Source organism: Microbulbifer variabilis (assembly GCF_056232115.1).
Window position 1 is genome coordinate 2,491,867 of the sequence record NZ_CP174325.1, and the last position, 922,746, is coordinate 3,414,612.

833 protein-coding genes, 14 tRNA genes, 1 other RNA gene, 5 pseudogenes and 1 riboswitch (2 of these 854 cut by a window edge) are annotated in these 922,746 nt (G+C 47.7%); of the genes and pseudogenes, 528 read left to right on the forward strand and 325 right to left on the reverse strand.

Annotation, left to right across the window (positions count from 1 at the left end; all coding sequences use genetic code 11):
- The 15 genes from ACJJI7_RS11035 to ACJJI7_RS11105 all read left to right on the forward strand — a co-directional run.
- A protein-coding gene (locus ACJJI7_RS11035; RefSeq protein ID WP_282951562.1) for a hypothetical protein crosses the window boundary here: on the forward strand, window positions 1-334 show its 3' portion. 239 nt of this gene lie to the left of the window's left edge; the window shows 334 of its 573 coding nt (coding positions 240-573); its start codon lies beyond the left edge, outside the window; its stop codon occupies window positions 332-334.
- A 39-nt stretch (window positions 335-373) separates the two neighbouring features.
- Window positions 374-778 (forward strand): SMI1/KNR4 family protein, encoded by a 405-nt coding sequence (locus tag ACJJI7_RS11040; protein ID WP_282951561.1) that lies wholly within the window; start codon window positions 374-376, stop codon window positions 776-778.
- Between the two features lie 87 nt (window positions 779-865).
- A complete protein-coding gene (locus tag ACJJI7_RS11045) occupies window positions 866-1,381 on the forward strand; it encodes a hypothetical protein (RefSeq protein ID WP_282951560.1) in 516 nt (171 codons plus the stop codon).
- 109 nt (window positions 1,382-1,490) lie between these two features.
- Window positions 1,491-2,102, forward strand: coding sequence for an immunity protein Imm33 domain-containing protein (locus tag ACJJI7_RS11050; protein WP_282951559.1), 612 nt, complete (start codon window positions 1,491-1,493; stop codon window positions 2,100-2,102).
- A 160-nt stretch (window positions 2,103-2,262) separates the two neighbouring features.
- Complete coding sequence (locus ACJJI7_RS11055) at window positions 2,263-2,652, forward strand: hypothetical protein (protein ID WP_444902144.1); 390 nt, start codon at window positions 2,263-2,265, stop codon at window positions 2,650-2,652.
- Between the two features lie 26 nt (window positions 2,653-2,678).
- Window positions 2,679-2,972 carry a hypothetical protein gene (locus ACJJI7_RS11060; protein ID WP_282951558.1) on the forward strand — a complete coding sequence of 98 codons (294 nt, stop codon included), beginning with the start codon at window positions 2,679-2,681 and terminating at the stop codon, window positions 2,970-2,972.
- Between the two features lie 132 nt (window positions 2,973-3,104).
- Window positions 3,105-3,380 carry a DUF7710 domain-containing protein gene (locus tag ACJJI7_RS11065; RefSeq protein WP_020412082.1) on the forward strand — a complete coding sequence of 92 codons (276 nt, stop codon included), beginning with the start codon at window positions 3,105-3,107 and terminating at the stop codon, window positions 3,378-3,380.
- Between the two features lie 89 nt (window positions 3,381-3,469).
- Entirely contained in the window at window positions 3,470-3,700 is a 231-nt protein-coding gene (locus ACJJI7_RS11070) for a hypothetical protein (RefSeq protein ID WP_282951557.1), read from the forward strand.
- Window positions 3,701-4,251: 551 nt separating this feature from the next.
- Window positions 4,252-4,719, forward strand: coding sequence for a DUF4275 family protein (locus ACJJI7_RS11075; protein WP_282951556.1), 468 nt, complete (start codon window positions 4,252-4,254; stop codon window positions 4,717-4,719).
- A 72-nt stretch (window positions 4,720-4,791) separates the two neighbouring features.
- Complete coding sequence (locus ACJJI7_RS11080; RefSeq protein ID WP_282951555.1) at window positions 4,792-5,103, forward strand: transthyretin-like family protein; 312 nt, start codon at window positions 4,792-4,794, stop codon at window positions 5,101-5,103.
- A 97-nt stretch (window positions 5,104-5,200) separates the two neighbouring features.
- Complete coding sequence (locus tag ACJJI7_RS11085) at window positions 5,201-5,611, forward strand: hypothetical protein (RefSeq protein WP_020411059.1); 411 nt, start codon at window positions 5,201-5,203, stop codon at window positions 5,609-5,611.
- A gap of 95 nt (window positions 5,612-5,706) precedes the next feature.
- The gene (locus tag ACJJI7_RS11090) at window positions 5,707-6,201 is read left to right on the forward strand and encodes a hypothetical protein (protein WP_282951554.1); all 495 of its coding nucleotides are present in this window, start codon (window positions 5,707-5,709) and stop codon (window positions 6,199-6,201) included.
- A 148-nt stretch (window positions 6,202-6,349) separates the two neighbouring features.
- Window positions 6,350-6,625, forward strand: a complete 276-nt coding sequence (locus ACJJI7_RS11095; protein WP_353056849.1) for a CPCC family cysteine-rich protein — start codon at window positions 6,350-6,352, stop codon at window positions 6,623-6,625.
- Window positions 6,626-6,943: 318 nt separating this feature from the next.
- The gene (locus ACJJI7_RS11100; RefSeq protein WP_444902143.1) at window positions 6,944-7,417 is read left to right on the forward strand and encodes a hypothetical protein; all 474 of its coding nucleotides are present in this window, start codon (window positions 6,944-6,946) and stop codon (window positions 7,415-7,417) included.
- A gap of 159 nt (window positions 7,418-7,576) precedes the next feature.
- A complete protein-coding gene (locus tag ACJJI7_RS11105; protein WP_444902142.1) occupies window positions 7,577-7,882 on the forward strand; it encodes a hypothetical protein in 306 nt (101 codons plus the stop codon).
- An 888-nt stretch (window positions 7,883-8,770) separates the two neighbouring features.
- Here the strand turns inward: ACJJI7_RS11105 and ACJJI7_RS11110 are convergent.
- Genes ACJJI7_RS11110 through ACJJI7_RS11120 form a run of 3 tightly spaced genes read right to left on the reverse strand, consistent with a single transcriptional unit; the run spans window position 8,771 to window position 9,470 of the window.
- Window positions 8,771-9,073 carry a DUF7673 family protein gene (locus tag ACJJI7_RS11110; protein WP_282951551.1) on the reverse strand — a complete coding sequence of 101 codons (303 nt, stop codon included), beginning with the start codon at window positions 9,071-9,073 and terminating at the stop codon, window positions 8,771-8,773.
- Window positions 9,070-9,261: a hypothetical protein gene (locus ACJJI7_RS11115; protein ID WP_282951550.1), complete on the reverse strand. Its 192-nt coding sequence runs from the start codon at window positions 9,259-9,261 to the stop codon at window positions 9,070-9,072. Before ACJJI7_RS11115 ends, ACJJI7_RS11110 begins: the two co-directional genes overlap by 4 nt.
- Window positions 9,258-9,470, reverse strand: a complete 213-nt coding sequence (locus tag ACJJI7_RS11120) for a hypothetical protein (RefSeq protein ID WP_282951549.1) — start codon at window positions 9,468-9,470, stop codon at window positions 9,258-9,260. Before ACJJI7_RS11120 ends, ACJJI7_RS11115 begins: the two co-directional genes overlap by 4 nt.
- A gap of 228 nt (window positions 9,471-9,698) precedes the next feature.
- Between ACJJI7_RS11120 and ACJJI7_RS11125 the strand changes: the two genes are divergently transcribed.
- A complete protein-coding gene (locus tag ACJJI7_RS11125) occupies window positions 9,699-10,163 on the forward strand; it encodes a hypothetical protein (RefSeq protein ID WP_282951548.1) in 465 nt (154 codons plus the stop codon).
- 23 nt (window positions 10,164-10,186) lie between these two features.
- On the opposite strand, the gene ACJJI7_RS11130 is transcribed toward ACJJI7_RS11125, so the two are convergent.
- Complete coding sequence (locus tag ACJJI7_RS11130; RefSeq protein WP_475717125.1) at window positions 10,187-10,480, reverse strand: LexA family protein; 294 nt, start codon at window positions 10,478-10,480, stop codon at window positions 10,187-10,189.
- 570 nt (window positions 10,481-11,050) lie between these two features.
- On the opposite strand from ACJJI7_RS11130, the gene ACJJI7_RS11135 reads away from it, so the two are divergent.
- The 11 genes from ACJJI7_RS11135 to ACJJI7_RS11185 all read left to right on the forward strand — a co-directional run bounded on the left by ACJJI7_RS11135 (window position 11,051) and on the right by ACJJI7_RS11185 (window position 18,927).
- Window positions 11,051-11,302 (forward strand): hypothetical protein, encoded by a 252-nt coding sequence (locus ACJJI7_RS11135; RefSeq protein WP_475717126.1) that lies wholly within the window; start codon window positions 11,051-11,053, stop codon window positions 11,300-11,302.
- Entirely contained in the window at window positions 11,256-11,654 is a 399-nt protein-coding gene (locus ACJJI7_RS11140) for a hypothetical protein (RefSeq protein ID WP_444902141.1), read from the forward strand. The genes ACJJI7_RS11135 and ACJJI7_RS11140 overlap by 47 nt, the downstream gene beginning before the upstream one ends.
- Before the next feature lie 50 nt (window positions 11,655-11,704).
- Window positions 11,705-11,950, forward strand: coding sequence for a hypothetical protein (locus tag ACJJI7_RS11145; protein ID WP_444902140.1), 246 nt, complete (start codon window positions 11,705-11,707; stop codon window positions 11,948-11,950).
- A 52-nt stretch (window positions 11,951-12,002) separates the two neighbouring features.
- The gene (locus ACJJI7_RS11150) at window positions 12,003-12,218 is read left to right on the forward strand and encodes a hypothetical protein (protein ID WP_282951546.1); all 216 of its coding nucleotides are present in this window, start codon (window positions 12,003-12,005) and stop codon (window positions 12,216-12,218) included.
- Window positions 12,178-12,486, forward strand: a complete 309-nt coding sequence (locus ACJJI7_RS11155; RefSeq protein ID WP_282951545.1) for a hypothetical protein — start codon at window positions 12,178-12,180, stop codon at window positions 12,484-12,486. The genes ACJJI7_RS11150 and ACJJI7_RS11155 overlap by 41 nt, the downstream gene beginning before the upstream one ends.
- 387 nt (window positions 12,487-12,873) lie before the next feature.
- A complete protein-coding gene (locus ACJJI7_RS11160; RefSeq protein WP_444902139.1) occupies window positions 12,874-13,212 on the forward strand; it encodes a hypothetical protein in 339 nt (112 codons plus the stop codon).
- A gap of 528 nt (window positions 13,213-13,740) precedes the next feature.
- A complete protein-coding gene (locus ACJJI7_RS11165; RefSeq protein WP_282951543.1) occupies window positions 13,741-15,324 on the forward strand; it encodes a hypothetical protein in 1,584 nt (527 codons plus the stop codon).
- Between the two features lie 289 nt (window positions 15,325-15,613).
- A complete protein-coding gene (locus ACJJI7_RS11170; RefSeq protein ID WP_475717134.1) occupies window positions 15,614-15,958 on the forward strand; it encodes a D-Ala-D-Ala carboxypeptidase family metallohydrolase in 345 nt (114 codons plus the stop codon).
- Window positions 15,958-16,119 (forward strand): hypothetical protein, encoded by a 162-nt coding sequence (locus ACJJI7_RS11175; protein WP_444902138.1) that lies wholly within the window; start codon window positions 15,958-15,960, stop codon window positions 16,117-16,119. Before ACJJI7_RS11170 ends, ACJJI7_RS11175 begins: the two co-directional genes overlap by 1 nt.
- Before the next feature lie 611 nt (window positions 16,120-16,730).
- Complete coding sequence (locus ACJJI7_RS11180; protein WP_444902137.1) at window positions 16,731-18,593, forward strand: FG-GAP repeat domain-containing protein; 1,863 nt, start codon at window positions 16,731-16,733, stop codon at window positions 18,591-18,593.
- 229 nt (window positions 18,594-18,822) lie between these two features.
- Window positions 18,823-18,927, forward strand: coding sequence for a hypothetical protein (locus tag ACJJI7_RS11185; RefSeq protein WP_475717135.1), 105 nt, complete (start codon window positions 18,823-18,825; stop codon window positions 18,925-18,927).
- A gap of 390 nt (window positions 18,928-19,317) precedes the next feature.
- On the opposite strand, the gene ACJJI7_RS11190 is transcribed toward ACJJI7_RS11185, so the two are convergent.
- Both ACJJI7_RS11190 and ACJJI7_RS11195 read right to left on the reverse strand, forming a co-directional pair.
- A complete protein-coding gene (locus tag ACJJI7_RS11190; RefSeq protein WP_444902136.1) occupies window positions 19,318-19,662 on the reverse strand; it encodes a hypothetical protein in 345 nt (114 codons plus the stop codon).
- 168 nt (window positions 19,663-19,830) lie between these two features.
- Complete coding sequence (locus ACJJI7_RS11195; protein WP_282951538.1) at window positions 19,831-20,151, reverse strand: hypothetical protein; 321 nt, start codon at window positions 20,149-20,151, stop codon at window positions 19,831-19,833.
- Window positions 20,152-20,241: 90 nt separating this feature from the next.
- Between ACJJI7_RS11195 and ACJJI7_RS11200 the strand changes: the two genes are divergently transcribed.
- The 49 genes from ACJJI7_RS11200 (at window position 20,242) to ACJJI7_RS11440 (ending at window position 70,348) form a co-directional block, all read left to right on the forward strand.
- Window positions 20,242-20,631, forward strand: coding sequence for a DUF5675 family protein (locus ACJJI7_RS11200; RefSeq protein WP_444902135.1), 390 nt, complete (start codon window positions 20,242-20,244; stop codon window positions 20,629-20,631).
- Window positions 20,632-20,654: 23 nt separating this feature from the next.
- Window positions 20,655-21,002: a 3TM-type holin gene (locus tag ACJJI7_RS11205; protein ID WP_282951536.1), complete on the forward strand. Its 348-nt coding sequence runs from the start codon at window positions 20,655-20,657 to the stop codon at window positions 21,000-21,002.
- Complete coding sequence (locus ACJJI7_RS11210) at window positions 20,999-21,148, forward strand: hypothetical protein (RefSeq protein ID WP_282951535.1); 150 nt, start codon at window positions 20,999-21,001, stop codon at window positions 21,146-21,148. Before ACJJI7_RS11205 ends, ACJJI7_RS11210 begins: the two co-directional genes overlap by 4 nt.
- Window positions 21,149-21,201: 53 nt before the next feature.
- Window positions 21,202-21,579, forward strand: a complete 378-nt coding sequence (locus ACJJI7_RS11215) for a hypothetical protein (RefSeq protein ID WP_444902134.1) — start codon at window positions 21,202-21,204, stop codon at window positions 21,577-21,579.
- Between the two features lie 301 nt (window positions 21,580-21,880).
- Window positions 21,881-22,138, forward strand: a complete 258-nt coding sequence (locus ACJJI7_RS11220; RefSeq protein ID WP_444902133.1) for a capsid cement protein — start codon at window positions 21,881-21,883, stop codon at window positions 22,136-22,138.
- A 7-nt stretch (window positions 22,139-22,145) separates the two neighbouring features.
- Window positions 22,146-22,439, forward strand: a complete 294-nt coding sequence (locus tag ACJJI7_RS11225; RefSeq protein ID WP_282951532.1) for a head-tail joining protein — start codon at window positions 22,146-22,148, stop codon at window positions 22,437-22,439.
- 164 nt (window positions 22,440-22,603) lie between these two features.
- Window positions 22,604-22,930 carry a DUF5992 family protein gene (locus tag ACJJI7_RS11230; protein ID WP_282951531.1) on the forward strand — a complete coding sequence of 109 codons (327 nt, stop codon included), beginning with the start codon at window positions 22,604-22,606 and terminating at the stop codon, window positions 22,928-22,930.
- A 227-nt stretch (window positions 22,931-23,157) separates the two neighbouring features.
- Complete coding sequence (locus tag ACJJI7_RS11235; protein ID WP_444902132.1) at window positions 23,158-23,742, forward strand: hypothetical protein; 585 nt, start codon at window positions 23,158-23,160, stop codon at window positions 23,740-23,742.
- Window positions 23,743-24,000: 258 nt separating this feature from the next.
- A complete protein-coding gene (locus tag ACJJI7_RS11240) occupies window positions 24,001-24,621 on the forward strand; it encodes a hypothetical protein (RefSeq protein ID WP_444902131.1) in 621 nt (206 codons plus the stop codon).
- A 608-nt stretch (window positions 24,622-25,229) separates the two neighbouring features.
- A complete protein-coding gene (locus ACJJI7_RS11245; protein WP_444902130.1) occupies window positions 25,230-26,387 on the forward strand; it encodes a glycosyl hydrolase family 28-related protein in 1,158 nt (385 codons plus the stop codon).
- 383 nt (window positions 26,388-26,770) lie between these two features.
- A complete protein-coding gene (locus ACJJI7_RS11250) occupies window positions 26,771-27,010 on the forward strand; it encodes a hypothetical protein (RefSeq protein WP_353377212.1) in 240 nt (79 codons plus the stop codon).
- A 26-nt stretch (window positions 27,011-27,036) separates the two neighbouring features.
- Window positions 27,037-27,189, forward strand: a complete 153-nt coding sequence (locus ACJJI7_RS11255; RefSeq protein ID WP_444902129.1) for a phage tail protein — start codon at window positions 27,037-27,039, stop codon at window positions 27,187-27,189.
- Between the two features lie 241 nt (window positions 27,190-27,430).
- Window positions 27,431-27,814: a hypothetical protein gene (locus ACJJI7_RS11260; RefSeq protein ID WP_282951525.1), complete on the forward strand. Its 384-nt coding sequence runs from the start codon at window positions 27,431-27,433 to the stop codon at window positions 27,812-27,814.
- 61 nt (window positions 27,815-27,875) lie between these two features.
- Complete coding sequence (locus tag ACJJI7_RS11265) at window positions 27,876-28,202, forward strand: hypothetical protein (RefSeq protein ID WP_282951524.1); 327 nt, start codon at window positions 27,876-27,878, stop codon at window positions 28,200-28,202.
- 244 nt (window positions 28,203-28,446) lie between these two features.
- Window positions 28,447-29,208 (forward strand): hypothetical protein, encoded by a 762-nt coding sequence (locus ACJJI7_RS11270; protein WP_282951523.1) that lies wholly within the window; start codon window positions 28,447-28,449, stop codon window positions 29,206-29,208.
- A gap of 111 nt (window positions 29,209-29,319) precedes the next feature.
- Window positions 29,320-29,526 carry a hypothetical protein gene (locus tag ACJJI7_RS11275; RefSeq protein ID WP_282951522.1) on the forward strand — a complete coding sequence of 69 codons (207 nt, stop codon included), beginning with the start codon at window positions 29,320-29,322 and terminating at the stop codon, window positions 29,524-29,526.
- 6 nt (window positions 29,527-29,532) lie between these two features.
- Window positions 29,533-29,847: a hypothetical protein gene (locus ACJJI7_RS11280; RefSeq protein ID WP_444902128.1), complete on the forward strand. Its 315-nt coding sequence runs from the start codon at window positions 29,533-29,535 to the stop codon at window positions 29,845-29,847.
- A gap of 39 nt (window positions 29,848-29,886) precedes the next feature.
- Window positions 29,887-30,120, forward strand: coding sequence for a hypothetical protein (locus tag ACJJI7_RS11285; RefSeq protein ID WP_444902127.1), 234 nt, complete (start codon window positions 29,887-29,889; stop codon window positions 30,118-30,120).
- 727 nt (window positions 30,121-30,847) lie between these two features.
- Complete coding sequence (locus ACJJI7_RS11290; protein ID WP_444902126.1) at window positions 30,848-31,096, forward strand: hypothetical protein; 249 nt, start codon at window positions 30,848-30,850, stop codon at window positions 31,094-31,096.
- A gap of 571 nt (window positions 31,097-31,667) precedes the next feature.
- A complete protein-coding gene (locus ACJJI7_RS11295) occupies window positions 31,668-32,174 on the forward strand; it encodes an energy transducer TonB (protein ID WP_444902125.1) in 507 nt (168 codons plus the stop codon).
- Between the two features lie 41 nt (window positions 32,175-32,215).
- Window positions 32,216-32,680 (forward strand): DUF4262 domain-containing protein, encoded by a 465-nt coding sequence (locus tag ACJJI7_RS11300; protein WP_444902124.1) that lies wholly within the window; start codon window positions 32,216-32,218, stop codon window positions 32,678-32,680.
- 125 nt (window positions 32,681-32,805) lie between these two features.
- On the forward strand, window positions 32,806-33,147 hold the full coding sequence (locus ACJJI7_RS11305; RefSeq protein WP_444902123.1) for a hypothetical protein: 342 nt from the start codon (window positions 32,806-32,808) through the stop codon (window positions 33,145-33,147).
- 182 nt (window positions 33,148-33,329) lie between these two features.
- Entirely contained in the window at window positions 33,330-33,638 is a 309-nt protein-coding gene (locus ACJJI7_RS11310) for a transposase (RefSeq protein ID WP_282951339.1), read from the forward strand.
- Window positions 33,639-33,739: 101 nt separating this feature from the next.
- Window positions 33,740-34,492, forward strand: coding sequence for an IS3 family transposase (locus ACJJI7_RS11315; protein WP_444902122.1), 753 nt, complete (start codon window positions 33,740-33,742; stop codon window positions 34,490-34,492).
- A gap of 498 nt (window positions 34,493-34,990) precedes the next feature.
- Window positions 34,991-35,821: a glycerophosphodiester phosphodiesterase family protein gene (locus ACJJI7_RS11320; RefSeq protein WP_282951512.1), complete on the forward strand. Its 831-nt coding sequence runs from the start codon at window positions 34,991-34,993 to the stop codon at window positions 35,819-35,821.
- A 1,143-nt stretch (window positions 35,822-36,964) separates the two neighbouring features.
- Entirely contained in the window at window positions 36,965-37,729 is a 765-nt protein-coding gene (locus ACJJI7_RS11325) for a substrate-binding periplasmic protein (protein WP_444902121.1), read from the forward strand.
- A gap of 2,287 nt (window positions 37,730-40,016) precedes the next feature.
- On the forward strand, window positions 40,017-40,808 hold the full coding sequence (locus ACJJI7_RS11330; RefSeq protein WP_020412098.1) for an ABC transporter permease: 792 nt from the start codon (window positions 40,017-40,019) through the stop codon (window positions 40,806-40,808).
- Window positions 40,805-41,512, forward strand: a complete 708-nt coding sequence (locus tag ACJJI7_RS11335; RefSeq protein ID WP_020412099.1) for an ABC transporter ATP-binding protein — start codon at window positions 40,805-40,807, stop codon at window positions 41,510-41,512. The genes ACJJI7_RS11330 and ACJJI7_RS11335 overlap by 4 nt, the downstream gene beginning before the upstream one ends.
- 129 nt (window positions 41,513-41,641) lie before the next feature.
- A complete protein-coding gene (locus ACJJI7_RS11340) occupies window positions 41,642-42,760 on the forward strand; it encodes a KpsE/RkpR family capsule polysaccharide export protein (RefSeq protein WP_444902120.1) in 1,119 nt (372 codons plus the stop codon).
- Between the two features lie 93 nt (window positions 42,761-42,853).
- On the forward strand, window positions 42,854-44,488 hold the full coding sequence (locus tag ACJJI7_RS11345; RefSeq protein WP_020412101.1) for a polysaccharide biosynthesis/export family protein: 1,635 nt from the start codon (window positions 42,854-42,856) through the stop codon (window positions 44,486-44,488).
- Between the two features lie 300 nt (window positions 44,489-44,788).
- A complete protein-coding gene (rfbA, locus tag ACJJI7_RS11350; protein ID WP_020412102.1) occupies window positions 44,789-45,727 on the forward strand; it encodes a glucose-1-phosphate thymidylyltransferase RfbA in 939 nt (312 codons plus the stop codon).
- A gap of 126 nt (window positions 45,728-45,853) precedes the next feature.
- The gene (rfbC, locus tag ACJJI7_RS11355; RefSeq protein WP_282951508.1) at window positions 45,854-46,402 is read left to right on the forward strand and encodes a dTDP-4-dehydrorhamnose 3,5-epimerase; all 549 of its coding nucleotides are present in this window, start codon (window positions 45,854-45,856) and stop codon (window positions 46,400-46,402) included.
- A 138-nt stretch (window positions 46,403-46,540) separates the two neighbouring features.
- Entirely contained in the window at window positions 46,541-47,428 is an 888-nt protein-coding gene (gene rfbD, locus ACJJI7_RS11360; protein ID WP_444902119.1) for a dTDP-4-dehydrorhamnose reductase, read from the forward strand.
- A gap of 44 nt (window positions 47,429-47,472) precedes the next feature.
- Entirely contained in the window at window positions 47,473-48,582 is a 1,110-nt protein-coding gene (rfbB, locus tag ACJJI7_RS11365; protein ID WP_444902118.1) for a dTDP-glucose 4,6-dehydratase, read from the forward strand.
- A gap of 14 nt (window positions 48,583-48,596) precedes the next feature.
- Window positions 48,597-50,465 carry a glycosyltransferase family 2 protein gene (locus tag ACJJI7_RS11370; protein ID WP_282951505.1) on the forward strand — a complete coding sequence of 623 codons (1,869 nt, stop codon included), beginning with the start codon at window positions 48,597-48,599 and terminating at the stop codon, window positions 50,463-50,465.
- Window positions 50,466-50,475: 10 nt separating this feature from the next.
- The gene (locus ACJJI7_RS11375; RefSeq protein ID WP_282951504.1) at window positions 50,476-51,708 is read left to right on the forward strand and encodes a glycosyltransferase family 4 protein; all 1,233 of its coding nucleotides are present in this window, start codon (window positions 50,476-50,478) and stop codon (window positions 51,706-51,708) included.
- 27 nt (window positions 51,709-51,735) lie between these two features.
- Complete coding sequence (locus ACJJI7_RS11380) at window positions 51,736-52,584, forward strand: sulfotransferase family protein (RefSeq protein WP_282951503.1); 849 nt, start codon at window positions 51,736-51,738, stop codon at window positions 52,582-52,584.
- A 15-nt stretch (window positions 52,585-52,599) separates the two neighbouring features.
- Window positions 52,600-53,484 (forward strand): WcbI family polysaccharide biosynthesis putative acetyltransferase, encoded by an 885-nt coding sequence (locus ACJJI7_RS11385; protein ID WP_444902117.1) that lies wholly within the window; start codon window positions 52,600-52,602, stop codon window positions 53,482-53,484.
- A 7-nt stretch (window positions 53,485-53,491) separates the two neighbouring features.
- Window positions 53,492-54,631: a polysaccharide pyruvyl transferase family protein gene (locus ACJJI7_RS11390; RefSeq protein ID WP_282951502.1), complete on the forward strand. Its 1,140-nt coding sequence runs from the start codon at window positions 53,492-53,494 to the stop codon at window positions 54,629-54,631.
- Window positions 54,632-54,761: 130 nt separating this feature from the next.
- Window positions 54,762-55,697, forward strand: coding sequence for a UTP--glucose-1-phosphate uridylyltransferase GalU (gene galU / locus ACJJI7_RS11395; RefSeq protein ID WP_282951501.1), 936 nt, complete (start codon window positions 54,762-54,764; stop codon window positions 55,695-55,697).
- The gene (galE, locus tag ACJJI7_RS11400) at window positions 55,694-56,752 is read left to right on the forward strand and encodes a UDP-glucose 4-epimerase GalE (RefSeq protein WP_282951500.1); all 1,059 of its coding nucleotides are present in this window, start codon (window positions 55,694-55,696) and stop codon (window positions 56,750-56,752) included. Before galU ends, galE begins: the two co-directional genes overlap by 4 nt.
- A gap of 136 nt (window positions 56,753-56,888) precedes the next feature.
- The gene (locus ACJJI7_RS11405) at window positions 56,889-57,449 is read left to right on the forward strand and encodes a sulfotransferase (RefSeq protein WP_020412113.1); all 561 of its coding nucleotides are present in this window, start codon (window positions 56,889-56,891) and stop codon (window positions 57,447-57,449) included.
- Window positions 57,450-57,590: 141 nt separating this feature from the next.
- Window positions 57,591-58,733: a glycosyltransferase family 92 protein gene (locus ACJJI7_RS11410; RefSeq protein WP_444902116.1), complete on the forward strand. Its 1,143-nt coding sequence runs from the start codon at window positions 57,591-57,593 to the stop codon at window positions 58,731-58,733.
- A gap of 124 nt (window positions 58,734-58,857) precedes the next feature.
- Window positions 58,858-61,122, forward strand: coding sequence for a glycosyltransferase family 2 protein (locus ACJJI7_RS11415; RefSeq protein WP_444902115.1), 2,265 nt, complete (start codon window positions 58,858-58,860; stop codon window positions 61,120-61,122).
- A 268-nt stretch (window positions 61,123-61,390) separates the two neighbouring features.
- Window positions 61,391-63,124 carry an SLC13 family permease gene (locus ACJJI7_RS11420; RefSeq protein WP_282951496.1) on the forward strand — a complete coding sequence of 578 codons (1,734 nt, stop codon included), beginning with the start codon at window positions 61,391-61,393 and terminating at the stop codon, window positions 63,122-63,124.
- A gap of 5 nt (window positions 63,125-63,129) precedes the next feature.
- A complete protein-coding gene (locus ACJJI7_RS11425; RefSeq protein ID WP_444945579.1) occupies window positions 63,130-64,062 on the forward strand; it encodes a glycosyltransferase family protein in 933 nt (310 codons plus the stop codon).
- Window positions 64,063-64,166: 104 nt separating this feature from the next.
- Complete coding sequence (locus tag ACJJI7_RS11430; protein ID WP_475717071.1) at window positions 64,167-66,104, forward strand: capsule polysaccharide biogenesis protein; 1,938 nt, start codon at window positions 64,167-64,169, stop codon at window positions 66,102-66,104.
- A 1,029-nt stretch (window positions 66,105-67,133) separates the two neighbouring features.
- Window positions 67,134-68,378, forward strand: a complete 1,245-nt coding sequence (locus ACJJI7_RS11435) for a capsule polysaccharide biogenesis protein (RefSeq protein ID WP_282951493.1) — start codon at window positions 67,134-67,136, stop codon at window positions 68,376-68,378.
- 191 nt (window positions 68,379-68,569) lie between these two features.
- Entirely contained in the window at window positions 68,570-70,348 is a 1,779-nt protein-coding gene (locus tag ACJJI7_RS11440; protein WP_282951492.1) for a DEAD/DEAH box helicase, read from the forward strand.
- Window positions 70,349-70,434: 86 nt separating this feature from the next.
- On the opposite strand, the gene ACJJI7_RS11445 is transcribed toward ACJJI7_RS11440, so the two are convergent.
- Both ACJJI7_RS11445 and ACJJI7_RS11450 read right to left on the reverse strand, forming a co-directional pair.
- Window positions 70,435-70,974: a cytochrome b gene (locus ACJJI7_RS11445; protein WP_282951491.1), complete on the reverse strand. Its 540-nt coding sequence runs from the start codon at window positions 70,972-70,974 to the stop codon at window positions 70,435-70,437.
- Between the two features lie 73 nt (window positions 70,975-71,047).
- Complete coding sequence (locus ACJJI7_RS11450; RefSeq protein WP_020412122.1) at window positions 71,048-72,016, reverse strand: LysR family transcriptional regulator; 969 nt, start codon at window positions 72,014-72,016, stop codon at window positions 71,048-71,050.
- A gap of 180 nt (window positions 72,017-72,196) precedes the next feature.
- Between ACJJI7_RS11450 and metE the strand changes: the two genes are divergently transcribed.
- Window positions 72,197-74,431, forward strand: coding sequence for a 5-methyltetrahydropteroyltriglutamate--homocysteine S-methyltransferase (gene metE, locus ACJJI7_RS11455; protein ID WP_282951490.1), 2,235 nt, complete (start codon window positions 72,197-72,199; stop codon window positions 74,429-74,431).
- 97 nt (window positions 74,432-74,528) lie between these two features.
- Here the strand turns inward: metE and ACJJI7_RS11460 are convergent, their stop codons facing one another.
- Window positions 74,529-76,580: an amidohydrolase family protein gene (locus ACJJI7_RS11460; protein ID WP_444902114.1), complete on the reverse strand. Its 2,052-nt coding sequence runs from the start codon at window positions 76,578-76,580 to the stop codon at window positions 74,529-74,531.
- A 205-nt stretch (window positions 76,581-76,785) separates the two neighbouring features.
- Window positions 76,786-78,087 carry a Xaa-Pro dipeptidase gene (gene pepQ / locus ACJJI7_RS11465; RefSeq protein WP_282951488.1) on the reverse strand — a complete coding sequence of 434 codons (1,302 nt, stop codon included), beginning with the start codon at window positions 78,085-78,087 and terminating at the stop codon, window positions 76,786-76,788.
- Between the two features lie 83 nt (window positions 78,088-78,170).
- Here pepQ and purU point away from each other — a divergent pair, with 83 nt between their 5' ends.
- The 4 genes from purU to ACJJI7_RS11485 all read left to right on the forward strand — a co-directional run bounded on the left by purU (window position 78,171) and on the right by ACJJI7_RS11485 (window position 84,967).
- Window positions 78,171-79,010 (forward strand): formyltetrahydrofolate deformylase, encoded by an 840-nt coding sequence (gene purU / locus ACJJI7_RS11470; protein WP_282951487.1) that lies wholly within the window; start codon window positions 78,171-78,173, stop codon window positions 79,008-79,010.
- Between the two features lie 591 nt (window positions 79,011-79,601).
- Complete coding sequence (locus ACJJI7_RS11475) at window positions 79,602-80,333, forward strand: AraC family transcriptional regulator (RefSeq protein WP_020412128.1); 732 nt, start codon at window positions 79,602-79,604, stop codon at window positions 80,331-80,333.
- Window positions 80,334-80,726: 393 nt separating this feature from the next.
- Window positions 80,727-83,534 carry a TonB-dependent receptor gene (locus ACJJI7_RS11480; protein ID WP_282951486.1) on the forward strand — a complete coding sequence of 936 codons (2,808 nt, stop codon included), beginning with the start codon at window positions 80,727-80,729 and terminating at the stop codon, window positions 83,532-83,534.
- Between the two features lie 101 nt (window positions 83,535-83,635).
- Complete coding sequence (locus tag ACJJI7_RS11485) at window positions 83,636-84,967, forward strand: glycosyl hydrolase family 18 protein (RefSeq protein ID WP_282951485.1); 1,332 nt, start codon at window positions 83,636-83,638, stop codon at window positions 84,965-84,967.
- A 253-nt stretch (window positions 84,968-85,220) separates the two neighbouring features.
- Here ACJJI7_RS11485 and ACJJI7_RS11490 read toward each other — a convergent pair whose 3' ends face one another.
- The 9 genes from ACJJI7_RS11490 to argS form a co-directional block, all read right to left on the reverse strand.
- Window positions 85,221-85,565: a hypothetical protein gene (locus ACJJI7_RS11490; protein ID WP_157533367.1), complete on the reverse strand. Its 345-nt coding sequence runs from the start codon at window positions 85,563-85,565 to the stop codon at window positions 85,221-85,223.
- Between the two features lie 112 nt (window positions 85,566-85,677).
- Window positions 85,678-88,569, reverse strand: coding sequence for an aminomethyl-transferring glycine dehydrogenase (gene gcvP / locus ACJJI7_RS11495; RefSeq protein ID WP_282951484.1), 2,892 nt, complete (start codon window positions 88,567-88,569; stop codon window positions 85,678-85,680).
- Window positions 88,570-89,312: 743 nt separating this feature from the next.
- Window positions 89,313-90,575, reverse strand: a complete 1,263-nt coding sequence (locus tag ACJJI7_RS11500) for an MFS transporter (protein ID WP_444902113.1) — start codon at window positions 90,573-90,575, stop codon at window positions 89,313-89,315.
- A 238-nt stretch (window positions 90,576-90,813) separates the two neighbouring features.
- Window positions 90,814-95,085 (reverse strand): non-ribosomal peptide synthetase, encoded by a 4,272-nt coding sequence (locus tag ACJJI7_RS11505; protein ID WP_444902112.1) that lies wholly within the window; start codon window positions 95,083-95,085, stop codon window positions 90,814-90,816.
- A 10-nt stretch (window positions 95,086-95,095) separates the two neighbouring features.
- A complete protein-coding gene (locus ACJJI7_RS11510) occupies window positions 95,096-104,833 on the reverse strand; it encodes a non-ribosomal peptide synthetase (RefSeq protein WP_444902111.1) in 9,738 nt (3,245 codons plus the stop codon).
- Window positions 104,834-104,836: 3 nt separating this feature from the next.
- Window positions 104,837-109,918, reverse strand: a complete 5,082-nt coding sequence (locus ACJJI7_RS11515) for a non-ribosomal peptide synthetase (RefSeq protein WP_282951480.1) — start codon at window positions 109,916-109,918, stop codon at window positions 104,837-104,839.
- A gap of 1,484 nt (window positions 109,919-111,402) precedes the next feature.
- On the reverse strand, window positions 111,403-112,881 hold the full coding sequence (locus ACJJI7_RS11520; protein ID WP_282951479.1) for a nucleoside hydrolase: 1,479 nt from the start codon (window positions 112,879-112,881) through the stop codon (window positions 111,403-111,405).
- Window positions 112,882-113,057: 176 nt separating this feature from the next.
- Window positions 113,058-113,945, reverse strand: a complete 888-nt coding sequence (locus ACJJI7_RS11525) for a dTDP-4-dehydrorhamnose reductase family protein (RefSeq protein ID WP_353376899.1) — start codon at window positions 113,943-113,945, stop codon at window positions 113,058-113,060.
- A gap of 161 nt (window positions 113,946-114,106) precedes the next feature.
- On the reverse strand, window positions 114,107-115,843 hold the full coding sequence (gene argS / locus ACJJI7_RS11530) for an arginine--tRNA ligase (RefSeq protein ID WP_282951478.1): 1,737 nt from the start codon (window positions 115,841-115,843) through the stop codon (window positions 114,107-114,109).
- Between the two features lie 117 nt (window positions 115,844-115,960).
- Between argS and sbcB the strand changes: the two genes are divergently transcribed.
- The 4 genes from sbcB (at window position 115,961) to ACJJI7_RS11550 (ending at window position 120,950) form a co-directional block, all read left to right on the forward strand.
- The gene (sbcB, locus tag ACJJI7_RS11535) at window positions 115,961-117,430 is read left to right on the forward strand and encodes an exodeoxyribonuclease I (protein ID WP_282953620.1); all 1,470 of its coding nucleotides are present in this window, start codon (window positions 115,961-115,963) and stop codon (window positions 117,428-117,430) included.
- A 111-nt stretch (window positions 117,431-117,541) separates the two neighbouring features.
- Window positions 117,542-118,558 (forward strand): aspartate carbamoyltransferase, encoded by a 1,017-nt coding sequence (locus ACJJI7_RS11540; RefSeq protein ID WP_444902110.1) that lies wholly within the window; start codon window positions 117,542-117,544, stop codon window positions 118,556-118,558.
- A gap of 119 nt (window positions 118,559-118,677) precedes the next feature.
- Window positions 118,678-120,105: an NfeD family protein gene (locus ACJJI7_RS11545; RefSeq protein WP_020412144.1), complete on the forward strand. Its 1,428-nt coding sequence runs from the start codon at window positions 118,678-118,680 to the stop codon at window positions 120,103-120,105.
- A gap of 77 nt (window positions 120,106-120,182) precedes the next feature.
- Window positions 120,183-120,950, forward strand: coding sequence for a slipin family protein (locus tag ACJJI7_RS11550; RefSeq protein ID WP_020412145.1), 768 nt, complete (start codon window positions 120,183-120,185; stop codon window positions 120,948-120,950).
- A 158-nt stretch (window positions 120,951-121,108) separates the two neighbouring features.
- Here the strand turns inward: ACJJI7_RS11550 and pgi are convergent, their stop codons facing one another.
- On the reverse strand, window positions 121,109-122,731 hold the full coding sequence (gene pgi, locus ACJJI7_RS11555; protein WP_444902109.1) for a glucose-6-phosphate isomerase: 1,623 nt from the start codon (window positions 122,729-122,731) through the stop codon (window positions 121,109-121,111).
- Between the two features lie 316 nt (window positions 122,732-123,047).
- Window positions 123,048-123,242: a hypothetical protein gene (locus ACJJI7_RS11560; RefSeq protein ID WP_157533369.1), complete on the reverse strand. Its 195-nt coding sequence runs from the start codon at window positions 123,240-123,242 to the stop codon at window positions 123,048-123,050.
- 346 nt (window positions 123,243-123,588) lie between these two features.
- Here ACJJI7_RS11560 and ACJJI7_RS11565 point away from each other — a divergent pair, with 346 nt between their 5' ends.
- Window positions 123,589-123,738: a hypothetical protein gene (locus tag ACJJI7_RS11565; protein WP_020412147.1), complete on the forward strand. Its 150-nt coding sequence runs from the start codon at window positions 123,589-123,591 to the stop codon at window positions 123,736-123,738.
- 24 nt (window positions 123,739-123,762) lie between these two features.
- Here ACJJI7_RS11565 and ACJJI7_RS11570 read toward each other — a convergent pair whose 3' ends face one another.
- The gene (locus ACJJI7_RS11570) at window positions 123,763-124,806 is read right to left on the reverse strand and encodes a DUF3549 family protein (RefSeq protein ID WP_444902108.1); all 1,044 of its coding nucleotides are present in this window, start codon (window positions 124,804-124,806) and stop codon (window positions 123,763-123,765) included.
- Window positions 124,807-124,825: 19 nt separating this feature from the next.
- Window positions 124,826-126,292: a Na+/H+ antiporter NhaC gene (nhaC, locus tag ACJJI7_RS11575; protein ID WP_444902107.1), complete on the reverse strand. Its 1,467-nt coding sequence runs from the start codon at window positions 126,290-126,292 to the stop codon at window positions 124,826-124,828.
- Window positions 126,293-126,618: 326 nt separating this feature from the next.
- Between nhaC and ACJJI7_RS11580 the strand changes: the two genes are divergently transcribed.
- From ACJJI7_RS11580 to ACJJI7_RS11605, 6 genes are all read left to right on the forward strand, one after another.
- Window positions 126,619-127,788, forward strand: coding sequence for a 1-acyl-sn-glycerol-3-phosphate acyltransferase (locus ACJJI7_RS11580; RefSeq protein WP_282951473.1), 1,170 nt, complete (start codon window positions 126,619-126,621; stop codon window positions 127,786-127,788).
- Between the two features lie 89 nt (window positions 127,789-127,877).
- Window positions 127,878-130,016: an ATP-dependent DNA helicase DinG gene (gene dinG / locus ACJJI7_RS11585; protein ID WP_020412151.1), complete on the forward strand. Its 2,139-nt coding sequence runs from the start codon at window positions 127,878-127,880 to the stop codon at window positions 130,014-130,016.
- Between the two features lie 93 nt (window positions 130,017-130,109).
- Complete coding sequence (locus ACJJI7_RS11590; protein WP_282951472.1) at window positions 130,110-130,433, forward strand: YqcC family protein; 324 nt, start codon at window positions 130,110-130,112, stop codon at window positions 130,431-130,433.
- Window positions 130,434-130,730: 297 nt separating this feature from the next.
- A complete protein-coding gene (locus ACJJI7_RS11595) occupies window positions 130,731-131,423 on the forward strand; it encodes an ATP-dependent zinc protease family protein (RefSeq protein WP_020412153.1) in 693 nt (230 codons plus the stop codon).
- A 54-nt stretch (window positions 131,424-131,477) separates the two neighbouring features.
- On the forward strand, window positions 131,478-133,010 hold the full coding sequence (locus tag ACJJI7_RS11600; protein ID WP_020412154.1) for an inactive transglutaminase family protein: 1,533 nt from the start codon (window positions 131,478-131,480) through the stop codon (window positions 133,008-133,010).
- Window positions 133,011-133,019: 9 nt separating this feature from the next.
- Complete coding sequence (locus tag ACJJI7_RS11605) at window positions 133,020-134,024, forward strand: alpha-L-glutamate ligase-like protein (protein WP_020412155.1); 1,005 nt, start codon at window positions 133,020-133,022, stop codon at window positions 134,022-134,024.
- A gap of 79 nt (window positions 134,025-134,103) precedes the next feature.
- On the opposite strand, the gene ACJJI7_RS11610 is transcribed toward ACJJI7_RS11605, so the two are convergent.
- Window positions 134,104-135,264, reverse strand: coding sequence for an acyl-CoA desaturase (locus ACJJI7_RS11610; RefSeq protein WP_444902106.1), 1,161 nt, complete (start codon window positions 135,262-135,264; stop codon window positions 134,104-134,106).
- 677 nt (window positions 135,265-135,941) lie between these two features.
- Between ACJJI7_RS11610 and ACJJI7_RS11615 the strand changes: the two genes are divergently transcribed.
- A complete protein-coding gene (locus ACJJI7_RS11615; protein WP_020412157.1) occupies window positions 135,942-137,945 on the forward strand; it encodes a hybrid sensor histidine kinase/response regulator in 2,004 nt (667 codons plus the stop codon).
- Between the two features lie 72 nt (window positions 137,946-138,017).
- Here the strand turns inward: ACJJI7_RS11615 and ACJJI7_RS11620 are convergent, their stop codons facing one another.
- Entirely contained in the window at window positions 138,018-138,821 is an 804-nt protein-coding gene (locus ACJJI7_RS11620; RefSeq protein ID WP_020412158.1) for an inositol monophosphatase family protein, read from the reverse strand.
- A gap of 134 nt (window positions 138,822-138,955) precedes the next feature.
- Between ACJJI7_RS11620 and trmJ the strand changes: the two genes are divergently transcribed.
- The 23 genes from trmJ to ACJJI7_RS11735 all read left to right on the forward strand — a co-directional run bounded on the left by trmJ (window position 138,956) and on the right by ACJJI7_RS11735 (window position 164,215).
- Complete coding sequence (trmJ, locus tag ACJJI7_RS11625; protein ID WP_444902614.1) at window positions 138,956-139,747, forward strand: tRNA (cytosine(32)/uridine(32)-2'-O)-methyltransferase TrmJ; 792 nt, start codon at window positions 138,956-138,958, stop codon at window positions 139,745-139,747.
- Window positions 139,748-139,852: 105 nt separating this feature from the next.
- Window positions 139,853-140,329 carry a Fe-S cluster assembly transcriptional regulator IscR gene (iscR, locus tag ACJJI7_RS11630; RefSeq protein WP_026304944.1) on the forward strand — a complete coding sequence of 159 codons (477 nt, stop codon included), beginning with the start codon at window positions 139,853-139,855 and terminating at the stop codon, window positions 140,327-140,329.
- A 63-nt stretch (window positions 140,330-140,392) separates the two neighbouring features.
- Window positions 140,393-141,607 carry an IscS subfamily cysteine desulfurase gene (locus ACJJI7_RS11635; protein WP_026304945.1) on the forward strand — a complete coding sequence of 405 codons (1,215 nt, stop codon included), beginning with the start codon at window positions 140,393-140,395 and terminating at the stop codon, window positions 141,605-141,607.
- A gap of 27 nt (window positions 141,608-141,634) precedes the next feature.
- Window positions 141,635-142,057 (forward strand): Fe-S cluster assembly scaffold IscU, encoded by a 423-nt coding sequence (gene iscU, locus ACJJI7_RS11640; protein ID WP_020412162.1) that lies wholly within the window; start codon window positions 141,635-141,637, stop codon window positions 142,055-142,057.
- A gap of 14 nt (window positions 142,058-142,071) precedes the next feature.
- The gene (gene iscA / locus ACJJI7_RS11645) at window positions 142,072-142,422 is read left to right on the forward strand and encodes an iron-sulfur cluster assembly protein IscA (protein WP_020412163.1); all 351 of its coding nucleotides are present in this window, start codon (window positions 142,072-142,074) and stop codon (window positions 142,420-142,422) included.
- A gap of 126 nt (window positions 142,423-142,548) precedes the next feature.
- Entirely contained in the window at window positions 142,549-143,079 is a 531-nt protein-coding gene (gene hscB / locus ACJJI7_RS11650) for a Fe-S protein assembly co-chaperone HscB (RefSeq protein WP_444902105.1), read from the forward strand.
- Between the two features lie 78 nt (window positions 143,080-143,157).
- Window positions 143,158-145,029 (forward strand): Fe-S protein assembly chaperone HscA, encoded by a 1,872-nt coding sequence (hscA, locus tag ACJJI7_RS11655; RefSeq protein ID WP_020412165.1) that lies wholly within the window; start codon window positions 143,158-143,160, stop codon window positions 145,027-145,029.
- A 50-nt stretch (window positions 145,030-145,079) separates the two neighbouring features.
- Complete coding sequence (gene fdx, locus ACJJI7_RS11660) at window positions 145,080-145,418, forward strand: ISC system 2Fe-2S type ferredoxin (RefSeq protein ID WP_444902104.1); 339 nt, start codon at window positions 145,080-145,082, stop codon at window positions 145,416-145,418.
- 28 nt (window positions 145,419-145,446) lie between these two features.
- Entirely contained in the window at window positions 145,447-145,641 is a 195-nt protein-coding gene (iscX, locus tag ACJJI7_RS11665) for a Fe-S cluster assembly protein IscX (protein ID WP_020412167.1), read from the forward strand.
- Between the two features lie 203 nt (window positions 145,642-145,844).
- The gene (ndk, locus tag ACJJI7_RS11670; protein WP_282951468.1) at window positions 145,845-146,273 is read left to right on the forward strand and encodes a nucleoside-diphosphate kinase; all 429 of its coding nucleotides are present in this window, start codon (window positions 145,845-145,847) and stop codon (window positions 146,271-146,273) included.
- 63 nt (window positions 146,274-146,336) lie between these two features.
- Window positions 146,337-147,455, forward strand: coding sequence for a dual-specificity RNA methyltransferase RlmN (gene rlmN / locus ACJJI7_RS11675; RefSeq protein ID WP_020412169.1), 1,119 nt, complete (start codon window positions 146,337-146,339; stop codon window positions 147,453-147,455).
- Window positions 147,456-147,727: 272 nt separating this feature from the next.
- On the forward strand, window positions 147,728-149,686 hold the full coding sequence (locus tag ACJJI7_RS11680) for a cytochrome-c peroxidase (RefSeq protein WP_444902103.1): 1,959 nt from the start codon (window positions 147,728-147,730) through the stop codon (window positions 149,684-149,686).
- A gap of 602 nt (window positions 149,687-150,288) precedes the next feature.
- Window positions 150,289-152,235: a cytochrome-c peroxidase gene (locus ACJJI7_RS11685; RefSeq protein WP_444902102.1), complete on the forward strand. Its 1,947-nt coding sequence runs from the start codon at window positions 150,289-150,291 to the stop codon at window positions 152,233-152,235.
- A gap of 368 nt (window positions 152,236-152,603) precedes the next feature.
- Window positions 152,604-153,383, forward strand: a complete 780-nt coding sequence (pilW, locus tag ACJJI7_RS11690; protein WP_040628362.1) for a type IV pilus biogenesis/stability protein PilW — start codon at window positions 152,604-152,606, stop codon at window positions 153,381-153,383.
- Entirely contained in the window at window positions 153,373-154,332 is a 960-nt protein-coding gene (locus ACJJI7_RS11695; RefSeq protein WP_444902101.1) for a RodZ domain-containing protein, read from the forward strand. Before pilW ends, ACJJI7_RS11695 begins: the two co-directional genes overlap by 11 nt.
- 100 nt (window positions 154,333-154,432) lie before the next feature.
- On the forward strand, window positions 154,433-155,545 hold the full coding sequence (gene ispG, locus ACJJI7_RS11700) for a flavodoxin-dependent (E)-4-hydroxy-3-methylbut-2-enyl-diphosphate synthase (RefSeq protein WP_020412174.1): 1,113 nt from the start codon (window positions 154,433-154,435) through the stop codon (window positions 155,543-155,545).
- A 57-nt stretch (window positions 155,546-155,602) separates the two neighbouring features.
- Window positions 155,603-156,865: a histidine--tRNA ligase gene (gene hisS / locus ACJJI7_RS11705; protein WP_444902100.1), complete on the forward strand. Its 1,263-nt coding sequence runs from the start codon at window positions 155,603-155,605 to the stop codon at window positions 156,863-156,865.
- 70 nt (window positions 156,866-156,935) lie between these two features.
- Window positions 156,936-157,649: a YfgM family protein gene (locus ACJJI7_RS11710; RefSeq protein WP_444902099.1), complete on the forward strand. Its 714-nt coding sequence runs from the start codon at window positions 156,936-156,938 to the stop codon at window positions 157,647-157,649.
- The gene (bamB, locus tag ACJJI7_RS11715) at window positions 157,649-158,812 is read left to right on the forward strand and encodes an outer membrane protein assembly factor BamB (RefSeq protein ID WP_282951459.1); all 1,164 of its coding nucleotides are present in this window, start codon (window positions 157,649-157,651) and stop codon (window positions 158,810-158,812) included. Before ACJJI7_RS11710 ends, bamB begins: the two co-directional genes overlap by 1 nt.
- Before the next feature lie 141 nt (window positions 158,813-158,953).
- A complete protein-coding gene (gene der, locus ACJJI7_RS11720; protein WP_353376880.1) occupies window positions 158,954-160,348 on the forward strand; it encodes a ribosome biogenesis GTPase Der in 1,395 nt (464 codons plus the stop codon).
- A gap of 139 nt (window positions 160,349-160,487) precedes the next feature.
- Window positions 160,488-161,951 carry an NAD-dependent succinate-semialdehyde dehydrogenase gene (locus tag ACJJI7_RS11725; protein ID WP_282951457.1) on the forward strand — a complete coding sequence of 488 codons (1,464 nt, stop codon included), beginning with the start codon at window positions 160,488-160,490 and terminating at the stop codon, window positions 161,949-161,951.
- A gap of 55 nt (window positions 161,952-162,006) precedes the next feature.
- On the forward strand, window positions 162,007-162,696 hold the full coding sequence (tsaA, locus tag ACJJI7_RS11730; RefSeq protein ID WP_020412180.1) for a tRNA (N6-threonylcarbamoyladenosine(37)-N6)-methyltransferase TrmO: 690 nt from the start codon (window positions 162,007-162,009) through the stop codon (window positions 162,694-162,696).
- Window positions 162,697-163,393: 697 nt separating this feature from the next.
- The gene (locus ACJJI7_RS11735) at window positions 163,394-164,215 is read left to right on the forward strand and encodes an MBL fold metallo-hydrolase (RefSeq protein WP_282951456.1); all 822 of its coding nucleotides are present in this window, start codon (window positions 163,394-163,396) and stop codon (window positions 164,213-164,215) included.
- 376 nt (window positions 164,216-164,591) lie between these two features.
- On the opposite strand, the gene ACJJI7_RS11740 is transcribed toward ACJJI7_RS11735, so the two are convergent.
- Window positions 164,592-165,380 carry a class I SAM-dependent methyltransferase gene (locus ACJJI7_RS11740; RefSeq protein WP_282951455.1) on the reverse strand — a complete coding sequence of 263 codons (789 nt, stop codon included), beginning with the start codon at window positions 165,378-165,380 and terminating at the stop codon, window positions 164,592-164,594.
- Window positions 165,381-165,565: 185 nt separating this feature from the next.
- Between ACJJI7_RS11740 and ACJJI7_RS11745 the strand changes: the two genes are divergently transcribed.
- A complete protein-coding gene (locus ACJJI7_RS11745) occupies window positions 165,566-166,021 on the forward strand; it encodes a GFA family protein (RefSeq protein ID WP_282953618.1) in 456 nt (151 codons plus the stop codon).
- An 83-nt stretch (window positions 166,022-166,104) separates the two neighbouring features.
- Here the strand turns inward: ACJJI7_RS11745 and ACJJI7_RS11750 are convergent, their stop codons facing one another.
- Window positions 166,105-167,733 (reverse strand): di-heme oxidoredictase family protein, encoded by a 1,629-nt coding sequence (locus tag ACJJI7_RS11750; protein WP_444902098.1) that lies wholly within the window; start codon window positions 167,731-167,733, stop codon window positions 166,105-166,107.
- A 1,236-nt stretch (window positions 167,734-168,969) separates the two neighbouring features.
- On the opposite strand from ACJJI7_RS11750, the gene ACJJI7_RS11755 reads away from it, so the two are divergent.
- From ACJJI7_RS11755 to ACJJI7_RS11785, 7 genes are all read left to right on the forward strand, one after another.
- Window positions 168,970-169,998, forward strand: coding sequence for a glycosyltransferase family 4 protein (locus ACJJI7_RS11755; protein WP_020412185.1), 1,029 nt, complete (start codon window positions 168,970-168,972; stop codon window positions 169,996-169,998).
- Between the two features lie 513 nt (window positions 169,999-170,511).
- On the forward strand, window positions 170,512-172,530 hold the full coding sequence (locus ACJJI7_RS11760) for a protein-disulfide reductase DsbD family protein (RefSeq protein ID WP_444902097.1): 2,019 nt from the start codon (window positions 170,512-170,514) through the stop codon (window positions 172,528-172,530).
- Window positions 172,531-172,552: 22 nt separating this feature from the next.
- Window positions 172,553-173,173, forward strand: a complete 621-nt coding sequence (locus tag ACJJI7_RS11765; RefSeq protein WP_444902096.1) for a thioredoxin family protein — start codon at window positions 172,553-172,555, stop codon at window positions 173,171-173,173.
- A 16-nt stretch (window positions 173,174-173,189) separates the two neighbouring features.
- Window positions 173,190-173,693 (forward strand): protein disulfide oxidoreductase, encoded by a 504-nt coding sequence (locus tag ACJJI7_RS11770; protein WP_282951450.1) that lies wholly within the window; start codon window positions 173,190-173,192, stop codon window positions 173,691-173,693.
- A gap of 177 nt (window positions 173,694-173,870) precedes the next feature.
- A complete protein-coding gene (locus tag ACJJI7_RS11775; RefSeq protein WP_282951449.1) occupies window positions 173,871-174,689 on the forward strand; it encodes an MBL fold metallo-hydrolase in 819 nt (272 codons plus the stop codon).
- Between the two features lie 92 nt (window positions 174,690-174,781).
- Window positions 174,782-175,474 (forward strand): aspartate/glutamate racemase family protein, encoded by a 693-nt coding sequence (locus ACJJI7_RS11780; RefSeq protein WP_444902095.1) that lies wholly within the window; start codon window positions 174,782-174,784, stop codon window positions 175,472-175,474.
- Between the two features lie 549 nt (window positions 175,475-176,023).
- Entirely contained in the window at window positions 176,024-178,504 is a 2,481-nt protein-coding gene (locus ACJJI7_RS11785; protein ID WP_282951447.1) for a TonB-dependent receptor plug domain-containing protein, read from the forward strand.
- Window positions 178,505-178,616: 112 nt separating this feature from the next.
- On the opposite strand, the gene ACJJI7_RS11790 is transcribed toward ACJJI7_RS11785, so the two are convergent.
- From ACJJI7_RS11790 to ACJJI7_RS11915, 26 genes and pseudogenes are all read right to left on the reverse strand, one after another.
- On the reverse strand, window positions 178,617-179,075 hold the full coding sequence (locus ACJJI7_RS11790) for a hypothetical protein (protein ID WP_020412192.1): 459 nt from the start codon (window positions 179,073-179,075) through the stop codon (window positions 178,617-178,619).
- 84 nt (window positions 179,076-179,159) lie between these two features.
- Window positions 179,160-180,701: an NADH-quinone oxidoreductase subunit N gene (locus ACJJI7_RS11795; protein WP_444902094.1), complete on the reverse strand. Its 1,542-nt coding sequence runs from the start codon at window positions 180,699-180,701 to the stop codon at window positions 179,160-179,162.
- The gene (gene nuoM / locus ACJJI7_RS11800) at window positions 180,698-182,275 is read right to left on the reverse strand and encodes an NADH-quinone oxidoreductase subunit M (protein ID WP_282951444.1); all 1,578 of its coding nucleotides are present in this window, start codon (window positions 182,273-182,275) and stop codon (window positions 180,698-180,700) included. The genes ACJJI7_RS11795 and nuoM overlap by 4 nt, the downstream gene beginning before the upstream one ends.
- On the reverse strand, window positions 182,272-184,110 hold the full coding sequence (nuoL, locus tag ACJJI7_RS11805; RefSeq protein WP_282951443.1) for an NADH-quinone oxidoreductase subunit L: 1,839 nt from the start codon (window positions 184,108-184,110) through the stop codon (window positions 182,272-182,274). Before nuoL ends, nuoM begins: the two co-directional genes overlap by 4 nt.
- Before the next feature lies 1 nt (window position 184,111).
- Entirely contained in the window at window positions 184,112-184,429 is a 318-nt protein-coding gene (gene nuoK / locus ACJJI7_RS11810; protein WP_020412196.1) for an NADH-quinone oxidoreductase subunit NuoK, read from the reverse strand.
- Window positions 184,419-184,943 (reverse strand): NADH-quinone oxidoreductase subunit J, encoded by a 525-nt coding sequence (gene nuoJ / locus ACJJI7_RS11815; protein ID WP_020412197.1) that lies wholly within the window; start codon window positions 184,941-184,943, stop codon window positions 184,419-184,421. The genes nuoK and nuoJ overlap by 11 nt, the downstream gene beginning before the upstream one ends.
- A gap of 85 nt (window positions 184,944-185,028) precedes the next feature.
- Entirely contained in the window at window positions 185,029-185,547 is a 519-nt protein-coding gene (gene nuoI / locus ACJJI7_RS11820; RefSeq protein WP_020412198.1) for an NADH-quinone oxidoreductase subunit NuoI, read from the reverse strand.
- A gap of 40 nt (window positions 185,548-185,587) precedes the next feature.
- Complete coding sequence (gene nuoH / locus ACJJI7_RS11825) at window positions 185,588-186,544, reverse strand: NADH-quinone oxidoreductase subunit NuoH (RefSeq protein WP_444902093.1); 957 nt, start codon at window positions 186,542-186,544, stop codon at window positions 185,588-185,590.
- A gap of 7 nt (window positions 186,545-186,551) precedes the next feature.
- Window positions 186,552-189,389, reverse strand: coding sequence for an NADH-quinone oxidoreductase subunit NuoG (gene nuoG / locus ACJJI7_RS11830; protein ID WP_444902092.1), 2,838 nt, complete (start codon window positions 189,387-189,389; stop codon window positions 186,552-186,554).
- Between the two features lie 79 nt (window positions 189,390-189,468).
- Entirely contained in the window at window positions 189,469-190,743 is a 1,275-nt protein-coding gene (nuoF, locus tag ACJJI7_RS11835) for an NADH-quinone oxidoreductase subunit NuoF (RefSeq protein ID WP_020412201.1), read from the reverse strand.
- Window positions 190,721-191,287 carry an NADH-quinone oxidoreductase subunit NuoE gene (gene nuoE, locus ACJJI7_RS11840; RefSeq protein ID WP_444902091.1) on the reverse strand — a complete coding sequence of 189 codons (567 nt, stop codon included), beginning with the start codon at window positions 191,285-191,287 and terminating at the stop codon, window positions 190,721-190,723. The genes nuoF and nuoE overlap by 23 nt, the downstream gene beginning before the upstream one ends.
- Before the next feature lie 140 nt (window positions 191,288-191,427).
- Entirely contained in the window at window positions 191,428-193,233 is a 1,806-nt protein-coding gene (gene nuoC / locus ACJJI7_RS11845) for an NADH-quinone oxidoreductase subunit C/D (protein ID WP_444902090.1), read from the reverse strand.
- Window positions 193,234-193,280: 47 nt separating this feature from the next.
- Window positions 193,281-193,928, reverse strand: coding sequence for a NuoB/complex I 20 kDa subunit family protein (locus tag ACJJI7_RS11850; RefSeq protein WP_282951438.1), 648 nt, complete (start codon window positions 193,926-193,928; stop codon window positions 193,281-193,283).
- A 19-nt stretch (window positions 193,929-193,947) separates the two neighbouring features.
- Entirely contained in the window at window positions 193,948-194,361 is a 414-nt protein-coding gene (ndhC, locus tag ACJJI7_RS11855; RefSeq protein ID WP_020412205.1) for an NADH-quinone oxidoreductase subunit A, read from the reverse strand.
- Between the two features lie 417 nt (window positions 194,362-194,778).
- A pseudogene (locus ACJJI7_RS11860) lies at window positions 194,779-195,002 on the reverse strand (hypothetical protein).
- 579 nt (window positions 195,003-195,581) lie between these two features.
- Window positions 195,582-196,202, reverse strand: coding sequence for a class I SAM-dependent methyltransferase (locus tag ACJJI7_RS11865; RefSeq protein WP_444902089.1), 621 nt, complete (start codon window positions 196,200-196,202; stop codon window positions 195,582-195,584).
- 571 nt (window positions 196,203-196,773) lie between these two features.
- Window positions 196,774-197,499 carry an SMI1/KNR4 family protein gene (locus ACJJI7_RS11870; protein WP_444902088.1) on the reverse strand — a complete coding sequence of 242 codons (726 nt, stop codon included), beginning with the start codon at window positions 197,497-197,499 and terminating at the stop codon, window positions 196,774-196,776.
- Between the two features lie 98 nt (window positions 197,500-197,597).
- Window positions 197,598-198,020, reverse strand: coding sequence for a hypothetical protein (locus ACJJI7_RS11875; RefSeq protein WP_444902087.1), 423 nt, complete (start codon window positions 198,018-198,020; stop codon window positions 197,598-197,600).
- Window positions 198,010-198,837, reverse strand: coding sequence for a CPBP family intramembrane glutamic endopeptidase (locus ACJJI7_RS11880; protein WP_444902086.1), 828 nt, complete (start codon window positions 198,835-198,837; stop codon window positions 198,010-198,012). The genes ACJJI7_RS11875 and ACJJI7_RS11880 overlap by 11 nt, the downstream gene beginning before the upstream one ends.
- Window positions 198,838-199,561: 724 nt before the next feature.
- Entirely contained in the window at window positions 199,562-200,158 is a 597-nt protein-coding gene (locus tag ACJJI7_RS11885) for a hypothetical protein (protein ID WP_444902085.1), read from the reverse strand.
- 817 nt (window positions 200,159-200,975) lie between these two features.
- Window positions 200,976-201,458 (reverse strand): YcxB family protein, encoded by a 483-nt coding sequence (locus ACJJI7_RS11890; RefSeq protein ID WP_444902084.1) that lies wholly within the window; start codon window positions 201,456-201,458, stop codon window positions 200,976-200,978.
- Between the two features lie 2,750 nt (window positions 201,459-204,208).
- Window positions 204,209-204,553, reverse strand: a complete 345-nt coding sequence (locus ACJJI7_RS11895) for a hypothetical protein (protein WP_444902083.1) — start codon at window positions 204,551-204,553, stop codon at window positions 204,209-204,211.
- A 119-nt stretch (window positions 204,554-204,672) separates the two neighbouring features.
- The gene (locus ACJJI7_RS11900) at window positions 204,673-204,939 is read right to left on the reverse strand and encodes a hypothetical protein (RefSeq protein WP_444902082.1); all 267 of its coding nucleotides are present in this window, start codon (window positions 204,937-204,939) and stop codon (window positions 204,673-204,675) included.
- Between the two features lie 759 nt (window positions 204,940-205,698).
- Complete coding sequence (locus ACJJI7_RS11905; protein ID WP_444902081.1) at window positions 205,699-206,511, reverse strand: DUF2971 domain-containing protein; 813 nt, start codon at window positions 206,509-206,511, stop codon at window positions 205,699-205,701.
- Window positions 206,512-207,173: 662 nt separating this feature from the next.
- A complete protein-coding gene (locus ACJJI7_RS11910) occupies window positions 207,174-207,575 on the reverse strand; it encodes an energy transducer TonB (protein ID WP_444902080.1) in 402 nt (133 codons plus the stop codon).
- Window positions 207,576-207,973: 398 nt separating this feature from the next.
- Window positions 207,974-208,318: a hypothetical protein gene (locus tag ACJJI7_RS11915; protein WP_444902079.1), complete on the reverse strand. Its 345-nt coding sequence runs from the start codon at window positions 208,316-208,318 to the stop codon at window positions 207,974-207,976.
- 181 nt (window positions 208,319-208,499) lie between these two features.
- On the opposite strand from ACJJI7_RS11915, the gene ACJJI7_RS11920 reads away from it, so the two are divergent.
- Window positions 208,500-209,486: a transposase gene (locus ACJJI7_RS11920; RefSeq protein WP_444902078.1), complete on the forward strand. Its 987-nt coding sequence runs from the start codon at window positions 208,500-208,502 to the stop codon at window positions 209,484-209,486.
- 233 nt (window positions 209,487-209,719) lie between these two features.
- Here the strand turns inward: ACJJI7_RS11920 and ACJJI7_RS11925 are convergent, their stop codons facing one another.
- On the reverse strand, window positions 209,720-211,543 hold the full coding sequence (locus tag ACJJI7_RS11925) for an ATP-binding protein (RefSeq protein WP_444902077.1): 1,824 nt from the start codon (window positions 211,541-211,543) through the stop codon (window positions 209,720-209,722).
- A 937-nt stretch (window positions 211,544-212,480) separates the two neighbouring features.
- Here ACJJI7_RS11925 and csrA (ACJJI7_RS11930) point away from each other — a divergent pair.
- Window positions 212,481-212,669 carry a carbon storage regulator CsrA gene (gene csrA / locus ACJJI7_RS11930; RefSeq protein WP_444902076.1) on the forward strand — a complete coding sequence of 63 codons (189 nt, stop codon included), beginning with the start codon at window positions 212,481-212,483 and terminating at the stop codon, window positions 212,667-212,669.
- A 66-nt stretch (window positions 212,670-212,735) separates the two neighbouring features.
- On the opposite strand, the gene ACJJI7_RS11935 is transcribed toward csrA (ACJJI7_RS11930), so the two are convergent.
- The 5 genes from ACJJI7_RS11935 to ACJJI7_RS11955 form a co-directional block, all read right to left on the reverse strand.
- A complete protein-coding gene (locus tag ACJJI7_RS11935) occupies window positions 212,736-213,293 on the reverse strand; it encodes a hypothetical protein (RefSeq protein ID WP_444902075.1) in 558 nt (185 codons plus the stop codon).
- A gap of 495 nt (window positions 213,294-213,788) precedes the next feature.
- Window positions 213,789-216,563, reverse strand: coding sequence for a valine--tRNA ligase (locus tag ACJJI7_RS11940; protein ID WP_444902074.1), 2,775 nt, complete (start codon window positions 216,561-216,563; stop codon window positions 213,789-213,791).
- 148 nt (window positions 216,564-216,711) lie between these two features.
- On the reverse strand, window positions 216,712-217,536 hold the full coding sequence (locus ACJJI7_RS11945) for a hypothetical protein (protein ID WP_282951424.1): 825 nt from the start codon (window positions 217,534-217,536) through the stop codon (window positions 216,712-216,714).
- A gap of 24 nt (window positions 217,537-217,560) precedes the next feature.
- A complete protein-coding gene (locus tag ACJJI7_RS11950; protein WP_282951423.1) occupies window positions 217,561-217,983 on the reverse strand; it encodes a DNA polymerase III subunit chi in 423 nt (140 codons plus the stop codon).
- Between the two features lie 110 nt (window positions 217,984-218,093).
- Window positions 218,094-219,560 (reverse strand): leucyl aminopeptidase, encoded by a 1,467-nt coding sequence (locus ACJJI7_RS11955; RefSeq protein ID WP_282951422.1) that lies wholly within the window; start codon window positions 219,558-219,560, stop codon window positions 218,094-218,096.
- Between the two features lie 189 nt (window positions 219,561-219,749).
- Here ACJJI7_RS11955 and lptF point away from each other — a divergent pair, with 189 nt between their 5' ends.
- Together lptF and lptG are read left to right on the forward strand one after the other, a co-directional pair.
- The gene (lptF, locus tag ACJJI7_RS11960; protein WP_020412235.1) at window positions 219,750-220,886 is read left to right on the forward strand and encodes an LPS export ABC transporter permease LptF; all 1,137 of its coding nucleotides are present in this window, start codon (window positions 219,750-219,752) and stop codon (window positions 220,884-220,886) included.
- A complete protein-coding gene (gene lptG, locus ACJJI7_RS11965; protein ID WP_026304958.1) occupies window positions 220,873-221,934 on the forward strand; it encodes an LPS export ABC transporter permease LptG in 1,062 nt (353 codons plus the stop codon). The genes lptF and lptG overlap by 14 nt, the downstream gene beginning before the upstream one ends.
- Window positions 221,935-221,940: 6 nt before the next feature.
- Here lptG and ACJJI7_RS11970 read toward each other — a convergent pair whose 3' ends face one another.
- From ACJJI7_RS11970 to ACJJI7_RS11980, 3 genes are all read right to left on the reverse strand, one after another.
- Window positions 221,941-222,432 carry an RDD family protein gene (locus tag ACJJI7_RS11970; RefSeq protein WP_020412237.1) on the reverse strand — a complete coding sequence of 164 codons (492 nt, stop codon included), beginning with the start codon at window positions 222,430-222,432 and terminating at the stop codon, window positions 221,941-221,943.
- Between the two features lie 76 nt (window positions 222,433-222,508).
- A complete protein-coding gene (locus ACJJI7_RS11975) occupies window positions 222,509-222,997 on the reverse strand; it encodes a hypothetical protein (protein WP_020412238.1) in 489 nt (162 codons plus the stop codon).
- Window positions 222,998-223,416: 419 nt separating this feature from the next.
- Window positions 223,417-224,112, reverse strand: coding sequence for a class I SAM-dependent methyltransferase (locus tag ACJJI7_RS11980; RefSeq protein ID WP_444902073.1), 696 nt, complete (start codon window positions 224,110-224,112; stop codon window positions 223,417-223,419).
- Between the two features lie 83 nt (window positions 224,113-224,195).
- On the opposite strand from ACJJI7_RS11980, the gene ACJJI7_RS11985 reads away from it, so the two are divergent.
- From ACJJI7_RS11985 to ACJJI7_RS12000, 4 genes are all read left to right on the forward strand, one after another.
- Window positions 224,196-225,830, forward strand: a complete 1,635-nt coding sequence (locus tag ACJJI7_RS11985; RefSeq protein ID WP_444902072.1) for a GMC family oxidoreductase — start codon at window positions 224,196-224,198, stop codon at window positions 225,828-225,830.
- A complete protein-coding gene (locus ACJJI7_RS11990) occupies window positions 225,827-226,630 on the forward strand; it encodes a putative RNA methyltransferase (protein ID WP_020412241.1) in 804 nt (267 codons plus the stop codon). The genes ACJJI7_RS11985 and ACJJI7_RS11990 overlap by 4 nt, the downstream gene beginning before the upstream one ends.
- Window positions 226,631-226,704: 74 nt before the next feature.
- On the forward strand, window positions 226,705-227,160 hold the full coding sequence (gene tadA / locus ACJJI7_RS11995) for a tRNA adenosine(34) deaminase TadA (protein WP_020412242.1): 456 nt from the start codon (window positions 226,705-226,707) through the stop codon (window positions 227,158-227,160).
- A complete protein-coding gene (locus ACJJI7_RS12000; RefSeq protein WP_020412243.1) occupies window positions 227,147-227,584 on the forward strand; it encodes an ion channel in 438 nt (145 codons plus the stop codon). The genes tadA and ACJJI7_RS12000 overlap by 14 nt, the downstream gene beginning before the upstream one ends.
- A 5-nt stretch (window positions 227,585-227,589) precedes the next feature.
- Here the strand turns inward: ACJJI7_RS12000 and ACJJI7_RS12005 are convergent, their stop codons facing one another.
- On the reverse strand, window positions 227,590-228,546 hold the full coding sequence (locus ACJJI7_RS12005) for a glycosyltransferase family 25 protein (protein WP_444902071.1): 957 nt from the start codon (window positions 228,544-228,546) through the stop codon (window positions 227,590-227,592).
- 403 nt (window positions 228,547-228,949) lie between these two features.
- On the opposite strand from ACJJI7_RS12005, the gene ACJJI7_RS12010 reads away from it, so the two are divergent.
- Together ACJJI7_RS12010 and ACJJI7_RS12015 are read left to right on the forward strand one after the other, a co-directional pair.
- Window positions 228,950-230,152 (forward strand): multidrug effflux MFS transporter, encoded by a 1,203-nt coding sequence (locus tag ACJJI7_RS12010; protein ID WP_444902070.1) that lies wholly within the window; start codon window positions 228,950-228,952, stop codon window positions 230,150-230,152.
- A gap of 52 nt (window positions 230,153-230,204) precedes the next feature.
- Window positions 230,205-230,855, forward strand: a complete 651-nt coding sequence (locus ACJJI7_RS12015) for an SGNH/GDSL hydrolase family protein (RefSeq protein WP_353376838.1) — start codon at window positions 230,205-230,207, stop codon at window positions 230,853-230,855.
- Window positions 230,856-230,935: 80 nt separating this feature from the next.
- On the opposite strand, the gene ACJJI7_RS12020 is transcribed toward ACJJI7_RS12015, so the two are convergent.
- Entirely contained in the window at window positions 230,936-231,439 is a 504-nt protein-coding gene (locus ACJJI7_RS12020; protein ID WP_020412247.1) for a lactoylglutathione lyase family protein, read from the reverse strand.
- A 95-nt stretch (window positions 231,440-231,534) separates the two neighbouring features.
- On the opposite strand from ACJJI7_RS12020, the gene ACJJI7_RS12025 reads away from it, so the two are divergent.
- Together ACJJI7_RS12025 and ACJJI7_RS12030 are read left to right on the forward strand one after the other, a co-directional pair.
- Window positions 231,535-232,404, forward strand: coding sequence for a LysR family transcriptional regulator (locus ACJJI7_RS12025; RefSeq protein ID WP_444902069.1), 870 nt, complete (start codon window positions 231,535-231,537; stop codon window positions 232,402-232,404).
- Window positions 232,405-232,429: 25 nt separating this feature from the next.
- Complete coding sequence (locus ACJJI7_RS12030) at window positions 232,430-233,263, forward strand: nucleoside deaminase (protein ID WP_444902068.1); 834 nt, start codon at window positions 232,430-232,432, stop codon at window positions 233,261-233,263.
- A 275-nt stretch (window positions 233,264-233,538) separates the two neighbouring features.
- Here the strand turns inward: ACJJI7_RS12030 and ACJJI7_RS12035 are convergent, their stop codons facing one another.
- Window positions 233,539-234,540 (reverse strand): AraC family transcriptional regulator ligand-binding domain-containing protein, encoded by a 1,002-nt coding sequence (locus tag ACJJI7_RS12035; protein WP_444902067.1) that lies wholly within the window; start codon window positions 234,538-234,540, stop codon window positions 233,539-233,541.
- A 1,088-nt stretch (window positions 234,541-235,628) separates the two neighbouring features.
- Here ACJJI7_RS12035 and ACJJI7_RS12040 point away from each other — a divergent pair.
- The 4 genes from ACJJI7_RS12040 (at window position 235,629) to ACJJI7_RS12055 (ending at window position 242,326) form a co-directional block, all read left to right on the forward strand.
- On the forward strand, window positions 235,629-238,934 hold the full coding sequence (locus ACJJI7_RS12040; RefSeq protein ID WP_444902066.1) for a DUF5060 domain-containing protein: 3,306 nt from the start codon (window positions 235,629-235,631) through the stop codon (window positions 238,932-238,934).
- A gap of 76 nt (window positions 238,935-239,010) precedes the next feature.
- Window positions 239,011-240,015: an alpha/beta hydrolase family protein gene (locus ACJJI7_RS12045; protein WP_444902065.1), complete on the forward strand. Its 1,005-nt coding sequence runs from the start codon at window positions 239,011-239,013 to the stop codon at window positions 240,013-240,015.
- Between the two features lie 588 nt (window positions 240,016-240,603).
- Window positions 240,604-241,410 carry a hypothetical protein gene (locus ACJJI7_RS12050; protein WP_282951405.1) on the forward strand — a complete coding sequence of 269 codons (807 nt, stop codon included), beginning with the start codon at window positions 240,604-240,606 and terminating at the stop codon, window positions 241,408-241,410.
- 19 nt (window positions 241,411-241,429) lie between these two features.
- The gene (locus ACJJI7_RS12055) at window positions 241,430-242,326 is read left to right on the forward strand and encodes a fatty acid desaturase family protein (protein ID WP_444902064.1); all 897 of its coding nucleotides are present in this window, start codon (window positions 241,430-241,432) and stop codon (window positions 242,324-242,326) included.
- 121 nt (window positions 242,327-242,447) lie between these two features.
- Here ACJJI7_RS12055 and ACJJI7_RS12060 read toward each other — a convergent pair whose 3' ends face one another.
- Window positions 242,448-243,350: a LysR family transcriptional regulator ArgP gene (locus ACJJI7_RS12060; RefSeq protein ID WP_020412256.1), complete on the reverse strand. Its 903-nt coding sequence runs from the start codon at window positions 243,348-243,350 to the stop codon at window positions 242,448-242,450.
- A gap of 121 nt (window positions 243,351-243,471) precedes the next feature.
- Between ACJJI7_RS12060 and ACJJI7_RS12065 the strand changes: the two genes are divergently transcribed.
- Window positions 243,472-244,092, forward strand: a complete 621-nt coding sequence (locus tag ACJJI7_RS12065) for a LysE/ArgO family amino acid transporter (protein WP_020412257.1) — start codon at window positions 243,472-243,474, stop codon at window positions 244,090-244,092.
- 166 nt (window positions 244,093-244,258) lie between these two features.
- Here the strand turns inward: ACJJI7_RS12065 and ACJJI7_RS12070 are convergent, their stop codons facing one another.
- Together ACJJI7_RS12070 and ACJJI7_RS12075 are read right to left on the reverse strand one after the other, a co-directional pair.
- Entirely contained in the window at window positions 244,259-245,380 is a 1,122-nt protein-coding gene (locus ACJJI7_RS12070; RefSeq protein WP_282951400.1) for an acyltransferase family protein, read from the reverse strand.
- A 395-nt stretch (window positions 245,381-245,775) separates the two neighbouring features.
- Window positions 245,776-246,618, reverse strand: a complete 843-nt coding sequence (locus ACJJI7_RS12075; RefSeq protein WP_282951399.1) for a DUF4396 domain-containing protein — start codon at window positions 246,616-246,618, stop codon at window positions 245,776-245,778.
- A gap of 509 nt (window positions 246,619-247,127) precedes the next feature.
- On the opposite strand from ACJJI7_RS12075, the gene ACJJI7_RS12080 reads away from it, so the two are divergent.
- Window positions 247,128-247,778 (forward strand): class I SAM-dependent methyltransferase, encoded by a 651-nt coding sequence (locus tag ACJJI7_RS12080; RefSeq protein WP_282951398.1) that lies wholly within the window; start codon window positions 247,128-247,130, stop codon window positions 247,776-247,778.
- A 216-nt stretch (window positions 247,779-247,994) separates the two neighbouring features.
- On the opposite strand, the gene ACJJI7_RS12085 is transcribed toward ACJJI7_RS12080, so the two are convergent.
- Window positions 247,995-249,020, reverse strand: a complete 1,026-nt coding sequence (locus ACJJI7_RS12085) for a patatin-like phospholipase family protein (RefSeq protein WP_444902063.1) — start codon at window positions 249,018-249,020, stop codon at window positions 247,995-247,997.
- 580 nt (window positions 249,021-249,600) lie between these two features.
- Here ACJJI7_RS12085 and ACJJI7_RS12090 point away from each other — a divergent pair.
- A complete protein-coding gene (locus ACJJI7_RS12090; protein WP_444902062.1) occupies window positions 249,601-251,550 on the forward strand; it encodes an aconitate hydratase in 1,950 nt (649 codons plus the stop codon).
- Window positions 251,551-251,974: 424 nt separating this feature from the next.
- Here the strand turns inward: ACJJI7_RS12090 and ACJJI7_RS12095 are convergent, their stop codons facing one another.
- Both ACJJI7_RS12095 and ACJJI7_RS12100 read right to left on the reverse strand, forming a co-directional pair.
- Window positions 251,975-252,556: a hypothetical protein gene (locus ACJJI7_RS12095; RefSeq protein ID WP_282951395.1), complete on the reverse strand. Its 582-nt coding sequence runs from the start codon at window positions 252,554-252,556 to the stop codon at window positions 251,975-251,977.
- A 284-nt stretch (window positions 252,557-252,840) separates the two neighbouring features.
- Window positions 252,841-253,824, reverse strand: coding sequence for a hypothetical protein (locus ACJJI7_RS12100; RefSeq protein WP_444902061.1), 984 nt, complete (start codon window positions 253,822-253,824; stop codon window positions 252,841-252,843).
- Between the two features lie 615 nt (window positions 253,825-254,439).
- Between ACJJI7_RS12100 and ACJJI7_RS12105 the strand changes: the two genes are divergently transcribed.
- On the forward strand, window positions 254,440-254,718 hold the full coding sequence (locus ACJJI7_RS12105) for a hypothetical protein (RefSeq protein ID WP_444902060.1): 279 nt from the start codon (window positions 254,440-254,442) through the stop codon (window positions 254,716-254,718).
- Between the two features lie 71 nt (window positions 254,719-254,789).
- Here the strand turns inward: ACJJI7_RS12105 and ACJJI7_RS12110 are convergent, their stop codons facing one another.
- Window positions 254,790-255,734 carry an alpha/beta fold hydrolase gene (locus ACJJI7_RS12110; protein ID WP_282951392.1) on the reverse strand — a complete coding sequence of 315 codons (945 nt, stop codon included), beginning with the start codon at window positions 255,732-255,734 and terminating at the stop codon, window positions 254,790-254,792.
- A gap of 208 nt (window positions 255,735-255,942) precedes the next feature.
- Between ACJJI7_RS12110 and ACJJI7_RS12115 the strand changes: the two genes are divergently transcribed.
- Window positions 255,943-256,632, forward strand: coding sequence for a helix-turn-helix transcriptional regulator (locus tag ACJJI7_RS12115; RefSeq protein WP_475717072.1), 690 nt, complete (start codon window positions 255,943-255,945; stop codon window positions 256,630-256,632).
- Window positions 256,633-257,041: 409 nt separating this feature from the next.
- Here the strand turns inward: ACJJI7_RS12115 and ACJJI7_RS12120 are convergent, their stop codons facing one another.
- The 3 genes from ACJJI7_RS12120 to csrA (ACJJI7_RS12130) all read right to left on the reverse strand — a co-directional run bounded on the left by ACJJI7_RS12120 (window position 257,042) and on the right by csrA (ACJJI7_RS12130) (window position 258,860).
- Window positions 257,042-257,566, reverse strand: a complete 525-nt coding sequence (locus tag ACJJI7_RS12120; protein WP_282951390.1) for a hypothetical protein — start codon at window positions 257,564-257,566, stop codon at window positions 257,042-257,044.
- A gap of 137 nt (window positions 257,567-257,703) precedes the next feature.
- Window positions 257,704-258,177 carry a LabA-like NYN domain-containing protein gene (locus tag ACJJI7_RS12125; protein ID WP_282951389.1) on the reverse strand — a complete coding sequence of 158 codons (474 nt, stop codon included), beginning with the start codon at window positions 258,175-258,177 and terminating at the stop codon, window positions 257,704-257,706.
- A gap of 494 nt (window positions 258,178-258,671) precedes the next feature.
- On the reverse strand, window positions 258,672-258,860 hold the full coding sequence (gene csrA / locus ACJJI7_RS12130) for a carbon storage regulator CsrA (protein WP_353376824.1): 189 nt from the start codon (window positions 258,858-258,860) through the stop codon (window positions 258,672-258,674).
- Window positions 258,861-260,171: 1,311 nt separating this feature from the next.
- Between csrA (ACJJI7_RS12130) and ACJJI7_RS12135 the strand changes: the two genes are divergently transcribed.
- The 4 genes from ACJJI7_RS12135 to ACJJI7_RS12150 all read left to right on the forward strand — a co-directional run bounded on the left by ACJJI7_RS12135 (window position 260,172) and on the right by ACJJI7_RS12150 (window position 262,347).
- On the forward strand, window positions 260,172-260,324 hold the full coding sequence (locus ACJJI7_RS12135; RefSeq protein WP_444902059.1) for a hypothetical protein: 153 nt from the start codon (window positions 260,172-260,174) through the stop codon (window positions 260,322-260,324).
- A 249-nt stretch (window positions 260,325-260,573) separates the two neighbouring features.
- On the forward strand, window positions 260,574-260,816 hold the full coding sequence (locus ACJJI7_RS12140; RefSeq protein ID WP_020412272.1) for a hypothetical protein: 243 nt from the start codon (window positions 260,574-260,576) through the stop codon (window positions 260,814-260,816).
- 67 nt (window positions 260,817-260,883) lie between these two features.
- Complete coding sequence (locus tag ACJJI7_RS12145; protein ID WP_444902058.1) at window positions 260,884-261,132, forward strand: hypothetical protein; 249 nt, start codon at window positions 260,884-260,886, stop codon at window positions 261,130-261,132.
- 540 nt (window positions 261,133-261,672) lie between these two features.
- Window positions 261,673-262,347 (forward strand): DUF7822 domain-containing protein, encoded by a 675-nt coding sequence (locus ACJJI7_RS12150; RefSeq protein ID WP_444902057.1) that lies wholly within the window; start codon window positions 261,673-261,675, stop codon window positions 262,345-262,347.
- A 631-nt stretch (window positions 262,348-262,978) separates the two neighbouring features.
- Here the strand turns inward: ACJJI7_RS12150 and ACJJI7_RS12155 are convergent.
- The 5 genes from ACJJI7_RS12155 to ACJJI7_RS12175 all read right to left on the reverse strand — a co-directional run bounded on the left by ACJJI7_RS12155 (window position 262,979) and on the right by ACJJI7_RS12175 (window position 266,098).
- Window positions 262,979-263,551, reverse strand: coding sequence for a hypothetical protein (locus ACJJI7_RS12155; protein WP_444902056.1), 573 nt, complete (start codon window positions 263,549-263,551; stop codon window positions 262,979-262,981).
- A complete protein-coding gene (locus ACJJI7_RS12160; protein ID WP_444902055.1) occupies window positions 263,548-264,171 on the reverse strand; it encodes an AHH domain-containing protein in 624 nt (207 codons plus the stop codon). The genes ACJJI7_RS12155 and ACJJI7_RS12160 overlap by 4 nt, the downstream gene beginning before the upstream one ends.
- Before the next feature lie 567 nt (window positions 264,172-264,738).
- Complete coding sequence (locus ACJJI7_RS12165) at window positions 264,739-265,080, reverse strand: hypothetical protein (protein WP_444902054.1); 342 nt, start codon at window positions 265,078-265,080, stop codon at window positions 264,739-264,741.
- Window positions 265,081-265,486: 406 nt separating this feature from the next.
- Window positions 265,487-265,813: a hypothetical protein gene (locus tag ACJJI7_RS12170; RefSeq protein ID WP_282951380.1), complete on the reverse strand. Its 327-nt coding sequence runs from the start codon at window positions 265,811-265,813 to the stop codon at window positions 265,487-265,489.
- Between the two features lie 198 nt (window positions 265,814-266,011).
- A tRNA-Leu gene (locus ACJJI7_RS12175) sits at window positions 266,012-266,098 on the reverse strand.
- 178 nt (window positions 266,099-266,276) lie between these two features.
- Between ACJJI7_RS12175 and queA the strand changes: the two genes are divergently transcribed.
- The 4 genes from queA (at window position 266,277) to secF (ending at window position 271,571) form a co-directional block, all read left to right on the forward strand.
- Window positions 266,277-267,350, forward strand: coding sequence for a tRNA preQ1(34) S-adenosylmethionine ribosyltransferase-isomerase QueA (gene queA, locus ACJJI7_RS12180; protein ID WP_020412281.1), 1,074 nt, complete (start codon window positions 266,277-266,279; stop codon window positions 267,348-267,350).
- A gap of 14 nt (window positions 267,351-267,364) precedes the next feature.
- On the forward strand, window positions 267,365-268,483 hold the full coding sequence (gene tgt / locus ACJJI7_RS12185) for a tRNA guanosine(34) transglycosylase Tgt (protein WP_040628384.1): 1,119 nt from the start codon (window positions 267,365-267,367) through the stop codon (window positions 268,481-268,483).
- 206 nt (window positions 268,484-268,689) lie between these two features.
- On the forward strand, window positions 268,690-270,558 hold the full coding sequence (gene secD / locus ACJJI7_RS12190; RefSeq protein ID WP_020412283.1) for a protein translocase subunit SecD: 1,869 nt from the start codon (window positions 268,690-268,692) through the stop codon (window positions 270,556-270,558).
- 11 nt (window positions 270,559-270,569) lie between these two features.
- A complete protein-coding gene (secF, locus tag ACJJI7_RS12195; RefSeq protein ID WP_020412284.1) occupies window positions 270,570-271,571 on the forward strand; it encodes a protein translocase subunit SecF in 1,002 nt (333 codons plus the stop codon).
- Window positions 271,572-271,727: 156 nt separating this feature from the next.
- On the opposite strand, the gene ACJJI7_RS12200 is transcribed toward secF, so the two are convergent.
- From ACJJI7_RS12200 to pyrC, 3 genes are all read right to left on the reverse strand, one after another.
- Window positions 271,728-271,982 carry a PFL_1563 family small protein gene (locus ACJJI7_RS12200; RefSeq protein WP_425411204.1) on the reverse strand — a complete coding sequence of 85 codons (255 nt, stop codon included), beginning with the start codon at window positions 271,980-271,982 and terminating at the stop codon, window positions 271,728-271,730.
- Between the two features lie 84 nt (window positions 271,983-272,066).
- Entirely contained in the window at window positions 272,067-272,741 is a 675-nt protein-coding gene (gene rnt, locus ACJJI7_RS12205) for a ribonuclease T (protein ID WP_020412286.1), read from the reverse strand.
- A 90-nt stretch (window positions 272,742-272,831) separates the two neighbouring features.
- Window positions 272,832-273,863: a dihydroorotase gene (gene pyrC, locus ACJJI7_RS12210; RefSeq protein ID WP_444902053.1), complete on the reverse strand. Its 1,032-nt coding sequence runs from the start codon at window positions 273,861-273,863 to the stop codon at window positions 272,832-272,834.
- Between the two features lie 317 nt (window positions 273,864-274,180).
- On the opposite strand from pyrC, the gene ACJJI7_RS12215 reads away from it, so the two are divergent.
- The 10 genes from ACJJI7_RS12215 (at window position 274,181) to ACJJI7_RS12260 (ending at window position 284,350) form a co-directional block, all read left to right on the forward strand.
- Window positions 274,181-275,401, forward strand: a complete 1,221-nt coding sequence (locus tag ACJJI7_RS12215; RefSeq protein WP_020412288.1) for an argininosuccinate synthase — start codon at window positions 274,181-274,183, stop codon at window positions 275,399-275,401.
- A 155-nt stretch (window positions 275,402-275,556) separates the two neighbouring features.
- Entirely contained in the window at window positions 275,557-277,011 is a 1,455-nt protein-coding gene (ccoN, locus tag ACJJI7_RS12220) for a cytochrome-c oxidase, cbb3-type subunit I (RefSeq protein WP_020412289.1), read from the forward strand.
- A gap of 11 nt (window positions 277,012-277,022) precedes the next feature.
- Complete coding sequence (gene ccoO, locus ACJJI7_RS12225) at window positions 277,023-277,640, forward strand: cytochrome-c oxidase, cbb3-type subunit II (protein ID WP_282951378.1); 618 nt, start codon at window positions 277,023-277,025, stop codon at window positions 277,638-277,640.
- A gap of 18 nt (window positions 277,641-277,658) precedes the next feature.
- Complete coding sequence (locus tag ACJJI7_RS12230) at window positions 277,659-277,892, forward strand: CcoQ/FixQ family Cbb3-type cytochrome c oxidase assembly chaperone (RefSeq protein ID WP_020412291.1); 234 nt, start codon at window positions 277,659-277,661, stop codon at window positions 277,890-277,892.
- Window positions 277,892-278,800, forward strand: a complete 909-nt coding sequence (gene ccoP / locus ACJJI7_RS12235) for a cytochrome-c oxidase, cbb3-type subunit III (protein ID WP_020412292.1) — start codon at window positions 277,892-277,894, stop codon at window positions 278,798-278,800. Before ACJJI7_RS12230 ends, ccoP begins: the two co-directional genes overlap by 1 nt.
- Window positions 278,801-278,938: 138 nt before the next feature.
- The gene (gene ccoG, locus ACJJI7_RS12240; protein WP_444902052.1) at window positions 278,939-280,357 is read left to right on the forward strand and encodes a cytochrome c oxidase accessory protein CcoG; all 1,419 of its coding nucleotides are present in this window, start codon (window positions 278,939-278,941) and stop codon (window positions 280,355-280,357) included.
- An 85-nt stretch (window positions 280,358-280,442) separates the two neighbouring features.
- On the forward strand, window positions 280,443-280,967 hold the full coding sequence (locus ACJJI7_RS12245) for a FixH family protein (protein ID WP_020412294.1): 525 nt from the start codon (window positions 280,443-280,445) through the stop codon (window positions 280,965-280,967).
- Complete coding sequence (locus tag ACJJI7_RS12250) at window positions 280,964-283,408, forward strand: heavy metal translocating P-type ATPase (protein ID WP_444902051.1); 2,445 nt, start codon at window positions 280,964-280,966, stop codon at window positions 283,406-283,408. The genes ACJJI7_RS12245 and ACJJI7_RS12250 overlap by 4 nt, the downstream gene beginning before the upstream one ends.
- A 15-nt stretch (window positions 283,409-283,423) precedes the next feature.
- The gene (gene ccoS / locus ACJJI7_RS12255; RefSeq protein WP_020412296.1) at window positions 283,424-283,603 is read left to right on the forward strand and encodes a cbb3-type cytochrome oxidase assembly protein CcoS; all 180 of its coding nucleotides are present in this window, start codon (window positions 283,424-283,426) and stop codon (window positions 283,601-283,603) included.
- Between the two features lie 3 nt (window positions 283,604-283,606).
- Complete coding sequence (locus tag ACJJI7_RS12260) at window positions 283,607-284,350, forward strand: sulfite exporter TauE/SafE family protein (RefSeq protein ID WP_444902050.1); 744 nt, start codon at window positions 283,607-283,609, stop codon at window positions 284,348-284,350.
- Between the two features lie 54 nt (window positions 284,351-284,404).
- On the opposite strand, the gene nadC is transcribed toward ACJJI7_RS12260, so the two are convergent.
- Complete coding sequence (gene nadC / locus ACJJI7_RS12265) at window positions 284,405-285,259, reverse strand: carboxylating nicotinate-nucleotide diphosphorylase (protein ID WP_157533379.1); 855 nt, start codon at window positions 285,257-285,259, stop codon at window positions 284,405-284,407.
- Window positions 285,260-285,745: 486 nt separating this feature from the next.
- Here nadC and ACJJI7_RS12270 point away from each other — a divergent pair, with 486 nt between their 5' ends.
- From ACJJI7_RS12270 to ACJJI7_RS12305, 8 genes are all read left to right on the forward strand, one after another.
- Complete coding sequence (locus tag ACJJI7_RS12270; protein WP_444902049.1) at window positions 285,746-288,130, forward strand: DUF1631 domain-containing protein; 2,385 nt, start codon at window positions 285,746-285,748, stop codon at window positions 288,128-288,130.
- 167 nt (window positions 288,131-288,297) lie between these two features.
- Entirely contained in the window at window positions 288,298-288,858 is a 561-nt protein-coding gene (gene ampD, locus ACJJI7_RS12275) for a 1,6-anhydro-N-acetylmuramyl-L-alanine amidase AmpD (RefSeq protein ID WP_444902048.1), read from the forward strand.
- Window positions 288,859-288,996: 138 nt separating this feature from the next.
- Window positions 288,997-289,872: a regulatory signaling modulator protein AmpE gene (gene ampE, locus ACJJI7_RS12280; protein ID WP_020412302.1), complete on the forward strand. Its 876-nt coding sequence runs from the start codon at window positions 288,997-288,999 to the stop codon at window positions 289,870-289,872.
- A 178-nt stretch (window positions 289,873-290,050) separates the two neighbouring features.
- Window positions 290,051-291,478 carry an aldehyde dehydrogenase family protein gene (locus ACJJI7_RS12285; protein WP_282951371.1) on the forward strand — a complete coding sequence of 476 codons (1,428 nt, stop codon included), beginning with the start codon at window positions 290,051-290,053 and terminating at the stop codon, window positions 291,476-291,478.
- A 107-nt stretch (window positions 291,479-291,585) separates the two neighbouring features.
- The gene (locus ACJJI7_RS12290; protein WP_444902047.1) at window positions 291,586-292,572 is read left to right on the forward strand and encodes a threonine ammonia-lyase; all 987 of its coding nucleotides are present in this window, start codon (window positions 291,586-291,588) and stop codon (window positions 292,570-292,572) included.
- A gap of 2 nt (window positions 292,573-292,574) precedes the next feature.
- Window positions 292,575-293,165 (forward strand): YbhB/YbcL family Raf kinase inhibitor-like protein, encoded by a 591-nt coding sequence (locus ACJJI7_RS12295; RefSeq protein ID WP_020412305.1) that lies wholly within the window; start codon window positions 292,575-292,577, stop codon window positions 293,163-293,165.
- Window positions 293,166-293,248: 83 nt separating this feature from the next.
- Window positions 293,249-294,616 (forward strand): AmpG family muropeptide MFS transporter, encoded by a 1,368-nt coding sequence (locus ACJJI7_RS12300; RefSeq protein ID WP_444902046.1) that lies wholly within the window; start codon window positions 293,249-293,251, stop codon window positions 294,614-294,616.
- A gap of 297 nt (window positions 294,617-294,913) precedes the next feature.
- Window positions 294,914-296,191 (forward strand): AmpG family muropeptide MFS transporter, encoded by a 1,278-nt coding sequence (locus ACJJI7_RS12305; protein WP_020412307.1) that lies wholly within the window; start codon window positions 294,914-294,916, stop codon window positions 296,189-296,191.
- A 36-nt stretch (window positions 296,192-296,227) separates the two neighbouring features.
- On the opposite strand, the gene ACJJI7_RS12310 is transcribed toward ACJJI7_RS12305, so the two are convergent.
- Window positions 296,228-296,644, reverse strand: a complete 417-nt coding sequence (locus tag ACJJI7_RS12310) for an MGMT family protein (RefSeq protein ID WP_020412308.1) — start codon at window positions 296,642-296,644, stop codon at window positions 296,228-296,230.
- Between the two features lie 228 nt (window positions 296,645-296,872).
- On the opposite strand from ACJJI7_RS12310, the gene ACJJI7_RS12315 reads away from it, so the two are divergent.
- A complete protein-coding gene (locus tag ACJJI7_RS12315; RefSeq protein ID WP_245556663.1) occupies window positions 296,873-297,826 on the forward strand; it encodes a DUF481 domain-containing protein in 954 nt (317 codons plus the stop codon).
- A gap of 84 nt (window positions 297,827-297,910) precedes the next feature.
- A complete protein-coding gene (locus ACJJI7_RS12320; RefSeq protein ID WP_020412310.1) occupies window positions 297,911-298,672 on the forward strand; it encodes an SDR family oxidoreductase in 762 nt (253 codons plus the stop codon).
- A gap of 83 nt (window positions 298,673-298,755) precedes the next feature.
- Here ACJJI7_RS12320 and ACJJI7_RS12325 read toward each other — a convergent pair whose 3' ends face one another.
- Both ACJJI7_RS12325 and cfa read right to left on the reverse strand, forming a co-directional pair.
- The gene (locus ACJJI7_RS12325; protein ID WP_353376788.1) at window positions 298,756-299,532 is read right to left on the reverse strand and encodes a hypothetical protein; all 777 of its coding nucleotides are present in this window, start codon (window positions 299,530-299,532) and stop codon (window positions 298,756-298,758) included.
- A gap of 201 nt (window positions 299,533-299,733) precedes the next feature.
- Window positions 299,734-300,879 (reverse strand): cyclopropane fatty acyl phospholipid synthase, encoded by a 1,146-nt coding sequence (gene cfa / locus ACJJI7_RS12330; RefSeq protein ID WP_282951365.1) that lies wholly within the window; start codon window positions 300,877-300,879, stop codon window positions 299,734-299,736.
- Between the two features lie 143 nt (window positions 300,880-301,022).
- On the opposite strand from cfa, the gene ACJJI7_RS12335 reads away from it, so the two are divergent.
- The 3 genes from ACJJI7_RS12335 (at window position 301,023) to groL (ending at window position 303,690) form a co-directional block, all read left to right on the forward strand.
- Window positions 301,023-301,493 carry an FxsA family protein gene (locus ACJJI7_RS12335; RefSeq protein WP_020412314.1) on the forward strand — a complete coding sequence of 157 codons (471 nt, stop codon included), beginning with the start codon at window positions 301,023-301,025 and terminating at the stop codon, window positions 301,491-301,493.
- Between the two features lie 214 nt (window positions 301,494-301,707).
- Window positions 301,708-302,001 (forward strand): co-chaperone GroES, encoded by a 294-nt coding sequence (locus ACJJI7_RS12340; protein WP_020412315.1) that lies wholly within the window; start codon window positions 301,708-301,710, stop codon window positions 301,999-302,001.
- A 48-nt stretch (window positions 302,002-302,049) separates the two neighbouring features.
- Window positions 302,050-303,690, forward strand: a complete 1,641-nt coding sequence (groL, locus tag ACJJI7_RS12345) for a chaperonin GroEL (RefSeq protein ID WP_020412316.1) — start codon at window positions 302,050-302,052, stop codon at window positions 303,688-303,690.
- A gap of 146 nt (window positions 303,691-303,836) precedes the next feature.
- On the opposite strand, the gene ACJJI7_RS12350 is transcribed toward groL, so the two are convergent.
- Window positions 303,837-304,616, reverse strand: a complete 780-nt coding sequence (locus ACJJI7_RS12350; RefSeq protein ID WP_444902045.1) for a DUF4886 domain-containing protein — start codon at window positions 304,614-304,616, stop codon at window positions 303,837-303,839.
- A 331-nt stretch (window positions 304,617-304,947) separates the two neighbouring features.
- Between ACJJI7_RS12350 and ACJJI7_RS12355 the strand changes: the two genes are divergently transcribed.
- The gene (locus ACJJI7_RS12355; RefSeq protein ID WP_444902044.1) at window positions 304,948-307,674 is read left to right on the forward strand and encodes a LamG domain-containing protein; all 2,727 of its coding nucleotides are present in this window, start codon (window positions 304,948-304,950) and stop codon (window positions 307,672-307,674) included.
- A 122-nt stretch (window positions 307,675-307,796) separates the two neighbouring features.
- On the opposite strand, the gene ACJJI7_RS12360 is transcribed toward ACJJI7_RS12355, so the two are convergent.
- Both ACJJI7_RS12360 and ACJJI7_RS12365 read right to left on the reverse strand, forming a co-directional pair.
- Entirely contained in the window at window positions 307,797-309,587 is a 1,791-nt protein-coding gene (locus ACJJI7_RS12360) for a sensor histidine kinase (RefSeq protein ID WP_444902043.1), read from the reverse strand.
- Window positions 309,565-310,242, reverse strand: a complete 678-nt coding sequence (locus tag ACJJI7_RS12365; protein WP_282951358.1) for a winged helix-turn-helix domain-containing protein — start codon at window positions 310,240-310,242, stop codon at window positions 309,565-309,567. The genes ACJJI7_RS12360 and ACJJI7_RS12365 overlap by 23 nt, the downstream gene beginning before the upstream one ends.
- 879 nt (window positions 310,243-311,121) lie before the next feature.
- Here ACJJI7_RS12365 and ACJJI7_RS12370 point away from each other — a divergent pair.
- Window positions 311,122-311,895 (forward strand): SDR family NAD(P)-dependent oxidoreductase, encoded by a 774-nt coding sequence (locus tag ACJJI7_RS12370; RefSeq protein WP_282951357.1) that lies wholly within the window; start codon window positions 311,122-311,124, stop codon window positions 311,893-311,895.
- 18 nt (window positions 311,896-311,913) lie between these two features.
- Window positions 311,914-312,912, forward strand: coding sequence for an AraC family transcriptional regulator (locus tag ACJJI7_RS12375; RefSeq protein WP_444902042.1), 999 nt, complete (start codon window positions 311,914-311,916; stop codon window positions 312,910-312,912).
- 108 nt (window positions 312,913-313,020) lie between these two features.
- On the opposite strand, the gene ACJJI7_RS12380 is transcribed toward ACJJI7_RS12375, so the two are convergent.
- The 4 genes from ACJJI7_RS12380 to ACJJI7_RS12395 all read right to left on the reverse strand — a co-directional run bounded on the left by ACJJI7_RS12380 (window position 313,021) and on the right by ACJJI7_RS12395 (window position 315,849).
- On the reverse strand, window positions 313,021-313,326 hold the full coding sequence (locus tag ACJJI7_RS12380; RefSeq protein ID WP_444902041.1) for a hypothetical protein: 306 nt from the start codon (window positions 313,324-313,326) through the stop codon (window positions 313,021-313,023).
- 176 nt (window positions 313,327-313,502) lie between these two features.
- Complete coding sequence (locus ACJJI7_RS12385; RefSeq protein ID WP_444902040.1) at window positions 313,503-314,948, reverse strand: coniferyl aldehyde dehydrogenase; 1,446 nt, start codon at window positions 314,946-314,948, stop codon at window positions 313,503-313,505.
- A gap of 222 nt (window positions 314,949-315,170) precedes the next feature.
- A complete protein-coding gene (locus ACJJI7_RS12390) occupies window positions 315,171-315,437 on the reverse strand; it encodes a PepSY domain-containing protein (RefSeq protein ID WP_444902039.1) in 267 nt (88 codons plus the stop codon).
- Between the two features lie 103 nt (window positions 315,438-315,540).
- Window positions 315,541-315,849, reverse strand: coding sequence for a hypothetical protein (locus ACJJI7_RS12395; protein WP_444902038.1), 309 nt, complete (start codon window positions 315,847-315,849; stop codon window positions 315,541-315,543).
- 265 nt (window positions 315,850-316,114) lie between these two features.
- Between ACJJI7_RS12395 and ACJJI7_RS12400 the strand changes: the two genes are divergently transcribed.
- Together ACJJI7_RS12400 and ACJJI7_RS12405 are read left to right on the forward strand one after the other, a co-directional pair.
- The gene (locus ACJJI7_RS12400; protein WP_353376781.1) at window positions 316,115-317,146 is read left to right on the forward strand and encodes a Fe(3+) ABC transporter substrate-binding protein; all 1,032 of its coding nucleotides are present in this window, start codon (window positions 316,115-316,117) and stop codon (window positions 317,144-317,146) included.
- A gap of 121 nt (window positions 317,147-317,267) precedes the next feature.
- On the forward strand, window positions 317,268-318,953 hold the full coding sequence (locus tag ACJJI7_RS12405; protein WP_282951353.1) for an ABC transporter permease: 1,686 nt from the start codon (window positions 317,268-317,270) through the stop codon (window positions 318,951-318,953).
- 6 nt (window positions 318,954-318,959) lie between these two features.
- Here ACJJI7_RS12405 and ACJJI7_RS12410 read toward each other — a convergent pair whose 3' ends face one another.
- Both ACJJI7_RS12410 and ACJJI7_RS12415 read right to left on the reverse strand, forming a co-directional pair.
- Entirely contained in the window at window positions 318,960-320,066 is a 1,107-nt protein-coding gene (locus ACJJI7_RS12410) for an ABC transporter ATP-binding protein (RefSeq protein WP_020412329.1), read from the reverse strand.
- Window positions 320,067-320,649: 583 nt separating this feature from the next.
- Window positions 320,650-321,330 carry a DUF6629 family protein gene (locus tag ACJJI7_RS12415; protein ID WP_020412330.1) on the reverse strand — a complete coding sequence of 227 codons (681 nt, stop codon included), beginning with the start codon at window positions 321,328-321,330 and terminating at the stop codon, window positions 320,650-320,652.
- Window positions 321,331-321,736: 406 nt separating this feature from the next.
- Here ACJJI7_RS12415 and ACJJI7_RS12420 point away from each other — a divergent pair, with 406 nt between their 5' ends.
- Window positions 321,737-321,898 carry a hypothetical protein gene (locus ACJJI7_RS12420; protein WP_157533383.1) on the forward strand — a complete coding sequence of 54 codons (162 nt, stop codon included), beginning with the start codon at window positions 321,737-321,739 and terminating at the stop codon, window positions 321,896-321,898.
- 440 nt (window positions 321,899-322,338) lie between these two features.
- Here ACJJI7_RS12420 and ACJJI7_RS12425 read toward each other — a convergent pair whose 3' ends face one another.
- The 10 genes from ACJJI7_RS12425 to ACJJI7_RS12470 form a co-directional block, all read right to left on the reverse strand.
- Window positions 322,339-322,842, reverse strand: coding sequence for a GNAT family N-acetyltransferase (locus ACJJI7_RS12425; RefSeq protein ID WP_444902037.1), 504 nt, complete (start codon window positions 322,840-322,842; stop codon window positions 322,339-322,341).
- A 95-nt stretch (window positions 322,843-322,937) separates the two neighbouring features.
- Complete coding sequence (locus tag ACJJI7_RS12430) at window positions 322,938-323,537, reverse strand: hypothetical protein (RefSeq protein WP_020412332.1); 600 nt, start codon at window positions 323,535-323,537, stop codon at window positions 322,938-322,940.
- Between the two features lie 2,040 nt (window positions 323,538-325,577).
- Window positions 325,578-326,465 carry an IS3 family transposase gene (locus tag ACJJI7_RS12435; protein WP_444902036.1) on the reverse strand — a complete coding sequence of 296 codons (888 nt, stop codon included), beginning with the start codon at window positions 326,463-326,465 and terminating at the stop codon, window positions 325,578-325,580.
- Window positions 326,417-326,770, reverse strand: coding sequence for a transposase (locus ACJJI7_RS12440; protein WP_444902035.1), 354 nt, complete (start codon window positions 326,768-326,770; stop codon window positions 326,417-326,419). Before ACJJI7_RS12440 ends, ACJJI7_RS12435 begins: the two co-directional genes overlap by 49 nt.
- A 93-nt stretch (window positions 326,771-326,863) precedes the next feature.
- Window positions 326,864-327,208 carry a hypothetical protein gene (locus ACJJI7_RS12445; protein WP_444902034.1) on the reverse strand — a complete coding sequence of 115 codons (345 nt, stop codon included), beginning with the start codon at window positions 327,206-327,208 and terminating at the stop codon, window positions 326,864-326,866.
- A 517-nt stretch (window positions 327,209-327,725) separates the two neighbouring features.
- Window positions 327,726-328,016 (reverse strand): hypothetical protein, encoded by a 291-nt coding sequence (locus ACJJI7_RS12450; RefSeq protein WP_444902033.1) that lies wholly within the window; start codon window positions 328,014-328,016, stop codon window positions 327,726-327,728.
- Between the two features lie 522 nt (window positions 328,017-328,538).
- Entirely contained in the window at window positions 328,539-328,916 is a 378-nt protein-coding gene (locus ACJJI7_RS12455; RefSeq protein ID WP_444902032.1) for a hypothetical protein, read from the reverse strand.
- 608 nt (window positions 328,917-329,524) lie between these two features.
- Entirely contained in the window at window positions 329,525-329,899 is a 375-nt protein-coding gene (locus ACJJI7_RS12460) for a hypothetical protein (protein WP_444902031.1), read from the reverse strand.
- Window positions 329,900-330,003: 104 nt separating this feature from the next.
- Window positions 330,004-330,495 carry a DUF2199 domain-containing protein gene (locus ACJJI7_RS12465; protein ID WP_444902030.1) on the reverse strand — a complete coding sequence of 164 codons (492 nt, stop codon included), beginning with the start codon at window positions 330,493-330,495 and terminating at the stop codon, window positions 330,004-330,006.
- An 85-nt stretch (window positions 330,496-330,580) separates the two neighbouring features.
- Entirely contained in the window at window positions 330,581-330,940 is a 360-nt protein-coding gene (locus tag ACJJI7_RS12470) for a hypothetical protein (RefSeq protein WP_444902029.1), read from the reverse strand.
- A 1,164-nt stretch (window positions 330,941-332,104) separates the two neighbouring features.
- Between ACJJI7_RS12470 and nagK the strand changes: the two genes are divergently transcribed.
- The 4 genes from nagK to ACJJI7_RS12490 are packed head-to-tail and all read left to right on the forward strand — an operon-like array spanning window position 332,105 to window position 336,643.
- Entirely contained in the window at window positions 332,105-333,049 is a 945-nt protein-coding gene (nagK, locus tag ACJJI7_RS12475; RefSeq protein WP_444902028.1) for an N-acetylglucosamine kinase, read from the forward strand.
- Between the two features lie 58 nt (window positions 333,050-333,107).
- A complete protein-coding gene (gene nagB-II / locus ACJJI7_RS12480) occupies window positions 333,108-334,106 on the forward strand; it encodes a glucosamine-6-phosphate deaminase NagB-II (RefSeq protein WP_444902027.1) in 999 nt (332 codons plus the stop codon).
- Between the two features lie 29 nt (window positions 334,107-334,135).
- Window positions 334,136-335,266, forward strand: a complete 1,131-nt coding sequence (nagA, locus tag ACJJI7_RS12485) for an N-acetylglucosamine-6-phosphate deacetylase (protein WP_444902026.1) — start codon at window positions 334,136-334,138, stop codon at window positions 335,264-335,266.
- A gap of 51 nt (window positions 335,267-335,317) precedes the next feature.
- Window positions 335,318-336,643 carry a sugar MFS transporter gene (locus tag ACJJI7_RS12490; RefSeq protein WP_444902025.1) on the forward strand — a complete coding sequence of 442 codons (1,326 nt, stop codon included), beginning with the start codon at window positions 335,318-335,320 and terminating at the stop codon, window positions 336,641-336,643.
- Window positions 336,644-336,759: 116 nt separating this feature from the next.
- Here ACJJI7_RS12490 and ACJJI7_RS12495 read toward each other — a convergent pair whose 3' ends face one another.
- The gene (locus ACJJI7_RS12495; RefSeq protein WP_444902024.1) at window positions 336,760-337,809 is read right to left on the reverse strand and encodes a LacI family DNA-binding transcriptional regulator; all 1,050 of its coding nucleotides are present in this window, start codon (window positions 337,807-337,809) and stop codon (window positions 336,760-336,762) included.
- 420 nt (window positions 337,810-338,229) lie between these two features.
- Here ACJJI7_RS12495 and ACJJI7_RS12500 point away from each other — a divergent pair, with 420 nt between their 5' ends.
- A complete protein-coding gene (locus ACJJI7_RS12500) occupies window positions 338,230-340,851 on the forward strand; it encodes a TonB-dependent receptor (RefSeq protein WP_444902023.1) in 2,622 nt (873 codons plus the stop codon).
- 168 nt (window positions 340,852-341,019) lie between these two features.
- Here the strand turns inward: ACJJI7_RS12500 and nagX are convergent, their stop codons facing one another.
- The gene (gene nagX, locus ACJJI7_RS12505; protein WP_444902022.1) at window positions 341,020-342,141 is read right to left on the reverse strand and encodes a transmembrane glucosamine N-acetyltransferase NagX; all 1,122 of its coding nucleotides are present in this window, start codon (window positions 342,139-342,141) and stop codon (window positions 341,020-341,022) included.
- 220 nt (window positions 342,142-342,361) lie between these two features.
- The gene (locus tag ACJJI7_RS12510) at window positions 342,362-345,718 is read right to left on the reverse strand and encodes a chitinase C-terminal domain-containing protein (RefSeq protein WP_444902021.1); all 3,357 of its coding nucleotides are present in this window, start codon (window positions 345,716-345,718) and stop codon (window positions 342,362-342,364) included.
- 493 nt (window positions 345,719-346,211) lie between these two features.
- Between ACJJI7_RS12510 and ACJJI7_RS12515 the strand changes: the two genes are divergently transcribed.
- Window positions 346,212-348,941, forward strand: a complete 2,730-nt coding sequence (locus tag ACJJI7_RS12515; protein WP_444902020.1) for a family 20 glycosylhydrolase — start codon at window positions 346,212-346,214, stop codon at window positions 348,939-348,941.
- A gap of 440 nt (window positions 348,942-349,381) precedes the next feature.
- Here ACJJI7_RS12515 and ACJJI7_RS12520 read toward each other — a convergent pair whose 3' ends face one another.
- The 48 genes from ACJJI7_RS12520 to ACJJI7_RS12755 all read right to left on the reverse strand — a co-directional run bounded on the left by ACJJI7_RS12520 (window position 349,382) and on the right by ACJJI7_RS12755 (window position 375,363).
- A complete protein-coding gene (locus ACJJI7_RS12520; RefSeq protein WP_020412355.1) occupies window positions 349,382-349,756 on the reverse strand; it encodes a nuclear transport factor 2 family protein in 375 nt (124 codons plus the stop codon).
- Window positions 349,757-349,841: 85 nt separating this feature from the next.
- Window positions 349,842-350,216 (reverse strand): DUF6334 family protein, encoded by a 375-nt coding sequence (locus ACJJI7_RS12525; RefSeq protein ID WP_353374891.1) that lies wholly within the window; start codon window positions 350,214-350,216, stop codon window positions 349,842-349,844.
- A 117-nt stretch (window positions 350,217-350,333) separates the two neighbouring features.
- On the reverse strand, window positions 350,334-350,669 hold the full coding sequence (locus tag ACJJI7_RS12530) for a hypothetical protein (protein ID WP_353374892.1): 336 nt from the start codon (window positions 350,667-350,669) through the stop codon (window positions 350,334-350,336).
- A 169-nt stretch (window positions 350,670-350,838) separates the two neighbouring features.
- Window positions 350,839-351,144, reverse strand: a complete 306-nt coding sequence (locus ACJJI7_RS12535; RefSeq protein ID WP_444902018.1) for a hypothetical protein — start codon at window positions 351,142-351,144, stop codon at window positions 350,839-350,841.
- A 157-nt stretch (window positions 351,145-351,301) separates the two neighbouring features.
- Window positions 351,302-351,472 (reverse strand): hypothetical protein, encoded by a 171-nt coding sequence (locus tag ACJJI7_RS12540; protein WP_444902017.1) that lies wholly within the window; start codon window positions 351,470-351,472, stop codon window positions 351,302-351,304.
- Window positions 351,473-351,817: 345 nt separating this feature from the next.
- Window positions 351,818-352,375, reverse strand: a complete 558-nt coding sequence (locus ACJJI7_RS12545; RefSeq protein ID WP_353374895.1) for a hypothetical protein — start codon at window positions 352,373-352,375, stop codon at window positions 351,818-351,820.
- 125 nt (window positions 352,376-352,500) lie between these two features.
- Window positions 352,501-352,977, reverse strand: coding sequence for a protein-tyrosine phosphatase family protein (locus tag ACJJI7_RS12550; RefSeq protein WP_020412361.1), 477 nt, complete (start codon window positions 352,975-352,977; stop codon window positions 352,501-352,503).
- Between the two features lie 137 nt (window positions 352,978-353,114).
- Window positions 353,115-353,720 carry a DUF1287 domain-containing protein gene (locus ACJJI7_RS12555; RefSeq protein WP_020412362.1) on the reverse strand — a complete coding sequence of 202 codons (606 nt, stop codon included), beginning with the start codon at window positions 353,718-353,720 and terminating at the stop codon, window positions 353,115-353,117.
- 133 nt (window positions 353,721-353,853) lie between these two features.
- Window positions 353,854-354,174 (reverse strand): hypothetical protein, encoded by a 321-nt coding sequence (locus tag ACJJI7_RS12560; RefSeq protein WP_026304972.1) that lies wholly within the window; start codon window positions 354,172-354,174, stop codon window positions 353,854-353,856.
- 80 nt (window positions 354,175-354,254) lie between these two features.
- Window positions 354,255-354,680 (reverse strand): hypothetical protein, encoded by a 426-nt coding sequence (locus ACJJI7_RS12565; protein WP_444902016.1) that lies wholly within the window; start codon window positions 354,678-354,680, stop codon window positions 354,255-354,257.
- Window positions 354,681-355,094: 414 nt separating this feature from the next.
- Window positions 355,095-355,598, reverse strand: coding sequence for a hypothetical protein (locus ACJJI7_RS12570; RefSeq protein ID WP_444902014.1), 504 nt, complete (start codon window positions 355,596-355,598; stop codon window positions 355,095-355,097).
- Window positions 355,599-355,675: 77 nt separating this feature from the next.
- Window positions 355,676-356,113: a hypothetical protein gene (locus ACJJI7_RS12575; protein ID WP_020412367.1), complete on the reverse strand. Its 438-nt coding sequence runs from the start codon at window positions 356,111-356,113 to the stop codon at window positions 355,676-355,678.
- A 188-nt stretch (window positions 356,114-356,301) separates the two neighbouring features.
- On the reverse strand, window positions 356,302-356,475 hold the full coding sequence (locus tag ACJJI7_RS12580) for a DUF6881 domain-containing protein (protein ID WP_444902013.1): 174 nt from the start codon (window positions 356,473-356,475) through the stop codon (window positions 356,302-356,304).
- 76 nt (window positions 356,476-356,551) lie between these two features.
- Window positions 356,552-356,887: a low molecular weight protein tyrosine phosphatase family protein gene (locus ACJJI7_RS12585; protein WP_020412368.1), complete on the reverse strand. Its 336-nt coding sequence runs from the start codon at window positions 356,885-356,887 to the stop codon at window positions 356,552-356,554.
- A gap of 156 nt (window positions 356,888-357,043) precedes the next feature.
- Entirely contained in the window at window positions 357,044-357,454 is a 411-nt protein-coding gene (locus ACJJI7_RS12590) for a hypothetical protein (RefSeq protein ID WP_444902012.1), read from the reverse strand.
- A gap of 117 nt (window positions 357,455-357,571) precedes the next feature.
- Window positions 357,572-357,907 carry a hypothetical protein gene (locus ACJJI7_RS12595; protein WP_157533389.1) on the reverse strand — a complete coding sequence of 112 codons (336 nt, stop codon included), beginning with the start codon at window positions 357,905-357,907 and terminating at the stop codon, window positions 357,572-357,574.
- Window positions 357,908-357,997: 90 nt separating this feature from the next.
- Window positions 357,998-358,294 carry a hypothetical protein gene (locus tag ACJJI7_RS12600; RefSeq protein WP_157533390.1) on the reverse strand — a complete coding sequence of 99 codons (297 nt, stop codon included), beginning with the start codon at window positions 358,292-358,294 and terminating at the stop codon, window positions 357,998-358,000.
- A gap of 106 nt (window positions 358,295-358,400) precedes the next feature.
- Entirely contained in the window at window positions 358,401-358,832 is a 432-nt protein-coding gene (locus ACJJI7_RS12605) for a hypothetical protein (RefSeq protein WP_020412371.1), read from the reverse strand.
- A 101-nt stretch (window positions 358,833-358,933) separates the two neighbouring features.
- Window positions 358,934-359,260, reverse strand: coding sequence for a hypothetical protein (locus ACJJI7_RS12610; RefSeq protein WP_444902011.1), 327 nt, complete (start codon window positions 359,258-359,260; stop codon window positions 358,934-358,936).
- Between the two features lie 620 nt (window positions 359,261-359,880).
- Complete coding sequence (locus tag ACJJI7_RS12615; RefSeq protein ID WP_444902010.1) at window positions 359,881-360,285, reverse strand: hypothetical protein; 405 nt, start codon at window positions 360,283-360,285, stop codon at window positions 359,881-359,883.
- Between the two features lie 145 nt (window positions 360,286-360,430).
- On the reverse strand, window positions 360,431-360,769 hold the full coding sequence (locus ACJJI7_RS12620) for a hypothetical protein (protein WP_444902009.1): 339 nt from the start codon (window positions 360,767-360,769) through the stop codon (window positions 360,431-360,433).
- Window positions 360,770-360,809: 40 nt separating this feature from the next.
- Complete coding sequence (locus tag ACJJI7_RS12625) at window positions 360,810-361,076, reverse strand: hypothetical protein (RefSeq protein ID WP_353374906.1); 267 nt, start codon at window positions 361,074-361,076, stop codon at window positions 360,810-360,812.
- A gap of 122 nt (window positions 361,077-361,198) precedes the next feature.
- The gene (locus ACJJI7_RS12630) at window positions 361,199-361,723 is read right to left on the reverse strand and encodes a hypothetical protein (RefSeq protein WP_444902008.1); all 525 of its coding nucleotides are present in this window, start codon (window positions 361,721-361,723) and stop codon (window positions 361,199-361,201) included.
- 6 nt (window positions 361,724-361,729) lie between these two features.
- Window positions 361,730-362,107 (reverse strand): hypothetical protein, encoded by a 378-nt coding sequence (locus tag ACJJI7_RS12635; RefSeq protein WP_353374908.1) that lies wholly within the window; start codon window positions 362,105-362,107, stop codon window positions 361,730-361,732.
- A gap of 113 nt (window positions 362,108-362,220) precedes the next feature.
- The gene (locus ACJJI7_RS12640) at window positions 362,221-362,409 is read right to left on the reverse strand and encodes a hypothetical protein (protein ID WP_353374909.1); all 189 of its coding nucleotides are present in this window, start codon (window positions 362,407-362,409) and stop codon (window positions 362,221-362,223) included.
- A gap of 132 nt (window positions 362,410-362,541) precedes the next feature.
- Window positions 362,542-362,940, reverse strand: a complete 399-nt coding sequence (locus ACJJI7_RS12645) for a hypothetical protein (RefSeq protein WP_353374910.1) — start codon at window positions 362,938-362,940, stop codon at window positions 362,542-362,544.
- Window positions 362,941-363,043: 103 nt separating this feature from the next.
- On the reverse strand, window positions 363,044-363,274 hold the full coding sequence (locus tag ACJJI7_RS12650) for a hypothetical protein (protein WP_353374911.1): 231 nt from the start codon (window positions 363,272-363,274) through the stop codon (window positions 363,044-363,046).
- A 128-nt stretch (window positions 363,275-363,402) separates the two neighbouring features.
- Window positions 363,403-363,744, reverse strand: a complete 342-nt coding sequence (locus ACJJI7_RS12655; protein ID WP_444945461.1) for a hypothetical protein — start codon at window positions 363,742-363,744, stop codon at window positions 363,403-363,405.
- A gap of 413 nt (window positions 363,745-364,157) precedes the next feature.
- Window positions 364,158-364,667 (reverse strand): hypothetical protein, encoded by a 510-nt coding sequence (locus ACJJI7_RS12660; RefSeq protein WP_444902007.1) that lies wholly within the window; start codon window positions 364,665-364,667, stop codon window positions 364,158-364,160.
- Between the two features lie 192 nt (window positions 364,668-364,859).
- Window positions 364,860-365,414 carry a hypothetical protein gene (locus ACJJI7_RS12665; RefSeq protein WP_444902006.1) on the reverse strand — a complete coding sequence of 185 codons (555 nt, stop codon included), beginning with the start codon at window positions 365,412-365,414 and terminating at the stop codon, window positions 364,860-364,862.
- Window positions 365,415-365,570: 156 nt separating this feature from the next.
- A complete protein-coding gene (locus ACJJI7_RS12670) occupies window positions 365,571-365,954 on the reverse strand; it encodes a hypothetical protein (protein WP_444902005.1) in 384 nt (127 codons plus the stop codon).
- A 68-nt stretch (window positions 365,955-366,022) separates the two neighbouring features.
- A complete protein-coding gene (locus tag ACJJI7_RS12675; protein WP_444902004.1) occupies window positions 366,023-366,208 on the reverse strand; it encodes a hypothetical protein in 186 nt (61 codons plus the stop codon).
- Between the two features lie 229 nt (window positions 366,209-366,437).
- Window positions 366,438-366,953 carry a hypothetical protein gene (locus ACJJI7_RS12680; protein WP_444902003.1) on the reverse strand — a complete coding sequence of 172 codons (516 nt, stop codon included), beginning with the start codon at window positions 366,951-366,953 and terminating at the stop codon, window positions 366,438-366,440.
- 99 nt (window positions 366,954-367,052) lie between these two features.
- The gene (locus ACJJI7_RS12685; RefSeq protein ID WP_444902002.1) at window positions 367,053-367,319 is read right to left on the reverse strand and encodes a hypothetical protein; all 267 of its coding nucleotides are present in this window, start codon (window positions 367,317-367,319) and stop codon (window positions 367,053-367,055) included.
- Window positions 367,320-367,388: 69 nt separating this feature from the next.
- Window positions 367,389-367,892 carry a hypothetical protein gene (locus tag ACJJI7_RS12690; protein ID WP_444902001.1) on the reverse strand — a complete coding sequence of 168 codons (504 nt, stop codon included), beginning with the start codon at window positions 367,890-367,892 and terminating at the stop codon, window positions 367,389-367,391.
- 130 nt (window positions 367,893-368,022) lie between these two features.
- Window positions 368,023-368,376, reverse strand: coding sequence for a hypothetical protein (locus ACJJI7_RS12695; protein ID WP_353374921.1), 354 nt, complete (start codon window positions 368,374-368,376; stop codon window positions 368,023-368,025).
- 78 nt (window positions 368,377-368,454) lie between these two features.
- Entirely contained in the window at window positions 368,455-369,063 is a 609-nt protein-coding gene (locus ACJJI7_RS12700) for a DUF3239 domain-containing protein (protein WP_444902000.1), read from the reverse strand.
- Between the two features lie 105 nt (window positions 369,064-369,168).
- Entirely contained in the window at window positions 369,169-369,498 is a 330-nt protein-coding gene (locus ACJJI7_RS12705; RefSeq protein ID WP_444901999.1) for a hypothetical protein, read from the reverse strand.
- 472 nt (window positions 369,499-369,970) lie between these two features.
- The gene (locus tag ACJJI7_RS12710) at window positions 369,971-370,372 is read right to left on the reverse strand and encodes a hypothetical protein (protein WP_444901998.1); all 402 of its coding nucleotides are present in this window, start codon (window positions 370,370-370,372) and stop codon (window positions 369,971-369,973) included.
- A gap of 60 nt (window positions 370,373-370,432) precedes the next feature.
- Window positions 370,433-370,870, reverse strand: coding sequence for a hypothetical protein (locus ACJJI7_RS12715; protein WP_444901997.1), 438 nt, complete (start codon window positions 370,868-370,870; stop codon window positions 370,433-370,435).
- An 80-nt stretch (window positions 370,871-370,950) separates the two neighbouring features.
- Window positions 370,951-371,226, reverse strand: coding sequence for a hypothetical protein (locus ACJJI7_RS12720; protein ID WP_020411641.1), 276 nt, complete (start codon window positions 371,224-371,226; stop codon window positions 370,951-370,953).
- Window positions 371,227-371,338: 112 nt separating this feature from the next.
- Window positions 371,339-371,500 carry a hypothetical protein gene (locus ACJJI7_RS12725; protein WP_444901996.1) on the reverse strand — a complete coding sequence of 54 codons (162 nt, stop codon included), beginning with the start codon at window positions 371,498-371,500 and terminating at the stop codon, window positions 371,339-371,341.
- 264 nt (window positions 371,501-371,764) lie between these two features.
- Window positions 371,765-372,028, reverse strand: coding sequence for a hypothetical protein (locus tag ACJJI7_RS12730; protein WP_444901995.1), 264 nt, complete (start codon window positions 372,026-372,028; stop codon window positions 371,765-371,767).
- 81 nt (window positions 372,029-372,109) lie between these two features.
- On the reverse strand, window positions 372,110-372,502 hold the full coding sequence (locus ACJJI7_RS12735) for a hypothetical protein (protein WP_353376676.1): 393 nt from the start codon (window positions 372,500-372,502) through the stop codon (window positions 372,110-372,112).
- Between the two features lie 536 nt (window positions 372,503-373,038).
- Entirely contained in the window at window positions 373,039-373,422 is a 384-nt protein-coding gene (locus ACJJI7_RS12740; protein ID WP_444901994.1) for a hypothetical protein, read from the reverse strand.
- 528 nt (window positions 373,423-373,950) lie between these two features.
- Window positions 373,951-374,382 (reverse strand): hypothetical protein, encoded by a 432-nt coding sequence (locus ACJJI7_RS12745; RefSeq protein ID WP_444901993.1) that lies wholly within the window; start codon window positions 374,380-374,382, stop codon window positions 373,951-373,953.
- Window positions 374,383-374,453: 71 nt separating this feature from the next.
- Window positions 374,454-374,879 (reverse strand): DUF4288 domain-containing protein, encoded by a 426-nt coding sequence (locus tag ACJJI7_RS12750; RefSeq protein ID WP_444901992.1) that lies wholly within the window; start codon window positions 374,877-374,879, stop codon window positions 374,454-374,456.
- Between the two features lie 88 nt (window positions 374,880-374,967).
- Window positions 374,968-375,363 (reverse strand): hypothetical protein, encoded by a 396-nt coding sequence (locus tag ACJJI7_RS12755; RefSeq protein ID WP_444901991.1) that lies wholly within the window; start codon window positions 375,361-375,363, stop codon window positions 374,968-374,970.
- A 1,202-nt stretch (window positions 375,364-376,565) separates the two neighbouring features.
- On the opposite strand from ACJJI7_RS12755, the gene csrA (ACJJI7_RS12760) reads away from it, so the two are divergent.
- Window positions 376,566-376,781, forward strand: a complete 216-nt coding sequence (gene csrA, locus ACJJI7_RS12760) for a carbon storage regulator CsrA (RefSeq protein ID WP_282951306.1) — start codon at window positions 376,566-376,568, stop codon at window positions 376,779-376,781.
- A 125-nt stretch (window positions 376,782-376,906) separates the two neighbouring features.
- On the opposite strand, the gene ACJJI7_RS12765 is transcribed toward csrA (ACJJI7_RS12760), so the two are convergent.
- From ACJJI7_RS12765 to ACJJI7_RS12780, 4 genes are all read right to left on the reverse strand, one after another.
- Window positions 376,907-377,317 carry a DUF6746 family protein gene (locus tag ACJJI7_RS12765; RefSeq protein WP_282951305.1) on the reverse strand — a complete coding sequence of 137 codons (411 nt, stop codon included), beginning with the start codon at window positions 377,315-377,317 and terminating at the stop codon, window positions 376,907-376,909.
- A gap of 398 nt (window positions 377,318-377,715) precedes the next feature.
- Entirely contained in the window at window positions 377,716-379,020 is a 1,305-nt protein-coding gene (gene bioA / locus ACJJI7_RS12770) for an adenosylmethionine--8-amino-7-oxononanoate transaminase (protein ID WP_444901990.1), read from the reverse strand.
- 7 nt (window positions 379,021-379,027) lie between these two features.
- The gene (locus ACJJI7_RS12775; protein ID WP_444901989.1) at window positions 379,028-381,478 is read right to left on the reverse strand and encodes an ABC transporter permease; all 2,451 of its coding nucleotides are present in this window, start codon (window positions 381,476-381,478) and stop codon (window positions 379,028-379,030) included.
- Window positions 381,478-382,200, reverse strand: a complete 723-nt coding sequence (locus tag ACJJI7_RS12780; RefSeq protein ID WP_282951302.1) for an ABC transporter ATP-binding protein — start codon at window positions 382,198-382,200, stop codon at window positions 381,478-381,480. The genes ACJJI7_RS12775 and ACJJI7_RS12780 overlap by 1 nt, the downstream gene beginning before the upstream one ends.
- Before the next feature lie 45 nt (window positions 382,201-382,245).
- Between ACJJI7_RS12780 and ACJJI7_RS12785 the strand changes: the two genes are divergently transcribed.
- Both ACJJI7_RS12785 and ttcA read left to right on the forward strand, forming a co-directional pair.
- Window positions 382,246-382,914 carry an arylesterase gene (locus ACJJI7_RS12785; RefSeq protein WP_282951301.1) on the forward strand — a complete coding sequence of 223 codons (669 nt, stop codon included), beginning with the start codon at window positions 382,246-382,248 and terminating at the stop codon, window positions 382,912-382,914.
- A gap of 132 nt (window positions 382,915-383,046) precedes the next feature.
- Window positions 383,047-383,964 (forward strand): tRNA 2-thiocytidine(32) synthetase TtcA, encoded by a 918-nt coding sequence (ttcA, locus tag ACJJI7_RS12790; RefSeq protein WP_020411652.1) that lies wholly within the window; start codon window positions 383,047-383,049, stop codon window positions 383,962-383,964.
- Here ttcA and ACJJI7_RS12795 read toward each other — a convergent pair.
- The gene (locus ACJJI7_RS12795) at window positions 383,849-384,454 is read right to left on the reverse strand and encodes a hypothetical protein (RefSeq protein ID WP_211214878.1); all 606 of its coding nucleotides are present in this window, start codon (window positions 384,452-384,454) and stop codon (window positions 383,849-383,851) included. The two genes, ttcA and ACJJI7_RS12795, sit on opposite strands and share 116 nt — an antisense overlap.
- A gap of 206 nt (window positions 384,455-384,660) precedes the next feature.
- Between ACJJI7_RS12795 and putP the strand changes: the two genes are divergently transcribed.
- From putP to ACJJI7_RS12810, 3 genes are all read left to right on the forward strand, one after another.
- On the forward strand, window positions 384,661-386,127 hold the full coding sequence (gene putP / locus ACJJI7_RS12800) for a sodium/proline symporter PutP (RefSeq protein WP_444901988.1): 1,467 nt from the start codon (window positions 384,661-384,663) through the stop codon (window positions 386,125-386,127).
- A gap of 154 nt (window positions 386,128-386,281) precedes the next feature.
- Window positions 386,282-386,794 carry an O-acetyl-ADP-ribose deacetylase gene (locus ACJJI7_RS12805; protein WP_020411654.1) on the forward strand — a complete coding sequence of 171 codons (513 nt, stop codon included), beginning with the start codon at window positions 386,282-386,284 and terminating at the stop codon, window positions 386,792-386,794.
- A gap of 98 nt (window positions 386,795-386,892) precedes the next feature.
- Complete coding sequence (locus ACJJI7_RS12810; RefSeq protein WP_282951298.1) at window positions 386,893-387,357, forward strand: Mpo1 family 2-hydroxy fatty acid dioxygenase; 465 nt, start codon at window positions 386,893-386,895, stop codon at window positions 387,355-387,357.
- A gap of 54 nt (window positions 387,358-387,411) precedes the next feature.
- Here ACJJI7_RS12810 and ACJJI7_RS12815 read toward each other — a convergent pair whose 3' ends face one another.
- Entirely contained in the window at window positions 387,412-387,897 is a 486-nt protein-coding gene (locus ACJJI7_RS12815; protein ID WP_020411656.1) for an Lrp/AsnC ligand binding domain-containing protein, read from the reverse strand.
- Between the two features lie 198 nt (window positions 387,898-388,095).
- On the opposite strand from ACJJI7_RS12815, the gene ald reads away from it, so the two are divergent.
- The gene (gene ald / locus ACJJI7_RS12820) at window positions 388,096-389,241 is read left to right on the forward strand and encodes an alanine dehydrogenase (protein WP_020411657.1); all 1,146 of its coding nucleotides are present in this window, start codon (window positions 388,096-388,098) and stop codon (window positions 389,239-389,241) included.
- Between the two features lie 323 nt (window positions 389,242-389,564).
- Here ald and ACJJI7_RS12825 read toward each other — a convergent pair whose 3' ends face one another.
- The 3 genes from ACJJI7_RS12825 to ACJJI7_RS12835 all read right to left on the reverse strand — a co-directional run bounded on the left by ACJJI7_RS12825 (window position 389,565) and on the right by ACJJI7_RS12835 (window position 392,784).
- Entirely contained in the window at window positions 389,565-390,917 is a 1,353-nt protein-coding gene (locus ACJJI7_RS12825; RefSeq protein WP_444901987.1) for a substrate-binding domain-containing protein, read from the reverse strand.
- Window positions 390,918-391,167: 250 nt separating this feature from the next.
- Window positions 391,168-391,884: a 16S rRNA (uracil(1498)-N(3))-methyltransferase gene (locus tag ACJJI7_RS12830; protein ID WP_444901986.1), complete on the reverse strand. Its 717-nt coding sequence runs from the start codon at window positions 391,882-391,884 to the stop codon at window positions 391,168-391,170.
- A gap of 57 nt (window positions 391,885-391,941) precedes the next feature.
- A complete protein-coding gene (locus ACJJI7_RS12835; RefSeq protein WP_353374933.1) occupies window positions 391,942-392,784 on the reverse strand; it encodes a 6-carboxytetrahydropterin synthase in 843 nt (280 codons plus the stop codon).
- A 128-nt stretch (window positions 392,785-392,912) separates the two neighbouring features.
- On the opposite strand from ACJJI7_RS12835, the gene ffs reads away from it, so the two are divergent.
- Window positions 392,913-393,010: signal recognition particle sRNA small type (ffs, locus tag ACJJI7_RS12840), an RNA gene on the forward strand.
- Window positions 393,011-393,261: 251 nt separating this feature from the next.
- Window positions 393,262-395,124, forward strand: a complete 1,863-nt coding sequence (locus ACJJI7_RS12845; protein WP_282951294.1) for a M2 family metallopeptidase — start codon at window positions 393,262-393,264, stop codon at window positions 395,122-395,124.
- Between the two features lie 124 nt (window positions 395,125-395,248).
- Here ACJJI7_RS12845 and ACJJI7_RS12850 read toward each other — a convergent pair whose 3' ends face one another.
- The 5 genes from ACJJI7_RS12850 to purM form a co-directional block, all read right to left on the reverse strand.
- Window positions 395,249-396,028 (reverse strand): type IV pili methyl-accepting chemotaxis transducer N-terminal domain-containing protein, encoded by a 780-nt coding sequence (locus ACJJI7_RS12850; RefSeq protein ID WP_444901985.1) that lies wholly within the window; start codon window positions 396,026-396,028, stop codon window positions 395,249-395,251.
- Between the two features lie 505 nt (window positions 396,029-396,533).
- On the reverse strand, window positions 396,534-397,931 hold the full coding sequence (locus ACJJI7_RS12855) for an outer membrane protein transport protein (RefSeq protein WP_020411663.1): 1,398 nt from the start codon (window positions 397,929-397,931) through the stop codon (window positions 396,534-396,536).
- A 247-nt stretch (window positions 397,932-398,178) separates the two neighbouring features.
- On the reverse strand, window positions 398,179-398,883 hold the full coding sequence (locus ACJJI7_RS12860) for a DUF3108 domain-containing protein (RefSeq protein WP_282951291.1): 705 nt from the start codon (window positions 398,881-398,883) through the stop codon (window positions 398,179-398,181).
- Between the two features lie 97 nt (window positions 398,884-398,980).
- Complete coding sequence (gene purN, locus ACJJI7_RS12865) at window positions 398,981-399,634, reverse strand: phosphoribosylglycinamide formyltransferase (RefSeq protein WP_282951290.1); 654 nt, start codon at window positions 399,632-399,634, stop codon at window positions 398,981-398,983.
- Entirely contained in the window at window positions 399,634-400,695 is a 1,062-nt protein-coding gene (gene purM, locus ACJJI7_RS12870) for a phosphoribosylformylglycinamidine cyclo-ligase (protein ID WP_020411666.1), read from the reverse strand. The genes purN and purM overlap by 1 nt, the downstream gene beginning before the upstream one ends.
- A 276-nt stretch (window positions 400,696-400,971) precedes the next feature.
- On the opposite strand from purM, the gene ACJJI7_RS12875 reads away from it, so the two are divergent.
- From ACJJI7_RS12875 to ACJJI7_RS12890, 4 genes are all read left to right on the forward strand, one after another.
- Window positions 400,972-402,069, forward strand: a complete 1,098-nt coding sequence (locus ACJJI7_RS12875) for a DUF2066 domain-containing protein (RefSeq protein ID WP_020411667.1) — start codon at window positions 400,972-400,974, stop codon at window positions 402,067-402,069.
- 1 nt (window position 402,070) lies between these two features.
- The gene (gene hda, locus ACJJI7_RS12880; protein WP_020411668.1) at window positions 402,071-402,784 is read left to right on the forward strand and encodes a DnaA regulatory inactivator Hda; all 714 of its coding nucleotides are present in this window, start codon (window positions 402,071-402,073) and stop codon (window positions 402,782-402,784) included.
- Between the two features lie 216 nt (window positions 402,785-403,000).
- Window positions 403,001-403,936 (forward strand): universal stress protein, encoded by a 936-nt coding sequence (locus ACJJI7_RS12885; RefSeq protein WP_020411669.1) that lies wholly within the window; start codon window positions 403,001-403,003, stop codon window positions 403,934-403,936.
- A 452-nt stretch (window positions 403,937-404,388) separates the two neighbouring features.
- On the forward strand, window positions 404,389-406,206 hold the full coding sequence (locus tag ACJJI7_RS12890) for a DUF885 domain-containing protein (RefSeq protein ID WP_020411670.1): 1,818 nt from the start codon (window positions 404,389-404,391) through the stop codon (window positions 406,204-406,206).
- Window positions 406,207-406,283: 77 nt separating this feature from the next.
- On the opposite strand, the gene ACJJI7_RS12895 is transcribed toward ACJJI7_RS12890, so the two are convergent.
- Window positions 406,284-408,161, reverse strand: a complete 1,878-nt coding sequence (locus ACJJI7_RS12895; protein ID WP_282951286.1) for a DUF885 domain-containing protein — start codon at window positions 408,159-408,161, stop codon at window positions 406,284-406,286.
- Between the two features lie 232 nt (window positions 408,162-408,393).
- Window positions 408,394-408,975: a superoxide dismutase gene (locus tag ACJJI7_RS12900; RefSeq protein ID WP_020411673.1), complete on the reverse strand. Its 582-nt coding sequence runs from the start codon at window positions 408,973-408,975 to the stop codon at window positions 408,394-408,396.
- Window positions 408,976-409,310: 335 nt separating this feature from the next.
- On the opposite strand from ACJJI7_RS12900, the gene ACJJI7_RS12905 reads away from it, so the two are divergent.
- Together ACJJI7_RS12905 and ACJJI7_RS12910 are read left to right on the forward strand one after the other, a co-directional pair.
- Window positions 409,311-410,066 (forward strand): hypothetical protein, encoded by a 756-nt coding sequence (locus tag ACJJI7_RS12905; protein WP_444901984.1) that lies wholly within the window; start codon window positions 409,311-409,313, stop codon window positions 410,064-410,066.
- A 151-nt stretch (window positions 410,067-410,217) separates the two neighbouring features.
- Window positions 410,218-411,726 (forward strand): fumarate hydratase, encoded by a 1,509-nt coding sequence (locus ACJJI7_RS12910; protein ID WP_444901983.1) that lies wholly within the window; start codon window positions 410,218-410,220, stop codon window positions 411,724-411,726.
- Between the two features lie 185 nt (window positions 411,727-411,911).
- On the opposite strand, the gene ACJJI7_RS12915 is transcribed toward ACJJI7_RS12910, so the two are convergent.
- Window positions 411,912-412,829 carry a LysR substrate-binding domain-containing protein gene (locus ACJJI7_RS12915; RefSeq protein ID WP_026304906.1) on the reverse strand — a complete coding sequence of 306 codons (918 nt, stop codon included), beginning with the start codon at window positions 412,827-412,829 and terminating at the stop codon, window positions 411,912-411,914.
- A 212-nt stretch (window positions 412,830-413,041) separates the two neighbouring features.
- On the opposite strand from ACJJI7_RS12915, the gene ACJJI7_RS12920 reads away from it, so the two are divergent.
- On the forward strand, window positions 413,042-413,728 hold the full coding sequence (locus tag ACJJI7_RS12920; RefSeq protein WP_444901982.1) for a sterol desaturase family protein: 687 nt from the start codon (window positions 413,042-413,044) through the stop codon (window positions 413,726-413,728).
- A 20-nt stretch (window positions 413,729-413,748) separates the two neighbouring features.
- Here the strand turns inward: ACJJI7_RS12920 and ACJJI7_RS12925 are convergent, their stop codons facing one another.
- Complete coding sequence (locus ACJJI7_RS12925) at window positions 413,749-415,572, reverse strand: DUF885 domain-containing protein (protein ID WP_444901981.1); 1,824 nt, start codon at window positions 415,570-415,572, stop codon at window positions 413,749-413,751.
- 262 nt (window positions 415,573-415,834) lie between these two features.
- Here ACJJI7_RS12925 and ACJJI7_RS12930 point away from each other — a divergent pair, with 262 nt between their 5' ends.
- The 3 genes from ACJJI7_RS12930 to ACJJI7_RS12940 all read left to right on the forward strand — a co-directional run bounded on the left by ACJJI7_RS12930 (window position 415,835) and on the right by ACJJI7_RS12940 (window position 417,303).
- Window positions 415,835-416,179 carry a 4a-hydroxytetrahydrobiopterin dehydratase gene (locus ACJJI7_RS12930; protein ID WP_020411679.1) on the forward strand — a complete coding sequence of 115 codons (345 nt, stop codon included), beginning with the start codon at window positions 415,835-415,837 and terminating at the stop codon, window positions 416,177-416,179.
- 213 nt (window positions 416,180-416,392) lie between these two features.
- Window positions 416,393-416,860 (forward strand): OsmC family protein, encoded by a 468-nt coding sequence (locus ACJJI7_RS12935; RefSeq protein WP_444901980.1) that lies wholly within the window; start codon window positions 416,393-416,395, stop codon window positions 416,858-416,860.
- A 47-nt stretch (window positions 416,861-416,907) separates the two neighbouring features.
- Complete coding sequence (locus ACJJI7_RS12940) at window positions 416,908-417,303, forward strand: GNAT family N-acetyltransferase (RefSeq protein WP_282951282.1); 396 nt, start codon at window positions 416,908-416,910, stop codon at window positions 417,301-417,303.
- Window positions 417,304-417,406: 103 nt separating this feature from the next.
- Here the strand turns inward: ACJJI7_RS12940 and ACJJI7_RS12945 are convergent, their stop codons facing one another.
- The 3 genes from ACJJI7_RS12945 to ACJJI7_RS12955 form a co-directional block, all read right to left on the reverse strand.
- Window positions 417,407-418,486, reverse strand: coding sequence for a bile salt hydrolase (locus tag ACJJI7_RS12945; RefSeq protein ID WP_282951281.1), 1,080 nt, complete (start codon window positions 418,484-418,486; stop codon window positions 417,407-417,409).
- A 1,975-nt stretch (window positions 418,487-420,461) separates the two neighbouring features.
- On the reverse strand, window positions 420,462-420,965 hold the full coding sequence (locus ACJJI7_RS12950) for a thermonuclease family protein (RefSeq protein WP_282951280.1): 504 nt from the start codon (window positions 420,963-420,965) through the stop codon (window positions 420,462-420,464).
- 261 nt (window positions 420,966-421,226) lie between these two features.
- Window positions 421,227-421,988 carry a TlyA family RNA methyltransferase gene (locus ACJJI7_RS12955; RefSeq protein WP_020411685.1) on the reverse strand — a complete coding sequence of 254 codons (762 nt, stop codon included), beginning with the start codon at window positions 421,986-421,988 and terminating at the stop codon, window positions 421,227-421,229.
- Window positions 421,989-422,114: 126 nt separating this feature from the next.
- On the opposite strand from ACJJI7_RS12955, the gene nhaA reads away from it, so the two are divergent.
- The 5 genes from nhaA to ACJJI7_RS12980 all read left to right on the forward strand — a co-directional run bounded on the left by nhaA (window position 422,115) and on the right by ACJJI7_RS12980 (window position 426,796).
- Complete coding sequence (nhaA, locus tag ACJJI7_RS12960) at window positions 422,115-423,575, forward strand: Na+/H+ antiporter NhaA (RefSeq protein WP_020411686.1); 1,461 nt, start codon at window positions 422,115-422,117, stop codon at window positions 423,573-423,575.
- A 114-nt stretch (window positions 423,576-423,689) separates the two neighbouring features.
- Complete coding sequence (locus tag ACJJI7_RS12965; RefSeq protein ID WP_444901979.1) at window positions 423,690-425,063, forward strand: hypothetical protein; 1,374 nt, start codon at window positions 423,690-423,692, stop codon at window positions 425,061-425,063.
- Window positions 425,064-425,087: 24 nt separating this feature from the next.
- Window positions 425,088-425,453, forward strand: coding sequence for an MmcQ/YjbR family DNA-binding protein (locus ACJJI7_RS12970; RefSeq protein WP_020411688.1), 366 nt, complete (start codon window positions 425,088-425,090; stop codon window positions 425,451-425,453).
- 42 nt (window positions 425,454-425,495) lie between these two features.
- Window positions 425,496-426,350, forward strand: a complete 855-nt coding sequence (gene trxA, locus ACJJI7_RS12975; RefSeq protein WP_020411689.1) for a thioredoxin — start codon at window positions 425,496-425,498, stop codon at window positions 426,348-426,350.
- 83 nt (window positions 426,351-426,433) lie between these two features.
- Window positions 426,434-426,796: a YqfO family protein gene (locus tag ACJJI7_RS12980; protein ID WP_282951277.1), complete on the forward strand. Its 363-nt coding sequence runs from the start codon at window positions 426,434-426,436 to the stop codon at window positions 426,794-426,796.
- 3 nt (window positions 426,797-426,799) lie between these two features.
- Here the strand turns inward: ACJJI7_RS12980 and ACJJI7_RS12985 are convergent, their stop codons facing one another.
- Together ACJJI7_RS12985 and ACJJI7_RS12990 are read right to left on the reverse strand one after the other, a co-directional pair.
- The gene (locus tag ACJJI7_RS12985) at window positions 426,800-427,333 is read right to left on the reverse strand and encodes a DUF4124 domain-containing protein (RefSeq protein ID WP_020411691.1); all 534 of its coding nucleotides are present in this window, start codon (window positions 427,331-427,333) and stop codon (window positions 426,800-426,802) included.
- A gap of 100 nt (window positions 427,334-427,433) precedes the next feature.
- A complete protein-coding gene (locus ACJJI7_RS12990) occupies window positions 427,434-427,979 on the reverse strand; it encodes an NUDIX hydrolase (protein ID WP_020411692.1) in 546 nt (181 codons plus the stop codon).
- Between the two features lie 103 nt (window positions 427,980-428,082).
- Here ACJJI7_RS12990 and ACJJI7_RS12995 point away from each other — a divergent pair, with 103 nt between their 5' ends.
- The 4 genes from ACJJI7_RS12995 to ACJJI7_RS13010 all read left to right on the forward strand — a co-directional run bounded on the left by ACJJI7_RS12995 (window position 428,083) and on the right by ACJJI7_RS13010 (window position 435,403).
- A complete protein-coding gene (locus ACJJI7_RS12995) occupies window positions 428,083-429,360 on the forward strand; it encodes an efflux RND transporter periplasmic adaptor subunit (RefSeq protein WP_444901978.1) in 1,278 nt (425 codons plus the stop codon).
- Between the two features lie 32 nt (window positions 429,361-429,392).
- The gene (locus ACJJI7_RS13000; RefSeq protein ID WP_444901977.1) at window positions 429,393-432,551 is read left to right on the forward strand and encodes an efflux RND transporter permease subunit; all 3,159 of its coding nucleotides are present in this window, start codon (window positions 429,393-429,395) and stop codon (window positions 432,549-432,551) included.
- Between the two features lie 127 nt (window positions 432,552-432,678).
- Window positions 432,679-433,290 carry an NUDIX hydrolase gene (locus ACJJI7_RS13005; RefSeq protein WP_444901976.1) on the forward strand — a complete coding sequence of 204 codons (612 nt, stop codon included), beginning with the start codon at window positions 432,679-432,681 and terminating at the stop codon, window positions 433,288-433,290.
- 1,072 nt (window positions 433,291-434,362) lie between these two features.
- Complete coding sequence (locus tag ACJJI7_RS13010) at window positions 434,363-435,403, forward strand: helix-turn-helix transcriptional regulator (RefSeq protein ID WP_444901975.1); 1,041 nt, start codon at window positions 434,363-434,365, stop codon at window positions 435,401-435,403.
- Window positions 435,404-435,519: 116 nt separating this feature from the next.
- Here ACJJI7_RS13010 and ACJJI7_RS13015 read toward each other — a convergent pair whose 3' ends face one another.
- Window positions 435,520-436,512, reverse strand: a complete 993-nt coding sequence (locus tag ACJJI7_RS13015) for a right-handed parallel beta-helix repeat-containing protein (RefSeq protein WP_282951271.1) — start codon at window positions 436,510-436,512, stop codon at window positions 435,520-435,522.
- Window positions 436,513-436,766: 254 nt separating this feature from the next.
- On the reverse strand, window positions 436,767-437,267 hold the full coding sequence (locus ACJJI7_RS13020) for a nuclear transport factor 2 family protein (protein WP_444901974.1): 501 nt from the start codon (window positions 437,265-437,267) through the stop codon (window positions 436,767-436,769).
- Between the two features lie 425 nt (window positions 437,268-437,692).
- Here ACJJI7_RS13020 and ACJJI7_RS13025 point away from each other — a divergent pair, with 425 nt between their 5' ends.
- Complete coding sequence (locus tag ACJJI7_RS13025; protein ID WP_020411699.1) at window positions 437,693-438,256, forward strand: hypothetical protein; 564 nt, start codon at window positions 437,693-437,695, stop codon at window positions 438,254-438,256.
- Window positions 438,257-438,576: 320 nt separating this feature from the next.
- Here ACJJI7_RS13025 and ACJJI7_RS13030 read toward each other — a convergent pair whose 3' ends face one another.
- Entirely contained in the window at window positions 438,577-439,473 is an 897-nt protein-coding gene (locus ACJJI7_RS13030; protein WP_444901973.1) for a LysR family transcriptional regulator, read from the reverse strand.
- 114 nt (window positions 439,474-439,587) lie between these two features.
- Between ACJJI7_RS13030 and ACJJI7_RS13035 the strand changes: the two genes are divergently transcribed.
- The 10 genes from ACJJI7_RS13035 (at window position 439,588) to ACJJI7_RS13080 (ending at window position 450,946) form a co-directional block, all read left to right on the forward strand.
- Complete coding sequence (locus tag ACJJI7_RS13035) at window positions 439,588-439,965, forward strand: YybH family protein (RefSeq protein WP_444901972.1); 378 nt, start codon at window positions 439,588-439,590, stop codon at window positions 439,963-439,965.
- An 11-nt stretch (window positions 439,966-439,976) separates the two neighbouring features.
- Window positions 439,977-440,894, forward strand: a complete 918-nt coding sequence (locus ACJJI7_RS13040) for an alpha/beta hydrolase (protein ID WP_444901971.1) — start codon at window positions 439,977-439,979, stop codon at window positions 440,892-440,894.
- A 165-nt stretch (window positions 440,895-441,059) separates the two neighbouring features.
- Window positions 441,060-441,671: a hypothetical protein gene (locus tag ACJJI7_RS13045; protein WP_020411703.1), complete on the forward strand. Its 612-nt coding sequence runs from the start codon at window positions 441,060-441,062 to the stop codon at window positions 441,669-441,671.
- Between the two features lie 620 nt (window positions 441,672-442,291).
- Window positions 442,292-444,100 (forward strand): ABCB family ABC transporter ATP-binding protein/permease, encoded by a 1,809-nt coding sequence (locus ACJJI7_RS13050; protein WP_444901970.1) that lies wholly within the window; start codon window positions 442,292-442,294, stop codon window positions 444,098-444,100.
- A 72-nt stretch (window positions 444,101-444,172) separates the two neighbouring features.
- On the forward strand, window positions 444,173-445,891 hold the full coding sequence (locus ACJJI7_RS13055; protein WP_020411706.1) for a DUF8614 domain-containing protein: 1,719 nt from the start codon (window positions 444,173-444,175) through the stop codon (window positions 445,889-445,891).
- A gap of 349 nt (window positions 445,892-446,240) precedes the next feature.
- Complete coding sequence (locus ACJJI7_RS13060; RefSeq protein WP_282951265.1) at window positions 446,241-446,894, forward strand: glutathione S-transferase family protein; 654 nt, start codon at window positions 446,241-446,243, stop codon at window positions 446,892-446,894.
- A gap of 334 nt (window positions 446,895-447,228) precedes the next feature.
- The gene (locus tag ACJJI7_RS13065) at window positions 447,229-447,780 is read left to right on the forward strand and encodes a hypothetical protein (RefSeq protein ID WP_475717073.1); all 552 of its coding nucleotides are present in this window, start codon (window positions 447,229-447,231) and stop codon (window positions 447,778-447,780) included.
- A gap of 49 nt (window positions 447,781-447,829) precedes the next feature.
- Window positions 447,830-448,165 (forward strand): YnfA family protein, encoded by a 336-nt coding sequence (locus ACJJI7_RS13070; protein ID WP_020411710.1) that lies wholly within the window; start codon window positions 447,830-447,832, stop codon window positions 448,163-448,165.
- Window positions 448,166-448,651: 486 nt separating this feature from the next.
- Window positions 448,652-449,464: a right-handed parallel beta-helix repeat-containing protein gene (locus tag ACJJI7_RS13075; protein ID WP_282951264.1), complete on the forward strand. Its 813-nt coding sequence runs from the start codon at window positions 448,652-448,654 to the stop codon at window positions 449,462-449,464.
- A gap of 516 nt (window positions 449,465-449,980) precedes the next feature.
- The gene (locus ACJJI7_RS13080; RefSeq protein WP_282951263.1) at window positions 449,981-450,946 is read left to right on the forward strand and encodes a hypothetical protein; all 966 of its coding nucleotides are present in this window, start codon (window positions 449,981-449,983) and stop codon (window positions 450,944-450,946) included.
- 521 nt (window positions 450,947-451,467) lie between these two features.
- Here the strand turns inward: ACJJI7_RS13080 and ACJJI7_RS13085 are convergent.
- Both ACJJI7_RS13085 and ACJJI7_RS13090 read right to left on the reverse strand, forming a co-directional pair.
- Window positions 451,468-452,796, reverse strand: coding sequence for a serine hydrolase domain-containing protein (locus tag ACJJI7_RS13085; protein ID WP_444901968.1), 1,329 nt, complete (start codon window positions 452,794-452,796; stop codon window positions 451,468-451,470).
- Between the two features lie 396 nt (window positions 452,797-453,192).
- Window positions 453,193-455,781, reverse strand: a complete 2,589-nt coding sequence (locus ACJJI7_RS13090) for a thrombospondin type 3 repeat-containing protein (protein ID WP_444901967.1) — start codon at window positions 455,779-455,781, stop codon at window positions 453,193-453,195.
- Between the two features lie 632 nt (window positions 455,782-456,413).
- Between ACJJI7_RS13090 and ACJJI7_RS13095 the strand changes: the two genes are divergently transcribed.
- From ACJJI7_RS13095 to ACJJI7_RS13130, 8 genes are all read left to right on the forward strand, one after another.
- Complete coding sequence (locus ACJJI7_RS13095) at window positions 456,414-457,880, forward strand: DNA-3-methyladenine glycosylase 2 family protein (RefSeq protein ID WP_444901966.1); 1,467 nt, start codon at window positions 456,414-456,416, stop codon at window positions 457,878-457,880.
- Complete coding sequence (locus tag ACJJI7_RS13100) at window positions 457,877-458,398, forward strand: methylated-DNA--[protein]-cysteine S-methyltransferase (protein WP_020411716.1); 522 nt, start codon at window positions 457,877-457,879, stop codon at window positions 458,396-458,398. Before ACJJI7_RS13095 ends, ACJJI7_RS13100 begins: the two co-directional genes overlap by 4 nt.
- 97 nt (window positions 458,399-458,495) lie before the next feature.
- Window positions 458,496-459,032, forward strand: a complete 537-nt coding sequence (locus ACJJI7_RS13105; RefSeq protein ID WP_282951260.1) for a gamma carbonic anhydrase family protein — start codon at window positions 458,496-458,498, stop codon at window positions 459,030-459,032.
- Window positions 459,025-459,240, forward strand: a complete 216-nt coding sequence (locus ACJJI7_RS13110) for a DUF1289 domain-containing protein (protein WP_020411718.1) — start codon at window positions 459,025-459,027, stop codon at window positions 459,238-459,240. Before ACJJI7_RS13105 ends, ACJJI7_RS13110 begins: the two co-directional genes overlap by 8 nt.
- Window positions 459,241-459,298: 58 nt before the next feature.
- Complete coding sequence (gene dnaE, locus ACJJI7_RS13115) at window positions 459,299-462,817, forward strand: DNA polymerase III subunit alpha (protein ID WP_282951259.1); 3,519 nt, start codon at window positions 459,299-459,301, stop codon at window positions 462,815-462,817.
- 93 nt (window positions 462,818-462,910) lie between these two features.
- Window positions 462,911-463,867: an acetyl-CoA carboxylase carboxyltransferase subunit alpha gene (locus ACJJI7_RS13120; protein ID WP_020411720.1), complete on the forward strand. Its 957-nt coding sequence runs from the start codon at window positions 462,911-462,913 to the stop codon at window positions 463,865-463,867.
- 354 nt (window positions 463,868-464,221) lie between these two features.
- Window positions 464,222-465,553: a sugar MFS transporter gene (locus ACJJI7_RS13125; RefSeq protein WP_444901965.1), complete on the forward strand. Its 1,332-nt coding sequence runs from the start codon at window positions 464,222-464,224 to the stop codon at window positions 465,551-465,553.
- A 390-nt stretch (window positions 465,554-465,943) separates the two neighbouring features.
- On the forward strand, window positions 465,944-468,967 hold the full coding sequence (locus tag ACJJI7_RS13130) for a di-heme oxidoredictase family protein (RefSeq protein ID WP_444901964.1): 3,024 nt from the start codon (window positions 465,944-465,946) through the stop codon (window positions 468,965-468,967).
- A 338-nt stretch (window positions 468,968-469,305) separates the two neighbouring features.
- Here ACJJI7_RS13130 and ACJJI7_RS13135 read toward each other — a convergent pair whose 3' ends face one another.
- Together ACJJI7_RS13135 and ACJJI7_RS13140 are read right to left on the reverse strand one after the other, a co-directional pair.
- Window positions 469,306-470,154 (reverse strand): LytR/AlgR family response regulator transcription factor, encoded by an 849-nt coding sequence (locus ACJJI7_RS13135; RefSeq protein ID WP_444901963.1) that lies wholly within the window; start codon window positions 470,152-470,154, stop codon window positions 469,306-469,308.
- Complete coding sequence (locus ACJJI7_RS13140) at window positions 470,151-471,323, reverse strand: sensor histidine kinase (RefSeq protein WP_020411723.1); 1,173 nt, start codon at window positions 471,321-471,323, stop codon at window positions 470,151-470,153. Before ACJJI7_RS13140 ends, ACJJI7_RS13135 begins: the two co-directional genes overlap by 4 nt.
- Window positions 471,324-471,764: 441 nt before the next feature.
- Here ACJJI7_RS13140 and ACJJI7_RS13145 point away from each other — a divergent pair, with 441 nt between their 5' ends.
- Window positions 471,765-473,096 (forward strand): sugar MFS transporter, encoded by a 1,332-nt coding sequence (locus ACJJI7_RS13145; protein ID WP_444901962.1) that lies wholly within the window; start codon window positions 471,765-471,767, stop codon window positions 473,094-473,096.
- A 320-nt stretch (window positions 473,097-473,416) separates the two neighbouring features.
- Entirely contained in the window at window positions 473,417-475,999 is a 2,583-nt protein-coding gene (locus ACJJI7_RS13150) for a glycoside hydrolase family 3 protein (RefSeq protein ID WP_444901961.1), read from the forward strand.
- A 455-nt stretch (window positions 476,000-476,454) separates the two neighbouring features.
- On the opposite strand, the gene ACJJI7_RS13155 is transcribed toward ACJJI7_RS13150, so the two are convergent.
- The gene (locus tag ACJJI7_RS13155; RefSeq protein ID WP_051089467.1) at window positions 476,455-479,040 is read right to left on the reverse strand and encodes a glycosyl hydrolase family 18 protein; all 2,586 of its coding nucleotides are present in this window, start codon (window positions 479,038-479,040) and stop codon (window positions 476,455-476,457) included.
- Window positions 479,041-479,257: 217 nt separating this feature from the next.
- Here ACJJI7_RS13155 and ACJJI7_RS13160 point away from each other — a divergent pair, with 217 nt between their 5' ends.
- The gene (locus ACJJI7_RS13160; RefSeq protein WP_157533316.1) at window positions 479,258-479,437 is read left to right on the forward strand and encodes a hypothetical protein; all 180 of its coding nucleotides are present in this window, start codon (window positions 479,258-479,260) and stop codon (window positions 479,435-479,437) included.
- 157 nt (window positions 479,438-479,594) lie between these two features.
- Here ACJJI7_RS13160 and ACJJI7_RS13165 read toward each other — a convergent pair whose 3' ends face one another.
- On the reverse strand, window positions 479,595-479,801 hold the full coding sequence (locus ACJJI7_RS13165) for a transposase (RefSeq protein WP_020411727.1): 207 nt from the start codon (window positions 479,799-479,801) through the stop codon (window positions 479,595-479,597).
- 418 nt (window positions 479,802-480,219) lie between these two features.
- On the opposite strand from ACJJI7_RS13165, the gene ACJJI7_RS13170 reads away from it, so the two are divergent.
- From ACJJI7_RS13170 to rpoS, 14 genes are all read left to right on the forward strand, one after another.
- Window positions 480,220-480,402, forward strand: a complete 183-nt coding sequence (locus tag ACJJI7_RS13170; RefSeq protein ID WP_353375457.1) for a carbohydrate-binding protein — start codon at window positions 480,220-480,222, stop codon at window positions 480,400-480,402.
- Complete coding sequence (locus tag ACJJI7_RS13175) at window positions 480,345-480,569, forward strand: carbohydrate-binding protein (RefSeq protein WP_353374965.1); 225 nt, start codon at window positions 480,345-480,347, stop codon at window positions 480,567-480,569. Before ACJJI7_RS13170 ends, ACJJI7_RS13175 begins: the two co-directional genes overlap by 58 nt.
- A 337-nt stretch (window positions 480,570-480,906) precedes the next feature.
- Window positions 480,907-482,217, forward strand: coding sequence for a tRNA lysidine(34) synthetase TilS (gene tilS, locus ACJJI7_RS13180; RefSeq protein WP_444901960.1), 1,311 nt, complete (start codon window positions 480,907-480,909; stop codon window positions 482,215-482,217).
- Between the two features lie 125 nt (window positions 482,218-482,342).
- Window positions 482,343-483,977, forward strand: a complete 1,635-nt coding sequence (pyrG, locus tag ACJJI7_RS13185) for a CTP synthase (RefSeq protein WP_282951248.1) — start codon at window positions 482,343-482,345, stop codon at window positions 483,975-483,977.
- 56 nt (window positions 483,978-484,033) lie between these two features.
- Window positions 484,034-484,879 (forward strand): 3-deoxy-8-phosphooctulonate synthase, encoded by an 846-nt coding sequence (gene kdsA, locus ACJJI7_RS13190; protein ID WP_444901959.1) that lies wholly within the window; start codon window positions 484,034-484,036, stop codon window positions 484,877-484,879.
- A 142-nt stretch (window positions 484,880-485,021) separates the two neighbouring features.
- Window positions 485,022-486,308, forward strand: a complete 1,287-nt coding sequence (eno, locus tag ACJJI7_RS13195) for a phosphopyruvate hydratase (protein ID WP_020411731.1) — start codon at window positions 485,022-485,024, stop codon at window positions 486,306-486,308.
- A gap of 85 nt (window positions 486,309-486,393) precedes the next feature.
- Window positions 486,394-486,681: an FtsB family cell division protein gene (locus ACJJI7_RS13200; protein WP_444901958.1), complete on the forward strand. Its 288-nt coding sequence runs from the start codon at window positions 486,394-486,396 to the stop codon at window positions 486,679-486,681.
- Window positions 486,678-487,397: a 2-C-methyl-D-erythritol 4-phosphate cytidylyltransferase gene (ispD, locus tag ACJJI7_RS13205; RefSeq protein ID WP_020411733.1), complete on the forward strand. Its 720-nt coding sequence runs from the start codon at window positions 486,678-486,680 to the stop codon at window positions 487,395-487,397. The genes ACJJI7_RS13200 and ispD overlap by 4 nt, the downstream gene beginning before the upstream one ends.
- Window positions 487,397-487,882, forward strand: coding sequence for a 2-C-methyl-D-erythritol 2,4-cyclodiphosphate synthase (gene ispF, locus ACJJI7_RS13210; RefSeq protein WP_282951246.1), 486 nt, complete (start codon window positions 487,397-487,399; stop codon window positions 487,880-487,882). The genes ispD and ispF overlap by 1 nt, the downstream gene beginning before the upstream one ends.
- Complete coding sequence (truD, locus tag ACJJI7_RS13215; RefSeq protein ID WP_444901957.1) at window positions 487,875-488,837, forward strand: tRNA pseudouridine(13) synthase TruD; 963 nt, start codon at window positions 487,875-487,877, stop codon at window positions 488,835-488,837. Before ispF ends, truD begins: the two co-directional genes overlap by 8 nt.
- A 53-nt stretch (window positions 488,838-488,890) precedes the next feature.
- Window positions 488,891-489,562 (forward strand): protein-L-isoaspartate(D-aspartate) O-methyltransferase, encoded by a 672-nt coding sequence (locus ACJJI7_RS13220; RefSeq protein ID WP_020411736.1) that lies wholly within the window; start codon window positions 488,891-488,893, stop codon window positions 489,560-489,562.
- A complete protein-coding gene (locus tag ACJJI7_RS13225) occupies window positions 489,559-490,521 on the forward strand; it encodes a DUF368 domain-containing protein (RefSeq protein WP_020411737.1) in 963 nt (320 codons plus the stop codon). Before ACJJI7_RS13220 ends, ACJJI7_RS13225 begins: the two co-directional genes overlap by 4 nt.
- Window positions 490,522-490,706: 185 nt before the next feature.
- The gene (locus tag ACJJI7_RS13230) at window positions 490,707-491,480 is read left to right on the forward strand and encodes a peptidoglycan DD-metalloendopeptidase family protein (RefSeq protein WP_444902613.1); all 774 of its coding nucleotides are present in this window, start codon (window positions 490,707-490,709) and stop codon (window positions 491,478-491,480) included.
- A 202-nt stretch (window positions 491,481-491,682) separates the two neighbouring features.
- The gene (gene rpoS, locus ACJJI7_RS13235; protein WP_040628155.1) at window positions 491,683-492,732 is read left to right on the forward strand and encodes an RNA polymerase sigma factor RpoS; all 1,050 of its coding nucleotides are present in this window, start codon (window positions 491,683-491,685) and stop codon (window positions 492,730-492,732) included.
- 93 nt (window positions 492,733-492,825) lie between these two features.
- Here the strand turns inward: rpoS and ACJJI7_RS13240 are convergent, their stop codons facing one another.
- From ACJJI7_RS13240 to ACJJI7_RS13255, 4 genes are all read right to left on the reverse strand, one after another.
- Window positions 492,826-493,152, reverse strand: coding sequence for a YdbL family probable chaperone protein (locus ACJJI7_RS13240; protein ID WP_020411740.1), 327 nt, complete (start codon window positions 493,150-493,152; stop codon window positions 492,826-492,828).
- A gap of 11 nt (window positions 493,153-493,163) precedes the next feature.
- Entirely contained in the window at window positions 493,164-493,358 is a 195-nt protein-coding gene (locus tag ACJJI7_RS13245; RefSeq protein ID WP_353374970.1) for a YnbE family lipoprotein, read from the reverse strand.
- A 186-nt stretch (window positions 493,359-493,544) separates the two neighbouring features.
- The gene (locus tag ACJJI7_RS13250) at window positions 493,545-496,481 is read right to left on the reverse strand and encodes an intermembrane phospholipid transport protein YdbH family protein (protein WP_444901956.1); all 2,937 of its coding nucleotides are present in this window, start codon (window positions 496,479-496,481) and stop codon (window positions 493,545-493,547) included.
- 256 nt (window positions 496,482-496,737) lie between these two features.
- Complete coding sequence (locus ACJJI7_RS13255) at window positions 496,738-497,184, reverse strand: DUF4440 domain-containing protein (RefSeq protein ID WP_444901955.1); 447 nt, start codon at window positions 497,182-497,184, stop codon at window positions 496,738-496,740.
- Window positions 497,185-497,479: 295 nt separating this feature from the next.
- Between ACJJI7_RS13255 and pepN the strand changes: the two genes are divergently transcribed.
- Window positions 497,480-500,113, forward strand: coding sequence for an aminopeptidase N (gene pepN, locus ACJJI7_RS13260; protein WP_444901954.1), 2,634 nt, complete (start codon window positions 497,480-497,482; stop codon window positions 500,111-500,113).
- 182 nt (window positions 500,114-500,295) lie between these two features.
- Here the strand turns inward: pepN and ACJJI7_RS13265 are convergent, their stop codons facing one another.
- Entirely contained in the window at window positions 500,296-501,333 is a 1,038-nt protein-coding gene (locus ACJJI7_RS13265; protein WP_353374974.1) for an AraC family transcriptional regulator, read from the reverse strand.
- Between the two features lie 248 nt (window positions 501,334-501,581).
- On the opposite strand from ACJJI7_RS13265, the gene ACJJI7_RS13270 reads away from it, so the two are divergent.
- The 3 genes from ACJJI7_RS13270 to ACJJI7_RS13280 all read left to right on the forward strand — a co-directional run bounded on the left by ACJJI7_RS13270 (window position 501,582) and on the right by ACJJI7_RS13280 (window position 505,492).
- The gene (locus tag ACJJI7_RS13270) at window positions 501,582-503,429 is read left to right on the forward strand and encodes a DUF3604 domain-containing protein (RefSeq protein WP_444901953.1); all 1,848 of its coding nucleotides are present in this window, start codon (window positions 501,582-501,584) and stop codon (window positions 503,427-503,429) included.
- A gap of 94 nt (window positions 503,430-503,523) precedes the next feature.
- Entirely contained in the window at window positions 503,524-504,441 is a 918-nt protein-coding gene (locus ACJJI7_RS13275) for a peptidylprolyl isomerase (RefSeq protein WP_444901952.1), read from the forward strand.
- A complete protein-coding gene (locus ACJJI7_RS13280; protein WP_444901951.1) occupies window positions 504,431-505,492 on the forward strand; it encodes a HupE/UreJ family protein in 1,062 nt (353 codons plus the stop codon). The genes ACJJI7_RS13275 and ACJJI7_RS13280 overlap by 11 nt, the downstream gene beginning before the upstream one ends.
- Window positions 505,493-505,529: 37 nt before the next feature.
- Here the strand turns inward: ACJJI7_RS13280 and ACJJI7_RS13285 are convergent, their stop codons facing one another.
- On the reverse strand, window positions 505,530-506,297 hold the full coding sequence (locus ACJJI7_RS13285) for an alpha/beta hydrolase (protein ID WP_353375459.1): 768 nt from the start codon (window positions 506,295-506,297) through the stop codon (window positions 505,530-505,532).
- A gap of 195 nt (window positions 506,298-506,492) precedes the next feature.
- Between ACJJI7_RS13285 and ACJJI7_RS13290 the strand changes: the two genes are divergently transcribed.
- Both ACJJI7_RS13290 and ACJJI7_RS13295 read left to right on the forward strand, forming a co-directional pair.
- A complete protein-coding gene (locus ACJJI7_RS13290; RefSeq protein ID WP_282951234.1) occupies window positions 506,493-506,861 on the forward strand; it encodes a VOC family protein in 369 nt (122 codons plus the stop codon).
- Window positions 506,862-506,935: 74 nt separating this feature from the next.
- Window positions 506,936-507,379: a PaaI family thioesterase gene (locus ACJJI7_RS13295; protein WP_020411752.1), complete on the forward strand. Its 444-nt coding sequence runs from the start codon at window positions 506,936-506,938 to the stop codon at window positions 507,377-507,379.
- Between the two features lie 69 nt (window positions 507,380-507,448).
- On the opposite strand, the gene ACJJI7_RS13300 is transcribed toward ACJJI7_RS13295, so the two are convergent.
- The 3 genes from ACJJI7_RS13300 to ACJJI7_RS13310 all read right to left on the reverse strand — a co-directional run bounded on the left by ACJJI7_RS13300 (window position 507,449) and on the right by ACJJI7_RS13310 (window position 510,448).
- A complete protein-coding gene (locus ACJJI7_RS13300) occupies window positions 507,449-508,504 on the reverse strand; it encodes an NAD(P)H-dependent flavin oxidoreductase (RefSeq protein ID WP_282951232.1) in 1,056 nt (351 codons plus the stop codon).
- A gap of 100 nt (window positions 508,505-508,604) precedes the next feature.
- Window positions 508,605-509,342 carry a TIGR04219 family outer membrane beta-barrel protein gene (locus tag ACJJI7_RS13305; RefSeq protein ID WP_020411754.1) on the reverse strand — a complete coding sequence of 246 codons (738 nt, stop codon included), beginning with the start codon at window positions 509,340-509,342 and terminating at the stop codon, window positions 508,605-508,607.
- 233 nt (window positions 509,343-509,575) lie between these two features.
- Window positions 509,576-510,448, reverse strand: a complete 873-nt coding sequence (locus tag ACJJI7_RS13310; RefSeq protein ID WP_020411755.1) for a LysR family transcriptional regulator — start codon at window positions 510,446-510,448, stop codon at window positions 509,576-509,578.
- Between the two features lie 185 nt (window positions 510,449-510,633).
- On the opposite strand from ACJJI7_RS13310, the gene leuC reads away from it, so the two are divergent.
- The 21 genes from leuC to ACJJI7_RS13415 all read left to right on the forward strand — a co-directional run bounded on the left by leuC (window position 510,634) and on the right by ACJJI7_RS13415 (window position 536,095).
- Window positions 510,634-512,082 carry a 3-isopropylmalate dehydratase large subunit gene (leuC, locus tag ACJJI7_RS13315; protein ID WP_020411756.1) on the forward strand — a complete coding sequence of 483 codons (1,449 nt, stop codon included), beginning with the start codon at window positions 510,634-510,636 and terminating at the stop codon, window positions 512,080-512,082.
- On the forward strand, window positions 512,082-512,729 hold the full coding sequence (gene leuD, locus ACJJI7_RS13320; protein ID WP_020411757.1) for a 3-isopropylmalate dehydratase small subunit: 648 nt from the start codon (window positions 512,082-512,084) through the stop codon (window positions 512,727-512,729). The genes leuC and leuD overlap by 1 nt, the downstream gene beginning before the upstream one ends.
- Before the next feature lie 30 nt (window positions 512,730-512,759).
- Window positions 512,760-513,818: a 3-isopropylmalate dehydrogenase gene (leuB, locus tag ACJJI7_RS13325; RefSeq protein WP_444902612.1), complete on the forward strand. Its 1,059-nt coding sequence runs from the start codon at window positions 512,760-512,762 to the stop codon at window positions 513,816-513,818.
- Between the two features lie 69 nt (window positions 513,819-513,887).
- Window positions 513,888-515,003 (forward strand): aspartate-semialdehyde dehydrogenase, encoded by a 1,116-nt coding sequence (asd, locus tag ACJJI7_RS13330; protein ID WP_444901950.1) that lies wholly within the window; start codon window positions 513,888-513,890, stop codon window positions 515,001-515,003.
- Between the two features lie 191 nt (window positions 515,004-515,194).
- A complete protein-coding gene (locus tag ACJJI7_RS13335) occupies window positions 515,195-516,190 on the forward strand; it encodes an Asd/ArgC dimerization domain-containing protein (RefSeq protein ID WP_020411760.1) in 996 nt (331 codons plus the stop codon).
- 197 nt (window positions 516,191-516,387) lie between these two features.
- Window positions 516,388-519,747, forward strand: a complete 3,360-nt coding sequence (locus tag ACJJI7_RS13340; RefSeq protein WP_444901949.1) for a motility hub landmark protein FimV — start codon at window positions 516,388-516,390, stop codon at window positions 519,745-519,747.
- Between the two features lie 152 nt (window positions 519,748-519,899).
- Window positions 519,900-520,793, forward strand: a complete 894-nt coding sequence (gene truA, locus ACJJI7_RS13345) for a tRNA pseudouridine(38-40) synthase TruA (protein ID WP_020411762.1) — start codon at window positions 519,900-519,902, stop codon at window positions 520,791-520,793.
- A 132-nt stretch (window positions 520,794-520,925) separates the two neighbouring features.
- The gene (locus ACJJI7_RS13350; RefSeq protein WP_040628161.1) at window positions 520,926-521,555 is read left to right on the forward strand and encodes a phosphoribosylanthranilate isomerase; all 630 of its coding nucleotides are present in this window, start codon (window positions 520,926-520,928) and stop codon (window positions 521,553-521,555) included.
- 162 nt (window positions 521,556-521,717) lie between these two features.
- Window positions 521,718-522,941: a tryptophan synthase subunit beta gene (gene trpB, locus ACJJI7_RS13355; RefSeq protein WP_282951223.1), complete on the forward strand. Its 1,224-nt coding sequence runs from the start codon at window positions 521,718-521,720 to the stop codon at window positions 522,939-522,941.
- 92 nt (window positions 522,942-523,033) lie between these two features.
- On the forward strand, window positions 523,034-523,843 hold the full coding sequence (trpA, locus tag ACJJI7_RS13360; RefSeq protein ID WP_020411765.1) for a tryptophan synthase subunit alpha: 810 nt from the start codon (window positions 523,034-523,036) through the stop codon (window positions 523,841-523,843).
- Window positions 523,844-524,002: 159 nt separating this feature from the next.
- On the forward strand, window positions 524,003-524,857 hold the full coding sequence (accD, locus tag ACJJI7_RS13365) for an acetyl-CoA carboxylase, carboxyltransferase subunit beta (protein WP_020411766.1): 855 nt from the start codon (window positions 524,003-524,005) through the stop codon (window positions 524,855-524,857).
- Window positions 524,858-524,932: 75 nt separating this feature from the next.
- Entirely contained in the window at window positions 524,933-526,204 is a 1,272-nt protein-coding gene (gene folC / locus ACJJI7_RS13370; protein ID WP_444901948.1) for a bifunctional tetrahydrofolate synthase/dihydrofolate synthase, read from the forward strand.
- A complete protein-coding gene (locus tag ACJJI7_RS13375; RefSeq protein WP_353374980.1) occupies window positions 526,185-526,841 on the forward strand; it encodes an SPOR domain-containing protein in 657 nt (218 codons plus the stop codon). Before folC ends, ACJJI7_RS13375 begins: the two co-directional genes overlap by 20 nt.
- A gap of 240 nt (window positions 526,842-527,081) precedes the next feature.
- Window positions 527,082-527,576, forward strand: a complete 495-nt coding sequence (locus tag ACJJI7_RS13380; RefSeq protein ID WP_020411769.1) for a CvpA family protein — start codon at window positions 527,082-527,084, stop codon at window positions 527,574-527,576.
- Window positions 527,577-527,618: 42 nt separating this feature from the next.
- Complete coding sequence (gene purF, locus ACJJI7_RS13385; RefSeq protein WP_020411770.1) at window positions 527,619-529,106, forward strand: amidophosphoribosyltransferase; 1,488 nt, start codon at window positions 527,619-527,621, stop codon at window positions 529,104-529,106.
- A gap of 102 nt (window positions 529,107-529,208) precedes the next feature.
- The gene (locus tag ACJJI7_RS13390) at window positions 529,209-530,390 is read left to right on the forward strand and encodes an O-succinylhomoserine sulfhydrylase (protein WP_444901947.1); all 1,182 of its coding nucleotides are present in this window, start codon (window positions 529,209-529,211) and stop codon (window positions 530,388-530,390) included.
- A gap of 150 nt (window positions 530,391-530,540) precedes the next feature.
- Window positions 530,541-531,452, forward strand: a complete 912-nt coding sequence (locus ACJJI7_RS13395; protein ID WP_444901946.1) for an AAA family ATPase — start codon at window positions 530,541-530,543, stop codon at window positions 531,450-531,452.
- Window positions 531,453-531,456: 4 nt separating this feature from the next.
- Window positions 531,457-532,443 (forward strand): DUF58 domain-containing protein, encoded by a 987-nt coding sequence (locus ACJJI7_RS13400; protein ID WP_282951218.1) that lies wholly within the window; start codon window positions 531,457-531,459, stop codon window positions 532,441-532,443.
- Window positions 532,443-534,464 carry a transglutaminase TgpA family protein gene (locus tag ACJJI7_RS13405; RefSeq protein ID WP_020411775.1) on the forward strand — a complete coding sequence of 674 codons (2,022 nt, stop codon included), beginning with the start codon at window positions 532,443-532,445 and terminating at the stop codon, window positions 534,462-534,464. Before ACJJI7_RS13400 ends, ACJJI7_RS13405 begins: the two co-directional genes overlap by 1 nt.
- Before the next feature lie 3 nt (window positions 534,465-534,467).
- Entirely contained in the window at window positions 534,468-535,709 is a 1,242-nt protein-coding gene (locus ACJJI7_RS13410; RefSeq protein WP_245556651.1) for an MFS transporter, read from the forward strand.
- Between the two features lie 92 nt (window positions 535,710-535,801).
- Entirely contained in the window at window positions 535,802-536,095 is a 294-nt protein-coding gene (locus ACJJI7_RS13415; protein WP_444901945.1) for a DUF3175 domain-containing protein, read from the forward strand.
- A 37-nt stretch (window positions 536,096-536,132) separates the two neighbouring features.
- On the opposite strand, the gene sppA is transcribed toward ACJJI7_RS13415, so the two are convergent.
- The 4 genes from sppA to arsC form a co-directional block, all read right to left on the reverse strand.
- On the reverse strand, window positions 536,133-538,001 hold the full coding sequence (gene sppA, locus ACJJI7_RS13420; RefSeq protein WP_020411778.1) for a signal peptide peptidase SppA: 1,869 nt from the start codon (window positions 537,999-538,001) through the stop codon (window positions 536,133-536,135).
- Between the two features lie 84 nt (window positions 538,002-538,085).
- Window positions 538,086-538,433, reverse strand: a complete 348-nt coding sequence (locus ACJJI7_RS13425) for a DUF2069 domain-containing protein (protein WP_020411779.1) — start codon at window positions 538,431-538,433, stop codon at window positions 538,086-538,088.
- Between the two features lie 10 nt (window positions 538,434-538,443).
- Window positions 538,444-539,055, reverse strand: a complete 612-nt coding sequence (wrbA, locus tag ACJJI7_RS13430; RefSeq protein WP_020411780.1) for an NAD(P)H:quinone oxidoreductase — start codon at window positions 539,053-539,055, stop codon at window positions 538,444-538,446.
- Window positions 539,055-539,399, reverse strand: coding sequence for an arsenate reductase (glutaredoxin) (gene arsC / locus ACJJI7_RS13435; protein WP_020411781.1), 345 nt, complete (start codon window positions 539,397-539,399; stop codon window positions 539,055-539,057). The genes wrbA and arsC overlap by 1 nt, the downstream gene beginning before the upstream one ends.
- Window positions 539,400-539,525: 126 nt before the next feature.
- On the opposite strand from arsC, the gene ACJJI7_RS13440 reads away from it, so the two are divergent.
- The 12 genes from ACJJI7_RS13440 (at window position 539,526) to ACJJI7_RS13495 (ending at window position 548,415) form a co-directional block, all read left to right on the forward strand.
- Window positions 539,526-540,923, forward strand: coding sequence for a YihY family inner membrane protein (locus tag ACJJI7_RS13440; protein ID WP_020411782.1), 1,398 nt, complete (start codon window positions 539,526-539,528; stop codon window positions 540,921-540,923).
- Window positions 540,838-541,299, forward strand: a complete 462-nt coding sequence (locus ACJJI7_RS13445; RefSeq protein ID WP_026304913.1) for a TlpA family protein disulfide reductase — start codon at window positions 540,838-540,840, stop codon at window positions 541,297-541,299. The genes ACJJI7_RS13440 and ACJJI7_RS13445 overlap by 86 nt, the downstream gene beginning before the upstream one ends.
- A 122-nt stretch (window positions 541,300-541,421) precedes the next feature.
- Window positions 541,422-542,786, forward strand: coding sequence for an L-cystine transporter (locus ACJJI7_RS13450; RefSeq protein ID WP_020411784.1), 1,365 nt, complete (start codon window positions 541,422-541,424; stop codon window positions 542,784-542,786).
- Between the two features lie 159 nt (window positions 542,787-542,945).
- Window positions 542,946-543,401: a hypothetical protein gene (locus ACJJI7_RS13455; protein WP_353374985.1), complete on the forward strand. Its 456-nt coding sequence runs from the start codon at window positions 542,946-542,948 to the stop codon at window positions 543,399-543,401.
- A 102-nt stretch (window positions 543,402-543,503) separates the two neighbouring features.
- Window positions 543,504-544,031 carry an RNA polymerase sigma factor gene (locus ACJJI7_RS13460; protein ID WP_020411786.1) on the forward strand — a complete coding sequence of 176 codons (528 nt, stop codon included), beginning with the start codon at window positions 543,504-543,506 and terminating at the stop codon, window positions 544,029-544,031.
- Entirely contained in the window at window positions 544,028-544,396 is a 369-nt protein-coding gene (locus ACJJI7_RS13465) for a hypothetical protein (RefSeq protein WP_444901944.1), read from the forward strand. Before ACJJI7_RS13460 ends, ACJJI7_RS13465 begins: the two co-directional genes overlap by 4 nt.
- Complete coding sequence (locus tag ACJJI7_RS13470; protein ID WP_020411788.1) at window positions 544,380-544,634, forward strand: hypothetical protein; 255 nt, start codon at window positions 544,380-544,382, stop codon at window positions 544,632-544,634. The genes ACJJI7_RS13465 and ACJJI7_RS13470 overlap by 17 nt, the downstream gene beginning before the upstream one ends.
- Window positions 544,627-545,286: a DUF3106 domain-containing protein gene (locus ACJJI7_RS13475; RefSeq protein WP_020411789.1), complete on the forward strand. Its 660-nt coding sequence runs from the start codon at window positions 544,627-544,629 to the stop codon at window positions 545,284-545,286. The genes ACJJI7_RS13470 and ACJJI7_RS13475 overlap by 8 nt, the downstream gene beginning before the upstream one ends.
- An 89-nt stretch (window positions 545,287-545,375) precedes the next feature.
- Window positions 545,376-545,945: a glycine zipper 2TM domain-containing protein gene (locus tag ACJJI7_RS13480; protein WP_020411790.1), complete on the forward strand. Its 570-nt coding sequence runs from the start codon at window positions 545,376-545,378 to the stop codon at window positions 545,943-545,945.
- A 32-nt stretch (window positions 545,946-545,977) separates the two neighbouring features.
- On the forward strand, window positions 545,978-546,328 hold the full coding sequence (locus tag ACJJI7_RS13485) for a PepSY domain-containing protein (protein WP_282951206.1): 351 nt from the start codon (window positions 545,978-545,980) through the stop codon (window positions 546,326-546,328).
- A 47-nt stretch (window positions 546,329-546,375) separates the two neighbouring features.
- The gene (locus ACJJI7_RS13490) at window positions 546,376-547,050 is read left to right on the forward strand and encodes a response regulator transcription factor (protein ID WP_020411792.1); all 675 of its coding nucleotides are present in this window, start codon (window positions 546,376-546,378) and stop codon (window positions 547,048-547,050) included.
- Between the two features lie 12 nt (window positions 547,051-547,062).
- Window positions 547,063-548,415, forward strand: coding sequence for an ATP-binding protein (locus ACJJI7_RS13495; protein ID WP_020411793.1), 1,353 nt, complete (start codon window positions 547,063-547,065; stop codon window positions 548,413-548,415).
- A gap of 32 nt (window positions 548,416-548,447) precedes the next feature.
- Here ACJJI7_RS13495 and ACJJI7_RS13500 read toward each other — a convergent pair whose 3' ends face one another.
- From ACJJI7_RS13500 to ACJJI7_RS13525, 6 genes are all read right to left on the reverse strand, one after another.
- Window positions 548,448-550,250: an acyl-CoA dehydrogenase gene (locus ACJJI7_RS13500; RefSeq protein ID WP_282951205.1), complete on the reverse strand. Its 1,803-nt coding sequence runs from the start codon at window positions 550,248-550,250 to the stop codon at window positions 548,448-548,450.
- A gap of 169 nt (window positions 550,251-550,419) precedes the next feature.
- On the reverse strand, window positions 550,420-551,493 hold the full coding sequence (locus tag ACJJI7_RS13505) for an MJ1255/VC2487 family glycosyltransferase (RefSeq protein WP_444901943.1): 1,074 nt from the start codon (window positions 551,491-551,493) through the stop codon (window positions 550,420-550,422).
- A complete protein-coding gene (locus ACJJI7_RS13510) occupies window positions 551,490-551,996 on the reverse strand; it encodes a phosphatase PAP2 family protein (protein WP_020411796.1) in 507 nt (168 codons plus the stop codon). The genes ACJJI7_RS13505 and ACJJI7_RS13510 overlap by 4 nt, the downstream gene beginning before the upstream one ends.
- A 237-nt stretch (window positions 551,997-552,233) precedes the next feature.
- Window positions 552,234-553,301, reverse strand: a complete 1,068-nt coding sequence (locus ACJJI7_RS13515) for a saccharopine dehydrogenase family protein (RefSeq protein WP_282951202.1) — start codon at window positions 553,299-553,301, stop codon at window positions 552,234-552,236.
- Window positions 553,302-553,474: 173 nt separating this feature from the next.
- Window positions 553,475-553,714 carry a DUF1653 domain-containing protein gene (locus ACJJI7_RS13520; protein ID WP_282951201.1) on the reverse strand — a complete coding sequence of 80 codons (240 nt, stop codon included), beginning with the start codon at window positions 553,712-553,714 and terminating at the stop codon, window positions 553,475-553,477.
- Window positions 553,715-553,728: 14 nt separating this feature from the next.
- Window positions 553,729-554,049, reverse strand: coding sequence for a DUF3301 domain-containing protein (locus ACJJI7_RS13525; protein WP_020411799.1), 321 nt, complete (start codon window positions 554,047-554,049; stop codon window positions 553,729-553,731).
- A 54-nt stretch (window positions 554,050-554,103) separates the two neighbouring features.
- Between ACJJI7_RS13525 and ACJJI7_RS13530 the strand changes: the two genes are divergently transcribed.
- From ACJJI7_RS13530 to tmpT, 3 genes are all read left to right on the forward strand, one after another.
- Window positions 554,104-554,799 (forward strand): SDR family oxidoreductase, encoded by a 696-nt coding sequence (locus ACJJI7_RS13530; protein ID WP_282951200.1) that lies wholly within the window; start codon window positions 554,104-554,106, stop codon window positions 554,797-554,799.
- A 300-nt stretch (window positions 554,800-555,099) separates the two neighbouring features.
- Window positions 555,100-555,606, forward strand: coding sequence for a DUF1097 family protein (locus ACJJI7_RS13535; RefSeq protein WP_282953609.1), 507 nt, complete (start codon window positions 555,100-555,102; stop codon window positions 555,604-555,606).
- A 330-nt stretch (window positions 555,607-555,936) separates the two neighbouring features.
- Window positions 555,937-556,575: a thiopurine S-methyltransferase gene (tmpT, locus tag ACJJI7_RS13540; protein WP_282951199.1), complete on the forward strand. Its 639-nt coding sequence runs from the start codon at window positions 555,937-555,939 to the stop codon at window positions 556,573-556,575.
- A gap of 55 nt (window positions 556,576-556,630) precedes the next feature.
- On the opposite strand, the gene ACJJI7_RS13545 is transcribed toward tmpT, so the two are convergent.
- The 4 genes from ACJJI7_RS13545 to ACJJI7_RS22640 all read right to left on the reverse strand — a co-directional run bounded on the left by ACJJI7_RS13545 (window position 556,631) and on the right by ACJJI7_RS22640 (window position 559,377).
- The gene (locus ACJJI7_RS13545) at window positions 556,631-556,933 is read right to left on the reverse strand and encodes a GIY-YIG nuclease family protein (RefSeq protein WP_051089466.1); all 303 of its coding nucleotides are present in this window, start codon (window positions 556,931-556,933) and stop codon (window positions 556,631-556,633) included.
- A gap of 34 nt (window positions 556,934-556,967) precedes the next feature.
- Complete coding sequence (locus ACJJI7_RS13550; protein WP_444901942.1) at window positions 556,968-558,050, reverse strand: PA0069 family radical SAM protein; 1,083 nt, start codon at window positions 558,048-558,050, stop codon at window positions 556,968-556,970.
- 308 nt (window positions 558,051-558,358) lie between these two features.
- Entirely contained in the window at window positions 558,359-558,826 is a 468-nt protein-coding gene (locus tag ACJJI7_RS13555) for a hypothetical protein (protein WP_282951196.1), read from the reverse strand.
- A gap of 53 nt (window positions 558,827-558,879) precedes the next feature.
- Window positions 558,880-559,377 (reverse strand): DUF6841 family protein, encoded by a 498-nt coding sequence (locus ACJJI7_RS22640; RefSeq protein ID WP_507021861.1) that lies wholly within the window; start codon window positions 559,375-559,377, stop codon window positions 558,880-558,882.
- A gap of 609 nt (window positions 559,378-559,986) precedes the next feature.
- Between ACJJI7_RS22640 and ACJJI7_RS13560 the strand changes: the two genes are divergently transcribed.
- The 6 genes from ACJJI7_RS13560 to ACJJI7_RS13585 all read left to right on the forward strand — a co-directional run bounded on the left by ACJJI7_RS13560 (window position 559,987) and on the right by ACJJI7_RS13585 (window position 565,428).
- Window positions 559,987-561,081 carry a condensation domain-containing protein gene (locus tag ACJJI7_RS13560; RefSeq protein WP_444901941.1) on the forward strand — a complete coding sequence of 365 codons (1,095 nt, stop codon included), beginning with the start codon at window positions 559,987-559,989 and terminating at the stop codon, window positions 561,079-561,081.
- A 555-nt stretch (window positions 561,082-561,636) separates the two neighbouring features.
- Window positions 561,637-561,792 carry a hypothetical protein gene (locus ACJJI7_RS13565; protein WP_444901940.1) on the forward strand — a complete coding sequence of 52 codons (156 nt, stop codon included), beginning with the start codon at window positions 561,637-561,639 and terminating at the stop codon, window positions 561,790-561,792.
- Window positions 561,793-561,838: 46 nt separating this feature from the next.
- Window positions 561,839-562,345: a hypothetical protein gene (locus tag ACJJI7_RS13570; RefSeq protein WP_020411810.1), complete on the forward strand. Its 507-nt coding sequence runs from the start codon at window positions 561,839-561,841 to the stop codon at window positions 562,343-562,345.
- A 525-nt stretch (window positions 562,346-562,870) separates the two neighbouring features.
- Window positions 562,871-563,704, forward strand: coding sequence for a hypothetical protein (locus tag ACJJI7_RS13575; protein WP_444901939.1), 834 nt, complete (start codon window positions 562,871-562,873; stop codon window positions 563,702-563,704).
- On the forward strand, window positions 563,701-564,096 hold the full coding sequence (locus tag ACJJI7_RS13580; RefSeq protein WP_444901938.1) for a hypothetical protein: 396 nt from the start codon (window positions 563,701-563,703) through the stop codon (window positions 564,094-564,096). The genes ACJJI7_RS13575 and ACJJI7_RS13580 overlap by 4 nt, the downstream gene beginning before the upstream one ends.
- Before the next feature lie 87 nt (window positions 564,097-564,183).
- Complete coding sequence (locus ACJJI7_RS13585) at window positions 564,184-565,428, forward strand: cation:proton antiporter (protein WP_157533322.1); 1,245 nt, start codon at window positions 564,184-564,186, stop codon at window positions 565,426-565,428.
- Between the two features lie 201 nt (window positions 565,429-565,629).
- Here ACJJI7_RS13585 and tdh read toward each other — a convergent pair whose 3' ends face one another.
- The 5 genes from tdh to ACJJI7_RS13610 form a co-directional block, all read right to left on the reverse strand.
- A complete protein-coding gene (gene tdh, locus ACJJI7_RS13590; RefSeq protein WP_282953608.1) occupies window positions 565,630-566,655 on the reverse strand; it encodes an L-threonine 3-dehydrogenase, zinc-binding type in 1,026 nt (341 codons plus the stop codon).
- 87 nt (window positions 566,656-566,742) lie between these two features.
- Window positions 566,743-567,942: a glycine C-acetyltransferase gene (locus ACJJI7_RS13595; protein WP_282951187.1), complete on the reverse strand. Its 1,200-nt coding sequence runs from the start codon at window positions 567,940-567,942 to the stop codon at window positions 566,743-566,745.
- 80 nt (window positions 567,943-568,022) lie between these two features.
- Window positions 568,023-568,238, reverse strand: coding sequence for a hypothetical protein (locus ACJJI7_RS13600; protein ID WP_282951186.1), 216 nt, complete (start codon window positions 568,236-568,238; stop codon window positions 568,023-568,025).
- A gap of 57 nt (window positions 568,239-568,295) precedes the next feature.
- Window positions 568,296-568,424: riboswitch (SAM-I-IV-variant riboswitch) on the reverse strand.
- A gap of 65 nt (window positions 568,425-568,489) precedes the next feature.
- The gene (locus ACJJI7_RS13605; protein WP_020411817.1) at window positions 568,490-569,923 is read right to left on the reverse strand and encodes an aldehyde dehydrogenase family protein; all 1,434 of its coding nucleotides are present in this window, start codon (window positions 569,921-569,923) and stop codon (window positions 568,490-568,492) included.
- Between the two features lie 13 nt (window positions 569,924-569,936).
- Entirely contained in the window at window positions 569,937-571,553 is a 1,617-nt protein-coding gene (locus tag ACJJI7_RS13610) for a 5-guanidino-2-oxopentanoate decarboxylase (protein WP_353374999.1), read from the reverse strand.
- A 278-nt stretch (window positions 571,554-571,831) separates the two neighbouring features.
- Between ACJJI7_RS13610 and pdxH the strand changes: the two genes are divergently transcribed.
- The 9 genes from pdxH to ACJJI7_RS13655 all read left to right on the forward strand — a co-directional run bounded on the left by pdxH (window position 571,832) and on the right by ACJJI7_RS13655 (window position 585,384).
- Window positions 571,832-572,470, forward strand: a complete 639-nt coding sequence (gene pdxH / locus ACJJI7_RS13615; protein ID WP_444901937.1) for a pyridoxamine 5'-phosphate oxidase — start codon at window positions 571,832-571,834, stop codon at window positions 572,468-572,470.
- Window positions 572,471-572,732: 262 nt separating this feature from the next.
- The gene (locus ACJJI7_RS13620) at window positions 572,733-574,424 is read left to right on the forward strand and encodes an Hsp70 family protein (RefSeq protein WP_444901936.1); all 1,692 of its coding nucleotides are present in this window, start codon (window positions 572,733-572,735) and stop codon (window positions 574,422-574,424) included.
- Complete coding sequence (locus ACJJI7_RS13625) at window positions 574,424-575,830, forward strand: RDD family protein (RefSeq protein WP_444901935.1); 1,407 nt, start codon at window positions 574,424-574,426, stop codon at window positions 575,828-575,830. The genes ACJJI7_RS13620 and ACJJI7_RS13625 overlap by 1 nt, the downstream gene beginning before the upstream one ends.
- A gap of 114 nt (window positions 575,831-575,944) precedes the next feature.
- Complete coding sequence (locus tag ACJJI7_RS13630) at window positions 575,945-576,325, forward strand: hypothetical protein (protein WP_282951182.1); 381 nt, start codon at window positions 575,945-575,947, stop codon at window positions 576,323-576,325.
- A 1,021-nt stretch (window positions 576,326-577,346) separates the two neighbouring features.
- The gene (locus ACJJI7_RS13635; RefSeq protein ID WP_353375002.1) at window positions 577,347-579,740 is read left to right on the forward strand and encodes a hypothetical protein; all 2,394 of its coding nucleotides are present in this window, start codon (window positions 577,347-577,349) and stop codon (window positions 579,738-579,740) included.
- A gap of 19 nt (window positions 579,741-579,759) precedes the next feature.
- The gene (locus ACJJI7_RS13640; protein ID WP_020411824.1) at window positions 579,760-583,725 is read left to right on the forward strand and encodes a DUF637 domain-containing protein; all 3,966 of its coding nucleotides are present in this window, start codon (window positions 579,760-579,762) and stop codon (window positions 583,723-583,725) included.
- A gap of 13 nt (window positions 583,726-583,738) precedes the next feature.
- The gene (locus tag ACJJI7_RS13645) at window positions 583,739-584,338 is read left to right on the forward strand and encodes a hypothetical protein (protein ID WP_026304915.1); all 600 of its coding nucleotides are present in this window, start codon (window positions 583,739-583,741) and stop codon (window positions 584,336-584,338) included.
- Window positions 584,339-584,503: 165 nt separating this feature from the next.
- Window positions 584,504-585,010: a hypothetical protein gene (locus ACJJI7_RS13650; protein ID WP_020411826.1), complete on the forward strand. Its 507-nt coding sequence runs from the start codon at window positions 584,504-584,506 to the stop codon at window positions 585,008-585,010.
- 38 nt (window positions 585,011-585,048) lie between these two features.
- Window positions 585,049-585,384: a hypothetical protein gene (locus tag ACJJI7_RS13655; protein ID WP_020411827.1), complete on the forward strand. Its 336-nt coding sequence runs from the start codon at window positions 585,049-585,051 to the stop codon at window positions 585,382-585,384.
- 270 nt (window positions 585,385-585,654) lie between these two features.
- On the opposite strand, the gene ACJJI7_RS13660 is transcribed toward ACJJI7_RS13655, so the two are convergent.
- Window positions 585,655-586,014, reverse strand: a complete 360-nt coding sequence (locus ACJJI7_RS13660; RefSeq protein WP_444901934.1) for a hypothetical protein — start codon at window positions 586,012-586,014, stop codon at window positions 585,655-585,657.
- A gap of 483 nt (window positions 586,015-586,497) precedes the next feature.
- Here ACJJI7_RS13660 and ACJJI7_RS13665 point away from each other — a divergent pair, with 483 nt between their 5' ends.
- From ACJJI7_RS13665 to ACJJI7_RS13680, 4 genes are all read left to right on the forward strand, one after another.
- The gene (locus ACJJI7_RS13665; protein WP_020411829.1) at window positions 586,498-586,839 is read left to right on the forward strand and encodes a hypothetical protein; all 342 of its coding nucleotides are present in this window, start codon (window positions 586,498-586,500) and stop codon (window positions 586,837-586,839) included.
- A 928-nt stretch (window positions 586,840-587,767) separates the two neighbouring features.
- Window positions 587,768-587,863 carry an alpha/beta fold hydrolase gene (locus ACJJI7_RS13670; protein ID WP_157533324.1) on the forward strand — a complete coding sequence of 32 codons (96 nt, stop codon included), beginning with the start codon at window positions 587,768-587,770 and terminating at the stop codon, window positions 587,861-587,863.
- Between the two features lie 33 nt (window positions 587,864-587,896).
- Entirely contained in the window at window positions 587,897-588,058 is a 162-nt protein-coding gene (locus tag ACJJI7_RS13675; protein WP_020411831.1) for a hypothetical protein, read from the forward strand.
- Between the two features lie 205 nt (window positions 588,059-588,263).
- Window positions 588,264-588,434, forward strand: a complete 171-nt coding sequence (locus ACJJI7_RS13680) for a hypothetical protein (protein ID WP_475717136.1) — start codon at window positions 588,264-588,266, stop codon at window positions 588,432-588,434.
- Window positions 588,435-588,507: 73 nt separating this feature from the next.
- Here ACJJI7_RS13680 and ACJJI7_RS13685 read toward each other — a convergent pair whose 3' ends face one another.
- The 7 genes from ACJJI7_RS13685 to ACJJI7_RS13715 form a co-directional block, all read right to left on the reverse strand.
- On the reverse strand, window positions 588,508-589,407 hold the full coding sequence (locus ACJJI7_RS13685; RefSeq protein ID WP_444901933.1) for an alpha/beta hydrolase: 900 nt from the start codon (window positions 589,405-589,407) through the stop codon (window positions 588,508-588,510).
- Window positions 589,408-589,638: 231 nt separating this feature from the next.
- Window positions 589,639-589,878: a hypothetical protein gene (locus ACJJI7_RS13690; protein WP_444901932.1), complete on the reverse strand. Its 240-nt coding sequence runs from the start codon at window positions 589,876-589,878 to the stop codon at window positions 589,639-589,641.
- Between the two features lie 215 nt (window positions 589,879-590,093).
- Window positions 590,094-590,384, reverse strand: a complete 291-nt coding sequence (locus tag ACJJI7_RS13695; protein WP_444946927.1) for an ROK family protein — start codon at window positions 590,382-590,384, stop codon at window positions 590,094-590,096.
- A 540-nt stretch (window positions 590,385-590,924) separates the two neighbouring features.
- On the reverse strand, window positions 590,925-594,023 hold the full coding sequence (locus ACJJI7_RS13700; protein ID WP_444901931.1) for an efflux RND transporter permease subunit: 3,099 nt from the start codon (window positions 594,021-594,023) through the stop codon (window positions 590,925-590,927).
- Window positions 594,020-595,096 carry an efflux RND transporter periplasmic adaptor subunit gene (locus ACJJI7_RS13705; RefSeq protein WP_020411839.1) on the reverse strand — a complete coding sequence of 359 codons (1,077 nt, stop codon included), beginning with the start codon at window positions 595,094-595,096 and terminating at the stop codon, window positions 594,020-594,022. The genes ACJJI7_RS13700 and ACJJI7_RS13705 overlap by 4 nt, the downstream gene beginning before the upstream one ends.
- A gap of 742 nt (window positions 595,097-595,838) precedes the next feature.
- Window positions 595,839-596,132 (reverse strand): hypothetical protein, encoded by a 294-nt coding sequence (locus ACJJI7_RS13710; RefSeq protein WP_282951172.1) that lies wholly within the window; start codon window positions 596,130-596,132, stop codon window positions 595,839-595,841.
- A gap of 17 nt (window positions 596,133-596,149) precedes the next feature.
- Window positions 596,150-597,712, reverse strand: a complete 1,563-nt coding sequence (locus tag ACJJI7_RS13715) for a VCBS domain-containing protein (RefSeq protein ID WP_444901930.1) — start codon at window positions 597,710-597,712, stop codon at window positions 596,150-596,152.
- A gap of 1,328 nt (window positions 597,713-599,040) precedes the next feature.
- Between ACJJI7_RS13715 and ACJJI7_RS13720 the strand changes: the two genes are divergently transcribed.
- Both ACJJI7_RS13720 and ACJJI7_RS13725 read left to right on the forward strand, forming a co-directional pair.
- Window positions 599,041-608,586 carry an RHS repeat-associated core domain-containing protein gene (locus tag ACJJI7_RS13720; RefSeq protein ID WP_444901929.1) on the forward strand — a complete coding sequence of 3,182 codons (9,546 nt, stop codon included), beginning with the start codon at window positions 599,041-599,043 and terminating at the stop codon, window positions 608,584-608,586.
- A gap of 8 nt (window positions 608,587-608,594) precedes the next feature.
- The gene (locus tag ACJJI7_RS13725) at window positions 608,595-609,110 is read left to right on the forward strand and encodes a hypothetical protein (RefSeq protein WP_444901928.1); all 516 of its coding nucleotides are present in this window, start codon (window positions 608,595-608,597) and stop codon (window positions 609,108-609,110) included.
- Window positions 609,111-609,229: 119 nt separating this feature from the next.
- On the opposite strand, the gene ACJJI7_RS13730 is transcribed toward ACJJI7_RS13725, so the two are convergent.
- Window positions 609,230-609,571 carry a hypothetical protein gene (locus ACJJI7_RS13730; protein ID WP_444901927.1) on the reverse strand — a complete coding sequence of 114 codons (342 nt, stop codon included), beginning with the start codon at window positions 609,569-609,571 and terminating at the stop codon, window positions 609,230-609,232.
- Between the two features lie 18 nt (window positions 609,572-609,589).
- On the opposite strand from ACJJI7_RS13730, the gene ACJJI7_RS13735 reads away from it, so the two are divergent.
- The 9 genes from ACJJI7_RS13735 (at window position 609,590) to ACJJI7_RS13775 (ending at window position 616,561) form a co-directional block, all read left to right on the forward strand.
- Window positions 609,590-611,347, forward strand: a complete 1,758-nt coding sequence (locus ACJJI7_RS13735; protein ID WP_444901926.1) for an RHS repeat-associated core domain-containing protein — start codon at window positions 609,590-609,592, stop codon at window positions 611,345-611,347.
- A 9-nt stretch (window positions 611,348-611,356) separates the two neighbouring features.
- Complete coding sequence (locus tag ACJJI7_RS13740) at window positions 611,357-611,833, forward strand: hypothetical protein (RefSeq protein WP_353375020.1); 477 nt, start codon at window positions 611,357-611,359, stop codon at window positions 611,831-611,833.
- Between the two features lie 233 nt (window positions 611,834-612,066).
- Window positions 612,067-612,246 (forward strand): hypothetical protein, encoded by a 180-nt coding sequence (locus ACJJI7_RS13745; protein WP_353375021.1) that lies wholly within the window; start codon window positions 612,067-612,069, stop codon window positions 612,244-612,246.
- A 37-nt stretch (window positions 612,247-612,283) separates the two neighbouring features.
- A complete protein-coding gene (locus ACJJI7_RS13750) occupies window positions 612,284-612,772 on the forward strand; it encodes a hypothetical protein (protein ID WP_444901925.1) in 489 nt (162 codons plus the stop codon).
- Between the two features lie 142 nt (window positions 612,773-612,914).
- Window positions 612,915-614,168, forward strand: coding sequence for an RHS repeat-associated core domain-containing protein (locus ACJJI7_RS13755; protein WP_444901924.1), 1,254 nt, complete (start codon window positions 612,915-612,917; stop codon window positions 614,166-614,168).
- Between the two features lie 5 nt (window positions 614,169-614,173).
- Window positions 614,174-614,692 carry a hypothetical protein gene (locus tag ACJJI7_RS13760; RefSeq protein WP_020414678.1) on the forward strand — a complete coding sequence of 173 codons (519 nt, stop codon included), beginning with the start codon at window positions 614,174-614,176 and terminating at the stop codon, window positions 614,690-614,692.
- A gap of 81 nt (window positions 614,693-614,773) precedes the next feature.
- Complete coding sequence (locus tag ACJJI7_RS13765) at window positions 614,774-615,181, forward strand: T6SS effector amidase Tae4 family protein (RefSeq protein WP_425411210.1); 408 nt, start codon at window positions 614,774-614,776, stop codon at window positions 615,179-615,181.
- A 41-nt stretch (window positions 615,182-615,222) separates the two neighbouring features.
- Complete coding sequence (locus ACJJI7_RS13770; RefSeq protein WP_444901923.1) at window positions 615,223-615,870, forward strand: hypothetical protein; 648 nt, start codon at window positions 615,223-615,225, stop codon at window positions 615,868-615,870.
- A 10-nt stretch (window positions 615,871-615,880) separates the two neighbouring features.
- Complete coding sequence (locus ACJJI7_RS13775) at window positions 615,881-616,561, forward strand: hypothetical protein (protein WP_444901922.1); 681 nt, start codon at window positions 615,881-615,883, stop codon at window positions 616,559-616,561.
- A 65-nt stretch (window positions 616,562-616,626) separates the two neighbouring features.
- On the opposite strand, the gene ACJJI7_RS13780 is transcribed toward ACJJI7_RS13775, so the two are convergent.
- On the reverse strand, window positions 616,627-616,749 hold the full coding sequence (locus ACJJI7_RS13780; RefSeq protein ID WP_353375032.1) for a SymE family type I addiction module toxin: 123 nt from the start codon (window positions 616,747-616,749) through the stop codon (window positions 616,627-616,629).
- Between the two features lie 41 nt (window positions 616,750-616,790).
- Between ACJJI7_RS13780 and ACJJI7_RS13785 the strand changes: the two genes are divergently transcribed.
- Window positions 616,791-617,102 carry a hypothetical protein gene (locus ACJJI7_RS13785; protein ID WP_444901920.1) on the forward strand — a complete coding sequence of 104 codons (312 nt, stop codon included), beginning with the start codon at window positions 616,791-616,793 and terminating at the stop codon, window positions 617,100-617,102.
- Between the two features lie 56 nt (window positions 617,103-617,158).
- Here ACJJI7_RS13785 and ACJJI7_RS13790 read toward each other — a convergent pair whose 3' ends face one another.
- Window positions 617,159-617,446, reverse strand: a complete 288-nt coding sequence (locus ACJJI7_RS13790; RefSeq protein ID WP_475717076.1) for a helix-turn-helix domain-containing protein — start codon at window positions 617,444-617,446, stop codon at window positions 617,159-617,161.
- Window positions 617,447-617,518: 72 nt separating this feature from the next.
- Entirely contained in the window at window positions 617,519-618,523 is a 1,005-nt protein-coding gene (locus ACJJI7_RS13795; RefSeq protein WP_444901919.1) for a tRNA dihydrouridine synthase, read from the reverse strand.
- Between the two features lie 481 nt (window positions 618,524-619,004).
- Here ACJJI7_RS13795 and ACJJI7_RS13800 point away from each other — a divergent pair, with 481 nt between their 5' ends.
- The 4 genes from ACJJI7_RS13800 (at window position 619,005) to ACJJI7_RS13815 (ending at window position 623,200) form a co-directional block, all read left to right on the forward strand.
- Window positions 619,005-619,238 carry an OadG family protein gene (locus ACJJI7_RS13800; protein WP_020414687.1) on the forward strand — a complete coding sequence of 78 codons (234 nt, stop codon included), beginning with the start codon at window positions 619,005-619,007 and terminating at the stop codon, window positions 619,236-619,238.
- Window positions 619,239-619,294: 56 nt separating this feature from the next.
- Window positions 619,295-621,085 (forward strand): sodium-extruding oxaloacetate decarboxylase subunit alpha, encoded by a 1,791-nt coding sequence (gene oadA, locus ACJJI7_RS13805; RefSeq protein WP_020414688.1) that lies wholly within the window; start codon window positions 619,295-619,297, stop codon window positions 621,083-621,085.
- A 16-nt stretch (window positions 621,086-621,101) separates the two neighbouring features.
- On the forward strand, window positions 621,102-622,418 hold the full coding sequence (locus ACJJI7_RS13810; RefSeq protein ID WP_353375035.1) for a sodium ion-translocating decarboxylase subunit beta: 1,317 nt from the start codon (window positions 621,102-621,104) through the stop codon (window positions 622,416-622,418).
- Between the two features lie 320 nt (window positions 622,419-622,738).
- On the forward strand, window positions 622,739-623,200 hold the full coding sequence (locus ACJJI7_RS13815; RefSeq protein ID WP_020414690.1) for a hypothetical protein: 462 nt from the start codon (window positions 622,739-622,741) through the stop codon (window positions 623,198-623,200).
- Between the two features lie 163 nt (window positions 623,201-623,363).
- On the opposite strand, the gene ACJJI7_RS13820 is transcribed toward ACJJI7_RS13815, so the two are convergent.
- Complete coding sequence (locus ACJJI7_RS13820; protein ID WP_444901918.1) at window positions 623,364-623,996, reverse strand: type 1 glutamine amidotransferase; 633 nt, start codon at window positions 623,994-623,996, stop codon at window positions 623,364-623,366.
- A gap of 1 nt (window position 623,997) precedes the next feature.
- On the reverse strand, window positions 623,998-624,651 hold the full coding sequence (locus ACJJI7_RS13825) for a hypothetical protein (protein ID WP_444901917.1): 654 nt from the start codon (window positions 624,649-624,651) through the stop codon (window positions 623,998-624,000).
- A gap of 97 nt (window positions 624,652-624,748) precedes the next feature.
- Here ACJJI7_RS13825 and ACJJI7_RS13830 point away from each other — a divergent pair, with 97 nt between their 5' ends.
- A complete protein-coding gene (locus tag ACJJI7_RS13830) occupies window positions 624,749-625,630 on the forward strand; it encodes a LysR family transcriptional regulator (protein WP_282951132.1) in 882 nt (293 codons plus the stop codon).
- A 91-nt stretch (window positions 625,631-625,721) separates the two neighbouring features.
- Here the strand turns inward: ACJJI7_RS13830 and ACJJI7_RS13835 are convergent, their stop codons facing one another.
- Window positions 625,722-626,339: a hypothetical protein gene (locus ACJJI7_RS13835; protein WP_444901916.1), complete on the reverse strand. Its 618-nt coding sequence runs from the start codon at window positions 626,337-626,339 to the stop codon at window positions 625,722-625,724.
- Window positions 626,340-626,575: 236 nt separating this feature from the next.
- On the opposite strand from ACJJI7_RS13835, the gene djlA reads away from it, so the two are divergent.
- From djlA to ACJJI7_RS13850, 3 genes are all read left to right on the forward strand, one after another.
- Window positions 626,576-627,358 carry a co-chaperone DjlA gene (gene djlA, locus ACJJI7_RS13840; protein WP_282951130.1) on the forward strand — a complete coding sequence of 261 codons (783 nt, stop codon included), beginning with the start codon at window positions 626,576-626,578 and terminating at the stop codon, window positions 627,356-627,358.
- Window positions 627,359-627,442: 84 nt separating this feature from the next.
- Complete coding sequence (locus ACJJI7_RS13845) at window positions 627,443-627,757, forward strand: BolA family protein (protein ID WP_444901915.1); 315 nt, start codon at window positions 627,443-627,445, stop codon at window positions 627,755-627,757.
- Window positions 627,758-628,212: 455 nt separating this feature from the next.
- Window positions 628,213-629,055, forward strand: coding sequence for an OmpW/AlkL family protein (locus ACJJI7_RS13850; RefSeq protein WP_444901914.1), 843 nt, complete (start codon window positions 628,213-628,215; stop codon window positions 629,053-629,055).
- Between the two features lie 384 nt (window positions 629,056-629,439).
- On the opposite strand, the gene ACJJI7_RS13855 is transcribed toward ACJJI7_RS13850, so the two are convergent.
- Window positions 629,440-630,951 (reverse strand): CoA-acylating methylmalonate-semialdehyde dehydrogenase, encoded by a 1,512-nt coding sequence (locus ACJJI7_RS13855; protein ID WP_444901913.1) that lies wholly within the window; start codon window positions 630,949-630,951, stop codon window positions 629,440-629,442.
- 102 nt (window positions 630,952-631,053) lie between these two features.
- Window positions 631,054-632,856 carry a DNA helicase RecQ gene (recQ, locus tag ACJJI7_RS13860; protein WP_444901912.1) on the reverse strand — a complete coding sequence of 601 codons (1,803 nt, stop codon included), beginning with the start codon at window positions 632,854-632,856 and terminating at the stop codon, window positions 631,054-631,056.
- Window positions 632,857-633,008: 152 nt separating this feature from the next.
- Here recQ and ACJJI7_RS13865 point away from each other — a divergent pair, with 152 nt between their 5' ends.
- Window positions 633,009-633,440: a hypothetical protein gene (locus ACJJI7_RS13865; RefSeq protein ID WP_282951126.1), complete on the forward strand. Its 432-nt coding sequence runs from the start codon at window positions 633,009-633,011 to the stop codon at window positions 633,438-633,440.
- Here ACJJI7_RS13865 and ACJJI7_RS13870 read toward each other — a convergent pair.
- Entirely contained in the window at window positions 633,421-634,248 is an 828-nt protein-coding gene (locus ACJJI7_RS13870; protein WP_020414701.1) for a glutaminyl-peptide cyclotransferase, read from the reverse strand. The two genes, ACJJI7_RS13865 and ACJJI7_RS13870, sit on opposite strands and share 20 nt — an antisense overlap.
- 9 nt (window positions 634,249-634,257) lie before the next feature.
- Here ACJJI7_RS13870 and ACJJI7_RS13875 point away from each other — a divergent pair, with 9 nt between their 5' ends.
- The gene (locus ACJJI7_RS13875; protein ID WP_444901911.1) at window positions 634,258-634,899 is read left to right on the forward strand and encodes a DUF502 domain-containing protein; all 642 of its coding nucleotides are present in this window, start codon (window positions 634,258-634,260) and stop codon (window positions 634,897-634,899) included.
- 8 nt (window positions 634,900-634,907) lie between these two features.
- Here ACJJI7_RS13875 and mnmC read toward each other — a convergent pair whose 3' ends face one another.
- The 4 genes from mnmC to ACJJI7_RS13895 all read right to left on the reverse strand — a co-directional run bounded on the left by mnmC (window position 634,908) and on the right by ACJJI7_RS13895 (window position 638,559).
- Complete coding sequence (mnmC, locus tag ACJJI7_RS13880) at window positions 634,908-636,893, reverse strand: bifunctional tRNA (5-methylaminomethyl-2-thiouridine)(34)-methyltransferase MnmC2/FAD-dependent 5-carboxymethylaminomethyl-2-thiouridine(34) oxidoreductase MnmC1 (protein ID WP_444901910.1); 1,986 nt, start codon at window positions 636,891-636,893, stop codon at window positions 634,908-634,910.
- 13 nt (window positions 636,894-636,906) lie between these two features.
- Window positions 636,907-637,446: a flavodoxin FldB gene (gene fldB, locus ACJJI7_RS13885; protein WP_020414704.1), complete on the reverse strand. Its 540-nt coding sequence runs from the start codon at window positions 637,444-637,446 to the stop codon at window positions 636,907-636,909.
- A 17-nt stretch (window positions 637,447-637,463) separates the two neighbouring features.
- Window positions 637,464-637,934 (reverse strand): tRNA (uridine(34)/cytosine(34)/5-carboxymethylaminomethyluridine(34)-2'-O)-methyltransferase TrmL, encoded by a 471-nt coding sequence (trmL, locus tag ACJJI7_RS13890; RefSeq protein ID WP_444901909.1) that lies wholly within the window; start codon window positions 637,932-637,934, stop codon window positions 637,464-637,466.
- Window positions 637,935-638,028: 94 nt separating this feature from the next.
- Window positions 638,029-638,559 carry a glycine cleavage system transcriptional repressor gene (locus tag ACJJI7_RS13895; protein WP_444901908.1) on the reverse strand — a complete coding sequence of 177 codons (531 nt, stop codon included), beginning with the start codon at window positions 638,557-638,559 and terminating at the stop codon, window positions 638,029-638,031.
- Between the two features lie 130 nt (window positions 638,560-638,689).
- Between ACJJI7_RS13895 and ACJJI7_RS13900 the strand changes: the two genes are divergently transcribed.
- From ACJJI7_RS13900 to ACJJI7_RS13915, 4 genes are all read left to right on the forward strand, one after another.
- Window positions 638,690-638,989: an MTH1187 family thiamine-binding protein gene (locus ACJJI7_RS13900; protein WP_020414707.1), complete on the forward strand. Its 300-nt coding sequence runs from the start codon at window positions 638,690-638,692 to the stop codon at window positions 638,987-638,989.
- Between the two features lie 22 nt (window positions 638,990-639,011).
- Window positions 639,012-639,824, forward strand: a complete 813-nt coding sequence (locus ACJJI7_RS13905; protein WP_020414708.1) for a class I SAM-dependent methyltransferase — start codon at window positions 639,012-639,014, stop codon at window positions 639,822-639,824.
- A gap of 79 nt (window positions 639,825-639,903) precedes the next feature.
- The gene (locus ACJJI7_RS13910) at window positions 639,904-640,128 is read left to right on the forward strand and encodes a YheU family protein (protein ID WP_020414709.1); all 225 of its coding nucleotides are present in this window, start codon (window positions 639,904-639,906) and stop codon (window positions 640,126-640,128) included.
- A complete protein-coding gene (locus tag ACJJI7_RS13915) occupies window positions 640,121-640,759 on the forward strand; it encodes an alpha/beta family hydrolase (RefSeq protein WP_444901907.1) in 639 nt (212 codons plus the stop codon). The genes ACJJI7_RS13910 and ACJJI7_RS13915 overlap by 8 nt, the downstream gene beginning before the upstream one ends.
- On the opposite strand, the gene ACJJI7_RS13920 is transcribed toward ACJJI7_RS13915, so the two are convergent.
- The gene (locus ACJJI7_RS13920; RefSeq protein WP_020414711.1) at window positions 640,734-641,021 is read right to left on the reverse strand and encodes an antibiotic biosynthesis monooxygenase family protein; all 288 of its coding nucleotides are present in this window, start codon (window positions 641,019-641,021) and stop codon (window positions 640,734-640,736) included. The two genes, ACJJI7_RS13915 and ACJJI7_RS13920, sit on opposite strands and share 26 nt — an antisense overlap.
- Before the next feature lie 113 nt (window positions 641,022-641,134).
- On the opposite strand from ACJJI7_RS13920, the gene tusA reads away from it, so the two are divergent.
- A complete protein-coding gene (gene tusA, locus ACJJI7_RS13925; protein ID WP_026305254.1) occupies window positions 641,135-641,365 on the forward strand; it encodes a sulfurtransferase TusA in 231 nt (76 codons plus the stop codon).
- 100 nt (window positions 641,366-641,465) lie between these two features.
- Here tusA and ACJJI7_RS13930 read toward each other — a convergent pair whose 3' ends face one another.
- On the reverse strand, window positions 641,466-642,152 hold the full coding sequence (locus tag ACJJI7_RS13930) for a hypothetical protein (protein WP_020414713.1): 687 nt from the start codon (window positions 642,150-642,152) through the stop codon (window positions 641,466-641,468).
- A 293-nt stretch (window positions 642,153-642,445) separates the two neighbouring features.
- On the opposite strand from ACJJI7_RS13930, the gene ACJJI7_RS13935 reads away from it, so the two are divergent.
- The 5 genes from ACJJI7_RS13935 to ACJJI7_RS13955 are packed head-to-tail and all read left to right on the forward strand — an operon-like array spanning window position 642,446 to window position 647,125.
- The gene (locus tag ACJJI7_RS13935) at window positions 642,446-643,030 is read left to right on the forward strand and encodes an elongation factor P hydroxylase (protein WP_282951117.1); all 585 of its coding nucleotides are present in this window, start codon (window positions 642,446-642,448) and stop codon (window positions 643,028-643,030) included.
- Window positions 643,027-643,920 (forward strand): 5'-3' exonuclease, encoded by an 894-nt coding sequence (locus ACJJI7_RS13940; RefSeq protein ID WP_444901906.1) that lies wholly within the window; start codon window positions 643,027-643,029, stop codon window positions 643,918-643,920. The genes ACJJI7_RS13935 and ACJJI7_RS13940 overlap by 4 nt, the downstream gene beginning before the upstream one ends.
- Window positions 643,917-645,047 carry a 4-phosphoerythronate dehydrogenase gene (locus ACJJI7_RS13945; protein WP_020414717.1) on the forward strand — a complete coding sequence of 377 codons (1,131 nt, stop codon included), beginning with the start codon at window positions 643,917-643,919 and terminating at the stop codon, window positions 645,045-645,047. The genes ACJJI7_RS13940 and ACJJI7_RS13945 overlap by 4 nt, the downstream gene beginning before the upstream one ends.
- A complete protein-coding gene (locus tag ACJJI7_RS13950) occupies window positions 645,038-646,186 on the forward strand; it encodes an ATP-NAD kinase family protein (RefSeq protein ID WP_020414718.1) in 1,149 nt (382 codons plus the stop codon). Before ACJJI7_RS13945 ends, ACJJI7_RS13950 begins: the two co-directional genes overlap by 10 nt.
- Entirely contained in the window at window positions 646,187-647,125 is a 939-nt protein-coding gene (locus ACJJI7_RS13955) for a class I SAM-dependent methyltransferase (protein ID WP_444901905.1), read from the forward strand.
- Window positions 647,126-647,304: 179 nt separating this feature from the next.
- On the opposite strand, the gene ACJJI7_RS13960 is transcribed toward ACJJI7_RS13955, so the two are convergent.
- A complete protein-coding gene (locus ACJJI7_RS13960) occupies window positions 647,305-647,706 on the reverse strand; it encodes a hypothetical protein (protein ID WP_020414720.1) in 402 nt (133 codons plus the stop codon).
- Window positions 647,706-648,920 carry a pyridoxal phosphate-dependent aminotransferase gene (locus tag ACJJI7_RS13965; protein WP_020414721.1) on the reverse strand — a complete coding sequence of 405 codons (1,215 nt, stop codon included), beginning with the start codon at window positions 648,918-648,920 and terminating at the stop codon, window positions 647,706-647,708. Before ACJJI7_RS13965 ends, ACJJI7_RS13960 begins: the two co-directional genes overlap by 1 nt.
- A gap of 128 nt (window positions 648,921-649,048) precedes the next feature.
- On the opposite strand from ACJJI7_RS13965, the gene msrB reads away from it, so the two are divergent.
- The 17 genes from msrB (at window position 649,049) to cyoD (ending at window position 660,434) form a co-directional block, all read left to right on the forward strand.
- Window positions 649,049-649,462 (forward strand): peptide-methionine (R)-S-oxide reductase MsrB, encoded by a 414-nt coding sequence (msrB, locus tag ACJJI7_RS13970; RefSeq protein WP_211214958.1) that lies wholly within the window; start codon window positions 649,049-649,051, stop codon window positions 649,460-649,462.
- Entirely contained in the window at window positions 649,459-650,265 is an 807-nt protein-coding gene (locus tag ACJJI7_RS13975; protein ID WP_020414723.1) for a DUF1499 domain-containing protein, read from the forward strand. The genes msrB and ACJJI7_RS13975 overlap by 4 nt, the downstream gene beginning before the upstream one ends.
- A gap of 135 nt (window positions 650,266-650,400) precedes the next feature.
- A tRNA-Glu gene (locus ACJJI7_RS13980) sits at window positions 650,401-650,476 on the forward strand.
- Between the two features lies 1 nt (window position 650,477).
- Window positions 650,478-650,553: transfer RNA gene (locus tag ACJJI7_RS13985), tRNA-Gly, on the forward strand.
- Between the two features lie 121 nt (window positions 650,554-650,674).
- A tRNA-Glu gene (locus tag ACJJI7_RS13990) sits at window positions 650,675-650,750 on the forward strand.
- 34 nt (window positions 650,751-650,784) lie between these two features.
- Window positions 650,785-650,860 (forward strand) — tRNA-Gly (locus ACJJI7_RS13995).
- Window positions 650,861-650,980: 120 nt separating this feature from the next.
- Window positions 650,981-651,056, forward strand: a tRNA-Glu gene (locus tag ACJJI7_RS14000).
- Window positions 651,057-651,095: 39 nt separating this feature from the next.
- Window positions 651,096-651,171, forward strand: a tRNA-Gly gene (locus ACJJI7_RS14005).
- A gap of 211 nt (window positions 651,172-651,382) precedes the next feature.
- Window positions 651,383-652,318: an ABC transporter ATP-binding protein gene (locus ACJJI7_RS14010; protein WP_020414724.1), complete on the forward strand. Its 936-nt coding sequence runs from the start codon at window positions 651,383-651,385 to the stop codon at window positions 652,316-652,318.
- Window positions 652,315-653,088, forward strand: a complete 774-nt coding sequence (locus tag ACJJI7_RS14015; RefSeq protein ID WP_020414725.1) for an ABC transporter permease — start codon at window positions 652,315-652,317, stop codon at window positions 653,086-653,088. Before ACJJI7_RS14010 ends, ACJJI7_RS14015 begins: the two co-directional genes overlap by 4 nt.
- Before the next feature lie 8 nt (window positions 653,089-653,096).
- On the forward strand, window positions 653,097-653,927 hold the full coding sequence (queF, locus tag ACJJI7_RS14020; protein WP_020414726.1) for an NADPH-dependent 7-cyano-7-deazaguanine reductase QueF: 831 nt from the start codon (window positions 653,097-653,099) through the stop codon (window positions 653,925-653,927).
- A gap of 238 nt (window positions 653,928-654,165) precedes the next feature.
- The gene (locus ACJJI7_RS14025; protein WP_020414728.1) at window positions 654,166-655,587 is read left to right on the forward strand and encodes a DcaP family trimeric outer membrane transporter; all 1,422 of its coding nucleotides are present in this window, start codon (window positions 654,166-654,168) and stop codon (window positions 655,585-655,587) included.
- 140 nt (window positions 655,588-655,727) lie between these two features.
- Entirely contained in the window at window positions 655,728-656,144 is a 417-nt protein-coding gene (locus ACJJI7_RS14030; protein WP_157533671.1) for a hypothetical protein, read from the forward strand.
- 238 nt (window positions 656,145-656,382) lie between these two features.
- On the forward strand, window positions 656,383-657,414 hold the full coding sequence (locus ACJJI7_RS14035; RefSeq protein WP_211214959.1) for a cytochrome ubiquinol oxidase subunit II: 1,032 nt from the start codon (window positions 656,383-656,385) through the stop codon (window positions 657,412-657,414).
- Window positions 657,411-659,480 carry a cbb3-type cytochrome c oxidase subunit I gene (locus ACJJI7_RS14040; protein WP_444901904.1) on the forward strand — a complete coding sequence of 690 codons (2,070 nt, stop codon included), beginning with the start codon at window positions 657,411-657,413 and terminating at the stop codon, window positions 659,478-659,480. Before ACJJI7_RS14035 ends, ACJJI7_RS14040 begins: the two co-directional genes overlap by 4 nt.
- An 8-nt stretch (window positions 659,481-659,488) precedes the next feature.
- Window positions 659,489-660,121 carry a cytochrome c oxidase subunit 3 gene (locus tag ACJJI7_RS14045; RefSeq protein ID WP_444901903.1) on the forward strand — a complete coding sequence of 211 codons (633 nt, stop codon included), beginning with the start codon at window positions 659,489-659,491 and terminating at the stop codon, window positions 660,119-660,121.
- Window positions 660,114-660,434 (forward strand): cytochrome o ubiquinol oxidase subunit IV, encoded by a 321-nt coding sequence (gene cyoD / locus ACJJI7_RS14050; RefSeq protein WP_020414733.1) that lies wholly within the window; start codon window positions 660,114-660,116, stop codon window positions 660,432-660,434. The genes ACJJI7_RS14045 and cyoD overlap by 8 nt, the downstream gene beginning before the upstream one ends.
- Window positions 660,435-660,459: 25 nt before the next feature.
- Here the strand turns inward: cyoD and ACJJI7_RS14055 are convergent, their stop codons facing one another.
- Window positions 660,460-661,854, reverse strand: a complete 1,395-nt coding sequence (locus ACJJI7_RS14055; protein ID WP_020414734.1) for an adenylate/guanylate cyclase domain-containing protein — start codon at window positions 661,852-661,854, stop codon at window positions 660,460-660,462.
- 239 nt (window positions 661,855-662,093) lie between these two features.
- On the opposite strand from ACJJI7_RS14055, the gene ACJJI7_RS14060 reads away from it, so the two are divergent.
- The 5 genes from ACJJI7_RS14060 (at window position 662,094) to ACJJI7_RS14080 (ending at window position 665,927) form a co-directional block, all read left to right on the forward strand.
- A complete protein-coding gene (locus ACJJI7_RS14060) occupies window positions 662,094-662,660 on the forward strand; it encodes a nitroreductase family protein (RefSeq protein ID WP_444901902.1) in 567 nt (188 codons plus the stop codon).
- Window positions 662,661-662,800: 140 nt separating this feature from the next.
- Window positions 662,801-662,888 (forward strand) — tRNA-Ser (locus ACJJI7_RS14065).
- A 1,036-nt stretch (window positions 662,889-663,924) separates the two neighbouring features.
- Complete coding sequence (locus tag ACJJI7_RS14070; RefSeq protein WP_475717077.1) at window positions 663,925-664,203, forward strand: DUF2793 domain-containing protein; 279 nt, start codon at window positions 663,925-663,927, stop codon at window positions 664,201-664,203.
- Window positions 664,204-664,617: 414 nt separating this feature from the next.
- The gene (locus tag ACJJI7_RS14075) at window positions 664,618-664,983 is read left to right on the forward strand and encodes a hypothetical protein (RefSeq protein WP_444901901.1); all 366 of its coding nucleotides are present in this window, start codon (window positions 664,618-664,620) and stop codon (window positions 664,981-664,983) included.
- A gap of 614 nt (window positions 664,984-665,597) precedes the next feature.
- Window positions 665,598-665,927 (forward strand): DUF2185 domain-containing protein, encoded by a 330-nt coding sequence (locus ACJJI7_RS14080; protein ID WP_444901900.1) that lies wholly within the window; start codon window positions 665,598-665,600, stop codon window positions 665,925-665,927.
- A gap of 28 nt (window positions 665,928-665,955) precedes the next feature.
- Here ACJJI7_RS14080 and ACJJI7_RS14085 read toward each other — a convergent pair.
- Window positions 665,956-666,849, reverse strand: a pseudogene (locus ACJJI7_RS14085) (IS110 family RNA-guided transposase); the annotation flags it as partial.
- Window positions 666,850-666,956: 107 nt separating this feature from the next.
- Here ACJJI7_RS14085 and ACJJI7_RS14090 point away from each other — a divergent pair.
- Together ACJJI7_RS14090 and ACJJI7_RS14095 are read left to right on the forward strand one after the other, a co-directional pair.
- Entirely contained in the window at window positions 666,957-667,064 is a 108-nt protein-coding gene (locus ACJJI7_RS14090; protein WP_475717137.1) for an IS3 family transposase, read from the forward strand.
- Window positions 667,065-667,301: 237 nt separating this feature from the next.
- Entirely contained in the window at window positions 667,302-667,382 is an 81-nt protein-coding gene (locus ACJJI7_RS14095) for a DUF4113 domain-containing protein (RefSeq protein WP_444902652.1), read from the forward strand.
- Window positions 667,383-667,544: 162 nt separating this feature from the next.
- Here ACJJI7_RS14095 and ACJJI7_RS14100 read toward each other — a convergent pair whose 3' ends face one another.
- Window positions 667,545-667,868, reverse strand: coding sequence for a hypothetical protein (locus tag ACJJI7_RS14100; protein WP_444901899.1), 324 nt, complete (start codon window positions 667,866-667,868; stop codon window positions 667,545-667,547).
- A gap of 273 nt (window positions 667,869-668,141) precedes the next feature.
- Between ACJJI7_RS14100 and ACJJI7_RS14105 the strand changes: the two genes are divergently transcribed.
- From ACJJI7_RS14105 to ACJJI7_RS14125, 5 genes are all read left to right on the forward strand, one after another.
- Window positions 668,142-668,249 carry a DUF4113 domain-containing protein gene (locus ACJJI7_RS14105; protein ID WP_475717138.1) on the forward strand — a complete coding sequence of 36 codons (108 nt, stop codon included), beginning with the start codon at window positions 668,142-668,144 and terminating at the stop codon, window positions 668,247-668,249.
- Between the two features lie 588 nt (window positions 668,250-668,837).
- Window positions 668,838-669,338: a GmrSD restriction endonuclease domain-containing protein gene (locus ACJJI7_RS14110; RefSeq protein WP_444901898.1), complete on the forward strand. Its 501-nt coding sequence runs from the start codon at window positions 668,838-668,840 to the stop codon at window positions 669,336-669,338.
- Between the two features lie 460 nt (window positions 669,339-669,798).
- On the forward strand, window positions 669,799-670,479 hold the full coding sequence (locus ACJJI7_RS14115; RefSeq protein WP_282951098.1) for a hypothetical protein: 681 nt from the start codon (window positions 669,799-669,801) through the stop codon (window positions 670,477-670,479).
- A 484-nt stretch (window positions 670,480-670,963) separates the two neighbouring features.
- Window positions 670,964-671,404 (forward strand): acid-activated periplasmic chaperone HdeA, encoded by a 441-nt coding sequence (gene hdeA, locus ACJJI7_RS14120; protein ID WP_020414739.1) that lies wholly within the window; start codon window positions 670,964-670,966, stop codon window positions 671,402-671,404.
- 160 nt (window positions 671,405-671,564) lie between these two features.
- The gene (locus tag ACJJI7_RS14125; RefSeq protein WP_020414740.1) at window positions 671,565-671,702 is read left to right on the forward strand and encodes a hypothetical protein; all 138 of its coding nucleotides are present in this window, start codon (window positions 671,565-671,567) and stop codon (window positions 671,700-671,702) included.
- A gap of 30 nt (window positions 671,703-671,732) precedes the next feature.
- Here ACJJI7_RS14125 and ACJJI7_RS14130 read toward each other — a convergent pair.
- Window positions 671,733-671,808: transfer RNA gene (locus ACJJI7_RS14130), tRNA-Arg, on the reverse strand.
- A 444-nt stretch (window positions 671,809-672,252) separates the two neighbouring features.
- Between ACJJI7_RS14130 and ACJJI7_RS14135 the strand changes: the two genes are divergently transcribed.
- Window positions 672,253-672,435, forward strand: coding sequence for a PA3496 family putative envelope integrity protein (locus ACJJI7_RS14135; protein WP_020414742.1), 183 nt, complete (start codon window positions 672,253-672,255; stop codon window positions 672,433-672,435).
- 378 nt (window positions 672,436-672,813) lie between these two features.
- Here ACJJI7_RS14135 and ACJJI7_RS14140 read toward each other — a convergent pair whose 3' ends face one another.
- Complete coding sequence (locus ACJJI7_RS14140; RefSeq protein WP_020414743.1) at window positions 672,814-673,521, reverse strand: 2OG-Fe(II) oxygenase; 708 nt, start codon at window positions 673,519-673,521, stop codon at window positions 672,814-672,816.
- Window positions 673,522-673,832: 311 nt separating this feature from the next.
- Between ACJJI7_RS14140 and ccmA the strand changes: the two genes are divergently transcribed.
- The 8 genes from ccmA (at window position 673,833) to ACJJI7_RS14180 (ending at window position 679,880) form a co-directional block, all read left to right on the forward strand.
- Window positions 673,833-674,507, forward strand: coding sequence for a cytochrome c biogenesis heme-transporting ATPase CcmA (gene ccmA / locus ACJJI7_RS14145; protein ID WP_445365811.1), 675 nt, complete (start codon window positions 673,833-673,835; stop codon window positions 674,505-674,507).
- On the forward strand, window positions 674,494-675,207 hold the full coding sequence (gene ccmB / locus ACJJI7_RS14150) for a heme exporter protein CcmB (RefSeq protein ID WP_444901896.1): 714 nt from the start codon (window positions 674,494-674,496) through the stop codon (window positions 675,205-675,207). The genes ccmA and ccmB overlap by 14 nt, the downstream gene beginning before the upstream one ends.
- Before the next feature lie 13 nt (window positions 675,208-675,220).
- A complete protein-coding gene (locus tag ACJJI7_RS14155) occupies window positions 675,221-675,964 on the forward strand; it encodes a heme ABC transporter permease (RefSeq protein ID WP_444901895.1) in 744 nt (247 codons plus the stop codon).
- A 1-nt stretch (window position 675,965) separates the two neighbouring features.
- On the forward strand, window positions 675,966-676,190 hold the full coding sequence (ccmD, locus tag ACJJI7_RS14160) for a heme exporter protein CcmD (RefSeq protein WP_020414747.1): 225 nt from the start codon (window positions 675,966-675,968) through the stop codon (window positions 676,188-676,190).
- 101 nt (window positions 676,191-676,291) lie between these two features.
- Window positions 676,292-676,741 carry a cytochrome c maturation protein CcmE gene (gene ccmE, locus ACJJI7_RS14165; protein WP_020414748.1) on the forward strand — a complete coding sequence of 150 codons (450 nt, stop codon included), beginning with the start codon at window positions 676,292-676,294 and terminating at the stop codon, window positions 676,739-676,741.
- Window positions 676,738-678,723, forward strand: coding sequence for a heme lyase CcmF/NrfE family subunit (locus tag ACJJI7_RS14170; RefSeq protein WP_444901894.1), 1,986 nt, complete (start codon window positions 676,738-676,740; stop codon window positions 678,721-678,723). Before ccmE ends, ACJJI7_RS14170 begins: the two co-directional genes overlap by 4 nt.
- 16 nt (window positions 678,724-678,739) lie before the next feature.
- Window positions 678,740-679,324, forward strand: a complete 585-nt coding sequence (locus ACJJI7_RS14175; RefSeq protein ID WP_353375060.1) for a DsbE family thiol:disulfide interchange protein — start codon at window positions 678,740-678,742, stop codon at window positions 679,322-679,324.
- The gene (locus ACJJI7_RS14180; protein WP_444901893.1) at window positions 679,287-679,880 is read left to right on the forward strand and encodes an IMPACT family protein; all 594 of its coding nucleotides are present in this window, start codon (window positions 679,287-679,289) and stop codon (window positions 679,878-679,880) included. Before ACJJI7_RS14175 ends, ACJJI7_RS14180 begins: the two co-directional genes overlap by 38 nt.
- Here the strand turns inward: ACJJI7_RS14180 and ACJJI7_RS14185 are convergent, their stop codons facing one another.
- Complete coding sequence (locus ACJJI7_RS14185) at window positions 679,881-681,080, reverse strand: CaiB/BaiF CoA transferase family protein (protein ID WP_444901892.1); 1,200 nt, start codon at window positions 681,078-681,080, stop codon at window positions 679,881-679,883.
- Between the two features lie 266 nt (window positions 681,081-681,346).
- Here ACJJI7_RS14185 and ACJJI7_RS14190 point away from each other — a divergent pair, with 266 nt between their 5' ends.
- The 3 genes from ACJJI7_RS14190 to ACJJI7_RS14200 all read left to right on the forward strand — a co-directional run bounded on the left by ACJJI7_RS14190 (window position 681,347) and on the right by ACJJI7_RS14200 (window position 683,321).
- On the forward strand, window positions 681,347-682,195 hold the full coding sequence (locus ACJJI7_RS14190; protein ID WP_444901891.1) for an HpcH/HpaI aldolase/citrate lyase family protein: 849 nt from the start codon (window positions 681,347-681,349) through the stop codon (window positions 682,193-682,195).
- A 112-nt stretch (window positions 682,196-682,307) separates the two neighbouring features.
- On the forward strand, window positions 682,308-682,769 hold the full coding sequence (locus ACJJI7_RS14195) for a MaoC family dehydratase (protein WP_353375063.1): 462 nt from the start codon (window positions 682,308-682,310) through the stop codon (window positions 682,767-682,769).
- 33 nt (window positions 682,770-682,802) lie between these two features.
- Window positions 682,803-683,321, forward strand: coding sequence for a MaoC family dehydratase (locus ACJJI7_RS14200; RefSeq protein ID WP_444901890.1), 519 nt, complete (start codon window positions 682,803-682,805; stop codon window positions 683,319-683,321).
- A gap of 86 nt (window positions 683,322-683,407) precedes the next feature.
- Here ACJJI7_RS14200 and ACJJI7_RS14205 read toward each other — a convergent pair whose 3' ends face one another.
- Window positions 683,408-684,130, reverse strand: coding sequence for a 4'-phosphopantetheinyl transferase family protein (locus tag ACJJI7_RS14205; RefSeq protein ID WP_444901889.1), 723 nt, complete (start codon window positions 684,128-684,130; stop codon window positions 683,408-683,410).
- A gap of 1,325 nt (window positions 684,131-685,455) precedes the next feature.
- Here ACJJI7_RS14205 and ACJJI7_RS14210 point away from each other — a divergent pair.
- The 5 genes from ACJJI7_RS14210 (at window position 685,456) to ACJJI7_RS14230 (ending at window position 691,000) form a co-directional block, all read left to right on the forward strand.
- Complete coding sequence (locus tag ACJJI7_RS14210) at window positions 685,456-685,881, forward strand: GNAT family N-acetyltransferase (RefSeq protein ID WP_353375064.1); 426 nt, start codon at window positions 685,456-685,458, stop codon at window positions 685,879-685,881.
- A 479-nt stretch (window positions 685,882-686,360) separates the two neighbouring features.
- Entirely contained in the window at window positions 686,361-686,813 is a 453-nt protein-coding gene (locus tag ACJJI7_RS14215) for a hypothetical protein (RefSeq protein ID WP_444901888.1), read from the forward strand.
- Window positions 686,814-686,923: 110 nt separating this feature from the next.
- The gene (locus tag ACJJI7_RS14220) at window positions 686,924-687,229 is read left to right on the forward strand and encodes a DUF2845 domain-containing protein (protein WP_444901887.1); all 306 of its coding nucleotides are present in this window, start codon (window positions 686,924-686,926) and stop codon (window positions 687,227-687,229) included.
- Window positions 687,230-687,525: 296 nt separating this feature from the next.
- Window positions 687,526-688,113, forward strand: coding sequence for a GNAT family N-acetyltransferase (locus ACJJI7_RS14225; protein WP_444901886.1), 588 nt, complete (start codon window positions 687,526-687,528; stop codon window positions 688,111-688,113).
- 1,387 nt (window positions 688,114-689,500) lie between these two features.
- Entirely contained in the window at window positions 689,501-691,000 is a 1,500-nt protein-coding gene (locus ACJJI7_RS14230) for a vanadium-dependent haloperoxidase (protein ID WP_444901885.1), read from the forward strand.
- A 288-nt stretch (window positions 691,001-691,288) separates the two neighbouring features.
- Here ACJJI7_RS14230 and csrA (ACJJI7_RS14235) read toward each other — a convergent pair whose 3' ends face one another.
- The 3 genes from csrA (ACJJI7_RS14235) to ACJJI7_RS14245 all read right to left on the reverse strand — a co-directional run bounded on the left by csrA (ACJJI7_RS14235) (window position 691,289) and on the right by ACJJI7_RS14245 (window position 693,134).
- Window positions 691,289-691,477, reverse strand: a complete 189-nt coding sequence (gene csrA / locus ACJJI7_RS14235; protein ID WP_020414762.1) for a carbon storage regulator CsrA — start codon at window positions 691,475-691,477, stop codon at window positions 691,289-691,291.
- A 670-nt stretch (window positions 691,478-692,147) separates the two neighbouring features.
- Window positions 692,148-692,615, reverse strand: coding sequence for a GNAT family N-acetyltransferase (locus ACJJI7_RS14240; protein WP_444901884.1), 468 nt, complete (start codon window positions 692,613-692,615; stop codon window positions 692,148-692,150).
- 102 nt (window positions 692,616-692,717) lie between these two features.
- Window positions 692,718-693,134: a rhodanese-like domain-containing protein gene (locus ACJJI7_RS14245; protein WP_444901883.1), complete on the reverse strand. Its 417-nt coding sequence runs from the start codon at window positions 693,132-693,134 to the stop codon at window positions 692,718-692,720.
- Window positions 693,135-693,254: 120 nt separating this feature from the next.
- Here ACJJI7_RS14245 and ACJJI7_RS14250 point away from each other — a divergent pair, with 120 nt between their 5' ends.
- The 6 genes from ACJJI7_RS14250 (at window position 693,255) to ACJJI7_RS14275 (ending at window position 701,953) form a co-directional block, all read left to right on the forward strand.
- A complete protein-coding gene (locus ACJJI7_RS14250; protein ID WP_444901882.1) occupies window positions 693,255-694,268 on the forward strand; it encodes a helix-turn-helix domain-containing protein in 1,014 nt (337 codons plus the stop codon).
- Window positions 694,269-694,396: 128 nt separating this feature from the next.
- Window positions 694,397-695,407: a tryptophan--tRNA ligase gene (locus ACJJI7_RS14255; RefSeq protein WP_020414766.1), complete on the forward strand. Its 1,011-nt coding sequence runs from the start codon at window positions 694,397-694,399 to the stop codon at window positions 695,405-695,407.
- A 95-nt stretch (window positions 695,408-695,502) separates the two neighbouring features.
- Window positions 695,503-697,074 carry an AbgT family transporter gene (locus ACJJI7_RS14260; protein ID WP_444901881.1) on the forward strand — a complete coding sequence of 524 codons (1,572 nt, stop codon included), beginning with the start codon at window positions 695,503-695,505 and terminating at the stop codon, window positions 697,072-697,074.
- Window positions 697,075-697,504: 430 nt separating this feature from the next.
- Window positions 697,505-699,724 carry a TonB-dependent siderophore receptor gene (locus tag ACJJI7_RS14265; RefSeq protein WP_020414769.1) on the forward strand — a complete coding sequence of 740 codons (2,220 nt, stop codon included), beginning with the start codon at window positions 697,505-697,507 and terminating at the stop codon, window positions 699,722-699,724.
- 105 nt (window positions 699,725-699,829) lie between these two features.
- Window positions 699,830-700,417 carry a hypothetical protein gene (locus ACJJI7_RS14270; RefSeq protein WP_353375074.1) on the forward strand — a complete coding sequence of 196 codons (588 nt, stop codon included), beginning with the start codon at window positions 699,830-699,832 and terminating at the stop codon, window positions 700,415-700,417.
- A 27-nt stretch (window positions 700,418-700,444) separates the two neighbouring features.
- Window positions 700,445-701,953 carry a PepSY-associated TM helix domain-containing protein gene (locus tag ACJJI7_RS14275; RefSeq protein WP_157533674.1) on the forward strand — a complete coding sequence of 503 codons (1,509 nt, stop codon included), beginning with the start codon at window positions 700,445-700,447 and terminating at the stop codon, window positions 701,951-701,953.
- 23 nt (window positions 701,954-701,976) lie between these two features.
- On the opposite strand, the gene ACJJI7_RS14280 is transcribed toward ACJJI7_RS14275, so the two are convergent.
- From ACJJI7_RS14280 to ACJJI7_RS14290, 3 genes are all read right to left on the reverse strand, one after another.
- Complete coding sequence (locus tag ACJJI7_RS14280; RefSeq protein ID WP_040629208.1) at window positions 701,977-702,435, reverse strand: GNAT family N-acetyltransferase; 459 nt, start codon at window positions 702,433-702,435, stop codon at window positions 701,977-701,979.
- A gap of 112 nt (window positions 702,436-702,547) precedes the next feature.
- Window positions 702,548-703,291 carry an esterase/lipase family protein gene (locus tag ACJJI7_RS14285; RefSeq protein ID WP_444901880.1) on the reverse strand — a complete coding sequence of 248 codons (744 nt, stop codon included), beginning with the start codon at window positions 703,289-703,291 and terminating at the stop codon, window positions 702,548-702,550.
- 108 nt (window positions 703,292-703,399) lie between these two features.
- Window positions 703,400-703,897, reverse strand: coding sequence for a PH domain-containing protein (locus ACJJI7_RS14290; protein ID WP_353375076.1), 498 nt, complete (start codon window positions 703,895-703,897; stop codon window positions 703,400-703,402).
- Window positions 703,898-704,079: 182 nt separating this feature from the next.
- Between ACJJI7_RS14290 and ACJJI7_RS14295 the strand changes: the two genes are divergently transcribed.
- The 3 genes from ACJJI7_RS14295 to ACJJI7_RS14305 all read left to right on the forward strand — a co-directional run bounded on the left by ACJJI7_RS14295 (window position 704,080) and on the right by ACJJI7_RS14305 (window position 706,172).
- Window positions 704,080-704,967 carry a patatin-like phospholipase family protein gene (locus ACJJI7_RS14295; RefSeq protein WP_444901879.1) on the forward strand — a complete coding sequence of 296 codons (888 nt, stop codon included), beginning with the start codon at window positions 704,080-704,082 and terminating at the stop codon, window positions 704,965-704,967.
- A gap of 73 nt (window positions 704,968-705,040) precedes the next feature.
- On the forward strand, window positions 705,041-705,556 hold the full coding sequence (locus tag ACJJI7_RS14300; RefSeq protein WP_444901878.1) for a GNAT family N-acetyltransferase: 516 nt from the start codon (window positions 705,041-705,043) through the stop codon (window positions 705,554-705,556).
- Window positions 705,557-705,713: 157 nt separating this feature from the next.
- On the forward strand, window positions 705,714-706,172 hold the full coding sequence (locus ACJJI7_RS14305) for a GFA family protein (RefSeq protein ID WP_020414777.1): 459 nt from the start codon (window positions 705,714-705,716) through the stop codon (window positions 706,170-706,172).
- Window positions 706,173-706,266: 94 nt separating this feature from the next.
- Here the strand turns inward: ACJJI7_RS14305 and ACJJI7_RS14310 are convergent.
- The 4 genes from ACJJI7_RS14310 to ACJJI7_RS14325 all read right to left on the reverse strand — a co-directional run bounded on the left by ACJJI7_RS14310 (window position 706,267) and on the right by ACJJI7_RS14325 (window position 707,164).
- Window positions 706,267-706,343: transfer RNA gene (locus ACJJI7_RS14310), tRNA-Asp, on the reverse strand.
- 48 nt (window positions 706,344-706,391) lie between these two features.
- Window positions 706,392-706,467 (reverse strand) — tRNA-Val (locus ACJJI7_RS14315).
- 496 nt (window positions 706,468-706,963) lie between these two features.
- Window positions 706,964-707,040 (reverse strand) — tRNA-Asp (locus ACJJI7_RS14320).
- 48 nt (window positions 707,041-707,088) lie between these two features.
- A tRNA-Val gene (locus ACJJI7_RS14325) sits at window positions 707,089-707,164 on the reverse strand.
- Between the two features lie 176 nt (window positions 707,165-707,340).
- On the opposite strand from ACJJI7_RS14325, the gene ACJJI7_RS14330 reads away from it, so the two are divergent.
- The 13 genes from ACJJI7_RS14330 (at window position 707,341) to ACJJI7_RS14390 (ending at window position 724,738) form a co-directional block, all read left to right on the forward strand.
- Window positions 707,341-707,868, forward strand: a complete 528-nt coding sequence (locus tag ACJJI7_RS14330; protein WP_245556722.1) for a cytochrome c-type biogenesis protein — start codon at window positions 707,341-707,343, stop codon at window positions 707,866-707,868.
- On the forward strand, window positions 707,865-709,091 hold the full coding sequence (gene ccmI / locus ACJJI7_RS14335; RefSeq protein WP_020414779.1) for a c-type cytochrome biogenesis protein CcmI: 1,227 nt from the start codon (window positions 707,865-707,867) through the stop codon (window positions 709,089-709,091). Before ACJJI7_RS14330 ends, ccmI begins: the two co-directional genes overlap by 4 nt.
- A 374-nt stretch (window positions 709,092-709,465) precedes the next feature.
- On the forward strand, window positions 709,466-712,969 hold the full coding sequence (smc, locus tag ACJJI7_RS14340; RefSeq protein ID WP_020414780.1) for a chromosome segregation protein SMC: 3,504 nt from the start codon (window positions 709,466-709,468) through the stop codon (window positions 712,967-712,969).
- A 25-nt stretch (window positions 712,970-712,994) separates the two neighbouring features.
- Window positions 712,995-714,035 carry a cell division protein ZipA gene (gene zipA, locus ACJJI7_RS14345; RefSeq protein WP_444901877.1) on the forward strand — a complete coding sequence of 347 codons (1,041 nt, stop codon included), beginning with the start codon at window positions 712,995-712,997 and terminating at the stop codon, window positions 714,033-714,035.
- A gap of 139 nt (window positions 714,036-714,174) precedes the next feature.
- A complete protein-coding gene (gene ligA / locus ACJJI7_RS14350) occupies window positions 714,175-716,226 on the forward strand; it encodes an NAD-dependent DNA ligase LigA (protein ID WP_444902650.1) in 2,052 nt (683 codons plus the stop codon).
- Window positions 716,227-716,405: 179 nt separating this feature from the next.
- Window positions 716,406-716,840: a hypothetical protein gene (locus ACJJI7_RS14355; RefSeq protein WP_020414783.1), complete on the forward strand. Its 435-nt coding sequence runs from the start codon at window positions 716,406-716,408 to the stop codon at window positions 716,838-716,840.
- Between the two features lie 285 nt (window positions 716,841-717,125).
- A complete protein-coding gene (locus ACJJI7_RS14360; RefSeq protein WP_020414784.1) occupies window positions 717,126-717,572 on the forward strand; it encodes a DUF4399 domain-containing protein in 447 nt (148 codons plus the stop codon).
- 56 nt (window positions 717,573-717,628) lie between these two features.
- Window positions 717,629-719,017, forward strand: coding sequence for a class II fumarate hydratase (locus ACJJI7_RS14365; protein WP_353375078.1), 1,389 nt, complete (start codon window positions 717,629-717,631; stop codon window positions 719,015-719,017).
- A gap of 269 nt (window positions 719,018-719,286) precedes the next feature.
- Window positions 719,287-719,487, forward strand: a complete 201-nt coding sequence (locus tag ACJJI7_RS14370) for a hypothetical protein (protein WP_020414787.1) — start codon at window positions 719,287-719,289, stop codon at window positions 719,485-719,487.
- Between the two features lie 4 nt (window positions 719,488-719,491).
- Window positions 719,492-720,559, forward strand: a complete 1,068-nt coding sequence (locus tag ACJJI7_RS14375; protein WP_020414788.1) for an AraC family transcriptional regulator — start codon at window positions 719,492-719,494, stop codon at window positions 720,557-720,559.
- A 178-nt stretch (window positions 720,560-720,737) separates the two neighbouring features.
- A complete protein-coding gene (locus ACJJI7_RS14380; protein WP_020414789.1) occupies window positions 720,738-722,531 on the forward strand; it encodes an acyl-CoA dehydrogenase C-terminal domain-containing protein in 1,794 nt (597 codons plus the stop codon).
- A gap of 84 nt (window positions 722,532-722,615) precedes the next feature.
- The gene (locus tag ACJJI7_RS14385; protein WP_020414790.1) at window positions 722,616-722,963 is read left to right on the forward strand and encodes an SCP2 sterol-binding domain-containing protein; all 348 of its coding nucleotides are present in this window, start codon (window positions 722,616-722,618) and stop codon (window positions 722,961-722,963) included.
- Window positions 722,964-723,103: 140 nt separating this feature from the next.
- Window positions 723,104-724,738: an AMP-binding protein gene (locus ACJJI7_RS14390; RefSeq protein WP_020414791.1), complete on the forward strand. Its 1,635-nt coding sequence runs from the start codon at window positions 723,104-723,106 to the stop codon at window positions 724,736-724,738.
- A gap of 203 nt (window positions 724,739-724,941) precedes the next feature.
- Here ACJJI7_RS14390 and ACJJI7_RS14395 read toward each other — a convergent pair whose 3' ends face one another.
- Window positions 724,942-726,702, reverse strand: coding sequence for a M28 family metallopeptidase (locus tag ACJJI7_RS14395; protein WP_444901876.1), 1,761 nt, complete (start codon window positions 726,700-726,702; stop codon window positions 724,942-724,944).
- A 180-nt stretch (window positions 726,703-726,882) separates the two neighbouring features.
- Window positions 726,883-728,085, reverse strand: coding sequence for a phosphatidylinositol-specific phospholipase C domain-containing protein (locus ACJJI7_RS14400; protein WP_444901875.1), 1,203 nt, complete (start codon window positions 728,083-728,085; stop codon window positions 726,883-726,885).
- A gap of 591 nt (window positions 728,086-728,676) precedes the next feature.
- Here ACJJI7_RS14400 and ACJJI7_RS14405 point away from each other — a divergent pair.
- Window positions 728,677-730,191, forward strand: coding sequence for an MFS transporter (locus tag ACJJI7_RS14405; RefSeq protein WP_444901874.1), 1,515 nt, complete (start codon window positions 728,677-728,679; stop codon window positions 730,189-730,191).
- A gap of 429 nt (window positions 730,192-730,620) precedes the next feature.
- Here the strand turns inward: ACJJI7_RS14405 and ACJJI7_RS14410 are convergent, their stop codons facing one another.
- Entirely contained in the window at window positions 730,621-731,745 is a 1,125-nt protein-coding gene (locus ACJJI7_RS14410; protein ID WP_444901873.1) for a M14 family metallopeptidase, read from the reverse strand.
- A gap of 491 nt (window positions 731,746-732,236) precedes the next feature.
- Here ACJJI7_RS14410 and ACJJI7_RS14415 point away from each other — a divergent pair, with 491 nt between their 5' ends.
- From ACJJI7_RS14415 to ACJJI7_RS14425, 3 genes are all read left to right on the forward strand, one after another.
- Entirely contained in the window at window positions 732,237-732,719 is a 483-nt protein-coding gene (locus tag ACJJI7_RS14415) for a hypothetical protein (RefSeq protein ID WP_020414797.1), read from the forward strand.
- A 335-nt stretch (window positions 732,720-733,054) separates the two neighbouring features.
- Window positions 733,055-733,843: a TatD family hydrolase gene (locus ACJJI7_RS14420; protein WP_020414798.1), complete on the forward strand. Its 789-nt coding sequence runs from the start codon at window positions 733,055-733,057 to the stop codon at window positions 733,841-733,843.
- Entirely contained in the window at window positions 733,840-735,504 is a 1,665-nt protein-coding gene (locus ACJJI7_RS14425; RefSeq protein ID WP_444901872.1) for an aminotransferase class V-fold PLP-dependent enzyme, read from the forward strand. The genes ACJJI7_RS14420 and ACJJI7_RS14425 overlap by 4 nt, the downstream gene beginning before the upstream one ends.
- Window positions 735,505-735,509: 5 nt before the next feature.
- Here ACJJI7_RS14425 and ACJJI7_RS14430 read toward each other — a convergent pair whose 3' ends face one another.
- Window positions 735,510-736,706: an acyltransferase family protein gene (locus ACJJI7_RS14430; RefSeq protein WP_020414800.1), complete on the reverse strand. Its 1,197-nt coding sequence runs from the start codon at window positions 736,704-736,706 to the stop codon at window positions 735,510-735,512.
- 166 nt (window positions 736,707-736,872) lie between these two features.
- Between ACJJI7_RS14430 and ACJJI7_RS14435 the strand changes: the two genes are divergently transcribed.
- Window positions 736,873-737,730 (forward strand): LytR/AlgR family response regulator transcription factor, encoded by an 858-nt coding sequence (locus tag ACJJI7_RS14435; RefSeq protein ID WP_020414801.1) that lies wholly within the window; start codon window positions 736,873-736,875, stop codon window positions 737,728-737,730.
- On the opposite strand, the gene tcdA is transcribed toward ACJJI7_RS14435, so the two are convergent.
- The 4 genes from tcdA to ACJJI7_RS14455 all read right to left on the reverse strand — a co-directional run bounded on the left by tcdA (window position 737,727) and on the right by ACJJI7_RS14455 (window position 739,986).
- Window positions 737,727-738,527 carry a tRNA cyclic N6-threonylcarbamoyladenosine(37) synthase TcdA gene (tcdA, locus tag ACJJI7_RS14440; RefSeq protein WP_020414802.1) on the reverse strand — a complete coding sequence of 267 codons (801 nt, stop codon included), beginning with the start codon at window positions 738,525-738,527 and terminating at the stop codon, window positions 737,727-737,729. The two genes, ACJJI7_RS14435 and tcdA, sit on opposite strands and share 4 nt — an antisense overlap.
- Window positions 738,514-738,969 (reverse strand): thiol-disulfide oxidoreductase DCC family protein, encoded by a 456-nt coding sequence (locus ACJJI7_RS14445; RefSeq protein ID WP_020414803.1) that lies wholly within the window; start codon window positions 738,967-738,969, stop codon window positions 738,514-738,516. Before ACJJI7_RS14445 ends, tcdA begins: the two co-directional genes overlap by 14 nt.
- A gap of 58 nt (window positions 738,970-739,027) precedes the next feature.
- Window positions 739,028-739,492 carry an FKBP-type peptidyl-prolyl cis-trans isomerase gene (locus tag ACJJI7_RS14450; RefSeq protein WP_444901871.1) on the reverse strand — a complete coding sequence of 155 codons (465 nt, stop codon included), beginning with the start codon at window positions 739,490-739,492 and terminating at the stop codon, window positions 739,028-739,030.
- Between the two features lie 134 nt (window positions 739,493-739,626).
- A complete protein-coding gene (locus ACJJI7_RS14455; RefSeq protein WP_020414805.1) occupies window positions 739,627-739,986 on the reverse strand; it encodes a globin family protein in 360 nt (119 codons plus the stop codon).
- Window positions 739,987-740,321: 335 nt separating this feature from the next.
- On the opposite strand from ACJJI7_RS14455, the gene ACJJI7_RS14460 reads away from it, so the two are divergent.
- The 4 genes from ACJJI7_RS14460 to ACJJI7_RS14475 all read left to right on the forward strand — a co-directional run bounded on the left by ACJJI7_RS14460 (window position 740,322) and on the right by ACJJI7_RS14475 (window position 744,402).
- Window positions 740,322-740,744 (forward strand): HIT family protein, encoded by a 423-nt coding sequence (locus tag ACJJI7_RS14460; RefSeq protein ID WP_020414806.1) that lies wholly within the window; start codon window positions 740,322-740,324, stop codon window positions 740,742-740,744.
- A 135-nt stretch (window positions 740,745-740,879) separates the two neighbouring features.
- Window positions 740,880-741,683, forward strand: coding sequence for a GIN domain-containing protein (locus ACJJI7_RS14465; protein WP_444901870.1), 804 nt, complete (start codon window positions 740,880-740,882; stop codon window positions 741,681-741,683).
- Between the two features lie 107 nt (window positions 741,684-741,790).
- A complete protein-coding gene (locus ACJJI7_RS14470; RefSeq protein WP_444901869.1) occupies window positions 741,791-743,260 on the forward strand; it encodes a YcjX family protein in 1,470 nt (489 codons plus the stop codon).
- On the forward strand, window positions 743,260-744,402 hold the full coding sequence (locus ACJJI7_RS14475) for a TIGR01620 family protein (protein ID WP_353375089.1): 1,143 nt from the start codon (window positions 743,260-743,262) through the stop codon (window positions 744,400-744,402). The genes ACJJI7_RS14470 and ACJJI7_RS14475 overlap by 1 nt, the downstream gene beginning before the upstream one ends.
- A gap of 100 nt (window positions 744,403-744,502) precedes the next feature.
- Here the strand turns inward: ACJJI7_RS14475 and ACJJI7_RS14480 are convergent, their stop codons facing one another.
- Window positions 744,503-745,015 carry a hypothetical protein gene (locus ACJJI7_RS14480; protein WP_020414810.1) on the reverse strand — a complete coding sequence of 171 codons (513 nt, stop codon included), beginning with the start codon at window positions 745,013-745,015 and terminating at the stop codon, window positions 744,503-744,505.
- A 229-nt stretch (window positions 745,016-745,244) separates the two neighbouring features.
- On the opposite strand from ACJJI7_RS14480, the gene gorA reads away from it, so the two are divergent.
- A complete protein-coding gene (gene gorA, locus ACJJI7_RS14485; RefSeq protein WP_282951058.1) occupies window positions 745,245-746,603 on the forward strand; it encodes a glutathione-disulfide reductase in 1,359 nt (452 codons plus the stop codon).
- A 156-nt stretch (window positions 746,604-746,759) separates the two neighbouring features.
- Here the strand turns inward: gorA and ACJJI7_RS14490 are convergent, their stop codons facing one another.
- Window positions 746,760-747,116 carry an HPF/RaiA family ribosome-associated protein gene (locus ACJJI7_RS14490; protein WP_020414812.1) on the reverse strand — a complete coding sequence of 119 codons (357 nt, stop codon included), beginning with the start codon at window positions 747,114-747,116 and terminating at the stop codon, window positions 746,760-746,762.
- A 481-nt stretch (window positions 747,117-747,597) separates the two neighbouring features.
- Here ACJJI7_RS14490 and ACJJI7_RS14495 point away from each other — a divergent pair, with 481 nt between their 5' ends.
- On the forward strand, window positions 747,598-748,596 hold the full coding sequence (locus ACJJI7_RS14495; protein ID WP_282951056.1) for a hypothetical protein: 999 nt from the start codon (window positions 747,598-747,600) through the stop codon (window positions 748,594-748,596).
- Window positions 748,597-748,634: 38 nt separating this feature from the next.
- Here the strand turns inward: ACJJI7_RS14495 and thpR are convergent, their stop codons facing one another.
- The gene (gene thpR, locus ACJJI7_RS14500; protein WP_282951055.1) at window positions 748,635-749,231 is read right to left on the reverse strand and encodes an RNA 2',3'-cyclic phosphodiesterase; all 597 of its coding nucleotides are present in this window, start codon (window positions 749,229-749,231) and stop codon (window positions 748,635-748,637) included.
- Window positions 749,232-749,379: 148 nt separating this feature from the next.
- Between thpR and ACJJI7_RS14505 the strand changes: the two genes are divergently transcribed.
- Both ACJJI7_RS14505 and ACJJI7_RS14510 read left to right on the forward strand, forming a co-directional pair.
- Window positions 749,380-749,856: an Hsp20 family protein gene (locus tag ACJJI7_RS14505; RefSeq protein WP_020414815.1), complete on the forward strand. Its 477-nt coding sequence runs from the start codon at window positions 749,380-749,382 to the stop codon at window positions 749,854-749,856.
- 1 nt (window position 749,857) lies between these two features.
- Entirely contained in the window at window positions 749,858-750,511 is a 654-nt protein-coding gene (locus ACJJI7_RS14510) for a class I SAM-dependent methyltransferase (protein WP_475717079.1), read from the forward strand.
- Here ACJJI7_RS14510 and ACJJI7_RS14515 read toward each other — a convergent pair.
- Complete coding sequence (locus ACJJI7_RS14515; protein ID WP_026305271.1) at window positions 750,491-751,477, reverse strand: GlxA family transcriptional regulator; 987 nt, start codon at window positions 751,475-751,477, stop codon at window positions 750,491-750,493. The genes ACJJI7_RS14510 and ACJJI7_RS14515 overlap by 21 nt on opposite strands.
- 138 nt (window positions 751,478-751,615) lie before the next feature.
- Here ACJJI7_RS14515 and ACJJI7_RS14520 point away from each other — a divergent pair, with 138 nt between their 5' ends.
- From ACJJI7_RS14520 to ACJJI7_RS14570, 11 genes are all read left to right on the forward strand, one after another.
- On the forward strand, window positions 751,616-753,472 hold the full coding sequence (locus tag ACJJI7_RS14520) for a beta-ketoacyl synthase (protein ID WP_444901868.1): 1,857 nt from the start codon (window positions 751,616-751,618) through the stop codon (window positions 753,470-753,472).
- Window positions 753,473-753,563: 91 nt separating this feature from the next.
- Window positions 753,564-754,193, forward strand: coding sequence for a helix-turn-helix domain-containing protein (locus ACJJI7_RS14525; protein ID WP_282951052.1), 630 nt, complete (start codon window positions 753,564-753,566; stop codon window positions 754,191-754,193).
- Between the two features lie 280 nt (window positions 754,194-754,473).
- Window positions 754,474-756,630 carry a fatty acid oxidation complex subunit alpha FadB gene (fadB, locus tag ACJJI7_RS14530; protein ID WP_282951051.1) on the forward strand — a complete coding sequence of 719 codons (2,157 nt, stop codon included), beginning with the start codon at window positions 754,474-754,476 and terminating at the stop codon, window positions 756,628-756,630.
- 11 nt (window positions 756,631-756,641) lie between these two features.
- Window positions 756,642-757,817: an acetyl-CoA C-acyltransferase FadA gene (fadA, locus tag ACJJI7_RS14535; protein ID WP_282951050.1), complete on the forward strand. Its 1,176-nt coding sequence runs from the start codon at window positions 756,642-756,644 to the stop codon at window positions 757,815-757,817.
- Window positions 757,818-757,999: 182 nt separating this feature from the next.
- Window positions 758,000-758,084 (forward strand) — tRNA-Leu (locus tag ACJJI7_RS14540).
- 190 nt (window positions 758,085-758,274) lie between these two features.
- A complete protein-coding gene (gene tig, locus ACJJI7_RS14545) occupies window positions 758,275-759,588 on the forward strand; it encodes a trigger factor (RefSeq protein WP_020414822.1) in 1,314 nt (437 codons plus the stop codon).
- 185 nt (window positions 759,589-759,773) lie between these two features.
- Complete coding sequence (gene clpP / locus ACJJI7_RS14550; RefSeq protein WP_020414823.1) at window positions 759,774-760,415, forward strand: ATP-dependent Clp endopeptidase proteolytic subunit ClpP; 642 nt, start codon at window positions 759,774-759,776, stop codon at window positions 760,413-760,415.
- A 163-nt stretch (window positions 760,416-760,578) separates the two neighbouring features.
- On the forward strand, window positions 760,579-761,865 hold the full coding sequence (gene clpX, locus ACJJI7_RS14555) for an ATP-dependent Clp protease ATP-binding subunit ClpX (protein ID WP_020414824.1): 1,287 nt from the start codon (window positions 760,579-760,581) through the stop codon (window positions 761,863-761,865).
- A 275-nt stretch (window positions 761,866-762,140) separates the two neighbouring features.
- Entirely contained in the window at window positions 762,141-764,546 is a 2,406-nt protein-coding gene (gene lon, locus ACJJI7_RS14560; protein ID WP_020414825.1) for an endopeptidase La, read from the forward strand.
- Between the two features lie 253 nt (window positions 764,547-764,799).
- Complete coding sequence (gene hbs / locus ACJJI7_RS14565; RefSeq protein WP_010132873.1) at window positions 764,800-765,072, forward strand: non-specific DNA-binding protein Hbs; 273 nt, start codon at window positions 764,800-764,802, stop codon at window positions 765,070-765,072.
- A 124-nt stretch (window positions 765,073-765,196) separates the two neighbouring features.
- Entirely contained in the window at window positions 765,197-767,080 is a 1,884-nt protein-coding gene (locus ACJJI7_RS14570; RefSeq protein ID WP_020414826.1) for a SurA N-terminal domain-containing protein, read from the forward strand.
- Between the two features lie 103 nt (window positions 767,081-767,183).
- On the opposite strand, the gene ACJJI7_RS14575 is transcribed toward ACJJI7_RS14570, so the two are convergent.
- Together ACJJI7_RS14575 and gloB are read right to left on the reverse strand one after the other, a co-directional pair.
- Window positions 767,184-768,743, reverse strand: a complete 1,560-nt coding sequence (locus ACJJI7_RS14575) for a LysM peptidoglycan-binding domain-containing protein (RefSeq protein WP_444901867.1) — start codon at window positions 768,741-768,743, stop codon at window positions 767,184-767,186.
- Window positions 768,744-768,939: 196 nt separating this feature from the next.
- Complete coding sequence (gloB, locus tag ACJJI7_RS14580) at window positions 768,940-769,794, reverse strand: hydroxyacylglutathione hydrolase (RefSeq protein WP_353056837.1); 855 nt, start codon at window positions 769,792-769,794, stop codon at window positions 768,940-768,942.
- 140 nt (window positions 769,795-769,934) lie between these two features.
- Here gloB and ACJJI7_RS14585 point away from each other — a divergent pair, with 140 nt between their 5' ends.
- From ACJJI7_RS14585 to dnaQ, 3 genes are read left to right on the forward strand one after another with little or no spacing between them, the layout of a single operon-like run.
- On the forward strand, window positions 769,935-770,723 hold the full coding sequence (locus ACJJI7_RS14585; RefSeq protein WP_444901866.1) for a methyltransferase domain-containing protein: 789 nt from the start codon (window positions 769,935-769,937) through the stop codon (window positions 770,721-770,723).
- 51 nt (window positions 770,724-770,774) lie between these two features.
- Window positions 770,775-771,212 carry a ribonuclease HI gene (rnhA, locus tag ACJJI7_RS14590; protein WP_020414830.1) on the forward strand — a complete coding sequence of 146 codons (438 nt, stop codon included), beginning with the start codon at window positions 770,775-770,777 and terminating at the stop codon, window positions 771,210-771,212.
- Between the two features lie 13 nt (window positions 771,213-771,225).
- Window positions 771,226-771,954 carry a DNA polymerase III subunit epsilon gene (gene dnaQ, locus ACJJI7_RS14595; RefSeq protein ID WP_282951047.1) on the forward strand — a complete coding sequence of 243 codons (729 nt, stop codon included), beginning with the start codon at window positions 771,226-771,228 and terminating at the stop codon, window positions 771,952-771,954.
- Between the two features lie 80 nt (window positions 771,955-772,034).
- On the opposite strand, the gene nhaB is transcribed toward dnaQ, so the two are convergent.
- Complete coding sequence (nhaB, locus tag ACJJI7_RS14600; RefSeq protein WP_020414832.1) at window positions 772,035-773,570, reverse strand: sodium/proton antiporter NhaB; 1,536 nt, start codon at window positions 773,568-773,570, stop codon at window positions 772,035-772,037.
- A gap of 379 nt (window positions 773,571-773,949) precedes the next feature.
- On the opposite strand from nhaB, the gene ACJJI7_RS14605 reads away from it, so the two are divergent.
- The 7 genes from ACJJI7_RS14605 (at window position 773,950) to ACJJI7_RS14635 (ending at window position 788,574) form a co-directional block, all read left to right on the forward strand.
- On the forward strand, window positions 773,950-775,656 hold the full coding sequence (locus ACJJI7_RS14605; RefSeq protein WP_020414833.1) for a FimL-related protein: 1,707 nt from the start codon (window positions 773,950-773,952) through the stop codon (window positions 775,654-775,656).
- A gap of 19 nt (window positions 775,657-775,675) precedes the next feature.
- Complete coding sequence (nudC, locus tag ACJJI7_RS14610; RefSeq protein WP_282951045.1) at window positions 775,676-776,485, forward strand: NAD(+) diphosphatase; 810 nt, start codon at window positions 775,676-775,678, stop codon at window positions 776,483-776,485.
- Window positions 776,486-776,534: 49 nt separating this feature from the next.
- Window positions 776,535-777,185: a hypothetical protein gene (locus ACJJI7_RS14615; RefSeq protein ID WP_020414835.1), complete on the forward strand. Its 651-nt coding sequence runs from the start codon at window positions 776,535-776,537 to the stop codon at window positions 777,183-777,185.
- A 47-nt stretch (window positions 777,186-777,232) separates the two neighbouring features.
- Complete coding sequence (gene sohB / locus ACJJI7_RS14620) at window positions 777,233-778,384, forward strand: protease SohB (RefSeq protein WP_444901865.1); 1,152 nt, start codon at window positions 777,233-777,235, stop codon at window positions 778,382-778,384.
- A 50-nt stretch (window positions 778,385-778,434) separates the two neighbouring features.
- Entirely contained in the window at window positions 778,435-779,448 is a 1,014-nt protein-coding gene (locus tag ACJJI7_RS14625) for a YhdH/YhfP family quinone oxidoreductase (RefSeq protein ID WP_353375098.1), read from the forward strand.
- A gap of 159 nt (window positions 779,449-779,607) precedes the next feature.
- Window positions 779,608-780,870 (forward strand): patatin-like phospholipase family protein, encoded by a 1,263-nt coding sequence (locus tag ACJJI7_RS14630; protein ID WP_020414838.1) that lies wholly within the window; start codon window positions 779,608-779,610, stop codon window positions 780,868-780,870.
- Between the two features lie 423 nt (window positions 780,871-781,293).
- Window positions 781,294-788,574 carry an FG-GAP-like repeat-containing protein gene (locus ACJJI7_RS14635; RefSeq protein ID WP_444901864.1) on the forward strand — a complete coding sequence of 2,427 codons (7,281 nt, stop codon included), beginning with the start codon at window positions 781,294-781,296 and terminating at the stop codon, window positions 788,572-788,574.
- A gap of 380 nt (window positions 788,575-788,954) precedes the next feature.
- Here the strand turns inward: ACJJI7_RS14635 and ACJJI7_RS14640 are convergent, their stop codons facing one another.
- Window positions 788,955-789,374 carry a helix-turn-helix domain-containing protein gene (locus ACJJI7_RS14640; RefSeq protein WP_444901863.1) on the reverse strand — a complete coding sequence of 140 codons (420 nt, stop codon included), beginning with the start codon at window positions 789,372-789,374 and terminating at the stop codon, window positions 788,955-788,957.
- Window positions 789,375-789,989: 615 nt separating this feature from the next.
- Between ACJJI7_RS14640 and ACJJI7_RS14645 the strand changes: the two genes are divergently transcribed.
- The 3 genes from ACJJI7_RS14645 (at window position 789,990) to ACJJI7_RS14655 (ending at window position 792,512) form a co-directional block, all read left to right on the forward strand.
- Window positions 789,990-790,421: a hypothetical protein gene (locus ACJJI7_RS14645; RefSeq protein WP_444901862.1), complete on the forward strand. Its 432-nt coding sequence runs from the start codon at window positions 789,990-789,992 to the stop codon at window positions 790,419-790,421.
- A gap of 264 nt (window positions 790,422-790,685) precedes the next feature.
- Window positions 790,686-791,576, forward strand: coding sequence for an RHS repeat domain-containing protein (locus tag ACJJI7_RS14650; RefSeq protein WP_444901861.1), 891 nt, complete (start codon window positions 790,686-790,688; stop codon window positions 791,574-791,576).
- A gap of 345 nt (window positions 791,577-791,921) precedes the next feature.
- Entirely contained in the window at window positions 791,922-792,512 is a 591-nt protein-coding gene (locus tag ACJJI7_RS14655) for a hypothetical protein (protein WP_444901860.1), read from the forward strand.
- Between the two features lie 179 nt (window positions 792,513-792,691).
- Here ACJJI7_RS14655 and ACJJI7_RS14660 read toward each other — a convergent pair whose 3' ends face one another.
- Window positions 792,692-793,030, reverse strand: a complete 339-nt coding sequence (locus tag ACJJI7_RS14660; RefSeq protein WP_444901859.1) for a hypothetical protein — start codon at window positions 793,028-793,030, stop codon at window positions 792,692-792,694.
- A gap of 101 nt (window positions 793,031-793,131) precedes the next feature.
- Window positions 793,132-793,866, reverse strand: a complete 735-nt coding sequence (locus ACJJI7_RS14665; RefSeq protein WP_444901858.1) for a pseudouridine synthase — start codon at window positions 793,864-793,866, stop codon at window positions 793,132-793,134.
- A 397-nt stretch (window positions 793,867-794,263) separates the two neighbouring features.
- On the opposite strand from ACJJI7_RS14665, the gene ACJJI7_RS14670 reads away from it, so the two are divergent.
- Complete coding sequence (locus tag ACJJI7_RS14670) at window positions 794,264-795,472, forward strand: RtcB family protein (protein WP_444901857.1); 1,209 nt, start codon at window positions 794,264-794,266, stop codon at window positions 795,470-795,472.
- Window positions 795,473-795,612: 140 nt separating this feature from the next.
- Window positions 795,613-795,831: a hypothetical protein gene (locus ACJJI7_RS14675; RefSeq protein WP_020414850.1), complete on the forward strand. Its 219-nt coding sequence runs from the start codon at window positions 795,613-795,615 to the stop codon at window positions 795,829-795,831.
- 15 nt (window positions 795,832-795,846) lie between these two features.
- On the opposite strand, the gene ACJJI7_RS14680 is transcribed toward ACJJI7_RS14675, so the two are convergent.
- Window positions 795,847-796,239 carry a YchJ family protein gene (locus ACJJI7_RS14680; protein ID WP_282951032.1) on the reverse strand — a complete coding sequence of 131 codons (393 nt, stop codon included), beginning with the start codon at window positions 796,237-796,239 and terminating at the stop codon, window positions 795,847-795,849.
- Between the two features lie 173 nt (window positions 796,240-796,412).
- Between ACJJI7_RS14680 and ACJJI7_RS14685 the strand changes: the two genes are divergently transcribed.
- The 6 genes from ACJJI7_RS14685 to ACJJI7_RS14710 all read left to right on the forward strand — a co-directional run bounded on the left by ACJJI7_RS14685 (window position 796,413) and on the right by ACJJI7_RS14710 (window position 805,174).
- The gene (locus ACJJI7_RS14685; protein ID WP_020414852.1) at window positions 796,413-796,940 is read left to right on the forward strand and encodes a TetR/AcrR family transcriptional regulator; all 528 of its coding nucleotides are present in this window, start codon (window positions 796,413-796,415) and stop codon (window positions 796,938-796,940) included.
- Window positions 796,941-796,981: 41 nt separating this feature from the next.
- Window positions 796,982-798,046 carry an efflux RND transporter periplasmic adaptor subunit gene (locus tag ACJJI7_RS14690; protein ID WP_444901856.1) on the forward strand — a complete coding sequence of 355 codons (1,065 nt, stop codon included), beginning with the start codon at window positions 796,982-796,984 and terminating at the stop codon, window positions 798,044-798,046.
- Between the two features lie 42 nt (window positions 798,047-798,088).
- The gene (locus ACJJI7_RS14695; RefSeq protein WP_444901855.1) at window positions 798,089-801,196 is read left to right on the forward strand and encodes an efflux RND transporter permease subunit; all 3,108 of its coding nucleotides are present in this window, start codon (window positions 798,089-798,091) and stop codon (window positions 801,194-801,196) included.
- A gap of 243 nt (window positions 801,197-801,439) precedes the next feature.
- Window positions 801,440-801,991, forward strand: coding sequence for an HNH endonuclease family protein (locus ACJJI7_RS14700; protein WP_444901854.1), 552 nt, complete (start codon window positions 801,440-801,442; stop codon window positions 801,989-801,991).
- A 58-nt stretch (window positions 801,992-802,049) separates the two neighbouring features.
- On the forward strand, window positions 802,050-804,785 hold the full coding sequence (locus tag ACJJI7_RS14705) for a DEAD/DEAH box helicase (protein ID WP_444901853.1): 2,736 nt from the start codon (window positions 802,050-802,052) through the stop codon (window positions 804,783-804,785).
- 86 nt (window positions 804,786-804,871) lie between these two features.
- On the forward strand, window positions 804,872-805,174 hold the full coding sequence (locus tag ACJJI7_RS14710; RefSeq protein WP_157533678.1) for a hypothetical protein: 303 nt from the start codon (window positions 804,872-804,874) through the stop codon (window positions 805,172-805,174).
- A gap of 203 nt (window positions 805,175-805,377) precedes the next feature.
- On the opposite strand, the gene ACJJI7_RS14715 is transcribed toward ACJJI7_RS14710, so the two are convergent.
- Window positions 805,378-805,692 (reverse strand): DUF6471 domain-containing protein, encoded by a 315-nt coding sequence (locus ACJJI7_RS14715; protein ID WP_020414858.1) that lies wholly within the window; start codon window positions 805,690-805,692, stop codon window positions 805,378-805,380.
- A gap of 148 nt (window positions 805,693-805,840) precedes the next feature.
- Here ACJJI7_RS14715 and ACJJI7_RS14720 point away from each other — a divergent pair, with 148 nt between their 5' ends.
- The 7 genes from ACJJI7_RS14720 to ACJJI7_RS14750 are packed head-to-tail and all read left to right on the forward strand — an operon-like array spanning window position 805,841 to window position 810,886.
- Window positions 805,841-806,245 (forward strand): DUF2170 family protein, encoded by a 405-nt coding sequence (locus ACJJI7_RS14720; RefSeq protein ID WP_020414859.1) that lies wholly within the window; start codon window positions 805,841-805,843, stop codon window positions 806,243-806,245.
- Window positions 806,242-806,937 (forward strand): PspA/IM30 family protein, encoded by a 696-nt coding sequence (locus tag ACJJI7_RS14725; protein ID WP_444901852.1) that lies wholly within the window; start codon window positions 806,242-806,244, stop codon window positions 806,935-806,937. Before ACJJI7_RS14720 ends, ACJJI7_RS14725 begins: the two co-directional genes overlap by 4 nt.
- Before the next feature lie 4 nt (window positions 806,938-806,941).
- Window positions 806,942-808,015 (forward strand): potassium channel family protein, encoded by a 1,074-nt coding sequence (locus ACJJI7_RS14730; protein ID WP_353375107.1) that lies wholly within the window; start codon window positions 806,942-806,944, stop codon window positions 808,013-808,015.
- Window positions 808,000-808,653: a YjfK family protein gene (locus ACJJI7_RS14735; RefSeq protein WP_020414862.1), complete on the forward strand. Its 654-nt coding sequence runs from the start codon at window positions 808,000-808,002 to the stop codon at window positions 808,651-808,653. The genes ACJJI7_RS14730 and ACJJI7_RS14735 overlap by 16 nt, the downstream gene beginning before the upstream one ends.
- 15 nt (window positions 808,654-808,668) lie before the next feature.
- Window positions 808,669-809,085 carry a DUF350 domain-containing protein gene (locus tag ACJJI7_RS14740; protein ID WP_020414863.1) on the forward strand — a complete coding sequence of 139 codons (417 nt, stop codon included), beginning with the start codon at window positions 808,669-808,671 and terminating at the stop codon, window positions 809,083-809,085.
- Between the two features lie 12 nt (window positions 809,086-809,097).
- The gene (locus tag ACJJI7_RS14745) at window positions 809,098-809,715 is read left to right on the forward strand and encodes a DUF1190 domain-containing protein (RefSeq protein ID WP_020414864.1); all 618 of its coding nucleotides are present in this window, start codon (window positions 809,098-809,100) and stop codon (window positions 809,713-809,715) included.
- A gap of 4 nt (window positions 809,716-809,719) precedes the next feature.
- Window positions 809,720-810,886, forward strand: a complete 1,167-nt coding sequence (locus ACJJI7_RS14750) for a glutathionylspermidine synthase family protein (RefSeq protein ID WP_444901851.1) — start codon at window positions 809,720-809,722, stop codon at window positions 810,884-810,886.
- Window positions 810,887-810,953: 67 nt separating this feature from the next.
- Here ACJJI7_RS14750 and ACJJI7_RS14755 read toward each other — a convergent pair whose 3' ends face one another.
- A complete protein-coding gene (locus tag ACJJI7_RS14755) occupies window positions 810,954-812,591 on the reverse strand; it encodes a hybrid sensor histidine kinase/response regulator (RefSeq protein ID WP_020414866.1) in 1,638 nt (545 codons plus the stop codon).
- Between the two features lie 322 nt (window positions 812,592-812,913).
- On the opposite strand from ACJJI7_RS14755, the gene ACJJI7_RS14760 reads away from it, so the two are divergent.
- The 3 genes from ACJJI7_RS14760 (at window position 812,914) to ACJJI7_RS14770 (ending at window position 816,202) form a co-directional block, all read left to right on the forward strand.
- Entirely contained in the window at window positions 812,914-814,326 is a 1,413-nt protein-coding gene (locus tag ACJJI7_RS14760) for an amidohydrolase (protein ID WP_282951022.1), read from the forward strand.
- Window positions 814,323-815,624 carry an amidohydrolase family protein gene (locus ACJJI7_RS14765; RefSeq protein ID WP_444901850.1) on the forward strand — a complete coding sequence of 434 codons (1,302 nt, stop codon included), beginning with the start codon at window positions 814,323-814,325 and terminating at the stop codon, window positions 815,622-815,624. The genes ACJJI7_RS14760 and ACJJI7_RS14765 overlap by 4 nt, the downstream gene beginning before the upstream one ends.
- A gap of 182 nt (window positions 815,625-815,806) precedes the next feature.
- Entirely contained in the window at window positions 815,807-816,202 is a 396-nt protein-coding gene (locus ACJJI7_RS14770) for an MAPEG family protein (protein WP_020414869.1), read from the forward strand.
- 137 nt (window positions 816,203-816,339) lie between these two features.
- Here ACJJI7_RS14770 and ACJJI7_RS14775 read toward each other — a convergent pair whose 3' ends face one another.
- From ACJJI7_RS14775 to ACJJI7_RS14785, 3 genes are all read right to left on the reverse strand, one after another.
- Window positions 816,340-816,633: a YebG family protein gene (locus tag ACJJI7_RS14775; protein WP_020414870.1), complete on the reverse strand. Its 294-nt coding sequence runs from the start codon at window positions 816,631-816,633 to the stop codon at window positions 816,340-816,342.
- Window positions 816,634-816,991: 358 nt separating this feature from the next.
- Window positions 816,992-817,609, reverse strand: coding sequence for a LysE family translocator (locus tag ACJJI7_RS14780; protein WP_020414871.1), 618 nt, complete (start codon window positions 817,607-817,609; stop codon window positions 816,992-816,994).
- On the reverse strand, window positions 817,609-818,214 hold the full coding sequence (locus ACJJI7_RS14785) for a DUF924 family protein (protein WP_020414872.1): 606 nt from the start codon (window positions 818,212-818,214) through the stop codon (window positions 817,609-817,611). The genes ACJJI7_RS14780 and ACJJI7_RS14785 overlap by 1 nt, the downstream gene beginning before the upstream one ends.
- A 180-nt stretch (window positions 818,215-818,394) precedes the next feature.
- Here ACJJI7_RS14785 and ACJJI7_RS14790 point away from each other — a divergent pair, with 180 nt between their 5' ends.
- The 4 genes from ACJJI7_RS14790 (at window position 818,395) to ACJJI7_RS14805 (ending at window position 820,493) form a co-directional block, all read left to right on the forward strand.
- Complete coding sequence (locus ACJJI7_RS14790) at window positions 818,395-818,691, forward strand: hypothetical protein (protein ID WP_020414873.1); 297 nt, start codon at window positions 818,395-818,397, stop codon at window positions 818,689-818,691.
- 72 nt (window positions 818,692-818,763) lie between these two features.
- Window positions 818,764-819,561 (forward strand): DUF6249 domain-containing protein, encoded by a 798-nt coding sequence (locus tag ACJJI7_RS14795; RefSeq protein WP_444901849.1) that lies wholly within the window; start codon window positions 818,764-818,766, stop codon window positions 819,559-819,561.
- 10 nt (window positions 819,562-819,571) lie between these two features.
- Window positions 819,572-820,126, forward strand: coding sequence for a sigma-70 family RNA polymerase sigma factor (locus ACJJI7_RS14800; protein WP_020414875.1), 555 nt, complete (start codon window positions 819,572-819,574; stop codon window positions 820,124-820,126).
- Window positions 820,119-820,493 carry a hypothetical protein gene (locus ACJJI7_RS14805; RefSeq protein WP_020414876.1) on the forward strand — a complete coding sequence of 125 codons (375 nt, stop codon included), beginning with the start codon at window positions 820,119-820,121 and terminating at the stop codon, window positions 820,491-820,493. The genes ACJJI7_RS14800 and ACJJI7_RS14805 overlap by 8 nt, the downstream gene beginning before the upstream one ends.
- 269 nt (window positions 820,494-820,762) lie before the next feature.
- Here the strand turns inward: ACJJI7_RS14805 and ACJJI7_RS14810 are convergent, their stop codons facing one another.
- The gene (locus ACJJI7_RS14810; protein WP_020414877.1) at window positions 820,763-821,047 is read right to left on the reverse strand and encodes a hypothetical protein; all 285 of its coding nucleotides are present in this window, start codon (window positions 821,045-821,047) and stop codon (window positions 820,763-820,765) included.
- 335 nt (window positions 821,048-821,382) lie between these two features.
- Between ACJJI7_RS14810 and ACJJI7_RS14815 the strand changes: the two genes are divergently transcribed.
- Window positions 821,383-821,880: a hypothetical protein gene (locus tag ACJJI7_RS14815; protein ID WP_353375111.1), complete on the forward strand. Its 498-nt coding sequence runs from the start codon at window positions 821,383-821,385 to the stop codon at window positions 821,878-821,880.
- A gap of 774 nt (window positions 821,881-822,654) precedes the next feature.
- On the opposite strand, the gene ACJJI7_RS14820 is transcribed toward ACJJI7_RS14815, so the two are convergent.
- The 3 genes from ACJJI7_RS14820 to ACJJI7_RS14830 form a co-directional block, all read right to left on the reverse strand.
- Window positions 822,655-823,908: a phosphoinositide-specific phospholipase C-related protein gene (locus ACJJI7_RS14820; RefSeq protein ID WP_353375112.1), complete on the reverse strand. Its 1,254-nt coding sequence runs from the start codon at window positions 823,906-823,908 to the stop codon at window positions 822,655-822,657.
- A gap of 667 nt (window positions 823,909-824,575) precedes the next feature.
- A complete protein-coding gene (locus ACJJI7_RS14825) occupies window positions 824,576-824,905 on the reverse strand; it encodes a transposase (RefSeq protein ID WP_444901848.1) in 330 nt (109 codons plus the stop codon).
- A 50-nt stretch (window positions 824,906-824,955) separates the two neighbouring features.
- Complete coding sequence (locus ACJJI7_RS14830) at window positions 824,956-825,105, reverse strand: winged helix-turn-helix domain-containing protein (protein WP_425411213.1); 150 nt, start codon at window positions 825,103-825,105, stop codon at window positions 824,956-824,958.
- A gap of 361 nt (window positions 825,106-825,466) precedes the next feature.
- Here ACJJI7_RS14830 and ACJJI7_RS22645 point away from each other — a divergent pair, with 361 nt between their 5' ends.
- On the forward strand, window positions 825,467-825,646 hold the full coding sequence (locus ACJJI7_RS22645; RefSeq protein ID WP_507021899.1) for an IQM protein middle domain-containing protein: 180 nt from the start codon (window positions 825,467-825,469) through the stop codon (window positions 825,644-825,646).
- A gap of 529 nt (window positions 825,647-826,175) precedes the next feature.
- Here ACJJI7_RS22645 and ACJJI7_RS14835 read toward each other — a convergent pair.
- The 5 genes from ACJJI7_RS14835 to ACJJI7_RS14855 all read right to left on the reverse strand — a co-directional run bounded on the left by ACJJI7_RS14835 (window position 826,176) and on the right by ACJJI7_RS14855 (window position 831,177).
- On the reverse strand, window positions 826,176-827,189 hold the full coding sequence (locus tag ACJJI7_RS14835) for a hypothetical protein (RefSeq protein WP_353375114.1): 1,014 nt from the start codon (window positions 827,187-827,189) through the stop codon (window positions 826,176-826,178).
- A 65-nt stretch (window positions 827,190-827,254) separates the two neighbouring features.
- Window positions 827,255-827,956: an OmpA/MotB family protein gene (locus ACJJI7_RS14840; protein ID WP_444901847.1), complete on the reverse strand. Its 702-nt coding sequence runs from the start codon at window positions 827,954-827,956 to the stop codon at window positions 827,255-827,257.
- The gene (locus tag ACJJI7_RS14845) at window positions 827,949-829,259 is read right to left on the reverse strand and encodes a MotA/TolQ/ExbB proton channel family protein (RefSeq protein ID WP_020414884.1); all 1,311 of its coding nucleotides are present in this window, start codon (window positions 829,257-829,259) and stop codon (window positions 827,949-827,951) included. The genes ACJJI7_RS14840 and ACJJI7_RS14845 overlap by 8 nt, the downstream gene beginning before the upstream one ends.
- The gene (locus ACJJI7_RS14850) at window positions 829,259-830,491 is read right to left on the reverse strand and encodes a hypothetical protein (protein ID WP_444901846.1); all 1,233 of its coding nucleotides are present in this window, start codon (window positions 830,489-830,491) and stop codon (window positions 829,259-829,261) included. The genes ACJJI7_RS14845 and ACJJI7_RS14850 overlap by 1 nt, the downstream gene beginning before the upstream one ends.
- A 71-nt stretch (window positions 830,492-830,562) precedes the next feature.
- On the reverse strand, window positions 830,563-831,177 hold the full coding sequence (locus tag ACJJI7_RS14855; protein WP_020414886.1) for a bactofilin family protein: 615 nt from the start codon (window positions 831,175-831,177) through the stop codon (window positions 830,563-830,565).
- A gap of 1,113 nt (window positions 831,178-832,290) precedes the next feature.
- On the opposite strand from ACJJI7_RS14855, the gene ACJJI7_RS14860 reads away from it, so the two are divergent.
- Together ACJJI7_RS14860 and ACJJI7_RS14865 are read left to right on the forward strand one after the other, a co-directional pair.
- Complete coding sequence (locus ACJJI7_RS14860; RefSeq protein WP_444901845.1) at window positions 832,291-832,956, forward strand: phytanoyl-CoA dioxygenase family protein; 666 nt, start codon at window positions 832,291-832,293, stop codon at window positions 832,954-832,956.
- A gap of 556 nt (window positions 832,957-833,512) precedes the next feature.
- On the forward strand, window positions 833,513-834,517 hold the full coding sequence (locus tag ACJJI7_RS14865) for a hypothetical protein (RefSeq protein ID WP_444901844.1): 1,005 nt from the start codon (window positions 833,513-833,515) through the stop codon (window positions 834,515-834,517).
- A 200-nt stretch (window positions 834,518-834,717) separates the two neighbouring features.
- On the opposite strand, the gene ACJJI7_RS14870 is transcribed toward ACJJI7_RS14865, so the two are convergent.
- The 5 genes from ACJJI7_RS14870 to ACJJI7_RS14890 form a co-directional block, all read right to left on the reverse strand.
- Window positions 834,718-835,161: a CopD family protein gene (locus ACJJI7_RS14870; protein WP_353375120.1), complete on the reverse strand. Its 444-nt coding sequence runs from the start codon at window positions 835,159-835,161 to the stop codon at window positions 834,718-834,720.
- 515 nt (window positions 835,162-835,676) lie between these two features.
- The gene (locus ACJJI7_RS14875) at window positions 835,677-837,143 is read right to left on the reverse strand and encodes a ricin-type beta-trefoil lectin domain protein (protein ID WP_444901843.1); all 1,467 of its coding nucleotides are present in this window, start codon (window positions 837,141-837,143) and stop codon (window positions 835,677-835,679) included.
- Window positions 837,144-837,318: 175 nt separating this feature from the next.
- Window positions 837,319-837,783, reverse strand: a complete 465-nt coding sequence (locus ACJJI7_RS14880; protein WP_020414893.1) for a 2TM domain-containing protein — start codon at window positions 837,781-837,783, stop codon at window positions 837,319-837,321.
- A gap of 465 nt (window positions 837,784-838,248) precedes the next feature.
- Window positions 838,249-838,878 carry a maleylacetoacetate isomerase gene (maiA, locus tag ACJJI7_RS14885; protein ID WP_282951009.1) on the reverse strand — a complete coding sequence of 210 codons (630 nt, stop codon included), beginning with the start codon at window positions 838,876-838,878 and terminating at the stop codon, window positions 838,249-838,251.
- Window positions 838,879-838,958: 80 nt separating this feature from the next.
- Entirely contained in the window at window positions 838,959-840,089 is a 1,131-nt protein-coding gene (locus tag ACJJI7_RS14890; RefSeq protein WP_282951008.1) for a homogentisate 1,2-dioxygenase, read from the reverse strand.
- 274 nt (window positions 840,090-840,363) lie between these two features.
- Here ACJJI7_RS14890 and ACJJI7_RS14895 point away from each other — a divergent pair, with 274 nt between their 5' ends.
- From ACJJI7_RS14895 to ACJJI7_RS14965, 15 genes are all read left to right on the forward strand, one after another.
- Window positions 840,364-840,864, forward strand: a complete 501-nt coding sequence (locus ACJJI7_RS14895; protein WP_020414896.1) for a MarR family winged helix-turn-helix transcriptional regulator — start codon at window positions 840,364-840,366, stop codon at window positions 840,862-840,864.
- 25 nt (window positions 840,865-840,889) lie between these two features.
- A complete protein-coding gene (locus ACJJI7_RS14900) occupies window positions 840,890-842,080 on the forward strand; it encodes an amino acid aminotransferase (RefSeq protein ID WP_020414897.1) in 1,191 nt (396 codons plus the stop codon).
- A gap of 93 nt (window positions 842,081-842,173) precedes the next feature.
- Window positions 842,174-843,541 (forward strand): class II 3-deoxy-7-phosphoheptulonate synthase, encoded by a 1,368-nt coding sequence (locus ACJJI7_RS14905; protein WP_026305277.1) that lies wholly within the window; start codon window positions 842,174-842,176, stop codon window positions 843,539-843,541.
- Window positions 843,542-844,019: 478 nt separating this feature from the next.
- Entirely contained in the window at window positions 844,020-844,613 is a 594-nt protein-coding gene (locus ACJJI7_RS14910) for a 2-hydroxychromene-2-carboxylate isomerase (protein WP_353375124.1), read from the forward strand.
- Window positions 844,614-844,826: 213 nt separating this feature from the next.
- Window positions 844,827-845,132: a hypothetical protein gene (locus ACJJI7_RS14915; RefSeq protein ID WP_353375125.1), complete on the forward strand. Its 306-nt coding sequence runs from the start codon at window positions 844,827-844,829 to the stop codon at window positions 845,130-845,132.
- Between the two features lie 459 nt (window positions 845,133-845,591).
- Complete coding sequence (locus ACJJI7_RS14920) at window positions 845,592-845,903, forward strand: hypothetical protein (RefSeq protein ID WP_444901842.1); 312 nt, start codon at window positions 845,592-845,594, stop codon at window positions 845,901-845,903.
- Window positions 845,904-846,020: 117 nt separating this feature from the next.
- On the forward strand, window positions 846,021-846,377 hold the full coding sequence (locus ACJJI7_RS14925) for a hypothetical protein (RefSeq protein ID WP_020414903.1): 357 nt from the start codon (window positions 846,021-846,023) through the stop codon (window positions 846,375-846,377).
- Between the two features lie 121 nt (window positions 846,378-846,498).
- Window positions 846,499-846,795, forward strand: a complete 297-nt coding sequence (locus ACJJI7_RS14930; protein WP_444901841.1) for a hypothetical protein — start codon at window positions 846,499-846,501, stop codon at window positions 846,793-846,795.
- Between the two features lie 305 nt (window positions 846,796-847,100).
- Entirely contained in the window at window positions 847,101-847,586 is a 486-nt protein-coding gene (locus ACJJI7_RS14935; RefSeq protein ID WP_444901840.1) for a CYTH domain-containing protein, read from the forward strand.
- A 109-nt stretch (window positions 847,587-847,695) separates the two neighbouring features.
- On the forward strand, window positions 847,696-848,163 hold the full coding sequence (locus tag ACJJI7_RS14940; protein ID WP_026305278.1) for a GNAT family N-acetyltransferase: 468 nt from the start codon (window positions 847,696-847,698) through the stop codon (window positions 848,161-848,163).
- Window positions 848,164-848,259: 96 nt separating this feature from the next.
- Window positions 848,260-848,871 (forward strand): LysE family translocator, encoded by a 612-nt coding sequence (locus ACJJI7_RS14945; protein ID WP_444901839.1) that lies wholly within the window; start codon window positions 848,260-848,262, stop codon window positions 848,869-848,871.
- 258 nt (window positions 848,872-849,129) lie between these two features.
- Window positions 849,130-849,597: a Cys-tRNA(Pro) deacylase gene (ybaK, locus tag ACJJI7_RS14950; RefSeq protein ID WP_444901838.1), complete on the forward strand. Its 468-nt coding sequence runs from the start codon at window positions 849,130-849,132 to the stop codon at window positions 849,595-849,597.
- 629 nt (window positions 849,598-850,226) lie between these two features.
- Entirely contained in the window at window positions 850,227-850,370 is a 144-nt protein-coding gene (locus tag ACJJI7_RS14955) for a GFA family protein (protein WP_475717139.1), read from the forward strand.
- Between the two features lie 449 nt (window positions 850,371-850,819).
- Window positions 850,820-851,005 (forward strand): hypothetical protein, encoded by a 186-nt coding sequence (locus ACJJI7_RS14960; RefSeq protein WP_282951000.1) that lies wholly within the window; start codon window positions 850,820-850,822, stop codon window positions 851,003-851,005.
- 669 nt (window positions 851,006-851,674) lie between these two features.
- Window positions 851,675-852,628, forward strand: a complete 954-nt coding sequence (locus tag ACJJI7_RS14965; protein ID WP_282950999.1) for a hypothetical protein — start codon at window positions 851,675-851,677, stop codon at window positions 852,626-852,628.
- A 227-nt stretch (window positions 852,629-852,855) separates the two neighbouring features.
- Here ACJJI7_RS14965 and ACJJI7_RS14970 read toward each other — a convergent pair whose 3' ends face one another.
- From ACJJI7_RS14970 to ACJJI7_RS14980, 3 genes are read right to left on the reverse strand one after another with little or no spacing between them, the layout of a single operon-like run.
- A complete protein-coding gene (locus ACJJI7_RS14970) occupies window positions 852,856-853,791 on the reverse strand; it encodes a TauD/TfdA family dioxygenase (RefSeq protein WP_282950998.1) in 936 nt (311 codons plus the stop codon).
- The gene (locus ACJJI7_RS14975; RefSeq protein WP_020414912.1) at window positions 853,784-854,554 is read right to left on the reverse strand and encodes a class I SAM-dependent methyltransferase; all 771 of its coding nucleotides are present in this window, start codon (window positions 854,552-854,554) and stop codon (window positions 853,784-853,786) included. Before ACJJI7_RS14975 ends, ACJJI7_RS14970 begins: the two co-directional genes overlap by 8 nt.
- Window positions 854,532-855,332, reverse strand: coding sequence for an iron-containing redox enzyme family protein (locus tag ACJJI7_RS14980; protein WP_020414913.1), 801 nt, complete (start codon window positions 855,330-855,332; stop codon window positions 854,532-854,534). The genes ACJJI7_RS14975 and ACJJI7_RS14980 overlap by 23 nt, the downstream gene beginning before the upstream one ends.
- Before the next feature lie 735 nt (window positions 855,333-856,067).
- On the opposite strand from ACJJI7_RS14980, the gene ACJJI7_RS14985 reads away from it, so the two are divergent.
- The 3 genes from ACJJI7_RS14985 (at window position 856,068) to ACJJI7_RS14995 (ending at window position 857,355) form a co-directional block, all read left to right on the forward strand.
- A complete protein-coding gene (locus tag ACJJI7_RS14985) occupies window positions 856,068-856,190 on the forward strand; it encodes a hypothetical protein (RefSeq protein ID WP_353375132.1) in 123 nt (40 codons plus the stop codon).
- 21 nt (window positions 856,191-856,211) lie between these two features.
- Entirely contained in the window at window positions 856,212-856,370 is a 159-nt protein-coding gene (locus tag ACJJI7_RS14990) for a hypothetical protein (protein ID WP_157533687.1), read from the forward strand.
- Between the two features lie 277 nt (window positions 856,371-856,647).
- A complete protein-coding gene (locus tag ACJJI7_RS14995) occupies window positions 856,648-857,355 on the forward strand; it encodes an alpha/beta fold hydrolase (protein ID WP_444901837.1) in 708 nt (235 codons plus the stop codon).
- A gap of 331 nt (window positions 857,356-857,686) precedes the next feature.
- On the opposite strand, the gene ACJJI7_RS15000 is transcribed toward ACJJI7_RS14995, so the two are convergent.
- Window positions 857,687-858,259 (reverse strand): short chain dehydrogenase, encoded by a 573-nt coding sequence (locus ACJJI7_RS15000; RefSeq protein WP_475717080.1) that lies wholly within the window; start codon window positions 858,257-858,259, stop codon window positions 857,687-857,689.
- 162 nt (window positions 858,260-858,421) lie between these two features.
- Between ACJJI7_RS15000 and ACJJI7_RS15005 the strand changes: the two genes are divergently transcribed.
- The 4 genes from ACJJI7_RS15005 to rho all read left to right on the forward strand — a co-directional run bounded on the left by ACJJI7_RS15005 (window position 858,422) and on the right by rho (window position 861,853).
- Window positions 858,422-859,309 (forward strand): LysR family transcriptional regulator, encoded by an 888-nt coding sequence (locus ACJJI7_RS15005; RefSeq protein ID WP_353375135.1) that lies wholly within the window; start codon window positions 858,422-858,424, stop codon window positions 859,307-859,309.
- 261 nt (window positions 859,310-859,570) lie between these two features.
- Complete coding sequence (locus ACJJI7_RS15010; RefSeq protein ID WP_282950992.1) at window positions 859,571-859,819, forward strand: cupin domain-containing protein; 249 nt, start codon at window positions 859,571-859,573, stop codon at window positions 859,817-859,819.
- 59 nt (window positions 859,820-859,878) lie between these two features.
- A complete protein-coding gene (locus ACJJI7_RS15015) occupies window positions 859,879-860,769 on the forward strand; it encodes an alpha/beta fold hydrolase (protein ID WP_444901835.1) in 891 nt (296 codons plus the stop codon).
- Between the two features lie 145 nt (window positions 860,770-860,914).
- Window positions 860,915-861,853, forward strand: coding sequence for a transcription termination factor Rho (gene rho / locus ACJJI7_RS15020; RefSeq protein WP_444901834.1), 939 nt, complete (start codon window positions 860,915-860,917; stop codon window positions 861,851-861,853).
- 104 nt (window positions 861,854-861,957) lie between these two features.
- Here the strand turns inward: rho and ACJJI7_RS15025 are convergent, their stop codons facing one another.
- The 5 genes from ACJJI7_RS15025 to ACJJI7_RS15045 form a co-directional block, all read right to left on the reverse strand.
- Window positions 861,958-862,419 (reverse strand): PaaI family thioesterase, encoded by a 462-nt coding sequence (locus ACJJI7_RS15025; RefSeq protein WP_444901833.1) that lies wholly within the window; start codon window positions 862,417-862,419, stop codon window positions 861,958-861,960.
- A 21-nt stretch (window positions 862,420-862,440) separates the two neighbouring features.
- Entirely contained in the window at window positions 862,441-863,439 is a 999-nt protein-coding gene (locus ACJJI7_RS15030) for a DMT family transporter (RefSeq protein ID WP_282950990.1), read from the reverse strand.
- A gap of 80 nt (window positions 863,440-863,519) precedes the next feature.
- Window positions 863,520-865,622 carry a 3-hydroxyacyl-CoA dehydrogenase NAD-binding domain-containing protein gene (locus ACJJI7_RS15035; protein ID WP_444901832.1) on the reverse strand — a complete coding sequence of 701 codons (2,103 nt, stop codon included), beginning with the start codon at window positions 865,620-865,622 and terminating at the stop codon, window positions 863,520-863,522.
- A 60-nt stretch (window positions 865,623-865,682) separates the two neighbouring features.
- A complete protein-coding gene (locus ACJJI7_RS15040) occupies window positions 865,683-866,885 on the reverse strand; it encodes a 3-oxoadipyl-CoA thiolase (protein WP_444901831.1) in 1,203 nt (400 codons plus the stop codon).
- A 56-nt stretch (window positions 866,886-866,941) separates the two neighbouring features.
- Window positions 866,942-868,819 (reverse strand): acyl-CoA synthetase, encoded by a 1,878-nt coding sequence (locus ACJJI7_RS15045; protein ID WP_282950987.1) that lies wholly within the window; start codon window positions 868,817-868,819, stop codon window positions 866,942-866,944.
- Window positions 868,820-869,276: 457 nt separating this feature from the next.
- Here ACJJI7_RS15045 and ACJJI7_RS15050 point away from each other — a divergent pair, with 457 nt between their 5' ends.
- Both ACJJI7_RS15050 and ACJJI7_RS15055 read left to right on the forward strand, forming a co-directional pair.
- The gene (locus ACJJI7_RS15050) at window positions 869,277-870,476 is read left to right on the forward strand and encodes an acyl-CoA dehydrogenase family protein (protein ID WP_444901830.1); all 1,200 of its coding nucleotides are present in this window, start codon (window positions 869,277-869,279) and stop codon (window positions 870,474-870,476) included.
- 27 nt (window positions 870,477-870,503) lie between these two features.
- Window positions 870,504-871,631, forward strand: coding sequence for an acyl-CoA dehydrogenase family protein (locus ACJJI7_RS15055; protein WP_444901829.1), 1,128 nt, complete (start codon window positions 870,504-870,506; stop codon window positions 871,629-871,631).
- 76 nt (window positions 871,632-871,707) lie between these two features.
- Here the strand turns inward: ACJJI7_RS15055 and ACJJI7_RS15060 are convergent, their stop codons facing one another.
- Window positions 871,708-872,508: an IclR family transcriptional regulator gene (locus ACJJI7_RS15060; RefSeq protein WP_444901828.1), complete on the reverse strand. Its 801-nt coding sequence runs from the start codon at window positions 872,506-872,508 to the stop codon at window positions 871,708-871,710.
- Between the two features lie 344 nt (window positions 872,509-872,852).
- On the opposite strand from ACJJI7_RS15060, the gene ACJJI7_RS15065 reads away from it, so the two are divergent.
- Window positions 872,853-874,274: a serine hydrolase domain-containing protein gene (locus ACJJI7_RS15065; RefSeq protein WP_444901827.1), complete on the forward strand. Its 1,422-nt coding sequence runs from the start codon at window positions 872,853-872,855 to the stop codon at window positions 874,272-874,274.
- A gap of 1,030 nt (window positions 874,275-875,304) precedes the next feature.
- Complete coding sequence (locus ACJJI7_RS15070) at window positions 875,305-880,206, forward strand: autotransporter domain-containing protein (protein ID WP_444901826.1); 4,902 nt, start codon at window positions 875,305-875,307, stop codon at window positions 880,204-880,206.
- Window positions 880,207-880,373: 167 nt separating this feature from the next.
- Here ACJJI7_RS15070 and ACJJI7_RS15075 read toward each other — a convergent pair whose 3' ends face one another.
- The gene (locus ACJJI7_RS15075; RefSeq protein ID WP_444901825.1) at window positions 880,374-881,867 is read right to left on the reverse strand and encodes a GSCFA domain-containing protein; all 1,494 of its coding nucleotides are present in this window, start codon (window positions 881,865-881,867) and stop codon (window positions 880,374-880,376) included.
- A 303-nt stretch (window positions 881,868-882,170) separates the two neighbouring features.
- Here ACJJI7_RS15075 and ACJJI7_RS15080 point away from each other — a divergent pair, with 303 nt between their 5' ends.
- A complete protein-coding gene (locus ACJJI7_RS15080) occupies window positions 882,171-883,034 on the forward strand; it encodes a hypothetical protein (protein WP_444901824.1) in 864 nt (287 codons plus the stop codon).
- A 142-nt stretch (window positions 883,035-883,176) separates the two neighbouring features.
- Here ACJJI7_RS15080 and ACJJI7_RS15085 read toward each other — a convergent pair whose 3' ends face one another.
- From ACJJI7_RS15085 to ACJJI7_RS15095, 3 genes are read right to left on the reverse strand one after another with little or no spacing between them, the layout of a single operon-like run.
- Window positions 883,177-883,647, reverse strand: a complete 471-nt coding sequence (locus tag ACJJI7_RS15085; protein WP_444901823.1) for an IS5 family transposase — start codon at window positions 883,645-883,647, stop codon at window positions 883,177-883,179.
- Between the two features lie 20 nt (window positions 883,648-883,667).
- Window positions 883,668-883,802 (reverse strand): hypothetical protein, encoded by a 135-nt coding sequence (locus tag ACJJI7_RS15090; protein ID WP_444902657.1) that lies wholly within the window; start codon window positions 883,800-883,802, stop codon window positions 883,668-883,670.
- Window positions 883,745-883,912 (reverse strand): transposase, encoded by a 168-nt coding sequence (locus ACJJI7_RS15095; RefSeq protein ID WP_444901822.1) that lies wholly within the window; start codon window positions 883,910-883,912, stop codon window positions 883,745-883,747. Before ACJJI7_RS15095 ends, ACJJI7_RS15090 begins: the two co-directional genes overlap by 58 nt.
- Before the next feature lie 489 nt (window positions 883,913-884,401).
- Between ACJJI7_RS15095 and ACJJI7_RS15100 the strand changes: the two genes are divergently transcribed.
- Window positions 884,402-884,881 (forward strand): hypothetical protein, encoded by a 480-nt coding sequence (locus ACJJI7_RS15100; protein ID WP_444901821.1) that lies wholly within the window; start codon window positions 884,402-884,404, stop codon window positions 884,879-884,881.
- 569 nt (window positions 884,882-885,450) lie between these two features.
- Here ACJJI7_RS15100 and ACJJI7_RS15105 read toward each other — a convergent pair.
- Window positions 885,451-885,641 (reverse strand): annotated as a pseudogene (locus tag ACJJI7_RS15105) (IS481 family transposase); the annotation flags it as partial.
- A gap of 76 nt (window positions 885,642-885,717) precedes the next feature.
- On the opposite strand from ACJJI7_RS15105, the gene ACJJI7_RS15110 reads away from it, so the two are divergent.
- The 6 genes and pseudogenes from ACJJI7_RS15110 (at window position 885,718) to ACJJI7_RS15135 (ending at window position 888,636) form a co-directional block, all read left to right on the forward strand.
- On the forward strand, window positions 885,718-886,059 hold the full coding sequence (locus ACJJI7_RS15110) for a transposase (RefSeq protein ID WP_444901820.1): 342 nt from the start codon (window positions 885,718-885,720) through the stop codon (window positions 886,057-886,059).
- A gap of 282 nt (window positions 886,060-886,341) precedes the next feature.
- Window positions 886,342-886,632 carry an IS66 family insertion sequence element accessory protein TnpA gene (gene tnpA, locus ACJJI7_RS15115; RefSeq protein WP_444901819.1) on the forward strand — a complete coding sequence of 97 codons (291 nt, stop codon included), beginning with the start codon at window positions 886,342-886,344 and terminating at the stop codon, window positions 886,630-886,632.
- Window positions 886,633-886,637: 5 nt separating this feature from the next.
- Window positions 886,638-886,988, forward strand: a complete 351-nt coding sequence (gene tnpB, locus ACJJI7_RS15120; protein WP_444901818.1) for an IS66 family insertion sequence element accessory protein TnpB — start codon at window positions 886,638-886,640, stop codon at window positions 886,986-886,988.
- Window positions 886,989-887,056: 68 nt separating this feature from the next.
- Window positions 887,057-887,959: an IS66 family transposase gene (locus ACJJI7_RS15125; protein ID WP_444901817.1), complete on the forward strand. Its 903-nt coding sequence runs from the start codon at window positions 887,057-887,059 to the stop codon at window positions 887,957-887,959.
- Window positions 887,890-888,486 (forward strand): annotated as a pseudogene (locus ACJJI7_RS15130) (IS66 family transposase); the annotation flags it as partial. The gene ACJJI7_RS15125 and the pseudogene ACJJI7_RS15130, both read left to right, overlap by 70 nt.
- 42 nt (window positions 888,487-888,528) lie before the next feature.
- Window positions 888,529-888,636, forward strand: a complete 108-nt coding sequence (locus ACJJI7_RS15135) for a hypothetical protein (RefSeq protein WP_475717140.1) — start codon at window positions 888,529-888,531, stop codon at window positions 888,634-888,636.
- A gap of 319 nt (window positions 888,637-888,955) precedes the next feature.
- On the opposite strand, the gene ACJJI7_RS15140 is transcribed toward ACJJI7_RS15135, so the two are convergent.
- The gene (locus tag ACJJI7_RS15140; RefSeq protein ID WP_444901816.1) at window positions 888,956-889,360 is read right to left on the reverse strand and encodes a hypothetical protein; all 405 of its coding nucleotides are present in this window, start codon (window positions 889,358-889,360) and stop codon (window positions 888,956-888,958) included.
- Window positions 889,361-890,029: 669 nt separating this feature from the next.
- Between ACJJI7_RS15140 and ACJJI7_RS15145 the strand changes: the two genes are divergently transcribed.
- The 9 genes and pseudogenes from ACJJI7_RS15145 to ACJJI7_RS15185 all read left to right on the forward strand — a co-directional run.
- Window positions 890,030-890,998: a DJ-1/PfpI family protein gene (locus tag ACJJI7_RS15145; protein ID WP_444901815.1), complete on the forward strand. Its 969-nt coding sequence runs from the start codon at window positions 890,030-890,032 to the stop codon at window positions 890,996-890,998.
- A gap of 636 nt (window positions 890,999-891,634) precedes the next feature.
- Window positions 891,635-892,282 (forward strand): NAD(P)-dependent oxidoreductase, encoded by a 648-nt coding sequence (locus ACJJI7_RS15150; RefSeq protein ID WP_444901814.1) that lies wholly within the window; start codon window positions 891,635-891,637, stop codon window positions 892,280-892,282.
- Between the two features lie 179 nt (window positions 892,283-892,461).
- On the forward strand, window positions 892,462-894,315 hold the full coding sequence (locus ACJJI7_RS15155) for a VCBS domain-containing protein (protein ID WP_444901813.1): 1,854 nt from the start codon (window positions 892,462-892,464) through the stop codon (window positions 894,313-894,315).
- Between the two features lie 286 nt (window positions 894,316-894,601).
- Entirely contained in the window at window positions 894,602-894,838 is a 237-nt protein-coding gene (locus ACJJI7_RS15160) for a LysR substrate-binding domain-containing protein (RefSeq protein WP_444902646.1), read from the forward strand.
- Between the two features lie 85 nt (window positions 894,839-894,923).
- Complete coding sequence (locus tag ACJJI7_RS15165; protein ID WP_444902645.1) at window positions 894,924-895,064, forward strand: hypothetical protein; 141 nt, start codon at window positions 894,924-894,926, stop codon at window positions 895,062-895,064.
- A 90-nt stretch (window positions 895,065-895,154) separates the two neighbouring features.
- The gene (locus ACJJI7_RS15170; RefSeq protein ID WP_475717081.1) at window positions 895,155-895,268 is read left to right on the forward strand and encodes a hypothetical protein; all 114 of its coding nucleotides are present in this window, start codon (window positions 895,155-895,157) and stop codon (window positions 895,266-895,268) included.
- Between the two features lie 385 nt (window positions 895,269-895,653).
- On the forward strand, window positions 895,654-896,124 hold the full coding sequence (locus ACJJI7_RS15175) for a transposase (RefSeq protein WP_444901812.1): 471 nt from the start codon (window positions 895,654-895,656) through the stop codon (window positions 896,122-896,124).
- Window positions 896,125-896,519: 395 nt separating this feature from the next.
- Window positions 896,520-897,413, forward strand: coding sequence for an isocitrate lyase/PEP mutase family protein (locus tag ACJJI7_RS15180; RefSeq protein WP_444901811.1), 894 nt, complete (start codon window positions 896,520-896,522; stop codon window positions 897,411-897,413).
- A 140-nt stretch (window positions 897,414-897,553) separates the two neighbouring features.
- A pseudogene (locus ACJJI7_RS15185) lies at window positions 897,554-897,710 on the forward strand (helix-turn-helix domain-containing protein); the annotation flags it as partial.
- Window positions 897,711-899,071: 1,361 nt separating this feature from the next.
- Here the strand turns inward: ACJJI7_RS15185 and ACJJI7_RS15190 are convergent.
- Window positions 899,072-899,767 carry a TniQ family protein gene (locus ACJJI7_RS15190; protein WP_444901810.1) on the reverse strand — a complete coding sequence of 232 codons (696 nt, stop codon included), beginning with the start codon at window positions 899,765-899,767 and terminating at the stop codon, window positions 899,072-899,074.
- 959 nt (window positions 899,768-900,726) lie between these two features.
- On the opposite strand from ACJJI7_RS15190, the gene ACJJI7_RS15195 reads away from it, so the two are divergent.
- A complete protein-coding gene (locus ACJJI7_RS15195) occupies window positions 900,727-901,026 on the forward strand; it encodes a hypothetical protein (RefSeq protein WP_444901809.1) in 300 nt (99 codons plus the stop codon).
- A gap of 111 nt (window positions 901,027-901,137) precedes the next feature.
- Here ACJJI7_RS15195 and ACJJI7_RS15200 read toward each other — a convergent pair whose 3' ends face one another.
- Entirely contained in the window at window positions 901,138-902,934 is a 1,797-nt protein-coding gene (locus ACJJI7_RS15200; RefSeq protein WP_444901808.1) for a hypothetical protein, read from the reverse strand.
- 455 nt (window positions 902,935-903,389) lie between these two features.
- Between ACJJI7_RS15200 and ACJJI7_RS15205 the strand changes: the two genes are divergently transcribed.
- The 3 genes from ACJJI7_RS15205 to ACJJI7_RS15215 all read left to right on the forward strand — a co-directional run bounded on the left by ACJJI7_RS15205 (window position 903,390) and on the right by ACJJI7_RS15215 (window position 908,016).
- Window positions 903,390-904,184, forward strand: a complete 795-nt coding sequence (locus ACJJI7_RS15205; protein ID WP_444901807.1) for a class I SAM-dependent methyltransferase — start codon at window positions 903,390-903,392, stop codon at window positions 904,182-904,184.
- Window positions 904,185-904,236: 52 nt separating this feature from the next.
- Window positions 904,237-904,917: a glutathione S-transferase family protein gene (locus ACJJI7_RS15210; protein ID WP_020414937.1), complete on the forward strand. Its 681-nt coding sequence runs from the start codon at window positions 904,237-904,239 to the stop codon at window positions 904,915-904,917.
- 900 nt (window positions 904,918-905,817) lie between these two features.
- A complete protein-coding gene (locus ACJJI7_RS15215) occupies window positions 905,818-908,016 on the forward strand; it encodes a M3 family metallopeptidase (RefSeq protein ID WP_020414938.1) in 2,199 nt (732 codons plus the stop codon).
- A gap of 576 nt (window positions 908,017-908,592) precedes the next feature.
- Here ACJJI7_RS15215 and ACJJI7_RS15220 read toward each other — a convergent pair.
- From ACJJI7_RS15220 to ACJJI7_RS15245, 6 genes are all read right to left on the reverse strand, one after another.
- The gene (locus tag ACJJI7_RS15220) at window positions 908,593-909,015 is read right to left on the reverse strand and encodes a hypothetical protein (protein WP_444901806.1); all 423 of its coding nucleotides are present in this window, start codon (window positions 909,013-909,015) and stop codon (window positions 908,593-908,595) included.
- Between the two features lie 238 nt (window positions 909,016-909,253).
- Window positions 909,254-909,853, reverse strand: coding sequence for a GNAT family N-acetyltransferase (locus tag ACJJI7_RS15225; protein WP_444901805.1), 600 nt, complete (start codon window positions 909,851-909,853; stop codon window positions 909,254-909,256).
- The gene (locus ACJJI7_RS15230) at window positions 909,822-910,514 is read right to left on the reverse strand and encodes an RraA family protein (protein ID WP_020414941.1); all 693 of its coding nucleotides are present in this window, start codon (window positions 910,512-910,514) and stop codon (window positions 909,822-909,824) included. The genes ACJJI7_RS15225 and ACJJI7_RS15230 overlap by 32 nt, the downstream gene beginning before the upstream one ends.
- 178 nt (window positions 910,515-910,692) lie before the next feature.
- On the reverse strand, window positions 910,693-911,703 hold the full coding sequence (locus ACJJI7_RS15235) for a DUF4062 domain-containing protein (protein WP_444901804.1): 1,011 nt from the start codon (window positions 911,701-911,703) through the stop codon (window positions 910,693-910,695).
- A 947-nt stretch (window positions 911,704-912,650) separates the two neighbouring features.
- A complete protein-coding gene (locus ACJJI7_RS15240) occupies window positions 912,651-914,303 on the reverse strand; it encodes an amidohydrolase (RefSeq protein ID WP_020414943.1) in 1,653 nt (550 codons plus the stop codon).
- A gap of 112 nt (window positions 914,304-914,415) precedes the next feature.
- The gene (locus ACJJI7_RS15245) at window positions 914,416-915,576 is read right to left on the reverse strand and encodes a PQQ-dependent sugar dehydrogenase (RefSeq protein WP_444901803.1); all 1,161 of its coding nucleotides are present in this window, start codon (window positions 915,574-915,576) and stop codon (window positions 914,416-914,418) included.
- A gap of 187 nt (window positions 915,577-915,763) precedes the next feature.
- On the opposite strand from ACJJI7_RS15245, the gene ACJJI7_RS15250 reads away from it, so the two are divergent.
- The gene (locus tag ACJJI7_RS15250; protein WP_020414945.1) at window positions 915,764-915,970 is read left to right on the forward strand and encodes a DUF2905 domain-containing protein; all 207 of its coding nucleotides are present in this window, start codon (window positions 915,764-915,766) and stop codon (window positions 915,968-915,970) included.
- 98 nt (window positions 915,971-916,068) lie between these two features.
- On the opposite strand, the gene ACJJI7_RS15255 is transcribed toward ACJJI7_RS15250, so the two are convergent.
- Both ACJJI7_RS15255 and ACJJI7_RS15260 read right to left on the reverse strand, forming a co-directional pair.
- Complete coding sequence (locus tag ACJJI7_RS15255) at window positions 916,069-917,175, reverse strand: L-dopachrome tautomerase-related protein (protein WP_444901802.1); 1,107 nt, start codon at window positions 917,173-917,175, stop codon at window positions 916,069-916,071.
- A gap of 33 nt (window positions 917,176-917,208) precedes the next feature.
- A complete protein-coding gene (locus tag ACJJI7_RS15260; RefSeq protein ID WP_020414947.1) occupies window positions 917,209-917,946 on the reverse strand; it encodes a glycine betaine ABC transporter substrate-binding protein in 738 nt (245 codons plus the stop codon).
- A gap of 126 nt (window positions 917,947-918,072) precedes the next feature.
- Between ACJJI7_RS15260 and ACJJI7_RS15265 the strand changes: the two genes are divergently transcribed.
- Entirely contained in the window at window positions 918,073-918,993 is a 921-nt protein-coding gene (locus tag ACJJI7_RS15265; protein WP_444901801.1) for a LysR family transcriptional regulator, read from the forward strand.
- Between the two features lie 337 nt (window positions 918,994-919,330).
- Here ACJJI7_RS15265 and ACJJI7_RS15270 read toward each other — a convergent pair whose 3' ends face one another.
- Window positions 919,331-921,502, reverse strand: coding sequence for a TonB-dependent hemoglobin/transferrin/lactoferrin family receptor (locus ACJJI7_RS15270; protein ID WP_444901800.1), 2,172 nt, complete (start codon window positions 921,500-921,502; stop codon window positions 919,331-919,333).
- Between the two features lie 229 nt (window positions 921,503-921,731).
- On the opposite strand from ACJJI7_RS15270, the gene ACJJI7_RS15275 reads away from it, so the two are divergent.
- The 3 genes in view from ACJJI7_RS15275 to cobN are tightly spaced (at most 20 nt apart) and all read left to right on the forward strand, a layout consistent with a single transcriptional unit that may run on beyond the window.
- On the forward strand, window positions 921,732-922,262 hold the full coding sequence (locus ACJJI7_RS15275; RefSeq protein ID WP_020414950.1) for a MotA/TolQ/ExbB proton channel family protein: 531 nt from the start codon (window positions 921,732-921,734) through the stop codon (window positions 922,260-922,262).
- Entirely contained in the window at window positions 922,262-922,609 is a 348-nt protein-coding gene (locus ACJJI7_RS15280; protein ID WP_020414951.1) for a DUF2149 domain-containing protein, read from the forward strand. Before ACJJI7_RS15275 ends, ACJJI7_RS15280 begins: the two co-directional genes overlap by 1 nt.
- 20 nt (window positions 922,610-922,629) lie before the next feature.
- A protein-coding gene (gene cobN, locus ACJJI7_RS15285; protein WP_475717082.1) for a cobaltochelatase subunit CobN crosses the window boundary here: on the forward strand, window positions 922,630-922,746 show its 5' portion. It continues 3,816 nt past the right edge of the window; the window shows 117 of its 3,933 coding nt (coding positions 1-117); its start codon is at window positions 922,630-922,632; its stop codon lies off the right edge, out of view.

The following is a 922,746-nucleotide window of genomic DNA, read 5'->3' on the forward strand; positions in this document are numbered from 1 at the left end:
GGCAGCTTTTCTCTTTACAGCTTATTTTTATATTGAATTTTTTACGGTAAAGATCACCCTGAAAGCCGGTGGCATTGCAGGAACATCAGGATGGCGAGGGCTCAGAGAATATAAGTGGAGCGAAATAGAAGAGATAACGTATTCACCGGTATCGATGTGGTTTACTATTAAGGCTACAGCCAAAGCACCTCTAAGAATTCACGCCTGGATTAGCGGGATAGATGAGTTTCAAAAACATTATATGGCGAATTTAGAAAAGCAGATCTGGGTTTCAGCTTATGAAAGTGCATTGAAGGATGAAAGGGTCAACAAGCAAAGGCAGTCGGACCGCTAAAGCGCCCACTGCTTTGGACGTTAAGCATCCAGTCGAATTATGAGCATTGAATCGGAAGCAAGTGAATTCAAAGAATTAACAGGAAGAGAACTTCCACGCTCTTTGATTGAACTTTACAACCAAAAAGGCAATGGTCGCTTTGGCCCTGAATATGGGCTGCTTGGAGTTATCTCAGGCCATAAAACAGACCTAGAAGATTCTATGCTAAGTCTTTATAAGAGATTTTGTTCCGACGATCCAGATGATCCCAACTGGGTTTGGCCCACAGAGCTGGTTCCATTCATTCATATTGGATGTGCTATTCACTACTGTATTGATACTGCCAGTAGCACAAATAGGGTTATTGAATTCGACCCAACTGATTATGACCCTGAAATCGGCCCAAAAGACCACTTTAAGAAAATTAGTGTGTCATTTAGTGAATGGGTGTCAAGCAATGTATAAATGCTTAACAAGTCAATTAACTGTGCGCATTCGGCGCCGGACGCAACAAAGCTGCGCCGGTTATTGAGGCGTTAGGTGCTCGTACATATGAGAATCTTCGTATTACTTTTAAGCCTTATTTTTTCACCTGTACTATTCGGTGAAAGTACTGGCTGGAGTACATATATTAGCGAGTATGGCTGGGCTACGGTTTCCGATACACATCAGGGAGAGCGTTCACTCTCAGAAGCAATCGCTCTTGTTCCTGATGACGTTTGGCTAAAGCACTTTCGAACATTCCCATCGGGGGAGGATGTTAAAATGCAAAAGGAGCTGCATAATTTCCTAGTATCAAAATATCCAGAACTTCACAATGAAGCCTTAGCGTCGGCTGGAAATATGCACAATCCTAAGGTGGTCGCCTTACGCGCAGCCTTTCAAGAGGCGTTGATGTCTACAAGCTTGGTCACACGAATTAACGCATCACTCAAGTCGAGGTGCGAGCGCATTACATCGGCCAGCTTCGAGAAGTTTACAATTCGTAAAAACGGCAATCAGCCTACCTATAATGCTATGGTTTGGCTTAGTTCCGAAAAATGCACCCAACAAGGCGATCAAGACTGACGGCTATTCCGTCGCTTGTTTATGTGGCGGTCGCTACGCTGCCACAACACAATCAGCTACATAGCCGCAGCTTACCGCGACGTTATCTGTAATCTAAACCGGAGAGATTGTGCAGGAAAAAAGTTGGCAACTGGAAAATGCCCAAAAGATCGCAGATGAATTCCCATATACATTCTATAAGCCTTCACCCCATGTGATTGCTCAACTAGAACCTGGAAATCAAGTAAAACTAATATTCAGCTTCGACTCTGATGACCCCGACGCGCCACAAGCCGAACGGATGTGGGTTGAAATTACGGGGAAATCTGAAGATGGGTTTTCAGGATACTTAGATAATGATCCGGCTTATATTAAGGATCTTAAGCATCGTGACCCACTTAAATTCGAAGAATGTCACATTATCGATACAGATCTAGATGACCCTGTTCCCTCCATCACAGAGAAATACATCAAACGGTGTTTTGTTACGAACAATATCCTTTATGAAGGAGAATCTGTTGGTTATCTGTATAGAGAGGCTCCAGTTGACGAAAGTGATAGTGGGTGGCGTTTGTCTACCGGCTTAGAATCCGAAGAATATATGGATAATGCCGATAATATTTCATATGTTTCCCTTGGGGCCGTACTCCGTGAAGATGATAGCTTTGTAGATCTTCTTGATAGCGATATCGGTGTAGAGTTTGGCCGTGATGAATCAGGGTTATTAGTTGAAATTAAGTAAAATAGATAACAAGGCCAGCCAGAGGGACCAAAAAACCACCGCTTCGCTCTGGTTTTTCGGCCTCTGCTGGCGGCGTTAAATTCCTATGAGCCATATTCACATTAATCACAGAGCTCTCTTGAAATCGGTGCTAATTTCAGCGATTGTGAGCACCGTTGTAATGGCTTTTTTTTCAGGCTATGGAAAAACGATTACACCTGATGGCGTTGTTACTCATTATTACAATTTCAGCTCTGTATTTTTATGGATGCCAATATTGTTTATGGTAATGACGCCAACCATCGTGATAGTGGCCTACCTGCTGGGTATCGCCCTAATCAAGAGCCGACTATTTTCATTGCCAATTGTGGTTATTGCTGGGGCCGTGGGTGGTGGCCTGGTAATATCTATGCTGTCGGGTAATTGGCTAATGTTTTCAATAGTTGGTTTGTATTACATTGTGTCAGGTATAGTTTCAGCAGTTACCTGCTATTACCTGTACAAAAAATTTAACAAGGCACTCAATTCGCAGGCGTCGCCTGCTGGGACGCCAAAAAACGGCGCCCATTAGCGCGGCGTTAAGTTTCAGGAGTAATAATGGACCCAATAGTAATTGGTTTAGTTTATGCAGTAGCAGGATCGGTGATTCTGTGTCTTGCATTAAAACTATTCAAGGTTGAATTTAAATTGTGGCAACCAATTCTAGCAAGTGTTGTTGCAGGGTTGTGTGCAGCGTTAATACCTAATAATGGTGCAGGAATCATATCGCTAGTAGCTTTACTTGCAACTATGAAGTTTACAACAGATGAAGATTGGGAGGACTTGATGTACCCAGTATTCATCACTAGATTCGCATTAGTCCCAGTCTTAATGATGTTTGGCACATGGTAAACTTAACAAATGACTCAAGTGCGTTCCGGCCACAAAAAAGCGTGACCTCCACCGGACAGCCTTTTATGCATTGCTGTCGCACTGCACAAAAGTTTGCCGCTTAACAAGGCGTTATGCCTATGAGAGAAATTAATGAGTAAAGAGTGTGTTTGGGTATTTCATTCCGCTGGTGCTCGATTCGCAGGCGGAACTTTCTCAAGCGTAGAGTCTGCTGAGCTGTGGATTGGAACTCATAAACTAACGGGTGTTCTTACCTCTTATCCTCTTGATACGGGTGCTTATGAGTGGGCTGTTAAAAACGAATATTTTCAACCCAAAAAAGAGAAGCACAGCACGGCAGAGTTTATAGGTGGGTTTACGTCAGCTAATCAGGAGCATTATCACTATGAAAACGGGCAACAAGCATAACAAGGCGTGGTAGCGAGGGCGATGCGCGCCGGGACAGCTTACACTACGTTCCAGCTGCCCCTGCACTCAGCGTTATAAGTAATAGAAAAATGGAACCTGAAGAACTGAAAAGGAAGTTAGATGTTGTTGCAGCGACTTGCATGCAGCTATCTAGGGAGTTGCAGTCTATCGATGCACAGTTAAGTCTGAATATGGACCGAACGGCGATTCGGGAAATAATTGGTAATCTCCATTGGGCGGCCGAGAATACTACTGTGCTTGGACTCCACCAAGTCGGAGAGGCGCTAGAAGATAATATGGGTACCGGTCTGAATGATTGAAATTATTTATAACAAGCGCCGCCACAAATGCGCGCTTCGCGCTGTGGACTCGCAACAAGTTGCTCGCCTGTGCGGCGGGCGTTAAGTGTCATATGAAACCATTTAATCCATTTTACATATTATACCTATTCATAGTGTCTCTATTACTATACATAATAGGGGTATATACTTTCTACAGCCCTCATTTTGAGGCTTTTACGGGTATGTATATAGTAGTACCTCAAATGCTGGGTGTATTTATTGCAATACCTATAGGTATATTTTTTTTATTGTTCGGTATTTGTAAAAAAAACCTAGGTAGTAAATCTAAAAATAGGTTTATAAAAGCTGGAATAATAATCTTAATTTTACAGCTTTGTTATTTTGTCATAGTTAATAACGGCTATTATCTTACGGTATAGTTTGTCCTATATTTTTTAAATTTTTTGTAGATGATGGTTGTTTGATATAGCTACACTTAACAAATCAATCAACGGTCGCCTTCGGCTGGACAGCCAAACCTTCGGTTTGTCTGCCCGTTATTGAGGCGTTATTTGTCCACGGAGAAGGTGATGGAACAAGTAATTGAATGCCACCCAGGAAAAATCTTAGAAGTCCTCTACGAGAAGGAAATGTGGAGCATTCAAAAGCAGTGGATGGCCACTTTCGCTAAGAATTCCCAGGGAGCAAATACCAAAGCTTATAAATGGCATACCTTTAGCGCTGGTTGCTATCCTTCAAGCGAAGGAGAGAAAGCACGCGAACTATATAACAATCATAGTGCGCACGAATATTACATAATGGCAAACGATGATGAGTTAGTAGTACTAACTGACCTAAAGCCTGAAACAGTTGATTTGTTGGACTACTATGTTTTTCCAAAAAATATGGCTTGGTGTATGGCCTTTACTCATGAGGAAGGTTGGTTAGGGCCCTACTTTGCCAAACATCCAGATTACGAAAAACTAAATATCGACAATCAAAAACAGATTGAAAAAGAGAAACAAAAAGCCTTTGCCAAGAGTAAAGGATGGACATAAAAATTCACATAACAAATAGGTCAAACTGACACCTGACGGCACAGTTTACCTAGGAGTTAAGTGCATGAGAGAATGAAGACGTCAGTAACAATTGTTTTACTTACATTAATTTTGAATGGTTGCGCTACACCACAAACCTATACCGGAACGATAACCGATTGCCAAGATAATCCGATTGCTAGAGCAGAAGTAGAAGCATGGGAAAACGAATGGATTCCTTTTCACTTGCCTGGTAAACTTGGAGAAACCAAAACGGATGAAAATGGAACTTTCACATTAAACATAGAAAAAGAGGCGAGTTTCTTCGTTTATTCTGGTAATAAACTAGTATTTACAAGCCACCCTGGGAAATCGGAGACCAAGTGTACCAAAAATAGCACTTAACAAATCGTGGCAGCAAGGGCGCTTCGCGCCGGGACGGCTTATACTTCGTTCCAGCCACCCCTGCACTCTGAGTTAATGGTCAAGAATCAGTATAAAGATGAAAATAGCCTTGGTATTTGTGGTAGCGGTACTCTACTCGTGGATCTGTGAGAGGCTTTTTGGTTACACCTCCACCTTGTATGTCCCAGTAGATATCCAAACCTCGCCAATACTGTATCAAGCGATGCTGGAAATTTATGGTCTGTGTGCCGTTCTAATTTTTGCTACATTGTTAGCAATTTTGATTGTCAAGCTTCGGCTCAAACAACCTGTCAAGCTATCGGTGCTTTTGGGGCTTCCATTAATTCCTATTTCAATTTACGGAGTTGTTAACTTTCTGGAAGTAGCACCGGCACTATCAGATTTTATTCTCAGCTCTGGATTTCTAGTGAGTACAAGTGTAAAAGTTCTTCTGGCGATTTCTGTGCTTCCGGTACTCGTTCTCTTGCTAAGGAGCAAAGCCCATTAACAAACGCAAGCAGGCTTCTATGGCCCTTTGAGCTTCCGCGGGACGCCCAACTCTTTGCGCCCCTATTGCGGGCGTAAGTGTTAGGAAGTAACTTAGTGAAGAATCTCTTCTTTCTTACATTGTTGATATCCCTCTCAGAAAATGTGTACTCAACAGTTCAGGTTCAAGAAGAGCTATGGATTGATGGGGCTACATTTTATATAGAGGAGCTACCTCTTCAGCAGCATCCAGATTTCAAAGAAATTAATGGTTATTTTGACCGAACGGTATGTTCTGGTAACTGGAGAGGGTATAAGGGTTACTGGGTAATCCGAGACAAGGAGCTATGGTTAAATCAACTAGAGAAAAATAATCCTTGCGGAAAAACTTCTGAATATTTGGATTTGTCTTCGGTTTTTAATGAGAAGAGTGCACTTCGTGGTATACCTGCAAGCTGGGTGACTGGCGATCTCAGTTTTCGTATAAGTAGTATATCGAATACACCCAACTATGAATATTATGAGTATGAGGCTGTTATTTACACTTTAGAAAATGGCCAGCTAACAAATCGTGAGATCAAGACAATCAGGGTTGATCGGAGAAAACACTAACAATCGCAGGCAGTTTGCTCCGGCCCTTCAGGCCTCCGCGGAATGCCCAACACTATGCACGTTTTGTGCGGATCGCTGTGCTCCCAGTTTCGCACAAAATGTGCATAGCATTGGTCGCCCCTGCTACGGGCGTTATATTTACTGATCTATGAATGAAGTGAATACCACAATTGAGTGCCCCTGTTGCGGCTATCTATCCCTAAATGGCGGTGAACATGGAGAGATATGTATTATTTGTTATTGGGAGTTGGATTCGGAGGTTGGTTTTAGGGGGACAGTGCCATCTATCAACAATCATGGCCTCTCGCTTGTCGAAGCACGAAATAACTTTGACAGGTATGGAGCTTGTTGCGAAGAAATGATTCAATATGTTTTACCAGCTGAAGCTCGTAAAGAATATAAACACTCCAGTGAAGTTGAGTAATAAATATAACAAATATAGGTACCCAACGCTTACGGCACAGGTGCTAAACGCGTTAAATGTGTCGAGTAATGGAGTAAGAGTGATGAGTCAAAAGTGGTATAGAAGCGCATGGTTTCCCATCTATAATTCTATGCTTTTTTTGGCTTTTGGATTTGTACTTTTAAATTACTACGGAATGGTTCACTGGGAAATAGTTGGGGATAATTATCTTCAGTTGGAGGGTAAATTAAAGGACTCCCTATTTAGCCTACTGTCAAAGCTCGGTGCGTACAGAATTTGCGGCCTTATCACTCTATTTTTTGCTATCTGGGGATGTTTTTGCAAACCGAGATTGGCAATCATTTTGAATATTCTGTTGGGTGTGGTGTCGTGTTTTATGATAGTCGTAACAATGCAGGTATCTCATTTAACAAGGGCAGGCATGCTCGTAAATACTGCGCATTTACTGGACCTCCGCCGCGTTGCGACTCCGGCCCATGCTGCCTGCGTTATGAATCGAGTAGATTTTTGAGGATTATGAGTAATAAAGTTATTTTTATAATGGCCTTTTTTATGGTTGTTTGTGGGGTAGGTTGTGCAAGCCAAGAGGATCTTCTCCATGCTGATCTTTGGTCTGATGATTCATATATAAACACTCCTAAAAACAGTGAGGCTGCCCAGGATCTAGGCAAAACACCTCGGGCTAGAATGTTGGAACAACGAAATATTGATAAAGAGCGAAAGAATCAATCATTAAAAGATCAGTTGCTTGATGATTTAATTTGGGGTAAAGATGGAAAGATTAATTTTTAGCCTAATGTCAGTAGTACTCAAAGTATGGTGTCTCCGGCAAATCCATACAAAGCCATTAGATTCACTCTGGCCACAAAGTACGTGGCCTCCACTGGACTAACTCTGCGTTGCAACGGCATCCGTTTATGGCGGCGTTAGCTAGAAAAAGAAAATCGAATCATGAAAGAACCAGAACTAATCGTCATCCTTCTAAATCTAGTCATCGTGCTTATTGCATATTTCATGATTTATCTTAAGTTAGCAGGGGCAGATGGGAATAAACTAGCAATTAGTGATATTTTTACATCGGGGATATCGATAATAATAGCTGGCACCTTGTTCTGGAATTCAGGGCAAGAATTTAATGCCTTGTTTTTTAAGCTGAACTGGTTTTGGTTTACGTTATTCACATATGCTGCAATAGAGATACCTTTAATGCTTTGGTATTACAAAAGAAACAATGTTTGGGAATCGTTCAGCAGCTAAGAAGCATATCAAACACCTTCCATCCGAAATTGGTAATAAAATTATTTTCAGAAACCATCTACACTTTTGCCGGGGGACTCTTTTCCTGGGGGGTATCCGGAAGAAATGGGAGATGACATCGCCAGCCTATACGACTGGGTGGGATATTTTCCGAAGGTGGCGACTTGAGTGCGAATAAGCCTGTTTTCCCTGACGTCAAAATGTATCTTGTGTTTGGCGGGCTAGACATTGAGTATTGAAACCAGTGTTTTTTCTAATAAAATCATAGCGCTACATTTTTGTGTGCGGAAGACTGGCAATGTTGAGGTCAGCGGTTCGATCCCGCTTAGCTCCACCAAATTATCGTTGTAAATCAACGACAAAAAAACCGCTCAAGCAGCGGTTTTTTTTATGCCTGAAATTTAAGTTCATATTAAGTCCGCCAATTCCTTTGGGGGTAAACAGGCTAAGCGACTTCTAACTGGTAATTAGCTTCGGCCCAAAACTCTAATTTTGTATGAATTTACAGTGATACACTTTGTTGGACTTGGCCGATAAAGTGATTGTGAATAGTTTTTCCTTTTACATGCTGCCTCCTGGTTATCCACAGTTTGTTTTGGGGGCTGACCTTGGGTAGCTTCAGAGAGCGCGGCTATCTACTCGCGCATGCCGTTTATTTGTAACTGCTGGGTTTCTACTGTGGCCATCAAGGTCTTGGGTGATTTGCAATAGCTGGGAGAATTCATTCATGGCCTGTGCCTGCCACTTTCTTGAACCGGCCTATTGCCGGCTCCCAGTACTTGCAGTGGTGGCAAGCCCAGCCGCGTAATAACAGCTTCCCGTTAAATACTGGCTCTGCGAGTTTTCCACAGAGGGGGCAGCGTATTCTTGGGAGCTGCTGGGCTTGGTTCACACTGCTCCCTTTCTTTGGGTTTCAAGGTGAGACCACTCGACGCAAAGGGTGCGAAACTTTTTCTCGCCATGCGCAATGACGTTTTGGGGGTCTTTACCTTGGTAGCGAAGCGTAATTGCGTTGAGTGCGTGCTGATCGTTATCCCCATCCAGTAGAGCGAGGTCGGCAACGGGGATCGTGAAATCATTGCTATTCCAGGCTGAAAGCAATACCCGTGCAGCAATTGCGCTAGCGCCGGAGTAGCCGTTGGCTAGGGTGAGTAGGGTTTCCACACTCTGTTTGGGGCTGAAATTACTCATGCCGCATCACCTCCAAATGGAGGCCAGTCATTGCCCTGTGTTGGCCGGGCCAAAGTAGGGTTTGGCTCTGCCGTTACGGTTCGGTGGCACTTCTGATTTGCAGCGATCATGGGCCCGGTATAACCACTGGGGCGATTGGTGTCGTTCTGAGTTTGAGTTTTTGGAAAGTCATAGACTGTGGCGGTCATACGATGCCCTCGCGGTTATTGCGGATGCGAATAGTTCGAATAGTGGGGCGGTGTTGGATACGGGTGCGTAATTGCTCCTGTGCATCCGTACCAATACCGCTAAGAACTGAGGCGATCAGAGCGAACTGAGTTAATCCGTGCTTTACCGCCTTGGCCACCGCTTCAGTACGGTTGCGGGCATGCAGTTTGTAAAAGCATTCCGTCAGCAAGTTGGTGACATTGGCTACAGAGCACTAAATTGCTTCCGCAGTCTCCTTGTTCGAGAGGCCGTGGGCTCGGTGAGTTAACGCTTCAGCTTGGCGCTAGTGACCTTAGGTTGCATGCTGTTTGTATTTTGATGCCCTGTCCTTAGTTAACAACCACAGTAGCCGAAAGTTAATTTTTTAAAAGCTCCTCTCCTTGATATGCTCAGTGAGCGCTTATCACGGAGGATAAGAATGAAAAAACTAAGACATGCAGTAGTAGTGGTTCTGCTAGTGGCTGGCCTTGGTGGTTGTATTACAACGAATGAGACGCCAGTGATTATTAGTGAGTACTTTGCTTTAGAGCACCTTTCAACAAAGCAAGAAGTATTGAGTAAGGCGAGGCAAGCTTTGTTACGGGATGGGTTTCAGATTTTGTCCTCTGATTTAGAGGCGGGTTATATCTCTACATCCCTAAAAAACTGGAAGCTCACGCCGGAGCAGGCCAATTGTGGTGCAAACGAGGGCAGAGATTATTTAGAGGATAATTACACCAAGACAGAAGTCGCCTTTAATGTGGTTGTTGATGATAGGGATGTGATTGTTCGCTCAAATATTCAGGGCGAATACTTACCGGGAAAGCCGGCTCAAGATCTTACTTTGAACTGTGTTTCTCGCGGTGTTATTGAAGTTGAGATGGTAAAAAAGATTCTGTTGTGATTCTCAGCATTCAAAAAAGCCCGCTACTGCGGGCTTTTTTGTGTCTTACTCAGGGGTGTAGGAACCAACTCAGGGGTGTAGGAGCCAATAATTACGCCACAAAAGGATATATCTTTGCCTGTAACTTTCATCGGGGAGCGGATTGGATTGATGGGGAGTAGATAAATATGGCCCATATCTTCTGTATAGCCTTTGAAGGTGACCTCACCATTTATTTTGGCGATAACTCGGCAGCCATTGGTCAGAGGTTTGTCGGGGTCGACAAAAATGATTGTCCCTTCTGGATAAGAGCGCTGGCCTGCGTAGGGGCTAGTCATGCTATCGCTATTTACTCGTAATGCGAAAGCGCGGTTTGAGTGAGCAGCGGGGTAGGGCAGTCAAGCTTCGGCTTCCCCTGGCTCTAGTAGGTCTACGGCTTCACAAAATGCTCCCGCCTGCGCCCAGCTAATCAGTGGAATTCTTCCTTGGGTTCGTGGTCCTTGCGTAACATTGCTTTCCTCCTTGATACCTAGCTCACCAGGTCCACTGCCGGCACCGGTAAGAGGGCGACACCTCCGAAACTCTGTAAAAAAATCGAGCTGGCTACCCAGCGGGTTGTTACCCGTGCTCGCCTGCGCCCTGATGTATTTGGTCCTTTGGACGACCAAGTAAGTGTTGAAATCCAGTGAGCAAGCTAACTGGGCATAAGTTTGCTGGTAAAACCTGAAGGTCAATCATTTTCAAATCCCTCTGTTGCGACATGGTGATTCTGCTGCTTGTGGAGTAGGGCGGTAATTCGGTGCGCTATATGGAAATCTATAAGGGAGGTGGGTGGTGAGCTTTGAAGCTGCGGCATGGGCCATTAAACGCAGGACCAGAACACCAACAGCAAGCTGGTTTTAATCGCGTTGTCCGATTGCCATAACAGTGATACCGGGCAGTGTGACACGGGCAATGCGTACCTGGCCGACGTTGCGCAATGCACGAAACGTTTAGTGATCAATGCCATCGAAGAGCTGGAAGAACTGGGCTACCTGAGCGCGGAAAAATCCAACGGGCGCAGAACCAATTATGATCTCTTTTTACACGTAAACCGATGCAATGATTTCACCGGTGAAAATAAAACACGAACCGGTGAAATCTGTGCACCCAACCGGTGAAAATGACAACACGCCCTTCTCTATAGAACCAGTAAGAACCAATAAGAAACCAGTAGAGAGAGGCACAGTTCCAAAACGCGCCAACCCTAAACGCGGCACACGCTTGCCTGGAAACTGGGTTCTCGCGGACAAATTCCGCACCGAAGCCCAACGCCTCCGCCCAGACCTGATCCCCCGAATCCACGACATTGCCGAAAGCTTCCGCGATTACTGGATATCCCAACCCGGTCAGCGCGGCGTAAAACTCGATTGGCTCGCCACTTGGCGCAATTGGCTAAAACGCGAGAAGTACTTCGCACCGCAACCCCGGGCGTCAGGGCAGCGGCTAACACGAAACCTCAACGCAGTCTAAATCGCAACGGATACCAACTGGTAAAACCCAATCACCAAGGAGCGCTCACCATGTGCACAGTCACCATCCCAGAAGCCATCGAAAGGATTTCCACAACCAACCCCAGCAGCCCCCTAGCCGTATTCAGCACCAAGTCCGCTCACCTCGTGGAGGTTGTGTTTGCGAATACGGTGGTTACCCAATTCTGGATAAACCAGGGCCATATAAATTACCTGGGCACGTATCACCGAGATAATTTGCACACGGCTGAAAGAGGGTTTCAGGATTACTACGAGAGCATGCCGAAGGCAGCTTGATGGGGTGTGTGGCTGGTTTTTGGTTGCTTGAAAATTGCTTGGGGGCCATGACATGAAATTCGATAGTGCCAGACAAGCGTGGCACGACGCCTTTGATGGCTTCACAGCTGCATTTGATTATGAGGCCATGGATGGCCGAAGTACGGTTTTATCAGCTGGGAGAGGGCGTAAGGTTGTAATTCGTGGAGAGGTGCAGGGGAGGGACAATCAAGTCATTTGCCGAGTGGATGCTCCAAGAGTCAGCGCGAAAGAAACCCCTGGGGGCTAGGGACAGCGGCAACCGTGTTATGAATGCCTGTGAAAAGGGTTTAATTCAAGACGTAGTCGCCAAGCTGCGAACGAGTGATCCACTGGCCTTCTGCTGGGGCATGGCCGCCTACGCCCCGCCAGCCGCAAGAGTCAAAGAGCGGGCGGCGCTATTGCAATACTTGATGTCTGAGTTTGACCAGTGGGAGGAGCCGCACCCGCGAGAAAATGTTAGCCAGCTGGCGCTATTTTGTATTAATGTGTGTGCACTGCGCGATGTAAATGGCTGATTAATAGATCTGGGCCATGCGCGGACAATTTTAGGGTGGGACAAGAAGCGTTGGGATAGGGAGTGGGTAAAAATTTGGAAGCGCCTACAGCGGCGTTTGGACCCATTACCCGCAAGAGCTTTAGGGCCAATTTCTGAGGTTGTGCAGGAGTACAGAGGAAGGCTTAAAGCCGCTTGTTGACAACTTTGTCCTGAGGGGTATAAATTCCTTAGCATGCAGTTTTTCTGCTCTGCTGGAAACCCGGCCTTCCCAGCCGGGTTTTTTATATCCCGATCATGGGTCATGAATGAATGAGAGCTTTCTGTCTATGACTGTATTTAAGAAATATTAGATCGGTCGATGATTTCGTAAAAAATAGTATCTTAATAATTATTGATTGAGCTTTGGATGAAAAAATTAGCATTCGTCGTATTTGGTTTTTTGTTTTCTCTTGAAGTCGCTGCTGTGAGTAGTGGATTTGTGGATATATCTGATAATAAGATTCAACTTATAAATGGTAGTGGAACGAGTAGACTTCTTGTTTACGGTGTAACCATGAGCGGTACGACATGCACTAATACAGATGTTCCGATATTGTTTTTCAGCGAAAGTGATATAGCTAAAGAAATGTATTCCATGATTCTGTCTGCTAAAGTGACAGGAAGAAAGATAAATATATTTTCTGGTGAATGTGTGAGTCTAGGGGGAGTTACCTATAATTCCATCACCTCTGTCTATATGAATTGAGAGTGGAGTGGTTAAGTAAATATTTTTATCGGTGCTAACTTAAGTGGCCAAAATCAGTATTCAGTTTTAGTTCTTTGTCTCTGTTGAAAAGTAACCCGGCTACTTTAGCCGGGTTTTTTTCGTTTCTGGGGCTTTATTTTCATCTCCCGGTGAACTCTGTACTTGGCTTCATTTTGGACAACCTGTCCGCTTTTATTTTCAAGGGGAAATAAGATGTTGTCCTTGTCGTAAAAATTTACAGATGACTTTACAAACTTTATTCCTAGAGATTTAGCTATTTCATCTCATGGAAATTATCTAACTTTTGCTAAAAGCTTAAGCGGTTAAAAACTCATGCATCTGTAGACATGATATTGACTAATCAGATGTCAGAATCACCATTGATTTCCGCGATACATGTAAATAAACAAAAGTGAATATGCGATTATCGAAAGCTATAGCAAATATGATCTTGGTTGTTAAGTGTGAATTTGGATAAGCACTTGCCTAGGTCGCTCAGAACGTATCAATTAAGTAAAGGAGCTACTTGTGAAGGCATTAATTGCATTTGCTGCAATCATATTGATGACATTAAGTACAAATGTTATTTCAGATGACAATACTGCAATATTGATTCAAGTTGGTGGCGGCAATCTAGCCAATACAGATCAATCAGGCCTAACGACCCAAAATAACTTAATAGTTCAGACTCAAATTGGTACCTCTAATGAATCAGTTGCCGTGCAAAATGCTGGTACCAATAGCAGTGAAGCAACACATCTACAGAATGGGGAGTTAAACTTTTCTAGTTCGTCCCAGATTAATGACACCTCTCTTAGTAGCATCTCAATAGTGCAGCTGGGGCAATCAAATGAAGGCTTTGCAGAGCAAGGTAATGTCTCTCTAAGTGCTGCATTGGTAGGTCAAGTAGGATCATCGAACCAAGCATTTGTTGGCCAGCGTGATGTTGAAACCAGTTTTGCGAGTTCTAACCAAGTTGGCTCAATGAATGTGTCTTTCTTGGCTCAAATTCTTACCTTTGAAAGTATCGCTTTGATCAATCAACTGGGATCTATGAATCAAGCTAGCCTAGCTCAATCGGGTCCGGTCATGGCAAGTATTGCCTTGATCAATCAATTCGGTGATATGAATGGAGCTAGCCTTGGCCAAATAGCGGTTAGAGAAAGCAGTGCTTCAATCAACCAAGTAGGTTCTACGAATTGGGCCAGTATTACTCAAATTGGAGCGATGGCGAGTAGTGCTTTTATTAATCAGTTGGGCTCCACAAATGAAGCTATTCTCAGCCAAGGGAATGGGGTTGCTGGAAGTGTTGCTTCCATGAATCAAGTGGGTCAAATGAATATTGGAGAAGTGAGCCAACTTGATGCTATTGATAGTACTGCGTTTGTTAACCAGTTTGGTTCCATGAATATGGCGGGCACTGATCAGAATGAGGTTACTGGAAGTGGGGCCCTGGTCAATCAGCTAGGAGCTATGAATGAAGCTAACGTCTTTCAAAATATGGTTACTTCAAGCAGTAGCACTATCAACCAGTTAGGTACCATGAATATTGCAGGAAACGGCCAAAATACCGGCGTAGCGAGTAGCACTTCAATTAATCAAATAGGTTCTATGAATGCAGTTGGTATTGGCCAGGGTACGATCACATCAGTTCATAATTTTATAAATCAAATAGGTGTAATGAATGTTGTCGGAATTTCCCAGTGGGGTACAGAAAATACAATCTCGCTTAATCAATTAGGCGTCATGAATAGTATTGGTATATCTCAGTCAGGCACAGAAGGCTCTATTAGTTCGAATCAAGTAGGATCTATGAATGAGGCTAGGCCTTTCCAAATTTCGGTTGCCGATAGTAGCGCCTTGACCAATCAAGTGGGGGTTATGAATGACGCTAACATTAATCAAAGTACAACTTTAGAAACTAGTGGATCCATCACTCAAATAGGTTCTATGAATGATGCAGATATTACCCAGCCATCCGCAGTTCTTAGTATTGCTTCTACCACTCAATTAGGAATTGGTAATAGCCATACAATTAACCAAGCTGGAGTTGGTCAAACCGCTGTAGTAGTTCAGATAGGAGATGGTAATGTAGGAACAATTACCCAGTGATAACAAGTTTTCCATCGCGATTTAGTTAAGATTTGCTTTACAGTATTAGACTTCCATTGCGAGCGAAACTGCTATCATTAGGTGCTTCCTGTAGCTGGAGTATGTTGTTGTAACTAGCTTTTGTGAATGACTTGTTATGATCTTTTGACTTCCTCAATGTTTGACTATTGTAGAAAAATATTATCTCGATAAGTCCTGAAAAAAACTAAATTCTTAAGGCTCGCTTAATGCGAGCTTTTATATTTCTGGTAACTCAATGTTCAATAATGACTACTTCCTAAACAGGGAAATGGCTTGTCATTGCTGTGGAAAAAATCATTTTAAAGATGAAACACTCAGACGCTTGATTCGAGCCAGAGAGCGTTATGGCAAACCAATGATTATTAATTCCGGTTACCGCTGTCCAGCTCATAACGTCAGATTAAATGCCACTATGGCCCATGCCACCGGCCAGGCTGTTGATGTTTCTGTAGCTGTGAGCGGGGCGCATAAGCTTATAAGAATTTCCTTAGGAGAGGGGTTCACCGGTATAGGAGCGAAGCAGAAAGGGCTAATCAAAGAGCGGTCTATTCATTTGGATGACCTTAGTTCAATTTCTGGCGAGCATTCGCGCCCTACGGTATGGAGCTATTAATGATTTTAGCTATATCCGACCTATTCGGAAAAGCCATAGACAAGGCGTTCCCGGATAAGGCGGAAGCTAACCGACTCAAAGAGCGGGTGGCACTACTACAATACTTGATGAGTGATTTCGACCAATGGGAAGAGCTGTACCTTTCAGAGAAATTTAGCTAGTTGGCACTATTTTGCATTAATGCGTGTACGTTGAGTGATGCGAATGGGCGATTGATAGACTAGGGTTATGCGCGGACAATTCTACGATGTGACAAAAAGAGTTGGGATAGGGAGTGGATAAAAATTTGGAAGCGCTTGCAGAGGAGTTTGGACGCTTTACCCGCAAGAACTTTAGGACCTGTTTCTGAAGTTGTGTAAGAGTACAGAGGGCGGCTTAAGGCCGCATGCTGACAGCTTTGTCCTGAGTAGGTATAAACTCCCTATTATGCAGTTTTTCTGTTTACAAAAAAACCAGCTCCCTCACCTGGGTTTTTTGTGTCTAAATATTCTACATGTTGATTTGTGAGTTGATAGACTGTCTATTTCTAATATGCCTATCCTTTATAAATATTGATCAAGTCTGCTTGATGATTTTTGAGTAAAATTTGGTACAACATTGGTTTGTCTGTTTTGATAATTTGTATTTGTGTACCAATTTGTCCCAAGCGAGAGTTATTAAATATACTGAAATCGAATTAACTGTCTTGAGTAGTGGATGTTAAAAATATATTGAATTTTGTGAGCATATTGGTGTTAATTTTTAAGTGAATATGTTTTAAAGGTATAAATAAATGGTCATCAGGTTTAAATTTTCTTTATTTTTAGTACTTGTGTTTTTCTCAGGGGGTGTTTTTCCTCAGTCCTTACTCTACTCAAGTGAGTTTGATTTGAAAAGAAAGGGTGGGGGAGAATTGTATGGAAGTTGGGTTTCTGTAAACCAGGCGAACTATATTGTTTCTACAAGAGAAGAGCTTCAGAATGCTTTGGCTCAGGCTTCCGCTGGTCAAATTGTATATGTCAGTGATAACGCAGAAATAGATTTAACAGGATACTGGGATTTAGATATTCCTAGCGGAGTTACACTTGCTTCTGGCAGGGGACAGGATGGAGCTCTTGGAGGACTTCTTTTTACAGATGAAATGAGTAAGAGGGGGTTGTTCAATTTAGGTGATAGATCCGACATCAGGATTACAGGTCTTAGATTTAAAGGGCCATTTGCGGGGATCGAAACAGATGATTGTGGTAATAGAGATGCTGATGGTATACGAGTAATGTCATCTTCTTCTGTTGAAATTGACAATAACGAGTTCTTTGCTTGGCCCTTTTCGGGAATCAAGATTAATTCTTCAAGAGCAATTGACATACACCATAATCATATACATCACAATCGGCGAAGTGAGAGAACAGAAGGTTGTCGTTTTTATGGGCTTGGTTATGGCGTTGTTACTGACACTAGTCAGGATGTGACTATTAGGCATAATCTTTTTCACCATAATCGTCATGATATTGCTAGTGCGGGTAGTATAGATGAATGGACAGAGTATGAAGCGGCATACAACCTAGTTTTAGGTGGAGCTAATAGCCATAGTTTTGATGTTCATGGAGGTGATGATAAAGATCATCGTGATGATCATAACGCTGGTCATTATTTTTTATATCACCACAATATTTTTTATAACCCCAACTATACTGCGGTTAAAGTTAGAGGAATACCTATTAAGGGGGCATGGGTCTTTGATAACGTTTTTTCTCATGATGATAAAGAGTTTGCTGTTCGACAGCATTATGTAACAGGGAATTTAACTGTTGGAAAAGATGAAGTTGGAGTAGCAAAGCCTAACGTTTATGGTGAAAAGGTGCCAGGTTATTGGAGTATTTCTTACTCTGGTGATCAATATTGGGAATGGCGTCGATTTGAAGATGAAGATTTTAATAACTTTGGCTGGGGAGACTTTGATGGCGATGGAGCGACTGATGCACTTCTTGCTAATGGCTCAGATTGGTTTACGTCTCCAAAAGCAAAGGGTGATTTAACCAAATTGGTTTCTTCGAGTGTTACTAAAGATAAGTTGCGATTTGGTGACTTTAATGGTGATGGGAAAACTGATGTTTTCAGAGCTAGTGGTGAAGGATGGTATGTAGTGTGGTCAGGAAAAGGAACCTGGAATAGAATTGGTGCTTCATCTACAACAGTGGATAGCCTTTCTTTTGCTGATTTTGATGGCGATGGTATAACTGATATTGTTCATAACTCTAAAGGGACGTGGTCTGTATCTTGGTCTGGAACTTCCGGGTGGAAGACGCTAAATACAAATATGCCTGACTTTTCAGATTCAGTGATTGGTGATTTTAATGGTGATGGAATCGCAGACATATTAAAGGCTGATGGTACTTACTGGTGGGTAAGTTTATCAGGTCAGGATCCATGGATAAAATGGGGGATATCGAAAATAACTGTGGATAGAATGAAGCTTGCTGATTTTGATGGAGATGGTACTAGTGATATTTTTATAGTAAGTAATTCTGACTGGTTGGTGTCTTTCTCCGGAAAGTCTGGATGGGAGAAAATTAATGCATCTTCTGTTTCTATTCAAGATTTAGTGATCAAAGATTTTAATGGTGACGGAAAAGCTGACGTGTTAACTAAGTTTTGATAGTGATTTAGCCCCTCCCTCATATGAGAGGGTTTTATACTCTAATCTAAATCTACTGGTTGTTATAAAGTCCGCTTTAAGCGGGCTTTTTTATTTGTGATGATTAGATGTTCGAAAATAACTATTTCTTAAACCGGGAGCTAGCTTTTCGCTATTGTGCAAAAATCATTTTAAAGATTAAATGCTAATGCGATTAATTTGAGTTAGGGAGCGTTATGGCAAATCCGTGATGATTACTTCTGGTTATCGGCGTCCAGCTCAAAACGAAAAATTGAATGCGACCATGCCCCATGCCTCTGGGCAGGCTGTTGATGTTTCTGTGGCTGTAGGTTAGGTGCAAAAGCTAATCAAAATTGCCTTAGAAGAGAGTCTCACCGGTATAGACGTGAAACAAAAGGGCTGATCAAAGAGCGATTTATTTGGATGACCTTGTTTCAATTTCTGACGAGTGTTCGTTCAAACAATTTTAGGGTGTGCCGAAAAGCGTTAGGATAGGGATTAGGTAAAAATTTGGAATCGCTTGCAGCAGAGTTCGGACCCTTTGCTCGCAAAAGCTTGAGGGCCTGTGTCTGAGTTTGTGCAGGAGTACAAAGGGGCGGCTTAAAGCCGCTTGTTGACACCTTTTTCCTGAGGAAGTATAAACTCCTCAGCATGCAGTTTTTCTGCTTTGAATAATTAAACCGGTTATTGAGCCGGTTTTTTACACCCTGATTACATAGAAGTTTTAATTAACAATGTAACCCCAACTCCAGTTTTCGATTTGGGAGTATGTTTTGCATGAGCTAGTCCCAACAGCATGTATTTTTTTGCCTTGAGCTTGAGCTGCCAGAAGCATTGAATATATAGCCGCGCCGCCATTTTCATTCGTGTCGAAAGCAAGCATATCTTTATAGTTGGAGGCAGTACAATCGGCGGGTTCATAGTTTAGGTCAGACTTGAATTTGACATGCCCTTTTCCTGACTCGTCGATACGTACATACTCAATATCAAATGAAGATGCGATGCCAGCTGCACTGGTGATTGATGAGTAAGATAAGGCAATGGCAATCGGTAATATTAATTTTTTCATGGTAAGATTTTTTTACGTTTATTTATAAAATATTCTCATCTAAAAGTAATAAATTTGATCTATAGATGAGCTTGATGTTCTTATGGTTTGATATAATTCTATATAGGGGTAGTAATTAGTTATTCCATGGTAGAGTTTATTTATAGTGAGTATGCGGCCTTTTGAAAATTAATAAATCCTAACATAAAGAATACGAGGGTTTGTTCCGCAACCCGATGTAATCTCAGGATCATAAGTGATCATTACTTCTCTATTACCCATAAGGGCTGCTAAAACTATAGATTGAATATCATCAGAACCTTCGTCATCTTGAATTCTAAATACCAAGAGCTCTCCAGTTGATTTACTTTCTAGCTGTACCGTTCGACAGTTTGGTGAATGGTGTCCTTCAGTAAATATAATTTTACCGCGAACATTAGTTGAGTCCGCCGAAACAAAAGGTGCGGCTGAAGCTAAAAGTAATGCCCCCAGAGTTTTTTTAAGATTCATGTTTCTTATCTGTCTTATTAAAAAGGAGGAGTAGCTTACTTATTTTTTGACTACTTTCAACCAAAAAACTAAATAGGAAATTTCTACCTCATGGATTTTAGCCTGATAAGATTTGCCTATGGGTCGAGTGCTACTTTGGGGCGATTGAGTTTGTATGGCCGAACCTTCTATAAGGTAGAGCGTCCATGGTTGGGTAATCGACCGTTTGAGAGCTGTATCCCTGAGGGCCTATACCTATGTGAGCCCTATAGTTCTGCCAAGTATCCTAACGTGTGGGAACTAAAGAAAGTTCCAGATCGCTCGACAATCCTGATTCACGCCGCCAACTACGCCTCTGATGTTCAAGGAGGTATTGGAATTGGTATGCCTCTTGCTCCGGGTGCCTGGTGGGTAACCCAGTCGCGCAAAGCTATGAAGGAATTACGAGGCGTTTTGCTACCAAGATTTGAATTAAGTGTCACTCACTATATTTCGGAATAACCATGATTACAGCTATATAAGAGTTGATTGGTAAGGTTATAGATAAGGCATTCCCTGACAAGGCTGAGGCTAACCGTCTCAAGGCTAAGGTGGATGCTAAGCTCATTACAATGGACTTGGAGGAGCTCAAGCGGGCTACCCAGGTGATTACTACGGAAGCTATAGGTGACTCATGGATACAGAGAAACTGGCGACCGCTAACAATGCTGACGTTCGTAGGATTGATCGTGGCTCATTGGCTGGGGTGGACAGCTCCAAACCTCGGCAAGGAACAAGCGCTCGCCCTCCTGGGGGTAGTAAAAATCGGCCTCGGTGGTTATGTCGTGGGGCGCAGCGCTGAGAAGGCTATCAAAACCTGGAAGCAGTCATGACTTTCCAGGGCGCAGTAAAAGAAATAACAGAAAAAACCAGTTATCTCACTGCTGTTAGTGTAGGCACTTTTGCCGGGTGGCTTGCAGATAACTGGTTAGGTTTTGCTGGTGTACTGATAGCTGCAGCAAGCCTTGCCGTTAACTAGTACTACAATCACAATAGATAAAAAATATAGGAAAGGCTGTAGGGAAAACTCTGATGAAAGTCAGTGTTAGCCTGGATACCTCAATATTTGATCGTGCTTCTGCTGATCTGCAGCGTCAACTCCCTTATGCCAGCTCTGTAGCCCTAAATAATGTGGCCTTTCGTATCCGGGGAGAAGAGCGCACAGCTATCTTGAATATCCACCCCAAATTCCTGCTGTGTGATATTGCCGATGAGAGTGCCGCAAAGGTTGCCTCGGAGTCAGAGTTTGAAGTAGGTGTTTCTGAGAAATCCAACACTGTACCCGACAGCATGCGCAATATTGCCAGCATGATCTCCGATGGTCGCCTTTGCGGGCACAATAGCTGGTACGTCAATGCTGACCCGGTAGCGCACGACACTATCGAAGTGCTCTACTTGGACGGCCAGTAGGCCCCAGTACTGGAACAGCAAAACGGCTAGAATATCGACGGGGTGGAACTCAAAGTGCGCCTTGACGCCGTCACCAAAGCCTGGGACGCAAAAGGTATAGTGAAACTCCCTGAAACCTAATATCCAACTCAGCTTGAAAGAATCCGAAAAGGGCCACTTATTGCGGCCTTTTTATTGCAGTAGCTCTAACCCAGGCGGGGAAATGAAATGGCTACTAATTTTGTACAAGACGGGTGCATGCTGGATTAAACCAATAACACCAGCGCAGCTATCGCTTACGGCCAAGTAGTGGCCATCGGCGGTGGCCCTTGACAATATTGCGATTGGAGCGAGCGGGATCGTCGCCATTGAAGGCGTATTCATGGTGCCAAAGGTAACCGGGGTAGTGATTGGCCAGGGGCAAACCCTTACCTGGGATGTTTCCGCAGAAGCCTTTGATGATGCTACAGCTACAGCTGCAAGCGGCGATATCACCGGTCACACTGCCTTCGCCGCAGAGGATGGTGTTACCAGTGTTGGAGTGAAGTTTACCGGCGTACCAGGCACGGTAAAAGCCTAGGTGATTTATGGACCTGGACCAAAGAGCCGCGGAGCGCGCGTTTCGCAAATTGGATAAGCCCGCTACCTATACAGACGGTAGCGGTGGTGAGTCTATAGAGTGCCGAGTGATTTGCGAGAAGGACCTTGATGGATTTTCTAAAGAGCGGGTGCGGGTACAACGCATTGAGTTCAGCTTACTAGTGAGTGAGGTAGGAGCTCATAGCGTCGAAGCTATGATTAACCTTAATCGGCAGAAATTCAAAGTGCGTCAGCTGTTGGAGGATGATGGGGTTGTGCGGCGGGTACAGAGGGATGGGTAGTCCAAGCTGGCAGATCAGCAGGGAATATCTGATTACTGTGGCTGAAATTTATAGAATTGTTTAAAATAACGAATGGAAATTTGCCGAGATAGCAGTTACAACTGTGGATAATTGTCACCAAAAGCAAGCTTCCAGTAAAATTTTATATTAGCGAAGAGGGATAAATGAAAAAGTATTTGGTTCTAGTATTGATGTTTATTTCGATGAATTCATTTGCTGGTGCAGGATATATTACCACGGGTGCTACAGTGACAAAAGTATCAGCAACTTCACAGAATGCAGATGCTTTTTGGGTATGGTATTCATCAGGTACAGATAAGTGCTCAGGAAAGGTAAAATTTCAGCTTGCTAATGCAGGGACTGAAGGAGTATTTCAACGAACTTTTACGCTAGCAACGACAGCTTTAGTTTCTGGCAAGCGAGTTGATGTTTATAGTTATACGGATGATACTGATTGTTTGTCAGCGGTTTCAATCGATCTAATTGGTTAGTTTAATTTTTTTAAAATATTCCCTAAAAGATATAAGTCAGCGAAAATGTTGAGTTTTAAAGAAGCTACCATAATTTTACACTCTTAATATTGCATTAGGTGAAGTCATTTAAATAGCTTGCTTGGTTTTTCCGCGATTAGGGGCGGGAGAAGTTTTGGTTTAGAGTAGCTCTCTTTCTAGATTTTATATTGAGCGTCAAGTTGTCAATTTATTAAAGTAGGAATTACATGAAAAAAATTTTGAAACTAACAGTAGTAACTTTGGCAGTCTTTCTATCAGGATGTGGGCTAATCAAAGAAAAAAGACAGTTAGCTATTTCAGAAGTCTACACAAGTTTAGACTCAGTTGCCTCAGAAGTTCCTTCCATGTTAAAGCTTAGTAGAGGGGATTCGCTTCAAATAGAAATTAGCGAAGGTCTATCACCTCGGCTAAAAAGAGGTGAACATACAGATTATTTTGAAGTGGTAGAAGTTGAGGGTGCTAAAGAGACGGAATTCTCTTTAGTGCTTCACGCCATGTGTGATTGCTTAGGTTTGAGGAAATGGGCAGTGCTATCAGAAGTATACTTAGTTAGCCCTTCTGGCAAACAAGTTGAGTTGCATCGGTCAGGTTTGCAGTCTATGACGGTTGCAGGTGAATTTAAGGAAATGGGTCCTCACAAGTTTATTATTATTGCTTCCTCTAAATATGAAGGTCAGAAAATGGGAAGTATTGACGGTTATCTACCACTTGGTAAACCTGCACAAGTTATTGAAATTAGCTTACCTTTAACTGTTCACCCCACAGGTACGCTAAAGGTTGAATATGAGTAAACTTAAATATGGAATCATAATGATTCTGGCTTGCTTGTAACTTCGTGTGCGACTTACAATCAAAAAGAAATTGTTAATACTTATCTTGCAAAAAAAGATACTTCATATAAGAAGTTTCCTATAAAGAATCTCTTTTCTTATGCGAATGACTGAAAAAATCAAGGTGAGAATGAATTTTGCTCTTGTGTTGAATAGGCTAAAGACTCTTCAGGTAAATTACCAAAACCCGAATTTGGATTGGTAGACGAGGAGAAATATATGGATCAGGCACTTCCTGCTCTAATGGATTATTTCGATAAGTTAGAATCTTGTGAAGTGTTTGCGCCGATTTCAATTGATTTTGAAGTGCCGGCCAATACGGCTGTCGCAGAAAGAATTTTGCTGGAAAATCAAGATAAAATACTCACGCCAGAAAATTCTAGTGATATTGAAAATATTCAGAAAGAGATAGGGTGGACTTTCAAAGTTAGTAGTGTTAAAAAGAAGCCCAGCTTTACTAGAGGGAGCTTTGTATATACGGGGAGAGTTGGAGATCAGGAGAGGTTTGATTACTCAGGTAGTGATTCAAAGTATGCCTATATTAATGGTGTAAGGCATTTTCTTGACAAAAAACAGAGCCCAAACATATTTAAAGTTAGTGGGTTGGGTGAGTGTAAGTTTGTATTGGGAGAATGCATATATGGACCTCCTGGTGATAGAAAGAAAGTTTTTACTGTTTTTGAAAATGGTGTTTGGATTCATAATGTTGGAGCTCTTTCAATAAGGCATAGAATGTTAAAAAAAATGATCTACGATAGAAGTGGAATTCCTCTTTATGAATATTGGGAGAAGCCCAATTTTACATATGAAGCAATAAGACATGAAAAAAAATATTTTTAGGGTGAATGTAGCTGGTTTTTGTGATGATAGTTATATCTAAATGGGCTCTAAAATAGGATCTTCCTTTAAATTTGTCTAGTCATCACAGAAAAGGTACTTCGGTTGCAAGGCGCTGCTGTGCTATCGATATCTGAACCCGCACTAGCGGGTTTTTTTATGCCCGAAACTCCTGGAGCGACCCCTAATGACCCAACGCATAACAATACGCGATGCCGTACAAAGCAAGCTACAAAACCTATCCGGCTAAACATTCCCACCCCTTGGGACCACAGAAGATATAGATTCAAAAAAGGCTATCGGCTATTGGGCTGGGCTTTACTACCGAAAAAGCTGGTCACGACATTCATGGCGGTAACAATCGACAGCTGAATCTATTTATATCTAAACTCTTTTTCATGTTTTTTTGTACCCTAGGTTTATCAAATGAGGAGTAAGTTTTGGCTCCTGAAGCTCGAGGATTTGTTAACCACTTAATTATTTTAAGCTAAAAGCGAAACGTTCGTGCCATTAGTTTTATTAAATTCTTTTAGTTTTATAAGTGATTCACATGGCGGCGATATTTTTGGTCTGATAATATCTCGAGCGATATAAATGCATGGAGATAAGAGATGGAATTTAGGTGTTTTTTAGCTATATTTTTGATTTTTTTTGGTGTCAAAGCAGTAGCTTCAAATAATGTTATAGACTATGGTGCCATTCCAAACGATGGTATTGATGATACTGCTGCCTTTCATAGAGCGATTGAGAATTCTGATTCTATTGTTTACGTCCCTGCGGGCGAGTTTAATCTATCTGCCAGATTGAATTTTAAAGGTGATACCCTTTCTATAAAAGGGGATGGAATTGGAGTTTCTAAGCTTGTATGGGCATCTGGTTCCAATGGTATTTATGTTGAGCCACCTTCTGGAAAGCACAAAGTCGCTGTAATTCAAGGGCTTACTTTATTTACTAAGTCATCAAATTCTGGTAGTGCTTATCAGTATAATGGGAAAAATAGCATTGTTAATGATCATATTCAGCCAAGAACTAGGCCCAAAGTTATAGTTCGTGATGTAGAGTTGTCAGGTTACACAGGAGCAACTAATAGTGGCTGGAATACTGGCTTAATAATTGACACTGCTCTAGGAGTCCACATAGGTGGATATTATTTTTCTGGTCAAGTAAAGAATAGTACAAATACCCCATTGAGTAGTAGGGGGATATGGATGAGGGGGAGTGGTCACTCTGTCCAGGTTACAATCGAAGAGGCTGAGATTTACTATACCAATATTGCGATAGATGTGACGAATCATGAGGGGCTTTATATCTCAGAAAGCAATCTTGTATTTGTTAATTATGGTCTAAAATTTGCGAACTCCGCTGTTGAGCCACAGTTAAACTTATCAAACTCTCATCTTAATTGTAAAATTGGTTGTGTTTGGCTTGATAAAGTTGCTCAAGTAAGTATTAAAGATAATTTGATGTATGGGCACCATACATCTAGTCAGTCTGTATTTGGTGTGCAGCTATTTAGTGGCTCAGATCATTATAATATTTCTAATAATACATTTATTAACACTTCAGGATCTTTTGGTTTTAATGGTGTTGTTGTTCATTCGGATAAGGGCATTATATCTGGAAATATTTTTTCGCTAAAAAATAAAGGGGCAGGGGTTTGGTTTAAAAGTTCTGCGAGCTATGGTAAAGCTATCAATAACATTTGTAATAGTTGTGCTACTAAAGGATTGAATCAAGGCGGTGGTACTAATAGTATTAATTGGTTATAGTAGTTAGAAGCTATACTGAAATGAATGAGCGTAAATTGTAAATCTTAAGTAATCTATTCTAGATATGTAATATTTTTGAATTTCAGCTGGTTGCTGAAAATAATATAAGAAAGCTGTTTTCTGCCATATATACTGAAACCCGCAATAGCGGGTTTTTTATGCCCAAAATTCCCGGAGCAATTCCAATGACCCTACGCATCACACATCCGCAATATGGTTTTAAACAGGCAGTAAACTCTATACGGCTACACACTCCCACCCTCTGGCACCACAGAAGAAATTGATTCATTAAAACTGCCATCCATTGTGGTGGGCTTTATAATCGAAAACACTGAATACGAAATGCATGGCGCACCAGTAGGTAGCTGGATCTGACTATTGCCGTGGTAGTAAAGAGCGATGGCGATATGTATGCCGCACTGGATCAAGCGGCTGCAGATATTGTGAGTGTCCTCCAAGATGACGCGACCCTGGGCAAAACCTGTGACTTATTCCTACTCAGTCAAACCCAGAATGTTACAAAACAAAATTTTCCCGCAGCGATGATGGCAGCTCTTATTAGCCAGTGGCTGGCATGTTGGATATCGACCCCGGTGAAGAGTTGCGCGGTTCTGTTGAGATGACGCCGATTGATGGCATCAGCGATTAAATGGATTACGACTCTTCCGGCTTACATGATGCTGGCGAGGTCTCTATTACCTTGATCTGGAAAGAGGACGATAGCGGCCAACAGCCTCTGCGTGATGATTACGACATAGGAAATCGCAGAGTATGCCGCCCGGATGTTGTGTATGAGTGTTAGCGGTAAGGTCTGTGTGCTCAATACTATCCGTACCGAAGACGTGTTAGTGACCGCTTCCTTTCGGACTAAACAGAGGAAGCGTGATTGCTGTTTAAGCGGGCTTGTATGATAATCCGATACGCTTTGGTGCTCCAGGATGAAGTGTTTGAATTTAATAACTGAATTATTTTTAGTCCTGTAATTCTGGCTGTGGTAGCATTGCGCCAAAAAAATAGATGGACAATTAGAGGCTATGATAAACGTGAAATTAAATGTTAATGAAAAAGGGTTCTCAACGGGTATAAAATTTTTATTGCTTACTATATTCCTTATGCCGACTGTAGCGCTGGCAGGGATTTCGCGTCACAACAGTGTAGATTGGGTTCTGGTCAGTAGTAATAAAATGAATAAAGCTAGTTTTGTCCAGTTTAAAAACAAGCTTGAAAATGATGAATGTTTCATGGGTAGTAATTCTGCGAGAATACGCTTTTCAAGTGATGATAGCTCATTGTTATCGTTACTTCTCACTGCTAAAGCTGCATCACTGAAGGTTGGTTTTTATTACAATACGAAAACTGATTTGCCAGATGTCACAGGTCATGGGACGGCAGAATGTGAGATTGTTAATGTGTGGTTAGAGTCTTAATAATATCGGTATATGTAATATATTTTTTAATTGCTAACAGTATATGGTTAGCTGAGGTTATATGAAAACTTTTTCTACATTTTTTCTTTTGGGTAGTATTTCAATTTCTGTAAGTGCAGAGACTACTAAATGGCTTGCACCTGATAATATTCAAGAGTTTTATCCAGATCGTGGCGGCGTAAATGTGGTTTTGGCGAAAGTCTCTTCGGATTATTCTATATGTAATGATGGGCGCAGATTTTATTTACCTTTAACTCATCCAAATTATGAGGTTACATCTTCAACACTTCTCACTTCATTTGCCTCCGGGAAGAGGGTCAAGCTCATTATCAAACAAATCTCTGGCTGTGCTCCTGAAATAGACAGGGTTGTTCTTGTTAATTACTAGACTCGGTAGCCTAGTTAGTCATGCTGCTTATGCTGGCTAGCCCTTTGAAAGCATTATTTGCTTAGATTGATGCGCGGGGTATTGTGGATATGAATTTAAAATTATTTTTTTAAAAGATAATTATTACATTACTGCCCTGTCGTATTTAAAACACCAAACCCGCTCTCGCGGGTTTTTTTATGCCTAATTGAGGCGCTGTTAAGGGCCACAGGCAACGCCAGTGGATGCACTACACAGGAGTTAGGTGAGCACGCGCTCGGTGGCTCGCAATACCCTGGCGAGCGTTTCCGGTATCTCCGATGCGCAGGGTGTGTTGCTTACCTTTAAGTCAGTGCAAACCGACGTGTTCGACCAAGCCATTGTGCTATCGCAAGACCTGGCAGCAGTAATGGGTGGCGATGCTAAGAGTACAGCGCTGCAACTTGGTAAGGCGCTGGAAGACCCAGCAAGCGGCCTGACAGCACTGAAACGATCTGGTGTCTCGTTTGCCGAGACAGAAAAAGGACAGATCAGGACCATGCAGGCGAGCGGCCAAGTGGCCGAAGCGCAGCGCTTCATCCTGGCCAAGCTGGCACAACAGGTAGGCGGGGCTGGCTCTGATGAGGCGGGCGGACTCGCCGGCCAGGTCGAAACTCTAAGCCAGAACTGGCAAGAGTTTCTGGAGGCAATGGGCAGGACCGAGGAGGCCTCCAAGAGTGTTGGTTTTGTCGCCGATGTAGTGAGCTGGTGGCGTACTGTGTTGATGCCAACGGAAGCCGAGAAGAATGCGGATAAATATTTCGAGCTGCCGGAGAAGTATTTGTGGCATCAAAAGGAATTGGAGAAAGCGACGGCTCAATGTGAAGCGGCAAAAATGGAAAAACAAAGATATTGGGTAGAAAAATACCGTATACAACTACAGGAAATTAAAGACGCTGATCTAAAAGCGGCAATGGCGCGGCGAGACGAGCAGAAAAAAGCGGCAGAAGCATCAGCGGCAACCAGCGAGCAAGCAGAGCGGGATTAGGCCGCGGCAGAGTTTAAGCGTCTAAGGGATGCGGGCTCTCTGCAGTTGAATCAGCTGGATCAATTTCTGGTCGACTAGAGCGGCAAGATTAAACTCGACTATGAGCTGCGATTGCAACAAATTGCGGCGTTACAAATTTCTGAACAGGAACTTAGTAAGCGAGGTTTCGAATCTACTGAGGCGTTGCGGGCTGAGTATGTCGAGCGCGAGAAGGCACGCTACCAAATGGCCCTGGCTGAAGAACAGGCGCGCTCGGAGAATGGTGAAGTTGATGGTAGTCAAGCCGGCGCAGATGGACTCACCGAAGCGGAACGCTAGAGTATTGTGGCCCGCCTGGAAACCCTGCAGCTTTCCTGGCTCACTGAGATGGAACAACTGCAGGTGCAGCAGGATGATGAAATAGCCCTGCTACTACAGGCATTCGCCACCAAGCTGATAGCTCATGATGACTATGAGCGAAAACTTACCCTACTGGAAGCTAAGCACGCAAAACAGCGGCAAAAGCTTGAGCAGGCTTTCAACGAAAGCAAACTGAAAATGTTTACTGCCGGTGCCGGGCAGATACTGTCTGCTGCCGCTGTCTACACCATGGACGACGGCCACAGCGCTGGCACTATTGTGCGCGCAACGGTAACCTAGACCATAGAGTCCACTAATAATGAAGCTCAGGCTGTTGCGGTGCTAAAATGCTCCATTGCCGTTATTGATGATCAGAACAATGTACAGACTGATGGCGCCGGAGATCTGATGTCCAGCGTTTATGTAGCCACCAAAACTCTGCAGTCTGATGCAGGCCAGCCGGTAAACGTCGCCGATCATGCTGCTGATTTAGTAGCGAGTTGTATTGTCGAGGTGGCCAACCGCCTGGCTGTGCATAGTTCTATTGCGGCTATGGCGATACCGAGTGGGTGATACTGGCTGTGGTTTTCAGTATTGAAGTGGGCGTATTGCCGGTGCGAAAGCCCGAATTATAGAGCCATGGCTTACATCTATAGAAAGTTCCCCCTAACTTATTGATTTGATTATGGGTAAAATGTGTTCAAGAGCGGGAGGTCGAACTAGGCGACTTGAGCTGATGGCTCACTATATCTGGCTACTATTTGAACAAAAGTCTAAAACCTACTGCAAATAAAGGCTCTTCTGTGGAGCTTGGAAGCTCCCTCCCAGAACTAGTGGCCAAATGGATAGTGAGCCACTGGCTCTTTAATAAACTGTTATGTGTAATCCACGATGAAGCTACTGCTGCTAACGATTTTATGCGTGAGTTCATACATTCTTATGGTTTGGCTTACGACCAGAGAGAAAAAAGATAAGCTTCAATCTCTCAAATGGGTACTGCAAGCGACACTAGGCACCATGTGTGTTCTGTGGCCGGTACTATTTATTAGCAAGTTTTGGGTTCTGTTCGTGGCAGCTTTGCTGCTGGTTATAGTAGCTTACTTAGGTTCGCGAGGCGGGCTTTTCGGTAGGCTAAGTAAAAATGGTATGCTTGGTGGTTTCTGGTTAACAACCCCTTTATATGTCTACTTACTACCAAACACATAACAGGGGCCGGCACATCGCCGCCTCTGGCGGCTGGACTCGCCACTACGTGGCTCGCCTGTGCGGCCAGCGTTAAATTTCATTCAGGATTAAAACGATGTTTTCATGGATAGTATTTATTTTAGGTTTGGTTGCTTCATGGCACTACACAGACCTTCAATCAGAAAATGCATTTCAAAGTACGATCTCGCCAATTTTAGTAGGCGTATTTCTAATTCTACTGCTAATAAAATTTGTTTTTCTTTTAGGTCCGGATAGTGGTCGTGGTGGTCACGGTGGAGATAGCGGTGGTGGTTTTGGAGGTGGTGATGGGGGCTGTGGAGGCGGAGATGGTGGCGGTTGCTAATGCTAACTTTAAAGTGCATGACAAAAACATTTAACAAAAATGTCAAACACCGCTACATGCCTTCGGCATTCCGCTGGACTCGCTTCTGCGTCGCTCGCCGTTTACATTGGCGTTATAAATCTTGGAGAGTTTTGTGCTCGGAAAGCTGAATGCGATAGCTACATATATAGCTTGGTTATTTCTTGGAGGTATGATTGCATCCTTTGTTCTTGGCTACTTCGACGTTACTTATGAGATGCCCGTCTACTATACGATCTTTGGCGGTTTCTTCTCGTTTGCAATCATTCACTTTGTATTGGTGTTTTGGGTACGTTGCCCGAATTGTAACAAGTGTTTAACCTTTCAGGGTAAGCATGGGGTTCATCCTGCCTCTATACACAAAAGCTGGTCGTCCGTTGTACTCCACTGGTTTTCAGGTAGGGTAGGTTGCATACATTGTGGTACTACAGTTTCTACAAATGATTTATAACAAGACGCAGCAATCGCTCCCTTCGGTCTCAGGGATAGCCAAAACGCTGCGCTTATTTGTCTGCCCCTGTGCGGGACGTTACATCTCAAAGTAGTAGAAATCATGGATAAATGGACAGAAAGTCAAATAACACCACCAAATAAGGGATCTGGATTCAAGAAAAAACACGCTTTTCTTGGTGTTGCTGCAATAGTCTTTGCTTTTATTGTGCATTACTTATATACATGCACCTGCATTTTTGGTTCAACTATTTGCCATAAACAAGGAAAGCTTCACGATGCAAAGGGTCCTTATATTACTGAAGTTAAATTTTCGTTTTTGGCCGAACCTGGCAAGCTTGTTTATCCTTGGGCATCTATGATGTTAAAAGAAGAAGGAAGCGTCGGGGTCGAACTTACAATTGATAAAAATGGAATAATTACAAACAGTAAAATTTTCGAGTCTTCGAAATTTGAGCATCTTGATCAAGCGGTTCTGAATTCAATTCCAACATTGCTCGTTGATTCTTCAAAAATTGATAACGAGAATGGTTCCATTAAAAAAATTAAGTTTACTTTTAAAATACCAAATGAGAAAAATGTAACAAGTTTAGGCATGGGACGTAGCTGAAGCTGCGCCCATGTTAAAAGCGTTAGGGCACTTTACAGCGCATGAATAAAGCAGAAGAAAAAATTGTAAAACATATCGAAGAGTACGGATGTCATGTTACCTCTGTCTTTGACCCTAAAGAAGAAGATCCTAGCTTCACCTATAGCATTGGCATTAGCCAATGCACTGACGCTCCGGAGGTTATTGTCTTAGGGCTCAGGAGCGAGCTTAGCTCTTGGATAGTAAATGAATACAACCGCAGGGTTACTGCTGGTGAAAAGTTCGAAGAGGGTAAATTTTACGAAGGATTCCTTGATGGCTTCGAAGTCACCTTTGAGGCTGTCGCTAAAAAGTATAGAGAAGAATTTATGCTGTCTTGTAATTGGCTCTATAAAGGTAGTTCCTACAACGCACTTCAACTAATCTATCCAACTGTAGATGGCATATGGCCATGGGATAACGACGCTAGCGATAGTTTTAAGGCTATTCAAGCAAGCTTTCAAGAGCCTGCCAGGTGGGAGCCCTAACAAAGCCATCAGCCCGACGTCCACTGCGTCGTTTACAGTGTGCTTAAATAGCGTACTTTAATAAACTCCGTTCCCGCCGGTTATGGCGGTGTTATGAATTCATAGGTTTGGAGAAGTTGACGATTATGAATAAATTATTTTTATTACCAATTATTTTTCTTTTTTCTGGTAATGTATATTCTGCCTATATTGAAGGTATCGATATACAGAGGGTTCATACAAAAAATAATGGCTTTACCTACTTGAAGATAGCTAACCCTCCTGAGGATACGTGCGATTGGTATGCAGAAGATTTTAGGTTTAAATCTGATACGGAAGCTGGAAAAGCCATGCTTTCGAATATACTGTCAGCGCATGCACAGTCAAAACCAGTAACTTTATGGTATACCCCTAGTACAGGGTCAGGAACAGTTAATGAAACATGTACTGAAGAGAAATTGGCTGAAATTACAGGAGTTGGTCAATAGTAATTCATAACAAGGCGTTGCAGTACCACATCCAAAGCTGTGTACCTTTTTTGACCGCTGCGCTTATACCACAAAAGTCCCACAATTTTAGCTGCGGCTGAATGCGGCGTTATGCGAAAGACTTACCCACGTTTAGTAGACACCCTGTATAGTTAGGTTTAGTCCTAACACGGAGGTGTATCATGGGTAAGAAAAGAACTCAGGCGTATACGGAGGAGTTCCGTAGAGAAGCAGTTAAGAGAGCGGAAAAGCCTGGAGCAACAACGGCCTCCGTGGCACGAGAGCTAGGCGTCAGCGCACAGCAGATCTACAATTGGCGTCGTCAATTTAATCGACTGTCTGATAAGCAGTTCAATAGTTTAGGCGGCGTCAACTATTCCAAACAGGAAAGCGCTGAAGTTCGCAAGCTCAAGAAGGAACTGCATGAAGCACGTCAGGAGGTTGAATTTCTAAAAAAGGCAGCTGCGTACTTTGCGAACCACCGAGAGTAAAGTACGCACTGATACAAGAGCATGTAGGGTCATTCCCGGCTAGCTTAATGTCTCGGTGTTTAGAGTTCTCAAGATCGGGTTATTATCGATGGTGAGGGCGGTTGCCACCTCCTCGCACGATTAGAAAGATACGAACAATCGAGAAAATCCGTGAGACGTTTGCTGAGTTTAAAGATCGGTTTGGAGCGCCTAGAATCACTCGCGAGCTTCAAGAGATAGGTGAGCCGTGCTCACGGTACTATGTCGTTGTGCTTATGCAACAGGAGCATATTAAAGCGAGAAACGGAAAAGGCTTTCGATATGGTCAGCCCGTAGAGGGAAATATCAATGTCGCCGCCAACCTACTTAGGAGTTGCTTTGATGTGGATCGACCAAATTGCCGCTGGACCAGTGACATTACGTATATCTGGGTTCTGGAGCGGTGGTTGTACCTCGCGGTAGTTATGGATCTGTACTCTCGACGTATTGTAGGTTGGGCATTCGACTCTCAGATGGCCGATGAATTGACACGTCGAGCACTGAAAATGGCTCTAGAGAGAGGACAAATAAAGCCTGGACTAATAGTTCACTCTGACAGGGGTGTGCAATATCGATCGCAGAAATACCAGGATCTCGTGTCTGAAAGCAAGTGCAAGCCGAGTATGAGTCGCCAGGCTAATTGTTGGGATAATGCAGCAATGGAATCATTCTTTTGCAGGCTAAAAGTCGAGCTGGTCTATGCCGGAACATTCGAAAGCGAAGTGCAAGCAAAATCTGAGGTGTTTGAGTACATTGAGATTTTCTACAATAGGGTTCGTAAGCACTCTGCATTGGGCTATGTAAGTCCAGCAGAGTATGAGCGTAACTATACATAGTTAGAGTGTCTACTTTTAGTGGGCAAGACCAATAGTAAAATAACTTAAATTTGATGATAACGAACCCAAATGCAAAGGATAATTAATTGAGCTGAGAACAATCTATTGAAAAATATGTGCGCTAGTACCGATTATTCGGCTGAATCACTGTTGCGTAAACTAAGTATATAGATTTAAGGTGAACTGTCGATTAAACCTTTACAATCTAAATTAAATTTTTATGACAAGAATAAATATTTAGCGTTTAAGGTTAGTTAAGAATATTCTGCTAATTTTTTAGTAAATCTTCTAGAGCGTAACAGAAGTATTTTGTCATCACACTAATTTTTTAGTTCAAGTAATATTTGAACCAGATTGGAAATATGTTTATTAGATTCTTGTTATAGAGCAATATTAAGCACCTAAAGCATAGATTCAATAAACTAGCAGGTTTGATTGGTAGTATATTTGTATTTCATGTAGTGGTTTACCAATTTAATAATAAAGGAAATTCTCTAAATGAAAAAAATGTTAAAAGCCATTGCCTGTCTTGCTTTAGGAGTCGGTTTCTGTAATCAGGCCTTAGCTATAGAGATTCTTGCTCACAGGGGGGCGTCTGGTGAGTACCCTCAAAGTACTTCCCTAGCATTTGATATGGCCATGGAACAGGGTGCAGATATCCTGGAGCTGGATGTTCATTTATCAAAAGATCGTTACATCATTATTAATCATGATGCAGATCTCAAAGACAATGTAGGGGTGTCTGATAAAATTGAAGATTTGACCTTAGGTGAAATTAAATCCCTGGATGCAGGATATGAATTCACTCGTGATAATGGTAACAGTTATCCCTTTCGAAATCAGGGGCTTACTTTGTTAACACTGAATGAACTATTCGAGCGTTATCCTGATGGTTTATTCAATGTAGAGATTAAACCTAATGATAAAGTGCTCTCAGAGATACTTTGGCAGATTATTTCAGATTATCGGATGCAGGGGCAGGTTACCGTTGCGAGCCAACATAGCAAAGCAATGAATCATTTTCGTGATATCAGCGGGGGTGAGGTTAGAACCAGTGCAACCATAGGTGAACTTATTGAGGCAAGTCTTGCTTGGAGCACAGGGTTCGGTTGGGCTTTCAAGCCTAAGTTTGATGTTGCTCAGCTTCCATATAGCATTACAACTAAGCCCTATGTGCGTTTTTTCCAGAAAAAAGGGGTACTTGTTGATCTGTGGACCGTGAATGATGAAGACCATATAGAGCGCAGTATTTCACTGGGTGTAGACGGCATTATTGGTGATTATCCTGATCGTATTTATCAGGCACTTGTAGATGCTGGAGAACGCTAATTTTTGAACCAAATTTCTTTATACTAATTTACAACCATAGCAAGCCATCATTAATAGAAGAGGGGCATCGTTGATAATGAAATGAGTAATCCCAGGCAATTTTTGATCATTTTGATGGTGTATGTAAATTTACGATACCGGCTTAAGAGTCGGTTTTTTATTCAAAAATAAATATTAATATATTGAAGTCATAGATTGTAATCAATTCCCTTGATATTTAGCGTCGCCCTTCTGCTTGCTACCCCATCAATTTGATGTTTAATAGAATCGATTTGTAGGCGCCAGACAACAGTACAGTATAATTTTAAAGTGTGTAAAACGGTTTCTTCAAAATAAAGAAATTTAATTGTCACCAATTAAAACTGATCAGGAAAGCGGATCCACTTTCAATTTATAGAATAGTTTCTATGTTTACTTTTATAATTTAATAATCAATTTTTTATTTTAAAATGTGATGGCACATCTTTAGCTTACTTATTTGTCACTTATAGGAATTTGATATGGCCGAAGAGATTTTCCCAGTATTTGTCAGGTCGGCCAGCTTGGTTTCAGATAATGCGCATTTAATAATATATGCTGAGCAATATCTAACTCTATTTAGGAGTTTGATCTGGGAAAGTATTCTGAATTTTGGTGACTAATATAAATCTTTTGGTGGTGTGGAATGGGCGGCTGCGAATGTCCAGTTATGAAGAATGTTCAAAATGGGCGATGACTTACTTAAGTTTAGGTATATAGTTCCTATTGAATAAAAGTAACAGGAACTTTGATAAGGAAAAGATTGCGTTAAAGATGATTCAATTTAATGCCTCTTACTACGGAAAATTTCAAATATCCGTGAAGGATGGAAGAAGTAGGCAGCCCTCCTAAAGTTCCCAACTACTGCTTATTTATTAGAAGGAGTAAATAATACCAAAGATGCTGAAAAGATTTTCATGCCAAAAGGGATTAATATTTAATTTCGGGTTCCACACAGGTTAATTATCTATAGAGGCCCACCAATCTATACGCATCACTGACATCATATTCGACTCATGGGCGAATTTTGGCGCTAGTCCGTGTCCATTACCATATAAGGTATTATTTCATAGCCTAATCTACTATCTAACTTATTCTAATTTCGGTGTCATTCTGAGTATTGTTATGCAAAACAATGGATTAAAACAGCTAGTTTTGATTTCCTTTCTATTTGGTTATGCACTGTTCACTTACGCGTCAGAGCTTAAAGTAGCGATTGAGGAGGATGCGCCACCATATGTGGGGAATAATGCGGAACGCGGACTCGAGGTAGATGTAATACTAAAGTCACTTCCAGGATATTCAATAACATTTTTACAGATGAGCTGGGGTGATATTCCAAAAGCAATTGGGAGGGGAATTGCAAACGCAGAAGCAAATGCGATCGAACATAGTGGCCCAGAGAAGTACTACTACTCAAAATACTATATCGGTTTTGTGAATTATGCGATTAGTCACAAAAATAAAGGTTATAAGATAGATAGTGTGAATGATCTTGTTGGCCATGATCTCATTGTTTGGCAGGGAGCCCATCTTACTCTCGGACCAGATTTTAAGCGCCTGTTCTCGCCTGGAGCGCCAGGCAGGAAAAACTATGTTGAGGCTGATAACTCAGAGGATCAAGTCTTAGACTTCTGGAGAAATCCAGATTCTATCATAATAGTTGATAAAAGTATTTTTATGAATTTCACTATTGTGGAGGGACACTCAATGGATGAAGTGGATATCCACAAGATTTTTTTGCCTGTTACTAAATTCAAGATGGCATTTAAGAATGAAAAACCTAGAGATGATTTCAATAAGGGGTTAGACCGACTCTGTGCCAAAGGTGAATATGCTAAGTTGTTGAAGGAATATGGTATCCCAGAAAAAGCAAACATATGTGAATGAAATGTAATTTTGAACTAAGACTTTAAATTTTGGATGCGTGAAAAAATAAGTGATATGAATATATTTATAAATTATCTAGATAATAATTGGTTTTTAAGTCATTCTCTCTAAGCAACCTATTCATATATATTGCGATAAATACTCTCGGTTAGTTTTCCCCAAGAATCGCCATGGTAAAAGATTTATAACTGATGACTCTATAGAAAATACAGGCTGGATTGTCGTTGTTGAAGATTAAGATAACTCAAAAATGAAGTCTTTGACGCTTGATTTCACATAATTAGATACTTCAGTAGACTAATCTTAAGAAAAACTGGCTCTCTTCGCCTTACATAGCATCTAGCTAAATATCATTATGATCCGAGCTCTTGTATGGTCGAGAATGCATATAGCCTTATGAGTATCATGTTGAATGATTTATTCATGAGGATATGTATAAAATAAGAGCAATTATTGAGAAGTTAATTTTTATTCTATGGATTCTTGAGTTGACTTTTAATGAGAGTAACCGCCTCAAATTTTAATATTTTCCAAGCCTGTATTTCTTATAAAAATCATAGATGAGCTTGGTTCCCAGTAGATTACGATAAACATGGGAACACTCTAGTCTGCTAAGCAGTTTATTTCATTAAAACGACTGGTCTAGAAAGCTTGACTCAATCTACTAAGACTAACTTCCGTAGAATGGATTGATGCTTATTGGTTAGAGTTTCAAGACTTACCACAACAAATTGTCTGTAGTTTACAAAGTTTACTTTTTTGTGTGGCAAGCTGCCACTAGTTATCGAACGATAATCGATGCTATGTAGAATAATTGATATTATCCCAAACTGAAAAGAAACAACTGTCTAACAAGCGGATAATTTTTGATGTTAGTGTATACCCATTGATTTGAGCTTGCCCCGAAATACGTAGTCTTTTACCACACACTGAGAGAAAGGGACAGATATCGAAAATGCGTAGTTTTTCAACTAGATTATTCATTGAGCCATTAGGCTTGTAACTTTATAGATCTTGCTGGTGGTAGCTGCGGGCAGTTAAATACGACTAATCTACTAACAAACTTAGCCTGCTTAATAGCTGGTTTACGATACTTTAAGCTGGGTGTGTATTATTTTGCTAACGTATAGTGACCTTGCAGTATCTATTAAAAGCTCATCGGCGATGATCTCGGTCGGCTGGTTGATTGATTGGGTGGACGAAGTGTTAGCCTAAATTTAGGTTGTTCAGTGACCGTTAACCACAAGGCAATCTTACTTGGATTGTTTAACTAAAAGCCTGTTTTAGGCGTGAATCTTGTTATCACCAACAGAGCGTTGCTGTGAAGCAAATTGAGCTGGTTTGGCTTTTATGAAAAGTCACTCCAATCGGGCACGGGCTTAATTAAGAGATATCATTTTCACATGCTAGGCAAGCAAACGCCCAAGTGCGGATCACAGTGTGAGGACCTTTGTTTATTGCGTGAGTATGGGAGCCTATACCTTTGCAAGGTATGGTGTTGGTCAAGTCAGCCCTGAAGCAAAATCTTATCACTGTAGTTTTGGCATATGAGTACTAACGTATGCAAAAGATTGAGTAGAGTTATTGTTTTCCTTAAAATGCAATCGATTGCATCGTTGAGCGACACCCTCTGAGAGCACTACCTCAATCGGGAGCGCCTCTATCGTTGCGTAAGATTTGTTCAATTTATAAAGTTTATTCGTACGCTCAATAAATGATCGAATCGTTGGGTCATATACCGTGAATTTAGGTTGGAGCGGAAATTGTAACTGGTAAATTACGAAGAGCTGCACACGTTACGTTGAGGGAATGTTTGAGATTTTGGGTGAAGGTTCTTGCTGGAAATTTGCCCAGAGTGGATGCTTATTCGCCTGCTTGCCATTCAAACCATTTGGTCCAAGATTAGCCATTGGCGACAGGAAGTGCGCGTGCATTGAGTGGATTGATCAAAGAGTGTACCTTTTCAGACTACTCAGTCTGATCTCACCAATTTAGTGTAGGAAAGTTCGTAATGGCGCGTAATTAATTCGTCATGACGCTGATGGCGGGACTGCGATAGCATACCGCGCCTATTAAGGACGCAACTGGCGTTTTCAGGAAGATTCGCTATATAAAGTGTGTGACCCTAGTATTTTTCACGCTAATAACAACGATCACAGCAAAAAGGCGCGTGTAACAGTTGTAACAATGTGAAGAAAATCCCACCAAATGGAATTGAGTTAATTATCCCAGTTTGTTGCCCTGGTTGGCGTGGAACTGGTTCACATATATCAAAGAAAAAGCTGATATGGAATCCTCCGTTCAACGCACAGTGTGGCAGATCCAGCGTGATGTAATTCATGCGATGCTGGTTAGGGAGATGAAAACCCGTTTTGGTAAGTGGCGGCTGGGCTACGTGTGGGTGCTGCTCGAACCGTCTCTGCATATGATGGTGCTTGTAACAATTTTCAGCTTGGTTAGGGAAAACTTCTACCCTGGTATTCCCACTGCATTGTTCATGTTATCTGGAATTGCGCCTTTCCTTTGTTTCAGCCATTGCTTTGGGAAGGGGCTTACTGCTATTGAGCCGAATAGGGGGCTGTTTAACTATCGGCAACTGAGACCATTTGACGCAGTACTGACTCGCACGCTGTTGGAGTTTGCCATTTATTTGGTGGCCCTGACATGCTTACTTGGCTTGCTAGCGTGGTTCGGAGTGTCCACTCGTTTTAATAACTTCTTGTTGTTAGTAGTCGTAAACTTGCTATTTTTCTGCTTCTGCCTTGGGCTTAGTTTGGCTCTCTGTGTTGTTGGCCAAAGGTTTCCTGAAGCTGCGAAGATGTCCCCAATAATTGTACGATCGCTATATTTTTTGTCTGGGGTGTTTTTCTCACTGGAGCAAATTCCAGAAGAGTATCACCCTTACCTGGTATGGAACCCACTCCTACATGTTATTGAGCTTACTCGAGAGGGGTTATTTGTTCAGTATCAAGGAGCTTTTGGAAACCTTAACTACTTGATATTTATTTCCGTTTCTTTCCTCGCCTTTGGTTTGCTGACATATAGGGCTAACTGGCGTGACCTGGTGAGAAGCCAATGATCAAGTTGGAAAATCTAACAAAGTCTTATCGTACGCCAAATGGCCGTAAAGTACTCTTTCGCAATGTGAACTCGACTTTTCCAGAAGGAAAAAATATCGGTATTTTGGGCCGCAATGGTGCGGGTAAATCAACATTGTTACGCATCATGGGAGGTATTGACTATCCCGATTCAGGGCGGGTGGTAACAGATCGGAGAATTTCCTGGCCCATGGGGCTTTCTGGCGGGTTCCAGGGAAGCCTAACTGGACGGGATAATGTAGCTTTTGTTTGTGGAATACATGGCATTTGGGGTGGGGAACAGCGCAAGGTTATGGACCGGGTTCAGGACTTTGCCGAAATCGGCGATTATTTCGATGCCCCAGTAAAAAGTTATTCTTCTGGAATGCGCTCGCGCCTCGCATTTGGGCTCAGTATCGCCGTAGATTTTGATACTTACTTGGTTGATGAGGTGATGTCTGTCGGGGATGCGCACTTTAAGAGAAAGTGTGAAGAGATTATTGCCGAGAAGCGCAAAACTTCAACGTTCATTATTGTTGCCCATGCTATGCCATTGTTACGAAAAAATTGTGACGTTGGTATTTATCTTGATGCTGGACAGCTTACCGTATTCGATACGGTGGATGACGCTATTGAAAAATACCAGGGTGAACAACCTAGACCCAAACCCAAAGCTGGCAACGCCAATAAGGCTCTTAAAGTATAAAAGTTGATTATGGAAGCTAGAGACTCGCTCAAAGCAGAGCAAAAAATGGACCTTGCCAAGTATAAAGCGAAAAGCACTCTACGGAACGCTTTTAAGAGCTTAAAGCAATGGGTGGGGGAAAATGCATCAGTGAAAGATAAAACAATTAAAGATCATCTTTATCGGTGGCGTGGTATCACCCTGTTTGTTGTCTTACCACTTATCATGGTCAGCGCTTACTATCTTTTCTGGGTTTCTGAGCGCTATTTAAGTAGCACCCAGCTAATTGTAAAAGATAGCGGTTCCAGTCAAGTGGCCTCACCAGCTCTGGGTTTCCTTATGCCAGGAGTCGGCACAGATAATCAGGATGCCTTCCTGGTGGTCAACTATATCCAGTCTCTGGATATGGCTCTGTATCTCGATGAAAAACTGAAGTTGGCTGAGTATTACCAGAGCGATCGCCATGACATTTTCTCCAGGCTGGCTCTAGATGCTACGCAAGAAGACTACCTGGAGTATTACCGGAGCCATATCAACGTAGGCCATGATGAGACTACAGGTATCATCACAATAGATATGCAGGCCTATGACCCTACTTTTGCGCAGCTTTTGGTGGAGACAGTTACTCAAAAATCTGAAGACTTTGTCAATGCGGTGAGCAATCAGCTGGCAGACAAGCAAGTTGCCTTTGTGAAAACCGAAGTCGAACTGGCGCAAAGCAAGTTACGAAGTACTAAACAGGAGATTCTTGATTTCCAGAACAGCAATAATGTGGTTAGCCCGGAGGAGTTAACCAAGGGGATAAGCAGCATTATTCAAGGCCTGGAAGCTCGCTTGGCAGAGCAGCGGGCGAATCTCACTGCAGCTAAAACCTACCTGAATACTGACTCCTCGCAAATTGTTTCCATGATGGCCGAAATTGGAGCACTGGAAAAGCAAATTGAAATGGAGAAGGTTCGCTTGGTCGGTATAGGTGAGGAAGAGGGCGACCAGAGGCTTAATAGCTTGGGAGCGCATTTTCAAAATCTGGAGTTAGACCTTCAATTTGCTACTGATGCCTACGCGGCTTCTTTGAAAGCACTGGAAACTGCCCGAATGGAGGCTTCAGGTAAGCTAAAACATTTAATGGTAGTGACTCAGCCTTCTCTTGCCGAGGAAGCCGAATACCCACATAAACTATATAACCTGACAACTCTCGCCATAATACTATTGATGCTATATGGGATAGTAAAAATGTTAGTCGCCAGCATTCGCGATCACAGAGTGTAACCTGGGCAGGGAAGGACCTGGCTCATAGATAGAACCGGCGAATATCGCCCTCTTATTAACTAAGTTAATTTTCATTTACAAAGAATGACGAAAATGATTAAAGGGAAAATAAGAAGCTTTGGTTTAGGAGTAGGGCTACTAGTTTCATTTGTCAGTATACAGTCTGTAGCTCTAGAGACTCAGCTAATAGATGAAGTGGCACCTACAGAAATACCGCGATCAGGTGTGCCAGTTTTTGGTGAATCCCTCTTTAAAGGAGCCTTCAAGGACCAGCCATTTAGCGGTTTTAATCCTGACTACCGGATCACTATAGGTGATCAAATCAATCTGCAGCTCTGGGGTGCTTATAGTTTTAGTGCCACCTTGCCAGTTGATCCCCAGGGCAATATTTTTGTGCCTGAAGTTGGGCCTGTTCATGTTGCAGGCGTTAAAAATGGCGTGCTGAATGATTTTGTCCTGCGGCATGTAAAGCGCGTCTTTAAAAATAATGTACAAGCGTACGCGAATTTAGAGGCTAGTCAGCCGGTAAAAGTGTTTGTTACCGGGTATGTTAACAGTCCCGGCTTATACAACGGCTTTAGTTCTGATTCTATTTTGTACTATCTGGATAGTGCCAGCGGTATTGATGCAGAAAGTGGTAGTTTTGTTGACATTAAAGTCATGCGCCAGGGAGAGGAGATACAAGGAGTAAATCTGTACAACTTCCTGGTGGACGGCATTATGCCAGCTCTCCAGCTTCGTAATGGTGATGTTGTTGTAGTGGGCGGGCGGCATGGATCGGTAACCGTGGAAGGTGCGGTACAGCAACCCGCTCAAATGGAATTCGTAGGGCCTTATACCCAGCTTGGGGAAATGCTACTTGTGACCAAGCCCGACCCACAAGCCAATTTTGCCCGAATTACTCAGGTCATTGGTGGAGTTCAGCAGGCTAATTACATGCCGTTAGCGGATGCTATGACAACGCGATTGTACCCTGGAGCACAAGTAGAGTTAGTACGAGATAACGATATTGAGTCTATTTCGATACGTGTATCGGGTGAGCTGGATGGTCCAGCTACCTATGTTCTTCCCTATGGAGCAACACTCAATGAATTGTTAGATCAGTTGAGTTTCCGAGGCAACGCTGATGTAGATTCTATTCAGCTTTACCGTAAAAGTGTTGCCGAGAGGCAGAGAGCAGCTTTAGATCGTTCGTTGGATGCCCTGCAAATGGAAGTATTAACGCGTCAGCCCAATACTGATCTGGAGAAGTCAGCGCAAAAAGACAATGCCATGATGATTCAAAATTTCATTGAGCAGGCACGCAAGGCTGAACCCAGAGGGCAGGTCGTGATTGCAAACAACCCAAACGCGGCGGAAATGCTTCTTGAGGATGGTGATGAACTGGTAGTGCCTCTAAAATCTTCAACGGTTTCAATAGTGGGAGAGGTTATATTTCCAACTTCTCTTGTGTATAGCAAAAAGCGTACTTTAGAGGACTATATCGAGCTGGCCGGTGGATTCGCTAATAATGCTAATCGCGATGAACTCGTTATTTTGCACCTCGATGGCACTATCAGTCGTATTGATGATAGGGACTTTGATAATCGCCTGGGAGATCGTTTGCGCCCCGGAGATGAAATCATGGTGATGCCAAAAATACAGTCTAGTGAATTACAAGTAACCAAAGATGTCACCGAGATACTTTATCGTATCGCAGTTGGCACAGCCGCAGTTCTCTCCTTCTAAATTGGTACGCGGTGCCCGTTATTTTTATTCATATTGGCCTCATTATTGCTGATTAATTGTCAGGAGCCGCGGAGTTTGGCTCCTGTCTTTTACGGTTATGAATATAGCTTTTGGCGAGTGTAGGCACGTGTAATACCGTTTTCATTAATTGTATGTAACTATGCACGTCAAAATTATTTAAATAAATTTTGACTGATAATCGCATTCTGTCCAATTAAACAAACCGGGCAAAAACCCCTGAATTTATCTCTGAGGGGCGTTCTCGGATCATTAAAGGATGTAAATTCAAGGGTGGGCGAAATGGTTGTGAAAGGATCTTCTGATAGAAAGGGGATAATCTTAGCTGGAGGTTCAGGTACTCGCCTGTATCCCCTGACCAAAGGTGTAAGTAAGCAGCTGATGGCTGTCTATGATAAACCGATGATTTACTATCCACTGACAACCCTGATGTTGGCAGGTATCAGAGACATCTTAATTATCACTACACCAGAGGAACAGTGCCTATACCAGCGCTTGCTTGAAGATGGTGCTCAATGGGGTATCAGTATTTCTTATGCAGTGCAGCCCTCACCGGATGGTCTCGCCCAGGCCTTCTTGATTGGGAGAGAGCATGTGGGTAATCATAAAAGTGCACTTGTTTTGGGTGATAATATTTTCTATGCACAGAATTTCAGCCAGATACTTCAACATGCCAATGCTAAAGAGGCTGGAGCCACAGTATTTGGGTACCGTGTTGCGGACCCTCGTGCCTATGGGGTAGTTGAGTTTGACAGCGAAGGCTGTGCCATAAGCCTGGAGGAAAAGCCCGAACATCCAAGGTCCAACCATGCTGTTACGGGTTTGTATTTTTATGACAACCAGGTTTGTGATATTGCCCGGGAAATTAAACCTAGTGCTCGTGGTGAACTGGAAATTACCGATATTAATAAGGTCTATCTGAATGAAGGGCAACTTGACGTAGAGCGACTCGGACGAGGAAGCGCCTGGCTGGATACTGGCACCCATGACAATCTGTTGGAAGCTGCACATTTTGTTCAGACTATTGAGCGGCGTCAGGGTCAAAAAATAGCTTGCCCGGAAGAAGTTGCCTATCGTAAAGGGTTTATAAGCGCTGAAGACTTGGAAAAGCAAGCCCATCCGCTAATGAAGAGTGGTTACGGCAAATACCTGATGCAAATACTGATTGAGAGTGGAGAGAGTTCAACTCTGAATGCGCGACGATACGCACTAGGGACATAAAAAGAATTGCTTCGGGATAATTCGAGCCATAAATTTTAGTCAGCAGGCTATTGCAATATTGCCGGTTGTTCATGATGGGCCGTCAGCCGGCGCCTTCCCCTCTTACTTTGTGATTACTAATGTTGTATGAAAATCATTGAAACAAAAATCCCCGATGTAAAAATTATCGAACCCAAAGTATTTGGGGATGAGCGTGGCTTCTTTTTCGAGTCTTTTCGAGATGACGTTTTTAATAGAGAGTGCGCTGAGAGAGTCTTTGTGCAGGACAATCATAGTAAATCTTCTCTGGGGATACTGCGTGGCTTACATTATCAGACTGAGCAGACGCAGGGTAAATTAGTTAGGGTGACTCAAGGCGAGGTTTTTGATGTTGCCGTGGATCTACGCAAAGGTTCAACCACTTTTGGTATGTGGGTTGGTGTTTATCTTTCTGCAGAGAATAGAAGACAGCTCTGGGTGCCCGAAGGTTTTGCGCACGGGTTTTATGTTACTAGCGAATCTGCCGAATTTGTCTATAAATGTACGGACTATTATGCACCAAAGTATGAGCAGTCGATTGTTTGGAATGACCCGGATTTGAACATAGAATGGCCGCTCGTTGGTGATGAACAGCCACAGCTATCGCCGAAAGATCGGGATGGGAAATACTTTAAGGATGCTACCTATTTCGCCTGAAATTTAGGACTTATTTCCTTAAAAGAGTGTAATTACCCTTCTGGTTGTAATTCAGTCTCGTTGAATCGGAAACATCTTTTTTTGAGCGGCAAACTGAGCTGCTTTTAGTGTATTGGTAAGCAGGCACAAGAGACACTTATGAAAATTCTAGTAACTGGGAAGAATGGGCAGCTGGCTACTGAGCTTCAGCAGCAGTGCCCCAATGAGTTTGAACTGGTGTCTCTAGCTAAAGAAGAACTGGATATTTCTGATAGAGCAGCTGTATTTTCGGCAGTCGAACATTTTTGCCCTGACGTGATTATTAATGCAGCAGCCTACACTGCAGTAGATAAGGCTGAGCAAGAGAAAGAAAAAGCTTTCTCTATAAATACGCTTGGTGCAGAAAATCTGGCTCACGCCTGTAAAGAGTTTAATTTACGTTTTCTACATGTATCAACGGATTTTGTTTTTGATGGTGAAAAATCTTCTCCCTATTTAGTATCAGATACCGTAAATCCACTTGGCGTCTATGGAAGCAGTAAAGCTGAAGGCGAGTCCGCTGTTCAGAATATAATTCCTGAAGCAATAATTTTAAGAACAGCCTGGGTCTATGCTGCCCATGGTAAAAATTTTGTTAATACGATGTTACGCCTGATGAGTGAGCGCGATGAGCTAGGAGTAGTGGCTGATCAGGTGGGAACACCGACATGGACCGGATCCATTGCACAAGCTCTATTTTGCTTGGCCGAAAGTAAAGAGGCGTATGGTATTTATCATTGTACAGATCTCGGTGTGGCCAGCTGGTATGACTTTGCAGTAGCTATATTTGAAGAGGGAAAGGCAAGTGGCCGGATTTCCCTTGATAAGGAATTGATCATTAAAGCTATTGCAACGAAGGATTACCCGACCCTTGCAAGAAGACCCGCTTACAGCGTGTTGGATAAGAGCCGTTTAGTTGATGAGCTAGGTATGGAGTTGAGGAACTGGCGTGATTCGTTGAGATTAGCCTTATCTCATAAAGCACTTCAGCGAAATGTTGAGCAATAACCCCCTTTTAATATTTAAGAACTAAAATTAATAGTGATCTTAAGATGAAAAACTTACTGGTAACTGGCGGCGCTGGTTTTATAGGTGCCAACTTTGTGCACTACTGGATAGAAAATTATCCGCAAGATACAGTTATCGTGTTAGATGCATTAACTTATGCAGGTAATCTCAAAAGTTTGAATTCGGTAAAGGATTGTCCAAATTTCCAGTTTTACCAGGGTGACATCTGTGAAACTGATCTAGTAGAAACGCTTCTCAGAGAGCATCGTATAGATACATTGGTACACTTTGCGGCGGAAAGCCATGTAGATCGCTCTATCAGTGGTCCCGATGTATTTATTCAGACCAATGTCATAGGTACTCATAGCCTACTTAAAGCGGCAAAAAAAGTTTGGCTGGAAGAGGGGGTCAATCGCGAGATACACCGTTTCCATCATGTTTCAACTGATGAAGTATACGGAACTCTCGAAGCTGAAGAACCGGCATTTAGTGAGGCTACCCCTTACGCTCCTAATAGTCCTTATTCAGCGAGTAAAGCCGCATCAGATCATCTGGTACGCGCCTACCACCACACTTACGGACTAAAAGTAACCACCAGTAATTGCTCAAACAATTATGGTCCCTACCATTTTCCGGAAAAGCTGATCCCGCTGCTGATCACCAATATCTTACAAGACAAGCCATTGCCAATTTATGGTGATGGCCAGCAAATTCGTGATTGGCTCTATGTTGAGGACCATGCTCGAGGTATCGATTTGGTAATCCGCAAAGGGGAGCTGGGCGAGTGTTACAACATTGGGGGAATTAACGAATGGACCAACATCAATATCGTAAAAATGATTTGTGAGTTGATGAATAGAGAGTTTGAAAATCAACCAATACTTGCCAACAGGTATCCGCAGGCAACTTCTGTAATAGCTGGCAAAGCCCAAGATCTTATTATTTTTGTGGAAGACAGGGCTGCTCATGATCGGCGCTACGCTATAGACCCACGGAAATCCAATAGCCAGCTGGGCTATCAACCACAGGAGAGCTTTGAAACTGGCATCCGAAAAACGCTCCTTTGGTATTTAGAAAATGAGGATTGGTGGGCTTCAGTGATGGATGGCAGTTATCGACAGTGGATAGAACAGCAATACAGCACCGCTGAGTGAGGATGGATAAATCAATGGGTATTAAGATACGAAAGCGTTTCAAGGCCGCTGGATCCGTGCAGGAAAAAATGTTCTCAGAGCAGGTGCAGGTATGGGTAGACGTATGTGGAGTTATCGGTGGACGACATCTGTTGATACAAGGTTGGGCGTTCCACCCCGAATATAAATCTCTGGATTTCCGGCTTGAATATATCGGCAGTGAAGAGGACAGCAGCTCTCAGGATGTAGGTGAGCTTAATTATTATACCCTGAGAACTACTCGATTAGATGTAAACAGACATTTCAAATTCGAAGGTGATAGCTGCTGGGGTTATAGCCTCCTAGTGGAATGGCCCTATGATGTCGCTGTGGAAAACACTTTTCTGCGTATGACAGTAAGTGCTGACAGCCAGTCTAAAGAGGTAGAGCTTAAGCCATTTGTAGAGTTAACCGGTGAAACCTTATTTGGTCACTGTATGACTTGGCGTACGGGAGAGAAGGCTGAATTACTCAACTTGATGTTTGAGAGCATGGGTAAAGGGGTCTTTGAAATTCCGGGATTAAAAAAACTAGAAGAAAGCCAACTCAAGTCTCTGGTTGACTGGCACTGGGATAGTATTCTGGCAGTGCCCGGCCACGGAATATTCCTTTCTGGCTGGCTACTTGATGGTCAGCGGGATCTGGCAAGTTTAGTGCTACGTACTACTGATGGCAGCTACAGTCTCAATTTGCTCGAGGAATCTGCACGTTTTGACCGTATTGATGTCTTAGAGGCCTTTCCCGGTAGAGCTGAGCCAAACTATAAGGCAGGCTTCTTTACTTGGGTGCCTATGCCACATCTGATAGAGCGGGCCAGTCTAGAGATGCTGTTTTTTACAAAAGAGGGCGGCTTGGGCGTAGTGCCAGTTCGGCAGTCTAATGTTCGTGAAGATATCACCCAGGCCAGCCAGCAGGTGCTGGTGAATTTCAATGTAGATGGCCGGGAATACCAGAGCAATATGCGTAAATATATTGGCCCGGCACTGTCTGCGCTTTGGTCCAATCGGCGCTATCTCCTGGAAGATCCCCAAGTGGAAATATTGCAGTTCGGGCAAGAGGTGAAAGAACCCAAGCGCAGTGTGATAGTACCGCTATATGGTCGCTATGACTTCTTACTGCACCAGATAGCCCAATTTACTGAGGATACCGATTTTGCCGAGACGGAACTGATTTATGTTCTGGATGACCCCAGGCTCTATGATGCGTTTATACCTTTCTGTTATGACACGAGCATGTTGTTCCCTGTAAGCTTCAAGGTGATATACGGCGGTCGTAATTTGGGTTATGCCGGTGCTAATAATCTCGGAGTGCGCTATGCCAGCGCAGATAACTTAGTATTGCTTAATTCAGATATTATCCCTAGCTGCAGTGGTTGGATATCCAGAATCGAACAAAAAGTATCTTCGCTGAAGGATGTCGGTGTGGTTGCACCAAAGTTGGTTTTTGATGATGGCACAATCCAACATGTGGGAATGACTTTCTCCAATAGTGTCCAGTTTGGCAACTTATGGTTGAACGAACACCCAGGTAAGGGTAATCCGGAATGGTTGGTGGGCATTGATTCTGTGATGGAATCACCGGCAGTTACCGGTGCGTGTATGTTTATTAGCAAAGCGTTATATGATTCTGCGGATGGTCTGGATGAGACTTATGTACTCGGGGATTTTGAAGATTCTGATCTCTGCTTGAAATTACGCGAAGCAGGCTACCGTCACTATGTTCTTGCCGATGAAAAGCTCTACCACCTGGAGCGGATGTCACAAAATTTGTTCGAAAATAGAGACTGGAAATTTAAAATCACCCTTTATAACGCCTGGCAACATACCGAGCGCTGGGGAAGCCTGATTGAACAGCTGGTTCGTTAAGGAATTATCAATGACTGAACACAGAATACTGATTGTTTCCCACGGTCACCCGGATCACAGCAAGGGTGGTGCAGAAGTGGCCGCCTATAACCTGTTTAAGGAATACGAACGACTGGGCTTGGACACTGTTTTTTTGGCACGTACCGACCAGCCTTCCCATGGAGGATCTGCTTTCTCCACTATTAATTCGGACAAAGAGATTCTATTCCATACTCATATGTCCGATTTTTTCCTGTTCCAATCGGGTTGTAAAAAGCATGTTTGGCAGGAATTTCGTGCATTATTAAAGCGCTACAAACCGACTGTAGTACATTTTCATCACTACATTCATATGGGGTTGGAATTGATCCGTGAGGTAAGAAATACCTTACCGGATGCACGTCTTGTTGTAACACTGCACGAATATTTAGCTATCTGTGCTAATAATGGCCAAATGGTGAAGCCAGGCAAACAGATGAAGCTTTGTTATAAGTCATCTCCCACTGACTGTGCACGTTGTTTCCCCGAGCGCTCTGCAGCGGACTTCTTCCTGCGGGAGAAGTATATCAAATCCATTTTTAACTTGGTGGATATGTTCGTCTCACCCAGTCATTTTCTGATTGAGCGCTATAAAGCCTGGGGAATCCCCGAAGAAAAAATGGTAATGATCGAAAATGGCCAGCCGGAGATCGAAACGCCTGCACCTCGTCCCTTAGCAGAAGGGGAAGGGCGCGGCCGTTTCGCTTTCTTTGGTCAGATCAATCCTTTTAAAGGTGTAGATGTATTGCTGGAGGCCTTTAAACTGTTGCCCGAAGATACCCAAGAGAAGGTTCATTTGGATATTCACGGAGCTAATTTACAAGGCCAGACGGAAGAGTTTCAGGAGAAAATTCTTGGGTTGTTAGAGGATCTGGGTGATTTGGTTACCTTGCATGGCTCCTATGAGTCCCATGAAATAGGTCGCTTAATGGAGCAAGCCGACTGGGTGATTATTCCTTCGGTATGGTGGGAAAACTCACCGATGGTTATTCAGGAGGCCTTTAACCATGGCCGTCCTTTGATCGGTAGTGATATCGGCGGTATGGTTGAAAAAATTACCGATGGTGTTAGTGGCTACAATTTCCGCAGTGGAAGTAGTAACTCCCTTAAGCAGGCTATTTTGAAAGCTTATGGAGAGACGAATAGCTGGGACTTGGTTGCAAGCGATATCCCTAAACCTTTGAGCATTAGTGAATGCTCAAATATTCATCTATCAATTTATTAATATTTAGATTTAGTAATAGGCATAATTATGATTACACCAATTATGTTGCGCAGTTTTGGAAGATCAGGATCCACATTGTTAATGCAGGTCCTAGGTTCTTCAAATAATGTAGTTTTTGATAGGCATTACCCATTTGAAAAACGTCATTTAACTTATTTATGCAGATTGTCGGGATTGGTTGGTAAAGATACTGCTAATGATTCGGATTGGAACCCGGATTCTATTTTTAATAGAGAGTTGAATAAAGTTGGTCCCATACCATATTCTGAAGTAAGTATCTTCGATAGGGATGAGCTTTCTAAAGATTTTTTGAAAAGGCTTTGGAATGGATTTTCTACCCAAGTAAAGAAAACTAATTTAGGTATAATTGATAGTGATAATCCTGTGTATTATGCGGAGAAAGTCGTTCATGATATTTGCAGTGATGTAAACAATGTTATTGCCGCTAAAAACTTATTCTTGCTGAGAGATCCTAGAGATGAATTTCTTTCCATAAAAAGCTTTAATAAAAAGCGTGGCTTTAATGGGTTTGGATGGGAAGAAAGCGATACGGATGAAAGTTATGCGATAAGACTCTGTAAAATGAGAAAGAGTTTTATGAGACATGTAGCGAATATGGAGTGTGACGATAGGCGTTACTTTGTAAAGTACGAAGATTTTATGTTGTCTCCATTTGATAAGACAAATGATATCGGTGAATGGCTTGGTTTGACTCTTGATTATAATCAGGTTCTTGCTAATAGAAGCTCTGTGGATCAGCACATTACTGCACCTGAATCAGTTATTAGATGGAAAAGTGAGATGGGTTCATCACTTTGTGAGATTTTTAATGAGTATCTAGGTGAAGAGCTTAATTCATTGGGATATGAAGTTTAAGTTTAGAAATAAGAAATGAAAAAGTTTAGCGTTTATGCAAACTGTCAGAGCGTGGCACTAGCCAAAACTTTGCTTAGTGATCAGGGCTTTAGCAGCGTATATAAGTTGGTGGAGATAAAGCCTGTTCATACTTTAGAAAGTACGGATATAAATGATATCCTGAATAAAGTACGTGATCTAGATCTGTTCATTTATCAGCCTTTTGGAGGTAGGGGGGTAGAGGAGCTTTCATCTGAATCGGTTGTATCGAAACTACCAGAAAATTGTATCTCTCTATCTTTTCCGCCTCTTTACTTTGATGGATACTTTCCCCAGCTGGAGATGTTGCCGGGAATTCAGTCCCCACTAAATCTAGTTCATGATTTTTTCGTTTTGAAATTCTATCTTGATGGTTATTCAGAGGCCGTATGTAAAGAGAGGCTGTTGAGTGAAAGTTTAATCGAAGAAAAGAAAGCTGTTAACTATTACGAAAGATCTATAGAGCGACTGTATAATAGAGAAAAGATTAACAATATAGATCTTCCGGTGTCTAACTTCATAAGAGCTAATTCGCGAACCTATAAACTGTTTAATCAATTCAACCACCCGAGAAAACCAGTCTTTGAGTTTTTGAAGAATAATATTCTGGATAGAGTTGGTGTGCGATCTTATTCTTCAGATTTAGATTGGGGTGGGCCAGGATATCTGGACGGAATTAGGTGTCCATCGCTTTCTTGCATGCGTAATAGTTTGAGCTTTGACTTTGAAGATGATGAAGTATATTTTGCTCAAGGGAAAATTCTGGGACTTGATGAAGTGATTAGAGGTTTTTATCAATCTTATGAAGATGTTGATAGAACCATGCTTGAAAATGCAATTTTAGAAAAAAAATCTGAAGTGGTTTCTCTTTTAGAGAATTAATAGTTTTATGAATGTAGCAATATTTTCTCCTAATTTTGGAAGTATATCAGAGCCCTGGATATTATCTGCCCAAGAGATAATGAAAAAGACTGGAAATAATACAGGCAATTTAGCATATTGGTACTCTGTGCCTAGAATGTTTGATGCTAAATTTCATATTATTCAGGGAATGGCACATGCAATAGCATTGAAAGGTAAGGTTGATCTTTTTGTTTTTCCGGCTTCCAATCAGCTGAATCCAAATTCGGATATGGGGGCGATTGCTGATATCGTGGAAGAGCTAGATGTACCATGTTTAGTAATTGGCTTGGGTGCACAGTCAGAAGATGAAGCGATATTCCCAGAATTAAAAAATGGTACATTAAGATTTTTGCAATCTGTGGCAAAACGTTCTCCTGCAATATTATGCAGAGGTGAATATACTAAGCGCTTACTAAATAACCTTGGAATTTTCAATGTTGTTGTTGGTGGTTGTTCAACGGTTTTTATAAATGGGAATAAAAACTTAGGTGTGAGGCTTGAGGATAAATTTAATAGGCCCATAAGTAGATTGAATATTGCTTCCGGGCAAGTAAATCCTGCAGTGCAACAGGTTGAAAGAGATCTGCTGAATCTCTTGGAAAGCGTCAATTGTGGTAGCTATACGATACAGCACCCACCAATTCTCTTTAAAGCACTTATGAATGAAAATTTAGATGCTAGTGAAGCAACACTGACTGAAAATCTGGCACAAAGATTTCTTGGTGTAAAGGATGGGGCTGCACTTGTTACTTTCCTTCGGAAATTTTCAGTATTTCATGGTGATATAGACTCGTGGCTTACAAATCTTACTTTGCACAGCCACTCAGTTGGTACTCGGATACATGGAAACATTCTTGCCCTACAGGCTGAAACTCCAGCTGTATGTATAACAACTGATACGAGGACTCGTGAGCTTTGTAATGTATTGAAAGTTCCATCCGTTGATAGTCTAACTTTTTCTGATAGGTATAATACTAAGGAGAAGATGTTGAGTATTTTTTCTGAGTCAAATTTTTCAGGTAAAGAGTTTGATGATAATAGATTAAGGCTCGCTAATATTTATTGGGATGTTTTTAAAAGCCTTGATGTTAAAGTTTCAAAAAACTTTAAATGCTTTATAAGTTAAGAAGCCTTCTTTTAAAGGTTTTATTTTAATTTTATGGTAATCATTATAAATTTATGATTCGACTTTTTGTCTGCTGTTTACAGGCTGTTGATTTTTGTACCTTAAAGCTATGACTCTATTGAGAGCTTAAATGAAAGCAATTCTACCCGTTGCTGGTTTGGGAACCCGTATGCTGCCAGCAACAAAAGCTATTCCCAAAGAAATGCTGCCTATCGTCGATAAACCGCTTATTCAGTATGTGGTCAATGAGGCGGTTGCCGCTGGGATAAAACATATTGTGCTGGTTACCCATTCCAGTAAGAACTCTATCGAAAACCATTTCGATACCAGTTTTGAGTTGGAGGCTACCCTAGAGGCCAGGGTCAAACGACAGCTATTGGATGAGGTTCGGTCCATCTGCCCGAAAGACGTTACTATCATGCATGTACGCCAGGGTGAGGCGAAGGGGTTGGGGCATGCCATCTTATGCGCCCGACCATTGGTGGGTGATGAGGATTTTGCGGTGTTACTTCCGGACGTCATTATCGATGATGCAGCTTCTAATCTCTGCCGGGATAATTTGGCGCAAATGTTGTCGCGATTCAATCGGATTGGTGTTAGTCAGGTGATGGTTGAGCCGGTTCCGGTAGAAGAAGTGCATAAATATGGCGTGGCGGATTGTCAGGGAGCAGCGTTGTCTCCAAATGCCTCGCAGCCAATGACAGCCATTGTGGAAAAGCCTCCTGCAGCTGAAGCGCCATCGAATTTAGCAGTGGTTGGACGCTATGTATTGTCACGCAAGCTATGGCCCTTACTTGAACAGACATTACCAGGTGCCAGTAACGAAATTCAGCTTACTGATGCTATTGCAGAGTTGATGACACAGGAAACGGTTGAGGCTTATCGTATGGTCGGCAAGAGTCATGATTGTGGCTCTAAGTTGGGCTATCTAAAGGCAAATGTTGAATACGGATTGCGCCATCCAGATTTAGCAGAAGATTACCGGGCTTATTTGAATACGTTGATGCTATCTGGGGATATGGCTTCCGATAGTCAGATCCAGCTTCCAGAGGATGCTGCTGCATGATTGAGAATAGCGAAACGATGGGTAGACGGGTATTGGTTACCGGTGGCGCGGGTTACATTGGCTCTCACACCCTGGTGGCATTACAAGAGGCTGGGTTTGAGGCTGTAGTTATCGATAGCCTGTGCAATAGCTCCGAAGTAGCTTTACAAAGAGTACAGGCGATTAGCGGCAAACCGGTTCGCTTCTATCGTGGTGATATTAGAAACCGCAAACTGCTAGACCAAATTTTTACTGAGAATGTGATTCATGCCGTAATTCATTTTGCCGGACTGAAGGCAGTAGGTGAATCTTCACAGAAGCCGATCGACTACTACCAGAGTAATGTTAGTGGCAGTCTGGTATTACTGGAGGCTATGCAGGCGTTTGGAGTTAAGCAGCTGGTGTTCAGCTCTTCCGCCACTGTTTATGGTAGTGAGGCCCCTGTGCCTTATGTGGAAACTCTACAAACTGGTCGCACCAGTAACCCATATGGCACCAGTAAATGGATGGTAGAGCAGGTTTTACGGGATGCGGCCGCTGCGAACCCAGAGCTTTCTGTGGCACTCCTTCGATATTTTAATCCTGTTGGTGCGCATCCTTCTGGATTGATTGGAGAAGATCCTCAGGGAATACCTAACAACCTGCTACCTTATATCGCCCAGGTTGCAGTGGGTAAGCGCAACGAGTTATCGATATTTGGCGATGACTACCCCACACCGGATGGCACCTGTCTGCGGGATTACCTTCATGTAGTGGATTTGGCGATAGGGCACGTTCGAGCCTTGGAGTGGCTGGCAGATAAGTCAGGCGCAGAAGCATTTAACCTTGGGACCGGTCGGGGCACTTCTGTACTGGAAATAGTTCGAGCTTTTGAACGGGCTTCAGGTGTAACAGTTCCCTATCGGCTGTCACCACGTCGTGCAGGCGACCTGCCAGCTTTTTGGGCTGATGCTTCCAAGGCAAAATGTGAATTGGGGTGGGTTGCAAATCTGGGGTTGGAGCAGATGATGGCCGATACTTGGCGGTGGCAGAGTAAAAACCCCCATGGCTATGGCGCTGTTGCTACCAATAAGTAGATGAAAATGGCGCTAGCGATATTTTCTTGAAAATAGCAGAAGAAAATAGAGAATCTCGCGAACGTCTCACTATGCACTGTGTTGACAGCGTTAAGTTAGCTCGGCATTGAATAAACAAGTTTTTTAGATTTTTAGCATGAAAGTATTTCAGATTGGCTTTAATAAGTGTGGTACGACAAGCCTGAACCACTTTTTCTTGCGCAATGGCTATAAAGCTATTCACTGGGATCATGGGAACTTGGCTTTACAGATTGAGGATAACTATCTACATGGACGGCCATTGCTGAGTGGATATGAAGATTTCGATTTCTTTAGCGATATGGAGCTGGTTTCAAGTCGGTGCCTATATGCCTTCGAAAAATACTATCAGGAACTGGACCGACAGTACCCAGGTTCTCTTTTTATATTAAATACACGCCCTGTGGATAAATGGATAAAGAGTCGCCTTAATCACGGTGATGGAAGTTACTTGCGGCGTTTTGAACAAATCTACTCGTGTAACCGTGAAGGCGTTATAGATCGTTGGAAGTACGAGTGGTACAAGCATCATTCAAATGTGCTTCAGTATTTTTATGGGCGTGAGAACTTCCTTCTATTTGATATTGAAAACGATGATGGAAGCAAGATAAAAAAATTTACTGGCTGTTCAAAAATGCAGGCTTCTTTTTACAGACATGATCACCGGACCAGCTGTTAGTGTGATTGGTGCTACGACTGAGATAATGTGTGCCTGCACTTTTCTGATTGTCACTCCTGTTAGATTATACGTTATTTTAATAGTGACCACTTTCGAAACTTTTTTAGAATAGTTGACTAAAGATGGTTTTTTGGAGCGCGAATGAAGTTTGGAATCGCTGCGATTTTTAAAAATGAATATGAGTATATTCTGGAATGGATTGTCTATCACCAGTTGATAGGTGTTGATGCCTTTTATATTGCTGATAATGTCAGTGATGATGGATCCTCACAGTTATTGGAAGCACTGGACAGCCTAGGTGTGATAAAAAGGGTTTATTTCCCCAGAGTTGGTACCGGTGGTCCACAGATGCCTGCTTATAATAATATGTTACATCGGTTCGGTAACGAAGTTGACCTCTTGTGTTTTATTGATGCTGATGAATTTCTTGTCAGCACAAATGGCAGTAATTTAAAGGATGTTTTATCTGGTTTTTATGCACTAGAGGATGCTGGTGCTCTGGCACTCAATTGGCGAAACTTTGGGTCGTCCGGTCATAAATTCAAGGATGAGGGCTTGGTAATTGAGCGTTTTACATATGCTTCAAAACAAGATCATGATTTCAATCGACATATCAAGACGATCTTAAAGCCCTCTATGGTAGAGAGGATGCATGTTCATGAATGTATCCTTAAATCTGGACGTTATTATTCAGGGAATCTTCAACCAACGGTCTTTGAGAATGGCAGTCCGTGTGAGCCCAAGACGAGCAAGGTTCTCTATGATGAGATAAGAGTTAATCATTATGTGGTTAAGTCCCGTCATGAGCATGTTATGAAAAAGGAGCATAAAGGCTCTGGAGCTGGCAGTGCAGAGAGAAAAAAGGGTGAGGCTTACTTTAAGGCGCACGATTTAAATGATGAGAGAGATAAGGCACTGCTCTGCTATGTTGATGACGTCAAGGCAGGCGTTGCAGCCCTGAGGGATCGTATTGGTGCAGAAACCCCATTCCTCTGTTACGGGAAAGCGTTTGTTGATGTTAAGCCTGAGCTGATTACCGGTTGGGCTGTTACAGAGTCTGATTGTCCAGTAAAGATTCGCTTGTTGGTCAATGGCGTAGAACACCTTGTCGATTTGAGTCGGGCGCGCCCAGATGTTGTGCGTAAGGGGCTTTCCAAAAGGCTACAATGTGGCTTCAGTTTTAAACCCAAGAAGGTTATCACCAGCGAAGATAAAATTGAGGCGTATATATACGGTACGACTGTTGAAGCGAAGGTTAACTTTAAGTTGGATATTAGCGTTTAGGAAGAAACCTTATATATGGCCGGATATGGCATTGGAACAAGTAGCTAAACTTGAAAGTAAGGTTATTCCGGTACGCATAACAAGCACGGTAAAGTGCACAATTAAATAACGGGATTTAATACTGGTGTTTAAATTTTTGAAGTCCCTGTTTCGTATTGATTTGATCTCCAGGCTTAAGCCTGCACTTGCTATTAGTCGGGCCAGTGATGCTTCGATGAATTTTGACTGGTATTCTGAGGGAAAAGATCCGCAATTTCTGGTAAAGGGACGGATGCCCAGTGCCGGATGGTATATGGTGGAAATTGCTTTGAAGTATAATCAGTCTTCTATAGATTCAAAGATCTACTTTGATTATGGGGCTGGTTTAAGTGAATCTGACAGCATTTTTATTCCTATTAAATCCGGTAAAGTCACCAAGCGCCTGGTATACCTTTCTGCTCGACCACAGGCAGTACGTTTTGACCCCATGGAATCTGTGGGGCTATTTTCAGTAAAGCGTTTTAACTTAGTCAGACTTTTGCCCCAGTTTGCTTATGATCGCTTGGCTCAGCGTCTCAACAATATGCACTTTAAGTTTCGTAACTTGGGAAAAGCGAATGTGTTGCGGAGTATTCGCGAGGAAGCCTTAGAAAGGAATTGTTGTTGGCGTGATTTGGCGTTAGAACACTACGGGAGAACTTTTATTAAGAGACGTCAGTCTCGTGATTATAATGAGTGGATCAGAACCGTTGAGCTCAAACGCCTCGAATCTGCGGATAAGGGGCTTTCCCTAAATACAAATACAGACCCCCTGATTTCAATTGTTGTCCCTACTTACAATACTGATTTAAAGCTATTGTGCGCTTGCGTTGACTCGGTACTAGCACAAAGTTACGGCAATTGGCAGCTTTGTATTGCCGACGATGCGTCTTCGAAACCACAGGTTAAGGCTTGCTTGAAGGAATACCAAGCCAAAGATGCACGTATCCAAGTGGAATTCCGGAAAAGTAATGGACATATTTCAGCGGCTAGTAATAGCGCTTTAAATTTGGTAAAGGGCGAATATATCGCTTTACTGGACCATGATGATACTCTGGCGCCGCACGCCCTACAAAGAGTGGCAGAGGAGATTCGGAAAAAACCGCAAGCTCAATTGCTTTATAGTGATGAAGACAAAATTGATCATTTGGGTGAGCGTTTTGATCCGCACTTCAAGCCGGATTGGAATCCTGATCTTCTATTGTCACAAAATTATATTTGCCATTTGACGGTGCTAAGGGCATCTCTAGTGGCACGGGTAGGAGGCTTCCGCTTGGGGGTTGAGGGCAGTCAGGATCACGATTTGCTCCTGCGTTGTTCGCCCTATCTGAATGTTGATAATGTCGTACATATTCCGGAAATACTATACCACTGGCGAGCGATCAATGGTTCCACCGCCCAGGAGGGCGACGCCAAAAGTTATGCAGCCAAGGCGGGCTTAAAAGCGGTGACTGATTATTTTGAAAGTGAAGGGTTGCAAGCTATGGCAGAGCCGGGTACAGCACCAAACAGCTATCGGGTGCACTGGACTATTCCTCAGCCTGCTCCTTTGGTGAGTTTACTGATTCCAACTCGGGATGGCCTGGAGATTCTTAAGCCCTGTGTAGAGGCGATTCTGTCCAGAACAGATTATCCGAATTATGAGGTGCTGATTTTGGATAATCAGAGCCGTTGCGAGGCAACATTGCGCTTTCTGAAGGAGATTAGTACTTCTAATACAAGGGTTTCAGTGCATCGTTGGGACCACCCATTCAATTACTCTGCGATTAATAATTTTGGCGCTGAGCTGGCCAGGGGTGAGATTATAGGGTTGGTGAATAACGACATCGAGCCTATCAACAGGGGCTGGCTGACAGAGATGGTAAGCCAGGCGCAGCGGCCTGAAATCGGCTGTGTGGGCGCAAAACTTTACTACTCCAATGATACTATCCAGCACGGTGGAGTGATTCTCGGGATTGGAGGTGTCGCAGGCCATTCCCACAAGTATTTCAACCGTAATGAATACGGTTATTTTTCGCGCCTGCACTTAGTGCAAAACCTTTCAGCAGTGACAGCCGCGTGTCTTCTGATACGTAAAGCGGTATTCGTGGAAGTGGGGGGGTTGGACAGTGCTAATTTGGCGGTGGCTTTTAATGATGTGGATTTATGTCTCAAGGTGCGCGAAGCGGGTTATCGTAATCTGTGGACACCTTATGCGGAACTCTACCATCATGAATCAGTTTCTCGAGGCGCCGACAATACCTTGGCTAAACGCCGCCGTGCGCAGCGTGAGGCGCAGTATATGCGCAATCGTTGGGGAGAGTTGTTAGATACTGATCCAGCTTATAATCCTAATCTGACGCTTGTGCATGAGGACTTCTCATTGGCATAAATCTGAAGTAGTAAGGCACCTTAGCTGTATTCACTGATTTATTCTAATGGGGACTTCTTTGCATTTGCCAACTTGCCATATTAAGAGAGTGGCGCGTATGGATGTTCTTCTGTTGCGCTTGGCGGCTAGGCTGGGGGCTTACGGGCATAACTATAGGAAGCTTTGGGCGGGCAGCATAACCGGATCAGTTTTGGCATAATCTGTTGTTGCTCCAGGCCTGCAATAAAACAAATTCTCGTATCGGTAACCAGAGCGGTGCCCTGATCTTATGACACTTTCCCAATTTTTTGTTGCGGGTATCTTTGCCCTGGTGATCGGTTCCCTGATTTTCACACGTTTCCGCCCTTCTCTGGTCTTTGCTTCAGCTGCTGGAGCCTGTTTTTTGACCGGATTGGTACCTGCGGAGTCGGTGTTACAGAAGGGGGCTAACCCGGGTTTGGTGACATTGATAATTTTGTTACTGGTATCGGTGGGGTTGGAGAAGGCCCGTTGGTTGCGGGCTCTTTCAGAAGGGTTGATCAATGGCTCCCTGAGGATCAGCCTTCTACGCTTAACTACTGCAACAGCGCTAAGTTCAGCTTTTCTCAACAATACTGCTGTGGTGGCAGCTTTGGCGTCCAGCGTCAAAGGACAACGCCGTTTACCGGCAGCAAAGCTGCTATTACCACTTTCCTATGCCGCTATTCTCGGTGGAACCCTGACCCTGATAGGCACTTCCACCAACCTGATTGTTAATAGTTTCGTGCTGGACCGTGGCCTGCAAGGTCTGGAGTTCTTCACTTTTTTGCCAGTAGGATTGGCCGCAACCTTAGTGGGACTGGCAGTGTTGTTGTTGTGTAATCGCCTTTTACCTGAAGGGGCGGTAACTGAGGAGCCGGTGACTGAATATCTGCTGGAAGCAGAGGTAGTGGCAGATTCACCCCTGGATGGCAAGAGCGTTGAACAGAACCGCTTGCGCCAGCTGGAGACCCTCTACTTGATCGAAATTGTTCGTGGAAATCAAATCATAAGTCCAGTGGCACCTTCAGAGGTGCTCCGTTGTGGGGATAAGCTGATTTTTAGTGGTGATGTCCGAGATCTGGGACGTTTACAGGATATTGAGGGGTTACGCCTTTTCGCTCTGGAAGATGAGAAGTTGGACCTGAATCTCACCGAGGTGGTGGTAACGCCCAGTTCCAGTATCCTTGGCCAAACCCTAAAGGGGTGCAACTTTCGTACTCGTTTCGACGCTGCTGTAGTTGCTATGCGCCGTGGCGGTGAACGGTTGTCAGGGAAGCTGGGGGAGATAGAGCTGCGCGCGGGAGATGCGCTGCTGCTGGCAGTGGGAGCGGATTTCAAGCATCACTTAAATATCGATAAGAACTTTTATGTGATAAGCGGTACTGAAGTACGGCGTGAACTTTCACGGCGGGATAACTGGCTGCTGGGCCTTGGTTTTGCTGCCGTAGTTTCCGGTGCGGCGCTCGGCTATTTTTCGTTGCTGAAAGGACTGGTGGTATTGCTGGGTGGCATGATAGGGCTGGGTATCGTATCGACTACTGAGATGCAGCGACGCTTCCCTTTCCAGATATGGTTAATTATTGCCTGTGCCTTGGTACTTGCAGAGGCCTTTGCTGTTAGTGGCTTGGCGGACACGCTGGCTGGTGGTTTGAGGAGTATGCTTGCTGGCTGGGGACCGTTGGCTGGTCTGGTGGGTATATTTTTGCTGACCTTAGTCCTAACCGAACTGATGACGAATAATGCAGCCGCCGCGCTTACTTTCCCTCTTGCCTGGAGTTTGGCAGAGAGTTTTGGGGTGAGTTGGGTGCCTTTTGTAATGGCCGTGGCCTATGGGGCCAGCGCAAGTTTTTTGACTCCATTTGGCTACCAGACCAATCTGATAGTGCAAAACTTGGGTGGGTATCACTTAAGGGACTTCCTGCGTGCGGGTTTACCTCTCACCATTGCATACTCTTTGACTGTCCTAACATTATTGCCAATCGTATTTCCCTTTGAGAATTGAAGCTTTTGAGAACTGAATTGGATAATGCGAACCGCTGGTTGATCGTTGAAGAGGGCCCAAACCCCTCAACGGATTATTTTGTTATTCCTTATTTGCGGAAGAAAAAAGCGCAAGTACAGCGGTTGTCTTTTTCGGAAGTTCTTAGTGGTGATGAGCTTGAGGGCCTGGGGTTGATATTTGTACGTTATATCCCCAGATCATGGCAGTCTCTTATCCATAAAAATCTTAGTAAATTGTCAGAAATTTATTTATTTATTGATGACGATTTATTTGATTGGTCTGCCTTTGTTGGCTTACCCCTCCGCTATCAACTAAAGATTTTTCGTTATAGTTGGTCACGACAAGGTTGGCTGAAGTCCATAGGGGCAGGTCTGTTGGTCTCAACGCCATATTTACAGAGCAAGTATCAGGAATGGTCTCCACAGTTATTACAGGCGCAGCAGATAGATTGTAGTGGAGGTCAACCTCTAACAGTTTTCTATCATGGTTCTGCATCGCATATTGAAGAAATTCGCTGGTTGGTCCCAATAATTCAGAAAGTATTGCAAAGAAATTCAAGTTTGAATTTCGAAGTTATCGGTGATGGGCGTGTAAATAACCTGTTTCGAGGGATGTCAAGAGTAAAAGTAATACATCCTATGAAATGGTCAACCTATCTATCCATGTTGCAAAAGCCAGGGCGAACTATTGGTTTGGCACCGTTGCTAGACACTCCATTTAATAAAGCCCGGTCTTACACTAAGTTTTTTGATATTACACGGGCTGGTGCTGTAGGAATATATGCGAATGGGGATATTTATGGCAGGGTGATTCGTCATCAGGAAAATGGTTTGTTGGTGCCTATGGAGACTTCGGCCTGGGTAGATGGCATTTTACATTTAGCGGATGATAAACAATTACGTGAGAAGTTATTAAGTGGGGCTCGACAATGTCTGTAATCGGATATTGTTCGCTGGGCCTTAGCCGATTGCGCAACCTGGAACATTTTCTAGGGGCTCCCTGTCAGTATGTGCTGTCAAAACCAGGTAAGTCTGTTACCCATATGGTTGGTTGGGGTCTCAAGGCAACTGCGGATAAGGCGCAACGTATAGCCGTTCGCTCAAATTTACCTTATTCCTGTATTGAAGATGGATTTTTGCGATCACTGGGTCTGGGGGTTGAGGGCGCTGAACCCCACAGCTTAATTGTTGATCAGACAGGTATTTATTACGATGCCTCCCGCCCAAGTGATCTTGAGTCCTTGATCGGAGAATCTGCTTGTTCGGCAGAAGAGATAGAGCGAGCAGAAGCAGGGCTCCGGCTTTTACGAAGCTATAGACTTTGTAAATACAACTCTGCTGATGATACTCCCCTGGAATTACCGGACAGTCGCGCTTATGTGTTGGTAGTTGACCAAACCTATGGCGACAAATCTGTTAGTGGAGGATTAGCTTCAACGAAACATTTCCAGCAAATGTTGGAAAGCGCCACCCGTGAAAATCCTAGGGCTGAAATATTAGTAAAAATTCACCCAGATGTTATTGCGGGAAAGAAACGCGGATATCTGGAAGAGCTGGCGGAGGAAAAAGGCTGTAAGATACTTACCCAGGATATTTCTCCTTGGGCAATATTTGATCGAGTTGAAAAGGTCTATGTGGTAAGTAGCCAGCTGGGCTTTGATGCACTAATTGCTGGTAAAGAAGTGCATTGTTTTGGTATGCCTTTTTATGCTGGTTGGGGGTTGACCAAGGATCGCCAAAGCTCGGAACGCCGTGGAATCAAGCGTACTTTGGCGGAGATTTTCGACGCTGCTTACCTGCGCTATTGTCGATATATAAATCCCTACACAAGACAGAAGTGTGAATTTGAGGATACTGTTGGACTCATTGCCGAACAAAAAAGACAGTGGAACCGGTTTCGGGGACAGTGGCAGGGCATTGGGTTTTCAGCTTGGAAGCGTCGATTTATTCCTGATTTCCTTGGAAATAAGGATAGGGTGAAATTCTCTAAAAGGTATAGCGAAGCAAGAAATCTGGATATCGGTACCAATATTCTGGTTTGGGCAAGTCGAGCGTCGAGTGAATTAAAGGAGGAATGTAAGCGCTCAAACTTAAATTTATGGCGGGTAGAGGATGGTTTCTTACGCTCTGTTGGTTTGGGGGCAGATTTAATTTCGCCAAAGTCGCTGGTTTTTGATTCTCGTGGTATCTATTTTGATGCGGAGCAACCAAGTGATCTTGAAGCGCTGTTAAATTTTGGGGTTTTTCCAGAGTCATTATTAAATAGGGCCAGAAAGCTACAAAAATCGCTGATCAGAAAACGCTTAACTAAATACAATTTAAGTGTTTGTAAGCCAATATCCAGTTTAGGTATTTCCTCAGATAAGAAAGTGATCCTGATTCCTGGTCAAGTCGAAAGTGATGCATCCATTGCCTATGGCTCACCAAAATTAAAAAGTAATTTTTCATTGCTTGAAAGAGTAAGGCGCGATAATCCAGGGGCATATATTGTGTATAAACCCCACCCGGATGTGGTAGCCGGAGCTCGACTGGGAGCGCTGCCGGCAGGTGCTGAGTCTTTGTTTGATTTAATAGTAGAGCAGGGTGATTTTTCTTTTTTATTAGAAAATGTAGATGAAGTACATACACTCAGTTCACTGAGCGGCTTTGAGGCTCTGATGCGCGGGGTAAGGGTGGTAACCTATGGCCTGCCTTTTTATGCAGGCTGGGGTCTCACAAATGATAAACTTATAGAAAACAAGGAGATGAGTAAAAAAGACTTATTTGAACTGAAGTCTCGTAGGCAGCGCCACTTAAGTCTGGATCAACTAATTGCGGCTACTTTATTGCTTTATCCGGTATATGTGGATAGAAATACTGGGGAGTATATAGACGCAGAGACAACAGTTGAGCTGTTAGAGTCTGAACGAAATTTGAGTGTCCGAAATAATATTTTCTTTAAGTTTTTCTGTTGGTATCGGAGTAAATTTTTGCGTTATTAGTTTAAGCGGTTGTTGGCTAGGCGTAGACTTCTACCTTAGAAGATATGTAATACAGGTCTTTGTGAAATATATTTTCATTTAGGTTATTTGGTTTTGTGTTTTCTTGATGTTGATCTCGCACCTTTAAATAATCGCATTATTTTCTAATTACAGTCTAATTTTGAGTGGGATTTGCGGTATTTGGGTTCTTTTCAGGAATTGCTTCATCTTTTTTAAGTTAATGCCCTTTTCTCTAGTTGCGAGTCCTGTTTTGTTGTTGAATGTAACTTTATTCTTAAGTTTTCCTGGGATTATCTGTCTCGCTTATGGTTGCTATCAATGCTGTCTTAAAGATTGAGGCGAGTCATAGAGTTTTGCTTTGCAAAAAGAGTTGATCAGTGGTTTTGTATTTAATGGTTTTTCGCTTTTCTGAGTTTTGGCAGTGATTTTATTTAAGGGGAAGATGTTTTATTCAATTCAAGCTGCAAACGATTGCAGCTGCGCTGCTTCTATTCTTTGAGCTGCACTAAACTGCTCACCGATGATGTACGGCTGTGCGCAGTGATAAAAATTTGTTGGGTAAAAAACAGGGTGCGGTTATATATGGACTGTTAGTCTACTTTGAAGGGGCACATGCGCTGTATTTGTGTGTGATGGCATATTTTTTTTCTTGATATAAGATGCTTTTTCTCCGGGCACTGGCAATTGGCGGGCGATAGATTTATTTGCGTCTATGAAAATATGTAAAGGCCTAAATTAATCGACTCTCAATTTCCACTAATACAGACGCTGTCTTTGTAAATAGCTATTAAGAAAGGTTCAATGTATAGGCCTTGGCTTGTCACTGATCTGTAGAGAGCGGTATTGCGGAGTTAGAGGAGGCTTTAGGAGCTTGACTTTAGATGAGATAATACCTCACTGTGGGTTGTTGACTAACTTAGGTTTTGTGGTATCGAAATGCGTAGGCAAGTTTCTGTTCTCTCCTCCTACACTTGCCTACCGACAAGTTGTATTGCGCCAGCTTATTGATACTCAGGGGTAGATCAATTTATGTCTGTTGCAGTATTTCTACAGGGGCCTCATGGTCCATTTTTCGCCAGGGTGGCGAAAAGGCTATCCCAACATGGTGTGATCACCCATAAAATCAACTTTAACGGCGGTGATCGCTTTTTTGCGTGGGCGGATTTCCAGGAAGATTTCGCCGGTAGCGAGGATGACTGGCCATTCTTTTTTCGCCAATACCTGTTAGATAAGGGGGCTGAGGCGGTCTTTGTCTATGGCGATTGCCGACGCTACCACGCCACGGCAAGAGAAATCTGTTCATCACTTCAAATCCCTTTTTGTGTATTCGAAGAGGGATACTTGCGCCCAGATTTCGTAACTCTGGAGTGGGGAGGAGTAAATGCTTTCTCCCAGAGGGATTGGTCTGAGGAGACAATTAACCAGTACGAACCTAATGGACGCCAAAAAGGGCTTCCCGTAGGGCAAACGTTCTGGCATAGAGCACTTTTTGCGATCGAATATTACTTGGCAATGCGTTTTGGACAGTCAGAATTCCCTTATTACCGGCATCACCGTAGTCGTGATTGGCTGGAGGAGGGTACTAACTGGCTTCGCAGCTTTGTTCGCAAGGGACTTTACAAGATAAAGGAGCATAAGCTGACTGATCGGTTAACTTCAAATCTGAGTCAGCAGTTTTTCCTGTTTCCCCTGCAGACCCGAGATGATTTTCAGCTTAGGAGGCATTCCGACCTTTTTTCTATAGAAAACGCCATCGATGTAGTGCTGAAGTCCTTTGCCCAGAATGCTCCAGAGGGCACAGTGGTTGTTATCAAACATCACCCTATGGATAGAGGCTTTTGCCATTACCAGAAGCTGATTGATGTGTTGGCCGAGCGGTACAGTATTGTCGGAAGGGTTATCTACTGCCACGATTTACACCTACCCACTCTGCTCGATCATGCCAGGGGGGTTGTGACAATCAATAGTACGGTGGGTATTTCAGCATTGCTGCATAAAGTTCCTACCAAGGTGCTTGGTCGTGCACTTTACGATATCCCCGGATTAACCCATCAAGGTCAGTTAGCCAGCTTCTGGTCATCACCCGAGAAAGTAGACTTTACATATTTTCAGCGTTTCCATACCTATCTTTACGAGCAAACCCAGATTGACGGTAGCTTCTCCAAAGGCATTGATAAGACAATAGACGGAGTGATAAAGCACTTACAATCAGTTGCCGTATTAGCTGCACCGGGACCTGTTTCCGGCGAAACCTGTAGTACAGATGCCGTATAAAGCATGGGTGCTCCCAACTCCCTGCTTCTCCTCAGCCTAATACGGCATCTCCTAAAGGCTTTCAGTTGCACTGGTCACCCTTTGTTTAAAAAATAGGCTGATCTAAATCGACTAACCTGTTAGACTGCGCGGCCTTTTGACCCGCCGCTCCGGTCCCTCGATAGGGACTTTGGCTTCAAGTGAATTCCGAAATGACCGATACCCCTAAACCGGCCGGCTTCGACCAGCTGGGCCTGCCGCCTGAAATCCTCAATGCCATTGAAAAGCTTGGTTATGAGACTCCGTCCCCAATTCAGGCGCAGACTATCCCTTCCTTAATGGAGGGCCGCGATGTACTGGGCCAGGCACAAACTGGTACCGGCAAAACAGCTGCTTTTGCGCTGCCGCTGCTTTCCCAGTTAGATTTGAGTGACCGGCGCCCCCAGGCGCTGGTATTGGCGCCGACCCGTGAACTGGCAATCCAGGTGGCAGAAGCTTGCCAGGCCTATGCAGGCAAACTTAAAGGCTTTCATGTAGCACCGATTTACGGTGGTGCAGACTACCGTGGACAGATACAGCAGCTGAAGCGCGGAGTACAGTTAATAGTGGGAACCCCAGGTCGGGTGATGGACCATATGCGCCGCGGTTCTCTGGACCTCTCCAACTTACGTACACTGGTACTGGATGAAGCCGATGAAATGCTGCGCATGGGCTTTATTGATGACGTGCAATGGGTATTGGAACAAATTCCCGAAGAGCGCCAGATTGCCCTTTTCTCTGCGACCATGCCCAAAGAGATTGCCCGTATCGCCCGAGAGCACCTGCAGGAGCCGGTAGAAGTCAAAATTCGGGTTAAGACCGAGACTGCTGAGACTATTCGCCAACGGTACTGGCCAGTGGGTGGTCTTCACAAGCTGGATGCACTGACCCGCATTCTGGAAGCTGAGCCAGTGGATGCCACAATTATTTTTGTGCGCACCAAGAACAGCACTGTGGAGCTCGCAGATAAGCTGGCAGCGCGTGGCTTCGCCAGTGCAGCACTGAATGGAGATATGGCACAGAACCTGCGTGAGGCGGTGATCGATAAGCTCAAGAATGGCAAGCTCGATATCGTAGTGGCCACTGATGTGGCGGCGCGAGGCTTGGATGTGAAGCGTATCAGCCATGTGATCAATTACGACATCCCCTACGATACCGAAGCCTATATCCACCGTATTGGCCGTACTGGTCGCGCAGGCCGTGAAGGTGATGCCATCCTGTTTGTCGCACCGCGTGAACGCCGCATGCTGCGAATTATTGAGAAGGCCACTAAAAAGCCGATTGAAAAGCTGGAGTTGCCAAGCGCGGCGGCGGTTAACAGTGCTCGTATGCAGCGTTTCCGTGAACGTATTACCACAACATTGGAAGGCCAAACTGATCTGGCTCCCTACCGCCAGCTGGTAGAGGAATTCCTGGCACAAAATGAAGTGGACCCACTGGATGTAGCCGCGGCGCTGGCTGCGATGGCTCAGGGCGATCAGCCTTTATTGATCAAAGAGCAGGAGCCCAAGCAGCGCAGAGAACGACGCGAGCGCGATGATGACTTCGAAGGGGCGCGCGGCCGCAAGCGAGGTGGTTATGAGAAAGACCGCAAATTGCCGGCACCGGACGAAGGCCTGGAGCGCTACCGTATCGAAATCGGACGCGAACATGGTGTAAGGCCTGGCAGTATTGTTGGCGCAATTGCCAATGAAGTGGAGCTGGATAGTTCCTACATTGGTCGTATTGAGATCTACCCGGATTTCACTACGGTGGACCTGCCTGAAGGAATGCCAAAAGAAGTCTTCCAGCACCTGAAAAAAGTGCGTGTGTCTGGAAAGCCGATGAAGATATCACGCTTTGATGAGGCAAGCTCAAAGCCCAAGGGTAAACCGAAAGGTAAACCCAAGGGTAAGTCGAAAGATAAGCTAAAAGGAAAGCCCAAGTTCAAGCGGGAGAATAGCGGGGAGTAATATAGCCCCTATAAAAAACGGCGCCGAAGGCGCCGTTTTTTATTTGATAAACCATTTTAGTTTATCGCTTTTTCTATTCTCCGGTGCTAGCGCTGCGGCAGCATACGGGTCAATGTGGTATCGCGCTTCACAAAGTGATGCCACAGGGCGGCGGCAATATGCAGGCCAACCAATACCAACAGTGCCGGCCATAGAACGTCTTTGTGAAGGAAGGCGAGCTGCTTGCCCAGATCGGGGTTTTTCTCTAACAGGCGTGGCAACGCGAAAAGACCAAAAAATTCAGTATCTCGGCCAAACAGCTGGCGCATGGCAATTCCGGATACTGGCATTGCCAACAAGACCAGGTAAAGGGCGCCGTGTGTCAGTTTGGAAACGGCCTTCTGCCAAGTAGTTCCCTGAATTTCCGGGCGCTTGTGACGTGCACGCCAGTAAAGGCGAACAGCCAGCAGCATCAGTACAGCAACACCCAACGAGAAGTGCAGGCGTACAAACCAGCCGCGCATGGGGTCCTCCCGGTCGAAGAACTCATGTAGCTCTACAGCGCCCCACACGGCCAGCAGTAGAATCACAAATAACCAGTGCAAGCCCTTGCTGACTGAATTCCAGCCTTCGTTCGATGTTGACATAGGTAAATCTCCTGTAAAAACAATGCCCGAGAAGAGGCTTATCAATTGTGGCGAGTGTGTGCACCCGCTCCCGTTATGTCTCTGTGGTTAATTCGGCCTGTCGGTTTTTATCCCCAGTGGCAGCGCGAATGCCCTTCAAGTGGGAAAAACAGGTATCCCGCGCTGTTTGTAGGAAGTCAGCCAAGTAAGCCTGCTCCAGTATTTCCTCTCGCACCGCTGCGTAGAGGGTGCTCCAGAGGCCCTTTTCCCCCAAGCGCAATTGCGCAATAAATCCTTTTTGCAGGTATTCGTGTAGGGCCCAGTCGGGTAGGGCACAGACACCACGGCCACTGGCCACCAGTTGCACCATCATAACCGTCAATTCTGCCGTACGCACATCTGCGGGTTCAACACCTGCCGGGTCGAGGAAATGTTGGAATATATCCAGGCGCTCCCGCTCCACGGGATAGGTGATCTGTATTTCTCCGTCCAGGTCATTGGGGGTGACCCAGCGCCGCTTGCCATTTTGTAATAAGGGGTGGTTACGGCTGAGCGCCAGGCACATCTCGAAGCTGAACAGAGGGTAGTAGTGGATACCTTTCAGCTCTGAATCAGGGTTGGAGGTGACCACGAGATCCAGATCGCCGCGAACTAGTGCCGGTAGCGGTGCGAAGTGAAATCCACTACAGAGGTCCAGCTCTACTTCGGGCCAGTCGTCGCGGTAGGTATTTAGGGTTGGCATCAGCCATTGATAACAGCTGTGGCATTCAATGGCGATATTGAGACGGCCAGACTGGCCTGAAGCGAGCCGGGCCAGGTCGCGCTGTGCGACGGCCACCCGCGGCAGTATGTCGTCAGCGAGCTGTAACAGACGCAGTCCTGCGCTGGTAAAGCGTAGCGGGCGGGATTTGCGCACAAATAACGGCTGATCGTGGCGCTCCTCCATTTCCCGGAATAAATGGGATAGTGCCGACTGGGTTAGGTGTAGCCTCTCGGCGGCTCGGACCAGGCTGCCGGTCTCCCTTAGGGTGCAAAGGGCACGAAGTTGGCGCAGCTCAATCATCTTTAAATTTATTCATGTTAACCGCAAAAAATATGAAATTGATTGAATAACACTGTGCCGACACAATCAAGTCTGAATTATCGCGGAGTGTGTGACGGGATCTGGAACCGGCGATTTACCGCGAACGACCGTATACACGGAGCGATGCTCCCTCACAGGAATGGACTTGGTAACAGAGACATGGCGCAGACACATATTCTTGGCTATCCCCGTATCGGGGCCAATCGTGAGTTAAAGAAGGCCCAGGAGGCATACTGGCGTGGGGAAATTTCCCAGCAGCAACTCTTGCAGGAGGGAGCGGAAATACGTCGTAGCAACTGGCAGGCACAGAGTGATGCCGGTCTGGATTGGGTGACAGTGGGAGATTTTGCCTGGTATGACCAGGTACTGAATCACTCGTTGATGTTTGGTGTGGTGGGCGATCGTTTTTCTGAAGGTGCCGCGGAGAACAAACTGGATCAGTACTTTCGTTTGGCGCGGGGGCGAGCTCCCTCTGGGCAGCCGGTTGCGGCCAGTGCCATGACCAAGTGGTTTGATACTAACTACCACTACCTGGTACCGGAGCTTACTGATCAACAGGCCTTCTCCCTGGATAGTGAATGGTTGTTGGATGAAGTGCGTGAAGCTCAGGTTCAGGGGCATAAAGTAAAGCCGGTAGTAATGGGTCCCTTAACCTACCTATGGTTGGGAAGAGGCGTTGATAGCGCTTTGGCCCTGTTGCCGAGTTTGTTGCCGTGTTACACACAGTTGTTTTCGCAGCTGGCTGATCTCGGTGTGGGGTGGGTTCAGCTCGATGAACCAATCCTGGGTTTGGACTTGCCAGAAGAATGGCGCTCCGCATTTATTGGTGCATACAAGGGGATTGGCGCGGATTCTGGCAGCCTGAATTTACTCCTGGCAACTTACTTTTCCCCACTGCGGGAAAATCTACAGCTGGCTTTCTCTCTGCCAGTGGATGGTGTGCATCTTGACTGTATACGAGCGCCAGAAGAATTAAATACCGCCCGCGATCTCCTTGGTGATAAGCAGGTACTTTCTGCGGGTGTGGTGAACGGACGTAACATCTGGCGTGCAGATCTGGATAAATGGCAGCGTGTCCTGAAGCCAATGGCGGAAAAGCTGGGTGACCGCTTGTGGATCTCAGCCAGTTGTTCGTTGCTACACAGCCCGGTAGACCTGGATACTGAAATCTCCCTGCCCGTGGAGCAAAAGCAAAAACTTGCCTACGCTCGCCAAAAACTGGATGAGCTGGTGCACCTGCAAAGTCTTCTAGATCAAGAGGTAAGTACGACCGTAACCGAGTTGAAGAGCGGTGATAAAAGCGGTTCAGTTGCCCAACAGCTACGGGATACATGGCGTGAACAGGGTTACCTGGAGCGTGTTCCCGTGCAGGCTGAGCGCTGGCAATTACCACTGCTGCCTACAACGACTATCGGTTCATTCCCACAGACTGATCTACTGCGCAAGGTTCGCCGCCAGTATCGCAATAGTGAAATCAGTGAAAAAGATTATCTGGAGCATTTGCGCGCGGAGATTGCTGAAGCGATCCGGCGGCAGGAAATTCTTGGCTTGGATGTTCTGGTTCACGGTGAAGCGGAGCGCAACGACATGGTTGAGTACTTTGGTGAACAGCTTGATGGATTTGTGCATACCGGCAATGGTTGGGTGCAGAGTTATGGTTCCCGCTGTGTAAAACCGCCGATTATTTTTGGGGATATTTCCCGGCCCCAGGCAATAACTGTGGAGTGGAGCAGCTACGCACAGAGCCTTACCAAAAAACCTGTAAAAGGCATGTTGACTGGCCCGGTAACAATTCTCAACTGGTCCTTCCCGCGAGAGGATATTCACCGCAGTGAGAGCTGCCTGCAAATTGCCAGGGCTTTGCGTGAGGAGGTTCTGGACCTGGAGTCGGCGGGTATCGGTATTATTCAAATAGATGAGCCGGCTCTGCGCGAAGGCGTGCCCCTGAGAGAATCAGAACATGCAGATTACTTCTCGTGGGCGGTGGGTTGTTTCCGCTATACCTGCAGTGAAGTGAAAGCGGAAACGCAAATCCATACTCATATGTGCTACAGCAATTTCAATGCAATTATGGATGCTATTGTTTCCCTTGATGCGGATGTGATTACTATTGAATCTGCGAGATCTGACCTGCGCCTGCTCAGCGCTTTTGCCGACAAGGCTGGTGGTTACCCCAATGAAATTGGACCTGGCATTTACGATATTCACTCTCCCAATGTGCCGGATAGGGGTGAGCTGGTGGAGCGGCTTAAGAAAATTGCACAGGTGGTGCCAGTTGAGAGACTTTGGGTAAATCCGGATTGCGGCCTTAAAACCCGTAACTGGGCTGAGGTGGGGTCATCCTTGCTGAATATGGTAGAGGCTGCGCGCACTGTGCGTACAGAACTGGCTTAGTCAATTTATAAGTAGAAAAACCGGCAATCATTTGGATTGCCGGTTTTTTCTTTTCTGTTTTTTTCGCTTCTGTTTTTTCCGCTACTGTTTTTTTCACTTACTGGGACTTGGCGGCTACTGTAGTAGTGTTATTTAATTCAAATGGCACTGAAGGGTGGAAAGGTTTAATACCCAAAGCTGTGTAAAGCTCATCCGGGCGATACATATTCTGCCCCTCGAGCACCAGTGCAGTGCGACGCAGCGCGGTGATATCCTCGAGAGGATTTCCCTCCAGTAAAACCAGGTCTGCATTTTTCCCCACCGCAATACTGCCAGTGTACTCGTCGGCCCCCATAACCTGCGCCGGTACCAGGGTGGCCGTGCGCAGCACATCAATATTGGGAATACCGGCTTTGGCATAGAGCTCCAGTTCACGTAACAGGGTAAATCCGGGGATACCATCGGAGCCCGCTACCATAGTGACCTTGTGCTCGTGTAGCTTGAGCATCATGGCCAGCAGGGCTTCCGCTGAAAGGTCGTAGTCATCCCGGTGTTCCGGCTTCACATCCAGTTCGGCTCCAATAAAAGCGCGCTGGATATTCACTGGAAGGTGGTCGGTAATATCGGCAAATTCAGGATCTACTTTGCCCGGTTGGCGCAGTAACATCGAGCTGAATACGGTGGTGGTTGCGTCTACGACAGTGCCTTTCTTGGCTAGCTTATCCAGGAAAGCAGCCACTTTTTTGCTATCCAGATCCAGCTCGTGGGCGTGCTCCCCGATTTCTGTAAAGCGCAGTCTTTTACGGGTATCTATCTTGCCCATAAAATTCAGGAACAGCATATTGATATGCTGAATTTCATCAAAGCCCGCGTCCACTGCCTCTTCGGCGGTCATAAATGCAGGAATATGACCGGACAAACGCATACCATTTTCGTGGATATGCTTGGCTAAGGGAGCGATCCACTCGGGCTCCATTGAGCTGTAGGTTTTAATTTGCTGATAGCCGCGATCCGCGTACCATTCGACAATATCCTTGGCTTCTTCCAGGCTGTCTGCAGTCTTGCCCATACGCATGGCATTTTCGCTTTCCCGGTCCATAAAGCCCGCGCGGAATAGGTCGCCGCCAATGATTTGCTCTGACTCAAACATCCCTTCAATACGCATGATACTTTCATGGGTATTACCGATGTCGCGAACATTAACAATGCCAGCGGCCATATTCAGAACACCATCGGTAGGGGATAAGTGGGCGTGCATATCCCAGAGGCCGGGGATCAGCGTATGATTACGGGCATCAATGGTGGTTGCCCCGTTGGCTTTGATCGGTTTTTTACTGATTTTTGCGATCTTTCCATCTTTGATCAGAACATGCTGCTGTCTCTGTAGTTTGCCAGATTCAACATCAACCAGGTTGACGTTGCTGATCAGGATGGGTTGGATTGATGTGTGGGTATGTTTCTTGGCAATACCTTGCAGGTACTGGTCTGCGGCTGCGACTTGCCGGGTTTTCAGTTCTTCGAGGTGAGATTTATCCCAGCCTTTGCGCAGGATGGCGAACCACCCCCCCTCATCGGAGGCAAATAAATCCCCATTGTCATCATACCAGGCGAGATCTGGGGTAAAGCCCAGGCCACTTACGCCGTAAAGGTGGACCGTTTTCTTTTTCTCGCCTTGTTGCAGGGTCACTTTATCAAGCTTATGGAGGCGTGCTTTTCCCTGCGGCAGTAAATCAATATTTTGATCTGCATCGGCAATCAGTGCTTTTACCAATTGCGTCTGTACGGCAAGGGTGCTGTTCTTGGGAATATAAAATTGAGCTTCGGAAGTTTTTGCACTGCCATGTTCATCGGAACCTTTCCAGCGAGCGACACCATTTTCCAGGGAAAATTCTTCGCTGACTGGAGCACCAAATGGGCTGATCCCTTCAATGGATAATTGCTCGGGCATTGCCGCCTCACCGATAGTGAAGCTCTCCTTGAGGTTTAGGCGACGGTTATTCCAGCCGAGCTTTAATTCACCAGATACCTTTGTTCCATCCTGGTGAATAACTTCAGAGCCCGCAATGCCCTCTTTATCGTAAAAAATATACTCGATTGATTTTGCATAAGCGCTATTGGCTGCGGCTAGAATTGTGGCTGCGATAAGCGTTGTCAGTGTTTTTTTTCTCATGAACTGTCCCTTTTCTTGTTGTAATACCGGTGATGGACTTTGGCTTCTTTTCGGTGAGGGGGCAAGCAGCTTAGGGGCGCAAGCGGCGAGAGGAAAAGCGGGAGCGGTAGGGCGTTCTTTAATGTTTTAACTTTCGGAGTAAGGTAAAGGTATTGCGAGAGCGCTTACCTGTAAGCACTCTCACAATATTGCTTTAGTCTATGAACTAAGGGTTGCGAGAAAGGTTTTCGTTGCCGGTTGCGTGTACGACAATATTGTCTTCAATACGCACGCCGCCATAGGGGCGGAAGCTGTCGACCTTATCCCAGTTAACCTCGGCAGCGAGGTCTGAGTCTTTCAGCTCTCCCAATAAGCTGTCGATAAAGTAGAGTCCCGGCTCGATGGTAAATACCTGGTTCTCCTCGATAGCTCGGCTGGTACGCAGGAATGGGTACTCGGCCGGTGGGGGTGTCGTGCCTCCATCGGGGCCGGTCTGGTGACCGCCGACATCGTGTACCTGGAGGCCGAGGAAGTGACCCAGGCCGTGTGGCAGGAATGGGCGAGTTAAGCCGGATTCCACAGCACTCTCGGCAGAGGTTTTGATAATGCCAAATTGGGCCAACAGCTCCCCCACGCTTAAGTGACACTGGCGATGCAGTTCCGGGTAGGGCAGGCCAGGTTTGAGGCCGTCCACCAGCTGCAACTGCTTTTCATCCATAGCTGTCACCAGCTCTGCGAACTCGTTATCGGCATAGGCGTAAGTGCGGGTGATATCGGAGCAGTAGCCATTGCAGTCGGCACCCGCATCGATCAGGAAGCTTTTCAATTGCGACTCAGGCAGGCGTTCGGTAGACAGGTGGGTGTAGTGCAGGATTGCGGCGTGTTCATTCAGGGCAACAATATTGCCGTAGGGCATACGGTTCTCGCCCTGGCCAGCAGCGCCCAGGTAGGTCTGGTTGATTTCAAATTCACTGGCACCACTGCGGAAAGCCTGCTCGGCGGCCCGGTGGCCATTGACCGCAATACGGTTCGCCTCACGCAGGCAGGCGACCTCATAAGGCGTTTTATAAGCGCGAGCCCAGTGCAAGCGGTTGATCAGAAGCTCCGGATTTTCCTCACCCAGTGACCAGCCTTGCAGCTTCTCGCTCTCGCCGATAAAAGCGGCATTCTCTGGGCTCAGGAACGCCTGGGCATCGGCCGGCTTGCTCAGTAGCTCGATATCGTAGAAATCGCTCCAGAAGGTCTGGGGTGCCGGCGGTACATAGTGCCAAAAGTCTACTGGACGGTAGAACAAAAGCTTTGGCTTTTGTCCGCGCTGATAGATAACCCAGCTGTGGGGATTGTCGGTAATGGGAACCAGTGCCTTAAAGTGGGGATTCACCTTAAACGGGTAGTAGTTATCGTCCAGGAACTGCACCCTGGGAGCGCCACTGAATACGTTGAGGATTTCAAACCCGCTCTGCTCGAGGATTTCATCGTAGCGGCGGCACAGGGTGGCCATATGATCGGCGTAAAGGTTTTTATCCATGTTCTCCCCAAAATGGATCGCTGAATCTATAAGACGGCATAGTGTATAGTCTGATGTCTGGATATTTGGCCTGAAATTCGACCATGGAAAAGAAGATACTGCTGACCGACTGCCCTGATGATAAGGGGCTGATCGCGAAGATTACCAACATTTGCTACAAGCACCAGCTCAATATCATCAAGAATGACGAGTTTGTAGACCGGGAACAGGGGCGCTTCTTTATGCGTACCGCCCTTGAAGGGATCTTCAATGATGCAACTTTCCTGGAAGATCTGGATATGGCCCTACCTCAAGGTGCTGAGCGGCGCCTGGTTTCGACAGAGCGTAAGAAACGCCTGGTGCTGATGGTTACCCGTGAGCCTCACTGCTTGGGGGATATACTGATGAAATGCTATTCAGGTGCTTTGGATGTGGAAATCACAGCAGTGATCGGTAACCACCCTGATCTGGCGAGCCTGGTACAAAAGTTTGATATTCCCTTCCATTGCGTGCCTGCGGAAGGGATGGATCGTGTGGCACATGAGCAACAGGTTGCTGCGTTGGTAGATGAGTACAACCCGGATTACCTGGTGCTGGCCAAATATATGCGTGTACTCACTTCTGATTTTGTAGCCCGCTATAGCGGTCGCATCATCAATATTCACCACTCCTTCCTACCTGCCTTTATTGGAGCAAAGCCCTACCAGCAGGCCTATGAACGTGGTGTGAAGATCATTGGAGCCACAGCGCACTTTGTTACTGATGACCTGGATGAAGGGCCGATTATTGAGCAGGATGTCATTCATGTAGACCATGCTTACTCCGCAGAATCTATGGCAGATGCCGGTAGAGATGTTGAAAAGCTAGTACTTTCCCGGGCCCTGCAATTGGTTTTGCAGGAGCGGGTATTTATCCATGGGAATAAAACCGTAGTGTTTAAATAAGAGATGAAAAAGGGGGCTGAGAGGCCTTTTAGCTGAAATGGTGTATAAATTCAGAGGACAGAATGGGAATGAATAGTACCCGGATTCACAAATTTCCACCCAGACAGAGAACAATAACAGGTCTACTATTTTTTTTGTTGCTTTCAGCTTGTTCTAACCATGGGCCTATTCCCGGGATGGTGGAGTCTTTTCAAACTGAGATAGCCCCCAATGGCGCCAAGCGTTTTACATTCAGCATAAATCGAGAGCGACGTGATATACCTGCGCCTGTTGTGGCGAATACCAGCCCTCAGCGGCGAACGCAAAATGAGTCAGTGAGAAAAGTGGGTTCGACTCGTCGAGTTGAAAGTTACTTTGATTGGGCCCTTGAACAAAAGATGTTGGAAACAGGTTTTTGTACGCAAGGGTATTTTGAGATTGAACGTACTATTTCAGAGTATGGTGGTGAAGTGCGTGGGGAGTGTAGAGAAGGAGCGTTTTAGTGCTTTTTCTGACTTTCGTTCTCCAGATTAGGTTTATTGTTTAAAGAGGGCTTTTTAGTCAGTAGTAAAGCTTGGGTTTCGGTTAGTACTAAAAATGTAGATAAGAATAATGAAGTACGAATCAATTTTAGAGCAAGTCTCTACTCAGCAGATCATTGCAGTATTTGATCTTATATCAGATATTATTTTTTGGGTAAAAGATGAATCCGGCTATGTGGTGCATTGTAACCGGGAGTTTATTGAGCATGTCGGATGCAGATCCTTGCATCAGGTAGTAGGCCGCTCAGATATGGACTTCTCCCCTTCTTATCTCGCTAAAAACTATATGCGTGATGATAAAAGGGTGATGGCAGGAGAGACTATTACAGATCGGCTGGAATTGAATATTGGTAAAACAGGCGAGTTAGTTTGGTTTACGACATCAAAACGCCCATTAAAGAGTGCCAGTGGAGAAATCATAGGAACCTATGGCGTAGCTCGAGATCTTAAAGAGACAGTTAAGACTCTCTCTAGAATGGATAAACTTAAAAGGCCAGTTGAATACATAAAAAATAACTATAGCCAGCCAATTGCAGTGGAGGATTTGGCAGAGGCCGCGAGTTTATCGGTGAGTGCATTAGAGCGGCGTTTCAAAAAATATCTGGATAAAACACCTATGCAATTTGTTCGGGAAGTCAGATTAGAGAACTCTCGCCGTATGTTAGTGGAAACGCAAAGCCCAATATCTGAAATTGCTTATCGGGTGGGATTTACGTCGCATAGTTACTTCAGTAGACACTTCAAAGGCATGTTTGGACAGCTTCCAGCAAATTATCGTGATGAAGTTCAGTCCAATATATAAAGATCAATTAAGCTGAGTATCCTCTGCGACTCTGGAGAGAGTATTGCGTTATCCTTTCCTGTTGAGTTGATAGCCGCCCATTTCATTCATTTCCGAAAATTCTATACCTAAGTTTGACATAGGTTTTTATTCTTAAAAACAAACAGTTAGCTGACTGTTTTTGGCTTTCTGTGACTGTTTATTTTTTTCTTAAAATCTAAGACGCCGATTTTGTTTCATTAGTGTCCCAGTATTGATTACCTCTTCATCAGGGTTTTTTTTTAGGGTTTTAGTGCTCAACAAATGAACTGTCTTTTTGGGGTTTAGGGTCCCCTGACAGTTTTGCGTCAGCCCTCCACTTGGGGGCTGGCACTTTTTGAATCTCGGATAAAAAGAATAGAAAGTTGGGACGCTATGAAATCAATCAATAAGAATAGTCTAAACAAGGTTAAAATTCGGAGTAAGGGGCTTAAGCGCAAGACTATAGCCTCCGCTATTGTTCTAATCATTAGTAACATGGCTAATGCAGAAGAATCCTCCGGTGAGGATAAGCCGATAGAGCACATCGAGGTAATTGGCATCCTTGAAAGTAACACCAGAAACTTGGAGATCAAACGAGATTCCAATGCCATTGTGGATGCGATAACCGCAGAAGATGTAGGCAAGTTTCCGGACAAAAATGTTGCAGATTCACTTCAACGTGTACCGGGAATAACAATTACCCGCAGTGGTGGTGAGGGTAGTAGGGTTAGTATTCGTGGCACCAGTGCTGAGTGGACCTTGACCCAGTTAAATGGAAATTACATTGCAACCTCCGATGGAGGAGCACCATCTCGTAGCTTTAATTACACTTTGTTGCCTTCCAACATGATCAGCAAGGTAGAAGTCTATAAAAGCCCAGAAGCTAGAATTGATGAAGGGGGAATTGGTGGAACAGTTATTCTGCACAGCCGTAAACCTCTGGAAATGGAGTCTGGAGAGGGCGTTATTACGACTGAAACCACTTATTCAGATACCAATGAGCAGTGGGAGCCGCAGTATAGTGCTTTTTACTCCTGGAAAAATGAGAGTGAAACCTTCGGTATTCTGGCTGGCTATACCAAACAGGACAGAACTGTAACCTCTATTGAAAACTACGCGAGCCATTGGCGATTCCACTCAGACACGGTTGAAGGTGCCGAACGCCCGGCAATTGTTGACCAGGAAACTGGCGAAGTTTACAACAATGTTTGGGCGCCCAGGGCTATGGGTATTGGTAATCATGAGCAGGATAGAGCCAGGGATGGTTATCAAATTACCACTCAATGGCGGCCAACTGAGCGCTTGGAATTTTCTCTGAACTATTTCGGTTCCCAGTTGGGATACGATACCCGTAGTCAGAACCTCACCTTAGCTGAATGGAATGATAACCATAACCCCTACTTTGGCGTTGAGCTCGAAGGGGACACCGTAGTTACCTATGGCAACGGTGATAACGGCCTGCTAAATGCGAATAACTGGGGAGATGCTGATGTCAATGGTGGTGTCGAGGTAGAGCGAGGTTTAATGTCTCCGCAATTGACCGGGCAGGATAGCTACGGTGAATCAGAATCTCATACCTTCGACCTCGAAATTCTTTATGAAGGTGACTCTTACACAGCAGCAGTAAATATTGGACGAAGCTCTGCAAAAGGTGGTGTCTCCGAAAGAATCATGGCAAATATGGATGCACGTTATGGTTCCGTAAATAGTTGGTTGTGGTCTATTGCCGATGGGGAACCTAACTACGAAATCTCTACAGATCTCACCTCGGATCAAGAGGCCTATCCATACTATGACTGGTTTAGTTCTGACGCTACCCAAAATCGGGACAGAGAAGATTATTATCAGTTTGACCTGGGGTTTGACACTAATTGGGGAATAGTCAACAAAGTCTATGTCGGTACTAAATATCGGGATCATGAAGCAAAGTCCCTAAGAGATACTTTCTTGTGGGATGACGGTATCTCGGATAACGGTGGTTATCGTGGGTGGTTATCGGGTACAGAATGGTTCCACAACCCGGATTTTCATCCAGATACTTCGATCTTACTTGGTAGCGACGTAATCGATAATAGCGCAGGCGATACCGGGGCTATTAACTATCTACCTTTTGATATAGATGCGCTTAAAGCCTACGTGAGTGATAATTTCACCCGGACTGTAGTTCCTGTGTTATCCGGTACCTATACCATCGAGGAAAAAATATTTTCTCTTTATGCCCAGGCGGACTTTGAGTGGGAGGCTTTCCGGGGTAACCTTGGTGTCCGCTATGTTAATACAGACCTAACTACCTCGACATACGATGACATTATTGGTCAAGAGACAGATATTACCAGTGCAAATAATAGAAGTGCTGATAGTGAAAACTTCCTGCCAAGTTTAAATATTGCCTGGGATCTAACTGATGAGCTGGTATTACGATTTGCTGCAGCAAAAACTATGTCTCGAGTCAGTTATGCTGACTTGGGGCAGGCTGAGTCATATGGCCCTCCTGTAAATATAAATTCACCGGATTCTTGGACCGGACGTGGGACCGGTACTTCCGCAAATACTGGACTAGAGGCGATGCTTTCCAATCAATTCGACCTGGGAATTGAATGGTATTACCTTGATGGTTCCGCACTTGGAGCAACATTATTTAGTAAGGATATTAGCAATCTTCCTATAACTACAACTGAAGTCGTATTGCGTGAGCACAGTTGCTGTAATGGTCCCATTGAAGTCGATATGACTACAAAAACAGGAGGTGCTGAGGCAACTTCTAGAGGTGTTGAACTATTTGCACAACATGCGTTTGAAAGTGGTTTTGGTGTAATGGCTAATTATACCTACACTGACACTAGTACTTCGGGAGTATTTGTTAATGGTGTAGAAACTGAAGCAGAAATTCCTGGAACGGCAAAGCATCAATACAACCTTTCCGGTTACTATGAAAACGATTTGTATAGTGTACGAGCATCTTACAATTGGAAGGATGACCGGGCTGGAGGGCTTCATCAGGGATATAATTTGTACGACAAAGCCTATGGGCAACTTGATCTTAATGCCAGCTATACCTTTAATGAAAACCTCAATTTCACGGCATCTATTATTAATTTAACAGAGGAAAAGACAGAGGGGTTCTGGAAACAGGAAAACAGGATGACTTATTATAATTACTCTGGTCGCCGATTATATATTGGTGCAAACTATAAATTCTAACACCTCGTTGATCGTAGTATTGGGTGTAGAGCATACGCTCTACACCATTTTTTTAACTTGAGATGTTAGGCTATAAAATTTACAGAACTACATAATAAAAAATGAGAAAAGATATGAAGCAACCAACACGTAGAGCAATGCAAGCTGTTTGCGCCACCTTCCTATTTCAGGCTGGTGCGTACGCAGATATTGAAGTGGTCAATTCGGATGTCTGTCCCTCGGACGCTACAACAGTAAGCTATTCTGAAGCGCTTAATTATCCTGATGAATTTTGTGGTCTTCTCAATAGTGGTGATTTAGTCGGCCTATCAGGTGGGGCTTCAATCGAACATCTGGGGGCCAATTGCCAATTGACGGGTAATGACAGTCGCCAAATAGCGAAGACATTATGTAAGTCTGAACCTTCAGCACCACATGTTGTGAGTGGAAGCAGTTGTTCATCCGATGCAGACCCGGTTACCTATCTTGAGGCACAAATTTATAAAGATGAGCTGTGTTCGGTTCTGGGGGACTGGGAAATTGCAAACCTTGCCGATAATGCCTCCATGGATGGCAGTGGATATGGGTGTGGTTCACGCAAGAATGAAATACGTGAGCTGGGCTCAACACTGTGTAAATCTGATACTCCTCAGGAAAGTGGATCTGCTCCGAAAGTTGCCTACATAGAGGTTAACAGTAATAACCTGGGCAATGCGGGCTGCTTTACAGAGAGCGATGGTAGTCAGTTGTTCGATATAGCTGTTATCTTCGCGGCAAATATTAATTACGATGGCCAGAAAGCTGTTTTGCATTTCAATAATCAAGTGTCAGACCTGCTCAATAACAATTTGAGTACAGTGCAAGATTTACAAAACAAGGGTACGAAGGTGGTACTCAGCGTTCTCGGAAATCACCAAAATGCAGGTTGGTCCTGTTTTGCCGATGAGCAGTCCGCTGATGACTTCGCGCAGCAGCTCAAAGATGCCGTGGATCAATATGGGTTGGATGGTATTGATATTGATGATGAGTACTCGCAGTGCAGCCAAACTTATTCTGACTCCTTGGTAAAAGTGACTAGTGCATTACGAGAGAAGATGCCTAACAAAATTATTTCTAAAGCACTTTGGAGTGATACCGATGCTTTTCAGGCTGAATGGAATGGGAAGAAACTGGGCGACCAATTAACTTATGGTTGGGAGATGAGCTATTGGTTGGGCTCAAGCTGTACTTCACGAATTCAGAATTACTTAAATTTGGGGGTCGATAGATCCAAGTTGGGTGTTGGCGCTTCTACTGTGTTGAATACTGCTTCTGCAGCGAGCGCTTTAGCATCGTGTAATGAGAATAATAATCTTGGTGGCGGCACTATGATTTTTAATGTGACTAAAGATTCTAGCAGCTATCTTTCTACAGTATGGCCAGGTACTTCAGAGATCCCTAATTGCCTTAAGTGATTATATAAACCCTGGCTGAGAGCCCCGTGGGAATTGGCATTAGTCGATGAAGCGGGGTAGGTCTTAAAAAAAATGGAGATTGAAAAGTAGTTCAAGGGAGTGAAAAAGGTGTACTCAATTATTGACTCTGGTATTTATTCTAAAATTACTATGTTGGGTCAATTGTCATTTCTTTGAGTCAAGCGGGGGTAGCCTGATATCTTTTTACGTTGGTAACAGCAGTGCTTCCCCTACTCAGTACTTAGAAACAACTTTACGAAGCCATTACTACCTTGCCTCCCTCACAGATGGCCCCATTGTTTGGCCGATCATACCAAAACTTAATTGGTATTCGAGCAGCATGAGCAGCTAGAACTACACTTTGAATTTGTTTAATGGACTCGTGAGTTACGCCTTGGGAGTTCCCTACTTCAATATAAATACGTTTGCCACTTCCATCTGTACATGCGGAATTAAAAGCTTGTGGAAAATTAATTTCCAGCCTCCCATCGGGTAGAACACCAACAGTTTCTGGAATCTGGTAGCTGGGCATAGCTACGCTTGCTAATGATGGACTTGATATAGCCAGGAAGGATAGACCGATCACAGTTTTCTTCACTTCGACTCCTTTTCGTGTAGCTTTATAGATTAGTAATTTTTGATTGTGCTTAATGATATAGAAAAGCGGGCATATAGCCCGCTTTTAAATCCACCTGTGAGAGTGTTGGATTTTACTCGGCGTAGCTCTCGATCGGAGGGCAGGAGCAGATCAGGTTGCGGTCGCCGTATACGTTGTCGATACGGTTGGCAGCCGGCCACACCTTGTGTTCTTTTAGCCACGCTGCCGGGCGCGCAGCGATATCACGGGAATAGCTGTGGGCCCACTCTTCGCTCATGACGTCCTCAAGGGTGTGAGGGGCATTGTGCAGTGGGTTGTCCTCAGAAGAATATTTACCGCTGGTGACATCTTCCACTTCCTGGCGAATTGTTGCCATAGCCTCGATAAAGCGATCCAGCTCACCCTTGGATTCACTCTCGGTAGGTTCGATCATCAGGGTGCCGGCTACCGGGAAGGACATGGTAGGGGAGTGGAAGCCAAAGTCCATCAGGCGCTTGGCGATATCCTCTTCAGTGATACCGCTAGCTTCCTTGAGCGGGCGCAGGTCAACCAGGCATTCGTGGGCAACAAAGCCATTGGTGCCGGTGTAGAGCAGGGAGTAGTGCTCACCCAGCTTCTTGGCTACGTAGTTGGCGTTCAGGATTGCCATCTCAGTAGCCTGCTTCATGCCCTGCTTACCCATCATGCGGATATACATCCAGCTGATCGGCAGGATGCTGGCGGAGCCCCAGGGAGCAGCGGAGATGGTGCCGTTATCCAGATTGGTTTCCGGTACTTCAGTCACCGGGTGGGCCGCCAGGTAGGGCTTCAGGTGTTCGCCAACAGCGATCGGGCCCATGCCGGGGCCGCCACCACCGTGAGGAATACAGAAAGTTTTGTGCAGGTTCAGGTGGGATACGTCACCACCGAACTGGCCCGGCGCGGCGACGCCGATCAGGGCGTTCATGTTGGCGCCATCAATATAAACTTGGCCGCCAGCCTGGTGAACCAGATCGCAAACTTCGCGGATACCTTCTTCGAACACCCCGTGGGTGGATGGGTAGGTGACCATCAGTGCGGCAACGCGGTCGCCGTGCTCTTCTATTTTGGCTTTCAGGTCTTCGATATCCACATTGCCTTTATCATCACAGGCAACCACAACCACTTTCATACTCACCATCATGGCGGATGCTGGGTTGGTGCCGTGGGCAGAGGCGGGAATCAGGCAGATGTCGCGCTGGGTTTCGCCCTTCGCTTCGAAGTACTTCTTGATAGCAACCAGGCCTGCGTATTCACCCTGGGAACCGGCGTTGGGCTGCAGGCTCACCGCATCGTAACCGGTGCAGGCGGACAGCATCTGCTGCAGCTGGCGGAACATTTCCGCGTAGCCTTCCGCTTGATCTACGGGTGCGAAGGGATGCAGCTTGCCGAACTCGGGCCAGGTGACCGGGATCATCTCGGCTGTGGCATTCAATTTCATGGTGCAGGAGCCCAGGGGAATCATGGAGTGATTCAGGGCGATATCCTTGGCTTCCAGAGACTTGAGGTAGCGCAGCATCTCGGTCTCGGAGTGGTAGGTGTTGAACACCGGGTGGGTCAGGAATTCAGTATCGCGCACCAGGGAGGCGGGTACACCCAGAGAGCCCTTGCTGGCAATTTCGCTGTCCAGAGTATGCAGATCGATGCTGTGTTCGGTGCCGATAAAGGCATTGATCAGGTCGGACACATCCTGCAGGGTGGCGGTCTCACTTAGGCTCACACCCAAGGCGTCTTCACCAATTTTACGCAGGTTGATCTCAGCGGTCAGGGCGCGCTGGTAAATCTCTTCCTGCTTGGCGCCAACGGTGATATTCAGGGTATCGAACCAGCTGTCGTGGGCCAGATTGAAGCCTTCCTGCTGCAGGGCGGAAGCGAGAATATCTGCCAGACGCTGGATGCGGGCAGCGATGGTTTTCAGGCCTTCAGGGCCGTGGTAAATCGCATAGAAAGCGCTCATTACCGCCAACAGCACCTGGGAAGTACAGATGTTGGAGTTGGCTTTCTCGCGGCGAATATGCTGTTCGCGGGTCTGCATGGCCATGCGCAGGGCACGCTTGCCTTTGCTGTCGACGGAAACACCGATAATACGACCCGGTGCGGAGCGTTTGTAAGCTTCGCGGAAGGCGAAGAAACCGGCGTGGGGACCACCGTAGCCCATGGGGATGCCGAAGCGTTGGTTACAGCCAACAACTACGTCTGCACCCATATCACCCGGTGCCCGCAGGGCTACCAGGCTCATCAGGTCAGCGGCCACGGTTACCAGGGCGTTGGCTTCGTGTACTTTGGTAATAATGTTAGTCAGGTCACGTACGCGGCCGGTGCTGCCGGGATATTGCAGCAGGGCACCGAACAGCTCGGCGGGGATATCTTTTTCCACATCGCCTACAACGACCTCGAAGCCGAAGTGCTCGGCGCGGGTTTTAACGACGGCGATGGTCTGCGGGTGGCAGTCCCGGTCCACAAAGTAGACGTTGGATTTGTTGCGTTTGACCTGGCGCTTACACATGGCCATGGCTTCAGCTGCTGCGGTACCTTCATCCAGCATGGAGGCGTTGGCCAGTTCCATACCGGTGAGGTCCATAATCATCTGCTGGAAGTTCAGCAGGCCTTCCAGGCGGCCCTGGGCAATTTCCGGCTGGTAAGGGGTATAGGCGGTGTACCAACCCGGGTTCTCCAGCACATTGCGCAGGATCACATTGGGGGTAATGGTGTCGTGGTAACCCATACCTATAAAGGTGCGGTAGATCTTGTTGCGCGCCGCAATATCTTTCAGCTCTGCGAGGGCCTCCACTTCATTGGTCGCATCGGCCAGATCCAGCTCATCGGTCTTGCGAATGGCTTCGGGCACGGTTTTCTCGATCAGCTCTTCGAGGCTGGCAACTCCGAGGGTTTCCAGCATGGCCTCTACCTGTTTGGCATCGGGGCCAATATGGCGATGGATAAAGGCGTCGTGTTGTTCCAACTGCTGCAGCGATGGTTGGGTCATAAACTTCGTTCCTGTAGTCGCAGGGAGTCGTCGCGGTGCGCTCGCGGTTAAAAATAGCACCTGGCCTCGGTACCGCTTTTCCTGTGGAAAGCCTCGGGCCTCCGCATTGCGGATAGGCGAGGGTAACGCTTGGGAGAATCGGTTTGCTGGCAGCCCCAGTGTTGCAATACGGAACCAGAGGGGAAGCCGGGCCATAGCGGCAGGCGCGCATCTTAGCAATCGGCGCGAGTAGGGGCAATCTGCGGGTTTTGGGCGGGGAAACTGCTAAATTTTGGCGCAAAAAGTGGGTTAAATCCTGTGAAATGGGGGCTGGGGAGATTTTGTTCTACATATGGCTGAGCAGATTTGAAGTCTGCCTATTTCACTTTTAGACCGCTCAATGCTAATGGAATGCTGAATGCCGTGCTTCTTCCCTACATTTTTTCTTTTTTTCTCAATAAGCACACCATCTCAGCTCCTTCTACAGATTAGCCAACACCTTATTGAGAGCGACGTATCAGCCACCAAGAATTGCGATATGGGTGTAGTCAAAGCGACCATAGATGCAGCTTATGGAATGAGGCTTGTATTAGATGTCGTTTAGCCCGGGTGCTGAATCTTTAAATCCACGAATGACCGGTTATCTGGGGTGAGATAAAGGAATGTTCAAAATAGAAAGAAGTTTTGACGATATAACCACCCTAAGGAATTCAATCGCTTTCCTGCAAGTAGGTAATCCCCCCGAAGGGGGATGAGACTGGACGCTAACCTTGCTCTATCATTCGCCTGTCTTTGGCTATTACTTTGGGGTTAAATTCCGGGCTCAAAAATATACAACTGCCACACAGCCCCATGGCTGCTAGCAATAACCAGGTATTGTTCAATCCTATTACGGCTGCGCCAAAACCACAAACCAGTGAACCAATAACACCGCCAAAGCGAGTTGTTAATGAAAAGATGGAATCAACAGTTGACCTGACTTCGTCCTCCACTGCTTCATGTTGTAACTGGGCAGAGGCAGAAAGCCCCAGACCGATACTAAAATTAAACAATAAGAATAAACTTACAAACAGTAACAAATCTCCAGACAGCGCCAGTAACATCACTAAAGATAATTTTATCAGGCTGGCTATCAAAAGTACTTTCCCCAATTGATGGTTCAAAAATTGAGTCATCCAGGTAGTAATTCTCGCTGACAGACTGCCTAATAGCATGATCAATGCCATTAATAATCCGTACAGCCAGCCCACGGACATATCGCCTGATAAGGTCTCTAAGCGTACCGGCCAATATTTTTCGATAGCACTGGCTATTGGAGTCAGTAATATAACAGTCAACAACAAGCGCCATAGTGATGGCGAGTAACAGGCTTTAATACCTAAACTGAGCTGGCTGGGTATTTGACTGATATTTGAAAGTCGAAAACGATCAAATACACGATTCTCTCTGATCTTTGTCTTGGTGAAGGCGAACAAGAGTAAACTACTTAGCAACGCCAAAAATATAAGTCCCCGATATAGATCCAGATCATGATGTCCGAAATATTCCCCACTTCCTACGACCAAGGCGCAGCATAGTGCACCTAGGGCTCCGATGAGTCCGGCACGAGTCGCGATACGCGCAAAACCCTCCTGTAGACTCATTGTACCTTCAGCTTGGTTAAAGCATTCTACAAACCAGGCATTTAAAGATCCTGAAAATAATGCCTGACTAGCTCCCCAAAAAAACATCGCCACCAAGGCTCCATAGAAACTTTGCCAAACCAATAGCACCACGTAACAAGTCATAGCCATTGTCAAAGAGACTAAGTATACCTTTTTCCGACCGATCTGATCCGCCAAGCTACCAGTAGGTAATTCAAAAAGCATCACTGACAACCCCATGACTGCCAGTATCATCCCCAGCTGCGGCATAGACATACCCATAGCTAAAAACAAAGGCGTTAATATAGGCAATATTAAATAGGTGGAGAAAAAACCCCATCCCATTTGAAATCCGTATAAACGGATTAATTCTATTCGCTTCATAAACCCATCCTAAGGAACCCCTGAAAAACTCTGTAATACCCCTGAAAGCCCCGGCGGATATCAGTTGTAGGGCAATCATACTTAATGAAACATATTCAAGTATTAGAGAGATGTTGGAAATAATTTAGAGATTGACTGAATTTAAACATAATTTTAAGGCTCTACCAGAATCATAATTTCCTGTTTAGGGGAATTCGTACTCTGTAAAAGACGAATCCCCCCCCTGGAAAAATCAGGTTTACATTTCTGTAGTTTGAGCTTCTGGTGCTAGATACGTTTGTTGTCCAGTAGATAATTTACGGTTAATTGCCATGGCTATAGTATTCAGCGTCTCATCTTCGATCATGACCCGCTCGTGTTTGGCTTTAATAGAAATATAATCGCAATTTAATAACAGATCTTCGAACCCATTTTTGGGTGTTGAGAAGCCCTTTTTAAATACGCCTTGAATGTCAATATAGTCATTGATCAAAGCAAGGGTTTGTGTCGGGGTTGCTTCATCAGAGACACTGCTACCTTCAAAGAAAATCGCAGGTCCGCCATAGGGGTGGAGTGATTTAACATATTCGGCATAAAATAGAAATGTATCAACCATTTCCGCTTCAAAACGGCCACATTCGAGTAATCTGGAATCTTGTTTTATAGTATCAATCATAGTTTGTTCTATGGTGATTACTACAGGATCAATTAAAAACAACATTTCAACTTGCTCCCCTAAAGCTTCCAGCTTTTGAGCAATACCGAGAGAAACCATGGCTCCTTCGCAGTAGCCCCCCAGAAAATATGGTCCACCCGGCTGCTTTTTACGTATCACGGCTAAATAGTAATCAATCAAATGGTTCAATCTAATTTGTCGACCGCTGTACACCTGTATGTTTTCCAATAATTGGACCGGACGATCGATATCAAGCTTTTCCACCAGTGGGATAAAAGTTTCTGGCCCTGCTGCCGCAGGAATCAAAAATAAACCAGTTTTATTACTATCACCATTGAAAGTCATAAATTTTCTAAACTCATTATAATCTTTCAAAAAGTCAACAATTTCATTTTCTGTGCAGGATGAAAAGTTAGGTATAGATTGTGATTTTATCTTTTCTGCCAAGCCCCTAATGGTTGGTTGTTCATTAAGTAATTTAGGCGAAACCCGGATATTACTGCGACTACAGTGATGATAAACTTTAAGTAGCAATATTGAGTCTCCGCCTAAATCAAAGAAATTGTCAAGTACACCTATGGTCTCTACACCTAATAGCTTCTCCCAAATTAAGCACAACTCGCGCTCTAATTCATTTTCTGGTTCAACATATTCTGCTAAGGTGGTAAAATTGGGAAGTGGCAGTGCGTTTCGATTTAGTTTTCCGCTAATTGTCAACGGCAAAACGTCAAGCAAAGTAAAGGTTGTTGGTATCATATAGGCAGGTAAGTGAACCGAAACAAAAGCTTTTAACTCATCAATAGTTGATTCTTGTTTTTCACTTAGAACCACATAAGCAGCAAGGTACTTATTCTCTTCTTGGCACCTGTCTATTACTACCGCCTGCTGCACCCTGGGATGTTGTGCAAGAACAGCTTCAATTTCGCCTAATTCAATGCGATAACCCCGGATCTTCACTTGAGAATCATTTCGCCCCAAATACTCCAGCTCGCCATTAGGTAACCAACGGACTAAATCACCAGTTTTATAAAGTCGAGTATTAACCTCGTCCTCTGGTGAAATAAATGGATTTTTAATAAATTTTTCAGCTGTGAGCTCCGCCCTATTGAGGTACTCCCTGGCCAATCCTGCTCCCCCTATATGTAATTCACCCGGGGCACCGATAGGTAAAGGTTTTAATCTACTATTGAGAACATATGCCTTCATATGTTTTAAGGGCCGCCCAATGTTGGAACGGCTGGTATCTTCATCGACTGTCAGCTCTTTGTAAGTTGCAGTCACGGTTGTCTCTGTGAGGCCATACATATTTACCAGCCTAATTGACTTACTACCATTGGTATCCCACCACTCTTTAAGTTGTTCAATATTTAATTTCTCCCCACCCAAAATCACCAAGCGAAGTAATTCAAGAGGTTCACCAGTGAACCTCAATGTATCAACCAGGGCATAAAATGCAGCCGGCGTTTGGTTTAACACCGTCACTTGCTCTTGCTGACACAGGCGGACGAATCCGGGAAGGTCCGTCTTGATTTCGGTTGTTGGTACTACCAGCTTTCCGCCTGTGGTCAGGGCTCCCCAAAGTTCCCAAACACTGAAGTCAAAGGTATAGGAGTGATATAAGACCCAGGTATCGTTATCATCGAAGCTCAAATCTGCCCGGGTGCTTTCTAACAGCCGCATCACATTTTCATGAGTTTGTAGCACTCCCTTAGGTTTGCCTGTCGTACCTGAGGTATAAATTACGTAAGCCAAATCTTGAGGCTCAATATCGCTGACAGGTATGAGGCTGACGTCATCAGCTAAGGGTACAGAGGCATCTGCAAATACTAATACGGGTGTTAGCTCAAGTTCGCCAGAGAGTGCCGTAAAGGTACCAGTGTATTTATTGTCGGTGATGACTATGGGTACTTCAGTATCCTGGAGGATATACAAGGTTCTGCTTGATGGGTAATTGGGAGAGATGGGTACGTATGCGCAACCCGTTTTAAGAATTGCAATAATACTAATCACCATTTCCATGCTATGATCGAGGAAAATACCGATCAGCGTGCCGGATTTAAGGTGCTCTCCATATGCTGATTGATAATCAGCCTGGAGCTTTAAAGCGAGTTGGTTAGCTCTATTATTTAATTGGTCATAACTTAACGTTTGCTGCTTAAAAGTTAACGCGGGTTTATCGGCAAATGACCTAGCCTGGATTTCAAACAATTGGTGAAGACATAAATTTTGTGGGGAGCATGGTGTGGTTTTGACCCAGTCAACCAACAAGGTTTTCCTCTCCTGTTCACAAATCAAGTCCATATCGGCAATAGGTTGCTGTACATCAGCAACTATCTCCGCCAGTATCCTTTGATATAAAGTGGAGAATCTAGTAATTGTCTGTAGGTCAAATAAACTAGTAGAAAAATTAATAAAACCGTCAAGTTCAACCTGCCCGTCATTAATATGTAAACTTAAATCAAATTTAGCAGGGGAATACTCTTGATTATACTGCGTGCCCTCTTGTGATTCGTCATCTGAAAGTCCTTGGTTAAGCTCGCTTAAGGACTGCTGAGTAAATGGAAGGTTTTTATCTTCTTCGCGGATCTTCGACGAGGTATTCTCTAGGCTGAATACGACCTGAAACAGAGGATGACGGGAAGGGTCCCGTTCCACATTAAGCAGTTTAACTAAGCGTTCAAAAGGTAGCTCCTGGTGAACTTTGGCCCCTAGAACAAGCTGATGAACTTTATCTATCCATTGTGCAATTGTGAAGCTCTCATCTATTTCTCCCCTTAACGCTAATAGGTTAACAAAAAAACCTATCACGCCCTGAGTTTGTGCATGGTGACGATTTTCTGACGGTGTGCCGATAACTAAGTCTTTCTGGCCGCTTAAAGTCGAAAGTAACAGATAAAAACCGCTAAGCATTAGACTATACAGTGTTGTCTTCTGTTCTCGGGCTAACAGTCTTAATTGGTGTGAAAGCTTTGTATCCAAAGAAAATTTCAAAATCTGCCCACGGTAATCGAGTTGGGGCGGACGTGGTCTATCTGTGAATAAATGAAGTGAGCTGTAACCATTCAGTTGCTCAAGCCAATAATTCTCTAGATTTCGTAATTCTTCTCCTTGTAAAAATGCTCTTTGCCATACGGCATAATCGCTGTACCGAATGTCTATCTGTGCGAGCTGTGGCTCCTGCCCAAGACAGTAAGAAGAATAGGCATGAGATAATTCGGTAAAAAAAATCTGTGCTGACCAGCCGTCAAATGCAATATGGTGCCAGACAAAAAGTACAAAAGCTCCTTGGGGAGAATCAAGTCGAATAACCCTAAACGGTCTTCCTTTGGCCAGGTCAAAGTCCTGCTCTATGGCTTCTTGCAGCCCATTTAACAGAGCAGCATTGTCCTTTTTTGATATACAGCGAATAGTTAAGGGGGTATCAAGGACCTGCTGGTAAGCATCACCATTTTCATGAAGGCGATAAATGGTGTTGAGTATGGGATGGCGCCTAACCATATACTGAATGGCATCTACTAATGCCGGGTAGTTAATATCAGCGGATAGTCGAATCAGGTGCGGGATATGATAGGCATTACTTCCTTGCTGCCACTGATGAATAAATAATAACCTTTCCTGGGCAAAACTAAGTTCAGACTTCTCTTCGGGTGTGGAAAATATTATCCTATTGATAAAGTCGCCTTTACTGTAAATATGATTAAATTTCAATAGGCGAGTTAATGACGACTTTTGCTCTTTGATTAACTCTAATAGATCGCTGTTCGATAAATCTTTTTTACTGTTGAGGCGCAGTTGTTCTCCATCCAGCCAAATTGCGACTTGATTGGTTTTTATTTTGCTGATTAATTGATTCATTTTATTATCCCTATAAGACCATCTCAAATTCTTGAGTTTCGTCCTGGTTTGATGCTGCGTCTTGCTGTAACGAAGTACTTAATTTTTCAATCGTTTGATTTGCAAATAACATTGCTAGTGGGATGTCTATACCAATTATCTGGCGACTTTTGGCCCCAAGACTGATGGCTTTGATTGAATCTCCTCCGATACTAAAGTAGTTATCGCGGATACCAACCTGGTCCAATCCCAAGACTTGTTGCCAAACCTCGCATAACTGGCGTTCAAGTTGCGTACGTGGTGCCAGATAATCAGTCTGGGAAACAAGTTTGGGATTTGGCAAGGATTTTTTATCCAGTTTACCGCTTAAATTGACAGGTACTTTATCAATCCAGTTAAAGCTTGTCGGAATCATATAGTCGGGCAATACCGATGTTAATGTAGCTTTTAATAGATCAAGATCTTTGGATTCCTCGGAATCTGGTACTAAATAGGCTGCCAAGTATTTTTGATTTTGATATTCATGATCCGTTACTACCGCTTGCTTAACTCCTTCCAGGTCATTTAAAGCCGCTTCGACTTCACCTAACTCAATACGGAAACCTCTAATTTTGACTTGTAAGTCATTGCGACCGATATAATCCAGCTCACCGCTGGGTAACCATCTGACCAGATCGCCAGTTTTGTAAAGTCTGGTATAACCTCTGGCTTTATCTTCCTCGCTGGCAAAGGGGTTTTTTATAAAACGCTCTGCTGTCAGTTGAGGTTGGTTCAAATAGCCCCGGGCAAGGCCGGCTCCGCCTATGTGCAACTCACCAACGGCCCCTATTCCTAATAACTGACCTGATTTATCGAGGACATAGCTTTTGTTATTGGCGATGGCCCTGCCTATGGGGATCTGGTTGTCTTCTGATTGAGGTGGACAATGATATTGATGGCTACTGATAGTCGCTTCTGTAGGTCCGTAGACATTAATGAGTTTATCCCCCAAATCACCGGCCAGCTTGGTTGAGGTCACTTCGCCACCCGAGATGACTCGCTTCAAGCCATGCTTTTCCCCAAGCTCCAATGCCAGTAGGAGACTGGATGGTGCATCCAGGTGAGTAATGGACTCTTGCTCAATCAACTGCTCAAGATGGCTAAAAGACTGGATATCGGCTTCACTGGTAATTACTAGCCGCGAACTACTAAGCAATGCGATAAATATTTGCTCTATTGAGGCATCAAAAGTGTAGTTAGCCAGTAATAACAGAGACTCATCAGAAGAAATCTCATACGCTTTTATATTATGCTGCATCAAATTTACGCAACTACGATGCTCAATCATCACACCTTTAGGCATGCCAGTGGTACCGGATGTATAAATCACATAAGCCAGGTCGGATGGTGATGTCAGCGCAGGTAAATTTTCTCCACTTATTGCTTCATTCAGAAGTAACTCTTGGGTTACACAGAATATGAATTCTTGACGTTCAAGACCGATGATTTTTCGGAGTTTATCCTCAATACTCTCTCCTGTCAGGATCATCGGGCATTGACTGTCAGATATGATATAACGCAGGCGCTGCTCGGGATAATCAGGAGAAAGCGGCAAATAAGCTCCACCGGCTTTTAGTACTGCTAAAATAGCAATGACCATATCGATACCGCGTTCGAAATATAGTGAAATAAGGGTATCTGGAATTATCGATTGCCCGTAGGCTGATTGATATTGTTTTGATAGGATACGGGCCAGGCGGTTGGCCCTTTCATTAAGTTGACGATAAGTAATCCGCTGCTGTTCAAAGATCAGTGAAATGTTATTTGGCGTTTGCAGGGCTTGCTGTTCAAATAAACCATGTAAGGTTTGCCCCTCAGGGAAGTCAATTCTAGTATTATTCCACTGACCCAGGATTAGTTGACGTTCAGTTTCACTAACTCGGTCAATCTGATCTATACATAACTTCGGTGTTGCCAACAAACTTGTGAGTAGGTGTTGATACAGGTTGGCAATGCGAATAATGGTATTTTCATCAAAAAGGCTGATTGCATAATTAAAAGTTGCAGTAATTTCCTCACTACCATCATTTAAAAATAGGCTTAAATCGAAAATTGCCGGTGAATAAAGAGAAGTTTCTCCATCAAGTTCAGAGGGTAAAAAAGGAAAATTTTCATTAGCATTTTCTTTCTGAACAAAGCTCTGTACGCCGAACATGACTTGGAAAAGTGGGTGGCGCGAGGTATCACGTTCAACATCAAGTGCCTCGAGCAGGCGTTCAAAAGGCAGTTCCTGATGCACTTTAGCCTGAGTAACGGTCTGATGCACCTGGGCTATCAAATCCTTTACAGTCATTTTAGTATCAAGAATAGTTCTCAATACTAGAGTGTTCACGAAAAATCCAATCAAGTCTTGAGTTTGGGCATGGTGACGATTATCTGAGGGTGTGCCTACAAGAATATCTTCCTGCCCGGATAAGGTTGCGAGGCAAAGATAAAACCCAGTTAGTAATAGGGTATATAAGGTAGTACCTTCAGCTCTTGCAAAAGCGCGTAACTGCGCTGACATATTTCTGTCTAGGATAAAGTGATAGTGCTTACCTCTTTGATCAGCCTTTGGCGGCCGTGGATGATCTAGTGGCAGTGCCAAGGGTTCATAACCGGACAACGTTTTTTGCCAGTAATTCAGCAGATTTTCCAGTGTCTCACCTTTGAGATGGGCTCGTTGCCAAACAGCATAATCATGATATTGAATTTCCAGCGACGGTAATGATGCTTGCTGCCCCTCACAAATAGCATGATAGATTTGTGAAAATTCTTTAATGAAAATGCCAGTAGACCAGCCATCAAAAGCAATATGATGCCAAAGAATCAACAAGTATCGTTGTTTTCCTAACTGGTACATATGTAAGCGGACGGCACCCTCATGGTTTAGATCAAAAGGGTGATTATTTTCCCTTAGCAGGGCAGCCTTCAATTGAGCTTCATCATTAAGCTGGTGCTTGTTTATTTTTATCTCCCTGGGCTGAACTTCTTGTAGGCTGACACCATGTTTGTCAGTGTAATAGATACTGTTGAGTACAGTATGACGTCGTACTACCTCACATATTGCCCGTTCAATATTATTCAGCGATGCCTGCGGCTTGAGCCTGACTAAGTAGGGAATATGATATGTACTTGCTCCGGAGTCGAATTTCTCGATAAAGAATAAACGTTCCTGTGAAAAAGACAGGGGATAAGGGCCGACTTTTACTGAAGGAATTCTTAGTAGAGGCTTCTCCTCAAGCCCTTTGGAGAGGGCAGCAATATTTTTTTTCTCAAACAGAGTTGCTAGGGGAAGTTCAATACCTAATTCCCTGCGAATGGTAGCTATGAGTTGTACCGCATTGATAGAATGTCCACCGATTCGAAAAAAGTCATCCGCAATACCTACACGATCAAGTCCCAATATCTGCTGCCAGATCAGGCAGAGATTTTGTTCAAGATTGGTGCGGGGAGGGAGATAGTTATCATCTATAATCAATTGTGGATTTGGTAACGCACGATAATCCAGTTTTCCATTAGGGGTTAATGGCAACTTTTCTAGAAAAATATAGCTTTCAGGGACCATGTATCCCGGTAAATTAATGGATAGAGTTTGCTTTATGGTTTCCGGTGAAGTTTTCTCTCTTGACCCAGGTACTATATAAGCAACTAATATTGCATTTTCTTCATGGTGAAAAGTAGTCACTAGTGCCTGTTTTACTACGTCAATTTCATGTAGGGCTGACTCGATTTCTCCTAATTCGATCCGGTAGCCCCGTATCTTAACCTGCTTACCAATGCGCCCAAGGTACTCTAAATTTCCATCTGGTAACCAGCGAACCAAATCCCCGGTTTTATATAGCCGGTCATGTCCCCTTTCTCTATCTTCATCACTGGCATAAGGATTATTAATAAAGCTCTTAGCTGTCAGCTCTTTCTGATTAAGGTAGCCGTGAGCAATACCTGCACCGCCAATATATAGTTCCCCGGAAGTCCCGACAGGCGACAGCTGGCCACTTTTATCTAAAACATACAATTTCTTATTATACAGTGGACTGCCAATAGGCAGTTTTCTCATCTTGGTATTCAAGTGACAAGCAGTAGCAAAAACAACCGTTTCAGTAGGGCCATAAACATGTGTGAACGAAATTTTAGGGTGGTCGTTAACTAGCTGGTGAAAAGTTCCAGCATTGGCCTTTTCTCCACCAAACAAAATATTTTTTACCTTCAACCCGTTTAACAGATTCTCTTTGGCCAAGACACTCAGTAATGCTGTTGTGATAAAAAATGAATCAATATGATGGCTATTTAGATAATTTATTAAGTGTATAGGAGATTGGATTACGTCCTGCGTAGCGAGATGCATACTACAGCCATTAAGAACACTGTAAAATAAGTCAAATATGAAACCATCAAAAGCATAGGAGGACAAACTGGCTATATTGGTCACCCTGGAGGCTTCCAAATAACGATTATTACAAGCAAAGGCTGCTACTGCATTATGTGGCACTAAAACGCCTTTAGGCTTACCTGTTGTCCCTGAGGTATAAATCACATAGGCAAGATGATTGCTACTTGATGTTTCTGGTAAATTATCGTAATGATATTCGGCGATTCCCTTATCATCATCAACTACCAGAGTTGATGGAGCCTGGTACTCGCCAGCGTCAGATGCAGGTAGTGCCGATAAGCTCTGCTTATCACTCATTACTAACGAGACTTGGGCATCTTCCAGCATAAATTTGATACGTGCTTGAGGGAGGTCTGGAGCAATTGGCACATAGGCAGCTCCAGCTTTCAGCACAGCCAAAATGGCAACCACCATATCTGCACTACGTTGAAAACATAATCCTACTAGAGTGTTGGGTTGTATTGTCCCTGCGGCGCTGGCCCTATATTTATCTAAAAGCGCACGTGCAAGACGGTTGGACTTTTGATTAAGCTCCCGATAGCTAAATCTGTATTGCTCAAAAACCAGGGCAATACGATCAGGTGTCTGCCTGACCTGTTGTTCAAATAATCCATGTATAGTGTCTCTGTCGGGATAATTAACCTGGGTATCATTCCACTGGTACAACGTTTTCTGCCGATCAGCTGCACTTAGCTTTTCTATTTGTGCTATCGGAAGGTCTGGCCGAGAAAGGAGACCGGAAAGCATTCTTTGGTAAAGGCTGGATATACGCACTATGGATTCTTTATCAAAAAGACTTACCGCATAGTTAAACCCCGCTGTAATTTCATCGCCACAATCATTTAGGGATAAACTTAGATCAAATTTTGCCGGTACATATAAGTTGCTTTCATCAACTAATTTTTCAGGAATGAAAGGTAATTTTTCGGAATCACTGATTTCCTGCCCATTATTCTGTAGACCAAACATTACCTGGAATAAAGGGTGGCGAGAACTATCTCGCTCTATCTTCAGCTCTTCCACTAGACGCTCGAATGGGAACTCCTGGTGTACTTTGGCCGAAGTTACGATCTGGTGCACTGTAGCGAGTAGTTCTTTTATCGACATTTCGGGCTTGATTACAACACGCAGAGCCAGGGGGTTAACAAAAAAACCGATCAAATTTTGAGTCTGGACATGATGACGATTATCTGACGGTGTGCCCACTAAAATATCTTCTTGCCCAGACAGGGTTGTCAGGCATAGGTAGAATCCACTAAGAAGTACCGTGTATAGGGAGGTTCCTTGATCTCTTGCTAATGTTCGTAACTGTGCTGAGATTTGACTACCTAGAGTGAACCGATAGTATTTACCTCGGTGATCAGCCACTGTGGGTCTGGGGTAATCAAGTGGTAAAGCCAAAGGTTCATATCCGGACAAACGTTGTTGCCAATACTGTAGCTGCTTCTTTTGCTGCTCTCCTTGCAGATAGTCGTGTTGCCAGGCAGCATAATCACGATATTGAATATCCAGTTCGGGTAGGTGAGCTTCTCGCTTTTGACATATGGCTTGGTAAATTTCTGAAAGCTCTTTAATGAAAATCCCGCTAGACCAGCCATCAAAGGCGATGTGGTGCCAGAGTATCAGTAGATAATCCACTTCCCCTAATTGATATATATGAAGTCGAATTGCCCCTTCCTTTTCAAGGTCAAAAGAACGCATACACTCTTTTCTAATTAAGAGCGTTAATTGTTTTTTATCCGCAGCCTTATGCATTTGTAAAGTGACAGGAGTAGAGAGCATTTCTTGCCGACTAATCCCCTTGTTATCGGTATAATAGATGCTGTTAAGCACAGTATGCCTACGAATCACAGCGTTTAGTGCTTGTTCAAGCTTGTCCAGCGATGTCTTTGGCTTTAGCCGGGTAAAATAAGGTATATGGTAAGCACTGCTTCCGGATTCAAATTGTTCAATAAATAGCAGTCTTTCCTGAGCGAAAGACAGTGGAAATGTGGTTGCGTTTGAGCGTGGGATTGTCAAGAGTTCCTGTCTTTTTAATCCTGAAATCAGAGTGGCTATATTTTTTTGTTCGAACAAATCTTCCAGTGAAACTTCTATAGCCAGTTCTTGGCGAATAGTAGCAATTAGTTTCACTGCATTGATTGAATGGCCACCTATACGGAAAAAATCATCCTTAACGCCTACTTGTTTCAGCCCCAGTACACGTTGCCAGATCTGACACATCTGACTTTCTAGTTCGGTTCGGGGTGCAAGGTAGTTATCCTTAGAAATTAGTTCTGGGGTGGGTAAAGCACAATAGTCTACCTTACCGTTGGTGGTTAGCGGGATCTGATCCAAGCAAGCATAGCTCTCCGGTAACATATACTCAGGTAAGCTAAGAGCCAATGTCTTCCGCAAGGCTTCTGATGAAATATCTTGTGCTAGAAGAGGTACTATATAGGCTATCAGTAAGGTACTACCCTGATGATGATAAGTTGTCACCAGTGCCTGCTTTACCGCTTCTATGTTGGTGAGCGCAGTTTCGATTTCTCCTAACTCAATTCGGTAACCCCGAATTTTAACCTGCTGTCCTATGCGTTCCAGATATTCCAAGTTTCCGCTGGGTAACCAGCGCACCAAATCGCCGGTTTTATATAGGCGATCATACCCCCTGCTTTTATCTTCATTATTGGCAAAAGGGTTATCGATAAAACTCTGTGCTGTCAGTGCTTCCTGGTTGAGATAGCCTCGGGCGACTCCTGCTCCACCGATATATAATTCCCCTGGAGCCCCGATGGGTACCGGATAACCTTTTTTATTAAGTACGTAAGCCTTAACATTATTGATAGGGCGCCCTATACATCGATTATTATTTTGCTGATAAAAGTTCAGGCTTTGAATGGCTGTTACCGTAGCTTCAGTTGGTCCGTATTCATTAATAAGCTTGTCTTTCCAAATATTTACCAACTCCGGTGAACAAGATTCACCGCCAAATACCACTCTTTTTATTTGCTGTTTGTTTTTGATATCACCTAAAGTCAACAAATGAGCAGGAGATGCTACCAAGTGTGTAACCTGATGTTTGGCTAATAAGCCGATGATTTTTTCCGGTTGTTTTAATATTCCTCTTTCGGGTAATATCAACCTCCCACCATTCAACAGAGCCAAATAAAAGGGCTCAACTGAAGCGTCAAAAACATAAGACAGCAGCCAAAGTACACGTTCTTGATTGTCAAAATTAAATGCTTCGCTTTGTGCTTTAATTAGATTAACAACGGATTTATGCTCTACCATTACTCCTTTAGGAGTACCGCTTGTGCCTGAGGTATAGATTAGATACGCCAGGTTGTTTCCTTGCGGACCATGACTTAGGTTTTCGATAGAATACGGCGCAGTTTCTACTTGGTTATCTACTGCAAGCAATAAAGGTGGGGTAGGGATTTCCTCGAGTAAAGAGCGGAGTTTATCTAGCTTGAAACTTTGACTTAATACCAGAGCAGAATTACTGTCTTCTAATTGAAATTTCAGACGTTTTTGAGGTGCATCACAGGCAAGGGGCAGGTAAGCTGCGCCGGCTTTTAGCACAGCTAATATCCCTATTACCATTTCCAGGCTTTGCTCAAAATATAGGGCAACGATAGTATCAGGTCTTATCGTATCTCCGTGTTTATTTTGATAGTTATGCTGTATTGCTCTTGCTAACTGATTAGCTTTTTCATTCAACTCTTGGTAAGTTAATTGTTTTTCTTCAAAACTAACCGCGATTGAATCATGATTTATTAGGGCTTGAGTTTCAAATAGATGTGATAAGCTTAGCTCATTACCACCAGGTGAGCTTGTCTGATTCCAATCAATTAAAACTTTTTGGCGATCCCTATCTGACAAACTATCAAAAGTATTGATAGATCGTGAGGGCTGCTCCAGCATCTGTACCAAAATTTTTTGATAGACTCTACCGATATGAATAATGCTGTCTTCATCAAATAGACTTACGGCATAACTAAATATACCTTTTATCTGGTTCCCACTGTCATCGAGAGTTAGGCGTAAATCCGCTTTTGCAGGCGAATATAATGGATTTTGAGGATCTGTTTCTACCTGGGTAAACGGCAATTCATATAGGTTTGTCAAACCAAAATTTTGTACCGTAAACATTACCTGAAACAATGGATGGCGGGACAAATCCCTTTCCACTTCCAGTGTATCAATGAGAGACTCAAATGGTAGATCTTGGTGAGTTTTAGCCGCAGAGACTACCTGATGTACTTGCCTGATTAATTCATCAGCTGTTATATCTGCATTTAACTTTAATCGTAGCGCCAGTGAGTTGACAAAAAAGCCAATTACGTCTTGGGTCTGGGCATGATGACGATTATCTGACGGAGTACCTATCAGGATATCTTCTTGCCCTGATAGGCTAGACAGTGTTGCAAAAAAAGCACTGAGGAGGACGGTATATAGAGTAGTTTCCCTTGTTTGGGCATAGTGCCGCAATTTCAGGGATAGTCCAGTCTCTAACGTAAAGTAGGTATTTTTTCCTCGGTAATCCATTTTTTTGGGGCGAGGGCGATCTGTTGGTAAAACTAAAAGTTCATAACCGCATAAGGTATTATGCCAGAAAGACTTTAGCTTGGAGAGATTCTCTCCATTTAGGTAATCCCTCTGCCATTGGGCATAATCGCTATATTGGATAGATAGGTCTGGTAAGCGTACTTCCTGACTGTTAAGTAGAGACTGGTAGATGCTAGATAATTCCCGTAAGAAAATATCCATTGACCAGCCATCAAACGCAATATGATGCCACATAATTAGCAAATACAGCTTTTTATTGACCTCATAATATTTCAGGCGCATTGGTGGATCTTGCGACAGATCGAAGGGACGCACTATCTCATCTTTTACCGCCGGTAGTAACTTTTCTTCTGTGCTTAATTGGTTTGTCGAAATTTTAACAGGGTCAGATAATATCTGGCTGATATTCCGGTTATCAGACTCAATATAGACTGAATTGAGCACGGGATGGCGTATTGCCAAATGTGTAAAAGCACTTTGTAGAATATCTAATCGGGCATCTTGGTTCAATTGCACTAAATATGGAATGTGATATGCACAGGTTTCAGGCTGTAAACGTTCAATAAATAATAGTCGCTCCTGAGCAAAAGACAGGCGGTATTGTATGAGTTCCTCAAGCTTGGAAAACTTTTTCTGTGAGTCAATTTCTCTTTTTTGTAAATACTTAACTAACTGAGACTTTTCTGCTTTCAATCGTGTTAGTAGTTCTTGCGGTATTTCATCACCGCTACTTGCCAATTTAAGAATATCTCCACTGACCCATACAGCCAGTTTATTTTTCTTGAGTTCTTTTAATAACGCCAACATCAACTAAATCTCCATTACAAACTGATTATTAGCCGTAGGCTTATCAGCCAGCTTGGGAATGACCATGCTTTGCTGGTTTTTTAATGCAAGTGCTAATCTGGCAATGGTGCTGTGCTCTAATAGTAGGCGTAAGGGAATATCTATCCCGCTTAACTTTCGGCTGACAGCTGTGAGCTTTACTGCATTGATGGAGTTGCCACCGATACGGAAGAAGTTATCCTCAATCCCGACCTTGTCCAGCTTCAAGACTTCTTGCCAAACTGTACATAAATGTCGTTCAAGCTCATTTCTTGGCGCTTCGTAATTATGCTGCGTGACCAGTTCTGGCTCAGGTAACAGATTGGGATCAAATTTGCCATTGATATTAAGGGGGATGACATCTATTAAATTATATGAATCAGGTACCATATAATTGGGTAGGCTCGATTGTAGAAATGACTTTATTGCGTCGCAATCCAATACTACATCATGTGTTGAAACCAAATAGGCTGCCAAGACTTGATTACCCTTTAACTCCCGTTTAATAACAACTGCCTGCTTTATTTCAGGGTGAGTGCACAAGGTGTTTTCGATTTCACTTGTTTCTATTCGATAACCACGGATTTTTATTTGGCTGTCGTTTCGGCCAAAATACTCTAGAGAACCGTCAGGTAACCAGCGGACTAAATCACCAGTTTTATATAATCTATCGTAACCTTTATCCAGATCTTCCTGTGTTGCAAAATAGTTGGGAATAAATCGTTGTTGCGTTAAGGTTTCTCTATTTAAATATCCGCGAGCCAGGCAAGCTCCACCTATATATAATTCGCCAATAACACCAACAGGTGAATAATGTCCATGTTCATTTAATACATAAAGCCTCACATTATCGATTGGTTTTCCTATGTTTATTTGGTCAGGTTTCTCTATTTTTTGCTGTGTCACACATACCGTGGCTTCTGTCGGGCCATATTCATTAAATGTGAACTCGGCAGGTAATACTGCTAATGGACTTAAATTGTCACCACCTGTGTGAACTAATGTTAATGTGGAATTCCTTAGTTCTTTCGCAATTTCATTGAGTATTGCAGTTGGAATAAATGCCTGGTTAATATTATTCTCATTGATATATGAAATTAGCCTTTCACTCTCAACTCTACATTCATCCGAGGCAATATGGAGTTCCGAGCCAGATAAAAGTGCTGGAAATATTTCAAAAACACTGGCATCAAAAACATAGTTGGAGAACTGCAAGATCCGTTTTTCAGTATTCAACTGATGACTTTTGATCATGTATTGAGCCAGATTTACTACACTTTGGTGCTCTATCATCACCCCCTTGGGTTTTCCTGTAGTGCCGGAGGTGTAAATCACATATGCAAGAGCTTTGGAATCTAGCTTAATAGCGGGAGATGCTGACGATTGAGTGAGTAGCAATTCAGGTATGTCAACAGAAATAAGTAATGGAATATTTTTAAATTCTGATAGTTTTTTATCAATCGCAGTAAAGTGGTGCCGTTGCGTTAGAATAATCGGAGCTTGACTGTCTTTAAAAATAAATTGAGTACGTTGCTCTGGGTATTCTGGAGAGATGGGTAAATAGGCTCCGCCAACTTTTAAAACGGCTAACATACTAATAATCATGTCCAGGCTGCGATCTAAATACAGCGCTACTATTGTATCTGGTATTAACTCATGGCCGGTTTGAGCTCGATACTGAGTGAGAATAACCTGGGCAAGTTGATTAGCCTTCTTATTAAGCTCCTGATAGCTGATAACACTATCCTGATACACCAGAGCTGTATTTTTGGGGGCTTTACTTACCTGGGATTCAAATAATTCAACCAAAGTTCTGCTCGCTGAATATTCGGTATCGGTATTATTCCATCTGGCAATCTGTTGATTCAGTTTAGCATCAGCTATAACCAAATCTGATATTTTACTGGCATCCCCCTGCAGGATTTGGGTCATTACTGACTTAAATGAGGCCATCATATTCTGAATAAACCAAGGGGCATGTCGTTCCTGATTGAACTCCCATAGTACGGTAACAGGATCGCCACTACCTTCCTGCCCGATCCTGGGTATAACCACAATATTTAAATCGAACTTTGCAGATTTGCTGCCGATGGCTTCGACCAATTGCATCTCTGAGATGCCAGGCAATGTCATTTTGGGTAATGGAGAATCATGAAAACTAAAACAGACCTGAAATAACGGATTTAATCCTTTAATACGTTCAGGGTTTACCAAATCAACTACAGTTTCAAATGGAAGTTCCTGATTTTTTTGTATTTCTTGTGTCGTATCAAAACATGTATGAATAAAATCATTGATTTCTTGTTTTGAGTTCTGTTTTATTCTCGCAACATTGGTTGCCACCATCATTCCGATAGTGTTCTCTACTCCTTGATAATTACGGTTCGCAGTGCCAGTGCCGACGCAAATATCGGTATCGCCGGAGTACCGGGATAATACTAAGTTGACGGCCGCCAACATAAAGGAAAAAGGCGTTACTCCCTGTTTCTGACAATAATTTTGTATCTTATGCCAGAAATTCCGAGGGATCTTCATTTTTTTAGTGTCTCCTCCCTTTAAATCTCCCGTGGCGGTCTGAGGTAAATTTATTTTAGTTGGGGCATCTTTGAGCTTTTCATACCAGAATAGCTTCTGTTTTTCAGCTGCTTCGCTCGTTAGCCAGTTGTTTTGAAAAACAGCAAAGTCGGCGTACTGCCCAACATGATTAAGAGTTATATTTTTTCTGCCCTCGAGCCTTTGCTGATAGCAGGAGAATAAATGCTCCAGAAATATATTCGAGGACCAGCCATCATGGACAAGGTGGTATTCAATGTGAATAAGAATATGTTCTTTGTCTGTTAATTTTACTAATCCCCAGCGTACCAAAGGTAGTTGGGTAATGTCGAATACCTGATTCAGACCTTCTGCTATTAAATAGTCAACCTGCTGTTGAGCCTGTTGATAATTCATGGAGCTAAAATCATATCTGGCTAACTCAACCTGGTAGTTTTCATGGATGTATTGGCAGGGTTCTTCCAAAGAATAGGAGCTTCGGTAAATCTCATGTGCATCGACTACATCCTGGATAGAGTGAGCAAGAATGTCTGGATCGATTTCACCTTTTAGAATCAACTTGCTCTTTGCATGATATGCTCTATTTCCTGGGTTGGATTTTGTCAAAAACCATATGGCTCGCTGCTGAGAGGATAAAGGTGAAATAGTCCGATATTTATTATCCCTGGTAGTGATACTGAAACTTTGCTGGCAGCGAGGTAATTCCTGCCAGATATTTTCAGGTGTGCGCTCTGTATAAATTAACTCAACTGGAATATTTACAGATATTTCTCTGGCGAGTTTTGAGCATAATCGAATGGCTGAGATTGAGTCGCCACCAGCGGCAAAGAAGTCTTCTTTCCATGCCAAAGGTAACGCTGTGTATTCATTTATCCAGGCTAGAAACGTCGCCTGTTCAGAATTAAGATTCACATCCACCATCGCAGATGTGTCGTGTGTTGCCATCGATAATAAAATCGATTTATCTATTTTTCCATTCTCTGTCAGCGGAAGCTCAGGTAGAATATGAAAATGCTCAGGTACCATGTGAAGTGGCAAATGTGCCTTTAGGTGTGATGCGAGCTGTTGTATATCCAACGAGACTTCTCGCTTGAGTACTGCATATGCATGCAACGATTGTTTGTTTCCTGTATCGCTTACAAGTACACATGCCAAGGCAATGCCATTTAGAGTTTTTAGGCAATTTTCAATTTCCGAAAGCTCTATTCGGTGGCCTCGTATTTTTACTTGCGAGTCATTCCTGCCTATAAACTCAAATTCGTCTCCTTGGAGGCGTCGAACTAAATCTCCTGTTTGGTATATGCGTTTATAACCGTCGCGACTAATTTCCGATGGTAGTAAACTACCGCTGATAAATTTTTCGGCTGTTAATTCTGGTTTTCTCCAGTAGCCACGAGCAATGCCTGTACCGCCAAGATATAGTTCTCCAATATCTCCGATGGCCACCTGCTGTAAATTACTATCTAACACCCAGGCTTCGGTATTCTTTAACACTTTGCCGATATTATTTGCTGAATCCCCATGTGTAAAAAGGTGTGCGGTCGCGCAAACAGTAGTCTCTGTCGGTCCATAGGCATTGAAAATTTTGCTTTGCCTGTTGAGCTTTTGCATCATATCTAGTGCCGGTGCTTCACCAGCAACAACAATACTTTGCAAGGAGTGAAGTTTTTCTTCAGGTAATAACGCTAATAATGATGGTGGTAAAGTGGCAAACTGTATTTGATTGTCTCGGATTAGGATCGCAAGTTTATTGTGATCTTTACGTTCCTCCTCGCTAGCAATATAAATCGTTTGCCCCAAAAATAGACTGGCAAATATCTCAAATACACTGGCATCAAAAACATAAGATGCAAACTGTAATGTCCTTTGATAATTAGCTAGTGAAAACCTTTCAATTTGAGCCGAAGCGAGATGAAGGATATTCTGATGAGTGATCATGACCCCTTTAGGGTTGCCTGTTGTTCCAGAGGTGTAGAGTACATAGGCAAGATCATTAAGGCAGTTCTTCTTAGCTTCACCTATTGAAGGGTCGGGTTCAGTAGTATCTTTAGTGTCGGAAAAGAGTAAAGTTGGCTGGTTATGAGATGAGTTGAGCCAGCTCGTCAGCTGAGCATCATGATGAGTTTGAGTTACAACCACTCTGGTTTTGGTATCCTGAAAAATATATAAAGCTCTCTCTCGTGGATACTCTGTAGAGATTGGAACATAGGCAGCTCCGGCCTTTATTACTGCCAACATGGCTATTATCATGTCCAAGCTTCGATCTAAATACAGTGCAACCAGATTTTCCTCTGAGTTTTCTTCTTTAGCCAGCGTCTGACTGATTAGAGTCGAAAGTGACTTTGAACGCTTATCAAGTTCTTGATAACTAATACTTATTCCTTGATGTACAAGAGCTGTTTTATTTGGATTTATACTGATTTGCTTTTCGAAACAGCTATAGACCGACTGGGCTTTTGAATTGAAATTCTCGCTGTGAATTTTTGGTGAATTAAATATTTCATTGATTTCCATTATCAGTACTCCATTATTATTTTTTGAATTAAATTTGTATTAATTGTAAATATTGAGAGGTTTAAGCTCGGGTGCTTTATCCGGTTTGTACTCTTTTTTAATGACTTTCAAATATTATAAATATGGCAGTTTTATGACTTTCTATATGGCGTATATGATCGATCAGGTCTGATAAGCCCCATGGATCTATAATTGCTTATTGCCTAATAGGCTAAGATTTCCATCTCTTGATGGACGGGGCGGTAGATACTTTGGGTGGGGCTAAGTAAATTAATATCGAATATGAGAGGCGTGCGCCAACAAAAGATAGTTTTTCAAATAATTTAAAATAAATAATTTGAAGCGAAAGTCGTTGTTTAATTTGAGGCTGCTTATCTCTTGTTTGTTTAAAGTGAGATAAGAGTGAAGTAATAAATAGAGCTAGGCGTTGATGGTAATATACATTTTTCATAGTGCCGACTTCCATGTTTATCTGTCACTACAATCCTGCGCCAGGACGTTATCAGAAATAATTCTGCGTATCAACGGCAAAATACATTGAATGAATTTATGTCGAATTTATTAATGATTATTTGTTTGTTGGTACATTTATGAATAGCGGTACAAATCGTACTTTTTGTATGGTTATGACTTCATGCGTTATAAGTTGTAGAGGGTTGTATCATTATCAGGTGACATGAAATGTTTCATCTGGCGGTTTTAAATATGTATATATCCTTTTTACCCATATAGATGTGGGTTTGATAATACTATTTAATGGGTGATTCATTGCGCATTCACTGTGTAGGCTTGCTTAAATCTTTTCAGTTTAGTGATAGTGGATCATTTTCGATGAACAATCTGTGCTAACTATTGCTAGAAAGGTATTGAATATCGTATTCTGAAAAATTTTCCCCTCAAGTCCTTGTTGATTGTTGGTACCTATTTTTTAGGTTGGTCTTTTTCGACTTTATCGAATTGAGCAATTTGGATAAGTAGAAGGCTTTCTCGAATTCTTCGATAGTGATAATGCAATGTCTCAATAACGGATGATGTGGGCTTTCCTGCATAGTCACACTAAATGAGACTGAATAGCCTAATTTTTAGACAGATCTGGTCGTAGTGAAAAGTCCAAAGGCAAAGATGTTTATTTGTTTACTTAGATGAATTTAAAAATGAAAACAGCTTCTGAATTGTGCCGCTTAAAAGTACATGGAAATTTTAAAGTTGAGCTTGAGAAGAAGTGGGTGCATACTCGGCTCTGTCGGGACATTTTTTGACTAAGAAAAAATTGTCTTTCGTATTTGCATTAAATATTACTAAGGGTATCCCTATTTTCAGGGTTTATTAATTTATAGTTCGGAAAAATACCTGATCTCATGAAATCGTGTGGTGTAAGGGAGTATTGCTGGGTCTATTGTTTTGCCTAGGCAAAGGACCTTTTAATGCTTTTGCAGTTATTCTGCATTAAATTAAAAGGTTCCTTAATATTAAGACAATCTAGATTAGTGTAGTTTAGCCCGGCACCTAGGGCCCTTACGTGCACTATTAAAGCCATCACGCAGGCGCTCAATCATTGCTGTACGGGCGGCATCATGATTGATTCCCATAACCACATTAACTTCCAGCCCTTCACCGCTTTCAGTAATTGTGGTTTTACCCACGGTAGGGTCGAAGGTGATGGGGTCGTAGGGAGTCATACTGTCGGCCAGGCCGGCATTTAGCTGGTCTACTTCGATAAACCCAGGTACCAGGTCCATCTCCAGAGTTTCAGGCTCCAGCAGTACCAGTGCGGCGATAATATCCCACAGGCGGATGACGGCATCCATAGCGAAGTCACCATTACCTTGGAAATCTCCACCTTCAAATTCACGAATAGAGCTGAGAAGTTGAGACGTGTAACAGGCTTCCGGCGTTGCGCGGCGTTTAGCCAGGGCTTCGATGGTGCTGCCCTGTACCTTGGCCATATCGGTAGAGTTGGTGGGTACCAGATAAGTTTCAATATTACTTTCGCTCAGGGCGTCAAAGGCCCACTGTGCACTCAAGGGGTCGAGCAGAATATTGAATTCCTGGTGGGTACTGAAGTCGCTGTCACAGCCGAAGCTTGGGTGGGAGAAAATATTGCCACCCAGGTTGCGAGATTTGTCGCCAAAGCAGGCCGCCTCGTGATCTGCAGTAAATGGCTCGTAATTTTCAAAGCCGCCACCCATCATAATAACGCGATCAATTTTATCCAGCTGCTCTTCGTTGGCTTTGCCAAGTACCCGGGCCAGGGTGGTGAGTTTGCCGGTGTTGAAAACTACTGGGGGCTTCTCCAGGTTATCCAGGGTGTCAAGAATAATATCCTCAGCTAGCTCGAAATTAAAGGAAACACCATTGTTGCCCTGGTAGCGATAGTGCGCCTGCTTTGCGCGTGGGATTAGATGATCGGTGCCATACAGGGTGGAGCCGTTGTCGCGCCAGGGGCCGGGCACATACTGGCCGTAAAGGTTAATCCCCATGGCGTTGCGGCGTTCCAGGTTCCAGGTGCCGGTGGTGAAATCCGAGGAGTTAGGCAGCTGATAATCATCGCGGCCTGCTACAGCTTTGTCGTCATTTACCGGAGTGCTGGAAGCCTTGCCATTAGCTCCGTAGGCGACCTCTTCAGTGGCAAAGTAGGCACCGCGAATTACTTTGGTATCGTTGTTGCCCAGCCACTCAAGTATGTTGTAAACCGTATTGGCTCCATGCGCTACAGTATTGAAGGAGTCTTCGACGACTGCCAGTTCCAGGGTATAGCGGGGGTCTTTGGCAATCAGCATCAGTGCCACGGCATCGTCAAAGTTATTGAAGTCGCCAATCCAAATAATGGATTGGGCATCTTCGTTTTTGCTGGCCTGATACGGCCTATTACCGTGGTGGCCACTGTCTGCGTTGCAAGAAGCGAGTGTGGTAAGACTGCCCAGTAGCAAAGCCCCTGCAGAAAACCAGTGTTTTAATTTCATCAGCTCTTCCCTAATCTTCGAGTGGTTTAATCCTGGAACCCAATAGGTCTTCCATGATCTATTCGGTTGCCACTTTTGTAATACTCTTGGTTTATGTATTGAGATATTGCAAAAGAGGTGCCGATTTTTAATCGGCAGCGATACATCCCTGTTGAACCAATTGAAAACTGCCTACATCAATTTCCAATAAATGGCTTTAAATTTCGAGCCAGCTGCTGCTGTAATGGTTCCTTACCTTGAATGCCTAAGTCTGTAAGGCGTGATTTATCCAGTTGGCAATTGTATGGGCGCGGTACAGAAAAATTGGGTTCACTATCTGCACTGATATGATCGGCCCTTAATTCACAGGCTTCGGCAATAATGTGAGCGAGCTCATAGCGGGTGCAGGCGGTATCGCCGCTCCATTGATAAATGCCTTCAAACTTGGTGTTACAGCAAATTTTTAACAGACATTGCTCCAATACTTCTGCTACTTCCTCCACACTGGTGGGAAAGCGAACTGCCCAGTGGTCCAGTGTGACCGGTTTTTGTTCTCTCAGTGTATCCAGAAGGGCAGTAATACCGGATTCCTCCAGATAGGCGACGGGTCCAAACAGCCAGGGCAGTCTTAATACCCAATGGTTAGCGTTTTTCAGTACCGCTTCCTCTCCGGCTCGCTTGCTGCGGCCATAGAAATTTACAGGATTGGGGATGTCATCGGAACTGTAGGGTGCCGCTGTTCCATCAAAGACATAGTCGGTGCTGATATACACTAACTGTGCATCGATTTCGCTACATTGTTTTGCCAAAAGCTCTGTGCTGCTGACATTCAGTTGCCAGGCAGTATCTGGGTTTTCGGCACAGCGGTCTGGCCAGCGCTCGGCGGCACAGTGGATTACGACATCGGGCTTAATTTCTTGCAAGCAAGTTTTTACTGCGTCGCTATCAGATAAGTCCAGGTGAATGAGGTTTTCATCTACGCGGGAAAAAGCGGTACCAGCTACGGTAAAAGCCGGGTTGCTGTAAAGTTGTTTAAATACACTGCGGCCTAATAGGCCGGAGGCGCCGGTAATCAGGATTTTCACGGGTTACTTTCCTTTAATCAGGCCAGTGGGAGAAATGTGACCCTTATAGAGCAATTGATGATGCAGGATGGGTGGGCAGGAAGCGGAGAAAGCTTACCTGCTCGAGCTGCCCGGCTCGCCAACCTGCATATTTGCTGGAGGTGTGGCCGGGCAGGAGCCAATTACATTTGCTCCATCACTTCAATGCCGAGTAAACCGAGGCCAGTAGCAATAGTGCTGGCGACGAGGTTACACAGTTGAAGGCGGCTGTGCTTCTGCTCTTCGCTGACGCCTTTTTTCAGTACCGGGCAGGCTTCGTAGAAACTCATATAGGCACTGGCCAGCTCGTACAAGTAGGTGCAGAGTACGTGCGGAAAGGTATCTTTGGCTACCTGATCGAGTACTTCCCCAAATTGGCTTAGTTTAATGGCCAGGGCGCGCTCTTGAGGGCTCTCCAGGCTGATGTCGCCCTTGAGTTCGCTCGGCTCAATACCGGCCTTGCGGAAAATACTGCGGACACGGGTATAGGCATACTGCAGGTAGGGGGCTGTGTTGCCTTCAAAGCTGAGCATGGATTCCCAGCTGAAGATGTAATCGTTAGTGCGGGTTTTGCTCAGATCGGCATACTTTACTGCGCCGATGCCCACTTTGCGCGCGATTTCCGCACAGGTTTTTTCATCCAGCTCAGGGTTTTTCTCGGCTACCAGTTTCTCTGCCCGCTCCACCGCTTCGTCCAGCAGGGCTGCCAGTTTTACGGTACCACCGGTGCGGGTTTTAAAAGGTTTGCCGTCATCGCCCATCATGGTGCCAAAGGCGCAGTGCTCAAGAGAAACGGATTCCGGCAGGAAGCCAGCTTTGCGTGAGGCGACGAAAGCCTGCTGCAGGTGCAGGGATTGACGGGCATCTACTACGTAGAGGATGCGGTCGGCTTTGAGCTGGTTGGCGCGATAGCGGATGGCTGCCAGGTCGGTGGTAGCATACAGGTAACCACCGCCTTTCTTCTGAATAATCATCGGGCTGGGATTGCCCTCTTTGTCGGCCATCTCTTCCAGGAACACTACGATAGCACCTTGGTCTTCTACGGCGATGCCGTTATCCAGCAGTTCTTTAACCAGCACCGGCAAATCGTCGTTGTACTGGCTCTCGGCGTAAACGTCCTCCTGTTTGAGGGTGACATTCAGCTTGGAGTAGATTTCTTCACAGTGGCTGATAGATATATCGATAAACTGCTTCCAAAGCTTCAGGCACTGCTCGTGGCCGCCTTGCAGCTTTACGACGTATTCACGGGCGCGGTCGGCAAAGCCTTCTTCGTCGTCGAAGCGCACTTTGGCTTCGCGGTAGAATACTTCCAGGTCGGCTAAGGCCACCTCTGCATCACTATCCGCCAGCTTGTCAGACAGGTGAGCCAACAACATACCGAACTGGGTTCCCCAGTCACCCATATGGTTTTGACGGATAACCTTGTGGCCCTGGAACTCCAGCAGACGCGCCAGGGCATCACCGATAATGGTGGTACGCAGGTGGCCCACGTGCATTTCTTTGGCCAGATTGGGGTGGGAGTAGTCGATAACTACGTTCTTCGGCTCTTCAACAGCGGCGATATTCAAACGCTGATCCCCATTCGCGGCCAACAGCTGCTGGCTCAGCCACTGCTCGCTCAGGTGGATATTCATAAAGCCGGGACCGGCGATCTCGACCTTTTCGATCATATCGCCTTTTTCAAGATGTTCCAGGATTTTGCTGGCCAGCTCGCGGGGGTTGGTACCGAGTCGCTTGGCTGCACCCATAGCGCCGTTGGCCTGATAGTCGCCAAATCCGGCTTTTTTCGCAGGTGCCACGATGGGGCCGCATTCTTCGGGGGTACCGGCGGCGAGCATGGCGGCCTGGAATTTATCGGAGAGGAGTTGGCGAATATTCATAGAGGGATATAGCTGTCTTAAATTCGTGGAAACGCCGAATTTTAATGGGCGGTGGCGGCTTTGCAACCAACCTTCGCTATAGAGAGGTTTAAATCTGGATGCAAGTGTCCAGACGGCATGGCGCTCAGTGGTATGATGCCGCCAAATTATGGAGGTACCGTGAGTTCTACCACACTTTATTGGCACGATTATGAAACCTGGGGTACAGACCCGGGGGCTGACAAGCCGGCGCAGTTTGCCGGTATCAGGACTGACGAAGAGCTGAATATCGTCGGCGAGCCGTTGATGATTTACTGCCGCCCCTCAGTGGACTGCCTGCCGCAGCCGATGGCGAGCCTGGTGACTGGAATCAGCCCGCAAAAGGCCCTGGCCAATGGCGTGCCGGAAATAGAATTTATCCAGCGCATCCTCGCCGAGCTGGGTGCGCCCGGCACCTGTGGGGTGGGCTATAACAGTTTGCGTTTTGACGACGAAGTTACCCGCTACACCCTGTATCGCAACCTGTTAGATCCCTATGAGCGCGAGTGGCGCTCCGGCAACAGTCGCTGGGATATTATCGACATGGTGCGACTCACATACGCCCTGCGTCCTCAGGGCATCCAATGGCCGGCCCGAGAAGACGGTGCGCCGTCCTTTCGCCTGGAAGAGTTGACCGCTGCTAATGGTATTGCCCACGAGGGTGCCCACGATGCCCTGTCGGATGTGCACGCCACGATTGATATGGCGAGACTGATCCGTAAGCAGCAGCCGAAATTATACGATTATGTATTCCGCCTGCGTCGCAAGCAGGAAGCTGCCAAGATGATTGATATGCGCGAGCGTCGCCCGCTGTTGCATATCTCCGGCAAAGTGTCTGCAAATCACGGGCATTTGACCTATGTAATGCCTTTGGCCAGCCATCCAGTTAACCGCAATGCGGTCATTGTTGCCAATCTGGCGATGGACCCCGAACCGTTGCTTAATTTGGATGCGGATACCCTGCGCGAGCGCCTTTACACTGCCCGTGACCAGCTTGGTGAGGGCGAACTGCCTGTGGGTCTGAAGTTGGTGCATTTAAACAAGTGCCCGGTTCTGGCCCCGGCAAATATGCTTGATGACAAGCGCGCCACTGAGTTAGGTATCGACCGCGCAACCTGCGAGGCGAATTGGCAGAAGCTCAAAGATGTTGACCTGACTGAAAAGCTACACAGCGTATTCCTGGATCGGGAGTTTCCCAAGAAAGATGTGGAGGCCGATTTATACGGTGGTTTCCTCAGTGATGCCGACCGCGATATCTGCCGTGAGCTCCACCGTGGGCTGGCTGCCCGAGGCCCCGAAGCGCTGGCTGGTGAAGTGCCTTTCAGTGACAAACGCCTGCCTGAGCTGCTGTTCCGTATGCGTGCGCGCAATTTTCCCGAGACCCTGTCTGAAGAGGAACATCAGCGTTGGCAGATCTGGTGTTTCCAGCGTTTAACTGACCCTACCGCTGGGGCTTCTATCACGCTCGAAGATTATTTTCGCCAGTTGTCCGATTTACGGGTACAGCACCCGGAGCGGATCTCGCTGATTACCGAGCTGGAAAACTGGGGCGATAGCCTGCTCGCCTAATGTGTCGAATCACGCCGGCGGTTATTCTTCCTCTGGGCTCTGCTGCAGTGCCCAAGTAGAATGCCGCTCGCGAACACCTGGCGCCCACAAGGCGCAACCACTGGAGTAACCATGGACTTTATCGGAGCCAATATTCTGTCCGTCAGCCAGTTCGAGCGTGCCGACATAGAGCGCGTGTTCGATGTGGCCGACGCCATGACCCCCTATGCCCGTCGCGAAAAAGTAACGCGCGTGTTGGAGGGGGCGATTCTCGGCAATATGTTTATGGAGCCGAGCACCCGCACTCGACTCAGCTTTGGCGCGGCTTTTAACCTTCTGGGTGGTACCGTGCGTGAAACCGTTGGAATTACCGCCAGTGCCATGGCAAAGGGGGAGTCCCTCTACGATACGGCGAGAGTGCTCTCTGGTTACAGTGATGTGATTTGCATGCGTCACCCACAGGAGGGCTCTGTGGCAGAATTTGCCGCGGCGAGCCGCGTGCCGGTGGTCAATGGTGGTGACGGTGCCAATGAGCACCCCACCCAGGCGCTGCTGGATCTCTATACCATCCGTAAGGAGCTGGCCGCCCATGGTCGCACTTTGGACGATTTCCGTATCGCTATGATTGGTGATCTCAAGCACGGGCGCACCGTACATTCGCTATGCAAGCTGTTGTGTCTGTTTGGCAAGGTGCAGGTGGTACTGGTATCTCCACCGGAGCTGGCTATGCCGGAAGGGGTGGTAGAGAAGCTCCGTACCATAGGGCATGATGTGACGGTCACCGATCAGCTGGAAACCTCTATTACCGATGTGGATATTGTCTATTCCACCCGCATCCAAGAGGAGCGTTTCGCCTCCCAGGAAGAGGCCAACCTTTATCGCGGTCGCTTCCGTCTAAATCGTGAAATTTTCACCCGTAACGCCCAACCAAATACGGTGATTATGCATCCGCTGCCCCGGGATTCCCGCGCGGAAGCCAATGAGCTGGATACGGACCTAAATGAGCACCCGAGCCTGGCAATTTTCCGCCAGACAGATAATGGCCTGCTGGTTCGTATGGCATTGTTTGCTCTGTTATTGGGGGTGGAAAACCAAGTGGACAAGTACGCCCGTGAGGTGAACTGGCACAGTCGCCGCAACCCGGTTTAATGCTGATTGGTTCCGTTTTCAGATAGCGCCGCTTTTTTCTGTTAATCTGATTGAGTTAGCCCGGCCAGTATTGATCTATCTGGTCCGGGTGCCTCTGCAATCGCATCAGGGAAAGGTGCATGTTGAATCAGATTTCGCCTGCGGTTTTCTCTCGCAGCGTCGCTTTTCTGGCGCTGTTTTTTTCCGTATTAATTTGTAAAAGTGCCGCGCAAGAAGGCGCTTTTCCCCATGTGGCACTTTTAACCATCGATGGCGCCATTGGCCCGGCTACTACCGATTATTTTAAGCGTGCCACAGAGGAAGCGGGAGAGCGGGGTGCAGAATTAATTATTTTGCACATCGACACCCCCGGCGGCCTTGATGCCGCTTCGCGCGATATTATCCAGCACATCCTTTCTTCCCCAATTCCAATTGCAACTTATGTCTACCCATCTGGCGCCCGTGCGGCCAGCGCCGGTACTTATATCCTCTATGCCAGCCAAATAGCAGCCATGGCTCCAGCTACCACCCTTGGCGCCGCTACACCGGTACAAATAGGGGGCCCGCCAGGAACACCCACTCCGGGAGGTAAGCCCCAAGAGAATGAAAAAAAAGAGGAAAAAGAAAAGGAAGAAGGTGACGAGAAAAGCGAAGAGGAAAAAGAGGAGAAGCCTCTATCCGGTACTGCGATGGAACGTAAGGTGGTTAATGATTCGGTCGCATTTATCCGGGGACTCGCTCAGCGCCATGGGCGCAATGCGGATTGGGCAGAAAAGGCGGTGCGCGAAGCGGCAACTCTGACGGCTTCGGAAGCACTTGAAATGAATGTGGTGGATATTGTTGCCAAAAATGATCAAGACCTGTTAAAGCAGATTGCAGGGCGCAAGGTCTCCCTTGACTCCGGCGAGATCACTCTATCAACAGAAATTGCGCAACTACCCATAGAAAATTATGAGCCGGATTGGCGCAATGAATTACTGGCGCTGATTACCAATCCGCAGGTCGCCTATATTCTTCTGCTTATTGGCATTTATGGCTTGATATTTGAAGGCTATAGCCCCGGAGCCTTTGTACCCGGAATTGTCGGAGTTATCTGTTTATTATTGGCATTTTACGCATTACAGGTCTTGCCAATTAATTATGCAGGCCTGGCCCTTATTATTGTTGGCGCACTGCTGATTGTTGCGGAAGTATTTATGCCCAGCTTTGGCGCTTTGGGTATTGGCGGGATTATTGCGTTGGTGATTGGCTCGGTAATGTTGATTGATACCGATGTTCCCGGCATGCAGGTCTCGAGAAAGCTGATTGGCGCAATTGCCGGAGTAAGCGGGCTCTTTTTGTTGACATTTTTCCTGGCTATCGGCCGAAGCTTGCGTACGCCGCGGGTGCCAGCTGACCAAGCCCTTGTAGGGCGCTCCGCGGTAGTTAGTGATGTCACAGAAACGGAGGTGCTGGTGCACCTCGATGGAGAGATCTGGAAGGCCCAATGTGAGACACCATTGGAGCCGGGGCAACGTGTACGGGTAATCGCACAGCACGGTTTACTTTTATATGTAGAGCCTGGTTAATTGTTTTGAATTTATCAACCTGTGAGCGTACTTGCATGCTTGCAGATTTCAGGTGGTGAGAACAGGGAGAGAGGAAAATGGTCAGTTATTTTATTGGTCTACTAGTGCTCGCGGTAGTGCTGCTGCTGATGTATGCCATCCGCATCCTGCGAGAATATGAGCGCGCGGTGGTATTTTTTCTCGGGCGTTTCCAAACAGTTAAAGGCCCAGGCCTGATCATTATTATCCCCATCATCCAGACTATGGAGCGTGTGGATTTACGCACCGTGGTAATGGATGTACCCACGCAGGATGTTATCAGCCGGGATAATGTCTCAGTGAAAGTTAATGCAGTGGTTTATTACCGCGTAATCAACCCACAGTCTGCAATTATCAATGTAGAGTTTTACCACGAGGCAGTAAGCCAGTTATCCCAGACTACTCTTCGCTCTGTGCTAGGTAAACACGAATTGGATGAGATGCTTTCTGAACGCGATAAGCTTAATGTGGATATACAAAATATTTTGGATGAGCAAACGGATGCCTGGGGGGTAAAGGTAACCAATGTTGAAATTAAGCATATCGATCTCGATGAGAGTATGGTTCGAGCTATAGCTCAGCAGGCCGAAGCTGAGCGGGCGCGGCGCGCCAAAGTTATTCACGCAGAGGGTGAAGCCCAGGCGGCTTTGAAGCTCACTGAGGCGGCTGATCAACTTTCCAAAAATGCAAATGCAATTACCTTGCGTTATATGCAAACTATGATTGATATTGCCGGAGCCAATAACAGCTCAACATTGGTATTTCCGCTGCCGCTTGATTTGATTGAGCCGCTTCTTAAGCGAGGTTCACAGGCTGGTGGTTCCTAAATCTGGGGCCGTTTGCTTTTAGGAGTGTTATTATTTTTATAAGAACAGGTGTGAGAGGAATAAGGAAATTAACTGTGTAAAAGCTAAGATAAATTAAAAAGGCCGCATTATAACCGCGGCCTTTTTTGTTGAGTAATACCTTTCTGCCTTAGGATTTTCTACAGTAGTTTTTCCATCAGAATACGGGTGGAACTATCCCAATCTTCCGGTACTTCGCTATCGGCCGCCTTATGAATTTTTGAACTCAGCTGTTTGCCAAGTTCCACACCCCATTGATCGAACGGATTGATACTGAGCAAGCAGCCGCCCACATAAACTTTATGTTCGTACAGCGCCAGCAGAGCCCCTAAGTGATGAGGGTCCAGCCTATCAAGGATCAAGGTATTACTTGGGCGGTTACCTGGGATTACTTTATGTGGGGCCAGTGCATGGGCTTCGCGATGGGTATAGCCGGCCTCTTCAAGTTCCTGGCGCGCTTCATGCAGGGATTTACCACGCAACAAAGCCTGGCTCTGGCTGATGCAACATGCCAGTAGCCAACGGTGCTGTTCATGTAATTTAGAAGTTGGCTCTTTCACCGCAATAAAATCCGCGGGGATCAGGTCGGTACCTTGGTGTAGCAGCTGGTGAAAAGAGTGTTGGCCATTAGTGCCTTCGGTACCCCAGATTACACTGCCGCTCGGATAGTCCAGCGCTTGACCATTTTTATTTACGCTTTTACCCAGGCTTTCCATGTCTAACTGCTGCAACCAGGCTGGGAATTTTGCCAAACGTTGAGCGTAGGGCAGAACAACCTGGCTGCTGGTATTCCAGCACTGCCGATACCAGAATTGAATAAGGGCCATTATCACTGGCAGGTTATCCTGCAGAGAGGTATTGGCGAAATGCTGGTCCATAGAGTGAGCGCCTTGCAGCAGCTGCTCGTAAACTTCATAACCGCAGGCTAGAACGATCGGCAGGCCAATGGCGGACCACAGGGAATAGCGGCCACCCACCCAGTTCCACATTGGGAATATATTCTCAGGGGCGATGCCGAAGTCCTGTGCCGCAACAATATTGCTGCTTACGGCAACGAAATGTTGAGCAAGTTTCTCTTCATCACAGCCAGCAGCTACTATCCAGCGGCGCGCAGAGAGAGCGTTCTCGCGGGTTTCCAAGGTGGAAAAAGATTTGGAGGCGACGATAAACAGGGTTTCCTCAGGGTTAAGACCCTGAAGGGTATCACTGAGATCAGCACCATCCACATTTGCTACAAAGTGAATCTGGAAATCTTCCTTATACCATGGGCTAAGTGCCTCCACTACCATGCGTGGACCAAGGTCAGACCCACCAATACCGATATTAACAATATGGCGAATTGGTTTTCCGCTGAATCCTAGCCAACTTTGGTTGTGGATATTTTTGGCAAATTGCCTCATCTGTGTGCGGCAGTCAGCCACTGCGCGTTCGTGATCATTTTGTGGTTCACCCTGGAAGCGCAGGGCAGTATGTAGGGCCGGGCGGTGTTCAGTATTATTGACATTGGCGCCGCTAAGGAGTGCTGAGATCTGATTGCCTAGATTCTGCTCTTCGGCGTAATCGAGTAATAACTGGAAGGTATCCTTGCGTAGGTGATTCTTACTAAAATCCAGGTAAATACCTGCGGCTTCACAGCTAAAGTTTTTTGTACGTTGCGTATCGGTAGCGAACAGCTCACGCAGGGACCATTTATGTTGTTTAAAATGAGACTGCAATTGTTGAATTGCTGCGGCTCGGCTGAATGCCAAAGTTTCACTTGTCATGGTGATTGCTGATTAACTCTCTTGTGAGCGGTTTCTTATTGCGAATATCACACAAGCTTATGGTGCATGATTGAAAAAAGCGGGTAATGCTAACGCATTCCAGTCTGTTGGCTGGCGCTCGAAGCGTTACAGTGTATTACAGTGGATAGTTTCCGGTAAGAATGAACTGCTCAAAAGACAAATGCCGCTCGTAAAAGCGGCATTTGGTGGTGATTCATACTAAATAAAGCTTTTCAGAGTAGGTGTCTGTCAGCTCCGATTTGGTCAAAACCTCATTTAGTATGAATCACCACGCTGGTTCTGCTTGAAAGTGATTTTACTTCACCACTTTCATGCAGCGTACTCTATCCGAAGCCATCCAGCAGTCAGCATCTGCGGGGCAGGCCATTGAAAGAGGAATTTGTTCAGCGCCAGGAGGGCAGTAAGCTGGAGGTGCCGGAGGGCTACAGCAACCTGCTAGAACCAGTGCACTGATAATTCCGATTAAGTACTTGGCTGGAGTGAAATTCATCCCCTAACTCCTTTCCGTTGATGTAGACATTAGCATAGCCAATAAAACGTCACCTGTTGGTCAGCTTTGTAAAATGCTCTCTACAAAGATACCGCCTAGTTGAGTGTAATAGGCGCAGGGATTAAATAGCTGCCAAGATTAAAGTCTGGAAAAAAGTCGTGCCAATTTATTGTGTTTTGTGCTTTAAAAAGCGAGTTTTTTGCCAGTTTAGGGCGTGTTTAAATTAACGGGGTGTATTTATTTTTTTTGCTTCTTCCAAGTTGGAAAACTTACTCAAAAGAGAGATTAATTTTAGATGGTTTTTTAATTTTATTTTGAGGGTTTGGGGAAAAGTGGCGGGAAATAAATGATGAAAGGGTGGTTGTTAAAGGAGGATGAAGCAGTGGGAATTGCTGGAAATTTACAACAAGTCTTCAGAGTGAGTCACTCTGTTAGAGGTTGGGAAGAGCTTTTTATTGGTTCATTTAGTGAATTGGTTGAGATATGGCAGCTTTAAAATTATAAAACCGCCGTATTTGAATCAATGAGTGGGTTTGGGCCCATGAAGAAAATTACCAAAGGTCTGAGCAAGGGTTTCTTCACGTGCAGGGTCACGTAATGCGATTAGCAGGGAGTTTCGTATCTGGGGAATGAACATTAAGTCCGATAGTAACAGGTTAAATGTGCTTTGATCTCCAGTGTGCGCCAAGTGGGTGAGCCAGAGCTTGGCCAGTTCTGGGTTCTCCAGATCAAGTGCGCAGCGACTGCCAATTGCTGCGAGTACTTCTTTGTTCCTAGCCGCGTTAGAGGATTGCAGCAGTTTTTGTAGGAACGACTGGCGCAGCCCTTTAGCTGGCGAGTTTGAGATACCGCGTGCGGCGGCGCAAACCACATTAAAGTCAGGCGTACTATCGGCGAGTAATGTATTGGCTCGAGTGATGATGGCTTCTGCCAGTTGATGGTCGATAGTTTCGTTTTCCAGGCAGTGGCACAAGCTGACAAATACTGGCGCAGCTATCTCTGAAATTTGGCGCATAAGAAGCGCCTTTTCACTTTCCCAGTGAGCGGCAAGGTCAGCAATGCCCTGCAGTGCCAGGTTGTCCCAGCGGCACTCCTGCGGGTTGCGGAAGTAACTGAGTATCGTTTCATAATGAGCGCTGGGCTTGTGTTTCAACAGCAACGCGGTATGGGCATGAAATGCAGCCTGTCGCTCGGTAGAAGGGGTATAGAGAAGGCCGCTCTGTTGTAGCAATTGATCCAGCTGCGCTGCGGATTCAGCGGCAGGCCCCCTTAATTCCTGTGCCAGCGCACGCAGTAGACCATCGCGAGCCTGTAACTGTAATTTACCCTGCTCATCGAGAGGAAAACGCAGGAACCATACCGCTGGCTCGCCGCCTTCGGCGGGTTGCAGTAAAAGCCCGGTCCAAGCCTGGCGCAAGTAGGGGGAAGGCCAGGGCTTTTGACCCGCTTCAAAGGCTTCGGCTGTGGATTTGGATATAGACTGCAGGCGCCGGCCCAGGTCGAACCAGCGCAATTTAAAGTTAGCCTCTTCGATAAGGCTGCTCAGGGTACCGCTTTCACTCATGGGTGACTTATCTACTTCCTTAGGACGCAGTGGCTGCAATAGAGATGGGTTTTTGCTTAAAGTGCAACCAGCCGTATGCAATTGCCAGCAGCGGGCAGATGATATTGAACAGGGCGTAGGGCAAATAATTCCAGGTTCCAATACCGAGAGTTGCGGCCATAAAAGCGCCACAGGTATTCCACGGAATCAATACGGAAGTGATGGTGCCTGAATCCTCTAAGGTGCGTGACAGGTTTAGCCCGTGTAACCCCTTTTCCTTGAAAGCTTCGCGGAACATACGGCCAGGAATAATAATCGCCATATATTGATCGCCAGCAGCTAAGTTCATGCCAAAACAGGTGAGTACGGTGGAGGTCACTAGGCCGCCGACAGTTTTAACGAGTGATAAGACGCCAGTGACAATCACTTGCAGGAAGCCTGCGCGCTCCATGGCTCCACCGAAAGCCATGGCGGAGGTGATCAACCACACGGTATTAAGCATGCTACTCATACCGCCCTTCGATAGCAGTGCGGCCACGTTTTCATTACTGGAAGTGGACTTGTAGCCGTCGAACAAGCTGTACCAGGCGCCTTTAAGGGCTGCCAGGGCACCCTCTCCACCGCCCAGGCGGCGTGCGGCTTCAGGTTCAAAAATCAGGGCAATCGCACAGCCAACCAGGGAGCCGATGATCAGGGTAGGGAAGGCTGGGACTTTGCGCCAGGCCATGGCCAACAGCAATACGAGGGGTAATAAGCTGATAAGCGAGATCTTAAATTCGCTTTTTAGTGCGGCTAACAACGATTCGATATCACTGGCGGAGGCACTGCTGGCTTCAGAGGTGAAGCCGAGGAAAGCAAAAGCGATCAGGGCGATTGCGAAAGCCGGGATAGCGGTGGACATCATGTGGCGGATATGCTGAAACAGGTCATTTGACGTTACCGCTGCGGCCACATTGGTGGTGTCGGAGAGGGGGGACATCTTGTCGCCAAAATAGGCGCCTGAAATCACTGCGCCAGCGGTAACTTCCAGGGACAGACCGAGGGCGCCAGCGATCCCCATCAGAGCTACGCCCAGGGTGCCGGCGGTAGTCCAGCTGGAGCCAATACTGAGGCCTACGACGGCACAGATAATACAACTGGCGGCATAGAACCATTGGGGGGAGAGAATCTGTACGCCGTAAAAGATCATAGAGGGTACAGTGCCGGCCAGTATCCAGCTGCCGATCAAGGCGCCCACTGCCAGTAGAATTAGAATAGCGCCAAAGACCAGGCCGATGCCGTGCAGCATGCCGCCTTCCATATCGCTCCAGCTGTGACCATTCTTCATACCCATCAGGGCGACCACACAGGCGCATAACAGCAACGCAATCTGGTTCGGGCCGTAGGAGGAATCGGCACCGTAGAAATAAACAGACAGGGATAACAGGGCGATCAGGATCCCTAGTGGGATCAGCGCATCCAGCAGGCTGGGCTTGCGCGGTTCATTATTGGGGCTGGCTTGAGACAAGGTGAACTCCTGCTTGACTGCGTGGCTAGTGCCGTTTTCGTTATCGTTGTTTTTGCCGTCGGCGACGGTTGATCCTCCTATTCTCTCGGCTTGGGGCGGTGAAGTCTACTTTGAATAGAGAACTGAACAGGAGGACCTTTTCACTGACTGACCCGTCTAAGCATGCTTTCATCACTCTCATCAGGTATCTGGTTGGGAGAGGTGCTAGCAGTTCGGCGAGGCTTCCGGTATGTTCTGCGCCGATTTCTTATCCCGGCTAGCCTTAGCCGCACAATAAAATGAGCCAGGGCCACTTGAAGTTAGCAGGTCCGGCAGGTAGTGATTTCATGAGAGCAAGTGAGTTAGACCCCGCTCAATTCGAGGATATGCGCCCCTATCGCGATGATGAGGTGCGCACTGTACTGGACCGGTTGATTGCCGATCCAGAAATGTCCCATGCCGTAGCGCATTTCCTGATTCCTAAGTTGGCGCGCCTTGAAGGTCCGCTGGCTTGGTTGGTACGTCAATTTCTACGCTTTGAATTCCGCAATGTACACGATGTGCGCGGCGTGCAAGCGATTGTGGATAAATACATTGACAAGGTGGTGAGCCGTACCACCTCTGGCTTGACTATCTCTGGGTTGGATACTCTGCCCAGGGATCGCGCCTGCCTATTTGTGAGCAATCACCGGGATATTGCCATGGACCCTGCCTTTGCGATTGTGTCCATGTATAAGGAAGGGCATGAGACCTCTCGAATCGCTATTGGCGATAACCTGCTCAGCAAGCAGTTTGCCAGTGACATTATGAAGCTCAATAAGTGCTTTACGGTCAAGCGCAGTTCCGGCAGCCGTCGCGAGAAGCTGGCAGCGGCGAGCCAGCTATCCAATTACATTTATTACTCTATCGTCAACGAAAACGAGCATGTGTGGATTGCACAGCGCTCGGGCCGTGCCAAGGATGGGTTGGATCGCACCAATCCGGCCCTCGCAGCCATGTTTGCAATGACCAAGGATCGGGATACGCCTTTTGCCGAGTTCTGGAAGAAGCTGCACATTGTGCCGTTGTCCATCTCTTACGAATGGGATCCCTGTGATGGCCAGAAGGCCAAAGAACTTTACGTCACTGAGCACAAGGAAGAGTATAAAAAGGCCAAGAATGAAGACCTTGCCTCCATCGGTAAGGGGGTTATTGGCCAGAAGGGGCGCGTTCATACCGCTTTTGGCACCCCGATCGAAGGAGACTTCGACGATGTAAACAGCCTGGCTGAAGAGATTGACCGCCAGATTGTGGGCAACTATGTCCTGCACCCCACCAATTTAATCGCCTATGAGATGCTTTATGGTGATGTATGTGGCTTGCCGGTGGGTTACCCATCAAAGCCATGGGATCCCAGGGATTACGAGGAAACCCGAGAGAAGTTCAAGACGCGTATGGCCAAAGTTGATGAGCGCTGGCGCGACAAAGCTATCCAGGCCTATGCCAATCCGGTGGTATCCCGTCTGGCATTTGAATAATCACTGGTTGGGTGGAGTGGTGGCGAGAGTGTGCATAGTGGATAATAGCGCCCCTTGCGCCACTCACTAGCGAATAGATTCCACTTCCTGTGCTCAACGACAAACACAAAACCGCCATCCAGGCCGCCTATAGCCAATTCCTGTCCAGCCGTGGGCTTAAGGCCCGTTACGGGCAGAAGCTAATGGTGGCGGCCATCGCCCGTACGCTTGGGGCTATAAGCCAGAATGCCAGCGGCGAACGCGATGTGGAAAAGAGCGATGGTGAGCATATTTGTGTGGTTGAGGCTGGTACAGGTACGGGCAAGACAGTGTCCTATCTCCTCTCAGCTATCCCTCTGGCTCAGGCCCAGGAAAAGACCCTGGTGATTTCTACTGCCACTGTGGCTCTGCAAGAGCAGATTATCTACAAGGATCTGCCTGAAGTTGCTCGCCATAGTGGTCTGAAGTTTGAATACAGTCTGGCAAAGGGGCGAGGTCGTTACCTATGCCTGTCTAAGCTGGACCAACTACTTTCCAGTTTCTCCGCAAGTGGCACCGGTATTTCCCTCGGCCTCTATGAAGACGAGTTACCCCAAGTGGAAGCGGAGAGCATTGCCCTCTACCAGAAGATGACCGACAGCCTGGCAGCCGGCAGCTGGGATGGTGATCGTGATAACTGGGCAGATGCGATTGAAGCCGATGACTGGAGCCGGGTGACTACAGACCACCGTCAGTGCAGTGGCCGTCGATGCCCTCATGTAACTAACTGCAGCTTCTTTCGCGCTCGAGAGAATTTGGGCAAGACCCAGGTAATCGTGGCCAATCATGACTTGTTGTTGGCAGACCTGGCTCTGGGGGGGGGCGCTATATTGCCGCCGCCGGAAGAGACAATTTATGTACTCGATGAGGCCCACCACTTACCAGATAAAGCACTAAATCATTTTTCCCACCACAGCCGGGTTGGTGCCTCCACTGGTTGGCTGGACCAGGTCAATAAAGTACTGGGGCAAATGCTGGGGGAAATTGGTGATGGTGCGGAATTGGATCGCTGCGGTGAACAGCTGCCAGCGGTACTGACCTCGGCCAAACAGGGCCTTGAGCAGATGTGGCCCTTGATTGAGGAGTTGTGCGAATTTGAGGATGAACGCGGTAACACCACCCGCCACCGTTTTGAGGGCGGTGTGGTGCCGGAGACCATGGCACAGCTTGCAGAAAAATTGCGCGAGGATTTCGACGAGCTGGAGAGCTTGTTCAATAAAATGCTGCAAACAGCCCAGAGAATGCTGGAAGATGCACATTCACCTGTGCCGATTGTGGACTTGGAGCGCTGGTATCCACAATTGGGCAGCTGGTATGGCCGTGCCGAAGCCAACCTGCAGCTCTGGGCCAATTATGCCCGCCCCGATACTGGCGGTGCCTTGCCGCAGGCGCGGTGGGTAACCCTGGTGGACTGGGGTGGCTCTACTGATTTTGAGGTGTGCAGCTCACCGATACTCGCGGGTAAAGCTCTGGAGTACAGCCTGTGGCGACGTTGTTACGGTGCGGTGCTTACCTCAGCCACGCTGACCGCATTGGGTAAGTTTGACCGTTTGCGCATGCGAGCAGGTACCCCGGACAATGCCAGTTACCAAGTGGTACCTAGTCCCTTTGATTTCTCTCGGGCTACTTTGCAGGTTCCTGCCAGCGCAGTGGATGCAGGCAATGCAGACCGCCATACAGATGCGGTGATTGATGCCTTGCCGGAACTACTCAATGGCAGTGGTGGTTCTCTGGTGCTGTTTTCCTCTCGCAGGCAGATGGAAACTGTTTACGAGTCGCTGCCAGGCACCTGGCGCAATCGCATACTGATGCAGGGGCAGAAGTCCCGCCAACAGTTGCTGGATAGCCACCGAGAAATAATCGATGGAGGAGGCAACAGCGTTCTGTTCGGGCTCGCCAGTTTTGCCGAGGGGGTTGACCTTCCCGGTGACTACTGTCGCCATGTAGTGATTGCCAAGTTGCCTTTTGCCGTGCCGGATGACCCAATTGAGGCTGCACTGGCAGAATGGATTGAGGCCAAGGGTGGTAACCCCTTTATGCAGATTACTGTGCCCGATGCGGCCTTGAAGCTGGTTCAGGCCTGTGGTCGCCTACTGCGGGCTGAGGGGGATAGCGGTACTGTCACTCTGCTGGATCGGCGAGTAGTTACCCGGCGCTACGGTCAGGCAATACTTAACTCACTACCGCCCTTCAGTCGCCGAATCGAGTAATCTCTTATAAGTACTCCGACTTTCTCTGTCAGTGTGTGCGGGGTGCGTGAATCTTATTGCTGCGCAAATTGAGCAGCTCTGGTATTGGATGATATGCAAGCTATTTATTCTGAAGTTGCCGATCAATTATTGATTCTTGAGGCGGAGCTGCGCCGCATGGAGTTGTGGCAAAGTGAGCCGCCGCCGGCGGAGGCACTGGCCAGTTCGGAGCCATTTTGTGTTGATACCCTGACTCTGCCCCAGTGGTTGCAATTTATCTTCTTACCGCGCATGCGGGTGATGATTGAGCAGGAAATGCCGCTTCCCCGGGAGTGCAGTATTGCCCCCATTGCGGAGGAGTTTTTCAAGACCCGCGGTGGTGCCGAAGAGCTGATAGTAATCCTTGAGCAGATAGACCAGCGCTTACGGCTTGGCTGATACAAGTAGGAGCGATACCCATCTCTGCCTGCCGGGTGTCGCCACTTCCATTCCTCCATGTCTTTCTGATGCTGACTGTCTGTTGTCCCTATTTGGATTGCAAAGATCTGGCGCATGTCACATTGTGGCGCTTGCATAGCCCGGCTGGATGGAGATCCCTGTTCACTTGGCTCTGTCATAGGCTAATATCGACTTTTTGCTTGGCGTGGGGAGGAATTTTCCCACGTTTTACCGTGAACGCTGCTGAGACGGTATGGTCGGATTGAAATGCTAATGGGGCTAGAGGTAATCGTTAGGATGCAGAAATTTTCCCTTCTGTGGTTATTGGTGGCGGTCCAGCTTTTGGCGGGCTGCCAATCTGTATTGTATCCCGGTAAGGAGCGCACTCAACCGGCATCAGTGGGAACACAGCAGACAGAGCCGCAGGGTGAATTGGTACAGTGCCCTGAGCCCGTGGAAGTGATTTGTGCCGAACCGGAAGTCAGGGTTGTTGAGAAGGTTATCGAACGAAGCGTTGAAAAAGTAGTCGAAGTGCCCGTTGCCAAGGACAAATTGGTGCTCGGAGCAGTGGAACAAGTCTCCGTTGAGCCCTCTGGCCTGGTAATAGAATCCATTGTCGATACAGGTTCACCGACCTCCACTTTGCGCGCCCAGGCGCTGACCCGCTTCGAGCGAGACGGCGAAGACTGGATCAGAATCCAGCTGACCAGGGCCGATGGTGATGGCAAGGCCAGGCCCGTGTCTGTGGAATTGCCGGTCAAGCGGCATATCCGCGCTACACGGCTCGGTTTTCCCAGCCAGCGGCGTCCGGTGGTGGAAATGAACCTCACCGTGGGGAGTATCACCCATATGGTTGAGGTCAGCCTGACAGACGAGGGCGGCACTGATGTTTTGATGCTGCTGGGACGCAATTTCCTCAAAGACGCCGCAGTTGTCGATGTGAGCCGTCGCAATGTTCAGGGCCCACCCCAAATATCCGGGGGCAAATAGGCCGAGTTGAAAGTTAGGTTCCGATTGGAACCGTAGATTTACGGGGAAGGGCGAATGTCGCCGCGTGTCCAAGTTTATGTCATTGCGGCATTGCTCGCATTGATCGGAGCGGGTCTTACCGCATACAAACACTTCGAATTAGGTTTTCCACTACTGCCGGGCGAATACCGCACCGTTTGGACCATTGAGGCCAAAGTGGGCTTTGATGCGGAGGGTGGGCCTGTCAAGGCAGCCCTTACACTGCCCCGTGAGCAGCGCAATATGGAAATTCTTGGGGAGACATTCAGCTCTTCAGGTTTTGGCTTTTACATTGCCCGTGAAAACGATGAGTACCGGGCAATCTGGACACGCCGCTCGGCAGAAGGGGCCCAGTCCCTATTTTACCAGTTGGATGTTTATCAGACTCCCGGCGCTGCCCTTGAACAGCCCCTGAATCTCAGTACCGAAGTGCAGAAACCCTTCCTCGGTGCGCGAGAGCAAGAGGCCGTGCGCCTGGCTATCAATTCTTTGGTACAGCAGGCCCGTGAGCGCTCCTCCGATGTGGAATCTTTTACCACCCAGCTGCTGTTTGAGCTGAATGATGACGGCAACCAGGATCGCAACCTGGTCTTTCGTCATTATGCTGATAGCTCCCTGGTAGATGTAGCTCTATTGATGCTGGCTACTGCTGATATTCCCGCCCATCGAATTCGCGGTCTCTATCTTGAAGATGACCGGCGCCGGCTGACACCCGAGGACCTTCTAGAAGTCTACGATGGCAGGCGTTGGATCGTGTTTGAGCCCAACAGTGGCATGCCCGGTGTGCCGGAAAACTTTTTTATTTGGCAGCGTGGCGGCAAGAGCCTGCTGGACCTGGAGGGTGGGCGTAATTCTCAAGTGACTTTTTCGGTGATTGCCAATGATGTACCCGCACGAGATGTTTCCATGCGCAGTACCAGCCAGGATAAAGAGGCCCTGGTTGATTTCTCTATCTACAGCCTGCCCATTGAACAACAGAGTATTTTCAAACTGATTCTGCTGGTACCCGTAGGAGCCCTGGTAGTGGTGCTACTGCGAGTATTTGTAGGGTTGCGCACCTCCGGTACCTTTATGCCGGTGCTGCTGGCGATTGCCTTTATCGAGACCCAGCTGATTACCGGACTCTCCATCTTTGTGCTTATCCTGGTGCTGGGATTATGGGTGCGTTTCTATTTAAGCCGGCTCAACTTGTTATTGGTGTCGAGGATCGCCGCCGTAGTGGTAACGGTGGTGCTCATAATGGGAATGATCAGTGTGGTTAGTTTCAAGCTCGGTATCGAGCAGGCGCTGACAGTCACTTTCTTCCCAATGATTATTCTGGCCTGGACCATCGAGCGTATGTCAATCGTGTGGGAGGAAGACGGCCCCTATGAGGTGATTGTCCAGGCCGGTGGCAGCCTGCTGGTGGCAGTGCTGGCCTGGTGGGTGATGACCAATCGATATGTTGAGCACTGGACATTCAACTTCCCTGAACTGTTATTGGTGCTGTTGGGCTTTATTCTGGTTATAGGTAATTACACCGGTTATCGCCTCAGCGAACTGATGCGCTTTCGGCCTCTGGTCAGGTAGGAGGTTGTTATGCTTCACTTTTCGTTCAAGCATATGATCAATAAGGTACGCGGTGGTGTAGTTTCACCGCTGACCTTGAACGATATCGGTGTGCTCGGTATGAATGCGCGTAATATTAATTACATCGCGCGTTACAACGACCGTAAAAAATATCCCATCGTTGATGACAAACTGAATACCAAGCACGCCGCAAAAAAGGCGGGAATCCCTGTGCCTGAACTGATTGAGGCCTTTGAGACTCCTGCCAGTCGCAAGCGGGTTATGGAAGTGATTGACCCCCTTTGGCAGTTTGTGATTAAGCCGGCACGTGGATCCGGGGGCAAAGGCATCCTGGTGATTGCGGGGCGCAATGGTGACAAATACAAGAAAATTTCCGGCTCGGAAATCGAAGCATTGGATATTTTGCGCCACGTTAATAATATCCACAGCGGCCTATACAGTCTCGGCGGCAAGCCCGACCGGGTAATGGTGGAGTCTCTGGTGGATTTCGATCCGGTCTTCCAAAGCTACTCCTTTGAAGGCGTGCCGGATATCCGTGTGATTGTATTCCGTGGGTTTCCGGTGATGGCGATGCTGCGTTGCTCCACTCACGACTCCGATGGTAAGGCCAATTTGCACCAGGGGGCTGTTGGAGTTGGCATCGACCTGGCTACCGGAAATAGCTGTCACGCTGTGCAGCGGGGTCTACGGATTAATCGTCACCCGGATACCGAGGTGCATTTCGATCAGTTAAAAGTACCGGGTTGGTATGATCTGGTGCGTTTGGCGGCAAGTTGCTATGAAATGACTGATCTAGGTTACCTGGGTTGCGATATTGTCCTGGACCGTGCGCGGGGCCCGCTTCTCTTGGAAGCTAATGCTCGTCCCGGCCTCGCCATCCAGGTAGCCAATGGCGTCGGTCTGCGACGGCGCCTTAAGTTTATTGAGGAGCTGGATGAGGATATGCTCAATAAAAATGTGGATGAGCGGGTGGCTTTTTCTATGCGCGAATTTGCGGCTGACAAAGGGTTTTAGGGGGAGTCTTGCCACTTGAAAATTTTGATCCCGGCAATGCTAATGCTTGCCGGGATTTGTTGATGAAGCAGGCTGCCCTCTAGGTCGCTGTGAGAGGGCATAAGTGAAATTGATTCATCACCATCTTTAAGCGTTTACTCTGCATTTTTAGGGAATATTCTAATTCCCGGATTTTTGTCTGGATTTCTTTCAGTTCCCACCGGGGTGGGGACTCTTGCCGCGCTTTATTATTTCGACGGATTTGTAAGTTGCTCCACTTGCTGTTTACGTCGGCAAGATGCTGTTCCTCCTTCGCTAGCCATTTTTGCCAAAACTCTCTGTATCGGGAGTCAGCCAGTCTCTGTCTGGCTTCTTCAAACAAAGTTGCGAGGTGTGCCTTATAGGCCTGAATCGTTGCTGCTTTTTTCAGATTTCGGGTAATACCGACCCAGCTCAGCACCTTGACCATCCACTTGGTTGGGTCGTACTGGTACCAGCGAATACCACTTCGATAGTCAATCTGGAATGTGTGATGGTAGTTGTGATAACCCTCACCAAAAGTAAACAGGTTGAGGAAGGGGTTGTCCCGTGCAGTGATGTCTGTGCGAAATGGGCGCTTTCCCCACATGTGTCCGAGGGAATTAATCATAAATGTGGTGTGATGATTAACGACTACACGCAATACCCCGGCAAGCAAAAACATACCAATAATATCGCCGGTCAAAGCTCCCAGTGCGATAGGTAGGCCGATATTCATTGCCAGGGTAATGGGTACGTAGTGTTTGAGCTGCCACATAACGATCTTATCGCGTTTCAGGTCATTCACATTTTTGTAATCCAGGCGACCACTCGGGTAGTCGTGCATCATCCAATCGATATGGGAGAACCAGAAGCCGCGTTTGGCTGAATAAGGGTCTCGGTCATTATCATCAATGTGGCGATGGTGATGACGGTGGGCGGCACACCAGTTTAGCGTGGTGTTTTGCAGTGCAGCGGCAGTAAATAAGGCAAATAAAAGGCGTAATGACCAGTGTGCCTCATAACTCCGATGCGACCACATACGATGGTTGCCTGCAGCAACCGAAAAACTGCATAGGGCGCCGTACACGGCAAAAACAAGCCACTGATACCAATGGTAGCCATGGATCACACCATAGATAGGCACCGCAGTCAGCGCTAAAAAGCCGGTACTGGAAAAAAGTATTGTGGGAATCCAAAAGCATTTGCGTTTATCTGAGTTAACGGTAGAGGCTGTGCGCATGTTTTGTTCCGGTTCAAACTGCTCCAGGTAGAAATGGTGAAATTGACGCTCAGTTCCATGGAAAAATCTGCCTTGGAACCCCGCTTTATCGCCACCTTGTTAGTCACATTGATTCAAAGATAGTCGTTGAGCGAGTCGGAGGTTGGCGGTTAATTCCCAATCTGCTGGTTGATAGGCTGAGTCATGATTCCCGGTGGCGAGAGATGCCTAGAGGTTGGTATCTCACTTCAGTAAGCGTTATTCGGTAGGATCTGGTGCACTATTCTGGCGCAAAAGAAGAAGCTGAAGTCACTTATTGGTTCACGATTGTCAGGATATTAATTAAGGTGCTGGACTATCGGCCCCCGAGATATTGGAGTTTCAATAGTTGGCATGGCAATTGCTTTGACTAATTGTGCGGGAAGCATGACCCGCACTTCGGGAAGAATGCACGAGGTTATGGCAAACCGTCTCCTCTGAGTAACTTCCCGTTTTCTCTCATCATCGCTGATTACGGCCCCGCTTTGCGGGGCCTTTTTTATCTGTCACAGCATTTCCGTTTGAAACAATTCTTTAAGTTTGTGACCTCTTGTAGAATTCCCGCAGATGTTATTGCCGGGTGAATAGACGCCCTTTTTACTACTCGGTATAAATGACCCATTTCTACCGCAAGCGAATACCAACAAATTGAGCGCAGTGTGTCCGAGTCACAAGTTTCAGGCCAACCTCCCCTCCTATTCCAGCTGGCTACCTCCGATGAGCTGCACACTTTGGATGCTGCTCGGCTTACCCGACAAGCTGCGAACCTACAGGGATTATTGCAGGATGTAGATTGCGGGCTGTGGGAGTGGCATTTGAAAACCGGTGCCCAGAGAGCCCAGGGAGATATTTGGCTCCTGTTTGCAGACAGCGCCCGCGGTGCATTGGAATCCCTTTGGACTGGCAGTGAGCTGCGCCAGGTCCATATAGATGAGCGCGATCGTATTTTTGCTTTGCGTGAGCAAATTAACGGTGTTGGTGGCTACTTTGATACTTGTTTCCGCGCTTATGATGTCTCAGGCCAGTTGCGTTGGCTGAGGGTATGGGGTAGGACGATTCACAGCAGTGATTCCAATGGAACAATCGCTATCGGCAGCTGTGCTGATTACAGTGAAGCCCTATCACAGAGCTATCTTTCAAACCTACCGGCTGAGCGCCCCTTACAGGCTCTCTCTGGTGTTGGCGATGGCTTGTGGGAGTGGGATCTGCGTGCAGATGAGATGGTGTTAGACGATGCCTGCTGGAGCATACTCGGTTATGAGGTGAGCCCCATTCGCAGTATCGGGCGTTCGGCTGCGGCACAGTGGAAGGCCAGGGTGTTGTCTGAAGATGCTTCCCGGGTCGAGCAGGCCATGCAGGACCACGTGCGTGAGCGCCTTCCCCTTGATGTTGAATTTCGCCTGTGGCGTTCTGATGGAAGTATTGTCTGGGTGCGCTGCCGGGGTAAGGCCCAGCTCAACAGTCGCGGCCAGCCGGTACGGGTATTAGGTACCCTGCAGGATATCAGTGGTAGCCGCGAGACTTTATCGCGAGTGGAGCGGGAGCTACAGCAGCAGCGCGAAGAGAATGCGCATCGTGCAGATCTGCTTTTTAGTCTGAGTCACGAACTGCGTACCCCACTGAATGCGATACTGGGCTATAGCCAGATGGTGGAACTGGACCAGACCCTCAATTCGGACCAACGGCAGAGGCTGGGAGAGATTCGTCGCGCCGGCCAGCATTTGTTGCACTTGGTTGGGGATGTGCTCGAACTGGCTCGTATTGATAGCCGGCGCCTCGGTCCGTCAATGGAATCCATTCGCCCTGCGGAGCTTGTAGCCGAGTGCAAGCGTCTACTTGAGCCCCTGGCTGAAACTCGCCGGGTGAGCCTTGTTTTTGAGCCTCTGGGTTGGGAGTCCGCATATATTTGCGCGGATCCGGTGCGCTATAAACAGGTGGTTCTCAATCTCGCCGGCAATGCGGTGAAGTACAACCGGGAAAATGGTCGCGTCATTATCAACTTTGCCCCAGAGGCTGAAGGCTGGTTACGCTTGAGTATCCTCGATACGGGTAAAGGTATCCCACCGGAGCGGCGTACCGAAGTGTTCGAGCCATTTAATAGGCTGGGCGAGGAAAAAGGTCATATTGAGGGCACGGGTGTGGGGCTTGCGATTGCCAAGCGCTTGACCGAGGCCATGGGTGGGCGCATTGATTTTGATAGCCAGGAGGGGCAGGGATCAATTTTTTGGATCGAGTTTCCCATGATTGATGCTCCTGACGCGCTGATGTCTTTTTCTGCCCAGCCGGAGGTGCCGTCACATTTGCCTGAGGGGCGCCTATTGCTTGTGGATAACCGCCCTACAGCTGCGAGCAGGTTGAAAGAAATGTTGAAAGATACCCCGCAGATCCAGTGCCTGGTAGCCACTGATGTTGTGGAGGCGATTTTTATTGCGCGAACTATGCATCCCGAAGTGTTGCTGTTTCACAGTGAACTGCCGGGTATGTCTGCGGCGGATCTGGTGCGTATCCTTGAGGAGGATATTTCCACTCGGTCGACGCGTTTTGTGTTGGTTGGTGAAAATCCTACAGGGGAGAGTCACCCAATGTTGCCGGATCAATTCGATTTTGTGCAGCTTTCGAAAGTGCTGGCGGAGAGCCTTGTGAGTGCAGGCCGATCTACCTGAAATGCACTCAGGTTGTACTGAGGAAAAGTTGTAAATTACCCGGCCATTAGCCGGGTAATTTACATCGCGGGGTTAGCGGATACCACCGAGGTGCTTGCCCACGATTTGTATCAGGGGCTTGAATACTTTGGGGGTGGCGCACACCAGATTGCCGGAATCCAGGTAGTCTTCCCCTCCGCGGAAGTCACTGATCAGGCCGCCTGCCTCTTTTACTAGCAGGGAGCCCGCGGCGATATCCCAGGTGTTCAAGTACATTTCCCAGAAACCGTCAAAGCGACCAGCTGCAACATAGGCCAGGTCCAGGGCTGCGGCGCCTGGGCGGCGGATACCAGCGGTCTGCCCGGCGATTTCTTTCAGGGCGGATAGGTAGGGGTCGATGTTTTCCAGGGCCGGGCCATTAAAGGGCAGGCCAGTACCGATCAGCGCTCCGCGCATGCCCTGGCGCGGGGATACCCTGATGCGGCGTCCGTTCAGAGCAGCACCGCGACCACGACTTGCGGTGAATTCCTCTCGTTTAATCGGATCCAGCACCACGGCATGTTCAATGCGACCGCGATAGCGGCAGGCGATGGAAATCGCAAACTGGGGTACGCCATGGATAAAGTTAGTGGTGCCGTCGAGAGGATCGATAATCCATTCGTAATCGGGTTCCGCACCCTCCAGCAAGCCGCTTTCTTCAGCGCGAATGCTGTGTTTGGGATAAGCCTTGCGAAGGTGATAGATGATCTCCTGCTCGCTGGCTTTGTCCACTTCAGTGACGAAATCGTTGCGCGCTTTCTCCTCGAATTTCATCAGGTCGCCGCGCTCCCAGGCCCGTTCGATCAGTTCTCCGGCCTTGCGCGCCGCGCGCAGGGCAATATTTAGCATGGGTTCCATAACTATTCCGCACTAAGTGGTTGAAGGGGTTAAAAAGCAGACTGCGAGTTGACCGCAGCGGACGCGATTGTAGGGATTCCCATCCATTTTTGCTACACTCGCGCGCCCCCATGACACCGATTTATTACTTCAGTATGGCCAAGTCCCCTTTAGATACGACTCCGCTCAATGCGCTCGACAATGTGCGCGTGGTTTTGGTTAACAGTGCCCACCCCGGTAATATCGGAGGTGCGGCGCGCGCGTTAAAGAATATGGGCTTGAGCCAACTTTACCTGGTGGCTCCGCGTGAATTCCCGGCGGCCAACGCAATTTGGCGCGCGGCGGGGGCGGCGGAGTTGCTGGATAGCGCTGTGGTTGTAGATACCCTGGAGGAAGCGGTAGCGGATTGTGGTCTGGTGGTGGCAACCAGTGCCCGAGAGCGCCGTATACCCTGGCCACTGCTGACCCCGCGCCAATGTGGTGAGCGAGCGGTCGCGGAGGCGCAAAGCCACCCGGTGGCGCTGGTCTTTGGGCGCGAAGACCGTGGGCTTACCAATGAAGAGCTTCAGGCCTGTAACTTCCATGTACATATCCCGGCAAATCCGGAATACAGTTCCCTGAACCTGGCAACTGCTGTGCAGGTACTGGCTTACGAAGTGCGTATGGCCGCCTTGGAGGCCGAAAAGGGGGAGCCGCTGAACTATGCCGACTGGGATCGCCCCCCAGCCAAGGCCAGCGATATGGAACTGTATTTTGATCACCTGCAGGAGTCCCTCGGCGAGCTGGGCTTTATCGACCCTGACAACCCCCGTCAGACTATGACCCGCTTGCGTCGACTATTTAGTCGAGTGCGCCCTGATGATATGGAACTGGGTATCCTCCGCGGCATGCTGACCTCTATCCAGAATTACATCCATCGCACAGGAGGTAAGGGGCGCCCCGACTAGGTAAATACCCGAGTTGGGCGGGGGGTTATATACTTGACTGTAGTGCTGGGTTATTCCATACTCGCGCCCCGATCGGAAAAGGCTGTACATCAGTTTGGAGCTGATATGCGTTTGACTACTAAAGGCCGCTATGCGGTCACCGCCATGCTGGATCTGGCGTTACACGCAGAGCGTGGGCCGATCAGCCTAGCGGATATTTCCAAGCGCCAGGGTATTTCCCTGTCTTATCTGGAACAGTTGTTTTCCCGCCTGCGCCAATCTGGGTTGGTTTCCAGTGTACGTGGTCCCGGTGGCGGCTATCGCCTGGCCCGTGACGGCGAAGAAATTTATGTGGCACAGATTATCGATGCGGTAAATGAATCTGTGGATGCCACCAGTTGCGGTGGCAATGCCGATTGCGCCAATGGCGAACAGTGCCTGACACACTATCTCTGGTCTGATTTAAGCGACCAGATTCACGGTTTTCTGAGTGGTATCAGCCTGGCCAACCTTGTGGCTCGTGCGGAGGTGCAGGAAGTAGCGCGTCGACAGGATATGCGTGAGACACCGGAAGAGCGCATCGCTGTACTTGGCGGACTATAAGTGCCGGCCCGGTTGGGGCCGGGACGGGGTATTAGAGATTTATTGAGCGGAAACGGTATGACTATGAAGCTTCCCATCTATCTGGATTATTCAGCTACCTGTCCGGTGGACCCGCGCGTCGCCGCAAAAATGGCGGAACAGCTGACGATGGAAGGCAATTTCGGAAACCCGGCCTCCCGTTCCCACCTGTTCGGCTGGAAAGCGGAAGAGGCAGTGGAAAATGCCCGTCGACAAGTGGCGGAGCTGATTAATGCGGATCCGCGTGAAATTGTCTGGACAAGCGGTGCCACCGAGTCCGACAACCTGGCTATCAAGGGTGCGGCCCATTTCTATCAGGGCCGTGGAAAGCACATCATCACCTCAAAGATCGAGCACAAGGCGGTGCTGGATACCTGCCGCCAGCTAGAGCGTGAGGGCTTTGAGGTCACCTATCTGAACCCGCGTGAGGATGGCATCGTTTATCCCGAGCAGGTGGAGGAAGCACTGCGTGAGGACACCATTTTGGTGAGCTTAATGCACGTCAATAACGAGATTGGTGTAATCAACGATGTTGCCGCGATTGGCGAACTGTGCCGTGCACGCAAAGTAATTTTCCATGTGGATGCGGCGCAGAGTGCCGGCAAGTTGCCGATTGACCTGCAGGAAATGAAGGTCGATTTGATGTCCTTCTCCGCACATAAGATTTACGGCCCCAAAGGGATCGGCGCCCTGTATGTTCGCCGCAAGCCACGGGTGCGCCTGGAAGCACAAATTCATGGTGGTGGGCACGAGCGCGGTATGCGTTCCGGCACCCTGCCCACTCACCAGATTGTTGGTATGGGTGAAGCTTTCCGCATTGCCAAAGAGGAAATGGCGCAAGAAGGAGAGCGACTGCTGGCCCTGCGCAATCGCTTCTGGAATCAAATCAAGGATATGGAAGAGGTTCATATCAACGGATCTGCGGAACAACGTGTGCCCGGCAACCTGAATGTCAGCTTTGCGTTTGTAGAGGGCGAGAGCCTGATTATGTCCCTGCGCAACCTGGCGATCTCTTCCGGCTCAGCCTGTACATCCGCCAGCCTTGAACCGAGCTATGTGCTGCGTGCCCTGGGTGTGAACGATGAACTGGCACACAGCTCACTGCGTTTCAGCTTCGGCCGCTTTACCAGCGAGCAGGATGTAGATACTGCTGCTACCGAAGTGCGCAAAGCGGTTGAGAAGCTGCGCGAACTGTCGCCTCTTTGGGATATGTACAAAGACGGCGTAGACCTGAACAAGATTGAATGGGCCGCTCACTAAGCGCGCGCAAGAGTTAGGAGAACAGTCATGGCCTATAGCGATAAAGTAATTGACCATTATGAACATCCCCGCAATGTCGGGCGAATGGATGACAAGGCGGACAACGTCGGAACTGGAATGGTTGGGGCACCTGCCTGCGGTGATGTGATGCGCCTGCAAATCCAGGTAAGTGAAGAAGGGGTCATTGAAGACGCCAAGTTCAAGACCTATGGCTGTGGTTCTGCTATTGCCTCCAGCTCCCTGCTCACCGAGTGGGTAAAAGGGAAGACCATTGATGAGGCAGAGCAGATCAAGAATACCGCTATCGCTGAAGAGTTGGCCTTGCCCCCGGTAAAAATTCACTGCTCGGTACTGGCGGAAGATGCGATCAAGGCTGCGGTGCGCGATATTCGTGAAAAACGCGGTGAATCTGCCAATGCTGGTGAAGCAAAAGAGTCCGCCGCAGGTTAATTCTACTGGGCTATGTGCCCTACAGCAGTGAAGGTATTGTTTTGGCTATTACCATGACCGAGGCCGCCAAGACTCACATCAAGAGTCAGCTGGCCAAGCGCGGCACAGGTATCGGTATCCGGGTAGGAGTTAAGACCGCCGGGTGCTCAGGCTTGGCCTATGTACTGGAATTTGTCGACTCGACAGAAGCCGAAGATGTGGTGTTCGAGCAGGACGATGTAAAGCTGATCGTCGACCCCAAAAGTTTGGTTTACCTCGATGGAACCCAACTGGACTTTGTCAAAGAGGGGCTAAACGAAGGCTTTACCTTCTCCAACCCTAACGTGAAAAATGAGTGTGGCTGCGGAGAGAGTTTCCACGTTTAATCGGAACTCGCCGCAGCGAGGCCGGGTGCACTGTGCATGCCGGCCTTTTTATTGGTCCGGTAGCGACTGCCGGGCGGGGGCGCCGCCGCCAAGTTTTTAAGGCCCAGTGCCGGTAGGTGAACTGAGATGGCAACCAACCTGACCCATTTCGAAATATTCGGGCTTGAGCCCACCTTTGAACTCGATCGCAACGCCCTGGCAGCGCGCTATCGGGAATTGCAGAGGGAATTCCACCCGGATAAATACGCTTCCAAATCTGAGCGTGAGCAGCTGCTGGCTATCCAGATGGCGGCACAGATTAATGAAGCCCACACCGTTCTGCGCGACCCGGTGCAGCGCGCCGCATATCTACTTAAGTTGGCCGGCGTGGAAGTACCGCCGGAGCAGACTACCGCCGATACGGAATTCCTGATGCAGCAGATGTTGCTGCGTGAGCGCCTCGAAGAGGTACGGGAGCAACCCGATCCAGCCTCCGCCCTTGAAGAGCTTGCCGTTGAAGTGCAAGGCCTATTCCGCAATGAGCAAAAGCAATTTGCTGAGGTTTTTGATGCTGGCAAGTTGGTTGAGGCCGAGGGCTCCCTGCGCAAACAACAGTTCCTGGTGAAGCTGCAGTCGCAGATTGAAGAACTGGAAGCCGATCTGTTCGGTGATTACTGAGCGACAATTGATAATAACTTGGGATATGGCACTGATTGTGCCGTGGCAACGCCACCCTGACGATAGAAGAGATTAGCAATGGCATTACTGCAAATTTCCGAACCGGGACAGAGCCCCGATCCTCACCAGCGCAAGTACGCTGTGGGGATTGACCTGGGGACCACCAACTCGCTGGTGGCGACTGTGCGTAGTGGTTCAGCAGAGGCCATCGCCGACGAGCAGGGCAGAGTGATACTGCCCTCGGCGGTACACTACGGCAGCGAGACTATCACCGTGGGTGCCAAGGCCCGAGCACGGGCCGCGCAGGACCCATACAATACCATGATCTCCATCAAGCGCTTGATGGGGCGTGGGGTGGCAGATGTCAAAAGTCTCGGTGAGCAGTTGCCTTACCACTTCGCTGACAGCGATGGGGGTATGCCTTCCATCGAAACTGCTGCCGGCCCGGTAAACCCGGTACAGGTATCTGCGGAGATTCTAAAAAAGTTGGCTCAGCGCGGCCGCGAGGCTCTATGCGGCAAGGATGGCGGTGAGCTGGATGGTGCGGTGATTACCGTGCCGGCATACTTTGATGATGCCCAGCGTCAGGCCACCAAAGATGCGGCCAAGCTGGCAGGTTTGAAAGTGTTGCGTCTACTCAATGAACCTACGGCGGCGGCTGTGGCATACGGCCTGGACAGGGGCGAGGAAGGGGTTATAGCAGTCTATGACCTCGGTGGTGGTACCTTCGATATTTCCATTTTACGCCTGTCCCGTGGTGTTTTCGAAGTGATGTCGACTGGTGGTGATACCGCACTCGGTGGTGATGACTTTGATCGTACCATCGCTGCCTGGATAGCCGAACAGGCAGGTCTGGGTACGGACCTGGATGCCGCTACCCAGCGCCAGCTCCTCGATAGTGCCTGTGCGGCGAAAGAAGCCTTGGCCAATGCCGAACAGGCGGAGGTGAGCCAGGGAGATTGGCAGGGTGTATTCGACCGGGCAACTATGGCCTCACTGCTGGATCCCTTGATTGATAAAACCTTACGCGCTTGCAAGCGCGCTCTGCGCGATGCTGCCATCGACGTTGAGGAGGTGCAGGAGGTAGTGCTTGTAGGTGGCTCTACCCGTACCCTGCGGGTGCGTGAGCGGGTCGAGAATTATTTCGGCCGAGCGCCTCATGCAGAAATAGACCCGGACCAAGTTGTTGCTATTGGTGCGGCCTTGCAGGCGGATATGCTTGTGGGCAACAAATCTGATGATGAGCTGTTATTGCTGGATGTGATTCCCCTATCGCTTGGAATCGAGACCATGGGTGGCCTCACTGAAAAATTGATCGCGCGCAATACGACGATTCCGGTGTCTAAGGCTCAAGAGTTCACCACTTTTAAGGATGGTCAGACAGCGATGGCTATCCATGTAGTGCAGGGAGAGCGGGAGCTGGTGAGCGATTGCCGCTCACTTGCGCGCTTTGAGCTGCGCGGTATCCCGCCGATGGTGGCAGGTGCGGCTCATATCCGTGTGACTTACCAGGTGGATGCGGATGGCTTGCTGTCAGTTAGTGCCGTGGAGAAGAGCAGTGGTGTCAGTGCAGATATCACAGTCAAGCCTTCTTACGGGCTTGAGGACAAGGATATCGCCCGTATGTTGCAGGATTCCTATACCCATGCTGCAGAAGATATTGCCCTGCGCGCACTGCGTGAGGCACAGGTAGAGGCAGAGCGTACCTTGGAAAGCCTGCTGGTTGCACTGCGTGAAAATGGTGCCCAGTTGCTGCAGGAAAATGAATTAAACGAGCTGGAACTTGCTATGGAGGCGTTGCGTCTGGCCCATAACGGTGGCGATGCAGAAGAGATTCGTCGTCGTATGGAAGCTCTGAATAAGCTGTCGGAACCCTTCGCTGCCCGGCGAATGGATGCGTCGATTAAGCGAGCGATGCAGGGCCACAGCCTGGATGAATTCGATAAATAAGCGGCTGGGGCACAGCCCCGTCGGATTGAGACCATAGAGAGTCAGTACCCATGCCGAAGATTGTATTTTTACCCCATGCCGAAATTTGCCCTGAGGGTAAGGTCGTGGAAACGGAGAGTGGTGTCAGCGTAATAGATGCAGCGCTGGCCAACGATATTGAAATTGAGCATGCCTGTGAGAAGGCCTGTGCCTGTACCACCTGTCATGTCATCGTACGCGAGGGTTTTTATTCCCTTGAGGAGCCTGATGAGCTGGAAGAGGATCTGCTGGACAAGGCCTGGGGGCTGGAGCCCGAATCTCGTCTCTCCTGTCAGGCCATCGTTGAGGATGAAGACCTGGTAGTCGAGATTCCCAAGTACACAATAAACCAGGTTTCGGAAAAGCACTGATCGGTGCGGGTATTGGGGGAGCCAAATAATGAAGTGGACTGACATTCACGATATCGCCATTGAACTTTGCGACACTCACGAAGAAGTGGACCCACTTACCGTTAACTTCGTTGATCTGCGTAACTGGGTAATGGCGTTACCGGGGTTTGATGATGACCCTGATCGCTGTGGCGAGAAGATCCTGGAGGCGATCCAGGCCGCTTGGATTGAAGAGCGAGAGTAGTTGAGTGGAGTTAACCGAGTATTGGTAATGGAGTACAAAAGTCGATCAATACCCCGTATAATCCGCCGGCCGCGAAATGCGGTGATCAAAATTTGAGTACCCCCGGCCCGGTGGGTACGGAAGGAATATCAGGAAAGAGCAACTGTGCAGGTTGCTCTTTCTGTATGTAAGTTCAGTAACGAAAAATCACATTGGAGATAACCATGGCCCTGGAGCGTACCCTTTCCATCATCAAGCCGGACGCAGTAGCCAAAAACGTAATCGGTGAAATCGAGAGCCGTTTTGAGAAAGCTGGCCTGAGCATTGTTGCCATGAAGATGGTGCACCTGTCCCGCGAAAAAGCTGAAGGTTTCTACGCTGAGCACAAAGAGCGTCCTTTTTTCAAAGACCTGGTTGATTTCATGACTTCCGGCCCGGTTGTTGTACAGGTTCTCGAAGGCGAGAACGCTATCCTGGCAAACCGTGAGCTGATGGGCGCTACCAATCCGAAAGAAGCTGCTGCTGGCACCATCCGCGCTGATTTCGCTGACAGCATTGACGCTAACGCAGTACACGGCTCTGACTCCGCAGAGTCCGCTGCCCGCGAAGTAAGCTACTTCTTCGCTGACGACGAAATCTGTCCGCGCGCTTAATTTGTGTGCTGAAATCGCACTGGTCCGTCTGGGCCGGTGCAGTTCTTCCCCGAGGTGAAATGAATGACCGCTGAGAAAACCAACCTGCTCGGCCTTTCTGTTGAAAAGCTGGCCGCCTTCTTTGAATCATTGGGCGAGAAGCGTTTCCGCGCTATCCAGGTTTTAAAGTGGATTCACCAAAACGGGGTGAGTGACTTTGCTGAAATGACCAATGTCAGCAAGGCACTGCGCCAGAAACTGGCAGAAGTTGCTGAGATTCGCGCTCCGGAAGTATTGGAGCAGTGGGATTCTGCCGATGGTACGCGCAAATGGCTCATTAAAGTTTCTGGTGATAATGCCATCGAAACCGTTTATATCCCCGATGGGGATCGCGGTACTTTATGCGTATCCTCCCAAGTGGGCTGCTCCTTGGATTGCAGTTTTTGTGCAACCGGAAAACAGGGCTTCAATCGGGACTTAACTGCTGCTGAAATCATTGGGCAGGTGTGGATTGCCTGTAAGTCTTTCGGCCAGCTACAGCCGAAAGGTCCACGCAAGGTAACCAATGTAGTGATGATGGGAATGGGTGAACCCCTGCTCAACTTCGACAATGTAGTCGATGCCATGAACCTGATGATGGAAGACAACGCCTATGGCATCTCCAAGCGCCGCGTAACCTTGTCTACCTCAGGTGTAGTACCCGCATTGGATCGCCTTGCGGATGTTACTGATGTAAGCCTGGCGATATCCCTGCATGCGCCCAACGATGAACTGCGCAATGAGCTAGTACCGATCAATAAAAAATATCCGATTGCGATGCTGTTGGATTCTGCTAAGCGCTATATCGACCGCATGCCAGACACCCATCGTAAGATGACCATCGAATATACGCTGATGCGCGAGGTTAATGATCGCCCTGAGCATGCTGAGCAACTGGCGGAACTACTGCGCGATGTGCCAGTAAAAATTAATTTAATCCCTTTTAATCCGTTTGAGCTTTCCGATTATCAGCGGGTGAGTAATAACGCTTTGCGACGCTTTCAACAGATTTTACTCGACAAAGGTTATACCGTAACCGTCAGAACCACTCGCGGTGATGATATTGATGCAGCTTGTGGTCAATTGGCAGGAAGTGTGAATGACCGGACCCGCCGCTCTGAACGCTATCGCAACGCTGAGCGCCCTGTCCGTATTGTAGGCTGAGTACCAATTTAACCTGAGTGTCTTGAGCTGGCGATTAGCTGGGATGCCAGGTGGTCCTAAAACATCTTCTTCCGATCTGGGTGGCTTAGAGCTGCAGTTTTGGTAGAAGATAGTTTTTAAATCTTTTATTCCTCTCTAAGTGGTAATTCCTCGCACGCCTTGCCTTCGATTTGGTGGTGCCTTTTTTTACTCCGAAGTCAACCAACCCGCAGGGTAACGCGTTAACAGTCCAGAACTTTTTAAAAAGTAGATGGAAGGGACTGTTAAATTATATGAACGTTCAGAAACTGGATCTAATGCTATTTTCCAGAGCCTTATCACGGCTTTTTTTTCTAACACTCGTTTTGATAATGCTTGGTTGTGGCTCGGGGTCGTCCGGTGGTGAGGATCGCTCGGTTCCGGATATTGTAGGGGGTGATACTGATCCCGATCCCGATCCCGATCCCGATCCCGATCCCGATCCCGATCCCGATCCCGATCCCGATCCCGATCCCGATCCCGATCCCGATCCTGCAGAGGGAAGCTCACCTGCAGAATTGATTGGTCATGCTTACTCTGGAACCAGTATCGGCCTTGTCTGGGAGCGGGATGGTGAAACCTATTTCATCTATCGTAATGGAAAAAAAATAGCGGAAGCCAGCAATAACTTTTTTATCGACCAGAGCTTATCGGTAGATACTGAGTACGCGTACTCTGTCAATACCGTTGATGCGGCCAGCGAGCTGGAAGCCTCCCAGATCATCGTTAAAACATTAGTCAATGATACGAACGAGGGGCTGAATAACGGCACAGAAGATGATGTTTTAAATGAGCGTATATCCGCTTTTGAGGAATGTAAAAATGCTTCCAGTGCGGTGGACTTGCTCGAAGAAGACCTGGATAACTGTTTGGCAGCTATGCTCAAACTCAACCGTATGGCCCCTCTTGTCGAAGACATACGCGCTTTTGCCGCACGTGTTCGCAGTGAGCAGGAGCCTGCTATGGTGGAGCTGGGAATGCGCCTGTTCCACAACAAATCCTTAAGTGCAAATCAAGATGCCTCCTGTTCGTCCTGCCATCATCCCGCGATTGGCTGCGGTGGGGATGACCTCTCAATGCCGGTGGGTATTAATGCTATAGATACCGCCCTGCTGGGGCCGGGGCGCTCAGATGGTGTTAACGAAGTACCTATAGTGCCAAGGAACTCTCAGGCTATTTGTAATGCCTCACTGTGGTCTCGGGGCCTGTTCTGGGACAATCGGGTTTCTTTAAGCCCTGATGGTGTCCTCAGAACAGACTCGAGAGATGTTACGAATAATACCGTCAATGCTGTAGGACCTGGCTCGTTGGCACTGCTTATAGCACAGGCGCATTTTCCGGTAACTGCTCCGCCTGAGATGGGGGATATCACCGACTTTGGATATGATGATTCTGTTGATGAGAATTTTACTTCCTATCGCGAGGATATATTAGCAGCCAGCCTGGATACTGCAGCTTGGGGGGCCTTGTTTACTTCCGCTTTTGGTGATCCCGAGATTAATTTCAGCCGTATTGCTCAGGCAATTGCGGCTTATGAAGCCGTACAGATATTTATCGATAATCCGTTTTTTGAATATGTCGAGGGGAATCTGGAGGTGCTCAACGCTGAAGAGAAGCGCGGTGCAATCACTTTTATGTCAAGAGATGCCGGTTGTACTTTCTGCCATAAAGGGGCTTTCTTTACCTCTGAGGCACTGATGGCTGCCAATTATCCTCAAATAGGCATAGGCACGGATGCAAGCGGAAGTGGTGCGGATTTGGGGGGAGAGGGGTCTTTGGGGCTTGGAGCCTTCCGTGCGCCTACTCTGCTAAATGTAACTATCACGGGCCCTTGGGGGCATAGCGGGCAATTTGGCACTCTGAGAAGAAATGTCGAACACTACAGCGACCAAGGAGCTTCCATCCTTAGATATTTTGAAAATAACGAGATGTGTGATCTTGACCAATTTAAAAATCTGCAGGATTGTCCGAGCAAGGTGGCTCCCAATGGTTTGGCTCACTCCCAAGATATTCTCGATGGGAACGATGGAGGAGGCATCAACCGTTTGACCGAAGACGAAATTGACTTTGTTGTGACATTCCTGGGTACGCTTACTGATCCGAATGCAGCGGATATCAGTTCCAATGCGATTCAGTTCCTGATACCTCCCAGAGATGGTGGCCCAGACGGTAAGCAGCTGGATGCAAAAGACCAGAGCGGAGAAATCTTATAAGTTTCAGTTAGATTTTTCCCGGACTGCATGAAATATTAAAAATAATATGGCGAGTATAGAGGGTATGGTTCCTACAGCTCTCTATGCTCGGCAATCATAGCAATCCTAGTATTGTAGAAGCAGCATGCTCTTGCGAATGGCAATTGTAAAAAATACCTACATTGACTGGTACTGCCATTGTGTCGGGCTCGGGTTAAAAATAACAGATAATTCTTGCCCCCGAAGATCACCTTAACCGCACTGACAGTTTGCGACTCCCTCAACAGAAATTGTCGGGTAAAGGCGCTAAATTGTTTACTCCTATGGCTGAAGCGACTGGTAGTTAAATAGCCAGGCTCTGTGGCCAGTTGGCCATCAAAGTAGAATCAGTTTTTTGTTAGCAACAATTGCCACCAAGGCAGTAGATATTGTTTTGGGTTTATTCAAACGGCCAAGGCAAGAGATAATTCAGATCTTTATCCTTTGAAATTAAAAAGGACTTTTGTTGAGTTTCAGCAAACCCTGGGGATGTTAGCTTTTGGTGCCGCAAGGGGCACTAGTTCGCTTATTGCCTGTCCAGAGCTTCTCAAATGAGGTTTTAGTGGCGGGGTCGGTCAGATTTTATGAAAGTTCATAGTAAAAATTCGAATGTATCGATCATGGTATTGCTGCGGCTGTTGATCCTGCCACTGTTTGTGTTGGTAGCGGGTTGCAGCTCGGGCTCTTCCGGTGGGGATGACAATCCGTCCTCTGATCCAGTTGCAGATGGCAGTGGCGGAGATATAGGCACTGGTGGAGATGTAGGTGGTGATGGCGGCTCGGACACCAGTACAAGCGGTGATAATGATACTGGGGGTAGCTCCCAACAGGGAGGTGCTCCCGCAAAGTTAATTGCTAATGCTTTTTCCGGTACCAGTATCGGACTCTCGTGGGAGCGTGATGGGACAACCTATTCCATCTATCGTAACGGTGAAAAAATTGCTGAAACGAGTAATCACTACTTTGTCGACCAGGGGCTTTCGATAAATACAGAGTACACCTACACAGTGACTGCTGGAGACGTCGATAATGATAGTGACATCGCCCGGGTCAGTGCAAAAACCTTGCTGAACAATACCAATAGCGGGCTCAGCAGCGGCGCGGATATTGAGGTGGACAATGATCGCATTTCTAATTTTACAGAGTGTAACAATGCACGCAGTGCATTGGATCTGCTTGATGCAGATTTGGATTCCTGCCTTCAGGCCATGCTTGAGCTGAATGGTATGGCCTCTCACTTGGAGGATATACGGGCATTCGCCGCCCGAGTCCGCAGTGAGCAGAGCCCCGCAAAGGTGGAGTTGGGTATGCGCTTATTCCACAACAAAAGCCTCAGCGCCAATAACGACACCTCCTGCTCGTCCTGCCACCAACCGGTTATGGGTTGTGGAGGCGATAACCTTTCTATGCCTATTGGAGTAAGCGCGCTCGATCCGGCTCTAGTGGGGCCGGGGCGGTCAGATGGTTTTAATGAAGTGCCTGTTGTGGCGAGAAATGCCCAACCGATCTGTAATGCCGCACTTTGGACTCGAGGGCTTTTCTGGGATAACCGTGTGGCAATTACTGATCGGGGGCTGAGAACAGACTCCCGCGATGTCAGTAATAATACCGAAGCGGCAGTGGGTATTGGTACCCTGGCTCTAATGATGGCCCAGGCACATTTTCCCGTTACCGATGCTGCAGAAATGGGGGACATTACCCAATTCGGCTACGATAATACTATTGAAGGTGGATTTATCGCCTATCGCGAAGAGATACTTGCGGCAAATCTGGAGAGTGCCAGTTGGAGCTCGTTATTCAGCGCTGCTTTCGGTGATCCTGAGATTAATTTCAGCCGTGTTGCTGAGGCTATAGCTGCTTATGAGGCAGTACAATTATTTATCGATAACCCCTTCTTTGATTATGTGGATGGTAATCCGGATGCTTTGGACAGCGATGAGAAGCGCGGGGCTATTACCTTTATGGCGGGTAATTCGGGCTGCACTAACTGTCATGGCGGCGCCTTCTTTACTACCCAGGGGCTTAGGGCTGTAAGTTATCCACAAATAGGCGTTGGTAAGGATGCTAGCGGTAGTGGTGCCGATCTGGGTGGTAATGGTGCGGGTAGTTTTCGTATTCCAACACTACTCAATGTCGCCATCACTGGCCCTTGGGGACACAATGGCCAGTTCGCCACGTTAAGGAGAAATATCGAGCACTATCGCGATCGATCAGGTTCCATTACCCGATATTTTGCCAACAGCGAAATGTGTGATTTGGAGCAATTTGTGGGGCTGCAGGACTGTGCCAGTAAAGTGGCTCCCAATGGCCTGGCTCATACCCAGGATATTCTCAGTGCGAACGGCGGGGGCGGAGCCAACAATCTCAGTGATACAGAGATCGACCTGGTGGTGAAATTCCTTGGAACACTCACTGATCCGGATGCTGCCAATACCAACTCTAATGCGATTCAGGCTCTGATGCCCCCTCGGGATGGTGGCCCAGATGGTCGGCAGCTAGAGGCGAAAGACCGCGAGGGCAACGCGCTATAAATGGGAGCCAGGAGAATACTATTCCGCAGAATATTGTTAGCTCTGTGATATCCGCACTTTTTCTCTCCTGTAAGCCCGCGACAAGTCGGGCTTGGTAACTGTTAATTGGAATTCATTGGGGTTATGGAGCTGCAACGGGCTGTACTTTACGGCAGTATAGGGCCCGGGAAGCACAGGTTAGGGGTTACGACCGGTTGATGGGACGGCAAATAGTGACTGGGTTTGTGTTGAAAAATTAATCAGCCCTGGGCGTATAGCGAATTTCGGTTGACGGATGTAGCAGGTCTTACGCCGCCTAGCTGGGGTTGACTGCGCCCAAGGTGCTTCCGCTAGATGGACAGATAAAAAATAAATTTACAGGTGATGTTGTGTCTGCAAAATCTTTTGGCCTGCCGTTTTTGGGGCTGTTATTTACTGCTCTGTTGGGGGGCTGTGTAACGACCGGGTTGCCTGAGCGCCAGGAAGTGAACCTGGATAAGGCCCTGGAAACTCACGTGCAGTTGGGGCTGCGCTATCTGCAAAGCGGTGATAACCGTGAGCTGGCCAGGCGTCATTTCAATAAGGCTCTGGAATTAGGCAGGAAAAACCCACTAGCCCACCATGGCCTGGCTTTGTTATATCAGGCAGATGGCGAGCTGAAGGTGGCTGAATCCCACTTCAAGAAAGCCCTGCGTTATGGCGATAACTTTTCGATGGCGCGCACCAATTTCGGGGTTTTTCTCTATAAGCAGGAGCGCTACAAAGAGGCGCTGGAGCAGTTTCGCCACGCTTCAAAAGACCTGACCTATAACCGTCGCTTCTTCGCCCTGGTTAATTATGGCCGCACTGCCAGCCGACTGGGTATGCTGGAGGAGGCTGAACAAGCCTACACTCGTGCTTTGGCCCTGAATGCAAATCTACCTGTGGCCCAGCTTGAGCTGGCTGAGTTGAAGTTTGAGGCTGGCGATTATGCCGTGGCCAAACAGTACCTGGATAAATACAGCGAAAATAACCGCCAGACACCGCGGTCCCTGTGGCTGGGTATCCGCATCGAAAAGGTGTTTGGGAATCGTGACAAGGAGCTCAGTTACGCGCTAGCCTTGAAGAATTTGTACCCGTACTCTGCGGAAACACTGAAATATCAGGAGTTGAGTGGTAATGACGGATAGTAGTTCCGCGCACCGCGATAGCGGTGAAGCCGTACCCCCGACACAAACGTCCCCAGTTTCTCCAGGTAGCATCCTGCGTGCAGCGCGTGAGGATGCTGGCCTGTCCCGTGAAGATTTATCCCGGCGCTTGTGTATTATCGATAACACGGTGGAATGGCTGGAAGATGATATTTTCGAGCGTCAGCCCGAGATAGTTTATGCACGTGGCTATATCCGCAATATCTGTAGGGAGCTGGGTGTTCCTTCAGAGCCAGTACTCACCGCCTATGATTCCGCACGACCTCAGCCGCAAGCACGCAGTGAAGGCCGCCGTATAGAGGTGAAGGCCGATGCCCTGCGTCCTGCCCGTCGAAAGGGACATGGAGTGTTGGCAATATTGCCTCTGCTTGCTGCCGGGGGCGTCTTTTGGTGGCTCTATGGCGGTCCGGTAAATATTCCCTCTGTACCAATGCCAGTGGCACTGACGGATGAAGTTTCCCAGGCTCCTGAGGAGATACCAGGGCAAAGTACGGCAATTCTAAAGCAGGAAAACAGTGCAATAGAGCAAGGTGATTCTACTTTTGTATTACAGGAAAGCCCTGTTGACCTCAATAGCGAGCAGATTGCCGTTGAGGCCCCCACTGTTGCTCTCGCGGCTCAGTCACAGGCGACTTCTGCTGAGCCCTTATCGGAGCTTCCCGCCGAAGTGGCGCAACTGGATCAGCAACTGCAAGGTGCCTTACGGCTCAGTTTTGATGAGGACTCCTGGATTGAGGTGAAAGATGCAGGTGGTGTAGTACTCTTAGCCGGAGTGCAGGAAGCGGGCACTTCCAAAGAGCTGGATGGGCGCGCACCTTTTGAGTTGATGCTGGGAAATGCCCGCGCGACCAAAGTGGTTTATCGCGAGCAAACGATAAATAGCGACCCCATAGGAAACCGCCGCACTCGACGCCTGATCGTTGGTGATTGAAGTGATTCCCTCAGTTTGGGCGCGAATACTGTAGGTTTGCGCCCAATCTCTCTATAATCTCCCCTCGATTTTTTAGCAGCAATACTGCCAGGTCAGCCCTATGCAATTTGAATCTCCCATTGTTCGCCGCAAGTCGCGCCAGATCATGGTAGGAGACGTACCGGTCGGAGGTGATGCCCCGATATCGGTGCAAAGCATGACCAATACTGAAACCTGTGATGTAGCCGCTACAGTGGGGCAGATCCAACGTTTGCAGAAGGCCGGTGCCGATATTGTGCGGGTATCCGTGCCTAGTATGGAGGCCGCTGAGGCCTTTGGGGAAATTAAAAAGCAGGCCGATGTACCGCTGGTTGCGGACATTCATTTTGATTACCGCATCGCCCTGCGCGTGGCCGACTTGGGGGTGGACTGCCTGCGCATTAATCCCGGCAATATCGGCCGAGAGAAGCGTATCCGCGCCGTGGTTGATAAAGCCCGCGATCTGAATATACCGATTCGTATCGGAGTAAATGCGGGCTCCCTGGAAAAAGATCTGCAGAAAAAATACGGTGAGCCAACGCCTGATGCACTGGTGGAGTCCGCCCTACGCCATGTGGATATCCTTGATGGTCTGGACTTCCAGGACTTCAAGGTGAGTGTAAAAGCCTCGGATATCTTTATGGCAACAGCTGCCTATCGCAAACTGGCCGAGCAAATTGAGCAGCCCTTGCACCTGGGGATCACTGAAGCCGGTGGTCTGCGTGCGGGCACGGTGAAATCTGCGATTGGCCTCGGTGCCCTGTTACTCGATGGTATCGGCGATACGCTGCGTGTGTCCCTGGCGGCGGACCCTGTTGAAGAGGTCAAAGTGGGCTGGGACCTGCTCAAAAGCCTGCGCTTGCGCAGCAAGGGTATTAACTTCATTGCTTGTCCCAGTTGTTCGCGCCAGAATTTCGACGTGGTGAAAACCATGAACGAACTGGAGACACGCCTGGAAGATATCACTACACCGCTGGATGTGGCTGTGATCGGTTGTATCGTCAATGGTCCTGGAGAGGCGAAGGAGGCGGATATCGGCCTTACCGGCGGCACTCCCAGCCATGCTATTTATGTAGACGGTCAGCCGGATCGCAAATTTAAGAATGAGAACCTGGTGGATGACCTGGAACGCCTGATTCGTGACAAGGCTGCAGCCAAGGCTGAGCGCGAAGCGGATATCATCGCCAAGGCGTAGCGGGCTCCAGCCTGCAAGCACCATCCGAATAGTTGAGTTAAATATTAAGGAACAGCGTTGAAACAACTTCGCGCAATTCGAGGCATGAACGACCTGCTGCCGGAACAGTCCCCGGTTTGGCAGTATGTGGAAGCCACTCTCAGTGAACTTTTTACCCGCTATGGCTATAACGAGATTCGTACGCCCACGCTGGAGGCGACCCAGTTATTCAGCCGCGCGGTGGGTGAAGCCACCGATATTGTCGAAAAGGAGATGTACACCTTTGAAGACAAGAGCGGTGACAGCGTTACTTTGCGCCCTGAAGGTACCGCCGGTACTGTGCGCGCAGCGATTCAGAATAACCTACTGATCCAACCCCAGCGTTTGTGGTACTTTGGTCCCATGTTCCGCTATGAGCGCCCACAGAAGGGCCGCCTGCGCCAGTTTCATCAATTTGGTGTGGAAGTGTTCGGTATCGAAGGCCCGGATATCGATGCGGAAATGCTTATTATGACTGCGCGCCTGTGGCGCCAGCTGGGTATCAGTGAGCATGTGACCCTGCAACTCAATTCCCTCGGTAATTCAGACAGTCGTGCGGCCTATCGCGATGCATTGGTGGCCTATCTCAGCGAGCATCGCGAGCAACTGGATGAAGATAGCCAGCGCCGCCTCGAGCGCAACCCGCTGCGTATTCTCGATAGTAAAAATACGCAAACTCAGGAACTGCTCGCCGACGCCCCCTGTCTACTGGACTTCCTTGATGAGGAATCTACCGCCCACTTCACCCAGCTGCGCGAGCTACTGGATGCCGCAGGTGTGAAGTATGAAATCAACTCTAAACTGGTACGCGGTCTCGACTATTACGGTAAAACCGTATTTGAATGGGTGACTGATAGCCTCGGTGCCCAGGGCACAGTCTGTGCCGGTGGTCGCTATGATGGTCTAGTAGAGCAGATGGGGGGGAAAGCCACTCCAGCGGTTGGTTTCGGTCTTGGGGCTGAGCGCTTGGTGCTGATGCTGGAAACCCTCGAAGTTCTGCCGGATAGCCTGGCGCAACAGGTGGATGCCTACCTGGTGGCGGTGGGTGATGTACAATCAGCCGCCTTAGCTGCTGCAGAGCAGCTACGGGACGAGCTGCCCTGGTTGCGCCTGCAGGCGCACTGCGGTGGCGGAAGCTTTAAGAGCCAAATGAAGAAAGCCGATAAAAGCGGTGCCGATTATGCACTGATTATTGGCGAGGATGAGGCCGCAAATGGTCAGATAACAGTGAAATACCTCCGTTCTGAGCAGCAACAACAGACCCTCCAGCTGAATGAGCTGGCCGCACTGTTACAGGGCTGATCAAAATACTCCGGGGGGCGGAGGCCCCCGTCGGGAAAGTTAGAAAACCATAGGAAAGGCGATTTACCCAATGTCTGAGCATCTTACCGAACAAGAACAAATAGAAACGCTGAAGCGCTGGTGGGCGGAGAACGGCAGGGGCATTGTTACCGGCGTGGTCCTGGCTCTCGCCGGCTACTTCGGCTATCAATGGTGGCAGGGTGACCAGCGCGGCAAGGCTGAAGCAGCTTCTGACCTGTATCAAAATTTTGTTGAGGCGGTATCCGCCAATAACAATCAGCCGGACAATAAACAGCTGACGACCGCAAAAACACTGGCGGAGCAGCTCAAGAACGAGTTTGGCAGTCGTATTTATGCCAGCCAGGCGTCACTGCGCTTGGCTGCCATCGCTGCAGATAACAATGATCTGGAAGCAGCTCAGCAACAGTTGCAGTGGGTGATCGATAATACCGAAGAGACTGCCCTGAAGCTGTTGGCCAAGCGCCGACTTGCCTCAGTAATCGCTGCGCGTGGTCAACCCGATGAGGCTCTGAAGCTGATAGAAGGCTCTGTGCCGCCAGCGTTTGCTGCTCTCTACTCTGAAACTCGTGGAGATATCCTGAAGCAAAAAGGGGATAATGCCGGTGCGCGTGCAGCGTATGAGAAGGCAATTTCTGAGTTGCTACCGGAGCAGGCTGGTAGCACCCAACTGCTTCGCCTCAAGGCTGATAGCTTAGCAGTAGTGAGTGACGAAGCTGTGCAGGAACAGAATCAAAGTGAGCCAGCACCAGAGGGAGATGAGTAATGGGATTTCTCAATCGCGCTGCGGGGCGTACAGCTGCAGTAGCCCTGGCAATCGCCCTGGCTGCCTGTGCCTCCAACGATGAAAAGGAAGATGTCGAGCCGGTTGAGCTGGTGGATATCAATACCAGTGTTGAGCTGCGTGAGGTCTGGTCAGCGAGTATTGGTGATATCGATAAAAAGCGCTATGCCATGCTGCAGCCGGGTCTGGCTGATGGCAAATTGGTTGCGGCCAGTAGTGATGGTGAAGTTACCGCATTTGAACGCAGTACCGGCCAGCCTCTGTGGGAAACTGACCTGGATATCGAGTTAAGTGGTGGCGTTGGTGTCGGTCTTGGTATTGCGGTTGTAGTGGACTACCGTGGTCGGGCCATAGTGCTCGACCTGAACAATGGTGCAAAGTTGTGGAATTACCAGGTCTCTGGAGAAGTGGTTTCTGCCCCTGCGGTCGGTTCCGGGGTTGTGGTTCTGCAAACTGTCGACGGCAAGCTGGTTGGCCTGGATGCAGGTACCGGTGAAGAGCTCTGGAGTCATAATACCACCCTGCCAGTATTAACTCTGCGCGGCACTGCGGCTCCCGTCATCAGCGGTGGCTTGGTGCTCGCTGGTCTGGACAACGGTAAACTGATCGCCCTGGATGCCCGGGATGGCACTCCCCGCTGGGAACAGCGAGTTGCTATACCCCAGGGCTCCGCCGAGTTGGAGCGAGTTGTGGATATCGATGGCTCTCCGGTTGTGCGGGGTGATCTGGTATTTGCGGCGAGTTATCAGGGCAGGGTTGTTGCCCTGTCCAAAGATGGCGGCCGGGGCTTGTGGGCCCGCGACGCCTCCACACATCATGCGGTAGCGGTTGGTGGTGGCCATGTCTACCTTAGCAGTGTCTCTGGTAGTGTGTACGCCTACAATGTGGGCAATGGCCAGATTGTCTGGACGAACAATGAGTTGTTGCGCCGAGAGCTTAGCGGCCCGGCTTATTTCCAGGGTGTCATTGTTATCGGTGACTTGGAAGGTTACCTACATGTTCTCGATCCAAACACTGGACAGTTTATTGGCCGTGAGCAGGTAGATGGCGATGCGATTCGTATCCCCATGCTGGTGGATGGCGATCTATTGTTTGTCCTTTCGGATGACGGTGAGCTGGTTGCCCTGCGCCTAGCTCAGGGCTAAAAAACCTCAATATTGATGGTGGACAACTGTCTACCACTGGGCCTCAGGCCCGCAAAAGGAGCCTGCTTAGCAGGTGAATTGAAATCGCCCGCCTCGAGCGGGCGTTTGTATTTATTTATTAGGCTAAAAGCCAGAATTTGTATGCTGCCAGTAATCGCCCTGGTCGGGCGCCCCAATGTGGGCAAATCCACCCTGTTTAATCGTCTTACCAGGAGCCGTGACGCCTTGGTGGCCAACTATGCAGGTCTTACCCGTGACCGCAAATATGGTGAGGCGGAGATCGACGGGCGCAAAGTACTCCTGGTTGATACCGGTGGTATTAGCGGCGGGGAGGAAGGTATTGATGCTGCCATGGCGCAGCAATCTATGCAGGCTATAGAAGAGTCGGATATTGTCCTGTTCCTGGTGGACAGTCGTGCCGGGCTCACCCCTGCAGACCAAATGATCGCCGAGCGACTGCGTACTCGCTCCAAGCCCACTTTTCTTGTGGCCAACAAGGTTGATGGGGTCAACCCGGATATTGCCTTGGCTCCGTTCTATGAGCTGGGTATCGGTGAGCTGTTCCCAACTACTGCAACACAGGGGCGTGGCGTTCGCTCATTGATGCAAAGAGTGGTGGAAGATCTACCTGAGGTGATAGAACCCGAAGAGGTTGATGAGGCCACCGGGATCAAGATTGCTATCGTCGGCCGACCCAATGTGGGCAAATCGACCTTGGTCAATCGACTATTAGGCGAGGATCGTGTAGTTGTTTATGACCAGCCGGGAACCACCCGCGATAGTGTCTATATCAATTATGAGCGTGACGAGAAACCTTACACCTTGATCGATACTGCGGGAATCCGCCGGCGCAAGAACATTAAGGAATCGGTAGAGAAGTTCTCTATCGTAAAAACCTTGCAAGCGGTGGAAGATGCCAATGTGGTGGTTCTGGTGATTGATGCCCGTGAGGGCCTGGTGGATCAGGATATGCACCTTATGGGTAGTGTGATCCAGGCTGGGCGTGCCTTGGTTGTGGCTCTGAACAAGTGGGACGGCTTGGAAGCGGATCATCGTGAATACGTGAAAGCAGAGCTGGAGCGCCGCTTGCGCTTTGTTGATTTCGCCGATGTGCATTTTATTTCTGCATTGCATGGCACAGGTGTCGGTCATTTGTACGATTCTATCGAATCGGCCTATCAGAGTGCTACAGACAAACTCTCTACCAACCATTTGACTCGTATTCTCCAATGGGCAGTAAGTGAGCACCAACCACCATTGGTGCATGGCCACCGTATCAAACTGCGTTACGCGCACGCAGGTGGACAGAATCCGCCGGTGATTGTGATCCATGGCAACCAGACAGAGCAGGTACCGGCCCACTATGTGCGCTATTTGGAGAAGACCTTTCGCAAAGCCCTGGACCTGCAAGGGACTCCGGTGAAGATTGAGTTTCGTACCAGCGCCAACCCCTATGCCGATAAGAAAAACAAGCTGACGGACCGGCAGAAGGCTAAGAAGCGCCGTCTGATGAAGTTTGTGAAAAAGAAAAAGTAAGGCTTCTAGCGCCAGTCAATCCAAGTGTCGCAAATCCCCTCATAGTGTTGCAGTTTGAGGGGATAATTACGGGTTAATATCCTAAGCAGTTGATTCCCATTGCAATGGGAATCGGGCAAGACACCATAAGGAGATGGCGATGCTGGAGCTGAACAACCCTGCGCTGCTGCGCACCCAGTCTTACATCAATGGCCAGTGGATCGATGCCGATTCCGGTGCAACTTTTGATGTCATAGATCCGGCTACTGGCAAAGTTGTTGCCAGCATTGCCGACCTTGGGGGAAACGAAACACGTCGTGCCATTGAGGCTGCCGCTGCCGCGTGGCCGGCCTGGATGGGAACACCGGTCAAAGAGCGTGCCAGGATACTGCGTCGCTGGTATGACTTGGTTATTGCCAATACCGAAGATTTAGCCAAAATACTGACTGCCGAACAGGGGAAGCCCCTTTCCGAGTCATGCACTGAAATTGTCTACGGTGCCAACTATATCGAATGGTTTTCCGAAGAGGCTAAGCGTGTTTATGGTGATGTGATAGCACCGCCTGCCAGCGACCGCCGTATAGCAGTAATCAAGCAGCCGGTGGGTGTTACCTGTTCCATCACTCCCTGGAATTTCCCTAGTGCCATGATTGCCCGCAAGATGGCCCCTGCTTTGGCCGCTGGTTGCCCCTTTATTGCCAAGCCTGCTCAAGAGACCCCGCTCTCCGCACTGTCCCTGGCTGTGTTGGCTGAGGAGGCAGGTATTCCCGCCGGTATCTTTAATATTGTCGCTGGACAGAATGCACCGGCTATCGGTGCCGAGATGACTTCGAATCCCCTGGTGCGCAAGTTCACTTTTACCGGTTCAACCGCTGTAGGCAAGCTGTTACAGGCCCAATGTGCCCAGACCATGAAGAAAACCTCCATGGAGTTAGGCGGTAACGCGCCCTTTATTGTTTTTGACGATGCGGATCTGGATGAGGCGGTAAAAGGTGCCATCATCTGTAAATACCGTAATGCGGGCCAGACCTGCGTCTGTGCCAACCGGATTTTTGTGCAGGAGGGGGTTTATGAAGCGTTTTCACACAAGTTTATTGAAGCGGTCAATAAGCTAACCCTGGGCAACGGCGTAGATGACAAAACCGATGTTGGGCCCATGATTACTACCAAGGCCGTTAAAAAAGTAGAGTCTCTGGTGGAGGATGCCCTGCAGAAAGGTGCGCAGACCCTGGTTGCCGGAGGGCCCAGTTCTATAGGAGATCACTTCTATTCCCCTATGGTACTTGGTAATGCCACGGATCAGATGCATCTATTTAAAGAGGAGATTTTTGGGCCTGTCGCGGCCTTGTATAAGTTCTCCACCGAGGAAGAGGTTGTGAGGATGGCCAACGATACTGAATTCGGCTTGGCCTCCTACTTTTACTCCAGGGATATTGGCCGTGTTTGTCGCGTATCTGAAGCCCTTGAATACGGCATGGTGGGCGTTAACGAGGGCATAATTTCCAATGAGATGGCACCGTTTGGTGGAGTGAAGGAATCTGGCCAGGGACGAGAGGGGTCCAAATACGGTATTGAGGACTACCTGGAGGTAAAGTACTTGTGCATTGGCGGCATTGATAAATAAAAAAACAGCAACTGGTTTAAAATGTCCGGCTCATTAATGGTTACTTGGAATTTCCATGGTTGTTGAGCCTATAGGGCGTGTGCATTCCTGCTTTGGTGAGAAATTTGGTGTGCCCCGGCAGCCAATGCTTGCCGACGCCAGTCGTGCAAGTATTGAACTATTATCACCATTGAATGTAGCGGATGCGGTAGCGGGTCTGGAGGAGAATAGCCATATATGGGTGGTATTTCTGTTTCACCAGGCAGCTGGGCAGTGGTCTGCCAAAGTACGTCCCCCGCGATTGGGTGGTAATAAAAAGCTCGGCGTACTCGCTACCCGCTCACCATTTAGGCCAAACAATATTGGCCTTTCTGTAGTCCGTTTGGTAGAAGTGCGAACCTCACCAAAAGTTGAATTGGTTGTTGCTGGGGCTGACCTGGTAGATGGCACCCCGGTATTGGATATCAAGCCCTATGTGCCCTATGCCGATGCATTACCATCCGCAGAGAGTGCTTTTGCCGGTGCCGCTCCTGAATTGACCCCTGTGTTTATCCCCGAGGAGATTCTGCACCAGGCAAGGGAGTTCTGCGATGACTGGGGAACAGATTTACCACGGTTAATTGAGCAAGTACTGGCCCAAGATCCCAGGCCTGCTTATCAGCGGACAGATCCTAAGCGTGTCTATGGGATGAAGCTGTGTGGTTTTAATCTTTGCTGGCGCTATACCGGGAAGGGAATAGAAGTGGTCTCCTTAGTTGCTCTGTAAGATGCCTTAAATTTTCTATCTTAGGGTGTCCCTATATGTCTGGTAAAAACAGGATATCCACTTTCAGCTATTTCAATGTAGCTGCCAGCGTTGGAGTCTAATATAAGTCCAATACACGAGTAATACTTTGCGGAATCAATTTTACTTGGAGATAATTTGAGGGTGATTTTTAGGTTAACTTGAAAATAGGGCCTGAATGTTTGCAATCGTTTTCTAAAATTAGGTGCACAATTTTTAAAGGCGCTTAAAAGAGTTCTTCGCGGTTTGAGTAAATAGCTTTCTAGGCGATTGTGGCAATAGTGAAATTATAACCGTAGTGGAAAATATAAATATTTATAAGGTTCTGCCTGGGAGTTTTTTCTTTTAGGTAAATATTTACCTATATGCTAATGGCTTGATTGTTTGGGTGAGGCCTGCGTGTGATTTACTTAAATCATTTATTTTTTGTCCCTTATAGAAAGGGGGTGTTCTTAAAAATTACTTTACACGAAAAAAATGCTCAAAAAATCATATGTAATAAGTCAACTCATGATGTGACTGTTCGGGCATGCTTTTTTCAAGTGTATCCAAAAGCATGTCGTTGGATTTCTCTGGTTACCTTTGAAGTAGTAATATGTCACGTATTTTCAGGGAAATTGCAATTTCCTCTTTACTATAACCACATAAGAATAGCGCTCATTGATTTAGAGGGTACCCCATGTCTGTACGTGAATCCTTTCGCTACCAGGATCTTGATGCGTTGCGAGTTGGCCGCTTTAATATGGGAGTCAACACCACTTTTGTTGTATATCGGCTGAATGGCACAGTGATTGACACAGGGCCCAGTAATCAGTGGCGCTATGTCAAACCTTTTATCCAAAGTGGTCCCATCAACCAGCTTTTGCTCACCCATCACCATGAAGATCATAGCGGTAATGCTGGACTTATCCACCGCCTGACCGGTGTCCAGGCTTTGGCTCCTGAGCAAACCATTAGTATTCTCAGGAAGGGGTTTCGCATACCGCCCATGCAGAAACTCTTCTGGGGTACTGCGGGCAAAGCAGAAGTGGCGCCGCTGCCCGGGAATATCTTTATTGGTAAAGAAAGAGTTGTACCTCTGTTTAGTCCAGGGCATGCTAAGGATATGACTTGCTATTTAATACCGAATCGCGGTTGGCTATTCAGTGCGGATCTTTATATTGCCAATTACCTCAAATTTTTGCGGATAGATGAGCATATCCCCACTTTACTGAAAAGTATTAAAGGGGTACTTGATCAGGAGTTCGACGTAATTCTCTGTCCGCATCGAGGAGTGGTAGAGAATGGGTGGAAGCAGCTTAATGAGAAATATGAATTCCTGCTAAACTTAACTGGTGATGCACAAAATTTACAAAAAAAGGGTCTGTCCCTGGAAGAAAGTACTTTGCGTCTGCTGGGTAAAGAGGGTTTGGTTAGCAAACTCACCGGTTATAATTTTTGCAAGAGAAACCTCATTGCTTCCTGTTTGAATGTTAATCTTGATGAAATGCCTCGATTTTAATGCCTCTCTAAGAAATTTTTAATGTCCTTAGTATAATAGTTTTTAGGTCGGTTTGGTTTCATTGACTTGATTGCCTTTGAGGGGTTAATTAAGTTGCTTTGGATTTAGGTGCGTAAAGGCCTCTACTGCTATTTTGATTTTTATAGTTGTTGGTTGGAATTATTTTCACTTCGCATACACTGGAGGTGGTCGGTGCTCAATATAGTAGTTTTGGATAGCATTGCACTGGGTATATGATCAATAATCAGTGAGGAGGGATTATATCTGGTGTTGGTCGCAAGCTAGATGGTGGCGAGGTTTCTTGGGGCGCCAGGTGATGAATGAACGATATACCTTGTTTTTGGTCCGGAGTACTGTATGTAAATCTGTTTTTATATTATTTTTCTGCTTCAATAATAAATCTTTTGATTCTTATTCCTGCATTTTTGCGAGTCTTGGGCTCTATCTTTTTAAAATATTTACTCATGACTTGATGAGAAAACTTTTCTCTTTGCGGGGGCTGCAAATGTCTAAACTGGGGTACCCAAGATAAGAAAAACGCTGTGAGCGTGTCTCGGGTCCCAAAGTTTTCCACATGATGAATTTCATCAATCCTGGGTAGGTAAAATCCTGACCCTTCGATATAATTACGCATTTCGTTGAGCGTATAGTGGTTGTAGGGATCGAGAAAACTCTCAAAATATGGTTGCCAGTCATTATCGTGTTGGAATTCGTATACTGTATCCCAGAAATTCTCATGACCAACCTGAAAACCGACCACAATCTTGCCACCTTCCTTTAAGTGCTTATAGAAGCCATCCCAGACCTTCTTCTGGTCTGCCACCCAATGTAGGCAGCTGAAGGAAAAAATAATGTCGAACTGCTCATTGAACTGAATTTCGTCGGCACTCATCTGCTCGAAGGAAAGATTGGGTATGCCAGTGTGGACTTTACGGGCGTGGTGAATCATATCTTCAGTGAGATCCACACCGATAATTTTACCATTCTCAAGGCGTTCGGCTAGATAATGGGTGATTCTGCCATCGCCACAGCCGACATCGAGAATGGCACTGGCCTTTTGATAGTTGCAACGTTGTATGGCTTCCATTGCATGGCGCCACTGCATGGAGGACGCTTTTACATATTCCTGAGCCTGCCATTTATCGTGTCTGATGGGCTTATCCATGGTTTTGGCACCCTGTTGCTTATTCGGTGGGAGTTTCTCAGTCTAGCCCAAATACAATTACAGGAAGGGATAACCGCGAGTTGCTTTTCTGTCGGTAAAAGCATATCTGTAAATTAGACTTGATCAGGGATGAATTTTCAGGGAGTGATATCGTGAAACTTAAAGGTTCTTGTCATTGTCAGTCGGTGCGGTTCACCTTGAACTCCGAGCAACCCTATCCTTTCAATCGCTGTTACTGCTCAATATGTCGCAAGACTGCTGGGGGAGGGGGCTACGCAATAAACTTGGGAGGAGATTTCAATTCCATGAAGGTTGATGGCAAGGAATTTTTATCGGTTTATCAGGCTAGAGTAGAGTGTCCTGAGCGGAGTGAGGTTTTTGAAAGTCCAGCTCAACGCCATTTTTGTTCCAGGTGTGGCAGTGCACTTTGGCTCTGGGATCCACGTTGGCCAGAGCTGGTACATCCCTTTGCCTCAGCTATAGATACCGAGTTGCCTATCCCTCCTGAGCGGACCCACATGATGTTGCAGTATGCCAGGCCTTGGATAGAGCCAGATATTCACGAGAGTGATCAAAGCTTCGACGCTTACCCCGAGGAATCCCTGGCAGAATGGCACAAATGCCGTCATCTTAATGTGTAGGTCATTACCCAATGATGATATTAAATGAAGAGAGGCGGAGCGAGCCATTTGGCCGCCCCGCTTCATTGTGTTGTTCAGGCAAGTTATTCTGGGGCTAGGTAGAGAACCAGGTTATTGAGAAAGCTCAGAAGGTCGGCTTTTTCTGTATCACTCAATGCATCAAACTGTTCTTTACTGGATTGAGCTTCACCACCGTGATAGAGAATGGCTTCGGTCATCGTTGTTGCGCGTCCGTCGTGTAAGTAGGGGGCTGTAGAACCTACGCCCCACAAGTTTTCCGTTAGGAACACTGATGCGCCTACATTGCCCTCGTCGAACTCCTCCGCCATGGCCCTACCCATATCGTGCCGTTTAAGGTCGCCATATAGACGTACAATAGCCCCACCATTTTCAGATTCTTCAAATTGTCCCAGGGTTTGTCCTGAGGCGAGTTCCTGAGGGTTATCGAGAATATCAGTCAGTAGGTTGAACTGTAGTGAAGTTGTCGGCAGGCCGGCAATGTCTCCTGCTGGGTATGTCTCGTCACGGAAGCTGGCATGCTTGGAAGGCTCGTAAAATATTGGTGATGCCACTTCCATTTCAGGGCTGTGGCAGGAAGCACAGTCAATAGAATTAAAAATCACTTCACCGTTTTGAATGCCGGCAATATCAGCTTCGCTAAGTGGTAGACCGTAAATCTCCTGTTCCTCTTCACTCAATGTGCTGATTACACTATTGAGTTCAAGCTTGGTAACGGGACGAGGTTGGGCGGCATTATAAATGGCCAGTGCAGTGATATCCCCAACACTGAGTTCGTTGGTTACTGAGTCAAAATCGCTATCGGCATCCCCCACCAGCTCTGTAGCTTGCATGCCAAGTTCCTGGTGAGCAGCTCCACGTACAAAGGCGCGGACATAACCCGTGAGCCCTTTCCACTCAAAAGGACGAACAACCAGGTCTGTATCAATGCCATCGAGATTATCGTAATTTACATTTCCACAGGAGACACTGATTTCACCAAAGTTAACCCCCTTGGTTATCATTTCCACTATATGACTTTCTCCTGAGTTACAACTTTCGGAGATGGCGTCGTCGCGTAGTGTATGCAGTTCCGTGGTCATTTCTTCAGCAACTAGCTGTACCGCCCCCATGCCAAAGAGGTGTGGCGATTGACGCTCGATAAAGCCTTTTTGTTTACGTTCCGGGTCCATACGGATCACATTGTCATTCACACCGCCACCGCCATCGGCCACGGGTACATTGTGGCAACTAATACAGGAGTCACCATTTGGACCGGTGGTCCTGTGCGGTAGGATATTGGCCCAGGCCATGGGGCCTTTTAGATCCGGCCTTGGAAAACTGGTAAAGCGTTTACCATTGCCGACGTTGACTCCAACTCCGTCTAGGGCGTTGTAATTCATTTCGAACAGTTCATCCCCCTCCTCAAAGGCGTGCACATAGGCCTCTATGGGATCCATGGCTTCCAACTCCGATTGCTCCAGGTGGCCACCAAGGTGCCTCTCTACAGCACCGGCCTCGAGGATTTGCACAGTATTAAAGATTTCACTGAAATCAAAGGGCTGTTGCCGGGATGGTCTGGGTCCTTTTCTGGCATTCTTGGGAACTCGGTTTTTATCGTGTTTGGAACCAAAGTCAGCCAATATGGGTACCGGGGTAAACAATAGGGCTGATAGTGCCATTGAAATAGGTAATAGATGCTTTTTGGAAATCATTAACTGTATCTCCCGATTCTGATGAGACATGGATGGAGCGATTATGTCTATGCAGATACGCTTGATATGAGACTGAATTGACTACTTTCCTGTGGCTAAACAGTCAGCTATAGGAATAATTGCCTATTCATTGAAAATTTAAATTTTTCAGTCTCATTAGGTGCACTTTCATAGAACTAAAGTGCATCCATGCAGGCCTTGAAAAAAAAAACGTTCGAGACCTTAGGCTTAAAAATCGGGAAATATAATTGAGAAGACCCATCTTTTGCCCAGGATTGATTATTACTTCCAGCCCAGGCTCCAACCCCGAATATTTATTTTTGCCCATAACCCGTTGCGTGCTTGCACAACTCTGTTGTAATTGTCTGACATGTCTTAGTTGTCATGTTTTGTCCTGTAGTTCCGTGATTCTGAATAAAATTTTCCAAATGTAAATCTTCAAGTTGGCAGTGAGTGGGGAGAATCTGTGAGGTGTGAATGCGAAATGTGTAAAAAATAAGGATGCAGGAAGCAGTGAGGGGATTGCAGGGAAGATTGTGGCTCACAGGTATCTTAGGCCTCAACATTTTGGCGTTCTTTCCTTCTTTTGGAAAGCTGTGAGCTAATTAAGGTGATTAGTGGTTTAGACTAGAAATCTGTTAAAACTGGAGAATGGCGTAAATTACATCAATGTGGCGTGAATTATTGCTTCTTTGACATATATTTCAATAAGTAAAGAGTGAGATAGTTTTACCTGTTCTGACTGCTATAGTTCCGGGGGCATGGTACATGCTCAAGGTTATCTAAATTATGGGATTTAGTGATTAATAAAGTTTGTTTGATTTATAAGTGTGTGAGATTTTCAGGCTGGTTGTGAAATAGGGTAGCCCAACTGGAAGAGAGTTTTGCTTTAGTTTTATGAAAAAAAATAAAAGAAAGATTAGTTGAAAGAAAACACAGGCTCTTGAGCTGGTATATTAGAGGTATTGTCGCTTAATATCCAGTTTGGGTCTGTCTGAAGTGAGTTCGTTGGGGAAAGTGTTTTTATTATTGGAAGTAAGTTGCTGGAATAGATTCTGATGCACAGAAAATTGAGCATCTAAAGATAAATAGGGAATTTCAGGAAATATGTTCGTAATTTTAATTGAAAAAATATCCTGTTTATATCACCGTTGTCTATTTGAGGTATTGTCAAATAAGGGAGTGCAAGGTTTGAGTAGCAACTTTGTTGTATGTTGTAGTTAAGGAGTATCAGATATGAAGATATTAATCGCCACTGATACTTACCCACAGCAATTAAATGGTGTTTCCAGAGTTCTTGATAAGACTTATAAAGAACTCACCTTACGCGGGCATGAGGTTAAAATATTATCAGCTGATGATTGTATGGCCTTTCCATGGCCAGGATACCAGGAAATAAAAATTGCAGTTTTCCCTGGGCAAAGAGTAACCCGGATTGTGGATGAGTTTTGCCCTGATGCTATTCATATTATGACAGAGGGCCCGGTGGGATGGGCGGTGCGAGGTTATTGTAAACAACGCGGTCTAAGATTTACTACTTCTTGGCTTTCCAGACTTTCAGAATATATATCAATCCGAGTAAAAATTCCTGTCAGCTGGTTACATAATCTTTTATTGCGGTTTCATCAGTCAGCGGCGCACACAATGGTAACAACAGATGGCATGGCATCTGAAGCTAAGGCTATGGGGATTACCAGGGTAAGACACTGGCGGCGTGGAGTAGAGTTGGATAAATTTCGTCCAGTAGAGTCGACAGTCTTCGATGGTTTGCCTAGGCCTGTTATGTTGAATGTGGGGCGTGTTGCCGTTGAAAAATCACTGGAAAAATTTCTCTCGCTTGAGCTTCCGGGAACTAAGGTTATCGTAGGGGATGGTCCCCAATTAAATATATTAAAAAGAAAATTCCCATCAGCAATTTACATGGGGGTTCGTGAGGGGGAGGCGCTGACAGAATGCTATAGCAGTGCAGATGTTTTTGTATTTCCCTCCTTAACTGATACTTTTGGCCTGGTTAATCTTGAGGCATTGGCCTGTGGTTTACCTGTTGCTGCTTACCCAGTTACTGGCCCAAAAGATATTATTGGTGATGCTCCTGTAGGAGTAGTGCATGAAAACCTGAAAGTGGCGATTGAGCGCGCTCTTTTACTTAAAGGAGAAGATTGTATTGCCCATGCCAGAACTTTTTCGTGGGATGTTGCTACAGAAGACTTTCTCTCCGGGTTGGTGCCTGTCAGGGTGGAAGAGCCGGTTGCTGTGGAGTTCTAGTTTTCATTCATACCATAGGATGAATTTTTTCTAATTTAAGAGGCAGGTTTTCGGTAAATTTGATCTGTAGTGTTTAAGTATAAACTAATAGATCGGCCATTATATATGGTTAGACATTTACCATCTCAATCATTTGGTGTTTCAGTTTTATTATATCGATCACATCACCTTGAGCTGCAATCTGTAAAACCTCGGTGTAATTTTCAATTATTTTTTGGATATAAGCCGTTATATTCGCTTGTACAGCATGGATCTCATGGAATCTCAGGATGGCTATTAGGGCTTTATCGGTGTGCGAATTTGCTTGGCGTCAGAGAATTGATCATTCAAAATGATTAGAGAGGCTTAGGAGACGCCATCAATATCACAAGCAAGGAAATGTCCGCCATACACTTATAATGAGAACATACGACACCTGAGTCAGGTTATGTCATAGTTTGTGACTTAATCCCAGACTGTCGGAGTATGTGTTGTAACAATTCCAGGAACAATGCCGCCGAGGAAGCGACAATTGTGATTGATAGAAGAAATTTTTTAATAAATATCCTGGGTTTTTTACTACTGGCGGGAAGTACACATCTCATTGCCCAGGAAAGTATATCTGGAGACCATGTTACTGTTCGTTGGTTGGCGCCTTCAAGTTTTGTAGATCGAGCCAGTGAAAAAATCGGTTTCTACTTTGAAGTTGACCCCGGCTGGCACGTTTACTGGCGTAATCCCGGGGACTCGGGGGCGGCACCGCGATTCACCATAACTCCAAATGGAGCCGAGGTAGGGGCAATTGAGTGGCCATTCCCCTCTCGTCTCAAGATAGAGCACCTGACCAACCTAGGGTATGAAGGGAATGTCGCCTACCTGTTCGATTTAACTCCTGACAGGGGAGGCAAGGTAATTGCCTTAAGCGCCGAGCTTGAATGGCTTGTGTGCAAAATAGAATGTATTCCCGGGTTTGGCACTATGACCTTAACCCGCCCGGTGTCAGATGAGACTCGCTGGTCTTCAGCGAACCTGGATTTGCGGAATCACTTTGCAAAGAGGGTTCCCCAGTCAAGTGTGTATAGCCCCTGGAAACCGATTTCTCTGGCGGCGCAGGGCAAAGATCGAATTCATCTTTTACTCGAGTCGGAAACGGCATCTAAAGCACCTAAAGTATTCCCCATAAATGGTGACCTATTTACCGCGTCAAAGCCGAAACTTCAGCGGGAAGGAAAGACGCTGGATTATACTTTTGGGCGCCAACCTGGTGCTGCCTTGAGTGAATCTGCGGATTTTGTGTTAACGGATGGTACTCGTGCCTGGCGCCTGGATAGAGTTTCGTTTGGTACAGCAATGCCAGAAGCAAAGTCGCGCCCTCTATGGCTTCTGGTCCTCGCTGCCCTAGCAGGTGGGATTATTTTGAATTTGATGCCCTGTGTTTTTCCCGTACTTTCCATCAAGTTATTGGGATTGGTAAACGAGGGCTATAGCGAGAGGGGCAGGTGGCGAGAGGGGCTTTTATATGGCGCTGGGGTGCTTACTACATTTGTCGCCTTGGGAGTATTGCTTCTGGTACTTCGCTCATGGGGTGCGGCTATCGGCTGGGGGTTTCAATTGCAATCCGCTCCGGTGGTAATGGCGCTGATAGCACTTTTCTGGCTTATGGGTTTGTCATTCAGTGGTGTCTTTGAGTTCGGGCACCGCCTGGTAAATCTAGCTGGCGTCAGCCGGGGGGGCTCTTTTGCAACTGGGGTGTTGGCTGTATTCGTAGCGGCTCCCTGTACAGGGCCTTTTATGGGAGTTGCATTGGGTACCGCGGCTGTATTGCCGGCGGTTGAAGCACTGCTTATTTTTCTAGGATTGGGGATGGGTCTTGCCGCACCTTTTGTCTTACTCTGTGCCAGCCCAGTTCTTTTAAAGCGGTTGCCGAGGCCCGGTCCATGGATGGAAAAGCTGCGCCAATTCCTGGCTTTTCCTCTCTACGCGACTGTCATCTGGCTGCTTTGGGTGCTGGGGAGGATTCTGGGGGAGAGCGGTTGGTTAATCGGTGCCTTATTATTGTTGGCAGTTACTTTCACTTTATGGCTCGGATATAACTTTTCACGTATCGGCCGTATTATTGCATGGATATTGATGCTGACTTTTTTGGTGATTGGCTATTCGACCTTAACCCCGAAAGAGAAGACGTTTTCCAAGGTTGCTGCCGGTTGGCAGGAGTATGATCGCAGTTTATTGGATCAGGCCTTGGAAGAGGGGCGTCCAGTATTTATCGACTACACTGCGGCATGGTGTATTACCTGTCAAGTGAATAAAAAACTAGTTTTGGATACGCCTGAAGTACAAAGATTATTCCATAAGAATAAGGTTTTGCTACTCCGCGCGGATTGGACCAGGCAGGACCCAGAAATCACAGAGGCTTTGGCTGCCTTGGGACGTAATTCTGTGCCGGTCTACGCCTGGTATCCAGCTGGATCCAGAGAACCGCAGCTTTTGCCACAAATATTGCAGGAATCCATAATCGCCGATTTATTCAATGAAAAAAGAAAAGGCAAATAGAAAAGGGCAACTGGTCATGGGTATGAAGATTATAAATAGCAGCCTCTTCTCGAAAGGCTGGTTATGGTTTTTTTTATTGCTCTCATCCAGTGTGGCGGCAACTGCCGTACCGGGCGAAAAGGCGCCAGATTTCTCAGTTGTTGATGCTCAGGGGGATAAGCATTCATTGGCAGATTATGCGGGTCAATGGCTTGTAATTGAATGGTTTAACAAAGATTGTCCCTATGTAAAGAAACATTATGGCAGTGGTAATATGCAATTCCTGCAGAAAAAATATACTGAGCAGGATGTTAGATGGTTAACAGTTATTTCTTCCGCCGAAGGCAAGCAGGGATACCTGGAGCCGGCAGAGGCACTTAGTGTGGCCAAAACCCATAATTTAAGTGCCAGTAGACCTTTTTTATTGGATACCAGTGGTGAAATGGGGCGTGCCTTCGGTGCGAAGACAACACCACATATGTTTATTATTAATCCTGAAGGGAAAGTGGTATATGCAGGGGCAATTGATGACAATGACTCAGCAAATCCCTCAGTTATCGCCAATTCCCACAATTATGTCTCTGCTGCCCTGGATGCATCCCTCAAAGGAAAAGTCGTTCCACGGTCATCATCCAGGGCCTATGGTTGCAGTGTAAAGTATTAGAGAAGAGGTGGTAGAGGTGCGGGATCACTGGGTTCGGCTGGCGGGAAAATTTGCAGTCTTCGCCTTGCTTGTGATTCTGGTGACAACAGCAGTTGCTTACTATCAGCAGCGAGATGTACCAAAAGAGCAGGCACCTCCCCTTAAGGGGGAGTCACTTCACGGCAATCTCCTCGACCTTCAGCAGATGACAACCCAGGGACCGGTACTTATCTATTTTTGGGCAACCTGGTGCCCCTACTGTCGTATAGTTTCTCCAAAAATTTCTGAGTTGGCCCGTGAGCACCAGGTTATTGGTATCGCTATGCAGTCTGGGTCAGAGGAGGTGGTGGAAGAGTATATGCAGCGCTACAACTTAAAATTCCCCACGATCAATGACCCCGGAGGAGTTACCAGTGCCCTTTGGGGGGTCAGGGTTACACCGACTATGGTTATAGTAGGGAGTGATGGAAAGATAGCCTGGGTAACCAGCGGCACTACTACCAAGCTGGGACTGAAGCTGCGCTTGGAGTTGACTGAATAGCAGGCTTATTCCGGCTGGATTCGGTTTTTCTTAAGAGCGAGAGCCGGAATGTCGCCTGAAGAAAATTTGCTGATTTACCGATTTACTCAACTCCAAACAGGATAATCAGCAGGATGGCACGATATGCCTTTCCTGAGGTGAGATTTCAATGCCTACTTTCCAGTGCCGGAGGGTTGTGTGTCGGTTATTGATTCTTTTGACTATAAGGACCTGGATGCACAAAGGGTTGGCAGGTTTGACTTTGGAATCAATACGACGTTTATCGTATATCGATTGAAGGACACCATTGTTGATGCTGGTCCCAGTAATCAGTGGAAATACGTGAAGTGGTTTGTTAAGAATAAGCCTTTCAAACAACTGTTGTTAACTCACCACCATGAGGACCACAGTGGTAATGCCGGCTCCATTTATAAACTTACGGGTATTCAGCCTCGGGCTCCCAAAGCAACTGTCGAAATCCTAAAGAGGGGTTTTCGCATACCGCCAATACAGCGTCTGATATGGGGGGCTGCGGGATTGGCTGAAGCTGCAGAATTACCGAAGGATCTGCGAATAGCTGGTGAGAAAGTAATTCCCATACCAGCTCCAGGGCATGCGAAGGATATGATTTGTTATCTGATGCAGGATCGCGGCTGGATTTTTACTGCGGACCTCTATGTTGCCAGCCATCTAAAGCTGTTGCGCAAAGATGAAAGTATCCCGACCCTGATGCAAAGTATCCGCAGGGTGCTTGAGTATGATTTCGAACTGATTCTCTGTCCGCATCGGGGAATGGTTGAGAATGGAAAAAAGCGTCTGCAGGATAAATATGACTATTTGTTGGAACTGTCCAGCGCAGCACAAGAACTCGGTCGACAAGGGCTGCCACTCAAACAGATTACCAAAAAGCTTCTGGGGCGCGAGAATTTAATGGGTTTGTTGTCCGGATATAATTTCAGTAAAAGAAATCTGATCGCTTCATGTATGGCATTTGATCCATCCAAGTATTTCAAATAGATTCCTCTTTAAGTATGAACGATAGAGTGTCTTGTGGGTGAGTCTCTGCCGTGTTAAAAAATCAATCTTATAAAAGTATAAGGAATAGGAATTTGAAAAAGTTGGGATTACTCGGTGGTATGAGTTGGGAGAGTACCCAGACTTATTATCAGTTGATTAATCAAGGGGTTAATCGTCAGCTTGGAGGACTGCACTCGGCTGAGATTATTCTATACAGTGTGGATTTTGCGGCAATTGAAAAATTGCAAGTTGCTGGAGAGTGGGAGGAATCAGGGCAGTTACTGGCCAGATCTGCTCAGAGGATCCAGGCGGCGGGCGCAGACTGTGTATTGATATGTACCAACACCATGCATAAAGTGGCCAGCCAGGTAGAGCTATCGATTAACATTCCGTTGTTACATATTGCCGATGCCACGGCCGAGGTTCTTGTCCGGGAGGGAATGAAAAAAGTTGGATTGCTGGGTACGGCATTCACAATGGAGCAGGACTTTTATCGGGAGAGAATCCAGAGTAAATATGGGGTAGCAGTTATTGTTCCTGAAAGGAGTGATCGAAAAAAGGTACATTCGATTATCTTCGATGAGCTTTGCAAGGGAGACTTGCGTGAAGATTCCAAAAAAGAGTATCTGAGAATTATTCAATCTTTGTCAGATAGGGGGGCTGAGGCTGTGATTCTTGGGTGTACTGAAATAGGCTTGTTGGTCACTCAGGATGATATCGAGGTTACCCTCCTTGATACTACTCAAATTCATGCGGCTAAGGCGGTTGAGTTTGCTCTTTCATAACTAAAAAGCCGATTGCAACGTTGAGAATTACTCAATTTAGTGCTGGGTGATTCTTAACTATTGCCCTCTAATATAATTTCTTTTCAGAACTTCACTCTCTTTAGGATGGTTTGTTTGATTATCGAATCAAGTTATTCTGGTCTCGTTGATTTCACTCTTCCGAATAGAGGTTCATTTTTTTAAGTTCCATAACCGATTTAAATAAAATTTAAATTGATCCAGGCATATGTCGGTTGTTACGAATGACATAAATGTCGACTTAATCAGATAAGGCATGATTTAAATTGTCAATATCTGTTATTTAGGTATTTTAATTTCTCATTTTTACTGGCACTTTCTATTTGTGTCACGCTTTTTGCAGTGATCATTAATGATGATAATCTTCGGTCGGTATACGAACTCCTGCAGTATGTTGTCCGTTGTAGTGTTGGCCAGCTTTAAATGTACTTTTTTCTAATAGTGATTTTTCGCTATCAATATATTTTGAGTGTCAGAAAGGTTGAGTAGTTTGGCTAGGAAGATAAAACAGATAATTAACAGGGTAATTTCATGAAAGTAAACAAGAGGCGTTGGTTGGCATCTTGTAGCGCTCCATCGCTGTTGGCGATGGCGGTAGCTGCAGTGTCCAGCCCCGTTATCGCTGAAGATGCACTTATAGAGGAAGTAATCACAATAGGTACTCGAGTTGAAGGCCGCTCGGCTACAGACTCATCTGCACCGATTGATGTTGTCACTGGCGATGAATTTGTGAATCAGGGAGATGGCGATCTCAATAACCTGTTGCGCAACGTCGTGCCTTCCTACAATGTGAATGCTAAGCCAATCTCTGATGCTGCATCGATTGTGCGCCCTGCCAACCTGCGCGGACTACCACCGGATAGTACCCTGGTTCTGGTAAACGGCAAGCGCCGTCACCGAGCTTCTGTGATTGCTTTCCTCGGCAGTGGTGTATCTGACGGCGCCCAAGGGCCTGATATTTCGGCCATTCCCGCAATTGCCCTGAAGCAGGTGGAGGTCTTACGTGACGGTGCAGCTGCACAGTACGGGTCTGATGCCATTGCCGGTGTGATTAACTTCCAGCTGAAGGATGCTGCTGAGGGTGGCTCGGTGGAAGTCAAGCATGCGACTACTGCTGAGGGTGATGGTGATCAGAGTATGGTTGCCGCCAACTTTGGCCTGCCATTGACTGATTCGGGCTTTGTGAATTTCAGTATGGAGTATCGTGAGCAGGACTCTACTAGCCGAAGCACTCAGCGGGATGATGCTGCTCAGCTGATCGCCGATGGCAATACTTTCGTTGCTGACCCTGCACAAATTTGGGGGCAACCAGAAGTTAATGATGACACCAAGTTCTTTATCAACAGTGCTATTGAACTGAGTGATAAGGCGGAGGTATATGCTTTTGGCAATTATGCCAGTCGCTCCACAGACGGTGGATTTTATTTTCGTAACCCAGAAACTCGGTCAGGTGTTTACGCGGATGATGAGGGAAATCCACTGATCGGTGATCTCGATCCAACGAATGGTACCGATAGTTGTGAGAGCGTTTCGGTATCCGAAGCTCATGATTTAGATGAATGTTTCTCTTTTACGGAAATACTTCCCGGCGGTTTTACGCCTCGTTTTGGTGGTGATTTAGAAGATTATTCTATGGTCTTCGGCCTGCGGGGTGAATTTGCCAGTGGTATTGGTTATGACGTTAGCGCCAGCAGAGGGCATAACAAAGTAGATTTCAATATCTACAATACTGTAAATGCCACCATGGGGCCGGACACCCCAACTAAGTTCAGCCCTGGCGGTTATGCACAAACTGAGACAAACTTTAATATCGATCTCACTAAAGCTACAGAGATTGCTGGCAAGACATTGTATATGGCTGGCGGTTTTGAGTGGCGAGAAGAAGAATTTGAAGTTAATTTGGGAGATGAAGCCTCCTGGTACAAAGGCCCCTTAACCGAACAGGAATTTTCGATTGGATCAAATGGATTCCCAGGTTTTGGACCGGAAGTAGTGGGTACTTTTGATCGCGACAATATCGCGCTTTACACCGATTTTGAACTGGAGGCGACAGATAGCTTACGTCTTGGCGCGGCGCTGCGCTGGGAGGACTTCTCTGATTTTGGTGACACTTCTAACTTCAAGTTGTCTGGGCACTATGAAGTTAATGAGATATTGGCGTTGCGCTCTACAATCAGTACGGGTTTCCGAGCACCTACGCCAGCCCAATCAAATATCAGTAACGTAACTACAGCCTTTACTGAAGGGCAACTTCAAAATAAAGGCACTATCCCCCCCACTAATCCCATTGCTGAATTGAAAGGCGGTAAACAATTACAACCGGAAGAGTCCGAGAGCTTTACTCTTGGCGCTATTGTGTCAGCTGGGGACTGGGAAGTTACCCTGGATTATTTCCAGATAGCCGTAAGCGACCGTATTACGCAGTCAGCTGACCAGAAGTTGAGTGATGATGAGCGTGCTCAGCTAGTGGCAGATGGCATTAGCGGCGCTGATTCTTTGGACTTCTTCCGCTTTTATACCAATGACTTTGATACCAAGACCCGTGGCATTGACCTGGTTGCGACTTACCCTCTGGGTGAGGCCACAGACCTGAGCTTTGCTGCAAACTGGACTGATACTGAAGTAACAGATTATAGGGAAGAGACGATTAGTGATATGCGTCTCAGGCAACTGGAAGATGGACTACCAAATATTCGTGGTAATGCCACGATTAATCATGTAGGTGATGGCTGGCGCGGTCTAGTCCGACTGAACTACTATGGCAGCTACTGGGAAGCGCATCTGGATGACTACAGCTTGCCTATTGATGCTGGTGATGAGTGGACAGTAGATATTGAGGGTGCTTATGAGTTTAGTGAGTCTCTGTCCCTGATTGCGGGTGCTGAGAATCTGTTCAACAATTATCCTGATAAAAATCCCTGGTCTGGTGTTGCTGGCGCTGAATACCCAGAGACTGCACCTATGGGCTTCAATGGTGCACTTTATTATTTACGTGCACAGTATGATTTTTAAAGTCTACAGCGATGTAGTTAAGCCCGTATAAATATTAGACTCAGCCGATTAATCGGTTGAGTCTAATAATCGGATTCTTATTAAATAAAAAGTCCACTGTAAAAATTAGCACTTACATATCCCAAAGGGAGTTAGTGGCCATTGAAAGGGTGATACGCTCTTTATCCTGGATCTGTTTGAGGTCTTCGAATATTTCCTTTACCTCCATTGACTCTATAGCTCCATATACCGCCTCGTACAAGCTGGAGAAGTAACGGTCCACCTCACGGCCCATATTGTTAATTTCTTTGATTGTTGGTGGATTACTTAATGGTAGGTGGCGAATAAAGTCCTTTGCACTCTCCTCGTGAGTGTATTGCAGCCACGTTTTCATCACTTTTTGTTGCGCGACTTCGCCATAGTTGGCAAGGTTTCTGGCCATCCGTTGCTCATGCTCGAGCATGTGTTTCAATAATAGTTGGGTTCGGTAGTCGTCTGATTTCTCAAGCAGATCCTCATAGAGGCTCGCCATATCCAGGTGAAATTTCTCAGCGTCTTCGATAATTTCAAATGCCTGTTTGAAAGTTTTCATAATTTTGCCCTTTGGTACCTGTTGGCTTTTTATTGGGCGGAAAAAACAGGTCGTGCGCTTGTACGGCCATACCCTTAAGTATCGTTATAGTGCATTTATCCAGTTGATCAAGAGTTGGGGAAATATACCAAATACAAGTAAAGCTCCAGTCAGAATAATTAATAGTAAATTCCCGGAGGTGGCGATTTGCACGCTTCCACTGGGTTCTTCGGTAACTATATTATCTCTTTGTACCATGATCAGTAGAAGGCGCAAGTAGTAAAATAGCCCCAGTGCACTACCAATAACTACACTTGCTAGAAGTATCCACAATTGCCCCTCTATACCAGCGGTGAAAATATAAAACTTGCCAATAAAGCCAATAGTTAATGGGATACCGGCAAGGGATAAAAGCATTGCCGCCATGCAGCCGGCGAGCCAGGGGGAGCGCCATAAGAGCCCCCGATAAAAATCGCACTGATATGGATTTTCTGAATTTAGAGTGGGATTTTCAGGGTATTCACCGTTGAGAACTTTCTCTTCAACTGAATCTGCAATTAGACCTACCACAGCGAAGGCACCTAAGGTGGTAATGATGTAAGCTACAAGGTAATAGATAACAGCTTCGGTGCCAAAAGTGCTTTTGCCGATAATAAATGCGACTATCAGGTAGCCAATATGGCCTATGGAAGAGTAGGCTAATAGCCGCTTGATATTAGTTTGCATTAGGGCCAGGAGATTCCCCACCAGCATACTGGCCACAGCCGCAATAGACAGCATATCAATAAGTACCTGGCTTTCATAAAGATCCAAAGTACTAAAAAAGCGCAATAGGAAGCCGATAACGGCACCTTTACCCACAGTGGCGATAAGCGCTGTAGTTGGTGTCGGAGCACCCTGGTAAACGTCTGGAGTCCAAATATGAAAAGGCACCAAGGATAATTTAAAGGCTACTGAAATTAGTAGGAGAGTAACTCCGGTTGCAAACAAGGTGGAGGTTTGTGAAAGCTCCGTCATGTGGGATGCTATTCCACTAAAGCTTAAGGAGCCGCTGGCACTGTAGATCAGGGCGATACCAAATAGCCCCAAAGCTGTGGATAAAGCGGATAGGAGCAAGTACTTAATTGCTGACTCTAGAGATTGCAGCTGCTCTTTTTGTGGGGAGAGGTCACCATTTACGGCAAATCCAAGCATGGGATATAAAGCGAGGCTGATCAGCTCGAGTCCGAGGAAGAAAGTAGCAAAATGGCTTGCGAAAACCAGGGTGGTGGCCCCTAGCATCGCCAGTAACAGGAGGATATAAAACTCCTCTGGATAACTGCCGGAATTTACTTTTGGGTTGCATCTCATGCGTAAGTAACTGTATCCCATGATAGATACAGCAATTGCTGTCAGGAGTAACAAAAGGGCGAAGAAAAGTGAGGTGTGGTCTACCAGTAACAGTCCAGTTACTTGGATAGAGCTGGCTCCAGTGGACAAGGTGCCAGCTACCCAGAAGCATGAAATGCCGGCGAGCACCAAAGTGATAATAGTGGTCGCTAGTGCTCCGACATGCCCTCGCCAGAATGATACCTGCAGCAAGAGAATGACAATTCCTGCACTTACTAACAATAGAGGTAGTATTCCAAATAGTTCCTGTGCATTCATGGAGACTTATCCCCTGTTGAAATTAGGATTTCCTGGCGCTGCGATTTGGAGGACAGGAGGTTTTGATCTGGAGCCACTGCTTTAATCTCGGCTATTGCCTGGGTAACAGTGGGTTCAGAAATATTAAAAATTGGCTGTGGGCGCAGCCCTATCACAACTAAAAGTAGTGCGAGAGACAGCAGGGCACAGGATTCTCGAAGGCTGAGGTCAGCTGTATCTCCACTCTCTGAAGGTGATTCAAACTGATTTCTCAGTTTCCCGAAGAAAACCCTCTGCATCATCAACAATGCGTAAAGTGCAGCCCCAATCAGGCCGATAGCGGCGAGTGCGGTGATCCAATGGTTACTACGGAAACTGCCCACCAGTACAGTAAATTCAGCAACGAAGTTCCCCAGCCCCGGAAGTCCGAGAGAAGCGATTGCGAAGAATAGTGCTACTGCTGACAATTTCGGCAGGATGGCCCAGACTCCGCCCAGCTGTTGCATATCCCGTGTATGCAGTCGATGCTGCAATGCACCAACAAGTGCAAAAAGAGCTGCGGTGCTCAAGCCATGTGCAATCATCTGCATCACGGCACCTTGCACCGCGATGGTATCCAGTGCATAGAGACCGAGCAGTACAAATCCCATATGGCTGACACTCGAGTAAGCAACCAGCCTCTTCATATCTCTTTGTGCGAATGCCAACATGGCACCGTAGATAACACTGATTGCTCCAATAGTCATAGCTACCGGGGCGAATGCCATAGAACTCTCGGGAAACAATGGTAAGTTGAAGCGCAACAAGCCATAAGCCCCGGTTTTTAAGAGAATAGCTGCCAGTAGGATACTACCAGCGGTTGGAGCTTGGGTATGGGCATCTGGCAACCAGGTATGAAATGGCAATGCCGGTAATTTCACAATAAAGGCGATAAAGAAACCGAGCATCAGCCAGTAGGCGGCATTGGCTGTAAGTTCTGCGCCGAGCAACTCGTTGTAGTTGAAAGTAAGCTGACCGGAGTTCCTATAGTGGATATAAGCCAATCCAACTATAGCGATAAGCATCAACAAGCTACTAGCTTGGGTAAAAATAAAAAACTTAATGGCGGCATAGATTCGCTTTTCATAACCCCATACAGCAATTAAAAAAAGCATGGGAATCAGCATGACTTCCCAGAAGAAAAAGAATAAAAAAAGATCAATAGCCGTAAAAACTCCTACAACTCCAGCAAGTGTCCAAAGAAAATTAAAATAAAAAAATCCACGACGAAAATTAATATCGTTCCAGGTCATGACCAGTCCAAAGATACCCATCGCTATCGTCAGGGTAAGCATCAGGAAACTCAGGCCATCAACTGCGAGATGAAAACTAATACCAAACCTGGGAATCCAGGCTGCTTGTAAGCTGTCCCACCATGGTCCACCTGACACTGATTGTGGAGTACCCAGATAAGACCAATAATTAACAAGAAGTAGCGCTGCTAATAAGAGGCTGACCAAGCTAATCCAGCGCCCACCCTTTTGAAGATAGCGCTCAGAGAGCCAGGCAATAATACCTCCCGCAAATAGAATAATTATGATTGCCAGTAATGTCATAGGGCCACCAAGAGAGCGAGGAACAGAATGGAACCAGCTGCGAAAGTTGCCAGATACCAGCGTACCTGGCCATTTTGGGAAGAGCTGAGCAGGCTATTCAGTTGTTGGCTGAACGCCGCGGTGCCTTTATATATGCTATCGATTATGTCCTTGTGATTTAGACGTGCCAGGTTTCTAAATGGTTTGGCCAAAAGGTTTTCGTAAAGCCAGTCAAAACCCCAGCCGCTAAACCAAAATTGCATAATCGGAGAGCGCTTTTCGCCAATCTTTTGCTGCTGCCGAGAGAGTCCCCAAGCTATAACAAGCCCGATGAGTGGCATAGCAATGGCAATCCCCTCTACCCAGGCAGCTGGATGCTCCCATGTTTGTGTTCCAAATACTGACTGAAGTGGTGGCGCCAACATCCCACCAAAAAGTGCGAGCGTGGCGAGTATTGCCAAGGGCACACGCATTACTGTGTTATTGGCATCTTTGCAGTGGGATGAGGATGAACCTTCACTCCCTGCGAATACAAGGAAGAGAACCCGGAAACTATAAATTCCAGTGACCAGGGCACCTAAAATGCCGGCTAACCACAGACTGTTAAAACCGTCATGGAACTCCCATGCACGTAAAAGAATCTGGTCTTTACTATAAAACCCAGAAGTAAATGGCAGTGCCGCCAGGCAAGCGCATCCAATGGCGAAACAAATAAATGTAAATGGAATTCTTCGGTAGAGCCCACCCATGGTAAAAATATTCTGCTCATGATGCAGGCTTAGAATCACAGAGCCTGCAGAGAGAAATAGTAGTGCCTTGAAGAAGGCGTGGGTCATCAGGTGAAAGATGGCTCCAGACCAGGCACCTACGCCGAGTGCAAGGAACATATATCCAATCTGGCTGATTGTGGAATAGGCGAGTACACGCTTGATATCGCTTTGTGCAATAGCACTGAAGCCGGCCAGTAGCAGAGTTAGCGCGCCCACCACGGCAACAGCCGTCATTGCAGTCTCTGAGAGCATGTAGAGCGGATGCATACGGGCAATAAGGTAGACTCCAGCCGTCACCATTGTGGCCGCATGTATTAAGGCACTGACTGGTGTTGGGCCAGCCATGGCATCAGGTAGCCAAGTCTGCAGTGGTAGCTGGGCTGATTTACCAACTGCACCACCCAATAGCAACAGCGTGGCAACTGTGATTATTTGTGAATTTGCCCCGGAGCTATCTGCAGCGGAAATGAGTTGCGGGATATTGAGAGTGGAAAACTCAAAGAAAAGCAGAAACAGTCCAATGGCCATGGCGGTATCGCCAATGCGAGTGACGATAAATGCCTTTTGCGCAGCTGCGCCGTTGGCTGGATTTTTGTACCAGAATCCAATTAACAGATAGCTGCATAGACCGACTCCCTCCCAGCCCAAATAGAGTAAAACCAGATTGTCAGCCATTACCAGAATCAGCATGGCGCATACAAAGAGGTTCAGGTAGGCAAAGTAGCGGCGAAAATCTGGATCTTCACGCATATACCCTGCTGAGTAGAGGTGTATCAAAAATCCGACACCTGTAATAATCATCAGCATAACCAGCGTAAGCCAGTCTACATGAAAATTGAAACCCAGCTCCAAGTTATCTACCAGCATCCACTGCCAAAGGGCGATATTCACGACTTCCCCAGGGTTCTGCCAAAAGACAGTCGTCGCGACAATAGCAGTGAGTAGTGCGGAGATTCCGACACTACCAACCCCGATAGCAGTGACAAATTTTTCTGAGGGTTCTTTTGAATAAAATAATGGGATAGCCACCAACAACAGGAAGCCAATAAGCGGTAGAAGTGGCACCCAGGCCAAAAGTCCCTGCATATTAACCTCTTAGTTCATTTAATTGGTCTATATCAACTGTGTGTTTGCGGTGGTAAAACTGGAGAACCAGCGCAAGAGCAATCGCTACCTCGGCCGCAGCAAGAGTAACCACAAAAACAAACATTACCTGGCCATCGGCATTTCCCCAGTGAGCACCGGCAACAACGAACATCAAAGCTGCGGCATTAGTGCATATTTCGACACACATCAACATAAAAATGATATTACGCCGCATCATTAATCCAGCAAGGCCCAGACAGAAAAGGATCGATGCTAAAAGCACACCGGCCTCTAGCCCCGGTGCAGTTTCAAATGGCATTGTTTGAATCTCCCTGGTCAATTTTTCTGCGTCGTGCTAAATGAAAAGCACCGACCAAACCAGCGAGTAACAACATTGACGCCAGCTCTACCGCTAATACATAGTGGCTGAAAAGGGCAATTCCCACCTGTTTAGGGCCGATATAGTGAAAGGTCTGTGTAGATGATATCTGGCCACTACTGACCAATAGAATCAATTGAACCAGCAGGAGAGCAGATAGTATGGCAGGACCAACCCAGGTGGTGGGTTGGAGCCAGGCTTGTTCCTGCACAACCGTAGAGTCCCCTTGGTTGAGCATCATAATTACAAAAATAATCAGTACCATTATGGCGCCGGCATAAATGATTACTTCCAGCGCAGCTGCAAGAGGCGCACCGAACTGGTAAAAAATTACCGCTACGGCTAAAAGGGAAGTAACCAGGTAGAGCAGGGCATGCACGGCATTTTTATGAAAAATTACCATGATGGTAGAAATGATAGCGATCGCTGCAGTAAGGTAGAAAACAAAATTCATTCAAGCTCTCCCTCTCAAATTATTTTTATGTTTTCATTTATAAGGCCACTTTCTCTGTAAGAAGGCCAGCTATATGACTGTTTCCTTACAGATTTAGACTCTTAATATTGATCGGTGCAGCTTCATTTTCAGCTTCACCTTTATCTTTCCCAGTGATGGCCTTGCCGGCCACCTGATAAAAACTGTAATCGTGATACTTTCCCGGGCCGTTGATCAGAAGGTCTTCCTTCTCATAAACCATATTTTGTCGATCGTATTCGCACATCTCAAAGTCAGGGGTCAGCTGTATGGCATAGGTGGGACAAGCATCTTCACAGAGGCCACACATAATGCAGCGTGAGAAATTGATACGAAAATACTCCGGCCTCCAGCGTCCATCTGGGTCTTCGGTTTTCTGTAAAGATATGCAATCAGGGGGGCAGGCTACGGCACAGAGATTACAAGCCACACAGCGCTCATCGCCATTGGGGTCACGAGTGAGAATGATACGGCCTCGATATCGTGGAGCCAGATACGGTTTTTGATCGGGGTACTGTACGGTGACATTACGCCGAAACAGGTGTTTGAAAACCAGCCACATACTGCGGAGTTGACTCGCGATCATGTATTTTCTCCAGCCAGTATTTCAGCAAAGAAGCTTGGGGCTAGGCAGTCCATAACAATACCCCCGCAGTGACAAGTAAATTAATTAATGCCAATGGCAACATTACTTTCCAGCCAAACTTCATCAGCTGGTCATAACGTGGGCGTGGCAAAGAGGCTCGAAGCAAAATAAAAATTGCCACCAGGATTGCGGTCTTCAGACAAAACCAGATAATGGGTGGTAGCCATGGCCCATGCCAACCACCTAGAAAAAGAGTCGTAATTAAAGCTGAGATAAGAATTACGGCCAGGTATTCGCCTACAAAGAACATACCAAATTTCATACCGGAGTACTCGGTATGAAAGCCGGCAGTGAGCTCGTGTTCCGCTTCGGGTAGATCGAACGGGGTTCTCCGGCTCTCTGCAATACCGGCAATGAAGAACACAATAAAGCCGACAAATTGGGGCACGATAAACCAGCGTTCAGCTTGAGCGTTGACAATATCCCGCAGGTTAAAGCTGCCGGACATCATAACCACACCCATCAGGCTCAAACCCATAAATACTTCATAGGAAACGGTCTGTGCTGCGGCACGTAACCCCCCGAGAAGGGCATATTTATTATTGGAGGCATATCCCCCAAGGATAATGCTGTACACCGCAATAGAGCTCATCGCCAGTACAAATAGTAAGCCAATATTAAGGTCCACCACGCCAATACCCGGGGACATTGGCACCACGGCGAAAGCAATCAGCATGGTGGCCATCACAACTGTTGGCGCCAGTACAAAGACCGGAATATCTGCAAAGCGGGGGATGAAGTCTTCTTTAAAGAAAAGTTTAATCATGTCGGCAAGCACCTGAAGGGTACCGAAAGGGCCTACGCGATTAGGCCCGGGTCTGTCCTGCCAAAAACCGAGTAGACGCCGTTCACCCCAGGTTAAAACTGCCGCGAGTATTACCGTGGCAATTAATACCCCGAAGATATTCAGCAGTGTTATCCAGATCGGTGTGCTCATTGCTCAATCAGTCCTCGGTTATTGCGGGGGCTTCTGCCGGCCGTAGTGACGCGTATCCAGGTAGGAGGGGAGATAAGGTTTCAAAATCTGGCAAACCATACGGTATACCCACAGTGCCAGAGGGAATTGTGGGGCTTATACGGACTTCTGCACGGTATGTCCCGCAGCTGGTCTCCAATTCAATCAATTCCCGTTGATGAATGTCGAAGGCTTTAGCATCTTTATGGTTAACCATTACAAAAGGCGCCTCAATGACCTCGGAAATACCCATTGCCTGGTTACTAAGCTCTTCGGAACCAAATAGCCGATATAGCGGTAACATTTGTACATGGCTGGGATCAGCAGCCACTTCTGGAGGTGTGCTAGGTGCGGGCCATTCCGGCATAACCCGCTGAGACCGTTCAATCCTGATGCCCGAGGGGCCGCCTCTGCGTTCACCACCAACCTCCTCCTGGAACTTGAATATCGATTGGTTGGAGTTCCACCCGGGCGACCAGATATTGGCTTGGAGCGGGGATCTGTTGGGATTGTGGATTCCCTCCATGCTGAAACTCATCGGAGCATCAGGGTCCTGAAGTGGAGGATTCTCTGAAACCTGTTTCTCCGCATGTATTGCTGTGCGTCCACTGTAGCGGGCGCTTTGGCGCGCTACTTTTAGGCCATCAATACGGAAATCTTCATCGGGCCCGAGCGAGTCGAGAGCCTTAAGTACCGGAAATTCCCGTGCAATAGCATCGCTGAGGTCTGTGCTGTGCTGCCATTCGGCAATCGCTGACAGGTTAGCGGGTTTCTCTGTACAGAAATTTACCGCATCCATCAGCCAGCGCCAGCTTTCCTGGATAAACCCCTTACCCTCGTAGACAGCATAGAAGCGCTGGGCCAATCCGTTATTATTGATAAATGTACCCTGGGATTCCGCAGTTGCCGAAGCTGGAAAAATCCAGTCTGCGCGCTTGGAAGTAGGGTTAAGAAGAGTATCCAGCAGGATAATTTCGTCAGCTTGTGAAAGTAATTGCTCGAGGGACTTCTTATCCAGGCGTCGATAGAGGTCATTCTCAAGAATCATCAGGGATGTAGGGATTTGATTGTCAGTATTTTTTTTCAGGCGTTCGAGTAACTCGTCAAGATTCCCTTTTCCATCATTAAAAAATTGGATAAGTCCTAAACTGTTGACCTCATCGCAGGCCAAATAGAGCATGGTAGGTTGTTTTTTGTAATCACTTAACACAGTGGCAACTTGCGCTGCGCTTCTGAGTGTATCAGCGTGTTTGCTCGATGTTCCCGAGATGATTAATGGCTTACTGGCACCGCGAAGTATTTCGGCTGTATGAGTAATCAATTCAAGTAGTGATGGTTCAAGGTCTGGAGACAGGCTTGTTGGATCAGAAATTGCCAAGGCGAGGTTACAGGCGAATGAAGCAACTTTTTCAGGTGATTCAAATAATGTATTAGAGGTTATTTTCTCTAAATTACTCAATTCTGTTCCAGCAAAAATAATCGGACTGTAATCTCCCTCCAGTTGTCTTACAGAGGAATCTTGCCACAGTGGAATTTTCAGTGATTTTGCTTGCTGTTTCTGCCGATTGCGTGCGGCCTGGCGAACAGCTAAGGAAATACGTGGTGCAGTATTGTATATATCCTCACCGAGAATCAGTATCGCATCGGCATTCTCAATTTCCGGTGTAGAGGGGCTTTGAATTCGATCATCTTGCTGGATGGTGCTCACCAGATGCAGAAGTTCCTGATCTCTTTGACTCAGGCCTGAGTAAAAATTATCAGAACCTACCAGTTTTCGCAGTGCGTAGTTATTTTCCAAAGAAGTGCGTGGAGACCCAATTCCAATCAGGTTTCTCTTACCTTGATTGGCCATTGCTATTTGTTCCGCCAAATGGAGGACCGCCTCTTGAGGGTTTATTTCCCGATGCAGACGGTCGCCTTTTTCCGCCGTAGAGCTGATTACGTCCTCTTGGCGAACAGAGAGCACTTTTTGGATACGAGTGGCACTGTTAATATATTCGTAGCCAAAGCGCCCCCGGTCACAAAGGAAATAGCCATTGATATCGTGGTGATAAAGGTTGGTGATCCGTCTCAATATCGGCTCATTACTGTTGCCGGATTCCCTGGCTCCCGGTGCAGTGTTACAGCCCACAGCACAATGCTCACAAACAGATGGAGCTGTCTGCAAATCCCACTTGCGCACAAAGTGCGAGCTGAAGGTTTTGTCGGTAAATACGCCAGTTGGGCAGACCTCGACTAAATTTCCGCTGAAGCCATTTTCAAGCCTTCCCTCTTCCTGGCGGCCGAAATAGACCTGGTGATTTCTTCCAAGTGCTTGTAGGTCTTCTCCACCGGCGTAATCATTGTAAAACCTGACACAGCGATAACAGGTTATACAGCGATTCATTTCATGGTTAATAAAAGGGCCCAGATATTGGTTGCGATGGGTGCGCTTGGTGCCCCGGTAACGTCGCATGGTATGGCCAGACATTTCTGTCATGTCCTGGAGATGGCACTCTCCACCCTCTTCACAGACCGGGCAATCGTGTGGGTGGTTGGTCATCAGGTCTTCGATAATACTGCCACGAAACTCCTCCGCTACCTCATCCTTGACGCTATAAATACCGCCGTCACGGATAGGTGTCATACAACTCATAATCAGACGGCCATGCTGGTCTTCACTATCTTTATATTCCATCATGGCGCATTGCCGGCAAGCGCCCACTGAGCCCATTTCCGGGTGCCAACAAAAGTACGGCACATTGAGCCCCAGTGTCAGGCAGGTGCTGAGCAGGTTCTGCTCTCCGTCGACTTGGTATTTTTCACCGTCAATAGTGATGGTTGGCATCGCTAGTCCATTATTGTTGTATCGATATCAATTCAATTACTGATCTGATAGTGGCCTCTGCTGATGATATAAATTGATTTTATTCATAGGGGCAGCAATGGTTTTCTATGTGGTCGATAAAATCCTGCTCGAATAGTTTCAATGCACTTTGCAGTGGTTCGGCAGCCCCTGGAGCAAGAGCGCAAAATGTCTTACCGGGGCCAATACGCTGGCACTGCTCGCGCAGCAGATCTAAGTCTTCCGGTAAACCTTCGCCGTCCTCTATTCGTTGCAGTATTTTTACAACCCAGGGCAGGCCATCCCGACAGGGGGTACACCAGCCGCAAGATTCACGGGCAAAGAACTGGGAGAGGTTCAGTACCAATCCCACAGGACAAGTCTGATTGTCCAGAACAATGATTGTGCCTGTACCCATACGGCTTCCGGCTTTACCGATGACGTCATAATCCATCGGTAGGTCCAGATGCTCAGGCCCCAGAAAGTCCGTGGAGCCACCGCCGGGCAGGAACCCCCTTAACTCCAGTCCATCCTGCATGCCACCAGCATGTTTCTCGATTATTTCCCGAATAGGAGTGCCCATTGGAAGCTCCCATGTGCCGGGGTTGTTTACTTTTCCGCTGACCCCGAAAACCTTGCTGCCAGCGTCCTCTCCGCGCCCTAGGCCTCGGTACCAGTCAACTCCAAGCTCAATCAGGTGGGGGATATTGCAGAAGGTCTCCACATTATTGACCACTGTGGGTTTACCCCACAGTCCGCTCACCTGGGGGAAAGGCGGCTTAGCTCTAGGAATAGCACGGCGTCCTTCCAACGCATTTAGCAATGCGGTTTCTTCGCCACAGATGTAATTACCCGCACTGCGGTGTACGAAGATTTCCAGGCTAAATTTGCTATCAAAAATATTACTGCCAAGAAAACCTTGCTCCCTGGCTTCTGCGATCGCGTTTTCCAGGCGCTCGGCAGCTAAATGGTATTCACCGCGAATAAAGATGTAACCAATAGAAGCACCTATGGCATAGGCGGCTATTGCCATACCTTCCAAAAGCAGGTGAGGATCGCGCTCCATAAGCAGGCGGTCCTTGAAGGTGCCAGGTTCCATCTCATCTGCATTGCAGACAATAAATTTTTGTTCGGGAGATCCTTCACCCCTGGGAACGAAACTCCATTTCAGGCCCGTATTAAATCCCGCGCCTCCACGGCCGCGAAGCCCACCATCCTTTACTTGCTCAATAATTTTATCCGGGGCCATGGTGTGAGCTTTACGCCAACCCCTATAGCCGCCATTTTCCAGGTAGCGTCCAAGATCCGCGGCGACATTTTGGTCGGTGACATTTTTAGTCAGGGGATTTGTCAGCATGGTATTTTTTCTTTTTATCAATGAGATCGTCGATGTCCGATTCATCGAGATTACGGTGCATTTCTTCACCCAGCATCAGAACCGGTGCTTTGTCGCAATCCCCCAGGCAAGGCGTTTCCAATAAAGTGAAGATACCATCTGCGGAAGTTTGTCCCGGTTCTATAGCCAGGGTTTCAGTAATGTGTTTTTGCAGACGGTCACAGCCCATAACCCAGCAGCTTGCGCTCTTACAAAGATAGATAACTTCCTTTCCCACAGGCTGGCGGAAAATAAGTTGAAAATAGGTAGCTACACTTTCCAGCTCAGCAACGGGGATATCCAAGTAATTGGAGATAGCCTGGATAGTATCGTCAGAAATCCAGCGGCGATGCTTTTGTACAATTCTCAGGGCCTCCAGCCCCACAGAGGATTTGTTCTCGTAGTGAGAAGCCTCCCGATCAATTTCCTCTTTTTCCTCGGCTGTGAGAGGCCCGGAAAATTTGTCTGAATCCCTGTTGCTATGCTCCATTACTTCGATTGGTTCCGGTTCTAGTAAGCTGGACATATATGCATCCTCAGGCGAAATCGCGGAGGCATATGTGATTCACCTGTGTTGCACATGAACACTGTGGCACTGGCGAATAGAAATTTCCTACGCACTGGTCTCCTCCGCTGCGATGCGACCTGAGGCCGCGTATTTATTATTTACCTATCTACATCAGCCATAACAAAATCAATACTGGCAATAATTGCGATCAAGTCGGCAATTAGCAGCCCCCTAGACATCAGTGGAATCATCTGTAGATGCGGAAATGAGGGGGTGCGAATTCTGGTGCGATATGACGTAGTGCTGCCGTCACTGATAATTTGGTAACTATTTAGCCCTTTCGTCGCTTCTATTGGGAAACATACTTCCCCGGCAGGCATTACCGGCCCCCAGCTGTTATTAACAAAATGCTGGATAAGAGTCTCGATATCCTGCATGGTGCGCCCTTTGCGAGGGGGCGTGGTCAAGGGATGATCGGATTTATAGGGCCCTGAGGGCATATTCTCCAGGCACTGGCGAATTATTCTCAGGCTCTGCCACATTTCATCCACTCGCACCCGGCAGCGATCAAAACAATCCCCGCCATCGTAAGTGGGAATATCAAATTCGAATTGATCGTAGCCGCTGTAGGGTCTTTTTTTACGCAGATCCCACCCCAGACCTGTAGCGCGCAAGCCTGGCCCGGTGACACCCCATTCCATGGCTTCCGCGGTATTGTAGACGCCGATGCCTCTGGAGCGACGTTGTAACAATTTATTCTTGATAACCATGCCATCGTAGTCGCGCAGACGTGCGGGCATATAGTCGAGAAATTCCCGCACCATCTTGTCCCAGCCTTCAGGTAAATCCTGTGCAACACCACCAATGCGGAACCAGGCCGGGTGCATGCGCCCGCCAGTGATTGCTTCTACGATGCCAAATAATTTTTCACGATCAATGAACATATAAAAGACGGGAGACATCTGTCCCACGTCCTGGGCGAATGTGCCGAAAAATACCAAATGGCTGGAGATGCGGAAAAATTCGCACATCATTACCCGAATGACCTGGGCACGTTCGGGAACCTGAATTCCAGCCAGTTGCTCAAGGGCCAATACGTAGGGCAGGTTATTCATAACCCCACCTAGGTAATCGATGCGGTCTGTGTATGGCACATAAGTGTGCCAAGCCTGGCGCTCCGCCATTTTCTCAGCACCGCGATGGTGATAACCAATATCCGGCACGGCATCCACGATTTGTTCGCCGTCTAGTTGCAATGCTACGCGGAAAACGCCGTGGACACTGGGATGGTTTGGCCCCAGGTTGAGGAACATAAACTCTGAATCCTCATTGTGGCGAGCCATCCCCCAATCTTCCGGGCGAAACAGCAGGGCTTCCTGCTCACGTCGCTCCTTCTCCTCGGATAATGAGAAGGGGTCCACCTCTGTAGCGCGAGCGTGATGATCTTTCCGTAATGGATGACCTTTCCAGGTTGTCGGCATCATAATACGCTGCAAGTGCGGGTGGCCGTTAAAGTGGATTCCGAAAAGGTCCCATACTTCCCGTTCATACCAATTAGCGTTTTCCCAGATACTGGTAATCGATGGCGCAGACAAATGAGATTCAGGAAGTGCGATCTTAATACGAATAAACAAGTTACGGCTAAAAGAAAGCAGCTGGTAAATAAGGGTGAAATCACTGGCTGGTTGCTTTTCAGGACCCTCCCCACGATTAACCCGCAAGCGCTCATCAATAGCGCTGAGGTCGTACAGCATGGCAAAGGGGCGGGAAATATCCTGTTTGAGAAAGCTTAATAGCGGTATTAGGGATTCGGTATCGACCCACAGCGTGGGCATGTCATTGCTGTCAGGTTGCAGCCAATAATTATGCCGTTGATATTCACGGTTCAGGTCTTGCAAGAAAGCCCGGGCTTCTTTGCTATAGGGAGTCTCGCTGTGGACACTTTTTGCTATGACGCCTGTCATCGGGCATTCCGTTGTTATTGTGTTGTCTGTCAGCGGCAACAGTGTGGCTATACAGTATCTGGTGAGCGCAAAACATCTGCGCGCATGCGCTCCTCACGGTGCAGGTCACGTTGGCTTTGTTTGGGGATTTTCCTCGTACCCTGCTCATCCACCACCCAGCTAAAGCTGCGTCTCTCTGCGGCAACTGATTTTTGTAAAAGAGTAAGTCCCTGTAGCAGCGCTTCTGGTCGGGGTGGACAGCCCGGTACATACACATCTACCGGAAGGAATTTATCCACACCCTGTACAACGCTATAAATATCGTACATTCCACCGGAGTTGGCGCAGGAACCCATGGAGATAACCCACCGAGGTTCAATCATCTGTTCGTACAGGCGCTGCACTACCGGAGCCATTTTCAAGAATACAGTTCCGGAAATCACAATAAGATCAGCTTGACGGGGTGTAGCGCGAATAACTTCTGCACCGAAGCGAGAAATATCATGACGGCTGGTAAATGCGGTAGCCATTTCCACATAGCAACAGGAGAGTCCAAAATTAAATGGCCACAGTGAGTTTGAACGACCCCAAGCGACAAGCTCTTCCAGTTTTGCAAGCAGGATATTTTTCTTTAGATCTTCGGCTATTGCACCATTTTCCGCTTGAGAAGAATCGGCGGCAATTACATCTTGGGCTTTGCTTAACTGCCAACGCATAGCATATTCCTATGAGTGTTTATTGATGATTTTCGCGATCAATCAGGCTCTTTTGATGGCCACCCCATTCCAGCGCACCCAGTCGCCAGAGGTATATCAGGCCCACCAGCAAGATCACAATAAACACGGTGGCTTCGATAAATCCAAGTAGTCCTGTTTCATAAAATGCAATAGACCAGCTAAACAGATAGATAGCTTCCAGGTCGAATACGATGAATAAAATGGCAACCAGATAATAGGCAACAGAAATACGTAATCGGGCACTACCTTGAGAAATAATGCCGGATTCAAAGGGCTCGTCGGTGGCGGGGTCTCTGCGCTTCTGGCCAAGGAAATAGGAAAGTCCCAGCATCAATACGATTAATGCAAGCACGGCCAGGCAGTAAACAATTAGTGGCCATACTTCCGGGTTGAACTCTTCTGGATAGTTCAACGTATTTCTCCCCGATTTTCTTCTGGGCCTGAGCCCGGGTTAACCACTGATACTGCGACGAAATTTACAGCGCAAAAATATTGAATGGGGATGCTTTCAGGCAAAATGAAAGCTGATTGAATAAGACGTTCTTATTCTCTGTTTATGGCTATATCTTGGGCGCTTCTATTATGGGCCCATACATATAACTGATCGTTCACTGTTTATAAATCGTTGCGCCACCAAGCGCCAGTACGGCCAAGGAACTTTTAATTCTTATATACCCCATTCTTATAAACGGTGATTCTGTAAAAATAAGCGTCAGGTGGAATTTTACGAAAATTGGGCAATAAAAAAGAGGGCTGAGCCCGATAGCCAGATGTTTATTGCATTGTAGGGATGAATGTAACTCCCACCTTTAGATCAAAGGTTACTCATTTACATCAGCTGCTGCTGTAGGCGCTCATGGGCACTTTTCATGTGGGTGAGTTTATCTTTTTCCTTGGCGACAACTTCAACCGGTGCTTTTCGACAAACTTCGGGTTATTGAGCTTACTTTCGACGCGAGGGAGATCCTTGGATAATTTTTCGATCTCTTTTTGCAAGTGTGTGCTTTCAGATTTGACATCAATCAGGCTGGTCATAGGCACCAGCAGTTCCATATCGCCCACCACAGAGGAAGCCGCTAGTAAAATCACGAGCTCACGAACAGAAACATCTTATAAGGTTTAGCCAAGAGGTGCGGTGGCCCAGGACACCGAAGCCATGTGGCCTAACGGGTAGAGTCAATGATGCAGTTGTGTAGTGAAAGTTTACGTTCTCACCTGGGGGATCTGCTTAACTTGCCGCTATGAAGCTGTCAGTATGGCCGCTGACTCATAACTAGGCCTAACCTGATAGCCACCATCGCGGGGATAGACATAAGTGGTGAGATACAGCAGCGCCTCGGTCAGTAATGATCAAGGCGATTAACCAGAAGTCAGCCGATGGCATAGTAGCCTAATGCCAGGATCAATATTTTGGATGCGGTGAAGGTCTGAACCCAAAATCCACGTGTTAGAAGGCAGGTCTAGCCTACCGATATGTTTCCAGTCGGATAAAGTTGAAGTAGCGCACTGCCATGACACTTAACTCAATTGAAGAACTGCTCAAGGCTATCGTTGGGCAGAGATGTATTACGGGTAGGAAACTGCCCATGGTGGACACGTATGATGGGTAGTATGAGGGACGGTAACCAGAAACTACCGGCTACCCGATTTAGATTGTTTTCTCGCTACGATGGAGAATATATGCCAATGATGCGGTGTACCATCTGTAGTTTCTCCTGAAAGGTCATGTTCAGTCCACTTTAATAGCTCAAAGTTACTGAAGTGTTTTCTTATCTTCGATTCATTCATAACCAGAGTATCACTCCAAAATGCTTCCTTATCATACTCAGGCCCAGCCATTGTATCTTTTGGCCCTAGGAATGAACCGCAAAAGATCCCGCCTTCTGTCAAAGAGTTAGTTATTTTCAACCAAACTGACTCAAAATCTTTTTCAGGACAAAAGAAAAGACTGGCATCAGCAACTACCAGTGAGGACTCAGGATAATTGAAAGTATTAAAACTATCCCTGGATAGAATAACCTGCTCATCATCTTTGAATCGTTTACGACATCTAGATATAGATTCATTCTCGATATCAAAGGCATGAACTGTGAAATCATTACTGCGTAAATAAGCTATATCTGATCCTGCTCCACAGCCACAATCAACAGCAATCTTTCTTCCTTTTACTTCGCTAAGAGCAAAAATTAAATCTTCTCGAGTATCACTATGTTCTGTCGAGTCATAATAGTTGGAGATCTCTCTCGTTGACATTCCCTATCTCCGATGAGTAGAAAATCTAACGTCGCCAACAGCGGCCGAGCGTAGTGAGATCCAGACCCGAAGGGGCGATGCTGTCTTTACTTGGTATGCCCAGCATGGGCGTAAACTAATGGGGCGAAAGTCCCCTGTAGGAGGATCACCATTTAATGCTAACTACTAGCGAATGGCAACTGCAACACCGCGAGCTCTTGTAGGGAGGAAGCTGCTAGCAAGACTATGAGCTGACAAACAGAAACATCTTCTAAGGCTTAGCCAGGAGGTGCGGTGGCTAAGGACACCGAAGCCGGGTGATCTAACGGGTAGAGTCAATGATGCAGTTATGTAGTGAAAGTTCACGTTCTTATCTGGGGAGATCTGTTTAGCTTGCTGCTGTGAGGCTGTCAGCGTGGTCACTGGCTCGGAAGTAGCGCACTGCCATGATACCCAACTCAAATGAAGACCTGCTCGACACTATCGTTGGATGGAGATTCTTTACGGGTAGGGAACTGTCCATTGCTGGCTCGCACAATGGGTGGTGTGGGGATCGGTAGCTAGAAACTACCGACTACCCGATTTAGGGCTTTCACAAATCATCCTCTGTTAGTTTGGCCATAAAGTCATTAAAGGAATTTGCCACTGGGACAAATTCATTTCTCAACAGTTCGAACTTGCAATCTTCAGGCAAACTTTCAAAATTGTTTATGACTTGAATTGGTTCAAATTGAGCCAATTCATTTGTTTTCTTTACTTGGCCTCGATCAAAGCCATATTTTTCTAGAGTATTTAACAGTTTCTGGTCGTAGTAACAGTAGCCATACTTCTCTAGCATAAATTTACGTCCAACTATCGAATACATATAGTTGTCATAATAGTAATAGACCTGGCCAAAATCTCTTTGGTCAGTGGATATTGCAAAGAGACTACCAAATGATTCTTCCTCATATGCAAAAGACATCATATTGTCAGGAAGAACATCAAAGTTTTCTTTAGAGTTTTCATTAGAGGCAAACAGTTCTGGCCAGTTTAAATTTGAAGGTTCATTGCCGTCAAAGCGGTCATACCAAACGCCAAAAATGCCAGCCACATTTGCCTTTTGTATGAATGGCAAATCAGTTTTAATCTGGATTCCAATTTCCAAGTCTTCATCATTAGGCGAAAACAAACAGCCGTTTGTTTCTTGTAGAAAATCGCCATATTCCCTTGGAAATTTTTTGTATCCAAATCTTTCTTTAAGACGATTACTAACGTCCAAAATATCATCTGGAGTTAACGAAGGAAATTGAGGTATAACATCTATATTTTTAAACATATTTAGATTTCTTTAAAGTGTCCTAACAGGGCTAGCAGGGGTAGACAAAGCACGTAGCGGTTTGGCTGCCGCTCTGGCTGGCTTTGTTATACTAACCACTAGTTAAACTCCCTTGGGCAAGGCTCAGACGCACCTGGCAACATTGTAATAGTGGCGTTTCTATTAAAATCTTTCGAACTACCATTCTTGGTAAGATATGTGAAATACCCCTCTTTATATACACACCAATTCCAGAAATATACCTCTGCACCATGAATCATTAGTGCTTCAACTCTCCATTCCTTGATTTTGGGAAATACTGCCTCTCCTTTATAGTTAGTATCTATACTCATTCTTGTTTTTTCGAACCCGTCAGGATATGCATTTGAGACAAGCGTAACAGTCGCATCCTGTAGCGGCTCACCTGATTCGTTTTGAACTGTAATCATTGATGCTGGCTGTAATGTCTTGTTAATGGGATAACAGCCCGACAACAAAAACATAGCTACCACGATAATTAATTTTTTGATACTAAGAGCCATAACGCCCCTCGAAAGCCCTGCTCCGTCGAACGGTATGGCGAAAAACGAGGTACGCGATAGCGTAGAACACTGCGATACACAAGCCAGTGTCGCTGGACACCATATCCCACAGCTTTGAGCGCGAACCCGGTTCCGTTAAAAGCAGTACAGGAGCTGCGAACTGGAAGAAGAAGTTGTGAGCAGCGTGGGCGATGGCGGCAACCCAGACTGATCCGGAGCGCATTCTGAGCTCGCTGAATACAAAACTCATGGCGATAACACCGAGGCTATAGATCAACGCCATGAGCAACGTATAATCTGTCTGGTAGAAACCTCCGTAAGCAATGAGTGGAAGATGCCAGGACGCCCATACAAGTCCGCTGACGAGATAGGGGTTCTTAACACCACCACCTACCAACTTTGGCAACAGGAATCCTCGCCAACCGAGCTCTTCCCCAAATGCGCCAATCAGGCCGAGCACTAGGACGGATAGAAGAACAGGGCTGAGTTGGATCAGTTGTTCCAATGACATCAGCGAGAATTGCCGGATATCGAGGGCTGCAGATACCAGACTCGTTAGCAATACTAATAGGAATGGAATTGCGACGGCATAGACGTAGTAGCGTCCCTTTCCGATCCGAAAGCTGACATCTTCATATCCAGATTTCAGGATGAGTCTCAGCACTATGGAAAGAGCGCCAGGGATGCACATCAGGGCGACTATCCAGAGAGGGCCGAAGCGCCTGACACCCCCGCTGGCGATGATGAACGCCTCAAAGCTCCAGCTAATTACAAGCACTGAGACGATGAAGACTAATGCTTGGTTTCTGTCCCTCATCATACCTCCGTGTATTCAACGGTTAACGCTTTGCACGCAGGCGAGCGAAACGTAGTGTAGCGAGTTCAGCCTGCGCTTTTTGCGGGCGATTGTGTCGTAACTTGGTAGGCCCAGCATGGGCGTGAATTAATGGGCTGAAAGTCCCTTGTAGGAAGATTACAGTTTAATGGGTCCATTAAATGCTAACTACTAGCGAATGGCAACTGCAATACCGCGAGGTCTTGTGGGGAGAAAGCCGCAAGTAAAACTACGAGCCGACGAACAGGAAAATCCTATAAGGCTTAGCCTTCTGCTGTGAAGTTGTCAGCGTGGCCTCTGACTCATAAACAGGCTCAATCCGCTAGCGACCATCGTGGGGGTAGAAATCAAGTGGTGGAACACAGCAGCGCCTCAATCAGTAGTGATCAAGGTTATTAAGCAGAGGTCAGCCGGCGGCATAGTGGCCAAATGCCAAGATGAATACCTTGGATATGGTGAAGGCCTGAACCTAAAATCCACAAGTTAAAAAGACTGGGCTAGCTTACCGATATGTTTCCAGTCGGATAAAATTGAGGTGGCGCGCTGCCATGAGACTCAACTCAAATGAAGAGCTGTTCGACACTATCGTTGTGTAGAGATTCATTATGGACAGGGAGTCGTCATTGCGGGCCCACAAGAGGGGTGGTGTGGGGGCCGATAGCTAGAAACTGACGGCTACCTGATTTAAGTGATGAAACATGCAAAGCTAAATAGTATTTATGTTAATCTTCTTAACATAAATTAATTCACAAGCTCCTTTTCCAGTATCTTCACGAGTTTGTGAACTTTTCCAATACCAATTATCGGTGGTAGATTTTACGTTTACCAAACTCCCTGATATTTCTATAATATCCCCCTTACGAATTTCATCAATGAGGCCTTCTATAGCATCGTTACCAGGAATGAGGTGCATATTAGCACTATGGGTTTCAATTTCTCTTCTAGGTATTGGAAATGAGTCTACCCGCCACCAATAAAATCGACGTGATTGTGATATCTTAATTTTTTCTAGGATACTCTCATCAGACATATTCCCCCAACCTAATACTAAATCAGTAGGTGAAAGCTCTGCTTCTCGACCAGTATGATAGTTTTTCTTTGATAGTACTTTTGCTTTAATTCTAAATTCTGCAATTTCCGTAATATTGTATTTTCCAAAACTGAAACCAAAAATCGAGTCAATTTTCTCCTGCTGCGGTAGCTCAGGTGCCATTACACCAGGCCCAAACGACACCTCAGGTGAGTGGTTGTAAAATTTCCAAATTCCACCAACTATCAAAACTAAAAAAAGTGCTTTTTTCATATTTATCTAAGATTCACATAACGCTTAAAGCAAGCGCGTATTTATGCGTCGCCTTGCCTTTTTTTGGTGCGCCCAGCATGGGCGTGGACCAATGGGGTGAAAGTTCACACTAGGAAGATCACCGTTTAATGGGCGCCATTAAATGCTAACTACCAGCGAATGGCAACTGCAACACCGTGAGGTATTGTGGGGAGGAAGCCGCTAACAAATACGAGCTGACTAACAGAAACATCATACAAGGTTTAGCCTGGATGCGAGGTGGCCAAGGAAACCGAAGTCGGGTGATCTAACGGGTAGAGTCAATGATGCAGTTTTGTAGTGAAAGTTCACGTTCTTATTGTTTAACTTGCCGCTGTGAGGATGTCAGTGTGGCCGTTGACTCATAAACAGGCCCAGCCCGCTAGCGACCATCGCGGGGATAGATGAAAGTGATGAGATCCAGCTGCGGCTCAGTCAGTAATGACCGAGGTGATTAAACAGAAGTCAGCCGACGGTCGGTATAGTAGCCAAATACCAAGATTAATACTTTGGACATGGTAAAGACCTGAACCTAAATCCATGAGTTAAAAGACCGGGCTAGCCTACCGATATGATACCAGTCGGATATAAAATTGAAGTAGCGCGCTGACATGACACTCAGCTCAAATAAAGAGCTGCTTGACACTATCGTTGGGTGGCAATTCATTACGGATGGGGAATCGTTCATTGCGGACCCGTACTATGGGTGGTGTGGTAGCCGGTAGCTAGAAACTACCGGCTACCCGATTTATATATTGTATTAGCTGCATTGCAGGCACGATTTTAATTTTTATTGAAATCAATGTTTATCCTTAATCTTGGTAACTATCTCATTAATTAATTCAGCAGGTAATAGCGATTTAGATAAGTACTGCTGCCCCCCAGATTTAGCTACCAAAATAAGCCCTAAATCGGTTTCAATAATACGCTCGATATCTGCCCACAACAAAGCTGTTATCGTATAAGGATTCTGTGTCTGGATTCCATCCTTATCTATGGTTAATTTAACTTCACTACCGGCACTTTTCCCAAGCATCTGCCGTGCTAACCACCAAGCTCGTCGAAATCGAATGTGAATCAGTTCCAGCACGCCTAATGCAATTAACGTGCAACCTGCGATCTTAGGTTGCTCAGTAAATAACAGTAATCCCGCACCAGAAGATAATAATAATGTAGGAAGAAGATAATTGGGCTTGACATTTTTCCCATAGGGTAGAGACTGATCATAGCATTCGGCAAGGTAATCTCTAGATAAGGTAAATTGAGTATTAAAAGGCTGCATAAAAACAACTTATTGCGTTTGGTAAATTTGTCGTAGCACTACAGTGAGTGTCAGGATGATTCTTTAAGCTGATGTCAATTACGCCACATCTCTCAATTAGACCTTGACTTAGCCCCAGATAACGCCTTTAGCAACGGCAAATTACGGAATCGAAGGCGTAGTAATTTGTCCGCTTGCCTAAATTTGGCACACCCAGCATGGGCGTGGACTAATGGGGTGAAAGTCCCGTGTAGGAAGATCACCGTTTAATGAGCGCCATTAAATGCTAACTACCAGAGAATGGCAACTGCAATACGGTGAGGTCTTATGGGGGGGAAGCAGCAAGACTACGAGCTGGCGAACAGAAACATCCTATAAGGCTTAGCCTGGATGCGAGGTGGCCAAGGATACCGAAGCTGGGTGATCTAATGGGTAGAGTCAATGATGCAGTCGTGTAGTGAAGGTTCACGTTCTTATCTGGGGAGATCGGTTTAACTTGCTGTTGTGAAGCTGTCAACACGGTCGCTGACTCATAAGTAGGCCCAGCCCGCTAGTCACCATCGCGGAGATAGACAAAAGTGGTGGAGCACAGCAGCGCTTCGGTCAGTAATGGCTGAGGTGATTCAACAGAAGTCAGCCGACGAGATAGTAGCCAAATGCCAAGATTAATACCTTGGACATGGTGAAGGCCTGAGCCTAAATCCACGAGTTAAAAGATAGGGCTAGCCTGCCGATATGTTTTCAGTCGGATAAACTTGAGGTAGCGCACCGCCATGACACTTAACTCAGATGAGGAGCTACTCGACACTATCGTTGGGTAGAGATTTATTACGGATAAGGAGCTGCCCATTGTGGACCTGCACGATGGGTGATGTGGGGGCCGGTAGCTAGAAACTATCGGCTACCCGATTTATGCATTATTTTGACATCAAAACCAAAAGAGTTGCTAAAACTGCAGCCCAAAAAGGTTTTGCCAGTTCTTTACCAGCAGCCAATTATTTGCGATCCACACCTGTCCCTTTAACCCATACGAAATAATACTCGATGAAAAACCAAATCAGAGGGGCGAAAATCCAAACTCCTAAAATAACGTGAATATATTTGTATTTTTTAAAACTTCCAAATAAATAGGACAGTCACCGATCTTATTTGTGAATGACTGTCCATGTTGTTTTGTGAACTTCCCTTAAAGACTTCAAACCATATAATCGTTACTGGGCAGTCCGTATTGAGCTGGTCGATCACAACAAGCCACCCACCGAAAACGGTCAGACCACCAACAGAATGACCAGGAGACGTACTCAAAATTGTGTCCGGCGGTTTCCCAATGGATCAAGACTTGAGGCTCACCAGCATCAGGTACCGAACACCACAGTCCTCCATCGCGTATAAGCTGAGTTTCATCAACGTCGCCACGTTTGATATTCCGGCTCTCAACAGCATTAACATTTCTAACTAGCTTGAATTTAATTATGTATCTTGTGTTCGCGGTAATAGGCGATTCAAACCCACTGGTAGAGAGGTAGAATTGTCCCGCTGGTTCGATACGACCTTCCGCAAAATAACGATCGTTAGTGCCGTGGTAGAACAATTGATCTGAGTGAAATTTTATGCTCATAAGTATTATACCTTTGAACAATAAATAGAAAGTTATGCTATATGGTAGCCAACCATAGATACAAGGTATAAGAACTTTAACCGCTATATTTCCCTACTTCAATGGGGGGCACCAGTTTGAAATTTACTGTAAAATACACACGTTATTTACTTTTGGATCTTTATCTTGACGGGTTTCAAACTCGCCAGATTGATAGTTCAGCGTCGTATATCCCACGCCTGCTTTTTGTATTTAACCATTCAATTCTCCTCTATTTATTTCGAGTACTTAGTGTAATGCATAAGAGTGTTGAAAAATATTATCATTACCACCATGAGGAAATTGGTTTATTTAATGTGTTTTTACATGACTCCTCAATAACCCGCAGCTGTAACATAGCGAAGCGGATTGTAAGCTGTCGGGCGCCGAAGGCACGTAATTCATTGACTGGTACACCCAGTACGGGCGTAGACTAATGGGGTAAATGGGGTAAATGGGGTAAAAGTCCCTTGTAGGAGTATCACCATTAATGGGTTCCATTAAATGCTAACTATTAGCGAATGGCAACAGCAACACCGTGATGTCTTGTGGGGAGGAGGCCGCTAGCAAAACTATGAGCTGACGGACAGAAACATCATACATGTCTTAGCCTGGAGGCGAGGTGGCTAGGGGCACTGAAGCCGGGTGATCTAAGGGGTAGAGTCAATGGTGCAGTTGTGTAGTGAAAGTTCACGTTCTTATCTGGGGAAAGCTGTTTAGCTTGCTGCTGTGAAGCTGTCAGCGTGGCCGTTGACTCATAAATAGGCCCGGCCCGCTAGCCAGCATCGTGGGGATAGACAAAAGTGGTGGGACACAGCAGCGCTTCGGACAGTAATGGCTGAGGTGATTCAACAGAAGTCAGCCGGCGGCATAGTAGCCTAATGCCAAGATTAATACCTTGAACATGGTGAAGGCCTGAACCTAAATCCTTGAGTTGAAAGACAGGACTAGCCTACCGATATATTTCTAGTCGGATAAAGTTGAGGTGGCGCACTGCGATGACACTCAACTCAAATGAAGAGCTGTTTGACACTGTCGTTGGTTAGAGATTCATTACGGATAGGGAGCCGCTCATTGAGGACCTGCATGATGGGTGGTGTGGGGGCCGGTAGCTAGAAACTACCGGCTACCGGATTTATGAGTTTCGGTATTCACCTATTACCTCGATTTTCCCAACAATATTTCTATTGAGATCTTCCAGATCTTCAGCGGGCACCCACCATTCAGTATGTGACTTAGCACCCACGCATTTTATGGGGTATTTTTCCATGAAGGACTTAACCACTTCAAATTTGGTTACGTAGCCTGCACCGAAATCGGTGATATTCCACTGTGTTAAGGCAATGGCATATTCTTCGTTTGTAACCGGATAAAAAATTGGTTGTTCTGGCAAACGAGGGGGCCATTTTTTATAGCCCGATTCCTTAACCAGTTCTAACTCTTTTTCGCCGGTGGGCCTATAGCAAGTAACAGTTTCCATGCTTTAAATCTCAGTACTCATAAGGTTTGCTAAACGGCAGCCGAAACACAGTGTAGGCTGTCCCGCGGAGGCTACGCTTTTTGCGGCCAGAGTGTACTTGTGCAACTTGTTATACGGCGTTACTCGAAGCACCTCTTTAATAAATAACCACATACCCAGGCCAAACCAAAAAAGATACCTATTATGGCAAGTAGGCCAAAACTGGCACCGACTAGCTCGAAGGTAAACTCTTTATCCGTAGATATAAGTTCAGTAACTAGCGCACCGAATATAGCTATACCGAAAATACTGAATGCAATGAGACCAATTAGCATAGAAAAGAACACCAAAGGCTTTTGTAGTCTCTTAAACTGGATACCTAAAAGTATTGCTTCTATTAATCCCATAGATAAATCTTGGTTGCCTTGTAACGCCTCAAATACCGGCGCAGATTTGACTTGGTACGCCCAGCATGGGCGTGGACTAATGGGGTGAAAGTCCCTTGTAGGAAGATCACCATTTAATGGGTGCCATTAAATGCTAACTACCAGAGAATGGCAACTGCAATACGGTGAGGTCTTATGGGGAGGAAGAAGCTAGCAAGACTACGAGCTGGCGAACGGAAACATCTTATAAGGCTTAGCCTGGAGGTGAGGTGGCTACGGACGCCGAAGCCATGTGATCTAACAGGTAGAGTCAATGATGCAGTTGTGTAGTGAAAGTTCACTCTCCTATCTGGGGAGATCTGTTTAGCTTGCTGCTGTAAAGCTGTCAGCGTGGCCGCTGCCCCAAAAGTAGGCCCAACCCGCTAGCCACCATCGTGGGGATAGAAAAATTGGTGGAACACACCAGCGCCTCGGTTAGTAATGGCCAAGGTGATTAAACAGAAGTCAGCAAATGGCATAGTAGCCCAATGTCAAGATTAATACCTTGGATATGGTGAAGGCCTGAACCTAAATCCACGAGTTTAAAGACAGGGCTAGCCTACCGATATGTTTCCAGTTGGATAAAGTTGAGGTAGCGCAATGCCATGACGCTTAACTTAAGTGAAGAGCTGCTCGAGACTATCGTTGGATAGATATTTATTACGGATAGGGAACCGGCCATTGCGGATCCGCACGATGAGTGGTATGGGGTCGGTAGTTAGATACTATCGGCTACCCGATTTAGGTGATAAGCCCTTGGCGCTTCGCTTCGATATGACTAGTATATGTAAATTGCTGAAATTCAATTTTAAATTTCTCATCATTTCTTTTGCCCTTATAAAATAAAACATCTGGATTTTGCCCTTGTATAATGAGGCATAATATTTCTAAGGACACATTGTCTATATCAGGTCCAAAGTATATTCCACGCAATGATTCCGATGGATAAGTAAAAGCGGTACCAGCGACATGATGCAATGCCCTCCACTCTTTCTCATATTCCCAGCTCTTCGATTTTGTACAATAAAGATCTAAAAACTGATCATAGTCGCTATTAATTAATATTGATGTGGGATCAATTTTTGGCATAGATTCTTTATATTTTACCTTACGAAGCTTGTTGAAAGGCTTACTTCCAGTAGAAAACTCTAGACAAAAGCCTTTATATTTTCCTCCATAGTGAGACCACATCAACAAGTCGTCATTTGTCTCTGAAAAACATGAAACCCCATTCTCATTGATAAATTTTTCCGCGTGCATGTTAGATGCAGATCTAGCACTGCGTTCAATAAGCGCCTTAAAACTTGTGCTATTCATTCTTGTTAGTTCAGTTTTTGCCTGCTCAGAAGTTTCTTTATGTTGTAAATAATAATTTTTCAATGTTGTAACTTGCTCTTCCGTAGGTTCCACTATTTCTGCACGGATTGCGCAATCATAAGGGTCATTAAAATTCTTGGGTGAACCAAAATAGATCGTATGAGATTTCAGATTTTTAATAGATTGAATATTAAAATCTTCAAATTTATATATCCGCTCTGGAATTTTTTCACTCATCTCGCTCACTCAACGCTTTGTTCATCTGTTGCCAAAATGGATCTTCTTTGTGCTAGCGTAGCGTACAGCACAAAGCATGCGGAGTGAAGGTGGTTGGATGCAGTAACTTGGTACACCCAGCATGGGTGTGGACTAATGGGGTGAAAGTCCTCTGTAGGAAGATCACCGTTTAATGAGTTCCATTAAATGCTAACTACTAGCGAATGGCAACTGCAATACTGTGAGGTCTTGTGGGGAGGAAGCGGCTAGTAAAGCTGCGAGCTGACGAACAGAAACGTCGTAAAAAGCTTAGCTGGAGATGAGGTAGCCAAGGACACCGAGGCCCAGTGATCTAACGGGTAGAGTCAATGATGCAGTTGTGTAGTAAAAGTTCACGTTCCTATCTGGGGGATCTGTTTAGCTTGCTGCTGTGAAGCTGTCAGTGTAGCCGCTGACTCATAAGTTGGCCCAACCCGCTATCCACCATCACGGGGATAGAAAAAATGGTGGAACACAGCAGTGGCTCGGTCAGTAATGGCCGAGGTGATTAAGCAGAAGTCAGCCGACGGCATAGTAGTCTAATGAAGATCTGCTCGACACTATCATTGGTGAGAGATTCATTATCGATAGGGAATCGTCCATTGCGGACCCGTACGATGGTGGTGGGGGCCGGTAGCTAGAAGCTACCGGCTATCCGGTTTAAGATATTTCTCTGACAATTTAAAGCTAGTAACCAGAGTATAGTCTTTTAGGTAGACTGCCTGCCCATTTACTATGTGTGGGGCGAAAATACTCCCACTTACATTATATTTTGCCGCTTTAATGAAATCTTTGTTGGGACTGTAATCAACAACCCTGATGTTATTGGGTGCACCAGTTTCATCTATATCCACTTTAAGAATAACCCATCCTTCTTGACCTGCTTCAAGCATACTTTTGGGATATTTTCTCGGGGGGGCATTAACTGGGCTTCCTAATGTCACTTCATTTTTGAATGAAGGGAGATTTTTCACAGGTAGCACTTCGATAGTGGTGCATCCTGTAAAAAATAAGATAAGTATCGAAGTGATAATTCTGATCTTCATATGCTTATTAACGCTATGTTCAGCGACACGATGGTGAGTGACTTGAATGACGTTGCAATGTAATGAAAGCATAATTCAAAGCGTGCAGTATCGTGTCCGATCCCAACATTGTGGTACGCCCAGCATGGGCGTGAACTAATGGGGTGAAAGTCCCATGTAGGAGGATCACCATTTAATGGGTTCCATTAAATGCTAACTACTAGCGAATGGCAACTGCAACACCGTGAGATCTTGTGGGGAGGATCAGAAGTCGCTAGCAAACTACGAACTGACGAACAGAAACATCCTACAAGGCTTAACTTGGTGGCGAGGTGGCTAAGGGCACCTAAGCCGAGTGATCTAGCGGCTAGAGTCAATCATGCAGCTGGGCATGATTCATGGGTGTCCTATTTGTGGCACTACAAGCCAGAATAACTTTGGTAAACCTCATGATCTTTGTAGCCTCCTTGCTCGTTTAAGTTGATATATATTTGAATGGTGCAGTCATAGAGTAGCCAAAGAAATATAGATTCAAATTTACAGTCAGCCTCATTTTCTCGTACGATGGCTTGATACCTAAAATAATGCTTGTCATAAGAGTGCGCAATGTTGGTTGAAGCTAAGTATTCTTCAATTACTTGCTGACTGTCGCCTTGCGAAAGATTTGCAGAAATACTCTTCTGTATTTTTTCGACTGTATTGAGGCTATTACCCCAAGCAGGATTACCAATTATTGCTAGTACTAATATGATAGCTACCTTCATTGCTCTTCCTTGAACGCCGAGTGCCATTTTTACCCGGTAGGCAAAGCACAGCTTTGACTGCCGGAAAAGGTGAATCCTGGACACCCACCAAATAGAAAGTATAAACCGCCATCCCTATTGACAAAAGATTGAAATCCCACAAAATGCTGTATGTTTATACAGCTAAGTGCGCGTGCAGCCGATGACTCTACCGCGAAGCACCCAGATATCTCTTGATGCAACACCGTACTATCACTGTGTCTCCCGCTGTGTACGGCGTGCATTTCTCTGTGGCAGAGATACTGAATCCGGAAAAGATTACGAGCATCGACGCGAATGGATTGAAATCCGTATGCATAAGTTAGCCGAGGTGTTTGCGCTAGATATTGCCGCCTATGCAGTAATGAGTAATCACTACCATATAGTGCTCTATATCGACACAAAATCGGCTAACAAGTGGTCTCTTACAGAGGTAATTAGTCGCTGGCAACAGCTCTTCAAAGCCTCTAGCTTGGCCCAGCGCTATCTTCAGAGCGATACTCTCGATCACGCTGAGGAAGACAGGCTAAAAGAGGTCGTTTCCCTATGGCGGGAGCGTCTAATGGACATCAGCTGGTTTATGCGCTGTTTAAATGAATCCATCGCCCGCCAGGCCAATGCTGAAGACAACTGTACAGGCCGCTTTTGGGAGGGCCGGTTTAAGTCTCAGGCTTTACTGGATGAAAGAGCACTCGCCGCCTGTATGGCCTATGTAGACCTTAACCCCATCCGTGCCAATATTGCCCAGACACCTGAAGAGTCTGATTACACTTCGATTCAACAGCGTATTCGTGCGGCAGTCTCTGGTAAGCAGCCCAAAAATCTACTTCCGTTTGTCGGCGGTGAGCGTTTGAATATGCCGAAAGGGCTTCCTTTCCAGCTGGATCACTATTTGGAGTTAGTGGACTGGAGCGGCCGGCATTTAGACCCAAGAAAACGGGGTTGTATTGCCGAAAACATACCTCCTATTTTGGAGCGACTCGGCATTTCACCCAAGCACTGGCTCTATCTCAGCCGGAACTTTGAAAGTCGCTTTAAAGGCTTGGTGGGATCGGTAGAGGTTGTACATAAAGTTTGTGCTCAACTCGATAAACGCTGGGTACACGGTATAAGCGACTGTCGGCGCCTCCTCTCAGCTACGCCCTGCTAATCTACCCCAGCCTCAAGTACTCAACAGCACGATTACCGCCCTTTTATCGAAAAACAGCGATCCCAATAGCCTGAAGGCCAATTCCAAGTATTTAATCTCCTTTACCTCTAAACCAAAGAGAAAGAGCCGCCAGAGAGGGAGCTAGTTCTATTGCCGGCACCACTCTCTAGTCATTGGCTGTCCTAGATTGCTACCCGCTAGTCATTGGCTGTCCTAGATTGCTACCCGCTACACTAGTTTAGAAAACCAGCCATTGTAGTGAACCACTCTTTCACTTCTCCGTTAGGGTCTCTTTCATGAATCATATTCGCAGTCATAAGTGGAAAAGCTCTTTCTGCAAGGCGTATTTTGGCATTACTATCTTTCATAACACCATCATATTCTTGTGCAGCTGAATATGCTTCTGCGAAAACCTTAGGCGTTGCTTTTCCATCCTCATTAGGTTGGTCTGTTACAACAACATCTACATCAAAAGCCTCTTTTATTACATCTGAGTGCAGGTAACTCTCGATTTCATGTTTTTGTGTAATGAAACCAATTGAACCGTCGCCACGCGCGTTAACTTGCTCAATTATACCAACATAACTAGACACATCAGCATCGTAGATGTGCATTTCAGGTCGTCCGAAACCTTTTAGATAATTATCGTTCACCCAATGTTTTAAATTACCACCGCCTAGAACAACGAAAGCGACTCTTTCATCAGTAGTTAAATCAGGAATCGAATTATCTTCTAGATGTAATGCGCGGCTTAGCGATTTTAATGCTTTGACGTCTGTTGGGCCTTCAACACAGCAAATTAACTTAACTCGGCTATCTGGCGTCACTCCAAGAGTTTCTGCTACTTTTCCGAGTACATCTACTCCACTTTCTATGCAAGGTTTGGCATTTTCATCTCGTGTAACGAAACGAATACCTTCTATTGGAAGATCACTAGCAAATCCAGGGTTATGAGTCGTAAGTATTACCTGACAATTATGTTCACTCGCAAGATCTGAAAAAGCCTGTTGGAGTATCTTTTGATTGTTGGGATGTTGAGCGGTTTCAGGCTCCTCTACAGCGTAAATAATTCCTTTTTTGCTACCTTGAGTGAGGAGCCTTTCTGCTTCAGCCTTAAAGAAACTAACTAAGACCAATCGGCGCACACCGCTTCCACGTTTATTTAATGGTATACCATCCGTACTAAGGCTTACGGAAAATAAGCCTGTCCATTTCGCTGGAGTCGGAGGAGTAAAATCGGGAACTAGTTCTGATGCAAGAGTTTTATCTATGGTTTTAAGTGCTTTATGAGTATTACTGGCAATCTCTTCCGTCCTTACTTTTACTCTTTTCTGAATTCGTTCAATATCATCCTTAACTTCGGCTATTGCAGTAGCAACAGCTGCCTTCATAGGATCTTGAACTTCTCCATCTGAATCTTTACTACTCCTATCACTTTGAAACAGGGCAAACAAAGGCAAATACTTATCAAGTTGCTCCCAGATTCTTTTGCTATCTTCTTTAGGTTTTGTTACCGGTATCTCTATCTCTTGAAGTTCCAAGTTTTCAGCATTTTCCCATATAGCTTTTCGCATTAGAGGGTTGCCTTTAAGTGCGCTATCAATGCCCTGATCTTTTATTATTTTCTGCAGATCTTTTTCTTTAAGTTCAAGTAAGCTGTTTATGCCAGCAGCTGTAGGGTGGTGAGCAATAATAAAAACATCACAACTTGGCGTTTTCTTTCCACAATCAAAGACCTTTTTAATTTTTAAGGTTGACTCAGATGTCAATAAATATTCGTTTCCTAGTGTAGTTTCATGCCCACTATCAAGGATTATTTTGTCTGGAAGCTTCGTGAATTCACAGGTGATACAAACCACTTTATCATCGTTAGAGATGTTTGCATCATCTTGGCTAATCTTTACTGTATCATTGTTAAAGAATATCTCTAAAGCTTCTAATACAGTAGACTTTCCTATATCGTTCTTGCCAATAAAAGTAGTAAGGTCATCTATCTGAACCTTAACGCGGTCTTTGTAGCAGCGTATATTTTCGATTTCTACTGATATAAGCTTCATGAAAATTCCTTTTAAGGGTTATAGCAGTGTATTCAAAAGCAGTCGTATTATATCACCAGTCAATATATTTCAAGAGGAGAAAAACCCTCTAGCCAAAAAAAACATACAATCAGTATGTTAGCCTGCACCGGTGGAAAATTACTCTAGTGAATATATTGCGTCTGTATTATATCCCGATATTTTGCTGCTTTTGATCACAGATGTAAACTAGCTAAAATTCAACAAGTTAACGTTCTTTTTTCTGTGGATATGTGTAGCTGCTCTTAATCCTCGAAATAGAGAACACAGAAAAGTAACAGCCTGTATATAAAAACAACAAAGTGAAGCCTCTAGGGATGATCTATTGTTTCTGGATTCCAAGCTGAAAAGCAGTGAAGAATACCAGCCTTAACGACCATTTTTATACGCGACTGAAATTTTTCAATGCATGAGCAATCAAAAATATAGGCACAAAAATAATCTTATTGAAATTTATTCAGTTTGTTTTAGTGTCAAAGCTGCGTAAAATCGGTGGATATTTATCGGTATTTGGGTCGTCATTGAACAGCCTTCTGAAGGCCGATGACCAAAGAGATTCGAAAGAATCAAGAATTTTCTAAAAACCATTCCCTCAAAGGAGAACGGTAGCGTGACGTAAAAGTAAGTAAAAGGCGCTGACCCAAGGTGCGCTAACACCCGGGGCCAGCTAACCAAATTGATACTATGACTATCAAAATGGCTATATGGATCATACGCTAGAAACCCGCTCGTCTTCAATAAAGTGGAGTCCATTCAGTAGTTTGGGGCGTGTCCCCTGGCTCTGGAAGCGTTGCGTCTGCCTTTTCTACCTCTATGCCTACCGTTCTCGTGCTCCACCTGATACTTCCTTAAAAGTTACTTTCAAATCCTTCCATTAAGGGAGGTCTACGCATGGATTGAGTATTCATAGGAAGCAATTATGTTGATCTTAAAGCGCCGTACGGGTGAAAACTTACGAATTGGAGCGAATGTCTCAATTACGGTATTGGAAGTTAAGGGTAATCAGGTAAAGATAGACATACGTGCTCCCAAATCTCTGCCCGTTCACCGTGAGGAAATCTATAGACGTTTACAAAAGGAGAGGGTGTTGGGGGATGGAGTTGGTTGAGATTACGGAGCGCCCTAAGCAAGGGCGCTTGTTTGCTTGTTCGGTCCGCTGGGTGGGTTAACGCCGTCAAATAGATGGTTTTGTTAAGGCATTCCTCTCGAAATACCGTTTATACATATTTGAGTAGTTGTTACCCACCTGAAAGGAGCTTATATCTTCGTAACTCATTTCCGAGTATTCGTCATCCCAGTTGGCAGCCCCACTAAACCCCAGCATTGAGACTGAATCTTCGCCAATGACACGTAGCTCCCCAAGTAGGAAGATTGGATACTCTGGGTCTTCATCCTCGATTATGAAAAATCCATATTCTTTCCCGATAGTAGATAGTACCGTATACCAATTGGTTACATCATACTCTTTCGAGAAATCTATCCTGGAGTACAATCCTTCATCTTTGAAGATTTGGGTCTGAAAAAGATCTGTTTTGCTTGATTCAATACTGCTGACATCAGACAACCGAAGAACCATAAGCCCATCAAGATTAAAGTCATATACGTATTGAATCAGAATGAGTTCTTTAGAATGTGCCAATACAAATCCTTGTAATTTATGCCCATCAATAGCCTCTCTCTTAATAGTTACGAGATTCTTTTCTTCCTTAAGTTTGTTTAAATCTTCGTCCATCGGGGAGCCTTAACATTTATATAGTAATCATTCTGACCACTATTATCATGATTGCGATCCTGGAATCAATCTAATGAAGGAATGCAAAAATAATCACTTCGGCCACTATCCCCAATGAATAGACTTTCTCCAACTCACTGTTATGCCTGGGGCTTTCAATCAATCAGGATCTTTATAAAAAGTAATATTCAAGCCGATTGAAAATCATATTGATTTCTTATCAGGTACTTAGGAGGGTTGAAAAATTGGGCGGTGCTTGAAGCGTTTTAGCGCGCTTTAGGTCGTATGCCACTTCGGTAATGCTGATTTTGGAGCCGACAAACCCATAAGCGGTGCAGGTACATTGAGCACATACTCGGGTTCTGAAGTTGATAGAAAATAGAAAGGCACTAGGACTAGAAGGGGCAGTTTGATTTATATCAAAAAAAGAAAAGGGGGCAGAGCCCCCTTTTTTAAATCAGATCCGCTCTTCACCGGAGCGGATTATCAGAACCATTAAAGGTTGCTGATTTCCTCAAGCTGCTGCTGCAGACGCTCGTGAGCACCTTTCATTTCCGCAAGCTTGTCCTTCTCCTTGGCAACAACGGCTTCGGGGGCTTTGTCTACAAACTTGGGATTGTTGAGTTTGCCTTCGACTCGAGCGAGTTCTTTGGAAAGTTTATCAATCTCTTTTTGCAGACGTGCACTCTCGGCTTTAACGTCGATCAGGCCGGCCATGGGTACGAGCAATTCCATATCGCCTACCAGGGCGGTGGCGGAGGCGGGTGCAGCTTCTCCACTTTCCAGCCAGGTGATTTCTTCGAGGCTGGCCAGTTTGATCAGCAGGCTGCGGGCTTGCTCCAGCAGTTCTTTGTCACGGTTGGAACCGCCGCGCAGGATCAGTGGGATTTTCTTCGCTGGGGAAATATTCATTTCACCGCGAATATTACGCACGCCTTCAATAACCTGCTTCAACCAGGCAACGGCCGCTTCCGCTTCTTCGTCGATCTTGCTGTTATCGGCTTCCGGGTACTGCTGCAGCATAATGGTGTCACCGTTGGAACCGGCGAGGGTTTTTACACGCTGCCAGATTTCTTCAGTGATAAACGGCATCAGTGGGTGGGCCAGACGCAAAATGGTTTCCAGTACGCGGATCAGGGTGCGGCGGGTGCCTTTCTTCACTGCGTCGGAGGCGTTGTCGTCCCACAGTACCGGCTTGGACAGTTCCAGATACCAGCTGCAGTACTCGCTCCAGATAAAGTCGTACAGGGCCTGGGAGGCGAGGTCGAAGCGGTAGGTATCCATCGCTTCGCGCACGGTAATTTCGGTGCGCTGCAGTTGGGAAATAATCCAGCGGTCGGCGATGGTCAGTTCAAAATCCGTGCTGCCGTCCTGCCCACAATCGTGCTCTTCGCAGTTTTGCAGAACGTAGCGGGAGGCATTCCAGATCTTGTTACAGAAATTGCGGAAGCCTTCGATACGGCCCACATCAAACTTGATGTCGCGGCCGGTGGATGCCAGCGAGTAGTAGGTGTAGCGCAGGGCATCGGTACCAAAAGCAGAGAAACCTTCAGGGAAGTCCTTGCGGGTTTGCTTTTCGATCTTCTCGCGCAGGTGCGGTTGCATCAGACCAGAGGTGCGCTTCTCTACCAGGGTCTCCAGGTCGATACCGTCGATCAAATCGATAGGGTCGATTACGTTGCCCTTGGATTTGGACATCTTCTGGCCGTGGTTGTCGCGCACCAGGCCGTGTACGTACACGGTGTTAAACGGTACTTCCTTCTTGAAGTAGAGGGTCAGCATCATCATGCGCGCGACCCAGAAGAAAATAATATCGAAGCCGGTGACCAGTACGGAGCTGGGGTGGAAGGCTTTCAGTTCTTCGGTATCTTCTGGCCAGCCCAGGGTGCCGAAGGTCCACAGGCCGGAGGAGAACCAGGTGTCGAGTACGTCGTCGTCCTGGCGCAGGCTGATGTCGGCGCCCAGGTTGTGCTTCTCGCGCACTTCCTCTTCGCTGCGGCCAACATAGACATTGCCGTCGTTGTCGTACCAAGCAGGGATGCGGTGGCCCCACCACAGCTGGCGGGAAATACACCAGTCCTGGATATCGCGCATCCAGGAGAAGTACATGTTTTCGTAGTTTTTCGGTACGAACTCAACGCGGCCATCTTCAACGGCGGCGATGGCTTCATCGGCCAGGGGCTGGGTTTTTACATACCACTGATCGGTGAGCCAGGGCTCGATCACGGCGCCGGAGCGGTCCCCGTGAGGTACCTTGAGGGTGTGGGGCTCTACTTTTTCCAGCAGGCCGAGGGCGTCCAGGTCATCGACAATCTGGGTGCGCGCGGCAAAGCGCTCCATGCCCCGGTATTTTTCCGGCACTGCGTCGTTCAGGTGGGCGTCGGCATCGAGGATGTTGATCATCTCGAGGTTGTGGCGCTGGCCCATTTCGTAGTCGTTGAAGTCGTGGGCTGGGGTGATTTTTACACAGCCGGTGCCGAATTCACGATCGACGTATTCGTCGGCAATAATCGGGATTTCGCGATCCGCCAGGGGCAACTTGATGGTCTTGCCAATCAGGTGCTGGTAGCGCTCGTCTTCCGGGTGTACGGCTACGGCGGTATCGCCGAGCATGGTTTCCGGGCGGGTAGTGGCGACCACCAAGTGGCCGGAGCCGTCGGAGAGCGGGTAGCGGAAGTGCCACAGGTGACCCTGCTTTTCTTCGTTTAGTACTTCGAGGTCTGAGATCGCCGTGTGGAATTTCGGGTCCCAGTTCACCAGGCGCTTGCCGCGATAAATCAGGCCGTCTTCATACAGTTTGATAAAGACTTCCTGCACCGCTTTGTAGAAGCCGTCGTCCATGGTGAAGCGTTCGCGGGACCAGTCGGGGCTGGCGCCCAGGCGACGCAGCTGGCGGGTAATGGTGCCGCCGGACTCTTCTTTCCACTCCCAGACCTTCTCAATAAACTTGTCGCGGCCCAGGTCGTGGCGGGATACGCCTTCGGCGCCCAGCAGGCGCTCTACCACCATCTGGGTGGCGATACCGGCATGGTCGGTGCCCACTTGCCACAGGGTGTTGTCTCCCTGCATGCGGTGGTAGCGAATCAGGGCGTCCATGATGGACTCCTGGAAACCGTGGCCCATATGCAGGCTGCCGGTGACGTTCGGCGGCGGGATCATAATGCTGTAGGGCTTGGCCTCAGTATCCCCGGAAGGCTTGAAGTAGCCGTTCTCCTCCCAGGTTTTGTACCACTGCTGTTCGATGGCGTTGGGCTGGTATGTTTTGTCCATGCGGGCGGGAAACCTTGTGTTTAACTGACTGCGTGCACAGCGTTTTGGCTCAGGATAGTCTGGTGCTTGCTCGGGCTGCGCGGAAAAAGGGGGGAATTATACCGCTGGGGTCTGGTGGGCAAAAGGCAGGTTTTGCCTGTATTGGTAATCAGTCCCAGACGCCCAGCTCGTCGACGACTTTTTCTATCTGTGCGCGCAACCGCCTCTCCAGTTGTGGCAATTGCTGTGCAACTAACTGTTCGATCAGGGCCTGGCGCTGCCGTTCCTTCTCGGTTGGCTCCAGCTGGTCGGCAGGCTCCCCTTCTTCAGTAATGGCTTGGGCCATTGCCAGGGCCTGAGTGCGTGTACCTGCGCTGGCGGGGTCTACCGGCTCTGGACTTTGGGCATCCTGGTCTACACCGGTGGGAACCTTGCCACCAGTGAGGCGCGCACGAATATGGGCAGGCAAGAAAGGGTTTTCCTGGGCGGGGCTGCTCTCTACCTGAGCTTGCTTCGCAGTTTCAGTTATCCCTCTGCCAGTCGCTTCAGGATCTGTCACCTCGGTTTCAGTCTCAGTTGGGGGCAGTTCCTGTAGTGGACGCAGCAATGCCAGGTCGGACTCAGCTAGCTGCATTTCGCACTCTGAAGGGGCAACTTCTTCCACCGGCGAGAATAGAATAGGCAGATCCGCCGTATCCAGGGCATCCTCCTCTATAGTAGGGGCTGATTGCTGCTGAGACATAGAGTCTGTTGATGAAGGGAGATCCGATGGTGGCTCGGCAGTAAGGGTGGGGACCTCTACCTGGGATCGGGGCTCTGGTGTCTGTTGGGAAGTGCCTTGCCCGTGAGGGCCGGCTACTTGATTGAGCAGGGGAATTTCGTCCAGGTCGTCGCTATTAAGGAGGTCGTGCAACGAACTGAGCTCGCTGAGCAATTCGCTGGGCTGCTTGCGTTGTTGTCCGCGCTGCTTGTGTTTGTTCTTTCGACCGGACATAGCGGTAGTGAGTAATTACATGCCTTAGTTGATCTTATGGGATTGTAACGGATATCCGCGATCACGGAAGTGACCAAATCGTAATCGTGAGCGCTGCAGTGTATCTGGATGTTGTACAACTATCTCCGCAAGGCGCTCAAAGCGGCTGAACCACTTGGGCACTTTGCTACATAAATTAATCAGCAGTCCATGGTGAGTTCCCGGATCTTCCCCGCTATTAATTTCAATGGCTGAGTGCTGCTCTTCGCTTTGAGCAGCATGTGGGAGAAAGCTGTCTTCGCGAAAAGTCCACAATAGCTGGTCGATCTGGCTGGCGTGGTCCCGGTTATCGACGGCAACCAGCACGCGCAACCCACTGCGGTAAGCCTTATCCGCAAGGCGACAGGCGAAAATATCCGCCTGTTGGGGCTGGTCGGATGAAAGGATATAAAAGTCGATTCGAGTCATCGAGGGCGCCGGTGAAATTCTTGTCCATGCAGAAAAGACAGACGGCCCCACCGGAGCCGTCCTATCAGCTACCCACCGTAAAGTGGGCGGCTATTGTGCGCGTTTAGCGCTTATTTGCCCAGGAGGTATTCAACTAGTAGTGGAACCGGGCGGCCTGTAGCGCCTTTGGCGGCGCCAGACTTCCAGGCACTACCTGCGATGTCCATATGTGCCCAGTTGTAATCCTTGGTGAATCGCGCCAGGAAGCATGCGGCAGTAACAGAGCCCGCCTCGCGGCCGCCAATGTTTTGCATATCGGCAAAGTTGGAGTCCAGCGAGGGTTGATATTCATTCCACAGAGGCATTTGCCAGGCGCGGTCTCCGGTAGTCTCGCCGGCCTTGATCAGCTCTTTAGCGAGCTTTTCGTTATTGGCATACAGGCCTGTTGCATGGTGACCAAGGGCAATAACACAGGCACCAGTCAGGGTAGCGATATCAATAACAGCACGGGGTTTGTACTTGCCGGCATAAGTAAGGGCATCGCAGAGTACCAGGCGGCCTTCGGCATCGGTATTCAGGATCTCGATGGTTTTACCTGACATTGAGGTCACAATGTCACCGGGCTTGCTGGCGCCGCCACTGGGCATGTTCTCTGCGGCAGCAACCATGCCCACAACATTGATCGATGGCTTCAGCTCTAATAGTGCATTCATCACGCCGAAGACACTGGCAGCACCACCCATGTCGTACTTCATTTCATCCATAGCCAGGCCGGGCTTGATGCTGATGCCGCCGCTATCAAAAGTGATGCCCTTGCCGACCAGTACAATCGGCTTGTCACTGGCTTTACCACCTTTGTAGTTCATGGCAATCAAGGCCGGCGGCTGGTCGCTCCCCTTGGCAACACTCAGCAGGGCACCCATGCCCAGGGCTTTCATTTTCTTTTCATCAAGGACCGTGGTAGTGAGTTTTGTGTGTTTTTTGGCCAATGCACGAGCTTCACTTGCCAGGTAATTGGGGGTACAGATGTTGCCTGGCATATCGCCCAGTTCACGGGCTACATTACTACCGATTGCTTGGGCTGCCCCGATATCGATTCCAGATTGAATAGATTTGAGTTGCTTTCGCTCCAGGCCGTGTACCGTGAACTTGCTCAAGGGATAGGGCTTTGCGTCAGTCTGGCACTGGGTGAAGCGGTAGGTGGCAAGTCCGGCTGCCATTGCAATTTGCTGTGCTTGCCAGGACTTGTCTGCACCGTCTACATCCAGTTCACACAGATAAGAAGTGGCGTCCTTGAACTTTTTAGCCGCTGTAGCGCTGGTCGTGGCCAGCTTGCGGAATTCAGCCTGGGTGAGAGCACCCTTGCCGGCACGAACGACCAGTACGCGATCACTGGGACCTTCGATCAAGTCAATCAGTTGGGTGCTGCCTGGCTTGGTGCCGAGGTCACCGCGCTTGAGGATTTTGCCAATCACTCCCCCGGTGAGTTTATCTAGGCTTTTTCCACTGTGGGTAAGGCTGTTTTTGGCATCTGCCGAAATAATGGAGCAGGCTGTGCGCTGTTTGGTGATATCCAAAACCTTGGCGGAGAACTGCATTTTTAGCTTTCCTTAAAATCTGACAAAAGATTGCATGGCTCAGAGCCGAGACATAGCAAGAATTTTTAGTGATAATGCGTCGCACAAGTTTAACCTGCCCGTCTTTGGAATGCTGTAGTCGGTGGGAAACTTGTTCATTTTGAGTCCAGATTTCATCACACCGCTGTCACCAAGGAATACGTTCGCCCTGTGATTATTTTCCGCTACCTCTGCCGTGAGCTGCTGTTTGCCACGCTGGCAGTCAGCGCTGTTTTACTTTTAATGGTGATGAGTGGCCGATTTGTTAAATACCTGGCGGAGGCTGCCGCGGGTGATATCTCGGCTAATATTCTTTTCTCCCTGATGGGGTTCCGTCTGCCGGGGTTCCTTGAACTTGTGCTGCCCCTGGGGCTTTTCGTTGGGATACTGCTCGCCTACGGTCGCTTGTACATTGAGAGTGAAATGACAGTGTTGCATGCCTGTGGTTTCAGCGAGTGGCGGCTGCTGATGTATACCCTGGCTCCAGCATTGATGGTGGCTCTGGTCGTGGCTTCCATGAGCTTGTATTTCTCTCCTGCAGGTGTGGCACGCTCTACTAACTTGCTCAATATTGAGAAAGCCCGCAACGAGTTCGACCACCTGATACCAAAGAAATTTATCTCCACCAGTGGCGGTCGTGCAGTCTATTACGCTGAGTCCCTTAGTGAGGATAAGTCCACAATGCAGGATGTTTTCCTGGCTGAGTTGGGTGCGACTGAGGAGGAGACACAGGCAAACCACCAAGTGGTGACCCGTGCGCGCGAGGGTGTGCAGCAAGTCGACCCTGAGACAGGGTTGCGTTATTTGGTGTTGCGCGATGGTTATCGTTATGCAGGGGTGCCTGGGCAGCGTGAGTACAGGCAGATGGAGTTTGACACTTATGAGGTGCTGCTCGAGGTTCCTCAATTGCGTAATCGTTGGCGTGACCAGATGGAATCAGCACCCACCTTGCAGCTATTAAAGAGTGATGACCCCAAAGAGAAGGCATTCCTCTATTGGCGCTTCAGCCTTCCAGTTTTAGTACTAGTGGTCGCCGTGTTGGCTGTCCCTTTATCCCGAACAAACCCCCGGCAGGGGCGCTTTGCCAAGATGATCCCTGCGATCCTCCTTTACCTGATATACCTGGTAACTCTGCAGGGCGTTCGTGGTGCCATTGAGGACGGCAAGTTTGCCAACCCCTCTGTGATTTGGCTGGTGCATCCGCCGTTCCTATTGATCGGTTTGTTGTTGCTGGCTATGAGGAACTGGCGGCGCAAACCCAAGTTGCGCCCAGAAGGAGTAGGGGAGGCGACAAATGCTAAGGCTTGATCTGTATATTGGTCGAACCATAGCCCTGGCAGTGGGTGCGGTACTTCTTGTTATCCTCGGGCTGGATATTGTATTTGCCATTGTCGATCAACTGGGAGAATTCAAGGAAGGCTACGGCTTTGCGGAGGCAGTGCAGTATGTTTTGTGGAAGCTTCCTGCACGGATTTATGAGCAGTTAGGTTTTTCCGCACTGGTTGGCTGTATGGTTGGCCTGGGGACTTTAGCCGGAACCAGCGAGTTGACGGTTATGCGCGCTGCTGGAGTATCGATCGGGCGTATTGCCTGGGCTGTGATGAAGCCGATTATCCTGCTGATCCTGATCGGTTTGGCACTGGCCGAATTTGTTATTCCCAAGACAAATGTCATTGCTGAGAACAACCGTGCCCGCGCGCTCGGAGAACTGGAGGCCACCGGTCTGGAGAGTGGTCTTTGGCTGAAAGACAGCGGGGAATTTGTGCATTTCAACGCGGCCCTGCCGGATGGCGAACTATACGGAATAACCCGCTATCACTTTGACAGTGATCAGGAGCTTAAACGCGTAGAGTTTTCTGAGCGTGGGCAGTTCGAAGGGGATAAATGGCAGTTGGAAAACAGTCGTATTACCAGCTTTTCAGCGGAGAATACCCAGAGTGAACTGGTACCGACCAGTAGCTGGAATGCCGAGATTTCCCCAGAGCTTTTTGCGCTCATTGTACCGCTACCCTCAGACCTATCCCCGAGAGATCTCTGGTCCTATGGTACCTTTCTCGATCGCAAGGACGAGGACTCCAGTCGCTACTGGCTGCAGTTCTGGAAAAAGCTTTTGCAACCACTCACCATTGCCAGCCTGGTGATGGTAGCGATCTCCTTTATCTTTGGGCCTTTGCGCGAGGTAACCACGGGGTTACGGGTTTTTACCGGCATTATTGTCGGTATTGTTTTCCAGACAGTGCAGGATATGCTTGGTCCGTCTTCATTGGTTTTTGGCTTCCCACCACTACTGGCCGTGGTGGTGCCCATAATTCTGTGCTTCATAGTGGGGTGGTTACTACTTAAGCGCGCCCGCTGAAGCGAATCACTTTTTCTTTTTGGGCAGCAGGCGCACCTGGGACTCAGATATCAGGTCGTGCCAGCTGGCCTTATCAGACCTGGCCCAAGCGGAAAAATAGCCGAGGCCAAGGCATGCCAATGATATTGGTGCCACTACAGCACGCAGGATACATTGACGCCATGAAAGCTGGACGCCATCGGGATTGGCTACGATGAGACGCCAGGCGCGCATACCAACAGTTTGCCCAGCCACACGCCAGGACCAAAAAAAGTATCCTGCGATGACCGCAACTGCACCCAACTGGTAAATCGGGCCGCCCACACAAGGACTGTAATCCATGGCTTCCGGCTGGCAGTTGAGACCTCCAATTGCCGATGCGACAGGTAAGGCGACGAAGCCATAGACCATCATTAGCCCCATCAGGATCAGCAAATCGTACATCAGGGCCGCAAGGCGCCGTCCAACACCGGCTATAGGTAGTTCTGGGAAGGTAGTTGGGGTATTTGAGGTACTCACGGCAATCTCCGCCAAATTCAGATGGCGGAGATTCTAACAAACCTGAAGCTATGCAAGGAAAGGCCGCTTGCCAGTACTAGAATTCGTACTCGAAGGAGACTTTGAATTTGTCGTTTGAGAGGCTAAACCCATAATCGACAGAGTTGCCAATCTTACCGCGGTTGGTGGTATAGCGCAGTAGGCTGTTCCGGGCTGTGCGTTTATTACGTTGCTTATAGGTCTCAAAACCCATTTTCAGGATTTTGACCAGGGCCTTGCCTCCGGTAGTTGGTCGGTGTTCAGAAGGGTAGGTATGCATCTTCAGCCATTGGTAGTTAAGACGCCTCTGCGTACTGTTCATGGAGTTGTTGCGGAGGAAATCTGCTGCTTGGAGAAGGTCTGCATTGCCCATAGCGAAGGCGCTATCGGAGAAGTAAAGATTGCCGGATTGTAAATTGAGGGCCTGTTGGGAGTCGGGGATAAATAAGTCATCAGCGGAGCAGAAGCAGCAGGCGGGAAGCAGGAGCAATCCCACAGTTGTTGGTAAGGTCTTTCCCTGTCTGATTCTGAAGTTGCAGAGTACCATTCGATTTACCCCAGGGTGTTACTTCTCATCGGGACGCCGTAAGCGGTCGTTAAATTTATTATGGGACACCCAAATCAAAGCGTTATCCCTTATAAAATAGGCGGCTCTTACAACTTCACTTACTGGACAGTCGGGGATTGACGGTTAATTTTCTGCAGGCCGCATTAACTGGACACTTTTCCATTTTTGTCCAAGCAGTCGCAGATGTGAGCAGCAGGACGCCAATGTTTTTTTATTATTTTTTTGATATTGCCAGATTAATGCTAATGAAAAATTGATCTTGAGTTATGGGTCAATATCCATGGGTCTACCAAGACCCAGATCGGTTAAAACCGCAGCTTGGCGTAATAATTTTCTATACTGAACTTTTAATGCCACTTTTCCACAGAGAGTGAGTGTTGGCTTGTTTGCTCAGGGCACTACAAAGTGGTTGTTAGCCGGCCGCACAATATAAGTGAGGCTGGAAGTCCTATTGTGGGATTGAGGGGCTCCTTCAGGGAGAGCAGTACCAGGTTATTTTGGGTAAACAGATCAACCCAGCTTGATATGGTGCGGAAGTACCAGGGTGCGGCCTCTTCGAAATTCCCTTCGATCCCTTCCCAGGTGCCGGGTCTCCAGCCATCTGTGTAATCCTGCTCTCCGCAAGAAATCAAAGGATGTAATGTCTGGACCAGCAAGTGGCCTCCAGGGTTGAGTAGGCTGCCAGCTTTCTGGAAAAAAACCTCCGTTGCCGATTCACCGATCAGCGAGAAGTTACACACCACCAGGTCAAACTTTTGCCCCAAGGCTTTCGTGTCCAGGTCTTCATAGCTGGTTGTCAGGAATTGTTGATAATTCCCGCTGCGATGCTGTGCCTCTGTAATGAGTTCGGCTACGGCATCAATACCGTAGACATCAATGTTTTTAGCTGCCAAGTTGCGGGCCAACCAGCCTTCGCCGCAGCCGACATCCAGGACATTTGTAGGGTTGTGCGCCAAAATAGCTTCGATAATGGCGCAGTTGGTGATTAACTCCCGACTGGGAATAGCCGCTCGATCAATAACATTCACCCACTCCCCAGCATTTTTGTGCCAGCTTTGCAGGATTTTATTATCACTGAACTCGTAATCCTTCACCTTTGATCCTTTTCGTCTATGTAATTTCTTTCTGGTTGAGTGTACCGTCATGACAAATCCAGCTGCAAAGGTGCTGAGGTCCCATGTCCACTCAAATGGTGTTTGATTATGTGATCGTAGGTGCCGGCTCCGCCGGCTGTGTATTGGCTAACCGTTTGAGTGCTGATGAGCAACATCGGGTCTGCCTGCTGGAGGCGGGCCCTCCAGATCGCAGCCCACTGATCTCCATGCCCCTGGGGATAGGTATGCTGCTTTCCGGGACCGGTTACAACCTTCATCACTTTACAGAACCCCAGGAACACCTGCACGAACGGCGCCTGTTCTGGCCTCGTGGTCGCACCCTGGGTGGCAGTAGTTCTATTAATGCGATGGTTTATATTCGCGGTAATGGTGAAGATTATGATGCCTGGGAAGCTGCCGGCAACCCGGGCTGGGGTTGGCGTAGTATGCTGCCGTATTTCCTTCTGTCTGAAGGTAATGAGCGAGGTAGCGATGCCCATCACAGTGGCTATGGTCCGCTTTCAGTTAACGATCTGAAGTGGAAGACTGAGTCGGGACAGGCATTCCTGCGGGCAGCACAATCTCTCGGACACAGGTTAAATGATGATTTTAACGGCAGCCAGCAGAGTGGAGTCGGCTTTTACCAGGTAACCCAACGTCATGGGCGCCGCTGTTCTGCCGCTGCGGCTTATTTGCATCCAGTCAAGAAACGTCCCAATTTAAGGGTATTGACCCGCAGCCCGGTAGCGCGCCTCATGTTGAAGGGCGATCGGGCAGTGGGGGTGGAGTTGCTCAACGGCAAAAAGATCCTGGCAAATAAGGAGGTTTTACTCTGTGCTGGGGCGATTCAGTCTCCGCACCTACTATTACTCTCAGGTATTGGCCCCCAGGAGGAACTGCGGAAGTTTGATATTCTGCTGCAGAATCACCTGCCTGGGGTAGGGAAGAACCTCCAGGACCATTTGGATATTTCCCAGGTAGTGAAAACCTCGGCCCCAGTCACTTTTGCAAATGACTTGTGGGCGAAACTGAAGCACGCTACGCGCGCGCCTGAGTGGTTCTTCCTGAACCGCGGGCCATTAACCAGTAATGTTGCTGAAGCTGGGGGCTTCGCCAGTTCAACCTTGGCTAATGGCTGCCCGGATATACAGTTTCACTTCACTGCAGTGCCATCTTTTGATCACGGTCTTACTAAACAGTCTGGGTATGGTTACACGATGCATGCATGTGCATTGCGCCCTAAAAGCCGTGGGGAAATCACCCTCAATACTGAGAACCCCAAGGCGCTGCCGAGTATCCAGCCAAATTACCTAAGCGAACCAGATGATATGCAGGTGATGGTGGAATCCTTCGAGATGTCTCGGGACATCATTAACCAGGAAGATTTGCTGCGCTATCAGAAACGGTTGTTGTTGCCCGATCAAAAGCTCACCAACAAGGCTTCTATCAAGCACTATATTCGTCAGCATGCCGAGACAATTTATCACCCGGTGGGAACCTGTAAGATGGGCAATGATGATCTTGCGGTGGTCGATGCTGAGCTAAAAGTGCATGGTGTAGATGGACTGAGAGTTGTGGACGCCTCCATAATGCCCACCCTGATCAGCGGCAACACCAATGCGCCGGTGATCGCTATTGCAGAAAAGGCGGCGGATCTGATCTTGCAGCGTACGCCGCCATCAATGATGAAGAATACTCAAGTTCAGGAAGTTGAATGATTTGGCAATGTCCTCTCTGTGCAAAGCCGTTGACGCTGGGAAAAGAAACCTGGCACTGCAGTAACCGGCACAGTTTTGATCGAGCACGGGAAGGTTACGTTAATTTGTTACCGGTTTATCGCAAGCGTCGTAAGGAACCGGGAGATTCAGCTGAGATGTTGCGCGCGCGGCGCCGATTTCTAAAGGCGGGTTATTACCGCCCATTAGTAGATGCAATTGCAGCGCTGTTGCCACCGAAATCAGGTCGTAAACTCTTGGATATTGGCTGTGGAGAGGGATATTACTTACGCCAACTGGAATCCGCTGGGTGGCATGGTCATGCCCTGGCTGGTGTGGATATTTCAAAGTCCGGTGTGCGTATGGCAGCTAAATCTGATAGTGGCGCCCAGTTTATTGTGGCCAGTAATGTCAACCTGCCGGTATCCTCGAATAGCGTAGATGACTTGCTACGCATTTTTGCGCCGGCCCCGGATGAAGAAATGCTGCGGGTGTTAAAAGTGGGGGGGCAGCTGTTGGATGTTTCACCTGGACCGGACCACCTCTGGACCCTAAAAGGCCAGCTATATAAAGAGCCACGTAAACACCCTGCGCCAAAATTGGTTGAGGAACTTTACCCTGAGGTGGATATGCGCTGTTGCTTTCCTTTTAAGTTGCAGGGGCACGAAGCGATTACCGATTTTCTCGCCATGACCCCCTTTGCCTGGAAAGGCTGCCGAGAGGCCCGTGCAGAATTGGAGCAACAGGACAGCCTGGTTCTGGAAGCCGACTTTATTGTGCGCCGCTTTATCAAGCGTAAGTAGGTTTTACTTAGGGTAGCGAAATGATTTCTCCCATGGCTGCAGCTCGGGTTGATAGAAGTAACTAGAAGAGATTTATGGCAACACCAAAAGACTATGCATTTATGCGCAGGGCCCTGGAATTGGCGGAACTTGCCGCAGAGAGGGGTGAGGTGCCTGTTGGAGCAGTGCTGGTTCAGGATGGCAAGATTATTGGCGAAGGCAGCAATCGTCCCATCGGGAATTGTGACCCCAGTGCCCATGCGGAAATAGTGGCGCTGCGTCGAGCTGCTGAAGGTAAACAGAACTATCGCCTGCCCAATACAACGCTTTATGTAACGATAGAGCCCTGTACCATGTGCTTCGGTGCCCTGGTTCACGCTCGCGTCAACCGGCTAGTGTACGGTGCCACCGAGCCCCGGGCGGGCGTGGTGGAGAGCCAGTTAAAGTTAGGGGAGGCAGGTTTTTTCAATCATAAGATCGCCGTAGAGTCTGGAGTGATGGCGGAGGAAGCTGGAAAACTGGTGCGCGAGTTTTTTCATGGTCGACGCTGAACTGGCTTTTGCATTCCTGGTGAACAGCATCATTGTGGCAATTGTCGTGCTGATTCACCATGAGGTCCTCAACGCTCTGGTCCACTTAGGGCGCTGGTTGCCTGTCCGGCATAATTTCGCCATAGTAATTGGAGTATTTGGAGCCCTCCTGGCTCATGTAGCAGAAATCTGGCTGTTTGCTTACGGTTACTACTTTATGGTGAATTCGCCTTATTTTGGGACTTTAGTTGGCAATTTTAATGGCAGCCTGCTCGACTGTGCTTACTTCTCCTTTACCACATATACCTCGTTAGGCTTTGGGGATATCGAACCCCTGGGGCACTTGCGCTTTACTGCAGGGCTGGAAGCGCTGACAGGGTTGGTTATGATCACATGGACGGCTTCATTTATGTTCCTGAAAATGCAAAGGGTCTGGGATATTTAAACTGATTACAACTTCATTCTCGCAGTGCGACCAGGCCTCTGTTTCGGTTTTTGTGCAGGATAGAAGGCCTGGTAATGCCGCAGTAAATAAATATGTCTCTCGACACTGCGCCACAATTTGCCAAATGGATGTACCCAGTAGAGCCAGCGCGCAACTTTTGCTCGTTCCACATTCGACTTTACGATGCTTGAGGCGTGCGCTGTTTCCCAAAGCAAATGAGGCTCTACACCATACAGTTTCAGATCAAACTGCCAGAAGTGATCAAAGACTTTATCAATCGGCTCGAAAATACGATTGGCATGGCCCAGGATCTTTTCCATACCCTTACGGTTAAGCAAATACCCTTGGGCACCGCACCAGCCGCGTTCAGGGCGAACCAGCTTGTGAATGCCGTCATTCAGTGTCTTGATAATCTTGCGTTTGCGCACTTTAAGCCCCATCAGCCGGATCATTTCAATTTCTTCCGGTAGGCGCTCAAGCTCGGCCAGTATTTTGCCAAAATCCGGCTCCAACTGTACATCATCTTCCAGGATGCAAACCCGGTTGAGACCGGTTTGGTAGGCGAGACGGATAGCGCGCAAGTGGGCTAAGTAGCAGCCAACTTCAGAGTTTTTAAGTGCGCATAGGTGGCGCCAACGGGTTGTACGATTGCAAAGGACTTCATCACCTTCAAACCTGGGAAGGGCAGAGCGTCCATCGACACCGCTGACTAAAGCGGTTCGCAGTCTTTGGGACTTGAGGGTTTCCAGAAGGTTATAGACGGTTCCTCCCTCTGGGTGGAGGCTGATAATCCAGCAGGGAGTTTGGGCTATAAAAAGAGGGATCTTCTGCGGTTTGCGCTGCAGCCTGGGGCGAAGACTAAGCGGAAGGCGCCGTTTTAGGCGGTGTTGGGGGAATAGAGGTTGCCGTAAGCGGACGGGCTTGGTCACAACTACAGCAGGGCTCTCAATTTCGGCGTACACATAGACTCCCAACCCCCAGAGGGAGAAAAGTGACCGTAACTAGAAAGCTTCTGCATAACGTTAACCTCAGTCACTGCAAGCAAACTGGTAGTGTTGGCAAAGCCTTACTTCCATTTAGGCGATCAAGTGGAGAATGGTTTTCTCAATGGATATTAGTGATCGACTAAAAAGTCAGAGCATTACATGCACCGTTACAGCTGGATGGTGCTAGGCCTAAAATAAGTTGCCTTCTAGTCTGAGTGGGTGATTGATTTTCCTCAAAGTGCAAGGGAGGCTTTGGAATGAAAACAGAGCAACAAAAGTGCTAAAGGGAATATGCAAACCCATTTGATATTGGCCAAAAACTATTGGCAATAATTGTTTGATACCACATAAGAATTTTATAGGTACTACGGAAATTTATATGAAGTCAGATTTAATTAAGATGGCGCTGATTCTTGGGCTATTGAGCTGCGTTGGCCCAGTCGCTATCGATATGTATTTGCCGGCATTGCCGGATATTGCAGCAAGTTTTGGTGCCCCTATTGAGGCAGCACAGTACACCCTGATGTCTTATTTCATTGCTTTTGGAATTTGCCAGCTTATTTATGGGCCGGCTTCGGATATGTTTGGGCGCAAGCCCCCCCTGTACTTCGGGCTACTTCTTTTTACCCTTGCATCAGTTGGCTGCGCTGTGGCCCCGACCATTGAATCGCTAATAGCTTTGCGCTTTTTGCAGGGAGTAGGTGCTGCTTCAGTAATGTCTATTCCACGAGCGGTTATACGTGATCATTATACCGGTGCTCGTGCGACCCGCTTGATGACTACAGTAATGCTGGTAATTTCTATCTCCCCGATGCTGGCGCCGCTGATTGGCAGTATCTTAATAGTACCCTTTGGCTGGCGCAGTGTTTTTATCCTGATTGCCCTGTTAACCCTCGCCAGTCTACTTTTGGCTGTAAGCAGTTTACCGGAGACGCTTGAGCGAAAGCATCGTGTTCCATTCCAGTTCAGTGCCATGTTGGGGGCTTTTTCTACACTTTTCCGCGATCCGGTTTACATGGGATTGACTTGCATAGGTGGCTTGGGCATTGCCAGTTTCTTTTCCTTTCTTGCCACGGCTTCTTTTTTGTATACAGGGTTTTACGGTCTTACTCCGACAGAGTTCAGCCTGGCGTTTGCTTTAAATGCCCTTGGTTTTTTTGTTTCAAGTCAATTTGCTGCAAATCTTGGAATGCGTTTTGGTTCAGTAGCAGTGGTGAAGTGGGCCACTGCCGGTTTTGCCATAAGTTCTCTTGTGATGTGCGCTGTGACTTTTGCCGGTTTTGATGAGTTTGTTTTATTAGTGGCAATGCTACTGGCGACCAACGTGTTTCTCGGCCTGGTAATCCCCACTTCAATGGTGCTTTCCCTTGAGGAGCATGGGCCTATTGCAGGCACCGCTGCAGCGTTGGGCGGAGCCCTGCAAATGTTACTGGGTGCATTGTCGATTGTGTTAACCAGTCTGGTATTTGATGGAACTCCCCAGCCTCTGACTGCCGCCATCGCAACTTGTGGTGTGGCCGCATTGGTAATATCTCGGTTGACCCTACGCGGTATTGCGCACCTGGCGGTACCCTCAAGCTGAGGAGCTCATTAATCCGATAGGTTTTTTAGTGGCTCAATGGAGTTATGTAACAATGGAAAATGTATTGGTGTACTCTGACAGTGTTTCCTGGGGCGTCATCCCTGATACCAGGAAGCGTATGGCTTTTCACTTGCGTTGGCCTGGAGTACTTGAGCGAAGCTTGAATGAAAAAGGCTGTGACGTGCGGGTGATAGAAAACTGCCTGAATGGTCGTAAAACAGTGTGGGATGATCCGTTCCGGGAGGGGCGGAAGGGGGTTGATGGCCTGGCGCAAGTGATAGAAATGCACTCACCACTAAAGTGTGTTCTGTTGATGTTGGGAACCAATGATTTCCAGGATACGCATGATAATAAAGCCTGGATGGCCGCTCAGGGGGTGGCAAAGTTGGTGTCAGTAATCAGACAAGCACCCATTGAGCCCGGCATGTCGATTCCTAAAATATTGATTATTGCTCCATTGGCTATCAATAACCCCAAAGGTATTATCGGCCATAAATTTGCGGGGGCTGAGCAGCGCTGTAAGGACTTTCCAGCAGAACTGGAAAAAGTATCCCGGGAGCTAGGCACCCACTACCTGGATGCCAACACTTTAGTCAAGGTTAGTGATATTGATGGTATTCATCTCGATGAAGACCAGCATTCCATTCTTGGCCAGGAAGTTGCTGATTACCTGCGGAAAATAAAAGTCTTAAGTTGGCCCTAGAGGTATACTTCCCAAATAGAAAAGGGCACCGGAAAATCTCTGGTGCCCTTTTCTAACCCAAGCTTTTAAGATGTAAAGTATCAGGTGTAGGCACCGCTACTATAGATCAGCTCGTAGCTATGGCTGTAGAGTTCCAGGATATTTCCGAAGGGGTCTTCCATATAAATCATGCGATAGGGTTTCTCTCCAGGATAGTAATACCTGGGCTTGGGCATGCGCTTTTTACCACCGGCGGCGACTATCCTTTCAGCCAGCTCTTCAAGGTTTGGGTCCTGCACGCAAAAATGGAATATACCAGTCTTCCAGTATTCAAAATTATCTTTTGGGTTTTCCTGGTTAGGAAACTGGAATAGTTCTACTCCGATACGGTCACCGGTTGACAAATGGGCAATGCGAAAGCTACCCCATTTGGCCCCAAAGACATCGGTGCACATCTCGCCAATAGCGCTATGATCTTCATTGATTTCCGTTGGCGGCATAATCAGATACCACCCCATGACCTCTGTGTAAAACTTAACAGCCGCCTCCAGGTCTGGCACCGATATGCCGATGTGAGAAAAATTTCTCGGATAAACATTCTTCATTGGTGGTTCTCCAAAAGTTACGTCCGTTTCTAAGTTACTGTGGATTATCCATTACGTATAATTATGATTTGTGATTATTTTGAGTAATTTTTGTAATGATAAATCCTGTGTGGCTGCGCAGTTTCTGTGCATTGGTAGAATTGGGCAGCTTTACCAGAACGGCGCAGCACCTGCACATGACCCAGTCTGGCGTCAGTCAGCACTTGCGTCGGTTAGAGGACTTTCTAGGGCTATCTCTGATCCAGAGGAATGGAAAGCAATTCACCCTTACCCAGGCGGGTGAAAAGTTATATATCGAAGCTCAAGATATCGTCGATTCTCTCTCTACACTGGGTCAACGTCTCAGTGAAGATCCGGCTTATGAAGGGCAAGTGAGAATCCAGTCTCCCGGTAGTGTCGGGCTAAAGCTATACCCCAAATTACTGAATTTGCAGAAGACATACCCGAAACTCACCATAGACTATCGCTTCGCCCCTAATAGTGGCGTAGAGGAATCCATACTTGGATACAAGGCGGATATCGGGTTTATGACCACCCCCTCGACGCTGACGGAAATAGCAAGCCAGCCCGTGGGGAGGGAGGAGCTACTTTTGGTGACCCCTGCGTCAGTTAAGAGGTTGAGTTGGCACTCATTGGTACAGCTGGGATACATCGGCCATCCAGATGGCGCCCATCAGGCGGGCTTGTTGCTGGGCGCCAATTATCCCGACTTTCAACATGTGGATATGTTTGCCCTTAAGGGATTTTCTAACCAAATTAGCTTGATTCTAGAACCTGTCAGTATGGGCTTGGGTTTTACTGTACTGCCTGCCCATGCAGTAAATGCCTTTAAGAATTTCGGGCAGATTAAACCCCATCGCTTGGAGCACTCTATCAGTGAGACTTTGTTTCTGGTTACCCGCCGCCACAAAGTGATGCCGGCGCGGGTAGAAACTGTGATTGCACTAACCAAGGAATGGCTTTAATCAATTGGAACGCCTCGGGTATTGTATGTTGCGTTTTATCTCATATTTGCTTTTCGGAATGCTTGCCTTGAGTGCGAAAGCTGAGTTAATACCCAATTCACCGATCCAGCAGGAAAAAGACGAGATATTGATGTTGCTCGCATACTCGGTTGCTTACTTGGATTGGGTGGATCCAAAAGAAAAGCAAAAGCGAGGGTACAATATTGCAGCGGTCCTGTATGACAACAAGCAGGACAAAATTTTAGGAGTGCAGCGCAATGCTGTTGGCTTGTGTCGAGATAAAACCCAACATGCTGAAGTGCGAGTAATGCAGCAGTGTATTGGTAGTAAGTGCAGGGGTAAAGAGACTGATTACCTGGCTGATACTACGATTTATAGCACTCTGGAGCCCTGTATGATGTGTGGAGGTATGATGATTTTTCTTGAAGTTTCCAGAATTGTTTATGGTCAGTCAGATCCGAATTTTGGGAAAAATATAGAAAGACTAAAGCAGGATTTTAAATCTAACTGTAAATATAAAATTGAGTCGAAGGAGCATGTGGAAAATATCTGTAAGATAGATATTCCCGCAACCTATAGAGCCAGGAATATTTCTTCTGGACCATCTACTTTGCTACAGAGAGCACAGCTTGAAGGGGCATTTTTCAGTTATCGTTTGTTATTTGGTAGTGTAATGACAGATTTTCTTATGAGTGCAGAAGCGAAGAATATTTATCGCACTGCCCACCGGCGTTTAATGGAGTTCAAACCTAAATATCAAGCAAATAATATTGTGCTGTCTGAGAGCCAAAAACAGTTGAAGCAATTAAAAAATACTCAGGGAGATATTGATCGATGTATAGTGGGGGAGCTGCGCTAACACTAACATGATATAATTTTATCTGAAAAATATTGGAGTGTTTACTCCAGAACAATCAGCTAAACTGTTAAGGGAGCGAGTGATATAAGCCAAGCCAAGCCAAGCCAAGCCAAGCCAAGCCAAGCCAAGCCAAGCCATAGCTATATACTCGCTAATAGTATTTGAACTCACTGTAATATTAACGGCCAGATCTTTAGAGTTTAAATAAGCTCATCTTGGTGGAAAATATATTGATTTACTTATTGCCTGGCTTGTCTGAATATTGACTTATTTGATCAAGTATTTCTCCAGCGTTTATAGGATTCTTCATATGCAACAACCGTTGAGAATCCCAATGCTTTTGCAATTTGCATTTTATCCATGGATTGGATATCCAGTGAATTCAACTTCTCCCTCCGAGCTAAATCCAGTATACGCCTGAAAGAAGTGTTTTGTGCATTTAGGCGAATCTGCAAGGAGCGCTTATTAACTTGTAGTATATCTGCTAAAAAATCCAGACTGGCCGCACCCTCAGGTAAGTAATCTTTGACAATATCTTTGCATCGATTAGGTAGAGACTCATCTGATTTCATCTTCTGGAGCTGTTTTTTGGCAGCCAGTTTATTGAAGTCAAGAGAGGGTTTCCCTGGACTGCATAATTGTTTATCGAGTATAGAATTATCAAAACTGATGCAGTTTTTTTGATGTCCAAATTCAATGGGAACATTAATCAATGATGGTGCACTGTTCATCAATTCAGAATTATGATGAGTGAAGTGAATAACTGGGTGGCAGCTTTCATAATCGACAACAATATCTGAAATTAGTTTGAAGATGATTCCAATATTCAATTCGACTTGTTGTGTAGTGAATGGTGAAAAGCTGGGAATTAAAATATCAAAGCTGGAGCGCTCAGCCCCCTCACTGAATAATCCCTGATAGCCTTGCGTGCCAAGTTGCTGGAATTGCGTGCCAAGGCTAACAAGATGGCGAACGGTAGGGCAAGCCATTAAGACATGCGCAAATGCCTGAATGCTGGAAATTGATACATCTAGACCGGTACGAAACGCTATGGTGTTATCACTGAAGTAGTTGGATACTTCTTGAAGTGCTTGCCCTGTCAATCTTACTGGTACACGATGTTGTAAGTTCTGTAACTTAGCGTAATGATCACCATATATATTCTTTAACTTATCTCTTGGAAACCCCAAGTTTTGCCAGTATTGCACGTGACGATAAGTGGATGTTGCCAACCCTGTTGGCTCAGAAGCATAAAGTTCCTGGATGTTGGTAGTCATACTAAATTTTTGTACCGCTAATAATCTATTAAGCCAGTCATTAAATGATAAATAGATTGTTTGTGAATTTCTTAAGCTAATTTATAAAGTAATGCCATTATACTATGAATTTAACACTCAAAGTGTGAGATTGAACTAACTTTTTCTGACCAACAATTTGAATTTAGTAAGACAAAGTTCCCTCTGCGCTTACGAGTGATAACCTTTTTACTGTGCTGGTGGGAATGTACCCATTTTTTTAGTGAATAGTGGAAAACAATTGATGTCTCAATTTGTCTCATCAGCGAGGATGTAACTAACATAGGGTTTTTATATATTTCTCTAGCATGGAAATGGTTACTCCATTAGAGCGCCATCCCAAAGCTTTTGATGATTTTTGAAAGGCCGAGTTATCAGGATAAGTCATCATCGCAGTCAGAATAAAAAATTTTTCTAGCGAATGTATGTTTTGAGTAAAACATAGAGCCGTCCAGGGCATTGTTACTATTTATTATCTTTATCTGACACCTGGCTTTTTCTGGATGGATCATTTCATTTATAAGTTAATAATATAAATCTATAGATAGGTAGTGCTACTTTTAATTGGTCCATGTACAAATGATATCTCAATATTAAAATAAATTTTCCTTTATTTAACTGGTGATTAAGTGGGTTCTGAGTGCAAGCTTACAGTTTTAGAATATTTATCATGAGTTTTTTAAAAATAGAAATAACCTGATGGGTTGATAATATTTTATAGTTTTTTCGATATTTTAGCTTCTTGGGACTTACGAAGTTATTAGTTCTATTCAGGATTTTTTTGTCGATCCCTTAATCTCTTTAGGGTTTCAATAAGGATAATCTGGATATTATTAAAATAGAGGTAGTTCAAAACTGCCTTACTATAAAACACGAAAAAAATTACTCTTTTTCGTCAATCTATAAGCTGTGGAACTAGTCCTGACTGCATGTGACTGAATTCACGGTCGGTATGTATCTGTGCGATTTAGTATCTGGCCAGTGCTGCATGTTGCAGCCGATTTCTATATGCCCATTAAATTCTGTAATTAGTAAATAATTGTTTGCTTCTAAAGTAGAGAATACTAGAAATGAATAACAGTAGCTTGCCTCTGGCACTTCTGATTAGCGTCGCATTAGCTGGTTGTGGTGGCGGTTCGTCATCTGGTGAATCCGACGATGAGACCACGCCCCCTTCGGCAAATTCTGATATACCGAACCCTGGAAACGGATTAGTAATATCGTCTTTCACCTTGGTCAATTCACAGGGCAACTCGGATATTGTTTCACTAACCGATGGTACAGACATATATCTAAGTCAGGTTGGAAGTCAATTAAATATTAGAGCAAATAGTGATCAGGCAGAGAGTGTGGTATTTGAGTTAACAGGGGCTCAGACACACAATATGATTGAAAACGCCTCACCATATGCTCTATTTGGTGATGATCAGGGTGATTTCAATCATTGGACCCCCGTAGTTGGAACTTACACCCTTACCGCTACACCTTACTCCCAGGATGATGGGGCAGGTTCTGCCGGAACCAGTGCCTCAATTACATTCACTGTAAAGCAGAACGATGGAACCGACCCGACAGATCCGGACCCAGATCCGACGGATCCTCCGGGGCCAGTCGACCCGGATGATATTGGCCATAGTGAACATTGTACTGTTTCCGGTACGCTGGAAAAGTGGCACCGTATAACGATTACTTGTGATGATTTGTACGCATCTGAAAATAATGATGCTACGTTTACCGATTATCGATATAACGTGACATTTACACAAGGTGACTTGTCTTACACAGTGCCTGGTCATTTCGCTGCTGATGGCAATTCAGCAAATACGGGTGCTACTGAAGGAACAAAATGGCGTGCCTACTTTTCACCGCCAACTTCAGGTAAATGGTTCTTCGATGTATCTATGAGACAAGGGAGCCAAGTTGCGGTTAATCTAGATACAAATGCAGGCAATGCTATTTCATTTGATGGTGAAAATGGTTATTTCCCGGTATTGCAATCCACAGCGCCTGAGCTTGATATGAGGAGTAAGGGGTTACTGGTACATAAAAAAGGAACCCGCTACTTACAGCATTTGGGGGATAAGTCAGTATATATAGAAGGTGGAATGGATAGTCCTGAAAACATTTTTGGTTATTCAGGCTTTGATAATACAGAAAAACACTACAACGTAAATTCCTGCAAAGGCATATTACACAGTTTTGAGCCCCACCTTGGTGATTGGAATAATGGAGATCCCACCTGGAAAGATGGTAAAGGAAAAAGCCTTATTGGTTTGGTTAACTATATAGCCGAAAAAAATGTCAATGCAATTTATATCATGGCAAATACCGAAAGTGGTGATGGCTGCGATGCCCACCCCTGGACAGTATACGATGGTAACCATCGGGCTTTTGATGTCAGTAAATTAGACCAGTGGGAGGTCGTAATGGATCACATGACCAGTAAGGGCATGTTGATTCATTTTATGACACAGGAAACAGAGAATAATAAAATCCTGAATAACGGTAACTTAGGGCTTGAACGCAAATTATATTATCGGGAGATGATTTCCCGCTTTGGTCATCACCCGGCGCTTCAATGGAATATGGGTGAGGAGACAACTCTTAGTCAAGAGCAACACAAGGCAATCGCTCAATACTTAAAAGACGTGGATCCCTACGATCATCCCACTCTACTCCATACTTATGGTGGCCAATGGGATCAGCACTATCGACCATTGTTAGGAAATAGTAATTTTGATGGACCGAGCATTCAGATTGGTAATATTCCTAGTGATGCAAACCATCGTAACGCGCCATATCAGATGAGCAGAAAATGGCTGGCTGAATCCCAAACTAATAACCATCTTTGGTATGTTACCTTCACTGAAGCTTCCGGCGGGCAAGCGCCTGTACCTTATTCTGAGGTTACCCAAGTTCAGAGGGTCAATTGGATGTGGGGCAGTGTTATGGGAGGCGGAGCAGGATTTGAATGGTACTTAAAGAACCCTGGGGCTGGCCACGCGTATGACCTAGCAGTAGAGAACCTGAGAGAGTTTGATAACCATTGGGAGCAAACTGGCCACTTTGTTAAATTTTTCAACGATATTCTGCAAAACCAACTTGAAGTTAATTTACACAGTTTAAATGTGGATAATGAAGTAACTTCAACCAATAACGATTGGGTACTTTCAGATAGCGGTAATGCCTATTTAATTTACTTGCGCGAAGGTGGTACGACCAATATTGAGATTTCAAATGAGGATACCTATAAGGTTTACTGGTTCAATCCAAGAAGCGGCCAGTTGACTCTGGGTAATCAACTTGACGGAATGGGTACTCATAGTATTGGCACTGCCCCAACAGAAGCTAATCAGGACTGGGCAGTAGTAATCAAAGCGGAAGGTATAAACAGTAATGTTCACCCGGATATTGTAAAAGTTATACCAATTAACCCTGATGATGTTTTACTCGAACCTCAAACTAGTTGGATGGATAGCTACTCTATTGGTGATCAATGTTTTTGTGAGTCAAATTTTGACCACAATGTTGCCGATATTATGGTCTCGACAGACCATGGAACAATGACGGTTAAAGAAGCTTGTGACCTAATTGGCCCGGGTCCAGGATCGGCTGGCCGTCCCAAGTACAATGATATTCAGTGTGGTAACGGCCCGGCAAATGATGCTGGTGATGAAAACTACTGTCCTGGCCGTGTGGATATAGGTAAAGAAGGATGTGGTCATATCGGTCCGATTTGGAATTTTGACAAGTTAAATCCAGATCAACCTAAAGGTGACTACACAGAACAAAATGGTCTGGTAATTATGGAGGCTGAAAATACTGATTCAAATCTAGATGAGTGGGTAAAGAAAAATAATATTGGCGGTCATACAGGCAATGGATATCTTGAATTTAATGGCAATACACCACTAAATGGCCCACCTAAATCACCCCTAGAATATACTTTCAATATTACAAGGAGTGGCCTGTATTATTTGCATCTGCACGCTGCAAAAGAAAACTTAGTGTATGAGGGTGAATTTCGTACAGATCTGGCAAATGATGCTTATTTTCGACTTGAAGGAAATTATGAGGCGGGACCTAATGCCGGGAATAGTCATGGTAAAGATGCCCCTCTGGAACTATTGAAAAAAGATACAAAGTTCTTTGGTGGAGAACACAATAAATTTGTCTGGGAATCTGGCAATCATTTAGATCCTGGTGGTCATAACAATAAACGTGTTGCCGTTTATAAGCTAAACGCAGGCGAAACGTATAAACTGGTGATGTCAGGCCGCTCGCAGAAATTTAAGGTAGATAGAATAGTTTTTCGGCATATTGATGTACCTGAATCTGATGCAGAGAATATAAATAATCCAGAAACCGTTGAGTAGTAACTGTTGCAGTGAGAGCCATGGATGGCTCTTTCGGCTGGATCATTAGTTTATAAAAGTACACTATTGGTGAATAATGAAACTTCAAATAATAAAAAATTTATTTTGGTTGTCGATTGCTTTTAATTCTTTCCAGTCTCAAGCTTTCGAGCCAAAGTCGGATTTTTCGGTGAATTTAGAGCGGGTTCGGTATTGCCAGAATTTTTGGTGTCTCAAACAAGACACTTTATCTGAGTATAGAGCCTGGGAGGTAGAGGGCGTCAGTAATAGCCGTCAGCTTCATACTCAGATTGCTAGAGTACGAAACCCAGCACGCGATAATGTAAGAAACTTGGTATTTATTGCTTCGGGACAACAGCCACCAGGAAATGGTGTCGAAAGCTCTGTGACAGGCCAGAGAGCTGGATTTAAAAAAGACTGTGGTATATTAAAAAAATCTTGCTCTCGCAGCATAGATGGCCGTTCACTTGCTCGGCAGTTGCTAGATTCAGAGCATTTCCCAACAGATGAGACCTTTTTGGCGATTGCTTTTGATACGCAATTTAATCAGATGATTGGTAGTAATGAGAAGTCTCGTATAGAAAGGGCATACCTCAGTTGGCTAAAGTCAAAGGCTTATGCCTCCAATCTTGAGACTATTTACTTGGCGGGTTCTTCTCGTGGTGGTTGTCTCGTTATGAGACTGGCGAAAGCTATGCGAGCTGATCCAGATTTTCGTAATATTCGAACTGTTGTCCACAGTTTTGATGGTGTTTGTAAATGGACTCAAAATGAGTTGGGATTAACTTCTTCATTTCATCGTAATCCCATGAATTCTAGCTACTTAAGCTATTATACTGACCTCCATACACAATTTCCTTATAAAGATAATTTATACCTTCGGCAGTTGACTGGTGGGGCTGAGGTCATTGAATTATCTGGGGTTCACTCTTTTGCTTATACAGCTCAAGATACTGACTTAGGGTGGTATTCACAGAGATGGGTAAATTTGGATCATACTACCATCGGTCGGGACATGAGTCAGGACGTGAGGAATCAAACAATAGTACCCTTTTTACAGCATTTAGATGATGTGCTTTAGTTTTAGAATATTTTTTACCCACTTATCTTAAGGTGTTGGTAGCTACTAAACCACGGCCATGATAACTACATAGAGTAGTTATCATGGTGGCTACACTCTTTTTCTAATCTCCAGCAGTGGATTTTCTTATTTGAAAGTATATTTTTTGTATGTTTTTCATTCCTATTGTTAAGAAATTTGTACTCACGTATGGAGTGATCTAAGCAGAAAATTAAAGCATTGTTAGCATGAAGATATTGGAGGTAATTGAGTTACGTCTAAATAATGTTTATGTCAATCAGGCCCTTTTTGCTTAAGGCTTGGTAGTTTTCTATTGAGATAGGGCGCTTATAATCCGGGTCTCCAAGCTCTTTAGGGGATGGCGATTGCATCTACTTATGGGTGTACTCTTAGTAGTTCAGTTTCTAAATGAAAATGGATGACACTACTCGATACATACCAAACAATAGGCACAGTAGAGATACTTTAAATTGAGGTTGAATTAAGTGACTTTTTTCTAAGATGCATATTACACAATATTGTATGATTGAGTTTTCTCTGTAATATTACACAAAAAAGTAAATAGGGACTATTGTCGTAATATTCACTATGTATCAGTTCACTTATGAGCCCACTCCAAAAAATGTTCTGTTGGATCTAATGGGTGTTAATAAACGACATGAGCTGGCGACTAGCCAGCTGGGTTATATATCTGATGCATTTGATATTTCTATCAATAATCTGCGGGTAACATTAAATAGATTGGTAGGTGCCGGTCTGATTACTCAGAATGGGCGAGGCATGTACCGTTTAACGGAAAAGGCTCTGGCCAAACGTGCTTTTATTAACCGTTGGCAGCAAAATACCTTTCACTATGATAATTGGGATTATCGCTGGCTCGCCTGTCATTTGCCCAAAGGTGTATCGCGTGCGGTCCGCGCAAAATCAATACTGGTACTTGAATGGTATGGCTTTGCTGCCGGTCTAGATCACCTATGGGTGCGCCCGAACAATTTAATCATCAATCATGCGGAATTGACCCTAACCCTGATAAGGCTTGGTCTCGAAGAGAGTGCTCATTGCTTTGTGTTGCAGGACGTACCGGACATATTAGTTAGTCACTGGGCGCACCACTTATGGGATATCGAACGGCTCGATAGTGAATATGATGCTCTTATACATTCGCTTGAAAGCAGCCTTACATCCCTGGCAGCAAAGTCTGTTAGTGCTTCGTTGCATGAAACATGTCGCTTGGGTGGTGAGGCGATCCACCGTTTAGCGGTCGATCCTTTACTACCAAAAGTTATTAGGCCACAAAAGAAGTATCAGCAACTAAAGAAAATTGTACGTAAATATGATCGTGTAGGCCGCAATATTTGGCTGGAGCAACTGCAGAAATTAGGTGTTGACACATAATCAAAAAAGGTACCCCGCGATGAATATTCCTGTGAGTAAAGAAGAGGTAAAGCCATTTCTGGAGCGCAGTGATGCCAAAGCCTGGTGGATAGTAGTCAGCACTTGGCTCGGAATAATAGGTATTTTCGTCGTGGCAGCACTACTGCCACACTGGTCAACTTACATTATTGCAGTATTCTTACTAGCGGGGCGGCAGCAAGCTTTGGCGGCTATTATGCATGAAGCGGGTCACAAAACACTTTTCGCAACTCGCTCCTATAATAAATTTGTTGCCAAATGGTTGTCTTCACCATTTTTATTGATGGATGGTGAAACTTATATAAAAAGCCACATGCTTCATCACCGGAGAGCAGGGACAGATCAAGATCCAGATCTACAGAACTATAAAGATTACCCCGTGACCAAATTGAGCTTGGTGAGAAAGTTTACCAGGGATTTTTTGGGGATTACTGGTTTAAAGGCTAATTTATACTTATTTCTAAGTGGGCGAGATCTATTAAGCAGAAAAAAGCGGATTAATTTTCAGTTAACACGTGGTTTATTTGTTAACGGTGTTATGTTTTCGATGTTATGGGCTTTTGGCTTTCCACAGCTTTATATATTATGGGTTATAGCCTACCTCACCGTATATATGGCTATTATACGGATGCGCCAAATCGCCGAACACGCAGGTGTTAAAGACCTCTACCACCTGGAACCTAAATATAATACACGTTCGGTTCCAAGGGGTATCTTGGGATTACTGTTTGTTAGCCCCACTGATGGTCTGAGTTACCACTGTGAACATCATGCATTTATGGCGGTCCCCACATATAACCTCAAAGCGCTGCATAAATTGCTGAAGGAGCGCGGTTATTACGATGATGTTGAGTTGGCCGATAATTACCTAGGTGTTTTGAAGCAGGTGGTAAGGTAAGGATTAGCGACAGTTAAATTTTCACTTGTACGTTGTTTCTCACCAATTGTATTCCCCTTAGAGCTGACTAAAGGCCATAGTATTGATGATAGTTACCTCGATAAAGCCCGGCACCGGTCTCTCACTGGTGCAGGGCCTTGTGAGCAAACTTTGCAAGGGTATTGGTAATTTGCTTGATCAGAGAGGATTTTAGATTCCATACATGCCAGTACAGCGGAATTTTCAGATGTTGATCTGGGGTGAGCTTTATCAGGGTGCCCCTTTTCAGTAAATCGGCAACTTGAATATCCGGTGCCATTCCCCATCCAAGTCCTAAAGTCAGGAAGTTGAGAAAGCCCTTTGAGGATGGGATTTCGTGTGAGGGATACTGTCCTGCCTCAATTCCCCAAAACTGCTTAAGATAACGGCTCTGTAACTGGTCTTTGTAATTGAACTCGACGGCAGGAGCATAGCGAAATTCATCCACATCTACCGGATCGGAGAAGTACTGCTCCTTGAAGGCCTGAGTGCATACCGGGTAGTAGGCCATATGTCCCAGTAGCAGGGACTGGCATCCCTGCAGATTACTGGTTACAGAACTAACACAGCCGATAACTTCACCGTTCTTCAGTAATTCATGGGTGGCATCCTGGTCATCTACCTTCAGGTCTACGAGCAGGTGCTGTGAGCGGATCAAGGGTGTGATGGCTTTTAAAAACCAGGTATCCAGACTGTCCGAATTGAGGGCAATACGCACCTTGTTTTGGTTGCTATAGCGGGTCTTGCTACCCTCTGGATCGATATCCTCCAGCAGCTCATGTTGCAGCAGGTTCATCTGTTGGTAGTAGCCCATTACTTTCAGGCCGGCTTCCGTTGGACGTAGGGGGGTAGACCTGATCAGCAGGGCCTGACCAACCTGTCCCTCCAGGGCTTTGATACGCTGGGACACCGCAGATTGGCTTACATGAAGCAGTGATGCGGCCTTGTCAAAGCTCTGCTCCTCCACCACAAAGGCGAAAGCCTGTAGTTGCTTAAGATCTAGCATAAGATTTTCTTATGATGGCTTAAAATAATTAAATTTACTTATTCTAGCGCCCCTCTTAATCTCTCGCCACTTCCCAGGTCCGCAGGCCCGCGGACAAGACTCAATAGCTACAGGAGGCACCGTGGTTTCGGGTTTGTTACTGGCCCCTATGACAAAGGGCTTTATCACCACTATCAGTTTGATCATGGCGATTGGCGCGCAGAATGCGTATCTACTAACGCAGAGTATTCGTCGCCAGTATCACTACAGTATCGCCGCGCTGTGCGTCTTGATGGACATTGTTCTGATCACCTGTGGTGTTTACCTCGTATCACACCTGGCCCAAGCGGAAGGCAACTGGATGGTCTGGTTGACCTGGTTGGGAGTGGCCTTCCTGGTTGGCTACGGCGCTATGGCATTTCGCTCCGCTTTAACCAATAAAGGGCTTGAGGACAAGAAGGAATGGGTTAAATCGAGACGCTCGGCTCTGATCACCGCGGTAGCGCTGACCCTGCTAAACCCCCATGCCTATGTGGATACCGTAGTGCTGATCGGGTCGGTTGGTGCCCAGTATGCCGGGGAAGGTACTCTGTTCTTCGTGATTGGTGCCTGCAGTGCCTCGGTACTCTGGTTCGCGCTGTTATCAGTAGGTGGCAGTATGATGCAACCGCTGTTTAAGAATCCGAAGACCTGGCGTGTGCTGGATGTTCTGGTGGGTATTATGATGTGGTCGATTGCGGCAAGCCTGCTTTGGGCTAGCTAATTTTACAAAAAGTTATCAATCGATGTGAAATTGGGGTCTACCGATTTATCTCGTAGGCCCCTATATAGGCCCTTATAGAAGCTAGACCAGTTTCAACTCCAGTGAAGGGGCACAGTTGTATGGGCCTTCACTAAATATACGGTTTTTCAGAGTATTGGTGAATGGGTTACGTTCTTATGGCAACCTTCTCACTTTCTTGTTGTTGGGCACTCTCCGCATCTTGAGCACTGGTACTTAAAGAGCGCCCCAACTTGACAAATGGCCTTTCAATAAGCCAGTAAATCAAGGTTGCCAGCGCTATACTGGCCAATGTTGTTACAGACAGATAAACGGATAAAGGGAAGCCTGAAAAAACTTGGCCCCAAGGCTGGGATATAGACCATTTCATCACGTATATCATGCATAAGTGAAATAAATAAATGGAATAGCTGATTGTTCCCAGGGTGGCGAAATGTCGTATGGAATTTAAAGGTAATGATATTACTGAGAGGAAAATACCCAGAGCAATCAGGTGCGACAGTCCAAAGCGAACGGGCTCACTACTAATGGAATTACCGAAAAGGTGCAAGCTTAGCACCAGTATAGGGATAGAGAACGTTGAAGCTATAGCCAATACAGCATAGCGATGAAACCTCTTGGTCTCAAAACAGTAACGGAGTAAGGCTCCACAGCACATTACGGCTATACCATAAGGGATATAAGTGATTGTTACTGGTAGTTGTAGCTGTAAAGCTGGTGAGTGTTCGAAAAGCTGTAGACAGATAAATAAAGACAGCGTCGCCCAACAAAGCAATAAAAGGTTCTTTGGATTCCCTAGTAGTTTAAGGGCAAACATCATTGCACATAGTAAGTAGAAAATAAGCTCTGCAGTAAGGGTCCAGTATAACTTCTGCACATTTTCAAAGCCCAGGAGTCCTTGCAGCATAGTGGTATTTGCCAGGACAGCTACTGGCGAGAAAATGTGACCAGCAAATAACCATGTAAAGCTAACTGCGATAATGAGAGAAACCCAGTACGTAGGGTAAAGTCGAAAGAAGCGTCGTATAGCAAAGCACTTTAGAGGGCGATTCGCTTCAAGCAGACTATGAGGAATTACATAGCCAGATAACAAAAAGAAGCAGAGAACACCTATTCTGCCAAAATCCAACTGGCTAATAAAATTAGCGAGGTCTGTCCCATGCAGGGCAATATTAGGTATTTGAATGAATACTTCGCTACTATGCTGCCAAACAACCAAAAGGGCTGCCAGTCCACGTAGGGTATCAAGATTAAGTAAGCGCTTACTCATGGTTGACAGCCTCTATCCCTGGCCAATCGTAAGAAGTTGAACACTTCTTGTTACTACTCTATTACTATTGCCATAAAATGAATTGACTAAAAGCCAATCAAAAGGCTTATTTTGGTAACTACTTTCCTTTGATACTACCATAAATCAACAAGATGTAGCTCTGTCCAATTTTTTCTTATTGAATGATTATGAGGTTCTCCGATGACTCTTTTTTGCGAAAGAGTTAGTGATAAGAATCAAACTCCTAATCTGATGAATATATTGATAAGTATGTCTCTGACGAATCAAAATTTTCCTTTCGAAATTAAAAAAGAGAAAGTGATGTATGGAAAGAGATCATTTCTTATAATAATATCTTTCCAGCCAAATTTTTAAAAAATATGGGTCTTTGTTAATCAAAATCGTAGGGGTACAAACTGATTCGTTATTAGAATTGTAAATAGAAGAAAAATAAGGGTGCACGCTATCCAAGTGATTGCAATTGAAAGAGGCAGGGTGCGCATTGTCATACCATGTTCTTTATGGTTCTTATCGGTGAGATGGCTTTCAAGCGAGCAGTGTCCTAAATGAGGTGCAGGCCCATCCCGCCCTGGTAAAGTCATACACCCATGTTTCAAGTGGTTTTTAACCAAGTAATAGTTAATAGGGTAAGCGATTATTCCACCGACGATAGTTGCAAGGCTCATTCGGAACCAAAATGTGGCATTTGTGGGTTCTTCTGATCCGGGCCATAGCGAAGCCAGTATTACCATAGTTGGAATCATTCCTCCCATCACCATATTCATAGAAACAGTCTCGGCGAAGAATGTTTTACGTACAGCTTTTAGATAGCTTCCCTGATACATACCACGCATCATCAGTGCTTGGAAAATAAAGAGCCCGCAGATAAAACCGGCAATGTATTCAATAGTGGCATCCCAGCCATTAGTGAGTCCGAAAATAGGAACTATTGATGCTGCAATCACGATTCCAGTTGCATCGCCAGCCAGGCAATGCATCTCACTGTTTACGCTTTGCTTCCATGTTGCCCGAGTAAAAGTATCGTGGGCGCCAGGGAAAGGCCGATGACAAGTAAGAAGATAGAGTATTAATCCGACAACACCGGTATATACCACCACCAATATCCATGCCATACGTTGTACCCAGCTGGTCGGCGCATTGGTGATGGAATCCCAAACGACAAAGACCACACTTATAGCCGCGAAAATAAACCAGACAAGCATAGCGCCATTTAGCATACCAGATTCTCTTTAAGGATTAGGCTGATATCTAGTAGTTTAATTGATAGTTACCGGTTTTTGAGAATTTGGATGGGTATTGGCTGTATCCATTCGAAGTTACATATTTATATATCGCACTTACTTTTTCAGGACTATAGTGCAGCAAGATAATCTTGGAAGATATTAGGGTAATACTTGAAGTACTTCAATTGATATAGAGTTATATTTACCTAATTGATCCACCAAATAATTTGGCTTAAGCTTGATCTATTGAAGTTACGTAAGATTAGCTGCTTTTACACTTTGATTTGACCTGGGCTCGTATATTGTTGCTTGGATCATGTTTAGAGAAATTTGATGGTGAGTTATGTGAACAACGCAATAACAGGTCAAAAAAATTTTTTAGACGCTAAGCGGCGATGTAAAAAGCAATCGAAAAACTGCTGTTAATTTCTAGATTAATTGCAGTTATGTAAGTACATAAGTGCTATTTATGTGCTCTACAATTGGTACTAAATGGAGAATAAATGTCTAAAGATCCTAAACTGGTCGCGGAACAGCTAAGGAAACCATCTGGTGCTTTAGCTTCAGATACTGCACTGCAGATGAACAAGGCTAATAAAGCAACGAACCTGGCTGCACTAGAATTGCTTAATGTGGTAGATCATGACCATATTCTTGAGATTGGGCCCGGCAATGGCAAGTTTGCAGTAGATGTGCTTCGTAAAGGCTCCAGTATTCGCTATACGGGAATCGATTGGTCCAGTGAAATGGTTGCGAGCGCGAAAACTCTCAATTCTAAACACATTGAATCGGGACAAATGGACTTTAAAGTTGGAACCTCGGAGAGGTTGCCGTTTGCCGACAGCCAATTCGAGAAGGCGATTACTGTCCACACCGTCTACTTTTGGGAATCTCTCAAAAAACATTTATCTGAAATACGCAGAGTACTGGTACCTGAAGGAAAATTTTGTTTAGCTTTTGGTGATAAGTCTTTTATGCAGAGTTTGTCATTCACACCGTTTGGGTTTCAGCTTTTTGATGAAAGCGACATTCGAACTCAATTAATTGAAGCTGGCTTTAGGGGTATATGTAGTGAAAAGCATATTGAATATGGAGAGAGCAATACTGGTGATCGAGTAGAAAAATTAATAAATATTATTTTATGTGAGGCTTGAGCCGAAAATTATATAGGGTTACCAAAAAACTTGGTGTTGCTGCTGATTGTTTCGGGTATGATTTCAATGAAAATTTGGCAATGAAGCCTCAAGCACAGAGTTGGTATGTTTTGAGCAGTGGTAAAGTCCATGAAAAGGTTGTTAACGCTTGGTCTCTATTTGATAGAGTACTTGAATGATTACTTATTGGCTTAGCTAATTTTGTGTTGATAGGTATCAGTATCCTTGCTCATATTGATGAATATCTTGTGTGTTCAGCAATGTCCGAGTAATGTCATCCAGTAATTTATCATAGTGCTTTGCATTTCTTTCACCAGACCTCTTCAATTCTTTCAAGTTTTTGGGGGATGCATCATCCAATGCGGGATTAGCATCATATAGATCTGGCTGAATTCGGAAGTACTTTGTATTTTCTACAGTAGATGAAATTTGTTTCAGATAATAATGCGTCATTTGGGCTCCGCCACTCAGTGCGATATCTATCGCTGGTCTCGCCCAGTTAAAAATGCCCCAATTTTTGACTTCTTTGTATTTGTAGCTTATTAGCTGTTTACCAGTGCCAAGAGATACAATAATCATATCCTTAATACCACCCACACCGCTAAACTTAATGGCCTCTGAGTAGGCACATAATGCAGGGTCACTGGCTACCATACCGCCGTCTACCAGGATATATTTTTTGTTAAGTGGCGGCAGCGAATAAATACGTGCAGGTTCAAAGTAGGTTGGTGCGGCAGTACTGCCTCTTAGTAAATCTCTTACCAAAAAATCTTCATCTCTTATTATGGCGCAGTGTTGCCTAAAGATAACTTGCTCGCGCTTTTTAATATCATAAGAAATGAAACAGGTGGGTTTTAATAGTTTGCTTAGCTTTGTTTTACCAAAATACTTCTTTAATATCTTTTCCAGTTCATGTGTAGAGTATTTTTCTTCCTTAAGCAGTCTCAGCTTGTTCAGGTAAGGCCAGATTCCAGTATCAAACACCTTACCTCCTTCTTTAAGGTAAATATTTACCGCTTCCCGGGCTGAAAATTTGGGTCTTCCCTCCTTGTTTGGACAAATATAGGCCGCGCCTAATATAGCGCCAGTGCTTGTTCCTGCAACCAGATCAAAAAAATCTCCTATTCTGGCGTCGGGATTGCCTGATTTCACTCTCAGCTTATGTTCAAGAGAAACCAATATCTGACCAGGCAGTATGCCTCTTATCCCCCCTCCATCAATAGATAGGATTCTGATCGCCACTGTTCACTCTCCTCGTCTTTACTAATTGTGTGCGATTCTAGAAAGATAGCACTAGGATCAACAGTTAATGCTTTAAATATCAGAGGTGACTACTGTATATCGAAAGAGTTTGTCGGTACAAAAAATCCCCTTTTTAGCAGTATTTCTGTATGAATAAAAGGAATGTATAAATTTTAAAGAAGGTTGGTGCATGCACATTAACGGGTTGGTGGGCAACTATCAGCTTTTTTAAAAGCAAAAAATTTACGCTGACTTTTATAGTTACAGTAAAAATCTTAATAGTTCCTTATTATCCTCAAGGAAAGTACAGCCACAGATTTATCCACAAAACGTGAGGCTGTTGGATATGATCACTTGTTTCTTAAAAGACAAATACAAAAGACCATTATTCATGGCAGGTTTGGAATAGCGCGTTTTCCTATTTTTTGAGGCTTAAGGTTATCGGTCCGTCGCTTAATTAACCATGCAAGTACAGAAGGGCATTTAGACACACATAGTAACTATCTTGGGTCGGACTACAATGATCAGGGCTAAGAAGCGCCGCAGGTGGAGCTTCCCAGATTAAGGAAGGGTACCCATTATGGCTATGAACCTCGCACAGAAACTGATCAAGAGCCATCTCGTGAGCGGTTCATTGGAACCCGGTAGTCCAATAGAGATAAAGATTGACCAGACGTTGGCTCAAGATGGCACCGGCACTCTGGTAATGTTAGAGCTAGAGGCGCTTGGTTTATCGCAAATCAAGACTGAGCTTTCCGCACAGTATGTAGACCATAACCTCCTACAGACGGACTTCAAAAACGCTGATGATCACCTGTTCCTGCAAAGCGCCTGTCGCAAGTTTGGACTTTGGTTCTCACGTCCCGGTAACGGTGTAAGCCACCCGGTACATATGGCTTGCTTTGATATCCCCGGAAAGACGTTACTTGGCGCCGATAGCCATACCTGTGCAGCCGGCTCTATGGGCATGCTGGCCATTGGTGCTGGTGGCCTACAGGTGGCCATGGCTATAGCTGGCGTTCCCTTCGCGCTGAAAATGCCGAAAGTGCTCGGCGTAAAGCTTGAGGGTGAATTACCGCCATGGGTCAGTGCCAAAGACATAATCCTGGAAGTGTTACGCCGGCAAACAGTGAAGGGCTGTGTGAATAAGATTGTCGAGTATCACGGCCCAGGCCTCGCCAATCTGACCGCGATGGACCGCCATGTGATCGCCAATATGGGGCAGGAGATGGGTACCACTGCCAGTGTCTTTCCTGCCGATGAAGCTGTGAAAGCCTTTCTCAAACAGCAGCACCGAGAAAGCGATTATGTAGAAATGAAAGCCGATGAGGGTGCGAGCTATGACGAAGAGGATACTATCAATTTATCTGATCTTGAGCCGCTAATCGCCTGCCCATCCAGTCCAGATAAAGTGGTAACCGTACGTGAGGTGGCGGGGCGCCCTATTTACCAGAGCTATATTGGCTCTTCCGCTAACCCGGGGCTGCGGGATTTCGCCATACCAGCGCGTATTGTCGCAGGTCGTCGTTTAGCCGACGATGTCTCTTTTGATATCAACCCAACCTCGCGCCAATTGCTCGAAGAGCTTAGCCGGAGTGGCGATCTCACAAAACTACTTGAAGTTGGTGCGCGCTTGCACCAAACAGGCTGTGGCGGCTGTATTGGTATGGGGCAAGCTCCCGCCACTGGCCGTATCAGCCTACGAACTGTGCCACGTAATTTCCCCGGTCGATCCGGCACAGCAGATGACCAAGTCTATTTATGCAGCCCTGAAACTGCCACTGCCAGTGCACTGAAGGGCGTGATCACCGATCCTCGTGACCTGGACATGGACTATCCCAGCTTTAGTGAGCCGGAATATCTGCCAGATATAAGACCATTACTTCAACCACCCCAAGAAATCCCTGTAGCAGTTGAGCTGATTAAAGGTCCGAATATCAAACCGTTACCAAACTTTGAAAAGCTTCCGAACATCTTAACGGGCCCGCTATTACTGAAAGCGAGTGACAACGTCTCTACGGATGAAATACTGCCTGCCGGAGCGGAGATTTTACCTTTGCGCTCAAACATACCCGCCATTAGTCGCTATACATTTTCCCGTATCGATGAAAACTTTTACCAGCGGGCAATGAAATTGAATGGTGACTGTTTTGTTGTTGGTGGTGAAAATTATGGGCAAGGCTCCAGCCGTGAACATGCAGCGGTATCTTCACGGTTTCTTGGCGTAAGGTGCATAATCGCAAAAAGCATGGCTCGTATCCATCGGCGTAATCTCATTAACTTTGGTGTGCTGCCACTGCTTTTTGAGAACTTTGATGATTACGACCGACTTGAGCAAGATTCAATTCTTGAGATTGACAAGCCAATAGCACAATTGAAGTCAAAAAATTCTGTAAAGCTTTTGATTAAGTCATCTGGCGAGACTATTAATCTGCGCAGTGACCTGTCAGCGGATGAAATCGAGGTGCTAGAGGCTGGTGGCATGATTAATCAAGTACGAGAAAAGTATCTGAGTAACGGGAAGTCGTAGATTTTACTTTATTCATAATTCTTTATAATAATTTTTATCTTAAGATGGGATATTGTATCCAGTGTCTTAGCCATGAGCGAAAAGCTTTATTATTTATGAACTAGGTGGGTTGTGTGATATTAAAATTTGAAATATTCTATAATTCTAATTAAAGGAAAAAATCAATATTTCCGTGAGGTTAATGCATGTATTTAAATCTTTTTGTAATTGATAAGGCGACACTGTAGATTATTATTCTAGTTTCTAATTTATTAAGGAGTCTCATTCGGGCAATTCCTCTTAATGAATGAATACTATTTCAATATAGTTAGCGTTGATGCTGGCATAATAGACAGGTAAAACTTCTAAAGCAATAGGAAAAAATGTGAAAATATTGCCTAGCTTTATAGAGTTTAGGGTAGCCTGGAATTTAAAAAACGTGATATTAAAAGCAAATTTTAGGGAAGCAAATCTCTATTCCTTGCCGGCCACAAAAGAATTGTCTGATATCAGTATTCCATATACATGAGCTATTCAATAAAATAAAATCGCCTTGCATAATTTTTGATACTGCCATTATCGAGCTATCTGATTCTGACGCTACTGTTAAACCCGGTAAAAATGGAGTCATGGATTGAGTACCAAATAACGAAAGTATATTGTAGACTTCTGTTGCTGTTGGGTCATAGCTAAGCATGCTATGATCAAATCCAGCCACCCCCTTATTGGTAAAAGTTAAACTGTTAACAAATATTTCTCTCTCTATTTCTGGTAGTGCACCTAAGGGTGATTTCTCTATTGGAGTAATCTCTAAATACTTGTCTAACTCTTTTCTGTTTTTTATTGGAGCAAGTAGGAAGTCACTCCTTCTTTTCTCCATCCAATATTGCTGTTTATCTTTCATTGACCTACTGTGGTTGAATTTTTTTCTTTGATTTTGAGATGAATTCTCCAGGGTAGATGCCTGAAGTGAGAAGAAAATAGATGTAACTGTAAGGATTGATACTGTTTTTCTGATATTTTTCATGTTTTGCCTATCTATAAATGATCATACCTGATTCAGATAATCAGCGATGTAAGAATGAATTCTAAGTACTTACAGATCTCAAAAGGTTTAATTGTGGCCCAAATAACAATCTCTGAATTTTAGATTAAAGTTGTTGGAAAAAGGTCAAATTTTGCTCTGACTCAAAATTATGACTAGTTGTCTACTATGATCTGCACTGATATCAGTTTTAATTTTTATGCCTCTTATATAAGGTTTATTGCTTAGGCCTGTTCAGCATACAATGCAAACTAATCTAATAAAATTTATTTGCCATCTATGCTATTTTCTGGTGCTATTTTCTGCGAGCGGTTCAAATTGATATTGGTCAAAGCATTATTGAGTGCTGTAGGCTCTCCCTTTTGAGGCCAGCCAACAAATGACTCGGTAAGTTTTCCATCAGAAAAAAAATAAAATGCAGGAGTTCCAATATTGCTTCTAAGCTCAGGGTGTCCCGGCCATGGTGGTGCGATATGCATTAATCCTGCAGGTAACTTTGGGTAATTTAGTGACCACTTAAGAAAGCTCTCTATGTACAACTTTCCTCTAGGTTCAGTGAGCCAATATGAGTAATCAGAGAAAATCATTTCCAACTCCCTATCACTAACAATATATTTAGCTGCTGAAATTGAGAAATTACACAAGGGATTTGATACTACTAAAACAAATGGCCCATCGTTTGGTATACTAAATGCGCGTTGTGTAAGAGATGTTTCCCCTATTTGCCAAATAGTAGGGCGGTTAGATGCTATTTCTTTATTTCTATAAACTTTCGGTATCGCTTGCAAATAGTCTAAGTTTTTATTTTTGATCATATCTCTAGCCAATTCAAATTGCCGAGTAGCGATATAGGCTTCTTGTAGATCGGCCAAGTGGCGCTTCTTTATAATATTTTTCACCTTCAAATAATTTAATACCTTATTCATGTCGTCGACATATTTAATCTCTGGGTTATAGGCAATCGTAATTTTTGTAGCTTGAAATAGGTATTCCAATTCAATCCCGCTAAAACTTATAAATTCGTTGGAGTTTATAATGGGAGTGACGTTATCTACATAAAATTGTTTGGCTGAATTTATCTTATTTTTATCTATTCTTGAGTTTTTGTAGATCTGTCGTATCTGATTATAAATGTTCTTTATTGTCTTATCAGTGCTTGCCCAAGCCTCAATGTGTAGATTAAAAAGCAGTAGTAAAGTGACAAATGTGCAAGCTTTTTTAATAGATTTAAATTTGTTCACAAGGTGCATGGTGGCAAAGTTTCCTTATGGAGGAGGGTTTGACGTGCGTAATTTATTTACTTTGTTTGGGTTAAAGTAAAATTGTAAGAAACTAGTAATAACCAAATTGGTAGAGGGCGTCATAAAGGTTGGAGCCAAAATAAATAGCATGCTAAGTTTACCGTTGGTAAGGCGGGTAAGTCAATAAAGACAACATGTTATCTACTATTTTGGCGTTAAAAATATCAACTAATCGTTTTGGGACTAAAGTCTCATAATAAAACGTACCATCCGAGATCGAAGAATAAATTCTAATAAAAGCAAATGTAGGTTTTGGTTATAGGGTTTCTCTGGACAACATGGGTTGACACACAGGTGAATTGATTGTTGTTGTGTTATTCAAAACTATTTTAGATAAACAGAAGGGGACTAGGTTGGAGTCAAAAAATGCTGCATTACTTTCCTGGAAAATTTTAATGGAATTACATTCTTGATACGTATTACGTCCACGAGATAGATTCTAAATTTTTCTGAGTTCCCAGTTGAATGCCAGTATTGAGGAGCGCTGTAGTTGGACCCTGTATTGTACGGATATGTGCAGCCACTACACCAGCTGCTATCAGTGGTTATGGAGTGAAAGTTCTCATGGCTCGTATCCACCGGCGCAATCTCATTAACTTTGGTGTACTGCCACTACTGAGTGGGAACTTTGATGATTACGATCGACTCGAGCAAGATTCAATTCTTGTGATTGAAAAGCCAATAGCACAATTGAAGTCAAACAATTCTGTAAAGCTTTTGATTAAGTCATCTGGCGAGACTATTAATCTGCGCAGTGACCTGTCAGCGGATGAAATCGAGGTGCTAGAGGCTGGTGGCATGATTAATCAAGTACGAGAAAAGTATCTGAGTAATGAAAAATAGTAGATTTTACTACATCCATAAATTACTCAGATAATTTCAGAGATATTTTTTATATCAAATGGCCTTTTGCGCTAAGTGGCATCCTGTTGTTCTAGCCACTTTAAAATTATCTGATTTGTTTCTTCAGGTTTTTCCTGTTGAATCCAATGGCCGCAGTCGAGGCTGATTATATCAACATTGGGAACGAACTCTTTTAGGTTTTGGGCTTTGGGGATCAAGTCTCGATCACCATAAATCATGAGTGCTGGCTTTTGAATGATTGGGTCTACATCAGCCAAGATCTGCCAATTGCGATCAAGATTTCTGTACCAATTTATACTGCTCATGAACCCTGTTTTCTCAAATGCGGAAATAAAAACAGCCAGTTCGCTATCACTCATTAAGGGCTCGCCAAGTGGCGCTTCTGCTCTGGCGAGATCGATCATCATCATTCCAGGCTCTGGTGGTGCTGGAGGCACGTTCTTGCGGAATATATTGCGAAGGAACTGTGAAGTATTTGCGTCTAACACAGTGTCCGCGATGCCTGGCTGTCGGTTAAAGTGAACGATGTAATAGTCGCTTCCTAGAAATTCCTCCATAAACTCGACCCAAGGCTTTTCTGTGCGAGCCTGGTAGGGTAAGGCCATATTTATAACTTTATTTACCCGGGTTGGATGTAATAGCGCAAGCCCCCAAACCACCATTGCCCCCCAATCATGGCCGATAAAGGTAGCATCTTTGTATCCATAGTGGTCAAGCAGTGCGACGAGGTCATCCGACAAGTTTTTAATGTCATAGTCAGTTACGTCGGCAGGACGGGATGAATTGCCATAACCACGCTGGTTTGGAACGATAACGTGGTAGCCGGCTGCGGCAAGTACTGGCACCTGATGGCGCCAAGAATAGGCATGCTCTGGCCAGCCGTGACAAAGCACAATTGGGTTTTCCGTACTCTGCTGGCCTGCTTCAAAGACTTCTAACTCAACGCCGTTGATTGAAATAAGAGTGGGCTTAGGGAAATCGGTTAGATTAAACAATTTATTTCTCCTTTCTTGGATGGCTCAAGTAACGCCGCATATACCGGATGGACCCTTTCTTTCCCTTGGGATTACGGGTGTGCGTTGCAATTTCAGAACTCCTTTGCTGAAATGAACGGCCATAGATTAAAATCCAATGGTGCCAAATAATGTCACCATTTAATCATATTCTTACAAAATGAGTGTTCGCCTTCGACAAGACGCCATCGTGCGCAGCCTTCGCCGAAATGGTACTTCTACGATTGCTGACCTAGCAGAAGAGGTCGGTGTATCCAGGCGTACAGTGTTGCGTGACATTAGCGCACTGCGCGATGAGGGCTTTGTTATTCATTCTGAACCCGGTCCTGGGGGCGGCCTGCAACTAGACCCGCAATCGGTTCAAACCACAGCGCGTCTCTCGGTTGCCGAAGTCTTTGCTCTTCTGATCAGTGTTGCATCAATGCGTGCGGCCGGGAATTTACCTTTTTCAGGTCTCGCAGATGCCGGCCTTGCCAAAATAGAGAAAGCTTTGCCACCGGACAAAGTGCGTGACTTACGCCGGTTTTTGGACTGCTTATATATCGGTAAGCTTTCACCGCAGGTAGACATCTCAAATATCCAAGAGATGGAGCCCACCCTGCTACCCACTTTTGAGGCAGCTTTCCTCCAACGGCTACAACTAAGTTTCCAGTACTGTGACGCAAAGGGGTCTGTAACCAGCAGGGTTGTTGAGCCACAAGCTATGCTCATTTTACCACCACTATGGTATTTGGTAGCTTGGGATCCCGCACGCAAAGACTTCCGTCATTTTCGAATGGACAGAATCAGTAAGCCGGAATATCTTGAAGGCAAAACATTTCGGCGCCGACATGTATTATTCGAAGATAGTGTCTCCCCAATTCGCCATTTATCTCGCTAATCTTATTCGTTATGAAAGACAAAATGGTGTCTTAAGCCAGACTCATTTTGCCAGAGCTAAGTGAGATATCGATATAAAATGGGTGTATTAATACTCACCACTTAAAATATATTTCAATATATTTTGTCGATTGAGGTCGCTAGAAAATAATTAGTAGCTGTGATTATACCAGCTCATGATTAAGTTAATCGAGTATCAGTAACGAATTTGCAAGGGCATTTATATTGAGTTATTTACATACACCAATATCTTTATTGGTTGCTTTTTCCTGCTATCTAATTCCGCTTCGCGGTTGATGATCGGGAAATAATACGAGATTTTTAATAGATGTAACCTGATTAAAGTAGGGGGTTTGTTCAGGGTTCTCTGTATCTATGCTTAATCGGTCAACGACTGCCCAATCACGCGGCTATGGAGCTTGTGCCGGAATCTTATAGATCACATATTGGCGCCCACGGTACTCTATACCTTTTGATAGATAAAGCCATCTAGATACGGCGACTTCCATGGGTTTGTCCCACGCTTTGTTTGAGGAACCTTCGATCTTTATTTTTCTGGGAATGAGTCCTCTACCTTCTGATTTCGGAATCTCTGCTAATTCAAACGAAACCACTATACATGCTGGTAAGTACTTGCCATTACCTTTAGGAAGCACAGGTATGGTCTTTATTGTTGGCTTGGCCTTAGATTCTGGTATATCAAGATCTAAGTTTGGGCAAACATCTACATTCTCAGTTGCTTGAGTAACCATGGAGAAGAGGATTAAACCTGTAATCAGTAAATTCTTCACTTTGTTAGGTCCTTGACTAGAGCGTACTAATCGGTAGTCTGTATGAAGCCAGCTGGAAGTACTTTTTCTTTGTCCTCCAGGATAGAGTTTTATCCTTAAATTACAAAATTGGAAAGGATGTTGCTTTGAGCGCAATTGTTTCAAATGAGTTGCTAATCATATGTATATTTCACATTGACCAGTTATCGCTTGATGTAGCGTATTAGCCCTCATTAAGAAGAAAAGAGCGCAGTAGATGACTACAGGTGCATATGAGAGCCATCTACTGTTTTAGATAGTAATTAGAGTAACAGCTTATTTTCAATTGGGGTGAATTTACTCGCTGCATTAACCAAAGAGGCAGCTGTCAACTCTGGTACGCCATATACTTCAACTTTCTTGCCTCGGTCTAATCTAAGGTTATGAGCAAGAATGTCAAAGTCACCATCTCCCGAGACTAAAACTATAGTATCTACCAGGTTTGAATATTCTATGGCGTCAATAGTTATCCCTACATCCCAATCACCCTTGGCAGAGCCATCAGATCTTTGCGTAAAGGGTTTTAATTTCACTTCAAAACCAATAGATCTCAAGATATTTTGAAATTCATACTGTTTTCTATCGCCACGGTCGATGGCATAAGCCGCCGCCTTAACCACTTCTCTTCCACCCGTCACTTCCGACCAAAACTTATTGTAATCAAAGTTTCGTTTATAGATTTGCCTGCATGTGTAATAAACATTTTGCACATCAACAAGTATGGCAATTTTTTCCATTTGAGAATCCAGTAATATTGAGAGGCCTAATACACAAACAGCGATATGACCTGCGGCCTCTTTTGTACACACTTTATGCTGCTAGCTTTTCATATTCAAGCGACGATTATTAGTCAAAATTGGAGTAGGGCTGCTATTGGTTGGAGAACCAAGCCAATGCTGATTGGGCGCTTGTACTAGTATAGGCGGTGATGAATAGTGATCTTGTGAAGAAGGTAAGGTGTACGGAAGATTTCTCCCTATGTTATGGCCTGGATGTGCAGTTATTGACATCCTAAGCCAAAGCTGATTCGCTGTGTCAAATAGAATACCCCCTTTAGGTGCCCGCGTTGCGGGCTTCTGAGGGGCGTAGTCTCAAGGCCAATGTTTCCCTTCCTGGGTGTATACTGGTAAGGAATATCCATTGGAATCTAATACAGAGCTATAAAACCGTAGAGCTATTCGCTATGGAGTTTAGGCTCATGGAGTAGCCCAATACAGGGAGAATCTGCCTCTCAACCATCTCCATTACTTGCCTCTCGCTCTTTCTGGATGCGCATATAAATTTCCTCACGGTGAACGGGCAGGGATTTGGGAGCCTCTATCCCCACTCTTACGTGATTACCTTTAATATCCAAAACTACGATTGAAACGTTTGCTCCAATCCTGAGGTTTTGGCCAATCCGTCGAGTTAAAATTAACATATCCATTTCCTATTGATACTTAAACCATGGGGAGACCTTCCGCTGTGGGAAAGCTTAGAGAGTGACGTTTTGAGGCAATACGAGGTGGGGCGCGGGAACGGTAGGCGTAAAAGTAGAAAAGGCGGATACAACGCTCCCAGAACCTGAAAAAGCCTTTCAAGTTACTGAATGTGCTCCACTTTATTGAAGACGAGCGGGTTTCTAGCGTATCATCCATTACAGCCACTTTGATAGTTCGTGTATCAATTTGGTTAGCTGGCCCCTGGTGTTGGTAGCACCTTGGGTCAGCGCCTTTTACTTACTTTTATGTCACGCTACCGTTCTCCTTTGCGAGATTGGGCCATTTAGAAAGTTTTGAGCCTTTTGATTCCGAGTTGTTCGCTAATTAAAGCTTGCTCAGCTATGGCCAAAAATACCGATAAATATCTATTTACCTTACGCATTTTTGACACTGAAAACAATCTTAATAAATTCCAATAAGATCATTTTGGTGCCTATCTTCCTATACGCATTTGCTATTGCACGGTTTTTAGATTGTTGGTCTGATCCAGGCTTGATTACTACTGTTAGATTACATTCGGAAGAGGTTGGGTGGACCAAGATAACTGGAATCAGTAATCTAAATTTTAAATGCACTCCATGATTTATTGAGTAGATAAGAATTTATAGAATCTATTGCATAGCTTATTTTCTTCTGGGTCAATTTATGGCTGCTTGCTATGCAACTAGATTGTGGTCTGCATTTAATGAGGTGTTTAGTGGTTAGCTAATTAAAGTATTCTTATTTCAATTCTAAGTTACCGAAGCTAAAAGATCGGAGAAGGCTTATTCAGCTGCTCAGTTTAAAGTGATGATCCAGCCGATGCTTTCACTTATGAACATTTTAAATATGGAAGAGTTGAGTAGTAGAGAGATAGAAAACTGTTTGTTGAAAGTCAAACAACCAATCAGAAAATTGAGTACTTTGGGTAAAGACTGCTCCCTGTTTGGTGCAAAATGTTGGAAATATGATTTCCGCCTTTTTCAGAGCAAGAAATTAATGGTATCGAACAACAGTACAATATTTTTCTACCACAGTAATTTCGAGACTTTTTACTAGAGATTGGCATTGGGGAAGTCGGCTGCGGTATTGAATTTATGTTGGTAATTCATGGCCCCATCGTAGGGAAGTGTGGATAACCCGGAGCTACCGTGAACCACAGTCATTCTCTATCAGCTATCTGGGTTAGTATGAAGCTGGCTGGCTAATAGTCTTCAGATGTTAGAGGCACAGCATCCACTTTTAAAGACTGACCGCCAAAGCACCTCCAGATGACTAAAGTCAATCCTTTGAGTCTGATAGTTAACCAGACCCACATCTTCGAGTATATCTACTCCACCGCACGCCAGGGCGGAATGGACGATCTGATCCATGCACTACTTACTGCTGATTCTTTGGTTAACGCCTATCTGATTATTATTTGAGCAAAAGAGATCGCTGATTAATTTTCGTACTGCACATAGTGGACAACCTGATAAAGGTAACCAGCGCTATTACCGCTACTGCGGCGGAGTATGCGCACCGAGCTACAGACAGCGACAACCCATTAATGACCAAAATGCCTGGTTAGGCTGGGGCTTCACAGGGTAGAGCGGCACGCGGGCTATCTTGACAGGTCCTGAGCCCTGTATCATATACTGTATGGGTATACAGTATTGTGCTTGGAGGTAGTCATGGGAACCAAAAACATCATTTTCGACGGAGAGCCGATCCGGATATGCCGCTATCGGTCGGACTATGACAACCGACCAATGTACGCCATCTGCATCCTTAACTATACAAAGTACGTACGCAGCTTTTCGGTTTCTGTGGGTGTGAATTTGCGTGAAGAACTGGAGCTGACACTAAGGCAGATGCGGGAAGTTGAGCGCAGTATGGCTTGGTTGGAATCAGAATTTAAGGAGTTGAGTGCTTAATCTGGGTTGCTCTAAGCACTATTGAATGGCTAGCGGATGGCCAGGGAAACTTAACCGGAGAAAGGACATGGGAAGAACGATCAATAGGTTTGCAATCTTTGCCGAGCGTATTCATTTAATGAATGGCGGTGCAAAAAGTTTTAGAGGCTCCGCTCCAACTAATGAGGCGGCAATGGAGCTAGCAGCGGAAATTGCTAAATCCGAGAAAGCGGAGTTTTATTCCTGGCTGCAAATCCTTGATATTGTAACCGGGAACTATACCGAGTACTCAATCAAGAGAGGTGGTGTATTGGAGGAAAGGGAGTGCCAAGAATAACAAGAGCCTGCTAACTAGGGGGGGCTGCCCTCGTGACAGTCTTAGACTCGATGAATAAGGAGAAGGGGTGCGAGCGTATCGGAAAAGGTGATTGGTGGATTATAAGAATGGTGAGAGTCTTTTATAGTTTAAGCTGAGGCAGATCCTGGTTTGAAACAATTCTGGATGAACAGCATTGGTTACCAATGGTTAAGTTAACTGGTTTTGCAGCGATGCGGTTAGATAAATTCAGAGTAGTAATTGATTAAAATCAATTCGATATTGGAAAAGTGCTTTACACATAATGAGAAACATAGTGGTGGTAGAATGTAGATCCTATAGCGTTAGGGTATTTGTGGATATCTACAATTAACACACCTGATCGGGTTTTATGAGCAGGTTGCTGGCTATCAATAACCAATCGACTGCGTGTTTACAGAAAAATAATTTCACTTTCGGCTTGCTCTACTCAGGAAGTTGGCATCTAATAGTTTGCATATCCAGAAGGGGCATAACGCGATAAAGCTATGCTGTTGCTGGTATTTATAGGGAGTATCAAAAATGGCAAACCGTTCTTATCTTTACAGTCTTAGCAACCAACCAAAATCCTACTCAGACCGCCCCGACACTATCTCGGGCTTATCTGAATGGCCATACAATATCCCCTTCACTTATCGTGTGCTCATGTCTTGGAACCCAAAATTGTGTGCATCACTGATATCAGATGGCTTTGACGATGATTCGCCCGATAATAAAACTCAGCTTTATGCTATCAGCAGTGACTTTGAGACAGGATTTACGCGGTTAAAAAAATTTATTGAGGTTCTGCGAGTAATCGGGAAAGAGATTGATGGCCTGCAGGAATCAACGCTTAATGAAACATTAGAGTTTCTTGAAGAACATAAGGATAGTTATCTACTACTTGAGACTATCGAACTGAACTGCATGGATGAAAGTGAGGAAGCAGCCCTGCGTGACTACGTTGAAGGCGAAATCAGCGCTTGCCGTGAAGCTGGAGCTGCGATTGATGCGCTGCCAGAAGACCCAGAGGTAGCTGCCGATATTGTAATAAATGCAGCGAAAAACAAGTCAGAAGCTGCCCCAAGTGCATTTTACGGCCTCCAGTTCAATGATAAGTTTGACGATATTGAGAGTGAGCCACCTTTAGGTCTGTACTGGAGTGATATTCTTTATTATGAATTAGAAAATAAAGAGGAATTTGAGGAGGCTCTTTGATAAGTGAGTGGGGGCTTTAACTCCTTGAGTAGAAAACTTTAGAAGGGACCTTCTCCACTTGTGTAGCTATCAGGCCTAGGAGACCTTTAGATTGATGTCCAAATTTCTGTAGAACAATAGCGTCACTTCGGGGCGATCATAGAGGGGGCGGTTATCTTTCAAGGTACTTACTCAACAAAGGAAATATAGAACCTTCTAAATTTCCTTTACTTTTCCTTGATCATGCACCCAATGATACAAAGGGAAGGTGGCTGTATTTTTGAGTGATTCCATTTTATTGGAGGCGTGGAGACCTGATAGCGATGTCGAAATGCGCTAAGTGGAGGAAAGAAGGCACTGGCAATCACACAAACCATATACCCAGCATTTTTTTAGCAGAGAAATACCATACCGCCCCAGCTAAACCTCTAAAGTAGTATTCATAGTTTTGATTTAGATAGGGCCGGTGCTTTGGTGAAATATCCTGCGGTTAAAGGGTAGGAGGAGTATTTCGGGAAACAGTAACTTGCTTCCTAGTATCTAGATATCAACTGCTCCAACCTATTAGCAATAAATAGTGCTCTATATGAAAGGGTAGAATCTCCAGTCCAGTTAGGTGCTCTCCGCCTACAAGCAGTCATAGTTTTACAGTTTAATGCGTACTTCTCATACCTAACTCTTCAGGGAATGGATTACCTACATCAATAGAGAAGTTAATGCCTGTAAGATTGTTACTTTCAATAATGTTTTTCAGTTCGTCATTACAAAAGTAACCATTAAAGTCAATTTCAGCTTTAAAGATTGAAATTTCTTCAATATTATTTTCGTTAAATTCAATTGAAAATCTGTCATTCAAGGGGTCGTGAATACTAAGTTTCTCATCTGTTTTTACTATTGTTAAGCCGTTAAAAATATAGCCTTTTTTACCTTCAAATGTTATGGGTAAAAGCTCCCCAAATTTTGAAAGCTTATCTTTTAATAGGTTATATGCTTTTTCGCTAAGAAAAAGTTTGCCCACATTTAAGGAAATATCAGGAATTTCTTTTTTCTTTCCGCCAAAAGCATCATCAAAACCAACTTCCATTGGTTGCCATTCATTTTGGTATGGAAATGGCCTTTCATCCATGTAGAAGTCGGTATCTTCCCCAAGGGCTTCGCGGGCTTTGTCACCGTCAAAGGTGACCATTAAATAGTCTTTAATGTTTGGGTGAATACGATAAATCAAGGCTGATACTCCTTTGAGGCCGGAAGCATCACGTAAGGAGGGAAGGAATTTGTTTTTAATGAATTTTCAATCATTGAAAGTTGAAACCTTAAATGGCTTTGATCTTTTGTTATTGACATTTTGATATAGCTGGAAAGCCAGAAGTAATAGTTATTTCTGTGTATTCGGCTGTGCGGTACTGCATCTTTTAAACTCCTTGGCATTAACATCTTAGCAGCGGTGTTTTCCGGTAGCCAACAACCATTATCGGGATCATCAATTCTAACTTTAAATTTTGCCAATACAGCTCTTAATGTGACCGCTTTTGGTTGTGCCCCAGAAACAATGGCATGAGCATGGCATTTGGGGTGGGGCTTGGAATCATTAGATAAGGCCATCCTTTCGCCAAGGTTTTGCGAGATGTGAGCTTCCTTCTCTAATTCAGAACGGCTCATACCTAAGCCATCCAATATATAGCCAAGCATTTTCGCTATTCCATCCTCAACTTGCCCGACTACCAAAACGGCATTCAAATCTGCCTCTGTAGGGTTTTCCTTATTGGAAAATTTTTCAATGGCTAATTCTGTGCGACTCTTAAAAGCATGAGGCTTTTCAAGAAGGAGTCCGTGTGGAGGTAGCATAATCAATTATTCCGTTAATGATTAAGGTATTGTCAGATTATATCTTACTATTTTGTAGTGCAGTTGATAATTTGAGGCAGATTTGAAATGTCAATCAATTGGGACGATTGTTATATATTCCGGCTGGAAGAACTTCTATTGTCGAGATAATTTTAACGATAATGAGACCACGATTGAGAGCAGTATCACAAAATCAAGGAGCGGTAAGGTTCGCTTTTGTTGGTGGCTGGAGTGGAATTTAAACGCGCACGATGATGCATATCATTGTATTTAGAAGCCATCAGAGTTACCCAAACACTAAACAACTTCTATATAAATCAATATTTTGCCTGAAACTTGAACTCCTCTGTGATCCACCAAGGTTTTTCCGTTGACAATGCTCGGCCCAATTAGGACTTTCCGCTAGTCGCCACCCTGGTAATGGGCAGAAGCCAACCCAAGAGGCGGCAATTAATGGGTACAAGAGCAGTGCGGATGGGTTGTGTGTTAGCCTTGGGATGGTATTGGGATGAAATAGTATCCTTGAAATGGGCACACGCTGGAATGTGCCTATTTTCTATGGTTTTATTAGTATGTATAGATACCATCGATTTTAGGGTAGGTTTTTCCATTGTATTCAATACAGTCTCTTACCCATACATCTATTTCTTTGTTAGACATTTTGGAAGCTAGTAATGCACTATATAATTCTGAACGAGAAGGATTCTCCTTTTCTAGAATCAAATAATTAGAAGCAGAACAGTTATCTGGATTGTCCCAGGAACCATTTTCCCTAGCAACTAAAAGTAAGCCATTTGAACTGCCATTAAATAAAAAAGATATTTTTGCTTTACCACTATGGCCTGACGAATAAGCATCTAAGCTAATACTGATAAAATAATTAAACGAATGAACATTAAATAATCCCAATTATGTTTATTGCTAATAATGGGGGCGAAGAGTAGCGAGATCAGGTTTTATCGGTAAGCCTAAATATGTTTACTTGACTAGAGTTTGATAGCATTAGATTTGATCAAATTATTATTTGGTGACGGTTGGGTAGTAATTCAAAGATATTGAGTGATTGTTTCCTGTCCAATAAGGAAACGCGAACGTACCCAATATACAAGTCATTGTCATAGAGGTGGCAAAGGAGTTGGCAGAAAAAATTGCTAAATCCAAAAAAGTGCAGTTTTATTCCTGGCTGCAAATTCTTAACACAACTGCTTTGTTAAGTTGGGAGATTTGAAGTCCAATAGGTAAGAGGGCAGCAGTTATTTCAAGCCTTATGGGGATTGCACTACTTAGCCTATACCTCCCAGTATTTCAGAGGCGTCTACTTTGGCATAAGTTGCAGTGATGTTAATACTGCTGTGTTGCCATGAATAGAGCAGCTGTTATCGGTTGCCCATGCGTTTACAGGGGATTGGGTGCTGTAAGACACTAGAATCATGGACTTAACAAAATCCATGCCCGCGGCATTTTCTCCAAACCCCAATCTATTGGTTTGGCTACAACCGCAGTCTGTAGCCTTGTCAAAGGTTACTATGATATTCCCGTCTTGATATCGCAGAACAGAGGTTACTTTTGCATCGGTAACCAAACATCCATCTGCATAAACAAGGTTAGAAAGTAGTGCAATGGTGCCAAGTAAGTACTTCATTTTTGGATCTCCTCTTATTAGGACGGTCAACTTAGAAAAAGAGAGTGTCTCTGCTTAGGGGCTCCTTACGTCACCAGAGTATCAATGTGATTTCACGTTGATACTTTGGCGCTAAAACCAACAAAAATATCTTTTACAAAGTTGTCAGCTCAGAAATAAAAAACCCGCGAAAGCTAGGGCTGACGCGGGTTTGAGATATGGTACCAGAGGCCGGACTCGAACCGGCACGCTTTTAAGGGCGGGGGATTTTGAATCCCCTGTGTCTACCAATTTCACCACTCTGGCACTTTCGCTGCTCGACCTTGGGGTCGGTGCGAAGAGGGCGTGATTATAGCAATGCTTTGGCCGGGGTCAACCAGTGATTTCAATGACTTACGGCATTTTCTGTCGCGCCAGTTAACAGCTCCTAAAATTTCCTATAACCTTCGCGACCTCTCCATAGTTTCTAGATTTCCAGGATTCCATGCAGCGTCAGGACTTTGACTTTCATCTGCCCGATGAGCTGATCGCCCGCGCGCCTACTGAAGAGCGCCGCGGCAGCCGTCTTTTGTGTCTGGATGGGCCCAGCGGGGCCATTACACATCGGCAGTTCCCAGATATTCTCGACCAGGTACAGGCAGGTGACCTGATAGTCTTTAACGATACCCGGGTGATTCCGGCACGTTTGTTCGCGCAGAAGGAAACCGGCGGTAAGCTGGAAATCCTGGTGGAGCGGGTGCTCAATGAGACGGATATCTGGGCCCATGTGCGCTCCAGTAAGTCTCCCAAACCCGGTTCCAGCATCGTTCTTGAAGACGGTACCCGTATAGAGGTTACTGGCAGGAAGGATGCGCTGTTTGAGCTGTCCTTCCCAAAAGAAGAGGGCGTGCTGGCGATTTTGGATCGCCTCGGCCATATGCCGCTGCCTCCTTATATTGATCGCGAAGACGATGCCAGCGATCGGGAGCGCTACCAGACGGTATACGGCCGCAACGCGGGTGCCGTGGCGGCGCCGACGGCGGGGCTGCACTTTGACGATGAAATGATCGGCGCGCTGCGGGATAAAGGTGTCGAGGTTGTGTTCGTTACCCTGCATGTGGGTGCCGGGACTTTCCAGCCGGTGCGCGTGGATAATATTTTTGAGCACCAGATGCACAGCGAAGTGCTGGATGTTTCCCAGGAAGTGGTGGATGCCGTAGCCGCTTGCCGTGCTCGCAATGGCAGCGTGATTGCGGTGGGTACCACCAGTGTGCGGGCACTGGAAAGTGCGGCGCGCGGTGGCGAATTGCAGGCCACGGTGGGGGAGACGGATATCTTTATTTATCCCGGCTATGAATTTCAGGTTGTGGATAAGTTGGTCACCAACTTCCATCTGCCGGAATCCACCCTGTTGATGCTGGTGAGTGCCTTCGCGGGGTACCAGCATACGATGGCCGCATATAAAGCTGCTGTTGAGGAGCGTTACCGTTTCTTTAGTTACGGCGACGCCATGTTTATTACCCGCGATCCCAATGCCAAAAAAGAAGAAGTCGCACCAGCGAAAGGAGATACCCAGTGAGCCGCGAATGTTTTATGCAGTTTGAAGTGGATAACACTGATGGCAAGGCCCGTCGTGGCCGTTTGCGTTTTCCTCGCGGTGTGGTGGAAACCCCGGCGTTTATGCCGGTGGGTACTTACGGCACTGTTAAAGGTATGTTGCCGAGAGATATCGAGGGCATTGGTGCACAAATTATTCTGGGCAATACCTTCCATCTGATGCTGCGCCCGGGTACCGAAGTGGTTAAAGCCCATGGCGACCTGCACGACTTCACGCAATGGTCTGGCCCTATCCTCACCGACTCCGGCGGCTTCCAGGTATTTAGCCTGGGTGAACTGCGCAAGATAACGGAAGAGGGTGTTTCTTTCCGTTCACCCATTGATGGCAGCCCGGTATTCCTGGACCCGGAAGAATCCATGCGTGTTCAGCGGGACCTGGGGTCGGATATCGTGATGATCTTCGATGAGTGCACGCCTTATCCGGCCACTACCGATGAAGCGCGCAAGTCTATGGAGCTGTCCCTGCGTTGGGCGGAGCGCTCCAAAAAGGCCCACGGCGATAGCCCGTCTGCGCTGTTCGGTATTGTGCAGGGTGGTATGTACCCGGAATTGCGCGATGTGTCCCTGCGTGGCCTGACTGAGATTGGTTTCGATGGCTATGCCATTGGCGGCCTGTCGGTGGGTGAGCCGAAAGAGGAGATGATCAAGGTATTGGATCACCTGGCGCACAAGATGCCGGAAGACAAGCCGCGCTATCTGATGGGCGTGGGCAAGCCGGAAGATATTGTTGAAGCGGTGCGTCGCGGTGTGGATATGTTCGACTGTGTCATGCCCACGCGCAATGCGCGCAACGGCCACCTGTTTACCTTTGAAGGTGTGGTGAAGATCCGCAATGCCAAGCATCGCCATGATACGGGCCCCTTGGAAGAAGAGTGCGATTGCTACACGTGCGAGAACTTCTCCCGCGCTTACCTGCATCACCTGGATCGCTGTGGTGAAATTCTCGGTGCGCAGCTGAATACAATTCATAATCTGCGCCACTATCAGCGCCTGATGCAAAAGCTGCGCGATGCGATCGCCGCCAATGAGCTGGAGGCTTATGTCGCGGAGTTCTACCGCGGTCTGGGCCGTGAGGTTCCAGCGCTAGAGGCCTGATAGCGCCGTACTTTTATCCTATCTGGGGCACAGTCGATCGCACGATTGTGCCCCTGTCATTTGTCCGTTCATCCGATCCCCGTATAATCAGCCCCCACTTTTATTGGGGGCGGTGTACCTTGCATTCTGCGTATACTGCCCGCATATCCAGGCAAATTGCCAAGATTTACCGGCCCTCGGGGTCACACTAGAACAATGAGAACAGCATGAATCGCTACCCGATCTGGAAGTACTTTCTGATTCTCGCGGTTGTGGCCTTTGGCCTTATCTACGCCGCGCCCAATCTCTATAAGCCGGACCCTGCGGTGCAGATTTCCGGGCAATCCAGTGCCATGGTGATGGATGAGAATGTCCTCACCAAAGCACAAAAGGCCCTGGATGAATCGGGGATTGCGCACTTTGGCGGAGAGGTGGGCGATAAGGCGATATTGATTCGCCTCGAGTCCCAGGATGAGCAGTTGCCGGCCAAGCGCGCGATTCAGGAGGCCCTGGGCCACAGCGATTACGTGGTTGCCCTGAACCTGGCTTCCACCACGCCTCAGTGGTTGAGCGATATTGGCGCAAGCCCGATGAAACTGGGCCTCGACCTGGCTGGCGGTGTGCACTTCCTGATGGAAGTGGATACCAACACCATCGTAAAAACCAATATGGAAGGCTATGCGCAGGATGTGAAAACCAAACTGCGTGAAGCCAAGGCCCGTTACCGCAGTGTTGACCTGATCGACGATCGCGAAATCGTCGCCCGTTTCCGCAGTGATGAACTGCGCAACCTGGCGCTCTCTACCATGCGTAAGGAATTCCCGCAGCTGCAGCTGCGCGAATCCGGCAGTGGAGAGAACCTGGAGATCCGTGCCACCCTGTCTGAGCAGGAGATCAAGCAGCTTGAGGACTACGCGGTTAGCCAGAACCTGACCACCCTGCGCAACCGGGTAAATGAGCTGGGCGTGGCAGAGCCGATCGTTCAGCGCCAGGGGCGCAACCGTATCGTTGTAGAGCTGCCCGGTGTGCAAGACACCGCCGAGGCCAAGCGTATTATCGGTAAGACCGCCAACCTCGAGTACCGTATGGAAGCCCGCCCCGATGAGCTGGTTACCAACAAAGAGTACTTCGAGTACCGCAGCGAGCAGACGCAGCAGATGTACGGCGGTGCCTGGCTCGAGCGCAAGATTATTATCAAGGGTGACAGCGTTACCAACGCTCGTGTGGGCTATGACGAGAGCGGCTTCCCCCAGGTAAATATCACCCTCGACTCCCGTGGCGGTGAACTCATGCACCGTGCCACCTGGAAAAATGTGGGCCGCCGTATGGGCACCCTGTTTATCGAGACCCGCTTTACCCCGCAAACCAAGATCGATGCGGAGGGCAACGAGATCACCGAGCAGATCAGGACTGAAGACAAGAAGATTATCAGCCTGGCTACCGTGCAGAGTGCCCTCGGCAAGCAGTTCCGTGTTACCGGCCTGGACAGCCCCGCAGAGGCTCAGGAACTGGCCCTGCTGCTGCGCGCCGGTGCCCTGGCAGCTCCCATGTATTTTGTGGAAGAGCGCGTGATTGGCCCATCTTTGGGTGCCGATAACATCAAGGTGGGTATTCAGTCGGTAGAGTACGGCTTGTTGGCGGTACTTATCTGTATGCTGATTTCCTACCGCGTATTTGGTCTGGCTGCGAACCTGGCCCTGGCAGTCAACCTGATCCTGCTGGTGGCGGTGATGTCGATTCTCGGCGCTACCCTGACGCTGCCGGGTATTGCCGGTATCGTTCTGACCGTGGGTATGGCGGTGGATGCCAACGTGCTGATTTTCTCGCGAATACGGGAGGAACTCAGGAATGGGATGCCTCCGCAATCGGCGATTACCGCCGGCTTCGATAATGCTTACAGCACCATTGTGGATGCGAATATCACCACCCTGATTGTGGCGGTTATTCTGTACGCTATTGGTTCCGGTCCGGTTCAGGGCTTCGCGGTAACCCTGTCCATCGGTATTCTCACCTCCATGTTCAGTGCCATTATGGGTACCCGTGCAATCATTAACTTGTTCTACGGCGGTCGCCGTGTACAGAAACTCTGGATTTAAGGAGACTGGCCATGAGTGAGACCAAAGTGGAAAACGGTAAGATCACCGAGTACATGGGCAAGCGCGTTTATGACTTTATGCGCTGGCGCAAGATTGCCGCGGTTGTTTCTGTCATCCTGGTACTGGCATCGATTGGCATACTGGCGGCCAAGGGCCTGAAGTTTGGCCTGGACTTCACCGGCGGTACCCAGGTTGAAGTGGGTTACGAAGTTGCGCCGTTTATTAACGATGTGCGCACCCAGCTGGAAAATGCTGGCTATGACGGCGCTACGGTAGTGAACTACGGCTCCGAAACCGAGCTGATGATCAAGCTGCCGCCGGAGGTAACTGAAGAGGAAACCCAGATCAGTGCTACTGATCAGGAAGCCGTTACACCGATTGGCGACAAGGTGGTAGAAGTGCTGCGTGCAGGCAGCGATGGTACTGTCACCCTGCGCCGTGTGGAAATGGTGGGCCCTCAAGTAGGTGCCGAGCTGCGCGATGATGGCGGCTTGGGCATGCTGGTGGCTCTGGCCCTGGTGATGATCTACGTGGCCCTGCGCTTCCAGTACAAGTTCTCCGTTGGTGCCGTAGCGGCATTGGGGCACGATGTGATTATCGTGCTGGGCTTCTTTGCCCTGCTGGGGCTGGACTTCGACCTCACTGTACTGGCGGCGGTGCTGGCGGTGATCGGTTACTCCCTGAACGATACCATCGTGGTATCTGACCGTATTCGTGAGAACTTCCGCAAGGTGCGCAAGGCTGAGACTGAGGAGATTATTAATATCTCCATTAGCCAGACCCTGGGCCGTACCTTTATGACCTCGTTCACGACCTTGCTGGTGTTGTGGGCGCTGCAGTTCTTCGGCGGGGAGCTGATCCACAACTTCTCCCTGGCGTTGATCGTCGGTGTGGTTGTAGGTACCTACTCTTCTGTGTATGTAGCAGCAAACGTGCTGATGGGACTGAAGATCTCCAAAGAAGATCTGATGCCGCCAGTGAAAGAGGGTGCTGAGCTGGAAGAAATGCCCTGATCCAGGCTAACCCCTAAATTAAAAAGGCCGCTTTAAAGCGGCCTTTTTTGTGCTCCCGGTTTCTCAGTCACCATTAATCAAGTGTAATTAAGTGCTGAAGTCGGGGCCTTTTGTTGGGCTAAATTGGGCTAATTAGTGAAGCCATTTACGAGCGGTTTAGCTGCGAGGCTTTTTACCCAGGGTGATGTGCTTGGGGCCGGAGGTGTTGGTCTGGCCGCTCACACCCTTGGGCACCTGCTCAATCTCGCCACCCTTGGCCAGGAAAGCCTGCACCTGCGCTTCAATGCTCTCGCTGGTCTCTAACGGAGCGCTCTGCTTGCGACTGGAAGACGAGGATGCTTTTTTGGCCACGATAACTATCCGGTTTATGGGTTGGCCGGACATCATACATTGTTTTGAACAAAAAATCACCCAAACGCCTAAGCGCTGCACATAGCGGTCAGTTTGCCGCCGGGTGCAGCGGCACGGTGTGTCACACAGAGGTAATTTCTGGGGCTATTCCACTTCCTGCTCTGCAGGTGCCTCGGTAGCCAGTGGCCAGCCGCCCATTTCCCGCCACTTGTTTACGATTCCACAGAACAGGGTTGCGGTTTTCTCCGCATCGTACTCTGCGGAGTGGGCGCAGCTATTGTCGAACTCGATACCTGCGGCCTGGCAGGCTTTGGCCAGAACCGTTTGGCCATAGGCGAGCCCGGCGAGACTGGCGGTATCGAAACAGGAGAAGGGATGGAATGGGTTGCGCTTGATTCCGGTCCGCTCAACGACGGCGTTAACAAATCCCAGATCGAAATGGGCATTGTGAGCAACCACGATGGCGCGGGTACAACTGTGTTTTTTCACCGCGCTGCGGATTTTGCGGAACAGCTCTGGCAGAGCAATTTCTTCAGGCCAGGCATCGCGATCGGGGGACTCCAGGTCGATACCGATAAAGTCCAGGGCCGACTGCTCTACGTTGGCGCCCTCAAATGGTTCCAGGTGGAAACTGTGGGTCTCATGGGGGACGAGGTTGCCCTCCGCATCCATATCCAGAATAACCGCCGAAATCTCCAGCAGGGCATCGGTACGCGCGTTAAAGCCGCCGGTTTCCAGGTCGATAACAACCGGCAGGAAGCCGCGAAATCGCTGGGCGAGGGGGCTCTTGGGTCCTGTTGGTTCTTCCGCGGGGGTCACTTTGGGTCCTTGTAAATCTCAATTGTGCCGGGCTGCTTGGGCCCGGGCATGAGCGGGCTTGCTATTGGCCCGCAACAGTTCAAACCGGAATTATACGAGTTTCCAGTTCAGGGTTTCACCGGCATTCAGGGGTATCAGATTCTCACCGCCCATATCCAGGCTTTCCGGCAGGGTCCACGGTTGTTTGACCAGGGTGATGGTGTCCTGGTTGCGTGGCAGGCCGTAAAAGTCGGGCCCGAAATTACTCGCGAAACCTTCCAGCTTATCCAGCTTGCCGGCGCGCTCAAAAGCTTCGGCGTACAGCTCTATGGCGGAGTAGGCAGTGTAACAACCGGCGCAGCCGCATTCGTGTTCTTTTTTATGGTGAGCGTGGGGGGCCGAGTCGGTGCCGAGGAAAAATTTCGGGCTGCCGCTGGTGGCCGCTTCGATCAGAGCTGACTGGTGATCGCCGCGCTTGAGGATTGGCAGGCAGTAGTAGTGCGGGCGAATACCACCAACCAGCATATGGTTGCGGTTGTACAGCAGGTGGTGGGCGGTAATGGTCGCGGCCACACCATCGCGGGCATGCTGTACAAACTCAGCGGCATTCGCAGTAGTAATGTGCTCAAAAACCACTTTCAACGTGGGAAAATCTTCCACCAGGCGCGACAGGGTTTTCTCAATAAATACCTGCTCGCGATCGAAAATATCGATATCGTTGGTGGTTACCTCCCCGTGCAGCAGCAGCTTCATGCCGCAGGACTGCATTTCCTCCAGGGCGGGGTAAATATTGGCGATGTCGGTTACCCCGGAATCGGAATTCGTGGTTGCTCCGGCAGGGTATAGTTTTGCTGCGATCACACCGGCAGCGTGCGCCTGGCGGATTACTTCGGCATCGGTCTTATCGGTCAGGTAAATAACCATCAGCGGCTCAAAAGCGCGGCCGGCCGGAATATGCGCGCGGATACGCTCGCGATAGGCCAGGGCCATATCGGCGTTGGTAACTGGTGGTACCAGGTTGGGCATCACTATTGCGCGGTGAAATTGTTGGGCGGCATCGCCTACTGTGCGTTCTAGGGCGGCGCCATCGCGCAGGTGAATATGCCAGTCGTCAGGGGCGCGAAGAGTGATTTGCTCCGTCATGGTACTCCGTGGTCTTGGACGCTGTAGTGAGTCGTTGTGCGGCGCGCATGCTACCCGATGCGGGGTGAAATTGCGATGCACAAAAGGGTTAAAAATTAATCAATTGTGTCTACAAGTGTCTTGGCGCTAGTCGATTGCGAGCTGAGGCGCTACAATCGCGCCCCGATAAACAGTGTGGGTATTATTGTGCCCATAATACCGACCCTGGGTATACCTCCAAGAATAACTCCCCCAGACCGACATTAATTCGCGCAGAGGCGATCCATATCGCCGTGCCTAATGTTGTGACGGCGTGTTCCCGGCAGCAGAGGATAGCAATGAGCAAAATCGAGAAGGTAGTACTGGCATATTCCGGCGGACTGGATACGTCGGTAATTGTGCGCTGGCTGCAGGAAACTTACGGTTGTGAGGTGGTAACTTTTACCGCTGATATCGGCCAGGGCGAGGAAGTGGAACCCGCCCGAGCCAAGGCTGAGGCCCTGGGTGTAAAAGAAATTTATATCGACGACCTGCGCGAAGAGTACGTGCGCGATTTCGTCTTCCCGATGTTCCGTGCCAACGCGATTTACGAAGGTGAGTATTTGCTCGGCACCTCCATCGCGCGCCCGCTGATCGCCAAGCGCCTGATCGAGATTGCCAACGAGACCGGTGCCGATGCTATCTCCCATGGCGCCACTGGCAAGGGCAACGACCAGGTGCGTTTCGAACTGGGTGCCTATGCGTTGAAGCCAGGTATCCAGGTAATTGCTCCCTGGCGCGAGTGGGACCTAAATTCCCGCGAAAAGCTGATGCAGTATTGTGAACAGCATAAAATTCCGGTGGATTTCTCCTCCAGCAAAAAGAAATCCCCTTACTCAATGGATGCCAACCTGCTGCATATCTCTTACGAGGGCGGCAACCTTGAGGACCCATGGGCGGAAGCCGAGGAAGATATGTGGCGTTGGAGTGTCAGCCCCGAAGCTGCACCAGAAGAGCCGACCTATATTACTTTGGGCTTTGAGAAGGGTGATCCCGTTTCTATCGACGGTGAGCGCTTAAGCCCTGCTACTTTGCTTGAGAAGCTGAATAAGTTGGGCGGAGCCAACGGCATTGGTCGCTTGGATATTGTGGAAAACCGCTACGTGGGAATGAAGTCCCGCGGCTGCTACGAAACACCTGGCGGCACCATTTTGATGAAGGCGCACCGCGCCATTGAGTCCATCACGCTGGATCGCGAAGTGGCTCATATGAAAGATTCCCTGATGCCGCGCTACGCTGAACTGATTTATAACGGCTACTGGTGGTCACCGGAGCGCAGCATGCTGCAGGCTGCGATCGATGAATCCCAGCTGGTGGTTAACGGTGAAGTACGCCTGAAACTCTATAAGGGTAGTGTGAGCGCAGTGGGCCGCCGTTCTGCGGACAGCCTCTTCGACGAGCGTATCGCTACCTTCGAAGACGATGCCGGGGCCTACGACCAGAAAGATGCAGAGGGCTTTATTAAGCTCAACGCCCTGCGTCTGCGGATCGCCGCCGGTAAGGGAAGAAAATTGATTTAGTTGATTTAGATCATCCTTGGCTAGTGCGGGGTGCGCTTAAATCCTTATCTGGCCAATAAAGTGACAGCTGTGTTTGCGCATAGCTGCCGCAGACCATGCGGTGGGCCAGTCCCGCTCAGTGGAACCGATTTTAAAAAAGCAACGGAAGTTTAAACATGACGACAACGGTGGCAAAGACCGGCCCTGTGCCGGACTATGACTACAATATCGTGCGCCAGTTCACCATCATGTCCGTGGTCTGGGGCATTTTTGGTATGGGCATGGGCGTATTGATCGCGGCCCAGCTGGCCTGGCCAGAACTCAATGATTTCTGGCAGCCCTTCTCGCACTTTGGGCGCTTGAGGCCATTACACACCAATGCGGTAATTTTCGCCTTTGGTGGTAGTGTTCTGTTTGCCACCTCTTACTATGTAGTGCAGCGCACCTGTCAGGTTCGCCTGTGGGGCGGCTGGCTGATTCCCTTTACTTTCTGGGGATGGCAGGCCGTTATCGTGGCAGCGGCTATCACCCTGCCGATGGGCTTCACTTCCACTAAAGAATACGCCGAACTCGAGTGGCCGATTGATATCCTGATCGCCCTGGTTTGGGTGGCCTACGCGCTGGTGTTCTTCGGTACCATCATGAAGCGCAGAACCTCCCACATCTACGTGGCGAACTGGTTCTTCGGTGCTTATATCGTCACTATTGCTGTACTCCATATTATTAATAATTTGGAGATCCCGGTTGCTCCTTTCAAGTCTTACTCTATCTACTCAGGCACCAAGGACGCAATGATCCAGTGGTGGTATGGCCATAACGCAGTAGGGTTCTTCCTGACTGCAGCCTTCCTGGGGATCATGTACTACTTCGTACCTAAGCAGGCGGGCCGCCCGGTTTATTCCTACCAGCTTTCTATCGTGCATTTCTGGGCCCTGATTTCCCTGTACGTATGGGCTGGTGGCCACCACCTGCACTACTCAGCGCTGCCTGACTGGGCCCAGAGCCTGGCGATGGTAATGTCCCTGATCCTGCTGGCTCCATCCTGGGGTGGTATGATCAACGGCATCATGACCCTGTCCGGTGCTTGGCACAAACTGCGCACCGACCCGACCCTGCGCTTCCTGGTGGTATCCCTGTCCTTCTACGGTATGTCCACCTTCGAAGGCCCGATGATGTCCATCAAGACTGTAAACGCCCTGTCCCACAACACCGACTGGACTGTTGGCCACGTACACTCCGGTGCATTGGGCTGGGTTGCCATGATTTCTATCGGTGCTCTCTATCACCTGGTTCCAGTGCTCTGGAAGCGTCGCGAAATGTACAGCACCAAGCTGATTAACGCGCACTTCTGGCTGGCTACTGTAGGCACGGTACTGTACATCGCTGCTATGTGGGTGAACGGTATTACCCAGGGCCTGATGTGGCGTGCATTTAACGCTGACGGCACCCTGACCTATAGCTTTGTGGAAAGTGTGGTTGCGAGCCACCCAGGTTATGTAGTGCGCTGGTTGGGCGGAGCCATGTTCCTGCTGGGCATGCTGCTGATGGCTTACAACGTTTACCGTACGATCACCGAGAAGGTAAACGATGCCGAAGCCGATAACACCGTTCGAGCTGTACCGGCGGCATAGGAGAGCAGACCGTGAAGAATCATGACATCGTAGAAAAAAATATTGGCTGGATGATCTTTTTCATCATTATCGCCATTAGCTTCGGCGCTCTGGTGGAGATCGTTCCGCAGTTCTTTACCAAGGCGAACTACACGCCCCTGCCGGGCCAGAAGCCGCTGACGGCATTGGAGCTGGAAGGCCGCGATATCTATATCCGCGAAGGCTGTCACGTGTGTCACACCCAGATGGTGCGCCCGTTGCGCGCTGAGGTGGAGCGCTATGGACACTACTCCATGGCCGAGGAATCCGTGTACGAGCACCCCTTCCTGTGGGGCTCCAAGCGTACCGGTCCCGACCTGGCTCGTGTAGGCGGCCGTTACTCCGATGAGTGGCAGCGCGCTCACTTGTACAACCCGCGCAGCGTTGTACCCGAGTCCATCATGCCGGCCTACCCTTGGTTGTTCGACAATGTAGTTACTGGCAATTACACCGCGCGCAAGATGGAAGCACTGCGTCTCGTCGGTGTGCCCTACACCGATGAGGACATCGCCAACGCCTCCAAGCCTTTCGAAGGCGGCAAGGTTAAGGAAATCGATGCTCTGGTCGCTTACTTGCAACAGCTGGGTACCCTGGTTACCCAAAAACGCTAATAGCGAGGAAGGAAACTCGTGACTATCGAAACATTGCGGGAAATCGGACTGGTTTTGGGATCAATCGCCTTTCTGGCTATCTGCTGGTGGGCCTTCTCTCCGAAGCGCAAGAAGCGCTTCGAGGAAGATGCCAATTTGCCATTTGCCGATGAAGAGCAACAGGCCGATAAGGATGAGTCGGCCGCTCAGAAGGATGAATCCAAATCCGGGCAAGAGTCCGGGACTGAACGAAAACAGGGGCAGGACAAGTAATGAGTACATTCTGGAGTGTGTGGGTAATTGTACTCACCCTCGCCAATCTGGCGTTGATTACCTGGGTGTTGTTCGCCAACCGAAAAGTGGCAGTTGACGACCAGGCAGAACCGGAAAACAAAACCACAGGCCACGTGTACGACGGCATTGAGGAGTACGACAACCCTCTGCCCAAGTGGTGGTTCATGCTGTTTATCGCCACGCTGGTGTTTTCAGCGGTATACCTGGTGATCTACCCGGGCATGGGTAACTTCAAAGGCCTTGGTGGTTGGTCATCTGTCGGCGCGCTGGAAGCTTCCCAGGCTAAGGCCCAGGAGAAGTTCGACGAGCAGTTTGGCATTTATCTCGATATGCCCATCGAGGAAATCGCCCAGAGCCCGCAGGCACTGAAAATGGGTTCCCGTATCTTCGCCAACAACTGTGCTGTATGTCACGGTGCGGATGCCGGCGGTAACTTCGGCTTCCCTAACCTGACCGACAACGCCTGGCTTTACGGCGGTACCCCGGAGAAAATCCTGGAAACCCTGTACAACGGCCGTCAGGGCATGATGCCTCCGCAAGGGCCGGTGATTGGTGAGGAGGGTGTTAAGAACGCCACTGAGTATGTTCTCTCCCTGAATGGCCTCGAGCATGACAAGGCTATGGCTGCGGAAGGACAGAAGGTCTTCAATACCGTGTGTATGGCCTGTCACGGTATGGACGCCAAGGGTAACCAGCTCCTCGGTGCGCCAAACCTGACCGATGACCTGTGGCTGTATGGCAGCGATCGTGCGCAAATCCAGCACACGATCCGCAGCGGCCGTAGCAATATGATGCCCGCGCAGAAAGATAAACTGCGCGAAGACAAGATCCGCCTGGTAGCGGCCTATGTCTACAACTTGTCCAAACAGGACGAGGAACAGCAGTAATCGAATAAGGCCCGGCTATGCTGGGCCTTATTTTTTGGAAGGAACTCCGGGTGCTGCAGGGACGGAGATAAAAGCCTCATACATAAGTGGCTGACTGTGCCCGCGTGCAGATAATGCCCGTGCGAGAGTGAGGTTTTTGTGAGTGACTTGATTCCCACCCGCGAAGAGCAGGAAGGTAACGGTGAAGTTCGCTACCGCATGCTCTACGAATCGGATGACAAAATTTATATTCGCCATATCCGTGGTATTTACACCCGGATTCGCAAATATACCGGCCTACCGTTACTGTTGGCTTTCTTCTTTATCCCCTGGATTAATATCGACGGGCGCCAGTCTGTCTTCTTCGATCTTCCCACCCGCCAGTTTCATATCCTCGGTACCACCTTCGGCCCACAGGATGGCTTCCTGCTAGCCTGGTTGCTGATTATTGCTGCCTTTGCCCTGTTTGCCGTTACCACCTGGATGGGGCGGGTCTGGTGCGGTTTTACCTGTCCACAGACTGTCTGGACCATGATGTTTATGTGGGCCGAGCGAGTTTGTGAGGGAGACCGCAACAAGCGGATGAAGCTCGATAAGGCCCCCTGGAACGTGGAAAAAATCCTGCGTAAAGGTGGCACCCACGCTATCTGGCTGCTGATTTCTCTCGCCACAGCTCTGGCTTTCGTTGGTTACTTCTATGGTATCCGCGACCTGGTGGTAGACCTCGCGACCTTTGATGCCCATCCGCAGGGAGTCTTTTGGGTCGCCTTCTTTACTTTTGCCACCTACATGAATGCGGGCTTCCTGCGTGAGCAGGTGTGCAAGTACATGTGCCCCTATGCGCGCTTTCAGTCGGTGATGTACGACCAGGACACTCTTGCGGTCTATTACGATGCACAGCGCGGCGAGACCCGCGGTCCACGCAAAAAGAACGTGGACTACAAGGCCGAGGGTATGGGTGACTGTATCGACTGCTACTGGTGTGTGCAGGTATGTCCTGTGGATATCGATATTCGCGATGGCATGCAGTATGAATGCATTAACTGTGGTCTATGTGTTGACGCCTGTAACAGCGTCATGGACAAAATGGGTTATGACCGCGGTCTGATTCGTTTTACCTCAGAAGACGAATTGGAGACCGGAAAGACCAATTACCTGCGTCCGCGCCTGTTTGGTTATGCCATTGTCCTGTTGGCAATGGTTGGCTTGTTCTCCCATCAGGTGGCTACACGCAACCCGATTGAGACTGAAATTACCCGCGATCGCGGTGCGCGAATGTACCGAGTATCCCAGGGGCTGGTGCAGAATGTGTATACCGTGAAGATCAGTAATATGGATCAAGCGGCGCATGAGTTCACTATCCGTGTGGAGGGCAACCCGAATTACGATTATTCGGTTCGCAAGCCGCGTACGATCTACCTGGAGGCGGGGGAGATTTTCCCGGTACCGATTCGGGTGAGTGTGCCCAAGACACAGTTGAAAGAGAGCAAGCACGATATCGATATCGTAGTGGAGGCTGTCGATAACCCTGAGCTGGTCGACAAGCACCGAACGGTATTTATTGGTCCCAAGCAGTAGACGGGACGCCGTTCCCGTTGCAAAGTACGGGCCCGCCCAGGTGGGCTCGACTTTTCTGCATAAAACGGTAATTTTTGGTAACGCGATGAATGAACCAACCTCGAAACCCTGGTATCGGGAATTCTGGGCCTGGATGGTCCTGGCACCGCTGATTACAGTGCTGGTAGTGTCCTCTATCACGGTTTCTATAGCTGTGCGCCACGCTGACGATGAGGTCAGGGACACTTATCACAAAGACAGCCGTATGTACCATTTTTCTGCTGAGCAGGACCAGCGGGCCAAAGCCCTGGGATTGGCGGCGATGGTCCAGTTCCAGCGGGGCGATCGCGGGGTGGTTGTCGAACTGAACGGTAATACCGAGTATCCCGAGAAGCTGTTGCTTACCCTCAGCCACCCGCTAGAGGAAGATCTGGATCAGCATATTGTGTTATCCCAGCTCTCCGTTGGGCGCTATTCAGGCTCTGTGCCCGTGGATTTGAACAATCGCTGGTATCTGCGCCTGATGCCTGAACTCGATCCTGAGCTCCACAAAAACGCAGAGTGGCGTCTTAAGGGAGAGATTAATTTCGATCTGGGTGAGGCGGCGCCCCTGAACGCTGCCAGTCGATGATATCCCCCTGTTATCACTGCGGACTTCCGGTCCCTGCCGGTAGCAACCATTCGGTTGTTATTGAGGGGGCTGCACGTGATATGTGTTGCCCCGGCTGTGAGGCCGTGGCGACGGCCATTGTTTCCGGTGGCCTGGATGGCTTCTATCGCTACCGGGAAAAGCAAAGTGACCGCCCGGAACAGGCCCAGCCGCGGGACCGCTGGACCGCCTACGATCTCCCCGAAGTACAGCAGCAGTTTGTTCACGACTGGGATGGCGGCAGCAAGATGGCGGCGCTGCTGATCGGTGGTATTACCTGTGCCGCCTGTGTGTGGTTGATTGAAAAGCACCTGGGACATTTGGCGGGGGTTGGAAAGGTCTCAGTCAATGCCAGTACCCAGCGTGCCCAGATTGTGTTTGATCCTGAGCAGATTAAACCGAGCCAGCTTTTTGAGGCGTTGGAGCGCATTGGCTATCGCCCGGCTCCGGCCACCGCTGCCAACCGGGAAAATGTAATCCAGGCCGAACATCGGGCAGCCCTGCGCCGCCTTGGGGTTGCGGGCCTGGGTACCATGCAGGTGATGATGTTCGCTATCGCCCTGTACTTTGGCGCTGGTAGCGATGGTGTCGGTGAGTTTGAGCGCTATTTCCGTTGGGTGTCGCTATTGGTAGCGACACCAGTGGTGTTCTATGCGGCGCGCCCCTTCTTTAGCGCAGCACTGCGCAGCCTGCGCGCCCGTCACCTGAGTATGGATGTACCTGTCTCCATCGCTATTGGCCTGGCCTACGGTGCCAGTTTCTACGCTACGGTGTTTGGCACCGGCGAGGTGTACTTCGAATCCATCTCCATGTTCACCTTCTTCTTGCTGCTTGGGCGCACGGTTGAGATGCGTGCGCGTCATCGTGCTGGGCTCGCCAGTGGCGGCCTGGCCCAGCTGCTGCCGATGACTGCAGCCAGGTATCAAGGCGATGAAGTGGTTCATGTACCGGTGGCCGCATTGGTGGCTGGCGACCGGATTTTGTTGCGGCCCGGCGACACGATTCCCGCTGACGGCGAAGTGCTGGAAGGGGAGAGTGGTGTGGATGAGTCGCTGCTCAGTGGCGAATCCGCCCTGCAGCAAAAGCTCGTTGGCAGTCCTGTGTATGCAGGCAGTGTCAACGGTGACTCCAGCCTGACTGTGCGTGTGACCGCAGCCGGCCAGTCTACAAGGCTGTCTGCCATCGAGCGTCTGGTGGAGCGCGCCCAACTGGATAAGCCGGCCCAGGTCGCCCTGGCAGACCGGGTCGCCGGTGTTTTTGTCGGAGTTGTATTGCTGGCGGCTGTGGGGGCCTTTGCAGTTTGGTGGCAGCTGGATCCGAGCAGGGCTTTCTGGGTAGCTCTGTCTGTATTGGTGGTGACATGCCCCTGTGCTTTGTCCCTGGCGACACCGGCGGCGCTGGCCTCAGCGACTTTGCGATTGCAGGAACTGGGGCTCCTGGTGGCCGGTGGCAGCCTTCTGGAAACACTGCCGCGTATCAGTCGCGTTGTGTTCGATAAAACCGGCACCCTAACTCGCGGCGAGCCGCGCATCCTGGAAATTCAATTGATGCGCGATGGCTGGGCCGAACAGCGGGTTAAGGATGTAGCTGCAGCCCTGGAATCACAGACCCACCACCCCTTGGCCCGTGCATTTCGCGCTTGGCGCGGCAACCTTACAGCGAGCAAGCTGAAGGTGCATACCGGTCGCGGCCTGGAGGGGCAGATCGAAGGGGTTGATTATCGCCTGGGCCGTGCCGATTTCGCTGCACCTGAAATACTGGCGCAGCCGCAGGGTGAGGGGCAGTGGTTGCTGCTTGCTGATGGAGACGGCCCTATCGCCTGGATCGCCTTGGGGGATAAACTGCGTGAGACAGCTCGGGATGCGATACATCAGCTGGAAAAACTGGGCTTGTCGGTAGAGTTACTGAGTGGTGATCAGTCCAACGAGGTTCAGCGCCTGGCCTCGCAGGCTTCCATTGCCCACTTCCGTGCCGGTGCTTCACCGGAAGACAAGCTCTCCCATATGCAGCAGTTACAGGCCGGTGAAGAGAAGGTCCTGATGGTTGGCGATGGGCTCAATGATGTCCCGGTACTGTCGGGAGCGGATGCCTCGGTGGCGATGATGTCCGCTGCGGACTTGGCTCAATCCCGTGCCGATGCCATCTTGCTGAATGGTGACCTGCAGGTGCTTCCCCAGGCAATTTCCCTGGCGCGCAAATGCCGCCAGATAGTTCGGCAAAATCTGGCCTGGGCCCTGGGTTACAACGCCATTGCACTACCGTTGGCGGTTTGCGGCCTGGTACCGCCCTGGGCTGCGGCCATTGGTATGTCGGCCAGTTCGCTGGTGGTGGTTCTTAACGCCTTGCGCCTGTCCCGTGCCAATGCGTCGACGGAAAGTGCGGACAGCTCGGTGCCTGGTATGCAGGCACACCATGCAAATTAAAGAGAGGAGTGAACTGTGGACAGTCTCTATTTCCTGATCCCTATTGCAGTGGCCTTGGTTGCCTTCGCTGTAAAGCTCTTTTTCTGGGCGGTAAATAACGGCCAGTACGATGACCTCGAGACTGAGGGCCGGAGAATACTGTTTGAGGATGACGTGCAGAATCAGCCCGCAGCGGATTCGGACAAGGAGAAGTAACCAGTGGGAGATTGGGGGTTTTTGGCGGCTGCGCTCGCCATCGGGTTTCTGGGCAGCAGCCACTGTATTGGTATGTGTGGGGGTATCTCGGGTGCGCTCGGAATGGCGGTGCCCGGCAAGCAAACAGCTTGGGTACAGCTCGGCTCATACCAATTGGGACGTCTCGGTAGTTATACGTTAATGGGGGCGCTCGCTGGCGCTTTGGGTGCTGCGATTATTCCTGCCCTGACGCCGCTGCGCTTCGCTGCGGGCATTATGCTGATCGTTATGGCGCTCTATGTGGCCGGTATCTGGCGTGGTCTGGTATGGCTGGAGAAGGGTGGCAGCTATTTATGGCGCTATGTGCAGCCTCTCTCTGCGAAATTGTTGCCAGTTCGCTCTGCGGGGCAGGCGGTTGCCCTCGGTTCCCTGTGGGGCTGGTTGCCCTGCGGCCTGGTTTACAGTGCACTGACCTTTGCATTGGCTCAGGGCAGTGCTGAGCGATCGGCCTTGGCGATGTTTGCTTTTGGTCTCGGAACCTTACCGGCCATGCTGGCCACCGGTGCTGCCGCTGTGCAAGTGCGCAATATTGTGCAAAAACCGGGAGTGCGTCTGGGTTTTGCAGCGGCTATTTTATTGTTTGGTATCTGGACTATTTGGGGAGCTCTTGGCCATGGGGGCCACGGTGGCCACGGCAATCATGGGGAAATGGGGGCGATGGAATCTCCGCAGGCAGAAGAGCAGGAGCACCACCACCATAATCACTGAGTTTTGAGCTGGCGCCGTTTTGACGCGGCGCCATTAGCCGACACCCGATAAAAACTAAAAATCAATTCTCAGGGAGAGGTCGATCGCGCGCAGGTGCTTGGTCAGGCTGCCGGAGGAGATGTAGTCGACATCCAGAGCTGCCAGCTTCTGAATCCGATCCCGGTCTACACTGCCGGAAATCTCTATTTTGGCTTTACCTTTGGCCAGGGATAGGGCGGAGCGAGTGTCTTCGTCATTGAACTCATCGAGCATGATTACATCGGCACCGCTATCCAGTGCCTGCTGTAACTCTTCAATGGTCTCTACCTCCACCTCGACCAGTGCGCCGGGTTTGATAGCCCTGGCCTGGGAGACAGCTGCATCAATACCGCCGGCGGCTGCGATATGGTTTTCCTTAATTAAAAATGCGTCGTAGAGGCCGATGCGATGATTGTGGCAGCCGCCACACAGCACGGCATATTTCTGGGCACTGCGCAGGCCTGGAATGGTCTTGCGGGTATCGAGAATCTTAACTTCAGTCCCTGCAGCACGGTTTGCGAATTCCGCTGCAGTAGTTGCCGTGCCGGATAGTGTCTGTAGAAAGTTAAGGGCGGCGCGCTCTCCAGTCAGGATTGCGCGGGCATTACCCTCCAATTCAAACAGCACTGAATCTGCAGCAACCCTGTCTCCATCTTCAAAGTGCCAGGTCAGTTGCAGGTCTTGATCGAGCTGGCGAAAAACCTCTTCTACCCAGGCGCGTCCGCTCAGGGTGCAATCTTCCCGGGTGATTACTCGCGCACGGGCACTGCGCTCCGCTGGGATCAGCTGGGCGGTGATGTCTCCACTACCGACATCTTCATCGAGCGCGGTGTGCACGGCCCTTTTCAGGTCGGTCATGATGTTTGGGATCGCGGAGTCTTGTGGGTGCATTGGAGGACCTCGATAAAAAAGCGCGGGCAGTTTACCAAAACAGACTGGATTTGGGTTGCCTGGGGCATTTACTCGATTTTTACTGGGTTAAATCCTCAGGTAGCAGCTGGCCCTACATTTCGCTGTGACAAGCGTCTCAAATATGTCGCTAAAGTGTGTAAACAGGGAGGGGAACGCGAGTAGAATCGACGGGGTGAGAGAAAAGCTCACTGCGGGAGCCGTCGCCAAATTCGCTAGTCAAATTGACTGCATTAATGCGTTTAAAACCTGAGCAAAATCAAGTGGTTGTTGGATTTTCGGGTGCATTATCTCGAGAGAATTTTACCAGACCTATCCCCGCATGTTTTTAAGCCTTGAGGCCGCCTATTGAGGTGAGCAGCGAGGTGAACAAATGGGACTGGTGATTTAAGACGGCCTATCCGGCCGACAAGATTTCAGCCAGCAAGTGCGCAAAACGCCGGATGGCATGCGAAGGACTTCTTGGAAATGAGTGAATCCAGCAAGGTAGTTTCCCTTTCAGAGAAAAGTGCGGGTCGACATGGTACTTCTATGGGTAAGCCCGCAGTCCTGCCCTCGGCGGTTGTGCTGTTAAAGGAAAAAGCCAGCACCCAGTTGTTTGAGCGTGTCAAAGCGCTGTTTGGGGCGGTGGATGATTCACTGTTTGCGATGGCGGAGCGTGCTCACGGCCAGGAAGAGCAGGATGGTCTGTTCCAGGCATTGCGCCTGCTGAGAGTAGAGCGCCGCAATGTCGCTGAGCGTTTCGTCAAAAACGTGCAGCGCGCTTTCCAGATCCGCCAGGAGGAGCCGTCGGAACCCGCTTTTGCCCAGGACAATCTGTCACTGGTTCACAATGATGACCTGGAGCAGCTGGTGGCCGCGGATACCATGGTGGCCAATGCCAAGCGAGATTTTGCCGAGCCGCTGACCGAATTGTGCCTGCGCCTGGATACCCTCTACGCCGTTAAGGTGTATGACAAGAACAACCCTCTCGGCCCCGATGTGATCTGCGATGCATTTGTAGATGCAATTCAGGAGCTGGATCTCTATATCCGCGCGCGCCTTACGTTGCTCAAGAAATTTGAGCAAACAGTTATGCAGCAGCTGCGGGGTTTTTACGAATTCTGTAATCAGCTACTTGTAGAGCAGGGCGTGTTGCCCTCACTGCGGGAGCAGCAGCGCGCAGCGCGACAGCGCTCGGCTTATCCGGCAGGGCGTGGTCCCGGCAATCCGGGTGCAGCTCAGGCCGCTGGAGTTGGCAGCGCTGGGGATGGTGCTACCCAGGCCGCACAGGGAGTACCTGTCAGTGGTCACTTTGCCCCAGGGCTCGTACCCGCTACGGCGGGTATGACACCCATGCCCGCTGGGGATCTGCTCACACATCTGGGAGCTTTGCAAAGTGGGGCTCATTACCAGGATGCCGGTGCAGCCCAATTGTTGAATGTTGGCGATCTGCTGCAGCAGCGCCTGGTTGACTCCAATCAGGCAGCTTCGCTGGCAAAAGTGGATAGCGATGTAATCAAACTGGTGGAAATGCTGTTTTCCTTTATTTTGGAAGATCGCAGTCTCGCCACACCGATTAAATCCCAGCTCGGCCGTTTGCAGCTGCCACTGCTCAAGGTTGCGATTGCCGATAAGTCGTTTTTTAGTAAAGGTGGCCATCCCGCACGCAAACTGTTAAATGAGCTTGCCGATGCTGCCACTGGTTGGCAGGCTCCAGACAATTTCGAGTCCGACCCTCTATACAGTGAAGTCTCGCTGATCGTAGAGCGGGTTCTCAGCGAGTTCGATCAGGACATCAATATTTTTGCCACGCTTCTGGAGTCTTTGCGCGAGTTTATTATTCGCGAACGCAAGCGCGCGGAAATGCTGGAGCGCAGGGTTATAGATGAGGCGGATGGCCGGGCAAAAACCCAAGCCGCGCGCGCTCGTGTAGCAGCGGTAATGGATGCCCTGGTAGCCGAGAGAGACCTGCCGTCTGTGGTACAGGATTGGCTGCAAAAGGTTTGGAACAATGTTTTATTCCTCACTTGTGTGAAAGAGGGCACTGAAAGCGAGGCCTGGAGTCGCGATGTGCGCACAGCCCGCGACCTGGTGTGGAGTGTGCAGGCACCAATGCCGGATTCCCGTAAGCAGCTCCTGAGCTTGTTGCCGGTTTTGCAGGAGCGTTTGCGCGAGGGTATTGAAGCTCTCTCCTACAACGCCTTTGAGGCGCGCGCCATGTTTGCCGGTTTGAAGGAAGTTTATCGCGAGCGTTTTGCCCTCGCGCAGCGCCTCACCGAGGAACGCGAACTTCAGGTTAAAGAGCAGGTGGCCCGCGAGGTTAAGGCGGCTACTTCGGTGGATCATTTGGCGGAAGTGGCCGAGGTTCAATCCAGTGAAACTCTGCCGGTAGAGGCCATAGCTCCCGAAGCTGGCGAGCCGCAACCGGCCGCTGATGATAAAGACGAACCGGTAACCGAAGAGACCGCTCTGTTGCAGGAAGTGGCCGTGCCGCAAATGGAAGAGCTTGAGCAGGCGGTTGCCCAGGCGGAGTTAGCGGCATCTTCTGCGGAGCAGGAGGGCCTTGCTCCTCTCGATGAGGCGGACCCCCACTGGCAGATGACTTTCCGCCTCGCCCAGGGGAGTTGGTTTGAGTTGAAGCGCTCTGATGAGGAGCAGTTCCGCTGCCGTTTGGCAGCGGTTATCCGCGATATTGACCAGTTTATTTTTGTGAACCGCAACGGTGCCAAGGTAGCGGAGTTCGGCCGATTGGAGCTGGCTTATGCGCTGCGCTCAGCGCAGCTGTTGCCCCTTGATGACGGTATGTTATTTGAGCGTGCGCTGCAGTCGGTTATTGGCAATGTGCGCAAAAAACGCAGCGAACAGCGCTGATCTGCCTGTTTTAGCTCCCCTGTCCCGGCAACTATTGCCGGGGGCCCACTTCTGTCGCGATACGTCTCTAAACCGATTGGCATATCGATCAACGCTTCCATAGAATGGTAACTGCCAAGGCCCTGAGTTCATTTGGGGTGGTAGTTTGCTGGAACGGAGATCGCAGATTGAAATACCAAGTGGAATCTGGCTGGCTATCCGGTGCGCGCCGGGTGCCCAGTCCTCACTGCAACAGCCGGCCCGACGACTGCCCCGTGGACCTTTTGGTCGTTCACAGCATCAGCCTGCCACCCGGGCAGTATGGCGGGCCTTATATCGATGCATTTTTCCTTGGGCAGCTGGATATTGATGCCCATCCCTATTTTGCCGAGATTGCGGCTCTGCAGGTTTCTGCACATATCCTTATTGATCGGGATGGTATCGTCACCCAGTATGTGCCCCTTGACCGGCGCGCCTGGCATGCGGGTAAGTCGGAATTCAAAGGGCGCACCAACTGTAATGACTTTTCTATCGGGATCGAGCTTGAAGGCTTGGATACGGATATTTATACCGATGCCCAATACCATGCCCTGGCAGAGGTGAGTGCGGCCATTATGCTGGCTTATCCAGCCATCGGCGTGGACAGGATAGCCAGTCACTCTGATATAGCGCCTGGACGCAAGCTGGACCCGGGCCCCGGCTTTGACTGGGAGCGCTACTTGAATGAGCTCAATAAGCTCGTTGAGTGAAACTTCCACTTCGCGGTGCTGGTGTATCAATCCACATCGCCTTTAAAATTGAACTGCCATTGTGTGAGGTTCGCCTACTTGTTTAGCAGACCCAGGGTGGCGCATCATGATTCAACTATGGGCTGACGCGGTATCACTATGACTCTGCTAATCGTTTTATTCACTTTGGCTCTGGTGCAAATCTGGGGGTCTGGTGCGCCTTTGCACCGCGATGGCTGGTTTGATAAATGGTGTGAGCGACTCTCTAAAGTGCCGCAACTGCAATCGAATGGCGGCTTGTTGCTGGGGGCCAGTATTCTGCCACCGGTGCTGCTGATTGCGGTGGTGATGGTAATTGCAGAATCCAATTTTGGAGGCTTGGGAGCGCTTTTACTTGGGGTGCCACTGTTACTTTATTGCCTGGGACGAGGCAATTTTAACGAGATTGTAAGCGTTTACCTGCGCAGCTGGTATCGGGGCGACTTCAAGGGGGCTGAGGAAGCTGCGGCCCCTTTTCTACAGGATATCCACGAGACTCCGGCAGATGGCAAGTGCCTGCATGAACAGGTCTTCCGCGGTGCCGCTTACAGTGCCTTCGAGCGCCTCTTTGCCGTTCTTTTCTGGTTTATTTTGCTCGGGATACCGGGTGCGCTGCTATTTCGTTTGAGTGCTCTCTATGCAGAGCGCGCTCGCGGGACACAGTGGCAGGCAACTGCAGCCCGCTGGCTTTGGTTACTGGAGTGGTTGCCGGTAAGGATCATGGGGCTCAGCTTTGCGATTGTGGGTAATTTTGCCGGTTGCTACCGAGCCTGGCGTCAGTGTCTGATGTGTCGTGAGAGAGATACGGCACAGGTGCTCGAAGCCTACCTGGAAGGAGCGTTAGGAGGAATTGACGCCAGTGAATGCAGTGCCAGTGCAGATCTTTCACAAGTCCAGCGTCAAAGTGGCGCGGAAATAGAGGGGCTGCAGTCCTTGCTTTCCAGAACCCTACTGTTGTGGGTTACCGTGTTGGCCCTGACGGTTTTGTTCGCCTGATTTTTTGAAGTTATTCAGAGCTGAAATGAGTAAATTAGTTTTTAACTGAATTACATTTTGGAAAAATTTCCCAGTAATTGCTTGACTTTTAACCATCCTCCCAGATGATTGCGCCCGCTATCGCACTCCGGAGATTACCGGGTAGCGGGATGCTTATACTCAGTGGAGGAAGTAGGGTTTGAATGTTTCATTACTGGAACCGCAAATGCTGTCAGATCTCAGTGCTGCAAATGGTAGGGACTCCGCGGCGTTAGTCGCTGGACTAAGGGCATATTTTCGCAGTGGAAGTACCCTTGAGCTGGCCTGGAGGCGTCGCCAATTAATTCAGCTGCGCAAAATGCTCTCGGAGAATGAGGCGCGCTTTATTGGGGCCTTGAATGAGGACCTGCATAAGGCTCCCCAGGAAGCTTACCTGACTGAGATTTCGTTTCTCTATAGTGATATCGATCATACCCTCAAGCACCTCAAAAAGTGGGTACGCCAGCGCAAGGTTTCCTCGCCACTTCTCACCCAACCTGCGAAAAGCTATATACAGCCAGAACCCCTTGGGGTGATATTGATTATTGGCGCCTGGAATTATCCCCTTCAACTATTGCTGTCGCCTCTTGTGCCTGCCATAGCGGCGGGTAACTGTGCAGTGGTCAAACCGTCGGAATTATCCCCTGCGGTTTCTCATTTGATCGCTGAGTTGTTGCCCAGATACCTGGATAATGATGCCTTCGCCTGTGTTGAGGGAGCTGTGGCAGAGACCACGAGCCTTTTGGAGCAGCGCTGGGATCACATCATGTACACCGGCGGTGGTCGGGTAGCCAGGATTATTATGGGGGCAGCAAGTAAGCACTTAACTCCGGTTACCCTGGAGCTTGGCGGCAAAAGCCCCTGTATTGTGGCCGATGATGCAGATATCGATATTGCCGCGCGGCGTATAGCTTGGGGGAAATTTACCAATGCGGGGCAAACCTGTATTGCACCGGATTATGTACTGTGTACCAAGCACACCGCGGACCGTCTTGTCCCTGCTATCCAGCTGGCGGTAAGGGAGATGTTTGGGGACAGCCCCCGTCAAAGCAGCGATTATGGACGGATAATCAATACCCAGCACACATTGCGTTTGGCGGACCTCCTCGGTGATGGTGAGGTGATTTTTGGTGGGGATGTCGATGTGGATAGTTGCTACATGGCGCCAACCCTGATGCGCTGTGTCAATCTGGAGTCCCCGGTAATGCAGGAAGAGATTTTTGGTCCCTTGCTGCCGGTAGTTGAGTTGGATGACTTCGGAAAAGTGGAAGCGTTTGTTAATGAGAGGGAAAAGCCGTTAGCGCTGTATATTTTTACCCGGAGTGATGCCATCGCTGACCGGGTGCTTTCCCGCTGCAGCTCCGGTAATGCCTGCGTGAACGATTGCATGATGTTTATGCTGGCCCAGGATCTGCCATTTGGAGGAGTGGGAGCCAGCGGTATGGGCTGTTACCACGGTGAGCATGGTTTCAGAACTTTTAGCCACTACAAAGCCGTGATGAAACGCAAAAATATTCTGGATGTTGACCTGCGTTATGCGCCGTACACCAATCGAAAATTTAAGTGGTTGAAAATACTGCAGCGATAGAGTGGCCAAAAATATTTAGCGAGATATGGGCGAAAAGGGAATTTTGCTGGTTTTTTAGTGGCTTGAGTTGGTACATTCAGTCGTAAATTAAAAAGACCAACAGAGCTATGCCCTCGGACCCCAATGACCTGCCTACCAGTGCTGATGTTTTTTGCGCGGCACAAACAGTCTCCGGAACTGTCCATCGAACTCCCTTGATTCGCTCCCAGCTTCTCAATGAGCTGGGTGGCGCCAATCTTTGGTTTAAATGTGAGCACTTGCAAAAAGTGGGTGCGTTTAAAGCACGTGGAGCTGCAAATGCACTTTCCCTCTTGCCTGAAGGAGCTGAGTTGGTGGCGACCCACTCCTCAGGCAATCATGGCGCGGCGTTGGCATGGGCTGCTGCGGAGCGATGTTTGCCCTGTATTGTTGTAATGCCAGAGACGACGCCCGATATGAAGCGCATGGCTGTGGAAAGTTATGGCGCAACAATTGTTACTTGCGGTCCTACCCTGGCAGACCGTGAAGAGGCTCTGCAAAAAGTGGTGCAAGAGACAGGGGCCCATGTCGTGCCGCCCTATGACGACAGCAGGATTATTGCGGGGCAGGGCACGGTAGCTCTAGAGGTTGTTCAGCAATGTCGGGAGCAGGGTTTTACTCCGGATGTGATTGTGGCCCCTGTGGGTGGCGGTGGTCTGCTCGCAGGCACTGGGCTGGCAATAGCGGCGTTGGCTCCAGATGTATTGGTAATAGGCGCAGAGCCCGCTGGCGCGGATGATGCACAGCGATCTTTGCGTGGCGGTGTTCATATCACTACCCAGCAGCCCCATACTATTGCCGATGGCTTGCGAACAACGCTTGGGCACCGGAACTACAGGGTGATTCGTCGCACTGTGAGAGATATTGTGACGGTTTCTGAAAGTGGTATTGTGCGGGCAATGCAACTATTGTGGACTCGCACCAAGCAAATGGTTGAGCCCTCAGCTGCCGTGGGGCTCGCAGCTGTGCTCGAGCACGGAGCGCGTTTTCGCAACAAGAATGTCGCAGTTGTATTGACCGGTGGCAACATGGATCTGGGCAAGGTTTCAAGCCTGTTGGCCAGTGTGGAAGAGTAACAATGAGAGTGTTGGATATGAACCTAGGATTTCGCCGCATAAAGTACAGCAAAATTGCCAGTTTCTTTGCAGCGACAATATTTTCTTTGATGGCTGTTGCCTCCCAGGCCGGGCAGTTGACACTGTCTTCTACGTCTTTGAAACCCGGCAAAAAAATGCCATTAGCTCATGTATATGCCGGCTGTGGCGGGGAAAATGTCTCTCCGCAACTGAGCTGGGAGGGGGCCCCCGAAGGCACTAAAAGTTTTGCGGTGACGGTTTATGATCCCGATGCACCGACAGGCAGTGGCTGGTGGCACTGGGTGATTTTTAATATCCCTGCTGACGTAACCAGTCTGCCAGAGGGTGCTGGAGACCTGAAGAACGGCCTGATTCCCGAAGCTATTCAGGGGCGCAATGACTATGGAAATCCTGGATATGGTGGCGCCTGCCCACCCAAAGGGCACGGCGACCATCGCTATCGCTTCCGTGTATATGCCCTGAAAGTGGATTCCCTGCCGTTAGATGAAAATTCATCTCCCGCCAAGGTGGGCTTCAATGTGAATGCCAACAAGTTGGCCGAGGCAGAGCTCGAGGTTCTGTGGGGCCATTGAGTTAGGTAGCTTTTTGGGTGCAGACATATTGCCTGCGCTCTTTCTTTATGGCCGGCAATAGGGCTCAAAGGGGAAGATTGAATATGTCGCGGCAGCAACTGACATGGGGGCAAGCACTTGGAGCTTATCTGAAGCCCCGTGTAATCACCATGTTTTTCCTCGGCTTTTCTGCCGGCCTTCCGCTTTTACTGGTCTTCTCAACCCTGACTGCCTGGCTGCGCGACTACGGTGTTAGCCGCACCGCTATAGGCTTCTTTGCCTGGGTCGGAATTACCTTTTCAATAAAGGTGCTCTGGGCTCCCATCATTGACTATTTACGGTTGCCTTTACTGACCAAAAGCCTGGGAAAACGGCGGAGCTGGATGCTGGTGTCCCAAGTGGGCGTTGCCATTGGCTTGGTGGGTATGGCCAGTGTGGATCCCCAGCTGTCCTTGTTGCAAGTAGCTCTGCTCGCTCTGTGGGTTGCATTCTGCTCGGCTTCACAAGATGTGGCTATTGATGCCTACAGAATTGAAGCCATGGATGAAGACTACCAGGGAGCTATGGCGGCTAATTATGTGTTTGGTTATCGGGTTGCGATGCTGATTGCTGGGGCTGGGGCACTATTTATTGCAGATTTGTTCAGTTGGTCTGGCGCCTACCTGGCAATGGCCGTTTTGATGGGGGTGGGTGTGATCACCACTTTGTTGATCACAGAGCCCGATCACTCGAAGGTTAGTAAAGAGGCTGACGTACTGCAGAGTGAATGGGAGCAGCGCCTGTTGGGGAAGGGCGAACACAGTCGCTTGAAGCAGTGGTTTGTTCGTGCTGTCGCCTGTCCCTTTATTGAATTCTTCCAACGCAATGGGCGCTTTGCTTTTGTTTTATTGCTGTTTATCGGTATTTTCCGCCTAAGCGATATTGCGATGGGGATTATGGCCAATCCCTTCTACTTGGATTTAGGCTTCTCCAAAACAGAAATTGCAGAAATCAGTAAGCTGTTCGGATTCTTCTGCACTATTCTCGGCTCCTTTCTAGGTGGAGTCCTGGTGGTCCGCTATGGCATTTTGCGCCCGCTGATACTCGGGGCGGTAATGGTTGCCTGCACCAACTTACTGTTTGCCCAGCTTGCACTGATTGGTCCGGATAAGGCATGGCTGGCCCTGGTGATCAGTGCCGACAACATCAGCGGCGGTATTGCTAATGCGGTCCTGGTCGCGTACCTGTCGAGCCTGGCCAATAAGGCTTATACCGCAACCCAGTATGCCTTGTTCAGCTCTCTGATGACGCTACCGGGTAAATTTATCAGTGGTTTTTCCGGTATGGTGGTTGATGCTCAGGGTTACGCCCATTTCTTTATTTATGCTGCCTTAATGGGAGTTCCGGCAATTATACTCTCTATCTATTTCTGGCGGCGTGAACAGCGTGAATGGCATCTGGAAGAACCGCAGCCAGACTCACGCGCGACCTGAAGAGAGCCATTCCAGGCTGTAATTTTATTGCTGGCATACAGATCTGCTTTATGACAGAAGCTTTCCTGTATGCCGGTCACTCATCTCGTTTCTGCGCCCCCGGATAATTCCTCATCAACGGGCATTTTCTCCGACTTGTGTCTATGGTGGTTGTATTACTCCTCCACTCGAAACCTGTAATGGTTATTGGTTTTTTATAGAGATAAGGGGGGGGTGGTGTCACTTATGGCTGTTAGCTGGGATGTCTAAGAGCTGTAGTTTTCAAGAATGATAATCAGCAATTAAAAGCGACAAACTATGGCCCACGAAACGGTTCGGGAGGCGGTATTCAATCGGCGTATGCTGATCTGTATCGGTACCGGATTTTCCTCAGGAATGCCACTTTTTGTCCTGATTCAACTGGTGCCTGCCTGGTTACGTTCTGAGGGAGTAGACCTGGCTACCATCGGGATTTTTGCCTTACTTGGTCTGCCCTACACATGGAAGTTTCTGTGGGCTCCATTAATGGAGCGCTTTGCTTTCCCGATTTTAGGGCGTCGTCGTGGTTGGATGCTCGTAATGCAATTGCTGCTGATAGTCTTTATTGGTGGCTTAGGTATGTTCAATCCGCAGTTCAATATATGGACAATTGCCACTTTATGTTTTGGTGTGGCTTTTTTTAGTGCCAGCCAGGATATTGTCCTGGACGCCTTCCGTCGGGAAATATTGCCGGATCATGAGTTAGGTCTCGGTAATTCCTTTCATGCGAATGCCTATCGAGTAGCGGGCCTGATACCGGGTTCGCTCAGTTTAATCCTGTCGGATCATTTGGCCTGGGACCAGGTTTTTTGGATAACTGCAGCTTTTATGTTGATCGCTGTATTTATGACCTTGATGGTTTCAGAGCCCCAGCACCCGGCTGCGCCACCAAGGACTTTGCGCGAGGCTATCGTGCTGCCATTTGTCGAATTTTTTAACCGCAACGGCGTAAAGCACGCAGTATTGGTGCTTGCTTTCATGTTCCTGTACAAGCTCGGCGATAATATGGCCACTGCATTGGCGACACCCTATTACCTGGATATGGGGTACACCAATACGGATATTGGTATTGTGGCTAAAAATGCCGGCCTCTGGCCCGCCGTGATTGGGGGATTTCTCGGCGGCCTATTGATGGTGCGTATTGGGATTAATAAGTGTCTGTGGATCTTTGGAGTTATCCAGCTCGTATCCATTTTTGGCTTTATGATTTTATCTGAGGCTAATGGGGATCTGGTGGGCACACCGGGTTTTAAGCCGAGCCTGTGGCTACTGGCGATAGTGATTGCTTTTGAGTATCTGGGGGTTGGTCTTGGTACTGCAGTTTTCATCGCTTTTATTGCCCGCACAACCAGCAAATTACACACGGCTACCCAATTCGCCCTGTTTACTGCGTTAACCTCGTTACCCAGGACCTTTGCCAATGCTTCAACAGGGTATTTGGTTGAGTCTGTGGGGTGGACGAACTTCTTTCTTCTGTGCGCCGCGTTGGCAGTTCCGGGGATGTTACTGCTCTTTTATGTCGCGCCGTGGAATGGTGATGCAGCGGAGGAAGCCTGATTACTACCGCCTAAACTTGTACAGCTCCTTTCGGGGTTATGGTCTCCAGCGATACTTGGCCATGTCCACCCGCCCCTTTAACAAGGTAATCCCTTCTTCTTCCAGCCGCTTGCGTTGGCGGGAAGCCCCGGGTTCGGGTAATGAGATTCTTCCCTGGGCGTTGATTACCCGGTGCCAGGGTAATTTGGTGTCTTTGGGTAGTTTCCGTAATGTCTGACCAGCTAGTCTGGCGGCCCTTGGATAGCCGGCCATTTCGGCGAGATCTCCATAAGTGACGACCCGGCCTGTTGGTATTGAGGCCAAAACCCGGCATATTCTGGCGAGAGCGCTGCCTGGTGTTTCTGGGCCGGTGGTATTGGTCTCTACAGGCACAAAAGCCTCATTTCTTAGTGGTTTATTAGATTTAGCCGCCAGTTTGCCGTATTTGTCTGCAAATAAGCTATAAAAAAGCACGGATTAAAGCCGGGGTATCATACTGAGCCGTTACAAAATAGGTAGCATTGGCGTGCCACATTTATGGCAGTTGTGGCATTATTGCCGATTGAATAGGGCTTTCATCACAGTTTTCATCGCAAGCTCATCCAGAAACTTCAAGGTTCTCCTGTGGTTCTATCGACACAAATTCCCCGGATTTTTGCCAAAACTCTCCTTTGCCTTGCACCCTTACAGGTTTTTGCGGGTGTGCTCACCCTTGAGAATGGTGATCGCATTCAGGGGGAGCTGGTGCTTGTAGATACTGAACAAGTGGTATGGAAATCTGAGACCTTCGGTGAAGTTAAGGTCGATAAATCCAAGGTTGTATCCATGGATGTGGATACCGATCTCAAAGTTGCCGGGCGGGATGAGCCATGCACGCTGGCAGGGCACCGCCAGGAGCAGTGGGAACTCTACTGCGCAGAGGGTGGAGGTTGGTTGATCGACTTTCCTGGAGTGGAGCGTGCTGAGCCCTATCCACACTTTGTCAGTAATCCAATGACATTCAAGGGTAATGTGAGTGCGGGCGGCGTTTTTGAATCCGGGAACCGTGAGCGTGAGGACCTGGATGCAAATGTTAACCTGGATGTGCGCCATGGGGATTTCCATCACCTGGTCGGCGCCCTTTACCAGAATCAAGACAGTGAGGATGATGGCGCGCTGGAAAAATACCGGCTGACTTATGACCTGCGCTGGATTTTTGCAGAAAAGTGGTTTGCTGCAGCAAATACCGCCTGGGAGCATGAAGAGGCGCGGAACTTGGACCTCGGCACAACCATGGGTCTGGGTCTTGGTTACCTGTTTTATGACACAGACAAAACAGCATTTTCACTGGAAGGCGGTGTTAGTAGCCTGCAGGAAGATTTTATTGATACGGAGCTGAGTGAGAATCAGGACGACCAATATGTGGCAGGGCGTGTCGCGCTGAATTACCGTTATAAATTTTCCCTGGGCCCGGAAATTTACTTTGACCAGGAAACCCTGCAGTCTTTCGATCACAGTGATGACTACCAGGCAAATGCCAAGGTGGGGGTGAGAACACCACTGGTTGAAGGAGTGCTGATGGAAATTGGCTACCAGTGGCAGTACGACAACACACCATCGCTGGAAAGTGAAAAAGAAGATACCAAAGTAACCGTTGGTGTTGGTTACCAGTGGTAATAGCCTGGCGGCATTCTCCCAACTTTGCCGGAATAACAGGCCTTAGAGAAATAAAATCTAAAAAATACTAATGAGGAGTGCAACATGCAGATTGCCGGCAGTATTGTGGCGATTACCGGTGCAGGCCAAGGGCTGGGAAGAGCAATGGCCGTTTACCTGGCGGAGCGCGGGGCCCGTTTGGCATTGATTGATGTCAACGAAGAGGGGCTAAAGGAAAGTGTTTCTGCCTGTGAACAGCTCGGTGCCGAGGCGCGAAGCTATGTGATCAATGTCGCTAATGAGGAAGAGGTAGATAAAGGCTTCCTCCAGGTCGCAGAGGATTTCGGTGGTCTGCAGGTGTTGATTAATAACGCCGGTATTATGCGCGATGGCATGTTGCTCAAGTGTAAAGAGGGCAAGGTCACTGACCGTATGTCACTGTCCCAGTGGCAGTCTGTTATTGACGTAAACCTGACTGGGGTATTCCTTTGTGGCCGTGCCGCAGCCGGAATTATGGCGGAAAGTGGCAAGGGTGGAGTGATGGTGAATATCTCCAGCCTGTCTCGTGCCGGCAATATGGGACAGACAAACTATTCCGCCAGTAAGGCTGGTGTTGCTGCCATGACGGTAACCTGGGCCCGCGAGCTGGCTCGTTACGGCGTGCGCGTAGCTGCAATTGCTCCCGGTTTTATCGGCACTGATATGGTTGCGCAAATGCGCCCGGAAATCCTGGATAGTCTGGTTAAGCAAGTGCCATTGAGACGCCTGGGTGAGCAAGAGGAAATTGCCTCAACCGTGGCGTTTATTCTGGAGAATGACTATGTAACCGGTCGAGTTCTGGATATCGACGGTGGTGCACGTATTTAACGATTCAGTAGCGTGTTATCAGATGAGGGTGAACTTTGTTCGCCCTTTTTTATTTCCCTTTCAGTAATGACTTTAAGATTTATCTATCCCTTCCTCGCATATCTTGTGTTGAGAGTCTTTCGATAAAACAGGTATACAAACAAGGAAATAATGAGCCAGGCCAGGATGGATGCCACTTCGTGAAATACTGTTTGTTCTAAAGATAAGTGAAAATCCCGCAATGCAAAGCCTTTGATTAGTGCCGACCAGGCATACAGCATCTTGCACATATGCAGTGCCCACCATGGTCGGCCTGTTACTTGTGGTCGGAAAAAAAACGTATAGACATCGAGCCCCATAAAAACCAGCATTAATGCGGATGGAGCCAGGTAAATATTCGCATAACTTGGGTGTTTACCAATATCGTAAAGAAAAACCTGGAAATAGAATACTGCGACCCAGGCAGCTATGGCAGCTAGTATCCAATCGATAATATTGGAAGTGATTCTGCCATCATTGGAGTGCTTGATTCTCGGCCATATTCGATAGGCAGAAAATATGGAGTAACTGAATATGCTGATCAATCCCAGTAATAAAAGGTTTGGGTGAGTATTGTAGACATAGGCAATATCGATCTGGTACTCGGGAATGTCGGCCTTGAGATGAGGAATGATGTAAGGGTTGAATAGCATCAGCAGGGCACTGATGGAAAAGATAATGGCAATCAAGAGTGAGCTGAGGCCACCGATCCGATGGTAACGGCTGCCCTTTTTCATCAGAAGAGTTAATGGAATAGTAATAAACGTTAGAACTATAGCCGCAACCGTATGAACCTCTATAAGTAACTTTAGCTCTTGAGGGGTTGTGAATAGATAATGCATTGAGTAACGACCTGGCGGCAGCAAGTATTATTCGGGCTTGCTGATAAGTAGCGATAGCTAATGGATTTGATTGTCAGGAGAAAGGTCTGGGTGAAGCATTGATAGTAGTAGAGCTAAATCACCGCCACTAATTGCTCCCCCAGACTTTTGAAACTCTCAATGTTGGAAGAATTTGAAGTCTTCAATCAAGAATTTCTTACCCTAGCAAATACGTTCCACACCATCGGTTCTATTTTTCGATAACATCCACTGCCATAACTGCATTCTGCGAACTCTAAAGGATGCCGCGCATAACAGAAGGTAATAACGCCACATACGATAAAAGCGTCGACCATAGCGATCGGCGAAGCGAGGCCAATTACGTTCAAAATTATCATGCCAGGCCATCAGGGTTTTATCGTAATCGGGGCCAAAGTTATGTAGATCCTCACAGGTCAGTAGCTCCTGAGCTGCCAGAGTGATTTGACTGGCGGCAGGTATTTCTCCATTGGGGAAAATATACTTCTCAACCCAGGGGTCGGTAGGTGCGGGTTTGGATTTACCAATAGTGTGAAGTAGTAAAATGCCGTCTTTTTTCAAACAGCGTTTTGACACCTCCATAAATGCGCGGTGGTTTTTTCGTCCTACATGCTCAAACATTCCCACGCTGGCAATTCTGTCAAAGGGTTCATTGAGTTCGCGGTAATCCTGAAGGTGCACGGTGATCGGCAGGTTGGCATAGCGCTCGGCGACGTAGGCTCTCTGCTCACGAGATACTGTAACCCCGACACACTCTACCTGGTATTTCTGTGCCGCATAACCGATGAGGCTTCCCCACCCGCAACCGATGTCTAATAACTTCATTCCTGGTTCAAGCTGCAGTTTGCGGCAGATAAGGTCCAGTTTTGCTTCCTGGGCCTCATCTAGGGTCTGGGCCTCCTTCCAATAACCACAGCTATATGTAAGGCGGCTATCGAGCATGGCGGCGTAAAACTCATTACCTAAGTCGTAGTGGTGCTCACCGACCTCGAACGCCCGGCGACGGCTTTGCAGGTTGAGCAAGCAGCTGCGTATATAGGGGAAGATATGGCGCCAGTTCTTGAAGTGACGGCTCAAGTCGGAATCTAGAATACGGTAGATGAACTGATCTATGGCCTGTACATCCCAGTCCCCGCGCATATAGGTTTCCCCCAACCCCATACTTTGGCGGGCGACGATCTCATCAAGTGCCTCTTCGCGATGGAGCTGGATATCCCAGGGGCGGTCACCGTTAATACGGATATCGGCCTCGGCTAAAATATCATCAACAAAGTGGCGGCTTCGGCCTATGGCTGGTGCCTCTATGGCATCTTGCTGCTCGCTTGCCATTCAAGTCTCCCTCTCTCCTGGTTAGCGTGGGGTCGATTATGGCGCCCTTGAATAATTTGCCTCCCCACTCCATTTAATACAGCATGTCGAAAATATCCCCAGCCCCGGATTAGCCGTGGGCTGTTAGATCAGGAATCCTCTCTATGCGTCCCTTGCTGCTGCTTCTATTTATAGCTCTACCTGTACTCGAATTGTGGGTATTGATTGCCGTAGGGAGTGAAATCGGCGCCTTGCCCACCATCGGCCTGGTGTTTCTTACGGCTATCATCGGCGTGACGCTGTTGCGTCGCCAAGGGCTCTCTACCCTGGCAAGGGCCCAGGAGAAGATGCGCACTGGTGATATTCCCGCCCAGGAGATGGTAGAAGGTATCTTTCTCGCCGTCGGCGGTGTTCTGCTGCTGACCCCCGGCTTCATTACCGATATTCTCGGTTTCGCCTGCCTGATACCGGGACTGCGCCAGTTATTACTGGGGCGGTTACTTCGCCATGTCACTATCGTTCGGCCAGGTGGCCCCTTCCAACCGAATGCCTCCAGACGTGGCCCCGATATTATCGAGGGAGAGTACTCACGGGATGAGCGGAACTCCGTTGAGCACAAGCGCCACAAAGACTGATTTGGTTGAATAGTGCACACTTTTACACTTCAAACGGCACTTTTATAGTTTTTTCACTTTAGGGTGTTGAAATCTATTCTCCCGCCCATAGATAGGGATCAACTGAGAATTAAGCCCCGCCTCTGAGGACCAGAGAGGGGTGAGGTTACCGGCCCGATGGGCCTGTACCGCCAATGTTGGAAAACCTTAAAACGACTCAATGGAGAACTTATCCATGAAAATTCGTCCTTTACACGACCGCGTCGTAGTACGCCGTAAGGAAGAAGAAGCGATGTCAGCTGGCGGTATCGTGCTGCCAGGTGCTGCCAAAGAAAAGCCAAACCAGGGTGAAGTGGTAGCCGTGGGTGAGGGCAAGCAGCTGGACAATGGCGATGTGCGCGCACTGTCTGTGAAGGTAGGTGACACGGTTGTTTTCGGTCGCTATGCCGACAGCAATACCCTCAAGGTGGAAGGCGAAGAGCTGATCATCATGAGCGAAGGTGATATCTACGGCGTGTTGGAAGGCTAAGGCCAGCCTTTAACTTTACTCGCAAAAAGAATTTGAGGAATAAGAATCATGGCAGCTAAAGACGTAATTTTTGGTGACGACGCTCGTCAGAAAATGCTGAAAGGCGTAAACATCCTGGCAGACGCTGTAAAAACTACTCTGGGTCCTAAAGGCCGCAACGTAGTTCTGGACAAGTCCTTCGGCGCTCCTACCGTAACCAAAGACGGTGTTTCCGTAGCGAAAGAAATCGAGCTGAGCGACAAGTTCGAAAATATGGGCGCACAGATGGTTAAAGAAGTTGCTTCCAAAGCTTCTGACACCGCTGGTGACGGCACCACCACCGCTACTGTTCTGGCTCAGGCTATCGTAACCGAAGGTCTGAAATCCGTAGCCGCTGGCTTCAACCCAATGGACCTGAAGCGCGGTATCGACAAAGCGGTAACCGCAGCGGTTGACCACATCGCTGGCCTGTCCACTCCTTGTGCCGACACCAAGTCTATTGCTCAGGTAGGTACCATCTCCGCGAACAGCGACGAGAGCGTTGGTACCATCATCGCTGAAGCCATGGAAAAAGTTGGCAAAGAAGGTGTTATCACCGTTGAAGAAGGTTCCGGCCTGGAAAATGAGCTGGACGTAGTAGAAGGTATGCAGTTCGACCGAGGCTACCTGTCTCCTTACTTCATCACCAACCAAGAGAACATGACTGCCGAGCTGGACAATCCGTTCATCCTGCTGGTAGACAAGAAAATCTCCAATATCCGCGACCTGCTGCCCCTGCTGGAGCAAGTAGCTAAAGCCTCCAAGCCGCTGCTGATCATCGCTGAAGACGTAGAAGGCGAAGCGCTGGCAACTCTGGTTGTAAACAGCATGCGCGGCATCGTTAAAGTTGCTGCTGTTAAAGCACCTGGTTTCGGCGACCGCCGTAAAGCCATGCTGCAGGACATCGCTATCCTGACTGGCGGCACCGTGATTTCTGAAGAAGTTGGCCTGGAGCTGGAAGGTACCACTCTGGAGCACCTGGGTACTGCTAAGCGTGTCACCCTGTCCAAAGAAAACACTGTAATCGTTGACGGCGCTGGCAATGTTAAAGACATCGAAGCTCGCGTTAGCCAGATCCGTGCACAGATCGAAGAGTCCTCTTCCGACTACGATAAAGAGAAACTGCAAGAGCGCGTAGCCAAGCTGGCTGGCGGTGTTGCGGTAATCAAAGTAGGCGCCGCTACTGAAGTGGAAATGAAAGAGAAGAAAGCCCGCGTTGAAGACGCCCTGCACGCTACCCGCGCCGCAGTAGAGGAAGGCGTAGTACCTGGCGGTGGTACCGCTCTGGTTCGCGCTACCCAGGCTATCTCCGTAACTGGCGACAACGAAGACCAGAACCATGGCATCGCTGCAGCTCTGCGCGCTATGGAAATGCCTCTGCGTCAAATCGTTTCCAATGCTGGTGACGAAGCTTCTGTAGTTGTTGACAAGATCAAGCAAGGCGAAGGCAACTTCGGTTACAACGCTGCTACTGGCGAGTATGGCGATATGCTGGACATGGGTATTCTGGACCCAGCAAAAGTAACCCGCTCTGCTCTGCAAGCGGCAGCCTCTATTGCTGGCCTGATGATCACCACCGAAGCCATGGTTGCAGAAATCCCGGAAGAGAAGCCGGCTGCTCCTGACATGGGCGGTATGGGTGGAATGGGCGGCATGGGCGGCATGATGTAAGCCGGCCTTAAAGCCTACCCCAAAAAGCCCCGCAATTGCGGGGCTTTTTTATTTTAGGTACATGGAATGATAGGTTAATACTGGTGCTGCGACGCAGCAAACAATCTGATTAATGGGGATACAACAGACCCAGATCCAGGAATAGCCTATGGATCTAAATTAAGTTTCTTAGTTTGTTGTGCTAGTAATTCGGCTGTTTCCTTAGATATGCCATTGATTGGTGGAGCATTTAATTGAGGTTGTTTCAGTAGATAGGAAACAAAGACCGCGGCAGATAGATATACACCATTCTGATTGGGGTGGCTTCCATCATGAGCGTATAGGTCAATGACTTTATCTGAGGAGCTAATTGTTTCCCAAGCGAGGCCGACTGGTATTACTTTTGAAGATGTTGTCTGGGCTATATTCTGATAACCCTCAAACAAGCGGGATTGCATTTTACTGCGAGTATCATTGGAATAATTTTGAGTGTCTCCATGCTTACGGCCCCAGGTTAGAAAGAGGAGAGGAGTGGCACCGGCCAATCTAATTTCTTTGGTGAGTTTTTTTGCGTAGGGGTAAATCTCTTTATGCCTCTGTTCTTCGGAGAATGAGGGAAGCTGGCTTTGCTCCTGAAGCACCACATAATCCCATGCCCTCTCATGAATAGCTTCTAGTGTATCCGCAGACTCAGAGTGTTTTTGTAAGGTCCACCCTCCCGGAGTTATGGATCTATATATAATTTGTGCTCCATTGCTTGTAGCAATTGCCTGGATTATCGGAGGAAGAGGGCGTGTGTAGCTATTACCGATAAAAAGCACAGATAGAATTTCCTGAGTTTTCTGCTCAGTCTGCTTCTTTGGCCCTACTAGTAAGTAAGCTCCTACCAATAATAGAAAGATAAGAAAAAATATTTGGATTTTTAGATGGCTTTTAAATTCTTTCATTGTGTTGGATTTCCAAGTGGGGCTATTACCACTTAGGATAGGTCTATTTTGTAATTTGTTCTGTGCAGCGTGTTTAAGGATCTACATTCTTATGAGGTTGAATAGGTTATTGAGGGAATAAATTGTTATCTTGAAATTAGTCATCTGATTATTTTTCGTTACTTTATGAGCTGTGAGAATAATTATGAATATGAACGATCTAGATTCGCTAAATATAAGTCCTATTTTAATTTGGGGGGAGAAACATTACATATATTTAATGTTCAGTCCAGCAGAGGGTTAGTATGTCCTTTTAGACTTCCCTTTCAGTAAATGGGAGGAAAGAGCAGATATGTTGCTATCAAAAGGTAATCTTGTACTAGCTGCCTGTCTTGCAGTACTAGGCTGCAAGGATTCGGGGGACTCTGGAGGGAGGCAGGTGTTAGAACCCAGGGGTTCGCAAGTAGACTTAAGCCAAACGTCGGCTGGTTTTTTTGCGCACTATACCCGTGTCAACTCAGTAGATATTCCGGAAAAGATCACAGGACCTTATGCTGACATTATTGTGAACCTTGAAGGGAAAGGTAAGCTTGTTTTTGCTCGTGATCATAGTTATCGGCCTGTTTGGCACTTTGGAAAAAATTCTAATCCTGTAGCGCATTTGGCTGATATTTCGAGTGATGCCAATACTCGCTTTGATAAATCAAATGACTTTTCTTATGTTCGTATCTTAGAGCAGTCAGATGAAAAGGTTGTTATTCATTGGCGTTACTTCCCGAAAGCTAATGCGAAAATGGGGCGAGATCCCGAAGGGGTAGTCCATGAGATATATACGATTACTCGAGATGGCAATGTAACCAGGTTATACCGGCCAGGCACTGATACCATCACAGGCTGGGATGTGCGTCGAGGGGCTATTATTCAGACTATGCGTCTCACGGAAAATGGCATAGCCGATGTACAAAATAAGTCTGGAGAGCTACAGGCAGGTGTGTCTCAGGGTAATGGGAATACGATAGTTAATTATACTCCCCCTGCCTTACCAGTGGCGCATTGGAAGTTTGATGAGGGGGAGGGCACGAGTACTGTTGAGAGCTTGAAATCAGCGACTGGATATATTGACAGCCACGGGGGTGATTGGGTCGCTGGTGTGTCTGGTTCGGCCCTTTTTTTTGACGGTTATAGATCAGCAGTGGTGGTCGCGCAGGATGAGGCACCCATATTTAAGGAGGCTCTTTCTATTGAAGCCTGGATTAATCTAGCCGCTTATCCATGGAATAATGCTCCTATCATTCACCAGTCAGATAATATGGGAAATGAGGGGTATTATTTTGGAGTAAGTTCTGACGGTAAGCTGCTTTTTACGGTAAATGGAAAAACTTTAACTTCTGATAGTGTAATCCCAGTTAATCAGTGGATTCATGTTGGTGTTTCTGCAGAAAAGAGTTTGTCGCTCTATATCAATGGTGTTTTAGATAAAAGCCAATCTTATGATGTCAATCTTTCAATTCCAGATATGCCAATGATTGTTGGAATGAATAATTCACCTTTAACAGCAACAGATGGGGTTCGGGAGAGTGAATTAAATGAATTCAATCATTTCTCCAGTATATTCGGTATTGAGGGGGCAATAGACGAGATTGCCATTTATAAGCACTCTCTGACTTCTAAGGATTTTGATGATAGTTACAACGGTTTTTTATTGGCACAAAAGAAAGCTCCAGATCCTGGTTTTACGAAGCGGCAATTGCCAGACCTTGAAAAATACCCCCAGAAGTTTGGTGGGATTTATACAAAGTTAGACTTTCATGATGCTTGGGATAACCTATGGAGGGTTACGGACAACGAAGATATTGTAGTCCGATTCGATAATAAGCCGATCAGTTATGTATATTGGCGAGGAACATCACACGGCATGAACTTGGTGACAGATAATCGGTGGATGTCTGATCAAAGTGTGGAACTGGTGATTCCCGATCCGGATGATCCTGAAACCCCAGCTTCAGTCAACCCAATTGTTTCTTTGGCTGAACACATGTCTGATAAGGCCGCTCTACGCACCCATGTTCGTATGATTGAAAATACTCCTGCACGGGTTAAAGTTCACTGGCGTTATGCAGCCGCAGATGTATTTGATTTACTCGTTTTGGATACTGCTTATATTGATGAGGTGCATACAATTTATCCCGATGGGGTGGCAATCCGGGATGTTTTTTACCATCCTGCAGCTGATGAAGGTGGAGTAGAATTTTATCAGGACTTCCAATGGTTACTAGGACCGGGTCAAAAAGCTGAGGACTTCCTGAATTATAATGCAGTTTCGATTGCGGGGCTTACGGGTGACTCCTCTGATATCATTTATCCTATATCCTTAGACAGGCCTAGTGATGGAGTGGACCCCAGTCCTTTGCCCGGTAATATTGCGGTGCTCAATAGCCAAACTAACTGGAAGGTCTTTGGAGTAAGTCAGGCAGGTGGTTTTTTCCCCTCTGCTAATGAGGAGAGTTCAAAGCATATAGATTTCCTGGGAGGTATTTTTCCGTTTGCAGGCCCTTGGAATCATTGGCCAATAGCTCAAATTCCTTCCGATGGTCGATTCTCCGTTGCCAATGATAGAGTTTCTCACTTTGCGGTTGGTAATCTAGAGGCCTTTGAATATGGCTCTGGATCTATGATGTATGGCTTTACCCAGGGAACACCGGTTGATTTACAGGGCTTGGCAAGTTCATGGATTTCTCCACCTGTAATAGATGCGGTTCAAGGTGTTAAGGGCAATGTAATTAATTTTATCACTGATGAAAGAGCCTATAGCCTGACATCAGATGGGATATCAGGAGATATTTCTTTACTGGTGAAGGCTAATGATAGTAGTCCTTTGGTAAATCCATCACTAATTATTCGCCAATGGGAAACAAGCAAAACTCCGAAAGTAAAATTCAATGGCAAAGTACTATCCGATGTAAAATTGGGTATTATCAGAGATACAGATGGATCCCAGACTTTGATTGTGTGGTTACCTGTGACGGCAATCACGGATTCATCCATTGAAATTGTTCGTAATTCTGTTGGTGAGAGTTAATCTTCTTATTGGTTGTTGCATTTTAAGAATAAGCAGAATAGCCGTACCATAGTATGGCTATTCTGCTTTGTAAGTGGAAATTATCTGTATAGAATTTTTAACTTCCTTGTACGGATAAATATTCAATATAATTCACTGAATTTACTTTCCTGAGAATTTAATGAATGGGCGGGATGTGGATCTGTGATTGAAGGGATATCTATCTGTATCTTTAATCCATTGCAGTTAGCTAGGTGAATCTTAGCTTTGTGCAAATTACAAACAGCCAAAACAAGACTTAATCCAAGTCCATTACCTTTTGTATGCCTATGCGATTCCAACCGGTAAAATCGCTCAAAGACCTTTTTATGATCATCTTCTGGAATTCCCGGACCGCTATCGTGTAGCTGCAATTGAAGATACTCCCTACCTTGTTGAGGTTGAGCTGAAAGCCTAATATCCAGTTTGCCACTTCCTGGTGCGTACTTAATTATATTGTCAAATAGGTTTGCAATAGACTGAGACCATTGGTTTTTATCTCCAAAGATCATATGTTGGTCATCAATCAAAGTAACGGATGGAAGTATTCCCTGATCATGAAAAATCGGTTCATAGACTTCTACCAGGGTTTTAAGAAGGTTATGAAGCGAAAAGTGCCGAAATGCTGACCTTTGTGCTCCTTGCTCAATTTGCGAGATTCTGAGTAACGCATTAAAGCACTCGATGATCCTGTCGTTTTCATTAATAATGGCTTCGATAGTATCTTTATCTGGTTTTTCTATATGCAATAATAGTTCTAGCTGGCCTCGTAGCCGAGAAAGTGGGGACTTCAAGTCATGGGCAATATTATCGGAAACTTGTTTTATTCCCATCATCAATTGTTGGATTTTGTCCAGCATTGTATTGATATGTATAGATAACTGATCATAGTCTCCGCCATTACTATTATATGGGATCCGTTTGTCCAGATCTCCAGACATAATTTGGCGGCATACTTTGTTAATCTCGCTTATTCTTCTGACTGCTTGCCTAGATACAAGATATCCACAAATTAGGCTAATAATTGCAGTGATCAGAAGTCCGTAAAAAATAACAGAGTTAAGGCTTTTCAATAGGTGGTATTGTTGGGTGAAATCCTTCCCCAGTATTAGCTCTCCCCCGTCACTTAGTAGAGAAGTTCTTGCTAGGCATATGTGCTGTTCATCTTCTTGACCAAATGTAGAGTCTGGATTGTAAGTTGCCGTGTAGGTAGACTTATAGTTCGTGCTTTGTGGGGAAATTCCCTCAATGTTACTAAGTATAATATTTCCCTTTGCGTCTTGAAGTTTTACACAGAGATCCTCTGTATCTAGAAAATACTCTGTCTCAATGTAATATTTTGCGAGTAGTGTTGCATCTATGTGGCGTTTCTTATGATATTGGGGCCAATGGCTAAATCGCTCATCAGTAATGTTGTCTACATAATCGTGAAAATCTTCAGGGAATTCACTATTAAGTAGGTGCCAGATTAGGTTGGCGGGAATTTTTTCTAGTGGGGGATTGATATTTTCTCCCAGTGCGAATAATCGCCCTTGAATAGCAAGTTCCTCCTGATTGCTAAAGCTGCTTTTATTTAAAAGATTTTTGAAGTAGTGTGTGTAGTCGCTAGTAAATTTTGATGGTGAAGTGTGGTTGTTAATAAAATTTCTAGGTTTTACATTTTTGAAGTTTGGAAATATATCAGGGTGAAAAAACTCTAGATCATTGATTTCCGCAATAGATTCTTTTGTTATATTTTCAATTTTATGAAATGTTGGATTTGCCAACGATTGTTTTGTGATTAAATAGATGCTTGCCAATGAAATACTGGAGCTAAGGCAGACGCAGCTGAATGTGATAATTGCCAGTCTGAAACTGGAGCTTTTATGTAGTTTAATTTTTTTCGCGAAGGACATAGCCGGCCCCCCTTACTGTGTGAATAAGAGGACTGTCCTGAGATTGGTCAACTTTCTTTCTCAATCTGCTTACGTGCACTTCTACTACATTAGTTTTCGGGTCAAAATGAAGATCCCAGACTTGCTCCAAAAGCATTGTTTTTGTAACAATTTTACCTTCATGTCTCATAAGATATTCCAGGAGTTTGAATTCCTGGGTTAATAGTTCAATACTACGGCCTCTGCGTTGTGCCTTCCTTGTTAAGAGATTGAGCTCAAGGTCTGAAACAATAAGGAATTCGCAGGTGTTGGACTGAGGTTGGCGCCTACCAATGACTTCGACTCTGGCTAAAAGTTCTGCAAAAGAAAAAGGTTTGGAAAGGTAGTCATCACATCCACTACGTAAACCCTCTACGCGATGGTCGACGTCTCCGAGGTTACTTAGCATTAAAACTGGTGTACTGATTTCCATTCCCCGCAGGGATTTTAATAGTTTTAACCCATCCATACCAGGAAGCATTCGGTCAAGGATTATTACATCAAAATTTTCGATGCTGGCTTGAATTAACCCTGTTTTTCCATTATGGCATAGCTCTACACCATGCCCTTCCTGACTAAGGCCCTTGTGAAGGTAATGACTTAATTTGATGTCGTCTTCTATTATAAAGATTCGCATATATCTTTAGCTGGTAAATAGTTTTGGTTGCCGGTTATTTGTTGATCGAGTTGTTTTTTTTAAGGTTTTCTGATTTGCCTCAGACTAAGCCATGTACATATGGTGAATATAAAAACGTAACTAAATATTGCTAGGCACTTTCAGCCTTTTAGATATGAAAAGACTTAATTAAAAGTGACAAATGCTATTTTTACACCATTCTGAAGAACTGGAAGTAGTGAAGTCTTTCTAGTTTTTTGTTTGTGGAGAACACTAACAAAAAAAGAGTTGTTAGGCTAAAACTGCGTCTTAAGTTGTGTGTTAAGTGTGCTTCATACCCCTTGTAATATCAATGCTATGTGGATCAGTTATTGATAGAATACCCTTTTGGTTAAGCTCACCTTGGTGTAAACAGTGCATTAAAAATGACCTGTAATCTATCGGGAAATTTGGAGGCTGTTAAAAAGCTTTGGTTCACGGAGTTACAGCAAATGACTCAATTGAGGTAGTAGTTCTTGCTCTCCAGAGTAGACAGACGTGAGACCAGGAAGTCAAAGCATCGGAAAAACATGAGTAACGATAGCTTGACTGCACTGAGTTTTAATATGGATGAAGTGCACGAGGGTAATGATCACAGCTATTGATAGGTACTTGAGAAAATTATCCCGTTTATACCGAAAGGAGCGCCTTCCGAATTCCTGGGGTTGCAGTTTCAAGGTCCGCAGAACGGGAAACGAGATCTTGAGCTGGTTTCGACGTTTCTGCGAAACTCTTAGAGTAGGGTGAAGGTATGCCTTTGGATGATGGCACGTTTGGATAGTCAACCGGCACAATCGGATTCTTAGCTGGCGTCTTTAGCTTATATACTGATTCCAAGATTAACGCTTGGGAGACAGTTAAATGGAAACGGCACTTATTACAGGAGCCTCAGGTGGTATTGGCCTTGAGTTGGCCAGGATACATGCGGCTAAGGGCGGCAACCTGGTTCTGGTCGCTCGGTCTGAGGGGAAGCTTTTAGCACTCAAACAGCAGCTGGAGAAGGATTTTGGTATCCAGGCAATGGTTATTGCTGAAGATCTTTCCGACCCTTTGTCCGCACAGAGAATTTTTGAGCGAACCCAAAGCGAGGGTGTGGAGGTTGGTACCCTTATCAATAATGCGGGATTTGGTGGTCACGGTCTCTTCTATCAGCGAGATCTGGAAGCTGAGCAGGGTATGATGCAGGTGAATATGGTTTCCCTAACCAATCTCACCCACCTGTATGTCAAAGGCATGGTTGCCCGCAATAGTGGGCATATCCTTAATGTTTCATCCACGGCATCTTTTATGCCCGGTCCTTTACAGGCGGTTTACTACGCAACTAAAGCCTATGTGACTTCCTTTAGCCAAGCCTTGGCGGAAGAATTGAAGGGCACAGGTGTAACAGTAACCGCTTTATGTCCGGGCGCTGTTGCGACTGGGTTTGTAGCGGCTGGTGATCTTCAGGGAGTAGATATCTGGAAGAACGCCCGTTCAGCAGAATCCGTTGCAAAATGTGGTTACGGGGCTATGGAACGTGGGGATTTGGTTGCTTTTAATGAGAAGCGGCTTAAAGTATTTCTGAATTGGATAATGCCATTACTGCCCCGTAAAATGGTGTTGAAATTTTCCCGCCAGACGATGGAAAAATCTTGATTGCGAGTAGACCCGGTAATGACCAAGCGCGCAGCTAAATTTCTGGTATCCCCCAGCTGGAAGCTGATGTTACACGATATGAATATCGACTCAGCCATGGCTCTGGCTTATGCCGGGTTACCTGCAGATCTATTGCAGCGAGAGTCTGTGACACTTACTCCAATAGAGTACTTCCGCTTTTGGTGTGGTATAGATCAGGCCTCAAAGGATAGGCCGCTACCGCTCTTGTTGGCGGAGCATCTTACAGTTGAATCGTTTGATCCCCCTGTGTTTGCGAGTTTGTGTAGTGCAAACCTAAATCAAGCCCTATTGCGGATACAGCAGTATAAACCCTTGATTGGTCCCATGGATTTGCACCTGGATATTACCGAAGAATACACAAAGCTTAATTTAGAATGCTATGGAAGTGACGGTAATATTCCTACTGCTTTGGGGCTAAGCGAATTAATTTTCTATATCCGCCTGGCCCGGTTGGGAACCCGGGAGAAAATTCGGCCATTGGAATTGGCGTTACCACAGTTACCAGAAGATCAAACGCCTTATAGAGAGTTTTTCGGTTGCTCAATTAAGCAATCAGATCGGGTACGAATTTGTTTCTCGGCGCAAGATGCGCAAAAGCCATTCCTGACCGCCAATATGCCTATGTGGGATTTTTTTGAGGGCAAATTAAGTCAGCAGTTAAAAGACTTGGATCGCGAAGCAACAATGGGAGACCGGGTAGGCTCTGTATTGATAGAACTCTTACCAGCGGGTGAGAGTTCTATCGAATCTGTCTCTGAGCGTTTATCTATCAGTAAAAGAACTTTACAGCGAAAACTTGGGGAGGAGAACCAAACCTTTCAGACAGTGTTACAGGAAGTCAGGTCAAATTTGGCCGATCACTATCTTGCCAGGTCCAGCCTACATTTGGGAGAGATCTCCTTTATGCTTGGGTTTAAGGAGCCCAATTCATTTATTCGAGCCTACCGAGGTTGGAAAGGAATAACACCTTTACAATATCGGGATTCGGTTGATTAGGCGACTAAAGTTATTTCTGGTAATAAAATTTAGTCGATTTCCTTTGGGTTGTATGTCTTACCGATGCACAATTCGAGAATATCAAAAATAAAAGATCTACTGGATTTGTTACCTGGCTGGACGATCAGCAAAAATTATTCCGTTGTCTGGATTTACTTCCAGGGCTCTTAGTTCTCCTTGATACACGGCTTGTATTTTCCAGCGACCACCAACAAACCGCATACTGGTTATAGGTTTGAATCCCAGACTGTAGAGTTTTGCCCTAATAGTTGATGGATCAAGTGCGATTACCGAAGGGGTCGCCCCGTAAAGGTCGGGGCTATCATAGATAGGTGCTGGTTTATTAGGGTCTATCCCCGGAGGGATTGGATTGGTCAAGTTGCTCACGAGCACAACGGTTGCAATAAAACTCACATGAGGCTCCACACTACATAAAAGCCATATACTTAGTGTGGACAGGGGATGATCGTAGCGCCAGTGCTTAGGGGAGTATTTTTGGGTTTCCTTGCCAAAAAAATACCCCGGCAATGAGTTTTGCCGGGGCAATAAAATCAATTAGCGGTTAAAAATTTTACAAATGTATCTTGCGGTTAACGGGTCATCTTCAACATTACGTTCAAGATTTTGTTTGTGACGTTCCCGTAGGGAGGGCGCATAAGTTTTAGTAGGTCAACAGGGCCCTGCTGAAATATTGGGCGTAACTTTGAAAAAGTGAGAAACCCTTCATAGCCGTGATAGTGCCCCATCCCACTCTCACCTACACCACCAAATGGAATATCGTGTTGGCCAACATGTAATACACAGTTATTAATCGATACACCGCCGGACATAATCCGCTCAATATAGCGGTTTTGCAGATTTTTATCGTAGGTATATGGGTATATTGCCAATGGTCTTGGGCGGGCATTGATATAGTCGATGACTTCCTCGGGCCTTGAGTAGGTCATAATTGGCAGGAGCGGGCCAAAAATTTCCCTTTGCATCGCCAGCATATCACCGTTCATATTAACCAGAATATGTGGTGGGAACTTGCGTAAGCTGTCATCCCGCTTGAGTTGCCCGCCACTGAGGTCATATACCTTAGCTCCTTTGTCGACTGCATCGTCCAGGGTTTTCCACAGGCGCTGGTAGGCGTTGCTATCAATAATGGAGGTGTAGTCAGAGCTGTGCCAATCTGGAAAGCGCTTCTTAATTAGTTGTGTCGCATGCGCAATAAAATTGTCCAGCTGGTTTTCTGGAAGGAAGAGGTAATCTACATTTACGCAGATCTGTCCGGCATTTACTAATTTCCAGTGGATCAGGCGCTCTGCCGCTTTTTCAATCGGGAAATCAGGGGCGATGATAGCCGGCGATTTTCCTCCCAACTCTAATGTGACTGGAGTTAGGTTTTCTGCAGCGGAGCGCATTACAGCGCGGCCTGTAGTACTTGAGCCAGTAAAAATTAAGTGATCAAATTTCAGGCTGGAGAATAGTGGGCCTATTTCGCCATAGTCGGCGATAAAAGAAAGCTTCTCCTGGGGAAAATACTTGGGGCTGATCTCTATTAACAGCTCGGCCAGCCGGCATGAGTTTGTGGACATCTTGACCATTGCCTGATTGCCTGCGGCAAAGACATTGGTCAATGGGGAAATACTCAGGTTAACGGGAAAGTTCCAGGGCACTATCACTCCAACTACACCAATAGGCTGGGGCACCACAGTATTTTTTGAGAGCGGGTAGGCCTTGAGGTCAATATGGCGCCGTCGAGGTTTCATCCACCTTTTGAGATTTTTTATCGCATCCTTGATACCTGCAAGTGCCGGGTAAATCTCCAGGAGCAGGGTTTCTTCCCTCGAGCGGCTCCCATAGTCTGAACATATGGCTTCTATGATTGCCTCCTGTTGTTCCCTCAACATTCGCGCCAGGGTTTTCAGGTCCTGTACTCGCTGCTGATAACTGGGGACTGGGTTGGCGTGATAGGCTCGACGCTGGCTATCCAGCTGACTCTGGAGTAGCGCCTTGTCTGCATCCTGCCGGGTAAGGGTCTGGATGGTCATTTTATTATCCTATGGCGTTTATCTTCGACCAGATTAACCGAATAATCGTTTGGGAGATTGACCAATCGCGTCAGCAGATTGACTAAATAGTAATTAAAGCGCACGTTCCAACTTTGAGGGCGGAAGTGCTAGGGGGCTGGCCCCGTCACAATAAATGTGTGCGGGGCGTTAAGTATGATCCTCGTAATTCGAGGGTCAGCACTTCTTTGTAAAGGCGACCGCTTAATTGTTGTCAGGTTTGTCAGACAAAACTTCTGCAGAATTAGGATCTACTTCCAAGTCGTGTTTCTGGTCTCCTTTATAGGCCTCAATTTTCCAGCGCCCATTGTCCAAGTCTACTTCGACAATGGGAGTAAAGCCTTGTTGTTCGAGTTTTGTCAGAACAGTGGATAGAGCCATAGCACCAGGAGGGGGTTTCTCATCGGCAAGAGCGGGATGGAGAGCGACCGCAGCGATACTCGCTAGTAATAGCTGGTAGGTGGTCTTCATGGTTGTACTACCTCGCTTGTAGTTGATTGACCGCTATTAGCGGAATAAATTGACCCCGCTCCTCTCCCCAGAGGAACGGCGGTAGAAGCGGTTTTCTGGCTCTTTATGGGCCCTGGCTACCTCCTTGAGTAAGGCGCTTTTGGATCTGCTCACACCACTCGGGACTTCCCGGTTCTATTCCGGGAAAGCTGCCACCTGTCAATATGGTTACTGCAGTAAACCATTCTTTACTGCCAACTGGAGGCAGGCCGGATGGGTATAGTTTTGCTATATGGGCACTTTGTCTGGAGATGATTTGTTGCTGCGCCCAAGCGAACCACTCTGGGGTGCAATCCCTTGCGTTCATACTGTGTTCTGTTGGTGGTGCTGGAGTGTTCCCTATAGGCGTGGGCGGTGCGACTGGCTCTTTCATGGCTTCTCTGGCAGTCCCGTCAGGGGCAGGGGTGTCGGGCTCGGGAGATCTGTGGCTATCGGACTGACGCTCACAGCCGTGAATGAAAAGCATCAAGACGAGTAGGGGAGCAAAGCGGACCATGAAAACTCAAAAGGGTGACTGATTTGCTCCTAAGCATAGGAGGGATTTTGCGACTTTGCCGGTTACAGAGGTTCCAGGTTGACATTAACATTCATCCAAATGAGAATGCTTCTCAAGTTATCCCGAGGGTGATAGGACTCCCATGTTTACCAGATCTCTATTTCAAAAAGCGATTGCAACTATTGGTTTGATTGGTGCCATTGGTGCCAATGCCGCTGAGCAAGTCAATATTTACTCTTACCGCCAGCCCTTTCTGATTGAGCCGATACTGGAAGAATTCACCGAGAAAACCGGTATTGAGACCAAAGTGGTCTACGCGAGCAAAGGCTTGAACGAGCGACTGCAAAGGGAAGGGCGCAACAGCCCCGCCGATCTGGTGCTCACCTCCAATACCAGTAGCCTGATGGACCTGCTTAACAAGCAGTTGACCCAACCAGTAAACAGTGAAGTCCTGAAAGACAATATCCCGGCACAATTCCGCGATGAGGCCGGCAACTGGTTCGGCCTGACCACCCGGGCGCGTTTGATTTACGCTTCCAAAGACCGTGTTAAGCCCGGTGAAATTACTCGCTATGAAGAGCTGGTAGACCCTAAATGGAAGGGGCGAATCTGTACTCGCAGCGGCAAGCACCCCTATACCCTGTCCCTGATCGCCTCCATGATCGCCCATCACGGTGAAGCAGAAACCAAGCAGTGGCTGCAAGGCGTGAAAGCGAACCTGGCACGTAAGCCCCAAGGCAATGACCGGGCTCAGGTAAAAGCGATCAGCGAGGGTGTCTGCGACCTTTCCCTGGGTAATAGCTACTACTTCGGCAAAATGATTACCAATAAGGAGCAGCCGGAGCAGGTGGATTGGGCCAAGTCAGTCAACCTGGTCTTCCCTAACCAGAAGGATCGCGGCACCCATATGTTTATTTCCGGTGCGGCGCTGACCAAGCATGCCCCCAACCGTGAAAATGCCGTTAAGCTGCTGGAATTCCTCAGTGGCGCCGATGCTCAATACACTTACGCTGAGAAAAACTTTGAGTTCCCGGTGCGCCCCGGCACTGCCCGGTCTGGGTTGATTAAGGAATATATGGGTGAATTCAAGGAAGACGATCTGAGCCTAACGGAAATCGGTTCCTACGTTCCGGCGGCTTCCCGTATGGTTGATGAAGTGCGCTTTGACTTTTAGAATGGTCAACTAATGGGAATTGCTGCCTGGCATATTGGCAGCACTATCTCAGCCTTATTCGAACGGCCCTGTCGAGAGACCAGGGCCGTTCTTTTATAATGAGCTTTTGATTCCTTAATCCATGCTAAACCGAGCGAATTTATCAGCTTCCCGCTGGCTGCTACTGATAGCTACTATTTCCCTACTAGTGGCCCTGCCAGTGTTATCCATCTTTTGGTTGGCATTTTTCCCTGAAGAGAATATCTGGCCGCACCTGTTAGACACGGTGCTGCTCCACTATGTGTCCTCCACATTGATTCTGGCTGGTGGTGTCGGTTTGGTAACGCTGATGGCAGGCGTGGGCAGTGCCTGGCTGGTGAGCATGTGCCAGTTCCCCGGACGCCGTTTGTTCGAATGGGGACTGTTACTGCCGTTTGCTGTTCCCGCCTATGTCATTGCCTATGTCTATACGGATTTGCTGGAGTATGCGGGCCCCGTGCAAAAGTCCTTGCGCGCCTGGTTTGGCTGGCAGACGGCCAGGGATTACTGGTTCCCCGAAATCCGCAGCATGGGTGGGGCGATTGCCATGCTGTCACTGGTGCTCTTCCCCTATGTGTATATGCTCGCGCGCGCGGCATTTATCGAGCAGTGCGGCAGTATTCGGGCCGCGAGCCGGTCATTGGGCTGTACGCCCTGGCAGAGCTTTCTGAGAGTATCCCTGCCAATGGCACGCCCGGCAATTGCAGTGGGTTTATCACTGGTGTTGATGGAAACCCTGAATGACTTCGGCACTGTCGACTTCTTTGCCGTGCGCACCTTGAGTGTCGGGATTTACGATACCTGGCTGAGCCACGGAAATTTAGGGGGCGCAGCACAAATTGCCTGTAGCACTCTGATTTTTGTTGTTCTGTTAATTACGCTGGAGCGAATGGGGCGGGCGAGACAGAAGCACTTTGTACAGTCACCAAATTCCCAACGTGAACGCTATGTATTGCGCGGTTGGCGAGCCGGCGTAGCCCTGTTGTTCTGCGGGTTACTGCTGGTGGCGGGTTTTATTATTCCCCTGCTGGTTTTGGGAGGATACGCACTTAGTAACTTCTCCAGCTATTGGAGCGAAGATTTTATACAGATCGCCAGCAATAGCTTGTTACTGTCTATCGCAGCCGCATTGGTCTCTGTATTGCTGGGCTTGCTGTTGGCTTACGGTAAGCGGTTGCAACCCAAAGGGCCCGTGAAGCTTTTAGTCGGCTTTTCCAAGCTGGGTTATGCAATGCCAGGGGCGGTATTGGCGATTGGTGTCCTGATTCCACTGGCTGCATTTGATAATGCCGTCGACGCTTTTTTACGTGAGCACTTCGATATCTCCATAGGGCTACTGTTAAGCGGTAGTATTTTTGCCATTATTTTTGCCTACACGGTGCGCTTCCTGGCCGTATCCACGGGGGCCATAGAATCCAGTCTGGAGAAGGTAACCCCATCAATGGATAGGGCTGCCCGCTCTTTGGGGCGTAATAGCTGGCAAACCCTGTGGGCCGTGCATTTACCTTTGGTGCGTACAGGCCTTCTCACAGGCGGCTTGGTGGTCTTTGTGGATTGTATGAAAGAACTGCCGGCGACTTTGCTACTGCGCCCCTTCGGCTTTGACACCCTGGCGACCTATGTTTATCAATTTGCTTCCGATGAGATGTTGGAACGCTCGGCCATGGGGGCTTTATTGATTGTCCTGGTGGGATTAATTCCGGTGATTATGCTGAGTCGTTCCATTGGTTGGCGTAGAGGTGAGGAGCGCACAGCCCTGGCGAGCTCTGAAACGCCCGCCTTGTCCTGATAGCTTCTATTGGGCTTGGTCAAACACCAGTGCAGAGGAGAGGTGCAGGGGAAGTTTATCGCCCGGTGCCGCTTGAATATCTGCCTTCAAAGCGGCCTCGATAGTATCCCCTGCGGCCAGCTGGAAGCGATAGCTTACCTGGTTACCGAGAAAATTCTTTTCCAAAACCTGAGCCATCACAGCACCGGGATGTTCGCCTGCGGCAATATCCTCACTGCGCACAAACAGCTCGAGCTGATCTCCACTTTCGTACGCAGCTGTCGGCACCTTTACTTCCCCCAGAGGGGTGCTGATCAGGTCATTGCCCACAACAGTACCGGAAATGATATTTCCTTCACTGACGATTCTCGCAACCGCCAAATTCCTCGGCTTCTGATAAGTATCCTGTGGGCTGTCCCACTGCTGTAATTGGCCTTGGCTGAGTACTCCCAGCTTGTCTCCAGCAATAAAGGCCTCGTGGCGGTCGTGGGTAACAATAATCGCGGGGATTTTTTCCTCACGTAGTATATGGCGGACTTCGGCGGCGAGACTTCGGCGCAACTCGGTATCCAGATTGGAGAAGGGTTCATCCAGAAGCAACAACTTGGGGCGTGGTGCCAGCGCTCGAGCCAGAGCGACACGCTGCTGCTGTCCGCCGGATAGTTGGTGCGGGTACTGTTGCCCGAAGCCTTCGAGGCGCACTAACCGTAGTAACGACTGAGTGCGGGATTGCCGCTTGTTTTTTGGCATCGACTGGATACCGAAGGCAATATTCTGCTCAACGGTAAGATGTGGGAAGAGGGCGTAGTCCTGAAATACCACCCCTATTTTCCGCTGCTCTGCTGGAACCTGTATCTCAGGGGAGGAAATCACCTCCTTTGAGAGCTGGATACTCCCTTCAGTAACCGGCTGAAAACCTGCAATGGCGTGCAGCAGCGTCGTTTTGCCACAGCCGCTGGGGCCCAATAAACAGGCAATTTCCCCTGCCTGCAAAGCAAACGAGACTGATTCGATAACCACCTGCTCGCCGTAGCAGCACTGCAGGTTTTCTATAGAGAGTATGGGGTGCACAGGTTTTCCGGTAGTTTGGCTTTTAAACACTTCGGGCAGCTTTCGAGTGTAGTTGCTGATCATACTTACCACTAAACCAACCAGTCTAGTGTGAAGCATACCTTTAGCTGTACAGCGGAGGCTTCTTTTGATCGGAGTAGAGTTGGGTGTTTTTTAAGCAGGCAGGTTGTTAAAACACTCAACATAAACCCCATACGCTAATATATCCATTCTCAAGGATATTGAGATTTCGCCTACTCCATAATCATAGTGATCAGCTGAATAGTATCGACATCTAATTGTAAAATAAGCTGGTCCAATTCAGATTATACCATCAGCCTAGGTATTTAGTCGTGTATTGGGTTACAAGTGATTTCGAACGGAGATAATAATACATCACTTACATTGAATTTTTCAGGGAGGGATATCTTCACTGGACGCTCATCAATACTGAGGTCGATGTGATGATTGGAATTCGCTTTTGAAGTGAGGAAAACTGGAGTAAAACTTTTTGAAGAGGCTAATCAAAGCTCCGTATACGCCTGAGTTTTCCTCCTGTCTATGCCACACTTCCGTTTTAGGCCGAAACCTAACTATACAAGGTATCTACTAAACGTGGGTAAGTTCTACCTTTAGCGCTGTGGCCAAATTAACTTTGCCACTATAGTCATGAAGCTTGTTTTTTAATCTTTGCTTTATGATCATTTATTAATAGAAAGTAAATCCATAAGGTCGATATTGCAGCAAAGAAACACCAGGTTGATACCCATGTTTCACGCTGAGTAAAGTAGACGATAACACCGAGTAGCATGACAAGTGCCCAAAACTTTCTAAAAATTAGATTGCTCGATAATAGAAATAAGAAACCAAGTGAAGAATAAATAATATGTCCTGCTGTAATGGAGAATAAGCTGTCATCGGACATGATATAACATAGGCTATGCCCACATACACTCGTTTTTATTAAGTGTCTTGGCCCTGTTTCTAATAGGACAGGTATCCAAAGGTATAAGCCAAAAATAAAACCTATCATAATTAATATAATAAAAAAAATCCTTTTCCATCTTTTTGTTTCAAGGCTAAAGGCTACGATTGGTATCCAGGCAAGCCAAAAAAGTAGAGCAAAAAATAAAAAGAAAATAGAAGATGCTGTTGTCAGTGAGGTTAAGTTTCCGTTGTGTCCAATCCATACCACGCCTTCACTCACTTGTTGTAGCGCAAAAAGAATAGGGGTAATCGCGAGCAACAAATAGGTTTTATCATTTTTTATAGCGTGTCTTATACACAAAGTCCCGCCGACAAGAAGCAGCGCTGCTGATCCGAATGATGCTGTGGCTGAAAAACACATAAGGATATTCTCTATATGTAGAATAATGTATTTTAAGCCAGGGTCTTATGACTTAATGTACAACATAACAATAGCCTTAACCTGGAAAATCAGTATAACTTCGCTAATTTGTACTAAACTTTGGAGTTGATCTGTGAAGACTATATCAAGTTCAGTGCTTTCAATTCTTCCAGTGAGTGAATCTGAAAACATCAACAAAGATGCATCAAAATTGCCCACGGAAATCGATACTTATACAGACAAAGTCTATGTCGCATGAGGGCAACAAGCCAATGCGATGCCGCTCGGTCAGTAGTCGTTCTTTATTCATTTATAAACGCTGGCCACCGTTTTGACCCTTGAATTGAGGATCGCCCGCTGCATATTAAGGTAATAATGCTCCCACTAAATTAAATGTATTTGGGGTATGTCGGTACTATCTGGTCAAACACGTTACGCGCGTTTAGCTTGGATCGCCACTGATCCCGCGACAACGGAGCTATTGAGTATGACTAATGTGGTTAGCGATGGCTCAGTCCGTCGCGTCTTGCTCAAACTGGCAGAAAAGCTCGCTAAAGATTTGTTGTAGCAACATTTACTTGAGAGTTATCGTCTCCTATCAACGACAACTTGGATTTTAGACGTGGATACCACGGTTAAACCTACCCGCGGTAAACAAGAACCGGCAGTCAAAGTTGATAACCCCATAAACCTGGGCGTCCTTGTCACACTTTTATGATCGTGAATTTACGGCTCATTTTGGATGTTGTGGTAAAGGCGGACACTCACTGCCATTCGAGTCACAGTTTTCCCGGATTACTGGTCATACTCGAACGACTAGAGCGTTCAAAATGGCCTCGTTTTGTACTTTGGTAATCCCAAGTAACTTAGTTGCATGCCACGGAAATAGCCGACAACAATAAAATTATAAAAGTCATCTTGATATTTAGGTTATTTATAGATGACTTCCAACACTCTAATAAGGTGAAAAAAGAGGCGTAGCGTATAGAGATCGGATTAATTGGTTTTTTAGGCTGGTTTAGGTAATGCGTAGATATCTCTACTCAAACCGTCATTAAACTGTACCCGCCTAGTTTTTTTTCCACCTAGCCTTTCTACTAGGGCACGTGCAGCAATATTCTCATCATCCATATAGGTTTCTACTATATTCCATTTGAACTCATTATAAGCGTGCAACAAAGCTGCATTAGATGCTTCTGTAGCTATACCTTTTCCTCGCCCTTCAGGTGTTACCCACCAAGTAAGTTCTCTAGGCCAGTCTTTACCCTGCCAAAAACCACACGTTCCAATATAGCTATTATCTGATTTTAATTGGATGGCCCAAACACCAAAGCCAAGTAAATGCCATGATCCTAGATCGGCTTTCAATCTAGACCAAACTTGTTCTTTTTTAATAGGCCCGCCATACATTTTTGATGCTTCTTTATCTGTATAAAATTCCTCATATGCTTCAAAGCACTCTTTGCTTGGCGGAACTAATCTGAGCCTTTCGGTCTCTATTATTGGTATCATACTTTTCCCTTCAGTTTAACGCCTTTAGCAGCGGGCCGAAAAGGCGCCAGGATTTTTGATCCGTTGCCTAAACTTGTTAGAGTAAATATCGCACATTAGTTTTCGCGGACAAAGTTAATCAGACAGAGCGCTAAAAGCAAGGTTGCAATAACGCCAGATCCTCCAGCAATAGCAGAGGGCAAAAAGGCATCTCGTCCAAACGCAATCAAAATTGCATTAGCGAATATGGCAACAGCGCCAACTAATGCAGTCACACCTCCCAATGCCTTGCTATTCCCATGCATTTTGGCTATTCCAAAAATGAGTGCAGCAAAGCCTAACAAGAGCTTTGCTGCGTAATAGATCATGAAGGACAAGGCTACAACTGCTCCTGCCGTAGTTCCAAGCACGTCAAGTTGACTAGCGGCTTCGCGAAATGGTCCGAACATGGTAAGACCAATGCTAACCTGGACTACATTCAGTACTGCGCTGAACGCAATGGCGGACCATCCAACTTGATAGTTACTAGCTTGCACCATTGCGGCTCCGGCAAATGCTGAGAGAATAGTGAAGAGTAAGGCTTCGAGCCCCCAGAGAATTTGCCGCGGGGCGTTAATCTCAGCAATGTAGAGAGCAGTATAAACTGTCTGCGTAAGCGCCAGTACCAACAGCAGATATGATGTGATTTGGACAGTTTGTTTATTAGTAAAATTCATAATTACATGCCTCGTATTTTCTATGCCCGACTTTTGCTTTTAGGTGTAACTATCGTTCCAATACAATCCGTCTAAAGTTATTAGCTGGTGGCCGATTAGTCCAATTCATCAGGTTCCGTCTCACGCCGCCATCACCCACCGGAAGTAACTGGCGCTTTTTGTGCTCAGCAAAAAAGGTGACAGTTACCGGAGGTCCGTTGTCTGCCCTTGTTTGGTTGTTCTTGCCCGATTCTGATGTTGAAAATCCTTTTCTCTAATGGGTAAATTGAGATCCACCTTCGGCAGCTACCGAAGGCTTTGTTTACCACAGTTCGTTGCAGAGCCGGTTCATAAAGACCGATAGCAAGTAGGAACGTGACAGGCACTCACTAGGCATAATTCGAACAGTCATGTGGGCTTTGAGCCCGAATAGCATTGACGATGATGCTCCTCACCATCTAGATTTCTACTAGAGACGGTACTCTGAAACCCAGTTTATCTATATGAGAATAGAGAGGCATGTAAATAAACATAAAAGTGCCATACAAAAGAGTAAAATTCCTTGTGAATTTTCCTCTTCTAATCCTTCTAGTTCTTTCCAAGCCCTTTTACTGCTTTTCTCGCCATTTAAAAACTTATAGCTACCATGCTCTTATCAATAACGCCCACAGCAGGAGCGGCAGAAACGTAGTGTAGGCCGCCCCGCGCAGGCCCGAAGGCGAAGGCCCGGAGCAAACTGCCCGGCTTTGTTATGTTTTTGGGCACACATATGACTGAAAATACTGCTCCATTTGATATTTTGAGTGCAACGCAACCTCAGTACCTGACGGACTGTAAATTGTATTTGCTCCACGTCTATACGCGTTTGATTTTGCTCTCTCAGAAAGCGAATTTTCCGAATTAGCTCTTACCGAATACCAGTGGACTTTTCTGCACCCCTCCGGGGCTTAACTTACGATCACGACATTGTGATGCACGCGCTGCATGGCACACGCTGAAACACTGATTGTCACTAATACAAAAAATATTCGGGTCATCATAGAAACATAACGCCTTGCTAAGCGGCGCGCTTTAGCGCGTCCAGTTGAGACTGCTTTTTGGCCGTAACGAGGCTTGAGCAACTTGTTATGTTTTTACACCCGCCAGCACCACAGAACTGTAATTGCTTTGCACCAAACACAAGACCTTTACCATATTCTTGATTTGGCTGCCGGAACTCAGATATCACTACTTTACCGACTGAGGCTGGTAACTCTCCATTAGGTGCCTCGATAGCTTCAGGTCCTACCTTTCTTGAATAGATTACTACCTGAATCGTGCCATCCCACATTTCCTGGGTATAGTAAGTGACGTACCCACTACAATATTTTTCTACTTGCTGCCGATTTGCATAATCATCATTACTCCATGGGTTGAATGCATAACCGATAACAATTACTATTCCAATAACGGCGAGAGCAAAAATTACACCTGCAACTTTTAAAAATTTAGCGATGATTTTCAGTCACTCCTAAAACATAACGTCTGGTGCAACTGCGAAGCACGAAGTGCTGAGTCCGGCAGCCAAAGGCTGCGTATTGACGCCACTTGTTATGTGCTTCATGCCTCGTTCTTCTCTGATAATTTTTTAATCGTGTTAGCATAGTAAATTAAGAACACGCCTAAACATAGCAGTGAAATAATAAAAATATCGTCAAATACTGATTTAATGAATAATAAAGCATGGGTATCAATATGCCTTCCTAGAAGCATTCCCAAACTGGCCCATATAAAATACAACAACTTGTGCGGCCACGTTTCAACCCTATCTTTTGGGACCATTTTGTATCCAAGAAGCGGGATGCTGATTATAAATGGAATCAATAGTACAGTATCGTAATAGCCTATATGCATGACCACAAATACTGAAATCAATAAAAAAGCCCCTATCAATCTAAGATTTAGATATTCCTTTAACATATCAATATAATTCACACAACGCATCAATAACCCGCAGCTGAAATATAGCGAAGCGGCGTGTGAAGCTTCCCCCCTTAAAGTAGACGCCACCTTATATTCATCTTATGCGGCCATTCTTTCATATTCATCTGGGCTTTTGAACCCAAGTGAACCATGTCTTCTTTTAAATTTATAGTACCTATCAAGATACCAAGCTAAGTTAACTCGCAGCTCCTTAACGGACTCAAAATTAAATCCTTTAAAACTCTCAGTTTTCAGTGTTTGAAAAAATGATTCTACATACACATTGTCATTCATACATCCTGGACGGTTCATGCTCGGCTCAATACCCAGTTCTTTGAGTCGGTTTTGGTATGCATAAGCACCGTACTCAGACCCTCGGTCGCTGTGAAATATTAGATCTGATCCTATATTTCTGAGACGGACAGCTTTATTTAGCGCTGACAGTGTTAGTTCAACAGTTCGAGTATCCGACAATTCCCAACTCAACACTTTCCAGGAGTAAAGATCAATAATCGCAGCTAAATATTGCCATTGCCTATTGATCTTCAGATAGGTTACATCACCAGCCCATTGAGAGTCTGGTTTGCTCGGCATACCATGCTCTCTTTGTAAATTTTCAACCTTAATGCAAGGATTTCCAAGCAAAGGGCGTCGACGATAGATCCTTCCAGCTTTCCCCACGATTCCAGCCTCTCTCATAAGGCGTTCAACGCGTTTGTGATTTATTCGTTCATCATTAGCTTTCAGCTCTGCGCTAATTCTTGGACTTCCATAATTACCATCATGCTGCGCATAGATAGCTTCGATACACCCTAGAATTCGCCTATTTTCTATGTCTTGAGTGCTCTCATCACGGTTGAGCCACTTATAAAACCCTTGGGGTAAAACATTCAAGTATCTACATAAGTACCTGACACCAAAGTCTGATCGATTAAGTGCTATGAACGAGAATCTTTCGGCTTTGGATCTTTCAGGTACATTTCCCACTTTTTTAGGAAATCATTCTTCTTTTGCAATTTCTTAACCTGCTTTTTTAGACGTCTTATCTCTTTATCACCAGTTTGAGACTGAGTTTTCGTTGTCTTGGTCATACTTATTCTACGACTGGGCTTCTCGACCAGCTTGCCTTCTCTACTTTCCTGTCGCCATCTATACACCATTACTGGATGCAAACCAATAATGTTGGCAATTGTAGTCGTATCTACTTTCAGTTGATTAGTGAGAGCTACCACTCTAACTTTGCACTCTGTTGAATATTCAACAACCCGCTCTTCACTCAGTATTTTCGGCATTTTTCCTACCCTATTCAAAAGGTAGGCGTCTACTCAGTGGGGGAAGGTTTCTGTAAGCTGTCGGGCGCCGAAGGCGCGTAGTTAATTGACTTGTTATGGGTTCCGGTACTCACCTATCACTTCGATTTTCCCAACAATATTTTTATTAAGATCTTCCAGATCTTCAGCCGGCACCCACCATTCAGTATGTGACTTGGCACCCACGCATCTTATGGGGTATTTTTCCATGAAGGACTTAACCACCTCAAATTTGGTTACGTAACCTGCACCGAAATCGGTGATATTCCACTGTGTTAAGGCAATGGCATACTCTTCATTTGTAACTGGATAAAAAATTGGTTGTTCTGGCAAACGAGGTGGCCATTTCTTATAGCCTGACTCCTTAACCAGCTCTAACTCTTTTTCGCCGGTTGGCCTATAGCAAGTGACTGTTTCCATATTTTAAATCTCAGTACTCATAACGTCCACATAAACGGCAGGTGAAGCTGTCCAGAGGAGGCAGTGTTTTTTGCGGCCGGAACGTGTTTGATGTGCTTGTTATGTTTTTTAGCTGGAATATGCGTAGAATCCAAAACTAAGAGCCAAACTTAGAATAACCGGAACCAATATTAGGCCCATATTCTTAGCTGGGATTTCAGCTACTGGATACCTAAATCTTTGTCGACGGCCAAATATTGTTGTATGAGTTCGTAAGCCAAATGGCGCGAACACCATGAAATAAGCCATAGAGCCAACTGCAATTGAAAAAGCTAGCCAACCAAAGATATTTGAAACAGTTACCTCTTCAATTGAGTACATCGTGGCAATAAATATTACCGAGATACATAGTAATGCAAGGCTAATGTTCTTCATCTGTGCTTACACATAACGCTTTGCTAAGGGGCAGCCGAAACGCAGTGTAGGCTGTCCCGCAGAGGCCGCGCCTTTTGCGGCTGGAGTGTACTTGAGCAACTAGTTATGTGTTTTTAACTGCGATTCCAATTTCGTCAATGCGGCAACACCATTTTACGGCCTTACTCCAACTACCGTTTTCACTTACATCGTTTAATTCTGCTACACCGTCGGCTAACAGATACTCTTTAGTACCGTCATCATAGTGATTGTACTCGTATACGGAAATTTCTACTCCTTCGCTCAGAACAAAGGAATTACCTTCCGAGTCAGTTACTTCATCGGATTTTGAAAGTAACACAAGATCCTCTTGCACCATCTCATTAAAGTCTACTTGAATTCTTGGCTTATCCATATCTCTTCGGGCAAATAACGCCCCGCACAGGGGCAGACAAATAAGCGTAGCGTTATGGCTGTCCCTGCGACCAAAGGGAGCGATTGCTGCGGCTTGTTATAAATCACTTGTAGAAATTGTAGCACCAGAATGTATGCAACCTACCCTACCTGAAAACCAGTGGAACACAACAGACGACCAGCTTTTGTGTATAGAGGCAGGATGAACCCCATGCGTACCCTGAATGGTTAAACACTTGTTGCAAATCGGGCAACGAACCCAAAACGTCAATACGAAATGAATAATTGCAAAAAAGAAAAAACAGCCAAAGATCAAATAGTAGATGGGTATCTCATAAGTAACATCTAAGTAACCAAGAACAAAGGATGCAATCATACCCCCAAGAAACAACCAAGCAATATATGTGGCTATTGCATTCAGCTTTCCGAGTACAAAACTCTCCAAGATTTATAACGCCCGGCTCAACGGCGAGCGTAGCGAGTCCGGTGGAGGCCGCAGGCCGGAACGAAATGCAGCCGCTTGTTAGGTGTATTTTGCCAAGTTTCTTTCATACTCTCTTATGAGCTTTTCTCTTTCTTTATTAAAAGGCCTACGCTTTAGCTTTTCAATATTCTTCTTTGCCTCGTGAACAGCTTCGACCATGAGAGCTCTTCTTTCTCGAAAGTAGTCTTGACGAAAAGCTAGGATTTCTTCTCTTAATTGTTGCCACTCTTTGATCTTTCGTTTTGCCGGGACTCTAATAGTTGGGCCTATAAACTTCATGACTGAACCACAGTGCTGGCACTTAACGTCACCTTCCATACCAATTGTATCAGGACAATAGTATGTAATACCTTTCCATGTATGCCTTCTCGTAGAAACTCTACAATCAAAGCAAACCCAATTTCCTTTACAAGCCATAGTTGATTTCCTGACTAGCACCGAACGCCTAGCCGCACGGGCCGGAGGTGCGAAGCACCGGAGGTCTAAAAAATGCGCAGCATTTTTGATCGTGCCGGCTCTTGTTACAACTTTATCTGCTCCTAGTTTGTGTACCACGATCTTTCTTCGGCTGTAATATCCAATATTTCCCAGCTCAACTGCTCAGATACTACTAATACCTTTGCATCGCCTTCCGAAACATCAACATGCCACAGCTCATCAACCTCTATATTCTGTAGAACATCTGAATGTATAAGTCCCTCGAATGAATTCTTCTTTTTCAGGCTTATACTTGTCTCGAAAACAACATACATGGGCAAATCATCAGGATCTTATTTGACAGAGAATTTTATGGGGCGTTTACACCTTACTAGTACTTTCTTTCCAACACCTACAACATAGAAGGCTAAAAGTATTGTACTGCCATCATTACCGAACTCGACCTTGATATCTAGATCAGCATTATCTAACCACTTTCTACAAATTTCGTTCAGGTCTTTCATAATTTCTAGTTGTAACGCCGGTAGCAAAGGCGAGCGTTAGCGAGTCCAGCCCGCGCCTTTTGCGGGCGATTTTGCCTACCATTGTTATATTTTTTTTGATTTAAATACATAGTACCTGAACACTATTGCTTGAGCAGTTGCAGCTAGACCGAAAATAATACCAGCCTCTATGCTACTAACTACTGAAACAACCAAAGAAACACTTACACCAGCTAATAAATAATATATGAACTTTGGCTGAGACCAATTGCATACCGCCCAATGAAATGGGAGACCGATTACGAGCCAACCGACAACAGATATAACCAAATATACAGTAGCGAAAAGCCCAAATATGGCAATGAAATCTTGAGGTGGATAAGTAAGGATAGGAATGCCAATTTCATAGAATGAATAAGCAACCACAAAGAGTAAAACCCAACCCACACTGCGAATTATTGCGCCATCCCAATTACCCAAACTATGTGGCTCCTATGCCCGCTGAAATATAACGCCCAAAGCAGCGGCGCGCGTTAGCGCGTCCAGCCCGAAGGGCGATGCTGCCTTTACTTGTTAGCAGTTGATCAGTGCGCCATAACTTGATGAACGATTTCATGAACACGCTCCATTGTGATGCCTGACTGCTGCTCTAGTGATAGTGGGTGCTCTGTGGGCTCAAGCGATATTAGCGGAACTTGGCCAACGGCTTGAGACTGAACGCTAGTTTTTAGGTGCAGAGTATCTGGATAGCATGGTAGAGATGTTGATAGCCAGCCAAAATATGGCTCACAGTTTTCCCTACCCTCGGATTCCCAGTTCTCACTCATGTGTGCAAAGCTTGCCTCACTTAAGGACGCCCAAACCGACCAGATAAATACCTCTTCACTATCAGTAACTGGAAGCTCAATATGGCCACGCACAAAATAGTGCTCTCCGTCGACGATACATTGGTCTGCGTTCTCAGCCACACGCTCATCAAACTCTTCGGGAGGCACAATAAGTGCGGCCGGTGAACCGCTGCCAAAACACATTGGCACTTCGGCTAGATCACAGTTACATACTTTACATTTACTCATGGCTTAAGACTGCTAACGCCGCAAGCAAAGGCGCGCGTTAGCGCGTCCAGCCCGCAGGGCGATTTTGCCTTGCCTTGTTAAATGCTTACGCACTAGAGCTACCTGAATAGAGATGGTTAACACAGTAAGCACTACCTTTTACTTGCTTGATATCACAGCCCGACCACATGCATGATTCATTGGTAAGACCGCCGCGGTTTTGAACCATTTGCTCTTTTATGAGTGACTCACTATCAAATGCTTCCCAGTTTTCGGATGAGGGAATTTTTACTGCATAGCAGGTTTGATATTTATCCCACTCATCGACTTTGTAGAGTTGCTTGCAATCCGGACATTGCATTAACAAAACCCAATTACCAACATTCAGTTGATTTAGCTTTGATTTGAAATCAGAGTGATTGTTGCTGATATCAATTAAAGCGGGTTGTTCTTTGCAATTGCACATAGGTTCCCTTGGCATTTAACAGTGTATTCAAAAGCAGCTGCATTATATCACCAGTTAATATACCCCAAGAGTAGAAGGCTTCTCTAGCCAGAAAAAAGCATATAAATCAGTATGTTAGCCAGCACTGGTGGAAAATTAATCTAGTGGATATATCGCGACTGAATTATATCCTGATATTTTGCTGCATTTGATCACAGGCGTAAATCATTCAAAATCAATAAGTTAGCGATTTTTTTACTGTGGATATGTGCGGCTGCTCTTGATCTTTGATATGGGTAGCATGAAAAGTCAACAAGGTATATACAAAAATAACAAATTCAAGTTACTACGGTTGATATTTGCCCAAAGCTATCTGTTAAACCAGAGTGTCTGGTCGATATTCTGGTGCAGCCTATTTCAAATAGTGTTTATCGTACCAGAAGGCTTCTAACTTAGATCATGGGTGAAAATAACACTATTGCTACGAATAGAATGCCGACCAAGATCCCACAGCAATATTTTAAAAGTCTGTAAGATATTTAGGTTGTTGAGAGATCTTTTCTATTGATGCGTGGGAAATATTTCAAGTAGCAATACTACTATTGTTTTTTGTATTCTAACGTGAGAAACGCTGAAGAGTTCTAATTTAAGTGGCCATTTTTATGTGTGACTGAAATTTTTCAAAGCGTGAATAGCCAAAAATATAGGTGCAGAAATAATTTTATTAGATTTGTTTAAGTGTTAAAACTGCGTAATATCTATAGATATTTATTAGTATAACGTGTAGCAATATGGTTTTGTCGCACCTGCTGGGCCCAATAAGCAGGCTATTTCCCCTGGGAGTAAGAGGGAAACAGATTCGATCACGTGTTCTGCCTCTGCGTTGGAGAGATTGCCAAAGCGGGACAGTAGCTTGACCTCCTTTTGGGAGCCGAATGTGACGGGCGTCCATCTTAGGAGGGAATAACACTTTCCTGCAGGTAAGGTGTTCCAATTGACCTTTGGGGGGCGGCGGTATGCAGACAGGAAATTTTTAAAAATTGCTGACAACGCTGTCATCAATCTTGTAGTATGGCTACAAATAGTTAGCGCAGGAGCGTTTATTGCTCTTCTGGCGTTACTTCCGGGGGACTGGGAATCCCGGATGTAGTACATAACAATACAAATTCTTAGAGGCCGTTTCTGATGGCTGCGTTGGGAGACAGGGAAATTCTTTATATCGGTATCGATGGAGGCGGCAGTAAGTGCCGTGCTTCAATCCTCAACAGTGATAATCGGGTGTTGGGCACAGGGATATCAGGCCCCGCGAATCCACTCCACGGTTATGCGCAAACAATAGATTCGATTGTGCGCTCCGCCACGCTTGCGCTTTCTGATGCAGGCCTTCCGCCCCAAGCGCTCGGTGAACTCGTCGCCGGAGTTGGTCTTGCGGGCGTTAATATGCCAAGCCTCTACAATGAAATAGATGCCTGGGCGCACCCCTTCAAACAGATGTTCCTCACCACTGATCAGCACTCGGCCTGCCTTGGTGCGCATCGTGGTGGTGATGGGGCGGTCATTATTGCCGGTACCGGTTCTTGCGGTTACGCCTGGGTCAATGGTGAGGCTCGCCTTTTGGGCGGCCATGGGTTTCCCCATGGCGATAAGGGCAGCGGTGCCTGGATGGGGATGGAAGCGGTCAAGTACTTGTTTCTGGCCCTCGATGGTCTCGCTGAAGATTCCCGACTGAAAGATGAATTGCTGTCAGCGCTGGAAAGTGCCGATGCCCAGCAAGTGTTTGAGCGCATTGGTGGAAAATCCTCCAGTCATTATGCGCGCCTTGCGGTGCCGGTGGTGGAATATGCGGAAGCTGGTGATCCGGTTGCGCTGGCGATCGTGCGTGATGGTGCAAGTTACATCAGTGACCTTGCGGATAAATTATTTGAAATGAATGCTCCACGGCTTTCCCTGATCGGCGGCGTTGCACCGCGTCTGAAGCAGTGGATGGCTCCGCATGTTGTGGAGCGTGTGGCGGAAGCCCTGGACCCGCCGGAGTTTGGCTGTGTTTATTTTGCTCGCCAATGTGTTGCCGAGGCGGCGAGTGGCAGTGCAGGTCCTATCGATGCCGATGAAAAAGCATTGTTCGGATAATTGAAAAGATTGGTACGGAATTGAATTTTCCCGCTGGAGCCGTTAAGGGAGACAGGTCATGGCGATGACAATTATGGAAACCGAGGCCCGTGAAGCCCCGGATTGTATTGCAGAACAGCTGCAGAGTAATGCTGCGGTAATGGCCCAGCTGGGTGAACGCCTGCGCAACAAACCGCCGCGGTTTGTCATGATCGTGGGGCGTGGGTCCTCTGATCATGCGGGCGTGTTTACCAAATATCTGATTGAAATCGAGACGGGTACGCCGACTTTCGCTGCGGCGCCCTCTGTATCCAGTGTCTATGGGCGCACGCTCAAGCTGGAAGATTCCTTAGTCATCGTCATTTCCCAGTCGGGCCGTAGTCCTGACATCCTGGCTCAGGCGAAGATGGCTAAAGAGGCCGGTGCCTATACCGTCGCTTTTGTGAATGATGAATCGGCCCCGATCAAAGATATCGTCGATTTGATGGTGCCTTTGAAAGCCGGGCCGGAAAAAGCGGTCGCAGCGACCAAAAGCTATCTGGCGACGTTATCCGCGGTGCTGCAGTTGGTAGCCAACTGGAAGCAAGACGAAGAGATGCTGAAGGCTGTTGCTGAACTGCCGCAGGCGCTACGTGATGTGGTTTCCGCGGAGACCCAACTGCGTCCGGAAGATCTCGCTGCGGTGAAAAACCTGGTTGTGTTGGGTCGTGGACCGGGTTATGGCATTACCCGCGAGCTGGCGCTGAAGCTGAAGGAAGTCTGCAATATCCATGCAGAGCCTTTTTCCAGTGCGGAGTTCTTACATGGGCCGGTAACCCTGGTTGAGCAGCAGCTGACCGTGATCAATGTGCCGATTGAAGATGAATCTTATCAGGCGCATAGCGAACAAATCGCAGATATTATCCGTCGCGGTGGCACCCTGATTAATCTGCATGTGCCTGCAAAAGGCATACATCCACGCGTTGCTCCGCTACCTCTGTTGCAGCGTTTCTATATTGATGTAGCGCATATCGCTGTCAGCCGTGGGATTAACCCGGACGAGCCGGCAGGTCTGAAAAAAGTCACCCAGACGGTCTGAGTTTGACCGCTAGAGCAGGGGGGTTGCGCGTGGTTCAGGTGTTGCTGGCAGAGCGTTTGTTTGATGGTGAGCGGGTTCTCAATGATATCCCGGTCTCAATCAATGCCGATGGCAGAGTTGCTGCGATAGGTGGTGATGTGCCGGCTTCTGGCGCGGAGCGCTTGCCCGGTACCCTGGCGCCGGGCCTGATTGATGTTCAGGTCAATGGTGGTGGGGGTGCATTATTTAACAATGAACCGACGTTGGCATCGTTGCAGAAGATGGCCGGTGCGCATGCCGGTTTTGGCACCACGGGTATGTTGCCGACACTCATCACTGATGAGGTTGAAGTCATGCAGCGCGCGGCGGACGCGATTAGTACCGCCTTGCGTAAAAAAATACCCGGCATTATCGGTGTGCACTTTGAGGGGCCGCATCTCAGTACTCCGAAAAAGGGTACCCATGAAGCACGTTTTATTCGAGGTCTCAGTCAGGCAGAGCTGGATATTTATGCGCGTGACGACCTGGGTGTAAAAGTCGTGACGCTGGCACCTGAAAATGTTGCGCTGGAGGATATCCGCAAGCTGGCGTCGCTGGGCGTGCATGTGTGTCTTGGGCACTCAAATGCCGATGGGGCGACAACCGCTGCGGCATTGGAAGCGGGAGCGAGCGGATTTACCCATCTGTATAACGCGATGTCGCCGTTCCAGTCTCGGGAACCGGGTGTGGTCGGAACAGCGTTGATCAGCGACGATGCGTGGTGTGGTCTGATTGTTGACGGCCATCATGTTTGTGCGGGTGCAATTCGCCTGGCTCTGAAGGCCAAGCCCCGGGGGAAATTGATGCTGGTGACAGATGCCATGTCGCTAGTCGGTAGTGAAGAGACCAGCTTTCCTTTATTTGAGCGCGTGGTGACCCGCGAGGGTGACAAGTTGACTTCGACTACCGGAGAGCTGGCAGGTTCTCACCTCGATATGATCGGTGCCGTACGAAATATTCGAGACTGGTGTGATGTGCCACTGGAGGAAGCGCTGCGAATGGCCTCCCTTTATCCGGCGACGTTCCTCAGCGTGGAAGGTGGCCGACTGGCAGTGGGTGCGCCGGCAGACATGATTTTACTGGATAGCGAGTTGCAGGTACGCAGGACCTGGATTTCGGGCAGGGAGGTTCACAGCATTTGAAGTTTTTTTCGTAATACGTTCAAACAACAATAAATATAAAAGGTGCTTCTTATGGAATCCGCCGTTAGTGTTCAAAGAGAGACGCGCAGCAGCCTGTTGCCTATGGCAATTATCGGCATGCTGTTTTTCATTTTTGGTTTTGTGACCTGGCTGAATGGCTCGCTGATGCCGTTCCTGAAAGTGCTCTGTGATCTCACAGAATTCCAGGCGCTGTTCGTTACTTTTGCGTTTTATATTGCCTACACCGTCATGGCGTTGCCTATGTCGTTTATCCTGCGTAAAACGGGATACCGCGATGGCATGGCCATTGGCCTTGCGATCATGGCAGTCGCTGCGCTGATTTTTATTCCGGCTGTGCAAACCGGTAGCTACCTGGTTTTCCTGGTGGCTCTGTTTGGCCTGGGGGCTGGCCTGACCATTCTGCAAACGGCTTCAAACCCCTACGTGGTGAAGGTGGGGCCTGCTGAAAGCGCGGCCATGCGTATCGCCATCATGGGCATTATCAGTAAAAGCGCGGGTGTGCTCGCACCTTTGGCCTTTACAGCGCTTGTGCTGTCTGGCCTGACCGATTTCAATAGTGAATCACTGGCCGAACTGTCTGCGGCTGAACGGGAAGTCCAGTTGGCGGAAGTTTCCAGCCGCCTGATCATGCCTTACTTCTACATGGCGATTGCGCTGTTCGCGTTGGTTGGACTGGTGAAGTTTTCCGGCCTGCCGGAAATCGACGAAGATGACACTGGCCAATCTGAGGGAAGCTTCCTCGATATTCTGCGTTACCCCCAGGTTGTACTCGGCTCTCTGGCGCTGTTCGCCTACGTTGGTGTCGAGGTTATTGCGGGTGACACCATCGGCCTCTATGGCGAAGGTCTTGGTTTGTCCAATTACGCCGCCCTCACGTCCTACACCATGGTGTTTATGGTGATCGGTTACACCATTGGTGTTGTAGGGATTCCACGCTTTATCAGCCAGCAGCAAGCCCTGTTCGGGTCGGCGGTGGCTGGCAGCCTGTGTGTGGTCGGTGTGCTGTTTGGTTCACAGGAAAGTACTTTACTGGCCGATATCCTGTGGGGGTGGAGTGGTATCGCTCCAGTAGTCCCTGACACCATCACTTTCGTTGCCCTGATGGGGTTGTCGCACGCACTGGTGTGGCCTGCCGTCTGGCCTCTCGCCCTGGACGGTCTTGGACGTCTGACCGCGCAGGGGTCTGCGCTGTTGATTATGGGCATTGCCGGTGGGGCCATTATCCCAACCTTTGGTTTCGGTCCTCTGTCCGAAATCGCCGGTGAAGTGCGCACGGGCTACTGGGTAGCGCTGCCGTGCTACCTGTTCATCCTTTTCTATGCCCTGAAAGGGCACAAGATACGCAGCTGGAAATAATTCCGCTGCATGTTGCATCAGTCAGTTTGATTCTCGTCGTTGTATCCCTTTGGCTCGCGTGAACCTGCCCTCCTTAAAGGAGGGCTTTTTTTGGGGGGAGGTAAAAGTTGGAAGGATCAGTTGCCCGGAGCGCTTCCGCTCGAATCACGTACGATGAGCTCGGGAGTGAATTCACGTTGAATACCCGCTTCCTTGCTGGCGCTGGCGTTCTCACCGGATGTTTTACCGCGCGCTTTGCTCAGCACGAGTGCGGCAGCACACTTGGCAATTTCGTTGTTGGGCTGGTGCGCGGTTGTCAGTTTCGGCCAGGTCTGCCTGGAGAAAGGGCTATCTTCGAATCCTACGATGGAGAGCTGGGACGGGATGTCGACGTTCATTAATCGAGCGGCAAAGAGTGCACCGGCCGCCATTTCATCGTTGCTGGCGAAGATGGCACTGGGCGGGTTGTCAGTACCAAGCAATGCTTTGGCACCCTGAACGCCGGAATCAAACGAGTACTCTCCTTTGAGAATCAGGGATTCGTCCACAGGGAGGCCGGCTTCCTTCATGGCATGCCGATACCCGTCAAGACGACTGTGGGTAGAAATGTGTTCTTCTCCACCGCAGAGGAAGCCGATGCGCTTGTGGCCGAGCCCGATGAGGTGGCGGGTGATATCAAACGCGGCGGCAGAGTCGTCTACCTGAATGCAGTTGTCCTGGTCCTTTACATCCGCGGTTTTGGAAACGATGCGTACGTAGTCTGCGTTGAGATCCTGGAGTGTCTCGATCACGGCCGGTGTTTCTGAAAAAGGCGGAGTCAAAACGAGTCCGGCCACCTTTGAGTGTTCGACCAGATTTTTCAGTTCATCGTGGACCGATGCCGATTTGGAGTTACTGGGATGGATCAGCAACTCATAGCCCCTGGCCTTACAGGCATTGAGGATGCCGTTTTGCATGTCGATCACATAGTAGGCGTTCGGGTTGTCGTAAATAAACGCGATGGTATATGTCCGGGAGCTGGCCAAATTGCGGGCGGCCAGGTTGGGCTGGTAATTCAGGGCCTTGACCGCATCCTCGACCTTCTTTTTGGTTGCGGGGCGCACCGAGGGCTCATTGTTGATGACCCTGGATACGGTTTTTATGGATACTCCCGCATGCGCGGCGACGTCGTTAATGGTGGCTTTCATGGGGCCGTCTGGTCCTTGAACTGTTTCGTCGGCGCTTGTCGCTGCACCGTTGGTCTGTCCGCCATCCTAGCAGAAATGACCGGAAATTCGCCGTGAGTAGCGTAAGTAAGTGCTGGATTTGATGTGGATGAAGCTTGCGGAACGGCCCCCCGGATTTTCCGCCCTTGAGCTAACGGCTTTAAATTAAAGGGTTTTGGTATCTACGAGGTGCGGAATGTCGTTACATCAATCGCTCGGACCGAAGGTTTTTTTACTCCAAAGACGGTAGCAATTCCGGGTAATCCTGTGTATCTTCGATTATTTAGAATGACAGCGCTATCATAACCCTAAATGACAGCGCTATCATTTTGCGGTACGAGGTGAAATAAAAAAAATTACTCACAACCTTCATATAAATAATAAGCAAGGAAGGGGAAATCGATGCTAAAGCGCAATCAACTCGCTCTGTCTATCAGTGCAGCTGTACTTAGTGGTGGCCTGATGGCTCCGCTGGCGACTGCCCAGTCGGATGAAGCTATTGAGGAAGTCTCTGTAACCGGTATTCGTGGCTCTCTCCAGGATGCCTTGAGCACCAAGCGAAATGCTGGTGCAATTGTCGACGCAATTTCTGCGGAAGACGTCGGTAAGTTCCCGGACAAAAACATCGCTGAATCTCTATCCCGTATCACGGGTGTGGCGGTAAGCCGCGAGTTCGGTGAAGGGGAACGTGTTTCTATTCGTGGCGCGGGTCCAGATTACAACCGTACAACCCTGAACGGTCAATCTGTCGGTACTGCTGACTGGTTCATTCTGGATAATCCGTCTCGCAGCTTCAACTTTACCCTGCTGCCTTCCACCCTGATTTCCTCCCTTGAGGTGACCAAGAGCCCGCAGGCTTCTCAGGACGAGGGTTCCCTGGGCGGTACCGTTAACGTACGTACTCACCGTCCGCTTGACCTCGACGCGGGTCAGGCTGCGATTGCAGTAGAGAGCATCTACTCCGAAACTTCGGAAGAGTATGACCCGAGCATCTCTGGCCAGTACTCCTGGAAGAACGATAGCGAAACCTTTGGTGTGCTGGTATCTGCGGCCAAGCAGGACCGCACTGTTCAGCGTTCCGGTTTTGAAGTGCTGTCCTGGACCGACGAAGCCACTCCTGGCGTAATGGTTCCCGGCACCATGGGTACCCCGACTTTCTTTCAGGAGCGCGAGCGCGAAACTGTATTCCTGTCTGCTCAGCTGCGTCCGACCGACGAGCTGCAGCTGACTCTGGACGTGCTGGACACCAGCATGGACGCGGATAACATGAATGCCAACTGGCTGGTATTCGCAGGAGACAATGCGGTCGATCATGCAACTAATGGTCAGCTGAGTGGCAACAGTGTTGTGGCTTCCCAGATTTCTGGTGACGGCCGTGGTGTTGTGAACTGGATCAACCGCGTATCTTCCTCTGAATCTCAGTCCTATACCCTGACTGCCGAATATGTAACTGATGCATTCAGCGTTGATATTGTTGCCGGTAATACTTCTGCCAAGGGCGGTACCTATCGCGAGACTTCTTGGGAGTATGGTTGGTCCGGTGGCGACTATGAGTTTGACCTGAACGCGCCATCTCTCGACTCCAATCCTGCGCCTAGTGATGCAGATGCCTATGCCGCTGGCTGGATCTGGGGCGGTGAGCGCCCGACCACTGATGAAGAAACCTACTTCCAGGTAGATCTCGAGCTGCCGATAGAGGCGGGTGCATTTACCTCTATCGAGACAGGTGTCAAGGTTCGCAACGCCGAGCGTACCCAGCAGCGTATCGTATACAGCTGGCATGGTCCTGAGACTATGACTGGCAATGAGGATCTCGCTGGCTCATACCTTGATTATATCTTCGCAAATTGCCCGACTTTATCTTCTTGTGGTTTGAACTCTGGCGGCGTTGTGAGTTTTGATACGCCCGCCGGTGGTAACTCCACCACCGCACTGGCACAAATGCGTGACGTGATGGAGCAAATCGCGTTTGCTGGCTTGAACGGTGTCAGCGCCGATTACGCACGCTCTCTCGAGCTGGCCAATAACTGGGCAGTGGAGGAAGATATTTTTGCGGTATATGTTCAGGCGAATTTCGAGGGTGACAACTACCGCGGTAACTTCGGTCTGCGCTATGTGTCTACTGAGCAAGCCTCTTCCGGCTACGAGTTCAGCAGCGATTCCTGGGGCTTCCAAACGGTTGATCGCGATTGGTTGAATCCGTCTTACCTGGCCTGGGTCACGGAAGATAACGACTACAGCGAAATCCTGCCGAGCTTTAACATTGCTTATGATCTGAATGACGATATGGTGATTCGTACTGCGGTTGCCCGTGTTATGGCTCGTCAGAATTGGAACCAGATTTCTCCGTTCGAGACCTTTGGTGCTCTGAATGCACCGGACCCCCAGGGGCAGGCCGGTAACCCTCAGCTGGAGCCGTTCCTGGCGGACCAGTTAGACGTTTCCTACGAGTGGTACTACGGTGATGTGTCTGCGTTCTCCGCAACGACCTTTATTAAAAAGAACCACAGTTACCTGGCTCAGGAGACCTTTACCGAAGCGCGTTACGATGAACAGACTGCTACCTGGGTTGACGTTGACTTTAGTCGCCAGGTGAATGGTGATGGTGGCCTGGTCGCTGGTGTTGAGCTGGCTGTGCTGCACGACTTCGACAACGGCTTTGGTGTTCAGGCGAACTACACCTACACCGATACTGGTTCCGATAGTGTTGTTGGTATCTCCGATACCATGGCTAACCTGATGGGTTACTACGAAAACGATAACTTCGGTGCGCGGATGATGTACAACTATCGCTCGGAGTGGAGCAAGGGCTTCCATTGGAACGGTAACCCGCTGTCCAATGACGCGTTTGGTCAGCTGGATGCGAGCTTCTCGTACAACGTCACTGACAACGCACAGATCACTCTGGAGGCAGTGAACCTCACCAATGAGCAGGTCGTAGAGTACAGCGAATATGAAGATCGTCTCATGTCCCTGTATGAAAATGGCCGTCGCTTCGTTGTGGGAGCACGATACAATTTCTAATCGAAGTTGAATGGAAAAAGCCGGGCATTGCCCGGCTTTTTTTATCGCTGAATTATTGTAATTATGGGTGTTGATAAATATGAGTAGCAGTATTTTTATCCCGTATGACCGGTACTTTGATTGTGGAAGTCGCAAGCAGGGAGTGGAGCAAAGCCTGATGGAGGCTCCCTAGGGGCTGACAAACAGTTTTCGACGGTAAAGCCAGTGGAGAATAATCCACTGTACCGCCAGCACACCGATAACAATCACCAGGTTCCCGGCATCCGCAGAAGAAAATACAGAGGCAATGCCGCCAAACAGGCTCTTGCTTGTGTAGGTCCAGTTCACCAGGCTGCTGGCCATATACACCAGAATGGCATTGCAACCGATCACGGCAAACAGAGTGGTAAACCAGCGCCACTTCCATATATCCGAAATCAGGTAGAAGCAACCGAGGAACAGCAGGCTGCAACCAATGGTGACGAGGGAGAAGGATCCCGTCCATAAATCTTTATTCACCGGGTAAACCAGGTTCCAGGTCCAGCCGAGTGCGCTTAGGGTGATACCGGCGAGGAACAATCCCCTGAGCAGTTTGCCTGGCTGGTCTCGGTGCAGATGCAGCCAGCGGCCGGCAAAAACGCCGGCGAGGGCATTGGCGACGGCGGGCAGGGTAGACAGCAGCCCTTCAGGGTCGTACGGCTTGCCTTGATAAGTGATGCCCGGCAGGCAGCATTGGTCTAGCGCAGCGTTAATTGATCCCGAGATACTGAAATCCCCCAGTCCGAGTTGCAGGAGCCAGTAGCCAAGCAGGATACCCGCAAAAATCAGGTACTGGGCGATGGGGCGACAGTGCCAGACAATCAGTGCGGCAAAGAACCAGGCAAAGCCAATGCGGGCGAGAACACTGGCATAGCGTATTTCGGACAGGTCGGGGGGAACACTTGCGCCCCAGCCGTGGTTGTAAAGCACTCCGAGCCCCACAAGAATCAGCAGTCTTTTGATCGCTTTTTTGTAGGCGCTCTGGCGTTGTTGTGGTGGCTGGCCCCGCAAGGTTTTATTGGCCAGACCGAGGGTAACTCCGGAAAGAAAGATAAACAGTGGGAAGATCAGGTCATACAGGGTAAATCCATGCCATGTACTGTGCTGCATCTGTGCCTGTCCCCACGCAAAAGCACCGAGCCCGGTCAGGGACAGCAGCGGGGCGAACAGGGATTCGCCCCCAATAATCCAGAACATATCAAAGCCACGCAAGGCATCGACGGATGCCAGGCGCCTGTGGCTAGTGGGAGAGTAGTTGGTCTGTTGTTGCATGCTACCGCTTGATTCCGTACCAGGATTCATGAGTGCGAGGCGGTCATTGTTGTGCGTGCAGTTCGGGAAGTTGCGCTTACGAGCATGAGAAAAATTCCTTGGTCAAAAAAAAGGCCCCGGAGACCGGGGCAAGTACAGGAGTAATAACCTGTAACGTCTTCAGAGAGAAATTGGCAACATCCTGTTGTAACAACGGAGGGCTTCCTGCCCCCGCTAAAACTCAGTTCACGTTGCAGACAAATTCCCAGCTGCCATCGGGGCTTCCTGGAACCGAATTTGTCCACCACTTTGCTCGGTATACGCTGCCATCATGAATGATTTGTTGACCGCCGCTGGCGTGATCGCCAGAGGGCCACTGTGGATAGGTCACCAGTCCGCTGGTATCGATACCGGCGTCGGCGCAGCTGGTCCCTCCGCTGCCTCCGCCAGTGCCGCCGTCGCCACTACCCGCAGGCGTCGCCAGAGGCAGTTCCGGATGCTCGAATGCCAGTGCGTACGTTGTACCGTTCACGGTGGCTGTGTAGGCCTGAGGGCCTGAAACGGGCAGGTAGTAATTCATGGTCATATCCCAGGTCTCGCCATCGGCAAGATCCTGCCAGCCCGGCAGGGCGAAGCGCACGCGGTGGAATTCGTTCTCGAGTCCGCCGACATTGCCGCCACCGGAATTGGCCCCGTCCTCAATGACTTCGAGACCGGCACCACTCTGATCGGTAATGATGTTGGATGTCGACGTCGGCATATCGAACTCAAATACAGTACCGCCGGGCAACACACCACCGGTGTTATTGGTAATGTACAGCTTGGGGTTTAGCGGGTAGTTCTGGTCGCCGAGTTTGAATCCGGAAATTTCGATACCCACATCGATCGCTTCAGAAGGGATTACGCGATCACTGCGCTGCTCGCGATAGGGCACTGCACTGGCAAATTTGTCGTAGGCGAGGGTCGTCAGGGTGGAGCCCATATAGTACTCGCCTTTGGCGGCATCCCAGTCGTAGTCACCGGCGAGTTCCCAGAACATGATGCCACCGACACCCTGGTCGATGACGTACTGTACCTTCGCGTCCATTGACTCTTCGTCTTCTGTGGAAATATACACATTCTTGGTGCTGTTCCAGAGCCACGGCGCTTCAGACACGGCATCGTAGTTACGTACGTAAGTGCCGACAAACGCATCGTCCGGGTCGCCTGCTGGATCGAGCCCGTAGTCCGTGACATAGGAACCGAGAATGCCATTTTCCAGATTCTTGGCATGCCACATAGGGTTGGAGCCCGCGCCCATTTCCACGCTGTTTTCGTCCAGGTCGTGCCACATGTTGTCGATGCCAATGGCACCGTAACCGCACTTGGCAGAGCCGCCGGTACCGGTCGGACAATCGGACTGGTTTGGCAGTGCGGCAGAGCCGCCCAGGCCGTTGTTGCCACCGCTCACGCCCTGCCAGCCTCGGGTGTAGTAGGGAATACCGATATTAATTCGGCCCGGGGACATGGATCCGCGGAAGTACTTCACAGCCCAGTCGATATTCAGGTAGCCAATACCACCATACTGGGAAGTGGAGTAAACACTCGCGGCGGCCAGTTCCGGATCTTCGCCGTTGTCGAACAGTGCGGAGTTGTGGCCCACATATTCATTCCACGCGCCGTGCAGGTCGTAGGTCATGATGTTGACGTAGTCCAGATACTGGGTGATCTGCATGGTTTCCATGCCGCGCAGCAGGTATCCGGAGGACGGCGAGGCGATGGTCAGCATGTAGTGGGTGCCATCTTGCTCACCCGCGATGTCCAGCTTTTCACGCAATACACGCATCAGCTCCACATAAGATTTCATGAGAGAACCGCGCAGCGGATTGGCGATGCCAAAGTCCAGCGGGTTGCCGGCATCGTTCATTGAGGTGGGATATTCGTAATCGATATCGACGCCGTCAAAGCCATACTGGCGGATAAAGTCCACAGCGGAGTTGGCGAACGTTTCAATGCCGGCATGGTTGATGCTGCCATCGGCATTAGTAGTCATGGTATAGAAACCACCATTGGCAACACGATCACCAGATTCGTTGAAGTAACCACCGGTTTCTGCCCAGCCACCGACGGAAATGAGGGTGCGCACTTCAGGATGCTGCTTCTTGAATTTGCTCAGCAGGTTGAAGTGGCCCTGATAGCTGAAGTCCGCATCCATCTCTGCGCCACTGACGCCGGGCCAAGTCATGCCGGTGGCAGGGTTGGCGGGATCGGCGGTGTTGCCAACGGATACTTCGTTGCTGTCATTGATATGGGCGAAAGCGTAATTAATGTGGGTGATCTTGTCCCAGGGGATATCGTTCACCAGGTAGGTGGGCTGTCCATTGGCACCGTTTCTCCAACTGGTGAAGTAACCAATGATCCGGCGCGGATGATCGGCCCCCATGATCTCCCGGCCTTCTGCGGTATAAATATCGCAGTAGTCCGGTGCCGCCCCGGGGCTGGTAAACAAGCCATCGGGACGACAGGGGAAGTCACCCGCTACGGGTTCACCGTTTACGGTGATTGAAACCGGCGCGGAGTCAGTGGACTGGTTAGCGGTATCGAATGCTCTCGCGAAAATGGAGGCATTGCCGGGAGTGGCGACCCAATCGATACTAAACGGCGCACTGGAATCTTCGCCCACTTTCTGCCCGGCGACAAAGAACTCCACTTTGGAAATCGCACCTTCTGTATCGCTGGCTGTGGCCGCGATGCTGACACTGGTGCCTTCATCAAACACGCTACCGTCGACAGGATTATTCAGGGTTACGGTTGGCGGGATATCGGGTGTGGTGACGTTGATATTGGCTGAGTCTGATTGAGTGCTTTGGCCATCGTTGTCGGTGGCCGTTGCGTACAGGACATGGCTGCCTTCGGTCGCTGTCCACTCGATCGCGTAGGGTGCGCTGGTGTCACTCCCCAGGCTGTTACTGTCGACGAAAAACTCTACCGAAGTGATGCTGCCATCTGCGTCACTGGCGCTGGCTGTGAGGGATACAGTCGCACCGGTATCCAATTGCGTACCGTCTATCGGGTTGTCGAGCGAGATGACTGGGGCCTGTGGGCCGCTCACGGTGATGGTGACATTCGTGGTGAACGCGTCCTGTCCCGTGTCGTCCACTATGCGTGCGCGCAACACGGGGTTGCCGGCAACGGCGGTCCAGCTGGCCTGCCAGGGTGCGCTGGTATCTGTACTGATAGCGCTACCATCGACGAAAAATTCCACACTGACGACCTGGCTATCATCGCTCGCGTCCACGGTAATGATAACGCTGTCATTTTCGCTAAATGTCATACCGTTGGTGGGGGCGGTGATGGAGCCGGCTGGAGGCTGGTCAACAGCACCCTCACAGGCGCCTTGCAGCGTCCATTCCTGATACTGGCCGGAGAACTGCTCCGGATTCTGGTTCTGTGTCCACCAGTTGGCCCGATAAGCGTTGCTGTTGTACTGGACTTCTGCACCGCCGTTGTAGGCGGTTGCGGCATCCCAGTCCGGGAGGCCTGTGCAGTCCACGGCATGCGCCTGGCCTGCGGCAAAGATCGCCACGGCAAGACTGCCGAGCGCGAGAAAGTGTTTCATTGGGTTCACCTTGAGTAAGTTATTTTTGTTGTTGGTCATCGGCAGTTAGGTGACGCGATTGCCAAAATGACATCGCTGTCAAAATATCATCGCTTATAGGGAATCGCAATGCAGAAAGGGAAGAATTACTACGGGGTAAAGACAATTAAAATGAAAGTTCCGCCACTGGAGTTGATATGAGACCCGTATCACGATCAAAGCGGAACATTAAGAGAATATGACTGAGGCAAGACATTGCGTCTTGTCCCCGGGGAGATACGGTGTGATCAACCTGAATCAAGGGGTGAAAACGAGTGGTACTGGTAGGTTGCTTTTCTGCATCGAGGAGGGGCTTTACCGGTGGTGATCATTACGGTTCACCGACCAGCTCGCCAGCCGGTAAGGGAGGCGCAGGAATAACAAAGTTAAATGGAAGTGTTGTTGACAGCGTTGTCTTTTTCGTTATTGTGGACCCTGCAATCACTGGTGCCATAACAAATAGAAAAGGACTCCCATGCTTTGCGCCATCCCCTCCCTGAATAAGACCAAGCTAAGAATTTCAGTCTTTTCCCTGGCCTTGGGATTGACGATCGCCCTGACGGGTTGCGGTGGGCACGACAATCCGGAACGGGGTTCGGCCCGGCAGATTGCCGAAGATTTCTCGGTGCAGTTGGAAGTGCTCACCAACTACCAGGCGACCGGCGACGAACTTGCAGAGCGTTGCAAGCGCGAAGGCGGTAGCGGGGCAATTTGCTCGACCTACCGGATATCGCTGACCAACGCCGGCGAGGCCGCTTTGGCACCGGGTGCTTTGGAATGGAGTCTCTACTTCCACAGTGTGCGCCGTACCCTGGCGCTGATGAACCGTGACGATTTGCGCCTGGAGCATGTCAAGGGAGATCTGCACCGTTTGGTACCTCTGGCCCATTTCCCGGGGCTGGCACAAGGGGAGACGCTGCAGCTGGATTTTCTCGCCGAGTACTGGTTCCAGTTCGAATCCGACTTTATGCCGCGCCTGTTTACCGTCGATGCGAACGGACAGGCACAGGTTATCCAATCCACCGACTCCAATAGCATTGCCGAACTGGTTCTGCCGATTGAGAAAAACCACTCCGATAATTGGAAGCGGGCATCCACGGATGCCAATGTCCTGGCGACCGCAACCAGTCGGTTTGAGGAATTCTCCCGGCGTGGTGTTCAGGAAGGTGATCAGTGGCAGTCCCGTATTATCCCCAAGCCCCTGAAGCTCGAAAGTCGTGGTATTGCTGTTGATATCAGTGCGGGTCTTTCTGTAGATGGGGGGGCGTTATCGACGGCGACCCTCAACGTTATAAAGCAGCGTCTGGATGCCTTTGGCCTCGTTGGTGAAGGCGCCGGAGCCTATCCCGTATCAGTGGTGATCGATACAAAGCTGTCTGCGAATACTGCAGAATCTTACCGGCTTGAGGTGGGTGAGACAGGCGCTTTGGTAACCGCCGCGAACCAGTCGGGCGCCTTCTATGGACTTCAGTCATTACTTGGCCTGATCAATGTACGCGCCGGCACGCTGATGACAGCCCGGGTTGAGGATGCGCCGCGTTTCCCCCATCGCGGGCTCTTTCTCGATGTAGGCCGTAACTTCCATACCAAACCGCTGGTGCTCAAGCTGCTCGACCAGATGGCGGCTTATAAACTCAACCGTTTCCACGTCCACCTGTCTGAAGACGAAGGCTGGCGCCTGGAAGTGCCCGGTCTGCCAGAACTCACTGAGATTGGTTCTCACCGCTGTTTCGACCTGGAGGAGAACCAGTGTCTGTTACCTCAGTTGGGCTCTGGCCCTAATACGGATAACAATGGCAGCGGCCATTTCAGTGTCGAGGACTATATCGAGATTGTTCGCTATGCCGGTGAGCGTCATATCGAGGTGATCCCCGAGTTCGATATGCCCGCCCATGCCCGGGCTGCGGTTGTGTCGATGGAGGCGCGTTATCGCCGACTGGTGGAATCAGATCCGGAAGCGGCTGCGCGCTACCGACTGATTGATGCAGAAGACAACAGCCGTTTCCTGTCGGTCCAGTTCTACGACGACAGCTACGTTAACCCCTGCATCGACTCCACTTACCAGTTTGTGGGCAAAGTGATATCTGAGGTGCAGGCGATGCACGAGCGCGCAGGCTATCCGCTGCAAAGCTGGCATTTCGGTGGCGATGAGGCCGTCAATATTTTCGCCGGTGACAGCTTTGAAGATGCGCCAGGGCAGGACCCCGCCAAAGGAGATGTTGACGCTGGTGCTCGCAAGCAGCCGTGGTCGGGCTCCCCTCAGTGCCAGAAGCTGGTTGCCAGTGGCGCGGTTGCGGACATCTCGGAGCTGGGTAGCTACTACGCGCGCCGTGTTGCCTCTCTGGTCCATGATACCGGGATTCCCACGCTCGGCGCATGGAATGACGGTGTTAAAGCTGTAAAAGATGCCAGCGAGGAACTCGCGACAGAAAACAACTATGTCAACTCCTGGGCCCCGCTGTTCTGGGGTGGTGGTGATGAAAGCTCGCATTTCGCCGCCGTCGGATTTGACGTGGTGCAGTCTCACTCCGACTTTCTGTACTTCGATATGCCTTACGAGGTCGATCCGAAGGAGCTTGGTTACTATTGGGCGTCACGCCATACCGACACACGTAAGACCTTCAGTTACGCCCCCCTGGTCACGGCCCAACTGGCAGAAGTATCTACTGATCGCGATGGCAATGCCTGGTCGGCGAAAGCGGCAGATGAAAGCTTTGCCAACAGCGTACGCGGTATACAAGGTAATCTGTGGAGCGAAGTGGTGCGCACCGATGCGCAGGTGGAATATATGATATTCCCGCGGCTGCTGGCCCTGGCCGAGCGGGCGTGGCACCAGGCGTCCTGGGAGTTGGATGCGGTCCCGGGGCAGGAGTTTTCTGCTGAGAGTGGTCTCGTTGATGTTGCCGCTTTGGAGGCGGACTGGAGAGGATTTGCTGCCGCGGTGGGGCACAAAGAGCTACTCAAGCTGGATCTTACCGGGGTAGGGTATCGCATCCCGGTGCCTGGGGCGTTGAATGATGAAGGATATCTAAAAGTTGCCCAGGCCCTCCCAGGGCTGGTCACCGAATACTATGATGGTGAATCCTGGCGCCCCATCACATCCGAGACACCAGCAGAGAAAGTAGATGCCATTCGAGCGCTTAGCGCCGATGGCCGCCGCGCCAGTCGCGCTGTATCTTTCAGTGTTGTGGAAGAGACACTGTAATCTTCCAACTCTTGGGCCTCAGCACGGGGCCCTTCCTTCTTACGCTGTTTGAGTTGCTTTTCCAATTTCCGAATTTTTGCAAGTGCATTCCTTGGCTCAAGACTGTTCTGATGCAGATTATTTTTGTAGGTCCGACCGGTTTACTCTTTTTCACTTTCGACTTTTCATCCTACTTACCGTCATTAAACTCCTTGCGCCAGCGATAGATCAGGACCGGATGTATATCTAATGCCTCGGAAATATAGGTGACTTGGATATAATTATGATTTGCCAACCTAACGAGTACCTATTTGAACTCAGATGTGTATTGGAAATAGTTTCTTCTTTAAGTTTGCCTCATAAGGACCCCCTTTAGTGGATACTAAATTTACTGTCCACTAAAGCGTTGTAAGTTCAAAGCATGGCAGGATTGCAGGCCGGGTCGTGTTGCAAGCCTTTTGTTAGGTAACGGTACATGAGTGAGCCGCTTTAACCTGAAGGCTATTATCCTGATTGGCCCATATACGCGTAAACCTGAAATCTCCGTTAGTTGGATTGCCATCATATGTTCCACATATTTGTACTCGAGCGGTAACTACAGCAGTATTGCCCAGTATTTTTATACTATTTTCTGAAATATTGATTGACTCTATATCAAGTCTTCCTGATTCATGTGCCGATAAATCGTCTCTTTTGGTAAGCAATTGGCCGAGGTGGTTTGTAAAAACTAAATCATCAGCGAGAAGCGCTGATAATGCATTTAAATCAGAATCCAACATCGCATTCCGTAGCTTTGTTTCTGCTTCTTGTACTGCTTTACCAAGCTCTGTATTCATGTGTAAAACTCCAGTTTTTTCCTATCGCCGTGCTCTGCGGTTATTTGGGAGCGCCAGCGAGTAAATCTTCTGTAGCAGCACCTTGTTATAACTCACTTACTAAGTACTGCTTAATCGATGACGCCATGACAACTAACTCAACAGAGACCCCGCTAGAAAACTCAAACTTTAGAGCATCAGAATAGCCTTGATTATTCCTCATTTCCCAAGCCCAAGTTAGCTTATTCCCTATGCATTTGTGAAACACTGTAGGGGAAGTCCTTTCAGCCAATAAAGAGCCTTCCTCGAAACTCTTTAGACAGATTTCATCCGTGTCATCGATTACACAGAATACACAACTCGAGTGCTCAAACCTCAGCAATATCTGCGTTATTTCGCCAGGCAGTTCTTGGGGCCCATATGATGAAACCTCTTCAAGTATTCCGGCCGACTCGACTAACTCTGAAAGTTTCACATCCACCCTCGAGAGTTATAACGCCACCAGCATGGGTCGAAATGGAACAGAGAAGCTGCGGAGTGTAGGTCCAGCCAGCTTTGTTGGCGAGCGCGCTTGACTTTGTTAAGTTTTTGGTTAGCTCTATATAACATCAGGGTTGTTACCTATTTGCATACACACTGTAGGGAATTTTTTAGCTTTGAACTCAAATACTGCGAGACCATCCTCTGCCAACCAAGGCTCAACTACCTGATTTTCTGGAACCTTACTAACTGTATACTCCAGGCCGTACTTACCAAGGGCTTTGAGTGCCGGTTGCCACAACCCCTCACAATTTTCTGAATCAATGGGGAATTCGCTATTGTACTCTGAGTTAAAAAGTCGCTCGCGCCATGTAGGATCTTGACTAAGATCAATAATCGCTAACTCCAACCAACGCCTATGGATTTTCTTCAGTACTCTAGGCTTTCTCTTCATGTGAAACTTAATGCCTTTTGCATGTGGCCGAATATGAAGTCCGGGTTTTGTGCGAGTATGTAGTCGCATAAAGTTCAAGCGGAGTTTTTGGGTCCATGCTACTAAACTTGTTAAATCCTGTTCATAATATACGATGATTTATGGATATCAATACGCTTCACTACAGCAGTCAATCCGACAGCACTAAGACAATCCGAGTCACTTGTAGAAACACTAACTTTTTTCCAGCCATATAAGCTGCAAGAGCAATTGAAAGCAATGATTTTCCGCCTTCAGTTTTTGAATCAAAAGCTAAAACTCCAGTGCCCGTTGAACATGAATTGATTGCAGAATCCCCCCGACCAGTAGAGGACCATAATATTGTTGTCCCAGTATCTGTAGTGGCGATACGATCTAAGCTAGCATTTTGATAATTACTCGCTAAAGATTGTTGTGGAATTGTTAACAACAATGTAAAGAGCGAAATATGTTTCATAAGTATTTCATAATTATTACGACTAAAGATTTAACGTCTCAATAACCCGCAGCTGGAGCGCAGTGAAGCGGAATGTAAGTTGTCGGGTGCCGAAGGCGCGTAGTTAATTGATTTTTTAAATATAACCACACTGCACTAATGATAAGTGGAGCCATTATTACCGCTTGGATTTACCTTGCTCAGCTTTAGCTTCAGGTGTATCAGTCACTCCTTTATTCATTGTTTCTCCCTTCGCATAACGCCGTAATCGACTGCGCAAAAAGTGCGTAAAGTTGGCTGCCTGCTGCATTTCCTTGATATACTGGTTTTCTTGCGTCAAGTTAATCACTGACAATACCAATTGAAAAGACGAAAAATAATATTGCTAGAGAGCCAACAAGAATCCATTGCCCATACACAGTAAACAGAATCATACCAAGAAACAAGAAAATAGTTATTAAAGTTGATCCGAGATCATTAAGAACCTTCTTTCGCTTCAGTCTTTTGATCTTGGATTTTAATTCCTTTTCCTGCAACAGCTCTACGTTATTTTTCAAATATTATTCTCTCTAAATGTATAACGCCGCGCTCAGCCGCCGCAAACTTTGGCCGCTTTATACACAAAAATAGGGGCGAGGCGACCGCGTATAGAGTGCATAAAGTTAGACGTCGGTCTGTAGCGATTTGTTACGCTTTATTTTACCAAGCTAGCCTTCCCCGCTTCTACACTCCATAGGCCGGTAGAGGTACTTACATAAATTGGCTTTCCATGATGAAGGCTCAAAAACACATGAAATTCAGTTGGCACGTTCGAAATAAAGTGTGTAGAGAAGGGGATGCTATCCCCCTCAGCATGAACCAATAAGCATGTTTTTGTGGATGGGGACACATCCACAATATCATTTGTACCTAGTTTGAATCTGAATTTCAAGTGACGACCAAATTGAACACCGGAATCATTCTCTGGGCTTAACACAAAATATATATTTTCAGTTTCAAACTTATCATCTATTACAGATACAGCCTTGTACTTTCCGTCACACACAAGATCTATAGACATATCTAAAAGATCTTGCTCTCTACTCGTGTAGGGCAAGCTTCCATCTTCCGAACGGATAGCATCATATAGCTTTTTGCCTAAGTATTCTGAGTGCGCAATCTGAAACGCTGCATCTATGTCATTTTTTACAGACGTAGTTTTGCATCCAGAAATAGCCAGAATAGCAAAAATTATCGATATTATTTTTTTCATTGTTATTTTCCCTGATTGAAGTATAACGCTATGGGTATTGGGCGGACCGCGCGAAGCGTGGATCGTCCGGTGGAAGCCATGTTGTGGCTGGAACGAACATCATCCACTTGTTGCTTAGCGACACTTTAAACCAATCCTAACCACTCTGTTTGTCCCTCTGTATCGGGTACTTGAACACCTCTGGCCTGAGATATGAGTGATAGCGCTTCTTGTGAAGTGAGGCCCGATCTTACCAGTACCGCACCGGCAATAATGCCAGTGCGACCGATGCCTGCTCGACAATGAATTACGACATGTTTACCTAATGAAATCTCATGTAGAAGTTGATCAGCTAGTTCTATCGCATCTTTTGTAACTGGAAGACCTCGATCGGGTATAGGAAAAGAAACATACTCTATCGAATTCTTTTGGCAAAGTTCTTCTTCTGATTCCAATCCAACTTCACGCTGCTCGAATAATTCTAGAAGGCTCACAATTTTATCAATGCCTAGACGAGCAAGTCCTTGGAATTCGTCTTCGATCCATTCGCCAGAAACAGGCTTTGCCATGACTGACAAAGCACCATTTCCAATATCTTTTACTTTATATGTGGTGGGTAGCATAATTTCCTTGAGGTACGTAACGCCCGCGGCAGCGGCGGATTACCTTATACGTTTATTGCGCGAAAATGGGAGTGGAGGGACCAGCATAAAGCGTGCATAAGGTAAGCCGTCCCGCGGAGGCCCGAAGGGCTGTAGATTTATGGCCTGTACCTATTATATTTCTCAGGGACATACTGGTAGTGTCCGGTTATTTTGAACTCAAATAGCATATCCTCAAGCTCAGGACCGCGCCCAATATTGTGGACAATCATAGGATTTCCAGATTCAGAATGAATAGTATCGGTGACTATACCTATATGAGGTAAGTTACCTGGCAACATCCAAGTTACTATATTTCCTGGTTTGTAGTCATTTGCCGAGTTTGAAACTGCAAGCTCTTTGCCATTTCTTTTAAAGAATGCCTGTAAATTAGGAACCCTGCGATGATCGATATTCTTATCTGGCTTGTTTAGGCCCCAAATTCTATTCGACGGATAAGAGCTAAAATGAGAGCGCATATCTTCATGGACCAAAACCTGAAGGTCCACTCCTAATCTTCTGTAGGATCGAATAACTACATCAGTGCATACGCCTATATTCTCTGGAACGTCCCCTCCAGGGTATGGGATTGAAATATAACGACCATCATATGTGACCGCTTTCTTTATTCTTTCATGGGCGGCTTCAACAAAATCCGTTTCAAATGTGGCGCCGCTTGCGGAGCAAGAGACGAAAAACAAAGCTATCAGAATTTTTCTTTGCATCTTAGCTTCCTAAAGATATAACGTTGCCAATAGGGGCAGCCAGAGCGTTTGCGTGCGAAGCGCGCCGCGTAGACTGCCCAGCCCAGCCCTGAAGGGGATGGGCAAGCCAGTTTGGTTTTGTTAAATAGCTGGCCTACAAACATGTCCCCACCTGTTCTATTGTAGATTTAGCAACTACCCCTTTAGAGTCCGCCTTGAATGTGATGATATAGTGCCATTTACTACAGACAATACCTTCAGTCTCACCAAAGTCTACAATCGTTAATGTATTTTCAGAAGAGTTAAAAATAGGCTCAAACACTTTGTATTTTACCATTAGATAACCAATTTCCAGCCTACGTGACTCGATAGATTCTATTTCTGCCTTCCAGTATTCAACTCTTCTTGGCCCTTCATTACCTAACTCACAAGAGTAAAGAAAAACAACCATTATCAGGGTGCATAAATATTTCATAGGCTATTTAGTGTCTGCCGAAAAAGCGAGCAACTTGTTGCGAGTCCAAAGCGCGAAGCGCGTATTTGCACCGGCGCTTGTTAGTTGCTTTTTTTTAGCCGAAATATATCATCCAGAACAGACTCCCCATGGACAGTAGGTGCTAATTTATACTGCCAATTGCGATCTCTTGAATATGAGTTTGACCAATTCCAAGGATCATTAATGAACTCTACCAAGTCAGACCCATCCAAAGTCCTTGTATTTTCTGGTGAATACGGAACCTTCGAGTCCGGCTTTAGCTGATACAGAGCCAGCAAGCCTTTCGAATTTAGAGAAATTAAAAGTTCAATAGCCAGCTCAAATTTAGCTACTAGGCTCATTTCAAGATTATCAGAATGAATCTCAGAGATAAACTCAGGAAGCGACTTTCCAAAATCGGTTAACTCTACTAACAAGCATTTTTCTTGATCTGACAAATTGATAGCTTTTTCTCCTTGGGCAACTAACGCTTTTAGCACCTGCACCGTAGGCGCTTAAACTTGTTAAGTTATTGTGCATGCTAAGTCCTTTGCCACTGCTAACCTAACTTGATTACTTTTACTTAGCCCGTGCATGTAGGATTTTAATTCGCTTCTCTCCACTATTGGCGGTTTGGAGTTGTCGTACTTGGCGATCTCTACATCAACTAGGTAAGAGCCACTTATTAACACTGTGTATAAATCTTCGAGCTGCTCTGGTATCCAGTGAAGAACATACGCTGTTTTAGTGTTATGGCCTTTGGCAGTCAATACCTTCCGAAGTTTTGAGTCAGGCTCTTGGATTGCGTCGTTGGATCGTATCAACTCTTTGCGAAAGTCACTTTTCATTTTACTTCCAATTAGCGTCATCTACTCGATGCCTCGTGAAACATAACGCCCGCAGCATACTGCCAGCGTTTGTTAAAGGGACTTGGCACACCATTGTGTTACAGCCACTTTAGCGTCAACCTCAGGTTCATTAACCTTTTCTCCAGAGCTAGCAGCGCACTCATTGCTACCACACGTATAGCCAACAGCACGATCTACTTCCCCATATTCTTGAATTAGGCCAACAACTGAGTTGTTACGAAGATAAAAACGATTCTTATACGTTCCAGTTGGTACCGCGATAGGAACTGGCACTACCCCTATAAATGCTCCAGCACCCGCCCATGAGGTTCCATCTTTATAAATGAGTACTTTGCATTGCTCAAATTGATCTACAGAATCAGGACTACCCCAATGCTCAACAATTTCAACCTCTGAATAAGGCGAAGCTCTCTTTTCGAAAGAGAATTGATTTCTCTCTTTCCCTAAGCTGAATTCTGTTCTCGCCCATTCGTTTTTCCCATAAGTACCAACAGCCAAACCAACACAGCCAGATACTATGCTTAGAGAAACTAATACGAAAATAGATCTGATCATTGATTTACCTTTAATGCCTTTGGCTGCAGTGCAAGAAGTGTATCTGGGCCGCAATGCGGCCGCACTGCCTAAATTTGTTAAGCTTTGGACCATATTGGATTTTTGATTCGTCCATAACTAAAGAGAGCAAAATATCCTGGAAGTGACATAATATAACCAATAGCTATAGAGATGTGAAATTCACTTTCAGACATACCCATTCTTAAATCAACCTCGGATATAAACATGTAAATAATCCCATAAATAAAATATAGAACTAAAAACATCATCCAGAACTTTGGAAAGAGTATTTGTTTAAGAAAGCAGTAACCGAACAATCCGACAGTTGCAATAACTAAGCTAAAAAGACTTAGGTATTCAGGAATACCTGAATTCTCCGCTACAATATAAGAATAAGAACCAAGAAACGACAAAACCGTAATTAAGAAGAAGTATATCTTCCACCAAATCGACCTTTGCAATTCGCTGCTCTCATCTAAATCTACGCTCGGCGGAGTGTACGGGTTTTCTAACATTAGTTTTTCCTTTAGATAAATTAGCTTAACGCTTTTTAGTAGGCGCGCCGATTTTTGGCGTCACCTGCTTGAACTTATTAAGAGCTACTTGGCACATACTCATGCCAAAGCAACTCGAATTGTTTTTTTATATTGTTTTTCCCCGAAATCCATCTTGGGAGTTTATTTCTTCAAAAGGCAGTACGACTTCAGTGCCATAACCTCGTATGGAGGCTTTCTGTTGATCCGAAAGCAAAGCCAACCGAACCATCATGAAAGAACTCCAATTTCCTTGCTTCGTAGTCATCTATGCCAATTTCAGACACAAACCTTGTAGGTTCATCATTGAAATAATGCTTCCATTCTAAGTCTATATATCTCATAAGATCTTAACGCCTGCAGCACAGGCGGAGCGTCAGCGACATCCAGCCACCTTGCTGGCGATTGTGCCTGCGTTTGTTATGCATTTTTCTGAAGACGAACATGGACAGAGACTTTATCTTCCAAAATACGGACAAGCACTGGGTCCATCCGGTCATAGTTATCAGGTATTGCCAGGCAAACTAGCTTCTTACCCTTTAGTAAATCCTTAAACTTTTTCATTACCTTATTGCGGTGAGACTTCTCCATAACGAAGATTATGTCAGCCCACTCAATAAGATCGCCGCTAATAGTTGTTTCTGCATCTTTATTTGTGCCGCAACCAATAGCATTGATGCCATCATACTGAGAAAAGACTTCTTCTCCAGTTGGGCTTCTCAATCTATTCTCGCTGCAAACGAATAGCAAATTCATTGAACCTTACCCATTGGTGAATAACGCCGCCGGTAGGGGCAGCTTACCTTGTGCACATTTAGCGCAGGTCGCTGTGCTCCCATTTTTGCGCAAAATGTGCACAAGGTAAGCTGTCTCGCGGAGGGCCGCAGGCCCAGAGCAAATTGCCCGGCTTTGTTAAGGGCGCTCACTGGCTAATAGCTCCAGTAGCTTCGCATTGTATGCCTGAGCAAAGTATTTATTGTATTCATGGCTGCCTATGCCTAGCGCAAAATTTTTATAGTGGAGCCCGGTGCCACAAATAAGGAAAGTATTGGGCGCAAAATCCTGTAGGCTACCCTTGAGAGCCGACTCCGAAATCCCTGGGACTTTGTACCCTTCGCCGGGAATGTAAACTTCAACAAATTGCTTGTGATCCTGACGATAGTCACTAAGGGCCTCTTCAAAACCACGGTTAGCAGACGCTATAGGATCATTCGCTATTGCGATCAATTCATTACTTTTCGATATTTCGACCCAAACCCACGAAACTAGTCCAGCTAATAGAGTCACACCTAAGAAAAATACGTTTTTTATGGTGTTGTTCATTCTGCCCCTTAACGCTTTGCTCAGCCGCCGCCGGAATGGAGTCGCTTTTTGCTAGCGTAGCGTACAACACAAAGCGAGCGGAGTGTAGATGGTCGGATGTAGTAACTTGTTAAAAGCTTATCGGGACCAGTAACCCAAAATATGGTATTTTCCTGACTCTTCAGGTTTTAAGCGAATGCCGAGAGTTCTAAAGCCAGGGCAGATAATCAGAGCACGATTGCTAGCGCTACCATCGCCTATTGGTTGTTTGGCATCACCTTCTAGAATGTTGAGGGCGCATGATGAGGCAATACTTCGCCGCTTATTGAATTCTGCCTGTGTGCTGTTGCCGACGTGAACGAAGCTATCTGTACTCCCAAACTCTAATAGAGATCTGACGGTTGTTGAAAGTGCCTGATCTGATGAGGCACTAGAAGATAGAGTAAACAAAATAAATGCTGCGATAGTTTTCATAACTTTTGACGCCTCAATAACCCGCAGCTGGAATGCAGCGAAGTGGAATGTAAGCTGTCGGGCGCCGAAGGCGCGTAGTTAATTGGTTTGTTAAATGTAAGGCCACACTGCACCTATGATAAGTAGAACTATTGTTGCCACTTGGATTTTATTGGCTTTACTGTGCTCAGCATTGGCTTCAGGTGTATCAGTCACTCCTTCTTGATGATCGAACCCTCCTTCATCAAGATCTTCGTTGAAGATGATGAGGCCATTAATCAAAACAGCGATCATTACCAGTAACATTGCTGTTAGCCAGTAAAATCCCGTGAAGTACTGGATGCCCAAACCAATTAGAAGACAAAAAGTAATCATTACTGCTGCGGACTTTAGGTCAATACCATTCATCTTCGAGTACATCTAACGCCCGCGTAATCGGCTGGACACGCGAAGCGTGACCAGTCCGGTGGAAGCCCGCAGAGCTGGAATGAAGTTCACGCGCTTATTATGCGCTTTACGTGTCATACTCACCACTATCCCATGGCTCAAAAAATGCCATGTAGTTACCAGGCAGTAACTCTACTGACCAAATATCATCTTCGTCCTCAGGCTCTATAGCAATTAACCCGAATTTAGTTCCATTCAACTCTACAGAAAAAGGCTTAACTTCAATTCTCTCTAAACTTATATTTCCGAGGCTTTCTAATTTAGATGAATACTTTGCCTTTGCTTCATCTACTGAGAACGAACTTCTGGGGCCTAAAGGCTCAATATCTGAATCTACTAAATTACCCAAAGCATCAAATTTGAATAACGCAATATATTCAGCGATACCAGGCTCAAAAGGAGTTGTGAGGAAGAACTGTAACCCGTCTTTGGTAGTTCCGATATGCTGAGCATGATAATTATCATGATCTATTGCGATTAGCTCTGGTTTTCCATTCATGTCTTTGTAACTCTTCTGACACATAACACCGTAAGCAAAGTCGCGCGGTAGCGCGTCCAGTGGAGCGCAGCGGAACGATTTCACCTTGCCTTTTTATACGTTTACAGATCTTCTTCACTTATTTTCAATAACCTACGGCTATCTCCTAACCAGACCTCTGTGCCAGGATGCATTCTGATCTCACCGTTATTTTCATTGTTGAACGAGAAATTTAATTCCCCGCTAAATGTAACACCACTAATTTGGATATTGTTAAGTTCATCTCGCAGATAGACATCTGCGGTGCACACACGGCAATCGACGATCGGTGCATCTTTAACAATCCAAACTTTACCGTCAGGAACGACATAGCCTTGCTCTTTACTCAAGGTTAATTCTGCACCGAATGCAGAACTAGAAAGTAGGATTAGAGGGATAATAGTTCTCATATCTCAATTACGTATAACGCCCGCATTTGGGGCAGCCGAAACGCAGTGTAGGCTGTCCTAGCCGCGATAACGGCGAACAACACACGCTTGTTATGTGCATGTACGTACCACCTGATTATTAAAGGTAAGTTCATTGGCATTTAAAGTACAGTTAGTAACCCATCTTGGTCTTGGGTGATATGGAACACATGCAGGCACATCCGCGACAACCCCTTTATTGTCGCCAGAGGTGGCCTCGACAACCACACGTAGAAACGGGCCATATGACCCATTGCTGTTACGAAAGATACCTTGCACTTTAAATTGTGTGCCAGCAACAAAGGATACTCCCGTTTTTTCCATTGGCCCTATTTGAACTCTATCCGATGAAGTAATCAATCTAGAGCTTGCGTATATGCTTTCTCTGCCTTCCCAAAGTTTATGAGGTTCAACCAACTCTAAACATTGCCCAATCAGAGAACTCTCCTGTGGTACAGCTACACATGAAGAAAGTAGAAAAAATATGGGAATAATTAATAGGTACTTCATAGTATCTTTAGCACATAACGTTGTCAGCAAGGGCAGCCGAAGCGGAGCGTAGACTGTCCAGCCCAGCAACCGGCTGGGCGTTGATTGTATTGTTAGGCATTTAAGAAAACCATTCTTTTGACTCTTTTGCATTTAACAGTAGAAACACGAAAAGAAAACACACTGCCCCCCCTATACCCGTGTATATAGAATATACCCTCTAAAGGGGTATAAATACTCATACCTGCAACCAATAATGCCAGAATTAGAAATGTATTCTTCGGATTGTCACTTCTAGTTCGGATTGAGCTTGAAACCCAATATAGAATTCCGGCCCAAACCGGGATAAATAGATAGTTATATATATCGTAGGGCCCTTCCTCCGAGGCATAGGTCAGCTCTTCAATTAGAAAGATTATAAAGCTAAGCACAATAAACCCAAATGCAAAATATATTGTTTTTGGCATCACTTTCGTATCTGTACTTAAATCTGATTCTGGAATTTTGTATGGATCCATGATTTATGCCTAACGCCCACAGCAGGGACGGCTTACCTTATGCACGTTTTGCGCGAAAATGGGAGCGAAGTCACCGCGCAAAACGTGCATAAGGTAAGACGTCCCGCGGAGGCCCGAAGGGCCGGAGCCTCGCTGCCTGTGATTGTTAGCTTTGATCTACACTCTTTAGCTTAACTCGCGCACCTAGCTTCCTAGCAATACCAGTGAGCACAGAGTCAAAGGGATTTTCATACTGAATAAAACGAACCCCATGCTCAGTAAAATGAAAGCGAACTTTCCCGTCGTAAGGAAATCGCTCTAAGTTCATAGAGCTTGGAACCCAGTAACCAGATCCCGGAATCTCAATTTCTAGAAACTCTTTTGTAAATGGGTTTTGCTGAATCAGTTTATCGGTAACTAGAAAGTTCGGCTCTCCACTCGCAACTTCACGCCATTCATCAACCGATATCCTCTCCCCATCCCTTTCTATGATGCAATGCTTCATTGCCTACTCTTAAAGCTAACGCCCAGTTATACGGCTGCTATCAATTCAATTTATCACCACAAAATGGACAGTAATAAACTACCACCATACTAAAATATGTGAACTCTCTAATGTACTCAGATTCGCCAATCTCAACCTCTTTAGCATCGGCAAAATTGAACTTCTGAAATTGCCAAGTATCCTGCGCTTCGTCCTCGCACGCTACACAATGAACAAACCTGTATTCGTTAGGGAAGGGGTTTTCATCACATGTATGTTCGCGATCGTACTCGCTATCGGTTTCCTTACCTAACTCTTTTAGATCCATTTATGTCCACTATTCGCGTATAACGCCCCGCACAGGGGCAGACAAATAAGCGCAGCGCTTTGGCTGTCCCAGCGACCAGCGACCAGCGACCAGCGGCCAGCGGGAGCGATTGCTGCGGCTTGTTACACACGCCTTAGCTCTCTTAGTGAAAATCCCAAACCAAATATTGCTAGTGTATAAATAGCTAAAAGTGAAAGCCCTAACTTTAGATTGGTTTCTTCCACAGATTCTGTCCATTCACCTTCATATGACCTGCGAATTGTAACAATTTTACTGGCGCTAGAAACACTTATAAATTGTTTCTGATCATAGGTATTACTGTAATCACATTCTCCATTGATACAGGAGTAGCTGCCAGAACCAAATCCGATCTGAAGCAGTTTAGAGTTTGGAAGGTAATTTCTTGCTCTCTCTAAGTGCTCTAAACTTGGATTCAAGTACCCACTCACAACAGAGTATATCGGCAAAAAAACAAGCACTAGGCATGGTATTAATACAAAAAATACTACAACTAACTTTCGATTAAGCACTAATTCTCCTTGCCGTGTAACGCCTGCCGTAGAAGCTGACAAAATGGGTGCTTGTTTTGCAGCTTTTTGCAAAACAAGTGACCGTTTTGGCAGTCGGTTGCCGGCACTTGTTAGCACTTTGCATTAAAATTCCTTACTAAAGTCAGGAATACCCAACTCAGCCTTTATTTTTAGAAACTGCACCTCGGAAAATGGCCCCTGTGTAATCTCATCGAGGTTTAGATAGGTGCTATCTTTACTTTTCTCTATGTAAAAGTAGGATATATCTTCAGAACCAATAACTCCTTGCTTTGCTACGACAAATTTGTCATTGCTACCAACCGCTATCACTTCTGAGTCTGCTCTTCCGATTGTATCAGGACCACCATTGATCCTACGGGCCAATGTGACATTGTTTTCCGTATCGATCCAATGAATCTCATATGGGTGGTCACTCCAGAGAACACCAGAATCACATGAACACAAAGTGACCAAGAAAAATACAATTAGTGCTCGATTCATATTGAGTGCTAACGCCCCGCACAGGGGCCGACAAATAAGCGCAGCGTTTTGGCGGTCCCAGCGACCGATGGGAGTAGTTGCTGCGGCTTGTTATGTGAACGCGCAATATGCATTTACCGCTCACTCTCAATCTCTTTCATTTGCTTTTTGTAGCTGCGCCTTTCCCGCTCAGAGTTTTTATATGAGTACTTTTTCCCAAGCTCTTGAGTGTCGGGATCATTCTCGTTCAGCATACGATGCATCTCACGAGCCGACTTTCCGCCATAAACTCCTTTTACGGTTTGATGGATACTTCTACTCATATTCGATGGTTCCTAGTACACATAACGCCCGCAATAGGGGCGACCTATGCTATACACATTTTGTGCGAAACAGGGAGCGCAGCGAATGCAAAAAATGTGCATAGCGTTGGGCGTCCCGCGGAGGCCCGCAGCTTACTGCTTGCGCTTGTTAGCCATTTCTTGGAGCTGCGCCAGCCCTTGTTTACCGATATCACCGAGCGAGCGAGTGTTTGAACAAGAACTAATTTCTGGAATCGAACCAGTTTTCCCAAAAACTACATACTTGTACCCTACCACCATGTGAGACGCACACATATCTTCTGAAAACAATGTATTTTTGACATTTTTTGTATCTGCTACGCCCTTAATTTTCTCTAGTATAACTAATTCGTTTGTGACTACGCCATTGTCACCAAGCGTTGATGACTGAACCTGACCGAGATAAACATAGTCAGACTCCAAATATCTCTTTCCAAGAGGAGTATCTACGCAGTAGCAGCCGAACGCTAACTGAGATATAAACAGCGTTAAAAGTAATATAAAGATCTTCATTCTAAGACGACCTTATGGTTAACGCCCGCCGCACAGGCGAGTAACTTGTTGCAAGTCCACAGCGCGAAGCGCGCATTTGTGCCGGCGCCTGTTATAAGTAATTTCAATCATTCAGACCGGTACCCATATTATCTTCTAGCGCCTCTCCGACTTGGTGGAGTCCAACCACAGTAGTATTCTCGGCCGCCCAATGGAGATTGCCAATTATTTCCCGAATCGCTTTTCTGTCCATATTCAGGCTTAACTGCGCTTCGAGAGACTGCAAATCTCTGGAAAGCTGCATGCAAGAAGTCACGACTACGTCGAGCTTCCTTTTTAGTTCTTCAGGTTCCATTTTTATATTACTTATAATGCCGCTATATGTTGTGCTCAAAGCGTAGCTTTATTTTAGCGTATAATGCGCGAAGTGCATGCCAAAATGAAGCGAAATTTTTAGCATCACGCTTGATAGCTTTGTTATGTTTATTGCCAATTAAAACTACGGAATATTTTTAACACGCCAATAATTATTAAACTAAAAACCACTGGAAATAATAGAAAATACGCTGTTCTATCTACTCCAACATTCCAAAACCATAGTAAGATACACCCTGCGCAATATAAGCATGCAACCAAATCCCATACGCTTATTTCTGATGGATCACGAAATCCATTTGTAAAAACACCAAAAGACAAGCGGACACCTGCAACTAGGTAAGCTGTAGCTAGCGTATAGAATATTGCGGCTTCATAACCTTTCTCGTACCACGTAATGAGATACAGAAGAGGGAGAGAAATTACATGGAACAGGTTAATATTTTTCATATACTCGTTTAAACATAACGTTGCCAGCAAAGGAGGCCGAAGCGGAGCGCAGGCTGTCCAGCCCAGCCCTGAAGGGGGTGGGCGAGCTTGACTGGCCTAGTTATAGCTGGCGCGCTTGGAGCCGACTATTAGCACTTTGTCAGCCACGGCTTGGCTGGCCGCTGCCCAATATTTACGAGGAATGAGTACCGCACTTTCCTCAACCAATTCATATCTTACTGGCACTCCACGAAATTGCAGCGGAATGCCCGTTTCTGCCGCACCTAAGCAAACTCTCCAGGAGAGAAACTGCTTAAATATAATTCAGTAAAAATAGCTCAATACTGGGTGCTACTTAGTGGAACTAAAGCTTCAGTTGCCAAAAAAAATCAATAAAATCGACCGTCACAATAACGCCCAAAGCAGCGGGCGCTTTAGCGGTCCGACTGCCTTTGCTTGTTAACCCTTTCATCCTTCAATGCACTTTCATAAGCTGAAATCCAGATCTGCTTTTCTAAATTCGCCATATAATGTTTTTGAAACTCATCTATCCCGCTAATCCAGGCGTGAATTCTTAGAGGTGCTTTGGCTGTAGTCTTAATAGTAAACCACATCGATACCGGCGAATACGTTATCTCTTCTATTTCGCTCCACTCATATTCTCTGAGCCCTCTCCATCCTGACGTTCCTGCAATGCCACCGGATTTCAGGGTGATCTTTACTGTAAAAAATTCAATATAAAAATAAGCTGTAAAGAGAAAAGCTGCCGAGAATAGCCAAATAACTGCTCGCGCATCTGACTCTGTCTTTATTGGAACGAAGATAAGAGCAAGAAATAAACCACCTATATATAGATATAATGGAAAGGACGAGACCGGCACCTCTAATTGAATTCGCATACGTAAGAAGAACATCCCCATTCTCCATAGAAACGGGCTTGGCATTCTTTGAGGCTCCAAGCATCAGCGCAAGTACAAAACCCGCAATTGCTGAAATCAACACATAATTCACTCAATACACCTCTGGGTTAACGCCAATGTAAACGGCGAGCGACGCAGGAGCGAGTCCCGCGGAATGCCGTAGGCATGTAGCGATGTTTGACACTTTTGTTAGGCATTTCTAGCACAGCCCCTATTTTACACTGGATATTTTACTAATTGCCGAAGCAGTTTTGGCTGTAGAAACTTGTGATAACATGCACTTGGTGAGCCTTTGGGTTGTATTGAAGGGTAAATCATAGCGTAATCAACAAAGTAAGCTGCATCCTTCAACAAATCCAGAGTATTAGAAGAACCAAGTTTCTCTATTAGCTCCATATGACTCGACTCGGTTTCCTCAACCCATAAACTGACTTTTTCTGTATCAGTTTCGTAGTCAAAGGTAAAAGCGGCCCCCTCAACATACCAGTTATACCTGGATAATTCTTCCCACTCAGTTTCTCCCCTTATATATTGCTCGGCTAGCTCAACGCCCCTTTTACTCTCATTCTGAGGAAGAAGAGGCCAAATTTCGCGACAACAAGCTATATAAAATTTGTATAGAGGCATTTCAATATCCAAATAATCTTTCCAATCATTAGTAGCAGGATATTCTTTAAACCTTTCTGAAACTGTACGAAACGGCTCTTGTCTCCAAACAAATTCAATCATATCTGGGGCGTCGCAACAGTTATTCCATTCGTCTTTAGTCATTTCTGATGATTTATGTCTAACGCCGCCAGCAGGGGCAGCTTACCTTGTGCGAATTTTGCGTAAAAATGGGAGCGTAGCGACCTGCGTAAAAGGTAAGCTGTCCCGCGGAGGGCCGCAGGCCCGGAGCTTCATTGCCTGGCTTTGTTAGGAGCCTGCTCAATCTTGGCAAAATGCCTCGCTAACAACACCGTTTTCGACGGTGCTGATACAACCAAAGGAATCATGCTCACTCGACTGACACAACCCCAGAATTGCAGTTCCGATTTCATGGGTGTTGGGTGTGAAACATAGCCCTTGGCATTGAGAATTATCCGTGCAGCTTTTACCACCATCGATGTAATAAGCGACACAAGAAGGTATACCAAAAATTCCTATACCTTCAACTTTTCCACCAGAGGATACGCAAGCTTCGCTATCTATTTTCGCCCTGGCCTCGCTACTCATTTTTTCTATAGAGCGCTCCATGCGCCAATCATTCCAAGCATTACATGCACTCAATTGAAAAATGATAATTAAATAAAGTGCTATTCGGATGATCAAGCTCCTAATGCCGCGCTCTGCGGAAATTTGGGAGCGCCAGCGAGCAAATTTTCCGTAGCAGCGCCTTGTTAGGCTTTGGTAATTTCATGGACCTTGATTCCTGGAAATAGGCCAAATTCACCTGCACTTGAAAGAGCACCTTTAAGTACATACACATCGTCTTCGTTTGCTTCAAATTCCGAGTCAAAGACTGTAACAAGGGCTCTAGGCCCTTCGATGACAAATTGGTACTCTCCTCCCGATAGTTTTGCCACGCCATCAAATTGCTGAGCAAGAAAGCTACCTTTCAGAGATACAATCTCCCCTCGAACTGTATATCGCTATGAATGCTATCCATAAAGGTATTAGCTTTCTCTAAATCATTCATCTTGCTTCTCAATTTTTCTTGGAGCCTAACGTTGCCAGCAAGGGCAACCGAAGCGGAGCGTAGGTAGTCCGGTGGAGGCCACGTCTTTTGTGGCCGGAATGTATTTGATGGCCTTGTTACACATTATCATATGTCTCTACAGAACAACCATCACAACTCAGAACACGATTGCCCGTTAGATTGCCTCCGCAATTCAAACATTGTCTATTTCCCTCTAAAGGAAGGACATCTTTGAAAATTTTACTAAGATTTCTTTCTTTATGCTTGATGATTGTAAAAACAAAATATGCTACCGCTAAAGCCACTGCTGCACGTATAGACCAAAGCGTTAAGAACTCTAGTTTTTCAGTACCATTTGTGAAAAATAAAAAGAATACTAGCGATAGAAACAAAATTATCAGAACTTTGACACTGATAGATGTTTCTCTATTTGCCTGCTTGTCTCTACCGCATTTATTACAAACCCAGACACTATTATTGCCAAGAGGAATTAATGGGATAAAAAACAAGTGAAACCATGAAAACCACTTCCATTCGACTTTAATCTCTTCACTTTTACAACTCTTACAGTACGATTTTTTTATAGCATTCTTTCTTTTGCTAAATTTATGTGTGCCAAAAATATAAAACATGGCTATTCCTTATTGTGATGTGTAACGCCTTAAGCAGCGGCGCACGTTAGCGCGTCCAGCCACGGAGTGGCGAAGCTGCCTTGACTTGTTAAATGTTGTTTACCTACCATAATTTTGAACCGCACCTGTAAGTAGTGCCTCAATGACTGCCTTGGAACTACTTTTAATACCTGCAAATGCTTCAGTGCTTCCCGACTTAGCTAAACACCACATACCATTGATATTTTGATTAGGGTACTTCTCTTCAAAGTCGTAGCCATCTTGCGTTCCTGATTTTAAAACAGCGCGAACAAATTTATCCGCGTGCCTTTGATATTCGCTTTGCTCGTCAGGAGATAGCCTATTGAATGTTCCTACGTCTACCACGATTCCCTCTCAGACATTTAACGTTGCAAGCAGCGGTGCGCTGTAAGCGCATCCGCCTGCCTTGTCTTGTTAGGCATTTTGGTACGCTGCCCAATGCGATTTAAAAATTGAACCATCATGGTCGTTTATGTTCGTCTTATGCTCAATTTCGAAGTTCTGTGATTTCTTTGTGATGGCCGATATCAATTCAAAAAAACCTTCTATTGCATCCTGATTCCATTCCGGCCCCATGCGATAATCTAGCGCGAGGCTGTTAGAGAACACGAACAAGCCAAGTTCCGGTAGCTCTTTGCCGCTCGGACTTTTTACATTTCTGAAACAAAGATGAAAAGGTTCAGCTTCACCGGACACAACCAGTTCCGAAGGGTTATCTTCTAATGAGATCGGAACCTCACATTGCTTCGATACAGACCAATAATAAGTATTTTCCGAAGATATGTATCCCGCGTGATTTCTTAGAATCTCATATCCTAGAATTACTTCCTCAGCCGTAAGATTGGCTATTTCAATATCGGGTAGAGAACCATCATTCTCTCCAAAAATCTCTATCAATTCACTCCAATCTTCAATCATCGCTGATGCCTAACGCCCGGCTCATCAGCGCCCAAGCCGGAGAGCTTTTTGTGATAAATTGAGCGCAGAGAAACCTACAAAAAGCGCGTAGGTTTGGGCGTCTGCGTGCAGCCGATTGTTATGTGAATTTCTATGCACACCACTCTCCTAACGCATCACTTGAGGAACAACCGTGCATTTTAATTAATGTTGTATCTTCGCCAAAGCCAAGGGCAAACTCATCTGAGCCTGCGATGGTTAATAGCCATCCACCGGGACCTCTAGAAATTGCCCACACCTCAGAGCCACGATACCTTTCGAAATCACTACTCTGGATGATCGTAGAGGTCACTTTTACACGTACAGGATCAATGACCTCAGTGAGTAATTTCCTTGATAGCCGATCAACATGCTCTTCATAGGTTGTACCCGCTGGAGTGATTATCTGCGGCTCACAAGTTGCTAAAGAGTACTCTATCTTTTTTATGGCTTCAGTACGATTCATTTCACATAACGTCGCCAGCAAAGACGAGCAACTTGTTGCGAGTCCAGTGCGCGTAGCGCACGATTTTGGCTGGCTTTGTTATGCATTTGACCAACCACTTTCACCTGCCATGATTCTGTATAAACCTTCCTTTTTACACTTACCCAGTTCTGAAAGACCTCTTTCTAAGTATCTCCACTGTTCTATGGAATAGAGTGACAAAGCGCTTTCTATTTCTTCTTTTTCCTTAGTACCGTATTCTACAGGAATAGGATGAAAATCATCCCAGTAATCATTTTCCTCATTTTCTTCGGTATAAATGGATGCAGTAGCTATTCTAGCCCCAACCGGGTGCTTGCTTAGGTTTTTAAAGCTTTCTATTTTAATAGCTGGGTAAAACTCGCCATATTTAGTCATGTTCGAATAGACCGCCATCAATGGTGGCTCTGTGGAAATAACCAAGCCTGGTGTTGACTCTGCTTTAAGATGCTCTTTAGCTCTCAGCCAATAAAATGTATTAATTAGCAAAAACAGAAGTACTCCCAGAAGAAACAAGTAAGAGTATTTATACGAAATATATACACATATAAAAACAGAAGCAGTCAAAGGAATCACTACATCCGATTTATATTTCATCCAAACCAATGGGTTGATCTTAATGTGTGATTTATTGGTCGGAGTGGTGTCATTATCGAGAGTAAATTTCAATGCTTCGTCCCTATTGGTGCATAACGCCCGCCGCACAGGCGAGCAACTTGTTGCGAGTCCAAAGCGCAAAGCACGTATTTGTGCCGGCGTTTGTTATAAGCAATATCAATCATGGAGGCCGGTACCCATGTTATCCTCAAGCGCCTCACCAATTTGGTGAAGTCCAATCACAGTAGAGTTTTCGGCCGCCCAATGAAGATTGGTAATTATTTCTCGAATCGCTTTTCTGTCCATATTCAGGCTTAACTGTGTGTCCAGAGACTGCAAATCTCTGGAAAGCTGCATGCAAGAAGTCGCGACTATGTCAAGCTTCCTTTTCAGTTCTTTAGGTTCCATTTTTCTATTACTTATAACGTCTGGCGCAGCGGCGAAGCACACAGTGCTGAGTCCGGCAGCCAAAGGCTGCGCATTGCCGCCACTTGTTATGTGCTTCATGCCTCGTTCTTCTCTGATAATTTTTTAATCGTGTTAGCATAGTAAATTAAGAACACGCCTAAACATAGCAGTGAAACAATAAAAATATCGTCAAATACTGATTTAATGAATAATAAAGCATGGGTATCAATATTCCTTCCTAGAAACATTCCCAAACTGGCCCATATAAAATACAATAACTTGTGCGGCCACGTTTCAACCCTATCTTTTGGGACCATTTTGTATCCAAGAAGCGGGATGCTGATTATAAATGGAATCAATAGTACAGTATCGTAATAGCCTATATGCATGATCACAAATACTGAAATCAATAAAAAAGCCCCTATCAATCTAAGATTTAGATATTCCTTTAGCATATCAATATAATTCACATAACGCCTAGCCGCACGGGCCGGAGGTGCGAAGCACCGGAGGTCCAAAAAATACGCAGCATTTTTGATCGTGCCGGCTCTTGTTACAACTTTATCTGCTCTTAGTTTGTGTACCACGATCTTTCTTCGACCGTAATATCAAATATTTCCCAGCTCAACTGCTCAGATACTACTAATACCTTCGCATCGCCTTCCGAAACATCAACATGCCACAGCTCATCAACCTCTATATTCTGTAGAACATCTGAATGTATAAGTCCCTCGAATGAATTCTTCTTTTTCAGGCTTATACTTGTCTCGAAAACAACATACATGGGCAAATCATCAGGATCTTGTTCGACAGAGAATTTTATGGGGCGTTTACACGTTACTAGTACTTTCTTTCCAACACCTACAACATAGAAGACTAAAAGTATTGTACTGCCATCATTACCGAACTCTACCTTGATATCTAGATCAGCATTATCTAACCACTTCCTACAAATTTCGTTCAGGTCTTTCATAATTTCTAGTTGTAACGCCCGCAACAGCCGTGAGCGTAGCGAGTCGGCTGCTTGCGTTTGTTAGCGCAACCGATCTAGCTCATTCTTTATTTTATTAATTTGTTTTGCAGAGAACACAGACTGACTAAATTCTATGCTGCTTTCACTGCCTATTATGCAAATAGTCATTGGCCACCACCCCTTAACTACATAATCCTTATACTCAGAGATAGGCATGTAGTCAGATCCTAACAAGCTACGAAAAACTATTGCATCTTCAGTAATTAAAAATGAGTACTCCTCGACCTTAGACTTACCACTATTAAATACTGCGAGCCAAACTGTTACCCCAATTGGAATGATGAAAAGCCCTGTCACGTAGAATTTTATATAATTTTGAGGAATGTCCTTTCCAAAAAATACCATTGAAATCGATACCAAGCAAATACCAATTAGAGAGAGGACTAAGTTATCTAATCTATAGATAAGCCCTTGGACACGAGTTTGTACAACTTTCATACTCATCGCTCTTATGACGCTAACGCCCGCGTCAACTGTCGGAGGTCGGATTGCACTTGCTTGTTGTGTGCGTACCTGAACTAATCTTCAAGCTTACCAAAAGTCCACTCAGCATTTATGCTTTTTCTTTCAGCATAAGTACCTGGTTCCAAAACTGTAAGGTCATTTATGCTTTCATCTCTCTTTATTAGATGGCCTACACCTATGAATCTTGGCTCACTGTTTTCCATACATTCCTGAACGCCACATAAAAACTGCCAACTACCATCCGTATCTCTACAAGAATCTAAAACAGGTCTAGAGCCATCAAATACATGTGGGCAAACATACACCCCGTAGTCATCTCTAAATTTCACACGATCTCCTTGAGCACATAACGCCCGGCTTTGGAGCTGGCTTGGAGCTGCGAAGCAGCGGAAAGGCAGTCCCAGCCCCGAAGGGGCGACAACAGCCGCTTGTTATGTGACTTTAGTATGACCACTTGCCTTCCTCGACCAATATGGCTTGGCCGGATTCCTCGTTTATTTCCAATATGTCATCGGAATAGATGATGAAATGCCCTTTATCCACAGTGAACTGATAGCCCTGAAATTGGCAGGGTGTAACTCCATCTTTGCATAAGGAGTGCATTGTTTCTCCGGTGAAATTTGAAACCGAGTCTGACACCAAATTTTTTACCTTAAACTTTACAGAGCTACAACTTACACGGCCTTCTGGGCATGATCCTATTTCGATTTCGTAGGTTGGTGTAATCAGTGTTTCCGCGAAAGCGGATGAGGATGAAATCAATAGAAATATTACTAAAAGTCGCTTCATACTTATTTCACATAACGCCGTGCACACGGGCGCCGCTTGCGGCGTCCGAGCGGCGAAGCCGCGTTGTGCTGCACCTGGTTATGTGTTTGATTTGACGAGTTTTGATTTTGCATATTTGTAAACCACAAAAATGGAAAAACACCATGCGACTGCCTTAATACTGACAACAAAAGAGAACCAGGTTGGGCGTGTGCTGAACGAAACCACAGCTGCAACCCGTAGGTCTTGAATCTCTAAATTTACTGCTGCCCAATACAATTGGCTGCCAAGCCATATAGCTAGGAATATGGCTATTAAAAACCACAACAAACTATCTGTAATACTTGAACCTTTAGGTTTCATACCCTTCTCATGACACATAACGCTCAAAGCAGCGGCGCGCGTCAGCGCGTCCAGCCCGCAGGGCGATGCTGCCTTTGCTTGTTATGAGCTTGGTGCAATTGGGAAACCCTCTGGCTGTGCTTCAAATTCAGATTGTGGCCTTTTATCTTTTTCTCTAGTAGCAAAGACTTGGCCACTTTTATTGATTTGCAAATATACAGTGCCGTTGAAGTATTCACCATCTTCGCCGCCATACGTAATCAAATTTCGGCCGTATTTCCATTCTCCGATTTCGGAACTGACAACCAAACTGCTTGAGGTAAATACAATAACTTTTACTTCGCCAGGGGAAATATGAGTGATACTTCCCCCGCTATTTAAAGATATTGATACACCAGTATTGTTATAGATATCTATCTCTGCGATTCGAGGGCAACCACTCAACACTATTGCGAGTAGTGTCATTAGCGCTGAAAGTTTTATTCGTCTTGCCATGCTAGTGCTCATAACGCCTGCCGCACAGGCGAGCAACTTGTTGCGAGTCCAGCGCACGAAGTGCGCGATTGTGCCGGCACTTGTTATAGTTTTTACTCATTTTAAAACGCCAACTTGTGATCATGTGGCAAACATTCATCGCACAGTAGCTTACCATTAAAAGTGGCTGCAATATTAAGTTGCTTTATAGGATCAGCCGTTTCTCTGTCACTTACCCAGCATCCACACGATTCACATTTTCCACAATTCATTGTCGATGAATCAAGAACCAACGATTGTGTTGACTCCCAATATAACTGAAAAGATGTTTCAACAGCCTCCACTGCCTCAGATAAAGCATTCTCCAATTTATCAAAGTCATTGAATCCGTCATCGTTTATGACGTCTTCCGGAACCTCAACTAGGACATTTACGCTTAATAGTACAGTTTTACTCTTTCTCATATATTTAGCTGATGTTTCGGATCCAAGTGGCTATAACGCCCGCAGTAACCGGCAGGCCGCGCGAAGCGTGGGCTGTCCGAGTTGACTGCCTTGTTATGCGCGTACACCGAACTGCTCCCGAATTTTGCAGACATATAACGCTAAAGCGATGGCAACAAACATTAATAATACATCGACATACAAAAGCAGTATCGGAGTGGTCACACCAACTAGTAGATAAACGATGAGACCTCCTAGCATATTACTTAAAACACCGATGATCAGAGCATGTAGGACTGGTCTTTCTAATTTAACTTTGAATAGGAAATAATAAATACAAAAACTTGCCAGAAAACCAGACACATAGCCGAATAGGTGATAGACAGGTGATTCAATAATCTTCTCGTCATGGCTGATCCATAATCCGAACGGAATACCGACCAAAGTTCCTATGATGAACGAAAGAATTGTGTATATAGCGATTATCTTAAAATTCACAAGTCTATCCTAAAGCGCATAACGTTGCCAGCAAGGGCAGCCGAAGCAAAGCGTAGGCTGTCCAGCCCAGCCACCGGCTGGGCGATCTTGCCTGGCCTGGTTATAGCTGGCGCGCTCTGAACGACCTACTTGCTCTCTGCCAGCCAACTTTGGCTGGCCACTGCCAGATAAATTTACAGGGAAAAATACCATACTTTCCCCACCAGTTAACTAGCTGATTGGCACTCCACAATGGTGCAGCTGGCTTGCAGAACTTGTTGGCTTTAAACGAAGGCACTTGAACGAAACTGCAGTACCAGTTTGAAGGAGAACTCTCTGGCGAAGCGTGTTCAGGTAGAGATTGTTACTTGCAGCAACTACAAACCATCTAAAAAATGACCGCCACAATAACGCCGCCGGCAGGGGCAGCTTACCTTGTACGCATTTTGCGCGAAAATGGGAGCGCTGCGACCCGCGCAAAATGCGTACAAGGTAAGCTGTCCCGCGGAGGGCCAAAAGCCCGGAGCAAATTGCCCGGCCTTGTTAAGGCTATCCCTCATAGGTTGTTTCTATCTCTATCGGCGGACGAGCCCCGCAAGCTACGGGCAGTAACCTTTTAATTCGTTGCAGCTCGCGAATTTCGAGATTTTGATCCCACGGCTCTCCAGCCATACCCCAGCCCGGGCCCCCGTCATCAGTAATACGGCCTACAACCTCTACATAGATAGGTTCGCGAAGTTTCACCTTGCGAGCGAGATATTCTTTGTAGATACCAGTTCCCCCCGTGTCTGTGAAACTAACTCCTACTTTTCCACCACACTCGAAAAAACCTGACAGCTCTTCATCATCTACGATATAGCCTTTGAAAACTCTATAGTCTGATATGAAGTCTCTTTCCAGATGTAGAAAGTAGGCACTAATTAGCAAGACTATAGCCAAGCTCGAAAATGTAATGTAGTTCCACAGTTGCTGAGTTTTCATTGCCTTAACGCTCAGGTCATGTGCAGACGACGCAAAGCGGCGGCTGTCACATGCACCTGCTTGTTAGCATCTTACCGAAACCCCACTATGTCAGAATTAAGAAAATTGATCCTGATTTTTTCGTCATCTTCATAACTCTGTCCAAAACAGTTATCAGCAAGGTATTTGTCATTCAATTTTCTTGGAACTAAATATGTACTAGAGAATACTTCAATATTAGCCGGCACTGAATCATAAGGCTCAAAAGCGACAGAATCACCAGTGAAATACCACGCCACATTTTGGCCAAAGGGATTAACAAAAACCTCACGAGCATATTCCTCGGCCTCTCGTTCTGCTCTTTCAATTGCCTCATCAAATGATCGAGCCTTAAAAGTAACGACTCGTTCTTCAACCATATCGTATTGATCAGAGTATCCCTCACTAGTTGAAAGAGGTACTCCAGTTGTTTTAGTCCGATATAGTGTTTTTACAGCGAATGTTTTCCACATACTCATATTATGCTAACGCTCGGCTCATCGGCGAGCGTAGCGAGTCCGGTGGAGGCCGAAGGCCGGAACGAAATGCAGCCGCTTGTTAGGCGCTCTACCACCACTTAGCGTAATCATTAAGCGCCCGATATAAATAAGTGAACAAATTATACTCTACATACATTGAGATATTAATTCGATCATATTCTTCAGACATGCGCTCTTTTATTGGATTGATCTCTAGCTTGGTGAAGTCATCGACATGCTGAAGACGAAGAATAGTAAAGCCACTCATATCGGTAAGTTCAGCGATCTGACTTTTATCTAGTTGAGCTTCGAATTGATTCAGTTCAGTTTCTTCAATCCAAATATTATTTAGAGAAAACTCTGAAGCTTGATTTTGAGTATTAAACTTGACTTTAAGATCAAATTTAATAGAACCAACCCGGTCTTCAGTTTCCTTTGGATCAAGTGAAATCGAAATTCCGGACGTTTCCGCTACGATCAACATTCTCTCTCCTACCGCCTAACAGTGTATTCAGAAGCAGCTGCATTATATCACCAGCCGATATATCCCAAGAGGAGGAAACTCCTCTAGCCAGAAAAAATCAAATAAATCAGTATGTTAGCCAGCACTGGTGGAAAATTACTCTAGTGGATATAGTGCGGCTGCATTATATCCTGATATTTTGCTGCTTTTGATCACAGGCGTAAATCATTCAAAATCAATGAGTTAGCGCTTTTTCTACTGTGGATATGTGCGGTTGCTCTTGATCTTTGATGTTGGCAGTACGGAAAAGCAACAAAATGTATATAAAATCAGCAGGCTCAAGCAGTTAAGGATGATATTTCCCCAAAACCATCTGTCAAACCAGAGCGTTTGGTGGATGTTCTGGTGCGGCCTTTTTAAATAGGGGTTACCGTACCATAAGGCTTGGATCCTAAATAATGAGTGAAAATAGCACTATCACTACGAATAGAGTGCCGACCTAAATACCACAGCAATATAATAAAAGTCTGTAAGATATTTTGGCTCTCGAGAGATCTTTTCTATTGATGCGTGGAAGGTATTTCAAGTAGCAGTATTACTATTGTTTTTTGCATTCTAACGCGAGAAACGGTGAGGAGTGTTAATTTAAATGGCCATTTTTATGCACAACTGAAATTTTCCAAAGCATGAATAATAATTAAAAATATAGGCACAAAAATGATCTTATTGGATTTTATTAAGTTTGTTTTAGTGTCAAAGCTGCGTAAAATCGATAGATCTTTATTGTTATTCTGGCCGTAACTAAGAAGCCATCTGAAGCCAATAATCAAAGCAGCTCGATTCAAGAGAGCCGAGAAAATCAAGAAACCAAGATTTCTCTTAAAAATCACCCCCTTAAAGGAGAACGGTCGCGTGAAGTAAGAAATAGTAAAAGGCGCTGACCCAAGGTGCTGGAACACCTGGGGCCAGCTAACCAAATTGATAAATCACCTATCAAGATGGCTATATGAATAGTACGCTAGAAACCCGCTCGTCTTCAATAAAGTGGAGCACAATCAGCGGTTTGGAGAGATTCCCCAAGCCCTGGCGGCGTTGCGTCTGCCTTTTCTTTTTCTACGCCTACCGTTCTCGCGCACCACCCCGTATTTCCTCAAAACGTTACTATTCAAGCTTTCCCGTCGTGGAAGGTCTACTTATGGCTTGAGTATCAGTAGGACATAAATATGTTGGTCTTAAAGCGCCGCACAGGCGAAAACTTACGGATTGGAGCAAATGTCTCAGTCACGGTATTGGAAGTTAAGGGTAATCAGGTGAAGATAGGAATACTTGCTCCAAAATCCTTACCCGTACACCGCGAGGAGATTTATAGGCGGATCAAAAAGGAAGGAAGTATGGGCAATGGGTATCGTAAAGAATCTGATCGAGGTTGTGGCACCTAGCCATGAACGAGTGGTGTTATTATTGAAGGGCTAACTATTGATAGCTAGCCCTTCAGTTTTCTATCGTACTAGACGAGCCTTTCGCTACGAATAGAGACGCTGTTTAAGCTCGGGATTGAGCTTTATTAGTGATGCTTAAACCCAGCGGCAAATTTGTCTGCTAATTTAAAGTATTCCTTCAGATCCTTGCGGGTCTTTTCTGTACGGTTGTTTTCGGAGTTAAGATGGATGTTCTCCACCACAACGGCAATTTCTTTTGCCAGCTCTTGCTTCTCACCCTTTAAGTTCTCTGCGAAAAACTCAACGCTTTTTTCAAGCGTGTAGGTGATGACATGAATCTGGTGAAGCTCAGCAGCATCAAGCTTTTGCTTGCTCTTAATTTCTGCTGTTTTCTCAATGAAAATCTTCTTGGCATCCTTCATCGAAGTAACATCCGCTACCTTGAGGTGCTGAATGGGTTTTTCTCCTGATGCATCGCTAGCTTGCGCCGTGGTAGCAAAAGTAACCGCAAAAAGTAATGCAATTAAAATTCTCATTTTTCCTCTCTAACGCCCAAGCAGTAAAGATTGAAAAGGCATTGATCGGGCGAGGTGAATGCCTAACATTTAACAGTGATCACTTTGATTGCTATCACAAATGAGGATAACTATCATTAACATTTATGATACAGGAATTTTTAGGGGCTCAAAACATTTCTGGCAGAAATTGCGATCAAGCTGATCGAAGTTTGTAAAGACGAAGAAAATTGAATCTGAGAACGACGAATACGGGAGAGGCCAACGGAGGTTTTAAGCCTGGAAGCGGCGCCCCCCGTATTAAGGAAAGTAATCAGATAGCCATCTGCTCGCAGCAGTAACTGTGAAGGTTATTGACAGAAAGAGCCGGTTAACCCGGTATTATTGAGACCGGCCTCACAAATTAATTGGTACGGGGGCTAGGAAACCTCTCCCAGTACATTAACCATTGCTGAAGTTAATTGGCTAAGGTCTTCTTTCGAAATCACATAGGGCGGCATAGCGTAGACCAGCTTGCCGAAGGGGCGCAGCCAAACTCCGCGCTCGATTAGAGCTTCCTGCACTTTGGCCGTATTGACCGGCTCTCGCATTTCCACCACGCCAATCGCTCCAAGGGCTCGAACATCGGCGACACCCGGTGCGGATTTTAATGGGGCTAGCTGTTCGGTCAGCTGCTGTTCGATTGCGGTTACTCGCTCCTGCCAGGGTCCGCTGAGTAGCAGTTGAATACTGGCATCGGCGACGGCACAAGCCAGGGGGTTACCCATAAAAGTGGGGCCGTGCATAAATACACCGGCTTCCCCTCTGCAAATACCTTCAGCCACTTTATCGGTACAGAGAGTGGCGGCGAGGGTCATGGTGCCGCCGGTGAGGGCTTTGCCCAGTGTGAGGATGTCCGGGATGATATCGGCGTGTTCACAGGCAAATAACTTGCCGCTGCGGCCAAAGCCGGTAGCGATTTCATCGGCGATTAATAGCAGGTCGTTCTCGTCACAGAGCTCGCGTACACGGCGCAAATAGTCGGCAGAATAAAAACGCATGCCGCCAGCGCCCTGGACGATGGGCTCTAAAATAATCGCGGCTAGTTGATCGCGGTTCTCTTCCACTTGCTGGCGCAGTTCGGCGATATCACTGTCACTACAGGTGTTGCCAAAGGGGACCTGCGGAGCGGGGGCGAACAGGTGCTGGTTCAGTTGCCCGGCGAACAAGTGATGCATTCCGGTGACCGGGTCACAGGTGGCCATGGCTCCGAATGTATCGCCGTGGTAACCATTGCGCAGGGCGAGCAGTTTGCTCTTCTGTGGTTTTCCCTGGGAGTGCCAGTATTGAATGGCCATCTTGATGGCCACTTCCACAGACACTGAACCGGAATCGGCGAGAAATACCCGGTTGAGGCCAGGTGGAGTGATTTCCACTAATTTCTTGCACAGCTCGATTGCGGGCTCGTGAGTTAACCCCCCGAACATCACATGGGACATTTTGTCCATCTGATCGCGCATGGCTTGGTTTAGCTCGGGCACATTGTAGCCGTGCAGGGCACTCCACCAGGAGGACATACCGTCGATCAGGCCGCGCCCGTCTTCCAGGTAAAGCCTTACCCCCTCGGCCCGTGCTACCGGATACACCGGGGGCGGGTCGATCAGGGAGGAGTAGGGATGCCAAATATGTTTGCGATCGAAATCCAGGTCCATAAAAACTACATCTTTATTCTCAAGAGCCGACATTCATCAGTTAGGCCAGTTCGCGCAGTACTCTGAGCGGGGGCTGGCTGATCGAGCTGTAACAGGCCAGGGTACCGGCAGTGCCAACCAGTACTGCACCGGTGAGTGGTCCGGTTAGCCAAAGGACTGGGTGCAATATCACCGGCAGTTCAAAGACCCAATAAGACAGCACAGCCAAGGTGGCTTCAGCACCGATAGCCGCGAGCAAACCGGCGGCAAAACCCAGTAGGCCAAATTCCAGTATCAGGCTTCTCAGTAACAAGCGCCTGCGGCCTCCCAGTGTGCGGATAATTGCCGCTTCCTGCAATCGCTCGGCGATACTGGCGCGGACCCCGGCAATTAATACCAGGACCCCGGCAACCAGCATCAGGGCCATCACCGATTCGATAGCAAAGGACACTTGGTTAATGGTGTCGCGGATACGCTGGATGATCTTATCCAGCTCTATCACGCTGACGCTGGGGAAGGCGCGAACCAGGTCGTTGACTAGTAACTTGTCCTCCGGTGGGAGGTAAAAACTGGTGATATAGGTAGCCGGGAAATCATCGATAGTGCCCGGTGCAAATATCATATAGAAGTTGGGGCGCATGCTGTTCCAGTCCAGCGAGCGGAAGCTGGCTATCGGAGCTTCTACTTCCAGTCCGCCGATGGAAAAGCGCAACTGATCCCCCAGTGACAGTTCCAGCTGGGCTGCCAACTCCACTTCTACGGAAACCCCTTCGCTGGCCTTGTCCCACCATTCGCCTTCCAAGATACGGTTGTCCGGCGCCAGGGTATCGGTGTAGCTCAGGTTCAACTCCCGGCGAACGCCGCCGGGACGATCTTTTTTCTCTTTAATCGAGACGCCGTTAATCGCTACCAAACGGCCGCGCACCATGGGGTAAAACTCGGTGCTGCTTACCTCACCCTCTGCCAGCATGTTTTCCATGGTTGGAACATCGTGGGGGGCGATATTCAGGAGGAAGTGGTTGGGGGCTTTTTCCGGTAATTGCATCCTCCATTCGTCCACCAGGGCGGTACGGGCAAAGACCATGGCCAGCATGGCCAATAATCCGGTGCCAAAAGCGGCAATCAATAGGGTGTTAAACGCGGCGCGGCGTTGCAGGCTACCCAGGGCAATACGCCAAGCGCCGCCCAGGGAAGCCAATTTGCCGCGCACCAGGAGTCGGTTAACCAAGGCGCTGCCCGCTACCAACAGGAGCATGCCGACAAACAGCGCGAGCGTCATGAGCAGACTGCCGGACAGCCACCAGATCAGAAGTAGCATGGCGCTGGGGCCGAGAATCAGCCCGAGCCATTCGCGTCTGTCCGGGTTACTCCAGTCGTGTCGCAAGGTTTGCATCGGGTCTGTGCGCGCCAAACGGAACAGCGGCGGGAGCGCGAAGCCTAGGGCGCAGGCGAGGCCGGTGGCGAGTCCAATTAGCAGTGGGCTCCAGCTGGTAGCCGGGGGTTGTACTGGGAAGAACCCTTCCATCAGGTTGACCGCCTGGCTCTGGATAAAGGTGCCCAGTGCCAGACCTATAGCAGTGGCAATCAGGGTGAGAGCGGCTAGCTGTCCCAGGTAAATACCGAGAATTTTATTGCGCCCGGCGCCGAGGCTTTTCATTACGGCTACGTAGGCGCCGTGGCGGAGTCCGTAGCGTCTGGCTGCCAGGCCAACGGCGACACTGGCGAGAAGTACGGCCAGGCTGGCGGCGAGAAACAGGAATGACTCGGCTCTATCCAGAGCAGAGGCAACCCGGGGCTGGCCTTCGCGCAGGTCCAAGATCCGCTGGTGTTCAGTGAGCTGAGGTTTGAGCCAGTCAAAGTAGTCCTTCAGGACTTGGTCATCACCGGCAAACAGATAGCGGTAGCGCACTCGGCTGCCGGGCTGGATGACACCTGCTGCGGGCAGGTCGGCGGTATTGGCTAGCAGTCGCGCGCCCATATCAAACAGGCTGGTGCCCCGGTCGGGTTCCCGCTCCAGTATGGCTGTCACTTTCAGTTGGGTGTCGCCGAGGGCGATAGGATCGCCGAGCTGGATTCCCATCAATGGTAGAAGGCGGGACTCCACCCAGGCTTCTCCCGGGGGAGGTCCTTGCGGTGCCACTTCCCCTGGGCCTTTCGGGGACTTGCTGATTTCCAGTTGTCCCACCAATGGATAGCCTTTGTCGACAGCTTTGACTGAGACAAACTGGAACTCGTCGTTGGCGGAGATCATGGATGAAAACTGGACTATCTGGGCCTGTTCCAATCCCTTTTTGTCGGCTTCCTCCAGCCATGCGCTATCCACGGGTTTGCTGCTGCGCAGCACCCGCTCTGCGGCCAGGAAAGTGAGGGATTGCTGCTCCATGGCGCGGGTAAGGCGGTCAGTGAAATGGGCAATGGCGGTTACACAGGTCACGGCCAGTACCAGGGCACTGGCGATCAGGGCCAGCTCGCCACCGCGCCAGTCCCTGAAAAGCAGTCGCAGCGGCAGCATCAGGCGGATACCTCCGACAAGTTGTCGTCACCTGAGAAGGGCACGTAAGACTCTACGGTTCCAGCAGACATACGCAAGTGAGTGGCGCAGCGTTCAGCGAGGCGTTGCTCATGGGTTACCAATACCAGAGTGGTACTGGACTCGGCGTTGAGCTTGAAGAGCAAATCGATGATTTTGGCGCCATTGCCGGCATCCAGGCTGCCGGTGGGTTCGTCGGCAAAGAGGATGGCGTCCTCTCCGCTAAAGCTAGCGAAGGCCCTGGCAATGGCAACCCGCTGCTGCTCCCCACCGGAGAGCTGGCGCGGATAGTGGCCCAAGCGATGTTCCAGGCCAACCTTGGCCAGAAATTCCTCTGCGCGCTTGGCGGCGCCGCGCTCTCCACGCAGCTCACTGGGCAACATGACATTCTCACGAGCCGTGAGACCTGGCAGTAGCTGGAAAGTTTGGAATACAAAACCCACGCAGCGGGCGCGTATCGCTGCACGTTGTTCCTCATCCAGGGCGGTAATTTCTTCACCGGCCAGCCAGATTTTTCCTTCGCTGGGCTTGTCCAATCCCGCTAATAGACCGAGCAGGGTGGACTTGCCGGAACCTGAGGCACCGGTCACAGCCAGGCTTTCCCCGCGCGCCAGTTGCAGAGAGATATTGTTTAATAGGGTCAATGGCCCTTCGCTGGTGGAGACTCTGTGATACAGGTTTTCTGCCGTAAGAATGGCGGACATACTGTGTTCCCTATACGGATACGCGAATTTTTTGGAGAGTATGACATGACGACAGCCTTTTTTCGGCAGTTGGCGGCTCAATTCAGCTTGGTACTGTTGCTGTTTATCCCTGTCGGGGCTGCTCAGGCGAATACTGCGGATACCTTATTGGTGCTGGGTGACAGTATCAGCGCTGCTTACGGTATTAGTGAAGAGCAGGGCTGGGTGCAATTATTGCGAGAGCGCCTGCAGGAGAAAGGTAAAAAAATTCGAGTGGTCAATGCCAGTATCAGTGGCGAAACGACTTCCGGTGGGTTGACGCGTTTGCCTCGCCTGATGGAGGAGTACAATCCGCGTTGGCTGATTGTGGAGCTGGGTGGTAACGATGGCCTGCGGGGTTACCCGCCGCAGTCCTTGCAGCGCAATCTGATGGAAATGGTGAAACTGGCCAAGAACTCTGGTGCTGAGGTATTGCTATTGGGCATGCGTATTCCTCCTAACTACGGTCGTGCCTACACCAATGCCTTTGCCGCTGTATATCCCAAGGTGGCGAAATCTGAGCAGGTCGGGTTGGTGCCCTTCTTCCTGGAGACAGTGGCGCTGGCAGATGGGGCAATGCAATCGGATGGTATCCACCCAACCGCCAAGGCCCAGCCCGCATTGCTGGACCATGTATGGCCCTGTGTTGAGTCACTGCTGGCAGAAGAGGTGGATAGCCAGTCGTGTACTCCGTGATCGAAATGCGTACAATCGCGCCCCCAGGATTGGGAAAGCCAGCAACTGGCCATCAGCCACAAGAAGTAGTACTGCGGCTGTGCCCCCAGGTTTGTAACCGGCCAGCGGTACTGAACTAGTTAGAGAGACACCATGCCCGAAGTGGAAAATCGCCGCGAGCGACTCGAATTTAACAAGCTGCAGAAGCGCCTGCGTCGTCATGTGGGTCGCGCGATTGCGGACTTCAACATGATTGAAGAAGGCGACAAAATTATGGTCTGCCTGTCCGGTGGCAAGGATTCCTATGCCATGCTGGATATCCTGCTGAACCTGCAAAAAACTGCACCGGTCAATTTCGAGCTGGTGGCGGTGAATATGGACCAGAAACAGCCGGGTTTCCCGGAGCATATCCTGCCGGAGTATTTGCGCTCCCTCGGCGTGCCGCACCACATCGTGGAAAAAGACACCTATTCAGTTGTGCAGGAAGTGGTGCCTGAAGGCAAGACCACCTGTAGCCTCTGTTCGCGCCTGCGCCGCGGTACCCTTTACGGCTTTGCCGAGGAAATCGGTGCTACCAAAGTAGCCCTTGGTCACCATAAAGACGACATTGTCGAGACCTTGTTCCTGAATATGTTTTACGGCGGTCGCCTGAAGGCAATGCCGCCCAAGCTGCGTGCCGATGATGGGCGCAATATTGTGATTCGTCCGCTGGCCTATTGCCGTGAAGAGGATATTGCCCGCTATGCGGAGTTTAAGGAATTCCCGATCATTCCCTGCAACCTGTGCGGTAGCCAGGAAAATCTGCAGAGGCAGGCGATTAAGCAGATGTTACGGGAGTGGGATAAAAAATTCCCAGGACGTAGTGAAAATATCTTTGCCGCATTAACGCGTGTATCCCCATCGCAACTGGCAGACAGGGATCTCTACAACTTTGAAAGCCTGGAATTGGATCGCTCTAAGCCGTCGGCTGCCGAGCGCCCTGACCATTTAATTCAGCGTCAGGTGAATTCCTGGGAGCCTGAGGATGCTCAGGAGGCTGCGCCCCAGTATATCTCGGCGCTGAATTTGTAGGGTCTGCACCACTTACCAGTTGGGCATAGCTGCATTCAAAATCCCTCGTAGTGGCGCTGGGCCCGTGGTGAAAATGCTGGTGCCACAGCCGCGCCATTTTCGCCACATCATTGGTCTCCGGCTCGGGAATCTTGTGAACATTCGCTGAGCGGTAAACCAGCCAGGCGATAGCGGTGGCATAGCGCAAGTTGGTGGTCAGCTCGCTGTGGGGGTGATCGAGAAAGTCTCGCTGGCTGGCCAGGCCGCGTACCTTTGAGGCCAGGGCTGGATGATCGATCAGATAGTGATCCCAGATCTCCCGGTGCGTGTGTGGTTGGATTTGATAGATGCCCAATCCATGGCGCCGTCCCTGCTTGAGATGAAACCCGAGCTGTGATTCTTGTGCGGCTGTGCCGAGCAGGAGGTTTTCCATGCCCTGACTCCAGGCTCTCAGGTGTTTGAGGGTCGGACGGATAACCTGGAGGCGCAATTCGTCCAGACAAATGCCCATAGTGTTGTCTTTTTTTCTGTGGCTGTTCTGAATATTTAGTTTGCGGATTGAGTCGACGCCACCTGTTGGGTAGATTTAGGCGCAATAAACATAACAATTTTTGAAGTGGTACCGATCCCGTAGCTCATTTTGCCCAAAAAGCGAGCAGCGAGTCGCAGAAAGTGCCCTCTCTAGGTGCCACTCAGTTTGAGTAGAAGGAATCCCCCATGCCTGCACAGTGGCTCGTAGCCCTAACCTTTATCGCCTACCTGGCCCTAATCCTGGTGATTGGCATTTACGCTTATATGCGTACCAAAAATGCCAGTGATTATTTCCTTGGTGGCCGTTCATTGCCCCCTGCCGTTGCGGCGCTCTCTGCTGGGGCCTCTGACATGAGCGGCTGGTTACTGCTGGGATTACCCGGTGCTGCCTATGCTGCGGGGATGTCTGCGGGCTGGATTGCTATAGGCCTCTTTTCCGGTATCGTGCTGAGCTGGGCCAGTATGGGGCGCCGCCTGCGCATATATACCTATGAACTGGATGATTCCCTGACGGTGCCAGCCTACCTGGATCGCCGTTTCAAGATGGGCCACCCTTATCTGCGCACGGTATGCGCTATTTTCATCTTGCTGTTTTTCCTCTTTTACGTGGCTTCGGGGCTGATTGCCGGCGGTAAGTTATTTGAGACTGTTTTTGGTTGGGACTACCACTTTGCAGTGGTTATCGGTGCAGTTGCAGTGATTTCTTACACGCTATTTGGCGGTTTCCTGGCGGTATCCTGGACAGATGTATTCCAGGGTCTGCTAATGAGTGTTGCTCTGATTGCCGTTCCTTTAGTGGTGATTTCCGATCAGGGTGGCTTTTCCGCCAGCTGGGCTCAGTTGCAAGCACAACAGCCCCAGTTAACGCATTGGTTGACTGATGGCAGTGGACAGGCGTTGGGCATGGTTGCCATTTTGAGCTCTCTCGCCTGGGGGCTGGGCTACTTTGGCCAGCCCCATATCCTGGCGCGTTTTATGGCGGTACGCAGCCCGGATGATGTACCTGCGGCTGCAACCGTTGCCGCAGTTTGGTCCCTGGTTGGCTTTTTGGGTGCTATGGCAGTTGGCCTGTTTGCCCACCTACAGATGCAGCAGGGGCTGCCGGATGGCGAGACGGTCTTTATGGAACTGGTTCAGGTTCTGTTCCATCCGGTTGTCGCGGGTGTACTGCTAGCGGCGATCCTCTCCGCCATTATGAGCACCGCAGATTCCCAGCTGTTGGTGTCCTCTGCAGCATTGGCAGAGGATATTTATCATGTCTGGTTTGGACGTAAGACCAGTCCTGAAGCCATGGTGAAAGTGGGGCGCTGGGCCGTTGTTGGGCTCTCTCTAATCGCTGTTTGGATTGCTATGGATCCTGATTCCAAGGTCTTGGATGTGGTGAGTTACGCCTGGGCCGGACTCGGCGCCGCCTTTGGACCGGCACTGCTGATCAGCCTCTACTGGTCAAGAATGACTGGCAGCGGTGCCATTGCAGGGGTGATTGTCGGTGGTGGCACAGTGGTGATCTGGGAGCAGCTCTCCGGTGGTCTCTTCGATACCTATGAATTGCTGCCGGGCTTTATTTTCTCAGCAGCTGCTATCGTCATAGTTAGCGTACTGACGAAATGCCCGGAAGCCGTGGCCTCCCAGCATAAAAAATTGCTGGGCTAACCCCGGAGGGCTTGTACTTGCGGCCCCCAGTGATGGGGCTGAGTGCAGTGTGACAGCTACGCAAAGGGCGCGCCTGTGATATGGGTGCGACTGTTGTGAAGCGAAAAGGATTTCCATCCGCAGCGATTATTCAAATAGCGGTTGGAGATACTGAGTGATCAAAGTTCATCTCGGTGATATCACGCGATTAAACGTCGATGTCATCGTCAATGCCGCCAACGCTCGTCTACTCGGCGGTGGTGGAGTGGATGGCGCCATTCACCGTGCGGCGGGTCCAGATTTGTTGGATGCCTGCCGCAGTATCGGGGGTTGCCCGGTTGGTGAGGTCCGTGCCACTAGCGCTTTTTCAATTCCTGTCAAACGTATTTACCACACGGTTGGGCCAGTCTGGCGCGGTGGCCGTTTGGGTGAGCCAGAGCTTTTATCGAGCTGTTACCGCCAATGCCTGACTTTGGCGCGGCGAGAGAACATGCGTTCCATCGCATTCCCCGCAATTAGTTGCGGTGTTTATGATTATCCTCCCAGGCTTGCGGTAGAAATCGCCGTTGAACAGGTGCAGCAGCACTTGGAGAGAGAGGGGGAGCCACAGAGTATTGTTTTCTGCTGTTTCGATAGGGAGATGGCTGAACTCTATCACGCTCAGCTGGATGCATACGTGCGGCGTTGACAAAATATTTTACCTGGCACTTTCGGCCATTGATTACCGTTTGTGCCCGGAGGATCATAGCTCTCCTGACAATGACACAATAAGAAAAGGAGATTGTCATGCGCACCGCCCAGCAGTGGTTTGCCGAATACGGCGAGAGCCACCAGAACCCGATCAATAAATCCATTCACTGGGTTGCAGTACCGGTAATTTATGCAACTGTTGTTGGCCTGCTATGGGATATTCCGCAGCCGCAGTTTATGGCGGCGATCCCTTGGTTGAACTGGGCTGTAGTGATCACAGTGCCAGTGATGCTTTTCTATTTTGCCCTTTCCTTTGCAATTGCTATTGGCATGACGGCCTTAACGGTAGTTTGCCTCTGGGCCTGGTCGATAGCGGAGCGCCTGGGGGTGCCCGTTTGGCAGACGGCACTGGGACTATTTGTAGTGATGTGGATTTTTCAGTTTATAGGCCACCATATCGAAGGGAAAAAGCCCTCTTTCTTTAAAGATATTCAGTTTCTACTGATTGGCCCGGCTTGGGTTATAGGTTTTGTTTATCGCAAGCTGGGAATCCACTACTGATCACTCTTGCCAACTTGCAGTAGGGGGGCTGACTAGTCGCCCCTACTAATGGGCTTATCGATTGTAGTGAACTGGTACTTCCAGGGTTTCTTTTACTTCCTCCATCACCACGTAACTGGTGCACTCCTGTACTTCTGGCAGAGTCAGAAGAGTCTCACCGTAAAACTTGCGGTAGGCGCTCATATCCGCAACCCGTGCTTTGATCAGGTAGTCAAAATTGCCAGAGACCAGGTAACACTCCTGTACTTCCGGTAGTGCGGCCACAGCGTTGCGGAACTCTTCAAATGCGTCCTGGGCGGATCGGTTCAGGCGAATCTGTACAAAAACCACCAGGGCGGCATCCAGGAATTCTGGATTGATCAGGGCAGTGTATCCTTGGATAACGCCATCATTCTCCAGTCGTTTTACCCGTTCAACACAGGGGGTAGCAGTTAAACCCACTTGTCGGGCGAGTTCAGCATAGCTGGTACGGCCATTTTTTTGCAGGACTCGCAGGATATTGCGGTCCACGGTATTGAGTTCTTCCGCGCGCTTGCGCATACCTCTGTCTCCTGGATAGATGATCAGCTCAAAAATCGGACTATCGACTAGGTTTAATAGTGGATTCCACTAGTTTGATAAAAAATCTTATAGAAATCCACTTTAGGGGTGGCCTTATACTGGGGAAAACACAGAAATTAGGTGTGGCTTTGTCTATGCGCAAAGATTGCGCCAGATACAGAGATTGAGGAGCAGAAAATGTTGATTGGCGTCCCTAAAGAGATCAAAAACCACGAGTATCGTATTGGCCTGACGCCGTCGAGTGTTCGCGAACTGGTTGGCCACGGTCATCAGGTAATCGTACAGAAAGATGGCGGTGCAGCTATTGGCTTTACCGATGAAATGTACGAGCAGGCCGGTGCCAAGATTATTGATACTCCGGAAGAGATTTTTGCCACTGCCGATATGATCGTCAAGGTCAAAGAGCCGCAGCCGAATGAGTGCGAAATGCTGCGTCCTGGGCAGGTTCTTTACACTTACCTCCACCTGGCTCCAGACCCCAAGCAAACCGAGCTGTTGGTGAAATCCGGTGCAACCTGCATCGCTTATGAAACTGTTACCGACCGCTTTGGTGGTCTGCCGCTGTTGGCGCCGATGTCTGAAGTGGCTGGTCGTATGTCTGTACAATGTGGCGCCCACCACCTGGAAAAAGCTCAAGGCGGCCTTGGAGTATTGCTCGGTGGTGTACCCGGTGTAGCCCCCGCGAAAGTCCTGATTATCGGTGGTGGTGTTGTTGGTACCAATGCAGCCAAGATGGCCCTGGGTATGGGTGCTGATGTAACCATCCTGGATCGCTCACTGCCACGTCTGCGTCAGCTGGATGACATCTTCGGTGGCGCTGTGCGCACCGAATACTCCACAAACGACGCTATTGAAAAGCACGCGCTGGAAGCGGACCTGGTTGTGGGTGCAGTATTGATTCCGGGCGCTGCGGCTCCCAAGCTGCTGACTCGCGACATCATCAGCCGCATGAAGAAGGGTGCTGTGGTTGTAGACGTGGCTATCGACCAAGGTGGTTGTTTTGAAACATCCAAAGCCACTACCCACCAAGAGCCTACTTATGTGGTAGATGGGGTAGTACATTACTGTGTAGCCAATATGCCCGGCGGTGTAGCCCGCACCTCCACCATGGCTCTGAACAACGCTACCCTGCCTTACGCCGTGGCCCTGGCAAACAAAGGTGCTAAGCAGGCGTTGCTGGATGATGCGAATCTTCTGGAAGGGCTGAATGTTCACGCTGGTATGGTGACCTACAAAGCTGTTGCCGATGTATTGGGCTATGAATTTGTGGATCCCAAGCTGGCTCTGCAAAAAGTAGCTGAGTCTGAAGAAGCTGTAGCCTGATTGTTGGCGGCTGCTCAGCAGCCGCCTATTTAAAACGAGCTGCAACGCGCTTGTTATTTGGGAGTTTTTCCCGGAGCGCTCCTGGCGTTCCTCTCTGTGAGACCTGACAGTGAAAGCTGTCATTGATAGCCGCGTATCAACGCGGCTTTTTTATTGCGAGTTTTATTTTCTGGGTTGGCTTACTGCTGCACTGATTACCCTTAAAGTCAGTTGTTGGCGATAGCTCAGTATCAGAAGACAGGAAGGACTTTACAGAACACTCCATCGGATTTAATCCCGCCTCAATCATTTTTTCTTCCCTGTGAAACGGCAGGATCTTCAATTTACAGAAGCCAAACTTCAACCCGGCGATTTTTGACTTTGCCACTGGAGTTGTTCGATGCAATAGGTAGGTAAGCGCCGAAGCCTTGTACGGGAGCAGTGTTTATCTGGTGGTCGCGAAGTGCGGATCGCACAGTTACTGCACGCAGCTTGGATAGAATTACTGAACGTTCCGGGCTGGCTTTTTCATCGCCAAATCCAATCAGTAGCAATCGGCGATCACGATTTTGGGGTTTTTGCATATAGTTTGCGAGTCTTTGAATATCCTGCTGGGCTTTGTTGTCCAGAGACGCACTACCTTCAGAGAAGCGGAAATTAATACTTAGTCGTTCTGCTTTTTCAGTCAGGGTCAAATACTCCACTGGGCCTTCCCTTAAGCTGCCAGGCTTTACACCAATTGGGGTCTGTGCAACAAACCCTGTGGCTTTTACCTGCTCTTGTCCCAGCTCACTTTGCACAAAACGTAGAAAATCATCGGCAGCTGGTTTGGCTGAATACACCGGTGTATATAAAAACAGGCGGCGTGATAGGGGATAATCTTCGGTCGCAACAGTTAAGTGTTCAGGTGCTTGAGGCAAAGTATCTTCATCGGAAACAGAGATTGCCTTGGATTGCCTTATTGATGCCAGCCCAACAAAGCCAATGCCGTTGGGGTCTGCGGCAACCAGGTCCGAGAGTTGATCATTGGATTCAAAGCGTTTTGCGCTGCCGGCGAGTGTGTGGCTTTTGCCAAGTACCAGATTCTTGAATGTATCCCAGGTGCCAGATTGATTATCACGGGCATAGACTTTGATTCGACCTTTGTTACCGCCGAGTTGGGACCAGTTGGTAATTCTGCCGGAGAAAATAGAGGCGATTTGTTGCAAGGTCAGTTTTTCGATGCGATTACCGGGATGCACAATAATTGCCAGGCCATCGATAGCAATTACATGCTCTGCCCGGCTACTGCGCATGTCTCCAAGGCGGCTCAGAGATGATAATTCCGTATCCTTGATCGGTCTGGAAGCCATGGCAATATCTGCTTGAGACTGCTCAAGCCCTTTAAACCCAGTACTTGAACCATGCGCCGCTATATCAATGAAAACGGTGTTACTGCCAGTGTCTGCCTGTACGCGAAGTTCATTGGGAGTGTTCAAGGGGATTACGCGAATATTTCTGGCGCTTTTTGCGGAGAGGTAATCGCGAATCAAGTTGGGTGCCAGCTGTGCACCGATGGTGTTGGATCCGTGTAAGGTAAACAACAGGCCCGAAGTGCTCGAGTCGAAAGGAGGCCGCTCAGCTGCAGCCGCCGGGGTGAGTATAGGCCCCAGTAAAAGTGATAAGGTGAAACATAGCCGGTGAAGGAACAGGTACATAAAAACTCGCCCATAGGGAAGAAAAACGAGGCCGCAAAATATGTCTTATTTATTACAAAATGATGAAATCTTGATGAATAAAACGTGCAAATGTCTCACTATCCGCTGTAGGAGTGATTCGTATTAAATTATCGAGTGGAAATTTGAAGCTGTGAGGTAGGAGAGATTAAGGCTTTGTAATAGAGGTGGCTCGGGTGTAAGAGGCTGCTTAATTTTTTTTACAACCCCTTTTCCGTTCGGTTGTGTATGCTCAGCGGGCGGGGAAAAGGCGACTTACCAATACTGGCAGCGCGGTTTCCACGCGCAGAATACGCGCTCCCAAATGTACCGAGTGGAAACCGGCCTCCTTTAGCTTTTCAATTTCGTAGGGGATAAAGCCTCCCTCAGGGCCAATCGCAAGCGTTGTTGTCTTATCGATATCAACGGGACAGGTATCGCCACCTACCGGGTGAGCTACCAATTTTAATGTATTGGCGGATAGCTCGGGTAGCTCATCCTCCACAAACGGTTTGAAGCGCTTGCGCAAGATGATTTCCGGCATCTGAGTATCTACAGCCTGCTCAAGGCCTAACAGGCACTGTTCGAATAGTTTATCCGGTTCCAGCCAGGGTGTTTGCCAATAGGACTTTTCTACACGATAGCTATTCAGGAGAACCAGCTTTTTTACGCCTAGGGCAGTGATATGCTGAATAATCCGCTTCAACATTTTAGGGCGCGGCAATGCCAGAACCAGCGTAAGAGGTAGTGGTGGTGGAGGGCTGTTTTGTAACTCCACCCTTAACTCTACTTGTTGATCAGTAAGAAAAGTGATTTCACCAAAACCAATCTTGCCATTGAGTAACCCAACACGCAGTTGCTGCCCCGGTGCAGCTCGATGGACTTGGATAATATGCTCCAACCTGCGGCCTGAGAGGCGTACATGTGTTGAGTCGAAGAAATCAGTTTCCCGTAAAACAATCAGGTTCAAAATCCGCTAACCTTTGCTGGGCCCAGGGAATAATTTTGCTTTGTTTTGCGCAAAAGCTTATTGCTTGGCGGAGGCGATAGCCCCTTTACCCAAGCCTTCATAAGCGCGAACGGTGATTTCTTTTCCAGGCAAATCTTTGGCCAGGGTATTGGCAATATATTGAGCCAGTTGCTCCACGGTAGTATCGCAGTTGATCACCTCGCAACAGCGTACAGGAATCTCCAGAGTGAAATTGCCCTGCTGAGCCCGATAAGCGAAGCTCAGGGTTTTCTCGCCCTCCTCAATTAAATCTTCGCGGGTTCCTATATAGATGTCTTCCCAGCGTTTTGCCCATTGTTGCTCCAGCTGCTTGTCGCGCTCTCCAGCAGAATAAATCTGGATGCGGGATCGATGGCCATGGGCAATTCGCTGGCAATTGCCATCGTGTTTTTTTAGCCCATGGCTGTAGTGGTAGAAGGCATCTTCTATTTTTTCATCTTCAAAAGAGAGCTTGAGTTGCTCGACACTGGTCGGAAAGGAGCTGGCCAGCTGCTTTACACTCCAGTTTGCAACGGTGTCTCTATTAATAGTGTCAGCTTCGACTAGAGCGAAAGCCTGCTCGGGCCCGGATACGGCAATTTGCTCGCCATTTGCCAGCTGCCAACTGAGTGAAATTAGCTCGCCTTCATTAGTAAGTGTCAGGCCTGGGGCCTTGGTGGGCACTAAAAGGCGGTGGTCAAGTTGATCATCCAGCCAATGGCGTAGAGTCTTTTTAACGATACCAAAGTCACAAACCATACCCTGGTGATCCAGGGTGCCCTCAAGGGCAGCATTGGCCAGCCATGTCTCTCCTACCAACCCGCGTTCATGGTCCAGGTAGCTGAAGTCAACATTGGTCAAATTATCGACAAAAAGGTGCATGAGTAACTCTATTGAAGGGGTAAAATACTAGACGTCTATTATAACCTGTTAATAGGGCTGGAACTTGCGCCTTTATGCCTCTATAATCGCGCCCTCTTCGGATGCACCGAAGATCGTTGTGGCGGCCCTTCCGGTCCCCTCGCAATGAGCAGCTGTGAACCCCGCCAGGCCCGGAAGGGAGCAACGGTAGCAGTGGTATCATGTGCCGAGGGTGTTGCTGGTTGGGCTGCCTCCATCTTCTCAGTCTTTCCCTTCTATTTTCTTTTAGATCTTCTTTCCCCGTTGCGAAGTAAGCTTCTTGAGACCTCGCGAACTGACTGGTTTTGAGCCGTATTTTCCCCCGGAAAATCTGCAATAAAAGGTATTTTGTGTCGAACTGGGCTTTCAAATTGCGCCTGACGTCGATGACAATATGAAGCTTATGCTATAAACGGCGTCAGTTATAACCAGGCCCAATAATGATTATCTGAGGGGAAGATGAAGAAAATTGCTTTCGCCATCGCCACTACGGTGGCGCTGTCTGCTTGCGACGATGGCCAACAGGCTCCGAAAAATATTGATGTGGCTCAGGCTACTGCAGCAAGTCCGGCGGCAGAACAAGGTCAGCTGACAGCCAAAGATGCCCAGGCGTTCCTGGATGGCGCCCAGGCGCGCCTGGAAAAAATGGCCCAGGAGATGAGCCATGCAGCCTGGTTGGCTTCGACTTACATCAATATGGACTCCCAGTACGTTGAAGCGCTCGCCAGTGAGCGTTACACGACCCTGGCCGTGGAACTCGCCTCCGAAGCAGCTAAGTTCAATAACCTGGAACTGGATGCAGATACCCGCCGCAAGCTGACTATGTTGAAGCAGGGCTTGGTATTCCCCGCTCCGAAGGATCCGGCATTAACTTCCGAATTGGCTCAAATCGGCTCGAAGATGCAGGGTATGTATGGCGCTGGCAAATACTGCCGTGAGGAGTCGGGGGATGAGAAGTGCTATACCCTGACCGAAATGGGTCAGATGATGGCCACCAATCGCGACCCTGAACTACTCAAGGATCTTTGGGTCGGTTGGCGCAAAGTCTCTCCTCCAATGAAGCCACTTTATGAGCGCCAGGTTGAGATCGGCAACGCCGGTACCAAAGAGCTGGGCTATGACAACTTGAGTGTTTTCTGGCGCTCCAAGTACGATATGAAACCGGATGCTTTCGCAGCTGATATGGATACGCAGTGGAATAAGGTGAAGCCTTTGTATGAGGCCCTGCATTGCCATGTGCGTGCCAAGCTGAATGAGCATTATGGCGATGAGGTTGCACCTGCCCAGGGCAAAATTCCGGCACATTTGCTCGGTAACATGTGGGCTCAGGAATGGGGCAATATCTATGAATTGGTTAAAGATGAGGACATGCAAGCGCCTTATGACCTGACTCAGCTCGTTGTTGACTCTGGCATGAGCGAGAAGGATATGGTGAAGGTGGGTGAGAAGTTCTTCACCTCTCTTGGCTTTGAGCCGCTACCTGATACTTTCTGGGAGCGCTCACAGTTCACCCAGCCCCAGGATCGGGATGTGGTATGTCATGCCAGTGCCTGGAATATGGATGGTCAGGACGACATTCGTATCAAGATGTGTATCAACAAGACTGGTGAAGACCTGGTTACAATCCATCATGAATTGGGCCATAACTTCTACCAGCGCATCTATAAGGACCAGCCTTTCCTCTACAAAGAGGGTGCCAATGATGGTTTCCATGAAGCTGTTGGCGACACTATCGCGCTATCTATTACCCCGAAGTACCTTAAAGAAATCGGCTTGATGAATGAGGTGCCGGACGAGAGTAAGGATATTGGCTACCTGATGCAGCAGGCGCTGGATAAGATTGCCTTCCTGCCTTTTGGTTTGTTGGTAGATAAATGGCGTTGGCAGGTATTTAATGGCGAAGTGCAGCCTTCCGATTACAACAAGGCATGGTGGAAATTGCGTGAGGAATACCAGGGTATTGAAGCTCCAGTAGAGCGCACCGAAGCGAATTTTGACCCGGGTGCCAAGTACCACATTCCAGGTAATACGCCTTATGCCCGCTACTTCCTTGCGCGTATTCAGCAGTTCCAGTTCCATCGTGCACTCTGTGAGGCCGCTGGTGAAACCGGGCCGCTGCATCGTTGCTCTATTTACAAAAATGATGAAGCGGGCGAGAAGTTGCGCACCATGTTGGCTATGGGTGCAAGCAAGCCCTGGCCCGATGCAATGGAAGCTCTGACTGGCCAGCGCGATCTGGATGCCTCGGCAATTATCGATTACTTCCAGCCTTTGATGGCCTATCTGGAAGAGCAAAACCAGGGGCGTCAGTGCGGCTGGTAATCTGCTGGTTATCCAATAGCGTATTAGCGCACTAATTAAGAAAGGGGGGCTCCCCCCTTTCTTATTGTTCCGATGGTTTCTTCAAAGCTTTTCTGGAGTATTCTTTCAATTGCACTCTCTGTTCTTATAAAGTTGTGCTTGAATCCAATAATTTGGCATACAGCTGAGTAATAACATTCATATTGCGCAGCATTAGATCGGTAGTGCCTGTAATTACTTGAATCTGGCGCTTCTCAGATATTTTCATCTCTCCTTCGAACCCGCGACTGGCGTAATTTAGGTGATCCTGAGCTTTACGCAGATTGTGGGTGATTTCGGGTGTGTTGAGTGGGCTTTCCAGAAGCTGGTTAAGGCGGTTGGAGTACTCGGAAAGATCCTGTTGCAGACCGCTACTGGCATTATCTTGGGAAATTTCCCAGAGTTTAGCAGCATAGTTTTTGGCTATGCGCTGGGAGAGCATGCGTTGCCGACCTGCGATGTTAATTAACTCAGCGCTATTATGCGGTGCAAGTTGCTGGAGCTTCACAACATAAGCATGGGTTTCAGACAGGAGTTCATCACTCCGTTCAAACAGCTTAGTAGCGCTTTCCTTGCTGGTGGGTTGGAGGGCGATTTTTTCAAATTTTTCCCACTCCTTTTGCACTTTTATTAATTGGGTTTCGATTTTTTCCGCGCCCTGAAAGTTACTTAGTTTTTCGTGGTTTCGCTTGAACTCCTGGAGGGACCTTGAAAAGACTTTTTTGTGGCGCTCCGCACTGGGCTGTATTCCGCGGAGGATATACGCCTGGGTGATACGCTGAGACAGCATCCGCTGTCGGCCAGCTATATTGATGGCATCTCCCATGGTGAAGGCCGAGATATCGAAGCTTAAGAATAACAAGAAAAGTACTGCTATTAACTTCATGATTTTACTCTTGTTGCTTGGTTGTTTTCGGTTTTGATTTTTGTTTGATCGGGCTGGTGCCGGGGTATAGATCCGGTACTGCTGCCAGTGGTGCTCGGTTCGCCTAAACTTCTAGTGCCCTCAGTAGGTTGTTCATTGCAATCGGGTTCAAGGTGGAATTTCAGTTGTTACTATTTTGCTTGCTCCTTGTTCCAGGTCATGGTCACAACAAAGAAAGAGGGGTGGTTCTAGTGGCCGCTTTTTGTTGAGAGTCATTGGTAGAATTTAATCGACAAGCAAAATTGTTGGCGTTGGATTTTTGGGTTAGACAGAGATTTGAATTTAATTAACTTGAGGGGTGTTTATAGCAAATTTGCCTGGATGGTTATCTACCCCCTTTTTTTAAGGTCGGGGCTGTGGTGGTATAGGCAAGGCTTTGGGGGCTTGAAGCGGGTGTCTTTTGTTGGTCTGTAAACAAAAAAGGCCCTACCGGAGGTAGAGCCTTTTTTTCGTGGGGACTTGCTAATCAGAAGCGGTAGTTAATGGCTGCACTGAACAGCCAGGCCTCTGTTTTGGTCGTGCCGCCATCGTAGTAGGTCGGAACGGGGATTGGTGTATATTCCTGAATTCTCTCGTCGTCACCCCAGATGTAAGCTATGCCGGCATCTACGCTCAGCTTTTCATTATATTGATAGGTTCCACCAAGCGTGAGCCACTGACGATCGGTGTCTGGAATGGATAATGTGCGCCAGGTGATGGGGAGGTCCAGGCCAGTAGTGGCAAGAATTTCTTCTTGCTCGTGACGATTGAAACCATCGCGCGCTGCACCTTGGTCATAGGCATAGCCGAAGCGCACGGTAATATCATCATTGTAGAAATACTCGCCAGCGAGGCTGAAGCGTGAACCGCTTTTAAAGTTTTCTTCTTTGATGAGTAGAGGATTGAACCCCTCACCAGCGCTTGGGATAAAGGCTTCGAGACGCTCAAACTCTTCCCAGTTGGTCCACATATAGCCAACTGCAACTGCCCATTGGTTGTCGAAGCGGTGGTAGAAACCCAGCTCCAAAGTATCCGGCAGGTCTAACGTGAGGTTGCCGCTGGTATCATCAAATGGCGCGGCAGGGGGGGGAGGTATTAAGTCGGAACTCACATCCCCTTTGAGTTTGGGATCGTACTTGGCATGGTAAGAAATGCCGGCGCGGGTATTATCACTGATGCGCCACAATGCACCTAAGGTCCAGCTAACATCCCAGCCATCGCCCTCAATCTTAAGAACGGAAGCGCCAGAGAGGCCTCTGCCTAAGACCGCAGGATTACTGAAGATTGGGTCAAGAACAAAGTCTGTCGGTATATTGGTCTTCAGGGTTGCATCGGCGTACAGGAAATTGATAGAAGCGCCAATGCTAAAGGTGTTATTAATATCGTAAGCAATAGAGGGCTGGATATTGACTGTCAGCAGCTCAGTTTGGTTTGCAATGGCAGCCGCTGGAAAGCTATCGGGGAAGTCAGTCTCAAGGCCAAAATCTGTATACATGGCCAGGCCCCAAGACCACTCATCGTTGATCGGTGCGGCTAAATAACCGTTGGGAATCCATGCGCTGGTAGCGTAATCGTCGGCATCAGCCCGAACAGTGGTCCGGGTGCCTGGGATTGGCCCGAAATAAGTAACATCGCCAGATACGTCGATATTGGGGTCTACGTAAGTAAGGCCACCTGAAATAGTGTAGGTGTCAAACAGCGCAGAGCCCGCGGGGTTGCGTGCGAGGATAGAGGCATTGTCACCGATGGTGTTTTCGGCGGCGAAGGCGCGGCCTAGGCCAGATGCGCTGGTTTCCTGCAGGTAGAAACCTGCTGCCATTGCGCCTTGGGAAACGGAGCCGATTGCTGCGGCCAGAACTGCGTGTCGCAGGTATTTCTTATTCATGAGAGCCCATCTCTAAGTCTGCTGATTACTGAAAACCATATGCAGCATTTGAATAAATGCCGTTACATGGAAGGAAGGCCGTTAGACTTATATAGATACCTTCCGATTTCATAGCAAATCCCTTACTGGAAAAGTTAGGCAATAGAAAACTGCCTGAGCAAGGGAAAGGAGTCACTTTATAATGAGAAAGGAGGCAAAAATCCATCAAATGAATAGATTTTTTTTTGCCTCGCGGGGAACTGGTTTTTTATTGGCCTGAGCTGACGTTTTTTCCATTAATGGATAGATTTGTCATGGTGATTTGGTATTTTTTACCATTTTCCTCTCTTTGAACAAGCTTCACTAACGCATAGTTCCACTGGGGGGCAATCCAGACTGTTGTCTCTCTTGCAGAGTCGGCATCCCGAACCCTGCGCACTTTAATTGTCTCGATTTCCCCCATCGGGGTATCCAGGGTTTCAGTGCCTTCTCGGGCAAAAGTGTATTTGCGAATCTTCTTGCCATCGGCAATTTCGTACTGGAGGTCTTCTTTGCCTGCGGCGACATCCATTGTCAGTTGCAACTGGTAGCTGACCTTATCGAGAATATGTGGAGGTACATCTTTCAAATCCCTTTCGGGATTGGAAACATTGAGTACCATGCCCTTGTCTGGTTCAAAATTGAGCACAGTGCCGCGATTACGGCCCAGTCCTTTGCGGCGATATTCGTAATGGTAGGGAGTTATGTGGCCGTTCTCACTGGTAAAGCGGGAGTACTCTTTGATGCTGGCAAATAGGGTGTTGGTGCTGAAATCCAGTCGCCAATTGCCCTGCTGGCCTGTGAGCTCGCGGGTGGCGGTGACGCTGATACCATTGAAGCGCGCAGTATAGGTCGCTTTAAAGGGTTCTAATTGGTTGGCCAGGGTTTGGCTGGTGAGTAGAAAAAGAAATAGAGAGGAAACTAAAAAACGCACGGCTGAGCCCCACTAATACTGAGTCTCCTTGAATATTAGCCGGCGGGACTGGCAAAGTACATTGAAGGACTTTTACCCCGCCAGCTAATAACAGGTCTCAGCTGTTTAGTTTGGCTCCGCTACGGGGTAGGAGTTCGCCATCCAACTGGGAGCGATCACCGTGCATATGCAACCTTTTCTCTGCGAACCAGGTAACTGCCATTGGGTATATTGCATGTTCCTGCACTTGAACCCGCTTGGCCAATGACTCTGTTGTATCCCCATCTTTTATAGGGACTACAGCCTGGATGATGGCTGGGCCCCCATCCAGTTCTTCGGTAACAAAGTGCACGGTAGCGCCGTGCTCGCAATCACCGGCATCCAGGGCGCGCTGGTGGGTGTGTAAGCCCTGGTACTTTGGCAGCAGGGAAGGATGAATATTGAGTAGGCGCCCGCTGTAGTGCTGTACAAACTCCGGTGTCAGGATGCGCATGAAACCGGCCAGGACTACCAGATCTGTTTGTTGGCTGTCGATCTCGGAAATCAGAGCACGGTCAAAATCCTCTCGGCTGGAGAACTCCCGATGATCAATCACTGAGCATGAGACGCCAGCTTCGGCGGCTCGAGTCAGGCCGTAGGCCCCAGATTTATTACTGATAACTGAGCAGATAGAAAAGGGCGCGTCGGTTTTTGCCGAGGCATCCAATAGCGCTTGCAGGTTACTGCCACTGCCGGAGATCAAAACGGTAACTTTGCATACACCCTGAGTCATTATAAGCCTGCCAGTTCAACAGCTTCCGAGCCCTCAACGGCATTTTCAATGCTGCCCACTACAAAGGCTTCCTCACCCAGTTGTTTGAGGGTTTCCAGAGCTTTATCAGCTTGATTAGCAGGTACACAAATTACCATGCCGACACCGCAGTTGAATGTGCGGTACATTTCGCGTGGGTCGATATTGCCTGCGCCCTGCAGCCAGCGAAATACCGCCGGCATTTCCCAGCTGCTAACGTCAACGCGCGCAAGGCACCCTTCAGGAAGAACACGGGGCAGGTTTTCCAGCAGGCCGCCGCCGGTGATATGGCTGAGGGCATTAACCTGGACACTCTTCATCAGCTGTAGCAGGTTCTTGACATAGATACGAGTGGGCGCCATTAAGGCTTTGGCCAGGGTTTCTCCGCCAACAGCCTCTTCCAAGTCGGCACTGCTGACTTCCAGTACTTTTCGGATCAGTGAGTAGCCATTGGAGTGAGGCCCACTGGAAGAGAGACCGATCAAAATATCGCCGCTTTTGACTTTGCTGCCGTCGATGATTTCTGATTTTTCCACCACTCCCGTACAGAATCCGGCCAAGTCGTAGTCGTCGCCCTCATACATGCCTGGCATCTCGGCGGTCTCGCCACCTACCAGTGCACAGCCGGCCAGCTCACAACCTTTACCAATTCCAGAGACTACCTCAGTGGCGATATCTACATTGAGTTTGCCGGTAGCGTAGTAATCGAGGAAGAACAGGGGCTCAGCGCCTGCGACGACAAGGTCGTTGACGCACATGGCAACCAGGTCAATGCCGATGCTGTCGTGGATACCCAAGTCCATTGCCAAGCGTAGTTTGGTTCCCACACCATCGGTGCCAGAAACTAATACGGGCTCTTTATAGCCAGAGGGCAATTGGCAAAGGGCGCCAAAACCGCCCAGGCCGCCCATTACTTCTGGCCGGGAGGTGCGTTTGGCTACATGTTTGATGCGCTCTACCAGGGCGTTACCCGCGTCGATATCGACTCCGGCATCTTTATAGGAGAGGGATGATTGAGTGGATTGCGGCTTGGAATCGCTCATGATTCTTCCTGCGGTGGGTATTCGAAGGGCGCGTATTCTAGCCGGGTCTTGCCTCAGTAGCCACGCCCTGGCGGCATCTCATTAGGTGATTATGGAATTTATCTCCATGTTGGCCTGTTGAAATACACGAATAGTGAGAACTCGGGGCTGAGAGAAGTCGCCGACGCTGATACAATAGCCCCAATTTTTATCCTAACCGTGGATTTTGGCGTCTTGCGCATCAATAACAATTTCGTGCAAGCTCACGGGGTGGAATGAGGTTTGGAGAGAAATCCTATGCACAAGCTGCTCCGGCAGGGATTGGTGTTGCAGTTACTGGCACTGCTTTTCGGTGCGCTAAGCCTGCCAGTCCAGGCTCGAGTTATCTCGGATCTATACGAAGTGGTTGAAGCCGTGCCCAGTCGTGGCGCTACAGACCGTGCGGCTGCGGGTAGCCGGGGACTCGAGCGGGTATTTGTGCGGGTTACAGGGGATGCCGCTATTGGCAGTAACCCCAATCTGCAATCGCTCCTGCCAAAGGCTCAACAGTTAGTACAGGGCTATCGCTACACTAGCGAGAACAATCAGCTTTATCTTCATCTCTCTTTTGACCCCCAGGCTGTCTCCAGGCAAGTTCACCAGCTGGGTTTACCTATGTGGCCAAATAACCGCCCAGGCACTTTGGTCTGGCTGGCCGTAGATACACTGCAAGATGGCCGCAGTGTCCTGCGTGAAGAAGATGCTCCAGAATTATTCTCTGTGCTTGACGCTATGGCCATAGAGCGGGGCGTTCCACTGGATTTCCCAGTGATGGATCTCAACGATCAGCGCAATATGCCTTTAGGGTCCCTCTGGGCTCAAGACGAGGCAGCTGCCGAACGTGCGGGTTTTCGCTACCGACCCGATGCTACTCTGATGGGGCGCCTATTGCAGGCTTCCGGCCGCCGCTGGCAGGCAGATTGGCTGCTGTTACACGGTGGGCGCAGCTATGCGTTCGACAGTAATGGTGGTTCTTTGGAAGAGGTGGCCTTACGAGGGGTTAACCAGATGGCTAACTTGTTAGCCCAGCGCTATGCGGTGCGCCCAGAAGGACAGGATGCTGAATCTGGAGCTGTGATTGTTGAACTGTCTGGTGTTGGTAGTTTTGCCGACTATACCGAAGCTTTGGCTTACCTGCAGGGGTTGGCTCAGGTGAGCAGTGCTCAGCTGCTCTCAGTGGAGAGCGATCGAGCGCGCTTGGCCTTGGTCACCTCTGTGGGGATGCGCAATTTACGTGATGCCCTAGCACTAAACCATAAATTGAGGGCACAGGGCCACGGGGACCCCATCGACCTGAGTGGAAACCGTGCCCCACTGGGCAGTGCTGACAATCCGTTGCGTTATCGCTGGGACTGAGATGAGTATTCCGCAGCAGTTGCCACTGGGCGTTTCCCTCCGGGACGATGCCACTTTCGATAACTTCTATCTGTCTGAGATGGACCCCAACCGTCAGGTTGTAGCCATGCTTCAGTCGTTTGCAAGTGGGCAGAACCCCGAGTCGGCAGTGTATATCTGGGGGGAGGCCGGTAGTGGTGTCAGCCATTTGTTACAGTCGGCCTGCCAAAGTGCCGAGGCCAATGGTCGTACGTTCCAATACCTGCCTATGGCTGAGCTGATGGCGATGGACCCTCTGGTGCTTTTGGATGGCCTTGAGCAGCTGGATCTGGTTTGTATTGATGACCTGCACCTTTTGGAGGGGCAGCCACAGTGGCAGACGGCGATGTTCCACCTATACAATCGGGTTAGGGATAGTGGCAGGCAGCTGTTGCTTGGGGCGCGTAAGTCCCCCCGGGGGATGGACATTGCCCTCGCGGACTTGCAGTCACGTCTTCAGTGGGCTCTGGTATTCCAGCTACAACCCATGAACGATAAGGATAAGGTAGCTGCACTGCGCAGGCGCAGCCGCTTGCGTGGTTTTGATTTGCCTGAGGATGTGGCCCAATACATATTACACCGCGCCCCTAGGGATACCCGGGCCTTATTTCTGTGCTTGGAGCAGTTGGATAGAGCTTCCCTGATGGCACAGCGCAAAATCACCATCCCCTTTGTGAAGCAAGTGCTGGATATCTAATTGGTTAGATGATTGACCGGCGCTACACTGCGCCGGTAGTTTATCTACAAAAATATTCTACTCCCGGATCTTTTCTCAGATCCATCAGATGCCCTTATTGGTCCTTTTTCTTTGATTTTCCCTCGCCCCACAATATCAAGTGGTGACGGCCTTGGGGCTCGTGCGTAAATTGCTGTCCCTGCTTACTTCCGAGGCTCACAGCCAGAGGAGATTGATATGCCAAATGTTCATAGAATCCTCTATGTGAGTCACGCTGCGGAAGATGAAAGTAGCGGCTTATTGCAGGCATTTGCAGTTGCTCGCAATAACCATGCGGATATTAAGGTTTTGTTAGTGTGCCCTGCAGTACCTGAAGGTTTTGAGGATTTTGGTGAGTTGTGTGAAAAGGCCATGCTGGAGCGGGTAAGGGGGGAGATTGCTTCAGCCCAGGAGAGGATGAACCTGCCCAAGGATCAGATAAAACTGGAAATAGAATCTGACTGCGGTCCACGCCCCGCCGAACGGGTGATTCGTCGGGTTCTTACCGGGGGCTATGACTTGGTCATTAAGAATGTAGAAGGGCGCACCCAGCGTAAGGGTTTTAAAGCTATTGATATGGAATTATTACGTAAATGCCCTTGTCCGGTTTGGTTATGTCGGCCAATAGAGCGTACTCACACTGATATTCGGGTTGCAGTGGCAATAGACCCAGAGACCGATGCGGCTAGTACTTATGATCTGGCAATTCGCCTGTTGCGCTGGGCTAGGGTATTGGCGGATAGCTGCAGTGGCACCCTACATGTAATTTCCTGCTGGGACTATGACGTGGATGAGTATCTGCGCCGCCATTTTCCGCTCAGTGCTTCTGAAGAGGAATTGGATCAGGCTACCGAGGCTGCGCGATCCCAACATCGCTCGAAGCTGGATGTGCTGATCCGTGCATCGGGCATTGGTGGAGACATACAGGTCCATCACGTGATTGCCCATCCTGATAACTATATCCCGCTGTTAATCGATGAGGAAAAGCTTGATTTGTTGGTGATGGGAACGGTGGGGCGCGCGGGAATACCTGGATTTATTATGGGTAATACCGCAGAGAATATCTTACAAAAAGTTAGCTGCTCTCTCCTAGCGTTAAAGCCCAGTGATTTTGAATCCCCTATTAAAATTTAATTTTTGGATTCTTGGCTAAGGTGCAATTGATATATTAATTTCTTTTGTTTCAAGTTATTAGATTTTTTTCAGGGTCTTTTTTCCATCTTTCTTATATGTTGGGTGGCTTGGGGTTTTAGTTTCTTTTGATTGTTTTTTCTGAGTGAAAAATTCAAGAAGGTTATTGTCTAGAGACAGTATGGCCTGGTATTTCTGAATATTGCTTTTATTTAGCTGTTTAACTCTTATTGATGTTATCAATATTTACATATTGATTGCCAAATTACTTGTTCCTTGGTGCCAGTTGGGTTTTATTTAAGTCGGGGCGTTTCAAGTGGCTACTTACCTAAATTGATTTTCAGTTGGTGTTTTGTCGCTCAATTCTACTTATTCGTCGCACTAAAAAGCCAGAGCGGTTGTGCCAGACCTCATTATAGAGTGAGAATGGAGTCACAAGTTAGGAGGAGAAGATAATGATAAAAAGGATATCCAAATGGTTAGGCGGGATACTATTACTCGGGGTTGTAGCAGTATCGGTCTTTGCTGTTAATGCGATCTATTTTAAACCCTGGTCTATCAATGTGTATTTCGAGCGTGCTTTTATTAAACTCGGTAGCACCAGTCCAGAGATTCTCTCCCAACTGCGGGTGTTGGAGCAATTTGGTATCGATGGGCACAATGCTCACTTGGATGATGTTTCTGAAGAAGAACAGCAACGCCAGATGCAAATGATTAAAGATGAGCTGGCAGTGCTGCAGGGGTATAACCGCGAGGAGCTAAACGGGCAGAAGGCAATTTCATACGATGTGTTTGCTCACTTTCTTGGCAATATGGTGGAGGGAGAGCGGTGGAAACATCATAATTATCCGCTTAACCAGATGTTTGGGGTACAAAATAGCTTGCCCGAATTTCTTGCCGAAGTACACCAGATCAATAATGTCAAAGAGGCAGAGTATTATCTCTCCCGGCTAAGCGAGGTTGATAGAAAGTTCTCCCAGGTGCTTGACGGGTTAAGAATCCGTGAACAGAAAAAAATTCTACCACCTCGCTTTGTTATCGATAGTGTATTGGAGGAGATGCAGGGTTTTATTGCTGTTCCTGCTCATGAAAATATCCTCTTTACCTCTTTGCAAGAGCGCTTAGGGAAAATTGAAGGATTACCGGAGCAGGAGCGCACACGTATTCTGGGTAGGGGTGAGGCTTTGATTGATGCGGAAGTTTATCCTGCATATAAAAGCCTGATCGCTTATTACCGTGAGTTGCAACCACAGGTCTATGAAAATAATGGGGTTTGGGCATTACCGGATGGTGATGAATTTTACGCTTACCAAGTGCGCAGTCATACATCCACTGATTTGAAACCGGAGGATTTGCATCGTATTGGTCTTGAGGAGGTTGCTCGTATTGAAGGGGAGATGAGCCGAATTTTCGCCTCGGTAGGCCAGGATAGCGGCAGTATCAGTGAGCGTTTCGCGGGGATTAATAATGACCCCCAGTTCCTTTATGAGGATTCTGATCAGGGGCGTGAGCAGATCATAGCCGATTATCAAGCGATGATTGATGAGGTAAATACGGGCTTGGGAGATTACTTTGATATAAAGCCGGCGATGGGTGTTGAAGTTCGTCGTGTGCCTGAATTTAAGGAGCAGGGGGCTCCCGGCGCCTATTATAATCCCCCGGCTATGGATGGTTCTCGCCCCGGTGTATTTTATGCAAACTTGCGAGATGTTCATGAAACCAAGAAGTTTGGCATGCGCACCTTGGCCTATCATGAAGCTGTTCCCGGCCATCATTTTCAATTGGCGATAGCCCAGGAATTACAGGGGGTTCCCACTTTCCGAAAAATGGGTTTATTTACTGCCTATGCCGAAGGCTGGGCCCTCTATGCTGAGCAGGTAGCGAAGGAGGCTGGTTTCCAGGAAAACCCCTATGATGACCTGGGTCGACTGCAGGCGGAAATGTTTCGTGCTGTACGATTGGTTGTGGATACCGGCATGCATCACAAACGCTGGAGTCGTGAGGAAGCTATCGAGTATATGGTGGAAAAAACTGGTATGACAGAAACTGAGGTTACCACTGAAATTGAACGTTATCTTGTGATGCCGGGCCAAGCCCTGGCTTATAAAGCAGGGATGTTGAAAATCCTGGAGCTGCGTGAAAGGGCCCGTGAAAAATTGGGTGGCGACTTTGATATTCGACAGTTCCACAACGTGGTCTTAACTAATGGAGCCTTGCCATTGGCAGTGCTTGAGCAGCAGGTGGACAGCTGGATCACAATGAAAAAAGGGTAATGCTTTTTCGTACCCATAAAATAAAAAGGCCGCTCAATGAGCGGCCTTTTTATTGGGGTTACTTTTGTTATATGAAGCTAGCTATTCGCTTTCACTTGTGCGACCCATTCATTCACGAGCTCTTCCAGTACATCAAGTGGCACTGCACCATTGGCTAGAATAGTGTCGTGGAAGCCGCGAACATCAAACTTGTCACCAAGCTCTGCCTTGGATTTCTCGCGTAGCTCGACAATCTTGAGCATGCCAATTTTATAAGCGGTCGCCTGGCCGGGCATGACGATATAGCGTTCGATAGCCTTAACTACATCGCCTTTTGGGTTGGGGGTATTTTCCACCAAGTAGTCGATGGCTTGTTCGCGAGTCCATTTCTTGGCGTGGAGGCCAGTATCCACAACCAGGCGGCCTGCGCGCCACAACTCCATAGCTAGGCGACCAAAGTCAGAGTAGGGGTCTTCATAGAAACCCAGTTCCTTGGGAACCAGCTCTGAGTAGAGCCCCCAGCCCTCGGTATAGGCCGTGTAGCCACCGTATTTGCGGAATTTTGGAATATCCTGAAGCTCCTGGGCGATAGAGAGCTGCATATGATGGCCGGGGATACCCTCATGGTAAGCCAGTGCTTCCATTTGATAGGTGGGCATATCTGACATGTTGTAGAGGTTGGCGTAGTAAATGCCGGGACGGGACCCATCTGGAGCAGGGCGCTGATAGAAGGCTTTGCCGGCAGATTTTTCACGGAATGGCTCAACAGCTCTTACATCAAGTTCAGCTTTGGGCTTGGTAATAAACAGCTCATCCAAACGCCCTTTCATGGTGTCGATAATAGCGGTGGCTTTCTCCAGGTATTCCGCCTTACCTTCCTCTGTAGTGGGGTAGTAGAACTGCTTGTCGGTTCGCATGAATTCGAAGAATTCCTGCAAGTTACCCTCGAACTTTACTTTGCGCATGATCTCACGCATTTCGTCGTGGATACGTGCAACTTCTTTGAGACCTGTCTGATGGATTTCATCAGCAGTCATGTCGGTAGTGGTGTATACACCCAGTCGGAATTTGTAGAAATCCTCACCATCAGCCAGTTTCCAGGCGCCGTCGTCGGTGGTGGCTTTTTTCTCAAGCTCCTGCAAATAGCCGATCAGTTTTTCATAGGCGGGGCCCGTGCTCTCTTTCAGCGCGGTACTGGCTTTGTTGATGAGTGCTTGTTTCTGCTCTTTGCCAATATCCAGTTTTTCTACTTTGCCTTTAAAGTCAGCAAACAGAGGGCTGTCTTTATCACCGTTAAAAGGTGCACCATTGATCAGGTTTTGCGAATCACTGATCACGTAGGGGAATACGAATTTTGGTACAATAGTGCCGGCTTCAGCATTGGCTTTCAGTTTCTCTTCCAACTGGGAGAAGTACTTGGGCATTGCATTCAGGCGCGCGATATAAGCCTCAGCATCACTTACATCGTCAATGCGGTGCTGGCTAATAAGTAGGGAGGCCGCACTGGTGTGTGTGGCGTACATCTGGTTGACGGGATAGCTGTGGTTGCGCCACTTATAGCCCTCGATATCCTGTTCCAGGTTACGCTTGGCCAAGCGCAAGCTCAGTCGGGTGGCTTCGTCCAGGTTACTGGGGTCAATTTTGTTTAGTTCAGCCAGCTGACGCTTGTCAATTTCCAGGGTTTCTTTGGCGAATTCCGGGGAGAGGTCGTCCCACTTATCGTAGTCCTCTTTTTTGCCCAGGAATGTTTTGAATTCTGGGCTGCGGGAAAGATGCTCCTGGAAGAAGTCCTCGAACATCTGGTTAACCTGTTTGATGGCTTCCTGGCTTACCTCGGTAGTGGTGTCTTGTGAGGCTTTGCTTTCTGCTGCAGGAGCGGTCATATTCTGCTCCGCTGTGTTCGGTTTGCCGCGGTCACAGCCGCTGATAACAAGAGCACTTATGGCAGCTGCGATCAGGGTCGGTTTCAACTTCATGAGCATATTCCCAGTGTTCGGAGGTTCGTTGCTACTTTGTGCCACTCAAGTGGCATTCTCTAGGTTTTCGTTGCTATGGAATTTGCAGTTCCAAAGCGCACAGTAGAAGGTATTGTGCGCACTTGTGGTGCTTTTGGCCAGAGGCAGTTTCCCTCCACTTCGGTGTCACAGTTGCGCCCTGACCAAAAATAAAAAAGCGGGCACAGGGCCCGCTTTTTAGGTGAACTCGCGATTAAGCGAAATTCTGGTTTACAAATTCCCAGTTCACCAGATTCCAGAAGGCTTCCATGTACTTCGGACGCAGGTTGCGGTAGTCGATGTAGTAAGCGTGTTCCCACACATCGCAGGTCATCAGGGGAGTTACACCCTCTTCGGTCAGTGGAGTAGCTGCATTGGAGGTGTTCACGATTGCAACTGAGCCATCAGCCTTTTTCACCAGCCAAGTCCAGCCGGAGCCAAAATTGTTAACGGCACTGGTGGTAAACTCTTCTTTGAATTTTTCAAAGCTGCCGAAAGCGGCAGTGATAGCTTCAGCGATTGCGCCAGTGGCTTCGCCGCCGCCGTTGGGGCTCAGGCAGTTCCAGTAGAAAGTGTGGTTCCACACCTGGGCCGCGTTATTGAATACACCACCAGAGGAGGACTTGATGACTTCTTCCAGGGATTTGTCAGCATCAGCGGTGCCTTCCAGCAGGCCGTTCAGTTTATCTACGTAAGTTTTGTGGTGTTTGCCGTAGTGGTACTCCAAAGTTTCTTCGGAGATATGTGGGGCCAGGGCATTCATCGCGTAGGGGAGTTCGGGCAATTCGAAAGCCATGGTGTCTTCCTTCCTTTGTTTTCGGGTTATTGGTGAGAGCATTCTACACGCGCCGTATGCCAGAATTAAGCCGGCGCGATTGAATAGGGGAATTTGGGACGATTTCCTCGAACTCAAGGGGGGGGGGGTATATTGATGACAGTGTGCGACTGTCGTCTATTCTTACCAGTGGCCGCTTACTTTTTCGTCAATTTTTGGTATAACTGCCGCAGAATTCGACGAATCTGTCTCGGCTTTGATTGCCACATAGTATTCGATTTACCGGTACCTGGCTGGGCTGTTTTGAACCAGCCGGTACCGAATTCAGCAGATTTAGCTACCGGGTGTATTAATACATGCAACGCAGAGAGCCCACACTGGACGGCAGCGCCGCTATTGAACCAGCACTGGACCCACGGTCACAAAGAGAGAGTGAGACGGCGACTGAACCGCAGGTTATTGTTGAAGAGCGCCGCGGAGGTTTTTCCTTCCTCGGTATGTGTGCACTTGTCCTCGCTATGGGCGGGCTTGCCGTTTCAGGTTTTCTCTACCAGCAGTGGCAAGAGAGCCGTACTCAATTGGTTAATGCCGAAAACCGTATTGCCGATGCGGAGAGCCGGATTGCCGAGCTGGAGAAGCGTTTTAATCTCTCTGACGAGGAATCCACGGCATCTGTTGAGGTGCTAAATGCTAAAGCCAAAGAGAACTCCTCTGAGATTCGTAAACTCTGGGGTGTTGCTTACGATACTAACCGCAAGAGTATCACTGCGAATAAAGCAGCTGTTGCAGCCAATAAGAAGCAGGTTGCTGCACTCAATACCAAGCTGGGCAGCCTCGATGCCAGTGTGAAGAAGATTGCCGCTGTTGAAACTGCATTGTCGGAGCTGCGCAAGAGTAACACCGACAGCAAGCGCGAGATGACGGATAAAATTTCGCGTTTGGAACGACAACTAGCTTCTGTGCGCAGTGACCTGACTATGCGTGTCGGCGCTAACGAGGAAGCTGTGGAGTCTATCGACGCTTATCGACGCTCTGTTAATAAAGATCTGGTGCAATTGCGCGATGCAATTCGCTCCCTGCAGGCCAGCGAGCCAACTGCCTCATCTATGTAGGCATTGCGAGAAATAAAAAAGGGCGAACCCTATGTTCGCCCTTTTTTATTGCCCTGATAAATCAACAAGTCCCTTGCCAAATCAATAACCGGTCTATAACCCTACATTTCGTGTAGAATCGCCGGCCTTGAGACGTTAATCGGAGTTGGGTATGACCACTATCCGCCAGGATGATCTGATCGATAGCGTGGCTGACGCGCTGCAATTTATTTCTTACTACCACCCACAGGACTTCATTCGGGCCCTGAACAAGGCTTATGAGAAAGAGGTCAACCCGGCGGCCAAGGACGCCATGGCACAGATACTGATCAACTCACGTATGTGCGCCGAAGGCCATCGTCCCATTTGCCAGGACACGGGTATTGTGACCGTGAAGCTGAAAGTGGGCATGAATGTGCGCTGGGACGCTGAAATGGGTGTCACCGATATGGTGAACGAAGGTGTGCGTCGTGCCTATAAGAATGCCAGCAATGTGCTGCGAGCTTCTATTCTTGATGACCCTGATGGCGCGCGTAAAAACACTGGTGACAATACTCCAGCGGTTATCCACTACGAGATTGTACCCGGTGATACTGTCGAAGTTTACGTAGCGGCCAAGGGGGGTGGCAGTGAAGCCAAGACCAAGTTTGCCATGCTGAATCCGTCTGACTCCGTAGTGGACTGGGTTTTGAAGATGGTGCCGCAGATGGGCGCTGGTTGGTGCCCGCCGGGCATGCTGGGTATCGGCATCGGTGGTACTGCTGAGAAAGCCATGTTACTGGCTAAGGAGTCACTCCTAGATCCTATCGATATTCAGGAGCTGCAAGAGCGCGGCGCCTCCAGCCGTGCTGAAGAGCTTCGTTTGGAGTTATATGATTCCGTAAACAAACTGGGTATTGGTGCTCAGGGGCTTGGCGGACTGACCACTGTCCTGGATGTAAAGATTAAGGATTATCCTACTCACGCAGCTAACAAGGCAGTGGCGATTATTCCCAATTGTGCCGCTACTCGTCATACGCACTTCACTCTGGATGGCTCTGGCCCCGCGTGCCAGACTCCGCCGAAGCTGGAAGACTGGCCGGAAATTACTCGTGAAGCTGGCAGCAACACTCGCCGTGTCAACCTGGATACCGTCACTGCAGAGGATGTGCAGAGCTGGCAGCCCGGTGAAACCTTGCTACTGAATGGCAAGATGCTTACTGGTCGCGACGCCGCTCACAAAAAAATGGTGGATATCCTAGCGAAAGGGGAGAAGCTGCCAGTGGACCTGACTGGCCGCTTTATCTATTACGTAGGGCCGGTAGATCCTGTGCGGGATGAAGTGGTTGGCCCCGCAGGCCCAACTACCGCGACCCGTATGGATAAGTTTACGCGCACTATGCTCGAAGAGACTGGCCTGCAAGGGATGATCGGTAAGGCAGAGCGTGGCCCAGTGGCAATTGAAGCGATTCGTGACAATAAAGCGGTATACCTGATGGCTGTGGGCGGCGCAGCGTACCTGGTAGCTCAAGCGATTAAAGCCTCCAAGGTAATTGCTTTTCCGGAGCTGGGTATGGAAGCCATCTACGAGTTTGAGGTGGAGGACATGCCAGTAACCGTAGCTGTCGATAGCCAAGGTGAGTCTGTGCATACCACTGGACCGTTGATCTGGAAGGCAAAAATTGAGGAGGGCGTCGTCTAAGGGCTGCCTCAATTTATACAAGCCGGGTCCGCGAGGTTCCCGGCTTTTTTTGTCTTCAAGCTTTTAGGGATTAAGTTTGGCGGGACTAGGTTGTCATCTCAGCTAGTCACTGTAAACAGGCATAGTAAAAGCCTAACCTAATGCCTCAATTAGATTCATCCTGGTGCAGCACACTCCAAAAGCCTCTACATACCCAGCTCTGGGTAAAGCTGCAAAATGGTTTCTCTTAACCAGCGATGGGCGGGGTTATTGGTTTGTGACTTATGCCAAATCAGCTGCAGGCTGACCTTGGGGAAGTCCATAGGCAGCTCAATTGTACGAACAGGTAGTGCTCGGTAATGAGAGAACTTCATCATCCTTGCGGGTACAACGGCAATTAAATCGGTGGTGGCGACTATATGAGGAAAGGAGGATAGGTGTGGGACACGCAGACAAATATTGCGCTGCAATTTATTCGGTCTGGCCAGCCTCTCCATCGGTGAGCCTACGGGGCTTCCCCTCAGCAATGATATTTGTGGTATTGATTGAAAATCCGCTTCAGAGATGGATTTTCCTACCTTCTCATTATGCTCTCCTGCGATCACCACCAATTCCTCTTCGGCAATAATCAGGCTGCTGTAATTGGGAGATTCTAATGGTAAATAATCGATAATTAAGTCGACTTCACCATTGCTTACCATTCTGGAAGTCATCTCTGATTCGTCAGGCAATATTGTGAGCCTTATCCCAGGTGCATACTCTCGTAGCCAGGCACTGAGTCCTGGAATCATAAGGGTTTCCACCACATCGGGTAGAACAATCGAGAAATCCCTTTCTGCCTCATGATGTTCAAAGTCGAGTTGCTGAAAGCTGGATCTCACTGCTCCAAGAGCGGTGTGAATGGAAGGGTGTAGTGACAGGGCACGCTCGGTAGGGCGTAGCCCTTTTGCGGTGCGGATAAAAAGGGCATCGTTATAGGTGGATCTCAAGCGCTTTAAAGCGGCACTTACTGCAGGTTGGCTCATGTGTAGCTTTACTGCAGCCCTAGTCAGGTTACGTTCGACCATCAGGGCATCAAATACAGGCAGTAAATTCAAGTCCATTGATCTGAGATGACTCGACATTATCAATCTCACAAATAATGCTGTTAATTATTATTTATTAGAATTCAATCATCCGCCTGATTATATTTCTGGTCAATCAAATTCTTAAATTTGCTAATGCAATTGATGAGAGGCACCCTTTACATCACTTCTAGAGAGATGTGATCAAACAGCCTGATTCTGATTGTTTATATAGTTTTACGGAATACCAACTCTAATAAAAAGGAGCAGATATGTCGATCAATCACGATGCGGCTACTTTCAGAGCCGGGTACCGGGCACGAGTGAAGAGCCGTTACAGCGGGTGGTTTCATCTATCGGGTATTCTGGCTATTGGCGTCGGAGTTTGTATTTACTGCATATTTCAGTTGGATATGTTAAAACCTTGGGAGTTATTAGTGATCCCCGTAGGGGTTGTTCTATATAACTTTTCTGAATACGCAAGTCATCGTTGGGCTGGTCATAAAAAAATTAGAATTGCAGGAGTTTTTTATCGCAGACATACTGGGGATCATCACAGTTTTTTCTCTCCGCCCCTGTTTTCAATTGATACTACCAGAGACTGGAGGATAGTACTTTTCCCTACTTACTTAACGGCAACTCTTGCTTTAGTGATAGCCCCGAGTTTAGGGTATTTTTTTTCTATTTTCTTGTCGATGAATGCTGCTTACCTCTTGATTGTGACTATTGTAGTAAATCATTTGGGTTATGAATTGTTGCACTTGGGATACCACCAGCCTCTGGATCATTGGTTTCATCGAGTTCCCGTTCTGCGTGAGTTGGCTCAACTACATCGTATACATCATCAACGTAACTTGATGAATCAATGTAACTTTAATTTGACTATCCCCCTGTTTGATTTTTTGCTGGGTACTTTTCATTGGGAATCTATTGGGTATTGCCAGAAGAACGAGAGTTAGAGCTCTAAAACGTATTTGGTTCAAATAGATCCCGTCTCCTCCAGCTGGGTCAACATTAGCTCTCGAATTATCGGTACAGGTGCATTACCAAAGCTGAGAAATTCTTCGTGAAATTCTTTTAAATTAAATTTTTTCCCGAGTTTCTGCTTTATTTCATCACGCAGAGAAAGTATGTCAGTGTAACCCGCGAAGTAACTGGTTAACTGTACTTGGCTCAAGGTGGCTCGCCGCCATTTGCCCTCAGCTTCAGCCTGCTGTTGGAATGCGCCTTGAATCATCAGCTTAAGTGCATCGGCTTCATTAAGGCCTTTTACTTGAACTTCATAATCCAGGATTGTATTGGTGATAGTGCGCAGGTTCCACTTGTAATACATCAGCCACAATTCTGGAGAAAAGTTACCATATCCAGCTTCTAACATCATACGCTCAGCATAGACAGCCCACCCCTCGATCATGGCTCCATTACCTAGAATACTTTTTATAAGACTGGGGGATTGGTTGGCATAAACCAACTGAGTATAGTGTCCCGGGATGGCCTCGTGGATATTGAGGATCTGCAGGGTGTAGTTATTGTATTCTCGTAGCAGGCTGTCAGCTTGATTGTCGCTGAGCTGTGCCATAGGCATTACATTGTAATAGGTAATGGCATTCTTATTGTAAGGTCCAGGAGCATTGATGGAGGCAACAGCAAAACCTTGAAGGTAAGGTGGAGTGGTGCGTACAATCAGAGGTTTGTTTTTATCCAGTGTTAGCAAGTTATTCTTAGTTACAAAAGTGGCTAATTCTGGAATTTGTTGTTCAACCTTCTCCTTAAAAGTATATTTTGTGGCATGGTGTTCGGATAGTTTATCTAGTACCTTTTGGATCTTGAGTTGCTTATCTGAAGGTGGGGCTTCTTTAGGATAATATCTGGGCCAGAGTTTTTCTGATAGCTCTAGCATTTTATCTCGAACTAATATCTTTTCTTCCATTGCAAGCTCGTAAAGTTCGGCTGCACTTATACCAATCTGGATATCAAAATTGAATTTTTCCTCGTAGAGTTTTTCGCCAATACGAAAATCGCGGAATTTTCCAGTTTTTTCCAGTTTTTTTTGTAGTTTCTTCAGGAATGTAATATAGCCTTGGATAGCCTGGCGAGTTACTTCCAGGCGCTGTTGGAAAACTGCTTTTTCATCGTCGAACAATTGGCTGTTTACTGCTTTCTTTTCTGTCTCTTCACCGAATACTTCCATGGCCCCTTCATTTTGCTGGATAGCCAGTGCCAGTTGAGGGGCGGCGGGCCTGCGGATGTTATGCATAGCAGCTTGATAATATTCCGGTACCTTGCGCATACGAGTACTAAAAGTTCGTAAGCGTTGCTCTAAAGGTGCATACTCCGTATTCAATATAAGGGCAAAAGGATGAGAAACATTGTAATTGGAGGGGTCCCATTCAAAAGATTTGAAGGTGGTATATTCCCACTGTAAACGCAGAAGGAAGTTTAAGATCAATGCCAAGTCAGTACGTGCGTTGATGCTTAGCTGATCTATGTTCAGTGCATTAAACTTTTCTTCATAAGTCTCCGCAAAATCCAGCAAGTATTTCCGGTAGGCCTTATTGGGTACCTGTATCTGGGTGGCGACATCATAGTAGCCCTCACGAACAGCCCAGGACGGAAAAAGACGCCAGAGCCCATTAACGAACTGTTCACTCAATTGCTGGAAAGTCAGCTCTGTCTCAGCCCGCATTTCTGCGATAGTTTCGGACTCCGGGGGGGTAATACGGTTCTTATCCAGACTCTGTGGACCGCAGGCACTAGTTGAGAGGAATGACAGTAATATCAACATACACAAAAGGGCTTTCATAAGAGTCCTTGCTTCGCTGGGCTTCTAATACCTGGGGGCTGTTCAAAAATTAACACACTTGATGGCGTTGCTGCGGCTGGTCGGCACCAAATGTCTCCAACAGTGGCTTACCCCGCTGCTTTTAGCAGGCTGTATCATATTGGCGTGTTAAAACCGTATAAAATGCCTTTTTTGAGTGTGTGCTTGTTTCGTTGGGGAGCCCCGGTTAGAGTGGAGCCCACGCTAAATAGCCGATAATAAACAAGGTGTTGAGGACTCATTTATGACCGAACTCGCCCAACAACAATGTGAAGCCTGCCGAGCAGATGCGCCCCTGGTCAGTGATAACGAACTTCCTGGATTGCTGCGTCAGATCCCAGATTGGACCCCAATGACCCGAGAGGGCATCATGCAACTGGAGCGCGTGTTTAAGTTCCGTAACTTCAAGCAGGCTCTGGCGTTTACTAACCGTGTTGGTGCTATTGCGGAAGAGGTGGGGCACCACCCCGCGTTGCTTACCGAATGGGGTAAGGTTACTGTGACTTGGTGGAGTCATGAGGCTAAGGGCCTGCACAAGAATGACTTTATTATGGCTGCACGTACTGACCAGCAATTGGATGCTGAGTGATAGCACCTCTGGGGCCGCTCTGCGGCCTCTGTCCCTAAGTGCCCGGCCCTGACCCCAGGTTGGAAATGATCATCGAAGATACCTGCCAACTGGCTGCCCTCTCTGGAAGTCCCCGAGTAAGCCCGTAGATTTCAGACAATCAGTCAAAATAGCAGAGAAAGACTCTATCTGTAAGAACAGAAATTGTGTGCCCTGGATAAAAGGAGAGAGATTTTGTCTGAGTACACTTCCACAGTAGTCTGGCAGCGCGACAACCAGATTTTTACCGATAATCAATACAGTCGCGCTCATATCTGGCAATTTGATGGTGGCCTGTCCGTCCCGGCTTCCTCCTCCCCTCATGTGGTTCCCATTCCATATTCGGTTGCAGAGAATGTTGACCCGGAAGAAGCTTTTGTCGCTGCACTTTCCAGTTGCCATATGCTGTTCTTCCTGGCCATTGCTGCCAAGCGAGGTTTTGTGGTGGATGAGTATCGTGATGAAGCAGTTGGTCTAATGGATACGAATAAGGAGGGCAAATTGGCAATGACCAAGGTTACTCTGCGCCCCCTGGTGCGTTTTTTTGGAAATAAGAAGCCCAGTAGGGAGCAGCTGGAAAAAATCCATCATCTTTCACATAAACAGTGTTTTATTGCCAATTCTGTTAACTCGGAAATAGTTACAGAAATTCGCGAGGATTAGCTGACACTATTAAGTGTTGTGATTTATTAAGGGGTATTTAATATATTATGTATACAGTGGTAGAGAACGTGGTTCCCGTTGAAGGCTTTCTTCGTTTGAGGGAAGTTGCTGGACTTACCCCGAGAACCAGAGCGGCTGCGGAAAAAGGCTTGCCCAACAGCCTGTATGGCATCCACATCAAAATAGGCTCACAGACTATTGCTATGGGGCGGGTAGTAGGGGATGGAGCCCTGAATTTTGAAATTGTTGATGTTGCTGTCGATCCAAAGTACCAGGGGCAAGGTTTAGGGCGCTTGGTGATGAGGCATATGATGTCTTATTTGGATCGGGAGGCCATGCCTTCAGCTTATATTACTCTTATGGCGGATGTACCGGAGCTATACGAGAAGTTTGGATTTAAGTTAAGCAGCCCTGAAAGTGAGGGGATGTACATGTTGAAGTAGATTTACATCAAAGTATGTAAAATCTTGGCTGTAATTAAGGCCATATGGAATATCGGACCGAGTGTTTGATATTAAATGGTGTTTTCGGGTTAACTTGTACATCTTATATTTCTTTCTGTTTATTTTTTACTGGCTTAAATACTTTCGTGATATCTCCAACCAATTGGGGGTTCTTTGGGTCGGCAGCCCGCTTTCCTGTGCCTTTTGAAAAATCAATTCCATGTAAATCTACCCAAACAATATTTGGATTTTTAACCCAGTTGAAATAGTAAATTCGGCGTTTTAAATCAATCACCGAAAGCCACCAAGTGGGGTAAGTAGCTGGTTCTTCAGGCCCCTCTTTCTGATTGGGGCGACTGTAAGGTGCGCCAAAAGGAACGGCCACAGTGCGAATAGCACTTAGGAGATAAGCGACTGCCTGAATATCATTGGCAGGTTTTGGTAGATTGTGTTGATAGTAAGATAATCTAACAAAACGGTCAGCGCCATCAATCCCTCCTGGAACAGATTTAAGTCCTCCAAAGCCTTGGTAAAAAGGCAGGTTTTGAAGCTGCCATCCATAAGGTGGGTCATTTGTCATAACCGAAAATTTCTTACCGTGATGTACAACTAATTTACCATCGATTATTTCGAAGATAGCTGAATCACCGCTTGGGTCCTCTATTGCCATATGTGCACCAAGTACTTCGCCACCAACTTTCACTGGCGATATGCGTATATTTTTCATCCCGATGACAGCATCTGCGACTGTAGCATGGTTATCGAGAATAAAACGCAGCCAGCGCATATAGGATACCCCTGGCGTATTATTTGGTTTGGCGTAGCCGGTTGCTCCAAGATATAGAATATGTGCCGTTAGACCTTTTTCGTTAATTCCGTCGGTAGCACCGTCATTATTTGAGAAGCCATATTGGCGGGCATAGGGAATAATACTTTGTACAACACTTCCATATTTTGAAGTCCATTTGGCGGGGTTATGGCCATCCTCACCAATCATCTTCATGCCTCGAGGATTTATATAAAGAATATCCTCAAAAGAATGTCCCCAATCCATTGATCTGGCGGCAAAAACACCTTGCTCGGTATTCCAGGCAACCCGGGAGCATGCATAGAGTTTGAATGGCCAAAAAAGTAGAAGCAGTGAGATAATCAGTAGCACTCTTCTTATAGTTACCTTGATCATTGCACGACTCGCCTTTTTGGCGTGGATGAAAGATAAGTAGTTTAGCTTCTTTCTTATGAGCTCTAATATGCACTGACTAACCTTGGCGGATATCTACTCCTAGTCTTTGTTTAGTTAGGCGAAGTACCGGGAGCGAGTGAGATTTTTATTTAATGAGGTTGGCTGGAAAAGTCTTGGCTGAATTGTCATTTAGTATAAATTAGTCGAAGTCAATGTTTTAAATGATAAGGGTATAGGTATTAGCATTAAAGAAATTTATCTTGCTAGTTTAAGATAGTAGTCTTTATGTTTTTTGTAGCTTTATTTATATTGGCGGGGGATATGGAACCTTATTTGATGTAGCCCCGAATAAACAAATACTCGATAATTTGGCTGGAATCTATGACAACATTAAAATGTCTAATGGGCAGTTTTTGGTGTAGGGGAAAAGGTTGCAGGCTTTCCTGACTCTACTGAGAGAGTGAAGACCTGGGCAAAACAGGACACATTATTGCCTTTTATGGTTGAGTCGCAGATCAGGGAAAATAGGGCCCTAATAGTTAACAAAAGTAATATTATCGATAAGTACGATGTAGTAATGGATAAGCGAATCGATTCCACCATGTTTATACTTTCGGCAGCAATGGTTGCCATGGAATTGGTTGTCCTTTCTGGGCTAGGTGAATCCTACTATCCTGATTAGAGTAGTCAGATGCTTCATGGCAATTAAGGCGTTTTTTTAGAGTGAGGGATAAATGGGTGAGGGTCAATTATTTAATTGACCTACTTGCATTTTTTAGTGTAGGCGTTGATTCTAACGAAATTACGCTAAATAAGCACAAAGTAATTACCTTGGAAGTTTTGAATGAGGAGCGGGAGTGCTGGGTACCTCCACTCACTTCCTATCGGAAAGGTGAATTGAAAAAATATCCAGTTCTTTAGTTTCTTGATGTAGATTTAAATAGCTTCTTTCCTATTTTACTGGCACGGTTAAACAAATGGCCTCTGATACTACTCCAATTATTCCTGGAATGATTCTTGTTGGAATTATAAGCCAGGAATGAGTAAGAGATAGCTCACCAAACAGGCTGCAGATTAACTATGGTGGATATCGAAATGGAGTATTAGGTATTACTGAGATTAATGAAGGTTGTCCGACTTCAGGATGGCAAGTCCTAGCAGGTTGTTTATTTGCAAGGTTTTAAGCTATCTATCATTTTTATTCATTCCCCAAGACTTTTAATGTTTACTCTGCGATTGTTCCCGGTATATGGTAGGGCGATCAGGTTTTACTGAAGAAATGTACCGATTTTGTATGAAGTGAGCCACTTGATAAATACAAGTTATGTATAGCTACATCTCAATGAATCAGCATGTATTTCTCAAGGGAAATCATGTCTCAGAATTTATTGGTCTGTATGTTGATTCTGTGATATATGGTTTATAAGAAAAGTATTACATGATGTCCGTTATTGGTTTCTATAGCGAATTAAGACCTGTTTAAAGGTTATATGATTGATAGTCAGGCCAGGTTTTTTTGGTGATCAATATTGAGAGATATTTGAGAATGTTTGAAAGCGCTTTGTGAAAATTTTTTCCTAATGGGGGATGTTATCAATTTTTATTGTTATAGTCGGTTATGGAATAGGTGGTTCTGGGTTGATGTTGATCGGGTAATATAGTTCCTTAAGTTGAATGCTGAATACTCAGAAACTTACAAAGTGTTGAGTAGCTTGGCTGAAGCCTATATAGTCAAAGGAGATATGAAGTAGGCTTTAGGGTACTATGGAAAGCCCCGTCATTTAATTTTGAGAATTAGCCCGCAAGAATTGGAATAGCTGAAGCAAAGGTTGAGCAATTCTTGTTCCAAAAATTTCAAATGTAGAGTTATAAAAAATTTATAGTTTTAGCGGCCTGGTAGAGAATCTATTAAACTCTTCAGGCCGCTTTATTAAGTGTTGTGAAATTTAGTTAGCGTTGATGATTTTGTAGTGAGTCAATCATCTAGAATTAAATTATTTTCCGGATTGTAATAGCAAAAAGCGTGATCCAGGCTCTTGCGAAAGCAGTAGGGGTCTTTTGCTTCTGCTTCTCCCCACAATCCTAGATTGGAGTAGTATGCAAACTCTTGCTCAATCTCGAATTTATCCCCGCAATAGTAGGCATAATTCCAAGCGGCTCCTCTTGCGACCATTTCTTGATTGATGTTGTACCCATTTACAAACAGATAGCCAGTTTCTCTGCCGTACTGATCTCTCCCTGTAGATTGGAAATCCACAGAGCCAAATGACAATAAATAATTCAGGGTTTGAGTAGCCTCTGGGCCATACGTTTGCGTACTGGGATAGGTTTCTGGTGCATCAATACATTGAAGGCGTATCTCAACATATTCACCAGAAATATATCCGTGAACTGTGTCACCATCTATTATCCTGTAGTTAGTCAGTGGAGCTGCTTGCAATGAACTGGAGAATGCACACAACAAGATTAATCGTTTCATTGGAGTTATCCGGGCCGTTGTTTTATGTGCGCAGGATAGGGAGCATTTATTACGTGTTCATTTATAAATTGTGATAGTAATAAATAGTTTTTATTAAAGGAGGGAGTGTTTTTAGAGGAATATAGAGATATTCCTTAACTCTAAATGGTAAGTATCTAAGATCTATTTGGAAATTTTAATTTTTAAACGAAATTGTCAAGGCCCTCAAAATATGATGGCCCTGGCGTAAAGTAATATTAAACTTTTTTCAGTTCTCTTCGCTCATATTTCCCTATGTACTGCCCAAAGTAAGAATTCCCGGTTGCCATCGCCACCTTTAATTGGACTGTCAATGTATTCTTTGATCTCAAGTCCCAGTTCATCACATAAATGTGTGATTCTCTGGCGCACCTGTGGGTAGAGATTTGTATTGCGCACCAAGCCCCCTTTACCAATACCTTCGGGACCAACTTCAAATTGTGGTTTTACCAGGGTCAACAATTGGCCTTTTGGTTTTAAAAGAGGGGGTAGCTGCGGCAGTATTAATGTTTGGGAAATAAAGGATACGTCCATAACGATGGTATCAAACCCGTCGTCCCCATAGGGAGCTATCTGAGAGGCTTCCAGGTGGCGAGCATTAATACCCTCAAACAGGTGCATACGTGGGTCCACCAGGAGTTTCTCTGCCAACTGGCCCTGACCAACATCTATTCCTACGACAGATTTTGCGCCTTTCTGCAACAGACAGTCACTGAATCCGCCGGTGGAACAGCCGATATCCAAGGCGTGCCACCCCTTTGGGTTTAAGCCTGTGTGATCGAGAATGGCTGCCAGCTTTAATCCGGCACGGGAGACATACTGATCTTCCGGTAACGGTGTGACATTAAGGGAACAATCGTCACTGACTAATTGCCCGGCTTTGCGTGCTAGTTCTAGGGGGCCGCCTTCAGATAGCATGACCCTGCCGGTATCAACCAGCTTTTTGGCGTGAGTGCGGGAATTGGCGAGTTTTCTCTTTACGAGCAATTGGTCCAATCGGGTCATCTTCTGCAATGCAATCCTGTCAATATGGTTAAGAATACAGTGGCCATGCTAACCTCTGGCTCCCGTAGGTAGAAGTGCGGCCCTCGTTTTTGTAGGGCTAGTCTTTAGGTAGGAGGACGTCAGTCGATGGCAAAAAGCGTTTTGGATAAGTTCAAGATTCGTAAAGGAAAGGTATTTGAAGCGCCTTTAGAAGGGGCCTTTGGGCGCCTGGTGACACCTTTCGAAGAATTTATCCATCGACAAAGCAGCAGCGGCATTTTACTGATGCTTTCTGCGCTGGCTGCACTGATTATTGCCAACTCCCCCCTGGAAGACGCGTACAAACACCTGCTGCATATGCCTATCAGCCTTAGTGCAGGGGAGTGGGAGTTTTCTCTTTCCCTTCATCACTGGATTAATGATGGCCTGATGGCAATCTTCTTTTTTCTGGTAGGCCTGGAATTGAAGCGCGAATTTATGGTGGGCGAGCTTTCCGACTTGCGCCAAGCGGTATTGCCGGTAATGGCAGCCATTGGTGGCATGGTGGTTCCGGCCCTGATCTACGGCGCCTTTAATTCTGGCGGTGAGGCAGAGCGTGGCTGGGGTATCCCTATGGCTACAGATATTGCCTTTGCAGTGGGGTGTATTGCGTTACTGGGTAACAGGGTGCCCCGGGCGGTAGTAACCTTCCTGGTGGCCCTGGCCATTGTGGATGACCTGGGTGCCATCCTGGTAATAGCAATCTGGTATACCGAACAGGTAAACCTGACTGCGCTGATTGCTTCGGGTTGCTTGGTGGTGATTATGTGGCTGTTAAAGGCTGCCGGTGTGCGCCGCTCCCCAGCTTATGTTTTTGTTGGGGTCTTGTTGTGGTATGAACTCTACCTGGCCGGTGTTCACGCAACCATTGCCGGCGTTATTACCGCTATGGCATTGCCTGCCAAACCTAAATATGACCCGGTGGCGTTCAGTACTTTTGTAAAAGATATTATTCGCAGCTTTGATCGCTGCTTCCGCCCGGGAGACAAGATTATTGCCAATGATGCTTTGCGTGCTCGAGTCATGGCTCTGGGTAATGGTGTGAACCTGGCACAGTCTCCCCTGCAGCGTATGGAAACCCGGTTGCATACCCCGGTGGGCTTCCTGGTAATCCCCATCTTTGCCCTGGCCAATGCGGGTATTCCGTTCGACAGCTTTACCAGCACTACTGCGGTGATTAACCCTGTTACTTTGGGGGTTATTGCCGGCTTGGTGATCGGTAAGTTGGTGGGTATCGTGGGTGCTACGTGGATTGGCTGGAAGTTGGGGTGGGGCAAGCTGCCTAAATCGGCGAACTTCCAACATATTGTTGGGGTGGCATTACTAGGCGGTATCGGCTTTACCATGTCGATATTTATTGCCGAGCTGGCGTTTAGCACCCAGGCGGATCTGTTGATTCAGGCCAAGGCGGGCATTCTGTTAGCCTCTGTGATCGCCGGTATCGCTGGTTTTCTGGTGTTGCGTAGTGCACCTGTGTCAGAAGAATTTGAAGGTGTGCACCTGGAGGTAGAAGACGAGGAGGGCCTCGGGGAGAGTGCAGCGGACGAGCACCCTGGAAAACATAGCTAAGTTCCTGTCGTCATTTTGATTGTGGGCCCCTGCCTTGTGGGGCTGCGGTTCCCACCAGAGACAATTCATCACACAATCAATATCGGTATTAAATGAGTCGAGCGAGAAATAATAATGATGCAAGCGATTAAAGCGGTGGGTCTGTTGCCGATGCTAGCTGTACCACTGTTTTTGGGTGCATGTGAAGGAAAAAAAGCCAGTGAGATCCATACGGCGATACCACCGAAGGTTATTGAGGCAAAACAGGCTATGGAAGAAGCGAAGGGCGATTTATCTATTGACGATGTGGCAAGGGCGTATGTTTCCCTGGTACTGGAGCTGGGTAATCATGACAAGAGCTATGTGGATGCTTTTTACGGCCCAGCCGAGTGGCGTGAGCAGGCACAGCAAAGTAGCGCGACCACGGCAGAAATTGCCCAGCGTGGGGAGGCGCTACTTGAACGGTTACCGGTCGGTAGAGAAGCAGATGGTTCTATGGGTGGCCTTCGTCTTCACTACCTGAAAACCCAATTGGGGGCTTTGGTGGCCCACGCTAAGCGCCTTTCCGGGGAAAGCGAACGCAACTTCGCCCAGGAGGCCCGCGAGCTGTATGACACCCAGCCACCTAAGCAGGACTTTGCCAGGTTTGAGCCCCTGCTTACGGAGTTGGAAGAGTTGCTACCGGGTGACCAGCCACTGAGTGAACGGGTACAGGCATTTCGCAGTAATTTTGAGATTCCCGCAGACAAGCTTGAGGCGGTATTCGATGCGTCAATTAGAGAGTGTCGTCTGCGTACCAAGCAGTACATTCCGTTGCCGGACAATGAGAACTTTGTACTGGAGTATGTCAGCGACAAGCCCTGGAGCGGTTACAACTGGTACCAGGGGGGCTCCCACAGTTTAATCCAGGTGAATGGTGGTCTGCCGATCACTATTGATCGCGCTATAGATCTGGGGTGCCATGAGGGTTATCCCGGTCATCACACCTACAATGCGCTGCTGGAGCAGTCCCTGGTGAAAGAGCGCGGCTGGGTGGAATACAGTGTTTACCCTCTGTTCAGCCCTCAGTCTCTTATTGCCGAGGGCAGTGCTAACTATGGTATTGAGCTGGCCTTTCCTGGTGAGGAAAAGACCCGCTTTGAGATGGAAGTACTCTACCCCCTGGCCGGGCTGAATCCGCAGAATGCTATAAAGTACGATCGCGTTATGGCGCTAGTGGATAAGTTGAGCTTTGCCGGTAATGAGATCGCGCGCCAATATATTGATGGGGAAATCGAAGGTGATGATGTGCCGGCGCTATTTGAGAAGTACACCCTGATGAGCCCGGCCAAAGCCAAGCAAAGAAAGGACTTTGTGGATGCCTATGGCGCTTATGTCATTAATTATAACTGGGGGAAAAAGCTGGTGGCGGATTATGTAGAGCGCGGTACTGATAATACCGATGAGCGCTGGCACCGTTTTGCCAAACTGCTGTCCTCACCGCGCCTGCCGTCTTCACTGGATTGGTAGGGTTTTAATATGTTGAGAGTGGCGATGAGGAATTATCTGCTATCTCGCCCTGAGGCTATTGAGGATTTTCCCTTTGGTCCAGATGTGGCGGTATACAAGATCAAGGGGCGAATGTTTGCTACCCTCAGCCGTTACCGTGGAGTGGATGCCTCCAATCTGAAGTGTGACCCGGATGAGGCTCAGGCCTTGAGGGATATTTTCCCCGGCGTGCTGCCGGGGTACCACATGAATAAGAAGCACTGGAATACGGTGTTGCTGGATGGCACAGTGCCAGATTATGAGATTGAGCGGATGGCAGATCGATCCTATGGATTGGTAGTAAAAGGCCTGCGCAAGATAGAGCGGCAGTCCCTTGAATTGGCCTATGGCGCCGATATCCTATACCGCTAACAGTACAACAAACCAATACGCAGACGTGACTCAGGAGAGTTTGTGAACGAATTTATTGTCGATGTAACGGCAGAAAACGCCCAGCAAGTATTGATTGAAGAATCCATGAAGCGCCCGGTACTGGTGGATTTCTGGGCGGACTGGTGTGAACCCTGTAAGCAGTTAATGCCAGTATTGGAAAAACTGGCTAACGAGTACGCTGGTCAGTTCCTGCTGGCCAAAGTGAACGCGGATACCGAGCAGATGATTGCCGGCCAGCTGGGAGTACGCAGCCTGCCGACGGTGATGTTATTGAAAGATGGTCAACCGGTGGATGGCTTTGCGGGCGTGCAGCCGGAAGCCCAGATCCGCGAAATACTGGACAAATATCTGCCCAAGCCCTGGGATATAAAGTTGCAGCAGGCCCAAGCACTTATTGGTGAGGGTAAGGTGGATGAGGCTTTACCTCTGTTGCGCCAAGCTTACACTGAGTCCTCAGAGCGGGCAGATATTGCCAAGCAGCTGGCAGCAGTATTACTAGACCAGAATCGCGCCCAAGAAGCGGAAACTGTGCTGGGCAAAATCCTGCTTGCAGATCAAGATGCAGAGTACCAGCAATTGATGGCCCAGCTGGAATTGAAGCTGCAGGCCGCGGATACTCCGGAAATCCAGGCATTGCAGAAGGCGCTGGAACAGAATCCCCAGGACTATGACTCCGCCTACCAGTTGGCGGTACAGTACAGCCAGGCGAACCGTCACCAGGAAGCCCTGGAGCTATTACTGGATATACTTCGCAAGGATATGAACTTTGCCGATGGCGCAGCCAAGCAGGCATTCCTGGATATTGTAAAAAGCCTCGGTACTGGAGACCCTGTTGCCATCCAATACCAGCGCAAACTGATGACAATGATGTTTTAAATCATTATGAATTGATGCTGGGCTTTGCCGTACGAAAGAGGCCTTAAGGGCCTCTTTTTTATGCCCCACTATGAGCTGCTGCTATGTATAAGTTTTGTATTTATATTCCCGAATCCCATCTCGAAGAGGTGAAGCAGGCCCTTTTTGCTGCTGGTGCGGGGCGCATTGGTGATTACGATCATTGTTGCTGGCAAGTGCTGGGTACTGGCCAGTTCCGTCCATTACCAGGTAGCCAGCCATTTATTGGTGAATCCGGGGAGGTGGAGCAGGTATCAGAGTATCGCGTGGAAATGGTATGTGCGGATGAACATGTCGATGCCACACTGCAGGCACTTTATGGTGCCCACCCCTATGAAGAGCCTGCTTTTGACCTGTGGCGCCTGGATGATCGTTGCAATATAGCTATTAAGCAAAGGCAGGAGACAAGAGAGTTTCCCACCGCTTAGATTCTAGAGGTTGTCTAAGGCTTGTTGGCGCTGCAGGCTTTTCTCTTGCAACGCTTGCACTTCTTTAAGAAGTTGGGAAATCCGGCTATCGGCTCCAGCGCTCTCCTGCGGGGGAGTCGCTTGGGCATGCGGAGGCTCCTCATTGGCAGAGACCTGAGTGCCTGGTACTGTGTTGATGGGCTTTACCCGGTGGATACGTACTGAGGTATCCAGCCCCTCAGGCACTGAGTCAGAGAAGTGCCAGTTTCCCTCTCTATCCTGCCAAGTGAAGACTTCAGTGGCGGGTGTTTCACTTTGAACTGGGGATATCAATCCACTGGACTTCACAAAGCTTTCCAGTTGCTTTGCAGATTGCTGTGAAGTGGAAGTGACTGTGTGCAGTGCACGTTGCCCTTGGTAGCGCACATTGTCTATTGTCTTCTGGTCCGGCAACCAGTCACTGGGAGACATTATTGGTTTGCCCTCTGGGTCAGGCAGAATCATTGATAAACCTACGCCTACCAGGAGCAGGACCGCAAGCATATAGGCATATTTCATCGGAACATCCTTTTACAATCTGGTGAGGCTGTGTTTCTCCGAGGTCTTGGGGTAACAGCTAGCCTTCATTCGCCATATAAGTTTGATGTGGGTTTGCCGATTACAGTTTGAGTTTTCGTGAAATTACGCCGCGGTGCAGTTGGTATTGCCCCAGTTTGCTGTCCTCAAAGTAGTGCTCGAGAGTTTTGTGCATAATGGGAAAGGCAATTTCACGCCAGGGGATGTCCACTTCGCGAAATAATTCCACTTCCAGGGATTCCGGTCCAGGCCCAAAATTGGTATCTGTCAGCTCACCGCGGTACATCAGGTAGACCTGATTGATATGGGGGATGTCATAGACCGAGTAGAGGCCATCCACACGGATGTTGGCGCGAGCTTCTTCCCATGACTCCCGTAGGGCACCTTCTTCGCTACTCTCCCCGTTTTCCATAAAGCCTGCAGGTAAGGTCCAGAGACCCAGGCGCGGCTCAATAGCGCGTTTGCACAGCATCACCCGGTCTTCCAGGTATGGCAGCACACCGACGATAACGCGCGGGTTTATGTAGTGAATGGCGCCGCAGTTGCCGCAGAGGTGGCGGGGGCGATCATCACCCTTTGGAATGGAAAACGTGACGGCACTACTGCCGCATTGGCTGCAAAATTTCATGTCGTCAGTATACCTATGCAAGATTCCAGCGTCAGCTCCCAGAATTTTGACGCCTATAGTTGTTAATAGACGTTGATGTATTTAAGGCGGTGTCTTCTCTGCCATGGCGCGTTTTTTATTTTTTTGGCTGATCCTATTTGTCTTATACGCCTGTGGTGGCAAGGGCGATGAAGAAAAAACGCCGCCACCGCCTCCAGTCGAGGTGCTCGTGGTGCGAGAGCAGCCTGTTATTCCGCGCTTTGAATTTGTCGGTAGGGTAGAAGCCACTGACGAGTACAAAGTGCGCCCCCGGGTAGAGGGGTATATTCAAAGCCGCAACTTTAAAGAAGGCGATACCGTTCAGAAAGGCCAATTGCTTTTTGAAATCGACCCACGTCCTTTTATTGCAGAGTTGGATAATCAGAGCGCTAATTTGGAGCGCACTGAGGCCTCGTTACGGGTTGCCGAGCGTAATTTCCGCCGAGGTCGCACCCTCGTAGCAACCGGTGCTATCAGCCAAGTGCAGATGGATGAACTGATGGGCACGTACGAGGAGACAAAATCCCAGGTGGATGCGGATCGCGCCAAAGTCGAAAGCGCCAGACTGGATCTATCCTACACCAAAATTTATGCGCCACTCACAGGTCGTATCGGTCGCACGGATTTTACCGAAGGCTCCCTGGTGGGCCCTAATTCTGACCCCCTAACGACCATCGTCAAGATGGATCCAATTTATGTACTTTTCGAGGTGCCTGAAGATCAACTTTATGCTGTTCAGGTGGATGCGGAGCGACGCCGGCGAGAAGGACTGCCCCCCACCAGTTTGGATGTGCGTATAGAACTGCCGGATGGCAATTTTTACCCCTACAAAGGCAACATAGTTTTTATTGACAACCAAATAGACCCAAATACCGGATCTGTGGCAGTACGCGCCCTGTTTCCCAATCCAGGGCAGTTGCTGGTGCAGGGTCAATTTGCCCGAGTTTCCATTTTGGTATTTACCGGCAGTGAGGCATTGAAGCCATTAGTGCCACAGTCATCTGTGCTGGAGGATATGCAGGGTCGCTATGTGTTTGTACTGGGTAGAAACAATATCGCGGAAAAACGCTATTTAACCCTGGGTCAACGCGAGGGGGAACTTTGGGCCGTGAATGATGGGCTGGTTGCCGGTGAGTCGATAATCGTCAATGGCCTGCAGCGGGTTCAGGCCGGAAAACCGGTAACACCGCAAAATACACCACGCAATCCCTATGATGCCGCAGCGAAGCCGGCGGAACCCACAGGAGAAGGTGGCTCACCAGCGCAGATGCAGTCAAAGGGTGCGAAGAAAGGAGAGCCTGGTAAAGGAGAGGATGAAAGTACGCTCCCGGGTTATGAGGGAGAGGCAGATGACTATAAGTAGTCCCGAAAGGGCGGGGGGCATCTAGCGGCTTTATGATCAGTGCCTTTTGTATCCGGCGGCCCCGTTTCGCTTTTGTAATATCCATACTGATCTCCCTTGCAGGGATTTTATCCCTGCCCTTATTACCAGTAGCCCAGTTCCCTGAAATTACTCCTGCGACTATTAATGTCACTACCAACTATGCAGGCGCCAGCGCGGAGGTGATGCGCGATAGTGTCGCTGTGCCAATTGAGTCACAGGTCAATGGGGTGGAAGGCATGGATTATATGTCTTCTACCAGTGGCAATGATGGCTCCTATAGCCTGACGGTCACTTTTAAATCCGGTTACGACGACGATATTGCTCAGGTAAATGTTCAGAATCGGGTAGAGCAGGCAATGCCTCAACTACCAGAGGATGTAAAACGGGATGGTGTAGTGGTTTCCAAGAAGAGTACTACGCTACTGCTTGTCGTTAATTTATTTTCGCCAGACCAGAAATTCGACGAGCTGTTCCTGGCCAACTATGCGGAAATTTACCTAAAAGATGAGCTGGCCCGTGTTTCGGGAGTGAGCAGTGTTGTTATTTTTGGTTCGCGTAATTATGCCATGCGGTTGTGGTTGGACCCCAATCGTATGGCAGCACTGGATGTTACTGCCCAGGATGTAATCAGTGCGGTGCAGGCCCAGAACGTTCAGGTAGCGGCAGGGCAGATTGGCTCGCCACCTATCCGCAAGGATCAGCAATTTCAGTACAATATTCTGGTGCAGGGACGTCTGGTTAGCCCTCAGGAATTTGAAGATATTACTATCCGCGCCAAGCCCGATGGCGCCATGGTTAAGGTTAAGGATATAGCCAGGGTCGAACTTGGGAGTCAATCCTACTCGTCCTATGGTCAGTTGGATAACGAGCCTTCGGCAGTGATGGGGGTCTATCAATTACCTGATGCAAATGCCTTGGATGTGGCTGAGGGCATTAAAGAGAAGGTGGCGCAGCTCTCTCAACGTTTCCCTGAAGGGCTCACTGCAGAAGTTCTTTATGACACCACTCTCTTTGTGGAGGCCTCGATTAAGGAAGTGGTGCAGACACTGTTTATTGCCTTGATTTTGGTAATACTGGTGGTGTTCCTGTTTTTACAGGACTGGCGCTCCACTCTGATTCCCGCTATCGCCATCCCGGTATCTCTGGTCGGTACCTTCGCTCTGATGCTGGCATTTGGTATGACCATCAATACCATCACCCTGTTTGCGCTGATCCTGGCCATTGGTATTGTGGTGGACGATGCAATTATTGTGGTGGAAAACACCCAACGCCTGATGGGGGAGGGGTTGCCTCCCAAAGAAGCGGCACTGGAATCTATGCGAGAAGTTACCGGGCCGGTGATCGCTACCACCTTGGTGTTGTTTGCCGTATTTGTGCCGGTGATGTTGATGCCGGGTATTACCGGAAAAATGTATCAACAATTTGCCATTACTATTTCTATGGCGGTGGCTATTTCCTCACTAAATGCGCTTACGCTGAGCCCGGCACTGTGTGCCAGTATTCTTAAACCCGGTAAAGATGGAGAAGTTGCCGGAATTAAAGAGACCGGAGCATTTGGTTTCTTTAATAAACTGCTCCATCGCTCCACCAATTTTTATGTGGGCATGGTTAAGGCCTGTGTGAAAATTCCACTGATTGGTATCCTTTCTGTTATCGGGCTTTTTCTTTTTACCGCCTGGTTATTTGCCAGTATTCCCACCGGATTTATTCCCGATGAGGACCAGGGCACTTTTATGTTGCATGTGCAGCTGCCGGATGGTTCATCCCTGGAGAGGACTGGACCGGTGGTTGATCAGGTCACGGATATTCTGTTGGAAGAGCCGGCCATGGCCCATGTGGTAGGGGTGCCGGGCTACAACCTGCTCACCAGCAGTGCCTCCTCCAATACGGCCATGATGTTTGCGGTGCTGAAACCCTGGGACGAACGAACAAACGAAGAAGATCATCAGTTTGCCCTGATGGATCGCCTACAGAAAAAACTGGCAGCGATACCCAATGCGCAGATTATGCCTTTCGCAATTCCGCCGTTACCGGGTATAGGTACCGTGGGTGGATTCGAATTTGTACTTGAGGATTTACAGGGGCGCAGTATTCTGGAACTCACCCAGGTTTTATTTGACCTGCTGGGTAACGCTAACCAGCGTCCGGAAATTGCTCAGGCCTTTACCAGCTTCCAGGCCAGCACTCCCCAACTGGAATTAAAACTGGACAAAGAAAAAGCCCATGTGCTCGGAGTGCCCCTGCCGGAAGTCTATTCCACTTTGCAGACATTTCTTGGTGGCTATTACATCAATGATTTCAATCTGTACGGCAAAGTATTCCGGGTGATTGCCCAAGCTGATGCGCAATTTCGCGATGAGGAAGAAAACCTGGCGGGCTTCTACGTGCGTGCCAATAGCGGTGGCCTGGTGCCAGTGACTTCAGTTGCCACTATCACCCCGATCGTCGCTCCGCAAACAATCACCCGCTATAACTTGTACAACAGTATCACTATCAACGGTGCCCCTTCGACCGGTTACTCCAGTGGACAGGCTATGGATGCAATGGAGGAGTTGGCCGAAAACCTGCCGGAGGGGTATGGCTATGAGTGGACAGGGATCAGTTTGCAGGAAATAACTTCGGGTAATCTGGCTCCAATCCTGTTCAGTCTGGCCATTGTGTTTGTATACCTGTTCTTGGTCGCCCAGTATGAAAGCTGGAGTATTCCGATCGCAGTGCTCTTGTGCGTGCCAATCGCTATATGCGGCGCCATGCTGGTGGTTTGGTTGGCTGGCTCTATCAACAACCTCTATACCCAGATTGGTTTGGTCTTACTTATTGGCATGGCGGCCAAAAGTGCCATCCTGATTGTGGAGTTTGCCTGTGTAGAACGGGATAAAGGGAAGTCGATTGCTGATGCGGCTCTCTCTGCCACGCGCCTGCGTTTCCGAGCGGTTCTGATGACGGCTATGTCATTTATCCTCGGAGTGATACCGTTACTGGTGGCCACTGGGGCCGGCGCTGTCAGCCGGGTTTCCCTGGGGTTGGTGGTGTTTGGTGGCATGTTGGCCGCCAGCTTGTTCGCCACCTTGCTGGTTCCGGTCTATTACGCCTTGGTGCAGACAGTGCGGGAGAAGCTAAAAGGCGGTTATACCCCGCAGACTGAACGAAGTGTTGCGGCGGAAAAGTAGGGATGTAGAGGTGTTCGAGCTATATGCGACAAATGGATTATGTGGCAGATAGCTCGGTGTTAACGCCAGAAATGAGTATGATGAAAGTTAGGGAGTACCCAGGTCTTCTGGGGCAGGACAGTGATTTATGCTATCAACGATTGAAAAAAATATATTTCATCAGATTGAGGAGCTTGAGGCTGGAGTTCCAATAGGGCCGGATCTGTCCGGTCACGCGGCGGTTCTGGTTGCCCTGACCGATGAGCCTGACCCACAGGTAATTCTTACCAAGCGCTCCGCCAATTTGTCCACCCATTCCGGAGAGGTCTCGCTGCCTGGGGGACGTTGGGATGCCACCGACCCGTCGTTGCAATATACCGCTTTGCGCGAGGCAGAGGAGGAAGTTGCCCTGCCGATGAATGCGGTGCGTATGCTCGGTCCCCTGTGGCCGCGTAGAACCAGGTGGCAGGTAAATGTAACCCCATGGGTGGGAGTAATCTCCCCTGATATCGAACTTTCCCCTAATCCGGGTGAGCTGGATGCCGTGTTCCGTGTTCCCCTTTCTTTTTTTATGGCTGATCCCCGTATCCGTACCGATAGAGTGACCATTGATGATCAAGCTATTTATTTGCCGGCTTATCAATACGAGAGTTATGAAATCTGGGGTTTTACTGCTGGGGTGCTTACGGAATTTCTGGTAAGAATACTGGGGGTATCAATTGGGCGTCGCGATGATGTGCCATTGCGTGCATTAAATTAGTCCTGGTTGGTGGGAATAATTTTATAATTTATTTTGGCCTGTTTTATTACTGTGTTGGGAGTTTAGCCCGGTATCAGCTCATCCTGGTTGTTCCATGCATCCAACAACAAATTTATCTGATCGCAGGGTATCCGGATCAGTAATGATAATTGGAAAAATAGGATCTTCCGGCAGGACAACTTCCCTCCCTCGCCGACATTGAAAAAGCCAGTGACCTGCTACCTTGACTAATTGATTCCGGTATTCGGCGGCTACGGCAACAGGATAACCGGATCGAGTCGCTACGATAAACATGGTAGTTGCTTTGCCCGAGGCAGATTGCCCATCTTCTGAACTTTGATGTCAGGGGGAGTATGTAATATGCCGCCCCCCACCTTGTTGCGTATCACTGTGTAGCATTTCAGTTTTTTTCTTCCCGGGGGCATAGGATTGCCGTGTTTGAAGCGACCTTCAGGCGTAAACACTGATGCTTAGCCATGTGTATCATAGCTACCTATTGTTAATGTGTGGCGAGCAAGTCGATCACTCATTGCGAACTTATCTTTGAATAATTGAAGATCATTTATTTTTATAATCGGACGCCTAAAAAATGGACACCAATGAAAATAACCTGTGTGTCTAATTTTACTGGGATTAACTTTTATAAAGGACATAGTACAAATCAAGGAATAGCGTCGGCCTCCAAGCCAAATTGATAGAGTTCGTTTCCGAAGGAATTTTTCCGTTCACCTTTTCTTCATTTTTTTTGCACCTGATGCTCTAACCAGCTAAATGACTATCAATAACAAAGCTGTTATCTACCCGCCTGAAAGCCTGAGAATTACAGGGTTTTCTGATCAGGACGCCAACAGAATTACTGGCCGGGTACTGTTAGCCATAGTCAACAGTAGAATGCTGTGCCAATGAGGGGCAAGGATTGGCCGAGTAATACCCGGGACTCGAAAAACGCGTCTTTATGAGCTCTGAGCTGGAATATGCTGTCTCAATATTCTCTATATTGGTGAGCAGTTGTTCCAAATTGGTTTATTCTTGCCTATTGCCAGCAATGAGACAGCTTAAGGATAAGCGAATCATGCGTAAGGATTTTCTAAAAGAAAAGAAAAAAAACCCATTTATACAAAAAAGTATCAATACTGGAATTTGGCCGATAGAGGAGCGTTGGTCGCGCTGGAAGCAACATCTGGAGGAAATATTACCTTACAACTGTGAGCTAATTCTCAAGCCCCATCACTGTCAGGAGTATGAGGGGGAATTCTCTGGCACCATAAACACCCTTACTGGAGACTCTTTTGCCCGCGCAATCTTCTCTGGAAACTCTTTTCATCGCAACAATCATCATCTTAGTGATGGCTACGCAGATTACACCGTGGTGTATATACTGTCTGGTCGTGGTGCCATACAGCGTGGTAATCACTTTATTCCAATGAATTCTGGTGGGATTTATCTGGTGGACTTGGGGCAGACTATTATCCATGACTTGATACAGCAAAGTCATGTACTGCTATGTCGTATCCCTAGAAAAAAAATCGAAAAATTTCGAAAGGGCCCTGGTGATAATCAGCCTCTAGAGATTGATAGCAATAGTGGCCCAGGCCTATTACTCAGAAACTATCTTTTGCTCTTGCCAAGAGCCAGACAGCAAAGTTCTTTTGTCTCTCCTGAGACACTATTTAACCCGGTAGCGGAGTTGGCTATTGCCTGTATAGAGGAGAGCCGCGGAAAGGCGGCGGCTGAAGTGGAAACACCGCAACGCTTGAATGTGGTATTTCGCCAGACTTGTCAGCTTATCCAGAAGTACTGTTGTGATGTAGATCTTTCAGCCCAGCAGCTGGCCATATCCTTGAATATTTCCCCTTCCTATCTACACCGTGCCTTGCGTTATCACAATACATCCTACAATAGCTTATTGCGTCGTGCCAGGGTGGAGTCTGCCTCAGCACAACTGGTGGGCTCTGGGCGCAATGCAAGTATGTTGCAGGTTGCCTTAAACAGCGGTTTTAATGGCACCAGCCAGTTTTCACGGGCTTTTAAAGAGGAGATGGGGATCACGGCGTCTGAGTTCGTAAAACAAACTTTCGCTGAGAAGAATGATTTACTGGTATTGGAAGAGTAGCTTTAGAATTTGGAGATTACATCCCAGCGCTATCATAATCTTATCTTAGGTCCCTTGGAGTGCTTTAAGACGGAAGCAAGGGGGGCATCAGCCACCTTTAAGTATATGAAATATTCCTATGGAAGAAAACGCAGGCATGCCGGCTCAGAGGACTCAGCTGTATTGTTACCCCACTCATTGGCAAGATTAAGGCATGTTGGGTCGGCACCTGGTGAACTTAGGTCATAGTTCATATTACCCAGTGCGGTGTTTCCTCTAATGATGTTGCTCTCACTACTGGTTTCTTCTATAAGTATGCCAACAGTTTGGTTGCTATTGGCGGTATTTCCCCTAACAATATTATTGGAGCTGTCATCGGCTATTTCTATGCCTTCAGCACCATTATAATTGGCAGTGTTTTGGCTTACTGAGGCATTGTTAGTATCGATTAATATTCCATCCCCGGAATTGTGCTCAGAAGTGTTAAATGAAACTACGCCTCTGGTTCCATCCAGGTCAATACCATCATCACCACTGTATGATATGTAGTTATGTAGTACTGTTGAGTCCTCTCCATCAATTAGTATCCCTTCATCTCCGGCATATTTTATCGTATTGTGTGTAATTAAATTGTAATTTCCATTTGAGTCTATGCCATCATCACCACTATATAACGGGTTTCCAGTGATCGTATTACCTTTGATGATATTGTTGTCACTATTGATCTTTATACCGTCATCCAGGTAGTAATTTTTTATCTCCATATTCAAAATGGAGTGCGAGCCGGAGCCAGAAACAAGGATACCCCCGGGGCAGTTTTCTATAATTCCTCCGCGTACCTGCCGGCCAGTTCCCTCAATTAGTAAGCCAAACTGGTCTTCCATATCTGAATTGCCGGTGCAAGTTATTCCTCCATCCCCCTGTATTTGTAAGTTGCCGGAAGGTCCGCTGACAATTATCGCGTAAGGATTTTCTGATGTTAATTCACAGTGGAGGTTTTCAGTGAGGAAGGCTGTAGTTGTGACGGTTTCATAGCACTCTACAGCGAATGCAGGGGAGATTGAAAGCGCATTGGCTACAACTATGGTAATAGATGAAGGTATGGTATTTAAGTCTATAAGTTTCATCATAATCCCCCTTTAAGTTGAAGTTAAAGTCAATCTATAAGCTGTTGTTCTGGAGTGCTTGTTAAAGCTGAGCTTTAAAACCAATTTGGTTTTTGTTGCTTAATGTGTCTTAAATGGTTTTATAAGGCTATGGTCTGGCAATTTTTGTTAATAAACAAATGATATTTTTGAGTATAAGAGGTATTTTAATTATTTTTAATTATATGGGTTGTTTTGAATCTTTGGTGGTATTTTGTGCTCGTTGCTCTTGATGATTTTTATACTATAGGTTCTCCCAATTTATCCCATGCGTTGAGTAAAATATTAATTAATTTGTTTGTATGGTGATCTGCGGTTAGCACTGAAAAATCAGGATCTTCCGGCAAGCCAAAAGCTTCAGCACGCCTGCATTGAAATAACCAGTTGTTATTGATTTTTATTAACTTGTCATCGTATTGTCCGGCCATGATGGTGCGATAGCCATGACGTGTGGCGGCGATTACGAGGGTGGTTGCTTTCCCTGTAGCGCTTTGCCCATCAGAAGAAATGGTATACAGAGGCGAGGAGGTTATATGTCGAGTTCCAAGCTGGCTGTGTATAATCAGATATTGACGCAGTTTTTCTCGCCCTCTTATCATCAGATTTCCATTCTCAAAGCGCCCATTTTCTGTAAAGAGCGATGCCCACCCCTCAGCATCATGGTTGTCGGCTGTGAGGGTGTACTGGGCCAGCAAATCTAAGATTGCTAGTTTCTCAATATTTTTCTGTAGATTATCCATCGCAGATGCCAGTTCAAAATTTATCTGTTGGGGTCAGAAGTATATCTTGGGATTAGTTGGTTATTTTTTCGTGAGTTTAATTGATTTTTTACTTGAGTAATTGCTGCTGCGTAATTTCTCGTTAAAGTGCAATTCCTATTTTTTTTGATTATCGGTTCTCGGGTTTTTGTTAAGCCTTCAAGTGGAGTATATCAGGTAGTTTCTGTTGAGCTACCAGGTATACGTTTTTAGTTTATTAAAATAAAATTGTGTTTGTTATAAAGTGGATGTCTGTAATTCTGGATGTGCAACAATTCCGATGTCTTGAAGTCTAAAAGTATATGATTCTCGCTGTAACGCTATTTTTGGCGTTAAAAAAGGCTTTTCTGCCTGGTTAGGTGAAATTAATTTAATTAACTTTAATTATTAATAGAGGGGATTTTGCTATGAGTCGTGCTACAGATATTGCTGATGATGCAGAAGTAGATGCAAATAATCACCAACAATATACTTGGGGTCCCACCGATAGAAATATTACTACCTGGGGAGGAGGTACGGGACCTCATGCTCTGTTAGGAAGTCCTGCCCAGCCTATCAACTGTTGGAGTTATCCAATACTGCTTGCAATAAGGCGCGGCTACCTCAATAGGCAAGGAGCTTTAAATCTAGTTCAGGATCTTAATCTAAAGTCACCATCACTTAAGCCCTATGCTTTTAATACTAGTGACCTGACAACCATGTGGACTGACTGGAAAGATTTTCCAGGTTCTTTGTGGCGCCCAAGAAGGGGGGACCTTGTATTTTTCCGGTCCTTTATGGGCGGATTACTAAATCATGTAGCTATATCAACTGGGAGAATACACCCAATGCTGGGTCATAGTGAGATTATTAGTTTTGGTGAAGGTAGAAGTACAGGGGGGCTCGCGACAGTAAATCGAACATCAATTGAGCTGGTTATGCAAACCCATCATACAGAGGTAAAATTTATTGCTCCTAGCTGGGATCATTAGCCTGGCTAATGTTGTTGTCTAGTATTTATACGATTGATGATTTCGTTTGAATAAATGGCGATTGAGGAAAAAAATTATAAATGTTTCTTGGCTTTGAATCTGGTTAGACAATTAAATAGAGTATAAGCAGAGGTTGTTTGTTTTGAGCAAGCAACCTTTGCTTTTGCTATTCATTTTTATGTTTGAGATCTTTCTGTTGGGCGTATTCCCTTAGGTTGTTCTCAAATTTTTTTGAATGTCAGCCTGCAGGTAATGGCGGCGTTTACGAATGATTTATTATGGCAGGTTAAAATAAACCAGTAAGTTGATCATGAGGCAGCCTAAAGCTGATGATTATCTTTATCTGAATATTTCAGTTGGTCTTTCACCGATTTTATAAATCTCTGGACTTTAACAGGAGGCTTCTTTGGGTAAAGGTGCATATAATGTATAGGGGTTGAGCCGACTTCAATCACCCGCTTCAATAGACCTTTTTCGATACTTTGTGATGCAGTAATATCTGGAATTCTGGCAATCCCTAACCCCATCTCCGTCATTTTTAAAATATCATGTAAAGAGTTGCAGCGAATTTTTGGTATGACTCGTATTTTTTTTTTGCTGCCTAACTCATATTTAATCGGGATACCCTGCCAATCATTAGCGATATGTCGCCAATGGATCAATGTGGAGAGGTCCTCTGGTAAACCACCCTGCTCATCCATATAAGTTTTGCTTGCATAGAGACTTTCCCGAAGTATACCTAGCTTGGATACTTTGGCTGATTGCATATCGAGGCTGCCCACTCGGATTGCAAGGTCTACTTGAGACTCAATCAGGTCTATGGGGGCATCGTTCGCCAGTAATCGTATTCCAAGCTGTGGATGCTGTTCCGCGAATTGTGCAATTGCCGGAACAATAACTGGCTCACAGAGTGCGTGAGGTGCAGTAATCGTCAGCGTGCCTGATAACTTTTCATTGGTGCTTTTTAAGTCTGCCAAGGCGGAGTTATAGATATCCCGGATTTCGCGGCAGTGAGTGTAGAACTGGGTGCCAGCTTCCGTTAAAGAGAGTGCCCGTGTACTTCGGTAGAGCAGCCTTGTACCAAGATCTCCCTCCAGCCGGGTAACCGCTTGGCTAATTGCCGACTTGGTACGGGTAAGGTTATCTGCCGCAGCCGTAAAACTACGGGCTTCTACTACGGCCAGGAATACTTGCATATCCTCAAGATTAGGCTTCATTGTTTAATTTTACTAAACAGTTATTTGATTGAATACCTGTTTATCATAAGGTGGTAGCTGGGGCAATATGCTTGCAGAAATTCAATACTTAGTTTTTGTGAAGAGGAGTCTGATATGAGTAAGGTGCTAATCGAAAAAACTGTAGTAGCCAGCGAGCAGTGGAAGTTGTTTTTCAATCAGGGTAATGCTGAAGGATGTGCGTCTATGTATGAAAAGGATGCCCAAATGGTGGCCAAACCGTTCGGCCTGTTTCAGGGAAGGGAGCAGATACAGGCCTTTTGGAAAAATCTGGTAGCCCAGGGGTTCTCAGAAGTGTCCTATCTGGATACTAAAATTGAGGTCGTAGATGATGTTTCAACTGTACTTTCTAGCAATTGGAAAATGAACAAGGCGCAAGGGGTGATCACGCGGGAACTCTGGGTTCTACAGGAGGATGGCACTATGCGCCTGCGCGAGGATCATTTTGAAGCTTTAGACCCGAGTGTGAAGTAAAGGAATATAAGATGAACGAATACTGGAATAGTTTTACACGGGAAAAAACAGACGAACAATACAACCCAACGCTGTGGACCCATCGGTTGCCTACAGAGGAGTTACTACCAGCCCATGTGGCATTCACCGAGAGTCATAGCTCCATTTACCGTCAAAAGGTAAAAGATGGGTTGCAAACTGTTCACTTTGGAGAGGGAGAGTTATTGGGTTCTATGGATGTCTTCAGGCCTGGGAATGTTCCTGAAGATGCACCCATCGTAATTTATATTCATGGTGGTTGGTGGCAGTGGTTCTCAAAGGAACAGTTTTCCTTTCTAGCTGAATCTTTTAATAAAAAGGGGTTTGCTGTCTACATGCCTGGATACCGTATGGCCCAGGATTGGAATAATGGCCAGCCAATGGAATCCATTGTAAAACAGATGCAGTGTGCGATGGCTACGGTACTTATAGAAGCTGAACAGAGAGGCTCGTCGGCAGTTTACCTGGTAGGGCACTCGGCGGGTGGTCAGCTTGTAGCGATGCTTCACCAGACCGATTGGGAACAGTTTGGTGTTTCAAAATCCGCACAGAGCAAATTCAAGGCTGCATTTTCCTTAGCCGGGCTTTTTGATATCCGCCCCCTGGTAAAGAGCTTCGTCAATGACACAATTAAGATGTCGATGGACTCAGCGGAGAGGGTAAGTCCACAGTTAATCCCGCTTAGAGAGGGGAGAAAACTCTGCCCGCTACATCTAATAGTGCCTGAGTTTGATACTCCTGAGTTTTTTCGCCAGACAAAGGAGTATCAGGAAAAACTGCTTAAGTCAGGAATCAACTGCTCTTTTTCTCTGGCTAATGACCGAGATCATCTTAATATTCTTGAACGATTGAATAATGTTGATGACAAAGTTTTAAAATATATGTTAGAAAATATGGATTGCCATGGTTGATTACTTTCAGTTGGTTTGGGGTTGATCCAACAGGATAGTTTTAAAGCTTCGAGATCTCTGAGTTATTTTTAAGGGCTTAAATGCCTTTATTAGGTCAATTTATTTTTGGAGAGTATTGATTTCTAAGATGTGATTTGAGTACAACAACCATTCAAGGAGAGAGAAATGCCTTTTACAATGCATCAAAGCAGAAGGTTTGTCCGTGAATTTGAAGCATGTAATGCTTATAGACAGCAAACAGGTGGGGTGAATGAGTACTTGATTTACAGATTTGACAGTGATGACAGCACCCTCAGTAACATATTCTCGATTGACTACAAAACCCCTGTTCGAAGTTCACCTTTACCTGGAGGAATTTACCCTGCTCAAAGGGGTAGGCTTAATAGCAGTAAGACAAAAGTGACCAAGCCACAAAATTATCAAGGTGGTGGGCATGCTGAAGAAATTTTCTTACGGTCACTGGATAAGTTTACTAGTTATGGGCCGGTAGGGAGAATAGAAATGTATATTTCAAAGATTCCATGTAATTATTCATCTGCAATGATGGTGAATGTAAATGGGTCAAATCATCACGTCCCATCTGGTTGTGGGAATAAGCTTCAAATGATGATCGAAGCCTTTACCAATATAAATTGGTATATTTGTTTTGATAGAGAGTATTCAGGTGCGACTCAAGGGCGTGAAACCAAGCAGAAAATGCTGGTGTTAGATGCAAAGATGAATTGTGAAGTTTACCGCTACAATAATGGCGCGCTGAATCGAGTTTCGGCGAATTAGGGGGGGAAGCTGTATCACGTTAACTTAAGAGAGTTATCTGTCAATCCAGATGACTTTCTTGGGTGTGCCGAGTGAGTTTATGACTTTTCCTGACCTGTAATATTATATTTTTTATGAGATTCTTACTCTAAAAATATGTATTGGTTATTGGCTTGGCGAAAGTCAAATCTGATAATTAAAATATTATCTGTTTATTGGTAATAGGCAGAGCCTCTCTTTCTCACTAGATAAACACTATTAGCTGCAGGGTAATGTCGTTATAGTCGTTGGTAGCTATATAGAGGTATCGCTAAGCGCCGCTTGCCGCTTTGTGGAGGCGGGCTAAGAGTAGCTATTCTGATGAATTGTGAGCTGGAGGACGAAAATTCGAATAAGCCTTCTTATACTTCCACCGATGCTGACCAGGTTGGGTGTTTGCCGCTGTTTCCAGTGCTTGCTGTCTCCCTGGCATCTGATAACCCCCTCTTTATGCTGCGGATATGATTAATCTGAATATTGGTTGGGTAACCAAGGTATGTGATGCCGCAGTAGGGCGTTCACCCCGCATATTTGGCTGAGCGTCTATATAAGTCTTTCAGTCTATTTATAATAGGCGCCTAATTTTCCTTCCGGAACCAATTATGCCGAGACCTAAGTCCACAGTTCCATTGGATGAGGTGCATTGGGGCGCACTTAAGACCCTGTTTCCCTACCTGCTGGAGTTTCGTCGAGCTGTTGTCCTGGCAATCCTGTGCCTGATTGGAGCCAAGGTCGCAGGGGTTACTCTTCCATTTATTCTTAAGCACATAGTCGATAATTTGGATAAAGCTGGTGGTGTAGCCGAGGCTATTGCGTTGCCGTTGGGGCTTTTGCTGGCCTATGGTGCAGTGCGTTTTTCCAGCACCTTGTTCGGTGAGTTGAGGGATACCATTTTTGGCCGTGTGACCGAGCGTGCCCAGCGCCGGGTAGGGCTGGAGGTATTTCAGCATCTGCACAAGCTGGATTTGGATTTTCACCTGGATAGGCGCACCGGCGGTTTGTCCCGGGATATTGAGCGTGGTAATAGCGGCATCGGCTTTCTGATGCGTTTTATGGTGTTCAATATCGTGCCTACCCTGGTAGAGATTGCTATGGTGGCGGGGCTTCTTTGGTGGAATTACAGCGGTGTGTTCGCCCTGGTAGTTTTGGCGGCGGTCATTATTTATATCGGCTTCTCCGTAGTGGCCACAGAATGGCGCACCCGCTTTGTACGAGCGCTTAATGAGGCGGAGTCACAGGCCAGTAGTCGTGCCGTGGACAGTCTGCTGAATTACGAGACGGTTAAGTACTTTGCCAACGAGCGGCACGAATCCAGCCATTATGATAAGGAGCTTGCAACTTGGGAGCAGGCCCGGCGTAAGAACCGCTTATCCTTGTTTAGTCTGAATACCGGTCAGGCTCTGATTATTGCCAGCGCCATGTGTGCCGCGATGGTGCTGGCAGCGGTTGGGGTAACGAACGGACAGATGACCATCGGTGATTTTGTCCTGGTTAATGCCTTTATGATGCAGATCTTTATCCCGCTTAATTTCCTCGGGTTTGTCTACCGCGAAATGAAGGGAGCCCTGGCAAATATTGAGAAAATGTTCTCCTTGCTGACGGTAAAGCCGGCGGTAGCAGATAAGCTGGAGGCGTCCAAACTACAGGTATTCGACGGGCGTATCGACTTCGAGCAAGTACGGTTCGGCTACAAGGACAATCGCGAAATTTTGCGTGGAGTAAGCTTCTCAGTGCTGCCACGTCAGAAAGTAGCTATTGTCGGTGCTAGTGGTGCCGGTAAATCAACATTGTTTAAGTTGCTGTTCCGTTTCTATGATGCCGAGGGTGGCAGAGTCTGTATTGATGGTCAGGATATCCGCACTGTAACCCAGGAATCCCTGCGCCGAGCTATTGGCGTGGTGCCACAGGATGCGGTGCTGTTCAACCAGTCAATCAAAGAGAATGTGCGCTACGGCAAGGTAGGTGCCACTGATGAGGAGGTAATGGAGGCGATCCAACACGCGCACCTATCAGACTTTGTCGAGCAATTGCCTAATGGAATAGATACCTTGGTGGGAGAACGCGGCCTGAAACTTTCCGGAGGGGAGAAGCAGCGGGTTGCGATTGCCCGGGCGCTGCTCAAAAAACCACCAATTATGATTTTTGATGAAGCGACCTCCTCCCTGGATAGCCGATCAGAGCGTAGCATTGTCGCCTCACTACAGGAGATTGCCCGGGAGCAGACCACTCTCGTCATTGCTCACCGCCTCTCTACGGTTGTAGATGCGGACACCATCCTGGTAATGGATCAGGGCAAGGTTGTTGAGCAGGGTTCCCACAGCCAGCTGCTGGAACAAGGGGGTCATTATGCGATGCTCTGGCAGATGCAGCAGCAGGAGCGTACCGATGAGGTAGAGATTGTCACGCCCTAGGCTCCTATCTTGATAATTGTGCCCAGCCCGACTAATGTGGCGCCGACACAAAAAAACGATAGGCAGAGCGATATGACCATTCCTTTTCAGTCCTCCAAGATCGCTGCCGCACTGTTGGCGATAGCGCTGGTGGGCGGCTGTAGCAAAAACAAAGAGGCCGAAGAAGTCAAAAAAGATGAGGCCGAAGCCCAGATTGTTGAATCTGAGACTGTGAGCCCGCCTCCTGGCCAGACTGTGGAGAATGCAGATAAGCGTTTTGATATCTATGTGCCTGTAGAGCTTACTGCTAACCTCAGCAGCTTGAGCAATAACCAGCGCAAGATGATTGGTTTGCTGATCGACGCCAGCCAGATTATGGATCGCCTGTTTTGGCTGCAGTCCTACGGTCCCGCAGAAGTACTGCTGCCGGAAATCGAAGATAGCCGCGCGCGCAAGTTCGCCGATATTAACTATGGCCCCTGGGATCGTCTAAACGACAACAAACCGTTTATTGTTGGCTATGGCTCTAAACCCCTCGGTGCGAACTTCTATCCAGCGGATATGACGCGTGAGGAGTTTGAGGACTGGGATCAGCCTGGCAAAGATGGCCTCTATTCCCTGGTCCGTCGCAATGATGCCGGCAAGCTGGAGCTGATTCCTTACAACAAAGCGTATAACGCGGAATTGAAAAAAGCCGCTGATATCCTGCGCCAGGCTGCCGCACTGGCTGAGAGCAAGGAGTTTGCACACTACCTGACCATGCGCGCCGATGCGCTGTTGACGGATAATTTCCGTCCCAGTGATATGGCCTGGATGGACATGAAGGAAAATGAGATCGACGTAGTCATCGGCCCCATTGAGAACTACGAAGACCAGATGTTTGCTTACCGCACCGCTTATGAGTCTTATGTATTGTTGAAGGATAAGGAGTGGAGTGAAAAGCTGGCTAAGTTTGCCGCACTGCTGCCTGAGCTTCAGAAAGGCCTGCCAGTTGAAGAGAAGTACAAATCGGAAGAGCCGGGCACTGATTCTGACCTGAATGCTTACGATGTACTTTTCTATGCAGGGCATAGCAATGCTGGTTCCAAGACCATTGCCATCAACTTACCCAATGATGAAGAAGTGCAGCTGGCCAAGGGCACCCGTCGTTTACAGTTGAAAAATGCCATGCGCGCTAAGTTCGACAAGATTCTGGTGCCTATCAGCGATGTACTGATTGCTCCTGAGCAGCGCAAGCATATTACTTTCCCAGCTTTCTTCGCCAATACCATGTTCCATGAAGTGGCCCATGGCCTCGGGATCAAGAAAACCGTTGATGGTGGTGCGAATGTACGCACTGCATTGAAGGAAACCTCCTCCTCCCTGGAGGAAGGCAAGGCGGATATTCTGGGTCTGTATATGGTCACCCGCCTGCATGAGAAAGGTGAAATCGAAGATGGCGAGCTGATGGATAATTACGTTACCTTCCTCGCCGGGATCTTCCGCAGCGTACGCTTTGGTGCGGCAAGTGCGCATGGTAAGGCGAATATGATGCGCTTCAACTTCTTCAAGGAGCAGGGCGCTTTTACCCGTGATCCTGAGACTGGGCAATACAGTGTAGACTTCGAGAAGATGCAGCAGGCAATGACTAATTTGTCTCGCCTGATCCTTACCATCCAGGGTGACGGTAACTATGAAGAAGCTAAAGCGCTATTGGCCAAGCAGGGCGTGATTGGTCCCGAATTGCAAGGTGACCTGGATCGGTTGTCTGAAGCGAACATTCCTGTAGATGTTACTTTTATCCAGGGGAAAGAGGTACTAGGCCTTAAATAACAGAGTTTTAGGACTGGAATTAAAAGCCCGGCATCGCCGGGCTTTTTTATTCTTTCTTAAAGCAGATCATTGATTTTGAAGTAAAAGCTATTAAATAATTTTTTCTACTTTGATAACAAATGTTATCTAGAGCTTTCAGTGATTCTCTTCTCCCCCAGGCTTTACTTGTAGTTCTCATTAAGCTTGCTCAATCAAGTCAAACCTGTTGCACTTTGGCTTAAATTTGTTGGTACGTTTGTGCCCTTAAACTGATAGAAAATAAATAGCTTTTTGCATTCTTTCGTTGCTAAATAAGCGCCGGTTATTATGAGGTGGAAATTACTAGTCTTCAGTTAGGTGGAGAGAAAGGATGCGCCGTATTTTATACACCGGTACAAAAAATGCCTCCTCTTGGGCATTCCGCGCTTGGCTCGCTATGCGGGAGCTTGGTATTCAATTTGAAGAGCGAGTGGTGGATATAAGAAAGCCCCAGAGGTTCGAAAATCTGCGGCGAATTGGAGAAATATCACCATCTGCATCCGTACCAGTGTTGGTTGATGGCGATAACATCATCTTTGATTCTTTGGCAATTATGGAATATGCCAATGAAATAGGTGGGGATGCCCTGCTCCCCGCTGAGCCTTTAGCCAGGGCAAGGGTCCGCTCATTTCTGAGCTGGCAACATGCCGGGTTATCGGGGCTCTGTCCCCGCCTGTCATTTGAAAGTGCTTTTTATCCCAATAAGCGTGAGATGACCTCGGATGAGCATAAGGATACGGAGAGATTATTTTCTGTGTGGGAGTCGGAACTGAAATCCAGTGGTGGCCCTTATCTATGTGGGGAGCTTTCTCTGGCCGATCTGGTACTGGTGCCTACAGTTATTCGGATTTACTCACATTCTCCCCAACTGAATACCTGGCCCCTAACTCACCAATGGATAGTGAAACTGCTGGCAAGAGAGAGTGTGGAAGAGTGGGTGTCCCAAGCCAGGTCTTTACCGCCCGTGATTTTGGACAATTATTGACTGCCAGCACATTGATTAACGAGTTTGGAGCTGGGCTGGCGTTGTTTATTTCGTCAATAACTGGTCACTATTGGAACTGATGCTGGCCTTCCTTTACTGCCCCTTCATATTTTTAGGTACTGATGAACTGGCAGTTACTACCTTTTATCTGTTTATGGCGTTTATAGCTTGTAAAAAGAGGGACGCCGCGTACATTTTGCAGGAAATTCCTCAAATGTGAACCTATAGAAACTCGGTTGTAAAAAGGCGACTAAAATATCCTTGGGGTAAAGGAAGGTTTGCCCGCTGGAATTGGGCGGCCAATATAAAAATGTTAAGGATAAACATTGGAACAATGAAAATACCAGTCTTGATTCTCGCCTTTGTATTCTGCCAAAGTGTGCAGGCCTCTTGCCAACTGGAGGAGTATGAACGTTTCCTGAATACGCAAAGCCTGGTGATGTTGGAAGCTTCCGTTAAATTGTTCGAAGAAGATAAAGATAAGTTCAAAACAATAAAACCATTCGTGAAGCTGGAAGTCAGGAATAACAAGCTGAAGGTATATATTGCCAGAAAACTGAGTGAGCTGAATCCAGAGGTACTCAATCTAACCGGGCCAATTGCCAATCTGGTTCCCAGTGTGTCGGTGCAAATTATGCCTGACGGGTCCATAAGGGATAAGGTGGATTTGGCGATGTCTGCAGATTCCCACTACCGACAAGAAAAGGCAGCAATGAAGCCTGTAGAACAGTTATATCTGTATCATGAAGGAATGACAGAGTTAGAAAAAAAGCGTTTTCTTGTCGCCAGAAGCTCATTGAGTAAACTTATGGAGACCAATGAGCAATTTGAATTTATGAAGCGTGCATTTACTACTTCGCTTGAAAGTCTTTGTCCCGTTGATTAGTAATCGCTAGTGAACTTTTGGTGATAAGGAAAGCGGTAAATCTCCGGTAATGTTTGAATTAAAAACAATAGCTTTGTTTTTTGTAACTGCACTTGCTGAAATTGCCGGCTGTTATCTTCCTTATCTCTGGATCAAGCAGGGAATGAGTGCTTGGCTTTTGCTACCTGGCGGCATTAGTCTCGCGCTATTTGTCTGGCTGTTAACACTTCACCCGACCGCAGCAGGGCGGGTTTACGCAGCTTATGGCGGTATTTATATCTTTACGTCCATTATGTGGCTATGGTTGGTGAATGGAGTCAAGCCAACTGTCTGGGATATAACCGGTGCCAGTGTGGCAGTGGTGGGGATGAGCATTATTATGTTCTCCCCGCGACAAATGCATTAATATAATGGATTTGCTGTAATAGTATCCGATTTTTTCTTCATAAGAATAAGTTTTATATATAAATCAAGTTTCGTTTGTATTCTGGTTAACATATAAATCTTTAATGAATTGACGCTTTAGCTGTTTTATGGTTTTCAGTGCTTCTGTTTTTTGCTGTAAAATGGTGCGCTTATCTTTTTATGGCTGTCGTGTTGTTTTACGTTTTATGCCCGGAATAAAAGTTTTTCTCATAGGCTTATAATTTTTTTAATCTTCCTAATTTACCTGGGGTCGGGCATTCTACTTACCTGGGCCAATTGAAAAATAGTAAATGGTTATAACAGTATCTGTTGGGGATATTGATTGTTTTGGCTGTTGATAATCCAGGTTGTTTTGCTATCTATTTAGGAAAAATTTCCTATGGCCCTTTCTCAAACCTAGGTCAAACTCTCCTTGGCTTTGGGTGTACTCTCCTTTGAAACAATCAATAAATGAAGGGAATCTAATATGAAAAATGTAAGTGTTAATCCTTTAAAAGCAGTACTGCTCACCGTTGCCGGAGCCGCCAGTATTTCGGTGTCGGGTATAGCTTCAGCTGTCAGCTGTGGTGATGTTCTTACATCCGCAACTGTTCTGTCTGGGGATATTCTTTCATGCGCGATAAATCCTGCAGTAACGTTAAAAGAAGGTGCAAGCCTGGATTTAAATGGTTATACCATTAGTTGTGATACTCCCGTTGGAATCGGAGTGAGGTTAGTTGGAGCAGGCAGGGTTCTTGAGGATACTGCAGGCGGTGGAAGCATTGAGGGTTGTGCCACTGGAGTATCTGCAGAGGGTGATGGTGGCCATTTTATTATGGGAGTAAGTACCACTCTCAATAGTTTGTCCGGAGTTACCCTTTGGAGCACTGGCAACACCTTGGAGGCTTCTTACGCGAATGGCAATACAGGCATGGGTATTCGTTTGATGGGTGACGGAAGCCAGGTGAGAACTACTGAGGCGACAGGAAATACTCTTATGGGAGTAAAAATTGTCGGTAACAATTCATTGTTGAGAGATAATGATACCAGCTCTAATGGGGCGAGTGGCATCGTAGTTGCCGAAGGAAATGGCGGTATTATTGCAGAGAACTTATCAACAGATAATGGTGTAAATGGAATCATGATGCAGCCATTTGCTCAGACAGGATGGCTTATTATCGGAAATGATGCGGCAGGTAATACAGGAAATGATCTTATGGATCAGAATGTTCCTGCCTGTACTGGCAGTGTTTGGGTACTTAACACTTTTGATAATGCAAACGACGCCTGTATTCAGTAGATGTAAAATCTAATCTTTGGATGGGCCTATGTATTGAGATCGTATTTGATATGTAGGTCCATTATATCTAAATTTGACTTTTCATTCGTTAGTGGTTTGACTTAAGATGGCCAAGCCGCGACATTTGACTGTATTTATACTTGGTAAATAGTCAGTCTATATTGCACCTCCCTTTGTTACGCTCTAAATCTCCACACCTTTATTTTGTAATCTGGCTGGGCGATTACACCATTGTGTAATATTTTTTCCTGATTTTGAAAGCTTTCTTCAAGGTCTTAATCTACCTGGGTATTTTTTCCTATATTTTCGGTACTTATCTCCTATTGCGCAAGCACGGCCTGGCTACAAAACTCATCACAGCATCAAGCTGTGGCCATATATAAGAAGTAACTCGTTGTGTGTTTCTACTGTGAGGAAATTTACAAGGATAGTTGCCAGAGTATCGGTACAACTTTTGTTGAGTATTACGCAGGAAACCCCTTTAAGCATTGGCGTTTGCTTTTGTGCTAGGGCGTGATGTTGATTAGATTCATCTTTAAAGCAGTAACAAGAAGTTTAAGTTTGCTAATTTCATTTCCTAAGGAGATAAACGTGAAAAGATGTACCCCCATAGCAGCCGCTGTTTTGTTCGCTATTGCCAGTCAAGGTGTTTTTGCTGACAATAACACTGCTATTGTTAACCAAAGTGGCAATGCGCACACTAGTGTTGTGGATCAGGTGGACCCAACAGTTACCCATAGCTTGATTTCCCAAACCCAGATTGGCACCAGTAACAGTGCCTTTGGCCAGCAGATAAATAGCACCTCATTTGCTTCTATATTTCAGCTTCAGGATGGGCAGTCAAATACAGCTAATTCTGTTCAGGATTTTGCCACTCTTGGAACGACTGCCGGTATTGCGCAAGTTGGTAACAACAATACCGCAACAACATCTCAGATTACTGCAGAAGCCACTGTAGCGACGATCAACCAGTTTCAGCAAAGTAATACAGCGACAATTATTCAAGCAAATACTTTCGGTGGTACTACTGCGGTAGCTACTCAAGTAGGCACTTCCAATGTAGCCACGATTGGGCAGTTTGTTGTTGTAAGTAGCTCTGCGGATTCAAGTCAAGTTGGTAATACCAATACAGTAAATATCAATCAGTCCAACCTTACAGGTGGATTTATTGATGCGGATCAGTTAGGAAATAATAACTTGTTGAATGCCTCACAGGTTGGCATTGGCCATATTGCCTTTGTTAGACAGGAGCAGGAGTCGAACACTCTGAATCTCTTGCAAACTGGTACTTCTAACTTTGCAAACTCCTTCCAGCTTGGAACCAGTAATACGGGACTCTTAGCCCAGTTTGGAATGATGAATGTTGCAGTTGCTTCGCAGAATGGGCAAAGTAATAATTTTAGTGTGACTCAAACCGGCACTATGGATACTGCAACAGTCGGACAAATTGGTAATAACCATAACAGTACAATAGTACAATAGTTAATCCTTGCCTCAAGAAGTCCCTGGCAATTTTTAGTTTAATTGTTAGGGATTTCTTATTGTTGTGATCTATATTTGATAGCCCATTTCTTGTTGGGCTATTTTTTTACCTGAAAGTAAAGGTTAAGGTTGATTTGGGAAGTTGAGCTCTTTGCTATTTCCTTAAATCCTGGTTGATATGGTTTCTTTAATGTTAGGGTTGAGGGTTTATTTGCTAATGCTTATTGATAGTTGGAAGAAGAGGTTTTAAGAAACAGCTTTGTAGTATATTTTTCTAATCGGGAGGGAGTTCTCTTATAAGGCCTAAAAAGGTAATTTTTTCTGATCATAAACCAGAGAATCTGTTTTTTTAATTTCAGTTAATTGTTGAAGCTATTGTTGCTTCATATACTGAAGAGGGGGTGAGGCCAGAATGGTGATCTATATTTATAGTTTCCGACACTCACCGTAGTGCTTGCTGTATACTCCTAAGAACAACCTACATTATAAATTGAAGACCGCTACTTAAAGAGATAGTTATACTATTGTGTGCTTGTTTGTAGCCCTGAGGCGGCTTCGAAGAGTTTAGTTATGAGTTTGTTGACTTTGATTTTGTTGGCGTTCTCAAGGTTGCTATTAGCCAGTAAAACTACTCCAATTTTATCAGCTGGGTTATAGAGTAAGTAAGAAAAAGAGCCTGGATCCCTACCATTGTGGCCATTAAGTTTGTGATTTTTTCCATTGTAATTCCATAGAAAATCAAGACCCCAGAAAATGCCGAAACCATCTTCAATTGGTGTCAACATATTAGAAACAGTTTTAGCCTCTAGAATTCTACTGCCCTGTTTTCTTGATACTAATTCACCACCATTCATAATAGTGGCGAGGAATAGTGCCATATCATAGGCGCTACTCCTTAATCCTCCATCTGGCCAGGTTGCAAGGTCGTAGTGTGGTATAGGTGTTAAATTATTTTCGATTGCATAGTGTGGGCTGGCGATATTTCCTGAGATAAAGTCGGGGAGCTTCCAGCTTGTGTTAATCATACCTAAAGGGGTAAATATTTCTCTATCCGCATAGTCAGCGAGAGAAAATCCGCTGGCGAGTTCCACAGTATATCCAGCTAAGGCTGCTCCTATATTAGAATATTCATATGCTTCTCCAGGTGTCTGCGAGAGAAAGTTGTGCTCTGAATCATAAAACTCTCCCTCGCTGTCGAGGTACGCTCCTAAAAAACCGGCCAAGGTGATTGGGCTGTCTTCTGGACAGATTCCAGGCTCTTTGAGGTTCATCAGTTTTGAGTGGGTACCATCTCCATGATTGATATAGTAACTACATTGATATGTGGGGCCATCATTAATGCCAGATCTATGGGTGACAAGATGTTGGAGTGTAATAGGTTGTGAGCCTGGGTTATCAATGTTGAAATAGCCCCCAGCAAGAAGGTTTTGTACTTCCTGATCCAGGCTCAGGATTCCGTCTTCTTGCGCTTTTGCAATCGCTGTTCCCATAACAACTTTACTCACTGATGCTAGCCAAAAGGCCGTATTCCGGGTAACCAGACCACCCTCTTCCAGGCTTTTTACTCCATATCCTTTAGACCATATGATTGGCATTTCAGGCCTGGCAACCAAGGCAATAGCCATGCCGGGAATTTCGATATCCCGCATGGTGTTTTTAACGGCTTCATCAACCTTGGTGTGGTCAAAAATGCGAGGTTTATTTGTATAAGTTACTGTGGAATCAGCTTTAGTGTATTCAGTGTAGTTGCTGGTATCACTAGCATCCATTGCATTTGTAAGCACGGTTATAGATAGACTTGCACAAATAAAAAGATTAGACAGAATTGAAGTTGTCTGTTTTCCTTTCATGGTAAAACCTCCTTGATTTACTTTTCGTTTGGTTACTCCAGTTTTTTACGCCCGCTATCTATTTTCCTATATTTTTGCTGAAAAAAATTGGAATCAAAACAGCGGTTTAATGCTTCGGAAGATTGTTTCTTTCCTGCTATAGAAGAGGTAGCTCTTCCAGGAAGGGTGTTGCCAGTATGTGAATCGCTGACTTAACCTGTGCTGAATAAGATAGGTTTGAAATTATTCTGGCGGATTTATCTATTAATTAGGCGTGACTGCAGGCTTAATAGTAATCGGCGATTAAATTAAGCTAATACCTTGAAGGGGCTGTGTAGAAAAAATGAAAGGTACTTTTTATGGTGATAGTGAAAGCAGCAGCCCTTTTTAGGGCTGCTGCTTCGATGATTAATAAGCTTATGGTTGCTGGTCAATCGGTACCGCGCAGGCTAGATAAACATCCAGCTTGTTATTAATAGAGTTCAGGCCTTTCAGGCTTAGGCGAACCTGATCAAAGTCAGCCTGGGTATTTGCAAGGAGTAGACGGTGATAGTGCGCTCCGTTCACTTTGAAGGGGGCGAGCATATAACCACTTGTAGTCTCGCCAGTGGCTATGCCATCCAGGTAAGTACCGATAACAATGCTGTTCAGTTCGATCTCATCGAGCGGTGAATTGCCATTTTCCACCAGGAAGCCAATCATGTAGCGGCCGCTCTTAATATTGTCGTGATTTATCTGGATATAGGCGCTGCCTCCAGCACCGCTAACTACCTCTATTCTGGCTGCATCGGAGAGTATTCCGTTGGTTACCTTGTCGATAGATGTTACTGAACATCCATCGCAAGGTGAGGTTATGCCGTTGACCAACTCAGCACTCACACCATCCATAACTTCAAGACCTTCGAAAGAGGTACAGGAAAGTACACTATCGAAATCACAGGCATCTCCTACGCCATCATTATCTGAGTCTTCCTGGTGAGGGTTGATGGTTTGTGGACAGTTATCGATATCATTTTCTACACCGTCATAATCCACATCCGGGTCGCAGGCATCTCCCAGACCGTCACCGTCAGTGTCAGTCTGGTTTGGGTTGGGAATAGTGGGGCAGTTATCTGCGCCGTCATCTGAGCCGTCGTTATCCTGGTCATGATCACAGGCATCACCGACACCATCGTTGTCGCTATCTTCCTGCCCACCATTTGGTACTGCTGGACAGTTGTCGACATTATCTTCAATGCCATCTCCATCAACGTCATCATCGCAGGCATCACCAGTACCGTCGTTGTCACTGTCGGTTTGGTCATTTGGAGTCAGAGGGCAGTTATCGAGATCGTTGATTACTCCGTCGCCGTCGCGATCGTTATCACAAACGTCGCCGATATTGTCTCCATCTTGGTCTGCTTGATCGGGATTTGCATCTGCCGGGCAATTGTCCTCACCATCGTCATGGCCATCGTTGTCGCTATCACTGTCCAAGTCACAAGCATCACCAATACCATCGCCGTCCTGGTCCTCCTGCAGTGTATTGCTGACAAGGGGACAGTTATCGACCTCATTTAATATGCCGTCGCCATCTAGGTCGGAATCACAGGCGTCACCAATGCTATCGCCATCGGTATCTGTTTGATCGGAGTTGGGAACAAGCTGGCAGTTATCGGTGAGGTCATCTACGCCGTCATTGTCATCGTCGGAATCGCAAATGTCTCCCTGGCCATCACTATCATTATCCGCTTGATCCTGGTTGGGAATATAGACGCAGTTATCGCTATTGTTGTCGACGGTATCTCCATCGAGATCGCTATCACAGGCGTCGCCTACGGTGTCACCATCCAGGTCTAGCTGGTCGGGGTTGGGTACATTAACGCAGTTGTCGATACTATCTGGAATTAGGTCCCCGTCGCTATCGGTATTGTCGTCACAGGCATCACCGTAGCCATCTCCGTCTGTGTCGGTCTGGTCTTCATTGGGTTCCAGCGGACAGTTATCATTGCTGTTTTCTACACCGTCATTATCGCGGTCGCTGTCACAGATATCTCCGGTGCCGTCATTGTCGGTGTCGGTCTGGTCCTCATTGGCATCTGCGGGGCAGTTGTCGGAGTCATCTTCAATACCGTCAGCATCATCGTCGCTGTCACAGGCATCCCCTTCGCCGTCAGAGTCGATATCACTTTGGTCGGGGTTGCTAATAGAAGGGCAGTTGTCGGTATCATTTTCAGTACCATCATTGTCGAGGTCGGAGTCGCAAGTGTCACCAATACCATCGTTATCCTGGTCATCCTGCGAAGCGTTGGGGACATTTGGACAGTTGTCAGAGTCGTTATCAAAGCCGTCGCCGTCTCTATCGCTATCGCAGGCATCGCCTATGCCGTCTCCATCGGCGTCTTTCTGGTCGGGGTTTGGTGTATGTGGACAATTGTCGGCGCCATCGTCCAGGCCGTCATTGTCACTATCACTATCGGCGTCACAGAGGTCGCCAATGCCATCATTATCCTGATCCGCTTGGTCGGGATTGGCTGTATCCGGACAGTTGTCCAGGCTATTGGTGTAATCGTCGCCATCACGGTCATTATCGCAGGCATCACCGACGCTATCGTTGTCTATATCGCCCTGCTCATGATTTGCGTCAGCGGGGCAGTTATCGCTGTCATTATTAATTTCATCGCCGTCAAGATCTTCATCACAGGCATTGCCAATGCCATCGCCATCACTATCTGCTTGGTCAGAATTGGCTGTTAGCGGGCAGTTGTCGTCGGAGTCTGAATGGGTATCACCGTCGTCATCGCTATCGCATGCGTCACCATTGCTGTCTTTATCGGTGTCATCCTGGCTGGAATTGCTGATGCTTGGGCAGTTATCCCTGCTGTCTTCAATCCCGTCTCCGTCAGTGTCCACAATACTGGCGCCTGGCAATAGATCTTCGGCAGCATCTCCCCGGCCACCGTCGGATCCACAGGCACTTAAAAATAATATTGAGAGAAAAAATATAATTAGCGGTATTTGGGGCATGGTTAAAGTCTCCGAAAACAAATTTTATTTTTGTTATCTGTCGGAGAAGAAGAGATGGATCTCGTCGGTTAACGTCGGAAAAGTATAAAAATTATTTTCACTAGTTTCCCGGTCTCTACTTCCCTGTAGATAGTTCCGGGGTCGTGCAGATAAATCGCTAATACTTTTGTATGTAACTACGGCACCGGACTTTGTGCCGTTTAATATGCGTTGTTTTGGTGTTGGATGTGTGAAGGTCGATGAAAAAATGGCGGGCTATTTTCTGGTTTATATCTCTTGTAATTTTAAAAAATAAAACTCCGCCATTTGGTTGGGAATGTTCGCGCAGATGTTGTGTTAAACATGTTTAGGCAAAAGTGTCAGGCAGATATAAGAAAAGGACTATGAGTCGAAGATACTTTTAAATTCATACTTGTATTGTTATTTATGCTTTAGCCTGATTTTTTCCAGTAAGCGAAAAAATTTATGCATTCTCTGCGCAAGTGTTACTGCCGTTATTGCTACTGATATATAAGCCTGCTTCCAATTGAGTGAGACCAGTTAGTCAGTTTTTTAAAAATGGCCAGTTCCGTTTTTGACTAGTTCCATGGGCGTGGAATCCATACACTGGTAGTCAGAAACGGGAGGGGTTTATGAAAATTGATGCTGCAGTTTGCTCCAGTGCGCGACTGGCTCGCGATCGTCGTTTCGATGGACGTTTTTTTACAGCGGTGAAAACCACCGGGATTTTTTGCCGTCCCATCTGCCCCGCACGCCCCCCCCTCGAGCAGAACGTTACTTACTTTGCCACTGCGGCAGAGGCCGCGAGTGCTGGCTTCAGGCCCTGTTTACGCTGCCGGCCAGACTCTGCCCCAGGCAGTCCGGCCTGGGAACTGGTCTCTACCACCGTACAGCGGGCACTGAAGTTGATGCGCAGCGAACGGGAGCCTCATTCAGTGGAACGGCTGGCGGAGCGCCTTGGGGTCAGCAGTCGTTACCTTCGACGTTTGTTTGCTGAGCACTTGGGTGTGAGCCCTTTGTCGGTATGGCAGACTGAGCGGGCGCTTTTTGCCTTTCGTTTATTGCGTGATACCAATTTGCCGGTAGCAGAAATTGCTTATGAATCGGGATTTAACAGCTTGCGTCGATTTAATGGTGTGTTTAAACAGATTTACCAACGCACACCATCCGAGGTGCGCAGGGAGGGCCATAATAGGCGGCTGAAATATGGTGTTTCTACAAAAGTACGGCTCTATCTCGATTACCGCCCACCATTGGATTGGCAGCAATTGCTGGCATTCCTCCGTACCAGAGCCCTGACGGGGGTAGAGCAGGTAAGGGACTGCGAGTATTTACGCAGTTTTGCGTTGGAGGGGGGGCGTGGAGTGATGCGGGTGACCCACGATCCAGAGAGAAACCGCTTGGTAGTGGAGGTATCCGGGCAGGAGGGTGGTACCGGCTTGTACCTGCTTAATCAGCGTCTTCGTCGATTGTTTGACCTGGATGCTGATACAGCGGAGATCCAGGCAGTGTTAAATGAAGACCCCTTGCTGAAGAGACAGCTGGCACAGCGACCGGGCCTGCGCTTACCCGGAGCCTGGGACCCATTTGAATACGCTTTGCGGGCAATACTTGGGCAGCAAATCAGTGTGGCAGCGGCTACCACGATTGCGGGGCGCCTGGTGGCTCGCTATGGGGAGTCCTTTGTGGATGACTCTGGAGTTGAGAGGTTCCTGTTTCCCACTGCAAAACAACTTGCTGAGGCGGATTTTACCGGCTTGGGGCTGACACGTACCCGGGCCAATACTTTGCGAGAGTTTGTTGACGCAACACTTGATGGCCGGGTTAATTTTGGCGAGCAGTCCTTGGAGGATTGGTGTACGCAGGTCACTGCATTGCCGGGTATCGGCGATTGGACAGCACAATACATTGCCATGCGCGGGCTATCCATGCCGGATGCCTTCCCATCTTCAGACCTGGGAATTTTGCAAGCACTGGGCAGTAAAGGTCTAAAGGCAAAACCAAAAGAAGCCCTGGCGAGGGCTGAAAAGTGGAGGCCCTGGCGGGCTTACGGGGCAATCCTGCTGTGGCAGTCCCTGAAATCTGGAGAGCAGAAATGATTTTTTATGAGAGTTACACCACAGAACTGGGTGAAGTTGCCATAGCGGCCTCTGGTCAGGTAAATGAGGGTGAAGCCAGGGGTATTGTTTCGTTGCAGTTTTACGATAGTGAGCGCCCGCTTCGCGCTGGGCCGGGTTGGAAAAGAGAAACCTCTGATCTTATCGAAAAAGCTGCTCAGCAGTTGCGAGAATATATTGCCGGGAAGCGGAAAAATTTCGATCTGCCCCTGGCCCCGCGGGGGACCGAATTCCAACGGCGAGTATGGGACGCCCTGTTGCAGATTCCCTTTGGTGAGACCCGCAGTTATAGCCAGCAGGCACAGCTCTTAGGGCAGCCTCGTGCTATTCGCGCGGTAGCGCGGGCCAATGGTGCCAACCCGGTAGCGGTGATAATTCCCTGTCACCGGGTAATTGGTGCGAATGGCAGCCTTACCGGTTATGCCGGAGGCCTGCCACTGAAGGCTCGGCTTTTGAAGCTGGAAGGAGCCAACTTTGTAAGTCAGGGTGAGTTGCTTTAGTGCTCGGAAAGTGAAAAGCACAAGTGCCACCTGCTAGCCATAGGCCCTTTGGCGCGGGATAATAAACGGTTCATAATCATATTGAGCCGGAGGCCAAATGCTGTACAGATTGGGGGATAAACAGCCGCAACTGGAAGGTGAGGGCCACTATATCGCGCCCGGTGCCCATGTGATTGGCGATGTGCGTATGCTAGCGAACAGCTCTGTGTGGTTTAATGCGGTGGTGCGTGGTGACTGTGCGCAGATCACCATCGGTGAAAATAGTAATGTGCAGGATGGCTCTGTGCTGCACGCCGATCCGGGTACGCCGCTGACAATCGGTACCGGTGTCACTGTAGGCCATAAAGTGATGCTGCACGGCTGTGATATTGGTGATTACAGCTTGATAGGTATCAACGCCGTGATCTTAAACCGGGCCAAAATCGGTAAGTGCTGTATTATCGGCGCCAATGCGCTGGTGACTGAGGGCACGGTGATTCCCGACTATTCGATGGTTGTGGGTACTCCCGGTAAGGTGATAAAAACTCTCGATCCCGCTGCCTATGCGCTGCTGAAAGCCAGCAGCGATCACTATGCGGCCAACGGTAAATATTTTGCCAGCGAGTTGGCTCTGCTCGAGGCTGAGGATGTCTGAACAATCTGTAAAAACTGCGGTGCCTGAAGAGCACCCGGTTAAGTCCCCCTGTATTTCCGTATGTGCACTCAACGACCAAGATGTTTGCGAGGGTTGCTTTCGCAGTGGTATGGAGATCAGTCGTTGGGGCTCCATGAGCAACGATGAGCGCCGTGCAGTTCTGAAGCTCTGCACCGAGCGAGCGCGGCAAATGGGCCGACTCTGGTAAATCATTGAATGCGCTTTGCGGGGGCCTAGCTCCGCAGGGCCTGGAATCAAACGCGAATATGACCCAACCTTTTGTCCATTTAAGAATCCACTCTGAATTCTCTCTGATTGATGGCCTGGTACGTATTAAGCCGGCAGTTGCACGAGCGCAGGAGCTCGAAATGCCTGCCCTGGCTCTTACCGATCAGTGCAATCTGTATGGCCAGATAAAATTCTACCGGGCCTGCCTCGGGACCGGCATTAAACCTATAACTGCTGCAGATTTCTGGCTCAGTGAGGGCGGCGAGGGTAAGCCTACGCTGATCACCCTCTATGCCATGAACGGCGATGGCTATCGCAATATCACTGAACTGATTTCCCGCGCCTGGATGGAAGGGCAGTACCACGGCAATGCCTATATCAAACGTGAATGGGTGAAAGAGTACAGCGAAGGGGTGCTCATGTTGTCCGGGGCCAAGTACGGCGATGTGGGCCGCGCCCTGGTTGCCGGACGCCGTGCTCAGGCTGAGGAACTGGCCAGTGAATGGGCGGAACTATTCCCTGGTCGCTATTACCTGGAGCTGCAGCGCACTGGTCGCGCCGGGGATGAAGATTACCTGCACGCTGCAGTGGAATTGGCCCGGGCCCTGAATTTACCTGTGGTTGCCACTAACGACGTGCGCTTTATGGAAGAGAGCGAGTTTGAGGCCCATGAAGTGCGTGTATGCATCCATGAAGGCCGTGCTCTTGATGATCCACGCCGTGAGCGCCGTTATTCCGCCGAGCAGTATTTCCGCACATCGGAAGAAATGTGGGAGCTGTTCAGCGATATTCCCGAAGCTTTGCAAAATACTGTAGAGATCGCTAAACGCTGTTCCGCACCGATTCAGCTGGGTAAGTACTTCCTGCCTGAGTACCCGATTCCCGAGGGCATGACTGAAGACCAGTTCTTTGAGAAGGTGTCCTATGAGGGAATGGAGCGGCGACTGGAGAAGATCCTGGATAAGACCGCTGCCGATTACGCCCAGCGGCGCCAAGTGTATGAGGATCGCCTGCGTTTTGAACTGGATATCATCATCCAGATGGGATTCCCCGGCTATTTCCTGATCGTGATGGACTTTATCCAGTGGGCCAAGGACCACGATATCCCGGTGGGGCCGGGGCGTGGTTCCGGTGCAGGCTCCCTGGTGGCCTACTCTCTGGATATTACCGATCTTGACCCGCTGCAATACGATCTGCTGTTTGAGCGATTCCTCAACCCGGAACGGGTTTCGATGCCCGACTTCGATATCGACTTCTGTATGGAGAAGCGCGACCGGGTTATTGGTTATGTAGCGGATAACTACGGCCGCCAGGCGGTGAGCCAGATTATTACTTTCGGCACCATGGCTGCAAAGGCAGTGGTGCGTGATGTGGCGAGGGTGCAGGGCAAGTCCTACGGCCTAGCCGACAAGCTGTCTAAGATGATCCCCCCCGATGTGGGTATGACATTGCAGAAGGCTTACGATCAGGAGGATGTACTCAGGGAGTTCCTGGAAAGTGACGATGAGGGCCAGGAAATCTGGGAGATGGCCCTGCAGCTGGAAGGGGTTTCGCGCAATGTGGGCAAGCACGCCGGTGGTGTGGTTATCGCCCCCACCAAGCTCACTGATTTTGCTCCGCTTTATTGTGATGAGACCGGCGCTGGCCTGGTAACCCAGTTCGATAAAAACGATGTGGAAGATGCCGGCCTGGTGAAGTTCGACTTCCTCGGCCTGCGGACACTGACCATTATCGACTGGGCCAAGCGCATGGTGGATGAGACGCGCGCGCGCGAGGGGTTGGAACCTCTGGATATCGCCGCGCTGCCGCTGGACGATGATGAAACCTTCAAGATGCTCAAGCGGGCAGAAACTACAGCGGTGTTCCAGTTGGAATCCCGGGGTATGAAGGATCTGATCAAGCGCCTACAGCCGGACAACCTGGAAGATATGATCGCCCTGGTGGCCCTGTTCCGCCCGGGTCCGCTGCAATCGGGGATGGTTGATGACTTTATTAACCGGAAGCACGGTCGCGCCCAGGTGGCCTACCCGGATGCCAAATACCAGCATGAAAAGTTAAAGCCGATCCTGGAGCCCACATACGGGGTAATCGTTTACCAGGAACAGGTCATGCAGATCGCCCAGGAGTTGGCGGGGTATACCCTTGGTGGCGCTGACCTGCTGCGCCGGGCAATGGGTAAAAAGAAACCGGAGGAAATGGCCAAACAGAGGGCCACTTTTGAAAATGGGGCAAAAGAGCAAGGAATTGACCCCGAACTTGCGATTAAGATCTTCGACCTGGTAGAGAAGTTCGCGGGTTACGGTTTTAACAAGTCTCACTCGGCAGCTTACGCCTTGGTGTCTTATCAGACTGCCTGGCTGAAAGCGCACTACCCAGCCCAGTTTATGGCTGCGACCATGTCTTCGGATATGGATAAGACCGATAAGGTGGTGACCTTTATCGAAGAGTGCCGGGCCATGGAGCTGGTGTTGGTGCCGCCCGATGTGAACCTGGGTAGCTTCCAGTTCTCGGTGGATATCGACAACCGAATTATCTACGGTCTTGGTGCCATTAAAGGGCTTGGAGAGGGGCCTATCGAGAATATTATCGCGGCGCGGGAGGAGGGCGGGCCCTTTAGTGATCTGTTCGACTTCTGCTCGCGGGTTGATCCTCGCAAGGTAAACAAGCGTGCTCTGGAGGCGTTGGTTCGCTCTGGTGCTCTAGACAGTATTGGGCCGGATACCGGCGGCAATGATGGTCTGGATTATTCTCGTGCGGTGCTGTTTAACGCCCTGGACGAGGCAGTGAAGGCTGCTGAACAGCAAAAGGCCAATGCCAATGCAGGCATGATGGACCTTTTTGGTGAAGTGGTACCCCAGGCATCCGATGGTGATGTTTACGAAGATTTTCGTCGCACCCGTTGCTGGAGTATTCGTGAGCGCCTGGAGGGTGAAAAAAATACTCTGGGACTTTACCTGACGGGCCACCCTATTGATGAGTACGCTGATGAGCTGCAGCACTTGGTTAAGGCGCGCATTGCCGACCTGAAGCCGGGGCGCGAATCGCAAAAAGTGGCGGGGTTGGTTGTCGCTTTGCGAGTGATGAAGACCAAGCGTGGCGACTCCATGGCAATTGTCACCCTGGACGACCGCAGTGGCCGTATTGAGGCGGCTATGTTCAGCGAGGCTTTTGGTGAGCATCGGGAAAAGTTAGCCAAGGATGCGCTGCTGGTGCTGGACGGGCCTGTGGCGAATGATGATTACAGTGGCGGTCTGAAAATGACGGTCAATGGAGTGTCAACTCTGGATGAATTGCGCCAGAGCAGCGTGAGTGGTTTGCGTTTACAGGTTGTCAGTGGCACTGCGACGCCGGGTTTGGCAAAACGATTGGCCTCCTGCTTGCAGCCTTATACCGGTGGTAAATGCAGGGTCAGCCTGGAAGTCGTGCGTCACGATGCGCGAGGTCTCTACCGCCTTCCACCCGAGTGGAATGTTGAGCCGAATGACCAGATGGTTCAGTCCCTGCGAGAGTTGTTGGGAAGAGAGCAGGTGGCGCTTCAATACGCTGAAAGGCGTTAAAGTCCACCGGACTCGACTGGTCGGTTCTGTACAGTTAAGCTATGCCGCTGTGAATGCCCGGTGGCGTTGGAAAGAGTTAAAGGCGCAGATTTCATGAATTTCAACTTTCTCGAGTTTGAGCAGCCAATTGCAGAGCTGGAAAGCAAAATTAAAGAGTTGCAGCTGGTCGGTGACGACAACGAACTGAATATTGCCGAAGAGGTTACCCGGCTGAGGGAAAAAAGCAGAAACCTGACTGAGTCTATCTACTCTGAGCTCACCCCCTGGCAGGTTGTGCAGGTAGCGCGTCACCCACAGCGTCCCTATTCCAAGGACTATATAGAGCGCTTATTTACCGACTGGGATGAGCTGCATGGCGATCGCCACTTTGGCGACGATAAGGCAATTATTGCCGGTATCGCCCGCCTAAACGGCAAACCGGTGGCGGTGATTGGGGAAGAGAAAGGCCGCTCCGTCAATGAAAAAGTTGCGCGCAATTTTGGTATGCCGAAACCAGAGGGTTACCGCAAGGCTCTGCGTATCATGGAAATGGCCGAGCGCTTCAAAATGCCGGTGCTCACCCTGATTGATACCCCGGGAGCTTACCCCGGTATTGATAGTGAAGAGCGCGGTATTAGTGAAGCCATCGCCCAGAATTTAGCTGTGATGTCCCGTTTGCGCACGCCGATTATTTGTACCGTGATTGGTGAAGGCTCTTCAGGTGGTGCATTGGCTATTGGCGTGGGAGACCAGCTCAATATGCTGCAATACTCCACTTACTTTGTGATCTCCCCGGAGGGCTGCGCCAATATTATCTGGAAAACGGTGGAAAAAGCCCCGTTAGCTGCTGAGGCTATGGGGGTGACCTCCAGTGTGCTGGAAGAGCTGGGTATCGTAGATGAAACAATTCCCGAGCCCCTCGGTGGTGCACACCGCGACCCCGATGCCATGGCTTTGAGTCTGAGAGAGCGTCTCGGTGAACAGCTGGATCAGCTGAGCAGTATTCCAATTGATGAATTGTTGGAGAAACGTTATCAGCGCCTGATGAGCTACGGTAATATCGTTTCCTAACCCCTTAAGAAAAGAGTTTTGTGGCCGGCGTCTTACTGGAGAATCGAGGGCCGGCTACAGACCTTCCCCTTCTTTTTTTTTCCTCTGTTAATGACCCTTAGCTAGCTTCTCAGCTTGCAACTGGGCGTTGTCTTTTGACTGTTTCCCAAGACATTAAGCCGCTGGTTTTGACTTCCTCCAAACGATCTGCTCCTTAACTTGCTGGTTTCAATTGCTTTTGAGCGCTTTTCTTAAGCAGCTGGGTATGGCTAGCGGAATAGTTACCTGCGTGTCCACATTGCCCCTGTTTTAACCCCTCTTATCGAAAAGACCTGCGGAGTTGATGTAGCTCCATGTTAGAAAGCTGGAAGAATAATGAGTGGTTTGATTGGCAATGATCTCCAGCTATGGGTGGGCGATATTGCTGAGGTCTGTGGAACAATAATTATGGCAATTTTGCAGAGTAATACAGCAACGGATACCAAGCAGTTGCAAGCTGGTGAAAAACCTGGAAATAGTTTTGCGTTGGTGGCTTTAACCTCCCTGTTTTTTTTGTGGGGGTTTATTACCTGTTTGAATGATATTCTGATTCCCTACCTCAAAGAAATATTTAGTCTGAGTTATACCCAGGCAATGTTGGTGCAGTTCTGTTTCTTTGGGGCCTATTTCCTGGTTTCCTTACCTGCTGGTTTTTTACTTTCTCGTATCGGTTACCAAAAAGGGATAGTAACTGGGTTAGCTGTTTCGGTAATTGGATGTCTAATATTTATTCCCGCTGGGCGTATGGAAACCTATGCGCTATTTCTGGGGGCGCTTTTTATTTTGGCCTCTGGTATTACCATTTTGCAGGTGTCGGCAAACCCTTATGTCGCTGTGCTAGGTAAAGAGAGTACTGCTGCCAGTCGTTTAACAATGACCCAGGCATTTAATTCTTTGGGAACAACTGTGGCTCCACAATTTGGGGCGCTGTTAATTCTTCCCGCTGCAGGTGTTGCTGCTGGTGCCGTCGGCGCCACTTCCGTAGAAATCCCCTATTTGATATTGGCCGTGGCCCTGGCATTGTTGGCAATTGTATTTGGATACCTGAAACTACCTAATATCGTCAGTGCCAACAGGCTGCCCGAACCTGAAGAGATTACCGGGTCGGCTTGGAGCCATCGCCACTTGGTACTTGGTGCTGTAGCCATATTTCTTTACGTGGGTGCAGAGGTATCCATTGGTAGCTTTCTGGTGAATTTTATAGCGGAGGACTCTATTGCCGGGTTGGAAGAGTCCGAAGCCGCATTTTATATTTCCCTTTATTGGGGCGGTGCAATGGTGGGACGTTTTACTGGTGCGCTGGTAATGCACTATATATCTGCCGGAAAAGTGCTGGCTATCTGTTCTATTGGTTCTTGTTTACTTCTAATGATCACGATTACCGGCAGTGGGCATCTCGCAATGTATGCTGTGTTGGCGGTTGGTTTGTGTAACTCCATTATGTTCCCGACAATATTTAGCCTGGCCCTGGCGAAACTGGGCACGGCTACCAGTCAAGGGTCTGGTATTTTATGTCAGGCGATAGTTGGCGGGGCTGTTGTGCCATTGTTGCAAGGAGTACTTGCCGATCAAGTGGGTGTGCAGCTTGCGTTTGTCCTACCGGTTTTTTGTTATCTGTATATCCTTTACTACGGTGTGATCGGACACCAGCCAAATAAGTGCGCTTAAGTTGTTTTTATACTCTCATCTGAGCTCGTTTTGCCGACATTTTATGTCGGCTTTTTTCTGTTCCTAAGAAAAATATTAGGCTTAAGGTTGATTTAGATAAGCGAGCTTAAGCTCCTTGATAAGGTAGGTTTAATGATGTCCATTCGGGTGCATTGATTGGCGGGATTTATCTTTATGTGACATTGATTTTTTATTGAACTCTTGTGCCTCCCTTGACACTAAGCTGGATTAAATTTTTGAGTGAAGCTTCTGGATAAATTTTTTGGTTCCGTGTGGCCGCTTTCTTTCGTGAGAGCTTTGTGAAAAATTTCTTTTTTTTTGATATTTCGTAGGTTGAAGTTCCAATATAAGAGTAAGTCAAGAGTAATTAACCGGGAAGGAAAGATAATTATGAATATCTATGATGCTCGGAAGGCTAGAGTGCAATACCTTTCAACCAAACTGTTTTTCAAGTACTTAAACCAATTGCGCAAGCCGGTTAAGGTGGGTGTCATTTTTTGTGCTGTGTTTTTTCTCGCTGCTAACCATGCCGTGGGTTTGCAGGCGATACAAAATGGAATTGGCGGTATTCAATTTACAGATGAGGGCTCAGCTGAATTTTTTGTTAATGTCGGTAGCTGGGCCGATGTGCATTACCAAGTAAACGGTGGTGTGCAACAAAATGTACGGATGCAACAATCCGGTAACCGCCAAACACTCTTTCTGGATGATTTACATCTGGGTGCCACGGTGAGGTACAGCTTCACCTACTTTGATCAAGAGTGTAACTGTGCTATCGATAGTGATTTACGAGATTATGTTCATGGCGATGGCGATGAAACTGATGGGCAAAATAGTGATACAGGTATACAAGCCCAAGATGTCAACAGTGCGCGGTTTTTTGTAAATGGCCAGGGCTGGGCCGATGTGCACTATACACTCAATGGCGCTGGTCAATTAAATCACCGTATGACTCAGGCGGGAGGCATAAATAAATTTGATATTACCGGCCTCTCAAATGGTGATGTTGTCCGCTATCGTTTCACCTACTGGGATGTAGATTGTAATTGTGCCAAAGTTACTGAGTGGGCAACTTATACTCACAACGGTGACGGTGACGGTGACGGTGACGGTGACGGTGACGGTGACGGTGACGGTGACGGTGACGGTGACGGTGATGGCGTAGTTGATAGTGTCGATCTCTGCCCTAATACGCCACAGGAAACATCTGTAGATATCCACGGCTGTCCGCTGGCGGTTGATGTAGCTGAAGCCAGCATAATGAATGGCTTCTTGGTTGGGGGTAGAGGCAGTGAATTTCCCGGCTATGCGCTCTATTTTTTTGATGGCGATTTAGGGTCACCAAATAGTAATTGTAGTATTGAGTGCTCTGATAGCTGGCCTCCATTGTTAGTAAATGATGCGGCAGCTTCAGGTATTTCTGGCCTAGACGTTATTGTACGTGATGATGGTCGTCAACAGGCTGCTTACAATGGCCGTCCTTTATATTTCTTTTCTGGTGATTCCCAACAGGGTGATCAAAATGGTCATGGTGTAGGTGGAACTTGGTGGCTTGCAGAGTTGTTTGATCGCAGTGACATTGTTCCCCTGTTTAACGGTGATACCCCCCTTGAACCTGATACGGTTATCGAAACGGGAGATGCGATCATTACTCGTTTTGCTGATAGAGCCCGGGATAGACATGCCAGGGAAGATCAATTCCAGGCCTATGACCATTACCTTACTTTTTATTGGGAGCACCGCACAGCGCAAGTTGAGATTATCGACCGGGTTGCAAAGGGTGGTAATGATATTACCATCAACGTGATCACAGAGTGGGAGTTGGGCCAACCCGAGTTCCGCGCTTTTTATCGGGGAATCAATACCGTTGCTGAGTACTACCACAATGTCTTTTTAGACCGCGATCCTGAGGATGTAACCCGATATAGCACAACGATCCATTTTAACAGTAAAGAAGGTCGCCCCCTTCAAGCTGGCGATCGTATGGAAATGGAGGTGAGTCAGTTTTTACTTAATCCACCCAATGGCCGGGCCAATTATTATGGATCTACCGTGCTTTATATTGTGGGACAAGGAGGGTTGGTGCCTTGGGAAGCAAAGGGCACCTTTGGTGACCCCGCCACAGAACATGAGGATTCCTACCCTATCCCTACTAAGGGGTGGTTGGGAGGGGGCACTACTCTCCCCTATCAATATTCAGGTGAAGCAGATAACCATTTTATGCAAATGGCTTCGAATCTTGCTCCGCAAAACGGCCAAATCTTTGTGCGGGGTCGTCGAATTCATCATAGCGATTTTGGTGATGGATCCCACAATGAGAGTAGTGAAAATCCTGGGCTCATTGAGGTTGCCAATAAATTAGGCCCTCAATATATAAACCGATCCTGCGTTAGCTGTCATGAAAAAAATGGCCGGGCCCCATCTGCAACTACCGGCTCTGATCTATCCCAGTATGTAGTCAAAGTGGGTTCTGTTAGCGGAGAAGCGGATCCACTTTTAGGTCATGTATTACAGCCTAAAAATATCAATGGTAGCCCGGAGGCCACAGTTACTCTCAGCGCGTGGGTGGAAAATAACGGCTTACGCCGCCCCGTCTACAAGTTTAGTGGAAATAGCCCTGCGTATTATTCCGTCCGTATTGCTCCACAATTAGTAGGCATGGGTCTATTGGAAGCAATTCCTGAAAGCGCTATCGTGGCCCAAGCGGATCCAGACGATAGTAATGGCGATGGTATTAGTGGTCGTTTGCAGGTTGTCAGTGACCCGCAGAGTGGGGAGCAGCGAATTGGTCGTTTTGGCTGGAAAGCGGCTCAAGCCAGTGTTGCTTCGCAAGTTGCCGCAGCTCTCAATACCGATATGGGAGTAATGACTTCGATATTTCCGCTACCTGATTGCGGTAGCGCCCAATCAGGCTGTGGCGCTGCTGGTAGTGAATTAAATGAACAGAATCTTAGTGACTTAGTCGACTATGTATCACTATTGGGCGTTAGTGCACGCCGAAACCTGAACAACAATACTGTGCTGAAGGGTGAAGAGTTGTTTACTAATGCTGGCTGTAGCAGTTGCCATACGCCTACCGTGGTTACCAGCGCTTATCATCCAAAGGCGGAACTTCGTAACCAAATAATTCACCCTTATACGGATTTATTGCTCCATGATATGGGTCCAGAGTTAGCAGATAATCTTCCGGAGGGGGTAGCTTCAGGTTCTGAGTGGCGAACCCCTCCACTTTGGGGGATTGGGCTGGGAGTCGATGTTAGTGGAGATGAGAGTTATCTCCATGATGGTCGTGCCCGCACCCTTGACGAGGCAATTTTGTGGCACGGGGGAGAGGGGAATAATTCGAGACAAGCTTATGAGCGAATGTCGGCGGATGAGAAGAATGCGTTAATTATGTTCTTGCAATCACTCTAATAAAAATAGCCCCTCTCAAGTAAGAGAGGGGCTATTTTTAGAATATTGCCGGCCCCTATGCTGCTTACCAAGTACTAGAGAGTGCTAGCATACTGTAGTAAGGGAAACCCATATTAATTTGATGATCCTTATATGGCAGTTAACATTGATACCTGGAATGTAAGTTTTTCGAATGATTCGTTTTATAGGTGCGTGTAATCGGAAGTGCTGGAAACTTGACTATATGTGAAAAAGAAATTATTTGTCGTAAAGATATTTCGATTTTATTAACAGATAGAAATACCAGCTAATCCCTGTCGATATTTCTCGGACTCGAATTATCTTTTGTCAAAAGAATACTAGGAAGCTTGGGGGGCGGCTAAATTTTTGTGCCGATTGGACTCCAGGAACTCTTTGATTGGCAAGCGATAGTTTCTGCTAACCTTTACTTTCGCGCCACTGGTCAAGGTGAGAAAATATTCTCCTTTGGTAAGAACCTTAATGTGCTCAATAAAGTTAAGGTTTACCAGCGTGGAGCGGTGAATACGTTTGAAGTTCTTAGGACACAATTTTTTCTGTAAGTCTTTAATAGTGCTACGCATAACATGTGTCTCTCCTTTTACATGTACGCACATATAATCCCCGGCGGCATCAATCCACTCAATATCCTGCTGGCTCACCATAGTGATACTACCGCGGTCTTTGATGGCCAACCGGTTGGAAGCGTTTTGAGGCAGAGTAGCCCCTCTGTGGGCGTTACCCTGGTTTACAGTATCGTCAATGGAGCGCATCAGCCGGTTTTTCTCTGTCTGATGGCTATGTTTAGTAGAGGTATTCACCAGTTGTAGACGTTGCCGAGCCCGTTCCAGGGCTGTGCGGAGACGCTTACCATCTAGCGGCTTGAGTATATAATCTACTGCGTGGACTTCGAAGGCTTTGAGAGCGTATTGATCAAAAGCAGTGGCGAATATAATCTGGGGCATAATGTCTCCCTGCAGGTTATAAACTACATCGAAGCCATTCATTCCCGGCATTTGCACATCCAGCACCAGCAAGTCGGGAGTGTGATCGTATACTGCTTGCAGCGCTTCTCTGCCATTTCGGCAGCAGGCAACAATTTTTATATCGGAAAACTCCTCAAGCATGCTTTTTAACAGCCGGAGGGCCAGGGGTTCATCATCCACTAGCACGACGGTGTAATTATTCATAGGGCTTCTCCCTGTGTCTGGTTTATGGGGGAGGTGGAAATTTCCAGCGGGATATCAATATGCACCATCATCCCGCAACCGGTCTTTTGGAACTGCTTTATTTGGAAGTCTTGTGGATAGAGGCTGGAGAGTCTCTCGCGCACGTTCTTTAATCCAACGCCGGTAGAGGTTGTGTGGCCGTTCTGCTGCTCTGGAGAATCATTCGAGCAGCCTGAATCATTGACTTTCAGTACTAGGCGGTTACCCGACCGGTGGGCGCGAATTGCTATAGTTCCACCTTTTTCATTGGGGGCAATAGCGTATTTAACTGAGTTTTCGACCAAAGGCTGCAGTAGCATACTGGGAACCCGGGCTTTGCGGACTTCTTCATCAATAGCGATATCTACACTGAGCCGATCGACAAACCGGGTCTTCTCAATTTCCAGGTAGAGTAGAACGGCTTCAATTTCCCTTTCTAATTCTACTTTTTGCATTGGCCCCTCTTTTAGGGATAGGCGCAGGAAGTCGCTTAGCCGGATTACCATCTCCCGGGCTTCGTCGGCTTGCTGAAAGCGAATTAAGGCATTAATGGAGTTCAGGGTGTTAAAAAGGAAGTGAGGGTTCAATTGATAACGTAGCATCGTCAGTTGGGCTTCGTTGGCAATAGCTTCCGCCCGGAGTCTACGCAGCTGCTCGCGTTCGTTGACTGCAGCTACATCAAGCATTTTCCTGTGCTCATCCTGCAGGAGCATATAGTATTTCACTCCACAGTACAGGGCGCTCCAGAATAAAAACACAAAGAGTGAGGCGTAATACCAACCCCCGAATTCGGACCAGATAGAATGCTCACCGCTCAGGCGGATATAAGCCTCCATTCGTACCAGTGTCCATATGCCTGAAATTACCGCTACAGCGAGCAGGTAGATGACGGTTCGTACCGCGAGCTCCGAGTCCCAAGCTATATCAAAAATGGGCCTGAGGAATAGCGACAATACAAAAGCAACTGCGCATTGGAACACGGTGTTTGCTGGTTCAAATTTCGGCCATTCAGAAGGGGAGTGCCATAGTGTGAGTGAGAGAAATGTAACCAGCAGGATGCCGGCCCAGCTGACCAACTGTAACTTCCAAAACCAGCGAGTCGACTGAACATCAGCGTTAAGTTCTATAGTTTGACGGGGGGAGTACTGCATGATGTCCCGTTTATTTAGTATTGTGAAAATGACGGGATAGGCGCTGATAATTGCGCTTATTATTATCCAATAGATACTACCTTGGCTTGGCGGGCCCCGCCATAGCTGGTGAGCGCCAGCTTTCCGGCTTACCTTTTAATTGGTCCTACTTGTCGCTTTTTGGGGTGATTAGTCAAGTAACTTTCGGCAATCTGGGTCCATAAGGCAAATATACGTGTTGAATGATATTTTTACTGGTTAATACCCTAAGCCCGTTAACCATTTTTAATGGTGATGCGACATTTTAGATTGGAATCAAGGACAAAAGAAGAAAGTCGATGACTGGAATAGGCCATTCTGCTGCATTAATTTTCCTTGTTTATCCTTAAGCGACTAAAAAGGGTTTAGGATAAACAGTTTCATTGCCGGTATATAAAGAAGAGATTTGGGGATTGGTTTCTAATGAGCCAGATGTTGCCCGGGTCGAGGCTTCCCTCGAACGATATGGCTGTAAATGGTATTGGTGCTTCGGAACAATCTGCCGTGGCTCCAGGCCCTTTCAATTTGGCCGCCTTGACTTCACTGTTTTTACTTTGGGGCTTTATCACTGGCCTGAATGATGTACTGGTGCCCCACTTCAAAAATGTTTTTGAGCTGAGTTATACCCGCGCAGTACTGGTTCAATTTTATTTTTTTGCTGCCTATTTCCTGGTATCCGTTCCAGCAGGCCTGCTATTACGGCGGGTAGGTTACCAGTTAGGATTAGTACTGGGCTTGTTAGTAGCTTGCGCGGGTTGCCTGATATTTATTCCTGCTGCGCGCCTCCAGATCTATGAAGTTTTCCTGCTGGGATTATTTGTGCTGGCTTCAGGCATTACAGTACTTCAGGTGTCGGCAAATCCCTATGTTATTGCCCTCGGACACAGTAGCACGGCACCCAGTCGATTAAACCTTACCCAGGCATTCAACTCTTTGGGTACCACGTTGGCACCTATAGTTGGCGGAGCTGTTTTTTTTACCGCTTTTTCCATCACTTCTGATCCGGATACAGCGGTTACTCTGACTGACTTCCGTGCGCGGGAGGCAGCCCTGGTAGAGAAGCCATATTTTTGGCTGGCAGTTATCTTGTTGCTGCTTGTGGCTTTCTTTTCCTGGATACGCCTGCCCGTTATTCCAGGGCATCAATTAGCTCCCGGGGCTGAGGCTAATAAAAGTGATGTTTTCTCTATATGGCGCTTTCCGAGATTGACGTTGGGTGCGGTGGCGATTTTTGCCTATGTTGGAGCTGAGGTGGCTATAGGCAGTTTTCTGGTCAGTTTTTTTGGCGAGCCCTCAGTTGCGGAAATGCGCCCCTTAGAGGCTGCACACTTTGTCTCCTATTACTGGGGAGGTGCCATGTTAGGTCGTTTTGCCGGCGCTTTGTTATTGCGATATATACCCGCGAACAAAATGCTTGCAGTCTGTGGGTTAGGGTCGGTTGTTCTGATTGTAGCGGCAATGCTTTTCTCCGGGCTGGTGGCAGTTTGGGCGATTGTTGCTGTAGGTCTGTGTAACTCCATTATGTTTCCAACCATTTTCAGCCTCGCTCTTCGTGGTTTAGGTAGGCATACCAGCCAGGGCAGTGGTGTGTTGTGTATGGCCATTGTCGGAGGAGCGATGATTCCGCTTATGCAGGGTGTCCTGGCTGATAATGCTGGTATTCAACTTTCATTTTTAGTGCCGATGTTGTGCTATTGCTACATCGTTTACTACGGTGCTTTTTCTCCAACTTTACGCGGCGCGGCAGTGGAATAGGGTATGTCTATATTTCCACTTTGTCCGTATTTTGAACCAGTCCATCGGATTTCTATTGGCGCTTCAGGTCAAGTATTGCACTTTGGTTGAATTCATCCTTTTCAGGCGGTTTCTGGTTAGAGTGGGTTGTTAAAAGTTGTCAGATATTTACCTGTTTGTATTTTGGACATTCTGTAATTATCCAGAGCCGATAAATTTATAAAAGTAATAAAGTTAGCCTGTTTCCAATTTTCTAAAATTGAGCTTGAAGCCCGCAATACCAGTGGGTAGCTGGAAAATAGTAGCTGGTTAACAAGATAGGAAAAACTTGGGAGTTATCTGTGAAATTTAGTAAAAATTTTTCACTGGGTATTGTGCTCTGTGCGTCAGTATTTGCTGGTTGCCAACAGCAGAATAATGAGAGCCAGGCAAGAAAAGGTGAATCCCTGGTAAGTGATGGCGGTGGCAATCTCGAGAACTGGCCTGTACTTGCACCAGCGTTCATACGTGATGAAAAACTGGAAGCGCGTATTAATGAAATAATGTCTCGCATGTCTCTGGAGGAAAAGGTAGGCCAGTTAATTCAGGCGGAAATTCGTCATGTAACCCCAGAAGATGTGAAGAAGTATCACTTGGGCTCGGTACTCAATGGTGGCGGTGCCTTCCCGAACAATGACAAGTTTGCTACTCCCCAGGATTGGCTGGCACTCTCGGATGCTTTCTTTGAGGCGTCTATGGACACCTCCGATGGCGGAGTCGCTATTCCTCTGATTTGGGGTTCCGATGCGGTTCACGGTCACAATAATGTAATTGGCGCTACCCTGTTTCCTCACAATATTGGCTTAGGTGCTGCCCGGGATCCAGATTTGATCGAGCGTATCGGTCGTGCGACAGCTCGCGAAGTCGCTGTTACTGGAATTGACTGGACCTTTGCACCAACAGTTGCAGTTGTTCGCGATGATCGCTGGGGACGAACTTACGAAAGCTACTCTGAAGATCCTGTGCTAGTTGCCGATTATGCGAAAGCTATGATTAATGGGCTACAAGGAATAAAAAGCAGCGTGGGTTTTTTGCGCGGTGAGAACCTGGTAGCCACTGCCAAGCACTTTGTCGGTGATGGTGGTACTACCCGAGGAATAGACCGGGGTGATAATGCGGTACCCGAGCGTGAACTGGCTGAGGTGCACGCCGCTGGTTACCTGACGGCGCTCCCCGCGGGTGTGCAGACTGTGATGGCTTCTTTTAATAGTTGGAATGGTGAGAAGTTGCATGGCCACAAGTATCTGCTGACAGATGTCCTGAAAGGGCGTTTGGGCTTTGATGGCTTTGTTGTAGGCGACTGGAATGGCCACAGCTTTGTGCCAGGTTGTACCTTGGAGAGCTGTGCCGCAGCAATTAATGCCGGTCTGGATATGTTTATGGTTCCGGCAGACTGGAAAGCGCTCTACAAGAATACGCTTACTCAAGCCAAGAGCGGTGAAATTCAGCCTGAGCGTCTAGAAGATGCGGTGCGTCGTATCTTGCGAGTGAAGCTTCGCGCAGGCCTATTTGAGCGTAACATGCCGTTGGCTGGTAAAGGTGGCATTTTAGGAAATAATGAGCATCGCGCGATTGCCCGGGAGGCGGTGCGCAAATCTCTGGTGTTGTTAAAAAACAATGAACAGCTACTGCCGTTGGCTGCCAACCAGAATGTGCTCGTGGTGGGAGACGGGGCGGACAACCTTTCCAAGCAAAGTGGTGGTTGGACTATCTCCTGGCAGGGAACTGGAAATACCCGAGCTGATTTTCCCGGTGCAACCTCGATTTATGAAGGGATTGCTTTGGCAGTAAAAACGGCTGGTGGTGAAGCTATCCTGAGTGTGGATGGATCTTTCGGGGCTGATACCTTTGCAAATGGCAAGCCACCTGGAGTAGCGATCGTCGTTTATGGTGAGGATCCCTATGCAGAGTGGCACGGAGATATCACCAATATTGAATACCAGCGCGGCGGTAAAAAAGATTTGGCACTACTGAAAAAACTTCGTGAGCAAGAAGTGTCGATAGTCAGTGTTTTCTTGTCTGGACGTCCACTATGGGTGAATAAGGAGCTAAATGCGTCAGATGCCTTTGTAGCGGCGTGGTTGCCGGGCTCAGAGGGCGCGGGTGTAGCAGATGTATTGTTCAGGGGAGAAAATGGTGAGGTGCGCTATGACTTTACTGGCAAACTACCTTTTAGCTGGCCTGTGTATATTAACCAAGCCGTTCTCAATCCTTACCAGGAACACTATGAGCCACTTTTCTCGTTGGGTTATGGTTTAACAGCTAAAGAGGAGTCTCTGGTGAGTAATGAATTGCCTGAAGTCAGTGAAAATTTTGCTGGGGGAGTCCTTGAAGATGCCTGGTTAATGGTTTCCCGTCCCAGGGCTCCCTGGGTATTGAATATCGTTGAAAGGGATTCCAAGACAGTTCCAGTCACGGGTAATTACGCAGCTAGTGACGATGATGAAAATGTCGTTGTTACCTCAATTGACATGTCCTCTCAGGAGGATGCCCGTCTGATCAAGTGGAAAGGTTTACGTCCTGGAGCCGTAGAGTTGTCTGCAGAATATATGCAGAACCTGAATATTTACCTGGAGGAAAAATCTGCTCTTAGCCTAAATATCCGGGTTGACCGGGAGGTGAAAAAGCCGGTATTTGCCGGGATGACTTGTGGTGAGGGCTGTATTGCCAAGGTACCTTTACATTCTGCCTTGAAAACCATGCCTCTGAAAGACTGGACTCGTATCTCTGTGGACCTGCAGTGTTTTGCTAATGCGGGCGCTGACTTTGGAAAAATTTTCAGTGTTTTCCGCTTGGAAAGTGAAGGCGCTATGGAAATTGCGGTGGCCAATGTGAAATTGATTCCAGAAGCGGCAAAAACTGCAACTGTTCAGTGTAAAAGTTAATAGCGAGATATTTGAGGGGGTCAAGTAGGTTCAATAAAATGGACTGGTTCAGGCCAAATCTGAACTACTACAAATAAAAGCTTGATTCCCTTTAGAGATTTTGAAAGCCCGCATTCAACTCTGAGGTGCATCACCCTCTAGGCCGCTGTAGCACTCGCATTGTCTTCCATAATCTGTCGAGGAGTTTTATAACCTCAGTGGTTCAACCATGGAAGATGCACTTTACGAAATTGAATCAACAATTAAATTTGTCAAAGTAACCTTGCGGAGCCGATCCCCAGAGTAAACAACCATCCTTGACAATTTTTCCTGCTAGCCCATTAACCTCCTAAATGCCGTCAAGGCTTTCAGGAAAGCTTTTTCATGTTCTCCAGCTACAAGGAGTATCAGTAAGTCCCTGAGTCAGGGGCGCGTCAGCGCCCCAGGAACATCGGGTTACCACCCTGTGAGAGTGATCAATTGCAGGTTGCAGGACCAATTTCCTCCCAAACTGTGGAAGCACCAGGTTCGTCACCCTGGGTCCACCACTTGGCACGGTAACGGGCATCGCCGTGATTTACTTCGTCCCCACCGTTGTAACTGGTCGTTGCATTCCATGGCATTTCGACTTCACTGACCAGTATCCAGTCAGCTGCAGTTATCCCCGGCTCCATCTGGGTCCAGTACTTGGCCTGCCAAACGAGATTCTGATGGCTTACCTGGTCACCGCCCAGGTAAGTGCCCCCCATTTGCCAGGCAGGGTAATTATCTGCGTTGGGGTCGGACTGGTTGCAGCTATCCCCTGTATCGGTCACATTCACCTGCACTGCGGCAGAGACACTGGTGAAGCCATCGCTGACGGTCACTGTCGCGGTGAAAGCAGTATTCGCTTGAACCTGGGGTGCAGTGAAGGTAGCACTGGCACTATCGCCATTGGCTACAGTAAGACCCGGTGCATTCCAGTTGTAAGTAAGCGTATCGCCATTGGGGTCACTAGCATTGGCAGTAACACTGACACTCCCTCCTTCAGCAACAGAGACACTGCCTGGGACGGAAACGACGGGGGGCGCATTATCTCCCTCTGGTAGCAGAGTCACTAAGACATTATCGGTATTCGATAACTCACCATCGCTCACAGTGAGTTCAAATTCCAACTGCGTCTCCATAGTAACCTGCGGAGCGGTAAACTCTGGAGACGCACTATCCGTACCCTGTAGGGGTACTGTGGGGGTACCGATCTGAGTCCAGGAGTAGGTCAAAACATCACCATCTGGATCACTGGAAGCACTACCATTCAAAGTCACTGAAGTACCGCTCACCACAGACTGATCAACTCCCGCATTGGCTGACGGTGCTCGATTGGCCATGCCATCATCGTGGCCTAAGCTCTCATGCATGGCATTGAGTATGTCACCGTTGTCTGCATCAATTTCCCAAGCAAACAAACCTGCGAGACCATTGCTTCGTGCGTAAGTACCTTTTTGCATGACGGAGGTGACATTGTCATAGGTAATCAGGTCACCGGTATCAGCCTTGAAGATATAGGCGCCCTGAGCAGTACTGTCGTAGTGCTCCTGCCACTCACCGCTGGCAATCTTCCCGGCAATATCACGGTAGTCCACAATGCCGGCTTCCCAGGTGCCTGGAGTCGCTCCGGTCGCTGTTCCTGTCAGGTGATCAGCACCCGTCCAACCGGTAACCCCGGTCCAACCGCGACCATACATTGCAGTACCCAACACCAGCTTTGACGGTGGTACACCTGCGCCAATCAATGTCTGGATACCGGAATGAGCATTGTAGTCATCTGTCGGATTCCAGCTCGGAGCATAAATCGCCGTCTGATGCCCAAGAGTCTCGTTACTCCAGGCTCCGTAGAAGTCATAGGCCATCAAAAACAGATAATCCATGTACTGTTCGACATTCGAGTAATCGACATCTTCGATCTTGTCAGCCCCAGCACCAATAGCAGAAGTGAGCTCGTACTCACGGCCGGTTTCCTGCTCGAGCTGGTCCAGCATTGCGCGCAGTTCTTTCATCAGTAAGCGGTAAGTCTCACCATCGGTATTGGGATCGCCAAGATTAGGGTTCGCGCCCTGGCCACCAGGGTACTCCCAATCAATGTCCACACCGTCAAAGAATTTCCAGGTACGCAGAAACTCCTCTACTGAATCCACAAAGCGGGTACGAAGTTCAGGATCATCAAAGAAGTAGAATGGATCGGATAGGGTCCATCCACCGATCGACGGTAGTACCTTGATATCTGGATAGGCCTGCTTCAACGCCATCAACTGGCCGAAGTTACCCTTGTAGGGATCGGACCAGCTGTGCCCTGCTTGTGATTTCTGCAGTGCCGCAAATGGGTCGTGAATAGCAACTTTGAAATCTTCCCGCCCAGAGCAAGAGCGCTGTAGTGCCTGGAAGCTGCCTTCAATGTCCTTGAGGCTGTCGTTGATGCCGTCGCCGCCGCAAATAGGAATAAAGCCGTACAAGATATGGGTGAGGTTATAGGCTGGGATTTTGTCAACCGGGAACTTTCGACCGTACACACCCCACTCTACAAAGTAAGCACCCACAACAGATCCGCTGGTATTAGTGTAAGGTTGGTTATTCTCTCCATCATTGAGCACGATTGGGTCCAAGTGGCTCCCGTCAGTATCAGCTACGACGATGTCAGTTACTTCTGAACTGCTGCAACCGGAGAAGTTACATAGGGCGACCTGCAGTTCGTATCGGCCTCCTTCAGTGATCTGTAATGTGGCAGTTCCGCTCTGGTTGCCGGCGCCATTTACTGGCTGCTCGAATACAACTTGTCCATCGAGCAGATACTGTGCAGTGTCGGCATCGTCGCCTGAAAATTTGGACCAGGACACAGGTATTTCAGCCTGGTCTTTGATGGTCACCAGCTGCTCGTAGGCGGTAGCTGTGTCGTCAACTTCAATAATGGCAAAGCGGGTTTCCATATTGTTAATGGCGGGTACACCGGGGACTGCGAGTGCGGTCGAACTGACTAAAGCAAATATCAATGGAGTTTGCGACCAGGTCAGGAATTTAGGCGTTTGCATAGGGTTTACCTTGAGCAAGTTATTTTTATTGTTGGCCATCGGCAGTTAGGTGATGCGATTGCCAAAATGACACCGCTGTCAAAATATCATCGCTTATGGGGAGTCGCAATGCAGAAAGGGATGAATTGCCACGGGGTAAAGAGAATTCGAATGAAAGTGCCGCCATTGGAGGTGATATGAGACCCGTATCACGAAAAAAACGGAACTTTACGAGAATATGACTGAGGCAAGACATTGCGCCTTTTCCCAGGGGGGGAGGTTTGATCAACCCGGATCAAGGGGAGAAAACGAGGAGTACTGGTGGGCGACTTTTCTGCATCGAGCAGGAGCTTTACCGGTGGTGATCGTTACGGTTCACCGACCAGCTTGCCAGCCGGTAAGGGAGGTGCAGGAATAACAAAGTTAAGGAACCTCTGATTAACGAAGCATTTTTCTAGAATTAAGCTGAATCAATTATAAAACTCACTTTTTTACGCGCAAACGCTTAATTTTCGCGTACTAGCTCCCTGATTTTTCACCAGAAGTCCTCAATAGGCGAATCACGGGCGCCCCCCCTAGGCAGCCAAGTATTTTTTCCCTATTAGTAAGTAAGTGAAGCCTGCGAACAAGCACAGCCGCTCAGTATTTTTTACCAGTCCTCGATAGCGGACCTTGTCATAACCCAATACCCGCTTGATGTAGCGAAAGGGGTGCTCGACCTTCGCTCTTATCTGCGCCTTGATCTTTTCCGCAAGGCGCGACTGTGGAACTAAAGTGTCCATTTCTTCAAGGAATTTTTCCCTACGGGTCTTGCGGCGCTTATTCAGAGGTTCCTTAAATCAATATCTAATATGGCATAACAACGTCAGTTCGAACTGTTTACGAATATCTTAAGCTCTGTGGAGGGGGTACGCTAAAGAAATCTGCCTAACAGGCCTGTGAGCAAAACACAATTCCTGCATGAATTAATTTAATATGTAGTGTAAATCCTCATAAAAAATAAAAGCATGATTATGTTGGAGGTTGGTAATCTTCTGTTTGTATATGTTAATCGTTCCTACTCAAATCATTACTTTCCAAGCAGAAGATTATACCTGATTTTGTGATCGGACACCGGGTAACAGCGGGGGTGCCTATAAAAACGATCACGTAGATATAGAAATTACTAAAGATCGTGGCGACGGCTTCAATGTTGGCTGGATTGATCAGGGAGAGTGGCTTGCCTACAAAAATTTACAAATACCCAGCACAGGAAACTACAAAGTTCATATGCGTGTTTCCAGTCCCTCAGGTGCCACAGTATCTGTTGATTTAAACGGTGTGCAATGTATTGGATCGAGCCGTCACCCCCAATACCGGCCGTTGGCTGGCAGAAATGGCTGACTATCGAATTCACCGCCAAAATAGAGGCGGGTAATTATAATTTACGCGTTTATGCAGAGTTTGGAGGTTGGAGTTTCAATTGGATCGAAATAATTGCCGTAGACTTTAAGAGTCTTGTGTCGGCCGACGAGCTCAATAGTACCGATAGCAGCAGCTGGAGTTTCTAAACCAATTATGGTGGTTGCGAGATACAGTATTACACTAACGGGCAGAATGTGACGATTCAATATGATCGCGCTGTGGGTTGTAAGGTGCTGGCAATCGAAGCCGGATAAGAGGAGCACAACAATTAGAATTGCTGATAGGGGCCGTGACCTTCAACTCCTTTTCCAGTGGAATGGTGGGGGTGGCGACGACGGAATATCGTCGGCTTAATGAAGGTGAAGTCAGTAAAGGAATTTGCTTCTGTTGAGGTGGGTTAGTGGTTTAACGGTTATGGTGGGTCCTCACTTTCTGCCCGGGTAGGTATACTGTTGCGGATTTTACTTCCAGGCTTTCCTGTCAGTGACAATTTCAACTTACCAAAAACGGCTACCAGAGCTTATCCAAGCTTCGCTGCAGTGCTATCCCGCACAGGGGCGTCTTTGGGTGGGGTTCTCTGGTGGCCTCGACTCCACTGTGCTTCTTCACGTATTGCATAAATGTGAGATTCCGGTGCTGGCTGTGCATGTACACCATGGTCTTAGTGAAAGCGCGGACAGCTGGCAGGCCCATTGTCAGGCATTTTCCAATGGGCTAAATATCCCTTTTACAGCGCTTCGCGTGGCAGTAGATAAGAAGGGTGGTGGGCTTGAGCAGGGCGCACGCCTGGCCCGTTATCGTGCCTTTGGCGATGTCATGTCCCCAGGTGATCAAATTTTGCTCGGTCATCATGGGGATGATCAGGCGGAGACCTTCTTGCTTCGCTTACTGCGAGGTGCCGGTGTGCTCGGGCTTGCTGGTATGGCCAAATGGCGCCCATTGGGGAGTGGCGCATCCCTGCTTAGACCTCTGCTTAAGGTTGGTCGGGCTGAACTGGAGGATTGGGCCCGGGAGCATAACCTCAGTTGGATTGATGATGAAAGCAACAGTGATGAAGGCCTGGATCGCAATTTCTTACGTCATCGCATCATGGCTCCGCTTGGTGAGCGCTGGTCGGTTAGGCAGAGGGTTGCTCAGGCTGTGGATAACCTCAGGGAATCCGTCGAGCTGTTACAGGAGTTGGCACTTGCTGACCTGAATACATGTGACCTAAAGCGAGAGCGTTTAGGCGAAAGCCTGTCCCTGAAAGTATTTTCCGCCTTGAGTATGGCGAGACGTAAGAACCTGTTGCGATACTGGGTTCAACGCCAGGGGGGGATGCCACCAGAATCTGTCTCGCTGCAAGAGGCTCTGGCGCAAGTGAGTGGTGCAGCACAGGACGCCCAGTTGGTTGTGCATTTGGGGGGGCAGGTAGTGAGGCGATATCAAGACCGGCTTTACCTGACCCCGAAGCTGGCTCCTCTATCTTCCTGTAAGAATACTCTTTTGGCTTGGGATGGTATTTCCAGCCTTGCGCTGCCAGGAGGGGCGGTATTGGAGCCGGTGACAGGGTGGCCGCAGGCAGATTACCTGGTGCGCTATCGCAGCGGTGGAGAACGCGCACTGCCAATAGATCGTACCCATTCCCAAACTCTCAAAAAGATTCTGCAAGAGCGGGGCTTGGAACCCTGGCTGCGCGACAGGGTGCCACTGGTATACAGGGGAGAGGAGTTGGTGGCTGTTGCCGGGCTCTTTTCCTGTAGAGTAAATAGCGATATCCCCGATCGGCCTCCAAGCTGGCGGTTTTTCGATTGAGTGGGAAGGGGTTTTCTGCTACTCTGGCGCCCCGTCTCAAAGGCACCGGGAGAAGCTGGATTATCCGCCCGGGCCAGCCCTGTAAGCTCGACATTCATCGAGCGCTCAACTGACCAAGGTTTTGCATGACGCGCTATATTTTTGTAACTGGTGGCGTGGTTTCCTCGTTGGGGAAAGGTATCGCCTCCGCCTCTCTGGCCGCCATTCTCGAGGCCCGCGGCCTCAAGGTTACCATCCTAAAACTGGACCCTTACATCAACGTAGACCCGGGTACCATGAGCCCCTTCCAGCACGGTGAGGTGTATGTCACCGAGGATGGTGCCGAGACTGACCTGGACCTGGGTCACTATGAACGCTTTATCCGTACCCGGATGTCCAAGCGTAACAACTTCACCACCGGCCGTGTGTACGAGACCGTACTGCGTAAAGAGCGCCGTGGTGACTACCTGGGTGGTACCGTACAGGTGATCCCCCACATTACCGACGAGATCAAACGCCGCGTCGTGGAAGGTGGCCGCGATGTCGACGTCGCTATTGTTGAAATCGGTGGCACCGTAGGTGATATCGAATCCCAACCGTTCCTGGAGTCCGTGCGTCAGCTGCGTGTGGAAATGGGCACCAACCGCGCCCTGTTGATCCACCTGAGCTATGTGCCTTTTCTTGCCACTGCTGGTGAAACCAAGACCAAGCCGACCCAGCACTCTGTTAAAGAGTTGCGTTCTATCGGCTTGCAGCCGGATATTCTGCTGTGCCGTTCCGAGCGCGAGATCGATGAGGACTCCCGCCGCAAGATTGCACTGTTCACCAATGTTGAAGAGCGCGCTGTTGTACCGCTGCCCGATGCCAAGACCATCTATGGCGTACCGCGTCTTCTGCACAGTTACGGCCTCGACGATATCGTTGTGGAAAAGCTGCAGCTGGAATGCCAGGCTCCAGACCTGTCCGAGTGGGACCAAGTGGTCGATGGCAAGCTGAACCCACAGCACGAAGTGAAAATTGCCATGGTTGGCAAATACATGGAGTTGCTGGATGCCTATAAGTCCCTGATCGAGTCCCTGACCCATGCGGGTATCAAGCATCGCTGCAAAGTGGATATCGACTTTATCAACGCTGAAGACGTTGAGGGCGAGAACGGTATTGACCTGATCAAGGATGCCGATGCAATCCTGGTTCCCGGTGGATTTGGTGAGCGCGGTTTAGAGGGCAAGCTTGAATCTGTTCGCTACGCCCGTGAAAACAATATTCCTTACCTGGGCATCTGCCTCGGTTTACAATCTGTGGTTATCGAGTTCGCGCGCAATGTGCTCGGCCTCGAAGGTGCCAACAGTACTGAATTCAATACTAAAACCCCGCACCCTGTTATCGGCCTGATCACAGAGTGGATCGATAGCGAAGGCAATATCGAGAAGCGCGATGAGCAGTCCGATCTGGGCGGCACCATGCGCCTGGGCGGCCAGGAATGTCGCCTGGCTAAAGACACCAAGGCCCGCGATATCTACGGTGCAGACGTCATCGTAGAGCGCCACCGCCACCGCTACGAAGTGAACAACAACTACGTTGATCGCCTGCAGCAAGCCGGTTTGAAAATTGGCGGCTGGTCTGCAGACGATACCCTGGTAGAAATGGTTGAATTGCCGAACCATCCCTGGTTCGTTGCTTGCCAGTTCCACCCGGAATTTACTTCAACCCCGCGCGACGGCCATCCGCTGTTCGAAAGCTTTGTTGCCGCGGCAATGAAGCAGCGTGAAAACCAGGGTTAATCAGTAATTCCATCCCCGGCGCCTGTGGCTGGGGGTGAGATGACAGGGAGCTGACAGTGAAAACCATTGAAGTCGGAAATATTCAGGTCGCCAACGATAAGCCTTTTGTGCTGTTTGGCGGTATGAATGTACTGGAATCCCGCGACCTGGCGATGCAGGTGGCTGAGCACTATGTAAAAGTCACTGAAAAACTGGGTGTTCCCTATGTTTTTAAAGCGTCTTTTGACAAGGCCAATCGCTCTTCCATCAACTCTTATCGCGGACCGGGAATGGAAGAAGGCCTGAAGATTTTTCAGGAAATCAAAGATACCTTTAAGGTCCCCTTGATTACCGATGTCCACGAAGTACATCAGGCTGCTCCGGTTGCCGAAGTCGTGGATATTATCCAGCTGCCGGCCTTCCTGGCCCGTCAGACTGATCTGGTCGCCGCTATGGCAGCGACTGGTGCAGTGATCAACGTCAAAAAGCCCCAGTTTATGAGCCCTCCGCAAGTTAAAAATGTGGTGGAGAAATTTGCTGAGTGCGGCAACGAAAATATTCTTTTGTGTGAGCGCGGTGCCTGCTTTGGCTACGACAACCTGGTTGTCGATATGCTGGGCTTTAGCACCATGATCAATGCCTCCGGCGGTGCGCCGCTGATTTTTGATGTTACCCACTCACTGCAAATGCGCGATCCTTCCGGCGCAGCCTCCGGTGGTCGCCGTGCACAGGTCACTGAGCTGGGCCGCGCAGGTTTGGCTATCGGGATTGCCGGCCTGTTCCTGGAAGCACATCCGAATCCAGACAAAGCATTGTGTGATGGCCCCAGTGCATTGCCATTAGAGAAGCTGGAGCCATTCCTGGCGCAGATGAAAGCGGTAGATGACCTGATCAAAGGTTTTGAGCCGCTGGATACGAAATAAAAAAGAGAGTTTTTTGCGCGCCCTGATCGGGCGCGCGGCACTTTCCCCTCTGCTATTTAGCTTTAGTGCTGTAGCAAAAGTGCATAACGTCTGATTTACGAAAACCTATTTTCAGTAAGTACCAATACGGAGCCCATTGTAAATGAGCAAGATTGTCGCTGTTAAAGCCTTTGAAGTAATGGATTCTCGCGGTAACCCTACCGTTGAAGCCGATGTAATCCTGGAAGACGGTTCCATTGGCTCCGCCTGTGCTCCTTCTGGTGCCTCTACTGGTTCTCGTGAAGCTCTGGAATTACGCGATGGTGATAAGAGCCGTTACCTGGGCAAAGGTGTATTAAAGGCGGTTGAAAATATCAACACCACTATCGCCGATCTGCTCAAAGGTATGGACGCAACTGATCAGCGCACCCTGGATAAAGCGATGATCGATGCCGATGGTACTGAAAACAAAGCCAAGCTGGGTGCCAATGCTATCCTGGCTGTTTCCCTGGCGGCAGCCAAGGCCGCTGCAGCCTCCAAGAAAATTCCACTGTATCAGCATATTGCTGAGGTGAACGGCACCCCCGGTCAATACTCTATGCCGGTGCCGATGATGAATATTCTCAACGGTGGTGAGCACGCTGATAACAATGTGGATATCCAGGAATTTATGGTTCAGCCCGTTAAAGCTGAGTCTTTTGCCGAAGCCCTGCGTCAAGGTGCTGAGATCTTCCACTCCCTGAAAAAAGTACTGTCTAGCAACAGCCTGAATACGGCAGTTGGCGATGAAGGTGGCTTTGCTCCGAATCTGCCTTCCAACGAAGCAGCTTTGAAAGTCATTGCTGAAGCGGTAGAAAAAGCCGGTTACACCCTGGGCGATGACATCACCCTGGCTTTGGACTGCGCTTCTTCCGAGTTCTACAAAGATGGCAAGTACGACCTGTCCGGTGAAGGTAAGCAATTCGATAGCGAAGGTTTTGCCAGCTACCTGGCCGAGCTTTCCGCAAACTACCCAATCCTGTCTATTGAAGACGGTATGGACGAAAGCGATTGGGACGGCTGGAAAGTGCTCACCGACAAAATTGGTGACAAAGTACAGCTGGTAGGCGACGACCTGTTCGTAACCAACACCAAGATCCTGAAAGAAGGTATCGAGAAAGGCGTGGGTAACTCTATCCTGATCAAGTTCAACCAGATCGGCTCCCTATCTGAGACTCTGGACGCGATCAAAATGGCAAAAGATGCCGGCTACACCGCAGTGATATCCCACCGTTCCGGTGAAACCGAAGATACCACCATCGCTGACCTGGCTGTTGCTACTGCTGCTGGCCAAATCAAGACGGGCTCCCTGTGTCGCTCCGACCGCGTAGCCAAGTACAACCGTCTGCTGCGTATTGAAGCTGAGCTGAACGGTGCCGCTCCTTACCGTGGCCGTGCTGAATTTAAATAATCAATATTTGAATCGCACATTGATATTGCAGAGGACTTCCTCTGCAATATCTATAATACGAACAAGCGAAATATCGTAATCTCGTATGAAATGGCTGCTGGCAATTCTCACTATCATTCTGCTTACCACCCAATATCGACTTTGGGTTGGTGAAGGCAGTCTCGCCGAAGTTACCCGTCTTAAACGACAACTCGACCAGCAACAGGAAAAAAATGCTGCTCTCGCTCGGGAAAATCGTCAGCTATTGAGGGAAGTAAGGAGCCTCAAAGTGGGCACCGATGGTGTTGAGGCTAAAGCACGCTATGACCTGGGACTCATAAAAGAGGGGGAAACCCTTTTTATCTTCCTGGATTCGGAAGAGGGTAAAAAGTGATTACAGATTATTGGGTGATTGTACCCGCTGCGGGAATTGGCAAACGCATGGGCGCGGATCGGCCAAAGCAATATCTGCCTTTGCTTGGGCAACCCCTGTTATCCCTAACCTTACGTAATATTTTAAGTTGGCCCGGGCTCGCTGGAATTGTCGTAGCCCTTTCTGGTGATGATCAACTCTTCCAGCACTTGAGGGAGGCGGAGCATCCATTCGTGCACACTGTTACCGGTGGTGCTGAGCGTTCTGATTCTGTTCTTGCTGCATTAGAGTTTCTTTCTGAACGGGAATTGGCTGATACCCCTGTGCTGGTTCACGATGCTGCACGCCCCTGCGTGACCCTGGATGACATTAGCGCACTTCTGGATGAGAGTGTTTCCCCTATGGCTCTCCTGGCAAGACCTGCCAGTGATACGGTAAAGCGCGGTCATGAATCGAGTGGTGTGCCCTGTGTGGAGCAAACTCTTGACCGCACACAGATATGGTTGGCACAGACACCCCAGCGCGCCCCATTGGGAGTGTTGTATTCCTGTCTCAATCGCGCGCTGGAGCAAGGTGAAGCGGTGACGGATGAGGCGAGTGCACTTGAGACTTTTGGCCACTCGCCGCAACTTGTTGAGGGGCAGGGCGATAACATTAAAGTGACCCATCCTTCAGACATCATGGTAGCTGAGGCCATACTCCGCCTGCGTTATGCACCCACTGAGGATAAACGATAGTGAGTTTTCGAATTGGTCAGGGCTTTGATGTACATGCATTCTGCCCTGGCGATCATGTTGTGCTTGGTGGGGTAAAAATTCCCCATACGTTTGGCTTAAAGGCCCATTCAGATGGGGATGTGCTTTTACACGCCCTAGCAGATGCTCTACTTGGAGCTCTGGCCCTTGGAGATATTGGTTACCACTTTCCTGATACGGATAAACGCTATGCGGGTGCTGATAGTCGCACATTGCTGCGGCATGTCCTGTCCTTGGTTAATAGTAAGGGTTATCGTTTGGTGAATGTGGATACCACCCTGATTGCCCAGGCCCCCAAGATGGCACCATATATCCAGTCCATGCGAGAAAATATTGCCGGGGATTGTGATGTGGATGTTGAGAGCATCAGTGTAAAAGCCACAACCACTGAAAAGCTTGGTTTCACTGGGCGTGGAGAGGGAATTGCTGCTCAGGCTGTGGTATTGCTAGAGAATAGCCATGCCTGAGGCCTGGAACCTAAATTGGCCCCGGGCTTTGGGAGGGGCAGAAATCTCCGCAGATTTCCGTACTGAGCCGGAAGACTTTGTTGTCGATGAGTTGGCCTTTCCAGAACCCTGTGATGATGGCGAGCACGTATACCTGCACATCCGGAAGCGAGGTGCCAACACTGCCTGGGTTGCGAAACAATTGGCCAAACTCGCCGGCGTACGTCAACTGGATGTCAGCTATTTTGGTTTGAAAGATCGGCATGCAGTTACCACCCAGTGGTTTAGCGTGTGGCTTGGACAAAAACCTGAGGCCGATTGGTTGCAGATTAATGGTGATGAGGTTTCTTTACTGCAGACATTTCGCGGTGCCCGCAAGCTACGTCGCGGCGAACATGCCGGTAACCGATTCAAAATTCGCCTGTGCAATATTCGGGGAGATCGCCAAGCTGCAGACAAGGTTCTGGAGCAAGTTAGGGAGGGTATACCGAATTATTTTGGTGAACAGCGCTTCGGTGTTTCTGGCGGTAACCTGGATCTGGCGCGCCAATTGGCGGAAGAAGAAGGTCGATGCCGCAAAACTGAGAAAGCCTTTGCCATGTCGGCAGCGCGCAGTTGGTTGTTCAACCAGGTTCTGGCGGAGAGGATTAATTCAAAAAGCTGGTTCGAGTGCCTTGATGGGGAGCCAGAGGCCACTCCCAGTGGTCCCTTGTGGGGGCGCGGACGCAACCCAACTGTAGGTATTGCAGGTGAGCTTGAGGAAAGGGTTCTTGGAGAATGGCAACCCTGGTGCAACTGGCTGGAACATTGTGGCCTAAAGCAGGAGCGTAGACCGCTGGTATTACGTCCGGAGGCTTTTCGCTACCAGTGGTGTGGCGATAACCTGGAACTTGAATTTGCTCTTCCACCAGGCGCGTTCGCAACCGCCTTGCTGAGGGAAGTCGCCAATCTGGTCAATGTGAACTCGGGCACATAAAATTCAGTAATGGAAGCGACGGCTGCGATACAGGGGATGGAATCAAACAGCTTATGGACCGCTTGAGACACGAAGGTTTGGGAATGACTTCCCAGCGTACCCGCAATCGCCTGATACAGCGATTGCGTGAAGAGGGCATCAGTAATGAAGAAGTCCTCAATGTAATGGCATCAACACCGCGACACCTGTTCCTGGATGAGGCTCTGGCCATTCGCGCCTATGAGGATACGGCCCTGCCTATTGGTTACGGGCAGACTATTTCTCAGCCTTACATTGTTGCGCGAATGACAGAGCTACTCTTGAGCCGAGCCAAGTCTTTGCACAGCGTTTTGGAAGTGGGGACGGGTTCCGGGTACCAAACAGCGATTCTCTCTCGTTTGGTGGAACAACTTTATTCTGTAGAGCGTGTCGAACCATTGCTGGAGAAGGCACGTAAGTGTTTGACAGAGCTGGGTCACCATAATGTTGAATACAAACTTAGCAATGGCGGCTTTGGTTGGCCAGAAAAAGGTCCATATGATGCAATCCTGGCTGCGGCAGCACCGGCAGTAGTTCCCGATGAGCTGAAGCAACAGTTGGCACCTGATGGTGTGTTGGTGATTCCTGTTGGTTCAGAGCATCAGTATTTGACGATGGTAACCCGTCGCCAGGATAGTGATCAATTTGATGTGGAAAAATTGGAGGCGGTTCGCTTTGTACCGCTGCTCAGTGGTGTTGTTCGATGAAGTTATATGAAACCCTCAGAGGTCGCTATCCTGGGGTGGTGTTACGAGGTATGGCGATGGGGGCTGCAGATGTGGTCCCCGGGGTTTCTGGGGGAACTATCGCCTTTATTACGGGGATTTACCAGGAGTTACTGGACTCTCTCAGCCGAATAGGCCCACACTGTATCACTCTCCTAAGGAAGGAGGGCGTTGCAGCAACCTGGAAATATATAAACGGTGGTTTCCTGTTGTCCCTGTTTTTGGGAGTGCTGATTAGTATTTTTAGTCTTGCCCGATTAATAAGTGGACTGCTGGAGAATTACCCGATTGTTGTCTGGTCTTTCTTTTTTGGTTTGGTTCTGGCATCCACTGTTCCGGTTATACGAAATATTCCGCGGTGGTCCCCTTCAGTTATAGTTTTTTTGTTCCTGGGCATAGCTTTGGCGGTTACAGTCAGTGAGCTACGTCCGGGAGAAATCCCGGCAACGCCTCTGACATTATTTTTATCTGGAGCTTTGGCTATTTGTGCAATGGCACTTCCGGGTATTTCCGGCGCCTTTATTTTGTTGATGATTGGGATTTACCCCAAGGTGCTTTCCGCCGTTCATGAGTTACAGATAACAAATTTAATTTGTTTTGCCGCAGGTGCAGCCATTGGGTTGATGTTATTTAGTCGATTACTTTCGTGGTTGATGCATAGGTTTGTCGCTCGTACACTGGCTTTTCTTGCTGGAATCTTGCTGGGAAGTTTGAAAATAATTTGGCCTTGGAAACTGCCTATGCCCGGAGAGGCAGAAACGTCCAGTAAGCTGGCACCGCTGTTAACAAATACCACTCCGGCAGATTTTGTGACTCAAACAGGGGATTCGGCACAACTTGGTGGGGCTATTACAGCTGCCCTGGCGGCCATGGTGTTGGTTCTCACAATAGACTTTTTGGGAGGGGCTCATCGGGGAACATCTAGCGCCACACCGCAATAAGATCTGGAAAATCTCGGTATGGCAGCGTTTTATGAAGCGTTCACCGGAATTTTTGGAGCTTTTCTTTAGACACTTTTTCCATAAATGCCGTGGTCTGATGTAAAAAGAGAATAATGGAATGTCATCTTTTGCTACGCTCTAAAGGCCTGTTTTGGCGGAACAATTCCCCCATTTCTGGTCATTTTTTGTTTGGGGTGTTAAAAATATTAGGCATCAGTATCCTGTTATTGCTTCTGGTTTCCTGTGGTAGCCATATGGCTCCCACCAGTTCCCTGAAGCAACCCCCCAGTATCAGGCTCAACTATCACACAGTGAGTAAGGGCGACACCCTCTATTCAATTGCCTGGCGATACGGCAAGGATTTTCGGCAGCTGGCGGCGCTTAATGGCATTAGATCTCCCTATAATATCTATCCTGGTCAGCGGCTTAAACTGACGGGAAAAGTACCTCCAAGTGCCTCCTCAAAGGCTCCCATCGCCGCAAAGAAAACTGTGAGTAAACCGGTTTCCTCAAAGAGGCCAGTCGCGACAGCAAGTAAAAAATCCTTAACGAAAGCTCCTCGACGCCAAATGGCTCAAACCAAGCGCGCAGGCTCTATTCGCTGGCGCTGGCCTGTACAAGGCCAACTGATCAGCCGCTTCCGCTCAGGGGATCCTTTGCGTAAGGGTGTTGATATCGCAGGAGAAAAGGGTGAGTCTGTATTGGCAGCAGCCGATGGCACCGTTATCTACGCGGGAAGTGCATTGAGAGGTTATGGAAAGCTGCTGATCGTTAAGCACAGTGAAGTTTACCTGAGTGCTTATGCCCACAATCACCGTTTGTTGGTGAAAGAGGGCAGCAAAGTCAAAGCTGGGCAACGGATAGCGGAACTGGGTTCGAGTGGTACCGACCGCAACAAGCTCCACTTTGAGATTCGCAAAAACGGTCAGCCAGTAGACCCTCTTGCTTACTTGCCGTAAGCCGGATGGGTGCAGTAAAGCTCTGTAAATAAAAATGGACTTTTAACTAATACCACTTGAGGTAGTCACTGTAATCGTGACGACTGAAGGGTCTGGCCGATTCAGTGGCTGTCGCCATACACTCATGGTGCCTGATTGTATTTTGATCAGCTTCTTGAGTGTTTGGGCGGCTGATATTGGCAAAGTACAAGGAGCAGGGGAAATGGAAGCACAACGGCAAGACCAGTCTTTGGCTGGCCAGGCAGAAGACTTTCCTCCTGAGTTGGCGGTAGAGAATGAAGAGCAGAAACTAAGTAGCAGCGAAGAGAGAGGTAAAGGCCGTACCCGGAGAAATGCGGCAAAAAATAACTCCGTCTCCTCCCCCGGAGAGAAGAGTAGGGTCACCAGATTGGATGGCGACAGCCATTTGCAGAAGAATTTGGATGCTACTCAACTCTATCTGAATGAAATTGGTTTTTCCCCCTTATTGACCGCTGAAGAAGAGGTGTATTACGCACGTAAGGCTCTGCGTGGTGACGCTGCGGCGAGAAAGCGCATGATTGAGAGTAATTTGCGCTTGGTAGTAAAGATTGCTCGTCGTTATGTCAGCCGTGGCCTGGCGCTGCTAGACCTGATCGAAGAGGGTAATTTGGGGCTTATCCGCGCTGTTGAGAAGTTCGACCCTGAGCGGGGTTTCCGCTTTTCTACCTACGCTACCTGGTGGATACGTCAGACAATAGAACGAGCCATTATGAATCAGACTCGGACTATTCGCCTGCCAATTCACGTTGTAAAGGAATTAAATGTGTACCTCCGGGCATCCCGTGAGCTGGCGCAGAAGCTGGATCACGAGCCGTCCGCAGAAGAGATCGCTAATTTATTGGAGAAGCCGGTTGAAGACGTTGAGCGGATGTTAGGGCTCAATGAGCGGGTAACTTCAGTAGATACTCCGATAGGTCCCTCTTCGGAAAAGACACTGGTGGATACGATTCCCGACCAGCAGGAGTCTGATCCGGCTGAGTTACTTCAGGACAGTGATCTCTTTGATAGCATTAATCGCTGGCTCGGGGAGCTTCCCGACAAACAGTGTGAGGTTGTTTCCCGGCGATTTGGGTTGCGTGGCTTTGAAGCGAGCACCCTGGAAGAAGTTGGTAGGGAAATCGGCCTAACGCGTGAGAGGGTGCGCCAGATCCAGGTTGATGCACTTAAGCGCCTGCGTGAAGTCATGGAAAAACAAGGACTTGATGGACTGTCTTTGTTTGGAAACCTATAAACTTGGTCCTTAACCGAGGAAACCCCACGAAGACAATGTATCCGTGGGGTTTCCGTTAGCGATTCAATTTGAGGTTAATAGATTGGGTCTGATCTATTTCCTGACCCAGCGCCCAAGATTGTCCTGGTAATACTCCCCAGGAGAAAGGCGAGCTTCCAGTTTTTCCGCGGCACGGGCCGCTACTTGAGCAATATCGACATTATTGCGTTTGGCAATTTGCGCATAAGAAGTTTTGCGCTTTGCATTGATCTCTTTGACTAACTTCTCAAGCTCCGGGGAGCTGGCGTCTACGATAGCGATATAGCCGCTATTTGCCTCTCCAACCAACCCTTGACTCTTGGCTTCATTGAGTGAGATCGCCATTGCTGGAAGTGCGATGACGAAGCCTACGAGTAACAGGGCCTTCTTTAACATATGCATACGTTGCCTCCTCAAAAAATGCCTTCTTTGTCTTCAAACAAGGTATCTAGGTCCCGATCTACTTTTACCCGGATTTCGTGTTCAATCTTTACGTTTAAGTTTACAGTGATTGGCTCACTGGGAGCCTTTACCGCCACAGTAGGGGTGCACCCTGTGGCAACCATAGCGTACAACAGCCCTATGGAAATCAGCCGGCTGGCTCTCATCTGCTACTCCTTTCCGTACCTTCAGGTACCTTCTATTTGTTGCTGTTACAGCAGTTATCTCAATATCTGGGCCAGGTTTGCCAACCATATTGGGAGTTACCATATTCCCCATATAGTATTCGCTTAACCTTAACCGGCTCTGAATTAGCCAGTCCCCAATTTCGAAGAGCCTACTTTAATCCAGACCTATTGGTCCAGCTGCTTTTCCAAGGCTTCTGTCAGATCGCGGCTGGCCTGAAGAGAGCGAAGCATGGCTGGAATATTATTCTCAAGATTGAGGTTAATAATCAGATCCCGCTCTGAATCCACGGAATCACTGCGCCCTACAAGCTTTAAGCTTAGCTGCAGGTCACCACTGGGAGGGTACTCCATACTGCCTTCAAGGGTACGGAAATCGTAATCTTCGAGCGCATTCGCAATCAGCTTAAGTTGCGGGTTCCCCGACAGTATCTGAGGGGAAAAAGCTCCGTAATATCTCAGTCGTCCTCCCGGCTCCACTGCTTCCAAATGGCCGTGCTTTACTGTGATGCCGTCGGGGCCAGTTATAATAGGAATCACCAAATCTAGATGTCCGCCAGCTTCAAAGTTTTCTGACTCAGTTTCCTGAGCCAATTGTTCCAAGGACACATTCTTGGCAGACAGGATACTGCTCCGAGTTTTATCGGCCAGATTCCAGGTGAGCGCTTCTGAACGCAGCTCCCCGTCAAGAAATTCAGCTGAGAAATCCCTCAGCGACAGATCCTGCTCCCTGTCCAGAGACAAAGAAAAAAGGACTTTATCCAAAGTGAGTCCTGCATTGATAGATCGTATTGATAGCGGCTGAGGCTTCGGCGTAAACCAATGTTCCTCATCGTTTTCCAGTAGAATTGTCCCTTCTACTCCAGTAGCAAAACTTTCCCCGTAGACTGCAGCAATATTGGTAAGTATTAACTTGAAGGAATTTTTTGGTTGTAAAGGCCAGGATACATTGCCATTGGCAGAAAATGCCCCTGAAACTATATCTAAGGGCAAACCTTGAACTGCCTTGCTGAGGGGGTTATTTGTGGTGAATTCAACCTCTGGTAAGGAAAAATGAATATTACCGGTGGCCTGCTCGATATTATGATACCAATTCGAATCAAGCCTCAAAGCCCCAGCATTGAGCTGGCTTTTTCCCTCAATCTTATCTCCGTTCAGGGAGAAAACCCCAGTGAGGGTTGGTGTCATTGAATAATTTTCAGGAGTAATAACTTTGAGGTTTTTGCTGGAGAAGTTGGCACTTAGCTCAGTGTTTCTTTTGGTAGTTTTTAGGTTAAAATCACTTAAGACCAAATCTCCAGATAACGAAATAGATTCACTGTTAAATGCATCAAGTTGATTTTTCCATTTCGGACTAATACAGCTTGTAGAGAGTGTTTTTATCTCACAGTTCATTAGGGGTTGTTGAATAACACCCTTCTTTAGCTTGAATTCTCCCCCTGTAATTTCTTCAAATGTGGTATTTATCTGCTCAAGTTTAACTTTTCGAATGTCACCGTCCGTTTGGATTTTGACTTTTGCAGAAGAATGAAGCTCCTTTACGACGGTATTTATCGTTTTGTTAATAATGGTTGGTGCCATTAAGTCCAGGTTGAAATCGCATTCAGAAATCCTATTATAACTGCAATTAAGCTGTCTAATTTGTAAAACAGCTGAGGTGGTTGAACCAGATGCTTGTAATTTTGAATTAACCCCACCATTGCTGATAGAGGCCGCAAAAGTGTTGGTGGCAGATGGCTCCAATATAAGTTGTACCGTATCTACAATCTCTACATCTGCTTGGCTTTGGTCCAATCCGGTGGACTTTAAAAGGGAATTTTTTTCCTGGTTTGATATTGAAGTGTTGAGGTGTATCTCACTGCCAGGGAGAAAGTTGATGCCAATCCTTTCTAGCCAGCTTTGCCACGCCGAGGTTGAGTTGACAGGCTTAAAGAAAATCTCACTCTGAAACTTCAGCTTGCCCCCCAAGTTGGTTACTGTAAATGAGGGAGCAAATATCTTCCGGTGAAGCGATTGTAGTATAGGCTCTGCTGCATCGAGATAAGCAGAACCCTCCGCGTGTAGTTTGGGGCTTTGTGCTTCGTCAGTAGCGGACTCAAATTTCAAGTTGAGCAGGGGTTTATCAGCTTCGTTATCATGTTTAGATGAAACTTCAAATGCACCGGAACCCGTGATGTACTCGAGTAGTAGGGGAGAAAATGACTTAAACTCGATCTCAATAGGCGTTGTGGTTGATAGCCTGGCCGTCGTATTTATGATTGATTTGTCGTCGAAACCTGAAATTTCCAGTGATTTGCTCTTCACCTGTAGATTGATATTCTGGTAATCCGAAAGGGAAAAGATATTATCAGGGATAAGTGCATTTGCATTTACAGTAAGTCGTCCGCTGGAGTCAATTTCACTTTCTGGAAATAGGTTTAGTAGCCGAGTAGCCCTGATAATTGGAGTAATTACTTCCAGGTTCGAAGTTGCTTCACCATCCAACTGCCAATAGTTACTGCCCTCTTTCGAGATACTCAGTGTCGTATAGGATATTAATTCAGAAGAATCTGGAGTGATGCTAGCATTCACAGAAATCTTGTCTGGGGTTAGGTCTAGCTCTAAAGAGATGTGATAGTTATCAAATCCAATAGTCTTATAGGGTAATTCTGCGAGGATGTTGCTGTCTTCTCGGACAATGCTGAGTGGGCCAGCAATAAAGCTGTTATTAATTTCGATTTCCTTCACTAGCACTTTTCCGGGTATATTTTGAGTGATATCCCGGGCGATCTTTTCTAGGGAAAAAATATTTTCTTCTGCGAGCAAATGAGACGTCGGATTCTGTGTGTCCGGTTTGCTTTCCTGATGAGTTAACTTGTCAACTGATAATTCTATTCTCTGGATGTTATCCCGGCTGATAAGTACATGGAATGGGTAGAGTACTTGAACATTATCTAGAGTCAGGTTTTTGCCACTGGTGGATGTCAGTTGAATCCGCTCAATGGAAACTTCCCTGAAACTGATGCTCAGCCCGGATAGTTGCTTGATGACGACTTCACCGGAAAATAAATTGATAAGTTGAGGGGCGACGATATCCTTCTTCCACCAGCTGCCGAATAGCAGCATAGCCAGGATAGTTAAAAACGTAAAAATAAGAATACGGGGCTTTCGCACGCTAAACCTCAAGCTCCAGGAAAGGAGGTAACTTTGTTATCTCGCTTATGGACTGCAGTAGGTGGCATACAATGCAGGACAACTGCTCCCATAAAGTTGGTAAAAGGCTATTTTATCAAACTGGCCGGATAATCATTGGTGCAAACGTTGGATTATTCGTGAATAGGATGGTTCACTCATTCATGGCTGAAAAAATGTGAACAAGCAGTCATGGTGCTTCTACTATGGTCTCCTGCAGTAGCTTCAGGCGCCATAGGCCCTGTTCCTTGACCCAGAGGCTGGATGTAAACAGCCAGGCGGAAACTGGCTTATCTTCGAAGCTGCCCTCAAAAGATGTATACATGGTCATAAGTGCAGTCTTTGCGCTCAGAGGTGTTATTGAGACCTTATAAGAGGAGTGTTTCTTAATATTCAAGGTTCTGAACTTTTCAACAACCTGTCCGGGACCGAGGGCTTCCGTGTAATAGGGAGTAACTATCAATCCGTCTCTAGTCATTATTTCTTTGATGGCATTACCATCATGTTGCATAAAGGCCATTTTGAGAGCTTCCATGCGGGAGTTCAGCTCATCGTCCAGCTTTGCTGCCGAAGCTGGCGTAGCAATGAAAAGCAAAATGCCAACGATAAACAGTAAAGCGATAAGCTTGTTACCCATAATGACCACCTGAGTGAGAAGCAGCCCACCGACCGTTTGTTGCTTTAAAGATAACTGTGAAAGTAAATGGCCGCAAAATTGCTGAATGCTAGTGTCAGGGTGAGAGGCTTCCAAACCAGCCGGCATGGAGAAGGTCTTGTTATTCTGATCTACTGAGTGATAAGTGGGAATACAAGCCCATAAGAAATGCTAATAGTTAAGCTTATTATTTCAACTTGTAATACTGCCTTTTACCCCAATTTATTTATCCCCTTACCGTTCCGATAGGAACATACTTATTGAGGATGTTTCAACAATGCAAGATGCCCAGCCGAAGACTACTTACCTGAAGGGCTATCGTGTGCCGGATTACCTGGTGGATAGTACCGACTTGTGCTTCGAACTGGAGCCAAAGGCCACCCTAGTGAAATCCCGTCTCAAAATTCGTAGAAATCCGGAGGCCGAAGAGGGAATACCGCCTTTACTTCTGGATGGAATCGACCTGGAACTGCTGTCTATTGCTATTGACGGCACCATGCTGTCTCCCGCTGATTATCAGGAGTTACCGCAGGGATTGTCGATTATTGTTGAGAAACCAGATTTTTTCCTGGAAATTCACAATCGGATAAACCCTGAGGATAATACATCCTTAGAGGGCCTGTATCTCTCCAATGGTATGTATTGTACGCAATGTGAGGCCGAGGGTTTCAGGAAGATTACCTTCTATCCAGACAGGCCTGATGTAATGTCAAAATTCACAACTACCATTGTGGCCCCAATAGATCATCCTGTGTTGCTTTCCAACGGTAATGAAGTGAATCGGGGCTATATTGAGGACGGACGTCAGTTTGTTACTTGGGAAGACCCTTTTGCCAAACCGGCTTATCTCTTTGCTCTGGTTGCGGGAGATTTACAGCATGTTGATGATACTTTTACCACTTCCAGTGGACGTGAAGTAAAGCTACAGATTTTTACTGAAGCAAAAAATATCGGCAAATGTGATCATGCGATGCGATCCTTGAAAAGTGCCATGCACTGGGATGAGGAGGTGTATGGTCGGGAATATGATCTCGATATTTTCATGGTTGTTGCAGTTGATCACTTCAATATGGGGGCAATGGAAAATAAAGGGTTGAATATCTTCAATTCTGCCTGTGTTTTAGCCAGCCCGGAAACCGCTACCGACTCGGCATTCCAAAGAATTGAATCAATCGTTGGTCATGAGTATTTTCATAATTGGTCGGGTAATAGGGTTACGTGCCGCGATTGGTTCCAGCTTAGTCTTAAAGAGGGATTTACGGTTTTTCGCGATGCAGAATTTTCCGCTGACTTGAATTCGAGGGCCGTTAAACGTATTGAAGATGTGACCTTGCTGCGTACTAATCAATTTGCGGAAGATGCCGGTCCAATGGCGCACCCTATTCGCCCGGACTCCTATATGGAAATCTCTAACTTCTACACACTTACTGTGTATGAAAAGGGCGCAGAAGTTGTGCGTATGATCCATACGCTTTTAGGAGCGGATGGCTTTCGCAAGGGGAGTGACCTGTACTTTGAGCGGCATGATGGGTGTGCCGTTACCTGTGAAGATTTTATAGTTGCAATGGAAGATGCTAATCAGGTGGATCTCACCCAGTTCCGTCGCTGGTATAGCCAGGCTGGCACGCCAGTCTTGGATGTGACAGATCAATTTGATGAAAGTACGGGTGTATATAGGCTTGTCATTCGCCAGTCTTGCCCTCCTACACCTGAGCAAAAAGACAAACTCCCGTTCCACATTCCCCTTACGGTGGGGTTACTGGACTCAACAGGGAGCGATATCGCGTTGGATAAAGCGGGCTCCACCCAGCTTGTTCTGGAGATCACTGAAAGTGAACAGATGTTTGAGTTTAATGGGCTGAATGAGAAGCCTCTACCTTCCCTTTTACGAAGCTTCTCTGCACCAGTGAAAGTACGCTATGACTATAGTCTTGAGCAGCTTCTATTCCTGATGAGCCATGATTCGGATACTTTTAATCGATGGGATGCTTCTCAAAGATTAGCGTTTAAGGCTATGAATCTGCTTCAGGGTGCATACCAAGAAGGTTTAACTTTAAAACTGTCTCCAGAGCTCATTTTGGCTTATCGGAATATATTGTTGGATAAAGAGCTAGACCCGGCACTGGTTGCGGAAATTATGCTTTTGCCCAGTGAGCACTCCATTGCGGAGGAATCAGTATCTATTGATGCTGAAGCTATTGTCGCTGCAAGAGCTTTTGCTCGTAAATCGCTCTCCTGCGCGCTTATTGATGAGTTAAAAGAACGGTATGCTGAGCTTGATATTGAAAGGCCCTATAGCCCTAATGCCAAGGATATCGCTGAGCGCAGGTTAAAGAATATCTGCTTGGAATACCTCTGTATCACAGAATCTGCGGATGCTCTAGATCTCGCTCAGCGACAATTTGATTCGGCTGGAAATATGACAGACAGAGCAGCGGCGTTAAGTGCATTGATTAACTATGGTAATGATCAATACGCTGAACAAGCCATTCATCAATTTTATGACCGCTGGAAGGAAGATACACAAGTTACTGAGCTTTGGCTTGCACAGCAAGCCTGTAGCGCGAAAAGAGGCACCCTGAATAATATCAAAGCGCTTATGCAGCATCCCGCCTTTGAGTTGAAAAACCCAAATAAAGTGAGGGCAGTAATTGGTGGGTTTGCCAATCGAAATTTCCAACAATTCCACAAAAATGATGGTAGTGGTTTTGAGTTTGTTGCAGACCAGGTTATTGCTTTAGATAAGTTAAACCCCCAGATAGCCTCCAGAGTGGTAATTCCTATCACGCGCTGGAAGAAATATCAGGGGGATTTGGCAGATAAAATGAAAGCTGCACTATTACGAGTGTCAAATTCCGGGGAGCTCTCCAAAGATGTTTATGAAGTGGTGAGTAAGAGTTTAATGAATTAGCAATTAGTCAGAAAAGAGCGGTGGTCGTAATACGGCCCCGCACAAACAGTCACACATAATGTACCTTATGGTTGGTGGTGTGTTTCTTCTTTAGAGATATTTTTGGGTTGCGTTCCGATATGTAGCTATGAACGGCCTTTAAAGAGTAAGCTATATGCGATTACACATTGATGAGATAGGTTTTATTCACTGGTGCTATGCTCTTCTTGTTGGCCATGTTTCCTGAATTCACGTGGGGATTTTCCCGTCCATTTTTTAAAGCTCCTCGAAAAGCTACTGGTGTCATTGAATCCAAGCTTATAGGTAATTGATGTCACGGGTAACTCTTGTTGCTTCAGGTACTGAATAGCCTGGTGTTTACGCGTTTTGTCCAGTATTGCCTGATAGCTGGAACCTTTTTCCTTCAGTTTTCTGTGTAGACTGCGGCAACTGATTCCGATGGTTTTGGCGACAATTTCTTGGGATAGGTCACCGGTAGGCATCAGATCTATTAAAACTTTATTTGTTATATTGATAATATCATTTTTTCTTAGGCGTGATAGATAATTCGTTAGTGCCTGTTCGTTGATATTAGCCAACTCACTATTTCCTGAGCAGATGTGCCGATCTACAAAATCGCGTTCTAATCGAATTTCACAGGTGCTTGCAGAAAATCCCACTGGGCATCTATACATCATTCGATGGTGTTCAGGGTTGACTGGCTTCGTGCGCGTAAGGTTAATTGCAATCAGATTTTTGTGGATATCCGGGGATATTTTCCTGCATGATTTTATTAACAAGGCGATAAAGGCATCCACTGCATGGATGCTGGGCTCATAATGCAAGTCTTCTACCTTGTGCCAGGAGACTATTACTTCGTGTCGCTCATTGCGAATGCTGATTTTCATGGCAGTGCTGACTACCTCTGAGAATCGCGATGACCGCTCCAGGCTTTCTCTGATGGAACTACTGGCCAAGTGAGCATAACTTAGAGCGTGGAGGTTTGTGTGGTTAACATGCTTCACAACCTCTAAACCTATGCAATCATTGCCGGATAAGGACTCTGCCAGATTCCATAATTTTTTCATGTTTTCCAAAGGGATACGTCTATTTGTATCCTCTATGCTACAGGCTGAGATACCGGCCTTTCGCAGGACTTCCCGGGGGGGACAATAAGGTTTTAAAGCCTCAATAATGGGTAAAACCCAGGTTGCAATGGTTGTGTGTCCATTCTCAGCCATTTGCCAGCTTGTCCTAATTGGTCAAGAGTTTGGCCAGTTAAGTAAAGAAGTGCATAGGCCAAACTATTAGCATCAAAATCAGTATTTCTACATTCTTCCAAGATTAGCCTAACAGTCTTGGTATGTTAAGGAAACCTGCTGCTTTTAAAGTAAGTCCCGATACTCATGCGATGGGAACTATGCACAATTTAATTAAAAGAATAGTGGTACTTACTGGTTTATCAGCCTCCGCATTATATGGAAGTGTGATGGCTGATGAGCCCACCCAGCTTTTCTGGGGAGATATGCATTTACATACCTCTTACTCATTCGATGCCTTTTTAAGTCAAAATTACTCGGCAACACCTGATACTGCTTATCGGTGGGCCAAGGGACAACCGGTTATTCACCCTTATACTCATGCTAAGGTACGAATAGATACACCGCTGGACTTTCTTGTGGTCTCCGATCATGCAGAGGGATTGGGGGTGATGAGGGCGATAGTTAACGAAACAGACCAGCTAAATACAGAATTACCCATTTCCCAATCAATAAAGCGCTGGTTCGCCAAGCAGCATATTCGCTATAAAGTATCTGTGAATGAGGGGATGGATATATTTAATGAGTTGCTGCCGATACAGGCGCTCAACTCGGAGGATGATGCTGATCCAGTACAGGACCCTGCCAATATTGCCCCAGAGCCGGTGCTCGGGGACTTAAATCAAACCCGGGAAACTGCTTGGCATGAAATCATTGATGCAGCCGAGCGTCATTATCAACCTGGTACTTTCACGAGCTTTATAGGTTGGGAGTGGAGTTCAACCCCTACAGGGGCCAACCTGCATCGGGTGGTAGTTTCCCCCAATGGTTCCAAACAGGCTAAGCAATATCTGCCTTTTGGGTCAGACCAGAGTCAATATCCAGAGGAATTATGGCGTTGGTTGGATGAAACGTCAGAGCGAACTGGTAGCGAGTTCATTGCTATCCCCCATAACTCCAATGTGTCCAAAGGGTACATGTTTGCAGAAACCACTCTGCGTGGTGAGCCGATCGACACACAGTATGCACGAACGCGCATGCGCTGGGAGCCCCTGGTTGAGATGACGCAAATAAAAGGGGATTCCGAGACGCACTCACAGCTTTCACCTATGGATCCCTTTGCTGACTTCGAAAATTATCCTTTCTACTTACAAGCTGATCCAGAAGCTTATCGTGTAGCTAAAGGCGACTATGTGCGCTCTGGCTTAAGGGCTGGTTTGGAGATTGGAGAGAAAATAGGGATGAATCCCTATAAGTTTGGATTGATTGGGTCCACCGATTCTCATACCGGTATATCGAGTGCTGAAGAGGGAAACTTCTGGGGTAAATTTGCCCATGATTCAATTCCGGAGGGCAAGCGGAAAAATACTGTCATAGGCGGAACCAAAGCAACTGGTTGGAATATGTCAGCTTCTGGTCTTGCTGCAGTTTGGGCCGAGGAAAATACACGAGAAAGCCTGTTTGCCGCTTTTAAGCGTCGTGAGGTTTATGCAACTACAGGGCCGAGAATTCAAGTGCGTGTTTTTGCAGGTTGGAGTTTCCCAAAGCATGCAATAGATGCAGAAAATATTGCTGAATTGGGTTATTCCCATGGAGTGCCTATGGGGGGGGATTTAACCAGGCCCCAAGCTACAGATAAGTCGATACAATTACTGATACGTGCTGTTAAAGATCCCAAAGGAGCAAATCTTGATAGAGTCCAAGTTGTAAAGTCATGGCTCGACGAGGGAGGGCACAGTCATGAGCAGATCTTTAACGTAGCCTGGTCTGGCCAGCGGTCCCTGGATAACAGAGGTCAATTACCTCCGGTGGGTGATACTGTTGACCGCGAGACAGGCCTTTATACCAATACCCTGGGTTCTATCGAGTTGTCCACGTTATGGCAGGATCCAGGCTTTGATATGAACCAGAGGGCTTTTTATTATGTTCGTGTTTTACAGATTCCAACGCCGCGTCACTCCCTTTACGATGCGGTGGCAGCAAAAGAAATCAACCATGGAAGAGTTCAGATACCCTCTGAAGGCCCGGCAATTATTCAGGAGCGTGCCTATACCTCACCTATTTGGTATACGCCGTAGCTAATCAATGAATAAAGTCTGATGGTACAGTGAGGCGATCATTGCTTAACCTTATTAGTTTAGTAGTTGTAGAGGTTTTTAGTGGGAGGCTTAAATGCTGAAGAATTTGGGAGGACTGGGTAGAGATCCATTGGTACATTTTTTGGCTATCGCTTTGTTTCTATTTGTTGGTATTGAGCTGGTGGATCCAAAGGCAGGAGCATCGGATCAAACGAATATTCTACATTTGAATGAAGATTTGTTAATTGAATATATTCAATATCAAAAAAAAACATTCAACCCGAGGTTTGCCAGGACTTACTGGCAGAGCTTGGCCCCCTCTGATCGATCAGACTTGATTCATGACTATATTAGGGAGGAAGTGCTTTACCGCGAGGCTATGAATCTTGGCCTTCAGGATAATGATCAGATCATACGTCGTCGCCTTATTCAAAAGCTTGAGTATGTTACAGATGGCTTTGTTGGTGATATTAATGTTTCCCGGCAGGATTTAGAGCAGTACTTTTGGCTTCATCAGGAAGAGTACCGGATTGAAGCTTCTGTGACTTTCACTCATGTTTTTTTTGATTCCAGGAATCAATTTAATAACAGTCTAGAGGAGGTAGCTTTACAGACCTTGGATCACCTTTTGGAAAAGTCAGTGGCTTTTGAAAAATCCGCAGGGTATGGAGATAGATTTATATTTCACCGAAATTATGTGGCGCGAACGCGTCAACTGGTAGCTAGTCATATGGGGGAGGATATGACCCGGAAAATATTTCAGTTGCCAATAAACACTTGGTCCGGGCCTTATCAATCCCCTTATGGATTGCATTTAGTATTGGTGGTTGAGAATAATCCCAGTCGCCTGCCAAATTTTCAAGAGGTTGCTCCTCTGGTATTAGAAGACTATCGCCGTCAAAGAATGGATGATATGAGGCGACGTAAGATACAGGAATTGATTGCTCAATATCGAGTTGAATGGGATCTTTCAATACAGGATTTGTCTGCGGATTTTACCTATGTTAAATAGATATTCCTGCAGGTTAAGATTAATTATTTTAATTTTTCTGGTGGGTGGAATCTATGGTCGTCCTGGCTTTGCCCATGAAGGGAGGCCAATTTATATTCAATTGCAGGAGGTCTCAGAAAAAGTCTATAGTTTACGATGGAAGATCCCTCCCGTGATGGAGCCGGGTACTGAGCCCGATATTTACTTAAAGGGTGCAGGCTGTCAAAAAATCTCTGGAGTTGAGGTTCCTCGTCATTCTGCTGTAAAAATGTATCAGTGCCAATCTCTAAGCTTCAATACTATTAAAAGCCCTACTACTGATTTGCAAATATATCTTGTATACCCTGTTGCAAATCCAGTGCTATCTACCTTGATTCACTTTGAAAGGATAAATGGGGATGCTGTCCACCTTTTTAATGGCCCAGGTGTATTGGAAGTAAATCTGCCTGCTGATTTGTCTGCCTGGGAATGTGTGAGGCAGTATATTAAAGCAGGATTTTTACACATTTTAGAAGGTTACGATCACCTGCTTTTTGTTTTGTGTCTGGTTTTTATTGCAAGGGGGCTTCGGGGTGTTTTGATAGCGGTAACTGGCTTTACGCTAGGTCACTCGATCACACTGGGGCTCGCAAGCTTGAATTTCTTTACCATAAGGGTGGATGTTGTAGAAGTATTAATCCCATTAAGTATTATGGTCCTAGCGGCTGAGATTATTAATGCAGGGCATTCTCGTGATAGGAATACTTTGTCTTGGCGATTCCCGGCTATTGTTGCTAGCGGTTTTGGGTTGTTACATGGATTTGGGTTTGCCAGTGCATTGACAGGGCTGGGCCTTCCTCACGACCAAAAATTAGTAGCCTTGATTAGCTTTAATGCTGGTGTCGAGCTTGGTCAATTGGTATTTGTTTTATTTGTGCTTCTTTTGACATATATGGTTAAGTTGATATTTTTAAGATGGGGTTTTTCAGTATACTCACTTCGTGGTCCGATGCCGTCTACATCAGCTGTTTACCCAGTAGGTGTGGTGAGTGGGTATTGGCTGATTGAAAGATCTTTAGAATTGGTTTCTTAGAATTTAAGAATTTTAATTTACATTAAATGTAAGATTTCTATTCGGTTATCCACTTATAGCAAAATTCAGCAATATTTATCCATTTGGATTCTAGCATTAAGTAGTGGCCATAGCCTTCCGCAACATGCAAGGTGGTTTGTGAATTGCATTTCTTGGCGATGAGCCGTGCTGTAGAGGGTGGTATTGCGAGATCTTCAGAGCCTGAGATCATTAGAATAGGGCACTTTATTTTTTCATATTCAATTTTGGTGGTTTTATTTTCATCAAAGATCCAGAAGAATAGTTCAAAAAGCACTCTGCCTGATTCCGGTCCTAAACGATTAAATACAAGGTGCTGGTCAGATAAGTTTAGTTTGTTGAGCCCGAATTTTGCCATTGTTTCAAAGTCGGGTAATAGTATATCCTCCCAGAACTTCCCCGATGCCATAAACATTTTGCCAAGACTGCATTCCTGGCTGGTTGTGGGTGGAATTCCCCAGTTAGTGCTTCCATTCAATAAGATTATTTTTTGCGCTAGGCCCATGGAGGCTATTTTTTGTGCAATAACTCCACCTAAGGAATGTCCAATTAGAATTGGTTTTCTATTCAAATGTATAACAAATTTTGCTATATCCTCTACATAGTCTGTAATGCTTGTTCCGACAAGGAGTCGATGAGCCGCTTCTGATTTTGGGGTTTCATGGTACCGATAGGCGGGACTATGGCAGTTAAATCCTTTTTGAATAAAGTAGTTATGAAAATTCTCTAAAGTCCAAGGGCCAGCATTAGTACCGTGAATTAGAACAATGGGAGTGTCTATGGCTATTCTCCTGTTTTCTGTTACCGGGAATGTTGAAAGCTTAGCAAGGGAGTATGCTTTTTATTGGATTTTGGATGAGGTAATGTGGCTGTTGGTCAATTGATGTACGTATCGATTGACGTCTATAACCACAAGGAGAGTTTTTAGCTGTTTCGTCATTGAGAACCTAAAAGTACGTAATTTTATTTGTGGGATATTTAGATGATTTCGCATATATCATTGGGCACTAATGACCTTCAGAGAGCTGAGCACTTTTATGATGCAATTTTAATTGTCATACAGGCTACAAAAACCTATTCATCTGAACGGGTTATATTTTGGGGGTTTCCGAACTCAACAGTAAAGTTATCAATTACGGTTCCTTTTGATGGTGAGCCAGCGTTTCATGGCAATGGCACTATGGTGGCTCTTAAGGTGGAAGATGCAGGACTGGTGGATGCCATATTTACTAGGGCAATAGAATTGGGTGCTATTAGTGAGGGCGAACCTGGAGAGAGAAATCAGGGGGCTTACTATGGTGCATATTTCAGAGATTTGGATGGAAACAAAGTTGCTATCTTTTCGCGTTAGTAATTTTTTGAGACACAAAGACGGCCTCTACTCCGACAAAAGTTATATATGGATTTTTTTAAGGATTATTGTTAATGAGCAAAGGGATGTTTCATAAAATGTTGGATGGCAATTTACCTATGCCTAATGCGGCACAAACTCTTGGTGCAAAAATACTGGAGATAGATTGCAAAAACGGAAAGGTAAAGGTTGAGTTTGAGGCGAAAGAGGCTTTTACCAATCCTGTGGGGAATATCCAGGGAGGATTTCTATCCGCCATGCTCGACGATACTATGGGGCCGGCGCTTGCTGTAACCCTTGAGGATAATGAGTTTGCGCCAACTTTAGAGCTGAAAATAAACTTTATTGCACCTGCTGTAATCGGTAAGCTATATGGATGGGGGAGGGTTGTTTCCAAGGGGGCTAGTGTTTGTTTCCTTGAGGGAGAACTTTTCCAGGAGGGAACCTTGATTGCCAGGTCTACTGCTACCGCTCTTATTCGGAATTTCTCTTCCTCCGCCAAAAAACAGGATCACTAGTGTGTGTATCAGGTGAGCTTGTGCTCAGAAAAAGGGGTAGGTATAGATCCGCTAATATATTTTTCTAAACTAGCTGCAGGCTTCGATCTCTGCGATTAAAGTTGTCATTAATTCACTTGCAGGTAAGGCTCTGGCTAATGGGGCGCCCTGGCCTGCCCATTGGACTGAAAAGTCCTCGCTGCCAGCATTGGCTGCTGCGGCGGCAAGTGCTTTACCTGCACTGTAGCATATAGGGTAGTCCGGGCGGGCAGGGGCATTTATATCCAGCTCTCGATAAAAGCGATTGCTGATTCCCCGGGCAGGGCGCCCGGAAATGTTAATGGTAATTGCGGTGTTGTGTGCCCGCTCACTCTGAAGGGATTTGCGAAAGGTATCATTAGCGGCGGATTCAGGGCATAGAACAAAAGCTGTCCCCATCTGCACCGCACTGGCACCCAGGGAAAAAGCTGCCTGGATACCGGCTCCATCCATTATGCCTCCTGCGGCAATAACCGGTAGGCGGTGTTGGCAGCTCAGTAGCCTTACTAGTGCCAAAGTGCCTAGCTCCTCATCAAGCTCTGGTTCGAATACACCTCTGTGACCACCGGCTTCTATACCTTGTGCAATTACGGCGTCAATGCCGGCTTCTTCAATAAGTTGTGCCTCTATAAGATTTGTGGCGGTAGCTAGAAGAGTAATACCTGCATCTTTCAGGGTGTCGATAGTGGATTGCTCTGGTAAGCCAAAATGAAAGCTGACTACGGCTGGCCTCTCTTCCAGAATTACTGACAGCATTTCACTATTACCGATAAAGCTATAGTAGGGCTCATGGAGTTCTTTAGGTGGTGTCGCCTTCAGGGCGGCAAAGTAAGGAGCGAGGTGGGCAAGCCAATCTGCTTCGCGTTTAGCGTCTGCAATAGCTGGCTGATGGCAGAAGAGGTTTACGTTAAATGGGGCGCAGGTTAGTGCCCGGGTTTGGCGGATTTGCTCTGCTGCTTTTTGTGGTGAACTTGCTCCGAGGCCAAGAGCGCCCAGGCCGCCTGCATTAGAAACAGCAGCGGCCAGTTCTGGGCTAGAAACACCTGCCATGGGTGCCTGGAGTATTGGGTGCGGAACTCCCAGTCTTTCCAATAGTGCTTGCGCCATCCCACCGGCCTCTCTGATATTTGACTTACTACATTAAGGTAGTTTGCGCGCGGTAACTATACCGCGCTGCGGTTATTTCGAGTAGGTGGGGCAGGGCTATTTACAGGTGCAGGTTGAGTCCAATATAGGGACCTTTAATTTCGATATCGCTCTGCAGGTCGTCCAACTCTTCCAGGTCAAGGCTCATTACCCGATAGCCTGCCTCGATAGCCAAATCAATTGCCGGTACGAAATCCCAGCGTACTTTTGCGGTGAGGTCTGTGTGGGTATCACCTCGGTAGGCCGTACCATTACCTTGAGCAATAACCGACCAGCCGGTAAATGGCAGGTCGAAACGCGCCATAGCGTAGGCCATTGGCAAGTAACCGGTGAGGTCGACAGTTTCTGCCTGGGTTTCGCTTACCGCAGTAAATTCTCCGTCATACATGCGCGCAGTCAGGCCTATGTCTAAATTCACCCAGTTATCCAGCACTTCATAGTAGAAGGTGGCATCGGTGTGTGTAAGGGTGAGGTCAGTGGTGATCTCTGAGCCTACCAGGAAGGTTTCATCGTCGAAGGTTACAGAGCCCTCCAATAGTGCGGCACCATCGGTGTCAATCTTGCTGTGGGCTAACAGGATATTGGGGACCAGTGGTATCGGGTGCTCCAGGGCCGCCTGAATAAAGGTAATGTTGTCTTCACTGAGGGAGAGATTGTCCAAATCATAGTCATCATTGCCAATGCCACCGGTGTAACCTGGGAGCCAGACGCCTGCTGTGGCATCAAAACCAAGTATGGTATCTGCGCTGGCAGTAGTGCAGGCGAGGAGGGCACTGAAAGCAATTGCGGTTTTTTTCATGGACTTCTCTCCGTGATGAATTTGTCGCGGAGTGTACAGATATATTTTTTATGTGCCGCTGTAAGTTGCACATTTTTGCAAATCTTTTTGAACGGATAAGCAAAACTGGCGTGTAAAAGCGTCGTGCTGTTGGGGTTCAGCTCTCCGCCTCATTTAATGTATTGCGATTGGCTCCGTATTCGTCAGCCAAGTCTCACTAAATGAGCTTGTGATATTTTTCCTTTTGCGCTGGTTTAATTGGCTGCTTCAAATAACATTTCTTGTAGGGCACTGGCGGCATTGCTCAAGGTGCGACCGCGATGACTGATGACACCCAGGTTGCGCAGCACCTGCAGTTTCTTCACTGGTAATACAGCGAGGCTTTCATCGACCAGCGTGTGGGGCAGTACACTCCAGCCAAGGCCCACACAGGCCATCATCTTGATAGTCTCCAGGAAGTTGGTCGCTAATTTGGCGCTGAGCTTTAGCCCTTGCGCATCAAACTCGCGTTTAATCAGGCGCCCGGTATAGGTATTGAGGTCCGGCAGTATGGCGGGGTAGTCGGCCAGGTCGGCCAGTTCCAGCGCGGGAATTTTTGTCAGGGGGTGTTCTGGAGCGGCTACCACCACACAGGGGTCGGGCCAGATAACCTGTGCATTGAGGTGCGGGTATTCTTTCAGGGCCAGAGTTACAACTGCCAGCTCATACTTGGCTGCCATCAGTGCCTCATAAGCCTGTTCGGAATCCAGGAAATCGATATCGAGGGCCACTTCTGGATAGCGGTTACTGAACTCTCTAAGCACCGGTGGCAAGTGGTGCAGTCCCACATGGTGACTGGTAGCAATGCGCAAGCTGCCGCTCACCGAGTTGCTGAGGGCGCGTAACTCCCGCTCTGCATCACTGATTTCGTTGAGAATATGTCGGGCGCGGGGCAGTAGCACGCGGCCGGCATCGGTCAGCTGTAGGCGCCGGCCGATGCGGTTAAACAATGTCGCGCCAAGTTGCTGTTCGAGGGCGGCGAGGCGCTTGCTTACCGCGGGCTGCGTCAGGTGAAGCTGAGTCGCCCCCTCGGAGACAGAGCCTCTCTCAGCAATTGCTAGGAATGCTTTAAGCCATTGAATTTCCAAATTTTTTAGCCTCGTTTTATGGGTCGCGGGAATACTGTTGGCGGTGTATGAAGCGGCCCAACTTACATGCTACTTCAGGATGAGCTTTGAATTCCATTATGGAATACTTGTAATAATAAATATAAATTGGTGTTATTTGTTGCTGCTGGGTAGACTCGGTCTCTAAACAATTGAGAGGACTGGCTGTGGCAGGGCAAACACTCTACGACAAACTGTGGCAAGACCATCTGGTCAAGACCAGTGATGATGGCTCGGCGCTTATTTACATCGACCGTCACTTGATTCACGAAGTGACTTCCCCACAGGCATTTGAGGGCCTTCGACTGGCAGGGCGCAGACCCTGGCGCAAGGATTCCCTAGTGGCGACACCGGATCACAATGTGCCTTCCGAGAGCACGGAGCGCGCCGCAGGCGTGAGCGGTATCCGTGACGATATTTCCCGCATTCAGGTACAAACTTTGGATGAGAACTGCCGGGATTTCGATGTGGTGCAGTTTGGCATTAACGAACCGGGTCAGGGCATTGTGCATGTTATTGGTCCTGAGACCGGGGCGACTCTGCCCGGTATGACCGTGGTATGTGGTGACTCACACACCTCTACCCATGGTGCTCTGGGCGCGCTGGCCCACGGCATAGGCACTTCTGAAGTGGAGCATGTCATGGCCACCCAGTGCCTGACCCAGAAGAAGATGAAAAATATGCTGGTGCGCGTAGACGGCGAACTCCGTCCAGGCGTTACCGCCAAAGATGTGGTGCTGGCGATTATCGGTAAGATCGGCACCGCCGGGGGCACTGGCTATGCGATTGAGTTCGGCGGTGAGGTTATCCGCAACATGTCCATGGAAGGTCGTATGACCGTTTGTAACATGGCGATTGAGGGCGGTGCCCGTGCCGGCATGGTCTCGGTTGACCAGATCACTCTCGATTATGTGAAAGGCAAACCCTACGCGCCAAAAGGTGGGCAGTGGGACAGAGCGGTTGAGGCCTGGAGTCACCTGCATTCCGATGATGACGCCGAGTTTGATGCGGTGGTGGAATTGCGCGGTGAAGATATCGAACCCCAGGTGAGTTGGGGTACTTCACCGGAAATGGTGGCCTCGATCAGTGCCAAAGTGCCAGATCCCTCTGCCGAAAGTGATGCTACCAAGCGTACTGGAATGGAGCGCGCTCTCGACTATATGGGCCTTGAGGCCGGGCAAAAGATTAGTGATATTCGCCTGGATCGGGTATTTATCGGCTCCTGTACAAATTCCCGGATCGAAGATCTGCGCGCTGCTGCTGAAGTGGTCCAAGGCCGGTACAAAGCAGATAGCGTCAAGCAGGTATTGGTTGTACCCGGTTCTCAGGCGGTGAAAGCTCAGGCGGAACAGGAAGGGTTACATGCAATCTTTGAGCAGGCAGGCTTTGAGTGGCGAGAGCCCTCCTGCTCTATGTGTCTTGCTATGAATGCAGACAAGTTGGGGGCTGGTGAACACTGTGCCTCAACCTCTAATCGCAACTTTGAAGGACGTCAGGGCTATGGTGGGCGCACCCACTTGGTGAGCCCCAGTATGGCGGCAGCCGCAGCAATTGCGGGACACTTTGTCGATGTGCGTGAAATGGCGACGGTGCGAGCCGAAGAGGAGATGGCCTGATGAAAGCGTTTACCCAACATGAAGGTCTTGTGGTGCCGATGGACCGGGCCAACGTGGACACCGACCTGATAATTCCCAAGCAATTTCTTAAGTCCATCAAGCGCACCGGGTTTGGCCCCAATTTGTTTGATGAGCTGCGCTACCTGGACGAGGGATTCCCTGGGCAGGACTGCTCAAACCGCCCTGTTAATCCAGATTTCCCACTAAATTTCCCGCGTTACCAGGGTGGTTCGGTATTACTTGCGCGCGAGAATTTCGGTTGTGGTTCCAGTCGTGAGCATGCGCCTTGGGCGCTGGATGATCACGGTTTTCGTGCAGTTATTGCCCCCAGTTTCGCCGATATCTTCTTCAATAACTGTTTTAAAAACGGCCTGTTGCCGATTGTATTACCGGAGGAGGTAGTACATCAGTTGTTTGAAGAAACTCATGGGCAGGAAGGATATTCACTGACCATTGATCTGGAGCAGCAGCATGTGCGCAAACCCTGCGGTGAAGTGATTCCCTTTGAGGTAGATGCGTTCCACAAGCACTGCTTGCTTAATGGCCTTGATCACATCGGCCTGACATTGGAGCACTCAGAAGATATTCGTGCTTATGAAGAGGTGCGACGTGAAAAAGCCCCATGGCTTTTTGATGCGGTTCAGTAATTAAAGGAAATTCCTGTGACAAAGAAAGTAATGATTTTGCCGGGCGACGGCATTGGCCCGGAAATTGTTGAGCAGGCGATGGCGGTACTGGAAGTCGCGTCTGGAAAATTTAATTTGGGGCTTAGTTTTGAACAGGGGCTGATTGGGGGTTCCTCAATTGATGCCCATGGTGAGCCCCTCACCGATGAGGCGCTCAAGGCTGCTGGCGAGTGTGATGCAGTATTACTCGGTGCTGTTGGTGGTCCCCAGTGGGATACCCTGGAGAGAGAAATTCGTCCGGAGAAAGGCCTGTTGAAAATCCGCAGTGGCCTCGGCTTATACGCCAATTTGCGCCCGGCAATTCTTTACCCCCAATTAGCAGATGCTTCCTCCCTGAAACCGGAGGTGGTTTCAGGGCTGGATATTTTGATTGTACGTGAGCTGACTGGCGGCATTTACTTTGGTGAGCCTCGGGGTATCCAGACTCTGGAAAATGGCGAACGCCAGGGCTTTAACACCTATGTCTACAGTGAGTCGGAAATTGAGCGTATTGCGCGCAGTGCCTTCGAGGCGGCGCAAAAACGCAGCGGTAAACTCTGCTCTGTGGATAAGGCTAATGTGCTCGAAGTCACTGTACTTTGGAGAGAGGTATTGGATCGTCTGGCACCGGAGTACCCCGATGTTGAACTGTCCCATATGTACGTGGACAACGCTGCGATGCAATTGGTGCGTGCGCCCAAGCAGTTCGACGTAATGGTCACCGGTAATATGTTCGGCGATATTCTCTCAGATGCCGCCGCCATGCTTACGGGCTCCATTGGCATGTTGCCTTCTGCCTCCTTGAATGAAAGTGGTTTTGGCCTTTATGAGCCCTGCCACGGTTCCGCGCCGGATATCGCAGGGCAGGGTATTGCCAATCCATTGGCAACGATTCTGTCCGCTGCGATGATGCTGCGTTACTCCCTCAATATGAGTGAGGCAGCAGAAGCCATTGAGGCCGCGGTGAGCAAGGTGTTGGAGCAGGGGTTGCGCACCGCGGATATTTATACTGAGGGCAGCCAGAAAGTCACCACCGCAGAAATGGGGGCTGCCGTCGTCGCTGCACTTTAATCCCCGATTTCACTATCGCGCCGCTTTCCCGGCGGCGCACTTTGATCACATCACACACAGGATATCGCAATGCAAAAAATTGGTTTTATCGGCTGGCGCGGCATGGTCGGTTCGGTATTACTGGAGCGCATGCGCTCAGAGGATGACTTTGCCCATATCGTTGAACCGGTTTTTTTTTCCACTTCCAATGCGGGTGGAAAGGCACCGGATATTGACCGTGAACTGCCGCCTTTGGGCGATGCCTACGATATCAATGCATTGGCAGAGTTAGATGCGATTGTCAGCTGTCAGGGTGGTGACTATACAAAGGAGGTTTTCTCCCGCCTTCGTGACGCAGGCTGGAATGGCTACTGGATAGATGCCGCTTCGAGTTTACGTATGCAGGACGATGCCGTAATCGTTCTGGATCCGGTTAACCGCGATGTTATCGATCGCGCCATAGAAGCCGGGCAAAAGAATTTTATTGGTGGCAACTGCACCGTTAGCCTGATGTTGATGGCTCTCGGTGGTTTGTTTAAAGCCGGTATGGTGGAGTGGGTTACAGCCATGACCTACCAGGCCGCCAGTGGTGCCGGTGCCCGCAATATGCGGGAGCTCATTGGGCAGATGGGCGCTATTCGCGACGGTGTTAGCGGTGAGCTCGCCGACCCCGCCAGCGCGATTCTGGAAATTGATCGCAAGGTGGCTGCGGATATGCGGTCGGTTGAATTTCCCACTGCCGAGTTCGGTGCCCCCCTGGCTGGCAGCCTTCTGCCATGGATTGATACCCAGCTTGAAAATGGCCAAAGCCGTGAAGAGTGGAAAGCTCAGGTTGAAGCGAACAAAATCCTGCAGACAACTGCTCCAATTCCGGTGGATGGTACCTGTGTGCGTATTGGTGCGATGCGCTGCCACAGTCAGGCTTTCACTGTGAAGCTGAAGAAAGACCTGCCTATGGCAGATATTGATCAGTTGATAGGTGCGGCAAATGAATGGGTCAGCGTCGTGCCCAATGATCGCGAGGCTACTTTACAGTCGCTGACTCCCACTGCCGTGACTGGCAAACTGGATATCCCGGTGGGGCGTCTGCGCAAGTTGAGTATGGGGCCTGAGTACTTGAACGCTTTCACTGTGGGGGACCAACTGCTGTGGGGTGCTGCAGAGCCCCTCCGCCGCATACTTCTGATTTTGCTCGGCAAGCTTTAATTGGTACGGCCCTGGATAAGTCCTCAAATGGCAATCTTTTTTGTGCCTATTAATGGAGGACTTTTCGCCAAGCTGTGAACCCCATCGCGTAAAAAGCCGCTACTGGTTGTCATAGCGGCTTTTTCGATTTTCCCTCACAGGTATAATCGCCCCTCATTTTTTCCTTTCCAATTTCAACGAAGTGAATAGCCATGTCCGAAGCCGCCCGCGAACTGGTCATCGTCGGTGTCGATAACGCCGCCTTTGCCCCTCTGCTGGAAATACTGGAGGAGCGGGAAATTATTACCGCTGAACAGCTGAGTTTGCTGGAGACCGAAGACCGGGAAGTGGACCCGCAGGTGTTTGCTAACCGCAATATTCCTGTGCAGTCCCTGGAAAAATTCGCTTTTAATGACCAGCAGGTGGTTCTCCTATTGAGCGCCGGTGATGCTGTTCAAGCCGCCATGGCTGCGGCCGAGCAAAATGATGCCTGGATAGTGGATGCGGCTGCCAATACCCGAGGCGATGAAAGTGCTGTTTTGATCCATCCGATGTTTAACAGTGGGGATCTGGCGAATGCAGATCGTCGCCTAGTTACCCTACCCTGTGCTGGTGCCGCCATGGTCGCGGAGGCCTTGGCCCCCCTGAAGGATAAGTTGCAGGCTATCGAAGTTCAGTTGAGCCAGCCGGTATCTGCGCTGGGGAAGGCTGCGATTGATTCAATGGCCGCACAGACGGCGCGTATGTTTAGTGGACAGGAGGCAGAAATTGATCCGGCGATCGGCCACCGCTTGGCTTTTAATTTGCTAAGCGCTAGCGAGGGGCTGCTCGCCAGTGGTCACACTGTGAGTGAGCTGACCCTGATCCATGATTTGCGCCGCCTGCTTGGCGAGAATGTTGCGGTGGACGCCAACATCAGCACGGTTTCCGTATTTCACGGTCAGCTGGCTAACTTGGGTGTTTCCCTGTTGGAAGATGTTGATTTGGAAAATGCGCGCGCATTGTTGGGCAATGGCGCTCGCCTGCAGTTGGCGGAACAGCCATCAGCAGAAAACGCAGTCGGCAGCGATGTGACAATCATCGGACGCTTGCGCCAAAGTCTACTTAATAAGCGTCAGCTAAATCTTTGTGCAGTATCAGACAACCTGCGAAAAGATGTAGCAATGAACTGTGCACAAATTGCTCACTTGTTGCTAAAAAACTACTGATATTTAATACTTAGCCGCCATAGTGAAGGTGTAATCTTAACTTTGGTCCGGCTGAGAGTGGCGAAATATTCACCACAGTTGGTGGCCGCTTGAAAGGCGGTCAATTAGTCGAACGATTACCGTTCAGTAATGGGGATTTTCTGAAGGCGCGCTTTTCGGAAGCCCTGGGAAGATTCTAACAATAAAGGGAATCGGATATGCGTGTGCGTAAGCTGGCACTTGCAGTTGGTCTAGTCGGTGCACTGGGAAGCAACGCGGCTCTAGCGCTCGGATTGGGTGAGATCAAACTCAACTCCACCCTTAATCAGCCACTTAATGCGGAGATCGGACTGCTGCAAACGCGCGGTCTGAACGACACAGAGATTAAAGTACGCCTCGCGGGGCCGGATGAATTCAATCGTGCCGGGGTGGAGCGCGCCTATTTACTCACTTCACTGCGCTTTGATGTGGATTATTCGGGTGCCAAGCCGGTTATTCGCATAACAAGCCGCGAGCCTATCCGTGAGCCTTTCTTGAATTTCCTGGTGGAGACTCGCTGGCCCAGCGGCCGCCTGCTGCGCGAGTATACCCTGTTGATGGATCTGCCGGCATTTTCGCCGAACACAGCCCAGCAACCGGTGCGTGCTGCTGAACGTGAACGCCAACAAGTCCGTCGGGATACTCCGGTACAGCGTCCCGCTCAACGTCCCCTCCAGCCAGCTCAACAGCCGACGGTTGAGCCGGACAGTGAGCTGGTTGGTGAACCTGCGACGGCGCAGCAGTCTGAGCCGGTTCGGCGCCAGCCGCAACGCGCTTCTTCTGTGGAAGACGCGGGCAGCAACAGCCAGGTTTATGGCCCGGTTTCCTCCGCCGATACTCTGTGGGAGATCGCCTTGGAAAATCGCGTTGGCCGCGAGTTTTCAGTGCAGCAGACCATGCTGGCGATCCAGCGCCTGAACCCTGAAGCCTTTATTAATGACAATATCAACCTGCTGAAAAAGGGCGCTGTTCTGCGCTTGCCCAATGCTGATGACCTGCGCAGCCTAAGCCTTACCGAGGCGATCTCCGAGGTTGCCCAGCAAAATGATTCCTGGCGCCAGCGTACAGGTGCGGAAGACATTGCTGCAGCTGCGCCCCTGGATGCCCGCCCTGTGGTCGAAGAGACCGTAGCCAATGATGTTGTTGAAGGGCGGGTAAGCTTGGCCGCTCCAGGTGATAACGAATCCGTTACTTCCGGCTCTGGCAGTGGAGCAGAAGACAGCGAAGCGCTGGATGGCGACCTGACAGTGGCAGAGGAAGAACTGGATAAATCGCAGCTGGAAAACACCGAGCTGCGCGAGCGCATCGCAGAGCTCGATGAACAGATTGACACCATGGAGGCTCTGGTCGATGTCTCCAATGAAGAGATGCGCGCGGTACAGGCAGCTGCAGAGCAGTCTGATCCTCTGCTTGATCCCAGTGAAATTGACTCTGCAGAAATCGATACCGTGCAGGAAGAGATGCTTGCCGCGAGTGAAGGTGAATCTCTCGATACAGCCGAGCAGCCTGAGGTGGAAACGGCTGCTGTAGAGCCGGAAGCGCGCAATCGCGTAGTTTCGGTCCAGACCAAGTCAGAGCCCACTCTCATGGAGAGGCTCGGTGATAATATGCAGTTCATCGGTATTGGGGCTGCCGGCTTGCTGGTCGGTATTTTTGGCTTCTTTACTTGGCGCCGCCGTAAAGCTGAGCAAGAGGCCGAGCAGCAGCTGGAGCAGGAAATGGCTGCCGAGCGGGCGCCAATAGAGATTCCGATGGAAAACGCGGAACCGGATGAAACCCTGGCCGCTGTTGAAAGCATGGAGGCGGATGATACTTTTGACCTTGGCGATCTTGGGGATGTGGGAACCGATGACCCTATTTCCGAGGCGGAAATTCATTTGTCGCTGGGACAGTATGAAGAGGCTGAGGCCAAGCTGTTACAGGGCCTGGAAAAAGACCCACAAGTGGTGGATGCGCGCCTGATGCTGATGGAGGTGTATGCCCATCATCAGGATGTAGAGAAATTTGACGAGCACTATCTGCAGTTGCTCAGTATTAGCGATGGCCCTGTGGCTGACCGCGCAGCGCGTTTGCGCGAAACCATTGCCGGGGCGCCGGATTTTGAAACACCGTCAATGGATTTTTCCAGTGAATCCCTGGAAGCGGCGCAGTTGGATGATATCGGTGCAGCCCTGGACCAGGATTTTTCCAGTGCTGAACCGTCAACCCTCCCCGCTGATGATTTCAGCAGTGACACGTCGCTTCTCGATGATCTGACCATGGATCTGTCCCTGGGCGATGAAAAGCCTGTCGGCGCCGATTCCGAACAGGAGTTGTCCCTGGATCTCGACCTGGACACCTCTTTTGATGAGTCGGTTTCTGGTACTGACCAAGCTTCGGACCTGGAAAGCGAATTCAACCTGGATGACCTTGATCTCAATGGCGCACTGGAAAATGATGCGCAGTTGGCTGATAGCGAAACCCCATTGCAGGCAGATAATGATCTAAGCCTCGATGATCTGGATCTGGGTGAGCTGGACCTCGGCGATCTCAATTCAAAAGCTGGTGACCTTGGTGAGCCAACAGTGAAGGAGGCCTCTGGGGATGAGTTAGCGATAGATGCCTTCGATAGCGCTGAGTTGGACCTTGACTCCCTGGAGCTTGAAAATGACAGTGCGGAGCCAGCCATTGAAAGTGCGGCTGCCGAGGCCTCTGAAGCCAAGGCCGGCGGGTCTATCGGTGGCTTGGACTTCGAGCTGGACCTCTCCATGATGGATGGTGAGGATGAGGTAAAATCGATTATTGAGGAGCCTCAGGCTGAAGAGCCAGCTGCTGAATTGGATCAGGACCTGGATCTTGATGCTATCGATATGGATCTCGCAGACTTGCAGAGCCCCGCAGGTGAAGCCGATTTGTCCCTGGAGGAGTTCTCTGAGGGTGAGCTTGAAATGATTGGTGGAGAGCTCGATTCCGAGTTGGATCTCGACAATATCGATCTCGATGATATTGCCGCGGATCTTTCCTCTCCTGATGAATTGGCAGTGGAGGCTGAAGCGGTTTCCAGTGAATCGGCTGAACTAGATAATAGTGGTGATTTGTCTCTGGAGACGGATCTTGAGCTGGATATGGCCTCGTTGGAAGCAACCGGTGAGGAGTTGTCTCTGGGCGAGGAGTCTATTGAGGAGGAGTTCTCTCTAGAGGATGAGCTTGCCCTGATTGATGAGTCTACTGATGGCGACCTTACTCTTGAGACTGGCGCGGATCTTGGCGAGGGGGCTATAGCCGATGAGCCTGGGCAGCTTGAGGCTATGGCTGAAAAAGAGCAATCTGGAGGAGAGTCTGAGTTTGCCGACTTGGATTTCAACCTGGAAAGTGACCTCAACTCGGAATTGAGCCTGCTCGAAGGCGGCGACGAGATGGGTACCAAGCTGGAATTGGCCCAGGCTTACCTGGATATGGGGGATAAAGAGGGCGCCAAGGATATCCTCAAGGAAGTGGCCCAGGATGGAGGCGGTGAGCATAGGAATCGCGCTGAGGAAATGCTGGAGCGTATGGTGTAAATTTTCTTGGTATTTCGCCTTAGGAAACCTCGCACAGGCTGCGAGGTTTTTTTATTGGGCTGGAGCATTATTTTCCTGTCCGTTAGGGGCATTAATCTGATTGATGTTGCTGTCGCTCTGATATCGGGAGGGGCAAAGAGTGGTTTTTCAATATGATGCAGGCCAGAGAACGCGAGTACATTTATAAAACCAATGGCGAGGTTCCAGCGGGTGAGCGGTTGCCGGATGGGCTGCGTAGATTCGCTCTGGGGGTTGAGTATTGCGGTGCGCGATTGCACGGTTTTCAGAAGCAAAAATCAGCTGCGGAGACAGTGCAGGCTCACCTTGAGCGGGCTTTGTCCATTATCGCTGCAGAGCCCATAACGCTGGTCTGTGCTGGGCGTACTGACGCGGGCGTTCACGCCACCAATCAGGTTATTCACTTTGATACTCACGCCCAGCGCCCAGAACGGGCCTGGATACAGGGAGTGAATACCAAGCTGCCAGACTCTGTGCGTGTGCGCTGGTGTCGCAAAATGCTCCCGCAATTCCATGCACGTTTCTCCGCCCATGCGCGCAGTTACCGCTATTTGATCCACAGCGCGCCGACTCGTTCTGCCCACAGCGCAGCGGAAGTTACCTGGACCCAGCACTCCCTGGATCTCGGTGCTATGCGCGAGGGGGCAAACTACCTGATTGGCCGCCATGATTTTACCAGCTTTCGGGCCTCCCAGTGCCAAGCCAAGAGCCCGGTTAGAGAAATTACCCGCCTGGACGTTGCTCGTGTAGGGCAGCTGATCGTTCTGGAAGTAAGTGCCAATGCCTTCCTGCATCATATGGTGCGCAATATAACTGGGGTACTAATGGCTGTGGGGCGCGGAGAGCGGGCACCGATATGGGTAAAAGAGGTGCTGGACCAGCGCGACCGCTCGGCAGGAGGGGTTACAGCACCGCCATTTGGCCTTTATTTGGTGGATGTGCAATACCCGCGGGAGTTCCAACTACCCCAGTGTGAGCCTGGGCCACTTCTGGTGCCTTTGTCTCTGGGAGAGTTACCGGTTGTATGACTGGAATAGTTGAGTAGTAGTCAGAATGGGCTTATAGGTTAGGGTGGCACGCGTTTCACACCTTGCACCAATCTGCTAGTATCGGGAATTCCCTCGTTTTTGCTGGTCGGTCGGCTGGCTTCAGGTTTAGCAATGCAAGTGAAGATTTGTGGCATCACCCGTGCTGAAGATGCCCTTATGGCTGTTGATGCTGGCGCTGATGCGCTGGGACTGGTGTTCTACAAGGCGAGCCCCCGCTATATCGATCCCAAGGCTGCTGCCGCTATCGCCGCTGTAGTTCCTCCCTTTGTTACCTTAACAGGGCTCTTTGTGAATGCTGCACAGGGTGAGGTGGATCAGGCACTGGAGCTCGTGCCTCTTAACCTCCTGCAGTTCCATGGTGAGGAGGGAGCCCGTTACTGTGAACAGTTCCGCCGGCCCTATATAAAGGCCCTCCGAATGAAAGAGGGGTTGGATACCATTGCTGCAATGGAGGAACACCCTAAGTCGCGTGGTTTCCTACTGGACGCCTATCGCCCAGGGGTTCCCGGTGGTACTGGAGAGACCTTTGACTGGGATCGGGTGCCTCAAAGTAGCTCCAGACCCATTGTTCTGGCCGGGGGGTTGAACCCGGATAATGTCGCCAGTGCCATCAAAGCTGCGCACCCGCAAGGCGTGGATGTCAGCGGAGGTGTGGAACAGTCACCGGGTAAAAAAAACCCGCAAAAAGTAGCTGCCTTTATTCGTGCGGCGAAGGGTAGTCAGCTCGGTACCGCAGAGTAAAAATAGGTGGCACATTGAGGTGTCGCCCACCGGTGTTGGCCGGTAAATAAAAGTAGAGCGGAGTATCTACAACAGTAATGACCGGTAATGTTTAAAGTGGTTAGGAGTAGCGCTTTAATCAGTAGGTAAATAGACAGAAGAAATTTTTGTGATCGACGGAGTATGAGTGTGACTAAGCCAGGTGCTATTGATTTTTCCACCTTTCCGGATGCCAGCGGGCATTTTGGTCCGTACGGCGGTCGCTTTGTATCGGAGACACTGATCAGCGCATTGGATGAACTGCAGGCGATGTACAGCCGCTTGAAAGATGATCCGGAGTTTGTCGCTGCTTTTGACTACGATCTTGCGCACTATGTCGGACGGCCATCGCCTCTGTATCTAGCTGAGCGCCTGACAGAGCAGGCCGGTGGAGCGCGTATCTGGCTTAAGCGCGAGGATCTCAACCACACCGGGGCTCACAAGGTAAACAATACCGTAGGCCAGGCACTATTGGCCAAGCACAGCGGAAAAACCCGGGTTATTGCAGAAACCGGTGCGGGTCAGCACGGTGTAGCTTCTGCAACAGTGGCCGCACGTCTGGGATTACAGTGCACGGTTTATATGGGGGCGGAAGATGTTAAACGTCAGTCTCCCAATGTTTACCGTATGAAACTCCTGGGTGCTGAAGTAGTACCGGTGGAATCCGGCTCTAAAACCCTCAAAGACGCCATGAATGAAGCGATGCGTGATTGGGTTACTAATGTCGATAACACTTTCTACATTATTGGAACTGTTGCCGGCCCCCATCCGTATCCGCAATTGGTTCGGGACTTCAATTCCATTATTGGGCGTGAAGCGCGTCGCCAGAGCCTCGAGCATTTTGGCCAGCTGCCCGACGCACTGGTGGCCTGTGTGGGTGGGGGCTCCAATGCCATAGGCCTGTTCCACCCCTTCCTGAATGATGCCGATGTGAAGATGTTTGGTGTGGAGGCCGGTGGTGAGGGCCTGGCTTCCGGTAAGCATGCGGCGCCGCTCAACGATGGTATCCCCGGTGTCCTACACGGCAACCGCACGTACTTGATGGAAGATGAGGATGGCCAGATTATCGAGACTCACTCTGTTTCTGCAGGCCTCGATTACCCGGGTGTTGGACCCGAACACGCCTGGCTTAAAGATATTGGCCGCGTAGAGTACGTCACTGCTGATGACAAAGAGGCGCTCGATGCCTTCCGTCGCCTTACCCGAACCGAAGGTATTCTGCCGGCCCTGGAGTCCAGCCACGCTGTTGCATACGCGATGAAATTGGCTGCCAGCATGCAGCCGGAACAGAATATTGTTGTGAACCTTTCTGGTCGTGGGGACAAGGATATTTTTACCGTTGCCGCTATTGATGGCATTGAGGTTTAACTGATTGGCGCCGGCTTGTTGAGGCGGGCAGGTGGCAGAGAATACAGACCAAGTGAGCTGGTGATAGCCAGGAGTAGCTCAGGGAATACACAGTGACAGAACAAAACAGAATTGACCGCCGCTTTTCCAGATTGCGCGGCGAGGGTCGTAAAGCCCTGGTAACTTATATTGTCGCCGGTGATGGTGGCCTGGAGAATACGGTACCGCTAATGCACCAGTTGGTAGCCAGCGGTGCCGACATGATTGAATTGGGGGTGCCTTTTTCAGATCCTATGGCTGAGGGTCCGGTAATCCAGAAGGGACATGAGCGCGCGTTGGCCAGTGGTGCCTCCCTGCGCAAGTGCCTGGCCACGGTGCGTGAATTCCGTCAGGTCGATGAGGAAACGCCAGTAATCCTGATGGGCTATGCCAACCCGATCCAGCGTATGGGGGAGCGGGAGTTTGCCGATGCAGCGCTTGATGCCGGTGTTGATGGGGCGCTTACAGTGGATCTGCCTGCGGAAGAGGCAGGTCCACTCAATAGCTTGTTGGCAGAGCGCAACTTGCGCAATATCTTCCTGCTGACCCCCACCACTACTGAGGAGCGTATTCGCGAGATTACCGGCCTGGCGAGTGGCTTTGTTTACTATGTATCCCTGAAGGGGGTAACAGGTGCAGGCCATCTGGATCTGGATTCAGTGCGCGACAACCTCGAGCATATCCGTCGCTTCACCGACCTGCCACTATGTGTAGGCTTCGGTATTAAAGACGGGGCCTCGGCACGCTCAGTAAGTGCCCACGGAGATGGCGCTGTAGTGGGGAGTGTCCTGGTGACGGCGGTGAATGAGGCGGCAGATCTGGTGGCAGCAAAGGAGAGGGTTGGCGCAATTGTCAGTGAGATGCGCGAGGCTCTCGACCGCTAATCTAGCTTGGTGTCCCGTTACAGGGCTGGCCAGAAAGCCAAAAATAGCGGCTGATCTGGCCGGGTTTGTAATTCTGCTTAGTGTTTTAATTCGTAGCCTGAAACTCACTGGTCGGTAAAATGAGCCGGCCTATTGAAAGTATCCGGATTTGGAAACGAGATGAGCTGGTTAGAAAAAATAGTTCCCGCGGTGATTCGCACCGAGCGCCGCGCAGGTAGCAGCAAGGTTCCGGAAGGCGTCTGGAAGAAGTGCGTCAAGTGCGACGCCATGCTTTACCGCCCGGAGCTGGAGCGCAACCTGGATGTGTGCCCTAAGTGCGACCACCATATTAGGATTGGTGCACGTCGACGGCTGGATATTTTTCTGGATGAAGAGGGGCGTGAAGAGCTGGCCACCGATGTATTACCGGTCGATCGCCTCAAGTTCAAGGATGTAAAAAAATATAAAGACCGCTTGCTGCAGGCGCAAAAATCCACCGGTGAAAAAGATGCCCTTATTGCCATGCAAGGCACTTTGAGGGGTGAGCCCCTGGTGGCGGTGGCATTTGAGTTTGCTTTCCACGGCGGTTCCATGGGTTATGTTGTGGGTGAGCGCTTCACCCGTGCAGCCCAGCGCGCCCTGGAACAGCGCATCCCCCTGGTGTGTTTCTCCGCTACTGGAGGAGCTCGTATGCAGGAAGCTTTGATCTCCTTGATGCAGATGGCCAAGACCTCGGCAGTGCTGGAAAAAATGAAGATGGCCGGGGTGCCCTATATCTCGATCATGACTGACCCCGTTTACGGTGGCGTATCGGCTTCCCTGGCCTTGCTTGGCGATATCAATGCGGCTGAACCCGGTGCCCGTGCTGGTTTTGCCGGCCCCAATATTATCGAGCAGACCATTCGCCAAAAACTACCCAAAGGTTTCCAACGCAGTGAATTCCTGCTGGAGCACGGGGCGATTGATATGATCATCCCGCGCAGGGATATGCGCTCCACAGTATCGCGCCTGCTGGGCAAACTGAGCGGTAACTGATATTCCATCCCCCGTATCGGCAGCCGGTTACAATACAATCTGGCTGCCCAATTCCTACCAGTGATTTATCCAACTATGTCTTCATTGCAAGATTGGCTCTCCCGCCTTGAGCAGTTGCACCCAACTGAAATTGAGCTTGGCCTGGAACGGGTTTCCAGTGTGGCCGCTACCCTCGGTGCGCAAAAGCCGGCACCTACGGTAATTACGGTGGCAGGCACCAATGGAAAGGGCTCCTGCGTGGCGACAATGGAAGCCCTTCTGTGTGCTGCCGGCCATTCCGTTGGTGCCTATAGTTCCCCACATTTGCTGCGTTTTAATGAGCGGGTGCGGATCAATGGTGTCGAGGTATCTGATCTGGAATTGGTCCGCGCTTTTGAGGCGGTGGAGACTGCTCGCGGTGAAATAAGCCTGACTTATTTTGAGTTCTCGACCCTTGCGGCGCTCTGGCTGTACCAGCGCGCTGGGGTTGAGTTTGCACTATTGGAGGTCGGCCTTGGGGGGCGCCTGGATGCGGTTAACCTGGTGGATGCGGATTTGGCAATTATCACCAGCGTGGCCATTGATCATGAGGATTGGTTGGGAAGCGATAGGGAAGTGATCGGCCGGGAGAAAGCGGGTGTCCTGAGACCGGGAGCCCCGTTTGTCTGTGCAGATAAGAATCCTCCGCAATCCGTGTTGTCTGCGGCAGAAAAACAGGCAAATTCGAGCTATTTTATTGGACGGGATTTCTCTGTTACTCAAAGTGAAGGTGAAGAGAAATACCAGTTTGGCGAACTGCAGCTGACAATACCGCCGATCAGTCTGCCGCGCCCGAGTATTGCTGCAGCAATAACTGCACTGGTGCTACTGGGTGTTCTGCCGGAGGAGGGTGTAGAGAGCGCCCTGGCAAAAATAACCTTGCCGGGCCGATGCCAGCAGCTGTTATGGCACAATCGCAATCTGTTACTGGATGTCGGGCATAACCCCGCTGCGGCTGAGCATTTGGCCCGCTGGTTGGATGCGAACCCAGTATCGGGAGAGACCCACGCCCTGGTAGCGGTTATGGCGGATAAGGATCTCATTGGGCTGTTTGCCCCCCTGAGCAACCAGGTGAACCACTGGCACCCAGCGCTTTTGCCCGGAAATGATCGTGCTGCGGGAGCGGATGCACTGCTCAGTGGCCTTGCTGGTGCGGGTGTTGAAGTAACTAAAGTGGATGCCCGCTGTCCAATTGTCGCCGATGGTTTACAGCAGCTGTTAGCGACCACCGGTCCACAGGACAGGTTGCTTGTATTTGGATCCTTCTTTACTGTGGCGGAAGTTCTGCAGCAGATGCGAGATGAGGATAATGGAGAATTGCGAGGATAAGTCTCCCCTTAGGGGACGGCTGAACGATGGCTTCAAGCAGCGTATCGTCGGTGCGCTGGTGTTGGCTGCGCTCGCTGTCATTTTCCTGCCCAGTCTGCTGGACCGGGAGTCGTCAGGCTACATCAGTGAGGTGAGCCAGATTCCAGCGGAACCGGATATACGGCCTATTGAGATTGCCAAGCCTGAGCCTGTTGCCAATGTGGCACCAGCCCCGGCGCCCGGAGAGGCTTTCCAGCCGGAAGTACCTGAGCAGTTTTCCAATCCCAAGGCGGCAACTGCGACCGAAGAGACTACGGCAGCGGTCGGTGGGGTACCCGACGATAATACTGTGCCTGATATCCCCGTCCGCTCAGCCCCACAAAAAGGGTCTTCCGCCTTAGTGGATACTCAGGGTCTGCCTGTGGCTTGGGTAGTGCAAGTGGCCTCTTATCGTGATGCCTCCCGTGCGGATCAGCTGCGTATGCGTCTTATGGACGAGGGGTATCGCGCTTATACTCGGGCGGTTGAAACTGATAAGGGGCGTTATGTGAGGGTCTTTGTGGGACCTAACGTGGAGAAAGCGGAAGCCCAGGCTCTGAAATCGAAGCTGGACGCCCTGCTGGAAGCCCAAACCTTGGTACTGCGCTTCAAAGCGTAACAGCAATTGCTATTTGTAATCCCTTTTTAATGGCCCGGTGGACGTTGTTGCCACCGGTGACCCTTGACTTCCAATGCACTTTTATTCGGCAGAAATTCACAGCTGGACCGTCAATCTTCCACGGATACTTGTTCTCTGGGTATTAAATTCCAATCGGTTGGCCTACGGCTTCACGCGCCTAGCCCCTTAAGTTAGAATGCGCGCTCTTCGCGGCAGCAGCCGCCACGCAGGTAGGGTTGAATGAATTGGGCTGACTGGACCATCCTGGCTATTGTGGGTATTTCCACTCTCTTCGGCCTTAGCCGGGGTTTTGTGCGTGAGACCCTGTCACTGCTCACCTGGATCGCTGCCTTTATTGTCGCAATGATGTTTCGCGACCAGCTTGCGCCTCTGCTTTCAAATCTCGTCGATACTCCTTCCCTTCAGGTGATTGCCGCTTTTGCCATCCTGTTCTTTGGCACTCTCCTGGCTGGGGCTGTCCTGAATATGATGCTTTCCGCTTTTGTTGAGGCCACCGGTTTATCCGGCACTGACCGTGTGCTGGGTATGGTGTTTGGCTTGGTGCGGGGAGCAATTGTGGTGATGGCACTTTTGATTCTGGCTCCGGCGCTGGTGCCGGTGGAGCAGGACAGCTGGTGGAGTGAGTCGGTATTGATTCCCCATTTCCTCGAGTTTGAGGGCAGTGCGCGGGAGCTGGCCAAGTCCGTGAAGGACTTTTTTGTAGAGTTATTTTAATCGGGCGCTAGCACCGCCTTTTCGATCAATAGGGTCAAATATATGTGTGGTATCGTCGGTATCGTCGGTAAGAGTGATGTCAATCTACAGCTCTATGATGGACTCACTCTATTGCAACACAGGGGGCAGGATGCCGCAGGCATCGTAACCTGTGACGATGATCGCCTGAACCAGCAAAGGGCCAATGGCCTGGTGCGCGATGTATTCCGTGCGCGCCATATGGAACGCCTGAAAGGTAATTTTGGTATTGGCCATGTGCGCTACCCTACTGCGGGAGGCTCCGGCCCCGCCCTGGCGCAACCGTTCTATGTGAACTCCCCTTACGGCATTGCCATGGCTCACAATGGCAACCTCACCAATGTACGCAAGGTAATGGACGAAATCTTCCAGCAGGACCTGCGTCATATCAACACTGATTCCGACTCGGAAGTATTGTTGAATGTGTTTGCCCATGAGCTGCACAAGCAGCACAAGTTGCAGCCCAAGGCAGAAGACATCTTTACCGCTATGCGTGCAGTACACAAACGTGTGCGTGGCGCTTATGCCTGTGTGGCCTTGATTGTTGGCTACGGTATCGTCGCTTTCCGCGATCCAAATGGAATTCGCCCACTGGTTTACGGCAAACGCGAGACCGAGAAGGGCACCGAATATATGGTGGCTTCTGAGTCTGTGGCCCTGGATGTACTGGGTTATACCCTGGTGCGGGATGTGGCTCCTGGTGAGGCACTGTATATTGAGCTGGATGGTACCGTGCATTCCGAGCAGTGTGCGGAAAACCCGTCCCTGACCCCCTGTATTTTCGAGCATGTGTATTTCGCCCGCCCGGATTCCATTATGGACGGCGTATCTGTGCACAAAGCGCGTCTGCGTCAGGGTGAGCACCTGGCAGATAAAATTCTGCGCCTGCGTCCGGATCACGATATCGACGTGGTGATTCCAATTCCCGATTCCGCCCGTACTGCCGGCCAGACTGTGGCGCACCGATTGGGGGTTAAATTCCGCGAGGGTATGGTAAAAAACCGCTATATCGGCCGTACCTTTATTATGCCGGGACAGAAGCAGCGCAAGAAGTCTGTGCGCCAGAAGCTGAACGCGATTGAGCTGGAATTCCGCGGCAAAAATGTACTGCTGGTGGATGACTCCATTGTACGCGGTACCACCTGTAAACAGATTATCCAGATGGCCCGTGATGCCGGTGCTGCGAAAGTGTATTTCGCCAGTGCAGCGCCTGCGGTGAAATATCCGAATGTGTACGGTATTGATATGCCATCAGCCAATGAATTGGTGGCCCACGATCGCACCACTGAGGAGATCTGCCAGGAGATCGGTGCAGATTGGTTGGTTTACCAGGATCTGGAAGACCTGGTAGTGAGTTCCAGTGGCGGCAAGCAGAAAATTGAGCAGTTCGATTGCTCTGTATTCGATGGAAATTATGTAACTGGCGATGTGGATGAGGAGTACCTCAATAACCAGCATGTGGCACGTAATGACGATGCCAAGCGCAAGAAGGCCAATACCAGCGCCTTGTAATTGACCTGGACCAGCGTCCTCTTCACGGCAGAAGAGGGCGCCATGCACGGCCGTTTCGGTTAAGATGACCGCTTCCAAAAAATACTGACCAGGAAGCGGTATATGTTTGAAGACGACGGTTACGCTCTGGAAACCCTGGCCGTGCGTGCCGGGCAGGTCCGTTCGCCGGAAGGCGAGCACTCTGAGGCCCTCTATCTTACCTCCAGTTACGTTTTCCCCTCCGCTGCGGAAGCCGCCGCACGTTTTGCCGGCGAGAGTTCCGGTAACGTTTATTCCCGCTATACCAACCCCACTGTGCGTATGTTTGAAGAGCGTATTGCCGCGCTAGAGGGCGGTGAGGCAGCTGTGGCGACTTCCAGTGGTATGGCCGCGATCCTCAGTATTTGCATGGCTTTGCTGAAAAGTGGTGATCGGGTAATTTGTTCCCGCAGCGTATTTGGTACTACTACCGCACTGTTTGGGCGCTATATGGAAAAGTTCGGTGTGCGCGTAAGCTACGTGGATCTCACTGATATGGATGCCTGGAAGCAGGCGGTGGACGGCTCTACCAAGCTGTTATTCATGGAGACTCCTTCCAACCCCCTGTGCGAGGTGGCAGATATTCGCGCCCTGGCGGAAGTGGCACATAGTGCCGGTGCTCTGCTGGTGGTGGATAACTGTTTCTGTACCCCGGCACTACAGCGTCCGTTGTCGCTGGGCGCTGATATCGTTGTGCACTCCGCGACAAAATTCCTTGATGGCCAGGGGCGTGCCCTTGGCGGCGTCGCAGTTGGGCGCAAGGAAATTATGGATGAGTTGGTGGTATTTTTGCGCACAGCTGGCCCCAGCATGAGCCCTTTCAATGCCTGGGTATTCCTTAAGGGCTTGGAGACGCTGAAGCTGAGGATGCAGGCCCACAGTACTAATGCACTCGATTTGGCCTGGTGGTTGGATGAGCAGGAGATGGTGGAGAGAGTCAACTACACCGGTTTGCCAAAGCACCCCCAGCACCGGTTGGCTCGGGAGCAACAGGATGCCTTCGGCGCCGTGCTGAGTTTCACTGTGCGCGGTGGCAGGGAACAGGCTTGGAAGGTGATCGACAGTTGCAAAATCCTGTCTTGTACAGCCAATCTCGGTGATGCCAAGAGCACGATCGTGCATCCGGCCACCACCACCCACGGACGCCTGAGCGATGAAGACAAGGCCCGTGCGGGTATCACCGAAAACCTGATTCGCATTTCTGTGGGGCTTGAAAATGTGGAAGATCTCAAGCGCGACCTAATGCGGGGCTTGTCCCAGCTGTAGGTTGCACTTTTTGGCAGTGCCCCTTTCTACCTATGATTAATACGGGGTAGCCAGCTTATTTGCAGCAAAAAGCTGCCGGTGAGTGCTACCCATATTGAGGTTGAGGCCGTGTCCGAGGCCTGAAAAAAACAGAGCAGTAATGGATTTGCCGTGCAAAAAATAGTTTCCGCCATAGTTTCCGATATCGGCAGTGTTCTGCTGGGTAAAGAGCGTCAGGTAAAGTTGGCTTTGGCCTGCATTTTGTCAAAAGGGCACCTGTTGATTGAGGATTTACCCGGCATGGGTAAGACCACCCTGGCCCACGCCTTGGCTCAGGTGTTGGGGCTTTCCTACAAGCGGGTGCAATTCACCAGTGATATGTTGCCGGCGGATATACTTGGCGTTTCCATTTTTGACAGGGAATCGGGTCAGTTCCATTTTCACGAGGGCCCGGTTTTTAGCCAGGTTCTTTTGGCAGATGAGATCAACCGTTCTTCGCCAAAAACCCAGAGTGCGCTGCTTGAGGCGATGGAAGAGTGCCAAGTCAGTGTGGATGGCGAGACCAGGTTATTGCCACAACCATTTTTTGTAATTGCTACCCAGAATCCACTGCAACAGTCTGGCACTTTCGCTTTACCGGAATCCCAGCTGGACCGCTTCCTGATGCGCATCAGTCTTGGTTATCCGACCAGAGAGGCCGAGCGAGCCCTGTATTTGGGCACCGATCCGCGCCAACAGCTTGCTAAATTAAAGCCGCGTATCGATCTCGCAACCCTGAGAAAGATGCAGAGCCTAGTGGGCCAGGTAAAAACTTCCGACAGTTTATTGGATTACCTTGAACGGCTTGTACTGCATACACGACAGAGCCCGGATTGCGCGGTCGGTTTGTCGCCCCGTGGTGCACTGGCGTTGTTGCGAGCGGCTAAGGCCTGGGCGCTTCTTCACAATCGCGGCCATGTGTTACCTGAGGATATCCAAGCCGTATTGCCCTCTGTGGCGGGGCACCGATTGCAGGGCGAGGGTGGCAATGGCGATCAGTTGGTGGAGCGACTGGTACGCCAAGTGGATATTATCGCGGCTTGAATGAATGAGTGTTTTACGCAGCCCGGCTCGTTTTCTTACAGACCCCTTGCGTGGCGCCATGCAGCGCTGGCTCAGTCGCCGTGCGCCGCGCTCCCGCAGTATCACCCTCAATCACAGTCGTCTTTTTATCTTGCCCACCCGTGCGGGGCTAGGGTTTCTTCTGGTGATTATGCTGCTGTGGTTACTGGGTACTAATTACGAAAATAACCTGGTATTTGCCCTGACTTTCCTGCTTGTCAGTGTATTTGTAGTTTTGCCAGTGCATACCTTCGCCAACTTGACTGGCTTGCGCCTGCAGTTGCTTGGCACAAGCCCGGCTTTTGCTGGCGACTTTGCTGAAGCGCAAATCAATATAAGCCGTGAGGATAAGCGCGAAAGGGAGTGGATACGACTGTGCTGGCCTCCCGAAGAAGGTGCTTACTTGGATCTTTGTGCGCAGGCTAGCGAGGATATTCGCATTTCCATGCCTGTGGTGGAGCGCGGCCGTGTACAGGCCCCGCGTCTGCGAATTGAAAGCCGCTTCCCCCTCGGTTTATTTCGCTGTTGGAGTCGTATCGACCTAGATGTGGAGTTCCTGGTATACCCCCGACCGATATCTGCTGGTCCTCTTCCTTTTGGGGGCGTACAAACAGAGGGAGATTTCGGCGAGGTGCGCCATGGGGGTGATGATTTCAGTGCCCTTAAAGCTTATCAGCCCGGCGATTCCCTGCGGCACGTGGCCTGGAAACAATATGCCGCGGGGCGTGATCTTTACAGCAAGGATTATGAGTGCCGCACTGATGTGCGCCTCTGGCTCGATTGGGCACTGCTCGATGGGCGCGATGTGGAAACCCGTTTGAGCAACTTGTGTTACTGGTGCCTGCAAGCAGAGAAACAAGGCATTGCTTATGGGCTGCGCTTGCCCGGTGTCGCTATCGAGCCTTCCCTGGGGCCGAGCCACCAGCGGGAAGTGCTGCAGGCTCTGGCCCTGTTTCCGAAGTGGGGTAGTTAATGGCCACCACCCAGGATTTGCTGCCCCGCGAGAGCTTACTGTGGATCTTCGCTGCACAGTTTGTTGCTCTTTTACCCCAGTTTACCCAGCTGCCGCTTTGGGTGCCCTTTGCTTGGGCCTTCGCTGTCTATTGGCGCCTAGAAGTTTTTCGAGGTCGTCGAGACCTGCCTGGCCGTACTCTGAAGCTTCTGGTGATTTTTCTGATAATAGCCGGGTTGGCTATGTCCTACCGGCGCTGGTTTGCGCTGGAGCCGATGGTTGCACTGCTGACCGTGTCATTCACCCTGAAAAACCTGGAGCTGGTGAGCCGCCGTGATGCCTTTGTCAGCCTGTTATTGGCTTATTTCGTCGCCGCCACTCTTTTTGTGCGAGAGCAGACTATTCCCTACGCTCTTTACGGTTTGCTCAGTGTTGTTGTGATCACTGCAGCCCTAGCTGCTCAAATGGGTAGCTTTAGTGCTCGCCCGCGTCGGGCCCTGGGGCTTTCCCTGCGACTGCTGGCCCAGGCTACGCCGCTAATGCTGCTGCTGTTTGTGGTGATGCCGCGTCTGGGGCCCTTGTGGTCAGTACCCCAGGACACATCTGCCGGGCGCACTGGGGTCAGCGATTCCATGGCTCCGGGCGACTTTACCCGCCTATCGAAATCCGATAAGCCGGCACTGCGGATCTCATTCGATGGACCCATACCGCCGCCAGAGCAGCGCTATTGGCGCGGTTTGGTGTATTCCGAGTTTGATGGGCGCACCTGGCGTCAGGGCTTTGGTGTCGATCCGCGCAATGGTGGGCGCGTTTACTGGAGGAGTGGTGAGCGGCCGCTGCCTCAGGTGGGGCCACGTTACCGTTATCAAGTGATTCAGGAGGCAAGCCGGACCCCGTGGTTGTTTGCCCTGGCGCGCCCGGTTTCCGATAGCACCGAAGTGGGGGAGACCGAGGATGACCGGCTGGTTAAACGGACTCCTGTTTACAGTCGCTTTGCCTATGAAGTGCGCTCCTGGCCGAGGGATACCGATAGTGTGCAGGCCCCTCTTAGCACCGCCGAACGCCGTCGCAATTTGCAGTTGCCTGTAGAGGGTAACGAGCGCACCCGTAAGTGGGTGGAGAACTTGCGTCGCAGGGGGTTGGGTGCAGAGGAAATTTCCACGCAGCTGTTAGCTCGTTACAACCGCGAATTTACTTATACATTGAGGCCCCCGGCTCTGGGTGTTGATAGTGTTGATGAATTCCTGTTTGGCAGTAAACAGGGCTTTTGTGAGCATTTTGCTGGCAGTTATGTGTTCGCAATGCGCGCTGCAGGTGTACCTGCACGGGTTGTCGCCGGTTATCAGGGTGGTGAGTGGGTAAGGGGTGAGCAATATCTGTTGGTTCGAGAGTACGATGCCCACGCGTGGGCGGAGATCTGGCTGGATGGGCGTGGCTGGCAGCGGGTGGACCCCACTGCGGCAGTAGCGCCTGAGCGGGTGCGCGATGGACTGGAGAGTGCAGCTGGAGAGGAGTTTATGCAGGACTCGCTGCTGCCCCTGCACCGTATTGATGTACTGGTAAAACTTCGACTGCAATGGGACATGATCAACTACCGTTGGTACCAGACGGTAGTGAGCTTCGATAGTGAAAGGCAGCGCGATACTTTGCAGCGTTTGCTGGGTGATGTGTCGCCACTGCGAATGGCGCTGTTGTTTGCTTTACCAACTGTACTGGCATTGCTGGGCGTATTGGCGTGGATCTGGTACAGCGGTCGCAGACGCAAGTTGCCACCGGCGGAGCGGCTATACCGCAAGTTTTGTCGTCGCATGGCGCGCGCAGGGGTAAAACGCGATGCCGGAGAGACGCCGCAGGATTATGCGGAGCGTATCGCCGCGCAAAAGCCGCGTTTGGCAACCCTGGCACAACGGGTTACCGATGCTTTTGAGCGAGCGGCTTATGCCGGTGAGAGTGCGGCTTTGAGTGAGCTGCGTCAGCTGCTGCGTTGGCGATTAGCGTCAGCTGTCAGTCCTGCCCACAAGCGGGAACTGGTGGGGAGCTGAAACTTGACTAACCTCTCACGCAAAATGCCGGCCCGGTTGCAGAAGTTTCTACTGGGTTACAGCGGAACATCGCTGGCAACTGGGTTGCAGGTCATTTTACTGCCTTGGATAGCACTGACTATTGTGGATTTGCCAGCACTGCAGTTGGGCTGGGTGCAAGCGTCGGTATTGCTTCCCAACCTGATATTCCTGTTGTTTGGTGGCGCCCTGGCTGACCGACGCGATCCGGCACTGGTGGCCACACTGGCCTGCCTGGGGCTTGCCCTGTGCCACGGTGGGCTGTTGCTCTACTACTCGTTAAACGTGGTCACACTGCCAGTATTGATGATCTATGGCGTTTGCCTGGGTATTTGCAGCGCGTTCCTGCAGCCTTCACGGGATAACTTGGTACAGCGTAGCGCGCGCAATGAGCAGGGCAGGGCATCAGAAAGCCGCGTTCAGAAAACCGTTACCTGGATGATGTTGGCCCAATATGGTGGACAGGCGGCAGGTATGTTGCTGGCGAGCCGATTTGATCAGTGGGGTTTACAGCCCTTATTAGTTGTTCAGGTAGGGGTGCTATTACTGGCAGCACTCTCCTTGCTGTCCCTGCGCGACGGTGAAACCCGCGTGACGGAGATAGAGAAGCGCCCTCACACTCTGATTCTTGATGGCCTCTCCCAGGCTTGGCGGCATCCGGTCTTACGCGAGTTGACTGCGCTGATGGCGTTCAATGGCTTCGTGCATATCGGTGTATTTCTGGTGGTATTGCCACTGCTGGCGGAGGGGTATGGCCGCGGTGCCGGATACTACGCGACCCTGCAACTGGCTTTTGTAGCGGGAACGGTGATCGCCACTGTAACCATGTTGCGCCGGGGACAGGGGCCTGAACCGGGGCGGGGGATTCTTATGTGCCTGCTCTATAGTGCGGCTCTGTTGATCGCCATTAGCCTTGGCCCCACCCAGCTGGGGCTGATCTTGCTTTGCCTGTGCTGGGGAGCAGTTGCGGCCGCCTCTGCCGGTTTGGGGCGCAGTATTGTGCAACTGTTGGCTCCGGCGGAGTACCGCAGCCGGATTATCTCAATTTACCAGTTTGCTCTATTTGGCTCGGCTGCCCTGGGTGCTCTGGCGGCGGGAGTTCTGAGCGAATATGCGGCCCCGTTCTCGACGCTCATGTGGGCCGGTATCTTAAGCCTTGTCGCCTTTGGAATGGTGGCATTGAGTGGTGCTTTACGCCAGTTAAGGGTCAGTGACCCGGAAGTTTAATGCATCGCCTGGCGCTGCCTTTGGGGCGCGATTTGGTCACCATATAGTTGGCATAATCAGCAAGTGTAGATTTTGAGGGTGGGAGGTGAAATTTGGGTCCTGCCAAAACAGTCAACTGGTCTGAGCAGGTGACGCGAAGCAGTCGTGCCCTGGATCTGCCTGAAGGACTATTTAGCCTTGATAACCCTAAGGCTATTGCCTGTTCACTAAGGGCCGCTGCCGAGTCCAGTAAGCGGCGCAAGGCTGATCCCTATCGCTCCGCAATGTCGATGCTGACGTTCTTTATCAATCGTGCAGGGCATCGCCTGCCGGCCAAAAGGCGGCGTATTCTGGAGGCGGCTAAAGATGAATTGCGCGATCTGTATGGGCGTCCGCGCCGGCATTGAACCGGCGGCGGAGAATGGCATCAGGCTATGAAAGCTTTTAGGGCGCCTGGCAGGGCAGGCAACGCACGTAGAGGGCGCGTGGGTCGCGGTAGCTCTGCAGTTCGGCGATTGGCGCCAGCACCGGCTGTACGCTATTTAACCAGGCGCCTAAGGGCAGGTTGGCCTCAAGGCTTGCGGCGATTTGCGCGTCCACATTATCGCTCAGCGCGCGCAAGAACTTCTCACCGGGGCTCAGTTCACGCTGAATCTCTATTACGTCGTATTCTTCGATTTCAGCAAGCTGCGCGGCGTCGGCGATGGCATCGCTGAGATTGCCGAGATCGTCCACCAGTCCCAGTTTCTTGGCCGCGCGGCCAGTCCATACTTGCCCCTGCGCAATCTTGTGTACCTCTTTGGGGGTGCTGCCACGAGCCTCGGCAACAATACGCAGGAAGCGGGCATAGGTATTATCGACGCCCTGTTGCAGGATGCTGGCGGCTGCCGGTGGCAGGGCGCGATCCAGGCGCATGCTGCCAGCCAGGTCTGAGGTGCCAACTCCATCGGTGTAGACGCCGATGTGCTCGAGAGAATCCTCAAATGTTGGGAAGGCGCCAAATACTCCAATAGAGCCGGTGAGAGTGGCCGGGGAGGCCCAGATACGATCACCACCAGTGGCAATCCAGTAGCCCCCTGACGCGGCCAGGCTCCCCATGGATATAACGACAGGTATATCGGCTTCGCGGGTGGCCAGCAGTTCCTGGCGAATGGCTTCGGAAGCAAAGGCGGAGCCGCCGCCGCTGTCGATGCGCAGAACCAGGGCTTCCACTTTCTTTTCACGAGCCTGGGCGATCAACTTACCGAGGCTCTCGCTGCCAATACGCCCCGCAGGAGCCTGGCCGTCAATAATGGCGCCGCTCGCAGTGATGAGGCCAATCTTGTTGGATTCCTTGATTGGCTTTGCAGTCTCGGAAATTTTACGGCTTCGCAGGTAGGTGAGGGCGTCGATGTATTTGTAATCGCGGTCTTTGTTTTCGTCTTCGCCTATTTCTTGCTTCAGCGCTTTCAGGGCCTCAATACGGCTCGCTAGCTGGTCCACCAGTTTGTTGGCAAGTGCGGCATCAGCCCAGCTACCCTCGTTCTGTTGCAACTTTTCCGGCAGCTCACTGATGAAGATATCGAGACTTTCCGCAGGCAGGTTACGCAGACCTGTTACCTGCTCACTATATTCACTCCAGAGTTCATTCAGCCAGCGCTGGTTATTTTCACGGGAGGCTGGGGACATATCATCCCGGGTATAGGGCTCGATAAAGTCTTTGTAATCCCCCACACGAAATACATGGAAGTTTACCTTGAGTTTTTCCAGTGCACTCTTGTAGTAATTGCGGTAGACACCAAAGCCAGTGAGCATCACTGAACCCATTGGGTTCAGGTAGACCGTGTCGGCATGGCTGGCGAGGAAATACTGGGATTGGGTGTAGTTATCCCCCACTGCGTAGATGGGTTTATCGGCGGCTTTAAATCTCTGTAGTGCGGCACCGATTTCATCTAACTTGCTAAGGCTGCCCCCTACCATATGGTCCAGTTCAAGCACCAGCGAGGAGATTCGCTTATCCTTGGCGGCATTATCGATGGCGTCTACTAGATCTTTGACACGCACTTCTGCCGGGCCCCGGTTGCCGCTGAGGAAAATTGGCAGCGTAGCGGGTTGGGTGAGTTCATCCACAAGGAAGCCACTGGGTGCGACACGCAGAGCCGCACCCTGAGGTACCACCAGCTGATCGTCTTTCCCAAAAATAGCAATACCGAGAAACAGCAATATCAGGAGAAATACCAAGTTGGTAAATACTCGTCGCAACCAGGTAATGGCGCCACCGATAGCACCAAAAAAACTACGGACAAATCCTTTTTGCTGGTGTAAATCAGTCAAACCTCAAAACTCCTTAGCGCGTCGGGGACCAGGGTAACCCACGCATTTGTGTCTGGAACCAATGGCGGTACGACCGCCGCGGGGTTACTGCATGCGATGCCAGCGACTGCTCATCATTGCAGAGAAGAATAGGATAAGGCTCAGGGCCGCCATTACGCCATCCTGCCAGCCGCGTGTAGGCATCATTACATCGACAATGCTGGTTGTGATGTAAAGGAGCAGGATAAAGCAGAGCCATAGGTAGCTGCGGTAACGCTGTTTGATTAAGCCCGGCAGCACTAACAGCAGTGGCACGGTCTGTATGGTCCACAACAGGATGGAGCCCCCCTCTAAAAACAGGTTTCGCACGGCAATAAGCGCTAGCAGGCCGATATAGCAAAACCAGTTAATTCGCAGCGCAATATGAAGTTTGCGCTTTACCGTATCATTCACGCGCTACCCCCTATTTGGCTGCGGCTTCTAATGTTTGGGACAGTTGGCCGACTCGGGCACCCAATGCCTTGCACAAGGTGATCTCATCATCACTGAGCACGCTACTACGCCCTTTGGCCCAGTGAGATGCACCATAGGGGGTTCCACCGGTTTGGGTACGCATCAGTGCGGCCTCGGAATATGGGATGCCGGTGATCAGCATGCCGTGGTGCAGAAGTGGCAGCATCATGGAAGTTAGGGTGGTCTCCTGGCCGCCATGGAGGCTACCTGTTGCGGTGAATACCCCCGCAGGTTTTCCGGTCAGGCTGCCCTCCAGCCAGATGTCACCAGTCTGGTCGAGGAAATAGCGCAGAGGTGAAGCCATATTGCCGAAGCGGGTAGGGCTGCCCATCAGCAGCCCGGAGCAGTTGCGTAGGTCTTCCAGGGAGCAGTAAGGGGCTCCCTCACTAGGCACTGGTGGTTGGCTGGCTTCTGTATCGGGGGAAACACTGGGCACTGTGCGGAGGCGCGCAGCCACCCCGCTGGATTCAACTCCGCGAGCCAGTTCTTTGGCCATGCGTTCGGTGGCACCGGTGCGGCTGTAGTAGAGAATCAGCACATAGGGTTCTGAATCCGAGGCCATTAAAGCAGCTCCAGCACATTTTCTGGTGGGCGGCCGATAGCGGCTTTGTCACCTTTTACAACAATTGGCCGCTGAATCAGAATTGGGTTCTGTGCCATGGCGTCGATCAGTTGGGCTTCACTCAGGTCGCGATCTTTCAGGTTGAGTTGCTTGTAGGGCTCTTCACCTGTACGTAGCAGGTCCCGTGCACTAATGCCGAGTTTGATAAGGATCTCTTTTAGGTTTTCTGCGCTGGGCGGCGTTTCCAAATAGAGAACCACTTCTGGCTCCACGCCATTTTCCTGCAACAGTTGCAGCGTTTGACGGGATTTTGAGCAGCGGGGGTTGTGGTAAATCGTCCACATTGGGTCGGCATCCTGTTAGTGTTTGGCGTATTCTAACCGAATAACGTTGCGGAGTTCTAAGTGCGGGCTGGCATTGCCTGCTTCTGCTGATAACCGCACATTGCAAGATGGAAAACGGAAACCACCATGAAGGATACGGTGATTCAATGGCGGCGCTTTGCCACTTCGCTGTGGTCGCTGTTTAGTGAAAAAGACTGCCAGAAGAGTGCTGCGGCACTCACCTATATGACCCTGTTTGGCATAGTGCCTTTGGTAACGGTCAGCTACGCGATGCTATCCCTGTTTCCAGATTTTGCCGGTTTGGAGAGCAAGTTTCAGGAACAGGTTTTTTCCCACTTTGTGCCACAAAGTGGTCGAGAGGTGCAGGAATATATCAACAGCTTCTCCGCTCAGGCCCAGCGCCTGACAGGGGTGGGCATCGCCATGTTGATTATTACCGCTGGACTGACCCTGAGAAGTATCGAAGGTACTTTCAACTCCATTTGGGATGTTTCCCGCGGGCGCAGCGGGGTCTCCAGTTTTCTGCTGTATTGGGCCATTCTTAGCCTGGGCCCTATTTTATTGGGTGCCGGCCTCGCCGCCAGTACCTATCTTCTCTCTCAAAAACTGTTTATGGGGGGGGAGGATGGTTTTGGCATGATGGCGGTGGTATTGAGGGTACTGCCTTTTATTTTCACCAGCATTATTTTTACTCTTCTGTTTATTGCCGTCCCCAACTGTTATGTGCCTCTGCGCCATGGTATTGAAGGTGGTGTAATTACCTCGATCGCCTTCGAAATAATGAAGTACTTGTTTGGGTTAATTGTTGCGCGAAGCTCGGTTCAGGCTATCTATGGGGCCTTTGCATTTGTGCCGTTATTCCTGTTATGGATTTACTTGACCTGGATGCTGGTACTGGCTGGTTGCGTACTGGTGCGCACCTTGTCGGTTTACCAGGCGGCAACCCAGGGGCGGCAGCATTCGGATTTGGTGGCAACCCTGATTGTGCTATGGCAACTTTATAAGGGCGGTCGCCATGGTAAACCTTTGCGTGAGCAAGATATTTCTTTAATGGGGATCAAGTTTGGGCAGTGGCGTCGCCTGCGCAATGTACTTCAGGGGCACCGGGTGATAACCCAGACCGAAAGGAATGATTATGTCCTGTTGCGGGACTTGAATTCCGTTTCGCTAATGGAGCTGGCTGGCTGGCTGAGTCCGCACTGGATACCCAGTAGTATCCCCCGTGATCTGGAGGGTTTCCGCTGGTACGCAGATATAGAGCACCGTTTTGCCAATGCGCGGGATTCCGCCAGGGAGCAGCTCAGTATTACGATCGGCGCCCTGTTTTGGGCGGCCCGGCAGAAAGATGAGGAGTCTTGGGCCAGGCACGGTAGCGCCCCTGCAGATACCATCGAGAATAATAATGAACGTGATAGCAATGGCCGCGAGGGAGAGAAGGATGTTTCAGGTAGTAAATCTAAAAAACGTGAAGGGAGTCCTGGGGCTGGCCTTTCTGTGCTTGGCAAGCGGAATAAGCGGCTGTGATAGTGGGGTTAATTTAAAGAGCAGCAGTGGTGCGCTTATTGAGACTGAGGGCAAAATAGTTCTGGTCAACTACTGGGCGGAATGGTGTGCACCCTGTCGAGAGGAGGTGCCTGTGCTCAACCAGCTGGCGCAGGCCAATAGCAATATAGTTGTGGTGGGAGTTAATTTTGATAATCTGCCAGATTCCGTTGTCAGCGAGCAGGCGCAAAAACTGGGAATAGAATTTCCCTTATTATCTACTGAACCAGAGGGCCGCTGGGGTCAGCCTAGGCCTGACGTTCTGCCTACAACCCTGGTTATCGGTACCGATGGCAGTTGGAAGGAAACCCTGGTGGGTCCGCAGTCTGCTGAGGACTTTAAAGCGGCACTGCAATAATATAAATCGCGGAACCTACAAATAACTGTATAAAAATATAACTAAAGCAACTATAGGGCGTTGGCGTAACGCTGATAGCATGCCGCCACTTTCCAGTTTGCCCGCTGTGGGATTTTCAGATCATGCATATCAGCTCCTTTGCTCTGCTGTTTTTCTTTGTTGCCTTGCTCTTTGCTTTACATCGCTGGCATAGAGGCCGGAAGTCTCTGGCCCCCGCAGTTTTTGCCGGCCTGCTACTCGGTGTAGTTTTTGGTGCTCTGTTGCAATTATCTCGTGGCTGGGGTGCCGCCCCCGTAGAAGTATTGCCCTGGATCCAGATGCTGGGTAAAAGTTACGTAAACCTGCTGTACATGCTGGTTATGCCGCTTGTACTTACTTCTATCCTTGTTGCGGTAGTGAAAGTTAGTCATACACAGGCGCTTGGCAGAATCAGCGTTTCCGTTTTGGGGGTATTGCTAGGCACAACAGCGATAGCAGCCTTAATCGGCGTAGCCATGGCAGAGCTCTTTGGCCTCTCCGCCGCTGGGCTGGTTGAGGGTTCCCGAGAGGCAGCACGGGTTGAAGTACTCAATGAGAGAATCGGCCGGGTGAGTGATCTCTCCATACCGGAAATTATCAGCACCTTTATTCCGCGTAATATATTTCAGGATTTGACCGGTGCCCGCTCCACCTCTGTGATTTCAGTGGTTATTTTTGCTGTGCTATTGGGTCTTGCGGCCCTGGCTGTGCGTCGAGAGTTCCCGGAAGAGGGCGCGGCAATTGAGCGCTTTGTTCACATTGCCCAAGTGTGGGTGATGAAGCTTGTGCGCCTGGTGATGGCTTTCACTCCATACGGTGTAATGGCACTGGTTGCAGGATTGATTGCAAAGTCCAGTTGGGCTGATATCGCCAATCTGTTTGGGTTTGTGGTGGCCTCTTTTTGTGCGATTGGTCTGATGTTCCTAGTTCATGGGGCACTGTTATTTATAAATGGAGTGAACCCACTGCACTATTTCGCCAAAGTATGGCCGGTGTTGATATTTGCTTTCAGCTCCCGCTCCAGTGCTGCAACAATACCGCTCAACGTGGAAACACAGGTGGAACAGTTGCGTAACTCTCCCGCGATTGCCAATTTTTCCGCATCGTTTGGGGCTACTATTGGGCAGAATGGTTGCGCCGGTATTTATCCTGCGATGCTTGCCACTATGGTGGCGGTACCCATGGGAATTGATGTGTGGGACCCGCTTTGGTTGGGTACCCTGATTGCGGTAGTGGTTATCAGTTCATTTGGGATTGCTGGCGTGGGTGGCGGTGCTACTTTTGCCGCGCTGGTGGTACTTCCAGCCATGGGGCTGCCCGTAACAATTGCCGCATTGTTGATTTCCGTGGAACCACTGATCGATATGGCGCGTACCGCACTGAACGTTAACGGTGCTATGACGGCTGGAACCCTGACACAGCGCTGGCTGGGTGATGAAGTACCCGGAGCTGAAGTGGTAGAAGGGTGAGTAAAATGCCAGTGACTACTGGCATTTGTCTTAAACAGTCTTTATTGAGGGTGAATTACCAGAAAAATCAGGGTTGACTGTCAACCATTTAGTGCAGAGGCCGTTCTAGTCAGTGTTTGGAAAATTTGTTTATTTTTGATCACGGAGCTGGAGCAACTTATGAAACAACTGATGGGACTTCCCCTTCTGGTCGCCAGCCTGGCCCTGCCAACCTCTCTATTTGCCCAAGAGGATAGTATCCGATCCCATGATCACGGCGATCATGTGGAGGAGCGCCTGGATCATAAAGGTGATCGTATTGAAAGCAAGCTGGACAACAAGGGGGATCGTATAGAGGAGCGTCTTGATAACAAGGGCGACCGAATTAATGACCGCCTCGATCAGCGTGCAGAGCGAGCAGCTTCCAATGGCAATGAAAAGTTGGCTGAGAGGCTAGACCGCAAAGGGGATCGTATTGACAACCGCCTGGATCATAAAGGTGAAAGGATCAATGAGGGCCTCGATACGAAAGGCGAGAAAATCAATAGCCGCTTAGATAATAAGGGTGAGCGAATTGATCGCCGTATGGATCAACGAGCAAAACATAAGAAACATAAAAAGAACAAAAACGACTGATGAAGCCCGGTAAAAAATCGTCTTAAAAAAATCGTGACGGGACTGGTTTCGTAAAGAGACCGTGGAAAGTATTTCTGTGCACAAGGACCTCAGCCGGCATTTATGAATCAGTTCCTCGCTCAGGTGGAAAAGCGGGCTTTTACTATGGCAAATTTTGCTGTAGGTAACCGTGATGATGCGTTAGATATTGTTCAAGACTCCATGTTGGCACTGGTCAAGAATTACAGTGGCCGTGAAAGGGCCGAGTGGCGCCCGCTTTTTTTTACCATTCTTAACAACCGCATTACTGACTGGCACCGACACAATAGGAAGTTGTCCCGCTGGCAATTAATCCGGGAAAAGCTTCCTATCAGTGGTGATGACGATGATGATGCATTTGCCACGGAATGGGTTGATATCTGGGGACCGACACCAGATAGCGCATTGATTGGCGAACGCTTATTGCTGGCTATTGATGGTGCAGTAAGCCAGCTGCCATTGCGACAACAGCAGGCATTCCTGTTGCGCTGTGTTGAAGGATTTAATGTGGCAGAAACCGCTCGCGCAATGTCTTGTAGCCAGGGCAGTGTCAAAACCCACTTATCCCGCGCTATGCATAGCCTGCGCAGCCACTTGGAGGAGTTCCAATGATACAGCCGGATAAATCTGTTCTGGAACAGGAGCGGCGGTTAGTGAAAGCTGCTCGAGTGGCGGTCACTTGCCGGGAAGAGGAAATTGATGGGGAAACCCTTTCAAGGTTGAGGCGTGCCAGGGCGGACGCCCTGAAGCAGTCAAAGACCAGGAGTATATCGGGGTATCACTGGCTATGGCTCAGTGGTGCCTGCTCAGTGCTGGTGGTAGCACTGCTTTGGTCAGGCACTGATAATTCCCCGGGTAAAATAGAGCCGTTTATTGCAGGAGACTGGCTGCTGTATGAAGAAGTGGATGTAGAAATGATCGAGGATATGGAATTTTATCAGTGGCTGGCGGAGGAGCTGGATGGGCACTCCTCTTAAGGAGGGTAAGTTTCTTTTTGTTGTCCTCTTGTTGTGTGGGGTGGCGGTAAAAGGTGCGGAGATGGAGCCCCTCGAGGAGGATTTTCTGTTGTTTCTCGGCGAGTGGGTGGATGAGCGGGGAGATGTACTCGTGCCTGAGGAGTCAGAATTATGGCCTGAAAGTCCGCAAAATGAGGTGCGTAGGCAGCGCCATTACGACGAGGGTGGGTCTACCCGTGAGGATCAGTGGGATGAATAACTGGGGCATCTTCTACCTCGTTCAGCTGTGTGGTCTGCTGTTATGTCTCTGGGGAAATATCTCGCTGGCTCAGGAGTGGCAGACCCTCAATGAGGGTGATCGTCAGTTATTGAGGGGATATCAAGATCGCTGGCCCCAAATGAGTGAAACCCAGAGAGCTCAATTGCTGCGAGGCGCCAAGCGCTGGCATACAATGAGCTCCCAGCAGCGTAGCCAGGCGCGTGAAAAGTTCGAGAGCTGGCAGGCGTTACCCGAGGATCGTCGCAACCGTCTTCGAGATTCCTACCGCCGCTTTATGGATATGCCAGAGGAGAAGCGCCAGCAAATCCGTGAGGCGCGCAAGAAATTCCGGCAGATGCCCCCGGAGCAGCGCCGCCAGTTGAGGGAGCGCTGGAATAAAGACAAAAGTGGTCAGCGCCAAGCCAGAGGCCGGGAGCTTAATGACTCAGGAGGGCAAAGTGGTCGCAGTGAACGACGTGAGCGAAATGGTCAGCAAGAGCACAGCAACCGGAGTGAGCGGCGCGAACGCAAACAGCAGCGTGAGAGAGATAATCGCCGTGAGCGTTCAGAGAGACCAGAGAGACAGATGCGGCGCGAACAGAGAGAAGGAGGGGAACGTCGCCAGAGGCGAGAGAGGTCGGGGGATTTCTGACGCTTTGTGCCTGCTATTGTGTAATTCAGCGTCTATTCAGATCGATTCGATTAATCTGCTACCCGTTGATAAATAACGGGAGACTGATTGTGCAACCTTTGAAGCAGTTTATCGCAGGCGCAGCCGTGGCCGCTTTGGTTGGCTTAAGTGCTACCGCCAAGGCGGGACCGGCTGGTTATGCAGATCCCTATGGCGCCGATAGTTACGATTTCGCTCGGGTTACGGAAGTTACACCCGTTTATACCGATGTAGAGGTTCACACTCCTCGCACCCAGTGCCGCGATGAACAAGTGATGTACCGCGAACCTGCATCTCCGGCGGGTACCCTCGTAGGCGGTTTGATTGGTGCTGCAGTGGGCAACAGCCTCGGTGGGCACGGCCATCGCGGCCGCTATCACCACGGTGGTCACCGTGGCGGTGCCACTGTAGCTGGCGCTGTAGTTGGTGCCCTGGTGGGAAGCCAGATCAGTCGTGCCAATGCCCAGACATACTACACCACTGAATCCCGTTGTCGTGTTGTGGACGAATTCAGCTTACGTAGGGAATTAGTCGGATACGATGTGCGCTATCGGTATAATGGTCAGGTTTATCTGACTCGTACAGATTATCATCCTGGAGATAGAATCCGGGTTCGCGTCGCAGTTTCACCGGCACCTTGAGCCGGCGATAGCGCGGCCGAAGAGAGTTTAAGGTGGAAAATTTGGATATCCACAGGAGCCACACCGTGAAACTATGCCGCGCTTTAATACGGCCTTTTCTCCTTGTCTTCGCACTGTTACCCGGGCTTTGTGCCGCCTCACTGCACGGTTTACCGTCATACGAAAAAGAGGCTTTCAGGTACGAATACCGACGAGCGCAGGCTGGGGAGATTTCTCGTAAACAGGCCGCCTCCATCGTGAAGCAGCGTTATGGCGGCAAAATATTGTCAATCTCTGAGACCCGCAGGCAGGGACAGGCGGTATACCGCGTGAAGGGATTGTCGGATAAGAGTCAGGTTTATGTGGTCTATGTGGACAAGAAAAGCGGTCGCATCTCCCGTTAGCTGGCCGCACCCCCACAAAATAGATCCGCAGTGTAAAGGGATAGAAAATGCGTGCTTTATTGGTCGAAGATGAAGCTTTACTGAGACAGCAGCTGGCGGAGTCCCTGCGTGGTGCCGGGTATACGGTGGATGAAGCCCCGGATGGAGAGGAAGCCCTCTATCTGGGTCGTGAATTCCCCTACGATATCGCGGTGATGGACCTGGGATTGCCCAAAATGGATGGTATTCAGGTGATCCGTACCCTGCGCGGTGAGGAGAAACACTTTCCCATCCTGATTCTAACGGCTCGCGGCCATTGGCAGGAGCGTGTGGCCGGGCTTGAAGCCGGTGGTGATGACTACCTGGTAAAACCTTTTCATACCGAGGAACTATTGGCGCGTCTCAATGCGTTGGTGCGACGTTCCGCAGGTTTCTCCTCCCCCAGCATCAAAGCTGGCCCCATAATGCTGGATACCAGTTCACAAAGGGTCACTGTGAATGAAACGGAGCTGGAGTTGACTTCTTTCGAATACAAGGTGCTTGAGTACTTGATGTTGCACCCGGATGAAGTGGTTTCCAAAACTACCCTCACTGAACATATTTATGAACAGGATTGTGATCGAGACAGCAATGTCATTGAGGTCTTTATAGGACGCCTGCGCAAGAAGTTTGATACAGCAGCGCAACTCAAGCCCATCGAAACCCTGCGTGGGCGTGGCTACCGCTTTGTTGCGCCCCAGTAACTGCCATTCTGAATGCGTTTTTTCTCATTTTGGTTGAATTCCCTCAAAGGCCGGCTTGCCCTGGTTACCAGCCTGGTGCTTGTCGGGTTTGTCTTGCTTATTTCTGGTGTGCTCGAACACGCTTATCGCACCTCTCTTGACGAGGCCAAGCAGCGGGAATTACAGCTGTATATCTACACTCTATTAGCACTGGCTGAACCTGAAGGGGAAGGTTTGGTGTTGCCGCCGGAATTACCTGAGCAGCGTTTTAATCAGCCGGACTCCGGCCTGGTTGGCGCAGTCCTGGATGGCGAGGGAGAGATTATCTGGCGCTCTGAGTCGGCATTGGCTATGCCGGATCTGCAATTCAATTCACTGCCACAAGGGCAGCAGTCCTATATGCAGATTTCCCTGCCCGGGGATGATACAAACTACAGCAGTTTTCGCCAGGGTGTGGCCTGGGGACTTGAGAATGAAAATCCCTTTACTTTCGTTGTTTTGGAAGATGCAGGGCCTCTCAGAGCGCAGGTGGGGCAGTTTCGTTCCACTATGTGGCACTGGCTTGGTGTGGGTGCGCTTTTGTTGATCTTGGCACAGTGGTTGGTTTTGCGCTGGGGTTTTGCACCACTAAATGCACTGGCAGATGCACTGCGGGATATGCAGCAAGGTGGCAGTGACCGACTCGAAGGTAATTTCCCACGGGAACTGCGTCCTCTCACCGATAACCTCAATTTGTTGATTGAAAATGAGCGGCGCCAGCGAGAAAAGACTCGCCATACACTGGCCGATCTGGCCCACAGTCTAAAAACGCCCTTGGCCGTACTCAAGGGGTTAAGCCTGGAAAGTGACAGTAAGGCTGCAGGAAAGACTCTGGTGGATCAGGTTCAGCGCATGGACAGCATTATTAGTTACCAGCTACAGCGGGCAGTAGCCAGCTCCCCCAAATCTATCCTGCGTGGTATCCCAGTTGCGCCCCTGCTGGAAAAAATCCTGGATGCCCTGGAAAAAGTTTATCGAAGTAAACCCAGCCAGGTGCACAGTCAGTGCAGTGAGCGAGCCTTATTTTACGGGGACGAAGGGGACCTGATGGAGTTGCTAGGTAATCTATTGGATAACGCCTATAAATATGGTGAGGGTGAAGTAAAAGTTAATATTAAGAATGCCGATGATGGACGCAAGTTGACAATTCGTGTGGCAGATAACGGCCCTGGCCTTGATAGTAAAAAATGGCAGGAAGTCACCCAGCGTGGGGTGAGAGCCGATCAGCAGCAGCCGGGGCAGGGTATTGGGCTTGCTGTGGTTATGGATATTGTCGAGAGTTACCAAGGGCGCATTAATGCAACGCCCTTATCCGGTGGAGGTACGGAAATTACAGTGGTGCTGTAAATTCCGTATTGAGCCCAGGGACTGTTTATTGTTTAGAACCAGCTATCCTGCATATCAAATGGAATACTGTTACCGCTTTTAAGTAGAGCCATAGATTGCTTAATATTTGGTAGTTCCCACTCAAAGTAAAATTGAGCAGTGTGTATCTTGCCGCGATAGAAGTTTTCATCCTCCAGACTGGGATTATTTTCCAGTGCTTTCTCTGCAATAATGGCTTGGCGCAACCAAATCCAGGCGACCAGTACACAGCCAAACACATCAAGATATAAAGTTGCGTTACTGAGGCCGCGGTCTACGTTTTCCTGCAGTTGCCCGAATAGAGCCATTCCGGTTTCATCGAGTTTTTCCAGTGACTCCTCCAGGGCGTTTGCCATGGACCCCAGGTTATCTTTATCTCGCGCTTGCATTACTGTGTTGCGGATTTCTGCCTGCATTAGCTGATAGGCGGCAAGGTTTTTGGCGGGCACTTTTCGTGCAAGCAGGTCCAGTGCGTGGATTCCCTCAGTACCCTCGTGAATAGCATTCAGGCGGTTGTCCCGATATAGCTGCTCCAGGGGGAATTCGCGGATGTAACCGGCACCACCGAGAACCTGGATCGCCAGTTCGTTGGCTTTCAAGCAATATTTTGAGGGCCAGGATTTTACCACTGGGGTAATCAAGTCCAGCAGGGTGGCCGCTGCCTGGCGTTTTTCCTCTGTAGGTGCTGTATGCTGATCCTCATACAGGGAAGTTGCATAAATACTCAGTCCCAGACCACCTTCGGAATAGGCTTTCTGCAATAAGAGCATACGACGCACATCGGCGTGCTGGATAATGGGAATCTGCTTGGAACTGGGGTTGCGATCGGAGGGAAGCCGGCCCTGTGGGCGCTCTCTGGCGTATTGGAGAGAATAGGCATAGCCTTGATAGCCCAAAACCGAAGCTCCGGCACCAACACTGATGCGGGCTTCGTTCATCATTTGGAACATATATTTTAGGCCTTGGTGCGGTTGACCAATCAGGTAGCCCACTGCCCCCTCATTTTCTCCAAAGCTCAGCACAGTAGAGGTGGTATTGCGGTAGCCCATCTTGTGCAGCAGCCCAGCCAGTTTTACATCGTTGCGTTCGCCGGCCTGACCATTTTGATTGAGGAGGAATTTGGGCACTAGGAAGAGGGAGATTCCCTTCACTCCCGCCGGAGCACCTTTGATCTTCGCCAATACCAAGTGCACGATATTTTCGGTTAGGGACTGGTCGCCCCCTGAAATAAACATTTTCTGTCCGTGAATACGGTAACTACCATCTTCCGATAGTTCTGCACTGGTGCGGATATCAGCCAGGGCGGAGCCCTGATCCGGTTCTGTCAGCGCCATGGTGCCGGCAAAGCGGCCATCCATCATCTGCGGAAGAAATTGAGCTTTGAGTTCATTGCTGGCAAAAGAACGTATCAGGTTGGCAGCACCGATTGTCAGGAATGGGTAACTGGCACTGGCAATATTGGCTGCGCTGATAAAGGCGAGGGAGGTGCGCATTATGATTTCGGGAAGCTGCAAACCGCCCTCTTCGAAGTCGCAATGTGCGGCGAGAAACCCAGCCTCTGCAAAAGCATCCCAGGACTGCTTGGTTTCCTCGATCAGGTGTACCTGTTCTCCATCAAAGCTCGGCTCATTGGCATCCCCCTTAGCGTTGTGATTGGCGAAATATTTTTCTGCAATAGTACGAGCGGTTTTGAGGGTAGCGTCGAAAATCTCGCGGGAGTGTTCCCTATAGCGCGGTCTTTGCAGCAGCGCTTCAGTGTTGAGGAATTCATAGAGGAAAAAATCTGTATCACGCTCTTTGAGCAGTGGATGAGCCATACCTGCCTCGTCAATTATTTTTATAAATCATCGTTGCTTAGGTACGGCGATAGATTAGTCAAGCTACCCTACCGCCATATCAGCATATAAGTAAACGCGCAGTATTGGCACTGGACAATGACTTATTGTGTGATTGCACTTGGCGATATAGTGAGAGGATATGGTCGTGCTATTTAGAGGTGTTTTGGTAAGTGTAGTCTCGGCTTTCAGTGGGTCTCGGTACCACTTTACGCCACAGGGCATCGGCCATTTCAGCCGGTGGTTGTTTGCAACCAGCAGCAATCCATCTGGCAATTGCCTCCGCCACATTAGGCCACTGGATACGTAGTGGTGGCGGTAGGTTGTTAAGCCAGTTAATGATACTTTGAGCGTTAATACACTGAACAATTTTTGCCAGCCCTAACTGATTAAGTGCCTTGGCATTGGCCAGCTGTTCGAATTGGGAGGCCAGTGGGCGGCTGAGAATTGGCTTGCCCAGAGCCAGTGTCTCGGCCAGCAGCTCGAAGCCGCTATTGCAGATAACTGCCCTGGAATTTGCCAGGTCCCGCTGGAATCCAGTGGTGGAAGGCGCTTTGAGACAGATATTCTCAGCAGCAGGCAGGTTCTCAGGTATACCGTATACGATAAACTGGTCATCTACTTTTGAAAGTTCCTCCAGCATCGGGACGGGATGCTCAAAAGGTAGATATACCAGGATATGGCTTCCCGCATCCTGATCGGGTCCTTTTTGTGGTGGAACAATTGGTGGAAGTATGGGGTGTCCAAAATGATGCCAATGTAAACCCAGGCTTTTTTGTGTCGGTGCGAAGATCCGCAATATGTTATGGGCGAGCCAATTAAATCTGGGGGCAGGGATCGGGTAGAGAAATGCATACTGGTGGCCGATCCCCACGCTAGCTTTCTTTCGAATTTTAGCTGCCCAGGCAGTTACAGGCTCATAATCACTAATAATTAAATCGAACTCATCGATTGGTAATTCTGAAACTTCTTTTTTAAATTGGAAGAAACCGAGCTTTTGGATTGTCTCAAAGGTTTTTAATTTCCCTTCTCGATGTATAAATGTTAAACCTCTCCGCCACCAATAATCTCCAAAAATTTCCATGCCAAATAAATTTTCTTTTGGTCTACCGGAAAATAGCCATTGGATTTCCAGCTCGGGGTATTTTTGCAGCGCCATTGCCAATGTGCGTGAGCGGGCAATATGGCCATTACCTGTAGCTTGCACACCATAAAGTATCTTCATGAGAAAGTTACGCTCGTGGTTATTGCAACACAGGTACCGAGCAGGGCTCCAGCACAAATATCTGAGGGAAAATGCACGCCCAGGCCGACCCGTGCTACGCCGACGCCCATGGCCCAGATATAACCAAAGCCCCACAGAGGGCTGAACTCAAGCGTTAAAAAAGTAATAAGCATGAAAGCAGCGGAAGTATGACCTGAGGGCAGGCTGAATTTATCGTGTGCGATGATGATGGGACGCATGCCGGGTATGGCTTGTGGGGGGCGCCTGCGTCGGGCTGTATTCTTGATGGCCCAATACAGAGATCTTTCGACTGCAACGCCGGTTAGGGCTGCAATAAAAAGCTGTGTGGCTGTATTATAAATAATGTGGCTGATGAGTACGGTTACGGATAGCCAGCCATCACCGGATTTTGACATCCACAGGTAACGCCTGCGCGAACTGGGTTGTGATGCCCTTTCCATCATATACAGGACCAGGGACACATCGACACTCTTCAGATTCATGGATAAGTCTCGCATGCAGCCAACATAGGAATTGATTATTGCACGGAGTTGACCGAATTATGTCGCAATAGTGAAATCTCAAAAATTGGAGAATCTGATGACTTGGCGGCGGGCTCTTTAAATCTGGTGGGACTTTCCCTTGTGCTAAAAAACTAGAATAAATGAACGCTTAAAAGCGTAAAAAGACAGGTTTTCCCTGCGGGTAAAAGAATTACCCGCCTGAAGAGAGGTTTTTGGTTAAGAAATTTTGATTTCTATATTACTGGAACCAGGTAGGTTTTCCACTAGCTCTGGCCCACATAGCATTGATGGCGTGAAATAGCCGCCTCTTCCCGAGTAAGTGAGGAGAAACTCCATAACTGCCAGTGAACCGGATACTGTAACATCGTATCCATTGGCGGTGATGACACGCCCCACTTTTCGCTCTCCACGGCGGTCGTTGCGCACCTCACCCCAGACCCAGGTCTTCTGTTCCTTGCGGCGTTCCTCATTGGGTCCGCGCACTGATTTATCGACCTTGGATTTCAGCCAATTCTGCACCCATTGGGTGCCCAACAGCCAGCGGATACTATTCAGGCGCTTCAATTTCTTCGCCCTTTTGGGGCTCATGGGAATATATGCCTCTATATTTGGAATACCGGTGGAGTAAAAGGCGGTTGCGACATCTCCCCATGGAATGGAAACTGCAAACTTACTGCCGCGGCCAAAGTCTATCTCTCGTGTCAGCTGGCCATGGCCGACTGTCTCAATCTTCCCCTTGCGGCGTATGGCACCACCAACGCCTAGACTCTCGATTGAGGTTTTCGCAGTGCCGGGGCTCAAACCTGAATCAGAGTCGAACCCCAATGCCAGGTGCGTGGCAGAGGGCATCTTTTTGTGTAGTGCCGCCGCCAGGCAGTCGGTGGGGACTACATCAAATCCTGTGCCCGGGCAAAGCACTACTCCGGCGGCCTCAGCCTCAGCTCCTAGGCTATGGGCTGCCTCATATACCGCGATTTCGCCGGTAATATCCTGGTAGTGGGTTTTTGAGCGAATACATGCCCGCATCATCGGCTCTGCGGTTGATGAAAATGGACCGGCACAGTGAATTACCAGATATACATCCTGCAGGCTGCGCTCCAGGGTTTCAGTGGCTTCAAGGCTAACTGCTATTGCAGGCAGGTTGAGCTGGTCTGCGACGGACTGGAGCTTCTGGGGGTTGCGTCCGGCCAGGATAGGGTGATAACCCTGTGCTACGGCTGCTCTGGCGATTAGTTCGCCTGTATAACCATTAGCGCCATAGATCATGATGTTTTTATTGTCCACCGAGTGTCCTTATTATGTGGCGTAGCTGGTTATTACCCAATTAACTGGCACCCCAGCGAAATAGTTTGTTATTTTGGGTTTTGGGCTTAGGCCCGGGTGACTTGAGGGTATATTGAGCGAGCTCCCTGGTGCAATTCGCGAAATTGTTCCGCCCTTCAAATAGCGGTTGCAGATTATGCGCCCGCCCGTTGACTCTCAACCAATTCGAAAGGCTTCTCCAGTGCGAATCGAGGTATGATTTTACCGTCTTTTTCCAGGGTTTCTGTGAAGATTGACAGTGGTTTTGCCCACACACCGTAGTCTCCATATAGAGCGCGGTAAGTAACCAGTTTCTCCTCAGTTTTACTGTGAGTGGCGACATATAGGGCCCCGTAAAGGTTTCCTTTGTGGTGGCGATAGAGGCCGCGCTTCATTTTGGAATTACCTGTTAACTCATATGGTGGGGAGACAGTTGCAGTTGCTCAATTCGGCTGCCATGCAGAATGGCGATGCCAGAGTAACGGTGCTCCCCAGTGGAAGTGAATTCAAATTCATAGCTGCGCTGCAGGCTGATATGGCCATGTTTGTTGCGCTTGAGGCGGGTTTTTACCAGCATAACGGTATCGTCGAGTAACTGGACACCCAGCTGCTTGCAGTGGTTGGATGCTGCGCGTTTGACTTGCTCCTTGGCTGCCATATTCGCCCAGATATACCAGACAATGGTTGCCAGAAGCAGGAACCAGAAGATATCAGTTAGTGAGTAATACATTGCTCTACAGTTGCTATGATCGCTTTGCGCAAGAATAACATCGAAGGAGTCGAAATGTCTGGAACCATACTGATTACTGGAACTAACCGCGGTATTGGCCTGGAGATTTGTGCCCAGTTTGCCAGTGATGGCTGGAAGGTTTACGCCTGTTGTAGGGATCTCGATCGGGCCAGCGAACTCAAGACCCTGCAAGGGCAGTATTCAAACCTCTATCCCATTCAGCTAGATGTGACAGATTATTCACAGATGATATCCCTGGCAAAAGCGATCGAGGGAGAGCCTATAGATATCCTGTTCAATAATGCCGGTTATTACGGTCCCAAAGGGGTGGCTTTTGGGCAGGTAGATCTCACTGAGTGGCGCCGGGTGCTGGAGTCCAACACTATCGCCCCCTATATGATGGCGGAGACTTTCTGCGACAATGTGGCGGCCAGTGAACACAAGCTGATAGCGATGATGAGCAGTAAGGTGGGCAGTATCGCCGACAATCGATCTGGCGGAGGGTATATCTATCGAACCTCCAAAACGGCCCTTAACCAGATCGTGAAAAGCTTGTCGATTGACTTGAAGGAGCGAGGTATCACGGTAGTAGCTCTGCACCCAGGATGGGTAAAAACTGCGATGGGTGGTCCAGGAGCCCTTATATCTGCTGAGGATAGTGTCAGCGGCCTGAAAAAGATCCTTTTACAGGCAAACCAGGCCGATAGTGGTCACTTCTACAATTACGATGGTAGCCAGATTCCCTGGTGATAGTTGGGTATGGGTTACTGGCCTTTCTCTCGACCCCTCCCCCGTAGATGTCCTGATGTCTACTCGCACTGAGATTTATCCCGAGCACGCTTAGAGGTGATTTAGTGGCGCTTGATTTCCCTGTTTGCAAAATTAGGCAAGGATAGGGAAGGAGTTAGCTACCACCTTGTTCATTAAAACGGTAAAAATATCCACGAATATGGAGGGTGGGCGTTTCCCTCGATTTATGCGAATAGGAACGACGGCGGCATTTTAGGCAAGGACTGCGCGGTCAAATATGAGAGTGGCGGAGTGGAACTGATGAATGGGGCTGTAGATAGCACCGGCGGTGGATATACCCTTTCCCAAAAACGGCAGTTAAAAGGTATACGCCTGCTACTGGGATTATCGTTAGCTGCTGGAGCGGCGCTTTTAGGGGGGATGCCTATTTGGGTGGCTATGTTAGGTGTCATTGCGTATCACTCACGCGGTAAGAATCTACAGGCCGGGGCTTACAACTTGGCTTGTGCGGTTACCGGACTGGGCCTGGGATTTGCTGCCCAGGTGGTAGTGGCTAAATGGCAGTTACAACCTCACTTTGCAGCCCTTCCCATAGCTTTGCTATTTGCGGCAATCGGTGCTTGGGCAATGGGTCGGGTAACGGGCGTGAGTAATATTTCCAGCTACGCGATCGGCATTTTGATTGGATTTACAGCTCAGGTGAAAATATCACTGGATAGTTACTTTATTTTGATTGCAGCGATATCGATCGGTGCCGTTATGTCGGGGGTGGTCGATAGGCTTTGGCCCGGACGCCACAGCTTGTAATGGGAAGTGGATGTGAGTACCACAGAACAAAGGTTTTATTAGCAGCTTTTTTATTTGGATCGAATGGGAGTTGGGCGAACAGGTAAGAAGCAATCATTGGTGTAATCCCGTTTTTTTAATAGTGAAGTGGGAGTATATTGCTTAGAGGTAGTTGCAATGTTCAAACGAGTTATGTTTACAGTGGCGATGGTTTTCGTTACAGCTCTGGCCTTTACTGACCCTGCAGCCTCCGGCTCTGAAGCTGACTTAAAATATCTACAATATTGATAGAATTCAGTCATTGGCATTAATCTATATGTTGCCTTAATTTGATGCACAGGGGGGGCTTAAATGGAAGAAAAATTCTGGTTGGATAAATGGCAGAAAAATGAAATAGGTTTCCACGAAAAGTCTGGTAACCCCATGCTGGCTCAATATTTTACTGCGCTATCACTGAAAAAAGGCAGTCGTATATTCCTGCCTTTATGTGGAAAAACTGGGGATATAGCTTGGCTGAGAACTCAGGGATGTGCCATCGCCGGTGCAGAACTTAGTGAAGTGGCTGTGCAGCAACTTTTCGAAGAGCTTGAACTGACTCCAAAGATAGAAAAAGAAAATAACCTCAAGTGCTACAGTGCCGAAAAAATTAAGATTTTTGTAGGTGATATATTTTCCCTGACAGGAGATGCCCTTGGCTCTGTGGAAGCGATATATGATCGAGCCGCTTTGGTAGCATTGCCCGAAGAGATGCGTAAGCGCTATACCCAGCACCTGATGACAATAACAGGGGTTGCCTCACAGCTATTAATATCCTTCGAGTATGAGCAGTCGCAGTTAGCTGGCCCTCCTTTTGCGATCGGCTCCCGGCAGATCTTTGGCTATTATGATGCAAATTATCACCTGGAGATGCTTGGCCATCGGCAGGTTCCCGGTGGCCTGAAAGGTTTGGTGCCCGCTGAAGAGGTTGCCTGGCTACTGACTCGACGCTAATGCCTGTTACAGGTGTAACTTATTGCTACTTAAGCTTTCTGCCGGAGTAAGTCGCTTAATTTCCTATCTCCTGCTCGCCCTCCTTGAATAACACCATCGGTGGAAGGGTGCCGGCGATCAGGGCTTCCTTCTTTTGCTTGGGCCATTTCTTGATGGTCATTTCCAATTTGAGTGCCGCTGACTTACCTGGCACCCCTATCTGGTACTCAAGTTTGAGAGGGCCCTTACCCCGCAAAGCTTTAGCCGCTCTGGGACCGTTGGAACTGTGCTCTGTAAATCGCCGTTGAACATCCATTGTGATCCCCGTATAAAGAGAACCTTTGGAAGTACGGATCAAATAGACATACCAACTGTTCATTTAGTGGATTACCAGAAAAAGGTATTAAAATAGTTCAAAATAGTATCTGCTGATCTCCAGGCTGAGGTGGGCGGCAGAACTGGCTGCAGTCTAGCGATAGTCGACGATGATTCAATCCCAATTTCTTGATGGCAATAATAAAGCGTTGACGGAGTAGTTGGGCAAAAATACCAGTACCAGTGCGGCGCTGGGAAAATTCACTTTGGTAGTCACGCCCACCTCGGCTTTGCTGTACCAAGCTCATGACATGCCCAGCCTTTAGTGGGTAGTGAGCAGAAAGCCACTCTCGAAAAAGGGGCGCCACTTCATGGGGCAGTCGTAAAAGGATATAGGCTGCTCGCGTTGCTCCCACATCATGACCGGCCTTCAGGATTTTTTCCAGTTCATTATCATTGAGAGCTGGGATCATAGGTGCTGCCATTACCGCGGTAGGTATTCCTGTAGTACTTAGTTGCTCAATAATACGCAAGCGGGCTGCCGGCCCAGCGGTACGAGGCTCCAGCTTTCTCTTTAGCTCGTTATTTAAAGTGGTCACGCTTATTGCGATTTGGGCCAAGTTGTCCTGCGCCATTTCTGCAAGAATGGGAAGATCCCGAAGTATGAGCTGTCCCTTGGTGACAATAGTTACCGGTTGGTTAAACTTTTGCATAACCTCCAAAAGAGAGCGGGTGATTTTTTTATCTTTCTCCAGGGGTTGATAGGGATCTGTATTTGCTCCCAGAGCAATTGGGCTACATTGATACCCCGGCTTACGTAGAGCCTGCTCGAGTAGGTCTGCAGCATTAGGTTTGAAAAATATTTTGCTCTCAAAATCCAGTCCCGGCGACAGGTCCATATAGGCATGAGCGGGACGAGCGTAGCAATATATACAACCATGCTCACAGCCTCGGTAGGGGTTAATTGATTGAGTGAAGGGGATATCCGGTGACTGATTAGTGGCGATAATAGATTTTGCCTTCTCCTCAATAGCCGTTGTTATCAAGCGCTCTATAGGTTCCAGGTCCACTTGCCATCCGTCACTTTCATAAGTACTTGAATGGCTGGCAAATCGCCCGGTGATATTACTGGCAGCTCCGCGACCTTTGTGTAAGCGCAGAGGGTTGTTGGAATCTGTCATTTTACAATGGGAGAGGATGCTGGATGTATGTACAGTATAGATTGATTTGTTGGAATTGGGAATAGCCAGAAAGAAACTTGGTTTAAACAGCTTTTGTCGTTTGGCGACAATGATATAGATGATAAAAATTTTGGCCGAAATGAGCGAGTTAAGGTAAATTTCTAATCAAGAGTAAGTTGAATTAAGCATGTTTATTGGTGAAATCCAAAAGTTTCTTGATCCAACAATGTGGATCACCAATAAATATTAGCAGAGAATAAGCTGGCGCCCGCCCTGAAGAGTTTTACAAAGCGGGGTAGCAGATGTATCTATCCATTGGTTTCAGTAATGGTTTTGGGCATATATTTGGCAGGTACTGTAAGCCCCGGTCGCTCATCATCCCAAATCATATTCGTAATTTTCCATGATTTTCCATCATGGTAAAGCTGAATACTGTTGATCCCCCTCTTTAGAAACTGGGTTCTTTCCTCATCTTTCCAGGCTTCATACGTACTAAAGGCGTGGGCAATATTACCGAAAACTTCAATAATATTTTGAATTTCATCCTCGTAAAAGGCCCGCTCGCCTATCAGCTCCTGAAAGTTATCAGGGTAGTCTTGGATATCCATTACCAGTGATTGTGGTTCGCCATTACTGTCTGCTGAGGTGCGGATTACCTTTGCATAGGAAGTGAACAGGTTCTGTTGCCTCTTCCAATCCCGCTTATAACCCGCAGGGCCAGAAATTACCTTGTAGAGTTCCCTTAAAAGTTCTTGGATTTGAATTTTTGCGTCCATTGCTTCGTTCTCTTCATGTTATTTTTAGATATGTAAGAAAGCTATAATCCCATTTAACTTATACGAAAGTAAACCTCAATTACTGCTTTTATTTTTATAAAACACTGGGTAGTTGATTTAGGGGGGGGTAACCAGGATAGGATTTTCCACCCCTTCTCTGTATTCGCCAGAGTGTAGGTACTACAGATATGATCAAGTAGGGAGTAATGTGATGTGTAGCGCTTAAGTAAGGCTGACGTAATAGTTAGGTTCTCGCCACGAAACTGAGTTTGAAAATTGACTATTTCAGACCTTGCATAATCTCTCTTCTCAAGTGCGAAACGGATATCCGCTAGGATAGCCTCCACTTCAGCTGCACTGCTTGGTGAAAATATCTTTGGGTCGAAAATAAAGTGAGGAGTTTGTGCTAAGTAGTGGCTTGCTGAGCTCTCAATTTTCCGTGATGAAAAGTTGTCAATAAAACCCGTAAGGTAGTCTTCATCTGAGGTATTTGCATAAGTATGTAAACTCGTACAAAGCAGAAATATTACTAATTTCTTGAATATGTTCAACTTTCTACCTTTAGATTTTGTTGATTGAAATCTTTGCTATCTAAAAATGTATTTTTTTCTGCCGGTAAGTATCGCGACATTGGTGGCTCATCGATAGAGTTGCTTGCGAATAATAATTTAGAGTTGGCTGTGGGGTAAATGTGTATTTGATAATGGTAATTTTTGATTGTTCTTTGATGATATCTGGTGAGTCTGATCCTGTATGTATTGTTCGTGCTACGTCATTTTTAACATGGGCAATAGTTGGCTTTAATTTAATGGCATGGCAATCAGATATGTTTTTTATAAGGTTTGGATGACTATTTCCAGAATTTTACATATCTTGCTTTGAAGGGGCTGCTTCTGTGATCTAAAAGTAGCTATCAAAAAGCGGATTTTCCGTAAAGCAGGTCGGTTTGGTTATAGGTGCCAAGTTGGAGTCAGAGCTTGTTCCTAGCATAACTAGTTGTTTATTCTTATTTATTATTAGCCGTTTCTGGGTGCGTTCTGAGAATCGAACTATTGATAGCGCTTGGAAAGGCTGGAACATTGTGGATATATGGAAGGGTGCCGCGCTTTCTCTTTCCTATACTCCTTGGGCAAAGACCTCCCCGCCGGGAAGAGTTCACAATGCAAAAAGCAAAGCCTTTTCGAAAGCTTGGGGCTCAAGAAGCTCTTGATGTACATTTGACCAGCGAGTCAAACGGTGCGGTTCAACTGGTAACTTTCTTTCGGGTATGTAACACACTGAATATAGATAAGTTAATAAAGGGGGTAGAGTATCTACATAATTTCCATCCTATGCTCCATTCACGGATCAAGAGGATTCCATATGCCCATTGGTTCTGCGATGTGAGATTTGAAGATATTTCTATTGAAATCAAGAAGCATACACCACCTTTAAATTATGAAAAGGAGTTCAAGCGATTAGGAGGTAGCATTCTTGACTTGAATAAATTTACTTATTGCCTGACTGTTTATCTCGACAGGCAAGGAAGTGTGAAGTGGGTTGCTTTTGTTTTTAGCCATGCTGCCGTAGATGGGCGTTCAGCATTGATCTTAATTCGTGATTTAGATAGGTACTTGAGAGGGTATCAAACAGAGAAGTCCTTTCCCTCGATAATGCACAAGCCAGTGGAGGAATATGTTAGCTTAAGAAAACGTCTTAAAGGTTCAAATTTGCGAGTTAACGACAGTGTTTATACGCCAGTAAAGTGGCCAGTGGAGGAGGCAGCTCACGCCTCGCGGCGAAGTGGATGCTCTATTTATCGAGTCCTCCCAAAAGAATCTCTCGAACGTTTACAATCATTTCTAAAAAAAGAGAAGATATTAATTACATCTTTTTATAGTGCGATAGCCATTCTCGCTGCCCGGTCACTACCGGGTTTTTCTTCCGCAGCAGAGTTGATGCTGCCTATAGATGCACAATGCTTATGTAAATCTCTGATAAGCAAAGATGTTGTGGGGGAGTGCACAACATCTTTAACTTTATCACTCTCGCCAGAGGATACGAGTCTTGATTTGTTAAGTCTAGCAAGCTTAATTCAAAAAAAAGTTTATGTGCACTTGAGAAGTGGTGCATTTTCTGATCTTGCCCTGGAGCCGGATTGTAATCCTGCAGAGATCGTAAAGATAGCTAAAGAGCTTGCCTCTGAAAAGGACTGTTTTTTTCCGGTATTTGTGTTTCCAATATGGGAGATGTACAGGAATTTGTGGGCCCTTTGATATTCTTTGATTTTGGCTTGATTATGACTGTTCAGACCCATGGGGCTCATCCGATAATGGTTCTGACTTATACAATAAATGGGCAAGGGGTATTTGTTTTCGGGTATTGTGAGCCACTGGTTAGTAGAAAAAGTGCTGTAAATTATGTGAAAAAATATATGAAGTTACTTGGGGAGGTGTTTGATGGTTAAGGTTTTAATACAGATTAGCCTTTAATTAATTTTTTAAAGATTTACTGTTTGCAGAAGCAAGCCCAGCAGTATTTTCCGCTCAGTAATAATTTTTTGTTGACTTAGTAGCGAGTGTTATAATTTTCTAACTGGGAGCGTATTTGTGGCAGCTAAACAATTCTCCAGAGTGCTGGGTGCAGAATAGGCTATTTTTACGGAGCTGGCACGAAGAACTTGTGGTGGGACTTTAGTTGTATCTTTCATAAAGGTTTTAACTGCGCTGAGCGTTGAGCAGTTATGCTCTGGATTCGCCAAAATTGATAAAGTTTATCCGCTTTTGCAGGCAAGGGTTGAGCCATGAGAGCAGTTAATCTGGCGTTGTGATGTGCCCTTTGAGTCAATTCTTATTGAATTGGTTAAACTGGATAATCCCCTTGACTTTGAGCGAGAGTTTAATCGTAGGGGAGAAATGGGGCTGGATGTTGACAAATGTACCTATACGCTCTCCTTCTACATTGATTCTAAAGAAAAGGTAGAGTGAATTATCCTTGATAAGCAGCCATGCGGCCTTAGATAGTTGTTCTGTAATGACATTATTTTGTGTCTTGGATTTCTACTTTAGGGATGAAGTGACTTTTAATTTAGATGGTCGGCCCCTGTATGGTGCGGTCGAGAATTACTTTGAACCATCAAAGTATTTTACAAGCCAGGAGCCTTCGGTAGTAAAGGATGAACTATTTAAATGGCTTGTAGAAGAATCAGCTTTTTCTCCCGAACGTCAGGGCCGGGCTGTTTATCAGAATTTTACAACGAGGGATCTTGCGACTCTAGTCGACATGGGGAAGAAACATAAAGTGAGACCTAAAGCGTTATTTTGTGCGGTTGCTATTCAGTCTTCCCGCATTCTGCCGAATCACAGGGATTGGATAAAAGTTTTATTGCCTTTAGATGTGAGAGAACTATATGGTGCTCATATAGGATTGAGTGCTGTCGGTGCTTTCTCTGCTGTGACTACACTCGAAGTAATGCCGGATATTGATGTGGAAGATACCTGGCAGTTGGCAAGATACTTACAAGTGGAACTTGACCGTTAAGCTGAGACAGGAGAATCCCGTAAATTTGGTATCCCCAAACACTATGAGCTGAGGGATGTCATCGGTTGTATACGGGAATATGAAGACAAAAACCCTATTTTTGCTGAGGGGCTATGTGTTTCCAATGTAGGAAGTATGAAGGCTCTAGGCACAGAAATGAATTACTTTGAGATTGTTACTGCTATTCCACTTCAAACTCATGGTGCTCATCCGATCCCACTACTAACTTATTCCACCGTAAGAAATTCGGTTTTCATATACTCTTACTGTGAGCCACTCATAAAGAAACCAGGTGTTTTGCTATTTGTAGATAGATATATAAATACATTAAGGAAGTTATTGAAAATGGAAAAACTAACGTAGTGCCTGCGTGAATATGAAGAAAGTTAATATTCCATATGTTTATGCGGTGGGTATGCCCTTTGCAGTACTTATTGCCTCCACTTCGCCTAATTCCTCCCCTTTTCCTATACTGGTTGAGTAACTTCGCTGGACTACAAGATTCAATCAATGTAGGGCTCAGATATGCAGACAGAGCCACCTTCCCGAGAGCTGGATGCCCATAAAGCGTTGTTTTTGGCGTTGACTATATGGTCAATAGTTGGCGCCCAGGTTATTGTCTTTATCCGGGTATGGGAGGCAGTGGGTATTAAACTCTTGCACCGAGGTATCGCTTATCTACACCTGTTTCCCCCGATGTTGGGAGCCCGGGTTGAGAAGGGGGTAAAGCCCTCGTGGTGTTGCAATGTTGAATTTGGGGGGATTCTTTTTGAGGTGTATCTTGAAAGGTATGCCTGCCTGGTAACCCTTTATGTAAATAAAGAAGCGGAAGTTGAATGGATCGTGGTAGCGCCCTGCCATGGAGCTATTGACGGCCGCTCCATTATGGCTCTGTTTTGTTATCTGGATGTTTTTTTGGTTGATGGCTTTTGTCCAGAGCCGGCCTCTCTGTCTTTGCCAAAGCCTGTTGAAGAATTACTTAGGGCTGTGGGTCACGTTAGTAGTGATACTTTATTTTACCGGAGTAGGAAAGAGGTAATGTGGCCACCAGTAGAACAGCTGGCTGCAGTTGAAAAGCGTACTAGCCATGCCATATCCCGGGCCCCACCCACAGAAGTGAATGAGTGTCTTGCTGCATTTGGAGAAAGGCACCATATAAATCATACGGCTATCTATTGTGCAATTGCGGTAATATCTGATCACACCTTACCCAGCCACCGCCCATGGGTAGAAATTCTCTTACCAATGCGTGTTCGAAGAATGTACCAACCGATAATTGATATTCATGTTGTTGGGGGGAGGGTGCCGCCACAACCGCTTCGGAAGTTCCTTCTGAGTCTGTTTCAGGGGATATTATGAAGCTCGCAGGCTATTTTCAATCAGGTTCTAATCAAAAGTGTCGACGGCAGGGACCGAGGGCATTTACATTTGAAACGAATTATCAACAGCAAGATATCCTTCAAATAGCCAAAGTGTGTGCTTCAGAAAAACCAGTATTTCTCTCAGCAATTTGTGTTGTGAATGGAGGCAATATGCGTGGTACCGAGGAAGGATTATGTTATTTTGAGTTTGAAGCAGAAATATTAGCACAGAATCACCGTACCCAACCCGTTACGGTAATTTCCTATACCGCCGAATGCCTGTCGGTATTCGTTGTTGGATATTGCAAATTTTTAATCAGTAAACAGAGCGCTTGTAGGTTTGTAGATCGATATATGGAATTAGTCGAGGATTTAGTGGAAAGGACTTAATACCATAGAAACCTATCGTGAATACAGTCGGAGGTTTTTAATTCTGAATTGCTGGTTGATCCTGACCATCGCTGGGAGAGTAAATTTGTGAACGATGTGGTTGTCATTGTCGGGCAGGGGCTTTATTTGGCTGCAGCAGCAGTTCTTGGCTTAGGTATTGCCCGTATCTTAAGGATCGATAACACACTCGGGTGCCTGGTCGCTGGGGTACTGGCGGGATTATTGCTACCAGTGATTGATTATGATACTGGCTTGCGCGCTACCAGTCTCCGTGAGTTGGTTTTCTTTGTGATTCTGCCTGTTTTAATTTTCGAATCGGCTTGGCAGCTTGAGCCGAAAATACTGAAGCGTTGGATTGGTCCGATTCTTCTATTTTCTACTTTGGGTCTTGTAGTCTGTGCCTTTCTTATTGCTGTAATTACTTACTATGGAATTGGGCATCCAGAAGGCTTCCCCTGGATTGCCGCCCTGCTTACCGGAGCGATACTTGCAGCTACTGATCCGGTATCAGTGGTCAATAAACTTCGCCAGGAAAAAACTGGTGAGGATTTATTAACCCTCGTAGAGGGTGAAAGCCTTTTTAATGACGCTGCCGCTGTAGTCCTGTACTCACTGGTTTTAGGGCTGGCCACTTATTCTATTGTTGGCGCAACTGGTATGGGAGCAGAAGCCCCCTCTCTGGGTGTGGGTCCCGTGACGCTGTATTTTTGTATGATATTTTTTGGTGGAGTGGCAGTTGGGCTTGTTTTTGGGTTGTTTACTACTCTGGTTATTTTATTTCTCAGGTCTCCCAGTGCCTCTCTAATGACTTTGGTCGTTGCTGCTTTTGCTAGTTTTTACCTGGCTGAGAGCATATTGCATGTATCGGGTATTATCTCGGTGATGACTTGTGCAATTGTTGCCAGAGCCTGTCTGCGCAAACAGAGTAAGACGTTTCTTGCCGACGCGGAGCCCACCTGGGAGTGGTTGGGATTACTATTTACCGCGATCATTTTTGTGATTATGGGACTGGTGATTACCTTTGAGATGTTTACCCATCAATGGCTGGCTATGATGATTGCCACAGCAGCAGCTTTAGGAGCACGGGCTTTGTCAGTGGTTTTGGTGACCCCTTTGACGAGGTTCGTTGGCCCACCCATCCCAAAATCCTGGCGCCTATTAATGAGCTGGGGGGGGCTGCGTGGTGTAATCGCTGTTGCATTAGTGTTATCACTACCTGTCGAACTTCCCTACTGGTGGACGATCCAGTCTATGGTATTCGGCGTTGTCCTATTTTCACTACTGGTTCAGGGTACAACCAGCGGGCGTCTGATACATAAATTAAAGTTATAGATATGAAAGTTATAGATATGAAAGTTATGGATATGGCTTTTGTGTCTTTTGTTTACGGGATGGATCAGGCAGAAAGCCAGTAAGAATTACTGAGAAAGAAATACTGAAGATATCGAGGAAACACGACAGAATCAGGAGGGAGTGCTGTTTTGATGAAGGGCTTAGGGTTGGGCTGCGGGTTGCCCCGCAGCCTGGGCAGGGCTATTTCCAGTTAAGGATAACCTTGCCGGACTCTCCGGAGCCCATAGTATCGAAGCCTTTCTGGAAGTCATCGATATGGAACTGATGGGTAATAACCGGAGTTAAGTCCAGGCCGGACTGGATCAGGCTGGCCATTTTATACCAGGTTTCGAACATCTCGCGGCCGTAGATACCCTTAATGATCAGGCCTTTGAATATTACCTGGCTCCAGTCAATGGCCATCTCGCCAGCGGGAATTCCCAGCATGGCAATTTTGCCACCGTGGTTCATGGCAGCGAGCATATCGCGGAAGGCCGCGGGTACACCGGACATTTCCAGGCCCACATCGAAGCCTTCACTCATGCCCAGTTCAGCCATCACATCGCTGAGGCTTTCCTCCGCAACGTTCACTGCACGGGTTGCGCCCATTTTACGGGCCAGATCCAGGCGATACTCATTGATATCAGTGATTACCACATGGCGTGCGCCAACATGTTTAGCTACAGCAGCAGCCATAATGCCGATGGGGCCGGCTCCGGTAATCAACACATCCTCACCGACAAGATCGAATGACAGAGCGGTGTGTACGGCGTTACCCAATGGGTCGAAGATAGAGGCCAAATCGTCGGAAATATTATCCGGGATTTTGAAGGCATTTAATGCAGGAATAACCAGGTACTCGGCAAAGGCGCCCTGGCGGTCCACGCCTACTCCATAGGTGTTGCGGCATAGATGGCGGCGACCGGCGCGGCAGTTGCGGCAGTGCCCGCAGGTAATATGGCCTTCGCCGGAAACACGATCACCCACCTGGAAGCCCGCGACTTCCTGGCCCATACCAACTACTTCTCCTACGTACTCATGCCCCACTACCATGGGGACCGGGATGGTTTTTTGCGACCACTCATCCCAGTTATAGATATGCATGTCGGTACCACAAATGGCGGTTTTGTGGATTTTGATCAGAAGGTCGTTGTGGCCGGGCTCAGGAATTTCCACGTCTGTGAGCCAGATTCCCACTTCAGACTTCAGTTTCGATAGTGCTTTCATTGTCATTAAAACTACAAATAGAAAGGCGCGGCGGAACCATGCAAAGGGTGAGTCCTGCTATGGCGCTCTGCCGCGATCAATTGGGCGTTAAATAATTTTCAGTTCACGGCCTACTTCGATAAAGGCATCGATACACTGGTCGAGTTGTTCACGAGTGTGTGCCGCCGACATCTGAGTGCGGATGCGCGCCTGGCCTTTGGGTACTACCGGGTAGAAGAAACCCACCACATAGATGCCGCGCTCCAGCATCTTGTCGGCCATCTTCTGAGCCAGTGCGGCATCGCCAATCATTACCGGGATAATTGGATGGTCGGCGCCGGCCAGGGTAAAGCCAGCTTCAGACATGCGCTTGCGGAAATAGGCGGAGTTATCGCGCAGTTTCTCACGCAACTCACCACCTTCCATCAACATATCCAGCACCTTTAGTGAGGCGGTAACAATTGCTGGGGCCACGGAATTGGAAAAAAGATAGGGGCGCGAACGCTGGCGCAGCATATCGATGATTTCCTTGCGGCCAGAGGTGAAGCCGCCGGAAGCGCCGCCCAGGGCCTTGCCCAAGGTGCCGGTAATAATATCGATACGACTGATAACATCGCAGTACTCATGAGTGCCGCGACCGTGCTCACCGAGGAAACCTACCGCGTGGGAGTCGTCCACCATCACCAGGGCGTTGTAGCGATCGGCCAGATCGCAGATGGCTTTTAAGTCGGCGATTACGCCGTCCATGGAAAAGACACCATCAGTGGCGATCAGCTTGGTCTTGGCGCCCTCGGCGTCAGCTGCCTGTAGCTGTTTTTCCAGTTCCGCCATATTGTTGTTGGCGTAGCGGTAGCGCTTGGCCTTACACAGACGTACACCATCGATAATCGAGGCGTGGTTCAGGGCATCAGAGATAATTGCATCTTCCGGGCCTAGTAATGTTTCGAACAGGCCGCCATTGGCATCAAAGCAAGAGGTGTAAAGGATAGTATCTTCAGTGTGCAGAAACTCGGATAGGCGAGACTCCAGGGCCTTGTGGATGTCCTGGGTACCGCAAATAAAACGCACAGATGCCATGCCGAAGCCGTACTGGTCGAGGCCTTCTTTCGCAGCTTCGATAAGATCTGGATGATTGGCCAGGCCCAGATAGTTATTGGCGCAGAAATTCAGTACCTGGGTGTCGTTGTTCACCTGGATCTCAGCGGCCTGTTGGGAGGTAATAATACGCTCGCGCTTGTAGAGGCCGTCGGCATCAATTTGTTTCAGTTCATCGCGCAGGTGCTCAAAGAATTGTTCTGGCTTTGACATGGTATTGTTTTTAGCTCCTGTCCGGTGCTCGTGGCACTTAGTGATTGGCGCTAAGCAGGTTGGCGCCTGTGTATTCTAGTTTATCCCGCCAGTTCACACGCCTTGTGGGCAGTGATCGGCTGCTCGCTGGCGCGGCAACTGGTGGCGAATTTTAATGCCTCTTCCGCAGTGTCGAACAGCAGTTGCCACAACAATTGCCGATCGGCCCGTCTCACTGCCCTAACCGCCGTACGGTTTCGCTGGTTGGCGATCTGAATTTCTATAACGTCTTTACTGGATAGCGATGTTTCGGACATGGTCCCTCCAACAATAAAATTTGGAGGGCTGACGTGGAAGCGGCGAATGGGTATTCGCTAATCCGGTTGGATTGCTCTTGTAGAGCCCCATCCTCCCCGCTGGCATTGGTGTGCCGGCAGAGAGAGAACCACCTTGCCCCGGTCGGCAGGTTGGCGTTGGCGTCAGCCACTCTCGTGATGTGCGGGCAAAGATAGCTGGGAGGGGATTGGCAGTCAACTATGCCGCCCCCGTTTGGGGGCGGTGCAGAAGTTTATGCGGGCAGTTGCACGGATTTCAGTTCGATAAACTCGCCGAGCCCGGCATCGCCAAATTCGCGTCCATTGCCCGAGCGCTTGTAACCGCCGAAGGGAGCATCGTAGTTAAACTCGCCCCCATTGACGAAGCAGAGTCCCGCCTCGATACGGCGTACCAGAGGCATGGCACTATCCGCATCCTTGGCCCAAACGCCGCTGGATAGGCCGTATTCGGTATCGTTGGCAATGGAGATGGCCTCGTCCATATCCTTGTATGGGATCAGGCAGGTTACGGGACCGAAGATCTCCTCGCGCGCGATGCTCATATCGTTGTGTACATCGGCAAATACAGTGGGCTTAACATAGAAGCCTTTTTCCAGGTTCTCCGGTGTCTCGGCACCACCAGTGACCATGCGCGCACCTTCATCAATACCCCGCTGGATATAACCACGAACGATTTCACGTTGGCGTGCAGAAGAGAGCGGCCCCATAAAGGCGTCTTCTCCGGTGCCCATGGTGATTCCTTCGGCCACTTGCTGGGCAATTTCCACCGCTTCTTCGTAGCGCTCAGCAGGTACCAGCATACGGGTCAGGGCTGTGCAGGTCTGGCCGCTGTTGATAAATACATCTTCGCAGCCCCAGCGTACAGCAGCTTCCAGGTCTGCATCGGGGGTGATAATCAGCGGTGATTTACCGCCCAGCTCCTGGGTTACACGTTTTACCGTGGGCGCCGCAGCCTTGGCTACTTCAACGCCGGCGCGGGTAGAGCCGGTGAAAGACACCATATCGATGCCAGGGTGGGATGAAAGTGCCGCACCCACTACCGAGCCAGCACCGGGCACCAGGTTGAAGACGCCGGCGGGTACTCCGGCCTCATCAATAATTTCTGCCATGATAAAGTCCTGCAGAGGGGTAATCTCGGCAGGTTTGGTGATCATGGTGCAGCCGGCGGCCAGCGCTGGTGCCACTTTGCCGACGAACTGGTGCAGCGGATAGTTCCAGGGGGTAATAAAACCACACACGCCCACAGGCTCGCGGAATAAAATTGAATGGGCCGCTTTCTCGGTTTTTTCCATCTCGGAAGTGCGCTCAGCGTAAAAGCGCATGGCGTAGATAGGGCCGTCGACGTGTAGCCAGCGAGCGATATGTTCGGGGCATCCGAGAGTTTGGGAAATTGCGAAAGTCAGTTCTTCTTTGCGTTTTTCCATTCCGTCAGCGATGGCGTTGAGCAGTTCGCGGCGTTTCTGTGCGGTACTGTTACGCCAGCTGTGAAAAGCCGTTCTGGCGGCGGTTACGGCCAGATCCACATCTTCGGCAGAGCCCTCTGAAACTTCGCAGATTAACGCTTCGGTGGCAGGGTTGATCACAGGGTGTGATCCTGCACCCAGGGGCTCACGCCACTGGCCATCAATAAACAGCTTTCCGGTTTGCAGTTTGCTGAGATCTGTCATGTCACGCTTCCATTTATTCTGCGCCTGAAGGCGCGCTGATTTCTATCAGGGTTGGAGTTTTTCGGCTAAAGGCTGCACTTACCGCTTCTGTCAGCTGGCCGGGTTGATTGATTCGGCACCCCTCTGCACCAAAGGCTTTGGCGAGGGCGACAAAGTCTGGGGTGCGCAGGTTTACACCTTCCTGGGGCACTTCAGCGGCGTCCATAAAATCACGGATTTCTCCGTAACCGGAATTGTTCCACACCAGTATCGGCAGCGGCAGTTGTTGTTCCACAGCCACTGCCAGTTCCCCCAGGGTAAACATCAGCCCTCCATCGCCAATCAGCGCTACCACGTCGCGCTCACTGGATAACTTGGCGCCAATAGCCGCGGGCAATGCAAAGCCCAGGGTGCCGTAGCCTGTGGTACAGGTAACGTGGCTGCGCGGATGATAGAGGGGCAGTGCGTGGTTAGTGTTATAGGCCAATTGGGTGGAATCTGTCACCAGGATGCCGTTATCCGGCAGGGACTCACGCAGGGCTTTTACCCAGGGGAGGCGTTCCTCAGAGCCATCCCACCACTCTTTGCGACAGTCCTGTAGTAATTGGGCAACCTCTTGTTCGGATTGCTCTTTAGCATTTCCGCTGCGTTGGACCAGAGCGGTATTTAATTGCTGTAGGCTTTCTGCTGCATCGGCGCAGATGGCCAGATCGGGGGTGGCGTTACAAACAAGTTGTGCAGCATCTATATCGATTCGGATTAACTTACCGGAAAAGGTGTAGTCTTCCCGGACCAGATTGCGGTCTGTCTCGGAAAGTTCGGTGCCCACTGCCAGTACGATATCCGCATTTTCCACCCGCTTGCGCACGCAATCGAAGCTCAGGTTGGCACCGCCGCACAATGGGTGGCGTTCGTCCACTACGCCTTTGGCAGCCAGTGACAGGAAAACTGGAGCGGCAACTTTTTCGGCAATTTGTGTAGCTGCCTCACCTGCAGACTGAGCCCCTCCGCCCAAAAGAATAACGGGGCTCTGCGCATTTTGCAGCCAATGAGTGGCAGTGGTGATAGCGGTGCTGTTGGCGCCTGGGGCCATAGCTGCTGGAGCGGCGTGATAATCCTCTATTTGGCCGGGCATGGGTGCCGGGAACAGGTCGATGGGAATTTCAATATGTACTGGCCCTGGGCGGCTGGATCGCAGTAGCTGGAAAGCCTTCGCCATTACTTCCGGCAGTTGTCCGGCCTGAGTCAGGGAATGTTGCCAGATACAAAAGCCGCGGCTGGCATCACTTTGCCGAGGCAGTTCGTGAAGGCGCCCACGGCCCATGCCCAGATCTTCGCGGCGATTAACTGCGGAGATAACCAGCATGGGGATGGAGTCGGAGTAGGCCTGTGCCATTGCGGTGGCGGCGTTGGTGAGGCCGGGGCCGGTGATCAAAAAACATACGCCGAGTTTGCCGCTTGCGCGTGCGTAACCGTCCGCCATAAAAGCAGCACCCTGTTCATGGCGCGGAGTGATATGTATCAGGTCGCTGCCTGGCAGGCCGCGATACAGTTCGATTGTGTGTACACCGGGAATGCCGAAGACTTTTTCCACCTGGTATTCGCGCAACAGGCGCATCAGCACCTGGGCACATGTGGGTGCAGAGGACATAACCACCGTTTTCCTTATTCGTGTAAAAATGCAGTGAGCCTAGCCGCCCGCCAAATGCCACGCAAGCACCCGCAGAGTCTGCATCTGCGAGATGAAAATCGCAGGAAAATTGAGATTCCCCCTGCGTCGCGACAGGAAACTTTGTACGGCTGTCGCGCTTTCATTTACCGTTGGCGGGATGGAAGGGGAGCAGATTTGACGAGTTACTCGCGGAAAAATACCTTTGCCACAACTCGCCAGATACACTATTGAGCAATAGCAACTTAGGAAGTAACACCATGGAAATCGATCAGTGGCGCCGAGAATACCTACTCGGCGGTTTACGTCGTTCTGAGCTGAAGCCTACGCCTCTGGAGCAGTTTCGACAATGGTTGGAGGAGGTCGTTAAAGCGGGCCTTAAAGATCCTACTGCGATGTGCCTGGCCACTGCGGATGCTGCGGGCCAGCCATCTCAGCGGATCGTTCTGCTGAAAGGTTTTGATGAACGCGGTTTTGTGTTTTACACCAACCTGCAGAGCAAAAAAGCCAGGGACATGGCCGATAATCCGCAAGTATCACTTTTGTTCCCATGGCATTTATTGGAGCGTCAGATCATTGTCAATGGCCAGGTTCAGCCGGTATCCAGGGAGGATGCTATAGCTTACTTCCAGTCCCGACCACTGGACAGCCAGCTGGCCGCATGGGCTTCTCACCAAAGCCAGCCCCTGTCTTCCCGCGAAGAGCTGCAAAAGCAGTTTGAAGAAGAAAAAGCCCGCTTTGATGGCGGTGAGGTTCCTTTGCCTGAATTCTGGGGTGGTTACCGGGTTGTGCCGCATTCCGTGGAATTCTGGCAAGGGGGAGCAAATCGCCTGCACGATCGTTTTGTTTACTGTGCTGATGATAGCGGCAGCTGGTCGGTTCAGCGTCTTTCCCCCTGAATAACTCCTATCAATTTCTCGGCTGTAGTTCGTTAGCGGACTGCACCTTTCCCTTCCCTGAGTAGCAAAATAAATGAAAGCGGCTTATTACCGCTTTCATTTTCTGTGTTAAAAACTCGCTTTCGTTCGCTTGCACCAGCTGGCTATTAATATGCCTGGCCGCTTAGAATATTGCGCAATAAACAAAGTAGAAAACCGGTTGCAAAAACTGTGGGTTCGATTTTTTTGCTTACTTAGCCTTTAAAAATAGGTAGAGAGTATTATGGCCATTATTGGGATTGATCTGGGAACCACTAATAGCGCTTGTGGGGTATTGACAGACGATGGAGTGAAACTGGTTCCCAATCGCCTTGGAGAGACCTTGACCCCATCAGTTGTCAGTTTAGATGAGGCTGGCAAACTGGTCGTAGGAAAAACTGCAAAAGAACGCTTGATCAATCACAGCGATACCACTGTTGCTGCCTTTAAGCGTTTAATGGGCACCGATCATAAAATTAAGCTAGGCCGTCAGCAGTTTAGTGCAACTGAACTCTCTTCATTGGTTTTACGTTCCCTGAAAGAAGATGCTGAGGCTTTCCTGAATAAAGAAATTACCGAGGCTGTGATTAGTGTGCCAGCCTATTTCAATGATAACCAACGCCAAGCAACAAAACAGGCTGGGGAATTAGCCGGCCTGAAGGTAGAACGCCTGATCAATGAGCCCACTGCGGCAGCTATAGCCTACGGTTTGCATGATAAACGTGAAGGTAATTTTCTTATTTTGGATCTGGGCGGCGGTACCTTCGATGTCTCCATCCTGGAATTCTTCGATGGCATTATGGAGGTACATGCCAGTGCCGGGGATAACTACCTTGGCGGTGAGGATTTTGTCGAAGCGATGATCGACAGTGTTCTGGAAGAATTAAAACTGAAAAAATCCTCACTGAAACCACGCGAACTGCAGAACCTGTATATGCAGATGGAAACGGCCAAGCGCCGTATCAGCCAGCAGGCGGGGCAGTTACTTAAATTAAACCTTAGTGGTCGTGAAGTTGAGTGGAAAGTGACTTCCGAATGGTTTGAGAGACTCAGCACTCCGCTGCTGCTGAGAGCCAAGCGCCCGATTGAGCGCGCCATGCGCGATGCCGATTTGCCGTCTGCTAAAATTGACGAAGTGGTACTGGTGGGTGGCTCCACCCGCCTGGCCCTGTTCCGCTCTATGGTGGGGCGTATGTTTGGCCGCTTACCCTCCTGCCACCTGAACCCGGATACCGTTGTCGCCATGGGAGCGGCTATTCAAGCCGGGCTCAAGGAAAAAAATTCCGCGTTGGATGATATTGTTCTCACCGATGTATGCCCCTACACCCTGGGTACCGGCATAGTGAACGAAGACAGCCCGCAGCTGGGCAATTACTTCCTGCCGATTATTGAGCGCAACACCGTGGTGCCGGTGAGTATCGTACGAAGCGTCTGCACTGCCCGCGATGATCAGAACGAAGTTTGTATCGATATTTACCAGGGGGAAAATCGCCTGGTAAAGAAAAATGTTTATCTGGGCGAACTCACGGTACCGGTACCCAAGAAACCCAGGGGCGAGGAAGTTGTGGAAGTCCGCTACAGCTACGATATGAACGGTTTGCTGGAAGTGGATATCACCGTCGTTTCCACCGGTAAAACATTTAATAAGTTAGTGGAATTTACGCCGGGCGCCCTGAATGAACAGGATAGAGTCCAAGCCCTGGAAAAACTGGCCAAGCTCAAATTTCACCCCCGTGAAGATGAAGAAAACCGGGCGCTGCTCGCCCGTGGTGAACGCTTGTACGAAGCGAGCCTCGGCGAGCAGCGCGACCATATTTCTAAATTACTCGCAAGCTTCGACCGGGTTTTGGATAAACAAAACCTAGTGGAGATTAGCAAGACGCGTGCCGAACTCACTGAAATATTTGATAAGCTCGACGGTGAGGACTGGATTTAATGAGCCCCTGGGAGATACTCGAGCTAGCGCCCTGTGATGATGCGCGGGCGATCAAGCGTGCCTATGCAAAAAAACTGAAGCATACCCGCCCGGATGAAAAGCCAGAAGAGTTTCAGCAGTTACACAGCGCCTATAAATGGGCGCTGAAAGCTGCCGAGCGTCAAAAAGAAGAGAATGAGGAAAGTAAGGAGTCGCAAAGTACTGAAGCTATTGCGGAAATTACCAATGCTGAGCAGGCTACACTTTCCCCTGAGGCCGCGCAATTACAGGGGCAGGCAGAGCCGCAGGAACAACAAGGTAGTGAACTGAATCATCAAGATCACTCCCCAGTCTCCCCAGAAGCTATTGAACAAGCTCCATCAGAAGTCTCTCATGACCTTAACCAAGTCCAGGATCAGGAAACTGGGGGTGAGATACAGCAGGGGGCCTCTACAGAGAAACATACTGAAGAGCAGTATTCTGAAGGTAGGGATGCACAAGAAAATCCTATTGAAGAGGGTGTTACTGAGCAAGATCCACAGCGAGCACAGCGAATTACCGAGTACCATCAAGTACTGGAGCAAGTGGATAGGCTGCTGCAAGAACCCAGTGAATTCAATGAAAAAGTAAATTGGCGTTTTCTCACCGATACACCTTATATGCTCGATGAGGAATATAACTGGAATCTGGGTCTCACAATTTTCGAGCGTTTTGCCCGAATAAATTTGCAGGCAGGTGAGTGTGCCTCTAAAGATAAAAAACAAATACAGATTTCCAACAATATTATTCAGTATTGCAATAACCTGTTCGACTGGAATGGTAATGCCCCCTATTTATACGGCGCTTTGGATGAATCTCTTTGTGACTGCATTTTCAATTCACTACAAAGCGAAGAAGTTACTGTGGACCCTGCCCAAGGGCTTCGAGGTGGGCGCAAGCTGATCCGGCAGAAAGCTATCCAGCCGGAAGAAACCTACGATCAATACTATTTTGGCCACCTGCTGGCTCGAGGCGTAGCGGTCTTACTGGATTTATTGTTGTTGTACGTCGCTGTCGGTTTTATCGCCTCCATTGTAATTATGAAGGTTTACGATATGCCAGAAGGTGCCGCCACAACCATAGCGTTGGGAATCTGTTGCCTGGCCTATCTGCTGATGGCCTGGATTGCAGAGAGCTCCCACTTTCAGGCAACGCCGGGTAAATATTTGATGGGCTACAAAGTCACCAACAAAAAATTTGAGCGAATAGGCTATGGCCACGGCCTTTGGCGCCTACTGAGTTTCACCCTCACCCTACCGTTGGGCAAGATCGGTTGGTTGATTAACTGCTTCCTAGGTGGAAACCTGATGCACGACCGCCTCAGCTCAAGCCATGTCATCAATATGCGTAAATCCCGTGAGGAGCATTTGCGAAAATTAAGAGGGTAGGATTTTGAAAGATAGGAAGTCTATAGATGAACAGATGGTGTCTTTGATATATTTGCGCCTTCAGAGCTATGGTTCAAACAGCTCACAAATTTGGAGTTCTCACGAGTTTTTATAATGAGTAAATTTTTACATTCTGCAAAGTGGTTATTAGGTAGCTTGGTTTTACTGAGTGGGCAAACTCTCTCTTACGATGTGGGAAGTAGTCCTGTTGAGTATCTTCGTACCTATAAAGGGTATGCTGTTGCTACTCTTACAAATGAGGGGCCTAACCCCAATGGATGCACTGCAACTTATAAGAATTGGGGGGCTGGCAGGTATGTCGCCATTGAGTTTGACACAGAAGAAGGGCAGGAGATGTATAGTGCCTTATTGGCTGCCTACTTAAGCGGTAACAACGTAGCATTTGGGGCTTATGATGGTAAAGACCGTTGTAAGATTTGGAATGGAACGAATACTATTCCGGTTGCATATCGAATAGATATTCTTCGCAAATAGTTATAAATCCAAAAAATTATCGTCTACGCATAGATGATTATATTATAGCCCTAATAAAAGAGAGGCGGTGTAAAGACAGAACCGCCTCTCTTTTTAGTGCCACTTTTACAATGTAAAATATGGTAGCCCCTTATTGTTTAAAGAGTGCTATGTTTATATGGGTTTTATTCTATCCAGTTTTTAATTGGGATTAATTAAGCATGATTTTCCATGCAGACTTAAGATATATATTGTAATGAATTTATTTGCCATTTGCGTAGCTAAAGTAACGGATAATATTTAATCCACCACTTGCTTGTTGGCTATAAAAGTCAATTGGGGCGAATTTAAGAAGCAGCCATTTGTTATTGCAAAGAGCGAATTTTAATTATAGGTAACTGCTTTCAGAACTCCTCTAGTATGAATTCAGATAAACAGAACTTATCTTTGGGTATTGATTAGGCTGCCCGCCGCATCCACTTACCCAGAAATTTACTTTTTTGCCATCTAGTTTAAGTGGGGGTTTATAAGTCCCCTAACATACTAAATAGTTATAGGATTTTTTTGCTTTTAGTAATCAATATATCTTTTTAATTGTTATTTAATGTTGAAGAGTGGTTTCAGTTGAAGAATTGGATTTCATCCAGTGATTTATTTGAAATTTTTTAAGGGCATCTTTGGTGTCCTTATTTTCCTATCGCCTATTCCAATAGCTTTAAGGCAAGTTAGGTGGGATTGAATGAAAGTGCACTATGTCACTTATGACAGTTAGGTTCTTTTTTTCGTTTCTCTTGCTCTATCGCTACTCTATTTTTGTACTGAATCATAAAGTCCCGCAATATTAAATCCAATTGATTCCTTATTGCCCTTATGTTTTTTAGGGTGGAGAAATTGATGCTTGACTTTCAACAGAGTGAATATAGGATTCGCCATCCGGCAGTCTATTGGTAAGCTATGTTTCATCCCTTGGAAGATAGATTCTTTTAGTTGTAGGTGTTAGTGATTAGGTAATACAAGCATAAATCTTTGGGGTTAAGAATTTTTGCTTACTAAAAAAGGTAGTGGAGTTATGGGGTTGTGGTTAAGGCTTAGCCTTTGGTTATTTTTATGTGTCAGTGAAGTGGTAATAGCCTCGCAGATTTTACCTGCGTCTCAGCATGCTTCAGATATTAAGCTGATAACAAGCACTGAAGATGGCAGTGTTGAAAATCTTATTATCAGGCCTCCTAACGATTCGGGGATTTCTGTTAACCGGTTTTCTACTTTCTCAGTATCGAATAAATCACTAAAGATTCTTAATTTACCTGAATTCTCCGGTTCAACGAGCTTGCCAGCCACATTAATTGTTATTCAGTCTAACAATCTGTCCCTGGCTAACAATATAGAGCTGGTTGGAGAGCCAGCAGATGTACTTTTCATTACAGATAGCAGTAGCTCCACAGTATCTTGCTCTGGGTGTAGTTTTGCCAACTTTCAACGTATCTCCCTAGCCGCTGGCACCCTCAGTAAAAGTTTATCCGATAGCACCAGTAATATCGGTGATATTAAACTGTTAGGAACGATTAATATCAACCAGCTTTCGGCTCCAGGTGCGCTGTCAGTCGATGTCATGGGGCGTTATATGAGCCTCAATGGTGAAATTAATACACATCAGAACGTCTCCTTAACATCTGGTGGGGATTACATTAGTGATACGTCGGGTCGCTTAACCACAGGTGGTGGGGCGGTTAACCTGTACTTGGGTAACTATTCACTGAGGTATGAATCCCGAGAGATTACCAATATCCCCTCGCAAGCAAAGCCCTCTTCCTACACAACCTTGAATGGCACTATTCGTTCTACATCTGTTACGGCCACAATGGCTAATACTTGGTACAGAATTGCAACGAATATTGATACCAGTAGTAATCTCATCTACTCAACGAGCTATCAAGATACTCATGTGATCAATGAAGAATCGATACTGATACAGAGTTTTAGTTCGCCATTGATTATCAACAGTAAATTGGCATCTGATAACAGTGTTACACTGCAATCTTATGACAGCTTAATCATAAACGAGAATGCAGAAATCAATGCACATACACTATCGGTGCTTGCAAAAAATCAGATTATTAATGATGCGAATATATTAACTACCAAAACAGAAATTGCCGCCAATGATGTATTCAATAAAGGGGAAATCGAGGGGCTGTCTGGAGTAGATATCTCAGTTGTTGATAATCTGCTTAATTCCTTTGGTGGAATCATCCGGGGTAATCTGGTTAATTTAAAATCCGATAAAGGTTTGATTCGCAATGGTTCCAGAACGCCATTCTTGAGTGAATATAATCAATATAATAACTTGCTGAGCTGGGATATAAACAATATTAGCCCCGCTGAGTTGGGTACTTTTTTTGCGCTAGGGTTAGATGCTAATGAAGCGCAGGGTAAACAAAAAGCTGATACTCTTGCAGCCAATATCTTATCTAATAAACTAACTATTAAAGGCAAAGCCTTCGAAAATATTAACCCCTACTATGTGTATAAAGCACCAGGGGATGACTGGTCTACAGGTGTGCCATTAAATGCGGCACTAGCTAATCAGGTTTTGGTTTCTGCGGAAACTCAGTTCTTTATTAAGGCTGATAACTATGTAGTTAATTCCTCTGCTGTTATGCGCTTGAATCAACCAGGCGCTGTCTATATTGATACGAATCTATTAACTAATGAACGTTATCGCTCCCAGGTACTTATTGAACGAGAGTCTGATAAGTGGGAAGAAAATTTTTATTACTATTCTCCACCAGGTCTAATTCATACTGTTGGCGACTTTAATCTCAAAGCAAATACAGGTTTTATCAATAACACCGCCTTCTTCGAGGTTTTTGGCAATGCCACGCTGGATACTCCTAAACTAAAAGAATTGGGTATAGCAATTTCACAGGTTTCTTATACTACCTATACTACCGTTTATCACACATGTTTACAGAAGGGGCGAAATGGGGTTTGTACTGAGCCGGGTGAACCCAAAACTGTTGAGACAACCATTGTCCGTGTCAATCAGGATGAGAAAGAATCACTCTTTCATGTGGAAGGTAATTTCATTGGTCCTAAGACGACGGTGAATTTTTCTAAGCATGATCCCATTGCTTATTATCAAAATCTTGCAATTGCTGATTATAAATCACGGGAATTCTACATACCCTACGGTGACAAACAGCAATACAATAAAAATGGAGTCCCATTTTACAGTATATATACAAGCACTGCTCAAGATGAGATCAGAATTACTCAAACTAGGTGCATTGTAAATCAGCAGGATCCTGTTGATGATTCTTGTGTTTCAGGGGTAATTAAAACTGAGTCGATTACAGATGTCGTGATTGCTTACATGGAAAAGATTAAGAATGCCGTTCTAAGCTTTTTCGATCAAGAGTTTGACTGGTGGGACTAGGTTTTAGGGAAGTATGATAATGAATACAGAAAAAAAGACAGAAAGGTCTAGTTACACCAAGTGGCAGCGTCTCATAGCTTCCGTGGTGACTTTCTTTTTCTCTATGCAGCTATGTATGCCTGCTATGGCTGGTGTTGCTGGGATTATAGAATCTGCACTTATTGAAGCTGAGCTGAATGCCAATCATCTATTTCAGCGAGAAAATAACAACGAATATCAATTTAAGTCCGCTGACTATTTGGATACAAACGCCCATCAAACAGATGTAAATATAGAGAGCTTTTTTAAACGTTTAAAAGAAAGCAGCAAGGAAAATCTACCTGCGCCCTTGATGATACCCATTGGGGTAGGCGATATTACGGTTATTCTGCCTCACTACCCATTAATTAAGCGGGTGGGTACAAACTTTGTCCAGAGTCGTTATATTCGTTCACAAGTCTATGCCCAGCTCGGCAGGAATCTGATTAATACGCAGGTCTACGGCACAGAACGCGAGCAAATTAGCAAGTTATATGATAACGCATATAACTATGCACTCGTTTCCGGGAAAATATTTGGCGAACCTCTTGGGCTATCTGCCAGTCAGATTACAACCGATATGATTTGGCCAGAAGTGCGCTATATCAATGGTGAGAATGTTCTGGTTCCTATCCTCTATTTGAAGTCTTCCACCATAGATGCACAAAAAGTTACCGGTGATGAAAATGAATTTGGCGGTAGTCTTGTTGAGCTTGGCGGACTACAAATAGACAACACCGATGTTACCCTCCGCAGAGCTTCATTCCTAAAGATTGCTGAGAACTTGGTTAATAACCAGGGTAACTTAATCGCCGAAGATGATCTAAAAATAGTTGCAGGAGGTTCCCTGCAGAATATTTCCGGATTGATTTCAAGTGAAGGAGACTTGCTTATTGGTGCGCACTCTATTGAAAACCGCACTATTGTTCACCGTTACAACCTAGGACAATTTCAATCTGAACGGTTTGGTCCTGTAGCAGAAATTAATGCTGAAGGCGATATCTACTTTAAAACCAGCTCCGATATTATATTACAAGGATCTGTAGTCTCTGCAGGAGAATCCATACGATTCGAAGCGGGTGGTGATATCTATATCGGCAGTCAGCAAATCACCAACCGTCGAGAAGGGTCTTCTGGAGGGATATCTTATCGCAGTTCCTCAATTGCTCACTTGGCCTCCAAGCTTTCAGCCAGCGATACCATTGCACTGATAGCACAGGGAAATATTCTAATTGATGCTTCTGAGATTATTAGCGATAGCGGTCATATTGAGATATTGTCTGGTCTCGGTATTACCATAGAAGACAATCTGAACGTCAGGGAATCTTATAGAAAAGGGAAATATGGTAAGCGAAAGATTGAAGAATCTATTTATCAGACGGTAGCAATACGCTCACTTCTGGATGCTGGCGAAGGTATTCGACTGCATAGTGAGTATGGAGATATCACCCTCCGCGCAGCTGATATATCCAGTGAAGATGGCACGAAAATTCAGGCCAAAAACGGCGGTGTCAACCTGTTGATGACAACAGAGACAGACCAGTATAGCTACACCTCAATTAAAAAGGGTTTATTTACTGTATCGGTTAAGTCTGAAGGTCACGTTATTGAAAAAGCTGTCACCAATTCAATTGTTGGTGGTCTTGCAGTTAAAGCCTTTTCCACCGTAAACGTGGAATATGAAGGTGACCGCTCCTTATCGATGGATGAACAAATTGCTCAGCTTTCCAAAATGGAAGGACTGGAGTGGATGGGATATGTACGCTCTGAATTTCCAAATGCTGATTGGACAGCTATTGAACTTCAGTACGAAGAGTGGAATGAATCCAGCACTAGTATTTCACCAGCTTTTGCTGCTGTGATTTCAATAGCTATGGCTATTGCCTCTGGAGGATCAAGCCTTACTGCATCATCCTGGATGCAGGCCGCAGTTGCCGCAGGTACCGCTACTCTTGAGACTCAATTAGTTATTGCACTAGCAAATGGAATTGTCGATGGCGATATTGCTGGATCAATGGAGAATTTAGCATCCTCAGAGACCTTTAAAGGGCTGGCTGTTGCTATGGTGACTGCAGGTGTTTTACATCAGGTTGATACCACTTTCTTTGGAGCGGATACGAATGCCATAAATAAAGGTAAAGAAGCCTTTGATGCCGCGATAGCGATCAATCCTAGTGATATCGCTGCTGCGGATAAAGCTTTCCAGGCTGCCTTCGATGCGGCAGCAGCACAAAGTGTTTTGTCACCTTTGCAGCAGGTTGCTCAGGCTGTGACTCATGCTGCAGTTAGAGCAGGAATACAAACAGGAGTTTATGATTCTGACTTTGAGGATACTTTTACTCAGTCACTGATGCAGAATGGGATCAACCGTCTTGGTGCCCATATGGCAAAAAAAATTGGGCAAGCTTGGGATCCTAAGGATACTAATACGGAGATAAGTAACTGGGATACGGCGATGAAGTATATCGCACATGCGGGTTCCGGTTGTGTTATTGGTGTACTTACTGCAGAGAATTCTGGCCAGCAAAATGCCTCTGATGGTTGTGTAAGTGGTGGAGCTGGTGCAGTTATTGGAGAATTTACCGCCACTGTCTATAGGGAAAGAACTAAGCCTCAGGTTGATAAAGCGAATACTGCAATCAATAACCTATTTAAAAAATATGGTGACGATGTAGCAGATTATGAGAGTAGGGGTTATTCTCGTGAGCAGATTGCAGATATTTTCCGTTATGAATACGGGTTAGGTGCAATTGAGCAGCAAATTACAGAGTTAAAAGAGCAAGGAGTAGATTTAGCTCGATTCTCTGCTGGACTTTCTGTATTTCTAGCGGGTGCGGAAGCGGCGGGTGTTAATACGGCAGCGGATGTTGGCGCTATCACTGCTGAGAATAATGCACTCTTCATATTCTTAATCCCAGTTATTTTAAAAGCAATTGACCTTGCACTACTTGGTGTCGATTTATACCCGATATACGAGGCCTATCGTGATGGAGGAGTCGATGCAGGTAATCAAGCTTTAGCTGATTATATTATTGTTAATGGTACTACCAATTTAGTTCTTACTCTGTTCCCTGGAGGAAAAATTGGTAATAAGCTCATTTCTAAGATGGATGAGAATGAGCTTTTCCAAGCAATTAAAGTCTGGGGGGAGCAGCTTGGAAATGTTGCCAAAGAAACAGGAGATGCATTTTTAACCCTCCTTGGTGAGAAAAGTGAGTTAGCTCTTGAGGGGCTTAAGGGATATATTCTCAGAAGAGAGTTGCGAGATGATAAAGAGGGACTTGAATTAAATGGCGGTAAAGTAGATACAGAGAAATATTTAGATGGGCTGACAGACTTCTACGAACGGAAGGGTGATCTTTATATTAGTAAAAAGGGCGAGGGAGTTGCATATAGAGATACTGGAGTTTTAGAAGATGGCAAACCGGTTTTACAAAGTGAGAAGGGATCTTATTACTTCTATGTAGATGAAAATGGTGTTCAAGTTCCCACTAGTTCGCCATTTGCAGCCAATGTCGATAAGTACCGCATATTTCATAATAAGCAGGTTGATGCTATTTTTATTGAATATGGAAAAATACCGAATATTAAAGTTCAAAAAGAAGTGACTGTTCAGTATGACAACGAGGGGCACGAATATCATGGTATGATCGCGCGGGCAGATCTTTCAGTGACCGGTGGCGGAAGAGATGGAGCTATTGATGTACCCGATGATTTTGAGTTATATGATCTAAATGGCAATCATATACCTGGAGGAAAGATCCAGCTTGACTCAGAGGGACGTGCACTTCTCGAAGTTAAGACAGGGAATGCAACATTAACGTCAAACCAAAAAGTAGTTTATGATGCATGTACCTCCGGCCAGGCAAGTGCATGTGGTGCTAATGCTGATGAAGGCGGGTTCAGAGGACAGATGGATGAGATATTTGTTTATATTCTAAGGTCAACAAAATCTCCACATGATTAAAGGCAGGTCTACCATGACTTTTAAAAAAGAAATCTTGGAGGCCGCCAAGGGAAAGGCGACCAAACTCCCAGATTGGCAGTTTGTTTCTAATAGGTTTAGATCTCGTCCAGTGAAATTTTGTGATCTATTAATAGCACCCTTTTGGAATTTTAGTGGTTCTCCTGCTTGGGTAACAACCCAGCCGGCTGCAGGTGTTTATATTAAAGAGGTGGAAGATATTTCATCTCATCTTTCAGGTCTTCCTCTGAGACGAACTGCTACCTTTTCAAGGAGAATTAGAATAGATGACCTAAAGAACCCTTTTAATCTAACAGTTTATGCTAAAGATTTCGGAAGCCAGGGAGAAGCTGTGGCGCAAGTTATGCGTGACCTGGATAATATAATCGAGTTTGGGCAGGCGTACTTAAGAAAGCAATATTGTCTAGACAGCAAAGAGTCGTTTTACCTAAGTGTACCTGAAGAAACACGTGGTATCTGGGCTACACACTATTGTATTGTGCGTGGATTGCTTGGAGATACGGATTATATAAAACGGGTGCTTCGCAAAGAAATTGATCCCGAGGGTCATCAAGAGCTAGAGCTTATTGGCAAGGTTTTGGATTATTTTTCTTGAGTTTAAAATGGGGGCAAGGTTCGTCTTGCCCTTAAACTCACTACATAAAAAGCTTTACGCATCTTTAGCCAAATTCACATATTAAAATTTGGTTTTATTTAATTGGCATTTGAGCTAATTTTATATTTAATCGAGTATCAGTCATAATTTTAAGAAGGCATTCCAATGAATATCAAACTGTTGGGCTATCATTCAGGTTTTGCTCTCTGTAATGCTTTATATATAGGTAGCGTCACTAAAGAAGAGGAATTGCTTGTTCCTTTTTGTTGTTTTTTTGATGCTGAACAAAGTGTGATTACTCCTTTCGAAGCAGAGTCACAAGCTTTAGCAGATCAGAAAGCCCGTGCGGCTATAGCGAAAGAAGAAAAAGATTGGACAGGATGGTGCTATGCACGTGAAGGAAAGGTGAACCTTCAAGGTGGAGGTAAATCTGATGCTTATGTGATCGAAGCAAAATTAAAGGAAATGAAGCAGCCTTTAAGCCTGATCCAGCTCTTTGAATACCCATTTAAGCCTGTGAGCCGACTTATTGTTAGTGCTCCTAACGATTTTCGTGAAGTATTTGCAAATAATCTTCCTGCATTTAGAGAAGCATTTATTCAAGGGGCTAGATCTCACAAGCTGGGTGGTGAGAATTGGAAAGAGTGGGAGTCCACAGTTTTTACTGGTTAAGACTGTTTAGAAGAAGATGGTTGTTGTTTAGAGAAAAAATGAAAGATTTCGGAAAAGTATTGTTCTTAATTATTTTCTTTGTACCTTTGCTAGGTCGAGCCGAATGGACTCCCTATTCAAAAATTTCCTATATGAAAGTCCACGATGCTGGAGTTGAAATTAGATTGCAAAATTTCACCAATACCAGCTCAGAAATAAACTGTAAAAGTGATGTGGATTTTCATCTTACTGTTGAGGATACAAAACTATTTGATACAAAGCTCTCATTCTTACTGTCTGCGTATATGGCAAAGGAAACCGTTAGCTTTAGCTATTATGAGTGCAATAATACGGGCTCCAAAATACTGCTGTCTTCAGTTATGTTTCCTGAGTAGAAAAAATAGTAATGGTACCGTGTCCAATAAATTTGCCTTGCCCAGGACATAATCGATCTGAATGATTCTGAGTTTGTTAACGGTCGAGGCTTTGAGTTAGTAGAATGGGACGATCTATTTTTATTTGGTTTCGTTCCCTTGCGCATATAAGCCGGCATTCAAAAAGTGAGAGGCCTAGTTGAATGCCAGTTTGTTTAGTGGGTAGATTGTATTGTTTTAAGCTCGACCTAATTTAAAAAGTTAAACGGCAAATCGATGGCTATATATTTTCTATGGCATAACAGAGAGATTCCTCAAATCTGCAACATTGTGGTAAGTTGTACAGTCATCGCTACTCTTCAAAGTAACAGTCTGCTGGGCGGCGAGGGCGCTTAAAAGCAGGCTGAGATATATTTTGCCCTCTTCATTGGTACTATCATTAGCATCTTTGTTTATACCGTCAAATGCAAAACTATAGTTTGTATTGGTTGAACAGGAAACCTCTCCTGAAGGTGCTCCCTGAACTTTAACAAAAATTCTACCCTGATACTGTGGCCCAGTGTGAATTTGACTTAACTTTCCTGTAAAAGTGAACTCAGCGAGGCATATAGTAGGTAAAAAAATAAGTAGTAAGGCTAAAAATGTTTTCATTTTAAATACTATTGAATAATTGGGTGAGGGTATTTTTCTTTACGGTAAAACACTAAGTGATTATATTCGATTTTCCTATGTTAGTAAATTCTTCGATTGTTAGTAATAATGTATGCTTTTTGGGGGTAAGGCATATTATGCTTTCACTTCACTCTTTAGACGTTTGTTTGATTAGACCTTTTGATCTTATATGCAATAATTAAATTGTACAATTATGATCCCTGAAAAGCTTAAGTGAGACTGATTTTTTCAAATTAAAAAATTGAGGGTAAATGAAAGGCTACAATATCAGGTTTTTTTCAGTAGAGCACTATCGCAGTTTTTGGAATCTATCGATTACGCCTCAGGTATAATTTATAATTAGTTTTGACATTCAAGGTTAACAGATTTTAAGGCTATACCTATACGTCATTAGGTTAAAATCTTATAATTTCTAGCAGTTGATCGATTGTTGTAAATTGAGAGTTAAATTTTGAGGTGTTGATGAGATTTTTAAGTGCTTTGAGCTTTACTATGGTCCTTTTAGCTGTAGATGTGCTGGCTCTAGGGGATGCTAACGAATCGACAGTGCGCTATATCGAGGTGTTTTCGAGTGCCTCCTCTAGAGATGGCGAAGTGGTTGTGAAGTTGGACGCTGAAACTGAGAGTTGTCATCAGTATTGGATAAAGTCGGAAGAGAGTGTAGGCCAAAAAAACTCAGTGGCTTCTATCTTGGCGTCACTCCATGCCAAATCTACAGTGCGGATTGTTGGTGATACTGACAGCCTTTGGAGTGGAAGCAGCGCCTTTAAGACCTGTGAGATTATTTCATTGCGTGTTCTGTAAAGGTTTTTGTAGTTTGAAAACTGGTAATGTCTTCTAGCTAGAGCAGCCCCACTTTTGCTTTGTACAATATTGGTAACTAGCTCCTCTTAGGGGGCGCACTCTGCGGTGTGAGAAGCTTGTATTAGGTGGCCGTATTTATTATGCGGCCTTTTAAAATGATCGTATGATAGGTAGAGTGACCTTTAGTTACTTGGCTCACAACAATATTTCAGCTCTCTTGCCCTGATATTGGATTGTCTCTACTCCATAAATAGTTTTTTTGATGCTCTCTTCTGCTAATTCTTCATCTATCTTCTGTTGAGTTGCAATATACTGATTTATCGGCATTTCTTATGGGTGTCGTAATAAAGTGAGAAGGTTAAGCTCGGTAAAGAAAAATGGGGCCCTTCTTATATGTGGGGCGAAGAATTCCTACCCTATTGTTATTTTGCTCTGTCTTAGCCCCCCATTTCGTCTCGAAGTTCGTATTTTGTTGGTATTTTTGTAATATAAGCTTCTTCAAGTTTTAACTCTGTTAGCTTTCCATTAATTTTATTTAGTCTATGCCTTGGATATTAATATATCTGGTTGAGTTTTTAGTTCCAAGTCGGTGAATATATATTTAATCCATTATGGTTATGGTTCCTCCTTGCCATTTTTATTTTTTGTCTGTTAGATATTTGGTAATCAAATCAAGTACAAAGGGCAGGTGCTAAGTGGTGATGCAAAATTACACTTTTAGGTTTCTGGTAGCGACTTATCCATACCATTAATTCTGTTTCTACATGGCGGCTCGGGAGATGTGGAGTTGGGGTTGGTTCTATTTCAGATGACTGCTGAACGGGCGCTCAAAGATAAGTATTTAGTGGCTTATCTTCAAGAAATAGAGGCCGGCAAGTCTCTTGAGGTGAGTGACGATACATTAACGATAAAGAGTAATATTTAAGGTATGCGTAATGTTATCTCTTTTCTAAAGGAGCACTATAAGACGGATAAGGTTACTTTAATTGGCCACTCTTGGGGCGGGGGGCTTGCAGCTCTCTAGGCTAGTGAGCATCCTGAGACATTGGAGAGGTTGGTGTTTATCTCTTCCTCCCAGGATGCGCATAAGCAGGTAGAAATCAGCTTAGAAGCAACCCTGCAATGGGGGGAGAAGGACGGCAACCAGTTAGCAATACAGGAGTACAACAATATCATGAGTCTCCCTCTGAGTATTATCCGCTTCTTTCTAATTGGGTGAGTCGCGCGAATGGTGGTAACGCAAATGGGACTGATATTCGAGATTTTCTAGCAGCTGAAAAGATTAGTGAGAGATTTCCTGGGTGGCAGGAACGGCGTGGAAGTCTGGCTGACAAGATGCACGATGAGCTTCAGGCCATGAGCGTAAAGGGGGTATCGATCATTTACAGGTTCCTGCTCTATTTGTTGTCGGTGAGAATGATTCCATTACCACGCCTTCACAGGTAAAGGCAGATTATAAAAGGTATAAAGGGAGTAAATCTTTCTCGGTACTAAAAGATAGTCATCACTTGCCCCTTAAGGACGCAGCGGAAAGTCTGAAGAAGACTATGTTAGTATTTTTAGAGGCCGGGGAGTATATTAGTGAAGAGCATTAGTGACGGATAGCAAGCTAGGCGAGTAGTCAGGGCCCAGTAGCGTTTTCCTGCTATAGGGCCGGCAGGTTCGCGGTTAAAAAGAATACTTCCGTGGTAGCACCTTGGTTTTAAAAACCTGCTCTATCCCCTTATCGTAGCCTGGATTCACAACAGTATCGTGGTTTTCACCCTTAATGACTCGCTTGCGTAGAGACAAATTTTCATAGTCGCGGGACTTGAGTCGCTGGGCCAGGTCCCTAAAGTCTTGAACACCACAAACCTCTCCTTCTTCTAAGCAGACCTCCTCTCCACCGATAAACATATACACGCTTTTCGATAAGTCAGTCTGGCGTTCAGCGTAGGCAAGCTCACTCTCTAGGATTTGCTTATTGGCCCACCAGATACTCGGGCTGCCGATCACATAGCGGTCGAAGTTATCGGTGTGATTGAAGAGGGCGTGGAGGGCTAACAGTCCGCCGAGGGAGTGGCCAGCCAGTGTTTCGTCGCTTTCATCTCCCTTGAACGAATTATTGATGAAGGGCTTAAGCTCGTTCTCCAAAAATTCCAGAAACTGATTTGCACCACCACCCAGGGTATTACCCCTGATTTCTCCAGGTACCGGAGTAAAATCCGTTAAGCGCAAAGTGAAGTTAGAGCTGTCCAAGGGGTGTGAGATACCTACAAGGATCACCGGCGGAAGCTTGGTATTACCCTGCTCATCGGGAACTTGTTCATGGATCAGGTTCGGTGCCACCATGGGGAAGTTCATATAACCATCGGTCATATAAATCACTGGATATCTGGTATTGTCTTCGGGGTTAAAGGAGAGCGGCAGTAGCACATCAACAACAAATCCACGCCCCAATAAATCGGAATGGAAGTTGTAAGAGAGAATGCCCTGGCGGGTAAATGTTGTAGGTTCAGCAGTGCCGGCTTGCACAAGCTGGGTGGCCATAACCATTAAGCCAACTGTCAATATTTTAATTATTTTCATCTTCATCCCTTATTGAGCAACGCTTAAGTGTGCTCAGCCCCGTCATAAGGCGGTCAAGACTGACAAGCCTATCAGATCGGATACAAGACTAGCTACCTTGCGCTGTGCCAACAGTCGCAAAGATTAGTATATAAGTTGGAAGGGGAGTTATGGGGAGCAGTTTACAAGGTGGAGTGGCGCCAGGAATATTCTCCTGGCGCCTCCGTATCCTATGAGGGAGGATCTGCTTGTCTAACAGCCGGAGCAAAGTACCTGGGCCATACGCAGAGAGCCCACCTCGCCAGAGCGGCCGGCGAATTTTGGTGGGACTATAAAAGAGCGGATGTTGCCTTGGGATACCTGGGGTAAATAACCACTTGCCAGGTTGAGAAACTTGTGGTGAATGTGTGTAAATAGGCACGCTTGTTCCATAAATCCACCACCGAGGATGATTCGCTCCGGTGAGTAGCAGCTGGTCAGGTTCACGCACATAGTGGCCAGATATCCGGCCTGAGGTCCCGGGCGGCACGGTCCCTGTCTATACTCTGGCCGCGCAGGCCCCAGCGGGATTCAATGCGGGGCCGCAGACGAGGCCTTCCAGACAATTGCCATGGAATGGGCAGTGGCCTGGATAGGGCTCTTTATCGGTCCTGTGGCGTCAACATATGGTCGATTTCCGAGAGCATGGCGCCGGTTACCATCCACTATTACCCGGCGCAGATACCGGTGCCGATGGTAATAAATAAACTCTTTACATCTATAGCGGCCCTGCACAGGTGTTCTCCTAACGCTGCACCACTGACATCAGTGTCAAAAGCCACGGGGATAGAGAGGGCTTTCTTCAGTTGGCCAGCCATGTTGGTGTTGGTCCACCCGCTTTTAGGGATGGTAGTGATATATCTGTAGTGTTTGGATGTGGATCCAGATCTTCTGGTCCAAAACTTGCGATATCCAGTGCAGGCATTGAGCCATGACGTTGAGCGCCGGCCTGGAAAAATTTGGTTACCTTGCCCTTTCCTTTACTCTATTCGGCCCGGCGGCGATTGCACAATTTAACTTTGTACCGCCGGCTTCTATACCTCCAAGCAAGGTATTCACTGCTTTGCCTTGCACTTCCATCCGTATCTGCTCCGCAGTCTGGATAATGTATTCAATGGAATTATTAACCGGTTTGTCTTAACAGGTGACACCGTTAGGGGAGTGATTGCACTGCGGTTAGTTTTTGCTAAAGAAAAATACCGGATGCCAACAGAGAAGTTGAGCTTTCGCTGTTTGCACGAGGCTCTAAATGGACTGTAAGCGAATTCCGGGAATAGGGAAGACAACGATCAAAAAGCGAAATGAAGCTGACACTCGTGGAGCGGCTTCTAATAGTCGTATTAACAATGTGGATACAAAATGCTCGAATATGAATCCTTGCTTTTTTCTGGCGAGAAAGACTAACAAGTAGCTCTCTTTTGTGTCGCCAAGGGTTAAGGCCAGTGTTTTCAAACTGGCCAAAGGTCATTTTTAATTTTGAATAGAATAATCTTTAATGGTTATATTCCGCCCTCGGGTGTAAGTTCCCTAACTACCGAAGTTGGATTTATCCGATGTGCCGCAAACACTTTTAAAGATAGCATGGCAGACATAAAGCCCAATACAAAAAGAGCGCTGAACAACATGCCTCCGGTAATCACTGTTGCAAGACCCCGATAAATCGCGGCGCTGTCTCCTGGACTGAGTACTAACGGAAGGTTGCCAAAAATACAGGTTGTGGTCGTTAACATTATCGGACGAATGCGCAAGCTCACAGCACTTTTAATGGCATCAAATTGATGCATGCCTTTATTAATGGAACTTTGGAATTGATTCACTAAAAGTATCGCATTATTCACTACCAATCCCATCAGAATTACGAATCCGATCATCGTAATCACATCTAGATTTTGCATTACAAACAGGTTGAGTAGACGAAGACTGAGCATACCCCCGGCAAAGGAGAGTGGAATTGCAAATAAAACAGCCAAAGCTAATTTAAGGGACTTGAGAGCAAAGTACATAAGCAATGCAAGAATCAACAAAGCTACACAAAAGATCTGAAAGAACTCCTGCAGAAATAATTTCAGCTCGTTGGCACTGCCCCGAAATTGGGTATGCAGGTCTCCATACTGGCTCTTATTAAGAAAGGCCAAAACGCTTCGATCTACCTGCTCAGTAAAATCCTTCATGGCAACACCCGTTGGTGGGGTCAGATTGAGGGAGGTACTTACTTCCTGGCCGACACGAAGAATGCTGTCTGGAGCTTGCGTAATCTGTGCTGACGTTAACTGCCTCAAAGGAATCAGGCCCTGCCCAGCAATCATAATTTCTGTATTTAAGAGCTGCTCAAGGTTGGCTGGTTCTTTGGCTTTAAAGTAGAAGGGAAGGGTATTGGTGCCTGTGTAAAAATTACCGATATAAATGCCATCAGTAAGTGCCATCAAATGACGATTAAACTCCGGTAATGTCATTCCCATACGAATCAGTTGATCCTGGTTGGGCTCAAATTCAATACGCAATCCGCGATTGCTTAATGCGCTCCCTTCAAGAATTTGTGCGCCAGGAAATTCTGAACGAAGATGTTCTAATAAGTCGCGCCCAGCTGCTTGAAGAACCGGTAGTTCAGCTCCTTTGATATCCAGTTGGCTTACACGGCTATTGGGCATTGCAAACCGGAGAAGGCCCCCTTGCTGCGTATGAATTCTGGTACCTATCAGTCCGGAGACAATATCCTTGTCAATCCATTTCTTAAATGCTTCGAAATCCCAGTCCCCTTGGGTATAAATGTAAAGGTGACACATGGTTGGATAACAGAGTGTGCCATAAGTAACTATTTGCTCTTCGAATCTCCCTTTTCCTTGTTCAATGCGATCCATAATTACCTGACCGACTTCGCGCTCAACAACTTCAACCGCCATAGGGCCTTCAAAGTTTATAAAGGTTGAAATCATCGCCTGTTTGGGGTCTGGAAGCACATCGACTGAGGGCGAACTGAGATAAGTCACTAATAAGGCAACAGGTAACCCAAGCACTAAAACGCAGTTACGAAAAGTGACTCGACCAATTGGTATCACTGATATAGCAGTCCAGCGTTGTAATATTCTATTAAGGGATTGAGTTCTTCCTTTTGGATTTACCTGCGGTGAGCCTTTTAGAAGATGTCGTGCCAATGCTGGCAAGAGCAGGAGGGCAAATAACAATGATGCAATAAGTGCGCTGGAAATGGTATAAGCTAGATCTGTAAAAAGTTGCCCCGTGGCTGACTGCATCGCCAGGATAGGTAAGAAGACGATGACACTCGATATCGTAGATGCTGTCAAGGCGCCGGTAACCTCCTTAGTCCCTTGCCTGATACTGGTTAGCAAGCTAGCTCCCTGGCCGCGTAAACGCTGGATATTCTCGATAACAATAATGGCGGCATCTACCATCAAGCCAATCGAGAGCGCAATACCTGCTAGTGAGATAACATTTATGCTTCTTCCGCCCAGGTACAGACCCAAAATTACCAGTGCAATACAAGCTGGTATGCTAGTGAAAATCAATACGAGTGTTCTAAAGTCTCGCAAGAACCAATACAAAATAATGCAGGCGAGAAAAGCTCCCAGGATCAAGCTGCTATAGACTAATTGCAATGAGTTGCGAATGCTTTTGGAATCATCGCGGCTGATCGCCACTTCCATTCCCAATCTACCGAGTTCTCCCTCATTTAGGTCTGATATTAATGTTTTGATCATATCGATGGTATTCAAAACATTAATATCCTCAGTAGGCATTAAATAGAAATAGAAAGAGCGGTTGCCTTCTAAAGCAAAATAATTCCAGTCGGAGGCCATTCTATTTTTTACTTTTGCAACGTCACCTAGGCGAATAATATGTGGCCCCCTGGTAGCAATTGGTAGTTTCTCAATATCAGCAATAGGGATCTGGCCTTTAAAGTGAAGGGCGTATTCTCTTGATCCGATAGTTAAATTACCGCCAGAGCGGTCAACCAAGTCACTCAAGCGAGACTGCACTTCATTAATGGTGAGTGATGCCTGAGTCAGGCCCCTGGGATCGAATTCGATATCTATCCTTTGCTCAATAGGTGTGCCGGCTACAGTAACGGAGGCTACGCCTGGAATCTTACTAAATGCAGGTTGAACATGATCTCGGAATGCCTGGGAAAGCTCCTGTTCAGTGGCCTGGTTAGTGGAATAAAGAAAGAAACTGGCCAAGGTTGCTCCGGCACCATTACTAAAATTATATAGGCGGGGAGCAGATACTTGGCTAGGCCAGTTGGGTACCTGGTTAAGCCGGGATAGAACGTCAATATACATCTGTTCCATATCGGCATTTGAATGAAAGGTAATCAATGTCCAGGCAAACCCGTTGCTAATGGTGGTCTGGATTTCCTCCAGAAAGCCAAGGCTGGAGAGCTCCTGCTCCAATGGGGCGACAAGTGCCTGTTCTATTTCCATAGCTGTCTTGCCCGGCCAAGAGGTAGCAAGAGCTATTTGCGGTCTGTCTATATTTGGTAGTAGCGTATTTGGAATTTTGACCCCATAAAATACACCTAGGCAAATAAGAAGAAGGCCGCAACTGATAATAACCGGACTATATTTTTCAATAATATTCATGAGTCACGGTCCACCGGTACTACTTCTTGACCTGCTTGCAGGTTCCCATTACCGAGAACTACAAGCTGATCGCCGGGCTGAATCTCTGAGATAACAATAAAATGATCAGCAAGTGTATCCAGGATTTCAACTTCGACTTTACGAACTTTGTTTTCCAGTCCTAATGCCCATGTATGGTACTTTCCCCCCTCTAATAGCACTGCATCGGAAGGTAACTTGGTAATATTGCCTGCTTTTTCTCGAGGCCCTGTAGGAGTGAGCATGGCGATCTGGAAACGTTGGCCCACCAACAGAGACTCAAAGTGCTTCCCGTGGCCATCGAAGTATAGGGACAGATTCTGAGTGTCCCCGTCCATGGTTCGACCGATGTTTTTTAGGGAAAGCGGCTCTCCATCGTAACGAAATTCGTTCTTTTGAATAGCTAAATTCATTCCTACTTGATCCCTGGGTACCAAGCACTCCAGTTGTTTCTCATTCAAGGGAAGAAGCTGAAGAATCCGTTGTCCCTGAGTGAGTCTCTCACCAGGATGTGCCTCGACTTGTAAAACCTGGCTGTCTCTGGAGGCAAAGTGCTTCAGTCGCTCGAACCTATACTGATCTATTTCAAGTTGTTGCTTAAGTCTTTGCTTGCTCAGCCTGAAAGTACTGGCATTAAGTTTAAGGTCATTGAGTTGAGAGGGGGAAACCATTTGAGCCTCGCGAAGAGGCATAAGTCTGGCTAGTTCCTCCTCAGCATGAGAAAGCTGACGTTCTGCAATTTCCAGGTCTGTTTTCAGGATATCCATACCTCTGGACAGGTAAAATCCATCCTGTTCTGCGACCAGCTCCCCTGCCTTGACAATAGATCCTACAGGCTTTACTGATTTCAGTTCGGCTTCAGCATGGCTGGAAATTTGTGTTAGGGGTGGAGAGTTGACTGTGCAATAAATTATTGACCGCGTAGCTTGAAGCCATTCTTGTGCAGGTTGTATCCTGACTTTCTGCAGATCTGAAGCGTAACACTGTGATTGATATAGTACAGTTGAAAAGGATAGCGAGACCATAACGGCTGCTACTTTGATAGTCTTTTTCATCCTTGATCGCTTTCTTATTTTTTATGGCAAATAATTGACGAAAATCGATTTGCTAAGCAACTTGATGTTGTGTGAGGGGACTAAGACTGTATTTTACTAGTAGAGTCAGCAAGGCGAATGAGATCAGTTGAGAGATAGAAGAGACAAGATAATTAGTTTACTTGGTGTATTCCCTATAAATGAGGAATATCTGCAGAGAAGAGCGCCAAGGCTTTATTTATCTTCTATCTTAATAGATCTTTTCCCGGTAGCATTCGTAGTGGCTGAAGCTTACAGATGTTTTTGCCATATATGCGGACAAGAAAAGTGAGACTATCGTATCATATGCCTCGGGTTCATCTTTCACTAATATGAAAGTTTTAGTATCAGGGCATCATATTTCAGTGTCGACGTTTTCGAACCATTTCAGCTGGATATCTAATCCCCAGCTATGAATCATTAAATAGTCAATTCGTGTTTCCGGGGTCCAAAAGACTGGCTGGATACTAGCAGCCAAGGCACGAAGGAGAATAGCTGATACTATAGTTTTTATTTGCGCATCCTTGTAAAAAAAGCCAGCGACAACTTGTGGCTGGCTGGTTCCTTAGTGTTTTTATAATAATAAATAGCAAATTAATTGGAGGGGGTCGAAGCCTCTATTGCTGTCGTAGGTGGCAAGGAAAAGAACTGTATGTGTGCCTAAGCATGTATAATACGCCTAGTGCACACTTGCATAGTCTTGTCTGCTCCATAAATAGAGTTTCTATTTCTCCAATACTATTCTTTGCGACTCCCTAATCCTAATTCTGCGATTTTTCTGCCGCTCCCCTCTAATTCTTACGCGCTCTCCAGACTTCATTCCCTTTTCTTTTAATTCTTTTGCATCGACAAAATAATATCGACCGGTGCTCTCATCCTTGATAGAGAATCTATGGTCAATTTCTCCAGTTTCAAAGTTTTCGGAAATTTCTTCTTCCAATACACCAGTTACGGTTTCCTCAGCTTGGGAATAAGTGGTTAAGGAAATTAACATAATTATAGTTACGAAATATTTCATGGTCTTGCCCTCATTTGCTAGTTGCTGTAGTTAACAGCAATAGTGGCGCTGTTATTACTGCTGTCCTTGGATTTAAGCTCAATGGTGACCCCAGCAGATGAGTCACTAAATTGATCGCCAGTAGTGGTAAGGGTTGCCACTTGATTAGCGGTTCCGTCATTTAAATAATGAATTGTTACCGCATTTGCATGGTGAGGATAGGGGTTCAAAACATTATGGGGAATATGGTATTCCACGTAATAGTGATTTTCTCCATTTGTACTGCCGTTACTTTCAACTTTTAAAAGTTGCGGTAGAGAGCTATTGAGTTCACCTGCAGTGAGCTCTACGGCCTGCACTACATAATCGGCATTGTTGCCAGCAGACTGCCTGATGGTTGTAGTATATCCAGGGAAGCTCTCATACCAGCCCATAAATTCTCTATGGGCACTACCGAATAACCGTGACTTCCAGCTGTTACCCATAAAGGCACCATTAGCTCCGTATTCGCTTTCGCCTTGGTCATTGGTATCGCCATCGTTATTGTCATCGTTACCGGCGTGGCTAAGTCCAATATTGTGGCCCAACTCATGCCCCATCACTAGTTGATCGGTATCTGCGGTAATGATGCTCCATCCCCCCCGTACCGAAGCAACTCCTGTACCAACCAAGCCAGCATTATTTGCGGCTCGGGGAAAAATAAATACACGGTGTCTCCAGTCATTGAGATTCACAGGGCGGCTATTGGAATCTACAAAGTTATTTTGAATCCAGGTGGTAGCGTTATCTCTCCAGGTATAGCCACCATCTGAATATTGACCATCCTGTGAGGAGCCAGAGCGAGCCTGGGCATTCCCAACACTTAGTACGCCCCCACTTTGACTATCGGGGATGCTATAAACAAAGCAATCAATTGAGCTACTCTCATTATTGTCTTCTCCATAACAGTATTGTGCGAGTGACTGGTCGCTAATGAGATGGCGCTTAAATTTCAGTTGGCCGAAGGAGTTTTCTTTGTAAGTATTGTCCAGAGAATCCGTATCATTGAATGTCATATTGGCGAGTTGTGAAATACTAACGTCGTCAGTGACAGCGGCATCTGAAAAATTCATCAGAATAAAAACTATGCTATTTTCGGTAGCTTCAATAGTTTGTATTGCAAAGGTAATGGAGTGTTGATCTCCGTTTGTTAATTGAATAGAGATGGTGTCTTCTACAGATTGACCATTGTTGAGACTGGATGTATTGCTATTTAGCTGGTACTCCCAGTTCCCGCTATCATATAGTTTAAAGCTACCGTATTGACCTTCGATAGTGGACGCTTGGAAACCAGGGCTTTTGCTATCAGTGCCCTCCAGCTCCAAAGTGCCCTCTGCATACTCACTGGTACCTACAACCAAGGTGGCCAAGGGGTTAGCTGGATTGAATGTGTATTCACCGGTATCCGAATTCCCCCCATTTGTTCCGGTATCCGACCCTGTATTTGAGCCGCTGTCAGCTTGAGGGGTATCTGTACTTTCCCCTCCACTGGAGCCGCCGCCACAAGCGGCCAAAAGGGCGGATAAGGTGATTGCGGTAAATATCTTAAGTGAACCGTGCATTGCTCTCTCTACTTATCTGTATATGCGTGGTAGCTGATGAAAATAGATATCTGGTGGACCGTCGTTATTTGGTACGGTTCCTGTGATTTGGCTGATTGATAACTTAGTAAGGTCAATTAGTCACCTTACGCAATAAACCAGTCTTCTTGTTGAGTGTTTAGGAGCTTTGTGGGGCATTAGTAACAGGTTTCGGGTGTTACTTTTCTACATCGCATCCAATCTTGTTTTTTTATCTATTGGTGACATTACTGGAGTGCTATTAAGTGGAATGACGCTGGGTGGAGGAAGGGGTAGCAGTGTTTCTTTTTTGGTTTGTTTGTGCTCCGTGTGACTTACTTTTTTAGCATGGTGAAAGGGTTGCCCCGTTGGCCTGATTACCCGTTATTAGTTTGTTGACAGGCAGCAGGTCATAAGTGAGAGAACTCAAGATCCGCATAGCAGCCTTATTATTGGTGTATTTGGATTTGGTGAGATGCAATTTAGCAAATGCTGATAGGGAGTAGCACTATATTATTGTGCTGCGGGTATCTCACTGGTGTTCTTAGAATCTAGAGTGCTAATGAAGTTTATCGTGTTCTTCGCCTCTACATTGGTAACTTGAGGTTGTTCTGCCGTAGCTTGAGAGAGTATTTGTTTACTTCTAATTACAAGTGGAGGCTAGGTACTTGGTGTTTTAAAGATTGGAAATCACCTGTTAAATTTAGGGATGACGTTGTTAGGCTGGCTTCCGTTGATAATTTTTGGTCGAAATAGGTTTACTTTTTGTTGTGATCCTCAATGTTAATTGATGGTGGATGCCTACTCATAAAAGGAGGGTCCTAGACTGTAAGAATATATTTTAATGATAGGGAATCACTTTTTTCTGGAGTTGATTTTTTGCTGCCATAGGTGCTGTTTTTTCATGGTTTCTAGTATTGGGGGTTATGCAATCAACCAGTAAGTTTAGTAATTTAATGAAAGTACGTGGATGACCTGGAAAAGCGATGCTGTGGCAGTCGATGCAGTATAATAGCTGCCCCAAGCACGAATTTTTGGTGTTTTGATGTATTTATTTTCTTATTTGTTAGTTTCTAATAAGGTCTTTTGAGGTGAAGATTTATATGGGATGGGGTTGCTTAAACAATAAACAATATAGAGGATTTAGAGTAGAAAAATAGAGCCTGTCAATTCATTATAAACTGTCTTATTGGTTGATTTTTTCCGCGAAAAGGCGCTTGTTATTAGCTGTAATTGGAGGAGTATTGACGCTCGGCTATACTGCCGATCCCACCTAATTCTTGAAATAGGTGGGAGAGAACTATAGTTTGCATAATAAGAGTATTTTTGCTGTGTCCAAGAGTTTTAGTGCACTTTCCAGTGCCTGGTTGTCTGGATTATTTTTTCTTTGGCTACCTGCTCTGGCCCTGGCTGGCGTATCGGGTCCCTCATCCAGTTCTACAGGAAAATTTACGTTAACATTAACTGGAACCCCTGAGTATCTTACCGAGTATAAAAACGGTTCTCGGGTGAGAGATATTGCAGTCAGTGGAAGTTCTGCATCAATCACTGTTTCATCAACAGGGACTTATAGGTATGACGCCTGGAGTAGGCTTTGTTTGATTTGGGGGTTTGGGGGTCGCTGTGAGGAATGGGATATTGAGAAAATTTCCCTCGGCAGCCATACGGTTAAAGTTACTCTCGAACCTAACGCTACTCCCCCGGGATCTATTTCTCTCCCATCTACTAGTACATCAGGCAATATTAGAGTGCAGTGGGGCGCTGCTTCCGTAAAACCAAAAAGTTATGAACTTTGGCGAAAAATTGAAGGTAGTACCACTTGGAAGATGGTTTACTCGGGCTCTGCCCTTTATAAGGACTTTTCTGACCTGATAACTGGAAAGTATGAGTTTCGGGCTCGTGCTTGCATCTCTGGTTGTAGCAGCTATACATCTTCAAAGAGTATTACGGTGGTTAGAACCCCACATTCAATTGGGGTGCCAGTAACAAATCTTTACGGCAGTATTGCTGTGTCGTGGTCTTCCGTTTACGCTGCGGAAAAATATATTCTTCAGGAACAAAAAGACGGCGGAGCCTGGACTCAGGTTTACAATGGTATAGGGACGTCCAATACTTTAACTGGTCGCAGTACCGGTAGTTATCTATATCGTGTTGCCGCGATCAAGGGCGGTATTACTGGTGCATTTAAATACTCTACTACTGTTACTGTAGTCAGGTCTCCACTCTCTATTAGTGTGCCTGTTGCGAGTGCCAATGGCATTTTGGCAATATCTTGGGCGGCAGTTTCTGGAGCGGACAAATATTTACTTCAGGAACAAAAAAATGGCGGCTCTTGGACTCAAGTCTACAGTGGTAGCGGAACGCAAAAAACGTTAACTGGTCGTGGTAGTGGCAGCTACAGTTACCGTGTTGCCGCAGTCAAGGGTAGTACCACTGGCCTCTATAAGCAGTCCTCCACGGTTACGGTAATTAGTATCCCTCAATCGATTACAGTACCAGCATCGAGCACTACTGGCAGTGTGACTGTATCTTGGTCGCAAGTTGCCGGTGCGGACAAATATGTTTTACAGGAGCAAAAAAACAACGGCTCCTGGACTCAGGTCTACAGTGGTAGCGGAACGCAAACAACCTTAAGCGGGCGGGGCAGTGACAGCTACATCTATCGGGTTGCCGCGGTCAAAGGCAGTGTCACCACGGCTTTTAAAAGTTCCTCGACGGTCATAGTATCTCGCCCCCCCGCTGTGCCAGGGAACCTCACGCTACCGGGTAGTTCAACTGGTGCCTATAGCGTCAGTTGGAGCCCGGTTACCGGAGCGGCAAGATATATATTGGCTCAGTCCGGTAATGCTTCTGGCAGCTGGAGTTTGGCCGGAACCAGTAAACCTTTTAGCCAGAGCAGTAACGGAAATTATTCCTATCGGGTTAGAGCTTGTAAGACGTATGGTGGTGTTGAGGCCTGCAGTGGCTGGTCGAGTAGCAAGACTGTTGCTGTCAGCCTGCCAGTTTTGGCGATTCAGTCAATTAACGGCGGGTCTGTCAAATTATCTTGGAATATCGACGCGCAGGCACAAAGGATAACCCTGAAGCGAGGTTCCACTACTATTTATGACTCTGGCTGGAAAGAATCAGTAAGTAAGCAGGGTACGTTTACCGACTCCATAAGCACCAGTGGTAGTTACTCTTACTTCCTCACGACCTGGTACTGTTCCGTTGGGATTCCCGGCGGAGGCTGCCAAGAAGGCGAGCCATTAAATAATTTTGGCCCGGAGACAGCCAATATTATTTTGAAGCCAGGCCCATCAAGTTTACTTGCAAGCGTATCCAGTAGTTATGACGGTTCTGTGGGATTAACCTCCAATAGCTCTGGCCCTATCGAGTCGGTGCGTTGGCAAAAAAGAAAAGCGGAAAGCGACTGGCCGGCAGATAGTTCCTACGGCTCTGCTGGGAGCAGTACCTTTTCCGTAACCGGGCTTACCGATGGTAATTGGGAGTTCCGCAGTAAAAATTGTAATTCCTCTGGCTGTAGTAATAGTTGGAGTACATCGGTTGGACTGCTGGTACGGAATCAACCCATACCTACGGCCCCGACGCTGGATACCATTACTAACAGTTCTACCGGTACACTTAAATTGAACTGGAGTGACCGCTCTGCCCAGCAAGTTTACAGGTACAAGCTCTACGAAGGCGGCAAGCTACTTGAAGAATTAACCACGAGCTCTGCGAATCCAGCGCCTCTCTCTGGCACCACGCTTCAGCGAGATGATGGCAGTTACAGTTACTACCTGATAGCTTGTAATCTGCGTGCTTGCTCCACAGCCAGCAATGTTCAATCTGTTATCGTCGCTAAAACTCCAGGTGCACCCAAATCCCCTAATCTATCGACAACTTTCTCGCGCACCGGTGAGGTTGATCTCACTTGGGGTAGTGCTAGTGGCACGATAGTGCACTATGAGATTATTGCCGGTACCGCATCGTCGGCAGAGGGGCCAGTAAGTTGGGATGAAAACGCACCGAGTAAACATACAGACTTAACGCGTTTGAGCAAAAAGCTGTCGTTGGAGAATGGCTTCTTCGCCTATCAGGTGCGCGCCTGCAACCAGGTATCGAGTTTTAGTAGCTGCTCAAATACGGTTGCCACGGATATTGTTCAGGTTGACCAGACCCCACCACCTGTAATCGTGGCGGTGCCCCCTTACAAAGCCTCGGCACTATCTACTACCGACCCAAGTGTGTTGGCCTCCGATCGCGTCGGCATCTTGCCCGGGGAATTCCGTGTGAGTGAATCCGGCGCGGCGACTTATACCATTCCGCTGCAAGTGGGCCCTTCATCCGGTGGCAGTACCCCGGCGCTCAGTGTGACTTACAGCAGCTCCGGCAGTAACGGCCCGCTCGGGGCCGGTTGGGGAATTAGTGGATTGTCCGCTATTAGCGCTTGCCGTAGAACTTTTGAAGAGGACGGTGCCAATGGCAGCGTCTTCGATCGGTTCTGTTTGGATGGCCAGCGTTTGAAACTAGTGTCGGGTCAGTACGGTAGCCTCGGCAGCGAGTACCGTACAAGCCTGGACAGCTTTGTGCAGGTACGGCTGGTTTCCAGTCCGGTAGGTAGCGGCCAGGGTTTTGAAGTGTACCGCAAGGATGGCTCTATCTCTTATTACGGTATGCATGAGGATGCACAGCAGGAGAAGACCTGGTATCTGAATACCCAGGAGGATAGTGTTGGCAACCGTATCGAATACACCTACCTGAAAGACACCGCGCTCGGGGAGCACTTGATAGAGGCGGTCGATTACTCTGCGAATGGTCACGATGCAACGCTGAATCGGATTCAGTTCCACTACGATACCAGCCGCAGCGATAAACGCTACGGATACAGTTTCGGACAAAAAACGGCATCAACCCGCAGACTCACCGCAATTACATCCACTGCGGACTCGATGGAGTTGCGCAGCTACAACTTCAGCTACCAGGAAAGCGCTACTGGCCGTTTACTGCTCGAAGAGGTTGAGGAGTGTGTGCAGGGTAACTGTCGCAAGCCCACGATATTTACTTATGCCCAGTTTGCCGGAGCGGGCATGGTGAGTGCGGCTGCTAATCCTAATATCTTCCACTCCGGTTACGAGGGTGGCAAGTATGGAGATGTCAACGGTGACGGACTCACAGATCTGGTGTTTATTCGTTACGACGGCAGTCATGGCAAACGCTATCTCCGTGTTGCCCTGGGCACTGCCGAGGGGGAGTTGGCCCTGCAATCCGAACAGATGCGTATCCGCGCCAATGAGCGCAAGGAATGGCATCTGTTGGACTATAACAACGATGGTAAGGATGATCTGCTCCACGCGCCGATAGATGACACCGGCACCCACTGGGCCGTGAATTTGTCTAATGGTAGCGGGTTTAGCAGCACTGATAACCCCACGGCAATCAGCTATCAGAAAGATCAGCTGGGTCAGATGCACGACTTTAATGCCGACGGCTTGCCGGACTTCCTGTCATTTACTCACGCTGTGGGCCTTCCTTCAGTGAGTGATACGCCCACCATGAAAATCCGTGAGCTGCAGCGCAGCAGTAGCGGAACACTCTCCTTCAAAAGCTCTGAGACGACTCGCAGCTTATCCCTGCCCACGGTCAGCGCTCCCGGAGGAGTGTCCTCAGCAAATTTCCTACGCACCACTCGAGTGAAACTGCGTAATACGGATATGGTGGCCGATTTCAATGGTGACGGTATTGCCGATCTGACTGCGATAATGCAGACAGATTGGACTTGTATCGAGGCACCGAGCGACTGCAACAATCAAAGTCATGTGACCGACAATCACTTCGTTGTACTGATGTCAGAGGGCGATAATAGCCACAGGGCGGTATTCCATCGTGCACTCAACGGAGAGATAGCACAGGTGGATGATGCCGAGCACCGGATCGCGGATCTCAATGGCGATAGTCTGCCAGACATGTTATTCCGCCCCAGCGCAGACTGGGATTGGGGCGTATATTACTTTACTGGTGAAGGGTTTATCTCCACGGGAACACTTCCAGGGGCTGTGGACGATAAAATCCAGCTATATGACTGGGATATGGATGGCCTGGTGGACATTCTCTATCCCAATGCCAACGATAAAGAAAACAACGAATACCAGTACCTCTATGTGCTGCCCAACCATTCCAATGGTTTTGGCAGCGCCATTGATACTAGCTTGCTGTTCGGCGCCGATACCAATGATCACAGCCATTTGGTGATGGATTTGACTGGTGATGGGCGACCTGAAATAGTCGAGAACTGTGCGAACCGCGATGAGCAGGAAAATCATTGCGATGATATGCGCAATCACTCAGGCTTTTTTAGTGGTCTAGGCGCTACAGATAAATATGTGCGTGTCTTTAAGCCCAAACATGCCGACAAGCCGGTGGATGTTCTTGAGTCTGTAGTGAATGGCTTTGGGGTGAAAACGGAAATCCGCTACGCGCGCCTGAATGATACCAGCACTAGTGTCTACTCACGTAAACTGGGTTCTTTCAAACTGAACTACGGGCGCAGTTCACCGGTATTCGATCTCTACTCACCGATGTACGTGGTACAGAAAGTAATCTCCGATGCACCGGCGGCCAATGACAATAACAATACGGTTGAGGCCCATTACCACTATGCCGGTGGGCGCATGCAGAGCGGTGGGCGCGGCTTTCTCGGTTTTGAATCGGTTACGACCTATGACCCGCAAAACCAAGTGAAGACCACCACTCACTACCGCCAGGATTATCCCTTTATTGGTATGCCTTCACAGACGGCCAAGGTGATTGAGTCCAATGCCAGTAATATCAAAACCCCGGCTACCTGTGAGGGTAGTGGACTCACCCTGATCAGCTGCTCTATCAATACCTTGGAATCCATAGCACCGGTATCGGGCAAAACGGTAATGCCCTATATCAGCCAAGCGGAGGACAAATCTTACAGCCTGAGCGGGAGTTACCTTGGCAAGGTGGTGACAACCACCAACTACACCGCAGCCAATGATATTCAATATGGCAATGTCAGCTCGGTAACTGTGAAGCACTATGATGCTTCTAATAACTTGGTGCAGAGCAAATCTACAAGTAACACATACGACAATGTGGTGAGCAGTGACCGCTGGCATTTGGCGCGCTTGCGTGAGAGCAGCGTCACCACCCAGCGATATGGTGCTCTGGTAGCACCGCAAATCACGCGAACCGCTCATTTTGATTACGATAACCAGACTGGCCTGTTAACCGATGAGTGGGTAGCTAAAGGTAGCGCACAAGAGTTACACACCCACTATGAGCATGACCGCTTCGGCAATCGTGTTGCATCCACGGTAACCAATGCGCAGGGCGAAAGCCGTACCAGTCGCACGGGTTTTGACGGCTATGGCCGCTACGCATTAAATCGGGTTAATGAACTCAAACAGACTGCCGAGCAAGCTCTGGAGATGGACCCCTTCGGCCAACCGCAGCGCGTGCTGGATATCAGCGGTGTGGAAACGCACTATGCCTATTCCCCGTTCGGCAATCGCTATTTTGAACACCACGAGACCGGCAGCCATGCTACTACCTTGAGCACACTCTGTGCTGACAGTGGTGGCTGCCCCACAATAGCCGGTGTGCCAGCTCACTTTAAAGTGACCACAGCCGGTATCGATCAGAGCCAGAGCGTGATGTACCACGATCGACTGGGTCGAGAGATCCGTAAACAAACTCAGGATTTCCATGGTAATCCAGTGTTTGTCGATACCCAGTACGATGAACAGTCCCGCGTTAAAAAGGTTTCCGACCCTTATGGCAGCGGCGGCTCTCCACGCTGGACCATTTACTCCTACGATATTCTCGGTCGCACCACTAATGTGGATACCCCCAGTGGCCAGTGTGACAGCACGATCACTTATAATGGCCTCACGGAAACTGCTACGAACTGTGCCCAGCAAAGTAAAGTAACGGAGAAAAACGCCCTCGGTGAGTTGGCTCAGGTTACCGACAATATCGGCGGCAAACTGCAGTACAGCTACTATGCCGATGGCAACCTCAAACAGGTGCGTACCCTTAACAGCGGCGGTGGTGAAACTTCAGCGACCAACATTGAGTACGATAATCTCGGCCGCAAGACCCGCATGGTAGACCCGGATAAGGGCACCTGGACCTACGGTTACACCGGCTTTGGTGAACTGGCCTGGCAGAAAGATGCCAAGGGGCAGGGCACCGCCATGAGCTATGACGCCCTCGGCCGTATGGTGACTCGCGCCGATTACACCAGCTTCGATAGCAATAGCCAAACGGGCACTCTGCAGAACTTCAGCCGCTGGTACTACGACCAGGATCCCGGCTGTGATTCCAAATTCCGCTTCGAAGGCAAACTGGTGGCCGTAGCCCAGGCCCCTGTCGCTATTGCCGCCGGTTGCAATGCCAATCTGGAGGATGTCAATTACCTCAAGCTGCTGCAATACGATACCTACGGTCGTCTGGGTGAAACGAATACCGGGCTCGGTGTACTCGATGGTGATGGGGACTTTTATGAAAAAGTCACCTACGACCAATACAGCCGCGTTAGCCGCAGTTTCGACGCCAGCAATCAGCAGGTGGGCGATAATGGGGATTATTTACGCGGTGTAGAAACTGTCTACAACAACTATGGCTTTAAAGTGGGTGTGCGCGATGTAACCGCCCCCGCAGACAGTGGTTACTATTACCGGGTTAAGCGCATGAATCTGCGTGGCCAGGTGGAAGAAGTGTTGCTAGGTAACGGCCTCACCACTACCTATGCCTACGATCCACAACATCACCGCCTCACCAGTATCTTAACGGATATCAATCCCGGTGTGGGTCAGGTGCAGAACCTGCATTACGATTGGAATACTATCGGCAATCTGCTCTCTAAAACCGACCTCAGTGGCGATGGCAGCTACCGCAAGGACCTGCAGGAACGTTTTGAGTACGACGGCCTCAACCGCCTGCGCTATGCGCGCCTCTATCAGGCCGGCAGCCAAACTGCCACCCAGGAGGTGCGCTACGATGATGCCGGCAATATCACCTATAAAACGGGCGTCGGTAGCTATGAGTACAGTGGCCCACGCCCTCATGCCGTAACCAAAGCCGGCAATACCAGCTATCACTACGACGACAACGGCAATATGAGTAGCGACTCAGGCAGTCGTACGCTGGATTACTCCGTCTTTGATAAACCCAGCCTGATTAGTAAAGGTGGCCACGATACGCGCTTCTCTTACGGCCCGGACCGCAGCCGCTTCAAGCGGGTGGATGACAACGGCAAAGGCACAGTGACCACCTTGCAGATCGGCAGCGTCGAGAAAGTGATTGAACGCAGTACCACCGGTGCTTTTATCAAGAGCTTTTATCGCCGCAATATCGCAGGGGTTGCTATCGAGCGTATCGAGCTGAATGCATCGGATGAAACTGCCGGTACCAGCACCCAGTATTTACACAAAGACCTCCAGGGTTCCCTGGATGTAATTACCGATAGCACCGGTCAGGTTGCCAAAGATGCTGCTGGTAACAAACTGGTTTACAGCTTTGATGCCTGGGGTAAACGCCGCAATGCACTGAGCTGGGAACAAATTGCCGGCGCGCCTGCAAATACGGTTAGCGCCCTCAGTGTGGGAGCCTTCAATCACCTGAGTAGTAACCGCGGTTATACCGGCCATGAAATGCTGGATGAGGTGGGCCTGATCCATATGAACGGACGGGTCTACGACCCGACCCTGGCCCGCTTTGTCTCCGCAGATCCGCTGATTGATGGAATCACCTCGGTCCAGGGCTACAACCGCTATGCCTATGTGCACAACAACCCGCTGACTTATACGGATCCTTCGGGGTATAGTTCTTGGAATAAGTACCGGGACTCTGTGGTGAAGCCGGTGGTCGCCGTGGCCATTGCCATTTGGACCGGGGGACAGTCTCTCGTGGCCCTGCAAGGTACAAATTATGCAGCGGCGGTGGGCTGGGCCGCTGCCGGCGGCGCCGCGGCGGGAGCGGTGCAAAGTGGCACGGTGAAGGGGGCCTTTTTTGGTGCCTTCAGTGCTGTGGCATTTATGGGCATTGGCAATGCCTTTCAGGGGGCGACATGGGCAACGAAAGGGGTTGTCGAAAAAGGGGTAATGGGCACTGGTCTGAATAGCTATGGCTATGCAGCGAAAGTCTTTGCTCACTCGGTTACCGGTGGTTTACTGTCTGCGGCTCAGGGAGGGAAGTTTAAACACGGCTTTGCCGCAGCGGGTGTGACCCAGGCCTTTGCAGGAGGTATAGATTCAATAGATGCTGGCAACTCTGGCTTTAGTGCGGCGAGAGTAGTTGCGGCGGCGGTTGTAGGCGGTACAGCCTCTGCAGTATCGGGTGGTAAGTTTGCCAATGGGGCGATAACCGCGGCGTTTTCCAGGGCTTTTAATGATGAGAATCATCCTACTGCACAAAAGGGGCAGGAAGGTATATGGGGGCGCTTCAAAAGGAAGCTTACTGATTACTTCATACGGCCAGGCGAAACAACCGCGATAGGAGTAGGTGGTGATTTCGTATTCGGTAAGTGGGGCATTGCTTTTGGTGCTGGTTACTTTAAAAGTGATTTAGACGGTAATCCCTTAACAGTTGAGGAGCAGGGTTTTTATTTCTACGCCTCTGAAGAGGTATTGGGGCTTGATACAGGAATTCAACTTGAATATATGGTTTCACCAAATCCTAACTTATTCTTTGGTAAAAGTGCTGAGATAGGAGGCAGTATATTTGGTTTGGATGGGGCTATTGCTAATGGTATTCCATCTAGTTTTCTGACGTCACCTGCTGATCATATATATGGAATTGGTGCTGGCCCAGGGGTTGGGGCTCATTGGGCGGAGCTGGATACACAGCGGGTCTTAACGTGGTAGGAGTGAGTATGAAAATAATAAGCCTATCTTCTCGAAAGCTTGAGCAATGGTGGAAATTCATTTACTTATATCTCGGAATTTTTATATTTATTGTTTTTGTTGTCGGTCTGTTTTTTGTTCATTGGAATATAAATAACCCACAGATTAATCAGGGTTTTGTTCAGGTTTTCAGAGGAAAAATTCCTGAAATATATTTTTTTCTTGGGGCCTGGCTGATTATTTTGTTTTTTTTAAGGTTGTTGTTTTCTAGGCTTGTCCAGATTCAAGTTGATGAGCAAAGAAAAATTATTTATGTTGATGGGGTTGAGCAAAATATAGATCATGTAAAGTATATATCTGAGGTGACTATATTTAGTATGCTGGTTGTTTTTATTAAAAGGGAGGGGCATCTACAGGTCTGGATTCCTAAAGATGCATCCCAGGGGGGCAAAACATGGCCATTACCATTTTTTTTGAGGAAAATCCCTAGAAACAAGTATGTTAAATTATTTGTTTCTTTGCTTGGCTCTCCCAGTAAAGGCTAGAAGGTTAGTCTTAAAGTCCCACTTAAGATTTGGAAGGAGAGCTAGAGCGCTAATCGTTAGCGGCCTGCTTCTGGGTACCCTCTAAAAGCCCCGCTGGTGATCCCGGCGGGGCTTTTTGTTTAACCGATTTGCCGCTTGGTATCCCAGCGCCGGGATTGATACTTGATGATCATCCCGTCCAACAACTCCTTGACGATCTCTTTCTCTTCCGTTGGCAGTTGGCTGATAGCCTCAAATTGCAGCCTTAGCTGCTCATCCGGTCCGCGCTCGTCTTCATCGAATACCAGTGAGTCAATGGTGATGCTCATGGCGATAGCAATCTGGCCGGCAGCCAAACTGCCACCCAGGAGGTACGCTACGATGATGCCGGCAATATCACCTATAAAACGGGCGTTGGTAGCTATGAGTACAGTGGCCCACGCCCTCATGCCGTAACCAAAGCCGGCAATACCAGCTATCACTACGACGACAACGGCAATATGAGTAGCGACTCAGGCAGTCGTACGCTGGATTACACCGTCTTTGATAAACCCAGCCTGATTAGTAAAGGTGGCCACGATACGCGCTTCTCTTACGGCCCGGACCGCAGCCGTTTCAAGCGGGTGGATGACAACGGCAAAGGCACAGTGACCACCTTGCAGATCGGCAGCGTCGAGAAAGTGATTGAACGCAGTACCACCGGTGCTTTTATCAAGAGCTTCTATCGCCGCAATATCGCAGGGGTTGCTATCGAGCGTATCGAGCTGAATGCATCGGATGAAACTGCCGGTACCAGCACCCAGTATTTACACAAAGACTTGCAGGGTTCCCTGGATGTTATTACCGATAGCACCGGTCAGGTTGCCAAAGATGCCACTGGTAACAAACTGGTTTACAGCTTTGATGCCTGGGGCAAACGCCGCAATGCCCTGAGCTGGGAACAAATTGCCGGCGCGCCTGCAAATACGGTTAGCGCCCTCAGTGTGGGAGCCTTCAATCACCTGAGTAGCAATCGCGGTTATACCGGCCATGAAATGCTGGATGAGGTGGGCCTGATCCATATGAACGGACGGGTCTACGACCCGACCCTGGCCCGCTTTGTCTCCGCAGATCCGCTGATTGATGGAATCACCTCGGTCCAGGGCTACAACCGCTATGCCTATGTGCACAACAACCCGCTGACTTATACGGATCCTTCGGGGTATAGTTCTTGGAATAAGTACCGGGACTCGGTGGTGAAGCCGGTGGTCGCCGTGGCCATTGTCATTTGGACCGGGGGACAGTCTCTCGTGGCCCTGCAAGCTACAAATTATGCAGCGGCGGTGGGCTGGGCCGCTGCCGGCGGCGCCGCGGCGGGAGCGGTGCAAAGTGGCACGGTGAAGGGGGCCTTTTTTGGTGCCTTCAATGCTGTGGCATTTATGGGCATTGGCAATGCCTTTCAGGGGGCGACATGGGCAACGAAAGGGGTTGTCGAAAAAGGGGTAATGGGCACTGGTCTGAATAGCTATGGCTATGCAGCGAAAGTCTTTGCTCACTCGGTTACCGGTGGTTTACTGTCTGCGGCTCAGGGAGGGAAGTTTAAACACGGCTTTGCCGCAGCGGGTGTGACCCAGGCCTTTGCAGGAGGTATAGATTCAATAGATGCTGGCAATGTTGGCTTTAGTGCGGCGAGAGTCATTGCAGCCGCGATCGTTGGCGGTACAGCCTCTGCAGTATCGGGTGGTAAGTTTGCCAATGGAGCGATAACCGCGGCGTTTTCCAGGGCTTTTAATGAAGAGAATCATCCTACTGCACAAAAGGTGACAGCTGAAGAGGCTGTTGGCCGAATGGAGGCCTTTTTTGAAGATAACCCAGATGGGACGTATCACGTGCCTTCAGCTGATCTAGACGCAATAATGAGAGATGATTTTAGTTTTTACGATAGGAAAAGAATACAGGCTTTATCGTTAGATGCTTTTAAAGCAGAAGCTGAATTTGCAGATGGTACCTTTTTCGACGACCCTTTCGTTTCAAAAAATTTCACTGTTGAAGGCGTTTCAGGTAATTTTTCCGGATCTGATATCAACTACTATGTAATTGGTGGGTATTTTGCTGCTAGAGGCTGGACAGCCGGTGGGCTTGAGACGGCTGTGATGTATCATAATATCCGCGATATATACCAAGGCAAACCTGTTCTTCACAATTTGGGGCAGGCTTTTGGTCGTGACGCGCATTTGTGGTCAAAGAAAGGTCATAGCTTTTACAATAAAAACTACTAGGATGTGATTATGCTTTTTAGAGTACTTTTGTTTTTTTGCGTAGTAATTTTAACTGCATCTTGCAGTAATTCAAAAATAGAATATTGCAATCAACTTAAGCGCATGGCTTCTGATAAGACCATCTCTAAATATCTAAAAGTTTGGGTTCAAGAGAATGTAGAAGATAAAGTTATTTCTCATAGTGATGTAGTTAGAGGTGGATTAAAGGTTCCGGGTAGATATTTTTACCCTGTAAATTTTAATTGGGACATGCTTAATTTCAATAGTGAGTTATCACAGGTGCGTCTTATAGGCCCAAAAACAAGCTCATTTGAAGGTGGGCATATAACCGATTTGAAATCGGTTATGTTTGTAGAGAAATCTGGTTACGGTATTTTGGTAAAGCTGAATAATGTAGATGACTACGGCCTTTCAGATGTTAGTCTTGGTTTCTTTAGCGAAATATCAGATGGTATTGGAGTGCTTTGTTTAGATCTAGATAAGTAAGGGAGTATTCTCATGCACAAAAGGGGCAGGAAGGTATATGGGGGCGCTTCAAAAGGAAGCTTACTGATTACTTCATACGGCCAGGCGAAACAACCGCGATAGGGGTAGGAGGTGATTTCGTATTCGGTAAGTGGGGCATTGCTTTTGGTGGTGGTTACTTTAAAAGTGATTTAGACGGTAATCCCTTAACAGTTGAGGAGCAGGGTTTTTATTTCTACGCCTCTGAAGAGGTATTGGGGCTTGATGCAGGAATTCAACTTGAATATATGGTTTCACCAAATCCTAACTTATTCTTTGGTAAAAGTGCTGAGATAGGAGGCAGTATATTTGGTTTGGATGGGGCTATTGCTAATGGTATTCCATCTAGTTTTCTGACGTCACCTGCTGATCATATATATGGAAAAAGCAAGTGACTTATCGCGACTAGCTAATGCATATAAGCAATAAACAATGATTAATAAAATTTTTTTTAGTGTAATTTTGGTCTTAAGTTCTGTTTTTGCTCAGAGTGACGAAGTGGTAAATCAATTTAATAAAAAAGAGTTTATTTCTCACTTAAATGAGGATATGGATAGGTTGTATAGTTTGTCTCAATCAAAGACGTACGACAAAAATTCTTCGTGTAAAGAAGCTGAGATACTGCGTAAATATCTTTTGAAAGACCCTGTTGTAGAAGCGAATAATACAATAGATAAAGGTGAGCTAAAATACTTGGTTGTCAGTGGACCGCAGTTAGAGATAGTTGCGGATGGGATGCCAGAGACGATAAGTCGGCAGTTAATAAATAGTGGGAAATTTGAAGTTTTTGAGGGAGTTGCCGATAGTGTCTCTTGTGGTGAACAGCTTTATCTAACGAGATATGCTCATTGGTATATCTATGTATATAACTCGGTTTTGTATATTAATTCTGTGAGTGCTATTCAAAATACACGCAGATAGGGAGATATGAAACACATTCTGGATATCCGGTGCACAGAGATATACCGGAAAAAAGGGAAGACTTGGGCTTTCTTCAAATCGTAATCTTACTGAACCGAATAAAAGCCCCGGCAGAATAACCTGCCGGGGCTTTTATTCGGGTATGCGTCCAGCGCCGAGCCTCATACTTCACAATCATGCTTTCCAGCAGTTCGCGGATAATCAACTGTTCCTCGTCCGCTTTGTCTCCGCAGATCCGCTGATCGATGGGGTGACTTCGGTCCAGGGCTACAACCGCTATGCCTATGTGCACAACAACCCGCTGACTTATACGGATCCTTCGGGGTATAGTTCTTGGAATAAGTACCGGGACTCGGTGGTGAAGCCGGTGGTCGCCGTGGCCATTGTCATTTGGACCGGGGGACAGTCTCTAGTGGCCCTGCAAGGTACAAATTATGCAGCGGCGGTGGGCTGGGCCGCTGCCGGCGGCGCCGCGGCGGGAGCGGTGCAAAGCGGTACGGTGAAGGGAGCCTTTTTTGGTGCCTTCAGTGCTGTGGCATTTATGGGCATTGGCAATGCCTTTCAGGGGGCGACATGGGCAACGAAAGGGGTTGTCGAAAAAGGGGTAATGGGCACTGGTCTGAATAGCTATGGCTATGCAGCGAAAGTCTTTGCTCACTCGGTTACCGGTGGTTTACTGTCTGCGGCTCAGGGAGGGAAGTTTAAACACGGCTTTGCCGCAGCGGGTGTGACCCAGGCCTTTGCAGGAGGTATAGATTCAATAGATGCTGGCAATGTTGGCTTTAGTGCGGCGAGGGTCGTTGCAGCGGCGCTTGTGGGCGGCACAGCCTCGGTGGTCTCTGGAGGCAAATTTGCCAATGGGGCGATAACCGCGGCGTTTTCCAGGGCTTTTAATGAAGAGAATCATCCTACTGCAGAAAAGAAAATAAGCAAGCGCAACCTTTCTGCTGGAGAACGAGAAGTTGCTATTCGTGTACATCCAGACTTATTGGAATCTGAGTTAGACAGCATAACTATAGATTTTAGCTTGGATATGGAATGCGGGGGAAACAGTGGGAAGGGGTGTGGAGGGTTTACTCCCTACAGACAAATTAACTTACCTAAATCATTGGCTCACTGTGCAGACCTAACCGTATGTGATGGTGGAGCCTATATTGACCTATTTAACCATGAACTCACACACGCATGGACAAATATAAACTCGCGCAACTTTTTAGGTTTGTCAGGATCAATAAGGGGTTTTATTAGCAATGGCGCAGCGGCGAAGCCTGTTGGTGGGTATTTACCTTATAAAGATTACTTGAATACACCGGCACCCGTAGGGCTAAATTCAGAGCAAATGGCTGACTGGTTTATGTGGTTTGACAAAGATCGTCGCCAAGCTTGGGGGAATTAACAATTATGGAACGAAAAATGTTTAATAAAAACGCTCTACATGGTTTTGTGTGTGCTTTAATCCTGTTCGCATCGGCAACTACGAGCTGTGCATTTGAAGTGAAAAATGCGTGCGAAAATATAGCTCTATTTAATGAGGCAGATAGCGAATCCCCTGTACTTATACAAGTAAGAAGTCAACGCATTGAAAAATATGTTAAGACGATACATGGTGCAAGACCACCTGTTGATAACCAAGTTTTCTTTGTTAGTGTTTCTTACCCTGAAAGTTACATGAATCAAACATTTGAAGATGTACGGGATACATGGCTTATGCCAAACTATGGAAAATCTGAAGCAGGCTCAGATTGTGAAAATGTGCAGGGGGAGTCAGAAAAAATAGTATGTGGTTATGCTTTAAGTAATGAAGTAAGTGTAGGTGTTGCTTTTAAAAATTTAGGTAAAATAAAACAGCTCTCAAAATACGAAGAGAAAACACTTGCCCTCGCAAAAGAAATTAGGGAAAACGCTTTATGCAAGCAGTAATGCTCTGTTGCACAAAAGAGACCGTATTCAGAGGATTTTTGGAACGAGTATCTGAATTATTCTGATTATGACACGGCAGAGGTGTGGGACACCGTCGGCGGTAGTTTAGGTGATGGATATGGACCACATTCCAATTCTTGTGCGACAAGAGTTAGTCATGGCATTAACCATAGTGGAACTACTATTCCGCGTGGTGCTCCTGGAGCAAATCTAAATTTCGGAGGCGACAATAATGGCCTTCGGTATATATTGTCAGCACGACAATTAGAGGTTTACTTGGGTGATGCTTGGGGCGCAGCAGACTACACGAATATTACTCACGATCAGTTTAGTGCTTTAAGTAGTTCGTTATCTGCTGGTCAGGTAGCAGTAGTTGTATCGCAGGATCATGCAACAGTTATCAGGTCTGGGTATAGTGGTGACAACTACTCTATTCTAGGTGTGGGCGGATCAGCTTGGATTTTACCTACAAGATCTGCTAGCAATTGATATTTGACGGGTCGAAATAATATGAAAATTTTTATAAAAAAATGTGTTTTTCCATAGTATTTCTTTTATGGGGATGCGAAGCATTTTCTGAGTCACCTGTTCAGGTAAAAGAATCGGGTGATTATTATTTCACTCTAAATGTTCAACTTGAAAATGGCACATCTATAAACAATGTTATTTTCAAGCGGGAAAAAGTTAATAATCGTTGGTTGCTTCAAGTTAGGAGTGATTATCAGTTGTCGATTGAGGGAAGAAAGAGCCTTCGTATGACCGAGTACGAAGAGCTTCTGCGCCTTTTGTTTGAGTTTATTGAAACGCAGTCCTTGGGTAATTCAGTTGATCGTATTCAGTTAGATCTTGGGTTGGTAGAAGATACTCAGGCTCAGCTTGGCGACTCACTGAGGTCGTTAGTTACCACTAAAAAGGGAGTGGTTACTCATAAGGATAAAGAAGTATTTAAGGTGGTTTTGAATAATCTTGTCGGTTCAGAACAGGTTAGCAATACTTGCAAGCTGGTTACTAACTATAAGATGAGGTGTGATGAGTCGGTAGTTATAGGCATGAACCCAATTGCTTTTAAATCAGAATATATAGGTAAGCCGTGGAGCGTGCTGGGTAGCCAAGAAGGGCTTGGGCTTAGTGATGGTTTATGGTTTGCTATTCGGTTGAAACCGTTGGACAAGGAGTAGTTGGTTTTAATTGGGACGGGCACTCGTTGATGGCACTAGGGAAAATGGTTGGCTGGGTACGATGGTGTGTCGGGCGCATGCTGTTGCACAAAAAGATGAACAAAAAGATCGGTTTATCTTTGATGAGGAAGATTCTAAGGAAATTATTGAGTTTTTCTTCAAAAGTAAAACAGAAGGAATTGATCATTTAGGTCCTAAAGGACGAGTGCTGGCGGCTGACATGTACCAAGATGCTTGGGATATAAATTTTGATATATTGGGCGTTAAGGATGCAATGGGTAATCCACTATCAAAGGCTCCATTGGATAGAACAGCGAAAAGTACTTTCTCATTTAGTGAGACTGTATTCCGGATTAAACTAGCTATAAATCCTGCATCTTCACCTACCCTATGTGGTGGGATACTAACTATGCGTAACGCTTATTTATTACTGGTGGTAGTGCTTTTTGTGGGATGTTCGTATTTTGTTTCTTGGGATGATAAAAGCAAAGTACTTATCGGAGAGCCGATCACATTGTACAGTGATTTAAATGGTCCACCCGACGAGATAAAAACATTATCAGATGGCCAAAAAGAATATAAATACCACCTTAAAAAATTAGACCCTTCCTGTATTCATTACTGGACAGTGAATCAGGAGGGGATTATTACAGGCTACCGTTATACGGGCTATTGTCGGCCAGTTGGTTAAAGGGGGCGTAACGAATAAAATTTAATTGAAAGTCCCAGCAGTATAATCTCCCGGGGCTTTGTTTTTTATTCGGCGGTTAATACCAATTTGCCATCATTCACTTCAATTTTGATCGGTGTGTCGATGTTAAATCCGGCCTTAGCTAGCCATTTACCTTTAAGTTGAATCCAAGGCACAGGCGGCGTCACTTAGTAACTGATTTAATTAAATAGTTTGCGAAGGGGGATAAATGCTGATGACGATAGCTACATTATGTTTAATTGGATTTATTGGATTGGTATTTACAACTGCATTTGGGCTATTTGAAAGTCGTAAAGTATCTAAATTAATTTTAGAATCAAAAGATTTTGGTGTGGACTTCAGTAGTGAAATTAATAAATCATTTGTATTTTTTAAATGGCTTGTTAGCTCTGATTTAGAATCAATTGAAAGTCATTCTACTAGGAAAAGGGTTGCCAGGTTAAAAAAATTGCTTTGGGCTCAGTGCCTAATTTTTATATCAGTTGTTTTATGTCAAATCATCCTAATTTCAAATAAATAGCCTGTTTCTGGATGTCCACTAAAAGCCCCGCTGGTGACCCCAGCGGGGTTTTTTGTTTAACCGACTTGCCGCTTGGCATCCCAACGCCGGGATTGATACTTAATAATCATCCCGTCCAGCAACTCCTTGACGATCTCTTTCTCTTCCGTTGGCAGTTGGCTGATAGCTTCAAATTGCAGACTTAGCTGCTCATCCAGTCCGCGCTCGTCTTCTTCGAATACCTGTGAGTCAATGGTGATACTCATGGCGACAGCAATCTTTTTTAACGCCTCCAGGGAAGGCTGTGTTGCCCCGGCTTCATAGCGCCGAAGCCGATTGACATGAACCCCGGTGGCGTCGGCCATCTGTTGCTGGGTCAGCTCGCGCTCACCACGCAGGGTAAAGTCTCTGTATCGCTTGGCGGACGATAGCTTTACTCAAGCAGCCTCAAACTTCTCTTGCTCACCACGGCGCTCTTGAAAAAATAGATTCTCGATCGCTTCCGCTTCTCGCAAGCGCTTAATTTTGTCAAAAAATAATTGAGCTTCAGGAAAGGCGAGTTTGAGATATGCCAGCCACTGCTTGATTCGGTTTCCCAGGTATTTAGCCGGATAAACTTCCCTGGTTGTTTGGTAGTATCCCCAGAGCAGTTCCAATACTTGCTGCCAGGCCATAGGGATATAGTTCTCCCCCGAACAATAGGCTTTAATTTGTAAGCCGAGGTCCGGCCTGGCCAAAAGGCTACGCCCAAACATAAATGCGCTACAGCCTGTTACCTCACGGCACCGCTGAAACTCCTTGAGAGTCCAAATATCGCCATTGGCGATAACGGGTATTTCCAGCTGTTGGCGAATCTCCCCGATATATTCCCAATAAGCGGGTGGCTTGTAACCGTCTACCTTTGAGCGCGCGTGTACTGCCAGTTCATTGGCGCCTCCCGCGGCTGCCGCCATAGCGTTATCCATGTAAGAGGATCTGTCATTAAAACCCAGGCGGATTTTAGCGGTCACCGGGATGCTTTCCGGGATGGCTCGGCGCACAGTGCCAACAATCGCTTCCACGCGATGGGGGCTTTGCAATAAGCAGGCACCGCCATCACTGTTATTGACGGACTTTGCCGGGCAGCCAAAGTTCAGGTCGATAGCTTTTGCCCCAACAGAGACGGCCTTTATGGCATTGGTGGCCATAGCTTCTGGGTTTCCGCCCAACAGTTGCAGGCGCACCGGGGTGCCGGTGGTTGTTTCGGCATCTTGCAGCAGTTCGGGGCAGAGTCTTGTAAATACACGGCGGGGCAACCGGGTGTTCGTCACTCTCACAAACTCTGTGACACAGACATCGACGCCTCCGACAGTTGAGAGCAGTTCGCGCACATGGTGGTCGATAACTCCCTCCATAGGAGCCTGGTAAATCTTTGGCTGCTGGGAATCTGTCTTGTCGGTCATAAAGCTGAAAATGGAGAAATAAAGGCTAAAAGTTGGCGCATATTCTATCAGCTAGTTGGTTAGGTTTTGTAAAAACACTCATTCATACGTAGTTTTATTTAGGAGGATCAGCCTCTATGCGAAGGGGGCGTGCACTAAAATTGAGCATGTTGAACAGTGCGTCACAGTTGCCTCTGAAACCATTAAGTGTTTGATTTTAAAAGCAACTTGTATTGATAATAGATAATTGTTCAAGCTTCCATGCTGCTGAATGGGGCTCAGATAGTAGATAGTTTTGTAAATTGTGCCCAGGGAAGTTTTGGGATGGTTGTATTTGCAAGTCTCGGGAATTAGATTGCGGGACGGATAGGCACATGCGATAGAGGGTTTGAAAAGACTCCTGCAAGGGCGAGGCTGACCTCAAGCTGGCGCAAAAATTATAGGGGCAGGCACGAGTGGGGATGGTTTTGATCGCGCCTGAAAACTTAGGGGGAATAAGATAGTGCAAGATTTACTTTTTCAACAGGGACTGGATATTACGCTGTTCGGGATGGGGATTGTTTTTACTTTCCTGTTATTGCTGGTGATTGGTACCAGTATTATGTCCCGAGTTATCACACGTTATTTTCCCGAGGCCGAGCCGGCCGTATCTTCAACAAACTCCCCATCAGGCGATAACGCGCGTCTGCATGCTGTTATCAAAGCGGCAATCGAACAACATAGAAAAAAACGCTAGCCGTATTAATTCGCATCTGAACAACATTTAATCATTTCTGCCGAGAGAGATAACCCATGACTGAGGTTAAAAAGCCATTGGGGATTACCGATGTAGTCCTGCGCGACGCCCACCAGTCACTGTTCGCAACACGTCTGCGACTGGACGATATGCTGCCCATCGCGGAAAAACTGGATAAAGTAGGATTCTGGTCACTGGAATCCTGGGGTGGTGCCACTTTTGATTCCTGTATTCGCTATCTCGGCGAAGATCCTTGGGAGCGTATTCGTGAGCTGAAAAAAGCTATGCCCAATACGCCCCAGCAAATGTTATTCCGCGGCCAGAATATTCTTGGTTACCGTCATTATGCGGATGACGTGGTGGAAAAATTTGTTGAGCGCGCTGCTGAAAATGGTGTGGACGTGTTTCGCGTGTTCGATGCCATGAATGATATGCGTAACCTGAAAACTGCGCTGGCCGCAGTTAAGAAGCAGGATAAGCACGCTCAAGGCACTATCTCTTACACAGTGAGCCCAGTGCATACCATGGATCTATGGGTAGACTTGGGTCGTCAAATTGAGGATATGGGCGCGGACTCCATTGCAATTAAGGATATGGCGGGCCTCTTGCGTCCATATGAAGGTTATGAGCTGGTGACTCGCTTGAAGGCGGCAGTGGATATTCCTATCCATATGCAGTGCCACGCAACGACAGGCCTCTCTACCGCGACAGCTCTTAAGTGTATCGAGGCCGGAATCGACAATGTCGATACGGCTATCAGCTCAATGTCTATGACCTATGGTCACAGCCCTACTGAAGCCTTGGTAGCTATTTTGGAGGGCACTGAGCGCGATACCGGGCTGAATATCAACCTGCTGGAAGAGATTGCGGCTTATTTCCGCGAGGTGCGCAAGAAGTACGTGAAATTTGAGGGGTCTCTGAAAGGCGTGGACTCCCGTATCCTGGTGGCCCAGGTTCCGGGCGGTATGCTGACCAATATGGAGAACCAATTGCGTGAGCAGGGCGCGGGGGACCGCCTCGATGAAGTTCTCGAAGAAATTCCCCGAGTGCGTCAGGATTTGGGGTATATCCCACTGGTAACTCCCACCTCGCAGATTGTCGGCACCCAGGCGGTGCTGAATGTGCTGACCGGCGAGCGTTATCAATCTATCTCAAAAGAAACGGCTGCTGTTCTAAAAGGTGAGTACGGCTCAACTCCTGCCGAGGTCAATAAAGAGCTGCAAACCCGTGTGCTCGACGGAGCAGCTCCAGTCACTTGCCGACCGGCCGACCTGATCACCCCTGAATTGGATAAGCTCACTTTAGAACTGCAGGAGAAGGCCGGCGAGCAGGATATTGCACTCACCAATGGGGAGAGTGAAATCGACGATGTACTCACCTATGCACTCTTCCCGCAGATTGGTTTGAAGTTCCTGAAAAACCGCAATAACCCCGATGCTTTTGAGCCGGTTCCAACCGGAAAGGAGAATAGTGCGGTCAAGAATGATAAAGGTGAGGAGGTCTATACAGTTACTGTAGAAGGGCAGAGTTACACCGTTACAGTTGCGGATGGTGGTGACCTGACTGGTGTTGCTCCGGTAAATGGTATTGCCCCTGTTCCTGCTGCTAATACCAGCCCAATATCTGCAACTGGCGGAGAGCCAGTAAATGCGCCGCTCGCAGGTAATATCTTCAAGGTAATGGTGAAACCAGGTGATCAGGTCAATGAGGGGCAGGCCATCCTGGTTCTGGAAGCTATGAAGATGGAAACTGTGGTGAGTGCTCCCCGAAGCGGTAATGTTGCCAATGTGGCAGTCAAAGAGGGCGATTCCGTGGCGGTGGGTGATGCCCTGCTGTCTATCGCATAGCAGGTAGGAGTCGCAAGTGGATAATTTAATCAGTCTTTGGCAATCGTCCGGCGTTTCTCAAATGGCGCCTGGCCAGTTTGTCATGATTATTGTGGGGCTGGGATTGCTATTCCTTGCCGTTCGCAAAAAATTTGAGCCGCTGCTGCTGGTTCCTATCGGCTTTGGTGGAATCCTGGCAAATATTCCTGGGGCCGATCTGGCACTTTCTGCTGCAGAAACAGCACTGACTCAGGGAGATGCCAGTGTGCTGGCTCAGATGGGGCAGATTCTCGGCTTGGAGAGCGGGGCGAGCTTGGGGGCATTGAAGGAGGCCTTAGGTAGTGCGCCAGCTGCAGTGCAGGTTCAGGCTGCAGAGTTTGCAAGGGATGCCGGTTTCAATAATGGAATGTTGTACAACTTTTATTCGGTAGCTATTGCTTCCGGTGTGGCACCCCTGGTGATCTTTATGGGGGTTGGTGCCATGACGGATTTTGGCCCGCTACTTGCCAACCCTCGCACCTTGTTCCTGGGGGCAGCCGCTCAGTTTGGTATTTTTGCCACGGTGCTTGGGGCGGTAGGTCTTTCTGTGGCTGGGATTATGGATTTCTCAATTGCTGATGCAGCGGCTATCGGGATTATCGGCGGCGCGGACGGTCCTACAGCCATCTATGTCTCGAGCCTGCTAGCTCCAGATCTCCTTGGTGCAATTGCCGTGGCAGCCTATTCCTATATGGCATTGGTCCCTATGATCCAGCCGCCGATTATGCGTGCCCTGACTACAGAGCAGGAGCGTCGCATTGAGATGGTACAGTTGAGGCATGTGAGCAAGAGAGAGAAGATTACTTTCCCGCTGTTATTGTTGATCCTGGTTGCCCTGTTCCTGCCGGCGGCAGCTCCACTGTTAGGTATGTTCTGTTTTGGCAACCTGATGAGAGAGTGTGGTGTAGTGGCTCGCTTATCCGACACTGCCCAGAATGCCCTGATCAACATCACTACAATTTTCCTCGGTCTGTCTGTCGGCTCCAAGCTTGCCGCCGATAAATTCCTGGATCCAAAAACCCTCGGTATTCTCGCCTTGGGTATTGTGGCATTTGCTATTGGTACTGCTGCGGGCGTATTGATGGCCAAGTTGCTCAATGTGTTTAGTAAGCACAAAGTGAACCCTTTAATTGGCTCTGCTGGAGTATCTGCTGTACCAATGGCCGCGCGGGTATCAAATAAAGTTGGGCTTGAGTCCAACCCCCATAACTTCCTGTTGATGCATGCAATGGGGCCGAATGTGGCAGGTGTCATTGGCTCTGCGGTTGCAGCCGGAGTGATGATCAGTATGGTGCGTAGCCTTGCGGGTGGTTGATTTATCTGATTAGTAACTTCAAAAAAGGGGCGAGCTTCGGTTTGCCCCTTTTTCGTTGTCCTGCAGTAAGAGACTCGTAACCTAGTCAGAAATTGCAGCCATTTTGGCTGTTGATTTTGTTTACTTTTCGTGGCTTTTTGATAATCGAAGAATAACGAGTCCTCAAAGTACAAATTAGATTTGTGTCAATTTTAATGATGCTTTTTCGCAAGCTTTAGAGGTTCTCTCCCAGAACAAAATTCATTTTGAGTTAAGGTTAATTACGTTATATTTATTCCAGTTAATCTCGTGCTATAAGAAACTGTATTGGAAGTACAAGTATGCGTAGTTTGCCTCTCCTTATTTCCCTGGCCTTATTCTCTGCTCCAGTCATGGCTCATGACAATCATGTAACCTCACAAGACCTTAGAGAGATTAAGAGGGAGGTTGTAAAGCTTCGCAATGAGGTTCATTCCCTTAGGGGTGAAGATCAGAGTTCAAGTGAAGTTCGCAAGTTGAAGAAAGAGGTTGTGAGGCTTCGTAAGGACATTCGTTCTATGCAAGATATGATTTTGCAGTTACAAACGATGGTTGAGGAACAATCGAATGGAGCGCAAACAGGGGTGGTGCTCCAACCCGTAGAGGAGCGTCCTAAGTGGGCATGCTATATGAAGGATATGCGAGCGGGAGGTATGCATTCTAAAGGGTTCACTCGTGTAGAGGCGAAAGGGAAGTTGCTTGAGACCTGCTCTCAACGCGGCGGAGTCTGTTTCGAAAATAAAATTACCTGTTCTAACGAATAAGTTTTTGGGTGATAGGGCCTGCTATCCTGATGATGCTTACAATAAGCGTTTGTAGGCCCTCGTCCGATTTTCCCCCTCGGGTTTCCATTGCTAGTCATTTAACTGCTAGAACGCCGCTTTGGCTTACTCCCTTTTTTTACTGAAAACCAAGTTATGGCTTAATCTAGAGTGCGAAGTGGGTATTAAGTAGTCTAAATAGTGCTTTTTTACTTGCTGTGTGGTTGCTTTGAGGGGAACCGTAGGATTTATAAAATCTCGGGAATAGTGCGGCAATAACTTTTTGTGACCACTCTAGGTGAAATTGTATACCCAGTACTTTTTCCTTGAATAAAAATGCCTGGTTTGGACATTGCTCAGATTCGGCTAGGCGCTCGGCTCCAATCGGGATATCAAAATAATAGCTATGGGCTTGAAATACTTTTTCGATATTCAGGTTTAGTTTGTGGGAGCCTTTTATTGGTAGCCAGCCCATCTCTTCCTGATCTAATGGTCGGATGTTTGCCCCCAATATATAGGCAAGAATCTGTGCGCCCAGGCAAATGCCTAATATCGGCACAGCTTGCTCAATATAACCTTTCAACCATTCAATCTCATCGGCAAGCCATGGCAATTTATGGCGATCATCAACGTTCATCATCCCACCCAAGAGAATGATGCCATCAAACTGGCCTTTTGGCAGATGAGAATTTTGTGGGTTTACCGTGGTAAGTAAAACATGATGATCTCGGGCCCAGTCTGAAATATATCCTGGCCCTTCGGTTTCCTCATGTTGGATAATTAAAATATGGTTACCCATTTTATTGAAAGTCCTGGCTTTCAAAATACAGTTGCTTCTTTAAGTCAATGCCTGCCTTTGTCAACTTTTCAGGCCAGCTCTTGCTCGTTAGTGGTTTTTCACTATCAATACTAATTTCTATCGGGGAATTTGGAGTGACGTTGACTAGCAGAATTTGGTCGAAACTAGGGTTGGAAGCTATTTCATGGATCAGTAGTGCAAAATTATTATGTTGTACTAGTTGATAGGAACCATTTCCCCCTTGTCTTAAGGGTTGATCTAGTAATTTTCCTGTTACTTCAAAACGAACAGGATCCTGGTCAGCTTTACCCCCCCTCTCAAAGTGTCCTTTAAATACTCTGGCGGAAAAGGACTTTAACTCTCCACTGCGTAGTTTGTTTAATGAGAATTGTTCGGGCTCAAGCGTGATAAGTTCAGAGCCCTGAACTAAATCGTTCACTTTGACGTGGTCATTGGTTTTAAGTGTAAGAATAATCTGGTGACTGTGGCGCCCGCCATGAAGAGGCATATGAGAAGCTATCAACTGGCCATCTATAGAAAACAGTGCCATTCCATGAACGCCGATTGAGTGGTCATTATGGGAGGGAGCTGATGCTAGTGCCGGGGATAAGCTTGATTGAATGAAAATCATCCAGGCCAGAACAAATTTCTTCATCGGTTACTACTGTGCTTTTCTACGTTTTTGAGACTTAGGGATTCTAGATGTACATTAGTGATGAATCGATTCATTTTACTCAATATTTGATTCCAAAATGGAAATAGAAGCATTAGAGAAATTTCTCGATATTGCCGTTACTGAGAACCTGCAACGTTCTGCTGACCGACTGGACATGACGCCTGGGGGGCTGAGTAAAATTTTGCGCCGTCTTGAGGGGGAGCTGGGTGTACGCCTCTTTGAGCGTGTGGGAAAGCAACTCAAGATCAATGATGAGGGTCGCAGACTACAAAGTCGTGCTAGTGAGATTGTTACTCTTGCCAGGAAAGCCCGGGTAGAAGTTGGCGGTCTTGGTACTCACTTGGAATGCCGGATAGCTGCGCCTGCCATGTTGCAGTTAACTTGGGCTGCACACATCCAGAAGCAAGTAACGATATATCAGCCAAACATACGCCTGTCATTTATATCTGCTTTTGAGTCTTTGGCCCTTAAGATGCTGATTCGGGGTGAGGTGGATATGGCACTAATTTCGGGAGTGGTGCTAGGGCAGGTTCCTTCTTCTATGGAGGTCCACAGTATTGGCTCAACCCGCATGTGTATAGCGGCTGGCCCTGAGCATCCATTGGCCAGTGGTGGTCATTCCGAAGTGGTGGTGACGCTGGACAATATTTTGCAATACCCTTTTGCTGCTCCACGAATATCTCCTTTCTGTGGGGAGGAGCGGGGTATAGGCAGTGATGGGTGGCCAGAAGATCTCTTCTCAAGAAAAATACACGCGGTTGTTAATGATTATGGCGTGCTTTGCCGGCTTGTAATGCAGGCTGAATTACTTGCCTTCCTTCCAGAAGCGCTAGTGGATGAGATGGGGGGGGTAAAACTTAAGGTTGAAGGGGGGCGTGTTCAGTCCCAGGAGGATCTTTTCATTGTTTGGAGGGGTGGGGACGGTAGTTGGCTGGATAAATTGATTGGCTTTTTTTAGTTGACAGTAAAGTGTTTAGTTTTAGCTGCGGATAAGCAATAAAAGCGAGCTTAAATCATGGCTCGCTTTTATTGAATAAACCTTGATTGAGTTAGTTTGAGGTGCGTTCTGGGGGACAGGGCGTGCCTGCAGCAATCCATCCTTTCATAGCTTCAACCAGCTTTTCATGTGGAATGGTCACGGGTTGCCTTTTTCCCCCTGGGTTCCAGCCCCAGAGTGCCAGGGGGTTATCACTCATAAACTTCAGTAGGCTCTCGGGAGAGCGGCCGCCATTATCTTGTGGGGTTGTAAGGAGCTTGCAGATTTGAGCTGAAGACATATGTGACCAGTTAAGTTCGATTGGTGCCATGGCCCATCCTGGGGCACCTGGTGCTCCTGTCACAGGATTGTTTTGATTGGAGTGACAATTGCGGCACTGCATGGTCCCTGATCCCATATTATTTGGGCCTCGCTCTACACGAGGGATATGTGGGGAACCTTCGTTGATCAGGGGCATCTCTAGCTGATGGCAATTTAGGCACCGGGGGTGCAGGAGAACCTCTACGATAGTTTCCCAGTCCTGATGTCCGGTGTTGTCAGCTCTGGCATCCTGCGTTTCAGCAGTCTGGCTGTGCTTGCCCGCTCGGTTCTCGCAGGCCGTGAAAACCAGAAACAGTGATGCGCAAAAGGCCATGTGTGGTAATAAACGTACTGCTTGTCGCAGTTTCATTTAATCCGTCCTCAGTTCTGGGAAGAATACTCAACCTTAATTGTGGCAGATTGCCAGGGACAGCTAGCGGACTTGATAAGGATATCCGGCCTGCATTTTGTACATCTAAGCCAAGCGATTTTTGACCGATAAGTCATAAATGTATCTTGGCGCAAACTTCTGCGTGGTATTATGTGCGCTCTTTCAAGTAGAAATATCTGATATTGGAGTGCTGATTGGCACTCGGAGGAGAGAGTATGTCCTGGTTAGGGGCGGGAATCGGCGCCGGGTTTGGCTTTATGTTCGGAGGGCCCATTGGAGCAGCTTTGGGTGCTTGGGTAGGTAGCTCCTTCGGCTCAGGGCTGCGGCGCTTGGGTGGTGCCAAGGCTGTGCTTAATCGAGATGGAGCACAGACAATTTTTATCGTGACGCTGTTTTCCATGTTGGCGAAGATGGCCAAGGCCGATGGGCTTGTTTCCAAGGCGGAAGTGCAGCTAATTGAGGAGTTCATTCAAAATAATCTTCGCCTAGGAGGTGAAGAGCGCAAAGATGCGATTCGTATTTTTGAGAATGCAAAAACTGATAAGTACAGCATTTATGATTATGCCAAGCAGTACCGGATGCTGGTGCACGATCAAGCAATGCGTGAAATGGTTTATCGCCTTTTGTTTGCTGTTGCCTATGCGGACGGTGAATTACATGCTGCGGAAGAAGAAATTTTACGCCGAATCACTGCTGACCTGGGGCTGCATGAATCTCTTTTTACTGCCATGCAGAATGAATTTGGGCGACGGGGTGGAAACAGCGCATCCGATCTGAAACAGCACTATGCGGTACTTGGCTGCTCTCCGGAGACCAGTGATAAAGATCTGAAACTGGCTTATAGGCGCAAAGCTGCAGAGTATCACCCAGATAAAATAGCCGCCAAAGGCCTCCCTGAAGAGTTTATGCGCCATGCTGAAGATCAAATGAAAAGCATCACTGTCGCCTATGAAGCAGTTGTTGAGGAAAGAAAGCGTAAGGCAAAAGTTGTAAGTTGATTGTGGGGTGTTAATACCCCCATTCTTTTTATTCGTCAGAGCTAAACATGCATACTTCACCCTATTGAATTTTTGAGAGATCTTATGAGTCTTGCCCAAAAAATAGAAGAAAAATTAAGCGCCGTATTTAACCCGCAATATATTGATGTCCAGTGTGAAAGCCATATGCACAATGTGCCAGTGGGCTCAGAAATGCATTTCCGGGTGGTTTTGGTTAGCGATGTTTTTAGCTCCATTAGAAAAGTTCAGCGCCACCAAAAGGTATATGCTGCTCTTTCTGATGAAATGGCTGGCCCGATACATGCGCTTGCATTACATACTTATGCGCCAGATGAATGGCAAGGCGAGGCTCCGAGTAGCCCTGAATGCCAAGGCGGGAGTAAAAGCAACGGCAAATAAGTGCCTTAGTTATTATGAGAAATTAGGTTTCATCGTTATATAGATAACTCCTCCCCTAGGTTTGGCTACATAAAGCTCAAATGAAGAGCCTTATGTAGCTCTTATACTATCTGTCGAGTCTGTTCTTTTTTTGTCATTTTTTTCTTTTTCTATCTACCCGCCTAGTTCATCTTGTATTCATTATCCGCCCAATAGAGCTGGGTAGAGAGAGGCATCTTGGGAGGGGTATTGATAAGCAGGTAAAATAGATTAAGCCATAAAAACCGTAACTAACCACTATTCTGACTAATCAATAACGCGCCAAAAGATTTTATATCTGCCATAAAAATAAAAAACTAAGTTTAGGCGCCAACAATTGAGCGTTTTTTCTACACCCGTATTTTCGTGCGACTAGACTGACCATTGATTGGGCTGATTGCTGTTTGATCTGCTGAATTTCAATGGAGTTACCACAAATGAAGATGACGCGTATTCTGATACCCGTAATGACGCCCCTCGCCTTAGCAATCTCTAGTGTCGCTTCGGCAGGACCCGCTGGCTATGCCCCTCCGCCACCGCCTACACAGGAATTTAAGGTCCGTATTGGTGGTGCTTACATTTCTCCGAATTCGGATAATGTGACTTTTGCTGATAGTTTGCTTATCTGGCCGGATCCTATTAACCCTGATTTCAATCGTCAATGGGGCGCTTTTAGAACTAATATCGACCCAAGTGACGAATGGGGTTGGTTTATTAATGCGGAATGGAAGCCCTGGGATCACTGGAGTGTTTCTTTAAGCTATACCGATGGTGATCGCCATACCGGTGGACGTCGAGATGGCTGGCATAATCGCTTTGGTTTGCGTGAGTTCGGCCGTAGAGGTGATTTTGCCCGCTGGGAACCCCAGATGACGGCTGCATACCTGAACTGGTATCCTCTGCCTCCTAGCTGCCTGATACAGCCTTACATGGGTGTTGGTATTAACTATACCGACTTCAGCAGTGAGCGCCTAAGAGATTGGGGTTGGATCAACCCATTCACTGGAAGGAGTGAATTCTGGGGTGGTCGGCTAAACCTGGGGGATAATTGGGGTTATACCTGGCAAATTGGTGTTGACTTTACTTTTGGTCATGATAGTAGCTGGCTAATAAATATTGCTGGTATATATTATGATGTTGATACTGATATTGAAGTTGATACTTTCTTCACAGATGTACCAAGGCAGGTGAACTATCGTCATAGATTTGGCGGTGATTATCTGTTTGATCCCTGGGTTTTTAATATCGGTGTAGGTTATAAGTTTGACTTCCACTGGTAATTAATCTTACCTTGCAAGGGGTGCTGTGCACCCCTTTCATTTTTTTAAGATACTGTCTATCGTATCCTTTTTTAAGTCTAAAAATTTCTCCTCTGCATTTCATCGATAATTCATTTTCTGAATTTTATGGTGAAAATTTTTCTTATATATTTTAATTTCTGATCTCGCTTAACTTTTTATGTGATCTTGAGATTTTCTCTTGATTTATGGAGATTGAAATGTAGGGTGTTGGTGGTTGTTAATAATGCAGTAGTGGTTGATTTATTGTGTAAGATATCTTAAATAGTAAATGATCTGCTTTTAATTTTATTTCCATAGCGCCGGAAGTGGTTTTTATTTTTAGTTGATAAGGGGCTAGCTACGAGCCCCGAAGTACCTTTACAACTATCCATTACTTGGAAAGCTAAACTGGGCTCCCTCTCTAACCCCGCTTGCCGGCCAGCGTTGAGTAATGGTCTTACGTTTGGTGTAAAAGCGTACCGAATCCGGTCCGTATGCATGTAAGTCGCCAAAGAGTGAACGCTTCCAGCCGCCGAAGCTGTGATGTGCGACGGGTACAGGTAGTGGAACATTGATACCTACCATGCCGACTTTGATATTGTCACTAAAATATCGAGCCGCTTCTCCATCACGAGTGAATAGACAAGTTCCGTTTCCGTACTCATGGCGATCAATAATATCCATGGCTTCCTGCATGGTTTCTACTCGCATAATACAAAGAACAGGGCCAAATATTTCACTGCTATGGATTACCATTTCAGGTTTAACATGATCGAACAGGCAGGCTCCAAGGTAATTACCTTGCTCTAAGCCTGGAGTCCTTAAGTTGCGACCGTCGATAACCAGCTTCGCACCTTCCTCGACCCCAGTGGCTATAAGGCCTTGAACTTTTTCCAGGTGGGCAGAAGTAACTAATGGACCCATGTCATTCTGGTTGTCCATGCCATCGCCAACTTTGAGTGTGGCGATCTGTTCTTTGAGTTTCTCGACTAAAGTATCGGCTGTATCATTCCCAACTGCGACAGCTACAGAAATGGCCATACAGCGTTCGCCACAGGAGCCGTAAGCGGCTCCCATTAGGGCTGCGACAGCGTTATCCAGGTCAGCATCGGGCATCACTATGGCATGGTTTTTGGCTCCGCCAAATGCTTGAACTCGTTTTCCATGTGCGGTGCCGGTGGTATAAACATATTCCGCAATCGGAGTAGAGCCGACAAAGCTAACTGCCTGAATACGCTTATCGGTGAGTATTGTATCTACAGCTTCTTTATCACCGTTGACGACATTTAAGACTCCTGCAGGGATACCTGCCTCAATACCTAATTCTGCAATAAATAGGGCTGAGGAAGGAGTGCGCTCTGAAGGTTTCAGTATGAAAGTGTTGCCGCAGGCAATGGCCATTGGCCACATCCATAAAGGGACCATCGCCGGGAAATTAAAAGGAGTGATCCCTGCGCAGACACCTAGGGGCTGAAATTCGCTCCAGGAGTCAATTGCGGGGCCGACATTTTTGCTGTGTTCTCCTTTGAGCATTTCAGGAGCTGAGCAGACATACTCTATATTCTCAATCCCGCGCTGCAGTTCTCCCATCGCATCGTTAAGCACCTTGCCGTGCTCCAGGGTAATCAGTTCACAAATCTTGTCTGCGTTTTGTTCCAGCAGATCTCTCAGGCGGTACATGATCCGCACACGCTTGGCGGTCGGGGTGTTACGCCAGGCAGGGTAGGCGGTTTCGGCAGCTGCAATGGCCTCTTCCACGGTAGCTTTACTGGCTAGTGAAACTTTGCCGAGAACTTCATTGGTAGAGGGGTTGGTGACATCCTGTAGGCGGAAACCGGCACCACTGTCATCATTATGGGTCAGGGCGCCATTAATCAGGTGGCCTATCACTTTCATAGGATTTTCTCGCTGGGGATTAACGCATTATTTTTTTACTTCTTTCCGCCTTTTTAACACAGGTAAACCCAAGGTGGAAAAAATCCCAGGAGATAAAAGGTTCTACAGCTTGGGGAAATCCCGCAAGACGGCGAGAAAAGCATCCCCGAAGCGCTCGAGCTTACTGTCACCTACACCGGAAACTTTAAGTAACTCTGCTCGAGTGTACGGGTGAGCCTTGACCATGCCCCTTAGGGTGGCATCGTGAAATACGACATATGGAGGCACACCACGCTCCTCCGCCAGTTGCTTACGGCAGTTACGCAGGGCTTCCCACAGCGGCTGCTCCTCTGGGGCTAGCTCTTCGAGATTCGCGGTATTCCGAGTTTGTGTTTGAGTCGCCTTATTTGGCAGCTTGCGCAAGAATAGAGTTTCTTCACCTCGTAATAAGGGACGACAGATTTCTGTCAGTCTTAAACATTGATATTCACCCTCAACCTCCAGGTAGCCGCGCACGATTAGCTGGCGGACCACCGCGCGCCACTCGATAGTGGAAAGACTTTTACCAATCCCATGGGTGGAGAGTTGATCGTGACCAAATTTGCGCACTTTCTCATTTTCTGAGCCCCGCAGTACGTCGATTACGTGGCTGGCACCAAAGCGCTGGCTGGTTCGATAGACGCAGGAGAGCAATTTGACAGCAGCTTCGCTGCCGTCCCAGGTCGCGGGAGGTTCAAGACAGGTGTCGCAGTTACCGCAGGGCTCTTCCAGGTCCTCTGCAAAATAATGCAGAAGAGACTGGCGGCGACAGCTGGTAATTTCGCACAAGCCAAGCATGGCATTGAGGCGAGCACGTTCCTGGCGCTTGTGCTCTTCACTGCCCTCGGATGCTTCCACCATTTGTCCAAGTTTTACTACGTCCTCAAGGCCATAAAGTAGCAATGCGATGGAGGGTTCCCCATCCCGTCCGGCTCGCCCGGTTTCCTGGTAGTAGGCTTCGATACTTTTGGGCAGGTCCAGGTGGATAACAAAACGGACATCCGGTTTGTCGATTCCCATACCGAAGGCAATGGTAGCGACGACAATAACACCTTCCTCTCGCAGGAAACGCCGCTGGTGTTCAGCCCGGGTCTCTACTGGCAAGCCAGCGTGATAGGGCAGGGCCGTAAACCCCTGTTGGCACAGCCACTCAGCAGTATTCTCCACCTTGGCGCGGGACAGGCAATAGATAACCCCGGCATTACTTCCATGGTCATTTTTGAGGAACTGCAGCATTTGGCGGCGTTGGTTATCTTTTGGCTCGATGCGATACTGGATATTGGGGCGGTCAAAACTACTGACAAAATGACGTGCGCCCTCAAGATCCAGGCGCTGGGCAATTTCTGCACGAGTGCGCTTATCGGCGGTCGCTGTCAGGGCGATTCGTGGCACTCTGGGGAACTGCTCGTGCAGGCAGTTCAATTGCAGGTAATCTGCACGAAAGTCGTGCCCCCACTGGGATACACAATGGGCCTCATCAATGGCAAATAATGACAGCTGGATTCTCTGCAGGAGAGCAAGAGTACGAGGCTGTAAAAGCCGTTCCGGCGCCAAGTAGAGAAGATCCAGTTCGCCGTGCAAAAGCTGGTGTTCTATCGACTGTACTTCATCGTAGGAAAGTGAAGAATTCAGGAAAGCCGCGCGTATACCCGCTTCCTGTAGCGCCTCCACTTGATCTTGCATCAAGGCGATAAGAGGGGATATCACTATTCCACAGCCAGGTCTGGCCAGGGCTGGGATCTGATAGCACAGGGATTTCCCCCCACCGGTAGGCATTAAAACCAAGGCGTCCTCTCCGGCCATCAAAGTATTGATCACCGCTTCTTGTGGGTCGCGGAAATGGGTATAGCCGAAGACGTGTTCGAGAATATGCTGTGGAGAATTCATGGCGGCGGAGTATACCCCGCAGGGCAGGTTTGTGCGGTGAGTTTATTTATCGTTTTTTTCTTGAAATACCATGCAATGGCAGTTTTTGTTTTGTGAGATGAATCACGGGGTATAATCGCAAGCTATCACAGCGACCGGCTATGGATAGGGCTATGCGCACTTTGATCCTGTATTTTGTGTTGTGGTTTTGTACTTTGGCTGGGCCTCTGGGTTGCTCATCTATTGCTCCACGTGAGTTAGCGCAGTCTGTTGTTGCAGATACTCATTTGGGGTGGCGTTCCGCCCCGGAAAACCAGCTGGTATTTTCTCTTGCTACCGTATCAGGTGTTGCGCAAGTGGAGCTGCAGCCACTCCCCGAAGAGTTCACTTTGGTAACCCTTGAATTACCGGGAATGCGTAAAGTGGAAGGAATCCAGTGGCAGGATGAGAGCGGCCAATCCACAGTGCTTTACGATGGTGAAGATGGGTTAGATGGTGTCAGCCTCCAAAGCCGTGGCTATGGTTTCGAATTGCAATTACAGCTTTCGTCTATGGACTATCTACGCAATGGCGGTGTACTGACGGTTATCGACCAGAAGCGCTAACTTTTGATGCTTCAGGTTTTATGGTATCGGGGTTGTTGAAGCCGAGCCCTTGCGGGCGAATCAAATATAATTGTTTCCAGTATTTCCCCGTTACCCAGAGGCCGTTGCGCTCCTTGTCCCAGGCTATGCCATTGGCCACAGTATCCGGATGATTGCGTACATCTGGGGTCAGTTGCTGCAGATCTATACCGCCTATTACCTGTCCGCTTTTCGGATCTATGGCAATAATACGGTTGTCCTGCCAGATATTTGCCCAGATCATACCTTGAGCAAACTCAAGTTCGTTTAAGTGCGACCACTTTTCCCCTGCACCCTTTACTTTGAGTTTGCGTAGTATTTTGAAATTATCCGGGTCGCGAATAGCAAGTTCGTCACTGCCGTTGCTCATAATCAGGTGTGTGCCATCGCTGGTAAGTCCCCAACCTTCACCGCTGTAGTTAAGGATCTCCAGGTGATGAAGGTCACTGGCTCGGTAGATATGGGCCTCGCCGGCTTTGTAGGTAAGCAGGTAAAGTTTGCCCCCAAGAACCGTGAGGCCCTCGGCAAATAGTTTACGCGGTAACCATTTGCGCCTTACGGGTTTTGCTGCTGGGTCGGTATACTCGGCAAGCCAGGAGCGGCGATATAATCCGCTGCTTTCCCACCAGCGCTGTCCATCATAGAAAAGCCCTTGAGTGAAGTGGTTTCCACCGCGCTGGCGCTCTTCCAGGATGGAGAATGGGGTCAACTGGAGCTGTGCCTCTGCTGCCAGTGGCAGCAAGGTAGTAAGTAGTAGCAGTATCCAGTTGCGAATTCTAAGTCGGTACATCAATAGTCTATGACCAGAGTAAAAACCTTTGTCACTTTGACCCTGTTGGGTGGCCTGGCAGTCGTGCTGCCTATAGCCATTTTTGTGCTGCTGTTTCAGTGGCTATTTGGTCAAATTAGTGAAATCGTAGCGCCAGCCGTTGTTTGGCTGGAGGCCCACACGGAGTTTAAGGATACCCTTGCACGGCTCGTGGTGATAGCGTTGATTTTGGGTAGCTGTTTCCTGATTGGTTTATTGGTAAAAACCAGTATCGGCCATTGGCTGCATCACCATGTGGATCACTGGTTGGGGCGCTTGGCGCCGGGATATAGCACCATCAAAGACGTGGTTCTCCAGTTTATAGGAGGCGGCGGTGAGGGAGTGTTGTCAGGACCAGTCGCGAGAGTGCGAATTCATGGGGCCGATAACCCGCTGGCGGTTACTGCTATTGTGACTTCACAGCACGCCAATGGGGATATGACCGTTTATGTCCCTACTGCCCCGGTTCCGACTTCCGGCTTTGTGTTCCACGTACCTGCAGAGTGTGTGGAAATATTACCGGGAGTGACGGTAGAGGCCGCGATGAAAACTATAGTGGCCTGCGGCGCCGGTAGTGCCAATCTGCTGGCACTACCGGCGAATCCTTCTGAAAAAGGAAAAGGGCGCGATTAAGTGGGGTTTTAGCTGCGGTTTTTGCCCAGGTTGCGAATGGCGAATCTTGCCGGGTGCAGGGCTTTAACCAGGTCTGCTTTGGCCGGCAGGGGCTCGCCCAAGATCCAGGCAGTAAGTATTTCTGCGGTTAATGGGGCATAAGTAAATCCGCGGGAGCCCAATCCGCCCATGACATATAAACCGGGCTGGTAACTGGCCTGCTTATCGATAAGTAGTTTACGGTTTTTACGCAGGTCACTGTAAGTATTCTCAAGTGAATCCCATTTGGGTAGCGGGCCCGCCAGGGGCAGGTAGTCTGGCGTAGCGGCACGAAGGGCGGCGCGGCCAGTAAGGGTCTGGTCTGAAAATTCTTGAGCGATTTCGGGCAACAGCCCGGCCAAGGTCTCCAGGTTTTCCCGGTGTTCGCTATCTCGCAGATCTATAGCGGTCTCCTTGAGCTTGAATGTTGCCCCAAAGCTGTGGCGGCCTTCATATGCGGGGGTGATGTAACCCTCGCCGCAAAGGGCCATTTTGAGCTTTGCAGAGCCAGCTGTAGCCAGTGCTCGGGATACCTGGCCTCGTATGGGTCTCAGTGGCAAGGCGGTAGCTGGGGCGAAACTGCGAATATCATTGGCCCCACAGAGCACCACAATGTCGGTTTCAATTTTTTCACTGCCAGCTTGCAGTAGCCAACTGCCACCTGAGTGCTCCAGCAGATCAATATTGCTGGTGTGACGCCTTTCAATATTTTTGTGCTCCAGTAGGGCGCTGCAGACTTTCTGCGGTTCCAGCCAGCCTGCGTCAGGGAAATAGAGCCCCGAGAAAGGCAGGCGAACGCCAGCCAGCTCACTGGCCTCGGTTGAGGTTACAGCTCGTGCCACCATTTGCCCCGGATATAATGCCAAGGATGCGGCAATTTGAGACTGGAGCAGTTGCTCTTTTTCGGTCTGGGCTAATTGCAGCAGGCCGCTGAAATGCGCTACCTGAGGGCAGTGCTGGCGATAGTAGCGCTGGGCGAACATCAGGGCGTGCAGGTTGAAGTCGCCATTTGGTCCTGGCTTGGGGGAGAGCTTTCCGTAGAGAATGCCTTGGTTGTTGCCTGAGCCACCGCTGCCGGGGGAGTCTCCTCGTTCAAAGACCCGTACTTGAACTCCACGTTCCGCCAAGGCCCTGGCAATAGTAGCGCCGGAGATTCCACCGCCAATAATGGCAGCAGTTTGAGGGCGTTTGGGGACCGCTGTCGGCAGGTGCCAGGGGGTCGCGCTGACTCCGCTGGAGTAGAGCTCCTCGAGCGAGCCGCTCAACATCTCCCGCTTGCGGCCAAATCCGGGCACTTTGTGCAGCTTAAAGCCAGCATCACGGAGCCCGCGCTTAACCAACCCTGCACAGGTGAAAGTGGCAAAGGTAGCGTCGGGTTTACTGAGGGAGGCCATAGCCGTAAACAATTGCGGCGTCCACATATCCGGATTTTTGGCTGGAGCAAAGCCATCCAGGAACCATGCATCCACCACCCGGTCACGGGACTCCTGTTGCAGGCGTAAGTTACTTAAGGCTTCACTGGCTTCCCCGATAATCAGGGTCAGGTTGACCTGGCCGAACTGCAGTCGATGCACGCCCTCAGCCAGCAGGGGCGGGTAGTTGCTGATCAGTTGTTGGCAAAACGGTTGAAGTTGGGGCCAGAGCTCCAGGGCGCGGCTCAAGTCCTGCGGTCGCAGTGGAAACTTTTCCACGGATATAAAGTGCAGATGTGCGCTTTGGGGCGCAATTTTCTGCCACAACTCCCAAGCGGCCAGGAAGTTAAGGCCGGTGCCAAAACCGGTTTCGCCGATAGTAAAGGTGCCGTTTTCTGGCAGGTCTGCCCAGCGCTCCGTCAGGGAGTTTTGCTGTAGGAATACGTAACGTGTCTCTTCCAGTCCAGAGGCGGTAGAGAAATAAATATCGTCGTAGGCTCGGGACAAGGGTTGACCATCTTCGCGCCAATCGATATCCGCGTGCTTATTGCTGGGTTCGCTCACAATTGTGCTTCCGTCAGGCCTCGTCTCGCAGGCCAAACTCGCGCATTACCTGATCGCACCAGCGCTGGATACGCTCTTCACTGAGGTCGAATTCATTTTCCTCATCGAGAGCGAGGCCAACAAACTGGCTGCCATCGGAAGTAAGGCCTTTGGACTCCTCAAACTCATAGCCCTCTGCGGGCCAGTAGCCCACTATACGGGCTCCACAAGCCTGCAATTGAGCGTGCAGGTAACCTAGAGCGTCTTGAAACCACTGGGGGTAGCCTTCCTGGTCGCCAAGGCCGAACAGGGCTGCAGTTTTGCCGTGTAAGTCCAGTTGCGCCAGGTCATCCCAGATATTTTCCCAATCTTCCTGTAACTCGCCATAGTCCCAGGTAGGTATGCCGAGCAGCAGGAAGTCATAATCCTCAGCCTGGGCGATATCCACTTCAGCCACATTGTGTATGTCTATCCACTGGGTCCCGATACATTGGCGGATTTTCTCTGCGGCCATTTCCGTGTAGCAGGTGCTGGAGCCGTAAAAGAGCCCTATTGGGGCTTGAGAATTTTGCATAACAAGTGAAATTCTTACTACTGGGTGAGGGCGCCACTAAAGTCCAACTGCCGCCAGGCTTCGTAGATGACGATGGCGGCGGCATTGGATAGGTTAATACTGCGGCTCTCCGCACGCATCGGGATACGCAGGGTGTTTTGGTGGCCTACTTCCTGCAGAAATTCCGCCGGCAGCCCCCGGGTCTCGGGGCCGAAGACGATAGCGTCGCCGTCATGATACGCCACAGAAGTATGGCTATGACTGCCTTTGGTGGACAGGGCCAATACCCGGGCCGGTTTATCGCTGTCGAGAAAAGTCTGCCAGTCCTGGTGGCGAACTACACGGCTGTATTCACTGTAATCGAGCCCGGCGCGGCGCAGGCGTTTATCGTCCATATCGAAGCCGAGGGGCTCAATCAGGTGCAGCTCGGCGCCGGTATTGGCGCAGAGGCGAATAATATTACCGGTGTTGGGGGCAATTTCAGGTTGGTACAGAACAATCTTGAACATTCGCTGGGAGTCGCCTGTGGTGGCGCTATATGGCTTGGCTGAATTGAGCTGGGCGGAAGTGCCCAGCTTCGCATGGCTGCGGATTATTCCACAATTAGATGGGGGTGGCGATCTCCTCGCAGTCGATTTCCACACCCAGTTCGTTGGCAATCTGGTCGAGTTCATCGCGCAGGCCATCGAGATCTATATTCTCGTCCACACTGATGGTGCATTCGGCGGTGAATAGGGGTTCGCCACTCCAGGGTGTGCTGCTGTAGATGGTCTCCAACTGTTCCATATTGATATGGTGGGCGGTGAGCGCACGGGAGATTTCTCGAACTATGCCCGGACGGTCATTGCCTACCAGCTTTAGGGTAAGGGTCTGCTGTGGGGAGGTTGAAACGGCCACGGCATCTTCGATTACCAGGTTGTATCCGTCGTCGGCCAGTTTGGCGAGGGCATCTTTCATGGGTTGGCTTTTGTCACCGGGTACGGCGACACGCAGAATACCGGCAAACTTTCCTGCGAAGTGCGCCATATGGCTATCTTCCCAGTTGCCGCCGTTATCAGCAATGGCTGTCGAAAGCTTCTCTACAACACCGGGCTTGTCGTCACAGATCAGAGAGATAACGAGATGCTGTTGCATGTAATATTCCTTTACTTCACTAGAGACCAATAGAAAGCATTGTAATAGGATCTCGTCGGATAACTCTATCGGTCAATCTCAAAGCCATTATCTTTCACGCCCGTACCGGGTAACTTGCGAGGGACTGTCGATGAAGGTACTTGCCGATTTATGTGTGATTCCCATGGGTGTAGGGGTGTCTGTAAGTAAGTATGTTGCAGAGTGCGAGAAAGCGTTGGCGGAAGCCGGGCTTACTCACCATTTACATGCTTACGGCACCAACATAGAGGGGGAGTGGGATGAGGTGATGGCGGCAGTGAAAGCCTGTCATGAGCGGGTGCATGCAATGGGTGCTGAGCGCATCACCACCAGCCTGAAATTGGGAACTCGTGTAGACCGTGACCAGTCATTACAGGATAAGATCGACAGTGTGCGATCGAAGCTGGATTAACGATAACAAAACAGGAACGATTATGACGATCAATATCAAGAAATCTCTGGTAGCGCTAGCTGGTGCTCTGGCCCTGGCCACTGGCGCGCAGGCTGCCGACTTGAGTTCGGTAATCAAGGGAGACCAGCGCAGCAAGGAGTACGCCGCTCGTGACCAGTACCGCAATCCCGCAGAAACCCTCAAGTTTATGGGAATTGAGCCGGATATGACCGTTGTGGAGATTACTCCCGGAGGCGGTTGGTATACGGAAATTCTCGGCCCCTACCTGAGTGAGAAGGGTAAGCTCTACGCGGCACACTTTCCTGAAGACAGTGAGTCTGCTTATTATCAGCGCTCCCTGAAGAACTTTAAGGAAAAGCTCGCAGGTAATGAAAAAGCCTACAAAAACGTAGTTATTACTGAGTTCTCACCCCAGACTGGCCGTGAAGTTGCACCTGCCGGCAGTGCTGATGCCGTAGTGACCTTCCGCAATGTACACAACTGGATGTACCGCGATTATCAGGATAAAGCGTTTGCCAGCTTTTTTGCTGCCCTAAAGCCTGGCGGCATCCTGGGTGTGGTTGAGCATCGCGCCAAACCTGGTACCAGCATGGAAGATATGATTAAGAGTGGTTATGTCACCCAGGAGTACGTAATTGAAGTCGCTAAGAAAGCGGGTTTCGAGCTGGAGGAAGCCAGTGAGGTGAATGCCAACCCGAAAGATACTGCCAAGCACCCGAAAGGGGTTTGGACCCTGCCGCCCTCGCTGCGCCTGGGGGATGAGGATAAGGATAAGTACCTGGCCATTGGTGAGAGCGACCGCATGACCCTGCGCTTCCGCAAGCCAAAGTCTTAAGCCACAATCCCACCTCGCTGATATCGTCAATATTGGGAGCGGCATTTGCCGCTCCCATCTCACCCTATCTGATAGTTGTATGATCATTCCCTATGAACAGCTGGATGCCAGCACCCTGCAGAACTTGTTGGAAGAATACGCCACCCGAGAAGGCACCGAATATGGTGAGAGCGAAGTGGAATTACCGGAGAAGGTTGCGAGCTTACGCCGACAGCTTCAGTCCGGTGAGGTAGTCATCTGGTTTGAACCGGGTGAGGAGAGCGTCAACCTGGTGCTCGCCCAGGATCTGCCCACCGATGTCTAATTACCTGATAGATAGCCCCCAGTCACCCAAAGCCCGCTTTCTGTTTGCCCACGGTGCTGGCGCGCCCATGGATAGCGAATTTATGCAGGCTCTTTCCCTGGGGCTGTGTGGACAGGGTGTAGAGGTGATTCGCTTCGAGTTTCCCTATATGGCCCAACGTCGCACCGGTGGCAGTAAGCGCCCGCCTAACACCATGCCCCAGCTCGAGGAGTGTTTTCGCGAGCAGATTGCGCATTTTTCGGGAAGTTTTCCCTTATTTATTGGTGGCAAGTCCATGGGGGGGCGGGTGGCGAGCCTGCTTGCTGATGAAAGCTTTGCCGAGAGTTTGATTGCAGGAGTTGTCTGCCTGGGCTATCCGTTCCATCCTCAGGGCAAACCGGACAAGCTGCGCACTGAGCATTTACAGGCGATCTCCTGCCCGACGCTCATCGTTCAGGGGGATAGAGACCCCCTAGGCAACCGTGTAGAAGTCGACACTTACGGATTAGCAGATACTATCGAAGTTGAGTGGCTGGAGGATGGTGATCACGACTTTAAGCCCCGCCGTGCCAGTGGTTTTACTCATGCAGGGCATTGGCAGTCTGCGGTGGAAATAGCGGCGCAATTTATGCTGCGGTCTCAAGGACGATAATACGCTCCTCCTGAACCAATAAGGGGCTCAACATGGCCATTTGGGCGCGGCGCTCCTCACTAGTGTACCAGTGTTGCCAGTGCAGCTCGGATTGCCACTTCGATAGGGTGAAGCGGCGCAGGGGATTGCCCTTTTCGATATAGGTCTGCCCTTCGATAAAGCCGATGGTGCGGTAGGCACAGGTCAGTACCTTGCGTGCTGCCTCCTCATAGCTACTCTGCATTTCGGCAGCGATCTCCCGCTCAATCAATACATAAATCATTGTGTACCCAAATCGCGATAGGGCCTTAGAGGAGTTTAGTGCGTCAATCCTGGATTTAGGTGACTGCCAGTTTTCGGGTGACGAAGCCCGTTAAATTGCGCACAATTGGCTATATGAAGTTTGATCACACTCTCGACGCCCGCGGCCTCTTGTGCCCGGAGCCTGTAATGATGCTGCACTCAGCGGTGCGAAATGTCGCCGATGGGGAGGTACTGAAAATGCTTGCCACTGACCCGTCCACCCAGCGGGATGTACCTAAGTTTTGCCAATTTCTTGGCTATGAGCTGGTTCAACACGTTGAGGAGAATGACGAATTCGTTTTCTGGATTAGAAAAGGGGAATAGCCGGTCGAGATCTTTTGCTGCCGCCCCAGCCCATAATGGCAGGGACGGCAACACACTCCTGGATACAATTCTCTGCCGACTAGATGGTCGGTCGAATAGATTATGGCGCCGTTACCAGTGCGGCGATGGCGGCCAATGCCTCCGGATCCTCTGATTTGATCTTGTTGGCGATATGGTGCTGGAAAAAGTAGCGAAAGCCCACGCTCTCCTGTGCGGGGTACAGGCAATGGTCACCCGGCAGTACCGGGGTGGTCTCAACGATATCGTGGTCGATCAGCATGCCGTGGATCAAACCGTCGGCGTGCAGGCGCCAGCTGATCACCTCAATTAACGTCAGGTTCTCCCGATCCTCATCCATAAACACCGCGTGGGTGCCGATGGTATCGGGGATCTCCTGCAGCACTTCTTCAGCTTTGCTGCTCTCAAACTCAAAGTATTCCGCCGCAGTCTCCAGCTCGACGACTTTGTGAATGGGTGGGTGGTGGAAGATTTCCTCAATGCCGGGATCGTAGTAGCCCTCAAAGCGTCCATCTAAAGGGTCCTTGATGTCTGGACAGGCCACTATTGAGTTTAACCAGGGAACGAGGCCTACGACCTCGCCATTTGCTTTAAGCCCCCAGCACAGCACTTTCAGACTGTAGAAGTCTGTTCCGCTGGAGTTGTTGGAGTAGAGCATTTCCAAGCCGTCGAGTTCTGGCGACAGGCGGATAAAGCGCCGGTCCGCAGAAGTCTCGATCGGCTCGCCGGTGAAGAGGTCAACCACATTGTTAATGCTGTGGTCTGTCATGGAACACCTCCTGGCAGGGCCGGTTGTAAACCGTCTCCACTCAGACAAAGGTGCGACTACCTATGCCCTATCTCTGAAGGAAGACTGAATCAGGAGGGTATTTGACTACTTTATCCCTCCTCCGGGAATTCGCTGAAAGGGCAGGTGCCCAACGCGGCATCCCTGCCAGTAAAGGTATATGTTGATTTGCGGAAATACAACCAGCGCTGTCAATTGGCTCCACTGCGGCACAGCTTTGATCGAGGCGCCTGCGTTGATATAGTCCCCGCCTTTGCGGTACCCCGGAGAACACCTTGCCCGTTCCTAACCCAGAAATGGCTTCAGTTTCTACAATTTTGCCTATGGCGGATCGCATAATTGGCGTCTTTAATCGTTGTTTTGCGGATCCAAATGGGCTCAATACCCGACTTTGTGGCGGTTTTCCTGAACCCTACTACCGCCCCGCCGCCATGAACAAGGGGGTTCACCAGGTGGAATTTACCTTGGATTATGCCGCCAGCGCCCTGCACGAAGTGGCCCATTGGTGTGTGGCCGGGGAGGCGCGCCGCCTGCTTCCTGACTATGGCTATTGGTATGAAGCGGATGGGCGCAGCCCTGAGCAGCAGGCTGAGTTTGAGCTTGTGGAGGTCAAGCCCCAGGCGCTGGAGTGGGTCTTCGCGCGCGCCTGTGGTTTCCGGTTTCGGGTCAGTGCAGACAACCTACAAAGCGGCCTGGGCCCTAGCGACACCTTTAAGAAGGCAATCTGGGAACAGGTGCAGGAGTACTGTGCCCAGGGGCCAAACGCTCGGGCGAGAACTTTTGCCCAGGCACTGGCTGAGGAGTTTGAGTGCCCGGACCCGCTCGATAAGGATGCCTACCAATTGGTGGAGTTATCGTGAGCAGCTATCTGATTGACGCCTCCGTCTATATTTTCCGCTATTACTTTGCGCTGCCGCCCAACTGGGAGAGCCGCAGCGGTTACTCCACTGAAGCTGTTTATGGCTTCACTAATTTCCTGCTGGATATGTTAGCGCGAGATCCGCGCCATATAGCCTGTGCTTTTGATGAGTCTCTGGGCAGTTGCTTCCGCAATGAGCTGTACCCGGACTATAAATGCAGTCGCGCTATGCCCGATGAGGCATTGGCCTTCCAGCTGGCGGCGTGCCGGGAGATGGCGGAGGCCCTGGGAATTGCCAGCTTCTCCAGTGAGCGTTATGAGGCAGACGACATTCTTGCCACCCTCACCCGAAAGCTGCGAAGGCACAAGCCGATTGTTGTGAGCCGCGACAAGGATCTGGGGCAATTGCTGGATAGGGGGGCCTCCTCCCTTTGGGACTTCGCTGCGGATCGCCATATGGATAGCGAAGCCTTGGAGCAAAAGTTTGGGGTGAAACCGGCACAGATTGCCGATTATCTGGCACTGGTAGGGGATAGCAGCGACGATATTCCCGGAATTCCAGGTGTTGGTCCCAAGACAGCGGCGCGACTACTGGAGGCTTTTGAGGGCATAGAGATGCTCCTGGTGCAGCTGGAGCAGGTGGCGTCACTACCTATTCGTGGTGCCAAGGGAATTGCCCAGCGCTTGCAGGAATTTGAAGAGCAGTTACGTCTGGCCAAGCGCCTCACCAGCCTGGAAGAGAATATCCCCCTGGGTATTGCTGTGGCAGATCTGCGTCCGCAAGTAGTGGACCTGGATCTGGCCCAGGCCCTCGCGGAAGAATTTGGTATCGGGGGCCTGAAAGGGAAGATGGTGCGGACCGTGAGCCGTATGGATGGAGAGCTTGCATGAGTGAAAGTTTAACTAATGGTGCCAGCCTGAAGATTGTCGCGGATGAAAATATTCCGGCCCTAGAGCAATACTTCGGGGATCTGGGCACACTGGTGCGTTACCCTGGCCGAACCCTTACCCGTGAGCAACTTGCCGACGCCGATATTCTGCTGGTGCGCTCGGTCACGCGAGTAAACCAAAGCCTGTTGGAAGGTACGCCAGTCCGCTTTGTTGGTAGCTGCACAATTGGCACTGACCACCTGGATACCGACTGGCTGGAGCGCAATGGCATTTATTGGAGCGCCGCGCCGGGCTGTAATGCCAACTCCGTTGTGGAATATGTATTCTGTGCTCTGGCGGCCCTGGGGGCCGACTGGCGTGGGCGCAGCTTTGGAATTGTCGGTTGCGGCAATGTTGGCGGCCTGCTGCAGAAGCGGCTGCACAACCTGGGCGCTACCTGCGCTATTTACGATCCCTGGTTACCAGAGAACCCAGACTATGCGCCGTTGGAGCAGGTGCTTAGCCAGGATATTGTGTGCCTGCATGCTCCTCTGGTTAAAAGTGGCCTTTACCCGAGCTTACATATGATTGGTGCGGAGCAGCTTGTACATATCCGGGATGGAGCGGTGCTGATTAGTGCCGGGCGGGGTGCGGTGGTAGATAACCGCGCACTGCTTCAACTCCTGCAAAAAGAGCGGCGTTTTAGCACAGTGCTGGATGTCTGGGAAAATGAGCCGGGTATTGATACTGAACTATTGAAATTGGTTGACCTGGGCACGCCGCATATTGCCGGCTATAGCCTGGACGGCAAGCTTGCGGGTACTCACATGATTCGAGAGGCACTGTCGAATGCGCTGGACCTGGCACTACCTGCAGTGGATAAAAGTACGGGATGTGAGGCCGCGCAAAATAGAATTGTCTCAGGAGGCATCCAGGCAGAACTGCTGTTGCAAATGTATGATCCCCGCAATGATGATTGCCGTCTGCGTGAAGCGGCGGAAGGCCCTGAGCCGATGTCTAAAGCCTTCGACCGTTTGCGCCGAGAATACCCCGAGCGCCTGGAATTTTCTCATTACAGTACGTCGGCGCAAAACCTGAGTGAAAGTGATAAAGAGCAGTTAGCGGTGTTGGGGCTTAAGTGCAATTAGACAAGCAAGTAAAAAAACTGGGGCTGATTATCAACCCCTGGGCGGGTGTCGGTGGCCCGGCGGGGCTTAAGGGCAGTGATGGGGCTGAGGCGGTGGCACAGGCGCTGGCTGCAGGGATCGAGCCTCAATCCCACAAGCGCGCCGCAATCGCCCTGGAGGCATTAGCCCCTTTTCGCGAGCAATTGGAGCTTCTGTGTTTTGCCGGTGATATGGGTACAGATACCGCTCGCGCGCTCGGTTTCTCTGTCAATGAGGTGGGGGCTGCCGATAGCAGCCCATCCACTCCCGCAGACACGGAAAAAGCAGCTAAAGCGATTCGCGATGCCGGTGCTGACCTAATTGTTTTTATCGGTGGAGATGGCACTGCACGCAATATGGTTAATGCCCTTGGGGAGCATTTCCCTGTGCTGGGTATTCCTGCCGGAGTCAAGATGCATTCCGCATGTTTTGCTATTTCCCCCAAAGCTGGCGGCGAGGTTTTACGGCGCCTCATGTCCGGTCAGTTGGTGGATTTGTGTGAGCGCGAAGTGCGGGATATCGACGAACAATCTTTTCGCCAGGGTAGAGTGAGCACCCGTTATTACGGCGAACTGTTGGTGCCCCAGGAGGGGCATTTTTTACAGGCAGTAAAAAATGCCGGGCGTGAGGTGGAAGAACTGGCTGTGGCAGACATTGCCGCTGAGATTGTTGAAGAGTTGGACCCCGGTACCCTGTACATTGTTGGCCCCGGCTCAACAACCCTGGCGATAATGAATGAGCTGGGCTGTAAAGGTACTTTGTTGGGGGTGGATCTGCTGATCGACGGTGCCTTACAACAGGCGGATGTGGGTGCACCACAGATCGAGGCGGCGATCGCTGCGCACCAGGGCCCAATAAAAATCTTGCTCACTGCTATTGGTGGCCAGGGGCACTTGATTGGCCGTGGCAACCAGCAGTTTTCCGCAAGAGTTCTACGGGAAGTCGGGCGTGATAACTTAATGGTTGTCGCTACTAAAACCAAAATAACTGAACTTGGAGGCCGCCCCCTGTTGGTGGACAGCGGTGAGCCGGAATTAGATCGGGATTGGAGTGGCTTTATCCGGGTAGTTACCGGCTACCGGGATGCGATTTTATACCCATTGAGTAACGGAGAAGTTTGAGTGTCTACCAATTGGCAGCAGCTACTGGAGCTGGTTGAGTCCAAAATAGCGCAGGGTGGCAGAGACAGTCGTCGTCTGTTCCACGGCCGTGGCCGTTGCTATGAGGGGTTGGAGCAGGTTTGTGTCGACAGTTTTTTTCCAGCGCTGCTGGTGACTTTTTTCGAAGAGTATGAAGGAGAAGCGGAGTTGTGCGAAACGCTCTGGCAACTGGCAGAGCCGCACGATTACCGTGGTATTGCTACTCAGCGCCGCTACCAGACTGGCGCTCCGATAGAGTGGCAGTGTGGTGAGCCTGTGGCAGCTCCGATGGCAAAGCGTGGTGAACTGAAGTTTCCCCTGACCTTTGAGCGACAGAACGTTGGTTTTTTCCTGGATATAGAACCAGGGCGCACTTGGTTGGAAGAACAGGTTCGTGCCCGGGCGGAACAGGGGGCTGTGAAAATGCTGAACCTGTTTGCCTTTACCTGTGCCTTTTCTGCTGTGGCTCGTGCAGCAGGGGATATTAAAATCGTCAATGTGGATGTGAATCGCGGTGTGTTAAATCGCGGGCGCGAAAACCACGAAGTGAACGGTTTGTCCCTGAACGGCATTCAATTCCTGCAATTTGACGCGCTGCGTCAATTCAAGCGTTTTGACCGCCGAGGCCCTTTCCAGTTGGGCATCGTAGATCCGCCCACACGCCAGAAAGGCCGTTTTGATGTGAGTCACAATTACGAAAAGCTCGTACGACAATTGCCGGCCTGCCTTGCAGATGAGGCGGATTTGCTGATGGTCATCAATTCCCCCCGTCATAGTGAGGCGCATTTCCGCGAGCTGATCCTCGGCGCTGACAGAGGGTACGAAATTGTGACCCGCTTAGCGCAGAGTCCGGATTTTCCCGATCGGGACCCGGATGCGGCATTAAAAATGTTGCATGTAAAATACCGCCGCCAGGAATAGCGGCGCTATCTTTTTAGGGTATTTGAGCGGGCTGTTGAAATTTTTTGGCCGCTTGCCGAGCGGAACAGAAATTCTCCAGTCGTAAGTTGTGTATGTGAGTGCATGACCGGCCGAAAAGGGTTTATGGAAAGGTGTCATAAACTCTAGTTGAAGAGCAATAGATCCTTTTGGGCAGGTTGTTAAATAGCAGCAAATTCCCGCATCAGGCGTTCCATTAGGGTCTGTAATTTTGTAGATGATGCATCGCGTACTGCGCTATTGAGAAGCTGCGCGTTGCTCTGTCCTGACTCTGCATCTGCATTAATCAGCAATAGAAACCCGCGGTGGGTCAGTACAGTTTCTTCTGCAGCTTCCTGGCGAACCAGCTGGGAGAAAGTAATATAGCCACTTTGCTTTAGCCAGCTGATTGCTCCCAGGCAGGCCAAATGACGTGGCGAATGTAACCCGAATTCATCAGGGCTATCGGGCCCGGCGATGTCCTCAACATAAATTGTTGTGGGTAGGGGAAACTGGCCGAACAGTGCCAGCAAAATCCTGCCGGCATCCCGGTAGAAATCGTGAATATGTAAATCGTCCAACATCAGCGGGAATATCGCTCCAGAAAGTAGCCCAGGCGGGTCATCGCGTGGGATAGGTCATCTGCCCTTGGCAGGAATACGATGCGTAAATGATCCGGTGCATCCCAGTGGAAAGCGCTGCCCTGTATCAGCAGGATTTTCTCCTGGCGTAAGAACTCCAGCACCAGCTGCTCATCATTTTCGATCTTGTGGTGATCGAGGTTCAACTTGGGAAATAAATAGATGGCGCCGCTGGGTTTAACGCAACTTACTCCCGGAATGTCATTTAGCATCTGATGGCCCAAGTCCCTCTGCTGGCGCAAGCGTCCACCGGGTAGCACGAGATCGTTGATACTCTGGTAGCCACCAAGGGCTGTTTGTACAGCAAACATTGCCGGTACATTGCCACATAATCGCATGGAGGCAAGTATATCCATGCCTTCAATAAACCCTTTAGCGCGATGTTTCGCGCCGCTCACTATCATCCAGCCTGATCGAAAACCGGCTAAGCGATAAGACTTGGAAAGACCGTTGAAACTCAGGCAGAGCACATCTGGAGCCAATTTGGCCATTGGGGTGAACTCGGCATCGTCGTAAAGAATTTTGCTGTAAATTTCATCGGCGAAAACGACCAGGTTGTGGCTGCGTGCCACTTCAACGATATCCTCCAGTAGCTCCTTTGGGTAAATGGCGCCAGTAGGGTTGTTGGGATTAATTACGACAATGCCGCGGGTACGAGAGGTAATCTTTGATTTAATATCCTCGATATCCGGCAACCAACCTGATTCCTCATCGCAGCGGTAGAGTACTGGTGTGGCACCGGTGAGGTTGGTGGCCGCCATCCAAAGAGGATAATTGGGCATGGGCAGTAACAGCTCATCACCGTTATTGAGCAGTGCCTGGGTAGCCATGGAAATTAGCTCTGAAACACCGTTGCCCAGGTAAATGTCGTCAATATCAACGCCCTGGATACCCAGGGTCTGGCACTCCTGCATAATGGCTTTACGCGCAGCGAAAAGGCCCTTTGATTCGACATAGCCCTGGGCTTGGGAGAGATTATGGATAACATCCTGGATAATCTCATCAGGAGCGTCGAAACCGAAAGGGGCGGGGTTGCCGATATTCAACTTCAGGATTCGGTGGCCTTCTTCTTCCATCCGGTAGGCCTGCTCCATGACAGGGCCGCGGATCTCATAGCAGACGCCGTGCAGTTTTTCAGATTTATGGATGTCCTTCATGGTGGTTCGGCAGCCCTGTAGCTTGGCAGGAGCGGTCCTGGGCCGCGTGCGAGCTGCGCGAAAGCCGGGAAGTTCACTGGCGGCGAGTGCCGCTCCTGCGGGAACTGGTAAAAATGGAACAAGAGAGTATGTCAAAACCAAAAGACGATAACTACTGGCGCGATAAGCTGACAGATGAGGAGTTTGAGGTATGTCGCAAGGGGGGGACAGAGCCACCATATACCGGCGAATATTGGGATGTTTTTGACGAAGGCGTTTATCGTTGCAAGTGTTGTGGCGAAGTTCTGTTTGATTCCGGAGCGAAATTTGAGAGTCACTGCGGCTGGCCCAGCTTTGATGCAGAGTTTGCCGAGGGGATAGTGCGAGAGCTCCCTGATAACAGTTTCGGTATGCAGCGAGTGGAGGTGCTTTGCAGCAAGTGTGACAGTCATCTCGGGCATATATTTGATGATGGCCCTACAGAAACCGGGTTGCGTTACTGTATTAATTCCTTATCGGTAAAACTGGATAAAAGCAGCGGCGAGGAAGGGGAAGAAGAGTGATTGAAAAACACTGGAGTCGCTGGCTGTTGTGGGCCCAATGGGTGCTGCTCAGTGCGATTGTTCTGGCCGGACTCGCGCTGAGATTTGGGCTGCTGCATTTCAGTATGGCTTTCAAGGTGTTCACCTACGCCGGTGCTGCGGCCCTGGCGATCGCCTTGGTCAGCCTGTTGATCTTTGTCTGGGGGGTACGTAGTAACAGCGCCGTGACCCGTAGTAATGCGTTGTGGGCAGTATTGCTCGGCCTACTGCCGGTGGCAATTCCGCTGATCACGGTGGGCAAGGACAACTTTACTGTGCCGAGAATTCACGATATCACCACTGATACCCGTAACCCACCCCAGTATCGTGTGGTGCCGGGCCTGCGTAAGCCGGGGGAGAACAGTGCGGAATACGGAGGGGAAGAGGTGGCAAGGTTGCAGCGGGAGGCCGATGTTTATGGCGATATCTACCCATTGCATGTGCACCTGCCGGTCGAGCGCACTACTGAACTGGCCGCTGAGGTGGCTAAGGAGCTCGGCTGGGAAATTGTTTCCTACGAGCCCAGTAATGGCCACCTCGAAGCCGTGGATCGAACTCTGTTGCTGGGATTCACGGATGATATTGTTGTGCGAGTCAGGGCAGAAAGTGACGGTAGCTCACGAGTGGATGTCCGGTCCAGCTCACGGGTTGGGGTGAGTGACCTTGGTGCCAATGGAAAGCGTATCCGAGAATTTCTGGAGGAGTTGCGCCTGCATGCAGTCAGTGCGGCGAACAGTGCCGTCTCCCAGGGCCGGAAATCTGTTCCCTCGAATCCACCGGGTTAGGTAAGTGCCTGACAATAAAAGAAAAAAATTTTAACTCGGGTGTTGACAGCACCCTGAACGGTACATAGAATGCGCCCCACTTCTGACGCAGAGCTACACTTTAAAACGCAGCGATGACGACAGAGGTGATTCTGGGTCCCCATCGTCTAGAGGCCTAGGACACCGCCCTTTCACGGCGGTAACAGGGGTTCGACTCCCCTTGGGGATGCCACGCGGGAATAGCTCAGTTGGTAGAGCGCAACCTTGCCAAGGTTGAGGTCGCCGGTTCGAACCCGGTTTCCCGCTCCAAGTTTCACGCTTCACGAGTAGATCTCTAGTCCGCTCGGGAAGTATCGCCACAGAGAAATCCGTGGCCACTGCCATGGACAGCATGGCAGCACAGGGCCGAAAGGCTGCAGTGCAAGTTTCTGTCCCCATCGTCTAGAGGCCTAGGACACCGCCCTTTCACGGCGGTAACAGGGGTTCGACTCCCCTTGGGGATGCCAATACGACCTGGCAGCAATGCTGCCGGGTCAAATTGCGGGAATAGCTCAGTTGGTAGAGCGCAACCTTGCCAAGGTTGAGGTCGCCGGTTCGAACCCGGTTTCCCGCTCCAAGTTTTGCTTTACAGGGTGATGTTCAGGTCATATCTGGAGAGTGAAGCCACTGGAATACCAGTGGCAATGCCATGGACAGCATGGCAGCACGGGACCGACAGGTTGTAGTGCAAGTTTCTGTCCCCATCGTCTAGAGGCCTAGGACACCGCCCTTTCACGGCGGTAACAGGGGTTCGACTCCCCTTGGGGATGCCAATAAGGCCCGGCAGCACTGCTGCCGGGCCAACCCAAAGCGCGGGAATAGCTCAGTTGGTAGAGCGCAACCTTGCCAAGGTTGAGGTCGCCGGTTCGAACCCGGTTTCCCGCTCCAAATAAAAAGCCGCTCAATCGAGCGGCTTTTTAATTTTCCGATATATTGCTTCTTAATTTATCGCTTGTGCCAGAGCTTTTGGGACTGTAAGCGCGCGCCTGGACTTTCGGCAATTGCCAGGCTGGGCCACACTGTCAAATCCCAGTATTCCACCGGTTGAATTCCTTTGGGCAAGCGCGTTGAATGGCGCCTCCAGTAACGGGAGTGAGAGATGACCGCCGCGCTATCTATCCAGAATCTGCAAAAGACCTATGAAGGTGGCTTCCAGGCCCTGAAGGGCATCAGCTTTGAGGTGCAGCCAGGGGATTTCTTTGCCTTGCTGGGCCCCAACGGTGCGGGGAAGTCCACCACCATAGGCATTATTTGTTCCCTGGTGCGCAAGAGCGCCGGGAGCATCTCTATTTTTGGGGTTGATATCGATAGTGATTTTCCAGCCGCCAAGCGTCTATTGGGCGTGGTACCGCAGGAATTTAATTTCAGCCAGTTCGAGAAAGTATTCGATATCGTGGCCACCCAGGGCGGCTTTTATGGGATGCCGCGCAAGTTGGCGGAAGAGCGCACTGAAAAGTACCTCAAGCAACTCGGACTTTGGGATAAGCGGGCTACCCAGGCTCGTATGCTGTCCGGCGGTATGAAGCGCCGCCTGATGATCGCGCGGGCCCTGATCCACGAACCCAAATTATTGATTCTCGATGAGCCCACCGCAGGGGTGGATATCGAGCTGCGCCGTTCCATGTGGGCTTTCCTGGAGCAGATTAATGCGCAGGGCACCACTATTATCCTCACTACCCACTATCTGGAGGAGGCAGAAAGCCTGTGTCGCAACATTGCAATCATCGACAAAGGTACGATTGTTGAGAACACCTCAATCAAGTCCTTATTGAAGACCCTCAATCGTGAGACATTTATTCTCGACTGCAGTGAATATCTGGAAAAGGCGCCGGGGCTTTCAGGGTTTGAATGTCATCTGTTGGATAGCCACTCCCTGGAAATCACTGTCGAGAAGGGGCAGTCGCTGACAGAGGTTTTCATTGAGCTTAAAGCCCAAGGCGTTACTGTGACCAGTATGCGTAATCGTGCCAACCGCCTCGAGGAGCTGTTTATTTCCATGTTGTCCGAGGAAAAAATGGAGGGTGTGGACGAGTGAGCAGCAGATTAACCTGGATCTCCTTCAGCACAATTTTCCGGCGGGAAGTGCGTCGCTTTATGCGTATATGGCCGCAGACACTGGTGCCGCCAGTAATCACCATGTCATTGTATTTTGTGATTTTTGGTTCTCTCATTGGGAGCCGAATCGGAGATATGGGGGGTTATCCCTATATGGAATTTGTGGTGCCGGGTCTGATAATGATGTCGGTAATTACCAATTCTTATGCCAATGTTGTGTCCTCTTTTTATAGTGCCAAATTTCAGCGCAGTATTGAGGAGCTTTTGGTATCACCCACTCCCAATTGGGCGGTAATGGCTGGATATGTACTTGGCGGCGTGGCGAGGGGCTTGATTGTCGGCTTGATTGTCACCCTGGTGGCGATGTTTTTTACATCGCTCAGTGTTGAGCATGTTGGCGTTACCATAGCTATCGTTTTCCTGACCGCAGTACTTTTCTCTTTGGCCGGGTTTATTAATGCTATCTACGCCAATAGCTTTGATGCTATTTCTATTATCCCCACCTTTGTATTGACCCCGCTCACATACTTGGGGGGTGTTTTCTACTCTATCGAATTGCTTTCGCCCTTTTGGCAAGGGCTGTCAAAGCTCAACCCGATTCTCTATATGGTGAATTCTTTCCGCTATGGGATACTGGGAGTTTCAGATATCAACGTGGCTTGGGCTTTTATTGGGGTTTTGGTATTTATTGCACTTCTCGCCAGTTGGGGGCTCTACCTGATGAGTCACGGCAAGCGATTGAGGCATTGAGGTTGATTATGAGCAGAGAAGATTGGCAGAACCTCCCGCTGGGTCGGGAAACCACTTACGAATCCACTTATAACCCGCAGTTGCTGCACCCAATTCAGCGTTCCATCTCCCGCGCGCAGCTGGGCCTGTCCGCGGGGGCCCTGCCATTTTTTGGTGAGGATGAATGGTGGGGCTTTGAGCTCTCCTGGCTGAACCCGAAGGGTAAGCCGCAGGTTGCAGTAGCGCGATTTAGCTTCCCTGCGGAAAGCCCCTGTATGGTTGAGTCCAAGTCGTTCAAGCTGTACCTCAACTCCTTTAATCAGAGTAAATTTGAGTCTTGGCGATTGGTTCAAGATACCCTGGCAAAGGACCTGGGCGAAGCTGTTGGAGCTGCGGTTGAGGTGAATCTCCTGGATGTGGAAGATGCTGCCCTGGCGGTAGAAAGACCGCAGGGTTTTTGCCTGGATGACCTGGATATTGCCGTGGAGCAATACCAGCCGGCCCAATCGCTACTCGCTTTGGAAGGAAGTGGGGAAGATGTCAGTGAAACCCTCTACAGCCACCTGTTGCGTAGTAACTGCCCGGTTACTGGCCAGCCGGACTGGGCCACGGTTATGGTGGAGTACAAGGGGCCGGCGCTGAAAAGAGAGGCGCTGCTGGCCTACATTGTTTCTTTCCGTGAGCACCAGGATTTCCATGAGCACTGCGTAGAGCGGATATTCTGCGATCTGCAGCAGTTGGCGGAATTTTCTGAGCTGACGGTATGTGCCCGCTATACACGTCGTGGTGGCCTGGATATTAACCCATTGCGTTCCACACGTATTGAGAAACCGCTGCCACCGCGTTTCGCCCGCCAATAGTAATTTCTCTAGCTCTTATAGGCCTGGCACTAGCTGGGCCAGCTAAAGGCGCTTTTCTCCTTTTTATTTCCATCAATTGGCCAGCTTTGTAAAGGCTGGTACAGGATCAATACCAGTATTTCAGAGTCTTGAACTACGCTTTCTTGAATAAAACTGTGGGAAATATGCATCAGCTGCTGAAATAGCACTTTTAATTTGAGCAGGCCGGGCCCGAGGGAGATGGAGTCAAGCCTTAGATATGGAAATCAATACACAATCCCCTGCGCTTCCTGCTGTGATTGTGTTTGCCATACAGGCTCTTTTTGCCCAGTCTTCGATTGCGCAGGTATATGTTGAGGCGGATCAGTTACTGCGTGTTATCGAGGATCAGCAGCGCCAGCTGGAAGAGCAGGAGGCACAAATCCAGCGGCAAAAAGCGGCTCTTGATGCCCTGCGCCAGCAGGTGGAGGAGCTGCGGCGCGCAATCCCCCAAGACCCTTCACCCCCTCCTCGCATAAAAAACCATCCTCCCGAAATTTCACCCTCTGAATTGGAAGCGGCGATCGCCGAAGCACCAACAGACTGGCCAGGCTCAATTCAGGTAACTGGGACTGAGCTACGGATCAAGATAGGCGGCTTCGCGGAGCTGGATGCCAACTACGACACTGGTGCAATTGTGAGTCCGGCTGAATTTACTACCAGCGCTATTGTCACCAGTGACAGAACCGCAGCCGAAGGGGAAGATGGGCAGACCAATGTCAGTGTGCAGGTTTCGAGGTTAGAACTCGAGACCAAGATGCCCTGGGGGGGGAGGCAGATCAAGACTGAAACGACAATGGATTTCCTCAGGGATACCACTATTGCCGAGCCAATTTTACAGTTGCGTAAGGCTTATGGTCAGGTCAGCGATATCCTACTTGGTGGTGATTTACTGATCGGCCAGGACTGGTCCACATTCACTAATCTTAATGCCTGGCCAAACACCCTGGATTATGAGGGGCCAAATTCAATGCTGTCCCTGCGGCATCCTATTGTGCGTTGGCATCGCAAATATCACCCAACACTTACTCTGGAAGTTGCTTTGGAGGCGCCCGATGAGCGAGTGTTTGAGGGCGCTGTAGAAGTTTCTCGTTGGCCTGATGCGGTAGTCGCTGTTATCTCCCAGACGGACCGTTTTAATTTTCAAGGCAGTTTTATAGTGCGGGATTTACGTGGCAGTGGGGAACCACAATCCGCTGTTTCAGATACCGGGTGGGGAGTGAATTTGAGCGGTGTTATAGATATGCCTGGGCGCTTAGCTCCGGATTTCATTACATACTCCTTAAGCTTTGGGGCGGGATATGGGGGGCTCCTGAACGATTTTCCTGCAGATGCCTCTTATGATTTTTATGAAAACCGGCTGGAGGCGATTCCAACACTTGCCTGGTACATCGGCTACCAACATTGGTGGAGCCCATGCCTGTATACCGTCGCTACCTACGGATTGGTACAGCAGGATAATTTCGACTTTCAGCCTGGCTTTGCATTCCGGGAAACTCAATACAGCAGTATTAACCTGACATGGACTCCGACACCGCAATGGTTATTTGGTGTGGAGGCTCTCTACGGTACTCGGGAGGATAAGGATGGCGCCTACGGTTCGGTTTGGCGTACCCAATTCACTAGCCGAATTTCTTTTTAAGGGGATGGCCAGTGGTTATTAGAGGAGTTTTACTTCTGGCCTTCCTGTGTGTGTACAGCTGCCATTCTGCGAGAACCATAGTTATTCATAGCTGGCATTCTCCATATATAAGTGCACGCCCTCTGGGGAAAACTTTGGTATTGACCTACACAACGGTACCTCGTCCAATCGTTGGAATTCATGTTGAAGATGTTTGGATTGATGAATTGAGCCGCTACGAGATACAGGCCTACTCCTGGAGTGATTTTGCAACGGGGCACGAGGTCCCATCCATGGAAGAGGTCGCCGAAGTGCTGGCAGCTTATCAATTCGATACGCTGTTAGTAACACAGCTAAGTGAGTTCAAACATTTGAACCGGAATATCTCTAACTCCCAGGTTGCCATAGTGGAAACCCGGCTCTATGAGGGCCCGAGTGAGGAGCTGTATTGGTCATTGAAAACTGAAACCTTTCTGGTGAATTACATTGACGGAGAAATTCGTCGGCCACGGGAGGGGGATGCTCTGGAGTATGTGGAGACGGTTCTTCAGGAAATGATGAAGGATGGTGTTTTCTAGGGTGATAACTCTTCAATCGCCGATTAAATGTAATCGTCCGCCAGAAACTTAGCCCAGCAGGAGAGTACACGAGGTTAAAGAATATTTTAATCAGCTATTCTGGTGAGACAAGTCGCATAATAGTGCCCGGTGAGTACAGGGAGTACTTGGCTTTAAATCGTAGGGTGTCGCGACTGTTTTAGTGTAACCGGTAGCCTGAAATGGGTGCCAGCGAGTCCTTTCGTCGGTAGGCTTTACAATGGATTGGAAAGTTGACACGCCAATGGGGTTTTCTCAGAACTTTATACAGTTTTTTAGGTGGTTTTCTCACTTTTTTCCCCGGCCAGTATTGGCTCTGCCCGTAATTATTTTGTTTTTACTGAATGCCAATCCCACCTTTGCATCCGAAAGCTTCCTGATGCCATTGGGTCCAGTGGCACATGAGCAGAAAACCCATTTCTTCTGGGCTACAGCCCTCACTATGGTGGCTGTGTTGCCCGTTTTTATTTTGGTGCCAATTATTTTATTTAAATACCGACGCAAAAAAGGTACCGGTATTTATACGCCCAAATGGGAGGTCTATGGCCCGCTGGAAGTCGTGATGTGGGGCGTGCCTTTCCTGGTTATTCTGGTGCTCTCGGTCATGCTTTGGCGTGCCACGATTAGCCTGGATCCTTACGAGGAAATTCAAGGAGTGGTACCGCCTGTTAAGGTGGAAGTGGTGGGGCTCGATTGGAAGTGGCTGTTTATTTATCCCCAGCTGGAAATTGCCACGGTGGGGGAGTTAGTTGTCCCGGTACACACACCGGTATCTATGACTCTCACCAGTGATACGGTGATGCAGTCTTTTCTCATTGCAGCGTTGGCGGGACAAATTTATGTCATGCCAGGAATGACGACCAAGTTGAATTTTATTGCCACCAAGCTTGGGAAAACCCAGGGGGAAAACACCCAATTTACCGGGAAAGGTTTTACTGACCAAAAATTTGATGTGTTAATTAAGAATGATGAGGATTTTCAGGCTTGGGTAGCACAAGTTCGCGCCTCAGGTATCCCGTTGAATGAGGATACTTACAATCGCCTGGCGACACGTACCACCCGTGAGGAGGCGCACAAAGAACTGGCCACGGCGCAAATGCCTGCCCAAGCCATTTATTTCACTCTCCCAGATGCCAGTCTCTTCCAGGATATAGTGATGCGCTACCACTCCGGTAAACCCCTCAGTATTGAGGAGCAGCCCGGCACCGAGAAATTTGGACGGGATAAGGAAGTGGAGGGCGCGCAACCATGAATGAATACGGTTGGTTGGGCAAACTAAACTGGGACTCCCTTGTTTTCAGTAAATTAATCACCGATCCCTCGGTGAGCGAATTTGTCGCCAGTACCGCCGGCAGTATCGTGATTATTGCCACTGTCGCAATTCTCGGCTTGCTGACCTGGTTCCGGGTATGGGGCACCCTCTGGTCCGAATGGCTTACCAGTACTGATCACAAAAGAATTGGCATCATGTACATAGTGTTTGCACTGGTAATGATGACCAGGGGGCTGCTGGAAGGAATGGTAATGCGGGCGCAGCAGGCTGCCGCGCCAGATGGTTTTCTCTACGCCGATCACTTTGCCCAGCTATTCAGTACCCACGGCACCATCATGATATTTTTTGTTGCCGTACCTTTTGTGGTTGGGTTGGTTAACTATGCGATGCCATTACAGATTGGTGCACGGGATGTTGCTTTCCCTGTTCTCAATCAAATCAGCCTGGCAGTTACGGTTGCATCTGGAATTTTATTAATGGTTTCCCTGGTGGTAGGGGAATTTTCCACTGGCGGTTGGTCTGCTTATCCACCTTATACCGGAGGGGATTTTAATCCAGGTGTCGGGCCCGATTATTGGATATGGGCCATTGTGTTCTCGGGTGCCGGTACCACCCTCACGGGTATTAATTTCACCGTTACAATCATCAAATGTCGCGCTGCTGGAATGAAATTCTTCCGTATGCCGATGTTTTGCTGGACGGTACTTTGCTCCTCTATTTTGATGATATTTGCCATGCCACCCTTAAGTGTGGCCGCGTTGATGCTGGGTTTCGATAGATACCTGGATTTCCACTTTTTCACCAATGATCTCGGTGGAAATATGATGAACTATGCCAATCTGTTTTGGCTGTTCGGGCACCCGGAAGTTTATTTGTTAGTGCTACCGGCCTACGGCATATTTTCCGAAGTTTTCTCTACCTTTTCTGCAAAGCGCTTGTATGGCTACAAGTCTCTGGTGATCGCCACTATGAGTATTGGTGTGTTGAGCTTTACTGTATGGCTGCATCACTTCTTTACCATGGGTCAGAGCCCCACAATTAATATTGTGTTTGGTATTGCCACCATGTTGATTGCAGTTCCTACCGGAGTGAAGGTCTACGATTGGATGGCGACCATGTACCGGGGACGAATCCGTTTTACCACGCCGATGATTTACTCCATCGGGTTTTTGATTTTATTTGTAATTGGTGGTCTATCCGGTGTGATCCTGGCTAATCCCACCGTGGATTTCCAGGTACACAATACCTTGTTCCTGGTGGCGCACTTCCACAATGTTTTAATTCCGGGCGTGCTGTTTGGGTTGCTCGCCGGATACAACTATTGGTTCCCCAAGGCTTTTGGTTTTCGTCTCAATGACAAGCTTGGGCGCTGGTCGGCATTCCTTTGGGTTCTCGGTTTTATGCTGACGTTTTTCCCACTATATGGTGCTGGCCTGTTGGGAATGCCAAGGCGTTCCTTCAGTTATATGGACCTAACTTTCAAACCCTACATGCTGGTTGCATTTGTTGGAGCCATGGTGGTTTTGTGCGCATTAATCAGCTTGGTGGTGCAATTGGTGGTCAGCCTGAGAGACAGGGATAAAAACCGTGTTCCAGTGGGGGACCCGTGGGATGGCCGGTCTCTGGAGTGGTCAATTCCTGCTCCAGCGCCTTCTTACAACTTTGCCGAACTGCCGAGGGTCACTGATCGGGACGAGTTTACCGAGGCCAAGGAACAGGGGCGCGCTTATCTGGCGCCAAAAGTCTACCGTGATATCGAAGTGCCAAAAAATAATCCGCTGGGTTTTATCCTCTGTGTGTTGAGCGGCATCCTCATGTTTGCGCTGGTTTGGTATATCTGGTGGCTGGCACTGATATCCGCTGTGGCCATTATTGTTGCAGTAATAGCCTCCACTTTCCGTTGGGACAGTGAGCGGGTAATCCCAGCAAGCCAGGTGCGGGAAGACACGGAAAAGTGGCTGGAGCAGGTGAAGAAGAGCAGGGCGGTTGGCAGGGATTTGGAAAATACCCCTGCCAATGTTGGGTACGCCAAGTTGGAGCACTAGGCTGACAAATGAACGGAACCCCTTCGACCAGTAACCCCAGTGTAAACCCAGGCCAGGTGCCTGGGGCGATTCACAAAGACCCGGATATGGTGATCTTTGGGTTCTGGGTTTTTATGATGAGCGACCTCATTTTCTTTGGGGTGGTCTTCGCCATCTATATCACCATGATTGGGGCTACCGCAGGTGGTCCTGGACCAAGGGAATTATTCGATTTTGGCAGTTTATTCGCGCAAACCATGTTGCTGCTTACCAGTAGCCTTACCGTGGGCATTGCAACTGTCACCATGAAGCACCAACGCAGCCAGGCGAGCTTTCTGTTCTGGGTGGTGGTAACCCTAATTTTGGGGTTGGGCTTCCTGACATTGGAGCTCTACGATTTCTCGCAAATGGCGGCACGGGGTGGTGTGCCCCAGCGCAGTGGCTATTTATCAGCTTTCTTTGGCCTGGTGCCCTTACACGGCTTACATGTCAGCTTCGGCTGTTTATGGATGCTGGTGTTGATTGTGCAGATATGCAAAGTGGGTATGCTGGATATTATCAAGTTGCGCTTCCTGCGCCTGGCCCTTTTCTGGCACTTTCTGGACTTGATCTGGATCGGGATTTTCTCGGTTGTCTATTTTGGCGGATGGGTATATGGCTAATAAATCCGGTTACGCGGCCCATTTACGTACCTACCTAACCGGTTATGTTCTGTCGGTAGTGCTTACCATTGCGGCATTCTGGGCAGTTTTGGCAGTGGGGCGGGAAAATAAAAGCGTACTTATTTTGGTTGGTTTGCTTGGGGTAGCTCAACTGGCAGTGCAACTTAAGTGCTTCTTGAATGTTACAACACAAAAAGAAGGACGGGACAACCTGGCCTTGGTCCTTTTTTCAACCCTGATTCTGCTGATCATTGTGGTAGGTACTGCATGGATTATGGGGAACCTGGCTGTGCGTATGCATACCACTATGTAAAGCTAATTGGCAGAAACCGGGCGAGCTAGATAATGACCTTGCTTTTGAGGCTTGAGGTGGCTTTCTCCAGGGATTGCAGCACCTTGCCCTTGTCATAATTACGTATCTTATCCAGATCCAGGTGCATAGAGAAACCCGGGGCGTGTTCTTCCAGGTAGCTTTGTTGACCACCGAGGTTTTTACGCAGGTCTGTCACCTGGTAAACCTTAACCGGGGTGCTGATGCCTTTAACAGTGATATGGCCTTTATCACGGCACATAACCGTGTGCTTGATCATTGCCCAGGTCTCATGGCTGATCAGGATTTCCCCTGGCTGGGCCGCACCCTCAAGGCGTGAAGCCAAGTTCACATGGGTGCCCATTACGGTATAGGACTGGTAGTTGGCTGTGCCAAAGATTCCAACAGTACAGTAACCTGTATTAATTCCCATTCGCACTTGCAAGGGGCGGGAGATCCCCTTGTTGTACCACTCCTGCTTCATCTCACGAACCCGCTTGCGCATGGCCAAGGCCATAGCGACACAGCGCAGAGCATCAGATTTGGGGCCCTTGCTTTCATCATCCCCAAATACCACCATAACCGCATCACCGATAAATTTATCGATGGTGCCGCCGTATTGGCCGGCGATACGTGCCATTTCTGAAAGGTAGTTATTGAGCAATAGAGTAAAGGTTTCAGCCTCCAGCTCCTCGGTAAGCTGGCTGAAATCCTTGATGTCTGAAAAGAAAACTGTCAACAGCTTACGCTGTGTAGTCAGGGCCTCTTCATCACCAGTAGTAATAGAACGCCATAGGCGCTGCGGCAGATATTTGGAGAGTTTATAGGAGCGTACCTTACTTACACGTTGCTCGGTGGTGAGGGCATGATTGGCCTCCTTGAGCTGGCTGATTTGTCGGTGGGTAAAAAATGCATAGGCACATAAATAGGCGAGGATGCCTATTAAACTCACGGTGCTAATAGTGAGGTCGGCATTAATCAACAGTGCCGGTCTGTGTATCAGGTAGCCAACTACAACACCGACGAGAAGGCCTGTGTTGTGTTCAAACCACTTTCTGCCACCGCCCTGAGTCAGGGCATTGAGCTGCACCACAGTGACAAACAGCAATGATGGCAACATGCTGAAATTGGCTAATGCGATAGTGATACCAACAAATATGGTATCGATAAAGGATAGACAGCGCCGGGTTTTATAGGCTTTTTTATCGCGGGACTTATAAAGCAGGAATTGGGCAAAGCCGCAGTAAGCGAGTAGTAATACTGCTATGCCAATTGTAATCAGCTTGTCCAGTTGCCATGGAGAAGACCAATCGACAGTATTTGCCAGGGTGCCCGTAGCCGCAAAACAAATTAAGGTGCGGAAATAGGTAGAGTAATGGGGGCTAATGCCCCGCTCTGTGTTCCCCTCAAGCTTGTCCTGCATCTGTGGTTATCTTTTTGTCCGTTTAGCGGAATTATACATATAGCGAGCGGCCCGTAACCGGTTTCAATATCCCTGGCTTTTACTCGCAGTGCATCGATTTACTGGGCGAAGTGTACTCCTCCAAAAGCCAGATTGCTAAAAAACCGATATTTATACTGGGTTTTAATACGGGGCGCACGTATGCGCTACGTAGGCTGGTTAGGGTACACTCCGCGCTCAGACTTCAACTGGAGAAAACGATGGATGCCCTGACCGCCTTGCATAACAGAGTCTCAACGGGAAAGCTTATTGAGCCAGCTCCCAATGAACAGCAGCGCCAGAACATCTTTCGCGCCGCCCTTCGCGCGGCGGATCACGCCTGTTTGCGCCCCTGGCGCTTCCTGCTAATAGAGGGCCAGGAGCGTAATCGATTGGGGGAGCTATTCCTGCAGGCGGCTGAACAAGCTGAAGGCGCTCCACTAGTGGAAGCCCAGCGCCAGCGTACATTGGCTATGCCGCTGCGAGCGCCTTTGATCATTGTGGCTATCACCCGTCTACAGGAGCATCCCAAGGTACCTCACATGGAGCAGCATATGTCTACTGCCGGCGCCGTACAGGCTATGCTCACCGCTGCCTTCGCAGAGGGTGTTGGCGCCTACTGGCGTACTGGCCCCCTGGCCAGTAACCCGGTGGTTGCTGAGGGGCTCGGCCTTGCGGAAAATGAGCGTATAGATGGTTTTATTTACTGTGGGACCCCGGATAAAGCTCCCCGCCAGGCACCGGATTTACAGGTGGATACATATTTTTCCCAATGGAATGCACAATAGTACTTGCACATCAGGAAACATTTGGGTAAAGTGCGCGCTCTCTCGACGACACAGCAGCTATCTTCCTGATTTTCTTGAAGATTTCGCTAAAGAGAGATCCCCGCTGAAAGGCGGATTGCCCTCCCAGAGGGTGACAATTTGGTGAGGTGTCCGAGTGGTCGAAGGAGCACGCCTGGAAAGTGTGTATGTCGAAAGGCATCGAGGGTTCGAATCCCTCCCTCACCGCCATCTACTAAAAGCCCGGTTTATGCCGGGCTTTTTTATTTCTGTTTACTGCTTAACTCTCCGTTATCTTTTCGGCAATTATTATGCTGACTGTATAGATATTCGTTTGTCAGATGGGCCTCAACTATTTAAAGCGGCACTATCTAGTTAATTCTCTATTCAAGCTTTTATTTTCTGGCTGCCCCAACCGATAGCGCCAGGACCTATTGAGTGCTGCTATGGAGAGATATCTTTTCATTGGCTACCCGGTAATGCTGCTGTGCTTATAGCCGGTGAATCGTTCGATCTAAGGTGAGCGTAAATACAACTTGGTATGTTCATGCGGTTTAAACGCTTCTATGGGTTTCCCCCTTATTGTGGCTCTTCTTGTCTGTTGGCATTTCCTCTACTGACAAAGTTGCGCGGGTTTGGTTAGCTCAATTGAATGGATTGCAGTTGCGAATTTAACTTGCTGCCTTTGCTTTGAGTCACAGCGGCGCCTTTTATCTTTTCAGTGTTTATCTCGCTCGTATCTGCATCATGTATTTTTACTGACTTGGTTTGCTTTTTAGAAAATTATTACCTGGTGAGTAAAGGCGTCATGTTCATAAATATTTCCTACTTCTTGTTTTTATCTTCTTTAGTATGGAATTACCCCTTATCTGTTAGCTGTTCTAGTGCAACTACCCGGACAAGATTGGCTTAACTAAAGCGGCTTCGTCAGAGTCGATTTAGTTAAGTTGCACGGCCAACGCGACCTGTCGATAATTCAATCCAATACCGTCCGCCACATACTTTTTCTTGACGGTAGGCAGAGTAATATCGAGTCCAGCACCACCGCTTGTGGGCTGTCTTGGGCTGTCTTAGGCGAGCTGATAACCACGCTGGGCAAGCATAAGCCGGAAATCTCCGATAACCGCAACGGTATAAAAGTGCCGCTATATGACAGCGGCGGCCCTCTGGAAAACCGCACCCTGGCCGAGTTGTTAAACGCCAGAATAGGGCGCTTATCGGTAATGAAATTGTCAGCTTTGACGAAGCCGGCGAGATCAGCCTCGGCGTGTGGGAATTGGGCTATTTCCTGCGCGGGCGCCTCGGATCCACTGAGGGCGTGCTGGACCCAGCCGCCAGCCTAAACCAAGCCCTGGATACTATCGACGCATTGCTACAGATGAAAGTGCTGGCAATACCGAATGATCCGTCGGGTTCTGCCAGTGATGGCGACCGCTATATAGTCGCTACAGGGATCGGCGCTTGGGTCGGTAAAGATGGCCAGCCCGCGCTATGTTGCAGACCCAGGCAACTGGCAATTTTTCCTCGCAAAAGTAGTCCTGAATAAAGTGGACGGCCTATTGTATGTGAAAGGCAGTAGCGGCTGCCGGTGATTAGTGGGGATATATCAACAGATTTGGCTGGGGTGGTTACGCAGATGTTGGGGGCTTTGGATGGGGTTTATTGGGATAATCAAGTCACTTAGCTTGCATTGACTATCAGGGATCAAAAGCCCCTCCATCTATCCACAGGAAAAAAAGGTACTAAACTTTTTTCTTTTAAGGGGTTTCCAAAAAGGTGCAAAGTAGAGAAAATACTAGGATATAATGCATCTGCAGTATATCCACTTATGCACGCTGGTGCCAATTATCAGTAATCTAACGTTCCTACAGTTTTTTTTAAATCGTCGCCGAAAGAAGTCTGTGGTTATAGTGGTGGGTGATATATTGCAACTGCTTTTGAATGCACTGTTAGGCATCCAATGAGAGTAATCGCACTTTTTATAGTTTTATTTTCATCATTAGCAATGGCCACTGAATTTGGACGCCCTAAATGGTATCCACATAAAGACTATACACCGTCAGATAAAGTAATCCTGGCCTTCCATGTCGCTCAGGAATATTATGTAAAGAACGTAGCCAGCACAAACCAACCTATTGATTATGAGTTTCATGCTTATGCAACAGATGGTGGCTATATCGTTTCAGTTATGGTGCTTTATCGTGAGAAAGATGGCAGGCATAGTGTGGCGATGGATGGCGAGCACTGTATCTTTTTGAATCAGCAATACATAATAAAAGGGTCAAGGCAGTGTATTGCAGCAGGTCCAAATCCTTTAAAGCAGTGATACCTAACAATCCGCAGCAATCGCTCCCGTTGGTCGCTGGGACAGTCAAAATGCTACGCTTATTTGCCTGCCCCTGTGCGGGGCGTTATGCGTCTGAGTAATTGAAGAGTTGAGAGCCTAAAAGTTGAAGTTGTGGAGATGGGAGAAAGGTAGGCAAAATACCGGTTATGAAAAGCTTTTCTTGCTCGGTTCGAAATGGCCAATGCCTTTTGATTTTTATCTGTTGCGATTCAAAGAAGGTACCGAAATTCCGCCACATACGGATAAAGTTAGTTCGGGTAGCCACTACCGATTGAATGTAGTTATAAAAAGGGCAAAATCCGGTGGTGAGTTTCTATGCAGTTCGCCAATTTTTGAAAATTCGAGAGTAAAGTACTTCCGTCCTGATCTCTCAGAGCACTCAGTATCAAGGGTCGTTTCAGGTACCCGCTATGTACTGAGTGTCGGTTGGGTGCGGCACGCATGACAAGGCCGGGCAATTAACTCCGGGCCTGCGGCCCTCCGTGGGACAGCTTACTTTGTGCACGTTTTGCCCGGGTCGCTGCGCTCCCATTTTTGCGCAAAAAGCGCACAAGATAAGCTGCCCCTGCCGGCGGCGTTATGTGTAAATAGAAATGGAAGAGTTTAAGATCAACAAGAAAGATCTCAAGCCGATAGCTGTTGGCTATGGAGCTTGTTACGCTACAGGTCTTGTGATGAAAAAGGGAATGAAAGTAGGTTATATGTATCGTGAAGAACCATCTGATCCAATGAATGGATGGGTTTTTATGTCCGGCACAGAAAGCCAAGAATATATGGATGATGCGGATAATATAGCGATATACGATACTAATACTGTTGCTAACTATGACCCTAAGATTATCCCATTTATAGAGTGTCCAGTTGGCACTGAGTGTGAGCGTACAGCTGATGGTAAACTTCAAATTATTCAGTCAAACACGTAACAAGTGACTATGGTTGCTCGTCAAGCTTTTAAGCCATATTTTCATCCCAGTAGGTGTTGTTTTTCACCATGGTATTCAGGATGGTAAGTTGCTTTCTCATACAGGCAATGAGGACTACTTTTTTAAGTTTACCTGCGTCGACTAATCGCTTAAACATCGGCTTTAATTTGGGATGATGTTGAATAGCCGACATGATGGAAACAAACAGAACGGTGCGTACGCGATGCCTCCCACCTCGAATATATCGCTTGCCCTGGATGCTGCCGCTATCACGATTCATTGGGGCGATTCCTACGAGTGCGGCGATTTCTTTACGGTTCAATTTTCCTAGTTCAGGAAGTTCGCTTATCAGTGTATAGGCCAATACATTCCCGACTCCTTTGGCGCTCAACAATAGGTCGCGTCTTTGCCGCCACTCAGAAACACTGTTAACGAGCTTATCCAGCTGTTTGTCGATTCTTTCTAGTTCTTTCTTAATGATATTTAGAATAGTCTGAATAGGTTAGTGTACTGATTTAGGTATCCGCTGAAGCCGGTTCTTTTGCATCATGCTCATCTCTAAACACTGACTTCTTACAGTTAGCAAGTCACTGATTTCCCTTAGTTTTTCTGGCTTCAGTACCGGCAGCCTTGGCTTCATGGCCTCACCAACGTGTGCGATATCCATCGCGTCTAGTTTGTCCGTTTTGGCGAGGTGCCCTGTGGGTTTGGCGAAGCTTCTTATCTGAGAAGGGTTGCAAATAACAATAGGCAATCCCACTTTGTCTGCTGCACAAACAAACTCTAATTCAAGTCTTCCTGTAGGCTTTATTAGTACTCTTTCAGGTTTAAGAGGTTGTAGTTGTTTAATGGCATCCTTAATACCATTTTTATCATTGATAACACTAAATAATTGGCCAGTAGGTCTCACAGAAATATAGAGTCAGATTTAAGATTTCACAGTGACTGGGGGCTGAGTACGGTACTTATACATACCAAAAACGACTCAGGTAACTAGGCATTGAACTGAGCATGAGCCGTCCAGGATCTATGGATGATAATGTGCATGTAGAATCATTTTTTCAGACATTAAAAACTGAGAGTTTTAAAGGGTTTATTTTTGATTCGGTTGAGGACCTGAGAAGTAATTTATCTTAGTATCATGATAGATACTATAAGCTTATGAGAAGACATGGTTCATTTAGGTTAAAAAGCCCTGATGAATATGAAAGAATGGTCGCATAAGATGGCGTCTACTTTAAGGAGGGAGGCTTCTACCGGTCAGGATGCCGCTATATGAAGGCAGGAGTGAGGCTCGTTGAGATTATCCCGAGCGCGCTAGGGTAGGGTGATCTGTTGTTCACGCCAGGTCAATCGGCAAGGGCCAGGGAGACTATGCAAGCCAGTGATAGCATCAACTGCAAGTTTGGTCGGGGCACTCCTTTCCTGGGGGCTGAAGGCATCCAGAAGAAATGAAAGGTGCGGCAGGCTTATACATCGCCTGCCTATACCACTTGGTGGTGGGACTTGCTTAAGGTGATGGCTTGAGTTGTTACCGGAAGCAGCGCTTTAGGAGTTTTATGCCAAGAGCAGTGGTAGTTATTTGGGGAGGGCTGCCATTGCGCTAAGATTTTTTAATTAGATGTTTACGTAGACTGCGTTGATTTTTATCCAGGAGTTTTGACAACCTGCAACAGCCAGCCTTACTTTTTTCTCCGCTACAGCGGCGGATAGCAATGTAGACTTCAAGATTGGGTCATCGTCTCTACTTATGCCTGCGTAGCCATTATTTGTCGGGCATTCAGCTTCTGCTTCGTCGCTAAACCCCTCTTTCAATTTAATTGCAACGTCTCCATTAGTGGTTGAATAGTAGGAGCTGATGGTTCCAATTGTATGTGCGGAATGTGCTGGGATTGATGCCAGCATTATAAGCAGTGAGGTTAGCAGCGTAGGCTTTTTCATAGGTTTCCTAATTAATTGAGTGTACAAATCTTATACTTGCGTGATAGCAATCACTATCCACTTCAAGGCAATCTGGCAGCGCGCTTTGCCGTATGAACTGCATTATTTCAATTAGAGTTTGAATGAGCAGAACTCCATTCTCAATTGATGACCTGGAGGTAACTGTGAAGCTGTTGAGAAAGGCTAGGTCGGGAGAATCTAGTCACGCCAGATCAATCTGCAAAGCCAAGTGAGACTATTGATAGTATCAACCACAAGTTTGGCCGGGGGACTCTGTTTCTCGGGGCTGAAGGTATCCAGAAGAAATGGAAGATGCGGCAGGCTTATACGTCGCCTGCCTACAACACTAAATGGGGTGATTTGCCTAAAGTGACAACTTAATCTGATTGTACTAATTAGATCCCGATAGATTTCATACTTTGCAAAGCCCTCAGTAGGTTAAAATGAGTGCATTTGTATAAATATACAGCAGGGATGGGCGCCCCAAAAAATGTCTAAGATTTGCTCCTAAATTATTGATCTATATAGAGCAAAAATGAGTAATAAAGGGTAGTTTTCTTAGACAGAGATTCCCCGGAAAGCTAGCAATCACGAGAGTTAGAGGGCTGTTTTAGTCAATACTGCTGCAGTATATGAGTGCCTTTATGAAACCCTCCTACTACCAGACTGAGGTTACTTAAGTTGCCTAGTCGACCATAAGTAATTATCGTTTTCAAAGGGGACGCCGCTCCGACTGGCGGCTTCTATAAAATTCTCAAGTACTATCCAGTATTTGTTCCTTATTGCGAAATGCCTTCTTCTCTCCTGTCGCGGGAAATAGATCGAAACCCATAAGCAGTAAGCTCCCCTCGCTTTGTGCGGTGTAATACTATTGGCATTTCCATCTTGGATAATTGAATGCTTTATTGACTCAACTCCAGGGGGCAACCAAAATACCTGCCTAGTAGTAATTTGCCGCAGTTTAGTTTTATGCGACTTAAGTCTTTGTTATTGATTTCCTTGCTCTCAGTAAGCGGATGTTATGAGGTTGCGCCTCAGTCTTACAATCGTAGTGAGTGGTTGCCTGGTTGGGCTGATGCGGATGGAGATTGCCAGAATACTCGCCAAGAGCTTTTGATAAGGCTTTCATTGGCTCCGGTAGTTTTTAACAATGAAAAAGGTTGTACAGTGGTGTCCGGTTTATGGATAGACCCATATACAGGGCAGTTTTTTGAAAAGGCATCGGACTTGGATGTTGAGCATATAGTACCGCTTTCCTGGGCCCATAAACATGGTGGCTCCACTTGGAGTCGGGAGCAGCGTAGGGCATTTGCCGAAGATCCAGCTAATCTTTGGCTGGTGGATGATGGCCACAATCAACGTAAGGGTGGTAAGGGGCCGACTGAGTGGTTACCTCCATATCAGCCAGCCCGAAGCGTATATAGGCGGCAGTTCATGGCTATCGCCAGGAAGTATGGGCTCGATCAGTGAAGTAAATAGTGAGATGTCCCTTCACTTGGCAATTTATATTGACTTTTGAAGGGGCAATTTTTGATTGAGTTCTGCTTATTCTAAATTATTGCTTACCCTTTTATCGGTAATCTCTCTTTTTGAATTTTTTTTGTTTTATATTCTTTCGTCTGATTAATATGTCTAGGTATTCTGTGCCTCGGAGCCAGGTTGATTAATTAAAAGCGTGCTGGTTATAGTTGTTTAAGATCTTGGGACCGTGATTCTAAATATCTTGGCATAACTATCTACTTGTACCGCAATACTACTGCGCTTCGTTGCCTTGGGTGATAAGTTCTGCGACTACTTGACCTTGTGGTAAGTTGGGGTGTTGTCGAGAACGTGTCTATAGGTTGCATAATTAAAGTGCTTCTTATGGGGTGAGAGCCTTTTAGGTAGGGAAGTAATTTCCTGGTTTAGTGGAAGAATAAAGGATAACAGTATGGACAGGGTTGCCGGAGTTTCATCAATATGTATGGGGCTAATCTATATTGCCGCTTTTTTATTTTTTGGATTTTTTTGGGCCTTTCCATCGGGTGGAAGTCCTACTGAAAAGATGGCATTTCTGGCAGAAAATCAACTGCTATTTAGTAGTGTTTATATATTAATGTACCTGGTGTTTGCTGTCTTTTTGGGGTGTTTGGTGGTTTGCCTTTATGAAAAGCTCAGGAATAGAGGCAGGAGGATCACAGCTCTAGCTTCCTTATTTGGGGCAATCTGGGTTGGTCTTTTGATTGCTAGCGGTATGATTGCGAATATTGGGCTTGCTTATGCCTTGGGGCTCTCCGAAGTCAATGTAGAAAAAGCTTTTGAAGCTTGGGGTGTTATATACCTGTTGGTTGAGAGCCTTGGTGGAGGGAATGAGTTGGTTGGTGGGCTTTGGGTCTTGCTGATTAGCGTGGTTGCGTTGCAAGCAAGGGTTTTCTCCCGCCCATTAAATTACCTTGGAGTGATAGTAGGAGTCGCTGGAATTGCGACCGTTTACCCTGCTGATATTCTCACGGAAATTTTTGGTGTCACTCAAATCGGCTGGTTTATCTGGATGGGTATTTCTTTATTAGGGAAGAGCAGTAATAGGCAGACTTGGGAAGCTGCTAACGCTGTTAATGGTGCTACGGAATAGTTTCGTGCTGACTAATTATTCTTCAGTGTAGAGAAGGCAAGTATTTTGTTGTGGTTATTATCGCCTCCACTTCCTAATGTTTGCCTTCATTGGCCCCCTCTTGGCATTATCAGTGGGGTGACTTTGTCTGTTCCACTGGTCTTGCTTACTTTACTTTCTGCTGGAGGGTTAAAACTGGAGCTTCTGGCTTCACAAGAAGTGATATCAACGGCTGCTTAGCATTTTTTTGGATCTCGCGCCAAAAAATGAAAAATGCGTCTATTCTTTCAATGGGCCAGACAGTCTTTAAAGAGGTGTCCTGGCTAGAGTTTCCGCTGTAAAAGGTGTGGTGTAGAGACGGGCTTTACCAGTTGCCCATTGCTTTCAGTGTTTTTAGGCATGAATAGCTAGTCTCAACCTGCCAGCTCCTGGGAAGCGAGCGGATAGCACATTACCTGCAATTGATTTACAGGGTGATAGCCCTGGAAACTTTGGAGATCTTATTGTGAAAAGCAAGCAGTACATCCTTCCTTTGGTAATTGCCAGTCTTGCTGCTTCTGCTGCCCTTGCGGATTCTCATCCCAAGAAGCCGGCGAAGGACTGGACTTGTGCAGATTTCCTGGCCATTGATGATGAGTTTAAGCCTAAAGCAGTCTATTGGGCTGCGGCTTATTCAAAGCGCGGTAAGGAAGAGGGCGATATGTTGGATATCGAGGGCACCGAAAAGGTGACACCAATGATTATCACCGCCTGTGCCAACGCGCCAAAAGAGTCCTTCTGGGCCAAGTTTAAGGATGAGTGGCACAAGATGGGGCGCCACCACGGTAAGGACAAGGCGAAGCAAATGATGAACATGCAGGGTGGCGGCAATAACATGGGTACCGATGGCAATAACAGTGGTACCAACGGCAGCAACAATATGCAGAAGCAAAAACAGAAGCAGTAGCCCACTGCGTTGGATGATACCCGGCTTCAGCCGGGTTTCGTCTATTCTGGTCTTGAAGCTTACCTTTGGCGGGGTATAGGCTATTGGTAAGTTTTCAAACCGGCTAGAGTTGGAGCTGCGATCATCGCCGGGTAATCAAGTAGTCAAATGGAGTTGTGCTATGGGGAAGTCTGTTAGGGATGGTGTGAAGCGTGGACGGAACATTAATCGTTCTGCCAGGCTGTTTTGGGGTGCGGTGCTACTGGCGGGCCTCTTCATGGCGCTGTTTATGCACTCAGCCAAGGCGTTCCCTCTGTAGCGTTTTTCTATAGCATAAGGGGGATAGAGATGGCGCCCCCGGGTGGACTCGAACCACCAGTCCGGACTTAGGAGGTCCGTGGTTTATCCTGTTAACCGACGGGGGCAGGCACTTTAACCGAACTTTGTATCTGGCTATGGGTGCGAAGGGCGGCCATTCTATCCGGTATGCCGGCAAATGTCATGTCATCCTGCACCCTTAACGTCTATCTGCTTAGTTTCATTATTCGCCGATACTCGCGAGTAGACCTGTCACTCTAGGTAACAGGCAGAAGCTCTAGTTACCGCATTACCCGCTGTTTCCTATCTGTGCGGTTTTCGAAATTTTTTCATAATTATTTGCTGTGCCATCGTTGGTTTTGTGTTTGAAAAACGCAATTTGGCGGACATTTTTGCGTGCTGAAAAGCGGAATCTGATTGAAGTCAATTTGTCATTGTTTAGGTGTAAATTTTTGCTTGACCATGATTGTTTAGCATCGCTAATCTGCAGTGGCACCCAAGGTGCAATAAGGATATTTCTGCTTTCGCGAATCAAGATTATGGAGTTTCGTATGAGCGGTAACGTTAACGAAAAGTACATGGATTTTGACAGTGTGGATATTCCACAAATTGCTAATGAAGTACTAAAGCAGGCTACTTCCCAGCCGCCGCGTGACGCGCGCAGGATGGTGGAGGATAAACTGGAGGAGATACGCTTGAGGCGGGAGTTAATGGATTATGATTTTGAAAACTAAATACTCAAAAGGGATTTAAGTTACCAATTATTTTAGGGTTGTACGGGGTTGCCACTAGAGCCCCGTACAATTTGAGAACTAATTACATCCATTTATTTGCTGCTTTATTCATTGCTAATAAATTTCCCACGGATTAATTTCCATTGAAATTAGCTGATAACTAGTTGATGGGAAAATCTATCAATAACGCCCCAATTATCGCTGATGCAATTAAATGCTGACGTCCAGCGCTCAGAATTTCTCTATTACTACGTAGAGTTTTGCCGCTAATGACTTTGTAACTAAGTAGTGGTTCTCTATGCGCTTTTAAGCAGGAATGAGCGCTCTATAAGGAATTGCAAGCAAAGGCGGCCCAGGAGCCGCACCTTTGGCATTTAACTACATTTGTGTAGCTGTTCCTTCATCCCCTTTACTTTGCTTGCCGCCAAACCAGCCCAACAGTTGCTTTAGCTTATGGGATAACTTGCCGCGCTTGGCTTTACGTTCTTTGTCAGCAGCACTTACCAGCCAGGCTACCTGGATGACCATTCGCTGCCCCTCAAAAGGCAAATGGCCGTGGAACGAATTATCCGCGCGCTTAAAGGCAGCAAGGGTGCCGTAGACAGGAGAGACTTCAGGCGCAACAGTATCTTCGAAGTCATCTATGCGCTTAAGGAAACGTAGGCAGCCGTTGCCATCCACGGTCCACTCAGGGTTGAGGTAGAGCAGGGCGGTAGCGATTTTGGATTTACCGTCGGTATGAATCCTGCCGTGTCGCTTTTTCAAGGTGCGGCTGATGGAGACATAAGTTGGGTATTGGGAGAGCTGTTCAATGCCCAGGTTGTCACCGATGGCATTGGCAAATTCCGGATCGGTAAACTGGGTGATCAAGGTATTAATGGAAGTCCCGCATTCCTCCTTTTCATGGGGGAGGTAGCCAGCGCCTTTAAGGCGCGGAAAGTCTTCAATAAATGAAGACATCATGTTTTCGTTCAAAACTTTCTGGGCTACAAAGAATGGGAAGGGCTGGCGGTTAATCAGGATATCTTCGCCGGTCAAGTCACTGGCATTGAGCCAGCGGCTGGCTTCAGCAGCAGGGCTAGTCATTATTGTGCATCCTTACAAACTGGTCCGGTGTAGCCACCGGGTCACATCGAAGTTTTTGTTGATGTCGACCACAGAGTTTCAGCCCTGGTTCACCTGGGCATACGGCACTTGGCGCCGCCTCACGACAGTGCGAAAAGTATCAGAGCCAGGCTCTCGGGCCAATACCAGCGTACAAATACTGCCCCGATTTCTGGCTTTGCCTTGCTTGAAATCAAGGGCATGTGAGATAGGTTGCGTTGAATACCATGCATTTGGCGCAAGTGCCGGTATAATGCCGTTCAGATTTTCGTCAGAGCGGTTTTATCCAAGCAATGTCTGTGACTTCCAAGTCCCCAGTTGTATTGCAAGTACGCGACCTCGCCTGTGAAAGGGATGGTCGTCGCTTGTTTGAGGGCCTTGATTTCTCACTCCCAAGCGGGGCTGCGATCCAGGTTAAAGGTGCCAATGGGGCGGGTAAAACCACACTGTTGCGCACCTTAATTGGCAGTTCCAGTGATTTTAGCGGAGAGATCCTCTGGCGCGGCAATCCTTTCCCTGAGGCTTTGCGGGGAATGCGTGAGTCCCTACTATATATCGGCCATCGGGGTGGGGTACGGGCTGGATTAACTCCCTTGGAAAACCTCACCTGGTATGGGGCAGATAATGAGTCTGCTCTGCAGGCTCTTGATAGGGTGGATTTGTTCGGTTTTGAGCACAGTTTGTGCCATAGCCTGTCTGCCGGGCAAAACCGCCGAGTAGCCCTGGCCCGGATGTTCTTGCCGCGGGCGCCACGTTTGTGGGTCCTTGATGAGCCCTTGACTGCCCTGGATGTTGTCGGGGTGGCTGCGCTGGAAAAGCAGATGTCTGCGCATATGGATAAGGGTGGTTCCATACTCCTGACCTCTCATCAACCACTGGCCTTACCTGGGCTCGATTTTATCGATCTGTCTGACTTTGTAGTCGATGAGTCTTTTACAGATATCGGGGGAGAGCATGTCTTCAGTTGATGTCCAATCCCCGGTGAGTGAAGCCCGTACAAGCCCCGGTTTTGTTGCACTCTTCCGGATTGAAATGCTACTGGCCCTGCGTAAGCGGGCAGATATTGCTAACCCCTTGCTGTTTTTTGTCACAGTGCTCGCGCTTCTACCCCTTGGAGTAGGACCGGGGCCCGATCTATTGGAAAAAATGGCCCCCGGAATGATCTGGGTGATGGCTCTACTCGCCACCATGCTCTCCCAGGAGAGCCTGTTCCGCGGAGACTTTGAGGACGGAACCCTGGAGCAGTTAACCCTGTTGCCGCAACCTCTATATTTTGCCGTATTGGCAAAGTCATTGGTGCATTGGGTTGCTACCGGGTTGCCACTAGCGCTTTTATCGCCGTTGTTGGCATTGATGCTGAATCTCCCCGTCGAGGGATATCTCTGCTTATTTATTTCGCTGTTCCTAGGGACGGCAAGCCTCAGTTTGATAGGCGCAATAGGCGCGGCGCTCACAGTAGCTCTGCGTCGCCCCGGTCTGCTGCTGGCGCTAATTGTTATGCCCTTGTATGTGCCCGTGCTAATCTTCGGCACCGGCGCGGTGCAGGCGGCTATTGATGGCTATGCCTACAGCGCACAGCTGGCGATTTTGGCCGCTCTGCTGGCCGCCGCTGCAGCCCTTGCTCCGCTCGCTGCTGCCGGGGCGATACGTATCAGCCTGGATAATTGATTCGGAGGTCTTCTTGGCTTGGCAATGGTTTCACCGTTTAGGTTCGCCGCGTTGGTTTTATCAGAAGACCAATGTGTGGCTTCCCTGGCTGGCACTGGCAAGTGTTGTATTGTTGTCAGTGGGTACTGTTTGGGGACTTGGTTTTGCGCCGGAAGATGCCAAGCAGGGCAATAGCTATCGCATTATTTTTATTCATGTGCCAGCTGCTTTCCTGGCCCTGGCCGGCTACTACATTATGGCGATCAGTGGGGCTATCGGCCTTATCTGGAAGATGAAGCTTTCCTTTGCGGTGATGCGGGCCGCAGCGCCTATCGGTGCGGTGCTAACTTTTATTTCCCTTTTCACCGGTGCTGTTTGGGGCAAGCCTACCTGGGGCACTTACTGGGTATGGGATGCTCGTATAACCTCCATGTTGATTCTGTTATTCCTGTATATCGGTGTGATGGCCTTGTCGCAAGCTGTCAGCCGTGAGCAAGTGGCCGATAAAGCCAGCGCACTCCTTGCCCTGGTAGGTACGGTGAATATTCCGATTATCTACAAATCGGTAGACTGGTGGTTTACTCTGCACCAGCCTGCCACCATCCGCCTTACAGAATCCAGCAGCATCGATCCGAGTATGTTCTACCCATTGCTGACCATGATCATCGGCTTTTACTGTATGTACGCCTGGACCCTGCTGACCCATACTCGCGCTCTGTTATTGCGCCGGGAGATTCGCACCCAGTGGGCACAACAGGAATTAGCGGGAGGAAAATAACGTGGAGTTCCAGTTTTCCAGTTTTGCAGATTTCCTGGCGATGGACGGCCACGGTATCTTCGTGTGGATCTCTTACGCCGTTACTTTTGCAGCACTGGCTGCCATGGCTCTTTATCCCCGACTTGCCCGCCGCCGTCTGCAGCGGGAACTGCAACATCAGCAACGGATTAGCCAGCGGCGCCAAAAGGTGAAAGCAGCGAGGCAAGCTGTAAAGGAGCCCGCATAGGCTGTGCCGGCTCACAGGTTTAGATTTAGATGTTTGCCCGGTTGTGACCGCTGCCCAGCTAACAAGATCAAAACTTAAATATATGGAGTTTAACTAAGACAATGCATCCTGTACGCAAGCAACGTCTGATCCTGGTACTTGTCCTGGTCACCTTGTCTAGTGTCGCCGTGGGTTTTGTGACCTATGCGATGCGTGAAAATATGGATTATTTCTACGCGCCCAGTGCTTTTGCGGCTGGAGAGGTCCCTTTTGAAAAGCGCATTCGCGCAGGCGGTTGCGTAGTGCCAGGCAGTGTGCAGCGCGCTGAAGATAGCCTGGATGTGCGGTTTGTTATCACTGACGGTGAAGCCGAACTGGCCGTGGTATTCGACAAGATATTGCCGGATTTGTTTGCTGAGGGTGAAGCTGCAGTAATTTCCGGGCGCCTGATGCAGGACGGCACCATGCGTGCAGACCAGGTCCTGGCCAAGCACGATGAAACCTATACGCCACCAGAGGTGGCTGAGTCTATGGTTTCTCACGAAAGCTGTGCTGATGGAGCAAAAATATGATCCCTGAGTTGGGCCATTTTGCACTGGTAGCGGGATTGCTGCTTGCTATTGCCTTATCTGTCCTGCCTATTGCTGGCAGCTATACCGCTCGGCCCTTATGGATGGAGGCCGGTAAACCCCTCGCCATGGGCGTATTCGTCTTTGTATTGATCTCTTTTACTTGCTTGACGATTGCCTTTGTACAGAGTGATTTCACAGTTAATTACGTCGCAAAGAACTCCAATAGCATTCTGCCTGTTTACTACAAAGTGACGGCAGTTTGGGGAGGGCATGAGGGCTCCATACTTCTGTGGCTTTTGATTCAGGCTGGTTGGGCAGCTGCGGTTGCCATGTTCGGCCGGCAGTTGCCACCGGAGCTGTCGGCACGGGTGCTGTCTGTAATGGGCATGGTGCTGATCGGTTTCTTCCTCTTTATCCTTTTAACTTCGAATCCATTCGATAGAACCCTGCCTTTCCCGCCGATTGAAGGTTCAGATCTGAATCCACTGTTGCAAGACCCGGGAATGATTTTCCATCCGCCCCTACTGTATATGGGTTATGTGGGGTTCTCTGTGGCTTTTGCATTCGCTATTGCAGCCCTGCTCGGTGGCCAACTGGATGCAGTGTGGGCGCGCTGGGCCAGGCCCTGGACGGTCGTGGCCTGGGCTTTCCTCACCCTGGGTATCGCCCTGGGTAGTTGGTGGGCTTATTATGAACTCGGCTGGGGTGGCTGGTGGTTCTGGGACCCGGTGGAAAATGCTTCCTTGATGCCATGGCTTGTTGGCACTGCACTGATGCACTCACTGGCGGTAACAGAGAAACGTGGTCTGTTTAAGAGCTGGACTATTTTGTTGGCGATATTCGCCTTCAGCCTGAGCTTACTAGGTACCTTCCTGGTACGTTCCGGAGTGATTACCTCAGTACATGCTTTTGCTACCGATCCCCTGCGGGGCAGTTTTATCCTTGGCTTCCTGGCGCTGGTTGTCGGGTTCTCCCTGTTACTGTTTGCTTTGCGCGCGCCTTCAGTCAGTGCTCGCAGTGTATTCTCCTTCCGCTCCCTGGAGACTTTCCTGCTCGGCAATAATATTTTGCTGATCCTCATTATGGCGGTGGTGCTGACTGGTACTTTGTATCCATTGGTTGCAGATGCCTTGAACCTCGGCAAGATCAGTGTGGGACCGCCGTTCTTCAATCTGTTCTTTGTGCCGATAATGGTTGTGTTGTGCCTGCTGCTGGGTATGGGAGTGCACGCCAACTGGAAAGACAGCCGTTGGGACAAGTTATTGAATATTTGGCGTTTGCCGTTTTTGGCAGCATTGGTTATCGCTCTGGTTTGGCCGTTGGCTTTCGACCATTACCATTGGGGGGCAGTGCTGGGTATCTTTATCGGTGCCTGGGTATTCTGTGCGAGCCTTGCCGATATCGTAACCAAGACCCGCAACGCCAAGTCTTTCTTTGCTGGATTAAAGCGCCAGCGTGCCAGCTATTATGGTATGCATCTCGCGCATATTGGCCTGGCTGTTGCAGTACTCGGGGTTGTATTAACTACGGTATACAGCGTGGAAGATGACCTGCGCATGGGGGCTGGGGACAGCCATCAAGTGGCTGGCTACGATTTCAAATTTGATGGGGTGCGCCTCGCTCAGGGTCCAAACTACCGTGCCTTTGAAGGGGTGTTGCACGTTAGTAAAAATGGTGAGCCTGTAGCAGAGCTGCTTCCGCAGAAGCGGAATTATTTCTCTGGCGGAAATACCATGACCGAAGCGGCGATCGACACTGGCCTGTTCCGCGATATATACGTAGCCCTGGGCGAACCCTTGGACCGCAGCAATCCCAGCGGCGATTGGGCGGTAAGGCTGCAATATAAGGCATTTGTAGTATGGATCTGGCTCGGTGCTTTATTAATGGCGATTGGCGGTGGTATTGCGGTTGCGGATAAACGTTATCGTAAAGCCAAAGTGGCACGTCAGGTGCCGATTGCTGGCAATGTAGCTACTGCGTAGATTTGGGGAAGATAGTATGTCCAGATTAAAACTTTTCTTGCCTCTGATTATTTTTATAGGATTGGCCGCACTTTTTTGGCGCGGCCTGTCCCTGAATCCGCAAGAAATGCCCTCCGCATTGCTTAACAAGCCGGTGCCGGAATTTTCCCTGGAGAATGTTGCCGATAGTAATCAACTGTTGCAGAAGAGTGACTTGCCAAAAGGGCCGCACTTGCTCAATGTGTGGGCGACCTGGTGTGTTGCTTGCCGGGTGGAACACCCCTACCTGAATGCCTTGGCGGAGCAGGGTGTCCCTATTGTTGGGGTCAACATGAAGGATGAGGACGAAGCTGCAATCAAGTGGCTGGAGAAATTCCACAACCCTTACATTTACAGCCTTGCAGACAGGGAAGGGCGCCTGGCCCTCGACTTGGGGGTTTTTGGAGCCCCGGAAACTTTCCTGGTGGATGCCGAGGGTACCATTCGCTGTAAGCATGTAGGCGTAGTGGATAACAAGGTGTGGCAAACCAAGCTACAGCCCCTTTACGAAAAGCTGAAAACCCAGCATTGGGACGAGTTTGCCGGTGACCTATCAGATTCCCTCGTCTCCCGTTGTCAGTGAGACCGAAGAAAAGAAAAGCCGCTTTATCTGTTGGTTGGGGCCGGTCGAAGATAAGGTGGAATTTCAGCAGCAACTTGACCTGGTTCGTGCAACATATCCGGATGCCAGTCACCACTGTACAGCATTGGTGATTGGCAATCCTTCCAATCCTGAAGTGATGCAAGCGGGTGATGATGGTGAGCCTGGCGGCAGCGCCGGTCGTCCTATGCTGGAATTGCTGCTCAAACAGGGTATCGGTAATGTCGGAGCTATAGTTACCCGTTATTTTGGTGGTACCAAGCTGGGGGTTGGGGGTCTGATGCGGGCCTATAGAGGCTCAGTTGGCAGCGCCCTGCAAGAGGTCAGGCTCGACACTTTTGTACCTCTGGAAAGTATTGTCGTTGGCTGTAATTTTGCCCAGGAATCCCGCTTGCGTTTCCTGGTAGGGCGTCATCAGGGAAGCTGTGGGCCGGCAGAATATGCGAGCAAGGTTGTTATTCCCATCTCCCTGCCAAGTAGTGAATGGCCGTCTTTACGATTACAGCTTCTGGCTGAAAATTTTGAAGTACAGGATTAACTAAATAATCCCATTGTTCTTCAGCTGCTTAATTTCTGTTTCTGAATATCCCAATTGGGAGAGAATGTCGAAGTTATCCTGCCCCATTGTTGGGGCTTGCTTGAACTCTGGCATTTCTTTGTCACAGCGAATTGGCGGTGCGAGAATTTTAATTTGCTTTCCATTGTCATCATACATTGATTGTATTTTGCCATTCTCTGTGACAAATGGGTTGGTCAGTGCTTGCTCCACGTCATAAATAGGAGCTGCAGGAACGCGACTCGACAATAGTTTAAGCCACTGGTTAGTCGTCTTCTTACTGAGAATCATATCCAGTATTTCTGTGAGTTGATCTCGATTTTTTAGGCGTGTTTTGAAATCCAAAAATCTGGAGTCAGTGGTTAACTCAGGGTGCTCTATAGCCTTACATAGTTCTGTCCAGAATTTTTCCTTATTACACATTAGGTAAATCCAGTCGTCTTTGGTCCTATACAGTTGGCAAGGGGTAAGGGAAAAATGAGCCGAGCGGGGCTGTCGATGCTGGTTGTGCCCGGCATTCAACTGCCACATAGCTACATAGTTTAAATTATATAGTGCGTTATCAAATAAGCTGATATCGATATCTCTTCCCTTTTCCGTTTCCCTGGCACTGAAAATACCTGATACCAATCCAAGTGCCATAGCTACCCCGGTAGATAGGTCCACTAGTGAGAGGCCGCAACGTGTGGGTGGTCCGTCGGGTTCTCCTGTCAACTTGAAGTAACCGGCCTCCGCTTGCATGGGATAATCGTAGCCTGGCCAAGATGCTCTTTCTCCACTCCTGCCAAAAGCGGTTAGGTGGGCGCAGACAATTTTAGGGTTGACCTTTTTAAGGGCATCAAAAGTGATTCCCAATTTTTCAGGTACGTCACCACGTAGATTACCGGTTACCCCATCAGCAGTTGCAACGAGCCTATGGAGTATTTCCTGCCCTTCTCTCGATGTGAGGTTAAGGGACAAGCTCCGTTTATTGTGGTTGAGTCCCTGGAAAAACAAGCTGCTGTTATCTGATTTTTCACCTTTTATAAAATAGGGTCCAACGGTGCGGGCCACATCCCCACCATGGGAAATATCCTCAATTTTTATGATTTCAGCGCCTAAATTGGCGAGAAATAATGTGCCAAAGGGGCCTGCGCCATATTGTTCTACGGCGATTACCCGCAAGCCGGAAAGAGGGAGCATTGAGAAGTTCACCAATCTTTGTTTATCGTCAATTACGATTTTAGGACAGATAAATCTGGGAGTGCTTCCCAGCAGTGTTGATTAAGGAATGGGAGGCTGGCGCAAAAAAGAGTTTCAGTCCGATAAGCCATTTTAATTGTCAGCGCTTAATGAGTTCATGATTTTTAGGGCTGCTAATATGCTGGGATAGATCTAAGTATGAAGATGTCATTAAGAGTTAAATTTTAAAGATTTGGGCGAAGAAACCTGGTAAGGCGAAAGTGCAAATGATGGACCGTGAGACAGTTTGTTTTTTTCGCAGTATTTTGTTTGTTCCCGCTACACGTCCCGACAGATATATAAAAGCGTTAATGAGCGAAGCCGATGTGGCATGTGTTGATCTGGAAGACGCTGTGGCACCAGGTGAGAAAGAAACTGCCAGAGAGAAAGTCGTCGATTTCTTTAAAGCCGAAACCTCAATTTCTATTCAACGGGCATTGCGAATTAATCACCTGGCAAGTGAGCAGGGATTGAGAGACATGTTGTTGATATTGAAGATGGAGCCGTTGCCAGACATCGTTATGATACCGAAGGTGGAATCCTCCGAGGAGATCGCTTGGTTTAACGAAGTCATGACCTCTCTTGATCACCCTGTCAGATTAATACCCTTGGTTGAAACGACAAAAGGATTGGAAAATGCCATCAAAATTGCAATGGCGCCAAATGTAGTGGCTATCGGTTTTGGTTCAGCAGATTACTCATCCGAAGTAAGGGGAGATATGAGCTGGGATTCCCTGCTGTATGCTAGAGGGCGTATTGCGCAGGCAGCTGGACATGCCAATATAGCGGCAATTGATGGGCCCTGGTTGGATCTAGGCGATGACCGCGGCCTGCTTGAGGACACACAAAAAATAACGGCATTGGGTTTTACTGGAAAAATTGCACTACATCCGGGTCAACTGCGGGGAATACATCGGGGAGTCTCTCCCTCGGAAGAAAGTCTACGTCAAGCGCAAAAAATTGTAGATGCTTACAGGGCAAACAGGGGAGGGGTCTTGGTGGTCGATGGCCGGATGGTGGATATACCTGTGGTTGAGCGGGCGCAGCGGCTGATCAACCTGGCAAATAGGAAATAGCCTTTCAGTTATGGCCAGGTAATTTACTTTTCAGGAATATATTTATATGGAACATCTTTGTTATCCCGGATATATATGGGTAGGCGATAACCGATATAGGGAGAGATACGGTTTGGATTTTGAAGATTTTCAGGTGGGCCAGGTTTTTAAACACCGCCCCGGAGTCACTATAAGCCAGCAGGATAATGTCGAGGAGTGTATTACTACATTCAACCAGGCAATGATACATTTTGATTCAAATTATGCAGCACAGACAGAGTTCAAGCAGCCACTAATTGTGACCACCTTGATTGTATCGCGCCTGATGGGAATGACCTGGAAAACGTTCAATCGGCGAAAAAGCATACTGGAGTGGAAAAGTATTGACATGCTCGCACCAGTATTTGGTGGGGATACTCTCTATGCCGAAAGTGAAATTTTATTTGTTGGTGCAACTTCCAAAGACTCAGACGCAGGCCTGATAGAAGTCGCTGTTCACGGCATTAACCAGGATAAAGTAAAGACGAATGAAATGCGTTGTAGTATGTTGATTTTCAAGCGGGATCATCTGCCGTTTTCCGCAAATAATTACTAATGTTAAATCAATAGACTACGTTGGAGAGCCATTGTGAAGGATTCATTCAGTTTTCTCCGTGAGGTTGAACCCAATGTATTTATTGAAACTTATGGGGTAGATTTTGAGGATTTTGAAGTAGGCCAGGTTTTTGAGCACCGGCCGGGCCACACTTTCTCAGAAGCCAGCTCACTGAGCTATGCACGCAATGTATTTGATCTCAGCCCCGGCTATGCTGATCAACGCTATGCCCGAAGGGTCTATGGTGACCGGATAAAGGTATCTGAGACTTTTGTTTTAAGTGCGATGGCTCTTACAACCAAAACATTTGGTAAAGTCGTGGCAAACTTGAGTGTGACGGATTGTAAGGTTGAACCAGTATATGTTGGTGATACTTTATATTTTGAATCAGCAATTCTCGGAAAACGCAAATCCAAATCACGCCCCGATCAGGGACTGCTACATGTTAGTTCACGTGCGCATAATCAAGATGGCGCTTACGTATTAAGTTTCGAACGGAAACTGCTAGTTTACAGACGCAATGTTGGTCCTTATACAGCTGCCGGCTACTAACTAATAGGATTAAAGTGTTCTGGGAGCCGATTATATAATGTGGTTCTTTTACCAAAAGCTCATTAATTCTAATATTATCAAGGGTATCAATATTCAATAAGTGTGAGAATACCACCTTGATGGAAACAGTATTTTCCATCATATATTTGACCCGATCTCACCTCAGGGGTTAGATTCCTTAGTAGTTTCAAAGATATTGTTTGCTGTACATGGTCAATGCTGAAAACTTCAGCGTCGAGGAAATCAAAATATTGTTTTACTTTTGGGTAGAGGGCTTTGAACAGGCTTTCCTTGATAGAAAATATCAAAGTTAACCAGTTGGCGTAAGGTAAGCCGGAATTGGAGAGTAATAGCTTTTCCTTTTCACTCACTATCAGATTACCAATTTCTTTGGCGGTCTTATCTGTCACGGGTAATTCATAATCAATACCAAGCCCAACAGATTGTCTGCTGATTGCACAAACAGCTCTATTACCCGCATGTGTAATAGATCCAATCACACCTTTTGGCCATTGCGGGGACCGGTCCTGCCCAATCGGAATATCAATATTTTGATAACCATAATGATTTAAAGCTTGTTGAGCACAATACCTCCCTGCAAGAAACTCAGATTTACGTTTGTCTCGAGCTAAACGAACATCTTCAGATAAAGTAACATCCAGAGCCTTAAATAAAAGGTCGCTATACTCCTTGGGATTGAATTCACACTCGAATAGCTGACCTTGTAAAGGAAGCTTGGTAACTGGCCTTACTTCCGAAATAAATTCTTTAGTTCTCTGATTTTGAGGTGGAGTACTTGTATGTATCATGGTGACATGAAGGTTGGTGTCTATATTCTTTGCTTCAATCTCGCTTCCCCCCTTGTTATCCGAGGATAGAAGTAAGGATGTAAAATAGGATTTGCGAAGGTAGTAATTTCAGTATCATTGTCACAGATAGCTGGAGAACTGCAAGAGAAAAATAGGGATCTTTGAAAAAATACTATCTCTATTTACCCCTTCGCTATAATTCCCTAAATACCAAAGTTATCGCTGGTTAATTTCTGTGCAGCTCAGCGATTGATTGTAGTTGTTAGTATGGTTCTATGAGGTATCTCAGAGTAAATCAAGCCCCTTAAAAGCTACTTCTACTACAGGTTAGGGCACTAACGTGGAAAGTTAATTTGCACACTTATCCCTGGGAATTGAGAATATCCATAGCAGTTGTGTTTCGAGAATCGGTAGAGAAGCAGTACAAATCTATTTTTTTAGGATAGTTTCTCAGTTACTTTGAGTAGCTCAGCAATTTTTTTGCTAATTGATGACAAGATATTTGACGTCAAGAAATCCGACGTGATGATCAAATCTCACCAGGTCGGTATTCCTTTTAATCTCTCCCTAAAATAATCACTCAACTTAACGATGCTCTGCTCTAAACAAACTGATTTGCTCGATAATTAACCAGCGGGCTCCGGAAGTGAATGTGCATAAATTTGTGCCGTGACGAAAAGTGACGAGGCCTGGACTGTAAGTTCAATTACCGTGACTGCTATTTCTGAATAGTAACTTGATTAGCTTAAAATAAAATCATAGGGTTGTGTACTGATGGATAGTTCGGGATAGTTGTCATGATCACTTTATAAATGTTAAGTTATCTATGAATTGGATAAGCGGCGTTTCAGTGGCGAAGTTATCCAAATGATCAATTAAAATGGGTAAATTTGAAGTAATTGAATATAGTGGCAATATTTCAGTAAAAGCTTCTGATATTGTTTCAAATTGATTCGAAATCTTTCAGAGCTTGATAGAAAGTTACCGTAGCTTAGCATACGTTGTGGTGGGAGCCTTATTCGTACTACCGTTTTAACTATTCCAGTAGCATTGGTTTAAGACTATCGAGGAAACTGGAACCAAGACCTGTGAGCTACTAGGAGAACCGGCCTGATGGTATGGCAATGTATATGATCCGCAAAATAATTCATTTAATTAGTGGATGTAGCTGGCTTTACGATGCAAAGCCCTGTGGCCGAATAATTTTCATTGCACGAACTATTTATGACTTTACCTTTGTGTTATGGCTACCAAGATGACTAATCTATCACTTTTCAGTGAATTATAACCCCCTCAGAATTTACCAAATACTTAAGGAGGTATGAATGAACATCGAAGTAACATCAACTCCACAAAAAGAAGATTTAAAATTTATTAGTGAGGGGATAAAAAAATATAATCAGAAGTATATTCCGGATGATGTTGTATTTGAAGAAGATACTAAATTTGCAGTGTTTGCTAAAAGTGAAAATGGAGAAATTCAAGGTGGCATCCGGGCAACAGGGTTCTGGAACTATTGCATTATCGAGTTACTTTGGTTGTCGGAGGATACCCGCGGTCTAGGTGTTGGTAGCGAATTGGTGGCTGCTGCTGAAAAATATGCTCTTGAAAAGGGGTTTCAATATATTCGCACGGAAACATTAAGCTTCCAGGCTCGTCCTTTTTATGAAAAACTTGGCTTTAAAGTTTATGGTGAGTTGCCAGATTACCCCAAAGGACATACAACATACTGCCTAGTAAAAAAGTTATAACAATGTGTTCTAGGGGCGCCCTATCAAGTAGCCCCAAAAGTCAATGCTAGGTGGTTGTTCAGCTAAGGTTCATAGTTTAATAGAGAGAATATTGAACTTTGAATCGGAGGTTCAGCATGTACGAAGATTTAGCATTAAGAGCAACCATGACGGAGTTTCCTCAATCATTACGTACGAGATCGATATTAATTCCGGTTTGAAGGAAAGAGCTTAGCTTGATGGAGAGTCTTTTTAAGATTCCCTCATAGCACTCAACTATGTTGCTAAGTATTAGTTGTGAAGCTTAGTAGGTTATGAATCAGGGTTTTGGCACTTATGTAATGGCAGTAATTATCTAATTTTAAGTAATAGTGATGCTGTGGGGTGTATAGCATGGATTCCGTAAGAGCTTCTATCCTAGAAAGCCACTTGACAAATGGTTAAAGCTGGTTAAGGGCGCAAAACTCAGCCTGCTATTTTAGGTGTATTAGACAAAAAATATGAAACAGTTTTCAGAATTGACGATTAAGATTTTGGCGGCATATCTGGTTCTAAGTAATTTAGGAAATGCCCTACCGTTTATCATTGCACCTGCATCTTGGGGTATCAGTGGGCCAATACCCATTGCTCCCGTTCTTGGGTCGATAGTAGTGCCAGCTGTTATTGGCATAATTCTTTGGGTATTGGCTCCAAAAATAGCACCTAAAATCATCAGATCTACCGATGGGGATGCCTCTATTTCTGAGAAGGGACTGGTGGCGGCTGGCACTTTTCTTATAGGAGTCTACTGGGCTTTAAAGTCTGTGGGAGTTATTGTTGGCCAGCTTTTTACTCAGGGAACTATCAATTACGGTTATGTCACTGTTTTGCTAATTTCACTCGCAATGATTTTTGGTGGTAGGTTTGTTACTACCATGTACCATCGATTACGCACAGCAGGTACGGGTGTATAACCAGGTATAGTACTTGGTTATCCACCTTTTTACTGGTTGCTTTATGCACATTTCTGGACTAGATATATAGCATTGTCCTCTGATGAGAACGGCAATAAAAGAGAGTTGATATGAAGAAGATTGTTTTTTTTATTTCTTTGTTAATATTTGCTAACAACGCCTTTGCATTGAGATGCGGCAACGAGTTGATATCGGTAGGAGACATTAAGTATAAGGTGTTGAGCGCTTGCGGCCAGCCCGTAAGTGAAGAGGTTATTGGGTATATTGATCGGGAAGATGCTGCGGGGAACAGGGTTCGGGTAATGAAGATTGAGGAGTGGATCATTCAAGTTACTAATTATGGAAAAACTAATTACTACAGTTTGGTTTTTGAAGGGAATAAGCTTTTTAAGATAAATGCTGTTGACCAAAATTGATTGTGTCGTGTTTTCAACTTCCTGTGCTTCACAAGCTGTTGGTCAAGGGCTGGCACTACATGTTAGCCTCATCGCTATCTTATATGATTTTCAGGTAAGCAAGTACTTGTTTGGTGTGACTGGTATATACATACCTTTAGTCTATAGATATGGAATTAGCATTTTATAATAGACTGTTTGGTGAAATCAAAAACTCTGAGTTAACAGTTTTGTTATCTACCTGGAAACATGATTGTTGTCCAAAACTTAGTGTATATCTGAAATATACCGTCAAATATATTGGTTTAGGATAAGATATGAATGTGAACTACAGGCTTGGAAAAAAGGATGATTGTCGCCGTATTGCAGAGCTAGACTATATTGCATCTGACGGAGCTGTAGAGTATCTATTTCATGATTTGATACCTAATGTGCCAGCTATTGAAGTGCTTTCCAATGGTTTGGAGCAAGATATTTATCCACATACTTTCCGTAGTTGTATTGTTGCTGAGTCTAATCAGGAAATCGTCGGGGTAGCTTTGTCTTATCCTGCAAAGTTCCACTGTATAACAAAAGAGTTAGTGAATTTTCTTCCCCCGGATCGTTTAAATAGGTTTCGAGAATTTTATTCCAGCAGGGTTGAAGGGAGTTATTTTCTAGATGCTATGTGTGTTGATGAGGCATATCAACAGAGAGGGATTGGAAAATCATTGCTGGAACAGACGAAAGAAAAAGCAAGAAATGAAGGCTACAGTGAGCTAAGTCTTATCGTATTTTCTGACAATACTATAGCCATTAAGCTTTACGAAGAGCAAGGATTCAAAAGCATTAAGAATGTTAAATTGGAATCACATCCACTTATTCCACATGTTGGTGGGTGTAAACTGATGAAATGCTTGTTGTAAGGAGTTTATGTTGTAAACAGATTAAACAATGGTTTATTTTAGTATATTGCCTAATGAGGCAGCAGGTTAAGTTTTCAGTAACCCTGATGTTTAGTGATATGCGCTTGCGATAGCGGAAAAATCATAAGATGCATATAAATGATTTCATTCCAATATGGCGCCTTCTAACTTACTGATATTCACAAAATGTAAGCCCGTCAAGAGCTGGCGCAATCTGGGGCAGCCTTGAGTGCTAACCGGGCTAAACAGGATCTCTCTAGTACTAGTCCGCACAGATTACCTAAGACTTTCTTGGGTTATTCTTGTTGGTGACATTGCTTGCCGTGGGTGTTTGGCTGAGCGCTTATTTCTCTATTTAAAAGTGTATCAAAATTCAGTAGGAAAGACTGATAACTTCTTATTAAGTCTAGATTTACAGCTATGACAAATTACAAAAAAAATTTGCTAGTTCGAGCTGTCAATTGGAAGTCATTTGATTAGTGGCTAGCTTTATCTGCATGAAACATAACTTCTTGATGTCATCACAGAAAATCTTAATTTTTCTTTTTTTAATTTTCACGCGAGATTAATCCTGGCTGTAAGTTGATGTATTTTTGCGTGCTTGGCTAAAATGTGTTGATCGGTTAGGCTTTCTCGAAATTGTTAGGCTCACTTCGGTGGTTTCTTAGGCGAGATACCTGGGCTAACTCTTAGTGGCAACCAGTTAGTAAAAATGTAACAAATGATTGCATCACAATATGGCCGCTACATAGTTTTCACTTGATTCTCATCAGGTTACGTTACTAGTGGGGAGTGTCAGGCGGTAGGATGTAAGATTAATAATATATTTTTAAGGGCTTCGTGATTCTAGTTGATAAGTTAACACTATTCTTTCTTATATTTCGGTTTGCAACTTGGTTACAGAAATAGGCTGTATTTCAGTAGAATTTATTTGGCTGGAGTTCCTGAGGTAAATTTTCCAGTCACAACAGTTTTATAGTTGTAAGGTTTGACCATTATATACCAAGTGTCAGAGCCAATATGGATATTCTCTATACAGGAGGGGGTTCACTGACCCCGCAACGTAGAGTAGGTTAATCAAAAAACTATTGAAATCAAATGGATAATTTTTAATTTTTTGGAGCATAGGTGGCGTAGACTAATTTTTTTTGGTGCAAGTTGGTATGTTGATTGTAAAGCTTCAGCAAATGAACATTTCAACAGCATTAATCTTCAATTTGGGTTTTCCGAGTGTGAACGTTGTGGTTACTTCTGGTTTAAAAAAGGGGGCAAGAGTATAGGGAGTTTAATGAATCTTTAAAGTGTGTATGTCTGATTTTAATAATACGTGTTTGGTTGCCTAAAGGGGACTTTCAAACACGCTAATCAAGTAAAAATGGATAGATCGATGCTTAAAAATAAGATTTATAAAAAGGCTTTAAAAGGGATTGCCGGGGTATTATTTATTTCTGTGAGCTGGCAGGCACAGGCGTTAACCTGCCCGCAACTGGAAGACATTCAATTGCCACCCAAGTGTAACTCTACAGATCTGGAAAGCTGCAACGTCGCAGTGCAGAATATTATTCCTGCAGCGGCGTGTGCAATTTTTGAAGTGTCTCCCGCTGCTAATGACGCTACTTTAGTGCTCCGTTTTACGACGCTAATTACCAACTCTTGGTTTGATGCCACAGCCCCTTATCATCCGACTGCCAAAGGAGTTTACTCAGATATTGCTCGGATGGCTGAGCCGACAGATAACAGTGAGTTAAATATTGCACTTTCCTATGCGTCTCATAAGGTATTGAGTGGGTTGTTCCCACACTTGGTATCTGAATGGGATAATCTGTTACTTGAGTTAGGGTTGGATCCTGATAACTTTTCAGAAGATACTACTACTCCGATTGGTATAGGGAACTATGCCGGTAGAAAAGTATTGGAAGGGCGTGTTAATGACGGTATGAATCAGCTGGGTAATGAGGGTAATCAGTTGTATCACCGCTTACCTTATGCCGATTATACCAATTTCAAACCAGCTAACACTGCCTATAAATTACGTTTTCCTTCGAAGTGGCAGCCAGCAGTTTTAATGGAGCGCCCTGGCGTATATCGGGTTCAACAATTTGTCACGCCCCAGATAGCGCTGACGACGCCATACAGTTATGAGTCTCCGGATGAATTCACTTCGCCGGTACCTCTAAAATCGAAAATATGGAACTATCCAAGTTACGTGGCGCAAGTAAATGATGTTTTGACTACGTCAGCTAACTTAACTGATGAGCAGAAAATGAAGGCAGAGCTGTTTGATATGAAGATCTTCAGCTTAGGCTTTGCTGCTGTGTTTGCATCGGAGGCTCAGGGTTTATCGCTGATGGATTTCATTCATTACGATTTCCTGACTAATATGGCTGCCTTTGATACTGCTATTGCGATTTGGAAGGAGAAGCGTCGACACAATTCCGTACGCCCCTTCTCTGCAGTTCGGTATATTTATAAAGACGAGCCTGTTACTGCCTGGGGAGGAGTGGGAAAAGGAACGGTAAATGATTTGCCTGCTAGTCAGTGGACCAGCTATTTGCCTGTTGCTGATCACCCAGAGTATCCGTCTGCTTCTGCCAGCTTTTGTGCCGCGCATGCTGAAACAAGCCGCCTCTTTTTACCCCAAGGTGATACATTGGGCTATACCGTGTCAGCGTTTGCAGGAAGCTCGCAGATTGAGCCAGGCATAACACCACAAACCGATTTGTCTTTGCACTTCCCAACCTGGACTTCATTTGAAGAAGACTGTGGTAATAGTCGTGTTTGGGGAGGTGTGCACTTTGAGCCCTCAGTTCCGGCGGGCCAGGCGATAGGTCACCAGGTTGCAAACCGTGCTTATCAATTTTATCTTTCTAAAGTGGCGGGTGAATAACAGGTAGAAGTTGGGATGGAGGATATATTTATCAATCAATATGATAAATGTTTATACCCTCCATTCCATTTTAGTTGTAAGGGTAGCGTAAAAAAATTCTGGTTTGTTATTCTATTAGGTACATGAAACATTACATTTGGAAAATGAACAATTGCTCTGTTGGGGTAAGCAGCATGGATACTTCAGCTGATTTCTATAGCTATCTTTTCAAATGAGATTCTCGTTACGAATAGAGCTGCTTCAAGACTGGCAATTTGCTGCAGAATACAACCGGTGAGGGCCATATTCTCAACGGTTTCTATTGCTTGCTTCCTGTTTCTTTTGGATACGGATATAAACTTCTTCTCGGTGAACAGATAAGGATTTAGGGGCATGTATTCCTATCTTTACCTGATTACCGTTAACCTCCAATACGGTGAGAGAGACATTCGCCCCAATTCTTAGGTTTTCGCCAGTCCGGCGTTTCAAAATCAACATTTTTATTTCCTGTTAATACTTAAGTCATGGGTGGGCGCTTTTGGGTGAAAAGCTTAGAAGTCGACATCTGGAGGGCTTGAGGGGTGGGGCGCGGGAGCGGTGGGCACAAAATAGGAAAAGGCGAACGCTAGGCTCCCGGAGCTTGGGAAGTCGCTCCAAGCTGCTGAATATTCTCGACTTTATTGAATGCGAGCGGGTTTCTAGCGTACTATGCATATAGCCAACTTGATACTTTCTCTATCAATTTGGTTAGCTGGCCCCTGGTGTTGGTAGCACCTTGGGTCAGCGCCTTTTCTCTATTCTTAGGTCACGCTACCGCTCTCCTATTGAAGGGTGGATCATTGTGAAAGTTTTAGGCTCCTTTAAGGTATGAGCCTTACACAGCTTGCTTGATAACCAGCCGCAATACTGATAAATATCTATTGATTTTACGCGGCTTTGACACAGATAAAAACCAAATAAAATCCGATAAGATTATTCGTGCGCCTAATTTTTTACAGGCACTATTATTTTTTCGGATTTTTAGGTGGTTAAAGGAATCTCATGTTTTTACAAGTTAAGCATATTTGTAGTATCTGACTTAACCGGTTCCGCAGCTCATCCAGCTGATTTCGAGGCTCTTTTTTGTGTGGGATTTTGGGTGGCGGTTGATAGGGCTTCTTTGTAAGTGTTAGTTGATTTTGGCTTCCTTTGTACTAAGGGACCAGGTTTGCCATTGCTGTTCTACAGATGCGCCCAGCTGCTTATAGAAATCTTGCGCATTGATATTCGAGCAAAGTACTTCCCACTTTATTTTTGTACTACCTTGCTTGCGGGCTTCATGGATCAGTTGTTGCATTAAAGATTTGCCTATTCCTTTTCGGCGGTATTTCATACTGTCATTTACATATAGTTCCTTAATCCAGAACCAGGGAGTTAAGTCATAAGTAAATGGCAGGGGGTAAAAGGCCAAGTAGCCAACAATTACTCCATTATCTTCAGCGACTAGACACTTGAAATCTGCTTGATCGAATAGCCGGCTTTTCAGTTCACGCTCGTTGACTTTGAACTCAGTTAGGTAACCTTCAAATTTGGCGAGGGCACGCATCATTTTTAATAATTGGGCACCATCGCAAGGCATTGCGTAACGTATTTGCATTGGTCTCTTTTTTCTTTATTGGAATTCAGGTTGGGGAGACGATTTTGGGCGCAGTCCTGCGCCCCCTTGGTTTCTGAATTGGTGAGACAAGATCCAACTTGCTTACTCGGCGTTGGTAGTTTCGCTATCTTTAATAAGATGAAATCCTTCATCTATCCAACCAGTAACACCACCAATCATCTTTTTTACCGGGCGACCCAACTTGGCAAGCTTGATAGCGGCTTTCTCTGTGGCATTGCAGTGGGGGCCTGCACAGTAGACAACAAACAGTGTATTGGCTGGATAGTTGGATATAGATTTTTCATTGATACGTTGGTGGGGTAGGGAGTGAGCGTCCTGGATGTGGCCTTGCCGGAATGATTCTTCGCCACGGACATCCAGCAGAACAAAATCCCGTCGCCCATTGGTAATGGCATGGTGGACATCCCAGCAGTCGGTCTCGTAGGCCAGCAATTCCTGAAAATGAAGCAGGGCTTGTTGGCTGCTGGCTGGGGCGAAGCGTCTTACAGCTGAGCTCATAAGTATCTCCTTGGTTCTTACTCTCATAAAAGCTTGTGCATAGTTTGTTCCTTGGCTGACAATTAGGCGATTGGCTTGAACGCCAAATAGCGTTAAGTTTGAGCCAAGCGTTGAATGGTGATGACTGATAAAGGGGCCGTGCCAATGGGGCGTAGTGATCCAAAGCGAGTAGCGATTCTGGTGCACCGGCAAGTTGCCTTGTTTGAACTTGGCTGTGCGACTGAGCTGTTCTGTTTGTCTCGCCCGGGTATGGATGAGCTCTATCAGGGTGAGGTGGTCTCCTTTGCCCCAGAAGCCCCGGTAGGCGTGGGCGGAGTGTCTCTGCAATGTAAGCAGATCAGCAGTTTGTTGGATTACGATCTGCTAGTGGTTCCCTGCTGGTCTACTACACCACTGGCCAAAGATCGTTATTTGGACTCTTTGTACGGTGCTCTGGAGGGGTTCGTTGCGGAGGGTCGGCAAATCCTGACTTTCTGCTCGGGTTCATTTCTGCCTGCTGAAGTTGGCTTGCTCGATGGGAAGCAAGCTACTACCCACTGGCGCTATGGGGATGTCTTCAAACAGCGTTTTGCCAATGTGGAGTACGTGGGGGATGTGCTTTATGTCTGGCAGGGTGCGCTGGCCTGTTCGGCTGGCAGCTCGGCGGCAATAGATCTGGGGATAGAGTATTTGCGTCGCAACCATGGCCATGAGTTTGCCAACTCTGTGGCTAAGCGCTTGGTGATGGCTCCCCACCGACAGGGAGGGCAAGCCCAGTTTGTGGAGACTCCAGTTCCCAAGCGGCCAGACCATTTCGCGGGGGCGCTGGATTGGGCTCTTGCCAACCTGCATAAACCCATCATGGTGGGGGATCTGGCAGAGCAGGCCCATCTTTCACGCCGCAGTTTTGATAGGAAATTCCGCCAGTCTATGGGAGTCGCTCCGAAGGCGTGGTTGATTCAGCAGCGTTTAATGGTGGCGCAGCAAGCGCTGGAGTCCGGCAAGGAGAGTGTCGATCTTGTAGCGCAAATTGCAGGCTTTGAGTGTAGCGCAACCCTTCGCCACCATTTTCGCAAAGCCTTCGGTATATCCCCCGGGCAATACCAAAGGCAATTTGCCTGTCCGGAAAGGCTTGGGGTTATAGAAGAGGAGTGAGTCTTTGGCGATGAGAGCAGGGGGCTTACTGGCTGGAAGCCGATCCCTTCCGTTGATACAACCCTAGCCGCGAACAGGTTATGATTCGCCCTTTATTGCCTGAATTCAGTACAGGAAACAAAGGATTTATGACCAAGCAGCGCGTATTGACCGGTATTACAACTACCGGCACTCCTCACCTGGGTAACTATGTTGGCGCCATTCGCCCGGCTATCGCGGCCAGCCAGGACGAGAATAACCAATCTTTTTACTTCCTGGCCGATTATCACGCGCTGATCAAGTGTCAGGACCCGGAACAGGTACATCAATCCACCCTGGAGATTGCCGCCACTTGGCTGGCTTTGGGCCTCAATACAGACAATGTCGTGTTCTATCGGCAGTCCGATATTCATGAAATCCCGGAGTTGACCTGGCTGCTGACCTGCATGACCGGCAAGGGCCTGATGAACCGCGCCCACGCTTACAAGGCTGCGGTGGATGCTAACCGTGTGGATGGTGAAGATTCTGACTTCGGTGTGACCATGGGTTTGTATAGCTATCCGATCCTGATGGCTGCAGACATCCTGATGTTCAATGCCAATAAAGTACCGGTGGGCAAGGACCAGGTCCAGCATATTGAAATGGCTCGCGATATTGCCCAACGCTTTAATCACCATTATGGCGAACACTTCGCGCTGCCAGAGGCGGTAGTGGACGACCATGTTGCCGTATTGCAAGGGCTTGATGGTCGAAAAATGAGCAAGAGTTACGGCAATACTATTCCGTTATTCCTGCCTGAGAAGAAACTGAAGAAGCACATCAATAAGATCAAGACCAATCTTCTGGAGCCAGGAGAACCTAAAGATCCTGATACTTCAACGGTCTTCCAGATCTGGCAGGCATTCGCTACTGAAGAGCAAACCGCAGAAATGCGTAAGGCGTTTGAAGAGGGTATTGCATGGGGGGAGGCCAAGAAGCAGCTATTCGAGCTGGTTAATGGTCAGATCGGTGAAGCCCGTGAACGGTATAACACGCTGCTTGAAAACCCATCTCAGATTGAAGCAGAGCTTGAAAAAGGGGCGGCTAAGGCGAGCGCTTACTCTGCTCCGTTTATTGAGAAATTGCGCCATGCGGTAGGTATCCGCAAGATCGGTAAGTAATGTTTTGAATTAAAGTTGGGAGGCTATGGCTTCCGTAGCCGTCCTATAGATAAAAGAGCATTAATAAAAATATAACGATACAACAGGGATTCATTATGGAAAATGTTCAAGCTAACCCTGCAGAGGATGGCGACGCGAACAAGAACGGCTGGATCAACCGGGCGCTCAACTTTATTGAAGTGGTAGGGAACAAGCTTCCCGACCCGGCAGTACTCTTCCTCGTATTAATGGTTGCTATCTGGGTGCTGTCCTGGATGTTGTCTGGAGTAAGTTTCGATACCTTGCATCCAGCCACCGGTGAGGCAATCCAGGTGACCAACCTGCTCTCCAGTGGGGAGCTGGCTCGCTTCCTCTCCAGTATGGTGACCACCTTTACGAGCTTTGCTCCACTTGGGGTGGTGCTGGTGGCCATGCTGGGCGTTGGCGTTGCGGAGCAGAGTGGCTTTATTAATGCCGTTCTGAAAAAGCTACTGGCGGTGACCCCGCAGATGCTGCTCACCCCGATGCTGATTCTGGTGGCGATTGTCAGCCATACCGCTGTAGATGCCGGTTATGTATTGGTGATCCCCTTGGGCGGTGTAATCTTCTATGCGGCTGGCCGTCATCCTTTGGCAGGTATCGCTGCGGCGTTTGCCGGAGTATCCGGTGGCTTCTCAGCAAACTTTGTTCCTTCGGCCATTGATCCCTTGCTGCAGGGCTTTACCCAAACCGCGGCACAGATTGTTGATCCCGAGATTCAAGTAAACCCTCTCAATAACTGGTTCTTCACTTCGGCTTCCTGTCTCGTAGTAACCATGTTGGGCTGGTGGCTCACCGATAAGGTGATTGAGCCCCGCCTGAAGAATGTCGCCATTGATGGGGACAAAGAAGATATGCCAGTAATGCAGGAGCTGGGTGCTCGCGAGAAAAAGGCGATGTACCTGGCAGTGACTGTCATGGTGGCTGGAGTTGTGGGCCTTATCGCCTGGATGTTGCCAGAGACTTCTGCATTGCGCGACTCCCAGGGGCAATTGGCCTCCTTTAGCGCGCCGGTTATGAAGTCTATTGTGCCGCTGATCTTCTTACTGTTTGTTATCCCTGGAGTTGTATTTGGATATGCCGCTGGGACCTTCCGTAAAAGTAAGGATGTGATCGATGCGATGTCCAAGACCATGGGCTCCATGGCTTACTACATCGTGATGGCATTTTTCTGTGCCCTGTTTATTTCTGAATTTGCCCGCTCCGGTTTAGGCACCCTGTTGTCAGTAGAGGGAGGCAGCCTGCTGGCTGCCATGAATCTGCCGGGCCCAATTACCCTGATGGGTATTATTATGCTGGTGGCATTTATTAACCTGTTTGTGGGCTCGGCCTCTGCTAAATGGGCGCTGCTCTCGCCCATTTTTGTACCCATGTTGATGCAGATTGGTTTCTCTCCGGACCTGACCCAGGCGGCATACCGTGTAGGTGATTCTTCCACCAACATTATTACGCCGTTAATGCCTTACTTCCCACTAGTAGTTGTCTATTGCCAGCGCTACGTGAAGGGAACAGGCATTGGTACACTGGTATCTATCATGTTGCCCTACTCGGTGGTGTTCCTGATCTGCTGGTCCATATTCCTGGTGATTTACTGGAATCTGGGTATGCCTTTGGGGCTGCAAGCCAGCTATACCTATCCAACGCCATAATGAGTAGCACCGGTGTGGTTTTACCCGCCCCGGGATGCATCATTTCAGTTTCCACTCAGAGGTGTCCGGGTTCCTGGGCGCCTCTTTCCCAAGCTCTCCCCAACTAAAAATCAACCTGATCTTTGCCAGGTAGTCCCTTCTATTCATCTTTTTAAATATAAAAATATTGATTAATTCATGGCTTGTGCTGGGTATGAGCGAGGCTGAATTTCGATGGTCCCATGTGCCTACACCTCGCTCCTCCAGAGTATCTATTTCAGGCGAGGTTTGCTCCCTTGCCTGCAATAAGGACACGGGCCAGACCGCATTAGTAAAAAAATGTTCTAATAATGTTGTAAGTGATAACGATTCCTATTAAGATCCGCGTCAACTTATTTCGGTAGCAGCTGCTGCGGCAGATAATATTTCCACTGAATTTTGAGGGATATCCATGGGCACCGCTCGAATCCAAGGTTTACGCCAAAACTCTTCTCCCATTCTTTCTGGGCTGAGCCACTCCCTGTTGGCATTGGCTATTGCAGCAGGCGGCTCTACTGCAGCTTTTGCAGCAGAGGATAAGAATGAGGGTATTGAAGAAGTTCATGTAACCGGCGAGCTGAACCTGTCCCGCCAGACTTCTATTGGCAAGCAAGATATTCCGGTTGATGAGACGCCGTTCTCTATTTCTCTGCGCGATAAAGATTTCTTCGATGTAACTGGCTCTAAAACTGTGCAGGATATCCTGCAGTACTCTGCCGGTGTGAATGGTGGCTTGTTTGGCGTTGATGCTCGCGGTGACTGGTCTACCGTTCGTGCTGTTGAGCCAATCATGTTTGTCGACGGACTAAAAACTACTTTCGGCAGTTATACCGGTTCACGTGCAAACCTGTATGCCTTTGAGCGTGTAGAAATCCTCAAGGGGCCTTCTTCTGTACTTTATGGACAGGGTTCTACAGGCGGTATAGTTAACTTGGTATCCAAACGCCCCAAAGAGGAGTTTGGCGGTGAGCTGATGGTACAGGGCGGTGACTATGATCGAAAAGTTATAGCTGGTGACGTAACAGGTGCTTTCGATAGCGATGGTGAGTGGCTCTATAGGGTAGTGGGTTACGCTCGCGATGCCGATGCTCAAGTTGATCATGTTGATGATGACAGCACCCTGTTAATGCCTTCCGTTTCCTGGCGCCCCAGTGCGGATACTGAGATTACTTTCCTGGTGAATCACCAGGAAGAAAAGACCGGTACCACTGCAGCTTTCCTACCTTGGGGCGGTACCATTGTCGATAACGTAAACGGTGAAATCCCGACTGACACATTTATTAGTGAGCCGGGTTGGGATAAATACAATACTGAGCAAACCGCTTATAGTTTGTGGGTTGATCATCGCTTGAATGATAGCTGGGGTATCAATGCGGGCCTCCGTTATTCAAAAGGGGATGTCGACTACAACTCGATGTATGCTGACTACACACTTGCATTGCGCCTGCAAAAAGACCTCCGTGAAGTATCGCGGACTGTCTATATGAAAGATGCGAAAAGCGACCTTTTGATTTTTGACCTGCGCTTGTCAGGCGAGCTGACTACAGGCTCTCTTGAACATCAGATTTCAGCTGGTGTTGATAGCCAGAATGCAGAAATCGATAACAGTATTTTAAGAGCCCGTGGCTACGGTGGTGATATCGATATTTTTGACCCGGTTTATGGTTATGTGCCAGAGGGACTGGAAGGGCTGGATAGAGAAATTACCGATGTCAATGCTGAGCAAGTAGGTATTTACTTCCAGGACCAAGTTAGCCTTGGGAACTTTATTTTTAATTTGGGCTTGCGTGAAGATAGGTTGTCTTCTAGGACCCATAGCAATGTTTCTACGAAGGCTAGCGACAAGCAGAGAGAGACGGAACTCACAAAAAGATTTGGCGTGATGTATGCCTTCGACAGCGGTGTATCTCCCTATGTTAGTTATTCAGAATCTTTTGAGGCTGTTTTAGCAGATCCGAATAGCCAGGGCGGTACCTACGAGCCTGTGAAAGGGGAGCAGATTGAAGCCGGTATTAAATACCAGCCAGAAGGTACTAATATCCTGATGACTGCCTCTGCCTTTGAGATTAAGCAGAAAAATCGCTTAACTTTCGGTCCTGACAGGTCCTATCGACAAATCGGTGAGGCGCAGATCGATGGATTTGAGCTTGAGGCCAGTGGGCAGTGGGGTAATCTGACACTGGTGGCTAATTACAGCCAGATGGATACTGAAATAGTAGAGAGTAGCGATCCATTTGAGGTTGGCACTGAAATTGAGACTGTGCCTGAGGAGCAATTCTCTCTTTGGGGAAACTATGACTTTAGTGAGTGGGTACCTGGTCTAAGCGTTGGAGTAGGGGCTCGTCATGTTGGTGACAGTTACACCGGTATTGATAAAGTTCATGCGCAGTTGGTAACTGCTTATGCCGAGCAGGCTGCTTATTACGATTATGTTTTTGCAGATTTCCCTACCGAAAATCCTTCTTACACCCTGTATGACGCTACTATCGGCTATACCCTGGAAAGCTGGAAGTTTCAACTGAATGTGAAGAACCTGACTGATGAAATTCACACGACTTCTTGCCTGAGCCGCGGTGATTGCTTTTACGGTGAGCGCCGTTATGTAACTGCTGAGGCTCGTTACACTTTCTAAGTTAGAGTAGGCTGGGAGTTTGTCCACAGGGGGAGTCTGTGGGCAGACTCCCTTTTTTACGTTTTAACAATCTGCCGGGAAGCGAAATTTCCCAGTGTGGTGGTTATGCAAGATTCCTTTTACTTCGTTGCTGGGCTAGCCAGTGTTTTTGCCTTTGCAGGTATTTTTTCCTTGTACTCGGCTTGGTCCAGTAAGGGGGCTCAGCCATTACGTAGTTGGCTTGGTTGGGCAATGCTGGTTTTGTCGGCCGTTGGCTGGAGCCTGGCAGTCGGTACAGAATTTGGGATCAGTATTGCCGCCTTAATAGTTATGCTCGGTGTATTTGCATTACTTGCCGTTAGGGGTGAATGGCCCAGCGGCCCCCGGCCTATTGAAAAGCAACGATCGGGTGGTGTTTCAGAGCCCGGAGCCCTGCGCCAATTGTGGTTGCGGGGCATTTTGCGTTTTTTAAGTGCCACATTTTTACCCTTGGTGAGCGGGATCGTTGCCGGGTTGCTTTTCTTTGGTTTTACCGGCCTCTCTGATAGTTGGCGACTAGTTGGTGGTGCTTTTGTTTCGGTGACCATTTGGACCCTGGCGATGGTGTGGGTTTGTGCCGACAAAAAATTGTTGCGTCCTTCGGCAGGCCTGCTGGCATTTTCAGTGCTCAGTGGCCTGATGTTGAAACTTGCCATTCCCGCTGTGGCAGCTTAGTAAAACGGACCTGAGTAGGGATCTAACGTGAAATTATCCTTTAAGCCGACGCCTGCTTTTGTAAGAAATATGACCGATGGGCATTCGGTTCTCGGACTGGCGGTATCGACACTTTTATACATTGTCTGTGTCAGTGGAACACTCGCAGTTTTTTACAATGAATTTGAACGCTGGGAGCAGGCCTCCGAACTGGAAAATCTCAGTGTGGCTGCGTCTGTGTATCAGACTGCTGCTGAGCAGGCGATTGCGCTGGCAAAAGAGCAAAATGAAGAGTTTGACTCAGTAAAATTCACTATTCCAAATACAGATATGCCCCGGCTGGTTGTCGAGGTTGGTGATATTGAGCGCTATGTTGCCGAGGACGGCGCTCTTCTGGGGGAGGTAAAACATGAGTGGACACACTTTCTAGCCTATTTGCATTTCGCCCTGAACCTGCCTTTGGGTTTGGGGGTGCCGCTAGTGGGGCTGATAGGTGTTTTAATGGCGGCCCTGATAGTCTCTGGATTGCTCGCGCACCCCAAAATTATCAAAGATGCATTCTCTTTCCGGCTATCCGGGTCTAAGCGCTTGCAGCAGGTGGATCTGCATAACCGCCTTGGTGTCTGGGCTTCTCCTTTCCATCTGGCCATCGCGATTACCGGTGCCTTTATCGGTCTTTCCCAGGTTGCAGCCTTTGCAATTGCGGGCCTTTTCTACGATGGGGATACAGAGAAAGTTGAGCACATCCTGTATCGTGAGCATCCGGTTATGCAAGAAAATGCTCCCGAAACCTCACTGCCAGACTTTGCCGCTGTACTCGCAGAAATGGAGCGTATTGCCCCCGAAGAGGAGCGAACCAGGTTGGAGGTGGCTTTCCCTGGTCGCGAGGGGCAGGTGGTAGAAATATGGACTCGTGTTCCCGAGCGACTGGTTTGGGGAGAGCGCTATCACTTTAATCCAGACGGAAGCCTGATTGAGAAGGAGGGGTGGTCTGAAGGGGACAGCGCTAAGCAGGTCTATCTTTCCACCTTCCGTTTGCACTTTGGCCATTTCTCCGGATTCCCTGTGAAAATTGCCTACTTCCTGTTGGGTATTGGCATGTGTGTGCTTGTGGTTTCGGGTATCAATATTTGGTTGGTGCGCAAGCGCCAGAGAGGTGCTCCGGCTGTGCGGCTTGAGCGTGTATGGATGGCCCAGGTTTGGGGGATACCCTTTGCTATAGCTTTGAGCGCGGTGACTTATTTGGCCTTTACTGCGTCGGCAGTAAAAGTGTTCTGGTTAACCACGTTAAGTTTAAGCGTGGTCGCCGCTTTTGCGGGCACTGCAGCAGGCTGGTCTATATTATTGAGAGTGGCGACCATCATCGCATGTCTAATGGCGGTCATTGTGCATGCTTCTATTTTCGGTGCAGACTCTTTTGTGCGTGCCTCATTGGTGGCCAATGCAGTATGGTTGCTAACTGCTGCCGGTATCGCTGCTTCTTGTCTGTATACCTGGGTGCGTCGCCGCGATAGCAATTTTGCTACTGCGGTGAACGGCGCTGTGGGCAGTAACTAACGAGGAGAATTGCCCGGTATTCGTCACGATGCCGGGCGCAGCATTTCTATATGGGGTATGCCGTCTTCGTCGTAGGGGTCGGATACCCTCTCGAAACCATATTCCCCATAGAACCGGGCCAGGTGTTCCTGTGCAGAAATACGAATTCCTCTATTGGGGTATTCATTCTGCGTCTGTTTTACAGCGCGATAAATAAGTTCTTTGCCTAGTCCTGTTCCGCGGCTGGACTCCGCGGTAAGTACTCGTCCAATGGAGGGTTCACTATATTTTTCACCGGGAAATACAACGCGTAGGTAAGCCTTTATTTGTGGGTTTTCATTGTTCCCGTCCCAGCAGATCAGGTGCCAGGCATGCTGGTCTTTGCCATCGGCATCTTGATAGGGGCAGTCCTGCTCTACGGTGAAAACCTCCTGGCGCACTCGCAGAATTTCATAGAGCTGGTTGATGGAAAGTTCATTAAAGCTGCACCATTGCCATTGCATCTTGGTTATTCCCTCATAAATAGAGCTTTTATTTTTCGCGCTCATAGTCTGGGTTGTTAACGATAACCTTTGGCAAAAAAATATTGCCAATTTTTAAGTTTTGCCGAGCCGGTTAGTTCCCGGTTGTATTGCCTGGACTGGCAGGGGTTGGGTTTTGTTTGCTTTTGGCAAAAGCACCATGCTCCAGATAGTGGAGGACCTGGGAGATTACCTTTTTATCTTTCATCATAAATACATGGGTAACAGGCATTTCCAAGTGATCATTCATGCCCTCTAGCTTGGTGCTGGAGACAGAAACTTTGCCATCGTCGGTTTCGGGTATCATATGCGATAGTAGGAGGTTAATGCTGCGTGTCCCGGCGATAATACCAACATCAAAATCTGCCTTTCCCAGTTTGTTGGGAACACTCATTGCGCCGGTGCCCAGCTGTAATCCGGCATCGCCAAAAGCAAACTGAAAGCCCGGAAAATTACCGAGCTTATCTACCACTTCGCTGCCTTTGTTGGGAGGCCCCAGCATAACCACGCGGTTCAAATTTTCAATGTTCACTTTGCTCAAATACTGGCGAACCAGAATGCCGCCCATAGAGTGGGTGACGAAGTTAATTTCATTTTCACCGGTGCAAGCATCCAATGCTGGTGCGATTGCTTTGCCGGCCAGCTTCTCTATGGGAAACTTTGTGGAAGGATAGTCCACATTGACCGTTTTATATCCTGCATTGCTGATTGCACGCTCCATCTTGGCCATAGAGCTATCAGATTTGGCGAGGCCGTGAAGTAAAATAACGCAGGCGGAGTGGGCATTTACCGACAGGGCGCCGAAGGCGAGTGCCAGCGCAACAACAACTTTTCTCATTTACTTCCTTACCAGTATTACGTTTTGCAGGAGTATGCTGCTCGTCCTGAAAAAAGCCAAGTATGCCGCAGGAGTTGAGCTTTCCCGCTGGCCGGATGTGTGGCAGGGCTAGGAAGTATGCCGGTTAAGTATTTCAGCCATACGTTCGGGCCTGTCTGGGGTGATAACCAGTGTTTTGGTAGGGAAGTTTAGTACTACGGCCTGGTCGTGATCGGTCGCAAAAGCGCGGTAGCGCCCCAGCTTCTTGTTCTGGAAGAGGCCTGTGTAGCCAAATAGTCCAGAGTTTCCAAATATACGGATCGATCCTTGCATAGCTGAAGGGTCGGCTGAGGCTTTTCTGAGGTCCTGCAAGGGGATTCGTGTCCTCCAGCCCAGGCGGAGAACAAACAGGTTGTTATTCTGAATGACATAGCCTCTGACCATGAACAGGGCGCCTAACAGCAGTATGGCTGGCGGTAGTGCAAGAGCGATACTAAAGAGTAGGGACGGCGTGGGTGGGGCCTTAGTCATCAGGAATAGTGGAATGGCCAGTAAGAGAGCGGCACTTATAGTACTGATTATTTTTAACTGACGGCTCCACGGGGCTTGAAAAACGGCAGATGGCATAAATTACTCAATTAAGGACAAATAGCCTGAATTCTCCAATCATAGTGCTGGTGGAATCAAGTTGGCAAAGACCTTGTCCTAAGTCAGCGGTGATATTGAGGCGGGCCTGGAGAATTTTATGACTCATAAGCCATATTTTTGGGTGTGGTATTGAGATTTTGTGTTTTTATGGCGGTTTACCTATGGCAAGTGAACTAACAAAGAAAGAATCTTTATCTGCCCTTGTAGTGGAGGGTGGCGCTATGCGCGGCATATTCGCCGCGGGTGTGTTGGATGCTTTTATCGAAGCGAATTACTGTCCCTTCGACTTCGCAATTGGAGTCTCTGCAGGCTCGACAAACCTGATTGGATATCTGGCGGGGGATTACGGGCGAAGTCGCCGGATATTGCTTGATCATGCGCGCCGTACGGACTTTATAGATTGGCGGCGTTATCTAAAAGGGGGGCATTTTTGCGATATTAGTTGGCTTTGGCATGCCTCTTACAAGGACGTGCCATTAAATATTCAAAGCTATATCGATAATGCAGTGCCTCTCTACGCGGTAACTACCAGCATCAATAGCGGTGAAGCTCATTATGTTCGAGTGACGGAAGAGAACATGCATGAAGTGTTCCCTGCGTCCTGCGCTATTCCGATGGCGTATCGTGAATTTCCCATTGTTGACGGCGAGCCAATGACAGACGGAGGGCTTGCCGACTCCATTCCGGTTATTCGTGCTTATGAGCAGGGCGCAAGGGATATTACTGTTGTGCTGTCACGCCCGTTAGGGTACCGCAAACCGGTTGGGGCGGCGCCAAAGTTTATTAAGCAGTTCTTCCACGATCACGCGCGGCTATTTGAAGCTGTCCTGGAGAGGGGAGAGCGCTACAACCGCGCTTTGGACTTTATTCAATCTCCCCCAAAAGATTGCCGCGTTTCGGTCATTGCGCCGCCGGAAGACTTCCCGGTAAAGCGCTTTACACAGGAGGCTGAGTTGCTTGAGCAAGGCTATCAAGATGGGAGGTCGCTAGGGTGGCATTTTTTGCGGGGTGAAGCGAGCGCCGCCTTTTCTGCGTCGGTAGCAGACTGAGGTCGATTTGTTTTCGCAGTTTTTTAAGGTTCAGTGATGAAGCCTTGTCGTTGCTTTTTTAATTGGGGAAGAAATGGAAATTAGGCCGGTGAGGATAGAGGATGCTGAGGGACTCTCCGATTTTTATTCTAGTAACGCGGATCATTTGCGCCAGTGGGAGCCAGCCAGGGGGAGTGGTTACCATAGTCTTGGAGCGTGGCAGCAGAGATTACAGGGTTGGCATATAGAGCAACAGGAGGGGAGAGGAGCATATTTCCTGATCACTTTTCCGGAATCCTCCGGGGTTGTGGCTACTTGTTCTCTTACCAACATTGTTCGCGGGCCTTTTCAGGCATGTAATATGGGGTACGCGGTGGACAAAAGTTTTGAAGGGAAGGGGGTAATGTACTTATTGTGCGAATATGTAATTGCTTTCGCCTTCAAGGAATTGGGGCTAAATCGGGTGATGGCAAATTACATGCCTGAAAATTATCGATCGGCAGCTCTTTTACGTCGGCTTGGTTTTGTGGTTGAAGGCAATGCTAAGCGTTATTTGTTGATTAATGGGCGCTGGGAGGACCATGTACTGACGGCGCTAGTTAAAGAATAAGAAGCCCTTTTAGTTTCCATAAGGTCGGATGGAGTACCAATTGGCATTTACTTCCTCGTGCCGTTATAGGAGTCTAAGGTAGGGATGGGATATTGTTGCTACCCTATTTCGATTTCAGATAAGACTCTGAATTTCAGCTTATGGTAAGGAGGAAGGAATGAATGGAAAGTGCCTCTGTGGCGCAGTCGAGTTTCAGCTGGATGAGCCACTACCAAGCCTTTATCAGTGTCATTGTTCGCTCTGCCGCAAACTGAGTGGCTCCGCATCAGATACTGCAATGTTTGTGGCGCGTGATCAGTTTCGCTGGGTGCGAGGGTTGGACAAGGTTTCTTCTTACCGCACTCCAACAGGATATCGCTCAGACTTTTGTAGCGGCTGCGGTAGTACAGTCCCCCACCTGATGAGCAACACCACGCACTTCTGGGTTCCCGCAGGATTGATAGAGGGGAGCTTGGAGAGTCAGGTAGTTGCCCATTTGCACGTGGATTCCAAGGCAACCTGGGATCTTATCGCCGGAAATGGCGAGCACTTTGCGGAGATGCCAGATCTGGAAGAGTTAACCCGCCTGTTACATGCCGATTTCGAAAAGGCAGAAACTGAATTGGCCGAAAGTTAATATTTGAAATACTGGAGAAGCTAATTATTGTTCGGTGTTTTCACAAAACACAAACAAAAAAGCCCCGCTCTTTCGAGCAGGGCTTTTTTGTATATGGCGGACCGGACGGGACTCGAACCCGCGACCTCCGGCGTGACAGGCCGGCATTCTAACCAACTGAACTACCGGTCCGCATTCCTGTTTCTCTTTATTGCTCCTGCCTGGCAAGAGTCAGAGAAGTGGTGGGTGGTACAGGGGTCGAACCTGTGACCTACGGCTTGTAAGGCCGTCGCTCTCCCAACTGAGCTAACCACCCCGTGTCAGGAGCTGCGTATCTTAATGATATTTTTTTCACGGTCAACAGGTTTTTACGAAAAAGGTTTAAAAATAATTAATGGAATAAAAAAGCACCAATTTCTGCTTAAAGAATATTTGCTGTGAAATTATTTGGTTATTTTTTGGCAGAAAGTAAATGTTTGCTGTCTTTTTGTTGGGGGGGTGCCCTGGTACTAATGGGTGGAATTAAATTGGTGTTGGCGGGGAGAATAATTTTTTTGTAGCGGCCGGTTTATCTGTGCGCGGCAAGTTTTTTAAGTGCGGAAAATGATCGTAAAAATTTGCCGGTCCTTTTTTTGGTTGGGTTGTGCTTTGTTGAGGGGAAGCTTCCATTAACTTGGAGTTAGGTTTGCTCGATCTGCCGGGGTCTGTTTTTAGTGGGTGTGGTTCTAATAATGGAAGATGAAAATTAAAGGAAGGAAAAAATAATCACAAACAAAAAAGCCCCGCTCTTTCGAGCAGGGCTTTTTTGTATATGGCGGACCGGACGGGACTCGAACCCGCGACCTCCGGCGTGACAGGCCGGCATTCTAACCAACTGAACTACCGGTCCGCATTCCTGTTTCTCTTTATTGCTCTTGCCTGGCAAGAGTCAGAGAAGTGGTGGGTGGTACAGGGGTCGAACCTGTGACCTACGGCTTGTAAGGCCGTCGCTCTCCCAACTGAGCTAACCACCCCGTGTCAGGAGCTGCGTATCTTAATGATATTCTCCGCGGCGTCAACGCCTTTCTTGAATTTTTTTTTGACTTTCAATGAGTTAAGGCAGTTAAGTGTGAAGTCGCGGGCGTGTCCGATGGCAGGTGTCGCTGTTATAATCAGCCAAATTTCCCATGGATAAAGCGTGAGAGAAGCTGTGAGACAAAAGAATTGGCTGGGCCAAATCCTTTTAGCGATGGCCGCTCTGAGTCTGTCCGTTATGGTGCAGGCGGTGGTAGAGACCGAAAAGTTATCCTCCCCGGAACTGGAAGCACGCTATCGGGTGCTGATTGAAGAGATGCGCTGTCCAAAGTGCCAGAATCAAAACCTGGCAGATTCTGATGCATCGATATCAACAGACTTGCGCCGTGAGATTCGCCGGCTGTTGGAAGAGGGTTTCACAGATAGGGAAATTATTGACTACATGGTGGCGCGGTATGGGGATTTCGTTCTATACCGGCCACCGGTACAGAAAAACACTCTGGCCCTGTGGTTGGCTCCGGGTGTATTCGCCTTGATAGGCCTGTTAGCGCTGATCATTATTGTGACACGCTCCCGAAGTGGAACCGGTGCGAGCCAGGATGATAACAGCGGGGCCTTGAGCGAAGACGAGCGGCGCAAATTGAAGAAACTGCTGGGTGAAGATCCCAGTGATTTGACTGATGGTGGGAAGAAGAGCAAATGACTGATATCTGGTTTGGTTTGGCGATCCTTTTGCTGGCGTTGGCCTTTGTCTTCTTATTGCCAGGGTTGCGCGCTGCAGGGACAAAACGCTCGGGCAGCAATAAGCAAGAGGCTTTAGCGGAGCTTTACCGCGAGCGCTCCCGTGAGTTACGTGCAGCTGTGCAGAGCGGGGCTATGGATGAAAAGCAGTTTGCTCAACTTGAAGCGGAAATGGCCCGTGAGCTTCTCAGTGCTCAGGAAGAGGTTCAGGCCTCCGCACCTACTAGGCGTGGTGCGGGCGCTTTGCTCGGCCTGGCGGTGGTAGTGCCGGTGGTGACAGTTGGAGCTTATATGATATCCGATCGGCCCGGTGAGGTGGCGCTCTATCGGGAGATTCTGGCTAGCCAGCAGGGGCAGACAGACGCAGAAGCTGAGAAGAGAATCACCAGTCAGCTCAAGGCGCGTATTGAAAGCCACCCTGAAGACTTGAGCACTCGTTATGTGTTGGCGCAAAGGTTGCTGGTAAGCGGAGATATTGTCGGTGCCGTTGAGGCCTATCGATATGTGGTGGAGCGGGAGCCTGAGGCGGCTTCTGTAAAAGCGGAGTTAGCCCAGGCGCTATTTTTCGCTGGCGGTTCAAAAATAACCGAGGAAATCCGCCTGTTGGTTGGGCAGGTCCTTGAATCCCAGCCCGGCAATGGCACGGCGTTGGGGTTGGCCGGGATAGCCGCGTACGAGGATAAGGAATACCGTAAAGCACAGGAGTACTGGCAGGCAGCCCTGCAACAGTTGGCACCAGGGTCGGCCGCTGCTGAAGCCCTTGCTGCGGGTGTTGCCCGGGCGGAAAAGGCGTTGGTGGATGCTGGTGAGCCGGTGGTTGTTGCCCGGGACCCTGGTGAAAAGGCAGGCCCCGAGATTCGCGTCCAGGTTAGTTTGGACAGCAGTGTCGAGGCCGAGGCTTCAACGCCTGTGTTTATCTATGCCCGCAGTGCTGAAAGCCCAATGCCGCTGGCGATAGTGCGGCTGACCGCGGGCCAGCTGCCTGCGGAGGTGGTTCTGGATGAATCTCGTGCGATGATGCCGGGCCGCTCTATTTCTACGGTCGAGTCGGTTCAGTTGGTTGCACGCCTGGCACTGCACGGCGACGCGCGTCCGGCAGCTGGGGATTGGCAGGGCACTATTAAAACCCTGCCAAAGGCCAGCTGGGATAAAGCGCAGTCCATTACCATCGACCAAAAATTGTAAGAGGTGGCGATAGGGGGCCTAATGGCCCCATCTTCTCCGTCGCTTAGAGCCGGCGCGGGGACTGTAATTTCTCGCCTTGTATTAAAGTGTATTGCGGCCAGAGAACTTGTTCGCGTCTAAATGGTCACAGGCGCACGAGGCAACGTCGTGAGTGGTTTGAGGCTGTTAATGCAAACTTACCGGGCTATAGAGTTGGCCTTGGGTACCAGTTGCAGCTTTAGAGCGATCTTGACTTGACCACAGGCCATTCCGGCCGATAATCCGCTTGAAAAGTAACTGTGAAGAATTGCGCTGAAAGCCCAGGCAGCGCCATGTACAATTGAGTGTTTGGTGATCGGGCCGGCAAAGATAAAAAATACCGAGTTTAAGAATACATGCGTCTGAAGTGCATCAAACTTGCGGGCTTCAAGTCCTTTGTTGACCCCACCACTGTCTACTTTCCTACAAACCTTAACTCGGTGGTAGGTCCCAATGGGTGTGGCAAATCAAATACCATTGATGCCGTGCGCTGGGTAATGGGGGAGTCGTCAGCGAAGAACCTGCGCGGTGATTCCATGACGGACGTCATCTTCAACGGTTCCAGTGGGCGTAAACCCGTGGGCCAGGCTTCTATCGAACTGGTTTTTGATAACTCTGCCGGCAAGCTCTCCGGTGCCTATGCCTCTTTTACAGAGATTTCCGTAAAACGAAAAGTGACGCGTGAAGGGCAGAATAACTATTACCTCAACGGTGAGAAATGTCGCCGCCGGGATGTGACAGACCTGTTCCTGGGAACCGGTCTTGGCCCACGCAGTTATGCGATTATCGAACAGGGCATGATCTCCAAGCTGATCGAGGCCAAGCCGGAAGAGCTGCGCGTTTATATTGAAGAAGCCGCCGGCATTTCCAAGTACAAGGAGCGGCGCCGAGATACTGAAAATCGTATGCGCCGCACCAATGAGAATCTGGAGCGTCTTACCGATATTCGAGACGAACTGGATCGACAACTGTCCCGGCTGGAACGGCAGTCCGCAGCAGCGGAAAAATATAGTCGCTTTAAAGAGGAAGAGCGCAGCTACAAAGCGAATTTACAAGCCCTTAAATACCGCGAACTCAACGATCAAAATACCGCTAAGCAGCAACAAATCGGTGAGCTGGAGCTGACGGTTGAGGAGTTGGTTACCCGACAGGTGAGCTGTGACACCGGCATTGAACAAAAGCGTGTTGGCTACCATGAGTTGTCCGACAGCTTCAATGAGGTGCAGGGCCGCTTTTATGCGGTTGGAGGTGATATCGCGCGCCTCGAGCAGAGTATTGCCCATGCCCGTGAACGTTCCACTCGCCTGCACTCCGACTTGGCGCAGACTGAACAGGAGTTCCGCGAAGCGGAGACCAACCTGGAAGTGGATCGAGAAAAGGCTGCCCAGTTCGAGGAGGAGCTCGAAGTAATTGTGCCGGATCTTGAAATGGTTCTCGCCGCCGAAGAGGAGTCCGCTAGTGGCTTACTTGAGGCCGAGGAGCAAATGCGCAACTGGCAAAATGAGTGGGACCAATTTAATCAGGGGGCTTCAGGTTCCCGCCAAAAGGCCGAGGTGCAACAGTCGCGCATCCAACACCTGGAGACTTCCGGGCAGCGATTGCTTGAGCGCATTAACAAGCTGATCGCAGAGCAATCCGGTCTTCAGGTCTCTGAGGATGACGAAGAGACCCTGCAGCTGAATGAAGAGCTCGCCGAGATGGAAATGCAGGCTCAGGAGCGCCGTGAAGAGACGGCTGAGCGACGCGAATCCCTGGACGGATTGCGTTCCCGCGAACAGGAGATGGCAGCTGACCTTGACCAATTGCGCTTACAACTACAGACCAGCCGCGGTCGCCAAGCCTCCTTGGAAGCGCTGCAGCAGGCGGCACTGGGGCAGGGTAAAGCTGTTGAGAGCTGGTTGCAGCAACAATCCCTTTGTGAAAGGCCGCGTCTTGCCGACCAGATCCAGGCTCAAGCCGGTTGGGAAACCGCAGTAGAAACGATAATGGGTTCACAGCTGCAGGCGGTCTGCGTGGATCAGCTAGAGAGCCTTGTTGAGGGGCTGGGTCAACTGCAGAGCGGCCAGGCAATCTTTATTGATGGGGCCAGTGTAGCGGCCCCCCCCGATTCTTCATTACCCACGCTGGCCAATGTAGTACAGGGGCCGGCCTCTCTCACCGGGCTGCTTTCAGGCATTTACACTGCTGAAAACCTTACTGACGCACTGGCGAAGCGTTCTGAGCTGCGGGCTCATGAATCGATCGTAACCCGGGATGGTCTCTGGTTGGGGCCAAACTGGTTGCGTGTAAGCCGGGCCAGCGATGCGGAGGCCGGGGTGTTAGCCCGCAAGCAGGAACTGGAGGCATTGGCACAGGAGATTGCCCTGTGTGAAGAGCAGATAGAAAGTCTCAGTGAGCAGCGCGAATCCATGCGAGGTGATGCCGTAGACTTGGAGCGCGCAATTGAGCAGTCCCGACTGGATTCCGAACAACTCGGTCGCCGTGAGGCGGAGCTTCGCAGCCAGTTGTCTGCCCGTCGTGCTCGTGCAGAGCAGATGAGCGAGCGCCGCACTCGCATTGAGCAGGAAATTGCTGAAGTGCGTGAGCAGCAGGAGCTTGAAGGTGAATCCCTGTCTGAAGCGCGGTTGTTGCTGCAGGAGGCCGTGGAGGCGATGAGCGATGATACCGATCGTCGTGAAACGCTAATGGCGCGTCGCGAGGAATTGCGCGAAGCTTTGGATGCTGCGCGCCAGCGCGCCCGAGAGGACAAGGATCGCGCTCACGAACTGGCTATGCGCGAACAATCTGTGCGTACACAGATGGTCTCTTTGGAGCGCACCCTGCAGGTGATGAATGAACAGCTCGAGCGCCTGCGATTACGTCGCAACCAGTTGCAGGAGCAAATGGCTGAAACCGAAGACCCTTCCCAGGATTTCCAGGCTGAGCTGGAGGAGAAGCTGGGCGAGCGTATTGAGGTGGAAACCGAGCTGGCAGAAGCGCGTAAAAAGCTTGAGGAAGTGGAAAGCGGCCTGCGTGAGCAGGAGCAGGAGCGCCACAAGATTGAAGCGGCCTTACAAGGGGTACGTGCACAGCTTGAGCAAGAGCGTCTCGCCGCGCAAACCCTGGAGGTGCAGCGCAATGGTCTGGTTGAGCAGCTGCAAGAGAGTGATCACGATGTAGAGCAGCTTTTAGAACAGTTGCCCGGTGATCTCACCATCGCCCAGGTGCAGGAAGATTTGGAACTCGTGGCCGCGCGTATTTCGCGCCTGGGGCCGATTAACCTCGCGGCCATTGATGAATATAAGCAGGAGTCTGAGCGCAAGCATTACCTGGATCGCCAGTATGGCGACCTGATGGATGCGCTGGAGACTCTGGAAAATGCAATTAAGAAAATCGACAAGGAGACGAGAACCCGCTTCAAGGAGACCTTTGACCAGGTCAATGCGGGGCTGCAGGAACTCTTTCCGAAAGTATTCGGGGGCGGTAATGCCTATCTGGAGCTTACAGGTGAGGATCTGCTCGATACTGGAATCGCAATTATGGCGCGCCCACCGGGCAAGCGTAACAGTACCATTCACCTGCTATCCGGCGGGGAGAAGGCACTTACTGCGATCGCTCTGGTTTTCTCTATTTTCCGTCTGAATCCAGCACCTTTCTGTATGTTGGACGAGGTGGATGCTCCTCTCGATGACGCTAACGTAGGTCGCTACGCTCGAATGGTTAAAGAAATGTCAGAACATGTTCAGTTCATCTATATTACCCACAACAAGATCGCAATGGAGATGGCAGATCAGCTGCTGGGGGTAACCATGCATGAGCCGGGTGTATCTCGCCTGGTATCGGTGAATGTGGAAGAAGCCGCTGAGCTGGCTTCCGCATAAGAGCGTAAAAGGAGAGACGCTTAAAATGGATAACTGGCTGGTTACAATCCTGGTAGTAGTGCTGCTTATCGCGGTATTGGATGGTGTGCGCCGCGCAATCATGCGGCAGCGGGCGGCTGTAAAAGTCTCCCGAAATTTATCCAAGGCGATGCAATCTGAGGTGGACAGTGAAGCTGACCCCGTCTCAAAATCGGCCCCCAAAACTACCGCTGATGATACACCGAGCAAACCCCGTGATGAACGTGCTGAGGAGAGGCAGGCGAACAGTGAACTGCCTGGCCAGGTGCGCGTAGTTCAGCGCCGCGCAATGGAAGATGCCCTGCACGTCAACCGCCAGGTGCAAGAGAGTTTTATTTCCTCGCGTAAGCCCCTCGCAGGGAGTACACCCCAGCGCAAACTGGAAGAGCAGGGTGTGCTTGATCTGGAAGAGCAGGTACCTACCTTAATGGAGTCCATTAGTGAAGAGCAGCGTTTTGAGCCGGAACTGAATGAATCCGAGAGCCTGCATGCGATCAGTGAGGACAGGGCAGGAACCACAACTTCCCCCGAAAATGAGCCACCTGCACACCGGGATCCAGGCCCGCAAATACCTTTGGCTGATGAGTACCCCCAGGAAAAAGTACCGGTGCGCGACGAAGTTCTTGTCATTAATGTGATGGCTCCGGAAGGGGATTACTTTGAGGGCAATGATCTCCTGCGGGTGATGGTGGCTTCGGGTATGCGTTTTGGCGAAATGAATATTTTCCATTACCACGAGGGTGGTGGAGCCGATGGAGCGGTTATTTTCAGCCTGGCAAATATCGTTGTGCCGGGCGTTTTTGATCTCGCCCAGATGGAGGAGTTTGCCACTCCCGGGGTTAGCCTGTTCCTGGCGTTGCCGGTAGAGGGGGAAGCGATCAAGGCATTTGATCAGCTGTTGTCCACCGCTTACACCATCGCCAAGTTGCTCGGTGGGGAGCTGAAAGATGAAAATCGCAGTGTTTTCACTGCCCAGACCGCTGAGCACTATCGCCAGCGTGTCATGGAATACCAGCGCCGCCGCGCATTGGCTATGGCACAGAACTGATAGCGAAAACTTTTATTTGTCAGTAACAGCGGCCCCAGGCCGCGGTGGAATCCCCTGGGGTTTTGACCGCGGCCTGGGGCCGCTGCTGTATACCAAATTCAAATTTCTTTTTTTAACCTGTTTTTCAATTGAATTGTTGATGACCATACAAACTATTCCCAAGCAGACCCGCGATCGGGTGCAGGAGTTGCACGAACTGCTCCAGCGAGCGAATTACCAGTATTACGTATTGGATGATCCGGAGCTGCCGGATGCGGAATATGATCGACGTTTGCGGGAATTGCAGGATATTGAACAGCAGTTTCCTGAACTGCAGACTGCAGATTCGCCTACCCAGCGGGTTGGTGCTGAGCCCCTGTCCTCCTTTGCCGAGGTACGCCATGAAGTGCCGATGCTTTCGCTCGACAATGCATTTAATGATGAAGAGTTGGTGGAATTTGATCGTCGGGTATGCGAGCGATTGAATAGCCGGGGGCCAATTGAATATGCCTGTGAGCCAAAGCTCGATGGTATTGCTATCAGCCTTTTGTACCGAGATGGTGTTCTCCAGCGCGCGGCTACCCGTGGTGATGGCACCACCGGCGAGGATATTACACAAAATGTGCGAACAGTGGGTTCGGTGCCATTGCGCTTGCGTCAGGCAAAAGGGGTTGCCAAGTTTCCCGCTGTTTTGGAAGTGCGCGGTGAGATTTATATGCCCAAGGCGGGATTTGCCGAGCTGAATCGCAAGGCTGCCGCAGCGGGTGAAAAGTTGTTCGTCAATCCGCGCAATGCCGCAGCCGGTAGTTTGCGTCAACTTGACTCCCGTATCACCGCCCTGCGCCCATTAGAACTTTGCGCCTATGGTACCGGGCTGGTAGAGGGGGCGAGCCTGCCGGAGGAGCATATAGCAACTCTGGAATTGTTGGGGCAATGGGGGTTTCGCATTAATAGCGAGATGCGTGTGGCAGAAGATATCCAGGCTTGTATCGATTATCACAAAGAGCTGGGGGAGAAGCGCGAGAGCCTGCCTTACGATATCGACGGTATTGTATTTAAGGTTAATAGCATACCCCTTCAACGGCGATTGGGCTTCGTGGCTCGGGCACCTCGCTGGGCTATGGCTTATAAATTTCCCGCCCAGGAAGAAATGACCGAGCTTCTCGATGTGGAATTCCAGGTGGGGCGCACAGGTGCGGTAACACCGGTAGCTCGGTTAAAACCGGTATTTGTCGGTGGGGTTACCGTCTCCAACGCAACTCTGCATAACCGCGATGAAATTCAGCGCCTCGGAGTTATGATTGGCGATACTGTCGTTATTCGCCGTGCTGGTGATGTAATTCCGCAAGTAGTTTCGGTGGTGGAGACGAAGCGGCCGAAGGATGCCAAGGCAATTGAATTTCCCACGCACTGTCCGGTATGTGAATCGCCTGTTGAGTCGACACCCGGTGAAGCCGTAGCCCGCTGTAGCGGTGGTTTGATTTGCAGCGCCCAGCGCAAGCAGGCCATCAGACATTTCGCCTCGCGCAAGGCCATGGATATTGACGGTCTCGGAGACAAATTGGTGGAGCAACTGGTGGATGAGGGGCTGCTGCATTCTGTTTCCGGGCTCTATCACCTTGAACTCGAACAGTTGGCGGGTCTTGAGCGCATGGGGCAAAAGTCCGCGCAAAATCTGTTGGATGCGCTGGAGCGCAGTAAAGATACCACTCTGCCGAAGTTCCTCTATGCATTGGGGATACGCGAAGTCGGTGAGGCGACTGCGCGAAATCTGGCGCGGTATTTTGGCACCCTGGAAGCATTGATGGCTGCTGATGAAGAGGCTTTACAGGAAGTAGATGATGTCGGCCCGACAGTAGCTCACTTCGTTGCTGAGTTTTTCCAGCAGACCCATGCTCAAGAGGAAATCGAAGCTCTACGCCAGGCTGGAGTACATTGGCCAGCGGAGGAAACGGGTGGTGAGGAGCAACCTCTATCAGGGCAGACCTGGGTGCTCACCGGAAAACTCGAAACCCTTTCCCGAAGTGAAGCCAAAGACTACTTGCAGCGTCTTGGAGCCAAGGTGGCTGGTAGTGTGTCAGCAAAAACTCATCATGTTGTGGCGGGCCCGGGAGCGGGCTCAAAGCTGAACAAAGCGCGGGAGCTTAATATTCCGGTAATGGATGAGGAGGGTTTAATGGAAATGCTGCGCCAGAGGGGCTTTGAAATATAACTTCCGCCTCGTGGGTGCTGTGAAACAGTACCCGCGTTTTCCGTTAATTCCCGCTCAACATAAATGATCGCCCGCGGAGTTATGGCTTTCTTGCCGCTTCGCCGTTAAAGTGCATCTCCAAGATCTTTTTTGCCCTGGGTACCTGATGTCCGGTGGCGCTGTGGTAAGGAATGGAATTAATGCTTCAGGGCGATCAGGAATCCATAGTTTACGGTTGTATCAAAGACAGCAATAGTCTTAGCGGCGGCAGTGAACGTCGCCGGGTTAACCGCAATGCGGTCCTGGCCTTACCTAGTGCCGATGAGTGGCCTTTTCTCTGTCGCGATATGTTTTCCATCCCTACCATCAAGGTAAAGCAGTCCCAGTACCAAACTGACGTAATTCATTTCGGTGCCTCATACCGGGCCGTGGAGTATGAGTGGGATATGTGGATTCAGAAGTTTGAAGAGCTGCTGAAGAGCATGTACTGGGTGTCGGCAACTGTACATTTGGAAACTGAGTTGTCGGGAGTCCACTCTTTTAGCTGGGAGGCAGCCGGCCTCTATCATGAGCCGGGTAGTGGCGATATGCAGGTGCGCTGCGAGTGGACACAGGAAGGGCGTGTCAGTGTCTAAGAATTTACAGCCGAGGCTCTCAGGCTAATCCTTTTAATAATCCCGTCAGCTAATATTTTCTCTATCGCCAGCTATCCAGCTGGCACAGTCGCTGTTGCACTACTAGAGTCACAGATTTTGATGTACTGGTTCGATTCGGCAACTATATTCCCAGTGAATGCCTTTCAGTGAAACGATGGTCTGGTAAAGTGCCTCTGTCATTTGGCAAAAACAAAGCCAATGATTGGCAATAAAGCCGGATTATAAGAAATGGCGCCTGGGGCGCCTTATCAGGAAGGAATGATCATGATCAAAGCAAGCTCTCTACTCTTTGCCAGCGCCCTGATGCTGTCGCCGTTGTTACACGCGGCGGAGCATGAATCCAAAACCGATATGGCCAGCAAGGCGCCGGAGAATGCCAAACTCTATATTATTTCCCCCAAGGATGGCGAGAAGGTTCCTCGGACATTTACTGTGAAGTTTGGTTTGTCTGGTATGGGGGTGGCTCCGGCTGGAGTGGATAGTGAAAATACCGGGCACCACCACCTGCTGATCGACGTCGATGAAATGCCGGATATGAGTAAGCCGCTACCTGCGAGTGAGAACATTATCCACTTCGGCGGTGGCCAGACAGAGACCCAGGTCACTTTGCCGCCAGGTAAACATACTTTGCAGCTGGTACTGGGTAATTACATGCATGTACCCCATGAAAAGCCGGTGATGTCCAAGAAGATCACTATCGAAGTAGAGTGATCCACGGCATAAAACGATAGTCACCGGTGTGCCTTGGTACACCTTGAGGAAGAGCAATGAGCGACAAATTCCGCACTGAAAAGGACAGCCTCGGTGAAATCCAGGTGCCGCAGGCAGCGCTCTACGGGGCCCAAACACAGCGTGCGGTGGAAAATTTCCCAGTCAGTGGCAAGGGTCTACCGACAGAGTTTATTCAGGCTGTAGTGCTGATTAAGAAGTCGGCGGCCGAGGCAAATCGAGACTTGGGGCTGCTGGATAAAGCGCGAGCAGCGGCGATCATCGCTGCCTGCGACAGTCTTGGCGATCCGGAGTTTGCCGCTCACTTCCCAGTGGATATTTACCAGACTGGCTCGGGCACCAGTTCGAATATGAACGTTAACGAGGTGTTGGCACACCTGGCCGGTAAGGGTAATGGGCTCGCTATCAGTCCTAATGATCACGTCAATATGAGCCAGAGCAGTAATGACGTAATCCCCACGGCAATTCATGTCTCTGCGCTGCTTGCGGTGCGCGATAAATTGTTGCCCGCCTTGCGCCACTTACATACCCGCTTGTGTGATAAGGCGGAGGAAGTGCAAAGTGTGGTCAAAACCGGCCGTACTCACCTGATGGATGCGGTGCCTATGACCATGGCACAGGAAGTGGGAGCCTGGGCAGCGCAGGTAGAGGACTGCCGCGAGCGGATCCGTGGGACCATGCCGCGCCTGGCGCAGCTGGCCCAGGGGGGGACTGCAATCGGCACAGGGCTAAATGCCCACCCGGATTTTTCCGAGCTGTTTGCACAAAAGCTCAGCGCTCACACCTCACAACAGTTTCGCCCCGCAGACAACCTGTTTGCCGCTATCTCAAGTCAGGATACGTCAGTAGAGCTGTCTGGACAGCTCAAGGTACTGGCGGTGGCGATGATGAAGATCGCCAACGATCTACGCTGGATGAATAGTGGTCCCCTGGCCGGAGTAACTGAGATAGCACTTAAGGCCCTGCAACCGGGTAGCAGTATTATGCCGGGTAAGGTTAATCCGGTAATTGCCGAGTCGGCGGCCATGGTAGCTGCGCGGGTGATGGGTAATGACACCACGATTACCGTGGCCGGGCAGAGCGGTAACTTCCAGTTAAATGTTATGTTGCCACTAGTGGCCAGTACCTTGCTCGAAAGCATTCATCTGCTTGCCAATGCATCACTTCTGCTGGCGGACCGTGCTATCGCTGGCTTTACGATAAACCGGGCGCACATAGAGGAGACGTTGGGACGCAACCCTATATTGGTGACGGCGCTAAATCCTGTAATTGGTTATCTTAAGGCAGCGGAGATTGCCAAGGCCGCCTACAGCAGCGGCAGGCCAGTATTGGATGTAGCTTTGGAAATGACTGATCTTGACCGCAAGACCCTTGAAGATCTTTTGGATCCTGCGCACCTGGCGAAGGGCGGTTTGGTCGGTGAGTAACTGGGTTTCAGGCAAATATGGCGATGCCCAGCATGATTAGGGTGATAATCGCTGTCATGCACATCATCCAGCGAAATAGGCGCAACAGGGTGGCCTGATCCTCGGGTTCCAGCATTCTTCTGGGCATCCTCGCCTCCTGCGGCGTTGACAGATACCTGCCAATCCCTCACGATTCGACGCCGCGTCGGTACCTGAGACCGACAATACAATGGTAGCGCCACAGAAAGTGGTAATCTCACCGGTTTTACAATCAATTTATTCAGATCACCATGGCCAATAAAAGTCGCCGCTCCTTTATTACCAGCGTACTTGCCTGTGTCGCATTTGTCGTGGCAGCGATTTATAGCTGGGACCTGCCTGTCAGAGACGTTGTGTACTACTTCCTACTTCTTCTGGTAGTGCTGTTTGTCATTATTGTAGTTGCGATGGGGTTTGGGGCTTTGTTGAACTGGCTGCGCAGGCGAAAGTAGATAGATGGCGTCAGAAGAGGATATCCGCATACCGATTGCCTACCTGGAGCGTTTGCTGGAGGAGGCGATTCGCCATGGTTGCGATCGCAAAGAGTTACTCAACTCAGTCGGCATTGATGAAGCCGAGCTTGAGGGCGTTGCCGCTTTCTCCGCGATCAGGTACGGCCGGCTGTACCAGAGGGTAATGTGGCTGGCCCAAAATGAGTGGTTTGGCATGCTCAGTGGCGGGCGTGTGCGCTCAGGCTCTTTCCGCTTACTGTGTCTGGCAGTGGTAAATTGCGCGACTTTGCGTCAAGCGATCACACTGTGTGCCGAGTTTATGGAGATCTGTAGGGGCTTTAAGGTGAAGCCCGTGCTTGAGGGAGACCCCTCCGGGCGTGTGAGGGTAGAGATTCATGGCATTTCTTCTTTGGAGGAAGGCGAGTTTGATCAGCTGTTAGCCTCCACCAGTCCCAGTGTGGTGCGCACAACTTTGGCGGTTTGGCACCGCTTCTATTGCTGGCTTGCCGGGCGCGAGGTGCCCTTAGCGCGTCTGCACTTTTCATTCCCGTGCCCGGAAGAATTCCGCAGCCTGGCCCAGAGCGAGGCTGATGAGTTACTGTTCGAGCAGCCATTTAATGCCCTCGAATACGATACGCGCTATCTCGAGTATCCTGTTGTGCAGAGCCCGCAGATGGTCGAGGATTTTATCCGTACCGCGCCCTACCACCTGGTGATCAGCGACGGCAGCGCGAACAGTATCAAAACAAAAGTGAAAACCATCCTGAATCGGGATGTGAGTGAATCCATGCCTGCAGCGGAGGCGGTGGCAGATCGCCTCAATATGTCTGTGACAACCCTGCGCCGTCGATTGCAGCAGGAGGGGACTTCCTATCAGAAACTGAAGGATGAGTGTCGCATGGAGGCTGCTTTTCACTATTTAAGCTGCCCAGACCTGTCTAATGGACAGATTGCCGAGATGCTTGGCTTCGACGAATCCAGTGCATTTTTTCGCGCGTTTAAGAAGTGGACAGGTATCACGCCAGGTGAGTATCGGCGGGGCGGTCGCGCCGCTGCCGGCCTGGATATTTGACCGGGTTGGTCACATTTTTTCGAATTCCCGCCTCGATTTGTCACCGCTTTGGACGGATTTAGCCATAGAGAGGGCTGCCGGCTTACTACTATGATGAACAAATCCTAGTAATTAGTCACAACTATGACCGGCCAGTTTTGCGCTTGGTCCTAAACATAAACAAATTGAGGGTATCAGGATGACCGATATCAAAGTGCCACTGCGTGATATGCGTTTCGTCATGCGCGAGATGCTGGACTCAGACAAGCATTACGAGTCACTTGGATTTGAGGAGGCGACTCCTGATGTCGTGGATGCCATCCTGGAAGAGGGTGCGAAGTTCTGTGAAAACGTACTGGCACCGCTGAATCAGGTTGGCGACCAGCAGGGTTGTACCTGGAAAGACGGTGAGGTCACCACCCCGGAAGGTTTTAAAGAAGCCTATCAACAGTTCGTAGAAGCTGGCTGGCCGGCATTGCCCCACGATCCCGAGTATGGCGGTCAGGGCCTGCCGCCCTCTCTGGGCACCATCATGAGCGAAATGGTGGGTATCGCTAACTGGTCTTGGGGCATGTACCCGGGCCTGTCCCACGGCGCCATGAATACCCTGGAAGAGCATGGTACCGATCAGCAGAAGGCCGTTTACCTGACCAAGCTGGTTGAGGGTAGCTGGACTGGCACCATGTGCCTGACCGAGCCTCACTGCGGTACTGATCTGGGTATCTTGCGTACCAAAGCTGAGCCCACCGGAGACGGCTCCTACGCAATTACCGGTACCAAAATCTTTATTTCTGCCGGTGAGCACGACATGACTGAAAACATCGTGCATATCGTACTGGCGCGCCTTCCGGATGCGCCGGCTGGCACCAAGGGTATCTCCCTGTTTATCGTGCCCAAGTTTGTACCTAATGCTGATGGTTCTGTCGGTGAGCGCAACGGCGTTGTGTGTGGTTCCCTGGAACACAAAATGGGTATTCACGGTAATGCCACTGCAGTTTTGAACTTTGACGGTGCAAAAGGCTTTTTGATTGGCGAGCCCAACAAAGGCCTGAACTATATGTTCACCTTTATGAATACCGCGCGCCTGGGTACGGCTCTGCAGGGTCTTGCTCACTCAGAAATCGGCTTCCAGAAGTCCCTGGCTTACGCCAAGGACCGTCTGCAAATGCGCTCCCTGTCCGGCGCCAAGAACCCTGAAGGCCCGGCTGATCCGATCATCGTACACCCCGATGTTCGCCGTATGCTGTTGACCCAAAAGGCTATCGCTGAAGGCAGCCGCATGCTGGTTGCCAACTGTGCGCTGCTGGTAGACATTACCCACAAGGGTGACGAGGCTGCTAAGAAAGAAGCTGAAGACCAGCTGGCTTTCCTGACGCCGATTGCCAAAGCATTTATCACTGAAGCCGGCCTTGAGTCTGCCAACCTGGGCCTGCAGTGCTTTGGTGGCCACGGTTACATTGCCGAGTGGGGTATGGAGCAAAATGTACGTGATGCACGTATCTCTACTATCTATGAGGGCACTACCGGTGTTCAGGCTCTCGACCTGCTGGGCCGCAAGGTGCTGATGACTCAGGGTGAACTGCTGCGCGGTTTCACCAAGAAGGTACACAAGTTCTGCCAGGCGGAAATTGATAATGAAGCGCTTGCACCTTTCGTGACCAAGCTGCAGGAGCTGAACAAGCAGTGGGGCGATTTGACCCTGCATGTTGGTGGTAAAGCAATGGAAAACCCGGATGAAGTTGGTGCGGCTTCTGTCGACTACCTGATGTTCTCCGGTTATACCGTACTCGGTTACTTGTGGGCCCGTGCCGCCAAACTGGCCAATGAGAAACTTGCAGAAGGTACCGCTGAAGCAGATTTCTACCAGGCCAAGCTGAAGACTGCACGTTTCTACTTCGAGCGTATTCTGCCACGTACCGCCAGCCACGCAGCGACCATGCTTAGTGGTGCGGCCAACCTAATGGATCTGGACGCTGAGCATTTTGCGTTCTAATTCCACTCCCAGTAAAAAAACCGCCGGTTCTTACCGGCGGTTTTTTTTACCGGCGCCGTAGTGGTTAATAACGGAGAGATTCCGATGCAATTGCCGGATTCAGTGCAGCAGCGCCTTCGGCGTCTAGCTTGTTTGCACCCACTTGCTCGGGTACAGTTTCGGCTGCCGGACGCCTGTGATTTTTTTGTTTATATCACTGGTAGTGCCAATGACCTTGAGGTGGTATCCGAATTCGGACAAGCAGAACAGCCGGCACTAATATTAGAAATGGCTAACCAAACGCTCAAAGCAATATTGGATGGTCATTTAAACGCGCGCCATGCCTTTCTCTTGGGGGACGTTCAGTACACGGGGGATAGAGAGCTGGCGGCGGCCTTGGCAGGTTTATTTCCTGCGCGGAGTAAAAAGGGAGATATGTTTGGAGAGGCATGAAAGCACCTCTTTTTCACTATCTCGCAAGATACTACAAACAATAAATAAATTCTCGCTGGCGCCTTTAGATGGCAGGTTTCGTCTATAAGGACGGAAGATGAGAGCAAGCGACAACAACAATCAGGAATGGGAGAAGAGAGTTGGACATTGAACGCAGCATACTCGATGTTTTTAAGGGCGCTTGCGCCAAATTTGGTGACCGACCGGCTTTTACCTGCCTGGGACGAACTCTGACGATTGGCGATATTGACACTCTGAGCGCGAAGTTTGCGTCCTATCTGCAAAATCATACAAATTTAAAGCCGGGTGATCGCATCGCCGTCCAGCTGCCCAATGTACTGCAGTATCCTGTAGTGGTTTTTGGTGCCCTGCGTGCGGGCCTCGTGGTGGTTAATACTAACCCGTTGTATACCCAGCGTGAGTTAAAGCACCAGCTAAATGATTCCGGAGCCAAGGCGTTAATCGTCCTGGCCAATATTGCCGATACTGCTTCTGCAGTAGTTGCGGAAACCGGCGTGGAAGAAGTAATTGTTACTGAGATTGCGGACCTGCACAGTCCGCTCAAGCGCACGTTGATAAATAGCGTTGCCAAGTACATTAAGAAAATGGTGCCGGAGTTTTCCTTCGCCAACCAGGTGTCCTTCCGCGAGGTTATGACTCTCGGTGCCCAGCAACCGCAGCAGGATGCTGAGCGCACACCGGATGATATTGCCGTGTTGCAATACACAGGCGGTACTACTGGCGTGGCTAAGGGCGCTATGCTCACCAACCGCAACCTGGTTGCGAATATGGAGCAGGTGCGCGAAGCGTTTGGCAGTGGCATGAAAGAGGGTGAGGAATACTATATCGCGCCTTTGCCCCTTTACCATATTTACGCTTTTACCATTCACTGCATGTGTCTCTTCTCGACTGGCAATCACTCGCTGCTGATTCCGAACCCGCGCGATATTCCCGGTTTTGTAAAAATGCTAAAAGGTCAGCGTTTCACTGGTTTTGTCGGCCTCAATACCCTGTTTAATGGTTTGATGCGTAACAAGGAGTTTGCTGAGCTGGACTTCAGTAAACTGCATTCCACAGCTTCCGGCGGTATGGCTCTGACCCGAGATACGGCCAAGCGTTGGGAAGAGATGACCGGCTGTGTGGTAATGGAAGGCTATGGTATGACCGAGACTTCCCCTGTTGTTTCCTTCAACCCTACCGATGGTGTTCAGTTAGGTACTGTTGGTATCCCGGTGCCGGGTACCGAAGTCAAAGTGGTTGATGAAAATGGTAATGACCTGCCGAATAATTCTCCCGGTGAGCTTTGCGTGCGCGGTCCTCAGGTAATGAAAGGTTACTGGCAGCGTCCGGAGGCAACTGCGGATACTATCGATAGTGAGGGCTGGTTGAATACCGGGGATATGGCGGTTATACAGGATGATGGTTACATCAAAATTGTAGATCGCAAAAAGGACATGATTATTGTGTCCGGCTTTAATGTGTACCCCAACGAAATTGAAGATGTAGTGAGTGCCCACCCGAAAGTCACTGAAGCTGCAGCGATTGGTGTGCCCGATGAAAAGAGCGGTGAGCAGGTAAAACTGTTTGTGGTGAAAGCCGACTCGTCTCTGACTGAAGATGAAGTTATTGCTTTCTGTCGTGAAAATATGACTGCCTACAAGGTGCCCAAGCAAGTGGAATTCCGCGAAGACTTGCCCAAAACGAATGTGGGTAAAATCCTGCGCCGTGAACTGCGCGATGAGGAATTGAAAAAGCTGGAAGCCGTTAGCGCATAGTGCTTAGCCGGGTGAAGTCCCGGTTAGCTATTTTCTTTAAGCCTCACTGGAAACGGTGGGGCTTTTTTATTTTTAACTGTGCCGGGTTAGTAGATGGTTTTGCAGGAGGAGACCAAGACTGAGAGAGAGGGTTGTGTAAGTAAAAGGGGAGAGAAGGTCGCGGTAGCCCTGGGGTGCCACCGCGAATAAAGGGAGGTTACCAGTTATTTGCGTGACTCTGCACTTGCATCGCGAATCGCACGGAACTCGTTACCCTCATACCAGTTGGGCCAGTCTCGGCTGTTGGCCAGTTCTAAGCCGAGTTTCAGACCCAGCTGCAGATCCATAGCAGAACCTTTTAGGTTCCAGGAGGGGTCGTACTCGTCGCCAGGCTTGTGATAGTGCTGGCTAACGTACTCATTGCCTTTCGCCTGGGCCCATTCGCGGCCATGCTCAAAGTTGTCTGTTCCGGAATCGAAATACAGCATGGGCACGCCTTTCTTCGCCAGGCTGAAGTGATCTGAGCGATAGAAGTAGCCGCGCTCTGGGTGCTCTTCCGGAGCCAGGTAGCGACCTTGGCCTTTGGCAGAAACTTCCAGCAGCTGTTCAAGCTCGCTGCTACCGTAACCAATCACGGTGATGTCACGGGCTGGGCCCAGAACATTCATTGCATCAAAATTGATACCGGCAACCGTTTTCTCCAGGGGGGCTACAGGCTTTTCAGCGTAGTATTTGGAGCCGAGCAGGCCGGACTCTTCAGCAGTTACAGCTACGAACAGTAGTGAGCGTTCCGGGCGATCCAGTTTTACAGCTTCGGCTGCCATAGCGAGCAGGCCGGCAGTACCTGTTGCATTATCCACGGCACCGTTAAAGATCCGGTCCTCACCTTCCGCGTTCTTGTTGACACCCAGGTGATCCCAGTGTGCGGTGTAAACAACCACCTCGTCCGGGTGCTTTGTGCCGGGTAGTTTGGCCACTACGTTGCGGGAGTTGGATTTCTGCAGGCGGTTTTTCAACTGAACACTGGCAGTTACCCCAAGGGCCTTAGGTTTGAAGCCCTGGGCTTTGGCTGCATCCATTTCCTTTTGTAAATCCAGACCAGCGGCGCTGAATAGCTCGTTAGCGGCTTGGTTAGTCATCCAGGCCTCTACAGCGACACGGTCAGCATTCTTGTTTTCAGCTTCGAGACTGACTTGCGCACCGGACCAGGAGCCGCTAACCACTTCCCATGGGTAACCCGCAGCCCCGGTCTCGTGGATGATGATTGCACCGTCAGCACCCTGGCGGGCCGCTTCCTCGAATTTGTAGCTCCAGCGACCGTAGTAGGTCATAGCATTGCCATTGAACAGAGCTTTGTCCTTGGTCGCGTAACCAGGATCGTTGACCAGAATGACTGCTGTCTTGCCCTTCATATCCAGGCCGGCGTAATCGTTCCAGTTGTTTTCAGGAGCGACAATGCCGTAGCCGACAAATACCAGCTCGCTGTTATCCAGGGCGGAGGCTGCAGTTTGCCTTTGGGTGAAGGTCACCATGTCTTCAATAGGTTGCAGCTGCTGCTCGAAACCATTTCCTGAGAATTTAAGGGGAGAGGCTTCTATCTCCATCTCCACGATGGGCACCTGCTGGAACCAGCTTGGCTTGCCGGCGGCATCTACGGCGCCGGGTACCAGGCCCAGGGCCTTGAACTGTTCTGCCAGGTAAGTAACGGTCAGCTCCTCACCCTTGGTGGCAGGAGCGCGCCCTTCGAACTTGTCGGAAGCTAGGATTGCAATATGCTTGTGCAGATCAGCAGCTATGGCATCAACTTGCGCCTGCTCAGCTTTGCTGAGGGACAGCTTGGATTCAGAGGCCTGATGCTCAGCATGGGCTGCACTGTGATCTGCTTCCGGTTTGGTGGCTTCGGGGTTGCCTTTACCACAGGCGGTAAGTGCACTGCCAACGGCTATGGTTAAGCCAAGGCGGCGCCAGAGGGTAGGGATTCGCATAATTATGTCCTGAGAGTCTTGCTCAGGCATAGATTATGCCCCATTTCAACTAAACTAACGACAGCTCTGAGTGGGCGGTATAAATGGGGTCCGCATAAAAAGAGCCCGCTGCATAGGCAAGCGGGCCCAGAATAGGGATATGAACTCAGTTTTTTTACCAAATATTTATTTACCTAAGGCTCACTCGCTGCGGAGCCATTGTCCCTCATTGGCTTGGTCCTGGTAGTTGACCCAGACCTTGTCGTAACCAGTAGCTTCTTTAGCTGCTTTTAAAGCCTGGTTGTCCTGGCTGTTAGTGGGAACCTCAAATACATACTCGCTACCAAGTGACTGGCAAATATTGGCTCCGTGGGACCAGGGGCCGATGGAGGCGCTGACCAGCCAGCTGCCATTGTTCATATTCTTACAGGCAAAGCTGTACTGGTTGCTGCAATTGGCATCATTCCAGCGGCCATTACCCCACTGCATCGCGCAATCTTCATTGTTAAGATTGTTGGGTTCGCTTTGGTCCCATGACCAGATGGCAGCTGCGATGCGTCCATCGGTAGTATTCATATTGTCTAGATTGATGATGTTGCGGCCAAGGGCAAAGCCTTCGCGAACATCATTGGCAGTAATTCTCTTGATACCGCCGTTAAAAATTTCCCCAATGGTGCCAATGGTGGTGCTGTCTTCCCATACTCGACCAATTTCACCGAGACCAGTGAATGCCATATTTTGCATATCACTGTTTCCAGAGCAGCCGCCATCTTTCCACAAAATTACCTGTTTGCCCTCTGCCAGTACTTGATTTTTAGTTAGGGTGTTTGGAATGCTTTTGCAGCCGCCACTGTAATAAATTCTATCGCCGAAACGGCTGTTAATCTGATTGTAAAGATCCTGATGGCGACCGTCGGAGTGATCTTCGATGTACAGAATAATGACTTCATCCTGATTTGCGCTGTCTTCGAGCCAGGCTCTTACCTCATTGAAGCCTTCGGTCGCATACTTGTCATTGAGGCTGCATAGTCCATGACAGAGCAGCAGGCGTTTGGGGTAGGAGAAAAGGCTCTCCATCTTCGCTGTCCAATGAACATCGAGTTCTATAAAGCGGGCACCCATCCGCAGTTGATCCTTGATGGAATATTCCTGCTGGGGGTCAAGGTAGCGGCAACCAACAGAGAAGTTACAAGCCCGGTACACTTCCGAATTGTAGGTATTGTGCGTACCGAGAATATTGTTCTCGCTCATAGGCGTGTGGTTGTCAATTTTCCGTTGTAGATCCAGAGCTTTACCAGTCCAGCTATTTTGAAAATCAGTAACGGTATCTGCCCAAAGGGGGGAGCAAACAAACAGCGAGATAATAGCTGTTGCCTGGATTAGCTGCATGATAGTGCGTTTCATTATTATTCTCCGGGGGAGTTGGGGGTTGAGTAGCAGTTTCATTTACTTCGTATTTTGAATAAATGAACAGCCTTGTTGATTTTTATTGGTTTATTTTTTTGAAAGTGTGAAGTAGAGATTTATTTATTATTTTTGGGGTTTTTACTATGGATAAATTTCCCTGTCTAGAAAAAGTGAAATGCACTATTGGCTTTTGGGATGTTGGTTTGGTTGCCGGGCGGTTGCGTGAATAGAAAGTTCCAATATTGAGTTGATAATGTTTTGTGGTGACTGGTTATTCTATTTTTGGTTTTTTTGGGTTAACTCAAATTTCTCTTGTTGATTGGTCAGTATTTGTATTGACTAAGCGTTCACTTTTTAGTGTATGAGAAGGGATTGTCTGGGGACTTTTATTGCTATTTGTGAAGGCTCCCGTGTCGTGATATGCCCTTTATGCTTATTGGTAGAAAGTCCACTGTGTGGAGAAAGTGGGATGAGTCTTATCTCAATAAATACCCCCTACAATTATTATTGGCTTAGAAGATGCTTGATTCTTTGGTGGTTGTTATCGCCAGTCAGGTATTTGGGAATAACGAAGTGGAGCATTGAGCGGTGCAGCGACTCAACAAATGGACTATTTTACTGGGTTCCTTTCCCGCTACTTTTATCTTGGGCCTGGACTACACCATAGTCAGTATTGCCCTCCCTACTATTCAGCAAAGCCTCGGCGCTACATTTGTCCAGACCCAATGGATAATCAATATCTTTATGTTAATGCTCTGTATCCTGATGGCGAGCATGGGGCGTCTCGGGGATATTGTTGGTTCGTTAAAAATGCTAAATGTTGGATGGATACTGCTAGCAGTTGCTTCTCTATTGGCTGGGTTGGCAAATGATCCATTGTGGTTGATTGTCTGGCGTGGTTTACAAGGTGTTGCTATCGCCATCATTGTGCCAAATAACATAGCGTTACTGTCCCATAGCTTTGTGGAGAAAGAAGCGGGTTTTGCTATGGGCTGGTGGATGTCAATTTTGGCGGTAGGTTTTGCACTTGGGCCTGTATTGGGCGGAATAATGTGCCATCTTTTTTCTTGGCGCTCTATTTTCTTTATTAATATTCCCTTTGTCTTGGTCAGTGTTGTTGTAGGGCTCTTTATGATGAAGAGTCCACAGTGCCTGGATGCAGAAAAAAGCTATATAGATTGGCGCGGTATGATTTTGCTCGCGCTAAGTGTTGGATCGTTGGTATTGCTGGTGGTGGAGGGGCCTCAAATCGGGTGGATGAGTTGGCCTGCTCTGGTTCTATTGGGGGTTTCTATTATTGGTTTTTGGCTTCTGTATAGGGTTGAGAACAAATTAGAGCAACCGCTAATTCATTTTTCCTACTTTAAAAACGCTCTATTTTCTGCCTGTGTGCTGACTAATTTTAGTTTGTTGGTGTTTTTGATTTCTGCATTTTTCCTGTTGCCGTTTTACTTGCACGTTGTTCGCCAGGACACAACAGTGATGTCCGGATTGATACTGCTACCAATTACTTTGGTGATGGCATTAGTCTCCCCGCTTGCAGGGCGAATGGCTACAAACTCACGTCCCGCTGCGCCGATACTAATCGGTGTAATATGTATTTTGATTGCGGCCATAGTAATGACGCAATTTTCTACCCAAACAAACTTTACTACTTTATTGTTGGCTTTTGTTCCTTTTGGTATTGCCTGGGGCTTTGTCTTTAGTGCTACCGCGCCTATCGCAATAGGTGCCCTGCCTGCGAATAGTGCCGGTATTGCCACAGGTATGCTGTGGGGTATTCAGAATATTGGTGCTGCACTTGGTCTGGCTGTTACTGGTACTGTTTTCCGGTTGTTGGAAAAGCACAACTTGTTACAGTTGATAAAGGAAGATGGGATTGCCATGTCACATAGCTTTGAAAAGTATATTCAAACTCTATTAATGAATCCTGAGCGAGTTGACCACAGTGCCGCAGGAGTTTCCAGTCAGCTTCATAGCCAAGTTGTTACAATGTTTGACCAGTCTTTCGCGAGTGCTTTTCAATCTGTAATGTGGGGGTTGGTGGCATTTACCTTTTTACTTTTGTTGATGGTTATATTTCTACTGAAAAAATCGCAGTAAGTTTTCAATATTTTTTCTGTTTTCGATTTGGGGTGATTTAAAAATTTTATGTTGCAGTCAGTCAACGAAAAGGGTTGATAAATCTTCTCATTGGAGATTACTGTACAAAAGTTTGTGCATCGTAGTGAATGCTATTGAAGTTAATTGTAAATGTGTTTTGATATTTGTTCTAAGTGAATAATCGTAGAGGTTGCCTTCACTATTAAGCCAACATGAGTAAGCTGGATCCAGTACGTAAAGCCTACCTGGAGCGGGTAGATTTGTTTGTATTCATTGAATAATTAATATAATAAGAAATGTCTTTTATTAAGCCGAAAACTATAGCGCCCACTCTTCTCCATGTCTCTAAACTAATATCCAGGCAGTGAGTTTTGCTTCCTTGAAAGTGGGTTCCCGGCCGTATCGGCCGGGGCCATTTGTGACCTGGTTTTACTTCAGGGTTTTTAGTACTTCACGTATCGGGTACAGGATATCGCGGGCCAGCTGTTGGCTGCGGGCTGGTGACCAGCCTTCTATGGGATCGGGGAGGTTGTCGTTGTCTTTAAAGGGCATTTCCAGAGTTAGTGCCAGGGTGCGGAATTGGTGGCCGGCCCAGGCGGTGCCAATAGTGAGGTTGGCTTCGCCAGGCTTGTCCAGCTCATAACCATGCTCAGTTTGGAAGTCAGGGCTTAGGGCCTCATAGGCCTGTTTGAAGGTCTCCTCCAGTTTCGCATGGCGTTCATCGTAGCCGGGAATACCCTCACAAGCTGCAACAAAATTGTAGGGAAGCGCTTCATCGCCATGAATATCTAAGAAAATATCCCCACCAATTTCCAGCATTTTTTCTCGCACCAGGAATACTTCAGGACTCCGTTCCATCGTTGGGTTAAGCCACTCGCGATTCAGGTTGGCACCAGCGGCATTGGTGCGCAAATGTCCTCGGACACTGCCATCGGGGTTCATATTGGGGACCACATAGAAAACGGTGTCAGTGAGCAGCTTGTGGGCCTGTGGGTTGGCATCATCCAGCAATGCTTCAAGGAAGCCCTCTACAAACCACTCGGCCATAGTTTCTCCGGGGTGCTGACGAGCAATCATCCATACCCGGTGCTTGGCAGTATCAGCATCTCCGATAGTGAGCATGGTCATGTCGCGCTCGTCGAGGGTCTTACCGAGGGTTTGCACTTTCACCCGATCGTTGCTCTGCGCCCACGCCAGCAAGTCCAGATGCCGCTCCCAGGAGTAGGGGGCGAAATAGGCGATATAAATGCTTGGTTCATCCAGGGTAACTGTAAAATCGAGGGTGTTACCGTCATAGTTGGCGCCGACTCGGAACCAGTTTTGTCTATCGTATGAGGCACATACTCGATAGTTCTCCCAGCCTTCCGGATATGCTGATTTGCCCGCATTGACGATGCGCAAGGGGTAGCTGGCCCCAACTTCGCCTTCGAGGCGAAAGTGGAACCACTGGTAAAAATCAGAATTATTGTCCTGGCGGATGGCCAGTTCTATTGGGCTGCTATCAGTATTGATGACTTCGATATTGCCGCTGTCAAAAGCACTGGTTATATACATTTAGAGAGCTCCACGCTTGTTGTTGGGCGCAGGATACAGCGGTATGGGGAATATTTCAGGAATAGGAAAGGGAATATCGCCACTTTATGGTGCGATTTCGCGCTGCCAATAATAAAAAAGCACGGTATCGAATTCGATACCGTGCTTTAGCCAATCCCTGGCGGCACCTGCTACGACTACTGCTCCCTGAAATTTCCGGTGTCGGACCCCTGGCGACTGCTCACTGCCCGGCCTGATCACAAGTGCGTCACTCCACACTGTCAGAAATCGTTTACTTCTCCATGACATACCGCAGCTAGTGCTGGTTAAAGTTTAGGCAGTCTCGGTGATCAAATGTTGTACCTTGGTGCAGATCGGCGTAAATTTGGTTATCTTCTGTCCATGCTGAATGGGGCGATAGCCCCGTTAAGAGCGTGTTGGGTTGGCAAGCTTCAATTTGAGGGCCCATGACCTTACAGAAATATTATTCAATTAGATAAATGAGGTAAGCCATGAATAGAAATATCAAACGTGGCATTGTGTTCAGCGGCTTGTTGACAATGTTAATGAACCTCAGCGCATGTGGTTACTTTCTGTATCCGGAGCGCAAGGGGCAGGCCGGTGGGCGTGTTGATCCGGCTGTAGTAATACTGGATGGTGCAGCGCTGCTTTTTGGTATTATTCCAGGGGTTGTGGCCTTTGCAGTGGATTTTACCAACGGTACCATTTACCTGCCGCCAGGTAGGAGTTCAGTCGTTGATCGGCACGTCAGTAGTGTTGAGCAAGGTGAGGTGCGTCAGGTTGTCGATGAAAAGGGACAGGCTTGGCTGGAGGTACCGGTTGAAACCTCCGCTTTAGAGCATGAGAACCTGCAGCGATTGAGTGAAACCTTGTCGGATGTCACTGGAAGCCAAGTTGATAGTGGTGAAATTCTCTGGCTGGAGGATTCGGCAGCCTTACGGGCAGCGACGTCAACCCAGACTGCGTCACGCTAACTCCCACTGCTGTCATATCATATTTTTGATATTGATGAGCTGCCAGCTGTGTAATGGTAGCTCTCAATGTCGCCTCTGCTCTTTCTCCAGATACTTAGCCGAGCCCGGACTGAGAGTAAAGGGGTTCCAGCAAGCCGCAGACGACAGTCCTCAAGCAACCAAACTTTAATAAACAGTTTTTGGTTCGTGCTAGATGCCAGGGTGGCATTCACAGGGCTTTTTCCGGTTTTTTCTCTTTCCTAACTCGCAGTTATCGAAGGCTTTCCTCTGGAAAGGGCATTCGAGGCGAGTGGAGGGCTCCATGCTAAGATGCAGACAAAGCCGGGAATACACTCGTGAAATTTATCGATAGCCACTGCCACTTTGATTTTGATGCCTTTCAGCCAGATCGCGCTCAAGTCTGGCAGCGATGTATTAATTCAGGAGTAACTCGCCTGATTATTCCGGGAGTTTGCCGAGCACAGTGGCATCCACTTACAGCTTTGACCGGTAGCCAGTCGGGATGGTACGGGGCTGCGGGTATTCATCCATGGTGGGTAGCAAAAGAATCAAACCCCGATGGGAGCCTGATTCAACCTGAAGCGCTTGGTTGGGCACTTTCTGATTACCTTAATTCGAATCATTGTGTTGCCGTTGGAGAGTGTGGCCTTGATGCAGCTATTGAGACGCCTATTGAAATTCAGGAAGCAGTATTTAGAGTACAGCTGGAAGTCGCCAGTGAATTCGAATTACCGCTGATATTGCACGTGCATCGGACACACAATGAGGTGCTGAAGCTCTTGAAACAGTTCCGCCTGCCCCGAGGAGGTGTGATCCATGCATTTAGTGGCAGTGAGCAGATGGCTATGGATTACTGGAAAATGGGTTTTTATTTGGGCATCGGTGGCACTATTACTTATGCGCGCGCGGCGAAAACCCGCCGAACTGTGTCGCAGCTGCCCATTGAGAGCCTGGTACTTGAATCCGATGCGCCAGACATGCCTATTTCGGGCAGGCAGGGGTTGCGCAACAGTCCGGAAAACCTGCCGTTAATAGCCGCAGAGCTGGCTAAGTTACGCGGTGTCTCCCTGCAGGACATTGCGGATAAGACACAAAACAATACTGAGATTTTATTTTCCTTATGAGTTTTTCTGCAGAACACTTTAAGCAGCAGTTCCCGCTTTTTGCCCAGGAAGAAAATGCTGGGCTGGTTTATCTGGATAATGCGGCCACAACCCAAAAGCCGATGCCCGTAATTAATGCCGTGCGTGATTACTATATCCATAGCAGTGCTAATACTCATAGGTCTAGCCACCGTCTAGCTCGGAAGTCCACTGAAATGGTGGAGCAGGTTCGTAAGAAGGCTGCGCAGTTTGTGAATGCCGCCAGCGAGAGAGAAATTGTATTTTGTCGCGGCGCCACTGAAGCCTTGAACCTTCTTGCCCACTGTCTTTGTAGTGACATGGAGCCTGGAGATGAAATTGTTATTTCCACTGCTGAGCACCATGCCAACATTGTTCCCTGGCAAATGGCAGCGGAACGGTATCATCTGACTTTGCGCTTTGTCCCCCATACTGCTGGTATCCCACAATTTGACCGTTTGGGTGAAGTGCTGAGCGAACGCACCCGGGTGGTTTCCCTGACCGGTGGCTCGAACTCTATTGGCCTGCGACCCGACTTGGAAGTGATCCGCCAATTGTTGCGGCGTAGACACATTATGTGGATCGTTGACGGTGCACAGTTGGCGGCCCACGAACAAATAGATGTGCAGAAAATTGGCTGTGATTTTTTTGTTTGTTCAGCCCATAAATTTTATGGGCCGAGCGGAGTAGGTTTCCTTTATGGAAGGGAGGCTGTCTTGGAGTCTATGCCCCCATGGCTGGGGGGGGGTGAAATGATCTCAGAAGTGGAACTGCATACCAGTCGCTATGCTGGCTTGCCGCATAAGTTTGAAGCGGGGACATCGCCACTGGCTGCGCTTGCCGGTCTTGGTGCTGCGATCGACTTTCTCGCCCAACAGGATCGCCGGGCGATGGAGGAGCATGAGCAGAAGCTTGTACGCTGGCTTCATCGCGAGTTGAGGGCTTCGCCAAACTTCCGTCTGATTAGCCGGGTGCACCACAACCTGGGAATTGTTGCTTTTGTGCCAGTGTATGGCAGTGCAGCTGATTTAATGCATTGGCTGGATGAGCGGGATATTGCCGTGCGTGTGGGGCATCATTGTGCGCAATTGCTCGGGCGAGCTAGTGGTAACCTGGTGACAGTGCGTGCTTCCGTTGCGGCGTATAACACAGATAGTGATATTAGGGATTTTTTACAAGCACTTGAGGATTACTGTGAAGTGCAGCAAGTGTCCGCCTCGGGGCTGGAAGATGAGAGTAACAGTTGGGACCTGGATGACTTTTCCACGTTATTGTTGGAGCGCTTGACATCCCAGCGTAATTGGCAGGGGCGCTACCGCGAACTTTTACTATGGAGCAAAGTCGTGAGTGCGAAACCTGAGATCCGCAACCCGGAAAATCTGGTACGCGGCTGTGAGTCAGAGGCTTGGCTGGTACACAAGGAGAGGGAGGGGCGCCATTATTTTGGTCTTGATAGTGATAGCCGTGTGGTGAAAGGACTTGGGGCCCTACTTCTTTCCCAAATTGATGGTCGTACCCTGGAGGAAATTAGGGCGCTTGATCTGCCCCAGCTCTTTAAGGAGTTGGGGCTTAGTAAACACCTCAGTCAATCGCGCACTAATGGCTTCTACGCCTTGTTGCGCCGTGCTTTGCACCAGATAGAAGACGGTACTGCTGAGGTTTAATGGGTTTAGCTACCCTGAGGAACAGGATTTTTGCCCGCTGCCCCTTTCGATACCAGGGGCTTAAGGCCAAACAATAAGCGCAGCAGAGGTATCCGCCTAATGAGCAACTCGTGGATAGCCAGGCATCCGACAATTGTGATTGCCAATACAAGTAGGGGCTCAACTATTGGCCCTAAAGACAAACTCCTCAATTTAAAGATCGCCGTTACGGTTATTGTCTGGTGCAATATGTACCAGGGGTAGACTGCTTCTGTTGCATAGGGTAACCAGGAGAAAGGTCGATTGAGGTAGTGATTCCCCCAAGCCAGTACTAGCAGCAGCCAAAGCCAGCGGTTGGTATAGATAATTATCAGGTTGATAAGTGACTGACCTGGAAATGAATTTTCCTCTATTGTCCGAGTAAAAAGCAGGAACAGGCCGAAGCAAGCCGGCGCAGCAAACAGAAGGAAAATACGCAGACGTGTCAACAGTTGCCAGGGTGCCTGGCTACTCACAAGCAGGTAGCCAATAAAGAAGAATGTAAAGAACTGGGCATGGGTGTACCAGTCGCCTACTACTGCGTAGTTAATACCGCCGAAGTGTGGGAAGAGAAAGAGGCCATACAGGGTCAGTGGAAGGAGCGGCAACAATACTAGGTGCCAGGATTTGATACCAGATATCCAATGTTTCAACAGTGACTGCTTGTTTCGCAGGTAATGGGCAACAGGGATAATGACTAAGGTGTAGCAGAGCAGGTAGGGCAGGTACCAAAGGTGATTCCAGGTGAAACCAACATGGCTGCCAGCAAAGCTATCGGCAGGCCAAGGTTGAAAGGAGAAGTAGCGCCAAAGGAAACTCAGGTAGCCGGGCTCTATCACGCCATTGCTGAGCGCTTCATAATAGGCTTGTGGTGGCACTATAACGAGAATGCCAAACAGTAGGGGAATCAATAGCTGCTTCAATCTGCGCAGCAGGAAGCCGGTACTCCCCAACTTGTTAAACAGAAAGTGAGTCGCCGCACCGGAGATCAGGAATAGTAGCGGCATGCGCCACTGATTCACCGCCAGCATGATGAGCTGTAGAGTCTCACTTTGATTGGCACTTTTTACATGCCAGCTCCACTCGGCGACATAAGCCATTCCCAGGTGATATAAGATCAGCAGGCCAAATGCTATTACGCGTAGGGCATCGATATCGTAGCGACGACGAGAATTGTTTTCCATTTTTTCCTTCTTATGGGCATGGTTCGAGTAGTCACTATGCTTCCCTCTTCAACACGTCGCACGCCACTACAAAGGGTCGATTGGTCCCTGTTTGGGTACCAGTGGTGGCTTTTAGGGATAAATAGCGGATAGACTGCCGCTGAAAATTCATACAGGGCTGAATTAAATGACGGTGCAGAGGTACCTGGCGCGCAGACGGTTACATGAAGTGGGATTCTGGGCACTGTTTTTTCTCGTGCTGTGGCTGGTGCAGTTTGCGGTGGAATATCTCGAACATCATGGTGGAGAGTCAGGCTTCGAGCCCTGGGAGTTCCTGGTTTGGGAGGGCACCAGTATCCTGGTGATAGCCATGTTGCTTCCCTTGTTATTGGCATGGGATCGCCGATTCCCCCTGCAGAAGGGAAAGATCCGGCGCAACCTGTTGATCCATTTGCTGTTTACCCTGCCGTGGTCATTGCTACATGTTGTCGGTATGGTGGTATTGCGCACCGGGATCTATCGCCTGGAGGGTGGCTCTTATGACTTTGGCAATTGGCCTGTAGAGTTTTTCTATGAATACCTCAAAGATTTCCGTACATATGGTTTTCTACTAGGTTCAGTTTATTTGTATCGCTTCCTGCTACTTCGTTTGCAGGGAGAGGTATGCATGTTAGAGCAGCCGGATGATGGGGAGTCAGTAGATCTGATTGAGCGCCCCGAGCGGCTTCTTGTGAAAAAGTTGGGCAAGGAATTTTTAGTCAATGTGCGGGATATCGAGTGGGTAGAAGCCGCTGGAAACTACGTTAATCTGCATCTGGAAAACAGGATTTACCCTTTACGGGGCACCATGGCAAAGTTGCAAGAGCGCCTGGATCCAGATTCATTTGTGCGCGTACATCGCTCTTATATTGTGCGTCTGGACTCTATCGCTGAAATTGAGACCCTGGACAGTGGCGATGCGCGCATTCGATTGTCAAATGGACAACAGGTGCCTGTGAGTCGACGTTATCGCGATCGCCTTAGAGCCCAATTGGTGACGGCTTAACTTTTCGATTGAAGGAGTCGCTCAATCGCTTTACTGGCAGCGATAAAACCAAAGGTACCCGTGACCATAGTGGCGGCGCCAAAGCCGCCACTGCAATCCAGCTTAACCCCATCCTGCATAGCGCTCTTCTGCTGGCAAACCTGGCCATCAGGCTTTGGGTAGACCATTGCTTCACTTGAATAGATAGCATCAATGCCAAACAGGCGCTTGCGGCTTTTCTGGAAGTTATGGAATCGATACAGGTGCTGGCGTACCTTGGCCAACATAGGGTCATTGATAGTTCGCCCGAGATCAGTGCATTCAATAGCCTGGGGTGAGCATTTGCCTCCGGCGGAGCCTACGGTGATCAGGCGCAGTTTTCGCGCTTTGCAGTAAGCTATCAGAGCGGCTTTTACCCGGGCGTTATCGATAGCATCGACAACAATGTCGATGGGCATTTTACCTGGATCGATTAACTCGGCCAGGTTATCTGTGGCGATAAAGTCCTCAATGGAATTGACCTGAATTTCGGGGTTGATCTGCCGCAGGCGTTCCGCCATTACTTCAATTTTCATGTTGCCAATGGTGGTAGCCAGCGCGTGGCTTTGGCGGTTAGTGTTAGTAATACAGATATCGTCCAGGTCGATAAGGGTTAGGGATCCGACTCCACTGCGGGCCAGAGCTTCTGCAGTCCAACTGCCTACGCCGCCAATGCCGATGACCAACATATGAGCGCTGCTCAATGCTTCCAAAGCGCGATTGCCGTATAAGCGGCCGATACCGCCAAAGCGTTGAAGGTATTGTTCAGACTGGCTCATTGGGGTTCTCTTCCGATACTTCTTCCAGAAAGCGATGCTCGTCTGCAGCTCTTGGCAGCAGGCAACTGTTACGTCGGCCAAACCAGCGATACCGGTTACGGGCGATCAGGTCATACAGGAGATCGCGTGCGGGACGTGGAATGTATCGCAAAAGGGCAATTAAACGCCAGTAGCCGGTAAGGGAGGCTGCGATACGCAGGGCAGCATCACTCTTATGATATTGGCGGAATGAGCCATTTTCGCGCTCCAGCAAAACCATTGTTTCAAAGTCCTGCAGAGGCATTCCCAGTTTCTGGAGAAGATACTGTCCTGCGGCTGACTGCGCTCGACAGAGGGTGAAATAGTGTTCCTTGTCATACTTCAGCAGCAGGCGGCTCCAGCCGTTACAGAGGTTGCAGATGCTGTCGAAGATAACGATCTTTTTGGGAGTGGGGGGGAGCATAACTAAGGAAGGGCGGCCCAAAGGATAAAGCTGGCTCCAGTACCGCCCGGCAGATAGATTAATGCACGTGGCCGTGGTCAATTTCCTCTGCAGAGGCTTCGCGCACGGAAACCACTTCGATGTCGAAGTGCAGTTCAACGCCAGCCAGTGGGTGGTTGCCGTTAATTGTCACCTCGTCTCCGTCGATATCAATGATTTCCACTTCGATGGGGTGGCCGTCAGTGCTCTCAGCGCGGAATGCCATACCCACTTCCAGGTCTTCAACTCCACCGAATGCACTGCGTGGCATTGTTTGGATCAGTTCAGGGTTTTGCTGGCCGTATCCATCCTCAGGGGCAACAACGGCTGTGAACTTGTCTCCAGGTGCTTTTTCCAGCATTTCCCGCTCGAGACCTGGAATAATATTGCCGACTCCCTGCAGGTACTTTAGCGGCTCGCCATTGGCAGAAGAGTCGATGACTGTACCGTCTGCATCTTTCAGGGTGTAGTGAATTTCCACAACTGTGTGGTTGGCAATCTTCATGGATAATCTCTGATTTAGAAGCGTAAGTGAAGTAGCGCTTACCGCTGCGCTGGAAAACGGAAGGTAAAGGCTGTGAGGCATCAATTGTATTGAGAGGTTGGGCGCGCCGCAACATACGCGGAGCGCTCAAAAAATCAACAGGCGATGGAAAGGTCTTGTTCGCAGCCACCGTAGAGGCTGCTCGCGGTCCGAACGAGATTTTCACTTAATTGCCAAGGGAACCCCAGTTCAACCAGGCGTTCCGCAAGGTACTCAAGTAGAGCATCGAACAAAGCTGGATTCAGGCCCCGAGCAAGGAAGCTGGCCCGACTACTGCGGTCCGGTTCGGGCTGCTCTGAAAGTGCGTGGTTGAGGAATTGAGCCTGGCGGCTCTGTTGCTTACGGTGATCGCAGGTTTCGTAATTTGATAGGTGGCGGCCTATGGCCTCGTAGAATTCACTGACTGTGCGATTTACAAATTTAGCACCACCGACCTGATCTAACAGGCTGTCCATATCTCTCCCCCCGGTGAGCAGTAGGTATTTAAATAAAAAATTCCGCAGAGCCGAAAAATATTGTGATGGCGATAGTGCACAAAGTGCGTTGGCTCAATGACGGTACAACATTAATTGGTGAGCAGCCTAAGACATATCCGCCTGTACTGCCAACTTGCTTTAAGAAAATTGTCATTCTGTTCGACAGGTTGTTGTACGCTTGCTTTTATGAACGCCAAATAAAAAATCGCGATTTGTGTTAGTGTTTTTTTACGCGCGACGCTGTGTTTTTATCTCTCGGTGTTAGACTGCACGATTGACCCAAGTACAAAAAAAGCAACTGAAAAGGATGATTTATGGCAAGTATTTTTACTCAAATTATAAATGGGGATTTACCTGGGCATTTTATCTGGCGCGATGATAAAGCGATTGCGATTATGACAATTGCCCCAATTAACCCGGGACACTGTTTGGTAATTCCGGTAGAGGAAATTAATCACTGGGATGATATTCCTGCTGATCTTGCGGCGCATTTAATGCTTGTTGCACAAAAAGTCGCCAAAGGCCTAAAGGCGACTTATTCACCAAAGCGTGTAGGTGTGATGATTGCTGGGCTGGAAGTTCCCCACACCCATTTACATTTAATTCCTGTGAATGAATTAACGGACTTTGATTTTTCCTTGCAAAAATCTGCTACGCCTGAACAGTTGGCAATTGAAGCTGAAAAAATCCGTACGGCTCTGAAAGAAATGGGTTGCAATGAGGCTGATTGCGCTTGATGGGAAGTTGATAAACAACTACTGACTGAATGGTCTGCTTTCTTCCTGGTGAAAGTTATTTGAAGGCGGTGCATCCAAACCAGCTTCTCAGGTAGTCTAGTAGAACGTAACGGTGATAATTACGAGAAACCTGCAATGGCAACTTTGAAAAAAGCTTTTTTGGCCCCAATACTCGCTCTGCTGGCTGTGTGCTCTGTCTACAGTACCTCCGTTCAGGCTGAGAAAATGGAAAGCAAGACCTTCGACGTCAGTGACTTTACCCGGGTGTCCCTAAAGGGGAGCTCCCATGTTGAGGTGATTCAGGCAGACCAATTTGCAGTGAGTGCAACGGGGCCGGCTGAAGCGATGCCCTACACCAAGGTGGTGGTAAAAGGCGATACGCTTGAGCTGTCGGTGGAAGACAACACCCAGCGTTGGTTTGGTGTGGTTACTATCACTCGCGATCAGGAAGTGCACTTTACCGTGAAGATGCCGAAGATCGAGGGACTTTTGGTCACAGGGTCTGGAGATGCTAATGCCGACAGCATTGAAAGTGAAAACCTGGATCTCGGAGTCAGTGGATCTGGTGCGATTTATGTTAAAAAGGCTGCCGCAGAGACCCTAAATGCATACGTAACGGGTTCTGGTGATCTGCTGGTAGACAAGGCGCTGGCAGTGAATGGAGAGGTGGCTATCACCGGTTCCGGTGACCTACATTTTCGCAGTATTACCGGGGAAAGCCTTTCCGCGGCTATCAAGGGCTCTGGGGACATGAAGGTTGGTGGTCGAGTCGCCAGCGTCAATATCAACATTATGGGTTCTGGGGACTTTGCTGGACGCGGTCTGCGCGCTGATAATGCCTCTGGTTCGGTGATGGGGTCCGGAGATATTGTCTTAAAACGTCCACAACGGGATTCTTTCTCGGTGATGGGCTCTGGAGATGTCGCCCTGGTCGACTGATCCCGGTTGCTTATAGCCATATGCGTATTGCCTATTCAGCATTGCGCCTCCCATACGAGACCGGCTTTGTGCCGGTTTCGCTCGTTATTTAGGAAGTCACTTCCCATATGGAACCCCAGGTAGTAGAGCCTCGGCAGCAAGGCCCGGACAGCGACATAGATCAAAACAGCAGTCGTGCTAAACGCTTTAAGGAAAAGTTGCGCAACTGGGGGCGAGGAGCCCAGGAGAAGTCCCACTGGGCAGCAGAGCGGCTGTTGGATCGCCGTGTATGTATTGGGGTGACAGGGCTCAGTGGCGCGGGTAAGTCGACACTCCTTACCAGTTTGATCTATCAACTGAGTCATCCGCAAAAAGCCCAGTTACCCGGATTTGCCCCGGCGTTAAATGGTGATCTGCTCGGTGCCGAATTGAGGCCAGCCCTCGATTCGGGCCTTCCGGTATTTGACTATCAAAGTTGCCTCGATGCACTGATGTCAGAGCCACCTCGCTGGCCGCAGAGCACGCACGATGTTTCGGCTATGGAGCTCCATATTCACTTGCGTAGCCACCGGCGCTTTCGGGGCAGGGGTTATAAAACCCTGGTTCTGGAATTGCGCGACTACCCGGGGGAGTGGTTAATGGACCTGCCCCTGCTGCGGATGGATTATCGTGAATGGTGTCGTCATCAGGCGCATATCATCGGCTCTGACACCAGGGCTGGTCTGGCTCCCGAACTCGTAACACGCTTAGCTGCTCTGTCACCTCGATCTCAGGCCAAAGAAAGTGAGCTTGCGTCACTCTGGGAGGATTACAGGCGATTCCTTCAGGATTGTAGGAAAGAACGGAAGCTCAGTTACCTGCAACCTGGGCGAGCCCTTCTCGATAATGAGGATTATGGGGTACTGCCGTTACTCGATTTACGTGAGTTAAGTGCCGATGAGTTGGCGGCGATGCCGGATGACAGTAACTACCAGGTATTGCGACGCCGCTATGAGGCCTATGTTCAGGGACAGGTAACCCCCTTCGTTGAGAGCCATTTTCGCCATCTGGATAGGCAGTTGGTGTTAGTGGATATGATTGGCACATTGTTTGCCGGAGAGCAGGCCCTCGATGATATGCGCCTGGCTTTCACTCATATCGCAGATACTTTCCGCTACGGTGAGTCCGGCTTACTGAGTAAACTTTGGCGCCCAAAAGTTAACCGGCTTCTATTTGCTGCGACCAAAGTGGACCAGGTTCTGGCGGCAGATCATGATGCGCTCCGCCAGTTACTCGGGCAGCAATTGCAGCAGACATTTACCGGTGCTAGACATCGTGGTCTTCCCATTTTTAGTGAGGCAATTGCAGCGGTGCGCTGTTCTCGGGAAGATCAGCGCAATGGTCGGCGCATGCTCGTGGGCCACGATCTCAAGGGGCGTTATTTGGGGTTTGAGAATGCAGAGATTTTCTCACGTCTTCCAAGCGAGGAGGACGGCTGGAGCCACTACACCGGTGCAGCACCTCCACAGCTGCGCCCTCCCCAGGGAATGGATTCCGGTACTATTCCCCATATCCGTGTCGATGCGCTACTGAATTTGCTGCTTGGAGATAAAGTTTGATGCAAGGTGACAATAATGAGACACAGCGGCGAACCACACGTATAGAGTCATTACAGGAACCTGAAAGAGAGGTGCCACACAGGGATACGACGCGGGTTGAAGCCTTACAAGAGGAGCGGGGGGATATTCCCAGATCCATCACAACTGGAGAGTCTCTACCGGATCGTATTGCATTTTCAGAGTTGCGCCTGCCAGTTTTCCGGCTCAAGTGGTTGAAACCCGCACTTCTTTCGGCACTGGCGCTTACGGTGGGGGTGCTGGCGTGGGAGTTGCGGCAATTATATACCTGGGCGGCGGATAAACACTGGAGCCTGGGAGCCCTTGCAGGCGTGGTTATTGCGATATTTGCAGCCGTCATTGTCAACTCTGTGTGGGAGTTCTTTCGCGCTGGTCGTCCTCTGCGAAAGCTTGAAAAAACCCAGTCGATGGCTGCGGAGATGCGTGATTGTCGCAGTCACAAAGAGGCGGAGCCATTTCGTAAGCAGTTGCAGGAGCACTTTGCCAACAAGCCCCAAGGGGTCCTGCTCAATCGTGTGCTTGATGAGGCGCCGGACTACTTTGATAGCAGTGAGCTGCTCCAGCATCTCGAAGTGACCTTTCTAGACGCCCTTGACCAGGAAGCGTTGCGACGTGTAGTGCGCCACTCAACAACAACCGGTGCACTGGTGGGGTTGAGTCCGTTTGCTAGTATTGACATCCTGGTCGCGCTGCGCCAGTCACTTCGTATGATTGATGATGTGGCACAAATTTATGGGGTGCGTCCATCGCTCGTCGTGCGTTGGCGTCTCTTCAAGAAGGTACTCGCCCTTGTGGCCTACAGTGGTGCCAGTGAATATGCCATAACAGAAATTTGGCCAGAGCTGGTTGGGGATAGCGTGCTCAGCACGTTTTCGGCGCGCCTGGGACAGGGGGTTGGAGCCAGTCTGTTTGTTGCACGTATTGGTCTGGCAACCATGCAGAGCTGTCGGCCTATCCCATTTGCGGACAAGCGTCGTCCACGCCTGGGCTCCGTAATGGCACGCATTGGGCTGGGACTGAAGGAGAGGATGCCCCAGCTCTTCTCTGCTGTAGGATTTGGCCGTAAGGAAGCGGGGCCTACGCGCAAAGAGCATACAGGGTTTTCCCGTTCTAGCGGTGATTAGCTCCTCCATTTTCTCTAAAAATCGCCCAGCCCAAATATGGGGAAGGGCCTGAGCTGGGTAATCAGGCCCCTCTGTAAGAGACAGAGCTTTCTTGGATTTTTTACTGGAACTGCTTCTTCATCAGCATGCGGGTATGGTGTCGGTCTACCAGTTGGGCCAGGGCTTCAAAACGACGCTTAACATAAGGGGCAGGGTTGTTATTTCCCGCATCGTCCCGATATTCAACTCCAGAGCGAACGTGTTGCAATTCACGGGTTAATTCAGTGATCGCGCTAAAGATGCTTTGTGTGTCATCTTCGCTGTGAAAAACATAGGTTTGTGCAGTGTCTTTGAGGTAATTATTGCACTCATTCAACCACTCGAGGCGCTGTTCCAGAAAGCGTATGGTATTGCGGATGCCCCCTTTGTATTCGGGGTTGAAGTGCTCATTGATATACTTGTCGAGACTGCGCATGCCTGAATCGACGAACTGTTCCACCAAGCTGCTGCAGTACTTTTCGGTGAGGTAGGATGGATGGGTATTTGCGATGCTCTGAGTGCTGGTAAATAGCAGGCATAGGAGCCCGGTGGCCCGTAGAAATACTGAGATAGGAGAGTTCATATTCTTGCCCATGCGTTGCTCTTTTTTTGTGACGGTTATTCTATCCGCCTAACACGCATTATTGGTTTATGACTTTGTCCGGCGGAGTATTTTTTGTGACAGTCTTCACATGAATATCTAAAGCGCCAAAAAGTGTCAACGATTATTAAGTGAGGAGTGACAGCTTTGTTCCAAATGGTTTGTCAGATGGTAAATTTCCTTCGGCTCTTTGTTGAAAAATTAAGTGAAGTAGAGGTTTGTTTTGGCTGAATATGAGTTTGATCTTTTTGTTATCGGGGCGGGCTCTGGCGGTGTGCGTGCTGCACGCATGGCTGCAAGTCAGGGCATGAAAGTTGCTGTGGCTGAAGACCGCTACATGGGTGGCACCTGTGTCAATGTAGGGTGTGTTCCCAAAAAGTTGTTTGTCTATGCCAGTGGCTACAGTGAAAACTTTGATGATGCGCGGGCCTATGGCTGGAAAAATTCAGGAGCGAACTTTGATTGGCCTACGCTTCGAGACAATAACGCAAAAGAAATTAGTCGGCTTAACGGAATCTATCGCAACCTGCTAAACAATTCCGGTATTACTGTAATTGATGGTCGAGCCAGCATCGCCGACCCGCATCGCGTTGTCGTTGATGGGCGTGATTATACGGCGGAGCGTATCTTGGTGGCCACTGGCGGCTGGCCATTTATCCCAGAAATTCCCGGTAGGGAATTTGTGCTGACTTCCAACGAAGTGTTTTCTATGGAGGCGTTTCCGAAACGCGTGCTCGTAGTTGGCGGTGGCTACATCGCTGTAGAGTTTGCTGGAATTTTCGCCGGCCTGGGGGCCGATACCCATCTTTCTTATCGCCGGGACCTGTTTCTTCGTGGGTTTGATCGGGATATTCGCAATTTTGTACGTGACGAAGTAGTTAAAAAAGGCATTGATTTGAAATTCAATCATCAGGTCAAGGCAATTGAAAAGCTGCAGGATGGCAGCCTGCTTGTGCATGATGAAGATGGCTCCAGCCTGAATGTAGATACGGTTTTATATGCTACTGGGCGAAAAGCGAATACGGTAGGGCTTGGCCTGGAGCAGCAAGGAGTAGTGCTTCATAAGGATGGCACCATTTCAGTGGATGATAATTTCCGCACAAATGTGCACTCTATTTATGCGCTGGGAGATGTTACCGGTGAGCCTCAGCTAACGCCTGTCGCATTGGCGGAGGCTATGGCACTAGTTAAACACTGGCGTACAGGAAACACGGCAGAAATTGATTACAACAATATCCCCACGGCGGTTTTTTGCCAGCCAAATATTGGTACTGTAGGTTTATCTGAGGAAGAGGCGCGGGATTCAGGCATCTCAGTAACTGTTTTCAAATCCGAATTTCGGCCAATGCGCCATACGGTAAGTGGTAATACCGAGCGTACATTGATGAAATTAGTTGTTGACTCTAGTACCGACAAGGTAATTGGTGTGCATATGGTAGGAGATGATGCCGGGGAAATTATTCAGGGTATGGCGATAGCCTTGAAAGCAGGCGCGACCAAGAAAACCTTTGATGAAACTATTGGTATCCATCCAACGGCTGCTGAAGAGTTTGTCACAATGAGAGCGCCGGTTGGAAGCTAGGGTTTACTTGCTGGATGATGATTTCCATTAGTGACTAGGGAGCTTGTGGAGGGCAGCAGGATTTATCAGTGTTTCCCGGAAGCTTGCATCAGTTCCAACAACAAAAAGGCGGCGCGATTGCGCCGCCCTGTCTTTTTATCTCCTCGAATACTTTCCTTACTCTTCTAGTTCGGCTTCTTCGTAAAGTGCCTGGTGGCGCATGGCCTTTCTGCGTTCACTGCGCTCTTTCAGGCAGCGCTCTGCAGAGGCAAACGTATCATTAACCGCCCGGTGAATAGATTCGTTTTCACTGCTGATGGTGACTGGGTTACCGCTAATGGCAAGCTCCAGAGAGGCTCGAAATTGTCGGCCTTTACTCTTGTGTTGATGGGGGGCTTCCAGGACTACACGACTGCGAATGATGTCGCCACAATAACGTTCCAGTTTATGTAACTTTTTGGATACCGTAGTAGCCAGGGCAGCTGATTTGTCGATATCGCGGAACACAATGTTATCGTTAGGCGCAGATTTCATGGGCAAATACCTCCGGTTAAAGGAAACCATGCAGGCCGCTTATGCGGTTTGCTAAAAGAAGGTAGGGCGCCCTAGTGGGAGGGGTCGTGTCTGCAGTTGGAGCACCGAGCCGCCGGGATCGCAACGAGAGTTTGCTGATAGCACAGCTAAGGGTGTTTTACGTCCGGGTCGGGTTTCCGCTGAGTCCAGCGATCATCTCCCTGCTATCCATAATGCTTCCGCTAAAAAAAAAATCAAGCGCTATTGCAGGAAAATGTCACATAAAATTCGACGAATTATCTTTAGAGTGACTTTGTCCATGTATTTTGCGGGATTATTGAGCAGTTAAGTACGAGATGTGGACGAGAGGTCATTGCCCACGGGCTTGAGCCTGCGTAAAATTAGCTCTGGCGCACAGTAAATTTTGGAATGGTTGAGCAAAAATTAGGCTCTGCGCTTTTATCTCACGTGTGACAAAAAATCGAGAAATGGGTTCTGTACAATGGCGGTAAAGCAGTACTGCTCGCTCTTTCTAGCGGGCTTGGTAGTTTTTGGCGGGGCTGTGGCACAGGCGCAATCATCCCTGACGGTGGAAAAAAACCGGCTGGCGCGTCTTGAGCAGTCCCTCGAGAACAAGCAGGTCGAGCTAGAAGACATTGAGAATGAGCTGCTCTCCTATGAGTACAAGCTTGAGCGTGCGCAAGAGTCCCTGAGTGAGCTGCGCAAGGAGTTTGAGGAAAGTCGCCTCGAGCTGGAAGAGGCGCGTCGCATCCACGACTCCAATGGGAATTCGGATACTGAGCGCCGTTTGACCAAGGCAAAACATGGTTTCGCTATGGCGGAGCGCGGTGTGGATAGCCGCAGCCGCCGTCTCGAGTTTATTCAAGAAAATCAAAATGAGTTGCAGACCAGGCTGGCTCAGGAGCAGCAGTCGATAACTCAGACTAAGGCCAAGATTTCCGCCCAGCAGGACAAGATCAGCCAAATGGTGGACACTATGCTCGCCAAGGCTGAAGAGTCGGAGAGAAGAGCTGCTCTGGCTAGGAGTGCCAGACTTGAGCAGCCCAAGCCACCCAAGCTTAAGACTGCATCCATAGAGAAACCCAAGAAGCGTGAAGTTGCGCCCGAGCCGGAGCCGGTACCGGAATTGAAGCAGGATATAGACCCTGAGTTGCTTGCCTATGTTAAGCGTGAACAGGAGCGTCTGTCGTCTTTGTTGGGCGAGCAGGATGGAGATAATAAGCAAACTTTCCGCAATCTGGAATTGCGCCCCTCAGGAAGCGAGAGAGTGCCTTTTGAGTTCCTGGGTAAGAATCAGTACCGGTTGGTGACTACAGTAGAATCGGGTAGGCAAACCTATAAAATCAATACCTGGAAATTCCGTCGCACGATTCCCGCTGAAGATGATGGCACACGCTATGTATTTGTATTTGATGCGCGACGCCTTTCAAGGCCTCGCTTAGTGATGTATCCCGAATACGTTTTGGACTCTCTGAAATAATATCCCCAGGAAGGCCCGCATTTGCGGGCTTTTTTGATTTACCTTATATCTTCTGTGCCTGACAAGCTTGTTTCGAAAAGTGGTTGATAGTGACTGCTTTCCGGGGCAGGGTTGCTTTGATAGAGAATGATATTGTCGAGCCAAAGGGGATGATCCAGGGCAGCAGTCAATAAATTGGAAAAACCACTCCGACAGCGAGCTAAGGTTATATGGGGGCGGTAGTCGAGCTCTTCAGGTTTCATGCCCAGGCTCTCGATCAGCCTTTTGCAATCCTCATACGCTTTCAGTAATTCCGGGCTGTGCGTCAGCTCAGTAGCGAGTAATTTTGAATTGCTTTGTGGGAAGGGGGTTATTGAGCTGATACACCCCTTGAATTTCATGGTGTTTTTCGCAATTTCCTCTAACCCTTTTTGGATTGGCAGTACTTTTTCACTTGGGGTCTGGCCGAGAAACGCCAGTGTTAGGTGCCTGTTCTGTCTGCTTGTCCAGCGTATTCTGTTGAGTGTCTCCGGGTGCATTTTCGTCTTGTAGCGCGCACATAGATTATCGAGAAAAACTTGGGTGTCGTTTGGTGGGCGGATACCGATAAATAGGCGTGAAGAAGTTTTTGAGGCCAATGTTGAATCTTTTGACATGTTTTTTCTCTTTAAGCCCTTGAATAACTATTTGTTACCCTTATCTCTGTAGTGCGGAAGGCAGCTTTTTTTAAAGTGTTTTTTGCAAAAAATGCTCGGGCTTTGTGGCGAGCGAATTCTAATATTGCTCTGAATTGAGGATATAACAATGCGTAATTTTGATTTTTCTCCCCTGTACCGCTCTGCGATTGGTTTTGACCGTATGGCCAGCCTACTAGATGCCATGACTACCAGTGAACAGAAGCAACCTTCCTATCCTCCCTACGATATAGAGTTGACTGGTGAGGACAGTTATAGAATTTCGATGGCAGTTGCAGGTTTTGAACAGTCTGAACTGGATATCCAGGTTGAGCAAAACCGCCTGACAGTATCGGGCAAAAAGCCGGATGAGTCTCCCCGAGGAAATTTCCTGCATCGGGGTATTGCAGCCAGGAGTTTTGAGCGACGTTTCCAGCTCGCGGATCACGTTAAAGTTACGGATGCGAAACTTGCCAATGGATTGCTGCATATAGAGTTGGTGCGAGAAATTCCTGAGGCAATGAAACCTCGCAAAATTGAAATCAGCGAAGGCAATTTATTACAGCATACTGATGGTGAGAAAAAGTCAGATTCAGTTGCAGCCTGATTTGTCATATGTATGCCCACTGTGCCGCCACAAGGCGGTACAGTTTTATTACCGCGATAAGTTTCGTAGTTATCACCAGTGTGATCGCTGCGCCTTAGTGTTTGTGCCCACCGAATATCATCTTACCCCAGATGAAGAGCATGCCTACTACGACCTGCATGAGAATTCCATGGAGGATGAGGGTTACCACCGTTTTCTCAGTCGTTGTGCTGCACCATTGCTGGATGAGTTATTACCGGCAAGCGATGGTCTGGATTTTGGCTGTGGTCCTGCACCGCTACTAGCCAGAATTTTGGCTGATAATGGCCACAGGGTTGATTTATACGATCGCTATTATGCTCCCACCACCGGCGCGCTGAAAAAGTCTTATGACTTTATCGTTGCGACGGAAGTGGTGGAGCACCTTGTGTCGCCTGGAGATGAATTGACCTGCCTTTGGCAGAGGTTGCGGGATGGTGGAGTGATGGCACTGATGACGAAGTTGGTGATTTCACCAGAGCGCTTTGCCAGTTGGCACTATATCCGTGACCCTACACATATCAGCTTTTTCAGTGTGCAAACCTTTCAATGGCTGGCTAAAAAATTAAAAGCCGAGCTTCAGTTTGCCGATAGCGATGTCATTTTCCTGCGCAAATCAGGTATTTACCCTGAATAGTTTTGCCCGCACAGTGGTGCGATATTCACTGGGCGTTGTGGCCAGGAATTTTTTGAATAGTGCGGTAAAGTGCCCCATATCCTGGTAGCCAACTTTTTCTGCGATTTCGTTAACCGATAAGTTGCTGGACTGTAAAAGTTCCCTAGCCATATCTACCCGCACATTCTGCAGATATTGCAGCGGTGTTTGCCCGGTAGCCAGCTTAAATCGTCGGTTAAATGAACGTACACTCATGTCAAACATTTGCGCTACTTCACTCAAGCGCACTTCTGTATTGCAATGTTCCTTAAGCCAGGCCTGGGCCTGGACGATATCTTCATCCGGGTGCAAGTGCACCGCGCCCTCTGAATAAGCGATTTCTTCAAAAGGCCTGCGGATTTCGTGGGAGAAGTTCCTTTCCACATGGCTTGCGACTGCAGGTCCGTAAAGTTGACGGATCATATGCACGGTGACATCAGCGAGGGCGTTGACGCTTGCGGCACAAAAAAGCTTATCTGCCTGGGTAATAAAATACTGTTGTTTCAGCTTAACTTTGGGGTAATCGGAGCTGAAGCGATCAAAGTAATGCCAGTGTGTGGTGGCGGGCTTGCCGTCTAGTAGGCCGGCTTCCGCTAAGAAGCACACACCAGTACCCACTGCATTGATGGCGGCTCCGGCTGCTGCCTGGCTCTTGAGCCAGTCCAGGATCGGTCCGCTACGCTTAAGTGCAGGGCGTGGATTGCGCCATAGAGCGGGAATATAGATGAGATCGCTATCTGGGGCTTCGCTCAAGGCGACATCGGGCTGGAAAGTAAAGCCACAACGGGTGTTGACTGGACGTCCATCCATGCTGGCAGTTATCAGGCGTAGGGATTCTTTTTTTCCCTCCACCCGGGCACGGCTCTCGGCTCCACGCAGCATTTCAAGTGGAAGCACCGTGCCGGTCGCCAGCATTTGATCAATTAGGAGAAAGGTTACCGTTCGCATTGCATACTCAAGCGCACTTGCGCCATTGGCCAAAACACTCAATTTTGCTGGCCAGTATGCCCATAACTGGGCGGAATCGCCACCCCCTACACTCCCCAACTCGAAAATTAAGTGTTTAGTGCTTGGCTGGAGGTCAGGATGCAGCGCCTTCCCGTAATCACCGCATTTGGTGGTTTTAACCCCGCAGGACGTAGTTCCTTTCATCGGGGCTATTCCCGTTTGGTGTTGGATAAGCTGGATCAGCGAGAGCGGGCTGATATCCTGTCTGACCTTGCTGCGCTAATGGGGCTTCGCAGGGGAGCTGAAGCCGGAACTCCCCTGGATCCAGGGCTTGAGCAGCAAGTACTGCAAGGGACTCTGGTGCGAGAGCTGGAAGCGCGTTTTTATGACTACCACCGGTGTCATTTCCACCAGGCAGCAAACTTGAATAGCGCCAATGGCATCACCTTTGAGATGTCGGCGCGTCAGTTACCTCATCCCCAACCAGATGGGTGGCAGGTTGAGCCCATCGGGGGTGGCAAGGTGCGTGTGATGGCACCGAGCTTGTCGGTGATGTTGGACAGTTACCGAGAAATTCCTGTTGGCGCTGGGGGACAGTTGCCTACTGGGTTTGAGCCTGGCGATCACTACAATTCCCGCTTCCACCCCCGCGGCCTGCAACTTGCTGTGTTGGGGGCCTCTGACGCAGTGCGCTCCATGGGTATTGACTGGGAGACAGTTGTAAGGGCTGTGGGACCAGGAAATATTTCTGTGTATGCCTCCTCGGCCATGAGCCAATTGGATCACTTTGGCAATGGGGGCTTGATGCAGTCCCGTTTGCGTGGTTCTAGAGTCAGTTCCAAGCAACTGGCGCTCGGTCTGAACAGTATGCCTGCCGACTTTGTAAATGCTTATGTGCTGGATAATGTGGGATCGACAGGAGCAGTGACAGGGGCCTGTGCCAGTTATTTGTATAATCTGCGAGCGGGAGTGGAGGATATCCGCACTGGCCGTGCCAGGGTCGCCATTGTGGGGGCTGCAGAGGCCCCGCTAGTGCCGGAAGTGGTAGATGGTTATTCCACCATGGGAGCCCTGGCTACCATCGAAAATTTGCGCAAACTCTACCCGGGTGAAGTGGACTTCAGGCTAACAAGCCGCCCCTTTGGGGATAACTGTGGGTTTACCTTGGGAGAGGGCACTCAGTGGGCAATCCTGATGGATGATGCCCTGGCGTTGGAGCTGGGGGCGAATATTCATGGCTCTGTTGCGGGTGTGTACATCAATGCCGATGGCAATAAGAAGTCAATCTCCGCACCGGGTCCGGGTAATTACCTCACTATGGCCAGGGCTATGGCAGAGGCTCGATCGATTATTGGTGACGAGGCCTTGCGCCAACGCAGCTTTGTACAGGCTCATGGCTCCAGTACTCCGCAAAACCGGGTAACCGAATCGGCGATACTCGACCGCCTGGCTGGAACGTTTGGAATAGAAAAATGGCCAGTGTGTGCTGTTAAAGCTTTTGTAGGGCATACCGTAGCTGCGGCCAGTGGCGACCAGCTGATTACAGCGCTAGGCATTTTTGATAAAGGAATACTTCCGGGTATCCTGACCACTGACAGGATTGCTGACGATGTTCATCAAGAGAACCTGGATTTCTCCCTTGAGCACGTCGAAAGAGACCCTCGCTCTCTGGATCTTGCGTTGCTGAACTCGAAAGGGTTTGGTGGCAATAATGCCACTGCTGCAGTGCTTTCTCCGCATCTTACTCGCAACATGATTGAGAAACGGCACGGGAAGAAGTCCGTATCTCATTACCGCAAGAGTAACGAAGCCGTTATTGAGCGGGCGCAGGCTTACGATGCCGAGGCTAGTCGGGGAGAGCTAAATACCATCTACCGCTTTGGGGAGGGTTTGTTTGATGAAGGTGAGATTGCATTGTCTACTGAAGAAGTTGTTCTTCCGGGGCTTTCGCCGGTCTCCCTTCCTCAAGAAAATCCCTATGACGATATGGTGTAGAGTAAAGGGACGATTAATCACTAGCGCCAATTGCTGTTATTGAAGGTGTGGTGACCGGAGGGTTAAACACTCAAATTTGATAGGAAATGCAATGGCAGACATGGATGTGTCCAGTGAATCCGGCGATAGCAGTGATGTCGGTATTCGATTGAAAATGGTGCGCAATATCTACGGTATCTCCCAGCGTGAGCTGGCACGACGGGCAGGCGTCACTAATGCCACCATCTCTTTTATCGAGCAGGGGCGGGTGAGTCCGTCGGTGGGGTCATTGAATAAGATCCTGGGTAGTGTCCCAATGTCCCTAGCGGAGTTTTTCTCCCTGGAGCTTGGTAAGCCAGGCCAGATTTTCTTTCGCGCTAATGAAATGCCTGATATTGGCCAGGGAGGTGTACGCTCCCAGCTATTGGGTGGTTTTCGGGAGCATCGCAGTATGTCTATTCTGCGAAAAGTTTTTCCTGTTGGGCGGGACTCGGGACCTGATTTTGCTGCCGCCGGCGGTGAGGTAGGGGGAATAGTGGTTGCCGGTGAGTTGGAGGTTGCGGTTGGGTCAGATCTCGCCCTGCTAAGAACTGGGGATGGTTTTTACTTTAGCAGCAGGCGCCCCCATCGCTTTCGAAACCCCGGTAGCTGTGACTGTATAGTTGTCTATGCTGCGACCCCAGCTCAAGCCCTTCCTGAACCACAATCCGCTGATCTACATACTGTGTTGAATAAAGAGTAATTTGCGCCAGACGGCTGAAAAGTCAAATCAATCCGGGATAGACTAGCTCCGCTTAAAAGCTTGGCCACCGTTTCTTAGGTTGGCCATTTTCTGTACTTCGGTGCTGGTAGCGCCATTCTATTTGTAAGAAATAGTATTCAAACAATCGTTTGAATCTGGCTATACTACGGCTGACCATATTGGGCCAAAGTGTCACCGCACCCTGCGGGACGGCCTGTGGTTGCACAAAAATTCCGACCCCGGGCCCAGGATCGCGGCCCAGAATAAAAGAGGTCAATCAATGTTATTTAGTGGCAAAGCGCTCACGGTACAGATGCTGGACAACGGCATTGCCGAGCTCAAATTCGACCTTCAAGGCGAATCCGTCAATAAATTTAACCGCCAGACGGTTTCTGAATTCTCTCAAGCGCTGGATGCTATCGAAGCAGCGGATGGTATAAAAGGCGTACTGCTGACAAGCGGCAAAGGCGTCTTCATTGTTGGTGCTGATATCACTGAGTTTGGCGATGCCTTCTCTGCGGGTGCAGAGGGTGTTGCTGATCTGATGAATCAGAACAACGAAAATATCAACCGCCTGGAAGACCTGCCGGTTCCGACTGCAGTGGCAATCAATGGCTACGCGCTCGGCGGTGGCTTTGAGGTGTGCCTGGGCTGTGACTTCCGCCTGATGGGCGAGGAAGCCAAAGTTGGTCTTCCCGAAGTTAAGCTGGGCCTGATCCCGGGTTGGGGTGGCACTGTTCGTCTGCCGCGCGTGGTGGGTGTTGATGTTGCTGCTGAGTGGATTGCAGCGGGTAAAGAACAGAAGCCGGCTGCAGCGCTTGAGGCTCACGCGGTTGATGCAGTGGTGCCTACTGACAAGCTCAAAGATGCTGCGATCAAACTGCTCGAGCGAGCCATTAATGGCTCGCTGGACTACAAGGCTAGCCGCGAGATCAAGAAATCTCCGATCCCCCTAAACGATACTGAAGCTTTGATGGCCTTCTTTACTACCAAGGCATTCGTCGGTCAGCAAGCGGGTAAAAACTATCCGTCCCCAGTAGCTGCAGTCGAGTCTATTGAGCAGGGTTACAAGTTAACCCGTGAAGAAGCGCTGAAAGTTGAGCAGGAGAAGTTTATCTTCTGTGCCCAGACTGGCACTGCCAAATCCCTGGTGGGTTTGTTCCTGGCAGACCAGGCGATCAGCAAGGTCGCCAAGGGTTGGGAAAAGAAAGCCGACAAGCCGATTGAGCGTGCGGCAGTATTGGGTGCTGGCATTATGGGTGGTGGTATTGCTTACCAGTCCGCCTACAAAGGCACTCCAATCAAAATGAAGGATATCGACCAGAAAGGTATTGACCTCGGTCTGAATGAGGCCAATAAGCTGCTGTCCAAGCTGGTTGATCGCAAGCGCCTGACCCCTGTGAAAATGGGTGAAGTGCTCAATCGCATTGAGCCAACCCTAAGCTACGATGGCTTCAACGATATCGATGTTGTTGTCGAAGCCGTGGTTGAAAATCCCAAGGTGAAGCATGCTGTATTGAAAGAGGTGGAAACCAAGGTAAGTGAAGACACTGTAATCGCTTCTAATACTTCTACCATCTCCATTAACCATCTGGCCGAGCCGCTTTCCCGCCCGGAAAACTTCCTCGGTATGCACTTCTTCAACCCGGTGCACAAAATGCCGCTGGTTGAGGTGATCCGCGGCGAGAAAACTTCCGACACCGCCGTAGCTCGCGTTGTTGCCTACGCTAACAAGATGGGTAAGAAAGCTATTGTTGTGCGCGACTGCCCTGGGTTCCTGGTTAACCGTGTTCTCTTCCCCTATTTTGCTGGTTTCTCCATGCTGGTACGTGATGGCGCTGACTTCCAGGCCGTTGATAAGGTGATGGAGCGCTGGGGTTGGCCGATGGGCCCTGCTTACCTGATGGATGTTGTTGGTATTGATACCGGTGTCCACGCAGAAAGCGTAATGGCTGAAGGCTTCCCTGATCGTATGGGTAAAAACTTCACCGCCGCTTCTGATGTGATGTATGAAGCGGGTCGCTATGGTCAGAAGAACAACAAAGGTTTCTACAATTACGAGCAGGACAAGAAAGGTCGCCCGAAGAAAGTGGCTACCGAAGAGTCCTACGAGCTGCTGAAGCCGCATGTTGCTGATCGACGCGAGTTCGAGAAAGACGAAATTATCGAGCGCATGATGGTGCCCATGGCAACAGAGCTGGCTCGCTGCCTGGAAGAGGGTATCGTCGATTCCCCGGCTGAAGCCGATATGGCACTGATCTACGGCATCGGATTCCCTCCATTCCGCGGTGGAATCTTCGCATGGCTGGACAGTATTGGCCTGGATGAATTCGTGAAGATTGCCGATAAGTACGCCGAACTGGGCGAGCTGTACCAGCCGACCGATCGTATGCGTGAAATGGCCGCAAGTGGCAAAACCTACTACGGCAACAAGTAAGGAGAATAGCGATGAGTTTAAATCCTAGAGATGCCGTAATCGTCGACTACGCGCGTACGGCCATGGGTCGCTCGAAGAATGGTGTATATCGCCATGTTCGCGCCGATGATATGTCCGCTGAGCTGCTGAAAAAATTCCTGCAGCGCAACGACAAGCTCGATCCCGCTGAGATCGATGACCTGATCTGGGGCTGCGTTATGCAGCGCGATGAGCAGGGCTTTAACGTAGCTCGCTTTATTCTGTTGCGTGCCGGTCTGCCACACACCATTCCGGCGCAAACCGTCAACCGTCTGTGTGGCTCCTCAATGTCTTCCCTGCACACTGCCGCTGCCAACATTCAGGCTGGCGTTGGCGATGTGTACGTTGTGGGCGGTGTTGAGCACATGGGCCACTTGAATATGATGGAGCATGTCAGTCCCAACCCAATGCTGGGCCGATATATGGCAAAAGCTGCAGGCTCTATGGGTATGACTGCTGAGTACCTGGCGATGATGCATGGTATCCAGCGTCAGCAGATGGATGAGTTCGGTGCTCGTTCCCACCACCGCGCTGCTGAAGCTACTAGGGCCGGGAAATTCAATCGCGAGATTATTGCCATTGAAGGCCACGACGACGACGGCGTACCTTTCCTGGTTGAAACGGATCAAACCATCCGCCCCGATACTACCGTGGAAGGCCTGTCTCAGCTGAAGCCGGCATTCGACCCGAAGCATGGCCAAGTAACCGCCGGAACCTCCTCCCAGATCACCGATGGAGCTTCTGTGATGCTGGTAATGTCTGCTGAGCGTGCTCAGGCTCTGGGTATGACCCCTATAGCTCGCGTGAAGGAAATGGCTCTGGCTGGTGTCGATCCATCCATCATGGGTTATGGCCCCGTGCCTTCCACCAAGAAGGCGCTCAAGAAGGCTGGCTTGACAATCGGCGATATCGACAAGGTCGAGCTGAATGAAGCGTTTGCGGCCCAGGCACTGCCGGTGCTGAAAGACCTGGATCTGCTTGAGCAGATGGATGAGAAGGTCAACCTGTATGGTGGCGCTATCGCTTTGGGGCATCCCTTCGGCTGCTCAGGTGTGCGGATCACCGGTACCCTGTTGAGCGTTATGCAAAACGAAGGCGGTAACCTGGGCGTGTCCACCATGTGTATCGGCCTGGGGCAGGGTATTACCACTGTCGTGGAGCGAGTCTGATCTAATTGGATCTCGAAAAAAGGCGCCTTTGAGGCGCCTTTTTTTATTTTGTGAGGAAAGTGTTCAGTAAAGTGTTGAAGCCCTCAAAATGCTGTGGCACAATCTGCACCCCTTGTCGCGATGGGCTCTTGTTTTGAGCTGAAACTCTTTACTTTTCAAAGAGTTAGCGGCGGAAAAGTTCTGGGGACGTGGTGAAATTGGTAGACACGCCAGATTTAGGTTCTGGTGCCGAAAGGTGTGGGAGTTCGAGTCTCCCCGTCCCCACCAAATTAAGAACTCTGGAGTCCGCATGACTTGCCCTGGAGGGGTGAGTGCGGGCTCCTTGTATTTGGTGTTGGCCGGAAATTGCTGTGCAATTTTGACGGCTATGCCCTAAGAGGCGGTTGGCTAAGTCCCGGCGGCCCGGTATTCGTTGGCGCTGCGGCGCGATAAAAGAGATAGTCTCACGAGGATAAACATGCAGGTTTCCATCGAAACTACTTCCGGTCTGGAGCGTCGTTTAACGGTTAATTTGCCGGCGGAAATCGTCGATAAAGAAGTGGACAAGCGTCTCCAGCAGGCCGCCAAGACTGTTCGCGTAAATGGTTTCCGTAAAGGCAAGGTACCTTTGAAGGTGGTGCGTCAGCGTTTTGGTGCTGGTGTTCGACAGGAAGTGCTTGGCGAGGTGATGAGTCGTTCCTTCTATGATGCTGTTCAAAAAGAAGAGCTGAAGCCGGCCGGCCAGCCCAGTATTGAAGCCAAGCAGACTGCAGCTGGTGAAAATCTGGAATATGTTGCCACTTTTGAAGTATATCCTGAAGTTGAGCTCTCTAACCTGGCGGAAATCAGCGTTGAACGCCCAATTGCCGACGTAACTGATGCCGATGTAAACAACATGATTGATGTGCTGCGTAAGCAGCAGTCTTCTTGGAAGGACACTAAGCGCAAAGCACAAAAAGGTGATCGTGTTGTTATCAACTTCCTCGGTCGTAAAGACGGAGAAGAGTTTGAAGGTGGTAAAGCGGAAGGTCATCAGCTGGTTCTCGGTTCAGGCCAGATGATCCCTGGCTTTGAAGAGGGTATTCTCGGCATGAAGCCAGGTGAGGAAACAGACCTGGACCTGACTTTCCCTGAGGACTATCAGGCTGAAGACCTGCGCGGTGCTGCAGTAACCTTCAATATCAAAGTAACTTCCTCCGAAAAGCCTGAATTGCCCGAGTTGAATGAAGAATTCTTCAAAGCCTATGGTGTTCAAGAGGGCGGTGAAGAAAAATTCCGTGAGGAAGTGCGCAACAATATGCAGCGCGAACTCAAAAATGCGGCGTTAAATAAAGTTAAAACCCAAGTGATGGATCAGTTGTGTGAAAAGCACCAGGTTGAGCTGCCATCAACATTGGTTGCGAATGAGGTTCGCACTCTGCGCGGTCAAATGGTTCAGCAATTCGGAGGTCAGATCAAAGCCGAAGACGCTGAGCGCATGCTGCCGGACACAATGTTTGAAGAGCAGGCAAAGCGTCGTGTAGTACTGGGTTTGGTTGTTGGCGAGATTGTTAAGCAGAACAGCCTGTCTGTAGATGCAGATCGTGTAAAAGCGAAGGTTGAAGAGTTGGCGTCCACTTACCAGCAGCCAGAAGAGGTAGTTGAATACTACTATAACAATCGCGAGTTGCTGTCTGGTGTTGAGTCAGTAGTTCTAGAAGATCAAGTTGTAGACTTTGTACTGGATGCTGCGAAGGTTGAAGAAGTACAAAGCTCCTACGACGACGTAATCAAGCCGCAGAAGCAGGGTTAATAATCTGCTTTCTCAAGGATGCAATGGCTCTCGGCTTTGCCGGGCGTCATTGCATCTCCTTCCTTTTTACCGGCTGGCTTTATCCGCCCTGACCGGTTAAGCTCTGAAGACGAATTTCTCAGCACAGGCAAATCTGCCTATCTGCTGGCCTGCCGAAAACGCCACAAAAGGAAGCAATGGTACCTATGGCACGAATTGATTTTCCCCAAGCCTCGATCGAACCTTCAGCAAGCGGACTGGTGCCGATGGTGGTGGAGCAAACTGCCCGGGGTGAGCGTTCATTTGATATTTATTCCCGCCTGCTTAAGGAGCGGGTTATTTTCCTGGTTGGACCGGTTGAAGACCATATGGCCAATCTGGTGGTTGCTCAGTTGCTATTTCTTGAAGCTGAGAACCCCGATAAAGATATCCACCTATATATCAACTCTCCTGGAGGGTCTGTTACTGCAGGGATGTCTATCTACGACACCATGCAGTTCATCAAGCCTGATGTAAGCACCATGTGTATTGGCCAGGCTTGCAGTATGGGCGCTTTCCTGCTTACTGCGGGTGCTCCGGGTAAGCGTTTTGCTACGCCCAATTCCCGGGTGATGATTCATCAGCCCAGTGGCGGGGCTCAGGGGCAGGCTAGTGATATACATATCCACGCCCAGGAAATCCTGAAGATTCGCCATCGCCTCAATGAATTGATGGCGCATCATTCCGGCCGCCCGGTCAGTGATATTGAGCGCGATACTGAGCGAGATCACTTCTTGAGCGCTGATGAGGCCAAGGAATATGGCTTAGTGGATGATGTCCTATCCCGTCGCCAAGCACTGGAAAAATAGTATTTCAACAAAAAAAATTTGCTAGTGGCGTTTTCCTATATTTGTTAATAATTTTGAGCAGACTTCCTAGTTGAGGGGCTTGAAAAATACGCCAAAAAACAGCATCTTGCTGTAATAGCTAAATTTGAAGGCCCTGGCCGGCCAGTGACCACGGAGTATTTTGATGACCGACAAAAGCAGCGGAGAAGACAGCGGCAAATTGCTGTACTGCTCTTTCTGTGGCAAAAGCCAGCAGGAAGTGCGGAAGTTAATCGCTGGGCCGTCAGTCTTTATCTGCGATGAATGTGTCGAACTGTGTACAGACATTATTCGCGAAGAGGTCCAAGAGAGTGCGGAGGGCCCGGAGGGACGCTTGCCCACGCCGCGCGAGATCACTGAGATCCTTGATCAGTACGTTATTGGCCAGGAGCGGGCCAAGCGTGTACTGGCAGTGGCTGTATATAACCACTACAAACGCCTACGCAGCAAAGCTGGTGTAAAGAGCAAGGATGAAGTTGAGCTAAGTAAGTCCAACATCTTGTTGGTTGGGCCGACTGGTAGCGGTAAGACATTGCTTGCGGAAACCCTTGCTCGCCTGCTCAACGTACCTTTCACGATTGCAGATGCTACTACTCTCACTGAAGCTGGTTATGTTGGTGAGGATGTAGAAAACATTATTCAGAAGCTGTTACAGAAATGTGACTACGATGTGGAGAAGGCTCAGCAGGGCATTGTTTACATCGATGAGATCGACAAGATTTCTCGCAAGTCAGATAATCCCTCTATCACCCGTGATGTTTCTGGTGAGGGTGTTCAGCAAGCACTTCTGAAACTGATTGAAGGAACTGTGGCCTCAGTGCCCCCTCAGGGAGGCCGTAAGCACCCTCAGCAAGAATTCTTGCAAGTGGACACCTCTAATATCCTGTTTATTTGCGGTGGAGCATTTGCCGGCCTTGATAAAGTAATTCGCGATCGCTCCGAAAAGGGTGGAATTGGCTTCAGTGCTGAAGTGAAGTCCAAGGACGGAACCAGTAATTTCGGTGAGATTCTCAGAGATCTCGAACCCGAGGATCTGGTGCGTTACGGTCTCATTCCCGAATTTGTTGGGCGGCTTCCGGTAACCGCGACTCTTGAGGAATTGGATCGTGAGGCCCTGGTCCAGATCCTGACAGAGCCTCGCAATGCACTGACCAAGCAGTACGGCAAACTGTTTGAGATGGAGGATGTGGAACTGGATTTCCGCCCAGATGCCCTGGATGCTGTAGCTACCAAGGCAATGGAGCGTAAAACCGGTGCTCGTGGACTGCGTTCTATTATGGAATCTGTCCTTTTGGAGACCATGTACGATATCCCCTCCACTGACAACGTAGCTAAAGTAGTTATCGATGAGGCTGTAATCAAGGGTGAGTCGGCCCCGCTACTCGTCTATGAAAGTGAGACCCAGCCCCAGAAAGCAGCTCCTGAAGAGTGACGCCTCGTACTTAAAAAAGCCCCAATTCGGGGCTTTTTTTATAACCTCAACTTCTTAAAAAGAAGCTCCTTTTACCATTTGAGGCCCCAATACCGAGGCGGCTTATTGGTATTCAGTTGAGTTCGGCACAAATTGGTCGCCAGATTAGACTTGTATTCCGGGCTCTCCCCCCCCATCTCTAGCAACTGAAGGGCGGTGGCCCAAATTGAGCTGTCATTTACTACAGCAGCATGATGCCGCGCCAAATACCCAGTGATAGGGCCGAGAGGAGTTCTATGGATCAGTCATCCGACACCAAACTTGAATATCCGTTGTTGCCATTGCGCGATGTTGTTGTTTACCCCCATATGGTTATCCCGCTATTTGTTGGCAGGGAAAAGTCCATAGAGGCTCTGGAAGAGGCCATGCGCAGGGATAAGCAAGTGTTACTCGTAGCCCAGAAAAAAGCATCGGAAGATGACCCTGGCGCTGAGGACATCTATCGCGTGGGCACCATAGCTAGTGTTTTACAGCTGCTCAAACTTCCCGACGGTACGGTCAAAGTGCTAGTGGAAGGGGGGGAGAGAGTAAATATTCTCGATGTAATGGAGAGGGATAACCACTTCGAGGCGACAGTAGAGCCTATGGAGACGTTTGAGTTGCCTGAGGCCGAGGCTGATGCTCTGGTGCGCTCGGTGATGACTCAATTTGAACAGTATGTCTCTGTGAGCAAGAAGGTACCCAACGAGGTCATCACCTCTCTGTCTGGGATTGATGAGCCAGGGCGCCTTGCAGATACCATTTCTGCCCATATGTCCCTTGAGCTAGCACAAAAGCAAGAGCTTCTTGAAACCTCCAGCGTTAAAGAGCGCTTGGAGCATCTGCTTGGCCTGATGGATTCAGAGATCGACCTGATCCAGGTAGAGAAGCGCATTCGTGGCCGCGTGAAAAAGCAGATGGAGAAAAGCCAGCGTGAGTACTATCTGAATGAGCAGATGAAGGCGATTCAAAAGGAGCTGGGCGAAATTACTGAAGAGCCCAATGAAATTGAAGAGCTGGAAAACAAAATTGCCGATTCCGGTATGAGTGCAGAGGCTGAGAAGAAAACCCGCGCTGAACTTGCCAAGTTGAAGATGATGTCTCCGATGTCGGCAGAAGCGTCGGTCCTGCGCAGCTATATCGATTGGATGTTAAGTCTGCCCTGGAAAAAAGCGAGCAGGGTAAGGCATGACCTCAAGAAGGCTGAAGAGATACTCGAAAAAGAGCATTACGGTCTGGAGGAGGTCAAGGAGCGTATACTTGAATACCTGGCGGTACAGAAGCGCGTAAAAAAAGTGAAGGGTCCGATCCTCTGCTTGGTTGGACCTCCAGGGGTTGGTAAGACCTCACTTGGGCAATCTATAGCTCGCGCTACCAATCGACAGTATGTGCGAATGGCCCTTGGCGGCGTGCGCGATGAAGCGGAAATTCGTGGGCATCGCCGAACCTACATTGGCTCACTGCCAGGGAAGTTGATTCAAAAAATTTCCAAAGTCGGTGTAAAGAACCCGCTGTTTCTGCTCGATGAGGTCGACAAAATGGGCATGGATCAGCGCGGAGATCCGGCCTCAGCACTGCTCGAGGTTCTGGATCCGGAGCAGAACAAGACCTTTAACGACCATTACCTCGAGGTAGATTATGACCTGTCAGATGTAATGTTCGTATGTACTTCCAACTCCATGAATATTCCCGGTCCATTACTGGATCGCATGGAGGTTATCCGTATTCCCGGTTATACCGAGGATGAAAAACTCAATATTGCCCAGCGCTACCTTGTACCAAAGCAGCGTAAGGCTAACGGCTTGAAAGACGATGAGTTGGATCTGTCCGATGAGGCAATACGGGATATCGTTCGCTATTACACTCGTGAAGCTGGTGTACGTGGGTTGGATCGCGAAATTGCCAAAATCTGCCGGAAGGTCGTGACCGAGCATGTACGCAACCCATCGGAGAAAACGGCTGTGGTCAAATCTGACCAGCTGGAAGAGTTGCTGGGTGTGCGTAAATTTGACTTCGGCCGTGCCGAAGAGGAGAACAAAATCGGTATCGTTACCGGCCTTGCCTGGACGGAGGTCGGCGGTGAATTGTTAAATATCGAAGCTTCTGCGGTTCCAGGTAAGGGTCGTATGATCAAGACCGGATCTCTCGGTGATGTAATGCAGGAGTCTATCCAGGCTGCCCTGACAGTGGTGCGCTCGCGATCGCAAGCCCTCGGAATAGGGCCCGATTTCCACGAGACACGGGATATTCACATTCATGTGCCAGAGGGTGCTACACCGAAAGATGGCCCCTCTGCGGGTATTGCGATGTGCACGGCTTTGGTTTCAGTACTCACCAATATTCCTGTGCGCTCGGATGTGGCGATGACTGGTGAAATCACTTTGCGTGGAGAAGTTTTACGAATTGGTGGTCTCAAGGAAAAGTTATTGGCAGCACATCGAGGCGGTATAAAAACTGTACTGATACCTGCGGATAATGAGCGTGACCTGAAAGATATTCCCGACAATATCCTTCAGGACCTGGTGGTGAAACCGGTCAAGTGGATCGACCAGGTGTTGGAGTTGGCACTTGAGCACAAACCCGAGTCCCTTTCGGATGAGGAATATTCTGCCTTGCAAAAGCAGGCGGAAGAGCGCTCGCAAAGATCGATCCAAACTCATTAACCTGTTACGGGGTGACTGTTGTCACCCCGTAACAATTGCAAGACCAAAACATAACCACTCTGTTGATTTTTGATGCTCGGGTTTCGTTCAACTGTCCGGAAACCCGCATGGTTCCTTGACCCGTTACCGGGCAGTTGGTATAAAACGAGGCTTATTGCCCGGCGCCAAAATTGCCGGTGGTTAAAAAGTTACTAATAGTGATACCTGGCCTGAGGGTGTCCTGAACATATTTAAAAGAACAGAGGGATTAAGCGTGAATAAGTCCGAACTGATTGAAGCAATTGCCGCGTCTGCAGATATTCCAAAAGCAGCAGCTGGCCGTGCTTTGGACGCAATGGTTGATAGCATTACTGATGCGCTTAAAAAAGGCGATCAGGTTGCCTTGGTAGGCTTTGGTACTTTTGCAGTGAAAGAGCGCGCAGCCCGTACTGGCCGCAATCCTCGCACTGGCGACCCCATCGAAATCGCCGCAGCGAAAATCCCTAACTTCAAGGCCGGTAAAGCCCTGAAAGACGCCGTAAACTAAGTTTTTCGGTGAACTTCGAGACCTTGTAAAAGATTCGAAGCTATAAAGAGGCGTGTCAGGTTGGATACGCCTTTTTTGTATCTGGTAACAGTTAAATAATTAGAGTCAAAATTCGGAGCTGAGCATGCTTCAGTCCATGCGCGATAACCTGAAAGGGACGGCAGCGATTATTGTCGCAGCTTTCTTTGGGTTCATTATGGTCATTGGGGGAATCGACTTTTTCTCAGGGGCCAGTGGTGGTGCCGCCGATGCGGTTGCCGAGGTAAATGGTGAAAAAATCACCAATCTGGATTTGCAGCGAGCGATTCAAAATCGTCGCAGTATGATCATGAGTCAATATGGGGAAAATGTCCCAGCAGACCTGATCAGCGACGAGCAGTTACGTGAACCTGTATTGCGCCAATTAATTTCAAGCTCAGTCATGCGCCAAGCTGCTTTGGAGAGCGGTATGGTTATGAGTACTGCGGCTGTTAATAAAGCCATTACCGATATTCCAGCTTTTCAGGTAAACGGCACCTTTGATCCTCAATTATATCGCGATGCTTTGCGTCGTATGGGCTATAGCACAGCCAATTTCCCTCAAATTGTCGAAAGTGATCTGGCGCTGCAGCAATATGCAGACAGCGTTACCGAAAGCGCTTTTACTACGCAAGCTGATGCCGAGCAGGTAGTGGCGGCATCAATGGAAGAGCGTGATTTCAACTATGTAGTAATGCCGGTACAGGAGCTTCTGGCCACCACTGAAGTTGGTGATGCAGAAGTCGAGCAGTTCTACCAGGAAAATCAGAGCCAATACCAGCGACCTGAGCAAGTGGCAGTTGAGTATATAGAGCTTACTCCCGCGTTGTTTGCAGCCAATATCGATATTTCAGAAGAGGATGTTCGCTCGCAGTACGATCAAGAGATTGCCAGTTTTGGCGCTGACCTTCGTCGTCGTGCAGCTCATATCCTTTTGGAGGACGCAGACCAAGCGAAGCTGGAGGAGATCCAGACCAAGCTGGATGCAGGTGAAGACTTCGCCGAACTCGCCAAAGCTTATTCAGAAGATATTGGTTCACGGGAAGAGGGTGGAGACCTCGGCTTTACCGCCGGTGATGTTTTCCCTCAGGCTTTTGAGGAGGCACTGGCAAGCTTGGAGGTTGGTCAGGTGTCTGCTCCGGTTACCACTGATAGCGGAACACACTTTATTAAGTTACTGGAAGTTGAGGAGAGTGAGCCTCCAACTTTTGAGGAGCGTAAGGGTGCTATCGAGACCCAGTTACGCGCAGCCGCAGCAGAGAGTGAATTCGTTGATGCCCTGAGCCGTTTGGCAGACCTTGCTTATAATGCCGATAACCTGGCAGGCCCCGCCGAAGAGCTGGGAGTGCCTCTAAAAACCAGTGGCCTCTTCTCCCGAGAAAGTGGCGCTGGGGTCTTGGCTAATGGGCAGGTAGTGGAAGCTGCTTTCTCCCCTGAAGTGATGGAAGATGGTAACACTTCAGATGTGCTCAATCTTAATAACGAGCACTCCGTGGTGTTACGCGTAACGGAGTCCAAGCAGGCTGGAACCTATCCGCTAGAGGAAGTCCGCGAGCAAATTGTTGAGCGTCTCAAGCGTGACAAAGCGAGCGAGCAGCTTGCTGTTCGTGCCGAAGCCCTGAAAGAAAAGCTCGCTGCTGGTGAAGATTTTGCCAAATTGGCAGAGGAGCAAGGCTTAACCTTAGAGGTCAGCGACAAAACACGTCGCGGTGGCTTTGGGGAGCGCGGAGAAATCAATACCAAGGCATTCTCCTTGGCCGCCCCGGCCACCGGCTCTGAGGAATTGTCAGTGTTTGCTACGAGCAGCGGTGATCAAGTTGTTCTGGCATTACGCGGTGTGCGGGAAGGCAATTTATCCCAGCAAAGTAAAGAGCAGCGCCAGGCGCTAATGCAGCAATTAGCCTCAGTAAATGGAGGTGCGGAACTGGCAGCTATTCAGCGTTACTTATCTGATCAGGCAAAAGTCGAGCTGGCGCCAGAGAGCCAGTAACTTTGCTCAATTAGAAAAATAAAAAACCCGGCAGATGCCGGGTTTTTTATTTACAGCTTCTTTTATTTAGTTGCGATAGCAGGCGGGCGAAAGGTCAGAAAACTCAACTGTTGCTTGCGCTGTCCACAAACAGAGTGAGGCGCTGGCCTGGCTGTAAGTACTTGGATTTGGTGATTTTATTCCAGCGTAAAATATCGTCGATCTCAATACTGAACTTGTTAGCGATTCGGTAAAGAGAGTCACCGCTACGGACTTTATAGGAAACCTTGCGTGTCGTACGGCTGTTGCTAGCAGGTGTACTCCCATCATAGGCAACCAATGTCCGGCCAGGGCGTAGGGTGTCACCGGGCGCCATGCTATTCCAGCTGGCCAATTGTTTGACGCTTACGTTCATTTTCCGGGCTATAGCCCAAAGACTGTCGCCAGGTCTTACTGTATAGCTGCTCTTCTGCCCTTGGCCGGAGGATTGACGGCGTTTTACACGCTGGTCCAGAGCATACGCATACTGTCCGGCAGGGCCAGAGGCACTGGGAATCAGCAGGGTTTTACCAGCCCGGATATTGTTATTGCGCAGTTTGTTAGTCTCGCGAATGGCACTGACCGTTGTCTGGTAGCGCCTCGCAATCGTCGAAAGTGTATCCCCGCGATTAATGGTATAGCGTTGCCAGGTTACTCGCTGGTCTTCAGGCAGCTCTTTGAGTGCGGCTTCGAACATTTCCTGGTTTTCAATGGGTATCAATAATTGATGGTTTCCGTTGGGGTCTGTAGCCCAGCGGTTATAGCCTGGGTTAAGTAGGTAGAGCTCATCAACTTCAATTTCAGCCAGCTCAGCGGCCTGCGCCATATCTATCTGGCTGCCGACATCAACCCGGGCGTAGTAAGGCTCATTAGCGATATCATGGAGAGGCACTTTGTAATAGTCTGGACGTGAAACCACCTCTGCCAGTGCTAGCAGTTGTGGTACATATCGCTTCGTTTCCCTAGGCAATTTCAGGTCCCAGAAGCTGGTACCAAGCCCTTTGCGACGATTGCGCTCTACTGCTCTACGAACGGTGCCCTCGCCAGCATTGTAGGCTGCCAGGGCCAGTTCCCAGTCGCCGTCAAACCGCTCCATCAGGTAATTGAAGTACTTAACCGCTGCGCGGGTTGATTCATGGACGTCACGACGGCCGTCGTACCACCAGTTTTGTTGCAAACCAAAGGAGCGGCCAGTGGAAGGGATAAACTGCCACATGCCGGAGGCGCGTGCATGAGAGTAAGCGAAGGGATCGTATGCGCTCTCAACAATTGGCAACAGGGCCAGTTCGAGAGGCAAGTTGGCCTCTTCGAGTTCTTCGACTACATGGAAGATATAACGGCGCGAGCGCTCGCTAACGCGCGCCATATAGCCTTCATTGCGGGAAAAATAGGCGATGTAATCCTGGACTTTTGTATTATCAACGCGATGATTGAGGCGGAAGCCTCTACGCAAACGTTCCCAGATGTCTGTAGGGGGCAGGGCTTCCTCTTCAGGTTCAGGGGTGGAGATAGTGGCGCTGCTCGCAATTTTTCTTTCAGGAGCTTCTGCAGCTTCACGCTCAGGTGATGAGCCCTTATTTGGCATCTGCGAGCATGCCCCAACCGTGGCCGCTAACAGCGCCACGGCAAAATTCTTATGAACCATGATTGGTATCCGCGAATATTTCTTTTAATTCCTCGCTCAGCTTACGCCTAGGCGTTTATTTTTTGCTAACACTGAGCATTAGATCATAGTCATATGATTCTAAATAGCAGGAATAGTTTCGGTCAACGCGACTGAATAAAATATAGACAGTTTATTCAAGTTTGATTGCTACAGGATTTTAGCTGAGGGCACTTTGTCAAAAGTGGTCTTTTAAGTCTCTCAGGCTCGAAAATACCTCAACTTCACTCAGGCTTTCAGGGTTATTGCGGCCCAAGTGTCGCGCGCCACTTTGCTTAACCTCTGGAATATCACAGCGTAGAAATGGATTGGTTTCCCTCTCCCGAATGATATTGGATGGCAGCGTAGGTTTGCCTGAAGTTCTGAGTAGCTGGCATTCTTGCAAGCGCTGGGTTACTGCTGGGTTGTCTGGTTCAACAGATTTGGCAAAGTTCAGGTTACCCAAAGTGTACTCGTGAGCGCAGTAGATTTGTGTTGCCGGCGGTAGGGTGCAAAGCCGCTGTAGGGATTGATACATCTGTTCAGGGCTGCCCTCAAACAATCGCCCGCAGCCCGCGGCAAAAAGGGTGTCGCCGCAGAAGAGATGAGTTTGCAGAGCTCCGTTTTTGCCTTGCCCTTCAAGGATCAGAGCGAGATGGTCGAGGGTGTGGCCCGGAATGCTCCAAACCCGCAGGGAAGTGCCAAGTATCTGAAGGCTGTCTCCCTCAGTAATCGTATTTGTCACACCTTTTACTGCTTTGGGTCCGTAAACAGGGCAGTGATAGTGCTTTCTCAGTTCAGCTATTCCTCCAGTGTGATCGAAATGGTGATGGGTGATCAAAATGCCATCCAGAGAGTCGCCTTTAAGTGCCTGGATAACTGGAGCAGCTTCCCCTGGATCGACAACCCAGTGCTCGTCGCCTTTGTTGAGGTGCCAGATATAGTTGTCTCTAAGTGCGGGAATAGGTGTTATTGAGAGCATATTGATCCTGCCTGCCATCTGGGGCTGGAAACGATACCATGTAATCAGAGTGGTAGTGTGCTGAAAGCACATTTAGTGGCCTGATTTACCTTTTAAATCCATAGCAAATAACGCTACCTTATCTTGTTAAACTGCTGTTGGGTTTCGGGGTGAACCTCTGTATCGGGTGGTTTTGAGGCCAGGATATTGCTGGCTTTTAATTAGGAGATTGAATGACTGATAAGTTCAGGTCGCGGAACGACTCGGAGCTGCCGTCACTGGTAAAAGCCTGCCCGGCTCTGTCACACTGGTTTTCCAGTAGTTTGGGTCAGGAAATACTGTCCCAGCAGCTGGCGCTATCGCAACCCTTGATTGAGGGCTTCTTTGGTTACCATCTGATGCAGGTCGGAGTAACAGACGCTGTGGATTTTGCGGACTCCAGTCGTATTAATCATCGATTCCGCCTCGCTGCCTGTCCGGAGCAGAAGGGAGCTGCGCTGGTAGAGTTGGAGCATCTGCCTCTACCATCTGAATCTATAGATGTCGTTCTATTGCACCATCTGCTGGACTTCTCAGCGCACCCCCACCAGATACTCAGAGAAGCTGCGCGAGTGTTGATACCAGGTGGTCATATGTTGTTGATAGGGTTTAATCCTTTCTCTCTTCTCGGTTTGTCACGGATGCTTTTTTCTCGCGGTGCATACCAAAAGGGCAACCAAATGCGCGCTGCCCGTGTGGCAGACTGGATGAATCTCCTGGATTTACAGGCAGATAAAGTGCACCGGGGGTTCTTTCGGTTGCCATTACAGCAGCGGGAGTTGCTAGCTAAAACGGCTTGGATGGAGCGCCTGGGATCCCGCTGGCGCTTGCCTTGGGGGGGCTTTTACATCATAGTCGCGCGCAAAGAGGTGGCGCGAGTACGCACCATAAAAATTAACTGGCGTACCCAGCGAAAACCCGCCTTGGTGGCCACACCTACGAGCCCCCGTGTTGCGGCGCGGGGTAAGCATCAGAAGCGCTGATCCTGCGGAGCGGTTTCGCACATCGGCTACTTTCCTAATTTGGCGTCAATTTTGAAACAAATAACTATTTATACCGATGGTGCCTGCCGTGGTAATCCAGGCCCTGGTGGCTGGGGAGCCTTGCTGGTTTATGGCGATTTGGAAAAAGAGCTATGTGGTGGCGAGTCTCACACCACCAACAATCGTATGGAGCTAATGGCGGCAATTCAGGCCCTGGAAGCGCTTAAACAGCCATGCCTGGTTGACTTGCATACGGACTCTCAGTACTTGCGCCAGGGTATTACCGGCTGGATCAATAATTGGAAGAAAAACGGATGGAAAACCGCCAACAAAAAGCCAGTTAAAAATGCTGATCTTTGGCGTCAGCTGGATGAGAGTGTTGCTCGTCACCAAGTGCAGTGGCATTGGGTAAAAGGGCATGCTGGCCACCCGGGCAATGAACGGGCGGATCAGTTAGCTAACCGTGGTATTGATGAGCTGGAGTCCTGAGGGAGAGTAGAAAATGCGTCAAGTTGTCCTCGATACGGAAACTACCGGCCTGGATCCCAAAAGTGGTCACCGGATCATTGAAATTGGCTGCGTGGAACTGATTAACCGCAAGCTGACCGGGCGCCATTACCATCAGTACATTAATCCGCAGCGGCAAGTGGAAGATGGCGCTATAGAAGTTCATGGTATTACCAATGAATTCCTTGCCGATAAACCGGTCTTTGCGCAAATCGCGGATGAGTTTATGCACTTTTGTGAGGGGGCTGAGTTGGTTATTCACAACGCTCCCTTTGATGTTGGCTTTATTAATGCTGAGTTGAGGCTGCTCGGCAATCCCCGCTGGAAAAATGTGGCAGCCCACAGCACTGTCCTGGATACTCTGGCTTTGGCGCGGGAAAAGCACCCTGGCCAGAAGAACAACCTGGACGCTCTGTGCAAGCGCTATTTTGTCGATAACTCCCAGCGAGACCTGCATGGCGCTTTGCTGGATGCGGAGATTCTCGCTGACGTCTACTTGATGATGACCGGCGGCCAGACTGACTTAATACTGGCTCAGGGTGGCGATGGGCACAATCAAGAGGATGGGGATAAAGGGCAGAATGAAGACACTTCATCGGTAATCCGTAGGCTCTCAGCTGATCGTGAGCCCCTGCTTGTAGTTCAGGCAGATAGAGGGGAATTAGAAGCTCACCAATCCATGTTGGCATTACTGGAGAAATCCTCAGGCAAGCATTTTTGGTAATAAAAAAGCCCGCATAGCGGGCTTTTTTATTGTGCGATAGAAGTGAAGTAGCTGTTAGGATTTAGTGTTTTTGAATCTCATTAAATTGCGTAAACAACGCAAACCAGCGCAACAGCAGTGAGCACGATAGTGTATGGCAAAGCCATGATTACCATACGCCCGTAGGATAAACGGATTAACGGAGCCAGGGCTGAGGTGAGCAGGAATAAGAAGGCTGCCTGTCCATTCGGTGTGGCAACACTCGGAAGGTTGGTTCCTGTATTAATTGCAATGGCCAACTTGTCAAAGTGTTCACGGGTGATGTCGCCCGCAGTTAGGGCAGTCTTAACTTCATTAATATACACCGTGGCTACGAAAACATTATCACTGATCATGGACAGTATGCCGTTGGCCAAAAACAGTAAACCCGGTTGTTGTTCAGGCTTTTGTGATAGTACGAAGTGGGTAACCGGTTCAAACAGATGCTGTTGGTGAATCACCGCAACAATGGCAAAAAATACCACCAATAGAGCCGTAAAAGGCAGGGCTTCTTCAAAGGCGTGTCCAATTCGGGCCTCCTGAACAATACCATTGAAGGACGTCAAAAGCACAATGATCATCAAGCCGATAATACCCACTTCGGCAACATGGAAGGCCAATGCGAATACAAGCAGCAGAGCAACAATGCCCTGTACCCAGAGTTCAGCCACCTGTGCAGAGGTACGCTTCTTTTCTTCTTCTCTCGAATAGTTCAACAATACTTCACGCACTGCTATAGGAAGCTGGGCACCGTAGCCTAAGATTTTAGTTTTTTCCAAGAATACACAGGTGATAAGCCCAGCAAATAGGGTGGGGATAGTGACCGGCGCCATTTGCAGGAAGAATTGAAGAAACTCCCAGCCGGCTTTTTCGGCAATCAGTAGGTTTTGTGGCTCACCCACTAAAGTACAGACGCCTCCCAATGCAGTACCTACGGCACCATGCATGATAAGGCTGCGCAGGTAGGCCCGGAATTGGTCCAGGTCCTCCCGGTGGTACTCCACTACGTGTTCGTCATTTGAGTGATCATGGTCATGGTGGTGGTGGGGTTGCTGGGAGGCGACCCGGTGATAAACAGAGTAAAAGCCTACAGCTACCGCGATTAGTACAGCAGTAACTGTAAGTGCGTCTAGGAATGCTGAAAGTACTGCAGCTACTGCACAAAACAGTAGCGAGAGCATACTCTTTGAGTTCACGTGAATTAGGATCTTGGTAAACACAAAGAGTAAGAGACTCTTCATAAAGTAGATCCCGGCGACCATAAACATCAGCAGCAGGATAACTTCAATATTCTCGACTACTTCATGATAGACCGCATCTGTGCTGGTCATTCCCATAAGGACGGCCTCAATAGCGAGCAATCCTCCGGGTTGAAGTGGGTAGCACTTTAGTGCCATTGCCAGGGTAAAAATGAATTCAGCAATCAGTACCCACCCGGTAATAAAAGGGCCGCTGACATAAAGTATTACTGGGTTTAATAGAAGAAAGGCAGCTATTGTCAGTTTGTACCAATCCGGGGCTTCGCCGAGAAAATTATCCGCAAAAGCCCGGCCAAAACCGCTACCGGAAGCCGTCAGTGCATTGTTGTAAGTGTTCATCATTTACTTCCCTGGGTAACCCAGTGTTTGGGTCAAATTGAAGTGTCGGGTTGTCCCTGCCCTTTGCGGCATTTTGGGAAAGCCCTTAGCCGCGATCTCTCTTTCCCTTGTGTTCAGCTGGTGAAGCTGATTGTTTTTTGGGCGTAAGCGCAAAAAAAGTGCACATCTGCACACTTGAAAGTAGCAAACGCTACTGGGTTTTCCGGAAAATTCAAGTAATTTAGGGGTTCAGAGGAGGTAGCAGAGGATTTGTCGAATATTCGGTGGAATTTATTGGCGGAAAGGTGGACTCTTTTCTCTATTGGTATAAATTGCCCTTTACTAGGCCAGAACCTTTTGTTTTGGTTATTTTTTGTTCGGTTACAGGAAGAGTGCAGCGGTGCAGTCAAAGAGTGAATTGCGCAAGATCAACATCACTTCTGTCAATGTGGTCAAGGATGAGCTGGTAGTAGCAGTAGATAACGCTACCTCTCACTTGGACAAATTTGCAGCAGATACCACCCAGAAGCAGTCACTGGAGCAATGCTTGGCAGCTCTTAGGCAAGTGAGTGGCGTATTGCAGATGGTGCAGCTCCATGCTGGAGAATTGCTTGCCCAGGAGAAAATAACTGCGCTCACCGAAGTGTTGGAAGGGCGACAGCAAGCCACAGAGGAGCTAATGGAAGCTCTGGGTAGTGGGCTTTATGTATTGGGCCGGTACCTCGATTTTGTGCAGAGTCGGGCCATAGCCAGGCCAGAATTACTGATCCCCTTTATTAATAACCTTAGGGCTGCGCGGTCCCAGCCGCCGGTACCTGAAAGCCATTTTTTTCGTTGTAACCTGGATGCCTCAATACCTGGCATGGGCGCCTCGGCAGTAATGTCCGAAGACTTGCGTAGTTTTGTCCGTAGGTTCCGGCATATGTATCAAGTAGGTCTCTTGGCATTATTGCGTGGCAAACCCCGCGGCCCGGCTTTCACCATGATGGCCCGAGCATTGGAGCGGATTGCGAGTATCACTTCTGGGCGTCCAAATGGGCGCCTGTGGGTCGTGGCTGGTGCCGCCCTGACAGGTATGGCTGCCTGTGAAATGCGTATTAGCCGTTCCAGGGTAATGGTATTCAGTATGTTTGATCGTTGGTTGCGTGCCCTGCAAAAGGAGTGTGACGCTGCTCTAGACCAGCCTGCACCCCCGATATTGCTGAAAGAATGCATCTATTGGCTTGCTCTGTCGAAGCCTGCTGAGGCTGGGAGTAAGCTTCTCGATATCTTTTCGGCAGAATCCCTTGAATATACTGAGGAAGAACTGGAAAGGGAGCGCGCGAGCCTGGGTGGGCCTGGTGCCACTGCAATTTCTGCTGTAGCTGGTGCACTGGATGAAGAGTTATCCAGTGTGCGCCGGATGCTGGATGATATTGAGCTGATCGGTATCTCCGATATCGATGAGAATGATGGACTAGCCAGCACCCTGAGACGCGTTGCTGGTACCTTGCAAATGTTGAACTTCAAGCGAGTGGGCGAGAGTCTGCGCAATGCCGTAGCTGAATACCAAAGTGCTGCAGGTGCAGGAGGTTCTGTCGCAGATTCAGCTTTACAGAAGCTCACCGGTCAAGTGTTGATGGTGGATAGTACTGTGCGGGCATTAAAGCAGAGTACCAATATTGATCTCGATGAGTACGGCCATGCGGATATTGCTTTTGAGCATAGCCAGCTGGCAGAGGCAGAGGTAGCAGTGCTTAAGGAGGCGGAAGCTGGCCTTGCGTTGATAAAGCGCGCTCTAGCTGCATATGCAGATTCCGGCTATGACCATGGCCATATCCGCAACGTCTCGACCACTCTTAACTCTGTGCGTGGGGGGTTGATCGTCTTAAACCTACAGCGCGCTGCTTCGGTGGTTGAAGGCTTATTTAAATTTGTTGAAACAGTGGTAGATCGCCACGATGCAGGTCCTGATGTTGAGCAGTCACTGGATATTTTCGCCGATGCTATTATCAGCCTTGAGTACTACCTTGGCGAGGTAAAGCTGCACCGTCAGGCCGATGTGCAATCCCTTAACCTCGCTGTGGAGAGCTTGGCTGCACTTGGTTATCCCGTAGAGACGGTTTAACCTGAATTAGGAGGCTCTTTTGGTCGAACGCTTTGAGCCCGCTGCAAATGTGTGGGCTACCCCAGATTTTTCCCAACAAATTATTGTGGCTGAGGGGTTGGTGCTCTGTCGAGGAGACCAGTTTATCCATGAGATGGATATATTTTTGGCCGAGGCTGTAATTTCAAACCACTACCTTGGGGAGTTGGGAGGACAAAGTTGCGGTGTTCGTGTGTTATCCAGCCTGCTGGATATTCGCGGGCATGACTGGCGTAACCTGCGCAGTTTATTAACCTCCACAGACGAGCATTTATTTGCATTGGCCGGCCGCGCTCTACAGATCGCGCATTGGGACCGCGACCATCGCTTTTGTGGGCGCTGTGGGACCGCAACTCACTACCATTCCATCGACAGGGCCAGAACCTGCCCGAACTGCCAATTGACGGTTTATCCTCGAATTTCTCCCTGTGTCATTATGCTGGTCACTCGAGGAGAAGAGTGCCTGCTTGCCCGTCATGCGAATCGTAGAAATATCACCTATACCGCGCTTGCGGGTTTTATAGAGCCGGGTGAAAGCGCTGAGATAGCGCTCAAGCGTGAAGTTCGTGAGGAAGTAGGCTTAGAGGTGGGTAGCTTGCAGTATATCGGTAGCCAGCCCTGGCCATTTCCCGGCCAATTGATGTTGGGATATCTTGCGGCGTGGCAGGGCGGTGAGTTGTGTCCCGATCCGAATGAAATTGAAGAAGCACAATGGTTTCACTATAGATCGCTGCCGGAAATTCCACCTGTGCAGACTCTCTCGGGACAGCTGATTCACACTTTCGTGGAGCAGGTCGCGGCGGGAAAGTAGCCGTGGTTGTTCTAACGGCTCAGCTAAGAAGTATGGAGAACAATAATTTATGTACATCTTGATCACCTTTCTGATTGCCATATTGGCATTGCTGCTTGTTTTTTGGGGGGCGCGAGTACTGTTAAGTGGAAGCTGGGTGATGGGCTTTCTGCGAGGCTCGGCGGGCTTGATCTTTTTCGGTTTGGCCCTATGGATAGTCCTGGTGGCGGCTGATGTCTTCAGTTATCGCAATCTGGCTCAAGAGCACAGCGTCGGTATTGTCTCTTTCCGAAAGGTGGCCGAGCAGCAGTTCGAAGTTAAATTCGCTGATGCCGATGGAATTTCTCAGAAATTTGAGCTGTATGGCGATCAGTGGCAGTTGGATGCGCGAATGCTGAAATGGCAGGGCCATTTGGCCCGTTGGGGCATTGAACCGGCATACAGACTGGACCGGCTGAGCGGGCGTTACCTAACCTTGAGGGATGAACGAGCCCGGGAGCGTTCGGTCCACCAGATCGACGGCACCAATTACGGAGTGGATGTTTGGCGGTTTGTTAAAGGTTTTGATAAAAGCCTGCCTTTCGTTGATGCCGTTTATGGTAGCGCAACCTTTCTTCCTATGGAGGATGGAGCTGTTTACGATGTTCGAATCAGTCACAGTGGGTTATTGGCAAGGCCGCTGAACAAGCAGGCAACTTCCGCCCTGGATGGCTGGAAGTGATATGAGTAATAAATTTTAATGTTGAAAGGTAGCAATCTGGAGTTTAAGTGGAATTTTTAATTGAGTACGGCCTATTCCTGGCAAAAATTGTCACAGTGATTGTGGCCCTAATGATATTGATAGGCTTTATTTTTGCCAATCGCGAACAGCTAAAGGAGCGTGTTCAGGGGCATATTAGTGTTACACGTTTGAATGACCGCTATGAGCAGTTCAAAGACACCCTGCTGGAAGCGGTCATGGAAAAGCACGAGTTTGCCCATCGCAAGAAGCAACTTGCGAAGGAAAAAAAAGCTGAAGAAAAGGCATTAGTGAAGAGACATAAGGCTGAAGCAAAGAAGAAAGCAGCAAAAGAAAGTGATAGCCAGAAGCAAGAAATAGGCACTTCAGAAGCTCAGGCAGAAAAATCTGAAAAAAGCATTGCAGTGTCCTCTGAGGATCGCAGACGTATTTTCGTAATGCATTTTAATGGCGATATTAAAGCAAGTGCGCTCTCCCACCTACGAGAAGAAATTACTGCGATCCTGCAGGTGGCAAAAACGGGAGATGAGGTGCTTCTTTGCCTGGAAAGTCCAGGCGGTATGGTTGCGAACTATGGCCTTGCGGCTAGTCAGCTGGCGCGTATACGCAGCGCGGGTATACACCTCACTATTGCAGTAGATAAAGTCGCGGCTAGTGGCGGCTATATGATGGCCTGTGTGGCTGATCGAATTCTGGCTGCCCCATTTGCGATGTTGGGGTCTATTGGTGTGCTCGCACAGCTCCCCAATTTTAATCGCTTACTTAAGCGTCATGATGTGGACTATGAGTTGTTTACTGCAGGAGAGTACAAGCGCACAGTAACAATGTTTGGTGAAAATACTGAAGAAGGCCGTGAGAAATTCCAGAGTGATCTGGAAGAGATCCACGTGTTGTTCCAGCATTTTGTCAGTGAATACCGACCCAGCCTGGATATTGCCAAAGTCGCTACCGGTGAAGTCTGGTTTGGGCAAAAGGCTTTGTCCCTTGGGCTTGTTGATGAACTCAAGACTTCCGATGAGTATCTGACTCATAGTGCAGAAGGTGCTGACCTTTATCAGGTGGAGTACAAAGAAAAGAAGAATATTGCCAAGAAAATGGGGCTGGCTGCTGAGGCAGGAGTAGAGTCCGCGATGACTCGTCTATTCTCAAGGTTAGCTGCTTGGCGGCATCACGCGCAATAAATAAGCACCTCAAGCAGGGTTGAAATCTTTGATAGACAGGAAATTTTCACATGAACAATTTCAGGGATGAAAGTTTCCGGGCAATAAGGGTAGAAGAGGTTGCCGTAGGTAAGTTCGACCAGCTTTTGGTTGAAAGGCAGGTCTGTGACCTGCCAGACAATCCCTTGTTGCTTGCAGTTTCTCATTCCTCTCTGAATTTCAAAGACGCGATGTCCGCATTTGGTAACCGTAGTATTACCCGGGAGTATCCCCATACGCCGGGTATCGATGCGGTAGGCAAGGTGTTGGAGGATCATAGTGGCACTTATAAACCCGGTACGGAATTGTTGGTCACTGGCTATGATTTGGGCATGAATACGCCGGGGGGCTTGGCAGAAATGATTGCCATTCCCCCCAAGTGGGCGTTGCCTCTTCCGCAGGGGCTTACTGCCAGGGAGTCAATGACTCTGGGTACGGCTGGCCTGACAGCGGCATTGTGTGTGGAGAAGCTCCTTGAGTCTGGTGCGGTCCCTGAGGATGGGGAGGTTCTGGTGACCGGTGCTACGGGTGGGGTCGGATCGATTGCAGTGGCACTGTTAGCTAAGCTGGGTTTCCGTGTGGCGGCGGTGACAGGTAAATTGGAAGCTGCGGATTTCCTGACTAATTTAGGTGCCTGGAAAGTTCTCGATAGGGATACCTTGGCTCCATTTGCCAGTAAATCTATGGCAAAGCCTCTTTGGGCCTGGGCAATAGATACTGTAGGCGGTGAAACACTTTTCAATGTGATTAAGTCATTGGCCTATGGTGGCGGTGTTGCTGCTTGTGGAATGGCCTCCGGGGCACAATTCCATGCCAACGTATTCCCCTTTATTTTGCGCGGCATCAGCCTTTTAGGTGTCGATAGTGTTGAGCTACCAATTGAAAAAAAGAGCGCGGTTTGGCAGCGGCTTTCGAGGGATTGGTATATCGGTAATCAGCTCCGCGGGATCGCTGAAGATATTTCTTTGGAGCAGGCGCCGGAGTTTCTTGCTCGTATTCATAGGGGGCATGGAATTGGCCGTTACGTGGTAAATATGTCCCTGTAAGCAGCTTAACTTTTCGGAATAATAATTACAAAATCCAGATTTTTAACTGAGTTGATTTATAGGCTGCATATAAGCATTGGTATTTGTTTGTCCGCTTTGTTTTCAATAGCATTTTGGTAAATGCTGTTATTGGCGGTCTATTTCTGTTGGAAGAGCACATTGTCTAAAGGTAACAACGAGTCTTCATTTCTCGATGAAAACAGCGCGCTGGTTCTCTCCGGTGGTGGTGCCCGTGCGGCATATCAAGCAGGTGTGCTAAAGGCCTTGGCGGAGGTGGTACCAGAGGATAATCCTCGGCCTTTTAAAATTATCTGCGGCACCTCTGCTGGTGCGATGAATGCAATGATGCTGGCTTCCCATCCCGGCACCTTCAAAGAAGCCGTTGATAGCATGTGCTCTGTGTGGATGAGCCTCAGTGTTGAGCGCGTTTATCGTACTAGTTGGTGGAGCCTTATAGGCAATCTATTTTCAATTAGCCGATCATTACTTAACCAGGGGGTGGGGCGACAAAAACCTCTGGCACTACTCGATAATTCACCTCTGAGAAAATTGCTCAAGGAAGTTATCGACTTTCGCAATATTCAGAAAAATATCGATGCTGGGCATTTACATGCCACTTGCATTAACGCACTTTCCTACAGTGAAGGTGAGTCAGTCAGCTTTTATCAAGCTGCCGATGGCGTGAAGAGTTGGCAGCGCTTTAGGCGATTTGGTGTGCCTACCGAGCTAACCGTGGATCATTTACTCGCATCAGCAGCTATTCCAGCAATCTTTCCCGCTGTCAGAATTGAAGATATTTATTTCTGTGATGGTGCCATACGTCAAATGGCCCCGATCAGTCCCGCTTTGCACCTTGGTGCAAAGCGGGTGTTTATTGTAGGTGTATCGGATAACCGCTCCCCCATACACTGGGGTAGCCGGCGCACTGACAGGCAAATGCATTCTCCTTCAATGGCCCAGATAGCTGCCCAGTGGTTCAACGCTGCCTTCATTGACAGCCTTGAGGGGGATTTGGAGCATATGGATAGGGTAAACAGCCTGTTGGAATCTGTAGAAAAAGAGAAATATTCCGATTTGGCGCCTTTGCGCCCGGTAGAGTCTGTGGTGATTGAACCCTCGCAAAGCCTTGCCTGGCTGGGAGGGAAAAAGCTGCAGTTTCTTCCCCCTGCGCTGCGCTGGCTATTTCGCTCCACAGGTGCTACCAGTGCCGGAGGCGGTGTATCAGCTGCCAGCTATCTGCTCTTTGAAAGACCTTATATAGAGGAATTGATTGAGCTCGGATATCAGGATGCAATGTGGGAAAAGGATAAGCTAAGTCATTTTTTGCGGCCTGTAACAGAAGTTATCGAAGGTCGTAAGGGCTTGTTTGGAGTTCGAGGGAAAGATTCGGAAGGTACCCCAAATGATAACGCTCGGGAATAGCTCCAATAGCCAGTAGTTAATATCGCAAGGGAACGTTGAGAAGTATTCGGTCGATAAAAGTGGTTTGTTTCGCTATGCGTGAATTTACTGGTTGTAACAAATTCCTATCTGACTGTTTTGTTGGTTAACGGTTGCGCTTATTGGCTTATCTCTCTTGCACCTCTTGAAGTGTTCACTTGTTATGTTGGAAGTCTACATGCTTTTGTTAGTGCGCCTTCTGTGGTTGGCTTCTCAGGGTGGTGTTTTTAACTTTTGATGACGCGGTTGTGGGGGGTTATTCTTGCCCGGATATTGTAAGGCTTGGGCTTTTGATGAACATCCCATTAAGTAAGTTAATGAGGAATTGACTGCGCCTATTCAGGTATGCAGAATTGCTGCCTTTGTACATTTGTACCATAAAATTGGGGTCATTGGGGAAGCCAGATGTTTCATTTGAGCAATAGTAATGCAGTTCAGTACGTATTTAGATGGCTTATTTTATTAGCCTGTATACTGCCTTTATCGCTCAAGGCTTCAAGTTTTGATTCCCAAGGCCAAGCTATTTATTTAAAGGATATCGATGGTGACGGTGACCTGGATTATTATGTCATCAGCAATAGTCGATATTTAATTTTACATGGAGATATTGCCACCCCTATTGCCTTGCCCCCCAGGCCTTCATACGTGATTTTTGCTGACGGAACTATTGCTCCGTATAGCGTGCCAGAAGATGAGCTGACGGGATTTACAAGGCTTGAGGAAAATATTGACTTCTACTACGGTGATTTTGATGGTGATTCTGTAGTAGATATCCTGTTCAGGAGCCAAAATACTAACGAGCCACCTTTTGTAGTGGTAGGTGTTTCTGGTGATGAGGTTCCGACTTCTGTTGTTTCATATTCGCGCTCTAGTGACCTCTCTGAATTATTAGCTGATTCTAATAATACGTTCTATGTTGATGACATTGATGGGAACGGACAGGACGATCTGGTTCTTAAAGGCAGAAAAGAATATCTCGTAGATACTGCTTTCCTTTCTAACGGAAGTCTTCCATCGATTGAGCAGGATATTGTTTCTTCGGGCGTAAAGACCCCTACAATGGCCGGTAGCTCTGCTGGTCAGTTCAGGGTTAATGAGTCAGGTAGTGCGACTTATTCACTTGCTATAGCAGCAGGGGTGGGTACTGCCGGTGTTGTCCCTCAATTATCTTTAAATTACCAAGGTAATACAGGTAATGGGTTACTGGGCAAGGGGTGGTCTATTGGGGGGCTTTCCGGAATTACCCGTTGCCGACAAACATTGGCCACGGACGGAAAAGCTTTACCTATCAGCTGGAGTCCTTCGGACAGGTTTTGTCTGGATGGCCAAAGGCTAATTAATGTTTCCAGTAAATCTTATGGTGCGGACGGCGCACAATACCGTACTGAGATCGAATCTTTTGTAAAAGTCACATCTCACGGCAGTATAGGAACGGGTCCTGCCTACTTTACCGTTGAAAGAAAAGATGGCTCAACCAGTTGGTACGGTAATACAGCTAACTCAAAGTCTTATGCCAATGTGTCAGAAGGTAAGGTTCTCTCATGGATGCAGAACGAATTTCAGGATAGCGTTGGAAATAGAATTGAATTCGAATATGAAGGTGATTCTGATAGTGGGAAGCGAATCCACGAAGTAAGATATGCATATGGAGCAGGAGCTAATGCGGCTTCAGTCCAGTTTACTTATTCGGATAGGCCTGATTACTTACAAGCTTACACTGCCGGGTACCTTTTTAATACAACGAAACGGCTTTCCAAAATTACGTCTGCCGCTGATGGCAATACCCTGCGTGAATATAATATTAATTACCAGCTGGTAGCTGATAATATATCCAAGAATCAGACCTCTCTTGTAGATAGTATTCAAGAGTGTGTAGGCAGCAATTGCTTGCCGGCACTCTCATTTGAGTGGTCTCAGTACTCCTTAAATTACGGAACTTCCAGTGGATCTGTTGATTTTACGGCAAACAAGAGCCGCTCTTTAAGAGATTTCCAATTTGGCGACTTCAATGGTGATGGATACCAAGATGTTGTTTGGTTGGAGATGGATACTGATAGTGCGAGTGATCAGGATCATCAAATTAAGTATGCATTATCAAATGGCGCATACTTAGCTCCTGCCACTTATTCAAATGGCCAAAAATATTTATTCTCCGGGGCAAATGCAAACGAGGATATCAGTATTGCGGTTTTAGATTACAATGCTGATGGCCGCTCAGATATTGCTGTATACGATGACCGCTACACCAGTAAAACTTGGCATGTCTACCTTTCTACTTATGTGGATTCCCAGTGGAAGCTTTCATCCGATCCTATTGATACCGGAGTAGGAGAGAGGGATGGTGTCTTTGTCGATGTCAACTCTGATGGTCTGTCCGATCTGGTTGTGGTGGGTGGATCAACTTTACTAGTCTATCCCTTACGGGCTAGCTCGGATCCAATTAGTTCCAAGACTTATTATCGGTTCGGCTCAGCTAAAAGCTATTCCTTAGAGTTGCCTTCCGGTAAATCCATAAGCCGTTTGACCAACTCTCCATTGAAAGCAGCTACTGCGGATTTCAATGGGGATGGTAATGTTGACATTCTGATTGCTTTGGAGAGACCTTATGTTAGCGGTTGTAAGGACCCTGACAATAAAGTGGTGGACTTGGATTTTTGCCTTGATGAAAATGGGGATTTGAAAAGCGGTTTTAAATATATTTATTCGGCAGGACCCTCTGGGCATGCGGCTTTTGTATTTAACGCTGAAACAGATAGCTACGACCTTTTTGCAAGCCTGGGAGGTAATACTGCAAAGTCTCATGTCGCAGCGGACTTTAATGGTGATGGTTTAACTGACCTGCTATTGCAGGAATCTTCTTCGTCAAATCTTTATCTCAGTACTGGGAAACAACTGGTAAAAGTAACCCCTAGCAGGTTTGCTTCAGAGCAAGCCGGAGCCCTGGACTATAACCAGGATGGGATGCTGGATGTTTACTGGCCTGATCATGATGCGGGATTGTTGCGGGTAGAACTTTGGGATCCCCAGACTTCCAGCTTTGGAAAGTCTATCTTTATTCAGACTGTACCCAATAATGACGATTACCTACACATCTTTGCTGATATCAATGGGGATAATCAGCCGGATTATCACAAGATAAGCGATGAAGGCTTTTTAACATCCTATGTATCCAACTATGGGAACTCTGCAAATAGGGATATTCCCAACAAGGTATTAACCAAAATTGACAATGGGCTGGGTAATACCACTGATATCTCCTATACCAGCACCATTAGGAGTTGGTTCTATAGTCGCCTTGAAATGTCGAAAACCCTTGAAGGTAAGGAGTGTACTACTACTCCGTCTGAGAGAGATGAGAACGGCGTAGAGATCCCCGGAAGTACATATTGTTATCTAAAGCAGGCCGCTAACACGGCGGACTTTTATACTGCACTGAATGGTCCATGGGTCCTTCCGGAGGATAGTGTCACCCTAGGAAAAGATGCACCGGTTCTCGATGTGTTGATACCGATGTACTTAGTTTCTAAAGTGGAGAGTACTTCTCCAGCTGCCGGCTCCTCTCCCGGTGCTGTTGATTACACGGCGAAAAGTGCTGTTTCGTATGAATACGCACAGATGAAACTGCAGGCTGCTGGGCGAGGGATGCTGGGCTTCCAGAAGATCTCCACAACTGATGAGCAAACGGGTGTAGAGACATCCACTTACTACCGCCAGGACTACCCGTTCACTGGTATGCCCTTGCAGACTGAGGTTCGGTCTGCCTCAAAGGCATTGATACGAAAGGCTGCCAATACCTGGAGCTTGAAGGGTTGGAATGGTTCTGACACCTCTGTCTATCCTTATCAGCCATATCTAGAAAAGGTAGTAGAGGAAACCTATTCTCTTGAAAATAACGGAAGTTCACATGGTGAGCACCTGCAGACCGTTATTACAGAGAATAGTTATGATAATGTTGGAAACGTTACCTCAATAAAACTGAGAACTATTGATGAGGCCACTGGTGAGCAGTTTATTAAAAATACACTCAACTGCTTCGGCGGTTCTATGGCTGCCCATCCGAGCTCACTTTGTTCCGGTGGTACTGATTGGGAGTCAGAAAAGGGGCGCTTGAGCTTTACCAGGGTAATCAACAGCCGCCCGGGCCAGGCAGATCATGTTCGTGAATCTGCCTTTACTTATCATACCGTTGGAAGTTTAAAGGGCCTGCTCCTTACTGAGGTTGTTGAGCCAAATAATGCTGAGTTTACGCAAACTACTACTTATGAATATGATGGCTTCGGTAACATTCAGAAGAAGACTTTGAGTGCAGAGGGTGAACAGAGTCGCTATACACGGACTGTTTATGATATTTCTGGGCGTTTTGCGAATAAGAATTACAATAGTCTTGAGCATTTAACAGAAGAAGTAATCAGTCGAAATGCATATGGAGCGCCCCTGGAAGTTCATGGGCTGAATGGCTTTAAGAGTTACTTTAGCTATGACGTGTTGGGCCGTGAGACTTATCGCTACGATAACTCTGGAGCGGATGCACGAACTCAATATTCACTCTGTGGTTCAGGTTGTATTACCGGTGCAAAATATAAGGTTGTAAAAAGTAACAGCACTGGATCTACCTCTGTCGAGTATATGGATGCGCTTGGAAGAGCAATTCGTACAGAAACTCAGGGTTTTGATAAAACTATTTATATTGACCAGGAATATGACAGTCTTGGCAGGGTGAAATATGTCAGCGAGCCTTACTTTTCTGGTAATGGCCGGGTTTGGAGTAAGACTGAATATGACCTGTTAGGGCGAGCAGTAAAAGTTACTGCACCTGATAGTTCGCAGTCCTCAGTCATTTATGATGGTCTCACGACTGTTACAGTAAATGATAAGGTTCAAAAGAAAACAGAGAAGAAAAATGTTCTCGGGGAGTTGGTAGAGGTTATTGATGCGCTTGATGGTCGTATCAGCTATGAATACGATAATCAGGGCAATCTTCATAAAGCCCACTCTTGGGGACTAACAAATTCGGCAGGAACACATGTTGATGAGAATGATGGCCTCACTTATCCAATTTCTGTTGTAATTTACTACGATGATTTGGGCCGCAAAACCAGGATGGATGATCCAGATAAGGGTGAGTGGTCCTATACCTATACCAAGTATGGCGAACTCGAAACCCAGACCGATGCCAATGGTCATAAGGTCGAGTTCACTTATGATACTTTGGGGCGCAAAAAAACTCGTATCGATCGCCGCAATGGCAGCACTATTACCGGTAATGTAACTTGGCATTACGATACCGCCAGCAATGGGGTGGGGCAGCTCGAGTTGGTGGAGGACTCCATTAGCGGCTACCAAGTGCTCTATCAGTACGATGGTATTGGCCGTAACAATACACAACTGGTGGATTTCGATGGTACTGGCCCGCAAGTGGCTTATGTGACTACCACAGAGTTTGATAGTTATGGGCGTGTATCCAAAACGTATGATGCTCTGGATGACTTGTTATCCAGTGGTCAGTCTGGTACTGAAAACCATTACAACAACTATGGGCACCTTGAGAAGATCACCGATCTGGGTTCGGGGGATTTGATCCAGCAGGTGCTGGAACATACTGCCCGTGGTCAGTTAAAACGCCAGCTATTGGGTAATGGTGCAACGAATGCCTACGGATATGATAGCGAGACTGGGCGTTTGCTGACTCAGACCTCAGATGTATTGGGGGTATTCGGTGTTCAGAATATTCGTTACAGCTGGGATACACTTGGGAATTTGAAAAGTCGCCATAACCAGAGCGGCAGTAAAGATCTGAGGGAAAGCTTCTGCTACGACGCCTTAAATCGGCTGGTGAAGAGCCATATCGGCTCGGGTGACTATAACTGCTCAGGATTGGCCTCTTCTCAGCAGGATCTGCGTTACAACGCTATCGGTAATATTGTCTATAAAGCTGGCGTTGGCGATTACACATACGGAAATAATGCGGGCCCACACGCTGTTACCTCTGCTGGAGGTGTCGCCTATCGCTATGATAACAATGGCAATATGATTTCCGATGATTTTGATGGTGGTCGTAAAATTGAGTACACCACCTTTGATAAATCAGAGCGAATCGAGAAGGGAAATCATATAACCGAGTTTCTCTATGGCGTGGAGCGATCTCGCTATTACCGTAAGGATACCAATAGCACAACTGGCGAAGTCACTGAAACCTGGTATATCGGCAACATAGAGCGTATTGAAAAGTCCTCCAACCCTGGTGAAATCCAGTGGAAGCGTTACCTTGCGGGGACAGCGATCTATACCCTGACTACAAACTCTAACTATGCAGTACAGTCGACAGAAAAAGTATTCCAGTACCTGGATCACCTGGGCTCAGTAGACCTGCTCACCGATGAGGGCGCAAATGTAATTCAGCAAATGTCCTTCGATGTGTGGGGGCAGCGCCGCAATTCTTCGGATTGGAGTGCGCTGAGCCAGTCTAGCCTGGCTGGCTTTGATACAGTTAATACTGCACGGGGATACACTGGCCATGAGATGCTGGATGCAGTAGGGCTCATTCATATGAACGGGCGTATCTACGATCCAAGGCTGGGGCGCTTTATGCAAGCGGATCCGTTTGTCGATGGCAATACAAATACGCAAGGTTACAACCGCTATAGCTATGGAAAAAATAGCCCTCTCAGTGGTGTAGACCCAAGCGGCTATGGCTTTTTCTCAGAGGTGTTTGATGACATATTAGGCATTACTGAGAGTCCAATTCTAAATTCCGTAGCGCAGATTGCTGCTTGCTACTATGGTGGTCCTGCGGGCTGTGCGGCCTACGCTACGGCTTCAGCCAAGGGGCACGGTGCATCTTGGAGCGCAGCTATTAAAGCGGGAGCTATAGCTTATGTTTCCGCAAACGCATTTAAAGCGATAGGTAGCGCAGATTTTGGTACTTATGATGCCTTTATACGACCACTAGCTCATGGGTTAGTCGGTGGTATAACGTCTGAACTTCAAGGAGGCAAATTTGGACATGGGTTTGTAAGTGCAGGCTTGACGAAGGCGGCCAATGTCAACAGTATGGTTGGTATTGATGCAGAGTTGGTTGCGGTAAGAGTTGTCGCAGCGGCTGTCATTGGTGGAACTATTTCAGAAGTAACGGGTGGAAAGTTTGCAAATGGAGCTGTTACAGCCGGATTTGGTCAGCTATTTAATGGAGAACAACAGGCAGCTAATGAAAGGGATGCACAAAAGGCTCAGGGGCCTAGCTTTGCCGGCTTCTTAAGGGAAGAGGGTGTGAATATTCTTCTGCGAACTGGGCAGGCTGTTGGTGGAGCTGGGCAGGTTCTTTTAGGCTTTGCAGTTTGTAGTGGCGGTGTTACTTGTGCGGCTGGAGCTGTTATTGCAGCTAAAGGTGCCGATAATTTTCAGGCAGGAATTAGGGGGACGGATAGTGTTTCGCAGCAAGTACTAGTAGACCTTACTGGAAGCGAAAAAGCTGGAACACTAATCAATGCAGGTCTTGATTTGGGTACTTCTGTAGGCGGCCTAGTGCGAAGCGTTCCTAAAATAAGCGCATACGGAACACCGTACAATGCAACATGGTATAAAGGTGTTCCGGGCTACTATGAACCGGCCTTTAATCAGGCTACGAATACTGCCTTAACGATTGAACTATTTTCGAGTGGATCCACTATTTACAGTACTGTGGATTAAAGGTGGTAAGAGTGGATATTTTAATACTGTTGGTATACATATTGCTGCTTAGACTGGCTTTATTTTTCTTTTTTAGGAAGTTTACTTCCGAAATCAGCACATACGTTTTGGTAATTTTTTTGTTGATAATGGCTTTTGCCGTGCCGCTGCCGATTATGCTTGTCAAGAAAGAAGTTATTGTTAATAGCGTTCCTAATATACTTTTATCTGGGGTGTCTATTTTTTATTTTGCATTTGTAATTTCAAGAAAACTTAATCAGTGGAAGAGGAAATCGTAAAATAGGAAGTAAACACAGGCGCTGCTTTCAGATCTTACGGTTTAGAGAAAATCTATATTGCCCCGGCATAGTAATCTGCCGGGGCTTTGTCGTTATAGCCTATCAAGCCTGCTTCTTCAGCTTGGCATTCTCGATAAACGTATCGATCACCTGAATCACCTGCCGCTTGGTGGCGGCGTCCAGCTTCTCAATCTGTTGCATCCGTCGCAGCAATCTGGAATCCGGCTGCTTGATCTTCTTCACCGGTTTTACACCGAGTAGCTCGTCCGTGCTGACCTTAAGGGCTTGCGCCAGGTCTACCAGCAGGTTGGCCGGTGGGTGTTCGCTCTCGGTCTCGTAATAGGCGATGACCCGTCGTGTCGCACCGATCTCTTCCGCCAGTTCCTCCTGAGTATAGCCGGCAGCCTTGCGCAACTGCGCCAGGCATTTACCAAAGTCGGCCAGGTTCTCGTTCATGTATTTGGGCATGGGCAGGCTCGTCTCATTGACTTGCCCGCTAGTGTAAGCCCGGTTTTCGTACATGTCGGCTGTCCTGTATTCGTCAATGTCCTAAGATCGTACATTGTCGGGGCAAAAAAATGGTGAAGAGCCTGTGGCGCCGGGAAAAATGGTTACTAAGTCCTTGATTGCGCTAGGAAAAAAGTTAAGGTGCGTCTGGCCTCGGGGTGATGTCTTTACACAAAAGGCGGCTAGGTCTGGACAATCTAGAGCGGGTTCTTTTCAAGAAGCCGTGGATAAAGGTATTGAATCGGGAATGAGGATTAGGTCTAGCGGTGAAGGAGAGCTAGTCAAAGGAAGGAATGTTGGTAGTGCTGTAATTCTAAATGAACCTTGGTTTGAGGGTGATTACTACAGTGATCCAAGCGGCCTAGAATATCATGGTGCAGGCGCTGGGTACCACATAGGCATTGGTGAGGGGAATATAACAGGAACTTTCGGGTCAGCCAGTTATTCGGGAGCTGAGGCCTTTCTATTCAATGTTGCTGAGGGTAATAGTTTTAATGCAAGTGGCTGGGCATGGGGGAATGACAGTACTTGGACCGGGGCTCCTAGATATTATACAGGACCCATTTATGTAACTTATCAGTCTACTGGCGAAACTCATTTATATCGTGTAAATCAATATGGGATAGCATCATGCAGCGTGTATTCTGGTTCTTCGCAATCCTGCTAATTTGGGGTTGCGAAAACAAACTGGAAGCTAATGGCAGCAAACTTATTTCAATTCAGTCTTATTTATCTGATTCTGAATTTAATTTAGGTCAAGTCTCGCTGTTTGGATATCTAGTTAAAAAGAATGAGATTTTTTTTATTTACGAAAATGAAGAGTTTTCCAATTTTTCAGGAAGTGATGTAAGCAAATTAAGAATGCAAGTATTTTTGCCTCCTTCACAAATAGCTGAAAAATGTTTAGGGCGATATGTAAGTCTATACGGGAGAGCGCATTCCTATATTGGGGCAATATCAATAGATGATGTTTCTAGGATTTCATTAATGGAAGATGGTTCAATATGTTATTCCAGTGTTCCGCCTGTAAATTATTTTTCAGTGTTGAGATCAAACAACTAGTGACTTAGTTTGCACAAAAGGATCCAATTCTCGAAAAAGCAGTAATTTAGAGACTGATGGGCAATTTCAATATGCACGAAACACTGCAAGTTCTACTGCAAGCAGTTTGAGTGAAGCGCACGAATTAGGGCGCCTGTCACAGCTGCTGACAATGAGCCTCGTCCCTATTGGTAAAAACCATCAAAGCCCCGGCAGATTACTCTGCCGGGGCTTTACCTTGCGGGGACAGCGATCTATACCCTGACTACAAACTCTAACTATGCAGTGCAGTCGACAGAAAAAGTATTCCAGTACCTGGATCACCTGGGCTCAGTAGACCTGCTCACCGAAGAGGGCGCAAATGTAATTCAGCAAATGTCCTTCGATGTGTGGGGGCAGCGTCGCAATTCTTCGGATTGGAGTGCGCTGAGCCAGTCTAGCCTCGCTGGCTTTGATACAGTTAATACGACATGGGGATACACTGGCCATGAGATGCTGGATGCAGTAGGGCTCATTCATATGAACGGGCGTATCTACGATCCAAGACTGGGGCGCTTTATGCAAGCGGATCCGTTTGTCCAGGCGGCAGCGGATACCCAGATGTATAACCGCTATTCCTATGTACGTAACAATCCTGTAAATGCTACTGACCCTAGTGGGTATTTTTTAGAATTTCTGGTGATGTCTTATGTAAGTGCGCGTTTAAGCAAGCCTGTTTTTAGCTTATTTGCGGATAGTCCAGAGTTCACAGCTGCGATTCAAATTGTTGGAACCGCTATTAGCGCATATTTTTGCGGGCCTTGTTCAATAGCATTTGCCGCCCATGCTGCTGTTGGAGGGATTACAGCTGAGCTTCAGGGAGGGAAGTTTGGTCATGGGTTCTTTGCAGCAGGATTTAGTGCTGCAGCTTCGGCTTCGGGGGTTTTAGGGGAGCCTGGCACAATAACCCCGGAAGGTGTATTTAGTTCGGCAATTATTGGCGGCACGGCATCTGTAATAACCGGAAGTAAATTTGCGAACGGCGCTATGACGGGTACATTTAGCTATACACTTAATCACGAATTACACAAAGGTGGGGGTAATCCCTATCATGAAGAGGGAGGAAAGTTGCTGCCTCGGCTTGGAGTTCCTCCTAAGCATGAAGAACAGGTTGTTTTTTGGAGGCGCTTGCTCTAGAAGCTGCAACGGAAGTTGATGCTGAGTGTGGTCTTGTGTGTGGACTGACTCCTTTTCAAAGAGGAGGCAAGATTCATAAACGTTTTGAAGAAAAAATTAGGATGATTCAGAATGGACTATATGATGCATAAGTCAGCTATTTAAAAGGAGAGAGAATTGGATATGGACGATTAGGCTCCAGTAGAGCTGATGTTATATACGGGTATCATCACGCACCTGAATTTGCAGTTGAAGTAAAAACCGGTTGGTTTTCATTCATTTCAGATGAGCAGATTGATAAATATATGGATAACCTTCCTGAGGATACTCATTTATATATGATTTGGGTTAGATAGGGAGATGAAAGTGAATGCCGAGTTGAAAGTCGCCCTTAAAAAGGCTTTTCCTGATGCTATATTGACTGGTCCATATATTTATTTTGGGCCTAAAGATCATTTGGTGAGCGGGTTTTGCCTGGAGATGACTCGTAATGGGATATACATATCTGAGTTTGTATATCCGTTATTTAAGCGATCTGACCAATTAAGTCTACTTTTTAGTGAGCGCCTCCCTTACCCAGAAGGGTTTGTTGATTATGAGAGGTGGGAGGGCAATAAGAGGGTAGATGAGGTTGTTAACTGGCTAGACGCTAATTCTCAAAGAGTAAAAGAGAAACTTAGTTTAGGAAGATTTGTTTCTGAAATACAAAGCCATCCTGTTGCCTTGAAGAATAAGTGGGTACAGATGGTTAATGCTCTAGCTCTGATATTGCTAGGGGAGTACTGTAAAGCAAGGGTTATCATCCAGTACCTTTCAGATCAAGAACTACCTAAAGGGATGATGCAAATTTCTGAAGAATGCCGTGTATTAAATGGGGTTCTTGAGTGCAATCCAGATAAGGCAAGGATTCTAGTTGAGGGGTGGGAGCAGGAGATGAAAGCAAAGCTCAAGCTTTGATGTTCGTAAATTGTACAAGTTCAGACTCAGTTTGACAGAGCGTTCAAAAAATAGTTTAAGTCTGAGTTAGACTATCCTTTGAGACTTTCTTGACGGAGGCTTCAGGGTTATATTCTTCTTGTGAAACCCTTAGCCTCTGATCTTCTTGCTTACTTTCTATTTGTGTAAGCTAAATACAATTACCGCATACGTAGTCTGACAAATTCAGCTGCACTACCTATGCAGGAATCACTTGTCTGAAAGTCGATGGTACGGTTTGCCGCCTGGGCTGCTAGGGCGATAGATAGCGCGTGGGAACAGTAAGAATTTTCCGTTGAACAGGCTATGATGGCATTGTACTTGGCGCAGGACGGTTGCTTATTCATTGATTCCATCAAGTGGATATAAACCATATTGCCACTAAGAGCCTCTACCAGGCGAACAGCCTTATCTTCGTCATCCAGTGCAACGGCGCCGGTGGAGATGGCTGATAATACACACAGGCCGGCTAATTTTTTGATTGTGGTTTTGAATTTCATTTTTTACTCGTTAGTAGTTGGTTTTTCTGTAATTGGTTATTGGAATTTTGCTGGAAAATTGGCATTACGAGCTAATAGAGGGTTCTCGGTTGCCCAAGTCTTTAATTGGTGAGATTCCAGTTTAACTTACCCAGTAGTTCTGAAAATGTCCCTTTAGGTGTCATGCTAATCTCAAATACCGTTTCACTTATCGGGTGCATTATTTTAAGTTTGGATGCATGCAGTAACAATCGTGCGCAATCATATTGTCTGGCAAAAAACCGGTTGTGTGAAGACTTCCCATATTTGGGACAACCGATAAGTGGGTGGTGGATATGCTTGAAGTGCCTGCGGATCTGGTGGCGGCGGCCGGTTTTTAGTTGGATTTCAACCAGGGAGTAACGGCTGGTGGGGTATCGATCTACTTCATAGGGTAGCTCAACGGTATCCAGTCGGCGGTATAGGGTGATTGCTGACTTGCGTGGTAGATCAGTTTTGGGGCGCTTGCGTTGATGTTTGAAATCTGCGACAGGTGGTAGAGGGTAGTCGATAACTCCCTGTTCAGGGCAATAGCCCCGGCATACTGCGAGGTATTTTTTGATGGAGTTTTCGCTTTCCAGCTGTTGCTGTAAAAGGGTGGCCATCTCACTACTCTTGCCAAAGATAATAATCCCAGAGGTAGGCTTGTCCAGGCGATGTACAGGGTACAGGTGGTGACCGCTCAAGTCCCGCAGGTATTGAAGTAAAATACGATTTTCGTTGCGGTCTATTTCTGAGCGGTGCACGAGCCAGCCCTCTGGTTTAAATGCTGCCAGAAGGTGGTCATCCTCAAAAATGATTTCAGGTTCGTTGTTCATCCGCTAATAATATTTACCATATCGCAGGGGCATTGTATGGCGGTATGGCAATCATTGCATCTGGGGGTGTTGAGCTGCCTTCTTCTAAGGTTGTGGGGAATAATTTTCTAATAAATAATAAACTTTAAGGTTGACATGCCTAAATTAGTGAATAAACTGCAGGGGTAGTTTAGTAACCACCTAGTTAAACGTGGACAGCAACCACGAAGGAGCCATGAAATGCGAAATGTAGATATCAGCAACCTGTTTTTTTGATCGCTTTTCATGTGCACTTGCTTGAAAAGTGATTGAGCTTTTCAAGCCGGAATTCTCTAGAGCCCTGGCATTTGCCGGGGCTTTTTTGTTTAGGGCTTTGGAGAGCTTTTAATGATTTATTGGATCAATCCAAGGACTCTATATGCCTGTAAAAATTGTACTTAATAAAAACGCATCTTCAGGTAGTGTGCCGGTAAAAATATTTACCGATAAGGTTGAGCCGGCTGCTTTAGAACAGCTAAAGAATATTGCTCAATTGCCCATTATTCATTCCCATGTGGCGGCAATGCCGGATGTTCACTTGGGGCGAGGGGCGACAGTTGGTTCGGTGATTCCTACGTTTAGTGCAGTCATACCATCCGCAGTAGGTGTGGATATTGGCTGCGGCATGAATGCGGTGCGAACTTCGTTGCATGCCCATCAGTTGCCAGACAGCCTAAAAGCATTGCGGGAGGCCATTGAGGTGAAAGTACCCGTTGGACGGGGTCGTCATAAGATGATTACTGCCAGGGAATCTGCCTGCAAAATTTTAGCTCCCGGTGTAGATAGGTTGTTTGAAAAGCATCCTGGGCTTATGAAGAAGTTGCGTCAGCCCCAGAAAACCTGGGTTACCCAAATGGGGACATTGGGTGGAGGCAATCACTTTATTGAAATTTGTCTGGATGAGAGTAATGCGGTGTGGGTGATGCTACATTCCGGCAGCCGAGGTATTGGTAGTGCAATTGGAGAGCATTTTATTCAATTGGCACGCCGGGATATGGCTGGAAATATGCAAAATATGCCAGATAGGGACCTGGCATATTTTTCTGAGGGAAGTAGCCACTTCAATGATTACATTGAAGCTGTAAATTGGGCACAGGAGTACGCCAGGTTAAACCGGCAGGAAATGATGAAGCTTGTGTTGAATAGCCTGGGGGGTTACGTGCCGAAGTTTACCTTAACGTCAGAGGCTATTAACTGCCACCATAATTATGTAGTGCGCGAGCGCCACTTCGAACGGGATGTCTATGTGACACGTAAGGGGGCGATCAGTGCCCAAAAGGATCAGATGGGGATTATTCCCGGTTCGATGGGGGCGAAATCATTTATTGTTCGTGGGCGTGGAAATCCCGAATCCTTTTGCTCCTGTGCCCATGGTGCTGGCCGTAAAATGAGTCGCACCTCGGCTCGTCAGCGATTTACTCGAGGCGATCTTGAGTCTCAGACGCATGGCGTAGAATGCAGAAAGGATAAAGGTGTGATTGATGAGATACCCGCTGCCTATAAGGATATTGATGAGGTGATGAATAATCAGCTGGATTTGGTTGATGTGGTACATACGCTGCGTCAAGTGATTTGCATAAAAGGGTAGGCTTGACTGGTTCACCCTTTATGAGAACTTTGAAAAATAATGGATTTTAATTTCATGAGTGCTATTGAATTCAATTTGACAATGAATTTACCTGTCGAGTTTTCTCGGCTTTTATCGTTGATTAGGCAAGGCCAAATACTATGAAAAAATACACCCCTAAGAAAGTCGCCAAGCCTCGTAATTACGTGGCTTGTAATCCACTGCTAAAAAAAGGTGGTGCCCACACTAAGGCTAAGTCGGGCGCTCGCTTTAAAAGTAAGCAAAAAATGTTAAAGGAGGCGCGGGAGCGGAGTAGCTCCCGCGACTATTTGAGGCTATTTCACTTCCTTGACGCCTCCCTGCAATTTGTTCCCCTCTAACCCTGGTTTCTCTTTTTACTGATCGGCTTGTGGCCAACTAGGTAGCGGTTCTAGGTAGACCCAGCGTTTTTTATAGAGCTTAAATAGTGATATCTCATGGATCACATGCTCTTGATCATTCTCCGTATACCAGGCTTTAAATTCCACTACAGACTTCTTCAGCCCTGCTTTGCTTTTAATAACTTCGAGGCGTGTCCATTGAGTCTCCAGATCGTCCGCATTGAGACCCGGGTAAGTTTCTGGGTGCCATGTTTTTCGTAGGTATGCCAGGTTTCCCATCGCGTAGGCACTGTAGCGACTGCGCATCAGGGATTCTGCCATTTTCGGGTAGGCCTGCCCAGACAGGTAGAGGTTACAGCAGGCTTTGAACTTTTTTCCCGAGCCGCAAGGGCAGGGCTGTTCCGTCATAAATTACTCCAGTTTCAAACCGCATAAGATGTCCAGCTGGTCATCATAGGCTTTGTAAACACTTTTTAACCTTGCTTGACGCTGGCAGAGGGTAGCATGGCTTGACGTTTTCCTGGGGGGCGCTAAGATACCGACCAGCCGGTTGGTTTGGTTGAAGATGCCTGGGAGGTCATGTGTCGAGAGTCGACAAAGCTGCCATAGTCCGTGCGGCGGAAGAGGTAGTTCGAGAAAAAGGGGCGCGAAAGCTCACCCTGGACGCAGTTGCTGCCCAGTGTGGTTTGAGTAAGGGTGGGCTTATCCATCACTTTCGTACCAAACAGTCACTGCTGAAGGCGATGCTGGAGGCCGCGATTGCCAGGGAGGATGCCAGTGCAGAGACTTTTGCCGCCGCTGGTGACGATGTGTTGGCGTCACGGCTTAAAGCGATTTTCGAGCTGATGGAAGATGATGAGGGGCTGCCGCGAGCGTTGATTGCGGCAGTCGCAGAAGATCCCGCCCTACTTGAGCCGGTCAAGTGTAACGTTATCGAAATGCGCGGTGAAATTGACAGCTCATACGGTGACCCTGAACTTGCCCAGTTATTGATTCTTGCTGCCCAGGGTATGTTCCTGGGGCGGGTGCTGGGAGTTATGGAGTCCGAGGACCCAATGTTTTCCCGCCTGCGCGAACGGCTGCTGATGTTGTCGGCAGAGCTTACCTGAATACCTGATCTTCAGTTAAATAATTTATTGGATAGTGAAATATGAAATTGTCGGTAAATTCTCGTATCTCCCTTGCCTTGGTGGTAGCGGCAGCGGCGATTCTTGCGGGGTGCTCTGGTTCTGAAGCGGATGAACAGCAGGTTGAGCGCTTGTGGCCGGTAAAAGTGGCTACGGTCACCAATGTGGCGGAAGTGGCGGATCGCCAGTTTGCCGGTCGTGTAAAGGCGGTCCAGAGTGTGGATCTCTCTTTCCAGGTTGGTGGCAAGTTAGACAAGTTGAGTATCAGGGAAGGGGAAATTATTCCTAAGGGAACCCTGATTGCCGAGTTGGATGATCGGGATTATCGCCGTCGAGTGAAGGAAGCCAAAGTAAACGTGGAGTTGCTGGAAAAAACCTTGAAGCGGCAGCGCTCCCTGGCGGGATCGAAGGTCATTTCTCAGCAGCAGCTGGATGAAACAGAAAGTAACTTTGATCTGGCAAAAGTAACATTGGAAAAGGCAGAACAGGATTTGGCCTATACCCAGTTGCGAGTGCCTTTTGATGCATTGGCAACTCGACAGTTGGTAGAGAATTACACCAATGTGCAGCCGGGCCAGGCAATTGTTCGGTTGCAAAACATCTCTGAGGTGCGTATTCAGATTTCTGTGCCGGAAAAATTGTTGGCTACAGGAAATGAAGATCAAATCAGCTCTATCACAGCGGAGTTCGAGTTCCTACCCGGTCAAAAGTTTGAACTCAAATACCGTGAGCACCAGGCTGAAGCCGATAGTGTAACCCAGACTTATGTGGTTGAGCTGGGTATGCCCCGCCCCGAAAATGTACAAATTCTTCCAGGCATGACAGCTCGTGTGAACGTAAAGCCGAAAGAAGCTACCGGGGATTTCTGGATTCCATTGGCAGCAGTACAGACTGGTGCTGAAGGTAATCCATATGTGTGGCAGATTAACGAAGATCAATCAGTATCCAGGGTACAGGTGGCGCTTGGCCAGACCAATGGAGAAGCGGTTCAGATTACGGATGGTCTCACCCCTGCGATGAAGCTGGTGGCTGCGGGAGGTCAACATCTTTATGACGGTGCAAAAGTACGCAACTATGCACAACGTTAATTTTCAAATGACCTCAGGCCCTGGCAAGAGTGGGGAAGTATCGTGAAGATTTCTGATGTATTTATTCAGCGTCCAGTGTACAGCTGGTTATTGATGCTGATCTGTCTTGTAGGTGGGATCTGGGCATTGTCGGATATTGGCCGACTAGAAGACCCAGCATTTACCATTAAAGAAGCGCGGGTATTTACTCTCTATCCGGGCGCAAGCGCGCAGCGGGTAGAAGAGGAGGTAACGGAAAAATTAGAGGTTGCGATCCAACAGATGGGACAGCTGGACAAAGTGACCTCAACTTCCAGTCCGGGCATGTCGGAAATTCGCGTCCAGATAAAGGATCAATACGCTTCGGAAGAGCTGGCGCAAGTCTGGGATGAACTGCGTCGCAAGGTTAACGATGCCCAGCGTGAGTTGCCCAGTGGCGCCATGCAGTCCGTGGTTAATGATGACTTCGGCGAGGTTTATGGTATTTACTATGCGGTAACCGGTGATGGTTTTTCGCTGACAGAAATGCGCGAAATTACTAAAGCAATTCGTCGCGAGCTACTGAGTGTTGAGGGGGTAGCGAAGGTTTCCCGCTCCGGCATTATCGATGAAGTGGCCTATTTGGATATAGACGAATCGCGCCTTGCTCAGTTCGGCTTCTCGCTTGATGACCTGGCTCAGGTACTGCAGGTGGAAAGTTCCACCCAGCGTGTAGGTGAAATAGAAGGTCAGGACCTCCGAACTCGTATCGTGGTCGACAATCCAGCCAGTGATCTTGAATCCGTTCAGAATATTCTCGTGGGTGTACCGGGCTCTACTGCGATGTTGGCAGTACGGGATATTGCGGATGTATCCCTCGGTTATGACGAGAACCCGAACTTTATTGCACGATTTAATGGTAAGCCGGCCATTTTGATTGGTGTGGCCGGAGCTGAAAATACAAATATCGTAAACGTGGGAACGGCAGTGGAAGCCAAGCTCAATGAGCTTAAGCTGGGTTTGCCTCTCGGGGTAGAAATCCAGCCGGTCTATGAGCAGCACAAAGTGGTTGAGGAGAGTGTCGACGGTTTTCTTTTTAACCTGATCTCCTCGGTAGTGATTGTTACTCTGGTCCTATGCCTATTTATGGGTTGGCGCTCAGGTGTAGTAGTTGGTGTGGTACTGGGGCTGACCGTGCTCGGTACTGTATTGATTATGAACCTGTTTGGTTTGAACCTTCAGCGTATTTCCCTGGGTGCCCTGATTATCGCCATGGGTATGTTGGTAGATAATGCTATTGTAGTTGCTGAAGGCATGCTGATGGGGGTGCAGAAAAAAGAAGCACCACAGAATGCTGCTCGCCGTGTAGTTCGCCAAACTTTCTGGCCACTTTTAGGCGCCACCATTATTGGGATCATGGCTTTCTCCGGTATTGGCCTTTCCGATGATGCCACCGGTGAATTCCTCTTCTCGCTGTTCGCTGTGATTGGTATCTCACTATTGTTGAGTTGGATTTTGGCAATCACTATTACTCCTTACCTTGGCTACCACTTGTTCAAGCCGGGTAAGAATGCTGATAGTGAAGACCCTTACAGTGGCCGTTTTTACCGTATGTATGCGGGAGTCCTATCCGGTGCCCTGAATCGCCGGGGGGGCACTATCGCTTTGCTGGTTGTCGTGACCATGGTCAGTTATTTTGGCTTTGGTTTTGTCAAGCAGGGTTTCTTCCCTAACTCCAATGCTCCGCTTTTCTACGTGAATTATCTCCTGCCCCAGGGCAGTGATATTAATCGCACAGAAAATGCGCTGCAAAAAGCTACAGACTATTTATTGGAGCAGGAAGAAGTAGTTTCGGTGACTGCGGTTGCCGGTAGCGGTGCGGACCGCTTTATGCTGACCTATGCCCCAGAGCCACCTAATTCTGCCTATGGCCAGCTGATTGTGCGCACAGAGGATCGCGAGCAAATTGCTGGCCTGATAGACCGAGCTAAAGCAGAGTTGCGGGATTCCCAGCCGGAAGCGCTTATCACCTTTAAACGCCTGGTATTTGGTCCGGGTGGTGGTGCCGATGTGGAAGTGCGTATTTCCGGCCACGATTTCAACACCCTGCGTGCGCTCGCCGAAAATACTGAGCAGCTTTTCCGGGAAAATGGTCTGAAGGATATCCGCCATAACTGGCGTGGCCGAGAGCCCACGATTCGTGCCCATCTCGATAATGAACGGGCTCGTGTCGCTGGTGTCACGAATACCGATATCAGCCGAACTATCCAGTTTGCGACTGCCGGTTATCGTGTAGGGGATTTTGAAAGTGGCGACCGTATTATCCCGATTGTCGCGCGCATGCCAGAAGGTGATCGCAATCAGGTTGGCTCCCTGCAGGATCGCTTGGTGTGGAGTCCGAATGAGCAGGGCTATATTCCAGCGGGGCAATTGGTCAAAGACTTTGCGACTACCGCTGAGGAAGGTCTGATCCAGCGTCGCGACCGGGTCCCGACAATAACGATCAGTGCCGAGGCCCCGGAGGGAGTCACCGCTATGGCCGCCTTTAATCGTATTCGCGCAGGGGTTGAGGGTATGCCTTTGCCCCCGGGTTACCATACAGAGTTCGGCGGTGAATATGAGAGCTCTACGGATGCACAGAAGTCATTGGGTAAAGGGTTGCCGCTGGGATTCCTGATTATGATCCTGGTATCGATCCTGCTGTTTGGCACCGTACGCGAGCCGCTGATTATCTGGTTGGTGGTGCCCATGTCTCTGGTGGGTGTGGTGGTAGGCCTGCTGCTGACAGGCTTGCCGTTTGGCTTTATGTCACTTCTCGGCGTATTGAGCCTATCTGGTATGTTGATTAAAAATGCGGTGGTATTGGTGGATGAAATTGAGGTGCAGACTGAAGCTGGCCTGCCACGGTTGACGGCAATTCAACGCGCCAGTGTTAGTCGTTTGCGCCCGGTATTTCTGGCTGCAGTGACAACTATTTTGGGTATGTCCCCGTTATTATTTGATGCATTCTTTGCCGATATGGCAGTGACCATTATGGGCGGACTGGGCTTTGCAACGGTACTAACCCTGATTGCTGTGCCGGTGTTTTATGCGGTCTTCCATAAGGTGAAGCCCACTGAGGTGCTGGGTTCAGAAGAAGGCTCGAAAAAGAAACTGGAGTCGCAGCCCAGTTCGGAGCCAGTATCTGCCTAATCAGGTAAAAGCTGGGTAAAGCTGGCTCAATTGAATAGACAAAATTGGGGCGCAGAAAGCATAACTTTTTGCGCCTTTTTTGTTTTCGAAAAACTCCTTTCTGATTTCACTGGCAACTTCCCTGTGCTTTTGTCGTGAAATCTTATTTGAAGGGGGATCTGCGAACCAAAATTTGACAGAGGTAATATTCAAAAGCAGGGTTTTCAAGTAGGCTAGTAGCTGGATTTGATTGGTAGTAGTTGTATGAGTGTTCGATCAATTTCAAAACAGTTTACAGTGATCTGTTTCTTGTTTTTCAGTGTTACCGCACTTGCTGCACCCTACGAGCGGGCCGAATGGCTGCCACGTTGGTCAGACTTCGATAGTGACTGCCAGGATACCCGCCATGAGCTGTTAATCCGCTTTTCCCTATCCCCGGTTACCTATACCCGCAGTAACGGTTGTAAGGTGGATACCGGTTTATGGTTGGATCCCTATACCGGCAATTTTTACAGCAAGGCATCAGACCTGGATGTGGAGCATATAGTACCGTTGAAGTGGGCACATGATCACGGCGGGGCAGCTTGGAGCCGCGAGAAGAAAAGAAGATTTGCCGAAGATACTGAGAATCTGTGGTTAGTGGATGATGGGCGCAACCAGAGTAAGGGGCACAAAGGGCCCGATGAGTGGATGCCCCCTTACGAGCCTGTTGGCAAAATTTATGTTCAGCGCTTTATTTCCATTGTAGAAAAGTATGGATTGCGCTTGAGTATTGCTGAATCCAAACAGCTCCGTGCACTGGCAGGTGATAGCTAGGGCAAAAGAGATATTTTGCCTGTCATAGCGGCGGGATTTCGTATAGCATTTTCGCTTTATGGGTAATACGGCGAATATGCAGGGAAGACAACGATTACTAATTGAGTATTTTCGCCGCTGTTATCAGGCCGATAGCCACGATCTGTCGCTTTCAAATATTGCTCGACTGGCCGAAAACCGCTGTTCGTTCATTGCTGAACAGGATTACCTGAGTAGCGGTGAGTTACACAGGATTCCGTTACTGGATGCCTCTGCCACAAAACTGATAGAGCTGACAGATGCTTACAGAAAAGAACGCCAGCTAATCTACACTAGTTTTTTTATTTGTGGCCAGCTTTTCAGTCAAAGCGGTGTAACAAACCAACGTAAGCTTTTTGCACCTCTTTTATATTTTCCCGCCCGGATTTATCGTGAAGATAATAGTTTCGTTGAGATCAATACCAACGATCTGCGAATTAATTTTCCTGTGCTTCGGCTAACTCTTAAGCCTGATATTGACCCTGAGGTAATGGGTTCTTTTCCACAGCTTCAGTTTCCTTTGGATTCCTCTCAATTGGCTGATGTAGGGCGCTGGTTGCATGAACACAGCTTGCTCGGTGGTCTGGAGGAATTGGGTCGCTGGCCGAGTCTCCAGTCAGGAGCCCTGATTAGGGAAAAGACTAATGCCTCACAGCCAGAGCTAATCAGTGCCGCTGCAATAATCCTGGCTGATCGATCCAGAGGTTCACGTGGCGTTTTGCACGAGTTAGGGCAGCTGGCTTGTGAGCAAAATCTCCAGGTGCCGCTGCATTTAGTTTTGGGTGGGGAATCTGACAGCTTTATTGCAAGCTGCAGCGAACCCGAGATGTTACCTGGGCTATTGAGCCAGGCTCAGGAGCGAGCATTACGCAATGCGGCTCATTTCCCTCTTAGCCTTGTCTCTGGCCCACCGGGTACGGGAAAGAGCTTTACCATTGCAGCTATGGCTATAGACCAGATGTTGCATGGCGACGCTGTTTTGGTTGTGTCCAAAACACCAGAAGCCATTGGTGTGGTAAGAAACAAATTACGTGAGAGCTATGGGCTCACTGAAGGCTACGTACATGCGGGGGAGCAGGGATTTACCCGCAGTTTGAAAGCGCACCTGGATACTCTGCTCAAGGAGGGTGTTGAGCCACCAAAAGAGAGTGCGGCCAAGTTGAGGCGCAGTTTGAAGGAGATTCGAAGATCACTTTGGAAAGCTGAGCGCCGTTTTTCGCGATCGCTACGGATAGCAAAATTTTTGGGGCCTGCAGGTATGGGGGCTTGGCTGGCTCGCCTGGGTGAGTCGCTACTCCGGCGGCGGCTCAATATGGACGGACTGTGGGGATTACAAGAAGCTATCGGTCAACTGCGCCAGCGTTTTGAGCAGCAGGCTGCCAGCTATATTAATGCCTGTCGCAGGGAGAAACTTGTCCGGCTGTTAAACAAAGAGAGAAGTAGCCTGGTTAAATTCCATCAGGCTCTGAGGGCAAGGACCTCTAAAACCCAGGCGGAACGGTTTGCCAAGACTAACATGAATTTGGTCTTGCAAGCCTATCCTATTTGGCTGGCAAGCCTGGATGAACTCAACGAGATTTTGCCATTAATGCGCGGCATGTTCGATCTGGTAATTTTCGATGAGTCCACCCAGTGTGATATTTCAAGTGCGTTACCTGCACTGTACCGAGCCAAACGTGCGGTCGTGGTTGGTGATGGCAAACAGCTGCGACATATTTCCTTCCTCCCGGTAAAGCAACAGCAGCGTCTATGGGGGGAAGTCGTTCAGTGCGGAGAACTACCTGCGTCTTACAGTTATCGGGATCAATCTCTTCTTGATCTGGTATCGGACAATCTGGCTAGCCAGGATGCGGTAACCCTGCTTGATGAGCATTATCGTAGCCAGCCAGAGCTGATAGCTTTCAGTAATCACGCTTTTTACGATGATCGACTCAAAATAATGCAGGCCCGCCCTGGGAGTACCCAGGAGCTGGCCCTCTCCTTCCACCCATTAGAGGGAAGACGAGCCAAGACTGGTAGAAATAGGGTGGAAAAAGACTGGGTTATTGCTCAATTGCGTAATTATTTTGATCGCTATGATGACAATGCTTTGAAGCCTTCTATTGGTGTGTTGTCCCCTTACAGGGAGCAGGTCGATTATTTGGACAAGGAAATTTCCAAGGCTTTTTCCGCAGCAAAACTGCGAAGTTTTTCGGTACGGGTTGCTACGCCCTATGGTTTTCAGGGGGAGGAGCGCGATGTAATGCTTCTTTCCCTTAGCCTTGATGACCAATCCCTGCGGGCGGCTGCTTATCTCAATCGTGCCGATATGTTTAATGTGGCCGTTACAAGGGCCAAGGAGGAACAGCGGGTAGCATACTCCATTAACCCTGAGCTGTTGCCTCCCGGGCATCTACTGCGTCGCTATTTATCCTTTGTACCAGCTAATCTGACGGTGATGCCAAGTGGGGAGTTTTCCTGCGATTTTGCCAGGGAGGTAAGCGCGGAGCTTGATGCGGAGGGTATCGCTCACTGGATTAACTTTCCTATTGCGGGTCAGCGAGTCGATGTGATGTGTGAGTACCAGGGAGTGATCCTGGGGGTGGATCTTATTGGCTATCCGGGAGAGCACCAGCAGCATTTCACCACCCGGGTTTACAAGATACTGCACCGGGCGGGAATTCGGGTTTTGCCTCTGCCTTACTTTAATTGGGTTGAGAACAAGCGGGCTTGTATCGAGCGTCTAATTGTAGAGCTTCGCGGAGCGTTGGTGGAGAGAGGCCAGCAGCTGACTTAGGCAATTAACCTGATTATGAAATGAAAGTTGCGCCGGGGCTGCTAGGCTTTAAGAAAGTCCAGTTTAAAGCCTCAATGAGTGCGCCTATGAAATTGTGGTTGTTGATTCCCTGCCTCTGGGTTTCTAGTGTGGCGGCTGTCGATATTATTGTTGTGGATGCGCAACAGCAGCAGGGTGTGCGAAGCCCAACCCTAAGTTTTTGCCAAGCGCGATTCTATGAAGAGGACAAGGGCAGGCTTTACTGTAACTGGGCAGTCAACTTTCGCTATGCCTGCTTTGTCTGGTGGCCGACCAATAAGATAATTCCGGCTGGAGCGAAGCTGGCTGAGCCAGTGGTTGTTGGCAAATGCGGTAATGGTGAGCCGGTATACAAGCTTCACCACTACTAGCAGAGTATTATTAACAGAGTGGTAATGGGCTCTAAAAGGGCGGTGCTGCACCCGAGCAAGTCTATTGAAATCAACCAGTTTTACCCAAGAATCTCTTGAGTTTTCATTCGGTGATCTGTCCCCTCGTTTCCCTGCTTAACCGGTCTGCCACTCAGGCTGAGGCAAGTGTGACCCAGTGTGCTGGCACCGGAATGAGGGAAGTGTTAGCTTTTGTCCTGCTCGGTATAGAGTCCTCGATCTTGCATTTCCCGCGCCTGTTTGAGGATTTCAGGCATGGCGCTGTCTTCAACAGATAAAGAATCAATGATGGCCGCCAGCAGATCAGCTGAAAACATGCATTTGCTCACTTTGCTACGCAAATTCTCAGTGGTCATTGAAATCCCTCTATCGGCCAGGGCCTGGGCCAGATCCCCGTAACGCATACCCTTCAAAGCCATAGAGGCGCGCACATAGCGGGCAATGGCCTGTTTGTAAGGAGCCAATGCTTGCTGATTGCCGAGGCTTTGCTTGTGGTCCATGGGCTCTACTCCGTTACAGTTGATATCACTATTGTGGTAAATACTATCCTTATGTGTATTATTTGCAACATAAGTTTGAAATAAGTTATTGACCGTCGTTTTTTTGATGCTATATTTGTGACCAATATTCCACAGCGAGGGAGTTGAAATGACCTGGAATCATGAAAACCTGCGCCAGTTGGCGGAAAACCACACTGGGTGGGTAGTCGAGTCTGAGGGTGACTGCCTCAGCATTTCTAACGATGAAGGTGTCGATGCGTTTGTCTACGTCGGGGAAAAGCAGATTGTTGTAGAGAGCATCCTGTTTCCAGTGAGCCAGGTTGATGATGTGGCTGCACTGAATGAGATGATTCTCCAGACACATCAGTTGGTTCCTTTGACGGCGATAGCCATCAAAAATATTGGCGGCCAGAGCTATTACGTTGCATTTGGTGCGCTGTCTGTGTCCAGCAAGGACGAAGTAGTTATCGAGGAAGTTGAAACCCTGTTTTCCAATGTGGGGGATTTCCTGGATTTGTATGCAGATCATTTTGAAATGGAGGGTGTAGCATGAGCCTGAGAAAAATCTGGACTGCCTTGAAAGGTGCGGTAAACGAGGGTACTGAAGCAGTTGCGGACAGCCAGTCTATCCGCATTCTCGACCAGGAATTGCGCGAGGCTAAGGCTGAATTGAAAGCTTGTGATGAGAACCTGACTAAGATCATGGCCAAGCGCAAGCTGGCCGAGAGCAAAGTGGAATCCTTACAGGCCGATATTGAGACTTACAGTACTCATGCTATCAGTGCCAGTGAGAAGGGCGATGACAGCCTGGCCCTGGAGTGTGCTGAGCGCGTTACTGAGCTTGAGGCCCAGTTGGAAACTGAGCAGAGCCTGCTGGAAGGCTTCCTGAACTCCGAGCGCTCACTGAAAGGCAATATTTCCAAAGCCAAGACCAATGTGCGCCGTATGGAACAGCAGATAGATCAGATCAAAGCGACTGAGTCCGTACAAAAAGCCCAGGTTGCTGTTTCCTCCCGTCACATGGGCGCTAACAGCAAGATCAAGACAGCCCTGGACAGCCTGGACCGGATTAAGGGCAAGCAGCAGGAGCGTGCAGCTGAATTGGAAGCGGCGGAAGAGCTGGCCACGGAGGAGAGCGGATCTAGCCTTGATGCCAAGCTGAAGGCGGCAGGCATCAAGCCCGGGGGCCAGGTCAGTGGTAGTGATAAACTGGCACAATTGCTGGCGAGCCGCGAAAAGGCCTGATCCAGTGCTGCTATTTAAAGTGCGACGCCTTCTGGCGTCGCTTTTTGTTAAGGCAAATATAACAACCATTCTCGTTGCCGTTCTGGGCTATGTGGTCGGCAGCTATCTGCTGCTGAGTGCTGCGGGAGAAAGCGAGATTATCGCTCCCGAAAACTTTATTTACTGGCTGGTGGTTACCGCATCGACGGTCGGCTATGGCGATTTCTCACCAGTTTCACCTGCAGGAAAAATCGTGGTGGCGGGCTGGGTGATACCGCTTGGACTGAGCCTGTTTGCGATGGTAGTTACCCGGGTAGGTTTTGCGGTTTCTGAGTTTGTGCATAGAGGAAAGAGAGGCTTGCGTATGACAAGTAATGTCAATCACACGGTCATTATCGGCTGGAACGGAACCCGAACTCTGCGCCTGATTGAACTTCTGCTCTCCAAGACCAATGGCACAACGTCTGAAATAGTGCTCTGTGTAGAGGCTGATATTGAAAACCCGATGCCTGGCAAAATTGATTTTGTGCGGGTTGAATCTTTCTCCCATATCGAGAGTATGCAGCGCGCCGGACTGGCAGAAGCCGCGAGAATTATTATCGACAACCCGTTAGATGATGTAACACTCACTACGGCTTTGTTCTGTGATAAGCACAGCCCTAATAGCCATAAAACTGCCTATTTCCAAGACGAAAATGTGGGTGAGTTGCTGCGTGCGCACTGCCCGAATATCGAATGTATTCCCTCTGTAGCGGTAGAGCTTTTAGCCAAGTCTTCGCTGGACCCCGGTTCGGCACGTTTGCACCGCCAGCTTCTGGATAGTACTTATGGAATGACACAGTACAGTGTAGAGTATCGAGGGGAGCGGCCACTGCCGTTTGGTCCCCTGTTTGATCATTTCAAACAGGACTTGTCCGCAACACTGATCGCTGTCCGCCGTAAGGATGTAATAAAAATCGATGTGAATCCCGCGCTGACAGACCAGGTTAGTAACGGGGATATGCTGTACTACATCTCGGCCAAGCGGTTAGATGAAAAGCGCTGCTTCGATATAAAAATGAATGAAGGGGAAGGTGTTGGTACATGTTTACCAAACTGATTAAAAAATTTAAGGGGAAGGAAGCTCCGGTAGTAAAAACGCCGGAGATTATGGGTTTGCGCCTGGGAGCCAGTTTTGAGTTGGACCCACTGGCAATTCGTCTGATCTTGGATGAACTCACCATTGAGTCCTGTTCCCCCACACAAATTATCAAAGCAGCTGGTGTGGTGGAGTTGGACGGTACATGGGTTTATCGCTTCTATACCGACGATGATGCTTGGTTGCAGGTAGTAGCTGAAGGTGGCCAGAGTGATGAGCATGTCGTGGATGTAAAGCTGTTTCACTTTTACGATACCCAGGATGTTTCTAGCCAGCAGGTTTGGGATACTCTGTTAAAAGAAAAGATAGGCGCTGCCAACTACCAGCTGGATGATCGTTCCTATAGCAGGGTATGGACCTCCACTGGTGATTACCACAATCCGGTGCACATGGCTGAAAAGACCTATGAAGAGGGCGGAGACTTCTCGCAAACGGATCAATTTACCATGCTGTTCGAACGCGAACTGTCTGATCAGCGCACTGAATCTCTGTTTCTCTCCGCTGAAGAAAAAGAAGAGAATGCTGGCTATTTAAGTCGTAGCCTAGTTATCAGTACCGGTATTACACTGACCCCCTCACAGCTGACTATTCACGGATAATAAGGAGAAGTATCAATGGACCAGCCTTATGATTTACTGACTGGTATCGTTCATTTTGCGGCTTATTTTGGCCTGTCACTGGTATTTTTAATTGCGTTTAAATTCCTCTACGCACTGGTGACCCCCCACGATGAGTGGAAGTTGATTCGAGAGGATAAGAATGCAGCGGCTGCTATTGGTTTTGGTGGTGCGGTGCTCGGCTTCGCCATTGCTGTGGGTGGTGCTGCCAGCAATTCGGTGTCCATTACCGACTTCGCTACTTGGGCGGTGGTTGCGTTAATTGCTCAGTTGATTGCGTTTGCCATTATCCGTTTCGGGTTTATGCCTCGTATTGTTGAGCGTATTGAAGACGGGGAGTTGTCTGCGGGGATTATGCTGGCAGCCACAACAATTTCTGTCGGTGTCCTTAATGCTGCCTGTATGAGCTACTAAGCGGGAGTGAGGATGAAACGTACCAAAACTATCAATCTCGCGCGGATGCGCAAAGGTCGGGGAGCAAGCTTTGTTCTGCGCCCTTTGGCAATCGGTGTGGCAGCAGCCCTTGTCGGCTGCTCCTCTGATGAAGAGGTTAAAGTAGTTTCCTCAGTTGAGGACTGCGTAAATAATACCCAATTGGATGAGGCCCAGTGTGAGGCTGCCTACCAGCGCGCGCTGGAAGAGGCTGAGCGCACTGGCCCCAAGTATGCCAATCTTTCCCAGTGCGAAACGGAGTTTGGAAGTTGCCGCGAGACTAGCAGTGGTTTCTGGATGCCCCTGATGACCGGGTTTATGGTTGCTTCACTATTGGATAATGATAGGCGCCATTACTCCTCCGGTTACTATAACCCCGTCTATCGTTATTCTGCCTCTGGTTCCCGTTATTACGATCGTTTGATGACAGCGGATGGGCAGGTGATCGGTCGATACGGCAAGTCGTCCTATACGGTTGACAAGAGTGCGATGGACCCGAAACCCAAGGTAACAAAGACGGTCTCTCGCGGCGGCTTTGGGTCTGTGGCTTCAGCTAAGTCCAGCTGGGGTGGTGGTCGCTCCAGTAGTGGTTCACGGGGCTGGGGAGGCTGATTTTGTGCTGAGGTTGCCGATTGGCGAACGCCCGCGCTGGCAGGAGCGGGCTCAGGAGTTTGGGTTTCACTTCCACACAATGTATGGCGAACCCTACTGGGATGAGAGCGCCTACTATCAGTTCTCCCTGGAGCAGGTAGAAAAACATATAGAAGAGCCTACCGAAGAAATCCATCAGATGTGCCTGGATGTGGTGGCGAAGGTGCTGGAGGATGAGGAGCTGCTACGACGCTTTTGTATCCCTGAGCAACATTGGGATTTTGTACGCAACTCCTGGAAGAACGGCGACCCCAGTCTTTATTCCCGTCTTGATTTTGCCTATTGCGGGCAGGGGCCCGCAAAGCTCTACGAAAATAATGCGGATACGCCTACCAGTCTTTACGAGACTGGTTTTTGGCAATGGTTATGGTTGCAGGATAATGTGGACCGGCGGGCCCTGCCGCTGCAGTCGGATCAGTTCAATAGCTTACAGGAAAAGCTGGTTAATCGTTTCCTGGATTTACAGTTTCTCACTCCTGGTCGCGAACTACACTTTGCCTGTTGCAAAGATACTGAAGAGGATCGCGGTACTGTCCAATACCTGCAGGACTGTGCCAGTGAGGCCGGCATTACCAACCATTTTGTCTTTATGGAAGATATCGGTTGTGATACGGATGGTTTTTTTACAGATATGCAAGACCAGGTGATTACCTGGATGTTCAAACTGTACCCTTGGGAGTTTATGTTCCGAGAGGAGTTTGGCTCTTTGCTGGGGGCTAATAATGTGCGCTGGCTGGAACCGCCATGGAAAGCGATTTTATCCAATAAAGCACTGCTGCCGATGTTGTGGAAGTTATTTCCGGGGCACCCAAACCTGCTACCATCTTTTTTTGAGGATGAGCTGCACAAGGCTGCTGAATTTACTGAGCTGGTAAAGAAACCGATTTTTTCCCGGGAAGGAGCTAATATTTCCATTGTGCGTGGAGGTGATGTGCAATCCCTTTCCGGTGGCCCTTACGGTGAAGAGGGATTTGTATTTCAGGCTATGCATCCACTGCCAAAGTTTGGAAAAAACTATACGCTGATAGGTAGTTGGTTGGTGGATGATATGGCGGCTGGAATGTCTATTCGTGAAGATGGAAATATTGTGACTCAGGATATGAGTCGTTACTTGCCGCATATTATTCTCTAGGCCGGTAGTACTGCAGCACCCACTACATGTCATTTGCCGGCGATACAGTTTAGGGTATCACTTATCTTCACTGTTTCTTGGTGTTGCTCAGCAAGCCACTGGCAATCATCCCTTCAATTTTCTTACTGAGGCGCTCATAAGTGAATGGCTTTTGGATACAATCTAGTACTCCATCAGCGATTACCTCCTGAACTTTGCTATCGACACTGTAACCTGTGGAAAGTAGGGCTTTTACTTCGGGGTTAATACGGCGGAGGAAAGCAAATAATTCCTGGCCATCCATGCCAGGCATAATCATATCGAGAATCACCAGGTCCACCTGATCGCAATGTTGGCGGTAGTAGGTAATTGCCTGTTCAGCCGTAGCAAAAGCCACAACACTGTGGCCATTCATTTCAAAAAGAGTTTTTGAATAACTCCGAACAATAGCTTCATCGTCTACAACCATGATGTTCAGTTTGCACCCAGCCGAAGGCAGGTTTGCTGGAGCGCCGGGTTTTTCCGGACGAGCTTTGGAAATTGGTAGGTATAGCTTGAAGGTGCTGCCTTCTCCTTCACGGCTATGGCACTTAATTGCGCCCTTATGGAGGTGGATGGTGCCGTGTACCGCTGCGAGCCCAAGGCCAGCGCCGCGGCCACTTTCCTTCGTTGTGAAAAAAGGCTCAAAGATCCGGCGTCGTACCTCAGGTGACATTCCGGTACCGCTGTCACTAATCGTGATTAACAAGTAATGGCCGGGCTGAACTTCAAAATCAGCGATAGTTATCTCTTTTTCGATAGTGATGTTGCTGCTGGTGAAGCGTAGGGTGCCTCCATTCGGCATTGCATCTTTTGCATTGATGCCAATATTTAAAAGGGCGCTTTTTAGTTGGGCGGGGTCGCCAATTACATGGGGGCGATTAGCCTCGAGTAGTTGCTCGATACGGATACGCCGGTCGATGGTTCGGCCGAGCATAGCGCAAACGTCACGTGTAATTTCGTGAGTATTACAATCCTTCAGCTGATAATTTCCTTTGCGGGCAAAGGTGAGTAGCTGCTTGGTCAGCTCTGCTGCGTGGCGCGCTGTAGTCAGGATATGATTAGTGTATTCACTGATACGGGGGTCTTCGGAGATCTGCTGTATTATCTCTGCGTAGCCACTGATCCCGTGAATCATATTGTTGAAATCATGTGCTATGCCACCGGCCAGCTCACCGATAGCCTGCATTTTCTGGGCTTGGCGCAGCTCCTCCTCTAATAGCCGCTGCTTGGTAATATCTGTACCAATACTGAGTATGCCGCTGGGGCGGCCGCTCTCGTCGGATATAATTTTATTGGTCCAGGCAATCCAAACCCTTTTACCGCATTTGGTAATATTTTCGTTGATGTTGTAGCGGTGTTCCTGTGGGTGGTCGCAGATATCGTCAATCAGTTTACGCAAGTCACGCCCACTGGTTTCACTGGCGGGTACGATTGTGCCGACCAAGTGCCTACCAATTATCTCAGCCTCGGTGTAGCCAAAGAGTTGTTGTGCGTATTCATTGAAAGAAGTAATTCTCCCATTTCTGTCACAGCGCATAATAATAGAGTTGGCATGCTCAACCAGTTCCCGGTAGCGCTCCTCACTTTTACGCAGGGCCTCGTAAACCTGATTCGAATCCAGCTCCCGGGTTGAGGCAAGGGCTGGGGAGGGTGAGAAAATAGGTAAATTGCTCTCCTTGATCATTTGTTCTCCTCCTGAGTCACCCTTGAGTATTTTTTCACCAGAAATTGCACCACGTAGAAAAAGAAAAGTATATAGGTAGCTAATTCGTTTTTTGATCTAGCACGCAGTCTTTGCTGACACGCCGTTATTTGTAAGCGAGTTTGTAATCACGTGTTTGCGTCAATGTGATTCGGTTCAACAGTGTTTTGCGGAGCTATAGGGGCCAAATGAAATATGGTGTACCCGCTGGGAGGGCTAAAACTTTTGCACGGTCAAGTAGTGGCTACAGCGTAACAACCTGATAGCATTTACCGCTATATTCAAAACCATTGGATGATTTACTATGCAGCTGCATTCTCGAGTTTTCGGGCGCGGTGTCGTGGCTCTGTTTTGTGCCACGTTGCTGCTGTCCGCTTGCGGAGAGAAGAAGGTTGAGAGCGAGCAGAGATCCCTGGACTTCGCCCGCCTGGATGCCTTTCCCTCCACTTATTCAGTCAGTCAGTCCCGTCCGGTCCTGATTCAGGGGGCCACTTTACTCACCGGTACTGGCGAGCAACTGGAAAATACAGATCTGTTATTGGAAGGTGGCAAGATTGCCCAGGTTGGTAAAGACCTGAAGGCTCCGGAAGGAGCCCTGGTGGTGGATGGCAAGGATAAATGGGTTACCCCCGGTATTATTGATGTCCATTCCCATCTGGGTGATTATCCGGCACCCTCTATCGAATCCTCTCAAGACGGCAATGAGATGACTTCGCCCAATACTGCGCAAGTGTGGGCAGAGCACTCCGTATGGACCCAGGACCCCCAGTTCCCGTTGGCACTGGCAGGTGGCGTTACCACTTTGCAAATTCTACCAGGTTCCGCCAACCTGTTCGGCGGCCGCAGTGTAACCCTGAAGAATGTGCCCGGCCGCAGTGTGCAGGATATGAAATTCCCCGGTGCGCCCTATGGTTTGAAGATGGCCTGTGGTGAGAACCCCAAGCGTGTTTACGGTGGCAAGGGTACTTCTCCCTCAACGCGTATGGGGAATGTGGCTGGCTATCGTAAAGCTTGGATTGAAGCCAGCAGCTACAAGAAAAAATGGGAAGACTATGTAAAGAATGGCGGCGATGAGCCCGAGCGCGACCTGGGGATGGAAACCCTGGCGGGTGTGCTGAACGGCGATATCCTGGTGCACAATCACTGCTATCGCGGTGAGGAAATGGCCGTAATGATGGATGTTGCTAAAGAGTTCGACTTTAAGGTTTCTACTTTCCACCACGCAGTTGAGGCCTACAAAGTAGCCGACCTGCTGGCAGAAAACGATGTTTGCGCAGCGATGTGGGCCGATTGGTGGGGCTTTAAGCATGAAGCCTTTGATATGACCGAGGCGAATATTGCGATTGTCGACCAGGCCAAAGCCTGCGCTATGATCCACTCCGATTCCGGTGTGGGCGTGCAGCACCTGAATGAAGAGGTAGCCAAAGCGATGACTGCGGGCCGACGCGCGGGTTTTGATATCCAACCCAAGGATGCCGTTGCCTGGATGACATCAAACCCTGCTAAGGCGTTGGGTATCGAAGAACAAACTGGCAGCCTGGAGAAGGGCAAAATGGCTGATGTTGTGGTTTGGTCTGGTAATCCCTTCAGTGTTTACACCCACGTCGATCAAGTATTTATCGATGGTGAACTGATGTATGACCGCGCTGATGAAAAGCGCCAACCGCGCAGCGATTTTGAGCTGGGTATTCTCAATGCAGAGGGAGAGCGGCAGTGAAAAGAGTAGTTGTTTTTTGTGCGTTTGCCCTCGGAGTTCTGGCAGCTAGTGCCCAGGCAGAGAGCATCCTTATCAAGGGTGGCAAGGTGCATACCTTGGGGGACAAAGGCAGTTTGGAGTCTGCCGATGTACTTGTTGTCGGTGGCAAAGTGGAGCAGGTAGGCCCCTCCCTGAGCGTTTCTGCTGACCGGGTAATTGATGCACAAGGCAAAGTAGTCACTCCGGGAGTGATAGCGCCGGTTTCCGAGCTTGGTCTGGTGGAAATCAGTGCTGCCAGCTCAACAAATGATCAGTCGGTAACTGGTGAGAGTATTGGCAGTGCATTTAATCCGCTGCCCGCCTACAACCCTAAATCTACTTTGATTCCTTTCAATCGCGCAGGGGGCGTGACCAGTGCTGTAGTTTTTCCCGGTATCAGCACCTGGGATGACGGTGCTGTTGAAGCCCAGCGCGTATTCGCCGGGCGCAGCTTTGCTATTAAGCTGAATGGTGAGTTCGATAGTGTAGAAGCCAAAGATGTAGCCCAGAAGGCCTATTTAGGAGAGGCCGGTGCACAGTTAGCTGGCGGCAGTCGTGCCAATGCCTATGCCAAGGTTGAGAAGGCCTTGAGTGAAGCGAAGGAGTACCGGGAAAATCGCGCTGCGATTCGTCGTGGTGAGTGGCGTGAACTGGATTACAGTTTGGCAGATCTGGAGGCCTTACAGCCGGTGGTGAGTGGTAAGGAGCCTTTGGTCATTACCGCCAATCGCGCCAGCGATATTCTCGGTGCAATTGAGCTTGCCAAAGCCTTCAGTGTGAAACTGGTGGTGCTGGGAGCAGCTGAGGGCTGGATGGTAGCGAATCAGCTGGCTGAGGCCCAGGTGCCAGTGGTTATTGATGCTATCAATAACTTGCCTATTTCCTTTTCCAGCCTGGGTGCGCGCCTCGATAATGCGGCGTTACTTACCAAGGCAGGTGTAAAAGTGGCTATTAGTGGGCCCGACTACGCTTCTACCCACAATGTGTATCTATCTCGCCAGTCGGCCGGTAATGCTGTTGCTCATGGCCTACCTTATGAGGAAGCCCTGAAGTCTATCAGCAGCAATGTGGCTGATATTTTCAATCTGCAGGGCGGGACACTGGAGCAGGGTGCAGTGGCTGATATCGTCGTTTGGAGCGGAGATCCCCTGGAAGTTACCAGCTACCCGGAACAGGTATTGATTGAGGGTGAACCTCAATCTCTCGTTACTCGTTCTACCCGTTTGCGAGATCGCCATTTGAAGCCCACCAAGGGTCACAATTTTGGCTACCAATATTAATTTGGCCTGGCCATAGCTGTGAAGTAAAGAGCGGGTATTGCCCGCTCTTTTGTTATCTGCCTACAGGAAATTAAGACAATGAGCAAAAAAGCCTTGCTTGTTGTATAGGATCTGTGTGGCAGCAATATAGTCTTTACAGCTATATTCCAACAGTCTGATGAATAAGAAAAAGGATCGACCTAATGGCCTATGTTACGGCACTTTATACCAGTCTCTGTGCAATCCTGATTATCTACCTGGCACTAAGGGTGGTGCAGTTTCGCCGCACTAAGCGTGTGGGAATTGGCACCGGTGATGATCGCTCTAATGAGATCCGAGTGAGAGTGCATGCGAATGCAATTGAATATACACCTATAGCACTGTTACTACTTTTACTTGCTGAACTGGGTGGTTTATCACAAATTTGGCTGCATATATTTGGGATTTCATTTTTACTTTCCCGTATTTTCCACGCATATGGTCTAACTGCCGGTAAAGGTGGGACACACATGGGGCGTTTTTGGGGTACGCTGATCAGCTGGGTGGTGATATTGGCTTTGGCCGTAGTTAATATTGTTCAGGCTGTGAAAGCTCTGTAAACAGCGGGCAAGAAGGGTATCGCTGGTTAGAGAGAGGTGAGCATGGCCAGCGACACTGGTTAATCATCAAATAGTTGGGGGGCTAATAAAAAAGCCCGGCTTAACCGGGCAGAGTACAGGGATGAAACTACAAGCACTTACTGATTGGCGGCAAAGGGAGTAACAGTTTCATCAGAGGTTTCCTCTGCACTGTCCCCTTCCAGCAGAGCCTCCGGTTTGCCTTTGCAGGCTTTGGCTAGTGAATCGCGGCGCTTGGCTAACAACAGCCCTATTTCTTCGCCAGTCTGTTCATCAATACCTTCAATATGGCGCTCTATTAGTGAGGTGATGTTGGCAGCCAGTTCCAGCATCTTATCGTGTTCTTCAGCATCTTTTTTGTTGTCGAACATTGCTCCGTCTCGATCACATTTCCAAACAGCTACTACGGCCATGATGTGCCTCCCAATTGCCTTTCAGACATTCCAATTTTTTTGTATGACCATACAGTAACTGTATAAATATTCAGTGTCAACGCAGGGGTCGACAAATAGGCGGGAAATTAATTGCGGTCAGGAGAGAGAGGGTTGCGATAGCCTGAACACAGGGAATTTTTAAGGCTGTCATAATGCCGCTTCGCAGCTCGGTGTAACCCCCCAGGTGCCGAGTTGCAAACTCCGCTATCACAGGCCCGTAAACCGGGCCTGTTTTTTTTAAATGTAAGCGTTAATTGCCGCTTGGTTATCGAGCAGGCTTCTCGGCACTGTCTTTTGCCCTTTCTGACTCTGGGCTGTGGCCGTCAATCGAAGGAAATCAGATCGTCAATACGAGCTTTGCAGCTAGTCCGATCAGCAATAGGCCAAACAATTGCTGGATGCGGTGGCCCAGGTGCTTGCTGACTAACTGACGCTTGCGGCTGGCATGTACTGCCAAGGCGATGATGCAATACCAGAGGGTATCTATCCCGGAAGCTACTGCGGCCATTCCCAACTTAGTGGTAAGAGTCTGTTGCTCCGATACAAACTGACTGAATAAGGCAGTAAAGAACACTGCAATTTTGGGGTTAAAAAAGGCTACACCAAAACCCTGCGCGATTGCGCGCTGAGTACTTTGTTTTGGTGCCTCCAATTTGGTGGTGCTGGAGCCCGGTGCTGGTGCGCGCAGGGCCTTCCAGCCTAAATACACCAACATGGCGGCACCGGCCCATTGCAAAATACTGAACAGCAGTGGTGAGCTGGTAATTAGTACGGCTAGACCAAAAGCGGTGAGGGCGGCATAGATGGCGACACCAGCCCCATGGGCGATTGCACTGGCGAGCCCCTGCTGGAGCCCTGATGCGGAAGAGCGCATTACGATCAATAGACTGGGCCCAGGAGACATGGCCCCGAGTGCACAGATACCTGCGAGTGATAACCAACCGAGTAAATCCATTATTTAAAGCCGCCCCCTTGTGCCAGCCATTGTTTCTCTTCATCTGTAGATTCGCGGCCGAGTGCCGCATTGCGGTGCGGATAGCGCCCAAACTGCTCAATCACTGCCTGATGAGCCAGGGCGTATCGATAGTGGGTCGCAAGGTATGGGGCAACACTTGGGTCACCCTGGTACTGTCGCTGCAACTGGCTGAAGTATGCCACGGAGCGTCGTTGCATCGGGAGTTTTTCACTGTGCTCCAGCGGCATACCCACGAATATTTGCTGAAATAGTCCGAGTCTGCCGGTGTCTCCGCGCCGTAGGATATCTTCGGTAACTTCCAGCGCGAGGAGGTCTCCCGCAAAGGCTTTCTCGTTACCGCGATAGATATTGCGAGCGAACTGATCGCATAGGAGCACCAGGGCAAGCTCGCCTCGCAGGGTTTGGCGCCAATGGGGCAGTCTTCCCTCCAGAGCCCGCTCGGTAACCCTGCCAAAGTCGCACCGTATCTCGCGATCTAACGCTGGCGTCGCTGCAAACCAGCGTTGCTGCTGCGATTTGGATGGCAAGTGGCCCAGCGTTGGGCCGCCGAACCAGAATGTCAGCACATCCACTATTGAAGACATCAACTTGAACTCGTTTTTTAGTGGTCTGGATTATTGCGACTTTTATACCTGTTGGTCCAGCCGCAGAGGGAGATGGTGCTACCGGAAGGGTGGCGCGAAAAAATTTTTATGCATCTGCATCCAAACCTGAGGCTAGTCCCGTCATAGAGGTGTACAAGGAGAAACGATCTGGAGGTCACAATGTTTACTGCGGGATCATTTAAGAAGGTACAATTTTGCGCCGTACTGTTACTGGCGCTCAGCGGCATGCAAGCGGCAGAAGCCAGGGCGGTAGAGCTGGGCTTTTCTGTGGAAGACATCCACCGGCAGCTCACTGAGAAGACTGACCGGCATTTTATGGCGAAGCTCAATGAGTGTAAGGCAAAAGCTGATTCACAGAGCATCGGATTCCCCTATCCGGTGCATGTAGCTGAGGATAAGCCTAAACAGGGCGCCACACCGAGCCCTTATTCAAAAGGTCGCCTCACAGTCATGTAAGGCCAAAAAGTGGTTTTGGGTATCCCCGACGGTGCAACAGCACATATAACGAGAATGATCAGAGAGTAAAAAATGAGAGCGAGAAATTCACAATCCATGCTGGCTGGCGCTCGCTGGCTGGTAACTCTGGTGGCTGCATTTGCCGCCCTGGGTAGCTGGGCACAGGATGACAGCACGGAGATGCCGAAGCCTCCTGCTCCACCATCGATTGATGCCGAAGCGTCCGAGCCGAACTCACGGGTGCGGATTATGCGTGATGACAACGGCGTGCTCACTATTAAAACCCAGGGTGAAGATGGCGAGCGCAGTGAAGTCAAAGTAGATCTGGGTACCGATTTTGGTGGGCCACTGAGTCAGCGGATTATTGAGAAGCTTGAGAGCAAGGGCATTCTCGACGATCGGGGCCAAGTGGTTGAGGAGGCCCTGGATCAGGTTCCGGAGAATGTCGAAATCGGTTTGACCAGGCATTACGACCACAAGGCCAGGTTTTGGGATAGGGCGCATAACACTGAGCCCTTGGAGTCCTGGCTGGTACCAATAATCGCTCTGATCTGCATTTTTGGGATGCCGGTGCTGATTGTCTGGCTGGTGACTCATAACAGCTACCGCAAGAAACAGTTGGTTGTGGAAAATATCAACCGCATGGTTGCTGAAGGTCGCGATGTACCGCCTGAGATGCTGGATATGCTCGAAGGCAACAGCCCCAGGAGTCCTGCAGATAGAGGCATCACCCTGATTGCTGTGGGTGCAGCGGTGTTTATCTGGCTGACGGCCCTGGCAGGCTTTGGTGTAGGTAGTCTGGGGTTGATCCCACTGTTTATCGGCCTGGCCCGCTTTATCAACTGGAAGCTCGATAACAAGCAGGTGTAAGGACCCGAATATGGACCTCAATGATGAGGATTTGATCAGGCGCACCGTCGAAGACGGGGACCAGCGGGCATATGCTCAGCTGGTTCGCCGCTATCAGTCACAGCTGCGATTCTCGCTCCGTCAGCTGTGTGATGGCGACCAGGGCCTGGCGGACGATATGGCGCAGGAGGCCTTTATCAAGGCCTACAAGGCGTTGCCGGCATTTCGGGGGGATGCCCGGTTCAGCACCTGGTTGTACCGTATCGCCTACAATCTCGTCATGAGCCACAAACGCAAGAATGCGCCAGATGTGGATCAGGAGGCGGTCGACAGAGCTCAAGCAGAAGAGACTGTGGAAGAGTCCCAGCAACTGGGTATGGCAAGGGATCTAAACTCTGCTATGAGTAGCCTGAGCGATGCCCAGCGCCAGGCGATACATCTGTGTATGCAGAGGGGCTTTTCCCATGAGGAGGCGGCAAGCATTATGAAGTTGCCGCTGGGTACGGTAAAATCCCATGTGAATCGCGCGAGGGCCAAGCTGCGCAGCTTGCTCCAGCCATGGCGCGAGGAGGTGGTAAATGGTTAATTTTGAACAGCGGAACACTAAGGGTGGCACCTTGAACGATGTTGCTATAGAGGGCAAAGATCCACAGTTCGATGCCTGGCTAAGCGAACAGCTGCAGTTCGATGAGCCCTACCTGGACGACGATGGCTTCTGTGAAAGCGTGATGGCAAAACTGCCTGCGCCTTCAAAGGATAGTGAGCGCCGTGCCAGCCGATCCCAATACATCGCTGTGTTGGCAGCCTCAGGAATCGTGGCCTGGCAATTTCCATTTGGTGAAGTATTGAGTGAAGCAGCGCGCCAGTCCATCAGCCTTTACAGTCTGGTTGGCGTTGGAATGCTCTCCTCGCTAGTGGTGATGGCTGGCGGTATTTTTGCTGCACGTCGCTGATTAATTCCTAATAGTAATAAATAGGGATTATCGGCCTGCCCCCACTACCAATTGGGGGCAGATAAAATTTTGCTCCTCCGCTAATTGGAACACTTTTAAATAGTGACTTCGTACTGTAGAGGGTATGCTTTTAATTTCTTCTCTCTTTTTTGTATAGCCATGGACAGCGCTATGCTCGACACGGTGCTCTGATACTGGGTTAACGTCTAACCTGCCACCACGGTGCCGGTGGATATTTTCCTCAAATGTAAATGTGGGCCTGTAGATATTTAGTCCCCCTCATCATAAATTACTTTGGAAAGCAGATTTATTCCGAGTAACACACTCTTTAAGGCAAGCGCAGTAAAGTGTATATCCTCACAATCGAATTCCCTTTTTTCTTCTGAAAGAGTTAGCAATTGTTCGAAGTGCTTAAGAGTTGTCTCTGGAGCTCTGGAGAGTGTCGGGCTGACTTTTTCGTCCCTCCCAACAAGCCCGGCAATGTTATTAGCAGCAAGGCTACCGCAATGATATGGGGTACTTGCCCTAGCTAAACAAACATTGCGGTGGATCATGAATATTTCTTTCAGTATCTCCTCTTCCGGTTCACTTTTATACAGTACAAAGTCTGGGGGCTACACAAAATACATATTCAATATTTCAAGGAATAACTCCTCACGTGCTCCAAGGGAATTGTAGAAGTTTGAGCGGGTAATGCCGAGTGTCTCTTAGAGCGCCTTAACAGGGTAAGCTTCATCACCCTCCCTCTAGATCACATTCATGATTGTCTGTAGTGCTTCCCGATCGAACCTCTTTACTCTACTACTTTTTTAAATGTATCGACAAAAAACAGAGCTTCCCATATTAGCTCGCCTACGGAAAGGGTTTCGAAAGAGGTAAGAGTTAATCAATGGCAGCTGGGCAGTTTGGGTGTGTCCGCAGGCCACTTGATAGAGCCGCGGAAGAGGCATGGGAGAGAAACGTTAAAGGATCTATGAGGTTTTCGAGTGGGCTTGATGATGAATGTCCGGAAGCTGCAACGCTGTTGAGAATGCCTGATAGATTTATTAATAAAAAACTTGATTGTTATGGAACTAAGGCTGCTTTTGATTTGAAGTTACTGGCCAGTGGAGATTCCAGGCAGGTATTAACCAGGGTTAACAGATCCGCTAACTTTGGTGACCAGCTCAATCAGCCTGTGTTGATTGCATCAATGGAGTTTTCACGCTCCATAAAAAATCAAATGGTTGTGCTGGAGTGTATAGTGACGTTTAACCATCTAAATGAACCATCTGACCGTGCCACTGGTGTAAAGGCTGGATACCAGTTCAATCGCGGTTTAAGTTTCTATTCAAGTGAGACTTTTACTGAGAATGAAAAGTTAGAATGTAAGTGGCTAAATCAGTAGCTTTTATTGGTAGAGGTTGGTTATTTATATTCTCTGAGCGAAAAGTACATTAAATAGCCTCCTATATTGTTCTTTATCTGATTTTTCCTTGAGATACTTCACAGAAGCTGGCGGCGTACTACTGGGTCAGAGAGTAAGAGTACACTGCACTTGAGAAGCGCTGTGAATACACTCTTTTAAGCTTGAAATCGGTATCCATGCCTCATACGATCCTGAACGCAGTGTATTCCCTCTTTCCCTCTCACCAGCCACCTATAAGCCAATTCCCCAGTGAAGCTCATCGTTGATGTCGGCCACCCTATGCTTAATCCATGCCCACCCAATTGAATTAGCATCAGACTAGTCAAAACTTTTATCTATTTTAATTCGAAGCCAAGAGTACCAATATTTACTGAGGTTATTGCCATTTTCTTTTGATGGCTGTCCAGAATTGATTTGTACCTTTAGAACACCTAGTAGGGTATATGTAAAAGTGATTGATCATCAACTAAATATTATCGACAGGATATAAAAAATAAAATTTGTCTCTGCATGGGTACATGTTTGAGGAATTAAATAATTCTATCTTGAATGAAGGGTACTTATAGCTTTTTTATTTCTATATATTGTAGAGTTTTCAAGTTGTTTTAGTGGCTTTAATAATGGATCTATTTAGCCATTCTTTTGGTTGTAATTCGAGTAATAATCTCAGTGGTTTTTTGGTGGCCGGATGGTCAAAACTATCCAGCCGGGCTGTCAGATCAGCTATCAATATCTAATGATAGGCTCTTTAGGTTATGGATGACTTGCCTCCCATTTTCCTTCCACAACAATATCAGAGTAATGCAACCAGACTTGATCTACTGATACAGATTCTTTTGCTTGTATTAACTTTGTATTTTTATAAGGACTGGTGGGTACAGAGAATTGATATACGCCATTGGTCTCTGCGTGACAGATGGTCATACCTTCACTCCAGATTCCCTGTGAGCTAGTGATATACCAGTCACCTTGGGCATTTTCACAAGCAAAGGATTTTATCTGAGTGCAATTCAAATCGTTGAAGCGGCCGTTGGCTCTGGATAGTGCGCAGTCTTCATTGCTTGTACTGCCAGCATTGTTCGGCTCATTGACATCCCAGCTCCATACAGCTGCTGCGATTCTGTCCGAATTTGTATAGCCCAACATATCCAGTCCGGTAGAATTTAGGCCACATTCCATAAGTATCAATAATTCGCTGGCATTAGTGGTCTTATCATCGCTGCCCCCGGATAAATTTGTCCGATCCTCTGAAACTGACATTATGCCACTCTCTGGGTTTTCCGGGCAGACACCATTGAGAACCTCATTGCGATCGTAAGAAAGTCCACCTTCGTGATTCTTGAACACCAGGCTTTGATAATTATCATCATTACAGGCGGAATTCCCAGTAAAATAAACTTGCTTGCCTGCATTTAAAATATCTCTATCGGTAAGGTCTGCTGGCACCTTACTACAGCCCCCGTTTGGGCGATAGACCAGCTCTCCCATAGACTCTTCCACTCGTGCTATAAATTCATTGTGCTCTCCATCCATTTCATCTTGAATTTTTATCTCTATGACTTGATCTGGATTTTTGTCAAGCCAACTTTTCACTTCATTGAGCCCTTGAATTAACCTGCGATCAAATGAACTGCATCCCCAATGATTGGATGTGCCATGGCAAAGCAGGAGTTCAGTTTTCCAGGTGCTGAAGCTAAAAAATTCATGCACATCGAAGTTGATTCTGCGAACGCCTGCTTCTAGTTGATCGTTCAAGGACAGCTTTTGATTTGGATCTACATAGCGGAATGCATTGGCATACTCCTCAGCGTTAAAGGAGTTGTGTGTTCCCAGTCTGAAACCTTCTCTTAGCGGTACATCGAGATCTATATCGTTTTGAATCTTAAGCGCACGGATACGCCAATCGTTAGAATCAAGTGTGAACTCTCCCGCGGAAACAGATAGGGAAACAATAAAGTTAGTCAATAATAAGGTAGAGAGGGTGGTTGTTTTGACTATGTTATTCATCAATTAATCCAAGTTTATTCCGAAAATTGGTGGGTGTGTGAGTTGAAAAGTGTGGCAAGAAATTGAGAAGTTCAGCGGGATTTCTATATTTTAAACTGAAAATAGCCTGGCTGATTTATCCATTTCCTTGGAAAATATCTACAACTTTTAATGTAAGCTTTCGATGTCTAATTAAATTAAACATCTTTGGTATTATAAAATGTTTATTGATTTTATGTTGTTGGCTTTAAGGTTTGTTGTATCCTTTGTTGAAAGAATTAGTCATTTTTGTGGGCTTGTTGGCGTTATGGCAATATAGTAGGCGACAATTAACTTTAAGAATCTAACATGTCTTTAGTTAACGTAATTGAGCGGGCCCTTAAAGCCTTTGCTGACTTCGTTTGAGGGCCTCGATTACTTTTCTTATTGTTAATCCGGCGGATAAATCGTTTAATTATGCCGCGTACTTAATTGATTTATGTCGGAAATAGGCTGCTACACACGCGGGCTTTTTTGTAACATTCTCATATGAGAAAGTACTTTGCTTTTCAGTTTCTCCATGAGTCGGGCTGGCATACTACTGTGAATGCCCCCCTTTAAGGTTACAATTCAAATACTCATCTGGATTCAGTTCAGGTGAATATGATAGTAAATAATAGATTTCTTTCTCATCCCCGTGCTCTGCCAGTCAAGCATTAATGACTCGTGCATGGTGGACCCTAAGATTGTCCAGGATGAGATAAACTTTAAGTTCCGATTTTTTGGTTAATCGCTTGAGAAAGTCAATCAGCCTATCGGCATTCATACTTCCTTTGTAAATTTGAAAACGCACTGTTCCTTGGTTTGAAATCGCGGATATCATATTGAGTGAAGTAAGCGTGGCATTCAGCTTCACAATGGAATTTTTTCCTTTTGGTGCATCGCCATGCTCATGCTGGCAATCGCTGCGAATGCCTGTTTCATCACCCCAGTAAATCTCTGCGTCTTGCTGTTTAATGCCTGGGTAATCTTCCTCCATCCATTTTTAACGGCTTTCGGGTTTTGTTCATAGGCCCGTTTGGCAGGCTTCTATGGCGTAAAGCCTCGGCGTTTCAGATAATCACCGACGGTGCGAATTGGCATCTTCAAATCGCATTCAGGTTCGATTAACTCCATGACTGCCTTGCGTGCCCACAGGATATAGTCAAGCTTGAGCTGATCTGGCTGCTCATCTGAGATTTGTTTTGAAGCTTTCTTTCTCTACCGTTAGCCTGCGGTTCGTACCTTCCGGGTAGCCGCGCTTTCTAGAGGCCAATGCTTTAAAGTCCTCTGCTTTATAAGCATTGATCCAATTTTGTACTACTCGACTGGAAACATCCAGTGCCAGTGTAATTTTATCGCATTAATAATATCCATTTGGATATTGTACCGAACTATAGAAATACCAGATTAGCAACCAAAAACTTTAATAGCGGTGTCTTTGTGCCTTATATATAGGAAGAGGAACGCGTAAATTATCGAGCCGATATTTAAAATGGATTGCTATATTGACGTGGCAACACTGCTGAATACTAATCCTGGCGGCTCCTGGGTGTTTGTTATGGATAAAAATGGACGTATCTTTTGCGGTAATAAAGTCGGTGACATTCAGAATCATTCGGCATTTTTGTCTGGGCAACCAGTTGCTGCGGCAGGACATATATCTGTGGCAAATGGGAGAGTAGAACTAATTAACAATTTTAGTGGTCATTACCCACCTACCAGTAACTACATGGAGTAATTTAAGGAAGAGCTGGAAAAAACAATGTTGACCTAAGGGTGACAAAAATCCAATTTGGTATCTCTTCAAAAATTTACGCACTACGCGCAAAAAACAATCAAGATCCATTTTATACAGGGAAATGGTATCAAAGTTTTCGTGGTACAGTAATCAGGGATACCGTTGATGGTAGCTCACATACATATAATGGCCGCACTCACATTCAAGGGCAAAAACTAAGGCTTTATCCTGATGGGCCCAAGTGCAATGGCTTTAATGTGGGAAAGTTGAACAGGGGAATAGCGGTGGGAAGTCCGCCTCTGAATTAGTAGACTATAGTGTGCGGACTAATTCTTGTTAATTGATTTTTTTAATGGCTACTTTTAACGTCAAATTTATATGTTTTGATTAGCGTCCGAAAGTGGATGTCACTTTCGGACAGAAATTCTATTGATTGGGCCGATAAGGGATGTATTCCAATTGCCCTCTAGTCAATTATTTTTAGGTAATACTAGTGTAACTCCGAACAATTTCTTAATATCAACAACGCTTAGCCAAGCCCCAATTCACGTTCAATTTGAGCTTTCCGCCATACCGAATATTTTTGGGGGAGCTTGGCTTCCTTGGTGTTATCAGCGATGATCGCACGTCCCATGCTGGGCCAGCATAAAACGGCCAGTACTCGTGGGGCAATTACTTGAAAGACTTTGGGTGGCCCCATCAGGGTTTTTAGTTTCTGTACAAGAGGCAGCCAGGAAGCAGGGACTACCTGCTCGGCAATCGCCCATGAAGCCTGGGGTTCACTGCCTAGCTGTTTCGTAAGGGATTCGTAGCGTAGTGTCGCTGCTCGGAGAGCCGCTTGTGGAGATGCTATTATTACTGCACGTGCGCGTCGCTCTGCACATAGCAGACAGATCTCTTTGGGTAGACCACTGCGTTCAGCCAACTCTGGATTTAGTGCCCAGCCGCTGGCTTTTATATGGCACTGACATATTGAACAAGCATACTTTGGGTTGTCAGCATTAAAGAGTGAATTTACTTTCTGTGGACGTTCGCCGTTTCGCCAGTAGAGGGGATATTGATCGAAAATGGAGCTGGCAAAGTATCTTGCAAAGATTAACCAGTCGATATCGGTAACAGTTCCAAAACGGTCCTTACGCACAAGTTCAGGAATATCCAGGCTATAGAGGTGGCGCAGGCAGTGGGTGCAGGGCTTTAGTTCATCTTGTGGAAAAACTTTTTGTGCAGCAGTGTAGTCGCTACTCGCCCAAAGTGAACCTTGGTAATTGCTTAGCGATGGGCATTTAGGGGTTATATGGATTTGCCCAAAAGAATGCCCCTGGGTAGAAGGGCTTTCTTCAAGGCCAAATACAAATACCGGAATGTTACGGTAGCGCCAGCCACAGGTGAGGCTATCCAGGTCTGAGTAGTCCAGCTGAATACCAGAGCTGATAGCTTCTGCCAAACTGTTCCGACTTGGAGTATTCGTCGGTACTTTCAATAGGGGACTGTCGGCGGGAATTCCGTGATCGCTACTCTCCGGTTGACATGATGTAGCTTTCATAGGCGTGAAGCCGTGCCGCGGCTCTTGTGTTTGGTGTTTATGAATAGGCTGGAGGTTGGTTGGCTTCACAAAGCTTCCTCAAGAATTTGCAGGATATGGCTTTCAGAGTCACGTACTACCCGGAATGCCACTCTGCGAGAGCGATCCGGATCTTCTATACCACTAGCATTGAGTACAGGCCGAGCAGAGGAATAGCCTACGGCCGCAACTTTTGCGCGGACTAGTACCGCTTGAGTCGGTGGTAGCAGCGAGTGGGCATACTGCATCACCGCTCTTGATCGCTGCTGTGACAGACGCAAATTATGAAAGTAACCTTCTTCTGGTTCAGATTGTTCACCCCACTCAGAGCTTGTGTGTCCCTCTATTTGGATTGCGGCAATAGAGTCCATATATGGAGTCAGGGCAGCAATATACCTGGGTACAAATGAGGACATAATCTCTCGGGCATTGTCACTCAGAGTGAAATCCCCCGCTTTAAACAGGGCATCACTATTATTAAATGAAATGGCGAGGGTTTGCTTATCCAGGGAGGCTCCCCAGTGATCCAGGTCGTTAGCAAACTCCTGTTGCAGGGTTTGGTAGATTGCAAGTTGAGTATCGCGATAAGACTCTGCAAGCTCTCGAATCTTAGCGCGTTCATCTATTAAGGAGCGCATTACGAAGACAGCAATACAGAGAAATACCATCATCAGGCCTGCCATCATATCGGATAGGCTGATCCACTGGCTCTCGCTGGATTCGCTGTTGGAGTGGGCACTCTCAAACATGCTCCTCTCCGACGACCTGCTTCACTTGACTGTCGATACGTTTCATTTGCTGGATTAACTGGCGGAAATCCCTTGAGAACTCACCACTCAGGGTGCCTAGCGCATCACCCATCGCAGCCATTACACTCTCGACTTCGCTATGTAAGCGTTGATCCAGTAGCTCATACTGACGTTTGATGCTTACGTCTGCATTGGTCAAATCACGAGTGATCACCTGGGATAACTCAGTAATCATCTGTTGGTGAGTCTTGGCGATAAGTTGTGCGAGTTCAACCATTGATTCACGATGGCTGTTTGCAGTCTCTTGTATAATGTTGGAAAAATGTTTTGGGTCGATACTAGTAAGGACATCGGCGAGAGCAACGACCTTATTCGTCCTCTGCTCAAAAACCTTAGCCTGGGTTTCACTCAGGGAGATTAGGTGTTGAACTTGAGTGCCTAACTGCTGATTCGCTTTTTCTATTCCTTGGGTAATAGACTCAAACTTAGGTGCGATATCTGGAATAGATTGCTGCAGTACTTCAATGGATGCCTGCTGTTCATTAAGCATGACAGAGATTTGCTCGGAGTGAGTGCGCTGCTGTTCAACCAGCGAAGGAATAACGTTAAAGATCTCCGGTAATTCAGTAATACGTTGGTGCAGCTGCAAAAGGTTCTCTTGTGCACCGTTAATCTCAATCAGTAGGGATGTGGTTTGCTCACGGTAGATCGCAGCAAGCTCGGCGTGTTGCTCATGCTGATCGATTAATGCTTGCAGGGCAGGGGATACAGCCTCCAGCTGTTGAGTAAACTGCTGCAGATTATCACCCATTTGTGCGTTCAGTCCCTGATTAAACTTCTCCACAACTGAAGTTAGTGACTGTAAAACCTCTTCGCTAATACTGTGTTGAAACTTTGTCAAATCCTGTCGCTGGTCATTGATCGCTTGTAAAATATCATCTGCAGTGGCTCTGGCTGGCTGATCTTTGCTAAATATTTGGAAAATAGTGCGCAAGACCAGCGACAGGAAAAGGCCTAAGATACTTGTCATAAAGGCGGTTTCCAGACCTTGCATAAGTTCTGAAATCGAGGTGTCGATATCAGCAAGGTCAAAACCATAGATACCAAGAATAATACCGATAAAGGTGCCCAGAATACCAAGAGCGGTCAGTAGAGATGGAGTTTCTTTTACGAAGCGTGGAAACTTGCCAAATGGGTAAAGGATCAAGGCTATAGTGCCAAGGGCAAGCATAACTATAAGAAAGGTGTCTGTTACCTGCTCAGGAGATAACTTAGTCAACCAGTGGTAGAAAAACTGGGTCATTATTGATCCTTTACAACTTTCTGCATTGTTATTTCGTGATAAAAGGGCCCGTTGGGTATTCTCCCTGTGCCCTGACTTAGAACTTTCATTTGTGGTAGAGCTTTCACTACATCGGTAATAGTGCGGAACTTTGTCTGCTTATTTCCAGCTGGTTGGATATAGGTTCCAACAAGGCCTGATGGCTGAATCTCGAAAACACCACAATTAACTGGAAGTTGCTCTTGCTTGAACAACAGAAAATGCATCACACCGTTATTGCTGAGATACTGATATAGCGTATGTGTGATTAACTGAATTTGTTCAGTGGAAAAGAAATTCAGGAGATCCCAGAGCAAAATACAATCCAGGTTTTCAGGTAGGGTGGCCTGTCGTAATGCCGCCTGTACCGCGCTATTAAAGGATACCTTGCGGCTACATTGCCAGAGAATTGCGGAATAGAGATCTGAAATAAACAGTTCACCCACCTCACGCTGGAGGTGCTGCATATTCCTTCCGGCTTTCTTCCCTACGTCCAGAGCTTTACTGACGGGAGAGCGCTTGGTGTGCATTAATGCTTGATCAAGAGCTGTCAAAGGGAGTTCGGTAAGGCTTGTTTGTCTAAAGGCGGAGATTGCTGCTGAGGTTCCCCCCGCACGTACAGCGTTTTGTGACTTTACATTACCGTATTCAAACATCAGCTCGATAAGATCTTTACGCATGCCTTTTCTATGCAGGAGAGAGGAGCGCAGAGAAAAGTTACCCATGGTTTTCATCAGGTTGAGCGACGAGTATCGATATGAGGGTAATGGCTCCGGCAGTGCTAGGGGCTCTGAGTTAAAAGTGAAGCCGGACAAACGCTTAAAGTCAGCGGGTGCTTTAGGCATTGTGCCGGTGTACAGCATAGTATGGAAGATGGTGCCAGCTTTTAAGTGAGGTCGGATTTCCTCAATTAATTGTGCAATAAGCTCGGGTTCCATAAAGTTGAAAAGGTCCCAGCAGAGCACGACATCAAGTTTTATCCGTTGCGGCTTTCTAGTCAGGTGTTTAGTTAACCTTGTGGTTCGTGTCTGCTGGTCAAATGAGTGGATCTCAAGCAGCAGGCTACGTAAATCCTCAATAAATGTCTGGCAGGATAGTTCCAAAAAGGTTTGTGTAGTGCCAAATGAGAGACACCCTAAATCCAATACTTTACCACCTGGTTGAATCACCTCGTCCACCAAGGCGGCAATACCAAACGAATGATGCTGCAACATACTTTCACACCAAAAGCTAGAGCCCCGGCAATAGCCGGGGCTCGTATGGAGGATCAACTGAGGAAGTTAACTCAGCTCTCCTCTGTTTCCTCTTCAGTTTCCTTGGTACCGAACAGATAGTCGCTGGTATCGGATAGACGGGATGAATCACTCGCGGTTGAGCTGCTAGAAGTGTAGGAGGAATTGTTCTGGGAACGATTTGCAGGCTTATCTTCAGTTGCCGGCAGGTCTGGGTGCACCAATCGGTCTGAGAATTCCTTGTGACGTTCTTTCATTTCGGAGTCGGTATCTACCATATCCATAGAGCCGCGGAACTTACCACCGTCGTCGAGTTTGATCCGAGGGGCAATCAGGTTGCCATTTACCTGAGCAGTATTTCGGATTTCAATTAATTCATCGGCAAGTGCGTCGCCATCCAGTGTGCCTTCAACAACAATATTTTTCGCGTGGATATTTGCAGTCACTGCGCCGCCGGTACCAACAGAAAGGTTGTGGCCAACCATAATTACAGTACCGTCTACAGTGCCTTCTACATGTAGATCTTCGGTGCCGATCAACTCACCGCGAAAATTGATACCCTCACCAAGCACTGATTTGGCGCCTGAATTCGAGAGAGATGATTGCTGCTCACCAGCGCTCATGCCTGCTAGAAAAGGTGTGGAGTCATTGCTTTTGTCAGTGCTCATCTAAATAAATCTCTTCGTTGTGGAAAAAGTCAGCTATTAAATCTCTTGTAGCCAGGCCCTCGGCTGAAGTCTTATCCGTAGGCCAGCTAATACATTGAGTCGAAAAATCACGAAAGCTCAATGTGAGAACAGTGATCTCGCGATGGCAGGAGATACATGTTCATTTTTTCGCAGAAACCTGGATATCATTACGCAAATATTTTCTACTACTAGAGCTCTCTTTTTCTCCTCTCCATGCTCTTGGTATTGGAGCACTTGGCTGAATGCTAACTTCATTCAGCAAGAGGATTTACGTAGTTATGGTTTCATCCGTATATTCATCTCTGGTAGATTTTTTATACCATCCCTTAACAGCTTCAACTTTTTCACAGGTGGCTTGTGCCAAGCCAGAAATTAATTTAGGTCGGTGTGGGCATTTGCCAACAGAGAGCACACCGAGAAATTTACAAAACTTAACCCGCAACCTTTAACTGTATAAAAATAGTCCTACTACCTAATTCTAGTGACGATAAATTTCTGGGATTTCTCACCATAACGTCACATTCTTACTTTTACATTAAGGTGTAATTTGTAAGTAAATATTTACTTCTTGTTGTGGAGGGCACACTGCTTATTGTCTGCTGATGGGTATTGAGTCTTATCTGGCACATATCAATAAAGATTGGATTGTTACTACCATACAGCGCGAAAGCCACCGTAAAACGGATCGGCAATCAATCAAGCTGACCTCGACTTGAATGGGCTGAATTTAGCACGGATTCCACGTTAAAAGTGTGACATAGAGCACCTTTTTGTTCGCCTTGACCTAGAGGAAGTTACATTGGTGCTTCGAATGCAGCAGTGTCAGTACCACATACTACTAAGGGGTGGGTTGCTTGGTAGGTAATATGAAATGTGGAACAATTCCTCATGCATAAGGGGTTGAAAAAAGAAGAACTTAAAAGTCTAAACCACAAAATATGGGTAGTGTCTATGCGAAAATGGGGGAAACCTATATGAAAGTTTCTGGAAATAGAAATTCCAGCAAGGAAGCACTTTCTGATCGATAACTTTTTACTCGCCCGTTGGGTGAAAAGTACATAAAATCCAGTCTCGTTTTTGGGTTGTTAAATAATGATCGGTTTGGAAAAAGGGTATTCTTTAATTAATGACATTCTTCCGAAAAGCCAGCTTGAGGTTCTTCAAAATGAGTTTGAAGATTTAAAGCTTGCTAGGGGAACTGGAGGCATACGCAATGTAGAGAAAAAGTATAGCTCTATAGCGGCCTTGGCTACATCGGACTTGATTGTAAATTTAGCGCAGAAATACTTAATTCAGCGTCCTCGATTGGTAAGGAGTATCCTGTTTGATAAGCATGAGAAGTGTAACTGGCTTGTCACTTGGCATCAGGATAAGACTGTAGCGGTCTCTTCAAAATTTACTAAGTCTGGATGGGGCCCTTGGAGTGTTAAGGATGGAGCTCACCATGTGCAGCCTCCTCTACATGTTCTTGAACAAATGATTACGATCCGTATTCATCTGGATGATACTGATGCCAGTAATGGCTGCTTGAAGCTTATTCCTGGCAGTCATCAATATGGGATTTTTCAGCAAGATGAAATATATAAATATGTTAAACTGCATAATCCGATTGCTTGTGAGGTAAAATCCGGTTCTGCATTAATTATGTATCCTCATATTCTTCACGCCTCAGATAGAGCTTTATGTCCTAAGCGCCGCAGAGTGATACACTTGGAATATAGTTGCTATGAGCTGCCAGCTGGGATTACTTGGGCATAGTGCAACTAGATTCAATTTTCAATAATGATGTACGAGTTGACACCCATTACACTACCTTGCTATCAATTAAGATGTTCGTGTTGCATGTTACCATTGTAATTAAGGTCAGAAAGCCGCGCGACGATACCTATCGGAGCGCAGTCCGCTGCTTTTACTCTCTTCTTGAAGATTGGGAAAAAAATAAGTCAACACTTAAAAATATAATTATTTACATGATGGTCGATTTTCTTGAGGGTTGGCTGGTGACCATGTTTTCCTATAAAAATCGATAATTTTTATAAATATTTTGACTAATTTAAGAGCGCTTTAAGTAGTGGCAATTGCTGATGGCTGCTTATCAATTTGTTACTTACTTGTTTCTTGTTGTGTTTTTTTCGTTTTGGAGTTGGTCTTTGTTTATTTGAAAATTTAAGATTTATTTTTTTATTGATTTCTCTGTTTGGTGGCATTTTGGCTGTTAAAATCATGCGCGGTCAGATAAGGGGTTGATTTATTTGATTGGATAGGAGGTTTTACCTTCTAAATATAAGAATGATCATGTTGAAAATGGTGAAAAATGAATAATCAAATAATAAGGTTTTTAGCTCATTGGGTGATTCTTTTTGGAGCTTTTCAAGCAAAGGCGTTTGAGCCTAAATCAGATTTATCGGTGAACTTGGAGCGTGTCCGCTATTGTCATAATTTTTGGTGCACCCGGCAGGATACTCAAACTGAGTATCTTGCTTGGGAGCAAGAAGGTGTCAGTAATACTCATCAGCTATACACTCAGATTGCAAGGTTGAGGCAGCCAGCGCGAGAAGATGTGCGGAACTTGGTATTTATTGCAGCAGGACAACAGCCTCCGGGATACGGTTCTGAAAGTGCAGTAACAGGGCAGGGGGATAACTACAAAAGAAACTGTGGTATCTCAGAAAAATCCTGTTCCCGAAACATAGATGGCCGCTCCCTTGCCCGGCAGGTTCTAGATTCAGAGCATTTTCCAGAAGATGATACCTTCTTTGCCGTAGCTTTTGATGCACAATTTAACTATTTGGTGAGTAGTGGTGAGAAATCTCGTATAGAAAGTGCCTACCTTAATTGGTTAAAGTCCAAAGCTTATGCTTCCAATCTTGAAAGCATCTACTTGGCGGGGTCATCCAGAGGTGGTTGTTTAGCAATGCGCTTGGCAAAGGCTCTGCGTAATGATCCGGACTTTCGTAACATTCGAACCATTGTTCATAGTTTTGATGGAGTCTGTAAATGGGATCAGAATGAAATGGGAGTAACTTCTTCTTTTTTCCGTAACCCGGAAAACTCAACTTATTTGAGCTACTATACTGATCTCAATGCTCAGTTCCCCTATAAAGACAATTTATATATCCGTCAACTGGCAGGCGGTGATGAAGTTATTGAATTTACAGGGGTGCACTCTTTTGTCTATACAGCAGAAGATATCAATCTAGGTTGGTATGCTCAAAGTTGGGTCAATTTGGACCATATTACTATCGATCGAGATATGTACCCAGAAGTTAGAGATCAGACCGTGGTACCATTTTTAAAGCATTTGGAAGAAGTTTTTTAATCCGTTTCGTTGATTTCAATTGATCTAAAATCCATTATTTGTATGTTTAATTGATTGGGTTTGAGGGTTGCTGTTAAGCAGCCCTCTTTACCTAACTGGAGTTTTATTTTGTAGAAGCCTAATAAGTAGGTGATTAGCTGTATTTATGCAGAGTAGCTGGTCAGTTGGTTGAGCCAATAAATGATAGTGTAGAATTCATTTTAATATAGCCAGCCTGTTCTGAAGGAAATTCCTACATATACAAATAGAACGGAGAGAAGTGTTACTGGAATTATATGATAAGCGAGAGCCTTCAGGTTTCTGGTGGACAGGTTCGGAATAATCCTGAGCCTTGCGTCAATAGCAAGGAGGAATGTAAGGCCCAATATGATTAGCTTATATGAAATAAGCCTCGAAACCGGATTTGAGAAGTTAAACCACTGGGATATATCGGGTAAGAGGCTAAAGGCTAGATAGATACCGGAAAGAATCTGTATAAGAAGCGCAGGAATACCAATTTTCTCATAGCTGCTTTCGAACCTTGAGATAAATTCTATATCCTGACTTCTTACGGCTGAAGGGAGGATTGTGCATGCGAGCACCAGATGCCCTCCAGTCCAAACAGTTGCACCTAGCAAATGCAAAAACAATACTACCTCGTACATTTCTATCCCATTGTTTGATCCTTTTAAGCACTATATCTATATATGATATTGGTGCCCACCAATTTCTCGGGTCGGTATGATGAATATTATTGATGTATTGTTAGCGGAATTATTTCATGCAAAAACGAGATGAAAGTTGATGTAAGTCAAGATGATAAGTTGGGTTATGTAGTAAGAGTCTACTAACTAATAATGCCGAGATGTCATGTACTTTATGCATTAGTCTTTCAATAATTTCCCATTCGTTACTCCATTATATAACTACCGTTACCTATGAAACCTGGATAGCCGCAGATGACGGCACCTTCGGTGACTGGAGGCAGTGCGAGGCCGGCGAACTGAACTGACTACTGATTTAACTGGGTATGTTAAAAGATTTCTGCATACCCAGGTTAACAGGCAGTTATACTGTAAGGCTGTCGGTCTTTGGTCAATCTTAAGACCGATGCCTTTGCTAACTGCAACAATACTCTACTTTATTCTTGACTCCTGAGAGTCCGAATAAAAAGCAACACTTAAAAGCTTGTTTGTTTCCATTCATTTACAGCATTCAGGGAAAATTTCTGTCCAGTGTCACTGCTGTTGCACTTATAAATTTGAAGTTGTTCTCCATTGTCGGCACTTGCCCCTGGTGTATCAATGCAGTATTGCCAGTCTTTGTCGCGATTTTGAATAATCCCGTTTTCCTGTACCTGCCATTTTTCTGAGTTTCCACCATCGCAATCCCAGAGGTGCATTTTGTCACCATTGTCGGCAGAGCCTGAGTTGTAATCGGCACAGTATTTATTGTTGCCTTTAGGTCTTAATTGCCCCTCAGCGGTGTAGACAAACTGTTGTTCGTTGCTAGAGTTGCAGTTGGCCAAAGTCAGGTTGGAGCCATTGCCATAGCCTTGAGAAACATTCATACAGAGATTTGGGTTTTGAATGGACTGGATGCGAAAATATCCAGGTAGGCTTCTTCGCACACCGACAAAGGGTATGGCTTGGCTGGTATAGCTCGGCGTGTCATTGACGGTATTTGGATCCATGCCAATAGCGGTAGCGCCGTGTGCAACCGCGATATAGGAATAGCCAAAATCTGTATTGCTGAAATCGCCAGAGCTGCTCCACAAATGCATCAATTGTTTACTGTTCGCCGCTTCATTGGCTGTTATTTGGTAATGATCGCCGGCTTTTACATTACCGCAAAATATCTTCTGGGAGCTGCTGGAATCCATGGAGTCTATATTGCCAGAAAACTCTTCAGGATCGGCAGTATCTACATCAGGGCAGAGGAAGGCATGTAGAGGGTAGTTATCCAGCGCCGATTCCATACGACCATTGACATTACCCGATTGCCCCCCAGTGAAAATTACCAGAACTTTTTTACCATTAGTGAAAAGCTCGCTGATAGTAGGCCAGCCGATACTCTTTAATGTGCTGCGATAATTCGTTGAAGTTGAGCTTTGTTTAAGGTGATTGACCATATCCTGGTAGCTGAACTGAAGACCCCCCAACTCTTGTTTGATATATTGATCCAGCAGATAAATTTCATCCGCATACCATGCTGCAAACCAATTGCTATTCGGCTTCATGTCAATATACAGCATCAGTGGGGCATCAAGCTCATTGTTGGCAAGCCATGCCTTAATGTCGTCCAGGCAGTTTTCCAGACGATCATCTCCGCCGTTACTTTTACACATATGATTGCCGATATCACTCTGACCATGGGCGACATAGGGGCCGTGGCTGCTGCCTTGCCATGGGCCGTGATCAACTACATCCAGCTCCAGGGAGCGGAAGCCCTTATCCAGCCAGTCAGTTAGTGTTTCCCCACTGGCTAAGCGCTCATAACTATTGTGGGGTTGCAGGTAGTAAATCTGATCAATGCGATGGCTGGATTGTACTGGGTCTGCTACGGCCAGTATTGTGCTAGCAAAAGCTGTAGAGCTTAACAGTGTCGTAGCTGACAAAATAAGTTTGCTGAAGAAGGGCTTCGACATTGGGGTGTCCGCTTATGTTGAATGTTTTTTATTGCTATGGAAAGAGGTAGTTAAAGTTGGATTATATGAACAACTTGTGAAGAACATATGACGCCGGGAAGCTGTAAAGAATATATCTGAACTTTTACTGAGTTCCTCACAATTTCCGGCTTTTTAAGCGTATTTTTAATGAAAGCTAGAGTTTCTTCCCCAGCCTCTTTTCCACTTGCTTTTTTTCCCACTCGGGCCCAAATAAGCTGAATACCTCAAATACACTCATGCCGTGAGATATTAAACCTATGCCCCAGCCAAGTGCGGCCCATAGCACCCAAAAGTAACCTGGCGATGTAATCAGGTTCAGTATGAACAAACCAATTATCACCAGTACATAGGTGATTACGTGGGAATAGAATGCCTTAATGTCGCGAACGTGTTCTATAACCCGCTTTTCTCTGTCGGATATATCCTGCTCTGTATTCACTTCGCTCTCCTGTAGTTCTGATAAGTCGATTTCAAAAACAGCAGCTAAAGCTTTCCGTGATTCAAGGCTAGGGTTTTGCCCTCGCTCTATTCTCTGGATAGTCCTGATGTTGAGCCCGCTTATTCTGGCCAGTTGCTCTTGGGACCACCCGCGTTGAAGCCTTAGTTTTCTGATGATCATACAGCTCCTTTAAATTGGCTTTTGGAGATATTTATAGTGAATTTCGCAGCTGTCGGGAACTGACATCTAGGTGACTTCCTTACGACATTATCTTTATTATCAATGAGTTAGGGTCTGGCTATGCTGTCAGTTGATAGCGGTAACCCCAACTAAAACACTCTTTTTCCCCAGGCGGTGTGAGCGTTCCATTGTAGCTCGATACCTTATCAAATATCTGCGTGACAAGTTATTTAACTACCAAACCAGCTGGAAATATGAATGAGTTATCCTAACTGGAAAAAAATTTATGGTGACCTCTTGCGGTAACTAGGCCTGCCAATAGATATGGGTAATGAGAATTGGGTTTATCAGAGAATGACTATCTCGACAGCCGCTGGAAGTGGTATGCGCTTGTTCTTAGCGATCGGTAAAGTGGCATAAGGGCGCTTGGTTTTAACAAGTGCCCTTATGAACAACATAACGGGTCTAGAGAGTGCTATCCGGCTGATTTTCCGGACGTGCGTCGATAAACGCCGGTAGTTCATTACAGGCTTCGGCGATTTTCTGGATTTTCGGATAGTTATTCATTTCCATACCGAAGCGCTCGGCGCTATAGATTTGTGGTAATAGGCAGCATTCAAAGAGTCCAGGTTTATCGCCAGCTGCGAAGGGCTTGGGGTCTAGCTCTTGTTCCAGTGCTGAGAAACCCAAGTGAATCCAGTGCTGAATCCACTGTATTTTTTGCTCGTCACTAATCTTAAATTCAGCCTGCAGATACTTGAGGATTCGCAGATTCTGTACAGGCTGAATATCACTGGAAATAGTGTGAGCCAGTGCGCGAATGTGGGCGCGGTTTTCGCGCCCCTTTGGTAAGAGGGGCGGTTGCGGATAAGCTTCATCCAGCCACTCCAGTATGGCCATAGACTGGGTAAGGCTAAAGTCGTTCTCGTTAAGTGTGGGCACTAACCCCTGCGGGTTGAGGCTTTGGTAGCTATCACTCAGCTGCTCACCTTTTAACAGGTTCACTGGGTGGTAGTTATACTCGAGTTCTTTCAGGTTCAGGCCTATACGAACCCGGTAACTCGCTGAGGAGCGGAAATATCCGTAAAGATCCATTCTCTTTCCTTTCTTTCGTTGTTATTGCTTTGGCAACATAAATTGCCGGTTTTAAGAACACTTTTCAGTCGTGTCTCGAGTCACTCGTTTTTCCATGAATTAACATAGTCTGCCAGCTCTATCGCATGGGCGTCAGGCAGTATGTCCCACGGTGTGCGGCTATCGATCATTACCGCGACTTCGTCGGTTTCTTTCCTTGCACGCTTGGCGCCAACGGCGAAAGCTTTAGGGTGGGGTCCATGGGTAAATCCCATGGGATGCAAGGTAAGCATCCCCGGATGAATATTATCGCGGCTGAAAAAGTTGCCGCGATGGTAAAAAATCAATTCGTCATAATCATCGTTATTGTGGAAAAACGGTACCTTGAGTGCACCCGGATCGCTTTCCAGCGGGCGGGGTACAAAGGTAGCCACCACAAAACCGGGCCCAACAAAGGTAGTGTGTGCAGAGGGTGGTAGATGATAGCGGTGGCTCATAAGTGGGCGTAAATCCCGCCAATTAATTCGTACCACAAGGTTATCGCCGGTCCAGCCCCTGGCGTCCAATGGGTTAAAGGGGTAAATAATCGTAGAGAGCTGCTGGCGGGCTTTTACGATCACGCGCCATTCAGTGTCTCCCTGCTGGGCTTTAAAACCATCATCAATTTTGGGGACATCGAGAATCGCCTGATCAAAGATCGCGTTCGGGCCAAGAACGCCCCTATCTGGCAACTGGAAGTGGCCGCCAGTTGCCTCGATCATTAACAATTCCAGAGGTTCATCCAGGGTGGGAGCCAGACGCCACATGGTGCCTCGCGGCAGCACAATGTAGTCTCCATCACGAATGCTCAGGTGGCCAAAATCGCAGTAAAGGTCTCCGCTGCCATTATGTATGAAGAGCAGCAGGTCTCCATCGGCATTACGCACCAAGTGGTCCATTGGGTCACTACAGGTCCACAGGCCTACGAGGCTGTTGTTGTTGCGTAGAATTGGCTTTTGATCCCAGGGGCTACTGCCTTTGTGGACCAATTGAGTGGCATCAAAAGCATGAGGACGCAGTGGTCCCTCAAATTTGCTCCAGCCGGTCGGGGGATGGCTGTGGTAGAAATGGGTGCAGGGGCCAAAGAAACCTTCCTTGCCCATCTCCCTTTCAAAAGTATTGGCTGGAAAGTCTGCATGGGCTTGGCGGCTGGTTTCACCTTCAATGCGGGGAAAGCGTATCCACTTGTTCATGGGCGGCCTCGCTTATGCTGGGCAGGGCGCTTATCGGCAGGTGGAAAGTTGATCGTTTCTGCAACAGTGTCGCGCATATTTCTTGCGTTTAACCGGCATTGGGTTAACAAAGATGGCGCAAAAAACCCTATACTGTGCGACCAATTTTGTCCGGTGCTCCAAGTAATCCCAGCGCAATATTTGCGTGTACAGTGGTTACAATTGAAACCAATGTTAGTTAAATTGAGCATCTGGTACAACCCGGATTCCCAGACAGGCAGGTGTGAGAGCAGCCATGATTGATAACCAAAATACGCCGGAAACGGCGGTAAAGCAGGATGAGTTGCGCCTGGAAAAATTCTTGCCATACCGCCTGTCAGTACTCTCAAACCGTGTGAGTAACGCCATTTCACAAGCCTATGGTGCACGCTTCCATCTCACCATCCCCGCGTGGCGGGTGATGGCCATCCTCGGGCGTTTTCCTGACCTCTCTGCTGCAGAGTTGGTAGAGCAAACGGCCATGGACAAAGTGGCAATCAGCCGGGCTGTTTCCTCGCTGCTAAAGAACGATTACATCACCCGCAGCGAAGATCCTGCAGACCGCCGGCGTCAGGTGTTGAACTTGTCTGAGTTGGGGCGGGAAGTCTACGCGCGCATAGTGCCGCTTGCGCAGCAATACGAAAATGATTTGATCGCCTCCCTTTCCAGTGAGGAGAGGGAGCAACTGGATGGCATTATCGAAAAACTGTTGGTTCGCGCTAAAGAGTGGTCCGAGCGCGGCTTGATCGATGAATAAATAGGATAAATAAAGGAGTTTTCAGATGTTTGAGCATTTAAGCAGCCTCCCGCCAGATCCCATCCTGGGTCTATTGGCCAGTTATCGTGCGGATGAAAACCCCAGCAAAATCGACCTTGGGGTAGGGGTCTACAAGGATGAGGCCGGCCACACCGCGGTTTTGCAGGCGGTAAAGGAAGCGGAGACTCGCTTGTTACAAAGTGAGGAAACCAAAGCCTATATCGGCCCAGCCGGTACACCAGGCTTCAATTCGGTGATGCAGGAGTTGGTACTAGGCGCCGGACATCCCGCCCTGGTAGGTGGCCGCGTACGCTCTGCCCAAACGCCCGGTGGTTGCGGCGCCCTGCGTGCTTTGGCGGAGTTGATCAACCGCGCCAAGGAAGGAGCTACCGTATGGGTGAGCGACCCCACTTGGGCGAACCACGTGCCGCTGTTGGGGAATGCTGGCCTGAATATCAAGAGCTACCCCTACTACGATCGCGCCACCAGCAGCTTGCAGTTCGACAAAATGGTGGAGACACTGAAGAACGTGGGCGAAGGCGATGTGGTCCTGTTCCATGCCTGTTGCCACAATCCCTGTGGCGCGGACCTGTCCCGTGAGCAGTGGAAAGTATTGGCGGAAATGGCCCAGAAACAGGGTTTCACTCCGTTTATTGATATGGCATACCAGGGTTTCGGTGAAAGCCTGGAAGACGACGCCTACGGCTTGCGCCTGATGGCGGAATCTGTACCTGAAATGCTGGTAGCTGCTTCCTGCTCCAAAAACTTCGGCCTTTACCGTGAGCGCGTTGGCCTGGCCATGGTGATCTATGCCAATGGTGAGAGTGCCGATAAAGGCCACAGCCAGATGCTGAGTGCAATTCGCGGGAACTATTCCATGCCACCTTCCCACGGTGCTGCGGTTGTGGAATCTATCCTTACAGATGCAGGCCTGAAAGCGAACTGGGAAGCGGAGCTTACCGAGATGCGTGAGCGCATCAACGGGCTGCGCGCAGGTTTGGTAGAAGGTCTGGCGGCTGCCGGAGCCGCAGGCGATTTCGGTTTTATCCGCCAGCAGAAAGGCATGTTCTCCTTCCTGGGCATTAGTCCAGAGCAGGTGCAACAGCTGCAAAAGGACTATTCCATCTATATGGTGGACTCCAGCCGCATCAGTATTGCCGGCTTGAGCTCCAACAATATGGAATACTTCTGCAAGGCGGTTGCCAGCGTGCTGTAAATTCGGCACATTTGGGGGTGAGCGTACTGCTCATCCCTTAAGATTTATCTAAAGAAGTAAGAGTGAAAGATGGAAGTTGAGCTAGGAGCCCCAGTGTCTGAATCCCCCACCCAAATCTGGACCCCTCAGAGCTGGCGAAACTTCACCGCACACCAACAGCCCAAATATACCTCCACCGATGATGTTACCCAGGTAGCCAAACAGCTTGCTGGCCATCCGCCTCTGGTATTTGCAGCCGAAGCGCGCGAGCTACGCCGTCAGTTGGCCCAGGTAGCGGAAGGAAAGGCGTTTTTGTTACAGGGCGGCGACTGTGCTGAATCTTTTGCTGACTTCAACGCAAACCGCATACGCGATACTTTTAAAGTATTACTGCAAATGGCGGTGGTACTCACTTTCGCCGGTAATCTACCGGTAGTAAAAGTGGCACGGATGGCAGGTCAATATGCCAAGCCGCGCTCCGCAGATACTGAAACTGTGAATGGTATTGAGCTGCCCAGTTATCGTGGCGATATCATCAATGGTATCGACTTTACTGCGGAAGCTCGCCAGCCTGATCCCCAGCGCATGGTTACCGCCTATAACCAATCCGCGGCTACCCTCAACCTGCTGCGCGCTTTCGCCCAGGGCGGCCTGGCTGATCTGCACCAGGTACACGGCTGGAATTTGAGCTTCCTCAAGAACAATCCCCAGCGCGATAAATACGCGCAGTTGGCGGAGCGTTTACAGGAAGCCCTGGAATTTATGGCGGTATGTGGTGTTACTTCTGACAATACCCCCGCAATTCGTGAGACCGTGCTTTATACCTCGCATGAAGCACTGCTACTGGAGTACGAGCAGGCTTTGACCCGTACCGACAGCCTCACCGGCAAATGGTATGACTGTTCTGCGCATATGCTGTGGATTGGTGAGCGTACTCGCCAGCTGGATGGAGCCCATGTAGAGTTCCTGTCAGGAGTGTGCAACCCCATTGGTGTAAAAGTCGGTCCAGGCATGCAGCCGGATGAGCTGCTGCGTTTGATCGACAAGCTCAATCCTGAGAATGAAGCTGGCCGCCTCACGTTAATTACCCGTATGGGCGCAGACACCCTGGGAGATAAGCTTCCAGAACTTGTACGTGCAGTACAAAGGGAGGGCCGTTCTGTGGTCTGGAGTACAGACCCTATGCACGGTAACACCGTAAAAGCCGGCAATGGTTACAAAACCCGAGACTTCGATAAAATCCTGCGTGAAATTCGGGACTTTTTCTCAGTACATTGGGCTGAGGGCAGTCACCCCGGCGGTATTCATTTGGAAATGACCGGTGAACATGTAACTGAATGCACCGGCGGCGCATGGAAAATTTCCGAAGCAGACCTTGCCAGCTGTTATCGCACACAGTGTGATCCCCGCTTAAATGCTGATCAGGTATTGGAGCTGGCTTTCTGTGTGGCCGAATGGCTGCGCGCAGGGCGAATCGCTTAACAGCTTGGCTAAAAAGCAAATATAAAACCCCTTATTCAGGCTTTGGGCTTGGCTAAGGGGTTTTCTCTTCTTGTTCAAAAAGTCTTTTAATTCAATAGATGGGGAGTTGTAAGAGGCTTTGTAATAATAATCTTGATGACTGTTTACCCAGTTGAACCATTAGTATTAACGGGCTCTTCAAAAGCTTATTCAGTTGTTAATCGTGTGGGCTATTCCGGTAATTGGGGCTCTAATAGTCCTATACTTTTCTAGTACAATAGAGAGCGCTCAAAACTATAAAACCAGTGATGTAGCTCCAGCCAAGACTTATACCCCATTAATGGTGCCGTAGAAACAGGGGGCGGCGACTAAAATCGTGCAACATATCTTTGGCAAAGAGCAGTATGCTTATCGGCAAGAAGCGCAGGCGGAATTGTCCAGATCCTGCTTCGGTCGCCCGTGTACTGGGCATTGTGTTTAATTGGTAAGCCGGGTAACTATGAAGATTGATTTCTGGTTCGAATTTGGAAGCACATATTCTTACCCCGTAGCTATGAAGATTGAAAAAATGGTGACCGAGCAAGGTGGGCACTTGGAGTGGAAGCCTTTTTTACTCGGGCCTATATTCAGCAATCAAGGCTGGCATGATTCTCCTTTCAATATTTATCCTGAGAAAGGCAAATATATGTGGAGAGATCTAGAGAGAATATGTGAAACTGATGGCCTGAACTATAAAAAGCCAACCAGTTTTCCTCGCAACGGGTTAAAAGCTGCAAAAATAGCTTGCTTATTTTCTGGTGAAAAGTGGGTGCCTGAATTTATCCGTTCTGTATACGCTGCTAATTTTGAGCTTGATCTTGACATCTCACTTGAAGAAACCTTGAAAAAATGCTTGCCTTTTTCAGATGAAGAGTCATTTACAAAAATTAAACGTGCAAATACTCCATTGGCAAAGCAAATGCTAAAAGAAAACACAGATCAAGCGAAGAAAAAAGGTATTTTTGGAGCTCCAACGTTTATGGTTGGAGATGAAATGTTTTGGGGTGGCGACAGGTTGCATGCTGCTATACAGTGGGCAAAAAACAACCAGTAAATGCTTAGTATCCTTGTTCCGTTATGTAAAGTATGGCCAGCTGTACTTTCTATATCAAACTCTATTATATATTCGGAAATAACTCTGGCTCTCCTACAGTTATCCAAATTTCGGACTTTGCTTCATTTGTGCCAGTGCCAATGGCAGAGGAATATGGCATACAGCCGGAGTAAAATGTCTGAATAAATGCTATAATTAAGTAACCGAGTAGAAATGGAAGTAAAGTTAAAGATTTATATAAATAAAATAGAGCTATCTATTGGCTCTAAAGTTATCTCTGAATCTCCAACGGAGCCGTTCACAACACAAAGACTTTTGGTTGGAAACTTTGATACAGCGTGGAGATGCATCATTAGTGCCGAGAAAAAGTTATCTATAAAAGGGCTCTTTAAGCGAAAACCGAAGGTAATTGTAGAGCCTAAAGAGATGGTTGAAGGCGGCATTTCACAAGTGGAAGAGCGTATATTTCAAGAGTTAGCATTGGCTCTGAACCCAAAAAGCGTGGAAGTACAAGTCTAGTGCTCCGGTTGTAACAAAGGAAAGCAGGGTACACAGCTCTCTCGGAACTCGGCAAGATAGTCTACACAGCACATATTGTATGTTGAACGCTTGCATTGAGCATTAATGCACTAAGAATTAAGTATGCAATCAGCAACTAAAGGTATATTCTTTATACTGGCTTTGTCCTTTTTTTGTTTGGCATAATAGATCTCGTAGAGCAATTAAAAGCAGGCGAGGAAATTAGATGGCGAGCGCCAATAATTTTCTTAGGTTTTGGGCTGGAATATCATTTTTTTTCTCATTCTCTGACAGGTTCACTACTGATATTACTACTTGTGTAAAAGGATATCCTGCGAATGTTCATTGGAGGACTCTGTCGATGATGAAAGCAGTGGCTAAATAATGTACCAAATAGTGAACAGGCGAATAAGGCCAGGTAAATAGTGCTACGAACCAGCTACAACAAATGCGTATTTTATGAGTACCCAAATTACTGAATCAGGTATGAGAAGAGTTATTTTAATATTGTCAATTTTAACTATTTCTGGATGTGCAACGTCCATGAATGTATTTGAAAAAAACGTTAGAGCTAATGAACTTCAAGTTCAGGCAGAAGAAGCAAGAGTAATCAATGATTATTCTGGAGCTGCAGAATTGGAAAATAGGGCGGAAGAATTACGAAAAAACGATTCCGTTAATAAAGAAGATATTATTTCAGGTGTTTTGTCCAAGGTTTTTAGCCGAATTTTTGATAAAAAACCAAAAAGTGAATATCAAGGATGGCAATAGCGACCGACTATTGGCAACAAAGCTTAGTTTTACGCTCAGCAAGCTGGGCCGAATAGGCTATAAATTTTGCAGTGTGAGGTTTGCTGTAAATGACGTCGTTACACTTTTTAGGTGAATATGAAACACTTTTTAGTTGTGGTATTTATAATTTTCGCTAATTTTACTATGGCTGAGGGTATGCTTGGCATTCCAGAGTCGTTCTTAGGTAAGTGGGGTGGTAGCAAAGATTCTTGTTCTGCACAGTTTCCACTCGATGTGCTTAGTATTGAAGAAAAGCGGATCATATTTTGGGAGTCTTCTGGAAAGCCCAAATTAATTATGTTTGAGAATGATGAACTAGAATTAACATTGCACATGGTGGGTGAGGGGGAAGAATGGTTGTCAGAAGAAGTATATTACCTGGATGCCAGCTCTCAGGTCCTCACCCGCAGAACAAAAAATGGAATGTTCCAATACCACAAATGTACTAGTTAGGCATAATAAGTGCATCGAGGAAGACCACTATAGCAACGCTCTGTCGGTGTATCCAGAAGAAAATATGGATTAAGCACCATTTAGTGCTACTTACACGAGCGCCAGCTGTCAGAGTGCCAAAATGAGATTTATATTGTGTTTCTTACTTGGTGTGTTTTTAACTGGATGTATGCTTGTGATTCATACTGCAATGTGTATAGATGCCGAGATTCCGAGAAATAGTGAAAAATTCAAAGGGTACTATGAGGTGATTCTTGAATATCCAGGGCAGGAAATAATCACTAGAAAGATTGAATGTGAACGCTATTACGATAGCCAATGCAGCACCAGCGGCAACTCATGGGCATATAGAGAAGTAGGCCAAGAAAATAAGTTTTTTCGCAAAAAGTTACAATTAATACATTTGAGTATGGATTAATAGAGTTTAGCTTGCCTAGTTGCGATCGGTTTGTTACGGAAAAAAAATAAGCAACTACAAGAGCCTTAGTAAGGTGTCTGGAGAAACGTACTTCTTAAGATCATCAGATAAAGATAGGCACACGTATGTTACATTCAGTCTAGGCGAGGTACCGAAGAAAACTATTACTATAAATTATTCAGTCAAAGTGCGGTATGTAGGTCAAAAACAGCTAACAAGTCAATCAACTACATACCTGTCGGAGCCGGACGTATCAGCTATACGTGGCAGTCATAGAGATTTTATGTGCTAGCAAGAAGATAGAAATGGCCATAGAGATAGAAAGAAAATTTCTAGTTGATCATCGAATTGTTTCCGATTTGACCGGTGGAGTACGTATCTCTCAGGGGTATGTTAATACCGCTGATAAAACTGTAGTACGAGCCAGAGTCAAAGATGATGTAGCGTACCTGACCTTAAAAGGTGAGCTCAGAGGGATGACTTGTTCGGAGTTTGAGTATGAAATTCCGATGGAAGATACTAGGTGTATCATCGATGAGTTATGTCGAGGTAATACCATCTTTAAAACAAGATATGAGATTCAGCACGGCAAGCACTTGTGGGAGGTGGATGTATTTCATGGCAAGAATGAGGGCCTGATTATTGCAGAAGTGGAATTGTCCAGTGAGGCTGAAGTTGTGGATATTCCGGCCTGGGTAACTGAAGAGGTTACTGGGCAGGTTCAATACTTCAACTCTTCTTTGTTGAACGAGCCTTATTCGGAATGGACAGAAGATAAGAAGTTCCTGTAGTACCGTCTGCTTCACTGGCCGGGAAAATTGACGCGGCTGTGCCGTTAAAGACAATTCATCGCTATGGGTTGCATTATGTGTTCTCCACCCAATGAATAGGAATTAGAGTTTGAATATTAGAAAAGCCGAAATGAGTGATTTTCCTCGATTATTGGAACTTGAACAGTGTGTCATTGATGCGGAGAGACCATTTAACTCTTTATTGAAGAGGAAATCAGCATTCTACTACGATATTAAAAAACTAATTACATGTCCTGAATCCTATCTTTTGGTTGCTGAGGTTGATAGTGAAATTATTGGTACAGGTTATGCCCAAATCAGAGATTCAAAGCAATCATTAGAGCATAAACGGCATTCTTATCTTGGTTTTATGTATGTATCTCCTTACCACAGGAGAAAAGGCGTTAATGCGAAACTAATTAACAAACTAATTGATTGGAGCAAGGGGCGAGGTATTATCGATTTTTATCTAGATGTGTATTCTGAAAATGACCCAGCTATCAGGGCGTACGAAAAAGTTGGTTTCAAACCATCATTGCTGGAAATGAGGCTTAGTCTTGATGAAGAATGTACATAGCAAGCGCATGCTGCCAGACTGGTTTTTCATTGCTCTTTTAGCCAGTTATCAATGAAAACATAATTTTTAGAACCTTTCCAGCTTTAGGGAGTATGTATGGAAAGTTATATCTTATTCTTTATAATCGCTGTGGCAACAATTTTAAGCCCAGGTCCGGGTGTTATCCTGACACTCACGAATGCCATTCGTTACGGTACTTCAGGTGCGATAGGAGGCATTCTTGGAATCGCATTCGGTACCTTTATAGTTGCAGGCGTTTCGGCAACTGGCCTTGGTGTTATCTTAGCTACATCCGCAGTGGCCTTCAGTATTATGAAATATATTGGCGCTGCTTATTTAATCTATTTAGGCATAAAGTTATGGCGCTCGCCGACCAAACAAGTCGAAGCCAGCCTTGGAGGTACAAAAAACAGAAAGCTTCAGTTTGCTGAGGGCCTGACGCTACAGCTTACCAATCCAAAAGCTGTATTCTTTTTCATGTCGATATTCCCCCAGTTTGTTAATTACAATTCAAATTTTGTAGGTCAATTTTTCCTGCTAGTTGTAACCTATAGTGGCTTAGTTATTATAATTCATGCCTTATACGCACACCTTGCTAAGTCGGCACGTGGTTGGCTTTCTTCTGAAAAAGGGGGGCGTATGGTTAATCGGGTAGGTGGGGGTACATTTATGTGTTTTGGTGTTGGTCTTGCGTCAGCTAGCAAGTAAAAGCACAGTAAGGCAATTATCGTGAGACATTCAGATAAATGTAAATGTCAAATAAACCCTAATAGGTTTAAAGCAGGAGTATAGTTTCCAATAAAACCATGGGATGGTGTTTAATATGGCATGATACGGAATATTAATAAATAGTTAATCGAGACGTAATAAATAGTAAAAGTTTTATATGATCGCTATAGTAAAATTGGAAAATTTGCACCTGTCGATCCTTCTCTAAACAAAAAGTGTTGGAAGCCTGAGAGTAGAATGACCCCGGCAATTAATGCAGCTAAAAAAGCGAAAATTATCTTCAAAGTGTACGAATACACACATAACTCATCGAGTGAATCATACGGGTTAGAGGCTGCAGAAAAGCTGGGAGTGGTCGAAGCTAAGATTTTTAAAACATTAGTAGTTATTCTTGATAATAAAGAGCTAGCAGTAGGAATAGTACCTGTTTCATCAATGCTAAATATGAAACGCATAGCTAAAGCAGCTGGAGCAAAGAAAGCCACAATGGCTGCTAAATCTGACGTGGAGCGATCCACTGGCTATGTGCTAGGTGGCGTTAGCCCGCTAGGGCAAAAAAAGAGACTCAAAACTATTATTGACTCATCGGCTAAACATTACGCGACGGTTTATGTGAGTGCTGGCCGCAGAGGGCTTGAAATTGAGCTGGCACCTAATGATCTAGCAAGTCTTGTCAACGGGGTCTTCTCTAAAATATGTCAATAGATCCATTTATGACAATTACAGAAATAGGGCACGAAAAGGCGTTGCATTCACACTGCAAGTATTATATGTCTTCATAGCGTTAAGAGCATACATGAAACGGACCATATAGCTTGTTCTTTTTTCCTGTTTTTTGGTGCTAGAGCAGAGTCTGCGTGGGAGCATGACAAAATAATTTATGAATTAAAGCAGGTGAATAAGCTGATTGATATTGGCTTGATGCGAGAAATCAACCAGCGTCTAACTCCAGGTCATTTTGGATAGATTCAAACAAGAATTAATGTCCCTGAACACTGGAAAAATTCTGAGTTGGAGATGAAAGAAGGCACAATACAGTTTTCTGTTGGGAATAAGAGTTTCTATCCCGATGCTAGAAACGAAGGGCTTCTCAGTTTTGCCATTTGTAAAGGTGGTACAAAAACCGACCTTCACTACAGGGAATTTGGAACAAATATTCAATCAGCATATAACAAATGGTTAAATAGGAATGTCTACTATATCATAAGTCGCTAAACCAAGTGTTATATGAACCAAAGGAAGTAACCATGAGCGTAAATATCTAGGAAGTTGATGGAGTAAAAATCCAACTTAAGCATAGAGCCTCATGTCACTGCGGTTCTGTAGAAATAGAGCTGGACTTACCGGAGGGATTTGTAGAACTTCGCCGCTGTGATTGTTCTATGTGCCGTAGGAGAGGAGCGGTTGCTGCTTCCGTATCTTTAAATGGTATAAAAATCTTAAAAGGGGGAGCAGCATTTAAGACTTTATCAGTCTAATACAAGAATGGCGATGCATTACTTTTGTGAGAAATGTGGTATTTATACGCATCACCAGAGGCGTTCTAATCCGAGAGAGTTTGGATTCAACGTGGGGTGCTTGGAGGGTATAAATCCCTTAAAAGTAGAGGGTATTCCAACCTATGATGGTATCAATCACCCGGCGGATCTAGAGTAACCGATACAAAAAATACTGGTAATATATGGATTTAAAAAATTTTTTCTTTAGTCAAAATGAAGGTTGTTACTGAGGACTGAAAACTGAATTTATGTATCCAGGATCATAGTCGTTGAACAGATCATATTAAATAAGCCAATGATTTTCTCATGGAAGTCCTATATAGGGCTGCTTACTAATATTTGTTATAAATGTAATTGTATCGGTTGCTAGGTTATATTACCGGATTGCTCTTAAGGCGGTAGTTAGTCTGAACAGATAAGGATTATATATGGAAAAGCTGTCTCAAGAAGAGCTCAAGCAAATGTTTTGTCTTATCAGGCGATTTGCTAATACGGACTTAGATCAATTCGAACACTGGAAGTTTGATTCAGATAAGGGCAAAGTCTTCATTGAATTAGCTCTTGTCCCTAGAGGTTCAGAAGACGCCTATATAGAGGTAGACCATCTACTATGAAGCCCAATTGTGTTGGTGCTCTTAACAAGCTATTGAACAATGGCCTTTGGGTTAAATCAGGCTGTATTTAATGGATAATAAATATCAGTAGCGAATGTACCACCAATTCAGTTGAAAAAGTTAATGGCCCTATGATCAATGTCGAAGAGGTCATGCTAAGTTTACGTGTCAATTCCTTTTGGTATATACATGCTACTCGCTCCTCTACATCGGTAGTTTTGCTTCAATATGATCTCAAATAAGAGTTGAAGTATTTTTTATAAATAGGGTGACATGTGATTCTGATTAAGTATAAAGATGTTGTTTTCAGGGCAGTCAATACTGTTCAAATAAATTCTAAAATGCTGATATTGATCTTTGTGCAAGGACTAAAAAATATGGTGCAAAAAAATGGAACATGTGGTCGTATTTCTTGTCTAGAAGTGATCTATCTAATAGAGGGAGGAAAATGAAGTAACAATGATAGAAGCGCACGCTATCTGTACTGTTGTCTCAATTATATGGTATTTAGAATGGCTCCAGGATTGCCAATTGATAATAGCTGCTTAGGTATGGTAAAGGCTATTTAGATGGTTGAAAATCGGTTTGTACATAATAGCTGCGTCTCTGGATATTAGGCTACCAACTTTTTAATTTTTAGATATCTAGGTCACATCGATAAGGGTCAAAATGAAAAGAATAGTGTTGGTGTTTTTACTTTCTGTATGTGCAAATACATGTTTTTCTGATGAAGTACTAGAAATACCTGCAAATCCAGAAAAAGGTTTTAGGTATCCATATCTAATCAAAATACCTGAAACAGTTCCAGAGGATAAGAAGTTATACCTGATTGTTGAATCAAATAATACTGGAAAAGTTTCAGATGATTTCTCCATTCATTATGAGTCAGCAAAAAAGACAATTGTAGGTAATGCTGTTGGCCCCTGGCTTTCTAAAAAGTTATCCTATCCAATTTTGATGCCAGTTTTCCCTAGGCCCGAATCCCAATGGCAGGTTTATACCCATGCCCTTGATAGAGATTCTATGCAAGTAGAGTCACTGCCATATGAAAGATTGGATCTTCAACTTATAGCCATGATCGAAGATGCTAAGAGGGTCTTGGCAGAACGCTCTTTGGATCTTCAGCAGAAGATTATTCTAGCGGGGTTCTCTGCCTCCGGTACGTTTGCAAATCGGTTCTCGCTATTACATCCTGAAACTACTGAAATTGTTGTAGCAGGTGGTCTGAACGGCACATTAATGTTACCTATTGGATCTATGGGTGAGCACAACCTCAAATATCCATTGGGAATTAGCGATTTTAAGCAGGTAACAGGCAAAGAGTTTAATTTAAGTCAATGGCTTAAAATTAAGCAATTTTTGTTTATGGGTGAAAATGATACGAATGATGCCGTTGCATATGATGATGCATATTCAGAAGAAGAGAGAGTGATCATATACAAAACTACTGGAAAGGAAATCCAGCCCGAACGCTGGAATAATAGCCAGAGAATTTATTTAGAAAGTAAAGCTCGTGTAATCTTTCGCACCTTTGAAGGGGTGGGCCACGGTACTAATGGTGATGTGCATCGAGAGTTCCTGACTTTTGTGAAAAAGAATGCGCTACAAGCCTCTGGGCAGTAGTGCATGTTGGACTTATGACAATTTGGTAGCGCATAGATAAATTGTGTTGTAGTGCTTTTAATATAGTATTTAGTGCTATGTAAATAGGGCTTCATAATGCGGTTGTCGGCGCTATATAGTCTGTATTTCGATGGGGCTAAGTTGCTCTGAGAAGCCCCTAATCTAAACTGCTAAACTTAAAGCTACCCCCTGTATTTCGATTAGCTACTCCTTGCTTTTAAAAGCAATTATTCAATCCACACACGAGTATAAAGACGTTTTTGACCAGGTTTATCTGTAAATTCCTCTCTATCATGAAGAACTCTGGTATTGTCGAGAAACAACATATCTCCCGATTTCATAGAAAAACAAATACTATTCTTATTGCTATTTAACTCATTGTCTAATAAATCAAAGGCTAAAAGGTCATCTTCAGTTAGCAATCTCCCGACCTTCTCGTGCCCTCTTTCAATCCAGTAACGCATGTAGCGGATAGATAGCTTTTCTTCAATATAGCTAAAAATAGGGAATTTGTTGCTAAGTAAACTCTTGGTACTTCCATCACTGCCTGGAGTAACAAGGTCTCGAATGTAACTTTTATATAGGATTTTCAGTTTGTCTGGAGCTACTTTTCTTATGTTTTCATGTACCTTTGCAGCAGATACTATTTTCGTCCTACCTCCAAGAGCAGCTGGAGTAATACAGCAAAGTCCAATTATTCTTGGCTGAATCAATTTTTGCGAACTGTCTGTATGTGGGCCAGTAGCTGCTTTGGTTTGTGAAACTGGAATCGACTCATCCCTGTAACTCCTGCCAGTATTCTGAACTCTATAAAGCCTACCGTAGGTATTAATGGTGACACCTAGTGCTAAACTAAAATTTAGGAAAAGAAGATTAAGTGATTTATGATCAAGGCCGTTAATGCCTCTAATCCATGCTACTCCACTTCCTTGAAGAAGTTCTTGTTTAACATGATAGGAGAGCTTATCGAAACGTGGTGTCAGTACGGATTCGGCGCCTAGGTCTTCAATTGGATCTTTCCTTTTCGAAGCCCAATCAACCAGTGATCTGAACTCAGTGTTCCAGCCTTCTGGCCATGTGAATTTCCAGCCAGTTTTTCTTTCCAGATCTACAGCGCTCCAAGCTTGAGCGTCAGCCAGATCAGGGGGAGCTATCTCAGCCATTTGCTTGAACCTTAAATAAAAGATGTAGAGGATAGCCCTTTAGCGGACCAAAAAATTCCGGATCTAGAGTTAGATGCTCTTCAGTTACCGCCAGCTCCCTTATGGAAGGCATCTTTTTAAATCCAGCAGATTGAAGTGCTTCAAAATAATGGGTGAATGTCTTGTGCACACAGCGTACTGGTACAGTAATTCCATCTCTACGCCAAATTCTACCTTCAAAAGTAACATCTACGCCCTCAAAGTAATTTTTATCACCAAACTTGAAGTAAAATGGAGGTGATTGATTGCGCATAAAAGGTAAGCAAGGATGCGGCACTGTGAATATAAATATTCCATTAGGGCTAAGTAGTGACTTTACATTGGTCATCACCTGTGTCATTTCCTTAACTGTCAAATAGTTGAATAGAAAAATGGCAATTACTTGATCGAATTGAGTCCTGGGGTACCTATTAAAGGTAACAGCATCTGACACTTCGTAAATTGCTTTATGTAAACCAAGCTCAGCTGCAACAGATTTCGCTTGAGAAATCATTTCAGAAGAAGAGTCGACTCCAAATACCGAAGCTGCACCGGCGTCCAAAATTATTCTAGAAACATAGCCCTCGCCACATCCTACATCTAAAAGATGTTGGCCTGTAACACTACCCAATTCCTGTAGAACAATAGGTCTTGCTGTGTAGTCACTCAGTAATATTTTCTCAGACCGTAACCAGTTTTCTGCCTGATCATTGTAAATTGACTCAGTTGATATAATATGATTCATTGTTCATCCCTTTTTGTACATTGTCCATGGAAATATACTCAGAACTTTTCATGGCTCTATCTAGTAAGCCATCCCAAAACGCCGCTCTAAGATTTAGTGCTTTTATCGCCCCATGGCGAAGATGCCTTCGCCCCTCCTCTGTGTCAGCAAAATCCAAAGCAACTTGATTAAGATTCTCTGTATGGCTGTCATCAACAAGCGTGTGTACCGGGAAAAAGCAGTATTCTTCTAATTTTAAACTCTGCAAATTCTTCAACCCTTTCTCTATATATGGATAAATTGAACTAACAATATGCTCAGTTCCCATGCCTATAGCCCCAATCGCCTCTTCTGTGGAACCATGAAGCAGTACATCAGATAACATTTCATACCAAACTATGCCTTCCGACTGGCAGCTTTCTGGGATATCTTGTGTCACGTGCGACTTAAATCTTTCGAATAATTCTGTATGTGATATATTGTCCACCCAGTTTTTCTTAATTCCATATTGTTCCAGTTCTCTGAGTTCGGACTCCTCATAATGTCCAGATTCCTCTTTGAGGTTTTCGAGAAGGACACTCCGATGTCTTTTTAGCGTTAGGCGCGAAATTACAGCGGCCAACATATTGATGAATCGCGAGGAATAAAATCCATACTGCTGAGCAAAATCCCCAACGGCGTGTTTAAAGTTTGGTAAGTCTCCATTGGCAAACCGTAAAAGATACGGATGGTGCACAGCCCTATGTGAAAGGGCCTCTTCGGAGAGTTGTTTTAACCAAGCTGTTTTTTGAAAGCTCATGTGAATTCCCTGATTAATTACTGATGCAGTGATTGATGTTTCTGTAAAAATAAAAAATATAAATTTATAACTTAATAATGTTGTTGAGATAGGGCATCCCGTAATCCTCCTATTTTCTTTACAAGCTCAAATTACTATCTGTCACATTCATGCTGTCGCTAAAAGTTGGTTTGTGCATGCTATTCATCAGGGGAAATCAGTAACTTCGAACATAAGATGCCCCTCAATCTCAATAGGTGTCATTTAAATATCAGTCGCAAATGCCCTAAAAAATATTACAGGGCACACTATAAAAATTTGCTATCAAAATAGCATTTAAATTACGAAATAAAATATGCTTATTGATTAATAGCTTGTAGTAAAATATGACGCTGCCGATCAGCCGCAATAGCCGTATTGCATGGGAGGAAAAGGCCGATAGGCGGAGTATTCATTCTGGCGCAGTTCTCTGTTTTGACTATGTGCATTTATTAGTAGTTCTTATATAAGGTGTTATCTGATTAGAAATTACCTGTCTCTTTAGTGTGATGATCTTGGTGCCACGACAAATTACTAATGAACTAATTTCTAACCTGTTCCGTTAATAATGGCGAAGACATTGCCTGTATTTTTTGAGCAAAACAGCCAGTTCAGGTACAACCAAACAGGTATGTCATTGTTGGAGAAATTATCGATAAATAGGTTAAGGGTGGTTTACCTAAGTTTATAATTGATAACCAATTGAAGGTTGTCGGGATGGAGTTAACCACTAATGCTGGCTTTGAACATATGGTACGCCCAACAGCCAATCATGCCAGGCAGTATGCGAATGATTCCGGTAAGGGTGAGCACGTAAATTTTTATGGTGAATTTGCTTAGATCATGCGAACTGTGGCGGGTATGAGTACAACTGCAACTGAGATGGCAATTTATCTTATCGCTTTACAGTCGGGTAAGTTAGTTAAAGACCTCAGTTTGCTATGGACACCAGTCATTCTTGAAGATGGGAAAACCAGAGGGTTTAACGATATCGAGAATAGGTATGCGATGGGGTGGTAAGTTATTGATAGAGGGCGACATAGGGCTCTTAGTGCAAGTGGTGCCAATGCGGGAACTGTGATTCACTACCCTGAGGACGAACTATCTATTGTCGTTCTCACAAACTTACTTGGAGGGCTACCTGTTCAATTTGTAGACCGAATCGCCGCGAAATATGTACCTGGATTCCAGCTATAAATTCAGCAACCAACTCCTCCGTTATTTGATATCTTGACCTATGATCAAGCTAATTTACCTTTCTTTGAAGCGAAAGAATTAGGTGAGTAAGGAGTGATTTGTGACAACTTTTGTTTTGGTGCATGGAGCTTGGCAGGGAGGGTGGTGCTGGAAGCGGGTTTCAGCACTTCTGCGCAAGGCAGGTCATGACGTTTTCACACCCACCCTCACAGGGCTTGGGGAGCGCTCGCACCTCTTGAACGATAGGATTGACCTGGACACCCATATTCAGGATGTTTTGGGAGTTCTTCGGTGTGAGGAGTTGTCTGATATTGTTTTATGCGGGCATAGTTATGGGGGTATGGTTATAACAGGTGTTGCTGATAAAGTACCCCAAGCTATATCTTCCCTGGTTTATCTCGATGCTTTAGTGCCAGAAGATGGGCAGAGTGTCCTGGACCTCCTTCCCAGCGACGATGCCTCCAGTTTCAAGGAAAGCGCTAGAACTAAAGGTCAGGGTTTTCGAGTGGCACCTAGCCCAGCAGAAGTTTTTGGGGTTAATGCTGAAGATCAAGCCTGGGTAGATCGGCGTAATGTTGATCATCCATTAAAGACCTTTGAGCAACCTATACGCCTGGACGGCTTATGGAAACAAGTGCCTGGGTGCCTTTATATTTATGCTACAGGTTGGAGCCCAGGTATCGGCAAGCCTTTTTTCGACAGGGCTGAGCTGGACATTGATTGGCAGGCTATGACCCTTTCATGTGGTCATTATGTGATGATAGATATGCCCAAGGAGTTGACTCAGGTGTTGATTCGTTCGACTTGATTGTCGCTATCATATCGTGATAGAGGTATGGAAAAATCAAGCGATAATTAATTAAAAGTTCAGAATAAAATTAATTGCTGTTTATTGGTCTTTCTTCGGAGCATCCTTTGGTCTATTAACCTTTCTGTATGGCTGGGCTCTATTTGCACTCGGTAGGCGGTCAAACAAGACGCAAGTCTTTGATCTGTTCAGTAAGTCTTTCTATAAAGTATTCGGTTAGTGCGAGTTTGATCTATTGTTCTTATTACAAACTAAGTAATAGCTTTAGTTCATACTTTAGTTTCCCACGCGCCCCCTCCCCCCGCAGGGGAGGGGGGCTGAACACTCCAGGCTAGGCATCGACAAAGATTACTTCACCAGTTATAAATCCATCGACTGAACGTTCAAAAGCTTTTCCGACCTGGTGCCCCGGCACGGGCTCGAAACCAGGCATCATATCACCGTAGACATCCCAGGCTTCTTCCAATACCGTTGGATTAACCACATTGATTCGAATATCCCTGGGGAGTTCATAAGCAACACATTTGACAAAGGTATCAATTGCTCCACTGGTTGTTGCATCGGCAATTGCCATAGGGATCGGTTTGATATTTAGAATACCGGATATTAGCGTAAAGGATCCTTTATCGGCGATGTACTCTTGACCGATTCTTACAAGATTGATTTGTCCCATCATCTTGCTCATTACTGTTGTCATCCACTGTCGCTCAGTCATATCGACAAAGTTTGCGTATTCACAGAAACCAACGGTGTTTACGACAGCATCGAAGTCACCCACCGTCTTAAACAGTCGCCTGATAGAGTCTTCATCAGTAATATCAACCTGATGGTCACATCCCTTTCCCGAGCGACTCGCTGTGATAACCTTGTGGCTGCTTAACCCTGTTAAAGCGGCCTGTCCCATTTTACCTTGTGCGCCAATAAGGATAACGTTTTTCACTCTAAGTACCTGTTTTATATGAAGAATTTACTATTTGCCGCAATGCGATGCTGCTCAATTACTAGGAGAATGCTAGTTTTATTGTGATACAATGTTAAACAGTATTTATTTGTAAGAGATACAAGTGTGAACCAAATAAATCGATTGGAGGTCAAGCAACTCCGAATATTCCAGGCATTAATATCTGAAAGAAGTGTATCTCGTGTCGCAAGCCAGATCGGCCTTACTCAGCAAGCTGTTAGTGAACATTTAAAAAAGTTGAGAGATATTTTTAGTGATGAACTTTTTCTCCGGAAAAGCAATGGACTAATTCCAACGCCGACAGCAATAAACTTAGGGAAAAAGGTTGATGCGATCCTCAAAGGGTTAGATAAATTGTTGGAGCCAGCAGTTTTTGACCCATCTAAAATAGCACAAACCTATACCATCGCTGCGACAGATTACTCCCAACAAGTGGTGCTTCCCAGCTTATTGCCTAAACTCAGAGCGCTAGCTCCCAACTTGAAAGTGGTAATACGGGATATTGCTACAGACAGACTGGAAGAGTTAATGAGTGAAGCCAAGGTGGATTTAATAGTTGCAGATTCGGATATAAATTCTGACCTGTACTCTTCTATCACATTATTTACTGATTACTATGTCTGCGTTGCGGCAAAGAGTTCGCCTCTGGTAAAGAAGAAGCTGGGTTTGGAGGAAATAGCTTCTGAGCCGCATCTTATGGCATCTCCGCTTAAGTCCGGTGCGGCAGGAATTATTGATGGTTGGTTTGCAAGGCACCGTTTGCGTAGAAATGTTGTTATGTCTACGCCATGTTTTACCACGGTTCCACAATATCTCAAGAAAACAGATATGCTTGCTTTTTTACCTAACCGGGTAGCGAGTGATTCAAACCTTGCCATTCTTAATCTGAAAAACAAGCCGGTAGAGTTTGATGTTATAGCCGCATGGCACCCTCGTTCAGATCATGATGCTTTACATAATTGGGTTGTAAACTTGTTGAGAGAGTGTGTCTAGTATTCTTTAGTTGATATTAAAGTACATAAAGGTGCGAGAGTGGCATAGGGGATTCAGGAGTTACTGAGTAAATGAGATCTTTAGAAACGCAATTTTATCGGGAAAATAAATGATTCTTGATTTTCATTCGTGCAATAAAAAGTTGAACAGGAGGGGCGCGGCGGAGAGGGTGGCATAGTAATATATCAAGCCCTTAAATGCAGAGATTTTAATGGAGCATGAGATTTTGCTATTCCTGTTGTGATGCCGCGGTTTAGCTCTGTGGGTGAGCTTGCCCATTGTGATATTGAGGAGATGTATATCATTTTAAAAGCTAAAGGCACTTTGACTATCGAGGACGAGAAGACACGAGCTTCCGCTGAAGGTATAATTTTAAATAAAATAGCTGGAACCCATGGATTAGTTAATGACTTATCGAAAGAGATGGAATTGTTAATTATTCAAGCCAGTTTGAAGTGGTACCAGCTTAATAAGTCAGTTAATTTGACGGTAGAAAGTTACCAGGCTTGAATGCCTTGATTTTCATTGGAGTGACGATTTAACAACATGATTGGGAGTGGGTAAGAGTTATGAAAATGCGAAACTTCTTAAGAATGGTAATTATCGGGATTGGTTTATCTGTGGTCAATGTAGCTGCAGAAGAAGTCGAGATAGATAAAGACCTCACTATTTATTATGAACAATCGGGGAGTGGTGATACTGCCATTATTTTTATTCCTGGCTGGATGATGTCGGCAGACGTTTTTGAGCATCAACTTGCCCACTTTAAAGATTCTAAAAAGTACCGCGCGCTGGCATATGATCCCCGTGGGCAGGGCAAATCATCAAAGCCCGTCGAAGGGCACACCTATCAACAACATGCTAGAGACCTGGCTAAGTTAATAGGGACATTGGATATAGACAACGTGATCTTGGCAGGTTGGTCATATGGCGTAACGGAGCAATTGGCATATTTGAATCAGTTTGGTTCCGATAAACTGAAAGCGATGATCATGATTGATACTGGACCAGATATAGCGGGAGCAAGCCGTGATGAGTGGGTTTGGTATCTAAATGATGATTCGGACGGCTATTCACGCTCATTTACTGAGGGCATTATAGAGGATCGAGATAATGTAATTAGTGAATTTGTGAAATGGATGCTTGAAAACCCTTCAAAGGAAAATATTGCCTGGGTTACCCAAATTGCTAATCAGACCTCTAGTAGTGTCGCTTCAATTACCAACGCGACCGGATTTTACCTGGACTATAGTGATGATCTTGTAGCATTGGAAGGTAAATTGCCCCTACTGTATGTTGTGAGAGAGGAAGTTAAAAGTGTTGCGGATAAATGGATCAAGGCCAATACACCGTCTGCCACTGCTGTTTATATGGGAAAACACATGATGTTTTGGGAGAGACCCAGAGAGTTTAATCAGGTACTCGATCAGTTTCTTTCTGCCATGGAGAATGATAAATAATATATAAGCCCCTGCTTTACTTAACTTATGTATAGAGTGGTTTCGTGGTGATAAACACAGAGGATCAAGAAAATCTGGTTCTCTGTAGTTTTGTTTTAAAAGTTAAAGTGCTCCCCAATGGGGAATGATTTGTAAAGCGCATATTATGTCTAGAAAAATATTATCCTTAAAGGTAAAAAGAAATACGGAGCCTAAGAGGGCTGATAAAAAGCAAGAGGATACTTCTGATCCAAAGAAGCGGTTCTTAAATGGCGTAGCTATTAATCCATCTGAGCCTATTCGCCTTGAGTCAGGTTCTCAGCAACTTACGGTACGGGCGATGGATTTGATTACGCCAATTGGCAAGGGGCAACGAGGCTTGATTGTGGCCCCTCCGGGCTGTGGCAAAACCACTATCCTCAAGCATATTTGCCAAGCAGTGGGGAAGGCTTACCCCGAAATAAAGCTGTACGCTTTGCTTATTGATGAAAGGCCAGAGGAGGTTACTGACTTTAAGCGAAGTGTACCGGCAGAAGTGTATGCTTCCTCCTCTGATCATAGCTATAAAGAGCATGTGCGGGTAGCTAAAGAACTCCTTGATAGGGCTTGTAAGGAAGCCGGTGAAGGCCAGGATGTAATGATCGTGGTTGACTCGTTGACAAGGCTATCACGGGTGCATAATGCGCAGCAGAGTGGTAGGGGGCGTACAATGTCAGGTGGGATAGATGCCAGGGCTATGGAGATACCCAGAAAGCTGTTTGGCGCTGCGAGAAAGATTGAAGGTGGTGGATCACTTACGATTCTGGCAACGATACTCGTGGATACCGGAAGCCGAATGGACCAGGTGATATTTGAGGAGTTTAAGGGTACGGGAAATATGGAGGTAGTATTGTCAAAGGAAGTTGCGAGACAGCGAATTTACCCTGCCTTGGATATTGCTAAAAGCAGTACTCGCCGTGAGGAAGTCCTGTTCAACTCGAAAGATATTGCAACGATAAGAGCTTTACGAAGAACGCTTGCCGGCCTTAAGCCTGTAGATGGCACTAAAAAACTTATTGAACTCCTTAAAAAGTACCCGACTAATGCGGAGTTACTTGACCATTAATTTTTAGTTAAGTTTAGGGGGAGTATTTAGCCGCTTAGCATTTTAGGAGTTAGTTACTGAACGCCCGAGACCTTATTATGACAACTGTTAGTCAGTCGGGGGCTTCACACGTCAATTCTATGGTGTGTTTTTGCAGGATACTCTTCAATGGCTTCCCCCTCTAGTATTTCACTACCAGTTTGGTAACGCATTGTCATCTGGCCAGTTGCAAGCAGAGTTCCTACACTGTCATAAACTTCGGTATAGGAATAAAAGATTTTATGCCCCGAGCTGGTCAACTTACCTATGGCGGTTAACTGGTTGGTTTTGGCTCGACCGGTGAAATTGGTTGTTAATGATAGCGTGAGGGATTTACGTCGACGATTTGGGTACGGGCAGTAGAGACCACAGTAGGATCCGGCAATATCAATTAACGTTGTAATAAACCCCCCATGGGGTACTCCGTGGCTATTCAAATGCTCAGGGAGTACGGTTACGCTGATCACTACACGGCCTTCCTGCCACTCATCAATTTTCACACCCAAATGATCATTGAACGGTGGTTTTTTTTTATTTTGCCAGCTCATTTGGACTTACCTTTTGGGAAATTAGTTCAGAACAGGGTGCGTTCGGGCAGCGTGCAGGGTGGAGAAATACACTGTGAGCAGACCCGCTGTGACCACTATAAGAATTCCTATCAGCGCAATTGTGTTAGGCAGATGCTGCCATATCAGCCAGCCAAAAATGCCGGCAATAACTACTCCAAAATAACTGATTGGTGAAACTACACTGGGTTTTGCATAACTATAAGCTTTGGTATAGAGCCATATCGCTAATAAAACAGAAACCCCATTAAAAGCCAGATAGGGAATAGTCCAGGTAGGTATTGACTGCCAGTAGTAGATACCCAGGGGCAGGCTACACATAAATGAGATAAGGACGTAGTAAAACAAAATAAGGCTCGACCTATCAGTACGAGACAGAATACGTGTGCCCACCATAGAGACAGCTAGAGTAATACCTGACAGTAAGCCGAAGGCGTGGCCACTGCTGATACCATGGATATCAGGTTGAAGAATCAGTGCGATACCAAGTAGTCCAAGCACAATGGGTAGCCAGCTTGTGGCGGGAATCTGTGCACGCGCCCAAAGCCAGGCTACAAGTGGAACAAAAATAGGGGCGGCATTGCGTAGTAAGCCTGCCTCCATCAATGAAATACGGCTGAGTGCATAAAAGTAGGAAAAGAAGCAGAGCCAGCCTGCAAAGCCTCGCAGTAAATGGGTTTTCCAGTGTTGTGTTATGAGCTGTTGGGGTGACTGGCGCACCAGCCAGGGAATAAGTAATAGTAAGCAGATGCTGTATTGGCTGAGAACTATTAAAGGTACTGGTACGGCGGGTGATATCCATTTACTGGCTGCGGCGGCTGTACTGGCAACCATGGCGGTGGCCAGTGCGTAACCTATGCCTTTCCAATTGTTTCTCTTAACCCTGGCTTGGATCGCTTTGTGGTGATCTAACGGTTCTGGTGACTGTTCGAGCTGCAGCTCATTAAACCGCATCTGGCTCGGTCGTAGTTTCGATTCTATTAAGGTATCAGGCCTTGTCATTGTGTTGCCAATTAAAAATCTCTCAACTTTGGCAAAAAGGGTAACCGGTACTTTTACCGGTTACCCTTGAGAAGCGAATACTATCGCTGATCGTCTGCCCATTTCGCAAATGTTTTACCTTCTTTTACCAGTTGGACGAGCAATGGTGCGGGAGTCCAATTGGCTTCGCCATGTTGGTCACGGAATGTGCAAATAGTATCGTAGATCTTTTTCAGGCCGATGCTATCTGCGTAAAACATGGGGCCGCCGCGATGGGGAGGGAAACCATAGCCATAAACATACACAACATCAATATCACTGGGGCGTTGGGCTATCCCTTCTTCCAGAATTCTGGCTCCCTCATTAATTAAGGCGAAAGTAAGGCGATTAAGAATTTCTTTATCGGAGATGTCTCGCCGCTCTATCCCATGAGCTTTGGCTTGAGCCTCTATAATTGCTTGGACTTCGGGGTCACTGGTACGAGCGCGAGTTTCTGGGTCATAGCGGTAATAACCGGCTCCACTCTTTTGGCCCAGGCGTCCCATCTCTACTAAAGCATCTGCAATGCAGTAGGTTTTGGGGTCGCCTTTTTCTGCTTCGCTCAGGCCCTCGCGGGCTTTGTGGCCAATATCGAGACCGGCCAAATCTCCAACCGCTATGGGCCCCATGGCCATGCCCCAGGATTGCATTACGGTATCTATTTGCTCCGCGGTGGCTCCTTCTATTAAACAGAGTTGCGCTTCACGGGCATAGGGCCGCAGCATCCGGTTGCCAATAAACCCATAACAGTTTCCGGCCAGCACGGGAACTTTCTTGATAGTTTTTGCCAACCGCATTGCGGTAGCGATAACATCGTCGGCGCTCTTTGAGCCACGAACGACTTCCAGAAGTTTCATAACATTGGCGGGGCTGAAAAAGTGTAACCCGATAACATCTTCTGGCCGATTGGTAGCAGCGGCGATCTGGTCGATATCCTGGTAGGAAGTGTTTGTTGCGAGAATGGTGCCGGGTTTACAGTATTGGTCCAGCTTGGAAAAAATTTCCTTTTTAAGCGTTACATTCTCAAACACAGCTTCGATAACGAGGTCTACCTCTACCAGGTCGGAATAGTCAGTGGTGCTCTGGATTAGTGAGAGACAGTGTGCTTTTTGGGGCTCTGTAATCTTCCCCTTTTTCATACTGATATTGTAATTTTTGTCGATTACTGCCAGACCACGCTCTACGGCAGCTTGATCGATATCCAGCAGCTTGACTGGGATACCGGCATTGGCAAAATTCATGGCGATACCTCCCCCCATAGTGCCGCCGCCAATAATGCCAATACTGTGTATTTCTCTGATAGGGGTATCTTTGGAGAGATTCTTAACTTTTGTCGCACGTCGCTCGGCAAAGAACATATGCCTCAGGGCGGCGGACTGACTTGAGAGCAGACATTCGATAAATAGATCCAGTTCTTTAGCCAGCCCTTTATCGAATGGCAGTTTAACTGCTGCCTCCACACAGGAGACAATGTTCTGTGGGGCCAGTTGACCAGGTGCTCTTTTTTCCAGTCGCTGGCGGAAATCGTCGAACAGGCCCTCTGGAATACTGGCAGGATCTATTGTGATGTCCCGGACTCTGCGTGGTGGGGCTTTCTGGTCAATTAGCTCACGAGCAAAGGCGAGGGCCCCTTCGAATAGATCATCATCAACCACGTGATCGATCAGCTTCATGCTTTTGGCTTTCGCGGCTGGGATTGGGGCACCTTTGGTGATCATTTCTAGTGCAGCCGCAACGCCGGCCAGACGTGGCGTGCGCTGAGTACCACCGGCCCCAGGCAATAACCCCAATTTAACTTCAGGCAGGCCGACTTTGGCAGAAGCCTGGGCACAACGATAGTGACAAGCCAGTGCCACCTCAAAGCCCCCGCCCAATGCGGTACCATGAATAGCGGCAATCACCGGTTTACGAGAGTTTTCGATTTCTGTAATCACCTCAGATAAGGCAGGTGCCTGTGGTGGCTTACTAAATTCTGTGATGTCTGCACCAGCAATAAAAGTGCGGCCTTCACATATTAAAACCAGTACCTGAGAGGCATCTTCCTGGGCACTTTTGATCGCTCCCCAAATGCCTTCGCGCAGCCCGTGGGAAAGCGCGTTGACAGGGGGGTTGTTAAGTCGAATAACACCAATATCGCCAATAAGTTCATAATTTACGGTAGACATTGTTATCTCCAGATCTTAAATGACTATTAGATTGTTTCTCCTAGAGGGTCTCGCCGGTTTTTATATACGCTCAATAATCACTGCGATTCCCTGGCCAATACCAATACACATGGTGGCTAACCCGTAGCGCCCACCGCTACGCTCCAGCTGGCGCAGTGCTGTGAGTAGAATGCGGGCTCCGCTGGCGCCGAGCGGATGCCCAACTGCAATTGCACCACCATTGGGGTTTACCCTGGAGTCCTCGTAACCAATCTCGAGCATTTTCAGGCAGCCCATGGCCTGTACAGCAAAAGCCTCGTTAAACTCCATGACATCCATATCTGCCAGGCTCAAGCCTGCACGAGCCAATGCCTTACGGGTAGCCGGGACCGGGCCTAACCCCATTACTCTTGGCTCCACTCCTGCAATAGCACTGGCGAGAATACGTGCGCGGGGCTTGAGATCTACGGCCTGCCCAGCCTCCTGGCTGCCAATAATGAGTGCTGCGGCACCATCGTTGATTCCAGAAGCATTTCCAGCAGTTACTACGCCGCCTTCAAATAGCGGGCGTAGCGTTTGCAGGCGCTCCAGGCTGGTATCGGGGCGGGGATGCTCATCAGTATCGATAAGGCGGGGTGGTTGCTTTCGGTCCTGTGGCACTTCAATAGGAATAATTTCATCGATAAAAAAGCCATCAAAACGTGCGCTTTCATATTTTGCTTGTGAAGCTAACGCAAAGATATCGCACTCTTCCCGCTGAATATTCAGGTCTGCGGCGATATTGTCTGCAGTTTGCGGCATGGTATGGCTGCCAAATTCTGCAACAATATCGGGATTGGTGAAGCGCGGACCCAAAGTGGTATCCGCCAGTTGCTGGGTGCGATCGAACGGGCTGCTTGCTTTGGAGAGGACCAAAGGGGCGCGGCTCATGGATTCAACACCACCGGCAATGAACAAATCACCTTCCGAGACCCTGATGCAGCGGGCTGCATCGGCAATGGCAGATAAGCCTGAACCACATAAGCGGTTTACCGTAATACCACCGGTGGAGATCGGCAGTCCTGCAATTAGCCCGGCAAAGCGGGCGATATTACGACTGTCCTCACCGGCCTGATTGGTATTTCCGGCAATCACATCCTCAAATTGCTTGTGATCGAAATTATTACGTTCAACCAGGGTTTTAATGACATGCGCGAGCATATTGTCTGGCCTGATACTGGAAAGGCTACCTCCATGGCGACCAAAAGCACTTCGGCCGCCATCATAGATATAAGCTTGTGGCATTGTCAGTTTTCCCAATGACTGATTATTGTTTTGTGAGCAGTAGTAAATGTCCGGGCTTAATCAAACTCCAGTGCTACCGGAATATTTTCCAATGCCTCCTCTGCTACCGTTTTAGCCGAAGGTTTTTCCAGACGAACTTTTGCAACCTGGCCCAGAGCACTATCAAAACGGGCAGAAAATTCTGCAGATATATTTTTTTCCTGAAGTGCCTGACCAATAACATATTCGGTAGCGCGATTACGCAAAGCGGGTTTGAATACCTTGGCTACTGCAGTTAGGGGGATTTCATCAATGATCTCTATCCGCTTGGGTATCGCTGCACGTTCAGAAATCTGGGTGCGGCAGTAGTCGATAAGCTGCGCTTCCGTGGGAGGATTTTCGGACGGATATAGAGTGACATAGGCCACCGGAACCTCACCGGCATAGGCATCGGGCTGTCCCACGGCAACGGCCATAGCCACGGCGGGGTGACGGCTTAGTGGCTCTTCAATCAAGGCCGGATCTATATTGTGGCCGCCACGAATGATTAAATCCTTGGCTCGCCCGGTCAGATAAAGATTGCCATCGCCATCGACATATCCCATATCGCCAGTATTAAACCAACTGTGGTCAACCCAAGCCTTGGCGTTATCCTCTTCGGAGAGATAGCCTGAAAAAATATGTGGCCCCCGTGCTAGCACAATACCTACTTCACCGGTGTTACAGGTTCTCACTAGCCGGTTTCCATCCACTTCGGCAATTTTCATTTCCATGTAGGGGAGGCGGCGGCCGACGCTGCCTTCGGGTGCTTGCATATCTGTTGGGGGGCGGGCCAGCAGGCAGCTGGACTCTGTCATGCCATAGCCGTTGCTTACCGTCACATTGAATTTTTCCTCAAACGCACTCTTAAGCGCTGCGGGTAAAGGCGAGGCCCCGCAGCCAACATCTGTCAGGCAGCTAATGTCATTGTCGCCCACAGGGATTTGCATCAAGATGCCGAGAATAGTGGGCACGGCACCAAAGCCCTGCACCCGGAAGCGGGCGACGTGATGCCACCAGTTGGGGAGCACATTGGGGGAGCGAAAACCTGAGGGGGTCATTATAACAATCGTGCGGCCGGCGAGCAGAGTGCCAATGCCGGCGACCACAGTGCCGAAAATGTGAAACAGAGGAAGGCCACTGAGGGTAGCAAATCGCCCCTTACTGGATGTTGTGTCCACACTCAGTTGTGCGACAAACGCAATATTGCTGTGGGTCAGGCGTGCAATTTTAGGTCGCCCGGTTGTCCCTCCGGTGTGGAAGTAACTGGCAATTTCATCGCCTTGAATAGTTCGCCCACTAATTAAGTGGTCATTTGGCTGTTGGGCAATTGCCAATACAAAATTCTCTACCTTAATGCCGGAAGGCATGGATAGGGTACTAACCGGTTTTTTACTGATTAGTAGCAGTGCCTTCAAGGTTGGAACCTGCTCAATGACCTGCGCAACCTTTTCCCAAATCTCCTCACTGAGATCCTGCCCAAGGCTGACTAATACCTTGGCTTTGGTGGCATTCATGATCTCGGCGATATGCTCCGGTTCCAGCAATGGATTAATAGGACTGGCGATTCCTGCGGCCTGTCCTCCCCAGAGTGCGAAATGCGTTTCTGGAAGATTGGGTAATAGTAATGAAACCGTATCTGTCGAATTTATGCCGAGAGAATGGAGTAGATTGGCAGTTTGGTGAACTCTCTCGGATAGCTGTGAGTAGCTCACTGTCACACTTTCTTCATCTGGTACAGCGGTGGGAAGAAATTCGATGGCTGCATCTTGTTGGTAAAGACGAGCGGCCTGCCGAATTAAATCGTAGGTGTTTTCCCAGGGGTAACGTTGTAACAAAGGAACTTTTTCATATTCCTGGATTTCTGCAAGAGATTGCAGCATGGGACTGCCAGTGGAAGTGGACGTGATAGACATGGGGGCTTCTCTCACTATGGTTATTATGCTGATGACAATATCAAAAGTGAAATGAGCATTCCACTCTGCGGAATTCAATGGTAATGTTTTGTGCGTCGAGTGGTGATTTAAAAGCTAATTGATGGAAAATGGCGGGTAAATATATACACCGGCTATGTAAATACGCCATTAAGTAGAAAGTTGCGCCAATAGAGTTGGCTCGTTAACCGAGGACTTACTTCCGTGAGTCGGAAAAAGTCAGAATAGCGATGCTCAGATATCAATATCAGCCTGAAATTGTTTGTAGATAGGTTTACTTAAGACAAAGAGTAGGGCCCGCCGAGCCAGATCGAAAGTGAATTTATTCCGCTTGTATAAGGGAACTTCCGAATTTAGTACATGTTGATTGTGCAAGTTGGTGAAGGAAGTTAGCTGAAAAATCTCTGCCAATTGCACCCATAAAAACAGGAGCAAGCGAATGAATATAGATTTTTCCCCAGAAGAATTAGCTTTTCAACAGGAAGTTAAGCAATTCCTGCAAGAGAAGCTTCCGGCGGATATCAGTGAGAGGACACTGGATGAAATTCCCCTGGGAAAAGAGGACTATGAACGCTGGCAAAAGATCCTGTACGAACAGGGTTGGGCTGCGACTAACTGGCCAGTTGAATATGGGGGTACCGGTTGGACGCCAACACAAAAATACATTTGGGCCAATGAGTGTGCCAACTTCGGCGCGCCAGATGTAATTCCTTTCGGTTTTAAAATGGTTGCACCGGTTATCTTCACTTATGGTAGTGAAGAGCAAAAGCAGCGGTTTTTGCCGGATATCTTGGCAAGTAATGTTTGGTGGTGCCAAGGATATTCGGAGCCAAATGCGGGCTCTGATTTGGCGTCGTTAAAAACCACAGCAGTGCGAGATGGCGATGAGTATATCGTTAATGGTACCAAAACCTGGACGACTCTGGGACACTGGGCCGATTGGATTTTCTGCCTGGTTCGTACCGGAGGCCCCGAAGTCAAAAACCAGGCCGCAATCACTTTCCTGTTAATTGAAATGAACCACCCGGGCATTACTGTATCGCCCATTATGACTTTGGGTGGCCATCATGAAGTGAATGAAGTGCATTTTGATAATGTACGGGTACCAGTGGCCAATCGTATAGGAGAGGAAGGTCACGGCTGGACCTATGCCAAGGTATTGTTGACCCATGAACGCACAGGCATTGCACGGGTTGCCACTTCCAAAAAACGTTTACAGACTTTAAAAAAGCTGGCAGGTGATACTTGTGATGGTGACACCAGCCTCCTGGAAAATCCAGCCTTTGCGCAAAAGCTGGCTGAGGTTGAAATAGATCTTTTAGCTCTGGAGTTTACCGAGCTAAGAGCACTTGCGGCAGTGAGTACCGGTAATGCACCGGGGCCGGAATCCTCCATTTTGAAAATTAAAGGAACTGAAATCGCCCAGCTTATTGATGAACTTTACATGGAAACTGCGGGTTATTACGGAATGCCATTTGTCCGGGAGCAATTTAAAAGCGGATTTGATGGCGAGCACGTAGGCCCTGGAATTATTACCAGCAGCGTGCCCCGTTACTTAAATAATCGTAAATCCTCGATTTATGGTGGCAGTAACGAAATTCAGAAAAATATTATCAGCAAGTGGGTACTTGGCCTGTAAACGCGACGTTTAATGAGGATTGGAACGATGGATTTTTCCTATAGCGAAGAGCAGCAGATGTTGCAAAGCAGTGTGTGCAAATTTATTCAACAGGATTATGACTTTGATCGTCGCAGTAAGTTAATAGACAGTGATACTGGGTTTAGTGAGGATAACTGGAAGTTATTTGCCGAGTTGGGCTGGCTAATGGTTCCATTTAGTGCAGAAGACGGTGGTCTGGGTGGTTCTGCTGTTGATCTGATAGTGGTGATGGAAGAGTTTGGTCGTGGTCTGGTGGTGGAACCCTTCCTGGCAAGTGCAGTTTTAAGTGGTGGGCTAATAGCAAACGGTGCCAACGAGGCGCAGAAGCGAGAGCTAATAAGCTTGTTGATGGAAGGCAAGTTGCAGCTGGCATTTGCATTTGCTGAGCCCCAGAGCCGTTTCAATCTTTCTGATATTACCACCAAAGCTGTAAGGAACGGAGACAGCTACGTAGTGAATGGCCACAAAGCCGTTGTTCTGAACGGTTCAGCCGCAGATAAACTATTGGTGGCAGTACGTACTAGCGGCGGCCAACATGATTGTGAAGGTATCACTTTATTATTGATAGATGCCAACACTGAGGGTGTTCACCGCCAGGGGTATGCCACTGTGGATGGGCACCGTGCGGCTGAGGTAAAGTTTAATAATGTCATGGTTCCTGTGGCAAACCGGGTCGGAGAGGAAGGAGCCGCTTTGCCAGTAATGGAACAGACAATTGATCGGGCCACACTGGCGCTGTGTGCCGAGGCAGTAGGGGCCATGGAGAAAATTTATAAAAAGACCGTGGAATACACAAAGACCCGAGAGCAGTTTGGCGTTGCCATTGGCAAGTTCCAGGCCTTGCAACACCGTATGGTGGATATGTTTACCGAATATGAGCAGGCCCGCTCTATTCTATTAATGGCAGCGTTACAGTTGGATGTGAATAATGGCGTTGCCCCTAAGGCAATTTCTGCAGCAAAAAGCCGCATTGGAAAAGCCGCCCGGTTAGTAGGCCAGGAAGCAATTCAGTTACATGGCGGTATAGGGGTTACAGAGGAGTTGGATGTAAGCCACTACTTTAAACGTTTAACCACAATCCAGTATTTGTTCGGTAGTACAGATTATCATACCCGCCGATTTGCCGGGCACTAGCGAGGCAGGCAGCTGTGAGGTGATGAGTTGTTCCCCAGGTTGGTTGCATTGCGCTACTAACCTGGGGTCAAGTTATCTAGTAGCGGATCAGCATGGCCTCTATATTACCGACCATATTCTTCAATAAGGGGGCGACTTCTTCTTTCAGGAATTCTGGACTCAGGCGGTAAGCAGGTCCGCCAGCGTTAAATGTATAAATGCGCCCCTGGCTTAATTGTAGGGGGACAGCAATACCATTAACATCGCGGTTCCAGTCGCCAAAGGAGCAACAAAAGCCGCGCTGCTTATAGCTTGCTACCGCTTCTTCAATTCCAACCTTGATTTTCGGCCAGCGCTCGCTATTCCTTTTCTCCAGGTGTCCATAAAAGTACTCGCGCTCCTCTTGTGGTAGTGCTGCCAGGAAAGCCCGTCCTGAACCACTAGTAGCTAGAGGTACACGGTTACCTATTTCGTAGCGAAAAGTCGTAACATTAGCAGCTGCACAAAACTCGACAAATATCATATCGAGTCGATCACGGTCAGACAGTCCTACAGCCGTTCCTGTGGAGTTTGCAAGGTCCTGCATTAGGGGTTTGGCAACTTGGCGAATAGCCAGATTGGAGACAAATGCATAGCCAAGTGCTAGTACGCCGCTCCCTAATTGGTATTTTTCCAGTCGATCCGAGTAGGTCAAATAACCTAATTTGGTGAGAGTGTAGGTTAGCCGTGAAATACTAGAGCGAGGCAAGCCAGTGCGTTGAGCGATTTCAAGGTTACCCAGAAAGCCATCACCGGGCTGAAATGCCCGCAGTACATCCAGTCCTCGGGCGAGGGCTTCAATAAACTTGCGATCCGGTTCTGCACTTTTCTTTCTTGGGAGGTCACTCAGCGGAGCCATGGTCATAAATCCTGCTTTTATAGAGGCAAGTATACAAATTTTACTCCTGAACTTGAAGATAGATACTTAGCCTTGAAGGGAAATTTAGGTCTGTGAAGGGAGGCAGTTAATAATGATAGGTAACGTAAATCGTGGTTGTACTTGGGCGTTCAGTAGTAAGTCCTGAGTAAGTGTATAATTTGGAATCGATGCAGTTTAAAGTGTTTTTTCGGAATGCCTATATATACGGTCAATTTATCGTATATTGTATTGCTTCTGCTTGTCCCAAAGATAAAATCAGTGTTTGAATCCGTGCTAGTCAATTTTTTCAATTTTGATCTTATATAATAATAAGGGTATTAGAAATGGCATTAAGATTTCTCACTATTATCATAATGTCTTTGATGATCGGCAGTAATTGTTATGCTATAGCTAATAATACGGAAAAAGAAATAAAGTCAGCGCTGGCGGAGATGTCTAGTAGCAACCGCTTAATTGGTTCACATTTCGTTGCAGTAGTTGATAAGAACGGGCTCGATTTCTTTTATGCCTATTCAAAAGACGGTCCTAAAGTAACAGAGAGTACGCCTATCTTAATCGCAAGTCACACAAAGTCTTTTACCAGTACTTTGATGGCTATCCTGCATAGCTCGGGAAAGTTGGATTTGGATAAGCCCATATCATCTTACAAGCTCCAGTTGGGGCTTGAGGGGAAAGTTGATACCAATAAAATCAGTATTAGGGATTTACTGACCCATACGGCTGGATTTACAAGTGTCCAACATACCTTTAAGTCAGCGTTTTTAGGTCATTCTGGTAGGGAGGAACTGATTGATTCATTAAGTGAGAATCTACTTGTTGCGCCAGATTACAATTTTAGATATTCAAATACAGGCCCGATAGTCGCCTCGATGATTGCAGAGAACATCACTGGAATAACTTGGGGAGAGCTAATAGAGGAGTATATTGCCGACCCGCTGGATATGAATGCGACTACGAGCAACGTATCCAAGGTGAGGACAATTCTCCCATCTATCATCACGTCTAGTGATAGTAATATCTTTAATTCAGGGCATTTCAAGTCTGACCTAACGATGCATCCATCAGGAGGGCTGGTTTCGACAGTCAATGATTTGGCGATATGGCTTCAAGCAAACATAAACAAGGATAGGTCAAATTTATCAAAAATCGATATCTTTGATGAACTTCATGAAAAGCAGGTAGACCAATCTAAAACCTATTTCACCTATGAGCGATCTGGATACACTTTGGGGTGGGATCTGGCAGAGTATAATCAAGAGACGCTTTTGACAAGGTTTGGAAACTATGGTGGATATAGTATTCATGTATCCTTTATGCCAGAAAGAGAGGTTGGTGTAATTGCATTTACTAATCAAGATGCGGCTTATATCTTACCCCATGTGATAGCTAATTATGCTTATAACTCGATATTAAATAAGAAAAATAGAGATATATTGTTTGAGCAGGAGATGAATCGACTGAAGAAGTCTGTGCTAGTTGAACTGTCGGAAGCTCCAGATTCTGCCTTGATTGTTAGCTCCGATGATTTTCCAGATAACTTGCTTGGCACTTTTATCAATAGTAGCGGTTGGCCAAAACAAAAATTCTATATTGACAATGGTAAAGTAATGGTAGATTGGGGAGTTCTTAACGGACCTTTATTGAAAGATGGTAAAAAGTATATGGCACATTTTGGGGTATTTCAGAGGGAGATTGCTTTTCTTACTCTAGAAGGTGGGGACATAAAATGTAGGAATGGCTCTTAGGAACGGCTCTATTGAGTTTTTAAAAAGATAAATCTCTAAGTGGTAACTATTATTATGCTTGGTTTCAAGTCTGAACTAATCCAGCTTATTGAACCCCTCTGCATTCACCCACTAGACACGATTCCAAAAGCGCCTTCCTGTAAAATTTCACTGTACATACTTGTATTTCCGAAATATCTGGATCATAGATTTCTTCTTCGGAAATTCAGTCGCATTGGAAGCTCTGAACTTTGGAGAAATCATTAACAACATATGGATGTGGTTCCTCGCTGCATAATTATCGACTAATTCAAGGCCATTCTGACAATATAAGTATTGAAATATAGTTCAATATCTCCCGCCTCAATGTCCCAAATGACGCTTTCTTTCGATACTTAGGCACATTGATAGATTAAATTTATATTTAATATATTGGTCACATAGATATCTGCAAAGATCTAAATCAACGACTGCCAACCTGCTTTAGTGTGCAATGTAACTAACTCTATGGCGAACTCTTTCATTGCTTACCCGAAGTCAAGAGTTGACAATAATATATGAAAAATAAATTATATTTTCGCTTTATAAAGTTTGCTGGTTTATGGTGCCTATATTTTTACTCTGCATGCTGAAACACTAGAGTACTGTCAAGCTTTACCGTCATAGGCAGTGGTTGGCCTATCCATTAATTAATGCTTAAGTTGGATTTACATTATATATGAAGTGTATTTACGGAATATAATTTGAGATAGAGGTTGAATTACATGGCATTTATTAACTGGCTGTCTGGTTGAGTAAGTTTATATTGTGGTAGCTTTCCCGCTTTAGTTTTCAAGTTTTTGTTAATAATTTTTTGTTGGCTTATTTAAACTTACATGGCTCTGGATATGGAGCTTCGACTAATTCGGAGTTGATAATGTCAGTACATAATTTTCGAGATAAGGAAGTTGTAAGCACCAAAAAAAAACAATATCGGGGCCGCCGCTCCAAGGGTTCAACAATCAATAAGAATCCGTGCACTATGAGGTTGGAGTTTAAGAGCCAAATTCGTATGAAACCGGAATTCTGTGCCATTTCATTGAATCCCTACTATATACAGATGGTTGAGACCAAACTGGTAGAGATTGTTTCTCGCACCCCATTATTTCAAGAGCAACCTTATAGTCATAGGGACGGCTGGAGTTTACCCGGTAAGGTTGGTCGTGCCTGCCACCCATTGCAAAGCGGTATGTTAAGCTCTGCAGTACTTTTTGGGGCCTTGTTATTTGCGCCCTCCCTCGAAGTGTCTGCTGCTAATTTAGATGTCACTACATCTGATGTCACCGTATCTTCAGACGTTGAATCTGTTGATGATATTTTTATTGATAATGGTTACACATTACTGGTTGAGAATGGAGGAGTGGTTGGTGCTTCGGGTAGCGCCAAAATTGGCATAAACGGCGAGGGAATACTCAGGGTTACTGGTTCGGGCAGCGTCTTGAGGTCTCCGGCAATTTCTTATCATATCCTTGGTGAGCAAGCTGGAAGCTCGGGCACACTACTGATTGAGGAGGGTGGGTACGCTCAACTTTACGATATAAAAGGGGGCAATGGTTCTTATAATATCAGAGTCTCTGGTTCGGGTTCCACGCTTTACGCCAATTATCTAGAAGTGGGTGATCTTGTTAGAGACTCTTCAGCAATGATGGTAGTCGATAATGGCGGCACTGTTTCAAGTCAGGCTTTAAGAATTAATGCAATAAGAGGGGGATCTTTATTAGTAACCGGTGAGGGTTCAAGCGTTGAAGGAAGGTTTGGCTTATTCCTCGGTAGCGGTGGTATTGAAGGTGAACCTGTTACTAGTTCAATGATGATCGCGGATGGCGGGAGTGTAACCACACAAGAATTGTTTATTGGAAAAACTACAAACGCAGGTGGTGAGGTCAGAGCCAGTAGTGGTGTCGCCACTGTCACTGTAAGTGACACCAACTCACGCCTTAATGTCAAAGACTCTATGCATGTTGGGGGTAACGGTTCGGCGATTTTACAAATTGAAGATGGTGGGAATGCTTCGATAGGAAGCTCCGCATATTTTGGCGGGATAGGTGATGTAAACGGCTTTGTTACCGGAGAAAACTCTACGCTTGATGTAAGCGAAAATCTATCTCTAGGGCATGAAAATGGTAGTTCAGGGCAGCTGCAGGTTGCAAACGGTGGGAAGGTAAGCGCTTCCACAGCCTTTATCGGAAATGAAGGTAGTTGGACAACCGTGGTTACCGGTACAAACTCCACACTTGATTTGGATCACCAGTTGTACCTCGGATTTGGCTACGACAGTGTAGGCACATTGGCCATAGAGGATGGCGGGGCTGTTAATGTTTTGGCTGATACCGTCATTGGGCAGCAAGGTCACGGAAAAGTCACTGTTACAGGGGATAACTCTAGACTCGATGTAGGTACTGATCTACATCTTAGTTACATTTCAAGTGGGTATGGGGCACTAAGGGTTGAGGATGGCGGAGCCGTATCTGTTGGTGTTGATGCTTTTATTGGGAACGGAGGTTCGGTCGACGTTACAGGTGTCGGCTCGACCTTTGCGGTGGGTACCGATTTATATCTTGGCGATGCTACTGGAGCAGGGGCTTTACTCAATATTTTGTCCGGTGGTGAAGTTTCTACCGGAGGTGATGTATTTTTAGGGCTTGAGGGGGGAGACTTAGCCTTGGTTGAAGGTGCAGGTTCTTTGCTTGAGGTGGGTGGCAGCCTGTTTGCCGGAGTTGAATACGGTAGCCGGGGGCGCTTGGTAATATTACAAGCCGGAACAGTTGTCGTAGAGTATGACGCAAATCTCGGCCTTAGCGGAGAAGCGCTTGCCTTTGTAAATGGAGAGGGTTCCGTGCTTGATGTGAAGCATGCCTTGAATATCGGTAATCCTCTCTTTAATACTCAACCCACACTAAGCATTGGGTTTGGTGGAACCGTTTCTTCTGGGATGGAGACAGTTATTGGTACTACTGGCAACGGTACTGTTACCGTGTCTGGAGTTAACTCCAAACTTGATACGGCCCTGGAGCTGACACTTGGCTATGCCAAAGGTAGCTCGGGCACACTCCTAATTGAGAACGGCGGGGCTGTTACTACAGGACGCTTCCCCTTTATTGGTTATGGTGGCGAGGGATCAGTCGCAATATCTGGTGAAGGCTCAAGCCTGGAAGCAAATGGCACCGTATTTCTAGGCCACCGAGATGACAGCATGGGTACGCTGCTCATCGCTGATGGTGGAAAGCTCTTCTCAAAAGATGGTGTAATCATTGGCCACAAGGGTACCGGATCAGCCACTCTTTCCGGTATCGGCTCTAGTCTTGAAGTAGCTAATAGCCTAATGCTTGGTCATGAAGTTAATGGCTCGGGTATATTGAGAATCGAAGATGGTGCCGATGTATCAATTGGTGATTCATCTATTGATGATCCGACAGCTGATGTGGCCATTATTGGGCGAACAGGTACCGGAAGAGTACTCGTTACAGGTATAGACTCCGCACTTGATGTGTCAAAAACCTTGTCCCTTGGCCACTTAGGTGGTGAAGGCACACTGAGTGTCGAAGACGGCGGCAGTGTAACCACGCGAGATAGTGCATATATCGGCAATGTTGGTAACGGAGCAGTTGAAGTGACTGGTGCGGAGTCCATGCTTCATATGGACGCGTCCCTTTACCTGGGTCGTGAAGCCAACGCTATAGGCACACTAGATATCAAAGAAGGTGGGACAGTCACTCCACAAGTGAATGCTCTTATCGGCTATGACGGCACCGGTGAGGCCAATATCTCTGGTGTAAACTCCAAGCTCGATGTGGGTGGTGTAATGATTTTGGGCAGGCATGACGGCAGTTCAGGTAAGCTGATGATTGGTGATGGTGGCACTGCGTCAGCTAACGGTGAAGTAATTATTGGGGATGCCGGTATTGGGGATCTCATTGTTACGGGTACAGGCAGTAATTTTGAATCACACAGTGTTGTAAGAATCGGTGATGACGCTACCTCTGTGGCAACAGTACTTGTTGAGCAAGATGCGCTCCTCAAAGCGAGTCGTCTAGTGGCTGGCAGTGGGTCCGTTAGCCTGACTGTAGATGGCGCAACGATACAGGCGGGGACTAACAACGCCTCGTTTCTTAGTGGATTCTCTGGAAGTGAATTTACTGTTGGCTCACACGGCATGGAGCTGGATACGAATGGGTATAACATTGGTATAAAAGGGGATATCGACTGGAGTAGTGGAGGAGCGCTGACCTCCACTGGTATGGGGACATTGACCCTACACAGTGGACAGGTTATTTCAGGGGGAACAACCGTTAAGGGCAGTAAATTGATTGTTGGCGGAGGTGCATCTGAAACCGGGGTTACACTGCAGAGTGATGTGCATATCGCAAGCGATGGAGTGCTTGGTGGAAGCGGCAAGGTTCTTGGCAATGTGATCAATGAAAGGGGAACAATTGCTCCAGGCAATTCAATAGGAACGACCACTATCCTAGGCAGTTATTCCGGCACGGGCACTCTTGAAATCGAAGTTGAAGGGCATACTACCCCTTCTCTTGCTAAGGCTGACCAGCTTGTGGTGGCAAATGAGATTGATGTGAGTGGAACTACTCTCGCGCTAGTCATGACACCAACAAATCCAGCAGAGTGGGCAATGGTACCAACAGGCCCGTTCATTATTGTTAATAACCTGGGGAGCAGCGCTGTAACCGGGACGTTTAATGATGTTCAGGATGTAAATCATCTGCTTTTTCTTGATGAGACACTGGATTACAACGCAGGAGACGGTAACGATATCTCTCTTACACTTACCCGCAACGACCTAACCTTTACATTTGAGGGCAGCTCGGTTAACCAGCGAGCTGTAGGTGAGAGCCTGGATTCAATGGATTGGTCGAACCCAGTTTACAACGCTGTTGTAATGAGCACCGGTTCCATGCAAGAAGCCTTGGCAAGCTATAACAGCCTATCGGGTGAAATCAACGCATCTGTCCGCAGTCAATTAATTGACGATAGCCACTTCATACGTTCAGCAGTTTCCAATCGCTTGCATAACGTCGCCTCAGGATATGGCCACTATTTTGGCCTCAATACCAGTACCGAACAACAAACTGGTCTTTCCCTGTGGAGCCAGGCATTTGGCAGCTGGGGGCAAATTGATGGAGATGGTAATACAGCGAAGCTAGACCGCTCATTGGGTGGTCTCTTCTTTGGTATAGATGCCTTGGCAGTTGGAGATACCCGTGTAGGTTTGGTGGGCGGCTATAGTGCTTCTGACATGGATGTTGATGTTCATCACTCTTCTATTGTCAGCGACAACTATCACCTAGGTATATACATTGGATCTGGATCTGAAGGGGTGAGGGTACGGGGAGGAATAGCGGCATCTTGGCATCAAATGGATGGAGAGCGGTATGTCTCCCTAGGGTCTGGTGGTTTCACAGATAATGTGAACTCCACGCAGGATACCATGACCCTGCAGGCCTTTGGTGAAGTGGGCTATAACTTGAATGCTTCAGGTATCCCTTTTGAACCTTTTTTAGGTCTGGCCTGGGTGAATCTAGAAAGCAATAGCTTCACAGAAAAAGGTGGGCATGCGGCTCTGACGGCAAGAGATCAAAGTGAAGAAATGCTATTTAGTACACTTGGCCTGCAATCTGCATCTACTTTTCTAATAGGGGAAACAGATGTGACATTGCAAGGCAAGATCGGCTGGCAGCACGCCTCAGACGATACTACAACCTTCACGCAGGCGTTTGCAGCAGGTGGTGACCGTTTCACAATAGAAGGTGTTCCGGTTGCGCAGGACCTTGTTTTTCTGGAGGCAGGATTTGCAGCTTTGCTAAGCGAAAGGACATCACTGATGCTAAATTATTCTGGTCAAATAAGTTCTGAATCGGAAAATCATGGTTTGAATGCCAGGGTCAAGTTCCGTTTTTGAAGGTTTAACTACGCTAACAAAGCCCCGGACTGTAGTTGAAATCTGGGGCTTTTCTTTACAGAAAGCTATACTTTTATTGTAATCAGATAAATTATATATTTGTGATTAGGTTGCAGTAGAAGCTAAAAAGCATTTGATTTATATCAACTTCCTACTGACTCTTCCCCCTAAATTTTCTTTAAGAGGTTAAGTGTTACTTCATCTCCAGGCCTAACCTCTAAGGCCTTCTTCAAATATTGCTTTGCAATATTCTTATCTAGAGGTTCGATTAATTTTGCACCAAGTTTATATGCGGTAAAGCTTATACCAAAGGAAACTTTCGCCCATTGTTCTATCACGGAAATTGCTCCTTCAATATTTCTCTGATCAACTTGGATTGAAATCCATTCTTTCCAAATAGAATGGTTGCGAAGTTTTGGCCCAATAAATGGTTCCAGCAGTTCATGGGCTTCCTCAATCCGTCCCGAACCTCGTAGTGCATGTGCTTTAGTGGCTACTGTATTTGCGTCTGACTTAACTACTTTCAATGCTTCAACTGCTTCATCATAGTTCCCAGTTTTGTTTAGAAAACGTGCAAACTGTAAAGCAAATTCTGGGTACTGTTTATACATCGAGCGGTACTTAGTAAATAGAGCTTTTTTTGCAGAAATTGGTGTAGATGGTGTCCTGAGTTTCTCTAAAATACTTTCTCTTGATAAATCTCCCACGGCCTTACAGTATTTATCAACAAGTCTGGATACTTGAATACGTACAAGTTCATCTTGCACATGAACCTGATCATCCATCCAGGCAATATTCCGGTCGGTCAACAAAATAGATTCATAGCTAGGATAATAAAAGACGTTAGAATAAGAGCATACAAGCGCTTCTGTAGCAGTTCTCAGCACAGACTTTGAATAAGAGTTTGAAATTGCGATGTCTTGATTTCTATATGTTAGTGCCATTGGAACAGGAGAAACAGTGACGAGAATATTCTGTTGACTTTCAGCGCATGCATTTAAAAGTCGAATCGTTTTATCGAGATAGTCATAAACTTCATTGTAACTCAACACATGGAGTTCGAATCTACGTGGCCATAATTTCATAACCTTAGGTAATGGGATTGTATTAAGGTATAAATTAGTTGTTTTATCGAACCAAACCTCGGAAAGTCCCAGAGTGATAATCACTGTCTCAGCCTTTCGGACCGAGCTGTAAAACTTGGTAATAGCCTCCCTCCTGGTTTTTACAGTTTCTAGCGGCGAGGGTCGTATCGATGAAAGAACATTAAGATCACAATATTTTCCCTCTCCTAGTTCAACAATACAATCTGCTGGCATTTCACAGTTTTCTTCTAATGCCCATTTAAATTCATTATAGATGGATGCAACTCCAAAATTGGTTATAGAATCCAGTTTCGGATCCTCAAATTCAGGAAGTTCAAATATTTCACTTGATGGGACCCTAAATCCAAGTTCGATCAATTTGGTTTCGACATTTCTGGCAAAGCAGGAACCGACAGAGAAAACAGTTGACCCCGGTCTAAATTGAAAACCGGCCGTGAATTCTGGCCTTGCTATGGGCTCATACCTGTTATCTACGGAACGGTTGGGCCAGTGGCCTGCACGATTAATCCTCTTTGTGCTTATAGCTTCTTCATCAGATAAAATCTGTATGGGCATAATTCACTCCGATAAATTATTCTCAACTTAATGAGTTTATATGGAGAGCTCGAAAGAAAGGAGTGCTACTCGTGCATTACCTGAACATTAAATACGATCCAGTCATGATTGAGGAGACCTACCAGATGATCAATAAAAATCACTATCATAGCAACAGGGCCACTCCTGACATTTAGGAAGCTCTATCTTTAATTGTCAAAATATGAATTTATTTATTTTGTGAAAAATTACCTCTTTTATCCTTCAGATAACTTGCTATATTTCCACGCTCAAAACTGATATTCAAGAAGTGGAATTGTTGTAGTGAAAAAGTTAATAATAAAATTTTTTATCTTAATAGCATTTGCCAATTTGGCAATTGCTGATTCAGCAAATGATATGGAGGAAGTGCTAGAGCTTGGAGGTAGCGTTGAAGTAGGTAATGAGTTCAGTACATATGAAATTGAAAGGTTTATTGATATAGGCGGCAATAGAGTTAAAGTGAAGTGTGAGGGATTTAGTCGATACGATTGTGAAGATTTTGCCGAAGAAGGCGCAAGAGTAGAGGTTGGAAACTATTATTCTGAATATGATGTAGAAAGAATTATAAACTCTGCAGTCAGGCCTAGTTATGTGTCAGTTATTGCGGAAGGTTTCAGTAATTATTATTGTGATCGATTTCAAAACATGGGGGCAGCTATCGAGGGATGGGACTCCGAAGATCGAGATGCTTATGAAGTAGAAAAATATTTGGAAAAAGGTGGGGAAGTAAGTGTTGACAATAACTTTTCTTCCTATTATATCGAACAATTTATTGAAGTGGGCGGCACCAGAGTTATAGTAAATTGTGATGGCTTTAGCGTATATCACTGCCGGGAATTTGCGGAATTGGGTGGAAAAATTGACATGCGAAATTACTATTCAAGTTATAATGTTGAACAAGTAATTCGAGACGCAAAAGAATCAATCAATGTCGAAGTTCAGTGTATTGGCTTTAGCAGTTACAATTGTGAAGATTTTGCCGAGGAAGGAGGGAAGATTTATGTTGGTTCCTACTACTCTGCCTGGGACGTGAAAGACATTATCGAGGTTGCCACCAATAGCAGGAATGTCGTAATTAAATCTTCAGGTTTTAGTAGTTCAGAGCTAGAGGATTTTGCTAACCTGGGCGCAACGCTTGAAAATTAGCAACAAAACACCTCATATGTGTAAATATTTATTATGATACCTGAACTGCTTTGCAAAAAAGTTAAAGTAAATTTTTTCAGGACACTTGAGTGCGACGACCATGTCGCGCTCAATCTCTAGGGGCCTTTTACTAGAAGCTGTTTCATAACTTCTTTAACGTAATTAACATGCATGCAATATAGAAAAAAGCACGATAAGTGGACAAATATCGCTCCCATCTAATAACTAAACGGCGGTAATTTCCCAACCACGCAAAAGTCCTCTCAACTTTCCAACGGCGAGCGTACCTTTTGAGCTTTCTGCCATCCGGTCTTGAGGGTTTTTTCCTATTTCTCCTGTGTGGACAGATAAGGTCGATTCCACGACTCAACAGGCTATCTCTAAGAGGATCCGAGTCCGCCGCTTGATCATAAACTAAGCGATGAATCTTTGTATTTTTATACGTAACATCAAGTAATGGGTATAATAACTTCACTTCTGCTGGTGAGGCCGAAGTAATGGTGCCTCCCAGTGGAATACCTTCGCCATCGACCACCACCATCCACTTTGAATCCTTGCCCCGCTTGGTTTTCCCGATTTCGAAGCTCTTTTTTTGCGGGTGCAAAGCTGCCATCAGAAAAAACCTCCTCCCAGTTAAGCAAAGACTGCTGATCCAACAGCTCCAGAAATCTTCTCCATGCCTGTAACCAAGCTCCTTGCTCTTCCCAAAATTAAAGCCTTCTCCAGCATGTACTCGGTGATGGATAGTGTGAAGGAAGTTCTTTCCATCGCGCTCCAGAACGCAAAATCCACAGGATGCCTTCAAAACAGGCTCGATTATCAATCGGTTTTGGGCTTCCCTTTCCTCGTTTTAACTCAGGAAGACAAGGTTCGATCAATTTTCATTGATCATTGGTTAACTCTGACTTGAATCGGCTCACTATTGCTGGACTTTTTTCTATGTAATTGCGTGAGAATAGCCGATTTCAAGTTATGAAACAGCCTCTATGACCTTGGTAGCTTAAGCAGCCTTTATGACGGCCAATTGTTGCCAGCGCAATGCCAAGTCATTGACCAAAGACTGCTTTATACCGTATGCATAATGTCCCCCAGGTAAAAAATTTTGGCGTTATTATTCTCGCAACTATTGCCCATCTAATATTTAAGAGTTGATATCAGCTTTCATTGCCCCAATAATATGCCTGTGCACCAAGGAGGGCACAGTTAGCAGGGATCTTTGGGTAAAGCTCAGAACATAAATATTGTAATTTTTTGATTTGCAATTGTTTTTGCTTCCCCTCTTTTCATGCTTTCGTTTTTAAAAATAGGCGGTACACACTTGCAGTCATTAATTTTTTGATGATATTTTTTTAAGAAAAGGATTAATTATGTCAAATATTGGTCATGTTGAAGGTTGGAATAAAGATAAGCCATTTATTTCTGATAGTCTTGAGGCAACCAGTTTTCACTGGGCTGCATGGACTGGTATAGAGGACTCTACAGAAGGAAGTTATATTCAGGGGCTTATAGAACTCAAAAATACTGGAAAATTTCCCATCCTTGACGCCAAAGTATTCCTGGATCTTGATGACAATGGTATGACCTGGGATGCATACTTGTGTAATTCATCAGGTACACCAATAGAAAATGGTTCATCAGGTGCTCCAATAGGAGATGGTTTCGTAAGCTACGGCCACCCCATCGCCCCAGGCGAAACCGTTAAACTAAAATACTGGTGGGGCCTGAAGCATGTTGCTGGCCCTACTAAGTGTGATTTTACTGTTACCGTAAACATGTTCCCAGAATATAGAATACAGGTCCCCAGGTCGAGCGCACATCAAAGCGAAACCTCAATTCAAGCTTCTTGAGTTTTACATAGCTAGATAATGCCATTTTAGCTGAATAGGAGGGGCTATTTTCCTCTCCTATTAATAAACATATTTACAAAGCTATTCCGATACCAATGGATAAAATCGTTGAGTGGCTTAACTCACCTATTTAGGTTTATTCCTTATTAGCTCTCACTCCTTCTCAAAAACCCACTTTCTGGTATATTTTGTCCAATATTTTCTTTGATGGAGAGCCAGTAGAGATCAACCGTTATCGGTCGAGCTATGGCAATAGACCGATGTATGCTATTAGCATCTTGAACTATACAAAATACGTTGGAAGTTTCTCTGCTGCTGTGGATGTGAATCTGTGAAAGGAGTTAGAGCTAACGCTTACGCAGATGCGCGGGATTGAGCACGGTATGGATTGGCTGGCTACCCATACTGAGAGGACTATATAAGTAAAAAAGTTTACTGAGTTACTACCGAGAGCTTGAAGCCTATTTCACTATGTCGATCAAATGACAGTTCTTTGGGACTAATATGTAGTAGTTCAGACTTGATCTGACAGTTACCGGTTTTTCAGAAGGTGTTCTGTCAGGTCAAATTCAGTTTACGAGTATTTCCTTCCGGGTGCCTTTTCCATCTACAAATGTTGCCATCGGAGTGCGGCCGCAATACTTCTTACCCTGATGGGCCCGATCATTATTGTAATATACGAGCCATTCGCCTAGATCTCCTCTACAGATCCGTAGATCTTGCGACGTAATGATGGTCGGTAGAACTCCTGTAAAATTGTTTAATGGAATCGGAAACCTTCCCCCATTGAGTAGTCGCTTACCTTTTGGATAGGGTAGGAAAAAATACCGAAAATAATGGGTGAAGAGCGTGTTGTTGAATACTCAACAGAATTCAAAGTTAGAGTGGTAGCTCTCACTAATCAACTGAAAGTATTTATGACTACTATCGCCAACATTATTGGTCTGCATCCAGTAATGATGTATAGATGGCGACAGGAAAGTAGAGGAGTCAAACTTGTCGAGAAGCTCAGTCGTAGAAAAAGTATGTCAAAGACAGTGAGACCTCAGTCTCAAACTGATGATAAAGAGGTAAAACGTCTAAGAAAGCAGGTTGAGAAATTGAAAAAGGAGAATGATTTCCTAAAAAAGTGGGAAGTGTACCTGAAAGATCTAAATCCGAAAGATTCGCGTTCATAGCTCGTAATCGGTGGGACTTTAATGTCAGGTACTTATGTAGATACTTGAATATTTCATCCTAAGGGTTTTATAAGTGGCTTAAACGTGATGAGAGTACTCTAGATATAGAAAATAGGCGAATTCTAGGGTGTATAGAAACTATCTATACGCAGCATGATGGTAATTATGGAAGTCCAAGAATTAGCGCAGAGCTGAAAGGTAAGCGGTACATAAACCACATTATTCAACTTGCTCTGGCAGGCTGCCATGATACCCCCTCCATCAACTTCGGAGGAAAGCCCCATGAATCAGAAACAGTGGCAATGTCATGTCAGGGCCTACGAGAAAAGCTCTCAGTCCAAACGCGCCTATACTCGTAAACACAATCTAAACTACAGCCAGTTCCTCTACTGGTACCGCAAGTTAACTGAACAAACTTCGGTGTCTGATACCCCTGACTTTGTTCCCGTGGATATCAAGTCCCCTGTGGCCACTACGGGAAACCTGGGTATATTGGAGTTTCCTAATGGCATAAAGCTGGTGATCAATAGCCCAGTATTGCTGGCGCAAATCCCCGGCCTTATGGACCTGTAAATACGATGTGGCTACCGTTTAACAGCAAAGTCTGGTTTTACCGTCAGCCCATCGATTTCAGGAAACAGATTGATGGTATTGTGCTGCTGGTGGCTGATACATTACACAAAGATCCGACATCCGGTCAGCTCTTTGTCTTTCGCAATAAAAAGGCCGATAAAATTCGTATGCTCTACTGGGAAGATAATGGATTCTGGCTCCTTTATAAGCGAAATGAACAGTCGAGGTTTATCTTTCCTGGCATTTCAAATGACGCAATAGAGTTGTCGATTTCACAGCTACAGTGGCTGCTTTCCGGGTTGGACTTTACCCAGCAAGAAGAACCAGAAAAACTCTATTTTTCACGCTTTTACTGATACGTATAGAGCCTGGAAAATAGTTTCCCATGGTATAATCCACACATAAATTAACATCGGAAAACCCAATGGCTACCGGTGGTACGCTACAGTGCCAAGTTGAACAGCTTACATGTGAACTCAAACTCTCGCTCCAACGATGCGAGCAGTTTGAAAAAGCTTACGATCAGCTATTGTTTCAATTCAAACAACTACAGCGCTCTCTCTTTGGCCGGCGCTCTGAGCGATACGAAGACCCTGATGATCCCCAGAGATTACTATTCGAAAGTACAGAAGCTCGGGATGATGGCTCTGTAGAGAAAAACGAGGCTGATAACGACAAAGACCAGGATGCTGTGGTTAGCATTGCGGCACACAAGCGTCATAAAAAAACAAAGAAGATCTTTGCCGAGCACCTGCCAAGAAAAGAGGTGGCAATCCCTGTCTCAGAGCAGGATAAAACCTGTGCATGTGGCTGCCAAAAGAATATCGTTGATTACGAGCGTCATGAGCGCTTGAACTACATACCCCCGGTATATGAGGTAATTGTCGAATTGCGGGAGAAGGTTGCCTGCCCTAAAGGCTGTGTAGGTCAAATAGTTATTGCTCCCAAGCCAAAGCATATCCTGCCCAAGGGTAAGTTTACCGAATCCATTCTAGCCCATCTCATTGTCAGTAAGCTTGATTACCGACAGCCCTTCTATCACTTGGAAAAACAGTTTGAGACCCGCGCCGGCTTTAGCTTTCCCCGTCAAACCATGGCTCGCACTGTTATCGATTGTGTAACTCCCCTACAACCACTGAGCAATTTGCTAAAAGACGAGGTCATTGGCTACGATATTGGGGCTTTGGATGCCCATCACTCCAAGTTCTTAACGAACCTAGCCGGCCAGCAAGCCGAAAATCTTATGCCTACTGTTTCCGAGGTGGCCCTCCTGGAAAGGAAGCGATCCTCTATGAATATAATGCCGCTGATCACAAAAATTTTGTAAATGACTGGTTTACCGGCTTTAAAGGCACGCTGCATTGCGATGCTGATCCATTTTTTGAGTTGTTATTTGAGCAGGCAGCTGTAAACCCAAATCATTGCAATGCTCATGCCCGACGAAAATTTGAACCCATAGCGAGAGCGGCGCAAGGGGATGGGCTGGCAAAACGGGCAATGCACTTTTATAAGAAGCTCTATCGGGTTGAGAGGAAGGCCAAAGAGAATCAGCTGACCACAAAGCAGCGACACGATTTACGACAAGAGGAGTCCAGGCCGATTATGACTGCCTTTAAGTGCTGGCTGGGTGAGCACCATCCGCTAGTGTTACCTAAATCCCCGCTGGGAAAGGCAATGAATTACTGCCTGAAATATTGGGATGGGCTATGTGCATTCCTCAACGATGGCCGCCTGGAAATCGACAACAATTTGACTGAACAGGAAATCAAACCCTTTGCCATGGCTCGTAAGAACTTCCTATTTGTATCTTCGGTCAATGGCGCTAAAGCACTGTGCCTACACTTCAGTTTGATTCGCACTGCCAAACTCCACGGCCTTGACCCCTACAGGTATTATGTGGAGGTGCTTAAGCAGATTCCACACTGCCAGTCCGTTGAGGATTATGAGGCATTATTACCCTGGAACATCCAGCTTGAGAGAGTTGGGATGACCGCAGCAGCATAATTAGAAGCACGGCGGGGAAGCTCTGCACACCTTCATGTTTGTCGATTGACGACACTTCTTTTCGAACTTCAGTGTCTAGCCATTTAACGCCCAGCTTGAATGCCTCAAATAGAATCCTCACCCATGGTCTGGTAAGATCGCTTACGTGGTGGGCGCATTGAGTTTTAGATGTTTTGCACAAGTAATAGGTTAACTGGTGCGGAACGCTCAGTGTTGGAGGTGCAGTTGCCTGTTGTGGCTCTTAAAAAGTTGAGGTCAATCGCCATGAGTTACGCGCGGTTTCTCAGTCTTCATGACCCACAGAGATATTTTGAGATTGCTAAATAAATTGGGATACTAGGGAGTCATAATTCATTGCAAAGTAAAGCAGGGTGGCCAGGTTTGCAAAAAGAATAATCGGTACTAACCAAAGTGCTACTACCCAGATAGAGCCCTCATTAAGGAAAATAACAAATATGGATATGATCAAACCCAGATAGAGATCTATACCTATCTGCCTGGCCCAGTGAAATGGGTAAATGGTTTTTATTGTCTTAAATATGTTTTCTTTTGTACTGCAATAAATTGAATAACCAAGAAAAAAAACAAATAGAAGCCAGGCTATTGGTTTGCCAGCTGGATAATCACTTTCGCTCAAAAAAAGTGACTCGCCATCATGTAGATACATTGCCGTGAATGCAAAGAGGAAAAATAAAATCCATAAGCCATTTTTTTTTAAAGTCATAGTTTATCCTTAGGGGTGATCAATTATTGATCTTTGGGTTGTATTGTTTCAATAGGGAGTTGTTATGTCGAGCATATAGGTTAATGCAAAATACGATGGAGGGGGAGAGGTAGTGGAAATTAAGTGGGCCTGACTCAGATGATCTCCTTTGAAAGAAAGAAGAGTTTCACTGACCGCCTCAATCACGCAAGAACGATAGTATATAGTGGCTATCTAGTAGTCGAGCTATTTGGAATGAACGGATAAGCGCTGACTAAATCACTCTAACAAACGTATTGTGGGGTATTTTCGTCCCAGTTACTTCGAGTGTGGCTGACTACCTGCAGGGTGAGGTTGGCGAGCCAAAAATGCGGTCAAGAGTTGGTGGCGTTAAGACTTTTTACCTGTAAGGTTATAGCAATATAACCATTAAGAATAGATGTCGTGGAGATTCAGGGCACATATGACAGTTAATACACAAGAGTCTTTTTAACTGGAAAGCAGTAGGTCACCCTTATATCAACGGTACAACTTTTGGTTGATAGCGTAATAATTTTGCAGATAAACTAGGTACTTTCGTACCGATACATGTTCAGCATGAAGGTGTTAGTAAAATTGAATGTTGGCCATGACTGATGGCTGCGCTCGACAATAAAAATAGAGAATGCCAATAATTATAAGGGTGTTGTTTTGAAAAGATTGCTGTCTTTTTGTTTGTTCATGTTTTTCAGTCTTAACGCGTTAGCGAGTAATGGCAAGGTGCTGGTTGTCGTTTCTGCTGCTGACCAATTAGTTTTGAAAAGTGGCGGGGTTGTTGAAAGCGGATATTTTGTTAGTGAATTAGCAGAGACCTTGAGGCAGCTGGAGGCGAATGGTTACGAATTTGATATTGCAACACCTGGTGGAAAAATTCCCACAGTTGATGGATACGGCCTTCAAATGTACTTCTATAAGGCTGCCGTAGTATCAAACTGGCCAAGATATGCGCTATCACCTAAAGCAAAAGCTGAAGAGGAAAGATCAAAAGATATAGCAACTGCTTTGAAGTATTTCGGAAAGCTAAGATTTTCAAATCGCTACGCAAATGAAGAAGTGTCCGCCTTTCTTGATGAGATTGAACAAAAAATAGAGCATCAGCAGCTTGTAGAAAAACCTATGGTCTCTCTTGAATCCCTGGTGAGTGAAAAAAAACTGGAGCAATATGATGGTATTTATATCCCAGGAGGTCATGCGCCAAAAACAGATCTATTATTTAATGAAGATCTTGGGGATATTCTGACTCACTTCCATGAAAACGAAAAAATTACGGCAATTATTTGTCATGCCCCCATAGTATTGTTAACAGCAATGGAGGGTGTCTATGATCCATTTGTGCCTTTAACTTATGAGCAAAAAGTAAATTTTATTTATAAGGGATACAATATCACATTGGGTAACAAGTCCGAGGAAGTGATCCTTGAAAACTTCCTTTACCTGAAAGGTAGTCGTTTACAGTATTATGTGGCAGAAAAGGCAAAAGAAGCAGGCCTTCATGTAAGCAATATTCGTGTTCCTTCAATGTCTCAAGTGGTTGAAGATAGAGAGTTAATCACAGGGGCAAACCCCTCCTCAGTCTACTCTTTGGCAAGTAAATTTATTGAAAAGTTAAAAAACAAATAGTAGCAGACTCTAAATTGCACATTCATGAGCCCTCAAAAAAGTGGGTTCACTGGATTGTTGCTACCCAAGAGTCGTGTCATCAAGAAATGAAACATCATTTCTTGATGCTGCTAGGAGGGTCTGTTTGCGCAAAAACTTGTTGGTCTAACGACGGAGCCTTTGCTTATTCTATAATATCTTTGCTGATCTCAAAGTTTGTTGTATGTAGCTGAGATCTCCAGGGGTCGCTCTAAGGGTTTATTTGAGCGATTCACGCTTTGCGTTACACCTTCTTGAGGGGCTAAACATTCTTGAATACCGCACCAAGATCGCGAGTCTCTCTTTAAGTCAGGGTTATCACAGATTTATTAGGAAGCTCCTTAACTAGTTAAGCGTGATTTTCAATTGAGCTCCGTCAAGGTGCCTAGAATAACGTATTAATATTTTAGTCATTTTCAGGAGGCGTTCTGCCAGACATTTATATTCTTCACCGGATATTTCGGTAATTTTTTGGATCCTAATTTCTTTAGGAGATGGATCATTTTTTTTGGCCTTTTAGCAAACAAAAGTTGTCGAGGAATTGTTTGTAGGCTTCCTGGCTATAGAGTTTGCAGTATAAGGAGAATTCTATGAAATTAATATTCTTGGAGAAATAGAATGAAAATCACTCTTTTTGGGGCGACTGGTGGGTTAGGGGGGGAGTGTTTAAAACAGTTGTTGACTTTGGCTGATGATGCTCATGAAGTAACAGTGCTTGTTAGAAATTCAAAAAAAATGCCCCTAAAAGTGCAAAATAAAATCACAGTGATTGAGGGTGATGTATTAAGTTTGGATGATATTCAAAGGTCAATCAACGAGAGCACCGATGCAGTTCTATTTGCTATTGGTGTCGATAGTAGTTCACCTCAGAATCTCTGTACTATAGCTACCAAAAATATATTTTCAGCTTTTCCAGAAAATAACCCTCCCAGGTTTATATGGTGTGGAGGCGGTAGTACCTTTGTCGATGAAGATATACTTGGAATGAGCGCGAAGTTTGTGCGTTTCTACGCAAAAACCTTCCTATCACTTCGACATCATGATAAGGAAAATCAGTATCAATTTTTGAGTCAGCATAGGGAGATACCATGGCTGGGTGTACGTCCCTGTCAAATGACTGAAGGGGAGTTACGGAAAGAATATCGCTTGGGATTTGAAAAGTTTGGCGCAAGTTCTTCAATAAGTTTTGCGGACTGTGCACACGCCATGTTGCAAATGCTTAGTGATGATACATGGATGCATAAAGCCCCAATCATACAGTATTAAAATTTTAGTTAATGGTATTTCATGGTTTTTGTGGTGGCTCAATGGTGTGATGCTGCTACGAGCATTCTCTACTCTCACTTCAGTTTTTAAAGTCGTTAAGAGTTGTCCCGCCTCACATAAATAAAATGGACATACTTTTATAATGTTGAAAGTCGCAAATAAATCTAAGTGAAATAGACATGAATTCAATAATTAAACAACTATCGGCGATAAGCTTTTCTATGTTTCTTGTTGCATGTGGGAGCGGTGGGGGTGGCTCTGGCGACGAGAACAATAAAAACACAACGCCTAATTTAACGGGTGGGGGGAATGATACTGTCCCTGTTCCCGATTCCAATGGTAATCCGGGAGAAAATTCTGGTTCAGACCCAGACCCAGACCCCGGCTTTCCCCCATCTGGAGTTGTAAGTGGTGGAGAGGGTAGTGTTATTGAAGATGATGTGACCTCTACTTCAGGGCGTCTAACTGACAGTACCAATGAGCAGCAAATTTTTGAGGAGCTTAACCAGTGGGGGAAATATGGTCTCTTAGAGGTTTCCTCTGATGGCTTGTGGAAATATATCCTAAATAGTGATCTGGCGAATCCTTTGAGCGTTGGGGAGCAGGTGGTTGATGAATTTACTATTGGTGTAGGGAGCGATGAAGACTATACCATGGTAGCTATAAAAATTACGGGAACGGATGATGAATATACCTTTAATCCAGGTGTTCCACTTGCTTCTTTAATAGTGGGAACAGTTGAGGAAGTAAGAGGCACTTTGGTGATTGATGATGTTGACGGTAACACACCTGAATTTGTTGCCAGCAATATTGTCAGCGAATACGGAAGCTTCAGGATCTCGAGTAATGGTGATTGGGAATTTTCTTTAATTGACAAAGCCAAACAACTTAAAGAAGGTGATCTTGTGGAGGATGTCATCACTTTAAGATTCACAGATGGAGTTGAGCACTCAGTAACTTTTTCCATATCTACAGTCGACCCTGGCGCAAATGGTTCGTTCGAGCTTTCCGTAGAACAAAAAAGGATAATGTTAGACACTCATAATGAGTTCAGGCAAAGATGTGCTATGGGAGAAGCCGGTGAAGGGGCTGGGCCAGAAACTGCTGCTAATATGCAAACGCTTTCTTGGGATAATGCATTAGCAAAAATGGCTAAGAAGAGGGCATCGGCATGCTATTTTGGTCACCTTAATGATGCTGAAGGCATTAGGCAGGCCTTTAATGAGGTTAAAGATGAGGTATCTTTTGTACTTCCTGCTGGTGCGGTCGAGATAGGTGAAAATGTGGCAATCAATATTTTTAATCCGCCGGCCTCTCAATATGATGCTGAGACCTGGGCGGCCTCAGTAGAATCCTGGTACGATGAAAGTTACTCTTTTGACTGGGATGCTAAATTTTGCCATGCCGATACTTGCGGACACTGGGCTCAAGTCTGTCATGGAGAAACCCGTTATGTCGGCTGTGCGGTAGCAGAATGCGATAATATCATTGGGTCCAGTAACCCGGCTTACAACGATGGCGCACATGTCGTTGTCTGCACTTATTTTCCATCACTAGATAAAGGAAGAGAAAGCCCTTTTGTGGATGGTTTTGGATATGACAATTGTAGGGTATGTAAGGGGTATGATATGCCTTTCTGCGTCGATAATATGTGTACAGGCGGGAAGGCTAAAGATTGGAATGCATCTCTAAAAAGAAATAAAAATGTAGATCAATGTACCGATGGTTTGGGTCGGGATATTACACCATGTACTCTTGGTAACCATCCGCCCCCTCCGCAAGTGGTTAGATTTGATTATGTTTTTTCTGATCAGAAAATTAATCTATCTTGGGGTGAGGCCTTAAAGAATGGTGGTGTGCATCACTATAAATTGTTTCGTGATGAAGAGTTGCTATCTAAAACGCGCCGATTGGCCTATAGCGACTCTGATGTAAGGCTAGGGAATAGCTATAGGTATAAAATAATAGCAGTGGACCATTCCGGTCAACATAGTCTTCCTGTATATCTAGATACTGTTGCGGCTGATAATTAACCCTTAGGCCAAGCATCGCGTTTGGCAGTACAAACTGAGATATTATAGTTAGCATGGATTAGTTTAGACTTGACCTGACAGTTACCAGTTTTTTGGGAGATGCTCTGTCAGGTCAAATTCGTTTAACAAGCTTTTTGTAGTGCTCTAATCCCTCCGGACACGTTGAGCGGTCACCGAGTTGAGCGGTCACCGAGTAGTGGCCCTTCGCTCGATAACAACTGGGAAGTCTACTCCGCTGTCTTTTTGTGTTGGGGATAAGATTGTAACTCCGCAGGTTCCAACTCCCATGACGGTAACGGGTACCGAGAGTTATCTTGATAGCGTCAGACTAGGCATCGGTCTTGCCCAGTTTCCCTGGTTTCATGTCGAAAAGGACTTAGCTGCAGGTAACTTGGTGGAAATACTATCTGGTACTCGGCCCCCAAGTGAGCCCGTGTCTGTAGTTTTCACTCAGAATCGTTTCCTTTCGCCCAGAGTCCGGGCTTTTATTGAGTGGCTGACCAAAGTTTTTGTAGACCAATAGGGGGGGGCATGAGACATCCAGGTGCTGGAGAAATTTATCCACCAGCACCTGTGATCAAGTAACAGCTGTTACTGTTCCGCTTTCGCTGAAAGCTAATGGTGAGCGAAAAAATCACAAACGCGTTGAACGTCTTATGAGAGAGGCTGGAATCGTAGGGAAAGCTGGAAGGATATACAGTCGACGCCCCTTGCCCGGAAATCCTTGTATTAAAGTTGAAAATTTATGAAGAGTGCTTGGTGTGCCGGCTAAATCAGACTCCTAATGGGCGGGTGGTACGACCTATCTGAAGATCAATGGGCAATGGCAATATTTAGCTTTGATTATTGACCTTTACACCCGAAAAGTGGTGGGTTGGGAGTTGTCGGATACTCGAACTGTTGAATTGACACTGTCGGCGTTAAATAAAGCTGTCCGTCGCAGAAAAATATAGAGTCAGGTTTAATTTCACAGTGACCGCGGGGCTGAGTACGGTGTTTATGCATTCCAAAACCGACTCAAAGAACTAGAGGCTGTTTCATAACTTGAAATCGGCTATTCTCACGCAATTACATAGAAAAAAGTCCAGCAATAGTGAGCCGATTCAAGTCAGAGTTAACCAATGATCAATTGATAATCGAGCCTGTTTTGAAGGCATCCTGTAGATTTTGCGTTCTGGAGCGCGATGGAAAGATCTTCCTTCACACTATCCATCACCGAGTACATGCTGGAGAAGACTTTAATTTTGGGAAGAGCAAGGAGCTTGGTTACAGGCATGGAGAAGATTCTGGAGCCGTTGGATCAGCAGTCTTTGCTTAACTGGGAGGAGGTTTTTTCTGATGGCAGCTTTGCACCCGCAAAAAAAGGGCTTCGAAATCGGGAAAACCAAGCGGGGCAAGGGTTCAAAGTGGATGGTGGTGGTCGATGGCGAAGGTATTCTACTGGGAGGCACCATTACTTCGGCCTCACCAGCAGAAGTGAAGTTATTACACCCATTACTTGATGTTACGTATAAAAATACAAAGATTCATCGCTTAGTTTATGATAAAGCGGCGGACTCGGATCCTCTTAGAGATAGCCTGTTGAGTCATGGAATCGACCTTATCTGTCCACATAGGAGAAATAGGAAAAAACCCTCAAGACCGGATGGCAGAAAGCTCAGAAGGTACGCTCGCGGATGGAAAGTTGAGCGGACTTTTGTGTGGTTGGGAAATTACCGCCGTTTAGTTGTTAGATGGGAGCGATATTTGTCCACTTATCGTGCTTTTTTCTATATTGCATGCATGTTAATTACGTTAAAGGAGTTATGAAGCAGCTTCTAGGTATTGAACCGAGTATGAACTATCCAGGATTTATGAATGATAATGTGTATGTAGAATCATTTTTTTAGACATTAAAAACTGAGAAATTTAAATGGTTATTTTTGATTCGGTTGAGGACCTGAGAAGTAACTTATTTTGGTATCTTGATAGATACTATAACCTTATAATAAGACATAGTTCACTTGGGTTCAAAAGCCCTGATGAATATGAAAGAATGGCCGCATAAGATGGCGTCTACTTTAAGGGGAGAGGCTTCTTGGTAAAATTTGATATCCAACCCTTCATAAAATTCCTTTGCTATATTCTTTGGAGTGAATTCCTAATGTGCTGCTTAAAATTTTATACGCCAAATATGAAGTAAATTTCATTTGGGTAGGATATTTATGAAGAAGATGACAACTACGTTGAGGGCAATGATTAATCAGCCAGGCCTAATTGTTGCGCCAGGGGCCTATGATTGCCTTACTGCGAAAATCATTCAGGAAGAGGGTTTCAAGGCACTTTACATGACAGGAGGTGGAACCGCTGTTACTCATGTTGGTCGCCCTGATCTTGGGTTTATTACATTGACTGAAATGGCTGCGAATGCGCGTGCTATAGCTTCAACTGTAAATATACCAGTGATTGCGGATGCAGATACCGGTTTTGGCAGCGCATTAAATGCCTATAGGACAGTCCAGGAATATGAGCGGTCGGGAGTTGCAGGATTACATATAGAAGACCAGATATTACCGAAGCAATGTGGTCACTTAGCCGGAAAGCGAGTAGTGCCAATCTCAGAGATGGTTCATAAAATATACGGAGCACTGGAAGGCCGCACTGACGATGATTTCGTTATTATTGCCAGGACAGATGCCTTGGCGGTGACAGGTATCGATGACACCCTAAAACGATGTGTTGCTTATGCTGAAGCCGGTGTTGATGCATTATTTGTAGAGGCAATTACAAGCAGGGAAGAAGTCCTTCGTGTACAGAATGAGGTGGATATACCTCTAATGTATAATTTTGGCGAACACGGTAAGTCCCCATTATTTACACATAAAGAACTTGAGGAGTTGTCTTATAAATTGGTTATTTACCCAGGAAGCCTGATGTTTTCTATGTGTAAGCTTGCCCAACGAGTATTGAGGGAACTTAAAGCGAAGGGAACAACAGAGGCTCTTATGAATGATATGTACTCTCCAAAGGAATTTTTTGAAACCATGGACTCCCAGCATTTTCAGGACCTTGATAACAAATGGAAAGCAGCGGCAGATAAAAATTTTGGAGATGAGTAAAAAGGGGCAATAAAATAGCTGTTCTTTAATTAATACAATTTAATTTTTAGGTGAGCTTGGTTTCAGATAACAGGTGCAATTGGTAAGGGAGGGCTAAGCTGGTAGAGTCTGTAACTCTCCCGACCAAGAGAAAGGCACTGATGAGCTACTACCAACTGAGCGAGAACGAACGACACCAGATTTACAGCTTAAGAAAATCCGGACACTCTCAGAAAGCAATAGAAAAATTGTTAGAGAGGCATCCTCGACAATCAGCCGAGAGCTGCGACGCAGCGAGGATATCGCCCAGGGCAGGCACAGTGCCCGCCATTGACCGAAGATGCAACCAGGAAGTTCTTGCAAGCCATGACAAAGGGTTTGATTTCCTATTCAGTTAAATTGTTATCGATTTCTAAGTGGACATAGTTGAGGTGTAGAGGTTCAGACTTGATCTAACAGTTACCGGTTTTTCAGAAGGTGTCCTGTCAGGTCAAATTCGGTTTACGAGCTTTTGCCTCCGGATGCCTTTTCCATCTTCAAGTGTTCCCAGGCGATACCCACATAGACGGGAATGAGAATATTGCGCCAGAGGATATTGCGGATGTAGAGGCTGTAGTTCCGTCAGCCCTTCTATAGCCCGTGAAGATCCAAAAATGAAATAAATACTAAAGGGATAAAATCAAAACAAAAACATCAACTTAGGTAATCCTTTTCAATCAATTTACCCGAAAACAGTCAACCCCCCTAATTTCACTTCATCCACCCGGAATTGAGTTCGCGTAGTAAAAGAAGGATACTAGTGAGCCCCTAGGTGACGTTCAACGAGTCAAAGTTGCCTCCCCTGGCCGACTCGCCGGAGGGTGACATATAGTCCTTCTAGCTATTCGTGCAACTATCTGATTAAGCCTAAATCAGTCTACTTAAATGCATTAAACTGCTTCAAGCTATAAGGGTATTCCTTATCAACACAGGCCCCGTACTCCACTTCATTGGTTTGCATTGCATAAATTAGCTGCACGATTGAAAGACCCTGGCGCTGTATTCCTGCCATTGATACAACTTTATCGGGTGATAAACCTTTACGTCTTTTCTTTAGTAGGTTGATTACCAATGTATATCATTGTTGCTTGTCGATAATCCAGTCTCGATTGAATTTATCTGGTTTTTGAATAGCAAATATTATATTTACATCCAATAACTGTTTAAGTTGGTATCGCGTAATCTGTAACTCCTTGCAAGCATCAGCCATCGACCAATTCGATGCTATGGATTTTGCTAATTTTTCCACCTTTTCGCGAGGGTAATGCATCTTCCCTTTAAAAATAACTGGAGATAATTTCTTCTGTCAAACCAACTTATCTAACCGCTCCGGACGGCAACTAATTAATCTTGCCGCCTCCTTCTTTGATATAATGTTTCTAGCAGGTGACACTAACGCAATTCTCCTTATACGACTCGAATCAATGAGGCCAGGCCAGTATGCCTCTAAATAACGGTCAAATTTGGTCTTAATTCGTGCAATTCCTTGATTTTCCTGCTGACGATTTAGGCGTTCGTATAAATCTCTATAGTGTTTGTTTATTCCAGAAAATCCTCTGTTACTCATAGGCCGATCAATATATTGATTTAACATTAAATAAAAGCTATCCGGCCAGTCTTTCAGCATCAACCACACGTTTCTATAATGCTGCTCTAGTGAATTGTTTTTTTAGGGGTATTGGCTTGAAAGAAGTTCCTTGCAATCTAACCTGATAATGCGCAAGGAAGTTAATCATAGTCAATGCTTCTCGAAATACCAGTCCGTGAAGAACCAATGGGATAGGTTTCTTGACCACTTTTTTTGCTAATACTGATTCAATGTATGCACTGAATTGGAGAGTATCAGGGGTAACAGGAACGTCATTGTTTGTGATTGCCACTGATGTTGCAGCAAATCTATCGAGGTTTTCTCTATACCAACTAAGCCTTTCACCAGTTTCCTTTCGAATATCAACCAATAGTTTTTGGTGCTCAGTACATGCCAGTATAGGCAGAAGTGCCCAATATGATTTACAGTACCCGTACTCTCTGAGACATTCCGGACATACCTTTGGATACTTGACAAGTATATAAGGCGTATCAATAACGCGTTTAAAATTTTGGCAGACTTCGCCGATTTCAGATTTCTGGTCAGGGAGCCCTAGTGCCGCTAGATAATTTGATAAGTCGAATTCATTGGTTAAGATACCATGAACTGGTGCGCGAGCGTTTTTCCAAGGAAGTCCTGCATGGTGAAGTAAGTGACTGATATGCCTAAACCCGTTTCTCTCTGACACACGGATTAAGTAACCTACCAGACATTCATCTGTGTATATGCGAGGTCTGGACAGAAGCATAGTCGTAGCTCCTGCCATAAGAATAGCCCATACATAATTATATATCTCTGCCTCCTCCAATTACCTCAATCTAAATTACTCCACCTCGGGCAGAACTTGTGTTCGGAGTAACTGGAAGTACCATCAGAAAACCAATGATAGTCCGAGAGTTAGTAAAACTGATTGCTTACCATCTACATGCCTAGCGTGAAAAACATCATTCAGTTACTCCCCTATTAATTACTCATGATAAAAATCACTGTTTAATCGCTTATAAATGCGACATTATCTGATAAGTAAGGCAATAGCTCATCCCTCAAAAATGTCGAGGTGAACATACGGGAAAGCCTAGTTCTCCCCAACATACATACCTCCTTAAATATGAATTCATTTTGTAAGAAGACTCATCCAACTTGGAACAATAATAGCGATAGGTTGTACAGAACCCCTCATCGAAGCAAGGCACTTTACTAGAACACCAAACCTTAGGAGTTGTGGAAATACAAGCAACACATACAAGATTCCGCCCATCTGAAGCGTCACCTTCCCATGGGAAGGAATTACTTATATTGTCAAGACCAAGACCAAGACCAAGACCAAGACCAAGACCAAGACCAAGACCAAGACCAAGACCAAGACCAAGACCAAGACCAAGACCAAGAACAATGAGTAATGCATGCATTTCATCCGAATGCCTCCAACGAAATGGAACATAGTCAAATTTTCGAGTAGCTATTTTATATAAAAACCGCTTGAATGAACTAACTGATAAAAATCCATTTTTTAATTCCAACCTGGAGATATACTCACTAATAAATTCTTCCGAGTTAGGCAGGCCTCTATATAAAAGGACAGGCGTACACTGATTCATACATCTCTACATCATATTTGTTATTGATTTGCATAACAAAGATCAACCACAGATTTTGTACACTTAACCAGGTTTCTTTAAGCTAAATCCTGAAGCTAATTATGATCAAATGATGCTGAATATACTGAAAGATATGGTTCCTAATGTGGAGCAACAGCTGACTTTTGCATTGAGAGATTTAGAGTCAAAATTCTATTCTACAGAACCAGATGTAAAAAATGCCCTTACTTCCTTTTCGTCAGACGAGACAGGCTTGCCTTCCAGGCGTGGTTATTATCTTGGTTATTTACTGGCTAAAAATTTGGGAGAAAAATATTCAGAAATTGAGCTTACAAAAATGAATGCCAAGCAAGTAGAGGGTATTTTATTTGAAGAGCTTAATAGGATGATCGATAATAACAGTAGCTGAATCCAGATGGGAAATTTTGGCATAAGTGTTAAAAAGTAAGCATAAAAAAGCTTCTCACCTATTTCAGGTGAGAAGCCTCTAGAGAATAGAAGTAATAGAGAAGATATTTTCTTATTGATTCAACTCGGTGTCATTGACCCACTTGGGTTTTCCGGGAGCTATAGGGGCAAATCTATATAACTCCCAGCCACCTCTTGGATCCAAATTAAATGGGTTTGCAGTGCCGAGCCACATAAACCTGGGGTGATTGATCATTGTGCGGAAACCAAAGTTCCCGGAATTGCCAACGCCATTAAAGGTGGCTGGAATAGCTCTATGATTTGGTGAAAAGAAGCGGTAGAGCTTGCCGCCAGAGGTCTTGGGATTTGATAGCGCATCTTCCAAGAACATGAGTAGCTCCGCGGGAAGCTCGTTGGCAGGATCGGTTCCACTTTCAATCAGGCCAGCAAACTGCCTACTCACATCCAGGGTTCCCAGATACATATCGCTGCCCGTTACCCCAAGGCGCCAAGTATAGACATTAAATGGCCACCCCAAGCCGGCTCTGCCTAATTGGGGGAGGCCTGCCAGAGTATTCTTGTCAACAAACATATTGCTGTCTGGATCCCAAACCTGAACATCCTTGTAGCCATAGAGCACTTCAATTTTTGGTTTCCGTTTCTTTTTACCAAATCGATCTCCGCGGAAAACCGTTGTTGCCCTATGGGTTGCGATGATGGTTTCCAGCTCTCCAATTGGATTATTCCAGGTTTCCCCGTAAGCGAGGACATGCGCCCTAAAGCCTCCCAGCGGAAAGTTAATCGTGCCCCAATAGAGCTTGCCGCGCCAGGAGGTAATATCACCGCCAGCATACGCACTTGCGGAAACAAGGTCTGGTTCGTACTCGGTAATGTTCCAGACTTCCTTCCACTCTTTGGCATTTTCCGGCAGGAATCCACCCTCCGGAATTTTGGGGCTCATTACAATGCCGGAGTAGGCACGGATTTGTCCCGTCTGAGCGTCGCCAGTTGGCCAGGTAGAGAAAAACAGGCGACCATCATGTACGGTGAAATTAGCCGGAGTACTTTGCATTGTACCCACGACCTCAAACCTGAATGGATGATGGATATTGCCCATCCAGCGTAAAACCTCCCCTGTGCCACCGAGAGATTCTTGCACAGCCACACCGGTATATAGAACGCCCTCATGGTTAAGGAACTTGCGGATATTGGAGTATTGGGGAAACTGCTTGGAGCCAAGGTAGCGACCCGTGCTCGCCTGCCAGGCCATCATGATGATGCTGTTGCCGCCGCCTTCACCGGCGATTCCCTCCTGAACCCCACCGGGACCGGCGAGAAATACTACGTCATCGGCATAACCGCCGGAGCGGAAGCCCAGCGTATCTTGTAGCAGGGGATCGTAAGTAGGGGTTATTTCCGTTACCTCAAGCGTACAGGTATCCATGCGATAGGCCATTGGAGCACGCCAATCACCAAGATTTTTAAGATTTGGATTCTCTTGGGCGAGTATTCCCTCTGCAAACTCACAAACCCAGCCCTGGTTGGGAGCAAAGATAGGCGTCAATACGGCATTTGGAGAGGCCTGTGCAGTACAAGGGACATTTGCTCCTGTGCCCCAGTAGAGGAAACGGGGTGACTCAGCCATACCCCAGATCTGGGCGCCGTTGCGTTTTGGTTCACCCGCGGAGCAGACGCCATCAACCAGCTCGGGGTAGGGTTCACCAACGCCATTAAAGCACTCATCCACTGGGGCTTTGAACAGCTTATCGAACCGGGGTTTAACCCTTTTACAATGCTTGCCAGGGTGCCCCAAGGATTCTTCGCCGTTTCCGCTCCATTGTGCGTTGGCACCGGGTGCAACCAATGTCGCCAGAAATATTGAGAGAGCAAAACAAGATGTGACTTTCATAAGCATCCCTTCCTCTACTACAGACCGCTATGGCGGGTGATACAACGGGTCAAAAGGCAGGTTTGAGTAGAATATGCCAATCCACATGGGAGAGTAATATTCCCTAAAAAGTAGAGATTAGGATGTCACTAGAGGCAAGAATATTGGCTAGATTATTTCCTCCTCAATAGTACCAGTCAGATTGATATTTGAGATAGCAGGATACTATAGCGATGATGCGCTTGTTAAAATTTTGTTACTTAATGAGGTGGTCGCCAATTTTAGTGTGGGCTTGCCGATCTTTCTTAAGGCGGCTAGTACAACAGGTTGGTGAGTTATCAAATAGGGAAGGTTGTATTAGATGCTTTATAAATTTAATTTGGTGTAACGGGAAGAGTAAGGGGTATGGTATTGGCTGTCCCTAAAATTCTCAGTATATTTTTAATCCGTCTAAAAACTGGTTTTCACTAGATAAAATGAAAGAAGAAACTGGATTCTTTGTAGGCAAATCGCTGGCTTCTTGGGATGAGGCCGGCTCCATTCATTGGGAAGTCAATAAGCAGCTGCTCGAACAAGTCTCAGACTCTAAATTTAATGCTTTGGAGAAGGATTTCGATACATTAGTAAGTGGTTATGATATTTGCGGAAAATCAGTGGTACAAATTTGCTGCAACAATGCAAAAGATCTGATATCCATAAAAAAGAAAGGAGCTGGCCGCTGCGTCGGTATTGATGGATCTCAAGCCTTTGTCGATCAAGCCAAGCTTCTGGCAAAAGCCGCGGGATATCCAGGTATGGAGATTGTATGTTCTAACATCTACGAGTTACCAGAAAAGCATATTGGTCAATTTGACTTTGCAGTTATTACCATTGGCGTACTCAACTGGATGCCGGACCTAAAGCGATTTGTGCGTATTTGTGCTTCGCTGCTGAAGCCAGGCGGCTATCTTTTGATGGAGGAGATTCATCCTGTTTTGAATATGTATGAAGAAGGTAACCCTTCACACATTGCGATGTCATATTTTAATCGAGAGCCACAGCGGGATGATCAAGGGTTGGATTATTTTAATGGTAGGAAGTATCAGGCAAAAGAAAATTATAATTTTCACCATACATTGGCCGATGTGCTGATGGCAGCAATTGCTTGTAATCTATCATTGAAAAACTTTATAGAGCTGGGTAAGAATATTGGGAATTGGTGTGGAGATCTAGAGGAATCTGAGTTTGTGCCGCCTATGGCAATGCTGGCCAGCTGGCAGAAGCAATTCTAAATGACAAAACCGTGGCTATTGGAGCCTTACTGTTAATTACTAAGGAAAGCGAATGTATCAGTTGTTTATAGCAAATAAAAACTATTCATCATGGTCACTGCGGCCCTGGTTGTTAATGCACCACCTGGAAATTCCCTTTAATGAGCAGTTGGCGACTTTTGAAGAGGGGGGAAGCTGGGAGAAATTCCATAGTTTTTCCCCTACTGGATTGGTGCCCTGTTTGATTGATGGCGATATTACCGTTTGGGATTCCTTTGCCATAGTGGAGTATGTTGCAGAAGATTTTCCGCAGGTTTGGCCCATCGATAGACTGGCAAGAAGCTGGGCACGGAGTGCTTGCGCTGAGATGCACTCTGGTTTTTCGGTTTTAAGGAACATCTGCGCTATGAATTGTGGTTTGATTGTGGAGCTGGTTGAGATTCCACCGCAACTACAGAAAGATATTAGTCGCATTGATGAGCTTTGGCAGGAAGGCTTGCAGCGATTTGGTGGGCCTTTCCTTACCGGGGGAGAATTTACAGCGGTGGACGCCTTCTTTGCGCCAGTTGCTATCCGCGCACAGAACTATGGGTTGCCATTTAGTAATGCAGCTAAACAGTATATTGATCAGTTGCTAAGTTTACCTTCTATGAAAAAATGGATCTCAGATGCGCTGCAGGAGCCCTGGAGAGAAATGCTGCATGAGGAAGAGGCTCGAAATATGGGTGTTGTGATTGAGGACTTGCGTAGCTAATAATTATTTTTAATATTGATGTAGCATGTCACAAGCGTGATTACAGCTAAAGTCGCGTTTGTGACTGTTAAGAAAGTTTTTTTACTCAAATAGAAAGTCTTTTTCATGGTTGTTTTTAGCATTTGGGGCTTCGGGTGAGAAACACATTATTCGCCCAGTTGTTTGAAGAATCACATACCTCTGATTCGAATGGGTCATAGAGATCAAAGATGGTATGAGCTAGCACTACATTTTTATTATCAGTGGCTCCTTATTCCGATGAAAAATTGTGGGATATTTAGTTTTTCTTTTTAGAGTTATTTAAATGTTAATTTGAGATTTAATACTCGATTTTTAATTTATTCACTTATATCGATCATTGAATCTTTGAACTGGGATTGTTTTGCCTGGTAAGGCTTCTTCACTTTTAATAAATATTAAGACCCTGCACTTTAATGACGGAAGTAACTTCTTTAACAGTGTGTTATGTACAGTGTGTATAAATCTTCTTGAATTAACCTCTCTAAGGCCCGGGGGTGCGATTCGCTGTGTACTGAGGAGATATCAGGCCTGCTTCTTCCTTCTTTGAGCGGGAGCTGAGGCTTTGTACTGACATTTGATGGGTACAAAGAGGGCCTGAGGCTTCTTTGGTAGATAACGGATTAGCTATCTGACCATAAAGTCATACTTTTGATGCATTATAAACTATTCACTTAAAAAGTCGTTATCAAGAAAGCAGACGAAGTACTTGCCTGGGCGGCATTTCATAGGTTGATCAAGTGTTGGAGGTTGTCGTGGAAATCTCTCTGTTTACCGCAGCTTCAGGCATCTGAGGCGGTAAAGTTGGCCTGGGTGGGGCATCTGGGGTTAAACTCTCGACCTTAAAACTATTACAAAACTCTATCTTAGAGGAGATAGCAAATGCGTCAGACAATGATCGCACTAGCCGTAGCCGCATCCCTGGCGGTTGTGGGCGGTTGTGGTGAAAAGGCAAAGCAGGCTGAGGTAGCTAAAGACACTGTGAAAGCTGAAGAGTCCATGGCTGTTACTCCAGAGCACGCCAGTAACATGCTTCTTGCTGAGTGGACTGGTCCCTACGGTGGTGTACCTGCGTTTGACAAGATGAACCTGAAAGATCTCAAGCCCGCGATTGAGAAGGGCATTGAGATCAATTTGGCTGAACTTGAGGCCATTGCTGCCAACCCAGCCAAGCCCACCTTTGCCAATACTATCGTGCCGATGGAGCGCGGCGGCGCCGAATTGGGCCGTGCTACTGCTTACTACGGAATCTGGGCCGCTAATATGTCCTCTCCAGAGTTTCGTAAGGTCCAACAGGAGTTGGCACCTCTGTGGGCTGATTACGAGTCCAAAATTTACCAGAATGAAGCTCTGTTTAATCGTATCAAGGCCATCTACGACCAGCGTAACTCGATGGATCTGGATGCTGAACAAAAACGTGTTGTTGAGCTGATCTATACCCAGTTCTCTACTAACGGTGCCACGGTGCAAGGTGAAGCCAAGGAGCGCTATGCTGAGATCAATAAGCGCCTGGCCGAGCTTTACACCAAGTTTTCCAACAACGTGCTGGCGGATGAGGAAGGCTACGATATCTTCCTGACCAAAGATCAGTTGGCCGGCCTGCCGGAGTCCTTTGTTGCAGCTGCCGCAGCGCTGGCAGAAGAGAAAGGCGAGAAGGGTAAGTACGCGATTACCAATTCCCGCTCCTCTATGGACCCATTCCTGACTTACTCCGATGATCGCGAGCTGCGTAAGCAGGTGTGGACCAACTACTACAGCCGTGGCGACAATGGCGATCAGCACGATAACAACGCCATCATCGCTGAAATCCTGAAGCTGCGTGATGAGCGAGTAGGCCTGCAGGGCTTCGATAACTACGCTCAATGGCGTCTGCAGGACCGTATGGCGAAGACTCCTGAGCGCGCTATGGAGCTGATGGAGGCAGTATGGCCAGCAGCAGTTGCCCGAGTGAAAGAAGAAGTGGCTGATATGCAGGCCGTAGCCGATGCCGAAAAAGCCAATATCACCATTGAGCCCTGGGACTACCGCTACTACGCGGAGAAGGTTCGTAAAGCCAAGTACGACCTGAACTCTGATGAAGTGAAGCAGTACCTGCAACTGGACAACTTGCGCGAAGCTATGTTCTACGTGGCTGGTGAGTTGTTTAACTTCAAATTCACCCCGGTAAAAGAAGGCTCAGTGCCGGTATTCCATGAAGACGTTAAAGTCTGGGAAGTGAACGATAAGACCAGTGGCGAGCATATCGGCCTCTGGTATCTGGACCCATTCGCTCGTGCAGGTAAGCGCTCCGGTGCCTGGGCTACTATGTATCGTGACCACTCCACCTTTGATGGCAAGAAGAATGTACTGTCGTCCAACAACTCCAACTTTATCAAAGGCGCACCCGGCGAGCCTGTACTGGTAAGTTGGGATGATGCAGAGACGTTCTTCCATGAGTTTGGCCACGCGCTGCACTTCCTCGCATCCAATGTGACCTACCCAACCTTGAACAGCGGTGTACGTGACTACACCGAGTTCCAGTCCCAGCTGTTGGAGCGCTGGCTGTCCACCGATGCGGTAATCGACAACTACCTGGTGCACTACAAAACTGGCGAGCCGATCCCTGCTGATCTGGTAGCCAAGATCAAGAAAGCAGCCAAATTCAACCAGGGCTTCGCCACTACTGAGTACCTGGCTTCTGCCTTGATTGATATGAAGTTCCATACCGCTAATCCTGAAGGTATCGACCCCGACAAGTTTGAGCGTGAAACACTGGACAAACTGGGTATGCCGAAGGAGCTAGTAATGCGCCACCGCACGCCGCACTTTGGTCATATCTTCTCTGGTGAGGGTTACTCCGCCGGTTACTATGGCTACATGTGGGCTGATGTACTGACCTCTGATGCGTCTGAGGCGTTTGCTGAATCTAAAGGTGGTTTTTACGACAAGGGCGTTGCTGCCAAGCTGGTTGAACACCTGTTTGCACCGCGTAACGCTGTGGACCCCGCAGATGCTTATCGCGCTTTCCGTGGCCGTGACGCCAATATCGAAGCGTTGATGCGTGATCGTGGTTTCCCGGTACCAAAGAAAAAGGAAGGCTGAGAACTTAGTTTCAATAGCTCGTTCACGAAAAAGCCGCATCTTTTGATGCGGCTTTTTTATATGTGGCATATGGAAATATTTGACTCGCAAATAAATAATTCGTAAGCCAATAAGGGGGGCGTGAGTTTATATGCAAGCCTGAACGGGATATTAAAATTCAGGAGTTAAGCAGCAGTTTTTTCGGGCCCTCCAGCAGGCTCTGTGAATCTAGCACTTGTGCTCCTATAGTAGTTGAGCCATGAGTTGAGCCATGGTGAAATAATTTTGTTTTAACAATATAAGTTGACCAAACGTATGGCCAGGGTATAACAAGTAGGTCGGCAATAATCCCGATTGTATTGGATCATATGCGTCCTGCTGCTATAGGGCCAATCTTTCCAGCTGACCAGAGTTTCAGGCCAGCTGCCAGCATCCAGGTTGTTTTATAAGTTGATTATATAAATAGCAGGGGAGGTATTATATCTATTGTAATTTAGATACTTCTATTGTCATGAATTTAACTAATATTGTTGAAGCGAAAGCTAATGCTGCTGGAAATGGCAGATGAAAATATGGCTAGGATAAAATATATCCGGCTTAACTCGGAGTTTCCTTTGATCCCTTCTTTCGAGCTGCAAGTACAACCGGTGATATCAAGGCTGTAATAATAACAAAAATAAATAGATTGCCGCTCATAATATTGAAAACTTGATTGATTTCATCGATGGTCATGTTTTGTATGTAGTAACCAAAACCATACTCAAACAAAAATGTGAGAAAAGCCCAAAGTGAACCAAGTATCAAGCAGGTAATTATAGAGTCTAACTGAAAATATTTTACAGCCCTGTAGGCTATTGCAAATACAAGTGCTGATAGAGTCAATCCACTTATTGGTAAAGATAGTTTCTCTCCCAAATATGGAATTAAAATACTCTCTCTAAAAAATCCATTTGCAATTGCAGCCATAACCATGACAATCCAAGCAGTAGTGGCTTTAATGAGGAACATGGCTTGACGCATTGTGTGCTATTTTATCACAGGATTCTTAAAGAGAAACTATATTATTGAATGCTTGTTTGAGCAATAGTTTTATCTGGTTCAATTTGAAAACGTTTCTTCTGAAGTAAAATAGATAAACTATCCTTAATTCCGCACTTTTTAGTAAAAATATATATTCTTGATGTCAACGATATTGGCTTGAGTTCTTCCAGTGAAAAAGATCTTGAATCTAAGGTTTTCTGATGGTATGGGTTTCAACTTAGCTGTTTAATTCTATATAGAGCCTAAGCATGTCCTTGTGCTGCAAGTCATTTTCAAAAATTGGCTGATCATAATTATTTAGGAAATAATCCCTGATGACAGCTTCCACTCTAAAGCCATGGCGCTGATAGAAAGTTAACTGATAGCCAAAAGTGCCTGTGCCGAGTTCAACTCTATGGATTCCTTTTGAGGTTAGTTCCGAAAGTGAGAATTCCAGGAGCTTAGTGCCAATTCCTTGTTTTTGTTTCTCTGGGGAAGTAGAAATATTGAAAATCTCCGCAATGAATGTATCAACTCTATTTGCAACGCAAATGCCTTTAATATGGTTAGTGTCAATGGCTGCAAAGCACCAGGAACCTGGCAGATAGGAGCGTATATGTTTTTTGGATGGGTCGGCCACAAGTAAAAGTGAGAGGGGGACATCCTTTTCTGGTATTTGAGTATATTCAATCGTATTTTGATACTTCATATTGTCATATCGTGCACTAGGGTATGTTATCGTTGTCAATGCTTGAAGAGGCTCCCCTTTCCCAGTAATTTTTTTTGCTGGATCTTTTATGGCAAAGTTACTTATCAAGTTCGACAACTTTGCCAGCATTAACGATTTCCTTATAAAAGGGGGGTAGGGTTAGGCCAGTTTCTACAGCTTGCTGCAAAGCTGCTTCGTCATTTTTTACTTTTTGGAGTTTACTGCTTATGGCGTTCAATTGCTGTAAGGGTACGACAATAACTCCAGCTCGGTCTGCAATAATAATGTCACCTGAGCAGATATGGGTTGAATCAAGGTTTACAGGGAGGCCAGCTGATGCCGGGCCGTTTCTAGCTGGTGAATTCGGTGTAACCCCTTTGCAAAACACAGGAAGTGAAAGACGTTCTATTCCTTCTAAATCTCGAACCAACCCATCTGTGACAAATCCTATCACCCCTTTGTTTTTCATCATGCCCAGTACTAAATCGCCGATTACCGCTGTTTGAGTAAATGAATCTGTTGAGGCAACCACTATGTCACCAGGTTGCGCTACGTCGAGCGCTCCCAGAACACCAAGATTGTCCGCAGGGCCACATTCGCAGGTGACCGCTATACCGACTATTGAGGAGTCCATTGGTAATATCGGTTTAATAGCATGGTGTAGAGATCCGCGACCATCCATACAGTCGACAATAAATTCTGTTGGCGTATTGCGTAACACATTTATGTCGGCCTGAGATGGGCGGGTAAAGTTACGGTGTAGCTTGAGGGTTGGGCTGTCTTCTATCATGGAAAACGCAGCTATTTAGGATTGATAAGCAAAGATATAAGTACATCAATACCAAAGTGTCAAATTACTTAGTTTGTTCCTGCCACCCCTGGGAAAGCTAGTAGTAGCATCGTAAAGGGTTGGCAGTGTGAAGCATTGGATCTGTGATTAATAATTGGGAGTAAAGCTAATATGCTTATCAAGTACTTAGCTCTTCTGGATGCACTCTTCGAGAAACTCTGGATTCGATCATCTTATTATTTCCGGCTTCAGTCAAAAGCCAGTTTCCATCTCTATCAATAGATATCAAGCTTAACGCTATAAATTGAACTCGTATAGAGAATAATACTTGTTGATCTACTTTGAAATCTGAGGCATTCAGTTTACTTGATGTGGATCTATTAAATTCAGTTGCAATGAAATTGCTTACTAAATTTTCATGTGGTGAGCGCGTCAAGTATGGTGAGATGATTGAGAATAATTTACTCCATGTAGTCTCTGTTTTCCAGGTTTTATCAAGTATTTCATAATTGATACTACTTGCGTTAACAGAGTAAGTTCCTGTTATATTAATAGAGTCATGCCAATCTGCTAAGTCGGATAATGGAATAATAAACGAGCTTCTATTTAGGTTTTCGAGTTGCAATTTGAGTGAATCATTTAGCTTTCTTAAATTGTTGAGTTCTATAAGTAAATCTGGTGAGGCTGTTGAATTAGCTCTAACCCATCCTGTAGAGGGGAATATTTTTATTGTTTTATTTAAGCTAAGGGCGACTTCGCCTGGTAACTGCCTTGGGTCTGACCAAAATCGAACCAGTCTCCCACTACTAACTTTTTCTCTAAATTTATTTAGCTTTCTCTCAAGCTCTTCACTTTTTTCAGTCTTTGCTCTGGGTAGTAATTCAGGGGAGTCATGTAATAGAGCAATAACTTTGATTCCTTTGCTAACAGCATAGTCAAATTCTTTCTCAGTATAGCTAAGACCGTTATCGGCTATTGATCCATAGCGACCACCAATTATAAGCAGGTAATAGTCACAATCATCTATAACTCTCTGAATGAACTCCCATTGTTCTTCGTCTGCTGCAGGAAATAGCTCCATTCCAGCAGGGATACAATCCATTTCCATCAGGGTCTGAAGAACTTTCTGTCTCTCTTCTTTTAAATCAACATAGGTTGAGCTGACAAAAACTTGATATCTTTTATCCATACTTTAGTGTACTCAGGCTTTTGAAAGATATTTAAATAGATTTCTGATTAACGACTGTAAAAAAGGATGTAAACATTTTGCAAATGTATGAATATTTTATAAGAACCGAAATTTGTTGCTTAGAATTGCACTGTTTTTAGAGTGTAGGATCGGTTGGTGGTAGTAAAGATATTTAATATCGTGGCTGATCACTGGCTTTATATTCAAAGAACACACTGCAGTTTTATTGCAATTCTTGAGGGAGTAAAAAGCGGTTGTGACATCTAGCACGATTTTTTCTTCCTTGTGTACTTACATTGAACATATTAAGGGGTTCAATGTATCCCCCAGATTTTATCATCAAATGGAAATCATTTGGAGATCAGCAAACTCTATCACTGTCAGCCACTTGTTAAAAGGTCCCATCTGAATATCCTGTAATCTGGTGGGCTATTTTCATCTGTTGATAATCTTTTGAAGGTGGTAAGTCAGCTTTTTCTTACAGACAAACTGTTATTGAGCTTTTTGATGTATGGCAAGATGGTTGCTATCTGCAATATGTCCAAAGTAATATCTAGATCTGATATTTGATAAAGTTAGTTGTTGATCACTTACCTTTAAATTCTGTTTTTAATAATTAGATTTATTTTTTTGGGGGGGATTAAAGTGGATTTTGATACTTTTGGTTTTATACAATCCAGGTAGGCTTTTATGAGATGGCCTGGCCGCTGAGTCAAAGACTAGGTAAGCCTGGAACCTGAAGTAGAAATGACCTGGGTATTCGAATTTAGAGCACCTAAGATTATACATGAAAACAAGTTTGCTCATTACGCTATAGCATTTGGCTTTTTTAGGTCGTTTGCGGGCTCTTCCTAAAATTCTTGAGTGCTTACTGTAACTTATTGCAAAGGTAGTTCTTCAAAAAAGTACTTTAAGCCACTGCTGTTAAGAAAAGCCCATTATTCTTATCAGAAAGTGGTTTTATAAACCCTTTCCCCCTCAACCCAGGTTTCCATTACTTTTGCTTTCCAGATTTCTTGAGGGTCTATCTCAAAGATATTCTTGTCCAGTAAAATAAAGTCTGCGAATTTTCCGGCTTCAAGGCTGCCAATCATTTTCTCCTGGTGGCTGGCATAGGCTGCGTGAAGGGTGAATGCACGTAGCGCCTGCTCCAGGGTCATTGCTTCCTCGGTGCGCCAACCATCAGTGGGATTTCCCTGGCGGTCACGGCGGGTTACTGCTGCATGGAGTCCGAAAAGGGGATTGGCGGGCTCTACAGGGAAATCGGAGCCGGCAGCGATTGGTGTACCTTGATCTAATAGGGTTTGCCAGGCGTAAGCACCGATCAGGCGTTTCTCTCCCAAACGGTCACCAGCCATGTTTTTATCACTGGTGGCATGGGTGGGCTGCATCGAGGCAATCAGATTAAGCTGGGTAAAGCGAGGAATATCCTTCACTTCTATGACCTGTGCGTGCTCCACACGGTGGCGAAGCTGCTTCTGGCTTTCAGCCTTATCCAGTGTCTCCAGGTGATTGAGTACGATATGGTTGGCTCTATCGCCGATGGCATGGACATTCACTTGAAAATCGTTATCGGTAGCTAATTTAAGTAGAGAGAGCATTTTGGTTTCTGGGTAGAGTAGAAGCCCTTTTTCCGATGGACGATCGTGATAGGGTTCCAGTAGCGCTGCACCACGACTGCCCAAGGCACCATCGGCCGATAACTTAATACTGCGCATATACAGTCGATCTTCGGGACCGCCGATATGGCCGGCTTTTAGCAATTTGGCATAGTTGTGGCTGTCTACTGACAACATAGGGTACATCCGCATGGGGATAGCACCTTCTTTAGATAGTTCTCTATAGGCGTTAAGAGTTTTCTCGTTAATACCTGCATCATGCACGCTGGTAAGGCCCAGAGAGAGCGCCTTGGCGAAGGCATTCTGTAGGGATTTCTTTTCTTGGGTGAGAGTGGGGGCTGGAATGGCCTTTTGTAAAAGACCCATTGCATTGTCAATCAAGATGCCTGAAGGTTCGCCTTTGCTATTCCGCAGAATCTCACCGCCTTCCGGCGATTGGGTATTTTTATCTACGCCGGCGAGACGCAGCGCTTTGGCGTTGGCCCAACCGGCATGGCCATCTACCCGCCGTAGCCAGATCGGATGATCAATTTCCAGGGCATCCAATTGGTCGCTCGTGGGAAATTGTTTGCCTGGCCAGGTGACCTGATTCCAGCCTCTTCCTAGGAGCCACTCATTGGGCGCCAAGTGTTCGGCGTGGCGCTTGATGGACTTCAGGGCTTCCTCCAGTGATTGGTCGCGCAGGTCCAGCATAGTATTGAGCTGGCCCAGGCCCAACATATGGCCGTGGGCATCAATTAAACCGGGTAGTAGAGTTTTGCCATTGGCATCAATCTTGTCTGCATCAGGATACTTCTTATTCAGCTCGGTAATGCTGCCAGTTTCCAATACCTTCCCTTGATCGAAGGCCATGGCGCTGAACTGGATCAGGGCTTTATCGGTGGTTTGATAGCCTGAAAAATTGTGTATCACTGTTACAGCTTGGGCGCTGACAGACGAAGCGGCGAGGAGTGCTACAGCCAGAACGCGGGAAAGTCGCATAGTTGATAGCCTTTTTGTTTTAATTGTCAGCTATTCTATGGCGGCTTTAGCTCTTATGGAAAGGCAAACACGGGAAGCGGAATTTACTTCCCGTTGGTGATTGCCAGCTCTCTTATTGATCGGGGTCGATACGCAGTAACCTGCCTTGAGGGCCATCGGTGATCACATAGAGGGTACCATCTGCCCCGATTTCAGAGTCGCGGACTCTCTCGCCAATCACGATGCGTTGTTCACCGGTAAGCGCATCGCCCTCGGGGTCAATGACTCTTAAGTCTTGAGTGACTAATCCTGCTGAAAGCAGGTGTCCACGCCATTGAGGGAAGGCTTTGCCTGTATATACGGTGAGGCCGCCAGGGGCATGGGTATCTATCCAGGCAAGAATAGGGGATACAAATTCCGGATCGGCAATTTTGAAGGAGATATTTGAGCCATCGCGGTAGTCCCTGCCAAAAGTGACCCGTGGCCAGCCGAAGTTGGCTCCTTTTTCAAGTCGATTCAGTTCATCGCCCGCGGCGGGGCCATGTTCATTCGACCATACCACTTTAGTCTCTGGATCAATGGCGAGCCCTTGGGGGTTACGATGGCCAAAGCTCCAGATTTCCGGTTGGGCGCCTTTCATATCAATAAAGGGGTTGTCGTCAGGTACTGAGCCGTCAGGCTTGATACGAATTACAGAGCCAAAATGCGTATGTAGGTTTTGCCCCTGTTCGCGTGCAAATATATCCAGGTATGCCTGCGGGGGATTTCCTCCATCGCCGATGGTCGCCAACAGAGTACCATCGGGTAGGAATGCAAATCGTGAACCGAAATGCCGGTCATTTGTTTTCCCCTGGGCGGCTTTAAATATTTCCTCAAAGTCTTGTAGAGTGTCGTTCTGCCACTTGCCTCGGCCGATGGCAAGACGGTTGTCTTGCGTATTGCCGATTGAGTAACTGAAAAAGAGCAAATTATCCTTTGCAAAGTTGGGACTGGCTGCCACATCCAGGAGGCCGCCTTGGCCCTCAAAGTAAACCTGAACGGGAAAGTCTATGGGATCTGAGAGGTTGCCATCTTTTATGGTGCGTATTTTTCCATTACGCTGAGTGATCAATAAAGCGCCATCCGGCAGCAGTGCAATACCCCAGGGATATTCGATAGGGCCAGCTACCTGGCTCAGCTTTACATTATCAATGACAGGAATCGCACCGCGGGATATGCGTGTATCAGCAAAACAGTTACTTGCGATAATTGCGTAAATAAGTACAACTGTTGTCGCGATTGAGATCCTTCTCACTTTGCCTCCTGAAAAATGTTTCTGGAAGTGGGGTAGTCGGTGGGCGGAAACTCTTGAAGTATATCAGCGGTGAGGCTTCCAATAGATGCGGCAGGGTTGTATGAGTAGCGCCCTCAGTATTACGCTTAAATGTATATACGTCGGTTTAGACTTCCACTGATTGAAATAGCTTGAGGAGGCGGGATAAATGGCCCGCTGGATGATTGTTGCAGGGTTTATCTTGGTGGTCCTTGGTGTGCTGTTGCATTTTGCGCCCGGGCTGTTTAACTGGTTTGGGCGTCTGCCAGGAGATATCCGCGTTGAGTCCGGACGTACACGATTTTACTTTCCCATCGTGTCCATGATTATTATCAGTTTGGTGTTAAGTTTGCTGGTGAATCTCTTTAGACGTTAGTTTTTAAATTTAGCTTGGTAATTGATAAGACAGAACGTAGATAGTGAAATGTAAGAGGAAAGTCCCCACCAAATGAGTAATTGGTGGGGAGGGTGGCTTTAGTGCATATAGCGGAAGCGCATCAGCTTGTAGGGCGGTTTTGCGTTACCAAGACCTGAACTGAAGGCCGGGTGCTGGTGCAGTTGATCCTGAGTGATATAAACCCAGCCGTTGCTTACTGCCAAGCTGTCGGGCCATGAAAGCTGCTTGTCTTGCACCAGAATTTTATAATCGCCTTTTGTGGTTAAACCTATCGCATTATTTTGCAGGTCAGTAACGAGAATCCCATTCCCCGGTGCCATCACAATGCCATCGCTTGGATTCTTTGGTCCAAATTCTTCAATGTTAGAGGCAAGCTTCTTATTGGAAATTCTATGGTCAGCCAGTAGTGCTGCAGGTAAGCGGTATAGGGTATTACCACTTAAGGTGCCGAAATATAACCACTCACCCTGATCATCCAATGCTATGGGGTTCAGGCCAAAGCGTAAGCTTTTACTGGAATTTTCTTTGGTTTTTGCTGATAACAGTACGCCATCAATCACGACATCCTGGTTGGGGGGCATAAAAGCATCGGCGCTCTCCAGTACCCGTCGTGACTGCCCTGTCTTAAGGTCAACTACAATGATCGCCGGTTTAGTAGCGCCGTTGAAGTTACCAAAAGACATATCAGCGATATAAATTTTCTGACGCTTCTCATCCAGGGCAAAATCTTGTGGGAAAGAGTTGGTGAGTAGTGAAGATCTAGAAATTTCCAGTTGCCTGTGCAATTTATTATTTACGCTATCCCAGGCAACTAATTGAGTGGGGGAATTCTCACTACCCATATCCAAAATCCAGACAATCCCTTTACTGTCGGAGTGTATGCCAATAACTGAAGTAAAACCGACCTTACCGGTTTCTGGCCCATCGGCCCAATCGCGGTTGGGGAATGGCTGTTTGGTTCCGTTGGCCATTACTTCCATCACTTTCAATTTTGGTGCATCCAAAGGGTGCATGCTTACCAGAATTCGACCACTGGGAGTGACTGTAACGCCCGCCGCACGGGAGTCCGTAAACTCTGTAACCGTCTGCAGGGCCCCTGACTCAACTGCATAGCTCGAGTAGGATGCAACGCTGCCAATTCCGAGTAGGGCAAATGCAGCAATTAAACTGTTCAGAGATTTCATATTTAACTTTCCAAGTTTGAATTTCGAGAGGTTTTATTGGGTTTTTGATCGTGTGCGGAGCTCGTCCTCTAAAGCGCTCAATTTGCTATTGCCAATGTAAAGCTGTGAGAGGTCTGCCATGGCAGCATCACCAATTCTCTGTTTGGCATCTTTGCGGACGATAAGGGTCGCTTCATCTTGAGTGCCCAATAGCCCTTTGGGTTCTTTGAGGGCACGGATGGTGTAGCGGTTATGTAGAAACTGTGGATGCCATAGAGGAATGACAGTCCACCGGTTCTCTGCAACTGCCTGCTCAAACCGGTCGAAGCAGTCTTCCTCAGATCCAGGGCGAAATTCGTAACCGGCTTTGTCGAGCCCATATGCCTGGATCATCTTTGCGGAAAAACGGCTGATGCCGGCTCCAGGATTGATACCTTGTATCAATCGCTCCATACGGTTCAGTGCCGGTTCATGCAAAAGATCTTCGATAGTGGAAACCGCTTCTTCAGGCACATACTCAGGAACTCCCCAAATACAGTAGGGCTCATAAAGCACAGACACTTTTTCTACCTGATCAAGGAAGGGGTTTAAGTAGATCTCGTGGCTGGACGGCAGCCATGCCGAAGCCAGTAGATCGATTTCCCCTTTATTTAACATGTCGAAAGCGGCCTCGTGAGAGGCAGACTTGAAGCTCACCTCGTGGCCATAAGATTGAAGAATTTTGGCGACTTCCAGAGCGCTGGCCTCATGGAATGACAATGCGATGTGACCAATACGAATGCTTTTATCCATATCTCATCTCCCTGCAATATGCGTTGCTGACCGGATAGTAGTAACTGCTGATAGGAGTATTGTGGTCTCCTATATTTGCCGGATAAACTGTCATTTATCGAAATGAATATCCGGTTTAGACGTACAATGCTTCTTGCTAACCTTTCGCTGTTTCTTCAGATTGTCGAGAAAGGCAGTCTTGTATCCGCTGCACGTGACTCGGGCCTCTCCTCCAGTACAGTATCTGAGCGTCTTGCGGCCCTAGAAGCTCATTTTGGTGTCGTCTTGTTAAACCGAACCACGCGGGCGATCAGTCTCACCGACGAGGGGAGAACTCTGGTTGAGGGAGCCAAGTTGGTTCTTGGCGAAGTTGAGGACCTGGAGTCCCGTATCCGCTTGGGGGCGCAAACCCTTTCGGGAACGATACGGATTAGCGCACCCTGTGACCTTGGGAGGGCAATTGTTGCGCCCGAAATAGACCGTTTCTTACAGGACCATCCGGCGGTTTCGATAGAATTGCTGCTGTCCGACGGCTATGTAGATACCGTTGGTCAGGGTATAGATGTCGCGTTGAGGTTTGGATCCATCATTGACAGTTCACTGCGGGTCAGAACCTTAGGCAGTAAGCAGCGTATTGTTTGTGCCTCTCCGGCCTACCTGGAAAAGTATGGCTCTCCGAAAAAGCCTGAAGATTTAACAAGCCATAACTGCTTAGTAATGCGCTTTGGGGAGAATCTGGACAATAGCTGGTGCTTCAGAGAAGAGGTTAAAGGACAGAAAAGTGAAGTTTCAAGAGCGGTCACGGTGCGGGGAGACCGGATTACCAATGACGGTGAGCTAGCTCGACAGTGGTGCTTGAATGGACTTGGTATCATTTTGAAATCTGAGCTGGATGTCGGCTCGGATATCCGAGCTGGGAGGTTGGTTAGGTTGTTAAGCGAGTACACACCCTCCGCAATACCGCTGCAAATGCTCTTTCCACCGAGTCGCGCTCAGCCCAGACGTGTGGGTGAATTTGCAGATAGGTTGGCGCAGCGCTTTAAATCAATTGAAGTCGCTAATACTTAGTTCCTGAACGGATCTTATGGGAGTGCCGGAGTATTGAATATTTAGAAAATTTCAAAAACTTATATTTTTAGAAAACAGTTAACAGCTAAAAATATTTTTTTAATCTAAATTAAAAAAGGCCGCATGGGGGCGGCCGCAAGGGACTTATAGGAGAGTAGGAGAAAGACTTCTCCAGTAATCAAAAAAAGGTCATCCGTGACCCAGTTGATTACAGCCCCCGAAATTGCGCAAAGCGCAGAGTGACTTGTATTTCAGGGGCTTTGCTGGCCGTGACCAGCGACGGCGCTTCCTTGCGCCGCATCAATCCGGCTATCCACTAATTAGCCGGATTAATAACTTAGAAATCGTACTTAACGGATGCAGAAAAAGTGCGGCCCGGAGCAGAGTTTACGTAGATATCACTGCCTTCCTCCCAGCCAGCTACATTCAGGTAGGGCACATACTCTTTGTCGAGTAGATTGTTGACGGCCAGGTTGAGAGACATCTGCTCCATCAACTGATAACCCAACGTCCAGTCTACAGAACCATAGCCTGGAGCTTCTGTTTCTCCTTCATTTACCCGATCCATACGGTCCGCCCAGCGTACCAGTACCTGGCTGGAAAGTTGTGCGCCTGTGTAGCTGGCACCAATGACACCGGAAAGCGGGCTGATACTGGTGAGGTATTCGCCGGTGGTGTCGTTTTCACCGCGTTGATAGCTGGCATTCGCAAATAGCTCGAACGCTGGAGAAAGGTACCAATTCGCACTTAGCTCAACCCCTTTAATCGTCACTGAGTCGATGTTTTGGTACTGGTATTGCTCAAATACGTGAGAGAAGCTGCCATCATCGTTGAAGAAAGTTTCGCTGTTTATAAGTGCAGTTTCGAGGAAGTCATCGTACTCGGTGTAGAAAGCGGCAGTGCTAAAGGCAATCGGACCCAGATGTCCACGCAGACCAAGCTCGAAAGAGTCGCTGGTTTCTGGAGACAGGTCGTCAGCTGGCAGCACCTCGTAAGCATAGGTAGAGGTTGGTTGCAGGTAGTGCTCGATATAGGCCAAATCGTAGGCCGGCACTTTGAAACCCTGGCCGTACTGGGCGAAGACAGACAAGCGAGCGTTGAGTTTGTACAGGGCTCCCAGGTTGAAGGAGGTATTGCTTTCTTCAATTGTGGCAAAAGGAGTCCCGTCAGTTTTCTCAGCGCCGTTGGGGTCCATCTCGTACCAGTCGTAGCGTATCCCGGGGGTTACAACCAGCTGGCCATTGGCAAAAGTCATTTCGTCGTTCAGGAATAAGCCCGCGCGGGAAACTTCGTTTTCCGGGAATTTGTCAGTAGTCACGTCCATGGTGGAGCTGTCTTCCACTTCGCGGTACTGGTGTACGGTGCGGCGGCTTTCGGTTTTTTCCAGGTCGAGGCCATATCCCAGGGTGTGGGTTTCGCTCAGGGTCTTGCTGGCATTGGAAAGGAAGCCAATGGTGTCTTGACGGTAAAGGCTGGTCTCCCACATATCACGGATTTCGAAAACACCGAACATAGGAGCATTGATGTCCAGCTGACCATATTGTTCGTCTTCCTGTTCGGATTTGTTTTGGTACAGGCTGATATTCAGTTGGTCATAGACTGCGCTTGGGGTTTCGCTGTGGTAACGCAGTTGGTAAGCGCGGACCTTTTTATCAGAAACCGATTCTTCCTTGATGATGTTGTAGCCGTAATCAGCTAGTCCGCGGAAATAGTGGAGCAGGCCATCGGCGCTGTCGCCGGTACTTTCCTGGTTCCAGTGATCGATGCTGAAGCTGATAAAGTCCTCACCACCAAGGCTGTACTTGGCCTTGTATAGCAAGCTCTTCGACTCAATTTCGAAGGGGTCCTGGCTCTCATTGAAATTTTGCTGCTCTTCTCCTTCGCGGAAGGTGGTATGCAGCAGTTGCTCAAAATTGCCGGTGCGCAAGGCAAGAGCAGGTGATATGTGTGATTGATTGGTAATACCTGTGTACCCGGTTTTGATCGCGCCGCCGAATTGCTCACCATCCTCCAGATAGTCGCTGGCATCTTTGGTAGTGAAGACCACGATGCCGGCGAGCGCATCAGAGCCATACAGGGAAGAGGCAGCACCCTTGGCGACTTCTACCTGCTTGAGAGTATCTATTTCGATAAAGCCGCGGCCGATGATGTCATTCTGGCCATCGGCCCCATAGCCTTCGTTAACCCGCATACCGTCTTTGATAATCAGTACCCGGTCGCCACCCATGCCGCGTACCAGAATGTTTTGTGCACTGCCAGCAGCGCCGGTTACTTCAACTCCGGGCTCGTATTGGAACAGCTGATTCATATCGTTCAGCTGAAGCTGTTCAATTTCATCGGTAGTGACAACAGAAACACTTCCTGCGACATCTTTTAGCGGCTTTTCCGCGCGGCCGCTGACCACGATCAGCTCCAGTTCGCTGCTGGCTGCCGAACCTGAAGTTTCGGCATGCAGGTTAGCGGCGGATGCCAGGCCAAGTAGGGCCGCTGCAATTGGGCGAAGTTTCATGGTGTTGTCCTTGAGGTAATTTCTGTACTTCTGCTCTGGTTGGTCGGCTGTGAAGGTGTGGGTACTCACCAATGGAGCCAATTGGGGGAGGATTATAGGGATGATTTTTATAATGTAAAGCCAAATGCGAATCACTATCAATTAGATTAAATTTGACGTTGACAGGTAGTTCCGCTAGTTTCCGCGGCCATTGATACAGAGCGAAAGTGCTGGGCTGAGGAGGCTTGCAATGAACATTTCGATAATTGAGAACCTGATGGCCGATGTGGCTGATTTATTTATGGCCCCGGTATTGCTGGCGATTCTGGTCCTTTTTATCTACTCGCTTTACGCAACGGGACGCTTCATCTCTCTATGGATGCTGCGCCGGCGCAATGCTGTCGCTTACAGTTTGGCTCTGAAGCAAGGTCGGAAAGAGGGCCTTCCAGGCTACCAGGTGCACAATTATTACGTGCGACATCCTTTGGCATGTGATGACGAGCTGGAAGTTTTTGCACTTAAAAAATTGGAAATGCTACGCATGGTCACTCGTATCGCGCCCATGCTGGGCTTGATTGCCACCATGATCCCTATGGGGCCGGCGCTGCGTGCCTTGGCCGATGGCAATATCCAGGGTATCAGTGAAAACCTGATTATCGCTTTTGCTGCTGTGATCTGGGGTCTCGCGATTTCCACTCTGACCTTCTGGCCGGCCTCGGTAAAGAAGCGTTGGTTTGCCGCTGAGCTGATTAACATTCGCAAATTGAAGGAGGCCGCCTGATGCGCTTCCTGGATGAAGATGAAGAACTTAACCCGATTCTGAGTGCGGTTAACTTGATTGATGTCTTTCTGGTGATTATTGCCGCACTGCTCATCGCTATTGCACAAAACCCGTTAAACGTTTTTTCCAACGAAAAGGTCACGGTGATCAAGAATGCCGGTGAGCCCAATATGGAAGTCATTGTAAAAGATGGGGAAGAAATCAAGCAGTACAAATCCACCGGCGAAATTGGATCGGGAGAGGGCACTCGCGCGGGTGTTGCTTACCAGATGGCAGACGGCAGCCTGGTTTATGTGCCGGAAGGAAAAGAAGAGTCCGCAAAAGACAAGGCTGTAGGGGGTAAATAGTCATGTTGAAGAAGGTGTGCATGCAATTGGTATGCTTCATCGTAATAGCCTTCACTGCGATGATGGTGCAGGCCAGCGATAAGCCCAAAGTTTTGTTGATGATGTCCAGTCATACAGCGAAAGCCAAAGGGGAGCTG

What these genes read in the sequence shown, in the direction of transcription:
- ACJJI7_RS11040 (WP_282951561.1), top strand. Translation starts at nt 374, where the DNA reads ATGAGCATTGAATCGGAAGCAAGTGAATTCAAAGAATTAACAGGAAGA.
- ACJJI7_RS11045 (WP_282951560.1), top strand. Translation starts at nt 866, where the DNA reads ATGAGAATCTTCGTATTACTTTTAAGCCTTATTTTTTCACCTGTACTA.
- ACJJI7_RS11055 (WP_444902144.1), top strand. Translation starts at nt 2,263, where the DNA reads ATGGCTTTTTTTTCAGGCTATGGAAAAACGATTACACCTGATGGCGTT.
- ACJJI7_RS11060 (WP_282951558.1), top strand. Translation starts at nt 2,679, where the DNA reads ATGGACCCAATAGTAATTGGTTTAGTTTATGCAGTAGCAGGATCGGTG.
- ACJJI7_RS11065 (WP_020412082.1), top strand. Translation starts at nt 3,105, where the DNA reads ATGAGTAAAGAGTGTGTTTGGGTATTTCATTCCGCTGGTGCTCGATTC.
- ACJJI7_RS11070 (WP_282951557.1), top strand. Translation starts at nt 3,470, where the DNA reads ATGGAACCTGAAGAACTGAAAAGGAAGTTAGATGTTGTTGCAGCGACT.
- ACJJI7_RS11075 (WP_282951556.1), top strand. Translation starts at nt 4,252, where the DNA reads ATGGAACAAGTAATTGAATGCCACCCAGGAAAAATCTTAGAAGTCCTC.
- ACJJI7_RS11080 (WP_282951555.1), top strand. Translation starts at nt 4,792, where the DNA reads ATGAAGACGTCAGTAACAATTGTTTTACTTACATTAATTTTGAATGGT.
- ACJJI7_RS11085 (WP_020411059.1), top strand. Translation starts at nt 5,201, where the DNA reads ATGAAAATAGCCTTGGTATTTGTGGTAGCGGTACTCTACTCGTGGATC.
- ACJJI7_RS11095 (WP_353056849.1), top strand. Translation starts at nt 6,350, where the DNA reads ATGAATGAAGTGAATACCACAATTGAGTGCCCCTGTTGCGGCTATCTA.
- ACJJI7_RS11105 (WP_444902142.1), top strand. Translation starts at nt 7,577, where the DNA reads ATGAAAGAACCAGAACTAATCGTCATCCTTCTAAATCTAGTCATCGTG.
- ACJJI7_RS11110 (WP_282951551.1), bottom strand. Translation starts at nt 9,073, where the DNA reads ATGAGTAATTTCAGCCCCAAACAGAGTGTGGAAACCCTACTCACCCTA.
- ACJJI7_RS11115 (WP_282951550.1), bottom strand. Translation starts at nt 9,261, where the DNA reads ATGACCGCCACAGTCTATGACTTTCCAAAAACTCAAACTCAGAACGAC.
- ACJJI7_RS11125 (WP_282951548.1), top strand. Translation starts at nt 9,699, where the DNA reads ATGAAAAAACTAAGACATGCAGTAGTAGTGGTTCTGCTAGTGGCTGGC.
- ACJJI7_RS11130 (WP_475717125.1), bottom strand. Translation starts at nt 10,480, where the DNA reads ATGACTAGCCCCTACGCAGGCCAGCGCTCTTATCCAGAAGGGACAATC.
- ACJJI7_RS11145 (WP_444902140.1), top strand. Translation starts at nt 11,705, where the DNA reads ATGTGCACAGTCACCATCCCAGAAGCCATCGAAAGGATTTCCACAACC.
- ACJJI7_RS11150 (WP_282951546.1), top strand. Translation starts at nt 12,003, where the DNA reads ATGAAATTCGATAGTGCCAGACAAGCGTGGCACGACGCCTTTGATGGC.
- ACJJI7_RS11155 (WP_282951545.1), top strand. Translation starts at nt 12,178, where the DNA reads ATGCTCCAAGAGTCAGCGCGAAAGAAACCCCTGGGGGCTAGGGACAGC.
- ACJJI7_RS11160 (WP_444902139.1), top strand. Translation starts at nt 12,874, where the DNA reads ATGAAAAAATTAGCATTCGTCGTATTTGGTTTTTTGTTTTCTCTTGAA.
- ACJJI7_RS11170 (WP_475717134.1), top strand. Translation starts at nt 15,614, where the DNA reads ATGGCTTGTCATTGCTGTGGAAAAAATCATTTTAAAGATGAAACACTC.
- ACJJI7_RS11175 (WP_444902138.1), top strand. Translation starts at nt 15,958, where the DNA reads ATGATTTTAGCTATATCCGACCTATTCGGAAAAGCCATAGACAAGGCG.
- ACJJI7_RS11180 (WP_444902137.1), top strand. Translation starts at nt 16,731, where the DNA reads ATGGTCATCAGGTTTAAATTTTCTTTATTTTTAGTACTTGTGTTTTTC.
- ACJJI7_RS11185 (WP_475717135.1), top strand. Translation starts at nt 18,823, where the DNA reads ATGATTACTTCTGGTTATCGGCGTCCAGCTCAAAACGAAAAATTGAAT.
- ACJJI7_RS11190 (WP_444902136.1), bottom strand. Translation starts at nt 19,662, where the DNA reads ATGAAAAAATTAATATTACCGATTGCCATTGCCTTATCTTACTCATCA.
- ACJJI7_RS11195 (WP_282951538.1), bottom strand. Translation starts at nt 20,151, where the DNA reads ATGAATCTTAAAAAAACTCTGGGGGCATTACTTTTAGCTTCAGCCGCA.
- ACJJI7_RS11200 (WP_444902135.1), top strand. Translation starts at nt 20,242, where the DNA reads ATGGATTTTAGCCTGATAAGATTTGCCTATGGGTCGAGTGCTACTTTG.
- ACJJI7_RS11210 (WP_282951535.1), top strand. Translation starts at nt 20,999, where the DNA reads ATGACTTTCCAGGGCGCAGTAAAAGAAATAACAGAAAAAACCAGTTAT.
- ACJJI7_RS11215 (WP_444902134.1), top strand. Translation starts at nt 21,202, where the DNA reads ATGAAAGTCAGTGTTAGCCTGGATACCTCAATATTTGATCGTGCTTCT.
- ACJJI7_RS11225 (WP_282951532.1), top strand. Translation starts at nt 22,146, where the DNA reads ATGGACCTGGACCAAAGAGCCGCGGAGCGCGCGTTTCGCAAATTGGAT.
- ACJJI7_RS11230 (WP_282951531.1), top strand. Translation starts at nt 22,604, where the DNA reads ATGAAAAAGTATTTGGTTCTAGTATTGATGTTTATTTCGATGAATTCA.
- ACJJI7_RS11235 (WP_444902132.1), top strand. Translation starts at nt 23,158, where the DNA reads ATGAAAAAAATTTTGAAACTAACAGTAGTAACTTTGGCAGTCTTTCTA.
- ACJJI7_RS11240 (WP_444902131.1), top strand. Translation starts at nt 24,001, where the DNA reads ATGGATCAGGCACTTCCTGCTCTAATGGATTATTTCGATAAGTTAGAA.
- ACJJI7_RS11245 (WP_444902130.1), top strand. Translation starts at nt 25,230, where the DNA reads ATGGAATTTAGGTGTTTTTTAGCTATATTTTTGATTTTTTTTGGTGTC.
- ACJJI7_RS11255 (WP_444902129.1), top strand. Translation starts at nt 27,037, where the DNA reads ATGGATTACGACTCTTCCGGCTTACATGATGCTGGCGAGGTCTCTATT.
- ACJJI7_RS11265 (WP_282951524.1), top strand. Translation starts at nt 27,876, where the DNA reads ATGAAAACTTTTTCTACATTTTTTCTTTTGGGTAGTATTTCAATTTCT.
- ACJJI7_RS11290 (WP_444902126.1), top strand. Translation starts at nt 30,848, where the DNA reads ATGTTTTCATGGATAGTATTTATTTTAGGTTTGGTTGCTTCATGGCAC.
- ACJJI7_RS11295 (WP_444902125.1), top strand. Translation starts at nt 31,668, where the DNA reads ATGGATAAATGGACAGAAAGTCAAATAACACCACCAAATAAGGGATCT.
- ACJJI7_RS11300 (WP_444902124.1), top strand. Translation starts at nt 32,216, where the DNA reads ATGAATAAAGCAGAAGAAAAAATTGTAAAACATATCGAAGAGTACGGA.
- ACJJI7_RS11305 (WP_444902123.1), top strand. Translation starts at nt 32,806, where the DNA reads ATGAATAAATTATTTTTATTACCAATTATTTTTCTTTTTTCTGGTAAT.
- ACJJI7_RS11310 (WP_282951339.1), top strand. Translation starts at nt 33,330, where the DNA reads ATGGGTAAGAAAAGAACTCAGGCGTATACGGAGGAGTTCCGTAGAGAA.
- ACJJI7_RS11320 (WP_282951512.1), top strand. Translation starts at nt 34,991, where the DNA reads ATGAAAAAAATGTTAAAAGCCATTGCCTGTCTTGCTTTAGGAGTCGGT.
- ACJJI7_RS11325 (WP_444902121.1), top strand. Translation starts at nt 36,965, where the DNA reads ATGCAAAACAATGGATTAAAACAGCTAGTTTTGATTTCCTTTCTATTT.
- ACJJI7_RS11330 (WP_020412098.1), top strand. Translation starts at nt 40,017, where the DNA reads ATGGAATCCTCCGTTCAACGCACAGTGTGGCAGATCCAGCGTGATGTA.
- ACJJI7_RS11335 (WP_020412099.1), top strand. Translation starts at nt 40,805, where the DNA reads ATGATCAAGTTGGAAAATCTAACAAAGTCTTATCGTACGCCAAATGGC.
- ACJJI7_RS11345 (WP_020412101.1), top strand. Translation starts at nt 42,854, where the DNA reads ATGATTAAAGGGAAAATAAGAAGCTTTGGTTTAGGAGTAGGGCTACTA.
- rfbA (WP_020412102.1), top strand. Translation starts at nt 44,789, where the DNA reads ATGGTTGTGAAAGGATCTTCTGATAGAAAGGGGATAATCTTAGCTGGA.
- rfbC (WP_282951508.1), top strand. Translation starts at nt 45,854, where the DNA reads ATGAAAATCATTGAAACAAAAATCCCCGATGTAAAAATTATCGAACCC.
- rfbD (WP_444902119.1), top strand. Translation starts at nt 46,541, where the DNA reads ATGAAAATTCTAGTAACTGGGAAGAATGGGCAGCTGGCTACTGAGCTT.
- rfbB (WP_444902118.1), top strand. Translation starts at nt 47,473, where the DNA reads ATGAAAAACTTACTGGTAACTGGCGGCGCTGGTTTTATAGGTGCCAAC.
- ACJJI7_RS11370 (WP_282951505.1), top strand. Translation starts at nt 48,597, where the DNA reads ATGGGTATTAAGATACGAAAGCGTTTCAAGGCCGCTGGATCCGTGCAG.
- ACJJI7_RS11375 (WP_282951504.1), top strand. Translation starts at nt 50,476, where the DNA reads ATGACTGAACACAGAATACTGATTGTTTCCCACGGTCACCCGGATCAC.
- ACJJI7_RS11380 (WP_282951503.1), top strand. Translation starts at nt 51,736, where the DNA reads ATGATTACACCAATTATGTTGCGCAGTTTTGGAAGATCAGGATCCACA.
- ACJJI7_RS11385 (WP_444902117.1), top strand. Translation starts at nt 52,600, where the DNA reads ATGAAAAAGTTTAGCGTTTATGCAAACTGTCAGAGCGTGGCACTAGCC.
- ACJJI7_RS11390 (WP_282951502.1), top strand. Translation starts at nt 53,492, where the DNA reads ATGAATGTAGCAATATTTTCTCCTAATTTTGGAAGTATATCAGAGCCC.
- galU (WP_282951501.1), top strand. Translation starts at nt 54,762, where the DNA reads ATGAAAGCAATTCTACCCGTTGCTGGTTTGGGAACCCGTATGCTGCCA.
- galE (WP_282951500.1), top strand. Translation starts at nt 55,694, where the DNA reads ATGATTGAGAATAGCGAAACGATGGGTAGACGGGTATTGGTTACCGGT.
- ACJJI7_RS11405 (WP_020412113.1), top strand. Translation starts at nt 56,889, where the DNA reads ATGAAAGTATTTCAGATTGGCTTTAATAAGTGTGGTACGACAAGCCTG.
- ACJJI7_RS11410 (WP_444902116.1), top strand. Translation starts at nt 57,591, where the DNA reads ATGAAGTTTGGAATCGCTGCGATTTTTAAAAATGAATATGAGTATATT.
- ACJJI7_RS11420 (WP_282951496.1), top strand. Translation starts at nt 61,391, where the DNA reads ATGACACTTTCCCAATTTTTTGTTGCGGGTATCTTTGCCCTGGTGATC.
- ACJJI7_RS11430 (WP_475717071.1), top strand. Translation starts at nt 64,167, where the DNA reads ATGGTTGGTTGGGGTCTCAAGGCAACTGCGGATAAGGCGCAACGTATA.
- ACJJI7_RS11435 (WP_282951493.1), top strand. Translation starts at nt 67,134, where the DNA reads ATGTCTGTTGCAGTATTTCTACAGGGGCCTCATGGTCCATTTTTCGCC.
- ACJJI7_RS11440 (WP_282951492.1), top strand. Translation starts at nt 68,570, where the DNA reads ATGACCGATACCCCTAAACCGGCCGGCTTCGACCAGCTGGGCCTGCCG.
- ACJJI7_RS11445 (WP_282951491.1), bottom strand. Translation starts at nt 70,974, where the DNA reads ATGTCAACATCGAACGAAGGCTGGAATTCAGTCAGCAAGGGCTTGCAC.
- ACJJI7_RS11450 (WP_020412122.1), bottom strand. Translation starts at nt 72,016, where the DNA reads ATGATTGAGCTGCGCCAACTTCGTGCCCTTTGCACCCTAAGGGAGACC.
- metE (WP_282951490.1), top strand. Translation starts at nt 72,197, where the DNA reads ATGGCGCAGACACATATTCTTGGCTATCCCCGTATCGGGGCCAATCGT.
- ACJJI7_RS11460 (WP_444902114.1), bottom strand. Translation starts at nt 76,580, where the DNA reads ATGAGAAAAAAAACACTGACAACGCTTATCGCAGCCACAATTCTAGCC.
- pepQ (WP_282951488.1), bottom strand. Translation starts at nt 78,087, where the DNA reads ATGGATAAAAACCTTTACGCCGATCATATGGCCACCCTGTGCCGCCGC.
- purU (WP_282951487.1), top strand. Translation starts at nt 78,171, where the DNA reads ATGGAAAAGAAGATACTGCTGACCGACTGCCCTGATGATAAGGGGCTG.
- ACJJI7_RS11475 (WP_020412128.1), top strand. Translation starts at nt 79,602, where the DNA reads ATGAAGTACGAATCAATTTTAGAGCAAGTCTCTACTCAGCAGATCATT.
- ACJJI7_RS11480 (WP_282951486.1), top strand. Translation starts at nt 80,727, where the DNA reads ATGAAATCAATCAATAAGAATAGTCTAAACAAGGTTAAAATTCGGAGT.
- ACJJI7_RS11485 (WP_282951485.1), top strand. Translation starts at nt 83,636, where the DNA reads ATGAGAAAAGATATGAAGCAACCAACACGTAGAGCAATGCAAGCTGTT.
- gcvP (WP_282951484.1), bottom strand. Translation starts at nt 88,569, where the DNA reads ATGACCCAACCATCGCTGCAGCAGTTGGAACAACACGACGCCTTTATC.
- ACJJI7_RS11500 (WP_444902113.1), bottom strand. Translation starts at nt 90,575, where the DNA reads ATGAAGCGAATAGAATTAATCCGTTTATACGGATTTCAAATGGGATGG.
- ACJJI7_RS11505 (WP_444902112.1), bottom strand. Translation starts at nt 95,085, where the DNA reads ATGAATCAATTAATCAGCAAAATAAAAACCAATCAAGTCGCAATTTGG.
- ACJJI7_RS11510 (WP_444902111.1), bottom strand. Translation starts at nt 104,833, where the DNA reads ATGTTGGCGTTATTAAAAGAACTCAAGAAAAATAAACTGGCTGTATGG.
- ACJJI7_RS11515 (WP_282951480.1), bottom strand. Translation starts at nt 109,918, where the DNA reads ATGGAAATCAATGAAATATTTAATTCACCAAAAATTCACAGCGAGAAT.
- ACJJI7_RS11520 (WP_282951479.1), bottom strand. Translation starts at nt 112,881, where the DNA reads ATGAAATTAAAACACTGGTTTTCTGCAGGGGCTTTGCTACTGGGCAGT.
- argS (WP_282951478.1), bottom strand. Translation starts at nt 115,843, where the DNA reads ATGAATATTCGCCAACTCCTCTCCGATAAATTCCAGGCCGCCATGCTC.
- sbcB (WP_282953620.1), top strand. Translation starts at nt 115,961, where the DNA reads ATGGCGCTCAGTGGTATGATGCCGCCAAATTATGGAGGTACCGTGAGT.
- ACJJI7_RS11540 (WP_444902110.1), top strand. Translation starts at nt 117,542, where the DNA reads ATGGACTTTATCGGAGCCAATATTCTGTCCGTCAGCCAGTTCGAGCGT.
- ACJJI7_RS11545 (WP_020412144.1), top strand. Translation starts at nt 118,678, where the DNA reads ATGTTGAATCAGATTTCGCCTGCGGTTTTCTCTCGCAGCGTCGCTTTT.
- ACJJI7_RS11550 (WP_020412145.1), top strand. Translation starts at nt 120,183, where the DNA reads ATGGTCAGTTATTTTATTGGTCTACTAGTGCTCGCGGTAGTGCTGCTG.
- pgi (WP_444902109.1), bottom strand. Translation starts at nt 122,731, where the DNA reads ATGACAAGTGAAACTTTGGCATTCAGCCGAGCCGCAGCAATTCAACAA.
- ACJJI7_RS11560 (WP_157533369.1), bottom strand. Translation starts at nt 123,242, where the DNA reads ATGAATTTCACTCCAGCCAAGTACTTAATCGGAATTATCAGTGCACTG.
- ACJJI7_RS11565 (WP_020412147.1), top strand. Translation starts at nt 123,589, where the DNA reads ATGATGAAAGGGTGGTTGTTAAAGGAGGATGAAGCAGTGGGAATTGCT.
- ACJJI7_RS11570 (WP_444902108.1), bottom strand. Translation starts at nt 124,806, where the DNA reads ATGAGTGAAAGCGGTACCCTGAGCAGCCTTATCGAAGAGGCTAACTTT.
- ACJJI7_RS11580 (WP_282951473.1), top strand. Translation starts at nt 126,619, where the DNA reads ATGAGAGCAAGTGAGTTAGACCCCGCTCAATTCGAGGATATGCGCCCC.
- ACJJI7_RS11590 (WP_282951472.1), top strand. Translation starts at nt 130,110, where the DNA reads ATGCAAGCTATTTATTCTGAAGTTGCCGATCAATTATTGATTCTTGAG.
- ACJJI7_RS11595 (WP_020412153.1), top strand. Translation starts at nt 130,731, where the DNA reads ATGCAGAAATTTTCCCTTCTGTGGTTATTGGTGGCGGTCCAGCTTTTG.
- ACJJI7_RS11600 (WP_020412154.1), top strand. Translation starts at nt 131,478, where the DNA reads ATGTCGCCGCGTGTCCAAGTTTATGTCATTGCGGCATTGCTCGCATTG.
- ACJJI7_RS11605 (WP_020412155.1), top strand. Translation starts at nt 133,020, where the DNA reads ATGCTTCACTTTTCGTTCAAGCATATGATCAATAAGGTACGCGGTGGT.
- ACJJI7_RS11610 (WP_444902106.1), bottom strand. Translation starts at nt 135,264, where the DNA reads ATGCGCACAGCCTCTACCGTTAACTCAGATAAACGCAAATGCTTTTGG.
- ACJJI7_RS11620 (WP_020412158.1), bottom strand. Translation starts at nt 138,821, where the DNA reads ATGGAACCCATGCTAAATATTGCCCTGCGCGCGGCGCGCAAGGCCGGA.
- trmJ (WP_444902614.1), top strand. Translation starts at nt 138,956, where the DNA reads ATGGCCAAGTCCCCTTTAGATACGACTCCGCTCAATGCGCTCGACAAT.
- iscR (WP_026304944.1), top strand. Translation starts at nt 139,853, where the DNA reads ATGCGTTTGACTACTAAAGGCCGCTATGCGGTCACCGCCATGCTGGAT.
- ACJJI7_RS11635 (WP_026304945.1), top strand. Translation starts at nt 140,393, where the DNA reads ATGAAGCTTCCCATCTATCTGGATTATTCAGCTACCTGTCCGGTGGAC.
- iscU (WP_020412162.1), top strand. Translation starts at nt 141,635, where the DNA reads ATGGCCTATAGCGATAAAGTAATTGACCATTATGAACATCCCCGCAAT.
- hscB (WP_444902105.1), top strand. Translation starts at nt 142,549, where the DNA reads ATGGCAACCAACCTGACCCATTTCGAAATATTCGGGCTTGAGCCCACC.
- hscA (WP_020412165.1), top strand. Translation starts at nt 143,158, where the DNA reads ATGGCATTACTGCAAATTTCCGAACCGGGACAGAGCCCCGATCCTCAC.
- fdx (WP_444902104.1), top strand. Translation starts at nt 145,080, where the DNA reads ATGCCGAAGATTGTATTTTTACCCCATGCCGAAATTTGCCCTGAGGGT.
- iscX (WP_020412167.1), top strand. Translation starts at nt 145,447, where the DNA reads ATGAAGTGGACTGACATTCACGATATCGCCATTGAACTTTGCGACACT.
- ndk (WP_282951468.1), top strand. Translation starts at nt 145,845, where the DNA reads ATGGCCCTGGAGCGTACCCTTTCCATCATCAAGCCGGACGCAGTAGCC.
- rlmN (WP_020412169.1), top strand. Translation starts at nt 146,337, where the DNA reads ATGACCGCTGAGAAAACCAACCTGCTCGGCCTTTCTGTTGAAAAGCTG.
- ACJJI7_RS11680 (WP_444902103.1), top strand. Translation starts at nt 147,728, where the DNA reads ATGAACGTTCAGAAACTGGATCTAATGCTATTTTCCAGAGCCTTATCA.
- ACJJI7_RS11685 (WP_444902102.1), top strand. Translation starts at nt 150,289, where the DNA reads ATGAAAGTTCATAGTAAAAATTCGAATGTATCGATCATGGTATTGCTG.
- ACJJI7_RS11695 (WP_444902101.1), top strand. Translation starts at nt 153,373, where the DNA reads ATGACGGATAGTAGTTCCGCGCACCGCGATAGCGGTGAAGCCGTACCC.
- ispG (WP_020412174.1), top strand. Translation starts at nt 154,433, where the DNA reads ATGCAATTTGAATCTCCCATTGTTCGCCGCAAGTCGCGCCAGATCATG.
- ACJJI7_RS11710 (WP_444902099.1), top strand. Translation starts at nt 156,936, where the DNA reads ATGTCTGAGCATCTTACCGAACAAGAACAAATAGAAACGCTGAAGCGC.
- bamB (WP_282951459.1), top strand. Translation starts at nt 157,649, where the DNA reads ATGGGATTTCTCAATCGCGCTGCGGGGCGTACAGCTGCAGTAGCCCTG.
- der (WP_353376880.1), top strand. Translation starts at nt 158,954, where the DNA reads ATGCTGCCAGTAATCGCCCTGGTCGGGCGCCCCAATGTGGGCAAATCC.
- ACJJI7_RS11725 (WP_282951457.1), top strand. Translation starts at nt 160,488, where the DNA reads ATGCTGGAGCTGAACAACCCTGCGCTGCTGCGCACCCAGTCTTACATC.
- tsaA (WP_020412180.1), top strand. Translation starts at nt 162,007, where the DNA reads ATGGTTGTTGAGCCTATAGGGCGTGTGCATTCCTGCTTTGGTGAGAAA.
- ACJJI7_RS11735 (WP_282951456.1), top strand. Translation starts at nt 163,394, where the DNA reads ATGTCTGTACGTGAATCCTTTCGCTACCAGGATCTTGATGCGTTGCGA.
- ACJJI7_RS11740 (WP_282951455.1), bottom strand. Translation starts at nt 165,380, where the DNA reads ATGGATAAGCCCATCAGACACGATAAATGGCAGGCTCAGGAATATGTA.
- ACJJI7_RS11750 (WP_444902098.1), bottom strand. Translation starts at nt 167,733, where the DNA reads ATGATTTCCAAAAAGCATCTATTACCTATTTCAATGGCACTATCAGCC.
- ACJJI7_RS11755 (WP_020412185.1), top strand. Translation starts at nt 168,970, where the DNA reads ATGAAGATATTAATCGCCACTGATACTTACCCACAGCAATTAAATGGT.
- ACJJI7_RS11765 (WP_444902096.1), top strand. Translation starts at nt 172,553, where the DNA reads ATGAAGATTATAAATAGCAGCCTCTTCTCGAAAGGCTGGTTATGGTTT.
- ACJJI7_RS11785 (WP_282951447.1), top strand. Translation starts at nt 176,024, where the DNA reads ATGAAAGTAAACAAGAGGCGTTGGTTGGCATCTTGTAGCGCTCCATCG.
- ACJJI7_RS11790 (WP_020412192.1), bottom strand. Translation starts at nt 179,075, where the DNA reads ATGAAAACTTTCAAACAGGCATTTGAAATTATCGAAGACGCTGAGAAA.
- ACJJI7_RS11795 (WP_444902094.1), bottom strand. Translation starts at nt 180,701, where the DNA reads ATGAATGCACAGGAACTATTTGGAATACTACCTCTATTGTTAGTAAGT.
- nuoM (WP_282951444.1), bottom strand. Translation starts at nt 182,275, where the DNA reads ATGACATTACTGGCAATCATAATTATTCTATTTGCGGGAGGTATTATT.
- nuoL (WP_282951443.1), bottom strand. Translation starts at nt 184,110, where the DNA reads ATGCAGGGACTTTTGGCCTGGGTGCCACTTCTACCGCTTATTGGCTTC.
- nuoK (WP_020412196.1), bottom strand. Translation starts at nt 184,429, where the DNA reads ATGCCATTTGAAACTGCACCGGGGCTAGAGGCCGGTGTGCTTTTAGCA.
- nuoJ (WP_020412197.1), bottom strand. Translation starts at nt 184,943, where the DNA reads ATGAATTTTGTTTTCTACCTTACTGCAGCGATCGCTATCATTTCTACC.
- nuoI (WP_020412198.1), bottom strand. Translation starts at nt 185,547, where the DNA reads ATGATCGCGAGTCAACTCCGCAGTATGTGGCTGGTTTTCAAACACCTG.
- nuoH (WP_444902093.1), bottom strand. Translation starts at nt 186,544, where the DNA reads ATGAGCACACCGATCTGGATAACACTGCTGAATATCTTCGGGGTATTA.
- nuoG (WP_444902092.1), bottom strand. Translation starts at nt 189,389, where the DNA reads ATGCCAACCATCACTATTGACGGTGAAAAATACCAAGTCGACGGAGAG.
- nuoF (WP_020412201.1), bottom strand. Translation starts at nt 190,743, where the DNA reads ATGCTGACAAATCCCCTGACTAAAAATGTCACCGACCAAAATGTCGCC.
- nuoE (WP_444902091.1), bottom strand. Translation starts at nt 191,287, where the DNA reads ATGTCCAGCTTACTAGAACCGGAACCAATCGAAGTAATGGAGCATAGC.
- nuoC (WP_444902090.1), bottom strand. Translation starts at nt 193,233, where the DNA reads ATGACAGGCGTCATAGCAAAAAGTGTCCACAGCGAGACTCCCTATAGC.
- ACJJI7_RS11850 (WP_282951438.1), bottom strand. Translation starts at nt 193,928, where the DNA reads ATGCGTTGGCAGTTAAGCAAAGCCCAAGATGTAATTGCCGCCGATTCT.
- ACJJI7_RS11865 (WP_444902089.1), bottom strand. Translation starts at nt 196,202, where the DNA reads ATGTCAACGAGAGAGATCTCCAACTATTATGACTCGACAGAACATAGT.
- ACJJI7_RS11870 (WP_444902088.1), bottom strand. Translation starts at nt 197,499, where the DNA reads ATGTTTAAAAATATAGATGTTATACCTCAATTTCCTTCGTTAACTCCA.
- ACJJI7_RS11875 (WP_444902087.1), bottom strand. Translation starts at nt 198,020, where the DNA reads ATGGCTCTTAGTATCAAAAAATTAATTATCGTGGTAGCTATGTTTTTG.
- ACJJI7_RS11880 (WP_444902086.1), bottom strand. Translation starts at nt 198,837, where the DNA reads ATGAGGGACAGAAACCAAGCATTAGTCTTCATCGTCTCAGTGCTTGTA.
- ACJJI7_RS11885 (WP_444902085.1), bottom strand. Translation starts at nt 200,158, where the DNA reads ATGAAAAAAGCACTTTTTTTAGTTTTGATAGTTGGTGGAATTTGGAAA.
- ACJJI7_RS11890 (WP_444902084.1), bottom strand. Translation starts at nt 201,458, where the DNA reads ATGCAGCCTTTTAATACTCAATTTACCTTATCTAGAGATTACCTTGCC.
- ACJJI7_RS11895 (WP_444902083.1), bottom strand. Translation starts at nt 204,553, where the DNA reads ATGGAAACTGTTACTTGCTATAGGCCCACCGGCGAAAAAGAGTTAGAA.
- ACJJI7_RS11900 (WP_444902082.1), bottom strand. Translation starts at nt 204,939, where the DNA reads ATGGGATTAATAGAAGCAATACTTTTAGGTATCCAGTTTAAGAGACTA.
- ACJJI7_RS11905 (WP_444902081.1), bottom strand. Translation starts at nt 206,511, where the DNA reads ATGAGTGAAAAAATTCCAGAGCGGATATATAAATTTGAAGATTTTAAT.
- ACJJI7_RS11910 (WP_444902080.1), bottom strand. Translation starts at nt 207,575, where the DNA reads ATGAAGATCAGAATTATCACTTCGATACTTATCTTATTTTTTACAGGA.
- ACJJI7_RS11915 (WP_444902079.1), bottom strand. Translation starts at nt 208,318, where the DNA reads ATGAAGGTAGCTATCATATTAGTACTAGCAATAATTGGTAATCCTGCT.
- ACJJI7_RS11920 (WP_444902078.1), top strand. Translation starts at nt 208,500, where the DNA reads ATGACTCTACCGCGAAGCACCCAGATATCTCTTGATGCAACACCGTAC.
- ACJJI7_RS11925 (WP_444902077.1), bottom strand. Translation starts at nt 211,543, where the DNA reads ATGAAGCTTATATCAGTAGAAATCGAAAATATACGCTGCTACAAAGAC.
- csrA (WP_444902076.1), top strand. Translation starts at nt 212,481, where the DNA reads ATGTTGATCTTAAAGCGCCGTACGGGTGAAAACTTACGAATTGGAGCG.
- ACJJI7_RS11935 (WP_444902075.1), bottom strand. Translation starts at nt 213,293, where the DNA reads ATGGACGAAGATTTAAACAAACTTAAGGAAGAAAAGAATCTCGTAACT.
- ACJJI7_RS11940 (WP_444902074.1), bottom strand. Translation starts at nt 216,563, where the DNA reads ATGGACAAAACATACCAGCCCAACGCCATCGAACAGCAGTGGTACAAA.
- ACJJI7_RS11945 (WP_282951424.1), bottom strand. Translation starts at nt 217,536, where the DNA reads ATGTCCGGTCGAAAGAACAAACACAAGCAGCGCGGACAACAACGCAAG.
- ACJJI7_RS11950 (WP_282951423.1), bottom strand. Translation starts at nt 217,983, where the DNA reads ATGACTCGAATCGACTTTTATATCCTTTCATCCGACCAGCCCCAACAG.
- ACJJI7_RS11955 (WP_282951422.1), bottom strand. Translation starts at nt 219,560, where the DNA reads ATGCAGTTCTCCGCCAAGGTTTTGGATATCACCAAACAGCGCACAGCC.
- lptG (WP_026304958.1), top strand. Translation starts at nt 220,873, where the DNA reads ATGCTAAGGCTTGATCTGTATATTGGTCGAACCATAGCCCTGGCAGTG.
- ACJJI7_RS11975 (WP_020412238.1), bottom strand. Translation starts at nt 222,997, where the DNA reads ATGGTACTCTGCAACTTCAGAATCAGACAGGGAAAGACCTTACCAACA.
- ACJJI7_RS11985 (WP_444902072.1), top strand. Translation starts at nt 224,196, where the DNA reads ATGTCCACTCAAATGGTGTTTGATTATGTGATCGTAGGTGCCGGCTCC.
- ACJJI7_RS11990 (WP_020412241.1), top strand. Translation starts at nt 225,827, where the DNA reads ATGATTTGGCAATGTCCTCTCTGTGCAAAGCCGTTGACGCTGGGAAAA.
- tadA (WP_020412242.1), top strand. Translation starts at nt 226,705, where the DNA reads ATGGCAACACCAAAAGACTATGCATTTATGCGCAGGGCCCTGGAATTG.
- ACJJI7_RS12000 (WP_020412243.1), top strand. Translation starts at nt 227,147, where the DNA reads ATGGTCGACGCTGAACTGGCTTTTGCATTCCTGGTGAACAGCATCATT.
- ACJJI7_RS12010 (WP_444902070.1), top strand. Translation starts at nt 228,950, where the DNA reads ATGAAGTCAGATTTAATTAAGATGGCGCTGATTCTTGGGCTATTGAGC.
- ACJJI7_RS12015 (WP_353376838.1), top strand. Translation starts at nt 230,205, where the DNA reads ATGGAAAATGTATTGGTGTACTCTGACAGTGTTTCCTGGGGCGTCATC.
- ACJJI7_RS12020 (WP_020412247.1), bottom strand. Translation starts at nt 231,439, where the DNA reads ATGAAGAATGTTTATCCGAGAAATTTTTCTCACATCGGCATATCGGTG.
- ACJJI7_RS12025 (WP_444902069.1), top strand. Translation starts at nt 231,535, where the DNA reads ATGATAAATCCTGTGTGGCTGCGCAGTTTCTGTGCATTGGTAGAATTG.
- ACJJI7_RS12030 (WP_444902068.1), top strand. Translation starts at nt 232,430, where the DNA reads ATGTTGCGTTTTATCTCATATTTGCTTTTCGGAATGCTTGCCTTGAGT.
- ACJJI7_RS12035 (WP_444902067.1), bottom strand. Translation starts at nt 234,540, where the DNA reads ATGACTACCAACATCCAGGAACTTTATGCTTCTGAGCCAACAGGGTTG.
- ACJJI7_RS12040 (WP_444902066.1), top strand. Translation starts at nt 235,629, where the DNA reads ATGAATAACAGTAGCTTGCCTCTGGCACTTCTGATTAGCGTCGCATTA.
- ACJJI7_RS12045 (WP_444902065.1), top strand. Translation starts at nt 239,011, where the DNA reads ATGAAACTTCAAATAATAAAAAATTTATTTTGGTTGTCGATTGCTTTT.
- ACJJI7_RS12050 (WP_282951405.1), top strand. Translation starts at nt 240,604, where the DNA reads ATGTATCAGTTCACTTATGAGCCCACTCCAAAAAATGTTCTGTTGGAT.
- ACJJI7_RS12055 (WP_444902064.1), top strand. Translation starts at nt 241,430, where the DNA reads ATGAATATTCCTGTGAGTAAAGAAGAGGTAAAGCCATTTCTGGAGCGC.
- ACJJI7_RS12060 (WP_020412256.1), bottom strand. Translation starts at nt 243,350, where the DNA reads ATGCTAGATCTTAAGCAACTACAGGCTTTCGCCTTTGTGGTGGAGGAG.
- ACJJI7_RS12070 (WP_282951400.1), bottom strand. Translation starts at nt 245,380, where the DNA reads ATGAGTAAGCGCTTACTTAATCTTGATACCCTACGTGGACTGGCAGCC.
- ACJJI7_RS12075 (WP_282951399.1), bottom strand. Translation starts at nt 246,618, where the DNA reads ATGCTAAATGGCGCTATGCTTGTCTGGTTTATTTTCGCGGCTATAAGT.
- ACJJI7_RS12080 (WP_282951398.1), top strand. Translation starts at nt 247,128, where the DNA reads ATGTCTAAAGATCCTAAACTGGTCGCGGAACAGCTAAGGAAACCATCT.
- ACJJI7_RS12090 (WP_444902062.1), top strand. Translation starts at nt 249,601, where the DNA reads ATGGCTATGAACCTCGCACAGAAACTGATCAAGAGCCATCTCGTGAGC.
- ACJJI7_RS12095 (WP_282951395.1), bottom strand. Translation starts at nt 252,556, where the DNA reads ATGAAAAATATCAGAAAAACAGTATCAATCCTTACAGTTACATCTATT.
- ACJJI7_RS12100 (WP_444902061.1), bottom strand. Translation starts at nt 253,824, where the DNA reads ATGCACCTTGTGAACAAATTTAAATCTATTAAAAAAGCTTGCACATTT.
- ACJJI7_RS12105 (WP_444902060.1), top strand. Translation starts at nt 254,440, where the DNA reads ATGGCTCGTATCCACCGGCGCAATCTCATTAACTTTGGTGTACTGCCA.
- ACJJI7_RS12125 (WP_282951389.1), bottom strand. Translation starts at nt 258,177, where the DNA reads ATGGAAAAAATTGCCATACTTGTTGATGTGCAAAATGTTTATTACACA.
- csrA (WP_353376824.1), bottom strand. Translation starts at nt 258,860, where the DNA reads ATGTTAATTTTAACTCGACGGATTGGCCAAAACCTCAGGATTGGAGCA.
- ACJJI7_RS12135 (WP_444902059.1), top strand. Translation starts at nt 260,172, where the DNA reads ATGACTAAAGTCAATCCTTTGAGTCTGATAGTTAACCAGACCCACATC.
- ACJJI7_RS12140 (WP_020412272.1), top strand. Translation starts at nt 260,574, where the DNA reads ATGGGAACCAAAAACATCATTTTCGACGGAGAGCCGATCCGGATATGC.
- ACJJI7_RS12145 (WP_444902058.1), top strand. Translation starts at nt 260,884, where the DNA reads ATGGGAAGAACGATCAATAGGTTTGCAATCTTTGCCGAGCGTATTCAT.
- ACJJI7_RS12150 (WP_444902057.1), top strand. Translation starts at nt 261,673, where the DNA reads ATGGCAAACCGTTCTTATCTTTACAGTCTTAGCAACCAACCAAAATCC.
- ACJJI7_RS12160 (WP_444902055.1), bottom strand. Translation starts at nt 264,171, where the DNA reads ATGCTACCTCCACACGGACTCCTTCTTGAAAAGCCTCATGCTTTTAAG.
- ACJJI7_RS12170 (WP_282951380.1), bottom strand. Translation starts at nt 265,813, where the DNA reads ATGAAGTACTTACTTGGCACCATTGCACTACTTTCTAACCTTGTTTAT.
- queA (WP_020412281.1), top strand. Translation starts at nt 266,277, where the DNA reads ATGCAGCGTCAGGACTTTGACTTTCATCTGCCCGATGAGCTGATCGCC.
- tgt (WP_040628384.1), top strand. Translation starts at nt 267,365, where the DNA reads ATGCAGTTTGAAGTGGATAACACTGATGGCAAGGCCCGTCGTGGCCGT.
- secD (WP_020412283.1), top strand. Translation starts at nt 268,690, where the DNA reads ATGAATCGCTACCCGATCTGGAAGTACTTTCTGATTCTCGCGGTTGTG.
- secF (WP_020412284.1), top strand. Translation starts at nt 270,570, where the DNA reads ATGAGTGAGACCAAAGTGGAAAACGGTAAGATCACCGAGTACATGGGC.
- pyrC (WP_444902053.1), bottom strand. Translation starts at nt 273,863, where the DNA reads ATGACGGAGCAAATCACTCTTCGCGCCCCTGACGACTGGCATATTCAC.
- ACJJI7_RS12215 (WP_020412288.1), top strand. Translation starts at nt 274,181, where the DNA reads ATGAGCAAAATCGAGAAGGTAGTACTGGCATATTCCGGCGGACTGGAT.
- ccoN (WP_020412289.1), top strand. Translation starts at nt 275,557, where the DNA reads ATGACGACAACGGTGGCAAAGACCGGCCCTGTGCCGGACTATGACTAC.
- ccoP (WP_020412292.1), top strand. Translation starts at nt 277,892, where the DNA reads ATGAGTACATTCTGGAGTGTGTGGGTAATTGTACTCACCCTCGCCAAT.
- ACJJI7_RS12245 (WP_020412294.1), top strand. Translation starts at nt 280,443, where the DNA reads ATGAATGAACCAACCTCGAAACCCTGGTATCGGGAATTCTGGGCCTGG.
- ACJJI7_RS12250 (WP_444902051.1), top strand. Translation starts at nt 280,964, where the DNA reads ATGATATCCCCCTGTTATCACTGCGGACTTCCGGTCCCTGCCGGTAGC.
- nadC (WP_157533379.1), bottom strand. Translation starts at nt 285,259, where the DNA reads ATGCACCCACAAGACTCCGCGATCCCAAACATCATGACCGACCTGAAA.
- ACJJI7_RS12270 (WP_444902049.1), top strand. Translation starts at nt 285,746, where the DNA reads ATGAGTGAATCCAGCAAGGTAGTTTCCCTTTCAGAGAAAAGTGCGGGT.
- ampE (WP_020412302.1), top strand. Translation starts at nt 288,997, where the DNA reads ATGACTCTGCTAATCGTTTTATTCACTTTGGCTCTGGTGCAAATCTGG.
- ACJJI7_RS12290 (WP_444902047.1), top strand. Translation starts at nt 291,586, where the DNA reads ATGCCCTCGGACCCCAATGACCTGCCTACCAGTGCTGATGTTTTTTGC.
- ACJJI7_RS12295 (WP_020412305.1), top strand. Translation starts at nt 292,575, where the DNA reads ATGAGAGTGTTGGATATGAACCTAGGATTTCGCCGCATAAAGTACAGC.
- ACJJI7_RS12300 (WP_444902046.1), top strand. Translation starts at nt 293,249, where the DNA reads ATGTCGCGGCAGCAACTGACATGGGGGCAAGCACTTGGAGCTTATCTG.
- ACJJI7_RS12305 (WP_020412307.1), top strand. Translation starts at nt 294,914, where the DNA reads ATGGCCCACGAAACGGTTCGGGAGGCGGTATTCAATCGGCGTATGCTG.
- ACJJI7_RS12320 (WP_020412310.1), top strand. Translation starts at nt 297,911, where the DNA reads ATGCAGATTGCCGGCAGTATTGTGGCGATTACCGGTGCAGGCCAAGGG.
- ACJJI7_RS12325 (WP_353376788.1), bottom strand. Translation starts at nt 299,532, where the DNA reads ATGCATTATCTATTCACAACCCCTCAAGAGCTAAAGTTACTTATAGAG.
- cfa (WP_282951365.1), bottom strand. Translation starts at nt 300,879, where the DNA reads ATGGCAAGCGAGCAGCAAGATGCCATAGAGGCACCAGCCATAGGCCGA.
- ACJJI7_RS12335 (WP_020412314.1), top strand. Translation starts at nt 301,023, where the DNA reads ATGCGTCCCTTGCTGCTGCTTCTATTTATAGCTCTACCTGTACTCGAA.
- ACJJI7_RS12340 (WP_020412315.1), top strand. Translation starts at nt 301,708, where the DNA reads ATGAAAATTCGTCCTTTACACGACCGCGTCGTAGTACGCCGTAAGGAA.
- groL (WP_020412316.1), top strand. Translation starts at nt 302,050, where the DNA reads ATGGCAGCTAAAGACGTAATTTTTGGTGACGACGCTCGTCAGAAAATG.
- ACJJI7_RS12350 (WP_444902045.1), bottom strand. Translation starts at nt 304,616, where the DNA reads ATGAAAGAATTTAAAAGCCATCTAAAAATCCAAATATTTTTTCTTATC.
- ACJJI7_RS12355 (WP_444902044.1), top strand. Translation starts at nt 304,948, where the DNA reads ATGTTGCTATCAAAAGGTAATCTTGTACTAGCTGCCTGTCTTGCAGTA.
- ACJJI7_RS12360 (WP_444902043.1), bottom strand. Translation starts at nt 309,587, where the DNA reads ATGTCCTTCGCGAAAAAAATTAAACTACATAAAAGCTCCAGTTTCAGA.
- ACJJI7_RS12365 (WP_282951358.1), bottom strand. Translation starts at nt 310,242, where the DNA reads ATGCGAATCTTTATAATAGAAGACGACATCAAATTAAGTCATTACCTT.
- ACJJI7_RS12370 (WP_282951357.1), top strand. Translation starts at nt 311,122, where the DNA reads ATGGAAACGGCACTTATTACAGGAGCCTCAGGTGGTATTGGCCTTGAG.
- ACJJI7_RS12375 (WP_444902042.1), top strand. Translation starts at nt 311,914, where the DNA reads ATGACCAAGCGCGCAGCTAAATTTCTGGTATCCCCCAGCTGGAAGCTG.
- ACJJI7_RS12385 (WP_444902040.1), bottom strand. Translation starts at nt 314,948, where the DNA reads ATGACCATCCAGACCCTTACCCGGCAGGATGCAGACAAGGCGCTACTC.
- ACJJI7_RS12390 (WP_444902039.1), bottom strand. Translation starts at nt 315,437, where the DNA reads ATGAAGACCACCTACCAGCTATTACTAGCGAGTATCGCTGCGGTCGCT.
- ACJJI7_RS12395 (WP_444902038.1), bottom strand. Translation starts at nt 315,849, where the DNA reads ATGAAAGAGCCAGTCGCACCGCCCACGCCTATAGGGAACACTCCAGCA.
- ACJJI7_RS12400 (WP_353376781.1), top strand. Translation starts at nt 316,115, where the DNA reads ATGTTTACCAGATCTCTATTTCAAAAAGCGATTGCAACTATTGGTTTG.
- ACJJI7_RS12405 (WP_282951353.1), top strand. Translation starts at nt 317,268, where the DNA reads ATGCTAAACCGAGCGAATTTATCAGCTTCCCGCTGGCTGCTACTGATA.
- ACJJI7_RS12410 (WP_020412329.1), bottom strand. Translation starts at nt 320,066, where the DNA reads ATGATCAGCAACTACACTCGAAAGCTGCCCGAAGTGTTTAAAAGCCAA.
- ACJJI7_RS12415 (WP_020412330.1), bottom strand. Translation starts at nt 321,330, where the DNA reads ATGTGTTTTTCAGCCACAGCATCATTCGGATCAGCAGCGCTGCTTCTT.
- ACJJI7_RS12420 (WP_157533383.1), top strand. Translation starts at nt 321,737, where the DNA reads ATGTCGGTACTATCTGGTCAAACACGTTACGCGCGTTTAGCTTGGATC.
- ACJJI7_RS12425 (WP_444902037.1), bottom strand. Translation starts at nt 322,842, where the DNA reads ATGATACCAATAATAGAGACCGAAAGGCTCAGATTAGTTCCGCCAAGC.
- ACJJI7_RS12430 (WP_020412332.1), bottom strand. Translation starts at nt 323,537, where the DNA reads ATGAATTTTACTAATAAACAAACTGTCCAAATCACATCATATCTGCTG.
- ACJJI7_RS12440 (WP_444902035.1), bottom strand. Translation starts at nt 326,770, where the DNA reads ATGCCGAAAATACTGAGTGAAGAGCGGGTTGTTGAATATTCAACAGAG.
- ACJJI7_RS12445 (WP_444902034.1), bottom strand. Translation starts at nt 327,208, where the DNA reads ATGGAAACAGTCACTTGCTATAGGCCAACCGGCGAAAAAGAGTTAGAG.
- ACJJI7_RS12450 (WP_444902033.1), bottom strand. Translation starts at nt 328,016, where the DNA reads ATGGATAAGCCAAGAATTCAAGTAGACTTTAATGAGATGGTGCAAGAG.
- ACJJI7_RS12455 (WP_444902032.1), bottom strand. Translation starts at nt 328,916, where the DNA reads ATGGCTTGTAAAGGAAATTGGGTTTGCTTTGATTGTAGAGTTTCTACG.
- ACJJI7_RS12465 (WP_444902030.1), bottom strand. Translation starts at nt 330,495, where the DNA reads ATGAGTAAATGTAAAGTATGTAACTGTGATCTAGCCGAAGTGCCAATG.
- ACJJI7_RS12470 (WP_444902029.1), bottom strand. Translation starts at nt 330,940, where the DNA reads ATGTGCAATTGCAAAGAACAACCCGCTTTAATTGATATCAGCAACAAT.
- nagK (WP_444902028.1), top strand. Translation starts at nt 332,105, where the DNA reads ATGGCTGCGTTGGGAGACAGGGAAATTCTTTATATCGGTATCGATGGA.
- nagB-II (WP_444902027.1), top strand. Translation starts at nt 333,108, where the DNA reads ATGGCGATGACAATTATGGAAACCGAGGCCCGTGAAGCCCCGGATTGT.
- ACJJI7_RS12490 (WP_444902025.1), top strand. Translation starts at nt 335,318, where the DNA reads ATGGAATCCGCCGTTAGTGTTCAAAGAGAGACGCGCAGCAGCCTGTTG.
- ACJJI7_RS12495 (WP_444902024.1), bottom strand. Translation starts at nt 337,809, where the DNA reads ATGAAAGCCACCATTAACGACGTCGCCGCGCATGCGGGAGTATCCATA.
- ACJJI7_RS12500 (WP_444902023.1), top strand. Translation starts at nt 338,230, where the DNA reads ATGCTAAAGCGCAATCAACTCGCTCTGTCTATCAGTGCAGCTGTACTT.
- nagX (WP_444902022.1), bottom strand. Translation starts at nt 342,141, where the DNA reads ATGCAACAACAGACCAACTACTCTCCCACTAGCCACAGGCGCCTGGCA.
- ACJJI7_RS12510 (WP_444902021.1), bottom strand. Translation starts at nt 345,718, where the DNA reads ATGAAACACTTTCTCGCGCTCGGCAGTCTTGCCGTGGCGATCTTTGCC.
- ACJJI7_RS12515 (WP_444902020.1), top strand. Translation starts at nt 346,212, where the DNA reads ATGCTTTGCGCCATCCCCTCCCTGAATAAGACCAAGCTAAGAATTTCA.
- ACJJI7_RS12520 (WP_020412355.1), bottom strand. Translation starts at nt 349,756, where the DNA reads ATGAATACAGAGCTTGGTAAAGCAGTACAAGAAGCAGAAACAAAGCTA.
- ACJJI7_RS12530 (WP_353374892.1), bottom strand. Translation starts at nt 350,669, where the DNA reads ATGAAGAGAAAGCCTAGAGTACTGAAGAAAATCCATAGGCGTTGGTTG.
- ACJJI7_RS12535 (WP_444902018.1), bottom strand. Translation starts at nt 351,144, where the DNA reads ATGAAACATATTTCGCTCTTTACATTGTTGTTAACAATTCCACAACAA.
- ACJJI7_RS12545 (WP_353374895.1), bottom strand. Translation starts at nt 352,375, where the DNA reads ATGAAAAAAATAATATCGATAATTTTTGCTATTCTGGCTATTTCTGGA.
- ACJJI7_RS12550 (WP_020412361.1), bottom strand. Translation starts at nt 352,977, where the DNA reads ATGCTACCCACCACATATAAAGTAAAAGATATTGGAAATGGTGCTTTG.
- ACJJI7_RS12555 (WP_020412362.1), bottom strand. Translation starts at nt 353,720, where the DNA reads ATGCAAAGAAAAATTCTGATAGCTTTGTTTTTCGTCTCTTGCTCCGCA.
- ACJJI7_RS12560 (WP_026304972.1), bottom strand. Translation starts at nt 354,174, where the DNA reads ATGAAATATTTATGCACCCTGATAATGGTTGTTTTTCTTTACTCTTGT.
- ACJJI7_RS12570 (WP_444902014.1), bottom strand. Translation starts at nt 355,598, where the DNA reads ATGATCAGATCTATTTTCGTATTAGTTTCTCTAAGCATAGTATCTGGC.
- ACJJI7_RS12575 (WP_020412367.1), bottom strand. Translation starts at nt 356,113, where the DNA reads ATGTTAGAAAACCCGTACACTCCGCCGAGCGTAGATTTAGATGAGAGC.
- ACJJI7_RS12580 (WP_444902013.1), bottom strand. Translation starts at nt 356,475, where the DNA reads ATGAGATATATAGACTTAGAATGGAAGCATTATTTCAATGATGAACCT.
- ACJJI7_RS12585 (WP_020412368.1), bottom strand. Translation starts at nt 356,887, where the DNA reads ATGAATTTGCTATTCGTTTGCAGCGAGAATAGATTGAGAAGCCCAACT.
- ACJJI7_RS12590 (WP_444902012.1), bottom strand. Translation starts at nt 357,454, where the DNA reads ATGAACAACACCATAAAAAACGTATTTTTCTTAGGTGTGACTCTATTA.
- ACJJI7_RS12595 (WP_157533389.1), bottom strand. Translation starts at nt 357,907, where the DNA reads ATGAAAACTATCGCAGCATTTATTTTGTTTACTCTATCTTCTAGTGCC.
- ACJJI7_RS12600 (WP_157533390.1), bottom strand. Translation starts at nt 358,294, where the DNA reads ATGAATGGTATTGACCTAAAGTCCGCAGCAGTAATGATTACTTTTTGT.
- ACJJI7_RS12605 (WP_020412371.1), bottom strand. Translation starts at nt 358,832, where the DNA reads ATGAATGGAAAACCAGAGCTAATCGCAATAGATCATGATAATTATCAT.
- ACJJI7_RS12610 (WP_444902011.1), bottom strand. Translation starts at nt 359,260, where the DNA reads ATGAGAACTATTATCCCTCTAATCCTACTTTCTAGTTCTGCATTCGGT.
- ACJJI7_RS12615 (WP_444902010.1), bottom strand. Translation starts at nt 360,285, where the DNA reads ATGGATCCATACAAAATTCCAGAATCAGATTTAAGTACAGATACGAAA.
- ACJJI7_RS12620 (WP_444902009.1), bottom strand. Translation starts at nt 360,769, where the DNA reads ATGAAGCATTGCATCATAGAAAGGGATGGGGAGAGGATATCGGTTGAT.
- ACJJI7_RS12625 (WP_353374906.1), bottom strand. Translation starts at nt 361,076, where the DNA reads ATGGATCTAAAAGAGTTAGGTAAGGAAACCGATAGCGAGTACGATCGC.
- ACJJI7_RS12635 (WP_353374908.1), bottom strand. Translation starts at nt 362,107, where the DNA reads ATGAATCGAGCACTAATTGTATTTTTCTTGGTCACTTTGTGTTCATGT.
- ACJJI7_RS12640 (WP_353374909.1), bottom strand. Translation starts at nt 362,409, where the DNA reads ATGAGTAGAAGTATCCATCAAACCGTAAAAGGAGTTTATGGCGGAAAG.
- ACJJI7_RS12645 (WP_353374910.1), bottom strand. Translation starts at nt 362,940, where the DNA reads ATGAAGATCTTTATATTACTTTTAACGCTGTTTATATCTCAGTTAGCG.
- ACJJI7_RS12650 (WP_353374911.1), bottom strand. Translation starts at nt 363,274, where the DNA reads ATGGAACCTGAAGAACTAAAAAGGAAGCTCGACGTAGTCGTGACTTCT.
- ACJJI7_RS12655 (WP_444945461.1), bottom strand. Translation starts at nt 363,744, where the DNA reads ATGAAAAATATTAACCTGTTCCATGTAATTTCTCTCCCTCTTCTGTAT.
- ACJJI7_RS12660 (WP_444902007.1), bottom strand. Translation starts at nt 364,667, where the DNA reads ATGCCAAGCCCGTTTCTATGGAGAATGGGGATGTTCTTCTTACGTATG.
- ACJJI7_RS12665 (WP_444902006.1), bottom strand. Translation starts at nt 365,414, where the DNA reads ATGACTAAAGACGAATGGAATAACTGTTGCGACGCCCCAGATATGATT.
- ACJJI7_RS12680 (WP_444902003.1), bottom strand. Translation starts at nt 366,953, where the DNA reads ATGTTTTATATTTTTGGCACACATAAATTTAGCAAAAGAAAGAATGCT.
- ACJJI7_RS12690 (WP_444902001.1), bottom strand. Translation starts at nt 367,892, where the DNA reads ATGATTGAAGATTGGAGTGAATTGATAGAGATTTTTGGAGAGAATGAT.
- ACJJI7_RS12695 (WP_353374921.1), bottom strand. Translation starts at nt 368,376, where the DNA reads ATGAATCGTACTGAAGCCATAAAAAAGATAGAGTACTCTTTAGCAACT.
- ACJJI7_RS12705 (WP_444901999.1), bottom strand. Translation starts at nt 369,498, where the DNA reads ATGAAGCACATAACAAGTGGCGGCAATGCGCAGCCTTTGGCTGCCGGA.
- ACJJI7_RS12710 (WP_444901998.1), bottom strand. Translation starts at nt 370,372, where the DNA reads ATGAAAGACCTGAACGAAATTTGTAGGAAGTGGTTAGATAATGCTGAT.
- ACJJI7_RS12715 (WP_444901997.1), bottom strand. Translation starts at nt 370,870, where the DNA reads ATGAAAGTTGTACAAACTCGTGTCCAAGGGCTTATCTATAGATTAGAT.
- ACJJI7_RS12725 (WP_444901996.1), bottom strand. Translation starts at nt 371,500, where the DNA reads ATGCACTCCTTATGCAAAGATGGAGTTACACCCTGCCAATTTCAGGGC.
- ACJJI7_RS12730 (WP_444901995.1), bottom strand. Translation starts at nt 372,028, where the DNA reads ATGAAACCTAAAGGTTCAAGTATTACAGATAGTTTGTTGTGGTTTTTA.
- ACJJI7_RS12735 (WP_353376676.1), bottom strand. Translation starts at nt 372,502, where the DNA reads ATGGCAAGACGAATAAAACTTTCAGCGCTAATGACACTACTCGCAATA.
- ACJJI7_RS12745 (WP_444901993.1), bottom strand. Translation starts at nt 374,382, where the DNA reads ATGAAAACTCAGCAACTGTGGAACTACATTACATTTTCGAGCTTGGCT.
- ACJJI7_RS12750 (WP_444901992.1), bottom strand. Translation starts at nt 374,879, where the DNA reads ATGAGTATGTGGAAAACATTCGCTGTAAAAACACTATATCGGACTAAA.
- ACJJI7_RS12755 (WP_444901991.1), bottom strand. Translation starts at nt 375,363, where the DNA reads ATGTTGATCGTAGCGGAAACGTCCGGAATTTCGATTTCACTTGATCCA.
- csrA (WP_282951306.1), top strand. Translation starts at nt 376,566, where the DNA reads ATGTTGGTCTTAAAGCGCCGCACAGGCGAAAACTTACGGATTGGAGCA.
- ACJJI7_RS12765 (WP_282951305.1), bottom strand. Translation starts at nt 377,317, where the DNA reads ATGAGAATTTTAATTGCATTACTTTTTGCGGTTACTTTTGCTACCACG.
- bioA (WP_444901990.1), bottom strand. Translation starts at nt 379,020, where the DNA reads ATGTCGGCTCTTGAGAATAAAGATGTAGTTTTTATGGACCTGGATTTC.
- ACJJI7_RS12775 (WP_444901989.1), bottom strand. Translation starts at nt 381,478, where the DNA reads ATGCTGCCGCTGCGACTGCTTTTCAGGGACTGGCGCGGTGGCGAGCTG.
- ACJJI7_RS12780 (WP_282951302.1), bottom strand. Translation starts at nt 382,200, where the DNA reads ATGTCCGCCATTCTTACGGCAGAAAACCTGTATCACAGAGTCTCCACC.
- ACJJI7_RS12785 (WP_282951301.1), top strand. Translation starts at nt 382,246, where the DNA reads ATGACGACAGCCTTTTTTCGGCAGTTGGCGGCTCAATTCAGCTTGGTA.
- ttcA (WP_020411652.1), top strand. Translation starts at nt 383,047, where the DNA reads ATGCCCGAAGTGGAAAATCGCCGCGAGCGACTCGAATTTAACAAGCTG.
- ACJJI7_RS12795 (WP_211214878.1), bottom strand. Translation starts at nt 384,454, where the DNA reads ATGGGCATTTGTCTGGACGAATTGCGCCTCCAGGTTATCCGTCCGACC.
- putP (WP_444901988.1), top strand. Translation starts at nt 384,661, where the DNA reads ATGCCTGCACAGTGGCTCGTAGCCCTAACCTTTATCGCCTACCTGGCC.
- ACJJI7_RS12810 (WP_282951298.1), top strand. Translation starts at nt 386,893, where the DNA reads ATGCGCACCGCCCAGCAGTGGTTTGCCGAATACGGCGAGAGCCACCAG.
- ACJJI7_RS12815 (WP_020411656.1), bottom strand. Translation starts at nt 387,897, where the DNA reads ATGCGCAAGCGCGCGGAAGAACTCAATACCGTGGACCGCAATATCCTG.
- ald (WP_020411657.1), top strand. Translation starts at nt 388,096, where the DNA reads ATGTTGATTGGCGTCCCTAAAGAGATCAAAAACCACGAGTATCGTATT.
- ACJJI7_RS12825 (WP_444901987.1), bottom strand. Translation starts at nt 390,917, where the DNA reads ATGTACCTGTTCCTTCACCGGCTATGTTTCACCTTATCACTTTTACTG.
- ACJJI7_RS12835 (WP_353374933.1), bottom strand. Translation starts at nt 392,784, where the DNA reads ATGCACCTTTTTGTCGATAATTTGACCAATGTTGACTTCAGCTACCTG.
- ACJJI7_RS12845 (WP_282951294.1), top strand. Translation starts at nt 393,262, where the DNA reads ATGAAGAAAATTGCTTTCGCCATCGCCACTACGGTGGCGCTGTCTGCT.
- ACJJI7_RS12850 (WP_444901985.1), bottom strand. Translation starts at nt 396,028, where the DNA reads ATGAAGTTAATAGCAGTACTTTTCTTGTTATTCTTAAGCTTCGATATC.
- ACJJI7_RS12855 (WP_020411663.1), bottom strand. Translation starts at nt 397,931, where the DNA reads ATGAATAAGAAATACCTGCGACACGCAGTTCTGGCCGCAGCAATCGGC.
- purN (WP_282951290.1), bottom strand. Translation starts at nt 399,634, where the DNA reads ATGACTCAGGGTGTATGCAAAGTTACCGTTTTGATCTCCGGCAGTGGC.
- purM (WP_020411666.1), bottom strand. Translation starts at nt 400,695, where the DNA reads ATGAGCGATTCCAAGCCGCAATCCACTCAATCATCCCTCTCCTATAAA.
- ACJJI7_RS12875 (WP_020411667.1), top strand. Translation starts at nt 400,972, where the DNA reads ATGCACAAGCTGCTCCGGCAGGGATTGGTGTTGCAGTTACTGGCACTG.
- hda (WP_020411668.1), top strand. Translation starts at nt 402,071, where the DNA reads ATGAGTATTCCGCAGCAGTTGCCACTGGGCGTTTCCCTCCGGGACGAT.
- ACJJI7_RS12885 (WP_020411669.1), top strand. Translation starts at nt 403,001, where the DNA reads ATGCCAAATGTTCATAGAATCCTCTATGTGAGTCACGCTGCGGAAGAT.
- ACJJI7_RS12890 (WP_020411670.1), top strand. Translation starts at nt 404,389, where the DNA reads ATGATAAAAAGGATATCCAAATGGTTAGGCGGGATACTATTACTCGGG.
- ACJJI7_RS12895 (WP_282951286.1), bottom strand. Translation starts at nt 408,161, where the DNA reads ATGAAGTTGAAACCGACCCTGATCGCAGCTGCCATAAGTGCTCTTGTT.
- ACJJI7_RS12900 (WP_020411673.1), bottom strand. Translation starts at nt 408,975, where the DNA reads ATGGCTTTCGAATTGCCCGAACTCCCCTACGCGATGAATGCCCTGGCC.
- ACJJI7_RS12905 (WP_444901984.1), top strand. Translation starts at nt 409,311, where the DNA reads ATGCAACGCAGAGAGCCCACACTGGACGGCAGCGCCGCTATTGAACCA.
- ACJJI7_RS12910 (WP_444901983.1), top strand. Translation starts at nt 410,218, where the DNA reads ATGACCACTATCCGCCAGGATGATCTGATCGATAGCGTGGCTGACGCG.
- ACJJI7_RS12915 (WP_026304906.1), bottom strand. Translation starts at nt 412,829, where the DNA reads ATGTCGAGTCATCTCAGATCAATGGACTTGAATTTACTGCCTGTATTT.
- ACJJI7_RS12920 (WP_444901982.1), top strand. Translation starts at nt 413,042, where the DNA reads ATGTCGATCAATCACGATGCGGCTACTTTCAGAGCCGGGTACCGGGCA.
- ACJJI7_RS12925 (WP_444901981.1), bottom strand. Translation starts at nt 415,572, where the DNA reads ATGAAAGCCCTTTTGTGTATGTTGATATTACTGTCATTCCTCTCAACT.
- ACJJI7_RS12930 (WP_020411679.1), top strand. Translation starts at nt 415,835, where the DNA reads ATGACCGAACTCGCCCAACAACAATGTGAAGCCTGCCGAGCAGATGCG.
- ACJJI7_RS12940 (WP_282951282.1), top strand. Translation starts at nt 416,908, where the DNA reads ATGTATACAGTGGTAGAGAACGTGGTTCCCGTTGAAGGCTTTCTTCGT.
- ACJJI7_RS12945 (WP_282951281.1), bottom strand. Translation starts at nt 418,486, where the DNA reads ATGATCAAGGTAACTATAAGAAGAGTGCTACTGATTATCTCACTGCTT.
- ACJJI7_RS12950 (WP_282951280.1), bottom strand. Translation starts at nt 420,965, where the DNA reads ATGAAACGATTAATCTTGTTGTGTGCATTCTCCAGTTCATTGCAAGCA.
- ACJJI7_RS12955 (WP_020411685.1), bottom strand. Translation starts at nt 421,988, where the DNA reads ATGACCCGATTGGACCAATTGCTCGTAAAGAGAAAACTCGCCAATTCC.
- nhaA (WP_020411686.1), top strand. Translation starts at nt 422,115, where the DNA reads ATGGCAAAAAGCGTTTTGGATAAGTTCAAGATTCGTAAAGGAAAGGTA.
- ACJJI7_RS12965 (WP_444901979.1), top strand. Translation starts at nt 423,690, where the DNA reads ATGATGCAAGCGATTAAAGCGGTGGGTCTGTTGCCGATGCTAGCTGTA.
- ACJJI7_RS12970 (WP_020411688.1), top strand. Translation starts at nt 425,088, where the DNA reads ATGAGGAATTATCTGCTATCTCGCCCTGAGGCTATTGAGGATTTTCCC.
- ACJJI7_RS12980 (WP_282951277.1), top strand. Translation starts at nt 426,434, where the DNA reads ATGTATAAGTTTTGTATTTATATTCCCGAATCCCATCTCGAAGAGGTG.
- ACJJI7_RS12985 (WP_020411691.1), bottom strand. Translation starts at nt 427,333, where the DNA reads ATGAAATATGCCTATATGCTTGCGGTCCTGCTCCTGGTAGGCGTAGGT.
- ACJJI7_RS12990 (WP_020411692.1), bottom strand. Translation starts at nt 427,979, where the DNA reads ATGAAATTTTGCAGCCAATGCGGCAGTAGTGCCGTCACGTTTTCCATT.
- ACJJI7_RS12995 (WP_444901978.1), top strand. Translation starts at nt 428,083, where the DNA reads ATGGCGCGTTTTTTATTTTTTTGGCTGATCCTATTTGTCTTATACGCC.
- ACJJI7_RS13000 (WP_444901977.1), top strand. Translation starts at nt 429,393, where the DNA reads ATGATCAGTGCCTTTTGTATCCGGCGGCCCCGTTTCGCTTTTGTAATA.
- ACJJI7_RS13005 (WP_444901976.1), top strand. Translation starts at nt 432,679, where the DNA reads ATGCTATCAACGATTGAAAAAAATATATTTCATCAGATTGAGGAGCTT.
- ACJJI7_RS13010 (WP_444901975.1), top strand. Translation starts at nt 434,363, where the DNA reads ATGCGTAAGGATTTTCTAAAAGAAAAGAAAAAAAACCCATTTATACAA.
- ACJJI7_RS13015 (WP_282951271.1), bottom strand. Translation starts at nt 436,512, where the DNA reads ATGATGAAACTTATAGACTTAAATACCATACCTTCATCTATTACCATA.
- ACJJI7_RS13020 (WP_444901974.1), bottom strand. Translation starts at nt 437,267, where the DNA reads ATGGATAATCTACAGAAAAATATTGAGAAACTAGCAATCTTAGATTTG.
- ACJJI7_RS13025 (WP_020411699.1), top strand. Translation starts at nt 437,693, where the DNA reads ATGAGTCGTGCTACAGATATTGCTGATGATGCAGAAGTAGATGCAAAT.
- ACJJI7_RS13030 (WP_444901973.1), bottom strand. Translation starts at nt 439,473, where the DNA reads ATGAAGCCTAATCTTGAGGATATGCAAGTATTCCTGGCCGTAGTAGAA.
- ACJJI7_RS13035 (WP_444901972.1), top strand. Translation starts at nt 439,588, where the DNA reads ATGAGTAAGGTGCTAATCGAAAAAACTGTAGTAGCCAGCGAGCAGTGG.
- ACJJI7_RS13040 (WP_444901971.1), top strand. Translation starts at nt 439,977, where the DNA reads ATGAACGAATACTGGAATAGTTTTACACGGGAAAAAACAGACGAACAA.
- ACJJI7_RS13045 (WP_020411703.1), top strand. Translation starts at nt 441,060, where the DNA reads ATGCCTTTTACAATGCATCAAAGCAGAAGGTTTGTCCGTGAATTTGAA.
- ACJJI7_RS13050 (WP_444901970.1), top strand. Translation starts at nt 442,292, where the DNA reads ATGCCGAGACCTAAGTCCACAGTTCCATTGGATGAGGTGCATTGGGGC.
- ACJJI7_RS13055 (WP_020411706.1), top strand. Translation starts at nt 444,173, where the DNA reads ATGACCATTCCTTTTCAGTCCTCCAAGATCGCTGCCGCACTGTTGGCG.
- ACJJI7_RS13060 (WP_282951265.1), top strand. Translation starts at nt 446,241, where the DNA reads ATGCGCCGTATTTTATACACCGGTACAAAAAATGCCTCCTCTTGGGCA.
- ACJJI7_RS13065 (WP_475717073.1), top strand. Translation starts at nt 447,229, where the DNA reads ATGAAAATACCAGTCTTGATTCTCGCCTTTGTATTCTGCCAAAGTGTG.
- ACJJI7_RS13070 (WP_020411710.1), top strand. Translation starts at nt 447,830, where the DNA reads ATGTTTGAATTAAAAACAATAGCTTTGTTTTTTGTAACTGCACTTGCT.
- ACJJI7_RS13075 (WP_282951264.1), top strand. Translation starts at nt 448,652, where the DNA reads ATGAAAAATGTAAGTGTTAATCCTTTAAAAGCAGTACTGCTCACCGTT.
- ACJJI7_RS13080 (WP_282951263.1), top strand. Translation starts at nt 449,981, where the DNA reads ATGTTGATTAGATTCATCTTTAAAGCAGTAACAAGAAGTTTAAGTTTG.
- ACJJI7_RS13085 (WP_444901968.1), bottom strand. Translation starts at nt 452,796, where the DNA reads ATGAAAGGAAAACAGACAACTTCAATTCTGTCTAATCTTTTTATTTGT.
- ACJJI7_RS13090 (WP_444901967.1), bottom strand. Translation starts at nt 455,781, where the DNA reads ATGCCCCAAATACCGCTAATTATATTTTTTCTCTCAATATTATTTTTA.
- ACJJI7_RS13095 (WP_444901966.1), top strand. Translation starts at nt 456,414, where the DNA reads ATGAAAATTGATGCTGCAGTTTGCTCCAGTGCGCGACTGGCTCGCGAT.
- ACJJI7_RS13100 (WP_020411716.1), top strand. Translation starts at nt 457,877, where the DNA reads ATGATTTTTTATGAGAGTTACACCACAGAACTGGGTGAAGTTGCCATA.
- ACJJI7_RS13105 (WP_282951260.1), top strand. Translation starts at nt 458,496, where the DNA reads ATGCTGTACAGATTGGGGGATAAACAGCCGCAACTGGAAGGTGAGGGC.
- ACJJI7_RS13110 (WP_020411718.1), top strand. Translation starts at nt 459,025, where the DNA reads ATGTCTGAACAATCTGTAAAAACTGCGGTGCCTGAAGAGCACCCGGTT.
- dnaE (WP_282951259.1), top strand. Translation starts at nt 459,299, where the DNA reads ATGACCCAACCTTTTGTCCATTTAAGAATCCACTCTGAATTCTCTCTG.
- ACJJI7_RS13120 (WP_020411720.1), top strand. Translation starts at nt 462,911, where the DNA reads ATGAATTTCAACTTTCTCGAGTTTGAGCAGCCAATTGCAGAGCTGGAA.
- ACJJI7_RS13125 (WP_444901965.1), top strand. Translation starts at nt 464,222, where the DNA reads ATGAGTGGTTTGATTGGCAATGATCTCCAGCTATGGGTGGGCGATATT.
- ACJJI7_RS13130 (WP_444901964.1), top strand. Translation starts at nt 465,944, where the DNA reads ATGAATATCTATGATGCTCGGAAGGCTAGAGTGCAATACCTTTCAACC.
- ACJJI7_RS13135 (WP_444901963.1), bottom strand. Translation starts at nt 470,154, where the DNA reads ATGAATAATTACACCGTCGTGCTAGTGGATGATGAACCCCTGGCCCTC.
- ACJJI7_RS13140 (WP_020411723.1), bottom strand. Translation starts at nt 471,323, where the DNA reads ATGCAGTACTCCCCCCGTCAAACTATAGAACTTAACGCTGATGTTCAG.
- ACJJI7_RS13145 (WP_444901962.1), top strand. Translation starts at nt 471,765, where the DNA reads ATGAGCCAGATGTTGCCCGGGTCGAGGCTTCCCTCGAACGATATGGCT.
- ACJJI7_RS13155 (WP_051089467.1), bottom strand. Translation starts at nt 479,040, where the DNA reads ATGCAAACGCCTAAATTCCTGACCTGGTCGCAAACTCCATTGATATTT.
- ACJJI7_RS13160 (WP_157533316.1), top strand. Translation starts at nt 479,258, where the DNA reads ATGACTGAGGCAAGACATTGCGCCTTTTCCCAGGGGGGGAGGTTTGAT.
- ACJJI7_RS13165 (WP_020411727.1), bottom strand. Translation starts at nt 479,801, where the DNA reads ATGGACACTTTAGTTCCACAGTCGCGCCTTGCGGAAAAGATCAAGGCG.
- ACJJI7_RS13175 (WP_353374965.1), top strand. Translation starts at nt 480,345, where the DNA reads ATGTATTGGATCGAGCCGTCACCCCCAATACCGGCCGTTGGCTGGCAG.
- pyrG (WP_282951248.1), top strand. Translation starts at nt 482,343, where the DNA reads ATGACGCGCTATATTTTTGTAACTGGTGGCGTGGTTTCCTCGTTGGGG.
- eno (WP_020411731.1), top strand. Translation starts at nt 485,022, where the DNA reads ATGAGCAAGATTGTCGCTGTTAAAGCCTTTGAAGTAATGGATTCTCGC.
- ACJJI7_RS13200 (WP_444901958.1), top strand. Translation starts at nt 486,394, where the DNA reads ATGAAATGGCTGCTGGCAATTCTCACTATCATTCTGCTTACCACCCAA.
- truD (WP_444901957.1), top strand. Translation starts at nt 487,875, where the DNA reads ATGCCTGAGGCCTGGAACCTAAATTGGCCCCGGGCTTTGGGAGGGGCA.
- ACJJI7_RS13220 (WP_020411736.1), top strand. Translation starts at nt 488,891, where the DNA reads ATGGACCGCTTGAGACACGAAGGTTTGGGAATGACTTCCCAGCGTACC.
- ACJJI7_RS13225 (WP_020411737.1), top strand. Translation starts at nt 489,559, where the DNA reads ATGAAGTTATATGAAACCCTCAGAGGTCGCTATCCTGGGGTGGTGTTA.
- rpoS (WP_040628155.1), top strand. Translation starts at nt 491,683, where the DNA reads ATGGAAGCACAACGGCAAGACCAGTCTTTGGCTGGCCAGGCAGAAGAC.
- ACJJI7_RS13240 (WP_020411740.1), bottom strand. Translation starts at nt 493,152, where the DNA reads ATGCATATGTTAAAGAAGGCCCTGTTACTCGTAGGCTTCGTCATCGCA.
- ACJJI7_RS13245 (WP_353374970.1), bottom strand. Translation starts at nt 493,358, where the DNA reads ATGAGAGCCAGCCGGCTGATTTCCATAGGGCTGTTGTACGCTATGGTT.
- ACJJI7_RS13250 (WP_444901956.1), bottom strand. Translation starts at nt 496,481, where the DNA reads ATGCTGCTATTCGGCAGCTGGTGGAAGAAGGATATCGTCGCCCCTCAA.
- ACJJI7_RS13255 (WP_444901955.1), bottom strand. Translation starts at nt 497,184, where the DNA reads ATGGGTAACAAGCTTATCGCTTTACTGTTTATCGTTGGCATTTTGCTT.
- pepN (WP_444901954.1), top strand. Translation starts at nt 497,480, where the DNA reads ATGCAAGATGCCCAGCCGAAGACTACTTACCTGAAGGGCTATCGTGTG.
- ACJJI7_RS13265 (WP_353374974.1), bottom strand. Translation starts at nt 501,333, where the DNA reads ATGGCTGAGAATGGACACACAACCATTGCAACCTGGGTTTTACCCATT.
- ACJJI7_RS13270 (WP_444901953.1), top strand. Translation starts at nt 501,582, where the DNA reads ATGGCTGATGAGCCCACCCAGCTTTTCTGGGGAGATATGCATTTACAT.
- ACJJI7_RS13275 (WP_444901952.1), top strand. Translation starts at nt 503,524, where the DNA reads ATGCTGAAGAATTTGGGAGGACTGGGTAGAGATCCATTGGTACATTTT.
- ACJJI7_RS13280 (WP_444901951.1), top strand. Translation starts at nt 504,431, where the DNA reads ATGTTAAATAGATATTCCTGCAGGTTAAGATTAATTATTTTAATTTTT.
- ACJJI7_RS13290 (WP_282951234.1), top strand. Translation starts at nt 506,493, where the DNA reads ATGATTTCGCATATATCATTGGGCACTAATGACCTTCAGAGAGCTGAG.
- ACJJI7_RS13295 (WP_020411752.1), top strand. Translation starts at nt 506,936, where the DNA reads ATGAGCAAAGGGATGTTTCATAAAATGTTGGATGGCAATTTACCTATG.
- ACJJI7_RS13300 (WP_282951232.1), bottom strand. Translation starts at nt 508,504, where the DNA reads ATGGCGCAAGCACTATTGGAAAGACTGGGAGTTCCGCACCCAATACTC.
- ACJJI7_RS13305 (WP_020411754.1), bottom strand. Translation starts at nt 509,342, where the DNA reads ATGAAAAAAACCGCAATTGCTTTCAGTGCCCTCCTCGCCTGCACTACT.
- leuD (WP_020411757.1), top strand. Translation starts at nt 512,082, where the DNA reads ATGAAAGCGTTTACCCAACATGAAGGTCTTGTGGTGCCGATGGACCGG.
- leuB (WP_444902612.1), top strand. Translation starts at nt 512,760, where the DNA reads ATGATTTTGCCGGGCGACGGCATTGGCCCGGAAATTGTTGAGCAGGCG.
- asd (WP_444901950.1), top strand. Translation starts at nt 513,888, where the DNA reads ATGCAAAAAATTGGTTTTATCGGCTGGCGCGGCATGGTCGGTTCGGTA.
- ACJJI7_RS13335 (WP_020411760.1), top strand. Translation starts at nt 515,195, where the DNA reads ATGTCCGAAGCCGCCCGCGAACTGGTCATCGTCGGTGTCGATAACGCC.
- ACJJI7_RS13340 (WP_444901949.1), top strand. Translation starts at nt 516,388, where the DNA reads ATGCGTGTGCGTAAGCTGGCACTTGCAGTTGGTCTAGTCGGTGCACTG.
- truA (WP_020411762.1), top strand. Translation starts at nt 519,900, where the DNA reads ATGATGCAGGCCAGAGAACGCGAGTACATTTATAAAACCAATGGCGAG.
- ACJJI7_RS13350 (WP_040628161.1), top strand. Translation starts at nt 520,926, where the DNA reads ATGCAAGTGAAGATTTGTGGCATCACCCGTGCTGAAGATGCCCTTATG.
- trpB (WP_282951223.1), top strand. Translation starts at nt 521,718, where the DNA reads ATGAGTGTGACTAAGCCAGGTGCTATTGATTTTTCCACCTTTCCGGAT.
- accD (WP_020411766.1), top strand. Translation starts at nt 524,003, where the DNA reads ATGAGCTGGTTAGAAAAAATAGTTCCCGCGGTGATTCGCACCGAGCGC.
- folC (WP_444901948.1), top strand. Translation starts at nt 524,933, where the DNA reads ATGTCTTCATTGCAAGATTGGCTCTCCCGCCTTGAGCAGTTGCACCCA.
- ACJJI7_RS13375 (WP_353374980.1), top strand. Translation starts at nt 526,185, where the DNA reads ATGGAGAATTGCGAGGATAAGTCTCCCCTTAGGGGACGGCTGAACGAT.
- ACJJI7_RS13380 (WP_020411769.1), top strand. Translation starts at nt 527,082, where the DNA reads ATGAATTGGGCTGACTGGACCATCCTGGCTATTGTGGGTATTTCCACT.
- purF (WP_020411770.1), top strand. Translation starts at nt 527,619, where the DNA reads ATGTGTGGTATCGTCGGTATCGTCGGTAAGAGTGATGTCAATCTACAG.
- ACJJI7_RS13390 (WP_444901947.1), top strand. Translation starts at nt 529,209, where the DNA reads ATGTTTGAAGACGACGGTTACGCTCTGGAAACCCTGGCCGTGCGTGCC.
- ACJJI7_RS13400 (WP_282951218.1), top strand. Translation starts at nt 531,457, where the DNA reads ATGAGTGTTTTACGCAGCCCGGCTCGTTTTCTTACAGACCCCTTGCGT.
- ACJJI7_RS13405 (WP_020411775.1), top strand. Translation starts at nt 532,443, where the DNA reads ATGGCCACCACCCAGGATTTGCTGCCCCGCGAGAGCTTACTGTGGATC.
- wrbA (WP_020411780.1), bottom strand. Translation starts at nt 539,055, where the DNA reads ATGGCCTCGGATTCAGAACCCTATGTGCTGATTCTCTACTACAGCCGC.
- arsC (WP_020411781.1), bottom strand. Translation starts at nt 539,399, where the DNA reads ATGTGGACGATTTACCACAACCCCCGCTGCTCAAAATCCCGTCAAACG.
- ACJJI7_RS13440 (WP_020411782.1), top strand. Translation starts at nt 539,526, where the DNA reads ATGAAGGATACGGTGATTCAATGGCGGCGCTTTGCCACTTCGCTGTGG.
- ACJJI7_RS13445 (WP_026304913.1), top strand. Translation starts at nt 540,838, where the DNA reads ATGTTTCAGGTAGTAAATCTAAAAAACGTGAAGGGAGTCCTGGGGCTG.
- ACJJI7_RS13450 (WP_020411784.1), top strand. Translation starts at nt 541,422, where the DNA reads ATGCATATCAGCTCCTTTGCTCTGCTGTTTTTCTTTGTTGCCTTGCTC.
- ACJJI7_RS13455 (WP_353374985.1), top strand. Translation starts at nt 542,946, where the DNA reads ATGAAACAACTGATGGGACTTCCCCTTCTGGTCGCCAGCCTGGCCCTG.
- ACJJI7_RS13460 (WP_020411786.1), top strand. Translation starts at nt 543,504, where the DNA reads ATGAATCAGTTCCTCGCTCAGGTGGAAAAGCGGGCTTTTACTATGGCA.
- ACJJI7_RS13465 (WP_444901944.1), top strand. Translation starts at nt 544,028, where the DNA reads ATGATACAGCCGGATAAATCTGTTCTGGAACAGGAGCGGCGGTTAGTG.
- ACJJI7_RS13470 (WP_020411788.1), top strand. Translation starts at nt 544,380, where the DNA reads ATGGGCACTCCTCTTAAGGAGGGTAAGTTTCTTTTTGTTGTCCTCTTG.
- ACJJI7_RS13475 (WP_020411789.1), top strand. Translation starts at nt 544,627, where the DNA reads ATGAATAACTGGGGCATCTTCTACCTCGTTCAGCTGTGTGGTCTGCTG.
- ACJJI7_RS13490 (WP_020411792.1), top strand. Translation starts at nt 546,376, where the DNA reads ATGCGTGCTTTATTGGTCGAAGATGAAGCTTTACTGAGACAGCAGCTG.
- ACJJI7_RS13495 (WP_020411793.1), top strand. Translation starts at nt 547,063, where the DNA reads ATGCGTTTTTTCTCATTTTGGTTGAATTCCCTCAAAGGCCGGCTTGCC.
- ACJJI7_RS13500 (WP_282951205.1), bottom strand. Translation starts at nt 550,250, where the DNA reads ATGGCTCATCCACTGCTCAAAGAGCGTGATACAGATTTTTTCCTCTAT.
- ACJJI7_RS13505 (WP_444901943.1), bottom strand. Translation starts at nt 551,493, where the DNA reads ATGAAGATACTTTATGGTGTGCAAGCTACAGGTAATGGCCATATTGCC.
- ACJJI7_RS13510 (WP_020411796.1), bottom strand. Translation starts at nt 551,996, where the DNA reads ATGAATCTGAAGAGTGTCGATGTGTCCCTGGTCCTGTATATGATGGAA.
- ACJJI7_RS13520 (WP_282951201.1), bottom strand. Translation starts at nt 553,714, where the DNA reads ATGAAGCGCGGCCTCTATCGCCACCACAAAGGAAACCTTTACGGGGCC.
- ACJJI7_RS13525 (WP_020411799.1), bottom strand. Translation starts at nt 554,049, where the DNA reads ATGTATTACTCACTAACTGATATCTTCTGGTTCCTGCTTCTGGCAACC.
- ACJJI7_RS13530 (WP_282951200.1), top strand. Translation starts at nt 554,104, where the DNA reads ATGTCTGGAACCATACTGATTACTGGAACTAACCGCGGTATTGGCCTG.
- ACJJI7_RS13535 (WP_282953609.1), top strand. Translation starts at nt 555,100, where the DNA reads ATGAATGGGGCTGTAGATAGCACCGGCGGTGGATATACCCTTTCCCAA.
- tmpT (WP_282951199.1), top strand. Translation starts at nt 555,937, where the DNA reads ATGGAAGAAAAATTCTGGTTGGATAAATGGCAGAAAAATGAAATAGGT.
- ACJJI7_RS13545 (WP_051089466.1), bottom strand. Translation starts at nt 556,933, where the DNA reads ATGAACAGTTGGTATGTCTATTTGATCCGTACTTCCAAAGGTTCTCTT.
- ACJJI7_RS13550 (WP_444901942.1), bottom strand. Translation starts at nt 558,050, where the DNA reads ATGACAGATTCCAACAACCCTCTGCGCTTACACAAAGGTCGCGGAGCT.
- ACJJI7_RS13555 (WP_282951196.1), bottom strand. Translation starts at nt 558,826, where the DNA reads ATGGACGCAAAAATTCAAATCCAAGAACTTTTAAGGGAACTCTACAAG.
- ACJJI7_RS13560 (WP_444901941.1), top strand. Translation starts at nt 559,987, where the DNA reads ATGCAAAAAGCAAAGCCTTTTCGAAAGCTTGGGGCTCAAGAAGCTCTT.
- ACJJI7_RS13570 (WP_020411810.1), top strand. Translation starts at nt 561,839, where the DNA reads ATGACATTATTTTGTGTCTTGGATTTCTACTTTAGGGATGAAGTGACT.
- ACJJI7_RS13575 (WP_444901939.1), top strand. Translation starts at nt 562,871, where the DNA reads ATGCAGACAGAGCCACCTTCCCGAGAGCTGGATGCCCATAAAGCGTTG.
- ACJJI7_RS13580 (WP_444901938.1), top strand. Translation starts at nt 563,701, where the DNA reads ATGAAGCTCGCAGGCTATTTTCAATCAGGTTCTAATCAAAAGTGTCGA.
- tdh (WP_282953608.1), bottom strand. Translation starts at nt 566,655, where the DNA reads ATGAAAGCACTATCGAAACTGAAGTCTGAAGTGGGAATCTGGCTCACA.
- ACJJI7_RS13595 (WP_282951187.1), bottom strand. Translation starts at nt 567,942, where the DNA reads ATGTCAAAGCCAGAACAATTCTTTGAGCACCTGCGCGATGAACTGAAA.
- ACJJI7_RS13600 (WP_282951186.1), bottom strand. Translation starts at nt 568,238, where the DNA reads ATGTCCGAAACATCGCTATCCAGTAAAGACGTTATAGAAATTCAGATC.
- ACJJI7_RS13605 (WP_020411817.1), bottom strand. Translation starts at nt 569,923, where the DNA reads ATGACAGATCTCAGCAAACTGCAAACCGGAAAGCTGTTTATTGATGGC.
- ACJJI7_RS13610 (WP_353374999.1), bottom strand. Translation starts at nt 571,553, where the DNA reads ATGTCCTCTGCACCCACATGTGCCCAGGTGCTGATGCGCCTGTTGCGC.
- pdxH (WP_444901937.1), top strand. Translation starts at nt 571,832, where the DNA reads ATGGAAATCGATCAGTGGCGCCGAGAATACCTACTCGGCGGTTTACGT.
- ACJJI7_RS13620 (WP_444901936.1), top strand. Translation starts at nt 572,733, where the DNA reads ATGGCCATTATTGGGATTGATCTGGGAACCACTAATAGCGCTTGTGGG.
- ACJJI7_RS13625 (WP_444901935.1), top strand. Translation starts at nt 574,424, where the DNA reads ATGAGCCCCTGGGAGATACTCGAGCTAGCGCCCTGTGATGATGCGCGG.
- ACJJI7_RS13630 (WP_282951182.1), top strand. Translation starts at nt 575,945, where the DNA reads ATGAGTAAATTTTTACATTCTGCAAAGTGGTTATTAGGTAGCTTGGTT.
- ACJJI7_RS13640 (WP_020411824.1), top strand. Translation starts at nt 579,760, where the DNA reads ATGAATACAGAAAAAAAGACAGAAAGGTCTAGTTACACCAAGTGGCAG.
- ACJJI7_RS13645 (WP_026304915.1), top strand. Translation starts at nt 583,739, where the DNA reads ATGACTTTTAAAAAAGAAATCTTGGAGGCCGCCAAGGGAAAGGCGACC.
- ACJJI7_RS13650 (WP_020411826.1), top strand. Translation starts at nt 584,504, where the DNA reads ATGAATATCAAACTGTTGGGCTATCATTCAGGTTTTGCTCTCTGTAAT.
- ACJJI7_RS13655 (WP_020411827.1), top strand. Translation starts at nt 585,049, where the DNA reads ATGAAAGATTTCGGAAAAGTATTGTTCTTAATTATTTTCTTTGTACCT.
- ACJJI7_RS13660 (WP_444901934.1), bottom strand. Translation starts at nt 586,014, where the DNA reads ATGAAAACATTTTTAGCCTTACTACTTATTTTTTTACCTACTATATGC.
- ACJJI7_RS13665 (WP_020411829.1), top strand. Translation starts at nt 586,498, where the DNA reads ATGAGATTTTTAAGTGCTTTGAGCTTTACTATGGTCCTTTTAGCTGTA.
- ACJJI7_RS13670 (WP_157533324.1), top strand. Translation starts at nt 587,768, where the DNA reads ATGCGTAATGTTATCTCTTTTCTAAAGGAGCACTATAAGACGGATAAG.
- ACJJI7_RS13685 (WP_444901933.1), bottom strand. Translation starts at nt 589,407, where the DNA reads ATGAAAATAATTAAAATATTGACAGTTGGCTTAATGGTTATGGCCACC.
- ACJJI7_RS13690 (WP_444901932.1), bottom strand. Translation starts at nt 589,878, where the DNA reads ATGTGCGTGAACCTGACCAGCTGCTACTCACCGGAGCGAATCATCCTC.
- ACJJI7_RS13700 (WP_444901931.1), bottom strand. Translation starts at nt 594,023, where the DNA reads ATGAATATTATTGAAAAATATAGTCCGGTTATTATCAGTTGCGGCCTT.
- ACJJI7_RS13705 (WP_020411839.1), bottom strand. Translation starts at nt 595,096, where the DNA reads ATGAAAAAGACTATCAAAGTAGCAGCCGTTATGGTCTCGCTATCCTTT.
- ACJJI7_RS13710 (WP_282951172.1), bottom strand. Translation starts at nt 596,132, where the DNA reads ATGAAATATTTCGTAACTATAATTATGTTAATTTCCTTAACCACTTAT.
- ACJJI7_RS13715 (WP_444901930.1), bottom strand. Translation starts at nt 597,712, where the DNA reads ATGCACGGTTCACTTAAGATATTTACCGCAATCACCTTATCCGCCCTT.
- ACJJI7_RS13725 (WP_444901928.1), top strand. Translation starts at nt 608,595, where the DNA reads ATGAAAATAATAAGCCTATCTTCTCGAAAGCTTGAGCAATGGTGGAAA.
- ACJJI7_RS13735 (WP_444901926.1), top strand. Translation starts at nt 609,590, where the DNA reads ATGAGTAGCGACTCAGGCAGTCGTACGCTGGATTACACCGTCTTTGAT.
- ACJJI7_RS13740 (WP_353375020.1), top strand. Translation starts at nt 611,357, where the DNA reads ATGCTTTTTAGAGTACTTTTGTTTTTTTGCGTAGTAATTTTAACTGCA.
- ACJJI7_RS13750 (WP_444901925.1), top strand. Translation starts at nt 612,284, where the DNA reads ATGATTAATAAAATTTTTTTTAGTGTAATTTTGGTCTTAAGTTCTGTT.
- ACJJI7_RS13755 (WP_444901924.1), top strand. Translation starts at nt 612,915, where the DNA reads ATGCGTCCAGCGCCGAGCCTCATACTTCACAATCATGCTTTCCAGCAG.
- ACJJI7_RS13760 (WP_020414678.1), top strand. Translation starts at nt 614,174, where the DNA reads ATGGAACGAAAAATGTTTAATAAAAACGCTCTACATGGTTTTGTGTGT.
- ACJJI7_RS13770 (WP_444901923.1), top strand. Translation starts at nt 615,223, where the DNA reads ATGTGTTTTTCCATAGTATTTCTTTTATGGGGATGCGAAGCATTTTCT.
- ACJJI7_RS13785 (WP_444901920.1), top strand. Translation starts at nt 616,791, where the DNA reads ATGCTGATGACGATAGCTACATTATGTTTAATTGGATTTATTGGATTG.
- ACJJI7_RS13790 (WP_475717076.1), bottom strand. Translation starts at nt 617,446, where the DNA reads ATGGCCGACGCCACCGGGGTTCATGTCAATCGGCTTCGGCGCTATGAA.
- ACJJI7_RS13795 (WP_444901919.1), bottom strand. Translation starts at nt 618,523, where the DNA reads ATGACCGACAAGACAGATTCCCAGCAGCCAAAGATTTACCAGGCTCCT.
- oadA (WP_020414688.1), top strand. Translation starts at nt 619,295, where the DNA reads ATGACTGAGGTTAAAAAGCCATTGGGGATTACCGATGTAGTCCTGCGC.
- ACJJI7_RS13815 (WP_020414690.1), top strand. Translation starts at nt 622,739, where the DNA reads ATGCGTAGTTTGCCTCTCCTTATTTCCCTGGCCTTATTCTCTGCTCCA.
- ACJJI7_RS13820 (WP_444901918.1), bottom strand. Translation starts at nt 623,996, where the DNA reads ATGGGTAACCATATTTTAATTATCCAACATGAGGAAACCGAAGGGCCA.
- ACJJI7_RS13825 (WP_444901917.1), bottom strand. Translation starts at nt 624,651, where the DNA reads ATGAAGAAATTTGTTCTGGCCTGGATGATTTTCATTCAATCAAGCTTA.
- ACJJI7_RS13830 (WP_282951132.1), top strand. Translation starts at nt 624,749, where the DNA reads ATGGAAATAGAAGCATTAGAGAAATTTCTCGATATTGCCGTTACTGAG.
- ACJJI7_RS13835 (WP_444901916.1), bottom strand. Translation starts at nt 626,339, where the DNA reads ATGAAACTGCGACAAGCAGTACGTTTATTACCACACATGGCCTTTTGC.
- djlA (WP_282951130.1), top strand. Translation starts at nt 626,576, where the DNA reads ATGTCCTGGTTAGGGGCGGGAATCGGCGCCGGGTTTGGCTTTATGTTC.
- ACJJI7_RS13845 (WP_444901915.1), top strand. Translation starts at nt 627,443, where the DNA reads ATGAGTCTTGCCCAAAAAATAGAAGAAAAATTAAGCGCCGTATTTAAC.
- ACJJI7_RS13850 (WP_444901914.1), top strand. Translation starts at nt 628,213, where the DNA reads ATGAAGATGACGCGTATTCTGATACCCGTAATGACGCCCCTCGCCTTA.
- ACJJI7_RS13855 (WP_444901913.1), bottom strand. Translation starts at nt 630,951, where the DNA reads ATGAAAGTGATAGGCCACCTGATTAATGGCGCCCTGACCCATAATGAT.
- recQ (WP_444901912.1), bottom strand. Translation starts at nt 632,856, where the DNA reads ATGAATTCTCCACAGCATATTCTCGAACACGTCTTCGGCTATACCCAT.
- ACJJI7_RS13865 (WP_282951126.1), top strand. Translation starts at nt 633,009, where the DNA reads ATGCGCACTTTGATCCTGTATTTTGTGTTGTGGTTTTGTACTTTGGCT.
- ACJJI7_RS13870 (WP_020414701.1), bottom strand. Translation starts at nt 634,248, where the DNA reads ATGTACCGACTTAGAATTCGCAACTGGATACTGCTACTACTTACTACC.
- ACJJI7_RS13875 (WP_444901911.1), top strand. Translation starts at nt 634,258, where the DNA reads ATGACCAGAGTAAAAACCTTTGTCACTTTGACCCTGTTGGGTGGCCTG.
- fldB (WP_020414704.1), bottom strand. Translation starts at nt 637,446, where the DNA reads ATGCAAAATTCTCAAGCCCCAATAGGGCTCTTTTACGGCTCCAGCACC.
- trmL (WP_444901909.1), bottom strand. Translation starts at nt 637,934, where the DNA reads ATGTTCAAGATTGTTCTGTACCAACCTGAAATTGCCCCCAACACCGGT.
- ACJJI7_RS13895 (WP_444901908.1), bottom strand. Translation starts at nt 638,559, where the DNA reads ATGCAACAGCATCTCGTTATCTCTCTGATCTGTGACGACAAGCCCGGT.
- ACJJI7_RS13900 (WP_020414707.1), top strand. Translation starts at nt 638,690, where the DNA reads ATGAAGGTACTTGCCGATTTATGTGTGATTCCCATGGGTGTAGGGGTG.
- ACJJI7_RS13905 (WP_020414708.1), top strand. Translation starts at nt 639,012, where the DNA reads ATGACGATCAATATCAAGAAATCTCTGGTAGCGCTAGCTGGTGCTCTG.
- ACJJI7_RS13910 (WP_020414709.1), top strand. Translation starts at nt 639,904, where the DNA reads ATGATCATTCCCTATGAACAGCTGGATGCCAGCACCCTGCAGAACTTG.
- ACJJI7_RS13915 (WP_444901907.1), top strand. Translation starts at nt 640,121, where the DNA reads ATGTCTAATTACCTGATAGATAGCCCCCAGTCACCCAAAGCCCGCTTT.
- ACJJI7_RS13920 (WP_020414711.1), bottom strand. Translation starts at nt 641,021, where the DNA reads ATGATTTATGTATTGATTGAGCGGGAGATCGCTGCCGAAATGCAGAGT.
- tusA (WP_026305254.1), top strand. Translation starts at nt 641,135, where the DNA reads ATGAAGTTTGATCACACTCTCGACGCCCGCGGCCTCTTGTGCCCGGAG.
- ACJJI7_RS13930 (WP_020414713.1), bottom strand. Translation starts at nt 642,152, where the DNA reads ATGACAGACCACAGCATTAACAATGTGGTTGACCTCTTCACCGGCGAG.
- ACJJI7_RS13945 (WP_020414717.1), top strand. Translation starts at nt 643,917, where the DNA reads ATGAGTGAAAGTTTAACTAATGGTGCCAGCCTGAAGATTGTCGCGGAT.
- ACJJI7_RS13960 (WP_020414720.1), bottom strand. Translation starts at nt 647,706, where the DNA reads ATGTTGGACGATTTACATATTCACGATTTCTACCGGGATGCCGGCAGG.
- ACJJI7_RS13965 (WP_020414721.1), bottom strand. Translation starts at nt 648,920, where the DNA reads ATGAAGGACATCCATAAATCTGAAAAACTGCACGGCGTCTGCTATGAG.
- msrB (WP_211214958.1), top strand. Translation starts at nt 649,049, where the DNA reads ATGTCAAAACCAAAAGACGATAACTACTGGCGCGATAAGCTGACAGAT.
- ACJJI7_RS14010 (WP_020414724.1), top strand. Translation starts at nt 651,383, where the DNA reads ATGACCGCCGCGCTATCTATCCAGAATCTGCAAAAGACCTATGAAGGT.
- queF (WP_020414726.1), top strand. Translation starts at nt 653,097, where the DNA reads ATGAGCAGAGAAGATTGGCAGAACCTCCCGCTGGGTCGGGAAACCACT.
- ACJJI7_RS14025 (WP_020414728.1), top strand. Translation starts at nt 654,166, where the DNA reads ATGGAAATCAATACACAATCCCCTGCGCTTCCTGCTGTGATTGTGTTT.
- ACJJI7_RS14035 (WP_211214959.1), top strand. Translation starts at nt 656,383, where the DNA reads ATGGATTGGAAAGTTGACACGCCAATGGGGTTTTCTCAGAACTTTATA.
- ACJJI7_RS14040 (WP_444901904.1), top strand. Translation starts at nt 657,411, where the DNA reads ATGAATGAATACGGTTGGTTGGGCAAACTAAACTGGGACTCCCTTGTT.
- ACJJI7_RS14045 (WP_444901903.1), top strand. Translation starts at nt 659,489, where the DNA reads ATGAACGGAACCCCTTCGACCAGTAACCCCAGTGTAAACCCAGGCCAG.
- cyoD (WP_020414733.1), top strand. Translation starts at nt 660,114, where the DNA reads ATGGCTAATAAATCCGGTTACGCGGCCCATTTACGTACCTACCTAACC.
- ACJJI7_RS14055 (WP_020414734.1), bottom strand. Translation starts at nt 661,854, where the DNA reads ATGCAGGACAAGCTTGAGGGGAACACAGAGCGGGGCATTAGCCCCCAT.
- ACJJI7_RS14060 (WP_444901902.1), top strand. Translation starts at nt 662,094, where the DNA reads ATGGATGCCCTGACCGCCTTGCATAACAGAGTCTCAACGGGAAAGCTT.
- ACJJI7_RS14075 (WP_444901901.1), top strand. Translation starts at nt 664,618, where the DNA reads ATGAGAGTAATCGCACTTTTTATAGTTTTATTTTCATCATTAGCAATG.
- ACJJI7_RS14080 (WP_444901900.1), top strand. Translation starts at nt 665,598, where the DNA reads ATGGAAGAGTTTAAGATCAACAAGAAAGATCTCAAGCCGATAGCTGTT.
- ACJJI7_RS14090 (WP_475717137.1), top strand. Translation starts at nt 666,957, where the DNA reads ATGGATGATAATGTGCATGTAGAATCATTTTTTCAGACATTAAAAACT.
- ACJJI7_RS14095 (WP_444902652.1), top strand. Translation starts at nt 667,302, where the DNA reads ATGCAAGCCAGTGATAGCATCAACTGCAAGTTTGGTCGGGGCACTCCT.
- ACJJI7_RS14100 (WP_444901899.1), bottom strand. Translation starts at nt 667,868, where the DNA reads ATGAAAAAGCCTACGCTGCTAACCTCACTGCTTATAATGCTGGCATCA.
- ACJJI7_RS14110 (WP_444901898.1), top strand. Translation starts at nt 668,838, where the DNA reads ATGCGACTTAAGTCTTTGTTATTGATTTCCTTGCTCTCAGTAAGCGGA.
- ACJJI7_RS14115 (WP_282951098.1), top strand. Translation starts at nt 669,799, where the DNA reads ATGGACAGGGTTGCCGGAGTTTCATCAATATGTATGGGGCTAATCTAT.
- ACJJI7_RS14125 (WP_020414740.1), top strand. Translation starts at nt 671,565, where the DNA reads ATGGGGAAGTCTGTTAGGGATGGTGTGAAGCGTGGACGGAACATTAAT.
- ACJJI7_RS14135 (WP_020414742.1), top strand. Translation starts at nt 672,253, where the DNA reads ATGAGCGGTAACGTTAACGAAAAGTACATGGATTTTGACAGTGTGGAT.
- ACJJI7_RS14140 (WP_020414743.1), bottom strand. Translation starts at nt 673,521, where the DNA reads ATGACTAGCCCTGCTGCTGAAGCCAGCCGCTGGCTCAATGCCAGTGAC.
- ccmA (WP_445365811.1), top strand. Translation starts at nt 673,833, where the DNA reads ATGTCTGTGACTTCCAAGTCCCCAGTTGTATTGCAAGTACGCGACCTC.
- ccmB (WP_444901896.1), top strand. Translation starts at nt 674,494, where the DNA reads ATGTCTTCAGTTGATGTCCAATCCCCGGTGAGTGAAGCCCGTACAAGC.
- ccmE (WP_020414748.1), top strand. Translation starts at nt 676,292, where the DNA reads ATGCATCCTGTACGCAAGCAACGTCTGATCCTGGTACTTGTCCTGGTC.
- ACJJI7_RS14170 (WP_444901894.1), top strand. Translation starts at nt 676,738, where the DNA reads ATGATCCCTGAGTTGGGCCATTTTGCACTGGTAGCGGGATTGCTGCTT.
- ACJJI7_RS14175 (WP_353375060.1), top strand. Translation starts at nt 678,740, where the DNA reads ATGTCCAGATTAAAACTTTTCTTGCCTCTGATTATTTTTATAGGATTG.
- ACJJI7_RS14185 (WP_444901892.1), bottom strand. Translation starts at nt 681,080, where the DNA reads ATGCTCCCTCTTTCCGGCTTGCGGGTAATCGCCGTAGAACAATATGGC.
- ACJJI7_RS14190 (WP_444901891.1), top strand. Translation starts at nt 681,347, where the DNA reads ATGATGGACCGTGAGACAGTTTGTTTTTTTCGCAGTATTTTGTTTGTT.
- ACJJI7_RS14205 (WP_444901889.1), bottom strand. Translation starts at nt 684,130, where the DNA reads ATGATACATACAAGTACTCCACCTCAAAATCAGAGAACTAAAGAATTT.
- ACJJI7_RS14210 (WP_353375064.1), top strand. Translation starts at nt 685,456, where the DNA reads ATGAACATCGAAGTAACATCAACTCCACAAAAAGAAGATTTAAAATTT.
- ACJJI7_RS14215 (WP_444901888.1), top strand. Translation starts at nt 686,361, where the DNA reads ATGAAACAGTTTTCAGAATTGACGATTAAGATTTTGGCGGCATATCTG.
- ACJJI7_RS14220 (WP_444901887.1), top strand. Translation starts at nt 686,924, where the DNA reads ATGAAGAAGATTGTTTTTTTTATTTCTTTGTTAATATTTGCTAACAAC.
- ACJJI7_RS14225 (WP_444901886.1), top strand. Translation starts at nt 687,526, where the DNA reads ATGAATGTGAACTACAGGCTTGGAAAAAAGGATGATTGTCGCCGTATT.
- ACJJI7_RS14230 (WP_444901885.1), top strand. Translation starts at nt 689,501, where the DNA reads ATGCTTAAAAATAAGATTTATAAAAAGGCTTTAAAAGGGATTGCCGGG.
- csrA (WP_020414762.1), bottom strand. Translation starts at nt 691,477, where the DNA reads ATGTTGATTTTGAAACGCCGGACTGGCGAAAACCTAAGAATTGGGGCG.
- ACJJI7_RS14240 (WP_444901884.1), bottom strand. Translation starts at nt 692,615, where the DNA reads ATGCAAATACGTTACGCAATGCCTTGCGATGGTGCCCAATTATTAAAA.
- ACJJI7_RS14245 (WP_444901883.1), bottom strand. Translation starts at nt 693,134, where the DNA reads ATGAGCTCAGCTGTAAGACGCTTCGCCCCAGCCAGCAGCCAACAAGCC.
- ACJJI7_RS14250 (WP_444901882.1), top strand. Translation starts at nt 693,255, where the DNA reads ATGACTGATAAAGGGGCCGTGCCAATGGGGCGTAGTGATCCAAAGCGA.
- ACJJI7_RS14255 (WP_020414766.1), top strand. Translation starts at nt 694,397, where the DNA reads ATGACCAAGCAGCGCGTATTGACCGGTATTACAACTACCGGCACTCCT.
- ACJJI7_RS14260 (WP_444901881.1), top strand. Translation starts at nt 695,503, where the DNA reads ATGGAAAATGTTCAAGCTAACCCTGCAGAGGATGGCGACGCGAACAAG.
- ACJJI7_RS14265 (WP_020414769.1), top strand. Translation starts at nt 697,505, where the DNA reads ATGGGCACCGCTCGAATCCAAGGTTTACGCCAAAACTCTTCTCCCATT.
- ACJJI7_RS14270 (WP_353375074.1), top strand. Translation starts at nt 699,830, where the DNA reads ATGCAAGATTCCTTTTACTTCGTTGCTGGGCTAGCCAGTGTTTTTGCC.
- ACJJI7_RS14280 (WP_040629208.1), bottom strand. Translation starts at nt 702,435, where the DNA reads ATGCAATGGCAATGGTGCAGCTTTAATGAACTTTCCATCAACCAGCTC.
- ACJJI7_RS14285 (WP_444901880.1), bottom strand. Translation starts at nt 703,291, where the DNA reads ATGAGAAAAGTTGTTGTTGCGCTGGCACTCGCCTTCGGCGCCCTGTCG.
- ACJJI7_RS14290 (WP_353375076.1), bottom strand. Translation starts at nt 703,897, where the DNA reads ATGCCATCTGCCGTTTTTCAAGCCCCGTGGAGCCGTCAGTTAAAAATA.
- ACJJI7_RS14295 (WP_444901879.1), top strand. Translation starts at nt 704,080, where the DNA reads ATGGCAAGTGAACTAACAAAGAAAGAATCTTTATCTGCCCTTGTAGTG.
- ACJJI7_RS14300 (WP_444901878.1), top strand. Translation starts at nt 705,041, where the DNA reads ATGGAAATTAGGCCGGTGAGGATAGAGGATGCTGAGGGACTCTCCGAT.
- ACJJI7_RS14305 (WP_020414777.1), top strand. Translation starts at nt 705,714, where the DNA reads ATGAATGGAAAGTGCCTCTGTGGCGCAGTCGAGTTTCAGCTGGATGAG.
- ccmI (WP_020414779.1), top strand. Translation starts at nt 707,865, where the DNA reads ATGACTGATATCTGGTTTGGTTTGGCGATCCTTTTGCTGGCGTTGGCC.
- smc (WP_020414780.1), top strand. Translation starts at nt 709,466, where the DNA reads ATGCGTCTGAAGTGCATCAAACTTGCGGGCTTCAAGTCCTTTGTTGAC.
- zipA (WP_444901877.1), top strand. Translation starts at nt 712,995, where the DNA reads ATGGATAACTGGCTGGTTACAATCCTGGTAGTAGTGCTGCTTATCGCG.
- ligA (WP_444902650.1), top strand. Translation starts at nt 714,175, where the DNA reads ATGACCATACAAACTATTCCCAAGCAGACCCGCGATCGGGTGCAGGAG.
- ACJJI7_RS14355 (WP_020414783.1), top strand. Translation starts at nt 716,406, where the DNA reads ATGCTTCAGGGCGATCAGGAATCCATAGTTTACGGTTGTATCAAAGAC.
- ACJJI7_RS14360 (WP_020414784.1), top strand. Translation starts at nt 717,126, where the DNA reads ATGATCAAAGCAAGCTCTCTACTCTTTGCCAGCGCCCTGATGCTGTCG.
- ACJJI7_RS14365 (WP_353375078.1), top strand. Translation starts at nt 717,629, where the DNA reads ATGAGCGACAAATTCCGCACTGAAAAGGACAGCCTCGGTGAAATCCAG.
- ACJJI7_RS14370 (WP_020414787.1), top strand. Translation starts at nt 719,287, where the DNA reads ATGGCCAATAAAAGTCGCCGCTCCTTTATTACCAGCGTACTTGCCTGT.
- ACJJI7_RS14375 (WP_020414788.1), top strand. Translation starts at nt 719,492, where the DNA reads ATGGCGTCAGAAGAGGATATCCGCATACCGATTGCCTACCTGGAGCGT.
- ACJJI7_RS14380 (WP_020414789.1), top strand. Translation starts at nt 720,738, where the DNA reads ATGACCGATATCAAAGTGCCACTGCGTGATATGCGTTTCGTCATGCGC.
- ACJJI7_RS14385 (WP_020414790.1), top strand. Translation starts at nt 722,616, where the DNA reads ATGCAATTGCCGGATTCAGTGCAGCAGCGCCTTCGGCGTCTAGCTTGT.
- ACJJI7_RS14395 (WP_444901876.1), bottom strand. Translation starts at nt 726,702, where the DNA reads ATGCGAATCCCTACCCTCTGGCGCCGCCTTGGCTTAACCATAGCCGTT.
- ACJJI7_RS14400 (WP_444901875.1), bottom strand. Translation starts at nt 728,085, where the DNA reads ATGAAACGCACTATCATGCAGCTAATCCAGGCAACAGCTATTATCTCG.
- ACJJI7_RS14410 (WP_444901873.1), bottom strand. Translation starts at nt 731,745, where the DNA reads ATGTATATAACCAGTGCTTTTGACAGCGGCAATATCGAAGTCATCAAT.
- ACJJI7_RS14415 (WP_020414797.1), top strand. Translation starts at nt 732,237, where the DNA reads ATGAATAGAAATATCAAACGTGGCATTGTGTTCAGCGGCTTGTTGACA.
- ACJJI7_RS14425 (WP_444901872.1), top strand. Translation starts at nt 733,840, where the DNA reads ATGAGTTTTTCTGCAGAACACTTTAAGCAGCAGTTCCCGCTTTTTGCC.
- ACJJI7_RS14430 (WP_020414800.1), bottom strand. Translation starts at nt 736,706, where the DNA reads ATGGAAAACAATTCTCGTCGTCGCTACGATATCGATGCCCTACGCGTA.
- ACJJI7_RS14435 (WP_020414801.1), top strand. Translation starts at nt 736,873, where the DNA reads ATGACGGTGCAGAGGTACCTGGCGCGCAGACGGTTACATGAAGTGGGA.
- tcdA (WP_020414802.1), bottom strand. Translation starts at nt 738,527, where the DNA reads ATGAGCCAGTCTGAACAATACCTTCAACGCTTTGGCGGTATCGGCCGC.
- ACJJI7_RS14445 (WP_020414803.1), bottom strand. Translation starts at nt 738,969, where the DNA reads ATGCTCCCCCCCACTCCCAAAAAGATCGTTATCTTCGACAGCATCTGC.
- ACJJI7_RS14450 (WP_444901871.1), bottom strand. Translation starts at nt 739,492, where the DNA reads ATGAAGATTGCCAACCACACAGTTGTGGAAATTCACTACACCCTGAAA.
- ACJJI7_RS14455 (WP_020414805.1), bottom strand. Translation starts at nt 739,986, where the DNA reads ATGGACAGCCTGTTAGATCAGGTCGGTGGTGCTAAATTTGTAAATCGC.
- ACJJI7_RS14460 (WP_020414806.1), top strand. Translation starts at nt 740,322, where the DNA reads ATGGCAAGTATTTTTACTCAAATTATAAATGGGGATTTACCTGGGCAT.
- ACJJI7_RS14465 (WP_444901870.1), top strand. Translation starts at nt 740,880, where the DNA reads ATGGCAACTTTGAAAAAAGCTTTTTTGGCCCCAATACTCGCTCTGCTG.
- ACJJI7_RS14470 (WP_444901869.1), top strand. Translation starts at nt 741,791, where the DNA reads ATGGAACCCCAGGTAGTAGAGCCTCGGCAGCAAGGCCCGGACAGCGAC.
- ACJJI7_RS14475 (WP_353375089.1), top strand. Translation starts at nt 743,260, where the DNA reads ATGCAAGGTGACAATAATGAGACACAGCGGCGAACCACACGTATAGAG.
- ACJJI7_RS14480 (WP_020414810.1), bottom strand. Translation starts at nt 745,015, where the DNA reads ATGGGCAAGAATATGAACTCTCCTATCTCAGTATTTCTACGGGCCACC.
- ACJJI7_RS14490 (WP_020414812.1), bottom strand. Translation starts at nt 747,116, where the DNA reads ATGAAATCTGCGCCTAACGATAACATTGTGTTCCGCGATATCGACAAA.
- ACJJI7_RS14495 (WP_282951056.1), top strand. Translation starts at nt 747,598, where the DNA reads ATGGCGGTAAAGCAGTACTGCTCGCTCTTTCTAGCGGGCTTGGTAGTT.
- thpR (WP_282951055.1), bottom strand. Translation starts at nt 749,231, where the DNA reads ATGTCAAAAGATTCAACATTGGCCTCAAAAACTTCTTCACGCCTATTT.
- ACJJI7_RS14505 (WP_020414815.1), top strand. Translation starts at nt 749,380, where the DNA reads ATGCGTAATTTTGATTTTTCTCCCCTGTACCGCTCTGCGATTGGTTTT.
- ACJJI7_RS14515 (WP_026305271.1), bottom strand. Translation starts at nt 751,477, where the DNA reads ATGCGAACGGTAACCTTTCTCCTAATTGATCAAATGCTGGCGACCGGC.
- ACJJI7_RS14520 (WP_444901868.1), top strand. Translation starts at nt 751,616, where the DNA reads ATGCAGCGCCTTCCCGTAATCACCGCATTTGGTGGTTTTAACCCCGCA.
- ACJJI7_RS14525 (WP_282951052.1), top strand. Translation starts at nt 753,564, where the DNA reads ATGGCAGACATGGATGTGTCCAGTGAATCCGGCGATAGCAGTGATGTC.
- fadB (WP_282951051.1), top strand. Translation starts at nt 754,474, where the DNA reads ATGTTATTTAGTGGCAAAGCGCTCACGGTACAGATGCTGGACAACGGC.
- fadA (WP_282951050.1), top strand. Translation starts at nt 756,642, where the DNA reads ATGAGTTTAAATCCTAGAGATGCCGTAATCGTCGACTACGCGCGTACG.
- tig (WP_020414822.1), top strand. Translation starts at nt 758,275, where the DNA reads ATGCAGGTTTCCATCGAAACTACTTCCGGTCTGGAGCGTCGTTTAACG.
- clpP (WP_020414823.1), top strand. Translation starts at nt 759,774, where the DNA reads ATGGCACGAATTGATTTTCCCCAAGCCTCGATCGAACCTTCAGCAAGC.
- clpX (WP_020414824.1), top strand. Translation starts at nt 760,579, where the DNA reads ATGACCGACAAAAGCAGCGGAGAAGACAGCGGCAAATTGCTGTACTGC.
- lon (WP_020414825.1), top strand. Translation starts at nt 762,141, where the DNA reads ATGGATCAGTCATCCGACACCAAACTTGAATATCCGTTGTTGCCATTG.
- ACJJI7_RS14570 (WP_020414826.1), top strand. Translation starts at nt 765,197, where the DNA reads ATGCTTCAGTCCATGCGCGATAACCTGAAAGGGACGGCAGCGATTATT.
- ACJJI7_RS14575 (WP_444901867.1), bottom strand. Translation starts at nt 768,743, where the DNA reads ATGGTTCATAAGAATTTTGCCGTGGCGCTGTTAGCGGCCACGGTTGGG.
- gloB (WP_353056837.1), bottom strand. Translation starts at nt 769,794, where the DNA reads ATGTGCTTTCAGCACACTACCACTCTGATTACATGGTATCGTTTCCAG.
- ACJJI7_RS14585 (WP_444901866.1), top strand. Translation starts at nt 769,935, where the DNA reads ATGACTGATAAGTTCAGGTCGCGGAACGACTCGGAGCTGCCGTCACTG.
- dnaQ (WP_282951047.1), top strand. Translation starts at nt 771,226, where the DNA reads ATGCGTCAAGTTGTCCTCGATACGGAAACTACCGGCCTGGATCCCAAA.
- nhaB (WP_020414832.1), bottom strand. Translation starts at nt 773,570, where the DNA reads ATGAACACTTACAACAATGCACTGACGGCTTCCGGTAGCGGTTTTGGC.
- ACJJI7_RS14615 (WP_020414835.1), top strand. Translation starts at nt 776,535, where the DNA reads ATGTACATCTTGATCACCTTTCTGATTGCCATATTGGCATTGCTGCTT.
- ACJJI7_RS14625 (WP_353375098.1), top strand. Translation starts at nt 778,435, where the DNA reads ATGAACAATTTCAGGGATGAAAGTTTCCGGGCAATAAGGGTAGAAGAG.
- ACJJI7_RS14635 (WP_444901864.1), top strand. Translation starts at nt 781,294, where the DNA reads ATGTTTCATTTGAGCAATAGTAATGCAGTTCAGTACGTATTTAGATGG.
- ACJJI7_RS14640 (WP_444901863.1), bottom strand. Translation starts at nt 789,374, where the DNA reads ATGTACGAAAACCGGGCTTACACTAGCGGGCAAGTCAATGAGACGAGC.
- ACJJI7_RS14645 (WP_444901862.1), top strand. Translation starts at nt 789,990, where the DNA reads ATGCAGCGTGTATTCTGGTTCTTCGCAATCCTGCTAATTTGGGGTTGC.
- ACJJI7_RS14660 (WP_444901859.1), bottom strand. Translation starts at nt 793,030, where the DNA reads ATGAAATTCAAAACCACAATCAAAAAATTAGCCGGCCTGTGTGTATTA.
- ACJJI7_RS14665 (WP_444901858.1), bottom strand. Translation starts at nt 793,866, where the DNA reads ATGAACAACGAACCTGAAATCATTTTTGAGGATGACCACCTTCTGGCA.
- ACJJI7_RS14670 (WP_444901857.1), top strand. Translation starts at nt 794,264, where the DNA reads ATGCCTGTAAAAATTGTACTTAATAAAAACGCATCTTCAGGTAGTGTG.
- ACJJI7_RS14675 (WP_020414850.1), top strand. Translation starts at nt 795,613, where the DNA reads ATGAAAAAATACACCCCTAAGAAAGTCGCCAAGCCTCGTAATTACGTG.
- ACJJI7_RS14680 (WP_282951032.1), bottom strand. Translation starts at nt 796,239, where the DNA reads ATGACGGAACAGCCCTGCCCTTGCGGCTCGGGAAAAAAGTTCAAAGCC.
- ACJJI7_RS14690 (WP_444901856.1), top strand. Translation starts at nt 796,982, where the DNA reads ATGAAATTGTCGGTAAATTCTCGTATCTCCCTTGCCTTGGTGGTAGCG.
- ACJJI7_RS14700 (WP_444901854.1), top strand. Translation starts at nt 801,440, where the DNA reads ATGAGTGTTCGATCAATTTCAAAACAGTTTACAGTGATCTGTTTCTTG.
- ACJJI7_RS14705 (WP_444901853.1), top strand. Translation starts at nt 802,050, where the DNA reads ATGGGTAATACGGCGAATATGCAGGGAAGACAACGATTACTAATTGAG.
- ACJJI7_RS14710 (WP_157533678.1), top strand. Translation starts at nt 804,872, where the DNA reads ATGAAATTGTGGTTGTTGATTCCCTGCCTCTGGGTTTCTAGTGTGGCG.
- ACJJI7_RS14715 (WP_020414858.1), bottom strand. Translation starts at nt 805,692, where the DNA reads ATGGACCACAAGCAAAGCCTCGGCAATCAGCAAGCATTGGCTCCTTAC.
- ACJJI7_RS14720 (WP_020414859.1), top strand. Translation starts at nt 805,841, where the DNA reads ATGACCTGGAATCATGAAAACCTGCGCCAGTTGGCGGAAAACCACACT.
- ACJJI7_RS14725 (WP_444901852.1), top strand. Translation starts at nt 806,242, where the DNA reads ATGAGCCTGAGAAAAATCTGGACTGCCTTGAAAGGTGCGGTAAACGAG.
- ACJJI7_RS14735 (WP_020414862.1), top strand. Translation starts at nt 808,000, where the DNA reads ATGTTTACCAAACTGATTAAAAAATTTAAGGGGAAGGAAGCTCCGGTA.
- ACJJI7_RS14740 (WP_020414863.1), top strand. Translation starts at nt 808,669, where the DNA reads ATGGACCAGCCTTATGATTTACTGACTGGTATCGTTCATTTTGCGGCT.
- ACJJI7_RS14745 (WP_020414864.1), top strand. Translation starts at nt 809,098, where the DNA reads ATGAAACGTACCAAAACTATCAATCTCGCGCGGATGCGCAAAGGTCGG.
- ACJJI7_RS14755 (WP_020414866.1), bottom strand. Translation starts at nt 812,591, where the DNA reads ATGATCAAGGAGAGCAATTTACCTATTTTCTCACCCTCCCCAGCCCTT.
- ACJJI7_RS14760 (WP_282951022.1), top strand. Translation starts at nt 812,914, where the DNA reads ATGCAGCTGCATTCTCGAGTTTTCGGGCGCGGTGTCGTGGCTCTGTTT.
- ACJJI7_RS14770 (WP_020414869.1), top strand. Translation starts at nt 815,807, where the DNA reads ATGGCCTATGTTACGGCACTTTATACCAGTCTCTGTGCAATCCTGATT.
- ACJJI7_RS14775 (WP_020414870.1), bottom strand. Translation starts at nt 816,633, where the DNA reads ATGGCCGTAGTAGCTGTTTGGAAATGTGATCGAGACGGAGCAATGTTC.
- ACJJI7_RS14780 (WP_020414871.1), bottom strand. Translation starts at nt 817,609, where the DNA reads ATGGATTTACTCGGTTGGTTATCACTCGCAGGTATCTGTGCACTCGGG.
- ACJJI7_RS14785 (WP_020414872.1), bottom strand. Translation starts at nt 818,214, where the DNA reads ATGTCTTCAATAGTGGATGTGCTGACATTCTGGTTCGGCGGCCCAACG.
- ACJJI7_RS14790 (WP_020414873.1), top strand. Translation starts at nt 818,395, where the DNA reads ATGTTTACTGCGGGATCATTTAAGAAGGTACAATTTTGCGCCGTACTG.
- ACJJI7_RS14795 (WP_444901849.1), top strand. Translation starts at nt 818,764, where the DNA reads ATGAGAGCGAGAAATTCACAATCCATGCTGGCTGGCGCTCGCTGGCTG.
- ACJJI7_RS14800 (WP_020414875.1), top strand. Translation starts at nt 819,572, where the DNA reads ATGGACCTCAATGATGAGGATTTGATCAGGCGCACCGTCGAAGACGGG.
- ACJJI7_RS14805 (WP_020414876.1), top strand. Translation starts at nt 820,119, where the DNA reads ATGGTTAATTTTGAACAGCGGAACACTAAGGGTGGCACCTTGAACGAT.
- ACJJI7_RS14810 (WP_020414877.1), bottom strand. Translation starts at nt 821,047, where the DNA reads ATGATCCACCGCAATGTTTGTTTAGCTAGGGCAAGTACCCCATATCAT.
- ACJJI7_RS14815 (WP_353375111.1), top strand. Translation starts at nt 821,383, where the DNA reads ATGGCAGCTGGGCAGTTTGGGTGTGTCCGCAGGCCACTTGATAGAGCC.
- ACJJI7_RS14820 (WP_353375112.1), bottom strand. Translation starts at nt 823,908, where the DNA reads ATGAATAACATAGTCAAAACAACCACCCTCTCTACCTTATTATTGACT.
- ACJJI7_RS14825 (WP_444901848.1), bottom strand. Translation starts at nt 824,905, where the DNA reads ATGGAGGAAGATTACCCAGGCATTAAACAGCAAGACGCAGAGATTTAC.
- ACJJI7_RS22645 (WP_507021899.1), top strand. Translation starts at nt 825,467, where the DNA reads ATGGATAAAAATGGACGTATCTTTTGCGGTAATAAAGTCGGTGACATT.
- ACJJI7_RS14835 (WP_353375114.1), bottom strand. Translation starts at nt 827,189, where the DNA reads ATGAAAGCTACATCATGTCAACCGGAGAGTAGCGATCACGGAATTCCC.
- ACJJI7_RS14840 (WP_444901847.1), bottom strand. Translation starts at nt 827,956, where the DNA reads ATGTTTGAGAGTGCCCACTCCAACAGCGAATCCAGCGAGAGCCAGTGG.
- ACJJI7_RS14845 (WP_020414884.1), bottom strand. Translation starts at nt 829,259, where the DNA reads ATGACCCAGTTTTTCTACCACTGGTTGACTAAGTTATCTCCTGAGCAG.
- ACJJI7_RS14850 (WP_444901846.1), bottom strand. Translation starts at nt 830,491, where the DNA reads ATGTTGCAGCATCATTCGTTTGGTATTGCCGCCTTGGTGGACGAGGTG.
- ACJJI7_RS14855 (WP_020414886.1), bottom strand. Translation starts at nt 831,177, where the DNA reads ATGAGCACTGACAAAAGCAATGACTCCACACCTTTTCTAGCAGGCATG.
- ACJJI7_RS14860 (WP_444901845.1), top strand. Translation starts at nt 832,291, where the DNA reads ATGATCGGTTTGGAAAAAGGGTATTCTTTAATTAATGACATTCTTCCG.
- ACJJI7_RS14865 (WP_444901844.1), top strand. Translation starts at nt 833,513, where the DNA reads ATGAATAATCAAATAATAAGGTTTTTAGCTCATTGGGTGATTCTTTTT.
- ACJJI7_RS14870 (WP_353375120.1), bottom strand. Translation starts at nt 835,161, where the DNA reads ATGTACGAGGTAGTATTGTTTTTGCATTTGCTAGGTGCAACTGTTTGG.
- ACJJI7_RS14875 (WP_444901843.1), bottom strand. Translation starts at nt 837,143, where the DNA reads ATGTCGAAGCCCTTCTTCAGCAAACTTATTTTGTCAGCTACGACACTG.
- ACJJI7_RS14880 (WP_020414893.1), bottom strand. Translation starts at nt 837,783, where the DNA reads ATGATCATCAGAAAACTAAGGCTTCAACGCGGGTGGTCCCAAGAGCAA.
- maiA (WP_282951009.1), bottom strand. Translation starts at nt 838,878, where the DNA reads ATGGATCTTTACGGATATTTCCGCTCCTCAGCGAGTTACCGGGTTCGT.
- ACJJI7_RS14890 (WP_282951008.1), bottom strand. Translation starts at nt 840,089, where the DNA reads ATGAACAAGTGGATACGCTTTCCCCGCATTGAAGGTGAAACCAGCCGC.
- ACJJI7_RS14895 (WP_020414896.1), top strand. Translation starts at nt 840,364, where the DNA reads ATGATTGATAACCAAAATACGCCGGAAACGGCGGTAAAGCAGGATGAG.
- ACJJI7_RS14900 (WP_020414897.1), top strand. Translation starts at nt 840,890, where the DNA reads ATGTTTGAGCATTTAAGCAGCCTCCCGCCAGATCCCATCCTGGGTCTA.
- ACJJI7_RS14910 (WP_353375124.1), top strand. Translation starts at nt 844,020, where the DNA reads ATGAAGATTGATTTCTGGTTCGAATTTGGAAGCACATATTCTTACCCC.
- ACJJI7_RS14915 (WP_353375125.1), top strand. Translation starts at nt 844,827, where the DNA reads ATGGAAGTAAAGTTAAAGATTTATATAAATAAAATAGAGCTATCTATT.
- ACJJI7_RS14920 (WP_444901842.1), top strand. Translation starts at nt 845,592, where the DNA reads ATGAGTACCCAAATTACTGAATCAGGTATGAGAAGAGTTATTTTAATA.
- ACJJI7_RS14925 (WP_020414903.1), top strand. Translation starts at nt 846,021, where the DNA reads ATGAAACACTTTTTAGTTGTGGTATTTATAATTTTCGCTAATTTTACT.
- ACJJI7_RS14930 (WP_444901841.1), top strand. Translation starts at nt 846,499, where the DNA reads ATGAGATTTATATTGTGTTTCTTACTTGGTGTGTTTTTAACTGGATGT.
- ACJJI7_RS14935 (WP_444901840.1), top strand. Translation starts at nt 847,101, where the DNA reads ATGGCCATAGAGATAGAAAGAAAATTTCTAGTTGATCATCGAATTGTT.
- ACJJI7_RS14945 (WP_444901839.1), top strand. Translation starts at nt 848,260, where the DNA reads ATGGAAAGTTATATCTTATTCTTTATAATCGCTGTGGCAACAATTTTA.
- ybaK (WP_444901838.1), top strand. Translation starts at nt 849,130, where the DNA reads ATGACCCCGGCAATTAATGCAGCTAAAAAAGCGAAAATTATCTTCAAA.
- ACJJI7_RS14960 (WP_282951000.1), top strand. Translation starts at nt 850,820, where the DNA reads ATGGAAAAGCTGTCTCAAGAAGAGCTCAAGCAAATGTTTTGTCTTATC.
- ACJJI7_RS14965 (WP_282950999.1), top strand. Translation starts at nt 851,675, where the DNA reads ATGAAAAGAATAGTGTTGGTGTTTTTACTTTCTGTATGTGCAAATACA.
- ACJJI7_RS14970 (WP_282950998.1), bottom strand. Translation starts at nt 853,791, where the DNA reads ATGGCTGAGATAGCTCCCCCTGATCTGGCTGACGCTCAAGCTTGGAGC.
- ACJJI7_RS14975 (WP_020414912.1), bottom strand. Translation starts at nt 854,554, where the DNA reads ATGAATCATATTATATCAACTGAGTCAATTTACAATGATCAGGCAGAA.
- ACJJI7_RS14980 (WP_020414913.1), bottom strand. Translation starts at nt 855,332, where the DNA reads ATGAGCTTTCAAAAAACAGCTTGGTTAAAACAACTCTCCGAAGAGGCC.
- ACJJI7_RS14985 (WP_353375132.1), top strand. Translation starts at nt 856,068, where the DNA reads ATGGAGTTAACCACTAATGCTGGCTTTGAACATATGGTACGCCCAACA.
- ACJJI7_RS14990 (WP_157533687.1), top strand. Translation starts at nt 856,212, where the DNA reads ATGAGTACAACTGCAACTGAGATGGCAATTTATCTTATCGCTTTACAG.
- ACJJI7_RS15000 (WP_475717080.1), bottom strand. Translation starts at nt 858,259, where the DNA reads ATGGGACAGGCCGCTTTAACAGGGTTAAGCAGCCACAAGGTTATCACA.
- ACJJI7_RS15015 (WP_444901835.1), top strand. Translation starts at nt 859,879, where the DNA reads ATGAAAATGCGAAACTTCTTAAGAATGGTAATTATCGGGATTGGTTTA.
- rho (WP_444901834.1), top strand. Translation starts at nt 860,915, where the DNA reads ATGTCTAGAAAAATATTATCCTTAAAGGTAAAAAGAAATACGGAGCCT.
- ACJJI7_RS15025 (WP_444901833.1), bottom strand. Translation starts at nt 862,419, where the DNA reads ATGAGCTGGCAAAATAAAAAAAAACCACCGTTCAATGATCATTTGGGT.
- ACJJI7_RS15030 (WP_282950990.1), bottom strand. Translation starts at nt 863,439, where the DNA reads ATGACAAGGCCTGATACCTTAATAGAATCGAAACTACGACCGAGCCAG.
- ACJJI7_RS15035 (WP_444901832.1), bottom strand. Translation starts at nt 865,622, where the DNA reads ATGTCTACCGTAAATTATGAACTTATTGGCGATATTGGTGTTATTCGA.
- ACJJI7_RS15040 (WP_444901831.1), bottom strand. Translation starts at nt 866,885, where the DNA reads ATGCCACAAGCTTATATCTATGATGGCGGCCGAAGTGCTTTTGGTCGC.
- ACJJI7_RS15045 (WP_282950987.1), bottom strand. Translation starts at nt 868,819, where the DNA reads ATGTCTATCACGTCCACTTCCACTGGCAGTCCCATGCTGCAATCTCTT.
- ACJJI7_RS15050 (WP_444901830.1), top strand. Translation starts at nt 869,277, where the DNA reads ATGAATATAGATTTTTCCCCAGAAGAATTAGCTTTTCAACAGGAAGTT.
- ACJJI7_RS15055 (WP_444901829.1), top strand. Translation starts at nt 870,504, where the DNA reads ATGGATTTTTCCTATAGCGAAGAGCAGCAGATGTTGCAAAGCAGTGTG.
- ACJJI7_RS15060 (WP_444901828.1), bottom strand. Translation starts at nt 872,508, where the DNA reads ATGGCTCCGCTGAGTGACCTCCCAAGAAAGAAAAGTGCAGAACCGGAT.
- ACJJI7_RS15065 (WP_444901827.1), top strand. Translation starts at nt 872,853, where the DNA reads ATGGCATTAAGATTTCTCACTATTATCATAATGTCTTTGATGATCGGC.
- ACJJI7_RS15070 (WP_444901826.1), top strand. Translation starts at nt 875,305, where the DNA reads ATGAAACCGGAATTCTGTGCCATTTCATTGAATCCCTACTATATACAG.
- ACJJI7_RS15075 (WP_444901825.1), bottom strand. Translation starts at nt 881,867, where the DNA reads ATGCCCATACAGATTTTATCTGATGAAGAAGCTATAAGCACAAAGAGG.
- ACJJI7_RS15085 (WP_444901823.1), bottom strand. Translation starts at nt 883,647, where the DNA reads ATGGCAGCTTTGCACCCGCAAAAAAAGAGCTTCGAAATCGGGAAAACC.
- ACJJI7_RS15090 (WP_444902657.1), bottom strand. Translation starts at nt 883,802, where the DNA reads ATGGAAAGAACTTCCTTCACACTATCCATCACCGAGTACATGCTGGAG.
- ACJJI7_RS15100 (WP_444901821.1), top strand. Translation starts at nt 884,402, where the DNA reads ATGTCAAATATTGGTCATGTTGAAGGTTGGAATAAAGATAAGCCATTT.
- ACJJI7_RS15110 (WP_444901820.1), top strand. Translation starts at nt 885,718, where the DNA reads ATGGGTGAAGAGCGTGTTGTTGAATACTCAACAGAATTCAAAGTTAGA.
- tnpA (WP_444901819.1), top strand. Translation starts at nt 886,342, where the DNA reads ATGAATCAGAAACAGTGGCAATGTCATGTCAGGGCCTACGAGAAAAGC.
- tnpB (WP_444901818.1), top strand. Translation starts at nt 886,638, where the DNA reads ATGTGGCTACCGTTTAACAGCAAAGTCTGGTTTTACCGTCAGCCCATC.
- ACJJI7_RS15125 (WP_444901817.1), top strand. Translation starts at nt 887,057, where the DNA reads ATGGCTACCGGTGGTACGCTACAGTGCCAAGTTGAACAGCTTACATGT.
- ACJJI7_RS15140 (WP_444901816.1), bottom strand. Translation starts at nt 889,360, where the DNA reads ATGACTTTAAAAAAAAATGGCTTATGGATTTTATTTTTCCTCTTTGCA.
- ACJJI7_RS15150 (WP_444901814.1), top strand. Translation starts at nt 891,635, where the DNA reads ATGAAAATCACTCTTTTTGGGGCGACTGGTGGGTTAGGGGGGGAGTGT.
- ACJJI7_RS15155 (WP_444901813.1), top strand. Translation starts at nt 892,462, where the DNA reads ATGAATTCAATAATTAAACAACTATCGGCGATAAGCTTTTCTATGTTT.
- ACJJI7_RS15160 (WP_444902646.1), top strand. Translation starts at nt 894,602, where the DNA reads ATGACGGTAACGGGTACCGAGAGTTATCTTGATAGCGTCAGACTAGGC.
- ACJJI7_RS15175 (WP_444901812.1), top strand. Translation starts at nt 895,654, where the DNA reads ATGGCAGCTTTGCACCCGCAAAAAAAGGGCTTCGAAATCGGGAAAACC.
- ACJJI7_RS15180 (WP_444901811.1), top strand. Translation starts at nt 896,520, where the DNA reads ATGAAGAAGATGACAACTACGTTGAGGGCAATGATTAATCAGCCAGGC.
- ACJJI7_RS15190 (WP_444901810.1), bottom strand. Translation starts at nt 899,767, where the DNA reads ATGCTTCTGTCCAGACCTCGCATATACACAGATGAATGTCTGGTAGGT.
- ACJJI7_RS15195 (WP_444901809.1), top strand. Translation starts at nt 900,727, where the DNA reads ATGATGCTGAATATACTGAAAGATATGGTTCCTAATGTGGAGCAACAG.
- ACJJI7_RS15200 (WP_444901808.1), bottom strand. Translation starts at nt 902,934, where the DNA reads ATGAAAGTCACATCTTGTTTTGCTCTCTCAATATTTCTGGCGACATTG.
- ACJJI7_RS15205 (WP_444901807.1), top strand. Translation starts at nt 903,390, where the DNA reads ATGAAAGAAGAAACTGGATTCTTTGTAGGCAAATCGCTGGCTTCTTGG.
- ACJJI7_RS15210 (WP_020414937.1), top strand. Translation starts at nt 904,237, where the DNA reads ATGTATCAGTTGTTTATAGCAAATAAAAACTATTCATCATGGTCACTG.
- ACJJI7_RS15215 (WP_020414938.1), top strand. Translation starts at nt 905,818, where the DNA reads ATGCGTCAGACAATGATCGCACTAGCCGTAGCCGCATCCCTGGCGGTT.
- ACJJI7_RS15220 (WP_444901806.1), bottom strand. Translation starts at nt 909,015, where the DNA reads ATGCGTCAAGCCATGTTCCTCATTAAAGCCACTACTGCTTGGATTGTC.
- ACJJI7_RS15225 (WP_444901805.1), bottom strand. Translation starts at nt 909,853, where the DNA reads ATGCTGGCAAAGTTGTCGAACTTGATAAGTAACTTTGCCATAAAAGAT.
- ACJJI7_RS15230 (WP_020414941.1), bottom strand. Translation starts at nt 910,514, where the DNA reads ATGATAGAAGACAGCCCAACCCTCAAGCTACACCGTAACTTTACCCGC.
- ACJJI7_RS15235 (WP_444901804.1), bottom strand. Translation starts at nt 911,703, where the DNA reads ATGGATAAAAGATATCAAGTTTTTGTCAGCTCAACCTATGTTGATTTA.
- ACJJI7_RS15240 (WP_020414943.1), bottom strand. Translation starts at nt 914,303, where the DNA reads ATGCGACTTTCCCGCGTTCTGGCTGTAGCACTCCTCGCCGCTTCGTCT.
- ACJJI7_RS15250 (WP_020414945.1), top strand. Translation starts at nt 915,764, where the DNA reads ATGGCCCGCTGGATGATTGTTGCAGGGTTTATCTTGGTGGTCCTTGGT.
- ACJJI7_RS15255 (WP_444901802.1), bottom strand. Translation starts at nt 917,175, where the DNA reads ATGAAATCTCTGAACAGTTTAATTGCTGCATTTGCCCTACTCGGAATT.
- ACJJI7_RS15260 (WP_020414947.1), bottom strand. Translation starts at nt 917,946, where the DNA reads ATGGATAAAAGCATTCGTATTGGTCACATCGCATTGTCATTCCATGAG.
- ACJJI7_RS15265 (WP_444901801.1), top strand. Translation starts at nt 918,073, where the DNA reads ATGCTTCTTGCTAACCTTTCGCTGTTTCTTCAGATTGTCGAGAAAGGC.
- ACJJI7_RS15270 (WP_444901800.1), bottom strand. Translation starts at nt 921,502, where the DNA reads ATGAAACTTCGCCCAATTGCAGCGGCCCTACTTGGCCTGGCATCCGCC.
- ACJJI7_RS15275 (WP_020414950.1), top strand. Translation starts at nt 921,732, where the DNA reads ATGAACATTTCGATAATTGAGAACCTGATGGCCGATGTGGCTGATTTA.
- ACJJI7_RS15280 (WP_020414951.1), top strand. Translation starts at nt 922,262, where the DNA reads ATGCGCTTCCTGGATGAAGATGAAGAACTTAACCCGATTCTGAGTGCG.